841 protein-coding genes, 13 tRNA genes, 3 rRNA genes, 1 other RNA gene, 10 pseudogenes and 3 riboswitches (2 of these 871 running past the window's edge) are annotated in these 902,190 nt (G+C 72.9%); of the genes and pseudogenes, 384 read left to right on the top strand and 484 right to left on the bottom strand.

Annotated features, from left to right (window positions below; genetic code table 11):
• Window positions 1–551 carry the 5' end (the start) of a MacS family sensor histidine kinase gene (gene macS, locus ACN27D_RS08740; protein ID WP_421498886.1) on the bottom strand. It extends 571 nt beyond the left edge of the window, so 551 of the gene's 1,122 nt are visible here — the first part of the coding sequence; it begins with the start codon at window positions 549–551; its stop codon lies off the left edge, out of view.
• Window positions 552–666: 115 nt separating this feature from the next.
• Between macS and ACN27D_RS08745 the strand changes: the two genes are divergently transcribed.
• Complete coding sequence (locus ACN27D_RS08745) at window positions 667–1,134, top strand: ATP-binding protein (RefSeq protein WP_120573268.1); 468 nt, start codon at window positions 667–669, stop codon at window positions 1,132–1,134.
• A gap of 9 nt (window positions 1,135–1,143) precedes the next feature.
• Here ACN27D_RS08745 and ACN27D_RS08750 read toward each other — a convergent pair whose 3' ends face one another.
• Window positions 1,144–2,082, bottom strand: a complete 939-nt coding sequence (locus ACN27D_RS08750; RefSeq protein ID WP_120573267.1) for a ribose-phosphate diphosphokinase — start codon at window positions 2,080–2,082, stop codon at window positions 1,144–1,146.
• Window positions 2,083–2,146: 64 nt separating this feature from the next.
• Here ACN27D_RS08750 and glpK point away from each other — a divergent pair, with 64 nt between their 5' ends.
• A complete protein-coding gene (glpK, locus tag ACN27D_RS08755) occupies window positions 2,147–3,631 on the top strand; it encodes a glycerol kinase GlpK (protein ID WP_421498887.1) in 1,485 nt (494 codons plus the stop codon).
• Between the two features lie 3 nt (window positions 3,632–3,634).
• Here the strand turns inward: glpK and ACN27D_RS08760 are convergent, their stop codons facing one another.
• Window positions 3,635–4,468 carry a phosphoribosylaminoimidazolesuccinocarboxamide synthase gene (locus tag ACN27D_RS08760; RefSeq protein ID WP_120573265.1) on the bottom strand — a complete coding sequence of 278 codons (834 nt, stop codon included), beginning with the start codon at window positions 4,466–4,468 and terminating at the stop codon, window positions 3,635–3,637.
• Window positions 4,469–4,590: 122 nt separating this feature from the next.
• Between ACN27D_RS08760 and ACN27D_RS08765 the strand changes: the two genes are divergently transcribed.
• A complete protein-coding gene (locus ACN27D_RS08765) occupies window positions 4,591–5,919 on the top strand; it encodes an ABC transporter substrate-binding protein (RefSeq protein ID WP_421498888.1) in 1,329 nt (442 codons plus the stop codon).
• A gap of 49 nt (window positions 5,920–5,968) precedes the next feature.
• Here ACN27D_RS08765 and ACN27D_RS08770 read toward each other — a convergent pair whose 3' ends face one another.
• Window positions 5,969–6,217: a hypothetical protein gene (locus ACN27D_RS08770; RefSeq protein ID WP_091422247.1), complete on the bottom strand. Its 249-nt coding sequence runs from the start codon at window positions 6,215–6,217 to the stop codon at window positions 5,969–5,971.
• 138 nt (window positions 6,218–6,355) lie between these two features.
• On the opposite strand from ACN27D_RS08770, the gene ACN27D_RS08775 reads away from it, so the two are divergent.
• Both ACN27D_RS08775 and ACN27D_RS08780 read left to right on the top strand, forming a co-directional pair.
• The gene (locus ACN27D_RS08775; protein ID WP_421498889.1) at window positions 6,356–7,888 is read left to right on the top strand and encodes an MFS transporter; all 1,533 of its coding nucleotides are present in this window, start codon (window positions 6,356–6,358) and stop codon (window positions 7,886–7,888) included.
• The gene (locus ACN27D_RS08780) at window positions 7,875–8,450 is read left to right on the top strand and encodes a TetR/AcrR family transcriptional regulator (protein WP_421498890.1); all 576 of its coding nucleotides are present in this window, start codon (window positions 7,875–7,877) and stop codon (window positions 8,448–8,450) included. The genes ACN27D_RS08775 and ACN27D_RS08780 overlap by 14 nt, the downstream gene beginning before the upstream one ends.
• Before the next feature lie 41 nt (window positions 8,451–8,491).
• On the opposite strand, the gene ACN27D_RS08785 is transcribed toward ACN27D_RS08780, so the two are convergent.
• The 6 genes from ACN27D_RS08785 to ACN27D_RS08810 all read right to left on the bottom strand — a co-directional run bounded on the left by ACN27D_RS08785 (window position 8,492) and on the right by ACN27D_RS08810 (window position 14,541).
• Window positions 8,492–8,565 (bottom strand) — tRNA-Met (locus tag ACN27D_RS08785).
• Between the two features lie 136 nt (window positions 8,566–8,701).
• Window positions 8,702–8,775, bottom strand: a tRNA-Met gene (locus ACN27D_RS08790).
• 50 nt (window positions 8,776–8,825) lie between these two features.
• Window positions 8,826–9,752 carry a hypothetical protein gene (locus tag ACN27D_RS08795; protein WP_184974923.1) on the bottom strand — a complete coding sequence of 309 codons (927 nt, stop codon included), beginning with the start codon at window positions 9,750–9,752 and terminating at the stop codon, window positions 8,826–8,828.
• Window positions 9,742–10,251 (bottom strand): RNA polymerase sigma factor, encoded by a 510-nt coding sequence (locus ACN27D_RS08800; protein ID WP_252452956.1) that lies wholly within the window; start codon window positions 10,249–10,251, stop codon window positions 9,742–9,744. The genes ACN27D_RS08795 and ACN27D_RS08800 overlap by 11 nt, the downstream gene beginning before the upstream one ends.
• A gap of 149 nt (window positions 10,252–10,400) precedes the next feature.
• Entirely contained in the window at window positions 10,401–13,400 is a 3,000-nt protein-coding gene (locus ACN27D_RS08805) for a UPF0182 family protein (protein WP_233586201.1), read from the bottom strand.
• Between the two features lie 127 nt (window positions 13,401–13,527).
• A complete protein-coding gene (locus ACN27D_RS08810) occupies window positions 13,528–14,541 on the bottom strand; it encodes a YlbL family protein (RefSeq protein WP_205775972.1) in 1,014 nt (337 codons plus the stop codon).
• Between the two features lie 115 nt (window positions 14,542–14,656).
• Here ACN27D_RS08810 and ACN27D_RS08815 point away from each other — a divergent pair, with 115 nt between their 5' ends.
• Window positions 14,657–15,928: a zinc-dependent metalloprotease gene (locus tag ACN27D_RS08815; protein WP_091423230.1), complete on the top strand. Its 1,272-nt coding sequence runs from the start codon at window positions 14,657–14,659 to the stop codon at window positions 15,926–15,928.
• A gap of 109 nt (window positions 15,929–16,037) precedes the next feature.
• Here the strand turns inward: ACN27D_RS08815 and ACN27D_RS08820 are convergent, their stop codons facing one another.
• Both ACN27D_RS08820 and ACN27D_RS08825 read right to left on the bottom strand, forming a co-directional pair.
• On the bottom strand, window positions 16,038–16,709 hold the full coding sequence (locus ACN27D_RS08820; protein ID WP_421498891.1) for a hypothetical protein: 672 nt from the start codon (window positions 16,707–16,709) through the stop codon (window positions 16,038–16,040).
• Window positions 16,710–16,821: 112 nt separating this feature from the next.
• A complete protein-coding gene (locus tag ACN27D_RS08825; protein WP_120573257.1) occupies window positions 16,822–17,343 on the bottom strand; it encodes a M48 family metallopeptidase in 522 nt (173 codons plus the stop codon).
• A gap of 474 nt (window positions 17,344–17,817) precedes the next feature.
• On the opposite strand from ACN27D_RS08825, the gene ACN27D_RS08830 reads away from it, so the two are divergent.
• The 3 genes from ACN27D_RS08830 to ACN27D_RS08840 all read left to right on the top strand — a co-directional run bounded on the left by ACN27D_RS08830 (window position 17,818) and on the right by ACN27D_RS08840 (window position 20,633).
• Window positions 17,818–17,985: a DUF5679 domain-containing protein gene (locus ACN27D_RS08830; RefSeq protein ID WP_007464795.1), complete on the top strand. Its 168-nt coding sequence runs from the start codon at window positions 17,818–17,820 to the stop codon at window positions 17,983–17,985.
• 178 nt (window positions 17,986–18,163) lie between these two features.
• Window positions 18,164–19,276 (top strand): hypothetical protein, encoded by a 1,113-nt coding sequence (locus ACN27D_RS08835; protein ID WP_162959306.1) that lies wholly within the window; start codon window positions 18,164–18,166, stop codon window positions 19,274–19,276.
• Window positions 19,277–19,286: 10 nt separating this feature from the next.
• The gene (locus ACN27D_RS08840) at window positions 19,287–20,633 is read left to right on the top strand and encodes an ABC1 kinase family protein (protein WP_120573255.1); all 1,347 of its coding nucleotides are present in this window, start codon (window positions 19,287–19,289) and stop codon (window positions 20,631–20,633) included.
• Between the two features lie 337 nt (window positions 20,634–20,970).
• Here the strand turns inward: ACN27D_RS08840 and ACN27D_RS08845 are convergent, their stop codons facing one another.
• The 3 genes from ACN27D_RS08845 to ACN27D_RS08855 form a co-directional block, all read right to left on the bottom strand.
• Complete coding sequence (locus ACN27D_RS08845) at window positions 20,971–21,336, bottom strand: WhiB family transcriptional regulator (protein WP_013288404.1); 366 nt, start codon at window positions 21,334–21,336, stop codon at window positions 20,971–20,973.
• Between the two features lie 132 nt (window positions 21,337–21,468).
• The gene (locus tag ACN27D_RS08850) at window positions 21,469–21,723 is read right to left on the bottom strand and encodes a hypothetical protein (RefSeq protein ID WP_120573254.1); all 255 of its coding nucleotides are present in this window, start codon (window positions 21,721–21,723) and stop codon (window positions 21,469–21,471) included.
• Window positions 21,724–21,852: 129 nt separating this feature from the next.
• Window positions 21,853–23,976, bottom strand: a complete 2,124-nt coding sequence (locus ACN27D_RS08855; protein WP_358176391.1) for an ATP-dependent DNA helicase UvrD2 — start codon at window positions 23,974–23,976, stop codon at window positions 21,853–21,855.
• 91 nt (window positions 23,977–24,067) lie between these two features.
• On the opposite strand from ACN27D_RS08855, the gene ACN27D_RS08860 reads away from it, so the two are divergent.
• A complete protein-coding gene (locus tag ACN27D_RS08860) occupies window positions 24,068–24,310 on the top strand; it encodes a mycoredoxin (protein ID WP_018784736.1) in 243 nt (80 codons plus the stop codon).
• Between the two features lie 58 nt (window positions 24,311–24,368).
• Here ACN27D_RS08860 and ACN27D_RS08865 read toward each other — a convergent pair whose 3' ends face one another.
• Complete coding sequence (locus ACN27D_RS08865) at window positions 24,369–25,622, bottom strand: MFS transporter (RefSeq protein WP_121686387.1); 1,254 nt, start codon at window positions 25,620–25,622, stop codon at window positions 24,369–24,371.
• 204 nt (window positions 25,623–25,826) lie between these two features.
• On the opposite strand from ACN27D_RS08865, the gene ACN27D_RS08870 reads away from it, so the two are divergent.
• From ACN27D_RS08870 to ACN27D_RS08880, 3 genes are all read left to right on the top strand, one after another.
• Window positions 25,827–26,807 (top strand): helix-turn-helix domain-containing protein, encoded by a 981-nt coding sequence (locus ACN27D_RS08870; protein WP_121686386.1) that lies wholly within the window; start codon window positions 25,827–25,829, stop codon window positions 26,805–26,807.
• 71 nt (window positions 26,808–26,878) lie between these two features.
• Entirely contained in the window at window positions 26,879–27,118 is a 240-nt protein-coding gene (locus tag ACN27D_RS08875) for a DUF397 domain-containing protein (RefSeq protein WP_120573249.1), read from the top strand.
• A 196-nt stretch (window positions 27,119–27,314) separates the two neighbouring features.
• The gene (locus tag ACN27D_RS08880; RefSeq protein WP_120573248.1) at window positions 27,315–27,584 is read left to right on the top strand and encodes a hypothetical protein; all 270 of its coding nucleotides are present in this window, start codon (window positions 27,315–27,317) and stop codon (window positions 27,582–27,584) included.
• Between the two features lie 272 nt (window positions 27,585–27,856).
• On the opposite strand, the gene nudC (ACN27D_RS08885) is transcribed toward ACN27D_RS08880, so the two are convergent.
• Genes nudC (ACN27D_RS08885) through ACN27D_RS08895 form a run of 3 tightly spaced genes read right to left on the bottom strand, consistent with a single transcriptional unit; the run spans window position 27,857 to window position 31,454 of the window.
• The gene (gene nudC, locus ACN27D_RS08885) at window positions 27,857–28,804 is read right to left on the bottom strand and encodes an NAD(+) diphosphatase (protein WP_121686384.1); all 948 of its coding nucleotides are present in this window, start codon (window positions 28,802–28,804) and stop codon (window positions 27,857–27,859) included.
• Complete coding sequence (locus ACN27D_RS08890; RefSeq protein ID WP_121686383.1) at window positions 28,801–30,147, bottom strand: M16 family metallopeptidase; 1,347 nt, start codon at window positions 30,145–30,147, stop codon at window positions 28,801–28,803. The genes nudC (ACN27D_RS08885) and ACN27D_RS08890 overlap by 4 nt, the downstream gene beginning before the upstream one ends.
• Window positions 30,144–31,454 (bottom strand): M16 family metallopeptidase, encoded by a 1,311-nt coding sequence (locus tag ACN27D_RS08895; protein ID WP_121686382.1) that lies wholly within the window; start codon window positions 31,452–31,454, stop codon window positions 30,144–30,146. The genes ACN27D_RS08890 and ACN27D_RS08895 overlap by 4 nt, the downstream gene beginning before the upstream one ends.
• 230 nt (window positions 31,455–31,684) lie before the next feature.
• On the opposite strand from ACN27D_RS08895, the gene ACN27D_RS08900 reads away from it, so the two are divergent.
• Genes ACN27D_RS08900 through ACN27D_RS08915 form a run of 4 tightly spaced genes read left to right on the top strand, consistent with a single transcriptional unit; the run spans window position 31,685 to window position 34,844 of the window.
• Window positions 31,685–32,746 (top strand): ABC transporter substrate-binding protein, encoded by a 1,062-nt coding sequence (locus ACN27D_RS08900; protein WP_252452988.1) that lies wholly within the window; start codon window positions 31,685–31,687, stop codon window positions 32,744–32,746.
• Window positions 32,743–33,522: an ABC transporter ATP-binding protein gene (locus ACN27D_RS08905; protein WP_121686380.1), complete on the top strand. Its 780-nt coding sequence runs from the start codon at window positions 32,743–32,745 to the stop codon at window positions 33,520–33,522. The genes ACN27D_RS08900 and ACN27D_RS08905 overlap by 4 nt, the downstream gene beginning before the upstream one ends.
• Window positions 33,512–34,396 (top strand): ABC transporter permease, encoded by an 885-nt coding sequence (locus ACN27D_RS08910; RefSeq protein WP_421498892.1) that lies wholly within the window; start codon window positions 33,512–33,514, stop codon window positions 34,394–34,396. The genes ACN27D_RS08905 and ACN27D_RS08910 overlap by 11 nt, the downstream gene beginning before the upstream one ends.
• A gap of 4 nt (window positions 34,397–34,400) precedes the next feature.
• Window positions 34,401–34,844 (top strand): RrF2 family transcriptional regulator, encoded by a 444-nt coding sequence (locus tag ACN27D_RS08915; protein ID WP_120573241.1) that lies wholly within the window; start codon window positions 34,401–34,403, stop codon window positions 34,842–34,844.
• A 51-nt stretch (window positions 34,845–34,895) separates the two neighbouring features.
• Here the strand turns inward: ACN27D_RS08915 and ACN27D_RS08920 are convergent, their stop codons facing one another.
• The 7 genes from ACN27D_RS08920 to ACN27D_RS08950 form a co-directional block, all read right to left on the bottom strand.
• Window positions 34,896–35,081 (bottom strand): hypothetical protein, encoded by a 186-nt coding sequence (locus ACN27D_RS08920; RefSeq protein ID WP_421498893.1) that lies wholly within the window; start codon window positions 35,079–35,081, stop codon window positions 34,896–34,898.
• Window positions 35,082–35,222: 141 nt separating this feature from the next.
• Window positions 35,223–36,476 carry a DEAD/DEAH box helicase gene (locus tag ACN27D_RS08925; RefSeq protein WP_421498894.1) on the bottom strand — a complete coding sequence of 418 codons (1,254 nt, stop codon included), beginning with the start codon at window positions 36,474–36,476 and terminating at the stop codon, window positions 35,223–35,225.
• Between the two features lie 177 nt (window positions 36,477–36,653).
• A complete protein-coding gene (cspE, locus tag ACN27D_RS08930; protein ID WP_013288421.1) occupies window positions 36,654–36,857 on the bottom strand; it encodes a transcription antiterminator/RNA stability regulator CspE in 204 nt (67 codons plus the stop codon).
• A gap of 204 nt (window positions 36,858–37,061) precedes the next feature.
• The gene (locus tag ACN27D_RS08935; protein WP_421498895.1) at window positions 37,062–40,466 is read right to left on the bottom strand and encodes an ATP-dependent helicase; all 3,405 of its coding nucleotides are present in this window, start codon (window positions 40,464–40,466) and stop codon (window positions 37,062–37,064) included.
• 173 nt (window positions 40,467–40,639) lie between these two features.
• On the bottom strand, window positions 40,640–44,410 hold the full coding sequence (locus ACN27D_RS08940; RefSeq protein ID WP_421501123.1) for an ATP-dependent helicase: 3,771 nt from the start codon (window positions 44,408–44,410) through the stop codon (window positions 40,640–40,642).
• 266 nt (window positions 44,411–44,676) lie between these two features.
• On the bottom strand, window positions 44,677–45,222 hold the full coding sequence (locus ACN27D_RS08945; protein ID WP_120573237.1) for a TIGR00730 family Rossman fold protein: 546 nt from the start codon (window positions 45,220–45,222) through the stop codon (window positions 44,677–44,679).
• A gap of 3 nt (window positions 45,223–45,225) precedes the next feature.
• Window positions 45,226–46,089: a TIGR00730 family Rossman fold protein gene (locus ACN27D_RS08950; protein ID WP_393380242.1), complete on the bottom strand. Its 864-nt coding sequence runs from the start codon at window positions 46,087–46,089 to the stop codon at window positions 45,226–45,228.
• Between the two features lie 173 nt (window positions 46,090–46,262).
• On the opposite strand from ACN27D_RS08950, the gene ACN27D_RS08955 reads away from it, so the two are divergent.
• Window positions 46,263–46,424 carry a hypothetical protein gene (locus ACN27D_RS08955; protein ID WP_162959305.1) on the top strand — a complete coding sequence of 54 codons (162 nt, stop codon included), beginning with the start codon at window positions 46,263–46,265 and terminating at the stop codon, window positions 46,422–46,424.
• A 48-nt stretch (window positions 46,425–46,472) separates the two neighbouring features.
• Here ACN27D_RS08955 and dapE read toward each other — a convergent pair whose 3' ends face one another.
• Window positions 46,473–47,546, bottom strand: a complete 1,074-nt coding sequence (gene dapE, locus ACN27D_RS08960) for a succinyl-diaminopimelate desuccinylase (protein WP_421498896.1) — start codon at window positions 47,544–47,546, stop codon at window positions 46,473–46,475.
• A 103-nt stretch (window positions 47,547–47,649) separates the two neighbouring features.
• Between dapE and dapD the strand changes: the two genes are divergently transcribed.
• Window positions 47,650–48,609 (top strand): 2,3,4,5-tetrahydropyridine-2,6-dicarboxylate N-succinyltransferase, encoded by a 960-nt coding sequence (gene dapD, locus ACN27D_RS08965; RefSeq protein ID WP_120573234.1) that lies wholly within the window; start codon window positions 47,650–47,652, stop codon window positions 48,607–48,609.
• A gap of 51 nt (window positions 48,610–48,660) precedes the next feature.
• Here dapD and ACN27D_RS08970 read toward each other — a convergent pair whose 3' ends face one another.
• Window positions 48,661–52,011: a S8 family serine peptidase gene (locus tag ACN27D_RS08970; RefSeq protein WP_421498897.1), complete on the bottom strand. Its 3,351-nt coding sequence runs from the start codon at window positions 52,009–52,011 to the stop codon at window positions 48,661–48,663.
• A 140-nt stretch (window positions 52,012–52,151) separates the two neighbouring features.
• Here ACN27D_RS08970 and ACN27D_RS08975 point away from each other — a divergent pair, with 140 nt between their 5' ends.
• A complete protein-coding gene (locus tag ACN27D_RS08975) occupies window positions 52,152–52,718 on the top strand; it encodes a sugar O-acetyltransferase (RefSeq protein WP_358176407.1) in 567 nt (188 codons plus the stop codon).
• Window positions 52,719–52,801: 83 nt separating this feature from the next.
• A complete protein-coding gene (locus ACN27D_RS08980) occupies window positions 52,802–55,387 on the top strand; it encodes a hypothetical protein (RefSeq protein WP_421498898.1) in 2,586 nt (861 codons plus the stop codon).
• A 13-nt stretch (window positions 55,388–55,400) separates the two neighbouring features.
• Here ACN27D_RS08980 and ACN27D_RS08985 read toward each other — a convergent pair whose 3' ends face one another.
• The 5 genes from ACN27D_RS08985 to fdxA are packed head-to-tail and all read right to left on the bottom strand — an operon-like array spanning window position 55,401 to window position 59,142.
• Window positions 55,401–56,048 carry a nucleoside/nucleotide kinase family protein gene (locus ACN27D_RS08985; protein WP_421498899.1) on the bottom strand — a complete coding sequence of 216 codons (648 nt, stop codon included), beginning with the start codon at window positions 56,046–56,048 and terminating at the stop codon, window positions 55,401–55,403.
• Window positions 56,048–56,686: an SIMPL domain-containing protein gene (locus ACN27D_RS08990; protein WP_358176413.1), complete on the bottom strand. Its 639-nt coding sequence runs from the start codon at window positions 56,684–56,686 to the stop codon at window positions 56,048–56,050. The genes ACN27D_RS08985 and ACN27D_RS08990 overlap by 1 nt, the downstream gene beginning before the upstream one ends.
• Window positions 56,687–56,691: 5 nt before the next feature.
• Window positions 56,692–57,708: a prephenate dehydrogenase gene (locus ACN27D_RS08995; protein WP_355506380.1), complete on the bottom strand. Its 1,017-nt coding sequence runs from the start codon at window positions 57,706–57,708 to the stop codon at window positions 56,692–56,694.
• 1 nt (window position 57,709) lies between these two features.
• Window positions 57,710–58,819 carry a succinyldiaminopimelate transaminase gene (dapC, locus tag ACN27D_RS09000; protein ID WP_421501124.1) on the bottom strand — a complete coding sequence of 370 codons (1,110 nt, stop codon included), beginning with the start codon at window positions 58,817–58,819 and terminating at the stop codon, window positions 57,710–57,712.
• Window positions 58,816–59,142 carry a ferredoxin gene (fdxA, locus tag ACN27D_RS09005; RefSeq protein ID WP_007464872.1) on the bottom strand — a complete coding sequence of 109 codons (327 nt, stop codon included), beginning with the start codon at window positions 59,140–59,142 and terminating at the stop codon, window positions 58,816–58,818. Before fdxA ends, dapC begins: the two co-directional genes overlap by 4 nt.
• A 79-nt stretch (window positions 59,143–59,221) precedes the next feature.
• On the opposite strand from fdxA, the gene ACN27D_RS09010 reads away from it, so the two are divergent.
• Window positions 59,222–60,208 (top strand): GNAT family N-acetyltransferase, encoded by a 987-nt coding sequence (locus tag ACN27D_RS09010; protein WP_421498900.1) that lies wholly within the window; start codon window positions 59,222–59,224, stop codon window positions 60,206–60,208.
• Window positions 60,209–60,220: 12 nt separating this feature from the next.
• On the opposite strand, the gene ACN27D_RS09015 is transcribed toward ACN27D_RS09010, so the two are convergent.
• The 3 genes from ACN27D_RS09015 to mshB all read right to left on the bottom strand — a co-directional run bounded on the left by ACN27D_RS09015 (window position 60,221) and on the right by mshB (window position 62,186).
• Window positions 60,221–60,685 carry a hypothetical protein gene (locus tag ACN27D_RS09015; protein ID WP_120573226.1) on the bottom strand — a complete coding sequence of 155 codons (465 nt, stop codon included), beginning with the start codon at window positions 60,683–60,685 and terminating at the stop codon, window positions 60,221–60,223.
• A gap of 86 nt (window positions 60,686–60,771) precedes the next feature.
• Window positions 60,772–61,245 carry a hypothetical protein gene (locus ACN27D_RS09020; RefSeq protein WP_421498901.1) on the bottom strand — a complete coding sequence of 158 codons (474 nt, stop codon included), beginning with the start codon at window positions 61,243–61,245 and terminating at the stop codon, window positions 60,772–60,774.
• A gap of 17 nt (window positions 61,246–61,262) precedes the next feature.
• Window positions 61,263–62,186, bottom strand: a complete 924-nt coding sequence (gene mshB, locus ACN27D_RS09025; protein ID WP_205775971.1) for an N-acetyl-1-D-myo-inositol-2-amino-2-deoxy-alpha-D-glucopyranoside deacetylase — start codon at window positions 62,184–62,186, stop codon at window positions 61,263–61,265.
• A gap of 85 nt (window positions 62,187–62,271) precedes the next feature.
• On the opposite strand from mshB, the gene ACN27D_RS09030 reads away from it, so the two are divergent.
• Window positions 62,272–64,419, top strand: coding sequence for a prolyl oligopeptidase family serine peptidase (locus ACN27D_RS09030; RefSeq protein ID WP_421498902.1), 2,148 nt, complete (start codon window positions 62,272–62,274; stop codon window positions 64,417–64,419).
• Window positions 64,420–64,465: 46 nt separating this feature from the next.
• Here the strand turns inward: ACN27D_RS09030 and ACN27D_RS09035 are convergent, their stop codons facing one another.
• The 5 genes from ACN27D_RS09035 to ACN27D_RS09055 all read right to left on the bottom strand — a co-directional run bounded on the left by ACN27D_RS09035 (window position 64,466) and on the right by ACN27D_RS09055 (window position 70,442).
• Window positions 64,466–66,211 (bottom strand): ABC transporter substrate-binding protein, encoded by a 1,746-nt coding sequence (locus tag ACN27D_RS09035; RefSeq protein WP_355506369.1) that lies wholly within the window; start codon window positions 66,209–66,211, stop codon window positions 64,466–64,468.
• A gap of 107 nt (window positions 66,212–66,318) precedes the next feature.
• Entirely contained in the window at window positions 66,319–67,305 is a 987-nt protein-coding gene (locus ACN27D_RS09040; protein ID WP_091422104.1) for an ABC transporter permease, read from the bottom strand.
• A 13-nt stretch (window positions 67,306–67,318) separates the two neighbouring features.
• Window positions 67,319–68,323: an ABC transporter permease gene (locus ACN27D_RS09045; RefSeq protein WP_073828805.1), complete on the bottom strand. Its 1,005-nt coding sequence runs from the start codon at window positions 68,321–68,323 to the stop codon at window positions 67,319–67,321.
• Entirely contained in the window at window positions 68,320–69,342 is a 1,023-nt protein-coding gene (locus ACN27D_RS09050; RefSeq protein WP_421498903.1) for an ABC transporter ATP-binding protein, read from the bottom strand. The genes ACN27D_RS09045 and ACN27D_RS09050 overlap by 4 nt, the downstream gene beginning before the upstream one ends.
• On the bottom strand, window positions 69,339–70,442 hold the full coding sequence (locus ACN27D_RS09055; protein WP_421498904.1) for an ABC transporter ATP-binding protein: 1,104 nt from the start codon (window positions 70,440–70,442) through the stop codon (window positions 69,339–69,341). Before ACN27D_RS09055 ends, ACN27D_RS09050 begins: the two co-directional genes overlap by 4 nt.
• Before the next feature lie 241 nt (window positions 70,443–70,683).
• Here ACN27D_RS09055 and ACN27D_RS09060 point away from each other — a divergent pair, with 241 nt between their 5' ends.
• From ACN27D_RS09060 to ACN27D_RS09085, 6 genes are all read left to right on the top strand, one after another.
• Window positions 70,684–71,232 carry a Uma2 family endonuclease gene (locus ACN27D_RS09060; RefSeq protein ID WP_421498905.1) on the top strand — a complete coding sequence of 183 codons (549 nt, stop codon included), beginning with the start codon at window positions 70,684–70,686 and terminating at the stop codon, window positions 71,230–71,232.
• Between the two features lie 148 nt (window positions 71,233–71,380).
• A complete protein-coding gene (locus ACN27D_RS09065) occupies window positions 71,381–72,817 on the top strand; it encodes a TldD/PmbA family protein (protein ID WP_421498906.1) in 1,437 nt (478 codons plus the stop codon).
• A complete protein-coding gene (locus ACN27D_RS09070) occupies window positions 72,814–74,244 on the top strand; it encodes a TldD/PmbA family protein (protein ID WP_421498907.1) in 1,431 nt (476 codons plus the stop codon). Before ACN27D_RS09065 ends, ACN27D_RS09070 begins: the two co-directional genes overlap by 4 nt.
• 227 nt (window positions 74,245–74,471) lie before the next feature.
• Window positions 74,472–75,293: a hypothetical protein gene (locus ACN27D_RS09075; RefSeq protein WP_121685313.1), complete on the top strand. Its 822-nt coding sequence runs from the start codon at window positions 74,472–74,474 to the stop codon at window positions 75,291–75,293.
• Between the two features lie 10 nt (window positions 75,294–75,303).
• Window positions 75,304–77,217 (top strand): fumarate reductase/succinate dehydrogenase flavoprotein subunit, encoded by a 1,914-nt coding sequence (locus ACN27D_RS09080; RefSeq protein ID WP_421498908.1) that lies wholly within the window; start codon window positions 75,304–75,306, stop codon window positions 77,215–77,217.
• A complete protein-coding gene (locus tag ACN27D_RS09085; protein ID WP_358175576.1) occupies window positions 77,217–78,323 on the top strand; it encodes a succinate dehydrogenase/fumarate reductase iron-sulfur subunit in 1,107 nt (368 codons plus the stop codon). The genes ACN27D_RS09080 and ACN27D_RS09085 overlap by 1 nt, the downstream gene beginning before the upstream one ends.
• A 107-nt stretch (window positions 78,324–78,430) precedes the next feature.
• On the opposite strand, the gene ACN27D_RS09090 is transcribed toward ACN27D_RS09085, so the two are convergent.
• A complete protein-coding gene (locus tag ACN27D_RS09090; RefSeq protein ID WP_421498909.1) occupies window positions 78,431–78,817 on the bottom strand; it encodes a (deoxy)nucleoside triphosphate pyrophosphohydrolase in 387 nt (128 codons plus the stop codon).
• A 238-nt stretch (window positions 78,818–79,055) separates the two neighbouring features.
• On the opposite strand from ACN27D_RS09090, the gene ACN27D_RS09095 reads away from it, so the two are divergent.
• The 9 genes from ACN27D_RS09095 to ACN27D_RS09135 all read left to right on the top strand — a co-directional run bounded on the left by ACN27D_RS09095 (window position 79,056) and on the right by ACN27D_RS09135 (window position 85,010).
• Window positions 79,056–79,364, top strand: coding sequence for a 4a-hydroxytetrahydrobiopterin dehydratase (locus ACN27D_RS09095; protein WP_018784696.1), 309 nt, complete (start codon window positions 79,056–79,058; stop codon window positions 79,362–79,364).
• A 32-nt stretch (window positions 79,365–79,396) separates the two neighbouring features.
• Window positions 79,397–79,759 (top strand): PH domain-containing protein, encoded by a 363-nt coding sequence (locus tag ACN27D_RS09100; RefSeq protein WP_013288454.1) that lies wholly within the window; start codon window positions 79,397–79,399, stop codon window positions 79,757–79,759.
• A gap of 22 nt (window positions 79,760–79,781) precedes the next feature.
• On the top strand, window positions 79,782–80,495 hold the full coding sequence (locus tag ACN27D_RS09105) for a SanA/YdcF family protein (protein ID WP_421498910.1): 714 nt from the start codon (window positions 79,782–79,784) through the stop codon (window positions 80,493–80,495).
• Between the two features lie 207 nt (window positions 80,496–80,702).
• Window positions 80,703–81,434, top strand: a complete 732-nt coding sequence (locus ACN27D_RS09110; RefSeq protein WP_421498911.1) for a class I SAM-dependent methyltransferase — start codon at window positions 80,703–80,705, stop codon at window positions 81,432–81,434.
• An 87-nt stretch (window positions 81,435–81,521) separates the two neighbouring features.
• A complete protein-coding gene (locus tag ACN27D_RS09115; protein WP_252453052.1) occupies window positions 81,522–82,013 on the top strand; it encodes a GNAT family N-acetyltransferase in 492 nt (163 codons plus the stop codon).
• Between the two features lie 198 nt (window positions 82,014–82,211).
• The gene (locus tag ACN27D_RS09120) at window positions 82,212–82,571 is read left to right on the top strand and encodes a GntR family transcriptional regulator (protein ID WP_120573209.1); all 360 of its coding nucleotides are present in this window, start codon (window positions 82,212–82,214) and stop codon (window positions 82,569–82,571) included.
• Window positions 82,568–83,446 (top strand): ATP-binding cassette domain-containing protein, encoded by an 879-nt coding sequence (locus ACN27D_RS09125; protein WP_121685308.1) that lies wholly within the window; start codon window positions 82,568–82,570, stop codon window positions 83,444–83,446. Before ACN27D_RS09120 ends, ACN27D_RS09125 begins: the two co-directional genes overlap by 4 nt.
• Window positions 83,443–84,138 (top strand): ABC transporter permease, encoded by a 696-nt coding sequence (locus ACN27D_RS09130; protein WP_121685307.1) that lies wholly within the window; start codon window positions 83,443–83,445, stop codon window positions 84,136–84,138. Before ACN27D_RS09125 ends, ACN27D_RS09130 begins: the two co-directional genes overlap by 4 nt.
• Before the next feature lie 152 nt (window positions 84,139–84,290).
• Entirely contained in the window at window positions 84,291–85,010 is a 720-nt protein-coding gene (locus tag ACN27D_RS09135) for a DinB family protein (RefSeq protein WP_421498912.1), read from the top strand.
• Between the two features lie 27 nt (window positions 85,011–85,037).
• Here ACN27D_RS09135 and ACN27D_RS09140 read toward each other — a convergent pair whose 3' ends face one another.
• On the bottom strand, window positions 85,038–85,601 hold the full coding sequence (locus ACN27D_RS09140; protein WP_421498913.1) for a dihydrofolate reductase family protein: 564 nt from the start codon (window positions 85,599–85,601) through the stop codon (window positions 85,038–85,040).
• Between the two features lie 200 nt (window positions 85,602–85,801).
• Here ACN27D_RS09140 and ACN27D_RS09145 point away from each other — a divergent pair, with 200 nt between their 5' ends.
• Window positions 85,802–85,936 carry a hypothetical protein gene (locus ACN27D_RS09145; protein WP_255498997.1) on the top strand — a complete coding sequence of 45 codons (135 nt, stop codon included), beginning with the start codon at window positions 85,802–85,804 and terminating at the stop codon, window positions 85,934–85,936.
• A 21-nt stretch (window positions 85,937–85,957) separates the two neighbouring features.
• On the opposite strand, the gene ychF is transcribed toward ACN27D_RS09145, so the two are convergent.
• From ychF to ACN27D_RS09160, 3 genes are read right to left on the bottom strand one after another with little or no spacing between them, the layout of a single operon-like run.
• A complete protein-coding gene (gene ychF, locus ACN27D_RS09150; protein ID WP_252453072.1) occupies window positions 85,958–87,043 on the bottom strand; it encodes a redox-regulated ATPase YchF in 1,086 nt (361 codons plus the stop codon).
• Between the two features lie 58 nt (window positions 87,044–87,101).
• Window positions 87,102–87,848: a peptidase E gene (locus tag ACN27D_RS09155; protein ID WP_358175555.1), complete on the bottom strand. Its 747-nt coding sequence runs from the start codon at window positions 87,846–87,848 to the stop codon at window positions 87,102–87,104.
• Window positions 87,849–87,878: 30 nt separating this feature from the next.
• Complete coding sequence (locus tag ACN27D_RS09160) at window positions 87,879–88,391, bottom strand: MarR family winged helix-turn-helix transcriptional regulator (RefSeq protein WP_421498914.1); 513 nt, start codon at window positions 88,389–88,391, stop codon at window positions 87,879–87,881.
• Window positions 88,392–88,483: 92 nt separating this feature from the next.
• Between ACN27D_RS09160 and ACN27D_RS09165 the strand changes: the two are divergent.
• Window positions 88,484–89,257: pseudogene (locus ACN27D_RS09165) on the top strand (EamA family transporter); the annotation flags it as partial.
• A 245-nt stretch (window positions 89,258–89,502) separates the two neighbouring features.
• On the opposite strand, the gene ACN27D_RS09170 reads toward ACN27D_RS09165, so the two are convergent.
• Window positions 89,503–89,967 carry a hypothetical protein gene (locus ACN27D_RS09170; protein ID WP_233586042.1) on the bottom strand — a complete coding sequence of 155 codons (465 nt, stop codon included), beginning with the start codon at window positions 89,965–89,967 and terminating at the stop codon, window positions 89,503–89,505.
• 242 nt (window positions 89,968–90,209) lie between these two features.
• Here ACN27D_RS09170 and ACN27D_RS09175 point away from each other — a divergent pair, with 242 nt between their 5' ends.
• From ACN27D_RS09175 to valS, 5 genes are all read left to right on the top strand, one after another.
• A complete protein-coding gene (locus tag ACN27D_RS09175; RefSeq protein WP_358175551.1) occupies window positions 90,210–91,661 on the top strand; it encodes an AlkA N-terminal domain-containing protein in 1,452 nt (483 codons plus the stop codon).
• Entirely contained in the window at window positions 91,658–92,170 is a 513-nt protein-coding gene (locus tag ACN27D_RS09180) for a methylated-DNA--[protein]-cysteine S-methyltransferase (RefSeq protein ID WP_358175548.1), read from the top strand. The genes ACN27D_RS09175 and ACN27D_RS09180 overlap by 4 nt, the downstream gene beginning before the upstream one ends.
• Before the next feature lie 37 nt (window positions 92,171–92,207).
• Window positions 92,208–94,028, top strand: a complete 1,821-nt coding sequence (locus tag ACN27D_RS09185; protein WP_358175545.1) for an ABC transporter ATP-binding protein — start codon at window positions 92,208–92,210, stop codon at window positions 94,026–94,028.
• 17 nt (window positions 94,029–94,045) lie between these two features.
• Window positions 94,046–96,025 carry an ABC transporter ATP-binding protein gene (locus ACN27D_RS09190; RefSeq protein ID WP_421501125.1) on the top strand — a complete coding sequence of 660 codons (1,980 nt, stop codon included), beginning with the start codon at window positions 94,046–94,048 and terminating at the stop codon, window positions 96,023–96,025.
• Between the two features lie 151 nt (window positions 96,026–96,176).
• Window positions 96,177–98,741 (top strand): valine--tRNA ligase, encoded by a 2,565-nt coding sequence (gene valS, locus ACN27D_RS09195; RefSeq protein WP_421498915.1) that lies wholly within the window; start codon window positions 96,177–96,179, stop codon window positions 98,739–98,741.
• Window positions 98,742–98,811: 70 nt separating this feature from the next.
• On the opposite strand, the gene ACN27D_RS09200 is transcribed toward valS, so the two are convergent.
• From ACN27D_RS09200 to ACN27D_RS09215, 4 genes are read right to left on the bottom strand one after another with little or no spacing between them, the layout of a single operon-like run.
• The gene (locus ACN27D_RS09200) at window positions 98,812–99,522 is read right to left on the bottom strand and encodes an ABC transporter permease subunit (protein WP_013288490.1); all 711 of its coding nucleotides are present in this window, start codon (window positions 99,520–99,522) and stop codon (window positions 98,812–98,814) included.
• Window positions 99,522–100,481 carry an ABC transporter ATP-binding protein gene (locus tag ACN27D_RS09205; protein WP_121686230.1) on the bottom strand — a complete coding sequence of 320 codons (960 nt, stop codon included), beginning with the start codon at window positions 100,479–100,481 and terminating at the stop codon, window positions 99,522–99,524. Before ACN27D_RS09205 ends, ACN27D_RS09200 begins: the two co-directional genes overlap by 1 nt.
• Window positions 100,478–101,356 carry an ABC transporter permease gene (locus ACN27D_RS09210; protein ID WP_121686229.1) on the bottom strand — a complete coding sequence of 293 codons (879 nt, stop codon included), beginning with the start codon at window positions 101,354–101,356 and terminating at the stop codon, window positions 100,478–100,480. Before ACN27D_RS09210 ends, ACN27D_RS09205 begins: the two co-directional genes overlap by 4 nt.
• Entirely contained in the window at window positions 101,349–102,263 is a 915-nt protein-coding gene (locus ACN27D_RS09215) for an ABC transporter ATP-binding protein (RefSeq protein WP_091426126.1), read from the bottom strand. Before ACN27D_RS09215 ends, ACN27D_RS09210 begins: the two co-directional genes overlap by 8 nt.
• Before the next feature lie 161 nt (window positions 102,264–102,424).
• Between ACN27D_RS09215 and ACN27D_RS09220 the strand changes: the two genes are divergently transcribed.
• The 4 genes from ACN27D_RS09220 (at window position 102,425) to galT (ending at window position 106,381) form a co-directional block, all read left to right on the top strand.
• On the top strand, window positions 102,425–102,688 hold the full coding sequence (locus ACN27D_RS09220) for a hypothetical protein (protein ID WP_421498916.1): 264 nt from the start codon (window positions 102,425–102,427) through the stop codon (window positions 102,686–102,688).
• A 129-nt stretch (window positions 102,689–102,817) separates the two neighbouring features.
• Complete coding sequence (gene cysC, locus ACN27D_RS09225; RefSeq protein ID WP_120573192.1) at window positions 102,818–104,347, top strand: adenylyl-sulfate kinase; 1,530 nt, start codon at window positions 102,818–102,820, stop codon at window positions 104,345–104,347.
• Window positions 104,348–104,522: 175 nt separating this feature from the next.
• A complete protein-coding gene (locus ACN27D_RS09230; protein WP_121686227.1) occupies window positions 104,523–105,311 on the top strand; it encodes a DeoR/GlpR family DNA-binding transcription regulator in 789 nt (262 codons plus the stop codon).
• The gene (gene galT, locus ACN27D_RS09235; protein ID WP_421498917.1) at window positions 105,308–106,381 is read left to right on the top strand and encodes a galactose-1-phosphate uridylyltransferase; all 1,074 of its coding nucleotides are present in this window, start codon (window positions 105,308–105,310) and stop codon (window positions 106,379–106,381) included. The genes ACN27D_RS09230 and galT overlap by 4 nt, the downstream gene beginning before the upstream one ends.
• Before the next feature lie 233 nt (window positions 106,382–106,614).
• Here galT and ACN27D_RS09240 read toward each other — a convergent pair whose 3' ends face one another.
• Window positions 106,615–107,832: an NADP-dependent isocitrate dehydrogenase gene (locus ACN27D_RS09240; protein ID WP_120573189.1), complete on the bottom strand. Its 1,218-nt coding sequence runs from the start codon at window positions 107,830–107,832 to the stop codon at window positions 106,615–106,617.
• Window positions 107,833–107,971: 139 nt separating this feature from the next.
• Here ACN27D_RS09240 and ACN27D_RS09245 point away from each other — a divergent pair.
• Window positions 107,972–108,760, top strand: a pseudogene (locus ACN27D_RS09245) (MBL fold metallo-hydrolase); the annotation flags it as partial.
• Between the two features lie 249 nt (window positions 108,761–109,009).
• On the opposite strand, the gene mdh reads toward ACN27D_RS09245, so the two are convergent.
• Both mdh and ACN27D_RS09255 read right to left on the bottom strand, forming a co-directional pair.
• Entirely contained in the window at window positions 109,010–109,960 is a 951-nt protein-coding gene (gene mdh / locus ACN27D_RS09250) for a malate dehydrogenase (RefSeq protein WP_120573187.1), read from the bottom strand.
• 98 nt (window positions 109,961–110,058) lie between these two features.
• Window positions 110,059–110,922 (bottom strand): bifunctional methylenetetrahydrofolate dehydrogenase/methenyltetrahydrofolate cyclohydrolase, encoded by an 864-nt coding sequence (locus ACN27D_RS09255; protein ID WP_120573186.1) that lies wholly within the window; start codon window positions 110,920–110,922, stop codon window positions 110,059–110,061.
• A 390-nt stretch (window positions 110,923–111,312) separates the two neighbouring features.
• Between ACN27D_RS09255 and ACN27D_RS09260 the strand changes: the two genes are divergently transcribed.
• From ACN27D_RS09260 to ACN27D_RS09280, 5 genes are all read left to right on the top strand, one after another.
• Window positions 111,313–112,911: a peptide ABC transporter substrate-binding protein gene (locus ACN27D_RS09260; protein ID WP_350815528.1), complete on the top strand. Its 1,599-nt coding sequence runs from the start codon at window positions 111,313–111,315 to the stop codon at window positions 112,909–112,911.
• 88 nt (window positions 112,912–112,999) lie between these two features.
• Window positions 113,000–113,938: an ABC transporter permease gene (locus ACN27D_RS09265; protein ID WP_120573184.1), complete on the top strand. Its 939-nt coding sequence runs from the start codon at window positions 113,000–113,002 to the stop codon at window positions 113,936–113,938.
• 18 nt (window positions 113,939–113,956) lie between these two features.
• Window positions 113,957–114,913 (top strand): ABC transporter permease, encoded by a 957-nt coding sequence (locus tag ACN27D_RS09270; RefSeq protein ID WP_030269431.1) that lies wholly within the window; start codon window positions 113,957–113,959, stop codon window positions 114,911–114,913.
• A gap of 6 nt (window positions 114,914–114,919) precedes the next feature.
• On the top strand, window positions 114,920–115,957 hold the full coding sequence (locus ACN27D_RS09275; RefSeq protein ID WP_318335646.1) for an ABC transporter ATP-binding protein: 1,038 nt from the start codon (window positions 114,920–114,922) through the stop codon (window positions 115,955–115,957).
• Window positions 115,941–116,969: an ABC transporter ATP-binding protein gene (locus ACN27D_RS09280; RefSeq protein ID WP_421498918.1), complete on the top strand. Its 1,029-nt coding sequence runs from the start codon at window positions 115,941–115,943 to the stop codon at window positions 116,967–116,969. The genes ACN27D_RS09275 and ACN27D_RS09280 overlap by 17 nt, the downstream gene beginning before the upstream one ends.
• A 224-nt stretch (window positions 116,970–117,193) precedes the next feature.
• Here the strand turns inward: ACN27D_RS09280 and ACN27D_RS09285 are convergent, their stop codons facing one another.
• From ACN27D_RS09285 to purN, 3 genes are all read right to left on the bottom strand, one after another.
• Window positions 117,194–117,643 (bottom strand): hypothetical protein, encoded by a 450-nt coding sequence (locus tag ACN27D_RS09285; RefSeq protein WP_421498919.1) that lies wholly within the window; start codon window positions 117,641–117,643, stop codon window positions 117,194–117,196.
• Between the two features lie 151 nt (window positions 117,644–117,794).
• Window positions 117,795–119,369 carry a bifunctional phosphoribosylaminoimidazolecarboxamide formyltransferase/IMP cyclohydrolase gene (purH, locus tag ACN27D_RS09290; RefSeq protein WP_421498920.1) on the bottom strand — a complete coding sequence of 525 codons (1,575 nt, stop codon included), beginning with the start codon at window positions 119,367–119,369 and terminating at the stop codon, window positions 117,795–117,797.
• Window positions 119,366–119,986, bottom strand: coding sequence for a phosphoribosylglycinamide formyltransferase (gene purN / locus ACN27D_RS09295; RefSeq protein ID WP_120573179.1), 621 nt, complete (start codon window positions 119,984–119,986; stop codon window positions 119,366–119,368). Before purN ends, purH begins: the two co-directional genes overlap by 4 nt.
• A 178-nt stretch (window positions 119,987–120,164) precedes the next feature.
• On the opposite strand from purN, the gene ACN27D_RS09300 reads away from it, so the two are divergent.
• Window positions 120,165–120,461, top strand: a complete 297-nt coding sequence (locus tag ACN27D_RS09300) for a CD225/dispanin family protein (RefSeq protein WP_121683018.1) — start codon at window positions 120,165–120,167, stop codon at window positions 120,459–120,461.
• A 35-nt stretch (window positions 120,462–120,496) separates the two neighbouring features.
• Entirely contained in the window at window positions 120,497–121,054 is a 558-nt protein-coding gene (locus ACN27D_RS09305) for a DUF4190 domain-containing protein (RefSeq protein ID WP_120573177.1), read from the top strand.
• Between the two features lie 83 nt (window positions 121,055–121,137).
• On the opposite strand, the gene ACN27D_RS09310 is transcribed toward ACN27D_RS09305, so the two are convergent.
• Complete coding sequence (locus tag ACN27D_RS09310) at window positions 121,138–122,424, bottom strand: DUF6350 family protein (protein WP_121683016.1); 1,287 nt, start codon at window positions 122,422–122,424, stop codon at window positions 121,138–121,140.
• 158 nt (window positions 122,425–122,582) lie between these two features.
• Between ACN27D_RS09310 and ACN27D_RS09315 the strand changes: the two genes are divergently transcribed.
• Window positions 122,583–122,852 carry a DUF4190 domain-containing protein gene (locus ACN27D_RS09315; protein ID WP_120573175.1) on the top strand — a complete coding sequence of 90 codons (270 nt, stop codon included), beginning with the start codon at window positions 122,583–122,585 and terminating at the stop codon, window positions 122,850–122,852.
• Between the two features lie 57 nt (window positions 122,853–122,909).
• Here the strand turns inward: ACN27D_RS09315 and sucD are convergent, their stop codons facing one another.
• The 3 genes from sucD to ACN27D_RS09330 all read right to left on the bottom strand — a co-directional run bounded on the left by sucD (window position 122,910) and on the right by ACN27D_RS09330 (window position 125,851).
• Entirely contained in the window at window positions 122,910–123,797 is an 888-nt protein-coding gene (sucD, locus tag ACN27D_RS09320; RefSeq protein WP_121683015.1) for a succinate--CoA ligase subunit alpha, read from the bottom strand.
• Between the two features lie 2 nt (window positions 123,798–123,799).
• Window positions 123,800–124,978 carry an ADP-forming succinate--CoA ligase subunit beta gene (gene sucC / locus ACN27D_RS09325; RefSeq protein WP_073828859.1) on the bottom strand — a complete coding sequence of 393 codons (1,179 nt, stop codon included), beginning with the start codon at window positions 124,976–124,978 and terminating at the stop codon, window positions 123,800–123,802.
• A gap of 468 nt (window positions 124,979–125,446) precedes the next feature.
• Complete coding sequence (locus ACN27D_RS09330; RefSeq protein ID WP_120573173.1) at window positions 125,447–125,851, bottom strand: cobalamin B12-binding domain-containing protein; 405 nt, start codon at window positions 125,849–125,851, stop codon at window positions 125,447–125,449.
• Window positions 125,852–126,253: 402 nt separating this feature from the next.
• Here ACN27D_RS09330 and ACN27D_RS09335 point away from each other — a divergent pair, with 402 nt between their 5' ends.
• Both ACN27D_RS09335 and ACN27D_RS09340 read left to right on the top strand, forming a co-directional pair.
• Window positions 126,254–126,964 carry a M23 family metallopeptidase gene (locus tag ACN27D_RS09335; RefSeq protein ID WP_120573172.1) on the top strand — a complete coding sequence of 237 codons (711 nt, stop codon included), beginning with the start codon at window positions 126,254–126,256 and terminating at the stop codon, window positions 126,962–126,964.
• Between the two features lie 262 nt (window positions 126,965–127,226).
• Window positions 127,227–127,991 (top strand): M23 family metallopeptidase, encoded by a 765-nt coding sequence (locus tag ACN27D_RS09340; protein WP_421498921.1) that lies wholly within the window; start codon window positions 127,227–127,229, stop codon window positions 127,989–127,991.
• A gap of 53 nt (window positions 127,992–128,044) precedes the next feature.
• Here ACN27D_RS09340 and ACN27D_RS09345 read toward each other — a convergent pair whose 3' ends face one another.
• From ACN27D_RS09345 to pcrA, 3 genes are all read right to left on the bottom strand, one after another.
• Entirely contained in the window at window positions 128,045–129,484 is a 1,440-nt protein-coding gene (locus ACN27D_RS09345; RefSeq protein ID WP_421498922.1) for a hypothetical protein, read from the bottom strand.
• Entirely contained in the window at window positions 129,481–130,011 is a 531-nt protein-coding gene (locus ACN27D_RS09350) for a SigE family RNA polymerase sigma factor (protein ID WP_233586163.1), read from the bottom strand. The genes ACN27D_RS09345 and ACN27D_RS09350 overlap by 4 nt, the downstream gene beginning before the upstream one ends.
• 104 nt (window positions 130,012–130,115) lie before the next feature.
• Window positions 130,116–132,527, bottom strand: a complete 2,412-nt coding sequence (gene pcrA, locus ACN27D_RS09355) for a DNA helicase PcrA (RefSeq protein ID WP_318335654.1) — start codon at window positions 132,525–132,527, stop codon at window positions 130,116–130,118.
• A gap of 289 nt (window positions 132,528–132,816) precedes the next feature.
• Here pcrA and ACN27D_RS09360 point away from each other — a divergent pair, with 289 nt between their 5' ends.
• Window positions 132,817–133,170, top strand: coding sequence for a chorismate mutase (locus ACN27D_RS09360; protein ID WP_421498923.1), 354 nt, complete (start codon window positions 132,817–132,819; stop codon window positions 133,168–133,170).
• Between the two features lie 84 nt (window positions 133,171–133,254).
• Here the strand turns inward: ACN27D_RS09360 and ACN27D_RS09365 are convergent, their stop codons facing one another.
• The 7 genes from ACN27D_RS09365 to ACN27D_RS09395 all read right to left on the bottom strand — a co-directional run bounded on the left by ACN27D_RS09365 (window position 133,255) and on the right by ACN27D_RS09395 (window position 141,609).
• On the bottom strand, window positions 133,255–134,271 hold the full coding sequence (locus ACN27D_RS09365) for an ABC transporter ATP-binding protein (protein ID WP_421498924.1): 1,017 nt from the start codon (window positions 134,269–134,271) through the stop codon (window positions 133,255–133,257).
• On the bottom strand, window positions 134,264–135,292 hold the full coding sequence (locus ACN27D_RS09370; RefSeq protein WP_363800265.1) for an ABC transporter ATP-binding protein: 1,029 nt from the start codon (window positions 135,290–135,292) through the stop codon (window positions 134,264–134,266). The genes ACN27D_RS09365 and ACN27D_RS09370 overlap by 8 nt, the downstream gene beginning before the upstream one ends.
• A 25-nt stretch (window positions 135,293–135,317) precedes the next feature.
• Complete coding sequence (locus ACN27D_RS09375; protein WP_318335657.1) at window positions 135,318–136,301, bottom strand: ABC transporter permease; 984 nt, start codon at window positions 136,299–136,301, stop codon at window positions 135,318–135,320.
• Between the two features lie 75 nt (window positions 136,302–136,376).
• Window positions 136,377–137,303: an ABC transporter permease gene (locus ACN27D_RS09380; RefSeq protein ID WP_318335658.1), complete on the bottom strand. Its 927-nt coding sequence runs from the start codon at window positions 137,301–137,303 to the stop codon at window positions 136,377–136,379.
• Window positions 137,304–137,447: 144 nt separating this feature from the next.
• Window positions 137,448–139,091 carry a peptide ABC transporter substrate-binding protein gene (locus ACN27D_RS09385; protein WP_421498925.1) on the bottom strand — a complete coding sequence of 548 codons (1,644 nt, stop codon included), beginning with the start codon at window positions 139,089–139,091 and terminating at the stop codon, window positions 137,448–137,450.
• A gap of 588 nt (window positions 139,092–139,679) precedes the next feature.
• Window positions 139,680–140,357 (bottom strand): response regulator, encoded by a 678-nt coding sequence (locus tag ACN27D_RS09390; RefSeq protein WP_030501521.1) that lies wholly within the window; start codon window positions 140,355–140,357, stop codon window positions 139,680–139,682.
• Window position 140,358: 1 nt separating this feature from the next.
• On the bottom strand, window positions 140,359–141,609 hold the full coding sequence (locus ACN27D_RS09395) for an ATP-binding protein (RefSeq protein WP_252449663.1): 1,251 nt from the start codon (window positions 141,607–141,609) through the stop codon (window positions 140,359–140,361).
• A gap of 176 nt (window positions 141,610–141,785) precedes the next feature.
• Between ACN27D_RS09395 and ACN27D_RS09400 the strand changes: the two genes are divergently transcribed.
• The 3 genes from ACN27D_RS09400 to ACN27D_RS09410 all read left to right on the top strand — a co-directional run bounded on the left by ACN27D_RS09400 (window position 141,786) and on the right by ACN27D_RS09410 (window position 145,584).
• Window positions 141,786–143,729: a PspC domain-containing protein gene (locus ACN27D_RS09400; protein WP_421498926.1), complete on the top strand. Its 1,944-nt coding sequence runs from the start codon at window positions 141,786–141,788 to the stop codon at window positions 143,727–143,729.
• The gene (locus ACN27D_RS09405; protein WP_421498927.1) at window positions 143,726–144,181 is read left to right on the top strand and encodes a hypothetical protein; all 456 of its coding nucleotides are present in this window, start codon (window positions 143,726–143,728) and stop codon (window positions 144,179–144,181) included. The genes ACN27D_RS09400 and ACN27D_RS09405 overlap by 4 nt, the downstream gene beginning before the upstream one ends.
• 155 nt (window positions 144,182–144,336) lie before the next feature.
• Window positions 144,337–145,584 carry a phosphatidylserine decarboxylase gene (locus tag ACN27D_RS09410; protein WP_421498928.1) on the top strand — a complete coding sequence of 416 codons (1,248 nt, stop codon included), beginning with the start codon at window positions 144,337–144,339 and terminating at the stop codon, window positions 145,582–145,584.
• A 59-nt stretch (window positions 145,585–145,643) separates the two neighbouring features.
• On the opposite strand, the gene ACN27D_RS09415 is transcribed toward ACN27D_RS09410, so the two are convergent.
• The 3 genes from ACN27D_RS09415 to ACN27D_RS09425 form a co-directional block, all read right to left on the bottom strand.
• Window positions 145,644–146,558, bottom strand: a complete 915-nt coding sequence (locus ACN27D_RS09415) for a CDP-alcohol phosphatidyltransferase family protein (RefSeq protein WP_120573156.1) — start codon at window positions 146,556–146,558, stop codon at window positions 145,644–145,646.
• 345 nt (window positions 146,559–146,903) lie between these two features.
• Window positions 146,904–147,836 (bottom strand): NUDIX hydrolase, encoded by a 933-nt coding sequence (locus ACN27D_RS09420; RefSeq protein ID WP_421498929.1) that lies wholly within the window; start codon window positions 147,834–147,836, stop codon window positions 146,904–146,906.
• Between the two features lie 101 nt (window positions 147,837–147,937).
• Window positions 147,938–148,885: an NUDIX hydrolase gene (locus ACN27D_RS09425; RefSeq protein ID WP_120573154.1), complete on the bottom strand. Its 948-nt coding sequence runs from the start codon at window positions 148,883–148,885 to the stop codon at window positions 147,938–147,940.
• 144 nt (window positions 148,886–149,029) lie between these two features.
• Between ACN27D_RS09425 and ACN27D_RS09430 the strand changes: the two genes are divergently transcribed.
• Window positions 149,030–149,395, top strand: coding sequence for a PspC domain-containing protein (locus ACN27D_RS09430; RefSeq protein WP_121682926.1), 366 nt, complete (start codon window positions 149,030–149,032; stop codon window positions 149,393–149,395).
• Window positions 149,396–149,401: 6 nt separating this feature from the next.
• On the opposite strand, the gene guaA is transcribed toward ACN27D_RS09430, so the two are convergent.
• The gene (guaA, locus tag ACN27D_RS09435; protein WP_358175484.1) at window positions 149,402–150,958 is read right to left on the bottom strand and encodes a glutamine-hydrolyzing GMP synthase; all 1,557 of its coding nucleotides are present in this window, start codon (window positions 150,956–150,958) and stop codon (window positions 149,402–149,404) included.
• Between the two features lie 163 nt (window positions 150,959–151,121).
• Here guaA and ACN27D_RS09440 point away from each other — a divergent pair, with 163 nt between their 5' ends.
• Window positions 151,122–151,580, top strand: a complete 459-nt coding sequence (locus tag ACN27D_RS09440) for a GNAT family N-acetyltransferase (protein WP_120573151.1) — start codon at window positions 151,122–151,124, stop codon at window positions 151,578–151,580.
• Here ACN27D_RS09440 and ACN27D_RS09445 read toward each other — a convergent pair.
• Complete coding sequence (locus ACN27D_RS09445) at window positions 151,577–153,262, bottom strand: FAD-dependent oxidoreductase (RefSeq protein ID WP_421498930.1); 1,686 nt, start codon at window positions 153,260–153,262, stop codon at window positions 151,577–151,579. The genes ACN27D_RS09440 and ACN27D_RS09445 overlap by 4 nt on opposite strands.
• Before the next feature lie 139 nt (window positions 153,263–153,401).
• Here ACN27D_RS09445 and ACN27D_RS09450 point away from each other — a divergent pair, with 139 nt between their 5' ends.
• Window positions 153,402–154,502, top strand: a complete 1,101-nt coding sequence (locus ACN27D_RS09450; RefSeq protein ID WP_421498931.1) for an LCP family protein — start codon at window positions 153,402–153,404, stop codon at window positions 154,500–154,502.
• A 3-nt stretch (window positions 154,503–154,505) separates the two neighbouring features.
• Here ACN27D_RS09450 and ACN27D_RS09455 read toward each other — a convergent pair whose 3' ends face one another.
• From ACN27D_RS09455 to guaB, 4 genes are all read right to left on the bottom strand, one after another.
• Window positions 154,506–155,963 carry a M1 family metallopeptidase gene (locus tag ACN27D_RS09455; RefSeq protein ID WP_121683701.1) on the bottom strand — a complete coding sequence of 486 codons (1,458 nt, stop codon included), beginning with the start codon at window positions 155,961–155,963 and terminating at the stop codon, window positions 154,506–154,508.
• An 88-nt stretch (window positions 155,964–156,051) separates the two neighbouring features.
• On the bottom strand, window positions 156,052–157,446 hold the full coding sequence (locus tag ACN27D_RS09460; RefSeq protein ID WP_421498932.1) for a M1 family metallopeptidase: 1,395 nt from the start codon (window positions 157,444–157,446) through the stop codon (window positions 156,052–156,054).
• A gap of 118 nt (window positions 157,447–157,564) precedes the next feature.
• Window positions 157,565–158,683: a GuaB3 family IMP dehydrogenase-related protein gene (locus ACN27D_RS09465; protein WP_013288539.1), complete on the bottom strand. Its 1,119-nt coding sequence runs from the start codon at window positions 158,681–158,683 to the stop codon at window positions 157,565–157,567.
• A 30-nt stretch (window positions 158,684–158,713) separates the two neighbouring features.
• Window positions 158,714–160,276 (bottom strand): IMP dehydrogenase, encoded by a 1,563-nt coding sequence (guaB, locus tag ACN27D_RS09470; RefSeq protein ID WP_421498933.1) that lies wholly within the window; start codon window positions 160,274–160,276, stop codon window positions 158,714–158,716.
• Between the two features lie 197 nt (window positions 160,277–160,473).
• On the opposite strand from guaB, the gene ACN27D_RS09475 reads away from it, so the two are divergent.
• Window positions 160,474–160,878 carry a DUF5319 domain-containing protein gene (locus ACN27D_RS09475; protein WP_194801374.1) on the top strand — a complete coding sequence of 135 codons (405 nt, stop codon included), beginning with the start codon at window positions 160,474–160,476 and terminating at the stop codon, window positions 160,876–160,878.
• A 12-nt stretch (window positions 160,879–160,890) separates the two neighbouring features.
• On the opposite strand, the gene ACN27D_RS09480 is transcribed toward ACN27D_RS09475, so the two are convergent.
• Complete coding sequence (locus ACN27D_RS09480; protein ID WP_421498934.1) at window positions 160,891–161,709, bottom strand: response regulator transcription factor; 819 nt, start codon at window positions 161,707–161,709, stop codon at window positions 160,891–160,893.
• Between the two features lie 252 nt (window positions 161,710–161,961).
• On the opposite strand from ACN27D_RS09480, the gene ACN27D_RS09485 reads away from it, so the two are divergent.
• Window positions 161,962–162,345 carry a WhiB family transcriptional regulator gene (locus tag ACN27D_RS09485; protein WP_120574131.1) on the top strand — a complete coding sequence of 128 codons (384 nt, stop codon included), beginning with the start codon at window positions 161,962–161,964 and terminating at the stop codon, window positions 162,343–162,345.
• Window positions 162,346–162,515: 170 nt separating this feature from the next.
• Here ACN27D_RS09485 and ACN27D_RS09490 read toward each other — a convergent pair whose 3' ends face one another.
• From ACN27D_RS09490 to groES, 3 genes are all read right to left on the bottom strand, one after another.
• The gene (locus tag ACN27D_RS09490; protein WP_421498935.1) at window positions 162,516–164,126 is read right to left on the bottom strand and encodes a sulfite oxidase; all 1,611 of its coding nucleotides are present in this window, start codon (window positions 164,124–164,126) and stop codon (window positions 162,516–162,518) included.
• 123 nt (window positions 164,127–164,249) lie between these two features.
• Window positions 164,250–165,896 (bottom strand): chaperonin GroEL, encoded by a 1,647-nt coding sequence (gene groL / locus ACN27D_RS09495; RefSeq protein ID WP_421498936.1) that lies wholly within the window; start codon window positions 165,894–165,896, stop codon window positions 164,250–164,252.
• A gap of 70 nt (window positions 165,897–165,966) precedes the next feature.
• A complete protein-coding gene (gene groES, locus ACN27D_RS09500) occupies window positions 165,967–166,281 on the bottom strand; it encodes a co-chaperone GroES (protein WP_018222648.1) in 315 nt (104 codons plus the stop codon).
• Between the two features lie 254 nt (window positions 166,282–166,535).
• On the opposite strand from groES, the gene ACN27D_RS09505 reads away from it, so the two are divergent.
• The 7 genes from ACN27D_RS09505 to ACN27D_RS09535 all read left to right on the top strand — a co-directional run bounded on the left by ACN27D_RS09505 (window position 166,536) and on the right by ACN27D_RS09535 (window position 173,789).
• Entirely contained in the window at window positions 166,536–167,735 is a 1,200-nt protein-coding gene (locus ACN27D_RS09505; RefSeq protein WP_421498937.1) for a THUMP-like domain-containing protein, read from the top strand.
• A 56-nt stretch (window positions 167,736–167,791) separates the two neighbouring features.
• Window positions 167,792–168,271, top strand: coding sequence for a Cys-tRNA(Pro) deacylase (gene ybaK, locus ACN27D_RS09510; protein WP_120573140.1), 480 nt, complete (start codon window positions 167,792–167,794; stop codon window positions 168,269–168,271).
• A 204-nt stretch (window positions 168,272–168,475) separates the two neighbouring features.
• Entirely contained in the window at window positions 168,476–169,579 is a 1,104-nt protein-coding gene (locus tag ACN27D_RS09515) for a sugar ABC transporter substrate-binding protein (protein WP_121685458.1), read from the top strand.
• A gap of 103 nt (window positions 169,580–169,682) precedes the next feature.
• Window positions 169,683–170,492 carry an ATP-binding cassette domain-containing protein gene (locus tag ACN27D_RS09520; RefSeq protein WP_358175455.1) on the top strand — a complete coding sequence of 270 codons (810 nt, stop codon included), beginning with the start codon at window positions 169,683–169,685 and terminating at the stop codon, window positions 170,490–170,492.
• Window positions 170,489–171,748, top strand: coding sequence for a sugar ABC transporter permease (locus ACN27D_RS09525; RefSeq protein ID WP_121685459.1), 1,260 nt, complete (start codon window positions 170,489–170,491; stop codon window positions 171,746–171,748). The genes ACN27D_RS09520 and ACN27D_RS09525 overlap by 4 nt, the downstream gene beginning before the upstream one ends.
• A gap of 29 nt (window positions 171,749–171,777) precedes the next feature.
• Entirely contained in the window at window positions 171,778–172,953 is a 1,176-nt protein-coding gene (locus ACN27D_RS09530; RefSeq protein ID WP_121685460.1) for an ROK family protein, read from the top strand.
• 98 nt (window positions 172,954–173,051) lie between these two features.
• Window positions 173,052–173,789, top strand: coding sequence for a DUF4142 domain-containing protein (locus ACN27D_RS09535; RefSeq protein ID WP_421498938.1), 738 nt, complete (start codon window positions 173,052–173,054; stop codon window positions 173,787–173,789).
• 50 nt (window positions 173,790–173,839) lie between these two features.
• Here the strand turns inward: ACN27D_RS09535 and ACN27D_RS09540 are convergent, their stop codons facing one another.
• The 6 genes from ACN27D_RS09540 to tsaB all read right to left on the bottom strand — a co-directional run bounded on the left by ACN27D_RS09540 (window position 173,840) and on the right by tsaB (window position 179,854).
• Window positions 173,840–175,609 carry an ABC transporter ATP-binding protein gene (locus tag ACN27D_RS09540; protein ID WP_421498939.1) on the bottom strand — a complete coding sequence of 590 codons (1,770 nt, stop codon included), beginning with the start codon at window positions 175,607–175,609 and terminating at the stop codon, window positions 173,840–173,842.
• On the bottom strand, window positions 175,606–177,312 hold the full coding sequence (locus ACN27D_RS09545; RefSeq protein ID WP_121685462.1) for an ABC transporter ATP-binding protein: 1,707 nt from the start codon (window positions 177,310–177,312) through the stop codon (window positions 175,606–175,608). The genes ACN27D_RS09540 and ACN27D_RS09545 overlap by 4 nt, the downstream gene beginning before the upstream one ends.
• Before the next feature lie 70 nt (window positions 177,313–177,382).
• A complete protein-coding gene (locus ACN27D_RS09550) occupies window positions 177,383–177,637 on the bottom strand; it encodes a hypothetical protein (RefSeq protein ID WP_091426737.1) in 255 nt (84 codons plus the stop codon).
• A gap of 17 nt (window positions 177,638–177,654) precedes the next feature.
• Complete coding sequence (gene tsaD, locus ACN27D_RS09555) at window positions 177,655–178,701, bottom strand: tRNA (adenosine(37)-N6)-threonylcarbamoyltransferase complex transferase subunit TsaD (protein WP_121685463.1); 1,047 nt, start codon at window positions 178,699–178,701, stop codon at window positions 177,655–177,657.
• A 5-nt stretch (window positions 178,702–178,706) separates the two neighbouring features.
• On the bottom strand, window positions 178,707–179,180 hold the full coding sequence (gene rimI, locus ACN27D_RS09560; protein WP_421498940.1) for a ribosomal protein S18-alanine N-acetyltransferase: 474 nt from the start codon (window positions 179,178–179,180) through the stop codon (window positions 178,707–178,709).
• A complete protein-coding gene (gene tsaB / locus ACN27D_RS09565; RefSeq protein WP_357896577.1) occupies window positions 179,177–179,854 on the bottom strand; it encodes a tRNA (adenosine(37)-N6)-threonylcarbamoyltransferase complex dimerization subunit type 1 TsaB in 678 nt (225 codons plus the stop codon). Before tsaB ends, rimI begins: the two co-directional genes overlap by 4 nt.
• Window positions 179,855–180,034: 180 nt before the next feature.
• Here tsaB and ACN27D_RS09570 point away from each other — a divergent pair, with 180 nt between their 5' ends.
• Window positions 180,035–180,760, top strand: coding sequence for a helix-turn-helix transcriptional regulator (locus ACN27D_RS09570; protein WP_421498941.1), 726 nt, complete (start codon window positions 180,035–180,037; stop codon window positions 180,758–180,760).
• Here the strand turns inward: ACN27D_RS09570 and ung are convergent.
• Window positions 180,749–181,447: a uracil-DNA glycosylase gene (gene ung, locus ACN27D_RS09575; RefSeq protein ID WP_013288560.1), complete on the bottom strand. Its 699-nt coding sequence runs from the start codon at window positions 181,445–181,447 to the stop codon at window positions 180,749–180,751. The two genes, ACN27D_RS09570 and ung, sit on opposite strands and share 12 nt — an antisense overlap.
• Before the next feature lie 181 nt (window positions 181,448–181,628).
• Here ung and ACN27D_RS09580 point away from each other — a divergent pair, with 181 nt between their 5' ends.
• A complete protein-coding gene (locus ACN27D_RS09580; RefSeq protein WP_421498942.1) occupies window positions 181,629–183,011 on the top strand; it encodes a lipase family protein in 1,383 nt (460 codons plus the stop codon).
• Here the strand turns inward: ACN27D_RS09580 and tsaE are convergent.
• The 4 genes from tsaE to ACN27D_RS09600 all read right to left on the bottom strand — a co-directional run bounded on the left by tsaE (window position 183,008) and on the right by ACN27D_RS09600 (window position 187,241).
• Complete coding sequence (gene tsaE / locus ACN27D_RS09585) at window positions 183,008–183,490, bottom strand: tRNA (adenosine(37)-N6)-threonylcarbamoyltransferase complex ATPase subunit type 1 TsaE (RefSeq protein WP_121685467.1); 483 nt, start codon at window positions 183,488–183,490, stop codon at window positions 183,008–183,010. The genes ACN27D_RS09580 and tsaE overlap by 4 nt on opposite strands.
• Window positions 183,487–184,572 (bottom strand): alpha/beta fold hydrolase, encoded by a 1,086-nt coding sequence (locus tag ACN27D_RS09590; protein ID WP_120573127.1) that lies wholly within the window; start codon window positions 184,570–184,572, stop codon window positions 183,487–183,489. Before ACN27D_RS09590 ends, tsaE begins: the two co-directional genes overlap by 4 nt.
• Complete coding sequence (alr, locus tag ACN27D_RS09595) at window positions 184,569–185,687, bottom strand: alanine racemase (RefSeq protein ID WP_120573126.1); 1,119 nt, start codon at window positions 185,685–185,687, stop codon at window positions 184,569–184,571. Before alr ends, ACN27D_RS09590 begins: the two co-directional genes overlap by 4 nt.
• Before the next feature lie 84 nt (window positions 185,688–185,771).
• A complete protein-coding gene (locus ACN27D_RS09600) occupies window positions 185,772–187,241 on the bottom strand; it encodes an NAD(P)H-hydrate dehydratase (RefSeq protein WP_421498943.1) in 1,470 nt (489 codons plus the stop codon).
• Between the two features lie 217 nt (window positions 187,242–187,458).
• Here ACN27D_RS09600 and ACN27D_RS09605 point away from each other — a divergent pair, with 217 nt between their 5' ends.
• Together ACN27D_RS09605 and ACN27D_RS09610 are read left to right on the top strand one after the other, a co-directional pair.
• Window positions 187,459–187,761, top strand: coding sequence for a type VII secretion target (locus ACN27D_RS09605; protein ID WP_421498944.1), 303 nt, complete (start codon window positions 187,459–187,461; stop codon window positions 187,759–187,761).
• Entirely contained in the window at window positions 187,758–189,377 is a 1,620-nt protein-coding gene (locus ACN27D_RS09610) for an alpha/beta hydrolase (RefSeq protein ID WP_421498945.1), read from the top strand. Before ACN27D_RS09605 ends, ACN27D_RS09610 begins: the two co-directional genes overlap by 4 nt.
• Before the next feature lie 64 nt (window positions 189,378–189,441).
• Here the strand turns inward: ACN27D_RS09610 and glmS are convergent, their stop codons facing one another.
• The gene (gene glmS, locus ACN27D_RS09615) at window positions 189,442–191,355 is read right to left on the bottom strand and encodes a glutamine--fructose-6-phosphate transaminase (isomerizing) (RefSeq protein ID WP_120573122.1); all 1,914 of its coding nucleotides are present in this window, start codon (window positions 191,353–191,355) and stop codon (window positions 189,442–189,444) included.
• Between the two features lie 272 nt (window positions 191,356–191,627).
• Between glmS and ACN27D_RS09620 the strand changes: the two genes are divergently transcribed.
• Both ACN27D_RS09620 and ACN27D_RS09625 read left to right on the top strand, forming a co-directional pair.
• Window positions 191,628–192,605, top strand: coding sequence for an MmpS family transport accessory protein (locus tag ACN27D_RS09620; RefSeq protein ID WP_421498946.1), 978 nt, complete (start codon window positions 191,628–191,630; stop codon window positions 192,603–192,605).
• Between the two features lie 31 nt (window positions 192,606–192,636).
• Window positions 192,637–193,821: a pyridoxal phosphate-dependent aminotransferase gene (locus ACN27D_RS09625; protein WP_421498947.1), complete on the top strand. Its 1,185-nt coding sequence runs from the start codon at window positions 192,637–192,639 to the stop codon at window positions 193,819–193,821.
• A 56-nt stretch (window positions 193,822–193,877) separates the two neighbouring features.
• Here the strand turns inward: ACN27D_RS09625 and glmM are convergent, their stop codons facing one another.
• From glmM to ACN27D_RS09655, 6 genes are all read right to left on the bottom strand, one after another.
• Window positions 193,878–195,233: a phosphoglucosamine mutase gene (gene glmM / locus ACN27D_RS09630; protein WP_421498948.1), complete on the bottom strand. Its 1,356-nt coding sequence runs from the start codon at window positions 195,231–195,233 to the stop codon at window positions 193,878–193,880.
• A 117-nt stretch (window positions 195,234–195,350) separates the two neighbouring features.
• Window positions 195,351–195,815: a 30S ribosomal protein S9 gene (gene rpsI / locus ACN27D_RS09635; RefSeq protein ID WP_018784602.1), complete on the bottom strand. Its 465-nt coding sequence runs from the start codon at window positions 195,813–195,815 to the stop codon at window positions 195,351–195,353.
• A gap of 20 nt (window positions 195,816–195,835) precedes the next feature.
• Window positions 195,836–196,279, bottom strand: a complete 444-nt coding sequence (gene rplM / locus ACN27D_RS09640; RefSeq protein ID WP_013288574.1) for a 50S ribosomal protein L13 — start codon at window positions 196,277–196,279, stop codon at window positions 195,836–195,838.
• A 209-nt stretch (window positions 196,280–196,488) separates the two neighbouring features.
• The gene (locus ACN27D_RS09645; protein WP_252449613.1) at window positions 196,489–197,856 is read right to left on the bottom strand and encodes an MFS transporter; all 1,368 of its coding nucleotides are present in this window, start codon (window positions 197,854–197,856) and stop codon (window positions 196,489–196,491) included.
• 123 nt (window positions 197,857–197,979) lie between these two features.
• Window positions 197,980–198,273 (bottom strand): type II toxin-antitoxin system PemK/MazF family toxin, encoded by a 294-nt coding sequence (locus ACN27D_RS09650; RefSeq protein WP_120573117.1) that lies wholly within the window; start codon window positions 198,271–198,273, stop codon window positions 197,980–197,982.
• Window positions 198,263–198,520 (bottom strand): DUF6364 family protein, encoded by a 258-nt coding sequence (locus ACN27D_RS09655; protein WP_181726592.1) that lies wholly within the window; start codon window positions 198,518–198,520, stop codon window positions 198,263–198,265. The genes ACN27D_RS09650 and ACN27D_RS09655 overlap by 11 nt, the downstream gene beginning before the upstream one ends.
• 175 nt (window positions 198,521–198,695) lie before the next feature.
• Between ACN27D_RS09655 and ACN27D_RS09660 the strand changes: the two genes are divergently transcribed.
• Together ACN27D_RS09660 and ACN27D_RS09665 are read left to right on the top strand one after the other, a co-directional pair.
• Window positions 198,696–199,163: a helix-turn-helix domain-containing protein gene (locus ACN27D_RS09660; RefSeq protein ID WP_421498949.1), complete on the top strand. Its 468-nt coding sequence runs from the start codon at window positions 198,696–198,698 to the stop codon at window positions 199,161–199,163.
• A gap of 40 nt (window positions 199,164–199,203) precedes the next feature.
• Window positions 199,204–199,803, top strand: a complete 600-nt coding sequence (locus tag ACN27D_RS09665) for a PIN domain-containing protein (RefSeq protein ID WP_421498950.1) — start codon at window positions 199,204–199,206, stop codon at window positions 199,801–199,803.
• On the opposite strand, the gene ACN27D_RS09670 is transcribed toward ACN27D_RS09665, so the two are convergent.
• Window positions 199,776–200,486, bottom strand: coding sequence for a class I SAM-dependent methyltransferase (locus ACN27D_RS09670; RefSeq protein WP_421498951.1), 711 nt, complete (start codon window positions 200,484–200,486; stop codon window positions 199,776–199,778). The genes ACN27D_RS09665 and ACN27D_RS09670 overlap by 28 nt on opposite strands.
• A 147-nt stretch (window positions 200,487–200,633) precedes the next feature.
• Here ACN27D_RS09670 and ACN27D_RS09675 point away from each other — a divergent pair, with 147 nt between their 5' ends.
• From ACN27D_RS09675 to ACN27D_RS09695, 5 genes are read left to right on the top strand one after another with little or no spacing between them, the layout of a single operon-like run.
• Complete coding sequence (locus ACN27D_RS09675) at window positions 200,634–202,745, top strand: molybdopterin oxidoreductase family protein (protein ID WP_421498952.1); 2,112 nt, start codon at window positions 200,634–200,636, stop codon at window positions 202,743–202,745.
• Window positions 202,742–204,214 (top strand): FAD-dependent oxidoreductase, encoded by a 1,473-nt coding sequence (locus ACN27D_RS09680; protein ID WP_421498953.1) that lies wholly within the window; start codon window positions 202,742–202,744, stop codon window positions 204,212–204,214. Before ACN27D_RS09675 ends, ACN27D_RS09680 begins: the two co-directional genes overlap by 4 nt.
• A complete protein-coding gene (nirB, locus tag ACN27D_RS09685; RefSeq protein WP_421498954.1) occupies window positions 204,211–206,742 on the top strand; it encodes a nitrite reductase large subunit NirB in 2,532 nt (843 codons plus the stop codon). Before ACN27D_RS09680 ends, nirB begins: the two co-directional genes overlap by 4 nt.
• A complete protein-coding gene (nirD, locus tag ACN27D_RS09690; RefSeq protein WP_120573111.1) occupies window positions 206,739–207,086 on the top strand; it encodes a nitrite reductase small subunit NirD in 348 nt (115 codons plus the stop codon). The genes nirB and nirD overlap by 4 nt, the downstream gene beginning before the upstream one ends.
• Window positions 207,086–208,174, top strand: coding sequence for a uroporphyrinogen-III synthase (locus ACN27D_RS09695; RefSeq protein ID WP_120573110.1), 1,089 nt, complete (start codon window positions 207,086–207,088; stop codon window positions 208,172–208,174). Before nirD ends, ACN27D_RS09695 begins: the two co-directional genes overlap by 1 nt.
• A gap of 11 nt (window positions 208,175–208,185) precedes the next feature.
• On the opposite strand, the gene ACN27D_RS09700 is transcribed toward ACN27D_RS09695, so the two are convergent.
• The 4 genes from ACN27D_RS09700 to ACN27D_RS09715 form a co-directional block, all read right to left on the bottom strand.
• A complete protein-coding gene (locus tag ACN27D_RS09700; RefSeq protein ID WP_013288586.1) occupies window positions 208,186–208,803 on the bottom strand; it encodes a GTP-binding protein in 618 nt (205 codons plus the stop codon).
• On the bottom strand, window positions 208,784–209,146 hold the full coding sequence (locus ACN27D_RS09705; protein ID WP_013288587.1) for a DUF742 domain-containing protein: 363 nt from the start codon (window positions 209,144–209,146) through the stop codon (window positions 208,784–208,786). The genes ACN27D_RS09700 and ACN27D_RS09705 overlap by 20 nt, the downstream gene beginning before the upstream one ends.
• 62 nt (window positions 209,147–209,208) lie before the next feature.
• Window positions 209,209–209,616: a roadblock/LC7 domain-containing protein gene (locus tag ACN27D_RS09710; protein ID WP_013288588.1), complete on the bottom strand. Its 408-nt coding sequence runs from the start codon at window positions 209,614–209,616 to the stop codon at window positions 209,209–209,211.
• A complete protein-coding gene (locus ACN27D_RS09715; RefSeq protein ID WP_421498955.1) occupies window positions 209,613–212,675 on the bottom strand; it encodes a nitrate- and nitrite sensing domain-containing protein in 3,063 nt (1,020 codons plus the stop codon). Before ACN27D_RS09715 ends, ACN27D_RS09710 begins: the two co-directional genes overlap by 4 nt.
• A 447-nt stretch (window positions 212,676–213,122) precedes the next feature.
• On the opposite strand from ACN27D_RS09715, the gene ACN27D_RS09720 reads away from it, so the two are divergent.
• On the top strand, window positions 213,123–214,304 hold the full coding sequence (locus tag ACN27D_RS09720; RefSeq protein ID WP_121685014.1) for an ABC transporter substrate-binding protein: 1,182 nt from the start codon (window positions 213,123–213,125) through the stop codon (window positions 214,302–214,304).
• 167 nt (window positions 214,305–214,471) lie between these two features.
• Here ACN27D_RS09720 and ACN27D_RS09725 read toward each other — a convergent pair whose 3' ends face one another.
• Both ACN27D_RS09725 and ACN27D_RS09730 read right to left on the bottom strand, forming a co-directional pair.
• Window positions 214,472–215,302: an ABC transporter permease gene (locus tag ACN27D_RS09725; protein WP_120573107.1), complete on the bottom strand. Its 831-nt coding sequence runs from the start codon at window positions 215,300–215,302 to the stop codon at window positions 214,472–214,474.
• 105 nt (window positions 215,303–215,407) lie between these two features.
• On the bottom strand, window positions 215,408–216,436 hold the full coding sequence (locus ACN27D_RS09730) for an ABC transporter substrate-binding protein (protein ID WP_091426339.1): 1,029 nt from the start codon (window positions 216,434–216,436) through the stop codon (window positions 215,408–215,410).
• A gap of 286 nt (window positions 216,437–216,722) precedes the next feature.
• Between ACN27D_RS09730 and ACN27D_RS09735 the strand changes: the two genes are divergently transcribed.
• The 4 genes from ACN27D_RS09735 (at window position 216,723) to ACN27D_RS09750 (ending at window position 221,624) form a co-directional block, all read left to right on the top strand.
• On the top strand, window positions 216,723–217,505 hold the full coding sequence (locus tag ACN27D_RS09735) for an ABC transporter ATP-binding protein (RefSeq protein WP_349880305.1): 783 nt from the start codon (window positions 216,723–216,725) through the stop codon (window positions 217,503–217,505).
• Between the two features lie 2 nt (window positions 217,506–217,507).
• Window positions 217,508–218,458 carry an LLM class F420-dependent oxidoreductase gene (locus ACN27D_RS09740; protein WP_421498956.1) on the top strand — a complete coding sequence of 317 codons (951 nt, stop codon included), beginning with the start codon at window positions 217,508–217,510 and terminating at the stop codon, window positions 218,456–218,458.
• Window positions 218,455–218,763, top strand: coding sequence for a cupin (locus ACN27D_RS09745; protein WP_013288595.1), 309 nt, complete (start codon window positions 218,455–218,457; stop codon window positions 218,761–218,763). Before ACN27D_RS09740 ends, ACN27D_RS09745 begins: the two co-directional genes overlap by 4 nt.
• A gap of 74 nt (window positions 218,764–218,837) precedes the next feature.
• Window positions 218,838–221,624 carry a hypothetical protein gene (locus ACN27D_RS09750; protein WP_421498957.1) on the top strand — a complete coding sequence of 929 codons (2,787 nt, stop codon included), beginning with the start codon at window positions 218,838–218,840 and terminating at the stop codon, window positions 221,622–221,624.
• Between the two features lie 46 nt (window positions 221,625–221,670).
• Here the strand turns inward: ACN27D_RS09750 and thiC are convergent, their stop codons facing one another.
• From thiC to thiE, 7 genes are all read right to left on the bottom strand, one after another.
• On the bottom strand, window positions 221,671–223,263 hold the full coding sequence (gene thiC / locus ACN27D_RS09755; protein ID WP_421498958.1) for a phosphomethylpyrimidine synthase ThiC: 1,593 nt from the start codon (window positions 223,261–223,263) through the stop codon (window positions 221,671–221,673).
• Window positions 223,264–223,280: 17 nt separating this feature from the next.
• Window positions 223,281–224,069, bottom strand: coding sequence for a bifunctional hydroxymethylpyrimidine kinase/phosphomethylpyrimidine kinase (gene thiD, locus ACN27D_RS09760; protein WP_421498959.1), 789 nt, complete (start codon window positions 224,067–224,069; stop codon window positions 223,281–223,283).
• Window positions 224,066–224,818, bottom strand: coding sequence for a thiamine phosphate synthase (locus tag ACN27D_RS09765; protein ID WP_421501126.1), 753 nt, complete (start codon window positions 224,816–224,818; stop codon window positions 224,066–224,068). Before ACN27D_RS09765 ends, thiD begins: the two co-directional genes overlap by 4 nt.
• Before the next feature lie 71 nt (window positions 224,819–224,889).
• On the bottom strand, window positions 224,890–225,663 hold the full coding sequence (locus tag ACN27D_RS09770; RefSeq protein WP_421498960.1) for a thiazole synthase: 774 nt from the start codon (window positions 225,661–225,663) through the stop codon (window positions 224,890–224,892).
• Between the two features lie 4 nt (window positions 225,664–225,667).
• Window positions 225,668–225,868, bottom strand: a complete 201-nt coding sequence (gene thiS / locus ACN27D_RS09775; protein ID WP_013288601.1) for a sulfur carrier protein ThiS — start codon at window positions 225,866–225,868, stop codon at window positions 225,668–225,670.
• Window positions 225,859–226,944 (bottom strand): glycine oxidase ThiO, encoded by a 1,086-nt coding sequence (thiO, locus tag ACN27D_RS09780; protein WP_421498961.1) that lies wholly within the window; start codon window positions 226,942–226,944, stop codon window positions 225,859–225,861. Before thiO ends, thiS begins: the two co-directional genes overlap by 10 nt.
• Window positions 226,941–227,564 carry a thiamine phosphate synthase gene (thiE, locus tag ACN27D_RS09785; RefSeq protein WP_374668009.1) on the bottom strand — a complete coding sequence of 208 codons (624 nt, stop codon included), beginning with the start codon at window positions 227,562–227,564 and terminating at the stop codon, window positions 226,941–226,943. The genes thiO and thiE overlap by 4 nt, the downstream gene beginning before the upstream one ends.
• Window positions 227,562–227,673, bottom strand: a riboswitch (TPP riboswitch). (Overlaps the previous gene by 3 nt.)
• Before the next feature lie 208 nt (window positions 227,674–227,881).
• Here thiE and ACN27D_RS09790 point away from each other — a divergent pair.
• Entirely contained in the window at window positions 227,882–228,703 is an 822-nt protein-coding gene (locus tag ACN27D_RS09790; RefSeq protein WP_421498962.1) for a DUF559 domain-containing protein, read from the top strand.
• 493 nt (window positions 228,704–229,196) lie between these two features.
• Here ACN27D_RS09790 and ACN27D_RS09795 read toward each other — a convergent pair whose 3' ends face one another.
• From ACN27D_RS09795 to ACN27D_RS09810, 4 genes are read right to left on the bottom strand one after another with little or no spacing between them, the layout of a single operon-like run.
• Entirely contained in the window at window positions 229,197–230,159 is a 963-nt protein-coding gene (locus ACN27D_RS09795) for an aldo/keto reductase (RefSeq protein WP_421498963.1), read from the bottom strand.
• 1 nt (window position 230,160) lies between these two features.
• Window positions 230,161–230,976, bottom strand: coding sequence for a nucleotidyltransferase family protein (locus ACN27D_RS09800; RefSeq protein ID WP_421498964.1), 816 nt, complete (start codon window positions 230,974–230,976; stop codon window positions 230,161–230,163).
• Window positions 230,973–232,652 (bottom strand): ABC-F family ATP-binding cassette domain-containing protein, encoded by a 1,680-nt coding sequence (locus ACN27D_RS09805; protein WP_252449594.1) that lies wholly within the window; start codon window positions 232,650–232,652, stop codon window positions 230,973–230,975. Before ACN27D_RS09805 ends, ACN27D_RS09800 begins: the two co-directional genes overlap by 4 nt.
• 41 nt (window positions 232,653–232,693) lie before the next feature.
• Window positions 232,694–233,299, bottom strand: coding sequence for a class I SAM-dependent methyltransferase (locus ACN27D_RS09810; protein WP_357896541.1), 606 nt, complete (start codon window positions 233,297–233,299; stop codon window positions 232,694–232,696).
• Between the two features lie 125 nt (window positions 233,300–233,424).
• On the opposite strand from ACN27D_RS09810, the gene ACN27D_RS09815 reads away from it, so the two are divergent.
• Window positions 233,425–234,645: a hypothetical protein gene (locus ACN27D_RS09815; protein ID WP_421498965.1), complete on the top strand. Its 1,221-nt coding sequence runs from the start codon at window positions 233,425–233,427 to the stop codon at window positions 234,643–234,645.
• 7 nt (window positions 234,646–234,652) lie between these two features.
• Here the strand turns inward: ACN27D_RS09815 and truA are convergent, their stop codons facing one another.
• The 57 genes from truA to ACN27D_RS10100 form a co-directional block, all read right to left on the bottom strand.
• Window positions 234,653–235,486, bottom strand: coding sequence for a tRNA pseudouridine(38-40) synthase TruA (gene truA / locus ACN27D_RS09820; RefSeq protein ID WP_421498966.1), 834 nt, complete (start codon window positions 235,484–235,486; stop codon window positions 234,653–234,655).
• Window positions 235,487–235,556: 70 nt separating this feature from the next.
• Complete coding sequence (gene rplQ / locus ACN27D_RS09825) at window positions 235,557–236,117, bottom strand: 50S ribosomal protein L17 (protein ID WP_013288611.1); 561 nt, start codon at window positions 236,115–236,117, stop codon at window positions 235,557–235,559.
• A gap of 34 nt (window positions 236,118–236,151) precedes the next feature.
• A complete protein-coding gene (locus ACN27D_RS09830) occupies window positions 236,152–237,174 on the bottom strand; it encodes a DNA-directed RNA polymerase subunit alpha (protein ID WP_007073009.1) in 1,023 nt (340 codons plus the stop codon).
• 95 nt (window positions 237,175–237,269) lie between these two features.
• The gene (rpsD, locus tag ACN27D_RS09835; protein ID WP_120573092.1) at window positions 237,270–237,896 is read right to left on the bottom strand and encodes a 30S ribosomal protein S4; all 627 of its coding nucleotides are present in this window, start codon (window positions 237,894–237,896) and stop codon (window positions 237,270–237,272) included.
• Window positions 237,897–237,910: 14 nt separating this feature from the next.
• Window positions 237,911–238,318: a 30S ribosomal protein S11 gene (rpsK, locus tag ACN27D_RS09840; RefSeq protein ID WP_013288613.1), complete on the bottom strand. Its 408-nt coding sequence runs from the start codon at window positions 238,316–238,318 to the stop codon at window positions 237,911–237,913.
• Between the two features lie 18 nt (window positions 238,319–238,336).
• A complete protein-coding gene (rpsM, locus tag ACN27D_RS09845; protein ID WP_013288614.1) occupies window positions 238,337–238,717 on the bottom strand; it encodes a 30S ribosomal protein S13 in 381 nt (126 codons plus the stop codon).
• Between the two features lie 211 nt (window positions 238,718–238,928).
• Window positions 238,929–239,042: a 50S ribosomal protein L36 gene (gene rpmJ, locus ACN27D_RS09850; RefSeq protein WP_012184307.1), complete on the bottom strand. Its 114-nt coding sequence runs from the start codon at window positions 239,040–239,042 to the stop codon at window positions 238,929–238,931.
• A gap of 90 nt (window positions 239,043–239,132) precedes the next feature.
• A complete protein-coding gene (gene infA / locus ACN27D_RS09855) occupies window positions 239,133–239,354 on the bottom strand; it encodes a translation initiation factor IF-1 (protein ID WP_007073013.1) in 222 nt (73 codons plus the stop codon).
• A gap of 232 nt (window positions 239,355–239,586) precedes the next feature.
• Window positions 239,587–240,129 carry a DUF1707 SHOCT-like domain-containing protein gene (locus tag ACN27D_RS09860; protein ID WP_421498967.1) on the bottom strand — a complete coding sequence of 181 codons (543 nt, stop codon included), beginning with the start codon at window positions 240,127–240,129 and terminating at the stop codon, window positions 239,587–239,589.
• Window positions 240,130–240,192: 63 nt separating this feature from the next.
• Window positions 240,193–241,047 (bottom strand): type I methionyl aminopeptidase, encoded by an 855-nt coding sequence (gene map, locus ACN27D_RS09865; protein WP_120573090.1) that lies wholly within the window; start codon window positions 241,045–241,047, stop codon window positions 240,193–240,195.
• 96 nt (window positions 241,048–241,143) lie between these two features.
• Window positions 241,144–241,797 carry an adenylate kinase gene (locus tag ACN27D_RS09870; protein ID WP_013288618.1) on the bottom strand — a complete coding sequence of 218 codons (654 nt, stop codon included), beginning with the start codon at window positions 241,795–241,797 and terminating at the stop codon, window positions 241,144–241,146.
• Window positions 241,798–243,126, bottom strand: a complete 1,329-nt coding sequence (secY, locus tag ACN27D_RS09875; protein WP_120573088.1) for a preprotein translocase subunit SecY — start codon at window positions 243,124–243,126, stop codon at window positions 241,798–241,800.
• Window positions 243,127–243,361: 235 nt separating this feature from the next.
• Window positions 243,362–243,805, bottom strand: coding sequence for a 50S ribosomal protein L15 (gene rplO, locus ACN27D_RS09880; protein WP_091426377.1), 444 nt, complete (start codon window positions 243,803–243,805; stop codon window positions 243,362–243,364).
• A complete protein-coding gene (rpmD, locus tag ACN27D_RS09885; protein ID WP_013473693.1) occupies window positions 243,805–243,987 on the bottom strand; it encodes a 50S ribosomal protein L30 in 183 nt (60 codons plus the stop codon). Before rpmD ends, rplO begins: the two co-directional genes overlap by 1 nt.
• Window positions 243,987–244,601, bottom strand: coding sequence for a 30S ribosomal protein S5 (gene rpsE, locus ACN27D_RS09890; protein WP_013288621.1), 615 nt, complete (start codon window positions 244,599–244,601; stop codon window positions 243,987–243,989). The genes rpmD and rpsE overlap by 1 nt, the downstream gene beginning before the upstream one ends.
• A gap of 33 nt (window positions 244,602–244,634) precedes the next feature.
• Window positions 244,635–245,024 (bottom strand): 50S ribosomal protein L18, encoded by a 390-nt coding sequence (rplR, locus tag ACN27D_RS09895; protein ID WP_030501605.1) that lies wholly within the window; start codon window positions 245,022–245,024, stop codon window positions 244,635–244,637.
• Window positions 245,021–245,563 (bottom strand): 50S ribosomal protein L6, encoded by a 543-nt coding sequence (rplF, locus tag ACN27D_RS09900; RefSeq protein ID WP_073828942.1) that lies wholly within the window; start codon window positions 245,561–245,563, stop codon window positions 245,021–245,023. The genes rplR and rplF overlap by 4 nt, the downstream gene beginning before the upstream one ends.
• Window positions 245,564–245,579: 16 nt before the next feature.
• On the bottom strand, window positions 245,580–245,987 hold the full coding sequence (gene rpsH, locus ACN27D_RS09905) for a 30S ribosomal protein S8 (RefSeq protein WP_013288624.1): 408 nt from the start codon (window positions 245,985–245,987) through the stop codon (window positions 245,580–245,582).
• A gap of 98 nt (window positions 245,988–246,085) precedes the next feature.
• Window positions 246,086–246,271 (bottom strand): type Z 30S ribosomal protein S14, encoded by a 186-nt coding sequence (locus ACN27D_RS09910; protein WP_007073023.1) that lies wholly within the window; start codon window positions 246,269–246,271, stop codon window positions 246,086–246,088.
• A 1-nt stretch (window position 246,272) separates the two neighbouring features.
• Window positions 246,273–246,842 (bottom strand): 50S ribosomal protein L5, encoded by a 570-nt coding sequence (gene rplE / locus ACN27D_RS09915; RefSeq protein ID WP_018784556.1) that lies wholly within the window; start codon window positions 246,840–246,842, stop codon window positions 246,273–246,275.
• Window positions 246,842–247,162, bottom strand: a complete 321-nt coding sequence (gene rplX / locus ACN27D_RS09920; protein ID WP_013288626.1) for a 50S ribosomal protein L24 — start codon at window positions 247,160–247,162, stop codon at window positions 246,842–246,844. The genes rplE and rplX overlap by 1 nt, the downstream gene beginning before the upstream one ends.
• Window positions 247,159–247,527 (bottom strand): 50S ribosomal protein L14, encoded by a 369-nt coding sequence (gene rplN, locus ACN27D_RS09925; RefSeq protein WP_007073026.1) that lies wholly within the window; start codon window positions 247,525–247,527, stop codon window positions 247,159–247,161. Before rplN ends, rplX begins: the two co-directional genes overlap by 4 nt.
• Window positions 247,528–247,625: 98 nt before the next feature.
• Complete coding sequence (rpsQ, locus tag ACN27D_RS09930; protein WP_013288627.1) at window positions 247,626–247,901, bottom strand: 30S ribosomal protein S17; 276 nt, start codon at window positions 247,899–247,901, stop codon at window positions 247,626–247,628.
• The gene (gene rpmC / locus ACN27D_RS09935) at window positions 247,898–248,134 is read right to left on the bottom strand and encodes a 50S ribosomal protein L29 (RefSeq protein WP_013288628.1); all 237 of its coding nucleotides are present in this window, start codon (window positions 248,132–248,134) and stop codon (window positions 247,898–247,900) included. Before rpmC ends, rpsQ begins: the two co-directional genes overlap by 4 nt.
• Window positions 248,134–248,559, bottom strand: a complete 426-nt coding sequence (rplP, locus tag ACN27D_RS09940) for a 50S ribosomal protein L16 (protein WP_007465292.1) — start codon at window positions 248,557–248,559, stop codon at window positions 248,134–248,136. The genes rpmC and rplP overlap by 1 nt, the downstream gene beginning before the upstream one ends.
• 3 nt (window positions 248,560–248,562) lie before the next feature.
• Window positions 248,563–249,435 carry a 30S ribosomal protein S3 gene (rpsC, locus tag ACN27D_RS09945; RefSeq protein ID WP_047891645.1) on the bottom strand — a complete coding sequence of 291 codons (873 nt, stop codon included), beginning with the start codon at window positions 249,433–249,435 and terminating at the stop codon, window positions 248,563–248,565.
• Window positions 249,435–249,884: a 50S ribosomal protein L22 gene (gene rplV / locus ACN27D_RS09950; protein ID WP_013288630.1), complete on the bottom strand. Its 450-nt coding sequence runs from the start codon at window positions 249,882–249,884 to the stop codon at window positions 249,435–249,437. Before rplV ends, rpsC begins: the two co-directional genes overlap by 1 nt.
• A gap of 40 nt (window positions 249,885–249,924) precedes the next feature.
• Window positions 249,925–250,206, bottom strand: coding sequence for a 30S ribosomal protein S19 (gene rpsS / locus ACN27D_RS09955; protein WP_007073032.1), 282 nt, complete (start codon window positions 250,204–250,206; stop codon window positions 249,925–249,927).
• Between the two features lie 12 nt (window positions 250,207–250,218).
• Window positions 250,219–251,058, bottom strand: a complete 840-nt coding sequence (gene rplB, locus ACN27D_RS09960; RefSeq protein ID WP_013288631.1) for a 50S ribosomal protein L2 — start codon at window positions 251,056–251,058, stop codon at window positions 250,219–250,221.
• 12 nt (window positions 251,059–251,070) lie between these two features.
• The gene (gene rplW, locus ACN27D_RS09965; RefSeq protein WP_013288632.1) at window positions 251,071–251,373 is read right to left on the bottom strand and encodes a 50S ribosomal protein L23; all 303 of its coding nucleotides are present in this window, start codon (window positions 251,371–251,373) and stop codon (window positions 251,071–251,073) included.
• On the bottom strand, window positions 251,370–252,035 hold the full coding sequence (gene rplD, locus ACN27D_RS09970) for a 50S ribosomal protein L4 (RefSeq protein ID WP_120573087.1): 666 nt from the start codon (window positions 252,033–252,035) through the stop codon (window positions 251,370–251,372). The genes rplW and rplD overlap by 4 nt, the downstream gene beginning before the upstream one ends.
• Complete coding sequence (gene rplC / locus ACN27D_RS09975) at window positions 252,032–252,697, bottom strand: 50S ribosomal protein L3 (RefSeq protein ID WP_120573086.1); 666 nt, start codon at window positions 252,695–252,697, stop codon at window positions 252,032–252,034. Before rplC ends, rplD begins: the two co-directional genes overlap by 4 nt.
• Window positions 252,698–252,708: 11 nt before the next feature.
• Window positions 252,709–253,017, bottom strand: coding sequence for a 30S ribosomal protein S10 (gene rpsJ, locus ACN27D_RS09980; RefSeq protein WP_007073037.1), 309 nt, complete (start codon window positions 253,015–253,017; stop codon window positions 252,709–252,711).
• Window positions 253,018–253,372: 355 nt separating this feature from the next.
• The gene (gene tuf, locus ACN27D_RS09985; RefSeq protein WP_013288635.1) at window positions 253,373–254,566 is read right to left on the bottom strand and encodes an elongation factor Tu; all 1,194 of its coding nucleotides are present in this window, start codon (window positions 254,564–254,566) and stop codon (window positions 253,373–253,375) included.
• Window positions 254,567–254,788: 222 nt separating this feature from the next.
• The gene (fusA, locus tag ACN27D_RS09990) at window positions 254,789–256,885 is read right to left on the bottom strand and encodes an elongation factor G (RefSeq protein ID WP_013288636.1); all 2,097 of its coding nucleotides are present in this window, start codon (window positions 256,883–256,885) and stop codon (window positions 254,789–254,791) included.
• A gap of 75 nt (window positions 256,886–256,960) precedes the next feature.
• Entirely contained in the window at window positions 256,961–257,431 is a 471-nt protein-coding gene (rpsG, locus tag ACN27D_RS09995) for a 30S ribosomal protein S7 (protein ID WP_013288637.1), read from the bottom strand.
• 1 nt (window position 257,432) lies between these two features.
• On the bottom strand, window positions 257,433–257,807 hold the full coding sequence (gene rpsL / locus ACN27D_RS10000) for a 30S ribosomal protein S12 (protein WP_007465318.1): 375 nt from the start codon (window positions 257,805–257,807) through the stop codon (window positions 257,433–257,435).
• Between the two features lie 499 nt (window positions 257,808–258,306).
• A complete protein-coding gene (locus ACN27D_RS10005; protein WP_421501127.1) occupies window positions 258,307–258,678 on the bottom strand; it encodes a hypothetical protein in 372 nt (123 codons plus the stop codon).
• 350 nt (window positions 258,679–259,028) lie between these two features.
• Window positions 259,029–259,397, bottom strand: a complete 369-nt coding sequence (locus ACN27D_RS10010; RefSeq protein WP_199733312.1) for a hypothetical protein — start codon at window positions 259,395–259,397, stop codon at window positions 259,029–259,031.
• Window positions 259,398–259,509: 112 nt separating this feature from the next.
• Complete coding sequence (locus ACN27D_RS10015) at window positions 259,510–263,397, bottom strand: DNA-directed RNA polymerase subunit beta' (RefSeq protein ID WP_120573084.1); 3,888 nt, start codon at window positions 263,395–263,397, stop codon at window positions 259,510–259,512.
• Between the two features lie 80 nt (window positions 263,398–263,477).
• Complete coding sequence (locus ACN27D_RS10020) at window positions 263,478–266,909, bottom strand: DNA-directed RNA polymerase subunit beta (RefSeq protein ID WP_120573083.1); 3,432 nt, start codon at window positions 266,907–266,909, stop codon at window positions 263,478–263,480.
• Window positions 266,910–267,484: 575 nt separating this feature from the next.
• Window positions 267,485–267,871, bottom strand: a complete 387-nt coding sequence (rplL, locus tag ACN27D_RS10025) for a 50S ribosomal protein L7/L12 (protein ID WP_120573082.1) — start codon at window positions 267,869–267,871, stop codon at window positions 267,485–267,487.
• A 54-nt stretch (window positions 267,872–267,925) separates the two neighbouring features.
• Window positions 267,926–268,474, bottom strand: coding sequence for a 50S ribosomal protein L10 (gene rplJ / locus ACN27D_RS10030; protein ID WP_120573081.1), 549 nt, complete (start codon window positions 268,472–268,474; stop codon window positions 267,926–267,928).
• 315 nt (window positions 268,475–268,789) lie between these two features.
• Window positions 268,790–269,479 (bottom strand): hypothetical protein, encoded by a 690-nt coding sequence (locus ACN27D_RS10035; RefSeq protein WP_121686188.1) that lies wholly within the window; start codon window positions 269,477–269,479, stop codon window positions 268,790–268,792.
• On the bottom strand, window positions 269,476–270,363 hold the full coding sequence (locus tag ACN27D_RS10040; RefSeq protein ID WP_421498968.1) for an ATP-binding cassette domain-containing protein: 888 nt from the start codon (window positions 270,361–270,363) through the stop codon (window positions 269,476–269,478). The genes ACN27D_RS10035 and ACN27D_RS10040 overlap by 4 nt, the downstream gene beginning before the upstream one ends.
• Before the next feature lie 82 nt (window positions 270,364–270,445).
• Window positions 270,446–271,162, bottom strand: coding sequence for a 50S ribosomal protein L1 (rplA, locus tag ACN27D_RS10045; RefSeq protein ID WP_013288646.1), 717 nt, complete (start codon window positions 271,160–271,162; stop codon window positions 270,446–270,448).
• An 83-nt stretch (window positions 271,163–271,245) separates the two neighbouring features.
• Entirely contained in the window at window positions 271,246–271,677 is a 432-nt protein-coding gene (rplK, locus tag ACN27D_RS10050) for a 50S ribosomal protein L11 (protein ID WP_018784542.1), read from the bottom strand.
• A gap of 187 nt (window positions 271,678–271,864) precedes the next feature.
• Complete coding sequence (gene nusG / locus ACN27D_RS10055; RefSeq protein WP_073828961.1) at window positions 271,865–272,587, bottom strand: transcription termination/antitermination protein NusG; 723 nt, start codon at window positions 272,585–272,587, stop codon at window positions 271,865–271,867.
• 35 nt (window positions 272,588–272,622) lie between these two features.
• A complete protein-coding gene (secE, locus tag ACN27D_RS10060; RefSeq protein WP_120573078.1) occupies window positions 272,623–273,015 on the bottom strand; it encodes a preprotein translocase subunit SecE in 393 nt (130 codons plus the stop codon).
• Between the two features lie 214 nt (window positions 273,016–273,229).
• Window positions 273,230–273,302, bottom strand: a tRNA-Trp gene (locus tag ACN27D_RS10065).
• Between the two features lie 127 nt (window positions 273,303–273,429).
• Entirely contained in the window at window positions 273,430–273,822 is a 393-nt protein-coding gene (locus tag ACN27D_RS10070) for a MaoC family dehydratase (RefSeq protein ID WP_030269317.1), read from the bottom strand.
• 4 nt (window positions 273,823–273,826) lie between these two features.
• Window positions 273,827–274,273, bottom strand: a complete 447-nt coding sequence (locus ACN27D_RS10075) for a MaoC family dehydratase N-terminal domain-containing protein (protein ID WP_120573077.1) — start codon at window positions 274,271–274,273, stop codon at window positions 273,827–273,829.
• 122 nt (window positions 274,274–274,395) lie between these two features.
• Window positions 274,396–274,563: a 50S ribosomal protein L33 gene (rpmG, locus tag ACN27D_RS10080; RefSeq protein WP_013288652.1), complete on the bottom strand. Its 168-nt coding sequence runs from the start codon at window positions 274,561–274,563 to the stop codon at window positions 274,396–274,398.
• 130 nt (window positions 274,564–274,693) lie between these two features.
• Window positions 274,694–274,766, bottom strand: a tRNA-Met gene (locus ACN27D_RS10085).
• A gap of 25 nt (window positions 274,767–274,791) precedes the next feature.
• Window positions 274,792–274,864: transfer RNA gene (locus ACN27D_RS10090), tRNA-Thr, on the bottom strand.
• Between the two features lie 96 nt (window positions 274,865–274,960).
• Window positions 274,961–277,483, bottom strand: coding sequence for a putative bifunctional diguanylate cyclase/phosphodiesterase (locus tag ACN27D_RS10095; protein WP_121686190.1), 2,523 nt, complete (start codon window positions 277,481–277,483; stop codon window positions 274,961–274,963).
• A gap of 50 nt (window positions 277,484–277,533) precedes the next feature.
• Window positions 277,534–277,671, bottom strand: a complete 138-nt coding sequence (locus ACN27D_RS10100; protein WP_175438858.1) for a hypothetical protein — start codon at window positions 277,669–277,671, stop codon at window positions 277,534–277,536.
• 491 nt (window positions 277,672–278,162) lie between these two features.
• Here ACN27D_RS10100 and ACN27D_RS10105 point away from each other — a divergent pair, with 491 nt between their 5' ends.
• On the top strand, window positions 278,163–278,717 hold the full coding sequence (locus ACN27D_RS10105; RefSeq protein WP_421498969.1) for a hypothetical protein: 555 nt from the start codon (window positions 278,163–278,165) through the stop codon (window positions 278,715–278,717).
• A gap of 212 nt (window positions 278,718–278,929) precedes the next feature.
• On the opposite strand, the gene ACN27D_RS10110 is transcribed toward ACN27D_RS10105, so the two are convergent.
• Window positions 278,930–279,625, bottom strand: a complete 696-nt coding sequence (locus tag ACN27D_RS10110) for an HAD family hydrolase (protein ID WP_421498970.1) — start codon at window positions 279,623–279,625, stop codon at window positions 278,930–278,932.
• On the bottom strand, window positions 279,622–280,488 hold the full coding sequence (locus ACN27D_RS10115) for a GntR family transcriptional regulator (RefSeq protein ID WP_318335729.1): 867 nt from the start codon (window positions 280,486–280,488) through the stop codon (window positions 279,622–279,624). The genes ACN27D_RS10110 and ACN27D_RS10115 overlap by 4 nt, the downstream gene beginning before the upstream one ends.
• Window positions 280,489–280,895: 407 nt before the next feature.
• On the opposite strand from ACN27D_RS10115, the gene ACN27D_RS10120 reads away from it, so the two are divergent.
• The 13 genes from ACN27D_RS10120 to ACN27D_RS10180 all read left to right on the top strand — a co-directional run bounded on the left by ACN27D_RS10120 (window position 280,896) and on the right by ACN27D_RS10180 (window position 291,714).
• Window positions 280,896–281,141: a DUF6284 family protein gene (locus tag ACN27D_RS10120; RefSeq protein WP_421498971.1), complete on the top strand. Its 246-nt coding sequence runs from the start codon at window positions 280,896–280,898 to the stop codon at window positions 281,139–281,141.
• Complete coding sequence (locus ACN27D_RS10125) at window positions 281,141–281,515, top strand: RRQRL motif-containing zinc-binding protein (RefSeq protein ID WP_421498972.1); 375 nt, start codon at window positions 281,141–281,143, stop codon at window positions 281,513–281,515. The genes ACN27D_RS10120 and ACN27D_RS10125 overlap by 1 nt, the downstream gene beginning before the upstream one ends.
• A complete protein-coding gene (locus ACN27D_RS10130) occupies window positions 281,512–282,180 on the top strand; it encodes an NUDIX domain-containing protein (protein WP_421498973.1) in 669 nt (222 codons plus the stop codon). The genes ACN27D_RS10125 and ACN27D_RS10130 overlap by 4 nt, the downstream gene beginning before the upstream one ends.
• A 15-nt stretch (window positions 282,181–282,195) precedes the next feature.
• A complete protein-coding gene (locus ACN27D_RS10135; protein WP_421498974.1) occupies window positions 282,196–283,008 on the top strand; it encodes a hypothetical protein in 813 nt (270 codons plus the stop codon).
• Between the two features lie 90 nt (window positions 283,009–283,098).
• Window positions 283,099–285,312 carry a cell division protein FtsK gene (locus ACN27D_RS10140; RefSeq protein ID WP_421498975.1) on the top strand — a complete coding sequence of 738 codons (2,214 nt, stop codon included), beginning with the start codon at window positions 283,099–283,101 and terminating at the stop codon, window positions 285,310–285,312.
• A gap of 141 nt (window positions 285,313–285,453) precedes the next feature.
• Window positions 285,454–285,702, top strand: a complete 249-nt coding sequence (locus tag ACN27D_RS10145) for a hypothetical protein (protein WP_421498976.1) — start codon at window positions 285,454–285,456, stop codon at window positions 285,700–285,702.
• Window positions 285,699–285,989, top strand: a complete 291-nt coding sequence (locus tag ACN27D_RS10150) for a hypothetical protein (protein ID WP_421498977.1) — start codon at window positions 285,699–285,701, stop codon at window positions 285,987–285,989. The genes ACN27D_RS10145 and ACN27D_RS10150 overlap by 4 nt, the downstream gene beginning before the upstream one ends.
• 4 nt (window positions 285,990–285,993) lie before the next feature.
• Window positions 285,994–287,127, top strand: coding sequence for a bifunctional DNA primase/polymerase (locus ACN27D_RS10155; RefSeq protein ID WP_421498978.1), 1,134 nt, complete (start codon window positions 285,994–285,996; stop codon window positions 287,125–287,127).
• Window positions 287,124–287,897 carry a DUF6884 domain-containing protein gene (locus ACN27D_RS10160; RefSeq protein WP_421498979.1) on the top strand — a complete coding sequence of 258 codons (774 nt, stop codon included), beginning with the start codon at window positions 287,124–287,126 and terminating at the stop codon, window positions 287,895–287,897. Before ACN27D_RS10155 ends, ACN27D_RS10160 begins: the two co-directional genes overlap by 4 nt.
• On the top strand, window positions 287,894–289,492 hold the full coding sequence (locus tag ACN27D_RS10165; protein ID WP_421498980.1) for a YfjI family protein: 1,599 nt from the start codon (window positions 287,894–287,896) through the stop codon (window positions 289,490–289,492). Before ACN27D_RS10160 ends, ACN27D_RS10165 begins: the two co-directional genes overlap by 4 nt.
• Window positions 289,493–289,859: 367 nt before the next feature.
• The gene (locus ACN27D_RS10170) at window positions 289,860–290,027 is read left to right on the top strand and encodes a hypothetical protein (protein ID WP_421498981.1); all 168 of its coding nucleotides are present in this window, start codon (window positions 289,860–289,862) and stop codon (window positions 290,025–290,027) included.
• Window positions 290,024–290,227: a helix-turn-helix transcriptional regulator gene (locus ACN27D_RS10175; RefSeq protein WP_421498982.1), complete on the top strand. Its 204-nt coding sequence runs from the start codon at window positions 290,024–290,026 to the stop codon at window positions 290,225–290,227. Before ACN27D_RS10170 ends, ACN27D_RS10175 begins: the two co-directional genes overlap by 4 nt.
• Complete coding sequence (locus ACN27D_RS10180; RefSeq protein WP_421498983.1) at window positions 290,224–291,714, top strand: tyrosine-type recombinase/integrase; 1,491 nt, start codon at window positions 290,224–290,226, stop codon at window positions 291,712–291,714. Before ACN27D_RS10175 ends, ACN27D_RS10180 begins: the two co-directional genes overlap by 4 nt.
• A gap of 63 nt (window positions 291,715–291,777) precedes the next feature.
• Here ACN27D_RS10180 and ACN27D_RS10185 read toward each other — a convergent pair.
• Window positions 291,778–291,861, bottom strand: a tRNA-Tyr gene (locus ACN27D_RS10185).
• A 147-nt stretch (window positions 291,862–292,008) separates the two neighbouring features.
• Here ACN27D_RS10185 and ACN27D_RS10190 point away from each other — a divergent pair.
• The 5 genes from ACN27D_RS10190 (at window position 292,009) to ACN27D_RS10210 (ending at window position 295,722) form a co-directional block, all read left to right on the top strand.
• Window positions 292,009–292,503, top strand: coding sequence for a YajQ family cyclic di-GMP-binding protein (locus ACN27D_RS10190; RefSeq protein ID WP_135242086.1), 495 nt, complete (start codon window positions 292,009–292,011; stop codon window positions 292,501–292,503).
• Window positions 292,504–292,782: 279 nt separating this feature from the next.
• A complete protein-coding gene (locus ACN27D_RS10195; RefSeq protein WP_421501128.1) occupies window positions 292,783–293,172 on the top strand; it encodes a YunG family protein in 390 nt (129 codons plus the stop codon).
• 120 nt (window positions 293,173–293,292) lie between these two features.
• On the top strand, window positions 293,293–294,654 hold the full coding sequence (locus ACN27D_RS10200) for an MFS transporter (protein WP_421498984.1): 1,362 nt from the start codon (window positions 293,293–293,295) through the stop codon (window positions 294,652–294,654).
• 65 nt (window positions 294,655–294,719) lie between these two features.
• Window positions 294,720–295,226, top strand: coding sequence for a SigE family RNA polymerase sigma factor (locus ACN27D_RS10205; RefSeq protein WP_120573070.1), 507 nt, complete (start codon window positions 294,720–294,722; stop codon window positions 295,224–295,226).
• On the top strand, window positions 295,207–295,722 hold the full coding sequence (locus ACN27D_RS10210) for a hypothetical protein (protein WP_187691357.1): 516 nt from the start codon (window positions 295,207–295,209) through the stop codon (window positions 295,720–295,722). The genes ACN27D_RS10205 and ACN27D_RS10210 overlap by 20 nt, the downstream gene beginning before the upstream one ends.
• Before the next feature lie 4 nt (window positions 295,723–295,726).
• Here ACN27D_RS10210 and ACN27D_RS10215 read toward each other — a convergent pair whose 3' ends face one another.
• The gene (locus ACN27D_RS10215; RefSeq protein WP_121686196.1) at window positions 295,727–296,986 is read right to left on the bottom strand and encodes an MFS transporter; all 1,260 of its coding nucleotides are present in this window, start codon (window positions 296,984–296,986) and stop codon (window positions 295,727–295,729) included.
• A 191-nt stretch (window positions 296,987–297,177) separates the two neighbouring features.
• On the opposite strand from ACN27D_RS10215, the gene ACN27D_RS10220 reads away from it, so the two are divergent.
• Together ACN27D_RS10220 and ACN27D_RS10225 are read left to right on the top strand one after the other, a co-directional pair.
• Window positions 297,178–298,023: a DUF6065 family protein gene (locus ACN27D_RS10220; protein ID WP_187691358.1), complete on the top strand. Its 846-nt coding sequence runs from the start codon at window positions 297,178–297,180 to the stop codon at window positions 298,021–298,023.
• Window positions 298,020–299,210 carry an MFS transporter gene (locus tag ACN27D_RS10225; protein ID WP_421498985.1) on the top strand — a complete coding sequence of 397 codons (1,191 nt, stop codon included), beginning with the start codon at window positions 298,020–298,022 and terminating at the stop codon, window positions 299,208–299,210. The genes ACN27D_RS10220 and ACN27D_RS10225 overlap by 4 nt, the downstream gene beginning before the upstream one ends.
• 97 nt (window positions 299,211–299,307) lie before the next feature.
• On the opposite strand, the gene htpX is transcribed toward ACN27D_RS10225, so the two are convergent.
• The 7 genes from htpX to ACN27D_RS10260 all read right to left on the bottom strand — a co-directional run bounded on the left by htpX (window position 299,308) and on the right by ACN27D_RS10260 (window position 306,765).
• Window positions 299,308–300,186 (bottom strand): zinc metalloprotease HtpX, encoded by an 879-nt coding sequence (gene htpX, locus ACN27D_RS10230; protein WP_121686199.1) that lies wholly within the window; start codon window positions 300,184–300,186, stop codon window positions 299,308–299,310.
• Between the two features lie 149 nt (window positions 300,187–300,335).
• Complete coding sequence (locus ACN27D_RS10235; protein WP_421498986.1) at window positions 300,336–301,802, bottom strand: NADH-quinone oxidoreductase subunit N; 1,467 nt, start codon at window positions 301,800–301,802, stop codon at window positions 300,336–300,338.
• Window positions 301,799–303,304 carry a complex I subunit 4 family protein gene (locus ACN27D_RS10240; protein ID WP_358175294.1) on the bottom strand — a complete coding sequence of 502 codons (1,506 nt, stop codon included), beginning with the start codon at window positions 303,302–303,304 and terminating at the stop codon, window positions 301,799–301,801. The genes ACN27D_RS10235 and ACN27D_RS10240 overlap by 4 nt, the downstream gene beginning before the upstream one ends.
• Window positions 303,301–305,226: an NADH-quinone oxidoreductase subunit L gene (locus ACN27D_RS10245; RefSeq protein WP_421498987.1), complete on the bottom strand. Its 1,926-nt coding sequence runs from the start codon at window positions 305,224–305,226 to the stop codon at window positions 303,301–303,303. The genes ACN27D_RS10240 and ACN27D_RS10245 overlap by 4 nt, the downstream gene beginning before the upstream one ends.
• A complete protein-coding gene (gene nuoK / locus ACN27D_RS10250; RefSeq protein WP_358175288.1) occupies window positions 305,223–305,585 on the bottom strand; it encodes an NADH-quinone oxidoreductase subunit NuoK in 363 nt (120 codons plus the stop codon). The genes ACN27D_RS10245 and nuoK overlap by 4 nt, the downstream gene beginning before the upstream one ends.
• Window positions 305,582–306,178, bottom strand: a complete 597-nt coding sequence (locus ACN27D_RS10255) for an NADH-quinone oxidoreductase subunit J (protein WP_358175285.1) — start codon at window positions 306,176–306,178, stop codon at window positions 305,582–305,584. The genes nuoK and ACN27D_RS10255 overlap by 4 nt, the downstream gene beginning before the upstream one ends.
• Window positions 306,175–306,765, bottom strand: a complete 591-nt coding sequence (locus ACN27D_RS10260; RefSeq protein WP_421498988.1) for a NuoI/complex I 23 kDa subunit family protein — start codon at window positions 306,763–306,765, stop codon at window positions 306,175–306,177. The genes ACN27D_RS10255 and ACN27D_RS10260 overlap by 4 nt, the downstream gene beginning before the upstream one ends.
• 104 nt (window positions 306,766–306,869) lie before the next feature.
• On the opposite strand from ACN27D_RS10260, the gene ACN27D_RS10265 reads away from it, so the two are divergent.
• Window positions 306,870–307,445 carry a Uma2 family endonuclease gene (locus ACN27D_RS10265; protein WP_421498989.1) on the top strand — a complete coding sequence of 192 codons (576 nt, stop codon included), beginning with the start codon at window positions 306,870–306,872 and terminating at the stop codon, window positions 307,443–307,445.
• On the opposite strand, the gene ACN27D_RS10270 is transcribed toward ACN27D_RS10265, so the two are convergent.
• Window positions 307,426–307,848 (bottom strand): ester cyclase, encoded by a 423-nt coding sequence (locus tag ACN27D_RS10270; RefSeq protein WP_121686206.1) that lies wholly within the window; start codon window positions 307,846–307,848, stop codon window positions 307,426–307,428. The two genes, ACN27D_RS10265 and ACN27D_RS10270, sit on opposite strands and share 20 nt — an antisense overlap.
• A gap of 166 nt (window positions 307,849–308,014) precedes the next feature.
• On the opposite strand from ACN27D_RS10270, the gene ACN27D_RS10275 reads away from it, so the two are divergent.
• The gene (locus ACN27D_RS10275) at window positions 308,015–309,058 is read left to right on the top strand and encodes a glutathione S-transferase family protein (protein WP_120573058.1); all 1,044 of its coding nucleotides are present in this window, start codon (window positions 308,015–308,017) and stop codon (window positions 309,056–309,058) included.
• A gap of 152 nt (window positions 309,059–309,210) precedes the next feature.
• Here the strand turns inward: ACN27D_RS10275 and nuoH are convergent, their stop codons facing one another.
• Together nuoH and ACN27D_RS10285 are read right to left on the bottom strand one after the other, a co-directional pair.
• On the bottom strand, window positions 309,211–310,173 hold the full coding sequence (gene nuoH, locus ACN27D_RS10280; protein WP_421498990.1) for an NADH-quinone oxidoreductase subunit NuoH: 963 nt from the start codon (window positions 310,171–310,173) through the stop codon (window positions 309,211–309,213).
• Between the two features lie 446 nt (window positions 310,174–310,619).
• A pseudogene (locus tag ACN27D_RS10285) lies at window positions 310,620–311,219 on the bottom strand (NADH-quinone oxidoreductase subunit C); the annotation flags it as partial.
• Between the two features lie 103 nt (window positions 311,220–311,322).
• Between ACN27D_RS10285 and ACN27D_RS10290 the strand changes: the two are divergent.
• Complete coding sequence (locus tag ACN27D_RS10290) at window positions 311,323–312,369, top strand: glucose 1-dehydrogenase (protein ID WP_358175276.1); 1,047 nt, start codon at window positions 311,323–311,325, stop codon at window positions 312,367–312,369.
• 30 nt (window positions 312,370–312,399) lie between these two features.
• Here ACN27D_RS10290 and ACN27D_RS10295 read toward each other — a convergent pair whose 3' ends face one another.
• The 3 genes from ACN27D_RS10295 to ACN27D_RS10305 form a co-directional block, all read right to left on the bottom strand.
• Complete coding sequence (locus tag ACN27D_RS10295; RefSeq protein ID WP_357896505.1) at window positions 312,400–313,716, bottom strand: DUF2252 domain-containing protein; 1,317 nt, start codon at window positions 313,714–313,716, stop codon at window positions 312,400–312,402.
• Window positions 313,717–313,818: 102 nt separating this feature from the next.
• Window positions 313,819–315,735: a carboxypeptidase regulatory-like domain-containing protein gene (locus ACN27D_RS10300; protein WP_421498991.1), complete on the bottom strand. Its 1,917-nt coding sequence runs from the start codon at window positions 315,733–315,735 to the stop codon at window positions 313,819–313,821.
• Window positions 315,736–315,819: 84 nt separating this feature from the next.
• Entirely contained in the window at window positions 315,820–316,377 is a 558-nt protein-coding gene (locus tag ACN27D_RS10305) for an NADH-quinone oxidoreductase subunit B (RefSeq protein ID WP_120573053.1), read from the bottom strand.
• 148 nt (window positions 316,378–316,525) lie between these two features.
• Here ACN27D_RS10305 and ACN27D_RS10310 point away from each other — a divergent pair, with 148 nt between their 5' ends.
• The 3 genes from ACN27D_RS10310 (at window position 316,526) to ACN27D_RS10320 (ending at window position 319,316) form a co-directional block, all read left to right on the top strand.
• Window positions 316,526–317,083 (top strand): SigE family RNA polymerase sigma factor, encoded by a 558-nt coding sequence (locus ACN27D_RS10310; RefSeq protein WP_121685634.1) that lies wholly within the window; start codon window positions 316,526–316,528, stop codon window positions 317,081–317,083.
• Window positions 317,076–318,266: a hypothetical protein gene (locus tag ACN27D_RS10315; protein WP_421498992.1), complete on the top strand. Its 1,191-nt coding sequence runs from the start codon at window positions 317,076–317,078 to the stop codon at window positions 318,264–318,266. Before ACN27D_RS10310 ends, ACN27D_RS10315 begins: the two co-directional genes overlap by 8 nt.
• Before the next feature lie 105 nt (window positions 318,267–318,371).
• The gene (locus ACN27D_RS10320; RefSeq protein WP_120573050.1) at window positions 318,372–319,316 is read left to right on the top strand and encodes a hypothetical protein; all 945 of its coding nucleotides are present in this window, start codon (window positions 318,372–318,374) and stop codon (window positions 319,314–319,316) included.
• Window positions 319,317–319,364: 48 nt separating this feature from the next.
• On the opposite strand, the gene ACN27D_RS10325 is transcribed toward ACN27D_RS10320, so the two are convergent.
• Window positions 319,365–320,843, bottom strand: a complete 1,479-nt coding sequence (locus tag ACN27D_RS10325; protein ID WP_421498993.1) for a pyridoxal phosphate-dependent decarboxylase family protein — start codon at window positions 320,841–320,843, stop codon at window positions 319,365–319,367.
• 43 nt (window positions 320,844–320,886) lie between these two features.
• On the bottom strand, window positions 320,887–322,281 hold the full coding sequence (locus ACN27D_RS10330; RefSeq protein ID WP_421498994.1) for an MFS transporter: 1,395 nt from the start codon (window positions 322,279–322,281) through the stop codon (window positions 320,887–320,889).
• 123 nt (window positions 322,282–322,404) lie between these two features.
• Between ACN27D_RS10330 and ACN27D_RS10335 the strand changes: the two genes are divergently transcribed.
• Complete coding sequence (locus tag ACN27D_RS10335; protein ID WP_350816928.1) at window positions 322,405–322,761, top strand: hypothetical protein; 357 nt, start codon at window positions 322,405–322,407, stop codon at window positions 322,759–322,761.
• Window positions 322,762–322,823: 62 nt separating this feature from the next.
• Complete coding sequence (locus ACN27D_RS10340) at window positions 322,824–323,201, top strand: nucleotidyl transferase AbiEii/AbiGii toxin family protein (protein ID WP_421498995.1); 378 nt, start codon at window positions 322,824–322,826, stop codon at window positions 323,199–323,201.
• Between the two features lie 55 nt (window positions 323,202–323,256).
• Here ACN27D_RS10340 and ACN27D_RS10345 read toward each other — a convergent pair whose 3' ends face one another.
• A complete protein-coding gene (locus tag ACN27D_RS10345; protein ID WP_252449560.1) occupies window positions 323,257–323,568 on the bottom strand; it encodes an MGMT family protein in 312 nt (103 codons plus the stop codon).
• 13 nt (window positions 323,569–323,581) lie between these two features.
• On the opposite strand from ACN27D_RS10345, the gene proB reads away from it, so the two are divergent.
• Both proB and ACN27D_RS10355 read left to right on the top strand, forming a co-directional pair.
• Window positions 323,582–324,739: a glutamate 5-kinase gene (proB, locus tag ACN27D_RS10350; RefSeq protein WP_120573046.1), complete on the top strand. Its 1,158-nt coding sequence runs from the start codon at window positions 323,582–323,584 to the stop codon at window positions 324,737–324,739.
• A gap of 26 nt (window positions 324,740–324,765) precedes the next feature.
• Window positions 324,766–326,007 carry a glutamate-5-semialdehyde dehydrogenase gene (locus tag ACN27D_RS10355; RefSeq protein WP_421498996.1) on the top strand — a complete coding sequence of 414 codons (1,242 nt, stop codon included), beginning with the start codon at window positions 324,766–324,768 and terminating at the stop codon, window positions 326,005–326,007.
• A 1,016-nt stretch (window positions 326,008–327,023) separates the two neighbouring features.
• On the opposite strand, the pseudogene ACN27D_RS10360 reads toward ACN27D_RS10355, so the two are convergent.
• From ACN27D_RS10360 to ACN27D_RS10385, 6 genes and pseudogenes are all read right to left on the bottom strand, one after another.
• Window positions 327,024–327,893 (bottom strand): annotated as a pseudogene (locus ACN27D_RS10360) (hypothetical protein); the annotation flags it as partial.
• Between the two features lie 130 nt (window positions 327,894–328,023).
• Window positions 328,024–329,271 carry an adenylyltransferase/sulfurtransferase MoeZ gene (moeZ, locus tag ACN27D_RS10365; RefSeq protein ID WP_199733261.1) on the bottom strand — a complete coding sequence of 416 codons (1,248 nt, stop codon included), beginning with the start codon at window positions 329,269–329,271 and terminating at the stop codon, window positions 328,024–328,026.
• A 41-nt stretch (window positions 329,272–329,312) separates the two neighbouring features.
• Entirely contained in the window at window positions 329,313–330,140 is an 828-nt protein-coding gene (locus tag ACN27D_RS10370) for a DUF3152 domain-containing protein (protein ID WP_421498997.1), read from the bottom strand.
• Window positions 330,141–330,218: 78 nt separating this feature from the next.
• A complete protein-coding gene (locus tag ACN27D_RS10375; protein ID WP_421498998.1) occupies window positions 330,219–331,082 on the bottom strand; it encodes a DUF3152 domain-containing protein in 864 nt (287 codons plus the stop codon).
• Window positions 331,083–331,087: 5 nt separating this feature from the next.
• On the bottom strand, window positions 331,088–332,167 hold the full coding sequence (locus ACN27D_RS10380) for an alpha/beta fold hydrolase (RefSeq protein WP_120573040.1): 1,080 nt from the start codon (window positions 332,165–332,167) through the stop codon (window positions 331,088–331,090).
• Window positions 332,168–332,207: 40 nt separating this feature from the next.
• Entirely contained in the window at window positions 332,208–335,084 is a 2,877-nt protein-coding gene (locus tag ACN27D_RS10385) for a hypothetical protein (protein WP_421498999.1), read from the bottom strand.
• Between the two features lie 149 nt (window positions 335,085–335,233).
• Here ACN27D_RS10385 and ACN27D_RS10390 point away from each other — a divergent pair, with 149 nt between their 5' ends.
• On the top strand, window positions 335,234–335,872 hold the full coding sequence (locus ACN27D_RS10390; RefSeq protein ID WP_013288691.1) for a TetR/AcrR family transcriptional regulator: 639 nt from the start codon (window positions 335,234–335,236) through the stop codon (window positions 335,870–335,872).
• A gap of 65 nt (window positions 335,873–335,937) precedes the next feature.
• Complete coding sequence (locus ACN27D_RS10395) at window positions 335,938–336,165, top strand: DUF3107 domain-containing protein (RefSeq protein WP_013288692.1); 228 nt, start codon at window positions 335,938–335,940, stop codon at window positions 336,163–336,165.
• A 45-nt stretch (window positions 336,166–336,210) separates the two neighbouring features.
• Here the strand turns inward: ACN27D_RS10395 and ACN27D_RS10400 are convergent, their stop codons facing one another.
• Window positions 336,211–336,867, bottom strand: a complete 657-nt coding sequence (locus tag ACN27D_RS10400; RefSeq protein ID WP_121685588.1) for a ferritin-like fold-containing protein — start codon at window positions 336,865–336,867, stop codon at window positions 336,211–336,213.
• Between the two features lie 282 nt (window positions 336,868–337,149).
• Here ACN27D_RS10400 and ACN27D_RS10405 point away from each other — a divergent pair, with 282 nt between their 5' ends.
• Both ACN27D_RS10405 and ACN27D_RS10410 read left to right on the top strand, forming a co-directional pair.
• Entirely contained in the window at window positions 337,150–338,811 is a 1,662-nt protein-coding gene (locus ACN27D_RS10405) for a DEAD/DEAH box helicase (RefSeq protein ID WP_120573037.1), read from the top strand.
• A gap of 208 nt (window positions 338,812–339,019) precedes the next feature.
• On the top strand, window positions 339,020–340,168 hold the full coding sequence (locus ACN27D_RS10410; RefSeq protein ID WP_421499000.1) for a class I SAM-dependent methyltransferase: 1,149 nt from the start codon (window positions 339,020–339,022) through the stop codon (window positions 340,166–340,168).
• Between the two features lie 12 nt (window positions 340,169–340,180).
• Here the strand turns inward: ACN27D_RS10410 and ACN27D_RS10415 are convergent, their stop codons facing one another.
• Entirely contained in the window at window positions 340,181–340,612 is a 432-nt protein-coding gene (locus ACN27D_RS10415; RefSeq protein ID WP_120573035.1) for a hypothetical protein, read from the bottom strand.
• A gap of 192 nt (window positions 340,613–340,804) precedes the next feature.
• On the opposite strand from ACN27D_RS10415, the gene ACN27D_RS10420 reads away from it, so the two are divergent.
• Window positions 340,805–341,224, top strand: a complete 420-nt coding sequence (locus ACN27D_RS10420) for a helix-turn-helix domain-containing protein (protein ID WP_026268433.1) — start codon at window positions 340,805–340,807, stop codon at window positions 341,222–341,224.
• A gap of 25 nt (window positions 341,225–341,249) precedes the next feature.
• Here ACN27D_RS10420 and ACN27D_RS10425 read toward each other — a convergent pair whose 3' ends face one another.
• The 4 genes from ACN27D_RS10425 to ACN27D_RS10440 form a co-directional block, all read right to left on the bottom strand.
• A complete protein-coding gene (locus tag ACN27D_RS10425; RefSeq protein ID WP_421499001.1) occupies window positions 341,250–342,320 on the bottom strand; it encodes a hypothetical protein in 1,071 nt (356 codons plus the stop codon).
• Window positions 342,313–342,543: a heavy-metal-associated domain-containing protein gene (locus tag ACN27D_RS10430; protein ID WP_421499002.1), complete on the bottom strand. Its 231-nt coding sequence runs from the start codon at window positions 342,541–342,543 to the stop codon at window positions 342,313–342,315. The genes ACN27D_RS10425 and ACN27D_RS10430 overlap by 8 nt, the downstream gene beginning before the upstream one ends.
• A gap of 109 nt (window positions 342,544–342,652) precedes the next feature.
• A complete protein-coding gene (locus ACN27D_RS10435) occupies window positions 342,653–344,773 on the bottom strand; it encodes a DEAD/DEAH box helicase (RefSeq protein WP_421499003.1) in 2,121 nt (706 codons plus the stop codon).
• A complete protein-coding gene (locus tag ACN27D_RS10440) occupies window positions 344,770–346,650 on the bottom strand; it encodes a BTAD domain-containing putative transcriptional regulator (RefSeq protein WP_421499004.1) in 1,881 nt (626 codons plus the stop codon). Before ACN27D_RS10440 ends, ACN27D_RS10435 begins: the two co-directional genes overlap by 4 nt.
• Before the next feature lie 165 nt (window positions 346,651–346,815).
• Here ACN27D_RS10440 and ACN27D_RS10445 point away from each other — a divergent pair, with 165 nt between their 5' ends.
• Window positions 346,816–347,616 carry a hypothetical protein gene (locus ACN27D_RS10445; protein WP_421499005.1) on the top strand — a complete coding sequence of 267 codons (801 nt, stop codon included), beginning with the start codon at window positions 346,816–346,818 and terminating at the stop codon, window positions 347,614–347,616.
• Window positions 347,617–347,673: 57 nt separating this feature from the next.
• Here ACN27D_RS10445 and ACN27D_RS10450 read toward each other — a convergent pair whose 3' ends face one another.
• The 8 genes from ACN27D_RS10450 to ACN27D_RS10485 all read right to left on the bottom strand — a co-directional run bounded on the left by ACN27D_RS10450 (window position 347,674) and on the right by ACN27D_RS10485 (window position 354,075).
• Window positions 347,674–348,426, bottom strand: a complete 753-nt coding sequence (locus ACN27D_RS10450; protein ID WP_358175231.1) for an SDR family NAD(P)-dependent oxidoreductase — start codon at window positions 348,424–348,426, stop codon at window positions 347,674–347,676.
• Window positions 348,427–348,573: 147 nt separating this feature from the next.
• Window positions 348,574–349,692 carry a branched-chain amino acid ABC transporter permease gene (locus ACN27D_RS10455; RefSeq protein WP_421499006.1) on the bottom strand — a complete coding sequence of 373 codons (1,119 nt, stop codon included), beginning with the start codon at window positions 349,690–349,692 and terminating at the stop codon, window positions 348,574–348,576.
• Window positions 349,689–350,579 carry a branched-chain amino acid ABC transporter permease gene (locus ACN27D_RS10460; RefSeq protein ID WP_120573027.1) on the bottom strand — a complete coding sequence of 297 codons (891 nt, stop codon included), beginning with the start codon at window positions 350,577–350,579 and terminating at the stop codon, window positions 349,689–349,691. The genes ACN27D_RS10455 and ACN27D_RS10460 overlap by 4 nt, the downstream gene beginning before the upstream one ends.
• The gene (locus ACN27D_RS10465; protein ID WP_421499007.1) at window positions 350,576–351,364 is read right to left on the bottom strand and encodes an ABC transporter ATP-binding protein; all 789 of its coding nucleotides are present in this window, start codon (window positions 351,362–351,364) and stop codon (window positions 350,576–350,578) included. Before ACN27D_RS10465 ends, ACN27D_RS10460 begins: the two co-directional genes overlap by 4 nt.
• Complete coding sequence (locus ACN27D_RS10470) at window positions 351,365–352,108, bottom strand: ABC transporter ATP-binding protein (RefSeq protein WP_357479504.1); 744 nt, start codon at window positions 352,106–352,108, stop codon at window positions 351,365–351,367.
• Between the two features lie 3 nt (window positions 352,109–352,111).
• Window positions 352,112–353,314, bottom strand: coding sequence for a substrate-binding domain-containing protein (locus ACN27D_RS10475; protein ID WP_421499008.1), 1,203 nt, complete (start codon window positions 353,312–353,314; stop codon window positions 352,112–352,114).
• 216 nt (window positions 353,315–353,530) lie between these two features.
• Entirely contained in the window at window positions 353,531–353,776 is a 246-nt protein-coding gene (locus tag ACN27D_RS10480; RefSeq protein ID WP_421499009.1) for a hypothetical protein, read from the bottom strand.
• On the bottom strand, window positions 353,773–354,075 hold the full coding sequence (locus ACN27D_RS10485) for a DivIVA domain-containing protein (protein WP_421499010.1): 303 nt from the start codon (window positions 354,073–354,075) through the stop codon (window positions 353,773–353,775). Before ACN27D_RS10485 ends, ACN27D_RS10480 begins: the two co-directional genes overlap by 4 nt.
• A 242-nt stretch (window positions 354,076–354,317) precedes the next feature.
• Here ACN27D_RS10485 and ACN27D_RS10490 point away from each other — a divergent pair, with 242 nt between their 5' ends.
• Window positions 354,318–354,581, top strand: coding sequence for a GntR family transcriptional regulator (locus ACN27D_RS10490; protein ID WP_412098928.1), 264 nt, complete (start codon window positions 354,318–354,320; stop codon window positions 354,579–354,581).
• Between the two features lie 262 nt (window positions 354,582–354,843).
• Here ACN27D_RS10490 and ACN27D_RS10495 read toward each other — a convergent pair whose 3' ends face one another.
• Window positions 354,844–355,962: a glycerophosphodiester phosphodiesterase gene (locus tag ACN27D_RS10495; RefSeq protein WP_421499011.1), complete on the bottom strand. Its 1,119-nt coding sequence runs from the start codon at window positions 355,960–355,962 to the stop codon at window positions 354,844–354,846.
• Window positions 355,963–356,070: 108 nt separating this feature from the next.
• Between ACN27D_RS10495 and ACN27D_RS10500 the strand changes: the two genes are divergently transcribed.
• Both ACN27D_RS10500 and ACN27D_RS10505 read left to right on the top strand, forming a co-directional pair.
• Window positions 356,071–357,405, top strand: a complete 1,335-nt coding sequence (locus ACN27D_RS10500) for a TrkH family potassium uptake protein (protein WP_421499012.1) — start codon at window positions 356,071–356,073, stop codon at window positions 357,403–357,405.
• On the top strand, window positions 357,395–358,063 hold the full coding sequence (locus ACN27D_RS10505; RefSeq protein WP_421499013.1) for a potassium channel family protein: 669 nt from the start codon (window positions 357,395–357,397) through the stop codon (window positions 358,061–358,063). Before ACN27D_RS10500 ends, ACN27D_RS10505 begins: the two co-directional genes overlap by 11 nt.
• A gap of 74 nt (window positions 358,064–358,137) precedes the next feature.
• Here ACN27D_RS10505 and ACN27D_RS10510 read toward each other — a convergent pair whose 3' ends face one another.
• The 7 genes from ACN27D_RS10510 to ACN27D_RS10540 form a co-directional block, all read right to left on the bottom strand.
• A complete protein-coding gene (locus ACN27D_RS10510; protein ID WP_421499014.1) occupies window positions 358,138–359,763 on the bottom strand; it encodes a serine/threonine-protein kinase in 1,626 nt (541 codons plus the stop codon).
• A gap of 71 nt (window positions 359,764–359,834) precedes the next feature.
• Window positions 359,835–361,391, bottom strand: a complete 1,557-nt coding sequence (locus ACN27D_RS10515; RefSeq protein ID WP_121686246.1) for a fused MFS/spermidine synthase — start codon at window positions 361,389–361,391, stop codon at window positions 359,835–359,837.
• A 36-nt stretch (window positions 361,392–361,427) separates the two neighbouring features.
• Entirely contained in the window at window positions 361,428–362,402 is a 975-nt protein-coding gene (locus ACN27D_RS10520; protein WP_252449657.1) for a hypothetical protein, read from the bottom strand.
• Between the two features lie 247 nt (window positions 362,403–362,649).
• Window positions 362,650–363,459 carry an inositol monophosphatase family protein gene (locus ACN27D_RS10525; RefSeq protein ID WP_121686248.1) on the bottom strand — a complete coding sequence of 270 codons (810 nt, stop codon included), beginning with the start codon at window positions 363,457–363,459 and terminating at the stop codon, window positions 362,650–362,652.
• Window positions 363,452–363,904, bottom strand: a complete 453-nt coding sequence (locus tag ACN27D_RS10530; RefSeq protein ID WP_091569521.1) for a response regulator — start codon at window positions 363,902–363,904, stop codon at window positions 363,452–363,454. The genes ACN27D_RS10525 and ACN27D_RS10530 overlap by 8 nt, the downstream gene beginning before the upstream one ends.
• Window positions 363,901–365,661, bottom strand: a complete 1,761-nt coding sequence (locus ACN27D_RS10535) for a sensor histidine kinase (protein ID WP_358177513.1) — start codon at window positions 365,659–365,661, stop codon at window positions 363,901–363,903. Before ACN27D_RS10535 ends, ACN27D_RS10530 begins: the two co-directional genes overlap by 4 nt.
• Before the next feature lie 53 nt (window positions 365,662–365,714).
• Window positions 365,715–366,908, bottom strand: coding sequence for a PP2C family protein-serine/threonine phosphatase (locus tag ACN27D_RS10540; protein ID WP_358177516.1), 1,194 nt, complete (start codon window positions 366,906–366,908; stop codon window positions 365,715–365,717).
• A 312-nt stretch (window positions 366,909–367,220) separates the two neighbouring features.
• Between ACN27D_RS10540 and ACN27D_RS10545 the strand changes: the two genes are divergently transcribed.
• A complete protein-coding gene (locus ACN27D_RS10545) occupies window positions 367,221–369,599 on the top strand; it encodes a M28 family peptidase (RefSeq protein ID WP_421499015.1) in 2,379 nt (792 codons plus the stop codon).
• 82 nt (window positions 369,600–369,681) lie between these two features.
• Here the strand turns inward: ACN27D_RS10545 and ACN27D_RS10550 are convergent, their stop codons facing one another.
• Window positions 369,682–370,566, bottom strand: coding sequence for an NAD(P)-dependent oxidoreductase (locus tag ACN27D_RS10550; protein ID WP_421499016.1), 885 nt, complete (start codon window positions 370,564–370,566; stop codon window positions 369,682–369,684).
• Between the two features lie 68 nt (window positions 370,567–370,634).
• Here ACN27D_RS10550 and ACN27D_RS10555 point away from each other — a divergent pair, with 68 nt between their 5' ends.
• Together ACN27D_RS10555 and ACN27D_RS10560 are read left to right on the top strand one after the other, a co-directional pair.
• The gene (locus ACN27D_RS10555) at window positions 370,635–370,946 is read left to right on the top strand and encodes a winged helix-turn-helix transcriptional regulator (RefSeq protein ID WP_421499017.1); all 312 of its coding nucleotides are present in this window, start codon (window positions 370,635–370,637) and stop codon (window positions 370,944–370,946) included.
• 109 nt (window positions 370,947–371,055) lie between these two features.
• Window positions 371,056–371,604, top strand: a complete 549-nt coding sequence (locus tag ACN27D_RS10560; protein WP_421499018.1) for a YciI family protein — start codon at window positions 371,056–371,058, stop codon at window positions 371,602–371,604.
• A gap of 4 nt (window positions 371,605–371,608) precedes the next feature.
• Here ACN27D_RS10560 and ACN27D_RS10565 read toward each other — a convergent pair whose 3' ends face one another.
• Genes ACN27D_RS10565 through ACN27D_RS10575 form a run of 3 tightly spaced genes read right to left on the bottom strand, consistent with a single transcriptional unit; the run spans window position 371,609 to window position 372,770 of the window.
• Window positions 371,609–372,091, bottom strand: coding sequence for a hypothetical protein (locus ACN27D_RS10565; protein ID WP_421499019.1), 483 nt, complete (start codon window positions 372,089–372,091; stop codon window positions 371,609–371,611).
• 2 nt (window positions 372,092–372,093) lie between these two features.
• Window positions 372,094–372,348: a Smr/MutS family protein gene (locus ACN27D_RS10570; RefSeq protein ID WP_013288724.1), complete on the bottom strand. Its 255-nt coding sequence runs from the start codon at window positions 372,346–372,348 to the stop codon at window positions 372,094–372,096.
• A 59-nt stretch (window positions 372,349–372,407) separates the two neighbouring features.
• Complete coding sequence (locus ACN27D_RS10575) at window positions 372,408–372,770, bottom strand: tetratricopeptide repeat protein (RefSeq protein WP_120572992.1); 363 nt, start codon at window positions 372,768–372,770, stop codon at window positions 372,408–372,410.
• A gap of 75 nt (window positions 372,771–372,845) precedes the next feature.
• On the opposite strand from ACN27D_RS10575, the pseudogene ACN27D_RS10580 reads away from it, so the two are divergent.
• Window positions 372,846–373,696 (top strand): annotated as a pseudogene (locus ACN27D_RS10580) (IS5 family transposase).
• A 74-nt stretch (window positions 373,697–373,770) separates the two neighbouring features.
• Here the strand turns inward: ACN27D_RS10580 and ACN27D_RS10585 are convergent.
• Entirely contained in the window at window positions 373,771–374,541 is a 771-nt protein-coding gene (locus ACN27D_RS10585) for an ROK family protein (protein ID WP_128138242.1), read from the bottom strand.
• Between the two features lie 85 nt (window positions 374,542–374,626).
• Here ACN27D_RS10585 and ACN27D_RS10590 point away from each other — a divergent pair, with 85 nt between their 5' ends.
• From ACN27D_RS10590 to ACN27D_RS10600, 3 genes are all read left to right on the top strand, one after another.
• On the top strand, window positions 374,627–376,264 hold the full coding sequence (locus tag ACN27D_RS10590) for an ABC-F family ATP-binding cassette domain-containing protein (protein ID WP_421499020.1): 1,638 nt from the start codon (window positions 374,627–374,629) through the stop codon (window positions 376,262–376,264).
• Window positions 376,265–376,302: 38 nt separating this feature from the next.
• The gene (locus tag ACN27D_RS10595) at window positions 376,303–376,620 is read left to right on the top strand and encodes a hypothetical protein (RefSeq protein ID WP_421499021.1); all 318 of its coding nucleotides are present in this window, start codon (window positions 376,303–376,305) and stop codon (window positions 376,618–376,620) included.
• Between the two features lie 607 nt (window positions 376,621–377,227).
• Window positions 377,228–377,953, top strand: coding sequence for a methyltransferase domain-containing protein (locus ACN27D_RS10600; RefSeq protein WP_421499022.1), 726 nt, complete (start codon window positions 377,228–377,230; stop codon window positions 377,951–377,953).
• A gap of 117 nt (window positions 377,954–378,070) precedes the next feature.
• On the opposite strand, the gene ACN27D_RS10605 is transcribed toward ACN27D_RS10600, so the two are convergent.
• Window positions 378,071–379,069, bottom strand: coding sequence for a LacI family DNA-binding transcriptional regulator (locus ACN27D_RS10605; RefSeq protein WP_421499023.1), 999 nt, complete (start codon window positions 379,067–379,069; stop codon window positions 378,071–378,073).
• 150 nt (window positions 379,070–379,219) lie between these two features.
• Here ACN27D_RS10605 and ACN27D_RS10610 point away from each other — a divergent pair, with 150 nt between their 5' ends.
• Genes ACN27D_RS10610 through ACN27D_RS10625 form a run of 4 tightly spaced genes read left to right on the top strand, consistent with a single transcriptional unit; the run spans window position 379,220 to window position 383,904 of the window.
• A complete protein-coding gene (locus tag ACN27D_RS10610) occupies window positions 379,220–380,731 on the top strand; it encodes an alpha-N-arabinofuranosidase (RefSeq protein ID WP_421501129.1) in 1,512 nt (503 codons plus the stop codon).
• Between the two features lie 37 nt (window positions 380,732–380,768).
• Entirely contained in the window at window positions 380,769–382,100 is a 1,332-nt protein-coding gene (locus tag ACN27D_RS10615; protein WP_421499024.1) for an ABC transporter substrate-binding protein, read from the top strand.
• Window positions 382,101–382,106: 6 nt separating this feature from the next.
• Complete coding sequence (locus tag ACN27D_RS10620; protein ID WP_120572986.1) at window positions 382,107–383,069, top strand: carbohydrate ABC transporter permease; 963 nt, start codon at window positions 382,107–382,109, stop codon at window positions 383,067–383,069.
• Window positions 383,070–383,079: 10 nt separating this feature from the next.
• Entirely contained in the window at window positions 383,080–383,904 is an 825-nt protein-coding gene (locus ACN27D_RS10625) for a carbohydrate ABC transporter permease (RefSeq protein WP_358177557.1), read from the top strand.
• Between the two features lie 68 nt (window positions 383,905–383,972).
• Here the strand turns inward: ACN27D_RS10625 and ACN27D_RS10630 are convergent, their stop codons facing one another.
• Entirely contained in the window at window positions 383,973–385,466 is a 1,494-nt protein-coding gene (locus ACN27D_RS10630) for an amino acid permease (protein WP_358177560.1), read from the bottom strand.
• A gap of 272 nt (window positions 385,467–385,738) precedes the next feature.
• On the opposite strand from ACN27D_RS10630, the gene ACN27D_RS10635 reads away from it, so the two are divergent.
• Together ACN27D_RS10635 and ACN27D_RS10640 are read left to right on the top strand one after the other, a co-directional pair.
• Window positions 385,739–387,403 carry a glycoside hydrolase family 10 protein gene (locus ACN27D_RS10635; protein WP_421499025.1) on the top strand — a complete coding sequence of 555 codons (1,665 nt, stop codon included), beginning with the start codon at window positions 385,739–385,741 and terminating at the stop codon, window positions 387,401–387,403.
• Between the two features lie 160 nt (window positions 387,404–387,563).
• Window positions 387,564–388,106: a phospholipase gene (locus tag ACN27D_RS10640; RefSeq protein WP_121686089.1), complete on the top strand. Its 543-nt coding sequence runs from the start codon at window positions 387,564–387,566 to the stop codon at window positions 388,104–388,106.
• Window positions 388,107–388,151: 45 nt separating this feature from the next.
• Here ACN27D_RS10640 and ACN27D_RS10645 read toward each other — a convergent pair whose 3' ends face one another.
• Window positions 388,152–390,968: an ATP-binding protein gene (locus ACN27D_RS10645; protein ID WP_121686088.1), complete on the bottom strand. Its 2,817-nt coding sequence runs from the start codon at window positions 390,966–390,968 to the stop codon at window positions 388,152–388,154.
• 155 nt (window positions 390,969–391,123) lie between these two features.
• Entirely contained in the window at window positions 391,124–391,339 is a 216-nt protein-coding gene (locus tag ACN27D_RS10650) for an FmdB family zinc ribbon protein (protein WP_013288739.1), read from the bottom strand.
• Between the two features lie 38 nt (window positions 391,340–391,377).
• Here ACN27D_RS10650 and ACN27D_RS10655 point away from each other — a divergent pair, with 38 nt between their 5' ends.
• From ACN27D_RS10655 to ACN27D_RS10665, 3 genes are all read left to right on the top strand, one after another.
• Window positions 391,378–392,625, top strand: a complete 1,248-nt coding sequence (locus ACN27D_RS10655) for a murein transglycosylase (protein ID WP_421499026.1) — start codon at window positions 391,378–391,380, stop codon at window positions 392,623–392,625.
• A gap of 67 nt (window positions 392,626–392,692) precedes the next feature.
• Complete coding sequence (locus ACN27D_RS10660; RefSeq protein ID WP_120572980.1) at window positions 392,693–393,709, top strand: GNAT family N-acetyltransferase; 1,017 nt, start codon at window positions 392,693–392,695, stop codon at window positions 393,707–393,709.
• A gap of 92 nt (window positions 393,710–393,801) precedes the next feature.
• A complete protein-coding gene (locus ACN27D_RS10665) occupies window positions 393,802–397,074 on the top strand; it encodes a lamin tail domain-containing protein (protein ID WP_421499027.1) in 3,273 nt (1,090 codons plus the stop codon).
• 32 nt (window positions 397,075–397,106) lie between these two features.
• On the opposite strand, the gene ACN27D_RS10670 is transcribed toward ACN27D_RS10665, so the two are convergent.
• From ACN27D_RS10670 to ACN27D_RS10695, 6 genes are all read right to left on the bottom strand, one after another.
• Entirely contained in the window at window positions 397,107–397,739 is a 633-nt protein-coding gene (locus ACN27D_RS10670) for a helix-turn-helix domain-containing protein (RefSeq protein ID WP_357896423.1), read from the bottom strand.
• Window positions 397,740–398,189: 450 nt separating this feature from the next.
• Complete coding sequence (gene hemB / locus ACN27D_RS10675) at window positions 398,190–399,173, bottom strand: porphobilinogen synthase (RefSeq protein WP_120572977.1); 984 nt, start codon at window positions 399,171–399,173, stop codon at window positions 398,190–398,192.
• Window positions 399,174–399,186: 13 nt separating this feature from the next.
• Complete coding sequence (locus ACN27D_RS10680; RefSeq protein WP_091426652.1) at window positions 399,187–400,767, bottom strand: uroporphyrinogen-III synthase; 1,581 nt, start codon at window positions 400,765–400,767, stop codon at window positions 399,187–399,189.
• Window positions 400,764–401,750: a hydroxymethylbilane synthase gene (gene hemC, locus ACN27D_RS10685; protein ID WP_120572976.1), complete on the bottom strand. Its 987-nt coding sequence runs from the start codon at window positions 401,748–401,750 to the stop codon at window positions 400,764–400,766. Before hemC ends, ACN27D_RS10680 begins: the two co-directional genes overlap by 4 nt.
• Window positions 401,747–403,120, bottom strand: a complete 1,374-nt coding sequence (locus ACN27D_RS10690) for a glutamyl-tRNA reductase (protein WP_120572975.1) — start codon at window positions 403,118–403,120, stop codon at window positions 401,747–401,749. Before ACN27D_RS10690 ends, hemC begins: the two co-directional genes overlap by 4 nt.
• Window positions 403,117–403,887: a redox-sensing transcriptional repressor Rex gene (locus tag ACN27D_RS10695; protein WP_121685819.1), complete on the bottom strand. Its 771-nt coding sequence runs from the start codon at window positions 403,885–403,887 to the stop codon at window positions 403,117–403,119. The genes ACN27D_RS10690 and ACN27D_RS10695 overlap by 4 nt, the downstream gene beginning before the upstream one ends.
• 389 nt (window positions 403,888–404,276) lie before the next feature.
• On the opposite strand from ACN27D_RS10695, the gene ACN27D_RS10700 reads away from it, so the two are divergent.
• Together ACN27D_RS10700 and ACN27D_RS10705 are read left to right on the top strand one after the other, a co-directional pair.
• Complete coding sequence (locus tag ACN27D_RS10700) at window positions 404,277–405,581, top strand: sensor histidine kinase (RefSeq protein ID WP_421499028.1); 1,305 nt, start codon at window positions 404,277–404,279, stop codon at window positions 405,579–405,581.
• A gap of 102 nt (window positions 405,582–405,683) precedes the next feature.
• Entirely contained in the window at window positions 405,684–406,340 is a 657-nt protein-coding gene (locus ACN27D_RS10705) for a response regulator transcription factor (RefSeq protein ID WP_358177581.1), read from the top strand.
• Window positions 406,341–406,349: 9 nt separating this feature from the next.
• Here ACN27D_RS10705 and ACN27D_RS10710 read toward each other — a convergent pair whose 3' ends face one another.
• Genes ACN27D_RS10710 through ACN27D_RS10720 form a run of 3 tightly spaced genes read right to left on the bottom strand, consistent with a single transcriptional unit; the run spans window position 406,350 to window position 408,936 of the window.
• Window positions 406,350–406,991: an HAD family hydrolase gene (locus ACN27D_RS10710; RefSeq protein ID WP_120572971.1), complete on the bottom strand. Its 642-nt coding sequence runs from the start codon at window positions 406,989–406,991 to the stop codon at window positions 406,350–406,352.
• Between the two features lie 24 nt (window positions 406,992–407,015).
• Window positions 407,016–407,270, bottom strand: coding sequence for a glutaredoxin family protein (locus ACN27D_RS10715; RefSeq protein WP_013288752.1), 255 nt, complete (start codon window positions 407,268–407,270; stop codon window positions 407,016–407,018).
• Window positions 407,260–408,936 carry an AMP-binding protein gene (locus ACN27D_RS10720; RefSeq protein WP_421499029.1) on the bottom strand — a complete coding sequence of 559 codons (1,677 nt, stop codon included), beginning with the start codon at window positions 408,934–408,936 and terminating at the stop codon, window positions 407,260–407,262. The genes ACN27D_RS10715 and ACN27D_RS10720 overlap by 11 nt, the downstream gene beginning before the upstream one ends.
• A gap of 495 nt (window positions 408,937–409,431) precedes the next feature.
• Here ACN27D_RS10720 and ACN27D_RS10725 point away from each other — a divergent pair, with 495 nt between their 5' ends.
• From ACN27D_RS10725 to ACN27D_RS10735, 3 genes are all read left to right on the top strand, one after another.
• Window positions 409,432–410,415, top strand: coding sequence for an ECF subfamily RNA polymerase sigma factor, BldN family (locus ACN27D_RS10725; RefSeq protein ID WP_358177587.1), 984 nt, complete (start codon window positions 409,432–409,434; stop codon window positions 410,413–410,415).
• 292 nt (window positions 410,416–410,707) lie between these two features.
• The gene (locus ACN27D_RS10730) at window positions 410,708–411,568 is read left to right on the top strand and encodes a DUF5667 domain-containing protein (protein ID WP_120572968.1); all 861 of its coding nucleotides are present in this window, start codon (window positions 410,708–410,710) and stop codon (window positions 411,566–411,568) included.
• Window positions 411,569–411,680: 112 nt separating this feature from the next.
• Complete coding sequence (locus ACN27D_RS10735; RefSeq protein ID WP_421499030.1) at window positions 411,681–412,559, top strand: HAD family hydrolase; 879 nt, start codon at window positions 411,681–411,683, stop codon at window positions 412,557–412,559.
• Between the two features lie 16 nt (window positions 412,560–412,575).
• Here the strand turns inward: ACN27D_RS10735 and ACN27D_RS10740 are convergent, their stop codons facing one another.
• From ACN27D_RS10740 to ACN27D_RS10790, 11 genes are all read right to left on the bottom strand, one after another.
• Complete coding sequence (locus ACN27D_RS10740; protein ID WP_120574119.1) at window positions 412,576–413,433, bottom strand: lysophospholipid acyltransferase family protein; 858 nt, start codon at window positions 413,431–413,433, stop codon at window positions 412,576–412,578.
• 377 nt (window positions 413,434–413,810) lie between these two features.
• Window positions 413,811–414,884 (bottom strand): NAD-dependent epimerase/dehydratase family protein, encoded by a 1,074-nt coding sequence (locus ACN27D_RS10745; RefSeq protein ID WP_120572965.1) that lies wholly within the window; start codon window positions 414,882–414,884, stop codon window positions 413,811–413,813.
• Window positions 414,885–415,004: 120 nt separating this feature from the next.
• The gene (locus tag ACN27D_RS10750; RefSeq protein WP_007465623.1) at window positions 415,005–415,106 is read right to left on the bottom strand and encodes a 30S ribosomal protein bS22; all 102 of its coding nucleotides are present in this window, start codon (window positions 415,104–415,106) and stop codon (window positions 415,005–415,007) included.
• A gap of 221 nt (window positions 415,107–415,327) precedes the next feature.
• Window positions 415,328–415,537, bottom strand: a complete 210-nt coding sequence (locus tag ACN27D_RS10755) for a helix-turn-helix domain-containing protein (RefSeq protein ID WP_013288759.1) — start codon at window positions 415,535–415,537, stop codon at window positions 415,328–415,330.
• A gap of 226 nt (window positions 415,538–415,763) precedes the next feature.
• Entirely contained in the window at window positions 415,764–416,945 is a 1,182-nt protein-coding gene (locus tag ACN27D_RS10760) for an ABC transporter permease (protein WP_421499031.1), read from the bottom strand.
• Entirely contained in the window at window positions 416,942–417,856 is a 915-nt protein-coding gene (locus tag ACN27D_RS10765) for an ABC transporter ATP-binding protein (protein WP_393156506.1), read from the bottom strand. The genes ACN27D_RS10760 and ACN27D_RS10765 overlap by 4 nt, the downstream gene beginning before the upstream one ends.
• Window positions 417,853–419,250 (bottom strand): efflux RND transporter periplasmic adaptor subunit, encoded by a 1,398-nt coding sequence (locus ACN27D_RS10770; protein ID WP_421499032.1) that lies wholly within the window; start codon window positions 419,248–419,250, stop codon window positions 417,853–417,855. The genes ACN27D_RS10765 and ACN27D_RS10770 overlap by 4 nt, the downstream gene beginning before the upstream one ends.
• A gap of 29 nt (window positions 419,251–419,279) precedes the next feature.
• Complete coding sequence (locus tag ACN27D_RS10775; RefSeq protein WP_421499033.1) at window positions 419,280–420,986, bottom strand: hypothetical protein; 1,707 nt, start codon at window positions 420,984–420,986, stop codon at window positions 419,280–419,282.
• 115 nt (window positions 420,987–421,101) lie between these two features.
• Complete coding sequence (locus ACN27D_RS10780; protein ID WP_421499034.1) at window positions 421,102–421,437, bottom strand: YrdB family protein; 336 nt, start codon at window positions 421,435–421,437, stop codon at window positions 421,102–421,104.
• Window positions 421,434–422,003 (bottom strand): TetR-like C-terminal domain-containing protein, encoded by a 570-nt coding sequence (locus tag ACN27D_RS10785; protein ID WP_421499035.1) that lies wholly within the window; start codon window positions 422,001–422,003, stop codon window positions 421,434–421,436. The genes ACN27D_RS10780 and ACN27D_RS10785 overlap by 4 nt, the downstream gene beginning before the upstream one ends.
• A complete protein-coding gene (locus ACN27D_RS10790; protein ID WP_421499036.1) occupies window positions 421,996–422,790 on the bottom strand; it encodes an alpha/beta fold hydrolase in 795 nt (264 codons plus the stop codon). Before ACN27D_RS10790 ends, ACN27D_RS10785 begins: the two co-directional genes overlap by 8 nt.
• Before the next feature lie 76 nt (window positions 422,791–422,866).
• On the opposite strand from ACN27D_RS10790, the gene ACN27D_RS10795 reads away from it, so the two are divergent.
• Entirely contained in the window at window positions 422,867–423,271 is a 405-nt protein-coding gene (locus tag ACN27D_RS10795) for a VOC family protein (RefSeq protein WP_120572958.1), read from the top strand.
• A gap of 1 nt (window position 423,272) precedes the next feature.
• On the opposite strand, the gene ACN27D_RS10800 is transcribed toward ACN27D_RS10795, so the two are convergent.
• Window positions 423,273–424,193 carry a proline dehydrogenase family protein gene (locus ACN27D_RS10800; RefSeq protein ID WP_120572957.1) on the bottom strand — a complete coding sequence of 307 codons (921 nt, stop codon included), beginning with the start codon at window positions 424,191–424,193 and terminating at the stop codon, window positions 423,273–423,275.
• Window positions 424,194–424,310: 117 nt separating this feature from the next.
• On the opposite strand from ACN27D_RS10800, the gene ACN27D_RS10805 reads away from it, so the two are divergent.
• From ACN27D_RS10805 to ACN27D_RS10815, 3 genes are read left to right on the top strand one after another with little or no spacing between them, the layout of a single operon-like run.
• Window positions 424,311–424,586 carry a hypothetical protein gene (locus tag ACN27D_RS10805; RefSeq protein ID WP_233585676.1) on the top strand — a complete coding sequence of 92 codons (276 nt, stop codon included), beginning with the start codon at window positions 424,311–424,313 and terminating at the stop codon, window positions 424,584–424,586.
• Between the two features lies 1 nt (window position 424,587).
• A complete protein-coding gene (locus ACN27D_RS10810; RefSeq protein ID WP_357896401.1) occupies window positions 424,588–425,754 on the top strand; it encodes a glutathionylspermidine synthase family protein in 1,167 nt (388 codons plus the stop codon).
• Between the two features lie 19 nt (window positions 425,755–425,773).
• Window positions 425,774–426,340 (top strand): CGNR zinc finger domain-containing protein, encoded by a 567-nt coding sequence (locus ACN27D_RS10815; RefSeq protein WP_018787720.1) that lies wholly within the window; start codon window positions 425,774–425,776, stop codon window positions 426,338–426,340.
• Window positions 426,341–426,392: 52 nt separating this feature from the next.
• Here ACN27D_RS10815 and ACN27D_RS10820 read toward each other — a convergent pair whose 3' ends face one another.
• Both ACN27D_RS10820 and ACN27D_RS10825 read right to left on the bottom strand, forming a co-directional pair.
• Window positions 426,393–427,199 carry a sugar phosphate isomerase/epimerase family protein gene (locus ACN27D_RS10820; RefSeq protein WP_199733150.1) on the bottom strand — a complete coding sequence of 269 codons (807 nt, stop codon included), beginning with the start codon at window positions 427,197–427,199 and terminating at the stop codon, window positions 426,393–426,395.
• Between the two features lie 75 nt (window positions 427,200–427,274).
• Window positions 427,275–428,219, bottom strand: a complete 945-nt coding sequence (locus tag ACN27D_RS10825; RefSeq protein WP_421499037.1) for a Ppx/GppA phosphatase family protein — start codon at window positions 428,217–428,219, stop codon at window positions 427,275–427,277.
• A 74-nt stretch (window positions 428,220–428,293) separates the two neighbouring features.
• Here ACN27D_RS10825 and ACN27D_RS10830 point away from each other — a divergent pair, with 74 nt between their 5' ends.
• Complete coding sequence (locus ACN27D_RS10830; protein WP_421499038.1) at window positions 428,294–429,100, top strand: hypothetical protein; 807 nt, start codon at window positions 428,294–428,296, stop codon at window positions 429,098–429,100.
• A 41-nt stretch (window positions 429,101–429,141) separates the two neighbouring features.
• On the opposite strand, the gene ACN27D_RS10835 is transcribed toward ACN27D_RS10830, so the two are convergent.
• The 3 genes from ACN27D_RS10835 to ACN27D_RS10845 form a co-directional block, all read right to left on the bottom strand.
• Window positions 429,142–429,717, bottom strand: a complete 576-nt coding sequence (locus tag ACN27D_RS10835) for a hypothetical protein (protein ID WP_409072955.1) — start codon at window positions 429,715–429,717, stop codon at window positions 429,142–429,144.
• Between the two features lie 1,102 nt (window positions 429,718–430,819).
• The gene (locus tag ACN27D_RS10840; RefSeq protein ID WP_208578049.1) at window positions 430,820–431,503 is read right to left on the bottom strand and encodes a response regulator transcription factor; all 684 of its coding nucleotides are present in this window, start codon (window positions 431,501–431,503) and stop codon (window positions 430,820–430,822) included.
• 21 nt (window positions 431,504–431,524) lie between these two features.
• A complete protein-coding gene (locus ACN27D_RS10845) occupies window positions 431,525–432,817 on the bottom strand; it encodes a sensor histidine kinase (protein ID WP_393156486.1) in 1,293 nt (430 codons plus the stop codon).
• Window positions 432,818–433,018: 201 nt separating this feature from the next.
• On the opposite strand from ACN27D_RS10845, the gene phoU reads away from it, so the two are divergent.
• On the top strand, window positions 433,019–433,663 hold the full coding sequence (phoU, locus tag ACN27D_RS10850) for a phosphate signaling complex protein PhoU (protein ID WP_421499039.1): 645 nt from the start codon (window positions 433,019–433,021) through the stop codon (window positions 433,661–433,663).
• Window positions 433,664–433,709: 46 nt separating this feature from the next.
• On the opposite strand, the gene ACN27D_RS10855 is transcribed toward phoU, so the two are convergent.
• Window positions 433,710–434,477 carry a phosphoglyceromutase gene (locus ACN27D_RS10855; protein ID WP_358174274.1) on the bottom strand — a complete coding sequence of 256 codons (768 nt, stop codon included), beginning with the start codon at window positions 434,475–434,477 and terminating at the stop codon, window positions 433,710–433,712.
• A 151-nt stretch (window positions 434,478–434,628) separates the two neighbouring features.
• Between ACN27D_RS10855 and ACN27D_RS10860 the strand changes: the two genes are divergently transcribed.
• Together ACN27D_RS10860 and ACN27D_RS10865 are read left to right on the top strand one after the other, a co-directional pair.
• Window positions 434,629–435,954: an MDR family MFS transporter gene (locus ACN27D_RS10860; RefSeq protein ID WP_421499040.1), complete on the top strand. Its 1,326-nt coding sequence runs from the start codon at window positions 434,629–434,631 to the stop codon at window positions 435,952–435,954.
• 80 nt (window positions 435,955–436,034) lie between these two features.
• Complete coding sequence (locus ACN27D_RS10865; RefSeq protein WP_421499041.1) at window positions 436,035–437,291, top strand: MFS transporter; 1,257 nt, start codon at window positions 436,035–436,037, stop codon at window positions 437,289–437,291.
• 379 nt (window positions 437,292–437,670) lie between these two features.
• Here ACN27D_RS10865 and ACN27D_RS10870 read toward each other — a convergent pair whose 3' ends face one another.
• Window positions 437,671–437,928: a hypothetical protein gene (locus ACN27D_RS10870; RefSeq protein ID WP_225853424.1), complete on the bottom strand. Its 258-nt coding sequence runs from the start codon at window positions 437,926–437,928 to the stop codon at window positions 437,671–437,673.
• Window positions 437,929–437,989: 61 nt separating this feature from the next.
• Here ACN27D_RS10870 and ACN27D_RS10875 point away from each other — a divergent pair, with 61 nt between their 5' ends.
• Entirely contained in the window at window positions 437,990–438,772 is a 783-nt protein-coding gene (locus ACN27D_RS10875) for a hypothetical protein (RefSeq protein ID WP_421499042.1), read from the top strand.
• Between the two features lie 82 nt (window positions 438,773–438,854).
• Here ACN27D_RS10875 and ACN27D_RS10880 read toward each other — a convergent pair whose 3' ends face one another.
• Both ACN27D_RS10880 and mshA read right to left on the bottom strand, forming a co-directional pair.
• Complete coding sequence (locus tag ACN27D_RS10880; RefSeq protein WP_358174265.1) at window positions 438,855–439,388, bottom strand: YbjN domain-containing protein; 534 nt, start codon at window positions 439,386–439,388, stop codon at window positions 438,855–438,857.
• Window positions 439,389–439,439: 51 nt separating this feature from the next.
• A complete protein-coding gene (mshA, locus tag ACN27D_RS10885; protein ID WP_421499043.1) occupies window positions 439,440–440,801 on the bottom strand; it encodes a D-inositol-3-phosphate glycosyltransferase in 1,362 nt (453 codons plus the stop codon).
• A gap of 171 nt (window positions 440,802–440,972) precedes the next feature.
• On the opposite strand from mshA, the gene ACN27D_RS10890 reads away from it, so the two are divergent.
• Both ACN27D_RS10890 and ACN27D_RS10895 read left to right on the top strand, forming a co-directional pair.
• Window positions 440,973–441,737 (top strand): SDR family NAD(P)-dependent oxidoreductase, encoded by a 765-nt coding sequence (locus tag ACN27D_RS10890; protein ID WP_421499044.1) that lies wholly within the window; start codon window positions 440,973–440,975, stop codon window positions 441,735–441,737.
• A 56-nt stretch (window positions 441,738–441,793) separates the two neighbouring features.
• Window positions 441,794–442,576, top strand: a complete 783-nt coding sequence (locus ACN27D_RS10895; RefSeq protein WP_421499045.1) for a class I SAM-dependent methyltransferase — start codon at window positions 441,794–441,796, stop codon at window positions 442,574–442,576.
• A gap of 371 nt (window positions 442,577–442,947) precedes the next feature.
• Here the strand turns inward: ACN27D_RS10895 and ACN27D_RS10900 are convergent, their stop codons facing one another.
• Window positions 442,948–444,039, bottom strand: a complete 1,092-nt coding sequence (locus tag ACN27D_RS10900) for a UDP-N-acetylmuramate dehydrogenase (protein WP_421499046.1) — start codon at window positions 444,037–444,039, stop codon at window positions 442,948–442,950.
• A gap of 70 nt (window positions 444,040–444,109) precedes the next feature.
• Here ACN27D_RS10900 and ACN27D_RS10905 point away from each other — a divergent pair, with 70 nt between their 5' ends.
• From ACN27D_RS10905 to ACN27D_RS10935, 7 genes are all read left to right on the top strand, one after another.
• Complete coding sequence (locus ACN27D_RS10905) at window positions 444,110–444,865, top strand: maleylpyruvate isomerase family mycothiol-dependent enzyme (RefSeq protein ID WP_120572943.1); 756 nt, start codon at window positions 444,110–444,112, stop codon at window positions 444,863–444,865.
• A gap of 176 nt (window positions 444,866–445,041) precedes the next feature.
• A complete protein-coding gene (locus ACN27D_RS10910) occupies window positions 445,042–446,349 on the top strand; it encodes an ABC transporter substrate-binding protein (protein ID WP_120572942.1) in 1,308 nt (435 codons plus the stop codon).
• Between the two features lie 70 nt (window positions 446,350–446,419).
• The gene (locus ACN27D_RS10915; RefSeq protein WP_121683309.1) at window positions 446,420–447,409 is read left to right on the top strand and encodes a carbohydrate ABC transporter permease; all 990 of its coding nucleotides are present in this window, start codon (window positions 446,420–446,422) and stop codon (window positions 447,407–447,409) included.
• A complete protein-coding gene (locus ACN27D_RS10920) occupies window positions 447,406–448,239 on the top strand; it encodes a carbohydrate ABC transporter permease (protein ID WP_121683310.1) in 834 nt (277 codons plus the stop codon). Before ACN27D_RS10915 ends, ACN27D_RS10920 begins: the two co-directional genes overlap by 4 nt.
• Window positions 448,236–449,603 carry a GH1 family beta-glucosidase gene (locus ACN27D_RS10925; protein WP_421499047.1) on the top strand — a complete coding sequence of 456 codons (1,368 nt, stop codon included), beginning with the start codon at window positions 448,236–448,238 and terminating at the stop codon, window positions 449,601–449,603. Before ACN27D_RS10920 ends, ACN27D_RS10925 begins: the two co-directional genes overlap by 4 nt.
• Before the next feature lie 19 nt (window positions 449,604–449,622).
• Window positions 449,623–450,630 carry a LacI family DNA-binding transcriptional regulator gene (locus ACN27D_RS10930; protein WP_421499048.1) on the top strand — a complete coding sequence of 336 codons (1,008 nt, stop codon included), beginning with the start codon at window positions 449,623–449,625 and terminating at the stop codon, window positions 450,628–450,630.
• A 62-nt stretch (window positions 450,631–450,692) separates the two neighbouring features.
• Window positions 450,693–451,598 carry a GNAT family N-acetyltransferase gene (locus tag ACN27D_RS10935; RefSeq protein ID WP_421499049.1) on the top strand — a complete coding sequence of 302 codons (906 nt, stop codon included), beginning with the start codon at window positions 450,693–450,695 and terminating at the stop codon, window positions 451,596–451,598.
• On the opposite strand, the gene ACN27D_RS10940 is transcribed toward ACN27D_RS10935, so the two are convergent.
• Entirely contained in the window at window positions 451,591–452,109 is a 519-nt protein-coding gene (locus ACN27D_RS10940) for an O-acetyl-ADP-ribose deacetylase (RefSeq protein ID WP_252448369.1), read from the bottom strand. The genes ACN27D_RS10935 and ACN27D_RS10940 overlap by 8 nt on opposite strands.
• A gap of 1 nt (window position 452,110) precedes the next feature.
• Window positions 452,111–452,902: an EI24 domain-containing protein gene (locus ACN27D_RS10945; protein ID WP_120572935.1), complete on the bottom strand. Its 792-nt coding sequence runs from the start codon at window positions 452,900–452,902 to the stop codon at window positions 452,111–452,113.
• Window positions 452,903–452,942: 40 nt separating this feature from the next.
• Here ACN27D_RS10945 and ACN27D_RS10950 point away from each other — a divergent pair, with 40 nt between their 5' ends.
• Window positions 452,943–453,932, top strand: coding sequence for a helix-turn-helix transcriptional regulator (locus tag ACN27D_RS10950; RefSeq protein ID WP_350816878.1), 990 nt, complete (start codon window positions 452,943–452,945; stop codon window positions 453,930–453,932).
• On the opposite strand, the gene ACN27D_RS10955 is transcribed toward ACN27D_RS10950, so the two are convergent.
• Window positions 453,923–454,837, bottom strand: a complete 915-nt coding sequence (locus ACN27D_RS10955; protein ID WP_357793100.1) for an SDR family oxidoreductase — start codon at window positions 454,835–454,837, stop codon at window positions 453,923–453,925. The two genes, ACN27D_RS10950 and ACN27D_RS10955, sit on opposite strands and share 10 nt — an antisense overlap.
• 76 nt (window positions 454,838–454,913) lie before the next feature.
• Here ACN27D_RS10955 and ACN27D_RS10960 point away from each other — a divergent pair, with 76 nt between their 5' ends.
• The gene (locus tag ACN27D_RS10960; protein ID WP_421499050.1) at window positions 454,914–455,585 is read left to right on the top strand and encodes a DNA polymerase beta superfamily protein; all 672 of its coding nucleotides are present in this window, start codon (window positions 454,914–454,916) and stop codon (window positions 455,583–455,585) included.
• A gap of 6 nt (window positions 455,586–455,591) precedes the next feature.
• Here ACN27D_RS10960 and ACN27D_RS10965 read toward each other — a convergent pair whose 3' ends face one another.
• Window positions 455,592–456,041: a VOC family protein gene (locus tag ACN27D_RS10965; protein WP_358174231.1), complete on the bottom strand. Its 450-nt coding sequence runs from the start codon at window positions 456,039–456,041 to the stop codon at window positions 455,592–455,594.
• A 43-nt stretch (window positions 456,042–456,084) separates the two neighbouring features.
• On the opposite strand from ACN27D_RS10965, the gene ACN27D_RS10970 reads away from it, so the two are divergent.
• On the top strand, window positions 456,085–456,684 hold the full coding sequence (locus tag ACN27D_RS10970) for a CGNR zinc finger domain-containing protein (protein ID WP_121683317.1): 600 nt from the start codon (window positions 456,085–456,087) through the stop codon (window positions 456,682–456,684).
• A 1-nt stretch (window position 456,685) separates the two neighbouring features.
• Here the strand turns inward: ACN27D_RS10970 and ACN27D_RS10975 are convergent, their stop codons facing one another.
• The 5 genes from ACN27D_RS10975 to ACN27D_RS10995 all read right to left on the bottom strand — a co-directional run bounded on the left by ACN27D_RS10975 (window position 456,686) and on the right by ACN27D_RS10995 (window position 460,066).
• Window positions 456,686–457,423, bottom strand: coding sequence for an alanyl-tRNA editing protein (locus tag ACN27D_RS10975; RefSeq protein WP_064446700.1), 738 nt, complete (start codon window positions 457,421–457,423; stop codon window positions 456,686–456,688).
• 11 nt (window positions 457,424–457,434) lie between these two features.
• Complete coding sequence (locus ACN27D_RS10980; RefSeq protein ID WP_013475119.1) at window positions 457,435–458,322, bottom strand: alpha/beta fold hydrolase; 888 nt, start codon at window positions 458,320–458,322, stop codon at window positions 457,435–457,437.
• Window positions 458,319–458,633, bottom strand: a complete 315-nt coding sequence (locus ACN27D_RS10985) for a DUF2516 family protein (protein ID WP_013288803.1) — start codon at window positions 458,631–458,633, stop codon at window positions 458,319–458,321. The genes ACN27D_RS10980 and ACN27D_RS10985 overlap by 4 nt, the downstream gene beginning before the upstream one ends.
• Before the next feature lie 72 nt (window positions 458,634–458,705).
• Window positions 458,706–459,461 carry a hypothetical protein gene (locus tag ACN27D_RS10990; protein ID WP_357896366.1) on the bottom strand — a complete coding sequence of 252 codons (756 nt, stop codon included), beginning with the start codon at window positions 459,459–459,461 and terminating at the stop codon, window positions 458,706–458,708.
• Window positions 459,458–460,066: a helix-turn-helix domain-containing protein gene (locus ACN27D_RS10995; protein ID WP_120572928.1), complete on the bottom strand. Its 609-nt coding sequence runs from the start codon at window positions 460,064–460,066 to the stop codon at window positions 459,458–459,460. The genes ACN27D_RS10990 and ACN27D_RS10995 overlap by 4 nt, the downstream gene beginning before the upstream one ends.
• Window positions 460,067–460,179: 113 nt before the next feature.
• On the opposite strand from ACN27D_RS10995, the gene ACN27D_RS11000 reads away from it, so the two are divergent.
• Entirely contained in the window at window positions 460,180–460,977 is a 798-nt protein-coding gene (locus tag ACN27D_RS11000) for an alpha/beta fold hydrolase (RefSeq protein WP_252448357.1), read from the top strand.
• Window positions 460,978–461,097: 120 nt separating this feature from the next.
• On the opposite strand, the gene ACN27D_RS11005 is transcribed toward ACN27D_RS11000, so the two are convergent.
• From ACN27D_RS11005 to ACN27D_RS11020, 4 genes are all read right to left on the bottom strand, one after another.
• Window positions 461,098–462,057 carry an asparaginase gene (locus tag ACN27D_RS11005; RefSeq protein WP_421499051.1) on the bottom strand — a complete coding sequence of 320 codons (960 nt, stop codon included), beginning with the start codon at window positions 462,055–462,057 and terminating at the stop codon, window positions 461,098–461,100.
• A gap of 94 nt (window positions 462,058–462,151) precedes the next feature.
• On the bottom strand, window positions 462,152–462,994 hold the full coding sequence (locus tag ACN27D_RS11010; RefSeq protein WP_120572926.1) for a 3-keto-5-aminohexanoate cleavage protein: 843 nt from the start codon (window positions 462,992–462,994) through the stop codon (window positions 462,152–462,154).
• A gap of 112 nt (window positions 462,995–463,106) precedes the next feature.
• A complete protein-coding gene (locus ACN27D_RS11015) occupies window positions 463,107–464,216 on the bottom strand; it encodes a YgfZ/GcvT domain-containing protein (protein WP_421499052.1) in 1,110 nt (369 codons plus the stop codon).
• Window positions 464,213–464,620 carry a Fur family transcriptional regulator gene (locus ACN27D_RS11020; protein ID WP_120572924.1) on the bottom strand — a complete coding sequence of 136 codons (408 nt, stop codon included), beginning with the start codon at window positions 464,618–464,620 and terminating at the stop codon, window positions 464,213–464,215. The genes ACN27D_RS11015 and ACN27D_RS11020 overlap by 4 nt, the downstream gene beginning before the upstream one ends.
• Window positions 464,621–464,712: 92 nt before the next feature.
• On the opposite strand from ACN27D_RS11020, the gene ACN27D_RS11025 reads away from it, so the two are divergent.
• Window positions 464,713–465,594, top strand: a complete 882-nt coding sequence (locus ACN27D_RS11025) for an aminotransferase class IV (RefSeq protein ID WP_421499053.1) — start codon at window positions 464,713–464,715, stop codon at window positions 465,592–465,594.
• A gap of 46 nt (window positions 465,595–465,640) precedes the next feature.
• Here the strand turns inward: ACN27D_RS11025 and ACN27D_RS11030 are convergent, their stop codons facing one another.
• Window positions 465,641–466,228, bottom strand: a complete 588-nt coding sequence (locus ACN27D_RS11030; RefSeq protein ID WP_121686553.1) for an FABP family protein — start codon at window positions 466,226–466,228, stop codon at window positions 465,641–465,643.
• 115 nt (window positions 466,229–466,343) lie between these two features.
• Window positions 466,344–466,448: a small membrane protein MtfM gene (gene mtfM / locus ACN27D_RS11035; protein WP_013288813.1), complete on the bottom strand. Its 105-nt coding sequence runs from the start codon at window positions 466,446–466,448 to the stop codon at window positions 466,344–466,346.
• Window positions 466,449–466,471: 23 nt separating this feature from the next.
• On the opposite strand from mtfM, the gene ACN27D_RS11040 reads away from it, so the two are divergent.
• The 3 genes from ACN27D_RS11040 to ACN27D_RS11050 all read left to right on the top strand — a co-directional run bounded on the left by ACN27D_RS11040 (window position 466,472) and on the right by ACN27D_RS11050 (window position 469,371).
• The gene (locus ACN27D_RS11040) at window positions 466,472–466,834 is read left to right on the top strand and encodes a DsrE family protein (protein ID WP_135242222.1); all 363 of its coding nucleotides are present in this window, start codon (window positions 466,472–466,474) and stop codon (window positions 466,832–466,834) included.
• 72 nt (window positions 466,835–466,906) lie between these two features.
• The gene (locus ACN27D_RS11045; RefSeq protein ID WP_357793080.1) at window positions 466,907–467,296 is read left to right on the top strand and encodes an SCP2 sterol-binding domain-containing protein; all 390 of its coding nucleotides are present in this window, start codon (window positions 466,907–466,909) and stop codon (window positions 467,294–467,296) included.
• The gene (locus tag ACN27D_RS11050; RefSeq protein ID WP_120572919.1) at window positions 467,293–469,371 is read left to right on the top strand and encodes a glycogen debranching N-terminal domain-containing protein; all 2,079 of its coding nucleotides are present in this window, start codon (window positions 467,293–467,295) and stop codon (window positions 469,369–469,371) included. Before ACN27D_RS11045 ends, ACN27D_RS11050 begins: the two co-directional genes overlap by 4 nt.
• A 2-nt stretch (window positions 469,372–469,373) precedes the next feature.
• Here ACN27D_RS11050 and ACN27D_RS11055 read toward each other — a convergent pair whose 3' ends face one another.
• The 7 genes from ACN27D_RS11055 to ACN27D_RS11085 all read right to left on the bottom strand — a co-directional run bounded on the left by ACN27D_RS11055 (window position 469,374) and on the right by ACN27D_RS11085 (window position 474,913).
• Window positions 469,374–470,225 (bottom strand): hypothetical protein, encoded by an 852-nt coding sequence (locus ACN27D_RS11055; RefSeq protein ID WP_421499054.1) that lies wholly within the window; start codon window positions 470,223–470,225, stop codon window positions 469,374–469,376.
• A gap of 55 nt (window positions 470,226–470,280) precedes the next feature.
• The gene (locus tag ACN27D_RS11060; RefSeq protein ID WP_120572917.1) at window positions 470,281–471,333 is read right to left on the bottom strand and encodes a hypothetical protein; all 1,053 of its coding nucleotides are present in this window, start codon (window positions 471,331–471,333) and stop codon (window positions 470,281–470,283) included.
• Window positions 471,334–471,463: 130 nt separating this feature from the next.
• Window positions 471,464–471,802 carry a DUF1416 domain-containing protein gene (locus ACN27D_RS11065; RefSeq protein WP_013288819.1) on the bottom strand — a complete coding sequence of 113 codons (339 nt, stop codon included), beginning with the start codon at window positions 471,800–471,802 and terminating at the stop codon, window positions 471,464–471,466.
• Window positions 471,802–472,650 (bottom strand): sulfurtransferase, encoded by an 849-nt coding sequence (locus ACN27D_RS11070; protein ID WP_120572916.1) that lies wholly within the window; start codon window positions 472,648–472,650, stop codon window positions 471,802–471,804. Before ACN27D_RS11070 ends, ACN27D_RS11065 begins: the two co-directional genes overlap by 1 nt.
• Window positions 472,651–472,855: 205 nt before the next feature.
• Entirely contained in the window at window positions 472,856–472,933 is a 78-nt protein-coding gene (locus tag ACN27D_RS11075) for an Ms5788A family Cys-rich leader peptide (protein WP_310503780.1), read from the bottom strand.
• Window positions 472,934–473,004: 71 nt separating this feature from the next.
• Window positions 473,005–473,787, bottom strand: coding sequence for a DUF2993 domain-containing protein (locus ACN27D_RS11080; RefSeq protein ID WP_120572915.1), 783 nt, complete (start codon window positions 473,785–473,787; stop codon window positions 473,005–473,007).
• Window positions 473,788–473,866: 79 nt separating this feature from the next.
• A complete protein-coding gene (locus tag ACN27D_RS11085; RefSeq protein WP_421499055.1) occupies window positions 473,867–474,913 on the bottom strand; it encodes a hypothetical protein in 1,047 nt (348 codons plus the stop codon).
• Window positions 474,914–475,156: 243 nt separating this feature from the next.
• Here ACN27D_RS11085 and ACN27D_RS11090 point away from each other — a divergent pair, with 243 nt between their 5' ends.
• The 7 genes from ACN27D_RS11090 to pstB all read left to right on the top strand — a co-directional run bounded on the left by ACN27D_RS11090 (window position 475,157) and on the right by pstB (window position 482,226).
• The gene (locus ACN27D_RS11090; RefSeq protein WP_176722767.1) at window positions 475,157–475,876 is read left to right on the top strand and encodes a winged helix-turn-helix transcriptional regulator; all 720 of its coding nucleotides are present in this window, start codon (window positions 475,157–475,159) and stop codon (window positions 475,874–475,876) included.
• Window positions 475,877–476,026: 150 nt separating this feature from the next.
• On the top strand, window positions 476,027–476,881 hold the full coding sequence (locus ACN27D_RS11095) for a polysaccharide deacetylase family protein (RefSeq protein ID WP_421499056.1): 855 nt from the start codon (window positions 476,027–476,029) through the stop codon (window positions 476,879–476,881).
• 67 nt (window positions 476,882–476,948) lie between these two features.
• Entirely contained in the window at window positions 476,949–477,887 is a 939-nt protein-coding gene (mshD, locus tag ACN27D_RS11100) for a mycothiol synthase (protein WP_121685831.1), read from the top strand.
• Between the two features lie 232 nt (window positions 477,888–478,119).
• Complete coding sequence (gene pstS / locus ACN27D_RS11105; protein WP_358174204.1) at window positions 478,120–479,217, top strand: phosphate ABC transporter substrate-binding protein PstS; 1,098 nt, start codon at window positions 478,120–478,122, stop codon at window positions 479,215–479,217.
• A gap of 41 nt (window positions 479,218–479,258) precedes the next feature.
• On the top strand, window positions 479,259–480,344 hold the full coding sequence (gene pstC, locus ACN27D_RS11110; RefSeq protein ID WP_120572910.1) for a phosphate ABC transporter permease subunit PstC: 1,086 nt from the start codon (window positions 479,259–479,261) through the stop codon (window positions 480,342–480,344).
• Entirely contained in the window at window positions 480,341–481,429 is a 1,089-nt protein-coding gene (pstA, locus tag ACN27D_RS11115; RefSeq protein WP_358174200.1) for a phosphate ABC transporter permease PstA, read from the top strand. Before pstC ends, pstA begins: the two co-directional genes overlap by 4 nt.
• Window positions 481,430–481,449: 20 nt before the next feature.
• Window positions 481,450–482,226 (top strand): phosphate ABC transporter ATP-binding protein PstB, encoded by a 777-nt coding sequence (gene pstB, locus ACN27D_RS11120; RefSeq protein ID WP_120572908.1) that lies wholly within the window; start codon window positions 481,450–481,452, stop codon window positions 482,224–482,226.
• Window positions 482,227–482,352: 126 nt separating this feature from the next.
• Here the strand turns inward: pstB and ACN27D_RS11125 are convergent, their stop codons facing one another.
• Window positions 482,353–483,180, bottom strand: a complete 828-nt coding sequence (locus tag ACN27D_RS11125) for an NUDIX hydrolase (RefSeq protein WP_393380424.1) — start codon at window positions 483,178–483,180, stop codon at window positions 482,353–482,355.
• A gap of 487 nt (window positions 483,181–483,667) precedes the next feature.
• Here ACN27D_RS11125 and ACN27D_RS11130 point away from each other — a divergent pair, with 487 nt between their 5' ends.
• On the top strand, window positions 483,668–484,357 hold the full coding sequence (locus tag ACN27D_RS11130; protein ID WP_358174195.1) for a class I SAM-dependent methyltransferase: 690 nt from the start codon (window positions 483,668–483,670) through the stop codon (window positions 484,355–484,357).
• 59 nt (window positions 484,358–484,416) lie between these two features.
• A complete protein-coding gene (locus ACN27D_RS11135; RefSeq protein ID WP_358174192.1) occupies window positions 484,417–485,385 on the top strand; it encodes a Gfo/Idh/MocA family protein in 969 nt (322 codons plus the stop codon).
• 48 nt (window positions 485,386–485,433) lie between these two features.
• On the opposite strand, the gene ACN27D_RS11140 is transcribed toward ACN27D_RS11135, so the two are convergent.
• From ACN27D_RS11140 to ACN27D_RS11150, 3 genes are all read right to left on the bottom strand, one after another.
• Window positions 485,434–486,438 carry an inorganic phosphate transporter gene (locus ACN27D_RS11140; protein WP_128136568.1) on the bottom strand — a complete coding sequence of 335 codons (1,005 nt, stop codon included), beginning with the start codon at window positions 486,436–486,438 and terminating at the stop codon, window positions 485,434–485,436.
• A 4-nt stretch (window positions 486,439–486,442) separates the two neighbouring features.
• Window positions 486,443–487,069, bottom strand: a complete 627-nt coding sequence (locus ACN27D_RS11145) for a DUF47 domain-containing protein (protein ID WP_030504473.1) — start codon at window positions 487,067–487,069, stop codon at window positions 486,443–486,445.
• A 149-nt stretch (window positions 487,070–487,218) separates the two neighbouring features.
• Window positions 487,219–488,169, bottom strand: coding sequence for a PPK2 family polyphosphate kinase (locus ACN27D_RS11150; RefSeq protein WP_120572903.1), 951 nt, complete (start codon window positions 488,167–488,169; stop codon window positions 487,219–487,221).
• A gap of 207 nt (window positions 488,170–488,376) precedes the next feature.
• Here ACN27D_RS11150 and sigJ point away from each other — a divergent pair, with 207 nt between their 5' ends.
• Window positions 488,377–489,330: an RNA polymerase sigma factor SigJ gene (gene sigJ / locus ACN27D_RS11155; RefSeq protein WP_421499057.1), complete on the top strand. Its 954-nt coding sequence runs from the start codon at window positions 488,377–488,379 to the stop codon at window positions 489,328–489,330.
• A 6-nt stretch (window positions 489,331–489,336) separates the two neighbouring features.
• Here the strand turns inward: sigJ and ACN27D_RS11160 are convergent, their stop codons facing one another.
• Window positions 489,337–489,843 (bottom strand): DUF402 domain-containing protein, encoded by a 507-nt coding sequence (locus ACN27D_RS11160; protein ID WP_252448330.1) that lies wholly within the window; start codon window positions 489,841–489,843, stop codon window positions 489,337–489,339.
• Between the two features lie 124 nt (window positions 489,844–489,967).
• Here ACN27D_RS11160 and ACN27D_RS11165 point away from each other — a divergent pair, with 124 nt between their 5' ends.
• Entirely contained in the window at window positions 489,968–492,109 is a 2,142-nt protein-coding gene (locus tag ACN27D_RS11165; RefSeq protein WP_421499058.1) for an ATP-dependent DNA helicase, read from the top strand.
• 53 nt (window positions 492,110–492,162) lie between these two features.
• Here the strand turns inward: ACN27D_RS11165 and ACN27D_RS11170 are convergent, their stop codons facing one another.
• Window positions 492,163–493,437, bottom strand: coding sequence for an AI-2E family transporter (locus tag ACN27D_RS11170; RefSeq protein WP_308212722.1), 1,275 nt, complete (start codon window positions 493,435–493,437; stop codon window positions 492,163–492,165).
• A 172-nt stretch (window positions 493,438–493,609) separates the two neighbouring features.
• Between ACN27D_RS11170 and ACN27D_RS11175 the strand changes: the two genes are divergently transcribed.
• Window positions 493,610–493,957 carry a GroES family chaperonin gene (locus tag ACN27D_RS11175; protein ID WP_120572899.1) on the top strand — a complete coding sequence of 116 codons (348 nt, stop codon included), beginning with the start codon at window positions 493,610–493,612 and terminating at the stop codon, window positions 493,955–493,957.
• A gap of 107 nt (window positions 493,958–494,064) precedes the next feature.
• On the top strand, window positions 494,065–494,223 hold the full coding sequence (locus tag ACN27D_RS11180) for a hypothetical protein (RefSeq protein WP_162881441.1): 159 nt from the start codon (window positions 494,065–494,067) through the stop codon (window positions 494,221–494,223).
• 27 nt (window positions 494,224–494,250) lie between these two features.
• Here ACN27D_RS11180 and ACN27D_RS11185 read toward each other — a convergent pair whose 3' ends face one another.
• A complete protein-coding gene (locus ACN27D_RS11185) occupies window positions 494,251–495,816 on the bottom strand; it encodes a PrsW family intramembrane metalloprotease (RefSeq protein ID WP_244933183.1) in 1,566 nt (521 codons plus the stop codon).
• A 23-nt stretch (window positions 495,817–495,839) separates the two neighbouring features.
• Window positions 495,840–495,962: riboswitch (SAM riboswitch) on the top strand.
• Window positions 495,963–496,007: 45 nt separating this feature from the next.
• Here ACN27D_RS11185 and ACN27D_RS11190 point away from each other — a divergent pair.
• The gene (locus ACN27D_RS11190) at window positions 496,008–497,270 is read left to right on the top strand and encodes an aminotransferase class V-fold PLP-dependent enzyme (protein ID WP_421499059.1); all 1,263 of its coding nucleotides are present in this window, start codon (window positions 496,008–496,010) and stop codon (window positions 497,268–497,270) included.
• A gap of 130 nt (window positions 497,271–497,400) precedes the next feature.
• Here the strand turns inward: ACN27D_RS11190 and ACN27D_RS11195 are convergent, their stop codons facing one another.
• Window positions 497,401–498,654, bottom strand: coding sequence for an FUSC family protein (locus ACN27D_RS11195; protein WP_120572897.1), 1,254 nt, complete (start codon window positions 498,652–498,654; stop codon window positions 497,401–497,403).
• A gap of 69 nt (window positions 498,655–498,723) precedes the next feature.
• Here ACN27D_RS11195 and ACN27D_RS11200 point away from each other — a divergent pair, with 69 nt between their 5' ends.
• On the top strand, window positions 498,724–499,359 hold the full coding sequence (locus ACN27D_RS11200) for a metal-dependent phosphohydrolase (protein ID WP_358174182.1): 636 nt from the start codon (window positions 498,724–498,726) through the stop codon (window positions 499,357–499,359).
• Here the strand turns inward: ACN27D_RS11200 and ACN27D_RS11205 are convergent.
• The gene (locus ACN27D_RS11205; RefSeq protein ID WP_120574115.1) at window positions 499,285–499,617 is read right to left on the bottom strand and encodes a DUF4031 domain-containing protein; all 333 of its coding nucleotides are present in this window, start codon (window positions 499,615–499,617) and stop codon (window positions 499,285–499,287) included. The two genes, ACN27D_RS11200 and ACN27D_RS11205, sit on opposite strands and share 75 nt — an antisense overlap.
• A gap of 33 nt (window positions 499,618–499,650) precedes the next feature.
• On the opposite strand from ACN27D_RS11205, the gene ACN27D_RS11210 reads away from it, so the two are divergent.
• Window positions 499,651–501,051, top strand: a complete 1,401-nt coding sequence (locus ACN27D_RS11210; RefSeq protein WP_421499060.1) for an FAD-binding oxidoreductase — start codon at window positions 499,651–499,653, stop codon at window positions 501,049–501,051.
• Here ACN27D_RS11210 and ACN27D_RS11215 read toward each other — a convergent pair.
• Complete coding sequence (locus ACN27D_RS11215; protein ID WP_120572894.1) at window positions 501,048–501,545, bottom strand: hypothetical protein; 498 nt, start codon at window positions 501,543–501,545, stop codon at window positions 501,048–501,050. The genes ACN27D_RS11210 and ACN27D_RS11215 overlap by 4 nt on opposite strands.
• Window positions 501,546–501,611: 66 nt before the next feature.
• Window positions 501,612–503,429, bottom strand: a complete 1,818-nt coding sequence (locus ACN27D_RS11220) for a glycerol-3-phosphate dehydrogenase/oxidase (RefSeq protein WP_121686490.1) — start codon at window positions 503,427–503,429, stop codon at window positions 501,612–501,614.
• 68 nt (window positions 503,430–503,497) lie between these two features.
• Here ACN27D_RS11220 and ACN27D_RS11225 point away from each other — a divergent pair, with 68 nt between their 5' ends.
• The 3 genes from ACN27D_RS11225 to ACN27D_RS11235 all read left to right on the top strand — a co-directional run bounded on the left by ACN27D_RS11225 (window position 503,498) and on the right by ACN27D_RS11235 (window position 507,195).
• The gene (locus tag ACN27D_RS11225) at window positions 503,498–505,912 is read left to right on the top strand and encodes a S8 family serine peptidase (RefSeq protein WP_421499061.1); all 2,415 of its coding nucleotides are present in this window, start codon (window positions 503,498–503,500) and stop codon (window positions 505,910–505,912) included.
• A gap of 43 nt (window positions 505,913–505,955) precedes the next feature.
• Entirely contained in the window at window positions 505,956–506,882 is a 927-nt protein-coding gene (locus tag ACN27D_RS11230; protein ID WP_421499062.1) for a GNAT family N-acetyltransferase, read from the top strand.
• Window positions 506,883–506,952: 70 nt separating this feature from the next.
• Window positions 506,953–507,195 (top strand): hypothetical protein, encoded by a 243-nt coding sequence (locus tag ACN27D_RS11235; RefSeq protein WP_421499063.1) that lies wholly within the window; start codon window positions 506,953–506,955, stop codon window positions 507,193–507,195.
• Window positions 507,196–507,267: 72 nt separating this feature from the next.
• On the opposite strand, the gene groL (ACN27D_RS11240) is transcribed toward ACN27D_RS11235, so the two are convergent.
• The 3 genes from groL (ACN27D_RS11240) to ACN27D_RS11250 all read right to left on the bottom strand — a co-directional run bounded on the left by groL (ACN27D_RS11240) (window position 507,268) and on the right by ACN27D_RS11250 (window position 510,879).
• Window positions 507,268–508,890, bottom strand: coding sequence for a chaperonin GroEL (groL, locus tag ACN27D_RS11240; RefSeq protein ID WP_421499064.1), 1,623 nt, complete (start codon window positions 508,888–508,890; stop codon window positions 507,268–507,270).
• A 274-nt stretch (window positions 508,891–509,164) separates the two neighbouring features.
• Window positions 509,165–510,565, bottom strand: a complete 1,401-nt coding sequence (locus ACN27D_RS11245) for a hypothetical protein (protein WP_421499065.1) — start codon at window positions 510,563–510,565, stop codon at window positions 509,165–509,167.
• A 110-nt stretch (window positions 510,566–510,675) separates the two neighbouring features.
• A complete protein-coding gene (locus ACN27D_RS11250; RefSeq protein WP_013288855.1) occupies window positions 510,676–510,879 on the bottom strand; it encodes a cold-shock protein in 204 nt (67 codons plus the stop codon).
• A 218-nt stretch (window positions 510,880–511,097) separates the two neighbouring features.
• Here ACN27D_RS11250 and ACN27D_RS11255 point away from each other — a divergent pair, with 218 nt between their 5' ends.
• Window positions 511,098–511,613 (top strand): GNAT family N-acetyltransferase, encoded by a 516-nt coding sequence (locus ACN27D_RS11255; RefSeq protein WP_120572888.1) that lies wholly within the window; start codon window positions 511,098–511,100, stop codon window positions 511,611–511,613.
• Window positions 511,614–511,673: 60 nt separating this feature from the next.
• Here ACN27D_RS11255 and paaN read toward each other — a convergent pair whose 3' ends face one another.
• The 4 genes from paaN to ACN27D_RS11275 form a co-directional block, all read right to left on the bottom strand.
• On the bottom strand, window positions 511,674–513,347 hold the full coding sequence (gene paaN, locus ACN27D_RS11260; protein WP_421499066.1) for a phenylacetic acid degradation protein PaaN: 1,674 nt from the start codon (window positions 513,345–513,347) through the stop codon (window positions 511,674–511,676).
• Window positions 513,348–513,399: 52 nt separating this feature from the next.
• A complete protein-coding gene (locus tag ACN27D_RS11265; protein WP_421499067.1) occupies window positions 513,400–514,419 on the bottom strand; it encodes a GNAT family N-acetyltransferase in 1,020 nt (339 codons plus the stop codon).
• A 295-nt stretch (window positions 514,420–514,714) separates the two neighbouring features.
• Window positions 514,715–516,004, bottom strand: coding sequence for a threonine synthase (thrC, locus tag ACN27D_RS11270; RefSeq protein ID WP_357896312.1), 1,290 nt, complete (start codon window positions 516,002–516,004; stop codon window positions 514,715–514,717).
• Window positions 516,005–516,016: 12 nt separating this feature from the next.
• Window positions 516,017–516,149, bottom strand: a riboswitch (SAM riboswitch).
• 72 nt (window positions 516,150–516,221) lie between these two features.
• Window positions 516,222–516,599: an EamA family transporter gene (locus ACN27D_RS11275; protein WP_233586208.1), complete on the bottom strand. Its 378-nt coding sequence runs from the start codon at window positions 516,597–516,599 to the stop codon at window positions 516,222–516,224.
• Window positions 516,600–516,617: 18 nt separating this feature from the next.
• Between ACN27D_RS11275 and ACN27D_RS11280 the strand changes: the two genes are divergently transcribed.
• Together ACN27D_RS11280 and ACN27D_RS11285 are read left to right on the top strand one after the other, a co-directional pair.
• Window positions 516,618–516,896 (top strand): ArsR/SmtB family transcription factor, encoded by a 279-nt coding sequence (locus tag ACN27D_RS11280; RefSeq protein WP_233586207.1) that lies wholly within the window; start codon window positions 516,618–516,620, stop codon window positions 516,894–516,896.
• Between the two features lie 7 nt (window positions 516,897–516,903).
• A complete protein-coding gene (locus ACN27D_RS11285) occupies window positions 516,904–517,545 on the top strand; it encodes a DUF4232 domain-containing protein (RefSeq protein WP_421499068.1) in 642 nt (213 codons plus the stop codon).
• A 54-nt stretch (window positions 517,546–517,599) separates the two neighbouring features.
• Here the strand turns inward: ACN27D_RS11285 and ACN27D_RS11290 are convergent, their stop codons facing one another.
• The 3 genes from ACN27D_RS11290 to ACN27D_RS11300 all read right to left on the bottom strand — a co-directional run bounded on the left by ACN27D_RS11290 (window position 517,600) and on the right by ACN27D_RS11300 (window position 521,979).
• Window positions 517,600–518,046 (bottom strand): DoxX family protein, encoded by a 447-nt coding sequence (locus tag ACN27D_RS11290; RefSeq protein WP_120572882.1) that lies wholly within the window; start codon window positions 518,044–518,046, stop codon window positions 517,600–517,602.
• 151 nt (window positions 518,047–518,197) lie between these two features.
• A complete protein-coding gene (locus tag ACN27D_RS11295) occupies window positions 518,198–519,115 on the bottom strand; it encodes an ABC transporter permease subunit (RefSeq protein ID WP_194801866.1) in 918 nt (305 codons plus the stop codon).
• The gene (locus tag ACN27D_RS11300; RefSeq protein WP_421499069.1) at window positions 519,115–521,979 is read right to left on the bottom strand and encodes an alpha/beta fold hydrolase; all 2,865 of its coding nucleotides are present in this window, start codon (window positions 521,977–521,979) and stop codon (window positions 519,115–519,117) included. The genes ACN27D_RS11295 and ACN27D_RS11300 overlap by 1 nt, the downstream gene beginning before the upstream one ends.
• Window positions 521,980–522,353: 374 nt before the next feature.
• Here ACN27D_RS11300 and ACN27D_RS11305 point away from each other — a divergent pair, with 374 nt between their 5' ends.
• Genes ACN27D_RS11305 through ACN27D_RS11335 form a run of 7 tightly spaced genes read left to right on the top strand, consistent with a single transcriptional unit; the run spans window position 522,354 to window position 530,861 of the window.
• The gene (locus tag ACN27D_RS11305) at window positions 522,354–523,532 is read left to right on the top strand and encodes a hypothetical protein (protein WP_121686415.1); all 1,179 of its coding nucleotides are present in this window, start codon (window positions 522,354–522,356) and stop codon (window positions 523,530–523,532) included.
• Window positions 523,519–526,398: a nitrate- and nitrite sensing domain-containing protein gene (locus ACN27D_RS11310; protein WP_421499070.1), complete on the top strand. Its 2,880-nt coding sequence runs from the start codon at window positions 523,519–523,521 to the stop codon at window positions 526,396–526,398. The genes ACN27D_RS11305 and ACN27D_RS11310 overlap by 14 nt, the downstream gene beginning before the upstream one ends.
• On the top strand, window positions 526,395–526,859 hold the full coding sequence (locus ACN27D_RS11315) for a roadblock/LC7 domain-containing protein (RefSeq protein WP_013288866.1): 465 nt from the start codon (window positions 526,395–526,397) through the stop codon (window positions 526,857–526,859). The genes ACN27D_RS11310 and ACN27D_RS11315 overlap by 4 nt, the downstream gene beginning before the upstream one ends.
• Window positions 526,856–527,305, top strand: coding sequence for a DUF742 domain-containing protein (locus ACN27D_RS11320; RefSeq protein ID WP_120572877.1), 450 nt, complete (start codon window positions 526,856–526,858; stop codon window positions 527,303–527,305). The genes ACN27D_RS11315 and ACN27D_RS11320 overlap by 4 nt, the downstream gene beginning before the upstream one ends.
• Entirely contained in the window at window positions 527,283–528,044 is a 762-nt protein-coding gene (locus tag ACN27D_RS11325; protein ID WP_199733027.1) for a GTP-binding protein, read from the top strand. The genes ACN27D_RS11320 and ACN27D_RS11325 overlap by 23 nt, the downstream gene beginning before the upstream one ends.
• Before the next feature lie 45 nt (window positions 528,045–528,089).
• A complete protein-coding gene (locus tag ACN27D_RS11330; RefSeq protein WP_421499071.1) occupies window positions 528,090–528,584 on the top strand; it encodes a hypothetical protein in 495 nt (164 codons plus the stop codon).
• Window positions 528,585–528,620: 36 nt separating this feature from the next.
• Window positions 528,621–530,861, top strand: coding sequence for an AAA family ATPase (locus tag ACN27D_RS11335; protein WP_421499072.1), 2,241 nt, complete (start codon window positions 528,621–528,623; stop codon window positions 530,859–530,861).
• A gap of 19 nt (window positions 530,862–530,880) precedes the next feature.
• Here the strand turns inward: ACN27D_RS11335 and ACN27D_RS11340 are convergent, their stop codons facing one another.
• The 4 genes from ACN27D_RS11340 to ACN27D_RS11355 all read right to left on the bottom strand — a co-directional run bounded on the left by ACN27D_RS11340 (window position 530,881) and on the right by ACN27D_RS11355 (window position 534,097).
• A complete protein-coding gene (locus ACN27D_RS11340) occupies window positions 530,881–531,921 on the bottom strand; it encodes an SRPBCC family protein (RefSeq protein ID WP_421499073.1) in 1,041 nt (346 codons plus the stop codon).
• A 3-nt stretch (window positions 531,922–531,924) separates the two neighbouring features.
• Window positions 531,925–532,380: a hypothetical protein gene (locus tag ACN27D_RS11345; RefSeq protein ID WP_357900355.1), complete on the bottom strand. Its 456-nt coding sequence runs from the start codon at window positions 532,378–532,380 to the stop codon at window positions 531,925–531,927.
• 154 nt (window positions 532,381–532,534) lie between these two features.
• On the bottom strand, window positions 532,535–533,044 hold the full coding sequence (locus ACN27D_RS11350; protein WP_223165255.1) for a GNAT family N-acetyltransferase: 510 nt from the start codon (window positions 533,042–533,044) through the stop codon (window positions 532,535–532,537).
• Window positions 533,045–533,194: 150 nt separating this feature from the next.
• Window positions 533,195–534,097, bottom strand: coding sequence for a hypothetical protein (locus ACN27D_RS11355; protein ID WP_421499074.1), 903 nt, complete (start codon window positions 534,095–534,097; stop codon window positions 533,195–533,197).
• Window positions 534,098–534,248: 151 nt separating this feature from the next.
• Between ACN27D_RS11355 and ACN27D_RS11360 the strand changes: the two genes are divergently transcribed.
• A complete protein-coding gene (locus ACN27D_RS11360) occupies window positions 534,249–534,461 on the top strand; it encodes a hypothetical protein (protein ID WP_013288875.1) in 213 nt (70 codons plus the stop codon).
• A 6-nt stretch (window positions 534,462–534,467) separates the two neighbouring features.
• On the opposite strand, the gene ACN27D_RS11365 is transcribed toward ACN27D_RS11360, so the two are convergent.
• The 4 genes from ACN27D_RS11365 to ACN27D_RS11380 form a co-directional block, all read right to left on the bottom strand.
• Window positions 534,468–534,923 carry a DUF3263 domain-containing protein gene (locus ACN27D_RS11365; protein ID WP_421499075.1) on the bottom strand — a complete coding sequence of 152 codons (456 nt, stop codon included), beginning with the start codon at window positions 534,921–534,923 and terminating at the stop codon, window positions 534,468–534,470.
• A 136-nt stretch (window positions 534,924–535,059) separates the two neighbouring features.
• On the bottom strand, window positions 535,060–536,073 hold the full coding sequence (locus tag ACN27D_RS11370; protein WP_421499076.1) for an ABC transporter permease subunit: 1,014 nt from the start codon (window positions 536,071–536,073) through the stop codon (window positions 535,060–535,062).
• On the bottom strand, window positions 536,070–537,068 hold the full coding sequence (locus ACN27D_RS11375) for an ATP-binding cassette domain-containing protein (protein WP_421499077.1): 999 nt from the start codon (window positions 537,066–537,068) through the stop codon (window positions 536,070–536,072). Before ACN27D_RS11375 ends, ACN27D_RS11370 begins: the two co-directional genes overlap by 4 nt.
• A gap of 96 nt (window positions 537,069–537,164) precedes the next feature.
• Window positions 537,165–537,950, bottom strand: coding sequence for a DeoR/GlpR family DNA-binding transcription regulator (locus ACN27D_RS11380; protein WP_120572866.1), 786 nt, complete (start codon window positions 537,948–537,950; stop codon window positions 537,165–537,167).
• Between the two features lie 198 nt (window positions 537,951–538,148).
• On the opposite strand from ACN27D_RS11380, the gene ACN27D_RS11385 reads away from it, so the two are divergent.
• From ACN27D_RS11385 to nagA, 3 genes are read left to right on the top strand one after another with little or no spacing between them, the layout of a single operon-like run.
• Complete coding sequence (locus ACN27D_RS11385; protein ID WP_357900347.1) at window positions 538,149–539,078, top strand: SIS domain-containing protein; 930 nt, start codon at window positions 538,149–538,151, stop codon at window positions 539,076–539,078.
• Window positions 539,075–540,007 (top strand): ROK family protein, encoded by a 933-nt coding sequence (locus ACN27D_RS11390; protein WP_421499078.1) that lies wholly within the window; start codon window positions 539,075–539,077, stop codon window positions 540,005–540,007. The genes ACN27D_RS11385 and ACN27D_RS11390 overlap by 4 nt, the downstream gene beginning before the upstream one ends.
• On the top strand, window positions 540,004–541,113 hold the full coding sequence (nagA, locus tag ACN27D_RS11395; protein ID WP_121683854.1) for an N-acetylglucosamine-6-phosphate deacetylase: 1,110 nt from the start codon (window positions 540,004–540,006) through the stop codon (window positions 541,111–541,113). Before ACN27D_RS11390 ends, nagA begins: the two co-directional genes overlap by 4 nt.
• Window positions 541,114–541,125: 12 nt before the next feature.
• Here nagA and ACN27D_RS11400 read toward each other — a convergent pair whose 3' ends face one another.
• Window positions 541,126–542,334, bottom strand: a complete 1,209-nt coding sequence (locus ACN27D_RS11400; protein WP_120572862.1) for a DUF4032 domain-containing protein — start codon at window positions 542,332–542,334, stop codon at window positions 541,126–541,128.
• Window positions 542,335–542,475: 141 nt separating this feature from the next.
• Between ACN27D_RS11400 and ACN27D_RS11405 the strand changes: the two genes are divergently transcribed.
• Window positions 542,476–543,213 carry a phosphatase PAP2 family protein gene (locus ACN27D_RS11405; protein WP_358174315.1) on the top strand — a complete coding sequence of 246 codons (738 nt, stop codon included), beginning with the start codon at window positions 542,476–542,478 and terminating at the stop codon, window positions 543,211–543,213.
• Between the two features lie 85 nt (window positions 543,214–543,298).
• A complete protein-coding gene (locus ACN27D_RS11410) occupies window positions 543,299–545,851 on the top strand; it encodes a chitinase C-terminal domain-containing protein (RefSeq protein ID WP_421499079.1) in 2,553 nt (850 codons plus the stop codon).
• A 94-nt stretch (window positions 545,852–545,945) separates the two neighbouring features.
• On the opposite strand, the gene ACN27D_RS11415 is transcribed toward ACN27D_RS11410, so the two are convergent.
• Window positions 545,946–547,091, bottom strand: coding sequence for a hypothetical protein (locus ACN27D_RS11415; RefSeq protein ID WP_358174128.1), 1,146 nt, complete (start codon window positions 547,089–547,091; stop codon window positions 545,946–545,948).
• A gap of 276 nt (window positions 547,092–547,367) precedes the next feature.
• On the opposite strand from ACN27D_RS11415, the gene ACN27D_RS11420 reads away from it, so the two are divergent.
• Window positions 547,368–548,606 (top strand): APC family permease, encoded by a 1,239-nt coding sequence (locus ACN27D_RS11420; protein ID WP_421499080.1) that lies wholly within the window; start codon window positions 547,368–547,370, stop codon window positions 548,604–548,606.
• Window positions 548,607–548,624: 18 nt separating this feature from the next.
• On the opposite strand, the gene ACN27D_RS11425 is transcribed toward ACN27D_RS11420, so the two are convergent.
• Window positions 548,625–550,409, bottom strand: a complete 1,785-nt coding sequence (locus tag ACN27D_RS11425; RefSeq protein ID WP_393379395.1) for a potassium channel family protein — start codon at window positions 550,407–550,409, stop codon at window positions 548,625–548,627.
• Window positions 550,410–550,496: 87 nt separating this feature from the next.
• On the opposite strand from ACN27D_RS11425, the gene ACN27D_RS11430 reads away from it, so the two are divergent.
• The 4 genes from ACN27D_RS11430 (at window position 550,497) to ACN27D_RS11445 (ending at window position 554,444) form a co-directional block, all read left to right on the top strand.
• The gene (locus tag ACN27D_RS11430) at window positions 550,497–550,976 is read left to right on the top strand and encodes an MSMEG_6728 family protein (RefSeq protein ID WP_121683858.1); all 480 of its coding nucleotides are present in this window, start codon (window positions 550,497–550,499) and stop codon (window positions 550,974–550,976) included.
• A 77-nt stretch (window positions 550,977–551,053) separates the two neighbouring features.
• On the top strand, window positions 551,054–552,598 hold the full coding sequence (locus ACN27D_RS11435) for an FAD-dependent oxidoreductase (RefSeq protein ID WP_421499081.1): 1,545 nt from the start codon (window positions 551,054–551,056) through the stop codon (window positions 552,596–552,598).
• Between the two features lie 54 nt (window positions 552,599–552,652).
• Window positions 552,653–553,789 carry a hypothetical protein gene (locus ACN27D_RS11440; protein WP_421499082.1) on the top strand — a complete coding sequence of 379 codons (1,137 nt, stop codon included), beginning with the start codon at window positions 552,653–552,655 and terminating at the stop codon, window positions 553,787–553,789.
• A gap of 214 nt (window positions 553,790–554,003) precedes the next feature.
• Window positions 554,004–554,444, top strand: a complete 441-nt coding sequence (locus ACN27D_RS11445; protein WP_128138148.1) for an HNH endonuclease — start codon at window positions 554,004–554,006, stop codon at window positions 554,442–554,444.
• 73 nt (window positions 554,445–554,517) lie between these two features.
• Here ACN27D_RS11445 and ACN27D_RS11450 read toward each other — a convergent pair whose 3' ends face one another.
• Window positions 554,518–555,141: a TetR/AcrR family transcriptional regulator gene (locus ACN27D_RS11450; protein WP_421499083.1), complete on the bottom strand. Its 624-nt coding sequence runs from the start codon at window positions 555,139–555,141 to the stop codon at window positions 554,518–554,520.
• A gap of 69 nt (window positions 555,142–555,210) precedes the next feature.
• Here ACN27D_RS11450 and ACN27D_RS11455 point away from each other — a divergent pair, with 69 nt between their 5' ends.
• Window positions 555,211–555,762 carry a peroxiredoxin-like family protein gene (locus tag ACN27D_RS11455; RefSeq protein WP_421499084.1) on the top strand — a complete coding sequence of 184 codons (552 nt, stop codon included), beginning with the start codon at window positions 555,211–555,213 and terminating at the stop codon, window positions 555,760–555,762.
• Here the strand turns inward: ACN27D_RS11455 and ACN27D_RS11460 are convergent.
• From ACN27D_RS11460 to ACN27D_RS11470, 3 genes are all read right to left on the bottom strand, one after another.
• Window positions 555,737–556,348, bottom strand: a complete 612-nt coding sequence (locus ACN27D_RS11460) for a hypothetical protein (RefSeq protein WP_421499085.1) — start codon at window positions 556,346–556,348, stop codon at window positions 555,737–555,739. The two genes, ACN27D_RS11455 and ACN27D_RS11460, sit on opposite strands and share 26 nt — an antisense overlap.
• Window positions 556,349–556,406: 58 nt before the next feature.
• On the bottom strand, window positions 556,407–557,174 hold the full coding sequence (locus ACN27D_RS11465; RefSeq protein WP_358174110.1) for an enoyl-CoA hydratase/isomerase family protein: 768 nt from the start codon (window positions 557,172–557,174) through the stop codon (window positions 556,407–556,409).
• 77 nt (window positions 557,175–557,251) lie between these two features.
• The gene (locus ACN27D_RS11470; RefSeq protein ID WP_421499086.1) at window positions 557,252–559,651 is read right to left on the bottom strand and encodes a M4 family metallopeptidase; all 2,400 of its coding nucleotides are present in this window, start codon (window positions 559,649–559,651) and stop codon (window positions 557,252–557,254) included.
• A gap of 170 nt (window positions 559,652–559,821) precedes the next feature.
• Between ACN27D_RS11470 and ACN27D_RS11475 the strand changes: the two genes are divergently transcribed.
• Window positions 559,822–560,274, top strand: coding sequence for a hypothetical protein (locus ACN27D_RS11475; RefSeq protein WP_120572849.1), 453 nt, complete (start codon window positions 559,822–559,824; stop codon window positions 560,272–560,274).
• Window positions 560,275–560,350: 76 nt separating this feature from the next.
• A complete protein-coding gene (locus ACN27D_RS11480; protein WP_233585556.1) occupies window positions 560,351–561,007 on the top strand; it encodes a type 1 glutamine amidotransferase domain-containing protein in 657 nt (218 codons plus the stop codon).
• A gap of 7 nt (window positions 561,008–561,014) precedes the next feature.
• On the opposite strand, the gene ACN27D_RS11485 is transcribed toward ACN27D_RS11480, so the two are convergent.
• The 4 genes from ACN27D_RS11485 to ACN27D_RS11500 are packed head-to-tail and all read right to left on the bottom strand — an operon-like array spanning window position 561,015 to window position 563,089.
• Window positions 561,015–561,626, bottom strand: coding sequence for a histidine phosphatase family protein (locus ACN27D_RS11485; RefSeq protein WP_421499087.1), 612 nt, complete (start codon window positions 561,624–561,626; stop codon window positions 561,015–561,017).
• A gap of 49 nt (window positions 561,627–561,675) precedes the next feature.
• Window positions 561,676–562,095 carry a VOC family protein gene (locus tag ACN27D_RS11490; RefSeq protein WP_030502816.1) on the bottom strand — a complete coding sequence of 140 codons (420 nt, stop codon included), beginning with the start codon at window positions 562,093–562,095 and terminating at the stop codon, window positions 561,676–561,678.
• A gap of 35 nt (window positions 562,096–562,130) precedes the next feature.
• A complete protein-coding gene (locus ACN27D_RS11495) occupies window positions 562,131–562,550 on the bottom strand; it encodes a helix-turn-helix domain-containing protein (protein ID WP_121683867.1) in 420 nt (139 codons plus the stop codon).
• Between the two features lie 38 nt (window positions 562,551–562,588).
• Window positions 562,589–563,089: a GNAT family N-acetyltransferase gene (locus ACN27D_RS11500; RefSeq protein WP_421499088.1), complete on the bottom strand. Its 501-nt coding sequence runs from the start codon at window positions 563,087–563,089 to the stop codon at window positions 562,589–562,591.
• 214 nt (window positions 563,090–563,303) lie between these two features.
• Between ACN27D_RS11500 and ACN27D_RS11505 the strand changes: the two genes are divergently transcribed.
• Window positions 563,304–563,690 carry a VOC family protein gene (locus ACN27D_RS11505; protein ID WP_358174088.1) on the top strand — a complete coding sequence of 129 codons (387 nt, stop codon included), beginning with the start codon at window positions 563,304–563,306 and terminating at the stop codon, window positions 563,688–563,690.
• A gap of 84 nt (window positions 563,691–563,774) precedes the next feature.
• On the opposite strand, the gene ACN27D_RS11510 is transcribed toward ACN27D_RS11505, so the two are convergent.
• A tRNA-Thr gene (locus tag ACN27D_RS11510) sits at window positions 563,775–563,851 on the bottom strand.
• A gap of 365 nt (window positions 563,852–564,216) precedes the next feature.
• Here ACN27D_RS11510 and ACN27D_RS11515 point away from each other — a divergent pair.
• Window positions 564,217–565,308 carry an ABC transporter ATP-binding protein gene (locus tag ACN27D_RS11515; RefSeq protein WP_358174085.1) on the top strand — a complete coding sequence of 364 codons (1,092 nt, stop codon included), beginning with the start codon at window positions 564,217–564,219 and terminating at the stop codon, window positions 565,306–565,308.
• A gap of 60 nt (window positions 565,309–565,368) precedes the next feature.
• On the opposite strand, the gene rlmB is transcribed toward ACN27D_RS11515, so the two are convergent.
• Entirely contained in the window at window positions 565,369–566,490 is a 1,122-nt protein-coding gene (gene rlmB, locus ACN27D_RS11520; RefSeq protein WP_421499089.1) for a 23S rRNA (guanosine(2251)-2'-O)-methyltransferase RlmB, read from the bottom strand.
• Window positions 566,490–567,905, bottom strand: a complete 1,416-nt coding sequence (gene cysS / locus ACN27D_RS11525) for a cysteine--tRNA ligase (RefSeq protein WP_358174082.1) — start codon at window positions 567,903–567,905, stop codon at window positions 566,490–566,492. The genes rlmB and cysS overlap by 1 nt, the downstream gene beginning before the upstream one ends.
• Window positions 567,906–567,968: 63 nt before the next feature.
• Here cysS and ACN27D_RS11530 point away from each other — a divergent pair, with 63 nt between their 5' ends.
• Together ACN27D_RS11530 and ACN27D_RS11535 are read left to right on the top strand one after the other, a co-directional pair.
• Window positions 567,969–568,616 carry an IclR family transcriptional regulator gene (locus ACN27D_RS11530; protein ID WP_350815376.1) on the top strand — a complete coding sequence of 216 codons (648 nt, stop codon included), beginning with the start codon at window positions 567,969–567,971 and terminating at the stop codon, window positions 568,614–568,616.
• 276 nt (window positions 568,617–568,892) lie between these two features.
• Entirely contained in the window at window positions 568,893–570,065 is a 1,173-nt protein-coding gene (locus tag ACN27D_RS11535; protein WP_421499090.1) for a hypothetical protein, read from the top strand.
• 68 nt (window positions 570,066–570,133) lie between these two features.
• Here ACN27D_RS11535 and ACN27D_RS11540 read toward each other — a convergent pair whose 3' ends face one another.
• From ACN27D_RS11540 to ACN27D_RS11550, 3 genes are all read right to left on the bottom strand, one after another.
• Window positions 570,134–571,822: a S8 family serine peptidase gene (locus ACN27D_RS11540; protein WP_162959292.1), complete on the bottom strand. Its 1,689-nt coding sequence runs from the start codon at window positions 571,820–571,822 to the stop codon at window positions 570,134–570,136.
• A gap of 88 nt (window positions 571,823–571,910) precedes the next feature.
• The gene (locus ACN27D_RS11545; RefSeq protein ID WP_421499091.1) at window positions 571,911–572,609 is read right to left on the bottom strand and encodes an HAD family hydrolase; all 699 of its coding nucleotides are present in this window, start codon (window positions 572,607–572,609) and stop codon (window positions 571,911–571,913) included.
• Window positions 572,606–573,568: an EamA family transporter gene (locus tag ACN27D_RS11550; RefSeq protein ID WP_421501130.1), complete on the bottom strand. Its 963-nt coding sequence runs from the start codon at window positions 573,566–573,568 to the stop codon at window positions 572,606–572,608. Before ACN27D_RS11550 ends, ACN27D_RS11545 begins: the two co-directional genes overlap by 4 nt.
• Before the next feature lie 66 nt (window positions 573,569–573,634).
• Here ACN27D_RS11550 and ACN27D_RS11555 point away from each other — a divergent pair, with 66 nt between their 5' ends.
• Complete coding sequence (locus ACN27D_RS11555) at window positions 573,635–574,180, top strand: CGNR zinc finger domain-containing protein (RefSeq protein ID WP_421499092.1); 546 nt, start codon at window positions 573,635–573,637, stop codon at window positions 574,178–574,180.
• Here the strand turns inward: ACN27D_RS11555 and ACN27D_RS11560 are convergent.
• From ACN27D_RS11560 to ACN27D_RS11585, 6 genes are all read right to left on the bottom strand, one after another.
• Entirely contained in the window at window positions 574,144–574,743 is a 600-nt protein-coding gene (locus ACN27D_RS11560; protein ID WP_421499093.1) for a GNAT family N-acetyltransferase, read from the bottom strand. The genes ACN27D_RS11555 and ACN27D_RS11560 overlap by 37 nt on opposite strands.
• Window positions 574,744–574,797: 54 nt before the next feature.
• The gene (locus tag ACN27D_RS11565; RefSeq protein WP_421499094.1) at window positions 574,798–576,198 is read right to left on the bottom strand and encodes a class II fumarate hydratase; all 1,401 of its coding nucleotides are present in this window, start codon (window positions 576,196–576,198) and stop codon (window positions 574,798–574,800) included.
• 53 nt (window positions 576,199–576,251) lie between these two features.
• Window positions 576,252–579,227 carry a BTAD domain-containing putative transcriptional regulator gene (locus ACN27D_RS11570; RefSeq protein ID WP_421499095.1) on the bottom strand — a complete coding sequence of 992 codons (2,976 nt, stop codon included), beginning with the start codon at window positions 579,225–579,227 and terminating at the stop codon, window positions 576,252–576,254.
• Between the two features lie 248 nt (window positions 579,228–579,475).
• The gene (locus ACN27D_RS11575; protein WP_358174061.1) at window positions 579,476–581,143 is read right to left on the bottom strand and encodes a fumarate hydratase; all 1,668 of its coding nucleotides are present in this window, start codon (window positions 581,141–581,143) and stop codon (window positions 579,476–579,478) included.
• 76 nt (window positions 581,144–581,219) lie between these two features.
• Window positions 581,220–582,620, bottom strand: a complete 1,401-nt coding sequence (locus ACN27D_RS11580) for a PQQ-binding-like beta-propeller repeat protein (RefSeq protein WP_421501131.1) — start codon at window positions 582,618–582,620, stop codon at window positions 581,220–581,222.
• 108 nt (window positions 582,621–582,728) lie between these two features.
• A complete protein-coding gene (locus tag ACN27D_RS11585) occupies window positions 582,729–583,223 on the bottom strand; it encodes an Lrp/AsnC family transcriptional regulator (protein WP_091425618.1) in 495 nt (164 codons plus the stop codon).
• Between the two features lie 140 nt (window positions 583,224–583,363).
• Here ACN27D_RS11585 and hppD point away from each other — a divergent pair, with 140 nt between their 5' ends.
• The 4 genes from hppD to hisC are packed head-to-tail and all read left to right on the top strand — an operon-like array spanning window position 583,364 to window position 587,453.
• Window positions 583,364–584,569: a 4-hydroxyphenylpyruvate dioxygenase gene (gene hppD, locus ACN27D_RS11590; protein WP_071097563.1), complete on the top strand. Its 1,206-nt coding sequence runs from the start codon at window positions 583,364–583,366 to the stop codon at window positions 584,567–584,569.
• 10 nt (window positions 584,570–584,579) lie between these two features.
• On the top strand, window positions 584,580–585,284 hold the full coding sequence (locus ACN27D_RS11595; protein ID WP_357900296.1) for an RDD family protein: 705 nt from the start codon (window positions 584,580–584,582) through the stop codon (window positions 585,282–585,284).
• A 55-nt stretch (window positions 585,285–585,339) separates the two neighbouring features.
• Window positions 585,340–586,353 carry an RDD family protein gene (locus ACN27D_RS11600; RefSeq protein ID WP_421499096.1) on the top strand — a complete coding sequence of 338 codons (1,014 nt, stop codon included), beginning with the start codon at window positions 585,340–585,342 and terminating at the stop codon, window positions 586,351–586,353.
• A complete protein-coding gene (gene hisC, locus ACN27D_RS11605) occupies window positions 586,350–587,453 on the top strand; it encodes a histidinol-phosphate transaminase (RefSeq protein WP_013288924.1) in 1,104 nt (367 codons plus the stop codon). Before ACN27D_RS11600 ends, hisC begins: the two co-directional genes overlap by 4 nt.
• Window positions 587,454–587,511: 58 nt before the next feature.
• On the opposite strand, the gene ACN27D_RS11610 is transcribed toward hisC, so the two are convergent.
• The 5 genes from ACN27D_RS11610 to ACN27D_RS11630 form a co-directional block, all read right to left on the bottom strand.
• Complete coding sequence (locus ACN27D_RS11610) at window positions 587,512–588,765, bottom strand: PQQ-binding-like beta-propeller repeat protein (protein WP_421499097.1); 1,254 nt, start codon at window positions 588,763–588,765, stop codon at window positions 587,512–587,514.
• A gap of 67 nt (window positions 588,766–588,832) precedes the next feature.
• Entirely contained in the window at window positions 588,833–589,318 is a 486-nt protein-coding gene (locus ACN27D_RS11615; protein ID WP_252448275.1) for an SRPBCC family protein, read from the bottom strand.
• Between the two features lie 111 nt (window positions 589,319–589,429).
• On the bottom strand, window positions 589,430–589,639 hold the full coding sequence (locus tag ACN27D_RS11620) for a DUF397 domain-containing protein (RefSeq protein WP_120572827.1): 210 nt from the start codon (window positions 589,637–589,639) through the stop codon (window positions 589,430–589,432).
• 177 nt (window positions 589,640–589,816) lie between these two features.
• The gene (gene fahA, locus ACN27D_RS11625; RefSeq protein WP_421501132.1) at window positions 589,817–591,016 is read right to left on the bottom strand and encodes a fumarylacetoacetase; all 1,200 of its coding nucleotides are present in this window, start codon (window positions 591,014–591,016) and stop codon (window positions 589,817–589,819) included.
• A 110-nt stretch (window positions 591,017–591,126) separates the two neighbouring features.
• The gene (locus tag ACN27D_RS11630) at window positions 591,127–591,993 is read right to left on the bottom strand and encodes a hypothetical protein (RefSeq protein WP_421499098.1); all 867 of its coding nucleotides are present in this window, start codon (window positions 591,991–591,993) and stop codon (window positions 591,127–591,129) included.
• 94 nt (window positions 591,994–592,087) lie between these two features.
• Here ACN27D_RS11630 and ACN27D_RS11635 point away from each other — a divergent pair, with 94 nt between their 5' ends.
• Window positions 592,088–593,254, top strand: coding sequence for a homogentisate 1,2-dioxygenase (locus tag ACN27D_RS11635; RefSeq protein ID WP_421499099.1), 1,167 nt, complete (start codon window positions 592,088–592,090; stop codon window positions 593,252–593,254).
• Window positions 593,255–593,309: 55 nt separating this feature from the next.
• On the opposite strand, the gene ACN27D_RS11640 is transcribed toward ACN27D_RS11635, so the two are convergent.
• From ACN27D_RS11640 to ACN27D_RS11650, 3 genes are read right to left on the bottom strand one after another with little or no spacing between them, the layout of a single operon-like run.
• Window positions 593,310–594,350 (bottom strand): NAD(P)-dependent alcohol dehydrogenase, encoded by a 1,041-nt coding sequence (locus tag ACN27D_RS11640; RefSeq protein ID WP_364803179.1) that lies wholly within the window; start codon window positions 594,348–594,350, stop codon window positions 593,310–593,312.
• A 45-nt stretch (window positions 594,351–594,395) separates the two neighbouring features.
• Entirely contained in the window at window positions 594,396–595,562 is a 1,167-nt protein-coding gene (locus tag ACN27D_RS11645; protein ID WP_421499100.1) for a tetratricopeptide repeat protein, read from the bottom strand.
• Between the two features lie 50 nt (window positions 595,563–595,612).
• A complete protein-coding gene (locus ACN27D_RS11650; protein WP_421499101.1) occupies window positions 595,613–596,965 on the bottom strand; it encodes a BTAD domain-containing putative transcriptional regulator in 1,353 nt (450 codons plus the stop codon).
• Window positions 596,966–597,139: 174 nt separating this feature from the next.
• Between ACN27D_RS11650 and ACN27D_RS11655 the strand changes: the two genes are divergently transcribed.
• Entirely contained in the window at window positions 597,140–597,670 is a 531-nt protein-coding gene (locus ACN27D_RS11655; RefSeq protein WP_421499102.1) for a hypothetical protein, read from the top strand.
• Between the two features lie 38 nt (window positions 597,671–597,708).
• Here ACN27D_RS11655 and ispF read toward each other — a convergent pair whose 3' ends face one another.
• From ispF to ACN27D_RS11670, 3 genes are all read right to left on the bottom strand, one after another.
• Window positions 597,709–598,191: a 2-C-methyl-D-erythritol 2,4-cyclodiphosphate synthase gene (ispF, locus tag ACN27D_RS11660; RefSeq protein WP_104114853.1), complete on the bottom strand. Its 483-nt coding sequence runs from the start codon at window positions 598,189–598,191 to the stop codon at window positions 597,709–597,711.
• A gap of 99 nt (window positions 598,192–598,290) precedes the next feature.
• Window positions 598,291–598,986, bottom strand: a complete 696-nt coding sequence (gene ispD / locus ACN27D_RS11665) for a 2-C-methyl-D-erythritol 4-phosphate cytidylyltransferase (RefSeq protein ID WP_421499103.1) — start codon at window positions 598,984–598,986, stop codon at window positions 598,291–598,293.
• 53 nt (window positions 598,987–599,039) lie between these two features.
• Complete coding sequence (locus tag ACN27D_RS11670) at window positions 599,040–599,525, bottom strand: CarD family transcriptional regulator (protein ID WP_013288937.1); 486 nt, start codon at window positions 599,523–599,525, stop codon at window positions 599,040–599,042.
• Window positions 599,526–599,853: 328 nt separating this feature from the next.
• Between ACN27D_RS11670 and ACN27D_RS11675 the strand changes: the two genes are divergently transcribed.
• Window positions 599,854–600,549 (top strand): hypothetical protein, encoded by a 696-nt coding sequence (locus ACN27D_RS11675; RefSeq protein WP_121685896.1) that lies wholly within the window; start codon window positions 599,854–599,856, stop codon window positions 600,547–600,549.
• A gap of 63 nt (window positions 600,550–600,612) precedes the next feature.
• On the opposite strand, the gene ACN27D_RS11680 is transcribed toward ACN27D_RS11675, so the two are convergent.
• From ACN27D_RS11680 to ACN27D_RS11695, 4 genes are all read right to left on the bottom strand, one after another.
• Window positions 600,613–601,215 carry a hypothetical protein gene (locus ACN27D_RS11680; protein ID WP_120572819.1) on the bottom strand — a complete coding sequence of 201 codons (603 nt, stop codon included), beginning with the start codon at window positions 601,213–601,215 and terminating at the stop codon, window positions 600,613–600,615.
• Between the two features lie 39 nt (window positions 601,216–601,254).
• Entirely contained in the window at window positions 601,255–602,307 is a 1,053-nt protein-coding gene (locus ACN27D_RS11685; RefSeq protein ID WP_121685905.1) for a type III polyketide synthase, read from the bottom strand.
• A gap of 225 nt (window positions 602,308–602,532) precedes the next feature.
• Window positions 602,533–603,699, bottom strand: coding sequence for an acyl-CoA dehydrogenase family protein (locus ACN27D_RS11690; protein WP_421499104.1), 1,167 nt, complete (start codon window positions 603,697–603,699; stop codon window positions 602,533–602,535).
• Window positions 603,700–603,739: 40 nt separating this feature from the next.
• Window positions 603,740–604,498: a methyltransferase domain-containing protein gene (locus tag ACN27D_RS11695; protein ID WP_421499105.1), complete on the bottom strand. Its 759-nt coding sequence runs from the start codon at window positions 604,496–604,498 to the stop codon at window positions 603,740–603,742.
• 45 nt (window positions 604,499–604,543) lie between these two features.
• Here ACN27D_RS11695 and ACN27D_RS11700 point away from each other — a divergent pair, with 45 nt between their 5' ends.
• The 4 genes from ACN27D_RS11700 to disA all read left to right on the top strand — a co-directional run bounded on the left by ACN27D_RS11700 (window position 604,544) and on the right by disA (window position 609,140).
• A complete protein-coding gene (locus tag ACN27D_RS11700; RefSeq protein WP_421499106.1) occupies window positions 604,544–605,374 on the top strand; it encodes a UbiA family prenyltransferase in 831 nt (276 codons plus the stop codon).
• Between the two features lie 141 nt (window positions 605,375–605,515).
• Entirely contained in the window at window positions 605,516–606,268 is a 753-nt protein-coding gene (locus ACN27D_RS11705) for a hypothetical protein (protein WP_421499107.1), read from the top strand.
• A 103-nt stretch (window positions 606,269–606,371) separates the two neighbouring features.
• Window positions 606,372–607,820 (top strand): DNA repair protein RadA, encoded by a 1,449-nt coding sequence (radA, locus tag ACN27D_RS11710; RefSeq protein ID WP_358174019.1) that lies wholly within the window; start codon window positions 606,372–606,374, stop codon window positions 607,818–607,820.
• 129 nt (window positions 607,821–607,949) lie between these two features.
• On the top strand, window positions 607,950–609,140 hold the full coding sequence (gene disA, locus ACN27D_RS11715) for a DNA integrity scanning diadenylate cyclase DisA (protein ID WP_013288946.1): 1,191 nt from the start codon (window positions 607,950–607,952) through the stop codon (window positions 609,138–609,140).
• A gap of 8 nt (window positions 609,141–609,148) precedes the next feature.
• On the opposite strand, the gene ACN27D_RS11720 is transcribed toward disA, so the two are convergent.
• The 3 genes from ACN27D_RS11720 to ACN27D_RS11730 all read right to left on the bottom strand — a co-directional run bounded on the left by ACN27D_RS11720 (window position 609,149) and on the right by ACN27D_RS11730 (window position 611,094).
• Window positions 609,149–609,916 (bottom strand): hypothetical protein, encoded by a 768-nt coding sequence (locus tag ACN27D_RS11720; RefSeq protein WP_421499108.1) that lies wholly within the window; start codon window positions 609,914–609,916, stop codon window positions 609,149–609,151.
• A 105-nt stretch (window positions 609,917–610,021) separates the two neighbouring features.
• Entirely contained in the window at window positions 610,022–610,585 is a 564-nt protein-coding gene (locus ACN27D_RS11725) for a peptide deformylase (protein WP_091047297.1), read from the bottom strand.
• Window positions 610,582–611,094, bottom strand: a complete 513-nt coding sequence (locus ACN27D_RS11730) for a glycine cleavage system protein R (protein WP_073829205.1) — start codon at window positions 611,092–611,094, stop codon at window positions 610,582–610,584. The genes ACN27D_RS11725 and ACN27D_RS11730 overlap by 4 nt, the downstream gene beginning before the upstream one ends.
• A gap of 96 nt (window positions 611,095–611,190) precedes the next feature.
• On the opposite strand from ACN27D_RS11730, the gene ACN27D_RS11735 reads away from it, so the two are divergent.
• On the top strand, window positions 611,191–612,090 hold the full coding sequence (locus tag ACN27D_RS11735) for an A/G-specific adenine glycosylase (RefSeq protein ID WP_421499109.1): 900 nt from the start codon (window positions 611,191–611,193) through the stop codon (window positions 612,088–612,090).
• 237 nt (window positions 612,091–612,327) lie between these two features.
• Here ACN27D_RS11735 and ACN27D_RS11740 read toward each other — a convergent pair whose 3' ends face one another.
• The 3 genes from ACN27D_RS11740 to lysS all read right to left on the bottom strand — a co-directional run bounded on the left by ACN27D_RS11740 (window position 612,328) and on the right by lysS (window position 617,361).
• A complete protein-coding gene (locus tag ACN27D_RS11740) occupies window positions 612,328–614,865 on the bottom strand; it encodes an ATP-dependent Clp protease ATP-binding subunit (RefSeq protein WP_120572812.1) in 2,538 nt (845 codons plus the stop codon).
• Window positions 614,866–615,381: 516 nt separating this feature from the next.
• A complete protein-coding gene (locus ACN27D_RS11745) occupies window positions 615,382–615,732 on the bottom strand; it encodes a histone-like nucleoid-structuring protein Lsr2 (RefSeq protein WP_013288952.1) in 351 nt (116 codons plus the stop codon).
• Window positions 615,733–615,852: 120 nt separating this feature from the next.
• The gene (gene lysS, locus ACN27D_RS11750; protein ID WP_121683619.1) at window positions 615,853–617,361 is read right to left on the bottom strand and encodes a lysine--tRNA ligase; all 1,509 of its coding nucleotides are present in this window, start codon (window positions 617,359–617,361) and stop codon (window positions 615,853–615,855) included.
• 93 nt (window positions 617,362–617,454) lie between these two features.
• Here lysS and ACN27D_RS11755 point away from each other — a divergent pair, with 93 nt between their 5' ends.
• Entirely contained in the window at window positions 617,455–618,201 is a 747-nt protein-coding gene (locus tag ACN27D_RS11755) for a class I SAM-dependent methyltransferase (RefSeq protein ID WP_421499110.1), read from the top strand.
• Window positions 618,202–618,203: 2 nt separating this feature from the next.
• Here the strand turns inward: ACN27D_RS11755 and ACN27D_RS11760 are convergent, their stop codons facing one another.
• From ACN27D_RS11760 to ACN27D_RS11790, 7 genes are all read right to left on the bottom strand, one after another.
• Window positions 618,204–618,962 (bottom strand): type III pantothenate kinase, encoded by a 759-nt coding sequence (locus ACN27D_RS11760; RefSeq protein WP_013288955.1) that lies wholly within the window; start codon window positions 618,960–618,962, stop codon window positions 618,204–618,206.
• Between the two features lie 9 nt (window positions 618,963–618,971).
• Window positions 618,972–619,868, bottom strand: coding sequence for a carboxylating nicotinate-nucleotide diphosphorylase (nadC, locus tag ACN27D_RS11765; protein WP_358174008.1), 897 nt, complete (start codon window positions 619,866–619,868; stop codon window positions 618,972–618,974).
• On the bottom strand, window positions 619,865–621,556 hold the full coding sequence (locus ACN27D_RS11770; RefSeq protein WP_421499111.1) for an L-aspartate oxidase: 1,692 nt from the start codon (window positions 621,554–621,556) through the stop codon (window positions 619,865–619,867). Before ACN27D_RS11770 ends, nadC begins: the two co-directional genes overlap by 4 nt.
• A gap of 61 nt (window positions 621,557–621,617) precedes the next feature.
• Window positions 621,618–622,511 carry a septum formation family protein gene (locus ACN27D_RS11775; protein WP_421499112.1) on the bottom strand — a complete coding sequence of 298 codons (894 nt, stop codon included), beginning with the start codon at window positions 622,509–622,511 and terminating at the stop codon, window positions 621,618–621,620.
• 197 nt (window positions 622,512–622,708) lie between these two features.
• Complete coding sequence (gene panD / locus ACN27D_RS11780) at window positions 622,709–623,137, bottom strand: aspartate 1-decarboxylase (protein WP_121683614.1); 429 nt, start codon at window positions 623,135–623,137, stop codon at window positions 622,709–622,711.
• A gap of 30 nt (window positions 623,138–623,167) precedes the next feature.
• A complete protein-coding gene (gene panC / locus ACN27D_RS11785) occupies window positions 623,168–624,010 on the bottom strand; it encodes a pantoate--beta-alanine ligase (protein WP_120572805.1) in 843 nt (280 codons plus the stop codon).
• Complete coding sequence (locus ACN27D_RS11790; protein WP_421499113.1) at window positions 624,010–624,939, bottom strand: Rossmann-like and DUF2520 domain-containing protein; 930 nt, start codon at window positions 624,937–624,939, stop codon at window positions 624,010–624,012. The genes panC and ACN27D_RS11790 overlap by 1 nt, the downstream gene beginning before the upstream one ends.
• A 193-nt stretch (window positions 624,940–625,132) precedes the next feature.
• On the opposite strand from ACN27D_RS11790, the gene ACN27D_RS11795 reads away from it, so the two are divergent.
• Both ACN27D_RS11795 and ACN27D_RS11800 read left to right on the top strand, forming a co-directional pair.
• On the top strand, window positions 625,133–626,194 hold the full coding sequence (locus ACN27D_RS11795; protein WP_421501133.1) for an SAM-dependent methyltransferase: 1,062 nt from the start codon (window positions 625,133–625,135) through the stop codon (window positions 626,192–626,194).
• Window positions 626,191–627,360, top strand: coding sequence for an NADH-quinone oxidoreductase subunit D (locus ACN27D_RS11800; protein WP_205775963.1), 1,170 nt, complete (start codon window positions 626,191–626,193; stop codon window positions 627,358–627,360). The genes ACN27D_RS11795 and ACN27D_RS11800 overlap by 4 nt, the downstream gene beginning before the upstream one ends.
• 10 nt (window positions 627,361–627,370) lie before the next feature.
• Here the strand turns inward: ACN27D_RS11800 and ACN27D_RS11805 are convergent, their stop codons facing one another.
• The 4 genes from ACN27D_RS11805 to ACN27D_RS11820 form a co-directional block, all read right to left on the bottom strand.
• On the bottom strand, window positions 627,371–629,347 hold the full coding sequence (locus ACN27D_RS11805) for a hypothetical protein (protein ID WP_421499114.1): 1,977 nt from the start codon (window positions 629,345–629,347) through the stop codon (window positions 627,371–627,373).
• Between the two features lie 124 nt (window positions 629,348–629,471).
• Window positions 629,472–630,476 (bottom strand): glycine betaine ABC transporter substrate-binding protein, encoded by a 1,005-nt coding sequence (locus ACN27D_RS11810; RefSeq protein ID WP_421499115.1) that lies wholly within the window; start codon window positions 630,474–630,476, stop codon window positions 629,472–629,474.
• Between the two features lie 153 nt (window positions 630,477–630,629).
• A complete protein-coding gene (locus ACN27D_RS11815; protein WP_120572799.1) occupies window positions 630,630–631,352 on the bottom strand; it encodes an ABC transporter permease in 723 nt (240 codons plus the stop codon).
• The gene (locus tag ACN27D_RS11820; protein ID WP_120572798.1) at window positions 631,349–632,038 is read right to left on the bottom strand and encodes an ABC transporter permease; all 690 of its coding nucleotides are present in this window, start codon (window positions 632,036–632,038) and stop codon (window positions 631,349–631,351) included. The genes ACN27D_RS11815 and ACN27D_RS11820 overlap by 4 nt, the downstream gene beginning before the upstream one ends.
• A 2-nt stretch (window positions 632,039–632,040) precedes the next feature.
• Between ACN27D_RS11820 and ACN27D_RS11825 the strand changes: the two genes are divergently transcribed.
• Window positions 632,041–633,033, top strand: coding sequence for an ABC transporter ATP-binding protein (locus tag ACN27D_RS11825; RefSeq protein ID WP_121684637.1), 993 nt, complete (start codon window positions 632,041–632,043; stop codon window positions 633,031–633,033).
• A gap of 2 nt (window positions 633,034–633,035) precedes the next feature.
• Here the strand turns inward: ACN27D_RS11825 and ACN27D_RS11830 are convergent, their stop codons facing one another.
• From ACN27D_RS11830 to folP, 7 genes are all read right to left on the bottom strand, one after another.
• Window positions 633,036–633,527, bottom strand: a complete 492-nt coding sequence (locus ACN27D_RS11830) for a hypothetical protein (RefSeq protein WP_091425714.1) — start codon at window positions 633,525–633,527, stop codon at window positions 633,036–633,038.
• A gap of 83 nt (window positions 633,528–633,610) precedes the next feature.
• Entirely contained in the window at window positions 633,611–633,913 is a 303-nt protein-coding gene (locus tag ACN27D_RS11835; RefSeq protein ID WP_120572796.1) for a hypothetical protein, read from the bottom strand.
• Between the two features lie 59 nt (window positions 633,914–633,972).
• Window positions 633,973–635,199 carry an ABC transporter permease gene (locus ACN27D_RS11840; protein ID WP_358173979.1) on the bottom strand — a complete coding sequence of 409 codons (1,227 nt, stop codon included), beginning with the start codon at window positions 635,197–635,199 and terminating at the stop codon, window positions 633,973–633,975.
• A gap of 114 nt (window positions 635,200–635,313) precedes the next feature.
• Window positions 635,314–635,802 (bottom strand): DUF3180 domain-containing protein, encoded by a 489-nt coding sequence (locus tag ACN27D_RS11845; protein WP_120574102.1) that lies wholly within the window; start codon window positions 635,800–635,802, stop codon window positions 635,314–635,316.
• Between the two features lie 85 nt (window positions 635,803–635,887).
• Window positions 635,888–636,415: a 2-amino-4-hydroxy-6-hydroxymethyldihydropteridine diphosphokinase gene (folK, locus tag ACN27D_RS11850; RefSeq protein ID WP_358173976.1), complete on the bottom strand. Its 528-nt coding sequence runs from the start codon at window positions 636,413–636,415 to the stop codon at window positions 635,888–635,890.
• Window positions 636,412–636,771, bottom strand: coding sequence for a dihydroneopterin aldolase (gene folB, locus ACN27D_RS11855; RefSeq protein ID WP_043327897.1), 360 nt, complete (start codon window positions 636,769–636,771; stop codon window positions 636,412–636,414). Before folB ends, folK begins: the two co-directional genes overlap by 4 nt.
• Window positions 636,768–637,736, bottom strand: a complete 969-nt coding sequence (gene folP / locus ACN27D_RS11860) for a dihydropteroate synthase (protein WP_358173973.1) — start codon at window positions 637,734–637,736, stop codon at window positions 636,768–636,770. Before folP ends, folB begins: the two co-directional genes overlap by 4 nt.
• A 358-nt stretch (window positions 637,737–638,094) precedes the next feature.
• On the opposite strand from folP, the gene ACN27D_RS11865 reads away from it, so the two are divergent.
• Genes ACN27D_RS11865 through ACN27D_RS11895 form a run of 7 tightly spaced genes read left to right on the top strand, consistent with a single transcriptional unit; the run spans window position 638,095 to window position 646,479 of the window.
• Complete coding sequence (locus ACN27D_RS11865) at window positions 638,095–638,409, top strand: hypothetical protein (protein ID WP_013288976.1); 315 nt, start codon at window positions 638,095–638,097, stop codon at window positions 638,407–638,409.
• A 14-nt stretch (window positions 638,410–638,423) separates the two neighbouring features.
• Complete coding sequence (locus ACN27D_RS11870) at window positions 638,424–638,786, top strand: hypothetical protein (protein WP_013288977.1); 363 nt, start codon at window positions 638,424–638,426, stop codon at window positions 638,784–638,786.
• Window positions 638,787–638,835: 49 nt separating this feature from the next.
• Window positions 638,836–642,213, top strand: a complete 3,378-nt coding sequence (locus tag ACN27D_RS11875) for an ATP-binding protein (RefSeq protein WP_421499116.1) — start codon at window positions 638,836–638,838, stop codon at window positions 642,211–642,213.
• Window position 642,214: 1 nt separating this feature from the next.
• The gene (locus tag ACN27D_RS11880; protein ID WP_421499117.1) at window positions 642,215–644,140 is read left to right on the top strand and encodes an MFS transporter; all 1,926 of its coding nucleotides are present in this window, start codon (window positions 642,215–642,217) and stop codon (window positions 644,138–644,140) included.
• Window positions 644,137–644,697: a hypothetical protein gene (locus ACN27D_RS11885; RefSeq protein ID WP_121683712.1), complete on the top strand. Its 561-nt coding sequence runs from the start codon at window positions 644,137–644,139 to the stop codon at window positions 644,695–644,697. The genes ACN27D_RS11880 and ACN27D_RS11885 overlap by 4 nt, the downstream gene beginning before the upstream one ends.
• Entirely contained in the window at window positions 644,694–645,869 is a 1,176-nt protein-coding gene (locus ACN27D_RS11890) for a M23 family metallopeptidase (RefSeq protein ID WP_357900238.1), read from the top strand. The genes ACN27D_RS11885 and ACN27D_RS11890 overlap by 4 nt, the downstream gene beginning before the upstream one ends.
• A 10-nt stretch (window positions 645,870–645,879) precedes the next feature.
• Window positions 645,880–646,479: a hypothetical protein gene (locus ACN27D_RS11895; RefSeq protein WP_121683714.1), complete on the top strand. Its 600-nt coding sequence runs from the start codon at window positions 645,880–645,882 to the stop codon at window positions 646,477–646,479.
• A 5-nt stretch (window positions 646,480–646,484) separates the two neighbouring features.
• On the opposite strand, the gene ACN27D_RS11900 is transcribed toward ACN27D_RS11895, so the two are convergent.
• Window positions 646,485–647,042, bottom strand: a complete 558-nt coding sequence (locus ACN27D_RS11900; RefSeq protein WP_121683715.1) for a hypothetical protein — start codon at window positions 647,040–647,042, stop codon at window positions 646,485–646,487.
• Window positions 647,043–647,255: 213 nt separating this feature from the next.
• On the opposite strand from ACN27D_RS11900, the gene ACN27D_RS11905 reads away from it, so the two are divergent.
• Complete coding sequence (locus ACN27D_RS11905) at window positions 647,256–649,841, top strand: FtsK/SpoIIIE domain-containing protein (protein ID WP_421501134.1); 2,586 nt, start codon at window positions 647,256–647,258, stop codon at window positions 649,839–649,841.
• Window positions 649,834–650,535 carry a hypothetical protein gene (locus ACN27D_RS11910; RefSeq protein ID WP_358173967.1) on the top strand — a complete coding sequence of 234 codons (702 nt, stop codon included), beginning with the start codon at window positions 649,834–649,836 and terminating at the stop codon, window positions 650,533–650,535. Before ACN27D_RS11905 ends, ACN27D_RS11910 begins: the two co-directional genes overlap by 8 nt.
• Window positions 650,536–650,589: 54 nt before the next feature.
• Here the strand turns inward: ACN27D_RS11910 and folE are convergent, their stop codons facing one another.
• From folE to ACN27D_RS11930, 4 genes are all read right to left on the bottom strand, one after another.
• On the bottom strand, window positions 650,590–651,207 hold the full coding sequence (gene folE / locus ACN27D_RS11915; protein ID WP_121683718.1) for a GTP cyclohydrolase I FolE: 618 nt from the start codon (window positions 651,205–651,207) through the stop codon (window positions 650,590–650,592).
• An 86-nt stretch (window positions 651,208–651,293) separates the two neighbouring features.
• Window positions 651,294–653,306 (bottom strand): ATP-dependent zinc metalloprotease FtsH, encoded by a 2,013-nt coding sequence (gene ftsH, locus ACN27D_RS11920; RefSeq protein WP_120572785.1) that lies wholly within the window; start codon window positions 653,304–653,306, stop codon window positions 651,294–651,296.
• 379 nt (window positions 653,307–653,685) lie between these two features.
• The gene (gene hpt, locus ACN27D_RS11925) at window positions 653,686–654,261 is read right to left on the bottom strand and encodes a hypoxanthine phosphoribosyltransferase (RefSeq protein WP_013288988.1); all 576 of its coding nucleotides are present in this window, start codon (window positions 654,259–654,261) and stop codon (window positions 653,686–653,688) included.
• Between the two features lie 99 nt (window positions 654,262–654,360).
• Window positions 654,361–654,498 (bottom strand): hypothetical protein, encoded by a 138-nt coding sequence (locus tag ACN27D_RS11930; protein WP_162959290.1) that lies wholly within the window; start codon window positions 654,496–654,498, stop codon window positions 654,361–654,363.
• Window positions 654,499–654,648: 150 nt separating this feature from the next.
• Here ACN27D_RS11930 and ACN27D_RS11935 point away from each other — a divergent pair, with 150 nt between their 5' ends.
• Complete coding sequence (locus ACN27D_RS11935; protein WP_421499118.1) at window positions 654,649–655,608, top strand: GlxA family transcriptional regulator; 960 nt, start codon at window positions 654,649–654,651, stop codon at window positions 655,606–655,608.
• Window positions 655,609–655,765: 157 nt separating this feature from the next.
• Here the strand turns inward: ACN27D_RS11935 and tilS are convergent, their stop codons facing one another.
• The 3 genes from tilS to dacB form a co-directional block, all read right to left on the bottom strand.
• On the bottom strand, window positions 655,766–656,695 hold the full coding sequence (gene tilS, locus ACN27D_RS11940) for a tRNA lysidine(34) synthetase TilS (RefSeq protein ID WP_358174298.1): 930 nt from the start codon (window positions 656,693–656,695) through the stop codon (window positions 655,766–655,768).
• A gap of 109 nt (window positions 656,696–656,804) precedes the next feature.
• Window positions 656,805–657,872, bottom strand: coding sequence for a zinc-dependent metalloprotease (locus ACN27D_RS11945; protein ID WP_120574100.1), 1,068 nt, complete (start codon window positions 657,870–657,872; stop codon window positions 656,805–656,807).
• Between the two features lie 66 nt (window positions 657,873–657,938).
• Window positions 657,939–659,369 (bottom strand): D-alanyl-D-alanine carboxypeptidase/D-alanyl-D-alanine endopeptidase, encoded by a 1,431-nt coding sequence (gene dacB, locus ACN27D_RS11950; protein ID WP_358174295.1) that lies wholly within the window; start codon window positions 659,367–659,369, stop codon window positions 657,939–657,941.
• Between the two features lie 511 nt (window positions 659,370–659,880).
• On the opposite strand from dacB, the gene ACN27D_RS11955 reads away from it, so the two are divergent.
• Window positions 659,881–660,387, top strand: coding sequence for an inorganic diphosphatase (locus tag ACN27D_RS11955; RefSeq protein WP_013288994.1), 507 nt, complete (start codon window positions 659,881–659,883; stop codon window positions 660,385–660,387).
• A gap of 55 nt (window positions 660,388–660,442) precedes the next feature.
• Here ACN27D_RS11955 and eccD read toward each other — a convergent pair whose 3' ends face one another.
• Window positions 660,443–661,825 carry a type VII secretion integral membrane protein EccD gene (eccD, locus tag ACN27D_RS11960; RefSeq protein ID WP_120572780.1) on the bottom strand — a complete coding sequence of 461 codons (1,383 nt, stop codon included), beginning with the start codon at window positions 661,823–661,825 and terminating at the stop codon, window positions 660,443–660,445.
• Window positions 661,826–661,930: 105 nt separating this feature from the next.
• Here eccD and eccCa point away from each other — a divergent pair, with 105 nt between their 5' ends.
• The 4 genes from eccCa (at window position 661,931) to ACN27D_RS11980 (ending at window position 668,862) form a co-directional block, all read left to right on the top strand.
• Window positions 661,931–665,869, top strand: coding sequence for a type VII secretion protein EccCa (gene eccCa / locus ACN27D_RS11965; RefSeq protein WP_421499119.1), 3,939 nt, complete (start codon window positions 661,931–661,933; stop codon window positions 665,867–665,869).
• Between the two features lie 88 nt (window positions 665,870–665,957).
• Window positions 665,958–667,271 (top strand): type VII secretion-associated serine protease mycosin, encoded by a 1,314-nt coding sequence (gene mycP, locus ACN27D_RS11970; protein ID WP_421501135.1) that lies wholly within the window; start codon window positions 665,958–665,960, stop codon window positions 667,269–667,271.
• A gap of 40 nt (window positions 667,272–667,311) precedes the next feature.
• On the top strand, window positions 667,312–668,106 hold the full coding sequence (locus ACN27D_RS11975; RefSeq protein ID WP_358173951.1) for a phosphatase PAP2 family protein: 795 nt from the start codon (window positions 667,312–667,314) through the stop codon (window positions 668,104–668,106).
• A 30-nt stretch (window positions 668,107–668,136) separates the two neighbouring features.
• Entirely contained in the window at window positions 668,137–668,862 is a 726-nt protein-coding gene (locus ACN27D_RS11980; RefSeq protein ID WP_350815420.1) for a phosphatase PAP2 family protein, read from the top strand.
• Window positions 668,863–668,877: 15 nt separating this feature from the next.
• On the opposite strand, the gene ACN27D_RS11985 is transcribed toward ACN27D_RS11980, so the two are convergent.
• The 6 genes from ACN27D_RS11985 to ACN27D_RS12010 form a co-directional block, all read right to left on the bottom strand.
• Complete coding sequence (locus ACN27D_RS11985; RefSeq protein ID WP_120572775.1) at window positions 668,878–670,056, bottom strand: MarP family serine protease; 1,179 nt, start codon at window positions 670,054–670,056, stop codon at window positions 668,878–668,880.
• 76 nt (window positions 670,057–670,132) lie between these two features.
• Entirely contained in the window at window positions 670,133–670,828 is a 696-nt protein-coding gene (locus tag ACN27D_RS11990) for an NUDIX hydrolase (RefSeq protein WP_421499120.1), read from the bottom strand.
• Complete coding sequence (locus ACN27D_RS11995) at window positions 670,825–671,427, bottom strand: TlpA family protein disulfide reductase (protein WP_357900224.1); 603 nt, start codon at window positions 671,425–671,427, stop codon at window positions 670,825–670,827. Before ACN27D_RS11995 ends, ACN27D_RS11990 begins: the two co-directional genes overlap by 4 nt.
• Entirely contained in the window at window positions 671,427–672,269 is an 843-nt protein-coding gene (gene nth / locus ACN27D_RS12000) for an endonuclease III (protein WP_372443333.1), read from the bottom strand. Before nth ends, ACN27D_RS11995 begins: the two co-directional genes overlap by 1 nt.
• Window positions 672,266–673,420 (bottom strand): CapA family protein, encoded by a 1,155-nt coding sequence (locus ACN27D_RS12005; protein ID WP_421499121.1) that lies wholly within the window; start codon window positions 673,418–673,420, stop codon window positions 672,266–672,268. The genes nth and ACN27D_RS12005 overlap by 4 nt, the downstream gene beginning before the upstream one ends.
• Window positions 673,421–673,592: 172 nt before the next feature.
• Complete coding sequence (locus ACN27D_RS12010) at window positions 673,593–674,279, bottom strand: adenosylcobinamide amidohydrolase (RefSeq protein ID WP_421499122.1); 687 nt, start codon at window positions 674,277–674,279, stop codon at window positions 673,593–673,595.
• Between the two features lie 219 nt (window positions 674,280–674,498).
• Between ACN27D_RS12010 and ACN27D_RS12015 the strand changes: the two genes are divergently transcribed.
• From ACN27D_RS12015 to ACN27D_RS12045, 7 genes are all read left to right on the top strand, one after another.
• The gene (locus ACN27D_RS12015) at window positions 674,499–675,176 is read left to right on the top strand and encodes a Crp/Fnr family transcriptional regulator (RefSeq protein ID WP_007466162.1); all 678 of its coding nucleotides are present in this window, start codon (window positions 674,499–674,501) and stop codon (window positions 675,174–675,176) included.
• A gap of 113 nt (window positions 675,177–675,289) precedes the next feature.
• Window positions 675,290–676,033, top strand: a complete 744-nt coding sequence (locus ACN27D_RS12020; protein WP_121685126.1) for a metallophosphoesterase family protein — start codon at window positions 675,290–675,292, stop codon at window positions 676,031–676,033.
• 76 nt (window positions 676,034–676,109) lie between these two features.
• A complete protein-coding gene (locus ACN27D_RS12025) occupies window positions 676,110–676,574 on the top strand; it encodes a hypothetical protein (protein ID WP_421499123.1) in 465 nt (154 codons plus the stop codon).
• Window positions 676,575–676,576: 2 nt separating this feature from the next.
• Entirely contained in the window at window positions 676,577–677,071 is a 495-nt protein-coding gene (locus tag ACN27D_RS12030; RefSeq protein ID WP_121685125.1) for a hypothetical protein, read from the top strand.
• The gene (locus ACN27D_RS12035) at window positions 677,068–677,856 is read left to right on the top strand and encodes a class I SAM-dependent methyltransferase (RefSeq protein ID WP_421499124.1); all 789 of its coding nucleotides are present in this window, start codon (window positions 677,068–677,070) and stop codon (window positions 677,854–677,856) included. Before ACN27D_RS12030 ends, ACN27D_RS12035 begins: the two co-directional genes overlap by 4 nt.
• Window positions 677,853–678,926, top strand: a complete 1,074-nt coding sequence (locus tag ACN27D_RS12040; protein WP_158614802.1) for a radical SAM protein — start codon at window positions 677,853–677,855, stop codon at window positions 678,924–678,926. Before ACN27D_RS12035 ends, ACN27D_RS12040 begins: the two co-directional genes overlap by 4 nt.
• A gap of 4 nt (window positions 678,927–678,930) precedes the next feature.
• Window positions 678,931–679,701: a class I SAM-dependent methyltransferase gene (locus tag ACN27D_RS12045; protein ID WP_120572766.1), complete on the top strand. Its 771-nt coding sequence runs from the start codon at window positions 678,931–678,933 to the stop codon at window positions 679,699–679,701.
• Between the two features lie 13 nt (window positions 679,702–679,714).
• Here ACN27D_RS12045 and ACN27D_RS12050 read toward each other — a convergent pair whose 3' ends face one another.
• On the bottom strand, window positions 679,715–681,754 hold the full coding sequence (locus ACN27D_RS12050; protein WP_421499125.1) for an aminotransferase class I/II-fold pyridoxal phosphate-dependent enzyme: 2,040 nt from the start codon (window positions 681,752–681,754) through the stop codon (window positions 679,715–679,717).
• A 140-nt stretch (window positions 681,755–681,894) separates the two neighbouring features.
• Here ACN27D_RS12050 and ACN27D_RS12055 point away from each other — a divergent pair, with 140 nt between their 5' ends.
• Genes ACN27D_RS12055 through ACN27D_RS12085 form a run of 7 tightly spaced genes read left to right on the top strand, consistent with a single transcriptional unit; the run spans window position 681,895 to window position 690,887 of the window.
• Window positions 681,895–682,506, top strand: a complete 612-nt coding sequence (locus ACN27D_RS12055; RefSeq protein ID WP_357155078.1) for a TetR/AcrR family transcriptional regulator — start codon at window positions 681,895–681,897, stop codon at window positions 682,504–682,506.
• Between the two features lie 31 nt (window positions 682,507–682,537).
• Window positions 682,538–683,329 (top strand): TIGR03084 family metal-binding protein, encoded by a 792-nt coding sequence (locus ACN27D_RS12060; protein ID WP_120572763.1) that lies wholly within the window; start codon window positions 682,538–682,540, stop codon window positions 683,327–683,329.
• Window positions 683,326–684,996, top strand: a complete 1,671-nt coding sequence (locus tag ACN27D_RS12065; RefSeq protein ID WP_364808801.1) for an acyclic terpene utilization AtuA family protein — start codon at window positions 683,326–683,328, stop codon at window positions 684,994–684,996. Before ACN27D_RS12060 ends, ACN27D_RS12065 begins: the two co-directional genes overlap by 4 nt.
• Window positions 684,993–686,132 carry an acyl-CoA dehydrogenase family protein gene (locus ACN27D_RS12070; RefSeq protein WP_364808803.1) on the top strand — a complete coding sequence of 380 codons (1,140 nt, stop codon included), beginning with the start codon at window positions 684,993–684,995 and terminating at the stop codon, window positions 686,130–686,132. Before ACN27D_RS12065 ends, ACN27D_RS12070 begins: the two co-directional genes overlap by 4 nt.
• The gene (locus ACN27D_RS12075; RefSeq protein ID WP_421499126.1) at window positions 686,129–687,736 is read left to right on the top strand and encodes an acyl-CoA carboxylase subunit beta; all 1,608 of its coding nucleotides are present in this window, start codon (window positions 686,129–686,131) and stop codon (window positions 687,734–687,736) included. The genes ACN27D_RS12070 and ACN27D_RS12075 overlap by 4 nt, the downstream gene beginning before the upstream one ends.
• Before the next feature lie 14 nt (window positions 687,737–687,750).
• Window positions 687,751–689,727, top strand: coding sequence for a biotin carboxylase N-terminal domain-containing protein (locus tag ACN27D_RS12080; RefSeq protein WP_421499127.1), 1,977 nt, complete (start codon window positions 687,751–687,753; stop codon window positions 689,725–689,727).
• Window positions 689,724–690,887: an acyl-CoA dehydrogenase family protein gene (locus tag ACN27D_RS12085; RefSeq protein WP_350815430.1), complete on the top strand. Its 1,164-nt coding sequence runs from the start codon at window positions 689,724–689,726 to the stop codon at window positions 690,885–690,887. The genes ACN27D_RS12080 and ACN27D_RS12085 overlap by 4 nt, the downstream gene beginning before the upstream one ends.
• A gap of 102 nt (window positions 690,888–690,989) precedes the next feature.
• Here the strand turns inward: ACN27D_RS12085 and ACN27D_RS12090 are convergent, their stop codons facing one another.
• Entirely contained in the window at window positions 690,990–692,768 is a 1,779-nt protein-coding gene (locus ACN27D_RS12090) for an alpha/beta hydrolase (protein ID WP_421499128.1), read from the bottom strand.
• A gap of 235 nt (window positions 692,769–693,003) precedes the next feature.
• On the opposite strand from ACN27D_RS12090, the gene ACN27D_RS12095 reads away from it, so the two are divergent.
• Window positions 693,004–693,468 (top strand): hypothetical protein, encoded by a 465-nt coding sequence (locus tag ACN27D_RS12095; protein ID WP_421499129.1) that lies wholly within the window; start codon window positions 693,004–693,006, stop codon window positions 693,466–693,468.
• On the opposite strand, the gene ACN27D_RS12100 is transcribed toward ACN27D_RS12095, so the two are convergent.
• The 7 genes from ACN27D_RS12100 to ACN27D_RS12130 form a co-directional block, all read right to left on the bottom strand.
• On the bottom strand, window positions 693,455–694,930 hold the full coding sequence (locus ACN27D_RS12100) for a serine/threonine-protein kinase (RefSeq protein WP_121685113.1): 1,476 nt from the start codon (window positions 694,928–694,930) through the stop codon (window positions 693,455–693,457). The two genes, ACN27D_RS12095 and ACN27D_RS12100, sit on opposite strands and share 14 nt — an antisense overlap.
• Window positions 694,931–694,960: 30 nt before the next feature.
• Window positions 694,961–695,419: a hypothetical protein gene (locus ACN27D_RS12105; protein ID WP_358173919.1), complete on the bottom strand. Its 459-nt coding sequence runs from the start codon at window positions 695,417–695,419 to the stop codon at window positions 694,961–694,963.
• A 136-nt stretch (window positions 695,420–695,555) separates the two neighbouring features.
• Complete coding sequence (locus tag ACN27D_RS12110) at window positions 695,556–699,137, bottom strand: adenylate/guanylate cyclase domain-containing protein (protein ID WP_358173916.1); 3,582 nt, start codon at window positions 699,135–699,137, stop codon at window positions 695,556–695,558.
• Entirely contained in the window at window positions 699,134–699,934 is an 801-nt protein-coding gene (locus ACN27D_RS12115) for an MBL fold metallo-hydrolase (protein WP_421499130.1), read from the bottom strand. Before ACN27D_RS12115 ends, ACN27D_RS12110 begins: the two co-directional genes overlap by 4 nt.
• Window positions 699,935–700,062: 128 nt before the next feature.
• Window positions 700,063–700,524: a RidA family protein gene (locus tag ACN27D_RS12120; RefSeq protein WP_120572751.1), complete on the bottom strand. Its 462-nt coding sequence runs from the start codon at window positions 700,522–700,524 to the stop codon at window positions 700,063–700,065.
• A 5-nt stretch (window positions 700,525–700,529) separates the two neighbouring features.
• Window positions 700,530–700,685 carry a DUF4177 domain-containing protein gene (locus ACN27D_RS12125; RefSeq protein ID WP_013289021.1) on the bottom strand — a complete coding sequence of 52 codons (156 nt, stop codon included), beginning with the start codon at window positions 700,683–700,685 and terminating at the stop codon, window positions 700,530–700,532.
• A gap of 62 nt (window positions 700,686–700,747) precedes the next feature.
• Complete coding sequence (locus ACN27D_RS12130) at window positions 700,748–701,188, bottom strand: hypothetical protein (protein WP_120572750.1); 441 nt, start codon at window positions 701,186–701,188, stop codon at window positions 700,748–700,750.
• A gap of 336 nt (window positions 701,189–701,524) precedes the next feature.
• Here ACN27D_RS12130 and ACN27D_RS12135 point away from each other — a divergent pair, with 336 nt between their 5' ends.
• The 3 genes from ACN27D_RS12135 to ACN27D_RS12145 are packed head-to-tail and all read left to right on the top strand — an operon-like array spanning window position 701,525 to window position 704,342.
• Window positions 701,525–702,115, top strand: a complete 591-nt coding sequence (locus ACN27D_RS12135; protein WP_358173913.1) for a hypothetical protein — start codon at window positions 701,525–701,527, stop codon at window positions 702,113–702,115.
• A 49-nt stretch (window positions 702,116–702,164) separates the two neighbouring features.
• Entirely contained in the window at window positions 702,165–703,139 is a 975-nt protein-coding gene (locus tag ACN27D_RS12140; protein ID WP_393156301.1) for an ArsA-related P-loop ATPase, read from the top strand.
• 54 nt (window positions 703,140–703,193) lie between these two features.
• Window positions 703,194–704,342 carry an ArsA family ATPase gene (locus tag ACN27D_RS12145; protein ID WP_176739757.1) on the top strand — a complete coding sequence of 383 codons (1,149 nt, stop codon included), beginning with the start codon at window positions 703,194–703,196 and terminating at the stop codon, window positions 704,340–704,342.
• A 9-nt stretch (window positions 704,343–704,351) separates the two neighbouring features.
• Here ACN27D_RS12145 and ACN27D_RS12150 read toward each other — a convergent pair whose 3' ends face one another.
• The gene (locus ACN27D_RS12150) at window positions 704,352–704,672 is read right to left on the bottom strand and encodes a WhiB family transcriptional regulator (RefSeq protein ID WP_013289026.1); all 321 of its coding nucleotides are present in this window, start codon (window positions 704,670–704,672) and stop codon (window positions 704,352–704,354) included.
• Window positions 704,673–705,076: 404 nt separating this feature from the next.
• On the opposite strand from ACN27D_RS12150, the gene ACN27D_RS12155 reads away from it, so the two are divergent.
• Window positions 705,077–707,521, top strand: a complete 2,445-nt coding sequence (locus tag ACN27D_RS12155; RefSeq protein WP_013474969.1) for a transglycosylase domain-containing protein — start codon at window positions 705,077–705,079, stop codon at window positions 707,519–707,521.
• 76 nt (window positions 707,522–707,597) lie between these two features.
• Here the strand turns inward: ACN27D_RS12155 and ACN27D_RS12160 are convergent, their stop codons facing one another.
• Window positions 707,598–708,053: a GatB/YqeY domain-containing protein gene (locus ACN27D_RS12160; protein WP_091330623.1), complete on the bottom strand. Its 456-nt coding sequence runs from the start codon at window positions 708,051–708,053 to the stop codon at window positions 707,598–707,600.
• A 25-nt stretch (window positions 708,054–708,078) separates the two neighbouring features.
• On the opposite strand from ACN27D_RS12160, the gene ACN27D_RS12165 reads away from it, so the two are divergent.
• The 4 genes from ACN27D_RS12165 to ACN27D_RS12180 all read left to right on the top strand — a co-directional run bounded on the left by ACN27D_RS12165 (window position 708,079) and on the right by ACN27D_RS12180 (window position 711,113).
• Window positions 708,079–708,972: a metallophosphoesterase gene (locus ACN27D_RS12165; RefSeq protein ID WP_357900188.1), complete on the top strand. Its 894-nt coding sequence runs from the start codon at window positions 708,079–708,081 to the stop codon at window positions 708,970–708,972.
• A 129-nt stretch (window positions 708,973–709,101) separates the two neighbouring features.
• Window positions 709,102–709,178, top strand: a tRNA-Pro gene (locus ACN27D_RS12170).
• 80 nt (window positions 709,179–709,258) lie between these two features.
• Window positions 709,259–709,933, top strand: a complete 675-nt coding sequence (locus ACN27D_RS12175; RefSeq protein ID WP_358173907.1) for an HAD family hydrolase — start codon at window positions 709,259–709,261, stop codon at window positions 709,931–709,933.
• A 67-nt stretch (window positions 709,934–710,000) separates the two neighbouring features.
• Window positions 710,001–711,113 (top strand): calcium:proton antiporter, encoded by a 1,113-nt coding sequence (locus ACN27D_RS12180; RefSeq protein WP_120574097.1) that lies wholly within the window; start codon window positions 710,001–710,003, stop codon window positions 711,111–711,113.
• 49 nt (window positions 711,114–711,162) lie between these two features.
• Here the strand turns inward: ACN27D_RS12180 and ACN27D_RS12185 are convergent, their stop codons facing one another.
• Window positions 711,163–711,636 carry a hypothetical protein gene (locus ACN27D_RS12185; RefSeq protein WP_233585927.1) on the bottom strand — a complete coding sequence of 158 codons (474 nt, stop codon included), beginning with the start codon at window positions 711,634–711,636 and terminating at the stop codon, window positions 711,163–711,165.
• A gap of 109 nt (window positions 711,637–711,745) precedes the next feature.
• On the opposite strand from ACN27D_RS12185, the gene ACN27D_RS12190 reads away from it, so the two are divergent.
• Complete coding sequence (locus ACN27D_RS12190; RefSeq protein WP_120572742.1) at window positions 711,746–713,035, top strand: MFS transporter; 1,290 nt, start codon at window positions 711,746–711,748, stop codon at window positions 713,033–713,035.
• Between the two features lie 93 nt (window positions 713,036–713,128).
• On the opposite strand, the gene ACN27D_RS12195 is transcribed toward ACN27D_RS12190, so the two are convergent.
• The 3 genes from ACN27D_RS12195 to ACN27D_RS12205 all read right to left on the bottom strand — a co-directional run bounded on the left by ACN27D_RS12195 (window position 713,129) and on the right by ACN27D_RS12205 (window position 716,637).
• Window positions 713,129–714,871, bottom strand: coding sequence for a bifunctional metallophosphatase/5'-nucleotidase (locus ACN27D_RS12195; protein WP_120572741.1), 1,743 nt, complete (start codon window positions 714,869–714,871; stop codon window positions 713,129–713,131).
• Window positions 714,872–715,272: 401 nt separating this feature from the next.
• The gene (locus ACN27D_RS12200; protein ID WP_421499131.1) at window positions 715,273–715,845 is read right to left on the bottom strand and encodes a histone deacetylase; all 573 of its coding nucleotides are present in this window, start codon (window positions 715,843–715,845) and stop codon (window positions 715,273–715,275) included.
• Between the two features lie 12 nt (window positions 715,846–715,857).
• A complete protein-coding gene (locus ACN27D_RS12205) occupies window positions 715,858–716,637 on the bottom strand; it encodes a phosphodiesterase (RefSeq protein WP_121685100.1) in 780 nt (259 codons plus the stop codon).
• A 178-nt stretch (window positions 716,638–716,815) separates the two neighbouring features.
• Between ACN27D_RS12205 and ACN27D_RS12210 the strand changes: the two genes are divergently transcribed.
• Entirely contained in the window at window positions 716,816–718,273 is a 1,458-nt protein-coding gene (locus ACN27D_RS12210) for a GGDEF domain-containing protein (RefSeq protein WP_358173900.1), read from the top strand.
• A 146-nt stretch (window positions 718,274–718,419) separates the two neighbouring features.
• On the opposite strand, the gene ACN27D_RS12215 is transcribed toward ACN27D_RS12210, so the two are convergent.
• Both ACN27D_RS12215 and ACN27D_RS12220 read right to left on the bottom strand, forming a co-directional pair.
• Complete coding sequence (locus ACN27D_RS12215; protein ID WP_091330619.1) at window positions 718,420–719,481, bottom strand: aspartate-semialdehyde dehydrogenase; 1,062 nt, start codon at window positions 719,479–719,481, stop codon at window positions 718,420–718,422.
• A 6-nt stretch (window positions 719,482–719,487) separates the two neighbouring features.
• Window positions 719,488–720,753: an aspartate kinase gene (locus ACN27D_RS12220; RefSeq protein ID WP_091330618.1), complete on the bottom strand. Its 1,266-nt coding sequence runs from the start codon at window positions 720,751–720,753 to the stop codon at window positions 719,488–719,490.
• 238 nt (window positions 720,754–720,991) lie between these two features.
• Here ACN27D_RS12220 and ACN27D_RS12225 point away from each other — a divergent pair, with 238 nt between their 5' ends.
• Both ACN27D_RS12225 and leuA read left to right on the top strand, forming a co-directional pair.
• The gene (locus ACN27D_RS12225; protein WP_233585928.1) at window positions 720,992–721,753 is read left to right on the top strand and encodes a hypothetical protein; all 762 of its coding nucleotides are present in this window, start codon (window positions 720,992–720,994) and stop codon (window positions 721,751–721,753) included.
• Between the two features lie 271 nt (window positions 721,754–722,024).
• The gene (gene leuA / locus ACN27D_RS12230; protein WP_350815443.1) at window positions 722,025–723,770 is read left to right on the top strand and encodes a 2-isopropylmalate synthase; all 1,746 of its coding nucleotides are present in this window, start codon (window positions 722,025–722,027) and stop codon (window positions 723,768–723,770) included.
• Between the two features lie 24 nt (window positions 723,771–723,794).
• Here leuA and ACN27D_RS12235 read toward each other — a convergent pair whose 3' ends face one another.
• Window positions 723,795–725,234 carry an MFS transporter gene (locus ACN27D_RS12235; protein ID WP_421499132.1) on the bottom strand — a complete coding sequence of 480 codons (1,440 nt, stop codon included), beginning with the start codon at window positions 725,232–725,234 and terminating at the stop codon, window positions 723,795–723,797.
• A gap of 108 nt (window positions 725,235–725,342) precedes the next feature.
• Here ACN27D_RS12235 and ACN27D_RS12240 point away from each other — a divergent pair, with 108 nt between their 5' ends.
• Window positions 725,343–726,002: an HNH endonuclease family protein gene (locus tag ACN27D_RS12240; protein WP_013474959.1), complete on the top strand. Its 660-nt coding sequence runs from the start codon at window positions 725,343–725,345 to the stop codon at window positions 726,000–726,002.
• Window positions 725,984–726,436 carry a hypothetical protein gene (locus tag ACN27D_RS12245; RefSeq protein WP_013474958.1) on the top strand — a complete coding sequence of 151 codons (453 nt, stop codon included), beginning with the start codon at window positions 725,984–725,986 and terminating at the stop codon, window positions 726,434–726,436. Before ACN27D_RS12240 ends, ACN27D_RS12245 begins: the two co-directional genes overlap by 19 nt.
• A 54-nt stretch (window positions 726,437–726,490) precedes the next feature.
• Here ACN27D_RS12245 and ACN27D_RS12250 read toward each other — a convergent pair whose 3' ends face one another.
• The 9 genes from ACN27D_RS12250 to ffs all read right to left on the bottom strand — a co-directional run bounded on the left by ACN27D_RS12250 (window position 726,491) and on the right by ffs (window position 737,058).
• Window positions 726,491–727,594: an ABC transporter ATP-binding protein gene (locus ACN27D_RS12250; RefSeq protein WP_358173888.1), complete on the bottom strand. Its 1,104-nt coding sequence runs from the start codon at window positions 727,592–727,594 to the stop codon at window positions 726,491–726,493.
• Window positions 727,591–728,706 carry an ABC transporter ATP-binding protein gene (locus ACN27D_RS12255; protein WP_064446814.1) on the bottom strand — a complete coding sequence of 372 codons (1,116 nt, stop codon included), beginning with the start codon at window positions 728,704–728,706 and terminating at the stop codon, window positions 727,591–727,593. The genes ACN27D_RS12250 and ACN27D_RS12255 overlap by 4 nt, the downstream gene beginning before the upstream one ends.
• A gap of 11 nt (window positions 728,707–728,717) precedes the next feature.
• Window positions 728,718–729,686 carry an ABC transporter permease gene (locus ACN27D_RS12260; RefSeq protein ID WP_064446815.1) on the bottom strand — a complete coding sequence of 323 codons (969 nt, stop codon included), beginning with the start codon at window positions 729,684–729,686 and terminating at the stop codon, window positions 728,718–728,720.
• On the bottom strand, window positions 729,683–730,687 hold the full coding sequence (locus tag ACN27D_RS12265) for an ABC transporter permease (RefSeq protein ID WP_013289048.1): 1,005 nt from the start codon (window positions 730,685–730,687) through the stop codon (window positions 729,683–729,685). Before ACN27D_RS12265 ends, ACN27D_RS12260 begins: the two co-directional genes overlap by 4 nt.
• Before the next feature lie 78 nt (window positions 730,688–730,765).
• The gene (locus ACN27D_RS12270) at window positions 730,766–732,427 is read right to left on the bottom strand and encodes an ABC transporter substrate-binding protein (protein WP_120572732.1); all 1,662 of its coding nucleotides are present in this window, start codon (window positions 732,425–732,427) and stop codon (window positions 730,766–730,768) included.
• A 322-nt stretch (window positions 732,428–732,749) separates the two neighbouring features.
• Window positions 732,750–733,343, bottom strand: a complete 594-nt coding sequence (recR, locus tag ACN27D_RS12275) for a recombination mediator RecR (RefSeq protein ID WP_013289050.1) — start codon at window positions 733,341–733,343, stop codon at window positions 732,750–732,752.
• An 8-nt stretch (window positions 733,344–733,351) separates the two neighbouring features.
• Window positions 733,352–733,660: a YbaB/EbfC family nucleoid-associated protein gene (locus ACN27D_RS12280; protein WP_064446817.1), complete on the bottom strand. Its 309-nt coding sequence runs from the start codon at window positions 733,658–733,660 to the stop codon at window positions 733,352–733,354.
• Window positions 733,661–733,768: 108 nt separating this feature from the next.
• The gene (locus tag ACN27D_RS12285; RefSeq protein ID WP_421499133.1) at window positions 733,769–736,861 is read right to left on the bottom strand and encodes a DNA polymerase III subunit gamma and tau; all 3,093 of its coding nucleotides are present in this window, start codon (window positions 736,859–736,861) and stop codon (window positions 733,769–733,771) included.
• A 107-nt stretch (window positions 736,862–736,968) separates the two neighbouring features.
• Window positions 736,969–737,058, bottom strand: an RNA gene (ffs, locus tag ACN27D_RS12290) — signal recognition particle sRNA small type.
• 81 nt (window positions 737,059–737,139) lie between these two features.
• Here ffs and ACN27D_RS12295 point away from each other — a divergent pair.
• A tRNA-Ser gene (locus ACN27D_RS12295) sits at window positions 737,140–737,224 on the top strand.
• Window positions 737,225–737,523: 299 nt separating this feature from the next.
• Complete coding sequence (locus ACN27D_RS12300) at window positions 737,524–738,636, top strand: DUF6236 family protein (protein WP_421499134.1); 1,113 nt, start codon at window positions 737,524–737,526, stop codon at window positions 738,634–738,636.
• 32 nt (window positions 738,637–738,668) lie between these two features.
• On the opposite strand, the gene ACN27D_RS12305 is transcribed toward ACN27D_RS12300, so the two are convergent.
• Together ACN27D_RS12305 and ACN27D_RS12310 are read right to left on the bottom strand one after the other, a co-directional pair.
• Window positions 738,669–739,955 (bottom strand): RNA polymerase sigma factor, encoded by a 1,287-nt coding sequence (locus ACN27D_RS12305; RefSeq protein WP_421499135.1) that lies wholly within the window; start codon window positions 739,953–739,955, stop codon window positions 738,669–738,671.
• Window positions 739,952–740,284 carry a YciI family protein gene (locus ACN27D_RS12310; protein WP_120572675.1) on the bottom strand — a complete coding sequence of 111 codons (333 nt, stop codon included), beginning with the start codon at window positions 740,282–740,284 and terminating at the stop codon, window positions 739,952–739,954. The genes ACN27D_RS12305 and ACN27D_RS12310 overlap by 4 nt, the downstream gene beginning before the upstream one ends.
• Window positions 740,285–740,517: 233 nt before the next feature.
• Between ACN27D_RS12310 and ACN27D_RS12315 the strand changes: the two genes are divergently transcribed.
• From ACN27D_RS12315 to ACN27D_RS12330, 4 genes are all read left to right on the top strand, one after another.
• Entirely contained in the window at window positions 740,518–741,132 is a 615-nt protein-coding gene (locus tag ACN27D_RS12315) for a hypothetical protein (protein WP_421499136.1), read from the top strand.
• Window positions 741,129–741,650 carry a hypothetical protein gene (locus ACN27D_RS12320; RefSeq protein WP_364811950.1) on the top strand — a complete coding sequence of 174 codons (522 nt, stop codon included), beginning with the start codon at window positions 741,129–741,131 and terminating at the stop codon, window positions 741,648–741,650. The genes ACN27D_RS12315 and ACN27D_RS12320 overlap by 4 nt, the downstream gene beginning before the upstream one ends.
• A 453-nt stretch (window positions 741,651–742,103) precedes the next feature.
• The gene (locus tag ACN27D_RS12325; RefSeq protein WP_421499137.1) at window positions 742,104–743,258 is read left to right on the top strand and encodes a helix-turn-helix domain-containing protein; all 1,155 of its coding nucleotides are present in this window, start codon (window positions 742,104–742,106) and stop codon (window positions 743,256–743,258) included.
• On the top strand, window positions 743,259–743,744 hold the full coding sequence (locus tag ACN27D_RS12330; RefSeq protein WP_421499138.1) for a DUF4411 family protein: 486 nt from the start codon (window positions 743,259–743,261) through the stop codon (window positions 743,742–743,744).
• 69 nt (window positions 743,745–743,813) lie between these two features.
• On the opposite strand, the pseudogene ACN27D_RS12335 reads toward ACN27D_RS12330, so the two are convergent.
• Both ACN27D_RS12335 and ACN27D_RS12340 read right to left on the bottom strand, forming a co-directional pair.
• Window positions 743,814–744,483 (bottom strand): annotated as a pseudogene (locus ACN27D_RS12335) (HAD family hydrolase).
• Window positions 744,484–744,509: 26 nt separating this feature from the next.
• A pseudogene (locus ACN27D_RS12340) lies at window positions 744,510–745,013 on the bottom strand (GntR family transcriptional regulator); the annotation flags it as partial.
• A gap of 262 nt (window positions 745,014–745,275) precedes the next feature.
• Between ACN27D_RS12340 and ACN27D_RS12345 the strand changes: the two are divergent.
• Window positions 745,276–746,403 (top strand): annotated as a pseudogene (locus ACN27D_RS12345) (tyrosine-type recombinase/integrase).
• 497 nt (window positions 746,404–746,900) lie between these two features.
• A complete protein-coding gene (locus tag ACN27D_RS12350; RefSeq protein ID WP_019033731.1) occupies window positions 746,901–747,143 on the top strand; it encodes a hypothetical protein in 243 nt (80 codons plus the stop codon).
• 275 nt (window positions 747,144–747,418) lie between these two features.
• On the opposite strand, the gene ACN27D_RS12355 is transcribed toward ACN27D_RS12350, so the two are convergent.
• A tRNA-Ser gene (locus ACN27D_RS12355) sits at window positions 747,419–747,505 on the bottom strand.
• A 75-nt stretch (window positions 747,506–747,580) separates the two neighbouring features.
• On the opposite strand from ACN27D_RS12355, the gene deoD reads away from it, so the two are divergent.
• The 3 genes from deoD to ACN27D_RS12370 all read left to right on the top strand — a co-directional run bounded on the left by deoD (window position 747,581) and on the right by ACN27D_RS12370 (window position 749,502).
• Window positions 747,581–748,288, top strand: coding sequence for a purine-nucleoside phosphorylase (gene deoD / locus ACN27D_RS12360; RefSeq protein ID WP_047891806.1), 708 nt, complete (start codon window positions 747,581–747,583; stop codon window positions 748,286–748,288).
• Between the two features lie 111 nt (window positions 748,289–748,399).
• Entirely contained in the window at window positions 748,400–749,038 is a 639-nt protein-coding gene (locus tag ACN27D_RS12365) for a TetR/AcrR family transcriptional regulator (protein WP_421499139.1), read from the top strand.
• Window positions 749,035–749,502, top strand: a complete 468-nt coding sequence (locus tag ACN27D_RS12370; protein WP_358173849.1) for an acyl-CoA thioesterase — start codon at window positions 749,035–749,037, stop codon at window positions 749,500–749,502. The genes ACN27D_RS12365 and ACN27D_RS12370 overlap by 4 nt, the downstream gene beginning before the upstream one ends.
• A 10-nt stretch (window positions 749,503–749,512) precedes the next feature.
• On the opposite strand, the gene ACN27D_RS12375 is transcribed toward ACN27D_RS12370, so the two are convergent.
• The 4 genes from ACN27D_RS12375 to ACN27D_RS12390 form a co-directional block, all read right to left on the bottom strand.
• Window positions 749,513–749,980, bottom strand: coding sequence for a nucleoside deaminase (locus ACN27D_RS12375; protein ID WP_421501136.1), 468 nt, complete (start codon window positions 749,978–749,980; stop codon window positions 749,513–749,515).
• A gap of 148 nt (window positions 749,981–750,128) precedes the next feature.
• Window positions 750,129–750,650 carry a tRNA adenosine deaminase-associated protein gene (locus ACN27D_RS12380; protein WP_421499140.1) on the bottom strand — a complete coding sequence of 174 codons (522 nt, stop codon included), beginning with the start codon at window positions 750,648–750,650 and terminating at the stop codon, window positions 750,129–750,131.
• A 122-nt stretch (window positions 750,651–750,772) separates the two neighbouring features.
• A complete protein-coding gene (locus ACN27D_RS12385) occupies window positions 750,773–750,943 on the bottom strand; it encodes a hypothetical protein (RefSeq protein WP_018786529.1) in 171 nt (56 codons plus the stop codon).
• A gap of 72 nt (window positions 750,944–751,015) precedes the next feature.
• The gene (locus ACN27D_RS12390) at window positions 751,016–751,312 is read right to left on the bottom strand and encodes a hypothetical protein (protein ID WP_120572665.1); all 297 of its coding nucleotides are present in this window, start codon (window positions 751,310–751,312) and stop codon (window positions 751,016–751,018) included.
• Window positions 751,313–751,613: 301 nt separating this feature from the next.
• On the opposite strand from ACN27D_RS12390, the gene ACN27D_RS12395 reads away from it, so the two are divergent.
• Both ACN27D_RS12395 and ACN27D_RS12400 read left to right on the top strand, forming a co-directional pair.
• Window positions 751,614–752,228: a M23 family metallopeptidase gene (locus tag ACN27D_RS12395; RefSeq protein ID WP_421501137.1), complete on the top strand. Its 615-nt coding sequence runs from the start codon at window positions 751,614–751,616 to the stop codon at window positions 752,226–752,228.
• A gap of 56 nt (window positions 752,229–752,284) precedes the next feature.
• Complete coding sequence (locus ACN27D_RS12400) at window positions 752,285–753,355, top strand: PHP domain-containing protein (RefSeq protein WP_421499141.1); 1,071 nt, start codon at window positions 752,285–752,287, stop codon at window positions 753,353–753,355.
• A 3-nt stretch (window positions 753,356–753,358) separates the two neighbouring features.
• On the opposite strand, the gene ACN27D_RS12405 is transcribed toward ACN27D_RS12400, so the two are convergent.
• Complete coding sequence (locus ACN27D_RS12405; RefSeq protein ID WP_199733161.1) at window positions 753,359–754,333, bottom strand: DMT family transporter; 975 nt, start codon at window positions 754,331–754,333, stop codon at window positions 753,359–753,361.
• 73 nt (window positions 754,334–754,406) lie between these two features.
• Here ACN27D_RS12405 and ACN27D_RS12410 point away from each other — a divergent pair, with 73 nt between their 5' ends.
• The gene (locus ACN27D_RS12410) at window positions 754,407–756,077 is read left to right on the top strand and encodes a DUF885 domain-containing protein (RefSeq protein WP_121684566.1); all 1,671 of its coding nucleotides are present in this window, start codon (window positions 754,407–754,409) and stop codon (window positions 756,075–756,077) included.
• 46 nt (window positions 756,078–756,123) lie between these two features.
• On the opposite strand, the gene ACN27D_RS12415 is transcribed toward ACN27D_RS12410, so the two are convergent.
• From ACN27D_RS12415 to ACN27D_RS12425, 3 genes are all read right to left on the bottom strand, one after another.
• Window positions 756,124–757,698, bottom strand: coding sequence for a DUF6114 domain-containing protein (locus ACN27D_RS12415; RefSeq protein WP_358173836.1), 1,575 nt, complete (start codon window positions 757,696–757,698; stop codon window positions 756,124–756,126).
• A 77-nt stretch (window positions 757,699–757,775) separates the two neighbouring features.
• Window positions 757,776–758,399, bottom strand: coding sequence for a DUF6230 family protein (locus ACN27D_RS12420; protein ID WP_120572660.1), 624 nt, complete (start codon window positions 758,397–758,399; stop codon window positions 757,776–757,778).
• A gap of 394 nt (window positions 758,400–758,793) precedes the next feature.
• Entirely contained in the window at window positions 758,794–759,951 is a 1,158-nt protein-coding gene (locus ACN27D_RS12425) for a DUF3068 domain-containing protein (protein ID WP_358173833.1), read from the bottom strand.
• Between the two features lie 113 nt (window positions 759,952–760,064).
• Between ACN27D_RS12425 and ACN27D_RS12430 the strand changes: the two genes are divergently transcribed.
• On the top strand, window positions 760,065–761,294 hold the full coding sequence (locus ACN27D_RS12430) for an acyltransferase family protein (RefSeq protein ID WP_357900138.1): 1,230 nt from the start codon (window positions 760,065–760,067) through the stop codon (window positions 761,292–761,294).
• Between the two features lie 151 nt (window positions 761,295–761,445).
• A complete protein-coding gene (locus tag ACN27D_RS12435; protein ID WP_121684564.1) occupies window positions 761,446–762,624 on the top strand; it encodes a glycosyltransferase family 4 protein in 1,179 nt (392 codons plus the stop codon).
• Here ACN27D_RS12435 and ACN27D_RS12440 read toward each other — a convergent pair.
• From ACN27D_RS12440 to ACN27D_RS12450, 3 genes are read right to left on the bottom strand one after another with little or no spacing between them, the layout of a single operon-like run.
• Window positions 762,609–762,803, bottom strand: a complete 195-nt coding sequence (locus ACN27D_RS12440; RefSeq protein WP_091425994.1) for a hypothetical protein — start codon at window positions 762,801–762,803, stop codon at window positions 762,609–762,611. The genes ACN27D_RS12435 and ACN27D_RS12440 overlap by 16 nt on opposite strands.
• A 35-nt stretch (window positions 762,804–762,838) precedes the next feature.
• Window positions 762,839–764,548 (bottom strand): hypothetical protein, encoded by a 1,710-nt coding sequence (locus ACN27D_RS12445; RefSeq protein ID WP_421499142.1) that lies wholly within the window; start codon window positions 764,546–764,548, stop codon window positions 762,839–762,841.
• The gene (locus tag ACN27D_RS12450) at window positions 764,548–766,425 is read right to left on the bottom strand and encodes a hypothetical protein (RefSeq protein ID WP_420901050.1); all 1,878 of its coding nucleotides are present in this window, start codon (window positions 766,423–766,425) and stop codon (window positions 764,548–764,550) included. Before ACN27D_RS12450 ends, ACN27D_RS12445 begins: the two co-directional genes overlap by 1 nt.
• A gap of 168 nt (window positions 766,426–766,593) precedes the next feature.
• On the opposite strand from ACN27D_RS12450, the pseudogene ACN27D_RS12455 reads away from it, so the two are divergent.
• Both ACN27D_RS12455 and ACN27D_RS12460 read left to right on the top strand, forming a co-directional pair.
• Window positions 766,594–770,865, top strand: a pseudogene (locus ACN27D_RS12455) (alpha-(1->3)-arabinofuranosyltransferase); the annotation flags it as partial.
• A gap of 503 nt (window positions 770,866–771,368) precedes the next feature.
• Window positions 771,369–772,658 (top strand): lipopolysaccharide biosynthesis protein, encoded by a 1,290-nt coding sequence (locus tag ACN27D_RS12460; protein WP_421499143.1) that lies wholly within the window; start codon window positions 771,369–771,371, stop codon window positions 772,656–772,658.
• On the opposite strand, the pseudogene nudC (ACN27D_RS12465) reads toward ACN27D_RS12460, so the two are convergent.
• Window positions 772,549–773,472 (bottom strand): annotated as a pseudogene (gene nudC, locus ACN27D_RS12465) (NAD(+) diphosphatase); the annotation flags it as partial. The gene ACN27D_RS12460 and the pseudogene nudC (ACN27D_RS12465) overlap by 110 nt on opposite strands.
• A gap of 186 nt (window positions 773,473–773,658) precedes the next feature.
• Between nudC (ACN27D_RS12465) and ACN27D_RS12470 the strand changes: the two are divergent.
• Window positions 773,659–775,476, top strand: a complete 1,818-nt coding sequence (locus ACN27D_RS12470; RefSeq protein ID WP_199733162.1) for a VanW family protein — start codon at window positions 773,659–773,661, stop codon at window positions 775,474–775,476.
• Between the two features lie 56 nt (window positions 775,477–775,532).
• Here the strand turns inward: ACN27D_RS12470 and ACN27D_RS12475 are convergent, their stop codons facing one another.
• The 5 genes from ACN27D_RS12475 to ACN27D_RS12495 form a co-directional block, all read right to left on the bottom strand.
• A complete protein-coding gene (locus ACN27D_RS12475) occupies window positions 775,533–776,159 on the bottom strand; it encodes an NADPH-dependent F420 reductase (protein WP_121684559.1) in 627 nt (208 codons plus the stop codon).
• Between the two features lie 385 nt (window positions 776,160–776,544).
• Window positions 776,545–776,661 (bottom strand): 5S ribosomal RNA (gene rrf / locus ACN27D_RS12480).
• 79 nt (window positions 776,662–776,740) lie between these two features.
• Window positions 776,741–779,850 (bottom strand): 23S ribosomal RNA (locus ACN27D_RS12485).
• 388 nt (window positions 779,851–780,238) lie between these two features.
• Window positions 780,239–781,753: ribosomal RNA gene (locus tag ACN27D_RS12490) — 16S ribosomal RNA — on the bottom strand.
• Together the 16S, 23S and 5S rRNA genes form the textbook arrangement of a ribosomal RNA operon.
• 743 nt (window positions 781,754–782,496) lie before the next feature.
• Complete coding sequence (locus ACN27D_RS12495; protein ID WP_120572650.1) at window positions 782,497–782,748, bottom strand: SCO4848 family membrane protein; 252 nt, start codon at window positions 782,746–782,748, stop codon at window positions 782,497–782,499.
• 122 nt (window positions 782,749–782,870) lie between these two features.
• Between ACN27D_RS12495 and ACN27D_RS12500 the strand changes: the two genes are divergently transcribed.
• The 4 genes from ACN27D_RS12500 to ACN27D_RS12515 all read left to right on the top strand — a co-directional run bounded on the left by ACN27D_RS12500 (window position 782,871) and on the right by ACN27D_RS12515 (window position 787,236).
• The gene (locus tag ACN27D_RS12500; protein WP_357898665.1) at window positions 782,871–783,314 is read left to right on the top strand and encodes a PRC-barrel domain-containing protein; all 444 of its coding nucleotides are present in this window, start codon (window positions 782,871–782,873) and stop codon (window positions 783,312–783,314) included.
• A 281-nt stretch (window positions 783,315–783,595) separates the two neighbouring features.
• Window positions 783,596–784,654, top strand: a complete 1,059-nt coding sequence (trpS, locus tag ACN27D_RS12505; RefSeq protein WP_357898662.1) for a tryptophan--tRNA ligase — start codon at window positions 783,596–783,598, stop codon at window positions 784,652–784,654.
• Between the two features lie 271 nt (window positions 784,655–784,925).
• Window positions 784,926–786,644 (top strand): arginine--tRNA ligase, encoded by a 1,719-nt coding sequence (argS, locus tag ACN27D_RS12510; protein WP_421499144.1) that lies wholly within the window; start codon window positions 784,926–784,928, stop codon window positions 786,642–786,644.
• A 70-nt stretch (window positions 786,645–786,714) separates the two neighbouring features.
• A complete protein-coding gene (locus ACN27D_RS12515) occupies window positions 786,715–787,236 on the top strand; it encodes an alpha/beta hydrolase (RefSeq protein ID WP_120574091.1) in 522 nt (173 codons plus the stop codon).
• Window positions 787,237–787,381: 145 nt separating this feature from the next.
• On the opposite strand, the gene ACN27D_RS12520 is transcribed toward ACN27D_RS12515, so the two are convergent.
• Both ACN27D_RS12520 and ACN27D_RS12525 read right to left on the bottom strand, forming a co-directional pair.
• Entirely contained in the window at window positions 787,382–787,675 is a 294-nt protein-coding gene (locus ACN27D_RS12520) for a DUF4287 domain-containing protein (protein ID WP_421499145.1), read from the bottom strand.
• 179 nt (window positions 787,676–787,854) lie between these two features.
• Window positions 787,855–789,393 (bottom strand): non-reducing end alpha-L-arabinofuranosidase family hydrolase, encoded by a 1,539-nt coding sequence (locus ACN27D_RS12525; RefSeq protein WP_421499146.1) that lies wholly within the window; start codon window positions 789,391–789,393, stop codon window positions 787,855–787,857.
• Between the two features lie 311 nt (window positions 789,394–789,704).
• Here ACN27D_RS12525 and ACN27D_RS12530 point away from each other — a divergent pair, with 311 nt between their 5' ends.
• From ACN27D_RS12530 to fxsT, 7 genes are all read left to right on the top strand, one after another.
• The gene (locus ACN27D_RS12530; protein WP_421499147.1) at window positions 789,705–791,750 is read left to right on the top strand and encodes a hypothetical protein; all 2,046 of its coding nucleotides are present in this window, start codon (window positions 789,705–789,707) and stop codon (window positions 791,748–791,750) included.
• Window positions 791,751–791,760: 10 nt separating this feature from the next.
• Window positions 791,761–794,022, top strand: a complete 2,262-nt coding sequence (locus ACN27D_RS12535; protein ID WP_421499148.1) for a hypothetical protein — start codon at window positions 791,761–791,763, stop codon at window positions 794,020–794,022.
• A 274-nt stretch (window positions 794,023–794,296) separates the two neighbouring features.
• Window positions 794,297–794,470 carry a hypothetical protein gene (locus ACN27D_RS12540; RefSeq protein ID WP_013289092.1) on the top strand — a complete coding sequence of 58 codons (174 nt, stop codon included), beginning with the start codon at window positions 794,297–794,299 and terminating at the stop codon, window positions 794,468–794,470.
• A 6-nt stretch (window positions 794,471–794,476) separates the two neighbouring features.
• Window positions 794,477–796,783 carry an FxsB family cyclophane-forming radical SAM/SPASM peptide maturase gene (locus tag ACN27D_RS12545; RefSeq protein WP_421499149.1) on the top strand — a complete coding sequence of 769 codons (2,307 nt, stop codon included), beginning with the start codon at window positions 794,477–794,479 and terminating at the stop codon, window positions 796,781–796,783.
• Complete coding sequence (locus ACN27D_RS12550) at window positions 796,780–797,583, top strand: aminoglycoside N(3)-acetyltransferase (protein WP_421499150.1); 804 nt, start codon at window positions 796,780–796,782, stop codon at window positions 797,581–797,583. Before ACN27D_RS12545 ends, ACN27D_RS12550 begins: the two co-directional genes overlap by 4 nt.
• A gap of 129 nt (window positions 797,584–797,712) precedes the next feature.
• Window positions 797,713–798,903, top strand: a complete 1,191-nt coding sequence (locus tag ACN27D_RS12555; protein ID WP_421499151.1) for a TIR-like protein FxsC — start codon at window positions 797,713–797,715, stop codon at window positions 798,901–798,903.
• Window positions 798,900–802,835, top strand: coding sequence for an FxSxx-COOH system tetratricopeptide repeat protein (gene fxsT, locus ACN27D_RS12560; RefSeq protein WP_421499152.1), 3,936 nt, complete (start codon window positions 798,900–798,902; stop codon window positions 802,833–802,835). Before ACN27D_RS12555 ends, fxsT begins: the two co-directional genes overlap by 4 nt.
• Here fxsT and ACN27D_RS12565 read toward each other — a convergent pair.
• Both ACN27D_RS12565 and ACN27D_RS12570 read right to left on the bottom strand, forming a co-directional pair.
• Window positions 802,813–803,733 carry an alpha/beta fold hydrolase gene (locus tag ACN27D_RS12565; RefSeq protein ID WP_421499153.1) on the bottom strand — a complete coding sequence of 307 codons (921 nt, stop codon included), beginning with the start codon at window positions 803,731–803,733 and terminating at the stop codon, window positions 802,813–802,815. The genes fxsT and ACN27D_RS12565 overlap by 23 nt on opposite strands.
• A 41-nt stretch (window positions 803,734–803,774) precedes the next feature.
• Window positions 803,775–807,278: an NACHT domain-containing protein gene (locus ACN27D_RS12570; protein WP_121684371.1), complete on the bottom strand. Its 3,504-nt coding sequence runs from the start codon at window positions 807,276–807,278 to the stop codon at window positions 803,775–803,777.
• 262 nt (window positions 807,279–807,540) lie between these two features.
• On the opposite strand from ACN27D_RS12570, the gene ACN27D_RS12575 reads away from it, so the two are divergent.
• From ACN27D_RS12575 to ACN27D_RS12600, 6 genes are all read left to right on the top strand, one after another.
• Complete coding sequence (locus ACN27D_RS12575) at window positions 807,541–808,116, top strand: hypothetical protein (protein WP_421499154.1); 576 nt, start codon at window positions 807,541–807,543, stop codon at window positions 808,114–808,116.
• Window positions 808,117–808,154: 38 nt separating this feature from the next.
• Window positions 808,155–808,865, top strand: a complete 711-nt coding sequence (locus tag ACN27D_RS12580) for a hypothetical protein (protein ID WP_421499155.1) — start codon at window positions 808,155–808,157, stop codon at window positions 808,863–808,865.
• 83 nt (window positions 808,866–808,948) lie between these two features.
• A complete protein-coding gene (locus ACN27D_RS12585) occupies window positions 808,949–809,557 on the top strand; it encodes a class I SAM-dependent DNA methyltransferase (protein ID WP_421499156.1) in 609 nt (202 codons plus the stop codon).
• An 82-nt stretch (window positions 809,558–809,639) separates the two neighbouring features.
• The gene (locus ACN27D_RS12590; RefSeq protein ID WP_121684383.1) at window positions 809,640–809,987 is read left to right on the top strand and encodes a DUF1330 domain-containing protein; all 348 of its coding nucleotides are present in this window, start codon (window positions 809,640–809,642) and stop codon (window positions 809,985–809,987) included.
• On the top strand, window positions 809,984–811,027 hold the full coding sequence (locus tag ACN27D_RS12595; protein WP_421499157.1) for a P1 family peptidase: 1,044 nt from the start codon (window positions 809,984–809,986) through the stop codon (window positions 811,025–811,027). The genes ACN27D_RS12590 and ACN27D_RS12595 overlap by 4 nt, the downstream gene beginning before the upstream one ends.
• Before the next feature lie 175 nt (window positions 811,028–811,202).
• Window positions 811,203–811,901 carry an excalibur calcium-binding domain-containing protein gene (locus tag ACN27D_RS12600; protein WP_357898633.1) on the top strand — a complete coding sequence of 233 codons (699 nt, stop codon included), beginning with the start codon at window positions 811,203–811,205 and terminating at the stop codon, window positions 811,899–811,901.
• Window positions 811,902–811,942: 41 nt separating this feature from the next.
• Here ACN27D_RS12600 and ACN27D_RS12605 read toward each other — a convergent pair whose 3' ends face one another.
• Window positions 811,943–812,320, bottom strand: a complete 378-nt coding sequence (locus tag ACN27D_RS12605; RefSeq protein ID WP_421499158.1) for a winged helix-turn-helix transcriptional regulator — start codon at window positions 812,318–812,320, stop codon at window positions 811,943–811,945.
• Window positions 812,321–812,398: 78 nt separating this feature from the next.
• On the opposite strand from ACN27D_RS12605, the gene ACN27D_RS12610 reads away from it, so the two are divergent.
• Window positions 812,399–812,809, top strand: coding sequence for a RidA family protein (locus ACN27D_RS12610; RefSeq protein ID WP_421499159.1), 411 nt, complete (start codon window positions 812,399–812,401; stop codon window positions 812,807–812,809).
• Between the two features lie 149 nt (window positions 812,810–812,958).
• On the opposite strand, the gene ACN27D_RS12615 is transcribed toward ACN27D_RS12610, so the two are convergent.
• Together ACN27D_RS12615 and ACN27D_RS12620 are read right to left on the bottom strand one after the other, a co-directional pair.
• Window positions 812,959–813,987, bottom strand: coding sequence for an aldo/keto reductase family protein (locus ACN27D_RS12615; RefSeq protein WP_120572633.1), 1,029 nt, complete (start codon window positions 813,985–813,987; stop codon window positions 812,959–812,961).
• Between the two features lie 728 nt (window positions 813,988–814,715).
• Window positions 814,716–815,606 (bottom strand): polysaccharide deacetylase family protein, encoded by an 891-nt coding sequence (locus tag ACN27D_RS12620; RefSeq protein WP_421499160.1) that lies wholly within the window; start codon window positions 815,604–815,606, stop codon window positions 814,716–814,718.
• 56 nt (window positions 815,607–815,662) lie between these two features.
• Here ACN27D_RS12620 and ACN27D_RS12625 point away from each other — a divergent pair, with 56 nt between their 5' ends.
• Entirely contained in the window at window positions 815,663–816,055 is a 393-nt protein-coding gene (locus tag ACN27D_RS12625; protein ID WP_421499161.1) for a hypothetical protein, read from the top strand.
• A gap of 133 nt (window positions 816,056–816,188) precedes the next feature.
• Here ACN27D_RS12625 and ACN27D_RS12630 read toward each other — a convergent pair.
• Window positions 816,189–816,264, bottom strand: a tRNA-Arg gene (locus tag ACN27D_RS12630).
• 36 nt (window positions 816,265–816,300) lie between these two features.
• A tRNA-Ser gene (locus tag ACN27D_RS12635) sits at window positions 816,301–816,391 on the bottom strand.
• Window positions 816,392–817,098: 707 nt separating this feature from the next.
• Here ACN27D_RS12635 and ACN27D_RS12640 point away from each other — a divergent pair.
• Window positions 817,099–818,346: a hypothetical protein gene (locus ACN27D_RS12640; RefSeq protein ID WP_421499162.1), complete on the top strand. Its 1,248-nt coding sequence runs from the start codon at window positions 817,099–817,101 to the stop codon at window positions 818,344–818,346.
• Between the two features lie 127 nt (window positions 818,347–818,473).
• Here ACN27D_RS12640 and ACN27D_RS12645 read toward each other — a convergent pair whose 3' ends face one another.
• Window positions 818,474–819,247, bottom strand: a complete 774-nt coding sequence (locus ACN27D_RS12645; protein ID WP_013477452.1) for a CPBP family intramembrane glutamic endopeptidase — start codon at window positions 819,245–819,247, stop codon at window positions 818,474–818,476.
• A 122-nt stretch (window positions 819,248–819,369) separates the two neighbouring features.
• Between ACN27D_RS12645 and ACN27D_RS12650 the strand changes: the two genes are divergently transcribed.
• The gene (locus ACN27D_RS12650; protein ID WP_421499163.1) at window positions 819,370–820,491 is read left to right on the top strand and encodes a globin domain-containing protein; all 1,122 of its coding nucleotides are present in this window, start codon (window positions 819,370–819,372) and stop codon (window positions 820,489–820,491) included.
• Between the two features lie 68 nt (window positions 820,492–820,559).
• Here the strand turns inward: ACN27D_RS12650 and ACN27D_RS12655 are convergent, their stop codons facing one another.
• Complete coding sequence (locus ACN27D_RS12655) at window positions 820,560–822,092, bottom strand: peptide deformylase (protein WP_421499164.1); 1,533 nt, start codon at window positions 822,090–822,092, stop codon at window positions 820,560–820,562.
• Window positions 822,093–822,413: 321 nt separating this feature from the next.
• Between ACN27D_RS12655 and ACN27D_RS12660 the strand changes: the two genes are divergently transcribed.
• Entirely contained in the window at window positions 822,414–823,196 is a 783-nt protein-coding gene (locus tag ACN27D_RS12660) for a hypothetical protein (RefSeq protein ID WP_358171348.1), read from the top strand.
• Window positions 823,197–823,200: 4 nt separating this feature from the next.
• Here ACN27D_RS12660 and ACN27D_RS12665 read toward each other — a convergent pair whose 3' ends face one another.
• A complete protein-coding gene (locus ACN27D_RS12665; protein ID WP_421499165.1) occupies window positions 823,201–824,979 on the bottom strand; it encodes a hypothetical protein in 1,779 nt (592 codons plus the stop codon).
• A 208-nt stretch (window positions 824,980–825,187) separates the two neighbouring features.
• On the opposite strand from ACN27D_RS12665, the gene ACN27D_RS12670 reads away from it, so the two are divergent.
• Complete coding sequence (locus ACN27D_RS12670; RefSeq protein ID WP_120572621.1) at window positions 825,188–825,898, top strand: class I SAM-dependent methyltransferase; 711 nt, start codon at window positions 825,188–825,190, stop codon at window positions 825,896–825,898.
• Between the two features lie 33 nt (window positions 825,899–825,931).
• On the opposite strand, the gene ACN27D_RS12675 is transcribed toward ACN27D_RS12670, so the two are convergent.
• Together ACN27D_RS12675 and ACN27D_RS12680 are read right to left on the bottom strand one after the other, a co-directional pair.
• A complete protein-coding gene (locus tag ACN27D_RS12675; RefSeq protein ID WP_120572620.1) occupies window positions 825,932–826,465 on the bottom strand; it encodes a YbhB/YbcL family Raf kinase inhibitor-like protein in 534 nt (177 codons plus the stop codon).
• Between the two features lie 40 nt (window positions 826,466–826,505).
• Window positions 826,506–827,195, bottom strand: a complete 690-nt coding sequence (locus ACN27D_RS12680) for a DNA alkylation repair protein (protein WP_121684358.1) — start codon at window positions 827,193–827,195, stop codon at window positions 826,506–826,508.
• Between the two features lie 270 nt (window positions 827,196–827,465).
• On the opposite strand from ACN27D_RS12680, the gene ACN27D_RS12685 reads away from it, so the two are divergent.
• Entirely contained in the window at window positions 827,466–828,287 is an 822-nt protein-coding gene (locus tag ACN27D_RS12685) for a PIN domain-containing protein (RefSeq protein WP_358170516.1), read from the top strand.
• Window positions 828,284–828,937, top strand: coding sequence for a hypothetical protein (locus ACN27D_RS12690; protein ID WP_358170518.1), 654 nt, complete (start codon window positions 828,284–828,286; stop codon window positions 828,935–828,937). Before ACN27D_RS12685 ends, ACN27D_RS12690 begins: the two co-directional genes overlap by 4 nt.
• Window positions 828,938–829,030: 93 nt before the next feature.
• Here ACN27D_RS12690 and ACN27D_RS12695 read toward each other — a convergent pair.
• Window positions 829,031–829,117 (bottom strand) — tRNA-Ser (locus ACN27D_RS12695).
• A 343-nt stretch (window positions 829,118–829,460) separates the two neighbouring features.
• Here ACN27D_RS12695 and ACN27D_RS12700 point away from each other — a divergent pair.
• Window positions 829,461–830,435, top strand: a complete 975-nt coding sequence (locus ACN27D_RS12700) for an NAD(P)H-quinone oxidoreductase (RefSeq protein WP_421499166.1) — start codon at window positions 829,461–829,463, stop codon at window positions 830,433–830,435.
• Window positions 830,436–830,438: 3 nt separating this feature from the next.
• Here the strand turns inward: ACN27D_RS12700 and soxR are convergent, their stop codons facing one another.
• Window positions 830,439–830,891: a redox-sensitive transcriptional activator SoxR gene (gene soxR, locus ACN27D_RS12705; RefSeq protein ID WP_120572617.1), complete on the bottom strand. Its 453-nt coding sequence runs from the start codon at window positions 830,889–830,891 to the stop codon at window positions 830,439–830,441.
• Between the two features lie 46 nt (window positions 830,892–830,937).
• On the opposite strand from soxR, the gene ACN27D_RS12710 reads away from it, so the two are divergent.
• Together ACN27D_RS12710 and ACN27D_RS12715 are read left to right on the top strand one after the other, a co-directional pair.
• The gene (locus tag ACN27D_RS12710; RefSeq protein WP_421499167.1) at window positions 830,938–831,627 is read left to right on the top strand and encodes a transketolase; all 690 of its coding nucleotides are present in this window, start codon (window positions 830,938–830,940) and stop codon (window positions 831,625–831,627) included.
• Between the two features lie 8 nt (window positions 831,628–831,635).
• Window positions 831,636–832,511 carry a transketolase family protein gene (locus tag ACN27D_RS12715; protein ID WP_421501138.1) on the top strand — a complete coding sequence of 292 codons (876 nt, stop codon included), beginning with the start codon at window positions 831,636–831,638 and terminating at the stop codon, window positions 832,509–832,511.
• 69 nt (window positions 832,512–832,580) lie between these two features.
• Here ACN27D_RS12715 and ACN27D_RS12720 read toward each other — a convergent pair whose 3' ends face one another.
• The 6 genes from ACN27D_RS12720 to ACN27D_RS12745 all read right to left on the bottom strand — a co-directional run bounded on the left by ACN27D_RS12720 (window position 832,581) and on the right by ACN27D_RS12745 (window position 837,967).
• Window positions 832,581–833,291 carry a glycosyltransferase family 2 protein gene (locus ACN27D_RS12720; protein ID WP_120572614.1) on the bottom strand — a complete coding sequence of 237 codons (711 nt, stop codon included), beginning with the start codon at window positions 833,289–833,291 and terminating at the stop codon, window positions 832,581–832,583.
• A 79-nt stretch (window positions 833,292–833,370) separates the two neighbouring features.
• Window positions 833,371–833,958: a hypothetical protein gene (locus ACN27D_RS12725; protein WP_421499168.1), complete on the bottom strand. Its 588-nt coding sequence runs from the start codon at window positions 833,956–833,958 to the stop codon at window positions 833,371–833,373.
• A 64-nt stretch (window positions 833,959–834,022) separates the two neighbouring features.
• Complete coding sequence (locus ACN27D_RS12730; RefSeq protein WP_308212756.1) at window positions 834,023–835,429, bottom strand: sensor histidine kinase; 1,407 nt, start codon at window positions 835,427–835,429, stop codon at window positions 834,023–834,025.
• Complete coding sequence (locus ACN27D_RS12735) at window positions 835,422–836,105, bottom strand: response regulator transcription factor (RefSeq protein ID WP_121684353.1); 684 nt, start codon at window positions 836,103–836,105, stop codon at window positions 835,422–835,424. The genes ACN27D_RS12730 and ACN27D_RS12735 overlap by 8 nt, the downstream gene beginning before the upstream one ends.
• Window positions 836,106–836,173: 68 nt before the next feature.
• Window positions 836,174–836,686, bottom strand: coding sequence for a hypothetical protein (locus ACN27D_RS12740; RefSeq protein ID WP_120572611.1), 513 nt, complete (start codon window positions 836,684–836,686; stop codon window positions 836,174–836,176).
• A gap of 108 nt (window positions 836,687–836,794) precedes the next feature.
• Complete coding sequence (locus ACN27D_RS12745; protein ID WP_357829518.1) at window positions 836,795–837,967, bottom strand: thiolase family protein; 1,173 nt, start codon at window positions 837,965–837,967, stop codon at window positions 836,795–836,797.
• Window positions 837,968–838,066: 99 nt separating this feature from the next.
• On the opposite strand from ACN27D_RS12745, the gene ACN27D_RS12750 reads away from it, so the two are divergent.
• The gene (locus tag ACN27D_RS12750) at window positions 838,067–838,498 is read left to right on the top strand and encodes a PH domain-containing protein (protein ID WP_205775959.1); all 432 of its coding nucleotides are present in this window, start codon (window positions 838,067–838,069) and stop codon (window positions 838,496–838,498) included.
• 3 nt (window positions 838,499–838,501) lie between these two features.
• On the opposite strand, the gene ACN27D_RS12755 is transcribed toward ACN27D_RS12750, so the two are convergent.
• Together ACN27D_RS12755 and ACN27D_RS12760 are read right to left on the bottom strand one after the other, a co-directional pair.
• The gene (locus ACN27D_RS12755) at window positions 838,502–839,443 is read right to left on the bottom strand and encodes a rhomboid family intramembrane serine protease (RefSeq protein WP_358170527.1); all 942 of its coding nucleotides are present in this window, start codon (window positions 839,441–839,443) and stop codon (window positions 838,502–838,504) included.
• 25 nt (window positions 839,444–839,468) lie between these two features.
• On the bottom strand, window positions 839,469–839,999 hold the full coding sequence (locus ACN27D_RS12760) for a peptidylprolyl isomerase (RefSeq protein WP_120572610.1): 531 nt from the start codon (window positions 839,997–839,999) through the stop codon (window positions 839,469–839,471).
• 84 nt (window positions 840,000–840,083) lie between these two features.
• On the opposite strand from ACN27D_RS12760, the gene ACN27D_RS12765 reads away from it, so the two are divergent.
• Window positions 840,084–840,923: a hypothetical protein gene (locus ACN27D_RS12765; protein WP_358170529.1), complete on the top strand. Its 840-nt coding sequence runs from the start codon at window positions 840,084–840,086 to the stop codon at window positions 840,921–840,923.
• A 105-nt stretch (window positions 840,924–841,028) separates the two neighbouring features.
• Here the strand turns inward: ACN27D_RS12765 and corA are convergent, their stop codons facing one another.
• Together corA and ACN27D_RS12775 are read right to left on the bottom strand one after the other, a co-directional pair.
• Complete coding sequence (gene corA, locus ACN27D_RS12770) at window positions 841,029–842,177, bottom strand: magnesium/cobalt transporter CorA (protein WP_357829510.1); 1,149 nt, start codon at window positions 842,175–842,177, stop codon at window positions 841,029–841,031.
• A gap of 343 nt (window positions 842,178–842,520) precedes the next feature.
• Complete coding sequence (locus ACN27D_RS12775; protein WP_421499169.1) at window positions 842,521–843,615, bottom strand: PLP-dependent aminotransferase family protein; 1,095 nt, start codon at window positions 843,613–843,615, stop codon at window positions 842,521–842,523.
• Window positions 843,616–843,812: 197 nt separating this feature from the next.
• Between ACN27D_RS12775 and ACN27D_RS12780 the strand changes: the two genes are divergently transcribed.
• Together ACN27D_RS12780 and ACN27D_RS12785 are read left to right on the top strand one after the other, a co-directional pair.
• The gene (locus tag ACN27D_RS12780) at window positions 843,813–844,691 is read left to right on the top strand and encodes a 3'(2'),5'-bisphosphate nucleotidase CysQ (protein ID WP_120572607.1); all 879 of its coding nucleotides are present in this window, start codon (window positions 843,813–843,815) and stop codon (window positions 844,689–844,691) included.
• Window positions 844,692–844,792: 101 nt separating this feature from the next.
• Window positions 844,793–846,406 (top strand): hypothetical protein, encoded by a 1,614-nt coding sequence (locus ACN27D_RS12785; RefSeq protein WP_358170531.1) that lies wholly within the window; start codon window positions 844,793–844,795, stop codon window positions 846,404–846,406.
• Window positions 846,407–846,467: 61 nt separating this feature from the next.
• On the opposite strand, the gene ACN27D_RS12790 is transcribed toward ACN27D_RS12785, so the two are convergent.
• Genes ACN27D_RS12790 through ACN27D_RS12805 form a run of 4 tightly spaced genes read right to left on the bottom strand, consistent with a single transcriptional unit; the run spans window position 846,468 to window position 849,434 of the window.
• A complete protein-coding gene (locus tag ACN27D_RS12790; RefSeq protein ID WP_013289266.1) occupies window positions 846,468–847,382 on the bottom strand; it encodes a glycosyltransferase family 2 protein in 915 nt (304 codons plus the stop codon).
• Window positions 847,379–848,380 (bottom strand): sulfotransferase family protein, encoded by a 1,002-nt coding sequence (locus ACN27D_RS12795; protein ID WP_252451729.1) that lies wholly within the window; start codon window positions 848,378–848,380, stop codon window positions 847,379–847,381. Before ACN27D_RS12795 ends, ACN27D_RS12790 begins: the two co-directional genes overlap by 4 nt.
• Window positions 848,377–848,958, bottom strand: coding sequence for a glycosyltransferase (locus ACN27D_RS12800; RefSeq protein ID WP_357898581.1), 582 nt, complete (start codon window positions 848,956–848,958; stop codon window positions 848,377–848,379). The genes ACN27D_RS12795 and ACN27D_RS12800 overlap by 4 nt, the downstream gene beginning before the upstream one ends.
• A complete protein-coding gene (locus ACN27D_RS12805) occupies window positions 848,958–849,434 on the bottom strand; it encodes a polysaccharide biosynthesis protein (RefSeq protein ID WP_013289269.1) in 477 nt (158 codons plus the stop codon). Before ACN27D_RS12805 ends, ACN27D_RS12800 begins: the two co-directional genes overlap by 1 nt.
• Before the next feature lie 499 nt (window positions 849,435–849,933).
• Here ACN27D_RS12805 and ACN27D_RS12810 point away from each other — a divergent pair, with 499 nt between their 5' ends.
• The 9 genes from ACN27D_RS12810 (at window position 849,934) to ACN27D_RS12850 (ending at window position 863,344) form a co-directional block, all read left to right on the top strand.
• Window positions 849,934–851,766 carry a Wzz/FepE/Etk N-terminal domain-containing protein gene (locus ACN27D_RS12810; RefSeq protein ID WP_121683226.1) on the top strand — a complete coding sequence of 611 codons (1,833 nt, stop codon included), beginning with the start codon at window positions 849,934–849,936 and terminating at the stop codon, window positions 851,764–851,766.
• Window positions 851,763–852,770, top strand: coding sequence for a DUF3048 domain-containing protein (locus ACN27D_RS12815; RefSeq protein ID WP_421499170.1), 1,008 nt, complete (start codon window positions 851,763–851,765; stop codon window positions 852,768–852,770). Before ACN27D_RS12810 ends, ACN27D_RS12815 begins: the two co-directional genes overlap by 4 nt.
• A complete protein-coding gene (locus ACN27D_RS12820; protein WP_421499171.1) occupies window positions 852,767–854,251 on the top strand; it encodes an O-antigen ligase family protein in 1,485 nt (494 codons plus the stop codon). Before ACN27D_RS12815 ends, ACN27D_RS12820 begins: the two co-directional genes overlap by 4 nt.
• The gene (locus ACN27D_RS12825) at window positions 854,251–855,456 is read left to right on the top strand and encodes a hypothetical protein (RefSeq protein ID WP_421499172.1); all 1,206 of its coding nucleotides are present in this window, start codon (window positions 854,251–854,253) and stop codon (window positions 855,454–855,456) included. Before ACN27D_RS12820 ends, ACN27D_RS12825 begins: the two co-directional genes overlap by 1 nt.
• Before the next feature lie 17 nt (window positions 855,457–855,473).
• Window positions 855,474–856,337, top strand: coding sequence for a sulfotransferase family protein (locus ACN27D_RS12830; RefSeq protein ID WP_013289274.1), 864 nt, complete (start codon window positions 855,474–855,476; stop codon window positions 856,335–856,337).
• On the top strand, window positions 856,304–857,917 hold the full coding sequence (locus ACN27D_RS12835) for a polysaccharide biosynthesis C-terminal domain-containing protein (RefSeq protein WP_120572599.1): 1,614 nt from the start codon (window positions 856,304–856,306) through the stop codon (window positions 857,915–857,917). The genes ACN27D_RS12830 and ACN27D_RS12835 overlap by 34 nt, the downstream gene beginning before the upstream one ends.
• Window positions 857,918–857,945: 28 nt before the next feature.
• Window positions 857,946–858,878 carry a sulfotransferase family protein gene (locus tag ACN27D_RS12840; protein WP_393159187.1) on the top strand — a complete coding sequence of 311 codons (933 nt, stop codon included), beginning with the start codon at window positions 857,946–857,948 and terminating at the stop codon, window positions 858,876–858,878.
• A 144-nt stretch (window positions 858,879–859,022) separates the two neighbouring features.
• A complete protein-coding gene (locus ACN27D_RS12845) occupies window positions 859,023–860,042 on the top strand; it encodes a glycoside hydrolase family 26 protein (RefSeq protein ID WP_121683232.1) in 1,020 nt (339 codons plus the stop codon).
• A 245-nt stretch (window positions 860,043–860,287) separates the two neighbouring features.
• A complete protein-coding gene (locus ACN27D_RS12850; protein ID WP_421499173.1) occupies window positions 860,288–863,344 on the top strand; it encodes a malectin domain-containing carbohydrate-binding protein in 3,057 nt (1,018 codons plus the stop codon).
• Window positions 863,345–863,442: 98 nt separating this feature from the next.
• Here ACN27D_RS12850 and ACN27D_RS12855 read toward each other — a convergent pair whose 3' ends face one another.
• Window positions 863,443–863,835 (bottom strand): cyclic nucleotide-binding/CBS domain-containing protein, encoded by a 393-nt coding sequence (locus ACN27D_RS12855; protein WP_013289279.1) that lies wholly within the window; start codon window positions 863,833–863,835, stop codon window positions 863,443–863,445.
• A 112-nt stretch (window positions 863,836–863,947) separates the two neighbouring features.
• Between ACN27D_RS12855 and ACN27D_RS12860 the strand changes: the two genes are divergently transcribed.
• The 4 genes from ACN27D_RS12860 (at window position 863,948) to ACN27D_RS12875 (ending at window position 866,957) form a co-directional block, all read left to right on the top strand.
• A complete protein-coding gene (locus ACN27D_RS12860; protein ID WP_357829493.1) occupies window positions 863,948–864,403 on the top strand; it encodes an NUDIX domain-containing protein in 456 nt (151 codons plus the stop codon).
• A 70-nt stretch (window positions 864,404–864,473) separates the two neighbouring features.
• Complete coding sequence (locus ACN27D_RS12865) at window positions 864,474–865,205, top strand: sugar phosphate nucleotidyltransferase (RefSeq protein ID WP_421501139.1); 732 nt, start codon at window positions 864,474–864,476, stop codon at window positions 865,203–865,205.
• Window positions 865,193–866,260 (top strand): iron-containing alcohol dehydrogenase family protein, encoded by a 1,068-nt coding sequence (locus ACN27D_RS12870; RefSeq protein ID WP_355508560.1) that lies wholly within the window; start codon window positions 865,193–865,195, stop codon window positions 866,258–866,260. Before ACN27D_RS12865 ends, ACN27D_RS12870 begins: the two co-directional genes overlap by 13 nt.
• The gene (locus ACN27D_RS12875) at window positions 866,235–866,957 is read left to right on the top strand and encodes a CDP-alcohol phosphatidyltransferase family protein (RefSeq protein WP_421499174.1); all 723 of its coding nucleotides are present in this window, start codon (window positions 866,235–866,237) and stop codon (window positions 866,955–866,957) included. Before ACN27D_RS12870 ends, ACN27D_RS12875 begins: the two co-directional genes overlap by 26 nt.
• 11 nt (window positions 866,958–866,968) lie before the next feature.
• Here ACN27D_RS12875 and ACN27D_RS12880 read toward each other — a convergent pair whose 3' ends face one another.
• The 3 genes from ACN27D_RS12880 to ACN27D_RS12890 all read right to left on the bottom strand — a co-directional run bounded on the left by ACN27D_RS12880 (window position 866,969) and on the right by ACN27D_RS12890 (window position 868,958).
• Window positions 866,969–867,361, bottom strand: a complete 393-nt coding sequence (locus ACN27D_RS12880) for a type II toxin-antitoxin system VapC family toxin (protein ID WP_396881870.1) — start codon at window positions 867,359–867,361, stop codon at window positions 866,969–866,971.
• On the bottom strand, window positions 867,358–867,642 hold the full coding sequence (locus tag ACN27D_RS12885) for a type II toxin-antitoxin system Phd/YefM family antitoxin (protein WP_421499175.1): 285 nt from the start codon (window positions 867,640–867,642) through the stop codon (window positions 867,358–867,360). The genes ACN27D_RS12880 and ACN27D_RS12885 overlap by 4 nt, the downstream gene beginning before the upstream one ends.
• A gap of 65 nt (window positions 867,643–867,707) precedes the next feature.
• Window positions 867,708–868,958, bottom strand: a complete 1,251-nt coding sequence (locus ACN27D_RS12890; RefSeq protein ID WP_421499176.1) for a glycosyltransferase — start codon at window positions 868,956–868,958, stop codon at window positions 867,708–867,710.
• A gap of 136 nt (window positions 868,959–869,094) precedes the next feature.
• On the opposite strand from ACN27D_RS12890, the gene ACN27D_RS12895 reads away from it, so the two are divergent.
• The 7 genes from ACN27D_RS12895 (at window position 869,095) to ACN27D_RS12925 (ending at window position 876,792) form a co-directional block, all read left to right on the top strand.
• Complete coding sequence (locus tag ACN27D_RS12895; protein ID WP_047890506.1) at window positions 869,095–869,955, top strand: Fpg/Nei family DNA glycosylase; 861 nt, start codon at window positions 869,095–869,097, stop codon at window positions 869,953–869,955.
• A 324-nt stretch (window positions 869,956–870,279) separates the two neighbouring features.
• A complete protein-coding gene (locus tag ACN27D_RS12900) occupies window positions 870,280–871,788 on the top strand; it encodes a sugar transferase (RefSeq protein ID WP_187690269.1) in 1,509 nt (502 codons plus the stop codon).
• Between the two features lie 33 nt (window positions 871,789–871,821).
• Window positions 871,822–873,045, top strand: a complete 1,224-nt coding sequence (locus ACN27D_RS12905; RefSeq protein ID WP_120572590.1) for a sensor histidine kinase — start codon at window positions 871,822–871,824, stop codon at window positions 873,043–873,045.
• Window positions 873,042–873,809, top strand: a complete 768-nt coding sequence (locus ACN27D_RS12910) for a LytR/AlgR family response regulator transcription factor (RefSeq protein WP_013289288.1) — start codon at window positions 873,042–873,044, stop codon at window positions 873,807–873,809. The genes ACN27D_RS12905 and ACN27D_RS12910 overlap by 4 nt, the downstream gene beginning before the upstream one ends.
• Before the next feature lie 67 nt (window positions 873,810–873,876).
• Window positions 873,877–874,539 carry a DUF5701 family protein gene (locus ACN27D_RS12915; protein ID WP_421499177.1) on the top strand — a complete coding sequence of 221 codons (663 nt, stop codon included), beginning with the start codon at window positions 873,877–873,879 and terminating at the stop codon, window positions 874,537–874,539.
• 262 nt (window positions 874,540–874,801) lie between these two features.
• Window positions 874,802–875,152: a hypothetical protein gene (locus ACN27D_RS12920; RefSeq protein WP_176739863.1), complete on the top strand. Its 351-nt coding sequence runs from the start codon at window positions 874,802–874,804 to the stop codon at window positions 875,150–875,152.
• A complete protein-coding gene (locus ACN27D_RS12925; protein ID WP_128139023.1) occupies window positions 875,152–876,792 on the top strand; it encodes a cation acetate symporter in 1,641 nt (546 codons plus the stop codon). Before ACN27D_RS12920 ends, ACN27D_RS12925 begins: the two co-directional genes overlap by 1 nt.
• Window positions 876,793–876,807: 15 nt before the next feature.
• Here ACN27D_RS12925 and ACN27D_RS12930 read toward each other — a convergent pair whose 3' ends face one another.
• Both ACN27D_RS12930 and ACN27D_RS12935 read right to left on the bottom strand, forming a co-directional pair.
• Entirely contained in the window at window positions 876,808–877,653 is an 846-nt protein-coding gene (locus ACN27D_RS12930) for a hypothetical protein (RefSeq protein WP_421499178.1), read from the bottom strand.
• Window positions 877,646–878,146, bottom strand: coding sequence for a SigE family RNA polymerase sigma factor (locus tag ACN27D_RS12935; protein WP_187690268.1), 501 nt, complete (start codon window positions 878,144–878,146; stop codon window positions 877,646–877,648). Before ACN27D_RS12935 ends, ACN27D_RS12930 begins: the two co-directional genes overlap by 8 nt.
• A 151-nt stretch (window positions 878,147–878,297) precedes the next feature.
• Between ACN27D_RS12935 and ACN27D_RS12940 the strand changes: the two genes are divergently transcribed.
• From ACN27D_RS12940 to ACN27D_RS12950, 3 genes are read left to right on the top strand one after another with little or no spacing between them, the layout of a single operon-like run.
• The gene (locus ACN27D_RS12940) at window positions 878,298–879,062 is read left to right on the top strand and encodes an ABC transporter ATP-binding protein (RefSeq protein WP_013289292.1); all 765 of its coding nucleotides are present in this window, start codon (window positions 878,298–878,300) and stop codon (window positions 879,060–879,062) included.
• Complete coding sequence (locus tag ACN27D_RS12945) at window positions 879,047–880,741, top strand: ABC transporter permease (RefSeq protein WP_121683651.1); 1,695 nt, start codon at window positions 879,047–879,049, stop codon at window positions 880,739–880,741. Before ACN27D_RS12940 ends, ACN27D_RS12945 begins: the two co-directional genes overlap by 16 nt.
• Window positions 880,741–881,232, top strand: a complete 492-nt coding sequence (locus ACN27D_RS12950; protein ID WP_047890510.1) for an SRPBCC family protein — start codon at window positions 880,741–880,743, stop codon at window positions 881,230–881,232. Before ACN27D_RS12945 ends, ACN27D_RS12950 begins: the two co-directional genes overlap by 1 nt.
• A gap of 21 nt (window positions 881,233–881,253) precedes the next feature.
• Here ACN27D_RS12950 and ACN27D_RS12955 read toward each other — a convergent pair whose 3' ends face one another.
• On the bottom strand, window positions 881,254–881,511 hold the full coding sequence (locus ACN27D_RS12955) for a hypothetical protein (protein WP_047890511.1): 258 nt from the start codon (window positions 881,509–881,511) through the stop codon (window positions 881,254–881,256).
• Between ACN27D_RS12955 and ACN27D_RS12960 the strand changes: the two genes are divergently transcribed.
• The 12 genes from ACN27D_RS12960 (at window position 881,501) to ACN27D_RS13015 (ending at window position 893,409) form a co-directional block, all read left to right on the top strand.
• Window positions 881,501–882,097 (top strand): flavin reductase family protein, encoded by a 597-nt coding sequence (locus ACN27D_RS12960; protein ID WP_316250270.1) that lies wholly within the window; start codon window positions 881,501–881,503, stop codon window positions 882,095–882,097. The two genes, ACN27D_RS12955 and ACN27D_RS12960, sit on opposite strands and share 11 nt — an antisense overlap.
• Before the next feature lie 238 nt (window positions 882,098–882,335).
• Window positions 882,336–882,704, top strand: a complete 369-nt coding sequence (locus tag ACN27D_RS12965) for a DUF485 domain-containing protein (protein ID WP_047890513.1) — start codon at window positions 882,336–882,338, stop codon at window positions 882,702–882,704.
• Window positions 882,682–884,355, top strand: a complete 1,674-nt coding sequence (locus ACN27D_RS12970; RefSeq protein WP_121683655.1) for a solute symporter family protein — start codon at window positions 882,682–882,684, stop codon at window positions 884,353–884,355. The genes ACN27D_RS12965 and ACN27D_RS12970 overlap by 23 nt, the downstream gene beginning before the upstream one ends.
• A 67-nt stretch (window positions 884,356–884,422) precedes the next feature.
• Window positions 884,423–885,400 carry an NAD-dependent epimerase/dehydratase family protein gene (locus ACN27D_RS12975; RefSeq protein WP_120572581.1) on the top strand — a complete coding sequence of 326 codons (978 nt, stop codon included), beginning with the start codon at window positions 884,423–884,425 and terminating at the stop codon, window positions 885,398–885,400.
• A gap of 74 nt (window positions 885,401–885,474) precedes the next feature.
• Window positions 885,475–886,722: an LCP family protein gene (locus ACN27D_RS12980; protein WP_187690266.1), complete on the top strand. Its 1,248-nt coding sequence runs from the start codon at window positions 885,475–885,477 to the stop codon at window positions 886,720–886,722.
• A gap of 203 nt (window positions 886,723–886,925) precedes the next feature.
• Window positions 886,926–888,140, top strand: a complete 1,215-nt coding sequence (locus tag ACN27D_RS12985; RefSeq protein ID WP_120572579.1) for an LCP family protein — start codon at window positions 886,926–886,928, stop codon at window positions 888,138–888,140.
• Window positions 888,141–888,319: 179 nt separating this feature from the next.
• Window positions 888,320–889,255 (top strand): LCP family protein, encoded by a 936-nt coding sequence (locus tag ACN27D_RS12990; RefSeq protein WP_052166194.1) that lies wholly within the window; start codon window positions 888,320–888,322, stop codon window positions 889,253–889,255.
• 28 nt (window positions 889,256–889,283) lie between these two features.
• Window positions 889,284–889,619 carry a rhodanese-like domain-containing protein gene (locus tag ACN27D_RS12995; RefSeq protein WP_026268379.1) on the top strand — a complete coding sequence of 112 codons (336 nt, stop codon included), beginning with the start codon at window positions 889,284–889,286 and terminating at the stop codon, window positions 889,617–889,619.
• 15 nt (window positions 889,620–889,634) lie between these two features.
• Window positions 889,635–890,426 (top strand): glycerophosphodiester phosphodiesterase, encoded by a 792-nt coding sequence (locus ACN27D_RS13000; protein WP_120572578.1) that lies wholly within the window; start codon window positions 889,635–889,637, stop codon window positions 890,424–890,426.
• 76 nt (window positions 890,427–890,502) lie between these two features.
• Window positions 890,503–891,957: an ATP-binding protein gene (locus ACN27D_RS13005; protein ID WP_252451787.1), complete on the top strand. Its 1,455-nt coding sequence runs from the start codon at window positions 890,503–890,505 to the stop codon at window positions 891,955–891,957.
• A gap of 31 nt (window positions 891,958–891,988) precedes the next feature.
• Complete coding sequence (locus tag ACN27D_RS13010) at window positions 891,989–892,438, top strand: ATP-binding protein (RefSeq protein ID WP_120572576.1); 450 nt, start codon at window positions 891,989–891,991, stop codon at window positions 892,436–892,438.
• Between the two features lie 86 nt (window positions 892,439–892,524).
• The gene (locus ACN27D_RS13015; protein ID WP_121683658.1) at window positions 892,525–893,409 is read left to right on the top strand and encodes a DUF5926 family protein; all 885 of its coding nucleotides are present in this window, start codon (window positions 892,525–892,527) and stop codon (window positions 893,407–893,409) included.
• Window positions 893,410–893,419: 10 nt separating this feature from the next.
• Here ACN27D_RS13015 and ACN27D_RS13020 read toward each other — a convergent pair whose 3' ends face one another.
• Entirely contained in the window at window positions 893,420–894,634 is a 1,215-nt protein-coding gene (locus ACN27D_RS13020; RefSeq protein ID WP_358170554.1) for an arginine deiminase, read from the bottom strand.
• 162 nt (window positions 894,635–894,796) lie between these two features.
• Here ACN27D_RS13020 and ACN27D_RS13025 point away from each other — a divergent pair, with 162 nt between their 5' ends.
• The 4 genes from ACN27D_RS13025 (at window position 894,797) to pheA (ending at window position 897,731) form a co-directional block, all read left to right on the top strand.
• Window positions 894,797–895,534: a hypothetical protein gene (locus ACN27D_RS13025; RefSeq protein WP_120572573.1), complete on the top strand. Its 738-nt coding sequence runs from the start codon at window positions 894,797–894,799 to the stop codon at window positions 895,532–895,534.
• Between the two features lie 144 nt (window positions 895,535–895,678).
• Entirely contained in the window at window positions 895,679–896,128 is a 450-nt protein-coding gene (locus ACN27D_RS13030) for a hypothetical protein (protein ID WP_120572572.1), read from the top strand.
• 87 nt (window positions 896,129–896,215) lie between these two features.
• Window positions 896,216–896,764, top strand: a complete 549-nt coding sequence (locus ACN27D_RS13035) for a hypothetical protein (RefSeq protein WP_421499179.1) — start codon at window positions 896,216–896,218, stop codon at window positions 896,762–896,764.
• A 10-nt stretch (window positions 896,765–896,774) separates the two neighbouring features.
• Window positions 896,775–897,731 (top strand): prephenate dehydratase, encoded by a 957-nt coding sequence (gene pheA, locus ACN27D_RS13040; RefSeq protein ID WP_120574083.1) that lies wholly within the window; start codon window positions 896,775–896,777, stop codon window positions 897,729–897,731.
• A 43-nt stretch (window positions 897,732–897,774) separates the two neighbouring features.
• On the opposite strand, the gene ACN27D_RS13045 is transcribed toward pheA, so the two are convergent.
• The 3 genes from ACN27D_RS13045 to ACN27D_RS13055 form a co-directional block, all read right to left on the bottom strand.
• Complete coding sequence (locus tag ACN27D_RS13045) at window positions 897,775–898,494, bottom strand: AIM24 family protein (protein ID WP_120572570.1); 720 nt, start codon at window positions 898,492–898,494, stop codon at window positions 897,775–897,777.
• A 95-nt stretch (window positions 898,495–898,589) separates the two neighbouring features.
• On the bottom strand, window positions 898,590–898,934 hold the full coding sequence (locus ACN27D_RS13050) for a metallopeptidase family protein (RefSeq protein ID WP_421501140.1): 345 nt from the start codon (window positions 898,932–898,934) through the stop codon (window positions 898,590–898,592).
• An 89-nt stretch (window positions 898,935–899,023) separates the two neighbouring features.
• On the bottom strand, window positions 899,024–899,452 hold the full coding sequence (locus ACN27D_RS13055) for an OsmC family protein (RefSeq protein WP_013289315.1): 429 nt from the start codon (window positions 899,450–899,452) through the stop codon (window positions 899,024–899,026).
• 118 nt (window positions 899,453–899,570) lie between these two features.
• Between ACN27D_RS13055 and ACN27D_RS13060 the strand changes: the two genes are divergently transcribed.
• The 3 genes from ACN27D_RS13060 (at window position 899,571) to ACN27D_RS13070 (ending at window position 902,103) form a co-directional block, all read left to right on the top strand.
• Complete coding sequence (locus ACN27D_RS13060) at window positions 899,571–900,302, top strand: hypothetical protein (RefSeq protein WP_421499180.1); 732 nt, start codon at window positions 899,571–899,573, stop codon at window positions 900,300–900,302.
• Between the two features lie 167 nt (window positions 900,303–900,469).
• Window positions 900,470–901,291, top strand: coding sequence for an HAD family hydrolase (locus tag ACN27D_RS13065; protein WP_091413415.1), 822 nt, complete (start codon window positions 900,470–900,472; stop codon window positions 901,289–901,291).
• Entirely contained in the window at window positions 901,291–902,103 is an 813-nt protein-coding gene (locus ACN27D_RS13070; RefSeq protein WP_187691744.1) for an HAD family hydrolase, read from the top strand. Before ACN27D_RS13065 ends, ACN27D_RS13070 begins: the two co-directional genes overlap by 1 nt.
• A 35-nt stretch (window positions 902,104–902,138) precedes the next feature.
• On the opposite strand, the gene ACN27D_RS13075 is transcribed toward ACN27D_RS13070, so the two are convergent.
• Window positions 902,139–902,190, bottom strand: partial view of a bacterial proteasome activator family protein gene (locus ACN27D_RS13075; protein ID WP_120572567.1) — the end only. Its footprint extends 536 nt past the window's final position; the window shows 52 of its 588 coding nt (coding positions 537–588); its start codon lies beyond the right edge, outside the window; the stop codon is at window positions 902,139–902,141.

Genomic DNA, 902,190 nt, shown 5'->3' on the forward strand with positions numbered 1-902,190 from the left:
CGGGTGGCCGCCTCCAGCTCCACCGCCCGCTGCAACCGCTCCTCCGCCTCCACCGCCAGCCGCGCCACGTGCCCGACCACCACACCGGCGAGCAGCATCAGGATCGCCCCGGTCAGCGCGGACGGGCTGATCCGGTCCCGGGTGGCGAGGTCGGCGCCGCCGAGCACCAGCGCGGCCACCGCGCCGCGCCGCCGCCCGCCGGAGACCGCCCAGGCGAGCACCGGCCCGGCCAGCCAGGCGGCGGTCAGCATCGGCACCCCGGCGGCGAGCGCCGCGCGGCCCACCACCCAGGGCGTGACGAGGATGATCGCCAGCACCACGCCGAGGTCGGCCAGGAGCAGCGGCCAGCGCCGCCCGGCCGGACGGCCGTAGCCGGCCGCCGTCACGCCGCTCCACGCCAGCATCGCCAGCAGGACGCCGCCCGCGGCGACCGGGTGCGCGTAGCGGTCCGCGTCGCGCAGGACGACCAGTCCGACGTACGCGAGCGCGGCGAAGCGGAACACCGCTATCGATCGCCAGAAGGGGCCCTCGAGGCCGGAGGACGACGGCATGTGCGTCACCCTGTCACAGCCGGTCCAGGGCACCCCGGGCGGTGCGGCTCAAGAAACCCTGACGTACGGTGGAAATGCCGCGAAAGTCGTCGAGAAGCATCGTCGGGACGGGGTCATGACAGACGCAGAACTCCCCGCACCGCGTACGGTTGTGCCCATCGAACCTTCCCTCCTCCTCGCCACGGCCTTCGACCAGGCGCAGGTGACCGGGCTGCGGCACTCGGTCACCTCCTGCGCGCACGGGTCCGGCCTGTCCGGCCAACGGCTGGACGACTTCGTGCTGGCGGTCAACGAGCTGATCACCAACGCGGTCCGGCACGGCGGCGGGCAGGGCTGGCTGCGGCTCTGGGAGCGGAACGGCGAACTGGTCTGCGAGGTCGCCGACCACGGGCCCGGCATCAGCGAACGGCGGCTGCGCGACCGCGACCGGCCCGCGCCGGACACCGCCGGCGGCTGGGGCCTCTGGCTGGCCCGGGAGCTGAGCGACGCGATGGAGGTGGAGAGCGGCGACGCCGGCACAGTCGTCCGGATCACCGCCGCGCTCGCCACCCGCCAGCCCGTCACCGGCCCGCTGGACGGCTGACCCGCCCGGTCAGGCGAACAGGGCGCTCACCGACTCCCCGTTGTGGATCCGCCGCATCGCCTCGGCCAGCGCCGGCGCCACCGACAGCACCTCCAGCGTCGGCACCCGCTTCTCGGCCGGGATCGGCACCGTGTTGGTGCAGACGATCTCCAGGACGCCCTCCTGCGCGCTCAGCCGCTCCAGCGCCCCGCTGGAGAACAGGCCGTGCGTACAGGCCAGCCGGATCGAGCGGACCCGCCGCTCGCGCAGGTGCGAGATCAGCTCGATCACGGTGCTGCCCTTGGCGATCTCGTCGTCCAGCACGATCACGTCCCGGTCCGCCACGTCGCCGATGATCGTGCTGATCTGCACCCGGTCGTCGCTGTAGCGCTGCTTCGCGCCGGCCGCCACCGGCGTGCCGAGCATCCGGGCGAACGCGGCGGCCTCCTTGGCGTTGCCCAGGTCCGGCGAGACCACCACCGCGTTGCTCAGGTCGTACCCCTTGAAGTGGGTGGCCAGCTCGCGCAGCGCGTGCAGGTGGTCCACCGGGACACTGAAGAAGCCGTGCACCTGCGGCGAGTGCAGCGTCATGGCCAGCACCCGGTCCGCGCCGGCGGAGGTGAGCAGGTCGGCGACGAGCCGGCCGCCGATGGAGATGCGCGGCGCGTCCTTCTTGTCCGACCGCGCGTACGCGTAGTGCGGCAGCACCACTGTGATCCGCGCGGCCGACGCGCCCCGCGCCGCGTCGATCATGAGCAGCAGCTCGACCAGGTGCTCCTGCACCGGCGGCACCAGCGGCTGGATGAGGAAGACGTCGCGCTCCCGGCAGTTCGCCTGCAACTGCACCTCCAGGCAGTCGTTGGCGAACCGGGACACCCGGACCGGGTGCAGCGGGACGTGGAGGTGGGCGCAGATCTCGGCGGCGAGGTCGGGATGGGCCGACCCGCTGAACACGGCAATGTCACGCACGTCTGATGATCGTACGGGCCGCCGGAGGGAGACGGTGGACGCTCGCGGCGGGTACGGTGCTGCCGTGACCGCAGAGTTCGTCGCCGCGATCGACCAGGGCACCACGTCCTCGCGCTGCATCGTCTTCGACCGGGCCGGTGAGATCGTCGCCGTGGCCCAGCGCGAGCACCGGCAGATCTTCCCCCGGCCCGGCTGGGTGGAGCACGACGCCGAGGAGATCTGGACGAACGTCGAGCACGTGGTGCGCGAGGCGCTGGCGAGCGCCGACATCGGCACCGAGTCGCTGGCCGCGGTGGGCATCACCAACCAGCGGGAGACCACAGTGGTGTGGGACCGGGAGACCGGCCGCCCGGTGGCGAACGCGATCGTCTGGCAGGACACCCGCACCGGCCCGCTGCTGCGCGAGCTGACCGCGACGTACGACGAGGAGCGGCTGCGGGCCCGCACCGGCCTGACCCCGGCCACCTACTTCGCCGGCCCGAAGCTGCGCTGGCTGCTCGACCACGTGGACGGGCTGCGCGAGCGGGCCGAGCGCGGCGAGGTGCTGTTCGGCACCATGGACAGCTGGCTGATCTGGAAGCTGACCGGCCGGCACGTCACCGACGTGACGAACGCCAGCCGCACCATGCTGATGGACCTGGAGACGCTCGACTGGGCCCCGGAGCTGCTCGACGCGCTGCGCGTCCCGGCCGCCATGCTGCCCGAGATCCGCAGCTCGGCCGAGGTGTACGGCACCGCGCAGGGGGTGCTGGCCGGAGTGCCGGTGGCGAGCGCGCTCGGCGACCAGCAGGCGGCGCTGTTCGGGCAGACCTGCTTCCAGCCCGGCGAGGCCAAGTGCACCTACGGCACCGGCAGCTTCCTGCTGCTCAACACCGGTGCCAGCCCGGTGCCGTCGCGGCACGGCCTGCTCACCACGGTGGCGTACCGGATCGAGGGCCAGCCCGCCGTGTACGCGCTGGAGGGCGCCATCGCGGTCACCGGCTCGCTCGTGCAGTGGCTGCGCGACAACCTCGGCCTGATCTCCACCGCCCCCGAGGTCGAGGAGCTGGCCCGCACCGTCGACGACAACGGCGGCTGCTACGTGGTACCGGCCTTCTCCGGCCTGTTCGCCCCGCACTGGCGCAGCGACGCCCGGGGCGTGATCGCCGGGCTGACCGGCTACATCACCAAGGGGCACCTGGCCCGCGCGGTGCTGGAGGCGTCCGCGTTCCAGACCCGCGAGGTGGTGGATGCGATGAACGCCGACTCCGACGTGGCGCTGCGCCGGCTGCGGGTGGACGGCGGGATGACCGGCAACGAGCTGCTCATGCAGTTCCTCGCCGACGTGCTGGACGTGCCGGTCGTGCGGTCCCGGATCACCGAGACGACATGCCTCGGCGCCGCGTACGCCGCCGGCCTGGCCGTCGGGTTCTGGCCCGACCTGGCCACGCTGCGGGAGAAGTGGCGCTCGGACGCGCAGTGGGAGTCGACGATGGACCCGGCGCATCGGGAGCGCGAGCTGCGCCAGTGGCACAAGGCCGTCCGGCGCACTCTCGACTGGGTCGACTGAGCGTCAGTCCCAGCTGTTCCCGGTGAGCTTCTCGTACACCTCGACGTAGCGGGCCCGGGTCGCCTCGATCACCTCGGCCGGCACCTCCGGCGCGGGCGGCTGCTTGTCCCAGCCGCTCGACGTGGCCCAGTCCCGCACGTACTGCTTGTCGTAGGAGAACTGCGCGCGGCCCGGCTGGTACGACTCGGCCGGCCAGAACCGGGACGAGTCGGAGGTGAGCACCTCGTCGCCGAGGACCAGCGTGCCGTCCGCAGCCCAGCCCAGCTCCAGCTTCGTGTCCGCGATCAGGATGCCCCGCTCGGCGGCGATCTCCGCGCCGCGCCGGTAGACGTCGACGGTGATCTGCCGCAGCCGCTCCGCGACCTCCGGCCCGACCTTGTCGACCACCTGCTCGTACGTGATCGGCTCGTCGTGCTCGCCCTTCGGCGCCTTGGTCGACGGGGTGAAGATCGGCTCGGGCAGGATCGACGCCTCGACCAGGCCGCGGGGCAGCGGCACCCCGGAGACCGAGCCGGTGCGCTGGTATTCCGCGAGGCCGCCGCCGGTCAGGTAGCCCCGGGCCACGCACTCGACCGGCACCATGTCCAGCCGCCGGCAGCGGATCGCCCGGCCGGCGAACTCCGCCGGCACGTCGGTCGCGGAGATCACATGGTTCGGCACCAGGTCGGACAGCTGCTCGAACCACCACAGCGACAGCGCGGTGAGCAGGCGGCCCTTGTCCGGGATCGGGGTCGGCAGCACCACGTCGTAGATGGAGACGCGGTCCGTGGCGACCAGGATCAGGTCCTCGCCGTCGGCGTAGACGTCCCGGACCTTGCCCGAGTGCAGAAGTTCCACGGCGCTAGTACACCATGGCGGGCGCGCGCCGCCGGGCGCGCCCACCAGCCGTCCCGCCCGGCGTTGACACCCGGCCGGGGGCCGGTGAAATGATCCGTCCACCCCACCTTCGGAGAGATTCAGTGCGCGCTCCGCAGTCCGTACCCCGTCCCGGGCTCGACCGGCGACGGTTCCTCGGCGCGCTCACCGGGCTGCCGCTCGCCGCCGGCGCGCTGCCGCTGCTGCTCACCGGGTGCAGCCCGGAGGAGGTGGCTGCGGACGACGGCCCGATCGAGCTGTCCGTGTTCTGGTGGGGCGGCGCCCGCCGGGCCGCGGCCACCGAACAGGCGCTGCGGCTGTACTCGCAGCAGAACCCCCGGGTCAGCTTCCGGGTCACCTGGCAGGGGCTGGGCGGCTACTACGACCGGATCGCCACCCAGGCCACCGGCGGGAACGCGCCGGACCTGTTCCAGATCGACGACACAGTGCTCGCCGAGTACGCCGGCCGGGACATCCTGCTCGACCTCACCCGGTACGTCGCCGACGAGCGGCTCGACCTGCGCGAGGTGCCGGAGCAGCTGGCCCGCTACGGCCGGGTGGACGAGCGCACGGTGGGCGTGCCGGCCGCGCAGACGAGCGGCGCGCTGGTGTTCAACCGCCGGCTGCTGCGCGGGCTGGGCCAGCCCGAGCCGCGTACCGGGATGTCCTGGAAGGAGTACGTGACCTGGGCCGCCCGCGTCACACGCGCCTCCGGCAACCGGGTAGCGGGCACGATGGACGCCTCCGGCGACTACCGGGCGTTCTGGCTCTGGCTGCGCGGCCAGGGCAGCGAGCTGTACCAGGGGCGGCAGCTCGGCTTCAGCTCCGCCGAACTGCTCGCCTGGTTCGAGTTCTGGGAGGTGGCGCGCTTCGACCGGGCCACACCGAGCGCCGCGCTGGTCGAGCAGGCCGACAGCGGCGAGCTGGCCCGCCAGCTCGTGGTCACCGGGCACACCGCGGCCTCCTTCGCGTGGTCGCACCAGTTGCCCGAGTTGCAGAGCCTGACCGACGACGAGCTGGGCGCGGTCGCCTTCCCGGGCACGCCCGCCGCCCAGTGGCCGCGCGCGTCGATGTACTGGGCCGGTTTCCGGGGCACCCGCCACCCGGAGGCGGTGGTGGACGTGCTCGACTTCCTGACCACGAACGTGGCCGCCGGCCGGCTCCTCGGCGTCGAACGCGGCCTGAACGCCAGCAAGCAGGTGCGCTCGTTCGTGGCCGCGGAGGTGACCGGCCGGGCCGAGAAGCGCATGGCCGCGCTCGGCGCGGAGCTGGACGACCTGGCCGGCCCGTCACCCGCGCCGCCGCCCAAGGGGCACGCGGCGGTGCGCACGCTGCTGATCGAGGCGGCCGAGAGCATCCGCGGCAAGCGGGCCGGCGCCCGCACCGCGACCTCCCGCTTCATGGCCCAGGCGAACGCCGCCCTGGCCGGCTGACCCACCCCACCCGCTCACCCTCTCGGCGTGGGCGGGGTGGGTGCGGGTGTCAGCGCGGGGGGCGGTTGCGGCGGTTGCGGGTGAGCAGCACCACCAGCAGCACGATGCCGCCGACCACCACGAGGCAGCAGAGCAGGCCGAGGAAGCCGAACCCGCCGCGGGAGCGCCGGCGCGCGGCCTCCACCACGATCTCGCCGGTGCCCGACGACGCCCAGGCCGCGACCGGCACGAAGACCGAGAGCACGACCGTACCGAGGACCGCGCCCAGGCGGCCCCACCACTTGTTCCATGCAGACATGCCCCCATCCTCGCCGAGACCCGCAACCGGGGCACGGCGGACGGAAAGGATGTCGCCGGACGCGGCGAAGGGCGGCTGCCGCAGCCCGGGTGGCTCTACTCACGATTAGCCGTCCGTTTGGACTGTTACGGTTGGCCGGTGACCTCCTTTCTGCGCTCCGACCCCGCGCCGGCCCGTGCCGGAAAGCGGGAATGGGCGGCCCTCGTGGTCCTCGTCCTCGTGGTCCTTCTCCTCGCCATCGACGGAACGGTCCTCTACCTCGCGGTCCCGTCCCTGACGGAGGACATCGGGCCCAGTGCCACGCAGATCCTGTGGATCGGGGACATCTACGCCTTCGTGCTCGCCGGGCTCCTGATCACGATGGGCAACCTGGCCGACCGGATCGGCCGGAAACGGCTGCTGATGATCGGCACTGTGGGGTTCGGCTCGGCGTCCGTGCTGGCGGCCTTCGCCTCCACGCCGGAGGTGCTGATCGCGGCCCGCGCCCTTCTCGGCCTGGCCGGCGCCACGTTGATGCCGTCGACGCTCTCGATCGTCCGCTCGATGTTCGCCGATCGCGCTCAGCGGGCCCGGGCCATCGCGCTCTGGTCCGCCGGGGCGACCGCCGGGGCCGCGCTCGGCCCGCTGGTGGGCGGCGCGCTGCTGGAGCGCTTCTGGTGGGGATCGGTCTTCCTGATCAACGTGCCGGTGATGGTGCTGGCGCTGGTGGCGGGGTGGCTGCTGCTGCCGGAGTCGAAGGGCGAGGCGCCGGCGCGGATCGACGTGGGTTCCTCGGTGCTGTCCATCGTCACGATCGTCCCGCTGGTCTTCGCCCTCAAGCGTCTGTTCAGTGACGGGGTCGACGCCCTCACCGTGGCCGCAGCCGCGGCCGGGCTGCTGGCCGGATGGTGGTTCGTGCGGCGGCAGAACCGGCTGGCGGTGCCGCTGCTCGACGTCTCGCTGTTCAGGGTGCCGGCGTTCTCGGGCGCGCTGGCCGCCAACGTGCTGGCCATCTTCGGGTTCCTGGGGCTGCTGTTCTTCTTCTCCCAGTACCTCCAGCTGGTCCGGGGCTTCGGCCCCCTGAAGGCAGGCGCCGCCGAGTTGCCCGGGACACTCGCCGCGGTGCTCGTGGTGGCGCTGATCGGCGTCCTGCTGGCGCGGCTGGGTGCGGGTCGCGCGATCGGGCTGGGACTGATGGCCGCCGCCGTCGGGCTCGCCGTCATGGGCATGAGCGTCGACCTGCGGAGCTACTGGGGCCTGGGCGTCGGCCTCGCCGTCATCGGGCTCGGCATCGGTGTCGCCATGACGCTCTCCACGGACGCCGTCGTCGGCGCCGTCCCGGAGCGGCGCGCGGGTGCCGCGTCGGCGGTGGCCGAGACGGCGTACGAGCTGGGCGGCGCGCTCGGCATCGCCGTCCTCGGCTCGCTGCACGGGCTGCTCTACCGCTCGTCGCTGACGCTCCCGGCCGGGGTCAGTGCCACCGATCGGGCGCTGGCGGAGGACTCCCTGGCCGCAGCCGTGTACGGGTCACCGACGCCCGGCGTCGTGGCCGCGGCGCAGGACGCCTTCGCCCAGGCGATGCAGTCCGCCACCTTCGTGGCCGCCGTGATCCTGGTCGGCGCCGCGGTGGTGGCCTGGAAGATCATTCCATCCGAGGCCGTGTCCGGTGGAGGTGTCCGTGTCGACCACTGAACGTCGTCCGATCCGCGATCGTGCACGCACCCGGCGAGCAGTGCTGGACGCCGCCGAACGGGTGGTCACCCGGCACGGTGCCAACGTCAGCCTGGCCGCCATCGCCAAGGAGGCGGGTGTCACCAAGAGCGGCCTGATGCACCATTTCCCCTCCCGCGAGGAGCTGTTCGCCGCCCTGGTCGAGCAGGTGATCACCCGGTTCTGGGCGGAGGTGAACGCCCACGTCGACCCCGCCGACGACCGGCCCGGAGCCTTCACCCGCGGGTACGTGCGCGCCCTCACCGGAGACAGCGCCTACCTGGCGGAACTGAACAGCGCCACCGGCCTGCTCGCGCAACTCGGGGTCGACAGCATGGAGCACGTGCTCGCTGTGGATCCCGAGGACCCGGCACGCTGGAACCGTGCCTTCGAGGCCGACGGCCTGCCGCCGGGCCGCGTCTGGGCCGTCCGGTATGCCGCGGAGGGAATCGCCATCGGCATCGGCACCGCCTACGTCACGGACGAGCAGCTCCGGCTGGCCCGCGCGGAACTGCTCGCCCTCACCGAGACGGCGCCGGAATGAGTTCAGGCCCGGAATCCGTGGATTCCGGGCCTGAACCTTTGTAGCGGGGACAGGATTTGAACCTGCGACCTCTGGGTTATGAGCCCAGCGAGCTACCGAGCTGCTCCACCCCGCGTCGGCTCATACAGCTTATCGCACCCCGATCCTGGAGATCAGCCGGGTACCCGGATCCGCCCCCGGCCGTTCCCGGGGCGCCTCGGGCCGGAACGGCGAAGGGCCCCGGAGAGAACTCCGGGGCCCTTCGTCACGAGTAGCGGGGACAGGATTTGAACCTGCGACCTCTGGGTTATGAGCCCAGCGAGCTACCGAGCTGCTCCACCCCGCGTCGGCTCGACAACCGTAGCGCACCGACCCGGGGAGGCGCAAAACGGGTACTCAGTCCAGCCACCGCCGGATCGCCTCGACCGCCCGGCGGCTGTCCGCGTCGAACTGGGCGCGCTGGGTCGAGGTGCTCTCCCAGCCCTGCTCCCACAGCACCGTCACCACGTCGCCGGAGCGCACCGCGCGCACCAGGTGCACCTCGTCGCCGCCGCTCGGATCGCCGTTGGCGTCCCGGTACGGCGTCCGCGTCTCGAACAGCACCGACTCGTCGCCGTACCCGCTGTCGGGCAGCAGACGCTGCCGCACCGTCGCCGGCGGCGTACCCCGGGCGGGCTGCTCGGGGCAGGCCCGGACCGCCGCGCGCAGCTCGGCCAGCGCGGCGCCGGCGCCCCCGGGCCGGTAGATCGTGATGCTGTGCCGGTAGTTGCCGGACGGCACCTCGTCGGCCGGCGCGCCGGCCCGGCGGTACGGCAGCGACCGGGCCCGCTGCGCCACCACCCGCTCGTCGCCGGGCGTCGCGCCGCAGAGCGCCGGCAGCACCGGTCCCGGGCCGAAGTAGTTGCCGGTACCGGCGTCGTTCGCGGCGGGCAGGACGAAGAACGCCCGGTCCGGGATGGTGGTCGGGGTCGCCGCGGCGGGCGGCGTGGTGGTCACGACCGGGCTCCGCGAGCCGGAGGTACGGCCGACGGTCGGCGACGGCGTGGCGGTCGACGGCGCGACCGAGGGCGCGGCGGACGACGGCCGCGGGGTGGGCGTACCTGCGGGGGGTGGAACCGGGTCGGGGCCCGGCCCGGCGGCGAACACCAGCTGGCTCCCCGCCACAGTGCCCGCGACCAGCCCGGCGGCGGCCAGGACGGTGATCGCGGCGCGGCGCCGGGCCCAGCGGTCGGCGCTGCGGCGCAGCCGGTCCGGCGCCGGCAGCACCCGCTCGTCGGTGTCCGCGGCGAGGGACCGGTAGTAGCGGTGCAGTTCACGCGACATCGTTGACCTCCAGCTCCTCGGCGGCGACGCCGGGCAGCAGCTCGGCCAGCCGGGCCCGTCCCCGGGACAACCAGGACTTCACAGTGCCGGCGGGCACGCCGGCCTCCCGGGCGATCTCCTCCACCGGCAGGTCGAACAGGTAGTGCAGGGCGAGCGCCTGCCGGTGCCGGGGCGGGAGCTGCCGCAGCGCCGCGACCAGCAGCACGGTGTCCTCGCCCGGCGGCCCGACGTCGGGTGGCGGGCCGGTGCGGCTGGCCGCGAGGCGCCACCCGCGCAGCCGCCGGAACCGGTCCGTCGCCAGCCGGCTGATCACCAGCCGCAGCCACGCCTCCGGCGCGGGATGGCCGGCGAGTCTCGCCCACTGCCGCCAGGCCCGGGCGTACGCCTCCTGCACGAGATCCTGGGCCTCGGCCGGGTCGCCCGCCACCGCGTACCCGTACCGGACGGCCCGCCCCGACGTGCTGCGGTAGAAGTCGTCGAAGCTGTCCGCGTCCCGCATGTGCCCTCCCGCCCCCACACGTTCACCTGCACTGTTGACGGCGCGGCGGGGTGCGGGGTTGCGGGCGGGGAGTCCGGAAGACGACACGAGCCCGTGGTCCGGGTGACCGTTGCGGTCCCGGACCACGGGCTCGTGGTGTCAGCTCGGCGTCAGCCGCCCGGTGTCGGCGCGGGCGACGTCGGTGCCGGTGGCGAGACGCTGCCCGACGGCGCCGGGTTGCCCGAGCCGCCGGCCGCGGCCTGTGCCTGCTGGAACGCGCTCATCGCCTCGTCCAGCGCCTTCAGCGCACGCCCGTACCGCTCGAAGTCGCCGGACGTCTGCGCGGCCTTGACCTCGGCGATCGCGGTCTGCACCCGGGCGGCCGCCTGGGCCAGCTCTCCGCTCACCGGCGGCGTGTTGTTGTCGCCCGCGGTCGGCGACGGCGTGGGGTTGTCCGGCGTGGGGTTGTCGTCGGTGGCGGGCGGCGGGTTGTTGTTCGGCGCCCGCTTGCCCTGCTCGACGAGCTGCTTGATGCCGTCGTTGAGGTTGTTGGCGAGCACCACGTACGAGCCGCCGTCACCGTAGGACAGCAGCACCTTCTGCAACAGCGGGTACGCGTCCTGGCTGCTGCTCTTCACGTACACCGGCTCGACGTAGAGCATGCCGTCGGCGAACGGCAGCGAGAGCAGGTTGCCGTACTGCACCTGCGCCTGGTTGGAGGAGAGCAGGTTGAGCTGCTGCCGGATGTCGCCGTTGTTGGTCATCTGCTGGTGCACCTGCGTCGGCCCGGAGATCCGGGTCTGGTCCGGCAGTTCCAGCACCTCCAGCTTCGGCTGCCCGTCGACGTACGACCCGGAGACCAGCGCGGCGAGGTTCTGCCGCCCGTTCGGGGTGACCGCGGAGGTCAGCTGGAAGCGTGGCCCGTCCTGCCCGGGGAACTGGGTGAACAGGTAGTAGGGCGGCTGCTTCTGCCCGCTGTCCGGCGCGTCCGGCACGTTCGGGACCTGCCAGAAGTCCTGGCCGGAGTAGAAGTCGCCCGGGTCGGTGACGTGGAACTTGGTCAGCAGGTTGCGCTGCACCTTGAACAGGTCGGCCGGGTAGCGGAAGTGCTCGGCCAGCTCGGCCGGGATGTCGCCCTTGGGCAGCACCAGGTCACCGCCGAACGCCTTGTTCCACGCCTTGAGCACCGGGTCGGTGTCGTCGTACGAGTAGAGCTTGACCGTGCCGTCGTACGCGTCGACAGTCGCCTTCACCGAGTTGCGGATGTAGTTGACGTTCTCCCGGGCGAGCTGGAACGTGCCCCGGCCGGTCAGCTCGTCGGTCGTCTCGGCCTGGAGGTTGACCCGCTCGGCGTACGGGTAGGTCGCCGCCGTGGTGTAGCCGTCGATGATCCACAGCACGCGCCCGTTGACCACCGCCGGGTACGGGTCGCCGTCGAGCGTGAGGAACGGCGCGACCTTCTCCACCCGGTCGCGCGGGTTACGCACGTACAGCAGCTTCGAGTTCTCGTTGACCGCCTCGGAGAGCAGGAAGTTCGACTCCTGCTCCTTGATCGCGTAGAGCAGCCGGCGCGGGAACGAGCCGATCTTGACGCCGCCCTCGCCGGTGTAGGTGTAGTACTGCTCACCGCCGGTGGAGGTGGGCCGGTCGAACTCGACGTTGCGGTCGCCGTTCTGCCCGACGATCGCGTAGTCGCTCGCCTCCATCCGCTCGCCGTAGTAGATCCGCGGCTGCTGGGCCGGGATCTCCTCGGTCGGCGAGGAGCACGCCTCCTGCGCCTTCTCGCCGAGGTAGCCGGAGACGAAGTACGGCTGGCCGCCGCAGACCACCTGGTTCGCCGGGGCGGCCACCAGGCCGTACCCGTGGGTGTAGACGGTGTGGCGGTTGATCCAGTTGCTCTGCTGGTCGGTCAGCTCGCCGTAGTTGATCTCACGGACGCCGACCACGTAGTCGGAGGTCTTGTCCTTGACCGAGTACCTGTCGATGTCCAGCTTCGAGCCGAAGTCGTAGAAGCCGCGGACCTGCTGCAGCTGCGTGTACGTCTCGGAGACGAGCTGCGGGTCGAGCAGCCGGATGTTCGACACCACCGAGGTGTCGGTGGCGAGGCTGGCGGGTGGAACGAGGTTGCTGGCCGCGTACGGCGTGGTCTTCGTGCTGTCGAGACCGAACGCGGACCTGGTGGCCTTGATGCTGCGTTCGATGTACGGCGCCTCCTTGTCCCGGGCGCTCGGCTTGACCTCGAAGGTCTGCACGGCCCACGGGTAGATGCCGCCGATCGCCACCGCGGAGACGCCCAGCAGGGCGAGCGAGATGCCCGGCCAGACCAGGTTCCGCATCACCGCGTTGGAGAACACGATGATCGCCAGCGCCACCAGGACGGAGATCCAGGCGAGGATCTCCTTCGCCGGGAGCAGCGCGTTCACGTCGGCGTAGCCGGCGCCGTAGAGCTTGGCGCCCTCGTTGTACTCCAGCAGCATGGCCCGCCGGTCGAGCACGTAGGCGACGGCCTTGAGCAGCACGAACACGGCGACCAGCGAGCTGAGGTGGGCGCGGGCGGCGTTCGTCATCCGGTCGCCGATGCCCTGGAGGCGCACGCCGCCGAAGATGTAGTGCACCGCGAGCGCGCCGAGCAGCGACAGCACCACGGCGGTGAAGCCGACACCGAGCACGTAGCGCCAGAACGGGAGCTGGAAGACGTAGAAGCCGACGTCGACGCCGAACTCCGGGTCCTTCACGCCGAAGTCGCCGCCGTTGCGGAACAGCAGCCACTGGCCCCAGCGGCTCTGCGCGGAGAGTCCGGCGAACAGTCCGACGACGGCGGCGGCGAGCGCGATCCAGGTGCCGAGCCGCGGGCTCAGCAGCATCCGGTAGCGCTCCAGCGTGGCCTGCTCGGCCGAGTGCGGACGCATCTTGGGCCGCAGCCGGTGGGCCAGCCAGAGGTTGCCGCCGACGAGCAGCGCCATGCCGGCGCCGACCACCAGGAACAGCAGCAGGCGGGTGGCGAGCACGCCGGTGAAGACCTGGGTGTAGCGGACCTCGTCGAACCAGAGCCAGTCGGTCCAGGCGTTGACGCCCCACCCGAGGAGGGTGAACAAGATGAACACCCCGATCAGGACACCGATGGTGACGCGTCCGCGCCGGCTCATCCTCGGTAAGGGACTGCTACGCATGACCACTGTTGGCTCCGCACGCTCGATGTGATCGGCTCCGACCAGGCACCAAGAGTACGGGGTGTTCCTGAGCACGTCGGGTCAAGGTCACGTCACGATCCGCCCGCCGGCCGCCGCCCGGCCCGCCTCAGCAGCGCGTCGGCTGTCCCCCGGCGCGCAGCGTCTCGAGTGCCTTCAATGCCTCACCCAGCGTGGCGACCTTCAGCAGCGGCAGGCCCGGCTGCGGATTGCGCACCGCCTCGGCGCAGTTGTCGGCGGGCACCAGGAACGCCTTCGCGCCCGCGTCCTTGGCGCCGACCAGCTTCTGCGCGATGCCGCCGATCGGGCCGACGCGACCCTCGTCGTCGATGGTGCCGGTACCGGCGATGATCTTCCCGCCGGTGAGGTCGGCCGGCTCCAGCTTGTCGATGATGCCGAGCGAGAACATCAGCCCGGCGCTCGGCCCGCCGATGTCACCAAGGTCGATCTTGAGGGTGAACGGGTGCGGCTGCTGCTGGTCGATCTCCACACCGATCCGCGGCCGGCCGTCCTGTTCGCGGCTGGTCACGGTGGCCGTCCCCGGGGTGTCGCCCCGGGTGTAGCCGATCTTCAGCGCGGTGCCCGCCGGCTTCGCCCGGATCAGCTCGGTGAGCTTGGCCGCGCTCGTCACCGGCGCCCCGTCGACCGAGGTGACCACGTCGTCGGGTCGCAGCACGCCGACCGACGGGCCGCCCGGCGTGACCGCCTTCACCAGCACCTTGATCGGGTAGCCCAGCTCGCGCAGCGCCGCCGTCTCGGCGCTGGTCTGCGAGTTCTGGAAGTCCTCCGCGTTGCGCTTCTCGACCTCCTCCTGCGACTCCCCCGGCGGGTAGACCAACTCCCGCGGCACCACCGCCTCGTCCGAGGAGAACCAGCCGGCCAGCGCCGACCGCAGTCGCACCGTCGGCTGCACACCGACAGTGGTGAGCCGGAGCTGACCGGCGGAGGTGGACGTCGCGCGGCCGGTCACCTGGATGACCTCCTTGCCGTCCTCGCTGCCCAGCGTGTTCACCGTCGGACCGGGGCCGAGCACCACGTACGGCAGCGGGACGCTCAGCACGCCGACGCTGAGCAGGGCGGTGAGCAGGGCACCGAGCAGGACGGTCACGCCGCGACGTCTCATGCGCCAGAGCGTACCGATCCGCACCCGGCCGTCCGGCGCGGTGACCGGCGGACTTCGCCCTCAGCGCAACGCCGAGTGGCGCGACCTGCGGCGGGGCCCGCGTACCGTAGAGGTCGTGCCTGATATTCCGTTCGGCTTCGCGCTCCCGGGTGGTCAACCACCAGACCCCAACGATCCCGCGGCGATGCAGCAGTTCATGTCGCAGTTGCAGCACCTGCTCTCGGCGCCGGGCAGCGGGCCGGTCAACTGGGACCTCGCCCGGCAGGTAGCCGCCAGCCAGCTCGCCGCCGCCGGCGACCCGGCGGTGTCGCCGTTCGAACGCAACGCGGTCGAGGAGGCGCTGCGCATCGCCGACCTCTGGCTGGAGCCGGCGACCTCGTGGCCCTCCGGCATCCGCACCTCGGTCGCCTGGAACCGCAACGAGTGGATCTTCAAGACGCTCGACGTGTGGCGCAAGCTCTGCGACCCGGTGGCCAGCCGGATGGTCGGCGCGATGGGCGACCTGGTGCCGCCGGAGGCCCGCGCCCAGCTCGGCCCGATGCAGTCGATGGTCGCCACGCTCGGCGGCGCCCTCTTCGGCGGCCAGCTCGGCCAGGCGCTCGGCTCGCTCGCCGCCGAGGTGCTCTCCGCCGGTGACATCGGCCTGCCGCTCGGCCCCGCCGGCACCGCCGCGCTCGTCCCCGCCAACATCAAGGTGTACGGCGAGGGCCTGGAGCTGCCCGAGGACGAGGTACGCCTCTACGTGGCCCTGCGCGAGGCCGCCCACCAGCGGTTGTTCCAGCACGTGCCGTGGCTGCGCGGGCACGTGCTGACCGCGGTGGAGAACTACGCCGCGGGCATCCGGGTCAACCGGGAGGCGATCGAGGAGGCAATGGGCCGGGTCGACCCGACCGACCCGGAGTCGATGCAGGCGATCGCGCTGGAGGGCATCTTCACGCCCGAGGACACGCCCGCGCAGAAGGCGTCGCTGGCCCGGCTGGAGACCGTACTCGCCCTGGTCGAGGGCTGGGTCTGCCATGTCGTCGACAGCGCCGCCGGTGACCGCCTGCCCAACGTCGTACGCCTCGGCGAGGCGTTCCGCCGCCGCCGCGCCGCGGGTGGCCCGGCGGAGCAGACGTTCGCCGCGCTCGTCGGCCTCGAACTGCGGCCCCGTCGCCTGCGTGAGGCGACGGTGCTGTGGGCGGCGCTGACCGAGCACCGCGGCATCGCCGGCCGGGACGCGGTCTGGGGTCACCCGGACCTGCTGCCCTCCGACGACGACTTCGCCGCGCCGGAGGCGTTCGCCACGACGAGCACCGATCTCGACGACGAGCTGGCGAACTTCGACTTCTCCGCCCCGGGCGCTCCCGAGGAGAAGTCCCCGGGCGAGGACGACGACAAGCGCTGACACCGTCCACCCCGTCGATCTTGCAGTTGTGGCCCTCGGAATGTCCTGAAAGCGGCTTCTGTCGGGTGCCAAACTGCAAGATCGGCGGGCCGGGAACGGAGGGTGGGGGTCAGACGGGGCGGCCGGAGAGCAGGGCTCGGGTGGCCTCCCAGCCCTCGACGGCTGGATCGAGCGCAGTCAGGTCGGCCGGGCCGCGCATGCGGTGCCAGCCGGCGGTGACCGCCACGTCCCCCGGGCTCGGTGCCGCCCGCCGCACCTCGGCCGGCTCGGTCGTGTCCAGGTCCAGCGCGGGCAGCCACGCCGGTACGGGCAGCCGCGCCGCCACCCCCAGCAGCCCGGTTCCGCTCCCCTCGACCGGGGCCACCGCCACCGGCCGGGTGGTGAGCGGGCGCAGCAGCTTGCCGAGCGTCAGCCCGGGCAGGTCCGGCGCGTCCGCCACCACCACCGCCACCTGGTCGTAGCGGACCGCCCGGTCGCCGGTGACCGCCGCCTCGCCCGCAGTGGCCGCCAGCTCCTGCCCTGACGCCTTCCCGGCCAGCGCCGCGAACACCGCGTTCGGGGTCGGCTCGGTCACCTCGTACACCTGGGTGCCGGGCCAGACCACGGCGTCGGCCAGCCATCGGTCCCCGGCGGTGACCGCGACGGCGGTCTCCACCTCGTTCAGCGTGGCGAGCAGGTCCACCACGTCCTCGGCGAGCGCGGTACGCCATCGCGCCGGGTCGATTCCGGGCGGCGACCAGGTCACCGGGCCGAGCAGCGCCACCACCACACGTCGCGACATTCGCCGACCTTAACCCCACCCCCGCGCGGACCCGCGCGTGATCATGAAGTTGGCGGTGACGAAGCGGACGGAACGCCGGTCCAACTTCATGATCGACCCCGACGGGCGGGGGTCAGGGGATGGCGGCGGTGGCGGCTACGCCCTCCAGGTAGCCGCGGGCGCGTTCCGACCTGGGGTAGCGGGCCACCAGCGCCCAGAACTCGGCGTTGTGGCTGGGCACGATGAGGTGTGCCAGCTCGTGCAGCAGCACGTAGTCGATCACCCAGTCGGGCATGTCCTGGACCCGGTGCGAGATCCGGATGGTGCGGTCGGCGGGCGTGCAGGAGCCCCAGCGGCCGTTCTGGTTGGTCACCCAGCGGACGCTGGCCGGCGCGGCGGCCGACCCGTATTCGGTCAGGTAGAGGTCGATCAGGCGGGCGGCTCGGGCGAGCAGTTCGGCGTCCGAGCGGGCCAGCCTGCCCTCGCGGGCGGCGAGCCGGGCGAGCATCCGGTCGACCCACTCGCTCTCCTCGGCCCGGGAGAACTGGTCGGGGATGAGCACGACGACGCGCTCCCCGTCCCGGTACGCGGACACCGTGCGCCGCCGACGCTGGCTGCGCCGCACCTCGACGACGGGCTTCCGCGTCACGGCCATTACCGGTCCGCGCAGCCTCGGTTGACTGTCACGATGGAAAGCTAATGCGTACTGACCAGGACTCCGCAAGAGTCAACACGACGACACGCGCCCGGAAAGTGGCGGTTGGTTGTCAGGAGTCCGGAAAAAATTCTTTGCGACGGTAGCTGACCATCACCTGACCGGCCCTGTTCACGTTAAGTGATCTACGACGAGTGACAGTCGGCGGGGCCACGCGAAGCGGATCTGGGTGCATTCATCCGGCGTGTCCGCGCGAAACTGACTTATCCGACGTTACTCGGCATGCACACTCTCGACGTCGACTTGCTCACAGAGTCGGCGCACAGCTGACATGGAACCGCCCAGACCTGGGTAGGGTCCGCCAACCACGGTCAGGTGACTGACCGCGGAGAACCCCCCGGCGCCGGGCCACGCGTGGACCGCCGCAGGGAGACCCGCCGGGACACCTCCGGCGGACGAGACGAGGAGGCTACCGTGGCCGACCAGGCCCAGACCTACAACGGTTACTGCGTGAAGTGCAAGGAGAAGCGGGACTTCGAGGGGCACGTGGAGGTCTCGAAGACCGGCATGAACATGGCCAAGGGCAAGTGCCCGGTGTGCGGCACAACAGTGAACCGCATCCTGGGTAAGGCCAAGGTCTGACCCGTACGGCAGACACGGGGGAGGACGGCCGGTGGCCGTCCTCCCCCGTCGTGTAGCCGACAGAGTTACCGGCTGGTTGTGGAAAACCGGCGAGATGCTGTGGACAACGCTGGCCACGGCTCGCCGCACCTGTGGACAACGAGCCACGGAGCGCGTGGAGACGGTCACGATCAGTGGCGTGACCGATCCGACGCCGCTCGTCCGTCCCGTCCTGCTGCCCGGCCTGACCCGGCTCTGGCGCGACCGGCACACGCTCCAGCTCGGCGAGCCGCCCGGCCGCGCGGTGCTGCTGGAGATGTCCTCGCCGGGGACGGCCCGCCTGCTCGACCTGCTCGACGGCACCCGCAGCGAACGCGCCGTGCTGGCCGGGGCGGGCGCCGCCCGGGTTCCGCCCGACGAGGCACGCGCCCTGCTCGACACGCTCCGGGGCGCCGGGCTGGTGGTGCCGGCGCAGGCCCTGCTCCCCCGTGACCTCACCGGCCCGGCCCGGGCCCGGCTGGCCGCCGAGGCCGCCGCGCTGGCGCTCGCGTCGCCCGACCTGCCCGGCACACCGGCGCGGCTGCTGCGCCGCCGCCGTGCCGCCCGGGTGCTGGTCACCGGCACGGGACGGCTCGGCGCGGCGGTCGCCGTCGCGCTGGCCCAGGCCGGGGTCGGGCACGTCGTACCCGATCTGGCCGGCCCGGTCGGCGCCGGTGACCTGGTCGGGACCGGCCTGACCGCCGCGGAGCTGGGCCGGCCGCTGGCCCCGGCGGTACGCGCGGCGCTTGCGCGGTGCGCGCCCGGAACGGTCACCGGCCCGTCCCGGCCGGCCCGGCCGGATCTGGTGGTGCAGCTCGGCGTCGACCGCCCGGCCGAACTGCTCGCCACTGGGTACGCCCGCCGTCGTCAGCCCCACCTGCTGCTCGATTTGCGGGGCGGCGTACCGGTGGTCGGTCCGCTGGTCCGCCCGCCCGTCGGTCCCTGCCTGCGCTGCCTCGACCTGCACCGCGGCGACCGGGATCCGGACTGGCCCGCGCTCGCCGCCCAGCTCGCCGCCGACCGGGGCGAGCGGGCCTGCGCCGCCGCCACCGGGCTTGCCGCGGCGGCCTTCGCGACGGCCGAGGTGCTGGCCCAGCTCGACGGCGCCCAGCCGGAGACGCTCGGCGGCGCGGTGGAGATCCGCGGTCCGGGCCGGGTCCGCTACCGACGGTGGCCGCCGCACCCCTCCTGCGGTTGCTGCCGGCGTCGCCCGATCCGGTCGGCCCCGACCGCTACCGGCCGCACGGCAGCAGCGGAGGCCCCGAGTCGGTAACAATGGCCGGGTGACCGACATCCCGCGCCGGGCCGTGTCCCGCACCGCCAAACTCGCCGCCCTGCCGCTCGGGTTCGCCGGTCGAACCGTCCTCGGCATGGGCAAGCGGGTGACCGGCCTCGCGTCCGACGTCATCTCCGCCGAGATCCAGCAGCGCACCGCCGAGCAGTTGTTCAGCGTCCTGGGGCAGCTCAAGGGCGGGGCGATGAAGTTCGGCCAGGCCCTGTCGGTGTTCGAGGCGGCGCTGCCCGAGGAGGTCGCCGCGCCCTACCGGCAGGCGCTGACCAAGCTCCAGGAGGCCGCCCCGCCGCTGCCGGCGGCGACTGTGCACAAGGTGCTCGCCGAGCAGCTCGGCCCGGACTGGCGCGACCGCTTCGTCGAGTTCGACGACACCCCGGCCGCCGCGGCGAGCATCGGTCAGGTGCACCGGGCGGTCTGGCGCGACCCGGGTTACGAAGCGGCAGGCGGCCCTCGGCACCGGGACGTGGCCGTGAAGATCCAGTACCCGGGCGCCGGTGACGCCCTGCTGGCCGACCTCAAGCAGCTCTCCCGGCTCGGCGGCATGTTCCGGGCCATCCAGCCGGGGCTGGACGTGAAGCCGCTCCTGGCCGAGCTGCGCGAGCGCATCACCGAGGAGCTGGACTACGAGCTGGAGGCGGAGTCGCAGCGGGCGTTCGCCGCCGCGTACGCCGACGACCCGGACATCTTCATCCCGGAGGTGCTCGACGCCGCGCCACGGGTGCTGATCACCGAGTGGGTGGAGGGCATCCCACTGTCCCAGATCATCCGGGAGGGCACCGAGGAGCAGCGCGACGAGGCCGGCCGGCTGATGGCGGAGCTGCACCTGTCCGCGCCGGAGCGGGCCGGGCTGCTGCACGCCGACCCGCACCCGGGCAACTTCCGGCTGCTGCCGGACGGCCGGCTCGGCGTGATCGACTTCGGGGCGGTGGCCCGGATGCCGCAGGGCACGCCCGAGCCGATCGGCCGGATCGCGGCGCTGGCGCTGCGCGGGGACGCCGACGCGGTGGTGGAGGGGTTGCGCGCCGAGGGCTTCGTCAGCCGCACCGAGTCGATCGACGCCCCGGCGGTGCTGGACTTCCTGCGTCCGATGCTGGAGCCGATCGCCGCGGACGAGTTCCGCTTCACCCGGGCCTGGCTGCGTGGCGAGGCGACCCGGCTGGCCAGCCCTCGCTCCCCCGCCTACCAGCTCAGCCGGCAGCTCAACCTGCCCCCGTCGTACCTGATGATCCACCGGGTCACGCTGGGGTCGATCGGGGTGCTCTGCCAGTTGGAGGCGAAGGCGTCCTACCGGTCGATCCTGGAACGCTGGCTACCGGGCTTCGCGCCGGTGGCCTGAGCGCGGCCGGCCGGAAGCGGGCAGGGCTGGCGACGAGCACGGCGAAGGGGCGGTGACCTGTCGGTCACCGCCCCTTCCTCACGCGATCGTTCTACAGAACGCCCAGGTCGCGGGCCGACTGGCTGCGACCCCGCATGGCGACGGTACGGGCGGAACGGGTTGCCTCAGTGCTCGTGGTGTTGCGACCGGCCTGAGGCCGGCGCATTCGGGCCCTGGACAACGCTTCGTGGAGTAGTTGCATCTCGAATCCGTTCGGCAGGTTCAGCATCAGAATTTCTCTCTCAGGTCGGCCGGTGGAGGGACACCGGCATCGGTTCGGGCTCGGAACGTAGGTGTGTCAGGCTGCCAGCCGGACGGAGCTTCGCGACTCGGACAGCCCGCTGGCCGCCAGTCGCGCCTCCGCCTCGACCCGGAGCTGCGCGTCACGGGCGAGGTCCTCCTTGCGCGGACGGCCACGGGGCCGCTTGCGCGGGACGACCGCGCCACGCTCGAAGATCTCGCCGCCCCAGACGCCCCAGGGCTCGGCTCGCTCCACCGCCCCGGCCAGGCACTCGACGCGCAGCGGGCAGTCCCCGCAGAGCGACTTGGCCAGCTCGAGCTCGGCAGGCGAGTCGGAGAACCACAGGTCGGGGTCGAACTTCCGGCAGGGCAGGTTCGCCTCCACGTCGACGCTCACGTCGAGCGGGGCCAACGCCAGACTCATCCTCCGGTCACCTCTCTCTCACTTCGATCTCGTGGATCGCATTCCGACGTACTTCGGCGGGACAAAAAACTGAGGCCGCGGATCCCGGTATGCGGGTTCCGCGGCCTCGAGGTGAGCCGGTGGTCTGATGGATCAGACCGGTCTACCTCGAGGTGGAACACCGCGGACATCCGTGCGCTTCTTGGCGCCATCGATGCCCTTGCCCGCGAAGCCACTGGTCCCCTCGACTCCGGCGATCGGCGCAACGGTCAGGGTCAGCTCGGCCTGAACCTGAACCTGGTGCACCTGCGGAGCCGACGGTCGAGCGGCGAGGGCCACCCGGACAGCCGACAGCGGAGCGACGGCAGACGGCATCGCCGCAAGACGCTCATAAGTGAAGATCTTCATTGGTGCCACCTCCCTACTCTCCTCGTGCCGACCGTGGACTCATCCCCTTTGAGCAGCCAGAACGGCGCCGCTCGCGAGGTGTGTCATGAGGCTATTCCTCGCCCTCGGGCGAGGGCAAACGATTTACGGCTACTTTTCAGAAGTTTTCTGTGGGCAGACATCGTCCACCGTGGCGCCCGCCACCAGGGCGAGCACCGTATCCCCATAAAGACCGACTTTTCGGGGCCCGATCCCGGCGATCGCCACCAGCTCCTCCGTGCGGCCGGGCTTCCGCTCGGCCAGCGCGGTGAGCGTGGCGTCGGTGAAGACCACGTACGCCGGCACCTTCTGCGCGCCCGCCACCCGCTGCCGCCACTCGCGCAGCCGCTCGTACAGCTCCTCGTCGATGTCCGACGGGCAGGTCGGGCAGCGGCCCAGTTTGCGGTCCGCGCCGGCGAGCAGCGTGGCGCCGCAGATCCGGCACGAGACCACCTGCGGCCGGCGCCGCTCGGCCCGCCGCGCCGGCCCGGCGCCGCCGGCCCGCTCACCGCCGCCGGACCGGTCGAGCTGGGGCAGGAACCGGGAGGGACGCCGGGCCCGCCCGCCCGGCGAGCGCGCGGTGGCGTACGACAGCCAGAGCCACTCCCGGGCCCGGGTGATCCCGACGTAGAGCAGCCGTCGTTCCTCCTCGACCTGCTCCATGGTCTTCGCGTACGTGGTGGGCAGCGTGCCCTCGGCCAGCCCGACCAGGAACACCGCGTCCCACTCCAGCCCCTTCGCCGAGTGCAGCGACGCGAGCGTGACGCCCTCGACGGTGGGCACGTGCTGCTGGGCGGCCCGCCGGGCGAGTTCCTCGGTGAACCCGGTCAGGCCGGAATCGTCCTCGGCTTCCGCCGCGTACTCCTCGGCGAGCTGGACCAGCGCGGCGAGCGCCTCCCACCGCTCGCGGGCGGCGCCGCCCGGCGGGGGCGAGTCGGGCGCCCAGCCGACGGCGGTGAGCGCCTCGACCACGGCGGCCGGCAACGGGGTGCCCGGGTCGGCCGACCGGGTGGCGGCGCGCAACGCGATCATCGCCTGGCGCACCTCGGGCCGCTCGAAGAACCGCTCCGCGCCCTGGAGCACATACGGCACGCCGGCCTCGGAGAGCGCCTTCTCGTACGCCTCGGACTGCGCGTTGGTGCGGAACAGCACCGCGATCTCCCGCGCCGGGGTGCCGCCCGCCACCAGCGCCCGGCAGCGCGCGGCTACCGCGTTCGCCTCGGCCGGCTCGTCGGTGAAGATCCGCAGTTCCGGCTCCGGGCCGGGCCGGCGCTGGCCGTGCAGCTCCAGCCGAAGCCGCGCCTCGGCGCCCCGGGCCTGCGAGATCACCGCGTTGGCGAGCCCGACCACCTGCGGGGTGGAGCGGTAGTCGCGGACCAGCCGGACCACAGTCGCGCCCCGGTGCAGGCGGGGGAAGTCGACCAGGTACGACGAGGTGGCGCCGGTGAACGAGTAGATCGTCTGGCTGGCGTCGCCGACCACTGTCAGGTCGTCCCGGCCGCCCAGCCACGCCTCCAGCAGCCGCTGCTGGAGCGGGTTGACGTCCTGGTACTCGTCGACCACGAAGTGCCGGTACTGGCTGCGCACCTGCTCGGCCACGTCCGGGTGCTCCTCGATGCCCCAGACCGCGGCGCGCAGCATGTCCTCGAAGTCGATCACCCCGTTGCCGCGCTTGAGCCGCTCGTACGCGTCGAACACGTCGGCCACCCGGGCCGGCTCGTACGGCGTCTCGCGCAGCGCCTTGGCCGCGGCCACGACGTACTCCCCGGGCTCGACCAGCGACGACTTGGCCCACTCGATCTCGGCGGCCAGGTCCCGCGCGGCGGCCCGGTCGGCGCGCAGGCCGACCTTGGCGGCGGCGAGTGTGACCACCCGCACCTTGCTGTCCAGCAGTTCCGGCATGGCCCGCCCGGCCAGCAGCCGGGGCGCGAAGTAGCGGACCTGCCGCAGCGCCGCCGCGTGGAACGTGCGTGCCTGCACGCCCTGCACCCCGAGCACGCCGAGGCGGCTGCGCATCTCGGCTGCGGCGCGGGCGGTGAACGTGACCGCCAGCACATGCCGGCCGGCGATGTCGCCGGTCAGCGCCCGGTACGCGATCCGCGACGTCACCGCCCGGGTCTTGCCGGTGCCGGCGCCGGCCAGGACGCAGACCGGGCCGGCCGGGGCGGTCACCGCGGAGCGCTGCTCCGGATCCAGCCCGGCCAGCACCCGTTCCGCCGCTGAGTGAACGCCCACAGCAGGGAATCATCCCAGCATCGTGTGACGTTGCAGCGATTAGCCTGGCCTGATCGGACCGGGCGCGAGCCACCCCTTGGAGGACCAGACCATGCTGACGATGTATTCCACCCCGTGGTGCGGCTACTGCCACCGGCTGAAGTCGCAGCTCGACCGGGAGGGCATCGCGTACGAGGTGGTCGACATCGAGCAGGACCCGACGGCCGCGGACTTCGTGATGAGCGTCAACGGCGGCAACCAGACCGTCCCGACGCTGCGCTTCGCCGACGGCAGCGCCCTGACCAACCCCTCGATCACGCAGGTCAAGCAGCACCTGGCCGCGCTGCCCGGCTGATCCGCCCGCGACGCCACGAGCGGCCGTACCCGATCCGGGTACGGCCGCTCGCCGTCGTTCAGGACCCGCCGCGGCTGAGCACGCCGTCGTCGGCGGGTTTGCGGGGCGCCGGGATCCGGACCGGTCCGGCGATCGGCGTGGTCAGCCCGCGGCCCCGCCACAGGTAGAGGCCGGCCGCCGTGGTGACGGCCCCCACCAGGGCGAACAGCAGCCGGTAGTCGAACACGCCGACGAGCAGCGCGCCGGTGCCGATGGAGAGCGCCTGCGGCCCGCTGACCAGCGCCTCCGACGCGGCGGTCACCCGGCCGAGCAGCCGCGGCGGCGTCCGCCGCTGGATCAGCGTGTTCAACCCCACCATGGTCAGCGGCAGCGAGAGGCCGGCCAGCAGCAGCGCCACCACCCCGAGCCACAACCGGGGGTACGCCAGCGCCAGCGCGGCCGGCCCGAAGAACGTCACGCCCGCGGCGAGCGCGCCGACCTCGCCGAACCGGCGGACCACGGCGGCCGAGAACAGGCCGCCGACCAGCCCGCCGACGCCCTGCACCATGACCAGCACGCCGACGAACGCGGCGTCGCGGTGCAGGCCCAGATCGACGTACGCGAAGATCAGCGACTCGGTGAAGCCCATCACCAGCGAGCCGAGCCCGTACCCGAGCAGCGCCCGGCGCAGCGCCGGCTCCCCGGTCAGGTGGCGCAGCCCGGCGCCCAGCTCGGACGGCCCGCGGCTACCGGACCGCGCCGGTGTGCCCTCCTCCACGCGCAGCCGCGCGACCACCGCCGCCGCGGTCAGGAAGCCGGTCATGGCCAGCAGGACCAGCAGCCAGCCGCCCACCGCGGCGTACACACCGGCCCCGGCCAGCGGCCCGATCAGCCGCAGGCCCTGCCGGACGGTCTGGAGCAGCCCGTTCGCGTCGGCCAGCAGCTCGGCCGGAACCAGATGCCGGATCAGTCCGTTGAGCACGGCGGTGAGGGTGATGTACGAGAGTCCGTAGAGCGCGGCGACCACGTAGATCACCCAGACGTCGGATCGGTCCCGGACCGTGAGCAGCGGGCCGAGCAGCACTGCCGCGACCAGGTTGGCGGCGATGAAGAACTGTCGCCTGCGGTAGCGGTCGACCACCCAGCCGACCAGCGGGGCGAGCGCCATCGGCGCGATGACCGCGAAGATGGTCGCCCCGGCCATGCTGTCCGAACCGGTCAGGTCCTTGACCCAGACGGCCAGGGCGAGCAGCAGGACCGACTCCGCAGCCATGCTCGCGACGAGCGCGGCGAACAGCAGGCGGAAGTCGGGGCGGCGCAGGACGGTGCGCATCGGTTCCCTCCGGCGGGGGTGCGCCACCAGGGGCGCGTCGGGGGCGGGCGCTGGTGAAGGCGCCCTCCACAGTCCTCTTTTTGTCTCGTGACACGCCCTTGCCGGAACCTCCGGCGCCGGTCGCGCCGTCCATACTGACCGTGGGGGGCGAATTTCATACAGTTACCGTCGCGTCAAGCGACGGTCGACGGGAAAGAGGACGCCGTGCCTCCTGCCGTACCAGGCCCGATTCTGCGCCGCCGTCGACTCGGCACCGAGCTGCGTCGGCTCCGCGAACAGGCCGGTCTGACCGGTGACCAGGTCATCGAGCGGATCGGCTGGGCCTCCGCATCCAAATTGTCCCGTCTGGAGAACGGCCGCAGTCGTCCCGACCCGGACGACGTGGACGTGTTGCTGACGCTCTACGGCGCCGACGAGGAGCAGCGCGCGGAACTGACCGGGATCACCCACGAGGCCGGCGACATGCGCGGCTGGCTGCGCAACTTCCCGGTGATGACGCAGCAGCAGCGCGCCTTCGCCGAGCTGGAGGCCGGCTGCGCGGAGATCTCCGAGTACAACCCGGTGCTGGTGCCGGGGCTGTTGCAGACGCCCGGGTACGCCCGGCACCGGATCATGTCCGCCGCGCAGGTCGCCGCCGAGGCCGGCGACCCGGAGAGCGAGGATCCGGAGACCGAGGTACGCGCGCGGCAGGCCCGCCAGTCTCTGCTGACCCGCTCCCCCGAGGTGCCCCGCTACACGGCGGTGCTGGAGGAGGCCGCGCTCGGCCGGCGGGCCGGGCCGCCGGAGGTGCTGCACGAGCAGCTCGTCCACCTGTGCGAGATGGCGCTGCTGCCGAACGTGACGCTGCGTCTGCTGCTGCGGGACACGCGGGTCGGCGACTGGTACCTTCCGCCGACCGCGTTCTCGGTCTATCGGTTCGCCGATCCCCTCGATCCGGAGACACTCGCCATCGAAGGTGGGTTCACCGACGTCATGTCGACCGAGGTAAACACCCTAAATCGCTATAAAGTGGTGTTCGAGTGGCTATGCTCGTCGGCACTCTCCGCATCGGACACCCTCTCTTGGTTGATCGAGGCGACGGGACGGCTGACCGGCACGGCAGTCGAGTCCACGGTGGCGTACGGGCCGGCAACGGCGCCGACCCAGCGACGCCGGGACTCGGGGCGCCTCACCACGGAACGGTGATCCGGTACGGGCACCGTCCGCGCTCCGGCGTCGCTCGGTCCCATCGGAGCACCTCACCAGGAGCAAGCACCATGAACGAGATCCACACCAGCACGACCGCACTGTCGGGACGGCTCGCCGGCGCAGCCTGGCGCAAGAGCACCCGCAGCCAGACCTCCAACTGCGTGGAGGTCGCGCCGCTCGACTCCGGGCCGGCCACAGTGGCGCTGCGGGACAGCAAGGACCCGAGCGGACCGGTCCTGCTGTTCGACCGGGCCGGCTGGCTCGGCTTCCTCGCCGGCACGAAGAGCGGTCAGTTCGATCTGGACTGATCCGGCGAACCACGGGGGGCCGTCGGCGCGAGCCGGCGGCCCCTCGCGCGTCCATCCCCGACAACGGTGCTGACCTGGGATCCCCCGATCGGTCGAGCTGGCGAGTTCCCCTTGCCGGGCGGACACATCGGCGTAACATGACGCGGGAGTGACGTGGAAGTTCCAGCGTGTAACCGCCGATTGTCCGGGGGACACCATGCGGTTCCTGATCGTCCGCACCGAGATCCGTTCCGTCGCCGACGCCGACATCGCCGCCGCCTGGGCGGGCGGGGGTCGCCTGCGGGACGAGACGAGCACGCCGGAACCCCGCCGCCAGGTCGTCCACGCCGAGGACCGGGACGCCGCACTCCTGCTCGCCCGCGCGCTGTCCGCGGTCGGCGCCGTGCGCGCGGGCCGGCACCGGGTCAAGGTGCTGCCGATCGAGGAACCCGCCCCCGGGCACCCGTACCGCTGGGACGGTGGATGACCGGACGCTGACGTCCGTCGTGGCCGGACCGGCCTCCCCCGCCGCTTTCCTGCCTCACCCGGCCCCGACGGCACGTGTTCCCGGCCCGCGACCGTCGCGGCAACGATGGTCCGGGTCGGGGCCGCGTCCTCCCGGCCTGTGTCCGCCCGGCCCGGGCCGGGCGGCTTCGCCAGCTCGGGGAGGTGGCTGCATTCCACCGCCCTCGACCACACCACTTCCCCGAACTGGCGCGACCCCAGCCGGAACCCGCCGACCCGACGGGGTCGGGCGGGTCAGCAGTGGCCGTCGAGCCAGCGGTGCACCAGGAACAACGCGATCGAGGACGGCGGCGGCAGGACCAGCCGGTCTCCCCCGCCCACCGGCACCGGCTCGTCCGCGAGCGCCGCGCCGATCTCCCGGCGGGTGAACCAGCGCGCGTGCGCGATCTCGGCCAGGTCGACCCGGATCGGCGCGTCCGCGTCGGCGCGGGCCAGGAAGCCGAGCATCAGCGAGCCGGGGAACGGCCAGGACTGGCTGCCCACGTACGCGATCTCCTCGACCGGGACGCCCACCTCCTCGCGGACCTCGCGCAGCACGGCGGCCTCGGCCGACTCGCCGGGCTCGACGTATCCGGCCAGGCAGGAGTAGCGGCGCTGTCCCGGGGTGCGCGGCCAGGCCGCGTTGTTGCCGAGCAGACAGCGGCCGTCCGGGCCGTCCACCCCGTCGTGCACCAGCACGATCATGGCCGGGTCGGTACGCGGCCAGACCCGGTCGCCGTCCGGATCGATCCGCGACCAGCCGGCCTCGTCGGCGCTCGTCGCCTTGCCGGTGGTCGACGAGTAGCCGTGCCGCAGGTGCCAGTTGAGCAGCGCCAGCGCGGTGGTGAACAGGCCCGCGTCCCGGTCGGTCATCAGGTGGCCGACCTCGCGCAGGTGGGCCGGACGGGTGTCCGGCAGTGCCGGCAGCGGCCCGTCCACCGCGAACACGGGTACGCCGTCCGGCTCGACGCCGAGGAACATCGGCACCGACCGGGGCACCTCGGGCAGCTCGCCGGGGCCGACCAGGACCAGCTCCGGCGGGGTGGACGCGCCCCGGACCAGCGCCCGCCCCTCGGCGGTGGAGTCCAGCACCAGCACCCGGGCCCGTTCCCACGCCTCGGTCAGCCAGCCCGGATCGGTACGCCGGTGCGCGGCCCGGTCGAGCGTCGACCGGGCCAGCGGCGGGGCGGATTCGCCGCTCATGCGGATTCCGTACGCACCGGTGTCAGCGCGGCGAGCGAGTCGGCCACCCGCTCGGCGTCGCCGAGCACGACGGTGACCGCGCGGGCCGGGGCCAGGTAGCGGGCGGCCACCTCGGCCACGTCGTCCACGGTCGCGGCGGCCAGCCGGGCGGCGTGCTCGGCGAGGAAGTCCAGCCGCAGCCCGTTGCCGGCGTACGCGCTGGTCAGCGACGCGAGGCCGGCCTGGGTGGACATGCCGAGCTGGAGCGTGCCGAGCGCGTACTGGCGGGCCTGCTCCAGTTCGTCGGCCTTCGGCGGCACAGTCGCCAGGCGGCCCAGCTCGTAGTTCGTCTCCACCAGCGCCGCCGCGGTGACCTCGGTGGCCACCTCGGCGCCGGCGACGAGCAGCGAACCGGCCACCGAGTGCTCGACGAGCGAGTGCGGCCCGTACGTGTAGCCCTTGTCCTCGCGGATGTTCTCCACCCAGCGGGAGGAGAAGTAGCCGCCGAAGATCAGGTTGGCGAGCTGCAGCGCGGCGTGGTCCGGGTGGGTACGCGGCACCGCGGGGAGCGCGAGGCGTACCGAGGACTGCACCGAGCCGGGCCGGTCGACCAGCAGCAGCGGACCGGGTTCCAGCGGCGGCGCGGGGGGCAGCTCGGCGACGTGGCCGTCACCGCGCCACCCGGCCAGCGCCTGCTCGGCCGCGTCCAGCGCCCGCTCCGGCGCCACGTCGCCGACGAGCACCAGCACCGCGCCGGCCGGGTGCACCCGCTCGGCGTGCAGCCGGCGCAACGCGGCCGGGCGGACCGCCCGGACCTGGTCCGGGTCGGGCGTCTGCACCGCGTACGGGTGCCGGCCGTACACCCGCTTGAGCAGCGCGGTGCGGGCCAGGTGCGACGGCTGGCTCTGGGCGACCTGGATGCGGTCGACCAGGCGGTCCCGCTCGGTCTCCACCCAGTCGGCCGGGTAGGTGGCCCCGGTGAGCACCTCGGCGAGCAGCTCCAGCATCCGGTCCAGGCCGGTGACCAGGCCCGCGCCGGAGAGCATCAGCCGGTCCGGGTCGAGACCGGCGGTCAGTCCGCCGCCGACCTTCTGCAACTCGGCCGCCAGCTCGGTGGCGCTGTGCGCCTCGGTGCCGGAGAGCATGGTCTGCGCCAGCATCCCGCCGCGGGCCAGGTGGGTGCGCCCGAACGGCATCCACAGTCGCAGCTCGACGAGCGGTACGGAGGAGCGGCGTACCGCGATCACGGTGAGGCCGTTGCCGAGCGTGCGCTCGGCCTGCTTGGGCACCTTCAGGCGGCGGTTCGGGCGCAGCGCCGGCAGCGGTCGGACGGTGGTGGCAGCGGTGGTGGCGGTGGCAGTCATCGGGCTCCTCCGGCGACGACCTCGACTGATGCGCGGCGCTCGGGCCGCAGGGTGGCGGCGGCGGCGCGGACCTGCTCCTCGGTGACCTCGCCGACGAGCCGGGGCAGGTCGTTGAGCAGGCCGGGTTCACCCCGCTGCTGTTCCAGCACCGCCATCCGCAAGGCGCGGCCGAGCACCGCGTCCGTGTCGCGCAGCAGGTGGGTGGCCATCCGGGCCTGGGTACGCGCCAGCTCACCCTCGGTCAGCCCGTCGGTCGCCAGCCGGTCCAGTTCCTCGTCGATGGTGCGCAGCACCTTGTCCACGTCGCCGCCGGGCGGCAGGTGCGCCTGGAGCAGCAGCGCGGTGGGGTCGCGGACGTCGAACGGGTCGCCCATGAAGCCGAGGTACCCGCCGAGGCTGGTGACCGACCGGTCGCGCTGCACCAGCCGCTCGACCAGCCGGGAGGCGTCGCCGTCGGTGAGCACCTCGGCCAGCACCACGTACGGCAGGTAACCGGCGAAGTCGCTGACCGGGTCGGGCACCCGCCAGGCGCCGGCCACCGCCGGGAGCGGGGCCAGCGCGTCGGTGTACGTGTTGCGCCGCTCGGCGGTCAGGTCGGGCTCGGCGAAGTCGGGCCGCTGCGGGGCGGGCCGGGCCGGCACGTCCCCGAAGTGCCGCTCGATGAGCGTGGTCGCCTCGGCCACGTCGATGTCGCCGCTCACCGCGAGCACCGCGTTGCCGCTGGCGTAGTAGCGGCGGAAGAAGTCGGCGGCGTCGGCCACGGTGGCCGACTCCAGGTCGACGAAGGAGCCGTAGCCGTCGTGCGCGTTGGGGAAGGTGTCGAACATCACCGGGGGCAGCGTCAGCCAGGGGAACCCACCGTACGGCCGGTTCAGCACGTTGACCCGGATCTCCTCCTTGACCACGTCGACCTGGTTGCGCAGGTTCTCCTCGGTCAGCCGGGGGCCGCGCATCCGGTCGGCCTCCAGGAACAGCGCGCGTTCCAGCGCGTTGGCGGGGAGCGTCTCGAAGTAGTCGGTGTAGTCCAGGTGGGTGGAGCCGTTGAACGTCCCGCCCGCGCCCTGGACGTGCCGGAAGTGGGCCAGCTTCTCCAGGTTCTCCGAGCCCTGGAACATCAGGTGCTCGAAGAGGTGGGCGAACCCGGTGCGTCCCTCGGGCTCGGAGCGGATGCCGACGTCGTAGACCACAGCCACCCCGATGACCGGGGCGCTGCGGTCCGGCGTGAGCACCACACGCAGGCCGTTGTCGAGGGTGAACCGTTCGACCGGGTACTTCGTCGCTGGGATCTTCGCTCTCCGCGTCGGCACGAGATCGACATTAGCGCCTCGGTACCGGCTCTACCGCCGGTGTGCCGCGGCCCACCGGACGGCGGTCCCGGCGGCTGGCCGACCGGCCACGCCTTCTCCACCGAACAGGTGGGAATTATCGGGAAATCCCAGGTCGCGGGGCGCGGCCCCTGAGACGGGGCTTGACGCCGCCGGGCCGCTGGCCCACTCTTCCTACCAACTAAATAGGAATACTGCGGATTGGACATTCGATGAGAGGGCTTCCCCTGCGCCGCCTGGCCACCCTCGCGGCCCTGGCCGCTGTCGGCGCGGCCACGCTCGGCACCACCGCCGCCTGCGGCGACGACAGCGACGCCGGCGCCGCGTCCGGCCCGGTGACGCTGCGCCTGGGCTACTTCCCCAACATCACGCACGCCCCAGCCGTGGTCGGCGTGGAGAAGGGGATCTTCAAGGAGAAGCTCGGCAGCGACGTCGAGCTGGACACCAAGACGTTCAACGCCGGCCCGGCCGCCATCGAGGCCGTCTTCTCCGGCGCGCTCGACGCCACGTACATCGGCCCGAACCCGACCGTGAACGCCTTCTCCAAGTCCAAGGGCGAGGCGGTCCGGGTCGTCTCCGGCGCAGCGTCCGGCGGCGTCGCGCTCGTGGTCAAGCCCGGCATCACCTCGGTGGAGCAGCTGCGCGGCAAGAAGATCGCCACCCCGCAGCTCGGCAACACCCAGGACGTGGCGCTGCGCTTCTGGCTCAAGGAGAAGGGCCTGGAGACCACCAAGGAGGGCGGCGGCGACGTCAAGATCGTGCCGCAGGAGAACGCGCAGACGATCGAGACGTTCGGCAGCGGCGCCATCGACGGCGCCTGGGTGCCCGAGCCCTTCGTCTCCCGGCTGATCAACGCCGGCGGCAAGGTGCTCGTCGACGAGCGCGACCTCTGGCCGGACAAGAAGTTCGTCATCACCAACCTGCTGGTCAGCACCAAGTTCCTCAAGGCGCACCCGGACGTGGTGAAGAAGCTGGTCGAGGGCCAGGTCGCGGCGAACGAGTTCGTCAACACCAAGCCGGACGAGGCGCAGCAGGCCATCTCCGACCACATCGGCAAGATCACCGGCAAGCCGCTGGACCTCAAGCTGATCAAGCAGGCCTGGCCGACGCTGGAGTTCACCAACGACCCGATCCCGTCGTCGCTGAAGACCGGCCTGGACCACGCGGTCGCGGTCGGGCTCACCCAGCCGGTCGACCTGAACGGCCTCTACGACCTGAAGTACCTCAACGAGGTGCTCAAGGCGCAGGGCAAGGCCGAGGTCAGCCAGCCGTGACGTCGACCAGCACGACCCCGCGCAGCGCGACCGGCTCGGTCGCGCTGCGCGGCGTGACCAAGGTGTACGGCCAGGGCGAGCAGGCGGTCCTGGCGCTGGACGGGCTGTCGCTGGACGTCGCTCCGGGCGAGTTCGTCTGCATGGTCGGCGCGTCCGGCTGCGGCAAGAGCACGCTGCTCAACCTGGTCGCCGGGCTCGACCGGGCCAGCGGCGGCGCGATCGAGCTGGGCGAGGGCGTCAACCCGGGACTCATGTTCCAGGAGCCGGCGCTGTTCCCGTGGCTGACCGTCGAGGGCAACGTCGAGGTGCCGCTGAAGCTGCGCGGGCTGCCCCGCGACCAGCGCAAGGAGCGGGTGGCCGAACTGCTGCGCACGGTCCACCTGTCCGAGTTCGGCCGCAAGCGGCCGCACCAGCTCTCCGGCGGCATGCGGCAGCGGGTCGCGCTGGCCCGCACGCTCGCGCTGGAGACGCCGGTGCTGCTGATGGACGAGCCGTTCGGCGCGCTGGACGCGATGACCCGCGACATCCTGCACGACGAGCTGGAGCGGATCTGGTCCGAGCGCAAGCTCACCGTCCTGTTCGTCACGCACAACGTCCGCGAGGCGGCCCGGCTCGCCGACCGCATCGTGCTGCTCTCCAGCCGGCCCGGCCGGATCATCTACTCCACCGAGGTCGCCGTGCCGCGCCCCCGGCGGATCGACTCGCCGGAGGTCTCGGCCATCGCCGCCGAGGTCACCGACCGGCTGCGCAAGGAGGTGGGCCGGCATGGCCAGTAACACCCTGTCCGCGTCGGCACGGGCCGACGCGGAGATCTCCGGCCTCGACGCGCTGGAGATCGCCGGCCGGGAGAAGGGCCCGTCCCGGGTACGCCGCCTGTGGTCGGCCACCTGGCCCAAGTTCGCCGCGCTCGCGCTCGCCGTGGCGATCTGGCAGGCGGTGGTCTGGTCCGGCTGGAAGGAGCCGTGGGCGCTGCCCGGCCCGGCAGTGGTCTTCGGTGACCTCGGGGAGTACCTGCTCAGCTCGGCGCTCTGGGAGGGCCTGGCCACCACCGCCCGGCGGGCGGCTGTCGGGTTCGCCGCGGCCGTCGCCGTCGGCTTGCTGCTCGGCCTGGGCGTCGCCCGGGTCAAGGTGCTCCGGGCCGCGCTCGGCTCGATGATCACCGCGTTGCAGACCATGCCGTCGATCGCCTGGTTCCCGCTGGCCATCCTGCTGTTCCAGCTCAGCGAGCAGGCGATCTTCTTCGTGGTGGTGCTCGGCGCCGCGCCGTCGGTCGCCAACGGCGTCATCCACGGCGTCGACTACGTGCCGCCGCTGCTGGTCCGCGCCGGCCGCAACCTCGGCGCGCGCGGGCTCAACCTCTACCGGTACGTGATCGCACCGGCCGCGCTGCCCGCCATCGTGGCCGGGCTCAAGCAGGGCTGGGCGTTCGCCTGGCGCAGCCTGATGGCCGGTGAGCTGCTGGTGGTCATCGCCACCCGCACCTCGATCGGCGCTCAGCTCACGTACGCGCGCGAGCTGAGCGAGGCGCCACGCCTGATGGCCATCATGATCGTCATCCTGGTGGTGGGCCTGCTCGTGGACACCGCGTTCGGGGCCGCCGACAAGGCGATCCGCCGCCGCTGGGGCGTGCTGGACCAGGCCGGCAACTGACGTCGTGTACATCTCCGCGCGCGCCGACTACGCGCTCCGGGCCATGCTCGCCGTCGCCGACGTCGCCGGGACCACCGGCGACCCGGCGGCCGGCGGCGGCGAACTGGTCAAGGCGGCGAGCCTGGCCGAGAGCCAGGACATCCCGCTCAGCTTCCTCCAGGGGATCCTGCTCGACCTGCGGCGGGCCGGACTGCTGCACAGCCATCGCGGCACCGAGGGCGGGTACGCGCTGACCCGCCCGCCGGACGAGATCAGTGTGGGCGACGTGCTGCGCGCGGTGGGTGGCGCGATCACGAGCGTGCGGGGCATTCCCGCCGACCGGGCCGGCTACCACGGCGTGGCCACCGGCCTGCGGGACGTGTGGCTGGCGGTGGACGGCGCGATCGCCCTGGTGGTGGATCGGACCACGCTCGCCGACCTGCTGAGCGACCGGGCCACGGCACCCTGACGCGCGTCCGGTCACGGCGCCGGCGGCCTGGCTGGCCCCCTTCCGGGGCGGCTACGGGACGTGCGGGGCGCTCATCCCCGGGGTGAAGCTGCGGGCGGCACCACGGTCCTGCGGGCCGTAGTCGGACGGTTGCCACGGCCCGAACGCGGCCACCGCGGCGAGCGCCAGTCCGGCGCCCGCCACCGCGAGCACCAGCAGCACTTCCCGTGCTCCGCCTGAGCCGGCGTCCCCCGCCATGAACCGCTCCCTCCGCGTCCGGCCGACCCCCCGACCGGTCCCCCGACCGACAGCATCGCCGTCGGGTTCCGGTCGGACAGTCGGGCAGCCGACCGAACATCGGCTGATTCCCGACTCAGGCCGGTCGGACGCGGGCTGCGGTCAGCGGCGGCGCGGGCGCCGGCGGGGACGGGTCGCCGGGGCGGGGTGCGCGGCGGCGGGCGCGGTGATGGTCACCGGGACGCCGGACGGCTCCCGGGCGCCGGTGAGCCGAGTCAGCTCGCCGTCGCCGGGGCGTACCCGCGTGGTCTTGGGGTTGATGCCCGCGGTGCTCATCAGCCGGGCGACGTCGCGGCGCTGGTCCGGCAGGACGAGCGTGACCACGGTGCCCGACTCCCCGGCCCGCGCGGTCCGGCCACCCCGGTGCAGGTAGTCCTTGGCCTCGGTGGGCGGGTCGGCGTTGACGACCAGGTCCAGCCCGTCGACGTGGATGCCCCGGGCCGCCACGTCGGTCGCCACCAGCGCGGTGACCTGGCCGGTGCGGAACTGCTCCAGGATGCGGGTGCGCTGCGGCTGCGACTTGCCGCCGTGCAGCGCCGCCGCGCGTACGCCCTTGGAGAGCAGCTGGCGGGCCACCCGGTCGGCGCGGTGCTTGGTGGCGATGAAGACGATGGTGCGGCCCTCGCGGGCGGCGATGTGCGCCAGCGCGGCCGGCTTGTCCTCCGCCTCCAGGTGCAGCACGTGGTGCGTCATCGCGGTGACGGTGGCGGTGCCCGGGTCGACGGAGTGCGTCACCGGGTCGGTCAGGAACCGGCGGACCAGCCGGTCCACGCCCCGGTCCAGGGTGGCCGAGAACAGCATCCGCTGCCCGCCCGGTGCGACCTGCTCCAGCAGCTTCGTCACCTGCGGCAGGAAGCCCATGTCGGCCATCTGGTCGGCCTCGTCCAGCACGGTGATGGCCACCTGGTCGAGCCGGGCGTCCCCCCTGTCGATCAGGTCGTGCAGTCGGCCCGGCGTGGCCACCAGCACCTCGGCGCCGGCACGCAGCGCGGCCGCCTGGCGGCCCAGCGAGAGCCCGCCGACCACCGTGGCGCAGCGCAGGCCGAGCGTGGCGGCGTACGGGGCGAGCGCGTCGGTCACCTGCGCGGCCAGTTCACGGGTCGGTACGAGCACCAGCGCGAGCGGGCGGCCCGGGCGGGCCCGGCGTCCGGACGTACGGTGCAGCAGCGGCAGCCCGAACGCGAGCGTCTTGCCGGAGCCGGTACGGCCCCGGCCGAGCACGTCCCGGCCGGCCAGCGAATCCGGGATCGTGGCCGCCTGGATCGGGAACGGCGCGGAGATGCCCTGCGCGGCCAGCTCGGAGACGAGCGCCGGAGCCAGGCCGGTGGCGGCGAACGTGGGCAGGGTCGTGGTCATGCGGAAAGCCTTCCTCGAGGCGGCACGTGTCGAGGAAGGGCGCCGATAAGCGGCGCGTCACCGGCGTCACCGGTGGTCACAAGCACGAACCGAAGGGACGGGCCGGCCCGGCAGAGGCGGGCCGGCCCGTGCACCACGCCCGAGAGGGCGCGGTGGTGGTGCCGGTTGATCCGAAGATCAGAGCGGGCGGATGTTCTCCGCCTGCGGGCCCTTCTGGCCCTGGGTCACCTCGAACTCGACCCGCTGGTTCTCGTCCAGGCTCCGGTAGCCGGAGGTCTGGATCGCCGAGAAGTGGGCGAAGACGTCGGCGCCACCGTCGTCCGGGGTGATGAAGCCGAAGCCCTTGTCAGCGTTGAACCACTTGACGGTGCCAATTGCCATGTGTTTCGTCTCCTTGACGGAACGGTCGGCCCGCACGTGTTGCGGGCCGGAGAGGAGCACCCCGCGCGTGGAATACGCGGCGTGCCTGTCGCTGCTGGTCGCCCCGCCCGGAGAACTCCGGACACAACAAAGAGCGCCTGGGGCCACAATCCGCCAGGCGCACACAGAGTCTCTGGAAACCAAAACTGCAACCCAGTCAACGTATCACGGATTCGTGCGCTCCGGGAGATCCCCCGGGATTTCCGGCACGGCGGCCACCAACGCGGTCAGCCCCTCCGCGTCGAGCAGGTCGGCCGGGCGGACCGTCGCGGAGTCCCGCACGTAGTGGAACGCGGCGCCGACCCGGTCCACCGGCACCCCGGCCAGCTCCGCCCAGGCCAGCCGGTAGACCGCCAGCTGCACCGCCGCCGCGTCGGCCTCCCGGCCGGCCGGCTGCCGCCCGGTCTTCCAGTCGACCACGTCGTAGCGCCCGCCCGGGCGGGCGAACACGGCGTCCATCCGCCCCCTGACCACCACCCCGGCGATGACGGTGGCGAACGGCACCTCCACCTCCACCGGCACCCGGTCGGCCCACTCGCCGGCCAGGAAGCGCTCCTGCAACTCGACGAGCGCCTCGTCCGGGGCCGCGTCCTCGTCCGCCGCGCCGGGCAGCTCGTCCACGTCCAGCAGCCGGTCGGCGCCGAAGCGCTGCTCCAGCCAGGCGTGGAACGCGGTGCCGCGCCGGGCGTACGGGTTCGGCTCGGTCGGCATCGGGCGGCGCAGCGTCCGGGCCAGCGCCTCCGGGTCGCGGCGCAACGCCACGAGCTGGGTCACCGAGAGCTGGCCGGGCAGCTCGACCTCGACCGCCTCGGCCTGCCGGGCCAGCTCCGCCCGCTCGGCGAGCAGGAGATCGGCCTCGCGCCGCCAGCGGGCCACCTCGGCGTCCTCCGCCGCTGCGGTGGTGGCGAGCACTGCCGCCTCGCGGCGGGCCGTCTCCGGGTCGGCCAGGTACCGGCGGACCAGCGCCGCCGCCTCGGTCAGCGCGGGCCGGCGGGTGCCGAGCGGGTCGGCCGGCCACTCGGCCCGCAGCACCGTCTCGGTGGTCGGGTTCACCGCGTCCCCGGCCGGCTCGGGCGTCCAGGCGTCCACCACGTGCCCGTCCGCACCCGCCAGGCAGGCGTCGTGCACCTCCCGCAGGAACACCGACGGGCCGCGGAACCGTTTGGTCCCCTCGCCCCACCAGTAGCCGGAGCAGAGCAGCAGCCGGCGGGGACGGGTCACCGCCACGTACGCCAGCCGGCGTTCCTCCCGCTCGTCGTGCGCCCGCCAGGCGTCGGTGAAGTCGGTCAGCGCCCGCGCCACCCCGCGCTGGTCCTCCGCCTCCGGCAGGGCCAGCTCGGGCAGCCCGTCCGCGTCGCCGCGCAACGGGAACGGCAGCACACCCAGCCCGCCCAGCCAGTGGTCGGAGTTGCGGACCGGCCCCGGCCAGACGCCCCGGGTCATCCCGGCCACCGCCACCACGTCCCACTCCAGGCCCTTCGCGGCGTGCGCGGTGAGCACCTGCACCGCGCCGGCCACCACCTCGACCTCGCCGGGCGCCAGCCCGCGCTCCTCGTCCTCCGCGGCGGCCAGGTAGGCGAGGAAACCGGCGAGCGTCGCGCCGGGCGTCTCGCCGCTGAACCGGGCCGCCACGTCGCCGAGCGCGTCCAGGTGGGCGCGGGCCAGCCCGGCGTCGCCCGCGCCGTCCCGGCCGGCCCGGACCGCCACCTCGACGTCGAGCCCGATGGTCCGCTCGATGTCCGCGATCAGCTCCGGCAGCGACTGGTCCAGCCGGTAGCGCAGCAGCGCCAGCTCCATCCCGTACGAGCGCAGCCGCGCGTAGCCCTCGGCCGAGTACGCCTGCGCCGGCCCCGGATCGGCCAGCGCCTCGACGAGCGTCGCCTCGTCCAGCGCGTCCACGGTGATCTCCGGGCCCTCGTCGCCGGTCAGCTCCCGGCGGCTGCGGGCGATCGCGCGGGCGCGGCGGTGCAGGGCGACCAGGTCACGCGGGCCGATCCGCCAGCGCGCGCCGGTGAGCAGCCGCAGCAGCGCCGCCCCGTCGGTCGGGTCGGCGAGCACGCGCAGCGTGCACACCACGTCCCGTACCTCCGGGGTGTCCAGCAGCCCGCCCAGGCCGACCACGTCGACCGGCAGCCCGCGGGCGCGCATCGCCGCCTCGATCGCCGGGATCTGGCTGCGCAGCCGCACCAGCACCGCCGTGGTCGGGCGGCGGTCGGCCGGGATGTGCTCGGGCAGCGCGCCGGGCATCCCGGCCGCGCCCCGCCAGGCCGCCAGCACGCTGTCCGCGATCCAGTCGGCCTCGTCGGCGTACGTCTCCAGCAGCGCGCAGTGCACGGTGCCGCCCGCCTGCCCGCCCGGCGTGCGGTGCGGGATCGGGTCGCGGACGCTGAGCGCGGCGTGCAGTTCCGGCACCCGCGCGCCGGCCGCCCGCAGCGGCACCGAGAGCGTGTTGGCGACGCCGAGGATCTCCGGCCGGTTGCGCCAGCTCGTGGTCAGGCTGAGCACGTCGGCGGGGCTGCCGTCGGTGCGGGCGAACTCGGCCGGGAACCGGTCGAGCGTGCCGGCGCTGGCCCCGCGCCAGCCGTAGATGGACTGGCACGGGTCGCCCACCGCGGTGACCGGGTGGCCGCCGCCGAACAGCGCGTTGAGCAGCACCACCTGGGCGTGGCTGGTGTCCTGGTACTCGTCGAGCAGCACCACCCGGAACCGGTCCCGCTCGATCACGCCCACGCCGGGGTGGTCGCGGGCCACCCGGGCCGCGCGGGCGAGCTGGTCGGCGAAGTCCATCGCCTCGAAGTCGTCCTTGCGCCGGGCGTACGCGCGCACCAGCGGCAGCAGCTTCAGCCGGGTCCGCTGGAGCTGGAGCGCCTTGCGCACGTCGGCGTAGACCCGGCCGGGCCGGGACTGCACGTCGGCGAAGAACCGGCCGGTCCAGGCGGCCAGCTCGTCCGGGTCGACCAGGTGCTCGTCCAGCTCACCGGCGAGCGCCAGCACGGCGTCGGTGATGGTCGACGGCATCCGGTCCACCTCGGACATGTCGCCGTCGTAGTTGCGCACCAGCAGGTCGACCAGCTGCCAGCGGGACGCCTCGGTGAGCAGCCGGGTGGTCGGCTCGTATCCGGCGCGCAACCCGTGCTCGGTGACGATCCGCCCGGCGTACGAGTGGTACGTGGACACGGTCGGCTCGCCCGCCAGCGGGTCGTCGTGCGGATCCCGCCCCTGCCGGCCGAGCCGCCGGATGAGCTGGTCGAGGCGGGTCCGGACCCGGTGCGCCAGCTCGCCTGCCGCCTTACGGGTGAAGGTGAGGCCGAGGATGTGCTCGGGGCGTACGTAGGAGTTGGCGACCAGCCACATCACCCGCGCGGCCATCGTCTCGGTCTTGCCCGAGCCGGCGCCCGCGACCACCAGCAGCGGTTCCACCGGCGCGGCGATGATCGCGGCCTGCTCCCGGGTGGGCGCGGGCAGCCGCAGCAGCCGGGCCAGCTCGACCGGCGTGTAGCGGGGCCCGGCGTCGGCGGTACGCGGCGCGGGCGTGGCGGAGGCGCCGAACAGCGCCGGCTGAACACTCACGGCTCGGTCCTTGTTCGCGACTGCGGGGCTCGCAAAACCGGCTCACTCCTCGCGCTCACGGCTCGGTCCTTGTTCGCGACTGCGGGGCTCGCAACACCGGCTCACTCCTCGCGCTCACGGCTCGGTCCTTGTTCGCGACTGCGGGGCTCGCAACACCGGCTCACTCCTCGCGCTCACGAGCCCTCCGGGGGCGGCTCGACGACCTGGCGGCCCTGGCCGGACACCGGACAGCTGGTGCGTACCGGGCAGACCCGGCACTTGGAGTTCGCCACCGCGGCGAACGTGGACGCGGCCATCGTGTCGGCGGTACGGCGCACCAGCGCGGTGGCCCACCCGGCCTCCGGGCCCTCCCCGGCCGCGGCCTGGGTCTGCTCCTTGGCGTCCCGCGCGCCGGTGCCGAGCTGCACCAGCGCGGCCCCGCCCGGTTCCTCGCCGAACTCGGCGAACCCGCCCGCCTCCACCGCCGCCTGGTACGCCCCGAGCTGCGGATGCTCGGCCACCTCCCGCTCGGTGACCGCCGTCGACTTGCCGGTCTTCAGGTCGATCACGACGAGCCGCCCCTCGTCGTCGACCTCCAGCCGGTCGACCCGGCCGGTCAGCTGGATCGGGCGGGACGGGTCGTCGAGGCGGACCGCGAACTCGTGCTCGATCGCGAGCAGCCGGCGGGGGTTGCCGGCCAGCCAGCGCAGCAGCTTGTCCACCATCGCCTCGGCGCGCTGCCGCTCCGGGCCGGCCATCCACCGCGCGGCCAGCTCGATCGCGTCGAACCGGGCCGCCACGTACTCCAGCAACGCCTCCCGGTCGACGCTGGCGTCCTCGGCCAGCATCGCCGCGGCGTGCACCAGGTTGCCGACGCCCTGCGCGGCGCTCGCCGGCGCGCTGCCGCCGTGCCGTTCGAGCAGCCAGCGCAGGCTGCACCGCAACGCGCTCTCCATGGCCGACGGGGTGACCCGCACCGGCTCGCCCTCGTCGACCAGCGGCCGGTCGTCGGAGAGGCCGCGCAACCCCCACCAGTCGTCCGGGTGCGCGCCGGGCACCCCGGCGGCAGCCAGCCGCGCCAGCTCACCCGCCGCCGCGTGCCGCCGGGTGATCGGCGTCGCCGGGTCGGTCACGGCGGTACGCAGCTCCGCCACCAGCGCGGACAGGGTGAGCCCACGCGGCGGCAGGGTGACCGGGAGCGCCGCGGGCGGCCCGTCCTGCGGATGCTCGTCCCCGTGCGGCACCGGCCCGTCCGCGGCTCGCCCGCGTGTGACCTGGCCCGCCGGACCGTTCCCGGCCGGGCCGGAGCCGGTCGGGGCCGGGCCGTCCGGCGCGGCGTGCTCCGGGCCGGGTGGGTTCGGACCGTTCGCGCCGTTCCCAGCCCGGTCAGCCGGGCCGGTCGGGCTGTTTCCGTTCGGAGCCGGACCGTTCGGGTTCGGGCCGGTCGGAGCCGGGCCGGTTCCGCCGGTGGCGGGAGGGTCGGCGGCGGCCAGCTCGTGCAGGAAGCGGCTCGGCTGCTCCTCGTGGTCGTCCCCGCCGACCGCCGCGGACGCGACAGCGGTGACCAGCAGCCGCCGCCGGGCTCGGCTGATCGCCACGTGGAACAGCCGCCGCTCCTCGTCCAGCAGCGCCGACGTCTGCCCGACCAGGCTGGCCCGCAGCCCGGCGCCGTCGGCGCGACCGGCGAGCACGTCGACGAGCCGCTCCGAGCCGAGCAGGCTGCCGCGCAGGCGCAGGTCCGGCCAGACGCCCTCCTGCACCCCGGCCACCGCGACCAGATCCCACTCCAGGCCCTTGGCGGCGTGCGCGGTGAGCAGGCGTACCGCGTCACCCCGGTCGGCGGCGGCGGCGAGCGTGTCGGCTGGAAGCTCCTGCCCGAGGACGTGGTCGAGGAACACCTCGGTACGCGCGCCGGGCAGCCGGTCGGTGAATCGGGCCGCCGCGTCGAAGAGGACGAGTACGGCGTCCAGGTCACGGTCGGCGGCCTCGGCCCGCCAGCGCTGGGCGGTCTCGTGCTCGCCGGTGGCCGCGCGTCCCCGGGTGATCGCACCGGCCCAGCGTTCGGCCAGCCCGCTCTCCCGCCACACCGCCCAGAGCACGTCCTCGGCCGTGGCGCCGGGCCGGCCGGCCGTCTCCCGGGCGGTCGCGAGCAGGTGCGCCACGGCCTGCGCGGGCGCGGCCCAGCGACGCTCGATGGCGGCCAGTTCCGCCGGGTCGCGCAGCGCCTCCACCAGCAGCTCGCCGGAGGGACGGCGGTCGCCGCCGGCCAGCGCGAGCGCCCGTAAGCCCTGGCGCAGTCGCCGTTCGGCCAGCGGGTCGGCGCCGCCCAGCGGCGAGTGCAGCAACGCGACCGCCGACTCCTCGTCCAGCCGGTCGGGTTCGAGCGCGCAGCGCAGCAGGAGCAGCAGCGGTGCGACCGCCGGCTGGAGGTGCAGCGGCAGGTCCTCGCCGTGCACGACGGTCGGCACACCGGCCGTGTGGAGCGCGCGCCGCAGCGACGGCAGTTGCCGGCCGGTGGAGCGGACCAGCACCGCCATCCGGGACCAGGGCACGCCGTCGAGCAGGTGCGCCTCGCGCAGCGCGTGCGCCAGCCACGCCGACTCGCTGGTGGCGGACCGGAACGTCCGTACCTCCACCGATCCGGCGGGCGCGCCGGGAAGCGGGCGCAGCCGCCGGTGCGCCGCCGGGCCGCGCAGCCGACGGGCCAGCCGGGCGGTGGCCGCGAGCAGTTCCGGCCCGGCCCGGTACGAGGTGGTCAGCGTGACCTGCGCGGCCGGCGCACCGGAGGCGGTGCGGAAGCGGTGCGGGAACGTGGTGACGCCCGCCGGGTCGGCGCCGCGGAACGCGTACGTGGACGAGTCCGGGTCGGCGAACGCCACCAGGGACCGCCCGCCACCGGCCACCACGGCGAGCAGGTCGAGCTGGGCCGGGTCGGTGTCGGCCAGCTCGTCGACGTACACGTGGGCCAGCCGACGGCGCTCGGCGGCGAGCAGCTCGGGATCGTCGAGCAGCATGCCGGTGGCGGCGCGCACCAGCTCCGCCGGGTCGTACGCGACCGAACCCCGGTTGCTCACGTCGCGCAGGGCGAGCACGGCGACGTACTCCCGCAGGAAGCGCGCGGCGGCCGGCCAGTCGGCGCGGCCCAGCTTCTCGCCCAGCCGGGCCAGTTCGACCGGGCCGACGCCGCGCTCCGCGGCACGCATCAGCAGGTCGCGGAGCTGCTGGGCGAACGCCCGGGTACGCAGCGCCGGGCGCAGATCCTCCGGCCAGCCGACCGGGTCGTCGCCGGGTTCCTCCCCCACCACGTCGAGCAGCTCGCGGATGATCAGATCCTGCTCCGGGCCGGTGAGCAGCCGGGGCGAGGGCTCGCCGCGTTCGGCCGCCGCGCGGCGCAGCAGACCGAAGGCGTACGCCGGGAACGTGCGCACCAGCGGCTCGCGCACCACCCGGTGTCCGTCGCCGGCGATCCGCGCCTCGATCCGGTGGCGCAGCTCGGTGGCGCCGCGCCGGCCGAAGGTGAGCACGAGGATCCGCTCCGGGTCGACACCCTCGGCCACGCGGGCCGCGACCGCCTCGACGAGCGTCGTCGTCTTGCCGGTGCCGGGACCGCCCACGACGAGCATCGGCCCGTCGGTGTGCGCGACCACCTCGGCCTGTACCGGATCGGCCCAGCGCCCGATGTTCGTGCCCCGCCCGGCCGCGCTCGGCGACGAGGCGCTGCCGGGCGCGCCGGTCGCCGTCTGCGGCAGGGCGTTCCCGGGCGACGCGGCGGTCTCCGGGTGCGGCAGGGCGTTCCCGGGTGGCGTGGCGGTCTGCGGGTGCGCGGCATCGCCCGCTGACCCCCCGGATCGCGGCTCCGCCTCGGCCGGCCCGCCGGGCCGACCCACCCCCTGCCCCGCCCCGGCGTCGTGGGTGACCCCCGCCCCCGCGCCGCCGGGCCGGCGCACCAACCGGTACGCCTGCATCACCGACATCCCACCACGCCGGTACGACACCCGGAAACCGGCCGCCGTCCCGCCCGTCACCAGCTCACCCGCATGCGGCGTGCACCGTTGCCGGGCTACGCCCTCACGTCCGGCCCCCGGCGTCCACGCCACTTCGGCGAGGTGGCGGCATCACACTCCTAGATCAACACCACCACGGGGAAACGGCCACATCACACCGGCCCCGACACCACCAGCTCCCCGTACTGGTGTCGATCACGCACGGGCGGCCGACCGGGCGCGCGGGGTCAGGTCAGGCGGGTGTCGATCAGGTCCAGGGCGGCGGGGACGCTGTCGGCGACCATCAGCAGGTCCAGCGCGGCCGGCTTGAGGAACCGCTGCTCGCCGAGCCCGCGGATCCAGTCGAGCAGCGGCCGGTAGAAGCCGTCCACGTCGACGATCACCATCGGCTTGGCGTGCAGGGCCAGGGTGGCGGTGGTCCAGACCTCGAACAGCTCGTCGAGCGTGCCGAGGCCACCGGGCAGCGCGACGAACGCGTCGGACTTCTCGTCCATCAGCGTCTTGCGGCTGGCCAGGCTGTCGGTGACCAGCAGCTCGTCGGAGTCCAGGTCGGCGACCTCCAGGTCGACCAGGGACTGCGGGATGACGCCGACGGTGCGACCGCCGGCCGCCCGCGCGCCCTGCACCACGGCGCCCATCATCCCGACGCAGCCGCCGCCGCTGACCAGCGTGTGGCCGCGCCGGGCCAGTTCCTCACCGGTCTCGGTGGCGAGCGCCAGCCAGCGGGCGTCGAGGGTACGGGAGGACGCGCAGAAGACACAGACGTTGGCCACGGGTCAGCTCCGTCCCGCCGGGCCCTCGGGGGCGGCCTCGGCGGCGGCGCGCTGGTCGGCGGCCACCCGGGCGACCGCCTCCTCGCGGACCGCCTCCTGCTCGGCGGAGAGCACCGCCTCGGCCTCCACGATGTGCCGGACCGCCTCGTTGACGTCGTCGGTGAGGCGGATCAGGTCGAGGTCGGACGGGCCGATCTTGCCCTCGGCGGCCATCGTGCCGCGCAGCCAGTCGAGCAGCCCGCGCCAGTAGTCGGTGCCCATGAGCACGACCGGGAAGCGGGTCACCTTGCCGGTCTGCACCAGCGTGAGCGCCTCGAACAGCTCGTCCAGGGTGCCGAAACCGCCGGGCAGCACCACGAACGCCTGGGCGTACTTGACGAACATCGTCTTGCGGGCGAAGAAGTAGCGGAAGTCGATGGCCAGGTCGACCCAGTCGTTGAGGCCCTGCTCGAACGGCAGCTCGATGCCGAGCCCGACGGAGAGGCCGCCGGCCTCACCGGCGCCCCGGTTGGCGGCCTCCATCACGCCGGGACCGCCGCCGGTGATTACCGCGTACCCGGCCCGGGCGAGTGCGCCGCCCAGTTCCTCGGCCATCCGGCACTCCGGGCTGTCCGGCTTGCTGCGGGCGGAGCCGAAGACGCTCACCGCCGGGGGCAGGTCGGCGAGGGTGTCGAACCCCTCGACGAACTCGGAGAGGATCCGCAGCGCGCGCCAGGCGTCCTTGGTCTTCCAGTCGCTGCGGCCCCGGGAGTCGAGCAGCCGCTGATCAGCCGTACTCGTCGGAATCGCCCGATTGCGCAGAGTAACCGCGCCGCGGTGGCGTTCTCCCCGGTTCCGCTCCTCCCGCTGGCCGTCCCCGGCCGACATTCCCCTGCTCTCGCCCATGGGGTCACCGTAGTAGAGCGGCTCCGGCCCGGCGCGTAGGCCCGGGAGCCGGAGAAATCTTTGGGATCCGGGCAACTAATTCGGTCGCACGTACGTCTTACTATTCACATACCCGGTATACCCCGGGCGACGCGCCTTCGGGGGAGGAGCCAGCGTTGATCAGTAACAGCGAGATGATCCGGATCCGCCGTCAGATGCAGCGGCGGATCCGTGACGTGGTGGCCGAGCGCCGCCGCGCCCGGATGATGGAGAGCCACCGGTCCGACCTGACCGGCGAGACCGGCGAGGCGGAAGCACCCCTGACGACGACCGTCTGACGATCACGGGGCCCGCGAGGCGGGCGCGGGCCCCGTGATCGCAGCGCGTCAGGCCGGGGCCAGCCAGCGGTGCAGCGTCGCCGCGCCGTCCCGGATCTTGGTCAGTTCGACGTGCTCGTCCTTGTGGTGCGCCAGGTTCGGGTCGCCGGGGCCGAAGTTCAGCGCCGGGATGCCCATGGCGGCGAACCGCGCCACGTCCGTCCAGCCCAGCTTGCCGATCGGCGCGGCGCCGACCGCCGCCAGGAACTCCTGTGCCGCCGGGCTCTCCAGTCCGGGCGGCGCACCGGCCGCCGCGTCGGTGACCTCCAGGTCGAAGCCGGCGAAGACCTCGCGCAGGTGCGCCTCGGCGCCCGCCGGGTCGCGGTCCGGGGCGTACCGGTAGTTGATCTCGATATCGCAGCGGTCCGGGATGACGTTGCCGGCCACCCCGCCGGTGATCCGCACCGCGTTGAGGCCCTCGCGGTAGTCGCAGCCCTCGATCGTCACCCGGCGGGCCTCGTACGTGGTCAGCCGCCGCAGCACCTCGCTCGCGCCGTGGATGGCGTTCACCCCGTGCCAGGAACGCGCCGCGTGGGCCCGCTCCCCGTGCGTGGTGACCACCGCCCGCATGGTGCCCTGGCACCCCGCCTCGACGATCCCGTACGTCGGCTCCAGCAGCACCGCGAAGTCGGCCTCCAGCCACTCGGGGTGGCTCTGCGCGACGAGGGTGAGGCCGTTGTACTTCGACTCGATCTCCTCGGCCTCGTAGAAGAAGTACGTGACGTCGTAGCGCGGGTCGGGCAGCGTCACCGCCAGGTGCAGCGCGAACGCGACCCCGGACTTCATGTCGGAGGTGCCGCAGCCGTACATCAGGTCGCCGCGCATGGTCGAGGGGAAGTTGCCGTTGAGCGGGACGGTGTCCAGGTGGCCGGCGAGCACCACGCGCTGCGCCCGGCCCAGGTCGGTACGGGCCATGACGGTGTTCGAGTGCCGGTAGGTGGTCAGGTGCGGCACACCGCGCAGCACCTCCTCGACGCAGTCGGCGATCGCCTTCTCGTTGAGGGACACCGACTCGATGTCGACCAGGGCGCGGGTGAGCGCCACCGGATCGGCCAGGACCTCGGGGGTCAACGGGTTCTGCATGTCTCGCACGGTACCGTCATCCTCGGTGGGCGCGAGGGACACGTGCCGCGCCCCCGGCCGCGAGCAGCGGCGGACGCCGCCGCCGGAGCAGAGAGGTGACACAGTGACGTCCGCACCATCCGCCTGGGGCATCGGCCTGGCCACCGTCACCGCACAGGACCAGGTGCTCGACACCTGGTACCCGACCGGCAAGCTGGGTCTGGGCGAGCTGCCGCTGGTGCCCGGCGAGGACCGCGCCGACGTGCTCGACCTGCCCCCGGGCGCGATCGGCGAGCGGGCGCTGCCCGGGTTGCGCACGGTCGAGGTGACCACTGTGATCGGCTCGCTGGACGACCCGATCAAGGACGCCGCCGACGCGTACCTGCGGTTGCACCTGCTCTCCCACCGCCTGGTGCGGCCCAACGAGCTGAACCTCGACGGCATCTTCGGCAAGCTGGCGAACGTGGCCTGGACGTCGGCCGGGCCGTGCCCGCCGGAGCGGGTGGACGAGCTGCGCGTCATCGAGCGGGCGGCCGGCCGTCACCTGGCCGTCTACGGGGTGGACAAGTTCCCCCGGATGACCGACTACGTGGTGCCGTCGGGGGTGCGGATCGCCGACGCGGACCGGGTCCGGCTCGGCGCGCACCTGGCCGCCGGCACCACCGTGATGCACGAGGGCTTCTGCAACTTCAACGCCGGCACGCTGGGCACCTCGATGGTCGAGGGCCGCATCGTGCAGGGCGTGGTGGTCGGCGACGGCTCCGACGTCGGCGCGGGCGCCTCGATCATGGGCACGCTCTCCGGCGGCGGCACCGACAAGGTGCGCATCGGCGAGCGCAGCCTGGTCGGCGCGAACGCGGGCATCGGCATCTCGCTCGGCGACGACTGCGTGGTGGAGGCCGGCTGCTACGTCACCGCCGGTTCCAAGGTCACGCTGCCGGACGGCCGGGTGGTCAAGGCCCGCGAGCTGTCCGGCGTCGACGGGCTGCTGTTCTGGCGCAACTCGGTGACCGGCGCGCTGGAGGCGAAGCCCCGCACCGGCCAGGGCATCACGCTCAACGCCGCGCTGCACGCCAACGACTGAGCCGTACCCCCGTCCGGGTCCGCGCTCACCGCGCGGACCCGGACGGCCGGCTCACCGCAGGCGGTACGCCTGGATGATCCGCTGGGTCACGGTGTTGCCGGCGTCGTCACGGGCGGTGGCCCGCAGTGACGCGTACCCCGGCCCGGCCGGGTGCCGGACGGTGGCCGTCCACGCCCCGCCCTGCTTCTTCAGCGCCGCCTTGCGCCAGGTCTTCCCGCCGTCGTACGAGACGTCGACGGTGAGCGCCACGACCCGGCCGGACGGCGCGCCGGGCTGGCGCTGCACCGTCACCGGCACGGTGAACGTCCGGCCCGCCGGGGCGGAGCCGTCCACCGCCAGCGGCGGGGTGAACCGGACCGCCATGGCGGGGAGCCGGGCCGGCACGTCACCCGGAACCCGCTTGGAGCGGAACGTCCAGCTCGCCGAGACCTCGGTGCTCAGGTCGGTGAAGCCGCGCGTCGCACTGGTCTCCAACCGGTAGTTCGCCGCTCCCGGCGGCAGCGTGAACTCGCCGTACCCCGGGTAGGGCGAGTCGGCGAGCAGCTTGCCGTTGCGGTAGAGCCGGGTCTGCTCGGTGTCGTTCAACGAACCGCCCGGGTGCCCGGCCGCGTCGCTGTGCACCGGCAGCGACACCACGAGCGTGTCGCCGGTACGGGTGATGCCCTGCTCCGGCCACCGCGGCTGCGGGAACGACGGGCCGAACGGGGCCTTGTTCCACTCGTCGCGGTAGGTGTGACCGGCCCGGTAACGGGTCGGCCCGGACTCCAGCACGGCCCGCGGCTGCAACCAGCCGTCCTCGTCCCGCTCACCGAAGGCCAGTTCGGCGCTCCAGCGGGTCCGGTTGGTGCTGAGGTGGTCGATCCGCTTGCCGGGCACCTGGACGGGCAGGATGACCGCCGAGCCGCCCATGTTGTAGTCGGGCTCCGGGTACACGACCAGTTCGTTGTCCATCCCGGTGTATCCGGCGGCGAACCGGTTGGCGACGGTGGCCAGGTCGGCGTTCCGGTAGTGCCGGACGAAGCCGGTCGGGAAGCGGCCCGGGAACAGCTCGTTCAGTCCGTAGAAGTACGGGCTGCGCTCGGGCGCTGTCGGTTCGGCCCACTGGCTGGCGAACGAGCCGACGAAGACCTTGTCGGAGACGGTACGGCCGAACTGGGCCGAGTAAAGACCGTCGAACGTGTCGGTCCAGAGCCCGAAGCTGGCGTAGTAGTCGCCGAATCCCCAGGCCGCCGTGACGTCGATCAGCAGTGGCGCGGCGCCGCGCTGCGGCACCGTCATACGGACCGGCTTCGCCCGCCGGGCGTCCAGCGCAAGCCGCTGGTTCCCGGTCACCACCAGCTCCGGCTGGGTCAGCGTGGAGACCTCCGTCCAGCGTTCCTCGCCCACGACGAAGATCAGGCTCTGCACGCCGTACCGGCCCTTGGGCACCCGGAGCCGGGCCTCGCCGTCGGCGTCGTACACGTCGCGGTAGCTGCCGTCGTCGAGCCCGAGCAGGCTCGTGTAGTAGCCGTCGGTCAGGGCGCCGGAGCGGTCGCGGTGCGTGACGGTCAGGTCGTAGCTCTCCACCTCGCGGTCGACCGCGAGCGGGGTCACCGCCACGGCGTCGCCGGCGCGGGCGAGCAGGCGGCCCGTCCAGTAGCCGTCGGCGCCGCCGAGCCGGGTGTCCACCACGACCGTCACCTGAGCGGTGCCGCCCGCGGGGACGGTGAGCCGGGAGGTGCTGAGCGTGAGCATGCCGGCCGGTGCGGCCCGCCCGCCCGGCCCGGTGAACTCGGTGCTGAGATCCAGCGTGAGCGGGGCGTTCCCGCCGTTGCGGTAGGTGACGTTCCGGCTGATCGGCTGGTCGTCGGTGTGCGGCCAGGTCGCCACGCCGAACGAGACGGACGCCGGTTCGCTCGTCACTTGCTGGGTGATCGCACGGGCGAGGTCGACCCGGCCCGCGCCCTGCTGGAACGCGGTCTGCTCCGGGTGCGGCTTCGCCGAGGCCATCAGCGTCGCCTTGTAGCGGCCGGGCGTCCAGCCGGGGTGCTGCTGGGCGAGCAGCGCGACCGCGCCGGCCACGTGCGGGGTGGCCATCGACGTGCCGGACAGCGAGGCGTACCGGTCCCCCACCGGGTCGCCGATCTGGCCGTTCGCGGCCCGTGCGGCCACGATCTCCACGCCGGGCGCGGTGATGTCGGGCTTGATCGCCCCGTCGCCGACGCGGGGACCGCGGCTGGAGAAGTCGGCGAGCGCGTCGTCCCGGTCCACCGCGCCGACCGCGAGCGCGGCGTCGGCGGTGGCCGGCGAGCCGACCGAGCCGTCGGCGCCGTCGTTGCCGGCCGCGATCACGAAGAGCGTCCCGTGCTGCTCGGTGAGCGTCCCGACCGCCTCCTCCAGCGGGTCCACCTCCGGCGAGTCGCCGCCGCTGAGGCTCATGTTGACCACCGTGGCGTGCTGCTCGGCCGCAGCCCACTGCATGCCGGCCAGGATGGCCGACTCGGTGCAGCCGTAGACCTCGCAGACCTTCCCGGACAGCAGCGTGGCGTCCGGCGCCACGCCCCGGTACTTCCCGCCCGAGGCGGCGCCGCTGCCGGCGATGGTGGAGGCCACGTGCGTGCCGTGCCCGACGATGTCGTCCGGGTCCGCCTCCTCGGTGAAGTTGCGCGACTCGGCGACCTTGCCCGCCAGGTCCGGGTGGGTGAGGTCGACGCCGGTGTCGAGCACCGCGACCCGCACGCCCTTCCCGGTCCAGCCGGCCGCCCAGGCGGTCGGCGCGCCGATCTGCAGCACGCTGTGGTCGAGCGTCACCCGCCGCCGGCCGTCGAGCCAGATCCGGTCGACACCCCCCGCCGCGTCGAGCCGGGCGCCGGAGCGGTCCGCGCTCACCGCCTTCCAGAGCGCGGCGGTGTCGCCCTTGTCGGCGACGACGGCCGCGCCGTCGATCGCCGGCAGGTCGCGGATCACCCGGGCGCCGGCGAGCGGGGCCGCCGCCCGCCGGGCCACCCCCGGCCGGTACGACACGAGCAGCGGTACGGTGCCGCGGCGCGCGTCGTCGTAGCCGGCCTCGATCAGCCCGGTCACGTCGAACAGCCGCCGGTCGAGCTTGCCCGCGCGGATCAGCGGGAGCGCGTCCTGTGGCAGCACGGTGAGCCGGTCGCGCTCCCGCCCGACCACGAACTGGATGCCGGCGCGGCCGGCGCCGGGGCGTACCGCGGCACGGCCGCCGGGGGCGACGCTGACCCGGTCGCCGGTGATCAGGGTGACGGTGACCGGGTGGGCGCCGGGCTGGGCGGACGGCCCGGTTCGGGCGGACGGGCCGGTCGGCGCCGTGGGCGCGGCGGCCAGCGCGGGCACCGGCAGGCCGAGCGCCAGCGCCAGGCCGAGGCCGAGCGCCGTCAGCTTTCTGCGGTTCCGGAGCAACCTTCCTCCTTCGTCGGACGTTTCATCGATGAGAGACACATCGACGCGGGTATAAGAATTGCATACCGGGTATGCAACGGGAAGTCGCCGATCCGACGGAACCGCCACCCCGGTCCCGGCCCGGCCGGGACGATCGAGCGATGACCTCCATGAAGGACCGGATGCTGGCCGGCGAGCAGTACATCGCCGACGACCCCGCGATCATCGCCGACCTGGAGCGCGCGGCCCGGCTCGGCGAACGCTTCAACCGCAGCTCCGCCGACGACCCGCCGGGCCGCCTCGCCGCCCTGCGCGAACTGCTCGGCTCGCTCGGCGAGGACGCCTGGGTCCGGCCACCGCTGTACTGCGACTACGGACACCGGACGCACATCGGCCCGCGCACCTTCGTCAACTTCAACGCGGTCTTCCTCGACGTCGCCCGCATCACCATCGGCGCGGACGTCCAGATCGGACCGAACGTGCAGCTGCTCACCGCCACCCACCCGGTGGAGCCGGAGGCACGCCGAGCGAAGTGGGAGTCGGCCCAACCGATCACCATCAGTGACAACGTCTGGCTCGGCGGGGGCGTGATCGTGCTGGCCGGCGTGACCATCGGCGAGAACACGGTGGTCGGCGCCGGTGCGGTGGTCACGCGTGACCTGCCGGCCAACGTGGTGGCGGTGGGTAACCCCGCTCGCCCGATCAGGAGCCTCACTAAACCGTCCTGAGCTGCGGGAACAACCGTTCCAGCGGATGCGAATTCCCGACCCGTCGCGCACTCTGGGTAGTAGGGCGTTTACCGGGAGGCACGATGGAACGGGTCCTCGAACTGCGGGTGCACGGGGTCTCCAACACCCCGCCGGATCAGCTGCTCGGCCTGACCGCCGGCGTCAACGGTGACGGTGCGCAACCAACGCTGGTCGCCGGTGGTCAGGTGACCGGCTTCTACCGGTCGAGCACCGCGGGCCGGGACGACCCGATCACGGTCGAGGCGTACAGCTGGGGGCAGTTGACCTCCGGCGCGCGGACCCGGCGGGACGTGGAACGGGCGCTGTGGACGCTGATGCTCCCTTTCGCGCTGGCGAACGTCGCGCTGCACGCCCGCGCCGGCATCCCGCCCGACCCGGACCAGGAACGCTGGGCCAGCCGGTCCGGCATCACCGCCTGGCTCATCCGCCTGTTCTGCCTGAGCCTGACCTGCACGCTCGTTCTCACCCTGACCGGCGTCGGAGTGGATCTGATCGGCTGGCAGTGCGTGGAGGCGGACTGCCTCGGCCGGCTCCCCGGCCCGTGGGAGTTCCTCGGCGACTCCTGGTGGCGCGCGGACACCCGGGCACTCGCGCTCGGGCTGCTGCTGCCACTGCTCGTGCTGGCCGCGATCGGGCTCGTCGCCTTCCGCACCTACCAGTACGAGGCGCAGATGCCCGCCGACCCGCACCACCACGCACCGGCCCGGGAGGGCGGGGAGCCGGTCGAGCGACCGGACCCGCGTGAGCCCCCGCAGAACCCGCTCCAGGACCCGACGTTCTGGAACGGGGAGGGGCAACTGCGCCGGGCCGCCGTGCTGCACCTGTGCACCGGGGCGGTCAGCGCCGCCGCCGTACCGGTCGTCGCGGTGCTGATCATGGACCCGCCGCGCGGTGTGCGGGCCGCCGTCGCCTGGCCCACCGTGACGCTGCTCGCCGCCGTGGTGGTGATCGCCGTGGTGGCGGTCGCCCGGCCGTGGCTGAGCCGGCGCCAGGGCGCCACCCCGCTCGGCCGGTGGAGCGCGGCGGTCGCGACGCTCACCGCGCTCGGACTGATCGGCTCGTTCGTCCTGCTGCTGCTCCCCGACGGGGCGGCCGGGCAGCCGCTGTCGACGTACCGGCCTCCGGACGGGTGCGCCGCGCAGCCGGACACCGCCGGCTGTCACGCCGACCGGTCCCTGCCCGGGTACGACACCGCGATCGCCTGGCTCATCGCGTACCAGGTGCTGTTGCTGCTCGCCATCGCCGCGGCGAACCGCTCCGGCCGCCGGGCGCTGGCCGGACCCGGCGCCGGGATGCTGCTGCTGCCGCTCGGTGCGGCCTGGATCGAACGCGGCCTGCCCGCGCTGCCCGCCGCGCCGGACGAACTGCATACCTGGATGCTCGTCGGCCCGGCCGTCGCGCTGGCCACCGCCGGACTGTTCCTGCCCCGTCTGCGGCCGGCGGTGCCGACCCAGCCGCTCGGCGCGTACACGGATCTGGCCTGGCGGGGCTGCGCCCCGGCGGTCATCGCCGGGTTCGGCTGGATGATGGCGGTGGCCTACTGCGCCGGGCTGCTCTACTGGGTCAGCGACCGGCTCGACGCGTCCGCCGAACCGAGCGGCCCGAGCCGCGTCGTGCCGCCACTGGCCGTCTTCTGGGCCGGGCTGGCCTGCGCGATCGGCCTGGCCGCGCTGATCGGGCTGCTGATCCGGGCCGTCGTCCTGCTGCACCGCCTGCGTCGGGTCGAGTACGCCCGGCTGGCCGACACACCCGGCCTGTCCGCGCACGACCTGCGGCGCTGCCGCGACGTCAGCACCTACCGGGCGCTGCACCGGCTGGTCGGCGAGCACGCGGTACGGCTGCTGGGCTGCTACGCCGCGTTCTGCGCGATCCTGGTCACCCTCTGCTGCGCCGCCGCGCTGTCCGGCGAACGGCCCAGCCCGCTGTCCCCGTCCGGCTGGCAGACCGCCATCCACTGGACCGCCGAGCGCGGCGACACGGTCCTCGGCTGGCTGCCGGTGGTGATGGCGGCGCTCGGGCTGCTCGTCTACCGGACCGACTCGGTCCGCCGCTCGGTCGGCGTGATCTGGGACGTGTGCACGTTCTGGCCCCGGGCCGCGCATCCGCTCGCGCCGCCCAGCTACGCCGAACGCGCCGTACCGGAACTCCAGACCCGGGTGGCGGGGCTGCTGGCGCTGCCGCCGCACCACGGCGACCGGATGGACGGCGTCATCCTCTCCGGGCACAGCCAGGGCACCGTCATCTGCGCCGCGGTGCTGCTGCAACTGCCCCGCCGGTGGCGGCTGCGGACCTGGTTCTTCTCCTACGGCTGCCAGCTCACCCGGCTCTACGGGCGGATCTTCCCGTCCTACTTCGGGCCGGAACGGCTGCGGGCGCTGGCCGGCGCGCTCACCTGGCCCGGCGGACACGTGGCCTGGACGAACTTCTGGCGGGACACCGACCCGCTGGGCTGGCAGGTCAGCGCCGGTCAGCGGGACGTGCCGGTGGCCGACCCGGAGGCGCTGCACCCGTCCGGCGGCGAGGTGGCCGACCCGCCCATCCGCAGCCACAGCGGCTACCCGGAGGCGGTGGAGTTCACCCGGGAGCGGGCGGTGGTGGCCCGGCTGCTGCGCCGTACCGTGCCGTCACCCCGGCAGCGGACCGGCTGACCCGGCCCCGGCGTCACGCCTGCGGCGGGTCGGCCAGGCGTACCACCAGGTCGGCGTGCCCGGCCGTGCCGGCGACCCGCCGCGCGTTCTCCTCGTCGCTGCCCAACGCCCAGGCGCGGGCCTGCTCCGGCGACTTCCCGTACGCCTCGTGCCGCGCGGTGAGCCGGCGCAGCCGCAGCTCCGCGTCCAGGTCGAGGAACCAGATCTGGTGTACGAGCGTGCGCACCTCCTCCCACGGGTCGTCCCGCAGCAGCAGGTAGTTGCCCTCGGTGACCACCAGGCGCACCTCGGGCGGCACCTCGATCGCCGCGGCGACCGGTTCCTCCAGGTCGCGGCGGAACTCCGGCACCCACACCGACGTCGGTTCCAGCCGGCGCAACCGGCGCAGCGTGGAGACGAAGCCGTTGACGTCGAACGTGTCCGGTGCGCCCTTGCGGTCGGCCCGGCCGAGCCGCGCCAGCGCCGACCCGGCCAGGTGGAAGCCGTCCATCGGGACCAGCCGGGCGACCGGGCCGAGCGCGGCCACGATCCGTTCCGCCAGCGTGGACTTGCCCGCCCCGGGCGCCCCGGCGATGCCGAGCAGCTGGCGCGGACCGTCCTCGGCCAGCGCGCGGGCCCGGGCGACCAGCTCGTCGAGCGGGAGCGTCTCCGCCGCCGGCATCAGCCCAGCACCGGCTCGCTGATGGTGAACCGCGCCTCGACCGCCGCGTGCACCGGCTGCGGGGCCGGGTCCAGCTCCAGCTCCGGTTGCTCGCCGGAGCGCGCGTACGCCGCCTTGACCATCATCGGCGGGCCGGCGCTCATCCCGGTGTCGGACAGCTCCCGCAACGCGATCACCCGGGCGCCGAGCGCCTCGGCGTACTCCCGGGCCCGGACCAGCGCGTCGGCGATCGCCGCCTGCCGCACCTCGCGGTAGGCCGGACTGTCCGGCCGCAGCGACCACACCGGCCCGGCCACCTCGACCTGCTCCTGGTCGGCCAGGCGGAGCATCAGGTCACCGAGCACCGTGAAGTCGGTGGTCGTCACGGTGGTGCTCACGCTGCCCTGGTAGGCCACCACCCGGTCGCCGGAGCGCTTCGTCACCGGCCACACGTGGACCTGGCCGGTCTCCCGGCGCTCCACCGCCGGCTCGGCCGCGTCGAGCAGCGCCCGCACCGCGGCGGCCCGTTCGGCCAGCCGGGTCAGCGTGGTCTCCCGGTCCCGGTCCCGCGCCGTCGCCGTCACGGTGAACCGGGCCAGCTCGGGAGCCACCTCCCGGTACGCCTCACCGCGTACCGCCACGACCGGTGCGTCCGCCATGCCGCTCAGCCTAACGGCGGTGTGGCCGGCAGGTGCCCCATGTAGGTGACCGCGCCGGCCGCCTCCCGGACCTCGCTCAGGTGGCCGCCCGCCGCGCCCAGCTCCCGCAGGTACGCCAGCTCGCCCGCGTGGTCGGCGGCGGCCGGGAACTCCCGCCGGTGCGCGGTGAACGTACGGGCCCGCAGCGTGGAGCGGACGTCCCGTCCCTCGGCGAACCGGTCGGCCAGCGCGCCGGCGTCGCCACCGCGCAGCGCCTCGGTCAGCTCGTCCAGGAACGCGCCGAGCGCGTCCAGCTCGGCGAGCACGCGGTCCCGGTTGCCGAGCAGCATGTTCGCGGTCCGCTCGGGCGGCCCGCCGGCGACCCGGGTGCCGTCGGAGAAGCTGCCGGCGGCGAGCGTCAGCACCGCGTCCCGCAGCGCCGACCGGTGCACGGTGCCGGCCAGCGCGCCGGCCAGCACGTGCGGTACGTGCGAGGCGAGCGCGGCGGCGCCGTCGTGCTCCGGGGCGGACATGGGCACCACCCGGGCGTGGAAGACGTCCACCAGCAGCACCGCCAGCCGCCGGAACGCGCCCAGGCCGGTCGGCCCCGGGCAGAGCACCCAGGCGGCGCCGTCGAGCAGATCCGGGCTGGCCGCGCCCGCTCCGGCCCGGTCGGCACCGGCCATCGGATGGCCCGGCACGAAGCGGTGCCCGAGCCCCTGGACGGTGGCCGCGGTGCTCACCTCGGCCTTGACGCTGCCCACGTCGGTGAGCACGCAGCCGTCGTCGGTCACGGCGGCGACCCGGGCCAGCGTCGTCGGCAGCGTGGGCAGCGGGCCGCAGAGGAACACCACGTCCCGCCCGGTGACCGCCTCCTCGACCGTGTCGGGCGCGTCGACGCCCCGGTCGCGTACCTGCCGGCGGGCGGCCGGATCCGGATCCCAGCCGGCGACGTCGAGCCCCGCGTCGCGCAGCCGCAGCAGCACCGAACCGCCGATCAGCCCGGTGCCGACCACCGCCGCCCGCGCCAGCCCGCCCGTCACGTCAGAACCCGGCGAGCCGCCCGGCCACCGCGTCCACGTGCTCGTCGGACTCGGTGAGCGCCACCCGGACGTGCCGGGCGCCGGCCGGGCCGTAGAAGACACCGGCGGCCACCAGGATGCCCCGGCGTGCGAGCCGGTCCACCGTCTCCCAGCAGTCCTCGTCCCGGGTGAGCCACAGGTAGAGCCCGGCCTCCGAGTGCTCGACTGTGAAGCCGGCGCCGGTGAACGCCGCGCGCAGCTTCTCCCGCCGGACGCGGTAGCGCTCCCGCTGGGCGTCGGCGTGCTCCTGGTCGCCGAGCGCGGCCACCATGGCGGCCTGCACCGGGGCCGGCACGATCATGCCCGCGTGCTTGCGGATCTTGAGCAGCTCGGCCACCAGCGCCGGGTCACCGGCGACGAACCCGGCCCGGTAGCCGGCCAGGTTGGAGCGCTTGGACAGCGAGTGCACCGCCAGCACGCCGTCGTACGAGCCGCCGCACACCTGCGGCGAGAGCACCGAGACGGGCTCGGCGTCCCAGCCCAGTGGCAGGTAGCACTCGTCGCTGGCGACCACCGCTCCGCGCTCGCGCGCCCACTCGACCACCTTGCGCAGGTGGGCGGCGGGCAGCACGCGGCCGGTCGGGTTGCCCGGCGAGTTGACCCAGACCAGGCGGACCCGGGGATCCGGGCCCAGCGCGGTCAGCGAGTCGGTGCGTACCGTCGTCGCACCGGCGAGGCGGGCCCCGTCCTCGTACGTCGGGTAGGCGACCGACGGCACCACGACCACGTCACCGGGGCCGAGCCCGAGCAGCGTCGGCAGCCAGGCCACCAGCTCCTTGGAGCCGATCGTCGGCAGCACGCCCAGGCCGTCGACGCCCGCGCCGCAGGCCCGCGCGACCCAGGCCGCGATCGCGTTCCGCAGGGCGGGCGTACCGGCGGTGAGCGGGTAGCCCGGCGCGTTCGACGCGTCGGCCAGGGCCTGGCGGATCAGCTCCGGCACCGGGTCGACCGGCGTGCCCATCGACAGGTTGATGAGACCGTCCGGGTGCGCCGCGGCCGTGGCGGCCGCGGCGTCCAGGGTGTCCCAGGTGAAGTCGGGCAGCCGTGCCGAGACCGGCGTACGCCGGTTCAGTGGCCCTCGCCGCGCGGCGGCTGCGCGGCGACGAAGGTGGCGTCCTTCTCCACCTTGCCGATCTTCGAGGCGCCACCGGGCGAGCCCAGGTCCTCGAAGAACTCGTAGTTGGCCCCGGTGTAGTCCTTCCACTGCTCCGGGACGTCGTCCTCGTAGAAGATCGCTTCCACCGGGCAGACCGGCTCACAGGCACCACAGTCGACGCACTCGTCGGGGTGGATGTAGAGCATCCGGTTGCCCTCGTAGATGCAGTCGACCGGGCACTCCTCGATGCATGCCTTGTCGAGCACATCCACGCACGGCTCGGCGATGATGTAGGTCACCGGTCTTCTCCTCCGCAAGACTCGTCGCGATCAACCGCAACGGTAAGAGCCTAGTATCTCGCCGGGGAGGGGGTCGATCGTGCTCCGACAGCAGGACGTGGGACACCGGATCGTGGTCCGCCGGATTGTGGGGATTCGCGAGGGCCGCACGCTGTTCTCCGACGCGCTCGGCGAGCTCGTGGAGCTGAGCGAGACCCACATCACGCTCTCCACCGACGCCGGGCCGCTGCGCGTACCGGTGGCCGAGGTGCACCGGGCCAAGCGGGTGCCGCCGGCCCGCCGGCCCACCGCCGCCGCCGTGGTAGCGCTGGAGCTGGCCGCCGACGAGGCGTGGCCCGCACCGGTACGCGGACGGCTCGGCGACTGGCGGCTGCGCTGGGCCGACGGCTGGACCGGGCGGGCGAACAGCGCGCTGCCGGTGGGCGACCCGGACCGCCCGCTGCCCGCCGCGCTGGACGCGGTGCAGCGCTGGTACGCCGAGCGCGGCGGGCCCGCGCTGGTGAACACCCCGCTGCCGCTGGCCGCGCCGGTCGGCGCGGAGCTGGACGCGCGCGGCTGGACGTCCCGGCCCCCGGTGCTGGTGCAGACCGTCCCGCTGCGCACCCTGACGGCGTCGCCGGCCGCACCCCTGTCGGCCACCGCGCCGCCGGCCGCCGACGTGCCGCCGGTGGGGCTCGCGGACGCGCCCGCCGACGACTGGCTGGTGATCGCCGCCGGCCGCAAGGGCGGGCTGCCGGACGCCGCCCGGCAGGTGCTCACCGGGACGCCCCGGGTCCGCTTCGCCGAGCTGCGCGAAGACGGCCGGCTGCTCGCGGTCGGGCGGGGCACGGTGACCGGCGGGGGTCGCTGGCTCGGCGTCAGCCTGCTGGAGACGGTGCCGCAGGCACGCCGCCGAGGGCTCGCCGCCTCTGTCGTACGCGCGCTGGCCGGCTGGGGCGCCGCCGAGGGCGCCTCCCACGCGTTCCTCCAGGTGGAACAGAGCAACACCGGCGCTGTGGCGCTCTACCGGGGGCTCGGCTTCACCACCCACCACACCTACCTGACCCGGGTCGCCCCGGCGGGCTGAGCGGCGCTCCGGTCAGCGCCGGACGATCCTGCGAGGGCGGGTGCGCTTCATCTCGGCGTACCGCTTGAGCTGGCGGGACCGGTAGTCCCGGCCCAGCGCGGTCAGGATCAGGTAGCCGACCAGCACGCCCGCCGCGGTGGCCGCGAGATAGAGCCAGATCTGGGCGAAGAAGAGGCCCGCACCGCCGCCGAACGGGTTCTCCCCGACCAGCAGCGGACCGACGAACACGGTGAGCGCCAGCGCGACCGCGACAGCGGCGGCCAGGTCGCCGGCCCAGCGGCCCAGCGGCCGGTCGGCGCCCCACCGGAACGCGGTGCCGGCCAGGATCAGCCCGATGACCAGGAACATGGCGAGCGAGACGCGGCCGGAGGCGGTGTCGTCGTCCGGGAACGCGAATCTGATGACCAGCCGGGCCACCACGTTCACGCCGAACAACGCGGCCGCCAGCACGCCTACCGCACGCCACCGCTGAGTCATCGCACGCCTCCCGCCGTACCGCCCGCTCCCTCGGCGGGCCTCTTGGCAGGAATGTCTACCACCGCGAGCTGTGCGGCGTCAGCACCTCACCGTGCGTCCGGTGGTGTCACCAGGTGCCGGAAGCCCAGTACCGCGAACGTGACCGCGCCGGCCACGATCAACGCGAGGCCGAGCACGTTGTCACCGGCGAGCGCCAGGTCGCCCTCGACGGTCCGGAAACCCCCCACCACGATCACCAGGAACCACGGCAGCGCGCCGAGCGCCACCGCCCAGCGCGTACCCGTCGACCGGTGGGCGAACCGGCCCAGCAGCACCGTCGTGGCCACCACGGCGACGACGCCGGCGGCCACCAGGCCGACCCCGAGAAGGGCCCGCAGCCCGCCGGAGCGGCCCTGCACCGTCTCCCAGGCCCAGGTCGCGAAGATCAGGTCGAGCAGCGCCAGCAGGACGCCGGCCCAGACCGTGACGACGCCGCCGGCCACCCGCAGCGCGCGGTCGAGCACCCGCTCCGCCGGGCTCGGCGTCGTGGGGGTCGGCGGCTGCTCGGGAAGGGTCGACACGGGTACGGCCGGCAGCGTCACCGGAGACCGGCCGCCGCGACCGGGGACCGCTGCGTGCCGTCCAGGGCGATCCCGGCGAAGAGGTCGTCCTCCCAGCCGTACGGGCCGGCGCCCGGGCCCTTCTCGCCGACCGCGAGCGTGAAGTACTCCACGCCCATGAACTCGCCGCCGAAGTTGCCGGCGATCGAGTAGAGCCAGGAGTTGGCCGGGATCTGGGTGGCGTGGGCGCGCATCGCCGCCTCCTTGGCGGCGTGCTGGTCGGTGCCGTCGATCCGGGCGGCGATCTCCGCGTCCGGCGTGCCGAACGGCAGCTCGTCGGCGCTCTCGATGCCGGCGAACGGGTTGTCCGAGGACTCGGTGAACGTCTCCAGGCCCGCGTCGAGCACGCTGCGCGGCATGGCCGTCCAGTAGACCTTCGCCGGGGCGACCCCCTCGGCCGCGGCCAGCTCCACCGCCCGCATCGCCACCCGGTGCGCCTGGATGTGGTCGGGGTGGCCGTAGAAGCCGTCCGGGTCGTACGTGACGAGCACCTGCGGGCGGACCTCGCGGATGACCTCCACCAGGTAACCGGCGGCGACGTCCAGGTCGGCCTGCCAGAACGCCCGCGGGTGCTCGTTGGTGGTCAGGCCCATCATCCCGGAGTCCCGGTAGCGGCCCGCGCCGCCGAGGAACCGGTGGTCGGTGACGCCGAGCGCGGCGCACGCCGCGGCCAGCTCGCCGATCCGGTAGCCGCCGAGCTGGTCCGCCTCGGCCGCGCAGAGCTGGGCCAGGGCCGGGACGTGGATCTCGCCCTCCTCGCCCAGCGTGCAGGTCACGAGCGTGACGTGGGCGCCGGTGGCGGCGTAGTGCGCCATCGTCGCGCCGGTGCCGATCGACTCGTCGTCGGGATGCGCGTGGACCAGCAGGAGGCGTCGGTCGGGCAGGGTCGTCACGCCCGTCACTCTAACCGGCGGTCCTGCCCGCTCGACGGTGATGCGTCCGCCCAGGTCGGCCACATCACCCCCGGCGCCCGCCTACTCTGCAGGCGTGGACTTTCCCGAGCTGGCCGCCCGTACCCGTCGGTTCAGCCACGGGGCGCCGCGCGCCGTCGCCGTCGCGGGCGACGGTGCCCGGGTGATCTTCCTGCGTTCCGCGGGACCGGAGGACCCGGCCGACGCGCTCTGGCTGCTCGACGTCGACAGCGGCGAGGAACGACTGGTCGCGGACCCGGCGGTGCTGCTGGGGGGCACCGACGCCGAGCCGGCCCGTCTCGCTCCCGGTGAGCGGGCGCTGCGCGAGCGGCTGCGGCTCAGCTCCGGCGGCATCGGCTCGTACGCGCTGGACTCGGCCGGCCGGGTCGCCGCGTTCGCGCTGGCCGGGCGGCTGTTCCGGGCCGACCTGGTGCACGGCGACGTGGTCGAGGTGGCGGCCGTCGGGCCGGTCATCGACCCGCGGCCCGACCCGGCCGGTGAGCGGCTGGCGTACGTCACCGACGCCGCCGATGGGGTGCGCCGGGGCCAGTTGCGGGTGGTGGAGCCGGACGGTACGGACAACCTGCTCGCCGGCGAGGACAGCGGCGTCACCTGGGGGCTGGCCGAGCACATCGCGGCCGAGGAGTTCCACCGCTACCGGGGCTACTGGTGGGCGCCGGACGGCCGTAGCGTGCTGGCCGCCCGGGTCGACGAGTCCCGCCTGGAACGCTGGTACCTGCACGACCCGGCCGACCCGGCGAGCCCGCCGACGTCGCTCGCGTACCCCGTGGCGGGCGGGCCGAACGCGGAGGTCAGCCTGCACCTGCTCGACCTCGACGGCGGCTGGGTCGACGTGCACTGGGACCGGGAGACCTATCCGTACCTGAGTTCGGTGGACTGGACCGAGGGCGGCCCGCTGATCACAGTGCTGCGCCGATCGCAGCAGCACGGCCTGGTACTCGCGGTGGACCCACGCACCGGGGAGACGCAGGTGCACGCCGAGCTGGCCGATCCGCGCTGGGTGGAGCCGATCCCCGGCACCCCGGCGCACCTGCCCGACGGGCGGGTGCTGGTCGGTGGCGAGCTGGCCCACGACGGGTACGACGCACGCTGCCTGTTCGCCGACGGCACGCTGCTCACTCCACCCTCGCTGTACGTGCGGCGGGTGGTCGGGCGGCTGCCGAACGGCCCGAACGCGGCGGCGGACCTGCTGGTGGAGGCGAGCGAGGGCGAGCCGAGCCAGCGGCACCTCTACCGGGTCCGGACCACCATCGGTGGCGGCATGGACGCCCGCCGGATGGGCAGCGACCCGGGCTGGCACACGGCCTCGATCGGCGGGTCCACACTGGCGGTCGGCATCGCGTCGCTGGAGCACGCCGGGGTCCGCTGGCGGGTGTGGCACGGCGACCGCGAGGTGGGTGAGCTGCGCTCGTTCGCCGCCACCTGCTCGTACGCGCCGCGGCCGACGATGGTCCGGGTGACCGACCGGCGGCTGCCCAGCGCGGTGCTCTACCCGGCCGAGCACGTCAAGGGCACCCGGCTGCCGGTGCTGCTGGACATCTACGGCGGGCCCGGCCACCAGGAGGTGGTGGCGGCCCGCAGCGTCTGGCTGGAACGGCAGTGGTGGGCCGAGCAGGGCTTCGCGGTGGTCACCATCGACAACCGGGGCACCCCGGGCATCGCGCCGTCGTTCGAGAAGGCGATCCACCGCCGGGTCGCGGACGTGATCCTGACCGACCAGGTGGACGCGCTCACGGCGCTCGCCGACAAGCACCCGGATCTGGATCTGGAGCGGGTGGCGGTGCGCGGCTGGTCGTTCGGCGGCTGGCTGGCCGGGCTGGCGGTGCTGCGCCACCCGGAGCTGTTCAAGTGCGCGATCGTGGGCGCGCCGGTCACCGACTGGGCGCTGTACGACACCGCGTACAGCGAGCGCTACCTCGGCATGCCGGACGACGGGATGGACGTCTACGCCCACCACTCGCTGGTCGAGCTGGCCGCCGAGCCGCTCGGCGACCCGGCGCAGGCCCGGCCGATGCTGCTGGTGCACGGCCTGGCCGACGACAACGTGCTCGCCGCGCACACGCTGCGGCTGTCGGCGGCGCTGCTGGCGACGGGCCGCCCGCACGCGGTGCTGCCGCTGACCGGCGCGAGTCACCTGGCCGCCGGTGGGGTGTCGGAGCGCCTGCTCCGGCTGGAGCTGGACTTCCTGCGCCGCTACCTGTGAGGAAGGGCCCCTCGACGAGGGGCCCTTCCGTCAACCACAGGTGTGGCTACTGCTTGACGTACGCGTTGACGAAGCTGGGCCAGCCGAAGATGCTGCCGATGAAGAGGCCGCCGGCCTTCTCACCGTGGGCCACGGAGACCACCTCGTTGTAGAGCGGCACCGCGGGCGCCGACTCCTTCATCAGCTTCTCGTCCAGCTTGCTCCACTCGTCGGCCTGCTTGGCCGGGTCGAGGGCGAGCACCCGGTCGAACTCGGCGTTGATCGCCTCGCTGTTGAGCTGGGAGGTGTTGCTGTTGCCCTCGGCCTTGAGGCCGCGACCGTCGAAGAGCACCGGCAGGACGGAGGCGCCGCTGGGCCAGTCGGCCGCCCACGAGTCGACCCAGATGTCCCACGGGTTGTCCTTCTTCTTCACGAAGTCGAGGTAGCCGTCGGCGGGGATCGGCTTGACCGTGACCGTGAAGCCGGCCTTCTCCAGCGCGTTCTTGACCTGGGTGGCGGTCTCCTGCTGCCAGGTCTCGTCCCCGGTGCCGAGCACCAGGTTGACCGACTTGCCGCCCAGCGCCTCCTTCGCCTTCGCCGGGTCGCCGCTCTCACCGGCCGGGTACGCGTCGAACTTCTTGTACCCGAGCGTGGTCGGGGGCAGCAGCGTGGTCAGCGGCATGGCGCCGTACGGGCCGCCGAGGTTCTTGGTGATGCTGCTGCGGTCGATCGCGTAGTTGATCGCCTGCCGCACGGACAGGTCGGTGACGCGGGTGGTGTTGATGCTCAGCCGGAACACGTTCGGCGTCGCGGCGACGATCATCCGCGCCTTCAGCGCCGGGTCACCGGTGATCTTCGCGAGCAGTTCGGACGGCACGCCGCCGCTGGCCACCGCCGCCGCGTCGTTGCCGGTGCCGGCGAGGACCCGGTTGGTCTGGGTGTTCTGGTCCGCGCCGAGGGTCCAGACGAACTTGTCCGGGTACGCGTGCCGCACGGCGTCGGTGGCCGGATCCCAGTTCGGGTTGCGCTCCAGCACCATCTCCACACCGGGCTGAATCTTGGTGAACCGGTACGGCCCGGACGAGAACGGCATGTTGTCCAGGTTGACGCCGGTGTCCTTGTCCGGCGGCAGCGGCGCGGTGGCCGGGAGCGACACCGCGAACGGCAGGTCGCAGCGGGGCTTGTTGAACTCGAAGCGCAACGTGCGCGGGTCCGGCGTGGTCAGGCCCGGAGGCAGCGAGGTCTTGTTCTTCTTGAAGTCCCACTTGGTGTCGTACTGCGGGGTGTCGGCCAGCCACTCCTGCAGGTAGGTGGGGCCGCCGGTCAGGTCCGGGTCGAACGAGCGGGCGATGCCGTACGCGATCTCCTTGGAGGTGATCGGGCGGCCGTCCTCGAACTTGACGCCCTCCTTGATCGTGAACTCCCAGACCTTGCAGTCGTTGTTCACGTTCTTGCCGGGCGTCTCGGCCAGGTCGCCGACCAGGGTGACGTTGCCCTTGCCGTCGTCCTTGAAGGTGGTGAGGAAGCGGGCGTAGAGCTGGCTGCCCATCAGGCCGGCGAACGAGTAGACCCGCTGCGGGTCCAGGTGGGAGATCTTGCTCTCCCGCAGGATGTAGAAGGTCCCGCCCTTGGCCGCGCCCGGCACCTCGGCCGCGGGGCCGAGCGAGTCCTTCGGGTCGGTCGCGATGGCGCCGCTGCGGGGCTTGTTCGTGTCCACGCTGTCGCCGCTGTCGCCGGTGTTCTTGCTGCACGCACTGAGGGCGACCACCAGTGCCATCGCGCCGCCCATGGCGGTGGCGAGTCTTGCTCGCATACTCAACTCCTCGGGTCCGATGAAGGAAAGCTTCGCCTAGCTTTCACTCGCGGTAAATTTCGAGCAGATAACGGGGGCACAACGATCGACCACCGGCGACGCCGAGGTCAGCCGAGACGCACCCGGGGATCGATGAACGCGTAGAGCAGATCGACGATGATGTTCGCCACCACCACGAACAACGCCGACACCAGGACCGTGGCCATGATGGTCGGCAGGTCGCCCTGGCGCACCGCCTCCACCGCCGTACGCCCCAGCCCCTGGATGCCGAACGTCGTCTCGGTGATGACGGTGCCGCCCAGCGCCGCGCCGACGTCGATACCGGCGATCGTCACGATCGGCGTGATCGCCGCGCGCAGCGCGTGCCGTCCGTACACCTTGCGTTTCGCCACGCCCTTGGCCCGCGCGGTCCGGACGAAGTCCTCGGAGAGCGTCTCCAGCATCTGCGCCCGGGACAGCCGCGCGTAGATCGCGGAGAAGAGCAACGCGAGCGTCACCCACGCCAGCACCAGGCCACGCGCCCACTCCACCGGGTTCTCCAGGAACGGCACGTACCGGGGTGTCGGCAGGATCTTCAGCGAGTACACGAAGATCAGCAGCAGCACGGCGCCGACGAAGTAGAGCTGCAGCGACGCGAACGTGAGCGTCAGCCCGATCGAGATGCGGTCGAGCAGCGACCCCCGCCGTAGTGCGGAGATCATCCCGAGTCCCACCCCGAGCGCCAGCCAGAGCACCGCCGCCGGAAGCACGATGTTCAGCGTCACCGGCAGCACCCGGGCGAACGTGTCGGTCACCGACTCGCTGTTCACGTAGGAGTAGCCGAGACAGGGCGCCTCGCACTTGCCGCCCTGCGCGCTGCCCAGGTCGCGGCCGACGAAGATGCCCTTCATGTAGTTGACGTACTGCGTCGGCTTCGGGTCGTTGAGCCCCAGCTCCGTACGCACCCGCTCCAGTCGCTCGGCGTTGCAGTTCTTCGGGCACATGCCGGTCACCGGGTCGCGGGGCAGCGCGAAGAACATGAGGAAGCTGACGATGCTCACCGCCAGCAGCACCGAGACGGCGAGCAGCAGCCGCTTCAGCAGGAACCGCACCATGTCGTCGAACCCCTTACCGTGACGACTTCGGGTCGAGCGCGTCGCGCAGCGCGTCGCCGAAGAGGTTGAACGCCAGCACGAGCGCGAAGATGGTGATGCCGGGGAAGAAGACGTACGCCGGGTCGGTCTGCAGGTAGTCGATGCTCCGGTAGATCATCCGGCCGAAGCTCGGCACCGACTCGGGCAGGCCGACGCCGAGGAAGGACAGCGCCGCCTCCCCCGTGACGTACGACGGCACGGCGAGCGAGAACGCCACCAGGATCGGGGCCCAGATGTTCGGCAGCAACTGCCGGAACAGCATGTGCCCGAGCCCGGCGCCGCTGGCCCGCGCCGCCTCCACGAACTCCCGCTCGCGCAGCGAGACCACCTGCCCGCGGACGAGCCGGGCCGTGCCGGTCCAGCCGAACGCGGCGAAGACCACGATCAGCGTGGTCACCGCGAACCACGTCGGCACCGCGTCCCGGGGGCCGTAGAAGCGCAGCGAGAACGTCGGCACCACGGCGAGCGCGAAGATGAGGAACGGCAACGCCAGCGCGACGTCGGTGATCCAGCTGATCACCGAGTCGACCACCCCGCCCAGGAAGCCGGCGACGATCCCGAGCACCACGCCGATCGTCGTGGTGACGAGCGCGGCGCCGAGCGCGATCAGCAGCGACGTCCGGATGCCGTAGATCATCCGGATGAAGATGTCCCGGCCCAGGCCCGGTTCCAGCCCGAACCAGTGGTCGCCGCTGACGCCGCCCACGTAGCCCAGCGGCATGCCGGTGGCGTCCAGCAGCTCACCGAACTGCTGGTTCGGCGACACGCCGTAGAGCCGCTGGATCAGCGGCGCTGCCACCGCCACCAGGATGAACAGGGCCAGCACGATGCCGCTGACCATGGCGGTGCGGTCGCGCCGCAGCCGGGCCCAGACGAGCTGGCCGGGTGAGCGGCCGACGAGCCGCTTCTTCTCGTCCGGCTCCTGCCCGGGGGACTCGATCTCGGCGAGCGCGACACCCTCGACCGGCGACAGGCTCATTTCGACACCTCCACGGGTTCGCCGGTCGGCACGCCGACCGGTCCGCTCTCCGGGTAGTGGCAGGCGGTGAGCTGCCCGCCGCCGTCCCGCGTGACCAGCGCCGGTTCCTCGGTGGCGCAGTGGTCGGTGGCTTTCCAGCAGCGGGTACGGAAGCGGCAGCCCGACGGTGGGTTGAGTGGGGTGGGCACGTCGCCGGTGAGGCGGATGCGTCCGGCGGGTCCGAGGGTGGTGACGTCGGGGATGGCGGACAGCAGGGCCCGGGTGTAGGGGTGCTGGGGGCGGGTGTAGATGGTGTCGCGGTCGCCGATCTCGACGATCTTGCCGAGGTACATGACGGCGACGCGGTGGCAGAAGTGCCGGACGACGGCGAGGTCGTGGGCGATGAACACGAACGCCAGGTCGAGGTCGCGTTGCAGGTCGCGTAGCAGGTTGATGACCTGCGCCTGGATCGACACGTCCAGCGCCGAGACCGGTTCGTCGGCCACGATGAGTTTGGGTTTGAGGGCGAGGGCGCGGGCGATGCCGATGCGCTGGCGTTGCCCGCCGGAGAACTCGTGCGGATACCTGTTGTAGTGCTCCGGGTTCAACCCGACGAGTTCGAGCAGTTCCTGGACGCGGTGTTTGACGCCGCCGGGCGGGGTGATCCGGTTGACCTGCAACGGCATCGCCACGATCCGCCCGACCGTGTGGCGCGGGTTCAACGACGCGTACGGGTCCTGGAAGATGATCTGCAGGTCCTGCCGCAACGCCCGCAACTCACGACGCCCACCGTGGGTGATGTCCCGCCCCGCGAACTCGATCGACCCGGCGGTGGGTTCCAGCAGGCGCACCAGCATCCGCCCGGTCGTGGTCTTCCCACACCCCGACTCCCCCACCAGTCCGAGGGTCTCGCCGGGCCGTACGTCGAAGTCCAGGCCGTCGACCGCCCGCACCGCACCCCGGGCACGCAGACCCTGCCGCACCGGGAAGTGCTTCGTCAGGCCCCGCACCGACAGCAACGGCTCGGTCTCGGTGCTCATCGGGCCACTCCCACCTGGGCGATGTCGTCGCGGTAGATCCGCTCCCGCGCGGCGACCGGCAGGTGACAGGCCACCAGGTGACCCGCCGCCCCCGCCGGAACCAGCTCGGGAACCTCGGTGCGGGACCGGTCACCGTTCACACCGGCCCACCGGCAACGCGGATGAAACGCGCACCCCGACGGCAGGTTGATCAGACTGGGCGGATTACCCGGGATCGGCACCAGGTCCGCATCCGCGTCGCCGTGCAACGACGGCACACTCGACAACAACCCCCACGTGTACGGATGCTGCGGCGCCCGCAACACCCGCTCCACACTCCCGTGCTCCACCGCCCGACCCGCATACATCACCAACACGTCATCAGCCACCTGGCTGACCACACCCAAGTCATGGGTGATCAACACGATCGCCGACCGGAACTCCTCCTGCAGATCACTGAGCAGATCCAGAATCTGCGCCTGCACCGTCACATCCAACGCCGTCGTCGGCTCATCCGCGATCAGCAGATCCGGATCGTTCACCAACGCCATCGCGATCATCGCCCGCTGCCGCATCCCACCCGAGAACTCATGCGGATACTGATCGAACCGCTTCCCCGGCTGCGGAATCCCCACCCGGCCCAACATCTCCACCGCCCGCGTGCGCGCCTCCCGCCGACCCGCCCTCGGGTGATGCACCCGATACGCCTCCGCGATCTGCCGACCCACCGAGTAATACGGATGCAACGCCGACAACGGATCCTGGAAAACCATCGCCATGTCCCGGCCCCGCAGCCGCCGCACCTCCTCCTCACCCAACCCGACCAGCTGACGCCCACCCACCCAGATCTCCCCGGAGATGGCCGTCCGCTTCGCGTTGTGCAGACCCAGGATCGCCAGCGACGTCACGCTCTTACCCGACCCGGACTCCCCCACGATCCCCAGCGTGCGGCCCCGCTCGACCGCGAACGACACCCCGTCCACGGCCCGCACCACACCGTCCTCGGTGTCGAACCGCACCCGCAGATCCCTGACCTGGAGATAGGGCCCGTCGCCGGATCGCTGCTCCGGCACCTCCGGGCGGTCCGGCTCCCCGGACGGCACCGCCTCCGACCTGCCCATTGACCGCCTCCCCTTCGGTGATGAAGAGAACCTACAGCAAACCCTTGGAGGCGAAAATAAGCTACATCGAGCGGTCTGTCAGCGGTGAGAGCGTAACGACTCGGTCTCCCGTCCGCACGCCCCTCACCTGGGACATTCACGGCCACGATTGGGCATCTCGGCCTCGTCGTCGCACCCGGGGGTGCGACCATGGTCCCGGTGACGAAGGGACCATTCCTGTCGGCACGAGGTGGAGGCGACCATGACCGCGGCGGTGTTCGGCCACGACGGCCCGTGGACCGACGAGGAGTACCTCGCCCTCGGCGAGACGCGGCAACGCGTCGAACTCTTCGACGGGAGCCTGCACGTGACACCGGCACCGACTCCGCGGCACCAGCGAATCCAGCGGAACCTCGGCAATCTGCTGGAGGCCGCGACCCAGCACGCCGGCCTGGAACTGCTGGAGACGGTGAACGTCCGGCTCCGGCCAGGCCGCATACCGATTCCCGACCTGGTCGTCACCGAGTCGATCGACTTCGACGAGCCGATGATCGAGGCGCGGGACGTGCGGCTCGTGTGCGAGGTCATCTCACCCGGCAACGCGGCGACCGACAAGGTGCTCAAGATGCACTACTACGCCGCCGCGGGCATCGAGTGGTACCTGCTGGTGGAGCAGGAGACCGGCACGCTGCACCTCCACCGGCGGCAGGGCCGGCACTACCGGGAGGTGTCGGTGACCAAGCCCGGTTCCGTGCTGGAGCTGGCCGAGCCCGTCCGGGCCACGATCCGGCCGGAGGATCTCGTCCCCTGACGGATGTCGGCGCGCTCGCCTAGGGTCGGGCGCATGAGCGAGCGTCAGCGAGCGAATCATCGGGGCGGCGCGAAGGTGCCTCATGCCGGCACGCAGCGCAGCGGAGTGCCGGCATGAGCGAGCGTCAGCAGCGCAGCGGAGTGCCGGCATGAGCGAGTTCGACGCGGCGACCGCCGCCGTCCAGGCCGCTCTCGACGCGGGCGCCCGGTACGCGGACGCCCGGGTCATGCACCGCCGCTACGAGTCGATGTCGGCCCGCAACGGCGACATCGAGGAGCTGAGCCAGGACGAGAGCATCGGGCTGGGCGTACGCGCGCTCGTCGGATCGGGATGGGGCTTCCACGCCGTACCCGATCTGTCCGACGCCGCGGCCCGCGACGCCGGCCGGCGCGCCGCGGCGATCGCCACCGCGAGCGCGCGGGTTCCCGGCCCGCCGATCGACCTGGTGCCGGTCGAGGCGACGGTGGCGACCTGGGCCTCGGACTGCGCGGTCGACCCGCTCGTCGTGCCGCTGTCGGACAAGGGCGACCTGCTGGTCCGCGCCACGGCGACGATGCGCGAGCACGGTGCCGACCTGGCCGAGGGGCTCTACCAGATCTGGGACACCTCGAAGTGGTTCGTCTCCAGCGAGGGCCACCGGATCGACCAACGCATCCGGGAGTGCGGTGGCGGCATCTCGGCCACCTCCATCGGTGACGGCGAGACGCAGCGCCGGTCCTACCCGAGCTACCGCGGGCAGTACGGCACCACCGGCTGGGAGCTGGTCACCTCGCTCGACCTGGCCGCGCACGCCGCCCGCATCGCCGAGGAGTCCCGGGAGCTGCTCACCGCGCCGCTCTGCCCGGCCGGCGAGACCGACCTGATCCTCGGCGGCGAGCAGCTCGCGTTGCAGATCCACGAGTCGGTCGGGCACGCCATCGAGCTGGACCGCATCCTCGGCTGGGAGGCGGCGTTCGCCGGCACGTCCTGGCTCGACCTGGCCCGGCTCGGCTCGCTGCGCTACGGCTCCGAGCTGATGAACGTGACGATCGACCCGACCATCCCGGGTGCGCTGGGCAGCTTCGGCTACGACGACGAGGGTTCGCCGGCGGTCGCCCGGGACGCGGTCCGCGAGGGGCGGTGGGTCGGGGTGCTCGCCGGCCGTGACTCGGCCGCCGTCGCGGGCCTTGACCACGGCGGCAGCGTACGGGCGGACGGCTGGGCGCGGCTGCCGATGGTGCGGATGACGAACGTGGGCCTGGAACCCGGCCCGCACACGCTCGACGAGATCGTCGCGGCCACCGACGACGGGGTGCTGATGGACATCAACCGGTCCTGGTCGATCGACGACAAGCGGCTCAACTTCCAGTTCGGCTGCGAGGTCGGCTGGGAGGTGAAGAAGGGCCGCCGGGGGCGGATGCTGCGCAACCCGACCTACACCGGCATCGGCCCGGTCTTCTGGCGCTCGATGGACATGCTCTCCTCGGAGACAGTCGCCTGGGGCACGCCCAACTGCGGGAAGGGGCAGCCCGGGCAGGTCGGGCACACCGGCCACCCGGCCGCACCGGCCCGGTTCCGCGGCGTCCGGGTAGGAGTGCGGGCATGAAGCGGAGTGCCGGCATGAGCGCCGAACTGGAGATCGCCGCCGGGGTGGTGGACCTGGTCCGGCACACGGCCGGTCCGGCCGCCGAGGCCGAGGTGCTGGTGACCCGCTCCGACCTGGCGCTGACCCGGTTCGCCAACTCGTTCATCCACCAGAACGTGTCCGAGACCGGCGTCGCCGTACATCTGCGGTTGCACGTGGACGGGCGGACCGTGACCGGCAGCGGCAGCCGGGTGGACGCCGACGGCCTGGCCGCGCTCGTCGAGCGGACCCGGGCCGCGGCCCGGCTCGCGCCGCCCGACCCGGCCTGGCCGGGACTCACCGCGCCGGTGCCCGTGCCGTCCGGCCCGGCCGTGGACGAGGCCACCGCGTTCGCCTCGCCGGACGAGAGGGCCGAGCGGGTACGCGCGTTCGTCGAGGCGGTGGAGGGGCTGGAGGCGGCCGGCTACTGCCGCACCGCGTACCGGTCGGGGGCGTTCGCCAACTCCGCCGGGCACACGGCTGTGGGCCGGGCGGCCGAGGCGGCGATGGACGGCATCGCGCGTGCCGGCGGCGCCGACGGGGTGGCGCGGCTCTGCGCGGACCGGCTGGCCGATCTCGACGGCGCGGCGCTCGGCGCCCGCGCGGCGGCGAAGGCGCGCGCCGCGGCCGACCCGGTCGAGCTGCCGCCCGGGCACTACGAGGTGGTGCTCGAACCGGCCGCCGTGGCCGACCTGCTGCACAACCTGGCCTGGTACGGCTTCAACGGCAAGCGGTACGCCGAACGGCAGTCCTTCGCCGAGCCGGGCACGGCACAGTTCGACCCTTCGGTGACGCTGGTGGACGACCCACTGCACGCGAGCACGCTGCCGTTCGACCTGGAGGGCACGCCAAGGCGGGCGTTGCCGCTGGTCGAGGGCGGCACCACCGGCGCGGTGGCGTACGACAGGCGTGCCGGTGCCGAGGCGGGCACCGGGTCCACCGGGCACGGCATGCCGGACAGCGCGACGTTCGGGCCGATCCCGCACAACATCCGCCTGCTGACGGGCACGACCGACGCGGGCGTGGCCGGCGCGGCCGTCGCCGCCGGAGCGGTGAGCGCGGGCGTGACCGGGGCGGTGGGCGACCCGGACACCGCCGCGCTGGTGGCCGGGATGCGGCGCGGGCTGCTGGTGAGCGACTTCTGGTACACGCGGGTGCTGGACCCGAAGCAACTGGTGATCACCGGGCTGACCCGCAACGGGGTGTGGCTGGTCGAGGACGGCGTGCCGACCCGGGCGGTACGCGACTTCAGGTTCACCGAGTCGTACCCCCGGGCGCTGGGGCCGGGCCGGGTGCTCGGCCTGGGCCGGACGGCGGTCCGCCAGCCGGGCCGCGTCGACGGGTCCTGGTACGAGGGTCCGGCGCTCCGGCTGTCCTCCTGGCACTTCACCGGCGGCGCGTCCGGGTGACCCGGTGCGCCGCCGGGCGCGCCACGCCACCGGTCGGCGCACCGTTCGATCGACCCGCCACATTGATCATGAACTGACTCTTTCCAAGCTGCGGGACACACGGGACACTGCGTTGCGCGGCCGGGCCGTGAAGATCGGCGTAACGTGTGTCACTTAGCCGCACCGGTTCGCCGGTGTGGCCTCGCGCGTGCGCAGGACGTGACAGTGACGTCAGGGAGATGACTCGAATGACAACTACGTCGGCCAGGACGCCGAGACCGCAGCCGCGGGGAGGGCGGGCACGCGCCGCAATCGCGGCGAAGACGTTGCGGACCGACAGATGGTGGATCGCCCCGCTGATCACAGTGGTGGGACTCAGCGCGTGGGTCATCTACGCGACGGTCCGGGTCTTCATGCACAAGTGGTACTGGGTGGAGCAGTACCACTACCTGACGCCGTTCTACTCCCCCTGCGTCACCGACCGCTGTGTCGAGGGCTCCTCGCACTTCGGCCAGTTCCTGCCCGGCTGGTGGATCATCCCGGACGCGGCGCTCACCCTGCCGTTCCTGCTGCTGTTCCGCCTGACCTGCTACTACTACCGCAAGGCGTACTACCGGTCGTTCTGGCTGTCTCCGCCGGCCTGCGCGGTGCCGGACGGGCACCAGTCGTACAGCGGCGAGACGCGGTTCCCGCTGCTCGGGCAGAACCTGCACCGCTACTTCTTCTACGCCGCCGCGATCATCTCGCTGATCAACACCTGGGACGCGGTCCTGGCCTTCCACTCCCCCGAGGGCTTCGGCTTCGGCCTGGGCAACATCATCCTGATCGGCAACGTGGTGATGCTGTGGGCGTACACGATCTCCTGCCACTCCTGCCGGCACATCATCGGCGGGCGGCTCAAGCACTTCTCCAAGCACCCGATGCGCTACAAGGCGTGGACCGGGGTGTCCTGGTTGAACGTCCGGCACATGCAGCTCGCCTGGATCACCCTCGGCACCCTGGCACTCACCGACTTCTACGTGATGGCGGTCGCCGCCGGCTGGATCAACGACCTGCGGTTCATCAACTGAGAGCCTGGACATGACTGAGACGCGAATCGAACGACACCACTACGACGTCGTCGTGATCGGGGCCGGTGGCGCCGGCCTGCGCGCGGCGATCGAGGCCCGGCTGGCCGGCAAGAAGACCGCGATCATCTCGAAGTCGCTGTTCGGCAAGGCGCACACGGTGATGGCCGAGGGCGGCGCCGCCGCCGCGATGGGCAACGTGAACTCGCGCGACAACTGGCAGGTGCACTTCCGGGACACCATGCGCGGCGGCAAGTTCCTCAACAACTTCCGGATGGCCGAGCTGCACGCCAAGGAGGCGCCGCAGCGGATCTGGGAGCTGGAGACGTACGGCGCGCTGTTCGACCGCACCAAGGACGGGAAGATCTCGCAGCGCAACTTCGGTGGCCACGAGTACCCGCGCCTGGCGCACGTCGGCGACCGGACCGGCCTGGAGCTGATCCGCACGCTCCAGCAGAAGATCGTCTCGCTCCAGCAGGAGGACAAGCAGGAGTTCGGCAGCTACGACGCGCGGATCCGGGTCTTCTCCGAGACCACTATCACCGAGCTGCTGCTCGACGGCGACCGCGTCGCCGGCGCGTTCGGCTACTACCGCGAGTCCGGCGAGTTCGTCCTGTTCGAGGCGCCCGCGGTGGTGCTGGCCACCGGCGGCGTCGGACGGTCCTACAAGGTCACCTCGAACTCGTGGGAGTACACCGGCGACGGCCACGCGCTGGCGCTACGCGCCGGGGCCACGCTGATCAACATGGAGTTCCTCCAGTTCCACCCGACCGGCATGGTCTGGCCGCCCTCGGTGAAGGGCATCCTGGTCACCGAGTCGGTGCGCGGTGACGGCGGCGTGCTGAAGAACTCCGAGGGCAAGCGGTTCATGTTCGACTACGTCCCGGACGTGTTCCGCAAGCAGTACGCGGAGACCGAGGAGGAGGCGGACCGCTGGTACACCGACCCGGACAACAACCGGCGCCCGCCGGAGCTGCTGCCCCGCGACGAGGTCGCCCGCGCCATCAACAGCGAGGTCAAGGAAGGCCGGGGTACGCCGGCCGGCGGCGTCTACCTGGACATCGCCTCCCGTAAGTCGGCCGACGAGATCCGCCGCCGCCTCCCGTCGATGTACCACCAGTTCAAGGAACTGGCCGACGTCGACATCACCAAGGAGCCGATGGAGGTCGGCCCGACCTGTCACTACGTGATGGGCGGCGTCGAGGTGGACCCGGACTCCGGCGCGGCGTACGGCACGGTGCGCGGGCTCTACGCCGCCGGTGAGGTGTCCGGCGGCATGCACGGCTCCAACCGGCTCGGCGGCAACTCCCTGTCCGACCTGCTGGTCTTCGGCAAGCGCGCGGGCGGGCACGCCGCCACGTACACCGATCAGCTCACCACCCGCCCGGCGGTGTCGGTGGCGGCGGTGGAGGCCGCCGTGGAGACGGCGCTGGCGCCGTTGCAGCGGGACACCGGGGAGAGCCCGTACCAGCTCCAGCAGGACCTCCAGGTGGTCATGGGCGACCTGGTCGGGATCATCCGGCGCGAGGGCGAGCTCGCCGACGCCATGCGCAGACTGGCCGAGCTGCGGGAGCGGGTGGCGAAGGTGAGCGCGGCCGGCGGCCGGCGCTACAACCCGGGCTGGCACCTGGCGCTGGACCTGCGCAACATGCTCGTGGTGTCGGAGTGCACCGCGATGGCGGCGCTGGAGCGGCAGGAGTCACGCGGCGGGCACACCCGGGAGGACTACCCGGCGATGGACCCGAAGTGGCGGCGGGTCAACCTGGTCTGCTCGCTGGACGGGGACACGGTCCGGCTGACCCACAAGCCGCTGCCGAAGATGCGGCCGGAGCTGGTCGGGCTGTTCGACCGGGCCGAGCTGGCCAAGTACCTGACCGACGAGGAACTCGCCGAGTTCGACGCCCTCACCGAGGAGGCGAACAACTGATGGGAAGTAAGCGCCAGTTCCGCATCTGGCGGGGCGACGAGACCGGCGGCGACCTGAAGGACTACGCGGTCGAGGTGAACGAGGGCGAGGTGGTCCTCGACGTGATCCACCGCCTCCAGGCCACCGAGGCCCCGGACCTGGCGTGCCGGTGGAACTGCAAGGCCGGCAAGTGCGGCTCCTGCTCCATGGAGATCAACGGCAAGCCGCGGCTGGGCTGCATGACGCGGATGTCGACGTTCGAGGAGTCCGAGACCGTCACTGTCACCCCGTTGCGCACCTTCCCGGTGATCCGGGACCTGGTCACCGACGTCTCGTTCAACTACGAGAAGGCCCGGGAGACCCCGGCGTTCGCGCCGCCGGCCGACGTGGCGCCCGGCGACTACCGGATGCAGCAGGTCGACGTCGAGCGCTCGCAGGAGTTCCGCAAGTGCATCGAGTGCTTCCTGTGCCAGAACGTCTGCCACGTGATCCGTGACCACGACGAGAACAAGCCGGCGTTCTCCGGCCCCCGGTACTTCATCCGGGCGGCCGAGCTGGACATGCACCCGCTCGACGCGCGCACCGACCGCCGGGAGTACGCGCAGTCGGACATGGGACTCGGATTCTGCAACATCACCAAGTGCTGCACCGAGGTCTGCCCCGAGCACATCAAGATCACCGACAACGGGATCATCCCCATGAAGGAACGGGTCGTCGACCGCAGGTACGATCCCCTTGTGTGGCTCGGTAACAAGATCTTCCGGAGGGGTCAGGTGCCTCAGACCAGCGCGACCAGCGGGCATTCGAGTGGTGCCGTCACGTCCGGAGGGGCGCACGGCGGGGCGCACGCGCACGGCGGCGGTTCGCACGCCGGCGGGGTGCACTCGCACGCGGGCGGCTCGCACGACAGCGCCGCCGAGCGTCAGGCCCAGCAGGGCGTCAACTGGCACCGCGAGGTGCCGCACCCGACCGCCCCGGCGGTGGACGCCAACGGCAAGCTGCCGCTGACCGAGCTGACGTTCAACAAGGCCGCCGCGCCGTCGCCGTTCGGCGACGACGTGACGTTCCCGCTGCCGCCGGAGCACCTCAACTTCGCTCACCCGCAGCAGGACGAGCCGAAGCACTGAACAGCAGCGCGACGATGACGGGGGCCGGCGGCACGAGCCGCGGGCCCTCGTCTCTTTTCTGCCGGGCTGTCCGGTTCACCGGACGGCCCGGCTCGCGCCGCGGTCGTTCAGGGGGTGTCGAGCAGGGGGCGAAGCGCGGCCACGATCGGCACGTCGGCCGGCAGCCAGTCGACGCTGTCCAGCTCGGCGGCGGACAGCCAGCGCAGCGCGGCGTGCTCCAGCGCCTTGGGCTCGTCGCCGTGCAGCAGGCGGGCGGCGTAGACGCGCAGCACGGACCGGCCGTGCGCCATCCGTACGTCCCGGCCGACGCGCGCGCCGACCGCCACCCGTACGCCCAGCTCCTCGATGCACTCCCGGGCCAGCGCGTCGGTCTCGGCCTCGCCCGGCTCGACCTTTCCGCCCGGGAACTCCCAGCGCCCCGCCACCTCGGGAGGCGCGGAGCGCTCGCATGCCAGCACCCGGCCACCCTCGATGATCGCCGCCCCGACGACCACCCTCGGCTCCCGCCGGTCGGCCTGCCCGCTTCCGCTAACCCGTTCGGTCCGCACGGGCCACCAGCGTGCCAGATCAATCGGCGGTTTGGGTAGCTGCGTCGGCCGTCAGGTCAACAGAACACGGAAGTGTGGGCGTGGACACACCATCTGAGTGGCGAGAGACTAGAGGGCGTCGACTGGGACACGGGATGGCGACGATTTGGCCACAAGCCGGCAACGACGCCTGGGAGGTGCGGTGATGCGCGTGCTGTTCAGCGGCCGGGCGAAGCACGACTATCTCAGCGACGCACTGGCCCTACTGTCCGGATGGACGCGCGAGGGCGAACAGATCCGCCGCACCATCGTCCTCGACGACACCCAGCACGCCGCGCTCACCGAGCGGGTGGCGGTGGTTGCCGACGCGCTGCGGCTGCGCCCCGAGATCAGCCGCCGGGCCGACCGTACCCAGATCAGGCTCGGACACGGCGACGGCGAGCCGCTCACCGAGGGTGAGGTGCTGCTGGCCGCACGCATCGAGGACGCGGTCCGCGCGGTCACCGAGCCCTGACCGGCTGGCACGCCCCGCCTACCCTCGGGTGCATGTCTGGCCCCACGTACGACCGCAAGGAACAGTTCCAGCAGATCCAGAGCGGGTTGCTGCCCGGTGAGCAGATCATCGCCGTCTACGACGCGGTGGGCACCGGCACCGGCTTCATCGGCCTGACCGACCGGCGGGTGATCATTCAGGACCGCTCCTTCGTCGGCAAGCGGTACGCGATCACCAGCATCCCGTACTCGAAGATCACCAGCGTGAGCGTGGTGAGCAACAAGTCCTGGGGTGGCTCGTTCTTCTCCACCGGGTCGATCGCCGTGCACGTCGGCACGCACACCTACGAGGTCGAGTTCCGGGGCGCACAGAAGAGCCACCACGTGCACAACGTGATCCTGCACCACATCTCCTGACCCGCCTGGCACAATCGCCGCCATGCGAGGGCTGACGGCGCGGTGGCGGGCCTGGCGGGGCGACCATCGGCGGGCCGTACGCCTGCTCCGCCGTCTCCTGGTGCTCGCCACGGCCGCCGTGGTGCTGCTGGGCGCCGCCACGATCGCCAGCGTGACCTGGGTCCGCCACGCCGCCGAGGGTCGCGTGTTCGCCGCCGCGGACGTGCCCGAGACGCCGGTGGCCCTGGTGCTGGGCACCAAGGTGGAGCCGGACGGCACGCCGGCGCCGTTCCTCGCCGGCCGGCTGGAGATCGCCCGCCAGTTGTACGCCGCCGGCAAGGTCGAGGTGCTCCTGCTGTCCGGCGACCACATGGACTGGGACTACGACGAGCCGGACGCGATGCGGCGCTGGCTCGTCGAGCGGGGCGTACCGGCCGAGAAGACGGTGCTGGACCACGCCGGGTTCGACACGTACGACTCGTGCGTCCGCGCGCACCGCGTCTTCGGGGTCCGGCGGGCCACAGTGGTCACCCAGTCGTTCCACCTGCCGCGCGCGGTGGCGCTCTGCCGGGACGCCGGCATCGAGGCCGTCGGCGTCGGCGACGACACCGCCCGCCGGTACGCCGACCAGTGGCGGATCAGCTCCACCCGGGAGTACGGGGCGTGCGTGAAGGCCGCCGTGGACGTGCTCACCGGGCGTGACCCGGTGCACCTCGGCCGCCGGGAGACCGGCGTGGACGACGCGCTGCGGGCGTAATCCGGTTGTCTCCCCCGCACGACCGCTGGTCTGCTGAACGCCTCGAAGCCGACCGGAGGGAGCACCGCCATGCCACACGCTGCGAAGCCCAGCCGACCCGTCGTCATCCCATCCGAAACGAGGCTTCGTCTTGTCGTACCCCATTTCGGCGGAGGTCACTGACCTCGCGCCGCGTCGCGTTCCGTCCACCCGGCGGGAGGGCGCGTGATGTCCGTCTTCGACGATCCCGGCCTGTTCGGCCGGCTCTGGGCCGCCACCTACGACGGCCCCGGCAATCCCGACCCGGCCCCGGCCGTCGACTTTCTCGCGCCGCTGGCCGACGGCGGCCCGGTGCTCGAACTGGCTGTGGGCACCGGCCGGGTGGCCCTGCCGCTGGCCGCCCGCGGCATCGCCGTGGAGGGTGTCGAGGCGTCCCCCGAGATGGTCGCGCACCTGCGCGCCAAGCCGGGCGGCGCGGACATGCCCGTCACCGTCGGCGACATGGCGGACGTCCCGGTCGCCGGGCCGTACCGTCTGGTCTTCCTGGTGTTCAACACGCTGTTCAACCTGGTCTCGGAGGAGCGCCAGGCGGCGTGCTTCCGCAACGTCGCCCGGGTGCTCGTGCCCGGCGGGGCGTTCGTCATCGAGACCTTCGTGCCCGACCCGGCGGACTTCGACCGGGACGAGCAGGTCCAGGTGCGGGAGGTGACCGAGGACTCGGCCACCATCCGCATGCACCGGTACGACCGGTCGGCGCAGACGTTCGTGCGCCAGACCGTCACGTTCGACGCCCACGGCGTGCACCTCAAGCCGTTCGCCATGCGGTACGCCTGGCCGGAGCAGATCGACGAGCTGGCGGAGCGGGCCGGGTTGCGGCTCACCGAGCGGTACGCCGACTGGGACCGGTCGCCGTTCGACGCGGACAGCCGCTCGCACATCTCCGTCTACCGGCGGCGGTAGCGCTCAGACCGAGGGGCCGGGCATCCGTCCCGGCCCCTCGGTCGCGCGACTACGCTGACGACCGCCGGGTCCGGACAGGAGGGGCCGATGACAGTCACCGTCGCCGCCATGGACGACTCGCACGCCGACGCCGTGCTGGAGATCTACCGCCTCGGCATCGCCGAGGGCAACGCCACGTTCGAGACCGAGCCGCCGGACTGGACGCGCTTCACCGCCACCCGCCTGCCCGGCCACCGCTGGGTGGCGCTCGACGAGGCCGGCGACGTGCTCGGCTGGGTGGCCTGCTCGGCGGTCTCCGACCGCTGCGTCTACGCCGGCGTGGTGGAGCACTCCGTCTACGTGCACCCGCGGGGGCGCGGGCGCGGGGTCGGCCGGGCCCTGCTGGACGCGCTGATCGCCTCCACCGAGGCGGCCGGGATCTGGACCATCCAGTCCGGCGTGTTCCCGGAGAACACCGCGAGCCTCGCGCTGCACGCGGCGTGCGGCTTCCGCGTCGTCGGCACCCGCGAGCGGGTGGGCCGCCACCACGGCACCTGGCGAGACGTGACCCTGATCGAACGCCGCAGCCCCGAGATCTGACCTCCTCCCCGCCCCGCCTTCACCCCCGGTTCGCCCCGGTGATCAAGGAGTTTGTGTCTGGTCGGGGCGGCCTGGGTGACACGAACTCCTTGATCACCGGCTTCGGCTGGTGGGCTAGGCGCGTACCCGAAGGCACTTGACGGTTCTGGCGCCGAGGTGCCATGGTTAGTTACATGAGTAATGAACCGAAGAACCGGGATGGATGACGGGCGGCCGATCTTCGTCCAGATCGCGGAGCTGATCGAAAACTCGATCATCGACGGGACGCTCGCGGAGGAGACCCAGGTGCCGTCGACGAACGAGCTGGCGGCGTTCCACCGGATCAACCCGGCGACCGCCGCCAAGGGGATCAACCGCCTGGTCGATGACGGGATTCTCTACAAACGCAGGGGGATCGGAATGTTCGTGGCAACGGGGGCCGTCGAAACACTCCGGGAACGCCGCCGGCGCGAGTTCTCCGACCAGTACGTGCGACCCCTCATCGAGGAGGCACGCAAGTTGGGCATCGGCACCGAGGAGCTGAAGAAGCTCATCGAGACAGGGGAGGAAGAGCGATGAGCGTCGTGGCGGCAGCCGGCCTCACGAAACGGTTCGGTGAGGTGACCGCTCTCGACGACGTCACCTTCACGTTGACAGGTGACAAGATCTACGGCCTGCTCGGGCGCAACGGCGCCGGCAAGACGACGCTGATGCAGCTGATCACCGGCCAGAACAGCGGCACCAGCGGCGACCTCACGCTCTTCGGCGAGCGCCCGTACGAGAACGAGCGGGCACTGTCGCGGGTGGTCTTCATCAAGGAGAGCCAGACCTACCCGACGGCCTACCAGGTCCGGCACGTCCTGAGCCTGGCGAAGCGGCTGTTCCCGAACTGGGACGAGGACTTCGCCCAGTCCCTGGTGGACGACTTCGACCTGCCGCGGAAGCGCAACGTGCGCAAGCTGTCCCGCGGCATGCTGTCCGCGCTGGGCGTGACGATCGGCCTGGCCGCACGGGCACCGCTGACCTTCTTCGACGAGCCGTACCTCGGTCTCGACGCGGTCGCCCGGCAGCTCTTCTACGACCGGCTGCTCGCCGACTACGCCGAGAACCCGCGCACCGTCGTGCTCTCCACACACCTCATCGACGAGGTGGCCGACCTGATCGAGCACGTACTCCTGCTCGACCGCGGAAAGCTGCTGCTCGACGCGCCCAGCGACGAGCTGCGCGGCGAGGTGATGGAGGCGTCCGGCCCGGCCGCCGCGGTGGACGAGTTCGGTGCCGGGTACCGGGTGCTGCATCGCGAGCAGCTCGGCGGCGCGGCCCGCGCGACGCTGCGCGGGTCGTTCGACGACGCCGAACGGACGCGCGCCAAGAAGCTCGGCATCGACCTGGCGCCGGTGTCGCTCCAGCAGGCCGTGGTGCGCCTGACGACGGAAAGGACGAACGCGCGATGACTCGTATCCTCGACGTCGCCCGGATGCACACCATCGCCTGGATCGGCCAGCTGGCCTGGCCGTGGGGCATCATGGCCATCTCGCTCGGCGTCAACCTGCTGATCTTCGCCTCGATCGACGAGGCCGCGCCGGGCAAGAACACCACGGGCGGTCTGGCCAGCCTCTACATCGTCTGCTCGATCGTCGCCGCCGCCTCGATCAGCCAGGTGTTCCCGTTCGCGCTCGGCATGGGCGTCACCCGGCGCACCTTCTACCTCGCCACGGTGCTGGTCAACGTGGTGCAGGCGGTCGTCTACGGCATCCTGCTCTACCTGCTCAACCTGATCGAGGGCGCCACCGGCGGCTTCGGGATCCAGCTACGGTTCTTCCGGATCCCGTACATCGACGTCGACAACGGGCTGCTGCAGATCGCCGTCTACGCGGTGCCGTTCCTGTTCCTGAACTTCCTCGCCGTCTTCGCCGCCGTCTGGTACGTCCGGTTCGGCATGAACGGCCTGCTCGGGGCCGGCGCGGCCCTGATCCTGGTGACCGGCCTGCTCGTCGCGTTGATCACCTGGCAGGGATGGTTCGGCGACATCTGGCAGTGGTTGAGCAGCCAGCACCAGGTCAGCCTGCTGGTGGGGTGGCCCGCCCTGATCGCCGCGGTGGCCGCGCTCGGGGGAATGGCGGCCATCCGCCGGGCCAACGCCTGACGCAGCCACGGGTGGCGGCCGACGACCCGCGCGGTGCGGGTCGTCGGCCGCCACAGGCGCGTCCCAGCGGCCGACGACTTCGTCCGGTCGCGTCGGCGGTCGTTGTCGGACCCGCTCGCTAGCATTGCCGTCGCCGACGGGAGGGGTGCGCCGTGGACCAGAGCGACCTCACGACGTTCGTGGACAAGAACCTGCAAGGCGCGCGCTTCACCAGGTCGACGCTGGCCGGCGCGGTGATGCGCGGCGTCGACGTGCGCGGGCTCGACATCGATGCGCCGTGGCTCACCGACGGCGCGCTGCTGGTCAACGGTGTCGACGTCGTGCCGCTCGTCGAGGCCGAACTCAACCGGCGGTTCCCCGGGCGCGAGCTGAGGCATGCCGAGGATCCCGATGGCCTGCGCGCGGCGTGGGCGGCGCTCGAACGGGCCTGGACGGCCGCGGTCGACCGGGTCCGATCCATGCCCGACGGAGCCGCCGACGTCTCGGTCGACGGCGAGTGGTCGTTCGCGCAGACCCTGCGCCATCTCGCGTTCGCCACCGACGCGTGGCTCGGCAAGGCGATCCTGCGCCTGCCGCAGCCCTTCCATCCACTGGGGCAGCCACACGCCGAGTACGAGACGGACGGACTCGACATGTCGATCTTCCCCGCGGCGCGACCGACTCTCGCCCAGGTGCTCGACCTGCGGGCCGAGCGGCAGGCCATGGTGCGGGACTTCCTCACGGGTGTCACTCCAGAGCTGCTCGCCGAGCCTCGGCCGTCAGCGTGGTCACCCGAACACGAGGCGCCGGTCCTGCACTGCCTCCACGTCATCTTCGACGAGGAGTGGGAGCACCTCCGCTTCGCAGTGCGCGACCTCGACGCGCAGGAGTGACGCCGCGTCTCCGTGTGGAGGGGGCACTCAGCGCCTGGTCTCGTACCTGCTGAGGAGCACGCCACCCCGGAACGTCCGGGTCTCCCGCAGGGCCAGGTTCACCCAGTTGTCCAGGGCCGTGAAGAAGGGCATACCGCGACCGACCAGGACCGGATGGGTGACGAGCACGTACTCGTCGATCAACCCGGCCCGCATGGCCGCCGCGGCGAGGGTGGCGCCGCTGATGTCCATCGGGCCGCCGTCCTCGGCCTTGAGCCTGGCGATCTCGGTGACCGCGTCGCCGGTGACCAGTCGGGTGTTCCAGTCGACCGGCCTGGTCGTCGAGGAGAACACCACCTTCGGCATGTCCCGCCAGCGGCGGGCGAACTCGGCGTGCGCCGGTGTGACGCCCGGCTGCTGATCGGCGGTCGGCCAGTGCGAGCTCATCGCCTCCCACAGTCGCCGCCCGTAGAGCGCCGTGCCTGTCGTCCCCACCCGGTCGGACCACCACTGGAACCACTCGTCGCTCGGCGTGCTCCAGCCGAGGTCGTCACCGGGCGCGGCGACGTAGCCGTCCAGGCTCAGGTTCATCGCGAAGGTCAGTTTGCTCATGCGTCAGCCTCCCGTGCGTCGGTACCCGACGTAAAGACCAACACGGCAGCGGGAAACCATCGGTCAGGCCACACCGAGGGCCGCTCACTGTCTCGGGCTCGCTTCGCGGTAGCGCCGGTCCACCGACTCGGGGATGATCACCCGGCACCATCACCCTCGATCCCGGTCCCGGATGGGTGGTCTACGGCCACCACAACGACGTGCTGACCTACGTGGGGCCCGACGAGATCTCCGACAGCAGCGACCTGGCCATTGGTCTGTACGGACGCCGCAAGCGAGACCAGGACGGCCATGAGCTCGACGTCGTACACGTCGAGGACAAGCGGCCCCGGTGAGTCAGGGCCGCGCTTCCGCCGTCAGACGTTGAAGCGGAACTCCACCACGTCGCCGTCCTGCATGACGTACTCCTTGCCCTCGATCCGGACCTTGCCGGCGGCCTTGGCCGCCGCCATCGATCCGGCCTCGACCAGGTCGGCGTAGGAGACCACCTCGGCCTTGATGAAGCCGCGCTGGAAGTCGCTGTGGATCACCCCGGCGGCCTCCGGCGCGGTCGCGCCGACCGGGATGGTCCAGGCCCGCGCCTCCTTGGGGCCGGCCGTCAGGTACGTCTGGAGCCCGAGCGTCCGGAAGCCCACCCGGACGAGCTGGTTCAGGCCGGGCTCGGACTGCCCGATCGACTCCAGCAGCTCGCGGGCCTCGTCCTCGGGCAGGTCCACCAACTCGGACTCGATCTTGGCGTCCATGAAGATCGCCTCGGCGGGCGCGACCAGGCCGCGCAGCTCGTCGAGGAACTCCTCGTTGCCCAGCTCGGCCTCGTCGACGTTGAAGACGTAGAGGAACGGCTTGGTGGTGAGCAGGTGCAGCTCACGCAGGTGTTCCAGCTCGACCTTCGCGGCGGCCGCGCCCGCGTACAGGGTCACGCCGTTGTCGAGGACCTCGACCGCCTTCTTGGCTGCCTCGACGGCGGCGGCCCGGTCCTTGCGGAGCTTGGCCTCCTTCTCCAGCCGGGGCAGCGCCTTCTCCAGCGTCTGGATGTCGGCCAGGATCAGCTCGGTGTTGATCGTCTCGATGTCGTCGGCCGGGGAGACCTTGCCGTCGACGTGCACCACGTTCGGGTCGGAGAACGCGCGCACCACCTGGCAGATCGCCGAGGCGTCGCGGATGTTGGCGAGGAACGCGTTGCCTCGGCCCTGCCCCTTGGAGGCGCCCCGGACCAGGCCGGCGATGTCGACGAACGAGACGGGCGCCGGCAGCACCTTCTGCGAGGAGAAGATCTCGGCCAGCTTGGCCAGCCGCTCGTCGGGCAGCCCGACCACGCCGACGTTCGGCTCGATGGTGGCGAACGGGTAGTTCGCGGCGAGCACGTCGTTCTTGGTCAGCGCGTTGAACAGGGTGCTCTTGCCCACGTTGGGCAGGCCGACGATGCCGATGGTGAGACTCACGACGAACCAGCTTACGCGCCTCGCCGCCACCGCCGGGCAGGCAGGTGCGCGAAGCCGGTCACTCCGACGCGGCGGACAGCAGGCGCGGCTCGATCCGGGTCTCCCGGGCGGTGCCGTCCTCGGCGCGGACCAGCTCGTACGCGGCCACGCCGGGCCGGTCCGCCACCGCCTCGGCCAGCCGGGTGCCCCGGTAGATCAGCCCCACGCCGTCGTCGGTGCAGTGGCTCGCCGGCAGCGTGCCGTCGGCGACCAGCCGGTGCATCAGCGGGCGGCGCTGCTCCTCGCTGTCGTAGTGCACGCCGTTGCCGTAGGGGAGCCAGCCCAGCCCTTCGGTGAAGGGTCGCAGCGTCGGGCCGTAGCTGTCGGTGGCGCCGCCGGTGTGCCAGCAGATCGAGCCGGCGGAGACCCCGCCGAGCACCACGCCGGCCTGCCAGCACTCGTGCAGGATCTCCGGCAGGCCGTGCACCCGCCAGACCGCGCAGAGGTTCGCCACGCTGCCGCCGCCCACCCAGATGATGTCCTGCGCGAGCAGGTGGGCGCGGATGTCCTCGACGTTCGGCATCGGGTAGAGCGCCAGGTGGGAGGCGCGGAACCGGGTGCCGGCGAAGGCGCCGTAGAAGACGGTGAACCCGGTCGGCTGGTCGCCGGTGGCCTGGCCGAGGTAGCAGACGCGGGGCGCGTCACCGGCCCCGGCCAGCTCGGCCATCAGGTCGAACAGGGCGCTGGGCCGCGCGTCCCAGGGGCCACGGCGACGGCTGGCGAAACCCATGCTGGTGGCGACGATCGTCGGTTCGGTGGCGGGCACGGTTGTCCTTCCGGGCGATGGCGGTGCCGATCATTGTGCCGGATCCGCGGGCCCGGCCTCGGCCGCCACGAGCAACGCGCGCAGCAGATCGGCCAGCCGGTCCTGGTCGGCGGGCGGCAGCGCGTCGAGGATCCGCCGCTGCACCGCGAGCCCGGCCTCGGCCGACTCCTCGACCACCCGCCGGCCGGTGTCGGTGAGGGTGACGCGCAGCGCCCGCCGGTCGGCCGGGTCCGGCGAGCGCCGCACCAGGCCCGCCCGTTCCAGGCGGTCGAGCCGCCCGGTCATGCCGCCGGAGGTGAGCATCAGCGAGGCGGCGAGCGCCTTCGGCGCCAGCGTGTACGGCGGGCCGGAGCGCCGCAGCGCCGCCAGCACGTCGAACTCGCCCCGGCCGATGCCCCAGCCCGCGTACACCTTCTCCTGGCCGTCGCCGACCAGCCGGGCCAGCCGGTAGATGCGGCCGAACACGGCCATCGGCTCGGGCCGCATACCTGGCCGTTCCCGCCGCCACTGCTCGACGATCGCGTCCACCTCGTCGCCTGTCACGGCTGCCGATTGTGCCGCACGTCCCACTTCCCCTTTTCGCTCGGGACTGATTAGCTTAACGCTAAGATACTTAGGGCTGAGGAGAGGCCGTTATGAACCGCCGCTGGACCGACGTCGCACTCACCGCCGCCGCACCCATCACCTGGGGCACCACCTACCTGGTCACCGCCGAACTCCTTCCCCCGGACCGGCCGCTCTGGGCCGGGGCGATCCGCGCTCTCCCGGCCGGTCTGCTGCTGCTCGCGCTGACCCGCCGACGACCACACGGACTCTGGTGGGGGCGGGCCGCAGTGCTCGGCGCGCTGAACATCGGGGTGTTCTTCCCGCTGCTGTTCCTCGCCGCGTACCGGCTGCCCGGCGGCACCGCCGCCGTCCTCGGCGCCGCGCAGCCGCTGCTGGTGGCGGTGCTGACAGTCGCGCTGCTCCGCGACCGCCCCACCCGGCCGGCGCTGGTCGCCGCCGCGGCCGCCCCGCTCGGCGTCTCGCTCGTGGTGCTGCGCCCGGGCGCCGGCCTCGACCCGCTCGGCGTCGCCGCCGGACTGGCCGGCGCCGTGGCGATGGCCGCCGGGCTGGTGCTCACCCGCCGCTGGGGCCGGCCGCCCGGAGTGGGCGTCCTCGCGGCCACGAGCTGGCAGCTCGTCGCCGGCGGCCTGATGATCGTGCCGGTAGCCGCCGCCGTCGAGGGCGCGCCGCCCGTGCCCGACGGGCCGGCCCTTCTCGGGTACGCGTGGCTCGGGCTGGCCGGCACCGCGCTGGCGTACGCGCTGTGGTTCCGGGGCGCGGCGCGGCTGCCGGTGTCCCGCGTGTCGGTGCTCGGCGCGTTGAGCCCGCTCACCGCGGCGGCGCTCGGCTGGATGGTGCTCGGCGAGGCGCTGGACCCGGTCCAGCTCACCGGTTTCGCGGTGGCCGTGGCGGCGATGGTGCTGGCCCAGTTGCCCGACCGACCGTCGCGCCCGCACCCGGGCGGCGACGCGGACAGCCCGGCGGCACCGGCCGGCCTTCGCGCAAGTGACCGGGCGGCGGCGTCGGCCGGCCCGCGGGCAGGCGGCAGGGCGGCGGCGTCGGCCGGCCTTCGGGCAGGCGGTCCGACGGCGGCCTGGTGGCGGCGCGGTCAGCCGGCCCGTAGCCGACGCCAGTCGTCCGGCCACGCCTCGGCGGCGACGCCCTCGGGCAGCACACCGGCCGGTAGCTGCGCCGCGGCCGCGAGCGGCAGAGTGAACCGGTGCGCGGCGGCGGGCCCGGCCGCGTACGACCGGTCGAGCAGCCACCGCACCTCGTCGGCGGTCCAGCCCAGGCCGGAACGGGCGGCGATCTCGCGGACCAGCCGCAGGCCGACCCGGGTGTCGTCGTCGTAGAAGCGCATGCACCAGTGATGCGCCCACATGCCGAGCGCGCGCAGCCCGTCCGGGTCGAGGGAGCCGGCCAGCCGCCCGCAGGCGGTGTCCGCGAAGGGGCGACCGGGGTCACCGGCCCGGTCGCGCTCGATGGCGCCGTACGCGGCCGACGCCACCACCCGCATCCGCTCGTAGAAGCCCTCCACCACCGCGGCGTCCAACGGTGCTCGCCCCGATCGCATCAGCGGACACCCCGCCCGGCCACGCTCGCCATGCCCCGCACCTCTTCTTGAGTTGGTGGCGGGACGCTACCGACCACTTACGACACTTTCTCGGGTCCGTCGGCCATGATCCACGCCATCTCGGCGGAGTGGCGGTGTCCCGGGGCGCGGGACACCGCCACTTCCCCGGGCTGGCGCGACTGCCGCACGTCATGTCCGAATCCCGCCAGCCGGGCCCGGGAGCTGCGAGGCAGGATCGTGGCATGGAGCTGGACTTCGAGCGCTGCTACCGAGCCGTCGACAGCCGCGACCCGCGGTTCGACGGCTGGTTCTACACCGGTGTGACGTCGACCGGGATCTACTGCCGGCCGTCCTGTCCGGCGATGACGCCGAAGCGGCAGAACGTCCGGTTCTTCCCGTCCGCCGCCGCCGCCCAGGGAGCCGGGCTGCGGGCGTGCCGCCGGTGCCGGCCGGACGCGGCGCCCGGCTCGCCCCAGTGGGACGTCCGGGCCGACCTGGTCGGCCGCGCCATGCGGCTGATCGCCGACGGCGTGGTGGACCGGGACGGGGTGCCCGGCCTGGCCACCCGGCTGGGCTACACCGAGCGGCACCTGCACCGGATGCTCCGGGCCGAGCTGGGCGCCGGCCCGCTGGCGCTGGCCCGCGCCCAGCGCGCGCAGACCGCCCGGATCCTGATCGAGACCACCGGCCTCGGCCTGGCCGAGGTGGCCTTCGCCGCCGGGTTCGGCAGCGTCCGGCAGTTCAACGACACGGTCCGCGAGGTCTACGGCGGCACCCCGTCCGAGCTGCGGGCCGGCCGGCGTGGCCCGGCGGCGACCACCGGGGCGGGCACGCTCTCGCTGCGGCTGGCACACCGGCCGCCGCTGCACGCGGGCGCGCTGCTGGACTTCCTCGCGCTGCGCGCGCTGCCCGGCGTCGAGGTGGTCCGCGACGGCACCTACCACCGGGGGCTGCGTCTGCCGCACGGTCCCGCCACTGTCGCGCTGACCCCCGCCGACGGCCACATCGACGCCACGCTGCGGCTGGCCGACATGCGTGACCTGGCTCCCGCGGTGGCCCGCTGCCGCCGCCTGCTCGACCTGGACGCCGACCCGGTCGCTGTGGACGCCACACTGGCCGCCGACCCGGCGCTGGCCCCAGCCGTCGCGGCCGAGCCCGGCGTCCGGCTGCCGCACGCGGTCGACGGTTTCGAGCTGGCCGTCCGCGCCGTCACCACCCAGCAGGTCTCGCTGGCCTCGGCGCGGACCACGCTCACCCGCCTGCTCTCCGCCACCCGGACTGCGAGCGGGGCGGGCGCCGACGACCCGGCGGACGGCCTGGTGGCGTTCCCCGGTCCGGCCGAGGTGCTCGCGGCGCCGGACACGGCGTTCCGGATGCCGGCGGCCCGCCGGGAGACGCTCCGCGCGCTGGCCCGCGCGGTCGCCGACGGCGAGCTGGACCTGGAACCCGGAGGCGACCGGGAGGAGACGGTCCGGCTCCTGGCCGCGGTGCCCGGCATCGGCCCGTGGACCACCGGCTACCTGGCCATGCGCGCACTCGGCGACCCCGATGTCGCGCTCACCACCGACCTGGGCGTACGCCGCGGCGCAGCAGCGCTCGGCCTGTCCGACGACCCGAAGACCCTGTCCGCGTACGCCGACCGCTGGCGCCCCTGGCGGTCGTACGCGACCATCCGACTCTGGAGAGCAGCATGAGCACTGTGGACAGCACCGTCATCGACACCCCCGCCGGCCTGCTGAGCGTGCTCGCCGGCCCGACCGGGGCGGTACGCGCGGCGGGGTTCACCGCCGACCCGGCCGTCCTGATGCCGTTGATCCACCCGAGCCTGCGCGGCGAACTGCGCGAACGGGCCGACCTCGGTCCGGTGACCGCCGCCGTCCGGGCCTACCTGGACGGTGACCTCACCGCGATCGACGCGGTCGCGGTGGAGCAGCACACCGGCGGCGCATTCCTGACGCACGCCTGGCAGGTGCTGCGCGACGTGAAGCCCGGCGACCCGGTCACCTACACCGGCTTCGCCGCGCTGGCCGGGCGACCGGCCGCGATCCGGGCCGCCGCGGCGGCCTGCGCGCGCAACGCCGCCGCGCTGTTCGTGCCCTGCCACCGGGTGCTGCGCACCGACGGTTCGCTCGGCGGCTACCGCTGGGGGCTGGACGTGAAGAAGTGGCTTCTCGGGCATGAGGGACGGGTGACGGCTAGCTGACAGCCGGACTGTCACCCCCGGCCGCTACCGTCGGGTAGTGCCCGCGTCCAGCGACGGCAACCCCGCGGCGCATACCGGCGCCCGGTCCCAGCCGCTGCGCAACCTCTGGCGGCTGCGGCCCTACCTGCGCCCGTACGCGATGGAGTTCGCCTGGCTGCTGGTCGCGGCGCTGGCCGCCACCGCTGCGAGCCTGGCCGTTCCGCTCGTGGTGCAGCGGGTCGTCGACGGGCCGGTGGCCCGGCACGACGAGGCCGGGCTGCTGCGGCTCGGCGTCCTGGCGCTGCTGCTCGGCGTGGCCGAGGCGGTCCTCATCTTCATCCGCCGCTGGACGCAGTCGTCGTCCTCGGTAGGCATGGAGGCCGCCATCCGCGCCGACATCTACGCCCACCTGCAACGGCTTCCGGCGGGCTTCCACGACCGCTGGCAGTCCGGCCAGTTGCTGTCCCGGATCACCAGCGACCTCTCGGTGATCCGGCGGTTCCTCTCCTTCGGGCTGCTGTTCCTGGTGCTCAACCTGGTCACCTACGCGGCGGTGGTGGCGCTGCTGATCCGGCTGCACCTGTGGCTGGGGCTGCTGGTCGCGGCGAGCGCCGTACCGCTGTTCCTGATCAGCCGCCGCTTCGCGCGCCACTACCACGCGGCGTCGCGCCGGATGCAGGACCAGCAGGGCGATGTCGCCACGCTGGTCGAGGAGACGGCGCTGGGGTTGCGCACCATGCGGGCCTACGGGCGCGGGCCGGAACTGGCGGCCCGGTTCGCCGTCGGCGCACGCCGGCTGCACGACACCGGAATCGGCAAGGCCCGGCTGCTGGCCCGCACCTCCGCGATGTTCGACCTGGTGCCCAACCTGACGCTCGGCGCGGTCCTGGTGGCCGGCGCGGCAGCGGTCGCCGAGGGCGCGCTGTCCATCGGTGAGCTGGTCGCGTTCGTCAGTCTCCAGCTCATGCTGATCTGGCCGGTGCAGTCGCTGGGCTGGATCATCGCCAACGGCCAGGAGGCCGCGACCGCCGCCGACCGGATCCAGGAGGTCCTGGACACGCCGCCGACCATCGTGGACGCACCGCACGCCCGGCCGCTCGACCGGGGCGAGGTACGCGGCCGGCTCCGCTTCGAGGGGGTCGGCTTCCGCTACCCCGGCACCTCCGCACCGGTGCTGCGCGACCTGGACCTGACCGTCGAGCCGGGCGAGACGATGGCGCTGGTCGGCGCCACCGGCTGCGGCAAGAGCACGCTGCTGTCCCTCGTCCCCCGGCTGCACGAGGTCACGCGCGGCCGGATCACGATCGACGGGCACGACGTGCGTGACCTGCGGCTGGAGTCGTTGCGCCGGATGGTCGCCGTGGCGTTCGAGGAGCCGACGCTGTTCTCCATGTCGGTCTGGGAGAACCTCACCCTGGGCCGTCCGGACGCGAGCGAAGACGAGGTCCGGGCCGCGCTGACGCTGGCCCAGGCGGAGTTCGCGTACGAGCTGCCGTGGGGGCTCGCCACCCGGGTCGGCGAGCAGGGGCTGTCGCTGTCCGGCGGGCAGCGGCAGCGCCTCGCGCTGGCACGTGCGGTGCTCGGCCGGCCCGCGGTGCTGGTGCTCGACGACCCGCTCTCCGCGCTGGACGTGCACACCGAGGCACTCGTCGAGGCGGCCCTGCGCCGGGTGCTGCGGGACACCGCCACCACCACCCTGCTGGTGGCGCACCGCCCCTCGACAGTGGCACTGGCGGACCGGGTGGCGTTGCTCGACGACGGCCGGATCGTCGCCGTCGGCACCCACTCGGAGCTGCTGGCCCGCGTACCTGCTTACCGGGCGGTGCTGTCCGCCGAGCCGGAGCGACGGAGCGACGGCGTCGGCCTGGTGCGCTCGTGACCGGCCGCGCGCCGCGGGTGCCCCGGCCCCGCGACGCGCCGAACGGCAACGGAACGACCGGCGCGCGCAACCGCGGCGACCCGGGCGCACCGGCCGGCCGCTCGACGACCGATCCGGACGGTCACGCGACGACCGGGCCGGGCGGCACCGCTCCGGACGCGGACCTGTCGCGCTGGCGGGGGCGGGCCACCGACCCGGACGCCGACCGCAGCCGCGCCGAGGACTCGTCCCCGGCGGCGGTGACCCGGCTGCGTGCGCGCAGCCGGGTCCTGCTGCGGCGGCTGCTGCGCCCGCACCGGCGTGCGCTCGGGCTGGCGGTGGCGTTGCTGCTGGCCCAGAACGCCGCCGCGATGTCCGGGCCGTACCTGGTCATGCTCGGCATCGACCGGGGCATCGGGCCGCTGCGGGCCGGTGATCCCGGCCCGCTGATCGCTGTCGCCGCCGCGTTCGTGGTCGCGACCGCCGTGGAGTACGCGGCCCGGCGCGCGTTCCTCACCCTCGCCGCCCGGATCGGCCAGGCCGTCCTGCTCGACCTGCGCCGCCGGGTGTACGGGCACTTCCTCCGCCTCGACGTCGGGTTCCACGAGCGCTACACGTCCGGCCGGATGGTGTCCCGGCTGACCAGTGACCTGGAGTCGATCGCCGAGCTGGTCGACGGCGGCATCGACAAGCTGGTGATGGCCGGGCTGTCGGTGCTGTCCGTGGCCGGCATCCTGCTCTGGCTGGACCTGCCACTGGCGGCGGTGACGCTGCTCGCGTTCCCGTTCCTGTTCGTGCTGTCGCGCTGGTTCGCCCGCGCGTCGGCCGGGGCGTACCGGCGCACCCGGGAGGCGGTGGCGCTGGTCATCGTGCACTTCGTCGAGTCGCTGCGCGGCATCCGGGCCGTGCAGGCGTACCGGCGGGAGGACCGCAACGACCACATCTTCGGCGCGGTGAACGACGACTACCGGCGTTCCAGCCTGCGCGCGTTCCGGCTGATCGCGATCTACTCGCCGGGCATCCGGCTGATCGGCAACCTGACCGCGGCTGTGGTGCTCGGGTACGGCGGCTGGCGGGTGCTGGGCGGCGGCGTGGAGGTGGGGGTGCTCGCCGCGTTCCTGCTCTACCTGCGCCGGTTCTTCGAGCCGATGGAGGAGCTGAGCCAGTTCTACAACTCGCTCCAGTCGGCGACCGCCGCGCTGGAGAAGCTGGCCGGGGTGCTGGACGAGCGCCCGGCGGTGGCCGAACCGGCCCGGCCGGTGCCGCTGCCCGCCGGGCCGCCGCGCGGGGCGGTCACGTTCCGCGCCGTCGACTTCGGCTACCGCCGCCAGACGCCGATCCTGTCCGGCCTGGACCTGACCGTGCCGGCCGGGCAGACCGTGGCGCTGATCGGGCCGACCGGCGCCGGGAAGTCCACTGTCGCGAAGCTGGTGGCCCGCTTCCACGACCCGGATGCGGGCGCGGTCCGGTTGGACGGGGTGGACCTGCGCGACCTGGCCGACGCCGAGCTGCGCCGGGCGGTGGTGCTGGTGACCCAGGAGACCCACCTGTTCAGCGGTTCCGTGGCGGACAACATCAGATTCGGCCGGCCGGACGCCGACGACGAGGCGGTGGTCGCGGCCGCGCGGGCGATCGGCGCGCACGACTTCATCGCCGCGTTGCCCGACGGGTACGCCACCGACGTGCACCGGCGCGGCGGCCGGCTCTCCGCCGGGCAGCGGCAGCTCGTCGCGTTCGCCCGCGCGTTCCTCGCCGACCCCCGGGTGCTGATCCTCGACGAGGCGACCTCGTCGCTGGACGTGCCGACCGAACGGCTGGTGCAGCGTGCCCTGCACAACGTGCTGCGGGACCGTACCGCGCTGGTGATCGCCCACCGGCTCTCCACGGTGGAGACCGCCGACCGGGTGCTGGTGCTCGACGACGGTCGGATCGTGGAGGACGGACCACCGGCCGAGCTGATCGCCGCCGACGGCCGCTACGCCGCCCTGCACCGCCAGTGGCGCGACTCCCTCCTCTAGCCCGTTCGACCCCCGCCGATCTTGCACTCGGTGCCCACGGGATGCCCGACAAGCGGCTTACGCCGGGGCAGCAAGTGCAAGATCGACATCGGCGGGGGGCGGGGTGGGGAAAGTCGTGGAGTGGGGCGGGCGGGCTGCCTACCATCGGCTAATGACCGACACGACGAGGAGCGCCCGCGGCGGCGTCCCCGAGCGTCCGAGCCTGGACGGCCTCGAGGAGACCTGGGCCCGCCGCTGGCAGTCCGACGGCACGTACGCGTTCGACCGCACGAAGGAGCGGTCGGACGTATACGCGATCGACACTCCCCCGCCCACCGTGTCGGGCGAGCTGCACATGGGACACGTCTTCTCGTACACGCACACCGACACGGTGGCCCGGTTCCAGCGGATGCGCGGGCGGACCGTCTTCTACCCGATGGGCTGGGACGACAACGGGCTGCCCACCGAACGCCGGGTGCAGAACGTCTACGGCGTGCGTCCCGACCCGGCGCTGCCGTACGACAGGGACTGGCGCCCGCCCGCCGCACCGGTGGACGACGCGGCCCGGAAGAACCCGACGGCGATCTCCCGGCGCAACTTCATCGAGCTGTGCGAGCTGCTCACGGTGGAGGACGAGAAGGCGTTCGAGGCGCTGTGGCGGCGGCTCGGACTGTCCGTGGACTGGTCGCTGACGTACACCACGATCGGGTCGGCGGCCCGCGCGGCCAGCCAGCGCGCATTCCTGCGCAACCTGGCCCGGGGCGAGGCGTACCAGGCCGAGGCGCCGACGCTGTGGGACGTCGGGTACGGCACCGCCGTCGCGCAGGCGGAACTGGAGGACCGGGAGCGGCCGGGCGCGTACCACCGGCTGCGGTTCACCGGCCCCGACGGCCGCGAGGTGCTGATCGACACCACCCGGCCGGAGCTGCTGCCGGCCTGCGTGGCGCTCGTCTGCCACCCGGACGACGAGCGGTACGCGGACCTGGTCGGCGCGGCTGCGCGTACCCCCGTCTTCGGGGTCGAGGTGCCGGTGCGGGCGCACCCGCTGGCGGACCCGGCCAAGGGCACGGGCATCGCGATGGTCTGCACGTTCGGTGACCTGAACGACGTGACCTGGTGGCGTGAGCTGCGGCTGGACACCCGCGTGGTGATCGGCCGGGACGGGCGCCTGCTGCCGGAGCCGCCGGCCGGCGTGCCGGCGGAGCCCTACGCGGCGCTGGCCGGGCAGACGGTCAACGGCGCCCGGCGGACGCTCGTGGAGCTGCTCGCGGACGCGGGCGACCTGGTGGGCGAGCCGCGGCCGATCACCCATCCGGTGAAGTTCTACGAGCGCGGCGACCGGCCGCTGGAGATCGTCTCGACCCGGCAGTGGTATCTGCGCAACGGCGGCCGGGACGCCGGCCTGCGCGAGGAACTGCTGGCCCGGGGCCGGGAGCTGCGCTGGGTGCCGGAGCACATGCGGCACCGGTACGAGCACTGGGTGGGCGGTCTCACCGGTGACTGGCTGGTCAGCCGGCAGCGGTTCTTCGGCGTGCCGGTGCCGGTGTGGTACCGGCTCGACGACGTTGGCGAGCCGGACTGGTCCCACCCTCTCACACCGGACGAGGCGATGCTCCCGATCGATCCGACGAGCGAGCCGCCGCCCGGGTACGAGGAGTCGCAGCGCGGCGAGCCGGGCGGTTTCACCGCCGACCCGGACGTGCTGGACACCTGGGCCACCTCGTCGCTGACCCCGCAGATCGTCGGCGGCTGGGAGACCGACCCGGACCTGTTCGCCCGGGTCTTCCCGATGGACCTGCGCCCGCAGGGGCACGACATCATCCGCACCTGGCTGTTCGCCACGGTGGCCCGGTCCCACCTGGAGCACGGCGCGCTGCCCTGGCACACGGCGGTGCTCTCCGGCTGGATCCTCGACCCGGACCGCAAGAAGATGTCGAAGTCCAAGGGCAACGTGGTCACGCCGATGGCGCTGCTGGAGCGCAACGGGTCCGACGCGGTCCGCTACTGGGCCGCCAACGGCAAGCCGGGCATGGACCTCGCCTTCGACCCGGCCCAGGTCAAGGTGGGCCGCCGGCTGGCCACCAAGCTGCTCAACGCGTCGCGGTTCGCGCTCGGGCTGGGCGCCGCCGACGCGCTGCGGGCCGCGGCGACCCAGCCACTGGACACCGCGATGCTCGCCGAACTGTCCGGCGTGGTCGCGACCGCGACCACCGCCTTCGACGGGTACGACCACACGGCCGCCCTGATGGCCACCGAGGCGTTCTTCTGGCGGTTCTGCGACGACTACATCGAGTTGGTGAAGGAGCGCGCCTACGGCACCGGGCCGGCGGCCGACTCGGCCCGGGCGGCGCTGGCGACCGCGTTGTCGGTGCAGTTGCGCCTGTTCGCGCCGGTGCTGCCGTTCGTCACCGAGGAGATCTGGTCGTGGTGGCGGTACGGGTCGGTGCACCGCGCGCCCTGGCCGACCACGTACGAGGTGGGCCGCGCGACGCAGGCGCCGGGTGACCCGGAGCTGCTGCGGCTGGCGGCGGACGCGCTGGGTCAGGTGCGCCGCGCCAAGTCGGAACGGAAGCTGTCGATGAAGGCGGACGTGCCGCTGGCCGAGGCGCTCGGACCGGCGGCGGTGCTCGACCAGCTCGGTACCGTCGCCGGCGACCTGCGCGCGGCGGGCCGGATCGCGAAGCTGGACCTGCTGCCCGACCGCACCACCGAGCTGGTCATCGCGTGCGCGTTCTGACGAGCTGATCTCGCCTCGCGCGTTCTGACCGGGCGGGCGGCCGGCGCGAAGCCGCCCGCCCGCCCGAGGGTCAGCTCGTCTCGCCGGCCACGCTGAACGAGCGCAGGCGGTCGATCGCCAGCACCGTGAACCCGACCGCGACCAGGGCGGTGAGCACCGCCGCGACCGGCACCGAGACGGTGGTGCCGAGCAGCGGCGTCGGCGCCATCCGGTCGGCCAGGGCGATCACCCACTGCTGGATCGACAGCACCCGGGTGCCGCCGACGAACCGGCCCAGCAGCCCCTCCCAGATCAGCACGTAGACCAGGCCGAGCAGCACCGGACGCCGGGTCACCAGGCTGAGCGCCAGGAACAGCGCCGAGTACGCGAGCGCGCCCGCCGCCGAGGCGGCGACGAGTGCGAGCCCGAGGCGTACCGAATCGGCGAGCACGCCCGCGACGTAGATCGGGACGCCGACGGTGACCGCTGTGACGCCGGCCGCGACCGCCAGCTTCGGCAGCACGATCTGCCAGCGCGGCAGCGGCTTGGTGAGGATGTGCACGACGGTGCCGTCGTCGATCTCCGCGCCGAGCACGCCGGTGCCCACGATCAGCGCCACGACCGGCAGCACCACGGCGAGGCCGAGGCCGACGAGCACCGGTGGCCCCCACTGGCCCGGGTCGACGCCGAGCGACCGGCAGAGCACCGCCAGGCCGATCAGGACCAGCGGCAACGGCAGCAGCATGAGGAACCGGCTCCGGCCGAACAGGCCACGCGCGGTGATCCAGGTGACTGTCGACATCATGCCTCCACCAGATACGAGAAGACGCTCTCCAGCGACTCGTCCTCCGGCAGGAGCTGCCGGACCCGGATGCCGTGCCGGAGCGCGATCCGGGGCAGTGCCCGGGTGAACGCGCCGTAGTCGCCGGCCTTGACCGTCAGGCCGGTACGGTCCAGCTCGACGCCGGAGACCGACGCCTCGGCCATCAGCGCCACCGCCAGCGCCCGGTCGTCGGTGGAGCGCACTCCGAACACGTGCGGCCGGTTGGTCATCAGGCGGCGGATGGTCCGGTAGTCACCGGAGGCGGCGAGCCGGCCCGCCACCATCACCTGGACCGTGCCGGAGACCTGCTCGACCTCCTCCAGGATGTGCGAGCTGAACAGGATGGTCCGCCCCGCGTCGCCGAGCCGGTGCAGCAGCGCCATCATGTGCAGCCGCTGGCGCGGGTCCATCCCGTTGAACGGCTCGTCGAGCAGCAGCACCTGCGGGTCGTGCACGAGCGCGGCGGCGACGCGGGTGCGCTGCCGCATGCCCTTGGAGTAGGTGCCGATCCGGCGGTTCTGCGCGTCCTCCATCTCGACCAGCTCGATCGCCCGCCGGGCGGCGGCCTCCGGGTCGGGCAGCCGGTGCAGCTTCGCGCTGGCGAGCACGAACTCGTACGCGCTGAGGAACGTGTGCACCGCCTCGCGCTCGCTGACCAGGCCGAGTCGCCGGTAGACGGCGGGGTTGCGCCAGGTCGGCTCCCCGTCCAGCGTCACGGTGCCGCGCGACGGGGACAGGAAGCCCGCCATCATGTGCAGCAGCGTGGTCTTCCCGGCGCCGTTGGGACCGAGCAGGCCGGTCACGCCGGGGCCGAGCCGCATGGTGACGTCGTTGACCGCCACCACGTTGCCGTACCAGCGGGAGACGCCCGCCAGGTCGAGCGTGCTCGTCGCGGCAGCGGGCGCGCCGGCCGTCGACTGGGTGCTGATCGCCGTCATCGGGCGGCCACCTTCCGGTATCGCAGGAGCAGCAGGCTGACGCAGGCGGCGACCAGCAGCACGGCGGCCACGGCGTAGACCGGTCCGAAGTCGCCGATCGGCATGCCGCCCCGCCCCTGGGTCAGCCGGTCGCCGAGCGCCCAGTTGCCCACGCCGCCGACGAGCGTCGGCGGGGAGGCCACGAAGGCCAGCTCGTTGATCGTCTGCGAGGGCAGGATGGACAGCACGCCGACCACCGGCGTGGTCATCAGGAAGACCGCCACGATGCCGCCGGCGGCGAACGCGCGCTTGCCGGTGAGCGAGGCGACCAGCAGGGCGATCGAGGCGAACACCACCGCCCAGAGCCCGGCGTAGAGCAGGCCGGGCAGCAGGTCGAGCAGCTCGTCCCACACCCCGCCGATACCCCGCTTCGTGGTGAACGCGGCGCCGAGGAACATCACCAGCTGCGGGCCGCCGAGCAGCAGCCACAGCGCGGTGACGAGCGCCAGCAGCTTGGACAGCGCGTAGTCGCCGCGCGGCAGCGGCCGGGAGAAGTACAGCGGCAGCACGCCGCTGCGCAGGTCGCGGGAGACCAGCTCGGGCGCGGCCACCGCGGCGAAGAAGATGACCAGCCAGCTCATCGCGTCGGCGAACTGGGCGTACGTCATCACCACCTCGCCGATCTGGCTGCGTACCGCGGTGACCCCGGCGGCCACCACGGTGACCACGGAGACGACCAGCCATGGGAAGATCTTGGCCTTGGCGCTGCGGCCGAGCCCGAAGACGGTACGCACGCCGTGCAGGTAGAGCGCGCCGAACACCTGCCGGCGGCCGAGCCGCGGGCCGGTGTAGCGCTGGTAGCCGATGTCGTGGATGACCCCGGTCGCGTCAGACATGGCTGGGCTCCCTCGCGGCGAAGAGTTCGGCCACCCGGTGCCGCCGCTGGTCCAGCCGGTGCAGCGGCAGGTCCAGCTCGGCGACCGCGCCGAGGATCTGGTCGTAGGTGGCGTCGTCGGCGAGCGGGACGAGCAGCAGCCGCCCGTCGCGGGTCACCGGCAGGTCGAGCGCGGCGAGCCGGGCGGCCAGTTCCTCGGTGCCCTCGCTCACCTCGACGGCGAGCACGTCGGTGGCGGTGGTCATGGCGGACACCCGGTCGGCGCGCAGCAGCCGGCCGCCGTCGATGGCGACGAGCGTGTCGCAGATCCGCTCCACCTCGCCGAGCAGGTGCGAGCAGACCACCACCGAGATGCCGAACTCGGTGCCGATCCGGTGGATCAGCGCGAGCATGGCGTCCCGGCCGGCCGGGTCGAGGCCGTTGGTCGGCTCGTCGAGCAGCAGCAGATCGGGATCGTGTACGAGCGCCTGGGCGAGCTTGACCCGCTGCTTCATGCCGGTGGAGTAGCCACCGACGGCCCGGTGCCGCTCCTCGTGCAGACCGACGTGGCGCAGCGCCTCGGAGGCCCGTTCCCGGGCGACGGTGCGCGGCAGCCCGCTGATCCGGCCCAGGTGGGTGACCAGCTCGGCGGCGGACAGGTCGGGCGGGAGGGCGTCGTGCTCGGGCATGTAGCCGACCCGGGCGCGGACCGCTGCCGGGTCGGTGGTGGGGTCGAGGCCGAGCACCTGTACCCGGCCGCTGGTCGGCGGGAGCAGACCCAGCAGGATCTTGATCAGAGTGGACTTGCCGGCGCCGTTCGCGCCCACCAGCCCGATGATCCCCGGCTCGACCGACACGGTGAGGTCGGCCAACGCGGTGACCCGGCCTCCGTACGTCTTGGTCAGCGACTCGGTCGCGAGCAGTGTCACGCCGTTCAGCGTAGAACTCCGGCGCTGGCCCGGAGCCCTTCCCGACCCCTGCGATCCCCTGATCCTCGGCCGCCGCAGCCCCTAGGTGGCGGGAACGGGGTGGCGGGGTGGCGACCGCTCCGGGATGCTGCCACGGTGTGCGGCCGACTCGGCGGGGCGACATGAACGACGGTGCGGACCGGCTGGTGAGCCGGGGCACCTGGGAGGTCCGGGCCCGGGTGATCCAGGCCGGGTGGGCGCTGGACGCCCGCCTGCCGCTCGTGGTGCGCTGCGCGGCCGACGGCGGCGTGCCCCGGGTGGAGGACTCGCGCCGGCTGCGGTCCCGTCTCCGCCGCGCGGTCCGTCGGATACGGGACCGCGCGCTCGGCCGGTCGGCGCGCGCCGGCAGCCGTTCGCAGGATCGACCGGCCGCCGCCCGCCGGTAAGGATTCGGTGACCCCGGTTCGTCCTCGGCGCGGTCGCCGGACACGCGATCACCGGGAGGCCGGGTGGCGCTCTCGACCGATCGCCGGTGGGCTGCGAAACTGTGTGCCGGCCGGTGAGTTGGGGGTTCGATGAGCAACGGGTGGCTGCTGCCCGAGGACGTTCTGCGGGATGCGCCGTCGTACGCGCCCAGGCCCGCTGAACTGGCCGATCTCCAGTTGTTGCTGAGCGGGGCGTACGCGCCGCTCACCGGTTTCATGAGCCGGGCCGACCTGGCCTCGCTGAACCGGCGCGGCCGGCTGGCCGACGGCACGCCGTGGCCGGTGCCGGTGACGCTCCAGGTGCCGGCGGCGCTCGCCGACGGGCTGGACCCGGCCGACCCGGCCCGCCGTGCGGTGGTGCTCACCGACGGTGAGGGCGCGCCGGTGGCGGCGATGGACGTGACCGACGTCTGGCCGGGCCGCGAGGGCATGGTGGGTGTCGGCGGCGCGGTGCGCCGACTGGGCGACGGCGGCCACGGGCCGTTCCAGCGGCTGCGGCGCGGCCCCGACGAGGTACGCGGCCTGCTGCCGCCGGGCCGGGTGCTCGGCGTGTTCGCCGACCGCCCGCTGCACCGGCCGCAGCTGGCGCAGATCGCGCACGCGGCCCGTACGCTCGGCTCGCACCTGCTGGTGATGATCCCGGTGGGCGAGGAGTCGATCGGCGGCCTGCCGGCCGAGTCGCTGGTGCGCAGCGTGTTCGCCGCCCGCGACCGGATGCCCCCGGCGACGCTCGTGGCGGTGCCGCTGGCCCGGCGGCGCGACGAGATCAGCGACGCGCTGCTGCGGGCCCGGGTCGCCGCCGCGTACGGGGTGACCCACCTGCTCTCCACCGAGGGCATGCTCTCCGGCGCCGGCCTGCGCGTGCTGGTGCCCCGCGAGCTGGCCTACGACAACCGGGACGGGCAGTGGCGCTGGCGCGAGGACATCCCGCCGCGCAACCGGCGGCTGGCGCTGAGCACGCGCGAGATCGACGACCTGCTGGACCGCGGTTTCCCGCTGCCCGAGTGGCACACCCCGCCGGCGGTGGCGAAGGAACTGACCCGGGCCCGCCCGCCGCGACGGCACCGGGGCCTGGTGATCTTCCTGACCGGCCTGTCCGGCTCCGGCAAGTCGACGATCGCCCGCGGGCTGGCCGACGTGCTCCGCGAGCAGGGCGACCGCACGATCACGCTGCTCGACGGCGACGTGGTACGGCGGGAACTCTCCGCCGGGCTGGGGTTCAGCAAGGCCGACCGGGATCTCAACGTGCGCCGGATCGGCTGGGTGGCCGCCGAGATCGCCCGGCACCGGGGCGTCGGCATCTGCTGCCCGATCGCGCCGTACGCGGCGGCCCGCGCCACCGCCCGGGAGATGGCCGAGACGGCTGGGGCGGGCTTCCTGCTGGTCCACGTGGCGACGCCGCTGGCGGTCTGTGAGCAGCGCGACCGCAAGGGCCTGTACGCCCGCGCCCGGGCCGGCCTGATCACCGGGATGACCGGCATCGACGACCCGTACGAGGAACCCACCGACGCCGACCTGGTGGTGGACACCTCGGACCTGAGCGTCGAGGAGGCCATCGGGAAGGTGATGGAGCACCTGACCGAGACCGGCTGGGTGGAGCCCCGCCTCCAGCCCGCCTGACCGTCTCACCGCCGGGCCCGTCCCGGCCTGCGAGCACCTCGACCGCCGTCGTCCGGCTTCGGACGGCGGCGGCCTCGCATCACCCCTCGCTGCGCGGTAGTGTTCGTCTTTGTTGGAACACGTTCGACCGCGTGGAGTGCCCGCGTGGTCGGTGAGGCGCGGAGGTGGGCCGGGGATGCTGGCGCGGCAGCGGCAGACCGCCATCCTGGAACGACTGCGCCGCGCCGGTGGCGTCCGGGTCACCGAGCTGGCGGCCGAGTTCGGCGTCTCCGACATGACCATCCGGCGCGACCTGGACACGCTGCACGAGCAGGGCCTGCTCGCCAAGGTGCACGGGGGCGCGACACCCGCCGGCCCCGGCTCGACCGACGAGCCCGGCTTCCACGCCAAGTCCGTCCGCCAGTCCGCCGAGAAGGCCGCCATCGCCGACTACGCCGCGGGGCTGGTCCGGCCCGGCGCCGCGATCGCGCTCTCCGCCGGCACCACCACCGCCGAGCTGGCCCGGCGGCTGGTGGACGTGCCCGGCCTGACGGTGGTCACCAACTCGCTGCCGGTGGCGGAGGCCCTGCACGTCGGTGGCCGGCCGGACCAGACGGTGGTGCTCACCGGCGGCGTCCGCACGCCGTCGGACGCGCTCGTCGGCCCGCTCGCCGTGGCCGCGATCGCCGCGCTGCACCTGGACCTGCTCTTCCTCGGCGTGCACGGGATCAGCGAACGGGCCGGTTTCACCACGCCCAACCTGATGGAGGCGGACACGAACCGGGCACTCGTGGCAGCGGCGGACGGGCTTGTGGTGCTCGCCGACCACACCAAGTGGGGCACCGTCGGCATCTCGTCGATCGTGCCGCTGGACGCGGCGGACGTGCTGGTCACCGACGACCGGTTGGCACCCGAGGCCCGACGGGTACTCGACGACAGGGTGGGCGAGCTGGTGACGGTGCCCACGACGAGGGGGGCGGAGTGAAGCGTACGCAGATCGCGCTGGCCGACGGCCGCGAGCTGATCTACTTCGACGAGCGGGACGACGCGGTCCGCGACCAGCCGGACCGGCGGGATCTGCCCCCTCCCCCACCCGCCTCGCAGCTGCGGTACGACCCGCTGACCGACGAGTGGGTGGCGGTGGCGGTGCACCGGCAGACCCGCACGTTCCTGCCCCCGGCCGACCAGTGCCCGCTGTGCCCGTCCCGGGGCGAGCGGCACAGCGAGATCCCGGCGCCCGACTACGACGTGGTGGTGTTCGAGAACCGGTTCCCCTCGCTGAGCCAGCGGGTGGCCGACGAACCGGCCGAGATCACGCCGTTCACACTGGTACGCCCCGGGCGCGGCAGGTGCGAGGTGGTCTGCTTCACCGACGACCACAACGCCTCGTTCGCCCGGCTCTCCCCGCGCCGGGTGCGGACGGTGCTGGACGCGCTCGCCGACCGCACCACCGCGTTGAGCGCGCTGCCCGGTGTGGAGCAGGTCTTCCCGTTCGAGAACCGGGGCGTGGAGATCGGGGTGACGCTGCACCACCCGCACGGGCAGATCTACGCGTACCCGTTCGTCACGCCGCGCACCCGGAGCATGCTGGCCGCCGCCCGGCGGTACGCCGACCGCACCGGGGGCAACCTCTACGCCGACGTGCTGGCCGCGGAACGGGCCACCGGGGAGCGGGTGGTGGCGAGCAACGAGCACTGGACCGCGTACGTCCCGGCGGCGGCCCGCTGGCCGTTCGAGGTGCACGTGGCGCCGCACCGGCCGGTGCCGGACATCCCGGCGCTCGACGACGCCGAGCGGGACGCCTTCGGGCCGCTCTACCTGGACCTGCTGCGCCGCTTCGACGGGCTGTTCGACCTGCCCATGCCGTACATCGCGGCCTGGCACCAGGCGCCGGTACGGATCGACCGGGAACTGGGCCACCTGCACCTTCAGCTGTTCAGCATCCGGCGGGCCAAGGACAAGCTGAAGTACCTGGCCGGGTCGGAGTCCGGCATGGGTGTGTTCATCAACGACATCGCCCCGGAACGCGCCGCCGAGCTGCTGCGCGCCGCCTGAGCCGGGCGCCGCGGCCGGAGCTCGGCGATGCCTGAGCGGGCGGCGCGCGCCGCACAACAGGGCGCGGGGGGCCCGGGACAGGGCCCCCCGCAAGGGAAGGGACGGCTGGACGAGACTGGCATCGCGTCCACCCGGTACAACGAGCCCGGCCCGGACCCGGTGACGCACCGGGCCCGGACACGACGGAACCCGCCGGCGCGTGCCGGCGGGTTCCGTGTGATCGACGGGAGTGATCAGGCGGCGAGCTTGCGCGCCAGGTTCTCGTCGAGCGCGTTCATGAACTCGTCGGTGGTCAGCCACGGGGCGTCCCGCGAGATGAGCAGCGCGAGGTCCTTGGTCATCTGGCCGCCCTCGACGGTGTCCACGATGACCTTCTCCAGCGTGTTCGCGAACTCGGTGACCGCCGGGGTGCCGTCCAGCTTGCCCCGGTGGGCCAGGCCCCGGGTCCAGGCGTAGATCGAGGCGATCGGGTTGGTCGAGGTCTTCTCGCCCTTCTGGTACTGCCGGTAGTGCCGGGTGACGGTGCCGTGCGCGGCCTCGGCCTCGACGGTGCGGCCGTCCGGGGAGAGCAGCACCGAGGTCATCAGGCCGAGCGAGCCGAAGCCCTGCGCCACGGTGTCGGACTGCACGTCACCGTCGTAGTTCTTGCACGCCCAGACGTAACCGCCCTCCCACTTGAGCGCGGCGGCGACCATGTCGTCGATCAGCCGGTGCTCGTAGGTGAGGCCGGCCGCGTCGAACTCGGCCTTGAACTCGTTCTCGAACACCTCGGCGAAGATGTCCTTGAACCGGCCGTCGTACGCCTTGAGGATGGTGTTCTTGGTCGACATGTAGACCGGGTAGTTGCGGTCCAGGCCGTACCGGAACGAGGCGCGGGCGAAGTCCCGGATCGACTCGTCGTAGTTGTACATGCCCATGGCGATGCCGCCGCCGGGGAAGTTGGCGACCTCCATCTCCATCGGGGTGCCGCCGTCGGCCGGGGTGTAGGTGATGGTCACCGTGCCCGGGCCGGGGACGACGAAGTCGGTGGCCTTGTACTGGTCGCCGTGCGCGTGCCGGCCGATGATGATCGGCTTGGTCCAGCCCGGGACGAGCCGCGGCACGTTCGACATGATGATCGGCTCGCGGAAGACCACGCCGCCGAGGATGTTGCGGATGGTGCCGTTCGGCGACCGCCACATCTTCTTCAGGCCGAACTCCTCCACCCGGGCCTCGTCCGGGGTGATGGTGGCGCACTTGACGCCGACGCCGTGCTCCTTGATGGCGTTGGCGGCGTCGACGGTGACCTGGTCGTCGGTGGCGTCGCGGTGCTGGATCGACAGGTCGTAGTAGTGCAGGTCGACGTCGAGGTAGGGCAGGATCAGCTGCTCCCGGATCTGCTTCCAGATGATCCGGGTCATCTCGTCGCCGTCGATCTCCACGACCGGGTTGTTTACCTTGATCTTCGCCATCGGCCGGCGCTCCTCTCGGGGGACACGTGCTCAAGCAGTACGAGCGTACTGGAAACTGGCCGGCAGTCCCCAGGCGGCCCGGGTGGGCCGCCGGAAAAGCGGGCTGCGCCGCGCCTCGGGCCGCTGGCATCATCGTCCGATGCCGCACAGCCGCACCCTCGGGTCTATCACGGTCACCGCGCTCGCCGACGGTGAGGGGCCCTTCTTCCAGCCCCGCGGCGAGGCGTTTCCCGACGCGACCCAGGCGCACTGGCAGGCCGCCGACCGGCTCGACCCGGGTGCCGTCACCGACGACGGCCGGTGGTGGCTGCGGTTCCGCGCGTTCGCGGTGCGGGCCGGCGACGGGCCGGTCACGCTGGTCGACGCCGGCATCGGTCCGGCCGACTCGCTCGCCGCGAGCTGGGCGCCGGTACCGGGCCGGCTGCCGGCCGAGCTGGCCGCCGCCGGGATCGACCCGGCCGACGTCCGCACCGTGGTCCTCACCCACCTGCACACCGACCACGTGGGCTGGGCCGGTCCGCTGTTGTTCCCGAACGCCGATCACCTGATCCAGCGCGCCGAGGTGGACGCGCTGGAGCTGTTCCACCCGGAACTGCCGGCCCGGCTGCTGACGCCGTTGCGCGCCGCCGGCCGGCTGCGGGTGGTCGACGGCGAGACGCCACTCACCCCGGGGGTACGGCTGCTGCACACGCCCGGCCACACGCCGGGTCACCAGTCGGTGCTGGTCGAGGCCGACGACGAGCGCCTCCTGATCACCGGCGACCTGCTGGTGCACGCGATCCAGTTGGTCGACCCGGAGCTGGCGTACGCCCACGAGGAGGCTCCGGACACGGCCCGCCACTCCCGCACGACCCTGCTGGCGACCCTCTCCCCCGCCACCCTGGCCACCCCCCACCTGACCACCCCCTTCACCCCCCACCCCCCACCCCCCGCCCTCGCCCTCGCCCTCCCCCCCGCCCCCGCCCTCGCCCTCGCCCTCGCCCTCGCCCCGTCGATCATGAGGTTGGCGGCCTGGTCGATCTCCGTTTCCGCCGTCAACTTCATGATCGACGGGAGGAACGAGGGGACGGGGGGACGGGGGGGACGGGGAGAAGGGGGAGGACGGGAGGGCGGCGGGTGGGACGCACAGAAGGCCCGCCGGCGCGTGCCGGCGGGCCTTCTGTGCGGTGGTCGGGCGTCACATGCTGGCGACGTCGCCCTGCTTGGCGCGGACGGCCTCGGCGGCCTCCTTCAGCGCGGCCAGCTCGTCGGCGTCCAGGTCGGTCTCGACGACCCGCTTCACGCCCTCGGCGCCGATCTCGGCCTCGACACCCAGGTAGACGCCGGAGATGCCGTACTCGCCGTCGACCCAGGCGCAGACCGGCATGACCGCGCCGGAGTCCTCGGCCACGGCCTTCGCCATCCGGGCCGCGGCGGCGGACGGGGCGTAGTACGCGGAACCGGTCTTGAGCAGCGCGACGACCTCGGCGCCACCGTTGCGGGTCTTGACGACCAGCTCCTCGATCTGCTCGGCCGGCATGACGTCACGCAGCGGCTTGCCGTTCACGGTGCTCTTCGACGGCACCGGGACCATCGTGTCGCCGTGCGAGCCGAGCGTCAGGGTCCGTACCGACTTCACCGGCACGCTCAGCGCCTCGGCGACGAAGTTGGTGAAGCGGGCGGTGTCCAGCATGCCGGCCTGGCCGAGCACCCGGTTCTTGGGGAACTGGGTGGCGAGCTGGGCCAGCGCGGTCATCTCGTCGAGCGGGTTCGACACCACGATGACGACGGCGTTCGGGGCGTACTTGGCGACGTTCTCGGAGACCTGCCGGACGATCTTGGCGTTGGTCTCCAGCAGGTCCATCCGGCTCATGCCCGGCTTGCGCGGCAGGCCGGCGGTGATGACGACGACGTCCGAGCCCTCGATGGCGTCGTAGCCCTCGCCGTTCGGGCCGGTGGTGACGCCGACGACCTTGGTCTCGAAGCCCTCGACCGCGCGGGACTGGTTGAGGTCGAGCGCGAGACCCGCCGGCTTGCCCTCCACGATGTCGGTGATGACGACGGTGTCGAAGACGTCGTACTCGGCCAGGCGCTGTGCGGTGGTGGAGCCGTAGAATCCGGCGCCGACGACAGTGACCTTCTTACCCATGGTCGTCCCACTCCCTGATACCAGTCGGTTTTCCGGACCGTATCAGCCATCCTGGCACCGATCGGGTCAGGGGCGGACGGTTATGACCTGGGTGGGTGTCAGCCCGCCCGCTCGGCCCGTTCGACCACGTTCGTGAGCAGCATCGCCCGGGTCATCGGGCCGACGCCGCCGGGCATCGGCACGAGCTTGCCGGCGACCTCGGCCACCTCCGGGTCCACGTCGCCGGTGTAGCGGCCCTTGCCGTCCTCGCCGATGACCCGCGTGATGCCGACGTCCACCACCGTCGCACCCGGGTTGATCATGTCGGCGGTGAGCAGCCCGGGCACCCCGGCGGCGACGATGACGACGTCGGCGGCGCGGGTGTGCGCGGCCAGGTCGAGCGTGCCGGTGTGGCAGAGCGTCACTGTGGCGTTCTCGCTGCGCCGGGTCAGCAGCAGGCCCAGCGGGCGGCCGACCGTGTTGCCCCGGCCGACCACTGCCACGTTCGCGCCACGCAGCGGCACGTCGTGCCGGCGCAGCAGCTCCACGATGCCGCGCGGGGTGCAGGGCAGCGGCGCGTCGTACCCGAGGACGAGCCGGCCCAGGTTGACCGGGTGCAGCCCGTCGGCGTCCTTGTCCGGGTCGATCGACTCCAGCGCGCGCTGGGTGTCGAGGTGCCCGGGGAGCGGGAGCTGGACGATGTAGCCGTGACAGGCCGGGTCGGCGTTCAGTTCGGCGAGCGCCGCGTCGAGCTGCTCCTGGGTGGCGTCGGCGGGCAGCGTGACCCGCAGCGAGGCGATACCGACCTCGGCGCAGTCGCGGTGCTTGCCGTTGACGTACGCCTGGGAGCCGGGGTCCTCCCCGACCAGCACCGTGCCGAGGCCGGGGGTGATGCCGCGTTCCGCGAGCGCCTTGACCCGGGCTCGTAGCTCGTCCTTGATCTCCGCCGCGGTGGCCTTGCCGTCCAGGATCGTCGCCGTCACGTCGTGATCGTCTCACGGCCCCGGGCGGACCGGACGACGACGGCAGACGATCACGCTGCGCAACGTGCCCTAAGTCACGGAGGGTGATCAGTCACTGGGACGCGGCGGCCCGGGCGCACCCGGGGAGGCAGGGATCGGACAGACGGCCCAGGCGCCTCAGATGCCTCCGACCGCGACCTGAACCGCCCACCGGCGGCGAACAAAACGCCAGGCAGGGGCGAGTTCTAGCACCCACGAGCGGCAGCGACAAGGCTCGCCGGACACGATCCGTCATCAGTTGACAACGCACCAGTTGTCGACGGGCCGGATCGCGACCTACCGTTACCGCTCGTTGCGCAGAGTCACCCAGCGCCGGGACGACCGCGCAGCGTGAGGAGATGAGGAGACTCCATGCGTGTTCGTAGGCTCGCGGCCTGGGCCGCGCTCCCGCTCGCGGTGACGCTCGGCCTGACGGCCTGCGGCTCGGGCGGTGGCGGCGGCGGTGCCGGCGACTCCGATGCGGCCGTGCGGATCGAGATCGCCGAGCCGCAGCACCTCGTGCCCACCAACACCAACGAGACGAGCGGCTCCCAGGTCCTGTCAGCCCTGTTCAGCCCGCTCGTCGACTACGACGAGGCGAACAAGCCGCACGAGGTGGCGGCCGACTCGGTGACGACGTCCGACAACAAGGTCTGGACGGTCAAGCTGAAGCCCGGCTACACGTTCCACAACGGCGAGAAGGTCACCGCCGACAACTACATCGACGCCTGGAACTACGGTGCCTACGCGCCGAACGGCCAGAACTCCAGCTACTTCTTCGAGAAGGTGGCCGGCTACGACGACCTCCAGGGCGAGAGCCCGAAGGCGACGACGATGAGCGGCCTGAAGAAGGTCGACGACCTGACCTTCACCGTGACGCTCAGCCAGCCGTACGTGGACTTCAAGTCCATGCTCGGCTACACCGCCTTCTACCCGCTGCCCAAGGCGGCCTTCTCCGCCCCGGGCGTGCTCGCCGAGGGCTACGAGCAGGCGCCGATCGGCCAGGGCCCGTTCAAGATGAAGGGCAACTGGCAGCACGACGCCAAGGTCGAGGTGGAGCGCTACGACGCGTTCCCGGGCCAGCAGCCCAAGGTCGGCGGCGTCGAGTTCCGCATCTACCAGCAGCCGACCGCCGCGTACGCGGACGTGCTGTCGGACAACCTCGACGTGATCAAGACGATCCCGACCGAGAACCTGTCGACCGCCGCGACCGACCTGGGTGACCGCTTCCAGCAGAGCCCGGCCTCGTCGCTGCAGGTGCTGGCCTTCCCGACGTTCCAGGAGGAGTTCAGCAAGCCCGAGGTGCGCAAGGCGATCTCGATGGCGATCGACCGGGACGAGATCACCAAGTCCATCTTCAAGGACTCGCAGCAGCCGGCCCGCTCGTTCGTCTCGCCGGTGGTCGCCGGTTACCGGGAGAACACCATCGGCACCGCCGGCGCGTTCGACCCGGTCAAGGCCAAGGCCATGTACGAGGCCGCGGGCGGCCCGAAGAAGATCGAGCTGTCCTACAACGGCGACGGCGGCCACAAGGACTGGATCGACGCCACCTGCAACCAGCTCAAGGCCAACCTGGGCGTGGACTGCGTCGGCACCGCCGAGCCGAAGTTCGCGGACCTGCTGACCAAGCTCAAGCAGAAGCAGCCGGTCGGCCTGTTCCGGATGGGCTGGGTCATGGACTACCCGTCCATGGAGAACTACCTCGGCCCGCTGTACAGCACCACCGGCTCGTCGAACTACTACGGCTACAGCAACCCGGAGTTCGACAAGCTGCTCGCCGAGGGCGCCCGCGCGGCGACCGAGGACGAGGCGATCAAGAAGTACCAGGCGGCGGAGGACCTGCTCGCGCAGGACATGCCGGTGATCCCGCTCCGGTACGGGCAGAACAACTTCGGCCACTCGACCAAGGTCAAGAACGTCCACGTGGACCTCTTCGACCGGGTGGACCTGCTGAAGATCGAACGCGCCTGACACCCCGCTGACGGGCCGGGCCACCCCCACGGGTGGCCCGGCCCTCGCATTGGCACGCATTTAGCCCGGTTTCGGCAGACTTGCCAGCATGCTCCGGTTCATCCTGCGGCGACTGCTCCAGATGGTCCTCGCCTTCTTCGGGACCACTCTGATCGTCTACGCGCTGATGTTCGCCGGGCAGGGCGACCCGATCCAGGCCCTCGCCGGGGAGCGGCCGGTGACCGCCGCGCAGCGGGCCTATCTGACCGAGAAGTACCACCTGGACGCGACGGGCGTCGGCGGCTTCTTCTACCGCTACTTCGACTATCTGGGCGGCCTGGTCCAGGGCGACCTCGGACAGTCGCTGACCGGGCGGCAGATCAGCGACATCCTCGCCGCCGCCTGGCCGGTCACCCTGAAGCTCGCAGTGATCGCGATGGCCGTGACGGTGATCTTCGGGGTCACCGCGGGCGTGATCGCGGCGATCCGGCGCTCCGGCGTGTTCGACCACGCCACGCTCGTGCTCACGCTGCTGGTGCTCGGCATCCCCACGATCGTGCTGGCCCCGCTGGCCCAGTACTTCCTCGGCGTCCGGTGGCCGGTCTTCCCGCCCACCGCGGGAGCCCAGCCGTCCTTCTACGCGCTGCTGCTGCCCGGCATCGTGCTCGGCTCGCTGTCCCTGGCCACCGCGCTGCGGCTGACGCGTACCTCGGTGACCGAGAACCTGCGCGCCGACTACGTCCGGACCGCCCGCTCCAAAGGCCTGCGGCGACGCCGGATCGTCGGGGTGCACGTGCTGCGCAACTCGCTCATCCCGGTGGTCACCTTCCTCGGCGTCGAGCTGGGCAACCTGATGGGCGGCGCGATCATCACCGAGGGCGTGTTCAACGTCCCGGGCGTCGGCTTCAACCTGTTCCGCGGCATCCGCACCGAGGACGGCCCGCTGGTGGTCGGCATCGTCAGTGTGCTCGTCGTGGTCTACCTGCTGTCCAACCTGGTGGTGGACGTGCTCTACGCCGTCCTCGACCCGAGGATCCGCTATGAGTGAGCGCAGCGAGGTGCCGCAGTGAGCGACTTCGAGACGGTGGCGGCCACGGAGAACCAGGCCGCGCGGCGCGGCGTCTCCGGCGAGCCTGGCACGCCGGGCCGGGCCGGGCGGCCGGACCGGGCCCGCAGCCTGGCCGGTGACGCCTGGCGGGACCTGCGCCGCAACCCGGTCTTCTGGATCAGCCTGCTCCTGGTGGTGCTGGTCGCCGCGATGGCGGTGGCGCCCGGGCTGTTCGCCGCCAACGACCCGCGCGACTGCGTGCTCTCCCGGCAGCACGCCGGGCCGTCCGGCGGGGCCATCTTCGGGTACGACTTCCAGGGCTGCGACACGTTCGCCCGCGCGGTCTACGGCGCCCGTGCCTCGCTGCTCGTGGGCGCGTTCTCCGCGCTGATCACCGGTGTGATCGCGCTCGTCGTCGGCATGCTCGCCGGCTACTTCGGCGGGTGGGTCGACGCGGTGCTGTCCCGGGTGATCGACATCGTGCTCGGCATCCCGCTGCTGCTCGCCGCGATCGTGCTGCTCAAGCGGGTGAGCACGAGCGGCGAGACGGTACGCCTGTTCGCGGTGATCCTCGTCCTGGCGCTACTCGGGTGGACCACCGCGGCCCGGGTGGTCCGCTCCTCGGTGATCACCGCCCGGGAGCAGGACTACGTGGCGGCCGCCCGGATGCTCGGGGCCGGCAACGGCCGGATCATGTGGCGGCACATCCTGCCGAACGCGCTCGCCCCGGCCATCGTGGTGCTCACCATCGCGCTCGGGTCGTTCATCGCGGCCGAGGCGACGCTGAGCTTCCTCGGCATCGGCCTGAAGGCGCCGACCATCTCCTGGGGCATCGACATCGACGCCGGTCGCGTGCACATGCGGGAGTCGGCGACGCCGCTGATCGTGCCGTCGACGTTCCTCGCCCTGACCGTGCTCGCCTTCATCATGCTCGGCGACGCGATCCGCGACGCCTTCGACCCGAAGCTGCGGTGACAACCCATGACCCAGTCGTCGGTCCGGCCCACGCCGGCCTCACCCACCCCGCCCGGCGGGCACCTGCTGGAGGTACGGGATCTGCACGTCGAGTTCCGTACCCGGGAGGGCGTGGCCCGCGTGATCAACGGGGTGACGTACCACCTGGACGCCGGTGAGACGCTCGCGGTGCTGGGCGAGTCCGGCTCCGGCAAGTCCGTCACCGCCCAGGCGATCATGGGCATCCTGGACACCCCGCCCGCGTACGTGCGCGCCGGGCAGATCCTCTACCAGGGGCGGGACCTGCTCACCCGCCCGGAGGAGGAGCGCCGGCAGATTCGCGGCGCCGAGATCGCGATGATCTTCCAGGACGCGTTGTCGGCGTTGAACCCGGTCTTCCCGGTCGGCTGGCAGATCGGCGAGTCGCTGCGCGAGCGGGCCGGGATGTCGCGGGCCGACGCGCGCAGGCGCACCGTCGAACTGATGGACCTGGTCCGGATCCCGGCCGCGGCGAAGCGGCTCGGCGACTACCCGCACCAGTTCTCCGGCGGCATGCGGCAACGCGTCATGATCGCGATGGCGCTGGCGCTGGACCCGAAGGTGCTGATCGCCGACGAGCCGACCACCGCGCTGGACGTCACGGTGCAGGCGCAGATCATGGACCTCCTGGCCGACCTGCGCCGGGATCTCGGCATGGCGCTCGTCCTGATCACCCATGACCTGGGCGTGGTCGCCGGTGTCGCGGACCGGATCGCGGTCATGTACGCGGGCCGCATCGTCGAGCACGCCGACGTGCACGCGCTGTACCGGGCGCCGGCCCACCCGTACACGAAGGGGTTGCTGGAGTCGATCCCGCGCCTGGACGTGCGCGGCCAGGCGCTGTCCAGCATCCGCGGGCTGCCGCCGAACCTGATGGCGATCCCGTCCGGCTGCCCGTTCCACCCCCGGTGCCCGTACGTCCAGCCGGTCTGTGTGGACGAGGTGCCGCACGACCTGGTGCTCGGCGACGGGCGGACCAGCGCGTGCCACTTCGCCCAGGAGGTGCACGATGACCGCGACGGCTGAACCCGCCAAGGTGCGCGGCGAGACGATCCTCGCCGTCGACCAGTTGGTCAAACACTTCCCGATCAGCCAGGGCGTGCTGTTCAAGAAGACAATCGGCCAGGTCAAGGCCGTGGACGGCGTCTCGTTCGAGCTGCGGCGCGGTGAGACACTCGGTGTGGTCGGCGAGTCCGGGTGCGGCAAGTCCACACTGGCCCGGCTGCTCATGCGCCTGGAGACGCCGACCGCCGGGCGGGTCACGCTGGAGGGGCGCGACCTGCTCCGGGCCGGCGGTGCCGACCTGCGCCGGCTGCGGCGGAACATGCAGATGGTGATGCAGGACCCGTACACCTCGCTGAACCCGCGCATGACTGTCGGCGACATCATCGGCGAGCCGTTCGAGATCCACCCGGAGGCGGCACCGAAGCGCAGCCGGCGGCAGCGGGTGCAGGAGCTGCTGGACGTGGTCGGGCTCAACCCGGAGCACGTCAACCGCTACCCGCACCAGTTCTCCGGCGGTCAGCGGCAGCGCATCGGCATCGCCCGAGCGCTCGCGCTGCGGCCCGAGATCATCGTCTGCGACGAGCCGGTGTCGGCCCTCGACGTCTCCATCCAGGCCCAGGTGATCAACCTCCTGGAGCAGCTCCAGGACGAGCTGGGGCTGTCGTACATCTTCATCGCCCACGACCTGTCGGTGGTGCGGCACATCTCCGACCGGGTCGCGGTGATGTACCTGGGCCGGATCGTGGAGATCGGCACCGAGGAGCAGATCTACCAGCGCGCGACCCACCCGTACACCCAGGCGCTGCTGTCGGCGGTGCCGGTGCCCGACCCGGAGGCCCGCGACCGGCGGACCATCATCCGGCTCACCGGCGACGTGCCGAGTCCGGCCGAGCCGCCGTCCGGCTGCCACTTCCGGACCCGCTGCTGGAAGGCCGAGGAGGTCTGCGCGACGCAGGACCCGCAGGCGGTCCCCCGCGCGGCGGATCCGCACCCCAGCGCCTGCCATTTCGCCGACGTGCGCACCGAGGCGTGAGCGCGACGAAGGCCCCGTCCCCCGGAGGAAGAGGGGGCGGGGCCTCCGATGCGGGCACGCGTGCGGACGGCGGGCCCGGGGACGAACCCGAGGCGGCCCGGCGGCGTGAGGCGCGCCGCCGTACCGGTGGACGGCAGCTCGCGGCGGAGACCGCCGGGTCGACGCGGCGGTGTCCGGTGCGGCGCGAGCGCGCGTCCCGGTGCGGGCTGCGGGTTCGGTGCGGCTCAGGCGGCCGGCGGGGCACGCGCGGCGAGCGGGCCGCGCGGCGGCAGCGGCACGACACGCGGCCGGGGCGCTGGCACGACCGGCTCCGGCACCGCCGGACCGGCCACGCGCGGGAGCGCGGCCGGGGCCAGGTCGTCCGGTCCGTCGGCGTAGCCGAGACCGCCGCCGTGGTCGTGCCACGGCCCGGCGGCAAGCTCCGACCAGGAGATTCGGGGGTACGCGGCACCCGGCGCGGCCGGGCTCGTTCCGCTCGCCGAGGCGGCGGCCGGCGCGGCGGCGAGCGCTCCGACGGGTGGTGCGACGTCGGGAGCGGCCGGCGCGGCGGCGAGCGCTTCGACGATCGGGGCGACGGCCGGTGCGGTGACGGCGGGTGCGGCTGCCGCTCCCAGTCCGGCCAGGACGAACGCCAGCGTGACGACGACGGCGGTCAACCGGTCGCGAACGCGCATGGCACACCTGCCGGGCTCACAGACAGCGGAGACGCTCGATCGTCGCCGCGCACACGCTAGCAACCGCCTCCCGCGGCGGGCAACGGCCCGGCGTCCGGGTGCGTCAGTCGTGCGGACGACTGACGCACCCGGACGGTCACGGCCGGACTCGTCAGTGGAAGAAGTGCCGGGTGCCGGTGAGGTACATGGTCACGCCGGCCGCCTTGCAGGCCGCGATGGTCTCCTCGTCCCGGATCGAGCCGCCGGGCTGGACGATCGCCCGGACCCCGGCGTCGATGAGGATCTGCGGGCCGTCGGCGAACGGGAAGAACGCGTCGGAGGCGCAGACCGAGCCGCGGGCCCGCTCGTCGCCGGCCCGGCTGACCGCCAGCCGCGCCGAGTCCACCCGGTTCACCTGGCCCATGCCGACGCCGACTGTGGCGCCGTCGCGGGCCAGCAGGATCGCGTTGCTCTTGACCGCGCGTACCGCCCGCCAGGCGAACGCCAGGTCGCGCAGCGTCGCCTCGTCGGCCGGGTCACCGGTGGCGAGCGTCCAGCCGGACGGGTCGTCGCCGGGCGCGTCGACGGCGTCCCGCATCTGCACCAGCACGCCGCCGCTGACCTGCCGCCACTCGGCCGGCCGGGTGGCGAACGCGGGCGCCCGCAGCAGCCGGATGTTCTTCTTGGCCCGCAGCACCTCCAGCGCGCCCTCGTCGAAGCCCGGCGCCACCAGCACCTCGGTGAAGATCTCCGCGACCTGACCGGCCAGCTCCACGCTCACCGGCCGGTTCACCGCGATCACGCCGCCGAACGCGGAGACCGGGTCGCAGGCGTGCGCCTTGCGGTGCGCCTCGGCCACGTCCGCGCCGACCGCGATGCCGCACGGGTTGGCGTGCTTGATGATCGCCACCGCCGGCTGGTCCGGGAAGTCGTTCGCGGCCCGCCAGGCGGCGTCCGCGTCGACGTAGTTGTTGTAGGACATCTCCTTGCCGTGCAACTGCTCGGCCTGGGCCAGCCCGGCCGGCGCGCCCGGGTCGGTGTAGAGCGCCGCCGCCTGGTGCGGGTTCTCGCCGTACCGCAGCACCGCCTGGCGGCGCAGCGCCAGGCCGGCGAACTCCGGCCAGCCGTCCTCGGCCGGCGACACACTGGTGGCGAACCAGTCGGCCACCGCGACGTCGTAGTCGGCGATGTCGGCGAACGCGCGGGCGGCGAGCGCCCGGCGCCGGGCCAGCGTGAAGCCGCCCTCGGCGAGCGCGGCCACCACCGCCGGGTACATGGCCGGGTCGGTCACCACCGCCACCGAGGCGTGGTTCTTCGCCCCGGCCCGCACCATCGCCGGACCCCCGATGTCGATCTGCTCCACGCACTCGTCGGCGTCGGCGCCGGAGGCGACGGTGGCCTGGAACGGGTAGAGGTTGGAGACCAGCAGGTCGATGCCGGCGATGCCGTGCTCGTCGAGCTGGGCGGCGTGCGTGTCCTTGCGCAGGTCGGCGAGGAGGCCGCCGTGGATCTTCGGGTGCAGCGTCTTGACCCGCCCGTCGAGGATCTCCGGGAAGCCGGTGACCTGCTCGACCGGCGTCACCGGCACCCCGGCGCCGGAGATCGTCGACGCGGTGCTCCCGGTCGACACGATCTCCACACCGGCCCCGTGCAGGGCGCGGGCCAGCTCGACCAGGCCGGTCTTGTCGTAGACGCTGACCAGCGCGCGCCGGATCGGGCGGCGGCCGGCGTCCTCAGTGGCGTTCACGGGATGGTGACCTTTCTTCCGGTGATCGTCCAACCTTCACGGACCAGGCGGCCGACCTGCTCGACGAGCTGGCGCCGCTCGGCGGACTTGATGCGCTCGGTGAGCGCGTCCTCGTCGTCGTCGTCGTGCACCGGCACGGCGACCTGGGCCACGATCGGGCCGGTGTCCATGCCGGCGTCGACGAAGAACAGGGTGGCCCCGGTGACCTTGACGCCGTACGCCAGCGCGTCGCGGGGGCCGTGGATGCCGGGGAACGCCGGCAGCAGGGTGTTGTGCGTGTTGAGGTAGCGGTCGCCGAACGCGGCCAGGAACTCCGGGCCGACGAGCTTGAGGAACCCGGCGCTGATGACCAGGTCGGGCCGGTGCTCGGCGACCCGCGCGGTGAGCGCCTTGTCCCAGTCGGCGCGGGTGGGGTGGTCCTTGACGCGCTCGACGAAGGACGGCACACCCGCGGCGGCGGCCCGGTCCAGGCCGGCGATCCCGTCCCGGTCGGCGCCGACGGCGACCACCCGGGCGCCGTACCCGGGGTCGGCGGTGGCGTCCAGCAGCGCCTGGAGGTTGCTGCCGGAGCCGGAGACGAGGACGACGAGGCGGGCGACGGACGCGGGCTCGGTCACCGGGCAACCCTATCGGGCAGGTCAGGCGGCCCGGCCGCGGGGCGGCGGCCCATCGGGTGACCTCCCCGGTGGCGTGATCGCGGTACGCTGCCGGTCGCCCGGTGTCCGGCCCCGTGCCCGGCCCGCACCCCCAGTGAACCCGGCACGCCGCGTGCCGCCGGACCGAGGAGTAGTTCCCATGCAGCCCGGATACCCCCCGCAGCAGCCGCAGCAGATCGACAACAACATGACGATGTCCATCGTCGCGATCTTCCTGTTCTGGCCGCTCGCGATCCCGGCCATCATCAACGCGTCGAAGGTCAACCCGCTGATCCAGCAGGGTGACTACGCCGGCGCCCAGGCCGCAGCCGCCGAGTCCAAGAAGTGGTCCAAGTGGGCCCTCATCGTCGGTCTGATCTGGATCGCCGTCATCGTGGTGGGATGTTGCCTCCTCGGCGGCCTGGCTGGTCTCGCCGGCAACAGCGGCACGAACTGACCGACAACCCGAACCGACCTGAGGAGCACCCAGACATGCAGCCCGGTTACCCCGGACAGGACCCGTACGGCCAGCAGCCGAACCAGGACCCGACCGCCCAGCCGCACGACCCGTACGCCCAGCCGCCGCAGGCCCCGCAGTACGGCCAGCAGCCCCAGTACGGGCAGCAGCCGCAGTACGGCCAGCAGCCGACCTCGGGCCAGCCGTACGGCCAGCCCACCTCGGGTCAGCCCGCCTACGGCCAGGACCCGTACGCGCAGCAGCAGCCGCCGTACGGCGCCGCGCCGCAGTACCCGGGCGCGGGCTACCCGGCCGGGGCGGGTCAGACCCCGAACAACACGCTGGGCCTCGTGTCCATGATCCTCGGTATCGCCTCGATCCCGCTGGTCTGCTGCTTCTACCTCGGCATCCCGCTGGGTATCGCCGCTGTCGTCACCGGCTACCTGGGCCGCCAGAAGGCCGCGCAGGGGCTCGCCAACAACGACGGTCAGGCCAAGACCGGTCTGATCTGCGGCGCGGTCGGCGCCGGCCTGGGCATCATCCTGATCATCCTGGGCATCGTCGCCAACGTCAGCCTGCCGGCCCAGCCCTGATCCTCCGCCGTCCAGGGGCGTCCACCTTCCGGTGGGCGCCCCTGACGCGTCTCCGGGCCCCGGCGCGGGTCAGCGGGTGCGCGTCAGCGGGTGCGGGTCAGCGTGCGGGTGGCGGCGGCGCCGAGCACCGCGCCCACCCCGATCACGAGCGTGGCCACCACGGCCACCGCCCACGGCGACGGCCCGACCTCGGCCAGCCGGCCACCACCGAGCGACCCGCCGGAGGCCGCCGCGAACAGCCCCAGCAGCGCGCCGGCGACCGGTCCGGCGAGCGCGGCCGGAAGCAGCAGCGCCGGCCAGCCCACCTCGGCGCGTTCCTCGGCCGCCGCGCGCAGCAGCCGCCGGGCCAGCAGCCAGCCGGCCGCCATCGCGGCCAGCACCGGCACCGCCAGCAGCGCGCCACCCAGCCCGTCCATCGGCCCGCGCGGCAGGCCGGCCAGCAACGGTACGGCCGGCAGCGCGCCCACGGAGACCTCACTCGTACGGACGGCGGTGTCGGTGCCGACCGCGAACCCGGGACCGAGCAGATAGCTCGCCGACCAGGCGGTGGCGTTGGGCGCGTAGGCGATGCTGACCAGGGTGATGCCGGCCTGACCGGCCACCCCGGTCCGGTACGCCCCGATCATGTCGGCCGCGTCGCCGCCACCGGTGGCCACCGCCAGTCCGGCCGCGCCGGCGCCCGCGCCGCACAGCAGCAGCGCGGCGACGAGTCCGGTGCGCAGACCGTCGCGCACCGGCGGTGGGCAGCGCGCCGCCAGCAGCGCCCACACGCCTGTGGTGCGCAGCGCGCCGACCAGGGCGGCGGGTATGCCGAACGCGGCGAATGTGAGCGCGGCGGTGACCGGGGAGACCCCCAGGCCGCCCGCGTCGACGGCGAACGCGGCGAGCGCGCCGAGCAGCGCGTACCCGATGCCGACCGCGACCGCGACGGTGAGCGCCTGGCGGGGCGAGCCGGCGCCGCGCGCGCCGACGGCCCGGCTGACGTGCACCCCGGCGCGGGTGAGCCGCCAGACGGCGAGCGCGCTGAGCGCGAGCGGCGTGAGGCCGAGCGGACCGGCGGTGGTGCCCAACGGCACGCCGTGCCCGAGCAGCCATCCGGCCAGGCCGGCACGCAACGCGCCGCCGAACGATCCGGCGTCCTCGCTGAGCTGGGCGAGGCCCAGCACGGCGGAGACCGGCAGCCAGGAGGTCAGCGCCGCCCAGAGCGCGGCCACCCCGGCGGCGACCGGCAGCGGGGCCCGGCTGCGGGGCTCCTCACCCGTTCGGGGCGCGGGCACCCGGGCGGCCGGACGGGCACGGCCGGGCGGCCGGGCGCCGGCGGGGGGACCGGTGGCCGGACGGCGGGGCTGGTCAGGGGTGACGCGTGACATCGTGTCTACTCTGGCACGCCGCGCGGAGGACGGCAGTCCGATACCCGGTCGGCAGCGTGGCGAGTTCGCCGAACCCCGGTCCCACGGCGGTGATCCGGTCTAGCCTCGGCCTCAGACGCGACCGTTCCCGTCGCGGTGCCGACCGCTCGGAGGAAGCCGTGAACGCTCCGTACCCGCCGCCCCCGCCGCCACCGGCCGTCGGCCGGGACCGGACCACGCTCTGGGGCGTCCTCGGCATCGTCTTCGGCCTGTTCTGCTGCGGCATCCTGGGCATCGTCTTCGGCGCGCTGTCGATCCGCGACGCCCGGCGCAACGGCAAGTCCCAGTTGCTGGGCTGGCTGGCCATCGCGTTCGGTGTGATCAACATCGTCGCCAGCGCCATCGTGCGCGCCCGGGGCAACTCGTACTACCCGTACTGGTACCGCTGAACGCGAGGGGGCCGACCGGTTCCCCGGTCGACCCCCTCGGCACGTCGCTCCGACCGCTCAGCGGCCGGACATGATCTCCCGCATCAGGTTGGCGGTCTCGGTCGGGGTCTTGCCGACCTTGACTCCCACCGCCTCCAGCGCCGCCTTCTTGGCGTCGGCGGTGCCCGCCGAGCCCGAGATGATCGCGCCGGCGTGCCCCATGGTCTTGCCGGGCGGGGCGGTGAAGCCGGCGATGTAGCCGACCACCGGCTTGGTGACGTTGGCCTTGATGAACTCGGCCGCCCGCTCCTCGGCGTCGCCGCCGATCTCGCCGATCATGACGATGGCGTCGGTCTCCGGGTCCGCCTCGAAGGCGGCCAGGGCGTCGATGTGGGTGGTGCCGATGATCGGGTCACCGCCGATGCCGACGCAGGTGGAGAAGCCGATGTCGCGCAGCTCGTACATCATCTGGTAGGTCAGCGTGCCGCTCTTGCTGACCAGGCCGATCCGGCCGGAGCCGGTGATGTCGGCCGGGATGATGCCGGCGTTCGACGCGCCCGGCGAGGCGATGCCCGGGCAGTTCGGGCCGATGATCCGGGTGCGCTCGCCCTTGGACTTGTTGTACGCCCAGAACGCGGCGGTGTCGTGCACCGGGACGCCCTCGGTGATCACCACGGCCAGGTCGATGCCGGCGTCGATCGCCTCGACCACGGCGGCCTTGGTGAACTGCGGCGGCACGAAGATGACAGTGACGTCCGCGCCGGTCTCCTTCATCGCGTCCGCGACGGAGGCGAAGACGGGCAGCTCGGTGCCGTCGAAGTCGACAGTGGTGCCGGCCTTGCGCGGGTTGACGCCGCCGACCACGTTGGTGCCGGCGGCGAGCATCCGCCGGGTGTGCTTGGAACCCTCGGAACCGGTCATCCCCTGCACGATGACCTTGGAGTCCTTGGTCAGCCAGATAGCCATTGTCAGACCCCCGCAGCTGCCAGCTCGGCGGCCCGCTCGGCCGCGCCGTCCATGGTGTCGACCCGCTGGATCAGCGGGTTGGCCGCGCCGTCGAGGATCGCCCGACCGGCCTCGGCGTTGTTGCCGTCGAGGCGGACGACGAGCGGCTTGGTGGCCTTCTCGCCGCGCTGCTCCAGCAGCGCCAGCGCCTGCACGATGCCGTTGGCGACCGCGTCACAGGCGGTGATGCCGCCGAAGACGTTGACGAAGACGCTCTTGACCGACGGGTCGGACAGGACGATCTCCAGGCCGTTCGCCATCACCTCGGCGCTCGCGCCGCCGCCGATGTCGAGGAAGTTGGCCGGCTTGACGCCGCCGTGCCGCTCGCCCGCGTACGCGACCACGTCGAGCGTGGACATGACCAGGCCCGCGCCGTTGCCGATGATGCCGACCTCGCCGTCGAGCTTGACGTAGTTGAGGTCCTTGGCCTTCGCGGCCTGCTCCAGCGGGTCCACCGACGCCTGGTCGACCAGGGCCTCGTGGTCCGGGTGCCGGAACGCGGCGTTCTCGTCCAGGGTTACCTTGGCGTCCAGGAGCAGCAGCTTGCCGTCCTTGGTGGTGGCCAGCGGGTTCACCTCGACGAGCGTGGCGTCCTCGGCCACGAACGCCTGCCACAGCTTGACCGCGACGTCGACCACCTGGTCGGCGATCTCGGCCGGGAAGCCGGCCGCGGTGACGATCTCGCGCGCCTTGGCCTCGTCCACGCCGGTGTTGGCGTCGATCGGCGCCTTCACGACCCGCTCCGGGGTCTCGGCCGCGACCTGCTCGATGTCCATACCGCCGGCCACGCTGGCGATGCAGAGGAAGGTGCGGTTCGCCCGGTCGAGCAGGTACGAGAAGTAGTACTCCTCGGCCACGTCCGCGGTCACGGTGATCATGACCTTGTGGACGGTGTGACCCTTGATGTCCATGCCGAGGATGTCGGTGGCGCGGGCCACCGTCTCCTCCGCGCCCTCGGCCAGCTTCACGCCGCCGGCCTTGCCGCGGCCACCGACCTTCACCTGCGCCTTGACGACCACCCGGCCGCCGAGGCGTTCGGCGATCGCGCGGGCCTCCTCCGGGGTAGTGGCGACGCCGCCGGCGAGCACGGGCAAGCCGTGCCGCTCGAACAGGTCCCGCCCCTGGTACTCGTACAGGTCCACGATTGCGCGTCCCGTCCCGTCTCCGCGGCGCGCCGTCGCGCCGCCACCAGCTTCGGAAAATCAGTTTGACGCCTGTCATCAGATGAGACAGGCCATTTGCCGCAGCCTAACGAGATGGGAACGGGCGGCAACCGAGCGGGTGCGGGGTGTGCGGTAATGCACAGGCCGGCGCCGGCCGGGCCGATCACCGCCGCGCCGGCGCACACGGGCGTCAGCCGTCCGGGGGATGTCCGGGCCGGGGCGTAACCGCCCGTCGGGGGCGTCGTTGAGTGTGATGTCGGCGCGCTGGTCAAGCGCGACGACGGGAGCGGCCGATGCCCTGTCGGTCGAGGGGTGGCGGCGGGGCATCGTGCATAGAGGGGCCGGGCGTGTGAGGGGTGCGTCCGGCCCCTCCCCCGTGCCCGGACCCGGAAACGCAGGGGCCCGAAACGTAGGGGCCGGGGACGCAGGGGCCGGGGACGCGGCGGGTCAGCCGACCGGCTGGGCGACGTTCTCCCGCACCCACTCGACGATCGACCCGGTGGTGGCGCCCGGGGTGAAGATCTTCGCGACGCCGAGCCGCTCCAGCTCCGGGATGTCGGCCTCGGGGATGATGCCGCCGCCGAACACCACGATGTCGGTGGCGTCGCGCTCGGCGAGCAGTTCGACGACGCGCTTGAACAGCGTCATGTGCGCGCCGGAGAGCACCGAGAGGCCGACCGCGTCCGCGTCCTCCTGGATCGCGGTCTCGACGATCTGCTCGGGCGTCTGGTGCAGGCCGGTGTAGATGACCTCCATGCCCGCGTCCCGCAGGGCGCGTGCGACGACCTTCGCGCCCCGGTCGTGGCCGTCCAGGCCGGGCTTCGCGACGACGACCCGGATACGAGAGCTCATCTGCGCACACCTTTCACCGGCACTCCTGACCTGAACGAACGGTAACCCGGCCGGGCGGGGGGCGGGAAGCCGGGCCGGACCTTCCCACATACGAGCCGTCCCCCTACCGCCCTCCCGGGTACGCGGAAAGCCGGACACCTCCGCCGTTCGGTCACTGTCCGCGACGAACGGGCAGTCGACAGGCCATCCGACCGGCGGCACGAGATATGACAAGGTCGGATGGAATTGGACATAACGAATCAGCACTTCGGCGCTTCGGCTTGTGACAGGAGTGGCGGTTGGCTAACGTGTCCACGGTTGTCATCAGGTCCACGGACGGGTGACGACGCGACACCGGAGGTTCGACCGAGCTTCACCGAACGGTCCGGAGTCGCATCGGATCCCCGACAACGGAGGGTGTGCGTGCGCCAGCGCCTGTCGTCTGAGCCCGATCGCTATCGCGGCCGCCGCCGCGTACCCACCCCCCCGCGGAGCCGCTACGCCGCGGTGGTCACCACCGCGTTCGTCGGCGCCGGCATCGTCGCCATCGGCGCGAACGCCCTGCCCGACGCCAAGAGCGTCAGCCCGTCGGTCCTCGACGAGCTCCGGCAGGCCTCGGTCGCCAGCCAGGACGCCGCCGACCGCGGCAAGAGCGCGGACACCGCCTCCCGCTCCGACCGCTCCGACAGCAAAGCCGCCGAGCAGGACCCGTGGCTCCTGCCGCTGCACGGCTACGACTTCAAGTCCCCGTACGGCATGCGCTGGGGCAAGCTGCACACCGGCATCGACCTGGTCGCCCCGGAGGGCACGCCCTACAAGGCGGTCCACGCCGGCACCGTCAGCAAGGCCGGCTGGTTCGGCGGCTACGGCTACGCCGTCATCGTGAAGCACTCCGACGGCAGCGAGGCCATCTACGGCCACTCCTCCGCAGTGACGGTCAAGGAGGGCCAGGAGGTGAAGGCCGGCGACCAGCTCGGCCTGGTCGGCAACACCGGCCACTCCTACGGCTCCCACCTGCACCTGGAGATCCATGTCAAGGGCCAGCCGCAGGACCCGGTGGCGTTCCTCAAGGACCGCGGAGTGGACATTCAGCTCGAAGTCGAGGAAGTTTACAGCGACGTAGCCGCGTCCTGACGCTCCGTACGCCCCTTCACCGCCCGGATCGCATGGTCCGGGCGGTTTCGTCTGTGCCGATGTCTGCCAGGTCACACCGACGGGTGTGAGCGGGAGCACATGGACCGATGATCGTCTCTTCGACCGAACCGGCCGGCCGGTTCGAAACCGGACGCGCGGCGGCAGCGCGGACCACCGCCTCCACACCCCCGATACCCGCTGCGACCTGCACCGACACCAGTATTTCGAGGTCACGTGCCCCTCGAAACCGATGAAGGATCCCGTGCAGCACAGCAGCCCCACCCCGGACAACGCTCCCGCCCGGCACCGGCGCCCGCGCCGCGCCCGGCGCACCGTTTACGTGGTCACCGGCGCGGTGGCCCTGCTCGGCCTCGGCATCGGTGGCGTGGTCGCCACCACCGCCCCGTCCGACCCGACGCCCGCCGCCGTCGACCTCGGCGCAGCGGCCCGCGCCGACGACGCCGCCCGCGCCGACCGTTCGGACCGCCAGCCGGTCACCCCGTCCGCCGTACCGGCCAGCCCGTCGCCGAGCCCGAGCGCCGGCGCGACCAGCCCGGCGCCGAAGAAGACGGCGACCGCGAAGCCCAAGCCGAAGCCGACGAAGAAGAAGACAGCGGCGAAGAAGCCGACCTGGATCATCCCGATGAAGGGCGCCGACATCACGTCCTGCTACGGGCCCCGCTGGGGCACCCAGCACGCCGGGATCGACTTCGCCATGCCCTCCGGCACGCCGATCCACGCCGCCGCCGCCGGCACCGTGGTCAAGGCCGGCGACGTGGGCGACGGCTACGGCATCTCGGTCTTCATCGACCACCACAACGGCTACCTGACCCACTACGCCCACCAGAGCCGGCTCGCCGTCGGCGTCGGCGACACGGTCAAGGCCGGTCAGGTCATCGGCTACGAGGGCTCCACCGGCGACTCCACCGGCCCGCACCTGCACTTCGAGGTGCACCAGGGCGCGATGTGGAACCAGATCGACCCGGCGCCGTTCCTGCGTGCCCGGGGCATCAGCGTCGCCTGCTGACGCGGGTGATCCATCGGCGTGGCCGAGCCGTCCCCGGCTCGGCCACGCCTGCGTCAGGGGGTCACCCGGGTGGCCGGGCTGTCGCCCGGCAGGCCCGACATGTCCGTCTCGACCGGCGGCACCGGAGTGGCGCCGAGGACGCTGCCGTCGGTGGCGTACGCGGTGAGGGTGGCCGGCTGGTCCGGCGGTACCCGGGTGGTGCCCACCTTCGACGCGTCGAGCGCTACGGCGACCGGAGGCGCGCCGCCGACCGTGACCGTGACCCGGGCCGCGTCCGGCGGGGCGATCACCCGCACCTGGCCGGTGGGCGGACGGGTGCCGCCGTCGGCCCGGATCCGCCAGCCGACCGGCCGCCGGTCGGCGCCCTCGGCCGGCAGCAGCAGCCGCAGGTCGACCCCCCAGCCGGTGCGGTGGTCGCCGTGCATCGCGTACGCGATCACCCCGCCGCCTGCGGGCTGCACGGTGAGCAGCGCGGCGGGCCGGCCGCCCTCGGTGCCCGACCACAGCACCCGTACCGTCGTCCCGGCCACCGGGAGGCGGCTGTCGAGGAGCGCCCATCCGGCGACGTCGCGCAGGTCGGCGTCGGCCATCGGCGTGCCTCGGGCGCCCCGCCGGGCGGCGGTGAGCAGGACGTCCATCTCCCGCGCGGTCGGGTCGATCCCCGCGTACGGGCCGCCGCCCAGGCCGCCCTGGAAGAGCACATGGTTGTCGTCGCCGACCCGGACGACGGGTTCGTGCCGCAGCGGCCCGGGAGGCAGGACGGCGAAGCCGACCCCGCTGCCGTCCGCCCGCGCGATGTCCTCGTACTCCAGCGTTCCCCTCGGCGTGTACCGGGGGTCGCCACTGATCGTCACGGTGGAGCCCGGGGGCCCGACGACGACCGCGAATGCGCCTCCGTCCGGACCGGCCTGCATCAGCGTCATGACCGGGTCGTCGGCGGCCTCGCTGTGACCGGCGTAGCGCATCTGCCCGGCGTCGGCACCGGCCGGGCCCGCGTACCAGACCAGCGTCTCCTTGGTGAGCAGGCCGAACCGCAGCGGCACCGCCACCAGTGCGACCCGGCGGCCCGGCCGGTCACTGCCGTAGAGCAGACGGATCCGGTCGCGATCCCCGACCTTCCAGAAGCCGTCCGTCTTCGAGCCGCCCGGTGCGGTGGGGCGGCCCATCGCCGGATCGGCGCTGATCCGCTCCCGTAGCGCCTCCAGCCAGGCCCGGTCGCCGGCGAGCGCGCCCCGGGGCGGCGCGTCGAGCAGCGCCGCCGGGGCGGCGGCGACCGCGATGCCGGGCGCCCAGCCCGGGAGGGGCACCACGTTGGCCTGGACCCCGACGAGCGCGGCCACGACCGCTGCCACAGCCGCCCGGATCAGCCGGTTGCGCCGGTGCCGTCGCTCGCGCCGGGCGAACCCCGGCCACGGGTCCTCGGGTACGCCGACACCGTGCGCGGCCTGGCACAGCGCGGGACCGAGCGTCGAACGGGCGAAGTTCTCGGTCATGCCGGATCCTCCTGGAGCCGTACCGGGGACGCAGGGGCGGGCGGGGCGAACTCGACCCGCAGCCGGGCCAGCCCGCGCGACGCCTGGCTCTTCACCGAGCCGACGGAGCAGCCGAGAACCCGGGCGGTGTCCGCCTCGCTGAGGTCCTCGAAGTAGCGCAGCACCAGAACGGCCTGGGTTCTGGGCGGTAGCCGGCGCAGCGCGGCGAGCAGCAGTCGCCGCTGCTCCACCTGCGCGTACGCGTCAGGCACCGGCGCGCTGTCGGAGGTCAGCAGCGGCACCTCCAGCGGCCGCCGCCGACGCCGCCACGAGATGGCCGTGTTGACCATCGCCCGGCGCACGTAGACCTCGGGCGCGTCTCTGCGCAGCACCCTCCCCCAGCGCCGATGGGTCTTCTCCAGCGCCGACTGGACCAGGTCCTCGGCTGTCCCCCGGTCGCCGGTCAGCAGGTAGGCGGTGCGGACCAGCCGTCCCCACTGTGCTTGGACGAACAGCCGGAACTGTTCGTCGTCCTCGTCGCGACTCACGCCACCTCCAGGTCGCATCCGTCTCGCGTCCACGAGCGGATGCAGGGTGAGACGCGATCGGTGACGTCCGGGGTTGAGTGCGGGCGGTCAGGACCGCCCGACGCTCAGAGCTTGTCGATCGGGGCGTGCCGCAGCACCAGCCACATGGTCTGGTCGCCGAAGTCGATCTGCGCCCGGGCACCCGGCCCGGCACCCTCCACCGCCAGCACCCGGCCCAGGCCGTACCGCTGGTGGTTGACCCGGTCGCCCACCGAGACCTTCGGGGCCTGCTTCAGCTCGCTCGCGGTGGCCAGGCGGCTGGCGTCCACGCCCAGCCGCTTCGCCAGCTCGGTCGCCTTGGGCGTGCCGCCGGCGAAGCCGCCGCGGCCCACGCGGTCCGCCCGGCCGCCGACGCCGCCACCACCGCCACCCCACGAGGTGTACGACCCCTCGGTGCGCTCCCAGCGGACCAGCTCCGGCGGCAGCTCCTCCAGGAACCGCGACGGCGGGTTGTAGGCGGGCGCGCCCCAGGCGGACCGGGTCACCGCACGGGACAGGTAGAGGCGCTGGCGGGCCCGGGTGATGCCCACGTACGCCAGCCGCCGCTCCTCCTCCAGCTCGCGGGTGTCGCCGAGCGAGCGCAGGTGCGGGAAGACACCGTCCTCCAGGCCGGTCAGGAAGACCACCGGGAACTCCAGGCCCTTGGCGGTGTGCAGCGTCATCAGCGTGACCACGCCTTGGTGGTCCGGGTCGTCGGACGGGATCTGGTCGGCGTCGGCGACCAGCGCCACCTGCTCCAGGAAACCGGCCAGCGTGGCCCGCTCGTCGTCGGCGCCGAGCGCCTCGATCCGCTCGGTGTACTCCCGGGCGACGCTCACCAGTTCCTGGAGGTTGTCCACCCGGCCGGCGTCCTGCGGGTCGAGGCTCTCCTCCAGCTCGGCCAGGTATCCGGAGCGGGTCAGCACCGCCTCCAGCACCTCCTCCGGGGTGCCGGTGTCGGCCAGCTCCCGTGCCGCGTCGAGCAGCGCGACGAACTCGGCGATGCCGTTCGCCGCGCGGGTCGAGATGCCCGGCGCGTCCTTGGCCCGGCGCAGCGCGGCGCCGAAGGAGATGCGGTCCCGGGCACTCAGCGCCTCCACGCACGCCTCGGCCCGCTCGCCGATGCCCCGGCGCGGGGTGTTGAGAACCCGGCGCAGGCTCACCGTGTCGTCGTCGTTAACCACCGCGCGCAGATACGCGAGCGCGTCGCGGACCTCCTTGCGTTCGTAGAAGCGCACCCCGCCGACCACCTTGTAGGGCAGGCCGACCCGGATGAACACCTCCTCGAACACGCGGGACATGGCGTTGGTGCGGTAGAACACCGCCACGTCGCCCGGGCGGGTCTCGCCGTCGTCGACCAGCCGGTCGATCTCCCGGGCCACCCAGTCGGCCTCGGCGTGCTCGGTGTCCGCGACGTACCCGACGATCTGCTCGCCGGACCCGGCGTCGCTCCACAGCCGCTTCGGCTTGCGGGAGGTGTTGCGGTCGATCACCGCGTTCGCCGCGTTGAGGATGGTCTGGGTGGAGCGGTAGTTCTGCTCCAGCAGGATCGTGCGGGCGTCGGTGAAGTCCCGCTCGAACTCCAGGATGTTGCGGATGGTGGCGCCGCGGAACGCGTAGATCGACTGATCGGCGTCACCGACCACGCACAGCTCGGCCGGCGGGATCCCCTCGGTGCCGGAGACCAGCTCCTTGATCAGCACGTACTGGGCGTGGTTGGTGTCCTGGTACTCGTCCACCAGCACGTGCCGGAACCGCCGCCGGTAGCTCTCCGCGACATGCGGGTGCGACTGGAGCAGGTGCACCGTCGTCATGATCAGGTCGTCGAAGTCCAGCGCGTGCGCCTCGCGCAGCCGCCGCTGGTAGAGCGTGTACGCCTCGGCCAGCGCCCGCTCGTTCGGCCCCTTGGCCCGGCCGGCGAACTCCTCCGGGTCGACCAGCTCGTTCTTCAGGTTCGACACCTGGGCCGCCAGGCCCCGGGCCGGGTAGCGCTTCGGGTCCAGGTCCAGCTCGCGGGCGACCATCTGCATCAACCGGCGCGAGTCGTCCGCGTCGTAGATCGAGAACGTCGACTTCAGGCCGGCGTGCTCGTGCTCGGCCCGCAGGATGCGTACGCAGGCGGAGTGGAACGTGGAGACCCACATGAGCCGGGCGCGCGGGCCGACCAGCGCGGCCACCCGCTCCTTCATCTCGCCGGCGGCCTTGTTGGTGAAGGTGATCGCGATGATCTCGCCGGGGTGCACGTCGCGGGCGGCGAGCAGGTAGGCGATCCGGTTGGTCAGCACCCGGGTCTTGCCGGAGCCGGCGCCGGCCACGATCAGCAGCGGGGAGCCGGCGTGGGTCACCGCGTCCCGTTGGGGGCCGTTGAGGCCGTCGAGGAGGGCGGCCGGATCCGACCCGGCGCCCCCGGGGCGGCGCGGCGGGGCCGGCCGGGACTCCGGCGCGGGCGGGGACTCCGGCGCGGACGGGGATGTGGGAATGTCGAAGAGAGGATGCATCGCAGCCCGAGTCTATGCCGCCGGGCGGACACTTCCCCGCCCGCGCCGCCGCCCGGCGCACGCCGTCACGTCTCACCTGTTGGTGCGTCTTCTTGCGCGCCCGCCCGGGTGGTCGGCATACTCGACGACGTGTTCGATCAGCGCTTCTCCTTTTACTACGGCACCGGGAGTCCGGCAGCCGTGGGTCGCGCCTGATCACAGACCTACGAAACGCCCCGGGCTCCCCAGAGCCCGGGGCGTTTTCGTTCCGGGATCCGGGTACCGGGCCCGAGCCCCGAGAGGGACGACGATGATGACTGACGTGGTGGAGTCCAGCGGCAGCCTGGCGCGGCACGGCCGGCCGGCCGGCGGCGACCCGACCGGGGCCGCGTCGGCCCGGACCGGCACCGACGACGCGGCGGCGGCGGAGCGGATCGGCGAGATCCGGCGGCGGATCGACGAGATCGACAGCACCCTCATCGCGCTCTGGCAGGAGCGGGCCGCGCTCTCCCAGGAGGTCGGCGCGACCCGGATGGCGTCCGGCGGAACCCGGCTGGTGCTCTCCCGCGAGCGGGAGATCCTGGAGCGGTTCCGGTCCGAGCTCGGCGCGGACGGCACCCAGCTCGCGCTCCTGCTGCTGCGCGCCGGCCGTGGCCCGCTGTGACGTCCGCGCGGACGCGGTGACGCCCACGGAGACGACGAACCGCCTGCCGGTGTCGTAACGACACCGGCAGGCGGTCCGGTTGGATCAGGCCACCTCGTGGGTGACGACGATCTCCCGCTTCTCCGCGAAGTGGCAGGCGCTCGGGTGGTCCGAGCCCGGCCGGATCTGGAGCAGCGGCACCTCCTGGGCGCAGACGTCCTGCGCCTTCCAGCACCGGGTGCGGAACCGGCAGCCCGAGGGCGGGCTGACCGGCGAGGGGACGTCGCCCTGGAGCCGGATGATCGCCTTGCTCTCGCGCACGGTCGGGTCCGGCACCGGCACCGCCGACAGCAGCGCCTGGGTGTACGGGTGGGTCGGCCGCTCGTAGATCTCGTCCTCGGTGCCGACCTCCACCATCTTGCCCAGGTACATCACGGCGACCCGGTCGGAGAGGTGCCGCACCACGGACAGGTCGTGGGCGATGAAGACGTACGACAGCCCGAACTCGGCCTGGAGCTTCTCCAGCAGGTTCATCACCTGGGCCTGGATCGAGACGTCCAGGGCCGACACCGGCTCGTCGCAGACGATCACCTCGGGCCGCAGCGCCAGCGCCCGGGCGATGCCGATGCGCTGCCGCTGACCGCCGGAGAACTGGTGCGGGTACCGGTTGATGTGCTCCGGGTTGAGGCCGACCAGGTCGAGCAACTCCTTGACCTTGCCGCGCCGGCTGCCGCGCGGAGCCACCTCGGGGTGGATCTCGAACGGCTCGCCGATCAGGTCACCCACAGTCATCCGGGGGTTCAGCGAGGTGTACGGATCCTGCATCACCAGCTGGATCTGCCGGCGCAGCCGCCGCAGCGCGCCACCGGAGAGCTTGGAGATGTCCTGGCCCTTGTAGAGCACCTGACCTGCGGTCGGCTTCTCCAGGTTCATCAGCACCCGGGCCAGCGTCGACTTGCCGCAGCCGGACTCGCCGACCACGCCCAGCGTCTCGCCGGCCTTCAGCTCGAACGAGACGCCGTCGACCGCCTTGACGTGGCCGATGGTCTTCTTGAACACCACACCACGGGTCACGGGGTAGTGCTTGACCAGGTCACGAACCTCGATGATGTTCTCAGTCACGGTTCACCAGTTCCTCGGCGAAGTGGCAGGCGCTGGCCCGGCCGTTGCCCAGTTGCAGCAGCGGCGGGACCTTCTCCCGGCACACCGGCTGCGCCATCGGGCAGCGCGGGTTGAACGCGCAGCCCGTCGGGATGTTCATCAGGTTCGGCGGGAGGCCCTTGATGGTGCGGAGCTCCTGCCCCTTCTCGTCCATCCGCGGGATCGAGTTGAGCAGGCCGAGCGTGTACGGGTGTGCCGGCTTGCGGTACAGGTCGTAGACGTCGGCTTCCTCGACGATCCGGCCGGCGTACATGACCGCGATCCGGTCCGCGACGTCGGCGACCACGCCGAGGTCGTGGGTGATCAGGATCATGCCCATCTGCCGTTCCCGCTGCAGCTCGCCGAGCAGGTCCATGATCTGGGCCTGCACGGTGACGTCGAGCGCGGTGGTCGGCTCGTCGGCGATCAGCACCTCGGGGTCCAGCGCCAGCGACATGGCGATCATGGCGCGCTGCCGCATACCGCCGGAGAACTGGTGCGGGTAGTTGCTGAACCGGCCCTTGGCATTGGGGATCTTCACCTGGTCGAGCATCTCGATCGCGCGCTTCTTGGCGTCCGAGCGGCTCATGCCGCGCCGGATGCGGAACTGCTCGGCGATCTGGAAGCCGACCGTGAAAACCGGGTTGAGGGCCGAGAGCGAGTCCTGGAAGATCATGGCGATGCCCTCGCCCCGGATCCGCCGCCGCTGCTCGGGGGACATGGTGAGCATGTCCTTGCCGTGGAAGCGGACCTTGCCGCCGGTGACGAAGCCGGGCGGGGTGTCCAGGATGCCCATGATGGTCTGCGCGGTGACGCTCTTGCCGGAGCCGGACTCGCCGAGCACGGCGAGGGTCTCCCCCGCGTCGACGTGGTACGTGACTCCGTTGATGACCTTGGCGACGCCGTCCCGGGTGCGGAACTCCACCCGCAGGTCGTCGACCTCGAGCAGGCGGCCCGAGGGGCGGCCGGATCCGTCGGCGCCCGGCGAGGACTGCTCGGACACGAGAATGTCGGACAACTCAGTTCCCCTATCGGAGCTTCGGGTCGAGGGCCTCGCGGACCGCCTCGCCGAGCATGACGAAGCTCAGCACTGCGGTGACGAGGAACGCGGCGGGGAAGAACAGCAGGAACGGCGAGACCCGGATGTAGTTCTGCGCCTCGCTGATCATGATGCCCCAGGAGACCACCGGGTTCTTCAGGCCGATGCCGAGGAACGAGAGCGTGGCCTCCGCGCCGATGAACGAGCCCACCAGGATCGTGCCGTAGACCAGCAGCGGTGCCAGGCAGTTCGGCAGCAGGTGCTTGAGGATGATCCGGCCGGTGCCGGCCCCGAGCGCGCGGGCCGCGACGATGTAGTCGGCCTCCTTGGTGGCCAGCACCGAGGAGCGCATCAGCCGCATCACGACCGGCCAGCTCAGCACGCTCAGGGACAGGATGACCAGGCCCATGATCGTCCACTCGCCGTTGTCGGTGCCGGACCCGTTGAACGTGGTCAGGATGACGATCGAGCCGAGCACGAACGGCAGGCCGAAGAAGATGTCCGCGATGCGGGAGAGCAGCGCGTCCACCCAGCCGCCGCGGTAGCCGGCGATGATGCCCATCGCGCCGCCGACGAACAGCGTCAGGAGGGTGGAGACCACCGCGACCACGATCGAGGCGCGGGCGCCGTAGATGACCCGGGCGTAGACGTCGCGGCCCTGCACGTCGTAGCCGAACCAGGCGGAGGAGGACGGCTCGACCCGGCTGCGCTCCAGCGTGCCGTTGACCGCGTCGCCGGAGGTGAACAGAGACGGGAAGGCGGCCATCAGGATGAACACCAGGATGAAGGTCGCCGAGATCCAGAACAGCGGCTTGCGACGCAGGTCGATCCAGGCGTCGCCGAGCAGGCCGCGAGGCTTCTGCTGCTTGGCGTTCTCCGGCAGGCCGGCGTTTGTGGGCGCGCCCGACCCGGCCTCGGTGGGCATGGTCGCGGGCGGCGTCGTCACGATCGACGCGGAACTCGGGTCACTCATGCCCGCACCTCGCTGCGCTCGGCGCGGGCGTGGTTACCCGCGCAGACTGCTGGGACGATTCGTACGCTGCGGCGGTCACTCATAGCGGATCCTCGGGTCGAGGGCGGCGTAGAGCAGGTCGACCACCAGGTTCATGATGAGATAGACGAGCACCAGCACCACCACGATGCCGACAACGGTAGCGCTCTCCTTCGTGACGATCGAGCGGAGCACCTGGCGGCCGATGCCGTTGATGCCGAAGATGCCCTCGGTCACGATCGCGCCACCCATCAGGGCACCGAGGTCGGTGCCGAGCAGGGTGACCACCGGGATGAGCGAGTTGCGCAGCAGGTGCACGCCGACCACGCGGCGCATCGGCAGGCCCTTGGCGATCGCGGTGCGGACGTAGTCGGCACGCCGGTTCTCGGCGATGCTCGTCCGCGCGACCCGCGCCACGTACGCCATCGACACGCTTCCGAGCACGAAGCCCGGCACGATCAGCTCGCTGAACCGCATCTCGTTGGACACGGTCGGGTTGATGATGCCCCACTTCACACCGAGCAGCCACTGCAGCACGAAGCCGATGACGAAGACGGGCAGGGCGATCAGGAAGAGGGTGGAGACCAGGACCAGGTTGTCCAGGAAGCCGTTGCGCCGGAGACCGGTGAGGATGCCCGCGCTGAGGCCGATCACGGCCTCGATGGCGAGGGCTACCACCGCCAGCTTCAGGGTGTTCGGGTACGACGTGGCGATGATGTCGCTGATCTCGCGACCGCCGAACGTGATACCGAAGTCCCCCTGCACGAGGTTCTTCATGTAGCTCGCGTACTGCACCCAGATCGACTCGTCGAGGTTGTACTTCTCGGTCATCATGGCCCGGTAGTTCGGGGGGCAACCGCGGTCGCCGCACTTGCCGGCGAAGGGGTCACCGGGCACGGACCAGACGAGCCAGTAGATCAGGAACGTCGTACCGATGAAGACCGGTACGAGTTGCAGCAGCCGTCTCAAGAGATAACGGCCCATGGGGTGGTCCTCCAGACAGGGAGCGCCGGGTGAGCCGGCGCGGCGGCGACAACGTGCGAGGGGTTCGTTGTACACCCCCTCGCGGAACGGCCCCGGGTCGGGCTCACCGGTAGGCGAGCCCGACCCGGGGTCAGACCGTTCGGATCAGAGCTCGACCGAGGTGATGTCGAGCTCACCGACGTTGGACAGCTCCAGCTTCTTGATCTTCTCCGAGTGGCCGGACTGCTGGCCACCGAAGTAGATCGGCATGGAGGGGACGTCCTGGTCGATCAGCTTGACGGCCTCAGCGAACTTCTTGTGGGCCTCCTCGAGGCTGGGGGCCGCGGAGGCCTCCTTGGCGAGGGCGTCCACCTGCGGGTTGCTGTACTTGCCGTCGTTCGAGGAACCACCGGTGACGTAGAGCGGGTTGATCCAGTTCTCGACGTCCGGGTAGTCCTGCTGCCAACCGGCCCGGTAGGCACCGGTCATCTTGTAGGCGTTGATGTTGGCGCGGAAGACCGCGAAGGTCGGCACGCCGACGGCGACCGCGTCGATGCCCAGGTTGGTCTTGATCTGCTGCGCGACGGCCTCCATCCACTCCTTGTGGCTGGCGTCCGCGTTGTACGACAGGGTCAGCTTGCCCTGGAAGCCACCGGCCTCCTGGAGGAGCTGCTTGGCCTGGGCCACGTCGAACTTGCAGGCGGTGCAGTTGCCCGGCTCGGCGCCCGGGGTCAGCGGGTTGGCCCAGCTGTCGGCCGGCTTGCGGTTACCGAAGAAGATCTTGTCGGTGATCGACTGCCGGTCGATGGACAGCGAGATCGCCTTGCGCAGCTTCGGGTTCTGGAAGCGCTTGTCGTAGATCGGGAAGGCGATGATGCCGGTCGACGGGGTGGTCGACGCCATGGCGCGGTCGGCCAGGTCGGTCTTCCACTTCTCGCCGGCCAGCGCGGAGACCGGAACCTGCTGCTGGAAGTCCAGGTTGCCGGCGAGCAGGTCGTTGTACGCCGCCGTGTCGTCCTGGTAGATCTTGACGGTGACGTCCTTGATCTTCATCTTGTCGCGCAGGCTGTAGTCGTCGAAGCGGGTCAGCTTGATCTCGACGTCGTCCTGCCAGGAGACGAGGCTCACCGGGCCGTTACCGATCGGCTTCTTGCCGAAGTCGGCCGGGGTGGACGAGAAGAACGCGTCCGGCAGCGGCATGAAGGCGCTGTAGCCCAGCTTGGTCGGGAACACGGCGGTCGGCGCGGAGAGCGTGACCTCGAAGTTCCAGTCGTCGACGACCTTCAGGCCGGACATCTCCTTGGCCTTCGGCTCCGGGGCCTTCTTCGGGCCCTCCGGGCCGTCCGGGTCCTCGGTGTAGACCTCGTCGAAGCCCTGGATGTCGGAGAAGAACGAGGCGTTCTGCGCGCCGTTCGGGCCGTACGCAGCCCAGTTCCAGGCCTTGACGAAGCTCTCGGCCTTGACGGTGGTGCCGTCGTGGAACTTGGTGTTCTGCTTGATCTTGATCTTGAAGACCTTCGAGTCGCTCGTGTCGATCGACTCGGCGAGCAGGTTCTGCGGCGCCCCACCGTTGTTGGGGTACTCGACCAGGCCGCTCCACACCCAGTCGATGATCTTGCCGCCACCGGTCTCGGTGGTGTTCGCCGGAACCAGGGGGTTCTCCGGCTGGGTGCCGTCGATGACGATCGCGCCGTCCTTGCTGGCGCCGGCGTCGCCACCGTCGTTGTTCCCGCTGGAGCAGCCGGACGCGACGAGCGCGAATGCCGCGCCCACCGCGAGCGCGCCGCTCGCCCGCTTCGAGACTCTCATTCCGAGGGGCCTCCTCTTTCTAACCTGGTTCCGTCGTGAGTTTCACGCACGTCTTTGGGGGTGACACCACCGGCGACCCGAACCGCAGGACGCCGGTTTACCGCAGAGGAATTCGGGACACCCCAGGGGTACCGATCCGCCGGGCGCCACACCCTGGACGAGACACCGCGCAGGGTCGGCGACCACGCGGCGGCGCGAAAGACGGCGTCACGTGGTCGGCAGGCCCGACGAGATGCCTCACACCGGGGGGTGAGGTGCTGCCACTGTGACACCAACCGGCCCTTTCCGTGAAGGTGCCGTTATCAAGCCGTTAGTTGGTCGCCACGTTGCCGATACTTGAGAAAAGATCACAAAGCGCGCGGACGATAGGGCCCTGAACAGGCAAGACGGGCACAGAGGGGTCGACAGACGTCCCTGCGACGCGCAGGGCTGTGACGTTCACCGCGCCGACCTCGGCGTCTCTCACGGGCGCACGACTGCGGCGTTTTTTGTCCGTCCGGATGATGCCATGCCGACTGAGCGGGCACCAGCGGGGCCCCTGGGGTACGAGGCCGCCGAGGCCCCGCCCCCGGGGATCGGCGTGCAGTCCTAGACCAGCCGGCGGTCGGCGGCCCAGCGGGACAGCTCGTACCGGTTCGACATCTGGAGCTTGCGCAACACGTTGGAGACGTGCGTCTCGACCGTCTTGATCGAGATGTACAGCTCCTTGGCGATCTCCTTGTACGCGTACCCCCGGGCGAGCAGCCGCAGCACCTCGCGCTCGCGGTTGGTGAGCTGGTCCAGCTCGGGGTCGGCCACCGGCGCGTCCGGCCGGGAGGCGAACGCGTCGAGCACGAACCCGGCCAGCCGTGGGCTGAACACCGCGTCGCCGTCGGCCACCCGCCGGATCGCGTCGGTCAGCTCCTCCGGCGAGATCGTCTTCGTGACGTACCCCCGCGCGCCGGCGCGGATCAGGCCGATCACGTCCTCGGCGGCGTCGGAGACGCTCAGTGCCAGGAACCGCACCTGCGGGTGGGTGCGCCGCATCGCCTCCAGCACGGCGCGACCGCCGCCGTCGGGCATGTGCACGTCGAGCAGCACCACGTCCGGCGCGGTGGCCGCGATCCGGGTCACCGCCTCGGCCACCGAGCTGGCCTCGCCGACGACCTCCACCCGCGCCCCCAGCTCGGCACGGACGCCGGCCCGGAACATCGCGTGGTCGTCGACGAGGAACACCCGCAGCGGCCCGCGCGGCGCCGTACCCTCGACCGGTTCCTGCTCGGACATGTCACTTGTCCCTTTCCGCCGTGGAGCCGGAGCCGCTGATCGGCAGGATCAGCCGGACCTCGGTCCCTTCCCCCGGCTCGGACCGGATCTCCGCCCGGCCGCCGTGCCGCTTCATCCGTCCGATGATCGAGCCCCGGACGCCGTGCCGGTGATTCTCCACCGTATCCGGGTCGAAGCCCTTGCCCCGGTCCCGGACGAACACGCTCACCTGCTCCGGCTCCACCTCGGCGTACAGCGACACGGTCTGCACACCGGCGTGCCGGGCGGCGTTGACCAGGGCCTCCCGGGCGGCGGCCACGATCGCGCCCACCCGCTCGTCGGTCTCCCGGTCGCCGACCACCACCACCTCGACCGTGATGGCGAACGTGTCCTCCACCTCGGCGGCGGCCTGCTCCAGGGCGGCCGCGAAGCGCTCGGTGGGCGAGGCGGCCGGCTTGTAGAGCCAGTTGCGCAGCGAGCGCTCCTGGCCGCGGGCCAGCCGCTGCACCGTCTTGACGTCGGTGGCGTTGCGCTGGATCAGGGCCAGCGTGTGCAGCACCTGGTCGTGCACCATCGCGGCCAGTTCGGCGCGCTCCTGCTCCCGGATGCGGCCCTCCCGCTCGGAGCGGAGCTGGTTCCAGGTGCGCCAGAGCACCGGGCCGGTGACCACACCCACGCCGGCCAGCCCGACCAGTGCGAAGATCACGCCGTTGAGCACCGCGTCGAAGTTCTGCGCCGGCGAGTAGACGGCCGCCACGCCGATGATGCCGACCGCGACGAGCACGCCGCCGCCGATGAAGCGCAGCACGAACGCGCGCCTGTCGCTCTCCTCCACCACCGCGCCGAGCCAGGGCACCGCCGAGTCGCCCCACTGCCGGCGGCGCTCCGGGGCGGACTGGTGCCAGATGACGCCCGCGCCGACCGCGATGATCGCCACCAGCCAGCCGGCCGTGCCGGCCGCGCCCACCGAGTTGAACGCGACCACCTGGAGCAGCAGCACGCCGAGCCCGATCACCACGAACGGCAGCAGCTGGGCGAGGTCGCGGCGGGGCGGGACGGCGGTGTCGCCGGGGCGGGGCGGGACCACCGCCCAGAAGGCGGCGTAGAGCAGCAGCCCGAGCCCGCTCAGCCCGAGCAGCACCATGAACGCCACGCGTACCCGCAGCACCGGGATGCCCAGGTGCTCGGCGATGCCCGCGGCCACCCCGGCGGCCAGCCGGTGGTCGGTGGCCCGGTAGAGGCGCGGGGCGTGCGGGGCGGGGGTGCTGCTGATCGGAGGCTCCCAGGTCGAGGCGGACGCGCCGGCGGCGCCGACGCTCCGATCGTCACACGGCGGCGACACCCCGGACCACGGGGACGCCCCGGAGTTTCACCGGCGGCGGATCTCAGGGTGGGGTCAGGGTCGGGTCCGGAGGCTGCTCGGGCGGCCGGGGCAGCAGTATCGAAGGCATGAACGAGGACGCTGCCCGTCCGCCCCGCCCCTGGGCGGCAGCACAGGACACCCCGCCGCCGCCCCCGCCGGGACCGGCGCCCGCCACCGACCAGGCCACCCCGCCGCCCGGCGGCACGCCGTTCGCCGGTCCGCCACCCGGTGGGTACGCCCCACCGCCCGGCGCCGCCGGCTTCACCACCCGGTACGGCCTGGTACGCCCCCGCGAGGGCCGCTACCTGGCCGGGGTGTGCGCCGCCATCGGCCGGGCCACGAACACCGACCCGGTGCTGTGGCGCGTGCTGCTGGCCGTGCTCGGCTTCTTCGGCGGCATCGGGATCATCGTGTACGTCGCCGGCTGGCTGATCATCCCCGGCGAGGGCGACACCGCCTCGCCGGTGGAGGCCATGCTCGGCCGGGGCCGGTCCAGCATGTCCCCGATCACGGTGATCGTGCTCGGCATCGTGGTGGCGCTCGGCTTCGCCTACGTCGTCACCGACGGGTTCCGGGCGATCCTGCTCGGCGCGGTGATCCTGATCGGCGGCGCGCTCCTGCTCAACCGCGAGCAGCGCGGCCCGGCGCAGCGGCCGGCCCAGCCTGCGCCGCCGCACGGTCCCCCGCCGGGTCCGGTGCCACCGGTGGCCTGGCCCGCACCGCCCGCCCCGGTGCCGGGTACGTGGGCCACGGCTCCCCCCGCGGCACAGTGGACCGGTACTCCCGCCGGACCGGGCCACCCCGGGACGGCGCCGTCCGGCGGCCGGCCCGGCTACCCGCCGCCCGGCCGGCCCGAGCCGGGCCATCCCCCGGCGCCCGCCTCCGAGCCCGGCTACCCACCGGCGTCCGCGTCCGAGCCCGGCTACCCACCAGCGCCGTCGGTCGAGCCCGGCTACCCACCGGCGCCGTCGGTCGAGCCGGGCTACCCGCCGGCCTCCGCGTCCGAGCCGGGCTACCCGCAGCCCGAGCCGGGGCACCCGGCGACGTCCGACGCGGAGCGCGAGCCGGGCCGTCCCGGGCCCGCCACCGGCTACCCGACGCTCCCGGCGCCGGGCTGGCCCGCCGCGGCCGGCACCCGGCCGGGCCCGTCCGAGCCGGCGACGGTCGCGATGCAGCAGGTGACCGGTCCGGTCGCTGACACCGCCACCTGGCCGGCCTACGGCACGAACCCGGCCTGGCCGGGCGCGCGGGACGCGGGCACCCGGCTGGACGAGCCGGCCGCCGTGCCGCCGCCCGCGCCGGTGGGCGCACCGCTGCCGCCCGGCGGCTACCGGCCGCCGTTCGCCCCGCACGGCCCCTACGCCGGATCGCAGCCCGTCCCGCCACCGGTGCGGCCGCCGCGACCGCCGAAGCGACCCAAGGAGCGCTCACCGCTCGGCGCGATCACGTTCTCGCTGATCTTCCTGGCGCTCGGCGTGGTGGCCATGCTCGACCTGCTCGACGTCTTCCCGGTCGGCGCCGCCGGCTACTTCGCCGCGGTGCTCGCCACCATCGGCCTCGGTCTGCTCGTCGGCACCTGGTTCGGCCGGGCGCGCTGGCTGATCGCCCTGGGCCTGGTGACAGCGGCGGCGCTCGGCATCGCCACGGTCGCCGAGTCCTACGACCGGGTACGCGGCATCGACGGCAACGTCACCTGGGCGCCGACCGACCTGCGCGACCTGGCCGACCGGTACGAGAACAACCTCGGTGACGCGACGCTCGACCTGCGCGGGATCGACTTCGACAAGCAGGACGTCCAGGTGACCGTCGACGTGAACCTCGGCAACGCGACAGTGGTCGTACCGCCGAACGTCGACGTGACCACTGTGGCCGACGTGAACGCCGGCGACGCCACGGTCTTCGGCCGGCGCAGCGGCGGGCTCGGCGGCCGTCAGTGGGAGACCACCGACGCGGGCGCCGACGGTCCCGGTGGCGGCAAGCTGCGCCTCTACGTCCACGTGAACGCCGGCAAGCTGGAGGTGACCCGGTGAAGGCACACCGTACCGACATCGTGTCGTTCGCTTTCGGACTCGTCTTCCTCGGCCTGTCCGTCTGGTGGCTGCTGGCCCGGATCCTCGGCCTCTCCGTACCCCCGGTCGGCTGGTTCCTGGCCGGCGGGCTGGTGCTGATCGGGCTGCTCGGACTGATCGGCGCGCTGCGCTCGGGCCGCGCACCGGAGCAGCCCGCGCCGGAATCCGCGCCGGAGGTCACTGTCTCGGCGCCGTACGGCTCCCCCGCCGCCGGCGCGGAGACGCCCGGTGGCGTGGAGACAGCCGGTGGCGTGGACACGGCGGCCGGCGCGGAGAGGCCCGACGCCGCCGACGAATGGGGCACCGAGGCCACCACGGACTCCGCGGAGCCGGCCACCCGCGAACTGCCGCCGCTCGATCCACCGGCCGACGAGGCGGCTCCGCAACGCCGTACGCCGGGGGATCCGGCCTGACCGCGCCACTGCGGCGCCCTTCGGACGCGGCCTATGCTGGTCGGCGGAGATCTCGCCTCCGCCGGCCGGCCCACGCCCCCGACACGCCGGAGCCGCCGGTCGGGTCGCCGGAGCCGCCGGCGTCCGTTCGCTATCTCGTCAGGAGCCCGTCCGACATGACCCAGTCCCCCGCCGTGCGCGTCACCGGTCCCTCCGGTGCGGTCCGCATCGGCGAGCGCGCCGCCCGCACGCTCGTCAGCGAGTTCGCCCGGCGTAACGACCCGAAGGCCGGCCTGCTGGTCGGCGCGACCCCGGAGTCCGCGGTGCTGGCCGCCGCGATCGAGGCGCTGCTCCCCGGCGACCGGCTCACCGTGGTGCCGGCGGAGGGCGCCGCCGCGGCCGCGCTGCGCGAACACGTCACCGCGCAGGGCCGCTGGGTCGCCGACCGGGTACGCGTGGTCGACACCCTCGCCGAGGCGGACGCCGCCGCGGTGGTGGTCGTCGCCGAGCCGTTCACCGGCACCGCGGACGACGCCCGCGCCGCTGTCGACGGGCTGGCGAAGTACCTCGCCGAGGGCGCGGTGCTGAGCGTCGCCGCGCCGCTGTTCCGCACCGAGGGCGCCGACGGCGAGCTGGACCGGCAGGGCGTGCTGCACGGCGTGCGCACCGACCTGGTGCTGCGCAACACCCCGCCGGTACGCGTGCACCACCTGCGGTTCACCCCGGCGCCGGTCGCGCTCGCGGCCTCGCTGTCCCCGGCGTACCGGCCGTCGAGTGTGCCGCTGACCCGGGGCATGCACATCGACTCGAACGGGGTTGCCGCCGCGGGCATCACGCTCGGCCTGGCCGCCCTGGCCCGGGCCGCGCGACCGAAGTCGAAGCTGTGGCTGCTGCCGGCGCTGGCCGCCGCACCGGTGGCCGCGTTCTTCCGCGACCCGGAGCGGGACGTGCCGGAGGACCCGTCGGCAGTGGTCGCCTCGGCGGACGGTCAGGTGCTGTCCGTGCAGCGCCTGCAGGACGAGCGCTTCGGTGACGGCGAGTGGCTGCGGATCGCGGTCTTCCTGTCGGTGCTGGACGTGCACGTCAACCGCGCCCCGGTGGCCGGCAAGGTGGTCGACTACTTCGTCGCCGACGGCGGGTTCGTCAACGCGATGAAGCCGGACGCCGAGCACAATGTGGCGGCGTACACGGTGCTGGACACCGACCACGGCACGGTGGTGGTGGCGCAGCGCACCGGGCTGATCGCCCGCCGCATCGTGCAGCGGGCGCCCGTCGGGTCGCTGCTGGCCCGGGGCGAGCGCTTCGGCCTGATCCGGTTCGGCTCGCGTACCGACGTCTACCTGCCGGCCGACGCCGCGGACCCGCTGGTCGGTCCGGGCGACAAGGTGGCCGGCGGCGCGACGGTGATCGCCCGCTGGCGCTGACGGCGCCGGACACGAAGAAGGGGCGCCGCTCTCGCGGCGCCCCTTCTGTCGTTCTCGGATCAGGCGGTACGGCGCTGGTGCAGCCAGAGCAGCGGCCCGCTGACCAGGTAGCCCACCACCACGAGGGCGAACGTGAGCCGGATGTCGACGAGCGCGCCGACCACCGGGGCCAGCCAGAGCCACGGCGGCAGCTTCAGCAGCCGGGCGAGCTTCGCGTACGGGAAGCTGGACACCATGGCGAAGGCGAGCAGCGCGACGCCGGCCACCATGACCAGGCCGGGAACCGGCACGCCGATGGCCACGGTCAGTGCGAGCACCGCTGCCGCCATGGTGGTCGGCACGCCGCAGAAGAAGCGGCCGTCCTTCGGCGAGACGTTGAAGCGGGCGAGCCGGACCGCCGCGCAGGCGGCGACGAGCGCGCAGGACACCGCGGCGGCCGCCGGGGGCGCCGAACCGGCGAGCGAGGCGTAGACCACGACCGGCGCGGCGAGGCCGAACGAGCACATGTCGGCGAGCGAGTCCATCTGCGCGCCGAACGGGCTGGCCACACCGAGCTTGCGGGCCAGCGCGCCGTCGAGGCCGTCGAACGCGACGCACGCGATCAGGCAGATCGCGGCGATCTGCACGTCACCGCGCATGGCCAGGAAGATGGCCAGCATGCCGAGCATGAGGCTGCTCAGCGTGCACGCGTTGACGAGCGCGAACTTGGCCCGGCGGGCGGCGGTGCGCTCACCCGGCAGGAGCGGGATCGACATCGCCGGGGACTCGTCGTCGACCGGGGCGGCCGGGGCGAGTGCCGGGCTGATCGGGCGTACCGCCTCGATGTCGGTGTCGAGCCGGCCGTAGCGGAGGCGCTGGCGGTCGGCGTAACGGTGGTCGGGGGTGACCAGGTCGGTCCCCGAGACGGTCGCGCCGTCCCGGCGGCCCACCCGGACCAGCAGCACCTGGCGGGCGAACGTACTGCTGCGGCGCAACCTGCCCGCCCAGCGACGCCCTGCGGGGCGCGGACTGTCAGTCGTACGACGCCGGCGCCATGGGGCTCTCGGCACGTTTCCTCCATCACCGGATCGGCTGGCCGCCCACTGCGGGGCGGGTGTCCGGCTGTCTCGTGCCGGACCTTTCGGGTCCGGCAGCCCTTTTGCGGAGTACACCATTGCACAGGGGACTGGGGCTTGGCGATAGCTGCCGGCGGTACTTATATCTCCCTTAACCGCGCGAACCGCCCACTCATTCCCATCTCGGGCCTCAACGCCCGTTTTTGTCGGTCAGCCGTACTTCCGACTGTACCGGAGGCCACCCAGGGCGGCTCGGCGAGCGATTCAGGTCACCCGCTGCCCGGTGGCCCGGGCCGCCACGTCGGTCATCGACAGACCGGTGACCTGCTCCGGGGCGAACCAGGCGGCCCGCGCGGTCGAGCCGCCGGCCAGCTCGGTCACCACCGCGTCGGTCGGCGCGTCCACGCGTACCCGGTAGATCACCCGGACGCCGTGCCAGTCCAGCGGGCGGCCCTCCGGGCCGAGCGCGGCCGGGTTGTGCAGGTTGTCCACGGCGATCAGGTCGACCACCCGACCCAGCTGCCCGGCCTCCTCGACCAGCTCACGCAGCAGCCCGGCGGCGGGCTGCTCGCCGTGGTCGGTGCCGCCCCCGGGCAGGTGCCAGCGGCCCGCGCCCGGATAGCCGTCGGCGATCATGGTGAGCAGCACCCGGTCGGCAGGGTCGGTGACCAGCCCGTACGCGGCGAAGCGCTGCCGGCGGTCGACTGCCGGTCCGGTCGGCTCGGCGGGTAGAGCCCGGGGCAGATCGGCCGGCAGCGGGGTCACCGGCAGGCCGAGCAGCTCGGCGGTGAACGGCATCAGCGGCCGGGCCGCCGCCTCTTCGGGCGTGCACCACGCCACCTCGTCGCTGCCGCCGGCCGGTTCGGGTCGCAGCCGCCCGCCGCGCGCCTCCACGTCGAAGATCAGCCGGTCGGTGTGCAGCGCGACCCCCAGGTCGGCGAACGCGGCCACGTCGGCCACCGCGGCCCGGATCGCGCCGGGCACGACGGTCAGGCCGGTCTCCTCGGCGAACTCGCGGACCACGGTGTCGGCCGGGTGCTCCGCGTGCTCGACGCTGCCACCGGGCAACTGCCACACCCCCGGGTACGGGCACTTCGCCGAGCCACGCGCCAGCAACACCCGCCCCTCGGAGTCCCGCAGCACCCTCCCCCGCCCGCGCGCCCCCGCGCACTCCCCGCGCCCCACTCCGTCGATCATGAGGTTAGCGGTACCGAGGCGGACATTTCGCGCCGTCAACTTCATGATCGCCGGGGTGGGCGCCGGGGTGGGGCGCACGGGGGCGGGGCGCCGGGGTGGGGTTAGAGGAGGTGGGCGGCCTGGACTGCTTCGGCTGTCACCTCGGTGAGGCGGTCGGTGGGGAGGGCGCCGAGTTCCTCGCGACGGAACCAGCGGGCCTCGCAGGTGGAGCCGCCGATGTCGGCCACGGTGGGCGGCGCGGGCTGGTCGACCACCACCCGGTAGAAGGCGCGTACGCCGTGCCAGTCGATCGGGTAGCCCTCCGGGCCGAGCGAGGCGGCGTCCCGGTGGCTGGCCACCCCCAGCAACTCGACGAGGCGGCCGGTCTGGCCGGTCTCCTCGACCAGCTCCCGGATCAGCGCCGCGCCCGGCTGCTCGCCGTAGTCGGTGCCGCCGCCGGGCAGGTGCCAGCAGCCGGCGCCCGGGTAGCCGTCGGAGACCCGGGTCAGCAGCACGCGCTCCTCCGGGTCGGTCACCACCGCGTACGCGGCGAAGCGCTGCGCCCGGTGCAGCCCGTCCGGGCCGGGGACGGCGTAGAACGAGGGGAACTCGGGCACCTCCTCCGGCACGATGTCGTCGGTGGAGGTGGGCAGGCCCAGGGCACGCGCGGTGAACGACCGCAGCGGCAGCTCCCGGGCCTCGTCGAGGGTGAACCAGCGGGCCAGGTCGGTCGGGCGGTCGACCCGCTCGGTGAGCGTCCCGCCGCGGACCGACACGGTGTAGAGCAGCCGGTCGGTGTGGATCGTGATGCGCCGCTCGGGCAGCGCCCGCATGTCGGCGAGCACGTCCTGGAGGCCGGCGACCGCCACCGAGAGCCCGGTCTCGGCCGCGGTCTCCCGTACGACCGTGTGTTTGGGGTCCTCACCGTGGTCGACCGCTCCTCCGGGGAGCGACCAGGTGCCGGGGGTGCCGGAGCGCTCCGATGCGCGGACCAGCAACACTCGGCCGTTTGAATCAGCACAAACTGCGTATGCCGCGATCCTGCGGAGCGGCTCCAGCGAGGTGGTCACGGGAGCAAATTCTCCCCGGACCGGGTTACCGAGATCGAAAAGAGTCAGATTCCTGACTCTTGGCTGGCGCCTCAGGGATGGGTCAGGGTAAGTGTCCGGGCGGTCACCGAGGTCGGCCGCCGCAGCCCGCGGGACCGTTGACCCATGACCTTCCCGAACCCCTCCCAGGCCCCGTACAAGCAGCTCCGCCGGCCGGTCAGCGACCGCATGATCGCCGGTGTGGCGAGCGGCCTCGGCCGCTACTTCGCCGCCGACCCCACGCTGATCCGGGTGGTCTTCGCGACCGCCACGGTGCTCACCGGCGGGCTCGCCGCGCTCGCGTACCCGATCATGTGGTTCCTGATGCCCGAGGAGCCGGCCGGCGCGCCCGCCTGGCCGCACCCGCCGGGCACCGCGCCGGGCTGGCCGCCGGTCCCGCCGGCCGCACCGGTCCCGCCGGCCACGCCGCAGCCCGGGGCCGGACCGCAGACGCCGCCGCGGCCGGACGCCGGAGCGCCGCCCGCGGCCTGAGCGGCGTCACTCCCACTCGATGGTGCCCGGCGGCTTGCTCGTCACGTCCAGGACCACGCGGTTGACCTCGGCGACCTCGTTGGTGATCCGGGTGGAGATCCGGGCCACCACGTCGTAGGGCAGCCGGGACCAGTCGGCGGTCATCGCGTCCTCGCTGGAGACCGGGCGCAGCACCACCGGGTGACCGTAGGTGCGCCCGTCGCCCTGCACCCCGACGCTGCGCACGTCGGCCAGCAGCACCACCGGGAACTGCCAGACGCCCCGGTCCAGGCCGGCGGTGGTCAGCTCCTGCCGGGCGATCAGGTCGGCCTTGCGGAGCACGGCGAGGCGCTCCTCGTCGACCGCGCCGATGATCCGGATGGCCAGGCCCGGGCCGGGGAACGGGTGCCGCCACACCATCGCCTCGGGCAGTCCCAGCTCCAGGCCGATCGTGCGGACCTCGTCCTTGAACAGCGTGCGCAGCGGCTCGACCAGCGAGAACTTGAGATCCTCGGGCAGACCGCCGACGTTGTGGTGGCTCTTGATGTTGGCGGTGCCGGTGCCGCCGCCGGACTCGACCACGTCCGGGTAGAGCGTGCCCTGCACCAGGTATTCCACGTCGCCGTGCGCGGCGATCTCCCGGGCGGCGGCCTCGAAGACGCGGATGAACTCCCGGCCGATGATCTTGCGCTTCTGCTCCGGGTCGGTCACCCCGGCGAGCGCGCCGAGGAACCGCTCCCGGGCGTCGACCACCTTGAGCTTGATGCCGGTCGCCGCGACGTAGTCCTTCTCGACCTGCTCGGCCTCACCGGCCCGCAGCAGGCCGTGGTCCACGAACACGCAGGTGAGCTGGTCGCCCACGGCGCGGTGCACGAGCGCCGCGGCGACCGCCGAGTCGACGCCGCCGGAGAGGCCGCAGATGACCTCCTTGTCGCCGATCTGCTCACGGATCCGGGCGACCTGCTCGTCGATGATGTTCGACGGCGTCCAGGTCGGTTCGATGCCGGCGATGTCGTACAGGAAGCGGGTGAGCATCTCCTGGCCGTGCGCGGTGTGCCCCACCTCGGGGTGGAACTGCACGCCGGCCCGCCGCCCGGCCACGTCCTCGAACGCGGCGACCGGGGCGCCCGCCGACTCGGCGGTGACGGTGAAGCCGTCCGGGGCCTCGGTGACGCAGTCGCCGTGGCTCATCCAGACCGGCAGGTCGGCCGGCAGGTCGCGCAGCAGCACGCCGGGCTCGGTCAGGCGCGGGCGCAGCGGGGTGCCGCCGTACTCGCGGTTGCCGGTGCGCGCGACGGTGCCGCCGAGCGCCTGGGCCATGGCCTGGAAGCCGTAGCAGATGCCGAAGACCGGCACCCCGGCGTCGAACATCCCGGCGTCGATCTGCGGCGCGTCGGGCGCGTAGACGCTGGACGGGCCGCCGGACAGGATGATCGCGGCCGGGTCCTTGGCCAGCATCTCGGACACCGGCAGGGAATGCGGGACGATCTCCGAGTAGACCTTCGCCTCGCGGACACGGCGCGCGATGAGCTGGGCGTACTGGGCTCCGAAGTCCACCACGAGGACGGGGCGAGGCGTGCTCATGTGCGCAAAGCCTACCGACAGTCACCGGCCGCGCGGACGCGCCCCGGAGTTCCCGCGTGGCGTGGCGCCGAGGACACCGCTACGCCCGGGATGTCCGCCGGGATCCCCGCCCGCCACCTGACCCGGTAGCGTCCCGCCGACCAGGGCGACGGGAGACACGACGATGGCCGGGGTGACGATCCGCGACTTCCGCCCGGACGACGGCGAGGCGCTGTCGGCGCTCGTCGTCCGCTGCCTGCGCGAGGTGAACAGCCGCGACTACCCGGCCGAGCTGATCGACCGGATGTGCGCGCACTTCTCCCCCGACCGGTTCCGCCGCCTCGGCGTCGAGCGACACGTCTACGTGGCGGAGCGGGCCGGACGGGTCGTCGGCACTGTGTCGCGCGACGGCAACAAGGTCTACACGATGTTCGTCGATCCCGACGCGCACGGCGGCGGCGTCGGCCGCCTGCTGATGCGGCACGTCGAGGACCTGGCCCGGGCCGAGGGCCACGACGTCATGGAGACCGGCGCGAGCATCACCGGGCACGGGTTCTACCGGCGCATCGGCTACCACGACGTACGCGTGAGCGACACCGAGTTCGGCGTCAACCACATCCTGCGGCGATCGTTGCGGCCCTAGGGGCGCAACGCGGCGGGGGCGTGCGCGGGGACGGCCGGCCGCCGCGGCGGGACCGGCTCGACCCGGTTGTACGCCGACCCGAGCGCCGGGCGCGGGTCCGCCTCGCCCTTGTTCGGCCAGTACGACATGGCCCGCTCGGCCTGGGCGGTGATCGTCAGCGACGGGTTGACGCCCAGGTTCGCCGAGACCGCCGCGCCGTCCACCACGTGCAGCCCCGGATGCCCGTACACCCGGTGCCAGGGGTCGATGACGCCCGCGTCCGGGGTGGCGCCGATGACCGCGCCGCCGAGGATGTGCGCGGTCACCGGGATGTTGAACGGTTCGGTGACCGCCCCGCCGGGGGTGCCGCCGATCTCCTCGGCGAGCAGCCGGGCCGCCGTGTTGCCGGCCGGGATCCAGGTCGGGTTGGGCGCGCCGTGGCCGGGGCCGGAGACCAGCCGGCCCTTGCGGTAGCGGGTGGTCAGCGAGTTGTCGACCGACTGCATGACGAGCGCGATCACGGTGCGCTCGGACCAGCGGCGTACCGACAGCATCCGAGCCGCCAGCGCGGGCTGCCGGACGATGCTGCCCAGCCAGCGCCGGACCCGGCGGGGACCGCCGTCGACGAGCAGCGACTGGAGCAGGCCCATCGCGTTGGAGCCCTTGCCGTAGCGGACCGGCTCGATGTGGGTCTGCGGGTCGGGGTGGAACGAGCTGGTGATCGCCACCCCCTCGGTGAAGTCGAGGCCGCGCCGGCGGGCCGCGCCGGGTGCCACCGAGGCGCCGAGGATGGCCTCGGAGTTGGTGCGGGTCAGCTCGCCCAGCCGGGGCGAGAGCGCCGGCAGCGCGCCGGTCGCCTTCATCTCGTGCAGCAGCCGCTGGGTGCCGAGCGCGCCGGCCGCGAAGACCACCTGGTCGGCGTGGATCACCTCGCGCCGCTTGCGCAGCCAGGCGCCGGTGCGCTCGGTGTGCACGGCGTAGCCGCCGGCCGGGTCGGGGCGTACGGCGGTCACAGTGGTCAGCGGGTGCACCTGCACACCGAGCCGCTCGGCCAGCCAGAGGTAGTTCTTCACGAGCGTGTTCTTGGCGCCGTGCCGGCAGCCGGTCATGCACGACCCGCAGTGGCTGCACCCGGTGCGGTCCGGCCCGGCCCCGCCGAAGTACGGGTCGGCCACCCGCTCGCCGGGGCGCCCGATGTGCACCCCGACCGGCGTCGGGTGGTAGGTGTGCGCCACCCCCATCCGCTCGGCCACCGCGCGCACGGCCTGGTCCGCGCGGGTGTCGATCGGGTACGTGGTGACGCCGAGCATCCGCTTCGCCTGGTCGTAGTGGCGGGCCAGCTCGTCGCGCCAGTCGGTGATGTCCCGCCACTGCGGGTCGGCGTAGAACGCGTCGAGCGGCTCGTAGAGCGTGTTCGCGTAGACGAGCGAGCCGCCGCCCACACCGGCGCCGGAGAGCACCAGCACGCCGCCGCCGGCCTTGCGGTCGGCCGAGCGCAGCAGCGTGATCCGCTGGAGCCCGAAGCAGCCGAGCCGGGGCGCCCAGAGGAACCGTCGCGCCCGCCAGGACGTACGCGGGAACTCGTCGTCGGCGAAGCGCCGGCCGGCCTCCAGCACGCCGACCGAGTAACCCTTCTCGGCCAGCCGCAGCGCGGTGACGCTGCCGCCGAACCCGGACCCGATGACGACCACGTCGTAGCGCATTGACGCATCATTACCGACGAGTAGCTATAGCGCCAACGAGGCTTTTTCGCACATCATGCAGAGCGCTCGATCGCCGGGATTCCCGCCGCTGCAACCCGTGGGCCGCCCTGGCGCGTCGAATCCACGGGGAGGAACGAACGTGACGAGACGACGCCTGCTGGGCCTGGCCGCACTGGTGGCGGCGCTGCTGGTGACCACCGGAGCGGTGGTGACCACCCGGCTGGTGGCGAACCGCCCGGCCGCCCCGGTCGCCGGCCCGACCACCGCACCCCCGGCCTCGCCCACGCCCGCCCCGACCACCGCCAGCCCAACGCCGCCGCCCGGCGCCGACCTGAAGGGCCCGCTCAACCTGCTGCTCGTCGGCGTGGACACCCGGGTCAGCATCCCCGGCTGGGAGCCGCACGCCGACGCCGTGCTGCTGCTGCACGTACCGGCCGGGCTGGACCGGGCGTACCTGTTCTCGCTCCCCCGCGACCTGGTGGTGGACATCCCCGCCTACCCGAAGGCCCGTTACCCGGGCGGGCGGACCAAGCTCACCCACGCGATGAGCTACGGCAGCCGGGTGCCGGGCGACAAGCGCAACCCCAGCACCGCCCAGGGGTACGAGCTGCTGCGCACCACCGTCTCCCGCTACACCGGGCTGCGCATCGACGCCGGGGCGGTGATCACGTTCGGCGGCTTCGACAAGCTGGTGGACACGCTCGGCGGGGTGGACCTCTACGTCGACCAGCGGGTCGAGTCCCGGCACCGCCGCCCGGACGGCACCATGCGGACCCTGACCGGCGGCGGGTACGTCGGGCCGCAGATGGTCTACGAGAAGGGCACCCGGCACCTGACCGGCTGGCAGGCGCTCGACTACGCGCGGCAGCGCTACACCGCGGGCGGCGACTACACCCGGCAGCGGCACCAGCAGCAACTGCTCCGGGCACTGGCCCGCAAGATCCTCGACCAGGGCACCGCCCGCGACCCGCAGCGGGTCGAGCAGGTGGTGGCCGCGCTGGGCAAGACCCTGGTGTACGCCGGGGGCGGCCGGAAGCTCATCGACTTCGCGTACGTCCTGGGTGGCCTGCCGGCCGACCGGCTCACGCTCGTCGTGCTGCCCGGCGCCGGGGTGAGCAGCGGCGGCGCCTACCGGGGTGAACAGCTCAAGCCGCTCGGCCGCGACTTCCTCACCGCGCTGCGCGGCGGGCGGGCCGACGCGTTCCTGGCCGCCCACCCGTCGCTGCGCGTCAAGAACTGACGCCTACAGCGGCTTCGGGGCGGGCGGGCGCTCGGTGCCGTACAGCCACGGGTCGAAGACCTTCGCCAGCTTCTTGCCGGTGATCCGCTCGGCCAGCGCCACGAAGTCGGCGGTGGTGGCGTTGCCGTTCTTCCGCTCCGCGGCCCAGGTGCGCAGGATGGTGAAGAACGCGGTGTCGCCCACCGCCACCCGCAGCGCGTGCACAGTCATCCCGCCCCGGTCGTAGACCGAGCGGCTGAACAGGTTCGCCACGCCCGGCTTGCCCGGCGGCGTACGCCACACCTGCCCGCCGGCGTTCGCGTACTTCTGCTCGAACGTGCGCTGCACCGTGGTCGAGCCGCTGTGCTCCGCCCACAGCCACTCGGCGTACGTGGCCAGCCCTTCGTTGAGCCAGATGTCCTGCCAGCGCTGGATCGACACGCTGTTGCCGTACCACTGGTGGGCCAGCTCGTGCGCGACCACGCCGGTGTTGTCGCCCTGCTGGAAGAAGCTCGCCGAGTAGACCGGGCGGCTCTGCGTCTCCAGCGCGTACCGGATCCGGTCGTCGGCGATCACCACGCCGCCGTACGCGTCGAACGGGTACGGCCCGAAGACGCTCTCCAGGTAGTCGGCGACCTCGACCGTGCGCGCGAGGGACCGGTCCGGCGCGCCCTGCGCCACCTGGGTGGTGACCGCGCTGTAGACCGGCCGTCCCTTGTGCTCCCCGGTGGTGACCCGGAACTTCCCGATCGCCACGGTGGTCAGGTAACTGGCCGTCGGCGCGGTCTCCGACCACTTCCAGGTGGTCCAGGCGCCGCTCGTCGACCTACCCTTCGGCACACCGTTGGAGACCGCCGTCAGCCCCTTGGGGACGGTGATCTCCATGTCGTAGGTGGCCTTGTCCGACGGGTGGTCGTTGACCGGGAACCAGGTGCTCGCCGACTCCGGCTGACCGAGCGCGATCGCCCCGTCGGTCGTGTGCAGCCAGCCGCCCTCGCCCAGCGCCTCGTTCCGCAGCGGCTCCGGCCGGCCGTCGTACCGGATCTCGGCGGTGAAGCCGTTGCCGGAGGTCAGCCCGATGGCCGGGGTGATCACCAGCTCGTCGTCGGTGCGGCTGTGCCGGGCGGCGGCACCGTCCACTGTGACCGACCGGACGGTCAGCCCGGCCAGGTCCAGGTTGAACGCGGACAGGTCGGCGGTTGCGGTGGCCCGCAGCGTGGTGGTGCCGCTGAGCTTGTCGGTCTCCGGGTCGTAGCGCACCTTGACCGTGTAGTGCGCGACGTCGTACCCGCCGTTGCCGTAGCGCGGGAAGTACGGATCGCCGGCGCCGGCCGCGCCCGGTGCGAAGCTGCGCGAGGTCGCCGGCGCCGGGCCGGCCGGGGTCGACGGACCCGGGTCCGGCTCGGCCGAACCGCAGCCGGCCACCAGCAGCGTGCCGCAGGTCAGCAACCCGATCCGTCGTCGTGCGCCGCGCCGCGTCATCGCTTCGATCCCTCCCGGGGCCGTTCGGCGGCCCCCGCCCACGGGCCGCTCCGACGCGGCAGCCTACCCAGCGGCGGTCACGCGTGCGTCACGGCAGTCCCGGCGGCGTGCCGCCGACCAGCCAGGCGTCCAGCAGCGCCCGCAGCGGCCGCCCCGACGTGCGTTCGGCGTACCCGACGAAATCGGCGGTGGTGACGTTGCCGTCGCGGTGCTGCGCCAGCCAGCCGCGCAGCACGCGGTGGAACGTCTCGTCGCCCACCGCGCGGCGCAGCGCGTGCACCGCGAGCGCGCCCCGCTGGTAGACCGCGTCACCGAACATCCCGGCCCGGCCCGGGTCGACAGTGGGCTTCGACCAGTCGGTGTCCGCGTACCGTTGCGCGACGGTCTGCGCCACCGTGCGCCCGCCGTCGTGCTCGGCCCAGAGCCATTCGGCGTACGTGGCGAAGCCCTCGTTGAGCCAGATGTCGCTCCACCGGGCCACCGAGACGCTGTCGCCGAACCACTGGTGCGCCAGCTCGTGCGCGACCACCTCGGTGTTCGGCCGGCCGTCGCGGAAGAACGCCGGCCCGTAGACCGGACGGCTCTGCGTCTCCAGCGCGTACCGGATGCGTTCGTCGGCGACCACCACGCCGCCGTACGCCTCGAACGGGTACGGCCCGAAGTGCCCGGCCAGGAAGTCGGCGACCTCGCCGGTGCGGGCCACCGACGCGGCGGCCGGCCCGTCCGCGGGCAGCGCCGCGGCGACGGCGGTGACGATGGGCTTGCCGGCGTGGGTGCCGCTGCTGACCCGGTAGTCGCCGATCACCAGCGTGCTCAGGTAGCTGGCCATCGGTGCGCGCTCGGACCAGCGCCAGGTGGTCCAGCCGCCGCTGGACGTCCGGCCCTCCGGCGCGCCGTTGGACAGCGCGGCGAGCCCGTCCGGCACGGTGACCGCGAGGTCGTAGGTGGCCTTGTCCGACGGGTGGTCGTTCACCGGATACCACGTGCTGGCCGACTCCGGCTGGCCGAGCGCTATCGCACCGTCCGCAGTGGCGTGGAAACCGCCGTCGCCCAGTTCGGCGTTCGGCAGCGGCTGCGGCACCCCGCCGTACGCGACCTCGACGGTGAACCGCTTCCCCGACGGCAGCCCGCGCGGCGGCGTGACGATCAGCTCGGCGCCGTCGTGGCGGTGCTTCGCCGCCTCCCCGTCCACCCGCACCCGCTCGACGTCCAGCCCGGCCAGGTCGAGCTGGAACCGGGACAGCGCCCGGGTGGCGGTGACGGTCAGCTTTGCGGTGCCGGTGAGCCGGTCGCTCGCCGGGTCGTAGCGCACGTCCAGCGCGTAGTGGCCCACGTCGTAGCCGCCGTTGCCGGCTCCCGGCACGTACGGGTCACCGGCGTCCGCCGCGCCCGGCCGGAACCCGCGCTCGTCGCCGCCGGTGCAGCCGCCCAGCGCGAGCGCCGCCGCCACCAGCCCTGCCGCCCAGACCCGCCCCCGTCTCACCCGGCGAGCCTAGACGCGCGACGGCGCGGGCGGGGCCGGAACACGTCCGGGCCGCCGCCCGCGCCGTCGTGCGGTACTCAGCCGATACTCAGCGGTGCTCAGCGATACTCAGCGGTGCTCAGCGGTCGAGGACCAGTCCGACCTTCTGGAACTCCTTGAGGTCGCGGTAGCCGCACTTGGCCATCGCGCGGCGCAGGCCACCGAAGAGGTTGAGCTGGCCGTCCGGCTCGTCGGCCGGGCCGAACAGCAGCTTCTCCATCGAGCCGAGCGGCTCGCCGGCCACCTCGAACGCGCCCCGGGGCAGCGACGGGTGGCTGGCCGCCGAGTGCCACCAGGCGCCACCGGCCGGGGCCTCCTCGCAGAGCGACAGCGGCTCGCCGAGCATCACCGCGTCCGCGCCGCAGCCGAGCGCCTTGGCGATGTCGCCGGAGGTCTGCATGTCGCCGTCGGCGATCAGGTGCACGTACCGGCCGCCGGTCTCGTCCAGGTAGTCGCGGCGGGCCGCGGCGGCGTCGGCGATGGCGGTGGCCATCGGCACCCGGATGCCGAGCACCGACTCGGTGGTCGACCAGTCGTCGCCGCCGATGCCCACGATCACGCCGGCCGCGCCGGTACGCATCAGGTGCAGCGCGGTCTTGTAGTCGGTGCAGCCACCCACGACGACCGGCAGGTCCAGGTCGGCGATGAACTCCTTGAGGTTCAGCGGCTCGTCGGTGGTCGAGACGTGCTCGGCCGAGACGAGCGTGCCCTGGATGACCAGGATGTCCACGCCGGCGTCGAGGATCACCGGGGCCAGCGCCAGGGTGTGCTGCGGGGAGACCCGCACCGCCACCGTGCCGCCGCCCTCGCGCAGCTCACGGACCCGCTCGGCGATCAGGTCGGGCCGGATCGGCTCGGCGTAGACCTCCTGGAGGCGCTTGGTCGCCCGCGCGTCCTCGCCGAGACCGGCCAGCTCCTCCAGGATCTTGGCCGGGTTCTCGTACCGGGTCCAGAGGCCCTCGACGTTGAGCACGCCGAGGCCGCCGAGCTGGCCGAGCCGGACCGCCGAGGCGGGGCTCATGGTCGCGTCCGAGGGGTGCGCGACGCACGGGATGCCGAACTGGTACGCGTCGAGCTGCCACGCGGTGGAGACGTCGTCGACGTCCCGGGTGCGGCGGCTCGGCACGATGGCGATGTCGTCCAGGTGGTAGCCGCGCTGCGCGGTCTTGCCCAGCCCGATCTCGACCACGTCACGCATGGGGGACTCCAGGTGGTTGGGGGTGGTGGGTCAGCGGGAGTGGTAGTTGGGCGCCTCGACGGTCATCTGGATGTCGTGCGGGTGGCTCTCCTTGAGCCCGGCCGCGGTGATCCGGATGAGCTGGCCACGCCGGTGCAGCTCCGGGATGCTCTCCGCGCCCACGTACCCCATCGCGGCGCGCAGCCCGCCGATGAGCTGGTGGGCGACGGCGGACAGCGGCCCCCGGTAGGGCACCTGACCCTCGACGCCCTCCGGGACCAGCTTGTCCTCGGCGAGCACGTCCTGCTGGAAGTAGCGGTCCTTGGAGTAGGACTTGCCCTGGCCGCGCGACTGCATCGCGCCGAGCGAGCCCATCCCCCGGTACGCCTTGTACTGCTTGCCGTTGATGAAGATCAGCTCACCGGGGCTCTCCTCGCAGCCGGCGAGCAGGCTGCCGAGCATCACCGTGTCGGCGCCGGCCACCAGGGCCTTGGCGATGTCGCCGGAGTATTGAATGCCGCCGTCGCCGATCACCGGCACGCCGGCCGGGCGGGCGGCGCGGGCCGCCTCCATGATCGCGGTGATCTGCGGTACGCCGACCCCGGCCACGATCCGGGTGGTGCAGATGGCGCCCGGTCCGACGCCCACCTTCACGCCGTCCGCGCCGGCCTCGACGAGCGCCTTCGCGCCCGCGTACGTGGCGATGTTGCCGCCCACGATGTCGATGCTGACGTCCCGCTTGAGCCGGGCCACCATCTCCAGTACGGCCCGCTGGTGGCCGTGTGCGGTGTCCACGATGACGACGTCCACGCCGGCGTCGACGAGCGCGCGGGCCCGCTTGTAGCCGTCCTCGCCCACGCCGACCGCGGCGGCGACCCGGAGCCGGCCCGCGTCGTCCTTGGTGGCGTTCGGGTACTGCTCGCTCTTGGTGAAGTCCTTGACCGTGATCAGGCCGCGCAGCTTGCCGCCCGCGTCCACGATCGGCAGCTTCTCGATCTTGTGCTGGCGCAGCAGGCCGAGCGCGTCGTCCTTGCTCACGCCGACCGGGGCGGTGATCAGCGGGGTGCGGGTCATGATCTCGCGCACCGGCGTGGCCGGGTCGGAGACGAACCGCATGTCGCGGTTGGTGACGATGCCGACGAGCTGGCCCTGCCCGTCCACCACCGGCACGCCGGAGATGCGGTAGCGCCCGCAGAGCGCGTCGACCTCGCGCAGCGTGTCGTCCGGGCTGGCGGTCACCGGGTTGGTGATCATGCCGGACTCGGAGCGCTTCACCAGGTCGACCTGGAGCGCCTGGTCCTCGACGGAGAGGTTGCGGTGCAGCACGCCGATGCCGCCCTGGCGGGCCATCGCGATCGCCATCCGCGCCTCGGTGACCGTGTCCATCGCGCTCGACAGCAGCGGCACGGTCAGCTCGATGTTGCGGGTGAGGCGGGTGCGGGTGTTGACGCGGCTGGGCACGACGTCCGACTCGCCCGGCTGGAGCAGTACGTCGTCGAAGGTCAGCCCGAGCGGCACCACCCGGGCCGAACCGGCCGGCAGCTCGGGCAGATGGCCACCCAGCTCCCCGCCGTCGGCGCCGGCCGGGATCTCGGTGCTGGGCGAATTCTCCACGATTGCTCCCCTGAGCTGGTCGAACGGGCTGCAGCGAGGCGGCGCGCGGGGGCACCGGCAGGCGCCGGGTGACGGCGCGTCGCCTCATCGTACCCACCTACCCGTCCCGGCCCGGGCAGCGGCGGGCCCGAGGGTAGGCAGGGCCACAGCACGGGCTGGGGCGGGCTTTCCGGCGGCTCGGGGTCTACGGTGAGGGGGTGCACGACGAGCCCATCGACCCGTTCAACGGCGACCCGGCCGATCCGGCTGCCGGCCTGCACGATCCCGGCGACGACGACGCGCTCGACCCGCTGACCGAGGTCGAGCGCCAGGACGTCCTGGAGGATCTCGCCGATCTGGAGATCTACCAGGCGCTGCTCCAGCCGATCGGCGTGCGCGGCCTGGTGATCGAGTGCGAGGACTGCCGCGAGCCGCACTACTTCGACTGGGATCTGCTGCGCGGCAACCTGCGCCACCTGCTCAACTCGGGGCGTCCCCGGGTGCACGAGCCGGCCTACGACCCGGACCCGGACCACTACGTGAGCTGGGACTACGCCCGCGGGTACGCCGACGGTGTGCACGACACGCTCACCGAGGGCACCGACGACTCCGCGCAGGAGTGACAGCCGGGCGAGTCAGGCGACCAGGCCCGCCCGGAACCCGGCCGCGACGGCGTGCGCCCGGTCGCGCGCGCCGAGCTTGCGGAACAGCCGCCGGGCGTGCGTCTTGACCGTGTCCTCGGAGACGAACAGCTCCCGCCCGATCTCCGCGTTGCTCTTGCCCTCGGCCATGCCGAGCAGCACCTGAAGCTCCCGCTCGGTCAGTCCGATCGCGCTGCGCGGCGTCCGCGCCGGTCGCTGGACCGCACCGGCCCGGGGCGCCTCCGCGCCGTCGGCCGCCGCCGGGTCGTCCGGGTCCTCGCCCCGTTGCACCGGCACCACCGTGGGCAGGCCCGCGGCGTCCACCGGGGCCGTCGCCGGCCAGCCGGGCCCACCCTGGGTACGCCCCGGCGCCGCCGACCGGGTCGGCCCGCCCACCGCCGCCGCGTCCCGGGCGGTGTCCGCCACCCGGTGCCTGTTGCTCCGGCCGGGGGCGGAGAGCAGCAGCAGCGCCTTGGCGACCGCGCTGGTCAGGTCGTGGTCGGCGTTCTGGATCAGTCCGCGCGCCCCGGCGCTGATGGTGGCCGCCGCCGACTCCGACTCCTCGGCGCCGAGGAGCAGCACCGCCGCCTGCGGGGCGCGGGCGAGCACCCGCCGGACGAAGCCGGCGCTGTCCGGGCGGGTCAGGGCGGTGTCGGCGAGCACCACGTCCACCGGACGCTCGGCGAGCCGCAACATCACCTCCGGATCGGAGACGGCCGTCCGGACGACGCCGGACAGCCCGAGCCGCGCCGCCGCGGAGGTCAGATGCTGGGCCGCCAATGGTGTCCGAACGCACACAAGAACACTACGCACGGTGGTCTCCTCTCCGACTCAGAGCAGACCATGCGGAGGTGGGGTCGGGAGGGGGTTCCGGGCAATCATCCGAACTTTTCCGACAGATGGGGCATATGCCGCCGAGTGTCCGAGGTTTTCGATCACAGATGTGTGAGGCGCGGACCGCTCGGGTACCGAGGGGTTCATCCGGAACCGGCATCCCGCGCGGACCGCCGCCCGGTAGCTGGCAACGAACATTCTCCGCGGTGCCGCGCGGGAGGAGGGGTGCTGATGTCGAACGTACGTAGGCTGCCTGGACCGATCGACGAGCTCTGGGACTGGCAGCGGCTCGGAGCCTGCCGTGGCCGCGACAGCGCGCAGTTCTTCCACCCGGACGGCGAGCGCGGCTCCTCCCGGCTGCGCCGCGAAACCGGCGCCAAGTCGGTCTGCCGCGCCTGCCCGGTACGCGCCGAGTGCGCCGCGCACGCGCTCTCCGTGCGCGAGCCGTACGGCGTCTGGGGCGGGTTCAGCGAGTCCGAGCGGCTGCGGCTGCTCGCGCTCGGCTGGGAGGACCTGGCCGACCGCCGGCAGACCCGGGTGGACATCGCCCGCCTGGAGGCGCGCCTCGGCCGCCCGCACAACACCGCCGTGCCGGACCAGCGCAAGGTCGCCTGACCGGCTCCACGACCCCCGACGCCGCGCCCCGGACCCCGGGGCGCGGCGTCGTGTCGTCCCGGCCCGGCCCTCGCGTGATCAACACCAGTTCGGCGAAGTGGCCATATCGCGGAACCTCTGATGCCACCACTTCGGGGAGCTGGTGTTGATCTTTCGGGGTGGGGCGGTCGTCAGGTGACCGTGACCCGCACTGTGTGCCAGCCGGTCGCGCCGTCGGGGGCTACCGGGGCGCGCTGTTCCGTCTGGGTCTCGCCCGCCGTGTCGGTCGCCCGGACCTGGAGCGTGTGCTCGCCCGGCGTCGCGTCCCACCGCCAGGACCACTGCACCCAGGTGTCAGCCGACACCGCCGGGGCGAGCGTCGCCTCCTGCCACGGGCCGCCGTCGGCGCGTACCTCGACGCGGCGGATGCCACGGTGCTGCGCCCACGCCACACCCGCCACCGTCACCGGGCCGGCGGCTGGGCGGCTGCGGGGCCGGGGCGTGTCGATCCGGGACTGCGTCTTGATCGGGCCCTGCGCGGACCAGCCGCGCGGCACCCAGTACGCGTCGAAGTCGGCGAAACTGGTCAGCTCCAGCTCGGTGAGCCACTTGCAGGCCGACACGTACCCGTAGAGGCCGGGCACCACCATCCGCACCGGGAAACCGTGTTCGATCGGCAGCGGTTCGCCGTTCATGCCGACCGCGAGCAGCGCGTCCCGCCCGTCGCGCAGCACCGACGTCGGCGTCCCGCAGGTCCAGCCGTCCACCGCGCGGCCGACCACCTGGTCCGCGCCGTCGAGCGGGCCGGCCTCGTCGAGCAGCTCCTTGATCGGCACGCCGAGCCAGCGCGCGTTGCCGATCAGGTCGCCGCCCACCTCGTTGGAGACGCAGGCGAGCGTCACGTACCGCTCGACCATCGGACGGGCCAGCAGGTCGTCGAAGCTCAGCTCGATCGGGTTGCGCACCCGCCCGTGGATACGCAGCCGCCAGGTGGCCGGATCGACCTGCGGCACCACGAGCGCGGTGTCGATCCGGTAGAACTCCCGGTTCGGTGTGACGTACGGCGCGAGCCGGGGCAGCGACAGGTCCGCTCCGGCCGGCACCTGCGGTGCGGGGGCGGCCGGGGCGGGCAGCGTCACCGCCTCCCGGGCCGCCGACACGCCGCGACGGCCGGCCAGCCAGTGCCCGCCCAGCCCGGCCACCGCCGCCGCGCCGGTGAGCAGCCCGGCGCCACGCAGGAACCGCCGCCGCGACTCCGCGTCGTCGTGCCGGACCGGCTCCCAGCCGCCGGGGGTCTCCCCCTCGCGGGCGAGCGCGGCGACCGCCGGGGGCGGCGCGGAGGACGGCGTGGCGCGGGGTGCCGGATCGGCGCTCAGCGGTCCGGCCACGAAGGCCCAGAGCGTCAGCGCGCCGAGTCCGCCGCCGACCAGGGCGGGCAGCCCGTCGAACGCGTTCGCGCCGGCCCGGGTCAGCGCGGCGGCCACGCCGAGCACCGTGAACGCGGCGACCCCGGCCAGGCCGAGCACCAGCCGCCGGGCCGCCGCCAGGCCGAGCAGCGCCCCGAAGGCGGCCAGCAGCAGCGCGGTCCCCACCAGCAGGGCGATCTTGTCGTACGTGCCGAAGACGTCGATGGCGAACTGCTTGAGCGGCTCGGGGACCAGGTCGACGACGAGTCCGCCGACGGCGACGAGCGGAGCGGACCGGGGACCGGTCAGGACCGCCACGGGTTCGGCGGTGCCGAGGGCCACCACGGTGGCGACGACACCGGCCGTCGCCGCGCGGCGGCGGGAGAGGGTGCTCACGGCGTCCAGTCTGGTCGACCCGCCGGGCCGGCTGCCAATGTCGTCAGCGTTCCGTAAGCAGATACGCGTCAGGGCACACCACCGGGTCGGCGGTGTGCCCTGACGTCGGGCGTGCTCCTCGGGTCAGAAGCCCGGGCCGTGCTGGTGGCCGTGACCGTGCGAGTGGCCGTGCCCACCGGCGGCGGCCGGCTCCGGCTCGGCCGGCTTCTCCACCACGAGGCTCTCGGTGGTGAGCAGCAGGCCGGCGATCGAGGCGGCGTTGCTGACCGCGTTGCGGGTCACCTTCACCGGGTCGATGATGCCGGACTTGGCCAGGTCGACGTACTCGCCGGTGGCGGCGTCGAGGCCGTTGCCCCAGTCCTGGCCGACGACCTTCTCCACCACCACGTAGCCGTCGTGGCCGGCGTTCTGCGCGATCCAGCGCAGCGGCTCGACGAGCGCCTTGCGCACGATCGAGACGCCGACCTTCTCGTCACCGGTGAAGCCCAGGTCGTCGTCGAGCACCGGCAGGATCTGGGCCAGGGCGGCGCCGCCACCCGGGACCGTACCCTCCTCGACCGCGGCCTTGGTCGCGGCGATGGCGTCCTCGATGCGGTGCTTGCGCTCCTTCATCTCGACCTCGGTGGCCGCGCCGACCTTGATCACGGCGATGCCGCCGGAGAGCTTCGCCAGCCGCTCGGCCAGCTTCTCCCGGTCCCACTCGGAGTCGGAGGCCTCGATCTCCTTGCGGATCTGCGCGACCCGGTCGGCGACCTCGGAGGCCTGCCCGCCACCGTCGACGACGGTGGTGTTCTCCTTGTCGACCACGACGCGGCGGGCGGTGCCGAGCACCTCCAGGCCGACCTGGTCGAGCTTGTAGCCCAGCTCCGGGGCGACCAGCTCGGCGCCGGTCAGGATCGCCATGTCCTGGAGCATCGCCTTGCGGCGGTCGCCGAACCCGGGGGCCTTGACGGCGCAGACCTTGACGGTCTTGCGCAGCGCGTTGACCACGAGCGTGGACAGGGCCTGGCCCTCGACGTCCTCGGCGACGATGAGCAGCGGCTTGTTGTTCTGGAGGACCTTCTCCAGCAGCGGCAGCAGCTCCTCGATCGCCGAGATCTTCTGGGTGGTGATCAGGATGTACGGGTCCTCCAGGACCGCCTCCTGCGCCTCCAGGTCGGTGACGAAGTTCGGCGAGATGAAGCCCTTGTCGAACTGCAGACCCTCGGTCACCTCCAGCTCGGTGACGAGCGCGGAGCCCTCCTCGACGGTGATGACGCCGTCGCGGCCGACCTTCTCCATCGCCTCGGCGATCAGCTCGCCAATCGCGGCGTCCTGCGCGGAGACGGTCGCGACGTGCGCGATCGACTCCTTGCCGGCGACCTCGACGGCCTTGCCGAGCAGCGCCTCGGAGACCTTGGCGGCCGCCGCGTCGATGCCCCGCTTCAGGCCGGTCGGGTTGGTGCCGGCGGCCACGTTGCGCAGGCCCTCACGGACCATGGCCTGGGCCAGCACGGTGGCGGTGGTGGTCCCGTCGCCGGCGACGTCGTTGGTCTTGGTCGCCACCTCCTTGACCAGCTGCGCGCCGAGGTTCTCGTACGGGTTGGTGAGCTCGATCTCCTTGGCGATGGTCACGCCGTCGTTGGTGATCGTGGGCGCACCGAACTTCTTGTCCAGGACGACGTTGCGCCCGCGCGGGCCGAGGGTGACCTTCACCGCGTCCGCGAGGGCGTTGACACCGTGCTCCAGCAGGTGCCGGGCGTCGTCCGAGAAGCTGAGGATCTTCGCCATCAGTATCCCTTCGAAGCGACGTTGCCCCGGCCCGGCGAGCCGGACCGGGGCAACGACACTGATCGGTTGCTTACTTCTCGATGACCGCGAGGACGTCGCGGGCGGAGAGCACCAGGTACTCCTCGCCGGCGTACTTGACCTCGGTGCCGCCGTACTTCGAGTAGAGGACGGTGTCGCCGACCTTCACGTCGATCGGCACGCGGTTGCCCTTGTCGTCGATCCGGCCCGGGCCGACAGCGAGGACGGTGCCCTCCTGCGGCTTCTCCTTGGCGGTGTCGGGGATCACGATGCCCGAGGCGGTGGTGGTCTCGGCCTCGTTCGCCTGGACCACGATGCGGTCCTCGAGCGGCTTGATCGCAACCTTGGTCGCGGTAGTCACGGGCATACCCTCCCGGGTACTTGGTGTCGTTGCCGGCCGGCATGCCGACCAGCGTCAATCTGCCACATGCCACCGGGCGGGGCCGTCGTCGCGGGTGCCGGTCCGCCTGGCGCTCAACCCCCGGGCACGAGGCTCGGGTGTTGGCACCCTCAGGGTGAGAGTGCTAATCGCAGGTTATTCCTCGGCTAGCACTCCGTCAAGGAGAGTGCCAACGCGTCGCCCTCCGTTTCGCGCCGGAACCGGGCCGGGAGAATGAGCGCGTGGATCTCGACCAGCTCGCCGCGCTGCGTACCCCCAAGGGGTCGGCGGCGCTCGCCGCGGCCGAGCGGGTGGCCGGCGGCGACCCGCTGGCGGCGGCGGCCGCGCTGCGCTCGGCCGGCCTTCCCGGCGGGCTCGCGGCGGCGGCGCTCACCCAGGCCGAGCTGCGCCGCCGGGCGGCCGGCAAGTTCGGCGCGGCGGCGGCCGGGATGTTCCTCACCCGGGCGGGGCTGGAGCAGGCGACCCGCCGCGTGGTCGCCGACCGGCGCGCGGCACGGCTGCGCGCCGCGGGCGTGACCACGCTGGCCGACCTGGGGTGCGGCCTGGGGGCCGACGCGCTCGCCGCGGCCCGCGCCGGCATCCGGGTGTACGCGGTGGAGGCCGACCCGGTGACCGCCACGATGGCCGCTGCGAACGCCGAAGCGGCCGGGCTCGCCGATCTGGTGACGGTCTCCTGCGGTGACGCCACGGCGTTCGACGTGACCGGGGTGGACGCGGTGTTCTGCGATCCGGCGCGGCGGCGGGCGGGCACCGGGCGGCGTGTGTTCGACCCGAACGCCTACTCGCCGCCGTGGGACTTCGTCACCGGCCTGGCCGCGCGGGTGCCGCGCACGGTGGTGAAGGTGGCGCCCGGGCTGGACCACGCGCTCATCCCGGGCGGCGCCGAGGCGGAGTGGGTGAGCGTGGACGGCGACCTGGTCGAGGCGGCACTGTGGTGCGGCGAGCTGGCCGAGGTCCCGCGCCGCGCCACGGTGCTGCGCGAGCGCGACGACGCGGTGTCGCTCCTCACCGGCACGGGCGCACAGGAGGCGCCGGTGGGACCGGTCCGGCGGTTCCTCTACGACCCGGATCCGGCGGTGGTACGCGCGCACCTGGTCGCCGAACTGGCCGCCGACCTCGACGCCACGCTCGCCGACCCGTCGATCGCCTACCTGTACGGAGACCAGGCCCGGCCCACCCCGTTCGCCCGCTGCCTGGAGATCACCGACGTGCTGCCGTTCTCGCTCAAGCGGCTGCGCGCCCTGCTGCGGGAGCGGCGCGTCGGCCGGGTCGAGATCCGTAAGCGCGGGTCGGCGCTGGAGCCGGAGAAGCTGCGCCGCGACCTGCGGCTGTCCGGCGACGAGGCGGCCGGTCTGGCGCTGACCCGGGTGGCCGGCGCTCCCACGGTGCTCGTCTGCCGGCCGGTTCCGGCCGGCGGCTGACCCCGGCGCGCGGTTTCGGCTCGCGGTCGGCCGACGGCCGGGCTAGCTTGACGCCCATGGCGGGCCCCGGCACTCCGGCGATCGCGTTGCTGAGCAAGCGGAAGATCGCCCACAGCACCCACACCTACGACGTGTCGCCGGACGCGCCGAACTACGGCGCGCTCGTGGCGACCGCGCTCGGGGTGGCGCCGGAGCGGGTGTTCAAGTCGCTCGTCACCGAGGTCGACGGCGGGCTCACGGTGGCGGTGGTGCCGGTGACCGGCGAGCTGGACCTGAAGGCGCTCGCCGCCGCGGCCGGCGGCAAGCGGGCCACGATGGCGGACCGCACGACCGCCGAGCGGGCGACCGGATACGTCCGCGGCGGCATCAGCCCGCTCGGGCAGCGCAAGCGGCTACCGACTGTCATCGACGCCTCCGCGCTGGCGCACCCGACGGTGTACGTCTCGGCGGGTCGCCGGGGGTTGCAGGTGCAGCTCGCGCCGACGGATCTGGTGGCGCTCACCGGGGCGACGACGGCATCGATCGCCGCCACCTGAGCGGGGTCGTGACGGTACGTGTGGGAGCGTTCCCGGAACGCGCTCTCCCGGTGGTGTCCCGCGGGTGACAACCGCGTTGCTGAATTGTTACCGCCGCCAACAAACTTCTGACCTCGGCAGTCTTGCGGCGCATGGGAAGCGGGGAATACGTTGCCGGACACAACAAAACATCACCACTCCCCCACCTCCGAAAGGACCCTGCACATGCGCAAGGGCTTCCTCACCTTCGCGGCCGTCGGTCTTCTCGCGACCGGCAGCATGGCCGCATGCGGTGACAACGGCGGTTCTTCCGACGAGGCCGGCGGCTCCAACGCCAAGAAGCCGAAGATCGGCGTGATCCTGCCGGACAGCAAGTCCTCCGCCCGCTGGGAGGGCGCGGACCGCAAGTACCTGGAGGCGGCGTTCAAGGCCGCCGGCGTCGACTACACGATCCAGAACGCCCAGGGCGACAAGTCCGCCTTCTCCACCATCGCCGACGGCATGCTGACCAGCGGCGTCACCGCCCTCATGATCGTCAACCTCGACTCGGGCACCGGCAAGGCCGTGCTGGAGAAGGCCAAGTCGCAGGGCGTCGCGACCATCGACTACGACCGGCTGACCCTGGGCGGCTCCGCCCAGTACTACGTCAGCTTCGACAACGAGGCGGTCGGCAAGCTCCAGGGCGAGGGCCTCAGCAAGTGCCTGACCGACAAGGGCGCGCAGAAGCCGGTCGTCGCCTACCTGAACGGCTCCCAGACCGACAACAACGCCACCCTGTTCAAGAACGGCTACGACTCGATCCTCAAGCCGAAGTTCGACTCCGGTGACTACACGAAGGGCCCGGACCAGAACGTCCCGGACTGGGACAACGCGCAGGCCGGCGTGATCTTCGAGCAGATGCTCACCCAGCAGAAGGGCAAGATCGACGGCGTGCTCGCCGCCAACGACGGCCTGGGCAACGCAGCCATCTCGGTGCTGAAGAAGAACCAGCTCAACGGCAAGGTGCCGGTGACCGGCCAGGACGCCACCGTCCAGGGCCTGCAGAACATCCTCGCCGGTGACCAGTGCATGACCGTCTACAAGGCGGTCAAGAAGGAGGCGGACGCCGCCGCCGAGCTGGCCATCGCGCTCGCCAAGGGCGAGCGGAAGGACACCGGCCAGACGGTCAAGGACCCGGAGGGCAACCGGGACGTGCCGGCCGTGCTGCTGGAGCCCAAGGCCATCTACAAGGACAACGTCAAGGACGTGGTGGCCGACGGCTACGTCACCAAGGAAGAGCTCTGCACCGGTGCCTTCGCGAAGCTCTGCACCGACGCCGGCGTGAGCTGACCCACCCGCCTCAGGCGGCGCCGCCCGGCACGGGGAGACCCGTGCCGGGCGGCGCCCGCGCCGGACGGGATCCGAGACCTCCCTCCGCCCAAAGGAGAACCCCGTGTCCGCAACCCCCCTGCTGGAGCTACGCGGGATCGACAAGAGCTTCGGTCCCGTCCAGGTGCTGCGTGACGTCGCCTTCGCCGCGCACCCCGGCGAGGTGACGGCGCTCGTCGGCGACAACGGCGCCGGCAAGTCGACCCTGGTCAAGTGCATCAGCGGCATCCACCCCACCGACGCCGGCGAGTTCCTCTTCGACGGCAAGCCGGTCAGCATCAACAGCCCCCGCGACGCCGCCGACCTCGGAATCGAGGTCGTCTACCAGGACCTCGCGCTCTGCGACAACCTCGACATCGTGCAGAACATGTTCCTCGGCCGGGAGAAGCGCAGCGGCATCGTGCTCGACGAGCCGACCATGGAGCAGATGGCCGCCGAGACGCTCGCCGGCCTGAGCGTGCGCACCGTGAAGTCGCTGCGCCAGCACGTGGCCAGCCTCTCCGGCGGCCAGCGGCAGACCGTCGCCATCGCCAAGGCCGTGCTCTGGAACAGCAGGCTCGTCATCCTGGACGAGCCGACCGCCGCGCTCGGCGTCGCGCAGACCGCCCAGGTGCTGGAGCTGGTGCGCCGGCTGGCCGACAACGGCCTGGCCGTGGTGCTCATCTCGCACAACATGAACGACGTCTTCGCCGTCTCCGACCGGATCGCCGCGCTCTACCTCGGCCAGATGGTCGCCCAGGTGAAGACCACCGACATCACCCACTCGCAGGTGGTCGAGCTGATCACCGCGGGCCGTTCCGGCAACCTCGGTCTGTCCACCGACCCCGGCAACGGCACCGAATCCGCCGACGCAACCTCGGGAGCGCTCCGATGACCGCCACCGCCGTGAAGAAGGAAGGACCGGCCGCCGTCACGCCCGCACACACCGTCGGCGACCACGTCCGCAACTACCTCGCCCGGGTACGCGGCGGTGACCTGGGCGCCCTGCCCGCGGTCATCGGCCTCGTCGTGCTCTGCGTGGTGTTCACCATCGTGCGCCCGGTCTTCTTCTCCGCGGGGAACTTCGCCAACCTCTTCACCCAGGGTGCCGCGGTCACCGTGATCGCCATGGGGCTGATCTTCGTGCTCCTGCTCGGCGAGATCGACCTCTCCGCCGGCTTCGCCAGCGGCGTCTGCGCCGGAATCCTGGCGAACGTGGTCAGCGTGCTCGGCTACCCCTGGTACGTCGCCGTCCTCGCGGCCCTGATCACCGGTGTGCTGATCGGCCTGATCCTCGGATTCCTGGTCGCGAAGGTGGGCATCCCGTCCTTCGTGGTGACCCTGGCCGGCTTCCTCGCCTTCCAGGGCGTGGTGCTGCTGCTCATGAAGGAGGGCAGCAACATCTCGATCAGCGACGACGTGATCGTCGGCATCGAGAACGGCCGCATCGCGCCGGCCATCGGCTGGCTGCTCGCCGCCGTCGCGATCCTCGGCTACGCCGTCGTCCAGCTGCTGCGTCACCGCAACCGGATCTCCCGGGGACTGGTGACCGAACCGGCAGCCGTGATGGGCGCCCGGATCGGCGGACTGGCGCTGCTGATCGTGCTCGCGGTCTACGTGCTCAACCAGGAGCGCAGCATCAACCCGCTGATCACCTCGAACAAGGGCATGCCGGTGGTCGTGCCGATCGTCGCGCTCCTCCTGGTGTTCTGGACATTCGTGCTCAACCGCACGGCCTACGGCCGTCACCTCTACGCGGTCGGCGGCAACGCCGAGGCGGCGCGACGGGCCGGCATCAACGTGGACCGGCTCAAGATCTCGGCCTTCGTGATCTGCTCGGGCATGGCGGCCGTCGGCGGCATCATCGCCGCGAGCCGGGACCGGTCGGTGGATCCCAACACCGGTGGCAGCAACGTGCTCCTCTACGCGGTCGGCGCGGCCGTCATCGGCGGCACCAGCCTCTTCGGGGGCAAAGGCCGCATGATCAACGCGGTGCTGGGCGGCGCGGTGGTGGCTGTCATCATCAACGGTATGGGACTGCTCGACCTCAGCTCCGGGCTGAAGTTCATCTTCACCGGCCTGGTGCTGCTCCTCGCCGCCGGCGTCGACGCGCTGTCCCGGCGACGTTCGGCCGCAACCGGTACCCGCTGATCCCGGTTATCGACACGATGGCAGTGGCAATGCGCGCGGGCCCCAGTCAGGACGAGATCCGTCGGCAGAACCTGGGCGCATTGCTCCGCTACGTACACGTTCACGGCGCCACCACCCGGGCCGAGCTGACCACCGCGCTCGGCCTCAACCGCAGCACCATCGGCGCGCTGACCGCGGACCTGGCCGGCGCCGGTCTGGTCAGCGAGGGGACGCCGAAGGAGACCGGCCGGGCCGGACGACCGTCACTCGTCGTCCGGCCCGAGTCGGAACGGGTCTACGCGTACGCGTACAGCGTCGAGGTGGACCGGCTGCGGGCCGCGCGGGTCGGGCTCGGCGGTGAGGTGCTCGACCGCCGGGAGATGGACCGGCCGCGCAACCTGGTCGCCGGGGAGGCCGCCCCGCTGCTCGCGGGCGCGGTCAAGGAGATGCACCAGTCGGTGCCGGCGGACGCGGTCTGCGTGGGCGCCGGGCTGGCGGTCTGCGGCATGGTCCGCCGGGAGGACGGTCTGGTCCGGCTCAGCCCCACAACCGGCTGGGTGGACGAGCCGATCGGCGCCGCGCTCGCCGTCGAGCTGGGGATAGACGTACCGATCACGGTGGGCAACGTGGCCGACGTGGCCGCGTACGCCGAGCACGCCCGCGGTGCGGCGGTCGGCTGCGACAACGTCATCTACCTCTACGGCGACGTCGGTGTGGGCGCGGGCATCATCGCCGGAGGACGGCGACTGACCGGGCACGGCGGCTACGGCGGCGAGGTCGGCCACATGGTGGTGGTCCGCGACGGGGTGCGCTGCGACTGCGGCCGGCGCGGCTGCTGGGAGACCGAGATCGGCGAGCACGGGCTGCTGCGTGCCGCCGGCCGGTCCGAGGCGCGCGGCCGGGACGCGCTGCTCGCCGTCTTCGACGCCGCCGACCGCGGCGACGCCCGCGCCCAGACCGCGGTACGGCAGGCCGGCGACTGGCTCGGCTTCGGCGTCGCGAACCTGGTCAACATCTTCAACCCGGAGATGGTCATCTTCGGCGGCACCATGCGCGACCTCTACCTGGCCTCCGCCGCGCAGGTGCGCAGCCGGCTCAACTCCAACGGGCTGCCCGCGTGCCTGGAGCACGTGCGGCTGCGTACCCCGAAGCTCGGTGACGACGCGGCGCTGATCGGCGCCGCCGAGCTGGCGTTCGAACGACTCCTCGCCGACCCGCTGAACTGATCGGCCCGCCGATCCGTACCAGTGTGCGGACGGGCGGCCGGCTTGCGCGGCCGTCCACGACCCCGCGTACCGGTCCGGACCGAGGAGGCACCGCAACCATGGCATCGCTGAAATCCGCACGCCGCAAGCTGGCGCACCGGGTGGTACTGCTGCTCGCCGCGCTGGGCGCGGGGATCGGCGTCGTTCCCGGGACGGCGCAGGCCGCACCCAACCCCGGCGTGCAGATGAACGCCGCCGACATGACGCTGCTCAACGGCGTACGGCTGGCCGGGCTGTGGGAGATGCCGGCCGGGCAGATGGCGGCCGAGAAGGGCCAGTCCGCCCGGGTACGCGAGGTCGGCGCGGAGATCGCCAAGCAGCACGCGGAGCTGGACCAGCTCGTGGTCGAGGCGGCCAACAAGCTCGGCGCCACCCTGCCGACGGATCCGACGGCCGAGCAGCAGGGGTGGCTGACCGAGATGCGGAACGCCACCGGCGCCCGGTTCGACCAGATCTTCGTCACCCGGCTGCGGGTCGCCCACGGCAAGATCTTCCCGGTGATCGGCGCGGTCCGGGCCAGCACCCGCGACCCGATCGTGCGCAAGCTGGCCGAGGACGCCAACACGTTCGTCAACGACCACATGACCATGCTGGAGAGCACCGGGCTGGTGCGCTGGCAGCAGTTGCCGCCGGCCGCGCTGCCGCCCGCGCAGAGCGACTCGCTCGTCGCCGCCGCCCAGGCCAACGTGGGCAGCGGTGGTGGGCTCCAGGTCGGCACCGGGGTGGTGTGGGCGGTGTTCCTGATCGCGCTCGGCACCGGCGGGTACGCGACCTGGCGGCTGACCCGCCGTTCGTGACCCGTCCGTCGAGCGGGCCCCGGCACGTCGCCGGGGCCCGTCGCGCGTCCTCAGCCGTGCCAGGAACGCCACAGCGCGGCGTACGAGCCACCGGCCGCGACCAGTTCGTCGTGTGATCCCAGCTCGGTGATCCGGCCGTCGGCGACCACCGCCACGCGGTCCGCGTCGTGCGCGGAGAAGAGCCGGTGCGCGATGGCGATGACGGTACGGCCCTGAAGCACCGCCGCCAGCGACCGTTCCAGGGCCCGGGCCGCCCGCGGGTCGATCAGCGAGGTGGCCTCGTCCAGCACCAGCGTGTGCGGGTCGGCGAGCACCAGCCGGGCCAGCGCGAGCTGCTGCGCCTGCGCCGGGGTGAGCGGGTGGCCGCCCGCGCCGACCTGCGTGTCGAGCCCGTCCGGCAGGGCCAGCGCCCAGTCCAGCGCGTCGACGGCGGCCAGCGCCGCGTGTACCCGCTCCGGGTCGGCGTCCGGCCGGACCATCGCCACGTTGTCGGCGAGCGTGCCGATGAACACGTGGTGCTCCTGGCTGACGAGCGCGACATGGGTACGCAGCTCGGCCAGGGGCATCCCGGCCAGCGGGCGGCCGTCCACCGTCACCGTGCCGGCGTTCGGCGCGTGCACGCCGGCCAGCAGCCGGCCCAGCGTCGACTTGCCCGCCCCGGACGGGCCGACCATCGCCAGCCGCTCCCCCGGCCGGGGTTCCAGCGTCACGCCGTGCAGCACGTCGTGACCCGGGCGGTACGCGTACCGGACGTCGTGCGCGGCGAGCCGGCCGTCGCCGCCCGCACTGCCCGCAGCGGCGGCGCGCTCGTCCGGCGTGGCGGATGCCCTGGCGCGCTCGTCCGGCTCGGCGGCCACCCCGAGCAGCCGGGCCAGCGAGGCGCCGCCGACCTGGAACTCGTCCAGCCAGCCGAGCAGCCGCTCGATCGGGTCGGTGAGCTGCTGGGCGTAGAGCGTGGCGGCGGTGACCTGACCGAGGCTGGCCCAGCCCTTCAGGTGGAACCAGCCGCCGATGAGCAGGGTCGCCACCATCGGCACCAGGTAGCCGAACTCGGCCACCGGCCAGAACACGGTCCGCAGGTGGAGCGTGTAGCGCTCGGCCGCGTACGACCGGCGGATGTCCGCGTCGCCGCGGGCCCGGCGGCGGGCCGCCTGCCGCAGCGCCTCCGTGGTCCGCGCCCCCTCGACCGTCTCGCTGATCCCGTCGGTGATGTCCGAGTAGGCGGCGTTCTCCCGCAGATAGCCCTGCGGCGCGCGGCGCAGGTACCAGCGCGTGCCGGCCCACAGCACCGGCACCGCCAGCAGGCTGGGCAGCGCCAGCAGCGGGCCGGTCAGCAGCAGCGCGCCGAGGATAAGCAGCACGGTCAGCGCCGCGATGAGCGTCTCCGGCCCGGCGAACCGGACCGTACGGGACAGCGCGGCGACGTCCCGCGAGGTGCGGGTGAGCAGGTCGCCGGTGCCGGCCCGCTCGACTGTGGCCAGCGGCAGCGCGAGCACCCGGTCGACGAACTCCTCCCGCAGCTCGGCGAGCACCCGCTCACCGAGCCGGGCCGAGGCCAGGTGCGCGAAGCGGACCAGCACGGCCTGCACCACCACGAACGCGGCGATGGCCGCCACGACCCGGTCCACTGTCGTCGCGGCGATGCCCTGGGAGATCCCCTGCACCAGGTCGCCGAGCAGGCGCGGGGCGACGAGCCCGGCCCCGGCGGCGAGCGCGTGCAGGCCGAGCGCGGCGGCCAGGCCACGCGGGTGACGGCGGATCAGCTCGCGCACGTACCGGCGGACCTGGGCGATGTCGGCGACGGGCAGCGCGTTGCTCATCGGTCCTCCTCCCGGCTCACCGTGGCGGCGTAGCGCGGCTCGGCGGCGAGCAGTTCCTCGTGCCGGCCCTCGGCGACGACCTTGCCGTCCTCCACGAAGACCACGTGGTCGGCGTGGCCGAGCACCAGCGGGCTCGTGGTGCAGACGAGCGTGGTCCGGCCGTGGCGGGCCGGACCGAGCCGTTCGGCGATGCGCGCCTCGGTGTGCGCGTCCACCGCGCTGGTCGGCTCGACCAGGATCAACGTCTCCGGGTCGGCGACGAGCGCGCGGGCCAGCCGCAGCCGTTGCCGCTGCCCGCCGGAGAACTCCCGGCCGCGTTCGGCGACCTCGCCGTCCAGGCCGCCGGGCAGCGCCTCGACGATGTCGGTGGCGCTCGCCGCGGCCAGCGCCGCCTCGACGGCGCCGGGCTCGGCCCGGTCGTGCGGGTCCAGCTCCGTGCGCAGCACGCCGCTGAACAGCTGCGCGTCGTTGTCGGCCACCAGGATCCGCTCCCGCACCGTCGCCAGTGCCACGTCCCGCAGCGGTACGCCGTGCAGCGTGACGTCCCCGTCGGCGTACCGGCCGAGCCGGTCGGCGATCTCGGTGGCGTCCTGCGGGGTGGCGGTGGCCAGCGCGGTGAGCCGGCCCGGTCGCAGGACGAGTCCGGAGCGTACGTCCGCCAGCTCGCCCGGACCGGCCGGCACCGGCACCGGGGTGGCCGGGTCGGTGAACTCCGGCGCGAGCCGCAGCAACCGGACCACCCGGCGGGCCGCGACGTGTCCCCGGGTCAGCTTGTCGGCCGCCTCGGTGAGGTTGCGCAGCGGGCTGACCAGGAACGCGGTGTAGCCGTAGAACGAGACCAGCTCGCCGGCGCTGATCTCGCCGCGCAGCGCGAACCGGGCGCCGAGCCAGGTCACCAGCACCACGAAGACGCCGGGCAGCAGGATCTGCGCGGCCTGCAGGAGCGATTCGACCCGGGCCACCCGCAGCCCGTCCGCGCGCAGCGCCTGCGACCGTTGCCGGTAGCGCTCGGACAGCACCGGCTCACCGCCGACCCCGCGCAGCACGCGCAGGCCGGAGACGATGTCCGCGGCCCGGGCGGTGAGCCGGCCGGTCGAGTCCCGGTACGCGGCCTGCTGCCGGTGCAGCGGGCGGATCAGCAGCGCCACGAGCGCCATCAGCAGCGGCACCCCGAGCACGACGACGAGGCCGAGCGGCTGGGAGGCGTTGAGCAGGATCACCGCGACGGTGACGATGCCGACCACCGAGCCGGCGCCACGGGCGGTGATGTCGATGGCGCCGCCGATGTGCTCGATGTCGGCGGTGCCGATGCTCACCACCTCGCCCGCCGCGACCCGCCGGGGCAGCGCGGCGCCGAGGCGGTTGGTGGCGTCCACCGTCACCTGGACGGTGCGGTAGGCGGCGCCGAGCCAGTTGTGCACCGCGCAGCGGTGGCGCAGGATCCCGGCGACGGCCTGCACCAGACCCAGCCCGAGCAGGGCCAGGCTCCAGCGCACCAGCGCGTCCGGGTCGCGTTGGGCCAGGCCGGCTTCCACGGCGCGGCCGAGCACGGCCGGCACCAGCGCCTGGGCCAGCATCCAGATCACGCCGAGCGCGAGACCGGCGCCGAAGATGACGGGGTGCCGCCCGGCGAGCCACACGAGGTATCGGGTGGCCGACCGCGCGTCGGGGGTGCCGGGATCGCCGGCCGGTGAGAAGCGCATGACCCACCGACGCTAGGTGCCGGGGCGATCCGGGCGCCAACCAATTCCGGCCGTCGTGACGGCCGTCGCGTCAGCGGTCGACCTGGGTGAAGTCCCAGCTGTGCGGCGGGCGGGCGATCAGCCGCGCCGGCGGCTCCGGCAGCTCCCGGGGGTTGTTCCGCCACTTGGAGATGACCACGAGCCGGTGGTCGGTGGAGGAGAACACCTCGCTGGAGACGTGCATCGGGTCGTGCTCGAACTCGGGCAGCGCGGTCTCGCAGACCCAGGTGATCAGGTCGGCGAAGCCGTACGGCTCGGCCTTGGCCTCCCACATGCGGACGATCATGTCGGTCCCCTCCCCGCTCACACGCTGACCACTGTCAGCGGCATCGCCGAGTCGGCCGGCAGGTCCAGCCGGCTCGGCGCGACACCCGCGGCCACCAGGTGCGAGCCGAGCGCGGCCACCATCGCGCCGTTGTCCGTGCAGAGCTTCGGCCGGGGCGTACGCACCCGGATGCCGTGCCTGCCGGCCCGCTGCTCGGCCATCGCCCGCAGCCGCGAGTTGGCGGCCACGCCGCCGCCGATCACCAGCGTGTCGATGCCGCTGGTGCGGCAGGCGTCGATCGCCTTGCCGACGAGCACGTCGCAGACCGCCTCCTGGAAGGACGCGGCCACGTCGGCGACCGGGACCGGCTCACCGGCCCGCTGCCGCGCCTCCACCCAGCGGGCCACCGCCGTCTTCAGGCCGGAGAAGGAGAAGTCGTACCGGTGCCCGGCCAGGTCCTTCGCGGCGGTCAGCCCGCGCGGGAAGGCGATCGCCGCCGGGTCGCCGGCGCGCGCCTCCCGGTCGATGTACGGCCCACCGGGGAACGGCAGCCCGAGCAGCCGGGCCACCTTGTCGAACGCCTCCCCGGCCGCGTCGTCGATGGTCGCGCCGAGCGGCACCACGTCGCGGGCGAGGTCGTCGACGCGCAGCAGCGAGGAGTGCCCGCCGGAGACCAGCAGCGCGATGGCGGGCTCGGGCAGCGGCCCGTGTTCCAGCGTGTCCACCGCGACGTGCGCGGCCAGGTGGTTCACGCCGTACACCGGCTTCTCCGCCGCCACCGCGTACCCCTTGGCGGCGGCGACCCCGACGAGCAGCGCGCCGGCCAGGCCCGGCCCGGAGGTCACGGCGATGGCGTCGATGTCGGCGAGGGTGACGCCCGCCTCGCGCAGCGCCCGGTCCATGGTCGGCACGATGGCCTCCAGGTGGGCGCGGCTGGCCACCTCGGGCACCACGCCGCCGAACCGGGCGTGCTCCTCGACGCTGGAGGCGAGCGCATCGGCGAGCAGCGTGTGCCCGCGCACGATGCCCACACCGGTCTCGTCGCAGGAGGTCTCGATGCCGAGGATCAGGGGTTCGTCAGCCATGCGCGTCAGTCCTCGTTGCGCTGCATGACCAGCGCGTCGGTGTTGCTCGGTTGGTAGTAGCCGCGCCGTACGCCGATCGGCTCGAAGCCGTACGTGGCGTAGAGCCGTTGAGCGGGCGCGTTGTCCGCGGCGACCTCCAGCAGCGTGCTGCGGGCGCCGCGCCGGGCCGCCTCGGCGAGCAGCGCCTCCAGCAGCAGCCGGCCGATCCCCCGGCGCTGGGCGTCCCGGCGGACCGCGACGTTCTGCACCCACGCCTCGTCGGGCGGGGACACGGCCAGCCCGGCGTAGCCGAGCACAGCGCCGTCGTCGCCGGTGGCGTCGTCGCCGGTGGCGTCGTCGTCGGTGGCGACCAGGTAGAAGTGCCCGTTGGCGAGTTCGTTCCAGAACATCGCCGCCGACCACTGCTCGGCGCCGAACAGGTCCGCCTCGATGGGCAGCACCTCGTCGATGTGCCACCAGCGGAACCGGCCCAGCCTCATGGCAGGACCGGCTTGTGGCCGGTGGCCGCGACCGCGTCCGGGCGACGCAGGTAGAGCGGGGTGAGCGTCTCGCCGGGCGCGCCCGCGCGGATCCGCGGCGCCGCGAGACGGGCCAGCGCCAGCGGGTCCGGGTAGCGCGGCTCGTCGCGCACCGGCAGCCCGAGCACGTCGGCGTACCGGTGCGCGCCGTCGCCGACCGCGACCGTGACCGCCAGTTCGCGCGCCCGCTCCGCGACCACCGCCGGGGCCGCCACCTCCGGGCCGGCCAGGCGCTGGCCGGCGCCGTCGTAGGCGGCCCAGTAGATCTCCCGGCGCCGCGCGTCGCTCGCCGCCAGCACCGGCTCGCCGGCGGCCGCCGGGTGGCCGAGCCCGTCCAGAGAGCAGACGCCGTACGTGGGTACGCCGAGCACCTGACCCATGGTGGCGGCGGTGACCAACCCGACCCGCAGCCCGGTGAACGGACCCGGGCCGAGGCCGGCGACGATCGCGGCCAGGTCGGCGGGCCGCGCGCCGACGTCCGCCAGCACGGCGTCGACCTGCGGCGCGAGCAGCTCGCCGTGGGCGCGGGCGTCGACGGTGCACCGGGACGCGCGGAGCGCGACGCCGTCCGCCGAGACCTCGGCCAGGGCGGCGGTCACCGCGGGCGTCGAGGAGTCCACCACGAGTACCAGCACGGTAAGCCAGCCTAGCCGCCCGCTCCGTCCGCCCCGTCCGCCCCCGGCACGCCCTCGCCGCTCGCCCGGTCACGATGCGTAGCGCCCGGATCAAAGGGAAGAGGTGAGAGCCTTATGCCTCTGGGTCATAAATATGACTCAGAGGCATAAGGCTAGGAAGAGGACTGCCATTCTCCGGAGATGACGGAGGGTCGCCTCGTTCGAGAAATCGCCCGGACCTTGCGGCGTGAACGCGAACACGCAGGGCTCACCCAGCAGGCTCTGGCCGCCCGGTCCGGGCTCAGTCAGGCCGCCATCGCCCGGATCGAACGCGGCGACCGGCTGCCGAGCCTGACCGCCGCCGAACGGCTGCTCGCCGCGCTCGGCCGGCAACTGCGGATCGAGGTCGAGCCGCTGGACAGCCACCTGGACGCCGCGCTGGACGAGATGGCCGGGACGGTGCTTGCCGAGCGGATCGAAGTCCTCCGGCTGGACCGGATCATGGACGCCCTGGGCGACCTGCCGTACGTGCTGTCGGGCGGCACGGCGGCACTGCTGCAGGGCGCGCCGCTGCCGGTGGACGCGGTCGAGATTGCGGTGCGCTGGCGGGACTCGCCGCAGTTCAGCGCGCTCCTCGATCGGATCTACGCGCAGCGCTGGGACGCTCGGTGGCAGGTGTGGGGCGGCATCCACACGGAGCCCGAAGATCCGGGCGAGCACCGCTGGCTGACCCGCTACGGCGAGCTGCGGGCCCGGATGTGCGAGGAACTGCCCGAGCCCATCGAGGTCCGCCTCGGTGAACGTACGTACCCGGTCGAGCCGCTGGTCGAGGTGGAGGTGACCGACCGGCGCACGGCCGAGCTGCTGTCCCGGTACCGCCGGCGCCTCGCCGGGGCGGGCGAGGCGCCGGGCGGGTCAGCCGGCTGAACGCTCCCAGTCGACGGTGGGCAGCCCCGCGTCGGCAAGCGCCTTGTTGGCCGCGCTGAACGGGCGGCTGCCGAGGAAGCCGCGCGGGTTCATCGGGCTCGGGTGCCCGGCCTCCAGGACCACGTGCTGCGGGTTGGTCACGAGCGCCGCCTTCTTGCGCGCGTAGCCGCCCCAGAGCAGGAAGACCACGCGCTGGTCGAGCGCGTCGAGCGCCCGGATGGTGGCGTCGGTGAACTCCTCCCAGCCCTTGTTCGCGTGCGAGCCGGGGGTGGCCTGCCGGACCGTCAGCACCGAGTTGAGCAGCAGGACGCCCTGCGCGGCCCAGCCGTCGAGGTTGCCGCTGCGCGGCTTCGGCACGCCCAGGTCCTCGCCCAGTTCCTTGAAGACGTTGCGCAGTGACGGCGGCACCGCCACCCCCTCGCGCACGCTGAAGCTCAGCCCGTGCGCCTGGCCCGCCTTGTGGTACGGGTCCTGCCCGAGGATGAGCACCCGGGTGTCGGCCGGGCCGCACAGCCGGTAGGCGGAGAAGAGGTCCTCCAGCGGCGGAAAGACGGTGGCGGTCGCGTACTCCCGGGCGACGAACTCGGCCAGCGCCGCGGTGCGGGCCGGGTCCAGGTGGGGGGTGAGCACGGCACGCCAGGCCTCCGGCAGCAGCGCCGGCAGGTCCAGGGTGGGGGCGTCGGGCATCGGCAACCTCTCCTCGTCGGTCGCCATCTTCATACCAGCCGCGACCGACACTCCCGGGCGGCGGCAGGGCCGGGACACTGGCGGCAAAAGTTACCGGAGCGTAACCTACTGGCAAGTTACTTACGCCACACCGCCGCTGCTAGCTTGCATCCACCACCATCGATGCTCGCTAGGAGTGCCCGTGAGCAGTAGGAACACCCGTCCCCGCACGCCCTCCGCCGTCCTCTCCCGCCGCCGCCCGAGAGGCGTCCGGATGCTCGCCGTCGCCGCGGCGGCAGCCGTGTACCTGGCCGGATCCGGCGCACCCGCGGCCGCCGACGACACCGCTCCGGTGGTCTCCCGCGGCGTGACCATCCCCGCCTTCTACCACCCGCCCGCCGACCTGCCCGCCGTCAACGGCACGCTGATCCGCACCGAGCCGCTGCCGCTCGGCCTGAGCATCCCCGGGCTCGACGGCCGCCCGATGCCCGGCACCGCCACCCGGCTGATGTACCGGTCCACCGACTCCAACGGCCGGGCCGTCGGCGTCACCGGCGCCTACATCGAACCGTGGGCGGCGTGGCGGGGCACCGGACCACGCCCGCTGGTCGCCGTCGCCTCCGGCACCATGGGACAGGGCGACCAGTGCGCGCCCTCGTTCGCTCTGCAACATCCGCTCACCCTCACCGGCGACACCCTCTCCGTCGGCTACGAGGCACTGGCGATCTACCGCCTCCTCGCCACCGGCGCCGCCGTCGTCGTCACCGACTACGTCGGCCTGGGCGCGACCGACCGGCTGCACACGTACGTCAACCGCCTCGACGAGGGACGTGCCCTGCTCGACGCGGCCCGCGCCGCCCGTACCGTGCCGGGCGCGTCCGTCACCGACCGGTCCCGCGTCGGTCTGTACGGCTACAGCCAGGGCGGCGGCGCCAGCGCCGCCGCCGCCGAACTCCAGCCCGCCTACGCGCCCGACGTGCCGCTGGCCGGCACCTACGTCGGTGCGCCTCCCGCCGACCTGACGGCTGTCATCGGCGGCATCGACGGCAGCGCGCTGGCGGGAGCGCTGGGCTGGTCGCTCAACGGCTTCGCCCAGTCCGACCCGGCCGTGCGGGACGTCATCGAGGCGAACGTCAACGACGCCGGGCGGGCGGCGCTCAAGGACACCTCCACCATGTGCGTCGGTGACGCGATCCTCCGGTACGCGTTCACCAAGAGCAGCAGGTGGATCACCGGCGGCCGGTCCCTCACCGCCGTCATCGCCGCCGCGCCCGAGGCCCAGGCCGTCCTCGACCGGCAGCGCATCGGCACGCTCAAGCCCGCCGGCCCGGTACGCGTGGCGACCGGCGTCCAGGACGACATCGTGCCCCACCGGCAGGCCCGCCAACTGGCGGTCGACTGGTGCCGCAAGGGCGGCGACGTGACCTACCAGGCCGTCAGCCTGCCCAACCTCGGTGACAAGCTCCTCACCAACCACCTGGCGCCGCTCATCACCGACCAGGGCGACGCGGTGGCCTGGCTGACCGACCGGCTCGCCGGGCGGACCGCGTACTCCAACTGCTGGACGATGCCCCTTCAGCCCTAGGACAGTTCGGCGACCCGGGCGGCCCAGTCGCCGCCGACCGGCTCCAGCGTGACCGCCCGGGTGTCGTCGTCGCGGCGGTCGATGCGTACCCGCAGGTGCGCGTCGACCAGCTGCTCGACCATCCCCTCGCCCCACTCCACCACTGTCACCGCCTCGTCCACCGAGGCGTCCAGGTCGAGGTCGTCGATCTCCGCGCGCGGGTCGGCGGCCTCACCCAGGCGGTACGCGTCGGCGTGCACGAGCGTCACCCGGCCGCCCCGCTCCGGGTCCGGCCGGTGCACCCGCGCGATGACGAAGGTGGGCGAGGTGATGTCCCCGCGTACGCCGAGGCCGGCGCCGATGCCCTGGGTCAGCGCCGTCTTGCCGGCCCCGAGCGGGCCGCTGAGCAGCAGCAGGTCACCGGCCCGCAGCACACCGGCCAGCCGCCGCCCGAACCCGTGGGTGTCGTCGACCGTCTTCAGTTCCACGACCACTGTCATAGCGAATCCAGGAACCTCTCCAGCGCCGCGTTCACCTCGTCGGCGTGCTCCAGCATCACCACGTGCCCGCTGTCGTGGATCTTCACGAACTCGGCGTGCGGCAGCCGCCGGACGATCTCCTCGGAGTGCGTCACCGGCGTGATCATGTCCTTGTCCCCCACGATCACCAGCACCGGCGTGCCGGCCAGCGCCGCCAGCGCGGGGAACCGGGAGTGGGTGGCGATCGTGCGCAGGTAGCGGGTGACCGTGTCGGCCGAGGTGCGCGAGTTCATCGTCTCGACGTACGACACCAGCGCCGGGCTCGGCTTCGAGGTGCCGAACCCGTACTTGCGGGTGAGCAACCAGGCCACGTTCGAGGTCGACCGGCGGGCCCGGTCGATCACGGTGCCGCCGTACCGGGTGGCGTTGCTCATCATGTAGAGCACCGGCGAGCCGACGCGGCCGAGCAGCGCGGGCGCCACCAGCTTGGTCTCCGCCGCGAGGCCGCCCGAGGTGGCCATCAGCACCGTGCCGACCACGCGGTCACCGAACATCTCCGGGTACAGCTCGGCCAGCGCCATGATCGTCATGCCGCCCATCGAGTGCCCGACCAGCACCAGCGGGCCGTCCGGGGCCACCTCGTCAAGCACCCGGCGCAGCGTGTGGCCCAGCGCCGTCAGGTCGTACTCGCCGCTCTCCAGCCGGCCGGAACGGCCGTGCCCCGGCTGGTCGTACGCGACCACCCGGTAGTCGCCGCGCTCGGCGAGCCGCTTGCGCTGGAAGTGGAACGTGCCCATGTCCAGGCAGAACCCGTGCACCAGCACCACCGTCGGGTGCCCGGCGACCGGGCGGGCCGGCTCGACCACCTCCACGTGGATGTCGGTGCCGTCCGGCATCTCCAGCCGGTACGCCTCGTCGTAGCGCTGTTCGCCGAAGAGCTCGCCGGCGTACCGGTCGGCCGGGTCGTTCTTGAGCCGGCGGACCAGCACCCGCTCGCTGACCACGCCCGCCGCGAGCCCGGCGGCGGCCACGCCGACGGCGGCGCCGACCAGCCCGGCCACCTTGCCGGCGGCGGTACGCGGTCGCGGCAACCGGACACTCATGCGCGCTCGCCGTCGTAGACGCGGGGCACGCGCACGCCACCGAAGCGGGTCACGATCTCGTAGTTGATGGTGCCGACGGCCTCGGCCCAGTCGTCGGCGGTGGGCTCGCCGTCCGCCCCGCTGCCGAACAGCGTCGCCACGTCGCCGTCGGCCACCTCGTCGTCGCCGCAGTCGACCACGAACTGGTCCATGCAGACCCGACCGGAGATGGTCCGGCGCTTGCCGGCGAGTTGCACCGGCCCGGTGCTGGAGGCGTGCCGGGGCACCCCGTCGGCGTAGCCGAGCGGCACCACCGCGAGGTTGGCCTCCTGCTCGGTGAGGTAGGTGTGGCCGTAGGACACGCCGGTGCCGGCCGCCACCCGCTTGGTGAGCATCACCCGGGCGCGGGCGGTCATCGCCGGACGCAGACCGAACTTCTCGCCCGCGACCGGCGACAGGCCGTAGACGGCGATGCCGGGACGGACCAGGTCGAAGTGGGTGTCCGGCCGGGTGAGCGTGGCCGCCGAGTTGGCCAGGTGCCGGTAGCGCGGACGCAGGCCGGCACGCGTCACCATCTCCAGCCCTTCCTGGAACACGGCGAGCTGGCGGTCGGTGGTGGGGTGACCGGGCGAGTCCGCGTACACGAAGTGGCTCCACACACCGACCACCTCGACCAGGCCGTCGGCCTGGGCCTTCGCGGCGGCCTCCAGCAGCGCCGGCCAGTCGGCGACGGTGGCGCCGCCCCGGGCCAGCCCGGTGTCGATCTTGAGGTGCAGCCGAGCCGGGCGGCCCGCCCGGCGGCTCGCCTGGATCATCTCGTCGAGCTGGGTGAGGCTGGCGCAGCCGAGGTCGACGCCGACGGTGATCCCGTCGTGCAGCGGCACCCCGGGGCTGAGCAGCCAGGCCAGCACCGGCGCGGTGATGCCCTCCTCGCGCAGCCGCAGCGCCTCGTCCAGCGTGCAGACGCCGAGCTGGTCCGCCCCGGCGTCGAGCGCCGCGCGGGCGGCCGGCACCATGCCGTGGCCGTACCCGTCGCCCTTGACCACCGCCATCAGCTCGGCGCTGGTGCCGGCCTTGAGCCGGGTCACGTTCTCCCGGATCGCGTCCAGGTCGACGCGCACCTCCGACTGCCACATGTCCCCAGCCTACTTCCGTCAGTGATCATCAGAGCCGTGAGCCGCGCGGGCGGTGCCCGTCGCCACCGGATTGCGCCGCCCGGATCAGCCCAGCCGGGCCAGTACCGGACGCAACGCGACGGCCACGTCGGGCGCGGTCACCGGGCCGCCGCGCGCCGCCTCCCGGCCGGCCAGCCCGTGCAGGTACGCCGCGGCGCCGGCCGCCCGCTCCGGGGCCAGCCCGGCGGCGAGCAGCGAACCGAGCAACCCGGCCAGCACGTCACCGGTGCCGCCGGTGGCGAGCACCGGGGTGCCGGTCGGGTTCACGTACGCGCGGCCGTCGGGCGTGCCGACGACCGTGCGGTCGCCCTTGAGCAGCACCACCGCGTTCATCCAGGCGGCCAGCCGCAGCGCGGCGGCGACCCGGTCCTCCCCCGGCATCTCGCCGCAGAGCCGGGCGTACTCCCGGTCGTGCGGCGTCACCACGATCGGGGCGTCCCGGCCGCGCAGCCGGTCGGCCAGCTTGCCGTCCACGAGCAGCGTGAGCGCGTCCGCGTCGAGCACCACCGGCACCGGCGCGGCGAGCACCGCGCGCAGCTCGGCGGCGGAGTCATCGCCGGTGCCCAGGCCGGAGCCGCAGACCCACGCCTGCACCCGGCCGGCGTCGGCGACCCGGCCGGTGGCGATCACCGACGGGTGCTGGTGCAGCACCTCGCCCTTGGCACTCCCGGCGTAGCGGACCAGTCCGGTGGGACCGGCGAGCGCCCCGGCGACCGAGAGCACCGCAGCGCCCGGGTAGGTGGCCGAACCGGTGGCCACGCCGACCACGCCCCGGGAGTACTTCTCCGACGACGCGCCCAGCGCCGGCCACCAGTCGGCCACGTCCGCCTGCTCGATCACCTGGAGCGCCGGTGTGCCGCGCAGCCAGGGCGTCAGCCCGATGTCGACCAGCTCGACCTCTCCGGCCAGCTCGGCGGCCGGGCCGACGACCAGTGCGGGCTTGAGCGCGCCGAAGGCCACCGTCACGTCGGCGCGGACCGCCCGGGGCCGCCCGGCGTCGGTGAGCGGGACGTGGCCGGTGTCGACAGCGACGCCGCTCGGCACGTCGACGGCGACCACCGTGGCGGGCGTGCCGTCGCGCCCGCGCTGCCCGGTCAGGCTCGCGGCCAGCTGCTCGGCCGTCTCGCGGAGCCCTCCGGTGCCGCCGATGCCCACGATGCCGTCGAGCACCAGGTCGACCACCGCGGGCGGCCGGTCGGCCACGCGCCCACCGGCGGCGCGCAGGGCGGCCAGGCCCTCGGCGTGCGCCCGGCCCGGCGCGAGGAGCAGCGCGGTCACCGCCGCGCCCCGGCGGGCCAGGTGCACACCCGCGAACAGGGCGTCGCCGCCGTTGTCGCCGGACCCGACGAGCAGCAGCACCCGGGCGCCGTAGACACCGCCCCGGTCGGCGAGCAGCAACGCGCAGCGGCGGGCCAGCCCGGCCGCGGCCCGCTGCATGAGCGCGCCGGCCGGAAGGGTGGCCATCAGGCCCGCTTCCGCCGCGCGAACGTCCGCGACACGCCACACCTGTCTCATGCCACCCCGCCCCGCTCGTCGCGCCCGGCTCAGCTTCCGCCCGCGGCTTCCCCGATCACGGCCTCACCCTACCGGCGGTACGCGCCGCGGACCGCCTGGCGGAAACGCCCTGTGGAAAACCCCGGCCGTTGTCCACAGGGGTCGGCGGCCACCGCCGGGTGCCGCCTAGCGTCCCGGTGTCCGGAGCCGGCCGGTGGCGCCGGGCGAGGGAGGTCACGTGGTGGAGAGACCGTTCGACGTCGACCCGGAGCTGCTGCGCAGTGTGGCGCGCGAGCTGGCCGACGACGCGTACCGGCTGGCCCGTGGGCCGGGCGCGGCGCCGGAGTCGTTGCTGGTGGCGGCATCGGACGGCTGGCGATCCGCTGTCGCGCTGGGCGACCTGGAGGCGGCGGTGCGGCGCTGGTCCGGCGCGCTCGGCGCCCGGGTGGCCGACACCGCTCAGGCGTTGCGCAGCGGGGCGGACGGCTACGAGGCGGTCGACGAACGCGCCGCCCGCCGCCTCACCGGGGTGCTCCGGTGAGCGGCGGACCCGCCGGCGCGGCGGACGTGCCGGTCGGCTACGCGCAGCTCTGGCGGGCCGACCCGGGTGCCTGGTCCACCGCCGGGACGGCGTGGCGGAACCTCGCCGGGCCGGTACGGCAGCGCGCCGACGCGCTGACCGCCCGGATCGGCGCGCTCCGCCCCGGGTGGTCGGGCGCGGCCTCGGCGGCGGCGCAGCGGCGGATCGGGGAACTGCGCACCGGCCTCACCGACGTGCTTCCCGCACTGGTCGAGGTCGACCAGGTGCTCGCCGAACTCGGTGCCCGGCTGGGCGCGGCGAAGGCGCGGCTCGGCGCCGAGGTGGCCCGCGCCGAGTCCGGTGGCCTGCGCGTCGACCGCACCGGCGCGGTCCGGCCCGACCCGGCCCGGGTGGCGCAGCCCGGGCCGGCCGTGGTCCACGCGCGGGCCGGCATCCGGGGCGCGCTGACGCTCGCCGGCGCCGCCGACCGGGAGGCGGCCGGGCGGCTGACGGAACTGACCACCGCAGCGGTGCGCGGCTGGGTCAGCGTCCCGCCCGCGTGGCGGCCCGGGCCCGGTGCCGGTCCGGCCGAGGTGAGCCGCTGGTGGGCCGGTCTGAGCGCGGCCGAGCGGCGCTGGCTGGTGGGGCGGGAACCGGACCGGATCGGGCGTCTCGACGGGCTTCCGGCCGCCGCCCGGGACCAGGCGAACCGGCTGCTGCTCGGCGACCGGCGGGAGCAGTTGCTCGTGCGGCGGCTCGCACTGCGGCACCCGCTTCCGGCCGGGCCGCTGGAGGCGTCCCGGCGGGTCCGGCTCGCCGCTGTCGAGGCGTCGCTGCGCGGGCTGGACGGGCTCACCGAGCGGCTGGCCGCGGGCGGGGCGCCCCGGGCGTACCTCTTGGGTCTGGATCCGGCCGGCGACGGCCGCGCGGTGGTGGCGCTCGGCAACCCGGACCGCGCGTCCTCGGTGCTCACCTACGTCCCGGGCATGACCTCGGATCTCGCCGACGCGCCGGCCGAGCTGGGCCGGGCGGCCCGGGTGTTGCAGCGGTGCGCGGCGCTCGGGCCGGGCGAGGAGGCGGCGGCGGTGCTCTGGCTGGACTACGACGCGCCCGACTTCCTCACCGAGGCGGCGGGCACCCGGCAGGCCGAGGACGCCGGCCCGGCGCTGCACCGGTTCCAGGAAGGGCTGCGGGCCGCGCACGAGGGCCCACCGGCCCGGCAGACGGTGCTCGGGCACAGCTACGGCTCGCTCGTGGTCGGCGCCGCCGCCCGCGACCACGGGTTGGGCGCGGACGCGCTGGTCTTCGTCGGTTCGCCGGGGGTCGGCGTCGACCACGCCGCCGACCTGCGGATGCCCGCCGGTCAGGTCTGGTCGTCGACCGCGCCGGACGACGTGATCCGGCTGGCCCGCCCGCCGGACGAGCTGGCCCGCCGCGCGCTGCTCGCCGGTACGCCGCTCGGTCCGGCGCTCGCCGTGCTCGACGGGCACGGCGAGCGGCTCTGGTTCGGCGCCGACCCGAGCGCGCCGGGCTTCGGCGGCCGGCGCTTCCCGAGCGCTCCGCACGGCCACACCGGCTACTGGGATCCGGACAACCCGGCGCTGGACGGCATGGCCCGGATCGTGCTGGGCCGGTGAGCAGGCGGAGACGGCGCGGTCCCTCCGCCCGGTGGACGGGCGGAGGGACCGTGGACGAGATCGGCTACTCGACCGTGACCGACTTGGCCAGGTTCCGGGGCTGGTCGACGTCGTGCCCGCGGGCGGCGGCGATCTCGGCGGCCAGCACCTGCAACGGCACCGTGGTCACCAGCGGCGCCAGCAGCGTCGGCGTACGCGGCACGTAGATCAGGTGGTCGGCGTAGCGGACCACCGCCTGGTCGCCCTCCTCGGCGATCACGATGGTGCGGGCGCCCCGGGCGCGTACCTCCTGGATGTTGGAGACGACCTTGTCGTGCAGCATGCCGCGGCCGACCGGCGAGGGCACGATGCAGATGACCGGCGTGCCCTTGTCGATCAGCGAGATCGGGCCGTGCTTCAACTCGCCGGCGGCGAAGCCCTCGGCGTGCATGTACGCCAGCTCCTTGAGCTTCAGCGCGCCTTCGAGCGCCACCGGGTAGCCCACGTGCCGGCCGATGAACAGCACGGTCGGCTCGGACTTCAGCTCACGCCCCAGCTCGCGGACCGGCTCGATCCGGTCCAGCAGCTCGCGCAGCTTGCCGGGCATCTCCTGGAGCTGGGCCACCACGGCGCCCACCTCGTCGGCGAACTTGATGCCGCGCACCTGGGCCAGGTGCAGGCCGATCAGGTAGCAGGCCACGACCTGGGTGAGGAACGCCTTGGTCGAGGCGACAGCGATCTCCGGGCCGCCGTGGGTGTAGAGCACCGCGTCGGACTCGCGCGGGATGGTGGAGCCGTTGGTGTTGCAGATGGCCAGCACGCGGGCTTTCTGGTCCTTGGCGTGGCGCAGCGCCATCAGCGTGTCCATCGTCTCGCCGGACTGCGAGATCACCACGATCAGCGTGGACCGGTCCAGCACCGGGTCGCGGTAGCGGAACTCGCTCGCCAGCTCCACCTCGCAGGGGATGCGGGTCCAGTGCTCGATCGCGTACTTGGCGACCAGGCCGGCGTGGTAGGAGGTGCCGCAGGCGACGATGAAGATCTTGTCGACGTCGCGCAGGTCCTGCTCGCTGAGGCGGACCTCGTCGAGGGCGATCTCGCCGCTCTCGGTGAGCCGGCCGAGCAGCGTGTCGGCGATGGCCTGCGGCTGCTCCTCGATCTCCTTGAGCATGAACCAGTCGTAGCCACCCTTCTCGGCGGCCGACGAGTCCCAGTCGATGTGGAAGTCCTTGCCGCTGGCCGGCTGACCGTCGAAGTCGGTGATGTCGATGGTGTCGGGGGTGATCAGCACGATCTGGTCCTGCCCCAGCTCGACCGCGTCCCGGGTGTGCTCGATGAACGCGGCGACGTCGCTGGCCAGGTAGTTCTCGCCGTCACCACGGCCGACCACCAGCGGCGAGTTGCGCCGGGCGCCGACCACCGCGCCGGGGATGCCGGCGTCGACGGCGAGCAGCGTGAACGCGCCCTCCAGGCGCGCGCAGACCACGCGCATGGCGGCGGCCAGGAGCTGCGGGCTGTCGGTCTCACCGGCCGAGCGCAGGTCGGCCAGCGCGCGGGCGATCAGGTGCGCGGCGCACTCGGTGTCGGTGTCGCTGGCGAACTCGACCCCCTCGTCCTCCAGCTCGGTGCGGAGCTTCGCGAAGTTCTCGATGATGCCGTTGTGGATCACCGCGACGCGGCCGTCCGGGGAGAGGTGCGGGTGGGCGTTGCGGTCGGTCGGGCCGCCGTGCGTGGCCCACCGGGTGTGGCCGATGCCGGTGGTGCCGTCGCCGATGCCGATCGGGCTGGCGGCGCAGTCCTCGGGGTTGTCCGCCGCCCGCTCGGAGAGGACCTTCTCCAGGTTCGCGAGCTTGCCGGCCTTCTTCTCGGTCAGCAGCTCGTCCTCGCAGACCACGGCGACACCGGCCGAGTCGTAGCCGCGGTATTCGAGACGCCGCAGTCCGTCAAGCACGATGCCGAGCGCCGGGCGCGCGCCGGCGTAACCCACGATTCCACACATGGTCCGCAGCCTAACCGAGTTTCGCTCATCGTGCGTGCTCGGAAAGCCGGTTAACGATCACTGAATTTGAGCGAACCGAACGTCGGGGTTGCCATTACCGGACAAAGCACCATCCCGGTCGTTCCACCCGTCCGGACCGGTACGGGACGCGGCGCGCGGACCGCCGGCCGGGACCGCACGGCTGGCCGCCACCGCCTACATTGAGGCCGGGCGCCGTCCCCCGGGCCCACCGTTCCGCGGTCGTCCGCGCCGTACCCCTGTGAGCTGAGCCGATGTCCGAGACGACCCCCGCCCCCGAACCGGCCTCCGGACCGAGCGACCCGACCGCCGCACCGGCCACGCCGCCGCCCTCCACCTGGACGCCGCCGGACCCGTTGGCCGCACCGCAGCCGTGGACGCCACCCGCGCCCTGGTCGCCGTCCCCGGCCCCGAGCCCTTGGGCCGCACCCGGCCCGGAGAGCGCGTCCGGAACCGGCCCGGCCGCGTCCCCGAGCGACACGGGCCGGCCGGTGGGCGAACCGGGGTGGGCGGCTCCGGCCGACCCGGCCACCACGCCACGCCCGGCCGTCCCACCGGCCTCCGGCGATCCGCAGGCCCCAGACTTCCCGGGCACTCCCGGGTGGCCGTCCCAACCCGGCACCCCGGACCTCCCGGCACAGCCGGCCTGGACACCGGGCGCCTACCCGCCCGGCCCCTACCAACCCGGCGCCTACCCGCCCGGGCCCTACCCGCCGCCGTACGCGTATCCGGGCATGCCGCCGCGCCGCAGCGGCGGTGGCTGGGCGATCGGCCTGGTGATCGGCATCGTCACCGTCCTCGCACTGATCGTCTGCGGCTGCGTCGGGCTGTCCTTCCTCGGCCGCTCCATGACCGACGGGACGGCCTCCGGCGACCGGTACGACGGGCCGCTGTACGGCGAGCCCGACGGATGGGCCGACGAGCCCACCGGTCCCCCGGCCCGACCGGTCACCACCCCGTCCGGCGGACCCGGCAGGTTCACCGTCCTGTACGAGGTCACAGCCACCGACGGCGAGGCGGAGGTGCAGTTCTACGACGCGGACGCGAACTTCCACCAGCCCGGCGCCGTGGACACGCCCTGGCGGCTGAGCCTCACCGCGAACGACCGCGAGCGGGTGCAGATCATCGCGAGCCCCGTCGAGTCCGGCGAGGTGACCTGCCGGATCACAGTCAACGGCAAGGTCGTCTCCACGGACTCGGGCGAGTACGGCGCGACCTGCTTCGGCTGGTGAGCAGTCGGCGGCGGGCCGTAGGCTGGCCGCCGTGACGACGACCGATCCCCTGGTGGCCCGGATGCGGCCGTTCGGCACCACCGTCTTCGCCGAGATGTCCGCGCTGGCCGTGCGCACCGGCGCGGTCAACCTCGGGCAGGGCTTCCCGGACACCGACGGCCCGCCGGAGATGCTCGCCGCCGCGGCCGAGGCGCTGCGTACCGGCCACAACCAGTACCCGCCCGGCCCGGGGATCCCCGCGCTGCGCGCCGCCGTCGCCGAGCACCAGCGCCGGTTCTGGGGTCTGGAGTACGACCCGGACGGCGAGATCGTGGTGACGGCCGGCGCCACCGAGGCGGTCGCGGCGAGCATCCTCGCACTGTGCGAGCCGGGTGACGAGGTGATCTGCTTCGAGCCGTACTACGACTCGTACGCCGCCTCGATCGCGCTGGCCGGTGCGGTCCGCCGCCCGGTGACGCTGCGTCCCGGCGCCGACGGCCGGTACGCGTTCGACCCGGACGAGCTGCGCGCCGCATTCGGGCCGCGTACCCGGATGGTGCTGCTGAACTCGCCGCACAACCCGACCGGCAAGGTCTTCACCGCCGACGAGCTGGCAGCGGTGGCCGAACTGTGCCGGGAGCACGACGTGTACGCGGTCACCGACGAGGTCTACGAGCACCTGGTGTTCACCGACGCCGCCGCGCCGCACGTACCGCTGGCCACGCTGCCGGGCATGCGGGAGCGGACGCTGCGCATCTCGTCGGCCGGGAAGACGTTCTCCTGCACCGGCTGGAAGGTCGGCTGGGTGAGCGGGCCGGCCCCACTGGTGGCCGCCGTGCTGCGGGTCAAGCAGTTCCTGACGTTCGTCAACGCCGGACCGCTGCAACCGGCGGTGGCGGTGGCGCTCGCGCTGCCGGACTCGTACTTCACCGGGTTCCGGGACGACATGCAACGGCGGCGGGACCAGCTCGCCGCCGGGCTGGCCGACGCCGGGTTCGGCGTGCTCGCGCCGGAGGGCACCTACTTCGTCACCGCCGACGTCACGCCGCTCGGTGGCCGGGACGGGGTGGAGTTCTGCCGGGCGCTGCCCGAGCGCTGCGGTGTGGTGGCGGTGCCCACTCAGGTGTTCTACGACGACGTGGAGGCCGGCCGCCGGCTGGTCCGGTTCGCGTTCTGCAAGCGGCCGGAGGTGCTGGCCGAGGCGGTGACCCGGTTGCGCCGCCTGCGCGCGAACTGAACCGCCCGCCGAGGAGATCCCGGCGGGCGGCGTGGCTCAGGCGACCCGGTGTGGCGTCAGGCGACCGGGCTGGCGGTGCGTACCTGCTCGGCGATGCGCTCGGCGACATCGCGCGCGGTGTCCTCGGTGGCCGCCTCGACCATGACCCGGACCAGCGGCTCGGTGCCGGAGGGGCGCAGCAGCACCCGGCCGGTCTCGCCCAGCTCCGCCTCCGCGCGCTCGACCTCGGCCCGGACGGCGGGTGCGGCGGCGCCGACGGTACGGTCCCCGACCGGCACGTTGATCAGCACCTGGGGCAGCTTGGTGACCACGGCGGCCAGCTCGGCCAGCGAGGTACCGGTGGCGGCCATCCGCGCCATCAGGTGCAGGCCGGTCAGCACGCCGTCGCCGGTGGTGGCGTACGCGGGCAGCACGATGTGCCCGCTCTGCTCGCCGCCGAGCGCCAGGCCGGAGGCGCGCAGCTCCTCCAGCACGTACCGGTCGCCGACCTTGGTCTCGACCAGCCGGATGCCGTGCTCGGACATGGCCAGCCGGAGACCGAGGTTGCTCATCACGGTGGCGACCAGGGTGTCCTGGGTCAGCTCGCCGGCGTCCCGCATGGCCAGCGCGAGGATCGCCATTACCTGGTCGCCGTCGACCTCGTCGCCGTCGGCGGTGACCGCGACGCATCGGTCGGCGTCGCCGTCGTGGGCGATGCCGAGGTGGGCGCCGTGCTCGACCACGGCGGCGCGCAGCGCGTCGATGTGGTTGGAGCCGCACTCGTCGTTGATGTTGAGCCCGTCCGGCTCGGCGTGGATGGCGATCACCTCGGCGCCGGCCTCCCGGTAGGCGACCGGTGCGACGTCGGCCGCCGCGCCGTTGGCGCAGTCGACCACGACCTTGATCCCGTCGAGGCGGTGCGGCACGGTGCCGACCAGGTGCTGCACGTAGTGGTCGGCGCCGTCGAGCAGGTCGTTGACCCGGCCCACGCCGGCGCCGATCGGGCGCTTCCAGGCGGTGATGGCGTTGGCCTTCACCGCCTCCTCGATCCGCATCTCGATCTCGTCGGGCAGCTTGTGCCCGCCGGCGGCGAACAGCTTGATGCCGTTGTCCGGCATCGGGTTGTGCGAGGCGGAGAGCATCACGCCCAGGTCGGCCTTGATCTCGGCGGTGAGGAACGCCACCGCCGGGGTGGGCAGCACGCCCACCCGGACCACGTTGGCGCCGGCGCTGGTGAGCCCGGCGACCACCGCCGCCTCCAGCATCTCGCCGCTGGCTCGGGTGTCCCGGCCGACCACCGCGAGCGGCGGATGACTCTTGTCGGTCTCGGCCAGCGTGTGGGCCGCGGCCACCGCGACCGCCAGCGCCAACTCCGGGGTGAGATCCGCGTTCGCCCGCCCGCGTACGCCGTCCGTGCCGAACAACCGGCCCATACCCGCCAACCTCCGTGGAACTGCCGATGAGAGGAGAGAAACGCGGAACGGCCGGCCCGCCTCCCGGAAGGGGAGGCGAACCGGCCGTCCGTCAGAAGTACAAGACGCTTGTGGTGATCAGCGCTTCGAGTACTGGGGAGCCTTACGGGCCTTCTTGAGGCCGTACTTCTTGCTCTCCTTGACCCGGGCGTCACGGGTCAGGAAGCCGGCCTTCTTCAGGGCCGGGCGGTCGTCGGGCTCGCTGACGATCAGCGCCCGGGCGATGGCGAGCCGCAGCGCGCCGGCCTGGCCGGTGGTGCCGCCGCCACGCAGGTTGGCGATCACGTCGAACGCCTCGGGCTTCTCGGCGGTGACCAGCGGGTCCTTGATGAGCTGCTGGTGCACCTTGCTCGGGAAGTAGGCCTCGAGGTCGCGGCCGTTGCAGGTGATCTTGCCGGTGCCCGGCACGATCCGGACCCGGACGATGGCTTCCTTGCGCCGACCCACGGTCTGGATCGGGCGGTCACCACGGGGCGCGCGCGCGACGGGCGCCGGCGCCTCGGTGGCCTCGGGGGCGACCTCGGTGGCGGTGATGTCGGTCATGCTGCTTCCTTCGCCCGCGCTCACTGCGCGATCTGCTTGATCTCGAACGGCACCGGCTGCTGCGCGGTGTGCGGGTGCTCGGCACCGGCGTAGACCTTCAGCTTCTTGAGAAGCTGACGGCCCAGCTTGTTGTGCGGGAGCATGCCCTTCACGGCCAGCTCGATGGCCCGCTCGGGCCGCTTGGTCAGCAGCTCGTCGTAGCCGACCCGCTTCAGACCACCCGGGTAACCGGAGTGGCGGTAAGCGACCTTGGTCTGGCGCTTGTTGCCGGTCAGCGCGACCTTGCCCGCGTTCACGATGACGACGAAGTCGCCCGTGTCGACGTGCGGCGCGAAAGTCGGCTTGTGCTTGCCACGCAGGAGCGTGGCGGCGTGGGTCGCCAGGCGGCCCAGCACGACATCAGAGGCGTCGATGACGTGCCACTGACGCTCGATCTCACCCGGCTTCGGGCTGTACGTACGCACAGGTCTACCTTGTCTCGTCGTCGGTCTGGGGTCGCGCGCCGAGGTGACCAGGAGTTCCCAGCCGGACCAGCGCGCACGAACGACCAAGCGTACCTGATGCGGCACGCCTAAGAATGTCGTACAACAGCAGGCAACGATACCCGGCCGCCCGGCGGCAGGTCAAAACGGGGTCGCGCCGTGCGTGGCCTGCGGGTTCGTCATGGCACAGGTCACACGCCGACCAGGGTACGCGGTCCAGGACGCAGGTAGACCACCCAGGTCACCAGGAAGCAGAGCGCGTACCACCCGATGAAGGCCAGGTAGGCGGCGTCGGCAGTGCCGGATGTCAGGAACGACTGCCGGAACGCCACGTTCACCAGCACCCCACCGGACGCGCCGACCGCGCCGGCGATGCCGATCACCGCGCCGGACAGGCGCCGGGCCCGCCGCTGCGCCGCCTCCGGGTCGCCGGTCAGCTCACTCTCCGTGACGGCCCGGGCCCGGAAGATCGCCGGGATCATCTTGTACGTCGAGCCGTTGCCGATGCCGGAGAAGACGAACAGCGCCAGGAACCCGGCCAGGTAGAGCGGGAACGACCGCTCCCGGGCGGCGTACAGCACCAGCCCGGCGCCGGCGGCCATCGCCACGAAGTTCCAGAACGTCACCCGGGCCCCGCCCAGCCGGTCGGCGAGCTGACCGCCCACCGGCCGGATCAGCGACCCGATCAGCGGGCCGAGGAAGGTCAGCCAGGCCGCGTCGACGGGCGTCGGGAACCGGTCGTGGAACTGGAGCTGGAGCACCTGGCCGAAGGCGAACCCGAAGCCGATGAACGAGCCGAACGTGCCCACGTAGAGCACCGACATCACCCAGGTGTGCGGGTCGCGGGCCGCCGCGCGCAGCGCGCCGGGCTCGTTGCGCGCCCCCGGCACGTTGTCCAGCCAGCGGGCCGCGGCCAGCGCGGCCAGCACGATCAGCGGCAGGTAGACCGCCGGCACCAACCGGGGGTACGCGGCGCCGGCCGTCGCCAGCACCGCCAGCCCGACCAGTTGCACGGCCGGTACGCCCAGGTTGCCGCCGCCGGCGTTGAGCCCCAGCGCCCGGCCCTTGAGCCGCTCCGGGAAGAACAGGTTGATGTTCGCCATCGACGAGGCGAAGTTGCCGCCGCCGACGCCGGACAGGCAGGCGAGCACCATCAGCGTGGCGTACGACACCCCGGGCTCGATCAGCACGGCCATCGGCACCGCCGGTACGAGCAGCAGCAGGGCACTCACGATGGTCCAGTTCCGGCCGCCGAACCGGGCCACGGCCAGCGTGTACGGCAGCCGCAGCACCGCACCCAGCGCGGCCGGCACGGCGGTGAGCAGGAACTTCCCGGCCGGGTCGATGCCGTACTCGGGGCCCAGGAACAGCACCGTCACCGACCAGAGGCTCCACACGGAGAAGCCGACGTGCTCGGCGAAGATCGAGACGTACAGGTTGCGCCGGGCCACCCGGGCGCCACCGGCCGCCCAGAACGCCGGGTCCTCCGGCCGCCATTCGGTGAGCCGGCCGGCGGTGGTGGCCGGCGGCGTGGTCGGTGCGGAAACGAGCGTGCTCACTGACGGACTCCTCCTCGTCGATGACGAGGCGACGCTCTCAGCCCGTGGTTTCCCCGGCGTGCCCCGCACGCGTCGGCCCGGCAACGGAGATCGCACGTCCGCCGGACGGCGCCGGTGAGGCGGTCACAGCTCCTGGAGGATCCGCAGCGCCCGGCCGACCCGCTGCATGGTCTCGGTGTCGGCCACGTCCACGCACTCGGTGAACCACTTCTTCATCGGTGAGGAGATCCGGTCGGGCATCACCACGTACGGGCCCATCCGCACGGCGAGCGGCGAGTCACGCAGCAGCGACTCCTCGACCACCTCGGCCACGATCACGATCGGCACCGCCGTGGCGTTGTAGACGTCGGAGCTGATCACCAGGCCGAACCGTTCCCGGGCGCCGGAGATGCGCCAGACCTCGCCCCTACGCAGCACGCGGACGCCCGCCGAACAGGGCGTCGTCGACGAGCGCGGCCTCCTGGGCGTCGGCCAGGGCGGCGGATTCCAGGTCCAGGCCGGCCCGGCCGACCGCGTCGGCGTGCGCGGTGAAGACCTCGCGCAGCGCCTTCTCCCGGGCGGCCTGGTCCATCCAGGCGGAGAGGGAGAGCCCTTCCCGCTTGGCGAACCGGCGCGCCTCCTCGATCGTCTCGTCGGAGAACGACAGCGTCACCTTGGCGGTCATGCCGCGAAGACTACCCATCGGTATGACCAGCAGTCATCCTCCTCCCCACCGATCGGGGATTAGGACATCATCAGGTGAAACAACCGAAGCCAGTTGCGGATATTGCACTTGGACGCGACGATGGTGTCAGTCCGAACGGTTGGGACGCGAGCCACGTCTGCCACAGGGAGCCGTCATGAGCCTCAGCACCGGCATGGCCGCCTCGGTCATGCCCACCGAGGGAGCGGAGCGCCGGAAGGCAGCCGCCATGGAGGAGTTCCTCGTGCGGCACCCCCTTGCCGCAGGCGGGGGCGTGGCCCGCCTCGTCTCGGCGGACGGCGAAGAGGTCGACGTTCCCGCCCAGATGTTCGACGTCCTCCATCAGATCTCGGCGATGCTCGCCCGCGGCGACGGCGTCGCGATCAGCGCCGTCTCCCGCGAACTGACGACGACCGAGGCGGCGAAACTGCTCGGCATGTCCCGCCCCACACTCGTCCGTCTGGTGGAGAACGGGTCGATCGCGTCCCACCGGGTCGGGAGCCACCGGCGCCTCTTTCTCCGCGACGTCCTCGCTTTCCGGCAACGACAGATGGAAGAGCGACGGAAGTCGTACGAGGCCCTGATGTGGGAGTCCGACGCGCTGGGCTTCACCGACGACGTGTAGTTCCCGGACCGGCCAAGGGGCGCTGGGTAGGGTGTCCACTGTGATCCCCAGCGCCGCCCTGGTGTTCCTGGACGCGAACGTTCTCTATTCCAGGACCCTTCGCGACTGGATCAGCCTTCTCGCGCTCGAAGGCGACTGCGCCGTCTTCGATCTGCGGTACAGCGAGGACGTCCTGGCGGAATGGATGTACCGCCTGCGCCGCAAGCGGCCCGAGCATTCCGAGCAGGCGATCGGTGGGCAGCGGCGTCGTTTCGTCCAGGCATTTCCGTACGGCCTCGTCACCAGCTATTCGCCGAACGACGTGCCGTGCCCGCCGGACCCGGACGACCGGCATGTCCTGGCCGCCGCCGTCCATGGCCGCGCCGACATCCTGGTGACCGACGACCGGCGCGCCTTTCCTCCGGAATGCGTACGGGAATCCCTGTCGGTCCTCACCGGCGACGAGTTCCTCGGCTGGGCGGCCGACCGTTCGATGCCCCTGGTTCTGCGGGCATTGGCGCGGCAGATCGACTACTACCGGCGCAGCCTCGTTTCAGAGGACAAGGACGCGGTCGAGTTGATCGCCCACTTACGGAAGGCCGGCGCACCCCGTTTCGCCGAGCGGCTCGAGAATCATCTCGCCGGTCCCCCCGGCCGCTGACCGCCGAAGACCGCGAAGCGCCATTCCTTGAAGAAGCAGTCCACGTCCACCAGTCCCGCCTCGGCCAGCCACCGGCACTGATCGGCCACCGGGGCCGGCCGGTCGTGCCGCATCCGCTCCCGCGCACCGGCGATCTCCTCGGCGTCGGAGCCCAGCTCGGTGATCCGCGCCGTCCACACCTCGTCGTAGCGGCGGTCCAGCGTCGGGGTCGGTCCGGCCACCTGCTCGGCGTTGACGAACACCCCGCCGGGGACCAGCGCCTCAGCGGCCCGCCGGTACAGCGCCCGCTTGCCGGAGTCGTCGAGGTGGTGGATGGCCAGCGCGGACACCACGGCGTCGTACCGGCCGGCGGGCAGCGGGTCGGCCAGGTCGGCGTGGACCGTGCGGTGCGGCACGCCCCGGGCGTCCAGGTGCCCGGCGGCCACCGCGAGCATGCCGGGGGCGCCGTCCACGAGCGTCAGGCGGACCCCGGGGACGGCTGCGGCCAGCAGCAGGGACAGCAGGCCGGTGCCCGCGCCCAGGTCCAGCACCTCGGGGGTACGCCCGGCGGCGAGCGCGGCGCGCAGCGGCGGCGCGGCCACCTCGACAGCGGTGCCGTAGAAGGCGTCGAAGCAGGGCACCAGGCGGCGCCGGGCCTGGTCGTAGCTCCCGGCCACCGCGTCGAACGCGTCCGCCACGCTCATCGGAGCCTCCCGTTATTTGAGACAAGTTTCCCACATTGTAAACCCCGCGGAGGACGACGTCACCCACGTGCGGTGTGAAGCGGTCGTGACAGGACCGAAACAGAGCAGACCCGGACCGGAAACCGCCCGACGGCACGCTTTTCCGACATGACAGACGGTGCACGCACGGCGACGCGAACGGGGTCACGCCCCGTCGAGGCCGCCACGCACTGCCCGTACTGCGCGTTGCAGTGCGGCATGGTGCTGCGCGCCACCGGTGACGGTGTCGAGGTCGCCGCACGCGACTTCCCCACCAACCGGGGCGGGCTGTGCCAGAAGGGCTGGACCGCTGCCGACCTGCTCGACCACCCGGAGCGGCTCACCGGGCCACTGCTGCGCGACCGGCCCGGCGGCGAGCTGCGGCCGGCGACCTGGGACGAGGCGCTGGACCGCGTCGCCGCCGGGGTCCGGGACGTGCAGCACCGCCACGGGCCGGACGCGGTGGCCGTCTTCGGCGGCGGCGGACTCACCAACGAGAAGGCGTACGCGCTCGGCCGCTTCGCCCGGGTGACGCTGCGGACCCGGCACATCGACTACAACGGGCGCTGGTGCATGTCGTCGGCCGCCGCGGCCGGGATCCGGGCGTTCGGGATCGACCGCGGACTGCCGTTCCCGCTCGCCGACCTCGGCCGCGCGGACACGCTGCTGCTGGTCGGCGCGAACCCGGCCGAGACCATGCCACCGCTGATGCGGCACGTCACCGACCTGCGGGAACGCGGCGGTCGGCTGATCGTGGTCGACCCGCGCGCCACCGCCACCGCCCGCCAGGCCGACCTGCACCTGCAACCCCTGCCCGGCACCGACCTCGCGGTGGCGAACGCGCTGCTGCACATCGCGCTCACCGAGGGCTGGCTGGACCGGGCGTACGTCGCGGAGCGGACCACCGGCTTCGACGAGGTCCGGCGGACGGTGGCCGGCTACTGGCCGGCGGAGGTGGAACGACTCTCCGGCGTGCCGGTGGCCGACCTGTACGCGACCGCCCGTGCTCTGGCCACAGTGGACCGTGCGGTCGTCCTCACCGCGCGGGGCGCCGAGCAGCACGCCAAGGGGGTCGACACGGTCACCGCCTTCATCAATCTGGCGCTCGCCCTGGGCCTGCCCGGCCGTCCCGGCTCCGGCTACGGCTGCCTGACCGGGCAGGGCAACGGGCAGGGCGGCCGGGAGCACGGGCAGAAGGCCGACCAGCTCCCCGGCTACCGGCGTATCGACGACCCGGCGGCCCGGGAGCACGTCGCCGGGGTGTGGGGCGTCGACCCGGACGCGCTGCCCGGGCCGGGCGTTCCGGCGTACCAGCTCCTCGACGCGCTCGGCACGCCGTCGGGCGCGCGGGCGCTGCTGGTGTTCGGTTCCAACCCGGTCGTGTCCGCGCCCCGCGCGGCGCGGGTCGAGTCCCGGCTGCGTGCCCTGGACCTGCTCGTGGTGGCGGACTTCGTCCGCTCCGAGACGGCCGAGCTGGCCGACGTCGTGCTGCCGGTCGCCCAGTGGGCCGAGGAGGACGGGACGATGACCAATCTGGAGGGCCGGGTGTTGCGCCGCCGGGCGCTGCGCGAACCACCCGCCGGCGTCCGTACCGAGCTGGCGATCCTCGCCGCGCTCGCGGAACGGCTGAGCGGCGGCGGGACGCCGTTGCCGGCCGATCCGCGCGAGGTGTTCGCGGAGCTGGGCCGGGCCTCGGCCGGCGGGCCGGCCGACTACGCCGGGATCACCTGGGACCGGATCGACGCCGACACCGGCGTGTTCTGGCCCTGTCCGGACCGGGACGGCCCGGACACCCCCCGGCTGTTCGCCGACCGCTTCCCCACCCCGGACGGCCGGGCCCGGTTCCACGCCGTGACCCACCGGCCGGCCGCCGAGCCGGTGTGCGCCGACTACCCGCTGCACTTCACCACCGGCCGGGTGCTCGCGCAGTACCAGTCCGGCGCGCAGACCCGGCGGGTGGCCGCGTTGCGCCGCGCCGCGCCGGGCGGCTTCGTCGAGCTGCATCCCGACCTGGCGGCACGGATCGGCGTGACCGACGGGGCGCCGGTACGGGTGGTCTCCCGCCGGGGTGAGCTGCGCGCACCGGCCCGGCTCAGCACCGCGATCCGGCCGGACACCGTCTTCGCGCCGTTCCACTGGCCCGGCGCGCAACGCGCCAACTCGGTCACCAACGACGCCCTCGACCCGGTCTCCGGGATGCCCGAGTTCAAGATCTGCGCGGTCCGGGTGGAGGCGGCATGAGCGAGCACATCGTCGTCGTCGGCTACGGCATGGCCGGCGCCCGCCTCGCCGCCGAGCTGCACGCGCGCGGTGGGGACCGGCGGATCACAGTGCTCGGGGCGGAGCCGCACCGCGCGTACAACCGGATCATGCTCTCCACGCTGCTCGCCGGACGCATCGGCGAGCCGGACGTGGAGCTGGTCGAAGCAATCGGGCCGGAGGTCGGGGTCCGCACCGGCGCGGCGGTCACCGCCGTGGACCGGGCCACCCGCGAGGTGGTCACCGACGACGGCGAGCGGCACGGGTACGACCACCTGGTGCTCGCCACCGGCAGCCGGGCCGTGGTGCCGCCGCTGCCGGGCCTCGCCCCGCTGCCCGAGCGGGTCGTCCCGTTCCGCACGCTCGGCGACTGCCGCCGGATCCTCGCCGCCGCTGAGGGCGCGCGGCGCGTGATCGTGCTCGGCGGCGGGCTGCTGGGGCTGGAGGCGGCCCGCGGGCTGGCCGCCCGGGGTCTCGACGTGACTGTGGTCCACCCGGTCGGGCACCTGATGGAACGCCAGCTCGACCCGCCGGCCGGCGCGGTCCTCGCGGGCACGCTCGCCGGCCTGGGCGTCCGGTCCCGGCTCGGGGTGCCGGCGACCGCCGTGACCGCCGGCGCCGACGGCGTCCGCCTGCACCTGGGCGACGACGAGACGCTCGCCGCCGACCTGCTGGTGCTCTGCTGCGGGGTACGCCCCGACACCGCGCTCGCCGCGGCGGCCGGGCTCGCCGTCGAGCGGGGCGTGGTGGTGGACGACCGGATGCGGACGAGTGATCGGCGGATCTCCGCGATCGGCGACTGCGCGCAGCACGACGGCGCGCTGACCGGGCTGGTCGCGCCCGCCTGGGCACAGGCCCGGGTGGTGGCCGACGTGCTGACCGGTGCGGACCCGCTGGCCCGCTACCGGCCCCGGCCGGCGGTGACCCGGCTCAAGGCGGCCGGCATCGACCTGGCCGCGATGGGCGACGTGGCCGGCACGGGCGACCCGGGCGGGCCGGTCGAGGAGCTGACCTTCGCCGACCCGGCCCGTGGCACCTACGCCCGGCTGCGCATCCGGGACGAGCGGCTGACCGGCGCGATCCTGCTCGGCGACAACCCGGCGGTCGGCACCGTGGTGCAGCTGTTCGACAGGGGCGCGCCGGTGCCGGCGGACCGGCGTTCGCTGCTGCTCGGCCGGGCGTTCGGCGAGACGCCGGCCGGGCCGGCCGCTTCACCGGCGCTGATGCCGGACGCCGCGACCGTGTGCCGGTGCAACGACGTGAGCAAGGGCGCGCTGGTGGCGTGCTGGCGGGCGGGCGCCCGGACGGCGGCGGCGTTGTCCGCGGTGACCCGGGCCGCCACCGGCTGCGGCAGCTGCCGGGACGCGGTGGCGGGCATCGCCGGCTGGCTCGCCGAGGCGGATCCGTCCACAACCGACGAGGTACGCGAGACGGTGGAGGTGGCGTCATGACCGAGCGGATCAGCAGGCTGGTCGTCGTCGGCAACGGCATGGTGGGGCAGCGCTTCGTCGAGGCGCTGCGGGCCAGGGACACCGACGGGCGGTGGCGGGTCACGGTCCTCGCCGAGGAACGGCGTCCGGCGTACGACCGGGTGCGGCTCTCGGCCGTCTTCGACGGGGTGGACGCCGACGAGCTGACGGTGCACACCCCCGACGCCGGAGTGGACCTGCGCCTGGGCGAACCGGCCACCGGCGTCGACCGGGCCCGGCGGGTGGTGACCACGGCGGCCGGTGAGTACCCGTACGACGCGCTGGTGCTCGCCACCGGCTCGTACGCGTTCGTGCCGCCGGTCGACGGCACCGACCTGCCCGGCGTCTTCGTCTACCGGACGCTGGACGACCTGGCCGCGATCCGGGAGCACGCCCGGGGCCGCCGCACCGGTGCGGTGATCGGTGGCGGGCTGCTCGGGCTGGAGGCGGCGAACGCGCTGCGGCTGCTCGGGCTCGCCACCAGCGTGGTCGAGTTCGCGCCCCGGCTGATGCCGGTGCAGGTGGACGAGGCGGGCGGCGCGATGCTCCGGCGGTACGTCGAGGAGCTGGGCGTCACGCCATACCTCGGGGTGGCCACCACGGCGCTGCGGCCCGGGCCGGACGGCACTGTGGCCGCGCTCGACCTGGCCGACGGGCGCACGCTCGACGCGGAGCTGGTGGTGGTCGCCGCCGGGATCAGGCCGCGCGACGAGCTGGCCCGCGCGGCCGGGCTGCCGCTGGGCCCGCGCGGCGGCGTGCTGGTGGACGCGGCCTGCCGGACCGCCGACGAGCGGATCTGGGCGGTCGGCGAGTGCGCGGCGGTGGACGGCGTCTGCCACGGACTGGTCGCGCCCGGGTACGCCACCGCCGAGGTGGTGGCGGACCGGCTGCTCGGCGGCGCGGCCACGTTCCCCGGCGCGGACACCGCGACGAAACTCAAGCTGCTCGGCGTGGACGTGGCCTCGTTCGGTGACGCGCACGGCGTCACCCCGGGCTGCCTCGACGTGACGTACACCGACCCGGCCACCCGCTCGTACGCGAAGCTGGTCCTCTCCGACGACGCGCGGACGCTGCTGGGCGGCGTGCTGGTCGGCGACGCGAGCGCGTACCCGGCGTTGCGGGCCAGTGTCGGCGGGCCGCTGCCCGCTCCCCCGCTGGCCCTGCTGGCGCCGGCCGGCGGCGCGGGCGCCGGTGCGGGCGCGTTGCCCGCCGGCGCGCAGGTCTGCTCCTGCAACGCGGTGACCCGGGCCGACCTGGACGCGGCCATCGCCGGCGGCGCGGCCGACGTGCCGGCGCTGAAGGCGTGCACCCGGGCCGGTACGAGCTGCGGCTCCTGCGTGCCGATGCTCAAGCAGCTGCTGGACGCCGCCGGGGTACGCCAGTCGACCGCGTTGTGCGAGCACTTCGACCACAGCCGGCAGGAGCTGTTCGACCTGATCCGGGTGCGGGGCATCCGCACGTTCTCCCGGCTCGTCGCCGAGCACGGGCGCGGGAGCGGATGCGACATCTGCAAGCCGGTGGTGGCCTCGATCCTGGCCTCGCTGGGCACCGGGCACGTGCTCGACGGTGAGCAGGCGTCGCTCCAGGACACCAACGATCACTTCCTGGCGAACCTGCAACGCGACGGCAGCTACTCGGTGGTGCCGCGGATTCCCGGCGGGGAGATCACCCCGGAGAAGCTGATCGCGATCGGCGAGGTGGCGCGCGACTTCCGGCTGTACACGAAGATCACCGGCGGGCAGCGGATCGACCTGTTCGGCGCGCGGGTCGACCAGTTGCCGCAGATCTGGCGCCGGCTCGTCGACGCGGGCTTCGAGTCCGGCCACGCGTACGGCAAGGCGCTGCGCACGGTGAAGTCCTGCGTGGGCGACACCTGGTGCCGCTACGGCGTACAGGACTCGGTGGGGCTGGCGGTCGCGCTGGAGCTGCGGTACCGGGGCCTGCGGGCGCCGCACAAGCTCAAGTCGGCGGTCTCCGGCTGCGCCCGGGAGTGCGCCGAGGCCCGGAGCAAGGACTTCGGGATCATCGCCACCGAGAGCGGCTGGAACCTGTACGTCGGCGGCAACGGCGGCTTCCGGCCCCGGCACGCCGACCTGTTCGCCACCGACCTGAGCACCGCCGAGCTGGTCACGCTGATCGACCGGTTCCTCATGTACTACATCCGCACCGCCGACCGGTTGCAGCGCACCGCCGCCTGGGTCGAGGCCATGGACGGCGGCCTGGACCACCTCCGGTCGGTGCTCGTGGACGACTCGCTCGGGCTCTGCGCCGACCTCGACGCGGCGATGGCCCGGCACGTCGCGAGCTACTCCGACGAGTGGCGCGACGTGCTGGAGGACCCGGACCGGCTGCGCCGCTTCACCTCCTTCGTCAACGCGCCCGACGTGCCCGACCCGTCCATCACGTTCACCCAGGAACGGGGCCAGCCGGTGCCGGCCCGGGGCGCGCCCCCGGACGGCGGACACCGCCGCCAGCCCGTCGTGCTGGGCCTGCCGGAGGTACGCCGATGAGCCCCGTCGTCACGCTGGACTGGACCCCGGTCTGCCCGCTGGACCGGCTCGACCCCGACCGGGGTGTGGCCGCCCTCGTCGACGGCGTACAGGTCGCGGTCTTCCGCACCGCGCACGGCCTGTACGCGGTGGACAACCTCGACCCGGTCGGCGGCGCGTACGTCATGTCCCGGGGCCTGGTCGGCAGCCGGGGCGGGGTGCCCACGCTCGCCTCGCCGCTGCACAAGCAGGTCTACGACCTCACCACCGGGCGGTGCCTGGACCTACCGGGCGTGACGCTGCGCCGGCACCCGGTGCGCTGCCGGGACGGCCTGGTCGAGGTGCGGTTACGGCAGGAGGAATGATGCGGGACGAGCTGGCCGGCTTCACCATCGGCGTCACCGCCGACCGGCGGCGCGACGAACTGGCCGCGCTGCTCCAGCGGCGCGGGGCGCGGGTGGTGCTCGCCCCGGCGCTGCGGATCGTCCCGCTGGCCGACGACACCGACCTGCGTGAGGCCACCCGGGCCTGCCTGGAACACCCGCCGGACGTGCTGATGGCCAACACCGGCATCGGCATGCGCGGCTGGCTGGAGGCGGCCGAGGGCTGGGGGCTGGCCGAGCCGCTGCGCACCACGCTCGCCCACACGTACGTGGTGTCCCGCGGTCCGAAGGCGACCGGTGCGATCCGGGCCGCCGGGCTGCGCGAGCACTGGTCCCCGGAGTCGGAGAGCTGCGACGAGGTGGTCGAGCACCTGGTCCGGCGCGGGGTGGCCGGCCAGGTGGTGGCGATGCAGCTGCACGGCGAGCGGCAGCCCGAGTGCGCCGACGCGCTGGTGGCGGCCGGCGCCACGGTGATCGAGGTGCCGGTGTACCGGTGGGCGCCGCCGGCCGACCCGGCGCCGCTGCACCGGCTCATCGACCTGGTCGCCGGGCGTCTCGTCGACGCGGTCACGTTCACCTCGGCACCGGCGGCCGAGGCTCTGCTGCGGGCGGCCGGTGACCGTACCGAGACGGTGCTGGAGGCGCTGCGCGGCGACGTGCTGGCCGGGTGCGTGGGCACCGTCACCGCCGAGCCGCTGGTCCGGCGCGGGGTGCCGGTGAGCGCGCCGAGCCGGGCCCGGCTGGGCGCCCTGGTCCGCACCATCGTCGAGGAACTGCCCCGGCGCACGGTCTCGGTGAAGGCGGCCGGGCACGTGCTGACGCTGCGTGGGCACGCCGCGGTGGTGGACGGGGAACTGCGTCAGCTGGCGCCGGCGCCGATGGCCGTGCTGCGGGCGCTGGCCGCGTCCCCCGGGAAGGTGCTCTCCCGCACCGCGCTGCTGCGTACGCTGCCGCGCGGTGCCGACGAGCACGCGGTGGAGATGGCTGTCGCCCGCCTGCGGGCCGGCCTGAAGGCGCCCCGCGTGGTGCAGACGGTGGTCAAGCGGGGGTACCGCCTGCGGGTCGACTGACCCGCAGGCGGTCAGCCGACCGAGGCCGGGTAGCCGTGCTCGGCCTGGAGGCGGAGCATCGCGTGCTCGACCACCGTGACCAGCACCTGCTTGACCGAGTCCCGCTGGCGGGCGTCGCACAGGACCATCGGCACGTCCGGGGAGATGGCGAGCGCCTCCCGGACCTCCTCCAGCTCGTAGTGCGGCGCGTCGCCGAAGCGGTTCAACGCCACGACGTACGGCAGCTTGCGGTTCTCGAAGTAGTCCAGCGGCGCGAACGCGTCGGTGATGCGGCGGGTGTCCACCAGCACCGCGGCGCCCACCGCGCCCCGGATGATCTCGTCCCACATGAACCAGAAGCGGGTCTGGCCCGGCGTGCCGAACAGGTAGAGGATCAGATCCTCGGCCATGGTGATACGGCCGAAGTCCATGGCGACCGTGGTGGTCTCCTTGCCCGGCACCTTCGACGCGTCGTCGATGCCCACGCCCGCCGCGGTCATCAGCGCCTCGGTGGTCAGCGGCTGGATCTCGGAGATCGCCCCGACAAGTGTCGTCTTGCCCACGCCGAAGCCACCCGCGATCACGATCTTCGCGGAGATGATCTCCCGGCCGCGGTTCACCCCGTCGGGGTCATAGTTCGCGAAGTCCACTTAGCACCCTTCCAAGCAGGTTCATCCGCGCCGCGAAACCCGTCGCGGGAGCGGCAGTGTGTAGCGTCAGCAGGCCCTCGGCCACCATGTCGGCGACCAGCACCCGGGTGACGCCCAGCGGCATCCGGGTGTAAGCGGCGATTTCCGCAAGCGACTGCGCCCGGCCCTCACAGACCGAGGAGATGCGGTACTTGTCGTGCCCGGCGAAGCGCGCCTCGGCAGACTGCGTAGGCGTGCTCGACAGCACCGCTTCGAGCGCGATGTTCTGCAACGGCTCGGTGCGGCCCCGGGTGACCGCGTACGGCCGCACCAGCGCGCCACGTGGATCACGTCGCGGGTCCATCTCGCGATCACCTCCCCTCGTTCGGAGCCGCACCGGCTCCGGTCGTCAGCTCCCCGGCCCGATCAGGACCGGACCGCGTCTCTCGGCAGCGGGACCAGTGCCTGGCCGACCCGCTCGACCAGCAGCGCCATCTCGTAACCCACCTGGCCGACGTCGCAGCTGCGCGCCGCGAGCACGGCCATCGACGAACCGTCGCTGATGGACATCAGGAACAGGTAGCCGCTGTCCATCTCGATGACGGTCTGCAACACCCCGCCGGCGCTGAACATCCGCGCCGCGCCCTCGGTCAGGCTCACCACGCCGGAGGTGATCGCGGCGAGCTGGTCGGCCCGGTCGCCGGGCAGGTCCCGGGAGGAGGCGAGCAGCAGCCCGTCCGCGGACACCGCCACCACGTGCGCGATGCCCGCAACGCTGTCGGCGAAGTTGGTGAGAAGCCACCCCATGTCCTGCATGGCCGCCGGCCTGTTCATCGGTTCGTCTCCTTGGTCGAGGTGCTGTTCAGGTCGGCGCCGGCCGTACGGCCCCGCTGGACGCCACGGTGGTAGGCGGAGAGCAGACCGCGTACCTCGTCCGGCGTGCGCCGGCTGCGGTCCCGGCCGCTCTTCGGCTCTATCCCGCCGGGCACGAGCTGGGCCTGCGGCACCCGCTTGGGCAGGCCGGAGCGGGTGGTGCCGCCGGTGGTGGGCTCCGCGGCACGGCTGGCCCGCGACCAGCCCTCGTCGGCCGCCGTACGCCAGGCCTCCGGGTCGATCGGCGGCGTGGGCGCGGGTGCGGGCTCGGCGGCGGGCGGCGCCGGGGGCGGCGTCGCGGCCGCCGGCGGCGTGGACGGAACCTCCGGCGGGCTGTACGCGGGCGGCGTGGTCGACGTGGTCAGCCCCGACGCCTGGGCCCCGGGGGTACGGGTGGGCAGCTTCGGACGAGCCGACGCCGCGGGGGGCGCCACGGCCGGCTGCGCCGGCGCGGGCGGCTCGTCGAACGTGGGACGGGTGAAGATGGTGGTCTCGTCCTCTCCGTGCGAACGGAACCAGACCGCCTCCATCTCGCGGAATATCGGCGCCTCGGCCCGCTGCTCGGGCCGGGCCACCACCGGCGTCGCCGGGGTGCTCTCCACCGCCGGCGCCGCGGCGAGCGGCTGGTAGGCCGGAGGTGCGGCCTGGGTCGCGGGTTGCGCGCTCTCGACTCCCGGCGTCCGCTTGGGCAGCGGGTCGAGCGCCGGGTACGCCACCGTCGGTCCGCCGGCCGACCAGCCCGCTCCGGAGACCGGAGCCGGTGCGGTGGCGGGCGCCGCGGCCACCGGGGCGGGCGCCGCCACGGTGGGCAGCGCGCCGGTCGCCCCACCCAGATGTACGGCGGGCGTGGTGTCGCGCGTCTCGCCGGGCGTCTGCCACCTGGACGGCGGGGCGGTGCTCGCCCCGCGCCACCCGTCGGCGAGCGTCGCGGTTGCCGCGCCCCGCCCGGCGCCGGCCAGCGCGTCGGCGGCGCCGGCCTGGCTGAGCGGCGACTGCTCGACGGCGAGCGGCTGACGCGGCCGGGCCAGCGGGGCCTGGCCCCGGTTGGCCGGCAGCACCACTGTCGAGTTCGGCAGCGTGACCTGGGCGACGGTGCCGCCCTCGACGTTGCGGCGCAGCTCGACCCTGATCCCGTAGCGGGAGGCGAGCCGGCTCACCACGGCCAGACCCATCAGCCGGAACGCGGCCACGTCGACGGTCGGCGGCGCGGCCAGGCGCCGGTTGAGCGAGTCGAGCTGGTCGTCGCTGAGGCCCAGACCACGGTCCTCGATCTGGATCAGCACGTAGTCGCGGATCCGGCGGCCGTCGGCCACCACGCTGGTGTTCGGCGGCGAGAACCGGGTGGCGTTGTCGAGCAGCTCGGCGACCAGCCGGACGACGTCGTTGACGGCGTGCGCGGCGACCGAGATGTCGGTGTCGACGGTGCCGAACTCGATCCGGTTGTAGAGCTCGACCTCGGACTGCGCGGCGCGCAGCACGTCGACCAGGAGCGCGTCGTCGCGACGCGGCACGGCCGAGTCGGCGCCGGCGAGCACCAGCAGGTTCTCGTCGTTGCGGCGCATCCGGGTGGCCAGGTGGTCCAGCTCGAACAGCTGCGCCAGCCGCTTCGGGTCCTCCTCGGAGCGCTCGATCGCGTCCAGCTCACCGATCATGCGGTCGACCAGGCTCTGCGAGCGGCGGGCCAGGTTGAGGAACATCGCCGAGACGCTCGTCCGCAGCGCGGCCTGCTCGGCCGCGACCCGGACCGCCTCCCGGTGGACCACGTTGAAGGCCACCGCCACCTGGCCGACCTCGTCGCGGTTGCTCAGCTTGATCGGATCCCGCACCTGCTGGACGATCTCGTCCACGCCGCCGTCACCGATGGCGTTGACGTTCTGGAGCCGGCTCACCGCGTCCGGCAGGTCGTGGTTCGCCACCGCGAGCGCGCCCTCGCGCAGCCGGCGCAGCGAGTCGTTGAGCGAGCGGGCCAGCACCACGGCGAGCGTCACCGCGACCGCGAGCGTGAGCAGCACGAGCAGGCTCTCCACGATCGCCTGCCGGATCACGTCGGCGCGTACCTCGTCGGCGTCGGCCAGCATCTCGTCCAGGAGCTGGATCTCGGCCCACCGCATCAGGTCGTCGACCGCGCCGATGGCGGCGGACGCCTCGTCGCGGGTGACCAGCGAGGGTCGTTCGATCGAGCGGGAGATGTCGCCCGCGACCCGGTCGGCGAGCTGGACGGCGTCACCGGAGACGGTGCGGTCCACCAGCGCCCGCTGGCTCGGCGTCGCGGTCCGGGAGAAGGTGAGCAGCGCCTCCTGCTGACCGGTGAGCGTGGCCACGAAGGACGAGAACTGCTCCTCGTCGATCTGGCCGCCCTCCAGGGCGGTGAAGGCCACCGCCTGCTCCTCGGCCACCTCGGCCTTCGCATGGGCGAACGCGGCCACCGCGCGGCGGGCGTCGGCCAGGCTCTCCGCGCCCGGCTGCTGCGCCAGCGCGTCGCCGTACGCGACCAGGTCGTCCAGCACGATGCCGTAGCGCAGGGTCGCCTCGGCCACCGGCATCTGCAACCGGTCCAGCACCTCCTGGCGGGTGCCGTTCAACGTGGACAGGTGGGCGTCGATCACCTTGAGCTGGTTGCTGATCGCGCCCGGCACCTCGCCGAGCTTGCTCCGCTCCTCCTGGTACGCCGCGATGCGCTCGTCGGTCTGGCGTACCCGCAGGTTGTACGCGTCCGGCTTCTGGTTCGGGTCGGCCAGGAAGACCGCCGCCGCCATCCGCTCCTTGTGCAGGTCCTGGGTGAGCGCCGAGACGTCGACCGACACCGCGCTCAGCGACCGGACCCGGTCCGCCTCGTACGCGCCCTGACCGACCGAGATGAGTCGGATAGTTGCCAGCGCGATGACAGCCGCGACCGGAACGACCAGGATGAGGGCGAGCTTGGAGCGGATCCGCGCGTCGCGCAGCCTGGGCAGGCGCCGGCGCCGGTTCGGCTGTTCGGCGTTGGGGCTCCCGGGCAGGGTCGTAGGTCCGGTGCTCACGACATCGCCTCCGTCGTTTCTTCCACGCGCGACCCGCTGACCCGTGCCTGGTGCAGCGGCCACCGCCACGCGCGGCACGGCCGCGATTTCATCAGACGAGATCCTGTTTGGGAAGCCGCAGTGAGGCAGGAAACGGTCGCGGCCGACGCATCCCGGGATCCGATCACCTAATACCTTCTTTTCTCCAACCCCCTGATCAGGGGATGTCACTCCAGAGTGGTCACGCGCTTCTGTGCAGTAATTGTCAGTTAATGTTCCGTGTCCCCAGCATGTGGGATGACCGTCCCGAAACAGCACTCGTCAGCCCGGCTTGACCACAGGCCTCGGCATTGGCAAGGTTTTGCAGGCTTCGCGCACACCGTACGGCAAACCAATCCCGTTCCTCCACTGAGGACGGACGAGCGGCGGTGATCGGGCGTCGGCCCGCGCCGCACCTGGAGGACTGAGTTGAGCCCCATCCGCTCCGCGAGCATCGCGGCGCTCGCATCGGCCGTGCTGGCCACCACGCTCACCGGCTGCGGGATCGGCGGGGAACCGCAGGACACCAGCCCGATCGTGATCGCCGCCGACCTGGAACTCTCCGGCGCCTCGGCGCCCGTCGGCAAGGTCTACCAACGGGCTCTGCAACTGAAGGTCGAGCAGTTGAACGCCTCCGGCGCACTGGGCGGCCGGAAGATCGATCTGCGGGTCAAGGACAACCGCTCGGACGCCGCGGAATCCTTGCGGAACATCAATGATTTCAGCGGTGACTCACGCGTGAGCGCCGTCATCATGGGCGGTTGCAACGAATGCGCCGTCGGCGCGGCCCGCACGATCGGTGAGAAGCGCATTCCGACGATCGCACTGGGTTCGTCGAGCGCCATCACCGAGCCCGTGGCCGAGCGTCGATATGTCTTCAAGCTCGCCCCGAACGCCACCGACAGCGCCGCCGCCCTCGCCGGCGAACTGGACCGGCGCAACATCCGCAAGGTGGCGTTGCTGCACAGCGCCGAGGGTTACGGCCAGGAAGGGCTCGCCGCCCTGCGCCGCGAACTGAGCAAGACCCCGGTCAAGCTGGTCGGCAACGAGTCGGTGCGGGTCACCGACACCGAGGTCGGCACGCAGATCAACGAGCTGATCGCCGGCAAGCCGCAGGCACTGGTCCTGTGGACCACGCCGGAGCAGGCGATGCTCGCCGCCACCACCGCCCGGCAGAGCAAGTTCCGCGGGTCGCTGTTCTTCGACGCCACGGCCGCCGGGGACCTCTTCCTCGGCCCGTCGGCCCGCTCCACGGACGAGGCGACGCTGATCTTCACCCAGACCATGGTGATCGACGACGTCATCGCCACCACCCCGGCCAAGGCCGCGCGGCGGCAGTGGTTCCAGGACTACACCGCCCGGTTCGGCGGCTACAACGGCTTCTCCTCGTTCGCGGCGGACGCGGTCCAGTTGATCGCCGACGCCGAGCAGCGGGCGGGCGGCGAGCCGGGCAGGGTCGACCGGGAGGCGCTGCGCGACGTGCTGGAGACCTCGCAGCTCGACGGGCTGTCCGGCCCGATCCGGATGACGCCGGACAACCACTCCGGGTTGATGCCGCAGGCGTTGACGACGCTGGTGGCTCGTGGTGGTCGTTGGCGGCTCGCTGGCTGATTGCTTGGTTGCGGTGGGGGTGTGGCCCCACCGCAACCGGCTCCGGGCGGTCAAGCTTGATCCCTGCGCCGGTTGCGGTGGGGCCACACCTGTCGTGGGCGGCCAGCACCCGCGGGTTGAGGTTTCCTTCCGGGTGTCCGGTCGACGCCGGGTCTTCGGGTCAGTGGCTAGCGGGCTGAGGTGGTGGCCCGCACCCAGGGCAGGGCCAGGCGCTCGACCAGGCTCAGGACGGCGTAGAGCACGATGCTCATGAGCGCCACCAGCACGATCGCCGCCCACGCGGTCGCGGTGTCGCCGACGCCGTTGTACTGCAGGATCTGGTAACCCAGGCCCGGGCGGTCGGAGTAGAACTCCCCGATCACCGCGCCGATCGCGGCCAGCGGCATGGCCACCTTGAGCCCGACGAAGATCTGCGGCAGCGCCGCCGGGAAGCGCACCTTGCGGAACGACTGCCACCACGAGGCGTTGAGCGACCGGCCCAGCTCCGCCAGATCCGCCGGGGTGGTGGTCAGCCCGGTCGCGGTGGAGAGCACGATCGGGAAGAAGCAGAGCAGGAACACCATGGTCAGGATGGGTTTCTGCCCCCAGCCCACCGCCACCACCAGCAACGGCCCGAACGCGATCTTCGGGACCGCGTTCACCGCCACCAGCAGCGGCGCGAACATCCGCTCCACCCGCCGGGAGGCGGCCAGCGCCATCCCGATCAGCACCCCGGCCACCGACGAGAGCAGGAAGCCGAACAGGGTCATCCAGGTGGTGATGCCCAGCGCGGGCAGCAGCACCTCGGTGGTGCTCGTGAGGGACTTCCCCACCGCCTGCGGCGGGGGCAGCGCGGCCGGGTGCACCAGGTTCAGGCCCGAGGTGACCAGCCACCAGGCCGCCACCGCGATCACCAGGCCCAGCGCCGGCAACCCGACCGCCGCCGGGCGTACGGCGATCCCGCGCCGGACCGCCGGGCGCGGCGGCGCCTCCGGCCGGGCCTCGGTCGACTGTGTCAACGTGTCTCCTCTCTGCGCCGGTCGACGTGACCGGCGGCACGCGAAGGGGGTGCGCCCACCGGGGTGTCCGGCGGGTCGCACCCCCGTTTGGCCCGAGCGGACCGGTCAGGCCTTCGGCGCGAGGTTGAAGTCGATGATCTGGTCCGGGGTCAGGTTCTGCTTGAGCGCACCGGCGCCCTGGAGCAGCGCGATGCTCTTGGCCACCCGGCCGCTGTCCAGCGTGCCGATCGCGGTGCCGGAGTTGCTCGACCGGACGTACGCGGCCATCAGCTGAAGCTCGGCGGAGGCCGCGGCCGGGACGGCGGCCGGCACGTTCTTCTTCAGGATCTCGGCGGCCTCGTCCGGGTTGGCCAGCGAGTACTCCAGGCCCTTGAGCAGCGCGGCGGTGAACTTCTTCACCATCTCCGGCTTCTCCTTGGCGATCTTCGAGGACGTGATCAGCGCGTTGCCGTAGAGGTCCTGCATCACGTTGCTGTACGGCAGGACGACCGGCTTCTTCTTGGTCACCGTCTCCACCGTCGGCTGGCCGACGACGAACTGGCCGATGCCGTCCACCGAGCCCGAGCCGAGCATGCCGATGAGGCCCTGCGCCTCACCGTTGACCCAGGTCACCTTGCTGCCGTCGATGCCGGCGAGCCGCGCGTACGTCGGGAAGAGGTTGCGCACGACGGACGTCGGGGTGTCGGCGAGCTTCTTGCCCTCGAGGTCCTTCGGGGTGGCGATGTTCTTGCCCTCGACCGTGACGATCGCGGCCATGGTGCGCTGCTGGATCGCGGCCACCGCCACGAAGTCCTTCGCCTGGCCGTTGCCGAGCTGGAGGATGCCACCGGTCAGGTCGATCGGGCCGAAGTCGGCCTGGCCGCCGGTGATGGTCTGGATCACGGAGCCGGTGCCCTGACCGGGCTTGATGTCGACGTCGAAACCGGCCTCCTTGAAGAAGCCCTTGTCCTTCGCCACCCAGGCGTAGGAGTCACGCCCGAAGTTGCCGAACGAGGTGAGGTACGTCACCTTCTCCAGCGCCGCGCCGTTGCCGCCGCCGCTCTCGGACTTCTCCGAGTCGCTGCTGCAGCCGCCCACCAGGGCGAGGGCGGTGGCCAGAGCCGCGGCGGCGACCGTACGGGTCAGCCTTCTCATCAGTGCACCATGTCCTTTCCGACCAGGACTTCTTCGCCGGTCGGGTCGTGGGTCCGACGGGGTCGGCATGTGGGTTCGGCCGACTGGACCGTCGTGAGGGGACTCTTCGCGCGCAACAGCGTACGAGAAGGCAGATGACCTGCCGCCGCCGTCCCGGTTGCGGAACGGAAACGAAGTTGCGTGACGGAAAGCGGACTGACGTCCACCCCGGACAGTGCTATAAGCACCGTCCGCTACGCTAGCCCGGCTCGCATTTGGGGACGACGTGGAAGGGAGCCGGCGGGAGATGATCCGACTGTCCGGGGTGTCCCGCACCTTCGACGGCCGTTCGGGGCGGGTGGAGGCGTTGCGCGGCATCGACCTCGACGTCGCCGAAGGCGAGTTCGTAGCCGTCCTCGGCCGGTCCGGCTGCGGCAAGTCCACGCTGCTGCGCATGATCGCCGGGCTGCTGCCGGTCACCGGCGGTGAGATCACCGTGGGCGGTACGCCGATCACGAAGCCCCGCCGCGACGTGGCGATGCTGTTCCAGCGGCCGGCGCTGCTGCCCTGGCGCTCGGTGCTGGACAACGTGCTGCTGCCGGTGGAGATCTTCGGCTGGCGCCGCGCCGAGCACCGCGACCGGGCCCGCAAGCTGCTGGAGATGGCCGGGCTGGGTGGCTTCGAGAAGCGCCTCCCGCACGAGCTGTCCGGCGGCATGCAGCAGCGCGTCTCGCTGTGCCGGTCGCTGATCGGCTCGCCCCGGGTGATGCTCATGGACGAGCCGTTCTCCGCGCTCGACGCGCTCACCCGCGAGGAACTCTCCGGCGAACTCCAGCGGGTACACATGGAGACGAAGGCGACGATCGTCTTCGTCACCCACTCGATCGACGAGGCGGTGCTGCTCGCCGACCGGGTCGTCGTGCTCAGCCCGCGCCCCGGCCGGATCCGCCAGGTCGTCGAGGTGAACGTCCCCCGGCCCCGCACGCTCGGCCGCCACGAACACCTCGCCGACGTCGCGCGGATCAGCGCCGAACTGCACGAGCTGCTGATGGAACGGGACGCGCCGGGCGTACCCGTGGGAGGCCGCTGACCATGCGGGTCTCGGTGTTCACCGAGCCGCACCGCGGTGCGGACTACGACGACCAGCTCCGGTTCGCCCGGCTGGTCGAGGAGACCGGCTTCGAGGGCTTCTTCCGGGCCGACCACTACCGGGCCATGGGGGACGAGCCGGCACTGCCCGGCCCCACCGACGCCTGGCTGACGCTCGCCGCGCTGGCCCGGGAGACCTCCCGGATCCGGCTCGGCACGCTGGTCACGTCCGCCACGTTCCGGCTCCCCGGGCCGCTGGCGGTCATGGTCGCCCAGGTCGACCGGATGAGCGGCGGCCGGGTCGAGCTGGGCATCGGCGCCGGATGGTACGAGCGCGAGCACACCGCGTACGGCATCCCGTTCCCGCCGGTGAGCGAGCGCTTCGACCGGCTCGCCGAGCAACTGGAGATCGTCACCGGGCTGTGGCGCACCCCGCCCGACGAGACGTACAGCTTCACCGGTGAGCACTACCGCCTGGTCGACGCGCCCGCGCTGCCCAAGCCGGTACAGCAGCCCGGCCCGCCGGTGATCGTCGGCGGACGGGGACCGAAGCGCACGCCCGACCTGGCCGCCCGCTACGCCGACGAGTTCAACATGCCGTTCAAGAGCGTGGCCGAGACCGCCGCCGCGTACGAGCGGGTGCGGGAGGCGTGCGACCGCGCCGGACGGGACGCCTCCGGCCGCGCGCCGCTGACGCTCTCCGCCGGCATCGTGGTGGCGATCGGACGCACCGACGCCGAGGCGCAGCGCCGGGCCGCGCCGCTGCACGTCACGAGCGCGCTGCCGCCGGAGGACCCGGTGGTCGGCTCCCCCGCCCAGCTCGTCGAGCGGATCGGCGAGTTCGCCGCGGTCGGGGCCACCCGGGTGCACCTGCGCCTGATCGACTTCGACGACCTCGACCACGTGGAGCTCATCGCCGCCGAGGTGCTCCCCCGACTGGACGGACCACGATGACCGAACTCTCCGCCGACCTCGAACTCGGCCCGGTGGGCCAGGAGATCGTGTACGAGAACGACCGCGTACGCGTCTGGCACATCCGGCTGGAGCCGGGTGAGCGGCAGCCGCTGCACCGCCACGACCACCCGTACCTGGTGGTGGCGATCCAGGGCGCCAAGAACGTGGTGCAGACCATCGACGGCACCACCATCGACGCCGACGAGCCGACCGGCGGCGTGGTCTACCGCGACCCGGGTGCGGTGCACATGCTCACCAACGTCGGCGACACCACCTACCTCGCGCGCCTGGTCGAGCTGAAGTAGCCGCACCGGCAGGTTCGCCGCGCCGCGCGGCGGCAAGGTGGCGATCGGGGGCACCGGGCCGTAACGTGCCCGACATGGCCTTTCGGACGTGGGGCAGGCTGCTGCTCACGGCGCTCGGCGTGAGCGTACTGGCCGGGGCCGGCCAGTTGGGCATCGCGTACGGCTTCGGAGTCGTACGCCTCGACGGCGCGTTCGTGGACGTCTCGGTCAACCGGTGGCCCGCCCAGCTCGTCTGGGTGGGCTGGTTCGCCGCGGTCGCCACGGTCGCCGGAGCCGTCCTCACCGAGCGCTTCGCCCGCCGCGACGACGAACAGGGCGGCACCACCGAACTGCTCTCCATCGCCGGCGTGAGCGCGCTCGGCGCGATGGTGGTCGCCCCGCTGTGCATGCAACCGGCCCGCGCGGCCGAGCTGGGCGGATCCGTCGACCCGGTGTGGGCCGCCGGCATCTGCGCCGCCCTCGGCGCGGTGGTCGGAGCGGGCGCCGCGATCACCGTCCTGCTCAAGCCGCCGTTCGGCTGGGGCGTGGCGATCACCGCCGGGATCGTCTGGCTGATGGCGCTGCTCTCCGTCGCGCCCACGATCGTCTCCAGCCGCCCGCTGGCCACGGTACGGCTCGGCGTCCTCGAACCCTCCTGGCTCGACCCGGAGGCGGCGCAACGCCTGTCCATGCTGCTGCTGCCGGTGCTCGCGCTGCTGGCCGGCGGGGCGGTCGGCGTACTCGCCCGCCGGGCCGAATGGCCGCCGCTCGTCGGCGGCGCGGCCGGGGCGGCCGGCCCGGTGCTCGTCGCGTTCGCCTACCTGACCGCCGGTCCCGGCTCGGCGACCGACCGCTACCAGGTCGCGCCCTACTACGGGGCGCTGATCGCCGTGATCGCCGGCGCGCTCGGCTCGACCGCCACCACTGTGCTGCCCCGGCCGGTCACCACGGGTGATCCCGACGCCGTCGAGGCCACCGACATCCTCGCGCCGCTGCCGCACTCGTCCACTCCGGGCGTTCCGGCCGCCCCGCCCGCGCCTCCGGTGACCAGCGGCGCCGCCGCGCCGGCGCACTGGAACTGGCCGGAGGCCGGCGGCTCGGCCACGGTGTCGGCACCGGCCGGTACCGATCTTCCCGACGCCGATCAGCCGGCCGTCACGGGACAGCCGGTGGGCGACCGTCCGGCCGTCGTCGACACGGGCCACGGCCAGCCCATGCCGGGCCTGCTGCCCCCGGGGCGCCGGACGTCGGCCATCGACGTCCTCGCCGCGAGCCGCCCCGACCCGGTCCCAGGTGCGGGCGCGGGCACGGTCCCGGGCGGTGGCGCGGTCCCGGGCGCGGGCACTGCCCACACGGACAGTGCCGGCGAGGCGGTCACCACGGACCGCGCAGCCACCGCCGACCGGGCCGTCGCCGGTTCCGGACCCGCCACCACCTCGGCCACCGGCGACCGCGCCCCTGACACCTCCGCAGTCACCCCGGCGGACAGCAACGGCACCTCCGCAGCCGCACCGGTCACCGGCTACGGCTCCGCAACTGGCGATGTCGCACCGGAACCGGCTCAGGAAGCGGCGGCGACCACGCCACGGGTGACCCGGCCGCGCCGTACCCGCGCCGGCCGGTCCGACGGACCGGCGTCACCCGCCGACGAGACCACAGCAGCACCCGGCACCGGGGACGCCGCCTCGAAGGACGCGTCACCGGCCACCGGCGGCACCACCGAGAGCCACGTTCCCGGCCCGCGTACGGACAGCGGCGCCCTCGCCGGACCGGTCCCGGCCGGCGCGGACAGCGACACCCCCGACGCGCCACCGGCCGAGTCCACTGCCGGAACCGGCCGTTCCACCCGTTCCCGTCGCCCCCGCACCCCGAAGGCCGGACCGCGTGCCGGCGCCCCGGCCTCCCCCGAGTCCGCCCAGGCCGACATCGCGCCGACGACGCCGAGCAGCCCGGCCGACGCCGCTCTGACCACGCCGAGCGGGCAGGCCGACGCCACGCCGACACGCACCGACGCCCAGGCCGGCTCGACCGACGCCGCGTCGACGGCGACCGGCCGGCGGACCCGACCGGCCCTGGACGCCACGAGCACCGCCGCGATCCCACCGGCCGCGAACGCAGTCCGGGACGACGCGGGCACCACCTCGGCACCGGGCCACACGGACCCCGGCACGCAGGGCGGCCCGGCTCCCCACACCGGCGCCCCCACCGGGGATGGCGCATCGTCCGGGCGTACCGGACGCAGTTTCTTCTTCGACGACCCGGCGCCGGCCCCGTCGTCCCGGCCCCGGTTCCCGATGTTCGAGGACGTCACCGGCGCGCCCGGCGAGGTACGCCCGGCCTGGCCGATCACCCCGGCTACCCGTCCGCACCGCGCCACCACCGAACCGGACGCACCGACCCGCGACGGCGCGGAGACGAGCGTCCCGGCCGAGCCGGCGCCGCGTCCCCGCCACCGGGGCCTCCCCGAGCCGGGCGCGAGCGCCGGTTGGGACGCGCTGGCCACGAACGCCCGTCCCGCCGGACCGGTTGCCCGGCCGGAGACAGGGCCGGTCGCCCGTCCCGAGGCGGTGACCACCGTACCGGCCGAGGCCGTCACTGCGCTTCCGGAAGCCACCGCGCCGGAGACGAGCGAGCCGGACTCCCGGCGCGGCCGGCACGCCGAACCGGACGACGCCGACGCGCCCGCCGGGAAGTCGAAGCCTCTGCGTGGTCTGTTCCGCCGCAACCGCGGGGCCAAGGGCGACCCGGAGCCGGCCGAGCGTACGGCCGAGCCGACCACCGCTGCCGACGACGAGTACGTGGACTGGGTCGCCGGTCTCGCCTCGGACGACAACGCCGACGACGCCCGCTCGCTGCGGACCGGACGGCACCACCGCGACTGAACGAGCACCGGGGCGGGCCGGATCGCACGGCCCGCCCCGGCCTCGCTCACGCCAGCGGCAGGTAGACCCGTGACCCGGAGGCGACGAACTCCTCCGACTTGCCGCGCATGCCCCGCGCCGCGTAGTCCTTCAGCTCCTGCGTGATCTTCATGGAGCAGAACTTCGGCCCGCACATCGAGCAGAAGTGCGCTGTCTTCGCCGGCTCGGCGGGCAGCGTCGCGTCGTGGTAGGCCCGCGCGGTCTCCGGGTCGAGCGCCAGGTTGAACTGGTCCTCCCAGCGGAACTCGAACCGGGCCTTCGACAGCGCGTCGTCCCACGCCTGCGCGCCGGGGTGCCCCTTGGCCAGGTCGGCCGCGTGCGCCGCGATCTTGTACGCGATCACGCCCGCTTTCACGTCGTCGCGGTCGGGCAGCCCGAGGTGCTCCTTCGGGGTGACGTAGCAGAGCATCGCGGTGCCGAACATGCCGATCATCGCCGCGCCGATCGCGGAGGTGATGTGGTCGTACGCGGGCGCGACGTCGGTGGTCAGCGGACCGAGCGTGTAGAACGGCGCCTCGTGGCACCACTCCTGCTGGAGGTCCACGTTCTCCTTGATCTTGTGCATCGGCACGTGCCCGGGGCCCTCGATCATCACCTGCACGTCGTACTCCCAGGCGACCTTCGTCAGCTCACCGAGCGTGCGCAGCTCGGCGAACTGCGCCTCGTCGTTGGCGTCGGCGATGGAGCCGGGGCGCAGGCCGTCGCCGAGGGAGAACGTGACGTCGTACTTCGCGAGCAGCGAACACAGCTCCCGGAAGTTCGTGTAGAGGAAGTTCTCCTCGTGGTGGGCCAGGCACCAGGCGGCCATGATCGAGCCACCCCGGGACACGATGCCCGTCACCCGGTCCACCGCCAGCGGCACGTACGGCAGCAGCACCCCGGCGTGCACGGTCATGTAGTCGACGCCCTGCTCCGCCTGCTCGACGACGGTCTCGCGGAACACCTCCCAGCTCAGCTTCACCGGGTCGCCGCCGACCTTCTCCAGCGCCTGGTAGATCGGCACCGTGCCGATCGGCACCGGCGCGTTCCGCACGATCGCCTCGCGGGTCTCGTGGATGCGCTTGCCGGTGGACAGGTCCATCACTGTGTCCGCGCCCCACCGGGTCGCCCAGGTCAGCTTCTCCACCTCCTCGGCCACCGACGAGGTGACCGCCGAGGTGCCGATGTTGGCGTTGACCTTCACCAGGAACGCCTTGCCGATGACGGCCGGCTCGCACTCCGGGTGGTTGACGTTCAGCGGCAGCACGGCCCGCCCGGCCGCGATCTCGTCCCGCACGAACTCCGGCGACACCGACTCCCGGATCGCCACGAACTCCATCTCCGGCGTGACGATCCCGGCCCGGGCGTACGCGAGCTGCGTCGGCCGCTTCCCGTCCACGCCCGCCAGCGGCGTGCCGGCGCCGCGTACCGGGGCGACGTCGCCGCGCTCGGCGATCCACGGCCCGCGCAGCGCGGGCAGCCCCACCTCGGGGTCGGAGCCGGGACCGGAGGTGTCGTAGAGCCGTACCGGCGGGTTGTCCCCGGTCAGCGGCACCTCGGCGAACGGCACCCGGATGTCCGGGCGTGACCCTTCCACGTACACCTTGCGACGTGCCTGCATGACAGCCTCCCTGTCGCTCATGCGGACCAGCCGAAGTGGTCCAGCGGGCCGCGTCCCGCGCCCAGCTCCCAGGTCCGCGCGCCGGTCAGCGCGCGGGTGACGTACTCCTTGGCGGCGGCCACCGCGACCGGCACCGCGTCGCCCGCGGCGAGCCGGACCGCGACGGCGGCCGAGAACGAACAGCCGGTGCCGTGGTTGTGCCGGGTGTCCACCCGGGGTGCGCGCAGCAGCCGCGTGGTCCCGCCGCCCGCGAGGACGTCGACCGACTCGCCGTCGGCGTCCACGTCGCCGCCGGTCACCACCACGAACGCCGGGCCGCGCGCGGCCAGCGCCTCGGCCGCCGCGACCATCTCCTCCACGGTGCCCACCGGGCCTCCGGTGAGGGCCGCGGCCTCCGCGCAGTTGGGCGTCGCCACCTCCGCGTACGGCAGCAGCCGCTCGACCGCCTCCACCACGCCGAGCCGGTGCCCGCTCGTGGCGACCAGCACCGGATCGACGACCAGGTGCGGCAGCTGCCCGGCGCGGGCCGCCTCGGCGACCGCGTCGGCGACGGCCGGGGTGCCGAGCATGCCGCTCTTCACGGCCCGCACGTCGAAGTCGCCGAGCACGCTGTCCATCTGGTCGCGCACGGTCTGCGGGGGCAGCGGCAGGACGGCGTCCACGCCCCGGGTGCTCTGCGCGGTGACGGCGGTGAGCACGCTCGTGCCGTACGCCCCGAGCGCGGCGAACGTCTTGAGGTCGGCCTGGATGCCCGCTCCCGCTCCGGAGTCGGAGCCGGCGATGCTGAGGACTGTTTTCGGCGTCACTGCTTTCCTTCACCGGTGGTTGCGGTTGAGGGCTGCGGCCGACCGTGCCCACTCCGGGCGGTCAGGCTTGATCCCTCCGTGGTCACGGTCGGCCGCAGCCCTGTCGCGTGCGGGCCTTCGTCGGATCGCGCGGGGTGGGTGCGCGCCATACGGGTGGCCGCCTCCTGGAAGGCTCTGCCCAGCGTGGTGGCGGTTTCGGTGGGGTCGTTCGCGCGCATGATCGCGCCGAGCACTGCTACTCCTGTGGCGCCCGCCGCTACGCATGCGTGAACCTGCGCCGCGGTTTCGATGCCGCCGAGGGCGAGCACCGGGACCGGGCTGGCTTTCACCAGCGCGGCGAGTCCGGCCGGCCGCAGCGCCGGTCCGTAGCCGGGCTTCGTCCTCGTCTCGTAGACCGGGGACAGCGTCGCGTAGTGCTCGGTGGTGAGCCGGGCCAGCTCGGCGGTGTCGTGGCAGGAACGGCCGACCAGTCCGACGGCGGGCGGCGGGTACGGGCCGGCGGCGGGCAGGTGCACCGCGTCCCCGTCGAGCGGATCGGGTCCGGCGACGACGAGCGTGCCGCCTGCCTCGGCGAGGATCGCGCGCAGGTCGGCGGCGAGCGCGAGGCGGTCGGCGCGGGGCAGGTCCTTCTCCCGCAGCACCACCCACCGCACTCCCCCGCCGACGGCACCCGCCACCACGTCGACGAGCGCCCCCCGAGCCACCCGCCGATCGGTCAGCAGCACGATTCCGGTCGGCCCGGCGGAGATCTTGGTACCCGGCCGCCCGTCCAGGGGCGCGCGCGTACCAAGATCGCCGAGAACGGTGACGCGTGAAGCGGTCACAGGTCGGGCCGACCGTCGTCCGGGGTGGACGCCAGGGCGTGGAAGCGGCGGGCGATGCGGCCCGCGCCGTACGCCAGCCGGCCCGCCTCGACCGCGTACCGCATCGCGGTGGCCATCGCCACCGGGTCGGCGGCCCGGGTCACGGCGCTCGCCAGCAGCACCGCATCGCAGCCCAGCTCCATCGCGAGCGCGGCGTCGGAGGCGGTGCCGATGCCCGCGTCGAGCACCACCGGCACGTCGACGGCCTGCCGGATCAGCCGGATGTGGTGCGGGTTGCCGATGCCCAGCCCGGAGCCGATCGGCGACCCGGCCGGCATCACCGCCGCGCAACCCACGTCGGCCAGCCGCCGGGCCAGCACCGGATCGTCCGACGTGTACGGCAGCACCGTGAACCCGTCCGCCACCAGCTCCTCGGCGGCGCGCAGCAGCTCCACCCCGTCGGGCAGGAGCGTGCGCTCGTCGCCGATCACCTCCAGCTTCACCCAGTCGGTGTCGAACGCCTCCCGGGCCAGGTGCGCCGTCTTCACCGCCTCGACAGCGGTGCGGCAGCCGGCCGTGTTCGGCAGCAGCCGTACGCCGCACCGCTCCACCAGGTCGAGCAGGCCGCCCGACCCGCCGGGCGTGGTGTCCATCCGGCGCAGCGCCAGCGTCACCAACTCGGTGCCGGAGGCGCGGATCGCCTGCTCCAGCACGTGCAGGTTGGCCGCGCCGCCGGTGCCGAGGACGAGCCGGGAGCCGAACGTGACCCCGCCGATCTCCAACGTGGACATCCGCTCACCCGCCCTGGGTTGCGCTGAGCACCTCGACGCGGTCGCCGTCGCGCAGCACGCTCGCCGACCAGCCGCCGCGCGGCACCACCTCGCCGTTCACCGCGACCGCGAGCCCGCGCTCCCGGTCGGTGACGGTGCGGACCACCTCGGCGACTGTGACGCCCTCGGGCAGCGTCCGGCCGGTGCCGTTGACGATCAGTTCCACGTGCGCTCCTTCCCGAAGCGGTCCGGGGTGAAGGGGACGAGTGCGGGATCCGGCTCGCCGGTGACGATCAGCTCGGTGACCAGGTCGGCGGTGACCGGGGTGAGCACGATGCCGTGCCGGTGGTGCCCGGTCGCGGCGAGCACGCCCGGCTGCCCGGGCAGCGGCCCGATGATCGGCGCGTTGTCCGGCGTACCGGGGCGCAACCCGGCCACGGCCTCCACCAGCTCGTACTCGACCAGTTCCGGCACCAGCTCGGCGGCGGCGCGCAGCAGTGTCAGCACGCCACCGGCGGTGACCTCGGTGTCCGCGCGCTCCTCGACCGTCGCCCCGACCACGACCTCGCCGCTGTCCCGGGGCACCAGGTAGACCGACTCGCTGTCCGCGTACCCCCGGATCACGTGCCGGAAGCCCGGCGGACCGCCACCGGGCGCGCGCAGCCGCAGCACCTGGCCCTTCACCGGCCGGACCGGCAGGCCGGTCAGCGCCGCCGCGCCGCAGCCGGCCGCGACCACTGTGACCCGCGCGTCCACCTCGGACAGCGCGCCGACGCGCGCCGGGCGCAGCTCCACGCCGGCGCGCTCGGCGGCCGTGCGCAACACGGCGACCAGCCGCCGCGGGTCGACCTGGTGGTCGCCGGGAGCCACCGCGCCGCCGCGCACGCGCGGCGCCAGCGCCGGTTCGCGGTCGCGCAGCTCCGAGGGGCGCAGCGGCGTGATCGGCAGTCCCAACCCCCGTTGGTACGACCACAGCCGACCCGCCTCGGCCAGGTCGTCGGCGGTGAGCCCGACGACGAGCGTGCCCTCGGTGCGGTGGCCGACGTCGACGCCGCTCGCCCCGGCCAGTTCGGCGGCGAAGCCGGGCCAGCGGGCGGCCGACTCGACGAGCAGCCCGGTCAGCTCGTGCTCACCGAAGTACGCCTCGGCGACCGGCGACAGCATCCCCGCGGCCACCGAGGACGCACCCGACCCGGGCCGGTCGTCGTGCACCACCACGCGCAGTCCGCGCTGCGCGCACCGCCACGCGATCGCGAGTCCCACCGGCCCGGCGCCCACCACCGCCACGTCGGCCGGGCTCATCGCGTCAGCGCCCGCAGCAGCTCGGCGGTGGCGTGCGCGGGATCGGCGGCCAGGCTGAGCGCCCCGACCACCGCCACCCCGTACGCCCCGGCGGCCCGCAGCGCCGGCACGGTCGCGGCGGTCACCCCGCCGATCGCGATCACCGGCACGCTCACCGCCTCGGCGACCGCGCGTATCCCCTCGGGGCCGATCGGGTCCGGCAGGCCGGACTTGGTGGTGGTGGCGTGGCACGGGCCCACGCCCAGGTAGCTCGCGCCCGCGTCCACCGCCGCGCGGGCGCCCACCGGTTCGCGGGCGGTCGCGCCGAGCACGGCGTCCGGGCCGAGCACCCGGCGCGCGGCGGCCACCGGCAGGTCGTCCGCGCCGACGTGCCCACCGGCGGCGTCCACCGCGAGCGCCACGTGCAGCCGGTCGTTGACCAGGCACCGTGCCCCGTACGGCCGGCACGCCTCGGTCACGCGGCACGCCAGCTCGTACGCCTCCCGGTCGGTGGCGTCGTCCTCCACACGCACCTGCACGACGAGCTCGGCGCCCGCCACGGGCAGCGCGGCACGCAGCACGGCGAGCGGGTCACGCCCCGGCCGGGTGTCGGTGATGAGATGCAGTCGTCCCAGGGACAGCACGGCAACGCTCCTCCCTGCGCCGGCATTACCCGGATCAGGTTCGACGGTCGGGGGCTCCCAGCCCCCCTCTCAGCCCGGTCCGCACCGGGCTCCCGTGGGTCACTTGCGGCCTACCGTACGACGCCTCCCGCCCGGACGGAAGCCCGGGTGAGGTTTTTCCCAGGAACCAGCCGTCCGCCGGATCGGGGCAGCGGGTGACCGTCCCGTCACGACACGCTGCCGGGATGTCCGTTCCCGCCCGTGTCCCGCGCCGCCTGGCGACAGTGCCGTTCCGGGGCGGCCGTGCCGTCTCCGAAGGGCTGCTCACCTGAACGATGCTGCGCGGGCCGACGTGGATCCGCCTGCTCCCGGACGTGTACGTGCACCGGGACGGACACCGCGCCGACGACCACCGGATGTGGTGCGAGGCGGTGGCGTTGCGCCTGCCGCCGGGTGCCGTGCTGGCGGGACGCAGCGCCGCCTGGTTGTCCGGCGCGGACGTGCTCACCCGCGACGCACCGGTGACGGTGCTGCTGCCGGCGGCCGCGCGACTGCGACCGCACCCACGGATGCGGGTGGTCCGATCACCGCTGCCCGATCGGGACCGCACCCTCGCCGGCTGGCTGCCGGTCACCACCCCGCTGCGTACCGCGTTCGACCTGGGCCGGCAGGGCCCACTCGCCGAGGCGCTGGTCGCCGTCGACGCGCTGCTGCGCCGCCGGGTCGTGGAGCTGCCCGTCCTGCGGGCCTACGCCGCCGACCGGCCGGGCTGGCCGGGCGCTCCACTGCTGCGCGAGGTGCTGGCGCTGGCCGAGCCGCTGAGCGAGTCCCCGATGGAGACGCGGCTGCGGCTGCTCCTGCTCGACGCGGGCCTCGGCCCGCTCACCGCCCAGCACGAGGTACGCGCCGGCGGGCGCTTCGTGGCCCGGGTGGACCTGGCCTGGCCCGCTCTGCGCCTCGCGGTCGAGTACGACGGCGACCACCACCGCGAACGGGCTCACTTCCGGCGGGACGTGGCACGCCTGAACGCGCTCCGCGCCGCCGGGTGGGTCGTGCTGCGGTTCACCGCCGACGACGTGCTCCGCCGTCCCGACGCCACAGTGGCCCTGGTACGCCAGGCCCTGGCAGAACGTCGCGCCGCCGAGGCGCACCACTGACCCGTGCCCGCAGCCCGCAGCCCGCAGCCCGCAGCCCGCAGCCCGCAGCCCGCAGCCCGCAGCCCGCAGCCCGCAGCCCGCAGCCACGAGTCTCGCCCCGCCGCACCCCCGGCCCGGCCACCGCCACCCGGTGCCGAGCCGAGCCGAGCCGAGCCGAACCGGACCGAGCCGAGCCGAGCCGGGTCGCCCGAGACACCACGGGCGTCAGGAGGCCGCCGCAGACACCTATGGCGTTCCACTCGCGGCTGAATCTGGCGAGGAGTGGAACGCCATAGGTGTCTCAAGGCCCTTTTGACACCCATACCGTTCCAGCCATCGTGAGCGCTGCCTCTGAGTGGAACGCCATGGGTGCCTCCGCGCGGGCGGGCCACGGTGGGCGCACGCCCGCCGCGCGGGGCGAGCCCTGACGCTCACACGCCGACGAGCGGGCGCACCTGCGAGGCGCGAGCGGACGCCCGACGCGCGGGAGGGCGCGTCGGCACCGGCGGGGACGTCAGAGGATGGCGTCCAGGGCGTCCAGGTCCTCGTCGCTGGGCTGCCAGGTGCCGGCGTCGGCGTTGGCCTTCACCTGCTCGGGAGTGGTCGCCCCGGCGATCACCGAGGTCACCGCGGGACGGGCCGCCAGTCCACCGATGGCCACCTGGAGCATGCTGATCCCGCGCTCGGCCGCGTACGCCTCGATCGCCTCGATGACGTCCCAGCGCGCGGCGGCCAGCCGCTCGGCGTACCGGCCGCCACCGGCCAGGCGGCTGCCCGCCGGGGGCGCCTCGCCCCGCTTGTACTTGCCGGTGAGCAGCCCGTTGGCGAGCGGGAAGAACGGCAGCATGCCGAGGCCGAACCGCTCGCAGGCCGGGATCACCTCGTCCTCCACCCCGCGTTCCACCAGCGAGTAGTGGTTCTGCGCGGAGATGAACCGGGTACGCCCCTGCGACGACGCGGTCCAGTCGGCGTCGGCGATCTGCCACCCGGCGAAGTTGGAGTTGCCGAGGTAGCGCACCTTGCCGGCGGTCACCAGGTCGTCCAGCGCGGCGAGCGTCTCGTCGATCGGGGTGCCCGGGTCGGGCTCGTGCATCTGGTACAGGTCGATGTGGTCGGTGCCGAGCCGGCGCAGCGACGCCTCGACGGCGCGGGCGATGTAGCGGCGGGAGCCCCGGGCGCCGTGGTCGGGCCCGTTCGCGCCGTTCATGTCCATGCCGAACTTGGTGGCCACCACCACGTCGTCGCGGCGGCCCTTGAGCGCCTGGCCGAGCAGTTCCTCGGAGGCGCCCTGCGGCTCGCCGTAGATGTCGGCGGTGTCGAAAAAGTTGATCCCGGCGTCGAGCGCTGCGTCCACCACCGCGCGGGTGCCGTCGAGGTCGAGTTTACGGCCGAAGTTGTTGCAGCCGATACCGACCACTGACACCACGAGCCCGGAGTCGCCCAGCCGGCGATAGGTCATCTCACTCACGAGATCCACCCTATGCCCGCTCCCCGGGTGTCACCCGGAGAGCGGCGGCCAGCACCCGGGCGTCACCGATGGTCGCCGCCAACTCCTCGGGGGTACGCCCCACCGCGCCCAGCAGCGCCTGCGCCCGCTCGGCGAAGTCCGGCGGCGCACCCGGCAGGCGCCCGGCGGAGGCGATCATGCCCTTCTCGTTCACCAGCCACCGTCCGGCCCGGCCGTGCAGCGCGTGGACCAGCACCCCGACCACCCGGAACAGGCAGCCCGCCACGTAGCCGGCGTCGCCCCCGGCCGCGCCCTTGGCCGCGCCGTCGAGCAGCAGCCCGGTCTCCCAGCCACCGGCCACCAGCGCGGCGCCGAGCGCGGGCGGGTAGTCGACGGTCTCGGCGCGCAGCGCGGTCAGCTCGCCGGTCGGGTCGCCGAGCACCCGTCCGAGCGCCACCTCCCCGGCGTACGTGTGGGAGTAGAAGCCGAGCGGGTGCCCGGCCTGCGCCTCGACCGTGTAGCGGCCGGCCCGGCAGTCCGCCCAGACCCGGTGCACCCGGTCCAGGTCCCGGTAGATCCAGTCCACGGCGACCCCGCCGACGCGCAGCCAGCCGCCCCCGTCGACCCACGGTCCCCAGCCGCCCGGGGCGGTGAGGTCCACCGGCCCGTCGGCGATGGAGGCGGCCACCGCGCGCAGCCCGGCCAGGTCGGGCGTACCCCGGTAGTAGAGGCCCAGGTCCCAGTCGGAGTCGGGCCGGTGATCGCCGCGGGCGCGGCTGCCGCCGAGCGCCACCGCGACCACCCCGTCGACCGCGCACAGCCGGTCGACCACGTCCTGGTCGATCACCCCACGTCCCAGACCGGCTCCGGCGTCTCGACCACGTCGCCGTCGCCGCGGAACAGCACGAACCGGTCGAAGGTACGGGTGAACCACCGGTCGTGGGTGACAGCGACCACCGTCCCCTCGAACGCGGTCAGTCCGGCCTCCAGCGCCTCGGCCGAGGCCAGGTCGAGGTTGTCGGTGGGCTCGTCGAGCAGCAGCAGCGTCGCCCCGGACAGCTCCAGCAGCAGCACCAGGAACCGGGCCTGCTGCCCGCCGGAGAGCGTGCCGAACCGCTGGTCGCCCTGACCGGCCAGCTCGTACCGGGACAGCGCCGCCATGGCCGCGTGCCGGTCCATGCCGGCACGGTGGTCGTCGCCGCGCCACAGCACCTCGACGAGCGTCTTGGCCGTCAGCTCGGGCCGGTCGTGGGTCTGCGAGAAGTGCCCGGGCCGGACCCGGGCGCCGAGCCGGACCATGCCGCCGTGCGCGACGGGCGCGAGCGCGGCGGCGCCGTCGACCGGGGTGTTGCCGGGCTCCGGGTCGGTGCCGCCCCGGGCCAGCAGGCGCAGGAAGTGCGACTTGCCGGTGCCGTTCGCGCCCAGCACCGCGACCCGGTCGCCGTACCAGAGTTCCAGGTCGAACGGGTACGTCAGGCCGTCCAGCTCCAGCTGCTCGGCGATCACCGCGCGTTTGCCGGTCCGCCCGCCGGTCAGGCGCATCCGGATGTCCTGGTCCTTCGGGGGTACGGGCGGCGGCCCGGCCTCCTCGAACTTGCGCAACCGGGTCTGCGCGGCCTGGTAGCGGGAGGCCATCCCGTCGTTGTACGCGGCCTTCTGCTTGTACATCAGCATCAGCTCGCGCAGCTTCTGGTGTTCCTCGTCCCAGCGTTTGCGCAGCTCGTCGAGGCGGGCGTGCCGGGCCACCCGGGCGTCGTGCCAGCTCGCGAATCCGCCCGGGTGCACCCAGGCGCTGCCGCCCTCCACCGCGACGACCCGGTCGGCGGTCTGCGCCAGCAGTTCCCGGTCGTGCGAGACGTAGAGCACGGACTTGCCCGACTCGCGCAGCCGCGCCTCCAGCCAGCGTTTGCCGGGTACGTCGAGGAAGTTGTCCGGCTCGTCGAGCAGCAGCACCTCGTCCGGGCCGCGCAGCAGCAGCTCCAGCGCGAAGCGCTTCTGCTGGCCGCCGGAGAGCGTGCGTACCGGCCGTTCCCGGGCGCTGTCCCAGGGCAGGTCGAGCACGATGGTGGCGACGGTGTCGAAGAGGACCTCGGCGTCGTACCCGCCGGTCTCGCCCCAGGCGGCGAGCGCTTCGGCGTACGCGAGCTGGGTCTTGGCGGCGGCGGAGCTGTACTTGCCGCGGACCTCGGCCGCCCGCATGGCCGCCTCGGTCTCGGCGAGCCGCCGTCCGGCGTCGCGCAGCGCCGGCGGCGCGAGCGACAGGGCCAGGTCGGCGAGCGTGGACTCGTCGCCGATCATGCCGATGAACTGCCGCATGACGCCGAGCCCGCCGGAGCGGGCGATCGCGCCGGTCTTGACCGGCAGGTCACCGGCGACCATCCGCAGCAGCGTGGTCTTGCCGGCGCCGTTCGGGCCGACCAGCGCCACCTTGGCACCCTCACCGACCCGGAACGAGACGTCGCTGAACAGCTCACGCCCGTCCGGGAGGATGTGCCCGGCTCCTGCCACGTCCACGTATCCCACGCGGGCATCCTGCCCGAGCCGGGGCGGTGGACGACACCGGATTACCGGGTGACCCGCAGCACCCGGTAGCCCTTCTGGCTGGCGTGCCGCGCGACCGACCAACCCTGCTCGACCAGCCAGCGGTGCAGCGAGTCGCCGCCGAGGTGCCGGGCGACGACGAGCCAGGCCACGCCGTCCGGGGCGAGCCGGGGCAGCCAGCGCAGCAGCAGGCCGTGCAGCTCCGCCTTACCGATGTGGATCGGCGGGTTGGACCAGATCTGGGTGAAGGTGACGTCGTCGGGCAACTCGTCGGGCGCGACGGCGCGTACCCGGTCGGCGGCGCCGACCCGGGCCGCGTTGGCGGTGGTGAGGGCGCGGGCGCGCTCGTTGACGTCCACCGCCCAGACGGTCGCCTTCGGCGCGGTGGTGGCCAGGACGCAGGTGATCGGGCCGAAGCCGCAGCCGATGTCGAGCAGCGCGCCGGTGACGTCGGCGGCCGGCAGGTCGGCCTTGCGCAGCAGCACGGCGGTGCCCGGGTCGAGCCGGTCGGCGGAGAAGACGCCGCCGGCCGAGGCGAGCGTGTAGTCGCGCCCGGCGACTGTGAACTCGACCTCGCGCGGGCGGGCCGGGGTCGAGGGCTCAGCGGTGAAGTAGTGGTCGCCGGTCACGCCCGCATTCTCGCACCGGGGCGGAGCGGTTCCGGCGACGGTGTCACGGGCGGGGTCGCACGCCACTCCGCCAGATTTTCCCGATATTACCCCTGAAAGGGACAATCAGTCCTACTCTATGCCACATGGTGTACCGGTACGAGTCCGATGAGGACGCCTTCCTGGAGTACCCGAAGCCCGGGTCGGCCCCGAACGGGCCCGCAGCCGCGACGCCCCCGCCCGCGGGTCCGTCACGCTCCCGCTTCCCCACGCCGTCGCTGCCCCGGCCGCCCCGGCCCACCGTCCAGCCGGCGCTGCCGCCGGCCGAGCAGCAGGCGCTGCCACCGGCCGGACCCGACGAGCAGGCGGTGGCCGACGACGCCCGTGCCCCGGTTCCCGCGCCCCCGGCCCCGGCGCCGACACCGGGGCGGCCCGCGCCACCCCGGGAGCCCTCCCCCGTGCCGCAGCCCGCGCCGCCCGCGCCGGCACCCGTACCGGCGGTGGCGAACCGGCCGACGGTGCCGATCCCGGCCAGCCCGACCGCCCGCGCCGCCGACGTCTCCGAGCTGCCCCGGACCCGGCGCGCCGAGCGCCGCGGCGGCGGCCGGTTCTGGCAGACGCTCGTCGGCGGCGCCGCCGTACTGCTCCTGCTCTCGCTCACCGGCCTGGCCGTCGCGGCCCTGCTCGACGAACGCACCGCCACACCGCCGGCCGGCCAGGCGACGCCGCAGCCGACCGAGTCGAGCACCCCGTCCGGCGTTACCGACCTGGACTCCCGGGACACCGACCAGGCGGCGCTCACCGCCAAGGAGGTCTTCCCGGCCAAGGACCTCGTGATCACCGACGGGAAGCCGGCCTACCGGGTGCTCAAGACCCAGGCCAGCACGAAGTGCCAGGTCGCGGCCACCGGCGAGATCGCCGAGCTGCTGACCCGGCTCGGCTGCAACCAGGTCGTGCGGGGCACGCTCCGCTCCCCCGACGGCGACCACCTGATCACCGCCGGTCTGTTCAACCTCACCGACGTGGCCACCGCCCAGCGGGTACGCGACCGCATCCGGCCGCTGCTCGACGCGCGCCAGGGACGGTTCCTCGGCATGGCGGCGGGCGACGGCACCGAGTCGGTGGAGAAGGCCGCCGCCCGGGTCGCCTGGCAGGTACGCGGACACTACGTCGCCTTCTGCCTGGTCACCCGCGCCGACGGGGAACGCATCCCGAGCGACGACGCGACCGCCCGCGAGATCATGTACGACCTGGTCGAGCTGCACCTCAACCGGGGTGTGCTGGACCGTCGTGCGGCCGGCGGCACGGCCGGGCAGCCCGACGCGGACTCGGCCGGGGACAGCGCCGGTCAGCGGGGCACGGACTGAGCCGGGCTCAGCCCTCGGCCACCGGCACCCGCAACCGGCGGGTCTCCTCGGCGCGGCGGGCGTACTCGGCCGGGTCGGCCGGGTAGCCCACCTCGACCAGGGCGAGGCCGTGCGCGGGCGCCACTGTCACCTCGCTGGAGCGCTCGCGCCGGGTCAGCAGGCCGGCCGGCCACAGGACCGGACGCCGCCCGTCGCCCGCCACCAGCATCGCCCCGACCAGGCTGCGCACCATGTTCTGGCAGAACGCGTCGGCCTGCACGGTGGCGACCAGGATCCCGTCCGGGTCGCGCCGCCAGTCCAGCCGGGTCACCTCGCGCAGCGTGGTCGCGTTCTCCTTGCGCCGGCAGTACGCGGCGAAGTCGTGCTCGCCCACCAGTCCGGCGGCGGAGGCGTTGAGCGCCGCCAGGTCCAGCGGCTTCGGCCAGGCCAGGGTGTCCCCGCGACGCAGCGGCTCGGCGCCCCACGGGGCGTCGGTGACCCGGTACTCGTAGCGCCGGAACGTGGCCGAGAAGCGGGCGTCGAAGTCGGCGGGCACCTCGGTCATCGCGCGGACCCGCACGTCCGGCGGCAGGAGCCGGGCCAGCCGCCGCAGCAACCGCCCCTCGTGCTCCCGCCACACCGCGGCGGGCAGGTCGAGGTGGCAGACCTGCCCGATGGCGTGCACGCCGGCGTCGGTACGCCCGGCCACTGTCAGGCCGGTCGCCGTGCCCGCGCCGAGCACCAGGTCCAGCGTCTGCATGAGCACGCCGGCCACTGTGCGCCGGGTCGGCTGGGGCGCCCAGCCGGAGAAGTCGGTGCCGTCGTACGAGACGTCCAGCCGCAGCCGGGTCCGCTCGTCCACCTCGTACCTCCTGTCGACGGCGACGGGCCCGGCACCCCCGAGGGGATGCCGGGCCCGGTCGAGCCTGATCTCAGGCCTTGTCGTTCTCGGTGGCCTCGTCGCTGTCCTCACGGGCGGCGGCGGTGTCACCCGACGCGGAGACCGGCGCCTCGGCGTCCTGGTCACCGGCGCTGGAGCGCGGGGTCTCCTCGGCCGGGGCCAGGGCCTCGACCTTGTCCTGCTGGGCGGCCTTGCGGGCGGCGGTCTTCTTGTTCGCCTTCGGCTCGGCGACCTGAAGCTCCTCCACCAGCTCGATGATCGCCATCGGAGCGGCGTCACCCTTGCGCGGACCGGTCTTCACGATCCGGGTGTAGCCACCGTTGCGGTTGGCGTACCGGGGCGCGATCTGGTCGAACAGGGCGTAGACCACGTCCTTGTCCTTGACGACGCCCAGCACGCGGCGGCGCGAGGCGAGGTCGCCGCGCTTGGCCTTGGTGATGAGCTGCTCGGCCAGCGGACGCAGCCGCCGGGCCTTCGTCTCGGTGGTCTGGATCTTGCCGTGCTGGAACAGCGCAGTGGCCAGGTTGGCCAGCATCAGCCGCTCGTGCGCGGGGCTGCCGCCGAGGCGGGGGCCCTTGGTGGGCGTGGGCATGCTTGGTGCTCCTCAGGTGTGGCGGCAGCGCGGACTAGAGCTGCTCGGTCTCGCGGTAGTCGTCGGTGTCGTAGTCCGCCTCGCCGAAGGCGTCCACGACGTGCGCCGGGTCGAAGTTCGGAGCCGAGTCCTTCAGCCCCAGGCCCATCCCGGCGAGCTTCATCTTGACCTCGTCGATCGACTTCTGACCGAAGTTGCGGATGTCGAGGAGGTCGGCCTCGGTACGCCCGATGAGCTCACCAACGGAGTTGATGCCCTCGCGCTTGAGGCAGTTGTAGGAGCGGACGGTGAGGTCCAGCTCCTCGATCGGCAGGGCCAGGTCCGCCGCCAGCTGGGCGTCCTGCGGGGACGGCCCGATGTCGATGCCCTCGGCGGTCTCGTCCAGCTCCCGGGCGAGCCCGAACAGCTCCACCAGCGTCGAGCCGGCCGAGGCCAGCGCGGTACGCGGGCCCATCGACGGCTTGGTCTCGACGTCGATGATCAGCCGGTCGAAGTCGGTCCGCTGCTCGACGCGGGTCGCCTCGACCCGGTACGTCACCTTGAGCACCGGCGAGTAGATCGAGTCGACCGGGATCCGGCCGATCTCGGCGCCCGCCTGCTTGTTCTGCGCCGCCGTGACGTAGCCGCGACCCCGCTCGACGGTCAGCTCCATGTCGAGCCGGCCCTTGCCGTTGAGGGTGGCGAGCTTCAGGTCCGGGTTGTGCACCGAGACACCGGCCGGGGGCTGGATGTCACCGGCGGTCACGTCGCCCGGGCCCTGCTTGCGCAGGTACATGCTGACCGGCTCGTCGTGCTCGGAGCTGACGCACAGCTCCTTGATGTTCATGACGAGCTCGACCACGTCCTCCTTGACCCCGGGGATCGTGGTGAACTCGTGCAGGACACCGTCGATCTTGATCGAGGTGACCGCCGCACCCGGGATGGAGGACAGCAGCGTACGCCGGAGCGAGTTGCCCAGCGTGTAACCGAAGCCGGGCTCCAGCGGCTCGATGGTGAACCGGGAGCGGGTCTCGTTGATCGACTCTTCGGAGAGAGACGGTCGCTGGCTGATGAGCATCTTTTCTCTTCTCTTCCGGGGCGCCCGCTATTTGACGCCCACGACACAACTGTTCCGGTGGCCCGCCCGGAAGGACGGGCCACCGCAACGAGCCCTTACTTGGAGTAGAGCTCGACGATCAGCTGCTCCTGGACCTGGGTGTCGATCACCTGGCGGGCCGGGAGCGAGTGCACGAGGATCTTCATCTGGCTCGGGATGGCCTCCAGCCACGCCGGAACCGACCGCGAACCGGCCTGAGCCTGCGCCACCAGGAACGGGGTGAGCTCCTTGCTCTTGCCCCGGACCTCGATGATGTCGTGCTCCTTGACGCGGTACGACGGGATGTCGACCTTCTTGCCGTTCACCGTGAAGTGGCCGTGCTTGACCAGCTGGCGGGCCATGTCCCGGGAGCTGGCGTAGCCGGCCCGGTAGACCACGTTGTCCAGCCGCGACTCGAGGATCTGCAGCAGAACCTCGCCGGTCTTGGCCTCCTTGCTCACGGCCTCTTCGTAGTAGCCGCGGAACTGCTTCTCCAGCACGCCGTAGACACGACGGGCCTTCTGCTTCTCACGGAGCTGGAGCAGGTACTCCGTCTCCTTCGTGCGGCCGCGGCCGTGCTGCCCGGGCGGGAACGGCCGGGACTCGAACGGGCACTTCGGACCATCGCACTTGCTGCCCTTGAGGAACAGCTTCATCTTCTCCCGCCGGCAACGGCGGCAGTCAGCACCGGTGTAACGAGCCATCTCTCTCTAACCTCTCAGACCCGGCGACGCTTCGGCGGACGGCAGCCGTTGTGCGGCTGCGGCGTGACGTCGGAGATCTGCCCGACCTCGAGGCCCACTGCCTGCAGCGAACGGATGGCGGTCTCCCGGCCGGAGCCGGGGCCCTTGACGAACACGTCGACCTTGCGCATGCCGTGCTCCATCGCGCGGCGCGCGGCGGCCTCGGCAGCGAGCTGCGCGGCGAACGGAGTCGACTTGCGGGAGCCCTTGAAGCCGACCTGGCCGGAGGAGGCCCAGGAGATGACCGCACCGGTCGGGTCCGTGATGGACACGATGGTGTTGTTGAAGGTGCTCTTGATGTGCGCCTGCCCGTGGGCGACGTTCTTGCGTTCCTTGCGCCGGACCTTCTTGACGGCGGCTCCGGCACGAGCCTTCGGTGGCATAAGTCTGTGCGCTCCTAGTTACTTCTTGCCGGGCTTCTTCTTGCCGGCCACGGTCCGCTTCGGGCCCTTCCGGGTCCGCGCGTTGGTCTTGGTGCGCTGGCCACGCACGGGCAGACCGCGACGGTGCCGGATACCGGCGTAGCAGCCGATCTCGACCTTGCGGCGGATGTCAGCGGCGACCTCGCGGCGCAGGTCGCCTTCAACCTTGTAGTTGCCCTCGATGTGGTTCCGGAGCTCGACGAGCTCCTCGTCCGTGAGGTCCCGAACGCGCTTGTCCGGCGAGATGCCGGTCGCGGCGAGCGTCTCCAGGGCGCGGGTACGACCGACCCCGAAGATGTAGGTGAGCGCGATCTCCATCCGCTTCTCGCGGGGGAGATCCACGCCGACTAGACGTGCCATGTGCGGGCGTACTCCTCGTGATGTTGTGGCGGAGGTGTGGACCCGTCCCACCCCGCTACCGGCCGTCCCTGTCCTTCCGGCGTCAAGAACGCCGGCGACCGGGATCGGTCGCTGCCCGAGCGGGCCCCGGCCTCCGACCGGGGGTCAACCACGAGGGGGTACGCGCTGCGCACCCGACCGCGGCTGGGACGAGCTGGTGATGTGTGGGGCGTCAGCCCTGGCGCTGCTTGTGGCGCGGGTCGGTGCAGATGACCATGACCCGGCCGTGCCGGCGGATCACCCGGCACTTGTTGCAGATCCTCTTGACGCTCGGCTTGACCTTCACGGTTGCCTTACTTCCCATCTGGCCCGGAGCCGCGGCGGTGCGCGATCCGGACGTCGAAGACGGACACGGGTCTCCCGGCCGCCGTCAGGCTTACTTGTAGCGGTAGACGATGCGCCCGCGGGTCAGGTCGTACGGCGAGAGTTCGACGACGACCCGGTCCTCCGGCAGGATGCGGATGTAGTGCTGCCGCATCTTGCCGCTGATGTGAGCGAGCACCTTGTGGCCGTTCGCGAGCTCCACCCGGAACATGGCGTTCGGCAGGGGCTCGATGACCCGACCCTCGATCTCGATTGCTCCGTCTTTTTTCGGCATGTCCTCCGCTGTCCTGACGTCGGTTGCTCCGGACGGCTCACAACGTCTTACACGGGTGAACTGACCAAGATCAGGAAACCCGCGCCAGCCGCGGCTCCGACTCCCACCGAAGCGCTGGGTGGGCATGGCGGAGTGGACGCTGTGCGCCGATCCAAAAGTGTACGCCGACCCGTACGTGCTCGCCAAACCGACCGGCGCGACTGTCACCCGGACGGCTCGGATATGACGCAGGTCACGTCTCCGGCAGCTCCCGCTTCGCCCGCCGGCGGGCCTCCCGCTCGACCTGCTTGCGCCGCCGGCGCTCGGCGTCGTGCTCCGGCGCCCCGTGGGCCAGCCCCTGGATCGTCTGGTAGAGCACCACGGCGCCCCACGGGCCGAGCACCCAGATCGGCCAGTAGTCGTCGAACTCGAACTCACCCTCACCGAGCTGGGAGACGAACCAGATCGCGCTGAGGATCAGGGCCACCTTCAGCCAGGGGCCCCAGACCCCCAGCAGCCAGGCGTTACGCGCGTTGACGGCCGCCCGGCCCGGCTCGGCCACCCCGCTCTTCCCGGTCGCGCGCGGAGCCGGCAGGGAGTTCTCCGCCGGCCGGGGACCGGGCAGGTCGGTCACCAACTCGTCCAGCTCGCCGTAGGTCTTGGCGCCGTACGCCTGCCGCAGCCGGTCGTCGTACTCGCCCAGGTCGAGCCGGCCTTCGGCCAGCGCCACCCGGAGTCGTTCCGCGGTGGCCTCCCGGTCCGCGTCGGCCGCCCGCATCCGGTTGCGCTCATCCATGGGGACAAGCATGGCACCCGATCGCCAAGGCGGCAGCACTCGACCGGGTACGGGGCAGCCCGCTCAGACCGCCGGAGAGTCGACGGATGTCTGCCGGGCGGTCACCAGGTCACCCAGACGGCCCCGTCCGCCGTCCTCGGCCGTGAGCACCCACACGCCGTCGTCCAGCAGCGCCATCGAGTGCTCCACGTGCACCGCCATCGACCCGTCCCGGGTCACCACGGTCCAGCCGTCGGACAGCTCGACGGTACGCGGCGAGCCCATGGTGATCATCGGCTCGATGGCGAGCGCCAGGCCGGGCACCAGGCGCGGGCCCTTGCCGGGGCGGCCGTGGTTGAGCACGTGCGGGTCCTGGTGCATCTCGGTGCCGATGCCGTGGCCGCCGTAGCCGTCGACGATGCCGTACCGGCCGCCCTTACGGACCGCGGTCTCGACCGCGTGGGAGATGTCGGTGAGCCGGCCCTTGCCGGAGGCGGCACCCCGCGCCGCCGCCGCGATCCCGGCCCACATGGCGTCCTCGGCCACCGCCGTCATCTTCAGCAGCGCCGGGTCGACCTCGCCGACCGGCACCGTGACGGCCGCGTCGCCGTGCCAGCCGTCCAGCACCGCGCCGCAGTCGATCGAGATCAGGTCGCCCTCGCGCAGCACCTGCGCGGGCGACGGGATGGCGTGCACCACCTGCTGGTTGACCGAGGAGCAGATCGACGCCGGGAAGCCGTGGTAGCCCTTGAACGACGGCACGGCGCCGGCCTCGCGGATGGTCGACTCGGCGATCGCGTCCAGGTCGGCCGTCGACACGCCCGGCGCCACCGCCTCGCGCATCCGGCGCAGGGCACGGGCGACGACCAGACCCGCGGCCCGCATCAGCTCGATCTGCTCGGGGGTCTTCAGCTGGATGTCCAGCTGGGGACGGCGCATGGTGGTGTTTACCTTTCGTTACGCGTACGCGGAGCAGCGGGGCACGTCGCACGTACCCCGCTGTTCGCACTCTATCCGCCGGGTGGCGGGGGGACCTCAGCCGCCGTACGAGCGCAGCGCGTCGATGGCGCGGACGGTGACGTCCTCCACCGGGCCGGTCGCGTCGATGCCCACCAGCTTGCCCTGGGCGCCGTAGTAGTCGACCAGCGGCGCGGTCTTCTCGGCGTACTCCCGCAGCCGGGCGGCGATGGTCTCCGGCTTGTCGTCGTCCCGCTGGAACAGCTCCGCGCCGCAGCGGTCGCAGACGCCCTCCCGGCTCGGCGAGTCGAACTCGACGTGCCAGATCTTGCCGCAGCCGCGGCAGGTGCGCCGGCCGGACAGGCGCCGGATCACCTCGTCGTCGTCGACGACCAGCTCCAGCACCAGGTCCAGCGCGGTGCCGAGGTCGGCGAGGAGCTTGTCCAGCGCGGCGGCCTGCGGCGTGGTCCGCGGGAAGCCGTCGAGCAGGAAGCCCTCGCTCGCGTCCGGCTCGGCGAGCCGGTCCCGCACCATGTTGATGGTGACCTCGTCCGGGACCAGCTTGCCGGCGTCCATGTACCGCTTGGCCTCGACGCCCAGCGGCGTGCCCTGGGAGACGTTCGCCCGGAAGATGTCACCGGTCGAGATCTTCGGCACCGAGAGGTGCGCGGCGACGAACTCCGCCTGTGTGCCTTTGCCCGCGCCCGGCGGGCCAACCAGAACGAGTCGCATCTACCGCAGGAACCCTTCGTAGTTCCGCTGCATGAGTTGGCTCTCGATCTGCTTCACGGTCTCCAGACCGACGCCGACCATGATGAGCACAGCGGTGCCGCCGAACGGAAAGTTCTGGAACTGCTGGTTGTCGAGCCAGATGAAGAAGAAGTTCGGCAGGATCGCGACGATGCCCAGGTAGAGCGCGCCCGGCAGGGTGATCCGGCTGAGGATGAAGTCGAGGTACTCGGCGGTCGGCTTGCCGGGGCGGATGCCCGGCACGAAGCCGCCGTACTTCTTCATGTTGTCCGCGACCTCGGTCGGGTTGAACGTGATCGACACGTAGAAGTACGTGAAGAAGATGATCAGCAGGAAGTAGATCGCGATGTGCTCCGGCGCGCTCGCCTTCACGATGTGGTTCTGGATCCACGCCTGGACCTTGCCCGGGTCGTTCTGATCGAAGAACTGGAGCGCGAGCTGCGGCAGGTAGAGCAGCGACGAGGCGAAGATGACCGGGATGACACCCGCCTGGTTCACCTTCAGCGGGATGTAGGTCGACGTGCCGCCGTACATCCGCCGGCCGATCATGCGCTTGGCGTACTGCACCGGGATGCGGCGCTGCGCCTGCTCGATGAACGTGACAGCGGTGATGACCACCAGCACCAGGGCGATGACGAGGAGGAACATCCCCCAGCCCTTGGTGGTCTTGATCTTCCAGCCCTCGCTGGGGAGGCGGGCCGCGATCGAGGTGAAGATCAGCACGGACATGCCGTTGCCGACGCCCCGGTCGGTGATCAGCTCACCGAGCCACATCACCACGCCGGTGCCGGCGGTCATGGTCATGACCAGGATGCCCAGGGTCAGCCAGTTCGGGATGCCGGTGCCCTCGGGCACGATCGGGAACTGGTCGCACTGGTTGTTGAACAGCTGGCCGGAGCGGGCCAGCGCCACGAACGCCGAGGCCTGGAGGACACCCAGGCCCAGCGTCAGGTAGCGGGTGTACTGCGTGATCTTGGCCTGCCCGGCCTGGCCCTCCTTGCGGAGCTGCTCCAGGCGCGGGATCACCACCGTCAGCAGCTGCAGGATGATCGACGCAGTGATGTAGGGCATGATGCCCAGCGCGAAGACCGAGAGCTGGAGCAGCGCGCCACCGGAGAACAGATCCAGCAGGTTGAGCACTCCCGTGCTGCCACCCTGGATCGTGTCGAGGCACTTCTGCACGTTGCCGTACGAGACGCCCGGGCTGGGCAGCGTGGCGCCCAACCGGTAGACCGCGATGATGCCTACTGTGAACAGCAGCTTCTTGCGCAGGTCAGGCGTACGGAACGCACTGAGAAAGGCGGACAGCAACTTCTTCCTCCTGCGCGACGCGGGCCGCCGGTGACGAATCCTGGCGGGGCGGGGTGGTGCCGGGCGGCATGCCCGGTATCCATGGCTGGGAACGGACTCTAACAGTCCGATCCCGGTCCGGGCAGATGTGCCCGGCTACATAAAACGAATCCGATGTTACCCGGCGCACACGTGGCCGGTAGACCATGGCGCCCGCCCAGTTGCGAACAACTGAGCGGGCGCCGTGGACATCGCCTTACAGCTCGGTGACCGAGCCACCGGCGGCGGTGATCTTCTCCTTGGCCGACGCGCTGAACGCGTGCGCCGAGACCTGGAGAGACACGCCACCGAGGTCGCCGGTGCCGAGCACCTTGACCGGGTGACCCTTGCGGACCGCGCCGGCCTCGACCAGCTCGACCGGGCCGATCTGGCCGCCGTTCGGGAACAGCTCGGCCAGGCGGTCCAGGTTGACCACCTGGAACACGACCTTGAACTTGTTCTTGAAGCCCTTCATCTTCGGCAGGCGCATGTGGATGGGCATCTGCCCACCCTCGAACGCCGGCGAGATGTTCTTCCGGGCCTTCGAACCCTTGGTACCGCGACCGGCGGTCTTGCCCTTCGAGCCCTCACCGCGACCCACACGGGTCTTGTCGGTCTTGGCACCCGGAGCCGGACGCAGGTGGTGCACCTTGATCGTCATTACTCGACCTCCTCGACCTTCACGAGGTGGTTGACCGTGAAGATCATGCCGCGGATCTCCGGCCGGTCCTCCTTGACCACCACGTCGTTGATCCGCTTGAGACCAAGGGAACGCAGCGAGTCACGCTGGTTCTTCTTGGTCCCGATCTCGGACCGGACCTGGGTGACCTTCAGGCGTGCCATCAGGACGCCACCCCCGCCCGCGACGCCAGCATGGCGGCCGGCGCGACGTCCTCGACTGGCAGACCACGACGGGCCGCGACCTGCTCCGGGGACTCGAGCCCCTTCAGGGCCGCCACCGTGGCGTGCACGATGTTGATCGGGTTGGACGAGCCGAGGCTCTTGGAGAGCACGTCGTGGATGCCCGCACACTCCAGCACGGCACGCACCGGACCACCGGCGATGACGCCCGTACCGGCGGAAGCCGGCTTGAGCAGCACCACACCGGCAGCGTCCTCGCCCGTGACCGGGTGCGGGATCGACTGACCGATCCGCGGCACCTTGAAGAAGTGCTTCTTGGCCTCCTCGACACCCTTGGCGATCGCCGCGGGCACCTCCTTGGCCTTTCCGTAGCCCACACCGACGGTGCCGTCGCCGTCGCCCACGATCACCAGGGCGGTGAAGCTGAAGCGACGACCACCCTTCACGACCTTGGCGACGCGGTTGATCGCGACGACCCGCTCGAGGTGCGGGGTCTTCTCGACGGGCGCGTTTCCGCGGCCGCCCTCACGGCGGTTGTCGCGGCGACCACCCTCGTTGCCACCGGACCCGCCGCCACGGCGCTGTTGACCTGGCATCAGCAGCCTTCCTTCTCTCTCGTGACGGGGTTTCTAGAACTCGAGCCCGGCTTCGCGGGCGGCGTCGGCAAGCGCGGCGACACGCCCCGCGTACCGGTTGCCACCGCGGTCGAAGACGACCTTCGAGACGCCGGCGGCCTTGGCACGCTCGGCGAGCAGGGCGCCGACCTTGCCGGCCAGGGCGCTCTTGTCGCCCTCGGCGCCGCGCAGCGAGGCGTCCATGGTCGAGGCCGACGCCAGGGTGTGACCCTTGGTGTCGTCCACGACCTGGGCCACCATGTGCCGCAGGGAGCGGGTGACGACGAGGCGGGGACGCTCGGCGGTGCCGCTGACGTTCTTGCGGACCCGGAAGTGCCGACGCGCACGCCCGACGGCACGCTTGGCGGCGACGCCGCGGCGGCGCTTGAGCAGCGTGGCGCTCACTTCTTACCTGCCTTTCCAGCCTTGCGGCGGATGACCTCGCCCTGGTACTTCACGCCCTTGCCCTTGTAGGGCTCCGGCGGACGGATCTTCCGGATGTTGGCGGCGACCTCGCCGACCTGCTGCTTGTCGATGCCGGCCACGTGGAACAGCGTCGGCTTCTCGACCGTGAAGGTGATGCCGTCCGGCGCCTGCACCAGGACCGGGTGCGAGAACCCGAGCGCGAACTCCAGGTCCTTGCCCTTGGCGGTCACGCGGTAACCGGTGCCGGCGATCTCCAGGCTCTTGCGGTAGCCCTCGGTGACACCGACGATCATGTTGGCCACCAGCGTACGGCTCAGGCCGTGCAGCTCCTTGGCCTTGCGCTCGTCGTTGGGCCGGTTGACGTGCAGCTCGCCGTCCTCGCCCCGCTCCGCCGTGATCGGCTCGGCCAGCACGTGGCTCAGTTCGCCCTTGGGGCCCTTGACCTTGACGGTCCGGCCGTCGATCGTGATGTCGACGCCGGCAGGCACCGGGATCGACTTACGTCCAATACGCGACATTTCTACCTGTCTCCCGTTACCAGACGAAGGCGAGGACTTCCCCGCCAACGCTCCGCTTGCGGGCCTGCCGGTCGGTGAGCAGCCCCTGGGACGTCGAAATGATCGCCACGCCCAGCCCGCCGAGCACCCGCGGGAGCCCGTCCGACTTGGCGTACACCCGGAGACCGGGCTTGGACACGCGCTTGATGCCGGCCAGGCTCCGCTCGCGGTTCTGGCCGTACTTCAGCTCGACGACCAGTCGCTTGCCGACGGCGCCCTCCTCGGGCTCCTCGACCGACCAGGTGGCGATGTAGCCCTCGGCCTTGAGGACCTCGGCGATGTTCGCCTTGATCTTCGAGTAGGGCATCGTCACCCGGTCGTGGTACGCCTGGTTGGCGTTACGCAGACGCGTGAGCATGTCTGCGATCGGGTCGGTCATCGTCATGAAAACTCGTCAACCTTTCTCGCCGGGGTTCCCCGGGCCAGGCCCGGGGCCTACGGCGAAGAGACAGTTCAGCTGACGCGCCGGAGCGCGCCGGGCTATTACCAGGAAGCCTTGGACACGCCGGGCAGCTCACCGCGGTGGGCCATCTCCCGGATGCACACCCGGCAGAGACCGAACTTGCGGTAGACCGCCTTCGGACGCCCGCACCGCTGGCAGCGGGTGTACGCGCGAACCGAGAACTTCGGCTTCGCGGCCGCCTTGAGGATCAGCGCCTTCTTGGCCATCTCAGTTCTCCTTGAACGGGAAGCCCAGGAGCTTGAGCAGCGCCCGGCCCTCGTCGTCGGTCGTGGCGGTCGTGACCACCGTGATGTCCATGCCCCGCTGGCGATCGATCTTGTCCTGATCGATCTCGTGGAACACCGACTGCTCGGTCAGGCCGAACGTGTAGTTGCCGTGCCCGTCGAGCTTGCGCCCGTCCAGGCCGCGGAAGTCACGGATACGCGGCAGCGCGATCGAGAGCAGCCGGTCCAGGAACTCCCACATCCGGTCGCCGCGAAGGGTGACCTTCGCGCCGATCGGCATGCCCTCGCGGAGCTTGAACTGCGCGATGGACTTGGTGGCCCGCCGGACCTGCGGCTTCTGGCCGGTGATGGTGGCCAGGTCGCGGACGGCCCCGTCGATCAGCTTGGCGTCGCGAGCGGCCTCGCCGACACCCATGTTGACGACGATCTTGACCAGCCGCGGCACCTGCATCGGGTTGGCGAACTCGAACTGCTTCTGCAGCTCGGCCACCACCTCGTTGCGGTACCGCTCCTTGAGGCGCGGCAGGGTCTTGGTTTCGGTAGCCGTGGTCATCAGAGGTCCTTACCGGTGCTACGCGCGATGCGGACCTTCTGGCCGTTGTCGTCGATCCGGTAGCCGACGCGGGTCGGCTTGCCGTCGGAGTCCAGGACCATCACGTTCGAGACGTGGATCGGGGCCTCCTGGGTGACGATGCCACCGGTCTTGGCGCCACGCTGGGTGGTGCTGATACGGGTGTGCTTCTTGACCCGGTTCACGCCCTCGACCAGGACCTTGTCCTGCCGCGGGTAGGCCGCGATGACCTTGCCCTTGGCACCCTTGTCCTTGCCGGCGATGACGACGACCGTGTCGCCCTTCTTGACCTTCACGGTCACAACACCTCCGGCGCGAGAGAGATGATCTTCATGAACCGCTTGTCCCGCAGCTCCCGGCCCACCGGGCCGAAGATACGGGTACCGCGCGGGTCCCCACCGTCCTTGATGATGACGGCGGCGTTCTCGTCGAAGCGGATGTACGACCCGTCCGGCCGCCGCTTCTCCTTGGCGGTCCGAACGACGACGGCCTTGACGACGTCGCCCTTCTTCACACCGGCACCGGGGATCGCGTCCTTGACGGTCGCCACGATGACGTCGCCGATGCTCGCGTAGCGCCGACCGGAGCCGCCGAGCACCCGGATGCACAGGATCTCCCGGGCACCCGTGTTGTCGGCGACGCGCAGTCGCGACTCCTGCTGAATCACGTCTATCTCCTATGTCTGCCGGTTCTCCGGCCGCTCGGGGCGGCCGGAGCCTGGCGGAACCTGCGCCCGACCGAGACCCGGCCGAGCTCGAGCCTTCGCTACTTGGCCTTCTCGAGGATCTCCACGAGCCGCCAGCGCTTGGTGGCGGACAGCGGCCGGGTCTCCATGATCAGGACCCGGTCGCCGATGCCGGCCGAGTTCTGCTCGTCGTGCACCTTCAGCTTGCTCGTACGGCGCATGATCTTGCCGTACAGCGCGTGCTTGACGCGGTCCTCGACCTCGACCACGACGGTCTTGTCCATCTTGTCGCTGACCACGAGGCCCTCGCGGACCTTGCGGCGGGACCGCGCGGGGGCGGTGGTGTTCTCACTCATGATGCAGTCACCTCAGTCGGCGCGGCCGAGAGACCCAGCTCACGCTCACGCATGATCGTGTAGATCCGGGCGATCTCCCGACGGATGACCTGCAGCCGCCGGTTGTTGTCCAGCTGCCCGGTTGCGGCCTGCACGCGGAGGTTGAACAGCTCCGCCTTCGCCTCGCGCAACTTCGTGACCAGCTCCTCCTCGGAGAGCTCACGCAGCTCGGAGGGCTTGACGCCCGCTGCCATCAGGATTCACCCACTTCGCGCGTAACAATGCGGCACTTCATCGGGAGCTTGTGGATCGCGCGACGCATCGCCTCTCGCGCGATCTGCTCGTTGGGGAAGGACATCTCGAAGAGAACCCGCCCCGGCTTCACGTTGGCGACCCACCACTCGGGCGAACCCTTACCGGAACCCATCCGGGTCTCGGCCGGCTTCTTGGTGAGGGCCTGGTCCGGGAAGATCGTGATCCAGACCTTGCCGCCACGCTTGATGTGGCGGGTCATCGCGATACGCGCCGACTCGATCTGGCGGTTGGTCACGTACGCCGGCTCGAGAGCCTGGATCCCGAACTCGCCGAACACCACCCGGTTACCACCCTTGGACGCGCCACTGCGGTCCGGGTGGTGCGGCTTGCGGAAGCCCTTCGGGGGCTTGCGCGGCATCAGCATCTGTCAGCCCTCCTGCTGCGTTTCTGCCGGCTGGGTCGCGGCTGCGGCGACAGCGCTGCTGTCGACCGGCTCACCGGCCGGCGTCTCCGCCTGCTGCGCGATGGTGGTCGCGGCAGCCCGGCCGGCCTCGGTGCCACCGGCGGTCGTACCGGACGAGCCCGAGCGGCCACGGCGCGGCCGGTCCGGCCGGTCGCCACGGTCGCGGCGCGGGCCGCGCGACGGGGCGGCCTCGGCCGGGGCCTCGCGGCCCGGGACGGCGTCGCCCTTGTAGATCCAGACCTTCACGCCGATCCGGCCGAAGGTGGTACGGGCCTCGAAGAAGCCGTACTCGATGTTGGCCCGCAGCGTGTGCAGCGGAACCCGGCCCTCGCGGTAGAACTCGGTCCGGCTCATCTCGGCGCCGCCCAGACGGCCCGAGACCTGAACCCGGATGCCCTTGCAGGCGGGGTTCTTCATCGCGGACTGCATCGCCTTGCGCATGGCCCGACGGAAGCTGACCCGGCTGGACAGCTGCTCGGCGACGCCCTGGGCGACCAGCTGCGCGTCCGACTCGGGGTTCTTCACCTCGATGATGTTCAGCTGGACCTGCTTGCCGGTGAGCTTCTCCAGCTCGCCGCGGATCCGGTCGGCCTCCGCACCCTTACGGCCGATGACGATGCCCGGCCGGGCGGTGTGGATGTCGACGCGGACCCGGTCACGGGTGCGCTCGATGTCGACCTTGGAGATGCCGGCGCGCTCGAGGCCCTTGGACATCATCCGGCGGATCTTGACATCCTCGCCGATGTAGTCCTTGTAGAGCTTGTCCGCGAACCAGCGGGACTTCCAGTCGGTCGAGATGCCGAGCCGGAACCCGGTCGGGTGAACCTTCTGACCCATTACTCGGCACCCTCCGTCGTGCTCTGCTCCTCAGCGGCCGGCTTGGCCGGAGCGGCCTTCTTCGCCGACTTCTTCGGCGTGGCCGCCGCAACCGCCTCGACCGCCACGGTGATGTGGCAGGTGCGCTTGCGGATCCGGTACGCCCGGCCCTGCGCCCGCGGCCGGAACCGCTTCATGGTCGGGCCCTCGTCGACGAACGCCTCACTGACGAGCAGCGCGTCGGGGTCCAGCCGCTCGTTGTTCTCCGCGTTGGCGATCGCGCTCGCGAGCACCTTGTACACCTGCTCGCTCGCAGCCTGCGGCGCGAACTGCAGCACCGTGAGCGCCTCCTTCGCGGGCAGGCCGCGGACGAGGTTGACCACCCGGCGCGCCTTCATCGGCGAGATGCGCACGTGCCGCGCAACCGCCCGCGCGCCCGGAAGCACCGGAGCGTCGCCCTTTCCTGGCATCGCTGTAACCCCTTGTTCCTCTATCCGTATGCCCGCGGCGTCAGCGCCGGCGGCTCTTCCGGTCGTCCTTCTCGTGACCCTTGAACGTGCGGGTCAGCGCGAACTCGCCGAGCTTGTGCCCGACCATGGCCTCGGTCACGAAAACCGGGACGTGCTTGCGTCCGTCGTGCACGGCGATCGTGTGACCCAGCATCTCCGGGATGATCGTCGAGCGCCGCGACCAGGTCTTGATGACGTTCTTCGAGCCCTTGTCGTTCTGCGTCTCCACCTTCTTGAGCAGGTGGTCGTCGACGAACGGGCCCTTCTTCAGGCTGCGAGGCATGTCTTATCTCCCTCAGCCGCGCTTACGCGTGGCGTAGCGGCGGCGGACGATCAGCCGGTCGCTCGGCTGGCCCTTACGACGGGTGCGGCCCTCGGGCTTACCCTGCGGGTTGACCGGGTGGCGACCACCGGAGGTCTTACCCTCACCACCACCGTGCGGGTGGTCGACCGGGTTCATCGCGACACCACGGACGGTCGGGCGCTTGCCCTTCCACCGCATACGGCCGGCCTTACCCCAGTTGATGTTCGACTGGTCGGCGTTGCCGATCTCGCCGATGCTGGCGCGGCAGCGCACGTCCACACGCCGGATCTCACCGGACGGCATACGCAGGGTCGCGTACGCGCCCTCACGGCCGAGCAGCTGGATGCCGACGCCGGCCGAGCGGGCCAGCTTGGCGCCGCCGCCCGGACGCAGCTCCACGTTGTGGATGGTGGTACCGACCGGGATGTTGCGCAGCGGCAGGTTGTTGCCCGGCTTGATGTCGGCGCCCGGACCGGACTCGACGCGGTCGCCCTGCTTCAGGTCCTTCGGCGCGATGATGTAGCGCTTCTCGCCGTCGGCGTAGTGCAGCAGCGCGATGCGCGCGGTGCGGTTCGGGTCGTACTCGATGTGGGCGACCTTCGCCGGCACGCCGTCCTTGTCGACCCGCTTGAAGTCGATCAGACGGTACTGGCGCTTGTGGCCGCCACCGTGGTGCCGCGTGGTGATCCGGCCGTGGGCGTTGCGTCCGCCCTTCTTCGGCAGCGGAGCCAGCAGCGACTTCTCGGGCGTCGACCGGGTGATCTCGGCGAAGTCGGCAACGCTCGAGCCACGCCGGCCCGGCGTCGTCGGCTTGTACTTACGGATAGCCATTGTCTACACCCCTCAGCTGACCGGGCCGCCGAAGGCCTCGATACGGTCACCGTCAGCCAGCTTCACCATCGCGCGCTTGGTGTCCTTGCGCTTGCCGAACCCGGTACGGGTCCGCTTGCGCTTGCCCTCGCGGTTGAGCGTGTTGACCGTCAGGACGCGGACGTTGAAGATCTGCTGGATAGCGATCTTGATCTCGGTCTTGTTGGCGTCCGGGTGCACCAGGAAGGTGTACCAGTTGCGGTTCAGCTCGCTGTAGCTCTTCTCCGAGACGACCGGCGCGACGATGACGTCACGCGGATCGGCGATCGTGCTCACTTGCCATCCTCCTCGGTGGTCTCGGCGGGAACGCCCAGGAACTCGTCCAGGGCCTCCTTGGTGAAGACCACGTCGTCGGCCACCAGCACGTCGTAGGTGTTGAGCTGGCCGGCCTCGATCAGGTGCACCCGGCTGTCCTGCGTGTTGCGCAGGTTCCGCAGCGACACCCAGTTCAGCTCGTCGGTGCTGCTCAGCACGACCAGGACCCGACGGGCCTGGGTCAGCTTGGTCAGCGTGGCCAGGGCCGCCTTGGTGGACGGCTTCTCACCCGAGACGAACGCCTCGACGACGTGCACCTGGCCGGCGCGGGCCCGGTCGGAGAGGGCGCCACGCAGGGCGGCGGCCTTCATCTTCTTCGGGGTGCGCTGGCTGTAGTCGCGCGGCACCGGGCCGTGGACCACGCCGCCGCCGGCGAACTGCGGCGCGCGGGTCGAGCCCTGGCGGGCACGACCGGTGCCCTTCTGCTTGTACGGCTTCTTGCCTCCACCGGAGACCTCGCCGCGGGTCTTCGTCTTGTGCGTACCCTGACGGGCCGCCGCGAGCTGGGCCACCACGACCTGGTGCATCAGGGCGATGTTGGCCTGCGCGTCGAAGATGTCGGCCGGCAGCTCGACGGAGCCGCTCTTGGCGCCTTCGACGTTGATCACGTCAACGGTGGTCACTTGGCCGCACCGCCCTTCTTCACCTTCGCCTTGGCCGCAGTGCGGACCAGGACCAGCGCGCCCTTCGGGCCCGGGATGGCGCCGCGGACGAGCAGGAGGTTGTTCTCGGTGTCGACCGCCTGGACGGTCAGGTTCTGGACGGTGTAGCGCACGCCACCCATCCGGCCCGCCATCCGGGTGCCCTTGAAGACGCGACCCGGGGTCGCGCAGGCGCCGATCGAGCCGGGCGAGCGGTGCTTGCGCTCGACACCGTGGCTGGCACGCAGACCGTGGAAGCCGTGCCGCTTCATCGGGCCGGCGTAGCCCTTGCCCTTGGTCTTGCCGGTCACGTCGATCACGACGCCGGCCGGGAACTCCTCGACCGTGACCTCCTGGCCCGGCGCGTAGTCCGCGGCGTCGGAGGTGCGCAGCTCGACGATGTGCCGGCGCGGCGCGACGTCCGCCTTGGCGTAGTGGCCGGCTACCGGCTTCTTGACCTTGCGCGGGTCGATGACCCCGTACGCCAGCTGGACCGCGGAGTAGCCGTCCTTGTCGGCGCTACGAACCTGGCTCACGACGCACGGGCCGGCCTGAACCACGGTCACGGGCACAACCTTGTTGTTGTCCCAGACCTGGGTCATGCCGAGCTTGGCGCCCAGGATCCCCTTGACTTGCCTGTCCATTTGTCCGGTCCCTACAGCTTGATCTCGATGTCGACGCCAGCCGGCAGGTCGAGGCGCATGAGCGAGTCGACCGTCTTCGGGGTCGGGTCGATGATGTCGATCAGACGCTTGTGCGTACGCATCTCGAAGTGCTCGCGCGAGTCCTTGTACTTGTGCGGCGAGCGGATGACGCAGAAACGGTTGATCTCCGTGGGCAGCGGCACCGGGCCAGCGACCTGCGCCCCGGTACGCGTCACCGTCTCGACGATCTTCCGAGCCGAGGAGTCGACGACCTCGTGGTCATAGGCCTTGAGCCGGATGCGGATCTTCTGTCCCGCCATGGTGGCTTCTGTTCCTTCTCTCGATGCCGCTGTGTTGCGGGCGCCTGTACCGGCTGGCACAGGCCCACTTCCGCCGACCCCCGCGGTCGGGCGTGTCGCGCCCGTGGGCCAGGCTCCGCCCCGGGACTCCGGAGCGATTCTCTGACCACGCGGTGGGTCATGGCGCCGATCGCGGGGACCGCGACCTGGACGCCGCGCGAGGGTGGTTGACCGCCGATGGCGGCCAACCACCCTACGCGAGACAGTCTGACTCCCGGAGGTCCAGCGTCAACCGGACGCAGGTGACCGACTGTCGTTACGCAACCTGACTAGTATGCCGCACGACCGGCGGCAACGCTAATCGGGGTTACCCAGCTCACTTGATGATCTTGGTGACGCGACCCGCGCCGACCGTACGACCACCCTCGCGGATCGCGAACTTCAGGTTCTCCTCCATGGCGATGGGCTGGATCAGCTTCACCGTCATCGAGGTGTTGTCGCCCGGCATGACCATCTCGGTGCCCTCGGGCAGCGTGACGACGCCGGTGACGTCCGTGGTCCGGAAGTAGAACTGCGGGCGGTAGTTCTGGAAGAACGGGGTGTGCCGGCCGCCCTCCTCCTTGGAGAGGATGTAGACCGTCGCCTCGAACTCCGTGTGCGGGGTCGTGGTGCCCGGCTTGATGACGACCATGCCGCGCTCGACGTCCTCGCGCTTGATGCCGCGCAGCAGCAGACCGACGTTCTCACCCGCGCGGGCCTCGTCGAGCAGCTTGCGGAACATCTCGATGCCGGTGCAGGTGGTCTTCATCGACTTCTCACGGATGCCGACGATCTCCACCTCCTCGTTCGGCTTGAGGATGCCGCGCTCGGCGCGACCGGTGACCACGGTGCCGCGACCGGTGATGGTGAAGACGTCCTCGATGGGCATGAGGAACGGCTTCTCGGTCTCGCGCTCCGGCTGCGGGATCGCGGTGTCCACGGCGTTCATCAGGTCCAGGAGCTTCCCGGTCCACTCCGGGTCGCCCTCCAGGGCCTTCAGCGCCGAGACCCGGACGACCGGCAGGTCGTCACCCGGGTACTCCTGCGAGGAGAGCAGCTCACGGACCTCGAGCTCGACGAGCTCCAGGAGCTCCTCGTCGTCGACCATGTCGCTCTTGTTGAGCGCCACGACGATGTACGGCACACCGACCTGACGGGCCAGCAGCACGTGCTCGCGGGTCTGCGGCATCGGGCCGTCGGTCGCCGCCACCACCAGGATCGCGCCGTCCATCTGCGCGGCACCGGTGATCATGTTCTTGATGTAGTCGGCGTGACCGGGGCAGTCGACGTGCGCGTAGTGACGCGCCTCGGTCTGGTACTCGACGTGCGCGATGGAGATCGTGATGCCGCGGGCCTTCTCCTCCGGCGCCTTGTCGATCTCGTCGAACGGCGTGTACGGGTTCAGGTCCGGGTACTGGTCGTGCAGGACCTTGGTGATGGCCGCCGTCAGCGTCGTCTTACCGTGGTCGATGTGACCAATGGTGCCGATGTTGACGTGCGGCTTAGTCCGCTCGAACTTCGCCTTCGCCACTGGTGTCCTCCTGTGGACTTTCTTGGTTCGTTCGCCCGGCGCGCCGTGCGGCGCTTAGGACTCTGTCGACAGCCTTTCCGGCCGGAAGGCCGGAGAGCTTTTGTGGGTTCTGCGGCGATGAAGCCTACAGGCCCGGTCTCACACAATCCGATCGAGGTGGCCGCGGGCGGGAGAACCCTCCCGCGACCGCCCTCGCGTCATCGGATCAGCCGAGGGTGAGTGTCACTCACCCGTCGCCTTGGCGATGATCTCCTTGGCCACCGAGTTCGGAACCTCGGCGTAGGAGTCGAACTGCATGCTGTAGCTAGCCCGGCCCTGGGTCTTCGACCGCAGGTCGCCGACGTAGCCGAACATCTCCGACAGCGGCACCAGGGCCCGGACGACGCGAGCGCCGCTGCGCTCCTCCATCGCCTGGATGATGCCACGCCGGGAGTTGAGGTCGCCGATGACGTCACCCATGTTCTCCTCAGGAGTGGTGACCTCAACGGCCATCATCGGCTCGAGGAGAGCGGGGTCGGCCTTGCGGGCCGCCTCCTTCATCGCCATCGAGCCGGCGATCTTGAACGCCATTTCCGACGAGTCGACCTCGTGGTACTGGCCGTCCACCAGGGTGAGCTTGACGCCCACCAGGGGGAAGCCAGCGAGGATGCCGTACTGCATGGCGTCCTGCGCGCCCGCGTCCACCGAGGGGATGAACTCCCGGGGGATGCGGCCACCGGTCACGGCGTTGGCGAACTCGTACGTCGGGGCGTCGTTGCCCAGCGGCAGCGGCTCCACGCTGATGATCACGCGGGCGTACTGGCCGGAACCACCGGTCTGCTTCTTGTGGGTGTACTCGACCTTCTCCACCTTGCGGCGGATGGTCTCGCGGTACGCCACCTGCGGCTTACCGATGTTCGCCTCGACGTTGAACTCGCGGCGCATCCGGTCGACCAGGATGTCCAGGTGCAGCTCGCCCATGCCGGAGATGACCGTCTGACCGGTCTGGTCGTCCAGCTTGACGCGGAAGGTCGGGTCCTCCTCGGCCAGCCGCTGGATGGCGGTGCTGAGCTTCTCCTGGTCGGCCTTGGTCTTCGGCTCGATGGCCACCTCGATGACCGGCTCCGGGAAGGTCATCGACTCCAGGATGACCGGGTTCGCCGGGTCGCACAGCGTGTCACCGGTGGTGGTCTGCTTCAGACCCTGCACCGCGATGATGTCGCCGGCCTGGGCGGAGCTGCGCTCCTCCCGCTTGTTGGCGTGCATCTGGTAGATCTTGCCGATCCGCTCCTTGCGGTCCTTGGTGGAGTTGATCACCTGAGAACCGGACTCGAGCGTGCCGGAGTAGATCCGGACGTACGTCAGCTTGCCGAGGTGCTTGTCGGTCTGGATCTTGAAGGCCAGGCCGGAGAACGGCTCGGAGACCGAGGGCTTCCGCTGCAGCGGGGTCTCGCCGTCGGTGGCCGTACCCTCGATCGCCGGGATGTCCAGCGGCGAGGGCAGGTACGCGACGACCGCGTCCAGCATCGGCTGGATGCCCTTGTTCTTGAAGGCGGTACCGGTGAGGACCGGGTTGGCCTTGCCGGCGATGGTGGACCGGCGGATGGCGGCCTTGATCTCGTCGACCGAGATCTCCTCGCCCTCGAGGTACTTCTCCATCACCGAGTCGTCGACGTCGGCGAGGGTCTCCATCAGCTTCTCGCGCCACTCGGCGGCCGAGTCGGCGAGGTCGGCCGGGATCTCCTCGACCGCGTAGTCCTCACCCTTCTGGGTCTCGCCGCGCCAGGTCAGCGCACGCATCTCGACCAGGTCGACCACGCCGATGAAGTCGGACTCGGCGCCGATCGGGATCTGGAGGACCAGCGGGGTGGCGTTGAGCCGGTCGATCATCATCTGCACGCAGCGGAAGAAGTCGGCGCCGGTCCGGTCGAGCTTGTTGACGAAGCACATCCGGGGGACGTTGTACTTGTCCGCCTGCCGCCAGACGTTCTCCGTCTGGGGCTCCACGCCGGCCACGCCGTCGTAGACCGCGACCGCACCGTCCAGAACACGCAGCGACCGCTCGACCTCGACCGTGAAGTCGACGTGGCCGGGCGTGTCGATGATCTGGATCGTGTGGCCCTTCCACTCGCACTTGGTGGCGGCGGAAGTGATGGTGATACCGCGCTCCTGCTCCTGCTCCATCCAGTCCATGACGGCGGCGCCCTCGTGGACCTCACCGATCTTGTACGTGATGCCGGTGTAGAACAGGATTCGCTCGGTGGTAGTGGTCTTACCGGCATCGATGTGGGCCATGATGCCGATGTTGCGTACGTTGGCGAGCGCGTCTGCGGCGGCCACTTCAATCCCTACTTATCGTCGTCTCGACACAACTGGTGGCGGTTCCGGCGCCGGTGGGCGCCGGAACCTCAGGTGTTACCAGCGGTAGTGCGCGAAGGCCTTGTTGGACTCGGCCATCTTGTGCGTGTCCTCACGCCGCTTGACGGCGGCGCCGAGGCCGTTGCTCGCGTCCAGCAGCTCGTTCATCAGCCGCTCGACCATGGTCTTCTCACGCCGGGCCCGGGAGTAGGTCACCAGCCAGCGCAGACCGAGCGTGGTCGCACGGGACGGCCGGACCTCGACCGGAACCTGGTAGGTGGCGCCACCGACACGGCGGCTGCGCACCTCGAGGGTCGGCTTGACGTTGTCCATCGCGCGCTTGAGCGTGACGACGGGGTCGGTGCCGGACTTCTCGCGGCAGCCCTCCAGGGCGGCGTACACGATGCGCTCGGCGAGCTGACGCTTGCCGCGCAGCAGGATCTTGTTCACCAGCTGGGTGACCAGGGGCGAGTTGTACACCGGGTCAGCGACCAGCGGCTTCCGCGGAGCGGGTCCCTTACGCGGCATGTCAGCTCTTCTCCTTCTTCGCGCCGTAGCGGCTGCGAGCCTGCTTGCGGTTGCGGACACCCTGGGTGTCCAGCGAACCGCGCACGATCTTGTACCGCACGCCGGGGAGGTCCTTCACACGACCGCCGCGCACGAGCACGATCGAGTGCTCCTGGAGGTTGTGGCCGACGCCCGGGATGTAGGCGGTCACCTCGATCTGGCTGCTGAGCTTGACACGAGCGACCTTGCGCAGCGCCGAGTTCGGCTTCTTCGGGGTGGTGGTGTACACGCGGGTGCACACGCCGCGCCGCTGGGGAGACCCCTTGAGCGCCGGGGTCTTGGTCTTGGTCGTCTTGGCCTGACGGCCCTTTCGGACCAACTGCTGAATGGTGGGCACCGGGTTTCTCCGCTCCCTTCGGCCGCTGCGAGGCGACCGCGCCGTCTACTCCAGCCGTCCGGATGGGCGGCTCTCTTACATTCCAACCAGGGCCGCCTGACGGCACCCCAGCACCCGCGGTCGGGCGTGTCGCCCGAGTCACGGTTCCGATGCCGGCCGCTGACGCGTCGTACCGGATGTTCTGGTCTTGGTGGTGCGACCGCGCGATCACCGGCTGACCGGTTCCAGCGCACGCACGCATTGCCCGGGCGGGCCCGGGCACAAGGGGAAAGAGTACCTACCACAGCCGCGCCGGTCAAAACGGATGGGTCGGGAAGGACCGCTCCGCGGTCCGCCGCCCGTCTCCGGGTCGCCGATGCGCCAACGATGGGCACCTACAATGACAAGTGTACCGGCTCGTCCGCCGCGCGACCCGGCGGCCCCGACACCGCCCGGCCTTCGGACACCCGGACATACCGCTCAACCCAGGTCACCGGCCGCAGGCGTCGCGGCGAGGGGCTCAGGTGATCTGCACCACCAGGGCCAGAGCGAGCCCGACCAGGCCGAACAGCACCCCCACCGCGCCGCAGGAGATGCCCGCGACGGCCAGGCGGCCGCCGGTGAACCGGACCGCGGGCGGCGGCGCCGGACGCCGGATCTGCCGCCGGGCGAGCAGCCCGGCCACCACCGCGCCGGCACCGATCAGCGCGCCCAGCACGGTGAACGCGCCGGCCGCCCAGGCTCCGCCGACGTTCCGGCCGGCGAGACCCACGCACAACACCAGCAGCGACACCAGGATCGCGGCGATGCCGGCGACGAGCGACCCGATGGCCAGGCCCGAGGTCACCGGCGGCACGTCGAGGTGGACCACACCGAACGGCGTACCCGGCACCGCGTCGACCCGCTTCGGCGGCCGCGGCGCCTCGGCCGGCGGCGGCGGGAACGCCGGGCCGGCGTGCGGACCCCAGCCGCCGTGGCCGGGCGCGCTCGCCGGCACCGGCCACCCGCCGCCGTGCGCCGGCGGATTCCCCGGGTACGACACGTACGGCCCCGCCTGGTGCGCCGGCGCGGACGCGGGACCCGGCGGGTACGGCCCGGGGCGGGTCGGGTCGCCTCCCGGCGGAGCCGGTTCCGTCACGGGGTCCTCCTGTCCACACGCGCCCGCCGCGCGACGGACACCGGCCAGGCTACCGTCGCCGATCACCCCCGGGTGGGCGGGCGCGGGCCCGCTCCCCCACCGGGTCAGTCGAAGTTCGGCGCGAAGTCGTGGCCGAACGAGGCGTCCGCGGCACGGACCACACCGATCACCACCGCCGCGACCACGGCGGCGGCGGTCAGCACCAGCCCGGTCCGCGCCATCTGCTCGCCGCGCCGCAGCCAGTCCGCGCCGGTGAGATAACCACCCGAGGCGTACGCCTCCCGGCGCGCCTGCCGGGCCAGCATGAGCGCGATCGTGGCCGGCACCGCGCCGCCGAGGAACAGACCGGTGAGCGCGCCGATCAGCCCGAGCGCGAAGACGGCGCGGGCCTTGGTGGAGCGGACCGGCTCCGGATCGTGCGGATGGCGGTACGCCTGCGGCACGACGGGCGCCTGCCCGGGCACGGTCGTCATGCCCTCCATCATGCCCCGACCCGGCGTCCATCCCGACGGAAGGACCCGGTCCCGGCACTCCGGACGCGACGAGGCCCCCGGCGGATGCCGGGGGCCTCGTCGTTCCTACTGCTTAGCGGTACGACCCGAAGTCGAAGTCGTCCAGCGGAACCGCCTGGCCGCTGGCCGGCCCGAAGCCGTAGTCGGTCTCCGGGTAGCCGGTCATCGAGTAGACCTTGGCCTTCGCCTCCTCGGTCGGCTCGACCCGGACGTTGCGGTACTTGCTGATGCCCGTACCGGCCGGGATGAGCTTACCGATGATCACGTTCTCCTTGAGGCCGATCAGCGAGTCGCTGCGGGCGTGGATCGCCGCGTCCGTCAGCACCCGGGTGGTCTCCTGGAAGGAGGCCGCCGACAGCCAGGAGTCAGTGGCCAGCGAGGCCTTGGTGATACCCATCAGCACCGGGCGACCGGCGGCGGGCTCGCCACCCTCGCCGACGAGCCGGCGGTTCTCCGACTCGAACAGCGCCCGGTCGACCAGCACACCCGGCAGGAACTCGGTCGAGCCGGAGTCGATGACCGTCACCCGCTTGAGCATCTGGCGGATGATGATCTCGATGTGCTTGTCGTGGATGAGCACACCCTGCGAGCGGTAGACCTCCTGGACCTCCTGGGTCAGGTGGACCTGGACCGCGCGCGGGCCGAGGATGCGCAGCAGCTCGTGCGGGTCGATGGTGCCCTCGGTGAGCTTCTCGCCGACCTCGACGTGGTCGCCGTCGTGCGCCCGGAGCCGGACCCGCTTCGAGATCTTGTCGTAGACGATCTCGTCGCTGCCGTCGTCCGGGATGACCACGATCTTGCGGGACCGCTCGCCGTCCTCGATCCGGATGCGACCGGGGGTGTCGGCGATGGGCGCCTTACCCTTCGGCACCCGGGCCTCGAAGATCTCCTGGACACGGGGCAGACCCTGGGTGATGTCCTCACCCGCGACACCACCGGTGTGGAAGGTACGCATCGTCAGCTGCGTACCCGGCTCACCGATCGACTGGGCGGCGATGATGCCGACCGCCTCGCCGACGTCCACGGTCTTGCCGGTCGGCAGCGAACGGCCGTAGCACGCACCGCAGACGCCCAGCTTCGACTCGCAGGTGAGCACGCTGCGCACCCGCACCGTCTCGGTCCCGGCGGCGACGATCGCGTCCACCAGGATCGAGTTGATGTCCTGGCCGCGGTGGGCCACCACGGTGCCGTCCGGACCCTTGATGTCGTCGGCGAGCGTCCGGGCGTGCACGCTGGTCTCGGCGTGCTCGTGCACGACCAGCTTGCCGTCGATCCGCTCCCCGATCTGCATCGGGATGGCACGGTCGGTGCCGCAGTCCTCCTCGCGGATGATGACGTCCTGCGAGACGTCCACCAGACGCCGGGTCAGGTAACCCGAGTCGGCGGTACGCAGGGCGGTGTCCGCGAGACCCTTACGGGCACCGTGCGTGGAGATGAAGTACTCCAGCACGGACAGACCCTCCCGGTACGAGGCCTTGATCGGCCGCGGGATGATCTCGCCCTTCGGGTTGGCCACCAGACCACGGATCGCCGCGATCTGCCGGAGCTGGAGCAGGTTACCGCGGGCACCCGAGTTGATCATCTTCCACAGCGGGTTCTCCTGCGGCAGCGCGGTGTCCATCTCCTTGGCGACCTCGTTGGTCGCCTTGGTCCAGATCTCGATGAGCTCGCCGCGGCGCTCCTCGGCGGTCATCAGACCACGCTGGTACTGCTTGTCGATCCGGTCGGCTTCCTTCTCGTACCGCTCCAGGATCTCCCGCTTGCGCGGCGGAGCGATGACGTCCTCCATGCCGATGGTGACGCCGGACCAGGTGGCCCAGTGGAAACCGGCCTCCTTGAGCCCGTCCAGGGTGGCGGCCAGGGCCACCTTCGGGAAGCGCTCGGCGAGGTCGTTGACGATCGCGGAGAGCTGGCCCTTGCGGATCTCGTAGTTCACGAAGCGGTAGCCCGGGGGCAGCGTCTCGTTGAACAGGACCCGGCCCAGCGTGGTCTCCACCGTCACCGGCTCGCCCTCGGTCCACCCCTCGGCGGGGGTCCAGGGCTCGGCGCCGGCGCCGTTGTCCACACCGACGACGTCGCGCAGCCGGATCCGGACCGGCGCCTGCAGGTGCAGCTCACCGTTGTCGTACGCCATCCGCGCCTCGGCGTCCGAGCTGAACGCCCGGCCCTCGCCCTTGCCCCCCGGAGTGAGGTGGGTGAGGTGGTACAGACCGATGACCATGTCCTGGGTCGGCATGGTGACCGGCTTGCCGTCGGCCGGCTTGAGGATGTTGTTCGACGACAGCATCAGGATGCGCGCCTCGGCCTGGGCCTCGGCGGACAGCGGCACGTGGACCGCCATCTGGTCACCGTCGAAGTCGGCGTTGAACGCGGTGCAGACCAGCGGGTGGATCTGGATGGCCTTGCCCTCGACCAGCTGCGGCTCGAAGGCCTGGATGCCCAGACGGTGCAGGGTCGGCGCGCGGTTCAGCAGAACCGGGTGCTCGCCGATGACCTCTTCCAGCACGTCCCACACGACCGGCCGCTGCCGCTCGACCATCCGCTTGGCGGACTTGATGTTCTGCGCGTGGTTGAGGTCGACCAGCCGCTTCATCACGAACGGCTTGAACAGCTCCAGCGCCATCTGCTTGGGCAGGCCGCACTGGTGCAGCTTGAGCTTCGGGCCGACCACGATGACCGAACGGCCGGAGTAGTCGACGCGCTTGCCGAGCAGGTTCTGACGGAACCGGCCCTGCTTGCCCTTGAGCATGTCGGACAGCGACTTCAGCGGCCGGTTACCCGGGCCGGTGACCGGACGACCGCGACGGCCGTTGTCGAACAGCGCGTCGACGGCCTCCTGGAGCATCCGCTTCTCGTTGTTGACGATGATCTCGGGCGCGCCGAGGTCGATCAGCCGCTTGAGGCGGTTGTTCCGGTTGATCACACGCCGGTACAGGTCGTTCAGGTCCGAGGTCGCGAAGCGGCCACCGTCGAGCTGCACCATCGGGCGCAGGTCCGGCGGGATGACCGGGACGCAGTCCAGCACCATGCCGAGCGGCGAGTTGCGGGTGTTCTGGAACGCCGCGACGACCTTGAGCCGCTTGAGCGCCCGGATCTTCCGCTGACCCTTACCGGAGCGGATGGTCTCGCGGAGGTTCTCCGCCTCGGCCTCCAGGTCCATGTTCTGGACCAGGGCCTTGATCGCCTCGGCGCCCATGCTGCCGGTGAAGTACTCACCGAAGCGGTCGCGCAGCTCGCGGTACAGCAGCTCGTCGGTGACCAGCTGCTTCGGCTCCAGCTTGCGGAAGGTGTCGAGGACCTCGTCGAGGCGGTCGATCTCGCGCTGGGCCCGGTCGCGGATCTGGCGCATCTCGCGCTCTCCGCCCTCCTTGACCTTGCGCCGGACGTCCGCCTTCGCGCCCTCGGCCTCCAGCTCGGCCAGGTCGGCCTCCAGCTTGGCGGCCCGCTTCTCGATCTCCGAGTCGCGGCTGTTCTCGGCCTGCCGCTTCTCGGCCAGGATCTCGTTCTCGATGGTCGAGAGGTCGCGGTGACGCGCTTCGGCGTCCACGCTCGTCACGACGTACGAGGCGAAGTAGATGATCTTTTCGAGATCCTTCGGGGCGAGGTCCAGCAGGTAGCCCAGCCGGCTCGGCACGCCCTTGAAGTACCAGATGTGGGTCACCGGAGCGGCCAGCTCGATGTGACCCATCCGCTCCCGGCGAACCTTGGAGCGGGTCACCTCGACGCCGCAGCGCTCGCAGATGATGCCCTTGAAGCGGACCCGCTTGTACTTACCGCAGTAGCACTCCCAGTCCCGCTGCGGACCGAAGATCTTCTCGCAGAAGAGCCCGTCCTTCTCCGGCTTGAGGGTGCGGTAGTTGATGGTTTCGGGCTTCTTGACCTCGCCGTGGGACCACTGACGGATGTCGTCAGCGGTGGCGAGGCCGATGCGCAGCTCGTCGAAGAAGTTGACGTCGAGCACTATGTCCCCTATGTCGTCGTCTGTACTGCTAGCTAACGAGTGGGATCCGGGGCAGGGTGACCCTGCCCCGGATCACCACCTCAGACCTCTTCGACCGAGCTCGGCTCGCGCCGGGACAGGTCGATGCCCAGCTCCTCCGCCGCCCGGAACACCTCGTCGTCGGTCTCGCGCATCTCCAGGGCCACACCGTCGCTGGAGAGCACCTCGACGTTGAGGCACAGCGACTGCAGCTCCTTGAGCAGCACCTTGAACGACTCCGGGATGCCCGGCTCGGGGATGTTCTCGCCCTTGACGATCGCCTCGTAGACCTTGACCCGGCCCAGGACGTCGTCGGACTTGATGGTCAGCAGCTCCTGCAGGGCGTAGGCGGCGCCGTACGCCTGCATGGCCCAGCACTCCATCTCACCGAAGCGCTGGCCACCGAACTGCGCCTTACCACCCAGCGGCTGCTGCGTGATCATCGAGTACGGGCCGGTCGACCGGGCGTGGATCTTGTCGTCGACCAGGTGGTTGAGCTTCAGGATGTAGACGTAGCCGACCGCGATCGGGTCCGGCAGCGGCTCGCCGGAGCGACCGTCGAACAGCTGCGCCTTACCCGTGCGGCCGATCAGCTGCTTGCCGTCCCGGTTGGGCAGGGTCGACGCCAGCAGACCGGAGATCTCCTCCTCGCGGGCACCGTCGAAGACCGGAGTGGCCACGTTGGTGTCCGGCTCGGACTCGTGCGCCTCGATCGAGCGGAGCTGACGCTTCCACTCCTCGTCGTCGCCGTCCACGCTCCAGCCGGTCTTGGCCACCCACCCGAGGTGGGTCTCCAGGACCTGGCCGATGTTCATCCGGGACGGCACACCGAGTGGGTTCAGCACGATGTCGACCGGGGTGCCGTCCTCCAGGAACGGCATGTCCTCGATCGGCAGGATCTTGGAGATGACGCCCTTGTTGCCGTGGCGGCCCGCGAGCTTGTCACCGTCCTGGATCTTGCGCTTCTGGGCCACGTAGACCCGCACCAGCTCGTTGACGCCCGGGGGCAGCTCGTCGCCGTCCTCGCGGGAGAAGGTACGCACACCGATGACCGTGCCGGTCTCGCCGTGCGGCACCTTCAGCGAGGTGTCACGGACCTCGCGCGCCTTCTCACCGAAGATCGCGCGGAGCAGCCGCTCCTCGGGGGTCAGCTCGGTCTCGCCCTTCGGCGTGACCTTCCCGACCAGGATGTCGCCGGGGACGACCTCGGCGCCGATCCGGATGATGCCGCGCTCGTCGAGGTCGGCGAGCATCTCCTCGCTGACGTTCGGGATGTCGCGGGTGATCTCCTCCGGGCCCAGCTTGGTGTCCCGGGCGTCGACCTCGTGCTCCTCGATGTGGATCGAGGTGAGCACGTCCTGCTGCACGAGGCGCTGCGACAGGATGATCGCGTCCTCGTAGTTGTGGCCCTCCCAGCACATGAACGCCACCAGCAGGTTGCGTCCGAGCGCCATCTCGCCCTCGTCGGTGCACGGACCGTCGGCGATGACCTGGCCGGCCTCGACGCGGTCGCCCTCGAAGACGACCGGCTTCTGGTTGACGCAGGAGCCGGCGTTGGAGCGGCGGAACTTGTGCAGCAGGTACGTCCGGCGGTGACCGTCGTCCTGGTGGACCGTGATGTAGTCCGCGCAGAGGTCCTCGACCACACCGCCGACCTCGGCGACGACCACGTCGCCGGCGTCCACGGCCGCGCGGTACTCCATGCCCGTACCGACCAGCGGGGCCTCGGCCTTGACCAGCGGCACCGCCTGACGCTGCATGTTCGCGCCCATGAGCGCGCGGTTCGCGTCGTCGTGCTCCAGGAACGGGATCATCGCGGTGGCGACCGAGGTCATCTGCCGCGGCGACACGTCCATGTAGTCCACGGCGCCCGGCGCGACGTCCTCGGTCTCGCCGCCCTTACGGCGGACCAGGACGCGGTCCTCGGCGAAGGTGCCGTCCGACTTCAGCGGGGCGTTGGCCTGCGCCTTGACGAACCGGTCCTCCTCGTCCGCGGTCAGGTAGTCGATCTGGTCGGTGACCCGGCCGTCGATGACCTTCCGGTACGGCGTCTCGATGAAGCCGAACGGGTTGACCCGGGCGAACGTGGACAGCGCGCCGATCAGGCCGATGTTCGGGCCTTCCGGCGTCTCGATCGGGCACATCCGGCCGTAGTGGGACGGGTGCACGTCCCGGACCTCGAAGCCGGCCCGCTCGCGGGACAGACCACCCGGACCGAGCGCGCTCAGCCGGCGCCGGTGGGTCAGACCCGCCAGCGGGTTGGTCTGGTCCATGAACTGGGACAGCTGCGACGTACCGAAGAACTCCTTGATCGCCGCCACCACCGGGCGGATGTTGATCAGGGTCTGCGGCGTGATCGCCTCGACGTCCTGGGTGGTCATCCGCTCGCGGACGACCCGCTCCATCCGGGAGAGACCCACCCGGACCTGGTTCTGGATCAGCTCGCCCACGGTACGCAGGCGACGGTTGCCGAAGTGGTCGATGTCGTCGGCCTCGTAGCCCTCCTCACCGGCGTGCAGCCGGCAGAGGTACTCCACGGTCGCGACGATGTCGTCCTCGGTGAGCGTGCCGGTGGTGATCGGCACGTCCAGCTCGAGCTTCTTGTTGAACTTGTAGCGCCCGACCTTGGCGACGTCGTACCGCTTCGGGTTGAAGAAGAGGTTGTCGAGCAGGGTCTGGGCGTTCTCACGGGTCGGCGGCTCGCCAGGGCGGAGCTTCCGGTAGATGTCGAGCAGGGCCTCGTCCTGGCCGGCGATGTGGTCCTTCTCGAGCGTGGTCATCATGAGCTCGGACCAGCCGAACTTCTCACGGATGCGCTCGGCGGACCACCCGATGGCCTTGAGCAGGACGGTGACGGCCTGGCGGCGCTTGCGGTCGATGCGAACGCCGACCGTGTCGCGCTTGTCGATGTCGAACTCCAGCCAGGCACCCCGGCTCGGGATGACCTTGACGCTGGAGAGGTCGCGGTCGGAGGTCTTGTCCGGCTGCTTGTCGAAGTACACGCCCGGCGAGCGGACGAGCTGGCTGACCACGACGCGCTCGGTGCCGTTGATGATGAAGGTGCCCTTCGGCGTCATCATCGGGAAGTCACCCATGAACACCGTCTGGCTCTTGATCTCGCCAGTGGTGTTGTTGGTGAACTCCGCGGTCACGAACAGCGGCGCGCAGTAGGTCAGGTCCTTCTCCTTGCACTCCTCGATCGAGGCCTTGACCTCGTCGAAGCGCGGAGCCGAGAAGGAGAGCGACATGGTGCCGGAGAAGTCCTCAATGGGACTGATCTCGTCGAGGATCTCCGCGAGACCCGAGCGTGCGTGCGGGTCGTCCGCCGACCGGCCCTGCCAAGCCTCGTTGCCGACGAGCCAGTCGAAGGACTCGTTCTGAATGGCGAGGAGGTTGGGGACCTCGAGGTGTTCGGTGATCCGACCGAAAGAAACTCGGCGGGGCGCGAATGCGCTCGACGTACGACTGGTCTTCGCAGGGCGGGAAGCTGCCAAGATGCGTCCTTCCGAGGACCGGTGCTGCAGAACGGCTGGTACGCGTGCACTCCAATGACCCCACCAGAAATATCCACAATCGGACATTTCCGAGCAGGGGTCAAGTCGGAAGGCAGCGCAAACTAGCAGTGTAGCCGAGAGGCTAACCGCTGTCCAGCCCACCCCGCAGGTCGTCACGGAACAAGCCCTGGGACCTCGGAAAACCGGGTCGACCGGGCCGCTCGGAACGCGACGCTCCTGCCGGTCCGCTCGGGTGCCGCGGCGGTGGTGCTGCCGTTGCCTTTACCCGAGAGGCGGCCGTTGCAAGCGCGGAAGGTCTTGCTGATGTTCAGCGTGCCTGGCAGGCCCGTGCCGCGTCAAGGCCCGGTTACCGCTCGGGGTGTCTTTCCCACCGACGGGCTACCGACAGACGTCGCTGACCGGCCGATGAGAGGACGCTGTACGCCCTGCTCACGCCGTCCGCCGGCGGGTGGCACCAACACGGCGGGCGGCGACCCGGTCCCCCGGATCACCGCCCGCCGCGACGCGGTGTGCCCCGGCTCACGTGAGCCGGACGCGCGTCAGGTGGAGCAAGGTCACTTCATGGTGACCTTGGCGCCCTCACCCTCGAGCTTGGCCTTGGCCTTCTCGGCGGTCTCCTTGTTGACCTTCTCCAGGACGGCCTTCGGCGCGGCCTCGACCAGGTCCTTGGCCTCCTTGAGGCCCAGGCCGGTCAGCTCACGCACGACCTTGATGACCTGGATCTTCTTGCCACCGTCGGCGTCGAGGACGACGTCGAACTCGTCCTTCTCCGGCTCGGCCTCGGCGGCCGGGGCACCCGGGCCGGCCGGGCCGGCGACGGCGACCGGAGCGGCGGCGGTGACCTCGAAGGTCTCCTCGAACTGCTTCACGAACTCAGAGAGCTCGATCAGCGTCATCTCCTTGAACGCGTCGAGCAGCTCGTCGGTGCTGAGCTTCGCCATGTCTGGCGTCCTTTCTCGCAATGAAAACTAAGAACGTGGTGCGCCGGGAGGGCCTCAGGCCGCCTCGGCGCCCTCCTGCTCGCGCTTCTTGTCCGCCAGGGCGGCCGCCGCGCGGGCGGCCTTGGAGAGCGGCGCCTGGAACAGGGCCGCGGCCTTGCTCAGGTTGCCCTTCATCGCGCCGGCCAGCTTGGCCAGCAGCACCTCGCGGGACTCCAGGTCGGCGAGCTTCGTGACCTCGGCCGCGGAAATGGCCTTGCCCTCGAAGACACCGCCCTTGATGACGAGCTTCGGGTTGGCCTTCGCGAAGTCGCGAAGCCCCTTCGCCGCCTCGACGACGTCGCCCGAAACGAAAGTCAGCGCGGTAGGACCGGAGAACAGCTCGTCGAGGCCGGAGATGCCCGCATCGGTCGCGGCACGCTTCGCCAGCGTGTTCTTCGCGACCGTGTAGCTGGTCTCCTTGCCGAGCGAGCGCCGCAGCTGGGTGAGCTGCGAAACCGTGAGCCCGCGGTACTCGGTCAGCACGGTCGCTCCCGCGTTGCGGAAGCTCTCGGTCAGCTCGGCGACGGCCGTGGCCTTGTCGGCCCGGATCGGCTTGTCCGCCATGTCCCTCCTCTCTCGTTACTCGGAGCTGGTACGCCGGCGGCGAGCCGAGGCTCGACGACGGCGGCGGAGGCATCACGACAACGAAAAAGCCCCGGCGCAGGGCGCACGGGGCGAGGGCCGGGACACTGGCACAGTCGGCGGACCATGCGTGACACCGAGTTTCGCTTACCGCCCTGCGCGGGTCGCCCGTCGTCGCGGGACCTTCGACCGTGCCGGAGCACGGTGACCAGCGGTCTCTGGGTGGAACTACCGCACCAGGTTACGCGACGTGCGCCGCAGCACCAAATCGCCGGTTGTGCTCCCGGTCACCCGGGTTCACGCCCGGCTGCGCCGCGCCCAGGCGTAGCCGGTCAGCGCCACCGCCGTCCAGGCCACCGCCCAGCCGGTGAGCAGCAGACCGGCCCCGGCCGCGACCGGCCCGGTGAGCGCCCGCGCGGTCGCCATGACCGGCGGGACCACCCACGGCGCGACCGAGCCGGAGAGCCCGAGCACCACGACCCCGACCGCGCCGGTCACCAGCACCGCCACCCCGTAGCCGGCGCTGCGGGTCACGGCCCGGCTCGCCAGTGCGCCCAGCGCCACCGCCGCGGGCAGGGCCAGCAGGTGGGCCCAGAGCCCGAGCGCCACCCCCACCAGCACCGGCCGATCCCCCGGCCCGACTGTCGCGGTGACCCCGCCGAGCGGCCACGGCAGCGCCAGCGCGACGAGCACCACGGCGAGCCCGGCCACCAGCGCCGCGAGCAGCCCGGCCGCCCGTTCCCGGCCCGGCCCGACCACCACCCGGGCCATCCGGCGCTGCACGTCCGGTTCCACGTCCAGCAGGATCTTGGTCTGCCAGGCCAGCACCGGGAACAGCACCACGGCGGAGACGCCGTAGGCCTCCGCCGGCCGGGCCCGGCCACCGCCGTAGAGGACGCCGAGGACGAGCAGGCCGGCCAGCACCGGTGCCAGCGCCCGTCCGGTACGCAGGAAGCCGGTCAGCCGCAGGCGGACCAGCGCGATCACCGGGCCACCTCCGGCGCCGGCCCGGGTCGGCCGGAGTCCCCGGCCCCGGCGTCGGCCCGGTCCGGGGAACCAGCGGCGGACGCGCCGCCCGACCCGCCGGTGCCCGACGGGCCGGCGGAGGCCGGCACCGGGTGCGTGGCCGGGGGCGGGACGGCGTGTTCGCGTACCCGAAGGATCTGGTGGCCGTCGGCGCGCAGGCGGGCGACGGCGGCGGCCAGCCCGGCGGCCGGCACCGCCAGCTCGACCACGGCGACGGCCGCGCCGCCCGACGACGCCTCCTCGGTCACCGTGCCGTCGGTGACCGACAGGTGCCGGGCGCCGGGGAGCCGGACCGTCTCGCCCCGGTGGTCGCTGACCAACACCGTGCCGCCGTCGGCCAGCACCTCGCCGATGATCTCGGGGACCGACTCGCGGGCGGTGGCGTCCAGCCCCTCCCACGGCTCGTCGAGCACCAGCAGGCCGGGCGGGCGCAGCAGCGCCTGCGCCAGGCCGACCTTCTGCGCGGTGCCCTTGGACAGCCGCGGCAGGCGGACGTCGTGGAAGCGGGTCAGGCCCAGCCGCTCCACCCAGTGGCGCACCGCCCGGTCGGCGGCGGGGCCGGGCAGGCCGGCGACGCGGCCCATGGCGGACAGGTAGGCCCCGACGGTGAACGGCTGGTCGGCGGGGAAACGCTCCGGCACCCAGCCGACGACCGGCGGCCGGTCGGCCACCCGGCCCCGGCTCGGGCGCAGCACCCCGGCGGCGAGCTGGAGCAGAGTGGACTTGCCGGCGCCGTTGCGGCCGAGCACGACCGCGACCTCACCGGGACCGATCGCGACATCGACCTGTCGCAGCACCCACGGGCCCTGCCTGTGGTAGCGGAGCCAGACGCCGTCGAGCCGCATGCGCCCGAGCGTGCCACACCGGACGAACGAACGGGGCCCCGCCACGACGTGGTGGCGGGGCCCCGTTCGGGAGTACGCGTGCTCAGCCCTCGGCCGAGCCCTCCTGGAAGTTCTTCACGACCTTCGGGTCGACCGGGACGCCCGGGCCCATGGTGGTGGTGAGGGTGACCTTCTTGAGGTACGTGCCCTTGGCCGCGGACGGCTTGGCCCGCAGCACCTCGTCCAGCACCGCGGCGTAGTTGTCCACCAGCTGGTTCTCCGAGAAGGAGGCCTTGCCGATGATCAGGTGCAGGTTGGAGTGCTTGTCCACCCGGAAGGTGATCTTACCGCCCTTGATGTCCGAGACGGCCTTGGTGACGTCCATGGTCACGGTGCCGGTCTTCGGGTTCGGCATCAGACCGCGCGGGCCCAGGATCCGCGCGATCCGGCCGATCTTGGCCATCTGGTCGGGCGTGGCGATCGCCGCGTCGAAGTCCAGCCAACCGCCCTGGATACGGGCGACCAGCTCGTCGGTGCCCACCTCGTCCGCACCCGCGGCGACGGCCTCCTCGGCCTTCGCGCCGGCGGCGAAGACGATCACGCGGGCGGTCTTACCGGTGCCGTGCGGCAGGTTGACCGTGCCGCGGACCATCTGGTCCGCCTTGCGGGGGTCGACGCCGAGGCGCATCGCGACCTCGACCGTGGCGTCGAACTTGACGTTGGTGGTCTCCTTGGCCAGCTTGACGGCCTCGACCGGGGTGTAGAGCTTCGACCGGTCGATGACGTCCGCGGCCTTGCGGTAGCTCTTGCTGCGCTGCATTTCTGGTGACTCCTGTGGTCTCTGGCGGGCGCGCGTCACTCGCGGCCCTCCCACGAACAGATCGGGTGGAGCGGGTACCGAGGTCAGTCGGCGACGGTCAGGCCCATCGACCGGGCGGTGCCGGCGATGATCTTCTCGGCCTGGTCGATGTCGTTGGCGTTGAGGTCCGCCATCTTCTTCTCGGCGATCTCACGCAGCTGGGCGCGGGTGACCGAGCCGACCTTCTCCTTGTGCGGGACGCCCGAGCCCTTCGGCACGCCGGCGGCCTTGATCAGCAGCCGGGCGGCGGGCGGGGTCTTCAGCACGAAGGTGAACGTGCGGTCCTCGTAGACGCTGATCTCGGCGGGGACGATGTCGCCCCGCTGGGACTCGGTCTGCGCGTTGTAGGACTTGCAGAACTCCATGATGTTCACGCCGTGCTGGCCGAGCGCGGGGCCGACCGGCGGCGCCGGGGTGGCCTGGCCCGCCGGCAGCTGAAGCGTGAACGTCTTGACGAGCTTCTTCTTCGGAGGCATGTCTCTTCCTGGGGCTTGGAACTGGGATTCTCGCCGGTCCGCGGGCGCGCACGGTCAGCACGGTGCGGACAGCCGACGTTCTAGGGTAGCGCAGCCGTCGGCCACCCTCCGCGCCGAGGTCGGCGGATGGCGAAACGGCGCACCGGCGGCCACCCCGGAAGGGGCGGGCCGCCGGTGCCGACGTACGTCAGATCTTGGCGACCTGGTTGAAGTTCAGCTCGACCGGGGTCTCCCGGCCGAAGATCGACACCAGCACCTTGAGCTTCTGCTGATCGGCGTTGATCTCGCTGATCGTCGCCGGCAGCGACGCGAACGCGCCATCGGTGACGGTGACCGAGTCGCCGACCTCGAAGTCGAGGACCTTGACCTCGGGCTTGGCCTTCTTCTGCTCGGTCTCGACCGCCGGTGCCAGCCACTTGAGCACCTCGTCGAGGCTGAGCGGCGCCGGCCGGTCGGCCCGGTCGGTCGCGCCGACGAAGCCGGTGACCCCCGGGGTGTTCCGGACGCAGGAGTAGGACTCGGCGGTCAGCTCCATCCGGACCAGGATGTAGCCCGGGAAGACCTTCGCCTGGACCTGCGACCGCTTGCCGTTCTTGACCTCGACCTCTTCCCGGGTCGGCACCTCGACCTGGTAGATGAAGTCCTCCATGTCGAGGGAGGTGATCCGGGTCTCGAGGTTGGTCTTGACCTTGTTCTCGTAGCCGGCGTACGAGTGCACCACGTACCAGTCGCCGGGCGCGTAGCGCAGCTTCTGGCGCAGCTCGGCGACCGGGTCGAAGTCCTCGTCCGGGGCCGGCTCGGTGGTCGGGAACTCCGGCTCGCTGGCGGCCTCGACCGACTCGTTGTTGGCCGCCGTCGCCACCGTGGACTGCTCGTCCGGGGTTCCGGCGGTCTCGTCGTACTCAGGCACGCTCGCTCACTTCCGTCAGTATCGCTGTCCGCAGGTCAGCTGGACTCGCCGAAGACCCACAGCACCGCCTTGGCGAAGCCGTAGTCCAGGCCGGCCACGATCGCCAGCATCACCGCGACGAAGGTGACCACCACGGCCGTGTAGGTCAGCAACTCCTTGCGGGTCGGCCAGATGACCTTACGCAGCTCGGCCACGACCTCGCGGAAGAACCGCGCGATGCGGGCGAACAGCCCGATCCGCTCGGTGTCCTTGCGGGTCTTCCGGCCCTCGGCCGGCTCGGCCTGCGCCCGCTTACGGGTCGCGGTGCCACCCCGGGAGACCGGCTCGTCCGCGTCGGTGGCGTCGTCGTCGGCCACGTCGTCGACGGTCGCGTCGTCGTTCAGACGCTCGTCGCCGTCGTCCTCGCCGCGGCGCTTGCTCTCGGCCACTTCGCCCTCCGTGCGGGATATGGGGTCGCACGCCGGGCGGCGTGCGCGGCGTGTTGGTCACGCCGGCCGGACCAACCGTCCCGCGACGGGCCGCGGCCGGCGGACCGGCCGGGAGGGCCCGAACGCCTCGGAACCACCCCACCGGTGCCACCACCACGGGCCGGACGCCACCGGTGAGGGCGGCGCGACCCACGGAACGGTCAGGCCTGAGGCGCAGGGGTGACAGGACTTGAACCTGCAGCCTGCGGTTTTGGAGACCGCTGCTCTGCCAATTGAGCTACACCCCTGTGCGGCAACTCGCCTCCGCCCGGACACGTTGTGCCGAGCGGGGGTCACTTGCCCCACGGCGGACCAGTGTACGGGTAGTCGTGCGACTTTCCCAACCGGTCTGCCCCTCGCGCGTCGGGCGGACCCTCAGCGCGTCGTGCGGATCAGCGCCCGAGCCTGCGACAGCACCTTCTCACCCTGGCAGGTGGCGGTGATGTCGAGCCTGGTCAGGCCCTCTTCGGTGACCTCCTTGACGACCGCTGACACCTCGATCTCGGTGCCCTCGTCGGTGTCCGGGACGACCACCGGGCGGGTGAACCGGACGCCGAAGTCGACCACCGCGTCCGGCGCGCCGGCCCAGCCGGCCACCGCCCGGCCGACCAGGGCCATGGTGAACATGCCGTGGGCGATGACGCCCGGCAGCCCGACGCCGGTGGCGGTGCGGTCGCTCCAGTGGATCGGGTTGAAGTCGCCCGAGGCGCCCGCGTAGCGGACGAGGTCCGCGCGGGTCACCCGGTACGTCTGGGTGGGCAGCTCCATGTCCTCAGGCCTCCCCGCGTACGACGATCTTGGACCAGACGGCGACCACCGGCTCACCGTCCACCGTGCTCACGTCCGTGCGGGTGGTCAGGAAGCCGTGCCCGCCCCGGCTGGTGACCTCCTCGATGGTGCTCACGCACACCAGCTCGTCCCCGGCCACCACCGGCCGGGTGTACGCGAACCGCTGGTCGCCGTGCACCACACGGCTGTAGTCGACGCCGAGCGCCGGGTCCTCGACGATCTGCCGGCTCGCCGCCATGGTGACGACCACCGGGAAGGTCGGCGGGGCCACCACGTCGGCGTGGCCGAGCGACCGGGCCGCCTCCGGATCGTGGTGGGCCGGGTCGGTCGCGCCGACTGCGGCGGCGAACTCACGGATCTTTTCTCGGCCCACCTGATAGGGGGCGGTCGGCGGGTACGTCCGGCCGACGAAGGACGGGTCCAGGGACATGCCGCCGAACCTACACGGAAAACACGAACGCCGATCCGCCCGGTCGGGCGACCCGGAGGCCACCCGTCAGGGGCGAATCGGCGTTCGAGAAAGCTGCTGCGAGCCGGCTGCGCCGGCCGCGATCAGCGGGTCTCGCGGTGGACGGTGTGCTTGCCGTCCCGGGGGCAGAACTTCTTCAGCTCGATGCGGTCCGGGTCGTTACGGCGGTTCTTGCGCGTGATGTAGTTGCGCTCCTTGCACTCCACACACGCCAAAGTGATCTTCGGCCGAACATCGGTCGCCTTCGCCACGGCGGAGTGCCTTCCTCGCTCACGGAACAACTACAGCGCGTCAGCCTACGCGCTGACGACGCGGACATGCAAAGTGGGCGCCTGTGGCGCCCGTCCCACCGGCCACCGGGCTGGGCCCGGAGGACGAGAGTAGCGGTGGCCGGACTTGAACCGGCGACACAGCGATTATGAGCCGCTTGCTCTGCCATCTGAGCTACACCGCCGTGGCGGGTCCAGCCGGACCCTCTGAGCCCCCTTACGGAATCGAACCGTAGACCTTCTCCTTACCATGGAGACGCTCTGCCGACTGAGCTAAGGGGGCCTGCTCGATCACCCCGGGGGGTGTCGCGCAGAGGAAACAGTACACGACCGCGTCGCGCAGGTGAAATCGGATCCCCCAGGTGCGTGTCCGCCCTGGTCAGGGCACCACTCGCAGGCGCGGCAGCTCCCCCGCGACCACCGTCTCCGGGTCGACCTGGGCGCCGAACCAGGCCTCCAGCCGCTCGTACGGCAGAGGGCGGCTGAACAGGAAGCCCTGGCCGATCTCACAGCCGATGTCCTGGAGCAGCTCCAGCGTCAGCTCGCTCTCCACGCCCTCGGCGACGACCGCCAGGCCGAACTGCTGGGACAGCGTCACCACCGCGTTGACGATCGCCAGGTCGCCCGGATCGGTGGCCATGCCCTGCACGAACGACCGGTCCACCTTCACCTCGTGCACCGGCAGACGGCGCAGCTGCGCCAGCGACGAGTTACCGGTGCCGAAGTCGTCGACCGAGAGGCGGACACCGAGGTCACGCAGGCTGCGCAGGGTCGGTATGGGACGTTCGGTGCCGTCCAGGACACCCGCCTCGGTGACCTCCAGCGTCAGCCGCTGCGGCGGTACGCCGTACTCGGCCAGCAGATCGCGTACGAGCGCCGGGAAGTGCTGGTCGGTGAGCGTACGCGCGGCGAGGTTGACCGCGACGGACAGCGGCTGTTCGCCGTGGCTCCAGTCGCGGCTGCGCCGCAGGCTCTCCCGGAGCACGAACTCGGTGAGCCGGCCGAGCTGGCCGGTGTGCTCGGCCACCGCCACGAAGTCGTCCGGGGCGACGCTGCCGTGCGCCGGGTGCTCCCACCGGGCCAGGCACTCCACGCCCACCAGGCGGCGGTCCCGCAGCGTGACCTTGGGCTGGAAGTAGACCTCCAGCTCGCCCTCGTCCAGCGCCCGTTGCAGGTCGCCGGCGAGACCGAGCCGGCGCAGCGACCGGGACTCCAGCGCCGGGCTGTAGAGCTGCACGCTGCCCGGTACCGACTTGGCCGCGGTGGCCGCCAGGTCGACGCGTTGCAGCAGCGCCACCGCGTCGCTGCCGTGGTCCGGGTGGACGGCCACCCCGACGACCGTGTCCACGTCCAGGGTGAGCGCGTCGAAGACCATCTCGTCGCGGATCTGCTCCCGCAGCTGGGCCGCCAGCTCCAGGGCCGCCTCGGTGCTCTCCAGCCGGAGCGTCACCAGGAACTCGTCCCCACCGGCCCGGCCGACGAGCGCCGAGGAGGGCGCGCAGGAGCGCAGCCGCTCGGCCACCTCCATGAGCACCTTGTCGCCGGCGGCGTGGCCCAGCGACTCGTTCACCTGGCGCAACCGGTCCACGTCGAAGAGCAGCAGCGCCACCACCTCGCCCGGCGCGCGGATCTTTACCGCCTCCGCCACCGACGAGGTGAGACGCCGCCGGTTCGGCAGCCCGGTGAGCGCGTCGTGGTCGGCGTCGTGCCGCAGCCGGTCGACCAGGCGGGAGTTCTCCAGCGCCACCGCGGCGTGCGCGGCGACCGTCTCGAAGACGGGGATGTCGCCGGGGGCGAAGTGGCCGATGTCGCTGAGCCGGTTGGTCACCTCCAGCGTGCCGATCACGGCCTGGCCGGACCGCAGCGGCACCACGATGGCGTCCTTGACCCGCTCCTCCCCCGCGGCCTGCCGCAACGCCGGATCTCCGCCGAGCCAGCGGCCGATCGAGAGGGTACGACCCTTCTTGTGCACCTGCTGGCGCAGGCTCGCCGGGGTGGGCGCCAGGTCCAGCAGGCCGGGCGTGTCCACCCGGGCGGTGAGCAGCACCTCGGGATGCCGCCCTTGGGCGGGCAGCCAGAGCGTCGCGTACTCGGCCTGCATCAGCGCGCGCACCCGGTCGAGCAGGATGTCGGCGAGCGACCGCTCGGTGCCGGAGGCGAGAAGACGGGTGAGCTCGTACATCCCGGCCAGCGTCCGGTGCTGCCGGAAGAACTGGGAGTAGGAGCGGTAGACCAGGACCAGACCGCTGAAGAGGGCGGCGAGCAGCAACGCCGACCACCACGTCGTCTTCAGGGCGATCAGGACGAGCAGGCCGATCGCCACGTTGATGGCGGCGGTGAGCAGAGCCGTCGGCATGCTGCGCAGCGCGTCCCGGCCGGCCTGCCAGCCCTGGAGCAGCACGTGCACACCGACCACGCTCACGAGGCTGACCAGCGTGACCACGCAGACGGCGAGGAACAGGGAACCCCACGTCCCCGGTCCGACACCGCGCAGCGGCGGCAGCGCCAGGAGTACGAGGCTGGCCAGCGAGGTGGCGGCGGCGGCCTTGGCGACGTTGAACCAGAGCTTCGCCGCACCGAAGCGGTGCGAGGCGCTCCAGATCAGCACCGAGAGCGTGTAGATCAGGACGACACTCAACGGGGGCAGGAAGTAGAGCGCCACGATGAGTGGCACCTCGGTGAGCGTCACGCCCACCGACTGGCGCCGGACGTAGACGTTCAGCACCGCGAAGCTGATCCCCGCCATGACGACGAAGAACACGAAGGCGAGCGGCCACTTGCCGAACGGGTGGTCCGCCACCAGGGCGATGCACGTGCTGAAGACCACCGCCAGCAGAGCCAGAGGGGCAGTGACGAGCCAGGCACGTTCCGTCGACCTTCGAGGTCGGCCCTGGCCTACCATGCCCCTCCTACCCGAGACGTCGCCTGCCGGCTAGCAGGCGACTCGATGATTCAGCGCGGGGTGTCCATCGTCCAGACGATGTCGGCGAGTTGCACGGCACCGGTACCGGGGAGGATGCCGAAGGCGCCTGCGACGGCGGCGAGCACGAGGAGCGAGCCAAGCAGCCGGCCCAGCGTTCGACCAGACATGATTGCTCCTGTCGGGAGATTGCCACAGGGATGGTGAAGGTTTCCCGATCGTGCCACAAGCCTGAGGGGCAGAAAAGCGGAGAGGGCCCGCCCAGCCCGAGTAGCTGTCAGGTTCCGCCGTTCGGCCCGGCCGAGCACGACACGCAGCCAGGTCATGGGGGTGAAGGGACGTCGGCCGCTTCGTCCATTGCGGATTCCCACCTTCACCCACGAAGGGGATCAAGTCACGCGAAACCCCACACCACCAACCCTGGGTCGCCCGGCCGGCTCGACCTGGCCGATCCGTCCGGTGGGTTGCCACCGGACCCGCGGGCATTGACCACCATACCTGCCCCTGTCATGAACGCCAGAGGATGATTCCCTCATTCACGCCGGAACAGCTCAGGGTGCACCAGGTGGCCGCCAAGGCCCCGGGCCAGGGTTGTCGCCGGACGGCAGGCGGTGGCGGATATCGGGATGACCGGTCGGCTCCGGTGGCGGACCATGTGCCGATGCCCGTCGAGGACCCGCTCACTCGCCTCCAGGACGCCACCGCCCTCTGGAGCATCCGCCAGTGCACGGCGGCCGAGGTGATCGAGGCCGCCTGTGACTGCCTCGTGGCAGGCGTCGACAGCCCGTCGCTGCGAATCCTGGCCGGCGTCTCGCCCTCCGCCAGCAGTCAGGAACTGATCCCGTGGCTCGAACCAGCCCTCGACGAACTCGGCCTGACCTACTCGCCCCAGGGCAGCCAGGTGGGCGAGGACGCTGCCGTACGCGTCATGGCGAGCAGGCTTCTCGCGGGCGCCCTCACTCCGCGTGAGCTGGCGCGGTGGGCCCACTCGGTGATCGGACACGACGGCACGCCGCTCGCGGAAGAGCTGGTCCTGCTCGACGACGACTACGACACGCTGGAGTTCGGCGAGGAGACCGAGACAGACATCGATGCACGCGTTCTCGCCGAGGCGCGGCGCGTGACCGCTGCTGAGGACCATCGCCGCCGTTCACAACCTCAGCAGAGCAGTCAGACCACAAGATCAGCCGCCCCACTCTCCGGCGGTCACAGCTAGCTGCCGGCGGCTGGGCCCACCGGATCAACGACAACGGCCCCCGATCAGCATCTCTGCTGGTCGGTGGCCGTTGTCACGCCTGGTGGCGGGTAGAGGATTCGAACCTCTGTAGCTTTCGCGACGGATTTACAGAGCGCCAAGCGCGAGCCTATGACCAGGACAAACGCCATCTAGCCCCGGCCCGGTGACACGGATGCGACACAGCCCCCGATTCAGCCGCTCCCACGGTCGATCAACGCTGCGGCTATCTCGCCCATGCTGGTGACCACTGCGTCCGCCCCGGCGAGCCGGAAGGCGTCGACCTTCGCCGGTCGATTCGCGTAGCCGACCACCGCGACCCCGGCGGCCCGCGCTCCCTCGATGTCCGAGAGCGAGTCACCGATCAGCACGCAGCGGGCCGGTAGCTCGCCGAGGGAGCGCACGGCTTGAAGGATCGGTTCCGGGTTGGGCTTCATGCGGCCCGGCTCGGCGTACGCCCGGCCGATGACCGGCGACACGTGCTCGGCGAGCCGGTGCGCCGCGAGGTAGGCCGTCACCGCGCCGGCCGAGTTGTTGCTGACCGCCGCCACCGGCATCCCGGCCTGCCGCGCAGCCACGATGACTTCCCGACCGTACGGCGTCGGAGCCGCAGTCTCGACGGCTCGACGCTCGGCCTCGCAGAGCGCATCCTCTACCGCCCGCGTGACGCCGTGGCTGCCGGCCGCGCCCGTTCGGCGCAGCACTTCGAGCGGGTCCGGCTCGCCGGCAAGGTCCGGTGGCACGTCGACTCCGCGCCGCCGCAGCACATCCACCAGTTCGGCCGCGACCTGCGGCGCGGGATACCCGGCGAAGATGCTGCACACCGGTCCGTCGAAGTCGAGCAACACCGCGCCGACCTCGCCCAGCAGGTCGCCGAGGTCGGCGCTCATCCGTCGTACCGGTAGGCGATAGTCGACCACACCGAGTCGAACCACTGGCGGGATGCCTCTACGAACTGCGTGCCGTGAGACGTGTCGTCGTCGGTCACGGCGTAGTGGAACAACGGCACGTCCTTGCCCATCAGGTCGTAGATCGCCATGGGCTCACCCTTGATCGAGACGGTGCGTTCGACGACGGGATAGAAGCCGTAGAAGACCTCTTCGCCGTTCAAGATGTAGAGCTTGAACAGGGGCGATGCTCGATGCATCCGCACCTCTACCGTGGTTGAGCGGATCAGGCCGAGGTCACCCAGCTCGGCTACCTGGTCGATGATCCCGTCAGCCGCCCGGCGCGTGATGCGCTCGGCTCGCTCTCGCACCGCCGGATCGTCTGCCTGCGTCTCAGCCCGAGCCGGCAGCGCCATGGGCACCGTCATGTCGGAGATCAGGACCCGCACCGCGATCGTCTCCGGCGCGAGCCTGCCAACCCGCACCTTGTCGAGCGCCTCGGCGAGCGCGTCTCGCAGCGTCTCGCCGGAGAATCCGGCGAAGTCGATGGTGACGTGCGGCCTCTCGAATGAGGCTTCGATATGTGGCCGCAGCTCCACGGCCCGCTGCGTCTGCGCGCGGACGAACGCCCCGCTGCCCTGCCGGGACACGATCAGCCGCTCTGCCCGGAGCAGGTCCAAGGCTCGCTTGACCGTCTCCCGCGCCACGCCGTAGCGGGCAGCTAGGTCGGGCTGCGACGGCAGCTTGTCACCGGGCGCGAGCCGGCGCGTGAGGATGGCCGCCCGCAGCTTGTTCGCGATCTGCTGCGAGGCCTGTTTGGGGTCGTCGGGGTCCAGCTCGCCGAGGAAGTCAAGGTTCTCGCTCACCCGCTCACGGTAGCGCTGACTAGCCAAGTTGGGAAAGTTTGCCGCACCCCCTTGACCTGACTAGCCAAGCCGGCTTACGTTCGTCGCGTTGGACCTGGCTAGCCAGGTACGACAAGCCGAGCGGAAGCCGGGGAAGGTAGCGCCTGCGCTGCGCGCCCACGGGCCGGTCGTGTGGTCGTTCATTCAGAACTTCACAGCAGAAGCGCCGCGTAGATCCGTCTGCGGCATCCCCGCCTTGAGTCACACGGTGGCCGACCCCGGTAGATCCCGGGCGAGCGGGGCGAGCGGGCCGGATCCGGCGCGCGGCATGGACTTCTGCCTCTTGATTTCTGTTCGTCCCGGGGCGCGGCCGGTCTGGTCGCACCCCGGGGCATGTCCCACTTCAGCGACTCTCCCGGAGGTTTCCCGTGAGGAAGCACCTTGCCCCCGTGGCCGCCGAGCCGACCGCCGCCGCCCTGGCCGCGATCGACACGGAATGGCCGCTGATCGCCGCCGAGCTGGACGTGCTCGACGCCGAGATCACGATGCTCTACGCCGAGGACCACGGCGGCCCCTCGCCGTTGGACTGGCGGCGTCTGCGCCGGGCTGAGGCTCGCGTCACCCGCGCCGCCGCCGACCTGAACGCCCGCACCAACCCGCACCGCGCGGCCTGATGTCCCGCATCCGCGCCGCCTTCCACGATCCGGACGGAGCGCGGTACGGCATTCCCACCTTCTGGTGGCGCGGTGCTCCGCCCGGCTACGCCACCCGCCGCCAACTGACGGCCGCCGGACTACGCCCCGGTGGTCAGCCGATCGCCGCTCAGATCCTTTGGCGCGGCGTCGGCGGCACCCGCGTCGCCTACCTGTACCGGGTGGACCTGGCCCGACCGAAGCGCACCGCCACCCCCGCCCAACGCGCCGCCATCGGCAAGGCGTTGACCGCCCGCCGCACCTGCCGCGCCCGCGGCCAGGTTCGGCCCTACTGCATTCCGCTCTCGCTCGGCGAGTGCCTTGACTGCGCGAACCCCTTGGAGGCCGCCGCATGATCCCCCGCACCTACACCGACCCGTCCGTCCTGGCCGGCATCGCCGCCGGAGCGTCGTGGGCCGATCCGGAGATGGACCCGACCCGCATCGACTGGACCGCCCGCCGCGCCGCCGCCGCGATTCCGTTCCCGCTGGTGGACGGGCGGCCGGTCAACCCGTACGCGCCGACCGGCATCCGCTACGGCCGCAACGAACTCGGCCACTGGGGCGAGGCCCTGGCCGCCGACGCGATCGTCACCGCATCGGACTCCGACGGGGGCCGGTGGTTGCTACTGATCGAGCGCGACGACAACCACGGGTGGGCGCTGCCCGGTGGGCACGTCGACCCCGGCGAGGACCCCACCGCCGCCGCGTTCCGCGAGTTGACCGAGGAAACCGGCCTGATCGCCGACCCCACCGACCCGTGGGTCACGACGCTGCCGGCCCGCTACGTGCCCGACCCCCGCGCTTCCGATGAGGCGTGGATGGTCACCGTCCCGGTCCGCATCGACCTCGGCCACGGGTGGCGCGTCCTGCCCGACGTGACCGGCAGCGACGACGCCCGCCGCGCCGCCTGGCTTCCCGCCGACGACTACGCCTGCCTCCTGACCCACCTCGACGTGCTGTACAGCGGCGAGGTGTTCCCCGCCCACCGCGACCTGATCGCCGACACCCTCAACCGCTGACAAGGAGCACCCCTGATGACTTCCCGTGTCTCTGGCCGTGGATGGGCCTACTTCGGCGCGATCCTCGGCGGCGCGGTGTCGATCGCCGCGAACGTCGCACACTCCTACGTCCCCCCGGCCGCGCCCGAGGGTGCGCCGCCGATCCCGGCGGACTGGACGCCGCAGACCGGCGCGGTGGTCGGCGCGATCTTCTGGCCGGTGGCGCTGTTCGTCGCCGTCGAGATCCTGGCCCGCGTCGCCTGGCCCGCCGGCCGCCGCTGGTCGGTGCTGCGCTTCGGTGGTCTGGTGCCGGTGGCCACGGTCGCCGCGATCGTGTCCTACAAGCACCTGTCCGGGCTACTCGCCTTCTACGGGGAAGACGGCCTGACCGCCATGATCGGCCCTCTCGCGGTCGACGGGTTGATGGTCATGGCGACCGGCGCTCTGCTGGCGACTGGCGCGCGCACCCACGCCGCCCCGGTGCCCGAGGCGGTGCTCGTGCCGGCCGCCGAGGTGATCGAACCGGCAAGCGCCACCGTGCCGGAAATCGCACCCGCCCCGGTGATCGAACCGGCAACCGCCACCGACCCCGCCCCGACCGTCGCGCCGCCGGCCGACCCGACCCCGGTGCCGGAGTTGGACGACCGCGCCCGCCGTGCCGCTGCCCGCAAGGCGTACCGGCAGAGCGTCACCGCCGGCTCCCCGCTGTCCGGTGCCGCCCTCGGCCGGCAGTTCGACATGTCCGACCGGTGGGGCCGCGACCGGGTGAACGAGGTTCGCGCCGCCGCCGCCAAGACCACCGCCCGCCGCACCGCCGACACCCCGGCGGCCGTGCCGGTCGCCGCCTAGCCCCGCCCGGCGGCACGGCTCCTGGCCTGGAAACCCGTGCCGTGCCGCCGGCCCCCTACCGATCTCCCGACCGATGGAGGAAGCACCATCATGACTGCCCCTGATGAGAACCGTTTCGACTGGCAGGCCGCAGAGGCCGAGCTGACCGACCCGACCACCGGCGAGGGTGCCGAGGTGGTGGACCTGGACGACGCTCGCGCCCGGCGGGTGCCGCAGCCCCGCCCGCCGGCCGAGGCCGAGGCCGACGACAACGACGGCGAGGACGCCGAGAGCATCGACAACGGCCCGGAACGCCTCGGCGGCCCGGTCGACGCCGCCGAGGACATCCCGCCGGACGTGCTCGCCCGGCAGCGCGACCGGCGGCCGATCCTGGCCGATTGGGCGCGCTCGTGGCGCGGCCTGCGCGCGGCCGTGCGGCACCAGAGCAAGGACGCCGGCTACGTCACCGCCTACCACGCGGTGCGCCTGCCGAAGTACGCGGCGAAGACGGCCGCCTACGCCCCGCTCGGCCTGTTCCGCGGGCTCGGCCGGGCGTTGCACTGGGCCAGCGCCGAAGAGGGCAACTGGCACCTGCGGCAGGCCGCCGCGAACAAGGGCGACGCCGACACGTGGATGAAGCTGGATGCCCGCCGGCAGCGCCAGACGGTCTGGCGGTGGTGGGTCCTGGCCGGCGCGGCCGGCGCGATGGTGGCCGGCGCGATCGTGCTGGCGCTCGGCCCGTCGTGGTGGCGGTGGGTCGCTCTGCTGGCGGTGCTGCCGCTGCTGGCCACGCTCGGACGGCCGGCAGACAAGCCGCTCACCGACCGGGTGACCGAGGGCACCCGCTACCGCAAGCTCACCGCCGAGCTGGTCCGCCGGGCGCTCACGTCGCTGCAACTGCCGGCCATCAACTCGGCGGTTGCCAAGGACGCGAAGGCGATCAGCTTCCCGGTGGACATTCACCGCGACGGCCCCGGCCACCTCGCGGTGGTGGACCTGCCGTATGGGGTGGAGGCGTCCGAGGTGGTGGCCCGCCGGGGCAAGCTCGCGTCGGCGATGCGGCTGCCGCTGGATCAGGTGTGGCCCGACTCCGCGCCCGGTCACACGGGCCGCCTGGCCTTGTGGGTCGGCTACGAACCGGCGTCGCAGATGACGCAGCCGCCCTGGCCGCTGCTGTCGGAGTCGGCGAAGGTCGACCTGTTCAAGGCGTTCCCGTTCGCCACCACGCCCCGGCTGGACACCATCCACGCGGGGATGATGTTCCGCAACTGGCTGTTCGGTGGTCAGCCCGGCTCGGGTAAGACGTTCGCGCTGCGCACGCTCGTGCTGGCCGCCGCGCTCGATCCGCGTGCGGAGATCCGGGGCTACGAACTCAAGGGCGTCGGTGACTTCGCCGTGCTGGAGCCGGTCATGACCGAGTACGGCAACGGCTTCGATGACGAGACGCTGGCGCGGTGCTTCGCGTTCATCGAGTGGCTGTACGAGGAGTGCCGCCGCCGCTCCAAGCGCATCGAGCACTACGCGAGGTTGGGCAAGGCCCCGGAGAACAAGGTCACGCCGGAACTGGCCAACCTCAAGGGTTCCGGGCTTCACCCGCTCGTGGCGTTCTTCGATGAGCTGCAAGAGCTGATGACCAGCAAGTACGGCAAGGACGCCGGGGAGATCCTGGAGAAGGTCATCAAGCTCGGCCGGGCGTTCGGCGTGATCCTGCTGATCGGCACGCAGATCCCGGACAAGGACAGCCTGCCCACCGGCATCACCCGCAACGTCAACTCCCGGTTCTGCCTGTCCGTGGCCGATCAGACCGCAAACGACATGATCCTCGGTACGTCGGCGTACAAGCAGGGCTACCGGGCCACGGTGTTCGTGCCCGGCGATGAGGCCGGGTGGGGCATCCTGCGCGGGTTCGGCCCCAAGCCCTCGGCGGGCAAGTCGTACAAGGTCGACACCACCGAGGCCGCCAAGGTCGTCGCCCGCGCCGTCGCGCTGCGCCAGGCCGCCGGCACCCTGCCCAAGCCCGACGAGCAGACCCGCACCGTGGCCCCGGTCGCGGACGTGCTCGGCGACCTGGCCCGAGTGTGGCCGGGCGACGACAAGGCCGCGTGGAACGAGACGCTGTGCGGTCTACTCGCCGAGTTGCGACCCGAGGTGTACGGCGGGTGGGAGGCCGCACAGCTCTCCACCGCGCTCAAGCCCCACCCGCTGGTGAAGGTCGGCGACGTGGGCCGGCGCATCGACGGCAAGCCCGTCACCCGGCGCGGCATCAAGCACGCCGACCTTCTCAAGGCCATCGCGGAGCGTGACCGCAAGCGGTCCGCCGGCTGACCGTCGCGAGGGTGCTAGCGCTAGCGGCCCGACCTGCTAGCGCTAGCACCCCCGCTAGCACCCCATCGGAATCATGAGCTGCGGCCTAGCGGATAGCAGCTCACAGCCCCGCGCACCCGAAAACCGGCCCGGGAGGCACTTGTGAACCCCCTGATCACCCTCGCTATCGCTGTCGCCGTCATCCTCGCCACGGTCACGCTCGGTTACGCCGGGCTGTGCTGGATCAAGCCCTTCACCGCGTGCCGACGCTGCGCCGGAACCGGCCGCCGGACCACCCGCGTACTGCGCCGCCCGCGTGCCTGCCGCCGCTGCGACCGGGGCTACCGGCTCCGCGCCGGACGGTGGATCTTCAACTACTTCCACCGCATCCGCTCCGAGGCCACCCGATGAACCGCCGCAACCCCAACCAGCACACCGACTGGTGCGGCCGGGACCACCGCTGCGGCCTCGGCGAGCACCGCTCGGAAGAGATCGTGGTCGACATCCCGGGCCGCTCCCGCGCCGTCCTGGTGCGCGTGCGGACCGCCGCCGGCCGCGAGCACGCCGAGGTGCGCGTCCGCGTGGCGCTCGCCCCGACCGAGCCGGCCGCCCGCCGCCAGTTGGTGGGACTGCTCGGCGACATGCGCCAAGCCGTCACCCGCGCCGCCATCGCCGCCCGGCCCCGGCCGAGGCGGTGACCTGATGGCGGCCCGGTGGCTCGCCGCGAGCGCGGTGCTCGGCCGACCGGTGACCGACGCCGAGGCGTACCCGCACATCTGCGGCCGGCTCATCCCCGCCGACCACGCCCTCAGCGGGCGGCCCGTGCTGCTGCAACGCCGTGACTGCGCCGCCTGCGCCCACGGCCGGCACGAACGCCGCCACCCCCGCCCCATCCCCGACACCCCGCCCGCTCCACCGGAGAGGACCCGCACCATGTCGGACAACCCGCTGTTGACCGCCGCCCTCGGCCACGCCGAACGCGGCTGGCACGTCTTCCCGCTACGCCCCGACGACAAGCGACCCGCCTTCCCCGACCACACCGCCGACGACTGCACCGGCCGCGACCCGCGCTGCCGGACCGGACACGTCGGGTGGGAGGCACGCGCTACCACCGACCCCGACCGCATCCGCCGAGCGTGGACCGCCCGCCCCTACGGCATCGGCCTCGCGTGCGGGCCGTCGCGGCTCATGGTGGTCGACCTGGACACCCGCAAGGACGGCACCGCCGGCCCGACCGGGCTGGACACCCTCGCCGACCTCGCCACCGCGTACGGGGCTGTCATCGACGCCACGTACACCGTGACCACCGGGCGGGGCGGCACGCACCTCTACTACCGGCACCCCGAGGGCGGGCCGGCGCTGCGCAACACCGCCGGCACGCTCGGCCCGATGGTCGACACCCGCGCCCACGGCGGATACGTCGTGGCCGCCGGCTCGACGGTCGCCGGACGGCCGTACACGGTCGACCTGGACACCGACCCCGCCCCGCTGCCGGCCTGGCTGGCCGAACTGCTGGCGCCCGCGCCGTTGCCGCCGCAGCGGCCGGTGGTGGTCGACCTCGGCACCGGGCGGGCTGGCGGGTACGTGCGGGCCGCCGTCGCCCGCGAGGTCGACCGGGTGACCACCGCGCCGGACGGGGAGCGCAACCGGGCGCTGTACATCGCCGCCGTGGCCCTCGGTCAACTCGTGGCCGGTGGGGCGCTCGGCGCAGACGACGCCCAAAGCGTGCTGGAACAGGCGGGGTTTGACGCCGGGCTGCGCACCGCCGAGGCGTACCGCACCGTCCGGTCTGGCCTCGCCGCCGGCAGCAAGCGACCTCGGACGGTGGCCGCGTGAGTCGGCCCGGCGACAACCGCAGTTGTCACCGCGCGCCCCAGCTCGTCGCGGCAACCGGTCTCGTCGCCGGTCATGCCGCCGCTGTCGCTGCGGCCCGGACGCCCTCGGATGCCCTCGGCGCGCTGTCCGCGTTGGAAGCTGCCTGCCGGGAAGCGCGGGAGTGGATAGCGGTCGATCTGGTGCTCATCGACGGATGGTCGTATGCCGACGTTGGCCGGACGTTGGGCACCACCCGGCAGGCAGCCAGCAAGGCATACGCCGAGGCGGTGAACCTTCGCATGCGTCGCACTATTACCGGCCGCGACGACGCGGTGGTGATCGTGCCCTGCGGCGCAGCGAAGCTCGACCACCCCGCGCCCGCTGGCCGCATGTACACCGGCAGCTACCACCGGGCGTGCCGCCGGGCAGCGGACCGGCTCGGCGGCCGGCTGGTCATCCTGTCCGCCCGATACGGGCTACTCACGCCGGACACCGTGATCGAGCCGTACGAGCTGCGCATGGGCCAACCCGGCGCGGTCACCGTGCCGACGCTGCGCGCACAGGCCCGCCGGCTCGGCATCGACGTGGCCGGCACCGTGACCGTGCTCGCCGGCCGCGACTACGCCGACCCGGTGTCGGCGGTGTGGCCGCACGCCCGCCGGCCTCTCGACGGCACACGCGGCATGCCTGAACAGATGGCGCTGCTGGCCGAGCTGGCGCGCACGCCGACAACCCCGGTTGTCATCCGACCCCGATCCGCCGCGCCGTTCACGGAAGGACGTGCCGCATGACGCCCGCCCGTCTGCACCTGGTCACCGACCACCCGCAACCCACCGAACAGGAAACAGCGGGCGGCCCGCTATGGGATGTTCCAGTGCCCTTGACCGGGCCGTCCACCGCGCCGCCGCCGTTCCCGGTCGACGTGTTCCCCCGCTGGCTCGCCGACATGGTGACCGGCGTCGCCCGGTTCACCCAGACCGATCCGGCCATGGCCGGCACCCTCGCCGTGGCGGTGCTGTCCGCGTGCGCGGGCGGCCGGTTGGAGGTCGAGCCGGTGGCCGGGTGGCGCGAGCCGGTCAACGTGTTCGCTGCCGTCATCGCAGGCCCCGGCGAGCGCAAGTCACCCGTTCACCGCGCCATGACCGCGCCGCTGTTCGCCGCGCAGTCCACCCTGTCCGAGGCGATGCGCCCGAGGATCGCCGAGGCCGCCGCGCTGCGCGACATCGCCGACCGGCAGGCCGAACAGGCCAAGGCCGCCGCCGCGAAGGCCGCCGACCCCGGCAAGCGCGATGAGGCGGCGGCCGAGGCGGTGGCCGCCGCCATCGCCGCCGAGGCCATCACCGTTCCCGGCCTGCCCCGGCTGATCGTGGACGACGCCACTCCCGAAGCGCTCATCGGGTTGATGGCCGCCAACGGCGGACGGATGGCGATCATCTCGGATGAGGGCGGGATCTTCGACACCCTGGCCGGTCGGTACTCCGGTGCCCCGAACCTTGACCCGTACCTCAAGGGTCACGCGGGGCAGCCGATGAGCAACGAGCGGCAGACCCGCGAGGGTGCCTCGGTCGACAAGCCCGCTCTGACCGTGTGCGTCATGGCGCAACCGAGCGTGCTGCGCAAGTTCGGCGGAAACGCCGACCTCGCCGGACGCGGCCTACCCGCTCGATTCCTGTTCGCGCTCCCGCGCTCCCTCGCCGGATATCGGGCCGTGGACACGCCGCCGATTCCCGAGCCGGTGACCGCCGGCTACCGGCACCGGGTGCACGACCTGGCCGCCACCCTCGCCGAGTGGGAAGACCCCGCCGTAGTGGTCCTCACCCCCGAGGCCGGCACCGTGCGGCGGGCCGCCGCCGAACAGGTGGAGGCCGAGCTACGTCCCGGCGGGAGCCTGTACGACATGCGGGAGTGGGGCAACAAGCTCTCCGGCGCGACGCTGCGCCTGGCCGGGCTGCTGCACGTCGCCCACCACCCCGCCGACGCCTGGCGGCAACCCATCGACGCCGACCGCATGGCCGACGCCGTACGCCTGGCCGAGTTCTTCGCCGCCCACTACCGGGCCGCTCTCACCACGATCGGCAGTGACACCGCGATCGAGAACGCCCGGTACGTGCTCGGCGTGCTCACCAGCAAGGGCATGAGTACCTTCACCCGCCGCGAGCTGCACCGCAAGGTGTCCCGCCGGCTCCCGAAGTCCGATGAGGTGTCGGCGGTGCTCGCCGAGCTGGCCGCCCTCGGGTGGGTCCGCAACGGGCCGGACGGCCGCTACGAGCTGCACCCCCGCGCCACGGCGGAGGACCCCGGAAGCGTTGACACGCTGACACCCGCCCCAACCGCCAACGTTTCCGCAGCTCACGGCACGTCCGAGGCTGTCAACGCCCCCCGTTGACAGCCGTTGACAGGCGTTGACAATCCGCCGCCGGCCCGACCGGTGTCAACGGGTGTCAACGCCTGTCAACGCCCCCCGTTGACACCTTCCCACCCACTCCCACCTGCGGAAACGGTCGCCCGGCCGCCGATTGTCAACGTGTCAACGCCTCCCGGCCCCTCCCGGCAGCACCCGACGCGCCGACCGGCCGCCGGCACCCCGGAAACGGCCCGCTGAGAGCCCCTGAAAGCACCACGCCTTACGCCTTACACCGGGAAGCCCCGGATCTTGGCTCTACGGCGCTCTCAGCGGGCCGCCCTACGCCCTTCTGCCGCACCGCCCAACCGACCCTCCACACGCGACCCGCACCGACCGGAAGGCGCTCACCGTGCGACTCAGGCTGCACGGCACACCCGCTGAAACAGCCGCAGCGCTCGCCGCCATCGCCCGAGTGCTGCACATCCAGCAGGTCAGCCGGCCCTACCCCGACCGCCGATCCCCGCTGTTGCAGCGCATCTACCTCCACGCCACCCCGAGGGAGGACACCCGCCCATGACCACCGCCCGCCGCACCCCCACCGGGAACCTACTCACCCTCGCCGAAGTCCTGGACGAACTGCGCGTACCCCGCTCGACCTTCTTCCGCTGGAAGGCCACCGGCCGCGCACCCCGAACGATCAAGTACCCCAACGGCAGCCTGTACGTCCGCCGCCGCGACCTGGACCACTGGCTCGATGACCACGAAGAGGCAGCATGAGCAGCTACGACGTACGGGTTTACAGCATCCAGAAACGGCAGCTCACCAAGGGCTTTTCCTACGGCGTGCGCTGGAAGGTTGCCGGCAGGCCGTTCCGCGACACGTTCGCCACCCGGGCACTGGCCGAGAGCTTCCGGTCCAAGCTCGTGGTGTCCCAGCGGGAAGGCGTCGCGTTCGATGAGGCTAGCGGCCTGCCCGAGCCGATGGCGCGCGCGCTCAACGCCCGGTCGTGGTATGAGCACGCGGTGGCCTACGTTGACATGAAGTGGCCGCGCGCGTCGGCGAAGCACCGCAAGGGCATCGCCGAGACGCTGGCCACCGTCACTCCGGCGCTGCTGGTGACCGACCGGGGCGTGCCGAGCGAGAAGGCGATGCGTGCCGCGCTCTATGGGTGGGTGTTCAACAGGGCTCGCCGAGACGCTGGCGAGCCGCCCGCCCACCTGGCCACCGCCGTGCGCTGGCTCAAGGCCAACACCGTTGACCTGACGGCGCTCGCCGACGCTGCCTTGGTGCGGAAGGCGCTCGACACGCTCGCCCTGCGGATGGACGGTGCTCCCGCGTCGCCCAGCACGATCGCCCGCAAGCGGGCCGTCTTCTCCGGCGCTCTCAAGTACGCCGTTGAGCTGCGGCTACTCGACGCGCACCCGATATCCCTGGTGAGCTGGACTGCACCGAAGATGGCCGATGAGGTCGACCGGGGAGCGGTGGTCAACCCCGATCAGGCTCGGGCGCTGCTCGCCGAGGTGGGGCGCACCGTGCCCGAGCTGGAAGCGTTCTTCGGCTGCATGTACTACGCCGCGCTGCGGCCCGAGGAAGTGCTTCACCTGCGCGAAGACGAGTACGAGCGACCCGCCCAGCGTGGGGGATGGGGCGTGCTGCACCTGACCGGCTCGACGGTGGCCGTAGGACGGGATTGGGGCGACGGAGACGACACCGCCGAGGAACGAGGGCTCAAGCACCGGGCAAAGGCAGCGACCCGGGACGTGCCCGTTGCGCCGCCGCTGGTGCGGCTGCTCGATCACCACATCAAGGAGTACCCGCCGGGATCGAACGGCAAGCTGTTCGTGACCCGACGCGGCCCCGGCGGGCGGTACGTCCCCACCGCCGGTCAGCCGATCCCGAACAACACCTACGGGAAGGCGTGGCGCGACGCGCGGGCAAAGGTGCTCACCCCGGCTCAGCAGCGCTCCCCGCTGGCCCGGCGACCGTACGACCTGCGGCACGCCGCCGTGTCGCTCTGGCTCAATGCGGGGGTGCCGGCTACACAGGTCGCCGAGTGGGCCGGGCACAGCGTGCACGTCCTCATGCGGGTCTACGCGAAGTGCGTCTACGGCCAGGAGGAAGCGGCCCGCCGCCGGGTAGAGGCGGCGCTCGGCCTCCCGACGCCGGCCGCCGACCCGACCCGCCCGGCGGCTTCCGGCACCAATGATCTCGGTGACACGCATGTGACACAGCCAGCGAGATCGAGCGAGCTAGAGCGGGATTGAGTGAGACTCACGAAAGAGGCCCCTGACCGGCGTTCGCGCTGGTCAGGGGCCTCTTCGTGCACCTGGTGGCGGGTAGAGGATTCGAACCTCTGTAGCTTTCGCGACGGATTTACAGTCCGCTCCCATTGGCCGCTCGGGCAACCCGCCAGGGCACACCACCGCGTCGCAACGCGGCAGCGGAAGCAAGGATAGCGGTTGTCCCCGGCACTGCCGCAACCGGGTACCGTCAGGAGGTCCCACGCTGGTCAGCGCGGGACGGACCAGGACAGACCGCCGGACAGCAGGAGCATGAGCATGGCAGCGAACCCGTCGTTCGACATCGTGAGCAAGGTCGACCGGCAGGAGGTCGACAACGCCGTCCGCCAGTCGGAGAAGGAGCTCGCGACGCGGTTCGACTTCCGCGGCACCGGCGCCGAGATCTCCTGGTCGGGCGAGGAGGCGATCAGCCTCCAGGCGGAGACCGAGGAGCGGGTCCGAGCCGCGCTGGACGTCTTCAAGGAGAAGCTGGTCAAGCGGAACATCTCGCTGAAGTCGCTCGACGCCGGTGAGCCCCGTCAGTCGGGCAAGATCTTCAAGATCGATGCCAAGGTGGTGCAGGGCATCGACTCGGACAAGGCCAAGGCGATCAGCAAGAAGATCCGCGACGAGGGCCCGAAGGGCGTGCAGGCGCAGATCCAGGGCGACCAGCTCCGCGTCACCGGTAAGAAGAAGGACGACCTCCAGGCCGTCATCGCTCTGCTCAAGGGCGAGGACTTCGGGCTGGCGCTCCAGTTCACCAACTACCGGTAAGGCTCGGCCGCCCGGGCAGGTCAGGGCATCTGGCCTCGCGGGTCTCGTCGCCACTGGTCGTCGTTCGTCACTACTGTGTGGCGACCGACGGCCTGGCGACGGCCTGACACCACCCGGGCCAGACTGCTAGATGAGCGAGCCCGCTGGCGGTGCCGTTCGGCCGGCCGGGACCCGAGGCGGCGATGTTCTTGACTCTCGACCCGGTCGAGGGCCGACCCTTCCTGGATGACGCCTCAAGAGCCCGCCCAGCAATCAGTCCCTCTCGCGATCGGCCTGGAGATGCTGCGGCCGGTACTGCGCAGCGGCTGGGGAGCGGACACCTGCGATCCACACGATGTGCAGGATTGGCACGCCGGCAACCCGGCCCGTGGTCAGTGCGGAGTGACCGCCTTGATCATCCAGGACCTGCTCGGCGGAGAGCTGATCCTGGGCGAGGTCCTCGCCGGAGACGTCAAGATCGGCTACCACTACTGGAATCGGTTGGCCGACGGTCGCGAGGTCGACCTGACAGCTGACCAGTTCCAGCCGCCGGAAGTCGTCGTCGGGGGTCAGGTCCAGCAACGTCCGCCGGGCCCACCTCGCCGATGCCGCCGGCAGTACGAGATCCTGCGGCACCGCGTCTTCACAGCCCTCTACGGCGGCGAACCGACCCGGCCCACTCGACCGTGACGGCGACGTCGCGGCAGACCGCGGTCCAGCCACGGCCGGCGGGCCGGAACGCCACGGCCGTCTTCTGCCGTCAGGCAACTTCCTTGGGGTACGGGCCGGGCGTGCGGTCGGGTGGGAGCCATGACCCCCGCGATGCTCCTCCCCTATCGCCCGGTGCTCGGCCAACCGGTACTGCGCCGGTTGCTGCCCGGGCTCGCGACCTCCGCTCTCGGTGACGGGCTCGCCCTTGTCGCGGTGACCTGGCTTGCTCTGCAACTCGCACCCGACGGGCAGCGCGGCACCTGGACCGCGTTCGCGGTGGCGGCGTACACGCTCCCGGGTGCGGCCGGCACGGTGCTGCTCGGCCGGTGGCTGGGTGGACGGAGCGGGGCGCAGCTCGCCGGCTGGGACGCGACGGTGCGGGCGGCCGCCCTGGGCGCGATTCCGGTCGCCCACCTCGCCGGGGTGCTGGACGTCGGTCTGTACGTCGCCCTGCTCGCGGTGTCCTCGCTGCTGCACCCGTGGGGGTCGGCCGGCCGGTTCACGCTCGTGGCCGAGCTGCTACCGCAGCGGCACCACCTGGCCGCGAACGCGCTGCTCGGGGTCTTCGGCCAGGCCGCGACGATCGTCGGCCCGCCGCTGGCCGGCCTGCTCATCGCCTGGGTGGGCGCGGTGTGGGTGATCGCCGTCGACGCCGCCAGCTTCGCCGTGCTGGCCGCGAGCTACCGCCTGGTCGTCCGCGATCGAGAAGCCGCGGCCGTCCGTGACCGAGCCGCCCCGGCCGGGGCGGGGCCGTCGCGTACGTCGGGATTCCGGATCATCGCGCGGGACCGGTCGCTGCTCGGCCTGCTGTCGCTGTCCTTCGCGTTCTTCTTCCTCTTCGGACCGTTCTACGTGGCCATGCCGGTGCACGTCACCGACGAGCTGCGCGCCTCCGCCGGGACGCTCGCGGCCTACTACACCGCGTTCGGCGTCGGCTCGCTGCTCGGCGGACTGCTCACCGGCCACCTGCGCGGATGGCCGCTGCGGACCACGCTCGCCGGCATCGTCGCGCTGTTCGGCGCCGCGCTGCTCCCGCTCGGCCTGGGCGCGCCGATCGTCCTGTCGCTGCCCGCGTTCGCGCTCGCCGGCCTGGTCTGGGCGCCCTACCAGCCGACCGCGACCGCGCTGTTCCAGCGCCGCGCCGGCACCGTGGACCTCCCCCGCGTGCTGGCGGCCAACGGGGCGGTCACCGTGCTGGCGGTACCGCTGGGCACGATGCTCGGCGGTCCGGCGACCGCACTGCTCGGGGCACGCCCCACGCTCCTGGCGTGCGCGGTGACGATCCTCGCGCTGGGTCTGGCCGCCGCGACGGCCGCCGCACGCCCGGGCCCCGCAGCGCGGAGCACAGAGCGGACCGGGCCGGCGGGCCCGCACGACCCGCAGACGACAGACCAGCCCGGACCGCACGACCCGCCCGCCCGGGTGGACGTGCCGGATCGGGTACGACCCGGAGCGACCTGATCCGCCTGCAACCGCCGGAGCCGCATCGGGGTGTCGTGTGGTGAGAGCGGACACGGGAGGTGGGCATGGACGGCCCCGAGGACTTCGACGCCTTTTACACGGCGACCGCGCGGCGGGTCGTGCACCACGTCTACGCGCTCTGCGGCGACCTGGCCGAGGCCCAGGACGTGACGCAGGAGGCGTACGCGCGGGCCTGGCAGCGCTGGTCGCGCGTCGGGGCGTACGAGGATCCGGAGGGCTGGGTCCGGACGGTGGCCTGGCGGTTGACCGCCAATCGGTGGCGCGGCCTGCGGCGCTGGTTCGCCGCGCGGGCCCGGTTGGGCCGGGAGGCTCCGGCGCCCGGGCCCAATCCGGACCGGGTGGCGTTGCTCGCGGCGTTACGCCGGCTGCCCGAGGCGCAGCGGCTGGTCGTCGTCCTGCACCACCTCCACGATCTGCCGGTGGCGGAGATCGCCCGGACCACCGGCATGCCCGAGGGGACTGTCAAGTCGTACCTGTCCCGGGGCCGTGCCGCGCTCGCCGTTCTACTGACCGACGACAAGGAGGAAGTCGATGTCGGCACGCATTGGTGAGGCTCTGCGGGAGTTGGAGCAGGACATGACCGGGCTGCGGCTCAGCCCGGCGGCCGAGGTGCGCGCACGGGGGCGCGCCAGGAGCCGGCGACGGGCCACGGTTCTGGCGGGGGTGGCCGCTGTGACTGTCACCGGCGGCGCCGCGACCATGGCGACGCTGTCCGGACCGGCGGCGCCTATGCCGGCCGCCGGCACCGCGGCCACCCCGTCCGCAGGGGCGTCGGTCGCGTGCCGGGCCGACCCGCCGGTACGCCTGGACGTCGTCTTCCGGCCGGGTGCCGGCACGCCGCAGATCGGGGAGGTCGACTACCGGATCGGGCAGGCGCGCGGGGACACGGGGCTGCGCTGCGGTGGCAGGACGGTCGCGGCCCGGCCGGACGGCGACGGCCGGGTGGTCCTGTCGGTGCTGCTGGCGCAGGGTGAGGACCCGGCGCCGATCCGGGCCGCCGTGGAGAAGCTGCCCGGCGTGGAGCGGGTGGTGACAGCGGGCGGGTGAGCGGTCAGGCGGCGAGCGTCTGCTCGGCGCGTACCGCTGTGGCCTCGGCCCGGGCGATCGGGCCGCCGGGCAGCGCGGCGACCGCGGCCCCGACGGCGACCGCCACCCCGGCGAAGACGAACGCCCACGAGACGCCGCCGGCGTGGTCGATGATCAGGCCCGCGATCGAGCCGCCGGCGGCGCTCGCCGCGACCGACATGGTCACCACCCAGGTGTACGCCTCGTTCAGCATGCCGGCCGGGGTGATCCGCCCGACGAGCGTGTTCTCCAGGGTGAGCGCGGGAGCGATCGCCGCTCCGCCGAGCACCAGCGCGACGCCGAGCGCGGCCGGGCCGGGCATCACCGCGAAGACGGCGAAGCTGGCCGCGACGGTGCCGAGCAGGAGAGCGAACTGGCGGGTCATGTTGGCGGCGGGCTTGCGTACGCCGAACCAGAAGCCACCGATGGCGCTGCCGATGCCCCAGACGGCGAGCAGCACGCCGGCCAGGCTCTCCGGGTCGTCGGCGCCGGAGTTCCCGGCGAACGCCGGGACGATGACGCCGGAGGCGCCGAACGCGATGCCGAGGCTCGCCACGCAGAGCAGCAGCGCGGGGAAGCCGCCGAGCCGCAGCGGGCCGAGGCCCCGGGCGTGGTGCTCACGCGCGTGCGGGCGCCAGCCGCGCATGACCCGGCCGAGCGCGACGGTGCCGGTGCCGACCAGGGTGACCACAGCGGCGCCGACGAGCGCGGCGGCGGCGTCGGCGAACAGCACGAAGCCCGCCACCAGCAGCGGGCCGATCACGAACACGACCTCGAAGAGCGTGGTCTCGGCGGCGAGCGCGGTGTTGCGCAGGTGTGCCCGGCCGGTGGCGGGGGCGGTGAGGTCGTTCCAGGCGCCCCGGATCGCGGCGGTGAGCGGCGGGTACGTGGCTCCGGCGACGCCCGCGCCCAGGTAGATCAGCCCGAGGTTGCCGCTGTCGGAGCGGGTGGCGACGAGCAGCCCGATCAGGGCGAACGGGTGGGCGAGCGCGGTGACCAGCAGGACGCGGGCGGGACCGACCCGGTCGGCGATCCGGCCGGCGACCGGGCTGAGCGCGGCGCCGGAGAGCGCGTAGATGCCGCCGGCGACGGCGGCCAGGGAGTACCGGCCGGTGACCTGCTCGACGACGAGCAGCAGCGCCAGCGGGGTCATGCCGATCCCGAGCCGGCCGATGATGCCGAGGATCAGCAGCATCGGCGCGCCGGGGATCCGCCAGACGCCCTGGTACTGGCGCAGTGCGGCCACGGTGTGCACCTCCGGGAGTAACGAGTGAGTCAGCCTCCGACCCTAACGCCCCTGCTGACCGGGACGGTGGTCGAGTCGGTCACATCGGGCTCCAATGCGGGGCTGCCTTACCCGCCGGGAACGAGTAGGTTCGGTGATCGAACGGAGTCCATGCCTACGGCGGGTCGGCCGCCGCCGTGATCGGAGGTCGGATGAGCGGCATGGCTGTCGCGCCGCTACGGGTCGAGATCTACTCCCTGTACGGCGACGCCCGGCCCGCCGAGCCCGCGTCCGCCACCCTCCGGGGTTCGCTGCCGGTCCGCGCGGTGCAGCAGTGCCCACCGGTGGCTGCCGGTTCCGGTCTCGGGTGGTACGTCTACCCGCCCGCCGACGTGGCGCTGCGCTGGGACGGCCACGACACCGAGTGGAGTCTCCTCCAGGAGAACGAGCCGGCCGGCTGGCGGTCGCTGGCCGGCGGGTACGACGGCACGCTGCCGCAGGCACCGGCGCAGCTCACGGACCTGCCGGAGCGGTTCCGGGACGGCCTGGACATCTTCGACCGCTACGGCGGCACCATGCCCTTCATCGACGCCGACCCGCGCGCCCCGCACACGATCGAGATGGTCACCGGGGTGGTGGCCCGCACCTCCCCCGGCTGGTGTCTGCTGGCGCGCGGGGTGCCGAACTGGCCGGCGCAGCGCGGGCTGCAGCTCTACGAGGGCGTGGTGGAGACCGACTGGTACACGTCGTTCCTGCCGACCATCCTGCGCCTGACCGAGCCGGGCCACGTGGTCCGGCTCTACCGGAACATCCCCCTGATGTGCCTCCAGCCGGTGCACCGGTCGACGCTCGCGGCGTCGCGGCAGGCCGAGCTGGTCACCGGGCAGGGCATCGCCCAGTGGCCGGACGACCTGTGGGCGGACCTGGTGGCGCTGCGCCGCCGCCGGCAGGATCCGCAGATCCGCGGCAGCTACCGGCGGGAGCAGGCCCGCCGGCTACGTGAGCGGGCCGACTACGAGCCGGTCGGCGTCGAGGAAACGGACCCGTCGGATCGATGACCGACACCGCGACGCCCGTGCCCGGCTACCGGGCCCTGTTCCGGCATCCGGTCGCGGCCCGGCTGCTCGTCGCCCGGGGCGTCTCCGAGCTGGGCGACTTCGTCGGGCTGGCGGCCCTGCTGCTGCTCGCGTACGACCAGACCGATTCGGTCCTCGGCCCGGCCGCCGTGTACGCCGCCCGCACGGTGCCCGCCCTGCTCGTCGCGACCGTGTTCAGCGGCTGGCTGGACGTGCCGGCCCGGCGCACCATGCTGGTCGGGCTCTCGCTGGCCGGTGCGGTGCTCATCGCCGTACCGGCGGCGGCGCCCCGGCCGGTGCCGGCAATCGTGGCGGCCGGGCTGCTCGGCGCGGTCCGGGCCGCGTACGCGAGCGTGCACGTGGCGATCACGGCCGAGGCGGTGGAGGCGCCGCTGCGGCTGCCGCTGTTCGGGCTCTCCGCCTTCGCCAACCAGAGCGGCCAGGTCGTCGGCCTGCTCGCCGGGGCCGGTGTGACGGTGGCGCTCGGCCCCCGGGTGGCGCTCGTGATCGATCTGGTCTCGTTCCTGCTCGCGGCGGTGGTCCTCGCCGGCCTGCCGGTGCGGAGGCAGGAGCACCGGGGTCCACGGCCGCCCGCCACCGCGGGCATCCGGATCATCGCCGCCCATCCGGTGCTGCGGGGCGTGGCGCTGCTGACCCTGGCCACCGTCCTGTCCGGCGGGCTGCCGGAGACGCTCGCCCCGGATCTGGCCTCCGGCGGGTGGCGGCCGGTCGTGCTGGCGGCGTCGTCGTTCGGCGGGGCGGTGTTCGTGCTGGTGGTGGGGCGGCGGGGCTGGCTGGCCCGGGTGACCGGTCAGGTGGCGGCGGCGAGCGCGCTCGCCGCCGCGCTGCTGCTGGCCGGTCTGCTGGTGGCGCTCGACGCCCCGGCGTGGGCGCTCGCCGTGGCGAACGCGCTCGTCGGAGCGGGCGGCGGGTGGCTGATCGGGGCCCAGGCCACGTTCGCGCGGCTGGCGCCGCGGGAGCGGATGGGGCAGGTGGAGGCGACGATCGTGGCCGGCAACATCGTGCTCTCCGGCGTCGGGATCTTCCTGCTCGGCGGCGTGGCGGTGCTGCTCGGCCCGGCCGCCGCCTACCTGGCGGCGGGGGTGGTGCTGCTCGCCGTGGTGCTGGTCGCGCGGCCGGACCGGCTGTCCGAGCCGGCCGTGTCCTGACGCGGGCCGGCCGCCCGAGCCGGCCGGGCGCGGAAGGGCCGCAGACGCGACGCCGCCCGCGTCCGGGTGGACGCGGGCGGCGTTCGGGTCACGCGGGTCAGCGCTGGAACTGCACCGGCCCGGAGTTGCGGGCCATCTGCTCCAGGCGGGCCACCCGCTGCTCCATCGGCGGGTGGGTGGCGAACATCGCGGCGATGCCGCCGCCCCGCTTGAACGGGTTGTCGATCATCAGGTGGGCGGTGCTGGCGAGCTGGCCCTGCGGCGCCAGCGGGCGCGCCTGCGTACCCATGTGGATCTTGCGGAGGGCGCTGGCCAGGGCCAGCGGGTCGCGGCTCAGCTCGGCGCCGGACTGGTCGGCCTGGTACTCCCGGCTCCGGCTGATCGCGAGCTGGATCACCGTGGCGGCGATCGGGCCGAGGATCAGCGTGAGCAGCAGCACGGCCGGGTTCGGGCTGTCCTCGTCGTCCGAGGAGCCGAGCGGGATGAACCAGGCCAGGTTGGCCAGCATGGTGATGATGCCGGCCAGGCCGGCCGCCACACTGGAGATCAGGATGTCCCGGTTGTAGACGTGGGACAGCTCGTGGCCGATCACGCCGCGCAGCTCCCGGTAGTCCAGGATCTCCACGATGCCCTGGGTGACGCAGACCGCCGCGTTCTCCGGGTTACGACCGGTGGCGAACGCGTTGGGCTGCGAGGTCGGGCTCACGTAGAGCCGGGGCATCGGCTTCCCGGCCAACGTGGAGAGCTCCCGCACCATCTGGTACAGCTCGGGGAACTGTGCCTCGCTGACCGGTTGCGCCTTCATCGAGCGCAGTGCGAGCTTGTCGGAGTAGAAGTAGGTGACGCCGTTCATCAGCAACGAGATGACGACGGCGATGACGAGACCGCCGCTACCGCCGAACCAGTAGCCGATCGCGAGGATCAGCGAGGTCAACAGGCCGAGCAGCGCTGCGGTCTTGAGACGGTTGTGATGCACGATCTCTCCTTCGGTGCACGGGCTCTTGCGGGAGGCCCGCTGACCGGTTCAACACACCGGTACCCGTCAACCATCCGGCTCATGGCTGAAAGTTGGCTGGATGTTGCTGTGCGGAGGCTGAAGCGGTCGCCCATCCGGGCAGGAACCGGTCAGCGCGACGCCACGTCCAGCACGAGCTGCGGTGCGAAACCGATCACTACCGCCGCGGCGGTGGCGACGCCGAGCGCCAGCGCCACGGTCCGCGCGGGCCGGACCGCCGTCGCGCCGGCGGGTGTCGCGTAGAGCGAAGCGGTGACCCGCAGGTAGTAGGCCAGGCCGATCACCGCGTTCAGCGCCACCACGAGCGCCAGCCATCCCGCGTGCCCGGCCAGCAGCGCGCGTACCACTGTCACCTTGGCGAACAGCCCGGCCAGGCCCGGCGGCAGCCCGGCCAGCCCGATCAGCGCCAGCGCGAACGCGCCGCCCACCCACGGGTGCCGCCGCGCCGCGCCGCGCAGGTCGGCGAGCGTGCCGCCGTCGCCGTCCGCCGGGCGCAACGCCACCACCGCGGCGAACGCGGCCAGCTCCAGCAGCACGAAGAAGATCGCGTACGCGACGGCTGCCGCGTACGCGCCCGCCCGCGCGTCGCCGGTGCGGCCCGCGGTCAGCGCCAGCGCGCCCAGCGGCGCCAGGATGTACCCCGCCTGGGCCACCGACGACCAGGCGAGCAACCGCACGGTACGGCGCTGACGCAGCGCCACCAGGTTGCCGACGGTCATGGTCAGCACCGCCAGCGCCGCCAGCACCGGACCGGTCATGTCTCCCGGCAGCGCGCGCTGCACCACCGCCAGCAGCGCCACCACGCCACCCAGCTTGGAGGCGGTCGACAGGTACGCGGCCACCGGCAGCGGCGCACCGTCGTACGTGGCAGGGGCCCAGGCGTGGAACGGCACGGCGGCGACCTTGAACGCCAGCCCGGCCACCACCAGCGCCACCGCGACCCCGGTCAACGGCAGGCCGGTCAGGTCGTCGCGGGCGGCCAGGGTGGCGCCGAGCCGGTCCAGGTGCAGCGTGCCGGTGACCGCGTAGAGCAGCGCCGCGCCGAGCAGCGTCACTGTGGTGGCGACCACGCTCACCACGAAGAACGTCACCGCCGCCTCGGCACCGGCGAGGCTGCCCCGGCGCAGGCCGACCAGCACGTACAGCGGCAGCGTCAGCGTCTCCAGCGCCACGATCAGCGTGATCAGGTCACCCGCGGCGCCGAGCACCACGCCGCCGGTCATCGCGCAGGCGAGCAGGAAGCAGTATTCCCCGACCGGGGTGCGCCCGGCGCGCAGCAGCGGACCGGACAGTGCCAGCACGCCGAGCGTGAGCAGCGCGATCACGGCACCGACCAGGGCGGCCCGGCCACCCCACACCCAGGAGCAGTCCGCGCCCACGCAGAACGTGCGCCGCTCACCGGCCGCCCCGACCAGTGCCGCGCCGGCCGCGGTGCCGGCCGCGCCGAGCGCCGCCACCGCCACCGTGACGGCGGGCCGGGCCACCAGCAGGTCGACCAGCAGCACCAGCACTGCCGTGCCGGCGGCCAGGTACGCGGGCAGCATCGCCACGTTGTCGACAGGCTGCACCAGGCTCATGGGACGACCCCCAGTAGCGCCTCCACCGGACCGGAGGCGTACGACAGCACGAGCGCGGGGGCCAGGCCGACCGCCAGCGCGAGCAGCACCAGCGGCGCCCAGGCGGTCAGTTCCGCCCCGGCCAGCCCGGGTGCGAGCCCCGCCACCGCCGGGCTGGGCCGCCCGTGCGTGACCCGGCGCAGCAGCCGCAGGAAGTACGCGGCGGTGAGCGCCCCGCCCAGCGCGGCCAGCACGGCGAGCGTCAGCCAGAGCGGGCCGCCCCGCCGCACGGCGGCGACCACGGCGAACGCCTCGCCCCAGAACCCGGCCAGGCCGGGCAGCCCCAGCGAGGCCACAGCCGCGAAGCCGAGCAGCCCGGCCAGCCGGGGCGCGGTCTCCCGCAGCCCGGACAGCTCGGCCAGCGACCCGGTGTGGGCGCGGTCCTTTACCGCGCCGGCCAGGAAGAACAGCAGGGCTGTGATGACACCGTGGGCGATGTTGCCGATCAGCGCGGCCTGGAGCCCGGTGGCGGTGAGCGTGGCGACCCCGAGCAGCACGAAGCCCATGTGCCCGACGCTCGAATACGCGATCAGCCGCTTCAGGTCGTCCTGGGCCAGGCAGACCAGGCCGCCGATCAGGATCGCGGCGACGGCGAGCACGCCGAGCACCGGCGCGGCCCAGCGGGCGCCCTCCGGGGCCACGCCCACCGCGACCCGGATCAGTCCGTACGTGCCCATCTTGAGCAGCACCCCGGCGAGGATCACGCTGCCCACGGTGGGCGCCTGGGTGTGCGCGTCGGGCAGCCACGAGTGCAGCGGCCAGAGCGGGCTCTTCACCGCGAACGCGAGCGCCAGCAGCGTGAACGCGGCGAGCTGGGTGCCCCGGGACAGCCCGGCGCCGCCGGTGAGCACGACCAGGTCGGCGGTGCCCGCGGCGGCCACCACCACGTAGACGCCGACCAGCAGCAGCACCGAGCCGAACAGCGTGTAGAGCGCGAACTTGCGGGCCGCCCGACGACGGTCCGCGCCGCCCCAGCCGGCGATCACCGCGTACATCGGCAGCAGGACGACCTCGAAGAACAGGAAGAACAGCACCAGGTCGAGCGCGAGGAACGTGCCGAGGATGCCGACCTCGACCACCAGCAGCAGCGCCACGAGCGCCCGCCCGCTGCCGCCGCCGGACGGCACCCGCCACAGCGTGTACGCGCAGCACAGCAGCGTGAGCAGCGCGGTCAGCACCACAAGCGGCCAGGAGATGCCGTCCACGCCCAGGTGGAAGCGCAGGTCGAGCCCGGGCACCCACTGCTGGTCGAGCTGGTGCCACGGCTGCACCGCCGGGCGTGGCCCGTACCCGAACCAGCCGTGGTCGCCGCCGACCAGCGGCAGCGCCGCCAGCAGCGTCACCGCGGCGGCGACGGTGCCGACCACCCGGCCGGCCCGGTCACCCGGCACGAGGGCGGTGGCCAGCGCGCCGAGCGCCGGCACCGCGACCACGGCGACCAGCAGGACCTGCCCGAACGTCATGAGGTCACTCCGATCAGCGCGACCGCGAGGCCGATCAGCAGCGCGCCGGCCAGCACGCCGGCCGCCGCGCGCGGCAGCGCCGCCCGGTGCAGCGCGGCCAGGCCGCCGCCCACCTCGACCGCCGCCCGGCCGCTGCCCTCGACCAGCCCGTCCACGCCCAGCTCGTCACCGGTACGCACGACCCGCGCGAGCGCGCCCGCCGGGCGTACGACCAGGGTGTGCTGGACGTCGTCGAGCCGGAACGCCCGGGCGAAGACCGGCCGCAGCGGGCCCAGGAAGCGGGCCGGGTCGGCGGCCGGGTCGCGGCGCCAGCCCGCCCAGGCGACGCCCGCGCCGACCAGCAGCAGCAGGAACGGCAGGATCAGGTTCGGCGCGAGGTGCACCAGCTCGACCGCCTCGCCGCTGTCGTCGCCGGGCACGCGCAGGCGGTCGGCGAACCAGGGCGCGAACGGGGCCAGGCCCAGCAGCGCGGCCGGGACCGTGAGCAGCAGCACCGGCCAGCGCAGCAGCGCGGGCGGGTCGTGCGGCCGCAACAGCGGCGTCCGCGTCTGCCCCAGGAACGTGCGCAGCAGCAGACGGGTCGCGTACCAGGCGGTCACCGCCACCCCGACCAGCCCGGCCAGCCAGACCAGCCAGCCCACCCAGGCCGCCGTCGGCCCGGCGCCGTCGAGCGCGGCCGCCTCAGCGGCCGCGAGCACGCCGTCCTTGCTCCAGAAACCCGAGAGCGGGGGTACGCCGGCCAGCGCGCCGAGGCCGACCACCATGCACCAGAACGTCACCGGCATGGCGGTACGCAGGCCGCCCATCCGCGACATCAGCGTGGTGCCGACGGCGTGGATCACCGCACCGGCGGCGAGGAACAGCAGCGCCTTGAACGCGGCGTGGGTGAGCAGGTGGAACAGCGCGGCAGCCGGTGCGCCGACCGCCAGCGCGCCGGTCATGTAGCCGATCTGGGACACGGTCGACCAGGCCAGCACGCGCTTGATGTCGTCCTGGGCGGTGGCGGCGAACGCGCCGAGCAGCATGGTGATCGCGGCCATCACGCCCAGCACGGCGAGCGCGGCCGGTGCGCGCTCGAACAGCGGGAACAGCCGGGCCACCGCGTACACCCCGGCGGCGACCATCGTGGCGGCGTGGATCAGCGCGGACACCGGCGTGGGACCGGCCATCGCGTCGGGCAGCCAGGTGTGCAGCGGGAACTGGGCGCTCTTGCCGGCCACCCCGGCGAGCAGCAGCAGGCAGGCCGCGGTGAGCGTGCCGGTGCCGTAGTCGTGCGTCAGCACGTCGGCGATCCGGAAGCTGCCCGCGCCCACGCCGAGCAGCGCGATGCCGAGCAGGAAGCCGACGTCACCCACACGGGTGACCAGGAACGCCTTCACCGCCGCGCCGGGTGCCTCGGGCAGCCGCCGGTCGTGGGCGATGAGCAGGTACGAGCAGATGCCCATCACCTCCCAGCCGACCAGCAGCATGATCAGGTCGCCGGACACCACCACAGTGAGCATGGCGGCGGTGAAGAGGCTGAGCTGGGCCGCATAGGGCGGGTACCGGTGGTCGACGTCCACGTCGTCGTGCGGGCCCCGGCGCAGGTAGCCGATCGAGTACACCTGGACGGCCAGCGCCACAGCGGCCACAGCGGTGGCGACGAGCACCGCCACGCCGTCCAGCCGCAGGCCCAGCGTGACCCGCAGCCCGCCCAGGTCTACCCAGGTGGTGGACGCCTCGACCGGGGCGTCCACGCGGACCAGCAGCGCCAGCGCGGCCAGCAGCGACACGGCCGCCCCGGCCACGCCCAGCGCGACAGCCGTCCGCCGGGCCGACGCCCGGTCCTGGCGCGGGGCGGGCGGCAGCAGCAGGCCGAGCAGCCCGGAGACCAGCGGCGCGGCCGGCAGCACCGCTGCGAGCCACAGCGTCGGCGTGCTCACCGGACCGCTCCTTCCGGCCGCCCGGGCGTCGGGCCCGCCGCCACCGCCGGCGCCGGCTCGGCCAGCGGTACGTCGTCGACCGTGACGCTGGCGCGCAGCCGGTAGAGCTGGAGCACGATGGCGAGCCCGACGCCGATCTCGGCGGCGGCGAGCACGATCACGAACAGCGCGAACACCTGCCCGGAGTGCGGCAGCACGGCCTTGACGGTGGTGTCGGCGGTGACCAGCACCAGGTTCACCGCGTTGAGCATCAGCTCCACCGCCATCAGCACCAGGACGGCGTTGCGGCGGCGCAGCACGCCGTACACGCCGAGGCCGAACAGCAGCGCGGCGGTGACGTACGGGATGACCGGCCTCACGGGCGCCCGCCCTCGTCGGCGGCCGACGCGGCGGAGACCGGGCCGTCGCCACCGGTCCGGTCGCCGTCGGCCGGCGCAACGGCGGTGTCGGCGGCCGGGCGGCCGATGTCGGGGCGGGACAGCACGATCGCGCCGACCAGCGCGGCCAGCAGCAGCACCGACAGCACCTCGAACGGCAGCACCCAGGAACGGAAGATCTGCTCGCCGAGGCGCTCGGCGGTGCCCGCGGCGGGCAGGTCCACCCGCGACCAGCGGAACGCGTCGATCAGCAGCACCGCCAGACCGAGGCCGCTGCCGCCACCCACGAGCGCGGCGGCCCAGCCCGGCCGGTCCAGGTCGTCCGACGGGCCGATCGGCGCGCGCGTCAGCATCACCGCGAACAACAGCAGCACCACCACCGCGCCCACGTAGATGAGCACCTGCACCCAGGCCACCAGCTCGGCGGTCAGCACCAGGTAGTCACCCGCGAGCGCGCCCAGGCACACCACCAGCCACAGCCCGGCCCGGACCAGATGACGGGTGGCGACCACCAGCGCACCCGCGCCCACCGCCACCGCGCCCAGCGCCAGCAGCAGGACGTCCGCACCGGTCATGAGGCAGCGCCTCCGCCCGGATCGGTGGGGGCGTCGGAGCGTACCCGGGAAGGAGCCGGACGGGCCGACGGACCCGCCGCCTTCCGGGCGGCGGTGGTCTCCTCCTTGGAGGGGTCGCCGAGCGGGTCGTGGGCCGGCGGCGGCGGCACGGTGGCCATCCACTCACCCAGGTGGTCCTTGTCGTGCAGCAGGTTCTTGATGTCGTACTCGGCGTACTCGAACTCGGGCGACCAGTAGAGCGCGTCGAACGGGCAGACCTCGACGCAGATGCCGCAGTACATGCAGAGCGAGAAGTCGATGTCGAACTTGTCGAGCACGTTGCGCTGGCGGGGGCGGGCGGCGCCGGGCACCGCCACCTCCTCCTTGTGCGAGTCGATGTAGATGCACCAGTCCGGACACTCGCGGGCGCAGAGCATGCAGACCGTGCAGTTCTCCTCCAGCAGCGCGATCACGCCGCGGGAGCGGGGTGGCAGCTCCGGCTCGACGTCCGGGTACTGCTGGGTGGTCGAGCGGCGGGTCATCGTCTTCAACGTGACCGCCAGGCCCTTCACCAGGCCCCCGCCGGGCACTCCACCGTGCTCGCTCATGCCGCCCATCCTGCCCTGTGCCCCGGGCGCGCGCGACCACCACCCGGCCTTTCGCGGCGGTATCGTGAGCGCGGGGAGAACGACGCGCCGGGAAGGACCTGTCGATGACCGCCGCGCTGGAGAGCGACCACCCGCCGGAGGGCGGGTGGACGACAGACGATCTGGACGCGCTGCCGGAGGACGGTCGCCGCCGCGAACTGCTCGATGGAGTGCTGCTCATGTCCCCCTCCCCCACCCGGATCCACCAGAGCATCGCGGCCCTGCTCATGGTCGCGCTCGACGAGGACCGCCCCGACGGGTACGACGTGACCCAGGGTGTGGAGGTGCGCATCAACCGCACCCGCTCCTTCATCCCGGACGTACTGATCACCACCGCAACCGCCGCCGCGCGCGAGCCGTCCCGGTACGAGCCGCACGAGGTGGTGCTCGCCGTGGAGATCGTCTCGCCCAGCACCCGGTCCATCGACCGCGTCCTCAAGCCAGCGCTCTACGCGCAGGCCGGGATCCCGTTCCACTGGCGTATCGAGATCGAGGACGAGGGCCTCGTGGTCTACACGTACAAGATCGATCCGGTGCACGAGGTCTACACGGAGACCGGCCGGTGGACGAAGTTCGTCGACACCGGCGAGCCGTTCCCGGTGAACCTGCCGATCAGCCGGATCACGCCTCGCCGGGTGTGAGCGGGGGCAACATCTCCACGCCGAGCTGCTGGAGCACCTGGAACAGCTCGTTGACGCTCCACACGTCCACGATCCGCCCGTCGTCGTCGAAGCGCAGGAACGTGGCCCCGGAGTAGCTGACCACGCGGCCGGTCGGCGGCACCGGGCCGAACTGGCCGGCCTGGGTGCCGGCGGCCCGCCAGCGCACCGCCACCCGGGCGCCGGTCGCCACCACCTCGACGATCTTGTAGCGCAGGTCGGGGAACGACGCCCGCCGGTCCCGGTGCCAGGCCAGCACCGCCGCCGGGCCGGTGCCGCCGAGCCCCGGGCAGTCCGCCGCCACCAGCTCGTACGCGCTCTCCTCGCGCCCCGCGTTCCACACGTCGGCGACGAAACGCCGGGCTGCCGCCTCCACATCGGTCACGGCGGGCAGCCTATGCCCCTCCCCGGCGCAGTCGCCCTGCCGGTCTCCGGCGCAGTCGCCCCGCCGGTCTCCGGCGCGCTCGCCCTGCCGGTCTCCGGCGCAGTCGCCCTGCCGGGAGCGGCCGGAGCGACCATGATGGGAGCGAAAAGCGAACTCGGAGGTGGGTGTGGGCAGCGACGACGAGGTCCTGGACCGGACCGGCGGCAAGTACGTGGAGCCGGGTGGCGAGTTCACCCGCGACCAGCGCTACATCGCCACCCGGATCACGGCGGACGGGAGCAACGGCTGGCCGGTGGAGCCGGGCCGCTACCGGCTGGCGGTCAGCCGGGCCTGCCCGTGGGCCAACCGGCTGATCATCATCCGGCGCCTGCTCGGGCTGGAGGACGCCATCTCGATGGCCGTGGCCGGGCCCACCCACGACAAGCGGAGCTGGACGTTCGACCTGGACCCGGACGGCAAGGACCCGGTGCTGGGCATCGAGCGGCTGGCCGACGCGTACTTCGCCCGCTTCCCCGGCTACGAGCGCGGCATCACCGTGCCGGCGCTCGTCGACGTGCCCACCGGGCAGGTGGTGACGAACGACTACGCCCAGATGAGCCTCGACCTGTCGACCGAGTGGACCGCTTACCACCGGCCGGGCGCGCCGGACCTCTACCCGGAACCGCTGCGCGGCGAGATCGACGAGGTCAACGAGGTCGTCTTCGCTGATGTCAACAACGGCGTGTACCGGTGCGGCTTCGCCGGCAGCCAGGAGGCGTACGACAAGGCGTACCACCGGCTGTTCGACCGGCTGGACTGGCTGAGCGAGCGGCTGGCCGGTCAGCGGTACCTGGTCGGCGACACGATCACCGAGGCGGACGTACGGCTGTTCACCACGCTCGTCCGCTTCGACCCGGTCTACCACGGGCACTTCAAGTGCAACCGGCAGAAGCTCAGCGAGATGCCGGTGCTGTGGGCGTACGCCCGGGACCTGTTCACCACGCCCGGGTTCGGCGACACAATCGACTTCGTCCACATCAAGCGGCACTACTACGAGGTCCACCGGGACATCAACCCGACCGGCATCGTGCCGCTCGGCCCGGACCTGAGCAACTGGTTGACGCCGCACGGACGGGAGGAGCTGGGCGGCCGCCCCTTCGGCGACGGCACCCCACCCCCGCCCCCACCCGAATCCGAGCGGGTGGACCCGACCCACACCCCCTTGCGCTGACCCGCCCGCCCCACCCCACCTCGGCGATCTTGCACTTTGGGCCCCGAACCTGGGCACCTTGCCCCTTTTGTCGGGGCCGAAAGTGCAAGATCGCCGGGGAGGCGGAGGGGCGGGCGGGTGGGAGGGCCCGGGGCGGGTGGGAGGGGGTAGGGCTAGAGGGCCAGGCGGACTGCGGCGGTCAGGACCAGCTGGGCCAGGGCCAGGGGGACCAGGACCAGCCAGCAGAGGCGCTGGAGCTGGTCCTCGCGCAGCCTCGGGTAGCTCACCCGCAGCCAGATGATCACGAAGGCGACGGCGAAGACCTTGAGCAGCGTCCACAGCCAGCCGAGCTGCGCGTCGGCGAACGGGCCCTGCCAGCCGCCGAGGAACAGCACAGTGGTCAGCGCCGCGATCACCACGATGCCCACGTACTCGGCGAGCAGGAAGAACGCGAACCGCAGGCCGGTGTACTCGGTCATGTAGCCGAAGACCAGCTCGGAGTCGGCCACCGGCATGTCGAACGGCGGGCGGCGGATCTCCGCCAGCCCGGCCACGAAGAAGATCACCATGGCCGGTGCCTGCCACAGCAGCCACCACGGCTGCCACGCCTCCACGATGCCGGGCAGGCTCAGCGTGCCCGCCGCCATCGCCACCGAGGCGGCGGCCAGCACCAGCGGCAGCTCGTACCCGAGCAGCTGGGCCGCGCCGCGCAGCCCGCCGAGCAGGCTGTACTTGTTCGCCGACGCCCACGCGGACATGAGCACCGCCAGCACCCCGACGCCCACCACGGCGAGCACGAAGAACAGGCCGATGTCCAGCGGCTGGGCGACCAGGTCGCCCGGACCGAGCGGGATGACCAGCAGCACGAGCAGGTACGGCACCAGCGCCACCGCGGGCGCCAGCCGGAACACCGGCCGATCCGCGTCGCGCGGGGTGACGTCCTCCTTCTGCACGAACTTGATGCCGTCGGCGACCAGTTGTGCCCAGCCGTGGAAGCCACCCGCGTACATCGGGCCCAGCCGGCCCTGCATGTGCGCCATCACCTTGTGCTCGGCCTGGCCCACGATCAGCGGCAGCGTGAGGAACGCGACGAGCACGCCCACCACGCGCAGGACCAGCTCCAACCAGTCCGGCATCAGCTCTCCCCCGCCGCGTCGGGCTCCGGCTCCTGGCGGGGCGGCCCGGTCGGCCGTTCCCCCGGCAGCGGCCGCCCGAGCGGACCCGCCTCCCCGGCCGCCGGAGCAGCGGCGGACCCCGGCCCGGCCTCGCCGGAAGCGGGCGGCTCCGGAGCCTCCCCGCCAGCGGGCCGCGCCGCACCCTCCCCGGCGGTCGCCCGCGCTGCCCCCTCGCCGGGAGCGGCAGGCCGAGCCGAACCCTCGCCAGAAGCAGGCCGCGCGGCACCCTCGCCAGGAGCAGGCCGCGCCGGACGCTCGCCAGGGGCAGGCCGTACGGGACGCTCACCAGGAGCAGGCCGCGCCGGACGCTCCCCGGCGACGGGCCGCGCGGGACGCTCCCCCGGAGCGGGCCGCGCCGGGCGTTCACGGGCCGGGCGCGCCGGCGTACCCCCTCGGGGGCCCTCACCGGCGCCGGCCGCACCGGCCGGCGTGGGCGTCGTGCCCCACTCCCCCGGCGCGGGCACGCCCGGCGGCCGGACCGGCCGACGGCCGCCGCCCGCCTCCGACTCGCCCGGTTCCTTCGCGCCGGGCCACGGCTTCGCGACCCGGGAGGCGAGGACGAACTCCTTGCGCAGCGGGTGCCCCTCGAACTCCGGCGGCAGCAGCAGCGGTCGCAGCTCGCCGTGGCCGGCGAAGTCGATGCCGAACATCTCGTGCGTCTCGCGCTCGTGCCACGCGGCGCCGGGGAACAGGTCGACCACCGACGCGACCACCGGCGTGTCCCGGGGCACCCGGGTACGCAGCAGCAGGCCGTGCCGGTGCCGGACCGACCAGAGGTGCAGCACCACGTCGAAGCCGTCGGCCAGCTCGTCCACCGCCGACAGCCAGTCCAGGAAATCCAAGCCCAGCTCGGCGTCGTCGCGTACCGCGCGCACCGCGTCCGCCCAGCTCGCCGGGGGTACGTCGACGGTGGCGCGGGCGTACCCCTGACCGCCGGAGACGGACGCGGTGGCCTCGACGGGCGCGAGCAGCGCGACCACTCGCCGGCCGACCTCTTCCGGAGTCATGCGCTGATCCTATGGCGGACGGCTGCGGACCGGGTCGGCCCGCCCGTGCCGGGATCGCCGCTTTGCCGGACGGGCGGCGGCAGCGCGCGGAAAGATGAGGTGTGTGCGCGCTGTGACTGTGACCCCCGGTGTCCCGGATTCGCTGCGGCTCGTCGAGGACTGGCCCGAGCCGCCGCCCGAGGAGGGCGCGATCCTGGTCGAGGCGCTGGCGGTGGGTGTCTGCGGCACCGACCACGAGATCGTGGCAGGCGAGTACGGCGAGGCACCGCCGGGTCAGGAGCGGCTGGTGCTCGGGCACGAGTCGCTGGGTCGCGTGCTGGAGGACCCGACCGGCACGTTGCAGACCGGCGACCTGGTGGCCGGCGTGGTCCGCCACCCCGACCCGGTGCCCTGCGCGAACTGCGCGGTGGACGAGTGGGACATGTGCCGCAACGGGCAGTACACCGAGCACGGCATCAAGGCACTGCCCGGTTTCGCGCGGGAACGCTGGCGGTTGCAGCCCAAGTTCGCCGTCGGCCTCGACCCGGCGCTCGAGTCCGTGGGCGTGCTGCTGGAGCCGACGAGCGTGGTGGCGAAGGCGTGGGACCACATCGAGCGGATCGGCCGCCGGGCCGAGTGGAAACCGATGACGGTGCTGGTGACCGGCGCCGGGCCGATCGGGTTGCTGGCCGCGCTGCTGGGCAGCCAGCGTGGGCTGTCCGTGCACGTGCTGGACCGCAACACCAGCGGGCCGAAGCCGGAGCTGGTCCGCGCGCTCGGGGCGACGTACCACACGGCGACGGTGCCCGAGCTGGACGTGAAGCCGGACGTGGTGATCGAGTGCACCGGCGCGCCCACAGTGGTGCTGGACGCGATGTGCAAGGCCGCGCCGACCGGCATCGTCTGCCTGACCGGTGTGTCCAGCGGCGGCCGGACCATCAACTTCGACGCCGGGGCGCTCAACCGGGAGCTGGTGCTGGAGAACAACGTGGTGTTCGGCTCGGTGAACGCCGGCCGGCGGCACTGGGAGATGGCCGCCGAGGCGCTCGCCCAGGCCGACCGGTCGTGGCTGACGTCGCTGATCACCCGCCGGGTGCCGCTGTCGAGCTACCGCGAGGCGTACGCGCCGGCTGGCGAGGACATCAAGGCGGTGCTCGACTTCACGCAGTGAGGCGGGGCGCCGGATCCGGCGCCCCGGCCCTCAGATGCCTGGCAGCCGGCCGTTGCGGAACAGGTCCACGAAGAGCTGGTGGTCCTCGCGCGCCCGGATCCCGTACCGGTGCCCGAAGTCGACCAGGTAGTCGACGAACGCCTCCGGGTCGGCGTCGACGGCCGCGACGATCGCCTCCTCGGTGGAGTAGTCGACCAGGTCGTGGCTGGACTCGTCGTCCGCGACCGAGTGCATCCGAGCCACCGCCCGGCCCAGGTCGGCGAGCACGCCGGCCAGTTCCTCCGGCTCGTTCACGTCGGCCCAGTCCAGGTCCGCCGCGTACGGGGACACCTCGGCGACGAGCTGCCCGACGCCGTCCAGCTCGGTGAAGCCCAGCCACGGGTCGGCGTGCGCCTGCAACGCGCGCTGCGACTCGGCGGTGCGGTGCCCCTGGTGCCGGAAGTACGAGCGGACCCGCTCGTCGTCGACGTAGCGCGCCACGGCCGGCACCTGCGCCTGCTTCATGTAGATGACGACGTCGTTCTCCAGCGCCTGGGTGTGCCCCTCCAGCAGCAGGTTGTACGACGGCAGGCCGGCCGACCCGATGCCGACGCCCTTGCGCAGCACCACGTCCTTGATGCCCGCGGCGACCGGGCGCATCCGGGTGGTCGAGGCCGGCAGCGTGTGCAGGTAGTCGGCGAACGCGGCGCACACCTTCTCCCGGGTGGCGTCGTCGATCTCGTGCACGCCGTCGCCGAGGGAGAACCGGCGCTCGTAGTTGTCGATGGTGGTCTGCGCGGCGAGCAGGTCCACCCGGGTGTTGAGCCGCGCCTGCTGGAGCACCCGGCGCAGCACGCCGTCGGCGTTGTCGAGCGTGATCGAGCCGATCGCGTCGTCCCCGCCCGCGGCGATGGCCCGCAGCTCGGCCAGGTACGACCGGGCGAAACCGGTCACCAGCTCGCCGATCACCCGGTCGGAGAGCGCCTTGGCGTAGCCGAGCAGCGCCACGCTCGCGGCGAAGCGCTTCAGGTCCCAGGTGAACGGCCCGACGTACGCCTCGTCGAAGTCGTTGACGTTGAACACGAGCTGCCCGGAGGCGTTCATGTAGGTGCCGAAGTTCTCGGCGTGCAGGTCACCGTGGATCCACACCCGGCTGGTCCGCTCGTCGAGGAACCGGTCGCTGCCGAAGTCGCCGCGCTGGTCGGCGTAGAACAGCGCGGCGCTGCCCCGGTAGAAGGCGAACGGTGACGCCGCCATCTTGCGGAACTTGCGGCGGAACGCCGCCGGGTCGATCGCCATGGACGCGCCGAACTCCTCGGTCAGCACGTCGATGATGAATGCGGAGCGCTCCTCCGCGAGGTCGGTCATGAGCCGCAGGCTAGCCACCGGGCGCCAGTCGACGGCCCGTTCCGGCCCGGCCCGGTGGCCGGTACGACGGCGGTCGCCGCCGTACCGGCCGATCGTCGACCGTCAGCGCCCGGTGCGCGAGTCAGGTCGAATGCCCAGTGGAGCCGCGGCTGCGCGGGCCACGCCCGTGGGGGGAGCCCCGCAGGTGGAGTCGGTGTTCATCGCGACGGTGGTGGTGGCGCCGACCTTGACCCGCACGGTCTGGGCCTGTCGGCTGCCGTACCAGCAGTCCTTGTTCACCCAGTACTGGACGTAGACGTCCTGCGTGCGGTGCCCCTTGACGGTGAACGACCCACCGCTGCCGCTGTCGAAGTATCCGTAGGAGGCGCTGGCGATGTCGCCGGTGCGCGCGTTGTACGTCCAGACGTAACCGGTGGCCCACGGGTCGGCCGGGTCGGTCACCTTGCCGGCGAGCACGCCACCGGCGACCAGCTTGGCGTTGACGGTTGCCGTGCCACCCGATTTGACCTGGGTGTACGTGGCGGCGAAGCGGTCGGCGACATTGCCGGACCACTGCCAGGCGTAGCCGCTGTTGGCGTTCGGTGCGAACTCGACCGGCCAGCGGTAGGGGCCGAGGTCGTTGATGGTGTAGCGGCCGGAGGCGTCGGAGCAGTTCTTCCCGAAGATGGCGCCCTGGCCGGGGTGGAAGGCGTACGGGTAGGAGCAGACGCCCGGGACCACCTCGCCCGCGGCGTTGCGGACCGTACCGGTGATCGTGCCCGGCTGGTCCATCCGGATGGTCGGGATGGTGATGGTGCGTGCCGCCTGCAAGGTCACCGCCAGCGCCGCGCGCTGGTCGCCGCTGCCGCCGGCGGCGGTGACCCACTGGTCGCCGTACCGGCGCACCGGCGGGTTGTACGGGTTGTCCGCCTGGTAGGCGTACACGTTCCAGGTCGCGAGTTCGTCAGCCTCGAACGGGCCGACCTCCAGGCGGCCGTCCGCGCCGGAGCAGTACTGCCACATGTGGGCGGACTGTCCACCCCACTTGGGCTGGACCAGGTGTACGCAGATCCCGTCGACCGGGGCGGAGGTGGCCGCGTCCCGGACCGTGGTGGTGAAGGCCGCACCGGGCCGCAACGCGTACGAGACCTCGGTGACAGCGCCGCGCCGCACGTCGACCGTCGGCTGCGGGTCGGCGGGGAAGTACGAGGCGCCGCCGGTCACCTCCGTCGTCCAACTGCCCGGCTGCACGTCGGTGACCCGGACCAGGCCGTTCGTGCCGCACACGAACTCGTCGCGGCCTCCCATGACGTACAGGCAGGGACGCGGCACGGGCTTGCCGGTGACCGAGTCCGTCACCCGGGCCTCGATCTCCCCTAGCGGCAGCACCTGCTCGTCGACGGTGAGCGTCGCGCCGTCGGCCACCTCGAACACGGTGGCGGTGTCCCGCGTCTCCTGACCCGGCACCCACTGGTAGCCACGGCTGTTGTCGTAGACGGAGATCCGGTACCGGCCGGGGGGCACGTTGTCGATCTGGTAGCGCCCGTCGCCGAGGTTCCAGGTGTAGGCGATCGCCTCGTAGTTCGAGTCCTCGCCGTAGATGGTGACCGTGGCCTCGACCGGCGCGCCGGTCTCGTCGGTGATCCGGCCCTTGATCCCCGCCGATCCCTGTCCGAGCCGGACGTTCTGCTCGACGAGGTCGTACGCCGGAAGGCTGATCCGGTCCGCGTTCAGGTAGTCCGGGGCGGAGTACCACCACTCGGTCCGGAAGCCGTCGGCGTGCACCCGGATCTTGTAGGTGGTGTTGGTGTCGGCGGTGCCGGGGATGGTGTAACGCCCTTGCGCGTCCGAGCAGTACTCGGCGGCCACCTCCTCCGGTGAGGTGTGCAGGGCGAGACAGGCGTTCGCGACCGGCTCACCGTCTGCGTCGGTGACCAGCCCGGTGTAGCCGACCGCATCAGCGGCCGCCGGTGTGGCAGTGAGGGAGATCGTGGCGAGCGCCGCCAGAAGGGCGGCCCCCGCAGCCCGCAGTCGTGTCATGCCAGCAACATAACGGTGACCGTCGACATTCAAGATCATCCAAAGAGGTGAACCGCGTCGCCGTTCGCCCCGCAGGGCGTGCGCTCAGGCCGGCGGACGTACCGGCGGTGCGGTGAGCGCCTCCACCGGCCGCGCCACAGCGTCCGCCGGGGAGGTGAGCGCGTCGGGACGCGGCACGCCACCGACGCCCGACTGCTCGGCGGCGATCTTCTCCTGGAGGCGGAGGATGCCGTGCAGCAGCGCCTCCGGGCGGGGCGGGCAGCCGGGCACGTACACGTCGACGGGGATGAGCTGGTCGACGCCCTTGGTCACCGAGTAGGAGTCCCAGTACGGGCCGCCGCAGTTGGAGCAGGCGCCGAACGAGATCACGTACTTCGGCTCGGGCATCTGGTCGTAGAGCCGCTTGACCGCCGGGGCCATCTTGTCGGTGACGGTGCCGCTGACCACCATCAGGTCGGCCTGCCGGGGCCCGTGGGCGAACGGGATCACGCCGAGCCGCATGAAGTCGTGCCGGCCCATGCTGGTCGCGATGAACTCGATGGCGCAGCAGGCCAGCCCGAAGTTGAAGACCCAGAGCGAGTAGCGGCGGCCCCAGTTCAGCACGAACCGGATCGGCTCGCCGAGCACAGCCGGCACCTGCACCTCGGGCCTCCCCTGTCTGCGAAACTCCGCTGTCCCTGAACCGACAGTCAACCACAGCACCCGGATCGGCAACCCTCGCAACCCGTACGGGCGTCAGGGCGTGTGACCGGCGTGACCGCGTCGGCGGTACGCACACGGGGAGGACCAGGTGACGGTGACGAGGGAGCCGATGCTCGACGAGCCACCCGAGGGGACAGCGAGGCGCGCCGAGCGGCGCGAGGCGGTCGACTTCGACGGGCTCTACCACGCACACTTCCGGTCCCTGACCATTCAGCTCACCGCCTACTGCGGTGACCTGTCCCAGGCGCAGGACATGGTGCAGGAGGCGTTCTGCCGGGCGTTCGCCCGCTGGTCCCGGGTGTCCCGCTACGACGACCCGGTGGCCTGGGTCCGCCGGGTGGCCTGGAACCTGGCCACCAGCCGCTGGCGACGGCTGCGGACGGCCCAGGCGTGGCTGCACCGGCAGCGGGAGGAGTACGTGCCGGGGCCGGGTCCGGACCGGGTCGCGCTGACCGCCGCGCTGTCCGAGCTGCCGGCCCATCAGCGCCGCGCCGTGGTCCTGCACTACCTGGCCGATCTCAGCGTCGCGCAGATCGCGGCGCAGGAGGACGTGCCGGAGGGCACCGTCAAGTCCTGGCTGTACCGGGGGCGGGCCGCGCTGGCGGCGAAGCTCACCACCACGAGCGAGGTGAACCACAGTGACTGAGCCCGACGACATCCTGGTCGGCGGCGAGTTCGCCGAGTTCCGCGCGGCGTACGCCCCGGTGGTGCACCCGGCCGGGACGGCCGCGGTCCGGCGCACGGTCCGGCGCCGCCGCCGGCGGACCGCGGTGGTCACCGCGACGGCCGTGGTGCTCGCCGTGGTGATCCCGGTGGGCGCGAACGCCGCCCTGGACCGGCGGCCCGGACCGCCCCCCGCCCCCGCGCAGACCGTCACGCCGACCCCGTCCGTGAGCACGTCGCCGCCACCGTCGACGCCGCCGCCGAGCACGGCCGGCTCGACCCCGGCCGTTCCGGACGGGCGGATCACCCGGTCCCAGCTGCTCGCGGCCCAGCTCGACCTCGCGTCCTGGCCGGACGCACCGAAGACCTGCGTCAGTGACGACGTCCGGCTCCGGTCCGGCCCGCAGAACGAGTCGGTCCCGACGCTGCTCGCCGGGCCGGAGTACGCCGACCTCGACGGTGACGGCGCGACCGAGACGGTCGTCCTCGTCGCCTGCCGCTACGGCGAGGCGTCGGGCAAGCAGGTGCTCGCCTTCGATCGGGACGGGGACGGCCGGATCATCACCATGGGCCGGGTGGTCGGCACCCGTGAGGGCATGGGTGACATCACCGAGTTCTCGGTGCGGGACGGCGGGGAGGTCCGGGCGCACATCGCGGACATCCAGCCCTGTTGCGGCACGCCCGAATGGGCGCCGCAGCGACAGTGGCGGACGTACGCCTGGAACGGTGAACGGTTCCGGCAGATCGACGGACCCACGAAGTTCGGCACCGACCCCCGTCTGACCGACCTCACGATGACCGCCCGCGACGTGGTGGCCGGGCCGCCGGACAGGGAGGGGATCCGGAAGGTCACGGTCACCGTGACGGTGGTGAATCACGGACCGGTGAGCGTGCGTCAGCTCGGGTTCACCGGTTGGTACGACTACACGAGACCGAACGGGTCCGCCCTGGACCGGTGCCGGAACGTGCGTCTCGACGGGGGCATCGCCTGCGTGCTGGACACCCTGTCGGTGGGCGCGAGCAGGACGTACACGTTCACGTTCGACCATCCGGCGACCGCCGCGGAGCCGCCGACGCTGCGCGCGATCCACATCGACTCGCAGGAGCGGTACTGGAACGACCTGACCTGGAAGGACAACCAGGTCGAGCTGACCTCGGTCGGCTGACCGACAGATCTGAGCCGCAACCGACCGTCCGATTCGGACGTGTCACCAGCATCGGACGGACGGAGATGCCGCCGTCCGGCAACGGGGAATCACGGGAGGAACAGCATGACCACACGTACGGCACGGATCGCCACCGCACTGCTCGGTGGGACCGCCGCACTGATCACCCTGGCCGCGCCGGCCGCCGCCGCGCCGAGCGCCGCCACCGCCGGCCGCGTCGACGTCACGGCTCAGCGGCTCGTCCTCGACCCGACCGACCGGGGGTACGTCGGGACGCTCACCGCGACGGTGACCAACCGGCGGCCGACCGCGACGTGGGTGAGCCTGGTCGTCACCGAGCCGGCGGGGGCCTCGTTCACCACGATCGAGCCCGGCGGTGGCTGCTTCTACACCCGCCTGGTGGAGAATCGGCTGGTGATCGGCTGCGGCGGCGAGCAGATCGAGGCCGGCAAGAGCCTCACCTTCCGGCTCGGGTTCCACGTCTGGACCACCGCGCGCAGCTACCCGATGGTCGCGAACGGCGGGCGGATCGAGGTCGTCCCGGACGGCGCCGCCGCGGCTTCCGACGCCACCGGGTTCACCACCCTCTTCCGCTCCACCACCGGCAGCCTGCGCAAGCCGCGCCCGTACGTGCAGGCCGTCGACACCGACCTCGGCATCCGGGGCAGCGCGGTGACGCTGACCCCGCAGCCGGACGGCACCCTGCTCGGCCGGATGCCGGTCACCGTGCGCTACGGCAACGACGCGCCGACCTTCGCTCTCAACGTCGCCGCCGCCCTGCCCGCGGGGGTGCAGGTCGACCACATCGAGCCGCAGGACATGCCGAGCTTCCCGTACGGGTTCTCCGTGCCGGGCGGCCGGTTCGTGCCGGGCGAGGAGCGCACCTTCGACGTCTTCCTCCGGGCGCCCGTCGGCACGCCCGCGGGTGAGCTGGGTACCGGCAGCCTCACCGTGACCGGGAGCTACTTCTACGGGGCCGACGACCCGCAGGACGTGGACCCGTCGGACAACACCACCTCGTTCCCGGTGACCGCGGCCGCCGCGAGCTGACCGTCGCCCGCCCGGCCGGCGCCCACGCGCCGGCCGGGCGTCGCCGTGTCACCAGGCCGGGCGCTGGAGCAGCCCGACGAACTCGGCGAGCAGCCGTTCCCGCAGCCGCGCCGGGGCGGCGTCGAGCAGCGTGTTCACCACCGCCATCCGGTCCGGCACCCCGGCGCCGCCGGCCAGGCCGAGCCCGTCGGCGAGCCCGGCCACCAGCTCGGGGGTGAGCGCCTCCGGCGTGAGGCTGCCGGCCAGCGCCAGCAGTTCCGGCGGCAGCACGACCGGCCCGGCGGCGCGGGCCGCCGCGACCGCCTCGGCCAGCGCCGGGCCGAACTCGGCCACCCGGGGCGCCACCGCCGCGGTCACCGTGAGGTGGACGCTGGCCGGCAGATCGGCGTACGTGAGCTGGGGCTGGGTGTGCCAGCCACGCGCGGTCAGCTCGTCGACGAGCACGAACAGGTCGAGCCCGGGATCGTCACTGGTGAAGCAGACCACTGTGGTCTCCGGTTCGGCCATCAGCCGCAGGCCGCCGGTGGCCCGTACCGCGCCGGCCAGCCCGGCGACCGCGTCCCGGGTGGCGGCGGCCAGCCGCAGGTAGCCGTCCTCGCCGAGGTGGCGGAGTGTGGCGTACGCGGCGGCGATCGGCCCACCGGACCGGGTCGAGGCGATCACCGGGTTGACCATCGTGTAGCCGGGCCAGTCCGCGTACGCGAAGAACTGCGGCGCGCGCAGCGCCGGATCGCGGTGCAGCAGCACCGAGACGCCCTTCGGCGCGTACGCGTACTTGTGCAGGTCCACCGAGATCGAGGTGACCCCCGGTACGGCGAAGTCGAACGGTGGCACCGGCGCGCCGAGCCGGCGCAGCCAGGGCAGCGCCCACCCGCCGAAGCAGGCGTCCACGTGGCAGCGCACCCCGGCGGCCCGCGCGACGGCGGCGATCTCGGTCACCGGGTCGACCACCCCGTGCGCGTACGACGGGGCGGACGCCACCACCAGCACGGTCTCCGGGCGGATCGCGGCGGCCACCGCTGCCACGTCCGGCCGCAACGTCACCGGGTCGACCGGCACGGTGTCGAGCGCGACCCGCAGGTAGTGCGCCGCCTTGGCGAACGCGGCGTGCGCGCTCGCCGGCGCCACGATCCGCGGCTCGGTCAGGTCGGGGCGGGCGTCCCGGGCCGCCTTGACGGCGAGCAGCAGCGACTCGGTGCCGCCGCTGGTGACGCTGCCGACCACGTCCGGCGCGCCGGTGCCGGGGCCGCCGCCGAGCAGCCGGGCGGCGGCGCCGACGAGCGTGTTCTCCATCGCCAGCAGCGACGGGAACGCGGTCGGGTCGAGGCCGTTGACGTGCGCGCTCTCCGCGTAGGCGGCCTGCGCCAGCGCGTCCAGCCCGGCCACACCGGGGTCGTAGACGTACGCGAACAGCCGCCCGCCGTGCGTCGGACGGTCGGCGGCGCGCAGCGCGCGGACCTCGTCGAGTACGTCTTCCGCGGGCATCCCCCGCGCGGGCAGCGCGCCCACGTCTGCCGTGTCGGTCATCGGGTGGTTCCTCTCGTGGACGGGCCGGGCGGGCGGTGCGTGCTCATGCCCGCGCGGCCGGTGCGGCGCCGTCGGCCTCGGGTGCGGCGGCGGCCGACGTGGTGGCCCCGGGCGCGGTGGCCAGATGGGCCGGGGTCAGGGTGTAGCCGCGCAGCAGCACCAGCGGGATCGCCACCAGCAGGGCCGGCAGCACGGTGAAGCCGAGCAGCACGCCGAGACGGGCCGTGTCCGACTGGACGGCGGCGGTCCCGGTGGACGAGGAGACGTAGCCGGAGAGCTGGAGCACCAGCCCGTAGATGCCCGGCCCCAACGCCAGCCCGAACGTCTCCCCGGCGGTCCACAGCCCGGTGAACACCCCCGCCTGCCGCCGCCCGGTGCGCGCCGTGTCGTACGCGATGCAGTCCGGCAGCATGGCCAGCGCGAACACCTGCTGGCCCGCGTACCCGACGCCGATCACCGCGACCACCGCGTAGGCCGCGGCGGCGGGCAGAGCGGGCGCGGCGACCAGGGCCAGCGCGCCCACCGCGAAGATCAGCGACGCGGCGACCAGCGACGCCCGCTTGCCCAGCCGGGCGCCGGCCCGCGACCACAGCGGCATGACCAGCAGCGCGGGCGCGACGAAGCAGGCGAACAGCAGCGTCGGGCCGCTGTCCGGCTCGCGCAGCACCTGGTCGGCGAAGTACTTCACCCCGGCCAGCACGGTGGCCACCCCGGCGGACTGGATCACGAAGCAGATCAGCAGCACCCGGAACGGCCGGTTGCCGGTGGCGACAGCGAGCTGCGCGCGCAGGCTCGGCTCGCTCTCCCCCACCGTCCCGGTCGGCGCGGACCGGGTGCCCAGGAACACGCCGACCGTGCCGGCGACGATCAGCACGGCCACGAACAGGCCCATCCACCGGTGGCCCGGAACGCCGTCGCCACCCGCGGTCACCACCGCCGGGGCCACCGCGCCGGAGACCAGGATGGCCAGCGCCAGCACCGCGATCCGCCAGGTCATCAACCGGGTACGCTCCGCCGGGTCGGCGGTCAGCTCGGCCGGCATGGCCACGTACGGCACCTGGAAGAACGCGAACGCGGTGGCTGTCGCCAGGAACGCCAGCGCCACGTACGCGGCAGCGGCCGGACCGTTCGCGAACGGCGCGGCGAAGATCGCGGCGAACAGCACGGCGAGCGCCAGCCCGCCACCGAGCAGGTACGGCCGGCGCGCGCCCCAGCGGGAGCGGGTCCGGTCGGAGATCCGCCCGGCGACCGGGTTGACCAGCACGTCCCACGCCTTCGGCAGCAGCACCAGCAGCGCGGCCAGCCCGGCGGCGACACCGAGCGTGTCGGTGAGGTACGGCAGCAGGAGCAGCCCGGGCACGGTGCCGAACGCGCCGGTGACCAGGGAACCCAGCGCGTACCCGAGGTGTACCCGGCGAGGCAGGCCCGAAGCTGTCATGGAGCCGAATGCTACTCACGTTATGGCCCGGGTCACATCCCCTCCTCCGGCACCGGCTGTTCGATGCCCGCTGGCACTCGCGAGTCGCGGCGAGCCGCAGGTCGGCACGGTTACGCTGTAGGCATGGACCCGGCCCGATCCGTCCGCAGTTCGAGGGCACCCTACGAGGCCCGCCCCGGCCGTCGTGCGGTCGTGGTCCCCGACCTGAGCGAGTTGCAGGGCCCCGTCGCAGGCGTCGTCGAGCTGCCCCACCGGCTGTTCTGGCAACCCGACCGGCACGTCGACCTCGACGTCCCGGGCCTGCTCTCCTGGATGTACGAGACGGTGCTCACCGAAGCCGTTCATCCCGACGAGCTGCGCGCCTGGCTGCACGGCCCCACCCTCATCCGGCTGTGGCCCGAGCTGTACGTGCCCCGCGGCGTCCGCCGCGCCTGGGAAGAGAGCCACCCGGTGCTGCGTGCCCGGGACGTCGCCGCCTGACGTCACCGGCGCCGGACCCCTTCCAGCACGAGGACGACGTCTTCTACGGCTTCGAGCACGACATGACCGAGTTCGAGGTTCGCCGCGACGACCAGACCGTGCGGCTCCAGCTCGTACGCTTCGCGCGCAGCGCCAGCCCGATCGTGCTCGACGTCGGGCCGGTGCTGCACCTGGACGACGTGATCGGCACCAAGGTCGCCGCCATGGTCACCCGCGCCCAGCCCCGCGACTACATCGACGTCGCCGCCGCCCTCGGCCGCTACAGCAGGAACGACCTGCTGGGCCTCGCACGGCGGGCCGACCCGGCGCTCACCGACGAAGAGTTCCAGGACGCCCTACAGCGCCTCGACCGCCTGCCCGACACCGTCTTCGCGCTCTACCGCCTCACCCCGGACCAGATCCGCGACCTCCGCAGCGCGTTCTCGGACTGGCCGCGATGACGGGCCCGGTCCGGCGCCGTCGCGATTGACCCCCGGAGCATCCGACGCGGTCGGGTCACCCCTCGTCCGGCGACCAGGAGGCCGCCGCCAGGTCCACCCGGTCGCCGCGCAACGGGCACCCCTCGGCGAGCAGCCGTTCCCGGGCCCTGCGCTCGTGCCCCGGCGGCATCCGGCCGGCCGCGTTCACCACCCGGTGCCACGGCACCCCGCCACCGTGCCGCGCCATGATCGAGCCGACCAGCCGCGGCGACGCCCGTCCCGAGCGCTCGGCCAGCGCGTCGGCCACCGCCCCGTACGACATCACCCGCCCCGGCGGGATCCGCTCGACCAGCGCCAGCACCGCCTCGACGTACTCGTCAGGTGTCACGAGCTGCCACGATATGGGAACGCGCCGCGGCGCGGCAGACCGCAGCGCGCAGAATGGTCGCGTGCGCGAAGCAGTCACCTCGGCCCGGCGGATCGTCGTCAAGATCGGTTCGTCCTCGCTGACCACCGCGACGGGCGGCCTGGACGACGCCCGGGTCGACGCGCTCGTCGACACGCTCGGCGGGCTCGCCGCCTCCGGCCGGGAGGTGGTGCTGGTCTCCTCCGGCGCGATCGCCGCCGGGCTCGCCCCGCTGCGGCTGCCCCGGCGCCCGCGCGACCTGGCCACCCAGCAGGCCGCCGCCAGCGTCGGCCAGGGCCTGCTGATCGGCCGGTACGCGGCCGCGTTCGCCCGGCACGGCCGCACCGTCGGGCAGGTGCTGCTCACCGTGGACGACGTGACCCGGCGGGCGCACTACCGCAACGCGTACCGGACGCTGCGCAAGCTGCTCGACCTGCACGCCGTGCCGATCGTCAACGAGAACGACACGGTGGCCACCGAGGAGATCCGGTTCGGCGACAACGACCGCCTGGCCGCGCTCGTCGCCGCGCTCGTCGACGCCGACCTGCTGGTGCTGCTCTCCGACGTCGACGCGCTCTGGACCGGGAACCCGGCCCGTCCCGGCAGCACGCGGATCACCGAGGTGCACGGCGAGGGCGACCTCGCCGGCGTGGACATCGGCGGGGCCGGTCGCGCCGGGGTGGGCACCGGCGGCATGGTGACCAAGGTCGAGGCGGCCCGGATCGCCACCGGCTTCGGCATCCCGGTGGTGCTCACCGCCGCGCCGCTGGCCGCGCCGGCGCTGGCCGGGGAGCCGGTCGGCACGTACTTCCACCCGAGCAGCCGCCGCCCCGCCGCCCGTCTGTTCTGGCTGGCGCACGCCACCGCCCCCCGCGGCCGCCTGCACCTCGACCCGGGCGCGGTGCAGGCGGTGGTCGGCCGCCGCAAGTCACTGCTGCCCGCCGGCATCACCGCCGTCGACGGCGCGTTCACCGCCGGGGACCCGGTCGACCTGGTCGACACCGCGGGCGCGCCGGTGGCCCGGGGCCTGGTGAACTACGACGCGGTGGAACTGCCCGGCCTGCTCGGCCGTTCCACCTCCGAACTCGCCGCGGCGCTCGGCCCGGCGTACGAACGTGAGGTCGTCCACCGTGACGACCTCGTCCTGCTGTGAGCCCCACCGGTGAAGGAGTACGCACGATGAGCGTCGTCGAGCAGGCCCGGCGAGCCCGGGACGCGGCGGAAGCCCTGGCCACGGCCACCCGTACCGTCAAGGACGCCGCGCTGCACGCGATGGCCGACGCGCTCGTGGCGCGTACCCCGGAGGTTCTGGCGGCGAACGCGGCGGACCTGGCAGCCGGGCGCGAGGCCGGGCTGTCCGCGGCCGTGCTGGACCGGCTCGCGCTCGACGAGGGCCGGGTGGCGGCCATCGCGGACGCGCTGCGCCAGATGGCCGCGCTGCCCGACCCGGTGGGCGAGGTGGTACGCGGCTCGACGCTGCCGAACGGACTGGAACTGCGCCAGGTGCGGGTGCCGTTCGGGGTGGTCGGCATCGTCTACGAGGGCCGGCCCAACGTGACAGTCGACGCCGCCGGGATCTGCCTGAAGTCCGGCAACGCGGCGCTGCTGCGCGGCTCCTCGTCGGCCGCCCACTCCAACGCGGCGCTGGTCGCGGTGCTGCGCGACGCGGTCGTCGGCGCCGGGCTGCCGGCGGACGCGGTGCAGCTGCTCGGCTCCAGCACGCGCGACTCGGTCAAGGAGCTGATGCGCGCCCGCGGCCTGGTCGACGTGCTGATCCCGCGCGGCGGCGCGTCGCTGATCCGCGCCGTCGTCGAGGAGTCGACGGTGCCGGTGATCGAGACCGGCGTGGGCAACTGCCACGTGTACGTGGACGCCGCCGCCGACCTCGGCAAGGCCCTGGCGATCACGCTGAACGCCAAGACCCAGCGGCTGTCCACCTGCAACACCGCCGAGTCGCTGCTGGTGCACCGCGACGTCGCGGACGAGTTCCTGCCGGCCGTGCTGGCCGCGTTCGCCGACGCCGGGGTGACCGTGCACGGCACCCCCGCCGTGGCCGCCCACTCCGACGCCGTGGTGCCGGCCACCGACGAGGACTTCGGCACCGAGTACCTCTCCGCCGACATCTCCGTCGCCGTGGTCGACTCGCTCGACGCGGCGGTCGCGCACATCCGCCGGTACGGCACCGGCCACACCGAGGCGATCGTCACCGACTCGCAGCGCACGGCCCGGGAGTTCGTGGCCCGGGTGGACGCCGCCGCCGTCATGGTCAACGCGTCCACCCGGTTCACCGACGGCGGCGAGTTCGGCTTCGGCGCGGAGATCGGCATCTCGACGCAGAAGCTGCACGCGCGCGGCCCGATGGGGCTGCCGGAGCTGACCAGCACGAAGTACGTGGTGACCGGAGACGGCCACCTGCGCTGATCGAACCTGCCCTTTGTGGCCCGCCAGATCGGGGAGGTGGTGGCATCCCAGGGCCTCTGATGCCACCACCTCGCCGTACTGGTCGAGCACGCGCCAGATCGGGGAAGTGGTGGTATCCGGGTGCCTCTGATGCCGCCACCTCGCCGAACTGGTGTTGATCATCGGTGGCCGGGCTACGCGATCGGGAGTGGATCTCCGTCGGCCGGTGTGGCGGGGTCGACCGGCGGAGTCGTACCGGGCTGCGGCGGTGCGGCGGTCACCTGGGCCGTGGGCTCCGACGGCGGTATGACCAGTGGCGGCAGCCCCGGGGGCACCGGGGCGGCCGGTGGCACCGCGACCGCCGGAGGCAGAGCGGGCAGCAGGTCCGGCACCGGCTGCACAGCAGGCCCGGTGCTCTCGCCGGGCAGCAGATCGGGTGTGACGATCCAGGCGGACCACGGCCCCTGCCCGGCCGGCACCTCTACACCGGCCGATGGATCGGGCGCCGCCCCCGATCCGGGCGTGGCATCCGGCTCGACGTCCGGACGGAACCAGGCTCGGGATCCGAGGCCCCGGGCCGGAAACAGGTCCGGCGCGCCGTCCGGGCCGACTGACGGCGCGGGCGCGATCCCCGATCCGGCCGACGGGCCGGTGCCGAAACTGGACGACAGGTCAGAGCCGAAGCCCGCTGACGATTCGGGATCGCGGCCTGCCGATGGCTCGGAGCCCCGACGGGACGACGGATCGAGATCGGGACCCACCGACGCGGCCGATGCCTCGGCCGGGCCGGTCAGCGGTCGAGCCGGGGCGGGCAGCGGAGGCACGGGCGCGGGCGGCGCAGGCGTGGCCGCGGACGGCGGAGGCGTAGACGGTGGAGACGCGGACGGCGGAGACGCGGACTCGGGGACGGGCGGCGGAGACGCCGATGCGGGGACCCGGCGCGGGCGCGGGACCGGCACCGCTGGCGGCGCGGGCAGCTCGGCGGTCTGCGGCACCACGAACGGCGCTCCGGAGACCGGAGCCTCGGGCGTGTTCGGGCGGCACGCGCGGATCGCCCGCAGCGTGGTGTGCACGTCGAACTGGTGGCCGTCGTCGCTGTCCCAGCCGCCGTCGCTGCGCTGCGTCTCGGCGAGCCGCCGGCGCGCGGACACCAGCAGCCACTGCTCCTCGCCCACGTCGACGCGGCGCAGCGTGGCGGCCAGCCAGGCCACGTCGGCCGGGGACATCCGGGGGATCCGGTCGGCCAGCACCGCCTGGATGCGCGCCGACTCGTAGTACATCTGCTGGCGGTGCAGCACCGCGGCGGCGAGCCAGCCGGCGGGCAGGAAGGACGGCCAGCTTCCGTCCGGCGCGAGCTGGGCGGCGAGCGTCTGCGCCGCCGCCTGCACCACACCGGCGTACGCGCCGCCGACCCGGTGGTCGAGCGGCCCGGCGGCCCGGGCGTCGAGTCCGGCCACGGTGAGCCAGAACCCGGCGTTGGCGGTCTGGTAGAGCCGGGCCTCGGGGTCGCCCGGGGTGGCCCACTCGGGGGCGAGCCCGGCCAGTGACGGGTCCTCGTCCCAGCCGCCGTCGGGCAGTTGCCGGGCGGCCAGCCAGTCCAGCGCGTGCCGGGCGGCCGGGCGGCCCAGCGCGCCGAGGTCGTCCAGCTCGGCCAGGCGGAAGCAGGTAGCGTCGACGGAGGCGACCTCGCCGTCGAGGACGGCGGGCCAGCCACCGCCGGGCGCCTGCCCGGCCTCGGCGGCGTCGAGCACGTCGGGCGGCACCGGGGCGCCGGAGCGCAGCCGGGAGAGGCGGGCGCGGTCCACCGCGTCACCGTGAGCGACGACGAATCCGATCGCCGCGTCCAAGTCCACCACGGCACTGACGGTACTGGTGCGGCCGAGGTTACGCCTCGGTAGCTCGGTCAGGGCCGGTACCGCCCACCGGCCCTTGAGATCATCCGCCGTTGGGGTGCGCGACCGGGTGTTTGCCCATGCCAGGGGGCACGGAAAGCGCGATGGGCCCGCTCGGAACGCCGGGCGGGCCCATCGACACGACTCAGTACGACGGCAGCGACGGGTCGATCTGCTTGACCCAGGAGAGCACGCCGCCCTGGACGTGCACCGCGTCGGTGAACCCGGCCGCCTTCAGCGCGGCGAGCGCCTCGGCGGAGCGGACGCCGGACTTGCAGTGCAGCACGATCTGCCGGTCCTGCGGGAACTTCGCCAGCGCCTCGCCGGACAGGATCTCGCCCTTGGGGATGAGCGTCGAGCCGGGGATCCGGACGATCTCGTACTCGGCGGGCTCGCGCACGTCGACCAGGAAGATGTCCTTGCCGGAGTCCTGCCAGTCCTTCAGCTCCAGCGCGGTGATGGTCGAGTCGACCACCGCCTCCTGCGCCTCGTCGGAGACCGCGCCGCAGAAGTCCTCGTAGTCCTCCATCAGGTCGGTGAGGGTCGGGTTCTCGCCGCAGAGCACGCAGTTCGGGTCCTTGCGGACCTTGATCTTGCGGTAGCTCATCTCCAGGGCGTCGTAGACCATCAGCCGGCCGACGAGCGGCTCACCGATGCCGGCGAGCAGCTTGATCGCCTCGTTGACCTGGATCGACCCGATCGACGCGCAGAGCACGCCGAGCACGCCGCCCTCGGCGCAGGACGGGACCATGCCGGGCGGCGGGGGCTCCGGGTAGAGGCAGCGGTAGCAGGGGCCGTGCTCGGCCCAGAACACCGACGCCTGGCCGTCGAAGCGGTAGATCGAACCCCAGACGTACGGCTTACCGAGCAGCACGGCCGCGTCGTTGACCATGTAGCGGGTGGCGAAGTTGTCGGTGCCGTCGACGATCAGGTCGTACCGGGAGAAGATGTCCCGGACGTTCTCCCGGTCCAGCGCGGTGTTGTGGATCTCCACGTTGACCAGCGGGTTGATCTCGCGGATCGACGCCGCGGCAGACTCGGCCTTGGACCGGCCCACGTCGGAGACGCCGTGGATGACCTGGCGCTGGAGGTTCGACTCGTCGACGGTGTCGAAGTCGATGATGCCGAGCGTGCCGACACCGGCCGCGGCGAGGTAGAGCAGGGCCGGCGAGCCGAGGCCACCGGCGCCGACACAGAGCACCCGGGCGTTCTTCAGCCGCTTCTGCCCCTCCACCCCGACGTCCGGGATGATCAGGTGGCGCGAGTAGCGGCGGATCTCGTCAACGGTCAGCTCGGCGGCGGGTTCGACGAGCGGGGGCAACGACACGGTGGACTCCCCGGGATCGGCGGTGTGACCGCGCCATTGTCGCTCGCCCGGGCGGGGATCGGCCATGATGAGGGACACTCGGCCCGAACTGCGGGACCGGGAATAACTCAGACGCCGTCGGTGGGCTCGCCGGAGTACCGCATCCCGCCGACGTACGGCCAGGCGTTGGGCAGGCAGCCGTCCAGTCCGTACGTCTGCTGCTGCATCACCGGGGCAGGCGCGCCGGGCTCGGGGCACGCCTCGTGCAGTTCGCCGAACTCGTGCCCGACCTCGTGGTTGATCACGTAGGTGCGGTAGACCTCCAGCGGGGCGCCGTAGTCGGGCACCGCCGTCATCCACCGGGCCAGGTTGAGCACGACCCGGCCGGGCAGCCGGCAGGAGGTGTACCGGTCGGTGCGCAGGCCGCCTTCGGCGCACATCCGCTCGGAGGTGACCGGGGTGGCGAGGTAGACGGTGAAGTCGGCCGCGGCGGCCTCGGGTACCCGCTGCACCCGCAGGTCGCCGGACGCGATCCAGCTGCGCGGGTCGCCCAGCACCGCGTCCACGGTGGCGGCGAACTCGTCGGCGTCCTGACCCGTACCCTGCTCGACCTCGACCCGGTAGCGGCGCAGCGGGCCCTCCTGTCCGCGTACCGGGGACCGGCCCTGGGCCACCGCGAACGTGCCGGGGCCGGCGGTGGGGTAGCCGGTCGGCGCCGGGGCCGGGACGTCGGCCTCGGCGGCGCCGCGCGCCAGCGACGGTTCGGCGGCGAGCGACGTCCCGCCGTGCCCGGACGGCGGCGCGCTCAGCCGGGTGATGCCGACCGCGCCGCTGACGGCCGCGAGCAGCATCGCCAGCAGCAGCACGGAGCGGCGGCGGCGCCGGCGCATCCGGCGCAGGGTGGGACGCTCGGGCGGCGGTTCGGCGGGGTTGTCGTAAGGGGACGACGACGTCATGACCTCAGCGTGCCATGCAATTCGGGCATATAGCTGCTTTTGCCGCCTATGCCGCGAATGTTCTTCACAAACCGGTGCTCAGAGAGCCGGCCCGGTGTACCGCTTCCCACCCACGTAGGGCCACGGGTTCGGCCGGCAGCCCTTGAGGAACAGCGTCTGCTGCTGCATCACCGGCGCCGCCCGGCCCGCGCCCGGGCACCCCTCGTGCCGGTGCCCGAGCTGGTGGCCCACCTCGTGGTTGACCACGTAGAGCCGGTAGTCGTCCAGCGGCATCCCGGCGGCGACCAGGTGCGGCGCCGAGGTCCGCCACCGGGCCAGGTTGATCACCACCTTGCCCGGCACGCGGCACGACGTGTACGGCACCCCGCCCACCCGGATGTCGATCCCGCCCGCCCCGCACAGCCGCCCCGCCGTGTCGCGGGTGGCCAGGTAGATCGTGAAGTCGTACCGGTCGCCCGGACCGACCCGCTGCAACCGCAGCTTGCCGCCGTCGACCCAGCTGCCCGGGCCGGCCAGTGCCCGCTGCACCGCATCACCGAAGGCGGGGACCTCCTCGCCGGAGCCGTTCTCCACCGCGACCCGGTAGCGGCGCAGCGTCCCCGAGCGGCCGAGCACACCGCCGGTCCGCTCGTCGTACGCGAAGGTGCCCCGGCCCTTCGCCGGCCCCGGGCCGGACAGCGTCAGCACCGGCGCGGCCGGCGAGCTGGGCGTCACCGGAGGCGGCGGCGGAACGCTCGGCGTGGACGGCGCCTGCGTGGGGGCCGGGGGCTGGGCGACGAACCCGTCGGTGATCCGGGTCCCCGCGCCCGCCGACGGCAGTTGCACCGCAACGCCGACACCGACCGCGGCGGCGGCGACGAAGGCGCAGACCACGAGCGCGGTGCGCCAGTGACGGAACGAGGAACGGGAGCGGGCGGCACGAGGACGGCGGGAGCTGGGCATCCGGCTCAGCCTGCCATGTCACGCTCCGTTCCGCTCTCCCCCGTTCCGGCCACCAGCGCTGTGGCCTGCGCATTCTCCCGTTCCGGCCGCCCGGCGCCCGGCGCGTCGCCCGACGACACGCCCGCGCCCGCCGCCTGCTCCGGCTCCGCCTCGGCGAGCAGCCCCAGCACCGCCCGCGCCACGGTCCGGGGCACCTCCAGCTGGGCCACGTGCCCGACGCCGTCGAGCATCAGCAGCCGGCTGTCCGGGATGACCCGGGCCGCCTGCGGCGCCACCCGCACGTCGACCAGCCGGTCCTGCCGCCCGCCCACCACGAGCGTGGGCGCGCGTACCGCAGCCGCCTGCCGCCAGAGCGCGCCCTCCCCCGGCAGGTACGAACGCAGGAAGCTGCCGACCAGGCCCCGGAACGTCCGCACGTACGCGGCGGCGTAGTGGGCCGCCTCGTACCGGACCCGGATCTCGTCGATCGCCTCCTGCCGGCGCTGCTCACTGATCCGGGTCAGATCCGCCACGCACGCCTCCATCACCTGCTGCGCGGTCACCTCCGGACTGAACTGGGCCAGCCGCCAGGCGGCCAGCCGTTCGCCCCGGGGGATCGCCAGCAGCGGCAGCATCCGCCCCTGCAACGAGCGCCGGAAGTCCAGGAACGGCAGGGCGGGCGAGACCAGTGTGAGCGTGCGGACCAGATCGGGGCGCAGCGCCGCCACCCGGACCGAGATCGCACCGCCGAGCGAGTTGCCGAACAGGTGCACCGGCCCTCGGTCGCTGTGCTCGATCCAGCGGATCACGCGCTCCGCGAAGGCCGGGATGGTGTAGCGCGGCCCCGGCTCGCTGCGCCCGAACCCGGGCAGGTCGATCGCCTGGCCGTCGAGCCGGTCGGCGAGCAGGCCGGCCAGGTCGGTCCAGTTCTGCGCCGACCCGCCGAGGCCGTGCACGTACAGCGCGGGCTCCGCGCCGGGACCGGTGGCCGGTGTGTCGCGGACGTGCACGAGCGTGCCGTCGAGGCGTACGTGCCGGCCCGGCCAGGGCGGCGGGACGTGGTGTGCGGGAAGGCTGTGCTCCGGCCAGAGTGCGGCACGTTTCATGTTTCCAGTCTCCCCCGCACGGGCCGCACCGCACACCGGCTCAGGAGAGCAGCGCCTCCAGCCGCCGGTTCACCGCCGCGAGCGTGGCCCGCACGACCGCCTGCCGGGGATCACCGGCCACCAGTGCCGAACCGGCCAGCTGCTCCACCCAGCCGTCGCAGACCAGCAGCACCACCACTGTCGCGACCTCGCAGTTGCCGAACGGCACCACCGCGGCGTGCTCCACGAAGCACCGGCCCCGCTCACCGGCCGGGACGACCCGGCCGAGCAGCTCGTCCACCGCGGCGGCCGCGGCCACCGCGCAGAGCCGCAGCACGTACCCGTCGACAGCCGGGCCGGTCGCGTGCCCCTCGGCCGTCCGGTCGCCCGCGACCAGGCGGACCTCGGTGGTGGCGTCCAGGCCGAACGTGCTCACCAGGACGTGCTCGATCACCACCCGGGGCCCCGGCACGCCGCCGGTGTCCAGCGGTCGCGACGGCGCGGTCTCCGTCGTGGTCATCTGCCCACCGGAGTACGACGTACCGAGCGTGACCGGGCTGCCGGTGGACATGCCGGTCGGCGCGGCGGCCAGCGACGTCTCGTCCACCGCGGCCCGGCCCCGGTGGGTGGCCTGCCGGCGGCGGCGCGGCGGTTCGTCGCCGTCGGCGGGCGCCTCGGCCGGGCGCGTGGCGCGGTCGGCGCCGAACCTTGCGTCGCCGGAACGGTTGGCGGCCGGCCGTGCCACGGCGGTACGCGCCGGCGTCTCCTCGCCGGCCGCCTCGTCACCGGTACGGGCCTCGCCCGGCTCGGGCTGCGCGGCGGCACCGGTCTCGCCCGTGCGGGCCGGGCCCGGCGCCGGCTGCGCCCCGGGTGCCCGGGTGTCGCCCGCGCGCGTCTCACCGGAGCGGTCCAGCCGGGCCGACCGGCGGCGCAGCGGAGCCGGCGGCGGCACGGCGGGCGCGCCGGGCAGGTTCTGCGGGGCGGCGGCCAGGCCCATCCGCTCCTGGAGCAGCCGGGCCACCAGGCGGCTCACCTCGGCCGGGTCCGCGCCGTCGGCCAGGTCGAGCCGGAGGCTGTGCGCGCCGGCCGGGGTACGGCGCAGCGCGGCGTCGCGTACGCCCGCCACCTCGCGGACCGCGTCGAGGATCGCGTTGACGTCGAAGCCCTCCGGCCGCTCCCGCAGCGGCGCGGGTTCGTCGTCGCGGCGCAGGTGGGTGGCGATGCGGGCGAGTTCGGGGGTCTCGGCGGACGGTTCCACTGCCGGTGGCTCCGGCACGACTGGCACGTCCGGTTCCGAGGGGACGCGCTGCGGCAGCACGGGGGACGGTTCCTCCGGTCGGGGCTCGGCGACCGCGTCGGCGGCCGGCACCGGTTCCGGTGCGGACCGGCGGGCCGCGTAGGGAGGGGCGCTCGTCGGGTGGGGCGCGGGTGCGCGGTCGAGACGTTGCGCGCCGCCCTGGGCGGGAACGCCCGAGGTCGGCGGCACGACGGCAGCCGCGTCGGCGGGCGGGGCCGGGGCGTACCCACCGGCCGGGGCGGGCGGGGCGCTGGACACCGGCGGCGCGCCGGGCGCGGGCGGGGCACTCGTCGGCGGGGGGCCCGGGGGCGTGATCAGCGGGGCGACCGGCACCGGCGGCCCGGCCCAGGAGGGCCGCTCGTAGCCGTGCGGCGGTTCGGCGTCGCCCCGGGGGAGGCGGAACGGGCGGGTCGGCTCGGGCGCCGGCTCCGGCGCGGCCGGGGGCTCGTACCGGCGCGCCGGCTCCGGCCCGGCACCCGGCTCGTACTGCCGGGGCGTCTCGGACTCGGCGGACGGCGGGTACTGCCGCGTCGCCTCCGGGCCGGGGGCCGGCTCGGCGCGCAGCGGCTCGTACGGCCGTACCGCCTCGGGCCGGGGTGGCTCGTAGGCGGCGGGCGGCTCGACGCGGGCCGGCTCGTACGGCCGCACCGGCTCGGGCGCCCACTCGGCCGCGCGGTCCTCGCGGGCGGTGCGGTGGGCGGCGCTGTCGTCCTCCCACTCGCGCCGCTCGGCGGCGGGCTCCTCGGCGCGGCGGGCGGGTGGCTCCTCCGGGCCTCGGACCGGCGGCTCCTCGGCCCGGCGGGCCGGCGGCTCGTCGGTGCGGGCCCACGGCGGGGCCCAGCCGTCACCCCAGCTCGGTCGGTTCCAGGAGGGCCCCGACCAGTCCGGCTCACCGGCCCTCGGGTCGTCGGCCGCCGGGATCTCGGCCGCGGCCCGCGGCTCGGCGGCGGCGGCCCGGCCCTCGGGCGGGTGGACCTCGCCCGGTGCGTGCTCCGGCCGGTTCGCGGCCGGCTGGGTGACGGGCCGGTCGGCCCAGCCCCGGGACAGCGACGGGGTGGACTCGGTGTTCGGCGCGTGGAAGCCCGGCGGCACCTCGAAACCGGAGGCGGCGGCGCCGACCGGCGGGACCTGGAGCGCCGGGGGCGCGGAGGTCGGCCCGCTCTCGGCCCAGCGCGGCGCCCGGACGGCCGGGTCGTCGGCGGCGTGCCGGGAACCGGCGTCCCCCGGGTCGGTCGGCTGCTCGATCGTCGGCGCCGGGCGCGGGGCCGGTACGGCCAGTCGTTCGCCGTCGGTGGGACGGGGCGGCTCCTCCGCGGGCGGGGCACTGACCGGCGCCTGGCGGGTCACTGGCGACTCCTCCCCGGCGTGGTGCACGCCGTTGACGTGGCGGCCGTTGACGCGCCCCGGTTCCGGCGCGGAGTGGCCGGGCAGCGGGGCCGGCAGGTCGCCGTGCCGGGGCGAGGAGGCGGCCCAGCCGCCGAGGTCGCCGTAGGGCCAGCCGCCGGGCGCCGGAGCGCCGCGGGACCAGCCGTTCGGCGGGGGCGCCCAACCGCCGCCGGTACGGGCCGGTTCGTCCTGCTGGCCCGTCCCGTCGCCGTGCTCTCCCGGGGTGGCGGCTCCGGGTTGCCCTGTTTCACTCACCGCGCGCTCCTTGGTCGCCCCCGCTGAGGCTACCGTGTGGTGACAGTGGCGATAAGTTACAGCGGCGGGCCAATTCCGCGACGGGTTCACGAACCCGGACCGGTTCGGGTGATACGTGCCGGCTCGTACGCAGATACTCGGAGGATCCGATGACCGCAGTGGGGAACGGTGCACAGACCGCCGGTCGGCCCACCCGCCTGCCCCGCTCGGCGCGCCGTAAGCAGCTGCTCGCCGCCGCTCAGGAGGTGTTCGTCGCGCAGGGCTACCACGCCGCCGCGATGGACGACATCGCCGAGCGGGCGGGTGTCTCGAAGCCGGTGCTCTACCAGCACTTCCCCGGGAAGATGGAGCTCTACCTCGCGCTGCTGGACACGCACTGTGACGCGATAGTGGCCAACGTGCAGGACGCGATGAGCGGCACCAACGACAACAAGGAGCGCGTCGGCGCCGCGGTGCGCGCGTACTTCGACTTCGTCGACCACGAGAGCGAGGCGTTCCGGCTGGTCTTCGAGTCGGACCTGCGCAACGACCCGGCGGTGCGGCAGCGGGTGGAGCGGGTCGAGCAGGGCTGCATCGCGGCCATCACCGACACGATCATCTCGGACACCGGGGTCAGCCGCTCGCACGCCGAACTGCTCGCCTCGGGTCTGGTCGGCGCCGCCGAGACCGCCGCCCAGTTCTGGCTCGCCGGCGGCCGCCAGGTGCCCAAGGCGGAGGCCGAAGCGCTGGTCGCGGCCCTGTCCTGGCGCGGCATCGCCAGCTTCCCGCTGCAAGGTGAGTCAGCCTGAACATCGGGCCGCCGGATCGGATAGCCTTCCCACGGTGGCTTTTTCGCCCCAGTTGAGGAGGCACAGTGGAGGTCAAGATCGGCGTGCAGTACGCGCCGCGGGAGCTGGTCCTGGAGAGCGCGCAGTCGCCGGCCGAGATCGAGCAGATCGTGACCGACGCCTTCGCCAAGAGTGAGGGCACCCTCTCCCTGACCGACGAGAAGGGCCGGCGCGTGATCGTGCCGGTCGGCAAGGTCGCCTACGTCGAGATCGCCGAGGCGTCGCCTCGCGCGGTCGGGTTCACCGTTCGCTGATTCCCGCGGCACCGGCCGCCGTGGCGGGCCTCCCGCCACGGCGGCTCAGTTGTTCAACCCGACAGCCGTCATGCGCGCGGCGTGCGCCTCGGTCAGCCGGCGCAGCAGCCCCGGCACGTCCCCGCCGGTCCGCCCGATCAACGCGACGAGCGCGCCCCGGTCGGCGGCGGCCACCCGGCCCGCCTGGGACAGCGCCTCCCCGAGCAGCCGCCGCGCCCACATCGACAGCCGCCCGGCGGCCCGGGGATCGGCCTCGATCGCGGCCCGGATCTCGGCGCCGGCGAACTCGGCGTACCGGGAGTCGTGCAGCACGTCGAGCAGCAGTGTCCGGTCGGGGCCGGCCAGGCCGTCGGCGATCCCACGCAGGAAGTCGTCGGTGATCGCGTCCCCCACGTACGCCTTCGTCACCGCCTCCGCCCAGTCCCGCGGCTCGGTCGAGTCGTGGTAGGCCCGCAGCGCCTCGACGTAGGGGGCCATCGCCTCCTCCGGGGTGACGCCCCGGGCGGCGAGCCGGTCGGTGAGCCATCGGTAGTGCGCGATCTCGGCGGCGGCCATCTCGCTGAGCGCGGCGCGGCGGCGCAGGTCGGGTGCGAGGCGCGCGTCGGCGGCGAGGCGGTCGAACGCGAGCAGTTCGCCGTAGGCGACGAGCCCGAACAGATCGGTCGCGGCAGGGTCGGGGACGGCGGGGTGGGGGGCGGACACGAGCGCAGGCTACCGGCGCCACCCCTGTGACTCAAGTCACAACGAACCGCCCCGCGTGCACGGCCACCACCTGGGAATCGGGACGCCTCAGGGGCCGTTCAGGTAGGATGAGACAGTTGCCGTGGGCACCGAATCGGTCACTTGCTGATCAACGCCGGTCCCCGACGCGCGTGCGGCCCGGTCCGGCTCGGCGAAATCGCCCCTGACCGCGTGGCCCGCGCCACACCGATCGCGCCCTGAGGACCTGAGGGGCGCACCACGAGAGGGCACCCCCAAATCCATATGAGCGAGCAGATTTCCGGCCAGCCACTGGCCCCCACCGCTCCGGTCCCCCCGGAGGCACCCACGTTCGCCGCGCTCGGCGCGCGGCAGGAAACCGTCGAGGCGCTGGCCGCCGCCGGCATCACCCGCGCCTTCGCCATCCAGGAGTACGCGCTGCCGATCGCGCTGCGCGGCGTCGACCTGATCGGGCAGGCGCCGACCGGCACCGGCAAGACGCTCGGCTTCGGCATCCCGCTGCTGGAGCGGGTGTTCGCCCCGTCCGAGGGCAGCGACGGCGTCCCGCAGGCGCTCGTCGTCGTACCCACCCGTGAGCTGGGCATCCAGGTCGCCAAGGACCTCGACGCCGCGGGCCGCACCCGGGGCGTCCGGGTGCTGCCGATCTACGGCGGCGTGGCCTACGAGCCGCAGATCGAGGCGCTGCGCAAGGGCGTCGAGATCCTGGTCGGCACCCCGGGCCGCCTGCTGGACCTGCAGAAGCAGAAGCACCTGCGGCTGGACCGGGTCCGCGCGCTCGTCCTCGACGAGGCCGACCGCATGCTCGACCTGGGCTTCCTGGACGACGTCGAGAAGATCCTGGCGATGCTGCCGGAGGACCGGCAGACCATGCTGTTCTCGGCCACCATGCCGGACCCGATCGTCGCGCTGTCCCGGCGCTTCCTGCGCCGCCCGGTGACGATCCACGCCGGGCACACCGCCGAGACCGGTCCGTCGCCGCAGACCAAGCAGCTCGCGTACCGCACGCACTCGCTGAACAAGGTCGAGATCGTGGCGCGCATCCTCCAGGCCGAGGGCCGCGGGCTGACCATGATCTTCACCCGTACCAAGCGGGCCGCCGACCGGGTCGCCGAGGATCTCGACTTCCGCGGCTTCGCCGTCGCCGCCGTGCACGGTGACCTCGGTCAGGGCGCGCGCGAGCGGGCGCTGCGGGCGTTCCGGGCCGGCAAGATCGACACGCTGGTCGCCACCGACGTGGCGGCGCGGGGCATCGACGTCACGGGCGTCACGCACGTGATCAACTACGACTGCCCCGAGGACCAGGACACCTACACCCACCGCATCGGCCGTACCGGCCGGGCCGGGGCCACCGGTTCCGCGGTGACGTTCGTCGACTGGGACGACATGCCCCGCTGGCGGATCATCGACAAGACGCTCGGGCTGGACATGCCCGAGCCGCCGGAGACGTACCACACCTCCGCGCACCTCTACACGGACCTGGCCATCCCGACGGACGTCAGCGGCACGCTGCCGACCGCCGAGCGCACCCGCGCCGGTCTGTCCGCCGAGGTCGAGGAGGACCTGGGCGGCGGCGGCCGGTCGCGCCGGGGTGCGCGGCGCGGTGACAGCCGGGGCCGCGAGCGTGGCGACCGCGAGCGTGGTCGGGGCCGGGGCGGCGACGGCGGTTCGTCCGCCGGTTCGCCCGCCGCGCAGGCCGACGCCGGGGACGACGAGACCCCGCGTACGCCGCGTCGCCGGCGTCGTCGCCGGGCCGGTGAGACGGTGGCCGGTGAGCCGACCGCGGTGATCGGCACCGAGGGCGCGGCTGAGACCGCCGCCGCACCGCAGCCCACGGAGGGCGAGGCCGCGAGCACCAAGCCCCGCCGTCGTCGCCGTCGCCGCAGCGGCAGCACCGGCGCACCCGCCGAGGCCACCAACGCCGACTGACGCACACCAACGGAAACGGCCTCCCGGACCCCCGGTCCCGGAGGCCGTCCCCATCCCCGCCCCCACGCCCGCCCCTCCCCTCATCCCGTCGATCATGAAGTTGACGGCGCGACACGCCGTGTCCGGGTGCCGCCAACTTCATGATCGACGGGGTCGGGGCCAGGGCGGGCGAGTGGGAGCGCGGGGAGAGCAGGAGAGGTAGGTACTGATGCCGGAAGCGTTGGACTCGGCGCTGGCCGAGGTGCGGGCGTTGCTGCTCGCACCGGGCCTGACCCGCGCGGTCGCCGCCGGGCGCCGCCGTGGGCAGCATCCCTCGGTGGTACGCGCGGAGCTGCGCCCGGTCACGCTGAAGGCCGGTCCCCGGTTGCAGATCGCCGTCTCCGACGGATCACGACCGCACACCCGCAACGTGGCACCCGGTACGGAGGCCGGCGCCGCGGTCGACGAACTGCTCGCCGAGCCGTTCGGCAACTGGCACGTCGAGACCGCCGACGCCACGCTCCAGCTCCGGGTCACCAAGTCCGGCGAGGCGCAGGTGCACCGCGCGGCCGCCAGCCGTCCGGCCGCCGAGCCGGGCGGGCACGACCGGTCCAAGGAGTGGCTGCTCGACCCCGGCGATCCCCTGTTCCGGGAGATCGGCGGCTCGGCGGCCAAGCGCCGGCAGGTCGACGCGTTCCTGCGGGCGCTCGCGGCCACGCTGCCCGACGACCTCACCGGCCCGCTGCGGGTGGTGGACCTGGGTTGTGGCAACGCGTACCTGACCTTCGCCGCCTACCGCTACCTGGTCCAGCGCGGCCTGGACGTGACGCTCGTCGGGGTCGACGTCCGCGAGGACCAGCGCCGCCGCAACACCGAGCTGGCCGAGCGGCTGGGCTGGGCCGACCGGGTCGGGTTCGTGGCCGGCACCATCGCCGAGGCGCCCGTCGAACCGGCGCCCGACCTGGTGCTGGCGCTGCACGCCTGCGACACCGCGACCGACGAGGCGCTGGCCCGGGCGGTGCGCTGGGGTGCCCGCTGGGTGCTCGCCGCGCCCTGCTGCCACCACGACCTGGCCGCCCAGCTCCGGGCCGGTCAGGCGCCCGCGCCGTACGAGCTGCTGACCCGGCAGGGCATCCTGCGGGAGCGGTTCGCCGACGTGCTCACCGACTCGCTTCGGGCCGCGCTGCTCCGCCTGCACGGCTACCGCGCCGAGGTGGTGGAGTTCGTCGACTCCCAGCACACGCCGCGCAACCTGCTCATCCGGGCACGCCGGACGGCGGGTGCGCCGGCCGACGCGCAGCGCGCGGAGTATCGCGAGCTGGTCGGCCAGTGGGGTGTCACGCCCCGGCTGGAGACGTTGCTGGCCGAGGCGCGCTGAGCCGCGGTGGTCCTACCGCCCCCGGTCGCCCCGGTTGCGGTCGCCCCGGTCCAGCACCGACACCCGCTCACCGGCGTTCCGGTGCGGCGGCCACTCGCCGTCGTGCGACGCGCTCGGGAACGGCACCACCTTCCCGGACTGCTCGGCGTTCCCGGCGGCGGCGAAGGCGTTCCACGAGATGTCCACGAGCATCCGCTTCAGCTCGGCGTGCCGGACCGCGGCGTTGCGCTGCACCGCCATCCGCGCTCCCAGCACCACCGAGGCCAGCGTCGTGCAGATCGCGCCGGTCGCGGCGATCAGGTGTACGCCGGTCGCATCGCCACCGCGTACCGCCAGCACCAGCAGCCAGATCCAGAAGCCGAGCGCGAACACCGCGGCCTTGGCTACGAAGAAGAGGCTCACCGCCCCGGGGCGATGCGGTACGGGACGGTCCGGCTCGGCCATGCTGTTCCTCCATCGACTCCCAGGGTTCACTCAGCCTATTACCCGAAGCGCATTGCCCGAAGCACACTTCCGTAGTTGTCGGGTCTCGCCGACGAGACCTCCGGACCGATCAGTCAGTTACTTCTCCGGTCCGGCGTACTAGGCTCGGTGCGCGAGCCGGGCCACCGGAGGAAGGGGACAGATCCACCAGGGATGGGTTCCGCAGACGTTTCGCCACAGATGGCCTTCGCGCGCTTCGTACGCCGGGCCATCGACGCCGCGCGCGAGGAGCGCGGCTGGACGGTGACCGACCTCGCCACCCACACCGGTGTCGGCCGCTCCACGGTGTTCCGCTGGCTGGCCGGAGACTGGCAGGACTATCCCGAACTCGCGAAGGTCCGCGGCTTCTGCGCCGCCCTCGACCTGCCCGTGGCGGCCGCGTTCCGCGCGCTGGGCCTGCCCGACGCCGGGCCGGTGCCCCGCCGCCGGGGCGCCGAGGACGGCCCGGTGGAGGCCGACGTGCGGGTCATCCTGGATCGGCTCGCCGACCCGAACGTGCCCGCCGAGGAGAAGCACCACATCCGCGACCTGCTCCGCTACCTGGCCCGCCGCCCGGTCCGCCGGGCCGGCTGACCTGCCGGCCGCCGACGCCCGCGAGTCAGGCCACGGTCAGCGTGAACTCGGCGGTCCGCACCACGCCGCCGACCTGGAAGTCCAGGAACATCCGGTAGCTGCCCGGCCCCGGCGCGGTCAGCCAGAACGTCACGTCGTCGCCGTCGCGTACCGGCTCCGGGTGCACGTGCAGGTAGCCGAGGTCGCCCTCACGCAACGCCACCAGATGCCCGTACGCCGCGAGGTACGGCTCCAGCGCCGCCGCCGCGCCGTCCGCGCCGGTGACCCGGAACCGCAGCGGCACCGACTTCCCCACCTCCGGCGTGCCGGCGTACCCGACGGTGAACCCGTCGACAGTGGCCGACGTGGCGGCGGCGGGCAGCGGCCGGGGCCGGTACGCGCCGGACGCGGTCAGGTCGGCGCCGAGCACCACGGCGACCTGGCGTCCGTCGTCGGCCACCGCCGTGAAGTCCGCGTACATCCGCCAGGGGCCGGCCTCCGGCGCCGTGATCGGCACCGACCAGGTGCCGTCGGCGGCCATCGTCGGGTGCAGGTGCCGGTAGCCGCTGAGATCACGCCGGACCATGATCACGTGCATCGGCTTGTCGTGCACGACGGCGAACCGGGTGACCGCCCGGCGCTGGTCGTCGCGGATCTGGAAGCGCAGCTCACCGGCGCGGCCCGCGACCAGCTCGGTCGACGGCACGATCGTGTAGCCGGCCGAGGTGATCGACAGTCCGGTCGCGCCGTCGCCGCCGCCCTGGGTGACGGTGGCGCCGTCGTGCGTGTGCGCGCCGGTCCCGGGTGAGTGGGCGTGCGCGCCACCGTCGGCGCCGCCCGTGGCGACCCCGCCGGCCGTCGCGCTGCCGGGCCGGGCCGGGTCGGCCGGCGCGTTCATCCGCCCGAGGCCGAAGCCGAGCAGGACGGCGAGCACCAGGCCGCCCACCACCAGGGCCAGCCGCAACGTCTCCCGGTCCACCACGGCGGGACCGGCCGCAGCCGCCCCGGCCGAGCCACCCGCGCCGTCCCCGGACCGCGTCGCGAGGGCGTCGGAGCCGGCCTCGGAGTCGTCGGGGACGACGCCGGTGCCGGACGTGACCGACGACGACTCAGGCACCGCCGCCGACCAGCTCGTAACCCGCCTCGTCCACGGCGGTACGCACGGACTCGTCGGACAGCGGCGCCGCGCTGGTGACAGTGGCGGTGCCGCTGGTCAGATCGATCCGGACCTCGTCGACACCGGGCAGCGCGGACAGCTCCTCGGTCACCGCCTTGACGCAGTGCTCGCAGGTCATCCCGGTCACGGTGTACGTCTGGACGACGGGTCGCTGCTCGGTCATGACCCCACGGTACCGCCGCCCGGGCGCGGGCCAGACGACGGTCCGCCGACGGTGGTGACGCTCGCATTCCGCCCGGCCCGGGAACTTTCCGCGCAGGCCGGAAGACGGGTCAGCCGGCCACCGCGAGCGCCAGCGGCAGCACGTCCGGCGCGCCGGCCCGGCGCAGCAGCCGCGCCACCATGGCCATCGTCCAGCCCGAGTCGACCAGGTCGTCCACCAGCAGCACCGGCCCGTCCAGCCCCGGCAGCGCGCCGGCCAGCTCGCCGGGCACGCGGAAGGCGTCGTGCAGCGCGCGTACCCGCTGGGCGCTGTTGCCCCGCGGTCCGCCGGCCCCGGCCGGGCCGGTGGGGTCGACCCGGCCGAGCAGCGGCAGCCGCCCCACGGCGGCGATCCGCTCGGCCAGCGAGCCGACGAGCAGCGGTCGCGTCCGGGAGCCGACCGCCACCACGCCCACCGGCCGCCGGGGCCACGGGTCGTCGCCGTGCGCCCACGCCTTCAGCACCTCGACCACGGCGGCCACCACGTCGTCGGGCACCGGGCCGTCCGGCGCCTCCGGCCCGACCAGCCCGCGCAGCCGCCCGCCCCACCCCAGGTCGGACAGGCGCCCCACGGCCCGGCCGGGCAGCGTCTGCTCCGCCGGGGGGATGCGGCCCTTCAGGGGTACGCCGACCGCCTCCAACCCGGTGGGCCAGAGCTTCTTGGGCGGGATCGGCACGCCGGGGCGCCCGAGGAACGTCTGCGCAGCGGTCAGCGCCGCCTCGGAGACGGCGGCGTCGAACAGCGGGCCGGCGCAGTTGTCGCACCGGCCGCAGTCGGCCGCCCCGCTGTCGTCCAGCCCTTCCCGCAGGTAGCGCATCCGGCAGGCGGACGTCGAGGCGTACTCCCACATGGCCCGCTGCTCGGCGGCGCGCGCGTCGGCGACGCGCCGCAACCGGGCCTCGTCGTAGACCCAGGGCTCGCCGGTGGCGAGCCAGCCGCCGCGCACCCGGCGGACCGCGCCGTCCACGTCCAGCACCTTGAGCATCAGCTCCAGCCGGGCGCGGCGCAGGTCGACCACCGGCTCCAGGGCCTGGGTGGAGATCGGCCGTTCGGTGTCCAGCGCGGCGAGCACGGCGCGGACCTGCTCCTCGGGCGGGAAGGCGAGCGAGGCGAAGTACCGCCAGATGGCCGCGTCCTCGACGCCGGGCAGCAGCAGCACCTCGGCGTGCTCGACGGCCCGGCCCGCGCGGCCGACCTGCTGGTAGTAGGCGATCGGCGAGGGCGGCGCGCCCAGGTGCACGACGAAGCCGAGGTCGGGCTTGTCGAAGCCCATGCCGAGGGCGCTGGTGGCGACCAGGGCCTTGATCTTGTTGTCCAGCAGGTCCTGCTCGGCGGCCCGCCGGTCGGCGTCCTCGGCCTGCCCGGTGTAGGAGGCGACCGACCAGCCCCGGCCGCGCAGGAAGTCGGCCGTCTCGGTGGCCGCCGCGACGGTGAGCGTGTAGACGATCCCCGAGCCGGGGAGCCGGTCCAGGTGGTCGGCCAGCCAGGCCAGGCGGTGGGCCGGGCTCGGCAGATCGAGTACGCCGAGGCGCAGCGACTCGCGGTCCAGCGTGCCGCGCAGCACCAGCGCGTCACCGAGCTGCTCCGCCACGTCCTGGGTGACCCGGGCGTTGGCCGTGGCGGTGGTGGCCAGCACCGGCGTGCGCTCGGGCAGGTTGGCCAGGAACGTGCGCAGCCGCCGGTAGTCGGGGCGGAAGTCGTGCCCCCAGTCGGAGACGCAGTGCGCCTCGTCCACCACGAGCAGCCCGGTGGTGGCGGCGAGCTTCGGCAGCACCCCGTCGCGGAAGTCGGGGTTGTTCAGGCGCTCCGGGCTGATCAGCAGCACGTCGACCGCACCGGCGTGGATCTCGGCGGTGATCTCGTCCCACTCGTCCAGGTTCGCCGAGTTGATCGTGCGCGCCCGGATGCCGGCGCGGGCGGCGGACTCGACCTGGTTGCGCATCAGCGCCAGCAGCGGCGAGACGATCACCGTCGGCCCGTGCTGGTTTCCCTCGCGCAGCAGCGCGGTGGCCACGAAGTAGACGGCCGACTTGCCCCAGCCGGTGCGCTGCACGCAGAGCACCCGCCGCCGGTCGACCACGAGCGCCTCGATGGCCCGCCACTGGTCCTCGCGCAGCCGGGCGTGGTCACCCGCCAGCCGCCGCAGCACCGCCTCGGCGCGTTCCCGCACGGCCGTCCGATCCTGGCTCATCCGGCATTTCTACCAGGGACGGCCGACGCTGCCGGCGGACCGGGCGGCGAGGTGGGCGGCGGACCGGGCGGCGACGTGGGCGGCGGTCCGGGTGCCGGGGCGGGCGGCAGGAAGATCAACAGCTCGCGCAGCGAGTCCGTCGCCGCCGCCGGCAGCAGGCACCGCGAGGCCAGTTCCTCCATCGACGTGTACGGGCCGCGCATCCGCCGGTCGACCACCACGTGCTGCGCCTGCGACCGGGTCAGTCCGGGCAGCCCGGCGATCACGTGGTCCGGCACCGAGTTGACGTCCACCAGTCCGCCGTCGTCGTACGCCCGGGGCAGATCGGGTCGCCCGATGCGCAGGTCGTCCCGCGCCGACGGGTACTGGTAGAGCAGGTAACGGGCGTACTCCCGGCGCAGCCGGTTGCGGTCGGCGTACGGCCGCCCACGCCACAGGCCGCGCAGCCAGGCGAGCAGCTTGCCGTTGAGCAGCACCACGTGCGGGACGCCCGCCGCCCAGGTGGTCAGCCAGATCACCATCAGGGTGGCCTCGGGCGCGCTGACCTCCTCGGTCTCGCTGCTGCCGATGACCACCACGAACGTCGCTGCCACGGTCAGGTAGTAGACCGCGGCGAGGACGCTCCCCCAGCCCCGGCGCCAGACCCCGTAGAGCAGCACCACCAGCCAGGTGAGCATGCCGAACGAGAACAGGGCGACGAGCGCGCCGCCCACCGTCGCGACGACGCTCAACCAGCCGGGCACACCGGACGGACGCCTGGACGGCGGCACGGCGCCGATCAGCGGCGCGACCGGGGGCGACACCCAGGGCGGCAGGACCGCCGGCGGCTCACCCGGACCGGCCGGCAGCGGGAACGGACCGCCCGGCTGCGCCGAGACGGTGAACTGGACCGGAACGGTGAGCTGGGCCGAGACCGGAGGCGTGGCGGTGGGCGGAGGCGGGGCAGTCGCCGGATTCACGGGCAGCGGCCGGGCCGATGCCTCGGCCGGGTTCGTGGGCGGCGGCTGGGCCGGCGCTTCGGCAGGGGATTCGACGGCGGCCGGAATCGGCTCCGGGTCGCCCGCCCACCTCCCGCCCGCCCCGGCCCGTTCCGGACGCGCCTGCGGCAGGAGGTCCGGATCGGCGCGCAGGATCCGCCGGTGCAGATCCTGGAGCGCCCCGCCCGGCTCGATGCCGTACTCGTCGCGGAGCAGCCCCGCGTAGTCACGGTAGGCGGCCAGCGCCTCGGCCTGCCGTCCACTGCGGTGCAGCGCCAGCATGAGCTGGTGACGCAGCCGTTCCCGGACCGGGAACTCGGCGACCAGCTCGACCAGCCGGCCGACCAGCTCGCCGTGCCGGCCGTCGGCCAGCTCCAGTTCGGTACGCGTCTCCAGCGCGACCGCGCGCAGCTCCACCAGCCGGTGCCGGGCCGTGTCGAAGTACGCGCCGGCGAACCCGGTGAACGGCTCCCCCTGCCACAGCTCCAGCGCGGCGCTCACCTCGGCCAGCGCCTCCGCCGTACGCCCGGCCGCCTGCGCCGCCCGCGCCCGCTGCACACCGCGCTCGAAGCGCGCCACGTCCACCGCCTCCGGCGGCACGCGCAGCAGGTATCCGGCGTCGGTGAGGGTGAGCACCCGGGCCGGCGTACGCGGTGACCGGTCGGGTTCCAGCATCCGGCGCAGACCGGCCACGTGCTTCTGCACCACGTTGAGGCCGTTCACCGGCGCCTCGTCCGGCCAGACCGCCTCGACGATCTGCCCGGTCGGCACGGGACGGCCCACGGCGAGCAGCAGCACGGCCAGCACGGCCCGCTGCTTGGCCGGGCCCAGATCGAGTGGTCGGCCGGCGTACCAGGCCCGCTGCGGGCCGAGGAGTTCGAAGCGCAGCGCCTCTGACATGCGAGTTTCCGCCCCCGTACCGACTGCCCCCGCCCACCGTGGCCGACGGCAGTCGGACGGCAGCATATCGGCAGCGAGCCCGCCGTGACGGCTGCCGATACTTACCCGGCAACAATCACCTGGGAAAGTGAGTCGAACACCATGACGCAGCGATTCGGATCCGTCGTGAGCCTCCGGCGGACCGCGGCCCTCGCGACGGCCGTGCTGGCCACCGCCGTCCTGTCCGCGGGGTGCGGGACCGGGGACGCCACCGAGGGCACCGGGCCCGCGCCCAGCCCGTCGGCCGACCCGAAGGCCGCGCTGCTGGCCGCCGTGCCGGACGAGAAGGACCCGGCCTTCCGGTTCACCACGGTCGAGGGCGCGGACAAATTCGACGGGGTGGTCGACCCGGCGGCGCGCGGCCTCGAGCTGTCCATGTCGGAGAAGAGCAAGGACCCGGAGTTCACCATGGGGATGACCTTCCGCGTGATCGACGAGGACATCTGGATGCGGGTCAAGATCACCGGCATGGCCGGCCTGCAGGACATGATGAAGCTGCCCAAGCGCTGGATGCTCCTGGACCGCACCAAGCTCGACGACGCCTCCGACGTGCCGGTCTACCAGAACGCCGACCCGGCCAACATGGCCGCCGTCATCCGGACCGCGGAGACGGTCGAGGACCGGGGCGACAGCACGTACGCCGGGTTCGCCGACCTGACCGCGAACGCCGACATCCGCGAGAGCTTCACCACCGTGGACGTGGCCGCGCTCGGCGACGCGGCGAAGAAGGTGCCGTTCACCGCTGTGGTCGGGCCGGACGGGAACCTCACCTCGCTGACCCTGGAGCTGCCGGCCGCGGGCAAGCAGAAGGCGATGAAGGTGGTCGCCAAGTACTACGACTTCGGCAAGGCGCCGAAGCTCACCGCGCCGACGGGCGCGCAGGTGCAGAAGGCGCCGGCGTCCGCGTACGAGATGCTCAACGGCTGACCACGACGTACGCGCGAAGGGCGGTGGCCGCACGGGGGGCCACCGCCCTTCCGCGTGTCAGCGGCCGAGCACGGAGCCGCCGTTGACGCCGAGCACCTGCCCGGTGACGTACCCGGCGGACGGGCCGACCAGGTAGCGCACGGCGGCCGCGATGTCGTCCGGCACACCGGCCCGGCCGACGAGCGTGGCGGCGACCCGCTTGGCGTGCCCCTCCGGCGTCATCCGGTCGCCGAAGAACTCGGTCTCGGCGACGTAGCCGGGGCTGACCACGTTCACGGTGATCTGTTCCGGACCGAGCTGGGCGGCCAGGTCGTACGCCCAGCCGTGCAGCGCGGCCTTCGCGGCCGAGTACGGCCCGGCGCCACCGCGCTGCGCGGCGATCGAGCTGAGCAGGACCACCCGGCCGCCGGGGCGGCGCAGGGCCGGCAGGAGCGCCTCGGTGAGCAGGACGGCGGTCAGCACGTTCGCGTCCAGGTTGGCCCGCCACCAGTCCGCCACCCCGCCGAGCGAGTCGGTCGACCCGCCGAGGTAGCCGCCGGCGTTGTTGACCACGGCGTCCACGGCCCGTTCCCCGACGGCGTCCACCACCGCCCCGACCTGCCCCGGATCGGTCAGGTCGGCAACGACGGCAGTGACCGACCCGTCCCGCCCGCTCTCGGCGCAGATCCGCCGCGCCGCGGCTTCGAGCACGTCACCCCGCCGCCCGACGACGAGAACGTCGAACCCGTCGGTGACGAGCCCGCGCGCCACCGCAGCCCCGATCCCGGTCCCACCCCCACTGACAACGGCAAGCCGCCGCAGCTCCCCCATGACGTCTCCCTCCCCGCATCCCGTTCCCGCGTCCCCACCCCGGCCCTGTCCCGGGCGATCATGAAGTTAGCGCCATCGGACACGGCGTGTCGCGGCGTTAACTTCATGATCGCCGGGGCAGGGGTGGGGCGGGTGGGCGGGGGCGGGTCAGCGGGGGCGGCGGAAGGCGGTCAGGACGGGGGCCAGGCGGGTTCGCAGGCTGGCCAGGCCGCCGGGGAAGAAGTAGACGGCCAGGATGAAGACAGTGCCCAGGACGAACAGGGGCTGGCTCAGCGGGTGGCTGAGGAACGCCGGCAGGCTGTTCACCGCGTCGCTGCTGCCGAACGCGGTGAGCCGGTGGTCCAGGTACATGTAGAGGACGCCGCCCAGCACCGGCCCCCAGCGCGTACCGGGGCCGCCGAGCACCACCATGACCAGCAGCGACAGCGTCAGCTCCGACGAGGTGATGTGCGGGCTGGCACCGCCGACGATCAGTACGTAGACCACCCCACCCGCCGACGCGAGGCCACCGGCGAGCGTGAACGCGACGAGCTTGAACCGGTACGGGTCGAGCCCGAGCACCCCGATCCGCCGCTCGTCGTCGCGCAGGCCGGCCAGCACCCGCCCGGTCGGCGAGGCGCTGACCCGGTGCACGACCAGGACGACGATCGCCAGGTACGCCAGCGCCAGCCAGTAGAGGTTCACCGTGTTGGTGACACCGACGAGCGCCGCCGGCAGCCCGGAGACGTCGAGCGGCAACCCCTCCTCGCCGCCGGTGAGGCCACCGAAGTCACGGGCCACGAGGATCGCCCCGACCTGCGCGAACGCCAGCGTCACCATGGCGAACGCGATGCCCACGGTCCGCAGGGCGACCGCCCCGAGCAGCGCGGCGAGCGTCGTGCCGCCGATCACCGTGAGCACGGCGGCCTGCCACAACGGCAGCCCGGCCTTGGTAATCAGGATGTCGGTGCCGTACACGCCGGCGGCGAAGTAGAGGGCGTGGCCGAAGGAGAGCATCCCGGTACGCCCGAACAGCAGGTCGTAGCCGGCCGCGAGCCCGCCGAACACCAGGCAGATGGCGAGCAGTTGCAGCGTGCCCGGCGAGTTCAGCGGCCCCTCGAAGATCCCGGGCAGGTGCAGTGTGGAGTACGGCAGGATCGCCGCCACCACGAGCGCGACCAGCGGCAGGTACTGGCGCAGTCCGTGCCAGCGGGCGCGGCCGGGGGTCAGCTCGTCCGGCACCGCCGCCGGGGGTGCGGGCGCCTCGGCGCTCTTGACCTCGGTCATGCGTGAGCCACCTTTCCGGCCAGGCCCTGCGGACGCAGCAGCAGCACCACGGCGAGCAGGCCGACCACGCACAGGTCGCCCAGCCCGGACGTGCCGTAGTAGTTGACGAACTGTTGCAGCAGCCCCACCGCGACCGCCGCGTACGCGGACCCGACCACCGAGCCCATCCCGCCGATCACCACCACGATGAACGCGAAGATCAGCAGCGAGCCGCCCTGCCCCGGCGAGACGGTGCCGAAGTAGACGCCGCCGAGCGCGCCGGCCAGCGCGGCGGCGGCCCCGCCGATGGCGAAGACCAGCGTGAACGCCTTGCGCACGTCGATGCCGAGCGCTGTCACCATCTCCCGGTTCTCCACGCCGGCCCGGATGATCAGGCCGTACCGGGTCCAGCGCAGGAACGCCAGCAGCGCGCCGAGCACCACAGCGGCGGCGACGATCAGCAGCAGCCCGGCATTCGGCACCTGGGCGCCGAACACCCCTGTCACGCCGCGGCTCCAGTCCGGCCGCGGGAACGGACGCGGGTCCGCGCCCCAGGTGGCCTGGAGCAGCGCCACCCCGGCCAGCGACAGGCCGACGGTGACCAGCACCTGTTCGATGGTGCGGGAGTACAGCGGTCGGATCAGCACCAGCTCCACGAGCACCGCGACGAGCGACCCGGCCAGCACGCCGAAGACGACTGCGAGCACGAAGCCGAACCCGTCCGGCCCGGCGCCGGGCAGGTTGCCGGCCGCCCACCACGTCGCGTACGCGCCGACGCCGAGGAACAGCCCGTGCGCGAAGTTGAGCACGTCGGCGAGGCCGAAGACCAGGGAGAGGCCGGAGGCGACGAGGAAGTACAGCGCCGCCAGGCCGAGCCCGGTCAGCGTCAGCAGGACCACTGTGTTCATGCCGTGCCGCCTTTCGTTCGCGACTGCGGGGCTCGCAAACCCGGCTCACTCCTCGCGCTCACCGGCACCTCCGCCGAACCCACCCCGAGCAGCGACTTGGTCAGCGCCGTCTCCAGCAGCAACTCCTGGGCGTCGCCGGTCCAGGCGACCTTCCCGGCGGAGAGCACCACCGCGTCGGTCGCCAGCCGCCGTACCACCGCCAGGTTCTGCTCGACCAGCAGCACCGGCACGGATTCCGCCACCCGCTCCAGCACCTCGGTCACCTCGGTCACCACCTTCGGCGCCAACCCCTTCGTCGGCTCGTCGACCAGCAGCAGCCGGTTGTCGTTCAGCAGCACCCGGCCGATCGCGAGCATCTGCTGCTGCCCGCCGGACAGCGAGCCGGCCCGTTGCCGTCCGCGCCGCTCCAGCTCGGGGAAGAGAGCGAAGACCTTGTCGTACGCGGGCGCGACGCCCCGCCGTTCGGCCAGCCGCAGGTTCTCCGCCACGGTGAGCGCGGCGAAGACGCAGCGGTCCTCCGGCACGTAGCCGAGGCCGTCGCGGACCAGCCGGTGGGTCGGTCGGGCGAGCAGGCTGCGCGCCCCCATGCGTACGCTGCCGCGCACCTCGCCGCCGCGCGGCGTCAGCCCGACGATCGCGCGCAGCGTGGTGGTCTTGCCGACGCCGTTGCGTCCGAGCAGCACCGTGACGCCGGTCGGCGCGACCTCGAACGACACCCCCTGGAGGATGTGCAGTCCGGCGATCCGCACGGACAGGTCCGCCACGGACAGGACAGGTTCGGTCATTTAGAGCGCCTCCCCCAGGTACGCCTCCTGCACGGTGGCGTTCGCCATCACCGTGTCCGGGGTGTCGCACGCCAGCAGCGCGCCGTGGTGCATCACGGCGATCCGGTCGGCCAGCTCCAGGATCACGTCCATGTGGTGTTCCACCATGAGCACCGCCCGGCCACTGTCCCCGGTCAACGACTTGATCACGCTGACCAGCTCGGGCACGTCCTCGGCGCTCACCCCGGCCATCGGCTCGTCCAGCAGCATCACCCGGGGTTCACCGGCGAGCAGCAGGGCGATCTCCAGCTTGCGCTTCTCGCCGTGGGCCAGGGTGCCGGCCAGCGCCGTACCCCTGTGGTGCAGGCCGACCCGGTCGAGCGCCGCGTCGGCGGCGGCGGCCACCTCCCGGTCGGCCGCCGCCCGCCGCCACAGCTTCATCGAGCCACCCCGGTGTGCCTGTACGGCGAGCCGGACGTTCTCCCGCACGCTCAGCGAGCCGAAGACCGAGGACGCCTGGAAGGTACGCCCCAGGCCGAGCCGGGCACGCCGGTGCGGCGCAAGCGCGGTGATGTCCGCGCCGTCCAGCAGGACCGTGCCCTCGGTGGGCCGGCGCAGGCCGGTGATCAGGTTGAACAGGGAGGTCTTGCCGGCGCCGTTGGGCCCGATCACGCCGAGGAACTCCCCCGGCGCCAGATCGAGGTAGACGGAGTCGACGATGGCGACCTCACCGATCCGCCAGGTCAGACCGCGGGTGGCGAGCACGGGTCAGCCCTTCATCTGCGCGACCGGCGGCGCGCTCTCGTCACCGGTGAGCGACTTCTGCGCGGTCGCGGTGAAGGTGGTGCCGCTGCCGGAGAGCTTGGCCTGGTACATCGGCTGGAGCAGGGCGTGGTCCTCGGCGCGGATCTTCATGGTGCCCTTGACGCCCTCGAACTCCCAGCCCTCCAGCGCCTTGACCATCTTCTCCACGTCGTCGCCGCCCTCCTGCACGGCGCGGACGACCATCTGCGCGGCGGCGAACCCGTCCGGGTGGAACAGGTCGAGCGTGCCACCCGGCACCTTCGCCTTCGCGGCCTTCGCGGCCTCGGTGTCGCTGGCCCCGTCGAAGTAGTGCGACAGGAACGAGATCTTGCTGCCGGCAGCGCCGAACGTCGGCCACGAGGCGCGGATGTCCAGGCCGGTGACGACGGTGGTGGAGGCGAGGACGCCCTGCTGGTCCAGCGTCTGCCACATGGCGCCTGCGGTGGTGCCGGCCCAGGCGACGAAGAGCAGGTCCGGCTTGGCGGCCTTGATCTGGCTGGCGAACGGCGTGAACTCGGTGGCGCTGGCCGGGGCCCGGACGCTGCTCACGTTCGCGCCGGCACCGCCGATCACGGCCTTCACGGCGGCCTCGTTGGCGTCGCCGAACGCGCCGTCCTGCGCGAACACCACGACCTTCTTGCCGGCCGCGTCGCCGATGAACGACCGGGCGGTCACCACGTCCTGCCAGGACTGCCGGCCGGACCGGAACGTGTACTTGTTCGCGCCGGTCACCGCGTCCGTGGCGGCCGGGCCGGAGATGAACAGCACCTTGTTCTGCGCGGCGATCGGCGCCACCTGGAGCGCCACCCCGGAGGAGGTGGACCCGGCGATGATCTTCGTACCCTTGCCGATCAGGTCCTTCGCGGCGGACACGGCCTTGGCCGGGTCGCCCGCGTCGTCGGCCTCGGTCACCTCGATCGTGCGGTCACCGACCTTGCCGGTGCCCTTGGTGGCGAAGTCGAGGCCCGCCTTGAAACCCTCGATGTACTGCTTGCCGTAGCTGGCGAGCGGCCCGGACTGGGAGTAGACCAGACCGACCTTGACCGGGGCGGCGTCGCCGCCGCCGGATGCGGTGTCCTGCGGGCTGCCACAGGCCGTGGCGGCCAGAGCGACCGCCACCGAGGTGGCGGCGGTAAGGAACACCCGTCGCGTGTGCCGGATCGTCATTGCGACTCCAGGTGAGGACAGGGGGAATGTCAGTTGTCGGCTCACGCTAGAAGTGACGTCACCCACGGGCTATGTGGTCGGCGCACACAAGTGCCCGCGACGGGGTGGCCGCGCGTTACAACGCCGGACATCGCCACGTAACCGCACCGACCCGGGATGGCCGCATCCGCCACGCACGCCCCGCCGGGAATGTCGCCCCACGCCATCGCGCGACGGTCACCGCCCGCCGCAGTCCCCGTCGTGGTCGGCCGCCCGTGCGCATCGCCGGCCACCGTCGCGCAGCCGGTCGCACCAGACCCAGTGGCGTACGGACTGCTCGTCCTCCCGCGACACGGTCGTCCCGGCGCGCTCCACGTCGGCCAGGAACCCGAGTGCCCGGCAGATGGCCCGCGCGAACGCCCGCGCGCCGTCGAGGTCGGCCGAGAGCACCGGCAGGTGTACGACGAACCGCTCCCGGCTCACCGCTGCGTACCCGGCGTGAACCGGGACTGCCAGCTCTTGAGCGCCTGTTTGATGCGCGTGTTCTCCTCGGCGTAGCGGGACGCGTCGCGCCGGGCCAGCGCCAGGTCACCCGCCACCCGGTAGAGGAAGGCGTGCACCTCCGCCGGGTCGAGCCCGTGCCGCACGGTGCGGAACCGCCGCTCGCGGATCTGCCCGACGCTCAGCGGCCGGCACGACTCCGAGCGGTACCAGCCCTCGTTCGGCTGCCGCCCCTTGCCACGTCGCCGGGTCGGCTGAAACAGGTTGAGCACGTTGCGCACGCCGATCCTCCTCACCGAGCCGTGGAGGCGGCCCGCCCGCAGACAGGGGACGCGGGCGGGCCGCCGACCCCGAGACCGCAGCCCGTTCGGCGGTACGACCCCGGAGCCCAATCCGGGTCCGACTCCCGAGGTTTGCCGAACCAACCGGAGCCGGACGCGGGTCAGCCTACCCAAAATACCTGTGTAGGTCGAGCGTCCACATCGGGCTTTCTAGTTGTTGCAGTTACTGGTGTAGGCCCGGCATGATCGGAGGTGCCGAACCGACCGGAGTCCTCACCATGCCCACAGCTGAAGCGCCATATCGTCAGATCGCCAACGAACTCGCCGCAAAGATCAAGAGCGGCGAGTTGAAGCCCGGCGACAAGCTGCCCTCGACCCGTGAACTCGCCGAGGCTTACGGCGTCCACATGAACACGGCGTCCCGCGCCCTCTCACTGCTGCACGATCGCGAGCTGATCACCGGCCAGCCCGGCCGCGGCACGTACGTAGCCGAACCCCCGAGCTGATCAACTCCATTACGCCGAAGTGGCGGCATCATCGCGCCCGGAAGCAGCCACCTCCCCGAAGTGGCGCCCGCCCCGCACGACAAGCCCCGCCACCACCGCCCGCACCACCGCCACCGCCCTCGCGAGATCTTGGTATGGAATGGCCCTTGGAGGGGCCGTTTCGTACCAAGATCTCGGGGGCGGCCGAGCGCGACCGGAACCGGGGAAAGCGCGGACGGGGTGCCCGCCGGAACGGCGAGCACCCCGTTTCAGCGGAGCAGGGTCAGCGGCCGGCTCGGGCGGCCACCGCCGTGTCGGGGTGGTCGCTGAACACGCCGTCCAGGCCCAGGTCGAAGAACAGCTCGTACTCGGACGTGATGTCACCACGCGCGTTCGGGTCGGTGCCGATGCGGAAGTCCACCGGCAGGAACTGGTTCTCGGCCCGGAACGTCCACGCGTGCACCACCAGCTTCTGCCGGTGCGCGTCGCGGATCACCGAGGTCGGCGCGAGCAGCCGTCCGGCCGAGTCCCGGGGCACGATCAGGTTCTTGTTCAGGCCCACGCCGTCGGCGTACCGGGAGATCCAGGCCAGGCCCGCGGGCGTGGCCAGGTCCGCGTAGGTCCGCTTGTCGCCGCCCGCGACGAAGTCGTAGGGCGCGCCGGACGCGTCCATGAGCTGCACCAGCCGTACGTCGATCATCTTGTCGAGCTTGCGCAGGTTGGCGGTCTCGAAGCTCTGGACGAACACCGGGTCGTTCCGGTGGGTGAGCCGGTTGCGGCGCAGCACCGCCACCAGCGGCTCCTCCAGCGCGCGCCCGATCGACGCGAAGTAGGTCGGGTGCTTGGTCTCCGGGTAGACGCCGATGGTCCGGCCCCGGGCCTTCGACTCGGCCCGCGCCAGGTCGATGACCTCCTGGAACGTCGGGATCTCGAACCTGCCGTCGAACGCGGTGTTGGCGACCCGCACCTGCGGCAGCCGCTCCTTGGCCCGCAGCGTCTTCAGCTCGGCCAGCGTGAAGTCCTCGGTGAACCAGCCGGTGACGGTGACCCCGTCGATGGTCTTCGTCGCCTTGCGGGCGGCGAACTCGGGGCGGGCGGCCACGTCGGTCGTACCGGAGATCTCGTTCTCGTGCCGCGCGACCAGGACGCCGTCCCTGGTCGAGACGAGGTCCGGCTCGATGAAGTCGGCGCCCTGGCGGACGGCGAGCCGGTAGGCCTCCAGGGTGTGCTCCGGGCGGTAGCCGCTCGCGCCGCGGTGACCGATCACGATCGGCCGCTGGGGCGCGCGGGCCTGCTCGGCGCGGGTGTCCGGGCCGGCCTGGGCGGCCACTGCCGGCACCACCACAGCGGCCGCCGCGAGCAGCGCGCCGGCCACGCCGAGGGCGGAAAGGGTACGTCGCAACGCCGTCTCCTGTTCGTCGATGGGGTACGCACAGCAGACCGGGCGTGGTTGACCGCCAGTTGGTCGGTTCCTGACCTGCCGGTGAATCTCCGGACGGAAGATGACGGGATGCGCCGCCTGCTCCGGAAGCCCGTACGGCTGGTGCCGTTGGGGTTCCTGGCGGTGATCCTGGTCGGCACCGGCCTGCTCATGCTGCCCTGGGCCACCAGCGAGCAGCGGTACACCCCGTTCGTCACCGCGCTGTTCACGTCCACGTCGGCGGTGTCGGTGACCGGGATGGCGATCACCGACACGCCGAACTACTGGAACGGCTTCGGCCTCGTGATGATCACCGTGCTGACGCAGCTCGGCGGTCTGGGCATCCTGACCGGGGCGTCGCTGGTGATCCTGGCCGTCTCCCGTCAGCTCGGCCTGCGTAACCGGTTGCTCGTGCAGGCGGAGACCGCCGAGTTCGGCCTCGGCGACGTACGCCGGTTGCTGCTGCGCATCGCGGCCACCGTCTTCGTCACCGAGGCCCTGATGACGGCGGTGATCGCCGCGCGCCTGTTCCTGGCGTACGACTACCGGCCGGGCCGGGCGCTGTGGTCGGCGGTGTTCCACTCGGTCCAGGCGTTCAACAACGGCGGGTTCGCGCTCTACTCCGACGGTCTGGTCGCGTTCTCCCGGGACGGCTGGGTGGCGCTGCCGCTCAGCATCGGCGCGATCATCGGCGGGCTGGGTTTCCCGGCGCTGTTCGAGGCGGTACGCGAGTGGCGGCAGCCGGCGCGCTGGGCGGTCGCCACGAAGCTGACCGTCTGGGGCAGCGTGGTGCTTATCGTCTTCGGCGTCGCGTACCTGCTGCTGGTCGAGTGGGGCAACCCGTTCACGATCGGCACCTACGACGTGCAGGGCAAGCTGCTGGCGTCGTTCACCCAGATCGCGTTGAGCCGTACCGGCGGCTTCGACGTCGTGAACGTCGGGCGGCTCACCGACGAGAGCTACCCCATGCTGGTCGGCCTGATGTTCATCGGCGGCGGCAGCGCCAGCACCGCGGGCGGCATCAAGGTCTCCACGTTCTTCCTGCTCGGCTTCGCCATCTGGGCCGAGCTGCGGGGCGAGCCGGACACCACTGTCGGGCGACGACGGGTGGCGACGGCGAGCCAGCGGCAGGCGCTGACCGTGGCGCTGCTGAGCGTGGCGCTCGTTGCGGGCGGGACGGTCGCCCTGATCGCGCTGACCTCGCACATATCGTTCTCGGCCGCGTTGTTCGAGGTGACCTCCGCGTTCAGCACCACCGGCCTGACCGTCGGGGTGTCCGGGCAGCTCTCCCCGCCGGGCCAGTACGTGCTGACCGCGCTCATGTACATCGGCCGGGTCGGACCGCTCACCCTCGGCTCGGCCATCGCGTTGAACACCCGTCGACGGCTGTACCGCTACCCGGAGGAGCAACCCATTGTCGGCTAGACATCCGGAGGAGTCCGGCATCGTGGTGATCGGCCTGGGCCGGTTCGGCGCGCGCCTGGCGGAGTCCCTGTCCCGGCTCGGCTACGAGGTGCTGGCGGTCGACCACGACCCGAACCGGGTCCAGCACTGGTCGGCCGACCTCGACCGGGTGGTGCAGGCGGACAGCACCGAGGAGGTGGTGCTGCGCCAGCTCGGGCTGGCGGACTTCCGCCGGGTCGTGGTCGCGATCGGCGCGTCGCTGGAGGCGAGCGTGCTCACCGTACTGGCGCTGGCCGAGCTGGGGATCGAGCAGATCTGGGCGCGGGCCACCTCGGAGAAGCACGCGAAGATCCTGCACTCGGTGGGCGCGCACCACGTGGTCTTCCCCGAGGCGGAGACCGGCGAGCGGGTGGCGCATCTGATCGTCAGCCGGATGCTCGACTTCATCGAGTTCGACGACGAGTTCGCCATCGCCAAGATCAAGGTGCCGGCGCCGCTGGTCGGACGGTCGCTGCGCGACATCGCCCCGCAGGACCGGTACGGCGTGATGGTGGTGGGCGAGAAGCAGTCCGGGCAGCCGTTCCGCTACGCCGGGCCGGACACGGTGCTGACGGCGGACAGCGTGCTCATCGTGGAGGGCGGCATCTCCCAGGTGCAGCGCTTCTCCGCGCTGACCTGACCGGAGCCGTCGACCTGACCGTCAGCCCTTCTTCGGACCCTTGCCCTTGCCGTGCTCACCCCCCTTCGGCCGGTCTACTTTGCTTTTCCCTTCGGGCCCTCCTTGCCCTTGGGCGGCTTCGGCGCGGCCTTGGGCTTCGCCGGCTTGGCCTTCGCCGCCGGCCCGCTCTTGGTGGTGGTCTTCGCGGTGCTCTTGGTGGCCGGCTTGACCGGCGTCTTCACCGGCGGCGCGGTGGTCGGCGCCGAGCCGGCGATGCCGGAGACCTGCACGCCGCAGGTGCTGTCGCCGAGCGTGAACTCGACCGGCAGCGTGTTGCTCCCGGTGTAGCGACCGGCGAGCGTCAGCTTCGTCGACGCGCCGGGCGCCAGCGCCGGGTCCGTCGCCGGCGCGGCGATCGAGACGGTACGCCCCGCCTGACGCGCCGTGGGCTGGGACGTGGTGACGGTCTGCTTGCCGGGGAACGTGAAGTTCATGGTCCAGCCGCGCAGTTCCCGGTCGCTGGTGTTGGTGAGCGTCAGCTCGGCGGAGAACTCCTTGCCGGTGTCGCGGCGCAGCGAGTAGTCGACAGCGCAGGGGACCGCCTCGGGCAGGCTCATCCGCGCCTCGGTCGGCTCCACCCCGCCGCTGGCCGGGCTGCGCGACGTGAGACCCCACAGCGTGGCGGTCACCGCGACCAGTCCGACGGCGGCCACGCCGGCCTCCACCTTGCGCCGTCGCGCCACCGCCCGCCTCGTGCGGGTACGGACCGCCGAGAACGGCAGCGCGTCGGTCTCCGCCGACCACGGCAGGATCGTGGTTCCGGCGTTCTCGGCGAGCGCCGGGTCCATCCGGCCGAACGCCGGCGACACCGGCACGATCGCCGCGATACCGGCCGCCTCGGCGAGCGTACGGGCCACCTCGGTGGTGGCCGGGCGGTCCTCGGGGCGCTTGGCCAGGCACCGCTGCACCAGCGCGGCGACCGGCTCGGGCAGGCCCGGCACCGCGGGCATCGGGTCCGGGTCGCGGTACATGTGCGCGCGCAGCATCTGGGTGGTGGTGCTGGCCTGCCACGGCAGGCGGCCGGTCAGCATCCGGTAGAGCAGCAGCCCGACCGCGTACACGTCGGTGGCCGGCGAGACGTGGCCGTTGTCCAGCCGCTCCGGCGCAAGGTACGCGGGCGTGCCGAGCAGCGCGCCGTCGGGCCCCTTGTCGCTCTCCCCCACGAGCGCCGAGATGCCGAAGTCGACGACCTTCACCCCGGTCGGGGTCAGCATGACGTTGCCCGGCGTCACGTCCCGGTGCACCACGCCGCGGGCGTGCGCGGCGGCCAGCGCCGAGGCGACCTCCGCGCCGATGGTCATGGCCTCCCGCCAGGGAAGCTGCCCGTCGCGGCCGAGCCGCCCGCTGAGCGGACCGCCGTCGACCAGCTCCATGACCACGTACGGCACGGTCAGGCCGACCTGCACGGACTCGCCGTAGTCGTACACGTTGGTGATGTTGGGGTGGCACAGCCGCGCGGCGGCCTGCGCCTCCACCCGGATCCGGTGCCGGAACGCCTTGTCGCTGGCTAGCCGCGACGCCAGTACCTTGACCGCCACCTGCCGGCCCAGCACCTCGTCGTAGCCGCGCCAGACGACCGACATGCCGCCCGCACCCAGCTGCTCGACCAACCGGTATCGCTCGCCGAGCAGTTGCACGCCGTTCCTGACCGGTCCACCCATGGTCGGTCCTGTTGCCCGAAGTCGACCCCGGTACACCTCAGCGGTCGGAATCGGTCAGGAAAGTCACCCGTTCAGGCGGTCGCCAGCAGTTGGTCCACCGGCGCGTAGTCGTCGGTGAGCACCATCGCGTCGCCCACCCACCCGGTCACCGCCGCCTCGTCCATCAGCTCGGCCCGTTCGGGCAGCAGCTTCAGCCCGGGCGGGATCGCGGCGAGCGGCAGTGGCGCGTCCGAGGCGACGATCACGAAGTTGGCGCCCTGCTGCCCGTCGATCGCGCCGGGCGGTGCGATGAGCGCGACGTGCGCGAACTCGGCCTTCACGGTGGCCAGCTCGGCCCGGATGAACCGGCCCGGCGGGTAGTCGATGACGTTCTGCACGTAGATCCCGTCCGGGCGCAGTACCCGGCGGATGTCGGCGGCCATCTCCCGGGTGGCCAGGTGCCACGGCACCACGAGGTGGCCGAACGCGTCGCCCACGATGAAGTCGCGGCTGTCGGTCGGCTCGCCGCGCAGCAGTACCCGCGCGTCGCCCACCTCGGCACGCATCTGCGGGCCGGTACGCAGGCCCAGCTCCCGCCGGTCCAGCTCGACCAGCCCGCCGTCGAGTTCGAACACCAGGTTGTCGGTGCCGGGCCGGGTCGCGGCCAGGTAGTGCGGCACGGTGAAGCCGCCGCCGCCCAGGTGCAGCGCGTCCATCGGCTGCTTCGCCGGCCGCGCCACGTCCGCGACCAGGCCGATCCACTGGGTGTACGCGTACTTGAGGTGGTTCGGCTCGTTCAGGTCGACGTACGAGTGCTCGGCCGAGTTGAGGTAGAGCGTGCGCCCCTGCGGCCACGACGGATCCACCTCGACGCGCGCGCAGTGGTACGCGGTCTCCACGTCGCACGGGTTCGGCGCCGCGGCGGTGAGCCCGGCGGCGGCGAGGCCGAGCAGCGCCAGCGCGGCCTTGACCCGGCCCGGCGCGGACAGCCCGCTGGGTCCGGCCTGCCGGCGCAGCCAGAAGCCGAGCGCCAGCCCGGTCACGCCGAGCACGGCGGCCAGCCCCAGCACGATGACGGTGCTGGACAGCGCGGCCACCAGCACGAAGCCGGTGCCGAGCGTGGCGGTGATGCCGCCGAGCGTGCCGATGCCGGACAGCTTGCCCACCACCTGCCCGGTCCGGCGCAGGTCGGCGAGCTGGAGCTTCACCACGAGCGGGGTGATCCCGGCCAGCAGCGCGGCGGGCAGCAGGACGGTGAGCGCGGTCAGCAGGAGCACCGCGCTGGCCGCGCCGCCGCGCAGCACCTCGCCGGCGTACCGGACGATCGGCAGCGTGACGGCGGTGGCGATGCCGGCCAGCACCAGCGCCGGGGCGAGCAGGGTGCGCGGGTCACGCCGGTCGGCGAGCCACCCACCGAACCACGCCCCGTACGCGATGGCGGCCAGCGCCATGCCGATGACCGAGCTGGTCACCTGGAGGGTCACCCCGACGTACGGGCCGACCAGGCGCAACGACACGGTCTCCAGCACCAGCACGGCCCCGCTGGAGAGGAAGACGAGGAACGCGGCGAGCCCGTTGGGCAGGGCCCGGGGCGGAACCGGGGCGCCGGCCGCCGGTTCCGCGATGACGTCGGACGATGTGCTGCTCACCGTGGCGATGCTACGCAGCGCTCGCGGCGGAACGGGTCAATACATCGAGATGTGAACATGGTTTGTGTGGTCCGCCGCCGGGCTGCCGCCGCCGCTGTACGCGCGCCAGCCGGTGTTCGGCATCCAGATCTGCCGATACCAGATGACGTACATGATGCCGAGGCGGTTCGCGTTGTTCTTCGCCCAGGCGGCGAGGCTGTCGCCGTACGCCTTGTCGCCGCCGGTGGCGGTCTTGTCCTCGAACCCGCCGCTGGCGGCGGAGAAGTCGCAGGCCCGGCCCTTGGGGTGCTCGCCGCCGCCACCGCTGCGGTGACACGAGGCGTAGCGCTTGTAACCGGCCCCCTTGGCCTGCTGGAGCATGTGCAGCGTGCGCGGCGTGATGCAGCCGGACGCGGGCGTCGGGTCGTCCACCGAGCAGGACTCCGACGGCCACGAGCCGTCCGAGTTGCGCGGCGCGGGCTTCGCCGACGAGGACGTGCCGTTGAACCCGGACCCGGCGCCGGAGCTGACCTTCGCCAGCGCCACCTCGGCGTCCTTCTTCTTGCGGGCCTGCACCGCGACCTGCTTGGCCTGCTCACGCACCTCGGCGTCGATGGCGAGCTTCGCCTCGGCCGCCTGCGCCTTCGCGTCGGCCAGTTCCCGCAGCCGCTTGCTGTCCCGCTGGGCCATCACGTCCAGCTCGGCCGCGCGCTTGAGGAAGTCGTTCGGGTCGGCGCTGGCCAGCAGCATCGACGTCGCGGTCAGCCGGCCCATCCGGTACGACTGCGCGGCGACCTCACCGGCCTGCGCGCTGAGCCCGACGAGGCGTACCTCGATGTCGCTGAGCTGGGCGGCGAGCGCCTTCTGCCGGCGCTTGGAGTTCTCCAGCTTGTTCTGGGCCTCGATGTGGCCCTTCGCCGCCGCCTCCAACGCGGCCCGCAGCTGCTTGCTGCCGCCCTCGTTCGGGGCGTTCGGGCTGGGTACGGCGGCGGCCGGCCCGGCGGCCACGCCGGAGCCGAGCAGCACGGCCATCGCGGCGAGCGCGGCGAGCAGCGACCGCCGGGCGCGCCGGCCGGTAGGGCTGGTCCTGGGCACGTGATGGTCCTTCCGTCGACCGCCGGCCCCCGCACACCGAGCGGCGTCTCCGCCGGCGCCGGACGGCGGCCTGCTGGCGGAGACCGCCGGTCACGATACCGGACCACGCGCGACACGCCAGGCCGGCGACCGCGTAGGGCGTCCGACGTCGACGCAGCGTGCCGTGCCCGTCGCGCAGCGCCGCTCAACCGCCCAGCAGGGCGGCGCTCACCTCGTCCCAGATCTCCGGGCTGGCCGCGACGAGCAGCCCCCGGCCCTCGTCGGCCGGGTGGTAGTCGGTGCCGTCGAACCGGCGGGCAACGCCACCGGCCTCGCGCACCAGCAACGCGCCGGGTGTGTGGTCCCACGGCAGGGTGCGCCAGAACAGCACGAACTGCTGCGTGCCGGTGAGCACGTCCAGGTACTCCCGGCCGGCGCAGTGCTGGCCGGGCAGCAGCTCACCGATGCGGCGCCCGCCCTCCTCCACCCGGCGGCGGAAGTCCGGCGGCAGGAACTTCGTCGCCGCGGTGCCGCGCAGCGCGCCCACCCGCGGCTCGGCCTGCGGCGTACTCAGCGACGCGCCGTCCAGCTCGGTGCCGGCGCCGAGCCGGCCCGCCGCCATCGTGCCGTCGAGCGGGTCGTACACCCAGGAGGCCACCGGTACGCCGTCGGTGAGCAGCGCCGCCATCAGCGCGAACGGCCGGCGGCCGGCGGCGAAGTTGGAGGTGCCGTCGACCGGGTCGACGAGCCACACGTCGCCGCTGCCGCGCAGGTGCCGCAGCAGGTCCGGGTCGTCGGCGACGGCCTCCTCGCCGACCACCACCGAGCCGGGACGCAGCCGCCGCAGCCCTTCGGAGATCAGCGCCTCGGCCTCGCGGTCGGCGACGGTGACCACCTCGCCCGGTGCCTTCTCGGAGATGTCGGACGCGTCGAGCCGGCGGAACAACGGCACGACGACCTTGGCCGCCGCCTCCTTCAGCAGCGCGCCGACGTCGTCCAGCAGCGGGTCAGCCACGCGGCGGCAGCTTGACCACGCTGACGAAGAACTCGTCGATCTGGCGGACCACCGAGATGAAGCGCTCGAAGTCAACCGGCTTGGTCACGTAGGCGTTGGCGTGCAGTTGGTAGCTGCGCAGGATGTCCTCGTCGGCCTGCGAGGTGGTGAGCACCACGACCGGGATCCGGCGCAGTTCCTCGTCCTTCTTGATCTCCTCCAGCACCTCCCGGCCGTCCCGGCGGGGCAGGTTCAGGTCGAGCAGGATCAGGTCGGGCGTCACCGCGTCCGCGTACTGGCCCTCGCGGCGCAGGTAGGCGAGCGCCTCGGCGCCGTCGGAGACGACGGTGAGGCGGTTGCGGAGCTTGTGCTCCTCGAACGCCTCCTGGGTCATCAGCACGTCGCCGGGGTCGTCCTCGACGAGCAGGACCTCGATCGGGCTCTTGCCGTCCGCGGGCGCGGTCATCCCACCGTCTCCTTCATGCCACCGTTTGTACCGTGTCGGTCCGCCTCCGCGGGCGGCTCTTCGCGTGCCTCGCCGTCCGGCTGCCGCCCGACGTCCGCCGGGTCACCGTCGGCGCCCTCAGCGGCCGGCGCCTCGGCCGGCTCCGCGGCGTCCTCCGCGTCCGTCGTGTCGTCGTCCGCCGCGGCCTCCGCCGCCTTGGCGGCCTCGATGTCGGCCTCCAGCGCGGGCAGCGTGAACCGGATCGTGGTGCCCTCGTCGGCGTCGGTGTCCACCCAGACCCGGCCGCCGTGATACTCCACGATCTTCTTGACGATGGCCAGTCCGATGCCGGTGCCCGGGTACGCGTCCTTCGAGTGCAGCCGCTGGAAGATCACGAAGATCTTGTCGGCGAACTCCGGTTCGATCCCGATCCCGTTGTCCCGGCAGCTGATCTCCCACTCGCCGTCCACCAGCCGCGCCGACACGTGCACCTTCGGCGGCACGTCGGGCCGGCGGAACTTCACCGAGTTGCTGACCAGGTTGACCAGCAGGTTGGTCAGCAGCGGCTCCTCGCCGCGGATGGTGGGCATCTCGCCCCAGGTCAGCTCCGCGTCGGAGTACTGCAACGCCGCCTCGGTCTGCCCCGCCACGTCGCCCATCACCTTGTTCAGGTCGACCTCGGTGAAACCGGTGGTCAACCGCCCGATCCGGGAGAACGCCAGCAGGTCGTTGATCAGCCGCTGCATGCGCTGCGCGCCGTCGACCGCGAAGGCGATGTACTGGTCGGCCCGCTCGTCGAGCTGCCCGGCGTACCGCCGCTGCAGGAGCTGGCAGAAGCTCGCCACCTTGCGCAGCGGCTCCTGGAGGTCGTGCGAGGCGACGTACGCGAACTGCTCCAGGTCACGGTTGGACCGGGTCAGCTCCTCGGCCTGCTTCTGCAACTGGCTGTTGACCCACTCGATGCGCTCCCGGGCCTCGCGTACCTCGTCCAGCTCCCGGGCGATCTTCATCCGCATCTGGTCGATGTCGTCGGCGAGCCGGCGGAACTCCGGCGGCCCGGACCCCTCGATGCGGTGCCGGTAGTCGCCGTCGGCCACCTCACGCACCTGACCGACCAGGTCGGCCAGCGGGCGGATCAGGATCCGGTCCAGCGAGAGCAGCATGACCACGCCGGCCGTCGTCACCACCAGCGCGGCGATGATCAGCAGTACGACGAGCGTGTTGCTCGTCGCGTTGACCCGGTCGGCGGTCTCCTGCCGGACCGTGAGGATCTCCTCCTGAAGTGTGTTCACCGCCGTGCGGATGCCGTCGAACTGCTGGCGGGTCGCGTCGGTGATCAGCGCCTGGCCGGCCTCCGGGCCGTCCCGCTCGACGGTGGTGATGACCGGCTCGGCCACCTGGGTCCGCCACTGCGCGGTCTCCTGCTCCACCACGACCAGCGACCGGCGCACGTCCGGGTAGTCGGCGGAGAGGTCGCGGATCGAGGCGACCAGGCTCTGCTCGCGCCGCACGCCCTCCTGGTAGGGCTCCAGGTCGCTGCGGTCACCGTTCACCGCGTACCCGCGCACCGAGGTCTCCTGGTCGAGCAGGACGCTCATCAGCTCCTGCGCCTGGACACGCAGCGGACCGGTCTTGAGCAGCACCGCGTCGATGTTCTGCCGGTTCTTCGCGGCGACCGCCGCCTCCGCGGCGGCCAGGCCGAGCAGCAGCACCACCACCACGCCGAGCAGCGCGGCCACCCGCCGCCGCAGGGTCCAACCCTGCTGGTACGCCTTCACAGGTTCTTCTCCGTTCGGCACTGCGGGACTTGCCGGACCGGTTCGCTGTTCGCTCACCGGCCGGTGCCCCGGGTCACCAGCAACATCGCCACGTCGTCGGCCAACGGACCACCGTTGATCTGCTCGGCCCGCCCGACCAGCCACGCGGGCAGTTCGGACAGCGGCACCGCCCGGTTCGCCGGTTCGGCGAGCAGCCCGGTCAGGCCCGGCACGTCGAGGCGTTCGTCCCCGCCGTCCACCCGGCCCTCGATGAGGCCGTCGGTGTACATCAGCAGGGACCAGTCGTCGGTGTCGAACTCCAGGTCGAAGGCGACCGGGCGGCGCGGGCGTACGCCCAGCAGCAACCCGCCCTTGGCCGGCACCGGCGCGACCTTGCCGCCGCTGAGCAGCAGCGGCGGCGGGTGACCGGCGAGGCGTACGGTGGCCCGCGCCGACGCCAGGTCGAGCCGGGTGGTGGCCACCGTCGCGAAGATCTCCTGGAGGCGGCGCTCACTCATCAGCACCTGCTCCAGCGCGGGCAGCACCTCGTCGTCCGGCACCCCGGCCAGCACCAGCGCCCGCCAGGCCACGCGCAGTTCGACGCCGAGCGCGGCCTCGTCCACGCCGTGCCCGCAGACGTCGCCGACGATCAGGTCGATCCGGTCCGGCTGGGTCTGCACCACGTCGTAGAAGTCGCCGCCGATCAGCGCGGCGTGCCGGCCGGGCCGGTAGAACGTGTGCACCGACACCTCGTCGGTGGTCATCAGCGGCTGCGGCAGCAGGCCACGCTCCAGGCGGGCGGACTCGGCCTGGCGCAGCTCCACCTCGCGCAGCCGGCGGGCGTTCTCGTCGGCCCGCTTGCGCTCGACCGCGTACCGCAGCGCCCGGGTCAGCAGGACGCCGTCGACCTGGCCCTTGACCAGGTAGTCCTGCGCCCCCTCGGCGACCGCGACGATGCCCAGGTGCTCGTCCGAGCGGCCGGTCAGCACGCAGACCGCGGCGCCGCTGGCCATCTCCAGCACCCGGCGCAGCCCGTCCAGGCCCTGCGCGTCGGGCAGGCCCAGGTCGAGCAGGACGCAGTCCACGCCCATCACCCGCTGCCGGGCCTCGCTGAGGCTCGTGGCGACCAGCAGGTCGATCATCGAGTTGGTCTCGGCGAGCAGCTCGCCGACCAGGAAGGCGTCGCCCTCGTCGTCCTCGACCAGCAGCACCCGCAGCCGCTCGCCCGGCGGGACGCCGCCGTGCAGCCCCGCCCCGGCCGACGGCACGTAGACGGCACCCGACGCGCCGGAACCCCGCTGCGGTCGGGTAACCGCCGCGAGTCGCGGGAGTTCGCTGGTGATGTCGGGCTCCTTCCGAATGCCCTGCTGATCCTGACTCAGACAACAGTCGCACACCGCGCGACCGTCGCCGGTGCGGCGGAGCGTGTGACACGTCCATCCGGACAGCGGCACGGTCGACCCACGATGTTACGCCGGGAGCGCTGTCACGCCCGCAGCGCACCGACCGGGGACTGCCGCCGCAGGCCCCGGGGGTGCAGGATGATCCCCACCCCGTAGATCCACCCCGAGGAGTCCCCCGTGGGCGTACCCCCCACCCGCCCCGCCGACCGCGCGTTCGCCAGACCCCGCCGGAGGCCGATCGCCGCCGTCGCCGCGACTGTGGCGTTGCTCGCCGTCGGGGCGGGCGTCCTGGTCGGCCTCTCCACCCCGGCGCCGCGTCCGGCGGACGCGCCCGAGGGCGAGTTCAGCGCCGGCCGGGCGTTCCGGAACGTCGAGGTGATCGCCGCCGAGCCGCACGTGGCCGGCAGCGCCGCCAACGACCGGGTACGCGAACACCTGGTGGGCACGCTGCGCGGGCTGGGCCTTCAGACCGAGGTGCAGGACGCGGTCGCGCCCGAGGCCGGGCAACTGTCCGGCGCGGCGGGCGGGGCGACGCTGGCCCGGGTCCGCAACGTGGTGGCCCGGCTCCCCGGCACCGACCCGACCGGGAAGGTGTTCCTGGTCTCCCACTACGACTCGGTGCAGACCGGGCCGGGCGGCAACGACGACGCCGCCGGCACCTCCGCGATCCTGGAGGTGGCCCGGGCGCTGAGCACCGGCCCGCGCCCCCGCAACGACATCGTCTTCGTGCTGACCGACGCGGAGGAGGCGTGCCTGTGCGGGGCCGCCGGATTCGCCGCCGACCACCCGCTCGCGCGCGACGGCGGGGTGGTGCTCAACCTGGAGGCGCGCGGCTCCACCGGTCCGGTGATCATGTTCGAGACGTCCCGGAACAACGCGAAGCTCGTGGAGATCTTCGGCAGGGCCGCGCCGCACCCGGTGGGCACCTCGTTCGCGGTGGAGATCTACCGGGCGCTGCCGAACGACACCGACTTCACCGCGTTCCTCGACCGCAGGTTCGTGGGCCTCAACTCCGCGTACATCGACGGCGGCGCGATCTACCACACCCCGCTGGACGTGCCGGCCCGGATGGACCGGGGCAGCCTCCAGATGCACGGTGACAACGCGCTCGGCCTGGCCCGCGAGTTCGGCCGCACCGACCTGGGCGACCTGCGTGCCGGTCACGACGACACCTACTTCCCCGTGCTCGGCGGCCTGGTCCGCTACCCCGGCTGGCTGACCCTGCCGCTCGCCGTGGCCGCGCTGCTCGCCGTCGGCGCGCTCGGCTGGCTCCTGCGCCGCCGCGGCCGGGCCACCGCCGGCACGCTCGCCGCCGGCTTCGGCCTCACCCTGGCCCCCGTCGTCGTGGCCCCGCTCGGCGCGTGGCTGCTCTGGACCGCGATCACCACGATCCGGCCCGGATACGCCGAACTGCTCGACCCGTACCGCCCGGTCTGGTACCGGCTCGCCGTGGTGGCGCTCTCCGCCGCGGTGCTGTTCTGCTGGTACGCGCTGCTGCGCCGCCGGGTCGGCCCGGCCGCGCTGGCGTTCGGCGGGCTGGCCTGGCTGGCCGTGTTCGGTGTGCTGCTCGCCGTGGCGGTGCCCGGCGGGGCGTACCTGACGACACTGCCGGCGCTGGCCGGCGCGCTCGCCGGGTTCGCGGCGCTCGCCACCCGGCGCGACGGCCCGTGGCCGGTGGTCGCGGTGACGCTCGCCGCCGCGGTGGCGGTGGTGATCCTGCTGCCTCCGGTGGTGCTGCTGTTCCCGGCGCTCGGCATGGGCATGGGCGCGGTAGCCGCGCTCGTCGCGGTGCTGCTCGGCCTCGCCGTACTCCCGGTGGTGGACCTGCTGCACCCCCGGGCCGGCGGCCAGCGCGGTCTGCTGGCGCTGCGCGCACGCCGGCTCGGCGCGCTGCCCGCCGCGGCCGCCGCGCTGGCCGCGGTGGTGCTCGCCGGGGTCGGCCTCGCGGTGGACCGCTTCGACGCCGCGCATCCCGTGCCGACCCATTTGATGTACGCGCTGGACGCGGGCACCGGGAAGGCCGCGTGGCTCACTCGCGAGGAGAAGCCGCAGCCCTGGACCGACGGCTACGTCGACGGCACGGTCTCGATCGCCGACGACTTCCCCGGGCTGGGCACCACCGAGCTGCGCGGCGGACCGGCCACCGCGGCGCCCCTGCCCGCCCCGAAGCTGGACCTGCTCTCCGACAGCCGCTCGGGCGACCAGCGCGTGCTGCGGGTACGGGTGGTGCCGCAGCGGCAGGTACGCCTGCTCACGCTGCACGTCGACACCAGCACCGCCACGGTGCGGTCCGCCACCGTGGCCGGGCGGAACGTGCCGGTCGAGCCGGGCGACGGGAAGTGGGGATTCGGGGTCGTGTTCCACGCCCCGCCGCCGGAAGGCGTCGAGGTGACGCTGACGCTCGTGCCGCGCGGCGGTGCGGTGTCGGTGCGGGCCATGGACGCCAGTGACGGACTGTCCGGGGTGCCCGGGTTCCGGCCCCGGCCGGAGGGCGTGGGCGTGGTCGGCTCGCACAGCTCGGAGATGCTGGCGGTGGCGCGCACGTACCCGCTCTGACCGCCGCTTGATCGACACCACCTCGCCGGAGTGGCGGTATCCCGGCTCGCGGATACCGCCACTTCGGCGTACTGGCTGTGGGTCAGCGCCGCCCCAGCACCTCGGCGACCCGCAGGAAACCGTCCGCGCCGTGGCCCAGCCCGACGGCCCGGCGGGCCATGCCCTCGGCCGCGCGCATCACCCCCGCGTCGATGCCGTGCGCCTCGGACGTGTGGACGATGTGCGCCATGGACGACACGGCCGAGGTGATCGGGTTGCCGTCTCCGGGGAAGGTGCCCGTGTCCATCTCCACCGCGCCCTCCTCGAAGATCGGCGGCAGGATCGTGGCGATACCAGCGGCGAACGGCGCGAGTTCCCGCGCCGTGACGCCCTCCGCCCTGGCCACCGCCAGCGCGTGCGCGTAACCCGCCATCGCGGTCCAGAAGATGTCGAGCAGCGCGATGTCGTACGCCGCCGCGCGCCCGATCTCCTCGCCGAGGTGGGTGTGGGTGCCGCCCAGCGCGTCGAGCACCGGCTGGTGCTCCCGGTAGAGGCCGGCCGGACCGCTGTAGATGAGCACCGCGCCCGCGGTGCCGATGGTGGTGGTCGGCGTCATGATCGCGCCGTCCAGATACCGGATGCCGTGGCCGGCCGCCCATCCTGCGGTGTCCCTGGCCCGGTCCGGGGTGTCGGCCGTCAGGCTGACGACCGTTCGACCCGTGAGCGCGGCGGCCACCGCATCGCGTCGCAGGATCGCGTCCGACGCGTCGTAGTTCACCACGCAGACCACAGTCAGCCCGCTCGCGGCGACCGCCTCCTCGGCGGTCCGTGCGCTCGTCGCGCCCCGCTCGACCAGCCTACGGTCCTTGCCGGGCGTGCGATTCCAGACCGTCGTGGGCACTCCGGCGCTCAGGAAGGCGCCGGCCAGCGCACGACCCATCGGTCCCAGACCGAGCACCGTGACAGACTTGTCGGGATTGGTGTTCACGCAGACTCCTCTTGTCGAACGGGACGCAGATGACGCGCAGCCGGGCCCAGGATCTGAACGTCTGTGGAGTGACGGCCGCGATCGCCGTGATCGACGGCAAGTGGAAGACAGCCCTGCTCTGGCTGCTGGAATCCGGCCCGCGCCGCCCCGGAGAGCTGCGCCGGCAGCTTCCGGGACTCACCGAGAAGGTGCTGACTCAGGCGTTACGCGAGATGGAGGGCGACGGACTGGTGCACCGGGAGGCGTACGAGGTGCTGCCGTTGAAGACCGAGTACTCGCTCACCGCTTTCGGCCGCGAACTGGCCGAGGCGCTGGCTCCCCTCTCCGACTGGGGCCACCGCCGCCTGGACAAACTCGCCGAAGCCCGCACCGCCTCCTGACCTGTTCTTTTCCGCCTCTGCCCACAACCAGGTTCGTCGCGGTCGCGCACGGCGACAAGTACCCACAAAAAAGTGGCTACGTCTGTTGGTCGACAGCGAGACTCGGGTCATGGAATTCCTCTGCTACCACCGCGATCGGCCCGGCTCGGCGTCTCTGCGCCAGGAACTGGTCGAGGAGCACTGGTCCTACATGGACCGGTACGCGGAGCAGATGATCGCGCGCGGCCCGACCCTCGCCGACGACGGCTCGCCGACCGGCAGCGTGCACATCCTGAGCCTGCCCGACCCCGCCGCCGCCCGGACGTTCGCCTTCGACGAGCCCAACTACCAGGCCGGCGCGTACCGGGACGTGATGCTGCGGCGGTGGCGGAACATGCTGGGCCGCACCATGTGGGACTTCACCGGCGGCCGGACCGGCGGCAACCGCTACCTGGTGCTCGGCCTCGGTCCGGAGCAGAGCGCCGGCCCGGCGTTGCCGCAGCGGCAGGACGAGCTGATCGCGTACGGGCCGCTGCTGTCCGACGACGGCGCGACGTGGGTGGGCACGGCGGCGCTGGTACGGGCGGCCGACCCGGACGAGGCGCGGGCGGTGGTGGCCGCCGACCGGTACGCCGACGTCGAGGTGCACAACTGGGTGTTCGGCGGCCGTCCGGCGTAACCGGCTACTCGTGATCTCCCAGCCAGCCACCGACGCGCAGTTCGGACGGTACCTGTCCCTGTCGCAGCACCCACTCGTCAGCCAGAGACGCGACGACCAGGTCGCAGTGATCGAACCGCAGCAGGACACCCGCCGGCTGGGCCGATACGCCCCGGATCGGTGCGGCGTTCAGCAGCCGATGCCCCGGTAGCAGCGCCAGCAGATCGGGCCGTTGTGCCGGTCCGACGCGCGTCTCACCGTCCTCCCCCATGTCGTACGCCGCGTACGGCTCGGCGAACCGAAGACGCAACGCCTCGCCGGATCCATGGGCCATGAGCGGTGGCGTGCCCGAGAAGTGCAGCCAGAAGTGCAAGAGGCTCTCCGTGTCGCCGCCACGCCGGCCGCCGAACCAGTGGCGGGCCTCGGTGACCGCGACGAGATCCCGGCCGATGACCGGACGCAGCACCTGCACGGCCGCCGCTTCGGTGTCATCGGGTGTATCGGGCACGGCTACTTCCAGCGGAAGTGCACGAACAGGCGGCCGAAGTTCTTCGAGTCCTTCTCGACCCGGTGGTAGAGCTGCTTGACGTCCTTCTGGTCGAGGAAGCGCAGCACCTTCTTCTTCAGCGCGCCCGACCCCTTGCCCGGGATGATCTCCACGAGCGTGGCCTTCTTCGCCACCGCCTCGTCCATGATCCCGCGCAGCGCGCGATCGATGTCGTGGCCCTTGTTGTAGATGTCGTGGAGGTCGAGCTTGAGCTTCACGGTCCCATCCTAGGTACGCGGAAGGGCAGCCCGCCCGGGCTGCCCTTCCGCGTCATCGGTCAACGACCGACCTTGCCCTCCACCCGGCGCAGGGCGGTGGCGTAGTCGGTGTTCGTCGAGTACATCGCGGCCGCGATGCGCAGGTGCCGCAGCGCGTCCGCCGGCCGGTTCATCCGCTCCAGCGTGCGGCCGAGCACGTGGTGCGCGTAGTGGTCGCTCGGGTCGCGGTCGACCAGCGCGCGCAACTGCTCCTCGGCCCGGTTGAGCTGGGCCGACTGGAAGTACGCGCGGGCCAGCAGCTGCCGGACCGAGGAGTTGTCCGGCTCCGCCTCGATGATCGGTTCGAGCAGCCGGGCCGCTCCGGTCGGGTCACCCGCTTCGAAGAACATGGTCGCCCGCCGGTACTCCGCCAGAAGATCCACTCGACCCACCTCCTCGTGTCGCGCCAGGCCCTAGGCGGTGTCTTCAAAGGATCTTGGTGTCGGATGATGTAGCGCGTGGGTCGTCGCTACGAGTTGTCTGACGTCGAGTGGGAAGCGTTGGCGCGGTATCTGCCGTCGGCGGTGACCGGTGGCAGGCCGCGGGTTGATGACCGGCGGGTGCTCAACGGGATCGTATGGAAGATCCGGGCCGGGGCGGCGTGGCGGGATGTGCCCGCCCGTTACGGGTCGTGGCAGTCGATCTATACCCGTTTCCGTAGGTGGGCCCTGGATGGCACGTTCGAGCGGATGCTCGCCGGGGTCCAGGCCGACGCGGACGCGGCCGGGGACATCGACTGGCTGGTGTCGGTCGACTCCACGATCGTGCGAGCTCATCAGCACGCAGCCGGCGCTAAAGGGGGCGCCGGGAATCGGACGAACCACAAGATCACGCCCTCGGTCGAAGTCGAGGTGGACTGACCACCAAGATTCACCTCGCCTGCGACGGCCTCGGCCGAACCCTGGCGTTCGTGCTCTCCGGCGGCAACGTCAACGACTGCACCCGCTTCGCCCACGTCATGGCCGCCATCCGTGTCGGACGGCCAGGTCCCGGCCGGCCTCGGGTCCGACCCGAGCACGTCATCGCCGACAAGGGCTACAGCTCCAAGGCCATCCGAGCCGACCTGCGTCGACGCGGCATCGGGCACACCATTCCCGAACGCGCCGACCAGCAGGCCAACCGCCGCAGGCGCGGCAGCCGAGGCGGCCGACCACCGGCCTTCGACAAACAGCTCTACAAGCGGCGCAACGTCGTCGAGCGCTGCTTCAACCGGCTCAAGCACTGCCGCAGCGTCGCCACCCGCTACGACAAGACAGCCACGTCGTACCAGGCCACCGTCACCATCGCCGCGCTACTCCAATGGTTGTGAACCTTTGAAGACACGGCCTAGGTCCGACGCTGGCACAACACCGGCGCGAGCGCGAGTGTTCCTGCGGGCGAAGATCAGGTGGTCGGGTCGTACCGGCCGCCGATCAGGTCCCAGGCCCGGACACCACCGACGATTCCGGCCGTGTTCGGGACGATCACCACGTCGTCGCCCATCCGGGCCACCTGCTCGGGCCGGATCAGCCGCGAGTTGCCGCCGCCGAGGTACAGCCGGTCCCAGCGGAACACCGGCCGCAGGCCGTCCACCACCTGCCGGATCCGCCGCGACCAGAACGCGTCGCCGAGCCGCCGCCGTTCCGGCTCCCCCACGTACGTGTCGTACGTGGTGTTCCACCGCACCGGCGCGTGCGACAGCTCCAGGTGCGGCGCCAGCATCCCGCCGTCGAACAACGCGCTGCCCAGCCCGGTGCCGAGCGTCAGCACCAGCTCGCAGCCGGTCCCGGCGACCACGCCCGCACCGTGCACCTCGGCGTCGTTGAGCACCAGCGCCGGTACGCCGAACGCCTCGGCCAGCGCGGTGCGCGCGTCGTACCCGGACCACTCCGCCACCAGGTCCGGGTCGACGCGGCTGCGCGGCCCGGAACGGGTCACGTAGTGCGGCGTCGCCACCACCACGCCGTGCCGGATCATGCCGGGCATGCCGACGGTGAGCCGGTCCGCCGTGGGCAGGCGGGCGCCGAGATCCAGCAGCGTCTTGACGAACAGTCCGGGCGGCAACGGGTACGGCGTGGGCACGCGCAGCGGCCGGGCGCGCATGGTCCCGGCGGCGTCCAGCACGGAGGCCTTGATCCCGCCGCCACCGCAGTCGATCGCCAGTGTGGTCACCACGGCTGTGAGTCTCCCTCACACCGGTGCCGCCGCGAGCGCGGGTCACGGTAATCCGGATGCGCCCGCCGGTAGGCTCGACCACCTGATGAGCGCCACGTTGATCGCCAAGGACCTCACCGCCGGCCACGGTGACCGCCTCCTCTTCGAAGACCTCGACCTGGTCGTCGCGCCCGGCGACGTGGTGGGGCTGGTCGGGGTCAACGGCGCGGGGAAGTCCACGCTGCTGCGTACCCTCGCCGGTCTGGTCCCCCGCGAGCAGGGCTCGGTCTCGCTCAGCCCGCCCACGGCGACGGTCGGCTACCTGCCGCAGGAGCCGGAGCGCCGGCCCGGCGAGACGGTCCGCGAGTTCCTGGCCCGACGGACCGGGGTGACCGCCGCGCAGGCCGCGCTGGACGCCGCCACCGAGGCGCTCACCGCCGGGGCGGCGGGCGCCGACGACGCGTACGCGAACGCTCTGGAACGCTGGCTCGACCTCGGCGGCGCGGACCTGGACGAACGAGCCGCGCAGGTCGCCGCGGAGCTGGGTCTCGACGTCGGCCTGGACCACCCGATGACCGGCCTGTCCGGCGGGCAGGCCGCCCGCGCCGGGCTCGCGTCGCTGCTGCTCAGCCGGTACGACGTCTTCCTGCTCGACGAGCCCACCAACGACCTCGACCTGGCCGGGCTGGACCGGCTGGAACGCTTCGTCACCGGCCTGCGCGCCGGGACCGTGGTGGTCAGCCACGACCGCGAGTTCCTCACCCGCACGGTCACCCGGATCGTCGAGCTGGACCTGCACCAGCGGCAGGTCAACCACTACGGCGGTGGCTACGCGGCCTACCTGGAGGAGCGGGAGGTGGCGCGCCGGCACGCCCGCGAGGAGTACGAGGAGTACGCCGACACGAAGAGCGACCTGGAGGCGCGCGCCCGCACCCAGCGGGCGTGGATGGAGAAGGGCGTCAAGAACGCCCGGCGCAAGGCCACCGACAACGACAAGATCGGCCGCAAGTACCGCGCCGAGTCGACCGAGAAGCAGGCCGCGAAGGCCAAGCAGACCGCCCGGCTGATCGAGCGGCTGGAGGTGGTCGAGGAGCCGCGCAAGGAGTGGGAGCTGCGGATGGAGATCGCGGCCGCGCCCCGCGCCGGCGCCGTCGTGGCCTCGCTCCGAGGAGCAGTGGTACGCCGAGGCGGCTTCACGCTCGGCCCGGTGGACCTGCAGATCGACTGGGCCGACCGGGTGGCGATCACCGGGGCGAACGGCTCCGGCAAGAGCACCCTGCTCGCCGCGCTGCTCGGCCGGCTCCCGCTGGACGAGGGGCACGCCGCGCTCGGCCCGGGTGTGGTGGTCGGCGAGGTCGACCAGGCCCGAGGGCTGTTCCTCGGCGACCAGCCGCTGCTCGACGCGTTCGGTGCCGCCGTACCGGATCTGGCCCCGGCCGACGTGCGCACGCTGCTGGCGAAGTTCGGGCTGCGCGCCGACCACGTGCTGCGGCCGGCGGCGACGCTGTCGCCCGGCGAGCGCACCCGGGCCGCGCTGGCCCTGCTCCAGGGCCGGGGCGTGAACCTGCTGGTGCTCGACGAGCCGACGAACCACCTCGACCTGGCCGCGATCGAGCAGCTCGAATCGGCGCTGGCCAGCTACCCGGGAACGCTGCTGCTGGTGACCCACGACCGGCGGATGCTCGACGCGGTGAGCGTGAACCGGCGGCTGCGCGTCGCGGACGGACGGATCGCCGAACACTGATCCGTGCCGAGTCGCCCGCGCGGGTCCACAATGAGCGCATGCTCAAGTGGGAGTACGCGCTGCTGGTCCGCCGCCGCCAGGCCGCCGCCACCGACGCCGGGTGGGAGGTCGTCTTCATCTGGTACGGCCCGGACGGCTCCATGATCGACGTGACGCCGTACGGCGACACCGCGCTGGCCCACCTGAACCGGGCCGGCGACCAGGGCTGGGAACTGGTCGCGATGAGCGAGGACCCGTCGCTGCCGGGCAACAACGAGCTGCACCGCTACCACCTCAAGCGCCCGAAGGTAGCGGCTGCCCAGCCCCGCCAGCGCATGCGAGGCTCCCGCACAGTCCGCCGAACCCTCTCCCCCTGACCCCCTGCTCCCCTCCCGCCCTCCCCGCCCTCCCCGCCCTCCCCGCCCTCCCCGTTGATCTTGCAGTTTCAGCCTCTCGCATGTCCTCTTTGCGAGCTTGGTCCCGGCCGCAACTCCAAGATCGGCGAAGGCGGACCCGCGACCCTGCCCCGCCTCCCCGCACAACCCCGCCCTGCAGGGTCGATCAAGGAGTTCGCGTCGACTTCGCCCCCGATCCAGGACACAAACTCCTTGATCAACGGAGTCGGTCCGGGTCGTGGGAGATCTTGGAAGGAAAGTGCCCCTATGAGGGCCGGAATCTTCCAAGATCTCGGGCGCGCTTCGGTGATCAAGGAGTTTGGGTCTCCGAGGGCGTCTTCTGCTGACATGAACTCCTTGATCACGGGCGACAGGCGGGGCGGCCGGGCCGACGAAGGGCGAGGGCGGGTCGGACGGGGCTGACGGACGGACTGGGTGCGGCCGGGCGGGCGCGGCCGGGCGCGGGACGCGACTCGGGCGGCGGGACGAGGGCGGAGGGGCGGTTGGGCGGCAGCCCGGGGTGGGAGGACGACGGGTGGGTGGGGCATATGGGGGTGAAAAGGGGGTAACGGGCCGCCGGAGGTGGCGCATGGTGGTGATGGGGCAGACCGCTCTCTCGGGTGAGCGACTCCGGCAGACCGACGGCTTCCTCGCCGAGGCGTGGGCCGACATGGTCCGGCACGACGAGCGGCTGCGCGGCACGGCCGTCGAGGTCCGCTTCGACCGTGGGGTGGCACACCTGACCGGCGAGGTCGCCGATCCGGAACAGCTACGGCTGGTACGGGAGCTGATCGGCCGGCTGTCCGGCGTACTCGGGGTCTGGTGCCGGGTCACAGTGGCCGGGCGGGCGCCGGTGGTGGTCGACCTGGGCTGCGGTGCGACCAAACAGTGGCCGGGCAACCTGGGACTGGACATCTATCCGGCGCCGGGGGTGAACGCGGTCGCCAACCTGGCCGGCTCGCTGCCGCTGCGCGACGACTCGGTGGACGTGTTCTTCGCGGTGCACATCGTCGAGCACCTGATCGACTTCCTGCCGCTGTTCGACGAGTGCCACCGGGTGCTGCGGCCCGGCGGGGTGCTGCACGTGATGAGTCCCTGGTGGCGGCACGTCAACGCGGTGGCCGACCCGACCCACGTACGCCTGCTGGACGTGCAGACGTTCAAGGGCATCTGCGGTCAGCGCCCACCGGGTACGCCGCGCTGGTATCCGCTGCACGTCGGCTGCGACGGCGCCTCGATCTTCGCCGACCTGACCCCGCTGCCCGCAGACGCCCCCGCCCCGCCCCCCTCCCACCTGGCCCGCTTCTTCGACTGACCCCACCCCGCCCCAGAGACGCGCCAGAGACGCCCCAGAGACCGTCGATCATGAAGTTGACGGCACTCAAGGAGATCGACTTCGCCGTCAACTTCATGATCGACGGCAAGAACAGGGCTAGGCGGATTCGCGCAGGGCCAGGTGGTGGGGGGCTACCAGCTCGCGCGGTGGGGAGTCGCGGTCGGGGCCAAGGCGACCGGCGAGCAGCTCGACCGCGAGACGGGCGATGCGTTCCTTGTCGGGGGCGACAGTGGTCAGCGTCGGGATCGAGAAGCGGCCGTCCTCGATGTCGTCGAAGCCGGCGACCGCGACGTCCTCGGGCACGCGCAGGCCCATCTCGTGCAGGGCACGCAACACGCCGAGCGCGAGCGTGTCGTTGAAGCAGAAGACGGCGTCGGGGCGTACCCCCGTGGTGAGCAGGTGCCGCATGGCGGCGGCGCCGTCCGCGCGGTGCCAGGTCGGCGCGGGCGCCACCAGGCGGTCGTCGTACGCGATGCCGGCCTCGGCCAGCGCGGCGGTGTAGCCGGCCAGACGGAGCCGGGCGCTGGCGCCCTCGGGGGTGCGCTGGGAGCCGATCGCGGCGATCCGGCGGCGGCCGAGCCCGATCAGGTGGGCGGTGATCTCACGGGCCGCGGCCACGTTGTCGATCATGACGTGGTCCGCGGGGCCGTGGTCGACGCGTTCGCCGAGCAGCACCATGGGCAGGCCGGCCAGCGCGGCGAGGTCGTCGGCGGTGAGTGCGAGCGGGCTCAGGATCAGGCCGTCGATCATGTGGTCGCCGATGCCGCTGGCGGCCTTGCGTTCCTGCTCGGAGCCACCGCCGGTCTGGTCGATGAGCACGGTCCAGCCCTGGTCGGCGGCGGCGGTGACGACGTGCCGGGCCAGTTCGGCGAAGTAGGGGATGTCCAGCTCGGGTACGGCCAGCGCGATCACACCGGTACGGCCCTTGCGCAGGTTGCGGGCCGACAGGTTGGGCCGGTAGTTGAGTGCGGCGATGGCCTCCTCGACCCGGGCCCGGGTGTCGGCGCGCACGTGCTGGTAGCCGTTCACGACGTTGGAGACGGTCTTCACCGACACTCCGGCCCGCTCCGCGACGTCCTTGAGCCTGTGCCGCACTGCACTTCCTTCCGGTGAACGCTGGCCGCACTGTACCGCGCCACCACGACGCGACTGCCTCTTTACACGGGCGCTTACAACGTTGTAGAAACCACTGACGGCGGAGTGACCGTGGTCACCCGCAACAGCAGCGAGGGAGAGGTTGGCATCGTGCCGAACGCGCAGCTCACGATCGATCCGGCGTTCCGGATCGCGCCGGCGGACCGCCGGATCTTCGGTTCCTTCGTCGAGCACATGGGGCGCTGCGTCTACGGCGGGGTGTACGAACCGGGACATCCGAGCGCCGACCGGCGGGGTCTGCGGCGCGACGTGCTGGACCTGACCCGCGAACTGGGCGTGTCGGTGGTCCGGTACCCGGGCGGCAACTTCGTCTCCAGCTACCGCTGGGAGGACGGCGTCGGCCCGATCGGCGACCGTCCGCGCCGGCTCGACCTGGCCTGGAAGACGATCGAGACCAACGAGTTCGGGCTGGACGAGTTCATGACCTGGGCGGCGGAGGCCGGTGTCGAGCCGATGATGGCCCTCAACCTCGGCACCCGCGGCGTCACCGAGGCGCTCGACCTGCTGGAGTACACCAACCACCCGGGCGGCACCCAACTGTCCGACCTGCGCCGCAAGCACGGCGCCGAGCAGCCGTACGGGGTGCGGCTGTGGTGCCTCGGCAACGAGATGGACGGGCCGTGGCAGGTCGGGCACAAGACCGCCGACGAGTACGGCCGCCTCGCCGCCGAGACCGCCCGCGCGATGAAGATGATCGACCCCTCCATCAGCCTCGTCGCCTGCGGAAGCTCCAGCCGGGGAATGCCCACGTTCGCCGCGTGGGAGGCGACGGTGCTGGAACACACCTACGAGCACGTCGACTACATCTCCGCCCACACCTACTACGACCCGTCCGACGGGGACCGGGCCAGCCTGCTCGCCTCCGCCGTCGACATGGACGCCTTCATCAGCGAGGTCGTCGCCACCGCCGACCACGTGGGCGCCAGGCTGCGGCAGAAGCGCAAGCTGAAGATCTCGTTCGACGAGTGGAACGTCTGGTACCAGTCCCGCCTCCAGTCCGACCTGGACCGGCGCGGCTGGGTCGAGGCGCCGGCGCTGATCGAGGACGACTACACGGCCGTCGACGCGGTGGTGGTGGGCGACCTGCTGATCACCCTGCTGCGGCACGCCGACCGCATCGGCGTGGCCTGCCAGGCGCAGCTCGCCAACGTGATCGCCCCGATCCGTACCCGCAACGGTGGCCCGGCCTGGCGGCAGAGCATCTTCCACCCGTTCGCGCTGACCGCCCGGTACGCCCGCGGCACCGTGCTGCGGACCGAGCCCACCGGCCCGGCCTACGAGACCCGGCGGTACGGCGACGTGCCCGCGCTGGACACCGTCGCCGTGCACGACGAGGAGACCGGCGGGCTGGCCGTCTTCGCGGTGAACCGCAGCTCGCAGGACGTCCCGCTCGACCTGGACCTGCGCGGCCTGCCCGGCCTGCGGGCCGAGGCGCACACCACTGTGGCGGCCGGAACCGACCCGGACGCCACGAACACCGAAGCGGACCCGGAGCGGGTCACGCCCCGGGACCTCACCATTCCCACTGTCGACGGCGGCCGGGCCTCCGTGCTGCTGCCGGCCACCTCCTGGAACCTGCTGCGCTTCGTGCCGGCGCTGTGACCAGGCAATACTCCATCCCGTCCCCCAAGGAGTACCCATGATCCAGAACGAGATGAGCCGGCGGCGCCTGCTCGGCCTCGGCCTCGGGCTCGGCGCGGCGGCCACGCTGACCCTCAGCGGCTGCGGCGGCGGCAGCAGCTCCGACAGCTCCGGCGCGTCCGGCAACGGCGGCAAGGACTACACCGGCCCGAAGGTGGACCTGAAGCTGTGGAACGGCTTCACCGGCGGCGACGGCGAGATCTTCAAGGCGCTCGTCCAGCAGTTCAACGGCGAGCACCAGAACATCGCGGTCAGCGTGATCACCTACGAGTGGCAGGACTACTACAGCAAGCTCCCCGGCGCGGTCTCCAGCGGCAACGGCCCGGACATCGCGGTCATGCACATGGACCAGCTCGCCACGTTCGCCGCCCGCGGCACGATCAGCGAACTGGACGACGTGGCCAAGGCCCTGGAGCTGAGCGAGAGCGACTTCGCCCCGACGGTCTGGAAGGGCGGCCTCTACAACGACAAGCGGTACGGCATCCCGCTCGACATGCACCCGCTGGGCTTCTACTACAACAAGGCCGTCATGCAGAAGGCCGGCCTGGACCCGGAGAAGCCGCCGACGACCCGGGACGAGTACACCGCGGCGCTCACCGAGCTGAAGAAGTCCGGCGTGCAGGGCTTCTGGGTCAGCCCGTTCCAGTTCACCGGCGGGATGACCTTCTACAGCCTGCTGCACCAGTGGGGCGGCACACTCTTCGACGCCGAGGTGGCGAAGGCGACGTTCAACTCCGACCCGGCGGTCGAGGCCTGCACCTGGCTGGTCGACATGATCAAGCAGGGCCACTCCCCGGCGAACGTCGGCCAGGACGCCGACTACCTGGCGTTCAAGAACGGCAAGAACGCGTTCACCTGGAACGGCATCTGGCAGATCAACGATCTGAAGAAGAGCCCGAACGTGCAGTGGGGGGTCGCGCCGCTGCCGCAGATCGGCAGCCAGAAGGCCGCCTGGGCGAACTCGCACAACTTCACCATCGTCAAGCAGCGCTCCGCGAACGCGAACAAGACCGCCGGGGCGAAGGTGTTCATCAACTGGCTGAGCCAGCACTCGCTCGACTGGGCCAAGGGCGGCCAGGTGCCGGCCCGCAAGGCGGTCCGCGAGAGCGGCGACTTCAAGGGCCTCACCGAGGTCAACGCGCTCGCCCCGGAGCTGGAGTACGCCGCCTTCCCGCCCGCCGCGCCGGGCCTGGGTGAGGTCATGCTGACGTTCTACAGCGCGTTCAACGAGGCGGCGCTGGGCAAGAAGTCGCCGAAGCAGGCGCTCGACGACGGCGTGGCCAAGGCGAACAAGCAGCTCGAGGACAACCGCAAGAAGTACGGGAACTGATCCGCCGTGGCGGACGTGATCGAGGCCGGGGCGGTGCGTGAGAACGCGCCGCCCCCGGCGGCGCCCACCCGCCGCCGGGGCGCGACGGAACGCGGCAACCGCGCGACCCCGTACCTCTTCCTCGCGCCGTACCTGATCCTGTTCGGCGTCTTCGGCCTGGCGCCGATCCTGTTCGGGCTCTGGATCAGCCTGCACCAGTGGGACCTGCAACTGCCCAACCGGCCGTTCGTCGGGCTCGGCAACTACCGGGACCTGTTCTCCAGCGAGTCGGCGATCTACGGGGACTGGTGGTCGAGCGTCCGGGCCACCGGGATCTTCACGCTGTTCTCCGTACCACTGCTGGTGGTGATCCCGCTCGGGCTGGCGCTGCTGCTCAACCGCTCGTTCCCCGGCCGGACGTTCTTCCGGGCTGCCTTCTTCGCGCCGTACGTGCTGGGCGTGGCGGTGATCGGTCTGCTCTGGCGGTTCCTGCTGGACGCCAACCTGGGCCTGGTCAACCGGCTGCTCGGCGTGGCCGGGCTGCCCTCGGACACCCCGTGGGTGACCGACGTGCCGTGGGCCTGGGTGTCGCTTGTCGGCGTGACCGTGTGGTGGACGTGCGGCTTCAACGCGGTGATCTACCTGGCCGGTCTCCAGGACATCCCGGCCGAGCTGTACGAGGCGGCCAAGGTGGACGGCGCGGGCGCCTGGGACCGGTTCCGCCACGTCACGATCCCCGGGCTGCGCCCGGTGATGCTGTTCGTCTTCACCACCACGATCCTCGCCTCGGCGAACGTGTTCGGGCAGGCGTTCCTGATCACCCAGGGCGCGCCGGGCGAGCAGACCCGGACCGTGGTCTGGCGGATCGTCGACGAGGGGCTGCGGGACTACGACGCCGGCCGGGCCGCCGCGATGAGCGTGTTCTTCGCGCTGTTGCTGGCAGTGGTGAGCGTCGTCAACTTCCGGCTGTTCCGCTACCGGGAAGACTGAGGGCTACGACATGAGGAACATGCGCGCGGTGGCGCGGTACGGCGTCCTGCTGCTGATCACCGCAATCTTCGTGACCCCCCTGGTCTGGATGCTGCTGACCTCGGTGAAGACGTACGACGACGCGCAGCGGGTGCCGCCCGGCTGGCTGCCGGACCCGTTCTCCACCTACGGCTACGGGCAGATCGTCGACAACGCGGCGAACCCGGTGCTGCGCTGGTTCGTCAACAGCATGGCGGCGGCCACGCTGCACACGCTGCTGGTGCTGGTGACCGCGTCGATGGCCGCGTACGCGCTGGCCCGGATGCGGTTCCGCGGCCGCAAGGTGCTGTTCGCGCTGATCGTGGGCACCCTGTTCCTGCCGCCCACCTCGCTGATCATCCCGAATTTCATCATCGCCGAGCGGCTGAACTGGATCGACACGCTCACAGTGGTGATCGTGCCGGGTGCGGCGAACGCGTTCGGGGTGTTCTTCCTGCGCCAGTTCTTCCTCTCCATCCCGGCCGAGCTGGAGGAGGCGGCGGTGCTGGACGGCGCGAACCACTGGCAGATCTTCCGGCGGGTGCTGCTGCCGCTGTCGAAGCCGGCCCTGGCGACGCTCGCGGTGCTGTCGTTCCTGACCAACTGGAACGACTTCCTCTGGCCGGTGTACGTGCTGTTCAGCCCGGAACGGCTCACCCTGCCGGCGGGTCTGGGCCTGCTCCAGGGCGCGTACGTCACCGACTATCCGGTGATCATGGCGGGCGCGGTGCTGGCGAGCGTGCCGGTGCTGATCCTGTTCGTGCTGGCCCAGCGGCACATCATCCAGGGCGTCTCCCGCAGCGGCCTGAAGGGGTGAGCGGATAGGGAACGGCCCCCTTCTCGACGCGCGCCGGCGTCGAGAAGGGGGCCCTTCAGGTGCCCGCCTCAGGGGGTGGGGGCGGGCTCGGGGGTGTCCGAGTGCTCGCGCCGGGCCAGCCGGTTCTTGCGGTGGCCGTACCCGAAGTAGATGACCGCGCCGATCAGCATCCAGGCGAGGAACCGCAGCCAGGTCTCCACCGACAGGTTCAGGCTCAGGTAGAGGCACGCCACGGCGGTGAGGATCGGCAGCACCGGCGAGAACGGCACCTTGAACGGCCGCTCCAGGTCGGGGCGGCGCTTGCGCAGGATCGGCACCGCGATGGCGACCAGCGTGAACGCGCAGAGCGCGCCGATGCTGACCAGGTCGGCCAGCGCCGACAGCGGCAGGAAACCGGCCAGCAGCGCCACCGCGATCGTCATGATCCCGGCGATCCGGTACGGGGTGCCCCAGCGCGGGTGCACCTTGGCGATGGCGGGCGGGATGAGCCCGTCGCGGGCGATGGCGAAGCCGATCCGGCCCATGGCCACCAGGTCGACCAGGATCACGCTGGTGAGCCCGGCGACGGCGGCGATGGAGACGAGCACCGCGGCCCAGCCGGCGCCGACCGCCCGGAACGCGGACGCGATGGGCGCGCCCTCGTCGATCTCGGTGTACTTGACCATGCCGACCACGACCAGCGAGACGCCGATGTAGAGCACCGTGGAGATCACGAGCGTGCCGAGAAGGCCCAGCGGCAGGTCCCGCTTGGGCTTGCGGGTCTCCTCACCCAGGTTCGCCACGGCCTCGAAGCCGGTGTACGCGAAGAACACGACGGCGGCGGCGGTGAGCACCCCGACGAAGCCGAAGACGGAGGGTTCCAGCCCGAAGATGGCCTGGGTCACCGGTTGCTTGATGCCGTCGTCCCCGGCGCCGGCCGGCTCGGCGGACGGGATGAACGGGCTGAGGTTGGCCGCCTTGACGAAGAACAGCCCGGCGATGATGACGAAGGCACAGATCGCCACCTTGACCAGCACGAGCAGGTTGGTGACCCGGGCCGACTCGCGGATGCCGACGATGGCGACCACGCCGAGCACCAGCACGATGCCGATCGCGCCGAGGTTGACGACGCTGCCCTCCTCGGCGAACCAGGCGCTGGGCAGGCCGAACAGGTCGGCGAGGTAGCCGGACCAGCCGCGGGCCACCACCGCCGCGCCGAGCGCGAACTCCAGCAGCAGGTCCCAGCCGATGATCCAGGCGACGATCTCGCCCATCGTCGCGTACGCGTACGTGTAGGCGCTGCCGGCGGTCGGCACGCTGCTGGCGAGTTCGGCGTAGCAGAGCGCGGCGAGCAGCGCGACCAGGCCGGCGATGCCGAACGAGATCACCACGCCCGGCCCGGCGCTGTTGCGCGCCTCGACGCCGGTGAGCGTGAAGATGCCGGTGCCGATCACGATGCCGATGCCGAAGCCCATCAGGTCGACCGCGCCGAGCCGGCGCCGCAGGCCCGGTTTGCCGTCCTCGCCGTCGGCGTCGCCCTGGGCGAGCACGTCCCGGATCGGCTTGGTACGCAGGACCGACATCTGATCACCTCCCCCGCCGTGCGGCCGCCACGGTGGCGGTCTGCGACCGGCAAGCTACCCAGCCGTTTTCCGCTCCAATCCCGCACCGTGTGTCTCGGAATCGTCACGATCCGGCCGATCGGACGACACGGGACATCGATCGGCCGTCAGGGTCTTGCGCCGGGCACGGATAGATGAAAGTTTTCTACCGAAGGCATGGGTAGCGCGGCGAATCTTGCCGCCACACCCCGCCGCCGACCGTCCCCCCGGACCCGACGAAGGGACCGCACCGCATGAAGGCAACTCGGCTCGGAGCCGCCGCGCTGGCCGCGGCGCTGCTCGGCACGCTGGTCGCCGGCACGCCGGCGCAGGCCGCCCCCGGCGACACCGGCACCGCCACTTTCCCCTCCACCGACTGCGTCACCGACCCGGCCACCCCCAAGCGCCAGTTCCGGGCCATGTGGATCGCCTCGGTGACGAACATCGACTGGCCCAGCAAGGACTCCTGGACCGCACCGGACCAGGTGGCCAAGCAGAAGGCCGAATACCTGGCCTGGCTCGACCTGGCCCAGAAGCTCAACCACAACGCCGTCGTGGTCCAGGTCCGCCCGACCGCCGACGCGTTCTGGCCCTCGCCGTACGAGCCCTGGTCGGAGTACCTGACCGGCGTACGCGGCAAGAACCCCGGCTGGGACCCGCTGGACTTCCTGGTCGCCGAGTCGCACAAGCGCAACCTGGAGTTCCACGCCTGGTTCAACCCGTACCGCGTCTCGATGCCCGCGCCCGGCGGCGCCGGCGCCGACCTGTCGCAGCTGGCCCCGGACAGCCCGGCCCGCCAGCACCCGGACTGGGTCTTCGCCTACCCGCCCGCCGGCGTCGCCGGCAGCCGGCTCTACTACAACCCCGGCGTCCCCGAGGTCCGCGAGTTCGTCCAGACCGCGATGATGGACGCGGTCAAGCGGTACGACATCGACGGCGTGCACTTCGACGACTACTTCTACCCGTACCCGAGCGGCACCCACCAGGTGCCCGACGACGCCACGTTCGCGGCGTACAACCGGGGCTTCACCGACAAGGCCGACTGGCGGCGGGACAACATCAACCTGCTGATCCAGGAGATGAACGCCAAGATCAAGGCGGTCAAGCCGTATGTGAAGTTCGGCGTCAGCCCGTTCGGCATCTGGCGCAACGCGTCGGCCGACCCGAACGGCTCGGACACCACCGGCTCGCAGTCGTACGACATCATCTCCGCCGACTCCCGCAAGTGGGTCAAGGAGGAGTGGATCGACTACATCGTGCCGCAGCTCTACTGGTACATCGGCCAGTACCCGGCGGCCGACTACGCCCGGCTGGTGCCGTGGTGGGCCGAGCAGGTGCGCGGCACGCGGGTGCAGCTCTACATCGGCCAGGCCGACTACAAGAGCGGTGACCCGGCGTACGGGTCGTTCTGGATGAACCCGCAGGAGCTGTCGAACCACCTGACGCTCAACCGGTCGTACCCGGAGGTGCTCGGCAACGTGCACTTCTCCGCGGTGCAGGTCCGGGCGAACCGGCTCGGCGCCACCGACATCTACGCCGCCGAGCACTACTCCCGCCCGGCGCTGGTGCCCACCATGACGCACCTGCCGCGCAAGCCGCTGCTGTTCCCGGTGGTCACCAAGGCCCAGCGCGAGGCGGACGGGGTACGCCTGAGCTGGCGTCAGCCGGCCGACGGCAAGGGCCCGCTCGGCACCGCCGCGTCGTACGCGATCTACCGGTTCGACGGGCACGGCCTGGCCGGGCGCTGCGACTTCGCCGACGCCTCGCACCTGGTCGGCACCGTTCGGGCCACCGACGGCGCCGTGCAGTCCTGGGTGGACACCACGGCGGCCGCCGGCGCCCGGTACACCTACTACGTGACCGCGCTGGACCGGCTGGCGAACGAGAGCCCGGCGAGCCCGCCGCGCTTCGTGCGCTGACCCCCACCGGATGCCCCCGGGCCGCCTCGCGCGACCCGGGGGCATTCGTCTGTTCAGGCGGATGTCAGCGAGCCGTTCTCCGGGGCATCGCCCCAGCTCACCCATTTGATCGACACTTGTCGACATCCGGAGATCCCGGCCACCACCCGCGGAGGTTCCCGTGTCCCGTCGCCTCGCCACCACCCTCGCCGCCGGCGCGCTCGCCCTGCTCACCATGCTCGGTCTGGCCACACCGGCCGCCGCCGCGGTGAGCACCCAGCAGAAGCTGTCCGTCCTGACCAGCTGGACGCAGACCAGCGCGTCCAGCTACAACGCCTGGAACAGCGCCCGGCAGAACCGGGCGCCCTGGACCGAGTACGGCTTCGACTGGTCCACCGACTACTGCTCGTCCAGCCCGGACAACCCGATCGGGTTCAACTTCAAGCTCTCCTGCTACCGCCACGACTTCGGCTACCGCAACCACAAGGCGATGGGCGTCTTCTCGGCCGCCAAGTCCCGCCTGGACAGCGCCTTCTACGCCGACCTGAAGCGGGTCTGCGCCACGTACAACGCGGTGGTCCGGCCCGCCTGCTACAGCCTCGCCTGGACGTACTACCAGGCGGTGAGCGTCTTCGGCTCGGTCGCCGCCGTGTCGCAGGCCGACCTCGACCGCGCCGCCCGGATGAAGGCCGACGCCGAACGTCGCGCCGCCGCGCGCGCCTGACCCACCGCACGGGGAGTCCGCCGCCCGGCGGGCTCCCCGACGCGCTCAGCCGGCCGTGCTGCGTGGCTCGAACGCCGGCCAGGAACCCGGCGGCCGCACGCCGAACCGGGGCGAGTCGGCGGCCAGGTCCGGATGCTCGACGTGCAGCGCCAGCGCCGCCACCTCGTCCAGCCGCAGCCCCGACCCGGCGCCGTAGGCGGCGTCGAACGCCTCGTCGCCGAGCACCCGGCGCAGCTCCTTCTGCCGGGCCGACCAGTACGGGCCGTATATCCCCGGCGTGGCCCGCAGGTTCGCCCGGGTGGCCTGCGCCGCCCCGAACAGCCGGGCCGCGGAGAGCGCGTCCCCGGCGAGCGCGCAACGCACCGCTATCGCGTTGATCGTGTCGCAGGCCCGGCCCAGGTAGCCGTGGCTCATCCGGGACCGCAACGCCACCAGCAGATGCTCGTGCGCGGCGACCAGATCGCCCCGGGCCAGGGCCACCATGCCGAGCAGCATGTCCACCGACCGGCCGCCCCGCTCGGCCGGCCGGGCCGCCTCGACCGGGCGGGCCGCGGCGAGCAGGTCGGCCGCCTCGTCCAGCGCGCCCCGGCGCCAGAGCAGCTCGGCGAGGTTGTAGACGGCCAGCAGCGCGTCCCCCACCACGTCCTGCGCGAACGCCCAGTCGATCACCTCACGGCAGACCCGCTCCGCCTCGGCGAACTGCCCCATGTCGACCAGCGGCGCGGCGCGTCCGGCCAGCACCCGGGCCAGCAGCCCTCGGTCGCCGGACTGCCGGGCCGCCGCCTCGGCCCGCTGCGAGTACCGCAGCTCCTCGCCGAACTCGCCGTCCGCGCCCGCGTGCAGCGAGTGCATGTGGTACGCGGCGGCCAGCTCGGCGTCCGGCATCACCTCGCCGGTCTCGGCGAGCCGGCCGTAGAGCCGGAACAGCCAGAGCCGCCCCTCCCGGGCCAGCCCGCGCTCCCGCCACCACTGGTCCAGGTCACCCGCCAGCGACAGCCCCGACCGGGCGCTGCCGCCGGTGGCGCACCAGCGCAACGCGGCCCGCAGTTCGTTCGCGAGCGGGTCGAGCGCGTACAGGGACAGCGTCACCGGGCGGCCGTCCGCTCCCAGGTGTGCCCGGTCCAGCGCGTGCCGGCACCAGGCGACGTGCCGGTCCCGGGCGCTCTGCTCCTCGCCCGCCTCGACCAGCCGCCGGGCCGCGTACGCGCGGATCGGGTCGAGCATCCGGTAGGTGCTGCCGGAGGCGTGCGGCTCGGCCAGCACCATCGACTTGTCCACCAGCACCGACAGCGGGTCGAGCGGGTCCTCGTCGAGCAGCCACTGCACCGTCGGCAGGTCCACCGGGCCGGCGAACACCGCCATCCAGCGCAGCAGCCGGGCCGAGCGCGCGCCCAGCGTCCGGTACGACCACGTCACGGTGGCCTGGATGGTCAGGTGCCGCTCGCTGGCCGAACGCTGCACCGCCCGGGTCGCCGGGGTGGGCGGGGCGGCGCCGGTCGCGGCGGCCACCAGGTCCACCGTGTCCTGCTGGTTGCCGCTCCAGCCCGCCTCCACCGGCGGCGGCTCCGCGGTCTCCCGGCCGGCGTCGAGCGTGCCCAGCATGTCGTCCAGCCGTTCCGCCAGTTGCCCGGCGGATAGCACCCGCAGCCGGGCCGCGGCCAGCTCGATGGCCAGCGGCAACCCGTCCAGGCGGCGTACCACCCGGTGCAGGTCGGCCTGCTCGGCGGGCTCCGGCGCGCGGCCGCCCCGGGCCACGGCGGTACGGTCCAGCAGCAGCGCCACCGCGTCGCTGCCCCCGCCGTCGGGCCCCTCGTCCACCGACAGCGGCGGGATCCGCCACACCACCTCGCCGGGTACGCCGAACGACTCCCGGCTGGTCGCCAGCACCCGCACGCCTCGGCCACCGGCCAGCAGCCGGCTGATCACCTCGGCCGACGCGGCGGTCTGGGCGTCGCAGGTGTCGAGCAGCACGAGCATCCGGCGCGGCGCCGCGTACTCGACGAGGGTGTCGAGCATCGGCCGGCCCGGCTCGGGACGGAGGCCGAGCACGGCGGCGATCTCGAACGCCACCAGCCCCGGGTCGGTCACCGCGGCGATGTCGACGAACCAGACGCCGTCCGGGTAGTCCTCGACGATCCCGGAGGCCAGCTCCACCGCCAGCCGGGTCTTGCCGGCGCCGCCCGCGCCGAGCACCGTCACCAGGCGGTACGCCTCGACCAGCCGCCCCAGCTCGGCCCGCTCGGCCTGCCGGCCGACGAACGAGGTGACCTGGGTGGGCAGGTTGTGCGCTGTCGCGTCGGCGGTACGCGGACGCGGGAACCGCCGCTCCAGCCCGGGCGCGACGAGCTGGAACAACCGCTCCCGGTCGTCGAAGCCGCGCAGCCGGTGCAGCCCGAGGTCCAGCAGGGACACCCCGTCCGGCAGCGGGTCGGCGTGCTGGGCGGTGGCGGCCGAGCAGAGCACCTGCCCGCCGTGCGCCGCGGCGGCCACCCGGGCGGCCCGGTGCACCTCGGGGCTGGCGTACTCGCCGTCGCGGGGCTCGGCGTAGCCGGTGTGCAGCCCCATCCGTACCCGGGGGGTGGCGTCCGGGTTGGGCCAGTCGTGGCCGGCGAGCGCGCGCTGCGCGGTAAGGCAGGCGCGGACCGCGGCGGCGGCGTCCGGGAACGCGAGGAAGAACGAGTCCCCCTCGGTCAGCAGCTCCGCGCCGTCGGTGCCGGCCAGGGTGTCGCGCAGCAGCCGCCGGTGCTCGTGCAGGACCGGGCGGTAGACCGGGCCGAGCATCCGGGCCAGCCGCGTCGAACCCTCGATGTCGGTGAACACGAAGGTCACCCACCCGCTGGGGAGGTGGTGTCCTTGCGACATACGTCGAACCTCCGCCCGGTGACGTCGGGTTCATGCTGCCCTATGGTCGTGCCGTCACGCATCGTGAGAACGGCTGGGCAGATTCCGCCCCAAGGTGCCAAAAGATCACAGCGGCGGCAAGACCCCGATCGACCCGCGGGACGGGCGGCGGAGAGTCAGCAGCCGCAGGAGCCGCCGCAGCAACCGCCACCGCTGGGAATCCCACCGCTCGGGGCGGAGCCGCCCCGGCCGGTGACGGCCACCGTGGACAGCAGTTTCACCGTGTCGGCGTGGCCCTGCGGGCAGGTGGCCGGCCGTCCGGCCTCGGCCATCGGGCGGTTGACCTCGAAGGTGTCGCCGCAGGCGCGGCAACGGAACTCGTACCGGGGCATGCCCCAAGCGTACGGCCGGGCCTGACGTCGTCACCCGGATGGGTGATACTCGACGGGTGGTGGACGGCGAACGGCGAGCGACGGCCCGGCCCCTGCGACCCGCCGCGCCGCCGCCCGACGACGGTGCCCCGCCCGTCCCGCGTCCCCGGCGCGAGCGCGACGCGCTCCCCCCGAAGCCGCCCGCCGACCCGGCCCGCGATGCGGGTGCGGCTGCTGGCGCGGGCCCCGAGCCGGGTGAGAAGCCGCAGCCCGAGCCAGGTGCGAAGCCGGACGGCGAGTCCGGGGCGAGCGGGCCCCAGCAGACCGACTCCGGCCCGGAGGCGAAGGCCGAGGCGGCGGCCGCCGGCGGGCGGCGTCGGCGGATGCCGTTCGCGCACGCCGTCCGGGCGCGCCCCAGGCAGCTCGCCGTCGGCGCGGCCCGGGCCACCCGTGCCTGGTCCCGGCGGCCCGGCGGGCGCACCACGCTGCCCGCGCTGTTCCTGCTCGCCCTGGTCGCCGCCGCCGCAACGGCCGGTGCGGTGATCGTGCCGGCGGCGGTCGGCCGGCCGGAACCGGTCGCCGACGCCACGCCGTCGCAGAGCGTGCCGCAGACCGCCGCGGCGCCCGCCACGCCCCCGCTGCCGGAGCTGACCGGCCTGCCCGGCACCGCCGCACCGACCGGCACGCCGCTGCCCGGCGCGACCACCGCCCCGGTGCTGCCCGCAGGACGCCCCGCCGACGCGCTCGCCGGCTGGGCGCAGCGGGTCGGCGCGGTGACCGGCATCCCCGCGGTGGCGCTCCAGGCGTACGCCTACGCCGAGCTGGTGCTCGCCCAGACCAACCGCGCCTGCCAGTTGAGCTGGACCACGCTGGCCGCGATCGGGTACGTCGAGTCGCGTCACGGCGCGGCCAACGGCGCCACGCTGCAAGCCGACGGCCGGGCGCTGCCGGAGATCAAGGGGCAGCCGCTCGACGGGCAGGGCGGCCGGTCCCGCATCCTCGACACCGACCAGGGAACGCTCGACGGCGACCGGGTCCACGACCGGGCGCTCGGCCCGATGCAGTTCATCCCGACCACCTGGCAGGAGATCGGCGCGGACGCCGACGGCGACGGCGTGAAGAACCCGCACGACATCGACGACGCGGCGCTGGCCGCCGGGCTCTACCTGTGCAAGGGCGGCCGGAACATGACCATCCCGGGCGACTGGTGGGGCGCCATCCTCTCCTACAACGATGTGCGTCGGTACGCCCAGGACGTCTTCGACAAGGCCGACGAGTACGGCAGGCTCAGCCGCAACGTGAGGTGACGGCTCGCGTACATTCGCGGACTGAACCCTTCCCCCCGGCTGCCGTTGACGGCAAGCTAGACGGGTGATGGTGCGCGAGTGGGATCCCAGGACCGCGTCGTCCGCCGAGATCGCGTCCCTGCTGGACACGCTGAACGCGGTCCTGGCGGCCGATCTGCCGCAGGATCCGCCATGGCGGGAGAGCTCCATGCGGGAGTATCTGTCCGAGGTCATGCCCGGCGAGCGGCGGATCTCGTGGGTCGCGCAGGACGACGACGCCCCGGACGGCACGCCCGGTGCGATCCTCGGGCATGTGCACGTGCTGCTGCTCGGCGGGATCGGCGTGCTCGAGGTGCTGGTGCACCCGTCGATCCGGCGCAGCGGCATCGGCCGTGAGCTGGTGCGGGTGGCCGCCCGCCGGGTCTGGGACGAGGGCTTCCAGTCGATCGGCGTGGAGGTGGTCGGCGACACCCCGGCCGTGGGGTTCTACGAGTCGCTGGGCTTCACCCGCGACTACGTGGAGACCCGCAGCGTGCTCGACCTGCGCACGGTGGACTGGCCGGCGCTCACCGAGATGGCCGCCGAGGTCGGCGCGGGCTACCGCGTGGAGTTCTGGCCGGGTGGCCCGCCGGACGAGCTCATCGAGGCGTACGCGCGGGCCAAGGCCGAGGTGCGCGACTCCGACGACGTGGAGCTGCGGCCCAGCTCCTACGACCCGGACCGGCTGCGCGACAGCCTCGCCACGCTGCACCGGCGCGGCATGAAGCCGTACATCGTGCTGGCACTGCACGAGCAGACCGGCGAGGTGGCCGGGCTGACCGAGGTGGTGGTGCCGGCGCAGCACCCGACCCGGGCCGATCAGTACGACACGATCGTCGTCCACGACCACCGCGGCTACGGCATCGACCGGGCCATCAAGGCGCGGATGCTGCTGGAGCTGCGCTCGGCCGAGCCCGAGGTGGCCGAGGTGCAGACCTGGAACGCGCAGGACAACGAGTCGATGCTGAAGGTCAACGCCGAGCTGGGCTACCGCCCCGACCGCGACTGGTGCGAATACGGTGTGGACGTGGCCGAGCTGGTGCACCGGCTGGACAGTCACCGCTGAGCGTTCACCGGCCGGCCATCGAAGGGGCTGGACGGTGCACCCACCAGAGCCTTAACGTTCGTTAGTTCCTGTCCACCCATCGTGGAGGCCCCATGCGCCCGCGCCGCACCCTCGCCGCGCTCGCGACCACCGCCGCCGTCACCCTCACGGCGATCGCTGTCGCACCCACCGCGGCCAGCGCCGCGCCCACCGACCTGTTCATCTCCGAATACGTCGAGGGGTCGTCCAACAACAAGGCCGTCGAGCTGTACAACGGCACCGGCGCCCCGATCGACCTGGCGACCGGCGGCTACCAGCTCCAGCTCTTCTTCAACGGTGCCACCACCTCGACGAACGTGGCCCTGACCGGCACCGTCGCGGCCGGTGACGTGTTCGTCTTCGCCGCCGCGGCGGCCGCGCCGGCGATCCTCGCCCAGGCCGACCAGACGTACTCCGGCTCGCTGTTCAACGGCGACGACGCGATCGTGCTGCGCAAGGGCGACGCGGTGGTCGACTCCATCGGCCAGGTCGGCGTCGACCCGGGCAGCGAGTGGGGCAGCGGGCTCACCAGCACTGCGGACAACACGCTGCGCCGGCTGCCCTCGGTGACCGCCGGCGACACCGACCCGGCGGACGCGTTCGACCCGGCCGCGCAGTGGGCCGGCTTCGCCACCGACACGTTCGACGGGCTGGGCAGCCACACCGTCGGCGGAGGCGGTCCGGTCGACCAGCCGCCCACCCTGGCCTGCGGCGGGGCGCTGACGCTGTCGGCGGGCGCCACGGCGACCCGCGAGGTCACCGCGACCGACGCCGACGACACGGTCACCGACCTGGCGGTCACCTCGGTGGTGCCGGTGCCGGCGAACGGCTCGATCAGCCGTACCGCGTTCACCCCGGCGGCCGGGAACGGTGGCACGGCCACCGCGACGGTCACCGCCACCGGCCTGCCGGCCGGCAGCTACGCGGTCACCGTGACCTCCACCGACGCCGAGGGCGGCACCGCCACCTGCACGCTCACCGTGCAGGCCACCAGCGTGCTGTCGATCGGCGAGGTGCAGGGCCGCACCGCCGGCGACGAGGACGGCCGCACCGACCGGTCGCCGCTCGCGCCCGCCAGCGGCAACGGCACCAGCTCCACGCTGTACGACGTGCGCGGCGTCATCACCGGCATGTCGCTGACCCGCAGCTCGGCCGGGGCCGACCAGTGGGGCTTCTACCTCCAGAGCCGGCTCGGCACCGAGGACGGCGATCCGCTGACCTCCGACGGGCTGTTCGTCTTCATGGGCTCGTTCACCACGCTGATCGGCGGGTACGCCCCGACCGTCGGCGACGAGGTCGTGCTGCGCGGCCGGGTCTCCGAGTACTTCAACCAGACCCAGCTCTCCGGTGCCTCGCTGGTCCGCAAGCTGGACTCCGGCCTCGACGTGGACACCGCGGTCCGGGTCGACGACGCGGTCCCGCCGGCCGAGGCGGCCGCCGCCGACCTGTTCTGGGAGCGGCACGAGGGCGAGCGGATGCGGGTACGCGCCGGCAGCGGCGTCTCGGCGCCCCGGCACATCTACTCCTCCACCGCCGACTCCGAGATCTACGTGCTGGACCGCGAGGACCCGGTGATGAAGCGGTCCGACCCGTACGCCCGGCGGGTGTTCCGGGACGCGCACCCGCTCGACGACATCCCCGGCACGCTGTTCGACAACGGCAACAACCAGCGCATCCTGCTGGGTGCCGGCGGCGTGAAGGCGACCGCCGGTGACTCCCGGGCGCTGCTGCCCGAGGCGCGCACGTTCGACACGCTCACCGAGGACGCCTACGGCTCCGTCTCGTACGCGTTCAGCAAGTACAGCGTGCAGCCCGAGCAGCTCACCCTGACCGGCGGCGCCGACCCGGCCGCGAACCACCCGCCGCTGCCCGCCGACCGCGGCAGCGAGGTCGCGATCGCCACGTACAACGTGGAGAACCTGTACGACTACCGGGACGACCCGTTCGACGGCTGTGACTTCGCCGGCAACACCGGGTGCCCCGGGGTCAGCCCGCCGTTCGACTACGTGCCGGCGAGCCCCGAGGCGTACGCCGCCCGGCTGGCCGTGCAGGCCCGTCAGATCGTCGACTCGCTGCACAGCCCGGATCTGATCCTGGTGCAGGAGGCCGAGGACCAGGACATCTGCTCGGTGGTCGACGGCGCTCTGGCCTGCGGCGACACCAACAACGCCGACGGCGCGCCGGACACCGTGCAGGAGCTGGCGCTGACCATCGCGGCGAACGGCGGCCCGGCGTACGCCGCCGCGTACGACCGGACCGGCGCGGACGCCCGGGGCATCGCCTCGGCGTTCCTCTACCGGACCGACCGGCTCACGCTCGCCGAGGCGACCGCCGCGGACCCGCTGCTGGGCTCCGCCCCGACGGTCCAGTACCGCTCGGCGGCGCTGCCGTCCAACACCGACGTGCAGAACCCGAAGGCGTTCAACGCGGTGCTGCCGGCCGACGTGGACCGGTCGACCGGCGTGGACGGCAGCAACGTCTACACCCGCGCGGCGCAGGTGGCCCGGTTCACCGTGAAGGCCGGCCCCGGATCGACCGAGCGGTTCACGCTCTGGGCCGTCGCCAACCACTTCTCGTCCGGGCCGGACAGCCGGGTCGGGCAGCGCCGCGAGCAGGCCGCGTACGGGGCGGCGATCGTCCAGGCGGTCGAGACGAGCGACCCGAACGCCCGCGTGGTGTACGGCGGCGACCTGAACGTCTTCCCCCGCCCGGACGACCCGATCGCCACCGCCCAGAACCCGACCCCGTCGGACCAGCTCGCCCCGCTGTACGAGGCCGGGCTGCACAACCTCTGGGACGACCTGGTGGCGGACGCGCCCGCGTCGGCGTACTCGTACACCTTCAGCGGTCAGGCGCAGACGCTGGACAACCTCTTCGTCAACGACCCGATGCACGACGACCTGGTGCAGGTGCGGACGGCGCACATCAACGCCGACTACCCCACCGACGCGCCGGAGCTGGGCGACCGGGGCGCCAGCGACCACGACCCGCAGGTGGCCCGGTTCCGGTCGCGCGCCTCGCTGCGGGTCGCGGACACCTCGGTCGCCGAGGGCGACAAGGGCACCAGCGCGATGACGTTCACCGTCACCGTGTCCCGCCCGCTCTCCGAGCCGGCCCTGATCTGCGCGACCACGTACGGCACCACAGCTCAGGCCGGGTCGGACTACGACCCGTACGTGGGCTGCCGGGTGCTGGCCGCGGGCCGGACCTCGCTGACGTTCCCGGTCACCGTGCGCGGTGACCGCAAGCGCGAGGCGGACGAGAAGCTCACGCTGTACGTGGCGGGTGTGCCGGGCCTGCGGCTCGCCGACCCGTCCGGCGTCGGGACGATCCTCAACGACGACTGAGCGGCGTTCCGCGCGGCGGGCCGTCGATTCGCTCATGGGCGGATCGGCGGGCCGCCGCGGTATCCGCACCGCTGCGGGTCGGGCGGGGGCGGCACGCTCCGGTACTTGGCCACCCGCACCTCCCACTGGCTGCGGCGCCGCAGCCAGTCCCGGACCTCCCGATTGCGGTAGAAGGTCTCCGGCGGGCGGGCCAGCCCGTACCGGTCGGCCCACCACTCCCCCGGCTCCGGGTCGGTGACGATGTCGAGGTGGGACGGGTACCGCCGCTCCGCGCCGTCGCGCAGGTCGGCCCGGTCCCGCATCGGCTTGAGCACCCGGCCGGCCTCGTCGACGACCACGAGCCGGAAGCCGGCCGTGCCGACGATGCGGGACAGCATGGCCAGGCTCGGCGTCAGGCTGCCCGCCTCGATCCGCCCGATCGTGCTCGGATGCACCCGGGCGAACCGGGCCAGCTCACGTTGGCTGGCGTCGGCCCGGCGACGCACCGCACGGACGATCCCCGGCGCCGGGAACGGCACGTCGAACGGCTCGGTGAGCAGTGCCGGCCCGCCGTCTGCCGCCACCGCGGCGGTAGCGCCGGGATCGGCGCCGGTGGCGGCGGACACCGCGCGTGCGGTGCCGTTGGCGGGAGCGGTTTCCGGCCCGGTGCCGGCGATGTCTGTCACGCCGCCCACGGTCCCGCCGTCCGCCCTGGCCCGGCAACCCCGCACCCGGCTCCTGTGGAAAACCTGGCAGACGGCGTCCAGCCCTGCCCGGCGCCAGTCGCCGACTCACACAGAGCGTGACTTTCACTCAGCGTTAGATACCGCGCGGAAGCCGGCAACCCAAAGCGATCAACAAATAGGACGTAAGCAGACACAATCCCCGAGATCGCGGCGGCAGCAGGAACCACCTCGGCAGACTTTGCTCTGCAGCCATAGAGGCGGCACTCACGCTTCGTGACAGTTGCGCCCATGGCTGCAGAGCAAAGTGGGCCAGAGGTGAAGCAGCCCGCAGGCCAGAACGTTGCGCTGAGTGACCGGCATGGCTGTGGACAACCCATCGTCGGCCGCACGAACCGAGGCAAGCCCGCAGCCGACCTGCCGGCAGCGCGAGCGACGTCGGGCGCGCGTCGGTCAGTAGCGCTCGCGCAGCAGCTGGGCGGCCTCGACGGCCCAGTAGGTGAGGATGATCTGGGCGCCGGCCCGGCGGATCGAGGTGAGCGTCTCCAGCATCACGCGCTCGCGGTCGATCCAGCCGTTCGCGGCGGCGGCCTCGACCATCGCGTACTCACCGGAGACCTGGTAGGCGGCGACCGGGACGTTCACCGCGGCCCGGACCGCCGACACCACGTCGAGGTAGGGCAGCGCCGGCTTGACCATGACCATGTCGGCGCCCTCGGCCACGTCCAGCTCGACCTCGCGCAGCGACTCGCGCAGGTTCGCCGGGTCCTGCTGGTAGGTGCGCCGGTCCCCCTCCAGCGCCGACTCCACCGCGTCGCGGAACGGGCCGTAGAAGGCGGAGGCGTACTTCACCGCGTACGCGAGCACCGAGACGTCCTGGTGCCCGGCGGCGTCGAGCGCCTTGCGGACCACGCCGACCTGGCCGTCCATCATCCCGGACGGCCCGACCACGTGGACCCCGGCGGCGGCCTGGGCCACCGCCATGTCGGCGTACGCGGCGAGCGTGGCGTCGTTGTCGACCCCGCCGTCCGGGGTGAGCAGGCCGCAGTGCCCGTGCGAGGTGAACTCGTCCAGGCACAGGTCGCTCATCACCACAGTCGAGTCGCCGACCTCGGCGATCACGTCCCGGATCGCCGTGTTGAGCACGCCGGCCGGGTCGACGCCACCGGAGCCGGTCTCGTCCCGCGTCGCCGGCACCCCGAACAGCATGATCCCGCCGACCCCGGCCTGGACCGCCTCCGCGGCGGCCTTGCGCAGCGAGTCCCGGGAGTGCTGGAGCACCCCCGGGAGCGACGCGATGGCCCGCGGCTCGGTCAGCCCCTCCTTGACGAACATCGGCACGACCAGTTCGGCCGGGTCGACGCGGGTCTCGGAGACCAGCCGCCGCACGGCCGCGTTGCTACGCAGCCGGCGGGGCCGGATCTCGGGGTACGGCATGACGGGCCTCCTGTCAGCGGAACCGCAGGGCGGTCGGGCCCTGCACCTTCGAGCCCCGGCGCTGCTTCGCCGGCATGGCGGCGAGCTTCTCCCGCAGCTCGACGGCGTAGGCGGCGAGCGCCTCCACCAGGTCGGGGACCGAGGCGTGCGGCGGCTGCACGTCGACGCGCAGGCCGAACTCGGTGGCGGTCTCCGCCGTCTTGGGCCCGATCACTGCAACAACGGTCCGCGCGTGCGGCTTCCCGGCGATACCGACGAGGTTCCGCACCGTGGACGACGAGGTGAACAGCACCGCGTCGAACCCGCCCGACTTGATCGCGTCGCGGATCTCGGCGGGCGGCGGCGCCGCGCGCACGGTCCGGTACGCGGTCACGTCGTCGACCTCCCAGCCCCGCTCGGTCAGGCCGGCGGCCAGGGTCTCGGTGGCAATGTCGGCGCGCGGCAGCAGCACCCGGCCGACCGGGTCGAGGATCTCGTCGTGCGGCGAGAACTCGGCCAGCAGGCCCTCGGAGGACTGCTCCCCGGACGGGATCAGCTCGGGCTGGATGCCGAAGGCGCGGACCGCCTCGGCGGTGGCGTCACCGATGCAGGCGATCTTCACGCCGCCGAAGTGGCGGGCGTCGAGGCCGTGCTCGGCGAACTTCTCCCACACCGCCCGGACCGCGTTCACCGAGGTGAAGATGACCCAGGCGTACCGGCCGTCGACCAGGCCCTTGACCGCCCGCTCCATCTGCGCCGGGGTGCGCGGCGGCTCGACCGCGATGGTCGGCACCTCGCACGGGATCGCCCCGTAGGCGCGCAGCCGTGCGCTCATCACGCCCGCCTGCTCCTTGGTGCGGGGCACCAGCACCTTCCAGCCGTACAGCGGGCGGTTCTCCCACCAGCTCAGCTTGTCGCGGTCGGTGACGGCCGCGCCGACGGTGAGCACCACCCGGCCGGTGAAGCCGAGCGCCGCCGCGACGAACGAGTCCACGCTCGACGTGGTGGTGTACTGCGTCTCGCCGGTGCCGTCGCCGGTCACCCCGACCGCTGTGGTGCCGTCGACCCCGGCGGCCAGCAGGCCGTCCCGGACGGCGGCCAGGTCACCGGCGTCCACGGCGAGCGCCAGCGAACCCCGGCCCACGGCCGTGGCGAGCGCCTCGAAGTCCAGCGCGGTGACGTCCTCGACGTCGGCGGCGGTGCGTACGCCCGGCAGCGGGACACCCGCGTAGGTGGCCACGCCCTCGGCCTGGCCGACGCCCGGCACCACCTCGAAGTGCGCGGCGGTACGGGCGACCGCCTGCACCTCCTTGACCACCGAGTCGTGGCCGAACGGGTCACCGGCGACCAGGTGCACGGCGTTCTGCCCGGCCCGGGCCGCGGAGATCAGCACCTTCGCCACGTCCCCCGGTACGCCCTCGGCGGGGCTGAACTCGGCGTCGGGCCGGGCCTGGGCGCGGACGTGCGCCAGGAGCGACTCGGGTACGCCCCGGTCGTAGACCACCTGGTCGGCGTCGACCAGGGCGTCCAGCGCCCGGCGGGTCAGCAGGCCCGGGTCGCCGGGACCGGCCCCGACGAATGCGATCTGGCCTACGGGCTTACGGGTGCGGGTCATTCTGTGCTCCCAAGTTGCTGGGTCCCCGGGCCGGCCTGTGCGTCCTGGCCGAGGATCGAGTCGGCGCCGAGTTCGAGGAGTTCGGCGGCGAGTGCCTTGCCGATCTCCGCCGCGTCGGCGGGCGTTCCGGTGCGGGACAGCCGGAGGTCACGCGAACCGTCCGGGCTGATCACCGCACCGCGCAGGTAGATCTCCTGATTGACGTCGCCCTCGTCGGTGGGCTCACCTTCGGCGAGGACGGCGTACGCGGCCACGGGTGCGCTGCATCCTGCCTCCAGGGTGGCCAGCAGCGCCCGTTCCGCGACGATGGCGGCACGGGACGGTGCGTGGTCGAGCAGCGCGAGCAGCTCGATCACGTCCTGGTCGTCGGCCCGGCACTCGACGGCCAGCGCACCCTGGGCGGGCGCGGGCAGCATGAGCATCGGATCGAGCGTCTCGGTGATGACGTCGGCGCGGCCGATCCGGTTGAGCCCGGCGCGGGCCAGCACGACGGCGTCGAGGTCGGCGTCCGGGCCGAGCACCCGGCCGAGCCGGGTGTCGACGTTGCCCCGGATCGGGGTGACCTCCAACTGCATGCCCAGCGCGTGCAGCTGGGCGATCCGGCGCAGCGCGCCGGTGCCGACGCGGGCGCCGGGCGGCAGCTCGGCGAGCGTACGGCCGTTCGTCGCCACCAGCGCGTCACGCGGGTCCTGCCGGGGCGGTACGGCCGCGACGTGCAGGCCGGGCGCCGCCGCGGTGGGCAGGTCCTTGTACGAGTGGACGGCGAAGTCGATCTCGCCGGCGGTCAGCGCGTCGCGCAGCGCGGAGACGAACACACCGACGCCGAGCCGCTGCACCGGGGCGGTGGACCTGTCGCCGGCGGTCACCACCTCGACCAGCTCGACCGGTCGGCCGGTGGCCGCGGTGAGGGCCTCGGCGACGTGGCCGGACTGGGCCATCGCCAGGGCGCTGCCCCGGGTACCGAGGCGAAGGGGGGCGGTCATCGCGCACCTCCGGTGGGCGGGACGTCGGCGGCGTCGAACGACGACCGGCCGTCGGAGTCGGTGGCGACCACGTCGGGAACGGTGTCGACCGGGGACGTCTGCGGAACGTCCAGGTCGAACAGTTCGCGCAGCAGCGCCGCGTACTGGTCGCCGCCGGGCTCGGCGGCGAGCTGGCGGACCCGTACGGTCGGCTGGTGCAGCAGTCGCTGCACGACCCGGTGCACGGTGCGGGCGACCTCGGCGCGCTGGTCGTCGCTGAGGTCGGGTCGGCGCTGGCCGAGCCGGCGCAGCTCGGCGGTGACGACGTCCTCGGCCCGGCCGCGCAGGGCGGCCACCGTCGGCGCGACGTCGGCGCCGCGCAGCCAGCTCAGGAACGCCTCGACCTCGCCGGCCACGATCCGGGCCACCTCGGCGGCGTCGGCCGCGGCCGGTCCGTCGGCGAGGACGGCGGCCATTCGGTCGATGTCGATCACCTCGACGCCGGGCAGCTCGGCGACGCCGGGCTCGACGTCACGCGGGACGGCCAGGTCGAGCAGGACCAGCGGGCCGCGGTCGGCGTCCCGGCGGGCCAGCGCCCGGGTCACGACGTCACGGGTGAGCACCGGCTCGGTGGCGGCGGTGGCGGCGACCACGACGTCGACGTCGGCGAGCGCGGTGATCAGCTCGGCCATCGGCACGGCGGACGCGCCGTACGACTCGGCGAGCCGGACGGCACGGGCGGCGCCCCGGTTGGTCACGGTGAGCGGGCCGGCGCCCAGCCGGGACAGCGTGGCCACGCCCAGCGAGCCCATCGCGCCCGCGCCGACCACCATCGCGGGCCGGCCGGCCAGGTCACCGTCGAGCAGCTCGGCGGCGAGGTCGAGGGCGGCGGTGACGACGCTCTGCCCGGCCCGGTCGATGTTGGTCTCGGCGTGCGCGCGCTTGCCGACCCGCAGCGCCTGCTGCATCAGCTCGTGCAGCAGCCGGCCGGCCGAGTCGGCGCCACCGGCGGAGTGGTAGGCGTCGCGGAGCTGGCCGAGGATCTGCGCCTCGCCCACCACCATCGAGTCGAGCCCGGCGGCCACCCGGAAGACGTGGTCCACGGCGGCGGCGTCGTAGTGCACGTAGAGGTGCGGGGCGAGCGCCGCCGGCTGGCAGCCGGCCTGGTCGGCCAGGACCGCGCAGATGTCGCCGAGTCCGCCGTGGAACCCGGAGACGGCGGCGTAGACCTCCACCCGGTTGCAGGTGGAGACCAGGACGGCCTCGGCGACGTACGGCTGGGCGATCAGGCGGTCGAGCGTGCGGGTGAGGTCGGCGGGCGGGACGGCCAGCTGTTCCAGGGTGGCGACCGGGGCGGTGCGGTAGGACGCGCCGACGACGAGCAGTTTCACGTGCCGATCGCCTCCTGGGTGTCGGTGGCCGCGAGTCCGCCGGGCAGGGCGGTGAGGGCGGACCCGCCGGTGGCGGGGAGCGCGGTCAGCGATGCCTTGCGGTGCTCGTGGAAGGACAGGATCTGCAGCTCGATGGCGAGGTCGACCTTGCGCACGTCGACCCCGTCCGGAACCGAGAGTACGCACGGCGCGAAGTTGAGGATGCTCGTCACGCCGACGGCGACCAACTGGTCGGCGACCGCCTGGGCGGCGGGGGCGGGGGTGGCGATGACGCCGATCGAGATCGACTCCTCGGCGACGATCTGCGGCAGCTCGTCGACGTGCCGTACGACCAGGCCGTTGATCTGTTCGCCGACGCGGGACCGGTCGGCGTCGAGCAGCGCGGCGATGCGGAATCCGCGGTTGGCGAAGCCGTCGTAGCCGGCCAGGGCGTGACCGAGATTACCCACGCCGACGAGCGCGACGGTCCGGCACTGGGTGAGCCCGAGCACCTCGGAGATCTGGTCGACCAGCAGCGCCACGTCGTAGCCGACGCCCCGGGTGCCGTACGAGCCGAGGTGGGACAGGTCCTTGCGGAGCTTCGCGGAGTTGACGCCGGCGGCGTTGGCGAGGCCCTCGCTGGACACCGTCTCGTGCCCGGCGTCGGCGAGCGCGTGCAGCGCACGCAGGTATTCCGGGAGCCGCGACACGGTCGCCTCGGGCAGGTCCGGAAGCGCCGGTACGGCACCGGTGCGACCGGGCGCGCCTGGTTGACGGTGCTGGCTCATGAGACTCCGTGCGGTGCGATCCTCGACCAGCGACGGGGGCCGGTCGTTTCGGGACTCCCGCTGGCGACCGAGATTGCCGGCTGTGCTAGCAGGGCGCGTCGGAACTACAGAGTAGGTGTTTGTGAAGGGGTGCACAAATCGCGATCTTGAAAGCTCGCGACGCGCCTTCACCTGCCCCTCCATTCCCGCAAGATCGATCAACCGCGTCTCTCGGCGGCGCGTGGCGATTATTGCTCAATCCAGACTTCCCTGACCAATCGCGCGGGGCCCGTAGCGCTCCGTGACCGGCGTGGCGAGGCGAGTCTCACGTTTTCAGTAGGGACAACCCCACCCCCGAAAGGCCAGCGTGCGGGATGGGTGGGCGGGCCGCGCGCCCATAGCCTCGAACCATGACCGCCGTACCACTCGCCACCGCGCCCACTCCGCTGTCTCCCGTCCGGGGCCTCCTGCGCCGCCTCGGCCGCGACACCACCTACGTACTGGTGGGCTTCCCGCTGGCGCTCGTCAGCTTCGTGCTGGCAGTGGTGGGGATCTCACTCAGCGCCGGGCTACTGGTGATCACGCTCGGCCTGCCGATCCTCGCCGGCTTCCTCTACGCGGCCCGCGGGCTGGCCGACATCGAGCGGCTCCGGCTCGCCGGGGTGCTGGACCGGCCCCGGGTACGCCCCGTCTACCGCAGGCCGGAGCCGGGCGCCGGGTTCTGGCGCCGGGTGTTCACCCCGATCCGGGACGCGCAGTCGTGGCTCGACCTGCTGCACGCCTTCGTCCGGCTGCTCGTGGCGGTGCCCACGTTCGTGCTGCTGGTGGTCTGGTGGGTGCTGGCCCTGGGCGGCACGCTCTACATCACCTACGACTGGGCCATCCCGCGCGGGCCGGGCGAGCAGGACCTGAGCCAGCTCCTCGGGATGGGCGACGGCGCCGGCGCGCGGATCACCCTGAACACCGCGATCGGGCTGTTCGCCCTGTTCACTCTCCCGCTGGTGGCGCGCGGCTGCGCCCGGCTCCAGGCCGGACTGGCGTACTCGCTGCTCACCGGCGTGGCCGAGATGCGGCAGCGGATCGTCACGCTGGAGGAGCAGAAGCGGGCCGCCGCCTCGGCCGAGGCGGTCGCGCTGCGCCGGCTGGAGCGCGACATCCACGACGGCCCGCAGCAGCGGCTGGTCCGGCTCGCCATGGACCTCGGCCGGGCCCGCCACCAGCTCGCCGCCGACCCGGAGGCGGCCCGGCAGACGCTCGACGAGGCGGTCGCGCAGACCCGGGAGACGCTGGACGAGCTGCGTGCCCTGTCCCGGGGCATCGCGCCGCCGATCCTGGTCGACCGGGGCCTGCCCAGCGCGCTCGCCGCGCTCGCCGCCCGCGCCCTGGTACCCACCGAGCTGGCCGTGGACGACGACCTGGGCGCCGCCGCCGGGCGGCTCGACCCGGGGCTGGAGAGCACCGCGTACTTCGTGGTGGCCGAGGCCCTGACGAACGTCTCGAAGCACAGCCGGGCGACCGCCTGCCGGGTGGAGGTCACCCGGAAGGTGGGCCGGCTGGAGATCACCGTCACCGACGACGGGGCCGGCGGCGCGCACCTGGCCAAGGGGCACGGCCTCAGCGGCATCGCCGACCGGGTCCGGGCGGCGGGCGGCACCCTGGAGGTGGACAGCCCGGCCGGCGGGCCGACCCGGATCCACGCCGAACTGCCGAGGTGACCCGGTTCGCCCGGACTCCGGGCCGTCGCGCGGTGGCGTGGCGCGCCCGGGATCCGGGCCGCCGGGCCGGCACGGGGTCCGGGCGTGATAGACACCGGACCCATGCGGGTGGTGATCGCGGACGACGCCGTACTGCTCCGGGAGGGGCTGGTCCGGCTGCTGACCGAGTACGGGCACGAGGTGGTGGCGGCCGTCGGTGACGGTGACGCGCTGGTCGAGGCGGTGGTGGCGCACCGGCCCGACGTCTCGGTGGTGGACGTGCGGATGCCGCCGTCACACACCGACGAGGGACTGCGCGCCTCGGTGGAGGCCCGCCGCCGGGTGCCCGGTACGCCGATCCTGGTGCTGTCCCAGTACGTCGAGGTGTCGTACGCCGACGACCTGCTGGACACCGCGGGCGGAGCCGGCGGCGGGATCGGCTACCTGCTCAAGGACCGGGTCGCCGCGATCGACGAGTTCCTGGACGGCCTGGCCCGGGTGGCGGCCGGCGGCACCGTGCTCGACCCGGAGGTGATCAGCCAGTTGCTGGTCCGGCGGCGGCGCGACGACCCGCTGGCGTCGCTGACGCCGCGCGAGCGCGAGGTGCTGGCGCTGATGGCCGAGGGCCGCTCGAACACCGCCATCGCGCGGGCGCTCGTGGTCAGCGACGGCGCGGTCGAGAAGCACGTCCGCAACATCTTCACCAAGCTCGACCTGCCCCCGGACGCGACCACCCACCACCGCCGCGTCCTGGCCGTCCTGGCCCACCTGCGCGCCTGACCGGGCGGGTCAGGCGAGCGTGCGGGCCAGTGTCACCGCCTCGGTGAGGGTGTCGGCGGCCGGGTGGCCGCTGCCACGCAGCCGGTCCGGGTCGGACAGGCCACCGGTGTAGAGGACGCAGCGGGCGCCGACCGAGGCGGCCGCGTCGGCGTCGTCGAGCGAGTCGCCGATCAGCACCACCTCGTGCCCGCCCAGCCCCAGCTCGGCCAGGTGCTTCTCCAGCCACTCGGCCTTGCGCCCGCCGCCGACTGTGGCGCGCAGCCCGTCCACCCGGCGGAAGTGCGGCGTCAGCCCGTACGTGTGCACGGTCGGCACCAGTTCGTCGTGGAACCACATGGACAGCAGCGACTGGCTGCCCTCCCAGGACTCGATCGCGGCGGTGGCGTCGGCGGCCAGGGCGCAGGTGGTCAGCCCGGCCCGGTACGCGTCGTGGAAGACCCGGTCGAGCGTGCCGAACGCCTCGGCGTCCACTGCCCGGCCGAGCATCTCGGCGTAGTAGTCGGCGATCGGCCGCCGGAACCGCACCCGGTGCTCGGCCGCGGTGACCGCCGGCCCGCCCGCGCTGGCGAAGGCGACGTTCGTGGCCTGGACCACCAGGTCGAGGTCGTCGAGGAGCGTTCCGTTCCAGTCCCACACGAGGTGGCGTCGCATACCCGTCACCCGAGCACCATAGTGCTAGAGCTGCGGCGTGGTCAGATCGCGCAGCAGCCGGTCCTCCTCGACCCGCCAGTAGCCGTGCTCTTTGCCGTCGAGCAGCACCACCGGCAGCCGGTCGCCGTAGTCGCGCTCCATCTCCAGGTCCCCGGTCACGTCCCGCTCGACCCAGCGGTCGCCGGTGACCGCCACCACCCGGTCGAGCGCGGCCTTCGCGTCGTCGCACAGGTGGCAGCCGGGCCGGGTGATCAGGATGAGCCTCGGGTCACTGGACATCGGATACCTCCGTGCGGATCTCGGTCGGCGACGCCGGCGACGGCACCGCGGGCGCCGGGCGCAGTTCCGTCTTGCGTACCTTCCCGATCGCCGAGTACGGCAGGCTGTCGACGAACTCGACGGCGGTCGGGCACTTGAACCGGGCCAGGTTACGCGCGCAGTGGGCGAGCAGTTCCTCCGCCGTCACCGGCGGGCCGGCCGCCCGGACCACGTACGCCCGCACAGTCTCGCCGGTCCGCGGGTGCGGCACGCCCAGGACGGCCGACTCGGCCACCCCGGGGTGCGCCTGGAGCACCAGCTCCACCTCGTGCGGGTAGACGTTGAAGCCGTTGACCAGGATCAGCTCGCCGAGGCGGTCGACCAGGAACAGGTCGCCGTCGGCGTCGGCGTACGCCACGTCACCGGTGGCCCACCAGCCGTCCGGGTCCGGCCCGCCCCGCCCGTCCGGCCAGTAACCGGCGAACAGGTTCGGTCCGCGTACCACGATCTGCCCGGGGTCGGTGCCGCCCGGCTCGTCGGACAGGTCCATCTCGTCCTCGTCGGGGGCGTCGGCGGGCACCCCGTCGCGCCACAGCTCGACACCGTCGGACCCGGTCAGGCGCAGCGCGACGCCGGGCAGCGGGCGGCCGATCGAGCCCGGTTTCGGCTCGCCGCCGACGAGCGTCGAGGTGAGCACCGGCGCGGTCTCGGTGAGCCCGTAGCCGACGTGCACCGGGTGCCCGGTCAGCTCGGTGAAACGCGCGCCGGCCGGGAGGGGCAGCGGCGCCGCGCCGCACACCGCGACGCGCACGGAGGCGAGCGCCTCGGCCGGGTCACGCGCCGCCTCGGCCCAGGTCAGGAACATCGACGGTACGCCGACGAGCACCGTGACCCGGTGCCGGGCGATCTCGTCCAGCGCTCCGGCCGGGCCGGGCTCGTCGACGAGCACGCCTGTCGCGCCGTGCCGCACGACGGCGCCGAGCGCGGAGTTCAGCCCGTACGCGTGGAACAGCGGAAGGGCGAGCAGCACGACGTCGTCGGGGCCGACCACAGGTGGTTCGATGCGGTCGACCTGGTCGTGGTTGGCGGCGAGCGCCCGGTGCGACAGCATCGCGCCCTTGGGCCGGCCCTCGGTGCCGGAGGTGTAGAGCAGGACGGCCAGGTCGTCACCGGAGCGGGCCGGGAACCGAGACGGTGGGTCGTCGCCGGCGACCGGCGGCGCGGTGTGCACGGCACGCAGCGCGGGCAGCTCGGCGGCGTCCACCCGCGCGGTCACCTCGGGCGCGCCGACCAGCACGGCGGCGCCGGAGTCGGCGAGCACGTGCCGCAGCTCGCGGGCGGTGAGCGTGGGGTTGACCGGTACGGCCACCAGTCCGGCCCGGAGCGCGGCGAGGTACGTGACCACGAAGTCCGGTGTGTTGCCGAACGCGATCGCCGCCCGGGGCGGGTGGCCGGTGCCGTCGGCCGGTGGCGCGTCGGCGAGCAGCGCTCGGGCGGTGGCGGTGACCGCGTCGTCCAGCTCGGACCAGGTCAGCGTCCGGTCGCGCCAGTGCAGCGCGGCCCGGTCGCCCCGCCGCGCGGCGGCGTCGCGGAGCCGGTCGGCGAGGTTCGGCGCGGAGCTTTCGGCGGCGTCCTGCACGGTGGCTGAGTCTGGCACAGCCGGGTCCGCCGGGCCATGCCCGAACACCGCGTGGGGTCCGCCGCACGGGACTGCAATTGCCGTACGGTGGGATTCCTGACCACGGGATGAGGATCTCCACCGATGCCGGGGCGGGCAGCCGGAGTCGACCCGGCCGCACCCCTCCCGCGACACGCCGAGCGAAAAGAAAATCGGCTCCGACCAGGACTTTCCACTCCGGACCAGGTTCCGGCGCGAAAGTCAACCACACACGACGGACAACGGGTCCGCCATGTGTGCGACCTGGCGGGAAATACTTCCGCTCTGTGTAACGGACTTGCCACGCGTGGGTGACGTTGGCCCTATCATCACTCGGGTCGGCTCACCCCATTTGCCGTGAGTCGACACCCCTCAGCCCGAGGAGGCCCCCGTGCCCGTGAGCGCATTGGACCAGCACCTCAAGGGGATCTGCCGCCCGCCGGCACGTCCCGACCCGGCCGTGCCCGACCGGGTGACACCCGGTCCTCCGGTGCGGTCCCTGTCCGCTCAGCCTGGGGAGGCGCGGTGACCACCTTCGGTTACGCCGAACGACCGGCCGGCGTCACCGGCCCGACGCAGCGCAACCCGCTCAACGAGCGCGCGGACCCCCCCGGCCCACGGGGCGCCGACGGACAGCTCGCGGTACGCGGCGACGGGCGGCGGGTGCGCAGCCGCGCGCACCACACGAACGAGGCGCCGCCCCGCCCCGCGACCCCGGGCGGCAACGCGAAGCCCGCGACCGGCCGCCTGGGCAGCCCGACCCGCCCGACCATGCCGGCCCAGGCACGGCGCGGCGACGCGGCGACCGGGGCCGAGCCGTCCGCCGCCGAGACCGCTGTCCTGCCGGCGGTGACCACCGGCGACACCGCCGTCCTGCCCGCCGTGCCGGCCGCCCCCGCGCCCGCGCCCGCCACCGGCTTCCCCAGCCGCCCCGACCCGTCCGACCCGGCCACCGAGGTGTGGACGCTGGTCGAGCGCGCGCAGGCCGGCGAGTCCGAGGCGTTCGGGCTGATCTACGACCGGTACGTCGACACCGTCTTCCGGTTCGTCTACTTCCGGGTCGGCAACCGTCAGCTCGCCGAGGACCTCACCTCCGACACGTTCCTGCGGGCGCTCAAGCGGATCGGCAGCTTCACCTGGCAGGGGCGCGACCTCGGCGCCTGGCTGGTCACCATCGCCCGCAACCTGGTCGCCGACCACTTCAAGTCCGGGCGCTACCGCCTGGAGGTCACCACCGGTGACGTCCTGGACGCCGACCGGGAGGACCGCGGGCCCGAGGGCAGCCCGGAGGCGGCGGTGGTGGAGCACATCACGAACGTCGCCCTGCTGACCGCCGTCAAGCAGCTCAACCCGGAGCAGCAGGAGTGCATCGTGCTGCGGTTCCTCCAGGGCTTCTCGGTGGCCGAGACGGCCCGGGCCATGGGCAAGAACGAGGGCGCCATCAAGGCTTTGCAATACCGGGCGGTCCGGGCGCTGGCCCGGCTGCTGCCCGACGGCTTCCACTCCTGAGCGGCAGACACACCCGTCCTTCTCCACCGGCGCAGACGCCGGGCGCTGTCGTGTGCCCGACGCCCCAGGCGAGCCGATCACTCTTGGTGATTTCGCCGCCGTCCCAGCCGTAACCGGCGACCGGCGCGGTCCGTTTCTCCGGGTGCGACCAGTGGTTGTCCCGGCGTCCCCCGGGCCACCCGGTCCGGCGGGTCAGGTCGGCCGTCCCGGTCGGCTCTGCGCCACACGCTGCCACCGGTCGCTGGTGACGACGACGGCCGCCCGGCCGTGACCAGCGAGAGGGGGTGCCGCGGTGGACAGCGACCTCTTCTCCCGTCGGCGGGCCGAGCGCTTCGCGCAACTCCTCGACGAGGCCAACGGCGGACGCCGGCACCACGTCCGGTCCAAGGCGGACGGTGAACTCACCGCACTCGTCGAGGTGAGCCGCCGGCTCACCACCGAGCGGCCCGACGTCGAGGTGGACGCCGAGTTCCGTACCGGCCTGCGGGCGATGCTCGTGGCCACCGCCGAACGCGAGGGCATCGGGACGCCGGCCAGGACCACCACCACGAGCGGGGTACGCGGCGCGCTGCTGCCCGCCATCACCGGCCGCCGGGCGCGGGCCCGGGGCGCGATCCTGGTCGGCGTGGCCGCCGGGGCGGTCGCCCTGTCCGGCATCTCCGCCGCGAGCGAGAACGCGCTGCCCGGTGACGCCCTGTACGGCATGAAGCGCTCCACCGAGCGCGCCCAGCTCGCGCTCGCCAGCTCGGACATCAGCCGAGGGCAGCTCTTCCTCGACTTCGCCCGCACCCGGCTCGACGAGGCCGCCTCGGTCCGCGACGACCGGCTCGGCTTCAGCGCCGTCCTCGACGACATGGACGCGGACACCCGCCAGGGCGTACGCCTGCTGACCACCGTCGCCGCGCAGCGCTCCGACCCGGCGGCGCTGGACGCGGTGGACACGTTCCTGGCCGGCCAGCGCCGGGTGGTCAGCGGCCTGCTCGACCGGCCCGACCACGCCGACCGGGACCGCACCCGCCGCTCGTTGGCCCTGCTCGACGCGGCCGGCAAGCGCGCCGACGCGCTCCGCGAGGCGATCGCCTGCGGGCTGCCCGCGCCGCAGGCCAGCGACACGCTCGGGCCCGCTCCGGCCACCTGCCCGGCCGACCGCTGAGCGGCGGGCGCGTAGCGCGCCACACTTCTCCCGGCGGACACCAGGTCGTCACACGGTGCCGGATACGCTCGACGCGGAGGGCGTACGCGGTCGTCGAGGCAGGGAGGTCGCCGTGGCCGGAAGCCGGAAGGTGACCGTCAGCACCGACGCGCACGGGCACACCGCGGGCTGGTCGGAGGCCCCGTCGGCACCGGCGACCGCAGTCACGCCCGACCCCACGGCCGCCGCGTTCTTCGACGTGGACAACACGATGATGCAGGGCGCGTCGATCTACTGGTTCGCCCGCGGGCTGGCCGCCCGGAAGTACTTCACCACCGGTGACCTGGCCCGGTTCGCCTGGCAGCAGGCCCGGTTCCGGCTGCTCGCCACCGAGCACGCGGGCGACATGTCGCAGGCCAAGGAGGCCGCGCTCGCCTTCGTCGAGGGCTGGCGGGTCGACGACATGGAACGCCTCGCCGACGAGATCTTCGACGAGCTGATGGCGCCGCGCATCTGGGCCGGCACCCGCCGTCTGGCCCAGCGTCACCTCGACGCGGGTGAGCGGGTCTGGCTGGTCAGCGCCGCCCCGGTGGAGATCGGCCGGGTGATCGCGGCCCGGCTCGGCCTGACCGGCGCGATCGGCACGGTGGCCGAGGTGGTCGACGGCGCGTACACCGGCCGGCTGGTCGGCGATCTGATGCACGGGCCGGCGAAGGCCGAGGCGGTCACCCAGCTCGCCGCCGTGGAAGGGCTGGACCTGGCCCGGTGCGCCGCCTACAGCGACTCGGCGAACGACCTGCCGATGCTCTCCGTGGTCGGGCGCGCGGTGGCGGTGAACCCCGATCCGGCGCTGCTGCGGCAGGCCCGCGAGCGGGGCTGGGACGTGCGCGACTTCCGCACCGGGCGGCGGGCCGTACGCATCGCCGTGCCCTCCACCGCGGCCGCCGGGCTGCTCGCCGGCGCGGTGACGGCCGGCCTGGCGCTGCACCGGCGCCGCCACCGCGACGCCTGAACCGGCGCGCCCCGGCTCAGGGGCCGAACGGGTCCGGCCGGCGTTCGAGCAGCTTGTGCAGCGTCTGCTGGATCGTCTCCCGCACCTGGTCGGCGAGGTTGAACACCACGAGCGGGTCGTCCGCCGCGTCGCGCAGGTGCGCGGTCGGGATCGGCGGGCAGAACTCGATCAGCCACTTGCTCGGCAGCGGGACCATGCCCAGCGGCCCCAGCCAGGGGAACGTCGGCGTGACCGGGAAGTACGGCAGTTTGAGCAGCCGGGCCAGCGGCTTGATGTCGGCGAGCATCGGGTAGATCTCCTCGCCGCCGACGATCGCCACCGGGACGATCGGCGTCCCGGTCCGCAGCGCGGCCGAGACGAACCCGCCCCGCCCGAAGCGCTGGAGCTTGTAGCGGTCGGCGTAGAGCTTGCCGACGCCCTTGAAGCCCTCCGGGAACACGCCCACCAGTTCCCCGTTGCCGAGCAGCCGCTCCGCGTCCGGGTTGCACGCGACGGTGCCGCCGGTCTTGCGCGCTATCTCGGAGACGACGGGCATCCGGAACACCAGGTCGGCGCCGAGCAGCCGCAGGTAGCGGTGCGCCGGGTGCCGGTCGTGCAGCGCGGTGGAGAGGATCAGCGCGTCGAGCGCCACGGTGCCGGAGTGGTTGCCGACGACCAGGCCGGCACCCTCGGCGGGCACGTGCTCGACGCCGGTGACCTCGGTGCGGAACCAGTCCCGGTAGAGCAGCCGGACCAGCGGGTGGACCACCGCGTCGGTCAGGTCGGGGTCGAAGCCGAACTCGTCGACCTCGTAGTCGCCGGCGAGCCGCCGCCGCAGGAACGCCAGCCCCTGGGCCACCTTGCGGTCCCAGTGGTCCCCCGGCCGGTCGGCCACGGCCGGGCCCGGCGGCGTGTCACCGGCCGGCGTGTCACCGGCCGGCGCGTTCCCGGTCGGCGCCGCGTCCGCGGGCGCCTGCCGCGCGACCGCCTTCTTGGCGACGGCCTTCTTCGCCACGGCCTTCTTGGCGACCGTCTTCTTGGCCACGGTCTTCTTCGCCGGCTGCTGCGGCGTGGCCGGGCTCGGAACGCCCGCGTCGGCGGCGCCCGGCTCGTCGGTGGAGGTGTCCGGCTCGTCGTCCATCGCCGGCGCGGCCGGGCGGGCGGACGGTGCGGTCACCCGGCGGTGCCCGTTGCGCCGCGCCGGCTCCGCGCCCGGATCCGGCACACCCAGCGGTACGTCGTAGCGCGCGTCACGCCGCTCGTCGGGGCTGCTCACGAGCGCTCCCGCACCGACGAGCGGACCTGCCGGATGCTCTCCAGCACCAGCTGCTCGGCGGCGGCGAGCTGGTCCCGGGTGACCACGACGCCGCCGTGGTGGGCGCGGATGAAGTCGTCGAACGCGGCGGCGGTCGAGCGGGGGGTGAAGCCGTACTCCCGCTCCAGTCGGCTGGTGTCCACCACCCGACCGTGCACGAAGAGGTCCACCTGGTCCAAGCCGTACCCGCCGAAGCCCAGGCTGCGGGCGATGGCGGCGACCCCGGCCAGGCCCGGTTCCAGCACCGGCACCGCCACCCGGCCGGCCCGGCGGATCGCCTGCGACAGCGACAGCACCCCCGGCCCGGCGACGTTGTACGTGCCCGGGTGGTCCTCGGCGACGGACCGGTGCAGCACCTCCAGCGCGTCGTCGAAGTGCACGAACTGCAGGCGCGGGTCGCGGCCGAAGACGGTGGGCACCACCGGCTGGGAGAAGTAGCGGGTGAGCGTGGTGTCGGCGGCGTACCCGATGAACGGCGCGAAGCGCAGCACCGTGGCGGTGACGTCGGGCCGGCGGCGGCGGAACCCGCGGACGTACCCCTCGATGTCGAGGATGTCGCGGCCGAAACCGCCGCGCGGCACCTCGCGCGGCTCGGTCTCCTCGGTGAAGACGGCCGGATCGCGGAACGACACCCCGTACGCGGCGGTGGACGAGCGGACCACCAGCTTGCGCAGCCGGGGCGCGCGTTGCGCGGCGGCGAGCAACTGCATGGTGCCGATGACGTTCTGTTCCTTCATCCCCGCCCGGCCGCCCTGCTGCGGGTCGGGGGCGGTGACGAGCGCCAGGTGCACCACCGTGTCGACGTCGAGGTCGAGCAGGAGGCCGCCGAGCGAGTCGAGGTCCAGGCGGATCCGTTCGACGTCGGAGAGCAGGTCGGTCAGTTCGGGGTTGGGTGGCGCCGGGTCGACCCCGATGACGCGCTCGATGCGCTCGTCGGCGGCGAGCCGGGCGGCCACGTGGGCGCCGAGCCAACGACCGACCCCGGTGACGACGACGACCCCCGGGGCACCGGAGGTGTCACCGGGGGTCATGTCGTGCGCCTAGCGCGGCAGGGGGGATCGAGCCGGGACGTCCACGGCCTGATCACCTGAGCCTCCGAGGGTCGACAGTTGGCAAGTGGTGCCGGGTGCCGGGCCAGTGCCCGGCCCCGGTCACTTGCCGAGACGGCGACGCTGGACGCGGGTCTTGCGCAGCAGCTTGCGGTGCTTCTTCTTAGCCATGCGCTTGCGGCGCTTCTTGACCACCGAGCCCATACGACAGCCTTTCGATGCAACGTGCGGGGCGGACCGGACGGCACCACCACGGGTGGCGCCGTGACCGCTTGCGGACAACGGACCGGACCAGCGTGGTGGGCAGGGCACACCAGAGAGCGGTCACGGTCGTGGCCCAGCCTAACCGGAGTGCGTCAGCAGGACCAACGCGCCCCCGTCGATGCCCCTTTTCGTCGCACTCGGCGGACCGGCGCGGCGAGTGCTCAGGCGGACTCCTGGAAGGCGCCCCGGAGGTATTCGTGCACGGCGTGCTCGGGCACCCGGAACGACCGGCCGACCCGCACGGCGGTCAGCTCACCGCTGTGCACGAGGCGGTAGACGGTCATCTTGGAGACCCGCATGACCGTCGCCACCTCGGCGACGGTCAGGAACCTGACATCCGACAGCCGTGCGTCGGACTGCGACCCGGCCATGGCTCACCGACCCATTCCCGTGCCCGGCGCGTGTCACCGGGCAGGTGTTCCCGCCTCGACGAGCGACGCGCGTGTAACCAGTACGGTAGCGGGACGGCTGTGACCTGCGCGATCCCTTCCACCCTTTGATCATGGCGAGACAGCCGTTCACCCGATGTCCACCAGGGCTTTTTCGCCCGGACGGGTGTCTCGTCCGATCCGGCTACTCGTCGCGCAGCGCCACCACCTACTCGGCGCGCAGCGCCACCACCGGGTCGAGCCGTCCGGCCCGCTGCGCCGGCACCACGCCGAAGACGATGCCGACCGCCGCGGAGACGCCGAACGCCAGCGCCAGCGACCACCAGGTGATCGCCGCCGGGATCGGCGAGGCGTCCACGAGCAGCGCGGTGCCCACGCCCAGCGCCATCCCGGTCAGGCCGCCCACCGAGGTGAGCAGCACCGCCTCCAGCAGGAACTGCACGCCGATGTCGCGGGGGCGGGCGCCCACCGCCTTGCGCAGCCCGATCTCGCGGGTCCGCTCGCGTACCGAGACCAGCATGATGTTGGAGACGCCGACGCCGCCGACCAGCAGCGAGATGCCCGCGATGGCCGCCAGCACACCGGTCAGTACGCCCAGGATGTCGCCGAGCACGCCGAGGATCTGCCGCTGGGTGACGGCGCTGAACTCGGTGTCCGGGTGCCGGCGGGACAGCTCCGCCACGATCCGGTCACCGAGTTCGTCGATCCGCTCCCGGTCCGGCGCCTTCACCGCGATGCCGTCGATGCGCTGCGTGCCCCACAGCCGTTGCGCCGCCGTCACCGGTACGTGCACCTCGTCGTCCCGGTCCACGCCGAGGCTCTGCCCGAGCGGGGCGAAGACGCCGATCACCCGGAACCGCACGCCGGCCAGCGTGACCTGCTGGCCGAGCGGGTCACGGTCGGGGAACAGCGCCCGGGCCACCGAGTCGCCGAGCACCGCCACCCGGCGGCTGGTGTCCACGTCCGCCCCGGTGAGGTAGCGGCCCCGCGACAGCGACCGGGTGAACACCGACGGGGTGGTCTCCAGGACGCCCTGCACGGTGGTGAAGTCGGAGCGGTTGCCGGCCCGCGCGGTCGCGCCGGAGGCCACCGTGACGGCGACCCGGCCGGGGTCGCCGACCACCCGGGAGACCGCGTCGGCGTCGCTGAGGTCCAGCGGCGAGACCACCGGCGCGTTGCCCACCTCGATCCGGCCCGGCACCACCAGCAGCAGGTTCGAGCCGAGCCCTTCGACCTGCTGCTCGACCTGCTGTTTCGTGCCGGTGCCGATGGCCACCAGGATCACCACCGAGGCCACCCCGATGATCACCCCGAGCATGGTCAGCAGGCTGCGCATCCGGTTGGCCCGCAGCGCGTCCGACGCCACCCGCCACGCCTCGGCCAGCCTCATCCGGCGTCGCCCCCGCCTCGCGGGAGGCGGCCGTCCGACCGGGGAAGGCGCTCCTCGGCCCGGAGGCGCTCCTCGTTCCGCGGAAGGCGCCCGGTGGCTCCGGTGGCGCCACCGGGGCCACCGGGCGGGTGCCCCGGGCCGCTTCCGGACGCGGACCGGGGCTCCGCGCTGGGAGCGGGGTCCAGTGTCGCAGGTACGCCGGAGCCGTCCGACGGCGGTCGATCATGAAGGCTGTCGGACCGGATCAGCCCGTCCCGTACCGCGATGCGCCGGTGCGCCCGGGCGGCCACCTCCTGGTCGTGGGTCACCATCACCAGCGCCACCCCGGACTCGGCGTTCAGCCGTTCCAGCAGCTCCAGCACCGCCTCGCCGGTGGCGCTGTCCAGGTTGCCGGTCGGCTCGTCGGCGAGCAGCACCGCCGGCTCGGTGACCAGCGCCCGGGCGATCGCCACCCGCTGCTGCTCGCCGCCGGAGAGCTGGTTGGGCCGGTGGTGCAGCCGGTGGCCGAGCCCCACCCGGCCCAGCATCGCCGCCGCCCGCTCCCGCCGCTGCCGCGCCCCGACACCCCGGTAGACCAGCGGCAACGCCACGTTGTCCACAGCCGACGTACGGGCCAGCAGGTGGAACGCCTGGAACACGAAGCCGATGGTCTCGTTGCGCAGCGTCGCCAGCTCCGGGGCGGTGAGCGTGGTCACGTCCCGCCCGCCGATCACCAGCCGGCCGCCGCTGGGCCGGTCCAGCCCGCCGAGCAGGTGCATCAACGTCGACTTGCCCGAGCCGGACGGCCCGATCACCGCCACGTACTCGCCCTGGTCGATGGTGAGCGACACCCCGCGCAGCGCGGACACCGACACCCCGTCCAGCTCGTACGTGCGCCAGACGTCGACCGCCTCGACCGCCGGTACGGTCACGGCAGTTCCTGGCCGTCGCGCACCCGATCGGCGCCGCGCACCACCACCCGGTCACCGGCCCGTACGCCGTCGACGATCTGCACCAGGTCCTGCCCCTGTACGCCCACCGTCACCGGCACCCGGTCGGCCCGGCCGTCGCGCAGCACCCAGACCGCGTCCCGCCCGTCGGCGGAGAACACGGCCGACGCCGGCACCGCCACCGCGTCGGCGGCCTCCCGCACCCGCAGCCGCACCACCGCGTTCATGCCGGGCCGGGGCGCCGGTGCCGCCTCGGCCTCACCGAGGCGTCCGGCACCGAGGTCGAGCCGGACCCGGTAGGTCACACCGCCCCGCGCCGAGCTTGTGGGCAGCACGTCCACCGAGCGCACAGTCGCGTCGTACGTCGCGCCGGTCACCGCGTCCAGCTCGACCGACGCGGGCACCCCGGCCCGGACCAGCAGCACGTCGGTCTCGTCCACCTCGGCGAGCAGGCCGAGCCGGCCGATGTCCACCACCGTGAGCACCGGCGTGCCGGCGGTGACCCGGCCACCGGCCGGGATCGCGTCGTCCACGCCCGGCGGCGGGCCGCCCTGCCCGCCCGTGCCCAGCGCCGACGGGTCGAGACCGGGCACCGCCGCGCCACCGGCCGCACCGAGCAGCCCGGCCAGGTCGGCCGGCGCCGCCGACCGGGTGCCGCCCGGCTGCACCACACCGGCGATCGGCGCGCGCAACGTCAGCGCGTCCACAGTCGCCTTCGCCAGGTCGTACGCCTGCTGGGCCTGGAGTCGTTGCGCGGCCGACAGCGCGCCGACGGCGCTGTTCAGGCCCGCGACGCCGCGCTGCACCTGGGCGACCGCCCGGTCGGCGGCGCGGGCGGCGGACTCGTACTGCCGCTGCGCCGACTGGACCTGGAGCAGCAGCGCGGCGCGTACCTGCGGGTCGCCGACCTTGCCGGCGGCGGCGCGGGCGGCGGCGAACGCCTCGTCGGCGGCCCGGTCGGTGCCGCGCCGGCTGCCGCCCAGGTCGCCCGTGCCGGCGCCCCGCCCGGCCCGCTTCGCCGCACGCAGCGCGTCCCGCGCCTTCGCCAGGCGGTCCCGGGCCGACGGCGAGTCGATCACCGCGAGCACCTGCCCCCGGGTCACCCGCTGTCCCGGCTGGACCCGCAGGCGGGCCAGCGTGCCGTCGGCCGGTGCGGTGAGCGTTGCCGCGGCCCGCGCGGTCACCGTGGCCGGGGCGTCGATCACCTCGCTGACCGGCGCGCGCCCCACCTCGGCGACGGTGACCGCCGGGGCGTCGTCGCCGCAGGACGCGGCGGTCGTGCCGGTCAGCGCGACGACGGCGAGCACGACGGTGACGAGACGGGGGCGGCGGGCCGCGGGCAGCCGCGGCGAGGGAGTGCGGGCCACCCGGCCCATGCTACGACCCGTCGACAGGCGTCGACGTGTCAGCCGACGACGGCCCGCACGTAGGCGACGCAGTCGTCGTGCAGCATCGACCACGGGTCGCCGAACACCTCGTCGGCGGCCTGCTCCGGGGTCCGGCCCTGGTGCACCACGGCCCGGTAGAAGTCCAGCATCCGCTGCTCGCCGTACCTGTCGACCAGATGCCGCACGGCCAGATAGCCCACGCCGTACGCGCCGCCGACCCGGTCGTCGCTCGCGTCGTCGGCGGGCGCCACCGCGTCCAGCCGCCCGGACCACCCGCCGCGCAGCAGGTCCCGCACCTCGGTCAGGCCGTCGTAGCGGTGCACGGGCTGGCCGTCGGCACCGGCGTACTCGGCCAGCCCTTCCACCAGCCACCAGTCCGCGCGGTCGGCGTAACCCCGGTCGGGCAGCGAGGCCGCGTGGGTCAGCTCGTGCCGGAGCAGGTCGTCGATGCCGGCCGGGGTGACGATCTGGGCGTTGAGCACCACGTCGTGGCGTCCACCCCCGACACCCACCGCGTAGCCGGCGGTCCACTTCGGCCGCCCGCCGCCGTACCAGCGCTGCCACTCGCCCTTCCCGGCGTAGTAGACGAGGTACCGGTCCGGTGGCCGGCCGCCGATCGCGTACCGGTCCGCGGCCCGGGCGGCGGTCTCGGCCTGTGCGAGCAGACCGGGCAGCCGGCTGCGCTGGGCCGGCGTGGTGGCCACCACCACACGCTTGCCGACCGCCACCGCCAGGTCGTCCACCTGCCACGGGCGCACGCCCGCCGGGTCCGTGGAGGACGGGTCCACGGCGGTCAGCCGGGGCTCCTCCCCCGCCAGCCGCCAGCGCGTGCCCAGCTCCACTGTGCTCGGCGCGCACTCCGGCACCACGAAGCAGTAGCCGACCGTCACCTCGAACCGCCATTCCCCCGGCTTCCCGTCGACCGCCGCCGGCACCCCGTCCGCAGCCGACCGCCAGGTGGTGACCCGCAGTGCCCGCAGCGCCGCGTACCGGCGGCTCAGCGCGGGCCGGGCCGCCGGCTCGGCGATCGCGAGGAAGCCGGCCCGGTCGGCGCCGACGAGCGCGGCGGCCTGCCGGTCGAGCAGCGCGAGCATCCGCTCGCCGAGCCGCCGCTGCGCCGCCGTGCCCGGGTCGTGCTTCGCGGCCGACCGCCCGGCCGCATCCGGCGCCGCCCCCCGCAGGAGTACGCCGGGCACCGCGCCCGCCACCAGGCCGAGCGCAAGTCCGAGCGCGGTCCAGAGCGGCCACCGCCGCCGTGTCCGCACCGCCCGCGTCTGCTCGCCCACGTGCGCCAGGGGTACGGGGCACGGCGCCGGACCAGCGGCGAAGTGCGGCAACGACGCCGCGTCCGGTGCCGGTGCCGGTGCCGGTGCCGGTGCCGGTGCCGGTGCCGGTGCCGGTGCGATGGTGTCGACGGCGGCGTCCACGCCGACGGAGGTGGCGGCGGTTTCGGCGTGGGTGTCGTCAGCGCGGGCGTTGGCAGCGCGGTCGGCGTCGGCGGCGCGGTCGGCGGCGTCGGCGCGGTCGGCGTCGGCGGTGGTTTCGGCGGCGCTGACGTCAGCGGTGCTCGCGTCGGCCGCGTGGTCGGCGCTGGCGCTGACGTGGACGGCGCTCGTGTCGGCGGCGCTCGCCTTGTCGGCGCTCGCGTCGGCGGCGTCGACGGTGGGACGAGGCTCGTCGCCGTCCGTCGTCCGGCCGGGAGGCTGCTCGTCGCCGTCGGTCACCGGCGAAGGGTACGACCAATCGGGCGTTCCGGGAAAGAGTCCCGCCGTGTTCCGCCTCGCCTCGAGATCTTGGTACGAAAGCACCCTGATAGGGGCCGGTTCGTACCAAGATCTCTCAGATCGGGGTGCCGGTCAGCGTCAACGCCGTCTTGTCGGCTGCCCAGAGGGCCACCAGCGCGACGCCGGGTACGGCGTGCCCGGCCAGGGCGAGCAGCACGCCGCCGGTCAGGAAGCAGGCGGCCTGGACGGCGAGCTTGGCCGGGTCGGGCAGCGTCACGGTGGCACGCGGTGAGCAGAACAGTCCCCACACCACGGCGATCACCAGCGGCGCACCGAGTCCGGCGAGCAGGCGAAGCGGCCAGCCGGCGTCGAGCGTGAAGCCCCAGTACCCGGCCGAGCCGAGCACGGCCAGCTCCAGCAGGAAGATCACGCCCAGCAGCAGCGCGGTCATCGGTCCTCCCAGGAACGGTAGGCGCGGTCCAGACCCGCGATCATCTGGTCGAAGGAGCGGTCGGTGTCGCGGGGCAGCCCGAATCCGCCCGCCGCCTCCAGCGCGACGAAACCGTGCACGGCGGCCCGGAACATCCGGATGGCGTCGGTCGCGGCGTCGCCGTCGAGGCCGTACCCGAGCAGGATGGCCCGGACCGCGCCGACCGCGCGTTCTCCGGCGGCCAGGTGTTCGGGGTCGGCCGGGTCGGGCGCCCGCTGGGCGGCCGGGTAGCGGCCGGGGTGCTGCCGCGCGTACGCCCGGTAGGCGGCGGCGACGGCGCGCAACGCGTCGCCACCGGCCCGGCCCGCGGCGGCGGCCGTGAGCACGTCGGCGATCTCGGCGGTGGCGAGCACGGCGAGCTTCTGGTGCAGCGCGTCCACACCCCGCACGTGCTTGTAGAGGCTCGGCAGCGCGACGCCGAGGCGGGCGGCGAGCGCGGCCAGCGTCAGCTTCTCGTAGCCGACCTCGTCGGCGAGCGTGGCGGCCTCCCGCACGACGGTCGCCGGGGTCAGGCCGGCCCTAGGCACGCGCGGTCGCCGCCAGGAACTCGACCAGGCCGGCGGCGGTGGCGTCGGGCTGGTCGGCGTGCGGGTAGTGCCCGGAGTCGGCGATCATCCGGGCCTCGGCGACGGCGAACAGCCGGCGCGCGGCGCGCGCCTCGGCGCCCGGGTCGGGGAAGTCCGGGTCCTTCGCGCCCATCAGCACCAGCACCGGGCGGCGCACCTCGGGCGCCCGCGCGGTCCAGTGCGGGTCGGCCGGCGCGATCACGCCGCGCACCGCGGCCATCCGCCCGCGCAGCTTGGCGACCAGCTCCTTGCGGTACGCGGCGTCGTCCGCCGGGCGCCCGCACGGGAACAGCGTGCGATGGAACAGCCCGAACAGGCGAGGGCTACGGAGTACGACGGCCTGCGCGACCCGCATCAACGGGTTCGGCTTCGGCGTGCCGACGAACGCGCCGATCTGCACGATGCCGCTGACCAGTTCCGGCGCCTCGGCGGCGGCGAAGACGACCGCGGCGGCGCTGGACGAGCTGCCGACCAGGGTGGCGGGCTTCCCGCCGAGCGCCCGCACCACGGCGAGCAGGTCGCCGCCGACCTGCTCCGGGGCGTACGTGGGCCAGTGCGGGCTGGAGTCGCCGTGCCCGCGGACGTCGATCGAGGCGACCCGGTAGCCGGCCGCGACCAGCCGGGGCGTCAGGTGCCGGAAGGCGGCCCGGTTCTCCCCCATGCCGTGCGCGAGGACCACGAGCGGTCCCGATCCGTGCACCTCGTACGCGATCGTGCCGCCGTCCCGCGCCACCTGGCTAACTGTCATAGCCATAAAGCTAATGTCATTAGCCAACCTCGTCAAGCTTGACCTCAACCCGAGGTGAGGTCGCACGATCCCGGGCATGCCGATCACCGCCGACACCCACGTACGCCTCGCCCGCCCGAGCCGCGACCTCGCCGCCGCCGAGCGGTTCTGGACGCAAGGGCTGGGCCTGGACGTGCTCTACCGGAGCGAGGGCGGTCACGCGGACGAGCACGACCTGGTGATGCTCGGCCTCCCCGGAGCCGGCTGGCACCTGGAGCTGGTCGGCGGTCCGACGCTCGCGGTCGAGCCGCGCCCCACCGGGGAGGACCTGCTCGTGCTCTACCTCGACGGCCCGGCCGACGACGAACTGGTCCCGAGGCTGGAACGGGCCGGCGGGACCAGGGTCTCCGCCGGCCCGTACTGGGACAGGTGGGGTGTCACGTTGACCGACCCGGACGGCTACCGCCTCGTGCTGTGCACCCGGGCCTGGTCGAACGACTGACTCACTTCTTCGACAGCACCGCCCGGCCGAAGAACGCCAGGTTGGCCGGGCGCTCCGCGAGCCGGCGCATCAGGTAGCCGTACCACTGGTCGCCGTAGGGGACGTACGTCCGCACCGTGTAGCCCTCGCCGACCAGGCGCTGCTGCTCCTCCGGGCGGATGCCGTAGAGCATCTGGAACTCGAACCGGCCCGGGTCGCGGTCGAACCAGCGCGCCCGGTCCTCGCCGATCGCGATCAGCCGCGGGTCGTGCGTGGCGAGCATCGGGTAGCCGTCGCCGGACATCAGCACGTTCATGCAGCGCACGTACGACTTGTCCACCTCGCGGGCAGACTGGTACGCCACCGACTCCGGCTCCTTGTACGCGCCCTTGCACAGCCGCACCCGCGACCCCGCCGACGCCAGCTCCCGGCAGTCCGACTCGGTCCGCCGCAGGTACGCCTGGAGCACCGCGCCGGTCGACGGGTGGTCCTTGCGCAGCTTCGCCAGGATGTCCAGCGTCGAGTCGGTGGTGGTGTGGTCCTCCATGTCCAGCGTGACGGTGGTGCCCGCCGCGTCGGCCGCCGCGCAGATCGCCCGCGCGTTGTCGTACGCCAGCTGCTCGTCGAACATCTGGCCCAGCGCGGACAGCTTCACGCTGACCTCGGCGGCCGGGGTGAGCCCGGCGGCGCCGAGGCGGCTCAGCAGCGTGAGGTACTCGTCCCGGGTGGCGTTCGCCTGCTCCGGGGTGGTGGTGTCCTCGCCCAGGTAGTCGAGGGTGACCGCTTGGCCGTCGGCGACCAGCTCGCGGGTGGCGCGCAGCGCGTCGTCGGTGGCGGCGCCGGCGACGAACCGGCGGACGACGTCCCGGGTGAACGGGGCCGTCGCGACGAGCCGCTCCACCTGGGAAGACCGGGAGGCGGCGAGGATGACGGAACGGAGCATGAGCCGAGCGTAACGCTCACCACCGGGCCCCCGCCGGGTGCGTCCGAGGCCCGCCCCTCCCGCCCTCCGGCCCGGGCCGGGCACCCCCGGCTGGCGGGGATCGGCTACAACGTTCACGTGGATCGACGACACCCCCGGCGCCGGCTCCGCTCGGCCTCCGTGCAGCTCGGCGCGCTGACCGCGCTGGCCCTCGCGCTCTCCGGCTGCAACAACGGTTACGACGACGACGATGACGACTGCGCGCTCGGCCCGGCCGGCGGGGGCGGCGACATCGTCGCCGTGGCCCTGCACGTGCCCGCGCCGGTCACGGCCGCACGCGGCGAGCCGGCCCCGACCACCGCCCTGCCCGAGCGCGGCGGCTTCGGCACCCACCTCGCCTCCTGCGGCGGCTGACGTGCGCCGCGAGGCGAGCACGCCGCGCCCCGGCTGGGACGAGACCATCCGGGCCCAGGGCCTGGTGTACGTCGACACCGAGCTGCCCGACGGCGAGATCATGTCGTACTGGGACGAGACGGCGGCGTACTCGTTCACGCTGGACGAGGTGCTCCGGCTGGAGGAGGCCACGGAGGAGCTGCACCGGATGTCGGTGGCCGCCGCCGAGCACGTGGTGGCCCGCCGCCGGTACGCCGAGTTCGGCATCCCCGAGTGGGCCGCCGAGGCGGTCGCCCGCTCGCTGCGGGAGAACCCGCCGACGCTCTACGGCCGCTTCGACCTCTGGTACGACGGCAGCGGCCCGCCGAAGATGCTGGAGTACAACGCCGACACCCCGACCGCGCTGGTCGAGGCGAGCATCGTGCAGTGGTACTGGCTGGAACACACCCGCCCGGACGCGGACCAGTGGAACAGCCTGCACGAACGCCTGGTCGGTGCCTGGGCCAAGATCGGCGCCGGGCTGCACGAGCCGCGGGCGCACGTGCTGTGGTCCGAGGAGGAGGAGTCGGGCGAGGACCAGATCACCGCCGGCTACCTGGCCGAGACGGCCCGTCAGGCCGGGCTGGACGTGACGCTCATGCCGATCCAGCGGGTCGGCTGGGACGGGCGGCGCTTCGTCGACGCCGACGACCGGCCGATCACCACCTGCTTCAAGCTCTACCCCTGGGAGTGGATGCTGGCCGAGCCGTACGGGCGGCCGGCGCTGGACCCGGGCACGCCCACCACCTGGATCGAACCGGCCTGGAAGCTGCTGCTGTCGAACAAGGCGCTGCTGGCGGTGCTCTGGGAGATGTATCCGGGGCACGACTACCTGCTGCCCGCGTACCTGGACTCGCCGCGCGGCATGACCGAGTACGTGGCCAAGCCGCTGCTCGGCCGCGAGGGCGGCTCGGTACGCATCGTGACCGGCGACACGGAGATCACCAACCCGGGGATCTACGGCGACGAGGGCTTCTGCTTCCAGGAGTTCCGCGCGTTGCCCGAGTTCGAGGGCAACCGGACGGTGCTCGGGAGCTGGATCGTGGACGGCGAGTCGGCCGGCGCCGGCGTACGCGAGAGCGAGAGCCTCATCACTGACGGTTACGCCCGGTTCCTGCCCCACTACATCGACGCACCGCGTGTGCTCTGAGTCGTCTACCGTTGGTGTCGTGAACTTCGACGCGTACGCCCGGACCGGGGTCGAGCTCGTCAACGCCCGGCTGGACGACCTGGACGGCCTGCGGGCCGTCTTCTCGGACGAGCAGGGCTGGATGCGCGACGAGGTCGCGGAACGGGACCTGGCGATCTTCCGGCGGGCGCAGAAGCGCCTCCGGGACGTCTTCGAGTACGGCACCTCCGGCCGGGACAACGAAGCGGTGGCGGAGCTGAACGCGCTGCTGGAGGCGTTCCCGGTGCAGCCGCGGATCTCCGGCCACGACTCCTCCGACTGGCACATGCACGTGACCAGCCGGGGCGCGTCGGTCTCCTCGGAATACCTGGCCGGCGCGGTCTGGGGCCTGTCGGTGTGGCTGTGCGAGTACGGCAGCGCCCGCTTCGGGGTCTGCGCCGACGACCGCTGCGGCAACGTCTACCTGGACACCTCGTCCAACTGCTGCCGGCGGTTCTGCTCCGAGCGCTGCGCCACCCGCTCCCACGTGGCCGCGCATCGGGCCCGCAAGCGCGCAGCGGTCGGCGAGCAGGCCGTCCCGGCGCAGCCGCTGTCCCCGGTGAGCTGACCTCCGGCGTACGCCCCGGCCGCGTGCGAGCGGCCGGGGTGGCCCGTGCCGGTCAGACGTCGACCGGGGAGGGCGCGGTCAGGTTCGCCCGGGCGAACTCCAGCGACTCCCGCAGGTCCGCCTCGCGAACCGCGCGGCTCTTCGCGCCCCTGGTGGTCACCTCCACCGCCACCGAGCCGGTGAACCCCCGTCCGGCCAGCGAGCGGAGCATCTCCGCGCAGGGCTGACCGCCGCGACCGGGCACCAGGTGCTCGTCGCGCCCCTCGCCGGTGCCGTCACCCAGGTGCACGTGCGCCAGCCCGGAACCCATCCGGTCGGCCATCGCCAACGCGTCCGTGTGCGAGGCCGCGCAGTGCGACAGATCCAGCGTGTACGAGGCGTAGCCGATCTCGGTCGGATCCCAGCCCGGCGCGTACGGGACGAACTGCCGCCCGGCCATCCGCACCGGGTACATGTTCTCCACCCCGAAGTGCAGGCCGCCGAACTGCCCGGCGATCGTGTCGAGCCCGTCGGCGAAGGTGCGCGCGTAGTCACGCTGCCAGGTGAACGGCGGGTGCACGACGACGGTCGGCGCCTCCAGCGTGTCGGCCAGCTCGGCGGCCCTGCGCAGCCGCTCCCACGGGTCGGGGCTCCACACCCGCTGGGTGACGAGCAGGCAGGGGGCGTGCACCGACAGCACCGGCACGCCGTAGTGCTCGGCGAGGCCGCGCAGCGCGCCCGCGTCCTGGCTGACCGGGTCGGTCCAGACCATCACCTCGATGCCGTCGTAGCCGAGCTCGGCGGCGAGCTGGAACGCCGCCGCGGTCCGTTCGGGGAAGACCGAGGACGTGGACAGGAGCACCGGAACGCGGTAGGTCACGCCTTCGAGGGTAGCCCCAACCGCCAGCGAGCATCGGGACGAGCAACCGCAAAGCAACCCAGAGCGCTCGTACGGTCACATCGGCGCGAGCTGATCCAGCCGGCGCAGGATGACACCCTCCCGCAACGCCCACGGGCAGATGTCCACGCGGTCCACGTCGAGGCGCCGCATCACCGCCTCCGCCACCACCGCACCCGCGAGGAGCTGGTGCGCCCGCTGCGCGCTGACCCCCTCCAGCTCCGGCAACTGGGCCGGCGGGATGTGCCTGATGAACCCGAGCACCTGCCGCAGCCCGGTACGGGTCAGGCTGCGGCGCGCCCACAGCCCCGCCCCGGAGGGCGCGGCGCCGGCCAGCCGGGCCAGCATGCGGAACGTCTTCGAGGTGGCGACCGGACGCTCCCAGCCCACCGCCGTCAACTGCTCCACCACCGGGTCGAGCTGCGCGTCCACGTACGCCCGCAGTTCCTCCACGGCCTCGGCCGACGGCGGCGCCGTGCCGGCCGGATCCACCGCGAGCCGCTCCCGGCTGAGTCGCCCCGCGCCGAGCGGCAGCGAGATCGCCACGTCCGGGTGCTCGTCGATCCCCGCGGCCAGCTCCAGCGAGCCGCCGCCGATGTCCATCGCCAGCAGCCGGCCCGCGGACCAGCCGAACCACCGCCGCACCGCCAGGAACGTCATCCGCGCCTCGTCCGCGCCGGAGAGCACCTCCAGGCGTACGCCCGTCTCGTCGCGGACGCGGGCCAGCACGTCGGCGGCGTTCGTGGCGTCGCGGACCGCGCTCGTGGCGAACGCCAGCAGATCCTCGGCGCCCAGCCCGTCGGCCGCCGCCCGGGCCATGCCGACCGCCTTGACCAGGCCGTCCGCGCCGCCGTCGGTGAGCGCGCCGTCCGGCCCGATCTGCTCGGCCAGCCGCAGCACCACCTTCTCCGAGTGCGCCGGCCAGGGATGCGCGCCGTGGTGGGCGTCGACCACCAGCAGGTGCACCGTGTTGGAACCGACGTCGAGGACACCCAGTCGCATGGGAGAGACCCTAGGGCCAACACGTTTCGTCGGCTCGGCGGCCGGGCGGGGTCACCGCGCGTACGCTGGTCCGAGTGACAGGGCAGATCGAGCTTCACGTGCTGGTGGACGACCCCGAGGACCCGCGCAGCCGCGAGGTCGGGCTGGACTTCCCACGGGAGTGGATCGAGTTCGTCGACCCGGCCGACGCGAAGCACGTCGTCCGCGCCGACCTGACCTGGCTGCTGTCCCGCTGGACGTGCATCTTCGGCCAGGGCTGCCACGGCATCATCGCCGGGCGCGCCGCCGACGGGTGCTGCTCGCACGGCGCGTTCTTCACCGACTCCGACGACGAGAAGCGCGTCCGGGCGGCGGTCAAGCGGCTGACGCCGGAGACGTGGCAGCACTTCCGGCGCGGGTTCAAGAACTGGACCGAGAACGACACAGTCGACGGCAAGACCCCGGCCCGGCGTACCGCCACCCGCGACGTCGACGCCCCGTGCGTGTTCCTCAACGACGCCGACTTCCCCGGCGGGGGCGGCTGCGCGCTGCACGCCCAGGCGCTGCGCGACGGGGTGCACCCGCTGGAGTACAAGCCGGACGTCTGCTGGCAGCTGCCGGTGCGGCGCGACCAGGAATGGCACAAGCGGCCGGACAACACGAAGGTGCTGATCTCCACGCTGGCCGAGTTCGACAGGCGCGGCTGGGGCTCCGGCGGGCACGACCTCGACTGGTGGTGCACGTCCTCCACCGACGCGCACGTCGGCGCCGAGCCGATGTACGTCTCGTACGGGCCGGAGCTGACCGCGCTGATCGGCGCGCCCGCGTACGCGAAGCTGGCCGAACTCTGCGCCGCCCGGCAGCGCCAGGGTCAGGTCGCCCCGCACCCCGCAAGCGAGTGAAGGCCGGCACCCCGGGTTCGGGGTGCCGGCCTTCGTGTCTCTTACTTGTTCCAGTGCTCGGCGACCAGGTCGGCGGCCTGCTGCTCCCACTGGGCGTAGTGGTCCGGGTAAGCGGACACCTGGACAGTCTGGGCGGCCTTGGTCAGCGGCATGTCCTGCCAGCCGTCGACCTGCTTCAGACCCTTCAGGAACGCCGTGGTCGAGTACTCGGGGTCGGTGATCTGCTCCACCGTGCCCCAACCGGAGGACGGGCGCTGCTGGAACAGGCCCTGCGAGTCGTGGTCGTTACGGTCACCGAGGTGGCCGAGGTTCTCCAGCTTCGACTCCTGCAACGCCGTAGCGATGGAGACGACCGCGGCGCGCTCGTCCATGCCGGCCTTCTTCGTCGCGGCGATGATCGCCTTCACATTCTTGGTCTGCTCGTCGTTCAGGTCGATACGGGACTGGGCGCCCTGCACACCGTGCGGGATCAGCTTGTCACCCTGCACCGTGACGCTCACCGGCTTGACCGCGTGGGTGGTGTCCGCCGCGTGAGCGGCCACCGGGCCGGCGAAGACGCCACCGGTGAAGGCCAGACCAGCAATACCCAGAACGCTCTTCCGCAGAATCGTGTTCATCAGAAATGCTCCATTCGGGGGTCGACGCACCCGGGGGACGGGATGCGCGGGCACCGTCAGGCGCTCAAGAAAGTCTTCAAGGGGGATCTCGGCTGCTCGCGCGGCAGGGGGTTGCCTCTGCGCGGCGCCGGAAGCATGTCCAACGACCCGCCACCCGCCACCATTCCCGAGGCGGCGCACGCCACCAGGGCGGCGCGGGGGTTCACGTCGTCGGAACCGTGTTCAACGACCAGCCCGCCAGGATCATTCCCCGCGGCTCACGTCGCCAGAACCGAACTCAACGACCACCAGCCCCGGGACTGTTCCCGCAGCCAGCGGCCCCTTCTCAGGGCGCGGCTGGTACTCGGTCGCTCACCCGGTTACAACGCCACCCACCCGCCAGCCATTCCACCGCCAGAGTGCCGCCCACCACCCCCGAACCGGACACCCCCACCCACACAGCCCGCCAACGACCGATGTCCCCGACCTCGGGGCACCCGTCGAACCGGACAGCCTCACCCACACGCGCCACCCACTCCCGCATGGTCGATCATGAGGTTGGCGGGAACAAAACGGACACCAGACGCCGCTAACCTCATGATCGACGCAGCCGGGCGGGCCGAGCAGGGCCGAACGAGCGAGGCGCCGCGCGAGCGAGGCGCCGCGCGACCGACCCGCGATCTTGCAGTTCGAGCCTCCCGGATGTGCCATTCGCGCGTTTTGCGGGGCACCGAAGTGCAAGATCGGCGAGGAGGGAGGGGTTGTGGGCCGCTCCTGCCCGAAGGTCGGCGGGATCTGCACACCACCCGCTGCGGTGATCAAGGAGTTTGCGGCCAGTAGGAGGCGCGAGGAGTCCGCTAACTCCTTGATCAAACGAGCGGGACGGGGCCTGGGGGGCGCAAGCGGAAGGACTCGTCCAGGGGACGGGGCCCGGGCGGCAGGTCGGGGGGTGGCCGGAGGGCTGGGCGGCCGGGACGGGCCGAGATCCGAGGTCCGTCGCGGCGATCTTGGAGTTGTGGCAGCTTGCGAAAGTGCCCAAGTCGGGCATGTCGTGGCGCCACAACTCCAAGATCGACGCGGGCGGGGCGGCGGGCGGGGCCGCGAGAGCGGCGCGGAGGGGGGATCAGGGTTCGAACTTGTAGCCTAGGCCTCTGACCGTGACGATGTAGCGCGGGGCGGACGGCTCCGGCTCGATCTTGGAGCGCAGCCGCTTCACGTGCACGTCGAGCGTCTTCGTGTCGCCCACGTAGTCGGCGCCCCAGACCCGGTCGATCAGCTGACCCCGGGTGAGCACCCGCCCGGCGTTGCGCAGCAGCAGCTCCAGCAGCTCGAACTCCTTGAGCGGGAGCTGCACGCCGGCGCCGCCGACGGTCACCACGTGCCGTTCGATGTCCATCCGGACCGGGCCGGCGGCGAGCGTCGGCACGCCCGTCTCGTTCGACTCGGCGCTCTGCCGCCGCAGCACCGCCCGGATGCGGGCGACCAGTTCACGCGGCGAGTACGGCTTGGTCACGTAGTCGTCGGCGCCGATCTCCAGGCCGACCACCTTGTCGATCTCGCTGTCCCGCGCGGTGACCATGATGATCGGCACGTGCGAGCGCTGGCGGAGCTGCCGGCAGACCTCGGTGCCGGACATCTCCGGCAGCATCAGGTCGAGCAGCACGATGTCGGCGCCGGTCCGGTCGAACTCGGTGAGGGCGGCGGGGCCCGTCGCGGCGACGGAGACCTCGAAACCCTCCTTGCGGAGCATGTAGGACAGGGCGTCGGAGAACGACTCCTCGTCCTCGACCACCAGTACGCGGCTCAACGGGTGTTTCCTTTCCTGTGGTCAGGCCTGCCGGAGCTCGGCCGGGCCGGCCTCGATCCCAGCGGAGGCGAGTGTCGCCTCCAGGTCGTCCGGGGGGCGTGCGGGCAGCCGGAGGGTGAACGTCGACCCCCCACCAAGGGTGCTCGACACCTCCACCCGGCCGCCATGGTTGCTGGCGATGTGCTTGACGATGGCCAGGCCCAGGCCGGTGCCGCCGGTCGCCCGGGAGCGGGCCTGGTCGGCCCGGTAGAACCGCTCGAAGATCCGGTCGACCTCGTTCGGGGCGATGCCGATGCCCTGGTCCGCCACGGCGATCTCGACGTGCTCCTCGGTGCCGGTGACAGTCACCCGGACCGTGGTGTCCTCGCCGGAGTAGGTGATCGCGTTCTCCACCAGGTTCGCCACCGCGGTGGCGAGTTGGCTGTCGCTGCCGTACACGGTGAGGCCCCGCTGCCCGCCGACGGCGATCTCCACCCGGCGGGCGGTGGCGGCGGTGCGGGTGCGGTCGACGACCTCGGCGAGCACCCAGTCGACCGAGACCGGCTCGGGGGCGGGCTGCGGTTCGGCGCCCTGGAGGCGGGTCAGTTCCAGCAGTTCCTGCACCAGGCGGCCGAGGCGGGTCGACTCGTGCTGGATCCGCTCGGCGAACCGCCGCGCGGCGACCAGGTCCTCGGACAGGTCGGGCGCGCCGCCGGCGGCCGGTTCGGTGGCGTCGACGAGCGCCTCGGCGAGCAGTTGCAGCGCGCCGATCGGCGTCTTCAGCTCGTGGCTGACGTTCGCCACGAAGTCCCGGCGCACCCGCGCGAGACGGTGCGACTCGGTGACGTCGACCGCCTCGATCGAGATGTAGCCGGAGCCCAGTCCCATCGCCCGCAGGTGCACGCCGAGCGGGTTGTCCCCGCCGCCGTCGCGGCCCCGGGGCAGGTCCAGCTCTATCTCGCGACGCACGCCCGTGCGGCGGACCTGCCCGGCGAGGGTACGGATCAACGGGTGCGCCGCGATCGAGCCGGGTGTCGCCCCGGTACGGAGCAGGCCCATCGCCCGGGCGGCCGGGTTCACCAGCACCGGCACGTCGTCCGGGCCGAGCACCACCACGCCTGCGCGCAACGAGTCGATCGTCTTGCGGCCGAGCCCGGATAGGCCCCCCTGCTGGTCGTCCGGAATCGTCGTCCTCCCTGCGTCACGACGGAGGATCCCGCCGCCCCGCGACGCCCGGCGGCGCCGCCATTCGTCAACGGGTCCGGACAGCAGCGCCCCGGCGACCAGCCCGGTCACCAGCGCTCCGGCCACCACGACCGCCACCGCCCATTCCACCCGGCGATCGTAGGGTCATTGTTAACCCGGGGATCGGGCACAAAGGGACGAACCACTCTCGCTTTCGGCAAAGTTCACCTGCGGGCCCCGCGTCGTTCATCCACGTTCACCCTGGTGCCGACCGTCCGGCCTAGCGTGGGGCGCGCACCTGCTCCTGCCGTACCCCGTGGGGGTGGCGGCCACCGACCCCAGGAAGTGACGATGCGCGACGAGTTCCGGGCCGACCTGCAGATTGTCAGCCAGTTGCTGGTGGACATGGCCGAGGCGGTACGCGCGGCCATGCGGCAGGCCACCAAGGCGCTGCTCACCGCCGACCGGACGGCCGCCGAGACGGTGATCGCGCGGGACGCCGAGATCGACGACCTCTACCGGCACGTGGAGAAGCGGGTCTGTGACCTGCTGGCCCGGCAGGCGCCGGTGGCCTCCGACCTGCGGGCGATGATCACCGCGTTGCACGTGGCAGCCGATCTGGAGCGGATGGGCGACCTGGCCGACCACGTGGCGAAGACGGCCCTGCGCCGGCACCCGTCCCCGGCGGTGCCGGCGGAGCTGCGGCCGGTCTTCACCGACATGGCCGGGATCGCCGACCGGATGGCCGAGAAGATCGGCTCGGTGCTGGCCGAGCCGGACGCCGCCGTGGCCGCCGAGCTGGACAGCGACGACGACGCGATGGACGACCTGCACAAGAGCCTGTTCGGCGTGCTGCTCGGCGACGACTGGCCGTACGGGGTGGAGACGGCGATCGACGCGACGCTGCTGGGCCGCTTCTACGAGCGTTTCGCCGACCACGCGGTGAACGCGGGTGAGCACGTGGTCTACCTGATCACCGGTTCGACGTCCGGCTGAGGACCGTGGGCGGGGCCGCCTCGGGGGAGGCCCCGCCCACGCCGTCTCAGCGGCCCTGGTTGGCGACCGCGGCGGCGGCGGCCTTCGCCGCGTCCGGGTCCAGGTACGTCCCGCCGAGCACCTGCGGCCGCAGGTCGGGGTCCAGGTCGTAGCGCAGCGGGATGCCGGTGGGGATGTTCAGCTTGGCGATCGCGTCGTCGGAGATCTGGTCGAGGTGCTTGACCAAGGCGCGCAGCGAGTTGCCGTGCGCGGCCACGAGCACCGTCCGGCCGGCCAGGATGTCCGGCACGATCGAGTCGTACCAGTAGGGCAGCATCCGTTCGACGACGTCCTTCAGGCACTCGGTGCGCGGCATCAGCTCGGTCGGCAGCAGCGCGTACCGGGGGTCGCCGACCTGCGACCACTCGTCCGCGTCGTCGATCGGAGGCGGCGGCGTGTCGTACGAGCGACGCCAGAGCATGAACTGCTCCTCGCCGTACTCGTCGAGGGTCTGCTTCTTGTCCTTGCCCTGCAGGGCGCCGTAGTGGCGCTCGTTGAGCCGCCACGACCGGCGCACCGCGATCCAGTGCCGGTCGGCGGCGTTCAGCGCCAGCTCGGCGGTGCGGATGGCCCGGCGCATCAGGCTCGTGTGCACCACGTCCGGCAGCAGGTCGTGCTCGCGCAGCAGTTCGCCGCCGCGCCGCGCCTCGGTCTCCCCCTTGGCGGTCAGGTCGACGTCGACCCAGCCGGTGAAGAGGTTCTTGGCGTTCCAGTCGCTCTCGCCGTGCCGCAGCAGGACCAGCGTCCCGACGGTGGGCCCCTCGCTCGCAGTCATGCCGATCATCCTGCCGTACCGGCCGGGCGGACACGCGGCGACCTGTGGTGACGACCACCACGTGGAAATCCTGATGACCACGGCTCCGGCCCGGCACTAGGTTGTAAGGCGTTCTGATCAGGTCGGTCATTACCATGCGGGGGGCGTCGGGATGCGGACGGTACGGGGCTGGTTCCAGGACACGGCGGGTGGCCTGCCACGGACGTTCTGGTACCTCTGGGCCGGCACGCTGATCAACCGGCTCGGCTCGTTCGTCCTGATCTTCCTGGCCATCTACCTGACCCAGGAACGCGGCTTCTCCGCCTCCCAGGCCGGTCTGGTGATCGGCCTCTGGGGCGCCGGCGGCGCGGTCGGCACCACCATCGGCGGCACCCTGACCGACCGCTGGGGACGGCGGCCCACGCTGCTCGCCGCACACGTCGGCGCGGCGGGCATGATGATCGCGCTGGGCCTCGCCCGTCCGCTGTGGGCGGTGGCAGTGGGCGCGCTGCTGCTCGGCGCGTTCGCCGAGGCGGCCCGCCCGGCCTTCGGCGCGATGATGGTCGACGTGGTGCCGGACAAGGACCGGCTGCGCGCCTTCTCGCTGAACTACTGGGCCATCAACCTCGGGTTCGCCTGCGCCGCAGTGCTCGCCGGCTTCGCCGCCCAGGGCAGCTACCTGCTGCTGTTCCTGGTGAACGCGACCACCACGCTGGTGACCGCACTGATCATCTTCGCCAAGGTCGGCGAGACCCGTGGCCCGGTCACCGCGCTCCCGGTCAAGGGGATGCCGGCGCCGGCCGGCGCGCTGCGCACCATCCTCGCCGACCGGGTGTTCCTCGGCTTCGTCGCGCTCAACCTGCTCGCCGCGCTGGTGTTCCTCCAGCACATCTCGATGCTGCCGATCGCCATGGGCGACTCCGGGCTCAGCCCGGCCACGTACGGCTCGGTGATCGCACTGAACGGCGTGCTCATCGTGGTCGGCCAGCTCTTCGTACCCCGGCTCATCAAGGGCCGCAGCCGCTCGCACGTGCTGGCGCTCGCGGCGCTGGTGATGGGCGCCGGGTTCGGGCTCACCGCGCTCGCCGACACGGTCTGGCTCTACGGCCTGACCGTGCTGATCTGGACCCTCGGCGAGATGCTCAACTCCCCGTCCAACGCAGCCCTGATCGCGGAGCTGTCGCCGGCCGCGCTGCGCGGCCGCTACCAGGGCGTCTTCTCGCTGTCCTGGCAGCTCGCCGGTGCCGCCGCGCCGATCCTCGGCGGCCTGGTCCGCGAGCACGCCGGCAACAGCGCGCTCTGGCTCGGCTGCGCGGGCATCGGCGTCGTGGCGGCGGTCGCCCACCTGATCTCCGGCCCGGCCCGGGAGCGCCGCGCGGTCGAGCTGCGCGCCGTGGGCACGCCCGTCACGCCGGTCACCGCCACCGCATCCCCGGCGCCCGAGGCGGGCGAGGCCGCGGCCACCGCACCCGCCGCCCCGGTCCGGTCCGGTTCCTGAGTACGCCCCGGCGCGACCGCACCGAGGCGGGTGGATACGGTACGGGACGGAATCGGTAAGGAAACCTTCCTGGAGGACGTGTGCGCGGCCTGCGGCGCTGGTGGGACGACACGGCCGGCGGACTGCCCGCCACGTTCTGGTACCTCTGGTCCGGCCTGCTGATCAACCGGGCCGGCGCGTTCGCGCTGCTGTTCCTGTCGCTCTACCTGACCGCCGCGCGGGGCGCCCCGCCGTCGCTGGCCGGGCTGGTGGTCGGCGCGTACGGGATCGGCGGCGCGGCCGGGACGCTGCTCGGCGGTGTGCTGGCCGACCGGTGGGGCCGCCGGGCCACGCTGCTCGCCGCCCACGTCGCCGCCGCCGGGCTGATGGCGGCGCTGGCGTTCACCACGCACCTGGCGGTGATCGCCGTACTCGCCACGCTGGTCGGGGTGGCGCACTCGATGCCCAGCCCGGCGTTCGTGGCCGCCATCGTGGACGTGGTGCCCGAGGCGCGCCGCTCCCGCGCGTTCAACCTCCAGTTCTGGGCGTTCAACCTGGGCATGGCGGTGGCCTCGCTGCTGGCCGGCATCCTCGCCGAGGCGAGCTTCACGGCGCTGTTCCTGGTCGACGCCGGTGCCACGCTGGCGGCGGCGGTGGTGATCGCGCTGAAGGTGCCGGAGACGCTCACCCGGCGGCCGGCGCCCACGCCACGGGCGGTGGCGGGACGCCGTCCCGGTCTGCACACCGCGCTGACCGACCGCACCTTCCTGGTGTTCGTCGGGCTGACGTTCCTGCTGGCCGTGCTGACCATGCAGACCTCCACGATCATGCCGCTGGCGATGCGCGAGGACGGTCTGCGCCCGTCGGCGTACGGGCTGGTGGTGGCGCTCGGCGGGGCGCTGATCGTGGTCGGGCAACTGTTCGTGCCCCGGCTCATCGAGCCGTACCGGAAGTCGAGCGTGCTGGCCGTCTCCACCGGCCTGATGGCGCTCGGGTTCGGCGCGCTCACGGTGGCCGACGGGCTGCCGCTCTACCTGGGCGCGGCGGTGGTCTGGACGGTCGGGCAGATGCTCGCCGCGCCGCCGAACGCGCAGATCAACGCGGACCTCGCGCCGCCCGAACTGCGCGCCCGCTACCAGTCGGTGTTCTACCTGACGTTCCCGGCCGCGTCGTTCGTGGCGCCGGCGCTCGGCGGGCTCAGCCTGGAACACCTGGGCGAACGGCACTGGCTGGTGGTGGGCGCGCTCGGACTGCTGGCCGCCGCCGGGCACCTGCTCGCCGGGCCGCGCCGGGAGCGGCGGGTGGCCGCGCTGCGGGCCGCGGCGCGGCGGCCCGGGACCGTCGGGTCCACCCGCTGACGGGATCGGAGACAACGGCAGAGCGCCCACCCCGACCCCCGTCGAGATGGGCGCTCGTACCGTACGCCCGGCGGCGGCGGGCGACACTCACCCCCGTAAGCGTCGCCCGCTCGCGCCGCCGGTTCCACGGGCGGCACCGTCCCCCAACGGTGTGCTCCACCCGATCTTCGCATCTCGCCTGCGCGGATCTGATCGATCCACCGCTCCCCCGAACGGAAACAAGCGTGACGCGGTGCAATAAAGTTAGTTCGCCCGGATTCCGGATTCAACCCAGAACGCTGTCTTGCCCGTCACAGCACCTGTGTCGCAAACCCGGCTGTCCGTGCTGTCGTCCCTGGAATGGCAAACACGGGGTTCCCGTCGGCCATTCCCGCAAACCTCAGCCGTCCTCGCGATTCGGGTTCTCGGTCCGGAAGAAGTTGCTCTGCCGGCCGTCCCGCATCTGCTCCTGGTAGATCAGGTTCAGCCGCCGCAGGTCGAACGTGCGGAACCAGTCGTCCCAGGTGATCTCGCGGATCCGGCTGCTCTCCCGGTATCCGGGGATGTTGAACGTCAGCACCCCGGGCCGGCCCTCGCGCTCGGTGCCGGCGATGGTGGCGGGCTTCGCGCCCCGCGCCCGCGCCCAGCGCTGGATCACCTCGTGGTTACGGGTGACCAGGCTCCGGCCCGGACGCTCCGGCCGGTCCGCCGGTGACGTGATGAGCTGCGACGATCCGATCGACCGGCTGGACGCCGGCCCACGGGTCGGCGCCGTCTGCGCGCTCGGCGCCTTCCGCGCCGGCGCCGCCTTGGCCCGTGACGGAGCCGCCTTGGCCCGCGAGGGGGCGGCCTTCGCCCGTGACGGGGCTGCCTTGGCCCGCGACGGAGCGGCCTTCGCCCTCGACGGGGCCGCCTTCGCCCGAGCGGGCGCGGCCTTCGCGCGGGACGACGCAGCCTTCGCGCGGGACGTCGTCGCCCGCGACGAGGTCGCCCTGGCCCGGGCCGGAGCCGCCTTAGCGCGCGCCGGAGCGGCCTTCGCCCGCGACGAGGTCGCCTTGGCGCGCGACGAGGTCGCCTTGGCGCGCGACGGGGCCGCCTTGCGCGTACCCGTCGCCTTGGCCCTGGCACCGGTGGCGCGTGCGGCCGGCGCGGCCTTGGCCGGCGACGTGGCGCCCCGGCGGGCCGACGTGGTCCGCTTCGCCGCCGTGGTCTTCTTGGCGGCGGTGCTCTTGCGGGTCGCCGACGGCCGGCCGGCCGGGCCGGTGCTCCGCCGGGCGGCACCGCCCTCCCCGCGCATGCTTCGCGCCAGGGTCTTCACCAGTTCCGGCTTCCGCAGCGCGGAGATCCCCGAGACCCCGCGCCGCCGGAGCTGGCTGCGGATGTCGTCGACCTTCATCCGGGAGATCGCCGACTCCGACACCCCCGGGGTGTTCGGCGTCTGGTTGCCGCTTTGCCGCTTGGTCCGAGTCGCAGTCGTGCCGCGACCTGAGCTGTTGCGCTGAGCCATGGGAAACGCTCCTCGACAGTCCGTCCTCGGCCCGCGGTGGGTCCCAGTGCTCCGCACCGCGCGGGGCGGCATACCCGTCAGGAGGACTCCGAACCTCCGGCGGACGATCCGGCAGTCGCGGACGGCTCGAAGAGGTGCGCGAACGCGGCCAGATTGGCTGTCGACTCACCGCGCTTGACCCGCCACTCCCACTCCCGGCGGATCGCGGTGCCGAACCCGATCTCCAGCATGCTGTCGAACGACTCGTCGGCGTACGTCAGCACGGAACCGAGCAGCCGGTCCAGCTCGTCGGCGTCGATCCCGGCCAGGTTGACCCGCCCGGTCAGGTAGACGTCGCCGACCGAGTCGATGGAGAACGAGACGCCGTACATGCGGGCGTTGCGCTGGAGCAGCCACGCCCACAGCTCCTCGCGGCGCTCGTCGGGCTGGCGCATCACGAAAGCCTCGACCCGCAGCGCGTGCTCACCCACGATCAGGTTGCAGATCGTCTTGAGCTTGTGCGTGCCGGGCAGCGTCACCGCGTACGACGCCTCGCCGGTCGACTCCCACTCCAGCTCACGCTCCGCGCAGACGGACTCGATCAGCGCGGCGACCTCACTCCTGCGGCTCATCGCACCCACTCTACGACCGGCGTACCGGGGCCGCCCGGTGGCCGGTGGAGATCACCAGGAGCACAGCGCGGCCGGTTCGCCGAGCCGCCGCGCCAGCCGGGCCCGGTGCTCGGTGATCGCCTCCCCGTAGACCGCGAGCAGGCCGGAGGCGGTGCGGTGCCAGGAGAAGTCCCGGGCGTGCCGCTCGGCGCCCCGGCCCAGCGCGGCACGGCGTACCCGGTCGGGCAGCAGCCGGGCCATCGCGCGGGCCCAGTCGACCGGGTCGTGCCCGTCGATGAGCATGCCGCTGACGCCGTCGCGTACCGCGGTGACCAGGCCGCCCACGGCGGCGGCCAGCACCGGCGTGCCGCACGCCTGGGCCTCCAGCGCGACCAGCCCGAACGACTCGTTGTGCGACGGCACCGCGACCAGGTCGGCGGCGCGGTAGAGGGCGGGCAGGTCCGCGCCGGTCTGCGGCGGGAGGAAACGCACCCGGTCGGCGATGCCGAGCGCGTGCGCCAGTTCGATCAGCGCGGTGGGCCGGTCCAGGCCGGTGCCGCTCGGCCCGCCGCAGATCACCACGGTCAGCTCGTCGGCCAGCGCCGGATCCCGCTCACGCAGCGCGGCGGCGGCGCGGACCAGCACGTCCGGCGCCTTGAGCGGCTGGATCCGGCCGACGAACGCGACCACGTACCCGTCGACCGGCAGGCCGAGCCGGCGGCGCGCGGCCCGGGTCGCCACGTCCCGGTCGCCCGCGGCGGGACGGAACCGGTCCAGGTCGACGCCGGGTTCCACGACCGCCACCCGGTCCGGGACGGCCGCGTACCGGTCGAGCAGGTCGCGGGCCTCGACCCGGGTGTTGGCGACCAGCCGGTCCGCCTCGGTGACCACCTGCTCCTCGCCGATCACGCGCGCCTTCGGCTCGGGGCGGTCCCCGGCGGCGAGGCGGGCGTTCTTGACCTTGGCGAGCGTGTGCGCGGTGTGCACCAGCGGTACGCCCCAGCGCTCCTTGGCCAGCCAGCCGACCTGGCCGGAGAGCCAGTAGTGCGAGTGGATCAGGTCGTAGTGGCCCGGCGGGCGGGCCGCCTCGGCCCGCAGCACCCCGGCGGTGAAGGCGCAGAGTTGACCCGGCAGTTCCTCCTTGGTCAGCCCTTCCAGCGGCCCCGCGGTGACGTGCCGGACGGACACCCCGGGCGCCACCTCGACCACCGGGGGCAGGTCACCGGCGGTGGCCCGGGTGAAGATCTCCACCTCGACGTCGGCCTCGGCCAGCCGCCGGGCTACCTCCAGGATGTAGACGTTCATGCCGCCCGCGTCGCCCGTACCGGGCTGGTGCAGCGGGGACGTGTGCACCGACAGGGTGGCGATACGGCGGGGCCGCGGCCACGGAAGGGCACCTCGCTGACGACCGACACCGGTGTGCAAATCCGCCACGTCCGCTCCCTCTGTCACGGTTGATGCCGTCCCGCACGACCGGCGCTTCTCGGTCAACCCGTGTGCCGGATGTCATCTTCCCCATCGGGGTACGGAAATGCTTTGCGCCGGGTCCCGGGCGTGACGGACCTCATCCCGCCGCCCGGCCCGGCGACGGGAGACAATGACCGGATGACTTCAGTCGCCATCGTCACCGGGGCGTCCAGCGGGATCGGCGCGGCCACCGCCCGCCGGCTCGCCGCCGAGGGATTCCACGTGCTGGCCGCCGCCCGGCGTACCGACCGGCTGGCCGCGCTGGTCGCCCAGATCGAGGCGGCCGGCGGCACCGCGACAGCGGTGGCCTGCGACGTGACCTCGGACGAGTCGGTGGCCGGCCTGGCCGCCGCCGCCGAGGCCGCACCCGGGCCGGTCACGCTGCTGGTGAACAACGCCGGCGGCGCCCGCGGCCTCGACCCGGTCGAGACAGCCGACGTGGGCGACTGGCAGTGGATGTACGACGTGAACGTGCTCGGCACGCTGCGCGTCACCAAGGCGCTGCTCCCGGCGCTGGAGCGCTCCGGCGCCGGCACGATCGTGATCGTCAGCTCCACCGCCGGGCACGTGGTCTACGAGGGCGGCGGCGGCTATACGGCCGCCAAGCACGCGCAGACCGCGGTCGCCGGCACGCTGCGGCTCGAACTGTGTGGCCGACCGGTGCGGGTGATCGAGATCGACCCCGGCATGGTGAAGACCGAGGAGTTCGGCCTGGTCCGCTTCGACGGTGACGCCGACCGGGCCGAGGCGGTCTACGCCGGAGTCGCCGAACCGCTCGTCGCCGACGACGTGGCCGACTGCGTCGCCTGGTGCGCGACCCGCCCGCACCACGTCAACGTCGACCGGCTCGTGCTCCGCCCGCTGGCCCAGGCCGCGCAGCACAAGGTGCACCGTACGTCGTGAAGCGCGAGGAGTGAGCCGATCTTGCGAGCCCCGCAGTCGCTGACCCGGAGGCACTGATGGAGCGTCCGCTCGGCGTGGCCACCCGGGGCACCACCAACCCCAACCGGCTCCGGCGGGTGGACAACTGGATCGTCGAGACCTGCGGCGACGCGCTGCGCGCCGCCGCCGACCCGCTCGTGGTCGACCTCGGCTACGGCGCCACCCCGGTCACCCCCGTCGAGCTGCGCGCCCGGCTGGCCTCCGGGGTCCGCGCCGACGTGCGGGTGGTCGGCCTGGAGATCGATCCGGTACGCGTCGCCGCCGCCCTGCCCGCCGCCGACCCGCCCGGACTGACGTTCACCAGGGGCGGCTTCGAGCTGGCCGGACTGCGTCCCGCGCTGGTCCGGGCGTTCAACGTCCTCCGCCAGTACGACGAGAGCGAGGTGGCCGACGCCTGGCGTACCGTCACCGGGCGGCTCGCGCCGGGCGGGCTGCTGGTCGAGGGCACCTGCGACGAGCTGGGCCGGCTGGGCTCCTGGGTGCTGCTCGACGCCACCGGCCCGCGCACGCTCACCCTGTCGGCGAAGCTGGTCACGCTGGAGACCCCGGCGACGCTCGCCGAGCGGCTGCCGAAGGCGCTGATCCACCGCAACGTGCCGGGCGAACGCGTCCACGACCTGATCGAAGCGCTGGAGCACGGCTGGCGGTCGGCCGCCGGGTACGCCCCGTTCGGCCCTCGTCAGCGCTGGCTGCGCACGGTCGAGGCGGTGAAGGAGTCAGGCTGGCCGATCCAGGACACCCCCCGCACATGGCACCACGGCTACCTGACGCTCCCCTGGCCCGCCGTAGCCCCCCGCTGACCCACCGCCCCACCCGCCCCCGCGCCGCCCCGCCGCCTCGCCGCCTCGCCCGCCGATCTTGGAGTTATGGCGCCTCGGATGCCCGGTTAGCCCGACTTATCAGGCGCCACAACTCCAAGATCGCAGAGGTTCCAGGGCGGCGTGGAGTTCCTCGTTCAGCTGTTGCTGCGTCGAGCGCCGCCCATGCCGCGAGACTGGCGTTCCGCGAGGTGGGATCGGCGAAACGGACATCCCCGGGGATCTCGACGAGCACTTTCGTTGATCTTGCAGTTGCTGCCCCGGCAAAGCGCGTGAGTCGGACATTCCCGGGGCCGAAAGTGCAAGATCGGCGGGCGAGGGGTCCCGGGGGGCAAGGGGGCGGGGTGCGGGGGTCAGATGGTGCAGTTGATGAGGACCGGCTCGGGGTGCAGGGTTACGCCGAAGCGGGAATGCACGCCGTCGCGGATCTCCCGGGCCAGCGCCACCAGCGCGGCCGCACTCGCCGTGCCGGAGCGGTTCGTCAGCGCCAGCGTGTGCTTGCTGGAGATGGCGACACCCTCCGGGCCCGCGTACCCCTTGCCGAACCCGGCCTTGTCGATCAGCCACGCCGCGCTGACCTTCACCGTGCCGTCGGCGCCCGGCCAGTTCGGCGGCTGTCCCAGGTCGGCGGCGCGTTCCCGCACCTGCTCGAACACGTCGCCCGGCAGCACCGGGTTGGTGAAGAACGAGCCCACCGACCAGGTGTCCGGGTCGGCCGCGTCCAGCACCATGCCCTTGCCGGCGCGCAGCTTGCGCACCGTGGCGCGGGCGTCGGCGAGCGGCACCCGGTCGCCCACCTCGACGCCGAGCGCCCGGGCCAGTTCGGCGTAGCGGACCGGGCCGGACAGCGGGGACCGGGTGAGCCGGAAGTCGACGGTGAGCACCACCCAGCGGTCGCTGTACTTGAAGATGCTGCCCCGGTAGACGAACCCGCAGTCCACCGCCGGGATCCGCACCACCCGGCGCTCCGTCCGGTCGTACGCCTCGACGGCGACGATCGTCTCGGCGACCTCCTGGCCGTACGCGCCGACGTTCTGGATCGGGGTCGCGCCGGCCGACCCGGGGATGCCGGAGAGGCACTCCAGCCCGGACCAGCCGCGCTCGACGGTGGCGGCGACGAGGTCGTCCCACGGCTCACCGGCTTCGACACGTACCGTGACGGTGTCGCCGTCCTCGGCGACGACCTGGAACCCCCGGGAGCGGACGAGCACGACGGTGCCGGGGAAGCCCTGATCGCCGATCACGACGTTGCTGCCGCCCGCCAGCACCAGTACCGCCTGCTCCCGAGCCTCCGCTTCCTGCACTTTTAGTACGATCTGGGCGGCGTCCCCGGCGATCTCCAGCCGCCCGGCGGGGCCACCGAGCCGGAGCGTGGTGTAGCGCGCCAGGGTGGCCGGATCGGTCGGGTCACCGGCAGTAGCCGGTTCGGCGTAGACGTCTGACACGCCTTTCACCCTAGGCTGAGGGGTAGCCGGAGCACCCACTGGTGGCCCGGTCACCCCCGGGAGGATGGCGATGAGCAGACTGCACCACACGAAGGACTTCTGGATCGGCGCGCTGCGCACGGAGGGCCCCGCCTTCGCCGCGGCGGTGGCGGAGGCGCCGCCCGAGACACCCGTGCTGTCCTGTCCCGGCTGGACGGTGACCGATCTCGCTCATCACCTGACCCGCACGTACGCCTGGGCGGGCACCGTGCTGACCGCCGGCGTGCCGACCCGCCCGGAGCGGCACGACCCGGAGCCGCCCGCTGGCCTGACCGCGGCGCAGTGGTACACGCAGGAGTACGAGCGGATCAGCGCGCTGCTGGAGTCGACGGACCCGGAGGCGCCGGCCTGGAACTTCGCGCCCCAGCCGAAGAAGGCGGCCTTCTGGCCGCGCCGGCTCGCGCACGAGACGGCCGTGCACCGCTGGGACGCCCAGCTCGCGATCGGTGCGGGTGATCCGATCGAGGCGAAGCTCGCGGCCGACGGGGTGAGCGAGGTGCTGGACACCTGGCTGCCGGCGGGACGGCGGGTGCATCCCGGGCAGTGGCGCGGCGTGGTTCAGCTGAACGCGACCGACGCCGCGCAGGAGTGGTACCTGCGGTTGCGGGGTGAGGGGGTCGCGCTGCTGGACACCGCCACGATCCTCGACCACGACGACCACCGCGCGCGGGCGCAGGTGGCGGGCACGGCGAGCGATCTGCTGCTGGCGCTGATGGGCCGGATCAGCTTCGACGCGCTGGACGTGGCGGGCGACCGTTCCCTGCTGGGCGGCCTGCGGGTCGGCTGACGAACGGCACCACGCGGAGAGGGGCGGCCATCGCCCCTCTCCTTCTTTTCGGACACCTCTGAGAGCGCTCTCTTGACAAGGTCCACGCCCCTCCCCCACGCTGTCGTGAGAGCGCTCTCTTAGTTCCGGAACCGCCTTCCACCACCCGTTTCGACGACCCGAGAGGTCAGGACAGCATGCTCACCTTCACGCGCCGCCGCCTGGCGGCGGTTGCAGTGGTCGCCGCCACCGCGCTGCTCGGCACCACCGCCTGCGGCGGCGGCGACGATGCCGCCGCCGACGGGCCGATAACGCTCACCGTCGACGTCTTCGGCCAGTTCGGTTACGCCGATCTCTACCAGGAGTACATGGCCAGCCACCCCGGCGTGAAGATCGTCGAGCGCGGCACCGGCGGCAACCTCGACGAGTACTCCCCGAAGCTCACCCAGTGGCTCGCCGCGGGCAAGGGCGCCGGTGACGTGGTCGCCATCGAGGAGGGCCTGCTCGTCGAGTACAAGGCCAACCCGCAGAACTTCGTCAACCTGCTCGACCACGGCGCGGCCGACCTGAAGGGCAACTTCCTCGACTGGAAGTGGAACCAGGGGCTCACCGCCGACGGCAAGCAGCTCATCGGCCTCGGCACGGACGTGGGCGGCATGGCGATGTGCTACCGCACCGACCTGTTCGCCAAGGCCGGTCTGCCCACCGACCGGGAGGCCGTGTCCAAGCTCTGGCCCACCTGGCAGGACTACATCAAGGTCGGCGAGCAGTTCACCGCGAAGAAGACCGGCGCCTCGTTCCTGGACGCGGCGACGAACACCTTCAACACGATCCTGCTCCAGACCGCCGGCAACAGCAGCGGCTACAGCTACTACGACACCGGCAACAACCTGGTCGTGGGCAGCAACCCGGCGGTGAAGCAGGCGTACGACACCACGATGGACATCATCGACTCGGGGCTGTCCGGCAAGTACGGCTCCTGGTCCGAGGAGTGGGTGTCGGCGTTCAAGCAGTCGAAGTTCGCCACCATCGCCTGCCCGGCCTGGATGACCGGCGTGATCGAGGGCAACGCGGGCGCCGCGGCCAAGGGCAAGTGGGACATCGCCCAGATCCCCGGCAACGGCGGCAACTGGGGCGGCTCGTTCCTCGCCGTGCCGAAGCAGAGCAAGCACCAGGCCGAGGCGATCGAGCTGGCCAAGTTCCTGACCAGCGCCAAGGGTCAGATCGGCGCGTTCAAGGCGAAGGGTCCCCTGCCCTCTTCGCCGCAGGCGCTGGAGGACCCGGCGATCATCGACTCGAAGAACGCCTACTTCTCCGAGGCGCCGGTCGGGAAGATCTTCGCCGAGGGCGCCAAGAGCCTGAAGCCGGTCTACATGGGACCGAAGAACCAGGCCGTACGCACCGAGGTCGAGAACGCCGTCCGCTCGGTGGAACTGGGCAAGCGCTCACCGGAGCAGGGCTGGACCGACGCGGTCGCCAACGCCGAGAAGGCCGCCGCCAAGTAACCCGAGCAGCGCGTGCGGGCGGCCACCCGGCCACGGGGGCCGCCCGCACGGCGGAAAGGAGTCCCGGGTCATGGCCGTCCAGCTCGACGCCCGCCCGCCGGTCGCACCGGCGCCCCGCCCCACCCGTCCCGGACTGGGCAACCGGCTCAGCCGGATCGACACCAGGTACTCGCCGTACCTGTTCATCGCCCCGTTCTTCCTGCTGTTCGGCGTCTTCGGGGCGTACCCGCTGGCGTACACGTTCTGGGTCTCGCTGCACGACTGGGACCTGCTCGGCGCCGAGCACCCGTTCATCGGCTTCGACAACTACACCCAGCTGCTCGCCGACTCCGACTTCTGGCACTCGGTGGTCAACACGCTGGGCATCTTCGTGATCTCCACGGTCCCCCAGTTGCTGGCCGCGCTCTGGCTGGCCAACCTGCTCAACCGGCAGCTTCGCGCCCGTACCACCTGGCGGATGGCGGTGCTGATCCCGAACGTCACCTCGACCGCCGCCGTGGCGATCGTGTTCGCGGTGCTGTTCGGCCGCGAGTTCGGCATGATCAACTGGCTGCTCGACCACGTCGGGATCAGCGCGATCGACTGGAAGGCGAACCGGTTCGCCGCCTGGGTCGCCATCTCCACCATGGTCGACTGGCGCTGGACCGGCTACAACGCGCTGATCTTCCTGGCCGCCATGCAGGCCATCCCCCGCGACCTGTACGAGTCGGCGGCGATCGACGGCGCCGGCCGGGCCCGGCAGTTCTGGTCCATCACGGTGCCGCTGCTCAAGCCGACGATCATCTTCGCGGTCATCATCTCGACCATCGGCGGCCTCCAGCTCTTCACCGAGCCGCGGATGTTCAACTCCGGCACCAACGCGATCCGCGGCGGACCGCTGCGGGAGTCGCAGACGGTGACCATGTACATGTTCGAGAACGCCTTCGCGCCGCACTACAACTTCGGCTACGGCTCGGCAGTCGCCTGGCTGCTGTTCGCGCTCATCGCGGTGGTCGCGGCGATCAACGTCCTGCTCCTGCGCCGGCTCGGCGGCGGCTCCCGCAAGGAGGTCTCCCGATGACCCGCCTCTGGTCGGCAAGCCGGCTCACCTACCTGGCGCTGACGCTCTCGGCCGTCCTGTCGATCTTCCCGATCTACTGGATGTTCGTGGTGGCCAGCCGGACCAGCGACACGATGGGCCAGGTCCCGCCGCCGCTCACGCCCGGCGGCAACCTCGGCGCCAACATCGCCCGGCTGTTCGACAACACCGACGCGTACTTCCTGACCGGCCTGATCAACTCGGCCATCGTGGCCACCACGGTGACGATCTCGGTGGTGTTCTTCTCCACGCTGGCCGGGTTCGCGTTCGCCAAGCTGCGCTTCCGCGGGCGCAACGCGCTGCTGCTGGTCATCGTCGCCACCATGATGGTCCCCACCCAGCTCGGCGTGATCCCGCTCTACCTGCTGATGACGAAGCTCAACTGGAACGACCGGCTGCCCGCCGTGATCGTGCCGGCGCTGGTCACCGGCTTCGGCGTGTTCATGATGCGCCAGTACGCCGGCCAGGCGGTCAGCACCGAGCTGATCGAGGCGGCCCGGATGGACGGGTGCAACACCGCGCGGATCTACTGGAACGTGGTGCTGCCCGCGCTGCGCCCGGCCGCCGCCGTCCTCGGCCTGCTCACGTTCATGACCACCTGGAACGACTTCCTGTGGCCGTACGCGGTGCTGAACGACCCGGAGAACCCGACGGTGCAGCTGTCGCTGCGGGCCCTCTCCGACGGGTACTACCAGGACATGTCGCAGGTGTTCACCGGCACGGCCATCGCCACGCTGCCGCTGCTGCTGGTGTTCGTCGTCTTCGGCCGCCAGATCATCGGCGGCATCATGGAAGGTGCGGTCAAGGCATGAGCAACGTCCGATTCCCGGAGGGCTTCGTCTGGGGCGGAGCCACCGCCGCGTACCAGATCGAGGGCGCCGCCCGCGACGACGGTCGCGGTCCGTCGATCTGGGACACCTTCAGCCGTACGCCCGGCGCGGTGTTCCAGGGACACACCGGCGACGTGGCCTGCGACCACTACCACCGGTACGCGCAGGACGTCGCGCTGATGGCCGAGCTGGGGCTGCGGGCGTACCGGTTCTCGGTGTCCTGGCCCCGGGTGCGGCCGGACGGCACCGGGCCGGTCGAGCCGCGCGGCCTGGACTTCTACGACCGGCTGACCGACGCGCTGCTGGCCGCCGGCATCGACCCGATCGTCACGCTCTACCACTGGGACCTGCCGCAGGCGCTGGAGGACCGGGGCGGGTGGGCGGTCCGGGAGACCGCCGAGCACTTCGCCGAGTACGCGCTCGCCGTGCACGGCCGCCTCGGCGACCGGGTCCGCACCTGGACCACGCTCAACGAACCGTGGTGCTCGGCCTACCTCGGGTACGGCTCCGGCGTGCACGCGCCGGGGCGCCGTGACTCCGGTGACGCGTTCCGGGCCGTACACCATCTGCTGCTCGGCCACGGCCTGGCGGCGCGGGCGTTGCGCGCGGCCGGCGTGGAGACGCTCGGGATCACGCTCAACCTGGCCGACGTGCAGCCGGCGGACGCGGGCAGCGCCGCCGACGCCGAGGCGGTCCGGCTGGTCGACGGCCTGCACAACCGGATCTTCCTGGACCCGCTGACCGGCGGCGGCTACCCGGCGGACGTGCTGGCCCACGTCAGCCGGATGGTCACGCCGGACTTCGTCAGGGACGGGGACGAGAAGCTGATCGCCGCGCCGCTGGACCTGCTCGGCCTGAACTACTACGCGCCCACCTACGTGGCCGGGCGGGCCGACGGCGCGGGAGGCGGCGCGTACCCGGGCACCGCCGGGGCGGTCGAGTTCCTGCCGCCGGCCGGGCCGCTGACCGACATGGGCTGGTCGATCGAGCCGGCCGGGCTGACCCGGCTGCTCGAACGCGTGGCGGCCGACCACCCCGGGCTGCCGTTGATGATCACCGAGAACGGCGGGGCGTTCCCGGACACCGGGCTCGACGAGCGGGGTGAGGTGGCCGACGCCGACCGGGTCGCCTACCTCGACGGGCACCTGCGCGCCGCGCACGAAGCGATCGCCCGCGGCGTGGACCTGCGCGGTTATCTCGTATGGTCGGTGCTGGACAACTTCGAATGGGCCGAGGGTTACCGGAAGCGGTTCGGGATCGTCCACGTCGACTACCTGACCCAGCGGCGCACACCAAAGCGCAGCGCCCGCTGGTACCAGGAGGTGATCGCCCGGAACGGGCTGTGACGAGGTGGTGGTTACGGGGATGACGACGGCACAGCGACCGACCCTGGAGGCGGTGGCCCGGCTGGCCGGCGTGTCCCGGGCCACCGTCTCCCGGGTGGTGAACGGCTCGACCACAGTCGCGGAGCCGATCCGGCAGGCGGTACGCCGGGCGGTCGAGGAACTCGGGTACGTCCCGAACCTCGCCGCCCGCAGCCTGGTCACCCAGCGGACCGACTCGGTCGCGCTGGTGCTGCCCGAGGCGGCCACCCGGGTCTTCTCCGACGACCAGGTGTTCCCGGGCATCATCCGGGGCGCGGCGCAGGAGCTGGAGGCGGCGGACAAGCAGCTCGTGCTGATGCTCGCCGGTTCGCCGGCCGGGCACGAACGGGTCGAGCGGTACACCACCGGCCGGCACGTCGACGGGGTGCTGTTCGCCTCGCTGCACGGCGAGGACCCGCTGCCCGGCCGGCTGGCCCGCCTCGGCATCCCGGTGGTGTGCAGCGGGCGGCCGCTCGACGGCGCCGACGTGCCGTACGTGGACGTCGACCACGAAGGCGGCGTGAGCACAGCCGTCCAGCACCTGATCGCGAGCGGGCGGCGGCGGATCGCCACCATCGCCGGGCCGCAGGACATGGTCGCCGGGATCGAGCGGCTGATCGGCTACCGCAGCGCGATCACCGACGCCGGGCTGCCGGAGCTGGTCGCGTACGGCGACTTCACCCGGGAGTCCGGCACCGCCGCGATGCGCGAGCTGCTCGCCGCCGACCCGGAACTGGACGCCGTGTTCGCCGCCTCCGACCTAATGGCGCACGCCGCGCTGCGCGCCCTGCGCGAGGAGGGGCGGCGGGTGCCCGAGGACGTGGCGGTGATCGGGTTCGACGACATCGAGACGGCCGCGTACACCGAGCCGCCGCTGACGACGGTGCGGCAGCCGATAGTGGAGCTGGGCCGTTCGATGACCCGGCAACTGCTGCGGATCGCCGCGGGCGAGCAGGTCGAGCAGGCGCTGGTGCTGCCGACCGAGCTGGTGCTGCGCGAGTCCGCCTGATCATCCGGTCGCGCTGGTTATCCGGTCGCGGCGCGGGCGGCGACGGGTCTAGGGTCCGCCGAATGAGTGGAGCCGAGATCCGTCCCGCCCGCCCCGACGACGCGCCCGCCGTGGTGGCGTTGCGCGCGCTCGTCTACCCGTACCTGGTGCGCGGCGTCGAGTCGACCCGCCGCATGATCGCCGACCCGCCGGCCGGCGAGGACTGGTCGGCCTGGGTCGCCGAGGCGGACGGGCAGGTGATCGGCTGGGTGTCGGCGTACCGCAACACGCAGACCTCGACGCCCGGCGTGGGCGAGATCGCCCTGCTGCACGTCCACCCGGAGCACCGCGGCCGGGGCACCGGCACCGCGCTGTTCGACGCCGCGTTCGGTCACCTGCGGGCGCTCGGGTCCACCCGGGTGCTGACCCATGCGCGTACCGAGTCGCTGCCGTTCGCGCAGCGGCACGGCTTCACGCCCAGCCGGGAGCTGCGTTACTCGGCACTGGACCTGACCACCGCCCCGCCGATGCCGCAGGCGCCGCCGGGCGTACGGCTGGTGTCCGCCGCCGGGCTCGACCCGCGCCTGGTGCACCGGGTCGACGCCGAGGCGTCCCGGGACGAGCCGGGCGACGTGCCCACGGACTCGCTCGACTTCGACCTGTGGCGGCACGAGTGCTGGGACAACCCAGGGCTGGACCGAGAGGCCAGCACGCTCGCCGAGGTGGACGGCGAACTGGTCGCGCTCAGCCTGGTGAAGCGCGACGGCGACCGGATGTGGTCGGACTTCACCGGCACGCTGCCCGCGTACCGGGGGCGAGGGCTGGCCCGGCTGGCCAAGCAGGCCGCCCTGCACACCGCCGCCGCGCGTGGGGTACGCACCGCGTACACCTCGAACGACGAGGCGAACGCGCCGATGCTGGCGGTGAACGAGCGGCTCGGCTACCGGCCGGTGGACAGCCAGTGGTCGTGCCGGCGCAAACTCACGTGAGCCCGGCTGCCACCCGCACCGCTGTGGCGTACGTGTCCGCGCCGAACAGCACCAGCCGGGCCTCGGTGACGTGCGCCGGGGTGGCCGCGTGCAGCACTGTCAGCGCCTGCGCCACCGCGTCCTCGACCGGCCAGCCGTAGATCCCGGCGGAGATCAGCGGGAACGCGATCCGGGTCGCGCCCAGCCCGTCGGCGACCCGCAGGCTGTTGGCGTAGCAGTCGCGCAGCAGCGCCGAGCGGTCCTCGCGCGGCGAGAAGACCGGCCCGACCGTGTGCACCACCCAGCGGGCGGGCAGGTTGCCGGCGGTGGTGGCGACGGCCTGGCCGGTGGGCAGCCCGCGCCCGTAGCGGGAGGCGCGCAGCGCCCGGCACTCCTCCAGGATCGCCGGGCCGCCGCGCCGGTGGATCGCGCCGTCCACTCCCCCGCCGCCGAGCAGCGACGAGTTGGCGGCGTTGACTATGGCGTCGACCTGCTGCGCGGTGATGTCCCCCTCGATCAGGACGGTGTCCATCTCAGCTCTCCTCGATCGGCTGGCCCAGCGACCGGCGGGCCAGCAGCGCGGCCCCGGCGACGGCGGCCGGCATGACCAGCACCGCGCCGAGCGGGATCAGGAAGCACAGGAAGACCGCCACCCCGAAACCGAGCGCCGTCGGGCGGTCGGTCCGCAGCCGGGCCCGCCGGTCCGGCAGCCGCATCCCCCGCCGGTAGAACGGCGCGCCGACCAGCTCCAGCGCCAGGAACCAGCCACCCACCAGGGCACCGACCACCGGGACCACCGTCTGCCCCACCACCGGGATGAAACCGGCCGCGAACAGGGGTACGCCGATCAGCGCGGACAGCGCCACCAGGCGCAGCGAGTCGGCGAGGCTGCGCCGAAGCGAGGACCAGAACGGCACGTCGACCGCGCCAGGGGTGCCGCCGAGCCGGTTCTCGACCCGCTCGGAGATCGCCTCGTAGAACGGGTCACCGATGACCAGCGTGACGGCGGTGAACGTGAGCACACCGACCAGCCCGGCGACCCCGACCACCGCCAGCCCGGCGGCGACCCGCAGCAGCCCGCGCCAGGGCGACGACCAGTCGTCGGCGAACGGGGTGAGCCAGCCCGCCAGGTCGTCCACGAAGTAGAGCAGCGTGGCGAACAGGGCCACGTAGAGCGCGCCGGTGATCAGCGCCGGGATCACGCCGAGCAGCATCAGTTTGGGGCTGCGGACGTACATGCCGAAGCCGCGCAGCAGCAGCCCGGCGCCGCCGAGGAAGCGGGTGGCCGCGCCGGTGACCGGCGCGACGGTACGGGAGGCGTTCACGACGGCACAGCCTAATCTCCCGGTGCACCACAATGGGCCTGTGCGTGCGTCCCGGCTGATCTCGCTTGTGCTGCTGCTCCAGTCCCGGGAGACGATGACCGCCGCCGAGCTGGCCCGCGAGCTGGAGGTGTCCGAGCGGACCGTCTACCGGGACGTGCTGGCGCTCTCCGCCGCCGGTGTCCCGGTGTACGCGGACCGGGGCCGGGCCGGCGGCTACCGGCTGCTCGGCGGCTACCGGACCCGGTTGACCGGGTTGAGCCGGGACGAGGCCGAGGCGCTGTTCCTGGCCGGGCTGCCCGGACCGGCCGGGGACATGGGACTGGCCGACTCGGTGGCCGCCGCCGAGTTGAAGGTGCTCGCCGCGCTGCCGCCGAGCCTGCGGGACGCGCCCGCGCGTACCGGGCAGCGGTTCCACCTGGACGTGCCCGGCTGGTTCCGGGAGACCCCGCCGCCGCCGGCACTCGCGGAGCTGGCCCGGGCGGTCTGGCGGGACCTGATGGTCGAGCTGCGCTACCGGCGCGGGGACCGGGAGGTGACTCGCACGCTGGCGCCGTACGGGCTGGTGCTGAAGAACGGGGTCTGGTACCTGGTCGGCCGGGTCGGCGACGCCTGGCGGACGTACCGGGTGGACCGGGTGGTGGCGGTCGAGGTGGGCGCCGACGGCTTCGACCGGGACGAGGACTTCGACCTCGGGGCGTACTGGCGGGAGCAGGCCGGCGCGTTCCTGCGTGAGCTGCTGCGGGAGCGGGTCACCGTGCGGCTGAGCCCGGCGGGGTTGCGGGCGCTGCGGCACCTGGTGGACGCGCCGTTCGTCCACACCGAGGCGGTGGACGCGGCCGGGCCGCCGGACGAGCAGGGCCGGCTGGTGCTGCGCCTGCCGGTCGAGTCGGTGGACGTCGCGTACACCCAGTTGCTGGCGCTCGGCCCGGAGGTGGAGGTGCTGGCGCCGCCGCAACTGCGGGCCCGCTTCGCCGAGGCGGCCCGCAGGGCGGCGGCGCTCTACACCGATCCGCCGTCGGGTCAGCGGTAGCCGTCGGGGTCGGCCGGCTTGCCCGGCTTGACCACCTCCTCGTAGTAGCGGGCCCAGTGCGGGCGGCTGCCGTCGACGTCGGTGAAGCCGTACACCTGGGCCAGGCCGCCGCTGTCGAGGGACTGCCCGTTCCAGCGGGCCCGGTCCGGGTCGGCGGCCAGGGCCGCCACCGCGCGCCCGACGAGCGCCGGCGTCTCCGACATGACGAAGTGCGGCTCGGTCTTCGCGGCGTCGCGCCAGGTGGCCTCGGTGACGCCGTAGTGTTCGAGCATCGCCTCCGAGCGCAGCCAGCCGGGCGTGAGCGAGACGGCGGTGCAGCCGTGCGGGGCCAGCTCGTGCGCCTGGCTGAAGCCGAGCCGGTTCACCGACACCTTCGCCAGGTCGTAGAAGACCGACAGGCGGTACTCGCTGTCGTTGTGCTCCTTGGTGCCGTCGCCGATCTCGACGACCAGGCCGCCCGGGTTGCGGATCAGCAGCGGCAACGCGAAGTGGCTGGTGATGATGTGCGTGTCGACGGCCAGCCGCAGCATGCGGAAACCGGCGTCGAGCGGCTGCTCCCAGACCGGCTTCTCCCAGGTGATCAGCGGATCGCCGCCCCAGACGTCGTTCACCAGCACGTCGAGGCGGCCCTGCTCGGCGTCGATCCGCTCGACCAGGCCGCGTACCTGCTCGGGGTCGAGGTGGTCGACAGCGACGGCGATGCCGGTGCCCCCGGCGGCGGTGACCAGCTCGGCGGTCTCCTCGATGGTCTCCGGCCGGTCCATCTCGGAGCGGCGCTCGCGGGTGGTGCGGCCGGTGGCGTAGACGGTGGCCCCGGCGGCGCCGAGCTGCACGGCGATCTGCCGGCCGGCGCCCCGGGTCGCGCCCGCGACGAGCGCGACAGTTCCGGTCAGTGGTGAGTTCATGGGATCACCGTGTCACCGATACCTGACAGTGGAAGTCCGGTTTTCCTCCAGACCCGGATGGGCGATCATCACCGGTATGCACCTGCTGCTGTCCGGGATCGTCGGCTCGGTCGCGTACGGGCTGGCCGGCCCCGGCTCGGACACCGACCGGATCGGCGTGTTCGCCGCGCCCACAGTCGCGTTCCACGGCCTGCGCCCGCCCCGCGAGTCGGTCGTGACCACCGAGCCGGACGTCACGCTGCACGAGGCGCGCAAGTACGCGCTGCTGGCGCTGAGCGGCAACCCGACCGCCACCGAGCTGATGTGGCTGCCCGACGACTGCTACGAGACCCGCACCGGGTTCGGCGAGGAGCTGATCGCCATCCGGTCGGCGTTCCTCAGCGCGCCGCGGGTCCGCGACGCGTACCTCGGGTACGCCTCGCAGCAGTTCCGCAAGCTCGCCAGCCGGAGCGCCGATGTCGGCGGGCGGCGACGCTCGGCGAAGCACGCCCGGCACCTGGCCCGGCTGCTGCACCAGGGCCGGACGCTGTACGCGACGGGCGTACTGGAGATCCGCCTCGCCGACCCGGAGTGGTTCCACGCGTTCGGCGAGCGGGTCGCCGGTGGCGCGCTGGACGAGGCGCAGGCCCTGGTGACGACCGCCGAGGCGGAGTTCGACCGGACCCGCTCGCCGCTGCCGGAACGCCCGGACGAGGAGACCGTGGAACGCTGGCTGCTCGCCGTCCGGGCGGCCCACCTGCCGCGCTGAGCGGGGTCACTGCACGTCGAACTCGTTGCCCTCCGGGTCGGCCATCGTGGTGTGCTCGCTGCCCCGGTCGGCGACCTCGGCCAGCACCGTGGCGCCGAGCGCGGTCAGCCGCTTCACCTCGGCCGCCCGCCCCTCCGGGCCGACGTGCAGGTCGACGTGGAGGCGGTTCTTGACCCGCTTGGGCTCGGGAACGGCCTGGAACAGGAACCGCCGGCCCAGCCCGGTGCCGCTGGCCGGGTCGACCGGGTCGTCCGGGTGGCGCACCGCCGCCAGTTCGCGCCACGCCTTGCGGCCGTCCACCTCGACGTACGCCTCCGGCGGCACCGCACCGGCGGCGGCCAGCCGCTCGATCAGCACGCTGTTGTCCTCGACCTGGTAGCCGAGCGCCTCGGCCCAGAAGCGGGCCAGCCCGATCGGGTCGGCACAGTCGATGACGAGTTTCCACTCCCGGGCCATGTGTCCTCCGTGGTCGGTTGGTGTAACCAGTTATAGTGGTTACGTGACGAACGGCGCAAGCGGACTCACCCTGATCAGTCCCGAAGGCACCCGGTACCGCTTCGACCCGGGCGCGCTCTGCCTGGAACTGCTGACCACCGGCGGTCCGGGCGCGTTCGCCCGCTACGAGGTGCTGCACCGCCCGGACGACCTGGCGGGCTGGCTGGCCGCGTCCCGGCTGCGGCTGGACCCCGCCGCCGTCATCGTCGACGCGGACGACCTGGCTGCCGCCCGTCGACTGCGCGACGCGCTCTGGCGGGTGGCGCAGGCGCGTACCCGCGACGAGACCCCACCGGCCGCGGACCTGGCGGTGGTGAACGACGCCGCGGCCGGGCTGCCGCTGATCCCGCAGGCCGGCCCCGACGGCGGCCGGTCCTGGCGTACGCCGCTGACCGGCGCGCAGGTGGTCGCGACGTTCGCCCGGGACGCGGTCGACCTGCTCACCGGCCCCTACGCGGCCCGGATCCGGGAGTGCGGCGCACACGACTGCCAACTGGTCTTCGTGGACACGTCGCGGCCGGGGCAGCGCCGCTGGTGCGCGATGGAACGCTGCGGCAACCGGCAGAAGGCACGCGCGCTGCGGTCCCGGCGCGCGCCCGGGTGACTCAGTCCGCCAGGCGCACGCGCACCCGGCGGTTGGCCCGGCCCTTGCTCTCCACCTTGACCACCTGGACCTTGCCGATCTGGGCGGTGGACGCGACGTGCGTGCCGCCGTCGGCCTGCACGTCCAGCCCCACGATGTCGACGATCCGCACCTCCTGCTCCTCCGGCGGGATCAGGTTCGACTGGGTACGGATGATGTCCGGCAGGGCGAGCGCCTCGGCGCGCGGCAGCACCCGTACGGCCACCGACCGGTCGGCGGCCACCTCGGCGTTCACCAGCTCCTCGATGCGGGCCTTGAAGTCCGGCGGCACCTCGGGGAGGTTGAAGTCCATCCGCGCCTCACCCGGCTCCATGTTGCCGCCGGTGACGAGCGCGCCGAAGTCGCGGAACACCACGCCGCAGAGCACGTGCAGCCCGGAGTGGGTACGCATCAGCATGGTCCGGCGGGCGTCCTCCACCGCGCCGACCACCTCGGTGCCGACCGGCGGCACCGGGTCGCCCTCGGCCGGGATCAACCACAGGTCGTCGCCCTTGCGGGTGCCGACGATCCGGGTCTGTACGCCCTGCCAGAGCAGCACCCCGTGATCCGGCGGCTGCCCGCCGCCACCGGGGTAGAACGCGGACCGGTCCAGCACGATGCCCTGCTCGGGATCGGCCGCCAGCACCCGGCAGGTCCACTCGCGCAGGGTCGGGTCGGCGAGGTCGAGCCGGTGCGTACGGCCGTGGTGTGTGACGCCCATGGACGGCGACGTTACCCGTTCAGGAACTCCGAGACGCGCTCCCGCAGGTCGGCGCGCTCGGTCCAGAGCACGCCGGGCCGGTCGTACACGTGAAGTGTGGCGTTCGGGAGCGCGGCGGCGAGCCGTTCGGCGACGGCGACCGGGTGCAGGTCGTCCTCGGCGGCGGCGATGACCAGCGCCGGCGCGGTGACCGCGGCGAGCGACCCGGCGTCGTCGAGCGGGGCCTGGGCGGGCAGGTCGGCCAGCCCCGGCGCGAGCCCGTCGCGCAGCAGCTGGTCGAGCCGCTGCCGCAGGTACGCCCAGCCGGCCGGGGTGTTGCGCACCGACGGCGGCAGCTCCAGCGACACCGCGTCGGCCAGCGCCGACGCGTCGCCCTCGGCCACCGCGTCGAGCAGGCCGGTGAGCCGGGCGCGCGCCGCCTCGCCGCGCGGCGTGTCCAGCACGGCGGGCAGGAAGAAGACGAGTTTCTCGAAGCGTTCCGGGCTCTCCGCGAGCAGCCGGCAGAGCGCGCCCGCGCCGAGGCTGGCGCCGAACGCCCGGGTCGCGCCGCTCAGGTCCGCCATCGCGCGCAGGTCACGGGCGAGGTCCAGGTAGCTCCACGGCCCGGGCGGGGAGTCGGAGCGGCCGTGCCCGCGGAACTGGAAGAAGACGCGCCGCCCGGTGACGCCGCTGCCGAACGGGCGGGTGGTGGCGATGCCGCTCCCGAGCCCGTGCGCGAACACGGTGACCGGGTCACCGGTGCCGGTGACCAGCCGTTCCAGGCTCACCCCGTGCGGGGTGGCGACCAGCTCCGTCTCCGGCTCCGGCAACGCGGGACGCCCGGTGCGGGGCGCGCCGGGGCCGGGCCCCCAGGTGCGGGGACCGCCGTCCGGTGGCGGAGGCCAGCGGAAACCTCTCACCAGGACCCTCGGCCGTCGTGCAGGTCCCGCAGGCCGGGCCGCACGTCGAGCAGGTAGATGAGACCGGCCGCGATGCCGATCAGTCCGAACAGGCTGATCGGGCCGAAGCCGAGCAGGGTCAGCAGCAGGCAGACCGCCAGGATGGCGACCCAGCCGCCCTTGGGCAGCGTGCCGAGCGCGGCGAAACCGTCGCCGCGCTGGGTGACCGCGTGCACCAGCGCCACTCCCTGTACGACCAGGGCGAAGACGAGCAGGATCAGCTGGATCACGTCTTGGACTGCGAACGCGAAGATCGGCGCGGCGATGGCCATGGGGGCAAGCTTATGCCGAGACCCCGGAAACGTCCGACAAGACGTTGTCCGGGGTCCCGGTGGAGCTTCGGGTCACTCAGCGGCCGGGCGGGTCCGCTTCGTGGTCTTCGGCAGCTTCGCCGACGGGGTGGCCGGCTTGGCGGCGGCCGTCTTCGTGGCGGCCTTGGTGGCGGTCGCCTTGGTGGCGCGGGTCCGCTTCACCGCGGCCGGCTTGGCGGCCACCGCCTCGGCCACCTCGGCCGGGGTGGGCACCTCGGTCGTCGCGGCGGCGGTCTCCGGCTTCGGGGCCACCTCGGTCTTCGGGGCGGTGTCGGCCTTCGGGGTCACGTCGGTGCCGGTGGCCTCGGTGGCCTCGATGTCGGCGTTCACCGTGTCGGCTGCCTCCAGCACGCCGGCGCCGACCACGCGCTCACCGCGGGCGACCAGCTCGGCGTACGCGGCCAGCGCGCGCTCCTGCGCGGCGTACGCACCGGCCACCACGACGGCGGCGTTGCGGGTGGCGGCCTCGCGGAGCTTGTCCAGGTTCGCGGCGTCCCGGAGCTTGTCCAGGTTCGCCGCCTCGCGCAGCTTCTCCAGGTTGGCGGCCTCGCGGAGCTGGTCGAGGTCGGTGGCGACGGCCCGCTCGCGCAGCCCGGTGGCGGTCTGGTTGGCGGTCTTCAGCGTCTCGGTGGCCTTCTGGCGCAGCTCGAAGCCGGTGACGACGGCCTTGCCGCCGAGGTCGGTCACCACGGTCGGCAGCTTGCGCAGCTGCTCCAGGGCCAGCTCACCGGCGCCGGCGGCGGCGTAGAGGGGTGCGGGGATGCGGTTGGTCTTCGGCTGGGTGGTCATGACTGCTCCTCCTCGGCCGCACCGGCGGCCTTCCGGGCCGCCCGGCGGGCGGCCGTCTGCTCAGGGGCGGCGGTGGTCGGGGCGGGCGCGCCGCCCGCTTCGGTGACGGCTACGGATTCGAGGACCGCCTCGGTCGGGGTGCCGTCCGGCGTCACCGGACCGGTGGCGGCCGGCGCGACGGTGGCCGGGGCCTCCGGAGCGGTGGCCGTCTCGGCCGTGGTGGCCGCTTCCGTCGTGGTGGCGGCCTCGGTCGCCTCGGCCAGGCGGGCGTTCTCGCGCCGGAACGTCTCGTAGATCTGGGTGAGCGACTGCTTCTGGGCCATGGTCAGCTCGGGGTCGACGGCGATCGCCGCGAGCACGCCCTGACCCTCCTTGTCGTCCAGCAGCCCGGCACGCAGGTACATCGCCGGGGTGGAGACGCGCAGCGCGCTGGCGAGCTGCTGGAGCACCTCGGCGCTCGGCTTGCGCAGCCCGCGCTCGATCTGGCTCAGGTAGGGATTGCTGACGCCCGCCTGCTCGGCGAGCTGGCGCAGTGAGATCTTCGCGTTGCGCCGCAGGTCGCGAATGAACCCGCCGACATCGGGAAGGTCCTTGCTGGTGGCCATGACTCAACGCTAGCTCGGGCCGCTAACTCCTGCAAGCAAAACGCTAGCCAGAGTTAGCAGGGTCACTGAAGGTGGGTTGCGGAGCCCATGTCCGGTCCGTACCGTTCTCCCCCGTGACCAAGATCGATATCAACGGCGCCCAGCTCGCGTACGACGAGAGCGGCACCGGAACCGCCGTGGTGTTGCTGCACGCCGGCATCGCCGACCGGCGGATGTGGCGCGGGCAGATCCCGGCACTCGCGCAGCGACACCGGGTGATCGCGCTGGACCTGCGCGGCTACGGCGACTCGGAGCTGCCGCCCGCGCCGTTCGCCCACCACGACGACGTGATCGGGCTGCTCGACGCGCTGGGCATCGAGCGGGCCGCGCTCGTCGGCTGCTCGTTCGGCGGCCGGGTCGCCGTGGACACCGCGCTCGCCCACCCGGAGCGGGTCTCGGCGCTGGCGCTGTTCGGCGCGCCCGTCTCCGGCAACGAGTGGTCCGAGGAGACCGAGCAGCTCTGGGACGAGCTGGTCGGTGACGTGGACCCGGAGGACTTCGCCGCCACCGCCGCCGGCGAGGTGCGGTTCTGGGTGGTCGGCCCGACCCGCCGCCCGGAGGACGTCGACCCGGAGCTGATCCGGTTCGCCGAGGAGATGGACCGCCGGGCGCTCGCCGCCGAGCAGGCGCTGAGCGCGATCGAGGTGGGTGAGCTGGACCCGCCGGCGATCGACCGGCTGGGCGAGCTGCGCGTACCGGTGCTCGTCGGCACCGGCGCCGACGACCTGGCCGACATCCGCCGCCTGGCCGACCGCATCGCCGACGAGGCCCCGAACGGCGTACGCCTCCCCGACGTCCCCGATGCGGCCCACCTGCTCCCCCTGGAGCGCCCCACCGAGACCAACACCGCCCTCCTGTCCTTCCTCCCCTGACCCGCCCTCCCCGCGCCCCCTGCTCGGCGATCTTGCGGTTGCGGCCCTCGGCACGCCTGGAATACGCGCTTTGCCGGGGCGGTAAGTGCAAGATCGCCGGGGGGTGTGGCGGGGCGGGGGTTACCAGGTGGGGTGGATGGCTCCTACCGGGAGGCCGCCGCCCAGCAGGGGTGGCTCGGCGTACTCGGTGAGGATGGGGGCGCCCACGTTCAGGCGCGCCAGGGCTGAGGTCAGGACGGGTGTGCGGGCTCTGGCGGCGCCGTCGTCGATCTTCAGGGCCACGGCGCCGACCTCCGGGATCGCCGCCGCGATCACGCCCTCCGCGCCGATCTTGGCGAGCAGACCGGGTACGCCGCGCATCAGCCGCGTGTCCTCCGCCTGGGTGCCGCCGACCAGTTCCGGGTACGCCCGCATCGCGTCCGCCACCGTCCGCTCGACGGTGCCCGGCTCGGCGCTGACCATTCGCAGGAACGCCCGCGCCAGCCCGGTCAGCGAGACGGCGAGCACCGGCGCGCCGCAGCCGTCCACCCCGACCGCCGCCGCCCGCTCACCCGTGATCTCCTCGATCGTGGCGGTCAGACACTGCTGGAGCGGGTGCTCGGGCCGCCAGTAGCCGTCCAGCGGCCAGCCCGCGGCCAGACAGGTGCGCACCATGCCGGCGTGCTTGCCGGAGCAGTTCATCAGCACCCGGGCCGGTCCGCCGCCGGCCCGCAGCACCGCCTCCCGGGCGGCCTCGCCGAACGGCAGGTCCGGCGGGCAGTGCAACGCGTCCTCGGTCAGGCCGGCGTCGCGCAGCAGCGCGGTGACCCGCTCGACGTGGAACTCCTCGCCCGCGTGGCTGGCCGCGACCAGCGCCACGTCGGCCGGGTCGCTGAGCGGCAGCCCGGCCCGGAGCATCCCGATCGCCTGCATCGGCTTGTTCGACGAGCGGGGGAAGATCGGCGAGGTGACGTCACCGGCTCCGGCGACCGGCTCACCGGCTGCGTCGAGCACCACCACGGAACCCCGGTGGACGCCCTCCACGAAACCGGACCGGACCACCTGGGCGAGCGGCACGCCGCCCTCGTACGTTTTTCCCACGGTATGGACCGTACCGAGGGGACGGACCCGGTCGGCGGCGGGGTGACCTGCGACGTCGACCGGGGCGGTACGGGGTCGTGGCCGGGTGGGCCGCTTACCGGGCGGTGGCCGGTACGCCGAGCAGCGTACGAGCCTCGGCGGTGGTCAGCGGAGGACGCTGGGCGAGCTGGGCGAAGCCGACCGCCCGCGCGACGAGCTGCATGTTGGACTCCACCGGGCGCCCCTTGGCGTACGTGACCGTGTCCTCCATGCCGACGCGCAGGTGACCGCCGGCCGACAGCGAGGCCAGCATCACCGGGATGGTGCTGCGCCCGATGCCGGTGGCCGAGAACGTTGTGCCCTCGGGCAGGTCGCGCACCATCTGCTGGGCCGCCACGAGCGTGGCCGTGGTGCCCGGCATGCCGCCCGGCACGCCCATCACGAAGTCGACGTGCACGTGCCCGCCGTGCGGCAGGCCGTACTTGCCGAGCAGCCGCTGCAACGCGGTGAGGTGACCCAGGTCGAAGATCTCGTACTCGGGGACGACACCCCGCTCCTGCATCCGGGTGTGCAGGTCGACGATGAACTCCCACCGGTTGAGGAACACGTCGTCGCCGAAGTTGACGGTGCCCATGGTGCAGGAGGCCATGTCGGGCGCGGCGTCGAGCACCGCCAGCCGGGCGGACTCCGGGTCGGTCACCGCGCCGCCGGAGGAGAGCTGCACGATCAGGTCGGTGTTCTCCCGCAGCGCGGCCACCGTGTCGCGCAGCCGCCCCTGGTCGAGCGTGGGCCGCGCGTCGTCGTCGCGGATGTGGACGTGGATCACGGCGGCGCCGAGCGCCTCGCACTCCTTGGCGGTCAGCAGCAGCTCGTCGAGCGTCACCGGCAGCGCCGGCACCTCCGCCTTCGCCGACTCCGCGCCGGTGGGGGCAACCGTGATCAACGTCCCTGTCGTCATGCCCCGGATCCTAGACCGGTGCCCGGCACCGGGTCGACCGGAGGATTTCCGGTGCGAGCGGCATCAGGAAGGGATCCTTCCGCCACCGAGGGCGTCCGGGAGGTTCCCTTCCTTAGGCGTCGATCGCGGCGGCGCTGTCGCCGACGAGCAGGCGGGCGTCGTCGGGCGTGTTGCGCTTCAGGACGGCGAGCGCCACCTGACCCAGCTCGTAGTGCTGCACGGCGGTGCCCACGAAGCCGACGGTCCGGCCGTCGAGCGTCACCGGCGTACCGGCGACGGGCGGCTGGTCGCTCGCCACGCCGTCGAGGTGCAGCAGGACGAGCCGGCGGGGCGGCTTGCCCAGGTTGTGCACCCGGGCCACCGTCTCCTGCCCCCGGTAGCAGCCCTTGTCCAGGTGCACGGCCGGGGCGATCAGGTCCACCTCGGCCGGGATCGTCCGGTGGTCGGTGTCCACGCCGGCCCGGACCCGCTTGGCGGCCACCCGGATCGCCTCGTACGCCCACAGCCCGGCCACCGGCACACCGGCGCCGCGCAGCTCCGCCACCACCTCGTCCATGGCCGCCCGGGGCACGAGCAGGTCGACGCCGAGCGCCACCCGCCGGGCCCAGCCGCCGACCGGGAGCGGCTTGGCGTCGTACACCACCGAGGGCCGCGCGGGCATCTCGCCGGAACGGAACTTCGGACCCGGCACCGCGACCACGTCGGGAGCGGCCAGCCCGGTGACGCCGAGCGTGTCCAGCGCGCCGGCCGCCTCCGGCCCGACCAGCGACAGCAGCGCGTGGTCGGCGGTGGCGTCGCGCGGGTCGACCTTGCTGAAGAAGCGCATCTTCTCCAGGTATGACAGCAGGCCCTCGGTCATCCCCGGCTCGGTGTCCAGCCAGGTGGTCTCGCCGTCGTCGGCGACCATCGCGTGCTGCTCGACGTGCCCGTGCGGGGAGAGCACCAGCAGCTCGGTGCCCTGCCACGGCGCCAGCGCGGCCAGGTGCTGGCTGGTGAGCGTGTGCAGCCAGCCGATCCGCTCCTCGCCGGGCACCGCGACCACGCCCCGGTGCGACCGGTCGACCAGGCCCACGCCGGTGGCCAGGAGCCGCTGCTCGCGCATCGGGTCGCCGTAGTGGGCGGCCACCGGGCCGACGCCGGCCGCCCGGTGGGCCGGCTCCGGCTGGTCCCGGGTCTGCTCGTCGATGGCGTCGGTGGTCACCGCGCCCGCGATGTCGATCATGTGGGTTCCCCGTTCTGTGCGCAGCGGCCGCAGACCCCGAAGAGCGCGACATGCCCGATGTCGACCTTGAACCCGCGCTGCTCGTCCAGTTGGTCGGCGAGCGGGCGAAGCATCTCCGGGGCGATCTCGTCGATCGCCCCGCACTCCCGGCACACCAGGTGGACGTGCTGGTGCTCACCGGCCGCGTGGTAGGTCGGCGAACCGTGCGACAGGTGCGTGTGCGTCACCAGGCCGAGCCGTTCCAGCAGCTCCAGCGTGCGGTAGATGGTGGTGATGTTGACTCCGGCCGCCACCTCGCGGACCGCGGTGTGCACCTGCTCCGGGGTGGCGTGCCCCAGATCCAGGACGGCCTGGAGCACCAGCTGCCGCTGCGCCGTCAGCCGCAGCCCGCGCGAGCGGAGCATTTCCGCGAGGGAGGATTCGGACACCCTTCGATCATAGTTCGGCCGCCGCGCCAGCCGGTCCGCCGCCGGGGGTACGCCACTACGCTGCGCCAATGGGTACGACACGGGTGGCGGTGCTCGGCCGGGGCCTCGTGCCGGCCGGTGAGCCGGTGCTGCGCGGCGACGACCGGGGCGTCCTGCACGGCGACGGCCTGTTCGAGACCATGCATCTGCGCGACGGCCGCCCTTGGCTGCGCGAGGCCCACCTGGCCCGGTTGCGGGCCGGTGCGGCGGCGATCGACCTGCCGTTGCCGCCGCACGCCGCGCTCGTCGAACTGCTGGACGCGGTCTGCGCCGGCTGGCCCGCGCAGACCGAGGGCGCGTTGCGGCTGGTCTGCACGCGAGGGCCGGAGAGCGGTGGGCCGCCCACGGTGTACGCGACGCTCGGCGAGGTGCCCGCGGCCGCCCGCCTGGCCCGGCGGGACGGGGTGACCGTGGCCACGCTGCCGCTCGGGGTGGCCGCCCGGTCCCGCCCGGAGCTGGGGTGGCTGCCGAGCGGCGTGAAGTCCACCTCGTACGCGCTGAGCACCGCCGCCCGGCGGTGGGCGCAGCGGACCGGCGTGGACGACGTGCTCTGGGTCTCGACCGACGGCTACGTGCTGGAGGGGCCCACCGCCAACGTGGTGTGGCTGAGCGGCGGGACGCTCGCCACGGTCCCGGCGGCCCAGACCGGCATCCTGCCCGGCGTGACCGCGAACCACCTGCTGGAACGGGCGGCAGAGCTCGGCCTGACCCCCGCCGAACACCTGCCCACCGTGACCGACCTGCACGAGGCCGAGGCGATCTGGCTGACCAGCTCCCTACGCGGCGTAGCCGAGATCACGGCCCTGAACGGAACCCCTCGTCCCGGTTCCCCCCTGACCCCCCACATCCAGGCCCTCCTGAACTTCCCCCACCCCCACCCCGTTGACCATGAAGTTGGCGGCGTCGGGTGACCGATTTGTCGCCGCCAACTTCATGATCGACGAGGCAAAAGGGGGGTCAGCCGGCTACGCGGGTGAGGCGGGCGGAGAGGTGCGGGCTCAGGGGCTGGCCCACGGCGGCCATCTCCTGGGCGTACAGCAGGGCGCCCTCGACGATGCCGAACAGCCGGGCGCCGGCGGTGACCTCCTTCGCCGTCGCGGTACGCACGACCGCGTCGGTGGCGAACTCGATCTGGGTGCCCTTGCGCTTGCCGATGTGCAGCTCCATCACGCCGGTCGGCGTGGTCATCAGCGCCTCCAGCTCGTCGGTCACCCGCTCACCGTCGAGCACCGGACGCCACCAGCCCACCTCACGGCCGGCGGGGCGGACCGGGCGGCTCTGCTCGTCCAGGATCCAGGCCCGCGACTCGTAGAACAGGAACGGCCGGCCGTCGTGGCTGATCCGGATCTCCTGCGCGTAGTCGAAGTCCTCGATCGTCGGGAACCCACCCCGGCCCCGGCCACGCCACACCCCGACGTACGGCAGCAGGCCGTCCAGGCTCGGGTGCAGCTTCGGGCCGACGCGCAGGTCGTGGCTCTCCTCGTACGGGTACGGGTCGACCGGCGGCGCGTTCAACCACGGCGGCTGAAGCGGATTCTCACTCACAGATTCACCTTCGTTCGCGACTGCGGGGCTCGCAAAACCGGCTCACTCCTCGCGCTCACCAGGGCCACCTTCGTTCGCGACTGCGGGGCTCGCAAAACCGGCTCACTCCTCGCGCTCACCATTTACCTCTAGCGATTCGCACTGCGACATAGACCAGGCCACCGGCGAGCGCGCCCAGGCCGGCGACCAGCAGGCTGACGAACCCGATCTCGGTAACCATCCGGACCATCCTATGCTGGCCTCATGGCGCGCACTCTCGTCGTCAAGGCCACCGCCGGCGCGGACTCCCCGGAACGCTGCGCCCAGGCGTTCACAGTCGCCTCGACCGCAGCCGCGGCCGGGGTGGACGTCTCGCTCTGGCTCACCGGCGAGTCCACCTGGTTCGCCCTCCCCGGGCGGGCGGAGACGTTCGAGCTGCCGCACTCCGCGCCGCTCGGCGAACTGCTGCACGTGGTCCTGACCACGGGCCGGGTGACCGCCTGCACCCAGTGCGCGGCCCGGCGGGACATCGGCCCGGGCGACGTCATCCCCGGCGTACGCATCGCGGGCGCCGCGGTGTTCGTCGAGGAAGCGATGGCCGAGGGCGCGCAGGCGTTGGTCTACTGAGCAACCCCCCGGGCTGTCCACTCTGCCCGGTGCGCCGATCCTGGCCCGACATGTCCGGATTGCGCCTACGATGTGAACGTGAGTGAGGCCATCCGACAGTTCTTCGCGTCGCTGCCGGCGCGCGCCGCGTCAGTGCTGAACAGCCCGATCGGCGGCACGCTCCAGATCGACCTGGCCGACGGCAACCGCACCGAACACTGGTACGTGACGCTGGCCCCCGGATCGGCCCAGGTGAGCCAGGAGGAGCAGCGGCAGGCCGACGGCGTGCTCACGCTCTCCAGCGAACTGTTCGAGAAACTGGTCACCGGCCGGGAGGCCGGCATGGCCGCGGTGCTGCGCAACGAGGCCACGTTCAGCGGGCACGTCGTGCTGTTCCTGGCGTTCCGCCGGTTCCTGCCGGCCCGGCCCGACGTACGGGATCCGCGGGACGCCGCCCGCGAACACGTCCGGCGGCTGGCGTGAAGGACCGGGTCAGCATCCTCGACGGCAACACGTTCCTGGTCAGCGACGATCGCGGCAACATCCAGCCGTCGTACGACTTCCCCACCGGTCTGTTCTCCTTCGACACCCGGTTCCTGTCCACCTGGAGACTCACCCTCGACGGAGAACCCCTGCACGCGCTCTCCATCGACGACTCGCTGTCGTACAAGACGCGGTTCTTCCTGGTCCCCGGCGAGCCGACGCACTATCTGGACGCGAAGGTCTCGGTCATCCGCAGCCGCGCTATCGGCGGCAGCCTGGACGAGGAACTGACCCTGCTCAACCACTCCGAGCAGGAGAAGGAGTTCCGGCTCCGGCTGGAGATCGGCTCCGACTTCGCCGACCTGTTCGAGATCAAGCACCAGCGGGACAAGAAGGGACACACCACCCCCACGGTCGAGACGAACGCGCTGCGGCTGACCTACCGCAGACAGGCGTTCCACCGCGAGACGCTGGTGACGAGCACCGCGCCGGCCGAGGTCGACGAGAGCGGGATGACGTTCCGGGTCCGGGTCGGCCCGCACGGCGAGTGGACCACCGCGCTGCACATCGACACGGTCATCTACGGCGCCCGGGGCGAGGACATCCGGGCCATCCTGCCGCTGGGCGGCCAGCGCACGGCGGCCGACATCGAGGCGGAACAGAGCGCCCTGATCAGCCGCGCGCCGAAGCTGGGCTGCGACTGCGAGCCGCTGGCCGGGGCGTACCGGCGCAGCCTCAACGACCTGGCCGCCCTCCGGTACGAGTCGATCACGCTCGGCGTCCGGCTGCTCGCCGCCGGGCTGCCCTGGTTCATGACGCTGTTCGGCCGGGACAGCATCTTCACCTCGCTCCAGGTGCTGCCGTTCCTGCCCGAGATGGTCAAGCCCACGATCGTCATGCTCGCCGGCCTCCAGGGCAGCCGGGTCGACGACTTCCGGGACGAGGAGCCCGGCAAGATCCTGCACGAGCTGCGCTACGGCGAGACCGCCGGCTTCGAGGAGCAGCCGCACTCGCCGTACTACGGCGCGGCCGACACCACGCCGCTGTTCGTGATCCTGCTCGACGAGTACGAGCGGTGGACCGGTGACGCCGACCTGGTCCGCAAGCTGGAACACGAGACGCGCGCGGCGCTGACCTGGCTGGACACGTACGGCGACCTGCTCGGCACCGGGTACGTCTGGTACATGTCCCGCAACCCGGAGACCGGCCTGCCGAACCAGTGCTGGAAGGACTCGCCGGACGCCATCTCCTACGCCGACGGGCGGATGCCCGAGTTCCCCCGCGCCACGTGCGAACTCCAGGGGTACGCGTACGACGCGAAGCTGCGCGGCGCCCGGCTGGCCCGCACCTACTGGAACGACCCGACGTACGCCGACCGCCTGGAGCACGAGGCCGCGGCGCTGAAGGAGCGGTTCAACCGCGACTTCTGGATCCCCGACCGGGAGTACTACGCGCTGGCGCTCGACCCGCGGGGCCGGCAGGTGGACGCGCTCACCTCCAACATCGGCCACCTGCTGTGGAGCGGCATCGTCGACGAGGACCGCGCCCCCGCCGTCGCCGCCCATCTGCTCGGCCCGCGCCTGTTCTCCGGGTGGGGCGTACGTACGCTCGCCGACGACCAGGGCCGGTACAACCCGGTCGGCTACCACGTGGGCACGGTGTGGCCGTTCGACAACTCGATCATCGCCTGGGGCCTGTGGCGGTACGGCTTCCGGCAGGAGGCCGGCCGGATCTGCGACGCCCTGCTCAGCGCGTCGCACTACTTCGACGGGCGGCTGCCCGAGGTGTTCGCCGGCTACGAACGCGGCCTCACCGACTACCCGGTGGAGTACCCCACCGCGTGCAGCCCGCAGGCCTGGTCCGCCGGAACCCCGCTGCTGCTCCTACGGGTGATGCTGGGACTGGAACCGCAGGGCGAGCACCTGATCATCGACCCGGCCGTGCCGCCCGGGATGGGCCGGGTGGAACTGCTCGACATCCCGGGCCGCTGGGGCCGGGTGGACGCGCTGGGCCGCAGCCGGGAGCCGCACGAGGAACAGCCGTCGCCACCGGCGCTCGTCCTGCCCGGCGGCTGACCTCAGGCCGGGCAGGGCGTGGTCACCGCGACCCGGACCCGCTCCCCGCCCCGCTGCGCCAGCACCGCCGGGTCGCCCGGGCGCGCGTACGCGTCTGCCGAGTCCACCACCGGCGCGGCGCCCCCGGCGAACGCGGCGGCAAGCGGCTGATCGGCCGGCGCGGCCGCCTCCGACCGGGCGGTGCGGGCCGTCCCGCCGCCCGGGCAGGGCGCGGCGAGCACCTGGACCGGCCCGGTCGCGCCGCCCCACCGGCCCAGCGCCGACGCCAGCACCGCCGACTCGGCGGCGGCGTCGGCGGACGGGGCCCGGTAGCCGGAACCCACCGGGCGGCAGCCGGTGGCCGCGGTGAGCAGCACCCGGCCCGGGCCACCGGAGCGGCCCTCGACCGTGACGAACTCGCCCGCGTCGGCGCGCAGCAGCGGCTCGCCGTCGAGCGTCGACACACCGGCCCGCCAGCCAGACGGCAGCCGGTCGGCGATGCCGCGCAGCACCTCGCGTACGTCGCCGCCGCCGATCGCCACCTCGACGCCGCGTTCCAGCGTGGCGCCGTCGTCCATCGGCGTGATCCGGCAGCCGCGCTCCAGCCGGTCGGGCAGGAGCGCCGGTACGCCCGCGGTGCCGACCGCGGCGGTCAGCGCACCGATCGCCCGGTCCACCACCGGGCCGGCCTGGTCCAGCGACCGCTGCTCCTTGACCGTCGGCGCATCAGTGTGCACCGACCACCAGGTCAGACCCGCGAGCAGCACGGCCCACGCGACGGTGGCGACCGTCAGCCAGCGCAGCCGGCGTCGGCCGCCGGGGCCGGGCCGGCCGGGCGGGGTGGGCGGGGCGTAACCCGTCTCGACGGCAGTCACCCCGCCATGGTGTCACGCGTCGGCGAGCTGCCCGGCCGCGCCTCGGCACCCTCGCTCAGACCGGCACCGACCGGCGGGACAGCAGCCACAGCAGGTAGAAGGGGCGCTGCCGCAGCTCGCCGCGACGGTCGGCGTACTGGTCGGCGGCGAGCACGGCGGAGAAGAAGCCGCCCGCGCCCAGCATGCCGAGCACCGGCGCCAGTTGCGTGCCCTCGACCGCCACCAGGGTCGCCGCGACCGTCGCCACCGCCGCGCCGGCGGCTTGTACGGCCGAGCGCCGGGACACCCGGGCGACCTCGGCCCGGGCCGCCCGTACCCCCTCCTGGATCTCCGCGTCGAGCTTCGCGAGCTGCACGAGCGCCCGGTCCGGATCGGTGTCGACCTCCAGCATCCGGCCCCGCAGGTACGCCTGGGTCGCGGCGAGCGCGTCACCCTCCTGGGTCAGGATGGCACAGTAGTCCCGCAGCGAGGTTCCCTCCAGCATCGGCAGGTCGAGCTGGAGCAGCGGGGTGACCAGCCGCGCCTTCACCGGATCCCCGCTCGGCACGTCGACGACCCGGTGCCCCTTGACGATCAGGTCGAGCGTGCGGTCCGGGTTGTCGCCCAGCTCGATCTGGCCGACGCTGTTGAACGGCGACGAGGTGGACTGGGCGTCCGGCGCGCGCGACTCCAGGTGGCTGCGGCGGAAGGTCTGCGGGAAGTAGACGAGCTGCCCCAGCTCCAGCAGCGGCGCGCAGTCCCGCAGGTACGCGCCGAGGCGGTCCAGGTCGTCGCACTCGGCGAAGAGCTCGTCGATCCGGATGTCCCCGTACCGGCAGTCCCGGCCGCAGCGGTCCGGGTCCTCGCCGCACACCTTGCAGATCTCCCGGTGGGCGAGGTAGCAGTGCTCGCCGCCCGGCTGGGACAGGACCAGCTTGGCCGTGACGAGCGTGGCCCGCTTGGTGAGGAACGACAGGTCGGTGTCGAGGCTGGCGACCGAGACGTCGAACGGGCGGGCGCGGCCGGACCCGTCGGCGCGCTGGAGTTCGCGGACGATCGTCTCGCCCCGGTTGCCGTCGATGAAGTCGATCAGATAGCGGCGGGCGTGGGCAGCGGCGTCGTCGGGCACCTGATCCCCCTCCGGCGCGTCCGGGACGCACCGCCGTCCAGCCTGCCAGCCACTGCCGAGGCGCACAGTCGCCGGAACGGCTCGTGGCCCGCCACCCGGGTGGGCGGCGGGCCACGATCTCCAGCGTGGGTCAGGCGGCGACCGAGACCGTCACCTCGTTGATCCCGCGGGCCGCGGACACGGCGGTGTCGCCGTTGCCGTGGCGCGACAGCGCGCGCAGCGTCCAGGAGCCCGGCGCGGCGAAGAACCGGAACTGCCCGGCCGCCGAGGTCACCACCTCGGCGGTGAACTCACCGGTCGAGTCGAGCAGGCGCACGTACGCGCCCGGCACGACCTCACCGGACTCGGCCAGCACGCGGCCGGTGATCACGGTTTCCTTCTCCAGGTCCAGGCTCGCCGGGAGGGGGGCGGACTGGTCCGGCGCGGCGCAGCCGGCGGCAGCCGTCGAGGCGGCGGAGGCGGCGGTCATCAGGCCTCCCCCGGCTCGTCGCCGAGCGCCACCGGCACCCCGACGAGCGAGCCGTACTCGGTCCAGGAACCGTCGTAGTTCTTCACGTTGCGGTGCCCGAGCAGCTCCTGGAGCACGAACCAGCTGTGCGAGGAGCGCTCGCCGATCCGGCAGTACGCGATCGTCTCCTTGCTGTCGTCCAGCCCGGCGTCGGCATAGATCTTGCGCAGCTCGTCGTCGGACTTGAACGTGCCGTCCTCGTTGGCCGCCTTCGACCACGGGACGCTGATCGCGGTCGGGATGTGGCCGGCCCGCTGCGCCTGCTCCTGCGGCAGGTGGGCGGGGGCGAGCAGCCGGCCGGCGAACTCGTCGGGGCTGCGCACGTCGACCAGGTTCTTGGTGCCGATGGCGGCGACCACCTCGTCGCGGAACGCGCGGATCGAGGTGTCCGGCTCCTGCGCGACGTACTGCGTCTTCGGCCGCTCCGCCACGTCGGTGACGAGCGGACGGGCGTCCAGCTCCCACTTCTTGCGGCCGCCGTCGAGCAGCTTCACATCGCCGTGGCCGTAGAGCTTGAAGTACCAGTACGCGTACGCGGCGAACCAGTTGTTGTTGCCGCCGTACAGGATCACGGTGTCGTCGTTGGCGATGCCCCGGTCGGACAGCAGCGCCTCGAACTGGCTCTTGTTGACGAAGTCCCGGCGGACCTGGTCCTGGAGGTCGGTGCGCCAGTCCAGCTTGACGGCGCCGGCGATGTGCCCGGTCTCGTAGGCCGAGGTGTCCTCGTCGACCTCGACGAAGACGACGCCCGGGGCGCCGAGGTTCTTCTCGGCCCACTCGGCCGAGACGAGTGCGGTGTCGCGACTCATCAGATCACTCCCTGGTGAGGATGGTTTGGTGAGTCTGCGCGTGGAGATCGATGCCGATGGTTGTCGCACCACACGCGGACCCTGAGCTAGGAACGGATCACGGGTACGTGCGACGGCGCCGCTGCCGGGCGTTGGGGAGGGGGAACCGGGGAAGGTTCGTGGACCCTGGTGGCCGCCGTTCAGGCGGCCGGAGACAGCCCCGCCGTCAGATGACGGGGCGACACAGGCAGGTGGCCACGCGGCACAGGTCGACCGCGCGCCGTTTGGTGAGGTGGGTCCCCATGGGCAGGGAGATTACCAGCCGGGGCGACAGCCGCCACCAGGCCGACCAGCATCCGGGACAGGGACGGGCTTTCAACCGGCGGAGTTGATGGGCACGTTCGCCGCGTCCGCCGTGACCACCAGGCCCTCCGGCTTCGGCTCCACCTTGCGCAGGTTGAGCTGGAACGGCAGCTCCGGCAGCGGCACGTCGATCGAGATGCCCTGCGCGTACCGGGTCAGGGCGGCCCGGGCCAGCGGCACGTTCGGCAGGCCGTCGGCGGTGAGGTCGTTGAAGCGCAGCGCCACCTTGTTGCCGGCCACCGTGACGTCGGCGGTGCCGTTGACGGTGAGCTTGATGCCGAGGACGTCCACCGGGGCGGTGACCGCGAGCTTGCCGTTGCGCTCGCCCAGCGTCAGCCCGGGGCGGTCCAGCAGCTTGGCCAGGCTCTCGTAGGTGACGGTGCCCCGCCCGTCCACGCTCTCGGCCACCACGTCGCCCCGGCCCGAGCGCAGCGTGTCCAGCGAGGCGGTCACGTTGCGCGCGTCCACGTCGAGTTTCGGCACCTCGACCGCGTCGCCCTGCACGTCGCCGCGCACGTCGGTGAGCTGGATCGAGATGCGCTCGTACCGGCCGTCGAGCACCTGGGTGAGGAACGGGAAGCCACCCACCTCGACCTGCGGCGCGGCGGACTGCGCGTCCTGCTTGGCGATCTCCTGCCGGACCTGGTCGGCGATGGCGCGCTCGGCCACCCCGGCGGCGACCCGGTCGGCGACGACGAGCAGACCGGCCAGCACCAGCAGCAGGACGATGAAGCCGATCAGCACCTTCCGGCCCCGTCGCCGGGGTCGGCTCTCCGCCGGATACGCCTCTGCCACGCCGTCTCCCGTCCTCGCCGCCGTCACCGCGCCTCGCGGCGCAACCGTACTTACCCGAGGCGAATCCTCCCCAACCGCGTCAGAGGAACAGCACGCACATGGCGTACGCGGCGGGCGCGGCCAGCGCGAACCCGCCCAGCGGCCCCTGCATGTGCCGGGCCACCCACATCGTCGGCGGTTCACCGGCCATCAGCCGGCCCGCCTCGGCGTACCCGACGGCGAGGTCGGCCAGGACGGCGGTGGCCGCGCTGACCACCCCGACCAGGGCGGCGCTGGTCGGGGTGAAACCGACCAGGTAGCTGCCGAGCACGGCGCTGGTGAGCGTGCCGAGCATGGCGCCGGCGACCACGCCCGCCGCGCCGCGCGGCACCTGCGGGGCGAGCCGGGGCCACGGCGCGATCGCGTCGGTGAGCCGGGCGACGAGCAACGCCACCCCGGCGGCGGTGAGGCAGACGGTGATCGCCTGGGTGCCCTTGGGGATCCGGCTGAGCACGACGAGCGTGGCGAAGGCGACCACACCCACCACGATGAGCAGGGTGCCGCCGAGCGAATCGGTCACCCGGACCCGGTCCACCCGCCGTACGAGCTGTCCCAGCACGGCGAGCAGGAACCCGGCCGCGGCGGCGTAGCCGAGCGGGGCCAGGCCGGCGATGTCCGACTGCACGGCGGCGACGTCGGCGATCACCGCCGTCGCGGCGCTGACGAGCGCGACGACGAGCAGCGCGGGCGGCCGCATGGCCATCGTCCAGGCCAGCACGAACAGCAGTTGTACGCCGAAGATGATCGCGGCGAACGGCAGCCGGTGCCCCGGGCCCGAGGTCTGCGCGCCCAGCACCAGGCCGACGCCGAGCAGCGCCGCGAAGCCGGCGACGGTGAGCGCCAGGGGGCGGCGCACCGGGACCGGCGGCACCTCATCCTCGGGCTCCTCGTCGGACTCGTCGTCGGGACGCCGGCCGGGGCCGCCCTTGCGCAGCCGGCGCGGGCCCTTGCGTTCCGGCCGGTCGCCCTCGTCGGCGGGGCCGGTACGCGGGGCGGGCGGGTAGCCACGGGCGGGGCCGGACGGCCCGGCGGACGGGTCGTCGGCCCACGGTTCACGACCGGTGTCGCGCGAGGTGGAGGGAAACACGCCCCGATCGTGCCAGACCCGGGCGGCTCGGCGGAGGTCCCGGTTTCGGTGACGTTAAAACCTGCGCCGCGATCGAGGGCAGAAAGGGCAAACGGTAAATCGCGCGAAGGTGACGGCCGGTCCATCGGTTACGCTCAGGCCGTTACCCGCCCGTCGACGACGCCGGGACCCACGCAAGTTCACAGTGCCGCCCCACCGGGCGTGTCGCTGGTCGCGCGCGGCCGGAAGGCCGCCGGGACGGAGGTGATCGTGGAGCTCCTGCTGCTCGTGACCGCGCGGGCCGGTGAGCCGTCGGCGGTGCTGCCGGCACTCGACCTGCTGCCGCACTCGGTTCGCACCGCACCCCGCGACGTCCGCACGCTGGTCTCCGGCCCGACACCGGACGCCGTCCTGGTGGACGCCCGCTCCGAGCTGAGCGAGGCGCGCGCCACCTGCCGGATGCTGCACGCCACCGGGCTCGGCGTGCCGCTCGTCGCGGTCGTCACCGAGGCCGGGCTGATCGCGCTCAACGCGGACTGGGGCGTCGACGACGTGATCCTGGCCGGTGCCGGACCGGCCGAGGTGGAGGCTCGCCTGCGGCTCGCTGTGGGCCGGCTCAGCAACGCCACCGCCGGCGCCGGCGGCTCGATCCGGGCCGGCGAGCTGAACATCGACCCGGACACGTACGCAGCCAAGTTGAAGGGCCGGCCGCTCGACCTCACGTACAAGGAGTTCGAGCTGTTGAAGTTCCTGGCCCAGCACCCGGGGCGGGTGTTCACCCGGGACCAGTTGCTGCGCGAGGTCTGGGGCTACGACTACTTCGGCGGCACCCGGACGGTGGACGTGCACGTGCGGCGGCTGCGCGCCAAGCTCGGCTCGGAGTACGAGTCGATGATCGGCACGGTGCGCCAGGTGGGCTACAAGTTCGTCGTCCCGCCGTCGCGCTCGCTGCCGGAGTCGGAGCCCGCCCCGCTGCCGGTCTGACCGCCCACGCTCCACCCCGCTAGAGGGCACTTTTCTCGTATGCCCTTTTTGCCCGATCAGTCAGCCATATCCTGGCTGCCGGAATTGTCGGGCTAAGGGGGCGACGGTGCGTGCGGTGAACACGGGGGCGACGAACGGCCGGTACCGCTGATGCGGGGCCCGACGCTGCGCGCCGCCGGCCTCGTGACCGTCGTGCTGACCGGCCTGCTCGGTTCGGCGTTCGCGCTGGGCCGCAGCCTGGTGCCCGACCCGCATCCGTCGGCCGCCGGAGTCGCCACCACGCTCAACGGGCCGCGGTACGGCGAGCAGCCACCCAGCACCGACTTCCCGGGCGGCACGGCCAGCGCCCGGCCGAGCCCCGACGCCGCGCCGGACGCCGCCCCGGTCGAGCCCGACGGCGACGGCCCGTACGGCTCCCTGGTCGCCACCGGCTCGTCCCGGGTCGCGCTGACCTTCGACGACGGCCCCGATCCCCGCTGGACCCCGCAGGTGCTCGCGCTGCTGGCCCAGTACGGCGTGCGGGCGACGTTCTGCGTCGTCGGCGAGAACGTCGAGGCCCACCCGGACCTGGTCCGGTCGATCGTGGCCGAGGGCCACACGCTGTGCAACCACTCCTGGAACCACGACGTCAACCTGGGCAAGCGATCCCCGGCGACGATCCGGGCCGACGTGCTGCGCACCAACGACGCCATCCTGGCCGCCGCGCCCGACGCGCGGATCGCGTACTACCGCCAGCCCGGCGGGGCCTGGACGCCGTCCATCATGTCGGCCTGCGCCGACCTGGGCCTCACCCCGCTGCACTGGAGCGTGGACCCGTCGGACTGGAAGGCGCCGGGTGCCACCACCATCGAGGCGATGGTCCGCTCCCAGATGGGGCCCGGGGCGATCGTGCTCATGCACGACGCGGGCGGGGACCGTTCCGGCACCGTCAGCGCGTTGCAGCAACTCCTGCCCGAACTGCTGACCCGGTTCGAGTTGGAGCCGCTGCCCGTCGGCACCCCGTGACGAGCGCCACCGATCGCCGTCGCCGTCCGGCGCGAACCGCGGCCCGCCGGCCGTTACCGTGACTCAGATGAGCAGCACCGAGCCGACGAGTGGTCCCGCGACCGATCGGATCGACCGGGCGGACCGGCTGACACCGGACGAGGTCGCCGAGGTGCTGGCACTGGCCCGCGCCGCCGGTGACGCCGACGGCGCCGACCCGCTCGACGAGCACGTGCTGCTGCGGCTGCGCGACCCCGAGGCGCCCGCCGTGCACCTCACCGCCCGGACCACCGAGGGCACCCTCACCGGGTACGCGCACCTCGACACCACCGCCCCGGCCGAGGGCGTCGGCGTGGAGATGGTCGTGCACCCGGCGTACCGGCGGCGGGGTTCCGGCCGCGCGCTGGCCCGTGGCGTGGTGTCCGACGCGCCCGGACCGCTGCGTGCCTGGGCGCACGGCGACCACCCGTCGGCGGCTGCGCTGGCGGTCGACCTGGGCTTCTCCCGAGCACGAGTGCTCTGGCAGATGCGCCGCCCACTCACCGCCGAACTGCCGGCGCCGGTCGTGCCGGACGGCGTGACGCTGCGCGCGTTCCGGCCCGGCGAGGACGACGAGGCATGGCTGGCGGTGAACAACGCCGCCTTCGCCCAGCACCCCGAGCAGGGGAAGTGGACGCTCGACGACCTGCGCGTCCGCATCGCCGAGCCGTGGTTCGACCCGGCCGGTTTCCTGCTCGCCGTCGACTCCGCCACCGGGCGGCTGCTCGGCTTCCACTGGACCAAGGTGCACGAGCGGCCGGGGTCGGCCCGGATCGGCGAGGTCTACGTGCTCGGCGTCGACCCGTCCGCGCACCGGGGCGGCCTCGGCCGGGTGCTCACCGCCGCCGGCCTGACCCACCTGCGCGACGAGCGCGGGCTGGACCGGGTGATGCTCTACGTGGACGAGAGCAACACCGCCGCGGTCGCGCTCTACGAGCGGCTGGGCTTCGCGCGCTGGTCCGCGCACGTCAACTACCAGCTCGGCTGAGCGCTCGCCCGCCCGGGAAAATCGCCACAAAGGCGATGCCGGGCCGCTAGTTCACGAAATGGACAACCCTTCCTCAGCGTACGGCCACCTCGTCGGCTGAACGTGTTCACCGCGCGTTCACTTGCGTCCGGCGAACCGTCCACCTGGCCCTCCTACCTTCATGTCAGCCGGTCAGCGCCGGCCCCCGGCACTCCGGGCGACCTGACCAAAGACGTGAAGGGAAACCCCTGAAGTGAAGCTCCAGCGGCACGGCGCCATCGCCTGTCTCGCTCTTACCGCGGTTCTCGGTCTCAGCGCCTGCGGCTCGGACAACAACGAGCCGGCCAGCGCCTCCGGTTCCACCGCCGCGGTGGACTGCGCGACGGGCACGCTGAACGCGCAGGGCTCCTCCGCCCAGAAGAACGCCATGGCCGAGTGGATCAAGGCGTACCAGCAGAAGTGCGCCGGCACCACGATCAACTACGAGCCCAGCGGCTCGGGCGCCGGCATCCAGGCGTTCATCGCCGGCACCGCGGACTTCGCCGGCTCGGACTCCGCCCTCAAGCCGGAGGAGCAGCCGCAGGCCGACGCCAAGTGCACCGGCGGCCAGGCGCTCAACCTGCCCATGGTCATCGGCCCGGTCGCTGTCGTCTACAACGTCAGCGGCGCGGACAACCTCCAGTTCAGCCCGGCCACCCTGGCGAAGATCTTCGCCGGCAAGGTGACCAAGTGGGACGACCCGGCGATCAAGGCCGACAACCCGGACGCCAAGCTGCCGTCGACCACGATCCAGGCGGTGCACCGCTCCGACGAGTCGGGCACCACCGACAACTTCACCAAGTACCTCTCCAAGACCGCCGAGGCGGACTGGACGCTCGGCAACTCCAAGGCGTGGAAGGCCCCGGGCGGCGTCGGCGCGGCCAAGTCCGACGGTGTGGCCAGCAAGGTCAAGAGCACCGACGGCACCATCAGCTACGTCGAGTGGTCGTACGCCGAGAACTCCGACCTGAAGATGGCCAAGATCAAGAACGGCAACGGCGAGTTCGTCGAGCTGACCGGCGACTCGGCCGGCAAGACCATCGCGGGCGCCAAGTTCGAGGGTCAGGGCAACGACCTGAAGATGTCGATCGACTACAACACCAAGGAGGCCGGGGCGTACCCGATCGTCCTGGCGACCTACGAGATCGTCTGCAGCAAGGGCCTCGCCGCCGACAAGCTGCCGCTGGTCAAGGGCCTGCTCGGCCACGCCGCCAGCGCCGAGGGGCAGAAGGAGCTCGTCGAGCTGGGCTACGCGCCGCTGCCCGAGACCGTCCGCACCAAGGTCGAGGCCGCGGTCAAGAGCCTCTCCTGACGCTCCGGCCGACACCTCCTCAACACGAAGCGAGCGAGCAGATGGGTGACACCCCTCACCGCTCGGCCCACGCCGGCACCGGCGGGAACCCCGTGGCCACGAGCCACGAGCGACCCGCCGGTGCCTCGGCGCGTGTGGCCGAGCGCCCCGGCAACCCGGGCCGCCCCGACGGTGGCCTTGGCGGCGGCGGTGCCCTCCCCCGGGCCCGCGCCTTCGGCGCGGAACGGGCGTTCCGCGGTCTGACCCTGGCCGCCGGCACCACGGTCCTGGTGGTCATCGCGGCCATCGCGATCTTCCTGGTCGCCAAGGCCGTCCCGGCGCTGCGGGCGAACACCGAGTCGTTCTGGACGTTCGAGGGCTGGTTCCCGAACGACGACCCGCCGCAGTTCGGCATCGGCGCGCTCGCCTTCGGCACCGTCCTGAGCTCGCTGCTGGCGCTGCTCATGGCGGTGCCGGTCGCGCTGGGCATCGCCCTGTACCTGTCGCACTACGCGCCCCGGCGGCTCGGCAACGCCCTGGGCTTCCTGATCGACCTGCTCGCCGCCGTGCCGAGCGTGGTCTTCGGCCTCTGGGGCCGCGACTACTTCGCCCAGCCGGTCGCCGACCTGTCCGCCTGGCTGAACAGGTACTTCGGCTGGATCCCGATCTTCGGCGACGGCCCGTACGGCAACTCGATCCTGCTCGGCTCGGTGGTGCTCGCCATCATGGTGCTGCCGATCGTCACCTCGCTGTCCCGCGAGGTGTTCCGGCAGACCCCGACCGCGAACGAGGAAGCCGCGCTCGCTCTCGGCGCCACCCGCTGGGAGATGATCCGCACCGCGGTCCTGCCGTACGGGCGGCCCGGCGTCATCGCCGCGGTGATGCTCGGCCTGGGCCGGGCGCTGGGCGAGACCATCGCGCTGGCGCTCACGCTCGGCTCGACGTACGCCATCTCGTTCAACATCCTGCAGAGCGGCGGTAACTCGATCGCCGCCAACATCGCCAACCGGTTCGCCGAGGCGAACGACACCGGCCGGGGCGCACTCATCGCCTCCGGCCTGGTGCTGTTCGCGATCACGCTGATCGTCAACATCACCGCGCGGGCGATCATCTACCGGCGGCGCGAGTTCACGGAGTCGGCCGCATGACCACCACCCTCACCCCCCGCCGCCCGCGCCCGCCGGCCCAGCCGGCCACGCTGCGGGCGAGGCGACTTCCCGCGTACGCCGCTCCGGTCATCGCCGTCGCGGCGCTGCTGCTCGCGGCGGCCCTGGTGTACGGCGCCGGCGTCGGCGGCCCGGTCCTGGTCGTGGTGGTCGGCGCGTTGCTCTACCTGGCCGGTCTCTTCGTCGCGGCGAACGCGGTGGAGGGCCGCCGGTCGGCCCGCAACCGGACCTGGAGCGCGCTGATCCACTCCGCGTTCGTGCTCGCCGTGCTGCCGCTCGCGTCGGTGGTCTGGACGCTCGTCAGCAAGGGCTCCGAGCGGCTGGACGCGAACTTCTTCGGCACCTCGATGAACAACATCGGGTCGCGGGACGCCAACGGTGGCGCGTACCACGCGATCGTCGGCACGTTGCAGCAGGTCGGCATCGCCACGCTGATCACGGTGCCGCTCGGCGTGCTCTGCGCGATCTACATCGTCGAGTACGGCCGGGGCCGGTTCGCGTTCACCATCCGCTTCTTCGTGGACGTCATGACCGGCATCCCGTCGATCGTCACCGGCCTGTTCGTGCTGGCCTTCTGGGTGCTGATCGTCTCGCCGTGGTTCAACGACGGGCGGCCGGGCTTCTCCGGCTTCGCCGCCGCGCTGGCGCTGAGCGTGCTGATGCTGCCCACAGTGGTCCGGTCCACCGAGGAGATGCTCCGGCTGGTGCCGGCGCCGCTGCGCGAGGGCGCGTACGCCCTGGGCGTCCCGAAGTGGAAGACCATCCTGCGGGTCGTGCTGCCGACCGCGCTGCCCGGCATCGTCACCGGCATCATGCTCGCCATCGCGCGGGCCGCTGGCGAGACCGCGCCGGTGCTGCTCGTCGCCGGCGGCGGTGCGGCGATCAACTTCAACCCGTTCGAGAACAACCAGTCGTCGCTGGCCCTCTTCGTCTACCAGCAGGCCGGTGAGGCGTCGAAGTACTCGCCGGCACGGGCGTGGACCGCGGCGCTGACCCTGGTCGCTCTCGTCCTCGTCCTCACCGTGGCGGCGAAGCTGCTGTCCCGCCGCAACCGGCTCGGCCGATGAACCCCGGAGGTACCGCCACCATGGCCAAGCGCATCGAAGCCACGAACGTGACCGCCTACTACGGCGGGTTCAAGGCGATCGAGAACATCAACCTGACCGTCGAGCCGAAGACGGTCACCGCCCTGATCGGGCCGTCCGGCTGCGGCAAGTCCACCTTCCTGCGGTCGATCAACCGGATGCACGAGGTGCTGCCGGGCGCCCGGGTCGAGGGCAGCCTGACCATCGACGACCAGGACATCTACGACCGCGACGTGGACGTCACGGCGGTCCGCCGCATGATCGGCATGGTCTTCCAGCGGCCGAACCCGTTCCCCACCATGAGCATCTTCGAGAACGTGGTGGCGGGGCTGCGGCTCAACGGCGTCCGGCGCAAGTCGATCCTGGAGGAGGCGGCCGAGCGGGCACTGCGCTCGGCGAACCTGTGGGACGAGGTGAAGGACCGCCTGGCCAAGCCCGGCGCGGGCCTGTCCGGAGGTCAGCAGCAGCGCCTCTGCATCGCCCGCACCATCGCCGTCGAGCCGCAGGTCGTGCTGATGGACGAGCCGTGCTCGGCGCTGGACCCGATCTCGACGCTGGCCATCGAGGACCTGATGTTCCAGCTCAAGGACAAGTTCACGATCATCATCGTCACGCACAACATGCAGCAGGCCGCCCGGGTGTCGGACCGGACCGCCTTCTTCTCGATCGAGAAGACCGGCGACCCGGGCCGTCTGATCGAGTACGACAACACCCAGAAGATCTTCAGCAACCCGGCCCAGAAGAAGACCGAGGACTACATCACGGGCCGCTTCGGCTGACCCCTCTCTCTCCCGCTCTCTCTTCCGCGCGATCTTGCAGTTTCGGCCCTCGTGCCGGGCGGATCGCCCCTTGTGCCGGGGCGCTGAGTGCAAGATCGGCGCGGGGGTGGGGCGTCAGTGGAGGCGTCAGTGGAGGTGGAAGCGGGGGGCGGCGGGGTCGGAGAGGTCCAGGTGGGGCGTGATCGGCGTACCCGGGTCTCGGTCGGCCGCGGCTCGGGCCACGCCCGGGAGGTCGCCCGCCGCGGCGACCTCGGCGAGCGTGACCATGGTCGGCGGCAGCATGGTCAGCTCGCCGGCCTCCGCCCGGGCCAGGGCGTCCGCCGGGCGCAGCCACAGCGTGTGGTCGGCCTCGCCGGAGACGTCCCGGGTCCGCTGCCCCTCGGGCAGCAGGGCGACGAAGAAGTACGTGTCGAAGCGGCGCGGCTCGAACTCCGGCGTGATCCACCGGCTCCACGGCAGCAGCAGGTCGGAGCGGAGCGTAAGGCCCTTCCCGGCCAGCAGGTCCGCGAAGCCGACCCGCCGTCCCTCCAGGTCCTGCCGGGCCGCCTCCCAGTCGTCGCCGCTCACGTCGCCGACGACCGTGTCGGGGTCCGGCCCGGCGAGCAGCACGCCCGCCTCCTCGAAGACCTCGCGGGCAGCGGCGCACACCACCGCCTGCGCGGCGGCCGGGTCGAGCTGGAGCCGTTCCCCCCACGCCGCCGGGTCCGGGCCGGCCCAGCCGAGGTGCGCCTCCGAGTCGGAGCGGTCCACCCCGCCGCCGGGGAAGGCGTACATGCCGCCGAACGTCATGGCCGCCACCCGACGGATCATGTAGACCTCGAACCCGTCGCCGGCCGGGCGGAGCAGCAGCACTGTGGCGGCGACGCGGGGCACGGCCGGTACGGCGCCCTCGGCCCGGAATCGGCGGGCGTGCTCCACCAGGGCGGGGGGTGCGGCGAAGCCGTCGATCGTCATGCGCCGAGCCTAGTTCCCGCCCGCGCGGCCCGGCCGGGGGCGGCCCGGCCGGGGGGCGGCCCGGCCGGGGGGCGGCCGGGCGCGGGCACACGGCGCCTCACCTCACCTGCACTCCCCGATCAGACCACCTGGTCACGATGCGTAGTTCTCGGCCCTGAGCAGCAGACACCCCTCCGCCGACTTTGCTCTGCAGCCAGATCCGCATCGGCAACCTTCCGTGAGCGGTGCGCATGAGGCTGCAGAGCAAAGTCCGCGAGAGGCAGTCAGCCCGGCCCGCGCAAGTGCTGCCTTATGTCCGGTTGGGTGCCTTTGGGTGCCAGCATTCGGCGACAGGGCAGGCGGAAGCCATCACGCTGAGCAATCTTCACGCTGCGTGTTCACTATCGAGCAACGTCAGCCCTCGCGCTGTGCGGGAGCGGTGCCGCAAGGCGCGACGCCGCCCCGCCGCCCGATGGCGTCCTCCTCCGTTTGCGGCAATGCTCGTTGGGTGACGGATCTCGACAACCAGGCGGGGTACTGGAACTCCACGGGTGCCACCAAGACTTTCGGCCACCCGGTCGCACTTCCGTGGCTGGACGGCATCGACCGGCGGGCACGCGTTCTCGACTACGGGTGCGGCTACGGTCGGCTGGCGGGGCTGCTCGTGCGGCAGGGCTTCGAGAATGTCGAGGGGGTGGATGTCGCGCCCCGTCTCGTCAGCCGCGCGAAGAACGAGCAACCCGGCGCGCGATTCACGGTTCTCACCAACCCTCCGCACCTCGACCAGCAGGAGGACAGCGTCGACCTGGTGCTGCTGTTCGCGGTGTTGACGTGCATACCCGGCGACACCGGGCAGCGGGAACTGGTGACGGAGCTGCGTCGGGTGCTACGGCCGGGTGGGCTGCTCTATGTCAGTGACCTGTGCCTGCAAGAGGATCACCGCAACCGTTCCCGGTACCAACAGTTCGCAGCGAAGTACGGCACCTACGGGATCTTCGAGACCGGCGACGGGGTGGTGTGCCGACACCACACCACCGACTGGCTGGACCAACTCTTCGGCGATTTCGCCCTCGTCACCGGGCGCGAGGTCGAAGTGGAGACGATGAACGGCCGCCCGGCCCTGGCCACCCAACGGTTGATGGTCAAGCCGCATGCCGAAACACCGCGGACCGGGCGCACGGCCCCCGCCACCGCCTGACGTCCCGACGGGTGGATCACCCTGCCGGCCCCGGAGCGGGAAGGGATAGCGTGCCGGGCATGACGCGTTGGGGAATCCTGGCCACCGGAAACATCGCCGCCCGCTTCGCCGAGGATCTGCGGCTGGTGCCGGACGCCGAACTGGTCGCGGTCGGCTCGCGTACCCGGGAGAGCGCCGAACTGTTCGCGCGCCGGCACGACGTGCCGCGGGCGTACGCCTCGTGGGCGGAACTGGCCGCGGACCCGGACCTGGACGCGATCTACGTGGCCACCCCGCACGCCGCGCACCACGAGGCGGCGCTCGCCTGCCTGGCCGGCGGCAAGGCCGTGCTGGTGGAGAAGCCGTGCACGCTGGATCTGCCGACCACCACCGAGCTGGTGGAGACGGCCCGCGCCCGGGGCCTGTTCCTCATGGAGGCCATGTGGATGCGGACCAATCCGCTGATCCTGCGCGTGCTGGAGCTGATCCGGGACGGCGCGATCGGTGAGGTGACGCACGTACGGGCGGACTTCGGCGTCGCCGGCCCGTTCCCGCCGGAGCACCGGATGCGGGCCCGCACGCTCGGCGGCGGCGCGCTGCTGGACCTCGGCGTCTACCCGCTGAGCCTGGCCCACCTGGTGCTCGGTACGCCGCAGCACGTGCAGGCGTGGGCGAAGCTGACCCCGGAGGCGGTGGACGAGAACACCGGCATGGTGCTCGGATGGGACTCCGGCGCGGTGGCGACGCTCAGCTGCGGCATGGTCGGCGCGACAGCGATCACCGCGTCGATCACCGGTACGACGGGTCGGATCGACCTGCCCGAGCTGTTCTTCCGGCCCGCGCACGTGGTGCTGCACCGGGCCGGCGCCGAGCCGGAGACGATCCCGGCGGACCTGACCGGCGGCGGCTACCAGTACGAGGCGATCGAGGTGCAGCGCTGCCTGGCGGCCGGGCTGACCGAGAGCCCGCTGGTGCCGCACGCCGCCACGCTCGAGGTGATGGGCCTGATCGACGACATCAAGGCCCGGATCGGCGTCTCCTACGTGTGAGGGGTCCCCCGCCACGGCAGGGAACCCCTCGACGTCAGCGCGCGGAGATCAGAACAGGGGCCGGACCAGCAGGTACGCGAGGCAGGCGATCGCGGCGGCGGCCGGGAACGTGATGATCCAGGCGATCACGATGTTGCCCGCCACGTTCCAGCGCACCGCGGAGAGCCGTTTCGTCGCGCCCACACCCATGATCGCCGAGGTGATCGTGTGCGTGGTGGAGATCGGTGCCTTCAGCACCAGCGCGTTGAAGTAGAGCACCGCGCTGGCCACGGTCTCGGCCGCGAAGCCCTCCGCCGGGCCGAGGTCGATGATCTTCCGGCCGAGCGTCCGGATGATCCGCCAGCCGCCCGCGTACGTGCCGGCCGCCAGCATCGCGGCGGAGGTCCAGAAGACCCAGCCCGGGATGTGCGTCTTGCTCTCCTGGAAGCCGCCGGTGTAGAGCGCGAGCACGATGATGCCCATGGTCTTGGCGGCGTCCTGCATGCCGTGGCCGACCGACATGGCGGCCGCGGACGCGGTCTGCGCCCACCGGAAGCCGCGGCTGAGCTTGCCGGGCTGGCCCTTCCGGAACAGCCACATGATCGCCAGCATCACCAGGAAGCCGAGGATCAGGCCGACCACCGGCGAGAGCACCATCGGGACGAGGACCTTCTCGATGATGGTGCCCCACTGGACGATGCCGTCAGCGGCGAACAGGGTCGCGCCGACCAGGCCGCCGAAGAGGGCGTGCGAGGACGAGGACGGCAGGCCGAAGTACCAGGTGATCAGGTTCCAGATGATCGCGCCGAGCACGCCGGCGAAGACCACACCGAGGCTCTCCACCCCGGTCGGCAACGTCACCAGCCCGTCGCCGACCGTCTTGGCCACGCCGGCGCCGAAGTGCGCGCCGACGAAGTTGCCGACGGCGGCCAGCGCGAGCGCGATCCGGGGGGTCAGCGCCCGGGTCGAGATGCTGGTGGCGATCGCGTTGGCCGCGTCATGGAAGCCGTTCGTGTAGTCGAACGCCATGGCGACCGCGATCACCGCCAGCACGGCGATGAGTTCGGGTGTCACTGGATCAGGACTCCTTGACCGCGATGGTCTCGACGGTGTTGGCCACGTGCTCGAAGGCGTCGCAGGCGGCCTCCAGTTCGTCGGCCACCTCCTTCATCTTCAGCACCGTGAGCGCGTCGTACTCACCGGAGAAGAGGCGTACCAGCAGCATCCGGTACGCCTGGTCGCCGTCGTTCTCGAGCCGGTTGCACTCGATCCAGTAGTCCTCGAGATCCTTCATCGACTTCAGCCGGGGCATCGCCTCGGCGGTGAGCTTGGCCTGCAGGTCGAGCACGTTCACCAGCTCGTGCAGCTCACGCGGAAGCGACGGGAGCTTGGTCAGGCCGTACAGGTAGAGCAGGTTGCCGACCGCCTCCAGGTGGTCCATCACGTCGTCGAGCAGCGAGCCCAGCCGGTAGATGTCCTCCCGGTCGAACGGCGTGATGAACGTGGAGTTGATCTTCTTGTACAGCTCGTGCGTGATCTGGTCGCTGTCGTGCTCGATGTCGGTCAGCCGCTCGCTGATCGACTGCACGTCGGCACCGGGCAGACCCAGCTCGTTGAGCAGGTCGGTCCCCTTCACCAGGTTCTGCGCAGCCCTGGTGAAGAGCTCGTAGAAGGCGCCCTCGGTGGGACGGAAGGAAAACTTCACAGCACGGACCTCGTCGTGTCGGTGGAAGGGTGGCCGTCGCCCCCCGGGCGTCTGCTCTGCGCATGCTAGGGACCGCGCCGAACCTACTTTCGATCGGCCCACCCCTGGTCAGGCCCGATTCACCGCTCGTTCACCTTCCGTTCACCTGATCACTCACGGCGCTGGCTCCGTAACCGGTCACGCTCCCGTTCGACGTCGAAATCGGCAGGCGGATACCCCAGATCCAACCCGTCGAACGTCTCCCGCAGCAGGTGGGCGACCGCCCAGTCCCGGTACCACTTGCGGTCCGCCGGCACCACGAACCAGGGCGCGGCGTCAGTGCCACAACGCTCGAAGGCCTCGGCGTACGCGGCCTGATAGTCGTCCCAACGTGCCCGGGTGTCCAGATCGCTCGGGTTGTACTTCCAGAACTTCGCCGGGTCGGTGAGCCGCTCCATCAGCCGCTCGCCCTGCTCGTCGTACGAGATGTGCAGCATGACCTTCACCACTGTGACCGCCTGCTCGGCCAGTTCCCGCTCGAAGTCGTTGATGATCGCGTACCGGGACCGCCAGGTCGCCTCGTCGACCAGACCTTCGACCCGGGCGATGAGCACGTCCTCGTAGTGCGAGCGGTTGAACACGCCCACGTAACCGGGCGGCGGCAGCGCCCGGCGTACCCGCCACAGGAAGTCGTGCCGCAACTCCTCCTCGGTCGGCGGCCCGAACGAGCGGATGTGCAGCCCGAGCGGGTTCATCGCGCCCGCCACCCGCTTGACCGTGCCGTCCTTGCCCCCGCAGTCCATCGCCTGGAGCACCAGCAGCACCCGGCGCGGCCGGTTCCCGTCCAGCCCGGCGTCCGCCTGGGCGGGCGCGCTGGTGGCGCCGCCCGGTCCGGCGGCGCTCTGCGCGGAGGCGTACAGCATCTCCTGCTGTCGCCCCAGTTCCGCGCCGATCAGCTCGACCTGGGCCCGCGCCCACTCCTTGCGCGTCGGCCCGCGCCCGGCCGCCGCCGGGAGCCCGGGCGTCGACCGGGGGTCGATCGCCACCAGATCCACCGCCCCGGGCCCCACCCGAAGCAGTTCCCGCATACGCCCGCCCTCGGGCCCCACCACCTCACTCATCCCCCGATCCTCACCCCCAGAGCCCTCCCCCGCTCGCCCCGCGACCCCGCCCCGGCCCGCCTCGGCCCGCCGATCTTGCAGTTGCAGCCTCCGGCACGCCCGGAAAGCACCTTTTGCCCGGGCGGCAAGTGCAAGATCAGCGAGCCCGGGTGGAGGCGCGCGGCGGGCGGGGCGGTGGGGTGGGGGGTGGGGCGGGAGAATGGGTGGGTGGAGGAGCTTGCGGGGGAGTTCGAGGCGGAACGAGGACGTCTCCTGGCGGTCGCGCAGCGGATGCTCGGCAGCCGCAGCGAGGCCGAGGACGCGGTGCAGGAGACCTGGCTGCGTTTCTCCGGCGCGCTGAGCGACCCGGAGGAGCGCGCCCGCGTACGCGATCTGCGGGGCTGGCTCATCACCACCTGCTCCCGGATCTGCCTGGACGTGCTCCGCTCCGCCCGGGTGCGCCGGGAGGCGTACCCCGGTCAGTGGCTCCCCGAGCCGATGGTGACAGCGGTGCCGGCGGCGGACGGGTTCGCCCCCGACCCGGCCGAGCGGGCGGTACGGGCCGACCAGCTCGGCACCGCGCTGCTGGTGGTGCTGGAACGGCTGACGCCCGAGCAGCGGGTCGCGTTCGTGCTGCACGACGTGTTCGCGGTGCCGTTCTCCGACGTGGCGGACGTGCTCGCGGTGACGCCGGAGGCGGCGCGTCAGCTGGCGTCACGCGCCCGCCGGGCGGTGCACGGGCCGGACGCGCCCCGGCACAGCGCCGACCTCGCCGAGCAGCGGCGGGTGCTCGCCGCGTTCGCCGCCGCGGTGGAGTCGGGTGAGCTGGAGCAGCTGGTCCGCGTGCTCGCCCCGGACGTGGTGTCGATCGGCGACGCAGGCGGCCACTTCCCGGCCGGACGCCGGCCGGTGGTGGGCGTCGACTCGGTGGCCCGCCTGCTCCTCGGCCTGTACGGCCAGGCCCGGCAGCGGGGTGGCCTGCGCGGACGGCCGGTGCTGGTGGACGGGACGCTGGGGTGGCTGTCGGAGTTCTTCCACCGGGACGGGCGGCCCATCCGGATGGTCACCTCGTTCGCCGTCCACGAGGGGCGGGTCACCGGCGTGTTCAACCAGCTCAACCCGGACAAGGTGAGCGACCTGCCGCCGCTGGGGCCGGACGCCGTCTGGCCGCCGCGCTGGTGAGCCGGCTCAGACCACCAGCGCCAGCCACTTCCGGTACGACGTGGCGAACGGCTCGGTGCCGTCGCCGAGCGCGCCGAGCAGCCAGCGGGACGCGGCCTCGGCCTCGGTGACCACGTCGTCCGGGTAGCCCCAGCGGGCCCGGTGCACGGCGAACTCGTCCTCGTCGCGCAGCTCGACCAGGCCGGTCTCGCGGCGGCGCACCACGTCCAGGTCGAGGTCGACCAGGTGGACCGTCTCCTCGCCCTCCCAGCGGGCCGGGGTGGCGATGTCGCAGTAGACCTCGCTGGTGCGCGGCGGCGGGTTGAACATGCCGGTCCACCAGCCGTGGTGCGGCACCAGCAGGACGAACGGGATCTGCTCGACGGACGGGCGGCCGTGGTAGACGGATTCGGTGCCGGCGGGCACGCCGAGCCAGACGCCGAGGTCGTCCTCGGCGAGCCGGCGGGCCGGGTAGTCGCGGTGGGCGCTGCCGTCGTACTTGCGGTAGATCACGCGGACCACGTCGCTCGGCATGCCTGGCACCCTAACCGATTCCGGCCACGCCACGCGATCGGGAGGTAACCGGACGCGACCCGCCGTCCCGCCACGCCGCCGGAGCGGCCGGACCCCCGTCGGTGCCGGCGGGTACGGTCGCACGGTGACCCCGTCCCGCACCGCCACCGGCCCGGCCGTCCCGAAGAAGCGCCGCAAGGGCCGCGCCGGTGCCGGGGAGTTGCTGACCGCCGCGGTGGGCGCGGTTCCGGGCGGCGCGGCCCGGCCGGGTCAGCAGCAGATGGCCGAGGCGATCGAGCGCAGCATCGGCTCCGGCGAGCACCTGCTGGTGCAGGCGGGGACGGGCACCGGCAAGTCCCTGGCCTACCTCGCTCCGGCGCTCACAGTGGACGGGCCGGTGGTGGTCTCCACCGCCACGCTGGCGTTGCAGTCCCAGCTCGTCGAGCACGACCTGCCGAGGCTGGCCGACGCGGTCGAGCCGGTGCTGGGCCGCCGCCCGACCTTCGCCGTGCTGAAGGGGCGTCACCACTACCTGTGCCTGGCCCGGCTGGACAGCTCGGTCGAGGACGAGCCGGACGACGCGCTGTTCGACGCGCCCCGCTCCGGCAACGGGGGCACCAAGTGGCTCGGCGAAGCGGGCCGCCTGGGCAAGCAGGTGCAGCGGCTGCGCGACTGGGCCGAGGAGACCGCCACCGGCGACCGGGACGAGCTGGATCCGGGCGTGGACGAGCAGGTGTGGCGCAGCGTCTCGATGCCGGCCCGGGAGTGCGTCGGCGCGAGCCGCTGCCCGTTCGGCCAGGAGTGCTTCGCGGAGGCGTCCCGGGCGCGCGCCCGTGAGGCCGACATCGTGGTCACCAATCACAGCCTGCTCGCCGTCGACATGCTCGCCGGGCGGCACATCGTGCCGCCGCACAAGCTGCTCGTGGTGGACGAGGCGCACGAGCTGGCCGACCGCGTCTCGTCGGCCGCCCAGGCGGAACTGGTGCCGGAGCTGATCGACAGGTCCACCCGGCGGGCCCGGCCGCTGCTGCGCCCCGACGTGGCCGAGCGGCTCACCGAGGCCGGTGACGCGCTCGCCGTGGGGCTGGCCGAGGCGCCGGCCGGGCGGCTCACCGCCGGTCTGCCGCCCGCGCTGCGCGAGGCGTGCACGCTGCTGGACTCGGCGACCCGGGCCGCGCTGGAAGGGATCGGCGACGTGAAGTCCGACGACCCCGACCCGGTACGCAAGCAGCAGGCCAAGGCGGTGCTGGACGAGCTGTCCACCACCGCCCAGCGGCTGCTGGAAGAGGCCGACCACGACGTCGCCTGGGTCGAGAAGCCGGACAACGGCAGTCGCCGGGCGCTCGTGGTGGCGCCGCTGTCCGTCGCGGGCACGCTCGCCACCCACCTGTACGACGAGCGCACGGTGGTCGCCACCTCGGCCACGCTGGCGCTGGGCGGTCGCTTCGACACGGTGGCCCGGGCACTGGGGCTGGACGCGCCGCCGCCCGCCCCGCCGTCCCCGGCCGCCGCGGCGATCGCCACCGCTGCCGCCGCGGGCCGCGCCCCGGTCACGCCGGTGGCCGCCACCGAGGGCAGCCGGGCGGCGATCGGCACCGTACCGGCGACCGAGGGGCCGGGCTGGAGCTCGCTCGACGTCGGCTCGCCGTTCGACTACGCCCGGCAGGGCATCCTGTACGTGGCCGCGCACCTGCCCCGTCCCAGCGTCTCCGGGCTGCCCGGGCCGGCCGGTGAGGAACTGCTGGCGCTGGTCGAGGCGCTCGGTGGTCGTACCCTCGGGCTCTTCTCGTCGCGACGGGCCGCGCAGCAGGCGGCGGAGCTGGTCCGCGCGCGGACCGACCTGCCGGTGCTGCTCCAGGGCGAGGAGGCGCTGCCGCTGCTGGTGCGCCGGTTCCGCGAGGTACGGGAGAGCTGCCTGTTCGGGGTGATGTCGCTCTGGCAGGGGGTGGACGTGCCGGGCGACGCCTGCCAGCTCGTGGTGATCGACAGGTTGCCCTTCCCCCGCCCGGACGAGCCGCTCGCGGCGGCGCGGGCGGCGGCGGTGGATGCCGTTGGCGGCTCGGGTTTCGCGGCGGTGAGCGTGCCGATCGCGGCGGTCCGGCTGGCCCAGGGCGTCGGCCGGCTGATCCGCGCCACCGGCGACCGGGGCGTGGTCGCGGTGCTCGACTCGCGGCTGGAGACGGCCCGCGGGTACGGCCCGTTCCTGCGCCGTTCGCTGCCGCCGTTCTGGTACACCACCCGCCCGGAGGTGGCCCGGGGCGCGCTGGAACGGCTCGCCAAGAGCTGACGCCCGCGCCTCCCCGGGCGGGGTGACGCGGGCGTCGGTGGATCTGTCGCCGGTCAGGGCGCCTGGGAGGCGACCACCACCGCGTCCGGTGGGGTGTCCGGCACGGTACGCGCGGCGAGCCGCCGGACCGCGGTGTTGACCACGGCGATCAGCGGCACCGCGACGAGCGCGCCGGCGATGCCGGCGAGCACCACGCCGGCGGCGATGCCGATGATCACGGCGAGCGGGTGGATGGCCACCGCGCGGCCCATGATCAGCGGCTGGAGCACGTGGCCCTCGACCTGCTGCACGCCGACCACCGCACCGAGGATGATCAGGGCGGTCACCGGGCCGCTGTCGACGAGCGCGACCAGCACGGCCACCACGCCGGACAGGAACGCGCCGACGATCGGGATGAACGCGCCCAGGAAGACCAGCGCGGCCAGCGGGAACGCGAACGGGATGTCGAACAGCACCAGGAAGATGCCGATGCCGACCGCGTCGATGAAGGCGACGAGGACGGTGGCCCGCACGTACGCGCCGAGTGTCGCCCAGGACGCGCGACCGGCGTCGTCGACCTTCCAGCGGGCCGCGACCGGCAGCAGCCGGACCAGGAACCGCCAGATGGAGTTGCCGTCGCGCAGGAAGAAGAACGTGGCGAACAGCACGAGCACGGTGCCGGTGAGCACCTCGGCGAGCGTGGCGGCGGTGCTGAGCGCACCGCTGGTGAACCGCTCGGTGTTGCCGTTGATCCAGTTCTGCGCCTCGTTGATGTAGCGGTCGAGCTGGCTGTCGGACAGGTGCAGTGGGCCGGTCTTGAACCAGTCCTGGATCTGCCGGATGCCCTCCGAGGACTTCTCGCTCAGCTCCGGTACGCCCTTGATGAACTCGTTGACCACCAGCGTCAGCGTGCCGACCACGGCGGCCAGGCCGCCGACGAGCACCACACCGGTGGCCAGCGAGCGGGGCAGGCGGGCCCGGAGCAGCCAGCCGACCGCCGGGGCGAGCAGCGCGGAGAGCAGGAGCGCGACGGTCAGCGGGATGATCACGATGCTGATCGTGCCGATGATCTTGATGAGCGCCCAGGTCACGATGCCGATCACGATCAGCCGCCAGCACCACGCGGCGGTGATCCGCAGCGCGTGCGGCACCTCCGTGTCGTCCCGGCTCACAGTCGAGGAGTGCAACGCGGCCGGCGACCCGGCGCCCACGACCATCGCCTCCGGCGGGGCGGTCGGCCCCGGCGTGGCGGGCGAGGCCACTCCCGCGTCCTCCGCCTCCGCGGTGGCCCGCCGGGTCCGGGCCGTCTCCCGGCCCGACTCGTACGCGCGGCGGAGCCGCCCGCGCATCCGCTCGAAGCGGCTCAAGCGCACCTCCGGCAAAATCAGCCCCACCAGATCGCAGGGGGCACAGGATACGTCCGTACGCCCCACCCTAGGGCGACTCGGCCACACATTGCCCACCCTGCGTACTCGCCAACCACACCGGAATCGACCGACGGCCACGCGGTAGCGTCTTCGCGTGACCGCCGACCAGAGTCTCGACGCCGGGCTGCCGATCCGTCTGCTGCACGACCGCGTGCTGGTGCGTACCGAGGGTGGCGAGGGGGAACGCCGCTCCACCGCCGGCATCGTGATCCCCGCGACGGCAGCCGTGGGCAAGCGGCTGGCCTGGGCCACAGCGGTCGGCGTCGGGCCGAACGTCCGCGCGATAGTGGCCGGCGACCGGGTGCTGTTCGACCCGGACGACCGCTCCGAGGTCGAGCTGCACGGGCGGGCGTACGTGCTGCTGCGCGAGCGGGACGTGCACGCCGTGGCGGCCGAGCGGGTGGAGACCACCGCCGCCGGCTCCACCGGCCTCTACCTGTAGCTCTCCCCCTCCGACGCCGCTCGCTGCGCGGCGGTGCTGTTTGCGGCGCTGCCCGGCGGGAAGCCCAGGCACCTCAGCGCGCCCTGGGGAGGGACACCATGCCGGTAGTGATCAAAAAGATCCTCGCCTGGGGATTCCTCGCGTTCCTGATCTACTTCATGGCGTTCCGGCCGGACGGGGCGGCACAGGTGTTCAAGGGCATCGGCGGCGCGCTGATGGCCATCGCCCAGGGGCTCGGCGACTTCCTGACCGGCCTGATGAGCTGACCGGCGCCGCCGACGGGCCGAACGGCCTCAGCGCCCGGGATGCCAGGGCGCGCCCGGGTCGTGCCGGCCGCCCGGTCCGTGGCCGGCACCCGGGCCGTAGCCGTGGCCGGAAGCCGGGCCGTGCCAGCCGGCCGGGCCGTGACCGCCCGGGCCGTAGCCGCTGGGGCCGTAGCCGCCGTGCGGGAAGGCGGGCGGCTGGGCCAGCACCACCGGGATGGGCACCACGGGGTCGTCCGGCGCCTCCACCGGGCGCTGCGAACCGTCCGGGAACCGCAGGTGGTAGCGCTGACCGTCCCAGACCCCGACCGGCGCCTGCGGGTCACGACCGACGAAGAACGACCGGTACGCGGTGATCGCGTCCAGCAGCTCCCGTTCCTCCCGCGCCGTCCGCTCCCGCTCCTCCGGCTTGCGGTCCAGCCCCCGGCGCATCCCGTCGCGCAGCAGCGCCAGGCGGGTCGCGGCGAACTGGTAGCCGCGCATCGCGCGTACCCCGCCGTCACCGGCGACCCGGCGCGCCCACGTACGCGCCGCGTGCCGCCGGCCCAGGCTGCCCAGCGCCGCCACCTCGGGCGGAGTGAGCCAGCCCGCGCGGACGTAGTCCGGCAACGTGCGCTCGGTCAGCCGGCCCTCCCAGGCGCGCAGCCAGACCGCCAGCCCGACCATCGCGAAGAAGATCGGCACCATCACGCCGATGTAGCCGTAGAGCACGATCACGGTCTCGCCGGTGGCCTGGGCCAGCGAGGGCAGCAGGTTCCAGGTGCCGTGCAGGATCATCGCCAGCAGCAGCCCGGCGAGCGGCGCGAGCACCCGCACCCGCCGGTCGGCGGTTCGCGCGGCGACACCCAGCCCGACGCCGGTCATCGACGTGAACAGCGGGTGGGCGAAGCCGAACAGCAGGATCCGGACGATGAAGATCGCGATCACCTGCTGCGCGCCGGTGGCCGGACCGTACTCGTCGGCGCCCGCGCGGTAGCCGTGCCCGCCCAGATAGAGGATGTTCTCCACCATGGCGAAGCCGACCGCGGAGAGCCCGCAGTAGACCAGGCCGTCGGTGATGCCGGAGAACTCCCGCCGCCGGAAGATCAGCACCAGGAGCGGACCGGCCGCCTTGGTCAGCTCCTCGATGAACGGCGCGACCAGCACCGCGGTCAGCGCGACCGGCAGCCCCCGGTCTTCGAACAGCCCCGCGCTGGCCGTGTTCACCAGCAGCGAGATGGCGGTGGAGACGAAGGCCCCCCAGGCGAAGCAGAAGATCAGGTACTTCAGCGGCTCCGGCTCGTAACGGTCGAGCCAGAGGAAGCAGAAGACCAGCACCGGCACCGGCAGGATCGCCGCGATCACGCCGATCAGCAGCGCCTCGGCGCCCAGGCTCTCGCCGAGCGTGAACACCATGAACAGCGCACCGGCCGCGATCAGCAGCACCACGCCGGCCAGCACCAGGAAGCGCCGCCAGCCGAGCCGGCGCAGCGGCATCCGGGGCGCCGGCGCCCCCGGCGGGGCGGCGGGCGCGTGCGGTGGCGGCGGAGCTGCGCCGGGCGGGGTGTCGGCCATGCGGTCAGCGTAGTCACCCACGACCCACTGGTCCGGTCGCATCGTGAGGGCTATGCTCCCGGACAGGTCACGAGCGCCAGCGTCAAGCCCCGGCTTGCTGGCCGGCAACCCTCGTCGAGGTTCGCGGTGGGGTGCCCCGGGTGATGACCGGGCCCGGTGCCGCTCCGCGCGCCGGGCAAGCGCGGACCCCGTCCCGGCACCCCTGGGGTCCCTGTGACCCGGGAGGCTCCGGCATGACCGTCACCCTCGTACCCTCGCTGCCCGTGCTGCCCGCGCCGGTCCGGCCCGACCCGCTCGGCGTGCTCGGCGTACCGGGGGAGATCAACCTGGACCACGCCGCCAGCGCGCCGTGCGCGCGGGCCGCGGCCGACGCGGTGGCCGAGCTTCTGCCCTGGTACGCGAGTGTGCACCGCGGCGCGGGCGCGCTGTCGCGGCGCTGCACGCTCGCCTACGAGCGGGCCCGGCAGACGGTCGGCGACTTCCTGGGCACCCGCCCCGACGATCACGTGATCTTCACGCGGAACACCACCGACGCGCTGAACCTGCTGGCCCGGGCGCTGCCCGCCGGCACCACCGTAATCACGTTCGGTGGCGAGCACCACGCCAACCTGCTGCCCTGGCCGCGCGGCTCGGTACGGCTGCCGGTGCCGGACAGCCCGGCCGGCGCGGTCCGCTCCCTCGCGGCGGCGCTCGGCGAACTCGCCCGCGACGCCCGGCCCGGCCTGCCCGTGCTGGTCGCGGTCACCGGCGCCGGCAACGTCACCGGCGAGTGCTGGCCGGTCGCCGAGCTGGCCCGGGTGGCGCACCGGTACGGCGCCCGCATCCTTGTCGACGCCGCGCAGCTCGCCCCGCACGCCCCGGTAGACCTGACCGCGCTCGACGTGGACTACGTGGCCCTGTCCGGGCACAAGCTGTACGCCCCGTTCGGCGCGGGCGTGCTGGCCGGGCGCGCGGACTGGCTGGACGGGGCGCCGCCGTACCTGGCCGGAGGCGGCGCCACCAGCCACGTCGGCGCCGCGACGCACGAGGTGCGCTGGACGACCGGCCCGGCCCGGCACGAGGCCGGCACGCCGAACCTGCTCGGCGCGGTGGCGCTCGCCGCCGTGTGTGAGGCGCTCGGCGCGGCCGACCGGGACGCGCTGCACGCCCGGGAACAGGCGCTGCTGGCCCGGCTGCGTACCGGGCTGGCCGCGCTGCCGGACGTGGTGGAGCTGCGCGTGTTCGGCCCGGACGCGCCCCGGGTGGGCATCGTCAGCTTCGTGGTCGCCGGGCGGGACTCCGCCGAGGTGGCCGCCCACCTGGCGAGCCGGCACCGGATCGGGGTACGCGACGGCCTGTTCTGTGCGCACCCGCTGACCCGGCGCCTGCTGGCCGAGGCCGCCGCCCGTACCGGCCGCACCGACCTGCCCCCGACCGCCCTACGAGCCAGCCTCGGCCTCGGCACCACGCAGGCGCAGGTGGACACCCTCCTGACCGCCCTGACCCACCTCCCCTAGCCCTCCCCTAGCCCCTCCCACCCACCAGCCGCGCCCCACCCCGTCGATCATGAAGTTGACCGCATCGGAAAGCGCTCTCCCTCCCGTCAACTTCATGATCACCGCGCAGGAGCCCGGGGGGCGGGGTGGGTCAGCCGACGGGTGGGGCTGTGGGCGGGTGGGCGGCGGGGTTGCGGGCTGCGGGTTCGCCCTGGCGGTTCTCGCCGAACGCCTGCCGTACCAGCCGGTTCGCCTCATCCTGCTCGATCCCGGAGGCCACCAACAGGTCGCTCGCCGTGGTACGCACCTGGGCGATCACCACACTGCCGGAGAAGCCGACCCCCTCCGCGTACGCCCGGCCGGCCTCGCTCACCGCGCGCAGCGACCGTTCGCGGGCCTCCTCCGGCTCCTGTCCGGCGGCGAACTCCTGCCGGAGCAGGCGTACCGACTCGGCCAGGTGACCGATCGCGTCCGGCATCGGCTCGGGGACCGGCTCGGCGTCCTCGATCATGGTGACGGCGCGGCGGATCAGCGTGCCGCTGTTGCGCATGGCCCGGTCGATCGGTTCGGCCGCCTCGGCGTAGTGGGTCAGCTCGCTGCGCCGGTGCCAGCGAGCGGGTGACAGCGTGCTCGTCTCCTTGGCGCCCTCGATCGCCTCGGAGAGCGCGGCCAGTTCCTCCTTGTTCTCGCGCAGCCGGAACAGCGCCCGCTGGGCCGCGTCCCGGTCCCGGTCGCGTGCCGCGCCGGCGCAGGCGTCGAGCTGGTCGGCGAGCAGGTCCAGCGCCGGCCGGGCGGCCCGGTTGATCACCCGCAGCGGGTTGAGCGGCAGCAGGATGGCGGTGACCAGCAGCGCGATGCCGCCGCCGAGGAACGCGTCGATGAAGCGGGGGAACTCCAGGTTCTCCGTGGACGGGCTGAGCGTCACGATCAGCACCGCGGTGGCCGCCGCCTGGATGACGATCGCGACGCTCGCCCCGGCGAAGATGCTCAGCAGGATCGCCGAGGTCACGACGAGCGCGAGCTGCCACGCGCCGGTGCCGACGAAGTAGATGAGCGCGTCGCCGACGAGCACGCCCACTGCCACCCCGACGATCAGTTCGACGGTGCGGCGGAACCGTTGCCCCACGGAGGCGGCGAGCGTGCCGACAGCGGAGATCGGGGCGAAGACCGGCTGGGGGTTCTTCAGCAGCCGGTGCGAGATCAGGTACGCCAGGCCGGCGGCGAGCCCCGCCTGCACCGCCAGGCCGAACGCGGTACGGACCCGGTGCAGCCGGTCGTGCAGTGTGGCCTTGCTGCGGTGCCGCAGTTCCTCCATCGCGGAGGCGATCCGCTGGCCGTCACGGTCGCCCGGGCCGTCATGCTGATCGCCGCGACGAAGGAACGGCAGTCGTCGGTCCCGGGCCATGGCGGGTACTACCCGCGACGAACCCGCTGAATCCCCGGTCCGGTCGCGGAGTGGGGCAGACTGCACCCGGTGGACGATCTGACGGCACGGTGGCGGGAGACGGCACGGGCTGCGGGCGCGACCGATCCGGCGGGAGTCGACCGGGCCGGTGCCCGGCTGCTGGCGGGCTGGCGGGAGCCGCACCGGCGCTACCACGACGAGGCGCACCTGCGGGCGGTGCTCGACGTGGTCGACGCGTACGCCGGTCTGGCCCGCCACCCCGACGTGGTCCGGCTGGCGGCGTGGTGCCACGACGCGGTCTACGACCCGCGCGCGGCGGGCGACGCCAACGAGCGGGCCAGCGCCGACCTGGCCGGCGAGCTGCTGGCCGCCGCCGGGCTCCCGGCCGCGACGGTGACCGGGGTACGCCGCCTGGTGCTGCTCACCGCCGGCCACGTGGTCGGGCCGGACGACCCGGACGGCGCGTTGCTCTGCGACGCGGACCTGGCGGTGCTCGCCGCCCCGGCGGAGCGGTACGACAGGTACGCCGCCGCGATCCGCGCCGAGTACGCGCACGTGCCCGAACCGGACTTCCGCACCGGCCGGGCCGCGGTGCTGCGGCACCTGCTCGCCCTGCCGGCGCTGTACCGCTTATCCGAGCCGCACGCCCGCTGGGAGGCCCGGGCGCGGGTCAACCTGTCCCGGGAGCTGGCCGCGCTCGCCTGAGAGGCGGTGCTTCGGGCGGCGCAGGCCGGCGTCACGCAGCAGCCGGACGATCTCCCGCGAGGGCACGACCGTGGCGCCGAGCCACACCGCCGCCCGGAACCGCTCGGCGGGCACGTCGTAGTGGTCCCGGTCGAAGCCGCGCCGGGGCGCACCGAGCATCTCGGCGAACGCGTGCAGCTCGGCGTACGAAACGTCGCTGATCAGGTGCGACCAGAGCCGGCCGCGCCAGGGCACGGCGGGCGGGTCCAGGTAGAGCACGGCAACAGACGGTACGCCGGTAGCCTTCCCGGCATGGCCGCCCATCCCCTCCTCGACGACCTGCGGGCCGCGCTCGGCGACGCCGCCGTGCTGACCGACCCGGACCTGCTGGCCGGGCACGAGCGCGACGAGGCCGACCTGTGCGACTCGGGCACGCCACTGGCGGTGGTGCGTCCCCGCGACACCGACGAGGTGGTGGCGGTGGTCCGGGCGGCCGGGCGGCACGGCGTACCCGTGGTGCCGCAGGGTGCGCGGACCGGGCTGGCCGGCGCGGCGAACGCGATGGCCGGCGCGGTGGTGGTGAGCACCGTGGCGATGGACGCGGTCCGGGAGATCGACCCGGTCGGCCGGATCGCTGTGGTGCAGCCGGGCGTGGTGAACGCGGCGCTCGCCCGCGCGGTACAGGAGCACGGCCTCTGGTATCCGCCGGATCCCGGCTCGTGGGAGTCGTCCACCATCGGCGGCAACGTGGCCACCAACGCCGGCGGCATGTGCTGCGTGAAGTACGGCGTGACCAGCGAGTACGTGCTGGGCCTGGAGGTGGTGCTCGCCTCCGGCGAGGTGCTGCGCACCGGGCGGCGTACCGCCAAGGGGGTCGCCGGGTACGACCTGACCCGCCTGTTCGTGGGTTCGGAAGGCACGCTCGGCGTGATCACCGAGGTGACTGTGGCGTTGCGCCCGGCCCCGGAGGAGTCACTGACCCTGGTCGCGGTCTTCCCCACCGTGGCGACGGCCGGCGGCGCGGTCGCCGGGATCGCCGAGCGTGGGCTCACCCCGAGCCTGCTGGAACTGCTGGACCGGACGCATCTGCGGGCGATCGAGGCGTACCGGCCGATGGGTCTGCGCACCGACGCCGAGGCGCTGCTGCTCGCCGCCGTGGACACCGGCGTGCGGGCCGCCGACGACCTGGCCCGGCTGGCCGAGGTGTGCACGGCGGCGGGCGCCGACGAGGTCTACGCGGCCACCGACGCGACCGAGGCCGCGGCCCTGCTCCAGGCGCGGCGACTGGCCCACCCGGCGATGGAGCGATTCGCGGCCGAGACGTTCCCGGGCGGCAACGGCGGCCTGGTCATCGACGACGTGGCGGTGCCGCGCGGCCGGCTGGCGGAGCTGCTGGACGGGGTGGCCCGGATCGCCGAGGCGTGCCAGGTGCCGATCGGGGTGGTCGGCCACGCGGGCGACGGCAACATGCACCCCAACATCGTGGTCGACCGGGCCGATCCGGCGAGCCTGGCCCGGGGGCGGCGGGCCTTCGACGAGATCATGCGGCTGGGGCTGGAACTGGGCGGCACCTGCACCGGTGAGCACGGCGTCGGCCTGCTGAAGCGGGACTGGCTGGCCCGCGAGATCGGCCCGGTGGGCGTACGCGTGCACCAGGCGATCAAGGCGGCGCTGGACCCGGCGGGGCTGCTCAACCCCGGCAAGGTGTTCTAGCCCTTGTCCTCGGCCGGTGTGGCCTGGGTGACGAGCAGCAGCACGTCGTAGGCCACCTTCGGCTTCGGCTCGCCCGGGCAGTCCTGGATGGTGACGGTCAGGTCCGGCGGCACGAGCAGCGTCGAGGTCAGCACGCCGATGCAGCCCTGCTTGTAGCCGCGGGCCTGGTCGGTCTCCTTCGCGATCGCCGGGTCCGCGAGCATCCGCTGGAGCCGCTTGGTCTGCTCCGGGCTCAACGTGCCGGTGGCGTCCACGCCGTCACCGGCGCAGTCGCGGCACTGCCAGCGACCCGACGGGTCGACCTCCAGGTTGCGGACCGGGCCGTCGCCGAGCCGCTGCACCAGGGAGACGCGCCTGCCGTCCGGTGTCGGACTGGCCGTGCCCGCCGCCCCGGGTGTGGTGGCGCCCTCCGCCCGGCCGAAGGAGCAGCCGGTCAGAGCCAGCAGGACCACGACGCACAGGGCGGGGACGCGCAACCAGGATGGGCGAACCACGCCGGGAAACCTACACTTCCGTAGGTAGCGCGCACTACCGGCCGAGCGGCCCGGGTCGGGGATCCCCTACCTGGGGGAGGCCGGAAGTTCAACGCCCGGGCCGTCGGTGCCCCGGTCGGCCGCGAACCCGCGCACGTCGGGCGCGCCGAGGCGGGCCGCGTCGGCCGCGATGTCGTCCGTCATGAGCTGCGACTCCCGCTCGGCCAGCACCCGCGCCCGGTAGTGGGCGACCTCCCGGTCCCGGGTCGCCGCGTCCCAGCCGAGCACCGCGCCCATCAGCTCCGCGGCGTGCTCCGCCGACTCCAGGCCGCGGTGGCTGGTCTCGATCGAGATCCGGGTACGCCGGGTGAGCACGTCCTCCAGGTGCAGCGCGCCCTCGGCGCGGGCGGCGTACGTCACCTCGGCGGCGAGGTATTCCGGTGCGCCCGCCAGCGGCGAGCCGAGCAGCGGATCGGCGTCGACCAGGGCGAGCAGGTCGAGCGTGAGGGTGCCGTAGCGCTCCAGCAGGTGCTCGACCACGCCGACCGCCACCCCGTGCCGGCGGGCCAGGTCGGCCCGGTCCCGCCACATGGCCGCGTACCCGTCGGCGCCGAGCAGCGGCAGGTCGGCGGTACGCGAGGGGCGGGTCCGGCCGAGCCGGTGCATCGCGCGGTCGACCACGTCGGAGGCCATCACCCGGTAGGTGGTGTACTTGCCGCCGGCGACCAGCAGCAGGCCGAGCATCGGCTCCACCACCGCGTGCTCGCGGGAGAGCTTGGAGGTGGAGTCCGCCTCGCCGGCCAGCAGCGGGCGCAGCCCGGCGTAGACGCCCTCGATGTCGGCGGTGGTCAGCGGCCGGTCCAGCACCTCGTTGACCTGCGACAACAGGTAGTCGATGTCGCTCGCGGTCGCGGCCGGGTGAGACCGGTCGAGTTGCCAGTCCGTGTCGGTGGTGCCGATGATCCAGTGCCCGCCCCAGGGGATCACGAACAACACGCTCGTCGCGGTACGCAGGATCAGGCCGGTCTCGCCGACGATCGCCGAGCGGGGCACCACGAGGTGCACCCCCTTCGACGCCCGGACCCGCAGCTTCGGGCGCAGCCCGACGTCGTTGAGCATCCGCGACATGTCGTCGCTCCACACGCCGGTGGCGGCGATCACGGTGCGGGCGCGTACCTCGAACTCGGCGTCCGGCGAACCGGCGGGCGCCTCCAGGTCGCGGACCCGCACGCCGGTGACCTCCCGGGCCTGGCGGATCAGGCCGACCGCGCGGGCGCTCGTCACCACTGTCGCGCCGAGGCTGGCCGCAGTGCGCGCCAGCGTCACCACCAGGCGGGCGTCGTCGACCTGACCGTCGTAGTAGCGGATCGCGCCGGCCAGCTTGTCCGGGCGCAGGCTGGGGAAGATCCGGCGGGTGCCCTCGCGGGTGAGGTGCCGGTGCAGCGGCATGCCGCGCCCGCCGCCGAACACCCCGGCGAACGCGTCGTACGCGGCCACGCCGAGGCCGTAGTAGGAGCGGCGGAAGAAGCGCCGGGGCAGGTCACGCGCGCCGCCCTCGGCCGGGAGCGGCACCAGGATCGGCACCGGCCGGACCAGGTGCGGCGCGAGCCGCGTGGCGAGCAGGCCGCGCTCGGTCAGCGCCTCGTGGACCAGGTGGAACTCCAGCTGCTCCAGGTAGCGCAGGCCGCCGTGGATCAGCTTGCTGGACCGGCTGGACGTGCCGGCGGCGTAGTCGCGCGCCTCCACCAGGGCGACCTTCAGCCCTCGGGACGCGGCGTCGAGCGCGGCGCCCGCTCCGGTCACGCCACCGCCGATGACCAGCACGTCGAACCGCTCGGCCCGGAGCCGGCGCAGGTCGTCGGCGCGGCGCTCGGCGGAGAGCCGGCCGGCCGTGGATCGGGACACACTCGGGTCACGCACCAGTCAACCGTAACCGTCCCGGGCGCGCCGCGACACGTCCCGGCCGTACCGTGATGACCATGCTGACCGGCCCGCCGCCCGCCCCCGTACCGCCGCCGCCACCGCGCGAGACCGGTCCGTGGCCGGTCGTCGCGGCGGTGGCGACCGGGGTGTGGATCGTGCTGGTCACCGTGCCGGGCCAGATCACCGGCTGGCTGGTCGACCAGGTGGCGCTGGTGATCGGCGCGGACCGGCCGGTGGCGGGCTGGCCGGTGGTCGCGGTGGCCACAGTGCTGCTGGCCGGCGGCCCGGCACTGGCGCTCGCGCTCGCGCCCCGCTCCCCCGCGCTGCGGGCGACCGGCCGGGCCTGGACCGCTGCCGTGGTCGCGCTCGGCGCGACCACGCTGCTGCGGACGGTGCCGCCGGTGCACCACGAGGCGTACCTGGCCGCGCTCGCGGTGACCGCCGCGGCGCTCGCGCTCGCCGCCGTCCGGCTCGGCCGCGTCCGGCCGCCGGTCGTGGTGGACGCGGTCCCGGAGGGCCGGTTCGGGCCGGTGTCGCTGCTGGCGATCGCGGCCGGTCTGGCCGTGCTGCTGCCCTGGGCCTGGGTGGGCGCGCTGGGCGGTGCGCTGGAGACGCTGCTCGCCGGCCTGGCCGCCGCCGCGCTGGGCGCGCTCGCCGGGGCGCTTCTCGGCGCCGGCTTCTGGGCCGCGTTCGGTCCGGGTCCGGCCCGGCTGGTGCTGGTCGGCGGTCTGGTCGCGGGCGTGGCGCTGACGCCGCTCGCGGCCGGTGCCGGGCAGTCGGGCGTGCAGTTGCCGGCGCTGCTCCTGCTGCCGCCGCTCGGTTTCGTGCTGGCCGCGCTGGAGGCGGCGGCCCGTCACGCGGGCCGCCCGGCCGGGTCCGCGCCGGCACGCCGGCTGGTCGGGCTCGCCCTCCTCGGCCCGCTCGCCTTCACCGACCCGGAGGAGGTCAGCCTCCTGCTCTCCGCCACCCGCGACACGCCGTTCTGGGTCGCGGTGGGCACCGGCGTGGCGTTCGCCGTCGCGGTCGTCCTGGCCGTCGGGTACGGCGTGCTGCTCGCCCGGTCCCGCGCCCGCGCGCCCCGGCTCGGTCCGGCCGCGCTGGCCGCCGCCGCGCTGCTCGCCGCCGTCGCCGTGGTGTACGTCGTCCCCGGCCGGCCGGGACTGTACGGCGAGCGGCTGCTCGTGGTGCTGCGCGAGCAGGCCGACCTGACCGGCCTGCCGGCCGGGACGCCGGGCCGGGCCGGGCGGGACGCCCGGGCGACCGAGGTCTACCGGCGGCTGGTGGCCACCGCCGACCGCACGCAGGGCGACCTGCGCCGCACGCTGACCGGGATGCGGCTGAACCCGACGCCGTACTACCTGGTGAACGCGATCGAGACGGACGGCGGTCCGGCGGTACGGGCCTGGCTGTCCAGCCGTCCCGAGGTGGCCCGGGTGCTGGTCAGCCAGCGGCTGCGCCCGCTGCCCGCGCCGGCCCCGCAGGCGCGCGGCGACGCGCCGGCACCGGCCGGCCCGGCCTGGAACGTCTCGCTGATCGGCGCGGACCGGGTCTGGTCCGAGCTGGGCGTCACCGGGTCCGGCGTGGTGGTGGGCAGCTCCGACTCCGGGGTGGACGGCCGGCACCCGGCGCTCGCGGACGGCTTCCGGGGCGGCGACGACTCGTGGTACGACCCGTGGGAGGGCCGCCGCTCCCCGGCCGACCGGGGTGGCCACGGCACCCACACGCTCGGCAGCGCGGTGGGCCGGGACGGGATCGGCGTGGCCCCGGGCGCGAGCTGGGTCGGCTGCGTCAACCTGGACCGCAACATGGGCAGCCCGGCCCGCTACCTCGACTGCCTCCAGTTCATGCTGGCCCCGTTCCCCGAAGGCGGGGACCCGCTCACCGACGGCCGTCCCTCCCGCGCCCCGGACGTGCTCACCAACTCGTGGGGCTGCCCGCCGGTGGAGGGGTGCGACCCGGGTGCGCTGCGACCGGCGACCGCCGCGCTGACCGCGGCGGGCATCCTCGTGGTGGCCGCGGCGGGGAACACCGGCCCGTCGTGCGGCTCGATCGCGGACGCGCCCGCGCCGTACCCGGACGTGCTGACCGTCGGGGCGGTGGACCGGCAGCGGCGCGTCACCGAGTTCTCCAGCCGCGGCCCGGCGCCGGACGGCCGGGCCAAGCCGGACCTGGTCGCCCCCGGTGCCGCGGTGCTCTCCGCGATGCCGGGCGGCGGGTACGCCACCCTGGACGGCACCTCGATGGCGACGCCGCAGGTCGCGGGCGTGGTGGCGCTGATGTGGTCGGCGAATCCGGCGCTGGTCGGGGACCTGGAACGGACCCGGGCAATCCTGGGCGATACCGCGCAGCCGGTCGCCCGGCCCGCCGGGGCGGACGCCTGCGGCGGACCGCAGGACGTCTCCGGCGCCGGGCTGGTGGACGCGTACGCGGCGGTGCGCGCGGCCCGGTCCGCGGCGACCGGTTAACAACCCTGTCCATTGGCCTGCCGATGTTCTAGGGTCGGCGTCCATGGACGTGGAGATCATCGAGCTTGGCCGGGACCGGCTGCCCGAGGTGGTCGAGCTGTGCCGGCTGTCGCTCGACCTGCCGGAGGACGCGGCCGAGGCGTCAGCGGTGGTGCTCACCGTGGCGGAGCGGGCCGAGGCCGACCGCCCGGTGCTGCGCCTCGGCGCGGTACGCGACGGCGCGCTGGTGGGCGTACTCGTCGGGTCGCTGTCGGCGGCCGATCCGCGCCTGGGCCACGTCGACCTGGTCGCGGTGGCGCCGATGGACCGCCGCCAGGGTGTGGGCGGGGCGCTGCTGGCCGAGGCGGAGAGCCGGCTCGGCGCGCTCGGGGCGGCCGAGGTGCTGCTCGCCGGCAACCCGCCGCACTACGTCTGGCCGGGCATCGACGTGCGCTACACGCCGGCGGTCTGCGCCGCGCAGCGGCTCGGCTACCGGCAGGACCGTACCGCCTGGAACATGACCGCCGACCTGTCCGAGGGGTCGGCGGCGCTGCGTCCGACCGGGGCCGCCGAGCAGCGGCTGGCCGGGCGGGGCGTGACGGTACGCCGGGCCGCCGCCGACGACCTGCCGGCGCTCGCCGCGTTCGCCCGGTCCACGTTCGGCGGCGCCTGGGACGGTGAGCTGGCCGGTTCGCTGGGGCGGCCGGACGCGGGTGCGCACCTCGCCGAGCGGGACGGCGAGATCCTCGGGTTCGCCGCGTACGGGTCGGCGCGGCCGAGCTGGTTCGGGCCGATGGGCACCGCACCGGCGGCAGAGGGATCCGGGATCGGTGGCGTGCTGTTGCGCCGCTGCCTGCGCGACCAGGCGGCCGCCGGGATCACCGCGGCGCAGATCGGCTGGGTCGGACCGGTGCCGTTCTACTCGAACGCGGCCGGGGCCCGGATCGAGCGGGTGTTCTTCCTCTACCGGAAAGCCATCAAAGGGGCATAGACGTCAATAGCGCCATTCGGCCTCCTTCGCCATCGACCGGGCTCTACGGTCGGAGCAGAGGAGGCGGTGCATGACCACGAATGACGAACGGGCCGAGGATCCGGCGGCGGCCCGGCACCCGGCCGACGAGCTTCCCGGCCAGCTCCCGTTCGACCGGCTCGACGTCGGCGACGCCGAGCAGCTCGCCGAGCTCACCGGCACCGACGGGCCACCGGTGGAGGAGCAACGGCAGCCGGTGGACGAGCCGAGGCGGCCGCCACCGCCGTACGACAGGGCGCACAAGCGGCGCAACCAGCGCCCGCTGCCCACCTGAGCCGGGTACGCGGAAAGGGGGCGGACCGCTGACGCGGCCCGCCCCCTTCGGCGTAACTGGGTGGAGCTGGACTCAGAAGTCCATCTCCCCGCCACCCGGACCGGCCGGGGCGGCCGGGGCCTTCTCCGGCTTGTCCGCCACGACGGCCTCGGTGGTGAGGAACAGCGCGGCGATCGAGGCGGCGTTCTGCAGCGCGGAACGGGTCACCTTGGCCGGGTCGATGATGCCCGCGGCCAGCAGGTCCACGTACTCGCCGGTCGCGGCGTTGAGGCCGTGACCCGGGTCGAGGTTGCGGACGCGCTCGACGACGACGCCACCCTCCATGCCGGCGTTGACGGCGATCTGCCGCAGCGGGGCGTCCAGCGCGATCTTGACGATCTGCGCGCCGGTGGCCTCGTCGCCGGCCAGGTCCAGCTTGTCGAAGGCGGTCTTGCCGGCCTGCACCAGCGCGACGCCACCACCCGGGACGATGCCCTCCTCGACGGCGGCCTTCGCGTTGCGGACGGCGTCCTCGATGCGGTGCTTGCGCTCCTTCAGCTCGACCTCGGTGGCCGCGCCGACCTTGATCACCGCAACACCGCCGGCCAGCTTGGCCAGACGCTCCTGCAGCTTCTCCCGGTCGTAGTCGGAGTCGCTCTTGTCGATCTCGGCCCGGATCTGGTTCACCCGGCCCTGGATCTGCTCGGCGTCGCCGGCACCGTCGACGATGGTGGTCTCGTCCTTGGTCACCACGACCTTGCGGGCGCGGCCCAGCATCTCGAGGCCGGTCGCGTCCAGCTTGAGGCCGACCTCCTCGCTGATGACCTGGCCACCGGTGAGGATGGCGATGTCGGTCAGCATGGCCTTGCGGCGGTCACCGAAGCCCGGCGCCTTGACGGCGACCGACTTGAAGGTGCCACGGACCTTGTTGACCACCAGGGTGGCGAGGGCCTCGCCCTCCAGGTCCTCGGCGATGATCAGCAGCGGCTTGCCCGACTGCATGACCTTCTCCAGGATCGGGAGCAGGTCCTTCACCGACGAGATCTTGCTGTTGACGATCAGGATGTACGGGTCGTCGAAGACGGCCTCCATACGCTCCGGGTCGGTCATGAAGTAGGCGGAGATGTAGCCCTTGTCGAAGCGCATGCCCTCGGTGAGCTCGAGCTCCAGGCCGAAGGTGTTGCTCTCCTCGACGGTGATGACACCTTCCTTGCCCACCTTGTCCATCGCCTCGGCGATGATCTCGCCGACGCTGGGGTCGGCGGCGGAGATGGAGGCGGTGGAGGCGATCTGCTCCTTGGTCTCCACGTCCTTGGCGAGCTTGAGCAGCTCCTCCGAGACGTTGGCCACGGCCGCCTCGATGCCCCGCTTCAGGGCCATCGGGTTGGCGCCGGCGGCCACGTTGCGCAGACCCTCACGGACCAGGGCCTGGGCCAGGACGGTCGCCGTCGTCGTGCCGTCACCGGCGACGTCGTCGGTCTTCTTCGCGACCTCCTTGACCAGCTCGGCGCCGATCTTCTCGTACGGGTCCTCGAGCTCGATCTCCTTGGCGATGCTCACACCATCGTTGGTGATGGTGGGGGCACCCCACTTCTTCTCGAGCACGACGTTGCGGCCCTTGGGGCCGAGGGTCACCTTCACGGCGTCGGCGAGCTGGTTCATGCCCCGCTCGAGGCCGCGGCGCGCCTCTTCGTCGAACGCGATCATCTTGGCCATACGGCGTTGTCCTCCTGGACACTCACGGGCCACCCGGATGCCCGGATGGGCCGTCTGGTGTACGCACCTTGGGGACGTCGCCACCTGGCGACGACGACGTCTCCTCGGTCGGGCCGGACAGCCCGCGACGACCGGCCTCGTACCGCCCCGGCGCCCTATCGGACACCGGCGCGGCCGTGGCCCTACCGCCCCGACCTTCTGGCACTCACCGTACGCGAGTGCCAATGACTTGTTTAGCACTCTCCCTAGCCGAGTGCAAGCACGACAGCCCCGCTCAGCCGAGTTCCGCCGCCAGCCGGGCCGCGTTCACCGGGCCTTCCTGAGCCCGCTGTTCGGCGTACGTGACGACCAGCCCGACCTGCTGCGCCAGGTACGCCGGGGCAGCCAGCAGGGCGCCGAACACGGCGAACGCCACGGCGCCGATCGCGGTGCCGACGGCGTTCATCGGCTCGACACCGAACGCCGCCCCGCTGATCCCGCCCACCACGGCGTCGAGCACCGTTGCCGCGAGGAGTACCGCGATCACCAGCGCGACCCGGCCCAGCACCATGCCGAACCGGTTGTGGAACATCCGCCACGCCCGCCCGATCGGCTCCCGCCGCTCGAACAGGTAGACCGGGCCGAACAGGGCCAGCGCGAACGTGACGTAGATGCCGGGCAGCACGCACAGACAGGTGCCGAGCATGGCCAGCAGCGAGACCAGGAGGGTCCAGCCCCACAGGCCGAGCGCACGGCGCATCCCGTACCGGAAGGCGGCGCCGAGTCCAGTCGGCTCGCCGGCCGCCTGGCGGGCGACCACCCAGGTGCCGGCGGCCCAGCCCGTCGCCTGGAGCAGGCCGAAGACCAAGCCGGCGGCCAGGAGCACGCCGTAGAAGGCGAACATCTGCCCCCAGAAACCGGCCGGCAGCACCGGCGCGCCGTCCGGGGCGGTCGCCAGCTCGCCCTCCGGGCTGAAGACGAGCGTGAGGACGCCGATCACCGCCGCCGGGACCACCTGGGTGAGCAGCACGATCGGCAGCAGTTGCCGCCAGCCGCGCCGCAGCGCCGCGGTGCAGCGGGCGAACCAGGGACCGATGCCCGCGTGCGGCGGGTTGACGAGCGGATCCTGCGGGTCGATGCCGGGATACCAACCGGCGTACGCCCCGGGACCGGCCGGCACCGGGTACGCCGCACCGGGGGCCGGGTAGGCCGCGCCGGGCATCGGATAGCCCGGGTACGCGGGGCCGCCGCCCCAGCCCGGCGGCGGAGTACCCGGCGGAGCGGTCCAGCCCTGGGGTGGAGTGCCCGGCGCGGTCCAGCCCTGGGGTGGAGTGCCCGGCGCGGTCCAGCCCTGGGGTGGAGTGCCCGGCGCGGTCCAGCCCTGCGGGGTGTGGCCGGGTGGGACGTCGCCCGGCGCGGTCCAGCCGGGCGGGGCGCCCCAGGCGGGTTGGCCGGCCGGGTTCGGGACGCCGGGCTGCGGGCTGTCGTACCCCGGCTGGTCGGGCACGATCGGCACGGGGCCGGTATGACCGGCCCACGGGTCGGCGCCGGACGCGCCGGAGCCGGGCGTGGCCCCTCCGGTGGCCCCAGACGGTCCCGGTGCCGGATCGGCAGCAGGAGGCGGGGGCGCGGTCGGGTCGGCCGGAGGGCCGGACGCCGCCGGCTCGGTGGAACCCGACGGGGGCAGATCGGACATGGGCCCTCCTCAGCGACTACGGCTGGAACGGCTCATGATCTTCCATGGTGGCCGGCCGCAACGCAGCCCCCGGTCCGGGGTCCGATTGCGGGAGCACCGCCCGCCGCGGTTCAGGCGATGACGCGGACCCGCTCGGCCTGCGGACCCTTCTGCCCCTGCGCGATCTCGAACTCGACCCGCTGACCGTCGTCGAGCGCCTTGTAGCCGTCCATCTCGATCGCGGAGAAGTGGACGAAGACGTCCTGCCCGCCGTCGACGGCGATGAAGCCGTAGCCCTTTTCGGCGTTGAACCACTTCACGGTGCCCTGTGCCACGGTGCACTTCCTCACTCTGCGCGGCGTTCCAACACCCGGAGACCGGCGGACCGGCACCGGCGGCGCACCGATTCAGCGATCGGTGATGCTGAATTCAGTGACCGAAATCGCACGCTACACGAGGCGTGACGACGGCGCACGACCACAAATCGGGCATATTCCGGGGCGTACCCGGGCCTGTCGCACACCCGCCGCGGACCGTCCGGTATGCATGCGGCATGACCAGCGCGACCACCACGACCACCGTCCGCCGGGTCCGGCCGGCCGACGCCGCCCGGATGCGGGCGCTCCGGCTGGAGATGCTGGCCGACTCCCCGCTGGCCTTCCTGGAGACGGTGGCCGAGGCCGCCGCCCGGCCGCACGCGGAGTTCGCGGCCCGGGTCGCGGCCGTCTCCCGGGGCGACCACACCGCGCAGTTCGTGGCCGACCCGGGCGGCCGTCTGGTCGGCCACGCCGGCGGCATCGCCGCGCCGGACGAGCCGGGCCTGACGCTCGTCTATGCGGTCTACGTGACGCCGGCCCGGCGGGGCAGCGGCCTGCTGGCGGCGCTCGTCGACGAGGTGGCGGCCTGGTCGCGCGCCTGCGGACGGCCCGAGCTGATGATGGAGGTGGTGGTCGGCAACGACCGCGCCTACCGGGCCTATCAGAAGCTGGGCTTCGTGGACACCGGGGTGCGGGTGCCGCACCCCCGGATCACCGGCCTGCACGAACTCCAGATGCGCCGCCCGGCCTGAGGACGCCGCCGGGCGCGCCGGTCGTCACCGCGACGACCGACGCGCCCAGGATGCGGTGACTCAGACGTGCCGGCGGCTCTGCACGATGCGGAACCGGTTGGCGACGTACGCGCCGTCGGTCAGCGCCGAGTTGGCCGCCGCGTTCGCGCCCGAGCCGTGGAAGTCGGAGAACGCCGCCGACTGGTTGACGAACACCCCGCCGGTCAGGTTGCAGGACAGGTGCACCCCGGCGTCGATCGCCGCCGCCTCGGCCGCGTCCAGCACCGCCTCGTCGGTGGAGTAGACGCCAGCGGTCAGCGCACCCTTCTCCCCCACCGTCTCGCGCAGGATGCGCAGGCTGTGCTCGGTGGAGTCGGTGGCGATGGCGAACGAGATCGGCCCGAACCACTCCCGCGAGTAGGTCGCGGTGTCGGACGCGTCCAGCTTCACCACAGTCGGCGTACGCACCACCGCGCCGGGGAAGGACGGGTGCTCGACGGTGCGCGACTCCAGCACCGGCTCGCCGACCTTGGTGACCTCCTCCAGCCGCTCCAGCACGCCGTCGTTGACGATCGCGCCGGTCAGCTCGACGCCCCGGGCCGGGTCGGCGGTCAGCTTGGCGACCGCGCCGGCGATCCCGGCGGCCACCTCGTCGAAGCTCTTGTGCCCCTGGTCGGTTTCGATACCGTCGCGCGGGATCAGCAGGTTCTGCGAGGTGGTGCACATCTGGCCGCTGTACAGCGTCAGCGTGAAGCCCAGGTTGCGGCAGAGCCCGGCGAAGTCGTCGGTGGAGTCGATCACCACCGTGTTCAGGCCGGCCTTCTCGGTGTAGACGGCGGCCTGCCGGGCGTTCGCCTCCAGCCAGTCGCCGTACTCGCTGGAGCCGGTGAAGTCGACGATCTTGACGGCCGGGTGCAGGGCCAGCGTGGTGGCGAGCTTCTCGCCGTCGGTCTCGGGGGCGAGCTGCACCAGGTTCGGGTCGAAGCCGGCCTCGGCGAGCACCTGGCGGGCGTACCTGACGGTGATCGCCAGCGGCAGCACCGCGCGCGGGTGCGGCTTCACCACCACCGGGTTGCCGGTGGCGAGCGAGGCGAACAGACCGGGGTACGAGTTCCAGGTCGGGAACGTGTTGCAGCCGATGACCAGCGCGACCCCGCGCGGCACCACGTGGAACGTCTTGGTCATCCGCAGCGGGTCGCCCTTGCCGGCGGCCTTCTCCCAGCCGGCCGTCCCCGGGTGGCGGGTCATCTCCGCGTACGCGTAGGCGACCGCCTCCAGCGCCCGGTCCAGCGCGTGCGCGCCACCGGCCTGGAACGCCATCACGAACGCCTGGCCGCTGGTGAACTGCACCGCGTTCGCCAGCTCGAACACGTTGCGGTGCAGCCGGTCCAGGACCTCCAGGCAGACACCGGCCCGGGCCTGCGGGCCCGCGTCGCGCCAGGCGGGCAGCGCGGCGTTCGCGGCGGACACCAGCTGGTCGGCGCCCGCGTGCGGGTAGCGCACGTCCAGCGCCACCCCGAACGGGCTGACCTCGGTGGCCACTGTGGTGCCGTCACCGGCCTGGTCGAGCGGGAAGTCCTCGCCCAGGTACGCCTCGAAGGCGGCCTTCCCGTCGGCGGCGGCGGTCTCGCCGTACACCCGAGGGCTGGGCGACTCGGGGTAGGCCGACCAGTACCCGCGCTCCGCGATGGCGGTCAGCGCCCGGTCGAGGGTCTCGCGGTGCCTGTCGTACAGGGGGTGCGGGGTCTCCGTCATGCCCGCCATCATGCAACAGGAAGGCACCAGATCAGTAGGGGCGTGTCACAACTCAGATCGTCAATTGCCAGTCGACGGAACCGGCGGCGGGGCGGAAGCCGAGCTGTTCGTTGATCCCGATCATGTGGCGGTTCGCCGCCGCGTTCCAGGTGTCGACGACCCGCAACGCCGGTTCGTGCGCCAGCGCGTACGCCAGGTTTCCGGCCTTGCAGAGCAGGCCGAGCCGGTGGCCGCGGTGGTCGGGGTCGACGATGGTGATCTCCTGCCAGGCGTGACCGGTGCTGCCCGCGTCCAGGCCGAGCTGGGTCCAGCCGACCAGGCGGCCGGACGCCTCGTGCACCACGCCGGTGTTGTACCGGCGTACGCCCCGGGCGTCCAGCGCCCGCTCCGCGTCCCGCACCCGCGCCGAGTCCATCTGCTCCGGCTCCCAGTCCAGCTCACCCATCGGCGCGTCGACCAGCAGCCGGCCCTGGAGGTAGGCGACGTCCGCGACGTACTCCTCGGGGGTGTGGTCGCGCCACCGCACCGGCCGGTATCCGGTCGCCGCGGCGCGGGCCCCGGCCAGCAGCGCGGACAGCCGGTCGCGGTCGAGCCCGGCCACGTCGAGGCGGCGGCGGACGTCGGCCAGCGCCGGTTTGGCGCCCATGGCGGCGGCGAACGCGGCACCGGGGAACACCCGGTCCTCCTCGCCGGGCAGCGCGGCGACCGTCGCGCCGACGAGTCGCTTGCCCCCGTGCTCCCGCAGCAGCCGCACCCCGTGGTCGTGCAGCGCGCGCCCGATCCCCCGCCGCCGGTACGCCGGGTCCACTGTCAGTTCGACGCTCGCGTTCTCGGTGTTGTCGATCGTGTGCAGGTAGAGCCGCAGCCAGCCGACCGGCGACCCGCCGAGGCGGGCCACCAGCCAGCGCGTGTCGATGCCGGGCATCGGATGCGACAGCGGCGCCTCGAACCGCCGCCTGCAGGGGTCGGGCAGGTCCGGCTCGTCGACGGCCTGCGCGGCGCACGCGATCCGGTAGACCGCGTCGAGCGTCTGCCGGTCGGCCGGGTCCAGGGGCGTCACGGTGAGCGTCATGCCACCAAGGGTGTGCCGGACACAGCGAAGGGGCCAGCGGTTTTCCGCCGGCCCCTTCGGACGTTGGTCGGGAGGGACGTCCGCACAACGCCTCCGGCGTTGGGTCGCAAGAACTTGAAAAGTCTCCGGCGGATGCCCTCCCGCACGAAGCATCTTGCGCCGTCCGGTTCCTGCCGTCAAGTCCTTGAGGGCGGTTTTCTGGCACTCACCGCACATCACCGGTTACCCACCGGTCTCACCCGATCCCCCACCCGGGCGAGCCCACCTCCCCCACCCGGCCGAGGCCGGCTCCGGGTCAGGCGAGGAGGCCGGCGTCGCGGGCGGCGCGGAGGCTGGGCTTGATGCGGTGGGTGGGGCCGACCTGGGCGGCCACCGCGTCGAGCGTCTTCAGGCCCTCGCCGGTGTTGAACACGACCGTCTCGGCGGCCGGGTCGAGCCGGCCGGACTCCACGAGCTTGCGCAGCACCGCGACCGTCACGCCGCCGGCCGTCTCGGCGAACACCCCGGTGGTACGGGCGAGCAGCCGGATGCCGGCGCGGATCTCGTCGTCGTCGGCGTAGTCCATCCAGCCGCCGGTACGGCGGACCGCCTCCAGCGCGTACAGCCCGGCGGCCGGGTCGCCGATGTTCAGCGACTTGGCGATGCCGGCCGGCTTGACCGGCGTGATCGTGTCGGTGTCGCCGTGCAGCGCGGTGGCGATCGGGTTGCAGCCGGCCGACTGCGCGCCGAACACCTTCCAGCCGCCGGCCGGCGCCTCGACCAGCCCGATCTCGACCAGCTCGGTGAACGCCTTGTCGATCTTGGTGAGCAGCTCGCCGCTGGCCATCGGGATGACCACCTGGGCCGGGATCCGCCAGCCGAGCTGCTCGGCCACCTCGTAGCCGAGCGTCTTGGAGCCCTCCGCGTAGTAGGGGCGCACGTTCACGTTGACGAACGCGGTGTCCTCGAACTCGTCGGTCTCCACCAGCTCGCCGCAGAGCCGGTTCACGTCGTCGTACGAGCCGTCGATGGCGACCAGGTCGCCGCCGTAGACAGCGGTGGTGACGACCTTGCCCTGCTCCAGGTCGCCGGGGATGAAGACGATCGACGGCACGCCGGCCCGGGCCGCGTGCGCGGCGACGGAGTTGGCGAGGTTGCCGGTGGACGCGCAGGCGTAACGGGAGAAGCCGAGCGCCCGGGCCGCGGTGAGCGCCACCGAGACGACCCGGTCCTTGAACGAGTGGGTGGGGTTCGCGCTGTCGTCCTTGACCCAGAGCGGCGCGGTGAGCCCCAGCTCGGCGGCGAGGTGCGGAGCGGCGACGAGCGGGGTCAGCCCCGGGTCGAGCGTGACCCGGGTGGCCGGGTCCTGACCGGCCGGCAGCAGCGCCGCGTACCGCCAGATGTTGTCCGGACCGGCCTCGATCCGCTCGCGGGTGACGGTGGCCAGCGCGGCGGTGTCGTAGTCGACCTCCAGCGGCCCGAAACACTCGTAACAGGCGTGCTGGGCGGCGAGCGGGTACCGCGCCGAACAGGCGCGGCAGACCAGGGCGCGGGCCGGGCTGAGGGTGGTGTCGATACCGGTGGCGACGGGAAGCGTCGACGTCATGTCGAGGATTTCCTCTCATCTTTCCCCGCATCGCCGGGTGCGGCGGGGACGGAATTGGCACCTGCCCGCCGTCGCTCGTCGTCGAGCGTGCGGGTGGTTGCCGGGGCGTCGTCGGGCCGTATCCCTCAGCCCCTCTGGATGAGGTATTCAGTTGTGCCGCCGAGTCTAGGCGCTGCTCACGGCCGCGCCACCCCGGGATCCCACGCTGTGGGCCGGCTCAGCGTCCGACCACCGCGACCGGGCGGTAGCCGCGCAGGATCTGCACCGCGAACGTGGCCACCGGCACCAGGTTCATGAACAGCGCGGCGTCGGCCGGGCCGAGCCGCCGTACGCCGGTGTTCCACGCCAGCACCGCGAGGACGGCGGCGACCAGCACCGCGTACGCGAGCTGGGGAGCGATCGCGACGAGGTCGGCGGCGGCCGGCGCGTGCTGGAGCCCGGTGAGGTCGGCGACGGCGCTGGCGGCGAGCATGGCGAGCATGCCCGCGACAGCGGTCAGCGTGGTGTAGCGCAGCGCAGACCACTCCGGGAACCGGCTCGCGCCGTGGGTGTAGAACGCCCAGCCGAGCACGGCGCCGATCATGAGCAGCTGCACGAACCCGAGCTGCGCGAGGTGCCGGTCACGGCCGTGCTCGCGGCGCTGGCCGACGACGTCCGGCTCCAGATCGTGCGGGCGCTCGCGCCCGGCGGGGAACACGCCTGCGGCTCGTTCGAGTTCGGCGTCTCCAAGGCCACCCGCAGCCACCACCTCAAGGTGCTGCGGGAGGCCGGCCTGACCCGCACCCGGGTCGCCGGCACCACCCGCTACGTGCGGCTGCGCCGCGAGGAACTGGACCGTCTCTACCCGGGCCTGCTCGACGCGGTCCTCGCCGAGCGCGGCGGAGTGGCATGATCGCCGGATGCGGAGACCGGCGCGCCTGATCGGCGTCCTCACCGGCGTGACGCTGATGGCCGCCTGCACCCCGGCCCGAGGGCCCGCGGACGGACTGTCCGACCCGCCGCCGCGGCCGGGCGCTCCCACCGCCGACCACACGCCCGCCGCCACCTGCTCCCCGGAGGGCATCGCGATCACCGGGCTCGGGGTGAGCGCCGCGATGGGCCTGCGAGCGATGGGCCTGGAACTGCTCAACTGCGGCGACCGGCCGTACGAGCTGCGCGGCTATCCGGCGGTCACGCTCCGGGACGCCGACGGCGACCCGATCGAGGTGCGGATCATCCCGGGTGCCAAGCCGATCACCTCCGGCTTCGACCACCCGCCCACCCGGATCGTGCTGGCCCCCGGCGAGCGGGCCGGCGCGGCGCTGATCTGGCGGAACCTGGTCACCGACCCGACAGTGGTGGCGACCGACGGCAGGGAACTCGACGTCGCGCCGGTGGCCGACCGGCCGGCGTACCCGGTCGCCCTGGACGGGCCGATCGACCTCGGCAACACCGGCCGGCTCGGCGTCAGCGCGTGGGAGCGCCGGAAGCCCGACCCGGCCGGCACACCCACGCCGGCCGTCCCGCCGCCGCCCACGACTGCGCCGGTCAATCCGCTGTAGAACCAGAGCCCGGCAGGGATCACCCCGACCGGGATCTGGTTCGCCGCCGCGGACTCAGGCCGGGACCGAGGCCGGGGCCGCGGTGGGCTCGGTCGCGACGGACCGGCGGCGGGCCAGCAGCGTGTCGAGCGCCCAGTTTCCCGGGCCGAGCACCGCGACCAGCAGGAACGACCAGCAGAAGAGCGCGGCCAGCTCGCCGCCGTTCTGCATCGGCATCAGGTGGTCCGGCTGGTGCACCACGAAGTACGCGTACGCCATCGAGCCGGAGGCGAGCAGCGCGGCCGGCCGGGTGAACAGGCCGACGAGCACCAGCGCGCCGCACACGAGTTGGATCAGTGCCGCCCACCAGCCGGGCCAGGTGCCGAACGGGACGGCCCCGCCGGTGGCCGGGTTGCCGCCGAAGACGCCGAAGATCGAGGCGGCGCCGTGGCAGAGGAAGAGCGCGCCGGTGACGATGCGGAACAGGGACAGCACGGGGGCTTTCAGCTGCGCCGGGATCATGGGAAACCTCCTGGTACGGGTGCCGGACGCCGTCCAGGATGGCGGGACTACTGATTGATGTTAATCGATTTCTTTGCAGGCGGGACAATCCTGTGGGAACGCTCCCATGATATGGGCCGGACCACTCCCGTGGCGACCCCGTCCGGTCACCTCAGCTCGTGACGTCCTTGCGGGTGAAGCGCCAGAAGGCCAGACCCCAGAACAGCGTGGCGTAGACGACCGCCGAGAACGCGCCCTTGACCACGTCGTCGGTCTGCATCGGCGTGGACAGCAACCCCAGCCAGGCGCTGCTGTAGTGGGTCGGCAGCAGGTTCCGCAGCCCGCCCAGCGCGGTGATCTGGTCCAGGATGCTGGACAGGATCCACAGCAGCACCGCACCGCCGACCGCGCCGAGCGCGGCGTCGGTGGTCACCGACAGCAGGAACGCCAGCCCGGCCACCACCAGCAGCACGACCGCCAGATAGCCGAGCACGCCGAGCAGCCGCAGCAACCCGTCGGCCGGGGCCAGCTCGGCCGAGACCTGGCTGCTCAGCGGCTTCCAGCCGTACCGGAGCGTGCCGGCGAGCAGCGCGGTGCCGGCCAGCAACAGCAACGCCAGCCCGGAGTACGCGAGCGCGACGACCAGCTTCACCGCCAGCAGCCGGGCCCGGGGCACCGGCACCGCCAGCAGGTAACGCAGGCTGCCCCAGCTCGCCTCGCTCGCCACCGTGTCGCCGCAGAACAGCGCCACCACCACGACCAGCAGGAACGACGCGGACACCAGGATCGAGAACAGGGTGAAGTTGAGCCCGCCCGAGGTGGCCAGGTCGGCCAGGCTGGAGAACTCGCCCCGCCCGCCGCCGTCGTCGTCCCCGGCGTCGAACTGGAACGCCACCAGGATGATCAGCGGCAGCAGCACCATGAACCCCAGCGCGAGCTGGGTACGCCGGCGCGACGCCTGCCGCCGGAACTCCGCCGCGAACGGGAGCGTGGCCGAGGGCCGGTAACCGGCCGCCGCCCCGCCCGCGCCCGGCGCCGCCGTACCGGACGTGCCGCCACCAGGCGACGATGCCACAGACGAACCCGCCATCACCGGTCCCCGCTTCCCCGAGAGTTCTCGCCCACCAGGGCGAGGAACGCGTCCTCCAGGCGGCGCCGGGGCACCACCCGGTCCACCCCGATGCCGGCGCGGACCAGTTCCGCCACCACCTCGCTGCGGGCGGTGCCGTTGGTGTCGACCACCAGCCCGCCGTCGACGTCGGGCAGCACCCGTACGCCGCCGAGCCGGTCGAGCACCGTACGCGCCGCGTCCGGGTCGCTCACCTCGAACAGCACGCTCGGCGACTCGCCGACGATCTCCTCCACCGGGCCGGACGCCACGATCCGGCCCTTGTTCACCACCACCGCGTGCGTGCAGGTCTGCTCCACCTCGGCCAGCAGGTGGCTGGAGACCAGCACCGCCCGGCCGTCGGTGGCGTAGCGCTGGAGCACCCGGCGCATCTCGGCGATCTGCGGCGGGTCCAGCCCGTCCGTCGGCTCGTCCAGCACCAGCAGCTCGGGCAGGCCGAGCATGGCCTGGGCGATGGCCAGCCGCTGGCGCATGCCGTGGCTGTACTTCTTCGTCCGCCGGTGCACCGAGTCGCCCAGGCCGGCGATCTCCAGCGCCTCGTCGAAGTGCGCGTCCTCCCATGGCCGGCCGGTCGCCCGCCAGTACGCCTTGAGGTTGTCCAGGCCGGACAGGTGCGGCAGGAAGCCCGGTCCCTCGACCAGCGCGCCGATCCGGGACAGCACCGGCGAGCCCGGCACCAGCCGGTGACCGAAGACGTAGATCTCACCGGCGGTGGGCTGGGTCAGCCCCATCAGCACCCGCAGCGTGGTGGTCTTGCCCGCGCCGTTGGGCCCGAGCAGGCCGACCACCTGGCCGGGGTGCACCTCGAAGTCGACGTCGGACACCGCGACGAAACCGTCCGCGTACTCCTTGCGCAGGTTGCGCACGGCGAGCGGGACGCCCGCGTACTCCGGGTGCACGGAGTCGTCCTGGCGACGGTGCCGGCGACGGGTGAGCAGCACGACCACGACGAGCCCGGCCACGATCGCGGCGAGCAGTCCGGCCAGCGCCCAGCGCCAGATCGTGGCGGTGGTGGGGATCGGCGTGGCGTCGACGGTGGGCAGCGTCAGCGGCCCGTCCGCGAGCGCCACCGTGTGCACGGCCGGTTCGGCCGGCGAGGCGTACGCCTGGTCCGACGTCGCCACGACGAGCCGCAGCCGGTGCCCGGCCTCGACCCGCCGGACGATCCCCGGCAGCGTCACGGTGACCGGCGTGGCCGCGTCGACGGTGGCCGGCAGGCCGGTCAGGCGCACCGGCGCGACCAGGCCGGACGGCAGCGTGGCCGCGCCCTGCGGGTCGACGTCGTAGAGCTTCACGAACAGCACCGCCTCGCCGGTCGGTGAGGCGGCCCTGATCCGCACGGTGGGCGCGCCCACCACGTCGACCGGCTCGTCCAGCGGCGCCGACTCGAAGCGGGCGTGCTGGCCGGGGATGTCACCGGCGACGCCGTCCAGCAGCGAGCCGAGCGCGCCCGCGAACGGCACCGAGGAGATCGCCGCCGGGTTGCCGTTGGGCGGTACGGCGACCGGCTGCGGCGGACCGGCGAGCGTCACCTCGCGGCGGCCCTCACCGGTCAGGCCCGGATAGTCGGCGGTGCGGAAGCCGGTTGCCACCAGGCCCCGGTCGAGCGCGTCGAACCCGGCGATCCGGGAGAACGTGAACGTGTCGCCGGGGGCCGCCCCGTCGCCCTTGACGTAGTGGTCGAGCCACTGCGCGGTCAGGAACTTCACCCGGTCGGAGTCGGAGGTGGGCCCGGAGCCGCCGTCGTGGCCGCCGGTGAACCAGGCGACCCGCACCGGCGTGCCGGCCGCGGCGATGCCCCGGGCGTTGGCGTCCGCCTCGGCCAGCGGGAAGAGCGTGTCCGCCTCGCCCTGCACCAGCAGCGTCGGCGACTTGATCCGGTCCAGCACGCCGGCCGGCGACGACCGGCGCAGCAGCTCGACCGCCGCCGCGTCGGCCCGGCCGGTGGTGGCGATGCGCAGGTACGCGGCGCAGACGTCGGCCGCGAAGCGCCCGCAGGACGGGTCGGCGGCGCCGGCCGGCGCGCGACCGGGACCGCTGCCCGGCCCGGCGCCCGGCTGCGGGCTCGGCGGGCCGGCGGACTCGGGTGCGCCCTCCGGTGCGGCGGCGGTGGCCCCGGAGAGACCGGCCGGGCCGGATCCGGCGTTCCCGCCGCCGCCGAAGAAGATGCCCGCCCAGCCCTTCTTGAACACACCGTCGGTGGGCTGCCGGCCGCTGCTCTCCGGCAGGAAGGCCCGGGACAGGTCGTTCCAGGTGATCATCGGGACGATCGCGTCGATCCGCTGGTCCTGCGCGGCCAGCAGCAGGGCCAGGCCGCCGCCGTACGAGCCGCCGACCACACCGACCCGGGGGTCGCCGGCCGCGTCGAGGCGGATGTCCGGCCGCTGGGCGAGCCGGTCGAGCAGCCGCTGCGCGTCCCGCACCTCGTAGTCGGGGTTGTCCAGGTGGATCTGGCCGCCGCTGCGCCCGAACCCGCGGGCGGTCCAGGTGAGCACCGCGTACCCCCGGGCGACCAGGTCCTCGGCGTCGGAGCGGACCGAGTCCTTGGTCCCGCCGAAGCCGTGCGCCAGCAGCACCGCCGGTACCCGGTTGGACGAGGAGGCGTCCTCCGGCAGGTAGAGCGTGGTGTCCAGGTCGACCGGCTCGTCGCCGGAGGGCCCGGAGCGTACCGTCACCGTCTCCGGCTCGGTCCGGAAGCCCGTGCCGCCCGGCCGGGCCACCCAGACCAGCGCGGCGGCGACGAGGACGACCACCACCACTGCGGCGACGGTGCGGCGCGGACGGCCGGCCAGGGCGCGCCGGAGCCGCGCGGCGGTTGATCTCATGCGCCACACGGTACGGGCCGACGGCTGAGCATTCGCTGAGATCCGCCGTACGTCTGTCCGGTTGCACCGATCGTCGCGTAGCGTCCGTCATCCGCCAAAGGTCCAGAGCATCCCAGCGGGACGAATTCGGATCATGTGAATTCACATCTACGGGCGCAAACCACCGTCGATGTCACTTCTCGGCTACACGATCGCACGCTACGTACCATTCGCCCTGACACAGGGTCACCCAAAGTGGACTGACGTGAAGCCGACTCATCGGCCGAGGTCCCACCCGCGTCCGGTTCGGCTACTTTTCCGGTCCGGTGCACGGGACTGCGTACGGCGACCTCCCGGGGCACCGATCGCCCCGCCGTCGCCGGAGGAGACACACCATGACAGTCCCCGCGTCGCGGGTCCGTCGGCGGCCCGCCGTACCGGGCCGTACGCTCGCCCTGGTTCTGGTGCTGGCGCTGCTGGCCCCGCTCGGGCTGATCTTCGTCCAGGCCGAACGCGACTTCGCCGACGACCACGACCTGGCGACCCGGGAACGGCTCGGCGTCCGCTACCTGCGCGCCCTCGGGCCGGTCACCGACACGCTGGTGGAGGCCCAGGCCATCGCCGTCGCCGAGGGAGCCGTGTCCCGGGCCTCGCTCGCCGCCGCCATCGAGGGCGTCGCGGAGGTGGACAACGCCGTCGGAGACGAGTTGCGCACCCACGAACGCTGGGCCGGGCTGCGGGCCAAGCTGGAGTCGCTGCCGGACCGCGGGATCGGTGACCCCGAGGCCGCGTACCGGGCCTACGGCGAGGCGTCCGACCTGCTCCTGGCCCTCTACCGCAAGGTACGGGAGAGCTCCGGCCTGATCCGCGACCCGCGCTCCGACTCGTTCTTCCTCCAGGACGGCATCGGCGGCGACCTGCCCACCGCGACGGTGCTGGCCGGACGCCTCGTCGACCTGGCCCGGCTGTCCGCCAAGCGCCCCGCCGCCGAGCGCGCGCGGGTGGGCGCGGAGCTGGCCGAGCTGCGCGTCTCCGCGCTCGGTCCCGCCACCGACCTGGTCGCCGACCTGCGCTCGGCGGTCGACAGCTCGGAGAGCACCGACCTGGGCGCCAACGTGCTCACCCCGCTGGACACCTACCAGCGTTCACTGGAGACGTTCGCGACCTACTCGGCGCCCGGCGCCGGCCGGGCCGCGCCGGGCACCGACCAGCTCACCCGCGCCGGGATCAGCGCGCAGAACGCCGCCAAGGAGCTCCGCACGGTCATCCTCGACCAGCTCGACGCGCTGCTCGTGGAACGCCTCGACGCCCTGGAGCGGGACCGGCTGCTGGGCCGGATCGCCGCCGGGGCGGCGGTTCTGCTGATCGCCGGGATCGTCGCGCTGCACGTCGCCGCGCTGCGCCGGGACCGGTCCCGGGCCACCCCGGCACGCCGGGAACCGGCCGAGGCCGCACCGGCGCCCACTGTCCACCCGGAACCACCGCTCACCGCGCCCGGCGCCGACCGCCAGCCGGTCGCTGTGGGGCACGGTGGCGACGCCGACCGGTGGAGGCCGTTCGATGCTGCTCGGTAAATTACGCATCCGGGGCAAGCTCGCCCTGCTGGTGATCATTCCGCTGCTCAGCATGGTCGGACTGGCCGTACCGGTCGTCATCGACCGGGTGACCACCGCCCAGCGGGCCGCCGACACCGCCGAGACCGTCCGCGTCGCCAGCCGGGTCGGCAGCCTGGTCCAGGACCTCCAGCAGGAACGCCTGCTCTCGGTCGGGCTGCTGCTCGGGCGGGTGAGCCGTACCGAGCTGATCCAGAAGTCGGCCACCGTCGACGACCGGGTCGCCGACCTGCGCGCCGAGCCGCTGCCGTCGGCGGTCCGCGAGAGCCTCGACGGGGTACGGCGGCTGGAGGACGTCCGCAACGCCACGCTCGCCGGCCGGGCCACGCCGCAGCAGATCCTGACCGTGTTCGGCGAGGTCGACACCGCCCTGATCGACGCGTTGCGGCTGCCCTTCCAGGTGGACACCGACACCGCGGCCGGACGGCAGGTGCTCGCCCTGGACGCGCTGCTGCGCGTCGACGAGGCACTGAGCTCGTGCACCACCCAGATCGTGCTGGTCAAGGCGACAGGCGATCCGCTGGTGGCCCGGTCGTTCGTGGCGTGCATGGCGGGGCTCAACGTCGACAACCGGCGGTTCCGCAAGCTGATCACGCCCGAGCAGCTGAAGGTGGCCGAGCTGGACGACGCGGCGGTGGCCGCCCGGACCAGCCCGACGTTCCTGGTGGACAGCCTCCGCGACCCGGTCGGCGCGATCGCGCCGGTGCCGCTGGACGTGCTGTTCCCCTCGGCCCGGTCGATGATCACGCTGGGCCAGTTCGTGGAGAAGAAGGTCGTCGCGGACGTCATCGCGGAGACCCGCGCCCGGGAACGGGAGGCCCTGACCGCGGCCTGGCTGGTCAGTCTCGCGGCGGCGGCGATCCTGCTCGTCGTGGTGCTGCTGAGCATGACCGTGGCGCGGACGGTGGCCCGGCCGCTGAGCCGGCTCACCCGCTCCGCCGAGCGCGTCGCCCGGGTCACCGAAGCCGAGCTGACCCGGGTCGCCGACGACGAGTCCGAGACCGTCCCCCCGGTACGCCTCGACCCGGTGGAGATCAGCGCCCGGGACGAGATCGGCGACCTGGCCCGCGCGTTCGACCGGGTGCAGCACACCGCCGCCCGGCTGGTCGAGCGGCAGGTCGCCGGGCGGCGCAACGTGGCGCAGATGTTCGGCCACGTCGGCCGCCGTACGCAGAACCTGGTCGGCCGCCAGATCGCGCTCATCGACCGGCTGGAACGGCAGGAGACCGACCCGGGCCGCCTGGAACACCTCTACCGGCTGGACCACATCTCCAGCCGGTTGCGCCGCAACGCGGGCAGCCTGGTGGTGCTCTCCGGCGCCACCGGCTCGGACGGTCACGTGGCGCCGGTCCCGCTGGCCGACGTGGTCCGGCTCGCGCTCGGCGAGATCGAGGACTACACCCGCGTCGACGTGGAGGTCCCGCCCGGCGTGGCGGCGTCCCCCGCCATCGCCGGCGACCTGGTGCTGACGCTCGCCGAGCTGATGGAGAACGCCACCTCGTTCTCGCCGCCGCACACGCGGGTGGTGGTGACCGGTGAGCTGACCGACGGCGGCGCACGGCTGGTCGTGGTCGACCACGGCATCGGCCTGACCGAGGACCGGATGGCCGAGGAGAACGCCCGGTTCACCCGGCGGGAACGCCTCGACCTCGCCCCGACCGAGGTGCTCGGCCTGTTCGTGGTCGGCCGGCTGGCCCGCCGGCACGGCTGGAGCGTCCGGCTGAGCCACACCCCCGGCGGCGGCGTCACCGCCGCCCTGGAGATCCCGGGCGCCTCGCTCGTGATCCGCCGTCCCGAGCCGGTCGGCGTCAGCGCCGGCCGCGCCGCGGTGCCGGGCACCCACGAGCCGGAGCCACCGGCCGTCGACGCGCCGGCCGGCTTCGACGCCGAGTTGCTGACCCGGGCCACGCGCAGCATGTCCAGCGGCGACCCGTGGAACGCCTTCGGCAGCCAGGCCGGCACCGCGGAGACGGACGAGGACGACGGTCCGGCCGCCGGCGGTCCGCCGCCGGTCTGGCCGCCGGCGACCCGGCCGTCCGGACCGGCGGCACGTCCCGGGCACGTCTCCCCGCCGACACCGGTCGTCGGCCCGGCCCCGGCCGCTCCCCCGGCCGCCGGGCCGGCGACCGGCCCGACCCTGGCGCCGCCGGCCACCCGCCCGGCCCTGGCGCCGCCCACCGGCCCGGCGCTCGCACCGCCGCCCGCCGGCCCGGCCGTCGCCCCGCAGCACGGTCCCGGGCTCGCGCCGCAGCACCGCCCGGCGATCGCGCCGCAGCACGGGCCGGCAGTCGCGCCGCAGCGCGGGCCGGGGCTCGTGCCGCCGCCCGGTGGCGCCCGCCCGCCGGCGCCGGCCGGGCCGCCCCCGGCCGTGGCGGCGCCGACCGGACCGAACCCGGTCGGCCCGCCCGCCGGGCGGCCCGGTACCCGGTCACCGATCCGGCAGCGGGTGCCCGGCGCGAACCTGCCGGCCGCGCCGCCGGCACCACCGGCCGGACCGGCCGGACCGGCCACTGGCGGGCCGCTGATCGGCGTGCCGGCGGACCCGTCGAGCGTCCGGGCCCTGGTCGAGGCGTTCCAGGACGGGGTACGGCGGGCCGAGGGCGCGGTCGATCCCACGCCGTCGGCGGCGGAACGGCCCCGGCTCAGCCGCCGGGTGCCCGGCGCGAACCTGTCCGTCGCCCCGGCCCAGTCCGTGCCGCCCACCAGCTCCGACCCCGGCGACCCCGTCGAGGTCCGCAACCGGATCAGCGAGTTCGAGGCGGGCGTCGCCCGTGCTCTGCGCGAAGTCAGTACCGACCGCCGCTACGAAGAGGACCCATCACGGTGACCAGCCCCTTCCTCCACGAGAACGTCGAACAGAGCACCACCGGCGACCTCAGTCCCGAGGCACGCACCTTCAACTGGCTGCTCGACTCGTTCACCTCCAGCACCGCCGGGGTGATGGAGGCGATCGCGGTCTCCTCGGACGGGCTGCTGATGGCCATGTCCGCGATCAAGGACCGGTCCAACGCGGAACGGCTCGCCGCCGTGGTCTCCGGCATGACCAGCCTCGCCGGGGGCGCGGCGAGTTGGTACGCGCTCGGCGCGCTCAACCGGGTGATCGTCGACATGGCCGAGGGCTACCTGCTGATCAGCGCGATCAGCAGCGGCTCGGTGCTCGGCGTCGTCGCCGACCGCACGGCCAACCTGGGCACCGTGGCGTACGAGATGACGCTGTTCGCCGGCCGCGCCGGCGGTGCCCTGAGTCCGCGCCTGATCGCCGAGCTGAAGAACGCCGTACAGCAATGAGCCCAGGGGCCGCCGGCGCGGACCCGGAGCCGGAACCCGGCTTCCGGATCCGCCCCTTCCTGCACGCGTCCGCTCCGGTGCCGGAGCCGGACGCGGGCGACGGGGAGCCGACCGGCCCACGCCCCTTCGTGCTGACGTCCGGACGGGTGGACGGCGACCCGGCGATCGGTCTGGAGACCCAGGTCACCGCTCGTCCGGGCAGCACCTCGTGGGCGGTGACCGCCCGGTTGGCCCCGGAGCTGGCGGCGATCGTCGCGATCTGCGCCGAGCCCGTCTCGGTGGCCGAGATCTCCGCCCGGACCCGGATGCACTTCGGGGTGACCCGGGTGCTGGTCGGCGACCTGCGGGCCGCCGGCCATCTCGACGTGCACGTCGCGGACGTCGACGACGCCCTCGATCCCGACATCATCCTGCGAGTGATTGATGGACTTCGTGCGATCTCCTGAATGGCCGGCGGCCGCCACGGGCGGGCCGTCCGCCAACAGCGCCCCGAGCCGCTACGGCGGCCCGGCGCCGCTGATCGGCCGGGCCACGCCGCCCCCGCCCACGCCGCCGCTGCCGTACCTGCCGCCCGGTGTGCCGCCGGCCGAACCGGCCCCGATCGTCAGCCGGGTGCCGGCGCCCCGGCCGCCGATCCCGGTCAAGATCCTCATCGCCGGCGGGTTCGGGGTCGGCAAGACCACCACCGTCGGCGCGATCTCCGAGATCGCTCCGCTGACCACCGAGGCGGAGATGACCACCGCCGGCATCGGCATCGACGACCCGGGCGGGGTCGCCGGCAAGACCACCACCACCGTCGCCATGGACTTCGGCTGCGTGACCATCGACCGCAGCCTGAAGCTCTACCTCTTCGGTACGCCCGGACAGGCACGCTTCGGGTTCATGTGGGACGACCTGGCCCGGGGCGCGCTCGGCGCGCTCGTGGTGGTGGACAGCGCCCGGCTCGACGACTGCTACCCGGCGATCGACTTCTTCGAGCGGTCCGGGCTGCCGTTCGCGGTGGGCGTCAACGCCTTCGACGGCCGGCTGGCCCTGGACCTGCCGTCGATCCGCTGGGCGCTGGCGATCGGTGAGCACGTGCCGCTGGTGCAGTTCGACGCCCGGGACCGCCTCTCGGTACGGGACGCCCTGCTCGTCGTCCTGGACCGCGCGCTGGACCGGGCCACCCGATCCCGGGCAGGCTGAACCGGCAGTCGTTTCGATCCGTTGTCGGGCGAAGGGGTGGACGCCATGAGGGGTGATCTGGACGAGACACTGGCCCGGATGGCGCGGCGCGAGGAGGCGCTGCGCCGCCGGGCGCCGATGCCCGGGGAGCCGGCCGGGGCGGCCGGGCGGGACGTACCCGAGGAGGCGGCGGACGAGCCGGGCGACGGGCGGGCGGGGCACGGCGCGTACCGGCTGCGCGGTGGCGAGGCGCCGGTGCGGCGTGACCCGGTCGAGGAGGTCGCCGAGGCGGTCCGGCGGGTGGTGGCCGAGCACCCCGGGCTGGCCGTGACGCTGCGCGTGGAACTGGGCGAGCAGGCGTACCCGCTGCGGGTCTCCTGGTCCGGCACGGCGGTGACGGTGGGCCCGGCGGCGCCGCCCGCGCCGCCGCCGGCGTGGCCCATGTCGGTGAAGACGGTGCCCGCGCCCGGCCACGACCCGCTGGAGTCCGACCCGGCGGCCCGGCTGGCCGAGATGATCCGGCGCGACCCCTCGCTGCTGGACGACCCGGGTACGCGCTGACCGGCACCCGATGATCGGGGCGGCTACTGTCGGCGGGTGGCCGAACCCGACCTGACCCTGACCGCGACGCTGCGGCCGGCCGCGCTCGACGCCCGGCGCGGCGTGGTGCGCCTGCATCCCGAGGTGCTCACCGCGTTGGCGCTGCGCCCCGGCGACCCGGTACGCCTGACCGGCCGCCGGGTGACCGCCGGCATCGCGGCCGCCGCCGAGCCGAGCACCAGCGGCGCCCTGCTGCACGCCGACGACCTGCTGCTGGGCAACCTCGGCCTGCGGGCCGGCGGCCAGGTCACGGTGAGCCCGCTGCCCGCGACCCCGGCACGCCGGCTCACCCTGTCCGGCCCGGCCGCTGTGGTCGCCGCGGTCCCGCCGGAGATGCTGCGGCTCGCGCTGCTGGGCAAGGTGGTCACCGCCGGGGACGACGTCTCGCTGCTGCCGCAGGACGTGCTGCCGGACGCCGCCGTGCGCGGCCTGATCGAGGCCGCGCGGCGCAGTCTGGCCAGTTCCGTCGGGTACGCCTGGACGAGCACGCTGCTCACCGTCGTGTCGGCCGAACCGGCGGTCGGCGCGCTCGTCACCATGGACACGGTCGTGGGCTGGGAACACGGCGCCGCCACCCGCGGCTCCGGCCCGGCGTCCTCGGCCTCCACCGCGCGGTTCTCCGCCCCCGCCGCCCCGGCCGGGACGGAACCCGACGCGGACCTGCTCGGCCCGGAGGACGCGCCCGACGTGGACGAGCTGCCCGGTCTGCGCGCCCAGGCCGAGGAGCTGACCGAACTGCTTGACCTGGGCTTCCACCACCGCGAGGTGCTGGGCCGGCTCGGCACCACCGTCTCGCTCGGCGTGCTGGTGGAGGGTCCGGCCGGCTCGGGCAAGTCCGCGCTGGTGCGTGCCGTGGCCGCCCGGGTCGGCGCGGGCGTCCGGCCGCTGTGGGCACCGGAACTGGCCGCGCTCAGCAACGACGCGGCGGCCCGCCGGCTGCGCGAGGCGGCCTCGGCGGTACGCGCCGGTGGTCCCGCCGTGCTGCTGGTCACCGACGTGGAGTCGATCGCCCCGGCCGACGAGCCGGGCCCGCTGGCCACCGTGTTCCGGCAGGTGGTCGCCGAGACGCTGCGAGCAGGCGCCGCTGTGGTGTGCACCAGCGGGCGCCCCGAGGCGGTCGACCCGGCGCTGCGCGGCCCGGACCTGCTCGCGCTGCGGATCACCGTGCCGCTGCCCGACGCGGCGCTGCGCCGGGAGCAGTTGACTGTGCTGACCCGCGAGGTGCCGCTCGCAGGTGACGTCCGGCTGGACGAGGTGGCCGCCCGTACCCCCGGGTTCGTCGCGGCGGACCTGGCGGCGCTGGTACGCGAGGCCGGGGTGCGCGCGGCGCTGCGGCAGAAGACGGTGGAGACGCCGACGGTGGCGATGGCCGACTTCACCGCCGCGCTGGAGGTGGTCCGGCCGACCACGATGTCCGCGTCCACGCTGGAGCTGGCGTCGGTGACGCTGGACGACGTGGGCGGGCTGCACGAGGTCAAGCAGACGCTCACCGAGTCGGTGCTCTGGCCGCTCACCTATCCGGACACGTTCGCCCGGCTGGGCGTGACACCGCCGCGCGGCGTGCTGCTCTACGGTCCGCCCGGCTGCGGCAAGACCTATCTGGTGACCGCGCTGGCCGGTACCGGGCGGGCGAACGTGCTGTCGGTGAAGGGCGCGGAGCTGCTCTCGAAGTGGGTGGGTGAGAGCGAGCGGGCGGTCCGGGAGCTGTTCCGCCGCGCCCGCCAGGCCGCGCCCACGCTGGTCTTCCTGGACGAGGTGGACGCGCTGGCCCCGGTACGCGGGCAGGCCACCGACGGCGGTACCACCGACCGGGTGGTGGCGGCGCTGCTGACCGAGCTGGACGGCGTGGAGGCGCTGCGCAACGTGGTGGTGGTCGGCGCGACCAACCGTCCCGAGCTGGTCGACCCGGCGCTGCTGCGTCCGGGCCGGCTGGAACGGCTGGTCTACGTGCCGCCGCCGGACGGTCCGGCCCGCGCGGAGATCCTCCGCGCGTCCGCCCGGGGCGTCCCGCTCGCGCCGGACGTGGACCTCGACGCGCTCGGCGCCGAGCTGGACGGCTTCTCCGCCGCCGACTGCGCCGCGCTGATCCGGGAGGCGGCGCTGGCCGCCATGCGGGAGTCGCTGGAGGCGAGCACCGTGACCGCCGCGCACGTCGAGGCGGCCCGGACCCGCGTCCGCCCCTCCCTGGACCCGGTGCAGCTCGCGCACCTGGAGTCGTACGCCACCGGCCGGTCCTGACGAACCGGCCCGCCTCCGGTCAGCTCTCGCCGCGGCGGCGGGCGGCCGGGCGGCGGGGACGCTCCGGGACGCGGCGGCGCCGCTCGGGTTCGCGCTGCCCGCGTGCCGGACGGCGGGAGCGCTCCGGCGCGGTCAGGACCGGCTCGTCGGCGTACTCGTCGTCGTCGAAGTCCTCGCCCTCGTCGTAGGCGGCGTACTCGTCGTCCTCCGGCCCGGCGTCGCCCCGCTCCTTCCGGAGCGCGGTCTCGTGGTCCTTGACGACCTGGGAGTCCGCGATCTCGCCGCGCCAGCCCTCGACGGAGTCCGGGTCGAGCACGGTCTCGGTCATCACGTGCCGGACGAAGTGCTTCAGCTCCAACCGCACGCGGCGGCCCTGGGCCCGCCACAGGTTGCCGGTGTGCTCGAAGAAGCCCTGCGGGTGGTACTCCAGCACCACCAGGATCTTCGTCAGTTCCGGGCCGACCTCGTGGAAGCTGACCGTGCCGTCGACGGAGCCCTTCTCGCCCTTGGACCGCCAGTGGATCAGCCGGTCCGGGATCTGCCGGACGATCGTCGACTCCCAGGTGCGGTGCGACCAGAGGACCTGCGCCTTCCAGGTCATCTTCTCGTCGGCGTCGCAGTCGGCCTGCTCGACCTTCTTCATGAAGCTCGGGAAGTCACCGAACGTCGTCCACTGGTTGTAGGCGACCCGGACCGGCACGCCGACCTCGATGGTCTCGACGATGTTGGTGACCTTGAGCTTCTTGCCCCCGCCCTTGCCGCCCTTGCCACCCTTGCCGCCGCCGAACACCGACATCACCTTCTCCTTACCGCCGGCGAGGCCGGCATGGAACATCGCCTTCAGCGGGGAGTCGCCGTCCGCGAGCTTCTGCGCGCCGGTGGCCGCGGCCACCAGGCCGGGCCCGCCGCCCTGCTTGGCGTACTCACTGAGCCGACCGGTGGCGCCGGTGACCCGCTCGGTGACCGCCTCCACGGCCCGCTCCCCGATCGCGGAGGCGAGATTGCGCAGCTCGCCACCGATCTGGTCGCGGGCCCGGTCGGCCAGGCTGCTCGTCGCCACGGCTCACCGCCCCCGATCGGCTCGGGCCGGCACCGGCGCGCCGGGCTGGTCGTCCAGCTCCTGCTCCTCGTCGGGCGCGGAGCGCTCGCCCTTCGGCGCGGAGCGCGACCCGTCCGGCGCGGAGCGCTCGGCATCCGGCCGGCCCGCGCCACTCCTGCGGCGCAACGCGTCGGCACCGCCGCGCAGTCGTCCGCCGATGGCGTCGATGCCGTTGCCGGCGGCTGCGGTCGCGGCCGCCCGCCCGGCCGCCACCAGCGGCGGGCCCAGCCCACCGAGGTTGCGCAACTGCGGGTTCGCGGCCATCAGGTCCGCGCCGAGCTGCTTCAGACCGCCCGGGCGCCGGCTGGCCCGCCCGGCGGCGACCGCCGCGGCGAGCGTCAGCGCGGTACGCATCTTCTTCCGGCGACCCAGCAGATAGCCGAAACCGACTGCCAACGCCACCCGTGATCCGCTTTTCATCCGCTCTCCTTCGCGCTCTCCGGGAGGCGGACATCGCGTCCCGGAGAGGCGGGCAGTACCCGTCACCCCATCGGCAAAACATTTCCGCAGGAGCGCGAAACCACCCATCAAGGCGGTACTGAGCAGGAGAAACGTAAACGGTGAGCGAGGAGCCTCAGCGGATCGGAAGTGCCGAATCCAGGCTCATCCGGGCATGCAGGCTTCCGTCTTCCTCACGCAATTCCGCACCGCATTTACGCAGCACCGAGATCGCACCCGCATTGTCCGGAGTGGTTTTCGCGACCACTGTGTGCATCCCGGCCGCCGCGGCGGCGTTCAGCAGTTGCCGCAGCGCGGCGGCGCCCAGGCCCCGGCCCCGCGCCGACCGGCCCAGCCACATGCCGGTCTCCACCGTCCCCGGCTCGTCCCGGCGGGTCATCCGCACCATGCCGACCACCTCACCGCCGGAGACGATCGCGTACATGGCCGTGCGGGTCGGGCCGTTCAGCCCGCCGAGGCTGGCGCGGTGGAACTCGCGGAACGCGTCGCGGCGGGCCAGCGACCAGCCCGCGGGGGCGTCCACCGGAGGCATCACGTCCTCCGGCTCCGCCTCAGCCGCCGCTACGGAGAGCAACGGTTCAAGGTTCCGTTCGTCCACCGGCTCCAGCCGTACAGCACCCGTCACGTCGCGCAGTCTGCCGCGCGTGGTCCGGGTCGTCCACCCCTTTGGGGAGGGATTGCCGCTATGGCCGACCGCCTCGTCCGGTCGTACCCCCGGGGTGTTCCCGCCTCACGCTGCGTTGTCATCCGACCGGTCGTTCCGGCGTGAGCGTGGTCACGCCGAGGGGTCGAACTCGCAGAGCACGGCTGAGGCGTCGTCGGTGCGCTTGTGCCGCCGCAGCCGGTCCGGGTGGTCCCGCTCGGCCGCGCGGACCCGGCCGATCAGCCCTTCCGGGCCCTCCACGGACAGCACCTCCAGCAGCCCGGCCCAGTCGAACAGGCCGAACTGGTCGACCGCGCAGGAGGCGCCGTCGCTGAGCAGCGCGGCCCGGCGCAGCGCCCCCGGACCGCGCAGCGGAAGCGTCCCGGTCAGCGCGTGGTACGCCGCGTCCGGGTCGCTCGCCGCCGCCCAGTAGCCGTGGGTGCGGTTCATCCGGGTCCGCTGCACAGTCGTCGCGCGCCGGAACCGGGTCACCGGGTCGGTCTCGCCGTCCGGCAGCGCTGCGGCGCTGCGGCGCAGGTCCGCCACCGCGTCCGCCAGCCGGTCGTCGGTCACCACCTCGATCCCGCGGTCGGTGTCGAGCACCAGCGGGCTGTCGCAGAGCACCAGGTAGTCGACCCGGTCACCGCTGTGCCGCAGCAGGCAGACCGTGGACGACGGGGTGCCGGGATGGTCGAGGTCGCACGTCCCGCCGTGGTCGGCCCGTACCGCGAGGACGGCCGCCGCGAGGCTGCTCATCAGCGTGGCCGCGGGGCGGGCCGCGATCGCCAGGCCGATCCGGGCGGCCAGGTGCCGGACGTACCAGGCGGGACCGTGGGTGCAGCCGGTGTCGAAGCCGTCGGGCACCGTCGCGCCGTCGAGGACGCCGACGAGCGGGCCGAACCGGAAGACCACGTCCTCGTTCTCCGACCGCCCGGGCGCCGGGTCGGAGGCGGAACGCACCCGCATCACCGGCGCCTCCGCGACCGGGCGGGCCGGCCTGCTGCCGATCGCGTACCGGCGGTCTGGTGCCCCCATCGTCGGCCTCCGTTCGTCGTCGCCGGCCGCCTACCCGGCCCGCGCCCGGTCATCCGCGGCCGACCCGATCGAGGTAACCGTGCGTCATCTTCTCCGGACCTTCGGTAGCGTCGGACGCGACCGGGTCGGTCCCGGTGACAGGGGGTTCGAGATGTTGGAGCGGTTGCACGAAGGCGGCATCCGGGCGGAGCACGCCTACCTCGCCGGGTTCGTCAGCATCGGCCTCTCGGTCACCAGCTGGTTCCTCTCCAAGCACATGGAGCGCGCCGGGGTGGCGCGGGCGGACCGCTGGGGCATCTTCATCGGCGAGTGGGCGCCGACGTTCTTCGCCATCGGCAACGGGCTGCGCACGTACGAGAAGTGACGCCGGTCAGCGGCGCCGGTTACGGGCCCGCGACGAGCGCAGCCGGCGCAGCCGGCCGATCAGCACCGGCTCGGCGGCGAGTGCGGCCGGCTGGTCGAGCAGGGCGTTGAGCAGCTGGTAGTAGCGGGTGGCGGAGAGCCCGAACGTGTCCCGGATGGCCTGCTCCTTGGCGCCGGCGTGCTTCCACCACTGCGCCTCGAACGCGAGGATCCGCCGCTCCCGCTCGGTGAGGCCGTCGCCCGGCGCGCCGGACGGCGCCGGGGCGGACGCCGTACCACCGGACGGGGCGACGTCGTCGAGGGACGTGCTGTCGTCGGCGGGCGCGGACCGGTCCGGCGGCGTGGACTCGACCGGGGGCGCGGTGCGTGGCGGCGGGACGGCACCCGCCTGGCGCGTGCCCGCTGCCGGCCCCGACGGGTCGGGCCGGTCGACGGCGGCCCGCTGCGAGGCGTCGGCGGACATGGCGCTCCTCTCCGACGGCGGGTGACCGGCACGCGGAGCGCGCCGGCCGGGGGAGCCCCAGCGTAACCAGGGCCGCCCCCGGCCGCATCGGACGCGGGGTCCGCACCGCCGGGGGGAGCCGGCGGCGCGGACCAGGTCAGGCGATGTCCCGCCGCCGCATCGTCCAGAACGCGGCCACGAGCGCACCCACCAGGGCCACGCCGAACACCACCGCCGACTGCTGCCAGGTGACCATGTACGTGGCCGGCTCGCAGGCGCCCTGGGAGAACTGGCAGGTGTCGTAGTCGAACAGCTCCGCCTGCTTCAGGAACCACGACTGGGCGTACGTGGAGAGCACGTACCGGTCACCGAACTGGACGCCGAGCACGGCTACCGCGATCCGGATGCCGATCTCGCTCACCGCGAAGATCCCCACCGCCGCGCCGAGGGCCATCGCCGTGTGCCGGCCCAGCGAGGCCAGCGCGAACCCGATCGCCGCCACGAGCAGCGTCATGCCCAGCGCGCGCAGCCCGTCCAGCCCGATCGACTGCCACACTCCGGCGGTCATCTTCGCGGTGCTGCCGCGCTGGCTGGCGATCAGCCAGAACGCCGCCGTCCAGAGGGCGCCGAGCACCACGGTCAGGCCGAACACGGTGGTGAGCAGGGCGGCCAGTTTAGTACCCAGCACGGTGAGCCGTTTCGGCCGCCAGAGCAGCAGGTTCATCATCCCGCCGGTGTTCCACTCGGCGCCCACGAAGGAGGCGCCGACGATGAAGCCGAACAACGCCACGGAGGCGGCGAACACGGCGATGAACAGGGGGAACTCGGCCCGGAAGTCGAACTGGTACGGCAGGTACCATTTCGCCTCGAACATGTCGGGCTGCGGCTGGTAGTCCTTGCCGCAGTTCGGGCCGTACCGTTCCTCGGTCTTCTCGCCCCGGGCCGCAGCGGCCTCACACTCGGCGATGGTGCGCTTCCACTCCGTCATCGCGGTCTGGTAGTCGTTGTTCGCCTTGGCCTCGGCCTCGGCCACCGCGGCGGGCGACAGCTTCTCGCTGGAGAAGCTGAACGCGGTCGCGACTGTGGCCAGGCCGACCACCAGCAGCACGAGCATCAGCCGGGTCACCCGGCGCTTGCCGAGCCGGCGCAGCTCGGTGACGAACAGGCTCATGCGCCCCAACCTCCTGCGGTGCCGGTCTGGTCGACCTTGGCGGACTGATCGACCTGACGGTGCTGGCCGGGGACCGGCGCGGTGGCGGTCAGTTCGAGGAAGACGCTCTCCAGGTCGACCGCGACCGGGGTGAGCTCGCTGACGTAGAGGCCCTGCTCGGCGAGGAGCCGGCTGACGGTGGCCGGCTTGTCCACGCCGGACAGCACCAGGTGGTCGGGCTCGGTGGCGACACGGACCCCGGCGCGGGTGAGCGCGTCGGCGCCCTGGGGCAGGTCGCTGACCGCCTCCAGGCGGACCCGCACGGAGGCCTGGGAGTGGGCCGCGAGCACCTGCTCGACCGGCCCGAACGCGACCCGGCGGCCGAGCGAGATGATGGTGACCGAGTCGCAGATGAGCTGGATCTCGCCCAGGATGTGGCTGGAGAGCACCACGGTCATGCCGTTCTCGGACAGGTCCCGCATCAGCCCGCGCATCTCCCGGATGCCGCCCGGGTCGAGGCCGTTCGCCGGCTCGTCGAGGATCAGCAGCTTGGGGTTCTTGAGCAGCGCGGAGGCCACAGCGAGGCGCTGCTTCATGCCGAGCGAGTAGGTCTTCACCCGCTCGCCGGCCCGGTCGCGCAGCCCGACCAGCTCCAGCACCTCGTCCACGCGCTGCTTGGGCAGCTCACCGGCCTGGGCCAGCAGGCCCAGCGTGTCCCGCGCGGAGAAGTGCGGGAAGAACTGCGGACTCTCCACGATGGCGCCGACCTGCCCGGCGACTGCCGGCAGGGCGTGCGGCAGCTCCTGGCCGAGGATGGCCATCCGGCCGCCGTTGGGCCGGATCAGGCCGAGCAGCGTACGCAGCGTGGTGGTCTTGCCCGAGCCGTTCGGGCCGAGGAAGCCGTGCACCTGGCCGGCCTCGACTCGCATGTCGAAGCCGTCGAGCGCGTGGCGGACCCCGCGTTTCCGGCTCCGGTACGTCTTGCGGAGACCTTCGATCTCCAGGACAGCCGACACAGCTGACCTCCCCCGATAAGTAGGCGTCAGCGACACCATACGCGGTATGCACCCGAAGGCAATACCCGGTATGCAGTGTCGGCGTGTCGGGTGAGGTCAGGCGCAGACGACGTGCACACCCGCGTCGCGGAACGCCGCCACCACGTCGGGGGACGCGCCGGAGTCGGTCACCAGCGTCTCGACCCGGTCCACCGGGCAGATCCGGGCGAACGCGTGCCCGCCGAGCTTGGAGGAGTCAGCTATCACGACGACCCGCTTGGCCCGCGCGACCATGAGGCTGTTCATGGCCGCCTCGCCCTCGTGGTGGGCGGCGGCGCCGAGCTGCGGGTCGATCGCGTCCACGCCGAGCAGCGCGACGTCCAGCGTGACCTCGCGCAGCAGCGCCCCGCCGAGCGGGCCGACCAGCTCGAACGACTTCGGCCGGACCACGCCGCCGGCCACCACCACCTTCATCCGCGAGCGCACCAGCAGCTCGTTGGCGATGTTCAGCGCGTTGGTGACCACCGTGAGCTGGGCGCCCTCGGCGCTCGTGTTGAGATCGGGGCGGACCGCGAGCGCCCGCGCCACCTCGGTGCTCGTGGTGCCGCCGTTGAGACCGACGACGGTGCCCGGCGACACGAGCGCGGCGGCCGCCGCGCCGATCCGCTGCTTCTCGGCCGAGTGCTTCGCGGTCTTGTAGCGCAGCGGCAGGTCGTAGGAGACGCCGTTGGCGACCGCGCCACCCCGGGTACGGGTGATCATCTGCTGCTGGGCCAGCTGGTCGAAGTCGCGGCGGATGGTGGCCTGGGAGACGTCGAGCCGCTCGGCCGCCTCCTCGACGGTGACCCGCCCGCTGTCGGTCAGCATCTCCAGCAGCGCGTTCCAGCGCGCGTAGCGGTCCACCGCGGGGCCCTCCCCAGACTGTGCGTGAACGGTGATCGGTTGCGTGCACACTAGTGCGCGAAACTGGGTCCGCGCAAAACCCTGCGCTGCGCGAACTGGGAGACGGTTGCCACGACCACCCCACTTCGCGCAGAATGACGCGCGAAAGGCGGCCGTATCGCGCCGTATTGCGCAAGGTCTCCCCGGCGAGGAGTTGTCATGGCGTACGTGCACGCGGAGATCGCGAGCCAGCCCGACTGCTGGCGGGAGGCGGCGCGACTCGCCCCGACCGTCGCCGCGCACCTGCCGCGCCCCGGCGAGCGGGTCGCCGTGGTCGGTTGCGGCACGTCGTGGTTCATGGCCACGGCGTACGCCGGGCTGCGCGAGGCCGCCGGCCAGGGCGAGACCGACGCGTTCCAGGCCAGCGAGTTCCCGGCCGGCCGCCGGTACGACCGGCTCATCGCGATCACCCGCTCCGGCACCACCACCGAGGTGCTCGACCTGCTCAGCGCGCTGCGCGGGCGGATCCCCACCACGGTCCTGGTCGGCGACCCGGACTCGGCCGCCGTCACGCTCGCCGACGCCACAGTCGCGCTGCCCTTCGCCGACGAGCGGTCGGTGGTGCAGACCCGCTTCGCCACCACCGCGCTCGCGCTGCTGCGTGCCCACCTCGGCGAGGACCTCGGCCGCCTGGCCGCCGACGCTGAGGTGGCCGTACGCGCCCCGCTGCCGATCGACCCGGCCGGCATCGAGCAGGTCACCTTCCTCGGCCGCGGCTGGACCGTCGGGCTGGCCCAGGAGGCCGCGCTGAAGTGCCGCGAGGCGGCCACGTTCTGGGCCGAGGCGTACCCGGCAATGGACTACCGGCACGGCCCGATCTCGGTCGCCGCGCCCGGCCGGCTGGTCTGGGCGCTCGGCGAGATCCCGGACGGCCTGCCCGAGGACGTGGCCGCGACCGGCGCCGCGTTCGTGCACAGCCGCACGCACGGCTGGCGCACGGTGCTGACGAGCTGGTCGGCCGGCCGCAACCCGGTCGACCCGATGGCCGACCTGATCCTTGCCCAGCGCTTCGCGGTCGCGCTCGCCACGAGCCGCGGCCTCGACCCGGACGCGCCCCGCCACCTCACCCGGTCCGTGGTCCTGGCGTGAGTGCAGGCGACGAGGTCGTCGTCGCGCTGGACGTGGGCGGCACCGGGATGAAGTGCGCCCTGGTCCGGCCGGACGGCACGACCGTGCACACCGAACGGCACGCCACCGGCGCGCAGCGCGGCCCGGAGGCAGTGGTCGGCACGATCCTCGACGTGGCCGAAGGGCTGGCCGGCAAGGCCCGCGCCGACGGCCGTACGCCGGTGGCCTGCGGCATCGCCGTTCCCGGTGTGGTCGACGAGGCGCGCGGCGTGGCGGTCTGGTCGGCGAACGTGGGCTTCCGGGACGTACCCCTGCGGGAGCTGGCGGGCACGCGGCTGGGACTGCCCGCGGCGCTCGGGCACGACGTGCGTGCCGGCGGCCTGGCCGAGGCGCGGCTCGGGGCCGGACGGGACGCCGGCCACGTCCTGTTCGTCGCGATCGGCACCGGCATCGCCGCCTCACACGTGGTCGACGGGTCGGCCGCCACCGGCGCGCACGGCGCCGCCGGGGAGATCGGCCACATCCTGGTACGTCCCGGCGGCCCGCGCTGCGGGTGCGGGCGGACCGGCTGCCTGGAGGCGGTGTCGTCGGCCTCGGCGATCGGGCGCCGGTACGCGGAGCTGTCCGGCGCGCCCACCACCGCCGCCGAGGTGGCCGACCGGGCGGCCGCCGGTGAACCGCTCGCCGTGGAGGTGTGGCAGGAGGCGGTCGAGGCGCTCGCCGACGGACTCGCCACCGGGCAGGCGCTCTACGATGTCTCGACGGTGGTGCTCGGCGGCGGGCTGGCCCAGGCCGGTCCCCGGCTGTTCGACCCGCTGCGGGTGGCGTTGCGCGAGCGGCTGACGTTCCACCGCGAGCCGCGCCTGGTCGCGGCCGACCTCGGTGACGAGGCCGGCTGCCTGGGCGCCGCCCTGCTGGCCCTGGACACCCTGGCGAAGGAGAGTCGATGACCCGGCGCGTGACCGGCAAGGTGGTGACCCCGACCGGCGTCATCCGGCAGGGTTGCGTGGAGATCGCGGACGGGCGGATCACCGCTGTCGCCGAGTATCCGTCGGTGCGTGACGGGCACTGGATCGTGCCGGGCTTCGTGGACATGCACACCCACGGCGGCGGCGGGCACACGTTCACCACAGGCGACCCGGAGTCGGCGCGGCAGGCCGCCGCGTTCCACACCGGGCACGGCACCACCACGCTGCTGGCGAGCCTGGTGAGTTCCCCGTTCGAGCTGATGCGCGACGCCACCGCCGCCTACCGCCCGCTGGTGGAGTCCGGAGTGCTCGCCGGCGTCCACTTCGAGGGCCCGTACCTGTCCGCCGACCGCTGCGGCGCGCAGAATCCGGAGTTCCTGCGCGACCCGTCGACCGCCGAGCTGACCGAGCTGATCGAGCTGGGCGGCGGCGCCGTCCGCATGGTCACCATCGCTCCCGAGCGGGACGGCGCCACCAAGGCGATCGAGCTGCTGGTGTCGCACGGCGTGGTCGCGGCGGTCGGGCACACCGACGCCACCTGGGAGCAGACCCGGGCGGCGGTGGCCGCGGGCGCGAGCGTCGGCACCCACCTGTTCAACGGGATGCGCCCGGTGCACCACCGCGAGCCCGGCCCGGTGGTGGCGCTGCTCGAGGCCCCGAACGTGGTGTGCGAGCTGGTCGCCGACGGGGTGCACCTGCACGACGGCATGCTCGGCTTCGCCACCTCGGTGGCCGGCCCGGAGCGGACCGCGCTGATCACCGACGCGATGGCCGCCGCCGGGATGCCCGACGGCGAGTACGAGCTGGGCGGCCAGGCGGTCACCGTGTCCGACGGGGAGGCCCGGCTCAGCCACAACGGCGCGATCGCCGGCAGCACGCTCACCATGGACGCGGCGCTGCGCCACGCGGTCGGCGCGGGCGTGGCCCTGCCGGACGCCTGCCGGATGGTCGCCACCACCCCGGCCCGCGCGATCGGTCTGGGCGACCGGGTGGGCGCGCTCATCGCCGGGCTGCGCGCCGACCTGGTGATGCTGGACGACGACCTGAACGTGGTACGGGTGATGCGCGGCGGCGACTGGGTGGAGTGATCCGCCCGGGCGTCAGACCGTTGGCACCTCGACGCCGAGCACCGCCTGCTCGTCCGGGCGGTGCACCAGCACGTCGGCCAGGTACGACTGCACCGCCCGGCGCATTCCGACGTCCCGCCCGGCCTGCTCGGAGAGCAGCCACTTGTGCTCGATGATCTGGGCGAACAGCTCCTGCGGCTCCAGCTTGCGGCGCAGGTGCGCGGGCACCGCCCGGACCACCGGCTCGAAGACCTCGGTCAGCCAGCGGTGCGCCGCCTGCTGCTCGTCGGTCAGGTCGCTCTCCAGCCGGTAGGCGTCCAGGTCGTTGAGGAGCTTGCGGGCCTGGTTCTCCTCGGCGTCCAGGCCGGTCAGGCGCAGCAGCCGCCGGGTGTGGTAGCCCGCGTCCACCACCTTGGGCCGGACCAGGTAGCGCCCGTTGTCGACTGTCGACATGGCCACCTCGGCCACGTCGAAGCCCAGCTCGTTGAGGCGGCGGATGCGGCGCTCGATGTCGTGCCGGGCGGCGCGTTCGACCTGCTGCTCGTAGGTGATCTCGTGCCAGAGCCGCTCGTAGCGCCGCACGACCTCCTCGCAGACCACCTCCGGGTCGATCGACTCGTGCAGCAGGCCGGCGGCCTGGAGGTCGAGCGCCTCGCCGAAGATGTTGACCCGGGCGATCTCCAGGTCCTCGCCGCGCTGGCCGTTGGACAGCGACGGGTACAGCGCCCCGGTCTCGGCGTCGACCAGGTAGGCGGCGAACGCGCCCGCGTCCCGCCGGAACAGCGTGTTCGACAGCGAGCAGTCGCCCCAGAAGAACCCGGTCAGGTGCATCCGCACGATCAGCGCGGCCAGCGCGTCCAGCAGCCGGTTCATCGTCTCCGGGCGCAGCGTGTTGGAGAACAGCGCCCGGTAGGGCAGCGAGAACTGGAGGTGCCGGGTGATCAGCACCGGGTCCAGCGGCTCGCCGTCGTCGGTCTGCCGGTCGGCCACGATCGCGATGGCCTCGACCGACGGGAAGTCGATCCGCTCCAGCGCCCGCAGCAGGTCGTACTCGCGCTCGGCGACCCGCTCGCCGGTCTCCTTCACCGCGTAGACGTACCCGCCGAGCCGGACGAACCGCACGATGTGCCGGGAGATGCCCTGCGGCAGCGCCACCAGGTGCTCGGCAGGCCACTGCTCCAGCGGGGTCGACCAGGGGAGGTCGAGCAGCGCCGGGTCGACGAGAGCCGAGGTGATCCGCACGGCAACCAGTGTGACCGCTGACCCCCGCGCCGCGCTTCCCTTCGTGGCTGGGCACACAGCCGCCGATGCCCGCGCCGCCCGGCCGCCGCCCGCGGCCGGTAGCGTGGTCGCGTGCGTCAGACCTCGGGGGTACGCGGTGACCTGCGGCTGCGGCCGGTCCGGCCGGCCGGGTGGTGGTTCGACGGGCTGCTGCTGGCGGCAGTGGTGGCGCTGACCGTCGCGCTCGCCTCCGGTCACCTGTTCGGCCTCGACCGGGCGGTCGCCGACTGGTCCGACGACAACCGCCCGACGGCTGCCCGCTGGGTGGCGATGACACTGAACCTGCTCGGCCAGGGCACCCCGCTGACGCTGCTCGCGGCCGGGCTGGGCGTGCTGCTGGCGCTGCGGCTGCGATCGGTGCGGCCGCTGCTGCCGCCGGTGGCCGGGTTCGTGCTCACGTTCTTCACGATCGGCCCGCTGAAGGTGTGGACGGCCCGCCCGGCGCCGAGCGCCTCGGTCAAGGAGCCGTTCCTGTCGCCCGAGCAGACGCTGCCGCTGTTCCAGCACGACCTGCCGGTGCGGTTCGCGCAGTCGTACCCGTCCGGGCACGTCGCCAACGCGATCGTCTGGTACGGCGTGCTGGCGCTGCTGCTGGCCCCGCTCGTGCGCACGTTCGGCCGCACCGTGCCGCCCCGGCTGGTCACAGTGGTCCGGGTGGTGCCCCCGGCGGTGGTCTTCTGCACCACCGTCTACCTGGGCTGGCACTGGCTGACCGACTCGGTCGCCGGGTTGCTGCTCGGCCTGCTGCTGGACCGCCTGCTGCGCCGGGTGCCCTGGAACAACCTGCCGCTGCCGGCGCGGCTGGGCGGCTGGGCCCGGCCGGCGGAGCATCTCGGCTAGCAGTCCGCCTCTTGTCTCGGCGCATCCACGCCGGTATACATTTAGCAACCTTAATAGTTAAGTTTGTTAAATGTAGGAGGTGCGCGTGCTGGCGAGACGAATCAGCCGCTGGCTGTCGGCCGGCGCCGCCGGTCTGCTGACCGCGATGATGGCGGTGGTCGTGGCCGCCCCGGACGCCCGCTCGGCCGCCGCCGACGACGAGGCGTGCCGGCCCGACGGGCTCTACCGCACGACGGGAGTGTCGGTGCCCTACTGCACCGTCTACGACACCGCCGGCCGGGAGAAGATGGGCGCCGACCACACCCGCCGGATCATCGGCTACTTCACCAGTTGGCGGACCGGCCGCAACGGCGCTCCCGCCTACCTGGTCAACCAGATCCCGTGGCAGAAGGTCACCCACATCAACTACGCGTTCGCGCACGTCGACGGCAACAACAAGATCTCCGTCGGCAACCCGGCCGCCCCGAACAACCCGGCCACGAACATGACCTGGCCCGGCGTGGCCGGTGCCGAGATGGACCCGGCCCTGCCGTACACCGGGCACTTCAACCTGCTCAACAAGTACAAGAAGCAGAACCCCGGAGTCCGTACGCTGATCAGCGTCGGCGGCTGGGCCGAGACCGGCGGCTTCATCGACGACAGCGGCAACCGCATCGACTCCGGCGGCTTCTACCGGATGACCACCACCGGCACCAACACGGTGAACACCGCCGGCATCGACACGTTCGCCGACTCGGTGGTGACGTTCCTGCGCACGTACGGCTTCGACGGGGTGGACATCGACTACGAGTACCCCACCTCCAACAACAAGGCCGGCAACCCGCTCGACTTCGCCCAGGCCGACGCCAAGCGGGCCGGTCTCAACGCCTCGTACCAGGTCCTGATGCGCACGCTGCGGGAGAAGCTCGACCGGGCCGCCGCCACCGACGGCAGGCACTACCTGCTCACCGTGGCCGCGCCCGCGTCCGGCTGGCTGCTGCGCGGGATGGAGTCCTACCAGGCGTTGCAGTACCTCGACTACGTCAACGCGATGTCCTACGACCTGCACGGCGCGTGGAACCACTTCGTCGGGCCGAACGCGGCGCTCTACGACAACGGCGACGACGCCGAGCTGGCCGCCGGCGGCGTGTACGGCGCGTACTCCGGCATCGGCTACCTGAACACCGACTGGGCGTACCACTACTTCCGGGGTGCGCTGCCCAGCGGCCGGGTGAACATCGGCGTCCCCTACTACACCCGGGGCTGGCAGGGCGTCACCGGCGGCACCAACGGCCTGTGGGGACGGGCGGCGCTGCCCGACCAGACCAAGTGTCCGGCCGGCACCGGCGGCTCGATCGGCTCCACCACCCCCTGCGGCAACGGCGCGGTCGGCATCGACAACCTCTGGCACGACCTCGACGCCGCCGGCAACGAGGTGCCCGGCGGCGCCAACCCGATGTGGCACGCGAAGAACCTCCAGGCCGGCATCACCGGCGACTACCTGGCCGGATACGGCCTCACCCCGGCCACCGACCCGGCCGACCGGATCAGCGGCAGCTACGCCCGTAACTACTCGGCCGCGCTGGTCGCGCCCTGGCTGTGGAACGCGGAGAAGAAGGTCTTCCTCTCCACCGAGGACGACCAGTCGCTGGCTGCCAAGGCCGACTACGTCGCGGCCAAGGGCCTCGGCGGCGTGATGATCTGGGAACTCGCCGGCGACTACGCCTACGACTCCGCCAAGGGCCAGTACGGCATGGGCGACACGCTGACCACGCTGCTCTACGACCGACTGAAGGCCGCACCGGCGTACGGCGCCCGCAAGGCGGGCATCACCATGCCCACCCGGACGCTGGACGTGGCGGTCGGCATGGGCGGCTTCGCGCTCGGCGACAACAACTACCCGATCAACCCCGAGCTGCGGCTGACCAACAACACCGGCGCGCCGATCCCGGCCGGCGCGCACCTGGAGTTCGACTATCCCACCACCACCCCGGCCACGCTCAGCCAGCAGTCCGGCTGGGCGCTCACCACCGTCACGACCGGCCACACCGGCAGCAACGTGGGCGGCCTGAAGGGCGACCACAACCGGGTACGCCTCACCGTACCGACCGCGATAGCGCCCGGCTCGTACGCCGAGGTGACGCTCAACTATCAGCTCCCGATCTCCGGTCCGGCCAACTTCACGCTCGCCTTCGGCGGCCAGACGTACGCGCTGGCCGGGGACTGGGCACGTGGTGGCGAGGTGGTCACGCCGTCGCCCAGCCCGAGCGGTTCCGCCCCGCCCGGCGGGGGCACCTGCACCGCGCCGGCCTGGTCGGCGGCCACGGCGTACTCCGGCGGTGCAACCGTCTCGCACGCCGGACGGACCTGGAGCGCGAAGTGGTGGACCCAGGGCGAGACGCCGGGCAGCGCCGCGGTCTGGGCCGACCAGGGCGCCTGCACGGGCTCCCCGACGCCGACCGCCTCCCCGACGCCCACCGGCTCGCCGTCACCCACCGGTGGTGCGTGCGCCGCGCCGGCCTGGGCCGCGGGCACCGCGTACCCCGGAGGCGCTGTGGTGTCCTACGGCGGACACCGGTGGACCTCCCGGTGGTGGACCCAGGGAGACGTGCCGGGGACCAACAGCCAGGGCGTGTGGACCGACAACGGGCCCTGCTGAACCCGATCCCGGTGCCGCCGGCAGAATCCTGCCGGCGGCACCGGCCGTTCACCCCGGGCACCTGGGACGCCGGTGTGGAAGGCCGGCACGGCGCTCAGCCGGCCGGGCGGATCTCCACGATGCTGATCCGGGTCCGGGTGCTGTAGGTCAGCCTGCGGCGGTGGTCGTCGTCCTCGGGCCGCACCGCCACCTGGATGCGGATCTGGGTGCCCTTCGGCAGCTCGACCCGTTCGTCCGGCGTACTCACCACGAACACCCCGCCGGTGGTCTCCGGGTCGATCGACACGCGCTCCTGCCGCAGCAACGGGGTGTCGTTCTCCGCGTCCCCGGGCCGGGTGTACTCGGCGCGTATCCGGACCAGGTCGTCGCGCCGCAACCCGCGCAGGTCGACTGTCGCCTGGACGCTGACCAGCCCGGCCTCCGGCACGGTCCAGTGGTACAGGCCGGTGGCCCAGCGGATGGCGTGGAACCGGTCGGTGGTGTCGAGCGTGTCGCCCGCGTGCGCGGTGCTGTGGAAGGTGGCGATCACGTCCCGTTTCGTGGTCGTGGACGTCTTCTCGCCGATCATCGTCGCGAAGTCGCCGGCGGTGCCACGGAACGCGTCCGCGTCACAGGTGTGCTGGCGGCCGATGATCGCCGAGTCGGTGAACTGCCAGATGCGCGGCGTCTCCGCCGGCTTGCCGTATCGGGTCCAGCCCGGGCCGGAGTCCCCGCCGGCCCGCGCGTACGCGGCCTTGAAGTCCTCGGCCACCCGGTACGGGTAGTCGGCGTTCCAGCGCGGGAGGTCACCCAGGTCGTCGTCGCCGTACTGGCCGCGCGAGGCGTACATCACCGCCACCTTGCCGGTGCGTTCCTCCAGTTCCCGGCCCACGTCGACGCCGATGTGCGGGGGCACGTCGTCGGTCGGCCAGCGCTCCAGGTCGATCTGCCAGAAGAACCCGTCGTACGTGCGCCACCAGGGGGTGTGCTTGTCGGCGTAGTCGACGGCGGTGGCGGCCTGGTCCTCGATGGAGACGTCGGAGTGCACCACCACGTACATGCCCAGGAACGGGATGCCCGCGTCCTTGGCCGCAGTGAGCATCACCCCGTAGTACTGGCTGTGGAACGTGCCGTCGCGCGACTGTTCCGTGCCCTTGTAGGTCATGAAGTCGATGCCCGCGGCCCGGGCGTCCCGGATCCGGTCGGCGGTCAACCCCCGGTCGACGTCGTAGTCACTCGCGTCCCAGCCGAACAGCGTCATGTGCGGTACCTCCCGCGATCGCGGTGAAGTGGTTCCCGGAACTGCCGGAGCCGATTCGAGGGCACCTTTGCCCGATCGACGCGGAAAAAATCTGATCATCGCCATCGGACAATCGGCACGGAAGCATTTGCAAACCGCGCCTGACCTGCGTAAACGACTCTACCGATGGCGTCGACAATCGACCACCGCTGAGCGCGGATTATTTATGCAAATCATTTTCGTCAATTTGCGACTCGCGGGCACCTGCCGTTCACCCGAGCACTTTAGGCTGCCGGTGTGGAACAGCTGGCACGGCGACTCGGCGTACCCGACGCGGTCGTCATCGGTCTCGGCTCGATGCTCGGCGCGGGCGTCTTCGTGGTCTTCGCCCCGGCCGCGGCGGCGGCCGGCGGCACCGGCCTGCTCGTCGCGCTGGCGGTGGCCGGTTTCATCGCCTACTGCAACGCCACCAGCTCGGCCCGGCTCGCCGCCCGCTACCCCGAGTCCGGCGGCACCTACGTCTACGGCCGGGAACGCCTGCACCCGTTCGCCGGTTTCCTGGCCGGCTGGGGGTTCGTGGTCGGCAAGACCGCGAGCTGCGCGGCCATGGCGCTGACCGTCGGGGCGTACCTGTGGCCGGGGCGGGCGCGGCTCGTCGCGGTCCTCGCCGTGGTGGCGGTGACGGCGGTGAACCTGCGCGGGATAGGCAAGACCGCCACCGCCACCCGGGTCCTCGTCGCGGTGGTGCTCACGGTGCTCGCCGTGGTCGCGGTGACCGGCGCGCCGCAGGTCGCCGCCGACCGGCTCACCGCACCGGCGGGGATCGGCGCGGGCGGCGTGCTGACCGCCGCCGGCCTGCTGTTCTTCGCCTTCGCCGGATACGCACGGATCGCCACGCTGGGCGAGGAGGTACGCGACCCGGAGCGCACCGTCCCCCGGGCGGTGCCGCTGGCGCTCGGCGCGGTGCTGGCGATCTACCTGACGCTGGCGGTGGTCGCGCTCGGCGTGCTCGGCGCCGACCGGCTGGCGTCCACGGACGCGCCGCTGGTCGAGGTGGTGACCGCCGCCGGGCACCCGGGGCTGGCCTGGCTGGTCCGGGCCGGTGCGGCAGTCGCGGTGACCGGGGTACTGCTCTCGCTGGTGGCGGGCGTCGGCCGGACCACGCTGGCGATGGCCCGCCGCCGGGACCTGCCGGGCGCGCTGGCAGCGGTGCACCCGCGCCACCGGGTGCCGCACCGCGCCGAACTGGCGGTGGCCGTCGTGGTGATCGCCGTGGTGACGGTGGGCGACATCCGGGGCGCGATCGGCTTCTCCAGCTGCACGGTGCTGGTCTACTACGCGATCACCAACGCGTCGGCGCTCACGCTCGGCCCGGACCCGGACCGGCACGTCCCGGTACGGCTGCTCGCCGCGCTGGGCCTGGTCGGCTGCCTGGTGCTCGCGGTCAACCTGCCGCTGCCGAGCGTGCTCGTCGGGTTCGGCGTGCTCGCCCTCGGCGCGCTCGGGTACGCCGTCCGCAGGCGTCGGCCGGCCTGACCGATCCGACGCGCCCGGTCACTCCTGCGGGCGGCGCGCGGCGGGCGGGCCGGTGGGTGCCGGCGGCGGCGCGGGCGTGGTCTCCCGGAGCAGCGCGGTCAGCCCGGCCCGCCGGGCCACCACCGTCAGCCGGTCACCGGCCTGGATCACCATGCGCGGGTCGGCCGACCAGTCGGCCTTCTGGTTCGGGCGGGTGTACGCGAGCAGGCGTACCTCGCCAGGCCGGGCCACCGCGCTCAGCGGACTCCCGTCCAGCGGCGAACCGGCCACCACCGGCACCTCGGTGACCAGCAGCGCGTGCCGGTCGACCGGGATGGTGGCGATCACCGCGCGGTCGAGCAGCGCCGCCGCGAACGCCGGCGCGGCCAGATAGGACACGCTGCGCGAGATGCCGATGCCGAACGCCTGCTGGATCCGCTCGGCGAAGTCGCCGTCGAACAGCCGCAGCACCACGCGCAGGTCCGGGTCGAGGGACCGGGCGATCAGCGCGGCCCGCAGGTTCGTCCCGTCGTCGGTGGAGACCACCACGAGCGCCTGGCAGGTGTCCACCGAGGCGGACCGGAGCGTCTCCTCCCGGCCCGCGTCGCCCACGATCAGCGGCACGCCCAGCCGGTGCGCCAGCGCGGCGCCGCGTGCGTCCGGGTTCTTGTCGATCGCCACCACCTCGACGCCGAAGTCGTGCAACTGGGCCATCACCCGGGTGCCGATGTTGCCCAGCCCGACCATCACCACGTGCCCGGAGCGGTCCGGCTGGACCCGGCCCGCGTGCAGGGCCAGCCGGGCGTTGACGATGCCGTCGACCACCGCGGCAGTGATCAGCGGGATCAGCGCCAGCCCGGCCAGGTTGAGCACCACCTGCATCACCTGGGCGGCGACCGGCTTGTTGACGTCCGGGTCCTGGCCGGTCAGCGTGGTGACCAGCGTCAGGTAGACCGCCTCGCTCCAGCTCACGTCGGCGGCCCGGGCGTTGAGCCAGCCCAGCGCCGCGATCACCCCGAGCAGCACCAGCACCGCGATGCCGATCTTGCGGGTGGCGAAGTGGCGGACCGCGCGCAGCAGGACGGCGACCGGCTGCCGGCGCCGCCGCGCCCGTACCAGCCGCCGTGCGGCGACCTCGGTGCCCGCCGGCCGCCCGGTCGCCTCGGCCAGCACCACGTCGGCCGCCGCCTCGTCGGCGGGCAGCACCCGGACCAGGTCCGGATCCGTGGTGACGGCCAGGCCGCAGACCACGTCCTGCGGGCGTACGTCGTCTCGGCGGGCCACGTAGAGCGTGCGCCCGGCGTGCCGGAAGTGGGTCGGCGCCACCTCGCCAAGCGCGGCGGCCACGAAGGCGGGCGCGGCCATCGAGGCGTCGGAGAGCACCGCCGAGTCGGGGAAGAGCTGCCGCAGCCCGTCCGCCAGGTTGGTGTTGAACATCCGCACCACCAGGCGCAGCCGCGACTCGACCTCCTGGGCGCACAGCGCGGCGTGCATGTTGCCCACGTCGTCCTGGTGCAGCAGCGCCAGCCCGGCCGCCCCGGCCAGCCCGGCCCGGCGGAACGCGGCCTCGTCCAGCCGCTCCGCCGTGACCACCCGTACCCCCGGCACGTCCCGCCCGTCGGGGCCATCGGACCGGCGGCGGCCCGGCACCACGAGCGTGACCCGCACCTGGCCGTCGGCGCTGTCGGTGGCGAGCAGCGACCGGACCACCCAGTAGGCGAGCGGATCGGAGCCGCAGACCACGTAGTGGGGGCGTTCGTCACCGTTCATCCGGAGCCGCCAGCCGGTCGCGCGGCGCGCGCGGTCGCGCAGTGGCTCGGCCATGTCCGGATCGTAGTCAGCCGCTCGCGATGTGCGCAGCCCCGGCGATCATGAACGCATGTCGGGCCCGGGTCCGGGTAGAGCACCGGCATGCAGACGTTCCTGCCGTATCCGGACTTCCTGGCCAGCGCGCGCACGCTGGACCAGAAGCGGCTGGGCAAGCAGCGCGTGGAGGCGATCCAGGTACTGCGCGGGCTGACCCGGCCGGACTACGGCTGGCGCAACCACCCCGCGGTGAAGATGTGGGCCGGGTACGAGGAGGCGCTGACCCGGTACGGGCTGGACATGTGCGCGGTGTGGTGCGAGCCGGGCCGGGCCGACACCTGCGCCGGCACGCTCGCCACCGATCTCGCGACTGCCTGCGGCATCTCGGTGATCCGCACCCAGGACGAACTGGCCGCCGCCGGTGAGCTGCCGCCCTGGCTGGGCCGCGACGACCTGCACCGCAGCCACCGGTCGTCGCTGCTGCGCAAGGACCCGGTCCACTATGCGCCGCTCTTCGGCGATGTCTCCCCCGACCTGGAGTACGTCTGGCCGCCGTCGGACCGCCCGCGCCGCTGCCTGCCGTGAACGCCCCGCCGACGCGTACCCAGCGGGTTGCCGCCCCGACCGGCAGACTGTGAGCACCGCCGACTGGAGGATGCCCCGTGGGTCTGTCGCAAGTGGTAGGTCGCCTGATCGGCGTACGCGAGCACGTGGTGGACCCGGGCGGCGGTGGCCCCGACCGCGTGCCGCGACCGGTCGCGGCGCTCGTGGTCGGCGGCGGCATCGCCGGCATGTCGGCGGCTGTGGTGCTGGCCGAGCGTGGGGTGGCCGTGACGGTGCTGGAGGCGGCGCCGCACCTCGGCGGACGGCTCGGCGCCTGGCCGGAGGAGTTGCCCGACGGCGTCCAGCGCAACGAGCACGGCTTCCACGCGTTCTTCCGGCAGTACTGGAACTGGCGGTCGATCCTGCGTCGGGTCGATCCGGAGCTGGGCTTCCTCAAGCCGATCCCGGGCTATCCGATCCTGTCCGAGCAGTGGCCGACCGAGGAGTTCGGCAAGCTGCCGCCCGCGCCCCCGGCGAACCTGCTGGCGCTGCTGCTGCGCAGCCCCAGCCTGCGCCTGGCGGACCTGCGGTCGATGGACCGGGACGCGGCGCTGCCGCTGCTCACCTACGACCCGGTACGCACCTACGAGGAGTTCGACGAGCGGACCGCCGACGAACTGCTCACCTCGCTGCGGCTGCCGGACCGGGCGCGGGCCATGCTGTTCGAGGTCTTCTCGCACTCGTTCTTCAACCACGAGGCGGAGATGTCGGCCGCCGAGATGATCGCGCAGTTCCACTTCTATCTGCTCGGCAACCCGGAAGGGCTGGCCTTCGACTGCCCGGACCGGGACTACGGCACGGCGATCTGGGAGCCGCTGACCCGGTACGTGGAGAAGCACGGCGGCCGGGTGCTGACCGGCGCGGCGGCGGCCCGGCTGGACCGTACCCCGGCGGGGTGGCGGGTGACCGGCGCGGACGGCGACGCCTGGGAGGCGCCGCACGTGGTGCTCGCGGTGGACCCGCCCGCGCTCGCAGCGCTCGTCGACGCCTCCCCCGGCCTGGCCGGGGCGGCGCCCGAGCTGGTGGCGCGGATGCCCGCGTTCGGCCGGTCCGGCCCGCCGTACGCGGTGGCGCGCTACTGGATGGACGGGGACGTCCGGGCCGACCGCGCGGTGTTCAGCGGCGTCTCCCGGCAGCCCACGCTGGACTCGGTGACGCTCTACCACCGGCTGGAGGACGAGCCCCGCCGCTGGGCCGAGCGGACCGGCGGCTCGGTGGTGGAGCTGCACGCGTACGCCTGCGAGCCGGACGTGCCGGCCGACGAGCTGGCCGCCCGGATGCTGCGGGAGCTGACCGCGCTCTGGCCGGAGGTGGCCGGCCTGCGGGTACGCGAGCTGCGCGCCCGGGTCGAGGCGCAGGCGCCCGCGTTCACGCCCGGCAGCCACGCGTGGCGTCCCGGGGTGGAGACCGACGCGCCCGGCCTCTACCTGGCCGGGGACGGCATCCGCATCGAGTTCCCGAGCGCGCTGATGGAACGGTCGGCGGCCACCGGGATCATCGCCGCGAACCACATCCTGCGGGTCGAGGGGGCGGCGGCCGAGCCGGTCCGCTCGATCCGGCCGCGCGGGCTGCTGGCCGGGCGGGCCGCACCGAAACGGTCATAAGCGGCCAAAAACGCCTCTACGCTCGACTGATCCGGTGACACGGGAGGTCGGGCGGTGAGCACCGCGACGCGGGATCGGCGCGACGAGGAGCACGGCACGCCACGGGACGAACGGACCGCGGTGGTCACCGCGCTGCGGCTCGGCTGGTCGATGGCGGACGCCTACCACCACGCGCAGACCGCCGACCTGACCGGGGACGGGCACCCGCAGACGCCGGCGCCGCCGAAGCTGTCGAACCTGACCGAGCTGGCCGGGCGGCACCGGCTCGGCATGTACCTCGACGGCGTGGACGTGGCGCTGGCCCAGATCGCGCCGCTGACCCCGCCCGGCCGTACGGTGCCGTCCGCCGCCGCCGCCCGTGGTGCCACCGGGGCCGACCGGGAACCGCTGCTGCGGGCGCTCGACGACCTCAACATCGACGTGCTGCGGTGGACCATGGCGACGAACCACCGGGTCGGGGTGGCGTACCGGCTCGGGCGCTCGCTCGCCGACACCGTCCGGCGCGGCGACGCCGACCAGCTCGCCGCGCGCTTCGGCGGCCGGCACCTCCAGATCAGCAGGTGGCTGGACGAGCTGGCGAGCGTGCTGCCGCCGTACTCGGCCGCCGTGGTGCGCCGCTCGCTCGCCGCCTGGGCCACCGCTGTCGGCCGGGCCACAGTGGGCGATCCGGGCGAGGCCGGGCTCGCCGAGCTGGCCCGCGAGCTGCGCAACCAGGGCGACCTGTGGCAGGACGTCCTGACCGGCGGCCTGCACCCGCGCGACCTGCTGGACGAGGAGAACTGGGCGGTGATCGCCCGCAACGTCGTGATCCGGGACCGGAAGCTGGTGGCGCAGGCGGCCCGGGGCATCTTCTGGCCGGTGCTGGCGCCCCTGCTCGTGGTGCTGCTCGCGGTCGTCGGGGTCAGTGCCGCCGCCGCGGCCGGCTCCCCCACCACCCGGGCGGCGGTGGCGCTCGTCGGCCTCGGCGCCGGGCTGACCGCGATCTGGCGGTCGATCTCCACACCCACGCTGTCGGTGGCGGCCGAGGTGAACCGCCCGCTGCTGGACAGCGAACTGGTGGTGCAGATGACCGCCCGGATCGACAGGCCGCTCACCGCCGCCCGGCGGGCCGGGCGGGCCGGACGGCAGCGGCGGCCCGCCGACGACGGATCGAAATACGTTGCCCGTGATTCCCGAATCGATCTACCGTGAGCGCGCAAGGTCAGCCACCGTTCCGGGAGCCGTCGATGTCGCTGCGATACGCCACCACGAAGACGTCGTGGCTGCTCGGCGACGGCTGCCGGGAACACGGTCCCTGGCCCGGAGGCCACGACTGACGCGTCTCGCGTCCCCGTCGTCGCCGCCCGGTCTTGTGGACCGGGCGGCTTTTTCGTCGCCGTACCGCCGATCGTGAAGGGAGAGCCCGGTGGACGCCGTCCTCGTCATCAACGCCGACCTCGGCCCGCTGCACCGGGTCACCGTCAAGCACGCGATCCGGATGCTCTGCCGCCGGGTCGCCGAGATCCACGAGGCCGAGCCCGACCGGGTGATCGGCGTCTTCCCGCTGCCGCGGGTGGTCCGCCTCGTCCGGTACGTGGTGACCCGCTGGCGGTTCAGCGCCGGCCCGGCCTGGTCCCGGGCCGGGGTGCTGGCGCGCGACCGGCGGCGGTGCGCGTACTGCGACGGTGCGGCCAGCACGATCGACCACATCCTGCCCCGCTCGCGCGGTGGCCGGAACACCTGGGGGAACACCACCGCCGCCTGCTACGCGTGCAACCAGCGCAAGGGTGACCGGACCCCGGCCGAGGCGGGCATGCCGCTGCGGCGGGAGCCGGTGACGCCGAGCTGGGCCGCGCTGGCGCGGTGACGGACGGCCGGCGGGCACAGGGGGCGGTGTCGGGGGTACGCCCCGGCGCCGCGCCCGCCGGTCCCACCATGCCCTAGGTGCCGAGACGCCGGGCCAGCCCGTCGAGCAGGAGGTCCAGCCCGCCACCGAACTCGTCCTCCGGTGCGACCGCACCGGCCGCCCGTGCGGTCTCGGCGAGCAGGGGGAACTCGTCGCGGGGCAACGCCGCGATGACGGCCGTGCCGGGCCCGGCCAGCGCGCCGAGGTGTTCCATCTGGATCGCGCCGATCACGTAGCCGAGCAGGGCGCGGAACGCGATCACCCGCCCGGCGCCGGTGAAGCCGGCCCGGGTCAGCACCGCGAGCACCGCTTCGCCCCAGCGCAGGATCGCCGGTGAGCGGTGCCGGTGCGCGGGCAGCAACGGGACGACCGCCGGATGGGTCCCGACCGCCCGGCGTACCCGGCCGGACAGCTCCCGGATGCCGTCCGGCCACGGGACGTCGAGCGGCGGGCGGGTGTCCACCCGGTCGAGGACCCGCTCGACGACGAGCGCCTCCAGTTCGTCGCGGTCGGCGACGTAGCGGTAGAGGCCCATCGTGCTGGTGCCGAGCTGCGCGCCGACCGCGCGCATGGTGAGGCCGGCGAGGCCGTCCCGGTCGAGCACCGCGAGCGCCGCGTCGGCGAGCTGGGCCGGAGTCAGGGAACGGGGACGGGGCATGGCCTTGACAGCGTACAAGATACGCCTACGGTTGTAGGAGTACGTCGTACGCCTACAACGGGAGCGCGCATGGACGTCGTCCCCCCTCGCCACCTCACCAGCGTGACCGGCGCCCAGGTCGCCCTGCCGGACCCGGACCGCCTGGTCCACCTCCAGTTCCGCCGCTTCGCCGGCTGCCCGGTCTGCAACCTCCACCTGCGCTCGATCGTCCGCCGGCACGCCGAGATCGAGGCGGCCGGCGTACGCGAGGTGGTGCTCTTCCACTCCCCCGCCGACGAGTTGCGCGAGCACGTCGCCGACCTGCCGTTCGCCGTGGTGGCCGACCCGGACCGGCGGCTCTACCGGGAGTTCGGTGTGGAGTCGGCGCGACGGTCGCTGCTCGACCCGCGCGCCTGGCTGCCGATCCTGCGTGCCGTGGTGACCGGCACCTGGCACGTCCTGCGCGGCCGGGAGCGACTGCCGTCCCGCACGCCGCACGGCGGCCGGCTCGGGCTGCCGGCCGACTTCCTGATCGCGCCCGACGGGCGGGTGGTCGCCGCGAAGCACGGCGAACACGCCTCCGACCAGTGGTCGGTGGACGAACTGCTGGCCCAGGTCAGTGGGAGCCGGTCGGCACGCTGACCGCCGGATCGCCGGGGTGTTCCCGCAGGAACGCCTCGGCCCGGGGCGCGTCCCGGAGGATCTGCCAGCAGGCGAGCGCGAACATCACCACGGTGACGCCGGACAGGACGAACCAGATCGGCGCCAGGCTGAGCAGCAACTGGCCGAGGTTCATCGTCGCCAGACCGCCGAACAACGGCACGAATCTCCGCTGCCGGATCAACTGCTCGGCGGTGGTGCGCAGCCAGGGCAGGTCGTCCGGGGAGTCCACCACGCCGCGCCGGACGGCCCGGACCAGTTCGCGGCGACGGCGGAAGGTCACCGCCCAGAGCCGCGACTCACGGTCGGCCCGATAGCTACCGCTGCGGACCATGCGGACCAGCGCGACGATTTCCAGCCCCAGACCCAGCACCGCGAGAACCAGGCCGGTCACCTCCACCCAGTCGGGCGGGTCGCCGCGTTCCAGCCAGCTACTCGGGAACGCACCGTCCGCCATCAGCCCGACCAGCAGCGACGCCAGCGCGAACGTCAACACCGTGCCGACCAGCAGCAGCCGGACACGGCGGCGCCCTCGCTTGATCTTCCGACGTTCCGAATCACCGTCCACGATGGCCCCCGTTCGACGGCCGGAACGTACCCGCCGGGGGATGCCGGTCAAACGGCGGTCAGCGCGTGGCGGGCGGGGTCCAGCCGAAGCGCGGCGGCCGGCGCTCGTTGATCGCCGCCACCCCTTCGCGGGCCTCGCCGCTGTCCCGCACCTGGGCGTGCCACCAGGCCAGCCGGTCGGCGTCGGCGCGGCCGTCGACGATCTCCTTGGCGGCGGTCACGGTGAGCCGGGAGCGCTCGGCGACGGTGGCGGTCAGCGCCGCCACCCGCCCGGCCAGCTCCCCGGCCGGCAGCACCTCGTCGACCAGGCCGATCCGCAGCGCCCGGTCGGCGTCCACCAGCTCGCTGGTGAACAGCAGGTGCTTCGCCGCGGACGGGCCGACCAGCGCGGCCAGCCGCCGGGTGGTCGGCGCCGGGTAGACCAGGCCGAGCCGGGCCGGGGGTACGCCGAACCGGGCGTCCGCAGCGGCCAGCCGCAGGTCGCAGGCGACGGCGAGCTGGCAGCCGCCGCCCACGCACGCCCCCTCGATCGCGGCGACCGTGGGGCGGCCGAACGCGGCCAGCCGTTCCTCCGCGGCCACCGCGATGCTGCCGTCACCGGCCGCCAGCAGCTCGTCCAGGTCGCCCAGGTCCGCGCCGGCGCAGAACGTGCCGCCCGCGCCGGTCAGCACAAGCACCCGTACCGCCGGGTCGGCCTCCAGGCCGTCGAGCAGCACCGGGAGCTGCCGCCACATGGCCGGGGTCATGGCGTTGCGCCGGGCCGGGTTGTGGATGACGACAGTGGCCACCGGGCCGTCCAGGGTGACGGTCAGTTCCGCGTCGGACATGGGTCCGACCGTAACGGTCGGGGCCCGGCGACCACCCACGTGGGGTGGCCGCCGGGCCCCGGGGTCGGGCGGTCAGGTCAGGAGACGTTGAGCGCGGTGTCGTCGACCACGAACGACGTCTGCAGCGAGCTGTCCTCGGTGCCGGTGAACTTCAGCGTGACGGTCTGCCCGGCGTACGCCGCCAGGGAGAACGACTTCTGGCTGTAGCCGCTGGCCTTGTTCAGGTTCGAGTAGGTCGCCAGCGTGGCCAGCACCGAGCCGGACGAGTTGAGCACCTGCACGTTCAGCTTGTCGTACTGGACGCTGGTGGTGCTCTCGGCCGAGTCGATGTGCAGCCAGAACGAGAAGGTGTACGCGGAGCAGCCGCTCGGCAGGCTCACCGACTGCGACAGCGTGTCGGTGCGGGTGCTGCCGTAGCCGTTCAGCCACGCGTTCCACGTACCGGTGCGGGTCGGCTGGCCCTGCGAGCCGTACTGACCGATGACGCCGGAGGTGGTGGCCCAGACCGTGTTGCCGGACTCGAAGCCGGGGTTGCCGAGCTTCTGACCCGCGCCGGTGCAGCCGCCGCCGACGCTGCTCACGGTCAGCGAGTACGTGGCGGACTTCGTGCCCGACGCAGCGCTGCCGGTGACCGTCACCGAGTAGGTGCCGGCCGGGGTGCTGGAGCTGGTGGAGACGGTGAGCGTGGACGAGCCGCCCGAGGTCACCGAGGCGGGGCTGAACGACGCGGTGGCGCCGGTCGGCAGGCCGGACGCGGAGAACGTCACGGTCTGCGCGGTGCCGCTGGTGGTGGACGTGGCGACGGTGGCGGAGGCCGATCCACCCGCGGTGACCGACCCGGAGGTCGGCGAGAGCGAGACGGAGAAGTCGTTGCCGGTGGAGCTGCACGGCGCGTCGTTGCCGGCCACGTTCACCGCGGTCCACGCCGCCTGGACGGTCTTGTACTCGGTGGAGCAGTTGCCGTACAGGTCGGTCGCGGCCCGCAGGGTGTACGCACGGGCGGTGTTGGCCGGGTTGCTGGTGTTGACGTACGAGGTGTTCGAGGTGAAGTACACGTCGAGCGCCCGGTACCAGATCTTCTCCGCCTTGGCGCGACCGATGCCGGTCACCGCCGGGGCCGAGCCGCAGACCGGCGAGGTGCCGTACGCGGTGGCGCCGGTGCCCTCGGCGAGGTTGAAGAAGAAGTGGTTGCCGACACCGGAGGAGTAGTGCACGTCCTTGTTCTTCGTGCTGGTGGACCAGCAGGAGTCGGACGAGCCGTCCAGCGACGGGTTGTACATGTAGCGCAGCGGCGTACCGTTGCCGTTGATGTTGATCTTCTCACCGACCTGGTAGTCGCCCGGGTCGCTCGGCGCGGCGGCGTAGAACTCCACCATGTTGCCGAAGATGTCGCTGGTGGACTCGTTGAGGCCACCGGACTCACCGGAGTAGACCAGCCCGGCCAGCGCCTCGGTGACGCCGTGGCTCATCTCGTGCCCGGCCACGTCCAGCGAGACCAGCGGGCGGGAGTTGCCCGAGCCGTCGCCGTAGGTCATCTGGGAGCCGTCCCAGAACGCGTTGACGTAGTTGTTGCCGTAGTGCACCCGGCTCGGCACACCCTGGCCGTTGCCGAAGATGCCGTTGCGGCCGTGCACGTTCTTGAAGTAGTCGAACGTCTTGGCGGCACCGAAGTGCGCGTCCACCGCGGCCGACTGCCGGTTCGAGGTGGCGCCGTTGCCCCACGCGTTGTCCGCGTCGGTGAACGTGGTGCAGGTGGAGGTCCCGTTGTTCATGTCGCAGGTACGGCCGTTGCCGCGTACCGGGTCGATCATCTGGTACGTGCTGCCGCTCAGCGTCGTGTCGATGGTGACCGAGCCGGTGTAGATGCCCTGGCCGGTGCCGGCGACCGTCTCGATCTCGTCGTACGAGCCGATCACCTTGCCGGTGGTGGCGTCGGTGATGACGTGCAGCTTCGACGGCGTCTGCTTGTCCGCCTTCCAGCCCGTCGCGACGGTCTCCCAGGCGAGCCGGCCCTTGCCGCTGCTGGCGTCGACGAACAGCTCCGGCGCGCCGACCGAGGTGAGCGACCCGGAGAACGTCTTGCGGGCGCTGGCCTTGGCCGCGTCCGCACCGACCTTCGCGGTGGTGCTCAGGGTCAGCGGGGCGGAGAGGCTGACCGATGCGCTGGTCATGGTGCCGTTCGGGGCGGTGTGGATGACGAAGTCACCGCCGTACACGCGGAGACCCTGGTAGGTCCGGCTGTACCGGGTGTGCGCGGCCCCGGAGGGGTCGACCTTGGTGCGGACGGCCTGATAGGCCTCACCGCCGGCGCCCTGGACGACGCCGGGGTTGGCGCGCAGCAGGCTCGCGGCCTTGGCTGCGGCCGAGGTCTCGGGGCTGGTGGCGCTTGGCGCTGCCGCTTGCGCCGAGGTGGTGACGCAGGCCAGCACGCCGCTGGTGAGCAGCGCTGCGCTGACGGCGGCGACGGATCTTTTCACGGGCCCTCCTGGAAGGCGAAGTTGTGACGGGGGTAGTCACTGATGTAGATATAGCGATACATCGAAGAACGTGAAAGAGGCTGGCGAGATCCCGCCGGAGACATTGACCGAACGGATGAGGAGGACCGGTGGGCCGGAACCGGGTGGTCCCGTCGCGCGTCCGAACCGGTATGAGAGCTGCCTCCGCCGCGGCGGCCGTCGCCGCCCTTCTCCTCCCGCTCGCCGGCTGCGCCCGCGCCGACGCGCCACCCGTCATCACGGACGGGCCCTCGCCGCTGCCCGCCACCGAGGTCGTGCTCGAGAAGTCGGGCGGCATCGCCGGGGTGAAGGACACCGTCACCGTGCGGCCGGACGGCCACTGGACGAGGACCGACCGGACCGGCGCCTCCCAGGAGGGCCGGCTCGCCGAGACGGACCTCGCCCGGCTGCGACAGCTCGCGACCGACCCCCGGCTGGCCACCGAGGCCACCGAGACCAAGGGCCCGGACAACTGCGCCGACGGGTTCACCTACCGGCTCACCGTCGGCCCCGCCGAGAGCGGGTACGTGGACTGCGGGCCCGCCGCCCGGCCGCCGGCCGTCACCGCCGAGGTGGTCGAGCTGCTCACCCGCGCCACCGGCTGACCCGGCTCTCAAACCCGCTGTCGCTGTGACATCGGCCTATGGCCGGCGGACCGGCGACCGGGCCAGCATGGAAGGCATGACTCGCGCACTCATCGCCCTGACCAGTCACTCCGAGCTGGGCCGTACCGGCCGCTCGACCGGCTACTACGTCGGCGAGGCCGCCGAGCCGTGGGAGGTGTTCCGCGCCGCCGGGTACGACGTCGACCTGGCGTCGGTGGCCGGCGGCGAACCGCCCGTCGACGGGCGGGACGAGAACGACACCACCCAGAACGACTTCCTCGCCACCGCCGGCGTCACCGACACCCCGAAGGCCGCCGACGTCGACCCGGAGCGGTACGACGTGATCCTCTTCGCCGGCGGCCACGGCACCATGTGGGACTTCCCCGACGACCCCGACCTGGCCCGGATCGCCCGCTCGGTCTACGAGCGCGGCGGCGTGGTGGCCGCCGTCTGCCACGGCCCGTCGGCGCTGGTGAACCTCACCCTCACCGACGGCTCCCGGCTGATCGCCGGCAAGCGGGTGGCCGGGTTCACCAACAGCGAGGAGGCGGCCGTCGGCCTCACCGACGAGGTGCCGTTCCTGCTCGCCGACAAGCTCACCGAGGCGGGCGCGCAGCACGTGCCGGCGCCTGACTTCACCGAGCACGTGGTCGTCGACGGGCGCCTGGTCACCGGCCAGAACCCGCAGTCCGCCCGCGCCGTCGCCGACGCCGTGGTGAAGCTGATCCCCTGAGCGCCGGTCAGAACCGGTAGTCGTCGGGCAGACCGGTGGCCCGCAGCTCGGGCGGCAGGTGGGCGACGTCGTTGAGCGCGACGAGCGTCGGCGGGCCGCCCGAGCTGTAGCGGATCACGGTGAGCCCGCAGTTCTGCTGGTTGAGCCCGATCCACCGGTGCGGCGGCGCCTCCAGCGCGTTCAGCACCAGCCAGGCGACCAGGAAGTTGTGGGTGACGACCAGCTCGCGTACGTCACCCTCCGCGGGGGCGGCGGCGAACCGGGCCACCGCCTCCGCTGTCACGCGCGGCCCGTCGCGCCGCTCCCGCTCGGTGAAGCCGGCCAGGAACGCCGCGTACGACTCCGGCAGGTCGGCCGGATCGGTGTCGTGCGGCACGTGGTCACCGGCCCGGTCGTCCTCGCGTACCGGAACACCCGGCAGCGACGCCGCGACCAGCGCGGCGGTCTCCGCGGCCCGGCGGGCCGGCCCATGGTGTACGGCGGTGAGCCCGGCCCCGCGCAGCCGCTCGCCCAGCAGCGTCGCCTGCCGCCGGCCCCGCTCCGACAGGCCGGTGTCCGCCTCCTCCTCCGGCCGGTCCTGCTCGCCGTGACGGACCAGGTAGAGCAGGCGGCTGGGCATCGGCACCTCCACGGTCGGGGACCGCGAGACTAGCCCGCCGCCGCGCGGTTCACCGGCCCTGGTGCATCTGGCCGATCCGGATGCGGTTGCCGAACGGGTCGCGGATGCCGAAGTCGATCCCGTACGGCCGGTCGGTCGGCTCGTCGGTCACCTCGACGCCCTTCGCGACCAGATCCGCGTACGTCTTGTGCGCGTCGTCGGTGGTGAAGAACAGGAAACCGCCCGCAGCGCCCTTGGTGAGCAGCTCCCGGACCTGCTCGGCCGTCTTCGGGTCCAGCGCCGGCGGGCCCGGCTTCTCCAGCAGGATCTCCCGGCCCGGGTCGCCCGGCACGTTCACCGTGAGCCAGCGCATGAAGCCGAGGTCCTGGTCGGTGCTGACCTCCAGGCCGAGCTTGCCCACGTAGAAGTCGAGCGCCTCGTCCTGGTCGAGCACGTAGATCTGGGAGCGGGAAGTCGAAGTCATCGTCATGCCCACGACGCTAGAGCAGCGTCCCGACCTGCTGCTTATCCAAAAGTGCGCAGTCCCGCGGTGGCGCTCGGGCGCATCCAGGCCTTGGTGAAACAGCTCGGGACGTCGGCCGGTGCGGCCTTGCGGCGCCGGTAGGCCGACGGCGACTCACCGACGATGCCGTGGAACGTCCGGCTGAACGTGCCCAGACTGCCGAAGCCCACCAGGTGGCAGATCTCGGTGACCGGTTCGTCGGTGCGCACCAGCAGGTACATGGCGCGTTCCACCCGGCGGCGTTGCAGGTAGCGGTGCGGTGTCTCGCCGAAGGTGGCCCGGAAGGTACGGATGAAGTGCGCCTCCGAGACGTGCGCGATCCGGGCCAGCGCGGGGATGTCCAGCGGCTGCGCGTACGCCCGGTCCATCGCGTCCCGGGCACGCAGCATCGCCCGGTTGGACTCCTCGACCGCGCGACTCATCGCTGGTCAGCCTACTGCGCGGTCCGCGCCTCGACCGCCTACGGCTCGTCCACGAGGCTCTTGGTCATGATGTGCTCGCGGCGTACGCCGTCGGGCATCAGGCCGCCGACCTCGCCCGTGTCCCGGAAGCCGGTGCGCAGGTAGAGGGCCCACGCGTTCGGGTTGCCCTCCGCCACGGCGAGCCGCAGCGTCCGCGCGCTCACCAGCCGGGCCCACTGCTCGACCGCCCGGACGAGGTGGTCGCCCACGCCCCGGCCGCGTCCCCCGGGTGCCACGTACATCGAGATCAGCTCGACGACCCCGTCGTACTCGGTCGGCATCCCGCTCGCCATCCCGACCGGTTGCCCGTCGAGCAGCACCACGACGTTGTACGACCCGGGGACGGCCAGCCGCCCGCGCCAGCGTTCCTCGCGGTCGCCGTCGCCCTGCCAGTCCGCCAGCCGGGCGCCGAAGGCGTACCCGGCCTCGGCGAGCGCGGCGAGCCGCAGCTCCCGCCACACCTTCCAGTCGTCCTCGCCGAGGACGCGTGTCTCGATCATGCGAAGAGGGTTCCGCAGGCACCCCGAGCGGACAATCGATATCCGGCGACGGCGAGTCGGTGGCCGGACCTGCACACCCGCCGGCGGCCCAAGCCCGGTGCCCGCTCTCCGGCCCGGCTGCTCGTCAGATCCCGGCGTCCTCTCTAACGTGAAGCCGGCAGGGCTCAGCCACGTCAACGAGGGCACGGACAGCGCCTAGCGGGGAGAAGACATCGTGGAACGCGTGACGGGCATCGGCGGCGTCTTCTTCCGGGCACACGACCCGGACCGGATCAACCACTGGTACGCCACGCACCTCGGGGTCGACCTGGCACCGGAGTCCTACGACGTGTCTTCCTGGTGGCAGCAGCCCGGACCTACCGTCCTGGCGGCCATGCCGGCGGACTCCGAACACTTCGGCGGCCCCGAGCACTCCTGGTCGCTCAACTTCCGGGTCGCGGACCTGGACGCGATGGTCGACCAACTACGTGATGCGGGTATCGACGTCGAGGTGGACCCCGAGGAGTATCCGAACGGCAGGTTCGCGAGCCTGCGAGACCCGGAGGGCAACGTGGTCCAGCTCTGGGAGCCCGCAGGTGCCGACAGCCGTGGGCCTGCCTGACCGCTCGTGCGGCACACCGTCGTGTCGCTGCTGACGGAGCCCGGCGTCCCGTGGCGACATCGCCCGCGGAACGCCTTTTGAAAATGGAGCCCCCGGCCGGGATCGAACCGGCGACATCTCGCTTACAAGGCGAGTGCTCTGGCCAGCTGAGCTACAGGGGCGCGTGCGTCGGGCTCAGCATAGCGACTGAGCCCTGGAAATCCCGCCTCGCAGGGCTCCCGAGCACGGAAAACGTCGGCATCCCGACCGGTGCGGCCGATGGATCATCGCCCGGCAACGCTCACGGGCCGGGAGATTGATGCCTCGCAGTGCCTTCCTGACCGTTATGCGTATGCCGTCCGTCCCATCCGACGCGCCACGTCTTGGCACGATCGCGAAAGCCGTTTACCGTGCAGTGACGCGGACGACACTCCGGCCGGCCTCGGCTGCCTGAGCGACGACCCCGTTGGCCGGTGCCTTGGGCACCGGTCGCTCCTTCACTCGGATCGTCCGGCACGTTCCTGCCGGTGAAAGGAAGCGCTCCATCATGGCTACGGTCACCTACTCGAAGGCGTCCCGGATCTATCCGGGCACCGAGCGCCCCGCCGTCAACCAGCTCGACCTCCAGATCGGTGACGGGGAGTTCCTCGTCCTGGTCGGCCCGTCCGGCTGCGGCAAGTCCACCAGCCTCCGGATGCTCGCCGGCCTGGAGGACGTCGACGACGGCGCGATCTACATCGACGACCGCGACGTCACGCACCTCCCCCCGAAGGCTCGCGACATCGCGATGGTTTTCCAGAACTACGCCCTCTACCCGCACATGACGGTGTACGAGAACATGGCGTTCGCGCTCAAGCTGCGCAAGACCTCGAAGTCGGAGATCGACCGGCGGGTCAAGGAGGCGGCCGGGCTGCTCCAGCTGGAGGAGTTCCTCAGCCGCAAGCCGAAGGCGCTCTCCGGCGGTCAGCGCCAGCGTGTCGCCATGGGCCGCGCGATCGTCCGCGAGCCGCAGGTCTTCCTCATGGACGAGCCGCTGTCGAACCTCGACGCCAAGCTGCGCGTCCAGACCCGTACCCAGATCGCCTCGCTGCAGGCGAAGCTGGGCGTCACCACTGTCTACGTCACCCACGACCAGGTCGAGGCCATGACGATGGGTCACCGGGTGGCGGTCATGCTCGACGGCGTGCTCCAGCAGGTGGACACCCCGCGGGCGCTCTACGACACCCCGGCCAACGTCTTCGTCGCCGGCTTCATGGGCTCCCCGGCCATGAACATCAAGACGGTGAAGCTGACCGACCAGGGCGGCGCGTTCGCCGAGATGATCGTGCCGCTGACCCGCGAGCAGGTCGAGGCGGCCCGCTCCGAGGGCGGCGACGGCAAGGTCACCGTCGGCTTCCGTCCGGAGGACTGCGACCTGGTCAGCCCGTCCGAGGGCGGCATGCCGGTCGTGGTCGAGCTGGTCGAGGACCTCGGCTCGGACGCCAACGTCTACGGCCACGCCGCGCTGGAGGGCCACAACGAGCGGTTCGTGGTCCGCACCGACCGGCGCAGCATGCCGAACATGGGTGACACCGTGTTCGTCAAGCCGCGTACCGGCCGCAGCCACGTCTTCCACGCCACCACCGGCCAGCGGATCTGACGTACGTACGCGAGAAGGGGCGGCCCGCCACGGCGGACCGCCCCTTCTTCGTACTCTCGATCAGACCTCGACGGACCGGCGGCGGGCGACCTCGGCCAGCGTGACCGCGGCGGCGACGCTGGCGTTGAGCGACTCCACGTCGGAGACCATCGGGATGCTGACGGTCAGGTCGCAGGTCTCCCCCACCAGGCGGGACAGCCCGCGCCCCTCCGAGCCGACCACCACGACGAGCGGGCCGACGGCGGCCTCCAGGTCGTACAGGTCGGTCTGCCCGTCGGCGTCGAGGCCGACCACGACGAAGCCGGCGTCCTTGCAGGCCTTGAGCGACCGGGTCAGGTTGGTGACCTGGGCGACGGGCACACGCGCGGCCGCGCCGGCGCTGGTCCGCCAGGCGGTCGCGGTGATCCCGGCGGCACGCCGTTCGGGTACGAAGACACCCTGCGCGCCGAACGCGGCAGCCGACCGGATGACCGCGCCGAGGTTGCGCGGGTCGGTGACGCCGTCCAGCGCGACGAGCAGCGGGGCGGCCTGCTCCAGCGCGGCGGCGACCAGGTCGTCGAACGGCTCGTAGGCGAACGGCGGCACCTGGAGGCCGACGCCCTGGTGCAGCACGCCGCCGGTCATCCGGTCCAGCTCGGCGCGGCTGACCTCCAGGATCGCGATGCCGCGATCGGCGGCGGTGCGGACGATCTCCTTGACCCGGTCGTCGATGTCGATGCCCTGCGCGGTGTAGAGCGCGGTCGCGGGCACCTGGGTGCGCAACGACTCCAGCACCGGGTTGCGCCCGACCAGCAGTTCCGGGCTGTCCTTCGCCGGGTTGGCCTTGCGGCCCGGCGCGACCCGGGGACCGCCCCGCCCGCCGGTCGGCTTGCCGCCCCGGCCCTTGGTCGTGGGCGTGCCTCGGCCACCGCCCTTGCCCCAGGTGGTGTCCTTGGTGCCGGGCTGACCGATCTTGGGCGCGCGGCCCTCCTCGGCGGCGGCGCGGCGCTCCTTGTCCTGCTTCCAGGCGGTGCGCTGGGGCAGCTTCTCCGTGCCCGAGTACGCCTTGTGCCACGGCCGCTCGTCGGCGGGCAACGTGCGGCCCCGCCCGGCGAGCGAGTCCTTGTTCTTGCCACCGGTGCCCTTGGGGGCACCCGCCTTCGGCGTCAGTCGCCGGCCACGGCGCTGCGAGTTGCCGGCCATCAGTCCTGCTCTCCAATAGTCCAACGCGGGCCCTGGGGGGTGTCCTCGACGACCACGCCTGCCTGCTTGAGCTGGTCGCGTACGGCGTCGGCGGCAGCCCAGTCCTTGCGGCCGCGGGCCTGCGCGCGCTGCTCCAGGGCCAGCGCGATCAGGGAGTCCACCACGCCGCGCAGGTCGTCCGTGCGGCCGCCGCCGGTCCAGGCCGGGTCCAGGGGGTCGACGCCGAGGATATCCAGCATGGCCCGGGTGGCGGCCAGCGTCGTGCGGACGGTCACATCGTCGCCGGCGGTGAGCGCGGTGTTGCCGTCCCGGACCACCTCGTGCAGCGCCGCCAGCGCCGCCGACGTGTTGAGGTCGTCGTCCATCGCGGCCACGAAACCGGCCGGCAGGTCGCCGGGCCGGCCCGGGCCGATCCGCTCGGTCGCCCGCTGCACGAAGCCCTCGATCCGCCGGTACGCCACGGCGGCCTCGCGCAACGCGTCCTCGGAGTAGTCGATGCGGGACCGGTAGTGCGCGGCCACGTAGTAGTAGCGCAGCTCCACCGGGCGGACCCCGAGCGAGGCCACGTAGTCGAGGTCGAGCGTGTTGCCGAGCGACTTGCCCATCTTCGTGCCGCCGATGCCGAGCAGGCCGTGGTGCACCCAGTAGCGGGCGAACGGCAGGTCGGCGGCCTGCGACTGGGCGATCTCGTTCTCGTGGTGCGGGAACGTCAGGTCGAGCCCGCCGCCGTGGATGTCGAACTCGGGGCCCAGGTAGCGCCAGCACATGGCCGAGCACTCGATGTGCCAGCCGGGCCGGCCGCGGCCCCACGGCGACGGCCAGTAGGCGTCGGCCGGCTCGCCCGGCTTGGCGCCCTTCCAGAGCGCGAAGTCACGGGGGTCACGCTTGCCGCGGTCGGGGGCGTCGCCGGCGGGCTGCATGTCCGCCGGGGACTGGCCGGACAGCGAACCGTACGCGGGCCAGGAGGCCACGTCGAAGTAGACGTCGCCGGAGCCGTCGGTGGCCGGGTAGGCGTGGCCGGTCTCGATCAACCGGGCGATCAGCTCGTGCATCTCCGGGATGTGCCCGGTGGCCCGCGGCTCGTACGTCGGCGGGAGCACGTTGAGCGCCCGGTAGGAGGCGGTGAGGATCTGCTCGTTCGCGTACGCGATCGACCAGAACGGCCGGTCCTGCTCCATCGCCTTGGCCAGGACCTTGTCGTCGATGTCGGTCAGGTTGCGGATGAACGTGACCTCGAAGCCCTTGCTCACCAGCCAACGGCGCAGCACGTCGTAGTTGACGCCGGAGCGAAGGTGGCCGATGTGCGGCGGGGCCTGGAGCGTGAGACCACACAGGTAGACCCCCACCTTGCCGGCTTCCCGCGGGACGAAGTCCCGCACCGATCGGGTGGCGGTGTCATACAGGCGTAGCGTCACCTCACAAGGGTAGCCGTCCGCACATTTCCGGGTTGGCCGGAGCCGGGTCGTACGCTGCGTGCTGTGGACACGGCGGCGCGCACGGGAGAGACGGCACAGACCCTGGACCGGGGTCTGCGGCTGCTGCACCTGGTCGCGGACGCGCCGGGCGGGCTGACGGTCACCGAGGCGGCGCACCGGCTGGGCATCGGCCGGGCGGCCGTCTACCGGCTGGTCGGCGCGCTGACCGGCCACGGGATGCTCCGGCGCGACGGCGAGGGCCGCCTGCGGATCGGCGTGGGCGTGCTGCACCTGGCCCGCCGTGCCCAGCCGCTGCTGGCCGAGGGGGCGCTGCCCGCGCTGCGCCGGCTCGCCGAGGGCACCGGGGCGACCGCCCACCTGACAGTGGTCGAGGGCGGTGAGGGGGTCGCGCTCGCGGTGGTCGAGCCGAGCTGGACGTCCTTCCACGTGGCGTACCGGACCGGCACCCGGCATCCGCTGGAGCGGGGCGCCGCCGGCCGGGCGGTGCTGGCCGGGCGGGCCGGCGATCCGGGGCCGGTGAGCACCAGCGGCGAGCTTCAATCAGGCGCGTACGGGGTGGCCGCGCCGGTGCTCGGCGTACCGGGCCTGGAGGGCAGCGTCGGGGTGGTGTCGCTGACCCCGCTCGACGTGGCCGACGTCGGCGCCCGGGTCACCGCCGCCGCCGAGGCGGTCGCCGCCGCGCTCTCCTGACCCCCGCATGCCCTCACGCCAGCTCGGCGAAGTGGCTGCATCAGCGCACTCCGAACCGCCCTCCTCCACACACCCTCACGCCAGCTCGCCGGAACGGCTGTATCAAGGCGGCCGGATGCCGCCACCTCCCCGAGGTGGAGTGGATCATGCACAGGTCGAGGGCCTTAGCACATGGACAGGGCCGGGTGGGGGTTGTCCACAGGGTGCGGTGGGCGGCGCGGCTGCGGCTGTCCACAGGGGTACCGATCTCGACCCGCACGCCGCCACGCTCGTCACATGCCACCTCATCCTCATCGACCACCGGAGTTGGCCTGGCAGGTCTTCCGGGGCTCGGAAGCGATCCGGCGCGGGCTGTTGTCCCGGCATCACCTGCGCGGCTCGTCCTGGATCCGGCTCCGGCAGGACGTCTACGCCGACGCGCGGCTCGACCGCGACCACGCGCTGGCCTGCCGCGCGGCGCTGCTACGCATGCCACCCGGCGCGGCGATCGCCGGTCCGTCGGCCGCCTACCTGCACGGGGTCGAGCACGCCGCCGACTTCACCGACGACGTGCACGTCCTGCTGCCGGCCACGGTCCGGGCCGACTCCCAGCCGGGGGTCCGGGTGCACCACGCCCCGATGTCGAGCACCCGCAGCGGCCTCCTGGTCCCCGTGGGCAGCGCCGCACCCGCGCGAACGAGCCGACCCGTCGGCACGAGGTCGCCCGTCGGCGCGAGCCCACCCGCAGGCGCCAGGTCGACCGGCGCGGCGCCGCCGTCGGCGGACCACCGTCCGGGCACACCGGGCCGGACCAGGTCACCGAATCCGGCCGACTCCCGCAGCCGGCCCGGACCGCCCGGCCCGGCCGACCCGCAGGACGCAGCCGCCGCATCGAACCCGTTCGCAGAGTCGTCCCCCGGCGCGGTGATGATCCTGGCCGGGCCTCCGCCCCGCACCGAGCCGGCCGCCTGTGCCTGGGAGACGGCGGTCTGGGCCGATCCGGTGGAGGCGGTCGGCATCGTCGACGGGCTGCTGCGTACCGGTTCGGTGAACCGGTCGGCACTGGCGAGCGAGGCCGCCCGGAACGCCTGTCGCCCCGGCGGTCGGCGGGCGGCGTGGGTGTTCGGCCTGACCGACGGGCTGGCCCAGTCCCCGCCCGAGTCCCACCTGCGGGTCCGTCTCGTCCTCGCCGGCCTGCCCCGTCCGGTGGCCCAATATCCGGTGCGGGTGCCGACCGGCCTGATCCTGCACCCCGACCTGGCCTGGCCGGAGTTCCGGGTCGCCGTCGAGTACGACGGTCAGTGGCACTCCGACGCGGACCGGATGCATCTCGACCGGCGGCGGCTCAACCAGCTCGTCGCGGCCGGCTGGCTGGTGCTGCACGTGACCGGCCGCCGTCTGCGCAAGGAGTTCCCCGTCCTGGTCCGGGAGATCCGCGCCGCACTGGTGGCCCGGGGATGGCGGCCGTGACACGGGCCGGAACGCCGAGGTGGCGGCGTCCGGGAACTCCGGACACCGCCACCTCGGGGAAACAGTCGTTACGGTCGCACGTTCGGCTTGACCGGGGTCTTCACGGCGGCGTAGGCGTCGACGATGCCGTAGCCGTAGAAGCCGTTGAAGTTCAGCGAGCCCGCGCAGTACGCGTCGAACTCGGCGTCCCGGCCCTCGTTGGTGTAGCTCTGCAGCCGCGGCTCCGGGCAGGCGTGCTCGGCCGCCGTCCGGTAGAGGTGCTGCTCGACCAGGTTCGGCGCCATGCCGTAGCCGTTGCGGCCCTCCTTCTTGCCGTGCTTGCTGACGATCAGCGCCGCCACGCCCGAGACGTGCGGGGACGCCATCGAGGTGCCCTGGAGGTAGGTGTAGTAACCACACTCACCCTTGGCGGTGCACTGCTTGAACACCGAGTTCTCGAAGCCGGCGACGATGTCGCCGTTCTCGTCGACCGACCCCTCCTCCTGGAGCACCTTCTTCGGGTACGTGGAGAGGATCATGTTGGCGTCGGTGCGGTACGTGTCGGTGCCGAAGCCGTCCCGGAACCAGCCACCCGGCGCCGCCACCGAGATCTGCTCGGTGCCGTAGTTCGAGTAGTCCGACTTCTTGCCGGACGGGCCGACCGCCGACACGCCGATCACGTGCGGCCCCTCGACCGGCAGGTCCCAGCAGGTCGCGTTGTCGATCGGCCGCGGGTACGGGTCCGCGCCGTAGTCCGGGCTGCTCACGTCGGTGCGCGGCGCGCCGAGGTCCTCGTGGTTGTTGCCGAGCGAGCCGACGAGCGTGACGCCCTTGCGGTGGGCGAAGTTCAGCGCCCGCTTCATCGCCTCGATGACGGTACGCTGCTCGGCCTGCGCCTCCGGCGAGTCGGCCGGGTTGGCGGTGCAGTTGTAGAGCCACGGGTCGACGTAGAAGGACATGTTGACCACGTCCAGCCCGGAGCGGCCCGCGTGCACCAGGGCGTTCACCACCGGGTTGAGGAAGAAGTAGCCGCTGTCCTGGCCACCCTTCAGCTCGACCAGGGAGACGTTCGGGGCCACGCCGGAGAGGCCGAAGCCGTTCGCGGCGGCGCCGATGGTGCCGGCCACGTGCGTGCCGTGCCCGCCGTCGTCGGTGCCGACCGGGTCGAGGCAGCTCGCCACCTCGCACGGGCCGTCGACCTCGGGGATGTCCGGGGCGAAGTTGCGCGACAGCGCCCAGTTGAAGTTCGGCGCCAGGTCGGGCTGGCTGGCGTCGACGCCGGTGTCCAGGACGCCGACCGTGACCCGGCGGTCGCCCGGCTCGATCTTGCGGGCCTTGTCGGCCCGGATCATGTCCAGACCCCAGAGCTTGTCGTCCAGCGGGTCCATCTTCTTGCCGTTGTTCCTGGCGGCCTTGCCCTTGGTCGCCGCGGCGGCCAGCAGGTGCTCCTGCTCGACCCGGTCCAGCTTCGGCTTGCGGCCGATCGCCTTCTCCTCGGCGGCGCCGACCAGCGCGCCGGCCGCGGTGGCCCGGCTGGCGAAGTCCGCCCGGTCGCTGGTGACCTGGAACAGGCCGACGTCGTCGGTGCGGGCGACGACCTTGCCACCGGCGGCGGTGATCGCGGCGACCGCCGCGTCGCCGGAGACACCGCTCTCGGCCAGCACGGTGAAGGTCCGGAACTCCGACGGCGCAGCGTTCGCCGGGATGCTCAGGCCGGTCACCGTGAGTGCCAGCGAGGCCGCAGCCGCGACCGCGCCGGCGGTGAAGCGCTTGCTCACCACATCAGATCCTCTCGTTGAGGGACGTGGTGTCATCCCACATCACGGGAGCGGGTTCCGCCAGATCGACGTCCGTTATCGGCGGCAACTAGGCATTCGCGTTCGTCAAGGTGGTGAGCACCGTGGACAGTCCGGCGAGGGTGGACACCTCGGCGTCCGGTTCGAGGCCCCGCGGGCGGGGCAGCCCGGCCCGGTTGAGCCAGACCGCGCGCAGTCCGGCCCGCTGGGCGGCGACCACGTCGTGCTCCGGCGAGTCACCCACGTGCACGATGCGCGCGGCGGGCAGCCCGGTCGCCGCCACCACCGCCGCATAGAACTCCGGCGCCGGTTTCTTGGGCAGGCCGCCCTCGTGCGCGTACAGCTCGAAGGCGAACTGCCCGGCGAGGCCGCAGCGTTCGGCGCGGCTGTTGCCGTTCGTGGCGAAGCCCAGCACGTGGTGCGGGCGCAGCGCCGCCAGCGCGGGCAGCACGTCCGGGAAGGGGCGGCTCAGCGCGTACCGGCGGGCGAAGAACAACGCCGCGAACTCGTCCAGGTCCGCCTCCAGCCCGGCCCGGGCCAGCGAACGGGTCAGTGCGGCCCGCCGGATCTCCTGCACCGGGGCGGCGCTGAGCGCGCCGAAGACCGCACCCCAGTCGCCCTCCAGGTCCGCGAGCACCACTCCGGCCGCCGCCGGGGTCCGCCGCCGCATCTCGTCGAGTACGGCGACGAGCGCGCCGGTGACCGCCGGGCGCAGGTCGACGAGTGTCTCGTCGGCGTCGAAGACGACTGCGGCGCGCGGGCGGCTCATCGGTCGCCGGCCAGCACCGGCTCGGCCGGCACGGACGCCGACGGTGTGCCCCGCAGTTCGTCCGCCCGGACCAGGGCGACGCCGCCGAGGATGAGCACGCCGCCGGCCAGCTGGATCAGGCTGGGCAGTTCGTCGAGCACCAGCCAGGCGATCAGCACCGCGAACATCACCTCGGTCAGCCCCACGAAGGAGGACAGCCGCGCCCCGAGCAGCCGGGTGCCGGCGACACCGGCCAGGTACGCGACCACGGCGGCGATCAGCGACAGCCCGGCGATCGGCACCAGCCAGCTCACCCGGTGCCCGCCGAAGGTGACGTCGGCGGTGCCTGCGGCGAGCGGCAGCGCTCCGAGGCCGCCGAGCAGCAGCAGCGCCAGCGCGCCGACGGCCATGCCTCCACTGGCCATCACCACCGAAGGCAGGCCCGCGTCGATCCGGCCGGCGATGACGAAGTATCCGGCCAGGCCCACACCCGCGCCGAGGCCCCAGAGCACGCCCACCGGGTCGAGCCGTCCGGCGCCGGTGAGGTCGAGGACGAGCACCAGCCCGCACAGGGCGATGACCGAACCGGCCACAGTGAGCAGCCGGGGGCGCTGCCCGTGGACCAGCCACATCCACCCGACCACGAGCACGATGCCGAGGTATTCCAGCAGGAGCGCCACGCCGACCGGGAGATAGCGGACCGCGTTGAAGAAGCACGCCTGCGCCGTGGCCACGCCGAGCAGCCCGAACAGCACCACGCTTCCCGCGTTGCGACGCAGCACGGTCCACCTGCCACGCAGCGCCAGTACGGCGGGGACGGCGAGCACCAGCGCGGCGATGCCCACCCGGGCGATCACCACGGCGACAGCCGACCACTCGCCGGTGATCAGCGGACGGGCGAAGGTGCCCGAGGTCGCGAATGTGATCGCGGAGAGCAGTGCCAGGCCGAGCCCGACGCCGGACCGTTCACGCATCGGCATCTCCTGGTCATGAGTCAAGGGCGGTTATGCTGATGACGCTAGGCGCAGCCTCCGACAGGAGTCAAGTTGCTTTTCGCCCATGACACCGAATGCGCGCTGGTCGCCGCCGCCGCGCTGGTGAACACCGTCGGCGACCCGGACGGGCTGCCCGACGTGGCCGCTCTGGACGCCTTCTTCACCGCCCACGGGTGGAGCGGCCGGCACGAGCACACCGACGCCGAACTGCGCCAGGTCCGCGCGCTGCGGCCGCGGCTGCGCCGCATCTGGTACGGCGACACCGACGAGGTGGTGACGATCGTCAACGCGCTGCTGCGCGAGTCGCACGCGCTGCCGCAGCTCGTCCGGCACGACGACGAGCCGTACCACCTGCACGCCGTGCCGCGGGACGCGCCGCTGGCGACCCGGATGGCGGTCGAGGCCGCGATGGCGATGGCCGACCTGGTCCGGATGGGCGAGCTGAGCCGGCTGCGGCACTGCGACCACCCCGACTGCGACAACGTGCTGGTCGACCTGTCCCGGAACCGGTCCCGCCGGTTCTGCGACGCCGGATGCGGCAACCGCGCCGCGGTGAGCGCCTACCGGGCCCGCAGGGCCGCCGCGTCCCACTCCTGACGCGTCGCGGGCCAGGCGTCGCGGCGCAGTTCGTACTCCACCTCGCCGTGCTCCGTACCCGGGATCGGGTCGTCGAAGGCCAGGTGGAACGTGCGGACGTAGCGCAACCCGGCGCGGGCCATCACCGCGCGGGAGCGGTCGTTGACCGCCATCGTCTGGGCCCACACCCGGCGGACGCCGACAGTGTCGAACGCGTGCCGCACCAGCGCCCGCGCGCCCTCGGTCGCCAGCCCGTGCCCCCAGGTGGCGCGGCGCAGCCGGTAGCCCAGCTCCGCCTCGGCACCGTCGTCGGACGGGTCGAGCGAGTGCCAGCCGAGGAACTCGCCGGTGAACCGGTCGAGCGTCGCCCAGCGGCCGAGGCCGGGGTGCAGGGCGTACTGCGCGAGCACCCGGGGCAGCACCTCGTCCCGGTACGTCGCGGCCGGGGTCGGCGCGCCGCCGGTCAGGAAGCGCATGACCTCCGGGTCGGCGTCCAGCGCCACCAGCCGGTCCACGTCGTCCATCGTGAACCGGCGCAGCGTCAGCCGCGCGGTCTCCAGCAACACACCGCCGTCGTCACGCACGGTCGGATCATGCCGCGCCCAGCGTGACGGGTCGAGGCAATTACCGGTGCCGGCTCAGGGGTGGGTCATCCGGAGCAGGTCCAGCGCCTCGTCCAGCTGGGTCTCGGTGAGCTTGCCCGAGTCGACGTGGCCCCGGGAGATCACCACCTCGCGGATGGACACCTGCCTGGCCAGCGCCTCCTTGGCGATCGAGGCGGCCTCGTCGTACCCGAGGTGGCGGTTGAGCGGGGTGACGATCGACGGCGAGCCCTCCGCGTACGCCAGGCAGACCTCGGCGTCCGCGACCAGGCCGGCCACCAGCCGCTCGGCGAACAGCCGGCTGGACGCGGCGATCAGCTTGATCGACTCCAGCAGGTTGCGGCCCATCACCGGAAGCATCACGTTCAGCTCGAAGTCGCCCTGCGACCCGGCGAACGCCACCGCCGCGTCGTTGCCGATCACCTGGGCGCAGACCTGCCGCATCGCCTCGGCCACCACCGGGTTCACCTTGCCCGGCATGATCGACGACCCCGGCTGGAGGTCGGGGATGCGCAGCTCACGCAGCCCGGCACGCGGGCCGGAGCCCATCCAGCGCACGTCGTTGGCGATCTTGTAGAGACCGACCGCGACGGTACGGAGCTGCCCGGACGTCTCCACCAGCGCGTCCCGGGCGCCCTGCGCCTCGAAGTGGTTGCGTGCCTCGGTCAGCGGCAGGCCGGTCGACTCCCGCAACTTGCCGATCACCCGGTCGGCGAAGCCCAGCGGCGTGTTGATGCCGGTGCCCACAGCGGTGCCGCCCAGCGGCAGCTCGGCCAGCCGGGGCAGCACCGACTCCAGCCGCTCGACGCCGTAACGCACCTGCGCGGCGTAGCCGCCGAACTCCTGCCCGAGCGTGACCGGCGTGGCGTCCATCAGGTGGGTACGCCCCGCCTTGACCACCGTCTCGAACTCGGCCGCCTTCTCCTCCAGGGCGCCCGCGAGCTGCTTCAGCGACGGGATCAGATCCTCCACCACGAACTGGGTGGCGGCCAGGTGGATCGAGGTGGGGAACACGTCGTTGCTGGACTGTGACGCGTTGACGTGGTCGTTCGGGTGCACGTCGCGGCCCATCTCCCGGCCGGCCAACGTCGCGATCACCTCGTTGGTGTTCATGTTGGACGACGTGCCGGAGCCGGTCTGGAACACGTCCACCGGGAACTGGTCGTCGTAGCCGCCCTCGGCCACGTGCGCGGCGGCGGTGGCGATCGCCTGCGCCACGTCCGCGTCGATCACCCCGAGCTCACCGTTGACCAGGGCCGCCGCCCCCTTGATCTGCGCCAGGGCCTTGATCTGGGCCGGTTCCAGCCCGCGCCCGGAGATCGGGAAGTTCTGCACCGCGCGCTGGGTCTGCGCCCGCCACAGTGCCTCGGCGGGCACCTCCACCTCGCCCATCGAGTCGCGTTCGATCCGGTAGCCGGTCGCCTCTGGAGTCGTCACGCGTTCCATCCTGCCGCGCATCCGGGCGGTGTGCAGGGAAAGTGGCGTGGCCCTCAGCCCAGCTCGGCGAGCAGCCTCTCGGTTTCCCGCCGGTCCGGCGACTCGACCTGGCGGAACAGCGCCAGCGCCCGCCCGGCGTACCGGCGGGCCTGGTCGGGGTCGGTGTGCCGCAGGCACCGGGCCAGGCCGTCCAGGGCCCGGGCCTGCTCGTAGCGCAGGCTCAGCCGCGTGGCGTCGTCCAGCACCCGGCGGTGCAGGTCGATCGCGGCGTCGACGTCGCCCAGATCGTGCAGGGCGCGGGCCAGGAGGTTACGGGAGGCGCACTGCCCGATCCGGTCCCCCGCGTCGGTCATCGCGAGCAGAGCGGCCCGGTGCCGGTCGGCGGCCTCGGCCGGGCGGCCCGCCTCACGCTCCATCATGCCGATCTCGTTGAGGACCTCCCCCTCCCCGAACCGGTTCGCGGTGCTCCGCTTCAGGCGCAGCGCCGCCCGGAGCAACCGGCGGGCCGGCCCGGTGTGGCCCATGCGGTGCCGGATCATGCCGAGGTGGCCGAGCGCGTTCGAGGTGTGCCGCGGGTCCCCCGCCACCCGCGCCAGGAGGACGTGCCGGCGGGCCGCTTCGAGGGCCAGGTCGTACCGGCCACGGAACAGCTCGGCGATCGACAACATGCTGAACAGGCTGGAGATGGTCGCCGCGTCGTCCGGGTAGCGGCTGATCCGCAGCGCCTCGTCGACGTACCCGATGCAGCGCTCCGCGTCGTCGGTCCCGAAACACACCGCGGCGAGGTTGCAGAGCGCCTGGACCTGCTCCCGGCGCAGACCGAGCCGGCGGTACCTGTCGACGCCCGCCTCCAGGAACCGGATCGCCTCCGGAAAGTCCCCCAGCCGGAACTTCGCCGAGGCGAGGTAGTTCATGGTGATGGCTACTGCTTCCTCGTCCCCCGACCCGGTGGCGGCGCGCAGCGCCACCTCATGCGTCTCGACCAGTTCGTCGAGGTGGCCACCGACGAAATTGGACCACCAGCACGCCCGGGTCAGCTGCCAGCAGTACGCCGGGAGACCCTCCGACTCGGCCAGGTGCACCAGCCCGACGAGAGCCGCCCGGTTCTCGTCGAACCAGGACTGACCCGGCCTGTCCTGGACCGGCAGCAGGTCGGGACGCCGCGGCGGCGGGAAGGCGACCTGGCTCAGCGCGCCCTGCTTCGTCTCGGCGACGATCGCCAGGCCGACCGCCGCCTGAAGGTGATGGTCGAGCAGGTGGGCCACCGCCGTCCGGCGCTCGGCCGGACGCTCGGTCTCGGCCAGCAACCGGCGGGCGTACTCCCGGAGCAGGTCGTGGAGGCGGTACCGGCCCGGCGAGGTCTCCTCGGCCAGGTGCACGTCCACCAGCTCGTCCAGCAGGTCCTGCGCCTCCGGCAGTGGCACGTCGGCGAGCGCCGCCGCCACCCGGTTGTCGAACCGTACGCCGGGGTGGAGCCCGAGCAGCCGGAACAGCCGCCGGGCCGGCGCCGAGACCTGCGCGTACGAGAGCGTGAAGGCGTGCCCGACGGAGCGTTCGCCGACCGCCAGCTCGGCCAGTGAGTCCTGCGCCTCGGCCAGCCGCCGCGCCAGGTCGGCGACCCGCCAGTGCGGGCGGTGCGCGAGCCGGGAACCGGCCAGCCGGATGGCGAGCGGCAGGTGACCGCACCGCCGGGCCACCTCGGCGGCGGCCGCCGGCTCGGCGCCGACCCGGTCGGCGCCGACGATCCGGCCGAGCAGTTCGACGGCCTCGTCCGGGTCCAGGACGGGCAGCGAGTGTGGACGCCCCTCGTCGAGGCCGGCCAGCCGGCGACGGCTGGTCACCAGCACGAGGTTGTCCGGACCGCTGGGCAGCAGCGCCGCGGCCTGGGCGGCGCTCGCCGCGTTGTCGAGCACCACCACGGCCCGCCGGTCGGCCAGCTCGGAGCGCCACATCGCCAGCCGGTCCTCCGCGTCGACCGGCACCCGCTCGGCGGGCACACCGAGCTGTCGCAGCAGGGTGGCCGCGGCCGCCGCGGGGGTCAGTGGGCTGCGCTCGCTGTAGCCGTGCAGGTCGATGAAGAGTTCCGCGTCGGGGAACCGCTCGCGCAACGCGGTCGCGACCTGGACGGCGAGGGTGGTCTTGCCGCTGCCGGCCATGCCGTCGATCAGGTACAGCCGCGTCCCCTCCTCGACGATGTCCTTGACCAGCCGCGCCATGGTCTGCTGACGACCGGTGAAGTCCCGGATGGCCCGGGGCAGCGTGCGTACGGGCGCCGCGGGGCGCGGACCGGCCGCCTCGTCACCGGCCAGTACGCGCTGGTGCAGTTCCTGCAACGCCGTGCCGGGCTCGATGCCCAGTTCCTCGGCGTAGATCCGGCGGCCGTCCCGGTAGACGGCCAGTGCGTCCGCCTGCCGGCCGACCGCCGCGAGGGCCAGCATCAGCTGCCCCCGCAGCCGTTCCCGCAGCGGGTTGTTCTCGACCGCCTCGGTGAGCTCGTCGACCAGTTCGGTCCCCCGGCTCAGCCGCAGCTCGACGTCGACGCAGTCCTCCAGCACCGCGAGCCGTTGCTCGTCGAGCGCCTGGGCCCGCAGCCGCACCAGCCGGGCCGGGATGCCGGCGAGCGCCGGACCGCGCCACAGCGCCAGGGCGGCGCGGTAGTGGCGGCGGGCCTCGGAGGGCCGACCGGCCGCCGCCTCGGCGCGGGCCGTCTCCACGGCACGGGCGAACATGTCGGCGTCGAGGTCGTCCGGCTCGATCCGGATGCCGTAGCCCGCCGGGTCGGTGACGATCGTGTCGGCCGGCAGCCCGAGCGCAGCGAACCGCTGCCGCAGTCTCGACACGCAGATCTGGAGCTGGGTCCGCGCGGTCGCCGGGGGACGGTCCTCCCAGACGGCGTCGACCAGATCCTCCACCGGCACCACGCGGCCGGGGCGCAGCAACAGCATGGCGAGCACGGTGCGATCCCGGCCCGCGGTGACGGTGGCTTCGCCGCCACCGACCCGCAAGGGCCCCAAGATCCCGAATCGCATCCGCGCCCCCGCCTGCCGCCATGCAACTTCCAGCAGCGTAGCCCGGCGGTCACCGAGCGGCGCGACGAGGCGATAGCGATCCGATAGCGACGGCACCCAGACTCGACACGGGTTGTCGGTGACGGCATCCGACGGGGGCGGTGCGCCTGCCCGGCCACTCGGCCGGACAGGCGCACCGATGTCGATGCACGACGGACACACCGAGGGGCGCCCGGACATTCCCGGACGCCCCTCGCGTACGTCTGACGTCAGCGCCGGCCGACGGTGAGCACCGGCTTGGTGACCTCGGCGAAGAAGTCGTTGCCCTTGTCGTCGACGACGATGAAGGCGGGGAAGTCCTCCACCTCGATCTTCCAGACCGCCTCCATGCCCAGCTCGGCGTATTCGAGCACCTCGACATGCTTGATGCAGTCCTGCGCCAGGCGGGCGGCCGGGCCGCCGATCGAGCCGAGGTAGAAGCCGCCGTGCGCCTGGCAGGAGCGGGTGACCTGGGCGGACCGGTTGCCCTTGGCCAGCATCACCATCGAGCCGCCGGCCGCCTGGAACTTCTCCACGTACGCGTCCATCCGGCCGGCGGTGGTGGGACCGAACGAGCCGGAGGCGTAGCCCTCGGGGGTCTTCGCCGGGCCGGCGTAGTAGACCGCGTGGTCACGCAGGTACTGCGGCATCGGCTCGCCCGCGTCCAGCCGCTCGGCGATCTTCGCGTGTGCGATGTCCCGGGCGACGACGAGCGGGCCGGTCAGGGACAGCCGGGTCTTCACCGGGTACTTCGACAGCTCGGCCCGGATCTCGTCCATCGGTCGGTTCAGGTCGACCCGGACGACCTCCTCGGCCTCCAGCGTCTCGTCGGTCACGTCGGGCAGGAACCGCGCCGGGTCGGTTTCGAGTCGCTCCAGCCAGACGCCCGACGGGGTGATCTTCGCCACCGCCTGCCGGTCGGCCGAGCAGGAGACCGCGATCGCCACCGGGCAGGAGGCGCCGTGCCGGGGCAGCCGGACCACCCGTACGTCGTGGCAGAAGTAGCGCCCACCGAACTGCGCGCCGATGCCGAAGTTGCGGGTCAGCTCCAGCACCTCGGCCTCCAGCTCCAGGTCACGGAAGCCGTGCGCGCTCATCGAGCCCTCGGTGGGCAGCGCGTCGAGGTACTTCGCGGAGGCGTACTTCGCGGTCTTGAGCGCGTACTCGGCGGAGGTGCCGCCGATGACGATCGCCAGGTGGTAGGGCGGGCAGGCCGCGGTGCCGATGAGCCGCAGCTTCTCCTCCAGGAACTGCATCATCCGCGTGGGGTTCAGCAGCGCCTTGGTCTCCTGGTAGAGGTAGGACTTGTTGGCCGAGCCGCCGCCCTTGGCCATGAACAGGAACTTGTACGCGTCGGCGTGGCCGTCCGGGTCCTCGGCGTACAGCTCCACCTGGGCGGGCAGGTTGCTGCCGGTGTTCCGCTCGTCCCACATGGTCAGCGGGGCGAGCTGGGAGTAGCGCAGGTTGAGCCGGGTGTACGCCTGGTAGACGCCGCGCGAGATCGCCTCGGCGTCGGTGCCGTCGGTGAGCACGTGCCGGCCGCGCTTGCCCATCACGATCGCGGTGCCGGTGTCCTGGCACATCGGCAGCACGCCGCCGGCCGCGATGTTGGCGTTGCGCAGCAGGTCGAGCGCGACGAAGCGGTCGTTCGGCGAGGCCGCCGGGTCGTCGATGATCGACCGGAGCTGCGCCAGGTGGGCCGGGCGCAGGAAGTGGGCGATGTCGTGCATCGCCTCGGCCGTCAGCGCGGTCAGCGCGCCCGGATCCACGGTGAGGAACCGGCGGCCTCCGGGGCCGTTGACGACGTCCACGCCCTCGTCGGTGACCAGGCGGTATTCGGTCTGGTCGGGACCGGTCGGCAGCAGGGGTGCGTACGAGAAGGCGGCGGCACTGCTCATGACCGAAAAGCCTAGGGCAGAGCTGTCGATCGGTGGCACCCGCAGGTGGGTCGTGGGACGCCGCTCTCACCCGCTGTCACTTGCCGCCCGCGCAGAGTTCGTTCTTCGGCCCGCAACTTCCCTGGTCGCTCGGCGGGCGCCAGCTGCCTCCCGGGTCCGGCGCCACCGGCGCGCCGTCCTGGCCCGGCCCCGGCGCCTCGCCCGTGCCGGCGCCCCAGCGGACGTACCCGATCTCCCGCCCCTCGCCGATGATCATGCCGTTCGGGCCGACCGCCAGCGCGTTCGCCGAGGTGCGCAGCTCGACCAGCACCCGGCCCTCCCGCGGCTCGACAGCGATCAGCCGGGACGGCTTCTCCTCGCTGATCACCGCCGCGTACGGGGTGAGCGCGGCACCGCTCCTGCCGCCCGCCGGCCGGGTCCAGCGGGTCCGGTCGGCCGACAGCTCCCGACCGAGCAGCGAGCCCTTGTCGGCGCTGCGCACCACTGTGTAGCGGTCGTCCACGGCGAGCAGCTTCTCGCCGTCCGCGCCGACCTGGAGCAGCCGGCCGTCGTACCCGTCGAGCACGGTCTCCCGGCCGTCCGGGGCGACTCCGATGATCACGTTGCGTCCGCCCTGCGGATCCTCCCGCTGCACGCAGCCGGCGTAGTCGGCGGTGCGCAGGTTGATCCCGGTACGCCGCCACACCTGCTGACCGGTGGCCGGGTCCACGGCGGTCACCGTGTAGTAGCAGCTCCCGTCGCGGGAGGTGGCCGCGATCCGCAGCAGCCGGCCGCCGACCACTGCGAGCCGCTCCTCCCGGCCGGGCTGGACGTTCTGGAGCACCCGGCCGGTGGCGGTGTCCACCACGTGCACCCGGCCGTCGACCGGGAAGCCGAGCAGCGGCGGTACGGACTCCGGCCCGGCCACCCCGCCGTCGATCCGGGTGGCGCCGAGCCGCCGGGTGCCGAGCAGTTCCGGGTTGTCGGCGAGCACGCCGCTGTGCACGCCGGGCAGGAACGCGCTCCACAGCGGAGCGGTGCCGCGCGGCTCCCAGGCACGCAGCGTGCAGTCGGTGGCTTGCACGCAGTACGCGTCCAGCAGCAGGTTCCGGTACGTCCAGACGGCGATCGCGCGGTCGTCGCGGCGGCGGGTCACGCCGCTCACCGGGTCGAGCACCTCGTACCCCTTGTCGAGCAGCTTGCCCACGGCGACGACGGACTCCCGGCCGCTGCCCGCGACCGCCGACCAGTCGGCCTTGCGCTCCCAGAGCTGGCCGCCGTCGGCGAGGTTGCGCGCCTCGATGCGGGTGCGCTGCTCCACGATCACGGTGTCGCCGGCGATGGTGACGCTGCGCGGCGTGCCGCCGACACGCTGCTGCCAGACCACGTCCGGCTCGGAGATCGGCTTGCTGCGGTCGACCCAGTCCCAGAGCGCCGGGAACGGGTTCCAGACGCCGGTCGCGGCGAGGACGACCACGGTGACGAGCCCGAGCAGCAACCAGCCGCGTACCCCTAGGCCCTTCACACCGCACACGGTAGCGACGATCACCGGTCCCCCGGGCCGCGTGCGGGGCGTGTCGCGGCCCTTCTTGGGTGGCCCGGGGTGTTAAGGGCCGCCGCGGGCGGCGGAGCGGACGAGCGGCAGCGTCCGGTACGGGATCTGCTCGGCCAGCGCGATGATGGTGGAGGCGCGCCGGATGCCCTCCGAGGCGACGATCTGGTCGATGACCCGCTGGAGGTCGGTGTTGGACCGGGCGACGATCCGGCAGAGCAGGTCGCTGGACCCGGTGATGGTGTGCGCCTCCAGCACCTCGGGGATCGCGGCGAGGTGCGCGGTGACCTGGTCGTGGCCGTGCCGCTGACTGATCTCCAGGGTGACGAAGCTGGTCACCCCGAAGCCGATCGCGGCGGGGGTGATGTCCGGCCCGAACCCGGTGACGACGCCCCGGCCGACGAGCTTGTCGAGCCGGGCCTGGACCGTGCCGCGGGCCACGCCGAGCCGCCGGGAGCACTCCAGCACACCGATCCGGGGCTCCTCGGCGAGCAGTTCGATCAAGCGGGCGTCCAACTCGTCGAGCTGTACATCCTGACCAGTGTTCATGGTGCCCAACCGTACCGAATGCACAACCTGACCAGGAATAACGTCAACTGTTGCCCAACTCACCGTGGCCCGTAGATCCTCGCCGGAAGAGCACATCCACGGCGGCCCGCGAGGCCGGCCGGTACGCGAGGGAGGCCACCATGACCCAGGCGATCGACCGACCCCAGTCGACCGAGGAGGTCGACGTCGACGCTCTCGTCGGCGCAGTCGACCACGACATCACCCGCGACCCGTTCCCGGTCAAGGGCATGGACCACGTCCACTTCCTGGTGGGCAACGCCAAGCAGGCCGCGCACTACTACTCCACCGCGTTCGGCATGACCTGCGTGGCGTACCGGGGGCCGGAGCAGGGCTACCGGGACCACGCGCAGTACGTGCTGACCAGCGGTTCGGCCCGCTTCGTGCTGACCGGCGCGGTACGCCCGGACGCCGACGGCGCCGAGCACGTGGCGAAGCACAGCGACGGCGTCTCCGACATCGCGCTGGAGGTGCCGGACGTGGACGCCGCGTACGCGCACGCCGTGGCGCAGGGCGCGACCGGCCTGGTCGAGCCGCACGACGTCAGCGACGAGCACGGCACCGTCCGGATGGCGTCCATCGCCGCGTACGGCGACACCCGGCACAGCCTGGTCGACCGGTCCCGCTACACCGGCCCGTTCCTGCCCGGGTTCGTGGCCCGCGGCCCGATCGTGGACCGGCAGCCGATGATCGACGCCGGCATCCAGCCGAAGCGGTTCTTCCAGGCGGTCGACCACGTGGTCGGCAACGTGGAGCTGGGCCGGATGGACGAGTGGGTCGAGTTCTACAAGCGCGTCATGGGCTTCTCGAACATGGCGGAGTTCATCGGCGACGACATCGCCACCGACTACTCGGCGCTGATGAGCAAGGTCGTCGCCAACGGCACCCGGAAGGTGAAGTTCCCGCTCAACGAGCCGGCCGTGGCCCGCAAGAAGTCGCAGATCGACGAGTACCTGGAGTTCTACCAGGGCCCCGGGGCCCAGCACATCGCCGTGGCCACGAACGACATCCTGGCCAGCGTGGACGCCATGCGCGCCGCGGGCGTCGAGTTCCTGGACACCCCGGACTCGTACTACGAGGACCCGGAGCTGCGCGCCCGCATCGGCAACGTCCGGGTGCCGATCGAGGAGCTTCAGTCCCGCAAGATCCTGGTCGACCGGGACGAGGACGGCTACCTGCTCCAGATCTTCACCAAGCCGGTGCAGGACCGCCCCACCGTCTTCTTCGAGCTGATCGAGCGGCACGGCTCGCTCGGCTTCGGCAAGGGCAACTTCAAGGCCCTGTTCGAGGCGATCGAGCGCGAGCAGGAGAAGCGCGGGAACCTGTAACACTGTCCGCGTGACCCAGCCTCCTCCGAACCCGACGCCGCCGCCCGCCGGACATCCACCCGCGGGCGGCGGCTTCGCGCCGCCCGGCGGACCGGCGGTGCCCGCACAACACGTGCCTCCGGGGTACGCCGGCCCGCCCGGCTACCCGCCGCCCGGTTACCCCCCACCCGGGTACGCCCCGGCGCCCGTGCCGCCCCCGGTGGCGCCGAACGGGCAGCCGCTGGCGGGCTTCGGCGACCGGCTGCTCGCCTACCTGATCGACACCGCCGTCGCCATGGCGGTGATGATGGCGCTGTTCGTGCCGGTCTTCTTCCTCGTCTTCTTCCGGATGATCGACGAGATGGAGCAGGCCGGCCCGAACGGCCCCGACCCGGTCGAGGTCTGGACCAGCGTGTTCCTGCCGCTGCTCGCCGCCGAGCTCGGGGTCCTGCTGCTGATGCTCGCCTTCTACTGGGTCTACCACGTCGAGTACGCCCGCCGGACCGGGCAGACGCTCGGCAAGAAGGTGATGAAGCTGCGGATCGTCCCGATGCAGCCCGACGCCGCGCTGACCCGGGGCATGCTCGGCAAGCGCTGGCTCGTCGAGTTCGCCGGCGGCATGTTCGTGCCGTTCCTCAACTACCTCGACGGTTTCTGGCAACTGTGGGACAAGCCCTGGCAGCAGTGCCTCCACGACAAGTTCGCCGGAACCGTCGTCGTTAAGGTTGGCCCGTGAGCGCGAGGAGTGAGCCGGGCCTGCGAGCCCCGCAGTCGGGAACTAGGACGGCATCGTGAGTTTGGAACCCGGCTGGTACGTCGACCCCGCCGACACGGAGACCCGCAGGTGGTGGGACGGCGAGGGCTGGATCGGCGCGCCGATCCCGGTCGACGTCACCCCGCCCGACGGCCCGCCGCCCCCCGAGCCCGAGCCCGCGCCGGCCACCCCGACGCCCGCCGCCGACAAGCCGGCCTCCGGTCCGGGCAGCCGCACCGACGCGACCCCGACGTCCGGCAGGCCAGGCCCGTGGCCGGGCCAGCCGGGTCAGGCCGGCCAGGCCGGGCCGTGGCCCGGGCAGCCGGGACAGCCGAACCCCTGGCCGGGTCAGCCCGGACAGCCCGGACAGCCCGGGCAGCCGGGTCAGCCGGGCATGCAGGGACCGCCGCCGGGCTGGCCGTACCCGCACTGGCCCGGCGCGCAGCCGGTCCCGCGCCCGCACGGACTGCCGCTGGCCTCGTACGGGGCCCGGCTGGTCGCGCGCCTGATCGACCTGGGCATCGTGTTCCTGCTCAACGCCGTGGTCAACGGCTGGTTCGTCTGGCGTTACGTCGAGGCGGTCTCCCCGTACCTGCGTGAATCGGTACGCCGGGCGCTCAACGGCGACACGTCCACCGAGGGGCTGCCCCAGATCGACGACCAGGCCGGCGGCCTCCAGATCGCCATCCTCGTGATCGCCACCGCGCTCTGGTACGCGTACGAGGTGCCGTCGATGGCGGCGCGCGGTCAGACCTTCGGCAAGCGGCTGATGGGCGTACGCGCGCTGCCGGTCGAGGCGGACCAGCCGCTCGGCTTCGGCCGGGCCACCCGGCGCTGGAGCACGCTCGGCCTGCCGACGCTGCTCTGGTACTGCTGCGGCCTGGGCCTGCTGCTCCAGCTCATCGACGCGGTATCGCCCCTGTTCGACCACCCGCTGCGCCAGGCCCTGCACGACAAGCGGGCGCAGACGGTGGTGGTCCAGCTCCCCCGCAAGCGTGACACCAGTACCGCCCCGCCCGAGAGCGCCGACACCCCGGGAGACACCCCATGACCGAGACCGGACGCCACCAGCCCGCGCTGCGGCTCACCCGCGCCGACCTGGACGCGCTGCCGAACTACGTGCCCGGCCGCAGCCCGGCCGACCTGGCCCGCGAGCTGGGCCTGGCCGAGGCGATCAAGCTGGCCAGCAACGAGGTGCCGTACGGCCCGCTGCCGGGCGTGGTGGAGGCGGTCGCCGAGGCGGTGGCCGGTTCGCACCGCTACCCGGACATGGGCGTGGTGGCGCTGCGCCAGACGCTCGCCGAGCGGTACGGCGTGGACGCCGACCGGATCGCCACCGGCTGCGGTTCGGTGGCGCTGGCCGAGCACCTGGTGCGCGCCACCTGCCTGCCCGGTGACGAGCTGCTCTACTCGTGGCGCTCCTTCGAGGCGTACCCGATCATCGCGGCGACCAGCGGCGCGACGAGCGTGCGGGTGCCGAACGACGCCGGCCACGGCCACGACCTCGACGCGATGGCGGCGGCGGTGACCGACCGGACCCGGATGGTCCTGGTCTGCAACCCGAACAACCCCACCGGTACGGCGGTGCGCCGGGCCGAGCTGGACCGCTTCCTCGACGCGGTGCCGGACGACGTGCTCGTGGTGATCGACGAGGCGTACCGGGAGTTCGTCACCGACCCGGAGGTGCCGGACGGCCTGACCTACCTGGACCGGCCGAACGTGGCGGTGCTGCGCACGCTGTCCAAGGCGTGGGGCCTGGCCGGCCTGCGGATCGGCTGGCTGGTCGCGGCGCCGGAGGTGGCCGCCGCCGTCCGCAAGGTGGTCACGCCGTTCTCCACCAGCATGGCCGCCCAGGCCGGCGCGCTGGCCGCGCTGGCGCAGGCCGACGAGGTGGAGCGGCGGTGCGCGCTGGTCGTGGCCGAGCGGGACCGGGTCACCGAGGCGCTGCGCAAGTTCGTGCCGGACGTGCCGGACAGCCAGGCCAACTTCGTCTGGCTGCCGCTGGGCGAGCGGGCGGTGGAGTTCGGCCGGGCGTGCGAGGCGCGCGGCGTGATCGTCCGGCCGTTCCCGGGCGACGGCGTCCGGGTCACCATCGGCACCCCGGCCGAGAACGACGCGTTCCTGGCCGCCGCCGAGGCCGCGCTGGCCTGACCGGGCGCGCCCGGCGCCGGTCCGTCAACCCCCTACGGACCGGCGCCGGGCGTCCGGATCAGGTCACGGCGAGCAGCACCGGCTCAGCCATCAGGAAGTAGCCCTGGTCGTCGTCCTCCGGAACGGCACTCTCCCGCAGCCGCTCCACCGCGACGTAGCCGTCCACCGCGTACGCCCGGCCCGGCCGCCAGCCGATCCCGTCCCGCCCCAGGTCGAGCACGAAACTGGACCGGGTGGTACCGGTGAGCGGGTCGACGGTGACCAGTTCCCGCCGGTCGGTCAGCAGGTGCACCCGCCCCGGCTCGGTCGCGAGCACCCGGGCCGGATGGATGTCCGCCCGACGCCACAGCTCCTCGCCGGTACGCGCCGAGCGCCCGACCACCACCGGGCCGGACGTGTCCACCGCCCGCTCCCCGTCCAGCACCGTGTCCGGGTGGTCCAGGCCCGGCGCGGCGGCCGGCTCGCCCGGGTCGGTCACCAGCCAGCCCCGGCTGCCCGCGCCGTCCGGCCCGGCGGTACGCAGCCCGCGGCAACCGGAGTGCCCGTGCGGGCAGCCCACCGGCGTGACGACGAGTTGCTCCGGCGCGTCCGGCGGCCGCCAGCGGGTCCGCACCGTACCGGTCGCCGCGTCCCGCAGCTCGACCGCGGCCGGGCCGTCGCAGCGGTCCACGCCGACCAGCTCACCGCTGGCGGTCGTGCCCACGTCGGACCGGCAGTCCCTGCCCACGTCGGCGCGCCAGAGCCGGCGGCCGTCGGCGAGGTCGTACCCGCCGAGCCCGCCCGGACCGGTCGCGAGCAGCACGGTCCGCCCCTCGGCCGTCCGCGCAACGTGCAGGCCGGCCGGATCCCAGACGGTGGCGGCGAAGGTGCGTCGCGGCTCCGGCACCGACCCCGGATGCGGGCCGTCGGCCCGCCAGGCCACCCGGCCGGTACGCGCGTCGAGCGCCACCAGCCTCCCGTCGGACCAGCGGCTGACCACCGTGGTCCCCTCGGCGAGCACTCCGACCAGCGTCGCCGGCCAGCGACGGAAGGACCAGAACGGGGTGACCCGGTGCCGCCCGGTGACCGGCTGGTCCGCGTACACCTGACGGGTGCCCGCGTAGACGCGGAGCCGGCCGTCCACGACCAGCGGCGCCACCGGCAGCCGCGCGAGCACCCCGGCGGTCGGCGCGGGCGCCGCCGGGTAGGGCTTCCGGGCTGCGGTGTCGACCTCGGCGGGCGCCAGCACCCGGACGACCACGGCGACCGACGCCGCGACGGCGAGCACCGCCATCAGCGCCACCACGACCCGCCGCCTCGGGGCCTTCGCCATCCGTCACCTCCGCCCCGGCACCCTACCGGCCGGGTGCGTGCCGGGTACGGGGAGCGGCCGGGTCGGCTCAGGCGGCCTCGGTGGATCGGGCGGGACCGGCGGCCAGCGCCAGGTCGGCCAGGTCACGCCGGAGCGCACTCTCGACCGCGCGGGCGGCCAGACCGCCGAGGATCAGGGCCAGCACCCGCCCGTACGCCCGGGTCGGCACCGCCTCCTGCTCGACGGTGACCTCGGTGCAGCCGCGCCGCCGGCGCTCGACGGTGCGCAGCGTCCAGGTGATCCGGTAGTCCGCGCCGGCGCCGCGCGAGCCGAGCACGAGGCGGCCGGGCGCGACCGCCTCGATCACCTCGAACTCCTCCGGTTCGGTGCCGCCGTCCGGCCGGGCACGGGTCTCCCGCCACACGGTGCCCGGTCCGAACAACCCGCCGGCGCCGAGGACCTCGACCGCGTCCACCGCCGAGAGCCAGTCGGCACGGGCCGGGAGGTCGGTGAGCAGCCGCCAGAGGTCGGCGTCCTGCGCTTCGATGAATGCGGAAACCGTCACCGTCGACATGGCACCTCCCGTGTCGTACACGGTACGGGCCGTGACCGGAAACGGGGAGCCTCCCGGTGACATTTCCATCACCGGTGCCCCGGCCGGGGCACCGGTGTGGTTCGCGAGCGGTCAGCCGCCGAACGAGCCGCCCCGCAGCGCGGTGACGAACGCGGCCCAGCCCGGCGGGCTCACCGCGAGCGCCGGACCGTCCGGGTCCTTCGAGTCGCGTACGCCCACCACGCCGTGCGCGGCGACCACGTTCGTCGCCACCTCGACGCAGAGGCCCTGATCGTTCGAGCGGCTGCTGGTGCGCCAGACGGCACCGGTCAACTCGGTCATGCTCGGTCCTTCCTGTTTCGGCTTCCGCGGGTACGCCCCGGCCCGGCACCGCGGGCGGCTCCCGGCTCGACCGGGAGCCACCGGCCGGGGCGTAGGTGATCCGGAGCGATCAACGCCGAAGGAACCGGCCCCGGTCGCACATCGGGTGCGACCGGGGCCGGTTCGGAAGGTCGGAATTCAGCGGGCCGGGAGGATCGTCCCGGTGACCTCGCCCAGCGCGACAGTGGTGCCGTCCGGTCCGGGCGCGGTGGCGGTGATCGTCACCGTGTCGCCGTCCTCCAGGAACGTCCGCTCGCTGCCGTCGGCGAACTTGACCGGCTCGGACCCGCCCCAGGTCAGCTCCAGGAACGATCCGACCTGGCCGCGCTCCGGACCGGAGACGGTGCCGGAGGCGTAGAGGTCGCCGGTACGCAGCGACGCGCCGTTGACGGTGAGGTGCGCGAGCTGCTGGGCCGGGGTCCAGTACATGCCGGCGAACGGCGGCTCGGCCACCCGCTCGCCGTTCCACTCGACCGACAGCGTCAGGTCCAGCCCGAGGCGCGGGGTGTCGCGCAGGTAGTCCTGCACCGGCGGGTCCTGGTCCGGCGCGGGCACGAACGCGTCGGACAGCGCCTCCAGCGGCGTCACCCAGGCCGAGACGGAGGTGGCGAACGACTTGCCGAGGAACGGCCCGAGCGGCTGGTACTCCCACGCCTGGATGTCCCGGGCCGACCAGTCGTTGACGAGCACCACGCCGAAGACGTGGTCGGCGAAGTCGGCAACCGGCACCCGCTCGCCGAGCCGGCTCGGCACGCCCACCACGAAGCCCACCTCGGCCTCGATGTCCAGCCGGACCGAGGCGCCGGTGGTGGGGCCCTGCGCGCTGGCCCGCTGGCCGGTCGGGCGGATCACCGGGGTGCCGGAGACGACCACCGTGCCGGCCCGGCCGTGGTAGCCGATCGGCACGTGCTTCCAGTTCGGCAGCAGCGGCGGCTGCCCGGGCCGGAAGATCTGCCCGACGTTCGAGGCGTGGTGCTCGGAGGAGTAGAAGTCGACGTAGTCGGCCACCTCGAACGGCAGCGCCATCTCGACCTCGCGCAGCGGCACCAGCAGCGGTTCGACAGCCGCCCGGTGCTCCGGCTCGGTGAGCAGCTCGACGACCCGCTGCCGGACCGCCGTCCACTGCGGGCGGCCGAGCGCCATGAAGGCGTTGAGCGCCGGCTCACCGAGCGCGCCGCCGGCCAGCACCAGACCGGCGGCCTCCGCGCCGGCCAGGTCCAGCGCGAAGTCACCGATGCGGACGCCGACGCGCGGCTCGCCCTCGCCGTGCCGGAACACGCCGTACGGCAGGTTCGTCACCCCGTACGGCGACCCCGCCACACCCGGAACCCAGCTCATGCGGTGCCGACCGGGCATGCCCTCACGGCCCTCGCTCCGCTCGGTGCGTTCGCTCATGCGGTGCAGGCCGGGCATGCCCTCACGGCCCTCGCTCCGCTCGGTGCGTTCGCTCATGCCTCGTAGCCTCCGTTCACCAGCCCCAGCCGGATCAGATCGGTCAGTGGTTCGGCGATGCTGCACGAGCCGTACCCGACCCAGAGCGGGCGCTCGGCGTCGCGGTGCGCCCGGGCCGGCTCGACCACGCGTACCGGGTCGGTGGCGGCGAGCAGCTCGGCGACGCCGTCCACCTCGGCGCCCCCGACGGCGGCCAGCGTGGCGCCCAGCACGTTGACGAAACCGTGGTGGTTGAAGCCGGTCTCCGGGTCGCGGTGCCGGATCGCGTGGTGCAGCCCGGCGGTGAGCTTGAACGGCAGCTTACGGTCCCGGCACGCGCAGATCACCGCGGCCAGCTCGACCGGGGTGGGGAACAGCTCGGCGGCGAGCCCGCCGGTACGGAACTTGGCCGCCACCGGCAGCCCGCCGGCGCGCGCCTCGGCGAGCGTGTCGAGCGCGCCCATCAGCCCGAAGGTCAGCGGGATCTCCGCGTACACGGCCGCGCCGTCGAGCCGGTCGGCGAGCGTGAGCAGCTCGGACAGCCCGGGTTGCGGGTCCTCCCCGCGCTTGGCGACCGGCGCCTCGATCTGCCGGGCGGTCACCCCGTCGGGCGCGAGCGCTTCCAGCGCCTGCGGGAGCTGGTCCAGGCCGGTGTCGCCGATCAGCCCGATCACCAGGCCCTCGGCCGGGTCCACCAGGCCGTTCAGCGACCCGCGCTGGATCTCCGAGGCGGGCAGCAGCAGTGGGCCGACCATGTCGGCGTACCAGGCCGTGCGGTGGGTGCGGTGCGCGGTCACCGCGTCGGGCAGCGCGGCGTTGCCGGGCGGGAAGACCGCGGCGTCGTCCACCAGGCCGGAGAGGAGGCGGGGCACCTGCGTTGACACGAGACAAGAATGTACGGGACGCTACGAGGAACGGACAACAGCGTCCGATTATCGGACGCCACCGGCCGGAGAACGGGACATATCGGGAGGCGAGATGCCGTACTACCGCAGCGTCGGCGACGTGCCGCGCAAGCGCCACACCCAGTTCCGCCAACCCGACGGCACGCTCTACGCGGAGGAACTGGTCGGCCAGGAGGGCTTCTCCTCCGACTCGTCGCTGCTCTACCACCGGCACGCGCCGACCGCGATCCTCGCCGCCGAGGAGTACGCCCCGCCCACCGTCACCCGCGTGCCGAACCTGCCGCTCAAGCCGCGCCACCTGCGCACGCACAAGCTCGACGGCACCGGCGCGGACCCGGTGCTCGGCCGGCAGTACCTGCTCGCCAACGACGACGTACGCATCGCGTACGTGCTCGCCGACCGGCCGTCGCCGCTGTTCCGCGACGCCACCGGCGACCACTGCCTCTACCTGGAGGCCGGGTCGATGCGGGTCGAGTCGCCGTTCGGCGTGCTCGACGCGGTCGCCGGCGACTACGTCGTCATCCCCACCTCGACCATCCACCGCCTGGTGCCCACCGGCGACGAGCCGACCCGGCTGCTCGCCGTCGAGGCGGCCGGCCACATCGGGCCGCCCAAGCGCTACCTCTCCGTACGCGGGCAGTTCCTGGAGCACGCGCCCTACTGCGAGCGCGACGTCCGGGGACCGGACACCCCGCTGCTGGTCGACGGCGAGGAGGTCGAGGTGCTGGTCAGGCACCGCCGCGGATGGACGAGGTACGTCTACGCCAACCACCCGTTCGACGTGGTCGGCTGGGACGGGCACATGTACCCGTGGGCGTTCTCCATCCACGACTTCGAGCCGATCACCGGGCGGATCCACCAGCCGCCGCCGGTCCACCAGACGTTCCAGGGTCCGAACTTCGTGATCTGCTCGTTCGTGCCGCGCAAGGTGGACTACCACCCGGCCGCCATCCCGGTGCCGTACAACCATCACAACGTCGACTCCGACGAGATGCTGTTCTACACCGGCGGCAACTACGAGGCGCGGCGCGGCTCCGGCATCGAGCAGGGCTCGATCTCGCTGCACCCGTCCGGCTTCACCCACGGCCCGCAGCCGGGCGCGGCCGAGCGGTCGATCGGTGCGGAGTTCTTCGACGAGCTGGCGGTCATGGTGGACACGTTCCGCCCGCTCGACCTCTGCGACGCGGCCGCCGCCTGCGAGGACGACGGCTACGCCTGGACCTGGGCGCGCAAGTCCTGACGTACGCGAGAAGGGGCCGCGCCCGGCACGGACGCGGCCCCTTCGCACGCGGTCGTCAGAACGTGGACGCGTCGATGACGAAGCGGTAGCGCACGTCGGAGGCGAGCACCCGCTCGTACGCCTCGTTGATCTTCTCGGCTCCGATCACCTCGATCTCGGCGCCCAGCCCGTGCTCGGCGCAGAAGTCGAGCATCTCCTGGGTCTCCGCGATGCCGCCGATGTTCGAGCCGGCGAACGACCGCCGGGCCGGGATCAGCGAGAACGCGTGCACCGACAGCGGCTTCTCCGGCGCGCCCACGTTGACGAGCGTCCCGTCCACCGCCAGCAGCCGCAGGTACGCGTCCATGTCGAGCGTCGCGCTGACCGTGTTGATGATCAGGTCGAAAGAGCCGGCCAGCGTGGTGAACGTGTCCTCGTCGGAGGTCGCGTAGTAGTGGTCGGCGCCGAGCCGCAGCCCGTCCTCCCGCTTCTTCAGCGACTGGGACAGCACAGTCACCTCGGCGCCCATCGCGTGGGCCAGCTTCACGGCCATGTGGCCGAGACCGCCCATGCCGATCACCGCGACCCGGCGGCCCGGCCCGGCGTTCCAGTGCCGCAGCGGCGAGTACGTGGTGATGCCGGCGCAGAGCAGCGGCGCGGCGGCGTCCAGCTCGATGCCGTCCGGGATGCGCAGCACGAAGTCCTCGGTGACCACGATGGCCTGCGAGTAGCCGCCCTGGGTCGGCTTGCCGTCCCGCCCCACCCCGCCGTACGTGCCGGTGCTGCCCTTCAGGCAGTACTGCTCCAGCCCCTTGCGGCAGTTGTCGCACTCCCGGCAGGAGTCGACCAGGCAGCCGACGCCGACCCGGTCGCCGACGGCGAACTTCGTGACCGCGGAGCCGACCTCGCGCACCACGCCCGCGATCTCGTGACCCACCACGATCGGGTAGCGCGCCGGGCCCCACTCGCTGCGCGCGGTGTGGATGTCGGAGTGGCAGATGCCGGAGAACCTGATGTCGATGAGAACGTCGTCCGGTCCGAGATCCCGCCGCTCGATGGTGGTCGGGGCGAGCGGTTCGGTCGCGGACGTCGCCGCGTAGGCGTTGACGGTGAGCACTGATTCCCGCTTCCTTCAGCCGGTGTTTCCGGTCCTCCTACCCTCTCACCGGCGAGCGAACGCGGTGAATCCGGCCACCACCGACGCGGTGATCGCCCCGACCAGCGGCCACGGGCCGCCGACCAGCGCGTACGCCAGCAGCAGCACCACAGCGGCGGCGGCCGCGTAGACCGGCACGACCAGGCCGCGCGACATCGCCTCCCGCAGGCCCGGCCGCCACGTCGCCGGGCGCCGCAGCAGCACCGCCACCCCGGCCACCGCCAGCACCGCGAACAGCCGGGACGCGCCCGGCGAGGCCGGGGCCAGCGCGGCTACCAGCACGCTCCCGAACAGGGACAACCCGGCCACCGACAGCAGGAGGCGCCGGATGCCGTCGTCCACGGTCCGGACCGGGTCGGGACGGGCCACCGGCAGGTCGGCCATCGCGGTCAGGTGTTCCAGCGTCTCGGCGTACCGGCGCCGTTCCAGCCGGGCCACGCCCACGTCCTGCCCCGCCTCGCCCAGCTCCGGGTCCAGCCGCAGCGCCTCCCGGTAGGCCCGCTCGGCCAGGTCGAACAGTTGCAGCCGCACCGCGACCAGGCCGAGCACCAGGTGCGCCTCCGGCTCGTCCGGCGACAGCTCCACCCCGCGCCACGCCGCGTCCAGCGCCGCCTGCCCGTTGCGCGACGCGGAGAGCAGGGCGGCGGCACTGCGTTGCGCGTACGCGTCGCCCGGCGCGCGCGCCAGGATCTCGTCGGCGGTCGCGGCGGCGGGCTTCCAACGTTCGAGGTCGAGCAGCGCGAACCCGCGCGCCACGAGCGCCGGCACGACCTCCCCGACGGCGGGCGTCTCCGCGCCGGCCGCCTCCTGGGCGGGCGTCTCGTCGGCAGCGGCCCCGGCACCAGGCGGCACGGCGCCGGGCACGTCGCGGGTGGTCGTCTCCGCGGCGAGCGTCCCGAAGGCGGGCGGCTCAGAGGCGGGCGACTCACGCTCGGACGTGCCACCGGCGGCGACCACGGCGGTCTCGGCGGCGGCGAGCGCCTCGGCCGGCCGGTCGGCGGCCAGGTGCATCCGGGCCAGCATGGTCAACGCGGGCAGGTGCGCCGGCTCGGCCGCGATCAGCGCGGTGAGTTCGCCGATCCCCTCGTCGTAGCGCCCCAGCTCGGCGAGCAGGTGGGCGCGTTGCAGGTAGCCGTCGGCGGCGGACTGGTCGGGGGCGGCGTCACTCGGCATCCCGGCGAGCGTATCCGCCCGGCCCCACCGCTCGCCGAGGGTGCCCGGCGTCAGGCACTCCGGCAGGACGCGCCCGCCCGGCCGCCGCACGTCCCCAGGCTGCACCATCGGCGCAGTCCGCTCTCGTCCAGGAACAGCCACCCGCACCGCCGGTCCGGGCAGACCCGCACCGTGAACCGGGCCGGATCGGCGAGCAGCTGCGCGCCGCTGAACGCGGCGGCGTGCACCGGCAGCCGCAGCCCGGCCGCCAGGTCCGGCCACCAGCGGCCGCGTCCGTCGGCCTCACGCCGGAAGACGAGCGTACGGGCGGCGGCCTCGGCGGCCCGCGCGACAGTCTCGAAGGCGGGGCCGTCGTCCGGGTCGACCAAACTGGCGTAGAGCGCGGCGCGGAGCGTACGGGCCTCGCCGAGCACCGCCTCCGCCGCCGCTGGGTCACGGCGGGCGAGGTGCAGCAGGCGGTTCGTCGAGACCTCGTCCACCAGCCCGACGTGACCGGCCCAGACGGCGAGGGTCCGGTAGCCGCGCAGCCACTCGGCGCCGGGCAACGGAGGCTCGTGCCCCCAGCCGGCGAACGTGTTGCAGAAGTCCAGGGCCGGGTGGCCGCCCACGCTCCACGGCAGGCTCTCGTCGCCGACCCGGATCTCGTGCATCGGCCGGCCGGCCCGGTCCAGCCGGTCGTCGCCCGCGAGCACCCGGCGCTGCACCTCCCGGAGCCGGGGTCCCGGCTCGACGCCGAAGTCGGCCACGAGCAGTTCCCGGGTGGTGCGGTAGAGGCGCAGCGCGTCGGCCCGCCGGTCGCCCCGGTACAGCGCGGTCATGAGGACCGCCACGAGGTGTTCCCGGGTCGGGTGCCGGGCGGCCAGCGGCATCAGTTCGGTGATCGCCCGCGCGTGCTGCCCCAGCGCGAGCTGCGCCTCGGCCCGCAGTTCCACGGCGACCAGGCGCAGCTCCTCGACCGTGCCGTGCAGCCGGTCCCGCAACTCGTCGTCCGCCGCGTCGGCGAGCAACGGCCCGCGCCAGAGGGCGAGCCCTCGGTCGAGCGAGCGCACCCGCTCGGCGGGATCGGCGGCTCTCCCGGCCGCCCGGACCAGGTCGGCGAACTCGTCGACGTCGACCCGGTGCCCGTCCTCCTCGACCACGTAGCCCTCGCCCCGGGTGCTGATCCGCACCCCGTAGGGGTTGAGCGAGCCCCGCAGCCGCCCGATGTACGTCTGCACCGCGCTCCGGGCCGTGGCCGGCGGCCGGCCGTTCCAGAGCAGGTCGATGAGGCGGTCGGTCGGCACGACCCGGCCCACGTCGAGCAGCAGCACCCCGAGCAGGCAACGCTCCTGGCGCCGGCTGCCGACCTCGACCGGCCGGCCGTCGTGGCGGGCCTCGAACGGCCCGAGCAGGCGGAACTCCATACCGAACAGGACGATCCGGCCTGGGCCGGGGGTTGTCGCCCGGCGGTGATGGCGTGGTGAGGATCCCGCCCGGCCGGGTCCGCCCGCTCGACGGGGGCCACCCGGCGCGGTGAGCCGGTGGTGATCCGCCCCGGTGATGCTCAGGGTCCGGACCAGCGACGGATGGAGTGGAACATGCGGTTCAGGATGAGTATCGCGGTGGCGAGCGTCGTGGCGGCGGTGGTCGCGGCCCTGCCCGGCTCGGCGTCCGCCGCGCCGGAGCGGCATCTCGCCCTGGGCGCCTGGGAGCCGGCGCCCCAGGCCGCGTTCGAGATGCCCGCCGGCGCGCGATGCGAGTTCGCGGTACGGGTCGAGCCGATCGTGGACGAGGTGCGGAAGCTCACGATCGAGACCTACCCGGACGGCACGCCGAAGCGGGAACTGTTCACCGGCGCACTGATCAACCGGGTGACAAACCTGGAGACCGGTGCCACGTCCACGGCGGACGCGAGCGGCACCTCCCTCGTCGTCTACCGCACCGACGGCTCGATGACCTGGTACGTGACGGGGCCGGTGCTGCTCGGCTTCCGGGAGAACGCGGGCACGCTGCCGAAGGGGCTGTGGATCGTCGACGGCCAGTTCCGGGTGGAGTTCTCCCCCACGTACGACAAGACCATCACGATGCTCCACGGCACGACCCACGACGTCTGCACCGACGTCGACTGATCCGCCGGACGCGGTGGCCGGCGTCGCCGGTCGCCGCGTCAGCCGGCCGGCGCCTCGTAGACCAGGGCCACCGCGATCCCGGCCAGCCCCTCCCCACGCCCGGTGAAGCCCAGGCCGTCGGTGGTGGCCGCGGAGACGGTCACCGGCGCGCCGACCGCCTCGGAGAGCACCCGCTGCGCCTCCTCCCGGCGCGGCCCGATCTTGGGGCGATTGCCGACCACCTGCACCGACACGTTGCCGATCTGGAAGCCGGCCGCCCGTACCCGGCGCGCGCTCTCGGTCAGCAGCGCCACCCCGGACGCGCCCGCCCACTCCGGCTGGTCCACCCCGAAGTTCGCGCCCAGGTCACCGAGACCGGCGGCGGAGAGCAGGGCGTTGCAGGCGGCGTGCGCCGCCACGTCGGCGTCGGAGTGACCGGCCAGGCCGTCCTGGTCCGGCCAGTGCAGGCCCGCGACCCAGCAGGGCCGCCCGGCCGCGAACGCGTGCACGTCGGTGCCGACAGCCACCCGAGGAACGATCATGACCAGAGGGTACGCATACGCCGGGAGAGATCTTGGTAGCAAGGGGCCCCTATGGGGGCCGTTTCGTACCAAGATCTCGAAGCCGCCGAGCGGCGCGCGTCAGGCGCCTGTGGCCAGCAGGTGTTCGGCCAGGGCCAGGTCGAACGGGCGGGTGATCTTCAGGGCCGTCTCGGAGCCGGGTACGCAGGTCACCGCGCCCCCCTGCTTCTCGACCAGCCCGGCGTCGTCGGTCAGCGCGTCAGCCGCCGACCGGTGGGCGGCGACCAGCACCGACCGGCGGAAGCCCTGCGGCGTCTGCACCGCGCGCAGCGCTGACCTGTCGACGGTGCCGAGCACCCGCTCGGCCGCGTCGACCTCCTTGATCGTGTCGACCACCGGCAGCACCGGGATCACCGCGTCGTGCCCGTCGCGGACCGCCGCGGCCACCGACTCGACCAGGTGGGGCGGGGTGAGCGCGCGGGCCGCGTCGTGCACCAGGACGATCTCCGGACCGGCGGGTACGGCTGCGAGGGCGGCCGCCACCGACTCCTGGCGTTCGGCGCCACCGGGCACCACTGTCACCGGGGCGACGGGGGCGAGCATCGCGCGTACCGCCTCGACCTCGGTCGCCGGCGCGGCCACCACGATCGTGTGCACGGAGGGGGCGGCGGCGATCCGGCGGACCGCGTGCACCAGCAGCGGCTCGCCGGCGAGCAACCGGAGTGCCTTCGGGGCGCCGGGTCCGAGGCGTACCCCGGCACCGGCCGCAGGAACGAGGACCGCGACGTCACCGCGCGGATTGAGCTGCGCGGTCACGTCGCGGTCCTCGGATTCGTTCGCTGCGGGGTGGGTAGAGGCAGAGGCGTGGATCAGGCCTCGGTCAGCACCTTGTCGAGCAGCGTCTCGGCCTCGTCCTTGGTGCTCTTCTCCGCCAGCGCGACCTCGCCGACGAGGATGTCACGAGCCTTGGCGAGCATCCGCTTCTCGCCCGCCGACAGGCCCCGCTCCCGCTCCCGGCGCCACAGGTCGCGGACGACCTCGGCCACCTTCAGCGGGTTACCGGAGGCCAGCTTCTCCAGATTCGCCTTGTAACGCCGCGACCAGTTGGTCGGCTCCTCGGTGTGCGGTGCACGGAGCACGTCGAAGACCTTGCCCAGGCCCTCTTCGCCAACCACTTCGCGCACACCCACGATCTCGGCGTTCTCGGCGGGCACCCGGACCGTCAGGTCACCCTGCGCGACCCTCAGGACGAGGTATTCCCTGGGCTCGCCCTTGATGACCCGAGTCTCGATTGCCTCGATGAGTGCGGCCCCGTGGTGGGGGTAAACAACGGTCTCGCCGACACTGAAAACCATAGGTTCGAAACCCCTTTCGCTGTGTCTAGGGTAACACGCTCAGGCACCGATGTCTCACCGCTGTCCTGACCGTTGGCGCAGCTCAGGGGCCCTGTGAGAGGTATTTCTTCAGCTTGACAGGCGGTCAAACCGATGCTTTCGACACGCTCCGTGAGGAACACGTGACAACCCGGTAACGGGTGACGGGAGCGTCCAGATCTAGGGCAATGCGCTCCTTCCATGGTAGCTCCGCAACTCGGTCCGCGCCCAGGTGTGGCGTTACGGCGGCCGGTGCGGGACGCTGGTGAGGGACGTGACGTCCGCTCACCGAGACGTTCCTGGGGGTCCGATGGGCGTGCCTGACGCTGACGGCCAGGGGCCGCCGGACGGGCTGCCCGGCCTGCCCCCGGAGTGGGGCCGGGTGGTCGTACCGGACGACGCCTCGGCGCTCGCCGACGAGGCCCGGCAGGTCCGCCGGGAGCTGCGCCGCGCGCGGCAGGGCTCCGGCCGGCGTACCGGTCCGGCCCGACTCGGGCTGCCCGCGCTGATCCTGCTCGTGTCGGTGCTGGTCACGCTCGCCGGGCTGGCCGCCGTCACCTGGCCACGTGCCGGCGCGCGGTCCGGCGCGCCGACGGTGCTCCCCCGCTCCACCACCGCGCCGCAACCGGTCGGCCCGCTGCCCGCGCTGGACCTGGTCGGCGCGGACGACACGCCGGTACCGCTGCGCAGCCTGCTGCCCTCCATGATCATCCTGGTCGACGCCTGCGCCTGCGCCGAGCAGGTCGGCACCGCGGCACGCGCCGCCCCGCCCGGCGTCACGGTGGTCACCGTGACCGAGGGCCGCAGCGCCGGACCGGCGAGCGTCCCCGGGGTACGCCCGCTCGGCGACCCGGCCGGCGGGCTGCGCTCCTACCTGCACCTGTCGCCCCACCCCGGCACCGCCGCCGCGCTGCTCGTGGACCGGCAGGGCTCACTGGTCCGGGTGGTGCCGGAACTGGGCCCGCTGTCGGACTACGGCGCCGACCTGGCCCGGCTGGGTGGCTGAGCCGCCGGGGGCGAGGACGCGAGCGGGGCGGCCGAGCCGCCGACGCGGGGCGCGCCACAGCGGTCAGTAGAGCGCTTCGAGCCGGGCGTCCAGCTCGGCCCGGCCGCGTACAGCGGTGAACCGCACCAGCACCGGTGCGCCCGTGCCACCCAGCAAGGGCAGCTCCAGTCGCCCGCCGCACCGGAGGAACCGACGCGCGTCGCCGGACCCGGCACCGGAGAGCTGCACGGCGACCGCCCCGTCCCCGGAGCAGCTCACCGTCAGCCGGTAGTCGTCGCCCCGCGAGGGATTCACCTGCCGTACGACCGGCGGCCCGTCCGGCGTCAACGCGGACGTCTCCCGCCACACCACGTGCGACACCTGGAGCACATGCGAGGTGCCGTCGTCCTCGACCCGGATCACCACCGACCGGTCCGGTGCCGTGGCCGGCGCACGGAGTGCCCGGGCCGTCGGGTCGCGCCCCGGTCGTGCCGGCCAGGCGTCGCCTGTCGACGGGTCGACCCGCCAGGTGCGGGCGATGGGTTCGGCGCTCGGGGGCGGCGCCGGCACTGCCGTGACCGCACCCGGCTCCGGTGCCGCCGACCGCCACCAGGCCGCGCCGGCCGCCAGCGCCAGAACGGTCAGGACGGCCAGCAGCACCCGCCCGTCCCGCTCCTCGGAGGCCATGACGGCAGCGTATCCGCGCGGCCCGGGCGGGGCGAGCCGTCAACCCACCCGTTCCAGCAGCACCGCGTAGAGCGTCAGGCCCGGGCCGAACGCGAGCATCACCACCCAGCGCGGCGGTGACGGCTCCGTACGCCACAGCCGGTCCAGGATCAGCAGCACCGTCGGCGACGAGCAGTTTCCGTGCTCGGCGAGCGTCCCCCGGGACGCGGCGAGCCCGTCCGGCGGCAGCGCCAGCTCACGCTCCACCACGTTGAGGATCCGCGGCCCGCCCGGGTGCACCGCCCAGCCGTCCACGTCGGAGCGCTCACACCCGTGCCGGGCCAACAGGTCGTCGACCAGATCCTGCACGTGCCGGGAGAGGACCTGCGGCACCTTCGGCGACAGCCCCATCCGGAACCCGGTGTCGGTGACGTCCCAGGTCATGTGGTCGGCGGTGGACGTGTCGGTGACCGAGGTGACCTCGCGCAGCGCGTACCCCCGGCCGCCGGGGACGACCACGGCGGCGACCGCGGCGTCCGAGAACAGCGCGTGGGAGACGATCTGCTGGGTGTCCACCCGGGCACCCGGCGGCTGGATGTGCAGGCTGGTCAGCTCCGCGCAGAGCAGCAGCGCGGGCCGACCCCGGGCGGTGACGAAGTCGCTCGCCGCGCCCAGCCCGGGCAGAGCCGCGTAGCAGCCCATGTGCCCGACGAACATGCGCTGGGTGCTCGGGGACATGCCCAGGTCCCGGGCGAGCAGGATGTCCAGCCCGGGGGTGGCGTACCCGGTGCACGAGCAGACGATGAACAGCCCGACGTCGGCGGCGTCCAGGCCGGCGGCGGTGAGTGCCCGGCTGACCGCCTCCTTGCCCAACGGCAGCGCCTCGACCTGGTAGCGGCGCATGCGGCGCTCGGTCGGCCACTCCGAGACGTCCTCCAGCAGCGGATTCACCGCCGCCTGCCGCCGGGTCACGCCCGAGTTCGCGAAGATCCGCTCGGCCAGCGCCCGGGTGTTCCCCTGGAAGTGCCCCGCGAAGAAGCCCGTCCACAGCTCGTCCTGCATCGCGGCCGGCGGTTGCGCCGTACCCAGACCCGCGATCACCGGTATGCCCACGTCCCCCACCCCTCGCCCTTCACTCACTCCTCGCGCCCAATTTGGTCACAGCGCCGCCCTTCGTTCGCGACTGCGGGGCTCGCAAACCCGGCTCACTCCTCGCGCTCACCGTGCCGCCCTTCGTTCGCGACCGCGGGGCTCGCAAACCCGGCTCACTCCTCGCGCTCACCGTGCCGCCCTTCGTTCGCGACTGCGGGGCTCGCAAAACCGGCTCACTCCTCGCGCTCACCAACGAGGGAGCGCGCTGTCCCGGTCCGGGTCGCCGCCGAGTGCGGCGATGCCGAGCCAGTCGGCGCACACGTCGGACGTGGCCGGATGCAGCGAGCCGCAGCGGGCGTCCCGGTAGAGCCGCTCCAGCGGATGCCCGCGCCGGGTCGCCGACGTGCCCGCCGCCTCCAGCATCGATGCCGCCACCTCCGCGGCGGTCGTACCGGCCAGCAGCTTGGCCCGCCACACCCAACGGTTCGTCTCCGCGTCGCCGGGCGCCTCGTCGACCCGGCGGGCCGCCTCGGCGACCACCAGTTCGGCGGCGGCGGTGGCCGCGTCGGCCCGGCCCAGGCGCGCCCGTACGGCGGGCAGGCCGGCGAGGTTGCGCGCGTTGAGGTGCTCGGCCGCGGCGTCGATGGCGGCCCGGGCCACGCCGACGTAGACCGCCGCGTAGCTCGCCACCAGCCAGTGCGGCATGAGCTGGGCGACGACCAGGGCCAGCCCCTCGACGCCGCCGAGCAGCCGGTCGGCCGGGACCGTCACGTCCAGGTGCACGTCGTGCGAGGAGGTGGCCCGCATGCCGAGCGAGTCCCAGGTCGACTCGACCGTGATCCCGTCCCCGGCCGGCACCAGGAACTGCGACACCACCGACTGGTCTGCGGCGCTGCGGGCGGCCACCAGGTAGCCGTCCGGGTGGCCGGCGCCGGAGCAGAACGTCTTGCTGCCCTTGATGTGCCAGCCACCCTCGACCGGCTCGTAGACGGTGCTGAGCTGGGACAACCGGGCGCCGGCGCCGCGTTCGCTCATCGCGACCGCGTACCAGGCGCCGTCGGCCGCCGCGCGCAGCAGCCGGTCGCGCGCCGCGAGCGCCTCGTCCGGCACGCCGAGCGCCTCGGCCAGTTCCTCGTTGACCGCGCCCAGCGCGCCGGTGACCGAGGCGTGCATGTTGAACACCAGCGCGGTCGCGCCGTTGCCCCGGGCCAGTTCGGTGGCGACCGCGGCGTACTCCGCGAAGCTCGCACCCGCACCGCCCAGCTCGGGCGGCACCATCAGGCCGAACAGCCCGGCCGCCCGCAGATCCGCGAAGTCGTCCACAGGGAACGAGCCGTCCCGGTCGTGCTCGGCCGCGCGGGCGGCCAGTCGCGGCGCCAACCGGCGGGCCGCCTCCAGCGCGTGCACAGTCATGTCGCCCCCTCCTCGCGTCCTTTACCCCCGGCGGCCCCGGCTACCCGCCCCGGCGCCCCCAGCCCTGGTACAGCACCGCAGTCGACCGGGTCGGCACGATGCGGGGTTCGGTCCGGTCCGGACGGTCGGCGCCGCCGCGCACGCGGCGCAGCAGCCAGGCCAGCGTGCCGCCCAGCTCCGGGCGGACCCCGCGCACCGTCAGCGACACGCCGTGCCGGGCGCACTCGGCGACCAGCGCGCGGGCGTCGACGAACAACCGTGGATCGTGGATGCCGCGCGGCACTGTGGGCAGCCTTTCGCCCAGCTCCACCGCGACCAGCCGGGCCAACAGCGTGTCGTTTAGCGTGTCCAGCACCAGCAGGCCGCCCGGGCGCAGCAGCCGGCACGCCTCGGCGACCGCCCGCCGCCAGTCCGGCACGTGTTCCAGCAGCTCACCGGCGGAGACCACCGCCGCGCACCCGTCGGCCAGCGGCACCGCCGTCGCGTCGGCCTGGACCACAGTCACGCCGTGCGCGGCGGCCTGGTCGAGCGCGGAGCGGGTGAGATCCACCCCGACGTGGCGGTAGCCCTTGCCGGCCAGGTGCGGCGCCAGCAGCCCGGCGCCGCAGCCCAGGTCGACGAGCAGATCGTCCGGCGTGGACGCGGCCGGCACCAGCGCCGCCCGGGCCCGGGCCAGCCAGTGCAGCATCGCGAACGCGCCGTCCGGCCGCCACCACTCACCGGCCAGGTCGTCGTACTGCCGCGGGTCGTTCGGCGGCAGCACCCGGTACGGAGTGGACACCGGCGACGCGTCGGGCATGCGTCGAGCGTGGCACGACTGCCCGGTAACGACCAGACTTCCCTTATGTCGACACGGGTGTTAGGGCTGGTCAGGGCGAGCCATCCGGAACCCGCGGCGGCGGTCACAGTCGTCGCCGCGCTGCTCGCCGCCGGCGTCGGGCACTCCGCGGCAGGCGTGGTGGCGGTGGCGCTGACGGTGCTGGCCAGCCAGCTCGCGGTCGGGTGGAGCAACGACCTGATCGACGCCGACCGGGACGCGGCGGTGGGGCGTACCGACAAACCGGCGACCACCGGCGAGGTCACCCGGCCGACGCTGGCCCGGGCCACCGCGGTGGCCGCCGTCGCCGTGCCGGTGCTGGCGCTGGCCGGCGGCCCGGCCGCGGCGGCCTGCGCCACGCTGGGCCTGGTCTCCGCGCTGCTCTACAACCGGCCGCTGAAGTCGACGCCGGTGTCGGTGCTGCCCTACGCGGTCTCGTTCGGCGCGCTGCCCGCGTTCGTGGTGCTCGCGCTGCCCGGCTCGCCGGTGCCCCCGGCCTGGCTGGTGGGCGCCGCCGCGCTGCTCGGCGCCGGGGCGCACTTCGCCAACGTGCTGCCGGACCTGGCCGACGACGCCCGGACCGGGGTGCGCGGCCTGCCGCACCGGTTCGGGCCGGTGGGCAGCCGGCTGGCCGCCGCCGGGCTGCTGCTCGCGGCCACCGTCGCGCTGGTCCTCGGCCCGCCCGGGCCGCCGTCGTGGACCGGCCTGTCGGCGGTCGCCGCCGCCGTCGCCGTCCCGGCGGTCGGCTGGTACGGGGGACGCGCGACCGCCGGACGCTCGGCGACCGCCTTCCGGGCGGTGCTGGTGGTGGCGCTCATCGATGTGGTGCTGCTGGTGACGAGCGGCCGGCTGGTCTGAGGAGTCCCCTCCGAGGTGGCATTGCCGGGTCCGCGTGCGGGCCTCGATCAGCTCCAACTACCCTGGAGCGCGGTCTGCGCGGGTATGGCCACCCCGTGCCCGGTGGTCGACCGGGCGGGGATCGTGACGAGGAGGACCGACGTGACGCGCTCGATCAGGGGTTCCCGGGGGCCGGCCCTGCTGCTGGCCGGCACGGCGGCGGCGGCGAGCCTGCTGCTGTCCGGGTGCGGCGCCGGGCAGATTTCCGAGACCGCCAACAAGATCCCGTCGGTACAGGGCGTGAACGTCCAGACCTCCGACAACCTGTACAAGGTGCGCGGGCTCTACGTGCAGTTCCCGGGCCCGAAGGGCTACGAGGCCGGGTCGAACGCGCCGGTCAACGTCGTGATCTACAACGACAGCGAGAAGCCGGTGACCGTGACGGTCACCACCGACAGCGCGCGGGAGATCGTGCTCACCGGTTCCGGCGCGGGCGAGAGCGGCGCCGCCACCCCGACCGGCTCGCCCACCGAGCCGGCGACCGCCTCGCCGACCGCCACCGACCCGAGCGCGTCGCCGAGCCAGTCGCTGGAGGTGACCGGGTCGCCGTCGGCCAGCCCGTCGCCGAGCGAGAGCGAGTCCGCGCCCGCCGGCCAGCCGGCCCGGATCGAGATCCCGGCGCTCAGCTACGCCCAGCTCAACGTCGGCAACCCGCGGTTCCTCCAGCTCGTCGGCCTGAACGAGAAGCTGCTCGTCGGCCAGCAGGTCAACCTGACCTTCGACTTCGGCGACGGCAAGGTCGTCAAGACCCCGGCGCCGATCGGCATCCCGCTGACCCCGGAGGCCACGCCGTCGAAGATCGTGAACCCGCGTGAGCACGCCGGTGAGGACGGCGGCGCCGAGGGCGGCCACTGACCTCTCCCTCCTTCCGTCGGCACCGCCGCCGTGGCCAGCGCCACGCCGGCGGTGTCGCCGTTTCGGGTGGGCTTTCGTCGTACGGGCCGGTTAGCGTCCGGTGGTGACCACGCCCCGATCGACCCCCTCCCGCGCCGGCGCCGGCCGCGGTCGCGCCGCCACCCGCGAACCCCGCCCGGCCTACGAGTGCGACGCCTGCGGCCACCAGCCCCCGAAGTGGGTGGGCCGGTGCCCCGAGTGCGGCGAGTGGGGTTCGGTGGTCGAGTGCACCGTCACCGGCCCGATGGTCTCCGGCCGGGTGGTCAGCTCGCGGATGCCGGCCGAGCCGGCCCGGCCGATCGCCACGATCAGCGCCGCGCCCGCCCGGGCCCGTCCCACCGGCGTCAGCGAGCTCGACCGGGTGCTCGGCGGCGGGCTGGTCCCCGGCGCGGTGGTGCTGCTCGCCGGTGAGCCCGGCGTGGGCAAGTCGACGCTGCTGCTCGACGTGGCCCAGCAGTGGGCGGCCGGGGCCGGCAGCCCGTCGCTGGTGGTCAGCGGCGAGGAGTCGGTCAGCCAGGTGCGGTTGCGCGCCGAGCGGATGGGCGCCCTGCACGACCAGCTCTACCTGGCCGCCGAGAGCGACCTGTCGGCGGTGCTCGGCCACCTCGACGCGGTCAAGCCGGGGCTGCTGGTGCTCGACTCGGTGCAGACCATCTCGACCACCGGCACCGAGGGCGTGCCGGGCGGCGTCACCCAGGTCCGCGCGGTCACCGCCGCCCTCGTCGCCGTCGCCAAGGAGCGCGGCATCGCCACCGTGCTCGTCGGGCACGTCACCAAGGACGGCCAGGTGGCCGGCCCCCGGGTGCTGGAGCACCTGGTCGACGTGGTGCTGCACTTCGAGGGCGACAAGCACTCCTCGCTGCGCATGGTGCGCGGCGTGAAGAACCGGTTCGGCGCGGCCGACGAGGTGGGCTGCTTCGAGATGCACGAGGGCGGCATCAGCAGCCTGGCCGACCCGTCCGGCCTGTTCCTGACCCGCTACTCCGAGCCGGTGCCGGGCACGTGCGTGACGGTGGCGATGGAGGGGCGCCGGGCGCTGGTGACCGAGGTGCAGGCGCTGATCGGGGCGACGGTGGCCGGTTCCCCCCGGCGTACCGTCTCCGGCCTCGACAGCGCCCGGCTGGCCATGGTCCTCGCGGTGCTCCAGCGCCGCACCGAGCGGCTCACCCTGCACGACCGGGAGGTCTTCGCCGCCACCGTCGGCGGCATCCGGGTGGTCGAGCCGGCGGCCGACCTGGCCGTGGCGCTGGCTGTCGCCTCCGGCGGGCTCAACCTGGCGCTCAACCCGCATCTGGTGGCCATCGGCGAGGTGGGGCTCACCGGCGAGGTCCGCCGCGTCGGTGCGGTGCCCCGCCGGCTGGCCGAGGCCGCCCGGCTCGGTTTCCGGCTGGCCCTCGTGCCGCCGGGGTGCGGGCCGGAGAGCAGCGGCGCCGGGCCGGAGAACATGCGCGTGATCGAGGTCACTGACGTGCGATCCGCCCTCCAGGCGGCCGCGCGCGCGTCGGCGGAGTGACACGGTGGGATCCGCCGGGCGTTTCCCGGCAGGCCACGCAGCCCGTGACGACCCGCCCGAGCCGGGCATCGTGACACATCACAGTAACCACGAGAGCACCCACCGCATGGCAGTCCGTAGACTGTGCCCGTGCCGATCGACCGCGATGCCACCAAGCCCGCAACGGCGACGCCGCACGCCCGTACCGGCGCCGTGAGCGGCAACCCCGCTCGTGCCATCAGCGTGAGCGTCAACGGAAGCGTCGGCGGCGGGGCCGGCGCCGATCCGCTGCGCGCCAACCTCGCCCTGATGGCTCCCGGCACCGCCCTGCGGGACGGCCTGGAGCGGATCCTGCGCGGCCGCACCGGCGCGCTGATCGTGCTCGGCTACGACAAGGTGGTCGAGCAGATCTGCACCGGCGGCTTCCCGATGGACGTGGAGTTCTCCGCCACCCGGGTCCGTGAGCTGTGCAAGATGGACGGCGCCGTGGTGCTCTCCAGCGACGGCACCCGGATCGTGCAGGCCGGCGCGCACCTGATGCCCGACCCGTCCATCCCCACCGAGGAGTCCGGCACCCGGCACCGCACCGCCGAGCGGGTGGCCCGGCAGACCGGCTACCCGGTCATCTCGGTCAGCCAGTCGATGCGGATCATCAGCCTCTACGTCAACGGCCAGCGGCACGTGCTCGACGACTCGGCGGCCATCCTGTCCCGCGCCAACCAGGCGCTCGCCACGCTGGAGCGCTACAAGCTCCGGCTGGACGAGGTCTCCGGCACGCTCTCCGCGCTGGAGATCGAGGATCTGGTCACCGTCCGCGACGCGGTGGCGGTGGTGCAGCGGCTGGAGATGGTCCGGCGGATCGCCGACGAGATCGCCGGTTACGTGGTGGAACTGGGCACCGACGGTCGCCTGCTGGCCCTTCAGCTCGACGAGCTGATGGCCGGCGTGGATGCCGACCGCACCCTGGTCATCCGCGACTACCTGCCGACCGGCCGCAAGTCGCGCACCCTCGACGAGGCGCTCGTCGAACTCGACCTGCTCAGCGCCACCGAGCTCATCGACCTCGTGGCCGTGGCCAAGGCGATCGGCTACCCGTCCGCCTCCGACGCGCTCGACGCGGCGGTCAGCCCGCGCGGGTTCCGCCTGCTGGCGAAGGTGCCCCGGCTGCCGGTCGCCGTGGTCGACCGGCTGGTGGTGCACTTCGGCAGCCTCCAGCGGCTGCTCGGCGCGACAGTGGAAGACCTCCAGGCGGTCGAGGGCGTGGGCGACGCCCGCGCCCGTGGCGTCCGCGAGGGCCTGTCCCGGCTCGCCGAGGCGAGCATCCTCGAACGGTACGTCTGACCGACCGCTCAGCCGGTGACGGTCAGTTTCACCGGCTCGCTGATCTTGGTGCCGACGCGGGCGAACACCTGGTACGCGCCGATCGCCGCGAAGTCGCCGTTCGCCAGCCCGTTCGCGCACTTGTTGTCCAGCCGGCCGTTCCAGCCCAGCTCGTAGGAACGCTCGAAGTTCGGCGTGAACGACTGCACGTCCGAGCCCTTGCCGGTGCCGCACGTGTCCGACGACCAGATCTTCTCCGCGCCCGACTTGACGTACAGCTCCTGGAGGTCGGCGCCGACGTCCCGGCTGCACGTACGGTTCGACACGTTCTTGACCTTGAGGCGCAGCGTGACCACCGTGCCCCGCTGGGCGGTCGGCGGCACCGCCACCGGCGTCACCAGCAGCTCGGAGTCGGTGCAGGTGCCGTCGTCGGAAACCGGCTGACCGGTCGCGCCGCCGTTGCCGCCCCCGTTGTTCGCGCCCCCGCCGGTGTTCCCGCCGTCGCCGGTGGTGCCGCCACCGGTGTTCCCGCCGCCGTTGTTCGCGCCACCGCCGCCAGCCTCACCCGCTGTCGGTGACGGGCTGCCCGACTGCGGGGTCAGCACCGAACCGGACGGGTCGGGCTGAGCCCCGGCCGAGCCGGTCGGGGACGGGTCCGTACCCGGCGCGCCGGTGTTGCGGTCCGTACCGGTGCAGGAATACAACAGGACAATCAGGAAGAGCAGCCCTGCTCCGAGCACGACGGCACGACGCCGCCAGTACACGGCAGGGGGCAGAGGGCCGACCGTCAGACGCATGATGCGCCTACCGTAGCCGCGCGGCGCACGGCTCGGTGGTCCGACGCGCCGGGAACCCGCCGCCGTACGGCCGCACCCGTCCACACAGGATTCCGAGCGCCACCGTCAGAGGTAGACCTTGCGCTGGTAGATCGCGTGCGCGCCGGCCACCCGGTCGAGGAACAGCAGCCCGGCGCAGTGGTCGATCTCGTGCTGGAGCGCCCGCGCCTCGAAGCCGTCCGTCACCAGCCGCACCGGCTCGCCGCTGCCCGGAAGCGCGCCCTCGACCACCAGGCGGCTGGCCCGCTTCACGTCGCCGGTCAGGTCCGGCACCGACATGCAGCCCTCCCGCCCGGCCTTCCACCGGGACGCCTCCACCACGCGCGCGTTGCAGAGCACGAACGTGCCGTGCACGGTGACCGCCTTCGGATGCCCGGTCACGTCCACGGCGAACACCTGCGCGCTCACCCCGACCTGCGGTGCCGCCAGACCCACGCAACCGGGCGAGACGCGCATCGTCGCCACCAGGTCCGCGGCGAGGCGCACCACCTCCGCCGACGTCGGGTCGACCTCCGGGCCGGGTCGGCTCAGCACCGGCTCCGGCGCGGTGACCACCGGACGTACCGCACCGGGGACGCCGAGCTTCTCCGGTGTCCAGCCGCCCAGGCCCGCGTACTCCGGCCCGGTCACAGCAGATCCGTGTCCGCCGGGCGGAGGCTGACCCCCACGCCCAGCTCCGCGGCCACGCGGGTGAGCCGGCCGGCCACCTCGTCCGACACACCGGGCGGCAACTCGACCTCGGCGACCACCACGTAGAGCGAACCGGTCAGCCGGGTGCTCAGGTCGGTCACGTTCCCGCCCGCGTCGGTCAGCACCCGGGTCATCGCCGCGACGATGCCCATCCGGTCGGCGCCGTGCACCGCCAGCACGTACGGCTCCCCGGTGGGCTCGCTGCCGGCGTCCGGCGTGACCGCGCGTACGGTCGCCAGCAGGTGCCCGTCGGCGGCGAGCGGGGCCAGCGCGGCCTCGACGTCGGCGGCGGCCGGGCCCACGCAGATCAGCGTCATCGCGAAGTGTCCACGCAGCCGGGTCATCGTCGAGTCGGTGAGGTTCGCGCCGAGCCGGGCGAGAACCTCCGCGACGTCGGCCACGATGCCCGGCCGGTCCCGGCCGATGACGGTGATCGCGAGCTCGTTCATTCGGACATTCTGCCCCGTCGTCCATGATCGATCGCGCCCGGCCACCCCGCCCGCCCAACCTGCGGGAAAGACCGCCGTGACATGATCGGCGGCGCGATGTCCGATCCCACATTCGCCACCCAGGTCAGCCGGTGGTACGAGCGCAACGCCCGCGACCTGCCCTGGCGCAAGCCCGGCATCGGCGCCTGGGCGATCCTGGTCTCCGAGGTCATGCTCCAGCAGACCCCCGTGGTCCGGGTGGTGCCCGCCTGGGAGGCGTGGCTGGCCCGCTGGCCCGAGCCGCGCGCGCTCGCCGAGGACACCCCGGCCGAGGCGATCCGGATGTGGGGGCGGCTCGGCTACCCCCGCCGCGCGGTACGCCTGCGCGAGTGCGCGGTGGCGATCGTGGAGCGGCACGGCGGCGTGGTGCCCGACCGGCTCGACCAGTTGCTGGCGCTGCCGGGTGTCGGCACGTACACGGCCCGCGCGGTCGCCGCGTTCGCGTACGGGCAGCGGCACCCGGTGGTGGACACGAACGTCCGACGCGTGGTGTGCCGGGCGATCGCCGGTGAACCCGACGCCGGCCCCACCACCCGTCCGGCCGACCTGGTCGCCACCGAGGAACTGCTGCCGATCGAACCGGCCGCCGCCGCGCTGGCCAGCGCCGCGTTCATGGAACTCGGCGCTGTCGTCTGCACCGCCCGCGCGCCGCGCTGCGCGATCTGCCCGGTCGAGTCGAGCTGCGCCTGGCGGGCCTCCGGGCAGGCCGCACCCACGGGACCGACCCGCCGCCCGCAGCGCTACGCCGGCACCGACCGGCAGGTACGCGGACTGCTGCTTGCGGTGCTGCGGGAGTCCACCGGCCCGGTGCCGCACCAGCGGCTGGACCAGGTGTGGCACGACGACGTGCAGCGGGCCCGTGCGCTTGCCGGCCTGGTCACCGACGGCCTGGTGGAACCGGTGGGCGAGGAGTCGTTCCGCCTGGCCGGCGACGGCCCAGCCGTCCCCCTCCCCTAACCCTCTCCCCCTCCCACCCGCACCCACCCCCTCCCACCCCCACCCCCCGCCCACCCCGTTGATCATGAAGTTAGCGGGGACAAATGGGGCGCTGAGTGCGGTCAACTTCATGATCGACGGGGTCGGGCGACCAGGCAGCGGGGCGGGTGGGGCGGGCGGGCGGGCGGGGGGATGGAAAGGGGACGGCCCCGGTGGCTTTCGCCTACCGGGGCCGTCGCCCTCGAACTGTGCGGAACCCTATGCGGCGTCGTCCGCGCCGGTGGCGGCGGTGCCGCCGAGGTCCGCCGGGACCGCGTCCGGCACGGCGTCCGGCCGGTCCGCGCCCCGGAAGACGAGCTTGGACTTGTCGATGTCCTCCGGGTCGCCCTCGCAGTCCACGACCACGATCTGACCCGGGGTCAGCTCGTTGAACAGGATCCGCTCGGACAGGTTGTCCTCGATGTCGCGCTGGATCGTGCGACGCAGCGGCCGCGCGCCCAGCACCGGGTCGAAGCCCTTCTTCGCGAGGTACTTCTTCGCGTTGTCGGTCAGCTCCAGACCCATGTCCTTGTTCCGCAGCTGGGACTCGATCCGGGCGATCATGATGTCGACGATCGACAGGATCTCGTTCTGACGCAGCTGGTGGAAGACGATGGTGTCGTCGATCCGGTTCAGGAACTCGGGCCGGAAGTGCTGCTTGAGCTCGTCGTTGACCTTCTGCTTCATCCGGTCGTAGTTCGACTCGGAGTCCTCAGAGGCCTGGAAGCCCAGCGACACCGCCTTGGCGACGTCACGCGTACCGAGGTTGGTGGTCAGGATGATGACCGTGTTCTTGAAGTCCACGATCCGGCCCTGGCCGTCGGTGAGGCGCCCGTCCTCCAGGATCTGGAGGAGCGTGTTGAACACGTCCGGGTGGGCCTTCTCGATCTCGTCGAAGAGGACCACCGAGAACGGCCGGCGACGCACCTTCTCGGTCAGCTGCCCGCCCTCGTCGTAGCCGACGTAGCCGGGAGGGGCACCGACGAGCCGGGACACCGTGTACCGGTCGTGGAACTCCGACATGTCGAGCTGGATGAGGGCGTCCTCGCTGCCGAACAGGAACTCGGCGAGCGCCTTGGACAGCTCGGTCTTACCGACGCCGGACGGGCCGGCGAAGATGAACGAGCCGGAGGGGCGCTTCGGGTCCTTCAGGCCGGCCCGGGTACGCCGGATCGCCTTCGAGACCGCCTTGACCGCGTCCTCCTGGCCGATGACGCGCTTGTGCAGCTCGTCCTCCATGCGCAGCAGGCGCGAGGTCTCCTCCTCGGTCAGCTTGTAGACCGGGATGCCGGTCCAGTTGCCGAGCACCTCGGCGATCTGCTCGTCGTCGACCTCGCTGACGACGTCCAGGTCACCGGCCTTCCACTCCTTCTCCCGCTGCGCCTTCTGACCCAGCAGCTGCTTCTCGGTGTCGCGCAGCTGGGCGGCCCGCTCGAAGTCCTGCGCGTCGATCGCGGACTCCTTGTCGCGGCGCACCTGGGCGATGCGCTCGTCGAAGTCGCGCAGGTCCGGCGGCGCGGTCATCCGGCGGATCCGCATCCGGGCGCCGGCCTCGTCGATCAGGTCGATCGCCTTGTCCGGCAGGAACCGGTCGGAGATGTACCGGTCGGCCAGCGTCGCGGCGGCGACCAGCGCGGCGTCGGTGATGGAGACGCGGTGGTGGGCCTCGTAGCGGTCCCGCAGGCCCTTGAGGATCTCGATGGTGTGGGCCAGCGACGGCTCACCCACCTGGATCGGCTGGAAACGACGCTCCAGAGCGGCGTCCTTCTCCAGGTGCTTGCGGTACTCGTCGAGCGTGGTGGCGCCGATGGTCTGCAGCTCACCACGGGCCAGCATCGGCTTGAGGATGCTGGCGGCGTCGATCGCGCCCTCGGCCGCGCCCGCGCCGACGAGGGTGTGGATCTCGTCGATGAACAGGATGATGTCGCCGCGGGTGCGGATCTCCTTGAGCACCTTCTTCAGGCGCTCCTCGAAGTCACCGCGGTAGCGGGAACCGGCAACCAGGGCACCGAGGTCGAGCGTGTAGAGCTGCTTGTCCTTCAGCGTCTCGGGCACCTCGCCCTTGATGATCTTCTGGGACAGGCCCTCCACCACGGCGGTCTTGCCGACGCCGGGCTCGCCGATCAGCACCGGGTTGTTCTTGGTGCGGCGGGACAGCACCTGCATGACCCGCTCGATCTCCTTCTCGCGCCCGATGACCGGGTCGAGCTTGCCCTCGCGGGCGGCCTGGGTCAGGTTGCGGCCGAACTGGTCCAGCACGAGGCTGGTCGACGGCGCGGCCTCACCCGGGGCGGCACCGGCGGCGGCCGGCTCCTTGCCCTGGTAGCCGGAGAGCAGCTGGATGACCTGCTGGCGCACCCGGTTCAGGTCGGCGCCCAGCTTCACCAGGACCTGGGCGGCGACGCCCTCGCCCTCGCGGATCAGGCCGAGCAGGATGTGCTCGGTGCCGATGTAGTTGTGGCCGAGCTGCAGCGCCTCGCGCAGCGACAGCTCCAGCACCTTCTTGGCCCGCGGCGTGAACGGGATGTGCCCGCTCGGCGCCTGCTGGCCCTGGCCGATGATCTCCTCGACCTGCTGACGCACGCCCTCCAGGGAGATGCCGAGGCTCTCCAGGGCCTTTGCCGCGACACCCTCACCCTCGTGGATCAGGCCCAGCAGGATGTGTTCCGTACCGATGTAGTTGTGGTTGAGCATCCGGGCCTCTTCTTGGGCCAGGACGACAACCCGTCGCGCTCGGTCGGTGAACCGCTCGAACATGCCCTCGTGCTCCTCACGTGCCGTGCGCCTTGATGGTCAGATCTCGGCGGGGCCGGTGCGCGGACGTCCGGGACGGGCGTCCGTGCCTCCTTACTCTATCGCCGCGGACCGTCTCCGCTGAGGTCGTGTGCCCCCGCGAATGACCGTTCCGACGTCGTTTCTGACAACCGTCCACGCTCAGGAGGTGTTCCGGGGCCCCTGCCTGTACGCGCAGAGCGAAATTCGACCGGCACCCGAACGGCCGGTCGAGTGGACCGGAGGCGGCACCGATGGGTCCGCCGGGTCGTCCACAGCCTGTGGATGAACTCTCCACCGCCTGTGGACAACCACCCCGGGCGGGGATTTCTTCCCGGCGGCGCCGCCACCCGCGCCGGGGTGGGCCGGACCGGACATCCGGCATTCGTCGGGGACGTCGGGGACGTCGGGGCGCAACGGTGACCCCGGTACGGAAACGGCGACGCCGGCCCGGAGTCGTACTCCGGTCCGGCGTCGGCGTCGCCCGTGACGAGGGTGGGGTCAGTGCCCCGCCTTCGCGTGGTACTCGTCCACGATCTCCTGCGGGATACGGCCCCGGTCGGAGATGTCCTTGCCGGCCTTCTTGGCCCACTCGCGGATGGCCCGGTTCTGCTCGCGGTCGGCGGTCGCGCCGCCCCGGCCCCGAGCGGCCCGGCCGCCCACGACCACGCCCCCGCGACCGACCTTCGTTCCGTTCGCGATGTACGGCGCGAATACGTCGCGCAATTTCCCGGCGTTGGAAGCGGAGAGGTCGATCTCGTACTGCACGCCGTCGAGCGCGAACTTGACGGTCTCGTCAGCGTCCCCGCCGTCCAGGTCATCGACCAGCTTGTGAATGATCTGCTTGGCCACGTCCCACATTCCTTTCGAGCAGGGTTGTACTCCTGCAATACAACGAGCACAATAACCCGTCCGGCGCTTGTTCCGTCAATAGGACGGGGTAACGAGCCGGAGAAGGCTTGCGGGGAGCGCCTACTCGGGCCGGACCAACGGGAACAGGATCGTTTCCCGAATTCCGAGTCCCGTCAGCGCCATCAGCAGCCGGTCGATTCCCATTCCCATGCCGCCGGACGGCGGCATTCCATACTCCATCGCTCGGAGAAAGTCCTCGTCCAGCCGCATCGCCTCGTCGTCGCCGCGCGCCGCGAGCTGCGCCTGGGCCACCAGGCGCTCCCGCTGCACGACCGGGTCGACCAGCTCCGAGTACGCGGTGCCCAGCTCGAATCCGAGCACGTAGAGGTCCCACTTCTCGGCCAGGCCCGGCTCGCTGCGGTGGGCCCGGGTCAGCGGGCTGGTCTCCTCCGGGTAGTCCATGACGAACGTCGGCGCCTGAAGGGACGGCACGACCAGTTCCTCGAACAACTCCTCGGCCAGCTTGCCCGGTCCCCACTTCGGGTCGACGGAGAGACCGACCTTGTCCGCGTACTCGACCAGGCGCGCCCTTTCGGTGCGGACGGTGACCTCCTCACCGAGCGCTTCGGAAAGAACACCGAACAGCGTCACCGACCGCCACTCGCCGCCCAGATCGAACTCGCGGCCGTCGGCGTGGGTCACCACCGTCGAGCCGGCGACCGCCACCGCGGCCTGCTGTACGAGATTTCGGGTCAGCTCGGCCATCGTGTGGTAGTCGCCGTACGCCTGGTACGCCTCCAGCATCGCGAACTCCGGCGAGTGCGAAGAGTCGATGCCCTCATTACGGAAGTTGCGGTTGATCTCGAAGACGCGGTCCACGCCACCGACGACCGCACGCTTGAGAAACAGTTCCGGCGCGATTCGCAGATACAGATCCGTGTCGAGCGCATTGCTGTGGGTCACGAATGGGCGTGCCGCCGCACCGCCGTGCAGCAGTTGCAGCATCGGGGTCTCGACCTCGACGAAGTCCTGCCCGTGCAGGGTGTCGCGCAGACTGCGTACGGCGGTGGCCCGGGTGCGGACCATCTGCCGGGCCTGCGGGCGGACCACCAGGTCCACGTAGCGCTGGCGGACCCGGGACTCCTCGCTCAGCGGCTTGTGCGCCACCGGCAGCGGGCGCAGCGCCTTGGCGGTGACCGCCCACTCCTCGGCGAGAACGGACAGCTCGCCACGGCGGCTGGTGATCACCTCGCCGGTCACGCCGACGTGGTCACCGAGGTCGACCAGGCGCTTCCAGTCGGCCAGCCGCTCGGCGCCGACCCGATCCAGCGAGAGCATCGCCTGGACCTCGGTGCCGTCACCGTCCCGAAGCGTCGCGAAGCAGAGCTTGCCGGTGTTGCGAATGAAGATCACCCGGCCGGTGACCGAGACCCGGTCGCCGGTGGCGGTGTCCGTGGGCAGGTCGGCGTAGCGCTCCCGCAGCCGCGCGAGCGTGGTGGTCCGCGGGAAGCCGACCGGGTACGGCTCGACGCCCTCGGCGAGCATCCGGTCCCGCTTCTCCCGGCGGACCTTCATCTGCTCGGGAAGGTCGTCGGCGGGGTCTGTTGGCAGGGCGTTCTGCTCGGTCACGGCACGCTTCCTCAAGCCTTGGGAACATCGGCGGGGTCAGCACATGAGCGTACTCAAGCGCCGTGGCGGCCGTTACGGGATAACCTGCCCGCCATGACCGACCCCACTGCGGCGCTCTCGTTCGGCGCGGCCGCGGCCGACTACGACCGGTTCCGTCCCCGCTATCCGGAGGCGGCGCTGCGCTGGGCGCTGGACGGGCTGCACGACGCCCGGGTGGTCGATCTCGGCGCGGGCACCGGCATCCTCACCCGCGGGCTCCGGGCGCTGACCGGGCCGGTGGCTCAGGTCGTACCCGTGGAACCGGATCCGGGGATGCGGGCGCAACTGGCCGCCGCCACGCCCGGTACGACGGCGCTCGCCGGCAGCGCCGAGGCGGTGCCGCTGCCGGACGGCTCGGCGGACGCGGTGCTGGTCGGGCAGGCCTACCACTGGTTCGACCGGGAGCCGGCGCACGCCGAGGTGGCCCGCGTGCTGCGCCCGGGCGGCACGTTCGCGCCGGTCTGGAACATCCGCGACGAGCGGGTCGGCTGGGTCGCGGAGCTGAGCCGGATCGCCCACCTCGGCGACAACGCGGGCGACGTGACGCAGCGGTACGCGGACTTCGGCCCCGCCTTCACCGACGTCGAGGTCGGCGAGTTCCCGCACGCCACCACACTCACGCCGGACGAGGTGGTGGGCATGCTGCACACCCGCTCGTACTGGCTGACGGCCGACGCGGACGAGCGGCGGCGGGTCGACGCGGAGCTGGCGGAGCTGTTCGCCTCCCACCCGGACCTGACCGGCCGGGAGACGGTCGAGCTGCCCTACCGGACGTTCGTGCTGCGGGCCCGCCGCCGCTGACCTCAGACGTTGCGGTCGTAGACCATCCGCAGGCCGATCAGCGTGATCATCGGCTCGTGGTGGGTGATGGTGTGGCACTCGCCGAGCACCAGCGACGCCAGGCCGCCGGTGGCGATGACCGCCTTCACGCCGCCCAGTTCCTCGGACATCCGCTCGACGATCCGGTCCACCTGGCCGGCGAAGCCGAAGTAGAGCCCGGCCTGGAGGCACTCGACGGTGTTCTTGCCGATCACCGAACGCGGGCGGGTCGCCTCCACCTTGCGCAGCTGGGCGGCGCGGGCGGCCAGCGCGTCGAAGGAGATCTCGATGCCGGGGGCGAACGCCCCGCCGAGGAACTCCCCCCGGCTGCTGACCAGGTCGAAGTTGGTGGTGGTGCCGAAGTCCACGACGATCGACGGCCCGCCGTAGAGCGTGTACGCGGCCAGCGTGTTGACCACCCGGTCCGCGCCCACCTCCTTCGGGTTGTCGATGGCGAGCTGCACGCCGGTCCGGACACCCGGCTCGACGATCACGCTGGGCAGGTCGGCGTAGTACCGGTCGAGCATGGTGCGCAGCGAGCGCAGCGCGGCCGGCACGGTCGAACAGGCGGCCACGCCGGTGATCTCCACGGCGTCCCCGGCGAGCAGTCCGCGGAACATCAGGCCCAGCTCGTCCGCCGTGGAACGGGCGTCGGTCTTGATCCGCCACGAATGCACCAGCTTGTCGCCGTCGAAGGTCGCCAGCACGGTGTTCGTGTTTCCGATGTCGATGCAGAGCAGCACAGCGGCAGCCTAGACGTCACGCAGGTCGAGGGCGATGTCCAGGATCGGCGAGGAGTGGGTGAGCGCGCCGACGGAGAGGAAGTCGACGCCCGTCGCGCCGTACTCGGCCGCCATCGGCAGCGTCAGCCCGCCGGTGGCCTCCAGCTCCGCCCGGTCGCCCACCGACGCCACCACCTCGCGCAGCTGCGCCGGGGTCATGTTGTCCAGCAGCAGGAACCGGGCGCCCGCCTCGACCGCCTCCACCGCCTCGGCCGGCGTGTCCACCTCGACCTGCACCGCGACGTCGGGGAACGCCTCCCGCACCCGGCGGAAGGCGGCAGCGATCCCGCCCGCCGCGACCTTGTGGTTGTCCTTGATCATGGCGACGTCGTACAGGCCCATCCGCTTGTTGGTGCCGCCACCGGCCCGGACCGCGTACTTCTCCAGCGCCCGCAGGCCCGGCGTGGTCTTGCGGGTGTCCAACACCATCGCCTTCGTGCCGGCCAGCGCGTCGGCCCAGGCCCGGGTGTGCGTCGCCACCCCGGACATGCGGGACAGCAGGTTCAGCGCCGTCCGCTCGGCGGTCAGCAGCAGCCGGGTCGGCCCGGTCACGGTGGCCAGCACGTCACCGCGCGCCACCCGCTGCCCGTCGTGCGCCACAAGCGAGACCTCGACCGTACGGCCCGCGCCGGTCACCTCGCCGACCAGCTCGAACACGGCGGCGGCGACGGGCAGCCCGGCCACCACGCCGTCGGCGCGCGCCACCAGATCGGCCGTGTCGTGCTGCTCGTCCGGGATGGTGGCCACGCTCGTCACGTCGAGGAATTCGGGTCCGAGGTCCTCGTGCAGCGTGTCGACGATGACGTGCCGGACCCGCTCCGGGTCCAGGCCGCCGTCCCGCAGCGCCCGCTCCGTCGACTCCCTCATCGGTTGATCTCCTCCCAGCGCTCGGCCACCCGGCCGTCCGTGCCCACCTCGGCCACCAGGTGACCCAGCCACCGCTCGTCGGCGGTCGGGAAGTCCTCCCGCCAGTGGCAGCCCCGCGTCTCCTGGCGCGCGTACGCGGCCGCGACCAGCGTCGACGCCACCGTGAGCAGGTTCGTCGCCTCCCAGTCGGCGGTACGCGGCACGCCCCGGCCCGCGCCCAGCTCCGTGAGCGTGGTGGCGGTGGCTTCCAGCGTCCGCGCCGACCGGAGCACGCCCGCGCCCCGGGTCATCGCCCGTTGTAGCTCCGCCGTGCCGGCCGCCGGCACCAGCGCGCCCGGCCCGCCCACCCAGGCGCCGGTCTCCGCCGGGCGGGCCTGCTCGGGCAGCCCGGCGGCGATGTCCTCGGCGATCCGGCGGGAGAAGACCAGCCCTTCCAGCAGCGAGTTGCTGGCGAGCCGGTTGGCGCCGTGCACGCCGGTGCAGGCGACCTCGCCGCAGGCGTACAGGCCGGGGATGGAGGTGCGGCCGCGCAGGTCGGTCCGGACGCCCCCGGAGGCGTAGTGCGCGGCCGGCGCGACCGGGATCAGGTCGGTCGCCGGGTCCACGCCGATGGCCAGGCAGGACGCCACGATGGTGGGGAACCGCCGGGCCAGGAAGTCGCCGCCGAGGTGCCGGGCGTCCAGGAACACGTGGTCGGCGCCGGACGCGAGCAGCACCCGGTGGATGCCCTTGGCGACCACGTCCCGGGGAGCCAGCTCGGCCAGCTCGTGCTGGCCGACCATGAAGCGCTTGCCGTCGCCGTCGACCAGGTGGGCGCCCTCGCCGCGCAGCGCCTCGGAGACCAGCGGCTGCTGGGCCAGCCCCGCGCCCGGCCCGCCCGCCGGCACGATCAGCGCGGTCGGGTGGAACTGGACGAACTCCACGTCGGTGACCGCCGCGCCCGCGCGCAACGCCAGCGCCACCCCGTCCCCGGTGGAGACCGCCGGGTTGGTGGTGGCGGCGAAGATCTGCCCCATCCCGCCGGTGGCCAGCACCACGGCGCGGCCGAGGATCGCGCCGACGCCGTCCTCGCTGCCCTCGCCGAGTACGTGCAGCGTGATGCCGCAGGCCGGGCCGAGCCCGCCCGGCCCGTCGCCGGGTGCGCGCAGCAGGTCCAGCACGAGGGCGTGCTCCACCAGCCGGATCCACGGGTCGCGGCGGACCGCGTCGTGCAGCGCCCGCTGCACCTCCGCGCCGGTGGCGTCGCCGCCGGCGTGCACGATCCGGTCGGCCCGGTGGCCGCCCTCCCGGGTCAGCATCAGCGAGCCGTCCGGGTTGCGGTCGAACTCCGCCCCGATCCGCATCAGCTCACGCAGCCGGGTCGGGCCCTCGGCCACGAGCGCGCGGACCGCCGCCGGGTCGCAGAGGCCGACCCCGGCCACCTCCGTGTCGTACGCGTGCGCGTCCGGGGTGTCCGCCGGATCCAGTACGGCGGCGATCCCGCCCTGCGCCCAGCGGGTCGAGCCCTCGTCCATGTCGACCTTGGTGACCACCGTGACGTGCAGCCCGGCCTCGCGCAGGTGCAGCGCGGCGGTCAGCCCGGCCACGCCGGAACCGACCACGATCACGTCTGTCGTCTCCACCCAGCCGGGGGCGGGCGCGGCGAGCAGCCGAGGCAGCGCCGGCAGGTCGACGGTGGGTACGTCCATGAGCACAGTCAACCCGAAGCGAACTCGGCTCGGGCGCCGGGGGCGTGACGAGTGCGCTCGGCTACCTCGTCCGGCGCGGGAGTGCGGCCGGTCCGGCGCCCTTCAGGGAGGTGGTCACCGTACGGTCGCTGAGCCACAGGTAGCAGCGCACACCGCGGTCCCCGACCGCCCAGCGACCGGCCGCCGGCGGCCGGACCACCACGTCGCTGCGGTAGCGCAGGAACGCGTCGGCGGGCACCCCGGCGTACCGGGCGATCACGCCGAAGCAGCCGTCGTAGAGCGGCACCCAGTCCTCCGGCTTCTTCGGGTACGGGCGGTCCGGCGCCGCCCACACGCCGACGAACTCGGCGTCGTGCGCGACGGTGCAGTCGACCGGGGTGAGCCGCTGCACCCGGCCCGCGTCCCGCCCGGTGCGCTGGCAGCCCAGCCGCAGCGGGGAGGGCGTCTTGAGCGCGTCGCGCAGGCTGCCGGTACGGGTGACCACGGTCGCCGCCGCCTCGACGGTGTTCAGCTCGGTCAGGTCGCACCGGTACCAGCGCGAGCCGGCCGTCCAGCCGAGGGCTGTCGGCAGCGCCACCGCCAGCCGCAGCCGCCCGGCGCGCCAGTCGTCACCCACGTAACCGGCGGCCCGTTTGTCGCAGTCGGCGAACGCGGTACGCAGCTCGGGTGAGGTGAGCGGCGGCGGGTCGGGCCGGTCGGCGGTGAACGCACCGACGTGCACGGTCTCCACCCGGTGCGGCAGCTCGCAGCCGACCGGCGCGTACGCGGCCAGGCCGACGCTCGCTGTGAAGTCGGCGACCTGGCAGACCCCCGCGGCCGGGGTGAACGGTCCGGGTGCGGCCATCGGGGCCCAGTCGTCGGTGAGGTCGGCGTCCAGTCCGCCGGCGCCCGCGCAGCCGGTCAGGGCGGCGCTCGCGACCATCGCGGCGACCAGGAAGCTCATCGCACGGCGCATCGCGGCCTCCCCCCAGCCGACGACCGTCGATCCCCGACGGTCCGCCCAGGGTAGCCGAAAATGACCTTCCGGTGACAGACCGCGTTTCCCGCCCGTCCGCCCCGTCGATCTTGCACTAGCCGCCCCGGCAAAACGCCCAGAAGGGGTGACGGAGGGGCCCCAACTGCAAGATCAACGGCGCGCGGCGGCGAAGGGGGTCAGCGCGCGGCGGCGGCGAGAGGGTTGGGGATGGGGGTTCCGGCGGTGCCGGGAGCTGCCGTCGTCGGGTCCGTCGAGAGGTCGACGACCTTGTTGTCGGCGTCGACGTGCACCACGCGAGGGCGGTACGTGCGGGCCTCGGCGTCGTCCATCTGCCCGTACGAGATCAGGATGACCAGGTCACCGGGGTGCACCAGGTGCGCGGCGGCGCCGTTGATGCCGATCACACCGCTGCCCCGCCGGCCCGGGATCACGTACGTCTCCAGCCGGGCGCCGTTGGTGATGTCCACGATCGCGACCTGCTCGCCGGGTAGCAGGTCCGCCGCGTCGAGCAGATCCTCGTCCACGGTGACCGAGCCGACGTAGTGCAGGTCGGCCTGGGTCACGGTGGCGCGGTGGATCTTCGACTTGAGCATGGTCCGGAACATCGGGGTGCCTTTCCGCATTCGTGGTGGGGTTCAGGGACGCGGCGCGAGGTGGATCGCCGTGTTGTCGATCAGGCGGGTGGCGCCGACCCAGGCCGCGATCAGCAGCCGGGCCGGACCGCTGACCGGGCCGGGTTCCAGCTCGGTGTCGGTGAGCACCAGGTAGTCCAGGCGGGCGTCCGGCGCGTCGAAGGCCCGGTGTGCGGCGGCCAGCACCGCACCCGCGTCCTCGCCCCGCTCGGCCGCCGCCGCACCGGCCCGCAACGCGGCGGACAGGCTCAGCGCGGTCTGCCGCTCCTCCGCCGACAGGTACCGGTTGCGGCTGGACATGGCCAGCCCGTCCGGTTCCCGTACGGTCGGCACGCCGACGATCTCGGCCGGCACGTCGAGGTCGCGGACCATCCGGCGGACCAGGGTGAGCTGCTGGTAGTCCTTCTCGCCGAAGAACGCCAGGTCGGGGCGGGTGAGCTGGAGCAGCTTCATGACCACGGTGAGCACGCCGTGGAAGAAGCCGGGACGGCTCAGGCCCTCCAGGTCCTCGCCGAGCGGACCCGGGTCGAGCCGCACGGTGGGCCGGCCCTCCGGGTACATCTCGGTCACCGAGGGCGCGAACACCACGTCCACCCCGGCCCGGCGGCAGATCTCCAGGTCCGTGTCGAGCGTGCGCGGGTAGCGGTCGAAGTCCTCGTTCGGGCCGAACTGCAGCGGGTTCACGAAGATCGTGACGATCACGTGGCCGGCGCGCTCGCGGGCGGCCCGCAGCAGCGCCTCGTGCCCGGCGTGCAGCGCGCCCATGGTCATCACCACACCGACCGGGCCGGCCATCGCCTCACGGGCCGCCGCCAGTTCCTTGCGCGTGTGCAGCACCTCGGCCATCAGGCCGCCACCTCGATTCCGTCGAGCACGTTCCGCAGCGCGGCCGCGTCCGCCGGGCGGAGGCGGCCGACCGCGACGGCGCGGTCCGCCGTCCGTCGTGCCAACGCCAGATACGCGGGTACGGATTCCGGCGCGGTCCGCGCCAGCCGGTCCAGATGCCGGCGTACGGTGCCCGCGTCGCCCCGCGACACCGGGCCGGTCAGCGCGTCGTCGCCCAGCCGCAGCGCGTTCTCCAGCGCGGCCCGCAGCAGCGGGGCGAGCACCTTCTCCGGCCGCTCCACCCCGGCGTCGCGCAGCCGGTCGGCGGCCTCGTTGACGAGCGTCACCAGGTGGTTCGCGCCGTGTGCGAGCGCCGCGTGGTAGAGCGGGCGTTCGTGCTCACCGACCCACTCCGGTACGCCGCCCAGGTCGGCCACCAGCCGGGCCGCGAACGGGCGCAGCTCGGCCGGGGCGGTCACCCCGTAGGAGATGCCCGGCAGCCGGGACAGGTCGTCCGGCGTACCGGTGAAGGTCATCGCCGGATGCAGCGCGAGCGGCCGGGCGCCCGCCTCGACGGCCGGGGCCAGCGCGGCGAGCCCGTGCGCGCCGGACGTGTGCGCCACCACCTGGCCGGGGCGCAGCGCGCCGCTCGCGGCCAGGTCCGCGACCACGCCCGCCAGCGCGTCGTCCGGAACGGCGACGATCAGCAGGTCGGTGGCGGCACGCGCCACCTCGGACGCGGCGCGGTGCGGGGTCTGCGGCAGCAGCAGCGCCAGCCGGGCCCCTGTCGCGCCCGAAGCGCCGGACGCGGCGACCACCCGGTGACCGGCGGCGGCGAGGGCCGCGCCCAGCACGGCGCCGACCCGGCCGGCGCCGAGGACGCCGACGGTGAGGGTACGCGGAAAGACGAGCGGGGCAGCGGTGGCCCGGGGGCGCAGCGGTGCGCTCATGGCAGCGATCCAGTCCTCGAAGGGGGTACCGGTCGATGGCAAGTATGCGCCCGGGTGACAGACCCGAAACAAGAAGGTGTGAAAACCTTCACCGACCGCCCGAAGCGGCCGCTCCGGTGGCGGGCAAACCGCCCGTTCGGGTACGTCCCGTAGGGTCGGCACGGTGACCTCCCCGCTGCGCTGGCGCGACGCGATGGAGCGGGCGCTGTACGGGCCGGACGGCTTCTTCGTCTCCGGCGCCGGGCCCGCCGCGCACTTCCGCACGAGCGTGCACGCCTCACCCGGCTTCGCCGCCTGCCTGGTGCGGCAGCTCGAGATGGTGGACGCGGCGCTGGGGCACCCGGCCCGGCTGGACGTGGTCGACGTGGGCGCGGGCGGGGGCGAACTGCTCCGGGCACTGCTGGCCCAGGCCGCACCCGAGCTGGCCGCCCGGATCAGGCCGGTAGCCGTGGAACGAGCCACCCGCCCGCCGGGCCTGCCCTCGGAGATCGACTGGCGGCCCGACATCCCCGACGCCATCACCGGCCTGCTCCTGGCCACGGAATGGCTGGACAACGTCCCCGTCGACGTGGCGGTCCACACCCCCGCAGGCTGGCGCGTCCTCCTGGTGGACCCGAAAACCGGCGAGGAGACGGTGGGCCCGCCCCCCTCCCCCACCGACACCACCTGGCTGACCCAATGGTGGCCCCCGGCTCCCGCCCCGGCTCCCGCCCCGGTGATCAAGGAGTTTGCGGCCGCGGAGGGCCCGGATCAGGACACGAACTCCTTGATCACCGACGTCAGTCAGGGCGGTGGGCGGGCGGAGATCGGGGCGGGACGGGATCTGGCCTGGGCCGGGGCGGTGGGGAAGGTGGCGCGCGGGCTGGCGCTCGCGGTGGACTACGGGCATCTGCGGGAGTCGCGGCCCCTCGACGGGACACTCACCGGATACCGGGGTGGGCGGCAGGTGCCGCCGGTCCCGGACGGGTCCTGCGACGTGACGGCGCACGTCGCCATGGACTCGATCGCCTCCGCCGGTGAGCGGGTCGCGCGGTGCGCGTACTCCCTGGTCTCCCAGCGGGAGGCGCTGCGGGCGCTCGGGGCCGACGGCGGGCGACCGCCGCTGAGCCTGGCCTCCCGCGACCCGGCCGGCTACCTGCGGGCGCTGGCCACGGCGTCCGCGACGGCCGAGCTGACCGACCCGGCCGGGCTCGGCGGGCACCTGTGGCTGCGCCAGCCGGTCGGCGTCGCGCTCGACGCGGTCGTGGCACGATGACGGGCATGACCACGGACGCCGCCGACCTCCGCGAGCTGACAGTCGGCACCGGCGCCGGCGGTGAGCAGCTCGGCACCGACATGGTGCTCAACATCGGGCCGCAGCACCCCTCGACGCACGGCGTGCTGCGGCTGAAGCTGGTGCTCGACGGGGAGCGGGTGGTCGCCGCCGAGCCGATCGTCGGCTACATGCACCGGGGCGCGGAGAAGCTCTTCGAGGTACGCGACTACCGGCAGATCATCGTGCTGGCGAACCGGCACGACTGGCTGTCGGCGTTCTCCAACGAGCTGGGCGTGGTGCTGGCCGTCGAACGGCTGATGGGCATGGAGGTGCCGGAACGCGCCACCTGGCTGCGGATGGCGCTGGCCGAGCTGAACCGGGTGCTCAACCACCTGATGTTCCTCGGCTCGTACCCGCTGGAGATCGGCGCGATCACGCCGATGTTCTACGCGTTCCGGGAACGGGAGACCATCCAGGCGGTGATGGAGGAGGTCTCCGGCGGCCGGATCCACTACATGTTCAACCGGGTCGGCGGCCTGAAGGAGGAGGTGCCGGCGGGCTGGACCGGGCGCGCCCGCGCCGCCATCGCCGAGGTACGCCGCCGCATGCCCGACCTGGACAACCTGATCCGGCGCAACGAGATCTTCCTGGCCCGTACCGTCGGGGTCGGTGTGCTGTCCGCCGCCGACGCCGCCGCGTTCGGCGCGTCCGGGCCGGTCGCCCGGGCGTCCGGGCTCGACCTCGACCTGCGCCGCGACGAGCCGTACCTGGCCTACGACCAGCTCGACGTGCCAGTGGTGACGAAGACCGCCGGTGACTGCCACGCCCGCTTCGAGGTGCTGCTCGACCAGGTGTACGTCTCACTCGACCTCGCCGAGCAGTGCCTGGACCGGGTGGACCGGATCAGCGGGCCGGTGAACACGCGGCTGCCCAAGGTGCTGAAGGCACCCGAGGGGCACACGTACGCCTGGACCGAGAACCCGCTCGGCATCAACGGCTACTACCTGGTGTCCCGGGGCGAGAAGACGCCGTGGCGGATGAAGTTGCGCACCGCCTCGTACGCGAACGTGCAGGCGCTGTCGTCGCTGCTGCCCGGCTGCCTGGTGCCGGACCTGATCGCCATCCTCGGCTCGATGTTCTTCGTGGTGGGCGACATCGACAAGTGATCGCCGGCGGTCAGTGCCAGCGGTCGGCGTCGTCCCGGTGCGGCCGGCCGTGCCCACCGTGCTCCGGACTGCGCCACTCCGGTTCCGCCGGCCGCCATTCCGGCTCGGGCCGACGCCACTGCTCCGGTTCGGGCTGACGCCGTTCCGGCTCGGGCCGGCGCCACTCCGGTTCCGGCTGACGCCATTCCGGTTCGGGCTGGCGCCACTCCGGGGGTGGCTGGCGCCATTCCGGCTGGCCGCTGCGCTGCGTCGGCGGCCGCCACTCGTCCGGCACCGGCACCCCGCCGGCCGGCAGCGCCGGGTGGCTCTCCCCGGACCATCGGGCGTCCGGTCCGTCCGGCGCGCTCGCGTCCGGTCCGCCGCCGCGTACCGACGCCCACCGGTCCTCGACCCGGTACTCCGTGCCGCCACCGTCGGCGTGCACGGCGGCCCGCCGTTCCCCGAGCCGGATCTCCCGGCCCGCACCGTCGTCGCGGACCGCGGCCCACCGGTTGCCGGCACGCATCTCGGACCACTGGTCGCCGTCGGTGCCCGCCCGGCCGGCCGGGACGTCCGGTACGTCTGCCGCGCCCGTCGGCCAGGCGCTCGCCGCTCGCCCGGCCCGGTCGTCACCACCGCCGGACCAGGGTCGCTGCGCGTCGGCCACCGTCCGGCCCTGGTCGCCCGACCAGCCGCCCCCGGAGGTACGCCCCGACCAGCCCTGTTCCCCGGCGGTACGCCCGGACCTGCCCTGTTCCGCGGCGGCGGCCCGGCCGACACCCGCCCACGGATGCTCGGCAGCAGGACGCCCGGGGTCGGTCCACGAGTGCCCGTCGTCGCCGGCCCCGCCGCCCCAGCCGCCGTCGTCCGGCCCGGCGCGGCGGCCACCGTCGTCGGACCCGGCGCGGTGGCCTGACCGGTCGCCCGGGTCGCGCTGTCCCGCGCGCCAGTGGTCGGCCGGGTCCGTGCCCCGGGACCGTTCCTCGTCCGGCCAGCCGCCGGGGAATCCGCCGTACCGGGTGCCGGACGGCTCACCACCGCCGACGATCGTGTGCCGCGTGGTGACGTGCACCGTCTCGGTGTGGTGGACCACGCCGACCGGGCGGGTCTCCGGCCGGACGACCGGGTCGGACACCCGCGCCGCGCCGTACACCCCGCTCGCCGGCTGGTCGGGACGCGCTGAGGCCCGCGCCGGCTCGGCGTCGTGCCGACCGGCCCGCGCCGGTTCGGAGTCGTAGCGGCCGGCCCGGGGGTGCTCGGTCTCGTAGTGGCCCGCACGCGACGGCGGCTCGGCGTCATAACGGCCGGTCCGGGGCGGCTCGGCGTCGTAGCGGCCGGTCCGGGGCGGTTCGACGTCGTAACGGCCGCCCCCAGGCGAGTCGGCGTCGTAGCGGGAAACCGCAGGCGAGTCGGCGTCGTGGTGGCCGGTCCGAGGCGGGTCCGCGTCGTAGTCGGTTCCGTAGCGGCCGCCGGAGTACGCCGACCGGGCCGGTTCGTCGTCCTCCCGGCCGGCCGGATGCGCCCGGCCGACGTCGGGCGTGCCGGTGACCGGCACCCTCGCCGCACCGCTCGGGCGCTCCGGCGCCAGCGCGGGAGGCGACGCGGAGGCGGACGTGGGTGCGGAGGCCAGTCCGGCGGCGGCCGCGTCGAGCCGGTGCCGTACCGCGCCGGCCACCTCCTCGGCCCGGCGTGCCTGGTCGAGCGCCTGGTTGCCGCGCTGGGCGGCCGCCACGATCTCGGCCCGCAGCTCCCGCCGGAGCTGCGCCAACTCCTCGCGCATCTCCTCGGCGGCCGCACCCCCGGAACCGCTCTCGGGTCGCAGCGCGATGGACAGACCGATCAGCACGACGGCGAGGATCGCCAGGACGGCGCCGAACCGGAGGGAGCCGTTGCGGTCGGCGATCAGCAGGATGAGCGCGGCCAGGGGCGCCAGCCCCACACCGACCCAGAACAGGACGGTGAGCAGGGTGGGCGTGCTCTTGTCGGCGGGCGCGACCGAGTCGGGCATGGCTGAGCAGACTACCGAGAGTTCCACCGGAGGGGAACGGGTCGGCGCCACTCGATGGGCGGCCCGTCGAACAGGGCCGCCGTGCCGCCGGCCGGCACGCGTGGCGCCGGCCGGCGGTGGTGCGTCAGCTCGCGGCCAGCGCCGCGTCGGAGGAGAAGACCAGGCCGACGCTCGCCGAGCCGGTCTTCAGCGCGTTCTTGGTCTGCGGGCCGCCCGCGTCCAGCGAGCTGAACGAGCCGGCCTTGAAGTCGTAGACCTCGACCAGACCGGCCTGGCACTTGGGCCGCTGCGGGCACTCCGGCGGCCCGGCCAGCACGGTGGCCTGCCCGGAGCACTTGGCGGCCAGCTCGGAGAGCGTGGAGACGCCGTACTTGTCGGCGAACGCCTTGGTGACCGCGAACGCGTTCTGGTCCTGCGCCTGGGACGGCTGACCGAAGGCCAGGCCCGCCTTGTCGCCCTCGGTCTTCAGCGCCGCGACCGTCTTGTCCAGCTCCGGCGAGGAGACGGGCTGGGCGTCCTTGCCGTTGGCCTTGGTGTTGAGGAACTCCGCCATGGTGGCGGCGTACTCCGGGACGACCTGGATCTGCCCCTTCTCCAGGGCCGGCTCGTAGAGCTCCCGGTTGCCGATGGTCTGCACCTTGACCTGGTAGCCGGCCGCGGTGAGCGCGATCTTGTAGAGCTCGGCGATGGTCTGGCTCTCGCTGAAGTTGCCGGCGCCGACGGTGATCTGGCCGCCCGGGCCCTTCTCGATCCCGTCGGTCACGCCGTTGGCGGAGGCGAACTCCTGCGCCGCGACCTGGGGCGTCTTGCGGTCGACGTCGACCGCCCGGTTGAGCTGGATCAGCTTCGGGGTGTCGAGCTTCGTGGACACCTTGTCCAGCGCGGCGACGAGCTGCGGCGTGGCCGCCTTCGCGTTGATCGCGGGGATGACGTTGTCGGTGTTCTGGAGCTTCTTGTCGTCGGTCAGGACGACGAGCTGGTCACCCGCCACCGGCGCACAGCCCGCCCCCGAGGCGCCCTGCTCGGGCGCGTCGGTGCCGGACGAGCCGGCGTCGCCGCAGCCGGTGAGGAGAACAGCCGCGGTGAGTGCGCCGAGCGCCCCCGCGGCCAGTGTCGTACGCGCGCGCATCAGTGCCCGCCTTCCGTGTCCCGGCGCGACCCTGCCGGGCCGGCCGCGTGTCCGACGGGCGATCCGGACGGCCACCCGCGACTCCAGCCAATATCTTCCGGACCCGACCGACAAACTCGGAGCGGTTTTCGTCACCTGATCGTCACCGACGGCTCAGCCGCCGGCCGTCGCCGCCGTCGCGCGGCGGCTCGCCCGCCGGCGTACGCGGCGCAGCGGTCGGGGCGTGACCAACCGCTCCACCAGCGCGAGCACTCCCTCGACGAGCAGGGCCAACCCGGCCACCAGCACCCCGCCGGCGATGATCTGCCCGCCGCCGGCGGCGATGTCGAGCCCGAACCCGGCCCGGATGATCTGGCCCAGCCCACCGCCGTTGACGAAGGAGGCGAGCGCGGCCGTGGCCACCACCTGCACCGCCGCGGTACGGAAGCCGGCCGCCAGGTAGGGCACCGCGAGCGGCAGCTCCACCCGGCGCAGCACCTGCCCGCCGGACAGGCCCATCCCCCGGGCCGCGTCCCGGGCCTCCGGGTCGGCCTGCCGCACCCCGGTGTACGCGTTGGCCAGCAGCGGCGGCACCGCGAAGACCGCGAGCGCCACCACCACGGCCGGGCGGCCGAAACCGAGGAACGTCAGCGGCAGGATGGTCAGCAGCGCAAGCGTCGGGATCGCCAGCGTGACGTTGGAGACCAGCAGGACCAGCCCGCCGCCCCGGCCGCTGTGCCCGAGCCAGAGCCCGATCGGCCAGGCCACCAGGCAGCCCAGCAGCACCGCCAGCGCGGACATGCTCAGGTGTTCGCCGAGGCGGTCCAGCACCCCGCCGGGGTTGGTCCAGTTCAGCGGGTCGTTCAGCCAGACCACTGCCTGCTCGACGGGGTTCACCGGGCGGACCTCCCGCGCAGCCAGGGGGTGAGCAGGCGGCCCACGCCCGCGAGCACCAGGTCGAGCACCAGCGCCAGCAGCACGCACAGCACCGTGCCGGTCATGATCTGCGCCTTGTAGAAGTTGTTCTGGAAGCCCGCGAAGATGAGCTGGCCGAGCCCGCCCCGGCCGACCACCACCCCGACTGTGACGAGCGCGACGGTGGACACGGTCGCCAGCCGTACGCCGGTGAGGATGCCGGGTAACGCCAGCGGCAGCTCGATCCGGAACAACCGGCCCCACCTGCCGTACCCCATGCCCTCGGCGGCCTCGCGCACCTCCGGTGGCACCTGGGTCAGCCCGGCCAGCGCGTTGCGGACGATGACCAGCAACGCGTACAGCGCCACCACGGTGAGCACGGTGATCGCGCCGATCCCCAGGTACGGCGCCAGGAACGCGAACAGCGCCAGCGACGGGACGGTGTAGAGCACCCCGGTCACCGCCAGGATGGGGGCCGACAGCGACCGGAACCAGTACGCGAGCACCGCGAGCGGCAACGCCACCAGCGCGGCGATCACCACGGCCCGGGCGGTCAGCGAGGTGTGCTCCCGCAGCGCGGCGAGGATCGTGTCAGAGTTGTCCCGCACGTACTGCCAGGAGAACCACGGATTACCCGGGTCGGCCCGGTAGCTCAGGTGGAGGGACACACGTGGACGGTACCCCGGGAGGCACCGCCGGAGGCGGCGCGGCGTCGATCACGCTGGAGCGCATCCGCAAGCGGTACCCGGACGGCACCGAGGCGGTACGCGAGCTGAGCCTGGAGGTCGCGGCCGGCGAACTGGTGGTGCTGATCGGCCCGTCCGGCTGCGGCAAGTCGACGGTGCTGCGGATGATCAACCGGCTGATCGAGCCGACCGACGGGCGGATCCTGCTCGGCGACGACGACGTCACCCGGGTCGACCCGGTGGCGTTGCGCCGCCGCATCGGCTACGTCATCCAGAACGTCGGCCTGTTCCCGCACCAGACCGTCGCCGCGAACGTGGCGACCGTGCCGGGGCTGCTGGGCTGGCCGAAGCAGCGGACCCGGGACCGGGTCGGCGAGCTGCTGGAACTCGTCGGTCTGGACCCGGCGCAGTTCGGCCGGCGGTACCCGCACGAACTGTCCGGCGGGCAGCGGCAGCGGGTGGGCGTGGCCCGGGCGCTGGCCGCCGATCCAGTGGTGCTGCTGATGGACGAGCCGTTCTCGGCCGTGGATCCGATCGTCCGGACCCGCCTGCAGGAGGAGTTCCTGCGCTTGCAGGCCGAGGTACGCAAGACGATCGTGCTGGTCACCCACGACCTCGACGAGGCGGTCCGGCTGGGCGACCGGATCGCGGTGCTGTCCGAGGGCGGCCGGCTGGAGCAGTACGACACACCCGCAGCGCTGCTCGGCTCGCCCGCCTCGGACTTCGTCCGCGAGTTCGTCGGCGCCGACCGGGGCATCCGGCGGCTCGCTGTCACCCCGGTGACCCGCGCGGTGCTCGACCCGCTCCCGGCCGACGGCGGCACCGGCCTGCCCACTGTGGCGCTCGGCGACTCGGCGTACGACGCGCTCGGCGCGCTGCTCACCGCCGGCGCCGAGCACGCGGTGGTCACCGAGGAGGGCCGCGCGGTGGGGCTGCTCGCCCGGACCCGGCTGCTGACGCTGGGCGCCGTGGACTGAGCTCAGGCCCGGCCGCCGAGGCTGGCCAGTCCGACGATCCAGCCCGCGAAGAAGCCGTACGTGACGCCGGTGCTGGCCGCCTGGAACGCGGCGAACAGCGAGCCGTGCGGCCCGAGGAGCGTGGCGAGCAGGGCACTGAGCCCGCCCGCGAGCGCGTACGCGCCCCAGCCGGAGAGGAACTGGCTGCCCGAGGACGTGACCCGGTCGGTCTGCGGGCCGGGCAGCAGGTACAGCAGCGCCGCGGCCAGCACGATCAGCAGGATCGCCCGCAGGTTGGTGGCGAACACGCCCTCGTCGGCGTGCCACCGCCAGGACGGCCAGGCGAGCAGCCGCAGGAACCAGCCACCGGCCCCGGTCGGGTCGGTGCCGCGCTGCGCCCAGTCCACGTACATCGGGCTGCCGCCGACGGCGACGAGCAGGAACGCGGCGAGCGTGCCGGTGCCGGCGGCCGAGCCGTACCGGGAGACGGTGCGGGGGCGGTTGCTCAGAGCCATGCGGCGGTCAGTTCCCGGCCGGTCCCGCCGGGCAAACCTGCGTAACCGGTCGGCCGCCGTCGGCCGGCGTGCCGTCATCGACCTCAGTGCTTCATCAGGTAGTCGATGAAGGCGGCGCGCAGCAGCGGCGCGGACTCCTCGTAGCCGTGCCCGGTCAGCTCACGCCAGAGCGCGTTCGCCTCGTCGATGGTCGGGCCGACCGAGTTCGGCGCGCCGTCCAGCGCGGCGGCCTCGTCCGCGTTCGGCAGATGCCGCAGGACCGACCAGAAGAACCCCACGTCGCGGCGCTCGCGCGCCAGGTGGAACGCCTGCTCGCGCAGCTCCTCGGTGGAGAGCTTGTCGAGTTCGTCGAAGGTGCGGCCGCCGGGGGCGGGAGTTTCGGTCATGCCGCCGAGCCTAACCGGAGAGATCAGTCCGGGCGCGCCGGACGCACGGCGGCCTCCGGTCAGCGGTCGTCGGCGTCCCAGCGCCGGGGCTCGTTGTCCCAGCGCGGCGCCTCCCATGCCTCCACCGGGGTGTCGTGCTGGCGTACCGGCAGCACCGACGGCCAGGTGTCGGCCGGCTCGGGCGGCGGGGTCATCGTCCAGCCGCCGCTCAACGCGCCGTCCCGGGCCGGGCGGACCGGGCCGGTCCCGACCGTCGCCGCCGGGCGCGGCCGGCCGAACGTCTCGACCAGCCGGGTGACGAGCAGGCCCACGCCGAGCACGGCGGCGCCGAGCGCCCACCGGCTGACCGTCCAGCCGTACGGGACGGTCCAGGCGAGGAACACCACCACCAGGCAGACCGCGAACAGCGTGCCGAAGATGCCGCCGCGGCGCCCGTACGCGCTCGTGCCGGCGAGCATCACCGTGCCGACCGCCAGCACGGTCCAGTCCAGTCCGGTGCCGGGCGCGACCTGACCGTCCCCGTTCGCCGCGATCAGCACGCCGCCGAGCATCGCCAGCACCGTGGACCCGACGAGCGCCAGTGCGGTCACCGTGGCGGCCACCGCGCCGCGCCGCCGGGCCGGGTCGGCGACCGGACGGAACCGGCCGATGAGACGGCGTACGGGTTTCATCGCGGCGAACAGGCCACCGAGGACGGCCACGGCGGCGAAGCCGACGAAGAAGTAGAGCGCGCTGCGGCGGGGGTCGTAGTCACCCTGCACCGTCACCGGGCCGGTCCGCCGTTCCAGGTAGACGATCACGCCGGCCGCCCCGGCCAGGCTCGCCGCCCATCCGGGCACGTGCAGCACCACTACGGCCAGGGCGAGCGCCAGCCCGGCCACCGCCGCCACCGCCAGCGCCGGCAGCAGCGCCTCCCGCATGCCCCGGTCGCCCTGCTCGGCGAAGTGCAGCGCGGCGGCCAGCGCGACCGGGCCGATCGCCAGGTTCACCGCGCCGGCCCGCAGGCTCAGGCCGGCGGCGAGCGTGAGCAGGCCGAGCGCCGCGACGTCGACGAGCAGCGTCTTCAGGGCGCCGCCGCGCAGCGCGTCCGCGTCCTCCCGCCAGAGCAGCCAGGCCATCGCGACCAGGCCGGCGAGCAGCACGAACTCCCAGAGCACGTGCACCGCGATCCGGTCCCGGCCGGGTTCGCCGTGCGCCGGGTCGTCGAAGACGTGCTCCAGTACGGCAGCGGGCACCCCGGACGACGTCTCCGGCGGCGCTGTCCGGCCCGCATCGTCGTACGCCATTGGCTCGCGCCTCCCCCAGGTGGCCGCGTCCGGCCCACGGGCGGGCGGACCGGTGGCGGCCGTCGCTCTCCGGTCGCCAGGGACGGTACCGCCGGGCCGGGGCGTGGGGAACCCTCAGAGACGCCCGCGGGGCGTCTCCCGGTCACCCGGCTCGCGGTCCTCGTCGTCCTCCTGCTCCGGGACGCGGCAGGAGCGTTCCAGCCAGAGCGCGGCCGCGACCAGCGCCAGCGCGGCGATCAGGCCGCCGAGCGCGGCGGGGCGATCGCCCACCGCCGCGTTCGTGCGTTCCACGAAGAGCCAGCCGGTCAGCCCGGCGTAGAAACCGGCGAAGATGGCCCCGGCCAGCGCGGACGCCTTGGCCAGCACCACGAACCGGGCGACCAGCAGCGGGTTCACCGGTTCCCGGCCGGGCCGCCGCTCGATCCGGCCCCGGGTGTTCACCGCCGCGTAGCCCTCCAGCACGGCCAGCCCGGCCAGCGTGATCACCGGCAGCCAGGGCAGGTCGGGCGCGAAGTCGTAGTAGAAGCCGCTGATCAGCAGCCAGGCCACCGCGGCGGCGGCCAGGCCGGCCACCACCAGCGTGGAGGCCCGGGTCGGACCCATCCGGAAGCGGTCGGGCCCCTGCGGGGAGCGGTCGGTGCTCACCGCACCTCCTCAGCTCGCCACTGCCGGGCCACGATCCACCGGGTCATGTGTCCGACTCTAGCGTCAGATCGGGTCGCGGGCTCAGTTCCAGGGCGTCCCCGGCCAGCGGCTCGGCGTTGAGCAGGTCGGTCAGCCAGCCGTGCCCGGGCAGCCGGCCGTGCGGCTCGATGTCGATCCACGGGCGCAGCACGAAGGCGCGCAGGTGGGCCCGCGGGTGCGGCAGGATCAGCTCGGGATCGTCGCGGAGCACCGGCTCACCGGCGTCGTCCCAGACCGCGATCACGTCCACGTCCAGCGTGCGCGGCCCGTACCGCCGCCCCGGGTCGCGGGCGCGCCCGGCGGCCGCCTCCGCGGCCCGGGCGCGGGCCAGCCAGCCCTCCGGCGCCGCCGCCGGGTCCGCGACCATCACCGCCGCGTTCAGGTACGCGGGCTGGTCGGCGTCCCCCCACGGTGGAGTCTCGTAGACACCGGAGACCACCAGCACCCGGTCGCCGAGCGCGGCCACCGCGCCGCGCAGGTGGCCGAGGCGGTCGCCGAGGTTGCTGCCGATCGACAGCACGGCCCGGGTCATCGGGTACGCCGCATCGTGACCGCGACGTCGCGGAAGGCGTGCGGGATCGGGGCCTCCGGCTTGTGCACGGTCACCGTGGCGGCGGCCACCAGCGGCTCGGCCAGGCAGACCGCGAGCAGCCGGTCGGCGAGCGTCTCGATCAGGTTCACCGGCTCGCCGGTGATCACCGCGACCAGGCGTTCGGCCAGCTCGCCGTAGTGGACGGTGTCGGTCACCTCGTCCGAGCGCGCGGCCGGGCCCAGGTCCAGTTCGAGCACCGCGTCGACCACGAACTCCTGCCCCTGTGCGCGCTCGAAGTCGTAGACCCCGTGGCGGCCGTGCGCACGCAGGCCGGTCAGTTCGATCCGGTCGGTCATCGGTCGCCTCCGCTCGTGCCGGTGGCCGCTTGCGCCGGCCGGGTGCCGCCGGTGGCCGTTCCCGCCTGCCGCCTGCCGGTGGCCGGTTCCGCCGACGACGTGCGCGTACGCCGTGCGCCGGTCGCGTCGGCGAGCCGAGGGCTGCCGGTGGCGCGCCAGACGGCGAGCGCGTCGGCGGTGGCGCGGACGTCGTGCACGCGTACCCCCCAGGCGCCGGCCGCGACGGCGAGCACGCTCGTCGCGACGGTCGCGGCCTCCCGGCCCGCGGTGGGCCGGGGTTCGCCGGCCGGGTCGGCGAGAAGCCGTCCGAGGTAGGACTTGCGGCTGGCCCCGAACAGCACCGGGAAGCCCAGGTCGACCAGCTCGGGCAGGCGGGCGCTCAGCGCCCAGTTGTGCGCGGCGGTCTTCGCGAAGCCCAGACCCGGGTCGACGATGATCCGGTCGGCGGCCACCCCGGCGGCGAGCGCGGCGTCGACGCGCCGGCTCAGCTCGTCCCGGACCTCGGCCACCACGTCGGTGTACGTGGCCAGCTCGCGCATCCCCCGGGAGTGCCCCCGCCAGTGCATGAGCACCCAGGGGCAGCCGGCGTCGCGGACCACCCGGGCCATGTCCGGGTCGGCGAGGCCGCCGGAGACGTCGTTGACCACGTACGCGCCGGCGGCGAGGACTGCCTCGGCGACCCGGGCGCGGCTGGTGTCGATGCTGACCCGGATGCCGGCGCCGCTCAGCTCGCGGACCACCGGCAGCACCCGGGCGGTCTCCGTCTCCGCGTCGACCCGCTCGGCGCCGGGCCGGGTGGACTCGCCACCCACGTCGATCAGGTCGGCGCCGTCGGAGCGCAGTCGCACCCCGTGTGCGACGGCCGCGTCCAGATCGGCGTATCTGCCGCCGTCGGAGAAGGAGTCGGGCGTGACGTTGAGGACGCCCATCACCACCGGGGTCTCCGCCCGTACCAGATCGGTCACGGACCCGACAGTACCGTTCGCCGGCAGGGCTTCCGGCCACCGGGCGAGCGCCCGACGCGGCACCCCTGACGTGCGCATTGGAACAGGTGTACGATCGGTCATCCGGGCCGTCGGAGGTCGACTCTTCACGGCTTGTCGCAAAGGTGGCCGGGCCGTACGCTTTGGAATTGCCCAGCATCGAGATGGCGAAGCCTGGAGGGAGGGCCGAAGCGGGAAGAATCCCCCCAAAACTCACCACTCTGCGTGGTGGGTGACGGACTCAGCGTTGACGGCGCTGTCTCTGACGAGCACCATCCCGCCAGGCTTGCCTACTTGCACCAACGCGGCGCCGCCGGCCGCGACCTTGGGGAGGTTTCCAGTGATCGCCATCGAGCTCATGGCAACGGCGTCCAGTGCCGTGGACCACGCGCTCCACACCCTGGCGTCGACTCCACTCGCCGAGCCGGCCCCGAAGGGCATCGACACCGACAACGTCGTCACCTTCTTCGCCAGCAAGATCGCGCCGATCCTGCTCGCGGTCCTCGGGGTGATCTTCATCGGCCGGGCCAGCCGGGGTGAGATCTCGAAGGTGCTGACCAGCTCGGCCATCGCCATCATCGGCCTGGCCTTCATCGCCGGAGCGGCAACACTCTTCTTCGTCGGCGACTACCTGATCAACCTGATCTTCGAGTAGGGCGCTGGGCGACGATGCGGCTGCGCACCGACGACGACATCTACCGGGCACGCCTCGTCTACCTGGGGCCGCCCGGGTACACCCTTCCCGTCCACCTGCCGTACGCCCAGTACGGCCTGTTCATGCTGCTCGTACCCCTCTACATGTTCATCCACTGGTTGTTCACGCTCCAGGTCGAGCTGTTCCCCGCCTGGGAGATCTCGCTGGCGATCGTGACGACCTCGTTCATCTTCCGGTACGTCGACCCGGACCGGCCCGCGCGCATGGTCATCCGGACCGCGCTGACCGACTGGCGACGCACCCGGGAACCGGCCACCGAGCAGCGGGATCCGCGGCTCGTCGCGAGCCGGATCAGGATCCGGGAGGAACTGGCATGACCGGGCGTACGACAACCGTGCAGACGAACGACGCGGGTGAGGCGGTCGCATGAGTCGCTCTTCCACGCCGGGTTCCCCGGCCGGGCGCCCGGCCGGGCCCAACGGTAACCGTGCGCGATCGTTCGACTACCCGCCGGACGAGGATCTGGACGAGGTCGTCCTCGACAGCGCGCTCGTCACCAGCCCCGGGCACGGCCGCGTCGGCGTCTTCCAGCCGCCGCGACCGCTCACCCCGCGCGAGCCGGTACGCCCCGACGGCGACATCGACTCCCCGTTCCTCGACCTGTTCGGCGGCGCGCAGCCCCGGCGGCGGCCCGCCGCGTCCACGCCGCCCGCACCTGTCGAGCCGGTGGTGGCGCCGCCCCGCCGCGGCGTCGGCCGCGAGCCCCTGCCGATCCCGCACCAGCCCGCCGTGCCGATCGAGCCGACGCCCCGGGCCGAACCGGAGCCACCGGCCCGCGAGCAGACCCCTGGGGTACGCGCGGTCGGGCTCCCCCGGCCCGAACCCGCACACGCCGCACCGCCGCCGGTCGAGCCCTCCCTGCCCGACCCGCCGGCCGCGCTCGCCCCGCCGCCGCCGTCGCGTAGCCGGGTGCCGCAGCAGGCCGGTGACCGGCTGCCCGCGCTCCGGCCCCCGGCCGAGCCCGAGCCGGCGCTCCCGCCGCCCCCGCAGATCCACCCCCCCGCGCCCGCCCCCGCCGACTACCGGGAGCCCGATCTCGCTCCGGCCGACCCGCTCACCGCCGCTGCGGCACCCTCGCGGGAGGTCGGCCGCCCGGCGCACCGCGAGGTGGCGCCACCCCGGCAGCGCACGCCGGAACGCCGGAACCGGCCGACGAAGCCGGTCCGGGTCCGCGCCCCGAAGATCAAGTTCGGCGACCGGGACCCGTCCGTCGAGCTGGCCATCACCGAGATCGCCGGCCACCTCACCTTCACCCCCAACACGGTCACCGCCTGGTACTGGCTGCCCGAGGTGCGGTGGGCGTTCCGGCCGGACGCCGAACGCGAGGCCCTGCTCTCCGCGATCTCCGAGCAGTACGCCGGACTCGCCGGGTTCCGGCTGCACCTGCGCCGCACCACCCGGCCCTTCCCGGCCGACGAGTGGGCCCGCACCATCGACGCGCACACCGCCGCGCCGCTGCCCGACGTACCGGGCACCACCGGCTGGGCCGACCACCTGGTCGCCGCCCAGCGGCACCTGATGGCGGTCAACCACGCCGAGGGCCAGACCTACCTCGGTGTCACGTTCGCCCGCCGGTCACTGGGCGACTCGCTCACCGAACGACTCCTGCGCACGTTCGGGCGGGGCACCGCCGACGGCGAGCGGCGCCGGCTGAGCCGCACCGTCGAGCAGTTCGACGAGGTCCTCGGCGCGTTCGGCATGCGCGGGCGCCGGGTCACCGCGCCCGAACTGGAGTGGCTGCTCTACCGGTCGGTTGCGTTGTGCATGGCGCCGCCCGGCGTCCTGTCCCCGATCACCAACGGCCGGTGGGAACGCGGCGACCTGCTGGCCCTCACCGAGCAGGTCGAGCGCTACCGCACCCCGTACGGCTCGACGGTGAAGCTGGTCAACCGGATGACCGGCGAGGAACGCCACGTCGCCGTGCTCGCGGTCGGCCGGATGGAGCCGCTGGAGATCCCCGAGCGGCACGAGCCCTGGCTGCACTTCCACGAGCGGCTGCCGTGGCCCATGGAGCTGTCCACCCGGGTCGACATCCTCGGCCCCAACGACTCCTTCCGGAACCTCGAACACCGGCTCCGGATGATCCGCTCCCAGCAGCTCGACTACGCCGAGCACGGCATCGACGCGCCGCCGGAGCTGGAACGACTGGCCAAGCGCGCGCTGGTGATCGGCGACGAGATGACCACCGGCCTGCCCGTCGACTCGGCCCGGGCACACGGCTGGCACCGGATCGCGGTCGGCGGCCGTACCCGGGAGGAGTGCATGGAGCGGGCCCGGCGGCTCATCCAGCTCTACTCCCGGGAGCTGCGCATCTCGCTCCAGCACCCGAAGAACCAGGACTGGCTGGCCCGCGAGTTCATCCCCGGCGAGCCGATCGCCAACACCGGCTACGTCCGGCGGATGCCGGTCAACCTGCTCGCCGCCGCGCTGCCCCAGGCCGCGTCCACGGTCGGCGACCGGCGCGGCGACCTGATCGGGCGCACCGCCGGCACCTGCCGCCGGCCGGTCTTCCTCGACCTGCACTTCCCGATGGAGGTACGCGAGCGCTCCGGCCTCGCCGTCTTCGTCGCCGAGCCCGGCGGTGGCAAGTCGACGCTGCTCGGCGCGCTCGGCTACCTGGCCGCCCGCCGCGGCGTGCAGGTGACGCTGCTCGACCCGTCCGGCCCGCTGGCCCGGCTCTGCGCCATGCCCGAACTCGCCCCGTACTCCCGGGTGCTCAACCTGACCGGCTCGGAGCAGGGCACGCTCGCGCCGTACGCGCTGATCCCGACGCCGCTGCGCAGCGAGTTCGGCGCCGGCGCGGCGGGCGACCGCGAGTTCGAGATCGCCGTGTCCAACGCCCGCGCCGAGCGCCGGATGCTGGTGCAGGACATCTGCATGATGCTGGTGCCGCCGCAGGTGGCCCGCGAGGCGTCCACCGCCACGCTGTTCCGGCACGCGGTACGCCAGGTGCCCGCCGAGGAGACCTCCACGCTCGACGACGTGGTCACCTGCCTCCAGGGGCTCGACGACGACGCCGGCCGCGAGCTGGCCCACCTGCTGCTCGACACCGCCGAGATGCCGCTGGCCATGCTCTTCTTCGGCCGGCCGCCGGAAGGGCTGCTCGGCGCCGACGCCGCGCTCACCGTCATCACCATGGCCGGCCTGCGGCTCCCCGACCTCAAGATCGAGCGGGAGTACTGGTCGGCCGAGGAGGCACTCGCGCTGCCGATGCTGCACACCGCGCACCGGCTGGCCGTACGCCGCTGCTACGGCGGGTCGATGTCCTCCCGGAAACTGGTCGGCCTCGACGAGGCGCACTTCATGGAGGGCTGGCGGTCCGGGCGGTCGTTCCTGGTCCGGCTCGCCCGCGACTCCCGCAAGTGGAACCTCGCCGCGCTCGTCGCCTCGCAGAACCCGAAGGACATCCTCGGCCTCGACGTGCAGAACCTCGTCTCCACCGTCTTCGTCGGCCGGATCGCCGAGGACAGCGAGATCGCCTCCGAGGCGCTGCGCCTGCTGCGGGTGCCTGTCGACGACGGGTACGAGGCGACACTCGCCTCGCTCTCCCAGGCCGACAGCGGATCGGCCAACCGGCTCGGCTTCCGCGAGTTCGTCATGCGCGACGTCGACGGGCGCGTGCAGAAGGTCCGGGTCGACGTGTCGTACGTCGACGGGCTGCTGGAGCACCTGGACACCACCCCCGCCGCGGTCGCCCAGGCCGCCGGGATACTGCCGACCGTCCTGGCTGACCTGGAGGCGTGACATGGCGAGGGCACGGATCGCGGCGCTCCTCCTCGCGCTCGGCGTACTCGCCGGGGCCACGATCTCCTGGCCGGTGATCGGGGCGGCCACACCCGCGTACGCGGCCGCGCCGGTCACCCAGGCGCGCGCCGAGCTGTGCAGCACCAAGGAGTGGCAGGCCGACTTCCGGTCCTGCGTCGGCAGGCTCAAGGCCGTCAGCGAGGACCAGGTCGAGTGCCGCAACGCGCCGGTGCCCGCCGCGCCGGACTCGGGACTGGCCGGCTGGTTCGCGTCCCGGCCCGACTCGGCGAAGGAGCCCGGCCCGAAGGGCCTCTACAGCGACTACGGGTACGCCGGGTACAGCTACAACACGTACGACATCGACGGCGGCTGCGCCTCGTCGGTGCTGCACCCGGACTACCGGTTCACCACGATGGTCGCCAACGGCGAGTTCATGTTCGCCAACGCGGTGATCGGTGCCTCGAACGCGCTGCGCGAGCGCGCCTGGGATCCGCGGACGATGTGGAGCTGGGCCGACCCGCTGGTGGAGCAGGCCACGAAGGCCGTCTACCAGAAGGTGTTCAGCGTCTTCGGCATCATCACCGTCTGCGTGGTCGGCCTCTACCTGCTCTGGCGGTCCCGCCAGTCGGACATGAGCAACGCGATGACCACTGCCGGCTGGGCGCTGCTGGTGATGGTGGCGGTGACCGCGCTGGCCGCCTGGCCGGTCAAGTCCGCGAACATCGCCGACAACACGCTGATCACCACGCTGGGCGTGGTGCACGACGCGGTCGGTCCCTCCTCCAAGACCGTCCCGCCGGACAAGTGCGCGCTGCCGAACCCGAGCGCCTGCGTCGACAAGCGGCCACCCGCCGTGCGCGCGAGCGACACGGCGACCGAGACGATGCTCTACCGGAACTGGCTGCGCGGCGTGCTCGGTTCGGCGGACAGCGAGACAGCGAAGAAGTACGGCCCGGCCCTGTACGACGCCAAGTCTCTGACCTGGGGCGAGGCGGAGGCGATCCGGACTAAGCCCGCCACCCGCGACGTCGTCATCAAGGGCAAGCAGCAGCAGTGGGCCAAGGTCGCCGAGCAGATCAAGACCGAGGACCCGGAGGCGTACGAGTATCTCCAGGGCACCCGGGACATGGACCGGATCGGCGCCGGGTTCATCGCGGTGCTGGCCTCGGTGCTGTTCGCCATGTTCGACCTCACGGCGTCGCTGCTGGTGCTGCTCGGCTTCCTGATCTTCCGCTGGGCGGTGATCGCCGCGCCGATCCTCGGCACGGTCGGCCTGATGCGCCCGGCCAGCGCCGGTCTCCGGCGGCTGGCGAACGCGGTGGTCGCCGCGGTCTTCAACATCGCCATCTTCGGCACCGGCGCGGCCATCTACCTCTTCGCCGTCGACCTGATCATGAACACCGCCACGCTGCCCGGCTGGCTCCAGGTGGTGCTGGTCTGGCTCTGCGGGGTGGTCGGCTGGTTGCTGCTGCGGCCGTACCGCCGAATCACCCAGCTCGGCGGCAAGGACAGCAGCGAGGCGGTCAGCTCGGCCGGCTCCTGGCACCGGCGGTTCTTCCGGGACATGCGGATCGCGGCCCGGCTGGACGTGGCGGAGCCCGGCGGCACCAACGAGCCGGCGATCGGCAAGCGTCGCGCCGTCACGGCCGACCAGCGCAGCCTCCGGCCGGAGGCCCGGCACGAGGATCCGGCACACAGCGCCAGACCCGCCGAACGGGAGCGGCCGGACGGGCGGGAACGGCCGGAGGAGGCACCAGCCAGCGGACGGCCGGCCACCACACCCCGGCCCCGGCGCGCGCCGTCGACCTGGACCGAGCCGGACGTGCCGGAGGAGTCGCCCTCCTACGCCGTCTACCGGCCGGACTCGGCGGGCCGCGGCACCTCCCCGGCCCGGCCGGCGCCGCGCATCCGCTCCGAGGCCCGGTGAGTCCGGTGCGACGCGCGCTGGAATTCCTCTTCACCCGGATCCTCCGGTCCCGCATCGGCGTCGCCCTCGTGATCGCCGTGGTGGTCTTCGGGGTGATCGGCGCGGCCCGCCTGGTCGCCGGGCCGGGCGACTCGGGCCTCGGCCTGACCAGCCGCCCCACCCAGCCGATCAGCACCGCGGACCCGGAGGCCGGAGACGACGGCATGCTGGCCAGCCCGCCGGCCGCGGTCGCCCCGAAGACCCGGCCGGGCGAGGACACGCCGGAGCAGGTCGCCGGGCGGTTCACCACCGCGTGGCTGAGCGGTCCGGGCAGCAGCGGCGACGCCTGGCAGTCCCGCCTACGGCCGCTCTCCACCCCGGCGCTGGCCGAGAAGATGACGGGCGCCGACCCGGAGACCGTGCCCGCACGGAGGACGACTGGTGCACCGACGCTCCGGCCCCGCACCGAGTCCTTCGTGGAGGCGCTGGTTCCGCTCGACAACGGCACGCTCCGGCTCGAACTCGTCGCACCGGACGGACCCTGGCTGGTGGACGCAATCGACTGGGAGCGGTCGTGACCGCCGGCCCGGCCGTCGCCGGACAGGTCCGCCGGAAGCTGCGCCTGGGCGTGGTCGCCACCGCCGTCACGAGCGTGCTCGCCCTGCTCTGCTGCGTCGGCGGCGCGGGCGCGTTCCTCCTCACCGAACTGGGCGGCGACGAGGACGACCCGAAGCTCGCGGCCCTGAACTGCGACCCCACCTACCAGGTGAACCTGACCGGCGACATGCCGCGCTTCGCCGAGTACGGCGAGCGCCAGCTGCGCAACGCCGCGGTCATCATCAAGGTCGGCCAGGACATGAAGCTCCCCGCTCGCGGCTGGGTGATCGCGCTGGCCACCGCGATGCAGGAATCAGCGCTGCGCAACCTCGCCAACAGCACCGTCCCGGCGTCGCTCGCGCTGCCGCACGAGGGAGTGGGCGCCGACCACGACTCGCTCGGTCTGTTCCAGCAACGGCCCGGGTGGGGCAGCGTCGAGCAGCGGATGACGCCCTCGTACGCGGCCCGCAAGTTCTACCAGAAGATGGAGAAGGTGCCGAACTGGCAGCAGCGCCCGCTCACTGTGGTCGCCCAGAAAGTCCAGGTCAGCGCCTACCCCGACGCCTACGCCAAGCACGAGGAACTGGCCGGAGCCATCGTCGACGCGCTGGCCGGCGGTGCCGCCCGGACCGTGGAGATCGCCGGCAAGGCCGTGTGCGACGCCGCCGCCGGAGACCGGATCGCCGCCTCCGGCTGGACCGCGCCGCTGCCCGGCGGTGTGGTCTCCGGCTTCCGCACCACGGCCCGTCCCAGCCACCACGGTGTGGACCTGGCCGCCTCGAAGGGCACGCCGATCCACGCCGCCTCGGCGGGCCGGGTGCTGGTGGCCCGCTGCGACCCCGACCGCTCCGGACGGCGGGACTGCGACCGGGACGGCTGGCCGAACAAGGGTGGCTGCGGATGGTTCGTGGACATCCTGCACGCCGGCGGGTTCATCACCCGCTACTGCCACATGGTCGAACGACCCCGCGTGGTGCCGGGTCAGGCGGTCGAGGCGGGCGAGGTCATCGGGATCTCCGGCAGCAGCGGCAACTCGTCCGGTCCGCACCTGCACTTCGAGGTGCACAAGGACGGCGACCGGTCCAGCAACGGGGCGGAGAACCCGGTGCCCTTCATGCGTAAGCGGGGCGCGCCCCTCGGCGAAACCGGGTGAGGCCGGACGGATGAGCAATCCCCTGCCCGACCCGTTCGCCGACCGGCCGGACTGGGCCCCGCTGCCGCCCCGGCCGGTGGAGACCGTGCCCGCCACCGGCGGTACCGAGCTGCGCGGCCGCCGCGTGCTCGTCGGCCTGCCCGGTCTCGGCTGGCGCGGCGACCTGCGGGCCGACGAGCGGGTCGTGCAGGGCAGCCGCACCTACGTGCCGGTGATCCCGGAACACGAGTGGTACCGGGCCGAGGCCGAGCAGGTGGAGGTGTTCGCGCCGCTGGTGCCTGTGGAACGGGTCTGGGTGGAGACCATCGGCGAACGACGATCGGCGACCGGGGCGACCGCCCCGGGACTCCGGCTGGTCTCGCTGGACGTGCCCGAACGCCGGCCGCCGACGCCGGTGTTCGAGGCCGACGCGGTTACCGGGCGGCGAGTGGTGCACGTGGACAACGGCGTGGAACGGCGCGACCTGCGTGCCGTCACCGAGACCTACTCCGGCGCGGACGGCGACATCTGCGTACGGGTGGCCCCAGAGCTGGAGTGGTACCGGTGGGCCTGGCGCGGCCAGGCACCGACCACGCTGGAGGTGCCGGTGCACCTGCTCTGGCTGGAGTAGCCGCGTCAAGCGGCGCGTTGTGCCGAGCAGACGCCCCAGCCGTCTTGGTCCTGCGTCTCAAAGACCCAAGTCTGGCGATCACTCTGGCGAATCTCGTCCACCACCGCTGAGATCACCAGGTCCACCCGCACCTGGGCCTTGTCACCCGTCTGCTCGACGCTGAGGTTCTCCCAGCTCACGGAGATCGTCGTGTTGAACCGCTGCTCCCGTGCGACGAGGTCATCGCGAAGTGATCGCAAATCGTCAAGGTCGACGTCGTTACGGCACTCGAACTCCGCGGCCTTGACGTCATTGCGTTGATCGACGGAGTACTGGATGTAACTCGCTACGACAACCTCGGGAGAGCCACGGTCCGGGGCGGTGGCGCGGTCGTACAGCACGAACCCGACCACCCCGCCGACAGTGCACAGCACCGCCACCACCCCCGCGACGACAGCGAGCACGGTGCGCACCGGGCGCTTCGGGCGTACCGGGGCGGGAGCGGGCGCGGGGGGCGCCAACTGCTCCGGCGGGGTCCGCTGCGCCGGTACTCGGGACACCTGGGAACCGGCGGGGGGCTGCACTGATTCCACCTCCTGAGGCTATCGGCTGCGCCTCGCGTACCCAATGGCTGGAACGGGCGGATCGTGGCGAACCGCCGGGCGGACGCTGCCCGGCGGCGGGGTGAGGCTGCTCACCGCCGACCAGCTCACCGCGCCGACCGACATCCCGGTGGACGGCCCCCGGCTGGGTTACCGTCACACCTCGGGGAGGACATGTCGGCCTCGGAAAGAGAGGTGGACGCGGTGGCGACTCCGAAGGCGCGCGCCGGCCGGGCCGCCGCGCTGCACCGCCGGGCCGAGGCCGCCGCGACGGCGGCGGCGGGCATCCTCGACGAGATCCGGCCCGCGCCCGCCGACCACCACCGGCAGTACGAGCTGGCCGAGCGCCTGCGCGCGGCGGCCGATCTGGCGGCGCCCGGTTGGGCCGGCGGTCCGCTGGAGACGCTGACCGCGGCGACGCCTCCCGGTGACGGCCTGCCGCCGCTGGTCCGGGTGGGCACCGCGTCGCCGCTCGACGACGCCCGCTTCCCCGCGCTGGTGCCGTTGCTCGGCAGCGGGCACCTGAGCCTCGACGCCGACGCCTCGGACGCCCGGGTGGCCGGGCTGCTCCGCGCGCTGCTGCTGCGGGTGTTCGCCGCGACTCCGGCGGGTGCGCTGCTGGCGCGTGCGGTCGACGGCGGGTCCGGTGAGACATTCGCCGGGTACGCGCCGCTCGCCGATGCCGGCCTGCTGCCGCCGCCCGCCACCGACCTCGCCGGGATGCGCGCGGTGCTGGCCGAGGCGGAGCAGTGGGTGGCGGCCGGGACGGCCCGGCAGCGCGGGCACGACCGGACGCTGCTGCTCGTGGTCGCGGCGCTGCCCGACGGTACGACAACCGCCGACCTGGACCGGCTCGCCGGGCTGGCCGAGGGCGGGCCGCGCGCCGGGCTGCATCTGGTGCTCGCCGGCTGGCCGGACGGCAGCCCGCTGCCGCGCGCCACAGCGGTCACTGTTCGCACCGCGTACGCGCTGGTCGGTGACCCGCCCGGCGCCGGCTTCAGCAGTCCCGGCGCCGAGCCGCCGGGCGGCTTGAACTCGCCCGTGTTCCTCGACGACGATCCGCCCGCCGACCTGGTCGCCGCGGTGTGCGCGCGGCTGGCCCGGCAGATCGAGGACGGCTCCCGGCTTTCCCTGCGGGACCTGCTGCCGGCGGACGGCCTCTGGACGGCCGGCTCGGCCGACGGGCTGAGCACCACCGTCGGTGACGCCGCCGGGCGCCCGGTCAGTCTCGGTTTCACCGAGCTGACCCCGCACTGGCTGGTCAGCGGCCGGGGTCAGGCGGGCCGGTCGGCGTTCCTGACCGACGCGTTGTTCGGCCTCGCCGCCCGGTACGGCCCGGACGAGCTGGCGCTCTACCTGGCCGACCTGGCCGACGGCGAGTCCTTCGTGGAGTTTCTCCAGACCGAACGGGACCGCTCCTGGGTGCCGCAGGTGCGTGCCGCCGGGATGGCGGCCGACCGGGAGTACCTGGCCGACCTGTTCGGCGAGCTGGAGGCGGAGCTGCGCCGCCGCGAGGAGGCGTCCCGGCGGGCCGGTGGGCAGCGTTACGCCGAGCTGCGGGAGCACCAGCCGCTGCCCCGGATCGTCTGCGTGGTCGACAACTTCCCGCTGGCGCTGCACGAGCGGGACCGGCTCGCCGCCGACCTGCTGGCCCGGCTGGACGCACTCGCCCGCGCCGGCCGGTCGTACGGGATCCACCTGGTGCTGGCCGGCGAGGGCGATCTGGGCATCGGCGGTCCGCGCGACCCGCTGCTCGGCCAGTTCCCGGTGCGGGTGGCGCTACCCGGCGGCTCGGCGGTGCTGGAGCCGGCGAACGACTCGGCGGCCGGGCTGCCGGTGGGCAGCGCGGTGGTGAACACGGCGGGTGGCCTGGGCGGTCCGCGCGGCGCGACCCGGGGACACGAGCGGATGATCCGCTTCCCTGACCCGTACGAGGATCCCGAGGTCCTGACCGGCCTGCGGCGACGGCTCTGGGAGGCGCGGGGCGAGTCCGCGACGCCGCCGGTGGTCTTCGCCGGGTTCGCCCGTCCGCTGCTCGCCAACGATCCGCGGCACCGGGCCGCGCTCGCCGGCCGGGCCCACGCGCCCGCCGCGTTGCTCGGCCGGGCGGTCGACGTCCGGCGGTCCACCGTCACGGTGCCGCTGGGGCCGGGCGCGGGGCGGAACCTGGCCGTCCTGGGGCGGGACGAGGAGGCCGAGCGCCTGCTGGTCACGGCGGTACGCAGCGCCGCGGCGGCGCAGCCGGGCGCGGCCCGGTTCGTGCTGGCGCCGCTGGCGAACGGGTCGGCCGGGCCGGCCGGGGTGCTCGCTGCCGAGCTGGCCGGACGTCACCGGGTGGAGACCGTCGACGTGGCCGGGCTGCGGACCGCCATGGAGTCGGACGAGCCGGGCTACCTGGTGGTGTTCGGGCTGGACGTGCCGGACGCCACCGAGCTGCCGCCCGACCTGCTGCGGACGCTGCTGCTGGAGGGACCGCCGGCCGGCCGGCACCTGCTCGGGTGGTGGCGGACACCGGCTCCGCTGGCCGGGCTCCTCGGCCCGGAGGGCGAGGTGGACAAGCTCACCGCCGTGGCGGTCACCGACGTGCCGGGCGGCCGGCTGGAGCAGCTCTTCGACCGCCCGGTCTGGTGGCGGCCCCGGCCGGGCCGCGCGGTGCTCTGGGACGGCCCGGACGAGCAGGGCACCGTCTTCGTGCCGTTCGGCACGGCCGAGGTGGCGACCGCGCGGGTCGAGCCGGTCCCGCAGGTGACGGACCGCGCCGGGGAGGGGCGGCATGAGTGAGACCGGCACGGCCGTACCGGGGCCCCGCTCGGGTGGGCCGACCACTGTGGCGGACCCCGCCGAGTCGGCCTGGGCGGAGTACGTCGCGGCCGCGCGGGCGCTCGACGGCGTACGCCGGGCGGCGGCCACCGCCGCCGGGGAGCAGGCGCGGTCGGTGGCCGCGGCCCGCGAGGAGCTGACCGCGGTACGGGAGCGGTTGGCGCCGCAGCAGTCCCGGCTGCGTGATCTGGGCGTACCGGCGATGTCGCTGGTCCCGACGCCGCCGGAGGTGACCGAGGCGGCCCGGTCGATGGCGGGCGGGCCGTCGGCGGTGCTGGCGGCGCTGCGCGCGGCCGGGGACTGGGCGGACGCCGCGGACGACACGCTGAGCGCGCGTGGCCTGCCGCGGCTGGCCCGATGGCCGTCCCGGCCCCGCAACCTGCTGGTGTACGGGCCGCTGGCACTCGTGGTGCCGCTGCTCCAGCTCGTGCTGTACGCGGTCGCCGGTCCAGGGCCGGTGACGGTGCTGGCGCTGCTCGTGGGGCTGCCGCTGCCGGCTGTGGCGTTCATGCTGGGCTGGCTCGCGGTGGGGCGCGTCTTCCGCCCGCGGCCCACCGACCGGGTGGACCGGACGCCCCGCTTCGGCGCCCTGGTCTGCCTGGTCCCGGCGGTGCTCACCGCCGCCGGTCTGCTGCTGGCCATGCTGCCCGACTGACGACGGCCGCGCCCTCCCGGGCGGGAGTACGCGGCCGTCGGTGCCGGTCGAGGGTCAGCGGGCCATGATCAGCGCCATCGCCTCGGCCCGCGACTTCGCGTCGTTCTGGAGGCCGCCGCGTACGGCCGACGTGATGGTCTTCGCGCCCGACTTCTGGATGCCGCGCATCGCCATGCACATGTGCTCGCACTCCAGCACCACGATCACGCCGCGCGGCGCGAGGCTCGACATCAGCAGGTCGGCGATCTGCGAGGTGAGCCGTTCCTGCACCTGCGGCCGGCGGGCGAACACCTCGACCAGCCTGGCCAGCTTGGACAGGCCGGTGATCCGGCCGTCCGGGCCGGGGATGTAGCCGATGTGCGCGCTGCCCCGGAACGGCAGCAGGTGGTGCTCGCAGAGGCTCATCACGTCGATGTCCCGGACGAGCACCAGTTCCTCGTGGTTGGCCTCGAACGTGGTGCGGAGCACCTGCGCCGGGTCGACGCGCAGGCCGGCGAAGAGTTCGGCGTACGCGCGGGCCACCCGGGCCGGCGTCTGCTGGAGGCCGTCGCGGTCCGGGTCCTCGCCCACCGCGATGAGGATCTCGCGGACCGCCTTCTCGATCCGGGCCAGATCGACGGTGTCCTCCACCGGGCCACCGGTGAGCTTGCCGCTGATCAGGCGCGCGGCCACGTAGTCGAGCGCGTCGTCGCCGTCGGGCTCGGTTGCGGAGACGGCCGACTCCCTGTGCGGGGAGCCGGCCGTCGTCGGATCGCTGTTCAGTGCGTACCGTCCGAGTTGTTGCTGGAACCACCGATCGAGGCGGCGGCGTCGGCGCGGGACTGCGCCGCCAGCGCCTCCTTCTCGGCCGGCGTGAGCACCGGCGGCTCGGTGGAGGGCTGACGCTTGCCGAAGCCGTGGTACGGCGCCATCGGCGGGCGCTTGACGACGCGCGCGCAGATCCGGGCCATGTCGGCGGTGGAGAGCGTCTCCTTCTCCATCAGCTCCAGGACCATGTTGTCCAGGACGTCCCGGTATTCCACCAGGATCTCCCAGGCCTCGTCGTGGGCCAGCTCGATCAGCGCGCGCATCTCGCCGTCGATCTCGGCGGCCACCGCGTCGGAGTAGTCCCGCTCGTGGCCCATGTTGCGGCCGAGGAACGGCTCGTCGCCGCTGGTGCCGTACTTGATCGCACCGAGCTTGGAGCTCATGCCGTACTGCGTGATCATCGCGCGGGCCAGCTGGGTGGCCTTCTCGATGTCGTTGCCGGCGCCGGTGGTCGGCTCGTGGAAGACGAGTTCCTCGGCGGCCCGGCCACCCAGCGCGTACGCCAGGGTGTCGATCATCTCGGCCCGGGTCTGGGTGTACTTGTCCTCCGTCGGAAGGACGAGCGTGTGACCCAGCGAGCGACCCCGGGACAGGATGGTCACCTTGTGCACCGGTGCGGCGTGCGGCAGCGCCCAGGCGACCAGCGCGTGCCCACCCTCGTGGTACGCGGTGATCTTCTTCTCCTGGTCGCTCATCACCCGGGTCCGGCGCTGCGGGCCGGCGATCACCCGGTCGATCGACTCCTCCAGGGAGTCGTTGGTGATCGCCCGCTGCTCCTTACGAGCGGTGAGCAGCGCGGCCTCGTTGATCACGTTGGCCAGGTCGGCGCCGCTGAAGCCCGGGGTACGCCGGGCGACCGCGTCGAGGTCGACGTCGGGCGTGAACGGCTTGCCCTTGGCGTGCACCCGCAGGATGGCCTTGCGGCCCTCCATGTCGGGGGCGTCGACCGGGATCTGCCTGTCGAACCGGCCAGGGCGCAGCAGCGCCGGGTCGAGGATGTCCGGCCGGTTGGTGGCGGCGATCAGGATGACGCCGCCCTTGGTGTCGAAGCCGTCCATCTCGACCAGCAACTGGTTGAGCGTCTGCTCCCGCTCGTCGTGACCGCCGCCCATGCCGGCGCCACGGTGCCGGCCGACCGCGTCGATCTCGTCGACGAAGACGATCGCCGGGGCGTTCGACTTGGCCTGCTCGAACAGGTCGCGGACACGGCTGGCGCCGACACCGACGAACATCTCGACGAAGTCGGAGCCGGAGATGGAGTAGAAGGGCACCCCGGCCTCGCCGGCGACCGCGCGGGCCAGCAGCGTCTTACCGGTACCGGGCGGGCCGAACAGCAGCACGCCCTTCGGGATCTTGGCGCCCAGGGCCTGGTACTTAGCCGGGTTCTGCAGGAAGTCCTTGATCTCGTGCAGTTCCTCGACGGCCTCGTCCGCACCCGCGACATCAGCGAAGGTGGTCTTCGGCGTGTCCTTGGTGATCATCTTCGCCTTGGACTTGCCGAAGTTGAGCACCCGGGAGCCGCCGCCCTGCATCTGCGACATGAAGAACAGCAGCAGGAGCACGAGCAGCGCGATGGGAAGCAGGTTGACCAGCAGGCTGACCCAGATGCTGTCCGACGACACCTTCGTGTCGACCGGGCCGGTGATCCGGTCCGCCGCCTCGGCCTCGCGTACCTGGTTCCAGACCTGGCCGCCGACCTCGTACGGGAACTGCGCCTCGATCTTGTCAGTGGTGGTGTCGCCGTCGAACTTGGCCTTGTCCTTCAGGTCGAGCTGGAGCGTCTGCTCCTTGTCCTGGAAGACGACCTTCTCGATGCCGCCCTTGTTGAGCTGGTCGAGCGCGACGGACGTGTCCACCCGGTGGTAGCTGGGACCAGCGGTGAACAGTTGACTGAGCACAACGGCGCCGAGGATGACCAGGATGATCCAGACCACCGGTCGGCGGAAGAAACGCGTACGTTCCATGCTGTAGTCGGGTGCCGAGGCGCCCGCATCCTCCTGATCGACGTCCTGACCGTCTGAATGGTGTCGCCGCCCTGAGCGGCGGCCGGGGCCGCCGTGCGGGCCGGCCCGACCCCCGAGGCACGCAAACTGCCGCACCACGGTCATTCGACGGTACACCGTTCGGGCGACGCGTGAGCTTGCGAGCCCGGCACTTACGCGTAGGGCGAACCCGGGTTTGGAGCCGGCGTGGCGGGGAGCTCCCACCCGGCCCGCCCACACCGCACGGTCACGCGGTTCGAGGGGCCGGGCGTGGAGAGTGCCTCCACGTCACCGGTCCCTACCGTAGACCGGAAGACTGAGAGCCCGCTGAATGTCAGCTGACGAAGGGCTCGGCGAATCCTCAGGCCCGCGCGTACACCTCGGGCTTGAGGACCCCGACGTAGGGCACCTCGCGGTACCGCTCGCCGAAGTCGAGCCCGTAGCCGACGACGAACTCGGTGGGGATGTCGAACCCGACGTACTTGACCGGGACCTGCACCTTGACCGCGTCCGGCTTGCGGAACAGCGCGACCACCTCGACGCTCGCCGCGGAGCGCGACTCCAGGTAGCGCAGCAGCCAGGACAGCGTCAGGCCGGAGTCGACGATGTCCTCGACGACCACCACGTGACGGCCGGCGATGTCCCGGTCCAGGTCCTTGAGGATGCGGACCACGCCGGACGAGGTGGTGCCCTGGCCGTAGGACGAGACGGCCATGAACTCCAGCTCGGCGGGCGGGCCCTGGCGGCCCAGCGCGCGGGCGAAGTCGGCCATGAACATGACCGCTCCCTTGAGCACGCACACGAGCAGCAGGCCGTCCTCGACGTGGGCGTAGTCCGCCGAGACCTGCTTGGCCAGTTCCGCGGTCTTGTCGCGGATCTGCGCCTCCGAGATGATCACGTGGTCGATGTCGGCGTCGTACCAGGAGCCGTCAGCCATGCTCCTAGCCTGCCGTACGCCCCGGCGCCGCCGTCGGCGGGGCCGCCCCTTTTGGCGCGGTCCCGCCGAGGATTTTCGGCGCGAACTGAATAAATCACCTCAGCAGGTACGGGAGTGCCAGCGCTGCCCGTCGTCGCTCGGCTTCCAGTCGGCCGAGTCGCGGGTGTCGGCGGTGAACCCGAAGGCGCTGGCGCCGACGAGGAGGAGCAGGAAGAGCAGGAGCAGCAGAACGGTCATGGCGGCGCTCACTTTCAGGTGGTTGAGACTGTTTTCGCCGCCGGTGCGCACCGGACACCATTGATTCTGCGGGCCACCGACCGATCCGGACAGTGGCAGGAATGTCATTGGGCATCGATTTACTGCCACCTGTCGGGTTACCCTCGTCACATGCTCCGCTCGGTCGCCGTCATCGCCATGGACCAGGTCGCCGCGTTCGAACTCGGCGTGCTCGCCGAGGTCTTCGGCACCGACCGCACCGCCGACGGCTTCCCCGGCTACCGGTTCGACGTCTGCACCGCCGACGGCGGCCCGGTCCGCAGCCGCTCCGGGTTCCTGCTCACCCCCACCGCCGACCTGGGCCCGGTCGAGGACGCCGACCTGGTGGCGGTGCCCGCGCACGCCGACGGCACCCCGCCCCCCGAGCCGGTGCTCGCCGCGCTGCGCCGCGCCGCCGACCGGGGCGCCTGGCTGCTGAGCGTCTGCGCCGGCGCCTTCGTCCTCGGTGAGGCGGGCGTGCTCGACGGGCGCGACTGCACCACCCACTGGCGGTACACCGACGAACTCCAGCAGCGCTTCCCGGCCGCCCGGGTCCAGTGCGACTCGCTCTACGTCCAGGACGACCGGCTGCTCACCAGCGCCGGCACCGCCGCCGGCATCGACGCCTGCCTGCATCTGGTACGCCAGGCGCACGGCTCGGCGGTGGCGACCCGGCTGGCCCGCCGGATGGTCGTGCCGCCGCACCGCGACGGCGGCCAGTCGCAGTACGTCGAGGCGCCGATCCCCAAGGCGCCGGAGGCGCCCACCCTGGAACCGGTGCTGGAATGGCTGATGGGACACCTGCGCCGACAGGTGACAGTGGACGAGCTGGCGGCACGCGCCGGGATGGCGCCGCGGACGTTCGCGCGCCGGTTCCGCGCGGAGACCGGAACGACCCCGCACGACTGGGTGACCAACCAGCGGGTGCTACTGGCCCGGCACCTGCTGGAGGACACCTCACTGAGCGTGGAAAGCGTCGCCGAGCAGGCCGGCTTCGGTGACTCGGCGGCCCTGCGGCACCACTTCACCCGCCGGGTCGGCACCACCCCCCTGGCCTACCGCACCACTTTCCGAGACCGCCAATCCACCTGACACCCCCGCTCCAGTCCCGCCCCCACCCGCCCCCACCCCCGGTTCACCCCGTCGATCATGAAGTTGACCGCGCGTTCCGCCCGTTTTCTCCCCGTCAACTTCATGATCGACGCTCTCAGGCCCGCCTCCAGGCGTGCACCGCCCCGCCCGCACCGGGTCAGGGCAGGAGGTGGCCGGCTTGGCGGCGTACCTGGTGGCTGCCGGGTAGGTGCACCGGGCCCTGTCCGTGCCAGCCTGTGACCAGGGCGTCCAGTGCCGCCACGTGACTGTGGGACAGCGCGCCCGGCGTCGCGCCCAGCTCGCGGGCCCAGGTGTGCAGCACCCGGGTACGGACGGCGGCCGGCAACTCGGCGAGCCCGGCGACGGACAGCCCGCCGTCAGCGGTCCGGACGTCGGCGAGCGTGGCGTCGGCGAGCGCGTCGAGCGCGGCGTTGTCGGCCGCGAGCAGGTGAGCGGTACGGGCGAGGTTCGCCACCACCCCCGGCCCGAGCGCCTCGACGAGTGCGGGCAGCGCGTCGGCCCGGACCCGTGCCCGGGCGTACGCGGGGTCGGCGTTGTGCGGGTCCGCCCACGGATCGAGTCCGAGCGCGGCGCAGGCGGCCCGGGTGTCGGCGCGCGGAATGTCGAGCAGCGGCCGCAACAGGGGCACCCCGTCGACGTCGCGCCGCTCCGGCATCCCGGACAGCCCGCGCGGTCCGGCACCCCGGGCCAGCGCGAGCAGGACGGTCTCGGCCTGGTCGTCGCGCGTGTGCCCGAGCAGCACCCCGGCTGCCTCGTAGCGGTGGGCGGCGGCGATCAGCGCCTCGTACCGGGCCTCGCGGGCAGCCGCCTCCGGGCCGCCGGGCCGGCCGTCCACGCGTACCGGAAGCACCTCGACCGGGTCGAGCCCTTCGGCGCGGGCCCAGCCGGCGACCGCCTCGGCCCGTTCGGCGGATCCGGCCTGCAGGCCGTGGTCGACCGTCACCAGCCCGGCCGGGCGCCCGAGCCGGGGGGCCACGAACGCGGTGGCGGCGGCGAGCGCGAGCGAGTCGGCCCCACCGGAGCAGGCCACCAGCACCGGGCCGGCGCCGGGCAGGCCGGTCAGCATCCGGCGGACGGCGAGCCGCACGGCGGCGACGGCGGGAGCGGGCGACGGAGAGCGACGCGACCGAGCCCCCGAACCAGCCGAGCCGCCGGAACCGGCCGGGCCGGGCGGATCAGCCGACGGGCGGGGTGGCACCGGCGGGCCCGTGCACGCGGGACACCCAGGCGTCCGGGTCGCCCAGCTCGTCCAGGCGGGGCAGCGTCAGCGGGGACGAGAAGATCTTGTTGAAGCCCTGCATCCCCACCCGGTCGACCACGCCGTGCACGAACTTGCGGCCCTCGGCGTACTGGCGCATCTTGACCTCGATGCCGAGCAGCCGCCGGATCGCCTTCTCCAGCGGGTTGCCGGACTCGCGGCGCCGGTTGAACGCCGCCCGGATCGACTCGACGCTGGGGATGACCTGCGGACCCACGCCGTCCATCACGAACTCGGCGTGGCCCTCCAGCAGCGTCATCAGCGCGGTCAGCCGGTCCAGCACGGCGCGCTGGGCCGGGGTCTGCACGATGTCCAGCACGCTGGCCCGGCTCTCCGGGTCCTTCACCGCGTCGGAGAGCGTGGCGACGCCGCGGCGCAGCCGTTCCAGCAGGTGCTCGCCGCCCTGGGAGGCGTCCACGAACGCCTGCACCTCGCCGAGGAAGTACGCGCGCATCCACGGCACGGCGGTGAACTGGGTGCGGTGGGTGACCTCGTGCAGGCACACCCAGAGCCGGAAGTCGCGCGAGTCGGCGCCGAGCTTCCGTTCGACCTCGAGGATGTTCGGCGCCACCAGCAGCAGCTGGCCGGGGTCGCCGGCGAAGACCTCGTACTGGCCGAGCACGCGGCCGGAGAGGTACGCCAGCACGGTGCCGGCCTGCACACCTGTGACCCGGGAGCCGATCGCCTCGGTGAGCGCGCCGGGCCGCTTGTCGCCGGAGAGGCGTTCGACCAGCGGGGAGACCACCTCACGCAGCCCGGCGATGTTGGCAGCCGCCCAGTCCCGGCGGTCGACCACGCGTACCGGCGGGTGGGCGACCTGCGCCCGCAGGCCGGTGTAGTCGGCGACGTGACCGGCCGCCTCGTCGGTCAGCCGGCGCAGGTCGCCGACCACGTCGGTGGCCTCGGCGTACGACACCCGAGGGCCCGACTTGCTCAGCGCCCCCGCGGTAGCGGCGGCCAGATCCCAGTCCACGAACTGCGCCATGAACCCACCGTACCCGCGCCGGAACACCCCCACCCGGGCTCGCGCCGGCCGATCGACGCCCGTCGGTCAGCGGCAGCCGCACCCGGCCAGCGCGGAGCTGATCCGGTCCAGCGCTGCCCGGGTCTCGTCCAGCGAGCCCTGTGTGCGGTCGGTGAGCACGGCGAACGTGAGCAGCCGGCCGTCGGCTGTGGTCACCGTGCCGGCGATCGCGTTGACGCCGCTCAGCGTGCCGGTCTTGGCTCGGACGACGCCCGCTCCGGCGCGGGTCGCCGCCGCCCGGTAGCGCTCGTCGAGTGTGCCGGACCAGCCGCCGACGGGCAGACCGCCGAAGATCGCCGCCAGTTCGGGGTGGCTGCCGTTGCCGGCGAGCGTGATCAGGTCGGTGAGCAGCGAGGGGCTGATCCGGTTGGTGCGGGACAGCCCGCTGCCGTCGGCCAGGCTGATCTCGCCGGCGGGCAGGCCCAGCTCACCGAGCACCTGGTCGGTGGCCGCCGCACCGCCGACGAACGAGCCGGGCTTGCCCTTGGCGAGCGCCACCTGGCGGGCCATCGCCTCGGCGATCACGTTGTCGCTGTCGCTGATCATGATGTCGACCAGCCGGATCATCGGCAGGGACTCGACAGTGCCGAGTTCGGCGCCGGCGGCGGTGCCCGTGGCGCCGGACGCGGCCGGCGCGGTGCCCCGGGCGACCTGGGCGGCGCCGCCGGTCAGGCCGAGCAGCTTGGCGAACTGCCGGCCGGCGGTCAGGTCGGGCTGCGGCACCCGCTCGGCGGCGTGGTTGGTCTGCTCGGCGGTGCGCCGCGCCTCCGCCGGGTTCTTCCGGGCGCCGTCGGTCATCAACGCGGTGATCGCCGCGCCGAAGCCGCCGGTGGGGATGTCGGCGTCCCAGCCGGGCTCGAAGACCGGGCCGCTGAACAGCGACGAGTCGACGATCACCTTGGTCGGGGCGGTGCCGCCGAGCGCGTCGCGCACCTGGGCGGCGAGGTCGTCCAGGCGGGCCGCGCCGGGGTAGAAGCCGTTCTTGTCCACGGCGAGCGTGGGGTCACCGCCGCCCACCAGGACCACCTCGCCCGGGTTGGCCCCGGCCACCGCGCGGGTCGGGATCCGGTAGGCCGGGCCACGCGCGGCGAGCACCGCCACGCCGGTCGCCAGCTTGGTCACCGAGGCGGGCACGGTGGGCGTGTCCTGGCCGCTGCCGTAGAGCGTCTGGCCGGTGCTCACGTCGGCCACCGACACGTGCACCCGGTCACCGAGCGCGGCGGCGCGGACCAGCGGGTCCAGCGCGGATCGGATACCGGCCTCGGTGGGCAGCGGGGCGTTGCCGTCCGGCCCGGCCAGCACGGCCTGCGGGGAGGGCTCGGGCGGCGCGGCGACCGCCGTACCCGTGCTGTCGTCGTCGCCCAGCCACCCGGCGACCGGGCCGGGGCGCAGCACGGCGAGCCCGGCCACCGCCAGGGCCAGCACGAGCACGCAGGCGAGCGCCGCGACGAGCCGCATGCGGCGTCGCGGTCGAGCCGGGGGCGGCCCGGAGGGTACGGGCGGCGCGGCGCCGACCGGCGGGACCGGCGGGCTGACCGGGATCGGTGCCGGCGCGCCGGGCCAGTTCAGCGGCGCCGCCGGGTCGTGCGGCGGCCCGACGCGGGCCGAGCCGCTCGCCGGGCCGGAGCCGTGGTGCGGCGGACCGGAACCGTGGTGCGGCGGGCCGACGCGGGCGGACCCGGTGGCCGGAGAGGGACGATGAGGGACGTTCGCCCCCGGGACGGACACCCGTCCGGTGGCCCCGCCGGAACCGGAACCGGCGGACCCGCGCCCGTCAACCCTCTCGGGGCGGTAGTGTGAATCTTCCCTCCCCACGGCCCCCTCCTCCCCGCTCGAAATCGCCTTGGGCGACACTACTTCGGTCCGAACACTATGCGGCGGCCGGAGCCGACGGGGGGCGTTCACCCCGCGCCGGGGGTGAGCCGCTGGTTTCCGTTAGCCAGCGTGGGCAAACGAGGGAGCGTGGAAGATGGATTTCGACGTCACGGTTGAGATCCCCAAGGGTCACCGCAACAAGTACGAGGTAGACCACGCGACCGGCCGCATCCGGCTGGACCGCACCCTCTTCACCTCCACGCAGTACCCGGCCGACTACGGGTTCATCGAGGGCACCCTGGGCGAGGACGGCGACCCGCTGGACGCGCTGGTGCTGGTGCCCGAGCCCACGTTCCCGGGCTGCCTGATCCGCTGCCGCACCATCGGCATGTTCCGGATGACGGACGAGAAGGGCGGCGACGACAAGGTTCTCTGCGTGCCCTACGAGGACCCGCGTCAGGAGCACCTGCGCGACATCCACCACCTGGGCGAGTTCGACCGGCTGGAGATCCAGCACTTCTTCGAGGTCTACAAGGACCTGGAGCCGGGCAAGTCGGTCGAGGGCGCGACCTGGGTGGGCCGGGTCGAGGCCGAGGCGGAGATCGCCGCCTCGTACCGGCGCGCCAAGGAGGCCGAGGAGCGCGGCGAGACGCTGCACTGACGATCACGCCTGCCGGAGGCCCGGGTCGCGCTTCGCGACCCGGGCCTTCGCGTGTTCAGGCGAGCAGGTCGCGGGCCCGGTCGTAGAGGCCGAGCACCGCACAGGCCACCGGCACGACAGCGACCACGAGCGCGGTGTCGGTCAGGTCGGCCAGCCGGCCGAGGTACGGGGAGACCGGGCGCCGGGCGTACGTGGCCCCGGCGGTGACCGCCGTCAGGGCCAGGGCCAGCCCGCCCACAGTCAGCGCGAGCCGGCCACCCGGACCGGCCCGGTCGGCCAGCACCACGCCGAGCAGGGCGAACCCGGCCAGCCCGGCGACGATCGCGGGCACCCGGTGCCGTACCGCCACGAACAGGCGGGAGCGCAGCAGCAGCACCCCGCATGCCACGGCGGCGAGCAGCAGCCCGGCGGTCCGGCCGACGGAGACGAGCACCGCGAGCGCGCCGACGGCCAGCACCGCATGGCCGAGCAGCATCCCGGTGAGCACCTCCTCGGCGCGGGCCACCGCCGCGTGCACCCGGCCCCGGTCCGGCAGGTCGCGGGTGCCGGCCGGGCTGGGCAGGGTGAGCGGCGGCAGCGGCAGCTTGCCGACCCGGATGGCCAGCAGCGGCAGCCCGCCGAGCGCGAACACCAGCACGGCGAGCAGGACCGCGGCGGTGCCGTCCGGGTCGAGCAGCAGCCCGCCGAGCGCTGCCGCCACGCCGGCCACGCCGACAGTCACCCCGGCCACGAAGACGCGGGACCGGCTGGCCACGCCGAGCAGGCCGAGCACCGCCACCAGCAGCAGCGCCACCGAGCCCACCAGCAGTTCGGGGGCGCCCACCCAGCGCAGGCCGGGGATCGGGCCGACCGGGTCGCCCGAGGCGACGGCCAGCGCTCCGGCCACCGCGGCCCAGGGCAGCGCGTACCCGCCGAGCGTGGCGCCGACCGGGCCGTCCCCGTACGCCCGGGACGCGGCGGTGGCGGTGAGCACCAGGATCAGGGCGACCGCCGCGGCGACCGGCCAGCCCCGCGCGCCCGGACCGGCGGCGACCACGGCGACCAGCCCGACCGCGAGGGGTACGGCGGCACCGGCGAGCGCGGCGGCCCGGGTGGCCCGGCCCGACCAGGCGGCGCCCCGGCGCCGGGCGCCGTCCACGATCGCCTCGACCACGTCGTCGTACTCCAGCTCGGGCCACTGGGCGCGGGCCGGCACCAGGTGCAGCACCTCGCCGTCGCGGACGCCCTGCGGCAGCAGCGCCTGGGCGGTGGCCAGCACCGCGCCGTCGGTGCGGCGCAGCACCCATCCGCCGTGCCGTTCCCCGTCGTCGGCCAGTCCCTCACCGGCGTGCCGGAGCACCTCGGGCAGCAGCTCGGCCAGGGGCACCTGCTCCGGTAGGGCCACGTCGACCCGCCGCCTGGGCGCGCTGATCGTGACCCGGGCGAGCCCGCTTGTCATCGAGGCATCTCCATATCGAGCGGAGGGAGTGGGCTGACGGACGAGAGGACTTTACCTACGATGAGCCAGGCTCGGGTTACCCAGAGCCACTTTCGGGGAGGGTGAGTGTCCACTGTCGTCATCAAGCGGCCACCACGCCGCCCGGCCCCGGAGATCCCGGTCGGTGAGCTGCCCGTCGAGGCCCCGCCGGAGATCCCCGCCGCTGCGGGCGGGCGCTGGCAGCAGGCGCTGATGGTGCTGCCGATGCTCGGCGGGACGGTGGCCATGGCGATGATGTTCGGCCGCGGCGGCGGGGCCTACTCGTACGTGGTGGGCGGCATGTTCGGCCTCTCCTCGCTGGCGATGCTGGTGACCACCTGGGGCAGCGCCGGGCCGAAGAAGTCCGAGCTGATGGCCGCCCGCCGGGAGTACCTGCGCCACCTGGCCACGCTCCGGCGCCGGGTGCGGGAGACCGCCGGGGCCCAGCGGGCCGGGCTGTCCTACCGCCATCCCGAGCCGGGGCGGCTCTGGTCGACTGTCGACAGTCACCGGGTCTGGGAACGCCGTCCGGGCGACCCGGACTTCGCCGTGGTCCGGGTCGGTGTCGGCCCGCAGACGCTGGCCACCCCGCTGGTCCCGCCGGTCACCCGCCCGCTGGAGGAGCTGGAACCGATGACGGCCGGGGCGCTGCGGCGCTTCCTGGACGCGTACTCGGTGGTGCCGGACCTGCCGGTGGCGCTGTCGCTGCGCAGCTTCGCCCGGGTCTTCGTACGCGGGCCGGCCGGCCCGGTACGCGGCGCCGGGTCGCCCGCCGCGCAGGCGCTGGCCCGGGCGGTGCTCACCCAGCTCGCCGTCTTCCACGCGCCGGACGAGCTGCTGATTACGGTCTGCGCCGGGCCGGAGCGCCGGGCCGCATGGGAGTGGGTGAAGTGGCTGCCGCACGCGCACCATCCGGCGCGTACCGACGCGCTGGGCCCGGTACGGCTGGTCACCAGTTCCGCCGCCGACCTGGAACGGCTGCTCGACGACGTGCTCGGCACGCGGTCCCGGTTCAGCCCGCACGGCACCGCGACCGACGGGCCGCACGTCGTGGTGGTGCTCGACGGCGGCGACCTGACCGGCGCGACCGACCTGGCGGGTGACGGCGGCATCGACGCGGTCACCGTGCTCGACCTGGACACCCCGCCGCCCCGGCTGCTCGACCGGTACGCGCTCCTGCTCGACCTGGTCGACGGCCGGCTGCACTCGCACTCCGCGGAGGGGCACGCCGAGGTGGGCGCCGCCGACGCGCTGGCGCCCGCCGACGCCGAGGCGGTGGCCCGGCGGCTCGCGCCGCTGCGGCTGGCCGGCACGGTACGCGGACCGGACGCGCCGCCCGGCGCCGAGCTGGGCCTGCCCGAGCTGCTGGGTCTCGGCGACCCGGAGGGCTTCACCGCCGAGCAGGGCTGGGCACCCCGGGCCGCGCGGGACCGGCTGCGGGTGCCGATCGGGGTGGGCGCCGACGGCGGGGCGATCGACCTCGACCTGAAGGAGTCGGCGCAGGACGGCATGGGCCCGCACGGCCTGCTGATCGGCGCGACCGGCTCGGGCAAGTCGGAGCTGCTGCGCACGCTGGTACTCGGGCTGGCCGCCACGCACAGCTCGGAGCAGCTCAACTTCGTGCTCGTCGACTTCAAGGGCGGCGCCACGTTCGCGCCGTTCGAGCGGCTGCCGCACACCGCCGCCGTGATCACCAACCTGGCCGACGCGCTGCCGCTGGTGGACCGGATGGTGGACGCGATAAACGGTGAGCTGATGCGCCGGCAGGAGCTGCTGCGCCGGGCCGGCAACTTCGCGAGCGTGCGCGACTACGAGCGGGCCCGGGCGGCCGGCTCGCCGCTGGCCCCGCTGCCGTCGCTGCTGCTGATCTGCGACGAGTTCTCCGAGCTGCTGTCGGCCAAGCCCGACTTCATCGACCTGTTCGTGCAGATCGGGCGGCTGGGCCGGTCGCTCGGGGTGCACCTGCTGCTGGCGAGCCAGCGGCTGGAGGAGGGGCGGCTGCGCGGGCTGGACACGCACCTGTCGTACCGGATCGGGTTGCGGACGTTCTCGGCGCTGGAGTCCCGGACGGTGCTGGGCGTGCCGGACGCGCACGAGCTGCCGCGCAGCCCGGGGCACGGTTACCTGCGCTCGGGCACCGACCCGCTGGTCCGGTTCCGGGCCGCGTACGTCTCCGGCGCGGTCCGCCGCCGCGGCGGTGCGGCGGGCGCGTCCGGCGCCGGTGAGGCGCGCGTGCTCGCGTTCTCCACCCACCTGGTCCCGGTGCCTGAGCCGCCCGCGCCCGTCGCCCTGCCCGCCGAGGACGACGGCGGCGAGACGCTCCTCGACCTGCTCGTGGACCGGCTGGCCGGGCAGGGCCCGCCGGCGCACCAGGTGTGGCTGCCGCCGCTGGACGCCTCCCCCGCGCTGGACGAGCTGCTCGGCCCGGTCGGCGCCGACCCGGCACGCGGGCTCACCGTGGCGAATCCGGAGCTGCACGGGGCGCTCCAGGTGCCGGTGGCGGTGGTGGACAAGCCGTTCGAGCAGCGGCGTGACCTGCTCTGGCTGGCGCTGGACGGCGCGGCCGGGCACGTCGCGGTGGTCGGCACCACCCGCAGCGGCCGGTCCGGCCTGCTGCGCACGCTGGTCTGCGCGCTCGCGCTCACCCACACCCCGGCCGAGGTGCAGGTCTACTGCCTCGACTTCGGCAGTGGGACGCTCGGCACGCTGCGCGACCTGCCCCATGTGGGCGGCGTCAGCGGGCGGACCGACGGCACCGCCGTGCGCCGTACCGTGGGCGAGGTCGCCGGCCTGCTGGCCGAGCGGGAACGGCGTTTCGCCGAGACCGGTGTGGAGTCGATGGCCGCGTGGCGACGGCGGCGGGCGGCGGGCGCGCCGGACTCGTTCGGGGACGTGTTCCTGGTGGTGGACGGGTGGAACACCTTGCGCGGCGAGTACGAGGACCTGGAACCGCTGGTCACCGAACTCGCCACGCGGGGCCTGGCGTACGGGGTGCACGTGGTGGCGAGCGCCCTGCGCTGGTCGGACTTCCGCCCGGCGATCCGCGACCTGTTCGGCTCTCGGCTGGAGTTGCGGCTCGGCGACCCGGCCGACTCGGTGGTGGTCAAGCGGGCGCTGGCGGCCACCGTGCCGGAGGAGCGTCCGGGTCGCGGCATCACGGCGGGCGGGCTGCACTTCCTCACCGCCGAGCCCCGTGTCGAGGCGCTCGGCGCGGAGACCGCCGACCTGGTCAAGGCGGTGGCCGGCGCGTGGACCGGTCCGTCCGCGCCCCGGGTGCGGTTGCTTCCACCGGTGCTGCCGTACGCCGAGCTGGACCAGAGCGCGACGAGCGGGCTGGCGTTCCCGATCGGCGTGGCCGAGGCGGACCTGTCCCAGGTGGTGCTGGACTTCGCCACCGAGCCGAACTTCGTGGTCTTCGGCGACGCCGAGTGCGGCAAGTCGTCATTCCTGCGCGCGCTCGCCACCTCGATCGTCAACCGGTTCACGCCGGAGCAGGCCCGGGTGATGCTTGTGGACTACCGGCGCAGCCTGATGGGCGTGATCGAGACCCCGCACCTGATCGGGTACGGCACTGCCGCGCCGCACACCGCCGAGCTGATCGAGTCGGCCGCCGGCTATCTCCAGGGGCGGCAGCCGGGGCCGGAGGTGACCCCGGCGCAGCTGCGCAGCCGGTCGTGGTGGAAGGGGCCGGAGCTGTTCGTGCTCGTGGACGACTACGACCTGGTGGCCGGCGGGCCGACGAACCCGCTGCGGGCGCTGGAGGACCACCTGCCGCACGCCCGGGACGTCGGGCTGCACCTGGTGCTGGCGCGGCGTACCGGCGGTGCCGGGCGGACCGCGTACGAGCCGATCGTGCAGCGGCTGCGCGAGCTGTCCACGGCCGGCCTGGTGATGTCGGGCGGTCCGGAGGAGGGCGCGCTCGTCGGTCAGGTGAAGGCCGGGCCGCTGCCCCCGGGCCGGGCGCGTCTGGTGACGCGCCGGGAGGGGGTGCGCCTGGTGCAGCTGGCGCATCTCCCGCCCGGGTGATCCGCCTCGCGGAGTTGCCCCGTGACGGTCGGGACAACCGGTAATCTCCGTGCAGCATGTGTCTGAGGCGACCGAACGGCTGGGGAATGTGACAGGGGATCGGCAGGGACCGCCCGGTGGGCCGCCCCGGCGTCGCGCCGGACGCGTGCTGCTCGCCGCCGCGTCGGCGCTGGTCACCGTGGCCGGTCCGCTGGCGCCGCCGGCCCATGCCGCACCCGCCGCCCCGGCCACTGTGGCGCGCCCCTGGGTGAGCCCCGACCTCCTGCTGCGCACCGACCAGGTACGCGACGAGCAGTGGCAGCTGGAGGAGTTGCGGGCGAAGACCGCGTGGCGCACCTCGACCGGGCGCGGCGTGGTGGTCGCGGTGATCGACTCCGGTGTGGACGGCACCCATCCCGACCTGGCCGGTCAGGTGCTGCCCGGCCTGGACCTGGTGACGCCGGACGGCTCGGACGGCCCGGACCCGGTGGGGCACGGCACCACTGTCGCCGGGCTGATCGCCGGGCGGGCCGACGACGACCGGGGCGTGCTGGGGCTGGCGCCGGACGCCAAGATCCTTCCGGTCCGGGTCCTCGACGCCGAGAACCGCTACGACGACGCGCTGATCATCGCCAAGGCGGTGCGCTGGGCGGTCGACAACGGCGCCCAGGTGGTCAACCTGTCGCTCGGCGGCAGCAGCGACAACCCGGCCCTGGCCGCGGCGCTCGACTACGCGTTCGCCCGGAACGTGGTGGTGGTCGCCTGCACCGGCAACCTGGCCACCTCGACGACCACCGAGGTCTGGTACCCGGCCCGGGAGCCGGGTGTGCTCGCGGTCGCCGGGCTGGAGCGGACCAGCGAGAACCTCTGGTCCGGCTCGATCACTGGTCACGAGACGGTGCTCAGTGCCCCGGCCACCGGGCTCTACGGCGCCCGGCCGGAGGGCTACTGGCGGGTGCAGGGGACGAGCTTCGCCGCGCCGCTCGTCGCCGCGACGGCCGCCCTGGTCCGCGCACGCTATCCGAAGATGTCGGCCGGGGACGTGGTCAACCGGCTGATCGCCACCGCCCGTGATCTCGGTCCGACCGGCCGGGACGACCGGTTCGGCTACGGCCTGGTCGACCCGGTGGCCGCGCTCACCGCCGACGTGCCGCCGGTGGGTCACAACCCGCTCGACGACAACGACTCCCCCGGTGTGGTGGGCTTCGGGCCGGCGCCCGGCGACGGGCGGGACACCCGGGCCGCCGCGGCGGGCCGGGGTGGCGACCCGCTCGGGCGTACGGCGGAGAGCTGGAACGCGCGGCCGGCGGGCCAGACGGACGTCTCCGCGCCGGAGCGGCTCTGGACCGGCCTGGCCCTGTTCGTCGCGCTCGTCACCGGCACCGCGTTGATGGTTCGCCGGTTCCGGCAGACCCGTCGCTGAACCGGTCTGATCCCGTCCCCGGGTGGGTAGGGGAAGCCCCATGGAGACCACCACCGGGGCGACGGTCACGCACCGGTCGTGGCGGAGCCGCCGCCTCGACCCCGAGCACTCGCTGGGCCTGCGGCTCACCCTGACCGTGGCCGCGGCGTTCCTGGTGCTGGTGCCGTTCGCCCTGCTCGCGCTGCTGGTGCTCGGCGCCTGGCCGCCCCTGCTGCGGCTGGACGCCTCGATCACCGACGCGTTCCACGGGTACGCGCAGGCCCATCCCGCCTGGGCCGGTGTGATGACGGTCTGGACGCACGTGTTCGGGCCCGGCCCGCTGCGGGTGGCAGCGGTCGTGGTGGTGGTGTGGCTGGTCCGGCGCGGCGCGTCCCGCCTCGCGGTCTGGGTGGTGGTCACCATGGTCGCGGGCGGGCTGCTCGGCGCGCTGCTCAAGCTGCTCGTGGGCCGGGACCGGCCGGATCTGCTGGACCCGGTGGCCCGGGCCGCCGGCTATTCCTTCCCGTCCGGTCACGCGCTCAACGCCACGTTGGCGGCGGGTGTGCTGCTGCTGGTGTTCCTGCCGTTCGTGCGCGACAGCCGCCGGGGCCGGGTCGCGTTGTGGACCGCCGCCCTGCTGGTCACGGTGGTGACCGGGCTCAGCCGGATCACGCTCGGCGTGCACTGGACCAGTGACGTGGTGGGCGGCTGGGTGCTCGGGGTGGCGGTGGTGGCCGCGACCTCGGCCGCGTTCGCCACCTGGCGCGGCGGATCCGGGCGGCCGTCCACCCGTCCGCTGCGCGAGGGGGTCGAGCCGGAGCTGGCCGACCGGCGGCCGGAGGGCGGCCGGGCGTAGCCGGACCCCCGCCGGGGTACAGGCGAGCCCATGTCCGACGTCGTGATCCGAGTCACCCGGCGTGTCCTGCTGCCGCTGGCCCTGCTGTTCGCGCTGATGGTGGGCCTGGGCCTGCTGGTGACCCGGGTGCTGGCCCGCACCTGGCCGTTCACCGTGGAGGACACGGTCAACCGTGAGCTGGCCGGCGACCGGACGCCGGGGTGGAACGACGTCTCGCTGGTGTTCAGCACGCTCGCCAGCACCCAGATGATCGTCGTGGTGACGGTGCTGGCGGCGCTGGTGCTGCGGCTGGTGCTGCACCGCTGGCGGGAGCCGCTGTTCCTGTGCGCGGCGGTGACCGCGCAGGCGCTGATCTTCCTGTTCACCACGATGGCCATCGACCGGAACCGCCCGGCCGTCGCGCACATGGACGCGTCCCCGCCCACGTCCAGCTTCCCGTCCGGGCACACCTCGGCGGCCACCGCGCTCTACGTCGGTCTCGCGGTGCTGCTGGCGCTGCGGGCACGCAGCACCCCGGCCAAGGTCGGCTGGTGGACGCTGCTGGTGCTGGTGCCGGTCGGTGTGGCGCTCACCCGGATGTACCGGGGCATGCACCACCCCAGCGACGTGGTCGCCTCGTTCCTCAACGGCGGCGCCTGCGTGGCGATCATGGCGCGGGCGGTACTCGACCGCACGCTCACCTGGGGCCGCGCCCGGCTGCCGCTGTCCCGCTCCGGCGACGAGTCGACACCGGCGGGAGCACCGGCGGGTGGCTGAGCGCCGCCGGCCGGCTCAGGTGCAGTCGCCGGTGGCCACTCCCCGGGTACGCTCCGCGCCCGCCAGCGCCACCGGTCGCGCCTCGGCGGCGGTCACCGCGAAGCCGGTGTTCGGGTCGTCGGCTGCCGCCGCGAAGATCACGCCGAGCACCAGGCCGTTCGAGGAGACCAGCGGGCCGCCGGAGTTGCCGCTGCGCACCAGCGCCCGGATCGTGTAGATCTCCCGGTTGACGTCACCGGCCGAGTAGATGTCCGGGCCGGTGATCCGGTCGACGTCCCGGATCCGGGCCGGGCGGGCGTCGTACGGGCCGTCGAGCGGGAAGCCGAGCACGATCGCGTCGGCGCCGGTGGCGGCCGGGCCGGCGGCGAAGCGCAGCGACGGCCCGGGCAGCCCCGGTACGTAGAGCACGGCCAGGTCCCGGTCCGGGTCGTAGACGACGACCTCGCCGTCGTACCGCTCGCCGCGCAGTTCCACAGCCACCGAGCGGGTGCCGGCGACCACGTGCGCGTTGGTCATCACCCGGTCGTCGGCGTACACGAAGCCGGAGCCCTCGATGCGGCGCGAGCAGCTCGGCGCGGAGCCGAGCACCTTCACCACCGACCGCCTGCTGTTCTGCACCACCTGGGAGTTGGCGAGCGCCGGGTCGGGCGGTGCGACCTGCCGGGCCCGGGTCGGCGCGAGGTCGCCGAACACGTCCGGGAAGCCGTTGGTGTCGACCGTGTCGCGCAGCGCGGTGGACAGGTCCTGCGCCTTGTCCGGCAGCACCTGGTCGACGACGGTGAGCAGCGCGCTGTTGCGGACCGAGGAGGCCAGCCACGGCACCGAGGAGGAGCCGAGCGGCACGGCGACCAGCCACGCCACGAGCATGACCGCGACGACCGAGATGAACGCGCCGCCGACGTCGTCGATCTTCCGGCCGGCCGGCCCGGTGATGGCGGCCCGCAGGTTGGAGCCGAGCCAGCCGGCCAGCGCCTGCCCCAGCACCGCGAGCCCGAAGATCGCCACCAGGGAGATCAGCACGCGTGTGCCGCTCGTCGCGAACTGCTGCGCGATCAGCGGCCCCACCTGGAGGCCGAGCAGCGCGCCCAGGAAGAAGCCGGAGAACGACAGGGCCCCGATGACGAAGCCCTGACGGTATCCGCTGATCGCGAACACGAGCATGAGCAGAAGGAGGACGAGATCCACGGCGGACACGCCCCAAGGGTACGGGCACCTGGCCCGCGCTCGGCTCAGCGCTCGCGGAACGTGACCCGGGGATGCGTACGGGTGATCACCGCACCGGGCTCTCGTCGGCCGGCTCGGTGCCCGCCGACGGAGCGGGCGTGGCGTCGACGGGCGGCAGCTCCACCACGCGCGAGTGCGGCCAGGGCCGGGACCAGCCGCCCATCTCCAGCAGCCGGTCGATCACGCCTGCGGTGAAGCCCCAGACGAGCATGCCGCGCACCGAGAAGGCGGGACCGATCCAGCCGCTCGGGTGGCGTACCCGCATGCGGTTGTCCGGGTCGACCAGCTCGGTGACCGGCAGCCGGGCGACGTGCGCGACCTCGGCCGGCTCGCGCGGGTGCACCGGGTGCGGGTCGTGCCACCAGGCGAGCACCGGGGTGACCACGAAGTCGCTGACCGGGATCCAGAGCCGGGGCAGCTCGGCCAGCACCGTGACGCTGCCCGGGTCGAGGCCGACCTCCTCGTTCGCCTCGCGCAGCGCGGTGGCGCGGGCGTCGGCGTCCTCCGGGTCGGCCGCACCACCCGGGAAGGCCGGCTGCCCGGCGTGGTTGCGCAGCGTCGCGGCGCGCTGGAGGACCAGCACGTCCGGCCCGGCGCCGGGCTCCTCGCCGAGCAGCACCAGCACGGCGCTCTCCCGGCCGCCGCTAGACGGCGTGACGATGCGGGTGAAGTCCTCCGCCCGTGCGGTGCCGAGTCGGCTCAGCAGCGGGTCGAACCACCCTGGGGGCGGCCGTCGGGTCATACCCGCACCCCGAGATGACGCTGGAGCAGCGCGGCGAGGCGGGCGTCGTCGAGCGCGCCGGTCGCGTCGGTGTGCCGGATCCGCCCGTCGGCGTCGACGAGCACCGTCAGCGGGAACGCGTTGCGTCCGAGCGCGCGCTGGAACGCGTCGCCCTGGTCGAGCAGCATCGGGAAGTCGACGCCGTAGTCCTCGCCGATGGACTGCGCGCCGCCGCGGCTGTCCCGGCTGTTCACGCCGATGACCTGGAACCGGCCGTCGGCCCGCTCGCTGAGCCGCTGGAACGCGGGCAGCTCCTTGCGGCACGGCGGGCACCAGGACGCCCACACGTTGATCACCGCCGGACCCTTGACGTCACGCAGACTCACCGGCGTGCCGCCGGTGAAGCAGTTGAGCGTCAGGTCGGGGAGCTGGTCCCCGGCCTTCCCTGCAAGCGTCGGGGACGCGGCGGCGGGCGCGACTGTCAGCGGGGTGCAGTCGGCGAACGGCGAGGGACGCTCGGCCCGGGTCGCCGGTGCGGGACGTTCCGGCTGCTCGGTCGTGGCGGTGCAGCCCGCGGCCGCGAGCAGCAGCGGGGCGAGAAGGTAGGCGAACCGGCGCATCACGGCACGTCCGCCGCGGCGGCCTGCTGCGGCACCAGGTCGGGGTCGAGGCCGACGGCCACCGCCAGGTCACGGGCGCGGGGGCCCTTGAGCAGCTTCGCCGCGGCGGCCGGCTCGGTCGGCCCGGTGCCGTACGCGGGGCACAGCTTCGCCAACGTGCACGCGCCGCAGGCGGGCTTGCGGGCGTGGCAGACCCGGCGGCCGTGGAAGATCACCCGGTGCGACAGCATCGTCCAGTCGCGCTTGGGGTAGAGCGCGCCGATCGCGTGCTCGATCTTGACCGGGTCGGTCTCGGTGGTGAGCTGCCACCGCTGCACCAGCCGCTGGAAATGCGTGTCGACGGTGATGCCGGGGACGCCGAACGCGTTGCCGAGGATGACGTTGGCGGTCTTGCGGCCGATGCCCGGCAGGGTCACCAGGTCGGCCAGCCGGCCGGGCACCTCGCCGTCGTACCGCTCGCAGAGCGCCCGCCCGAGGTTGATCAGGGAGCTGGTCTTGTTGCGGTAGAACCCGGTGGGCCGGATCATCTCCTCCAGCTCGGCGCGGTCCGCCCCGGCGTAGTCGGCGGCGGTGCGGTAGCGGGCGAACAGCTTCGGTGTGACCTCGTTGACCTTCTTGTCGGTGCACTGGGCGGACAGGATCGTCGCCACTGCCAGCTCCAGCGCGTTGGAGTGGTCGAGTTCACAGTGCGCGTCGGGGTGCGTCTCGGTCAGCACGCGGCCGATGCGCCGGGCGCGGCGCGTACGGCCGAGGTCGGTCTCGGGGGAGCGCGTGGTCACGTCGGCCAGCCTACGTCGCGGGGCCGACGCTCCGGCGGCTCGGCGCGGCCGGGGTGCGCTCAGCCACCCGCCGGTGCGGTGATCTTGCCGGTCCCGTCGAGCTTCGCGCCGGTGTCCGGGAAGTCGGCCCGGTTCAGTTCGCGGATCAGCCCGAGGCCGCGGTCCTGGCGGTCCACCGACGGACGGCCCACGCCGTTCATCACGGTGGAGGTGAACGTGCCGCCGGCGAACTTCCCCTCGGCGGTGAGCGACACCTTGAGCACGCCGCCCCAGCCGAGCCGCCCGGAGCTGTTCAGCGACTTGCCGCCACCGGCGAAGTTGCCGAGGCTGTACGCGATCAGCCGGCCCTTGTAGAACTCCATCCCGCGCAGCACGTGCGGGCCGTGGCCGATGACCAGGTCGGCGCCGGCGTCGATGACGGTGCGGGAGAAGCGGATCGGGTCGCCCCGGTTCTCGCCGAAGAACATCTCGGTGCCCGGCTTGACCCGGGTCTTGTCCGCCCCCTCGGCGCCCATGTGCACCTGCACCACGACGATCTGGGCCTGCTCCTTGGCCATCTCGATCACCTGCTTGGCGGCGTTCAGGTCGACCAGGCTGTTGGACCAGGGGTACGACGAGAACCCCACCACGGCGACCTTGATGCCCTTGACGTCCACCACAGTGATCTCGCCCGGGGCGCCGGTGTGCTTGAGCCCGTGCGCCTCCAGCGCCGACTGGGTGTTCTCGTAGCCCTGGCGGCCGTAGTCGTAGCCGTGGTTGTTGGCCTGGTTGAGCAGTTGGAACCCGGCCGACCGCAGGTGCGCGGCGTAACCGGGCGGCGCGCGGAACTGGTAGCAGTTCTTCGGCTCCGGGCCGCACTTGCCGGCGCCGGTGTCGTCGGTGAGCGGTTCCTCCAGGTTGCCCATCACGAGGTCGCCCTTGAGCGCCGACTTCACGTCGTCGAAGAAGCCCTTGCCGCCGTTGGGCGGCAGCCGGTCCGGCGCGTTGCCCATGATCACGTCACCGGTGGCGGTGAGCGAGATCGACGGCTCCTTCGACGCGTCGGGCGCCGCCGGCTGGTCACCCGTCTGGGGCCCGGCCGAGCCGGTCGATCCGCCGCCCTGCCCCGCCTGCCACCGTGGGTCGCCGCCGGACCCGCCGGCGTCGCCGCCGCAGCCGGCGACGAAGAGGACGGCGACGAGCGCGGCGAACGCGGCCAGGCGCCGGCCGGGCACAGCGCGACGCGGTGCGGGAACGGCGGCAGGCGACCCGGCGGCCGCGGCGCGGAGGGTACTGGGCACAGAGCGGGCGGAAGCGTACATCGTCGGCGACGCTACCGTCCCCGGAACGCCGCGACGAGGGCCGATCGGTCGGAAAACCCGGCGTGTCGCATGTGACGGGCGCACGTCAGCCCGCCCGGCGGTCGGACCAGGGCACGACGGTCCCGGCGCCGCCGGAGCGGACGGCGGCGTGCACGGCCCGGGCCAGCGGCGCGCCCCAGGCCGACCGGGGACCGCCGTACGGGGCCGGATCGCCCCCGGCCGGGCAGAGGACCGTCACCGCGTCGGTGGGGGTGCCGGTGGCGGGCAGTCCCAGTTCCCAGATCGCCTGCGCCTTCGCCTCGGTGGCGGTGGCCACGGCGTTGACCAGGGCGGCGTCGCCGAGCCGCACCGGCACGTACGCGACGATGTTGACCGTGCCGACGCGCTGCGCGGGCCGGGCCGGCTCGCTCGCGGCGGGCGGCGCCGGATCGGGCGCGGCGGCCCAGACCGGCGTGCCCAGGCCCACAGTCGCCCAGACCCGGACGCCGCCGTCGGTGCGGCGGACCACCTCGGTCACGTCCACGCCGGTCAGCAGCCCGACCCCGGGGCCGTCGAGGTCGAGGCCGTGGGCCAGCTCGGCCAGGTGCGCGGCGGGGTCGTCCCGGTCGTACGACATCGGCACCGTCGCGTTCAGCACCCACCCGCGGACGCCGATCCCCCCGCCGAGCGGCGCGGAGCCGACCGCCAGCAGCGGCGCCTCGGCCCGCCAGGCCAGCACGGGGATGTCCGACCCGGATTCGGACCGGCTGGTCAGGAACGGCTCACACAGCACGCCGGTCACCCTACGATCACAGGAGGGAACGGGTGGCGCCGGCCCGGACCGGAGGCGGGATCTTAGCTGCTCACCGGGTCGGGCGGGTTACGCCCAACGATCAAGATTCCAGGGGTGCACCTCTGATTCCTACTCATGTGCGCCTAGACTGGCGGCGCGCGAGGGATCAGCGGACGGCGGACCCGGCCGACGGACGGCACGCGCAGGCGGAGGTGCGCGATGGACGAGGTACTGGCCCGCAGCGGGATCTTCCAGGGTGTCGACCCGGAGGCTGCCGAGGCGCTCGCCAAGGAGATGGAGACGATCGAGGTCCGCAAGGGCGAGATCGTGTTCAACGAGGGCGAACCCGGCGACAGTCTCTACATCCTCCTGTCCGGCAAGATCAAGGTGGGTCGCCGCGCGGCGGACGGCCGGCAGAACCTGATCGCCGTGATGGGCCCGTCGGACATGGTCGGTGAGCTGTCGCTCTTCGACCCGGGTCCGCGTACGGCGACCGCGACGGCGGTCACCGACACCCGGCTGGTCCGGCTGCGCAAGCAGGCGCTGCGGCCGTGGCTGAACAACCGGCCCGAGATCGCCGAGCAGCTGCTGCGGGTGCTGGCCCGCCGGCTGCGCCGGACCAACGACTCGCTCGCCGACCTGATCTTCACGGACGTGCCGGGCCGGGTCGCCAAGAACCTGCTCCAGATGGCCGGCCGCTTCGGCACCCGCGACGGCGGCGTGCTGCGCGTGACGCACGACCTCACCCAGGAGGAGATCGCCCAGCTCGTCGGCGCCTCCCGGGAGACCGTCAACAAGGCGCTGGCCGACTTCGCCTCGCGCGGCTGGCTGCGGCTGGACGGCAAGAGCATCATCATCCTCGACCCGGAGCGCCTGGCCCGCCGCGCGCGGGTCTGACCTCCGTACCGGCCTCCCGGCCCGGCCCGCCTCCGTGCGAGCCGGGCCGGCGCCGTCTCTGCCCGCCGCAGAATCGCTTGGTCCTCCCGGGCCGGTGTCGCAAGGCTGGGACGATGCCTGATCGTGTCGCCGTCCTCTCCGACATCCACGGTGTGCTGCCCGCGCTGGAAGCCGTCCTGGCCGAGCCGGACGTGGCCGCCGCCGACCTGATCGTCCTCACCGGTGACCTGGCGGCCGGTCCGCAGCCGGTCGAGGTGCTGGACCGGTTGGCCGAACTCGGTGACCGGGCCTGCTGGGTCGGCGGGAACGCCGACCGGGAGCTGGTGCAGGCGCGGGCCGGGGTGGCTTCCCCGATCGAGGTCTCGAACTGGGCCGCCGGGCAGCTCCGCGACGACCAGGTGGCCCGGCTGGCCGCGCTGCCGCCGTCCGTCACGCTGCCGGTCACCGGCCTGGGCGAGGTGCTGTTCTGCCACGCGACCCCACGCGACGACGAGGAGGTCGTGCTCGTCGACTCGCGGCTCGACCGCTGGGCCGAGGTCTTCGCCGGCCTGCCGGCCGGGGTCGGCACCGTGGTCTGCGGGCACACGCACATGCCGTTCACCCGGCTGGTCGACCGCCGCCTGGTGGTGAACCCGGGCAGCGTCGGCATGCCGTACGGGGGCGCGGGCGCCTGGTGGGCGCTGCTCGGCCCGGGTGTGCAGTTGCGCCGGACCCGCTTCGACGTGGACGCCGCCTGCGCCCGGGTCGCCGCCGCGTCGGCGTTCCCGGACGCGGCGGCCTGGGCCGACGAGTACGTCCGCTCCCGCCACTCCGACGCCGACGCCCTCACGGTCTTCGCCCCGCGGGACGGCCGCTGACCCGAACCCTCCGGGAGGCGTCCGTCCAGCCTGGAGCGGGGCATCGCGATCCGCGACGCTGGGCTAGCGTGAAGTAGTGACGGACCGGCGGTATCGGATCCTCCTCGTCTCCAGCAGCGGCGGCGTCCTGCTCGACCTGCTCGCGCTCCGACCGTGGTGGGAGCGGCACGACCCGGTGTGGGTGGCGGTCCGCGCACCCGACACCGAGGTGGCGCTGACCGGGCAGCGGGTGCACTGGCAGCCCGAGCTGTCGACGCGCACCCGGTGGCGGGTGCTGCCGGCGGCCTGGCGGGCCCTGCTGCTGCTGCGCCGGGAGCGACCCGACGTGGTGGTCTCGGCCGGCACCGGCGTGGCCGTGGGCGTCTTCCTCGCCGCCCGCCTGCTCCGGGTGCCGTCGCTGTGGCTGGAGACGTTCAACATGACCGGGCCCGCCGGAGCCGCCGCCCGGCTCTGCTCCCGCCTCGCCACCGCCGTGCTGGTGCAGCGACCCGCCCTGCTGGCGTCCCGCCCTCGCGCGGTCCTCATCGGAGAGCTCTACTAGCCATGGCCCGCCTCCTGGTCACCGTCGGTATGGGCCCGTGGCCGTTCGACCGCCTGATCGAGGGTGTCGCGCCGCTGTGTGCCGCGCACGAGGTGTTCGTGCAGACCGGCACGTCGGCGGTGACCCCGCCGTGCCCGCACGCCCCGTTCCTGCCCCTGGACGACCTGCGAAGGCGGCTGGCCGCCGCCGACGTGGTGATCACCCACGCCGGGAACACGGTGCGGCTGGTCCAGCGGCTCGGCCGGGTGCCGGTCGCGGTGGCCCGGGAGGCGGCGCGGGGCGAGATGGGCAACGACCACCAGGTCGAATACCTGCGCGAGGAGGAACGCTCGGGCCGGGTGGTCGCGGTGTGGGACGTGGCCGAGCTGCCGGCCGTGGTGGCCGCGCACCCGCAGCGGCAACACCGGTTGCTCGCGGAACGCCCGTTGCCCGGCCCGGTCGACGGCGAACGCCTCGCCGCCACAATGGACGCGCTCTGCGCCCGGCTGGTCCGATGAGCCGGGCCGACGAGGCGGCACCCCGGGCGGATGTGCAGCCCTTCGCCACCCACCCGCTACGCCGGTACGCGTTCGCCTGGGCCGCACTGTCCGGCCGCACCGGCCGGCACCTCGACCTGGGCTGCGGCACCGGAGACTTCCTCGCCGTGCTGCACGAACACGGCACCGTGACCTGCGAGGGCGCCGACCCGCACCCGGGCTACCTCGCCGAGCTGGCGGCCCGCCACCCGGATCTGCCGCTGCACCGGCTCGGGGTCGGCGAGCCGCTGCCGTTCGCCGACCGCCACTTCGACTCGGTGAGCCTGCTCGACGTGCTGGAACACGTACCCGACGAGATCGCGCTGCTGACCGAGACGCACCGGGTGCTCGCCCCCGGCGGGCTGCTGGTGCTCACCGTGCCCCGGCGGCACGTCTTCACCTTCCTCGATCCGGACAATGCCAAGTTCGACTTCCCCCGGCTGCACCGCCGGATCTACTCGTGGCGGTTCGGGTCGCAGGTGTGGCACAGCCGGTTCGCCGACCTCTCCGACAACCTGCGGGGCGACATGTCGGTCGGCCGGGACCGGCACACCAACTACCGCACCGAAGACCTGCTCCGGCTGCTGCGCACGGCGGGCTTCACCCCGGCCACGGTGACCGGCGCCAACCTCTTCTGGCGGTGGTTGCAGATCCCGGCGCTGCTCACCGGCGGCCCGGTGCGCCGCCTGCTGGAGCGCGGCATCCATCTCGACGGCCGGCTGTTCCGCTCGGCCAACCTCTTCGTCACCGCCCGGAGACTGCCGTGACCGTCGCCGACACCGCCCGCCTCGCCTGGTTCTTCGGCCGGCTCGCCGTCAAGGAACGCATCGCGCCCCGGCTGCACGTACGGCCGCTGGTCGCCGAGCTGTTCCTCACCGACAACTGCAACCTGCGCTGCACGAGCTGCGGCTGCTGGACCACGAACACCAAGGGTGAACTCTCCACCGACGAGTGGCGCGACGTCCTGCGTCAGCTCGTCGCGCTGCGCATCCACAAGGTGAACTTCACCGGCGGCGAGCCGCTGATCCGGCCGGACGCGCTGGCCCTGATGTCGTACGCCCGCGAGGTGGGGGTACGCCACCTGCACCTGAACACCAACGGCATCCGCCTCACCCCGCCCGTTCTGGACGAGGTGCTCGCCGCAGGCGTACGCAGCTTCAACGTCTCCGTCGACGGCCCGACGGCGCTGGTGCACGACCGGATCCGCGGGCGACTCGGGGCCTTCGAGACGACGACCCGGCACCTGCGGAACCTGATCGCCGCCCGGGACCGGCTCGGTCTGAAGGTACGGATGAACTTCACCGTCATGCGGGACAACGTGGACAGCCTGCCCGGCATCGCGGCGCTGGCCCAGGAGCTGGGCGTGGCGCTCTATCTCAACCTGGTCACCGACCGGACGTTCCTGTTCCGCACCGACGCGGTCACCGACCAGACCGACGTGGCCGGCGACCGGCTCGACGCGGCGCTGGCCGAGCTGGAGACGATGGCCCGGGCCGACCGGCGGTGGTTGCCGCGTTACTCCGAGCTGCGTTACCTGCGTGGGCACTTCGACGATCTCGTCCAGCGCGACCTGCCGTGCGCCGAGTCACAGCTCAAGTTGATGGTGCACTCCCGGGGGGAGATCGGCGGCTGCTGGGCGCACGACCCGACCGCCTCGGTCCGGCAGCGCCCGATCGCCGAGATCGTCGACGCGCCGGAATACCGGGACGAGCACGCGCGGCTGTTCCGCAAGGAGTGTGTCGGCTGCGGCAGCAACTACAGCCTCAACCTGCGCTGGCGGCCGGGCACCTACCTGGCCGACCGGCAGTGGCTGCGGGGGCGGCGCCGTCTTGTCTGAGCCGATGCGCCCGAGCCAGCCGCTGTACGACGCGCTGGCGTCCGGCTACGAGGAGCATTTCGCGGTGCCGCACCGGCGTGCCTACGACGACCTGGCGTGGGAGCGGGTCGAGGCGTTGTTGCCGCCGGGCGCCCCGGTGGTGGACGCCGGTTGCGGCGTGGGCCGGTGGGCCCGGCGGCTGCTCGACCTCGGCCATCCGGTGACCGGCGTCGAGCAGGCGCCGGGCATGGTCGCCGAACTGCGCCGTCATCCGCCCGGTCCCGGCTTCACGCTGGTCGAGGGCTCGATGACGGAGGTGACACTGCCGGCTACGGCCGGCGCGGTGCTGGCGATGGGTTCCCTGCAGTACACAGCCGATCCCGAGCAGGCGGTCCGGCACCTGGCCGGGTGGTTGCGCCCGGGTGGCGTGCTGGCCGTGCTGGTCGACTCACTGGTGGGCCTGGTCCTCGAACTGGTCGGTGCGGGCCGGGACGACGAGGCGGTGGACCGGCTGACCCGCCGGCGGGGTGTCTGGCGTGCCGAGGGGCACGCCGCCGATTTGCACCTGCTGGACCGGGCCCGGTTGGAGGCCGCGTTCCGCGCCGCCGGCCTGGTCGAGATCCGCAGCGCCGGGCTGCTGGTCAGCGCCGCCGCGGTGGGGCGGGCCGGGCTGGCCGGGCGGCTGTCCGCCGACCGGGACGCGCTGCTGGCGCTGGAGCGACGGCTGGGCGACGACCCGGTCCTCGCCGACGCCGGCAAGCAACTACTGGTGACCGGCCGCCGCCCTCCGGGTTGACCGCCCGCCCGGTTCAGTCCAGGCAGCGGCGGAGCGCCGCGACTACCCGTTCCGCCTGTTCCACGGTGATCTCCGAGGACATCGGCAGGGCCAGCGCCTCGGCGTCCAGCCGTTCGGTCACCGGTAGGCGTTCACCGCCGCCGAGCGGGCCGGTGTGGATCGCCGCGAAGTAGGGCTTGGTCTGTACGCCGAGGGCGGCCAGCCGCGTCGCCACGCGGTCGCGCCGGGCGAAGCGCGCCACCCAGTGCACCCAGCAGTGCCGGTCCCCGGGACGGACCTGCTGGACCTCCACCGGCAGAGCGGACGCGGCGGCGGCGTAGACCTCGGCCACCTCTGCCCGGCACCGGACCAGCGTGTCCAGCTCCGCGAGCTGGTCGACCGCGACGACGGCGTGCAGTTCGTTCATCAGCTCGGAGCGGGTCCAGCCGGCGGGTGCGGCGAGGACCGCCTCGGCGGCGTCGGCGGGCAGCACCAGCGCGCCGCCGGCGCCACCGGCCGACACGACCTTGGCGAAGCTCATCGAGTACGAGTGCGACAACGCCTGCTGTGCCACCGGACGCCCCTGGTGCAGGCTGCCGAGGGCGGCGGCGGAGTCGGCCAGCAGGGCCACCCCGGCGGGGTCGCAGACCGCCCGCAGGGCCGGATAGTCGCACGGGTTGCCGAAGGTGTCGACGCAGAGCACCAGTCGTACGCCGCCCCGCTCGATCGCGGCGGCGACAGCAACGGGGTCGATCGTCCAGGTCGCGGCGTCCACGTCGACGAAACGCAGCGTGTACCCGAGTTGGACCAGGATCTCGGCGGTCGCGGGGAACGTGTAGGACGGCAGCACCGCCACGTCGCCGGGGTGGGCCGGCCCGACGGTGGCGGCCACCATGATCCGCAGGGCGGCGGTCCCCGAGGCGGTGACCAGCACCCGGTGGTCGTCGTCGAGTTGCAACTCCTTGCCGAGGCGTTCGGTCAGCTCGCGCGTCCACCGGTTGCCGTGCTTGACCTCCCCGCTGACGAGCGCCTCCTGCTGGCGGGCGACGACCGTCTCGGGGCGGGCCGGCGGGGGCGGCACCACGACCGGCAGCGGCGGTCGGAACAGGGGAGCCCTGTCGTCGCCGACCTCGGCCACCAGCTTCGCCAGGGCCGGGCGGAGCGGCTCGACCCGGTGACCGGCGGCGGTCAGCTTGTCGGTGACCACCAGGCCGGAGCTGTCCGATGCCGGGCGCGGCATGGTGAGCAGCGGTGCCGACGAGCCGCACAGGTCGCGGATCCAGGTCGCGAGGTCGGTCAGCGGCACCGGTTCCCCGCCCACGTTCCACACGCCGGGGCCGATGCCGCGCAGGAGGATCCGTGCGAGTGTGTCCGCGGGCAGGAAGCTGCGTACGGTGTCCGCGGTGACCGGCAGTGGCAGTCCCTGGCGGGCCCGGCGGACCAGCCGGGTGGCCACGCGGTGCTGGCCCGCGCCGAAGACGTTCGCGAGCCGGAGCACGGTCAGCCGGTCGGGCGGGATCGCGTCCGCGACGAGTCGTTCCTGTGCGAGCTTCGCCATCGCGTACGTCCACCGGTGGGTGGGGTCGGCGTCGGCCATCGCCCGGGCGAGTGGGGCGGCCCGCCACGGCGGGCAGGGTTCCCGGGCCAGGTCGCGCACGCGGGCGCACCACCTGTCGAGTTCTCCGGCGGACCACGGCAGGTCGGGCGCGGTGTCCTCGGTGAGCGGGCCGGGCGCGGCGCCGTAGACCTCGACGGAGGAGGTGAGCACCACCTGGCGTCCGGCCAGGCGGGGCAGGAGCCGGGCAGTGCTGACGGCGTTGTCCAGCGGCAGCGTCCACGGGTGGCGGGGCCGGGGGTGGCTCGCGCCGAGCAGCACCACGACGATGCCGGGCGGCAGCTCGGGCGGGTCGGCGGTGAGCAGGTCCGCCCTGATCCAGTCGAGGCCGGCGGCGGTGTTCGCCTCGGCGGGCGGATGACGGTCCACTGCGGTGACCCGCGCGCCGGCGGCCAGCAGCGCCCCGGCGGTCGCCGTGCCCAGAAAGCCTGCCCCTCCGACGAGCACAAAGTCATTCATGTTGTGCCTCCCCGTGAGCCCGCACGATATCGCGGAAAACGGCCGCGTGGAGGTGTCGGATAGCGGTCCGGGACCGCGTCGGCGACACCCCAAAAAAAGTCAGGCTTGACTGTTTGTTTTGGGCGGGGCACGCTGTCTGCGTGTCGAGCCGAGTCCCGCAGCAGGAGCGCAGCCGCGCCACCCAGGCCCGGCTGCTGGAAGCGACAGTCGAGTGCCTGGTGGAGCACGGCTGGTCCGGAACCACTACGACCGTGGTGGCCGCCCACGCGGGTGTCTCCCGGGGCGCCCAGCTGCACCACTACCCCACCAGGACCGCGCTGGTGACCGCCGCCGTCACGCACCTGACCGAGCGCCGGGCGGCCGAGCTGCGCGCCGAGGCCGCGGCCCTGCCGTCCGGGCCGCAGCGGCTCGACGGGGTGGTCGACCTGCTCGCCGCCTCCTTCACCGGCCCCCTGTTCGTGGCCGCGCTGGAGCTGTGGGTGGCCGCCCGGACCGACGCCGAGCTGCGCGCCGCGCTGGTGCCGCTGGAGGCGCGGATCGGCCGCGAGATGCACCGGCTCACCGTCGAGCTGCTCGGCGTGGACGAGCGCAAGCCGGGCGTACGCGAGTCGGTGCAGGCCACCCTCGACCTCCTCCGCGGTCTCGGCGTGGCCAACCTGCTCAGCGACGACTCGCCCCGCCGCGCCGCCCTGCTGCACACCTGGAAACGCCAGCTCGCCACGCTGCTCACCCCCGAGAGCGAGCGGCACTGATCCCCTGACGCCCATCCCCGCCGGAGGCACAATGGTCGACCTGACAGCCCTGCTCGCGGATCTGGCCGCCGAGTCCGAACAGCTCGACGCGCTCGTCGCGGAACTGCCGCCGGAGGGATGGGAGCAGCCGACACCGGCCCCGGGCTGGACCGTCGCGCACCAGGTCGCGCACCTGGCCTGGACCGACCACGTCGCCTACCTGGCGGCCACCGACGAGTCGGCGTTCTTCGCCTCGGTCATGGCCGCGCCGGACCCGTCGCGCCTGGTCGAGGACGGCGCCGAGTCGTTCCTCGCGCCACCGCCCGCGCTGCTGGCCCGCTGGCGCGCCGGCCGGTCGGCGCTCGCCGGGGCGCTCGCCGCCGTCCCGGCCGGGCAGAAGATCCCCTGGTACGGCACCAGCATGTCCCCCACGTCGATGGTGACCGCCCGGCTGATGGAGACGTGGGCGCACGGCGAGGACGTGGCCGACGCACTGGGCGTCAGCCGCACCCCGACCGAGCGTCTGCGGCACATCGCGCACCTCGGCTTCCGTACCCTCGGGCACGGCTTCGCAGCCCACGGCCGCGAGGTGCCCACGGTGCCGGTGCGGGTCGAGCTGACCGCGCCCGCGGGCGGCGACGTGTGGGAGTTCGGGCCGGCCGACGCGGCCGACCGGGTGACCGGCCCGGCGCTCGACTTCTGCCTGCTCGTCACGCAGCGCCGGCACCGAGCGGACCTGGCCCTGACCGCCACCGGACCGGTCGCCGACGAGTGGCTGGACGTGGCCCAGGCGTTCGCCGGCCCGCCCGGCGGCAAGCGTGAGCCGGACGGAGCCTCCTCGTGAGCGTGCTGCGGGTGGGGAACGCATCCGGCTTCTACGGCGACCGCTTCACCGCCTGGCGGGAGATGCTCGACGGCGGCGAGCTGGACGTGCTGACCGGCGACTACCTGGCCGAGCTGACCATGCTCATCCTCGGCCGCGACCGGATGCGCGACCCGTCGCTCGGCTACGCCAAGACGTTCCTGCGCCAGGCGGAGGGCGTGCTCGGCACCGCGCTGGACCGCGGCGTCACGCTGGTCACCAACGCGGGCGGCCTCAACCCGGCCGGGCTGGCCGACGCGATCCGGTCGCTCGGCGACCGGCTCGGCCTCCAGGTGCGGGTCGGGTACGTCGAGGGCGACGCGATCCAGCGGCCGGACGCGCTGACCGCGAACGCCTACCTGGGCGCGTTCGGGATCGCGGCCTGCCTCGACGCGGGCGCGGACGTGGTGGTCACCGGGCGGGTCACCGACGCCTCGCTGGCGGTCGGCCCGGCCGTCGCCCGCTTCGGGTGGACCCGCGACGACCTCGACGCGCTGGCCGGCGCGACTGTGGCCGGGCACCTGATCGAGTGCGGCGCGCAGGTCACCGGCGGCAACTTCAGCTTCTTCACCGAGCTGCCGGACGGCGGGCACCGGCCCGGCTTCCCGATCGCCGAGCTGCACCCGGACGGCTCGTCGGTGCTCACCAAGCATTCCGGCACCGGCGGCGCGGTCACCGTCGAGACGGTCACCGCCCAACTGCTGTACGAGGTGGGCGGGCCGGACTACCTCGGGCCGGACGTGGTGACCCGGCTGGACACCGTGCGGCTGGAGCAGGAGGGCCCGGACCGGGTACGCGTGTCCGGGGTGCGGGGCACGCCACCGCCGGACACGCTCAAGGTGGGCGTCAACAACCTGGGCGGCTTCCGCAACGCGATGACGTTCGTGCTGTGCGGGCTGGACATCCCGGCCAAGGCGGCACTGGTCCGGGGCCAGATCGAGGAGTCGGTCGGCACGGAGGGGCTGGAGTTCACGCTGGCCCGTACCGACCACCCGGACACCGGCGACACCGAGGCGGCGAGCGCGCTGCTGCACGTACACCTGCGCGACGGCGACAAGTCGCGGGCCGGGCGGGCGTTCTCGGCGGCGGCGGTGGAGCTGGCGCTGGCCTCGTACCCGGGCTGCACGCTCACCACGCTGCCCGGTGACGCCACGCCGTACGGGGTGTTCACCGCCGACACGATCGCGCAGGACGCGGTCGAGCACGTCGCGGTGCTGCCGTCCGGCGAGCGGGTACCGATCCCGGCGCCGGTCGCCACGGCGACACCGGCCGGAGCACCGGCACGGGAGGTCACCGCCGTACCGGCTCCGGCCGCCACCCGGCGCGGGCCGCTCGGTGAGCTGGTCGGCGCGCGGTCCGGCGACAAGGGCGGCGACGCCAACCTGGGCGTCTGGGCCCGCACCGACGCGACCTGGCCCTGGCTGCGCGACTGGCTGACGGTGGAGCGGCTGGCCGAGCTGCTGCCGGAGACCGCGGCGCTCACAGTCGAGCGGTACGAGCTGCCGAACCTGCGCGCTGTCAACTTCGTGATCCGAGGGCTGCTCGGGCAGGGCGTGGCCGCGTCCACCCGGTTCGACCCCCAGGCCAAGGCGCTCGGCGAGCTGCTGCGCTCGCGAGTGGTCGACCTACCGACGGAGGTTCCGGCATGACCATCGTGGACACGCCGGAACGCCGGCAACTGCGCGAGCTGACCCGCTCGTTCGTCACCCGGGAGGTGCTGCCGCACCTGTCCGACTGGGAACGGGCGGGCGAGGTGCCCCGCTCGCTGCACGAGACCGCCGCGAAGATCGGCCTGCTCGGCATCGGCTTCCCGGAGTCGGTCGGCGGCAGCGGCGGTGACCTGCTCGACTCGATGGTGGTCACCGAGGAGATCATCCGCTCGGGCGGGTCGTCCGGGCTGGTCGCCGCGTTGTTCACGCACGGGATCGCGCTGCCGCACATCGTCGAGACCCAGGACGAAGGGCTGATCGAGAGGTACGTCCGGCCCGCGCTGGCCGGGACGATGATCGGCGCGCTCGCGATCACCGAGCCGGACGGCGGCTCGGACGTGGCGGGCATCCGCACCTGCGCGGTCCGCGACGGCGACCACTACGTCGTCAACGGCTCCAAGACGTACATCACCAGCGGGGCCCGTGCCGACTTCGTCACCACCGCGGTCTGCACCGACTTCCCCGGTTCGGGCTCGGTCAGCCTGCTCGTGATCGACAAGGGCTCGCCCGGGTTCACGGTGGGGCGGCGGCTGGAGAAGCTGGGCTGGCACTGCTCGGACACCGCCGAGCTGTCCTTCGTCGACGTCCGGGTGCCGGTGACGAACCGGGTCGGCCCGGAGGACACCGGGTTCCTCGCCATCATGCAGCAGTTCGCCAACGAGCGGCTGTCACTCGCCACCCAGGCGTACGCGACCGCGCAGCGCTGCGTGGACCTGGCGGTGCAGTGGTGCCGGGACCGCCGGACGTTCGGCCGTCCGCTCGTCGGGCGCCAGGTCGTCCGGCACAAGCTGGCCGAGATGCACAGCCGCACCGACGCGGCGCGGGCGTACGTGCACGACGTCGCCGAGCGGGTGGCCGCCGGGCAGCCGGTGGTGACCGAGGTGGCGATCGCGAAGAACGTGGCGGTGTCCGCGTGCGACTTCGTCGTCGACGCCGCGCTGCAACTGCACGGTGGCTTCGGCTACATGCGTGACGCCGAGGTGGAGCGGCACTACCGCGACGCCCGTCTGCTCGGCATCGGCGGCGGCACCACCGAGATCATGAACGAGATCATCGCGAAGGGCATGGGCCTGTGAGTACGACAGTCCTGCAGAGCACGATCGACCCGTCCGCACCCGCCTTCACCGCCAACCGGGAGGCGCTGCTGGAGCGCCTGGCCGAGCTGGAGGAGGCACTCGACCAGGCCCGGGGCGGTGGTGGCGAGAAGTACGTGACCCGCCACCACGGTCGCGGCAAGCTGCTCCCCCGGGAACGCATCGAGCTGCTGCTCGACCCGGACAGCCCGTTCCTGGAGCTGTCGTCGGTGGCCGCGTACGGCACGGACTTCCCGGTCGGTGCCAGCACCGTGACCGGCATCGGCGTGGTCGAGGGCGTCGAGTGCCTGATCGTGGCGAACGACCCGACGGTACGCGGCGGCGCGATCAACCCGTGGTCGCTGGCGAAGACCCGGCGGGCGGGTGAGATCGCGGCGGCCAACCGGCTGCCGATGGTGAACCTGGTCGAGTCGGCCGGCGCGGACCTGCCCACCCAGGCGGAGATCTTCATTCCCGGCGGGCGGGTGTTCCGCGACCTGACCCGCCTGTCCGCGCAGCGGATCCCGACCGTGAGCGTGGTCTTCGGCAACGCCACAGCCGGCGGCGCGTACGTGCCCGGCATGTCGGACTTCACCGTCATGATCCGCGACCGTTCGCAGGTCTACCTGGCCGGGCCCCCGCTGGTGAAGATGGCCACCGGCGAGGTCACCGACGACGAGTCACTGGGCGGCGCGTCGATGCACGCCACCACGTCCGGCCTGGCCGACTTCCTCGCCGAGGACGAGCGCGATGGCATCCGGCTGGCCCGGCAGTGCGTCCGCCGGCTCAACTGGCGCAAGCACGGTCCCCCGCCGCGCAACCCGCACCCGCTGCCACCCCGGTACGACCCGGAGGAGCTGCTCGGCATCGCCAGCGCCGACCTGAAGGTGCCGTTCGACCCGCGCGACGTGCTGGCCCGGGTGCTCGACGACAGCGCGTTCGACGAGTTCAAGCCCGGCTACGGCACCGCGCTGGTCACCGGCTGGGGTGAGCTGCACGGCTACCCGGTCGGCGTGCTGGCGAACGCCCGGGGCGTGCTGTTCAGCGAGGAGGCGCAGAAGGCGGCCCAGTTCATCCAGCTCGCCAACGCGGCGGACACGCCACTGGTCTTCCTCCAGAACACCACCGGCTACATGGTCGGCACCGAGTACGAGCAGCGCGGCATCATCAAGCACGGCGCCTTCATGATCAACGCGGTGTCGAACTCGAAGGTGCCGCATCTGACCGTCAACCTGGGCGCCTCCTACGGCGCCGGCAACTACGGCATGTGCGGCCGGGCGTACGAGCCGCGGTTCCTGTTCACCTGGCCGAACGCGAAGTCGGCGGTGATGGGCCCGGCGCAGCTCGCCGGGGTGCTGTCCATCGTGGCCCGGCAGGCCGCCGCCGCCCGGGGACGCGAGTACGACGAGGACACCGACGCCGCCATGCGGATGATGGTCGAGCAGCAGATCGAGTCGCAGTCCGGCGCGCTGTTCCTGTCCGGGCGGCTCTACGACGACGGGGTGATCGACCCCCGGGACACCCGTACCGTCCTCGGGCTCTGCCTGTCGGCGATCCACAACGGACCGGTGAAGGGCGCCGACGGTTTCGGCGTCTTCCGGATGTAGGGGGCGTACTCACAATGATCACCAAGCTTCTGGTCGCCAACCGGGGCGAGATCGCCCGCCGGGTCTTCGCCACCTGCCGCGCCCTCGGTGTGGCCACCGTCGCCGTGCACTCCGACGCGGACGCCGACGCGCCGTTCGTCGCCGACGCCGACCAGGCCGTGCGGCTACCAGGTAACACGCCGGCCGAGACGTACCTGCGCATCGACGCCGTCCTGGACGCGGCCCGGCGCTCCGGCGCGGACGCCGTCCACCCCGGCTACGGGTTCCTGGCGGAGAACGCCGAGTTCGCGGCGGCGGTGACCGACGCGGGCCTGACCTGGGTCGGGCCGTCGGCCAAGGCGATCGCCGCGATGGGCGACAAGATGGCCGCCAAGGCGCTGCTCGCCGACGCGGGCGTGCCGATGCTGCCCACCTGGACCGACCCGGCCGAGGTCACCGCCTTCCCGGTGCTGGTCAAGGCATCGGCGGGCGGCGGCGGCCGGGGCATGCGGATCGTCCGCGACGCCGCCGGGCTGGCCGAGGCCGTCGCGGGCGCGCGCCGCGAGGCGGCTGCGGCGTTCGGCGACGGCACCGTCTTCATCGAGCGGTACGTGGAACGCGGCCGCCACGTCGAGGTGCAGATCTTCGGCGACACCCACGGCACCGTCGTGGCCCTCGGGGTACGCGACTGCTCGATCCAGCGCCGCCACCAGAAGATCGTCGAGGAGGCGCCCGGTGTGCTGCCCGACGACGTGCGCGCGGCGCTGCACGAGGCGGCGGTGGCGGCCGGGCGGGCCGTCGACTACGTCGGCGCGGGAACCGTGGAGTTCCTGCTCGCGCCGGACGGGCAGGTGCACTTCCTGGAGATGAACACCCGCCTCCAGGTGGAACATCCGGTCACCGAGCTGACCACCGGGCTGGACCTGGTCCGGCTGCAACTGCTCGTCGCCGAGGGCGAGCCGCTGCCGGTCACCGCCACGCCGCCCGCCGACGGTCACGCCATCGAGGTACGGCTGTGCGCCGAGGACCCGGCTCAGGGCTTCCGCCCGGCCACCGGCACGCTGCACCGGTTCGCGATTCCCGGGGTGGCCGCCGAGTTCGGTCCGGCCCGTGGGCTGCGCCTGGACTCCGGTGTGGTGGACGGCTCGGCGGTGAGCGTGCACTACGACTCGATGCTGGCGAAGCTGGTCGCCTGGGCGCCCACCCGCAGCGAGGCGGCCCGCGCGCTGGCCGGTGCGCTCGCCCGCGCCGAACTGCACGGCGTGGCGACCAACCGGGATCTGCTGGTCCGCGTGCTGCGCAGCGCGGAGTTCGCGGCCGTGGACGTGGACACCGGCTTCCTGGACCGGCACCCCGAGGTGTTCGAGCCGCTGCTGCCGGCCGAGCAGCTTCCGGTGACGGCACTGGCGGCGGCGCTGTCCGGGGCCGCCACGCGCCGGGCCGCCGCACCGGTACTGGCCGGGTTGCCGTCGGGCTGGCGCAACGTGCCCGCCTTCCCGCAGGTCACCCGGTTCACCGGACCGGGCGACGAGGAGATCGAGGTCCGGTACCGGCTCGACCGCACCGGCGGGCTCGCCGAATGGTCGGTGTCCCCGTCCGACGCCACGCCGGCCGTGACGGTCGTGGACGCCGCCCCGGACCGGGTGCTGCTCGACGTGGACGGGGTGCGGCGGGCCTTCCGCGTACACCGGGCGGGGTCGTCGGTCTTCGTGGACGGCCCGGACGGGGCGGCGAGCCTCACCGAGCTGCCCCGCCTCCCACTGCCCACCGCGGAGCTGGCGGCCGGGTCGCTGCTCGCGCCGCTGCCCGGCGCGGTGACCCGCGTGCACGTGGAGGTCGGCCAGCGGGTCGCCGCCGGTGACCTGCTGCTGACGCTGGAAGCGATGAAGCTCGAACATCCCGTGCTCGCCCCCGCCGACGGCGTGGTGACGGAGCTGCCGGTGCCGGCCGGCGGCCAGGTCGAGACGGGTGCCGTACTTGCCGTGGTGGACCCCGAGGAGGACCCGCAGTGAACTTCGACCTGACCCCCGAGCAGGACCAGCTCCGCGACGCCGTACGGGCGTTGGGCCGCAAGTACGGCCACTCCTACTTCGTCGAGAAGGCCAAGTCCGGTGAGCACACCACCGAGCTGTGGCACGAGGCCGGCCGGCTGGGCTACCTGGGCGTGAACATCCCCACCGAGTACGGTGGCGGGGGCGGCGGCATCACCGAGCTGGCGCTGGTGTGCGAGGAACTGGCCGCGACGGGCTGCCCGCTGCTGCTGCTCGTGGTCTCCCCCGCCATCGCCGCCACGATCATCAACAAGCACGGCACCGAGGAGCAGCGCAAGAAGCACCTCCCCGGCCTCGCCGACGGCTCCCAGAAGATCGTCTTCGCGATCACCGAGCCGGACGCCGGATCGAACTTCCACCGCCTCGCCACAGTGGCCCGCCGTGACGGCGACGACTGGCTGCTCAGCGGCCGGAAGATCTACATCTCCGGTGTCGACGAGGCCGGGCACGTCCTCGTGGTCGCTCGTACCGAGGACGCGTCCACCGGGAAGCTCAAGCCGGCGCTGTTCATCGTGCCGACCGACGCGCCCGGCCTGGAGAAGTCCAAGCTGGACATGGAGATCCTGTCGCCGGAGAACCAGTTCCTGCTGTTCCTCGACGACGTCCGGCTCCCCGCCGACGCGCTCGTCGGCGAGTCGCTCGACGCCGGTCTGCCGGCGCTGTTCGCCGGGCTCAACCCGGAGCGCATCACTGTTGCCGCGATGGGTGCCGGCACCGGCCGGTACGCGATCGAGAAGGCGTCCGACTACACCGCCACCCGCAAGGTGTGGGGCGGGCGCTCGATCGGCTCGCACCAGGGGGTGGCGCACCCGCTGGCGCACGCGGCAGTGCAGGTCGAACTGGCCCGGCTGATGATCCACAAGGCGGCGACGCTCTACGACGCGGGCCGCGACCTGGAAGCCGGCATCTCCGGCAACATGGCCAAGTACGCGGCGGGCGAGGCCGCCGCGCTCGCCGTCGACACCGCCGTCCAGGCGCTCGGCGGGGCCGGCATGACCACCGAGTACGGCGTGGCCACGCTGCTCGGCGCGGTACGCGCGGGCCGGATCGCCCCGGTCAGCCGGGAGATGATCCTCAACTTCGTCGCCCAGCACGTCCTGGGCCAGGACAAGTCCTACTGACCCACAGTCTTCACCCGGGCGGCTGACGCCCGCCTCGCCCGAGCGCGGGGTGGGCCCGGGGTACGGCGGGTGCCCGATCACCCGCCGTACCCCGGGGGTCCGTCAGCGGACGGTCAGCGTGCCGACCGCCGGGCGCGGCGTCGCCACCGGCGGCAGCCGCTTCGGCTCGCCCCGGCCCGGCTCGCCCGCCCGGGCCAGCGCGCTCTTCGACGCGTCCGCCCGGCTTGCCGCCGCGTCCTCCTGGAACGGCTGCGCGTCACCGACGCAGATCGTGCCCCTGGTCGGCAGCTTGCCGGTCAGCAGGTACGCGTCGATCCGGCCGGTCGCGCACGCCGAGGTGCCGTACGCGGTGTGACCCCAGCTGTCGCTGCTCAGCAGGCGGCTGTTCGGCAGCAGCTTCGCCGAGCTGACCGCGCCCTGGTAGTTGGTCGCCGGGTCCCAGTAGTTGCCGACCACGAGCACCGGGGCGGCGGTGACCCGGTTGAACGGCCCGGTCCAGGCGTCCTCGTCCCGCACCGTCCACGTGTTGCGGGCACAGGGCGCGGTGCCCCAGGCCCACGCCCGCCCGAAGTAGGGCGCCCGCTTGTCCTCCTTCGCCGACAGCGCCGGCCAGGCGTCGGCGCTCTTCGGGTGGTACGCGTCGGTGCAGTCGACGGTCAGGAACGTCTCCAGCCCGTTGTCGTACGGGAAGTCGTACCCGCGCTGCTGGCGCGCCTGCGCGGCGCGGGCGGCGAGCGCCTTCCGGGCCGACGCGGTGGTGGCCCTGCCGGCGGCCGGGTCGGTCGCGGCCAGAAGCTGCACGGTGATGTCGACGACCGACTGCCAGCCGTACGGGTCGTAGAGCGCGCTGAGCGTGGCGCCGACGAAGTCGGCGTAGCTGACCGTGAAGGAGCCGAAGTCCGGGTCCTCGATCACCACCGGCTTCTTGCGCAGCCGCTTGGCCACCGTGTCGTACGCGGCGAGCGGATCGCCGGTGGCGGCCAGCGCGCACTGCTCGGCGCCGGCCCTGCCGCACCGGGCCAGGATCTCCCGCAGTGCCCGGTACGCCCCGTCGGCGCTGCGCAGCCGCGTCTCCTGGAGCTGGTTGCGGGCACTGCCCTGGCCGACCCAGGCGTTCGGGTCGAGCACACCGTCGACGACGAGCGCGCGGAAGCGGTCCGGGAACATGTTGGCGTAGTACTGGCCCAGCGCGGTGCCGTAGCTGAACCCGAGGTAGCTGAGCAACTTGTCGCCGACGGCCCGGCGCAGCACGTCCATGTCGCGGGCCACCTCGGCGGTGGACGCCGCGCCGGTCAGCGGCTTGCCGGTGGTGGAGCACGCCTTCCCGACCGCCTTCGACGCGGCGACGTACGCCTTCTCCTCCGCCCTGGTCCACGGGAACGCGACGTTCAGCCCGGCGTACGCCCGGGTCTGGTCCTTCACCGAGCGGAAGCACTTGATGTTCTCGCTGGCCTCGACGCCGCGCGGGTCGACGCCGACGATGTCGAAGCGGTCGAGCAGGTCGTCGCCGAGGAAGTAGGGCGCGGCGAGCGCGATGCTCGTGCCGGAGCCACCCGGGCCACCCGGGTTGAGGAACAGGCTGCCGACCTTGCGCTGCTGGTCGCGGGCCTTGACCCGCAGCAACGCGACCTCGGTCGTGGCGCCCTTCGGGTTGTCGTAGTCCAGCGGCAGCCGGACCGTGGCGCACTCGGCGTAGTCGTAGCAGGCGTACCAGTCGAGCTTCGGCGTCGGCACGCGGTCCACCCGGCGCGCCTCGGCGGCGCTGGTGCGGTCGTGCGCGGGTGGTTGCGGAGTCGCCGCCGCGGCGGGCGCGACGGCCGGTCCGGCGAGGAGGACGCCGGCGATCCCGGTTGCGGCCAGGGATCGGATTGAACGGGGCATGGAGCTGCCTTCCGTCGGGGAACGAATCCGTCGAGGAGACCTCGACCCCCGTCACTTTAGGGATCGACGCCCACGTTGGTGGCCCCCAAACCTGGATCGATACGGCAAACAACCAGATGATGTAACGATTTTTTCTCGATCGTCGCTACCTGCGACTCCGAAGTGGAGCCTGGGTGACGGGAAGCCGTCTCATCCCGCCGGTTGACAGGTGGACGCGCTGGGCCATGCTTGTCGGGTGAGATCGTTCCCGAAGCCCGATGCGCGGGCGAAGGCCGTCGTCGCGTCCATGGCGACGGTGGCGGCGGTGGTGACCCTCGCCGTGTGGCGTCCGCCCGGCATCCTGTCGGTCGTGCTGGCCCTGGTCTGCGTCCTGCTCGCCATGATCACGGGAGTGACGATCACCGCCGCGCGCCAGCCCGGCGGCACCGGCGGGCCCGCCCCGCAGGCCGAGAGCTGGCCGATCCCCCACCAGGGGTACGGAGTGGACGCCGACACGCTGGAGGCCATCGATCCGCGCGCGGTGCGGAACCTGCGCACCCCGGCGGGCCAGCCGATCGACGCGGACACGCTGGAGACGCTGGACCCGCGCGTGGTACGCGGCATGCGGGCGCCGACGGCGGTGGACGCCGACACGCTGGAGACGCTCGACCCGCGGTCGGTGCGGCAGAGCCGGGCCGTGAACGGGCTCAGCGACCGGTGAGCGTGGGGCCGGCGAGCGCGTTGACGCCCCGGCCGGCCAGACAGCGGTAGGTGCGGTCCGCCTCGGCCTCCGGCGGCAGCACCTCCAGGTTCCACCCGCTCGCCGACTTGCCGCCGCTGACCAGCCGGAACGTGGCGGCGTTGCACACCTTGCCGACAACCGGGTCGGCCGCGACCGTCTCGTGCCGGGCCCCGGCGAGACCGGCCGGCAGGTCACCGGCGGCGTAGGTCTCCCAGGTGTGCTGGCCGTCGCACGGCACCCGGCTCGCCTCGGCCCGGTCCCGGCGCAGCCGTACCGGACCGAAGCACTCCAGCTCCGTCGCGCAGCGTGCCCCCGCGGGCAGCCGCACGTCGGCGGACGCGCAGCCGGGCACCGGCGCGGCACCGGCCACGCCGCTGGGCGCCGGCGTCGGCGCGACGGGCGGCGCGTGGCCGCCCGCGACCCAGCCGCCGCCGGCCGAGGCGGCCAGCGCCAGCACGCCGGCGCCGCCGAGGAACCAGCGCTTGGGCCAGCGCCGGGCACGCGAGGCCACCGTCGGGTGGTCGTCGTCGGCCGGCGGTCGCGGATTCGGCCCGCCGGTGCGGTGGAACCGGTCGCCGGTGGCGCCGTCGTACAGACCGCCGGTCGCCGGCGCGCCGTCCAGCGGCAGCGAGGCGAGCAGGCCACGCAGCTCGACCGCGGAGGGCCGCGCGCCCGGGTCGTTCGACATGCCCAACCGGAGTACGTCGATCAGCTCGCCGGGCACGCCGGGCAGGCCCGGGATCGGCTGCTGGAACATCTCCAGCACGGTGACCAGGCTCGGGTTGCGTTCGGAGTGCCAGCGCGGCGGACGGCCGTGCATCACCGCGTAGAGCGTGGCGCACAGCGAGTAGACGTCGACGGCGGGCGTGGGCGGGCTGTGGTTGAACGTCTCCGGTGGCGCGTACGCCGGGGTGAGCGCCTCCAGCATCACCGAGGAGTCGCGGAACTCGGCGAGCACCGCCAAGCCGAAGTCGGCCAGGACGGCCGAGTTGAACTCGGAGTGCAGGATGTTCGCCGGCTTGACGTCGCGGTGCAGGACGCCCGCCGCGTGCGAGTGGGCCAGCGCGTCGGCGATCTTCACGCCGAGGTCGCGGGTCTCCGCCGGGCCCAGCGGCGAGGTGCGCATCCGTTCGGCGTACGAGCCGTCGCACAGCTCCATGATGAGGTAGGGGTGCTGGTCGACTGTGACACCCACGTCGAACAGGTCCACCACGTGCGGGTGCGACGACATCCGCCCGGCGGCACGGGCCTCGCGCAGGAAGCGGGCCTGGTCGCGTTCGCTGTCCAGCGTGCGGTTCTCGATCTTGACCGCGACCTCGCGGCCCACGGAGATCTGGGTGGCCCGGTAGATGGTGGCGTAGCCGCCCCGGGCGAACACCTGCAGATCGGTCAGACCGGGCACGATGGGCAGCCGCAGGGCGCCGGGCGGGGTCTCGGTCACGGCTCGAAAATACCCAACGATCCGGACCCGTCAGCGCGCCGCGTCGGTGGCCGGCGCCGGCTCCGGCGCGGACACGGCAGTGGCGGGAGCCGCCCGGCGGGCGTCCCACCACAGGCCGGCCGCCGTGGCGAGCGCGCCCAGGCCCTCCCACGCGGCGACCGCGAAGAAGCGGTCCGGCGCCACGTCGGAGAGCACCGCGATGGTGAACACGGTGAAGGTGACCAGGCGGAACCACACGGTGAACCGGTAGAACGGCCGCCACTCGGTGGCGACGGCGAGCAGGTAGTAGACCCCCATGTTGAACGAGGCCATCGAGGACGCGGTGAGGAACGTGCCGGTGTAGTCGCCCGGAGCGCGCTCGGCCGGCACCTCGAAGCCGAGCAGGCGTAGCTGCGTCTCCGGCCAGATCAGACCGAGCGCACCGAGCAGCAGCGCGAGGAGCCCGAAGACCGCGATCGTCCAGCCGGCGACCGAGCGCGGCAGCCTCATCGTTCCTCCCCAGCATGGTCTGCCGGTGACGCAGGCGCGCGCACCGGGAGGCGACAGCCGATCCACGGCTGTCGCCGCCCCACGCTAACCGGCCCCACCGACGAACACATCCCCGGAACCGTCAGAACAAGGACGATCAGCCGCCGGAGAGGCGGACCCGCAAGGCGTCCGCGACCATCCGCTCACTGCGCTGCTCGGTGGCGTACGCGAGGCGTACCGCCTCCTCCGCGTTCGTCAGCGCCTCGGCCCGGCGACCGCAGGCGTCGAGCGCCTCGGCCAGCACCAGCAGCGCCACCACCTGGCTGCGCACGTCCTCGGCCGGAGCGGTGATCGACCGCTGCGCCCAGTCGAGCGCCTGCTCGCGCTGGCCGTGGGCGAGCAGCGCGGCGGCGTACCGGGCCATCGTCTGCCGCCGCGAGAACAGCAGCGAGGGCGCGTTCGCCGCGCCGGTGGCGACAGGGGCGAGCAGCCCCACGGCGGTGCCCGGGTCACCCGCCGCGAGCCGGGCCATGGCGAGCAGCACCCGGGGCGCGACCTGGGCCGGCGCCTGCGGGTTGTGCGGCTCCACCCGGGTCAGCACCGACCGCGCCTCCCGCTCGGCGGTCTCGTGGTCGCCCATGTCCAGCGCCACGAAGCCGCGCAGCGTCCCGGCCATGCCGGTGAGCAGCGGGTGGGTGGTGCGGTCGGCGTACTCCAGCGCCTCGGTGAACAGGTCGGCCGCGTGTTCCGGCTCGCCCAGCCCGCGCGCCACCACCCCGCGCACCACCAGCGCGAAGCCCTGCCCCCAGTCGTCGCCCACCTCGGCGAAGTCCCGGTACGCGCGCCGCGCCGCCCGGTCCGCCTCGGCCAGGTCGCCCAGTTCGGCGGTGGCGTACGCCTCGACCGCGCGCAGCGTCCCCACCGCCCACGCCTCGCCGACCCGCTCCCCGAACGGCAGGAACACCCGCGCCATCCGGCACGCCTCCCGCAACCGGCCGGCGAGCAGCCGGGCGAACGCGGTGGTGCCGCGCAGCCAGGCCCGCCCGTACGGGTCCTTCAGCTCGGCGAAGAGCCGGGCGGCCCGGCCGAGCACCGCGTCGGTGCCGGCGAAGTCGCCCCGGGTGGTGGTCACCCAGGCCAGGTTCTGCAACGACCAGGCCTGCCCGCGGGGATCCCGTGCGGCGAGGCTGACCTGGTAGGACGCGGCCAGCCGGCTGCTCGCCTGCCCGAGCCGGCCGGCGATGAAGTCGGCCATGCCGAGCCGGCGCATCGCCGAGGCCCGCAGGGTGGGCAGGTCGGCGTCGGTGGCCACCTGCAACGCCTCCTGCCAGTTGCACTCGGCCCGCTCGGCGTCGCCGAGGGTCTGCTGGGCCTGCCCGGCGAGCAGCAGCGCGGCGGTACGGGTGGCCGGGTCGCCGGTGTTCGCGGCGATCTTCTCGGCGAACGCGAGCGCGTCGGCCGGGCGGCCGACCTGGAGCAGCGCCCGGGCGTGCACCACCCGGTCGGCCGGTGGCACCCCGTCGCGGGCCAGTTCGGCCGCGCGCTCGGCGTACTCGACGGCGAGCGCCGGCTCCCCCGAGCGCAGCGACCGGCGGGCGGCCCGGCCCAGCGCGGCCACGCCCAGCGGGGTGACCGCCCGGGCCGGCGCGTCCGGGCGCAGCTTGACCGCGTCGGCGAGCGCTGTGGCCCGCTCGACGTGCTCGGCGACGAAGTCGTCCCGGGCGGACTCGGTGAACGCGCCGCCCGGTGCGGCGCCGGTCTCGTCGACGCTCTCCGGCGCGGCCCAGCGGGCCAGCGCCGCGTGCCGCTCGGCCAGCTCGGCCTTGCTCACCCCGGCGTACGCGGCCTCCCGCATCAGCGGGGTGGCGAAGGCGAACCCGCTGCGGGTCCGGTGCAGCATGCGCCGTTGCAGCAGTTCCTCAACGGCCCGGTCCAGCTCGACGGCGGCCACCGCGGCGGGCCGCCCGTCCTGCCCGACCCGCTGCTCCCGCAACGCCTCCAGCGCGCCCGCCGGTACGGTGTCACCCACCACGGCGGCGTCGCGCAGCGCCGAGCGGGCGTTGGGCGGCAGCGCGTCGATACGCGCCGCGAGCACCGCGGCCAGGTCCCGGGAGAGCAGCCGGCTGCCCAGCGAGCCGGGGGCGAGCCGCCAGCCGACGTCGGCGCCCCGGCCCGGGCCGGCGGTGAGCGCTCCGCGCTCCATCAGCAGCGTGACCAGCTCGGCCAGGTAGAACGGGTTGCCCTGCGCGGTGGCGAGCAGGCGGTCCGCGTCGGCCTGGGGCATGCGGCCGCCGGACAGGTAGCTGGTGAGCAGCCGGGACGCGTCCGCGCCGCGCAGCGGCGGCAGCGCGTGCACCTCGGCGTCCGCGACGCGGGTCAGCGCACCGGCGGTGCGTACCAGCTCGGGACGGCCGAGCAGCATCACCAGCACCGGCCCGCTGAGCCGGTTGAGGGTCAGCGCCAGCGCCTTGAGCGTCTCGGCGGTCGCGTCGTGCAGGTCGTCCACCACGATCACCAGCGGCGCCTCCACGGCGAGCGCGCTGAGCAGGTCCGCGACAGCCGTCGGCACCGCCTCGTCGTCCGGCGGCGGCCCGGCCGCGTTCCACTCGCCGTTCTCCGTGGCGGGCGGGAGTTCGGCGTACCCGAGCAGGGCCAGGAGCTGGTCCACGGCGATCGGCGGCGGGTCGCCGGGCAGCCGGGACAGGCGCTGGCCGAGGCGGCGCAGCCGCTCCTCGACGGCCGGCCGGGTGACGGCGGTGGCGGCGTCGCCGGGCAGGCCGACGGCGGCCCGGACCAGGTCGGCCAGCGGCGCCAGCCGGCGACGCTCGCCGAACGCCGCGCACCGCACCGAGAGCACCCGGGCGCCGGTGTGCGCCGCGTACCGCCCGGCGCCGACGTCGTAGCCGGCGGCGAGGCGTTCCACCTCGGCCGCGAACCGGGACTTGCCGATCCCCGCCTCGGCGGTCATCAGCAGCACCCGGGGCTCACCCCGGTCGATCACCTCGGCGAGCCGGCCGGCCACCCGGCCGATCTCGGTCTCCCGGCCCACGAACGGCGCCTCGTCGCCCAGGCCGGACCGGGTGCCAGGCGCGTCGAGCAGGCCCAGCAGCTCGTACGCCTCGACCGGCTCCCGCTTGCCCTTGAGCCGCAGCGGGCGCAGCGCACGCCAGGAGGCGACGTGCCGGGTCGCGGCGGAGGTGCGCGCCCCGGCGTAGACCGCGCCGACCGCTGCGGCGTCGGCCAGGCGGGCGGCGGTGTTCACCGTGTCGCCGATGACCGTGTACTCGATCGCCGCCTGGATGCCGGCGATCACGTCGCCGGTGTTGAGGCCGACGCGCAGGCCCAGCGGCGCGCCGCCGCCGCGCTCGTCGTCGAGCACCCGCCGCACCGCGCGCTGCATGGACAGCGCCGCGCGGACGGCCCGCTCGGCGTCGTCCTCGTGCGCGACCGGCGCGCCGAAGACCGCCATGATCCCGTCGCCGGTGAGCTTGTCGACGTGCCCGCCGAACGTCTTGACCGCGCCCGCGAGGGCGGCGAGCACCCGGTCGGTGACCGCGCCGACCCGTTCCGGGTCCAGGTCCTCCGACCAGGAGGTGAAGTCGGACAGGTCGCCGAAGAGCACGGTCACCACGCGGCGCTCGGCGGCGGGCAGCGTGGCGGCAGCCGGCAGCGCCGCCCCGCAGTTGTGGCAGAACCGCGCCCCGGGCACGGCTACGGTTCCGCACACCGGGCAGGTCACGGCTGCTCCACCCCGAGGTGTTCGAGCTGGGCCCGGACCGACCACTCGGCGGCCCACCACAGCGACCTGTCGACGTCGGCGTAGACCACGGCGACCACCTCGGCGGCGGTGGTGGCGCCCGCGGCGACGGCGGCGCGCACCTGGTCCAGCCGGGCCCGCCGGTGGGCCAGGTAGAAGTCGGCCGCCACACCGCAGTCGGCCAGCGCCGGGCCGTGGCCCGGCAGCGCCGGGATCCCCCGGTACGCGGAGAGCAGCTCCAGGCTCGACAGGTAGTCGCCGAGGTGCCCGTCCGGGTGGGCGACCACTGTGGTGCCCCGGCCGAGGATGGTGTCACCGGTCAGCACGACGCGCTCGCCGTCGTGCGCGGCGACGAGGCAGACCGAGTCGGCGGTGTGCCCGGGGGTGGGCAGCAGCCGGATCTCCAGGCCGAACCCGCCGAAGTCCTCGCCCGGCTCGGTCAGCGGCTCACCACCGATGGTGTGCGCCGGGTCGGCGGCGAGCACGTGCACGCCGCCGAGCAGCTCGCTGAGCCGGGGCGCGCCCTCGGTGTGGTCCGCGTGTCCGTGCGTGATCAGCACGAGCCCGACCGGCCCGTGCGCCGCGATGGCGGCCAGGTGCCCCTCGTCGGCCGGCCCCGGGTCGACCACGACGGCGGGCGCGTCCGGCCCGGCCCGCAGCACCCACGTGTTCGTCCCGTCGAGCGTCATCGGCCCCGGGTTCGGCGCACGCAGCAACGTCACCCACCCCGGCAGCCCGTCCGCAAGCGCCCCCGCCGCACCGGCCATACGCCCACCCATGGGTGCGATCGTACGACTCCGCCCGCCACTCCCCGCGATCTTGCAGTTCCGGCCCGAGCTTTGTCCCCGTGTGGGGCTTCTGCCGGGGCCACAACCGCAAGATCGCGGGCTTCAGTGGCGGGCGAGGGTCACGCGACCTCGACGATGACCTCAACCTCTACCGGGGCGTCCAGGGGAAGCTCCGCCACGCCTACGGCGCTGCGGGCGTGGCGGCCGGCCTCGCCGAACACGGCGCCGAACAGGTCGGAGGCGCCGTTGATCACGCCGGGCTGGCCGGTGAAGCCGGGTGCGCTGGCCACGAAGCCGGTCAGCTTCACGACCTTGACCACGTTCTCCAGCCCGACCAGCGCGTCGATCGCGGCGAGCGCGTTCAGCGCGCACCGCTCCGCCAGGTCCTTCGCCTGCTCGGCCGAGACGCCGTTGCCGACCTTCCCGGTGGCGAGCAGCTTGCCCTCGGCCATCGGCAGCTGGCCGGACACGTAGACGTGCTGCCCGGACTGGACGGCCGGCACGTAGCTGGCCACCGGCGGCACCACCTCGGGCAGCGCGAGGCCGAGCTCGGCGAGCTTCGCGTGGGGTCCGTTGCTCATGGAGGTCAGCCCTTCGGACGCTTCAGGTACGCGACGAGCTGCTCCGGGTTCGGGCCGGGGACCACGGAGACCAGTTCCCAGCCGTCCTCGCCCCAGTTGTCGAGGATCTGCTTGGTCGCGTGGACCAGCAGCGGCACCGTGGCGTATTCCCACTTCTGCATCGGAGGAGGGCTCCCTTGCCTGACTTGGACTTCGGTCAGGCACAGCCTACGGTCCGCCGCGGTCACCAGGACGCGGGACGCGGCTCCGGCGCCGGCGGCGGCTCGCCGCACGGGCCCTCGTGCTCGAAGCGCTGCGGGCACCGGCTGCGGTCGGGCAGCAGCAGGTCGCAGAAGACCCGGTGCCTGTTGTTCTGGTCGTCGGCGGTGGAGACGGTGGTCTCGCCCGCGTCCAGCTCCACCAGGAAGCCCAGCGAGGTGGCCACCGTGCCGGCGAGCGCGGTGGCCGCCGCCAGGTCGGGCACCCGGACCTGGAGGTGGATGACGTAGCCGGGCTCGTCCTCGTCCCGCCCCTTCCCGCCGGAACGGGGAAGCGTCCGGATCCCGTCGGCCGCCGAGCCGTAGGAGCGCTCGTTGAACGGCGCGGCCGGCCCCTCGGCATCGCCCGGCCGTCCGGCCCGGTCACCCGGGAACTGACCTCGGGGACTGTTCTCCGCGTCGCGCATCCTTCGCCTCCGGGCGTCGTACCTGTTCAACCAACACCGCCATCCGGCTCGGAGCCGTCCCCGGCCCGGCTCTCCGCGTCGGGGACGAACGTAGATCCTGCGACAAGTCCCGGCAACGGGACGCGCACGCCTCGTCACCTCCAGTCACATTTGCGACACAAGGCTGATCGGGAACGCGGTAGCCGACTCCGTCCGGCGGGGCGCGTACGCGGGGCTGGCAAGCGCCCCGCCGACCGATACCCTTCCGGACTGGACGCGCGCCGACGCGCGCCCGCACACCTCGACCCGTGCCCGTCGCCTGGGGCGGCGACGGGAGCCGCAACCCGGGGGAGACAGATGACCCAACCGCCCGCCGGTGGCGACACCGGCACGCCCGGCGACCCGAATCCGCAACCGCCGCCCACCGGCGGCGCACCGCCGGGATCCGCACCCACAGCCGGCCCGCCGGCCTACCCGTCCGGCACACCGCCGTATCCGCAGCCGCGCAAGCGACCGGCGGTGCTGATCGTCTCGCTGGTGCTGGCCGCCGCGGTCCTGCTCTGCGGCGGCGGGGGCACTGCCGCGTTCCTCGCGCTGCGCGACAGCGAGGACGGCCAGGGCGCGAAGGAGCCGCAGGTCGCGGTGGACGGCTTCCTCAAGGCCGTCTACCAGGAACGCGACGCCGACAAGGCGGCCACGTTCGTCTGCTCCGCGGCCCGCGACGACGAGAAGATCGCCACCAAGGTCGCCGAGGTGCAGAAGTACGTCGCGCAGTACCAGAACCCCCGGTTCCGCTGGCCCACCCCGACCGTCGACAACCAGACCGGGGACCGGGCCACCGTCTCCGCCCGGGTGACCATGACCACCGCCGACGAGAAGGTCGCCGAGCAGGCGCTGCGTTTCACGGTGGTGCGGAAGACGGGTTGGTGGGTCTGCGAGGTCGGCTGATCCCACCGGCCGGACAGAGCTGGTCCCAACGGCTGGTTAGGCTCGACGGATGGCAGCGAGTGAGCAGCCGGCCGAGCCCGCCGGCAGATGGCCGGCCCGCCTGCACGTGGTGACCGGCAAGGGCGGCACGGGAAAGACGAGCGTGGCCGCCGCGCTGGCCCTCGGCCTGGCCGCCGAGGGCCGGCGCACCCTGCTGGTCGAGGTGGAGGGCCGGCAGGGCATCGCCCAGCTCTTCGGCACCGATCCGCTGCCGTACGAGGAGCGGCACCTCGCCGACGCGCCCGGCGGCGGTGAGGTGCGGGCGCTGGCGGTCGACGCCGAGGAGGCGCTCCTCGAATACCTGGACATGTTCTACAAGCTCGGCGCCGCCGGCCGGGCGCTGCGCAAGCTCGGCGCGATCGACTTCGCCACCACGATCGCGCCGGGCCTGCGCGACGTGCTGCTCACCGGCAAGGTCAAGGAGGCGACCACCCGGACGAACGGGTCACGCCGGACGTACGACGCGGTGGTGCTGGACGCGCCGCCGACCGGGCGGATCGGCCGCTTCCTGAACGTGACGGCGGAGACGGCCCGGCTGGCGAAGGTCGGCCCGATCAAGACCCAGAGCGAGGGCGTCTCCGCGCTGCTCCGGTCGCCGATGACCGCTGTGCACGTGGTCACGCTGCTGGAGGAGATGCCGGTCCAGGAGACGCTCGACGCGGTCGCGGAGCTGACCCAGCTCGGTTTCCCGGTCGGCCGCGTGATCGTCAACGGCGTCCGCCCGCCGGTGCCGGCCGGTCGGGCGGTCACCGCGGCCGAGCTGAAGCGCGGGCTGGCCGCCGCCGGCCTGCCGACCGACGGCCCGACCGTGGCCGGGCTCGTCGAGGAGGCTCGTGACCAGCAGGTACGCCGTGATCTGGAGGACTCCCTCCGGGGTGACCTGGTGGATCTCGGCCTGCCCCTGGTCGAGTTGCCGCTGCTGCCCGAGGGGGTCGACCGGGCCGGGCTGGAGACGCTCGCCGAGGCCCTCGTCCGGGCGGATTGACTCACACCTGCGGCCGGCACGGAGCAGAGTGCCCCTCGGGACCGATACGCTCGATTGGTGCCTTCCGAAGACGCGGCGCCTCCGCTTGACGTCGACCAGATCCTCGCCGACGACGGCGTACGGATCGTGGTCTGCTGCGGGGCGGGCGGCGTGGGCAAGACGACCACGGCGGCGGCGCTGGCGCTGCGCGCGGCCGAGCGGCACGGCCGGCGGACGGTGGTGCTCACCATCGACCCGGCGCGCCGGCTGGCCCAGTCGCTCGGCCTGACCGAGCTGGACAACACACCCCGGCAGGTCAAGGGCATCGACGTCGAGGCCGGCGGCGGTGAACTGCACGCCATGATGCTCGACATGAAGCGCACGTTCGACGACGTGGTGCTCCAGCACACCGACCCGGCGAAGGCGGCGGAGATCTTCGCCAACCCCTTCTACCAGGCCATGAGTTCCACCTTCGCCGGCACGCAGGAATACATGGCGATGGAGAAGCTGGGCCAGTTGCACGCCCGGGGCGAGTGGGACCTGATCGTGGTGGACACGCCGCCGTCGCGCTCCGCGCTCGACTTCCTGGACGCGCCGGCCCGGCTGTCCCGGTTCCTCGACGGCCGGATGCTGCGGCTGCTGCTGGCCCCGGCGCGCAGCGGCGGGCGGAGCATGTTCAGCCTGGTCACGGCGAGCTTCGGGATGTTCTCGAAGGTGGTGCAGAAGGTGATCGGCGCCCAGCTGCTCACCGACCTGTCCGGCTTCGTGGCCGCCCTCGACTCGATGTTCGGCGGGTTCCGGCAGCGCGCCGAACAGACGTACCGGATCCTCCAGGCCCGGGAGACGGCGTTCCTGCTGGTCGCGGCGCCGGAGCCGGACGCTGTCCGGGAGGCCGCCTACTTCGCCGGGCGCCTGCGGGAGGAGCGGATGCCGTTGGCCGGGCTGGTGCTCAACCGGGTGCACCGGCCGGCGGCGGACCTGTCCGCCGCGGAGAGCCTGGCCGCCGCGGAGCGGCTGGCCGGCGTGGGTGGGCACGAGGGCACCGTCGAGGTGTTGCGCGCGCACGCCGCGCTGGCCCAGCAGGCGGTACGCGAGGAGCAGGTGGCGGCCCGGTTCACCGAGGCGTTCCCGGCGGTGCCGGCGGTGTCGGTGACGGCGCAGCCCGCCGACGTGCACGACGTCGACGGGCTGCGGACGATCGGCGAGGCGATCAGCCGGAGCTGACCGGTCCGGTCAGTTGGCCGTGGTGACCAGGATCTTGTCCTTGCCGGCCTTCTCCTTGGCGTTCTTCTTCATGGCCGCCTCGAACATCTTGCGCCAGCTGGTGACCTGCGGGTGGCGGCGCAGCAACGCCCGGCGTTCGCGCTCGGTCATGCCACCCCACACCCCGAACTCGATCCGGTTGTCGAGCGCGTCGGCCAGGCACTCGTACCGAACTGGGCAGCTCCGGCAGATCCTCTTCGCCACGTTCTGTTCGGCGCCCTGTACGAACAACGCGTCCGGGTCTCCGTTCTGACACGCCGCCAGTGACGGCCAGTCAGTGATCATGCCCATCTGTACACGTCCCCCCTTGCAGTACCTACCGACTTCGCGCGAGCAGCCCTCGTACTTCCCCCCGGTCGTTCGCGCCGGCCTCCCCAGGGCGGCACAAACGACTCATGGCTGCGGTCGCCGCCACCATCATGCTGTGTAGTCGCCCGATTACGCAACGTTGTCGGCGAAATCCATCATTCCGGACACTCCCGGCTTCCCGGGCTTTCGCCCCGCGACTACCCCGCCCGAGTACGTGAAAACGCTGCGCCACTGCCGGACTTCGGCAGAGACTTCCGCCGGATCTCACGCAACCCCGGACCAGGGCTCGTGCGTTTAGCACAACGAGGCCGGCGCATGCAGGAAATGGGGAAACTTCCCCACGCGCCCGCCGATTCCTACTCGCGTACCCTGTCGAGGTGACCTGGATGCGGAAACGTGACCACAACGTGCTGACCAACGCCGCATCGCTGCTGATCTGCGGCCTCTTGGCCGGAGTGGTGGTCGCCGCGGCGGCCTTCCCCGTGGCAGCGATGTCCGGACTGGCCGCCAAGGCCGGAGCGGAGACGTTCGAGGCGCTGCCCAAGGAGCTGACAGTCGCCCGGGCACCCCAGATCACCAAGCTGCTCGCGGCCGACGGCAAGACCGTGCTGGCCACGATGTACGACGAGAACCGCAAGGACGTCCAGCTCAAGGACATCTCGCCGTACATGCAGAAGGCCATCATCGCGGCCGAGGACCACGACTTCTACAAGCACAACGGCGTGGACATCAACGGTGTGGCGCGGGCCTTCGTCAACAACCAGGCCGCCGGCTCCTCCCGGCAGGGCGCGTCGACGCTCACCATGCAGTACGTCCGGCTGGCCATCTCCTACTCGGCCACCCACCCGGCCGACGTCGTCGCCGCGACCGAGGACACCAGCGGTCGCAAGCTGCGCGAGATGAGCCTGGCGCTCCAGGTCGACAAGGAACTCTCCAAGGACGAGATCCTCCGGCGCTACCTGAACATCGCCGCGTTCGGCAACGGCGCGTACGGCATCTGGGCGGCCAGCCAGGTCTACTTCAACAAGCCGCCGAGCAAGCTCGACATCCAGGAGTCGGCGATGCTCGCCGGCATGGTGAAGGCCCCCACCTCGTTCGACCCGACCACCAAGTCGGGCTACCCCGAGGCGGTCGGCCGGCGCGACTACGTCATCCAGAACATGGTGCAGATCGGCGCGATCAACCAGCAGGAGGCGGACGCCGCCAAGAAGATCAAGCTCGAGGTCAGGGGCAAGCGCACCCCGAACGGCTGCACCCAGACCACCACCCGCTCCTGGGGCTTCTTCTGCGACTACCTCTACCGCTGGTGGCTCCAGCAGGAGACGTTCGGCGCCACCTCGTACGACCGGGAGCGGCGGCTCAAGAGCGGCGGCTACACGATCATCTCCACGCTGGACGTCCAGGCGCAGAAGGGCGCCGACAAGGCCGTCCGCAACAAGCTCGGCGAGAGCAGCAAGGCGGCCCGGATGGTGGCCGCCGTCGAACCGGGCACCGGCCGGGTCCGTGCCGTGGCGGTGAACCGGAACTTCAAGCTCGACGACCCGGCCGACCCGCAGAACAAGATTTCCAGCGACCCGAAGAAGGCCAAGAAGAAGATCCGGGGCAACTACCCCAACACGGTGAACCCGCTGGTCACCGGTGGTCCCGGCATCGCCGGCTACCAGGCCGGCTCGACCTTCAAGATCTTCACGCTGGTGGCCGCGCTGGAGAAGGGCTACCCGCTCAGCTACCCCATCAACGCGCAGCCGGTGTTCAAGTCGGACTACCCGGTCGAGTTCAACTCCCCCGCCGCCTGCCCGGGCACCAGCAAGTACTGCCCGAAGAACGCCAACCCCGCGATGGCCGGCATGCACAACATGTGGAGTGGCTTCGGCTTCTCGGTGAACACGTTCTTCATCGACCTGCAGCAGCGGGTCGGCGCGGAGAACGTGGTGAAGGCCGCGCAGAAGCTCGGCATCACGTTCCGCTCGTCGAGCGACGCGCAGCTCGCCGCCAACCCGCACCAGTGGGGCGCGTTCAGCCTCGGCGTCTCCCAGACCACGCCGCTGGAGCTGGCGAACGCGTACGCCACGCTCGCCGCCGACGGCAAGTACTGCGAGCCGATCCCGGTGCAGGAGATCCGCGGTCCGGACGGCGAGAAGCTGGACGTCGCCAACCCCCGCTGCGAGCAGCGGGTCAGCACCGAGGTGGCCCGCGCCGCCGTCGACGCCGCGCGCTGCCCGGTCGGTGACCGCTCCTCCACCACCAAGTGCGGCCCCGCCACCGCCGGCAACGTCCGCAACATCGTCAACGCGCCGGTGGCCGGCAAGTCCGGCACCACCGACTCCGACCGCACCTCGGCCCTGGTCGCGATGACCAAGCAGTATGCGGTGGCCGGCATCATGGCCGACCCGGACTGGCCGCAGACCAACCAGAAGATGGGCCACGACGAGACGCCCCAGGGCATCAACCCGGCGGTCTACCAGACGCTGCGTGACGCCATGAAGGGCAAGGAGCGGAAGAACTTCACCCCGCCCAGCGGCAAGATCGTCCTGGGCGACCAGCGCTCCATCCCGGGCGTGAAGTGCGAGTCGATCGAGACCGCGAAGTCCCGGCTGAAGGGTGCCGGCTTCGAGCCGGTGGTCTCCAGCAACAAGGTGCCGTCGGAGTGCCCGGCCGGCACCGCGGCCGGCACCAGCCCCGACGGGCGCACCATCAAGGGCGGCGTGGTGATGATCGAGGTCAGCTCCGGCCAGGGCGGCACCCCGGAGCAGGGCGGCACCGCGACACCGGACCGGCCGGGTGGCCCGGGCGGACCGGGTAACGGCAGACCGGGACGACCCGGGAACTGATCCCGGACAGCAGACAGCGACGGCCACCTCCTCCGGGAGGTGGCCGTCGTCGTTTCCGCGCTACGGAAGCGCCGGGTCAGAGACCGAGCTGGCGGCGTACCTCGGCGGCCACCCGACCACCCTCGGCCCGGCCGGCCACCGCGGCCTGGGCCGCCTTCATGGCCGGGCCCATCTGCGCCTTACCGGTGAAGCCGCCCGCGGCGAGCGCCCCCGAGACCAGCTCGGCCAGCTCCTCGTCGGAGAGCTGCTTGGGCAGGTAGCGCTCCAGCACCTCGCCCTCGGCGGTCTCCTTGCCGGCCTGCTCGGCGCGCCCCGCGTCGGCGAACGCCACCGCCGCCTCGCGGCGCTTCTTCGCCTCCTTGGTCAGCACGGCGAGCACCTCGTCGTCGCTGAGCTCGCGCTTTTCCCGGCCGGCGACCTCGGCGTTGCCCACGGCGGCCAGGGCCATCCGCAGCGTGGAGGTGGTCAGCTCGTCGCGCGCCTTGAGAGCGGCGCGCATGTCGGCGGTGAGACGGTCCTTCAGCGTGCTCATGGACGGTGAAACTACCCTGAACGCCATGCGAAAGCGCACACTATTCCGGCTCGCGGCCGGAACCGTCGCCGCCGGCGCGGCCACCCTGGCGTACGCGTCGCTCGTCGAGCGCAACATGTTCACCCTCCGCCGGTACGACGTGCCGGTGCTCCCGACCGACGCCGAACCGCTGCGGGTGCTGCACCTCTCCGACCTGCACATGATGCCCGGCCAGCGACGCAAGCAGGACTGGGTGGCCTCCCTGGCCGCACTCGACCCGGACCTGGTCGTGGTCACCGGCGACAACATGGCGCACCCCGAGTCGGTGCCGGGCGTGCTGCGCGCCCTGCAACCGCTGCTCGACCTGCCCGGCGCGTTCGTCTTCGGCTCCAACGACTACACCGGGCCGGTCCTGAAGAACCCCTTCACCTACTTCCTGCCCGACCGGGAGTACACCGAGGGTGTGCCGCTGCCGTACGAGGAGCTGCGCGACATCCTCACCGGCGCCGGCTGGGCCGACCTGAACAACGCCCGCACCACGCTCAAGGCCGGTGGGCGGGAGATCGAGCTGGCAGGCGTCGACGACCCCCACATCGAACGGGACGACTACGACGCCGTGGCCGGCCCGGTCAGCCGCGACGCGGCGCTGTCCGTCGCGCTGTCGCACTCCCCCGAGCCGGTCGTGCTGGACCGGATGGCCGCCGACGGCTTCGGCCTGTTGTTGGCCGGGCACACCCACGGCGGCCAGGTCTGCGTGCCCGGGTACGGCGCGCTGGTGACCAACTGCGGGCTGCCCCGCTCGATGGCGCGCGGGCTGCACCGCTGGCCCGGCTCCGACTCCTGGCTGCACGTCTCCGCCGGCCTCGGCACCCACCCCACCGCCCCGATCCGCTTCGCCTGCCCACCCGAGGCCAGCATCCTCACCCTGATCCCCCGCTGATCCCGGCAGATCTTGGTACGCGCCCGCCCCTCGGAGGGCTGATCCGTACCAAGATCTGCCGGGGGCGGAGGGCGGGGGGTACCGAGTTTGACCGTGGGGGCGGGTGGGCTACTATTTGTCGGCACGCCTCGGGGTGTGGCGCAGCTTGGTAGCGCGCTTCGTTCGGGACGAAGAGGTCGTCGGTTCGAATCCGGCCACCCCGACCAGAGGTAAGAGGGCACATCCGAGATCGGATGTGCCCTCTGCGTTTCCCCGGCCCCGCTCACCGTCGCAGTAGGATCCCGCCATGCCACGGCCGGTCGTCTTCGACCTCTTCCACACCCTGGTCCACGGCGCCGACGACGAGCGGGACCGCGTGGTGGGCGAGATGGCGCTCATGGTCGGGGTCGATCCGGCGGCGCTCGTCGACGCGTACCACGCCACCTGGCGGGACCGGCTCGTCCGGTGGAACGCGGAGGAGACCGTCCGCATCCTCGCCGGGCGCCTCGGCGGCTCGCCGACCGATGAGCAGGTGGCCCGCGCCGCCGCGCACCGGCTGGCCCTCGCCCACCGGGTGCTGGGTCGCGTCTCGCCCGCCACGCTGGACGTGCTCGACGCGCTGCGCGAACGCGGGCACCGGCTGGCTCTGATCAGCAACGCCACCTCCGAGACGGCCGAGGCGTGGGCGGGCGGGCCGCTCGCCCGGCGCTTCGACGTCACGGTGTTCTCCTGCGAGGTCGGGCTGGCCAAGCCGGACCCGGCGATCTACCGCGCGGCCGCGCAGCGGCTGGGCGTCACGCCGGGCGACTGCGTATACGTGGGCGACGGCGCGGACGGTGAGCTGGCCGGTGCGGCGGCGGTCGGCATGACGGTGCTCCGGACGACCGAACACCAGGACACCGATCCGGGCTGGATCGGAATCGTGATCGGGAACCTCCGCGAGGTGCTCACCCACGTGGAGCAACCGGCCTCGATCGAATAGATCGACAGGACTGCCCGGAGCCACCCCGCCACGCGCGGTCAACTCTGCCCCCTGGCAAAGTATGCGCATGCCGCCGACGATCCGATCCCGTCTGACCGATTGGACCACCGTCGCGCCCCTGGTCGCTGTGCTCGTGCTCGTGATGACCTGGGGACGGGAGTTGCCCGGCCCGCTCATCTTCGTGGTGGCGGCCCTGCTCGCGGTGGCCGTACTGGCAGCGGTGCACCACGCCGAGGTGGTCGCGCACAAGGTCGGCGAACCGTACGGGTCACTCGTGCTCGCGGTGGCGGTCACCGTGATCGAAGTCGGTCTGATCGTCACGCTGATGATCAGCGGTGGCGACAAGACGCAGGCGCTGGCCCGGGACACGGTCTTCGCCGCCGTCATGATCACCTGCAACGGCATCCTCGGCCTGTCGCTGCTGCTCGGCGCACTGCGCCGGCAGGTGGCGGTGTTCAATCCGGAGGGCACCGGCGGGGCGCTCGCCACGGTGGCCACGCTCGCCACGCTCAGCATGGTGGTGCCGACGTTCACCACGAGCCGGCCGGGGCCGGAGTTCTCCCCCGCGCAGCTCGCCTTCGCGGCCGTCGCCTCGCTGGCGCTCTACCTGCTGTTCGTCATGGTGCAGACCGGCCGGCACCGCGACTACTTCCTCCCGGTCACGCAGGAGGGCAGCATCCTCGCCGAGGACAAGAACGGTGACGGGCACGCCGAGCCGCCGTCCACGCGTACCGCGCTGGCCAGCCTGGCCCTGCTCGTGGTGGCGCTCGTCGCGGTGGTGGGCGACGCGAAGACGATCTCCCCGGCGATCGAGACGGCGGTCGGCGCCGCCAACCTGCCGCAGGCCTTCGTCGGTGTGGTCATCGCGCTGCTGGTGCTGCTGCCGGAGACGCTCGCCGCCGCCCGGGCGGCACGGCGGGACCGCGTGCAGATCAGCCTCAATCTCGCGCTCGGCTCGGCGATGGCCAGCATCGGCCTGACCATCCCGGCCATCGCGATCGCCTCGATCTGGCTGGACGGGCCGCTGGTGCTGGGTCTGGGCGGCACCCAGATGACGCTGCTGGCGCTGACCGCGGTGACGGCTGTGCTCACCGTGGTGCCGGGCCGGGCGACTGTGCTCCAGGGCGGCGTGCACCTGGTGCTGCTCGCCGCGTTCGTCTTCCTGGCCGCCAGCCCCTGAGCAGGCACGCCCGCAGCCGGGCCGTAGGCCGCCGGACAACGAAGACCCGTCAGTCGTGCATCTCCGTCCGCGCCACCTCGGCGAACGCGGCGGTCAGGTACTCGGCGAACGGGCGCCCCGTGACCGCCAGCAGGTCGGCCACCAGCAGCGGCGCGTGCCGGGCGATCGCCGCCGGATCGGGCGGATTCTCGTCGTCGCCCGGGTCGTAGACGCCGAGCGCGCCGGCCAGCAGCACCAGCAGCACGTGCGGGTCGACGTCGGGCCACCAGGGCGCCGCCGACCGCACGCACCGTTCCAGCACCTGCCGTACGTCGTCGCCGTCCAGCCCGTCCGGGTGCCCCTCCTCCAGCAGCAGCCGGACCACGCCGCCGAGCACCAGCCCGGCCCGGTCGGCGGCGGCCAGCCGCTCGACGGCCGGGGCGTACGCCTCGGCGTCGCGCTCACGCGCGGCGGTCACCGCGTCGGTGGCCGTCTCGGCGATCTCGCGGGCCGGTGCGGGCAGGTGCCGCCAGGTCGTCGTCACCGGGTCAGCATGGCAGAGCACGTGTGATCGCTCACCTTCCGGCCCGGCGACCGCGTGTGTAAGGGGTAAACGGGTCGCGGTCGTCGTACCCGCCGAACAGAATCCCAGCATGCTGCGCCGCGCCCTGCCCGCCCGTCCCGAAGCCCGCCGGATCCTCCTGGGCACGCTGTTCTCCGCCGTCGGGCGCGGCCTCACCCTGCCGTTCCTGTTCATCTACCTCACCGACGTGCGCGGTCTGACCGACACCCGGGCCGGGCTGGTGATCGGCTGGTTCGGCGCGGTCACGCTGGCTCTGTCGCCGCTGGCCGGCACGTTCATCGACCGGTTCGGCGCGCGCCGGGTGGTGTTGCCCTGCCTGGTGATCGAGGCGATCGGCACCGGCTCGCTGGCGCTGGTCGACTCGACGGCCTCGGCGTTCGGCGTGATGACGCTCGTCGCCGTCGGCAGTTCGGCGATCTGGGCCGGGCAGAACACGATCCTCGCGTCGCTGACCGGCGACGGCGAGCGGCAGCGCGTCTTCGGGCTCAACTTCGCGCTGCTCAATCTCGGTATCGGCACCGGCGGCCTGATCTCCGGCGCGGTGGTCGACGTGGCCCGTCCGATCACCTTCGAGGTGATCTACCTGCTGGACGCGGTGAGCTACCTGACGCCCGCCCTGATCCTGCTGAGCCTGCCGCACGTCGGGCGCCGACCGGCCGTGGCCACGGGCGCGAAGGCCGACGGCCGGAGCACCGGCGGCTACCTCACGGTGCTGCGGGACCGGCCGTTCCGCCGCCTGGTCGTCTTCGGCCTGGTGCTCACCACCTGCGGGTACGCGCAGATCGAGGTGGGCTTCGCGGCGTACTCGGTGCGGGTGGTCGAGGTGACGCCCCGGGTGGTGGCGTGGGCGCTGGCCGCGAACACCGTGATGATCGTGCTCTCGCAGCTGCTGGTGATCCGGCGGCTGGAGGGGCGCAGCCGTACCCGTGCACTCGCCACCGTGGGCGCGGTCTTCGCCGGCGCCTGGCTGGTGCTCGGCGCGGCCGGCGTGGTGGGCAGCGGCAACGCGGTGCTCGCGGCGCTCGGCGTGGTGGCCTGCTCGGCGATCTTCGGGTTCGGCGAGACGATGCTGTCGCCGGTCATGCCCGCCCTGACCAACGCGCTCGCCACCGACGAGCTGCGCGGCCGGTACAACGCGATGAGCTCGATGATCTTCGGGATCAGCGGGGTGGTCGGCCCGGTCACCGCCGGCCCGCTGATCGCCGCGGCGAACGGCCGGGTGTGGGTCGCCGTCGTGGTGGGCGGCTGCCTGGCCGCCTCGGTGCTCGCGCTGTCGCTGCGTCCGCTGCTCACCGCCGCGCAGGACGGCCGTCCGACGGCGGCCGCGACGCCGGAGCCCGAGCCCGCGCGGGCGACCTGACACGAAGCCTGCGGCCTGCGACGAAGCGCGCAGCCGGACACGAACGGGCCCCGGAGCGTCGCTCCGGGGCCCGTTCGGTGGTGCGGTCGGCCGTCAGCCGGCGGCGACCTCGGTGGTCGTGCGGATCCGGTCCAGCGCCGGCGGGGAGACCGGCGACTTCTCGGTCAGGTACGCGGTGAAGGCGTCCAGGTCGATCTGGCCGGTCACCGCGTTGGTGCCACCGGTCAGGACGCTGAAGCCGTCGCCGCCACCGGCGAGGAAGTTGTTCACGGTGACCCGGTAGGTGGCGGTGTCGGTCACCGGGGTGCCGTTGATGGTGAGGCTGCCCCGGACCACCCGGGTGCCGGCGCACGGCGTGCCGGCCGGTGCGGTGGTGCCGTTGACGTCCACGACGTAGTTGACCGTCGAGGACGCGTAGAGCACGCGCGCCACTGTGAACTGCTGCTCCAGCATGCAGTAGAGCTGCGCACCGGTCAGGTCCAGCGTCACCAGGTTGTTGGCGAACGGCTGCACGGTGAACGCCTCGGCGTAGGTGACCGGGCCGGCGTCGAGGTCGGCGCGGACGCCACCGGGGTTCATGAACGCGGCGACCGCGTTCTGCTCGGTGTCCGTCGCGGCGAGCTGCGCGTCGGCGATCACGTTGCCCAGCGGCGACTCACCGGTCTGGTACGTCGGCTTGCCGTTGACGTCGACCCCGGTCTGGTACAGGTTCTCCTGGGTCTTGGTGATCGCGGCGGTGGTCTCGCCGACCACGCGGTCGGCCACCGGGCCGAGCGCGGTCTTGTACCGGTTGATCAGGTCGGTCGAGGGCTGGTCCGGCTTCACGTCCCGGGTGACCACCACGTTGTTCGCGGACGCGCTCACCACGTCGCGGGTACGCGGGTCGATCTTCAGGTCGATCTGGGTGACCAGGCGACCGAACGAGCTGGCGCTGGTGACCAGCTTGCCGTTGATGTTGCAGTTGTACGCGGCGTGGGTGTGCCCGCTGACGATCACGTCGATGGACGGGTCCATCCGGTTGGCGATGTCGACGATCGGGCCGCTGAACCCGGTGCAGTCGTTGATGCCGCCGCCGTTCTGCACGCCGCCCTCGTGCAGCAGCACGACGATGCTCTTGACTCCGAGCAGGCGCAGGATCTTGGCGTACTTGTTGGCGGTGTCGGCCTCGTCGGTGAACCGCAGGCCGGCGACGCCCTGCTGGCTGACGATGTTCGGGGTGCCCTCCAGGGTCATCCCGATGAAGCCGATCGGGACGCCCTTGACGATCTTGATGCCGAACGGCTGCATCAGCGGCAGGCCGGTGGAGGTCTTGAAGGCGTTCGCCGAGAGGTAGGTGAACTTGGCGCCACCGAACGGGGTGCCGTCGGCGCAGCCGTCCACCGGGTGGCAGCCGCCGCGCTGCATGCGCAGCAGCTCGGCCGCGCCCTCGTCGAACTCGTGGTTGCCGACGCTCGCGAACTCCAGCCCGGCGAGGTTCATCTCCTCGATGGTCGGCTCGTCGTGGAACGCGGCGGAGAGCAGCGGCGAGGCGCCGATCAGGTCGCCGGCGGCGACCGTGACGGTGCCCTTGCCCTGCTGCTTCGCGGCGGCGCGCATCGACTTCAGGTGGCTGGCCAGGTATTCCGCACCACCGGCGGGCTGGCCGTCGATGCTGCCGCTGGAACCGGTCGGCGGCTCCAGGTTGCCGTGGAAGTCGTTGATCGCGAGCAACTGGACGTCGACCGGCTTCGGGCGGGCCTCGGCCTGGTCGGGGGTGACGGCGACCGCGGTGAACGCGGTCGCGGCGAGTGCGGCCAGGCCGACGGCGGCCCGGCGTCGCATCCCGGTGACGGACATGGAACTCCTCGTGAGGTGCCGGTATGTGGCGTCCGGGCGATGGTTCGCCCGGCGACCCTGATCCGTGCCGTGACAGGTGTCGATCGCGGAGGGCGGTACTCGGGGGATCGCCGCCCCGCCGGGGTAGCTTCTCATCCACCGGCCGCCAGGTCGAACGGGGCGGCATCAGGAATCGTCGTTGCCTCGGGCGGCCCGTACCGGTCTGCCGGACGAGTCGGACATGACGGTCAGGTGAAATTCCGCGCGGCGCACGCTGTCGGTGCCGCCCGTCGTCGAAGGCGCCGGCTCCCAGGGACAGGGAGCCGGCGCCGACGCTCATGTCACGCGGAATTCCTTGCGCTGGCAACCGTCCTTGCCGGAATCACCTCCTGCCGGACACCCATCGCGAACCGAACGGTCGTTCATGTCCGCCGGCCCGGCATTTCGAGCAAACTGTCCGAACTCGACTGACGCTCCGGAGGGCCGGTCGGAGGTCCGCTGTGGGCGGTGCCGACGAGCCTGCGCAACGCCGGCCGGGTCCACCGCACCTCCACCGCCCGGTGCGGAGCGGTGAACGTGAGCATCGGCAGACCCTCGTGGACGCCGACGCGCAGCAGCGTCTCGTAGCGGCCCGGCCCGAGCCTCGCCCGTCCGGTCTCGACCGCCGCGCGGATCCCGGCCAGGTCGGCGCCGGGCGGCCGGTACATCTCCTGCGCCGCGATGTCAGCGAACTGCTCGACCGTCACCAGGTAGCCGCGCGCCGCCGCCAGGCCGGGCAGCAGCGGGTCGTAGAACGCCATGCCGCCGGTCCAGGCCCGCGACTCCCCGGCGAAGTAGACGCCGCCGTCGATCAGCACCGGAACCGTCCGGCGCGGTGGCCGGCGGTCCCGGCAGCCGGGGTACGTGCGCAGCCCGCCGGGTGGACACCCGCCACGCAGGTACCAGTCGAGCCGTGCGGCGTGCAGATTCGAGCCGTACGCGACGTACCAGAGCATCGGCGGCGCGGCTCAGAACCAGCAGGTGCGACCGGCGGCGTGACTGACCTGGACGGTGTGCGTCACACAGCCGCCGTCGGCGACGCGGTGCAGCAGAAAGGCGGTCGGCTCGGCGACGAAACCCGGCTCCTCCTCGTCGGTCATGGTCAGGCTCACCTGGATCCAGGTGCTCGGCGCGGTGGTCAGCACCGTACCGGCGAACGCGCTCGTCACCTGGCGGTGCAGGTGACCCGCGGCGACGCGTACGACATGGGGGTGACGGCCGACCACGGCGGCGAGCGCGTCGGCGTCGTCGAGACCCATCGCGTCCATGCCCGGCACGCCCACCGCGACCGGCGGATGGTGCAGGCACACGACGGCGGGCGCGTCGGTACGCCCGCCGAGCACCCCGTCCAGCCAGGCGAGCTGCTCGTCGCCGAGCCGACCGCCGGGGCTGCCCGGGGTGAGCGAGTCGAGCACGACGAGCGTCGCGTCCGGCAGGTCGACGTGGTAGTGCGCCGAGAAGCCACCGGCCAGGTAGGGGGTGCCGCCGAACGTGTCGAGCAGCGACTCGCGGTCGTCGTGGTTGCCGGTGACCAGGTGCACCGGCAGCGGGAACGCGCCGACGATCTCGCGCAGGGCGAGGTATTCGTCCGGCCGGCCGTTGGCGGTGAGGTCGCCGGTGATCACCACGCAGTCGGGCCGGGGACGCAGCGCGAGCACCGTGCCGAGCGCCCGGTGCAATCCGGACGCCGGGTCGGCCGCGAGCGGGCCGGTGGTCACGTGCGGGTCGCTGAGCTGGGCGATGAGCATCGGCCGCCTCCTCGGGTGCCCGGGCCTTCACGCTATCGCCGTGCGGCCTCCCCGCGCAGGCCCGATCCTGCCCACAGGCTGCGTCCACAGCCTGTGGATAGCACATGTGTACGAAGGTCGGCGGCGGCTGCGCTGAGTACCCTTGATCGCGACCCGACCCCCTCCGAGCAGGAACGACGTGGATCACGAGCGAGTCCTCCGCGACGTCACGGTGCGCCTTCCCACGGCGTCCACCGTCCCGGAGGCGTGCCAGTGGACCGTCGCCGCGCTCGCCCGGCACACCCCGGCGACCGCCACCGTCCTGCTCCGCGTCCACGACCGTCTGCGCTGCGTCGCCGCGACCGGCGCCTGGCAGGTGTTCTCGCACGTGCCGGCCACCGCCGACGGCGCCCCGCCGGGCCGGCACCGGCCCGAACCCTCGGTGGTGCGGCGGGTCTACGCCTCCGGGATCACCGCCGCCGTGCCCGACGTCAGCGCCGACCCCGACTACCTGGAGGTCCGCCCGGACGTCACAGCCGAACTCTGTGTGCCGGTACGCGACCCGGACGGCCGTCCGATCGGCGTGCTCGACCTGCAGTGGAGCGAGCCGGTCGTGCTCGCGGCGTGGCGGGAGACCGCCGAACTGGTGGCCGACCGCCTCGGCGGCCGGATCGCCGCGCTCGGCGGGCCGCCGGCGGAGAGCCGCAGCGAGAAGCTGCTCCGGCACGCCGCCGCCTTCACCGCCGCGCCGACCGACTGGGATCTGATGACCGCCGCGCTCGCCGCAGCCCGGGACGTGTCGGCGCTCGCCGCCGCCGTGCTGGTGCTCACCGGCCGGCGCGGCCCGCGCCTCGGCGCGCCCACCGGCACCCCGGGTGACCTGGAGGCGCGGATCCGGGCCGAGCTGGACGAGGCCGGACCGGCCGGGCTGGACCGCATGATCGACCGGGCCCACCGGTACGGCTCGGCGTACACGCTGGGCGAGGCCGGCCACCCGCCCACCGACGAGTACCTGCCGCTGACCCGGGCCGGCGCGCGCACGCTGGTGGCGGTGCCGGTCGGCACACCGGCCTCCGGTGGCGTGCTGCTCGTCGCCGACGAGCAGCGCCTGCGCCCCGACCCCACCACCGTCAACCTGATCGAGCTGCTCGCCGGGCAGGCGTGGACCTGCCTGGACCGGCTGCGGACGCTCGCCCGGCTCCGCGAGCAGGCCAGCTCGGACCCGCTCACCGGGCTGCGGCACACCGGCCCCTTCGGGCAGCGGATCGCCACCGCCACGCCGGGGCGTACCGCGCTGCTGGCGATCGACGTGGACGGGTTCAAGGACGTCAACGACACGTACGGCCACCAGGCCGGCGACCGGCTGTTGGTGGGTCTGGCCCGGGCACTCGAAGGCGCGTTGCGTCAGGGCGACGAGCTGTACCGGACCGGTGGCGACGAGTTCGTGGCGGTGATCGAGGTGAGCCGCCCGGAGGAGGCGGTCCGGATCGCCGAACGGCTCACCGAGGCGGCTCGCCGTACCGGCCGGACGATCAGCGTCGGCGTCGCCCTGCCGAGACCCGGCGAGTCCCCCGAACGCACCCTGCACCGAGCCGACCAGGCCCTGTACGCGGTCAAGCGCCACGGCCGAGACGGAGTCCACCTCTCCGCCGCCTGACCGCCCCCGCTCCCGTCACCCCTCTCCCCCGCGATCTTGCACTTTAGGCCCTGGCAAATGCCGCATATGCCTCCCAAGCAGGGCGGAAAGTGCAAGATCAACGCCGGAAAGGGCGGCAGCGGGAGGGCGGCGGGAGGAGGGCCGCGTTATGGGCGGGTCAGGTCCTTGGCCAGGAGTTCGGCGATCTGGGCCGTGTTGAGGGCTGCGCCCTTGCGGAGGTTGTCACCGGTCACGAAGAGGTCCAGGGCGCGGGGGTCGTCAACCGCTCGCCGGATGCGGCCCACCCAGGACGGGTCGGTGCCGACCGCGTCGATCGGCATCGGGAACTCCCCGGCCGCCGGGTCGTCGACCAGGATCACGCCCGGGGCGTTGCGCAGCGCCTCGCGGGCACCCTCGGCGTCCACCTCGGTGGCGAAGACCGCGTGCACGGCGACCGAGTGACCGGTCACCACCGGCACCCGTACGCAGGTGGCGGACACCTTGAGGTCGGGCAGCCCGAGGATCTTGCGCGACTCGTTGCGCAGCTTCATCTCCTCGGAGGACCAGCCGCCGTCGGCGAGCGAGCCCGCCCACGGTACGACGTTGAGCGCCAGCGGCGCCGGGAACGGACCCAGCTCGTCGCCGACGGCCTGTCGCACGTCACCGGCGCGGGAACCGAGCACCCGGTCGCCGGCGATCTTGCCGAGCTGGAGGTGCAGCGCGTCCACGCCGGCCTGCCCCGCCCCGGAGACCGCCTGGTACGACGCGAGCACCAGCTCGCGCAGGCCGTACTCGCGGTGCAGCGGCGCGACCGCCACGATCATCGCCAGCGTGGTGCAGTTGGCGTTGGCGATGATCCCCTTGGGCCGGTTGCGTACCTGCTCGGGGTTGATCTCAGGGACGACGAGCGGCACGTCGCGGTCCATCCGGAACGCGCCGGAGTTGTCCACCACCACCGCGCCGCGCGCGGCGGCGACCGGGGCCCACTGCGCGGAGACGTCGTCCGGCACGTCGAACATCGCCACGTCGACGCCGTCGAGCGCGTCGGCGGTGAGCGCCTGGACGGTCAGCTCCTCGCCCCGGCACTGCACGCGCCGGCCCGCCGACCGCTCGGAGGCGAGCAGCCGGATCTCGCCCCACACGTTGCGCCTGGAGGAGAGGATCTGGCACATCACCGTACCGACGGCACCTGTCGCCCCGACCACGGCGAGGGTGGGCAGCGACGGCATGGCGCGTTACCGCCCGGTGCCGGCGTAGACGACGGCTTCGGTGTCACCACCCAGCTCGAAGGCGTCGTGGATGGCCCGGACCGCCTTGTCGAGGTCGGTGTCGCGGCAGACCACGGAGACCCGGATCTCCGACGTGGAGATCATCTCGATGTTCACGCCGGCCGCGCCGAGGGCGGCGAAGAAGCCGGCGGCCACGCCCGGGTGCGAACGCATGCCCGCGCCGATCAGCGAGACCTTGCCGACGTGGTCGTCGTACAGCAGGCCCTTGAACTTGACCGACTCCTGGATCTTGCTGAGCGCGGTCATCGCGGTCGGGCCGTCGGCCTTGGGCAGCGTGAACGAGATGTCCGTGCGGCCGGTGCCCTCGGTGGACACGTTCTGCACGATCATGTCGATGTTGATCTCCGCGCCGGCTACGGTGTCGAAGATCGCCGCGGCGGCACCCGGCTCGTCGGGCACGCCGACGATCGTGATCTTCGCTTCGCTGCGGTCGTGGGCGACCCCGGTGATCAGTGCCTGTTCCACAGGAAGGTCCTCCATCGATCCGGTGACCATCGTGCCGGTGTTGGTCGAGTATGACGAACGGACGTGGATCGGCAAGCCCGCGCGCCGCGCGTACTCGACGCTGCGCAGGTGCAGCACCTTCGCGCCGCAGGCGGCCAGCTCCAGCATCTCCTCGTAGGTGATCTGCTTGATGTGCCGGGCGTTCGGCACGATGCGCGGGTCGGCGGTGAAGATGCCGTCCACGTCGGTGTAGATCTCGCAGACGTCCGCCTCCAGCGCGGCGGCGAGCGCCACGGCTGTGGTGTCCGAGCCGCCCCGCCCGAGCGTGGTCACGTCCTTGGTGTCCTGCGAGACGCCCTGGAAGCCGGCCACGATGACCACCGCGCCCTCGTCCAGCGCGCCCTTGAGCCGCCCCGGGGTCACGTCGATGATCCGGGCCCGGCCGTGCACCGAGGTGGTGATCACGCCGGCCTGGGAACCGGTGAACGAGCGGGCCTCGTACCCCAGGTTGTGGATGGCCATGGCGAGCAGCGCCATGGAGATCCGCTCCCCGGCGGTGAGCAGCATGTCCAGCTCACGGCCCGGCGGCAGCGGGCTGACCTGGTTGGCCAGGTCGAGCAGCTCGTCGGTGGTGTCGCCCATGGCGGACACCACCACCACCACGTCGTCGCCGGCCTTGCGCGCGGCCACGATGCGCTCGGCCACCCGCTTGATCCGCTCGGCGTTGGCGACGGAGGACCCGCCGTACTTCTGCACCACGAGTGCCACGACGGTGCACTCCCTCCCAGCGACGACCCTGAGCGTGCCGACGCCGCCGGGTCTCTCGGTCCGGCGGCGCGTGTCAGACCGCCTCAGCCTATCGGGCGGGCCGCGACGCCGGGCCGGGTGATCCCACCATCCGGCCCCGGCGTGGGGCGGCTCACCAGCCCGGGAGGACGCGACACGCCAAGCGGTACAGCCGTACGGTGGGATGACCGGGACCGTGTCCACGACGCAGAATGAGCCGGTGCACGCTCATCGACGTGCGGCCCGCCTGACCGGCGTGGTCGCACTCACCCTGCCGGTACTGCTGGCCGCCTGCGACGGCGGCACTCCCGAGGCGGCGCCCACCGGCACCGCCGACCCGGTCCCGGTGCAGGTCGACGCCGCCCGCGAGGAACTGGCCGGGCTGGCCGCCGCGGCGCAGGACCGGCACCTCACCGCCACGTACGCGTTCGCGCCCGCCGAGGGCTCCCCCCGCACGGTGTCCTTCACCAGCGCCAACGACGGCAGCTGGCGGGTCGACGTGCCCGGCTGGGGGCACGCCGGCACCGTGGACGTCTCGCTCGCCGGCACCTCCGACGGGCTGTTCCAGTGCGCGCTGCCGTCGGCCGGCTGGGCCCAGGCGGCGACCTGCGTGCGCCTCGGCGACGCCGACGACGCGGTGCCGCGCCGGCTCGACCCCCGGGTGCAGCACCCGTTCACCGACTGGCTGGAGGTGCTGACCGACCGGCGCGCGCCGCTCGCGGTCTCCCCCGCCGAGCCGCTGCCCGGCGCCGACGGCCCGTGCTACACGGTCGACAGCACCTCGGCGTCGCTGAACGCGCCGCTGGACGTGGGCATCTACTGCTTCCGGGAGGACGGCACACCGGCGGCGGTAAAGGCCGGATTCGGCACCCTGACGCTGACCGGCGAGCCCGGCGCCGCGCCGGGCACCGTCGAGCTGGCCGGCGCGGTGACCGACGGCGAGCCGGTCAGCCGGGACGCCCCGAGCCCGGGAGCGCCGTAGCCGGCCACCGATCCGGTGACTCCGATCCCATAGTCCGGACCAGCCTTCCCACCGCACGTCCCACCACGTAGGGTGACCTTGTCATGTGGCGCGCGTACCTTCTCCTTGGCTGCCGCGACGAGGCCTGACCGGCCGGCACCTCGTCGCGGAGTAGAAACGCGCCGTCCAGCACATCCGATCTTCTTCTCGGCACCGCCGCGCACCGTCGCCCGGCATCTCGCCGACACCTTTCCGATCTGCTGACGCCACATGTTCCAGGGAGCACTCCGAGATGGCTCAACCTGTCACCGAGACCGATCCGTTCGCCAGCCAGCGCCCCAGCCGGATGCCGGTCCACCGCTACGTTCCGTACGACCGTGAGTTCGGCGTCGACCTGCCGGACCGCGCCTGGCCGACCCGCCGCGTCGAGGCCGCGCCCCGCTGGTGCGCAGTCGACCTCCGCGACGGCAACCAGGCCCTGATCGACCCGATGTCGCCCGAGCGCAAGCGCCGGATGTTCCAGCTCCTGGTGCAGATGGGCTACAAGGAGATCGAGGTCGGCTTCCCGTCGGCCAGCCAGACCGACTACGACTTCGTACGGCAGCTGATCGAGCAGGACCTGATTCCCGAGGACGTCACCATCCAGGTGCTGACCCAGTGCCGGGAGCACCTGATCGAGCGGACCTTCGAGTCGCTGCGCGGCGCCCGCCGGGCCATCGTGCACTTCTACAACTCCACCTCGACGCTGCAGCGCCGGGTGGTCTTCGGCCTGGACCGCGACGGCATCACCGACATCGCCACGCAGGGCGCGCGGCTGTGCCAGAAGTACGCGGAGATCCACACCCCGGACACCGACATCCACTACGAGTACTCGCCGGAGTCGTACACGGGCACCGAGCTGGAGTACGCGCTGGAGGTCTGCTCGGCGGTCATCGACGTGATCGACCCGACGCCGGACCGGAAGCTGATCATCAACCTGCCGGCCACCGTCGAGATGGCGATGCCGAACGTCTACGCCGACTCGATCGAGTGGATGCACCGGCGCCTGCCCCGGCGGGACAGCCTGGTGCTGAGCCTGCACCCGCACAACGACCGGGGCACCGGCGTGGCCGCCGCCGAGCTGGGCCTGCTGGCCGGCGCCGACCGGATCGAGGGCTGCCTGTTCGGCAACGGCGAGCGCACCGGCAACGTCGACCTGGTGACGCTGGGCCTGAACATGTTCTCCCAGGGCATCGACCCTATGATCGACTTCTCGAACATCGACGAGATCAAGCGCGCCGTCGAGTACTGCAACCAGCTGCCGGTGCACGAGCGCCACCCGTACGCGGGCGACCTGGTCTACACGGCGTTCTCCGGCTCGCACCAGGACGCGATCAACAAGGGCTTCGCCGCGCTGAACGCCGACGCCACGGCGGCCGGGGTGCCGGTCGACGACTTCACCTGGGCGGTGCCCTACCTGCCGATCGACCCGAAGGACCTGGGCCGCACCTACGAGGCGGTCATCCGGGTCAACTCGCAGTCCGGCAAGGGCGGCGTCGCGTACATCATGAAGACCGAGCACCAGCTCGACCTGCCGCGCCGCCTCCAGATCGAGTTCTCCGGCGTGGTGCAGCAGGTCACCGACCACGACGGCGGCGAGGTCGAGCCGGGCGCCATGTGGGAGATCTTCGCCCGCAACTACCTGGTCGACCACCAGGTCGACCCGGCCGTCAAGCTGGCCGAGTACACCATCGGCACCGTCGACGGCAAGGTCGAGATCGACGCCCGCGTCGGCTTCGGCGGCGACACCCGCGCGCTCACCGCTGTCGGCAACGGCCCGATCGACGCGTACGTCAACGCGTTGCAGTCCCTGGGCGTGGCGGTACGGGTGCTCGACTACCACGAGCACGCGCTGTCCTCCGGCGGGGACGCACAGGCCGCCGCGTACGTGGAGTGCGAGGTGGACGGCCGCACGGTGTGGGGCGTCGGGGTGGACGCCAACATCGTCACCGCCTCGATCAAGGCGGTCACGAGCGCGGTGAACCGCACCCGCGCCTGATCCCGGCGACGCGGGGGTCCGGCCTCAGGCCGGGCCCCCGCTCTGCTTCGGCGGGCGGTGGATCAGCACGGCGGCGAGCACCGCGCCGGCGAGCAGCAGCCCGGCGCACCACGCCAACGCCCCCCGGTACGCGTCGGCCAGTGCGCCCTTCTGCTCGTACCCGGTGCCGGAGAGCCCGACCAGCAGCGGCAGCGCGGCCACCGCGAGCAGGCCGCCGGCCCGGGAGGCGGCGTTGTTGAAGCCGCTCGCCACCCCGGCGAAGCGGTCCGAGACCGCGCCGAGCACCGACGTGGTCAGCGGCGCCACCACGAGCGTGAGCCCGGCGCCGAACAGCGTCACGCCCGGCAGCACGTCCACCCAGTACGACGCGCCCGGCCCGACCCGGCGCAACAGCAGCAGACCCGCCGCGGCGATCACCGGGCCGACGGTGAGCGGCAGCCGGGGGCCGATGCGGGCCGACAGCGCGCCCGCGCGCGGCGAGCCGACCAGCAGCAGCACCGTCATCGGCACCGTGGCCAGGCCGGTGAGCAGCGCCGACCAGCCGACCACGTTCTGCAGGTAGACGGCGAGGAAGAAGGTGAACCCGCCGAGCGCCGCGTACACCACCACAGTGAAGACGTTCAGCACGGAGAACAGCCGGCTGGAGAACAGCCCGGTGGGCAGCATCGCGGTGCCGCCGCGCCGCCGCTCGACCAGCACGAACACCACCACCGCGGCCACTCCGAGCACCGCCGTGACCAGCACCGCCGGGGAGTCCAGGCCGCGCGCCGGCGCGTCGATCAGCGCGTACGTGATCCCACCGAGCGCGAGCGCGCCGAGCAGCGCACCGGCCACGTCGAACCGACGCCCCTCCCCGGTACGCGACGCCTCCTCGTCCCGGCTCTCCGGTACCCAGCGCAGCGCGGCGAGCACCACGCCGACGGCCAGCGGCAGGTTGACGAAGAAGATCCACCGCCAGGAGAGCGTGTCGATGAGCCAGCCGCCGAGCAGCGGACCGAGCGCTGTGGACACCCCGGACAGCCCGGACCAGGTGCCGATGGCCCGGCCCCGGTCGTCCGGGTGGAAGCCGGCCTGGAGCACCGACAGCGAGCCGGGGGTGAGCAGCGCCCCGCCGGCGCCCTGGAGGAACCGGGCGGCGACGAGCCATCCGGTGTCCTGGGCCAGCCCGCAGAGCACCGACGCCACCGCGAACCAGACCACGCCGAGCAGGAAGACGCGCCGCCGCCCGAACCGGTCCCCGAGTGCGCCGCCGAGCAGCACGAACGCGGCGAGCATGAGCAGGTAGCCGTTCACCGTCCACTGCAGACCGGCGACCGTGGCGTCCAGTTCGGCGCCGAGGCGCGGCAGCGCGACGTTGACGACCGTGCTGTCCAGGAACACCATGCCGGAGGCGAGGATCGCGGCGAGCAGCGTGCCGCGTCCGGCGGCGGAGCCGGTACGCAGCGCGGGAGCGGGTGAGGTCACGTCTCACCACTCTGCCCGCCGCCCACCGTCGACGCCACGAATCGCGGAAACCGCCGCCGGGTACTGTGCGGACTCGCCCGGAGCACGCAAGCTGGAGAGGTGTCGTCTGTGCGTACGAGATCAGGAGCCCGTGCCGGGCTGGCGGCCGCGCTGAGCGCGGTGCTCGCCCTCGGCGTGGCCGGCTGCGACGTGTCGGTCACCGAGCCGGAGGCGCCGCCGAGCGCCGCCGGGAACGTCAACAAGCAGCTCGGTGAGCTCACAGTGGCCACCGCCGGGTCGATGAAGGGCTACAGCCGCTCCCGTTTCCCGCACTGGCGCGGCACCGGCAAGAACTGCGACGTACGCGACAGCGTGCTGCAACGCGACGGCGAGGGCATCAAGCTGTCCGGCTGCAACGTGGTCGGCGGCCGGTGGGAGAGCGTCTACGACGGCGTGGTGCTCAACGATCCCTCGGACGTGGACATCGACCACACGGTGCCGCTGGCCGCCGCGTGGCGGTCGGGCGCGGACGAGTGGGACGACTCGAAGCGCGGCGACTTCGCCAACGACCTGACCCGGCCGCAGCTCATCGCGGTTTCGGCGCGGTCCAACCGGGCAAAGGGTGACCAGGATCCGTCCCAGTGGAAGCCGCCGAACCGGTCGTCCTGGTGTCAGTACGCGGCGGACTGGGTGACGGTCAAGCACTACTGGCGGCTGACTGTGACAAGTGCCGAGAAGGCCGCTCTCACCGACATGCTGGAGGGCTGCACATGGGCGAGCAAACCGTGACCGGGCCGGGCGCCACACCGGCCCCGGAGGCAGGCGGCGCACCGGCCCCGGAGTCCGCACCGGCCGGTCCGGCCTCGGCCGGGATGACGGCGGACGGCCGGCAGCCGGCGTCCGCCGACGTCGCCGGGGCGGGCATGACCGCCGACGCGGTGCCGGGTGCACCGGCCGGCGGCGCGCCGGGTGGACCGGCGGACCGGACCGCTGACATCACCGCCGGGCCGGGCGGGGTCATGACGGACGAGGTGGGCGTGGTGACCGGCGAGTTGACGTTGCGCACCGAGCACGCCGACGGCCGGGTGACGCTGCGGGTGCAGTACAAGGACGCCGACGAGTGGTACGCGGTCACCGGTGGTTCCGCGCCGCTGGCCGACCCGGCCGCGCTGGACGCCGTGCACACGATCGCGGTGGGCCTGCTCAACCGTCCCGAGGGCTGACCGACGAGAAGTGCGCGTCCCCACCCGGTCCGGGTGGGGACGCGCACTTTCGTGTCAGACGTACGAGCCGGGCTCGCTCGGCGCGGAGACCACGCCGGGCTCCTCGCCCTCGCCCTCCGGCCGGGTGATCTTCGCGGTCACCTCGTGCGGGCGCAGCTCACCGGCGGCGATCTGCTCGGCCCAGTGGCAGGCGACCCGGCTGGCGCCGATCTGGCGCAGCTCCGGCCGCTCGTCGGCGCAACGGGTCGGCTGCGCCCACGGGCAGCGGGTGTGGAACCGGCAGCCCGACGGCGGGTTGGCGGGCGACGGCAGGTCACCGGCGAGCAGGATGCGCTCGCGCCGGTCCTCGACGTCCGGGTCCGGCACCGGCACCGCCGACATCAGCGCCCGGGTGTACGGGTGCAGCGGCTCGGTGTAGAGCCGCTCGCTCGGCGCCTCCTCCACCAGCGCGCCCAGGTACATCACGCCGACGATGTCGGAGATGTGCCGCACCACGGCCAGGTCGTGCGCGATGACCAGGTAGGTCAGGCCGAGGCTGTCCTGGAGTTCGTCGAGCAGGTTCACCACCTGCGCCTGGATCGACACGTCCAGCGCGGAGACCGGCTCGTCGGCGACGATCAGCTCCGGGCCGAGGACCAGGGCGCGGGCGATGCCGATGCGCTGGCGCTGGCCGCCGGAGAACTCGTGCGGGTAGCGGGACAGCGCCCATTTCGGCAGGCCCACCGCGTCGAGCGTCTCGCCGATGATCCGCCGCCGGTCGTCCCGGTTCGCGCCGATGCCGTGGGTCTGGAGGCCCTCGGTCAGGATCGACTCGACGTTCTGCCGGGGGTCCAGGCTGGACATCGGGTCCTGGAAGATCATCTGCATCCGGCGGCGCATCGAGCGCAGCCTGCCTGCGGGCAGCGTGGTCAGCTCGACGCCGTCGAACGTCACCTCGCCGCCGGTCGGCGGGGTGAGCTGGAGCAGCGCCCGGCCGAGCGTGGACTTGCCGCAACCCGACTCGCCCACCAGCCCGTACGTCTTGCCGCGCGGGATGCTCAGGTCGACCCCGTCGACCGCCTTGACGTGCCCGACGGTCCGGTCGAAGATCACGCCCCGGCGGATCGGGAAGTGCACCTTCAGGTCGCGGACCTCGACGAGGATGTCGTCGTCGCTCATGGGGTCTCCTCCTCGCGCGGAGCCGGTCCGAAGCCGGGCACGGCGGGCGGGTCGGCCGGTTCGGCCTGGGCCGGCACGGCACCCGGTTCGGTGGTCGTCGGCGCGGTCGCCCGGGCGTCCGCCTCCGGGGTCAGGCCGGGGATCGGCACCGGGTTGACGCAGCGGTAGCTGCGCGCGTCGTGGGTCAGCACCAGCTCCGGCGGTTCACCCACGCACTCGTCGACGCGGCGGGCGCAGCGCGGGGCGAACGCGCAGCCGTCCGGCCAGGGCAGCACGTCGCGCACCGAGCCGGGGATGGGGTTCAGCCGTTCGCCACGGCCGGCGTCGAGGCGCGGCACCGAGGCGAGCAGACCCTCGGTGTACGGGTGCCGGGGCTGGCGGAACAGCGGACGGCGGGTGGCCGTCTCCACCACCCGGCCGGCGTAGAGCACGTTGACGGTGTCGCACATGCCGGCCACCACGCCGAGGTCGTGCGTGATCATCACCAGTGCGGTGCCGGAGTCCCGGACCAGGTCCTTCAGCAGTTCCAGGATCTGCGCCTGGATGGTGACGTCGAGGGCGGTGGTCGGCTCGTCGGCGATCAGCAGCCGGGGCTGGCAGGCGACAGCCATGGCGATCAGCGCCCGCTGCCGCATGCCGCCGGAGAGCTGGTGCGGGTACTCCTTGAGGCGCCGCCGAGGGTCCGGGATGCCCACCCGGTCGAGCAGGTCGGCGGCCTCCTTGGCGGCCGCCTCGCCCTTCATGCCCCGGTGCCGGGCCAGCACCTCGGTCACCTGGAGCCCGATCGGGATGACCGGGTTCAGCGAGGACAGCGGATCCTGGAAGATCATCGCGACGTCCCGGCCGCGGATGTCGCGGCGGGCCCGGTCGTCGAGCTGGAGCAGGTCGGTGCCGTCGAAGACCGCCTTGCCGCCGACCCGCAGGCCCGGCTGCTTGGGCAGCAGGCCCATGATGGCCAGCGACGTGACGCTCTTGCCGCAGCCGGACTCGCCGACCAGGCCGACCACCTCACCGGCGTCGACCGAGAAGGACACCCCGTCCACCGCGTGCACGGTGCGCTGCCCACGACGGGCGAACGTGACGGAGAGGTCGTCCACTTCGAGCAGTGCCATGACTGACTGACCTACTTCCGCAGCTTCGGATCGAGGGCCTCGCGCATCGCCTCACCGAGCAGGGTGAACCCGAGCGCGGTGATGATGATGCCGAGCGCCGGATAGATCGCCAGGCCCGGCCGGATGCCCAGGTACGGCTGCGCGTCGGCGAGCATGACGCCCCACTCCGGGATGGCCGAGTCGGGGTTGCCGAGGCCGAGGAAGGACAGCGCGGCCGCCTCGATGATCGCGGTCGCCAGCGTCAGCGTGGCCTGCACGATGACCGGGGCAATCGAGTTCGGCACCACGTGGGTGAGGGCGATCTTGGACCGCTTCACGCCGAGCGACGTCGCGGCCAGCACGTAGTCGCTGTTGGCCTGCGCGATCATCGAGCCGCGCAGCAGCCGCGCGAAGATCGGCACCGACACCACACCGACGGCGATCATCACGGTGGTGAGGCTGGCGCCGAGCAGCGCCGCGATGCTCACCGCGAGCAGCAGGCTCGGCATGGCCAGCAGCATGTCGATGAAGCGCATCAGGGTGGTGTCGATCCAGCGGCCCCAGCGCCCGCCGAGGCCGGCCGCGGCACCGGCGACGCCGCCGATCAGCGCGCCGACCGCGAGACCGATCAGGGTGGAGACGACGCCGACGAGCAGCGTCTGCCGGGCGCCGACGATGAGCCGGCTGAACTCGTCCCGGCCCTGGTGGTCGAAGCCGAGCCAGTGGTCGGCGGAGATGCCCGGGATGATGCCCTGGCCGGACTTGACCAGGCCCTCGCGGATGCCGATGGAGTCCGTCGGGCTGTACGGGACGAGGAACGGCCCGATGACCGCGACCAGGACAAAGATCGCCAGGATGACCACGCCGATGACGGCCGCCGGGTTGCGCCGCAGCCGGCGGAACGCCTCCTTCCAGAGGCTCACCCCCTGCTCGTCGTCGCGGGCGGCCAGCTCGGCGAGCCGGTCGATCTTCTCGCGCTTCTTGCCAGTGGTGATGGTCATCGCACCCTCACCCTCGGGTCGATCACGCTGTAGGAGAGGTCGACCAGGAGATTCACCAGCACGTACACCACCGCAATGATCATGATGAAGCCCATCAGCACCGGGTAGTCGCGCTGACTGATCGACTCGGCGACGAACGCGCCGATGCCGCTGAACGCGAACACGGTCTCGGTGAGCACCGCGCCGGAGAGCAGGAGACCGGTCTGGAGACCGATCGAGGTGGCCACCGGCAGCATGGCGTTGCGCAGCACGTGCCGGCGGCGGACGGTCCGCTCGGTCAGGCCCTTGGCCTCGGCGGTGCGGACGAAGTCCTCGTTGAGCACCTCCAGCACGCTGGCCCGGGTGATCCGGACGATGATCGCGAGCGGGATGCTGGCGAGCGCGATGCCCGGCAGCACGAGGTGCCAGAGCGCGTCGGCGGCGGCGTCCCACTCGCGGGTCATGAGCCCGTCGAGGACGAAGAAGTTGGTGACCCGGGTCGCCCCGATGGTCGGGTCCTGCCGGCCGCTGGAGGGGAACCAGCCCAGGTTCTCCGCGAAGATCGCCTTGAGCACGTACGCCAGGAAGAAGACCGGGATGCAGATGCCGATGAGCGATCCGCCGACCGAGGCATGGTCGAGGAACCGGCCGCGGCGGCGGGCGGCCAGGTAGCCGAGCGGGATGCCGATGCCGACCGCGAGGATCATGGCCATGACGGTCAGCTCGACGGTGCCGGGGAACCGCTCCACGAACTCCGTGGTGACGGCCCGCTTCGTACCGGTCGAGGTGCCCAGGTCGAGCCGGATCATCCGCCGCAGGAAGCGGGCGTACTGGACCAGGATCGGCTCGTCGAGGCCGAGGTTGCGCCGGATGGCGGCGCGCGTCTCGGGCGTGCCCCGTTCACCGAGGATCGCGGTCTCGGGCCCGCCGGGAAGTCGGTGGAGCCAGATGAACAGCAGGACGGAGAGCCCGAACAGCGTTGGTATCAGCTGTAGCAGGCGTCTGATGATGAACCGGAACACGGGCGCCTCGGAGGGTGTGCGGAGGGGTGCGGGCGGGCGCTGTGGTCACAGCGCCCGCCCGCGTACGGTGCCTTCAGATCACTTGAACTCTGCGGTCGCGTACCGCTCGTCGGTGAGCGGGCTCGCCTTGATCCCGGTCACGTCCTTGCCGAACACGATCGCCGGCGGGGAGTGCGAGATCGGCACACCCGGCAGGAAGTCCATGATCGACTTGTTCAGTGCCTTGTACTTCTCCGTCCGCGCCGCCGCGTCGGCGGTGGTGTCGGCGTCCTTGAACTGCGCGAAGAGTGCGGGGTTGTTGAAGCCCCACTCGTCCTTCGGACGGTCGAAGAAGGTGCCGATGAAGTTGTACGCGTCGCCGTAGTCACCGGTCCAGCCGAGGAAGTGCAGGTCGTGCTTGTTCCCGGAGGTGGTGGCGTTGAGGTAGTCCGGGCTCCACTTCAGCGGGATGGCCTGGACGTTGATGCCGACCGCCTTGAGGTCCGCCGAGAGCAGCTCGAAGATGTCCTTCGGGTTCGGCATGTACGGCCGGGTGACCTCGGTCGGGTAGTGGAACTTCAGCGTCAGGTTCGACGCGCCGGCCTCGGCCAGCAGCTGCTTGGCCTTCTCCGGGTTGTAGTCGTACTTGGTGACGTCGCCGTTCCAGCCCTCGACGGTGTCCGGGAAGAAGTTCATCGCGACCTTGGCGCCCGGGGGCAGCTTCGAGTCGACCAGGGCCTGCCGGTTCAGCGCGTGCGCGATGGCCTGCCGGACCTTCAGGTCGGCCAGCTTCGGGTTCCCCTTCTGGTTGATCGCCAGGTAGAGGATGTTGAAGGCGGGCCGGGTGAGGACGTTGAAGCCCTCCTTCTTCAGCGGCTCGACGTCGGCCGGGCCGACCAGGTCGTAGCCCTGGATGTCACCCGAGCGGAGCGCCTGCTTGCGGGCGTTCTCGTCCGAGATCGTCTTGAAGATGATGGTCTTCAGCTTGGCCTTGTCGCCGTAGTAGTCGTCGTTGCGCTCGATGGTGAGCGACTTGTTCGCGACGTCCCACGCCTTGAACTTGAACGGGCCGGTGCCGGTCGGGTGCTCCATCGCGTACGCCGGGTACTTGATGTCCTCGGCGGTGCCGGTCACGTTGCTGGCGTCGTACTGCTCCATCGCCTTCGGGCTCTGGATCGAGAACGACGGCAGCATGAGCGCGGCCGGGATCTTGCTGGAGACCCGGGTGAACGCCAGGTCCACAGTGGTGGCGTCCTTGGCGGTGCAGGACTTGAAGAGGCTCGGCGGCAGGTCCGGGTTCTCGTTCTTGGCGAACCCGCCCATGACGTCCTGCCAGTACGCGGTCACGTCCGGGCTCTGCATGAGGCCCTTGGCGTTGTACCAGCGGTTGAAGTTGACGCAGACGGCCTCGGCGTTGAAGTCGGTGCCGTCGTGGAACTTGACACCCGAGCGGAGCTTGAACGTCCAGGTCGTGCCCGCCGCATCCGGCGTCCAGGACTCGGCGAGGCCCGGCGTCACCTTGGTGCCGCCCTCCTCCGGACGGACCAGGGTCTCGAAGACCTGGCGTGCCACGCGCAGCGACTCACCGTCGCTGGCGAAGCTGGGGTCGAGCACCTTCGGGTCTCCGGCGACGCCGAAGACGAGGGTGTCCTTCTTGCTATCTCCGGAGCCACTCTCACGGTCGCTCTCGGCGCAGCCTGCAACCGCGAGGGCCGCGACCGCGACGGCCGCGATTGCGACCTTCGGCCTGGATGCACGCATGGTGCTTCACCTCGTCCTTGGGGGTACGGACAACGTGGTGACAGGGTCACCGATGTGCGCAGACCTTAGCCCTCGGGTGGACGGCGCGGAAACGGGCGGGGGGCGGGTTGGTATCGAATCGTGTCTGTTCCGCAACGAGGCATACGAATCGAAGGGAAATCCCTTACCTCGCCGAACTTTCGTCGGTTTGAAGGGCGAATTTATTACGTCGATCCGGTCCCGGACGCACGTTCCTGTTAGATCGACCGACATGCCGGTACGGCCCGGAGACACGTCCGGCGGGTACCCCGCAGGGCACCCGCCGGAGGCGGTACGACTGGATTCAGACGGCCCGTCGGCCCTCGAAGGCCCGGCCCAGCGTGATCTCGTCGGCGTACTCCAGGTCGCCGCCGACCGGCAGTCCACTCGCGAGCCGGGTCACCGCGATCCCCATCGGCTTGACCATCAGCGCCAGGTAGGTGGCGGTCGCCTCGCCCTCGGTGTTCGGGTCGGTGGCGAGGATCAGCTCGCGGACCTCGCCGCCGCCGAGTCGGGTCATCAGCTCACGGATCCGCAGGTTGTCCGGGCCGATGCCCTCCAGCGGATTGATCGCGCCGCCGAGCACGTGGTAGCGCCCGCGGAACTCGCCGGTCCGCTCGATCGCCACCACGTCCTTCGGCTCCTCGACCACACAGAGCACCTCGTCGGTGCGCCGTGGGTCGCGGCAGATCCGGCACTGCTCCGACTCGGCCACGTTGTAGCAGGTCGTGCAGAACCGGACCAGGTCCTTGACCTTGCGCAGCGCGCCGGCCAGCCGGTTGACGTCGGCCGGATCCGCCGACAGCACGTGGAACGCGATCCGCTGGGCACTCTTCGGGCCCACGCCCGGCAACCGGCCCAGCTCGTCGATCAGATCCTGGATGGCACCCTCGTACATCTGCCGGCTCAGAACCCGGGCAGGCCGAGGCCGCCCATGCCGCCCGCGAGCGGGCCCATCTTCTTCTCGGTCAGCTCGCGGGCCGCCTCGGCAGCGTTGTGCACGGCCGCGACGACCAGGTCCTCGAGCGTCTCGACGTCCTCCGGGTCGACCGCCTTCGGGTCGATCTTGATCGCCTTCAGCTCACCGGTACCGGCGACTGTCGCGGTGACCAGGCCACCGCCGGCGGTGCCGGTCAGCTCCGCCTCGGCCAGCTCGGCCTGGGCCTTGGCGATCTGCTGCTGCATCTTCTGCGCCTGCTTCAGCATCTGCTGCATGTTCGGCTGTCCACCTGGGCGCACGGACCGCTCCTTCTTCCACTCGTCTGCTCGGCCGCGCCCAGCCTAGTCGGGCCACGGCACCGCTGAATCGCGGTCGGCGCACGCTCAGCGCGCGTCCACCTCGTCGATCTTCTCCGCCCCGAACGTCTCGCGCAGCAGCTGCACCGCCTGCTCCTCGCTCGACTGCCGGGCGGTCCGCTCGTCGATCACGTCGTCCAACGGCTCGTCACCCGGATCGAACCCCTCGTAGGCGGGCGCCGCCGCCGGCGCGCCCCCGCCCCGCACCGGGCCGTCGAAGTCCGGGTCGTAGGGCGGCTCGCCCGCCCACTCGGCATCAGCCGTCTTCCGCGCCGGCTGCGCCGCGCGCGGCCCCTTGCCGGGACCACCGCCCGCAGCGGCGGCCGCCGCGGCCGCACGCGCCGCCGCGATCGCGCTGTTCTTCGCCCCCGCCGGCCTCGCCCCACCGGCAGGCGCCGGCGCCGCCGCGGGTGCAGCAGGCTTGGGTACGACGACAGGCGCGGTAGCGGTCGCCGTGCCCCCGCCCGGACGGGCCGCCGCCGGCCAGTCCTCCCCGTCGCCGGTGCTCGCGGCCGAGGCGGTACCGGTGGCAGAGGCCGTGCCACCGGGCCGGGCCGGCTCCGGCCAGTCCTCCTCGCCGGCCTGGTCTGCCGCAGGGGTCGCCGTCGAACGGTGCGAGGCGTCGGGCGAACCCGCGCCGGCCCGGCCCGCCGGTCCCCCGGCCTGGCTACCGGCCGCCTGGTTACCAGTGGCTCGGCTGCCCGAGCCGGACACCGGCCGTCCCGGGGCGCCGCCGACCGCGTCGGTTGCCGGGCGTCCGGCGACACCGGAGTCCGGACGGCCTGGCCCGGCGTGGGCCGAACCCAGGCGGCCCGGTCCTGCGTCGGAGCCGGGGCGGTTGGCTCCGGTGTCGAAGCCGGGACGGCCCGGTCCCGCGTCGGCTGCTGCCGAGTGGGAGGCGTCCGCGCTGACGGAATCGGGGCGCGCGTGAGCGGTGCCGGCCGCGCCGGAGGTGTCCTGTCCGTACCCCGCGTCAGCCGCGCCCGCGTTCGGGCGGACACGCCCCGCGTCCGCGTCCGGACGGCCCTGAGCGGTACCTACCGCCCCGGAGTCCGGGCGACCGGACCCGGTGTCGGACGCCGGGCCGGACGGGGCGGCCGCCGGGCGGGCCGGAGCGCTCTCGGGTGCGTTGCGGCCCGGTGCGGCGTCGGCCTGCGCGCGGCTCGCACCGGACGGGCGGGACGGGCCGCCGAGCGAGGCAGCGCCGCGCTCGCCCGCCACCTCGCAGCGGATCTGCCAGCGACCGCCCAACTCCTCGTAGAGCGCGTCGGTCAGCACGGCGGCGTGGTCGGCCATCATCTTCGCCAGCACCGTGGACTTCACGGTCAGCACGAGCGTGTCGCCGTCCAGGTCGCGTACCACCGCGTCCCGCATCAACGCGGCGATCCGCTTGTTGCTGCGGTTGACCTTGCCGACCACCTCGGGCCAGACCCGGCGCACCGCGACCGCGTCGAGCGCGCCGGGATTGCCCGCTCCGGGGCGGGGCGGCTCGGGCGTGGCCGGGTCCGGCATCACCGCGGACGGCGGTACCGGGCGTCGGGCAGCGGCCTGACCCGACGTCGTCGAGCCGGCGGCGGCTCGCTCGGCGGCGGCCGGCGCAGGGAACCCGGCGTCCGTGTCGGCGTGGACCCCGGCAGCCGCGGCCGCTTCGGTCGCCATCGGCGCGGTACGCGGGCCGGACTCGGCAACCGCACCGGCCGGCACGGGACGGGAATCGGCGCCCGCACCGTTCGGGGCCGGACGGGAACCGGGTGCGGCGTTCCGGGTACCCGCCGCAGCGGCGGCAGCGGCACGTGCGGCGGCGGCACCGGTCGGGGCGCCGGCAGCCGCCGGCGTGCCGGCGGAATCCGGGTGGACCGCGGCGGCAGCCGCGCCCGGGGCGGGAGCCGCCGGGCGTACCCCCTGGGTCTGGGTGGGGTGCGCGGAGTCGGCGGCGGCCGGCGGCAGCTCGGCGCCCCCGAGCGTCAGCCGGCGCTCCATCCGCTCCAGGCGCTGGAGCAGGCCGGCCGAGGAGTCGTCCGCGCCGGGCAGGAGCATGCGCGCGCAGATCAGCTCCAGCAGCAGCCGGGGCGCTGTGGTGCCGCGCATCTCGACCAGGCCGTTGTGCACGATGTCGGCGCAGCGGGACAGCGTGGCCGGGCCGAGGCGGTGGGCCTGGGCGGCCATCCGCTCGATCTGGTCGGCCGGGCCGTCGATGAGGCCCCTGGCGGCGGCATCGGGCACCTGCTGCAGGACGATCAGATCGCGGAGGCGTTCGAGCAGGTCGGAGGCGAAGCGGCGCGAGTCGTGCCCGGCCTCCGCGACCCGGTCGACGGTGGCGTACGCGGCGGCGCCGTCACCGGCGGCGAGCGCGTCGCACATCTCGTCGATCAGCGCGGCGTCGGTGACACCGAGCAGCGCGGCGGCCCGGGCGTAGTCGACGCCCTCCGGGCCGGCGCCCGCGATGAGCTGGTCGAGCACGGAGAGGCTGTCGCGCATGCTGCCCCCGCCGGCGCGCACCACCAGCGGGAAGACCGCCGGCTCGACCTTGACGCCTTCCGCCTCGCAGAGCTGCTCGAGATAGGGGCGGACCACCTTCGGCGGGAACAACCGGAACGGGTAGTGGTGGGTCCGCGACTTGATCGTGCCGAGGACCTTCTCCGGTTCGGTGGTGGCGAAGATGAACTTGACGTACTCCGGGGGCTCCTCGACCAGCTTGAGCAGGGCGTTGAAGCCGGCCGACGAGACCATGTGCGCCTCGTCGATGATGTAGATCTTGAAGCGGCTGCGGGCCGGCGCGAAGAATGCCTTCTCGCGCAGCTCACGGGCGTCGTCGACACCACCGTGGCTGGCCGCGTCGATCTCGATGACGTCGATCGAGCCGCCGCCGTCGGGAGCCAGCCCGCGGCACGAGTCACACTGCCCGCACGGCTCGGGGGTGGGGCCCTGCTCGCAGTTGAGGGAGCGGGCCAGGATCCGGGCGCTGGAGGTCTTGCCGCAGCCCCGCGGACCGGAGAAGAGGTAGGCGTGGTTGAGCCGCCCGCTGCGCAGCGCCTGCGACAGCGGCTCGGTGACCTGCTCCTGGCCGATCATCTCGGCGAACGTCCGCGGCCGGTACTTGCGGTAAAGGGCCAGTGCCACCCGTCCCGCCTCCTCTCGACCGAGCCATTCTGCGCCGGTCGGCCCCGGGTGACCACCCACCACCCCGTGACCCGACCCGCAGCGACGTTACCCGGCCCGGGAGACAAAAAGGCCTCCCGTGCACCCGGCAGAGCTCGCTTATCCTTGCTGCCTTCCGGCCCTGGGGAGGTTCACGAGGTACCGCCGCACGGGAGGTGACGCCAAGCCTACCCGAAGGGTTGTGGATCTTCCGGGAGGGTGGGGTGGCCCGCCGTCGGGAGACCTGTATCCTGGCTCGCGGAGGATTCGCCTAGAGGCCTAGGGCGCACGCTTGGAAAGCGTGTTGGGTTCACACCCTCACGAGTTCGAATCTCGTATCCTCCGCTCGCAGAACGTCAGGGCCGGCCCCACAGGGACCGGCCCTGAGTCATCCCTACGGGTCGTTGGCGTCCTGCTGACGTCAACGCCGCCTGACGTTACGGGCTGCGCTCTGGCTCGGGGCCGTCGAAGCATCTCCTGTTACACCGTCACGATCGCAGACCTCGCTGCAAGATCGGTCCTGGCTACGGCCGGAGAAGCGACCACGAGGAGCACCCTGCGCCCCCGCTCGGCGCTAAGGACCGTGTTGCTGGTCGATCTGCGGGCGTCCAGGCAGATGAAGGATGCGATACGCGGGCAGACCGGTGAACTTCAACCAGACGGACGGCCTACTCCGCAAGCTTGAGGCGCATCGAGATGTGGCCTTTACTTACAGTACGCATGAGAGACACCCTGTGGAGGTTCGCTTGGCCGGGATGCTCTACTACCCCTTTGCAAACGCACCGGTGCCCGTCTTGCAGCAGGCAATCTTGTACTGGGATGACCTAGCCACTGTCGTTGCCCCAGGGTGGGAAGCCCGGCTGACCGACCGCATGAAGGCGGTTCAAGACGCGGGCCTTTACCGGCCGCTTGAGGCGGACCAGGCATTCGGACCATTCGAGCTGCACGAGATCCAGGGGGAGCTCAGCCATGCCCTGAAACAGGTGCCGCATGATGACCTGATCCCCCCGGCCGAGCCACCGGACGGCGAGTTCAGCACCCTTCACGTCGGTAAGCTGCATAAAAGCGTCGCGAACGAACTTCGCCGACAGGATCTGGTCTACCCACACCCCGGCAACCCTTCGCGATTGGTCGCTGCACCTGCCCTGCTCAACATCGTTGTCAGCCTCATCGCAGGGCGCATTGCTGCCGACAACAACGCGCGCTCAGGCTGCACCGGCCCGCGCGGTTTGCGTCCACACACCGACATCCGCACGGCGCATCGATTCAACACTGAACCGACGTCCGGCTATGACGTCACAGCGTGCTGGGAGGTTGACCTCGGCCCACTCCTGCCGGTACCGAGAGACGACGTGATGATCAGTGACCTCGTGCATTTCAGAACGAAGTATGACGCCGAGCGACGAAGACTCATGCTGGCCGTAGACGAGCTCCTTCATCAACTGAAGCAAGCGGGCCGTCACCCGCAAGACGCGTATCGCTTGGTCGAGCGAGAGCTAACCGAGGCGACAGCAGAGTTGAAAGCGGCAGCGCGAGGCACGAGGTGGGGTTGGGTCACCCGGCCGGTCGCTGCGTTTGTCGCCCTTGCCGCTGGCTCTGGAGCAGTGACCGAGCCAGGTCTGGAGGCACCCCTGACCGCTCTCTCCGGCGCAGCTATCAACATTGCGACGACGCAACTGCGGCGGAGCGTCGCTGGCACCGCCCAGAACTACACCTACCTGCATCGGACGCAGAACCTGGTTGGAGGAGCCGGTTAAGCCGGATAGTGGGTACGGAAGAAGCCGGTAGATCAATTGGCAGGCTTGGGGCCGGCTCCCTCACGGGCCGGCCCTGAGACGTTCTCGCGGCAAGACTCACCTGTCGCGCCCAACTGGTCCCGCCGCCGCTTCAGGTACGCCGTCTCCGCGCTGTTGCCCGCCAACTCGATCGCCCGGTCGTACGCCGCCCGCGCCTCCCCACCCCGCCCCATCCGGCGCAACAACTCGGCACGCGTCGCGTGGTACGCGTGGTAACCCTCCAGCGGCAGCCCGTCCACCTCCGCCAGCGCCACCTGCGGCCCGTCCAGTTCGGCGATCGCCACGGCCCGGTTGAGCCGCACGATCGGTGACGGGTCGACCCGTACCAAATGGTCGTAGAGCGCGGCGACCTGCGCCCAGTCGGTGTCCCGCGCGTCGCGGGCGTCGGTGTGGACGGCGTTTATCGCGGCGAGGATCTGGTAGCGGCCCGGGGGCCGACCGGCGGCGATGCACGCGCGGACCAGGGCGTGGCCCTCGGCGATGAGGTCGCGGTCCCACGCGCTGCGGTCCTGCTCGGCGAGGACGACGAGTTCGCCTGTCGCGGACACCCGGGCGGGCCGGCGGGCCTCGGTGAGCAGCATCAGCGCCAGGAGGCCGGCAGCTTCGTGGTCGTCGGGCATCAGCGTACGGACCAGGCGGGTGAGCCGGATCGCCTCGGCGGTGAGATTGGCGCGGACCGCCTCCTTGCCGGGGTCGGAGGCGAGGTAGCCCTCGTTGAAGATCAGGTACAGGACGGCGAGCACGCCGCCGACCCGGGACGGCAGGTCGTCGCGGGACGGCACCCGGTACGGGATCCCGGCCGCCTTGATCTTCGTCTTGGCCCGAGTTATCCGCCTGCTCATGGCGGCTTCCTGGACCAGGTACGCCCGGGCGATCTCCGGCACGGTGAGGCCGCCGACCAGGCGCAGCGTCAACGCCACCCGCGCCTCCATGGCCAGCGCCGGGTGGCAGCAGGTGAAGATCAGACGGAGCCGGTCGTCGTCGATGACACCGAGCGGTTCCGGGGCGTCGGCCAGCATCAGCGCCTCCCGGTGCTTGTCCTCCCGCCGGCTCTCGCGCCGGATCCGGTCGACGGCCCGCCGGTACGCGGTGGTGGTGAGCCACGCGCCGGGGTTCGGCGGTACGCCCTCGGCCGACCAGCGCTCGACGGCGGCGGCGAACGCCTCGGCTGTCATCTCCTCCGCGACGTCGAGGTCGCCGATGCGCCGGGCGAGCGTGGCGACGACCCGGGCCCACTCCTCGCGGTGGACCCGGGTGAGCGTCTCGCCGACGTCTGTCACGCGACCAGGAACGGCCGCAGCTCGACCCGCCTGTTGCACCGCTGCGACGCCAGCGCGGCGAGCGGCAGCGCCACGTCGAAGTCCGGCGCCTCGATGATCCAGAACCCGCCGACGTGCTCCTTCGTCTCCAGGTAGGGCCCGTCGGTGAGCAGCGGGTTCCCGTCCCGCGCGTCCACGACTGTGGCCGTCTCCGGCGCCGCGAGCCCACCGGCGAAGACCCAGTGGCCGTCGGCTCGCAACCGCTCGTTGAACTCACCGATCGCGGCCATCTCCGCGTCGGTGGCCGAGCCGGTCGTGTCGTCGAGTACGGAGATCAGGTACTGCGCCATCGGTTCCTCTTTCACTCTCGTCGGCCGCCGGCCGGGCCGCCGTCACCCCGGCTACGAACGCCACCGCCCCGATCCGACAGCCGTGCAGTGCGAGTATCGGGCGCGATGATGCGCGAGCGCTGCTCCGCCCGTACGTTGGGCATCGGTCGCGTCGCTCGTCGAGCGCGCCGAGAGGCCCCATAATCCGTCGCACACATGTTCCATCCACAGCCTGTGGACGCCGAGAGGACCGGATGAGTTACCAGCTCAGCGCCGTGGTCGCCGACGTCGAGTTGCTTCGTGAGCAGACCGCCGACCTGGACCACGCGGTGCTCGCCGCGCTCCGCCAGGACTTCGCGCTACTGCCGGTCACCCCGCAACTCGTGCAGGAACTGACCGGCGGCCTGCCGGATTACGCCACCGACGAGCCGCGCGCCGAGCGCCCGTTCCGGCTGGTGCTGTCGCCGCCGCTGGCGGGGGTGCTGGCCCGCTGGTCGAGGAGCGGCCCGGTGGCGTACCTGGAGGCGGAGTTCGCGGGCGGCCTGGGCCACCAGTCGGCGGTGGTCTGGCTGGGCGGCGAGGTGAGCTGGGGCCCGCGGTACGACGCCGCACTGGACCGGCCACGGACCGAGTGGCCGATCAACACGGCGCTCGCCCGCCTAGGCGCGGAGCCGGGCGCGTGGATCGACCCGTTCGCCGAGCTGGGCCTGCACCTGGAGCGCGACACGGACGGCTGGCTGACGCACGGCCGGCGTGGACTGTCCGCCGACTACTGGGACGAGCTGGCCGAAGAGTGGGAACTACGCCAATCCGACCAACAACAGCAACCTCATCGCCCCGGTCCCGTTGGTGACTGGGGGATTGCATGAAACTACGACAATTCGGCTTTATTGCCGCACTGCTTGCTGCCGCGTCCGCAGCCGGCAGCGGCGTTCATCCACAGTGGCCGACCCGCCCGGTCGGCGCCGCACAGGTAGTCAGCCTGGAGGGCCTGCGCAACGCTGAGTTCGGCGACACCGAGGCGGACCTGACCCGGCGCGGCGTACTGCGCGCCGACGAGGCGGCCTGCGGGCCTGCGCTGGTCGGGCACGGTGCGGTCAGCCCGATCTTCGTCGACGACCGGCTCGTCCTGCTCTGGCTGGACGACCCGATGAGCACGCCCGAGGGCATCAGCGCCGGCACGCCGGTCGGCGAGGTCCGCGCCGCGTACCCCGGCGCCGTCGACCTACCCGCACCGCCCGGCAGTCACCGCTTCGACGGGCTGCTCGCCCGCGACGGCGACCGCGCGTACCTCTTCCTGCACGACGGCGTCACCGTCCGGGAGATCATCGCCGGGTACGCGGACTGGGCCCGCCGCCTCTTCGACGAGGGCTACGGCCCCTGCTGACGACAAAGCGCCCGGGACAACCCGGGCGCTTGATCGATATGGCGGTGGCGGCGGGATTTGAACCCGCGGAGAGCGTAAACCCTCACACGCTTTCGAGGTCTGCGATCACTTGTACGGGGAAGGTCGACACGGTACGTGAGCTGCGGCCGGTCGCCTTGATGCTCCGGCGAACATGGGTGTACGGCGCTGAATGAGACCGCAACTGAGACCACGGCCAGCTCCGGCAGCACACGTGCCGCGCTGCGCCGCTCCATGTGCCCATCGACGCTCGGCCCGCACGTGTTCCTTGCCACGCCTCTGGCCTGCTTGGCAGAGGCGTCGTGACCGAGCTGTCAAGTTTTACGAGCTTTGGGTTCCACAACGTGACCGCCTGGGTACTTAACGTAGAAGGTCAGAGCGGCTAGAGTCAGAAGTTGTTGGTTCGTTTCGAATACGGCCGGGAGAGGAACAGGCATGCCCACGCGGGTCAATGTTGCGCCTGAGATGCTCCGCTGGGCGCGCGAAAGGGCGCGTCTTTCTATCGGGGACTTAGCCAACCGATTCCCGATGCTTCTCCAGTGGGAGTCAGGCTCTGTAAAACCAACAATGCGGCAGCTAGAGAACTATGCGCAGGCAACATACACTCCCATCGGGTTATTCTTTTTGCCAAGTCCGCCCGAAGAGACGCTGCCTCTACCTGATTTTCGGACCTTTCGTGACGAGCGGAATCGGAACCCCACCCCTAATCTGCTAGACACGATTTATGCATGCGAGCAACGCCAGGAGTGGTACCGCGAGTTCGCCGAGTCCCACGGCTACAGACCTGTATCAGTAGTCGGAAGCATGCAGCTTTCTACAACTCCCGAGGCGGCAGCAAACAGCCTGCGTGACTCGCTAGGGTTTGGCCTTGAGATCCGTTCGGAATTCGCCACGTGGGCGGAGGCGCTTCGCGGGCTATCGGAACATGCTGAGCGCCAGGGGATACTGGTGATGACCAGCGGAATCGTTGGCTCCAATACCCACCGGAAGCTCGACCCCAGAGAGTTCCGTGGGTTTTCGCTTGCAGACCCCATTGCACCCCTGATCTTCATCAACGGCGCAGATACCAAAGCTGCCCAGATTTTTACACTAGCTCACGAACTGGCTCACATTAGTCTTGGCGGCTCTGCAATTTCGAACCAGGATCTTGCCCATATTGCCAACGACAACCGGACGGAGCGCTGGTGTAACGAGGTTGCCGCCGAGCTTTTGATTCCATTGGCCTCTCTGCGGCTGGAGTTCGCCCCAAGCCGTAATTTGACTTTGGAGCTACAGCGACTAGCACGCCTCTACAAGGTAAGCACACTGGTCGTACTACGGCGCATCTTCGACGCTGGCTTCTTGCAAGAACGTCAGTTCAACCACGCCTTCAATGAGGAGTTGGAGCGAGTGCTCGCCTTGATGAACAGGCAAACTGGCGGCGGGAACTTCTACACCACTCTTCCCGTGCGAGTAGGCAGGCGCTTCGCCCGATCAGTCGTGGCTGACACTCTCGAAGGCGGAACTCCCTACCGGGACGCGTTTCGCCTTCTTGGCTTTAAGAAAACATCAACCTTCGAGCAGCTCAGCGAGAGCCTCGGGGTTGCCTAAATGTACTTGATTGACACGAACGTATTTATAGACGCCAAGAACCGCTACTACCCTTTCGACATCGTTCCTGGGTTCTGGGAATGGCTCAAGTCAGCCCACCTAAGCGCCAAGCTTTACACGGTGGAAGCCGTCTACGATGAGTTGGTGGGCACCGCAGACGAGTTATGCGAATGGATCAAGAAAATGCCCAGATCCTTTACACTCCCGGCAAGAGAGATCAGCGCGCCGTCACTTACGCGACTCAGCACCTGGGCAAACACTTCCCCCCAATACACAAGAGCGGCTGTTTTCGAATTCCTAGGCGCTGCTGATTACTTCCTGGTGGCGCATGCTCATACGGTTAATGCGACAGTAGTGACACACGAGAGGGCTGGCACAGGCTCGCGCAACCGCATCAAAATTCCGGACGCTTGTGACGCGGTCGGCGTGAGCTGGATGAACCCTTTCGATATGCTGCGAACGGAGCAGGCGACGTTCAGGCTCTAGGGTTGGGCCTGCCTAAACACCGCCTGAGGCGGAGCCAGGTTGCAACTCTGACTTCCTGCGACTCGCAGGTCAGCTCTCGACTCGATTAATCATCACGTCAGCGAGTTCCCCCATGCTGGTGATCACTGCATCTGCCCCGGCGTTGCGGAACGCCGCAATCTTCTCCGACCGGTTTGCGTAGCCAATTACACCGACTCGTGCAGCTTTGGCTCCCTCGAGGTCCGATAACGAATCGCCAATTAGAAGGCATCGACCCGGAAGCTCACCGAGAGCGTGCACAGCCTTCAGGATCGGTTCGGGATTCGGCTTCATGCGCTCCGGTTCGGCGTATGCGCGGCCGACCACGGGAGAAACGTATGTTGCGAGCCTATTCGCCGCGAGTACGCGATCACCGCGCCATCCGAATTGTTGCTAACCGCCGCCACCAGCATCCCTGCTTGTCTGGCAGCCACGATGACCTCTCGCCCATACGGCGTCGGTGCGGCACTCTCGACGGCGCGGCGTTCGGCCGCGCAAAGCGCGTCTCAACCGCCCGCGTCATTTCCCAATCGCCGAGCGCGGCGGTGCGGCGTAGTACTTCGAGCGGGTCCGGCTCGCTGGCGAGATCCGGCGGCACGTCGACCAGCTCGGCCGCAACCTGCGGCGCCGGGTACCCGGCGAAGATGCTGCACACCGGGCCGTCGAAGTCGAGCAGCACCGCGCCGACCTTGCTGAGCAGTCGGCCGAGGTCGGCGCTCATCCGTCGTACCGGTAGGCGATGGTCGACTACACCGAGTCGAACGACTGGCGAGACGCCTCCACGAACTGCGTGCCTGGGACGTGTCGTCGTCGGTCACGGCATAGTGGAACAACGGCACGTCCTTGCCCATCAGGTCGTAGATCGCCATGGGCTCACCCTTGACCGAGACGGTGCGCTCGACGACGGGATAGAAGCCGTAGAAGACCTCTTCCCCGTTCGAGATGCGGAGCTTGAACAGGGGCGCGGCTCGGTGCATCCGCACGTCTACCGAGGTCGACCCGGATCAGGCCGAGGTCGCCCAGTTCGGCCACCTGGTCGATGATGGCGTCTGCCGCCCGGCGCGTGATGCGTTCGGCTCGCTCTCGCACCGCAGGGTCATCCGCCTGAGTCTCAGCCCGAGCAGGCAGCGCCATGGGCACCGTCATGTCAGAGATCAGCACCCGTACCGCGATCGTCTCCGGCGCCAGCCTCCCGACGCGCACCTTGTCGAGCGCCTCGGCTAGCGCGTCTCGCAGCGTCTCACCTGAGAAAGCCAACGGGGAGCCCGCGTGATGGCCGGCTACCGCGACGACCGGCCCTCCCCGCGCGACGCGCCGCTGTCCGACCTCGAAGTGTGGCTGACCGGCACCCCGGCCGAACTCGACGTCGCCGCCCGCGCCCTGGCCGCCGCCGGCCGCCTCGCGTGGCAGGGGTCCCGCCGGCCGATGACCGGCACCAACGCCGGGCGTTCCCGGCGGCAGTCCCGATCGTCGCCACGTTCGGGGCAAGACCGAGGCCATTGTCACCCGCAAGGTGCGCGAGCTGGAGCGCGACCGCGACAGGGGCACCGTTCGCAAGGCGGGGCAGTCGTGGACTGTCAAGACGTGGCTCACGCATTGGGTGGAGAACATCGCCGCGCCGGCCGTGCGTGACAACACGATCGCCGGCTACCGGGTCGCCGTATACCGACACGCTCCCGGTGGTGCTGGCCCGCATCCAGCCGAGTGATCCCCGGACTCGGTGCGCACCGATCGGAGAAGCTGCAACCCGAGCACGTGGAGAAGCTGACCCGCAAGATGCAGGCCGCCGGAAGCGCCGCCGCCACCGCCCACCAGGCGCACCGCACCCTGCGAACTGCCCTCAACGAGGCGGTACGCCGGCAACACCTCGTGCGTAACCCCGCCAGCCTGGCGAAAGCGCCACGTCTCGAAGACGAAGAGGTCGAGCCCTATTCGGTGGAGGAGGTGCAGCGGTTGTTGCGCGCCGCGAGCAAACGGCGCAACAGCGCGCGGTGGGCAATAGCCCTAGTGCTCGGATTGCGGCAGGGCGAAGTGCTGGGCCTGAAGGGGGATGACGTTGACCTCGACGGTGGGACGCTGATGGTTCGCCGCGCCCGGCAGCGCCCCAGATGGAAGCACGGGTGCACGAGCCCGTGCGGTCGAAAGTTCGGCGGTCACTGCCCCCACCGACAGCCGCTGCGCGCGGAGACCGCCGACACGAAATCGCGGGCCGGTCGGCGCAGCATCGGACTTCCGGACCCCCTGGTTACCCTGCTGCGCCAGCACCGGAAAGAACAGGCCGCCGAGCGTGAGACAGCCGCGCAACTCTGGACAGCTACCGGCTACCTCTTCACCACGCCGACCGGCGGCCCGGTGAACCCACGCACCGACTACACGAGTGGAAGCGGCTGCTGGCCCGCGCGGGACTGCGCGATGGGCGGCTGCACGATGCTCGACACACGGCCGCCATGGTGTTGCTGATCCTCGGCGTGGCCGAACGGGCGGTGATGGGCATCATGGGCTGGTCCAACTCGGCGATGGCCACCCGATCCCAGCAACTGACGGCACAGGTCCGTCAGGACATCGCTCAACGGTCGGCGGACTTCTTTGGGCCACTCCCGGGTCCAGGGACGACACGCCGAAGGGTCACCCGAAAGGATGAAGTTTGCCGACGTAGCTGTCCGTGATACCGGCAGGTCACAAGGGCCAGATTCACATGCCATCCACAGGTTATCCACAAGGCCAACCCGATCATGGGCATCCACATTGATCGACGCGACTACAGCCCTGAACTGCCCTTATGTTCGAATGGAACAAGCGTTCGAGCGGCTACCGCACCCCGCGCCGCCGCTGTCCACAGGACACCGAGGCGTCTATCCACAAGATGTGGCCGCCGATGAGCAGCCGAGCCACTAGATGTACGGGTCAGCGGCTCAGTCGATCTCCTTGCCCACCACCCGCACGTCCAGTAGCGTGATCGCAGCATGACAGCACGAAGACCCGGCAAGGGGCCGGGTCTCCGGGCACCCCACCGGGTCGTCGTTCCTACCTGGCAGTAGAACGGGGACTTTAGCAGCGGATGAAGGCTCTCGCGAGACTTCAGCGGAGTGAAATTCTCCGTAGGGCGCCCGGCGTGCTCCATCAAGAAGGAGAACGCAAGTGGCAAGTAAGAGCGCGAAGCCGTCTGGAACGGGCAGCAAGCCGGCTGCGAAGCCGGCCAGCCGTCCGGCCTCCAAGCCGGTCATCGTGAACCCGGGCACGCCCGCTCCGAAGAGCGGTCAGTACCTGCCCACCCAGGGCGGGCCCGAGGTGACTGTTCCCAAGGGACACCGGATCCCGCCGACCCCCAACGGCGGCCCGTCGAAGCTGGTCGACCCCACCAAGAACAAGTCCGGTAAGTGATCTATCCGGCCTAGTTCAGACTCGGCCACGTATGGCGGTGCCCGCCCAGTTCGCTGGGCGGGCACCATCGCGTTTCGGACACGGTACTCGTCACCTTCTCCACCCTCGAAGCTGCAACTGGCGGCAAGGGTGCGTCGACACCGCCCCGGACCAACCAGGCTGGTCATGCCAGGCGACAGCTTTGCGGGTGGGCAACCGAGACCAAAAATGAGACCACAAGCGGAACGCCCGGTGCGATCCTCGCGGATCGACCGGGCGTTCTCGCTGTTCACGAGCGGTGGCGGCGGGATTTGAACCCGCGGAGGGCGTAAACCCTCACACGCTTTCGAGGCGTGCTCCTTAGGCCACTCGGACACGCCACCGCCGACGAGGGTACAGGACCGCCGGCTTGGACGCCGAACCGGTATCCCTCGGCCCGGCCTGGCAGGATCTTTGCCATGAGTACGCACATCGGCGCTGAGCCGGGAGAGATCGCCGAGCGGGTCCTGATGCCGGGCGACCCGCTGCGGGCCAAGTGGATCGCGGAGACCTACCTGGAGGGGGCCCGCTGCTACACGACGGTGCGCGGCATGCTGGGCTTCACCGGGAAGTGGAACGGTGTCGACGTGTCCGTCCAGGGCTCCGGCATGGGCATGCCGTCCGCCTCGATCTACGCCCACGAGCTGGTCAACGAGTACGGCGTGAAGTCGCTGATCCGGGTCGGCTCCTGCGGGGCTCTGACCGAGGATCTGCAGCTGCGGGACGTGGTGGCGGCGATCGGGTCGTCCACCGACTCGAACATGAACCGGATGCGCTTCGACGGGCTGATCGACTACGCCCCGGTGGCCGACTTCGGGCTGCTGCGTACCTCGGTCGAGGTGGCCGAGCGGCGCGGCATCAGCATGCGGGTGGGGCCGATCCTGGCGGCGGACGCCTTCTACACGGACCGGCCGGACCTGTACGACCGGCTCGCCGACTACGGCGTGCTGGCGGTGGAGATGGAGTCGGCGGCGCTCTACACGATCGCGGCGCGCTTCAAGGCCCGCGCGCTGACCATCCTTACCGTCAGCGACCACATCAAGACCGGCGAGAAGACCACGTCGCAGGAGCGCGAGCAGACGTTCGGCCAGATGGTCGAGATCGCGCTGGACACCATCATCGCCTGACCTGATCGATCCTGGACCGCCTCGTCGCCGCAAGGTGGCGGGGCGGTTCGCGTTACCCGGGTCACAGAAATAAATACGACCGGTCGTGCTTCTTTCCCTTAGGCTGACCGCATGACCTCCGACGGCCGCGTCGCCCGTGGCGACCGCACCCGCACCGCGGTGCTGGACACCGCAGTGGCGCTGGCCACCGAGGTCGGCCTGCACGGCCTCTCCCTGGCCCAGCTCGCCGACCGGCTGGAGGTGAGCAAGTCCGGCCTCTTCGCGCACTGGCGATCCAAGGAGGCGCTGCAACTCGCCACCGTCGAGCGGGCGGTCGCGCAGTGGCAGGAGCGGATCGTCGCCCCCGCCCTGCACGCGCCACGGGGCGTACGCCGGCTGCGGGCGCTGCACGACGCCCGGATCGACTTCTACGCCGCCCGGGTGCTGCCCGGCGGCTGTTTCTTCGCCAACACCGAGTTCGAGTACAACGCCCGTCCCGGCCCGGTCCGGGACCGGCTAGCCGAGGCGTTCGCCCGCTGGACCGCGCTCCTCGAACGCCTCGTCCAGGAGGCCGTCGACCTCGGCGAACTCCCCGCCGACCTGGACGTGCCGCTGCTGGCGTACGAGATCGACGCGCTGGGGATCAGCGCGGTGATGCGGTCCCGGCTGCTCGACCCGGACGCCACCTACCGGCATGCCCGCCAGGGCCTGCTGACCCGGCTGCGGGCGCTCTGCCCGGATCCGACCCTGCTACCGGAAGGCCAGTCATGAGCCACGCCGCAGTCGACCGGCCGGTCGCCGAGTTCGGGCACGTCGAGCACGTGCCCGTGCACTTCGACGACCTCGACGCCATGGGCATCCTGCACAACGCCCGCTACGCGGTGCTGCTGGAACGCGCTTTGACGCCCTACTGGGCCGAGCGCGGCGTCGCCTTCCGGGGCGACGTGCACGCCGCCCCCGACGTGTTCCACGCGGTCCGCGAGTTCACCATCACCTATCAGGCGCCGGTCATCGGCGTCGGCACGGTGGCGGTGCACTTCTGGCTGGAGCACTTCGGCACCAGCAGCGCACGCTACGCCTTCGAGTTCCGCTCGACCGACGGCGGCACCGTGCACGCCACCGGCACCCGGTCCATCGTCCGGCTGGATCCGGCCACCCTGCGCCCGACTGCCTGGACCGAGGTCGGCCGCGCGATCGCCGCGACGCTGCTGCGTCCGACGACGACGCACGCCTGAGTCGGGACGTTCAGCGGAAGAAGGCGCGCAGCACCGCCGCGCTCTCGCGTTCCAGCACGCCGCCGTACACCTCGGGGCGGTGCGTGACGCGGCGGTCGCGCAGCACGTCCCAGAGCGACCCGACGGCGCCGGTCTTCGGTTCCCAGGCGCCGAACACCACTGTCGAGACGCGGGCCAGCGCGATCGCACCGGCGCACATGGTGCACGGTTCCAGCGTCACCACCAGCGTGCAGTCGTCCAGCCGCCAGCGGCCCAGCCGCTGCGCGGCCCGGCGCAACGCCAGCACCTCGGCGTGCGCGGTCGGGTCGCCGGTCAGCTCCCGCTCGTTGCGTCCGATCGCCAGTTCGGTGCCGTCGGGGCCGTAGAGCACCGCGCCGACCGGCACGTCGTCGGCGTCGGGGATGGCGTCGTCCGGGCCGGTCATCGCGACCTCCAGGGCCCGGCGCATCCACAGCTCGTGCCGCTGCCGGCGGCCCACCGCGCCCGGGTCGGCGAGCGCCTCGTCGGCGCCGGGACCGACGCGCGCGGCCCGGCCGGGGGTGGGCTGCCCCGGGCGTACGGTCTCCAGCGCCGGATCCGTCGCGTCGGCCGGTTCGGCGGCGCCGGGCGTCAGGGACTCGCCGGGCTCAGACCTCACGCAGCTCCTCGACCTCGTCCGCGCAGCCGAGCACCTGGCAGATCTCGGCGGTCACGTCGGCCGGCATGGAGCCCTCGTGCGCGCAGAGCGCAAGCAGCTTCTGCGCCGGGATGCCCAGGTCGGCGAGGAGGTCCGCGTCGCCGACCGGGTCGGCCTCCGGGTCCACGGCGGGCTGCTCGGTGTCGTCGTCGCCGGAGGCGCGCGGCTCGTCGACGTCCTCCAGGCCGGTCACCGAGGTCTTCAGGTCACCGACGAGCAGCGCGCCCAGCCGGGACTCCTCCGCGTACGCCGAGTCCGAGCCGAAGATCCGCAGATCCTCCCCCTCGTCCAGGCGCAGGACGACCAGGTACGTGTCGTCGGCCTCGACGAACAGCAGCGAGAGGTCGGCGTCCGGCTCGACGTCGCGCAGCCGGTCGGCCACCTCCTCGATGTCGGTGACGCCACGCAGGCTCACCTCACCGGCGGTCCAGCCGCCGTCGACGCGCGCCACGGCAGCAGCGAAGTACGACACGGTCCCCCCAAATTGGCCTCGGCAGCACGCCGACACGTCACGCGATGCACGTTAACCGGTCGGGTCGGCAGGCGAGCGGTCAACGCCCCGTATGGGCCGGCCGTTCCTTCAGAGAAAGCCGGTCAGCCGACGACGCGCCGGCGGGTGGCGATGAGTTGGCGCAGCCGCTCGGTGCGGGCCCGCTGCGGCCGCTGGCGCTGCTGTACCGCACGGGCACCGGCCAACTCGGCGAGGAGTTGCAGGCGACGGCGGCTCCGATCGGGGTCGAGCCGCGGCGGTGTGGTCCAGGCCATACCGCGAGCGTGGACCGTCCTCAGGCGTACGTCAAGGTGGCCTTCGCTACGCAGCGAGACCGGCACCGAAGGTCACCAGAGCGGCCAGTCTCCGGTCTGCGCCCACCGCGTCGCGACGATCGCGGCGGCGATGCTCCAGCCACCCGCGGTGACGATCGCCACGCCCGTCGCCACCCCCCGGTCGCCGTGGCGGACCAGCACCGCGGCGGCCAGCCACGCCAGTCCGCCGGCCAGCAGCGTCCACCAGGCGTAGCCGGCGACGCCGCCGCCGAGCAGCCCGAACAACAGCAACCAGGCGAACGCGACGAGCGCGCCGACCGCGACGCCGGCGCCGGTGACCGGGTACGGCTCGCGGTAGCTGGGCCGCATCGACGTGCTCGACGGGAACAGCCCCGACGGCGTACGTGGCGGCGGTGGGAACGCCCCCGGACCGGTCCCCTCGGGTCCGCCGTGCCACCCGTGCGTCACCGCCGCCCCCTTTCCCGGACCGTCCGTACCGCGTTCGGCTTTCGTCCCTACGGTAGTGGTCTGTCAGGATGACCGGATGCGCTCGCCATCGATCGGTCGCCGCACGCTGCCGGCGTACCCGGTCCTGCTGCTCGTCGCGGCGCTCGCCGCCGGGTGCGGCTCCCCCACCGGGCGCGCCGACAGGTGGCAGGAACCGAGCCCGATGGCGACGGCCGCGCAGCCCGCCGACCCGGCCGATCCGGTACCGCCGGCCGCCTCCCCGCCGTCACCGACGCACATCGACGTGAAGCGGGTCTTCCCGGTGCGGGCCGGCAACGTCGACTACCACCCGACGCACGGCGGCTACCCGGGCACCGACGTGTTCGCCGACTGCGGGGAACCGGTGGTGGCGGTCACCGACGGTGTGGTGCTGGAGGTGAGCCGCGTCGACCGGTTCGACAGGCGCGGGCCGCTGGGCCCGAACAACGGCGGGCTCTCCGTCTCGCTGCTCGGCGACGACGGGGTGCGCTACTACGGCTCGCACCTGAGCGCGATCGACGCGGGTGTCGACGCCGGCGTGCGGGTGCGCGCCGGGCAGCAGCTCGGCAAGGTGGGCCGCACCGGCAACGCCAACAACGTCTGCCACCTGCACTTCGGCCTGTCCCCGAAGTGCACCGGCGCCGACGACTGGTGGATCCGCCGGGGCGTGGTCTGGCCGGCGCCGTACCTGAACTCCTGGCGCAAGGGCGGCAACCGCTCGCCGGTCGCCGAGGTCACCGCCTGGCAGCGCAAGCACGGCTGCCCGGCCTCGCCCGGCCGGTCCACCCGCAGCGGCTGACCGACTCGCGCCGCGGGGACACGCGGCGGACGGCGGATGCGCGTAGTTTCCAGGACATGAGTGCCCGGGATCCCATCGCCGACCTGCGCCGGATCGCGTTCCTGCTGGAACGGGCGAACGAGGCCACGTACCGGGTCCGGGCGTTCCGGTCGGCGGCGAAGACGCTCGGCGCGCTACCCGCCGCCGAGGTGGCCGAGCGGGCCCGCACCGGCAAGCTGACCGAGCTGTCCGGCGTCGGTGACGTGACCGCCCGCTGCGTGGCCGAGTCGCTGGCCGGCGAGGAGCCGGTCTACCTGCGCCGGCTGCTGGCCACCGAGGGCACCGACCTGGACGAGGCGGCGGCGAAGCTGCGGGACGCGCTGCGCGGCGACTGCCACACCCACTCGGACTGGTCCGACGGCGGCTCGCCGATCGAGGAGATGGCGCTGGCGGCGGTCGAGCTGGGCCACGAGTACGTGGTGCTCACCGACCACTCGCCGCGGCTCACAGTGGCCCGGGGTCTGACCGCGGAGCGGCTGCGCAAGCAGCTCGACCACGTCGCCGCGGTCAACGAGGCGCTGCCGAAGGGCTTCCGCATCCTCACCGGCATCGAGGTCGACATCCTCGCCGACGGCTCGCTCGACCAGGACGAGAAGCTGCTGGCCCGCCTGGACGTGGTGGTCGGCTCGGTGCACAGCGGCCTGAACGACGACCGGGCGAAGATGACCCGCCGGATGCTGACCGCGATCGCGAACCCGCACCTGGACATCCTCGGCCACTGCACCGGCCGGATGGTCTCCTCCCGGCCCGCGGGGGTGACCGGGCCCGGCGACCGGGGGCACCGGGCGCGTACCCGCAAGGAGAGCGAGTTCGACGCGGACTCCGTCTTCGCCGCCTGCGCCGAGCACGACGTGGCCGTCGAGATCAACTCCCGGCCGGAGCGGCAGGACCCGCCGAAGCGGCTGATCCGCCTCGCGCTGGAGGCCGGGTGCCGGTTCGCGATCGACACCGACGCGCACGCGCCCGGCCAGCTCGACTGGCAGCGCTTCGGCTGCGAGCGGGCCGCGCTGTGCGGCGTACCGGCGAAGCGGGTGGTGAACACCTGGACGGCCGACCGCCTGGTGAAGTGGACGGCCGGCCGCGGCTGACGGTCAGCCGCGCGTGGCCGGCTCGGCCGTGCGGGCGGTGGGCGTCACCGCCTCCGGGCGTGGACGGCGCCGCCCGAACAGGCCCTGGGCGACCGCCACGCCGACGAGCACCACGAACGCGCCGACGGGCTGGTGCCAGTTCATCCGCTCGCCCAGCACCACCGCGCCGACGAGCACCGCGAACACCGGGATCAGGTACGTCACTGTGGACGCCGTACTGGCCCCGGCCAGCCGGATGTTGCGCATGTTGATCACGAAGGCGAGCCCGGTGCCGAGCGCGCCGAGCGCCAGCACGCTCGCCGCCACGCGCGGGGAGAGGCCGATCGGCGACGGCGGCGTACCGACGAACGGCGCGACGAGCGCGAGCTGCGCGGTCGCCACCAGCAGCTGGGCCGCCGACAGCGACAGGCCGGAGTACGCGCTGCCCGCGACGAACTTCTTCTGGTACGGGATCGCCAGCCCGTAGCAGGCCGCCGCGCCGAAGCACATGAGCTGGCCGACGAAGTGGGCGCCGCCCACGCCCTCCCAGACGCCGAGCACCACGAGCACGCCGACGAAGCCCAGCCCCAGCCCGACGGCACGGCGGGCGGTCAGCCGCTCGGTGCGGAACACCAGCACCGCCAGCGGCAGCACGATCAGCGGCGTGGTGGCGTTCCAGATGCCGGCGAGCATCGACTCGACCCGCTGCTCGCCGTAGCCGAACAGCGTGAACGGCACGGCGACGCCGAACGCGGCCACCACGAGCATGTGCGCCCACACCCGCAGGTCGCGGGGCAGCCGGTCGCGCAGCACTGCGAGCACCACGAGCAGCGTCAGCGCGCCGGTGGCCACCCGGTAGAGCGTGAGGTGCACGGGGTGCAGCTCGGTCACGCCGACCTTGATGAACAGGAAGCTGGAACCCCAGATGGCGGCGAGCGCGACGAACCCGGGCAGCCAGCTCCGCACCGGCGCGCGGTCAGGAGTGATCTCGACGTTCACCCCTGACACTCTGCCGCAGAGGTACGACGAAGTCGCGCGGTATTCCGGATGCGGCGTCACGTAGGGTCGCCTGGTGGGACGAATCGATGACCTCGCCAACCGGTACGTGGCCGAGTGGGCTCCGCTGAGCCCGACCGGCGCCACCTACGTCGGCATCGCCGGCTACGACGACCAGCTCGACGACCTGTCGCCCGAGGGTTACGCCGCCCGCGCCGAACTGGCCCGTCGCACGCTCGGCGAACTCGACGTGACCGAGCCGGAGACCGAGGCGGAGCGGACCGCCAAGGAGGCCATGCAGGAACGCCTCGGCCTGGAGCTGGCCCGCCACGACGCGGGCGAGACCGGCAGCGAGGTCAACGTGATCGCGAGCGGGCTGCACGAGATCCGGATGGTCTTCGACCTCATGCCGACCGACGGCGAGGAGGCCCGGGCGAACGTGGCCGCGCGGCTCAACCGTTTCGCGTCCGCGCTGGACGGCTACAAGCGCACGCTGCGCGAGGCCGCCGCGGCGGGACGGGTCAGCTCGCGGGTGCAGCTCGTCGAGGTCGCCAAGCAGTGCGACGTCTGGGTCGACCCGGAGGGCGACAACTTCTTCCACGGGATGGTCGAGCGGATCGACGCCGACGGCGCACTCGGCGCGGAGCTGCGCAAGGGCGCCGCCGCCGCGACCGCCGCCACCGCCGAGTTCGGGCAGTTCCTGCGCACCGAGCTGGCGCCGGTGGGCCGGGAGAAGCAGGCCGCCGGGCGGGAGCGCTACGAGCTGGCCTCGCAGTACTTCCTCGGCGCGAAGGTCGACCTGGACGAGACGTACGCCTGGGGTTTCGCGGAGCTGGCCCGGCTGGAGGCCGAGATGCGGGCGGTGGCCGCGCGGATCGCCGGGCGCGGCGCCTCGGTCGACGACGCGGTACGCGCGCTCGACGCCGACCCGGCGCGGACGGTACGCGGCAAGGAGGCGTTCCGGGACTGGATGCAGGCGCTCGCCGACAGGGCGGTCACCGAGCTGAACGGCACCCACTTCGACATCCCCGAGCAGGTACGCCGGATCGAGTGCTGCCTCGCGCCGACGAGCGACGGCGCCATCTACTACACCGGCCCGAGCGAGGACTTCTCCCGGCCCGGACGGATGTGGTGGGCGGTGCCGCAGGGCATCACCGACTTCTCCACCTGGCGCGAGGTGACCACCGTCTACCACGAGGGCGTGCCGGGTCACCACCTCCAGGTCGCCCAGACCGCCGTCCGGGCCGACCTGCTCAACCGCTGGCAGCGGCTGCTGTGCTGGGTCTCCGGGCACGGCGAGGGCTGGGCGCTCTACTCGGAGCGGCTGATGGACGAGCTGGGCTACCTCGACGACCCGGGTGACCGGCTCGGCATGCTCGACGGGCAGGCGCTGCGCGCGGCCCGGGTCATCGTGGACATCGGCATGCACCTGGAGCTGGAGATCCCGAAGGACAACCCGTTCGGCTTTCACCCGGGCGAGCGGTGGACGCCGGAGCTGGGCTGGGAGTTCATGCGGGCGCACTGCCGGGTGCCGGACGAGAACCTGCGCTTCGAGCTGAACCGCTACCTGGGCTGGCCCGGGCAGGCGCCGTCGTACAAGGTGGGCGAGCGGATCTGGTTGCAGGCCCGGGAGGACGCGAAGGCCCGCAAGGGCGCCGACTTCGACCTCAAGGAGTTCCACCGCCAGGCGCTCGACCTGGGTTCGCTGGGGCTCGACCCGCTGCGCAAGGCGCTGGCCCGCATCTGAGCCGGTGCCGGGTGCCGGCGGTGAGTCCCGCCGGCACCCGCACGCGTCAGGCGCCGAGCGTCAGCCGCAGCGTCGGCCGGCCGGTGAGCGTGTTGCTGGTGACGTACGCCAGGTCGATGACCGGGTCGGTGAACGTCACCGGGATCGGCAGCGTGACCGGCAGGCCGTCCGGGAACGGCAGGTCCGGGGTCAGCGTCAGCTTGATGCCGGCGAGCTTGCCGACGAACCGGGTGCAGTAGAACGCGACGTCGTCGCGGACCGTGAGGCGGTCGGTCGCGTACCGCTGGGTGCGGCCCCGGGGACCGTCGGCGACCAGCAGGAAGTCGTCGGTCACCGCCTCCTTCATGCTGAACTTCAGCACCTTGAGCACGCCCTGCTCGGTCTGCAGGTCGGTGATCCCCTCGAACCGCAGCCCGGTCATGGTCACCTTGGAGCCGGTGAGCTTCGACGGCTGCTGGCCCACCTTCGGCAGGCTCGGGTCGGCGGCGATACGCGGCAGCGGCTTGCCCGGTTCCACCTTGCCGGGCTTCGCCGGTTCCTCCTTGCCCGGCTTGCCCGGCGCCGGGCAGTCGGTCGGGCCGGGACGGGTCGTCGGCTTGCTCGTCGGGGTCGCCGACCCGCTCGCGGTCGGTGTGGGCGAGGGCGTCGCGCTCTTGTCGCTGCCGCCCTTGAACAGGTCGCCGATCCCGTCGAAGAAGTCGGTGATGATGTTGCCTTCCCGCGTCGGGCTCGCGCTCGGCGTCGGGGTGGGCGTCGCGGTGGGTGCGCTCGCGCCGGACGACGGCGTGGCGGGCTTCGACGGGCAGGCGCTCGCGGCGGGCTTGCTCGGGGCGGCCTGCACCGCCTGCGGCTGTACGGCCAGGCCGGCGGCGGCGAGGCCGAGCACCACGAGGACGATGCCGAAGGTGCGCGGGTCCGCCGAACGTCCCGCCCACTCCGGCGGGCCGGCGTCGGATCCGGCCGCCTGCCCGTTCGCCGACTGCCGAGGGACCGGCCGCTCCCCGCCCGGCCGCTCGGCAGTCGGCTGCTCGACGGCCGGCCGGACGCCGACCGGCACCTCGACGGTCGGCCGCTCGTCAGCGGTCTGCGCGTCCACAGGCTGTGCGTCCACGGGCTGTGCGTCCACGGGCTGCGCGTCCACGGCGGTCTCGGGCTCGTCGTCCACAGTGGTGCCGGGCTCGTCGGTGTCGCGCTCGGCCTCGGCCGCTTCGGCACCGGCGGGACCGGCCGGCGGGGTCGGCACCCAGGCGAACGCGAGCGCGCTGCCCACGATGCCGAGCAGCAGGCCGAGGAAGAAGCCGCCGAGGTTGAGCCCGATCAGGGAGTAGACGGCGGTGATCGCCGCGACGATCGAGTAGAACAGCCGCTGCGCCGGACTGAGCCAGAGCAGCACCCCGCAGGTCACCAGGATGCCCGGGATCAGCAGGGAGAGCAGGCCGGTGGCGCCGCTGCTGAAGCTCAGGCCGTTGAGGGTCAACCGGGTGGAGGCGAGCATCTCCACCCCGGCCAGGATGATGAACAGGCCGCCCCAGAACGGCCGGGTCCGCTGCCAGCGGCGGAAGGTCCGCCAAGCCCGGGCCGCGGTGCCGAGCCGGGCGTGGGACGGTTCGACGGTTGTCACGTACTCCTCCTGGCGGAGCGGGGACGGGGACGGTGGGGCAGGCCCGCGGTGGTCGGCCACCGCGGGCCGTGCTCAGCTCAGAAGCACTCCTTGCCCTTGGCGTCGTCGCCCACGTTGACCTTGAGCCGGAGCCCGACCAGGTTGAACGTCGAGGAAGTGGTGTAGCGGGACACCTGCTTCAGATCACGGATGGTCACCCGGTCGGAGTTCTGGCCGAACGAGCCCCGCTGCGCCGTCGGGTTGAGGTCGCTGGCGTCGCGGCCGATCTGGATGTTGGTGAAGGTGGCGTTGCCCTCGAGCGAGTCCATCGCGATCACGAGGTCCTTGGCCCGGGCGGGGTCCTTGCCCTCACCGGCGTTGATGGTGAGCACCACCGGCAGGCCGGGCAGGTCGGCGCGGACGGACTGGCAGAGCTTGTACAGCTCGGCGCTGCTGATCTCGGCCATCGCGACCGGGCGCGTGGCGCCGGCCTTGCCGTCCTCGCCCTTCTCGCGGACGATGCCGCCGTACTGCTTGAAGCCCTCGCCCTCCAGGCGCTCGGCGCCGATCTTGAACGTCTGCCCGGACACGGTGATGTCGGAGGCGATGGCGCCGGTCGACATGCCGAACAGGATGGCACCGGCGGCGGCCGTGGTGGGCACGATCATGGCGGCGAACCGCCGCCACCGGGTACGACCCTGGTTGTCGAGCCGATTCTGCACGGAGTTCCTCCTCGAACGAATGTGCGCGGCGGCCGGTTGCGAACCGGCGGCCCGCGCCGGGCCCGTCCTTCTGTTACCGACGGGTAACGATCGAGCCTGATCGTGCACCCGATGCGGTGTGGCTCACAACCCCCTGATTACCCGGCGGTAACACCGGGGGGATACGGGCAGGTGACCGGGCGTCACGAAATCCCAGGCCACGGCGGGAGATGAGGGCGAAATGTCGCGCCAAACCGGGCATCGATGGCGATGAGCGCGACGGAAAGTTACCGGATATCTCGCCGTTACAATCGAGTAACGAATGTAAAGTACGGTCGCCCGCATGGGAGATCTGCACGACGGAGGGGTGGACCGCACCGCGGCCCACCCCTCCGTCGTGCTTCCGGCGTACCGGTCAGCGGCGTTCCACCTCACCGGCGCCCGAGCGCTGGGCCGGCACCGACGGATCGTCGGACCGCCAGTTCGTCGACGCCGGCGGGATCTCGTCGTCGAGCGGGCCACCGACGGGCTCCTGGTCGACGCGGGTGGGCGTCGGGTCGGAGGTCGGCGCGTCCGCGCGATGCCGCGCGCTGCCGTCGCCCTTGGGCCGGGTCACCAGCCACACGCCCGCGATCAGGGCGATCAGGCCCAGCACACCGGCGATGATCGGGCCCCAGACACTGATCATGCCGATCTTGAAACGGTTGTCCTTCACCGTCTCGACGCTGCGGCTGATCGTGTCGTCGTTGTAGTTGAAGTCCGCGTCCAGCAGCACGGTCGGGGCGCCGGTGTCCGGACGCAGCTCCTTGTACTGCTGCTCGCGCACCTTGATGTAGGCGCCGGTCACCGGGTCGACCCAGAGCGTACGGGTGTTGCTGTAGACGACCTGACCGCTGGTCGCGGTCGGCGCGAACTTGCCCAGCAGCGTCTTGACGCTGTCCGCCGGGGTGTTCAGCGGCTCGTTCTCGATCCGCTGCTCGAAGCGGTACGTCTCGACGCCCTTGATCTTCTCGGTGCCGGTGAACCGCGCCGGGAAGGTCTTCTTCAGGTCGCGGTCGAACACCTGGTAGTCACGCTTGCCGGTGCCGAACGGGAACTTGTAGATCTGGCCGGAGTAGCGCACGTTGCCGACCGGGGTCTGCTCCGCGCCGGACTCGTTGAGCCACTGCTCGTCCCACGGCGCCGCCGCGCCGGAGATCCGGTAGAGCGCCAGCTCGGTGCTGTACTGGCTGATCACATCCTGGTTGTCGCTGCGCTTGACCGTCTGGAAGACGTTCCAGATGACCGCGTCGCCCTTCAGCTCCTTGGGCAAGCGGTCCTTGGTGTCCTCCGGCTGCGGGATGACCTCGATGCTGGACACGAGATCGGCCTGCGGCACCTCGATGCTCACCGCGCCGGCTTCGGACTTGATCTGTAGGAACTTCGCGCCCTTCGCCTCCGCGACGGACGTCGTTGGTTCCAGGTCATAGGGCAGCTTGGTCACGGCGGGGGCCACGTAGAACGGCAGCCCGGCCGCGAAGACCAGCAACAAGACACCTAGCCCGAAGAGCGCGGCGCCCACGCGAAGCTTCACTCATCCTCCTGTAACCTGCCGCCCTACGGTCTGTCGTCCGGGGCACCCGATCCTTAGCATTGGCGGGAGGTTACTCCCCAGTCACCTGCAAAAGCGACCCCCTGGATGTCCAGATGTCCACAGCCACCACGCCAACAGTCCCGGAGCCATCGGTAACGGGCCGTCTTCCCGCCCTCGACGCGCTGCGAGCGATCGGCGCGGTGGCGGTCGTCGGTCACCACGTCGGCTTCCAGACCGCCGTCACCATGAACACCACGTGGGGCGGCTGGTTGGCGCGCCTGGACGTGGGTGTGGCGATCTTCTTCGTGCTGTCCGGCTTCCTGCTGTTCCGGCCGTGGGCGCTCAGCGTCGCGACCGGACGGCCGCGGCCCCGCACCAAGCGGTACTTCTGGCGCCGGGCGCTGCGGATCCTGCCCGCGTACTGGCTGGCGGTGGTGGTCTGTTTCGTCGTCCTGCCCGGCAACCACCCGGTGTCGGCAGGTGACTGGCTGCGCCACCTCACGCTCACCCAGATCTACGAGGCCGGGCAGCTCGGGCACGGGCTCAGCCAGACCTGGAGCCTCGCCACCGAGGTCGTCTTCTACCTGCTCCTGCCGCTGCTCGCCGTGCTCGCCGTGGGCCGGACCTGGCGTCCCGTCCGCACCGTGCTGCTCGCCTCCTCCGGGGCGCTGCTGACGCTCGCGTGGGTCGCCATGATGGGCGCCGGCTGGCTCGACGGCGCGCTGCACACGATGTGGTTCCCCTCGTACGGCGCCTGGTTCGGCGGTGGCATGGCGCTGGCCGCGGCGCACGTGGCCCTGCGTACCGGCACCGCGCCGGCCGCCTTCCGCGTGCTCGACGACCTCGCCTCGGCGCCGCTCGCCTGCTGGGCGGCAGCGGTCGCGGTGATGGCGATCGCGACGACGCCGATCGCCGGGCCGCGCGACCTGACCAGCCCGACCGCCACCGAGTTCGGCACCAAGCTGGCGCTCTACCTCCTGATCGCCGTCCTGATCACGATCCCGGTGGCGTTCGGCGGGCGGACCCGGGCGAAGGAGGCCTTCAGCAGCGGGTGGGCACGGTGGATGGGGCACGTGTCGTACGGCCTGTTCCTGTGGCACCCGCTGGTCATCGAGCTGATCTACCTGCTCGAGGACCGGCCGCTGTTCACCGGCCAGTTCGTCAACGTCTTCGCCCTGACCATGGTCTTCGGCCTGGCGTACGCCGCGGTCAGCTACTACGGCGTCGAGCGCCCGCTCCAGACGCTCGGCACGCAGAGCCGCCGCCGGCCGACCGGGCGCGGACCGGCATCGGGGACGTCCGCCGTCCCGGCCACCACACCGGACGTCGCGGCACCCGCCTAGCTGTCACGTACCGCTCACCTTCAGTGACCCGGTGACGGCCGGCGGCCCGACGCCGCCGGTCGGGGCATTGCCGGGCGCAGGCCCAGCCCTTAATGTGACGCGCACCGCTAAATTACTTGAGAGTAGGGTTCGCGTGGAGCGTCGCTTCGGCATGCCCGGACACGTGCTGTTCCTCAACTGGCGAGACACTCGCAACCCCGAGGGCGGCGGTTCCGAGGTGTACGTGGAACGGATCGCCGCCGAGCTGGTGGCGCGCGGATTCCGCGCCACCCTGTTCTGCGCGGCGCACCGCGAGGCCCCCGCCGACGAGGTCAACGACGAGGGCATCCGGTTCGTCCGGCGCGGTGGCCGGCACACCGTCTACCTCTGGGCCGCGCTCTGCTACCTGGCCGGGGCGTTCGGCCTCGGCCCGCTCGCCGCGCGCCGGGGCGGCCGGCCGGACATCCTCGTCGACGTCTGCAACGGCCTGCCGTTCCTCTCCCCGCTCTGGGCCCGCCGCCCGGTGGTCAAGCTGATCCACCACGTGCACCGCGAGCAGTGGCCGGTGGTCCTGCCGCAGTGGGCCGCCCGGTTCGGCTGGTGGGTCGAGTCGTCGCTGGCGGTACGCGTCTACCGGCGGTGCCGGTACGTCACCGTGTCCGAGGCGACCCGGCGCGAACTGTCCACCCTCGGCGTACCGCCGGAGCAGGTCTCCGTGGTCTACAACGGCACGCCGGAGCTGCCCCGCACCGACGTCGAACGCGCCCCGTTCCCGCTGCTCGTGACGCTCAACCGCCTGGTGCCGCACAAGCGGGTGGAGGTGGCGCTGCGCGCTGTCGCGGCGCTCGCCGACGAGCTGCCCCAGCTCCGGCTGGTGGTCGCCGGGCAGGGCTGGTGGGAGTCGCACCTGCGCGAGGTCGCCGACGAGCTGGACATCACCGACCGGGTGGACTTCCGGGGCTTCGTGACGGAGGAGGAGAAGGCCGCGCTGCTCGCCTCGGCCTGGGTCGCCCTGACGCCGTCGCTCAAGGAGGGCTGGGGGCTGACGATCGTGGAGGCCGGCGCGGCGGGTACGCCGACAGTGGCGTTCCGGGAGGCGGGCGGCGTCGCGGAGGCGGTGGTCGACGGGCGTACCGGCCTGCTGGCCGACGACATCGACGACTACCTGGCGAAGGTGCGCGCGCTGCTGCACGACGACGAGATGCGTCAGGAGATGGGCGCTCAGGCCCGGCGGCACGCGGCGAACTTCACCTGGCCGGTGGCGGGGGAACGCTTCGCGACCCTGCTGGAGACTGCGGACTCGCCCCGCCCGGTCCAGCGGCGGGGCGACCCGTCCTACCTGTTGCCGTAGACCTCGGGGGCGTACGGGTCCTGCTTCCCGGCCCGCTTGGCCGCCTCCGTGGCGTTACGCGCCTCGGTCGCGGCCTCCTCGGCCGTGGCGGTCGCGGCGGCCGAGAGCCCGCCGAGGGCCAGGACCCCGAGCAACGCCGCCACCAGGCCGGACACGACAAGGGTCAAAGCTCTACGCATGCCATTCCTCCGATGGTGAGACGTGCGAGCGGACGTTACCACGCAGTAGCTCGCCGGCGTAGGGTCGAAAAGGCGGCAGCCATGACCGCCAGAACGGCAGTTCCGCACGCGAGCACGACCAGCCAGCGGCTCGCTCCGGCCCGCGGCGGCGGACCCGAGGCGGCCGGGTTCCGGTAGAGGCTCAGCGACTCCCCCTCGTACCGGAGGTCGAGACCGGCCAGGACGGCCGGGTCCACTGTGCTCGGCGTACCGTGCTGCACCACCACCCAGCCCACGCCGGTGGCCGAGACCGGCCGCCCCTCGGCGAGCACCCGGCGCACCTCGCGCAGGCGCGGATTCTCCCCGGCCACCGCGACGTCGTCGACCACGAGCGTGTCGTCGGTGAGCACGGTTCCCGGCAGGTAGCGGGGCGCCGGGTCCAGCACCACCCGGCCCGGGTTCCACGGATAGGCCCGGTAGGTGGTCAGCGGCAGGGCGAGGATCTCACCGGGGTCGTCGGGCAGGCGCTCGGCGACCGCCCGCCAGTCCGCCGGGTAGCGCACCGGGCTGATCCGGCCGGCACCGCCGAACGCCAGGTCGGGCATCACGGCCACCGGCAGGAGCAGCAGCCCGGCCAGCACGATCCCGGCGACCTCGCGGTCGATCCGGGCCACCAGCCGTTCGGCGCCCAGCGCCGCGCACACCACCAGCACGAGGGCGTACGGCGCGAGGAACTTCTGCCCGTCGCGGAGCAGTCCCGCCCCCGGCACGTGCGCCACCGCCCAGCTCAGCGCCGCGTTTCCGCCGGGCAGCACGGCGAGGGCGGCCAGCAGGTACGCGCCGCCGGCCAGCACGCCCAGCCGTACCGCCGCGCCCGCCGGCAGCCGCCGCCGTAGCAGGCCGGCACCGACAGCGGCCAGCACCACGAGGACCAGTGTCGCCAGCGGGGCCAGCGTGGCGGACCGGCTGGCCGGGGTGGCCTGCACGTTCCAGATGCCGCCGGTGCCCGCGAGCGCCACCAGCGGGCCCGCCCAGTTCTCGGCGCGCGCCGCGAACGCCGCCACGCCCGCCGGGTCGGACGTGCCACCCGCGCCGGTGACCAGGGCCGCCACGATCCACGGGGCGTTGAGCAGCGCGACACCGCCCACCGCGACCGCGGACAGCCGCAGCCGCGCCCGGTCCGCCGCCAGCACCAGCACCGTCGCCAGCGCGATCAGGCCGCCGGTCGGGGTGATCGCGGCGGGCGCGGCGAACAGCACCACCCGGGCGAGCGCGCCGTCGCGGCCCGCCCGCAGGTCCAGCGCCGCCCGCACCAGCCAGGGCAGTGCGGCGTACGCCAGCAGCAGTCCCCACTGCCCGATCAGCAACCGCTCGGCCAGGTACGGCGTCCACGCGTACGCCACCGCGGCGACCAGCCGCACCGCACGTCGCTCGGTCGGCACCAGCCGTCCGGCGCCCACGGCGGCGAACAGGACCGCCCCGGCCAGCGCCACCCGCTGCACCACCCAGCCCGGCACGAGCTGGGTCACCAGCGAGACCAGCGCGTCCATCGGCACCGCCCGGGGCAGGCTCTGCGCCGGGGCCACCAGATCCCAGCTCAGCGGCTGCCGGGGAACGAACACCATGTCGTACCGCAGCGCGTAGCCCCGCGCCGCGAGCGGAGCCAGGATCAACGCGGTGACGACCACCGCCACGAGGTACAGCGGCAGCGACTCCCGCCACCGCCGTACCGCGGGGCCGCCGCCCTCGGCGGGACGTCCGGTCATTACGGCTTCGGCACCGCCCGGCCGATGGTGACCAGGTTGGTGCACAACCGGACGCCGGGCGTGTTCACGGTCAGTTCGACGGCGGACCCGGCGCCCTCCAGCATGAAGAACACGTCGTTCAGCCCGCTCTTCAGCGTGATCTCGCGGGTGGCGTCGCCGAGCTTGAACACCGCCGTCGAGTCACCGGAGCTGACGTAGCCGAAGTGCACCACGTACGGCCACTCCACCAGGTAGCCGTCCATCGGGATGCGGACGGTCCGGCCACCCTCGGCCAGGTGCCCGCAGCCCTCCACGGTGCCGGGCGCGACCTTGCGCCCCTCGACCACGACCGGCCGGATCCGGCCGTTCTCGTCGAACGTCGACGGCTTCTCGCTCATCGTCACGAACGTCGGCCGCCGCTGGGCCGGACGGAAGAAGTGGGACTGGAGGTTGTCCGGCCAGAAGTACCCGGCCACGACCCGGTCCGGGACGGTCGTGTCGAAGAAGACGGTGCCGGGCGGCGCGGCGGCCAACTCGGCCTGCGTGGTGGCCAGGTAGTCCCGCCCGTGCTTGGTGCTCCAGTTGTCGCCGAACCGCGCGGTGCTCCACAGCGTGCCCACCCCGATGGTGGCCAGCAGCACGACCATCGAGACCAGGCCGACCGCGAACGCGCCCGGCTCCCGCAGCACGGTCGGCAGCGGCCACGCGGAGACGTCGTCCTCGTCGCTGTCCTTCATCCCGAGCAGCGCCACCCCGACGCAGATCGCGGCCACCAGCACCACGTCCGCGACGTACCGGGGGACGACGCCGACCAGCGGCCCCAACGGTCCGCCGAGCCGGGTCACCGCGAACAGCGCCGCGACCAGGCCGAGGTAGCAGGCGAGCAGCAGCCAGGCCCGCCCGGCGGTCGGCCGCCGCCGCACGGTGACCACGATCAGCGCCGCGAGCACCGCCCAGGACAGCCACTTCGCGATGTCGTACGGGTCGGACAGCGGCGGCCCGTCACCGGCGTACGTCCAGCGCCACGGCCCGCCGAGCAGGCCCGGCACCACCGTGTCGCCGATCAGGTCGCCCAGGAAGGTGAAGACCTGCCCGACCGAGGTGGGCTCGTCCAGCCCACGGGCCGGGCGGGTCAGGTAGTACGCCAGGTAAGCCCCGGACAGCACGGTGAGCATCAGCCACGCCGGCCAGAACCGCACGACGGTGGTCACCAGGCTGCGCCACGCGCGGCCCTTGGTGAACAGGAACGCGGTCAGCAGGAACAGCAACGGCACGATCAGCAGCGCCTTGGTGTCGAAGAGCAGGCCGAACACCAGCCAGAACGCGACCAGGACGAGGTGCCGCCTCCGGCCGGTGCGCACGTACCGGACCTGGGCCGCCACGGCGAGGACCAGGGCGAGTTGCGGCGGCAGCACCAGCAGGCCGACCAGCCACAGCGACGACACCTCGAGCGTCAGCGGGCTGAACAGGAACAGGCTCAGCGGGACGAGCAGCCCCCAGCCGGGCCGCAGCAGGTCCCGGAGCAGCCGGTAGAGGGCGATCCCCACCGCCGCCTGCCCGGCCGCCAGCAGCAGGATCCACGGCCAGCCGGCGAAACCGGCCGCCCGGACCATCAGCCAGGCGACCGCCAGCCCGCCCGGCATGAGGTGGTTGTTGAACGTGCCCAGCAGGTAGTCCGGGTCCAGCCGGGTGTCGAGCACCTGCGCGGCGATGACGAACTCGTCCTGCGAGAACCAGCCACGGGCGGCCAGCCCGGCGCGCGACGCGACGGACACGATGATGAGCGCGATCGCGACCGCGCGCACGCGGTCGGCGGCTATCCAGCGACCGAGCGGTCCGGGTCCGTCGTCCTCCGCGCCGACGGCTGCCGGATGCGTCTCGGCCGCTGCTTGTGGCATTGACATGGTCGGCAGCCTGCCACACGCTTACACGCCGTGGGGACGGCCGTTCTCCTGATAACGCCCCGCAGCGCCCCCAGGTCGCCGCTGCGCGTCCGGTCCGGATAACGTCGCGCGACACGCGTCATGTTGCAGGTGCGCGTACGGCCGGCGAGACAGGAGCCGAAAATGCGTGCGGACGGGACGACAACGTCGCCGACGGGGACGGACCTCCCCGCCCGGGAGACCGGCCGGGCCCGGCAGACGGCGCGACGGTTCCGGCACCTGACGATCTGTCTCGCGCTCACCGCACTCGCCTTCCAGCAGGCGCCCGGGCAGGTCGTCCCGGACACCAAGGTCGACCTGAACGTCAATCCGGCCGGGTGGCTGCTGCGCTCGCTGCACCTCTGGGACCCCACCGGCACGTTCGGCCAGCTCCAGAACCAGGCGTACGGGTATCTCTGGCCGATGGGTCCGTTCTTCCTGCTCGGGACGGAACTGGGCATCGCGCCGTGGATCGTCCAGCGGCTGTGGTGGGCGCTGCTGTTCTGCGTCGCGTACCTCGGTGTGGTGCGGCTGGCGGGCCGGCTCGGCATCGGCAGCCCCGCCGGCCGGATGATCGCCGGCGTCGCGTTCGCGCTGTCCCCGCGCATCCTGACCCAGCTCGGCTGGTCGTCGGTGGAGTCCTGGCCCAGCGCCGTCGCGCCGTGGGTGCTCATCCCGCTCGTCGGACTCGCCCGGGGCGCGCGGCTGCGCCGCGCGGTCGCCGGGTCGGCTATCGCCGTCGCCTGCGCGGGCGGCGTCAACGCCACAGCCGTCGCCGCCGTAGTGCCGCTCGCCCTGCTCTGGCTCGCCACGCTCCGGCCGCTGCGCCGCCGCGTCACCGCCCTCGCGGCCTGGTGCGGCGCGGTCGCCCTGGCCACCGCGTGGTGGCTGATCCCGCTGCTGGTCCTCGGCCGGTACAGCCCGCCGTTCCTCGACTACATCGAGACCGCCCGCAACACCACGAGCGTCACCGACGCGGTGACGACGCTGCGCGGCGCCTCCTACTGGGTCGCCTACCTGGCGTCCCCGTTCGGCGCGACCATCCCGGCCGGCGCGCGGCTGGCCAACGACACGCTGCTCGTCGTGGCCACCCTGGCGGTCGCCGCGCTCGGCGTGCTCGGCCTGTCCCGGCGGGGGATGCCGCACCGGCGGTTCCTCATCACCGGCCTGCTGCTCGGCGTTGCGCTCGTCGGGCTCGGGCACACCGGCGACCTGCCCAACATCCTCGCCGGGCCGCAGCAGCAGTTCCTCGACGGCATCGGCGCCCCGCTGCGCAACGTGCACAAGTTCGACGTGCTGCTCCGCCTGCCGCTGGCGCTCGGCCTGGCGCACCTGGTCAGCCTCGCCGTACGCGCGGCCCGGACCGCACCCGGGCAGCGTCGTGGCCGCGCCACGGCCCGGGCCTGGCTCACCGCCGGCACGGCGATGGTCGCGGTCGCAGGCGTGGCCTCACCGGCGCTCGCCGGTGGCCTCGCCACGCCGGGCGCGGTGAAGGACGTGCCCGGCTACTGGCACGAGGCCACCGACTGGCTGGACGCGAACACCGGACGCGGACGCGTGCTGGTCGTCCCCGGCGCGCGCTTCCCCGCGTACGACTGGGGCAGCACCACCGACGAGATCGCCCAGCCGCTGCTGGACAGCCGGTGGGCGGTCCGCAACGCCATCCCGTTCACCCCGCCCGCCACGATCCGGCTGCTCGACGCGATCGAGTCGACGCTCGCCACCGGCGCCGGCTCGGCCGGCCTGGCCGACCTGCTCGCCCGCTCCGGGATCAGCCACGTCCTGTTCCGCGCCGACCTCGACCACGGCCGCTCGGACACGGCCCGCCCGGCGGTCGTCCGGCAGGCGCTGGAACGCTCGCCCGGGCTGACCCGCGTCGTGTCCTTCGGCCCGGTACGCGGCGGCTCCGACTCCCCGGACGAGTTCCGCGACCAGGGCCTCGACGTGCCCGGACGCGCACTTGAGGTGTACCGGGTGGACCGGCCCGTCCAGCCGGTGGTCGCGTACGACCGCGACGACGTGACCACTGTCGTCGGCGGTCCCGAGTCGCTGCTCGACCTGGCCGCCTCGGGCCAGCTGAGTGCCGCGCCCACGATCCTGGCCGGCGACGCGAAGGCCGGCGAGAGCACCGGGCCGGTCGTGCTGACCGACGGGCTGCGCCGGCGCGACGTCTCGTTCGGCCGGCTGCGCGACAACTCCTCCCAGACGCTGACCGCCGACGACACCTTCGCGGTGTCCGCGCCCGCGCACGACTACCTGCCCGACTGGGGGCCGGAGTGGTCGACCGTCGCCCGCTTCGAGGGCATCAGCGGCATCCGCGCCTCGACCGCCCGCTCCCAGATCGACGCCACCGGCGGTGCCCGGCCCGAATACCAGCCGTACGCGGCGATGGACGGCGACACCGCCACGTCTTGGCGCTCGGCGCCGCACTCGCGCAGCGACAGGCAGTGGATCGAGGTGAACCTGGCGAACCCGACCCGGGTCACCCGGGTCGAGGTGTGGTTCGACCTGAAGGCCGACGCCCTGCCCACCACGGTCACCGTAACCGCCGGGTACGAGAGCCGCACCGTCGAGCAGTTCGGCGACCACATGGTCTTCGAGCTCCAGGGCGTCCACGCCACCCGCAAGGTCGAGGTCTCCGTCGACGCCGCGTTCGACCTGCGCCCGTTCGGCGACAAGTCGGTCGGCATCAGCGAGATCAAGATCCCCGGCGTCGAGACCGGCCGGACGCTCCAGTTGCCCGCCGCCCCCGCCACCGACCAGCCGGCCGGCGTCGTCGTGTCGGCGGCGCCGTCCACGCCCGCCTGCTTCATCGTCGACGGCCGGCCGCGCTGCTCCACCGACGCGATCCGCGGCTCGGAGGACGCCTCCACCATCGACCGCACCTTCACGCTGCCGGTGGCCGGGACGTACGACGCGAGGATGTGGGCGCGGCCGACGCCCGGCCCGGAGCTGAACGCCGCCCTGGACAAGCTGGTCGCCGACGCCCAGCCGTTGCGCCTCGCGCCGCAGGTCACCGCGTCCTCGACGGCGGTACCCGACCCGGTCGGCCGGCCCGGCGCGGTCCTCGACGGCGACCCGGCCACGAGCTGGTCACCGGCGCTGAACGACGAGGCGCCGATCCTGCGTCTCACCTGGCTCGAACCGCAGGTCATCAGCCGGATCCGGTTCACCGTCGAGGACGGGACCGCCGCCACCCGGCTCGGTAGCGTCCGGGTGGTCGGCAACGACGGGTTCCGCAGCAACCTGCTCACCAACGACGGCGTGCTCACGCTCGACCCGCCGATGCGGACCGACTCGATCACCATCCAGTTCCTCGACAAGCCGTCCGCCACCAGCATCGACCCGTACGGCCTGCGCCTGCCCGAGCCGCTGCCCGTCGCGGTCGGCGAGGTGACGGTGCTGCCCCTCGGGACCACTGTCGCGCCCCGCCCGGAGACGCCGCTGAAGCTGGCCTGCGGATCGGGCCCGACGCTCCAGGTCGGCTCGTCCCGGATCACCACCACGCTCACCGGCACCGTGCGCGACCTGCTGGAGATGCGCGAGATGCCGGTCACCGCCTGTGGCCGCAACACGCCGAAGCAGCTCGACCTGGGCAGCGGCGAGCACCGCGTCGTCACCACGGCGAGCACGCTCGCCACCGCCACCCGGGTCGCGCTGGCGCCACGTACCGCCACGCCCGCCGCGGCGGCCACCGCCGGCGACATCCAGGTGGGTTCCTGGTCGGCCACCGAGCGGCGGGTACGGGTGTCCGAGCACCCCGTCGACCGGGTGCTCGCGGTCCGGGAGAACACCAACACCGGCTGGCAGGCGACCATCGGCGGGAAGACGCTCACGCCGCTCGTGGTGGACGGCTGGCAGCAGGGCTGGATCCTTCCCGCCGGTGTCTCCGGGGACGTGGTGCTGCGCTTCACGCCGGACACCCCGTACCGGATGGGTCTGCTGCTCGGCGGCGTCCTGCTGGCGGTGGTGGTCCTGCTCGCGGTGCTGCCGGACCGCCGGCCGGCCGGGAATCGCGCGGTCGTCGCCGTACCGGCGGCCCGGCGACGGCTCACCCGCTCGCTGCCGCTGCTCGCAGTCGGCGCCGCCGCGCTCGTGCTCCACAGCGGTCTGCTCGGCGCCCTGCTGGTCGCGGCGGGCTTCATGCTCGCCGTGCCCGGGCCGCGCCGCCTGCCCTGGACCGGTGACCCCCGGCGGGTCAGGAGGATCGCCCGGGCGGCCGAGACGTGGCTTCCCGGCGCGCTCGTGGCGCTGGCCGGGTGGGTCTACCTGGAATCGACCGACCAGCACACCGACGCGCTGCCGCAGCTCCTGACGGTCGCCGCCCTGGGCGCGCTCTGGCTTCCCACGACCGCCCGCCGACGGCCCGTGCGCCGGATCAGGCCGACCTCGGCGGCGGCCCCGGCCGTGCCGGCCCTCCGGGCGCCGGAGCCGGCCGGGCAGCCGACGCCCGTCCCCGCCCTCGCCGCTGCTGCCGTCGCCGCTCCGGCCACAGTCGCCGTTCCTGCCGCCGCACCCATCGGTCCGGGTCCGGTTGCGGGCCTGGGACCGGACCACGGGACCGGGCCGGGCGGGAGCCGCGACGCCGGTCCGGGACCGGGCCGGGACGCGGACCGTGAGGCCGAGCCGGGCGCACGCGACGTCGAGCCGGGCGCGGACCGAGGCCCGGACCACGACGCCGAGCCGGGTCCGGACCTGGACGGTCGCGCCGTGCCGGGTCCCGACGGGCGGCCGGGACCGGACGCCGTCCCGGGCCCGGACGCCGTCCCGGGCGCGGACGACGGCCCGGGCTCGGACGGCGTGCCGGGCTCGGACGGCGTGCCGGGCTCGGACGGCGTGCCGGGCTCGGACGGCGTGCCGGGCTCGGAGGGCGGCCCCGGCTCGGACGGCGGCCCGCTGTCCCGCGTCTCGGAGATCACGTGAGCGAGGGCCGGCCGGGCCCCGAGCCGGAGGCGGCGGACGGCCGGAGAACCGGGCTGGGCGCGGCGGGCGTCGCGGTCACGCTCGCCGGTGTCCTGGTCAACGGCCTGGCCTACCTGGTGCCGGTGCTCGCCGCCCGGAAGCTCGACGCGGACGACCTCGGCGCGCTCGCCACCGCCCTCGGTCTGGTGGCCATCGCCGGTGTGCCGGGGCTCGGCCTGCAACTGGCGGTCGCCGTGCACCACGCCCGGCACGGCCCGTCCGACACCCGCCGGCTCACCGTGCTGACCGCCGCCGTGTGCGCGGGGGCGCTGCTGGTGGCGACGCCGGTGCTGGTCGCCGCGCTGGACCTGCCGGCGGTGGCGCCCGCGCTGCTGGCGGTCACCACCGCCTCGGTGGTGCTCTCGTCGCGCTCGCTCGGCGAGTTGCAGGGCGGTCAGCGTTTCCTGCGGCTCGCCACCGCGATGGCGCTGCTGGCCGCCGCCCGCTACGGCGGGGTGATCGTGGGGCTGCTGCTCGGCGCGGGCCTGACCGGCGCGCTGGGGATCGGTGCGCTCACCGCCGCGCTGGCGCCCCCGGCGCTGGCCTGGCTCACCGGTACGCCCCGGCGTCCGTCGGCCGCCCCGCGCCTGACCGTCGCCCAGGTGACCGCCGGATGCGGGGCGACGCTGGCGATGCTCGTCGTCTCCTACGCCGACCTGCTCCTGGCCCGGCAACTGCTGCCACCGTCGGGCTCCGGGGCGTACTCGGTGGGGACCGTCCTGACCAAGGGCGCGCTCTGGGCGCCGCAGGTCGCCGCCGTCCTCGCCCTGCCGCGCCTGGCCCGCGGGGACCGCCGCAGCCGCACCGTCGCGCTCGCGGTGACGGGTGCGTGCGGTCTGGTCCTGGTCGGCGCGTCGGCGGTCGCGGGCGGGTTGGCCTTCCGGCTCGTCGGCGGACCCGACTACACGGCGCTCGGCCGGTACGCGCCGCTGTTCGCCGCCGTCGGCGCGCTCTACGCGGTGACGTTCGTGCTGCTCAACGACCGGCTCGCCGGGGGCGTCAGGTGGGCGGCGGCACCGCTGTGGCTGGGCACCGCGGCGCTGGTGACGGTCGCCGCGATCGTGCGCCCGCGTACCGTCGGCGGTCTCGTCGCCGCGGCCCTCGCGACGGCCGTGGTCACGACACTGCTGATGGCCGTGCCGGCGCGTCGGCGGACAGCCAGTCACCCAGCAACAGGTGATCGATCGAGTCCACCCGGCCCAGCGACCGGCCGGACGCGAGCCGCTCCCGCAGCTCCGCCCGCGTGAACCAGCGCGCGTCCAGCAGCTCCACGCCGTCGACGCGGACCTCCTCGGAGGCGGCGACGGCGTGGAACCCCACCATCAGGCCGGCGGGGAACGGCCACGCCTGCGACCCCTGGTAGGTCACGTCGGTGACGGTCACGCCCGCCTCCTCCTGAAGCTCCCGGCGGACCGCGTCCTCCAGGCTCTCGCCGACCTCGACGAAACCGGCGAGCGTCGACCAGGCCCCCTCGGCCGCGCCCGCGTGCCGGGCCAGCAGGCAGCGCCCCGGCGGGCCGGGCGCCTCGACGAGCACGATGACGGCCGGCTCGATCCGGGGAAACAGCAGCCGCCCGCACTCCGCGCCGGCGCAGGCCCGGACGTGCCCGCCACCACCGGCCACCGCCGCCGCGCCGCACGCGCCGCAGTAGCGCTGCTGCCGGTGCCACAACAGCAACCCCCGGGCGTACGCCTGCACGGCCGACCCGGCCGGGTCGAGCCGGCCGGCCAGCGCCCGCAGGTCGAGAGCCTTCGTCGCGGAGGCCGCCTCCACTGCGGCCCGCTCGCCCAGCGCGGAGAGATCCACGGCGAACACCGCCGCGTCGCCGTCGACCCCGAGGAAGACGGTCTCGCCCGCGGCGGCCCGGACGGCCGACGCACGCTCCCCGGTGAGCCGGACCGGACCGTCCCCGTCGACGAGGCAGCGGTCCTGCCACAGCGGCAGCACCACGCTCGCCGGATCGGTCAGCCGTTCGGCCAGCCAGTCCGCGTCGGCGCGCCGCTCCGCAGCCCGGTCCAGCCATCCGCCGCCGTACGCCGGCACCCGATCCTGTGTCCGCACCAGCTCACCGTGTCACGATCCACGCCCCGGCACGGCCCCGAAACGGGTGATCGGTGCGACACCGGCGGTCTGCCGACACGACCGCCGGACCGGACACTCCCGGCGGGCCCGAGCGTTGGTTACCGTAGGTGTCTCCCGCGGGGGAAGCGGTCCCCGCGTGTACTTCCGATCGAGGTTGCAGTGACGATGTACGGCGAGAAGATGCCGGCTGCCGACGACCGGCCCACCATCAAGGTGGCGGCGGTGAGCTGGCCCGGCGTCGAGATGGAGCCGGTCGCCACACCACCGGAGGGCGGCGGCAAGCCGGCACGCTCGCGACGGGCCCGGCTGCTGCTGGCCGGCGGGATCGTCGCGGCCGTGCTCGCCGGCGGCGTCGGCCTGGGTGCCTACGCGTACGCCGGTGACGTGCCCCGCGGCACCACGGTGCTCGGCACCGAGCTGGGCGGGCGGAGCAAGGCCGAAGCGGCCCAGGCGCTCCGCGCCGAGCTGGAACGCCGGGCCGACACGTTGAACACCCCGCTCGCGGTCACAGTCGGTGGGAACAAGGCCGAGCTGAAGCCGTCCGACGTGGGGCTCGCCATCGACGTGGAGGCGACTGTGGCGGCGGCCGCCGAGGCGGACGCGCACGCGGTGAGCCGACTCGTCGGCTCCCGGTCGGTCGAGCCGGTGGTCACCGTCGACCAGGCCAAGCTGGGGGCGGCCCTGCGCAAGGTGATGGGCGCGCAGGGGCGTGAGATGACCATGCCGGCGATCATCTGGACCGGGACCACACCGAAGCCCGTCTACCCGAAGCCGGCGCTGACGATCGACACCGACGGCGCCGCCGCCGTGGTCAAGGCCGGCTGGTTGGCCGCCGAGCCGGTCACCGTGCCGCTCGTCGAGAAGTGGCCGGCCACCACCCGCGAGGAGGTGGACCGGATCATCGCCGAACTGGCCCGGCCCGCGGTGGCCGCACCGGTCACGCTCACCACCGACGGAGGCTCGGTCACCGTCCCGCCCGCCGCCATCGCCCGGTCGCTGCGCTTCTCCGCCGACGACGCCGGCACGCTCACCCCGAAGGTCGACGTCAAGCGGCTGCGTACCGCGCTCGGCGACAAGCTGACCAAGCTCGAGGTCGAGCCGCGGGACGCCGGGCTGACCATCAGCGGCGGCAAGCCGAAGGTGCTGCCCAGCAAGGCCGGGCGCCAGGTCGACGCCGCCGCGCTCGGCCCGGCCCTGCTCGCGGTGCTGCCGAAGACCGAGGGCCGTACGGTGACCGCCGAGCTGAAGCCGGCCGCCCCCGAGCTGACCGAGGCGGAGCTGGCGAAGCTCGGCATCAAGGAGCGGGTGTCGACGTTCACCACCCACTTCACCGGTGGCCTTTCGTCGCCGCGCAGCCAGAACATCGTCCGGGCGGCGAAGGACGTGGACGGCGCGCTGGTGAAGCCCGGCGAGACGTTCTCGCTCAACGGGCACACCGGCGAACGCGGCTACGACCAGGGCTACAAGGACGCCCCGACGATCGTCGGCGGCAAGCTGGTGCCGGGCGTCGGCGGTGGCGTCTCGCAGTTCACCACCACGCTGTTCAACGCCACCTACTACGCCGGGCTGGAGGACGTCGAGCACAAGCCGCACTCGTTCTACTTCAGCCGCTACCCGGCGGTGATCGAGTCGACCATCTACTGGCCGCAGCTCGACTTCAAGTTCCGCAACAACACGCCCTACGGCGTACTGATCGACACGTCGTACACGTCCAGCTCGATCACCGTGTCGATCTGGAGCACCAAGATCTACGACAGCGTGAAGACCGAGTACGGCCCGCGCCGCAACATCACCCAGCCGAAGACGGTCTACCTGACGCCGGGGCCGACCTGCATCGCCGCTGCCGGCGCAGTCGGGTTCGCCCAGGACGCGTACCGGGTCATCAAGAAGGACGGCAAGGTGTTCAAGCGGGAGAAGTTCAGCTGGCGCTACGACGCCGAGCCGCGCTTCATCTGCGCCCCGAAGCCGGGCGGCGACGACTGATCCACCGAACGCGAGAAGGCCCCGCCGGAGATCCGGCGGGGCCTTTCCCATGCCTGTCACGGCCGTGCCGCGGCCAGCCCTTCGCGTACGCCGTCGGCGTCCCGATCGGTGCCGTAGACGGGCGTGTCCGGCTGCTGCCGCCAGCTCTCGTCCAGGGTGCCCGCGTCGACCGGGTCGAAGCCCAGCTCGTCCACCAGGCCCATGACGGTCCGCTTGGCGTCCGCGTCGTCGGCGGCCACCGGCAGCGCGATCCGGCCGGAGGTGCCCGCCGGCTTGCCCTCGTCCATCAGGTGCGCGGCCTGGATGTTGTTGAAGACCTTCACCACCCGCGCGCCCTTGAGGTGGTCAGCGGTCCAGCGGCTGGAGCTGAGGCTGCGGTCCAGCAGCTCGGGGATGTCGCCGTCCCGCTGGGGGTAGTAGTTGTTGGCGTCGACCACGAGCTTGCCGTCGAAGAGCGCCGCCGGGAGCTGCGGCACCGCCTTCAGCGGGATCGCGATGACCACCAGCTCGGCGCCCTGGACGGCGTCCTCCACCGACACGGCCCGGGCGCCGGTCTCGGCGGCCAGGTCGGCCAGGCTCTCCGGCCCGCGGGAGTTGGCCACCGCGACGTCGTGACCGAGTGAACGCAGACGACGGGTGAGGGTGCCCCCGATGTGCCCCGACCCGATGATTCCGATCTCCATGCCCACTCCTGTACCCCGTGCGGTCGGACCCGATCACGGTCCCGGCGTACGACACGTCACGTTTCGTACCGCCGAGCCGGCGGGCGAGCGTGCGTCGACGGTCCCGGCTCGACGGTACGAGACCGAGGCGGCCCGTCGTGGTGTTTTCCGAGGGGAACGCAATTGGGGAAGTGGCGGGCCGGTTCGCCAGTTCGGGGAAGTGGCGGGCCGACCCGCCAGTTCGGGGAAGTGACTGGGTCCGGGGTACTTCGTTGCCGCCACTTTGGGGAAATGGTGGGCGGGCCATCGCTCACACGCACCCAGGGCCGGCTTTGCGGCCGGTCTGGCGGGGGCGGACGCAATTCAGGGCCACCCCCGTGTGGGGGTGGCCCTGAATTGGAAGATTGTCCGGCGGTGTCCTACTCTCCCACACCCTCCCGAGTGCAGTACCATCGGCGCTGGAGGGCTTAGCTTCCGGGTTCGGAATGTGACCGGGCGTTTCCCCTCCGCCATGACCGCCGTAACTCTATGAACATGTCAACCAACCCAACAACATGGGTGGTGGTTTGTTCAGAGTTGCACAGTGGACGCGTAGCAGCTTAGTAGTCAAGTCCTCGGCCTATTAGTACCGGTCAACTGAACCCGTTACCGGGCTTACATTTCCGGCCTATCAACCCAGTCGTCTAGCTGGGGGCCTTACCCCACAAATGTGGGTGGGATACCTCATCTTGAAGCGAGCTTCCCGCTTAGATGCTTTCAGCGGTTATCCCTTCCGAACGTAGCTAACCAGCCGTGCCCCTGGCGGGACAACTGGCACACCAGAGGTTCGTCCGTCCCGGTCCTCTCGTACTAGGGACAGCCCTTCTCAAGTATCCTACGCGCACGGCGGATAGGGACCGAACTGTCTCACGACGTTCTAAACCCAGCTCGCGTACCGCTTTAATGGGCGAACAGCCCAACCCTTGGGACCTGCTACAGCCCCAGGATGCGACGAGCCGACATCGAGGTGCCAAACCATCCCGTCGATATGGACTCTTGGGGAAGATCAGCCTGTTATCCCCGGGGTACCTTTTATCCGTTGAGCGACACCGCTTCCACATGCCAGTGCCGGATCACTAGTCCCGACTTTCGTCCCTGCTCGACCTGTCAGTCTCACAGTCAAGCTCCCTTGTGCACTTGCACTCAACACCTGATTGCCAACCAGGCTGAGGGAACCTTTGGGCGCCTCCGTTACCCTTTAGGAGGCAACCGCCCCAGTTAAACTACCCACCAGACACTGTCCCTGAACCGGATAACGGTCCGAAGTTAGATACCCAAATCAACCAGAGTGGTATTTCAAGATTGCCTCCACCCATACTGGCGTATGGACTTCACCGGCTCCCACCTATCCTACACAAGCTAATTCAGATACCAATGTCAAGCTATAGTAAAGGTCCCGGGGTCTTTCCGTCCTGCCGCGCGTAACGAGCATCTTTACTCGTAATGCAATTTCGCCGGGCCTGTGGTTGAGACAGTGGGGAAGTCGTTACGCCATTCGTGCAGGTCGGAACTTACCCGACAAGGAATTTCGCTACCTTAGGATGGTTATAGTTACCACCGCCGTTTACTGGCGCTTAAGTTCTCCGCTTCGCCCCGAAGAGCTAACAGGTCCCCTTAACGTTCCAGCACCGGGCAGGCGTCAGTCCATATACATCGAATTACTTCTTCGCATGGACCTGTGTTTTTAGTAAACAGTCGCTTCCCCCTGCTCTCTGCGGCCATACAACGCTCCACCCGCGCGGGGCTTCACGTCTCCGGCCCCCCTTCTCCCTAAGTTACGGGGGCAATTTGCCGAGTTCCTTAACCACAGTTCGCCCGATCGCCTCGGTATTCTCTACCTGACCACCTGTGTCGGTTTGGGGTACGGGCCGCTAAGAACTCGCTAGAGGCTTTTCTCGGCAGCATAGGATCACTGACTTCACCTGAATCGGCTCGGCATCACGTCTCAGCCCTAGTGGTGTGCGGATTTGCCTACACACCGGCCTACACGCTTACCCCGGCACAACCACCGGCCGGGCTCAGCTACCTTCCTGCGTCACCCCATCGCTTGACTACTACCCGCCAGGTTCCCACGCTCCCCACCATTGGTCCGAAGACCGCCGGCAGCTCGGGTGGTTAGCACAACGAGGTTCGTCAGGGTCGCTCTTTCGCGGGTACGGGAATATCAACCCGTTGTCCATCGACTACGCCTCTCGGCCTCGCCTTAGGTCCCGACTCACCCAGGGCGGATTAGCCTGGCCCTGGAACCCTTGGTCATCCGGCGGAAGGGTTTCTCACCCTTCTTTCGCTACTCATGCCTGCATTCTCACTCGTGCCGCGTCCACAACTGGGTCACCCCGCTGCTTCACCCCCGGCACGACGCTCCCCTACCCATCCACACACCTGCACCCGGCATCAAGGCCAGGCGAAGTTATTATGTGAATGCCACAGCTTCGGCGGTGTGCTTGAGCCCCGCTACATTGTCGGCGCGGAACCACTTGACCAGTGAGCTATTACGCACTCTTTAAAGGGTGGCTGCTTCTAAGCCAACCTCCTGGTTGTCTATGCGACCCCACATCCTTTTCCACTTAGCACACGCTTAGGGGCCTTAGCTGGTGATCTGGGCTGTTTCCCTCTCGACTACGAAGCTTATCCCCCGCAGTCTCACTGCCGCGCTCTCACTTACCGGCATTCGGAGTTTGGCTGATTTCGGTAAGCTTGTGGGCCCCCTAGACCATCCAGTGCTCTACCTCCGGCAAGAAACACGCGACGCTGCACCTAAATGCATTTCGGGGAGAACCAGCTATCACGGAGTTTGATTGGCCTTTCACCCCTAACCACAGGTCATCCCCCAACTTTTCAACGTTGGTGGGTTCGGCCCTCCACGCGGTCTTACCCGCGCTTCAGCCTGCCCATGGCTAGATCACTCCGCTTCGGGTCTAGAGCATGCGACTAAAAACGCCCTATTCAGACTCGCTTTCGCTACGGCTCCCCCACACGGGTTAACCTCGCCACATGCCACTAACTCGCAGGCTCATTCTTCAAAAGGCACGCCGTCACCCCGCAAGGCTCCGACGGATTGTAGGCGAACGGTTTCAGGTACTATTTCACTCCCCTCCCGGGGTACTTTTCACCATTCCCTCACGGTACTCGTCCGCTATCGGTCACCAGGAAGTATTTAGGCTTACCAGGTGGTCCTGGCAGATTCACGGCAGATTTCAGGAGTCCGCCGCTACTCGGGAACACCCACAGAAGACCAGCAGCTTTCACCTACCGGACTATCACCGTCTACGGTCAGCCATTCCAGACTGTTCGACTAACCACTGGCTTTGTAACTCCTCGAACAAGTGTCAGCTTGTTCAGCAGGGTCCCACAACCCCGACCACGCAACCCCTGACAGGTATCACACGCCGCCGGTTTAGCCTCAATCCGCTTTCGCTCGCCACTACTCACGGAATCACTATTTGTTTTCTCTTCCTACGGGTACTGAGATGTTTCACTTCCCCGCGTTCCCCCCACACACCCTATGTGTTCAGGTGCGGGTGACATCACATGACTGATGCCGGGTTTCCCCATTCGGACACCCTGGGATCACAGCTTGGTTGACAGCTCCCCCAGGCCTATCGCGGCCTCCCACGTCCTTCATCGGCTCCTGGTGCCAAGGCATCCACCGTTCGCCCTTGACAACTTGACCACAAAGATGCTCGCGTCCACTGTGCAATTCTCAACAAACAACCAACCCACAACCCACAGCCCCACACCAGAACCCGACAACCCGCCGGCGGTATGCGAGACCAGGCCATGCCTGGCGCCTCCACCCCCGGGAACACCGTCCACAGGGGCATCTCAAGGCTCTGAAAAAACAACCACTCGGGTTGTTCTTTCAGGACCCAACAGGGTGCTTACATCCCGCGCCAGCCGCACCAGGTTCTCGTTCCCACCACCCCGAAGAGCAGCTGTACTAGAAGAACCAGGCCGTTGCCGGCGCCGAACTTGCCAGTGTCTCCGCCATCTGAGCACCCCGACCCGACATTCGCGGGCCGCGGGCTCCATACCACCTTTCGGTGGATGGTGCTCCTTAGAAAGGAGGTGATCCAGCCGCACCTTCCGGTACGGCTACCTTGTTACGACTTCGTCCCAATCGCCAGCCCCACCTTCGACGGCTCCCTCCACAAGGGTTGGGCCACCGGCTTCGGGTGTTGCCGACTTTCGTGACGTGACGGGCGGTGTGTACAAGGCCCGGGAACGTATTCACCGCAGCGTTGCTGATCTGCGATTACTAGCGACTCCGACTTCACGGGGTCGAGTTGCAGACCCCGATCCGAACTGAGACCGGCTTTTTGGGATTCGCTCCACCTCACGGTATCGCAGCCCATTGTACCGGCCATTGTAGCATGCGTGAAGCCCTGGACATAAGGGGCATGATGACTTGACGTCATCCCCACCTTCCTCCGAGTTGACCCCGGCAGTCTTCGATGAGTCCCCGCCATAACGCGCTGGCAACATCGAACGAGGGTTGCGCTCGTTGCGGGACTTAACCCAACATCTCACGACACGAGCTGACGACAGCCATGCACCACCTGTGACCGCCCCCGAAGGACCTGCCATCTCTGACAGTTTTGCGGCCATGTCAAACCCAGGTAAGGTTCTTCGCGTTGCATCGAATTAATCCGCATGCTCCGCCGCTTGTGCGGGCCCCCGTCAATTCCTTTGAGTTTTAGCCTTGCGGCCGTACTCCCCAGGCGGGGCGCTTAATGCGTTAGCTGCGGCACAGGGAACCGGAGAGGCCCCCCACACCTAGCGCCCAACGTTTACAGCGTGGACTACCAGGGTATCTAATCCTGTTCGCTCCCCACGCTTTCGCTCCTCAGCGTCAGTATCGGCCCAGAGACCCGCCTTCGCCACCGGTGTTCCTCCTGATATCTGCGCATTTCACCGCTACACCAGGAATTCCAGTCTCCCCTACCGAACTCTAGCCTGCCCGTATCGACTGCAGGCCCGCAGTTGAGCTGCGGGTTTTCACAGTCGACGCGACAAGCCGCCTACGAGCTCTTTACGCCCAATAAATCCGGACAACGCTCGCGCCCTACGTCTTACCGCGGCTGCTGGCACGTAGTTGGCCGGCGCTTCTTCTGCAGGTACCGTCACTTACGCTTCGTCCCTGCTGAAAGAGGTTTACAACCCGAAGGCCGTCATCCCTCACGCGGCGTCGCTGCATCAGGCTTCCGCCCATTGTGCAATATTCCCCACTGCTGCCTCCCGTAGGAGTCTGGGCCGTGTCTCAGTCCCAGTGTGGCCGGTCGCCCTCTCAGGCCGGCTACCCGTCGTCGCCTTGGTAGGCCATCACCCCACCAACAAGCTGATAGGCCGCGAGCCCATCCCAAGCCGAAAAACTTTCCACCAAACACCATGCGGTGCAAGGTCATATTCGGTATTAGCCCCGGTTTCCCGGGGTTATCCCAAAGCCTGGGGCAGGTTGCTCACGTGTTACTCACCCGTTCGCCGCTCGAGTACCCCGAAGGGCCTTTCCGCTCGACTTGCATGTGTTAAGCACGCCGCCAGCGTTCGTCCTGAGCCAGGATCAAACTCTCCAACAAAAACTTGTCGAACAGCATCCTGACAACAAAAGTGTTGCCAAAGGAATCCCAACCAGCCAGACAACAGCCTGACCAGTCCGGGGTATAAAACAATTGGCACTGGCTTTACAAGCACCCTGTTGAGTTCTCAAAGAACAACCACACACCAACCAGAAGCCCCGCGCTAGCGGAACCCCGACCGGGGTAATTCGTTCAGCTGCCCGCCGCTCTCGCACCGGGCACTTTACTACGTTACCTCACCGTCTCTGCCGTGTCAAACCGTGTGTCCCGGTCTGTCATGCTTCGTACGGGTTGGCGCCGCTGAGCATGCGCAGCAGTCACCCGTTGCGCTTGATCATCGGATTTGGCAGGCCGGCCGCCCGCGGTTTCCCGCTGGCCCGTCCGTTTCCCTGCCGGTCGACAACCTTACCCGGTCGATTCCGCTCCGCCAAATCCGCCCTGCGGCGTTTCAGCGGGCCTCGCCCGGACCGCGTCCTCGCAAGACCTCAGTCTTGGTCGGACCCGGCGCCAGCCCTGTTCGGTGCTCCCGGGCTTTCGTCCCGTTTGCCCCGTTCCGCGCTGGCAGAGAGAAAGTTACGCGTCTCCAGGTTTGATCGTCAAATCGGGGGGTAGCGGCGCGCGTCACACCCGTCCCGCTCCCGTTGACCAAGGACTTCACGTCCCGATTCGAGCCCTCCGAGGACACCAACTCCTTGATCACCGGAGCGAGAGCTGGGCCGGGGGTGAGGACGGGCCGGGGCGGGTCAGGCGGTGGGGCGGCGGGCGGCACGCCATGCCCTGATGCCCAGGACTCCCACAGTCGTGCCGATGGCCAGGGACGCGGCGATCAGCAGGGCGTGTACCCACAGGAAGCCGGTCGGGCTGCCCTCGCCGACGGCGCCGGCCGACCAGGCGCGCTCGTCGTTCCAGATGGCGACCGCGAACCTCGGCCAGATCGCCCACGTCCAGACTCCGACGGCGACCAGGAACAGCGACCAACCACGTGACAGGACCATGGTCGGCCAGTATGCCAGCGGTGCCGTCCGCCCAGGTCAGGCCCGCGGCCGGCGCAGCTCGCGTTTCCGTTCCCGCCCCCGGGGCACTGTTCTGTCGAGCCGATTCGACGGAGGTGCCACCGATGCAGCCGTTCAACCCGTGGACCTGGCGGGATCCGTCCGCCCTGGCCGGTGGGTACGACCAGACCCGGCCGGGCGACGTGCCGGAACAGCGCACCGGCGAGGCGGACGACGGCCCGGACGCCCCCGGCCCGGGTACGCCGATCGACCTCACCGGCTACCGGGTGGAGGCGACGGACGGCCGGATCGGCTCCATCGACGAGGCGAGCGACGACGCCGACGCGCGGTACCTGGTGGTGGACACCGGCCCGTGGATCTTCGGCAAGAAGGTGCTGCTGCCGGCCGGGACGGTGGCCCAGGTCGACCACCTGGACCGCGTCGTGCACGTGGACCGCACCCGGGAGCAGGTGAAGGAGTCCCCCGCGTTCGACAGCGACCACTTCGCGCACCCCGACTACCGGGAGCGGGTCGGCAGCTACTACACCGAGAGCTATCGACAGCAGTAAGCCCGGCAGGAGCACTGCGGGAGGCAGCGGCGCAGGCCGGTGAGCGGATACCGTGTCAGTCATGGTCCGGCCGCGCAGCTGCCTCCCGGAGACCCGCAGAGGTCTCCCGGGCCACGCTGTCGACGGCCGGGAGCAGATCCTCGACGTACTCCGTGCCGGCGGACTCCGTTTCCGCGCCGGCGGGCGATGGCGGCGCTCGTTCTGACGAGCCCGCTCCACCGACCCGGGTGACACCCGGGTCGCGTTTCCCCGCCAGCGAACGGCACGAAAGGCGTACGGCCATGTCCTCTGCACGCATGCTCACCGGCGACCGCCCGACCGGGCGACTGCACCTCGGCCACTACGTGGGCAGCATCGCCAACCGGGTGCGGCTGCACCAGCGCTACGAGAGCTTCTTCATCATCGCCGACCTGCACATGCTCACCACGCGCAACAGCCGCGCGGACATCGAGCAGGTCGCCCACAACGCCCGCGAGATGGTCACCGACATCCTCGCCGCCGGGGTGGAGCCGGAACGGGCGACGTTCTACCTCCAGTCCGCGATCCCCGAGGTCGGCGACCTGAACACGCTGTTCCAGAACCTCATCACGGTGCCCCGGCTGGAACGGGTGCCGTCGCTGAAGGAGATGACCCGGGACGCCGGCAAGGACGAGATGCCGTACGGCCTGCTCGGTTATCCGGTCCTCCAGGCCGCCGACATCCTCTGCGTGAAGGGACAGGTCGTGCCGGTCGGGAAGGACAACGCCGCGCACGTCGAGGTGACCCGGGAGATCGCCCGGCGGTTCAACCACCTCTACGGCGAGGTCTTCCCGGTCCCCGACATGATCATGTCGGACACGCCCACGCTCGTCGGCACCGACGGCGCCGGGAAGATGAGCAAGAGCAAGGGGAACGCGATCGCGCTCTCCGACGACGCGACGACGGTGCGCCGCAAGGTGATGGGGATGTACACCGACCCGAACCGGGTCCGCGCCGACGTGCCCGGCACGGTCGAGGGGAACCCGGTCTTCGAGTACCACGACATCTTCAACCCGGACCGGGCTCAGGTGGCGGACCTCAAGGCCCGCTACCGGGCCGGCCGGGTCGGTGACGTGGAGGTCAAGGAGGCGCTGGCGACGGCGCTCAACCGGTTCCTGGACCCCATCCGGGAGCGCCGGACCCGCTTCGAGGCGCAGCCCGGCCTGGTCGACGAGCTGATCGTCACCGGCACCGAGCGGACCCGTGAACAGGTGCGTCGCACGCTCGTCGAGGTCCGCCGGGCGATGGGCCTGAGCAGCGCGTACACGCAGGTGCGGCGCCGGGCCGAGCGCTACCGCAAGGCCGTCGCGACCTCGGCCTGACCACGAGCCGGTCCGGGGTACGCGGTTGCGCCGACCCCGGACCGGCCGGTTACGCTGCCGACATGGCCAGCTCGCACGCGTACCCGATGACGTCCTCCGACGTCCGGCTCGGCGCGCTGCGACGCCGGCGGTCCCGCGACCGCCTGCGCTGAGCCTTCCCCTCCTGCGACCGGCGGATCGAGCCGCCGGTCGTCATCGATCGTCCTCGCTCCGCCGTCGCGTTCCCGTCAGGTGATCCGCGCGGCGGATCCACAGCGAGATCGGCGTACTCATGGATCTTGAAAGATTGCTCACCGACCGGCTGGCGCCTGCGTTCGCGGCGGTGGCCGGCGGGCCGGTGGACCCGGCCGTGCGGCGTTCGCAGCACGCGGACTTCCAGTCCGACGCGGCGCTGGGGCTGGCCCGGCGGCTCGGCCGGCCGCCGCGGGAGATCGCCGCGGAGGTACGGGAGCGCGCGGCGCTGGCCGACGTATGCGCGGCGGTCGAGGTGTCCGGTCCGGGTTTCCTCAACCTGACGGTGGCCGGGCACGCGCTCGGCGGGCTGGTGTCCGTGATGGCCGCCGACTCGCGGCTCGGCGTGCCGCCCGTGGCCGAGCCGGAGACGGTGGTGGTCGACTACTCGGGGCCGAACGTGGCGAAGGAGATGCACGTCGGGCACCTGCGGTCGACGGTGATCGGGGACGCGGCGGCGCGGACGCTGGAGTGGCTCGGGCACCGGGTGCTGCGCGCCAACCACCTCGGCGACTGGGGCACACCGTTCGGCATGCTGATCGAGCACCTGCTCGACCTGGGCGAGGCCGGGGCGGCGCAGGAGCTGTCCATGGGTGACCTGGACGGGTTCTACAAGGCGGCGCGGGCGAAGTTCGACGACGACGAGGCGTTCCGGGAGCGGTCGCGGCAGCGGGTGGTGGCGTTGCAGGGCGGCGACCCGGCGACGTTGCGGCTGTGGCGGCTGCTGGTGACGCAGTCGGAGAGCTACTTCCTGACCGTGTACGACCTGCTCGACGTGACGCTGACCGGCGACGACTTCCGGGGCGAGAGCAGCTACCACGACCAGCTCGCCCCGACTGTCGAGGAGCTGGACCGGCTCGGGCTGCTGCGGCGCAGCGACGGCGCGGACTGCGTGTTCCCGCCCGGCTCGGTGGGCCGTGACGGCGAGCCGCTGCCGCTGATCGTGCGCAAGTCCGACGGCGGGTACGGCTACCCGGCCACCGATCTGGCCGCGCTGCGGCACCGGACCGGCGCGCTCGGCGCGACCCGGCTGCTCTACGTGGTCGGGCTGCCGCAGCGGCGGCACTTCGAGATGGTGTTCGCGGTCGCCGCGCAGGCCGGATGGCTGGCCGCGCCGGTGCGGGCCGAGCACGTCGGGTTCGGCTCGATCCTCGGCCCGGACGGGCGGATGCTGCGCAGCCGGGCCGGCGGGTCGGTGAAGCTGGCCGGGCTGCTCACGGAGGCGGTCCAGCGGGCCACCACGCTGGCCCGGGAGCGCAATCCGGAGCTGGGCGAGGCGGAGGCCGCCGAGGTGGGGCGCGCGGTCGGCGTCGGCGCGATCAAGTACGCCGACCTGTCCGGCGACCGGCAGAAGGACTACGTGCTGGACTGGGAACGGATGCTGTCGCTGGACGGGAACACAGCGCCGTATCTGCAGTACGCGTACTCCCGGGTCCGGTCGATCCTCCGGCGGGCCGGCGCGGCGGCGCGCCCGGACGCGGCGGTCTCGCTGGCCGAGCCGGCCGAGCGGGCGCTCGCCATGGAACTGGTCGGCTTCGCCGCGGTGGTCGACGAGGTGGCGGGCAGCCTGGAGTTCCACCGGCTGACCGCGTACCTGCACCGGCTGGCGGTCGCGTTCAGCGCGTTCTACGAGCGCTGCCCGGTGCTGCGGGCCGAGGGGCCGGTCCGGGAGAGCCGGCTCGTGCTGTGCGAGCTGACCGGGCGGGTGCTGCGGCAGGGCCTGGACCTGCTCGGCATCCGTACCCCGGAACGGTTGTGAGGCCGAGGGGTCACGGGAAGCCCGCGCGGCGGCTAGCGTGACGCATCGATCGAACGAGAGGGTGGCGACCATGGCGGATCGACGCGCGGTACTCGCTCCGGGACGGGGCTACGACACCCGGGGTCCGCTCTTCGTCTACATCGGTGAGGCGTTGCGCCGGCTCGGCTTCGACGTGCACGAGGTGACCTGGCGGTCGATCGGGGATCTGCGCCTCGACAGCGCGCCGGAGTGGGTCGCCGAGCAACTGGATCCGGTCCTCGACGCCGGGGTGGACCTGCTCGTGGGCAAGTCGCTCGGCAGTTTCGCCGCCCCGCTCGCCGCCGATCGGGGCATCCCGGCGGTCTGGCTGACGCCGCTGCTGACCGACCCCGCGGTACGGGAGCCGCTGGGCCGGGCCACCGCGCCGTTCCTGCTGGCCGGCGGCACCGCCGACCGGGTCTGGGACGGTGCGGTGGCGCGCCGGCTCACCCCGTACGTGGTGGAGGTCGCCGACGCCGACCACTCGATGATGGTGCCTGGACCGTTGGCGGCCTCGGCCGAGGCGCTCGGGCGGGTCTGCACCGCCGTGGAGGAGTTCGTCGCCGGCCGCTGACGGTCAGCGGCGACTCCGCCGCGTCCACACCACCGCCACCACTGCCGCGATGAGCGGCAGCAGGCAGCAGAGCATCAGAACGGACAGGTGCCACGGCTTGATCGCTCCCATGGGGCGAACGGTAGGCGTCGCTGTCCACGCCCCGCTACGCGGAGGCTCGGGCGGCCCTGCCGTCCAGCCACAGCGTGTCGCTGTCGTCGCGGTGGGTGCCGGTGGAGCCGACGTGCTTGGCGCTGATCTTCGGCCCGTTCTTGATCACGTGGACCAGGGCCATCGCGTGGCCCCGGCCGAGGCCGTACTCGTCCTTGAGCCAGCCCACGATCACGCCGGCCTTCACGTCGGCGGTGTCGTAGCCGCGCTCCTTGGCCTCGTCGACCAGGACGCGCGGGGTCTTGCCGGTCTTGTCCTCGATCGCGTCGAGGTACGCCTGGAAGGACATCTGCTCAACCCTTCGTCCGGGAGGTGGTGACAACCTCCACCCTCCCGGGCGGCGCGGCTCCGATCAACGACGGACCGGGCCACCGTCGTTGCCTCCAGGTCAACGATCGCCGGGCGAGACGCCGGAGAGCCCGGCCCGCGATCACGCGGGCCGGGCTCTCCAGATCTCGGGGTACGCGCTCAGCGCTGGAGCGTGAGCAGCCCGGGCCGGTAGGGCAGGAGGCCGTAGTCGCCGCCGGAGTTGGGGGAGCGGCCCTGGTAGAGCAGTTGGAGGTTGCAGGGGTCGACGGTGAAGGTCTGGTCCGCGGTGGTGCGGATCAGTTCGCCGTGGCTGATGTCGTTGGTCCAGGTCGCGCCGCTGTTGACCTTGCCCGCGAACGGGTTGGACTCGGTGGCGGCCTGCGGGGTCCACGAGCCGCCCAGGCTGGTGGCGGTGAAGGAGCGGAAGTAGCGGCCCTGGGAGCCGATGGCCTCGACGATCATCAGGTAGCGGGTCTGGCCCTGCAGCTTGTAGACCTGCACGGCTTCGAACAGGTTGTTCGTCGAGTCCGACATGATGGTCGTGTAGTTGGAGCCGAAGCTGCCGGGGAAGTTGCTCAGCGGCATGCTGGAGCGGTAGATCTTGCCGTTGTCACCGGCGAAGAACAGGTACATGTTCTGGTCGTCGGCGATCAGCGTCTGATCGATCGGGCCGGTGCCGGAACCGGAGATGCTGCCGGTGAACAGCGGCTGCGCCGACGACCACCCGTTCGGGTTCGTCGGATTCGTCGAGGTCCGGTACGAGAACGCGGTCGGTCCCCACTGGTAGGCCAGCACCCAGATGTTGCGCGGCGCGAAGTAGAACAACGTCGGCGCCACAGTCCCCGACGACATCGCGTTCTGCGACGCCGAAGCCATCTGCGACCAGTTCGAGAACAACCCGAAGTTCATCGACCCCCACGACGACCCGGTGTCGTGCGTGGTCGCGTACACCAGGTGCTGCCCGTTGTAGGGCACCACTGTGAAGTCCTTCAGCGACACCCAGCCCGAGCGCGGCTGCGCCAACGCGCCAGTCGACGACCACCGGTACGTCGACGGCAGGTTGCACGTGCCACCCGGGGGCGGCGTGGTCGGCGCCGGCGTGGTGGGGTTGCCGCCGCCGTCCACCCGGACGAGCTGCCACTGCTGGTTGGCGCCGTTCCAGTCGTCGTACTGGACGATGTTTCCGCCGTCGGCGGTCGAGGCGCCCTGCACCTCCACCACCTTGTTGCTGTTGCGGTTGATCAGGCGGACGTAGCCGCTGTCGGAGTCGGCCAGCCGGAACTGCTGGTTGGTCCCGTTGGTGTCGGACCACTGCACGATGCTTCCGCCGTTGGCGGTCGACCAGTTGTAGACGTCGAGCACCTTGCCGGACAGCCGTGACTTCAGCCGGTAGTAGCCGCCGCCGGAGTCGACGAACTGCCACTGCTGCTGGTTGCCGTTGTTGCGCGTCCACTGGGTGATCCGCGCGCCGTCGTTGGTGGCCAGGTTGTAGACGTCGAGCGCCTTGCCGCTGTTGCGGTTGACCAGGACGTACCAGGCGCTCGTGTCGACGCTCGCGGCGGCGGCGGGCGCGGACACGACCGCCACGGCGCCGGCGCCGACGAGTAGCGCTGCCGCGCCGGTGGCGACGACGCGCGGCAGCCATCCGCGCCGTCGTGGCGGCGACACAGTCGATGGGGACCTACCGAAAGCAAACATGTTCCTCCCTCAGATCAGACATGTTGTGAGCGCTAACAATCCGTCGAAGCGCACTGATCCCACACCCGGCCTGCCACGCGCCCAGCCGCGCCCGCCCGGCGAGCCGCCCAAGCCGCCGCCCTGTGCCATCGACTGTGAGCGATAACACGTCGTTCGTCAAGTCGTAACAGTCGATGGCTGGCGGGCGCGTGACGTCACCGGGCCATGTCAGCTTCTCGACCCAGCACTACCGCCGCCCGCACCACGGCCCGACAGTGCACACGGCTGGAGGGGTGGTGGGGGAGTTGGGGCAGCCGACGGACGAATCCGTCATGATCCGGGACTGGTTCGGCGTGCCGCGGGTGTCCGCCGAGGACCGGGCCGCGGTCTTCGGCGTACGCACCCAGGACCCGCGCGTGGAGTTCGTCGCGCTGACCGTCAAGTACTGGCTGGACGCCCACGCCACCCGGTCGATGACCCGCGAGCGGGTGCTGGCCGCGATGACCGGCCGCATCACCCCGGACAACGTCTGGGACCTGGTCTCGATGCTCGCGCGACTGCGGCTGGCCGAGGCGTTCTTCGACCTGGCCGCCTCCGACGTCGACACCGACGGCGCGTTCCGCCGCTACCTGCTCGGTCTCGATCCCGCACTGCTCGACGCGATGCGGCACTACGCGGCCTGGAACGGCATCAACCCGAAGCTGTTCCTGGACGGATTCGCCGTCGGCGTCGGGGAGTCAGTCGCGACGGTGGTGGTCGACCTCGGCAAGCTCGTGCAGTTGATCGGCCGTCTCCAGCAGGAGCAGTTCACCACGCTCATCGTGCTCACGGTCGACCCGCGCGCCGGTGTCCAGCGCCTCGCCGACCAGGCCACAGTCGTACGCCAGGCGCTGGCCGGGATCGTGGCCGCGCTGGACCCCACCACAGTGCCGGATCGGTTGCTGGCGCTGTGGCGCGGGTGGGCGGCCGAGTTCGCCCGCCACCTGGACGACCTCGACCCGTTCGCCGCCGGCCGGCTGCTCGGGCGCGTCGCCGGCGACCTCTATCAGGTGCTCACCGGCCTGGTGCAGCTCGCCCGGCTGCTCGGCGGCGTCGCGGTGCGCGCCGCCGTCCGGTACGTGCCGCTGCTGCTCGCCGGTGCCCGGGAAGCGCGCCTGCTGACCGCCCAGACGGCCGCGCTGCTGGTGGCGATCGGCCGGGCGGCGATTGTCGCCACGCCTCAGGTGGGCCTCGCGATGCTGCGGACGCTCTTCCCCCCGAAGGTGCTCGACGCGCTGTTCCGCCAGGGCCGGGCGCTGCTCGTCGACGCCGAACTCACACTGACCGTGTTCAACCAGGCGGCGCACGCCGAGGCGTTCGCAGGCGCCGGTGCGGGCACCCGGCTCGGCGCGCTGGTGAGCCTCGACGGCCGGCCCGTGCTGATGGCGAGCATGTCGGAGACGGTTTCGTCGGCCGGCCGCGCCGCGACCCGCGCCGAGCTGACCGAGGCGCTCGACGAGATCATCAAGCGGGTCGAGGACCTGCGCGAGCTGAAACCGCCGAAGACACCCCGGGACATCCGGGCCGCCGCCGTACGCGCCGCCATCGCCCGGCAACTGGAGCAGCGGCTGACCACCGCGTTCAACAGGGCGCTCCAGACCGCCGCGTACGAGGAGTTCCGCGCGTTGCGCAAGGCCGGGCAGGCGCAACCGTGGCGGCTCGGCCAGCAGGTGCACCGGCGGATGGCGGCCGAGGTCGCGCAGCTCGTCGGCCGGTCGCCGGGCCTGGAGGCGTTCGCGGAGAAGTCGCTGGCGACAGTGGTCGAGGCGGTCCGCGCGGCCCACCCGGAGCTGGCGCCCGCGCTGCGCGGCTCCGAGGCGGTGCTACGGCAGACCGTCGCCCAGATGCTGCTGGGCCACCCGGACCGGGACCTGCTGCTGCGGCTCGTCGGGTTCACCGGCAACCCGGCCGCGACCGGAGCGGAGAAGGCGCTCGCCGGCCACCTCGCCGAACGGTTCCGGTGGAAGGCGTCGACCACTGTCGGGGACCTCCGCTCCGACCTGCTGCTCGTCGACCCCGAGGCGGCCCGCGTCACGAACGTCGACTGGACGTCCTCGACCAAGCTGGAGCGCTTCGAGAAGACTTGGGGAACCGTCGCCGACGACCTCGGGGAGACGTTCGACGGTCGCTGGGAGGCGATCGCGGAGGCGTACCAGCGAGCCGCGAAGGGCGGTGTGCCGGCCGAGGTCGTCGCCGGTCTCGAAGAACTGACCGCGCACGCCGTACGCGAGACGGTCGTCCGCCAGGCCGCCCTCAGCCAGTTGTTCCCCGGGTTCTTCGTCACCTCGCACGAGATGACGTACCGGGGGCTGCACGCCCTGTTCGAACTGCCGCTGTAGAGGAGCACCGATGGGCAGAGTCGTCGTCGCCGACGCCGATCCGGCGACGCTTGGTTTCAGCACCGCGCATTCCGACCGGTACGTCTACTCCAACTACTTCGTACCGGTCCGGCTCACCTTCGGCGGTGGCGAGACGCCCATCCTGCCGTTCTACGTCAAACAGGCGCTGATCGAGGCGATCCGCTACGGCGGGCTCGACGGCGACCGGCTGCCGCACCTGCTCAAGGAACTCGGCCTGGCCGACCTGTGGAAGGCCAACGAGATGGACGCCGCCACCGAGGCGCTGCCCGGCGCCGACTCGGGCATGTCGTATCGGGAGCCGCCGGCGCGACGCCAGACGCTGCTCGGCGACCAGCAGGCGGAGTTCCTCGCCGGGCTGCTCCAGTCCGACGTGGGCATCGCGTTCCTCGACCGCACCCGGATCCGGCCGGTGGGTTTCGCGCTCGGCGAGCACGTCTACGCGCTGGCGCTCGCCCCCGGTGAGGAGGCGGTGCTGGAGCAGCGCACCTACACCAAGCGCGAGCTGACCCTGGAGGAGCAGAACGAGTCGGAACAGCAGACCGACGTCGAGTTGACCAGCGCGCTCACCACCGAACTCCAGGAGGGCTTCGAGCGGCAGAAGTTGCTCACCGACACCTGGGGGCTCAACGCGAGCCACACCGGCCAGTACACCAGCCCGACCGGCATCTGGGGCACCTTCAACGCCAGCCACACCATCGGCTTCGCCACCAGCGTCACCGCGGCGAGCCAGGAGACGAGCCGCCGCGCGGTCAAGGACAGCCGGACCGCCACCTCGAAGGTCGCGGCGCGCTACCGCACCCAGCACAAGACCGACTTCAAGCTGGTCAGCGAGACCGGTACGGAGTCCTCCTCGAAGCGCACCGTCCGCAACCCGAACCGGGCCACGCCGATCACGCTGCACTACTTCAAGGTGCTGCAACGGCTGGAGCTGGCCCACGAGCGGTACGGCGCGCGGGTCTGCTGGGCCCCCACGATCAAGGATCCGGCGTTCGCCTTCGCGCAGAAGATCGTCGACGGGCGGAAGCGGATCCGCGACAACGCGGTCGCCGCGCTGCCCCCGATGCCGGTGAAGCCGGAGCGCCCGCCGCGTGGCGCGCCCGCAGCGGTGGAGACGCGCGTCGTGTACTCCTCCGTGGTCACGCTCGACAAGTGGGGATTCACCGGTGACATGAGCGCCGACTACGACGTCGACGTCGCGTTCGACGCCGGCTGGGAGTGGGACGGCGACATCGACACGATCCGGCAGAACCTCACGCTGATCACCCGCCGCCCGCCCGAGGCGATCGCCGCCCGGGTGGTGGGCGTGCCGGTGGTCACCGAGGCGGACGGCCGGCCGGTGCTGCGCGTACGCGTGCACGTCGGCGCCCGGAGCTGGCTGGCCGGTCCGGGCGCGGACGTGCAGCTCGCCGCCGGGTTCCGGCGTACCCCGACGGTGGTGGACCAGACCGCCGACGACGCGGCGTACAACGCGCTCGTCGCGGGCTACCTGACCGATCTCCAGGAGTGGCAGGACCGGCGCGACGAGGCGCTGGCGGCGGCGGAGACGGCCGGGGACGAGTTCGAGGCGCGGTTGCGGGCCGGCTTCTCCCCGGTGAACGAGATGGTCTCGCAGATCGTGGAGGCGCACTTCCCGGCCAGCGTGCGGGACGAGGCGTGGGAGATCGACTTCTGGCACCGCGTCTTCGACTGGGAGCGCGCGTCGTTCGTGGCGTACCCCGGCTGGTGGTCCGGCGGCGACGCCCGCGCCCCGGAACGCGACCCCGGCGACTTCGTCAACGCGAGCTGGGCGAAGCTCTACCTGCCGGTGCGGGCCGGTATGGAGCTGACCGCGCTGCGGTGGATCTTCGGCAAGGTGGTGGCGACCAGCCTGGCGCCGCAGGTGGAGCACGAGCTGACGGCGTTCGCGGACGAGCTGACGACGTACCGGACCGGCCACCTCGGCAGCGGCGACGAGATGCCCGAGCTGACCACCGAGTGCCAGGACGTGCCGGAGCGGGTGTACTGCCTGGCGAAGTGGACCGAGTTGATGCCCACCGACGGCACCCACCTGGAGGTGGTGCAGGGGGCCACGACAGCGGCCGACGCGGTGACCGCCAAGGAGATCAGCGACGCGGAGGCGTTGCGGGCGGCGCTGCTCGACGGCGAGGTGCAGACCAACCGGCTCCGGACCAGGGCGTACGACCAGATGACCGAGCCGGCCGACGTCGGCATCCACCTCGGCGCACCGTCCGGGAGCGGCCCGGCCGTCTGAGCCCCTCGTCCACCCCGATCCCTCGCCTGACCAGGGGATCGGGGTGGACGATTTCTGGCAAAGTCTGAACTTTCGATTCGTGGTCCAGATGGGCAAAAAGGCGCATAATTGATCCCTTACGGTCGCTCCCCCTGGCGACGACGGCGCCGGCCGGCGAACCGTCCAAAAAGAACCGTCTCCCCACCGGTGGGTCGATGGTGCTGGATCCCCCAGAGGCACTAGGTTGGCCGTCGCCGCTGTGCTCGGCCGGCGTACACGAACCTAAGGAAGACTCATGACAACCGCACCCTTGCGCCAGGATGAGCCCCCGGTCTCGCTGGGCAGGGTCCGCGCGGAGCCGCTCGACCGGCTCTCCGCCGCGGACATCTCCCCCATCGTGCGCCGGGTGATGGCGGCTCACCTCGATCAGACCCGGATCCCGGCGGCGAAGTTCTCGTCGTTCATCTGATCCCCGATGGCCCCGGGGCCCGCCCGCGCGGCGCTCACCGAGTTCGTCCTCAAGGTGCACGCCAGGTGTGACCTGGCGTGCGACCACTGCTACGTCTACGAACACGCCGACCAGAGCTGGCGCCGCCGCCCGGTACGGATGACGCCGGAGGTGCTCCGGGCCGCGGCCGGGCGGATCGCCGAACACGCCGCGGCCCACGCCCTGCCGGACGTCACTGTCATCCTGCACGGCGGGGAACCGCTGCTGCTCGGCGCCGAGCGGCTGGGCGAGGTGCTCGCGGACCTCCGGCGAGTCGTCGGCCCGGTCACCCGGCTCCGGCTCGGCATGCAGACCAACGGCGTCCTGCTCTCCGAGCGGCTCTGCGACGTGCTCGCCGAACACGACGTGGCGGTCGGCGTATCGCTCGACGGCGACCGGGCCGCCAACGACAGGCACCGGCGCTTCCGGTCCGGTGCCGGCAGCTACGACCAGGTGCTCCGCGCGCTCGCCCTGCTGCGCCGCCCGGCGTACCGGCGGATCTACTCCGGCCTGCTGTGCACCGTGGACGTGCGCAACGACCCGATCGCGGTGTACGAGTCACTGCTCGCCCAGGAGCCTCCGCGGATCGACTTCCTGCTCCCGCACGCCACCTGGGACGACCCGCCGTGGCGGCCGGCGGGCGACGGCACCGCGTACGCGGACTGGCTGCGTGCCGTCTACGACCGCTGGCGGGCCGACGGCCGGCCGGTCTCCGTCCGCCTCTTCGACTCGCTGCTGTCCACCGCCGCGGGCGGGCCCAGCGGCACCGAGTGGCTCGGTCTCGACCCGGTCGACCTGGCGGTGATCGAGACGGACGGCGAGTGGGAACAGGCGGACTCGCTCAAGACCGCGTACGACGGCGCGCCGTCCACCGGCATGACCGTCTTCTCGCACGCGGCCGACGACGTGGCGGCCGACCCGCTCCTGGCCCGCCGCCGCTCCGGCCGGGCCGGGCTCAGCGACGAGTGCCGGCGGTGCCCGGTGGTCGACCAGTGCGGCGGCGGACTCTTCGCCCACCGGTACGGCGCCGGGCACTTCGACCATCCGAGTGTCTACTGCGCCGATCTGAAAGAGCTGATCGTGCACGTGAACGAGAACCCACCAGCACCCGTCCGGCTCGACGCCGGCCTGCCCGACGACTTCATCGACCGCCTCGCGGCGCTGACCGGCGACCGGGTCGCCATCGGCCGGCTCGTCGAGGCGCAGATCGCCATCGTCCGCGCGCTGCTCGCCGAGGTGGCCGACCGGCTGCCGGCCGGCGGGGCCGGAGCCGACGGCTGGGAGGCGCTGACCGCCCTCGACCGCGGCGCGCCGGAATCCGTCGCCCGGATCGCGGCCCATCCCTACGTGCGGGCGTGGGCTGTCGACTGCCTCGCCGGCACCGGCACCGGCGCCCGGCAGGGACCGGACTACCTGACCGCGCTCGCCGTCGCCGCCTCGCTCGACGCCGGCACGCCGGTACGCCTCGACGTACCGGTGCGATCCGGCCGTCTGCACCTGCCGACGGTGGGCACGGTCCTGCTGCCCGAGGTGGGCGACGGCGCCGCACGGGTCGAGACCGGCCCGGGTTCGCTGCGGGTGACCGCCGGGGACGTGACGGTCACGGTCCGGCCCGGGACGCCCGGGGACGCGCCGAGGTGGTGGCCGGCCCGCGTGCTCACCGCGCCGGACGTGAGCGTCCTGCTGGAGGACGGCGACCCGCACCGCGACTGCCACCGGCTGCCCGCCGGTGACCGGCTCGACGACGCCGGCGCCGCTCGCTGGGCCGAGATGTTCGCGGCTGCGTGGCGGGTGATCCGGGACGAGGTGCCGGGCCACGCCGAGGAGCTGCGCGCCGGGCTGCGGGCCGTGGTGCCGCTGCGGCGCAGCGGCACCGGTGTCAGCGAGGCGTCGACCGCGCGGCAGGCGTTCGGCGGTGTCGCGGCCACGGAGACCGACGCCGGATCGCTCGCGGTGCTGCTCGTGCACGAGTTCCAGCACAGCAAGATGAACGCTCTGCTGGACATCTGCGACCTGGTCGACGGCACCCGGCCGATCGACATCACAGTGGGTTGGCGGCCCGACCCCCGGCCCGCGGAGGCCGTCCTGCACGGCATCTACGCGCACGCGGCGGTGGCCGACATCTGGCGGATCCGGGCCGGCCGCCAGGTCGACGGCGCGCAGGCGGTCTACCGCCGGTACCGCGACTGGACGGCCGAGGCGATCGGCGCGCTGCAACGGGCGGACGCGCTCACCCCGGCGGGATCGCGGCTGGTCCGGCAGGTCGCCCGCTCGATGTCCGGGTGGCCGTCGTGACCGCCGCCCGGACCACGTACCGGGCCGGCACGCTCGCCGCCGACCTGCGCGCGCTCGGGCTCGGCCCCGGCGACGTGGTGCTGGTGCACTGTTCCCTGCGCGCGCTCGGACCGGTCGACGGTGGCGCGGACGCCCTGGCCGCGGCGCTGCGCACGGCCGTGGGCCCGTCCGGCACCGTCGTGGTCCCGGCGCAGACCCCGGACAACTCGGTGAGCAGCGCCGCGTACCGCGCCGCGACCGCCGGGCTCACCGACGAGGAACGCCTGGCGTACGAGGACCGGATGCCCGGCTTCGACCCGGCCGTCACACCGTCGTTCGGGGTCGGCGCGTTCGCCGAGCACGTACGCCGGCTGCCCGGCGCGGTCCGCAGCCGGCACCCGCAGACGTCGTTCAGCGCGTGGGGGCCCCGGGCGGAGGAGCTGATGCGCGTCCACGACCTGGACTCCCACCTCGGGGAGCGGTCCCCGCTGGCCGCCCTGGAGGCGGCCGGCGCGTGGACGCTGCTGCTCGGTGTCGGTTATGCGACATGCACCGCGCTGCACCTCGCCGAGTACCGGTTGCGCCGCCCGCCGCAGCGGCGTCCGTACCGCTGCTACGTGGTGCGCGACGGCCGCCGGGAACGGCTCGACTTCGAGGCGCCGCACCTCGACGCGGCCCTGTTCAGCGAGATCGGCGCGGAGCTGGACCGGGCGGCGTTCACCCGGCACGGGACGGTCGGCGACGCGCCGGCCCGGCTGCTGCCGATATCCGGCGCGGTGGGCGCCGCCGTGGCGTGGATGGACGCCCACATCGGACGGTGAGGGCCTGGTAACCCGAGCGCAACCTCTCTACCCTGATCGATAGACGCCGTATCGTGTCGACCGGGGAGCAGCGCGTGATCATTGGCGGTTGGGGGTCAGGCGCACTTCCCGTGGAACGGTCGTGTCGCCGTGACCTCTGAGCGGCCCGCGCTGCCGGGCCCGCCCTATTTCTTCCTCAGCTACGTCCCCCCGCCGACGCACAACGACCGCACCCCGGGCGACCACTGGGTCCGCCGCTTCTACCACGATCTCAACCTGGCGATCGACGGCCGGCGCGGCGACCGGTTACGCCGGCAGGGTTTCGCCGACTTCATGGTGCGGCCGCCGGACGACCGGACGGAACGAAAACGCACCGCACTGGCCGAGGCCGAGGTGTTCGTGCCGCTGTACTCACCCGACTACCTCAACCGGGACGACTCACGCCGGGAGCGGGAGTGGTTCCGGCAACGGCTGATCCGGGCCGGCCGCCCGCCCGACGGCGACAACATCCTGCCGGTCCTGTGGATCCCGTCGCCCGCCGCCGTGCACGCGCCGGACCAGGCCCGGGCGGTGGCGATGGCCGCCGACGTGGACGCGTACGCCGCGAACGGGATGAGCGCGCTCTGCCGGCTCCAGAAGTTCCAGCACGCCTACAAGGAGGTGCTGGGCCGGCTCGCCCAGCACATCGTCGACACCGCCGAGCAGACCCCGCTGCAACCGGCCGAGCCGCCGACCGGCCCGACCGACCTCCCGTCGTCGCCGACCAGCGAGGTGCCGTTCCGGGCGGTGGTGATCGCGCCCGAGGAACCGGCGGAGGCGGGCCGGCTCAACGGGCGGTCCGACACGCACGCCGGCCGGTGGCGCCCGTTCCGCGACCGGCCGCCGGTGGTCGACGACGTGACCGACGCGGTGCAGCGGCTGCGGATGCCGATCGACGTCCGGGACTTCGTACCCGATGCCGGGCTGTTCCGGGGCTGCCCGGGCGTACTCATGATCGATCCTCGGGTGGTCGAGACGCCGGACGGTGCGGAGGCCGTCCGCGCGGCCGCGGCCTCGCTGCACCGCTGGGTGGGCGTCGTGGTGATCATCGAGGACTCGGCACCCGGCCGCCGCTCCCACGCGGCGGTGCTGCTCGACCGGGCCATCGCGATCTTCCCGGCCGCGGCACGCCCGCTGGCGATCACCACGTACGACGACTGGCGGGCCGGAATCCACGGCCTGGTCGACCGGATGCGCCGCCGCTACCTGGAGGCGAGACCGGCCTACCCGCCGCCGGGACGGCCGATCAGCAAACCCCGGCTCTGGGAGAACCCGCCGCCCGACGAGGGAGTGGACACATGACCCGACGCGAGGGACAGGTCGTCACCTTCTACTCCTACAAGGGCGGCACCGGCCGGACGATGGCGCTGGCGAACGTCGCCTGGATCCTCGCCGCCAACGGCAAGCGGGTGCTCGCCGTCGACTGGGACCTGGAATCCCCCGGCCTGTCGCGCTTCTTCGCGCCGTTCATCGACCGGGACGCGCTGGAGAGCACCGGCGGGGTGATCGACCTGATCCGGGAGTACGAGTGGGCGACCACCACCAAGCAGGACAAGGGCGACGACCGCTGGCACGAGCAGTACGCCCGCGTGCACAAGTACTCGTTCTCGCTGAACTGGTCCAACTTCCCCGGTGACGGGACGCTCGACTTCCTCGGCGCCGGCCAGCAGAACAACGACTACGCCGGCGCGCTCGCCGGGATGAACTGGGACGAGTTCTACGAGCGGCAGGGCGGCGGCTACTTCTTCGACGCGCTGCGCGCCGACATGAAGCGCAACTACGACTACGTGCTGATCGACAGCCGCACCGGGTTCTCCGACGTCGCCGACATCTGCACCATCCAGCTGCCGGACGTGCTGGTCACCTGCTTCACCCTCAGCGAGCAGGGCATCACCGGCGCGGCCAAGGTGGCTCGGCTGGTCGAGCACCGCTACGGGTCGCGGCGGATCCGGGTGCTGCCCGTGCCGATGCGCATCGACCCGGCGGAGAAGGTCAAGGCGGACACCGGTCGGGCGGTGGCCCGGCAACGCTTCAGCGGGCTGCCGAGCGGGATGAGCGAGGCCGACCGGGACCGGTACTGGGCCCGGATGCAGGTGCCCTACCAGGCGTTCTACGCGTACGAGGAACTGCTCGCCACGTTCGCCGACCAGCCCGGCGTCAACGGGTCGCTGCTGTCCGCGTACGAGGTGCTGGCCCGGGAGATCACCCGGGGCGAGGTGGAGTCGCTGCCGCCGATGAGCAGCGCGGTACGCGAGCGGGTCAACGCCCGGTTCACCCGTACCTCCAACTCGGTGGAGAACGAGATCCTGCTCCGGCACGCCCCGTACGACCGGGTGTGGGCGGAGTGGATCGGTCACCTGCTGGTCTCGGCCGACGTCCGGGTGACCGACCCGTGGTTCACCGACGACGAGGCGCCCCGGACGGCCCGGGAGCTGATCATCGTCTCCGAGTCCAACGCCAACGAGGAGGCGGTGCTCGCGGCGCCGGACCGCTCGCCCGACCAGGTGCCGCTCGTCGTCTACGTCGCGGACGTGCGGCGCCTGGCGAACGTGGCCGCCGCGCACACCGTCTCGGTGGCCGGGCTGGAGGCGCGGACCGCCGCCGCGCGGATCCTGCGCCTGGTCGGCCGCGAGGGCGTGCCCGCCGATCTGGAGCTGCCGACCGGTCCCCGGTTCCCCGGCCGCGACAACACGGTGTTCGAGGTGCCGGGCCGCAACAAGCGCTTCACCGGCCGGGAGGCGGACCTGCGCGAGCTGCGGACGCTGCTGCGCAGCAGCCCGAAGGTGGTGCTCTCCGGCACCGGGCCGGTGGCGTTGCAGGGCATGGGCGGCATCGGCAAGAGCCAGCTCGCGCTGGAGTACGCCCACCGCTACCGCGCCGCGTACGACATGGTGTGGTGGATCGACGCCGACCAGGTGCCGTTCATCGAGTCGGCGATCGGTGACCTCGCGCCCTACCTGGGCGTTCCGTCGTCGGAGTCGAACCGGGAGAACGCCCGGCTGGTGCTCCAGGCGCTACGCCGCACCGACCTCCGCTGGTTGCTGATCATGGACAACGCGGACGAGATCGAGGGTGTGCTGCCGTACGTGCCGGACGGCAAGGGCCACGTCCTGATCACGTCCCGGAACCTCCAGTGGGTCGAGCGGGCCACCACCGTCCAGGTCGACGTGTTCAAGCGCGCGGAGAGCATCCAGCACCTCACCGAGCGGGTGCCGAACATGCGCGTCGACCAGGCCGACCGGATCGCCGCCCTGCTCGGCGACCTGCCGATCGCCGTCACCGCCGCCGCGGCCTGGCTCGCCGACACCGGCCACTCCGTCGACAGCTACCTCACCGAGATCGCCAAGTTCGGTCCGGGTGCGGTGATGGAGCCGAACAGCAACGTCTCGGTGGAGGCGACCTGGGAGTTGTCGCTCAACCACCTGCGGACCCGCAATCCGGCGGCCTACCGGGTGCTGCAACTCTGCTCGGTGTTCGCGCCGGAGATCTCCGCCGACCTGGTCTACAGCGACGAGTTCGCCGAGGCGCTGGTGCCGTTCCACCCGCAGGCCAAGGAGCGGCTGGTCCGCCAGCAACTGGTGCAGCAGGCCAACCGGCTCGCCCTGGTGCGGGTCGACCTGCGGGCCGAGAACCCGGCCGGCGGCGAGCGGGGCCGGGGCGGCCTGGTGCTCATGCACCGCCTGCTCCAGCACGCCGTCCGGTCCCGGATGACGGAGGCGGAACTCGACGAGGCACGCCAGCAGGTCCACCTGGTGCTCGCCGCCGCCCGGCCCGAGGGCGAGGTCGACGACCCCGACGGCTGGCCGCGGTTCCGCGTCATCTGGCCGCACCTGGAGGCGTCCAAGGCGCCGCTGAGCCGCAAGGTGGAGGTGCGGGCGCTGATGATCGACCGGGTCCGCTACCTCCAGTTGCGCGGCGACCTGGAGACCGGCCGGCGGCTCGGGCAGGAGGTCGCGCAGACCTGGGAGCAGATGCTGGCGGAGGAGACCGACCCGCGGGCGCGCGACGACCTGCGCCGGCAGTTGCTGCACCTCCAGTTCAACCTCGCCAACATCCTCGCCTTCCTCGGGCAGTTCACCGAGTCCCGGGCGCTGGACGAGGAGGTGCTGGCGGCCCAGCGGGACCTGCTCGGCGAGGACCACCCGCACACGCTGATGACCGCCGGCGGGCTCGCCCGCGACCTGCGCGGCATGGGCATGTACAGCGAGGCGCTGCGCCTGGACGAGATCACGTTCAACGCGTGGAAGCGGAACTTCACCGAGGAGCACCCGCGTACCCTCGCCGCGCTCAACAACCTCGCCAGCACGCAGCGCCTGATGGGCGACTTCCGGGAGGCCCGCAAGAACGACGAGATGGTGCTGGCCGGACGCCGCGCGATCCTCGGGGAGAACCACCCGGACACGCTGGCCTCCTCCGCGTACGTCGGCATCGACATGCGCGACGCGGGCGACTTCGAGCAGTCGGTCACCCGGCTGCGCAGCGTCCACCGGGACCTGCTGCACACGGCCGGGGCCGAACACCTGATCACCCTGCGGACGCAGACGAACCTGGCGGTGTCCTTGCGCGCGGCCGGGCACGCGGTCGAGGCGGGCAAGCTCCTCGAAGCCGCCTACGAGCTGCTGAACGAGCGGTTCGGTCCGGACAACCCGGAGACGCTCACCTGCCGGCTGAGCCTGTCGATCAACCTGCTCACCGTCGACCTGTTCCAGCGCGCCAGCCGGGAACTCACCGAGGTGCACCGCATCTACCAGCGCAACCTCGGTCCGGCGCACCCACTGACGCTGGTCTGCATGGTCAACCTCGCCATGGTGGCCCGCCGCGCCGGGGACTTCGCCGAGGCCCGGCAGCTCGCCGGCCGGTCCGCCGACTCGCTCGCTGGCGTGCTGGGCAGCGGGCACCCGTACCCGCTCTCCGGCTGGATGAACCAGGGCATCTGCATCGCCGAACAGCCCGACCCGCCGGAGGGCCGCGAGGCCGCGGACGTGGAGGCGCTGAGCCTGCTGCGGCGCGCGCACGACGGGCTGGTCCGGATCCTCGGCCGCGACCACACGAACACGCTGCGCTGCCGGGCGAACCTGGTGGTGATGCAGGAGCGGGTGGAGAGCGGCCGGCGCGCGGAGCTGGAGGCGGTCACCCGTGAGCTGACCTACCGGCTGGGCGAGAACCACCCGGCCGTGGAGGCCGCCCGGGAGAGCCGGTTGCAGCGGCGCATCATCGACCCGCATCCGATCTGACAGCGGTCCGTTCCAGCGGGTCGGCCAGCCAGGCGAGGATCTCCGGCAGCACCTCCACCGCGCCGAAGTGCGCGCTGCGCGGCTGGACGTGCAGTTGCGCGCCGGGGATCTGCTCGGCCAGCCAGCGGGTGTGGCTGGCCGGGGCGAAGTTGTCGTCGGCGCCGTGCCACAGCCGGACCGGCATCCGGATGTCCGTGAGCGTGATGCCCCAGTCGGCGCGCAGCGCGAGAACGTCGTCGATCCAGCCGTGCGGCCCCTGGCGCAGCGCCTCGGCGTAGGCGTCGGTGAGCTGCCGGCGGATCGGCACGCCGGCCACCACCCGGCGGTCGGCCTCGGTCATCTGGTCGACCAGCAGCGCGAGCAGCGAGCCCGGGTCGTCCATGGTCCGCTCGGCCCGCAGCCGCAACTGCTCGGCGAGCGCCGGCACGTCGCGCTCGGCGGCGCCGTAGTCCCGCACGTTGGCGTCGGTCATGCCGCCGAACCAGTCCAGCCCGGCCGCACCGGCTGGGGCGAGACCGACCAGGACGGCGGTCCGCCGGACCCGATCCGGCAGCAGCGCGGCGCAGGCCAGGGCGTGCGGGCCACCGCCGGAGCGCCCCACCACGGAGAACCCGTCCAGGCCCAGGTCGTCAGCGATGGCCGCGACGTCCGCGGCGGCGTCCGCGACCCGGCGGCCGGGCAGCCGGCTGGAACCGCCGTAACCCGGCCGGTCGTACGAGATCAGCCGTACGCCCAGCCGGTGCAGCACGATGGACCGTGGCCGTGGACCGTTGCGGCTGCCGGGTGTGCCGTGCATCAGGAAGACCGGCCAGCCGCGTTCCGCCCCGGCGATGTCGACCGCCAGGTTCCTCCTTCCCGTTCGGACGATGTGCTCTCGGTGCCGGGGCGAGTGTGCCAATCGGGGCCTCCGAACGGGTGGTGGCGGTACGGGTGGCGTGGTCAGACCGCCTCGGCGGCCGGGATCTGGCCGGTGTGATCGGACGGGCCGGCCTGACCGGTTCGGTTGGACCGGCCGGCGGACGGGTCGGACGCGGCGAGGACGCGCAGCGTGTCGAGGGCGGACGCCAGCGAGACCTCGGCCGGCACCCGGTCGTAGGCCCGCAGGTAGTCCAGGAGCAGCCGGCACAGGCTCGCCTCGTCGAGGAACTCGTCCGGCAGCCGGTGCGCGAGCAGGGCGTGCATCGTCCTCGGCGGGATCTTCGGCCAGGCCAGTTCGGCGTACTCGCTCAACGCCATCAGCAGCCACAGCGCGGTGCGGTTGTCGACCCGGGCGGCGGCGAACTGCTCGGCCATCTCGGCCGACACCACGCCGTCCTCCAGCGGCAGCTCCGCGAGCCGGTCCTCGATGTCGGCGAGCACCCGGCGGACCCGGGGCACGTACCGCTGCGGCAGCCGGTGGAGCCCGTGCCGCAGGATCAGCGCGTGCAGCACCGCGTGGTCGTCGGTCGTACCGAGCGAGTCGACCAGTTCCGGGAACTCGTCGATCAGGTACGGGCACGAGATGATCAGCTCGGGCGGCGCGGTCGGCGAGTCGGGCAGGCGGCTCAGCGCCACCCGGGTCAGCCCGCACACCACCTCGCGGGGCAACTGCGCGCCGTCCTCGGCGAGGCACTCCAGCAGGACCGTGGCGCTCGTGCTGGACACCGCCTCCGGTGACTCGACGGCACGCGCCCACAGTCGCCGGTAGCTGCGCTCGTCGTACAGGATGAGCTGGTGCAGGGACGGCACCGGCCAGCGGCGGGTGGCGAGCGACACGAGGTCGGCGTGGAACCGGCCGGCCTCGAAGCTGTCCGGCTGCTGGCCGCGCCACGTCCGCGCGCCCGCCTGCAACTGGCCGTAGGTGGTGATGTCGCCGAGCAGCCGCGCCTCCTCGGCGGCCACGTTCACCGTCTCGCCCCGGCCTTCGCGCCGCCGCTCGGCGATGATCCGGCCGTCGGCGTCCCGGCCGAGCCAGCTGATCATCGCGAGCTGGCCCTTCTCGTCCAGTCCCGCCCGCCACAGACGGACCGTCGACACCCAGGTCGCCTCGTCCATCAGGTCGGTGTGGCGTACGCCGTCCGGCGACACCAGCGCGGCGAGCGCGACCAGGTTCGCGGTGTACGCGGCGAGCAGCCGCACCGGGTCGTACGGCGCGGGCCGGTAGCCGTCCACGCCGGCCAGGTTGGTCCGCTGCCGGGCCTCGGCCAGCAGGCCGGCGATGGTCTCCACGATCCCGTCCCGCTCCTCCGGGTGGCGGGAACTGAGCTCGCGCGCGAAGCCGACCACCGCCTCCCGCTTCACCAGCGGCTGGTGGGAGAGCAGCGCGCGGAACTGGCCGGTGTCCAGCTGGTAGCCGAAGCCGGCCGGGCTGCGGGTGTGCCGCCGCAGCTCGGCCAGGCTCCGCAGCGCCCCGATGACGTACTCGGCGATCAGGAAGTCGCCGATCGTGGTGTGCAGGAACTCGTACGTGCGCCGGGCGTCCTCGCCCTGCACGTCGTCCGGGCCGTACACCACGAAGAACGCGGCGGTGACCAGTTGTTCCGGGCCGAGCACGTCGCCGAGTTCGAACCGTGAGCCGTCTCCGGGCCCGGAGCCGAAGCAGTCCAGGTCGAGGCGGAGCGCGGCCCGGTTCACCAGTTCCCGGTTGCGGTTGAACATGGCGAACGCGGTGATCGCCAGGTCGCGCCGGAGCTGGTGCTCGCGGGCCTCCCGCTCGTGGGGCGGAAGGGCGGTCGGCGCCTTCTCGCTCACCTGCCGCCTGATGAACGCGGTGAGCAGGCCGGTGAACAGGTCGGACCGGGAGATGGTGACGCCGGGACGGCGGTCGGCCCAGTGCTCGTTGTAGTAGATCGCCAGCAGCGTGAGCAGCAGCGGCTGGCGGGCCAGCTCGCCGTGCGACAGCAGTTCCCGGGCGGACAGCCGGCGGTAGCCGGGGCGGTCCTCGTTCGCCGCGTTGACGGCGGCCAGCCAGGCCGTCACCTGGGCGTCGGTCAGGTCCTCCAGCCGGACCAGCACGGTGCCCTGCGGCACGCTGGCGCGGTCCATCACCAGGATCCGGGACGTGATGATCGGGATGACCGAGTAGCCCAGATCCCACTGGGCCTCCTGGAACTCGGCCACCCGGTCGATGTACTGCGAATGGGCCGTGCCGGTGACCTGCACGAGTTCGTCGAACCCGTCGAAGATCACCACGACCGTGGTGTGCTGGGTGGCCCGGCGCAGGTCCGCCCAGCGGATGCGCTCGTCCATCACCTGCTCGATCGCCGCCTCGATCTGCTCGGTCGGCGACGAGTCCCCGGACATCCGCCGTAGCGGCACCACTATCGCGGTGAACCGGCTCGCCGGCAGCCGGGCCGCGATCACCCGGGTCAGCAACGTCTTGCCGGCGCCCGGCTGGCCGAGCAGCAGCAGCGGACGGTGCAGGCTCGCCGGATCGGTCAGGTACTCGGAGAGGAACCCGACGAGGTCACCCCGGCGCGGCTGGTCATCCCACCAGCGCTCCCGCTCCGGTGACGTGTGCTTGCCGTACTCGGCGGCCCGGAAGTCGGGGCTGATGAAGCCGCTGTCCACATTCGGCAGCCGCAGGTGGAAGTCGACGTCCTTGATCCGCAGCAGCGGCTGCCGGAACACCGCCGCGAGCGAGCCGGTGAGCCGGTCCAGTGATTCGCGGAGCAGGTCGGGCCGGTCGGCGGCCACCGGGCCGGACAGCTCGGCGAGGTTGCGGTAGAGCTGCGCCAGCGCGTCCAGCCGGGCCGAGACCTCGGTGGTCAGCGTCCGGTTGTCGATCAGGTTGTGCTCGATCGCCTGCCGGATCATCCGGAACCCGAACTCGGGGAGGTCAGCGGCGAGCCGGTCGAAGCGGTCCTCGTAGTGCCACATGGCCCGGCCCACCACGCGGGAGCGCATCGACGTGAGGTCGAGCCCGCGTCGCACCGACGGCCAGGCGGCCAGGCCCTCGCAGAACGCGATCGTCGCGTCGTACAGCTTGACGTAGGCGGCCTCGACGTCCCGGCGGGTGTCGTCCATGCCGTGCACGGACGAGGGCAGCGGGAAGTAGCCGCCGTCGATCTCCTGCGGAAGCGTGTGGTGGCGCCGCTCGGCCGGCACCATGCCGACCTTCTCCTCGTCGGTCAGTTCCAGCCGGTCGAAACCCGGCCCGACCTCGTCGCGGAAACCGTCGAAGAACGCGGACAGCGCCAGCACGGTGTGGCTGGCCTCCAGCAGTTCGTAATACGACTTCCCGCCGGTTGTCCGGATGCGGCCGGCCTGGTTTCCGGTGGCGTCCCGGACGAGCTGCATGAGCGCGTTCTTCGGGCCGAGCAGAGCGAGCGCCGCGCCTTGGGTGAGCGCCCCGGCGCCCAGGATTCCCGCGCTGACCACCTTGTCGGTCTGGGTGATGCGCGTGCTGCCCGGGGCCAGCAGTCGTAACGCATCTCGATAGCTGAGGCTCGAACGGCGCGGCATGCCGCCCCTTTCGCCGCTGACGGCCGGATCTCCGTCAAGGATAGAAACTCCAGTGACGGAAAGCTATCTATCCCTCACTTTTCGATGTCGATCCCGTCGAAGCCTCCGGAGCGGTCCACCGCTCGCCGCCCCCGCTTGACGGGGACATTTACACCCCTTAGCTTTGCATGACGTCAGACGTAAGACGTCTTTGCGCGCAGCATCACTCCTGGGCACGCCTCACACGCCCCCGTCCGACGTCTCCCCTCGAAGGACAAACCACATGAAGCTGTCGGCCCTCGGCCGCATCGCCCTGGCCACGAGTGTCACAGTGCTGACCGTCGGCGTCCCGCCCGACTCGGCGCAGGCCGCCGCCCCTTCGGTGAAGCGGAAGATCCTTCCCGTCCTGGTGGAGTTCAGCGACGCCTCGTTCCAGTTCCCGGACAAGGTGAAGGCGTCCACACCGGACACCTATTTCGGGTCGAAGAAGGACTCCGCCGCCTCGTTCCTCTCGGAGGTGTCCCGCGGCAGGTACACCGTGGTGCCCGCCGTCACCGAACAGTTCCTCGGTCCGATCAAACTCGACCTGAGCGCCGCAGGTTGCCCACACGGCCAGATCAACACCATGACGCGGGCGGAACTCGCCAAGCGCGGCCTGGTCGCCGGCGAGGACTACGACAGCCTCTCCATGGTCTTCCCGGCCCAGAAGACGAACTGCCCCTGGGCCGGGCTCCCGGCCCCACCACCTGGATCAACCTGTACGGCACGGCCAGCGGGATCGACGTCGTCGGACACGAACTGGGACACAACCTGGGCTTCCGGCACCAGGGCCGTTTCCTGTGCACCAGCGGCGACCTGACCGCGTGCAGGTCCGAGGGTTCCAGCTACAAGAGCATCATGGGCGGAGGCGGCTACCGGTCGGGCTTCACGTCACCCGAGATGATCCACGCCGGGTGGCTCTCCGACAGCACCACCAAGGTCACCAAGTCGGGGATCTACACGCTGCGTCCCCTGCACGGCACTGGCAGCGGAACGCGGGCACTCGACATCGCGCTGGGCAAGGACCGGCTCGTCCTCGAGTACCGCCACGCGGCGGGCAGCTTCGACGCGACGATCGAGGGTGTGCACGCCTACCGGGTGCCGGCCGGCACGTACAGCGGCGCCTCGCTCATCGACACCACGACGGCGAACAAGACGGCCGCCAACGACGCGCCGGCCGACGTGGACGCCGTCAAGAAGCTGACGGACCGAGCGAACCGGGTCTCCGTGGCGGTCGTCTCCTCCGGCAACGGCACGGCGAAGATCAAGGTCGCGCTCAACGGCGACTCACTCGCCGCCGTCGGAGCCCCCAAGGCGAGCCCGTCCCCGACGCCCACGGCGAGCGTCTCCCCCACCCCGGTGGCGAGCGCGTCCCCGACCGGCGGGGAGGTCGCTGCCGGTGACGCCGGAGCGACCCCTGACGGGTCCACGACGGCGGACCTCGCCGCCACCACCACCGGCACCTCCCGGACAGGGCTGCTCGCCGCCGCCGGTGCGGTGGCGTTGGTGCTGGCCGCCGTCGTGACACTGTTCCTGACGCGCCGTCGCGGTCGCGGTAAGCACGCCTGACGTCGCTGTCCCCGGCACGACCCGCGTCGCGCGACGCCCATCTCCGCACCAACCATAGGCGTTCGTACGCCTATGGTCGGTGGGTGGGCAGCAAACAGGTTCGGCAGGCGTACAGCGCGGTCGCGCCGCTCTACATCGAACTGTTCGGCACCACCGGCCATGTCCACGCGGACGACCTCGCCCTCATCGGCCGGCACCTGACCGTCCGGACCGGCCCGGTGCTCGACCTCGGATGCGGACCGGGCCACCTCACCGACCACCTCCGTTCGCTGGGCGTCGACGCCACCGGGATCGACATGGTTCCCGAGTTCGTCGCGCACGCGCGGGCGACGCATCCGGGCGGCGTCTACCGGCTCGGGTCGCTGGACGACCTCGCCGTCCCGGACCACTCCGTCGCCGGCATCCTCGCCTGGTACTCGCTGATCCACCTCCCGCCGCCGGATCTCGACGCGGTGCTGGCCGGGTTCCGCCGCGCGATCGTCCCGGGTGGACGGCTCGTCGTGGGCATCTTCGTCGGTGACGAGATGGGTGTCTTCGACCACAAGGTCGCCACCGCGTACCGCTGGCCGGTGGACGAGTTCTCCGCGCGGCTGCGGCAGGCCGGGTTCGCCGAGGTCGAGCGCCTGACGCGCCTGGACGGCGACGCCCACCGCCCGCACGCCGCCGTCGCGGCCGGCGCGGCCGGCGGTTGACCCGCCGGCCGTCGCGGGCGAGCGCGGATGCTCACCGCCGTGCAAAGATCAAGGTTTGGAGCCCGACGGCCGGAAGGACACCATGCCTGCGTACGTCATCGCCCACCTCCAGGACGCCGCCCCACACCGGGACATCGCCGAGTACGTCGAGCGGCTTCCGGCCACCTTCGCCCCGTACGGCGGCCGCTTCCTCGTGCACGCCACGCCGCACGAGGTGAAGGAGGGCAGTTGGCCCGGCGCCGTCGTGATGCTCGGCTTCCCGGGGGCCGCCGAGGCACGGGCCTGGTGGGACTCGCCCGCCTACCAGGAGATCGCGCCGCTGCGCTCGCGGCACATCGAGGGCGACATCATCCTGGTCGAGGGCGTCCCCGACGACTACTCCCCGACCGGCATGGCGCAGGCGATCCGGGCGTCGCTGCCAGACGCGTGACCCAGGCCGGCCGCCGCTCCCGCGACCTCGGGATCGTCGTCGGGTCGCTGCCCACCGGGCCGCACAACGCGATGACCGACGTCCCCGGCGTCCTGGTGGGCCACACCACCGTCGACGACGGCGCCGACCTGCACACCGGCGTCACCGCGATCGTGCCGGAACAGCTCGGCCCCGGACGGTGGACGCTGCCCGCCGCGGTGTACGCCGGCAACGGCCACGGGAAGCTCGTCGGCTCGACCCAGGTGGACGAGCTCGGCGTACTCGAATCCCCGGTCGTGCTGACCGCCACGCTGTCGGTGTTCCGGGCGGCGGACGCGCTCCTCGGGCACCTGATGGAGCGCCGGCCGGACGGGCTGTCGTTCAACCCCCTGGTCGGCGAGACGAACGACGGGCACCTGTCGGACATCCGCCGCCGCCCGATCACCGAGGCCCACGTGCTGGCCGCCGTCGCGGGAGCGACCGGCGGACTCCCCGCCGAGGGCTGTGTCGGGGCCGGCGCCGGCACCACAGCCCTGGGCTACAAGGCGGGCATCGGCACCTCGTCCCGCACCGTCCGGACCGCCGGCCGCATCCACACTGTCGGCGCGCTGGTCCAGTCCAACTTCGGCGGCGTCCTCACCGCGCTCGGCGTACCGCTACCGGTGGACGAGCTGGTCCCGGCCGCCGACCGGACCGAGCCACCGGGCAACTCGTGCATGATCGTGGTGGCGACCGACGTACCGCTGGACGCGCGACAGCTCCGGCGGCTCGCCCGCCGGGCGGTGTTCGCCATGGCCCGGGTGGGTGCGTCCTTCAGCAACACCAGCGGGGACTACGCGATCGCGTTCACCACGTCGGATCAGCCGCCGATCCCGGACGCCGCGATCGATCCGGTGTTCGCCGCCGTGCTGGACGCGGTGGAGGAGGCGCTGCTCAACTCGCTGTTCACCGCCGTCACCACGACCGGCGTGGGCGGTCGTACCAGTCACGCGGTTCCCCATCGGGCGGCGGTCGAGCGGCTGGCGGCGGCCGGACGGCTCACGGCCCGGCCGTACGCCTGATCCATTGCGCCTCTCGCCGTAGGCCGTTCGGCGAGGCTCCGGATCCGATCGTCCGCGGCATCGATGCCGATGCTCCGGCCGCTGCCAGCCGTTTCGTCGCTCATCGCACCGGTAACGGCCGGTCTGTCGGCTGAGCGACACTCCGGGCCGGGCACGTCGCCCCAGACTGCCCGCTGTGACCGAACTCCCTCCCCAGAACCAGTGGCACGGCCAGGCTCCGCCGCCGTACCAGCCCGGCATGCCGTTCGCGTCACCGCGACCGTCGTGGTGGCGCCGACAGCCGGCCGCGATCAAGGTGCTCCTCGTCAGCGGCGTCGCGGTCCTCACCTGCTGCGGCGGGCTGCTCGGCATCGGCATCGCCGCCGGCCCGGCCACCGAACCGGACAAGGCACCGGAGAAGGCGGTGGCCCAGGAGGTGCCGACCGTGGCGGCGCCCACCACCGCGGCCCCCGCGCCCGAGGTCAGCACCGTCTCGCCGGAGCCGTCGCCGTCGCCGACCACGGCGGCGCCGACCACCGCGAAGCCCGCGGCGAAGCCGAGCCCGCGCAAGACCACGGCGCCCGCCGTCTACTACAAGAACTGCGATGCCGTACGCGCAGCCGGCAAGGCGCCGCTGCGGCGCGGCGAGCCGGGGTACCGGACCGGGCTGGATCGCGACCTCGACGGCGAGGCATGTGAGCCGGGCGGCGGCAACGGCGACTCCGGAGGCGGCAGCACAGGCGGTGGCGGCAGTTCGGGCGGTGGCGGCAACGACCCGCGCTTCGGCACCTGCAAGGAGGCGAACGCCAACGGCTACGGCCCGTACCGGCAGGGCAAGGATCCCGAGTACTACTGGTACATCGACCGGGACAACGACGGCACGGTCTGCGAGTGACACCCGACGCCGGGGCGGACCGTACGGTGCCGCCCCGGTCGTCACTCCAGCTCGTCGTCGAACGCTCTGCGGGCGCGATCGATCTGCCCCATGTGCGCGTCGGCCCATTCGAGCAGGACGTCGACCGGCGCACGCAGGGTCTTGCCCAGCGGGGTGATCCGGTACTCGACCGCGACCGGGCGCGTCGCCACGACGTGCCGTTCGACGATGCCGTTGCGTTCGAGTCGCCGCAGGGTCGCCGTCAGGGACTTCTGCGTCACCGCCGGGATCGCGCGGCGCAGCTCGTTGAAGCGACAAGGGCGTTCGCACAGCTCGTTGAGGACGCTCAGCGACCACTTGTCCAGCACCTGATCGAGCAGCTCGCGGTGCGGCGCGTCGATGCGCAGCTCGGCGGCACCTCGGCTCGCGGTATCGCTCATGAAACCAGGTCTCCTTGAAGTGTCCTTCGTCAACTAGGTATCAATGGTAAACCTAAGTTGTCCTGCGAAGGAGAAACGATGCCCGTCACCCGCTTCAGCCCCGACGGCCTTCAGCCGAACACGCCGTACCACCACGTGGCAGTCGCCACCGGAGCGCGCCACATCCACGTCAGCGGCCAGGTCGCGCGACTGGGCGACGGCTCACCCGTCGCGCCCGGTGACCTGGCCGGGCAGGTCGCGCAGGTGCTGCGCAACACCGGCCGGGCGCTCGCCGGCGCGGACGCCTCGTTCGAGGACGTGGTCCGGCTGACCTTCTACGTCACCGACTGGACGCCCGAGAAGATCGGGCCGTTCATGGCCGGCATCGAGTCGGTCGTCGAGGAACTCGGCCTGCCGTGGCCGCTTCCGCCGGCCTCGCTGATCGGGGTCGACCACCTCTTCGAGCCCGACGTGCTGGTGGAACTGGAAGCGACCGCGATCGCGCACTGAGCGCGCCCTCCCGATCCAGATGGTCGCGGCGATGGCACCGAGCCGTGTTGCCGTCGACTCATCGGGTGCACTGCCGGGCGGTTGGCCGGCCCCTTGCGGCCGGCCAACCACCGGTGGACCGCATGAGCCATACCCCGCTCGCGCCGGGGTCAGGCAGCTGATCCGGCCCAGTCCGGCTTCACCGCCATCATCTGGGCCGTCTTCGTCGGATCACGATCGACCAGACCGCCGAGCACCTCGTCGATCCGACTCAGCGCGCCCTCATCGAGCGGCTTCCCCGCGGCCGTCACGTTCTCCCTGATCTGCTCCGGCCTGGTGGCCCCCATGACGACGGAGGCGACTCCGGGCCTGCTCAGCACCCAGGCGATGGCGAGCTGCGCGAGGGACAGCCCGGACGCCTCGGCGACCGGACGCAACTCCTCGACGGCGAGGAGCACCTTCTCGCCCAGGACCCGGTTGATGAACCGGGGAGCTCGACCGCCAGACGCCGCCCGCGAACCCTCGGGCCAGGCCTGACCGGGCCGGTACTTTCCGGTGAGCACACCCTGAGCCAGCGGCTGAAAAGCGAGTTGGCCGACACCCTGGCGCACGCAGAGCGGAAGAACCTCCGGCTCGATGACCCGCCAGAGCATGTTGTATTGCGGCTGGTTGGACACGATCCGGCTCCGCAGCCCGAGTTCCCCCGCCATGGTGAAAGCAGCCTCGATCTGCGGCGCGGTCCACTCGGAGACACCCAGGTACAGCACCTTGCCCTGGCGTACCAGGTCGTCGAAGGCGATCAGGGTCTCATCGAGCGGGGTGCCCTCGTCGAAGCGGTGGGCCTGGTAGACGTCGAGGTAGTCGGTGTCGAGCCGCCGCAGGGACGCCTCGCAGGACTCCATGACGTGCTTGCGGGACAACCCCTTGTCGTTCGGCCCGTCGCCGGTGGGCAGGCAGACCTTGCTCGTGATCACCAGGGAGCTCCTCCTCGCCCCGCGCAGACCCTCCGCGAGCACCTCCTCAGCGGCCCCCTGGGCGTACACGTCGGCGGTGTCGAAGGTCGTGATCCCCGCGTCGAGCGCCGCCCGGATGCAGGCCAGCGCCTCCTCACGACCGGCCAGTTCGCCGTGAGTCAGCCAGTTGCCATAGGTGATCTCGCTGACCATCAGGCCGCTACGACCGAGCCGACGATGCTCCATGGATCTGTCCAGCCTCTCGTGGTTCAGGGACGCACCGCCACCGGCTCTGCCGACGTCGGTTCACCGAGGTGGCGCATTGCTCTGTTGTGGAACACTATGGCCTCTTCATCACCGACGGCGACCGCCTCGACCGCCCCGATGATCACCTCGGGTGAGACGACCTACCGGTGCCTCGACAGGGTCCTGGCCTTCGGGCGTGAGCGCTCCGTCAGCGAGGACGACGCGGAGGCCAGGGCGACCGTCCTGGAGAGGACGTGCGACCGACTGGAGTTCGTCAGAGGCCAGGTTCGTCGACGACGTCCTGGCGTATCGGTCTGATCCGACCGGCTACTGGCGCTGTCCCAAGCCGCAGAAAAGATCAAGGCCTCTGACCAGTGGAAACGCTGGTCAGAGGCCTTGATGATGTAAGTGCGCCGAAGGGCTCCGAACCCCTGTCTCTACGCTGGTCAATCATCCCTTCGCACGTGTCGCTGAGTGCTTCTGCGTGCCGGACAAGCGGCTGAGTACCTGCTGGTCTGGGCGCCGGTCGGCCACACAGGACGTGCTGTGCCGTTCACCGTAGGGCCACCTGGTCGACCACACCCACCCGAGCCCGTTCTCGGTGACCTGGGCGGGCCACCGGAATCAGCCCGCGGTGCAGGAACGGATCTGGGCTCTGGCGCTGCTGTTGCCGTTCATCATCGTGGTGAAGCCGAAGGTGTTGCCGCTGCCGTTGGACCGCATCGTCATCACGTAACCGGTGCTGTCCCAACTGGGGGAGCCGTTCCAGGTGGTGGAAACCGCTGCGGCGGCGTCAGAGCCACGACCACGGTCCAGTTGCTGGCCCCCTGAACCGTCACCGAGGTGTTGTACCGGTCACCCCAGACGTTGGGGGTCGTCGCCGTCGCTGTGCATCCGCCGCCGGGAGGCGGAGTGGTCGGCGGCGCAGTGGTCGGCGTGCCGGTCGGCGGCGGAGTGGTCGGCGGCGGAGTGCCGTCCGGGGCCACCGCTCGGCCGGTGCTCGGTGAGATCATGCCCGGACAGAGGTTGCGGCTGCTCAGGTTGGCCATGATCTGCGGAATCGCGTCACGGGTGTTCTGAATGCCGTCGTGCATCAGGATCACCTGGCCGGCCTGGAGGCGGCTGGCGTTGGAGACGATCTGGCTGACACTGGCGCCGTTCCAGTCCTGGGAGTCGACGTCCCAGATCACCTGGCGCAGGCCGAGCGACGTGGCGACCGACTGGAGGGTCGAGTTGGTCTCCCCGTAGGGCGGGCGGAACAACTGCGGCCGGACGCCGGTCGCCGCCTGGATCGCCGAGTTGGTCTGGGAGAGGTCCGACTGCATCTGGCTCTGGCTCATCGAGGTCATGTGCGCGTGGTTCCAACTGTGGTTGGCCACCCACATACCCGCGTCGACCTGGGCCCGCGCGGCGGACTGGTTGCTCTGCACGTTCTGCCCGACGTTGAACATGGTCGCCCGTACCCCGTTCGCACGCAGCACGGACAGCAGTGCGCTGGTGCTGCCGGTCGGCCCGTCATCGAAGGTGAGGCCGACGTACCCGTTGCAGGTGGCGGCGCTGGACGGAGTGGCGGCGACCGCGAGACCGGCGGCACTCAGCGCCACGGTGGAGGCGAGCACGGCCAACCGGGTGAGACGCGATGTTCGGGGGGGCGGACGGGCGGCGGGAGCCGCCGGTGCTGGCGTACATGCGCAGGTCCTCCTTGGGACGGGTGACACCTGACGACGCATGGATTCAATCGACCAGGATTGATGTCGACGCGTTCGGAGTATTGCAGCGGCGTTTCGAACACGTCAACGATTTTCCGGAAGTTTTCCGGAAGACCGGCTGGTCGCTGGTCGACGGTTCCTGCGACGCCGAACCGAGGGCGGTCAACGCGTACTCGACGTGCTGCGGCGGTGTCTCCCTCATGATCGAGCGTCGGCGGTTGCCGAGGGCTACCGTCGTCGCCTACTCACCTGAGGTCCGCAGCCGGCCGCCCGCACGGCAGGATCGTCGCGAGCGGCATCCAGATCGGGATGGACGACGCCAGGTTGCGGTAGTGCGGCTCTTCGCAGACGGCGTGTAAGAGGTCGTCGGTCAGGGCGCCGATCGAGGTTCCGGCGGACACGGTCGTAGCGCATGGTGGTCCGTACGCGGAGGCGAAAAGGGGAAAGAAGAAGGCCGTGACCCTTGTTTCCGCAGGTCACGGCCGTAATCTTTGGTGCGCCCGAAGGGACTCGAACCCCTAACCTTCTGATCCGTAGTCAGATGCTCTATCCGTTGAGCTACGGGCGCCTGGTGCTCGGCCAGTCTACACAACCGGCTTTCGCGCGGAGACTCCGGGATTCGAACCCGGGAGGGGCTTTAAGACCCCAACCGCATTAGCAGTGCGGCGCCATAGACCAGACTAGGCGAAGTCTCCCTGGTGACCCCGAGGTCACCGCGCCCGAGGATACAGGCCCGCACCCGCCCGGGGCAAAGCGGATACCGGGACCGGCCCCCGCCACCGCGTTTCCGTCGTGTGCCAGCTCACGTCCGCGGCTACGCTCCATCGATATGCAGGAGCAGCCGCCGAGCGATCCGCCCCGTCGCGAGCCCGCAGCCAAGGCCCGGCGGAGCCGCTCCCCACGACCGACGTTCAACCCACCGACGCCGGATCCCACCGCGGAGAACGCGACGAGCGACACACCGGCGCCCCGGCGTCCGCGCCGGTCGGCGCCCACAGTCGTCTTCCAGCCGCCGACGCCGCCCGACGCCGCGGCGCCGGCCCCGCGCCCGCGTCCGGCCGCCGATCCCTCGGCAACCGATCCCGGTACGCCGCCCGCAGCGCAAGTCACCCCCACCTCTTCCACAACCGATCCGGGTACGTCTGCCGCAGAGCAGACGGCGGGACCTGCCACGCCCGGCACCCGATCGGGTGACCCGGGCACGGCTGAGCCGCCGCCGGTACCAGGGGAGCCCGCTCCGGAGGCCGGAGAACGCGACCTCGCAGCGGCGACACGTCGGGCAGGAGGCGGGGAGGCCGCATCGACGGCGGATGAGGTGTCCGCCACAGCGGAGCGGCGTCCAGTTGGAGGGCCGTCGGTCACCGAGCCGCCGACCGGTTCAGACGCACCATCGGCCGGGGAGGTGACGCCGAAGCGGACGCGCCGCGCACCTGCGGCCAAGAAGGCCGCCCCGGTCGCGAAGAAGGCCGCCCCGGCGGCCAAGAAGACCGCTCGGAGGGCGTCGTCCCCCAAGCCGGAGGCGCCGTCTCCCGAGCCGGAGGCGCCGGTCGAACCCGCGTTCACCGCACCGGGGCCGCGAGCCGGCGAGCGGGAGCCCGACGGCGTCGAGCCGGTCGCGGCGGAGAAACCGGCCACCGCGCCTCGACCCAGGCGGCCCGTCAAGGCCGAGCCTGCGGCGGAGAAGGCGAGCCCGGCGAAGCGTGCGAAGCGCGCAGCACCGGCCGCCGCCGCGCCGGCCTCCGAGACCACCACCGTCTCGGCGACCGCGCCCGTCGCCCCGGAGCCTGCCGCTTCCGAATCCGAGCCCACGGCCGCCGACCAAGCGCCCGAGGCAGAGCCGGCCGTCATCGAGCAGACCCCCGAGACAGAGCCGGCCGTCATCGAGCAGACCCCCGAGACAGAGCCGGCCGCCGTCGAACGGACACCCCAGGCAGAGCCGGCCGCCGTCGAACGGGCCCCCGAGACAGAGCCCGCCGTCGTCGAGCAGAAGCCCGGACAACTCGGCTTCGCGCGTACCCCGGTGGTGGGCTGGCGGGCGGTGGGGCCGCAACTGCGGGACCACCCCGGGTTCGCGCCGGAGCTGCTGGCCCTGGCGGCGGTCGACGTGCTCGGGCCGCGCGCCCGGGACTGGGTGGATCAGGTCCGGCGGGCCTACCCGGAGGCGGACGCCGACGGGGTGGCCCGGCTGGCGACCCGGCGGTTCGTCCGGACGGCCGGTACGGGTGGGGCGCTGGCGGCGGGTGCCGGGCTGTTCGCGCCGGTCGCGGAGCTGGCGGCGGTGCTGTGGACGCAGGCGAACCTGGTGCTGCATCTGGCGGCGGCGTACGGGCGGGATCCGGCGCATCCGGATCGGGCGGCCGAGCTGCTGGTGCTCACGTTGGTGCACCCGGACGACGGCACCGCGCGGGCGGCGCTGGCGGCGGCTCGGGCGGCCGACGCTCCGGCGGAGGGTCCGTGGGGTCGGGTGGCGGAGGCGGCCTGGCGGCTGGCCACGCCGGTGGCGGCGCAGGCGGGCGGCTGGCTCGGGCTGCGGTTGGCCGCGCGGTTGCTGCCGGGGGCGGCGGCGCTGGCGGCCGCGACGGGCGGTACGGCGACGGCGGAGCGGGTGGCCGCGCGGGCGGTTGCCCGGTACCGGCCACGCCGCGCCTGATCGACACACGTTCGGCGAGGTGGCGGGGTCCCTCGGGCCGCGATACCGCCACCTCGCCGAACCGGCGCAAGCCGACGACTGTGCCGGGCCCACAAGGCCACCAGGCCGGGCATGCCGGCAGCCGCGGTCAGAGCCAGTCGAACCAGGACTTCGGCAGCATCGCGTAGCCGACGAACGCGAAGATGTCGAGCAGCGTGTGCGCGACGATCAGCGGGGCCACCCGACGGGTGCGCAGGTAGAACAGCCCGAAGATCACGCCCATGACGGCGTTGCCGACGAACGCGCCGAAGCCCTGGTAGAGGTGGTACGAGCCGCGCAGCAGGGCGCTCGTGGCGAGCACGGCGCCGATCCGCCAGTTGAGCTGCCGCAGCCGGGTGATCAGGTAGCCGACCACGATCACCTCCTCCAGCACGGCGTTCTGCACGGCGGCGAGGATCAGCACCGGCACCGTCCACCAGAGGTCCGGTAGCGCGGCCGGGACCAGCGTGGCGTTGAGGCCGAGCTGCGCCGCCGCCCAGAACAGCGCCAGCCCGGGCAGGCCGATGAGCGCGGTCAGGCCCGCGCCGCGAGCCAGGTCGGAGGCGGGCCGGCGGAAGTCGACGCCGAGCGTCCGTGCCGGGTCGCCGGGGTCACGCGCCAGCAGGTGTACGGCGAGCAGCACCGGCAGCAGCGCGAAGACGATGCCGAGCAGCTGGTACGTGAGGTCGAGGTACGGGCGGGCCGACGCGGAGGTGTTCAGGGCGGCGGTCTGCTTGGACAGTCCACCGGTCGCGGTCAGCTTCGCGATCAGCGAGACGAGTGCGTACACGGCCGACTGGCCGAGGGACAGACCGAGCACGAGCAGCGTCTCGGTGCCCAGCATCCGGCGGGAGACCGGGCGGGCCAGCTCGTCAACCGTCACCGGACCATGAAAGCACTTCGGCGACCGGGCCGGACGGTCGCACAGTCTGTGCGACCGGCGTACACGCTCCGTGGACATTCTATGGGGGCCGATCCGCCCGTACGGAGAAGGAGCGTGCCCCTGTGGAGAACTTCGCGCGGCTGCTGAAGGAGAGCTGGACCCTGGTCGAGGAGCACCGGGAGCGGCTCAGCGGTCACTTCTACGCCCGGTTGTTCCTCCTCGACCCGGAGCTGCGCAAGCTCTTCCCGGTGCAGATGAACGGCCAGGGCGACCGCATCCTGGAGGCGATCGTCACCGCCACCCAGACGGTGGGCGACCCGGAGAGCTTCGACGAGTACCTGCGGGCGCTGGGCCGGGACCACCGCAAGTACCACGTGGCGGCCGAGCACTACGCGACGATGGGCGTCGCGCTGCTCGACGCGCTGCGCAGCACCGCCGGGGACGGCTGGAACCTGGAGTACGACCAGGCGTGGCGGGAGGCGTACGCGAGCATCAGCGCGCGGATGCTGGCCGGCGCGGAATCCGACGGGAACCCGCCGTTCTGGCACGCCGAGGTGCTGACGCACGAGCGGCACGGCCCGGACACGGCGGTGCTGACCGTACGCGCGCTCCAGGATCCGCTGCCCTGGCGGGCCGGGCAGTACGTGAGCGTGGAGGTGCCCCGCTACCACCCGCGGGTGTGGCGGACGTACTCAGTGGCGAACGCGCCGAACGAGGAGAACGTGCTGGAGTTCCACGTCCGGACGCCGCCGGGCGCGGCCGGTTGGGTGTCCGGCGCGCTGGTACGCCGCACCAAGCCGGGTGACCTGCTGCGGGTGGCCGCGCCGATGGGCTCGATGACGTTGGACCCGGAGTCCACCCGGGACGTCCTCTGCGTGGCCGGCGGCGTCGGCCTGGCGCCGATCAAGGCGCTGGTGGAGGAGCTGACCCGGGTCAACCGGACCCGCTGGGTGCACGTCTTCTACGGCGCCCGCCGCCCGGACGAGCTGTACGGGCTGCCCGGACTGGATGAGCTGGTGGCTGCCCACCCGTGGTTGTCGGTGACGCCGGCGTGCAGCGAGGACCCGGACTTCGGCGGCGAACTCGGTGACGTCTCCGAGGTGGTCACCCGGTACGGACCGTGGACAACGCACGACTGCTACGTCTCCGGCTCGGCCGCGATGGTCCGGGCCACCCTGCGGGCGCTCGCCGCCGACGACGTCCCGCCGGACCACATCCGGTACGACACGTTCGGCAACCTCTGAACCTTGCTCCCCCCGAGCCGGGTCGCGTGCCCCCGCCCCCTGGGGCACGCGACCCGGCCCCCCGTTTCTCAGTAACGCCAGGGGGTGCCGGTCTCGCGGTATTCCTCCACCGGTACCAGCGGCACGCCGGGTGCCATCCGGTCGACGTAGAGCCGCCCCTCCAGGTGGTCGATCTCGTGCGCGACCAGCCGCGCCATCGCGTACTCGTAGGACGTGATCACCCGGCTGCCGTCCCACAGGGCGTGTTCCACGTCGATCCGCAGCGGCCGGGGCACCAGGCCGCGGTGGTCGAAGAAGGAGAGGCACCCCTCGTACTGCTCGTCGGTCTCGGTCGCGGCGTCCACCACCCGGGGGTTGAGCAGCACCACCGGGTCGGCGGCCCGGTCGGCCGGGCGCACGAGCGCCGCGGACCAGCCGATGCCGAGCTGGGGCGCGGCGAGGCCGACGCCCTTGCTGAACGGGTGCAGCTCGTCCAGGCGGACCAGCATCCCGGCGAGCCGGTCGATCACCTCCCGGGCGTGCTGTTCGTCGGCCGGCAGGTCGAACTGTCGGGCCCGCTGCCGCAGCAGGTCGTCGCCGCGCTGCACGATGCCGACGGCCCGCATCCGGTCGCTGGCCCGCACCCGGGTGCCGCCGTTGGACGCGGTGTCCGGTTCGGCGTCCGGCTCGGGGCTGCGGAACCGCCACTGCATCCGGTAGCGGGCGTTCAGCGGCGGGTCGTCGGTCCCCCAGTCGAAGACCACCCGGCCGCCGTCCACCGAACGCTGGATCGGGGTACGCAGCGGCCCCTCCTCCGCCGACAGCGAGGTCTCCGCGCCCCACACCTTGGGGTCGAGGTCCGCGGGCAGGTCGAGCCGCACCGCCAGGTGCCGGGTGGGCAGGCGTACGGCCCGCTGGAACCAGGGGCCCCACTTGTCCCGGCCGACGCGGTACGCGTACTCGATGGTGACCCGGTCGCCGGGGTAGAGCGGGAAGCGTCCCTCGTCGTTCTCGAACAGCAGCCAGATCTCCTTGAACGCGTCCCGGTCGTGCTTGGCCCGCCAGTGCATCGGCTCGCGTCCGCTGCCGTCGTCCCGGTAGGCATTGAGTTGCAGCTCGGCGAAGGTGAGCGGGTGTTCCCGGTGGTGCCGGTTGGAGCGGCCCGGGTCGTTGGGGTAGCGGTCGACGGCGACCCGGACCAGGTAGCGGGTGACCGGTTCGGTGCCGGCGTTGTACAGCTCCCGCCGGATCGCGCAGTGGTAGCCGTCACCGGTGTGGGTGAGCGTGGCCACCTCCCGTTCCACCACGAGGCCGGTGCCGGGGGGAAGCCACTGACCGGGGACGGGCGGGTCGCGGTGCGCGGTGCCGGACCGGCCGTGCCGCAGTTCGTCGTACTCCCGGAAGCGCTGCCAGATCGCGCCGCTGGCCTCCAGGACGGCCTCGGCCCGGCGGGCGAAGTCCTCGGTGGGCCGGTGCCGGCGCCCTTCGACGTGGCTGACGTAGGACGGGTCGAAGCCCATCATCGTGGCCAGTTGCTTCTTGGACAGCCCTCGGCCGGTCCGGTGCCGGGCGAGTTCGGCCGCGAACGAGTCGGCGGCACGCTCGATCGGTGAGGTCGTCATCAGCTTCCTCGTACGCGGGAAGACCATTTTCACGTTGGGTGGCCGAACGTGTACGGAAACTGCCTCGTATTCGACACTCACCTTGACTTTTCAGCGGCGTACGTCGATCCTTACGCCGTCCGCCGCCGGCTCTCCGGCGGCGTTTTCCGTCTCCGAGGCCGGGTAGTACGCCACGGCCGTGGAGTGACGGGGGCCTCCCCGCGATGCCGCGGCACCTCTTCCCCTCCCGCCGGGAGGGTGGTTAGGCTAGCCTTAGCTTGGGTCGACGGCAGGCGCCGACCGCAGGGCGACAGGACAGGGGACGGCCAGGTGACTGCGGTGATGCCGGGGCGCGACGCCGCCACCCCGCTCGCCCCGGTGACCGCGACGCTGCGCGCCATGTTCGGCACCGACGACCTGCCCGGGCTCGCACCCGGCCTGCTGGTCCACGACGAGCTGGACCGCTGGTCCCCGGCCACCCGCCTGATCGACGGCACGCTGCTGACCGAGTTCCTGACCGCCGCCGGCCGCCGCTGGGGCGGCACCCCGCACGCCTGTGCCGCGCTGGCCTGGAAGTCCTACAGCTACTGGACCGCGCTGCCCGCGGTGCTCGGGTGGGCGTCGGCCCGCCGGGTGCCGCTGCTCGACGCGGCCGACGTGCTCGTGCACTTCGAGGACCACCACCAGCTCCTCACGCTGGGGCTGCGCGCCTCCACCCCGGTGGCGGCGCTGCCGAGCGACCCGCTGGCCCTCTCCGGCGCACCGGGCGTGCGGGTGGTGCCGGACGAGGCGGCGCTGCTCGGCGCGCTGCGCGCGTCCCTGCTCGACGCCCACTTCGCGCCGCTGATCGGCGCCATCCAGGGCGAGGTCCGGATCGGCACCCGTACGCTGCTCGGCTCGGTGGCCTCCGGCATCGCGCACGGCATCCTGCGCGCCTCGGACGCGCTGCCCGGCTCGGCCGCGGCGGCCGTCGGCACGGTGCTGGACGCGCTCGACCTGAGCGACCTGGTCGAGCTGGTGCCCGGCCCGGGCGGCGAGCCGACCGTGCAGCGGCGTACCTGCTGCCTGGCGTTCACGCTCCCCCGGCCCAAGGTGTGCCAGGGCTGCTGCGTCCGCCAGGGCTGACCGCTCAGTCGGCCAGCGGTCGGACGTCCCACAACCACACCCCGCCGGTACGCCTCGGCGTGATCCCGCTCAGCTCGGTCATCGCCCGGCGCAGCGCCTCGGCCTGCGGCAGCCGGGGGTCGAGGATCACCGCGCCGGCCCGCCAGTAGCGCAGGTCGTCCACGGCGGCCACCCGGTCCTGCGGGGTGATCGGCGGGACCGCGTCGGTGCGCCGTACCGTCTCGAAGAACGTGCTGGTGGGGCGCGGCGGCGCGGTGAAGAGGGCGATCCGGTCCCCGCCGGGGCGGGTGTCCGGATAGAGGAAGTAGCCGCGGGCCAGCGGCATGTCCAGCCGGGTCTCGGCGGACCAGCGCAGCGGGACCGCGTACGTGGTGTCGGGCAGCGGCAGCGTGACGATGCTCCGCCCGTCGGCGACGTAGGGACGCCAGGCGCCGGAGGTGACGAACGCCGGAGTCGGGTCGAGGCGCTTCGCGGGCAGCGGGGTGGGCAGGATCGGCACCAGCGCCATGGCGAGCACGGTGACCGTGGCGAACCGGATCCGGTCGCGCGCGTCCGGGTGCCGCACGGCGAGCCGCCGGGCCCGGTCGGCGCCGAACGCGAGCAGCACGCCGATGATCGGGGTGAGCGCGAGCGACCAGCGGGTGGGCACCACCGAGTGCAGGACCGGCAGGTTCTCCAGCGCGGCCCAGGGGCCGGGGATGCCGGTGTCCCGCCCGTCGTAGCGGATCTCCCGGCCGAGCGAGAAGAGCGCGAACACGAGCCCGACCGCCGCGAGCCCGAGCACCACGGCGTTGCGGCGCAGCCACCAGACCAGCGCGACCACCAGGATCACCAGCGGCCAGCCGAAGAACGCGTTCTCCTCGGTGGCGTTCTTGACGAGCGGTTCGCTGCCCCGGGCGTCGCCCGCGAGCGACTCGCGCGACCAGGCCACGTACGCGGCGAGGTCGGTGGAGTAGCCCCGGATCAGCGTGGAGAGCCCGCTGTACGCGCCCGGGCCGAAGAACTGGACCCAGAGCGGGTACGCGAGCAGCGCGCCGGCGACCACAGCGGCCACCCCGAGCCCGGCGGCGAACGGGCGGGCCGCCGGCCGCAGGGCGGGCCGCCCGAGCGCCAGCGCGAGCACCACCACGCCGAGCCCGATGGCGGTCATCAGCAGGATCTCCAGGTTGAGGAACGCCTGCCAGACGATCACCAGGCCGAGCAGGATGCCGTTGCGCAGCCAGCGGCCGGGTTCGGCCAGGCGCAGCGTCCGCCAGATGATCAGCGGCACCACGTACTGGCTGACGATGTTGGGGTGCGAGTTGGCGTGCGAGATCATCGCGGGCGCGAACGCGCAGAACGCCGCGCCGAGCCAGGCCGGGCCACGGGCGCCGATGACCACCCGGGAGAGAAGGAAATACCAGGACGCTCCGGTCGCGGCGAGCCCGAGCGTGAGGAAGAGCAGGAATGACCAGCGGGGACCGGCCCAGAGCGTTATCGGGGTCAGCGGTATGGATACGGATAATACGGACGTATTCGCCATAAGATTGACGACGTCCGGCACATTCATCCGGTCCGAGGTGAACGGATAGGCGAAATCGGTGACGACCCGCGCACCGTGCGCCATCATCCATTCGAACTGCGCCTGATCGGTACGATTGTCGCGGACTCCATTGCGCGGATCGGCCCAGAGCCGGGCGGTCACCCAGAACGCGAGCAGCACGAAGCTGAGCACGGCGAGCGCGTCGATCCGCCTACCCTGCCCCGATTTCGCCGCGCTTGCGTCGCTTTCCGGAGTAGTCATGACATTTCAGAGCGTAGTCAGGGTATGACGGGCACGTGCAATGTTCCGGGGAATCACGTACTATGTGTCGAGTTCGCCGACCGCCGAGCGGGCACCCCTCCGGATCACAATTCGGCCCCCCTCCGTCCCCCGATTTCCCCATCAGCCATCCAGATGGTTGACTCTGACGGTCCAGGCGCGGGTCAGTCATATCGTGAGGAATCGACGCATGGCAGAAATCACTGGGGATCAGCGCGTCCAGTCCGAGGTGCTCGAAGGCCTGGCGACCGCTGTCAACCACCGGCAGTGGTTCGTCGAGCTGGCGGTGCCCTACCTCGGTGACAACCCGATCGAGATCGGCAGTGGCCTGGGCGACTACGCCTCGGCCTGGGCCGCCCACGCACCCCGGATCACCGCCACCGAGGCCGACCCGGACCGGCTGATCCAGCTCAAGGAGCGGCTGTCCGACCACCCGGGCGTCGAGGTCCGGCAGATGCTCCTTCCGCACCACGAGCGCGGCGACTACAGCGCAGCCGTCTCCTACAACGTGCTGGAGCACATCGACGACCACGTCGGCGCGCTGCGCAGCATGCGTGACCTGGTCCGCCCCGGCGGCGCCGTGGTCATCATCGTGCCGGCGTTCCAGTTCGCCATGAGCCCCGCCGACATCGCCACCGGCCACGTCCGCCGCTACACCAAGAAGACGCTCGCCGCGGCGATGACCGAGGCGGGCCTCACCGTCGAGCGGATCCACTACGCCAACGCGCTCGGCCTGATCGGCTACTTCATGGCCACCAAGGTCTTCCGGCTGATGCCGAAGGAGGGCCCGATGGTCAAGGTCTACGACACCCTCGTCCTGCCCGTCACCAAGGCCGCCGAGCAGCGCGTCCGGCCGCCGTTCGGCCAGTCCGTCTTCGCTGTCGCCCGCGTACCGGCCTGAGGGCCGGGGGCCGCGACGGCCCCCGGCCGCCGGTCACTCCTTGATCTGGTACGTCGGGCGGATGACCGCCCGGGCCAGGGTGTGGAACGCCAGGTTGAAGCCGACGAAGGCCGGGCTGGCCCCGGCGGGGATGTCGAGGCGGTCCACGTCCACCGCGTGCACCGCGAACACGTACCGGTGCGGGCGGTCCCCGGCCGGCGGCGCGGCGCCCCCGTAGCCGGTGTCGCCGTAGTCGTTGCGGACGCTGAACGCGCCGCCGAGGTCGGCCTCACGCACGCCGGTGGGCAGCTCGGTGACGGACGCGGGAACGTTCACCAGCACCCAGTGCCAGAAGCCGCTGCCGGTCGGGGCGTCCGGGTCGAAGCAGGTGACCACGAAGCTCCTAGTCTCGGCCGGGAAGCCCGACCAGGACAGCTGCGGTGAGACGTTCTCGCCGCCGGTGCTCCCGTGCGCGTACCGCGCGTCCATCGGCTCGCCGTTGTGCACGTCGTCGCTGGTCAGGTCGAACGACGGCACCGTCGGCAGCAGCTCGTACGGGTCCGGGGCGATCGGTCGTTCCAGGGTCATCGAAACGGTCCTTCCGGGTACGCGAATGTCCTGCGCCCCTTCATACCCCGTTGTCCGCGCCGGCGTGCTGCCGCCGCACCATCTCGTTGATCCAGACCGGCGCGTACGGGGACGTGCAGCCCGGTGGCGTCGGATAGTCCTTGAGCACGCCGAGCCGCTCGCCGATCCCGATCGCGCGCTCCCGGTACGCCGGGTGTTCGATCCCGATCTGCGCCAGGCAGTGGTTCATCGCCCACTGGAGGCGCTCCGGCGCGTCCGCCATCTCCGCCTCGACCACGTCGAGCAGGGCGGCCAGGTCCAGCCCGTCCGGGTTCCGCGCCACCCGCTCGGTGGTGAGCGCCCAGCCGGCGCTCGCCACCACCGGATCCCTGTCGGCCGACCAGGCCAGGCGCAGCGGCTCCGCGTGCGGGCTCTTCTTCACCACGTAGTTGACGAGCCAGTCGTGCACCTTCGGCGTGCGCGCCTCGCGCAGCATGGCGTCCAGCTCGTCCCGCCCGTACGCCTTCGGCCGGCAGATCAGCAGCGCCAGCAGCCGGGCCGCGCTGTCCCCGGTCGCCCACAGCTCGCGGGCCAGCTCCTGCTGCGTCTTCAGCCGCTTCGCGATCGCCCGCAGCTTGCCCAGGTTGACCCCGTGGTCGTCGCCGTGCCGTTCGTTGACCGCGCGGATCTTCGGGTCGTCGAGCGCGGCCAGCTCGGCCGTCACCCCGGCCGCAGTCCTCGTCTCCGCCATCCCGGCCTCCCGTCGTCGCCGCGTCACGCAGCCTACGGCCCTCAACAAACCGAAGGCCGCTGCTCCACGCCGCAACGGGTCACGATCAGGCTCACCACCCGTACGGCGCACGGCGATGCAGTCCGTCCGTCCCTGCCCAGCTGGGAACCTCCACTTCGAACATCACCTGCCTATCCGTCAGTTTTATGACTGCGTAGTCGGTCCCCAAACTTCGGTTTTGCGGACATCGGCAGGGTGCCACGAGGCAGCGCTGGCCCATAGCATCTAGCAGTGTGGAACTTTCTCCGTTCAGGACAAAACGGCGCGCAGGCTGCCGCAGACCTGGAGGAGCTAGTTCAGGGACTCGATGGGCTGGTCGGCGGGCTACCAACTGATCCAGCAGTCGCAGCAAATATCTACCTCATGTGGGTGGAGAGAGCCGAACGACGGCTAATGGCGATATACCAACGTTTCGCCATCCCGCAACACCTCCACTCCGACAGATATTGGCGGATACGCACCATCGACTCTCTCACCAGCCGTCCCATACCTCTCATTGTTGCCGAAATCGAGATGCAGAAGAGACATCTCTCGGAGCTACTGGCCCAACTGCGCCACTACATTTCCATATTAGCGCTGCCAGCCGACCACTGGATTGTTGTTCCGGACACAAACGTTTACGTTCACGGCCGGCTTTTCCACGAGGTGGAGTGGCACAGGGAAATTGGCTCCCGCCGTGCCACAGTCGTCATGCCTCTGGTTGTTCTCGACGAGCTTGACCGAATTAAAGATCGGGATCCAGATTTCGGAAGGCGAGCGCAGAGCGTCCTGCGGGCACTAGACAGACTCACACAAAATAGGGACTGGCTCACCCCGATGCAGCTGCGTCAAAATGTTTGGCTGCAGCTCGTGAATGAGCCAGCAAATCATCAACGCCAGCAGGGCAACGACGATGAGATAGTCCGCCAGTCCGGCTACTTCGCCCAACTAAATACTGACCGCCTGGTTCTCCTTACGCGCGACCGCGGAATGCGACTTCGGGCGCAGGCGGCAGGCTTGAACAGCCAAACGCTCCCCCAACATCTTGAAAGGATCAGGTCGACGAATTCATGACGGACGCTGACGAGTACCCCGTTCGGCAGGTTCCAAGGGATAAGAGCGGGAGGATGGAACTTCTAGCCCTACGCCCGCCACTCTGGGAGTACCTGCTTTTTGGCAATGCCCTGTACCTTGCCCGGGCAGCTCATGAGGCGCGCTGGCGAGATCACCAACTCGGGTACAGCCTTCAGGTCGGACCCGTTATCGAGCCGAACCAGATACCGACAGTGCTTAGCGAACGCCTTTCTCACGTCAGTGCGATTGTGAGCAACCTTGCATCCATTGTTTCTGGCGCTGCGCAGGAACGCGCCTTCGGCAAACCGGGAGAGCCGGGGGATCCCGTCCTAGTTGAGCATATGGCGAGTCGCCTCATCGGCCTTTACGCGCTACTACTCGACTGGACAGAGGGAACGAGAGCGTTGAGGGTGCCGGATTGGGCAGACAGGTTGAAAGAGACGCTTGTCTCCTATGCGGCACAGCCCATCGAACGGACACACGACTTTGTTGATGAATTCATCACGAATATTGAAGATGTGATCCACAAACTGGCTGACGGCCAAGAAGGTCCTCACCACATCGTCATGCACATCACCTTTGAAATAAGTGACGAGCTTAGCCGCCAATTCGATGAAGAACTCCACCGGATTAGGCGCCACATTGCGTAGTTTTTCCGTCATCTACAGGCGGCGCTGACCCATCAGGGTCGCCCCCCAATCCGACGTCGGCGGTAGTCATGGGCGGCTTGCCCTACTTTAGAGCGGAGGGTGTGGGATTCGAACCCACGAAGACATCGCTGCCTTACCGGTTTTCAAGACCAGCGCCATCGGCCACTAGGCGAACCCTCCCGGCACGCCCCCGATGGGTGCGCGACCGGGGACCAGTCTGCCACGAACCCTCTACCGGGCAAGCCGCCGTCCCACCTCCGCTGCGAGAATGTGTGCGTGTGGGAGAGCCCGGCAGTGGGGCTGATCAGCGGAATCATGGCCGCAGACAAGTCCACAGTGGCCGAAGGGCTGCCCCGCTCGGTGCATCTGCGCGGGGACGTGTTCCGTCGCATGATCGTCAGCAGGCGGGCCGACATGACCGCCGATCGGTATGCCCCAGCAGGCTTCACCGTCGTACTTCAGGACGGTGACGGAGATCCTCGCCCGCGCGCGGACCGACGGGCAGATCGGGTAAGACTGAACCATGCGCGCAGTCACGATCACGGAACCCGGCGGACCCGAGGCGCTCGTCTGGGCCCACGTGCCCGATCCCGAGCCCGGCCCCGGTGAGGTGGTCGTCGAGGTGCGTGCGAGCGCGGTGAACCGGGCCGACCTGTTGCAGCGGCAGGGGCACTACCCGCCGCCGCCGGGCGCGTCCGCGTACCCCGGTCTGGAGTGTTCGGGGACGGTGCGTGCGCTCGGTCCCGGCGTGACCGGCTGGTCGGTGGGCCAGGAGGTCTGCGCGCTGCTGGCCGGCGGCGGCTATGCCGAGCAGGTCGCGGTGCCGGCCGGGCAGTTGCTGCCGGTGCCGGCCGGGGTGGATCTGGTCGACGCGGCGGCGCTGCCGGAGGTGGCCTGCACGGTCTGGTCGAACGTGGTGGACCTGGCCCGCCTGACCGAGGGGGACACGCTGCTGGTGCACGGCGGCGGCAGCGGGATCGGCACGTTCGCGATCCAGCTCGGCGTGGCGCTCGGCGCGACGGTGGTGGTGACTGCCCGCTCGGCGAAGCACGAGCGGCTGCGCGAGCTGGGCGCCGCGCACACGATCGACTACCGCGAGCAGGACTTCGTCGACGAGGTACGCCGGGTCACCGACGGCCGGGGCGCGGACGTGATCCTGGACATCATGGGTGCGTCCTACCTGCCCCGGAACGTGGCCGCGCTGGCGACCGGCGGGCGGCTCGTGGTGATCGGCATGCAGGGCGGGCGCAAGGGCGAACTCGACCTGGGGATGCTGCTGGCGAAGCGGGCCGCGGTGCACGCGACAGCGTTGCGGTCCCGCCCGGTGGACGACAAGGCGGCGATCGTCCGGGGCGTACGCGAGCAGGTGTGGCCCCTGGTGGAGGCGGGCCGGGTCCGGCCGGTGGTGCACGCCCGGGTGGACATGGCCGACGCGGCCGCCGCGCACCGCCTGGTGGAGACCAACGACCACGTGGGCAAGGTGCTGCTGGTCCGGTGAGGGTCAGCCCTGGCCGGGGCGCGGGAGCATGAGGCGCGGGCCGGGGCCTTCGGCGGCGAGCGAGTCCTCCGGGTTGTAGAGCGTGCAGCGCTGCAACGACAGGCAGCCGCAGCCGATGCAGCCGTCCAGGTCGTCGCGGAGCTTGCCGAGCAGCCGGATCCGTTCGTCCAGCCGGTCCCGCCAGGCGCGGGACAGCGCGGCCCAGTCGTCGGGCGTGGGGGTACGCCCCGACGGCAGCGAGTCGAGCGCCTCGCGGATCTCCTCCAGCGAGACACCGACCTGCTGGGAGATCCGGATGAAGGCGACCCGGCGCAGCTCGGTGCGGGCGTAGCGGCGCTGGTTCCCGCCGGTGCGGGCGGCGTGGATCAGGCCGAGCCGCTCGTAGTAGCGCAGCGCCGAGGGGGCGACGCCACTGCGGTCGGCGAGCTGCCCGATGGTCAGTGTTGCTTCGTGCATCACACGGCCTTGAGTTGAAGTTCGCTTCAAGTCCGAGGCTATCGGTATGACGACGACCACCGCCACCGACCTGGACGCGCTCCTGGACCGGGTGCGCGCCGGCCGCGAGTTCGGCGCCAACGTGTACTCGACGCTCGACGTGCTCCAGGTGCTCTACGACCGGGTGGTCCGGATCACCCCGGCCACCCTGGCCGACCCGGACCGGGACCGCTTCCTGCTCTCCAAGGGCCACGCGGTCGCCGGGTACTACGCACTGCTCGCCGCCCGCGGCTTCCTGCCCGCCGAGTGGCTGGACGACCAGGGCGGCCCGGCGAGCCGGCTCGGCGACCACCCGGACCGCACGCTGGTGCCGGGCGTGGAGATCGGTTCCGGTTCGCTGGGCCACGGGCTCGGGCTGGGCGTGGGCACCGCGCTCGGGCTGCGGGCCCAGGGCCGCACCGGACCCCGGGTGTACGTGCTGCTCGGCGACGCCGAACTGGACGAAGGCTCCAACCACGAGGCGATCGCGTACGCGGGCGCGACCGGGCTGGGCAACCTGACCGCGATCGTGCTGGACAACCGCTCGGCCACGTACGGCTGGCCGGGCGGCGCGGCGAGCCGGTTCACGGTGAACGGGTGGAGCGCCGCCACGGTCGACGGGCGCGACCACGACGCCCTGCACGCCGCCCTCACCGGGCACGACGATCACCGGCCGCACGTCGTCGTCGCGGTCGTCACGGACGGGGAGGGACGATGAGCAGCACCATGCGGGACGCGTTCGTGACCAGCACCGAGGAGGTGCTCGCCGATCCGCGTACGACAGTCGTGCTCGCCGACATCTCCGCCGCCGCGTTCGAGCCGGCCGCCGCCCGGTACCCGGACCGGGTGATCAACGTGGGCATCCGGGAGCAGTTGATGATCGGGGTGGCCGGAGGGCTGGCGCTGACCGGGCAGCGGCCGATCGTGCACAGCTACGCCCCGTTCCTGGTCGAGCGGGCGTACGAGCAGATCAAGCTGGACCTCGACCACCAGGACGCCGGCGCGGTGCTCGTCGGCATCGGCGGCTCGTACGACCGGGCGTCGGCCGGACGCACCCACCTCGGGCCGGCGGACGTGGCGCTGCTGGACACACTGGACGGCTGGACCGTGCACGTGCCGGGGCACCCGGACGAGGTCCGGCCGCTGCTGCGCGACGCCGTGTGCGGGCAGGACTCGGCGTACCTGCGGTTGTCGATCCGGAGCAACACCGCCGCGTACCCGCAGGCGGGCGACCTGCATGTGGTCCGGGACGCCGGGCCGGGCGCGCCGCTGCTGGTCGCGGTCGGCCCGGTGCTGGACGCGGCGGTGGCGGCGACGGCCGACCGGCCGGTCACAGTGGCCTACACCCACCGGCCGCGACCGTTCGACACGGCCGGGCTGCGGGCGCTCGCCGGGACCGAGGTGATCCTGGTCGAGCCGTACCTGGCGGGCACCTCGGCGCGGATGGTGTCGGAGGCGCTGGCCGACCGGCCGCACCGGTTGCTGGCGCTCGGGGTGGGCCGCAGGGACCTGCGCCGCTACGGCAGCGCCGAGGACCACGAACGCTGGCACGGCCTGGACGCCGCCGGTCTGCGCCGCTCGGTCGACGCGTTCCTCACCTGAGCGGCCCGGACACGACGGAACCCCGCGACCTCGGCTGGTGCCGGGGCGCGGGGTTCAGTCGGTACGGGCTCAGTGCGCGGCGGCGGGATTGGCCGGGCGGCGGCGGGCGCGCTCGCGGGCCAGGATCCAGATCGCCTCGACGCCGTCCTTCCAGGTGATCTTCTTGCCCTCCTCGCGGCCCCGCGCGCGGTAGCTGATCGGCACCTCGTAGGGGCGGATGCGGCGGCGCAGCAGCTTGCCGGTGACCTCGGCCTCCATGCCGAAGCCACGGGAGCGGACCTGCAGCGAGCGGTACAGCTCCAGCGGCATCAGCTTGAAGCAGGTCTCCAGGTCGCCGATGTAGGAGTTGTAGAGCACGTTCGCGGCCAGCGTGACGCCCTTGTTGCCCATCACGTACCAGAAGCTGTACGAGCTGTGGCTGCCGAAGGTCCGGTTGCCGTAGACGACTGTGGCCCGGCCGTCGAGCACCGGCTCCAGCAGGCGCGGGATGTCCTGCGGGTCGTACTCCAGGTCGGCGTCGAGGATGACCATGTACTCGCCCTCGGCGCTGTCGACAGCCGTCTTGATGGCCGCGCCCTTACCGGCGTTGCGCTGGTGGGTGATCACCCGCAGGCGGGCGTCGTCCACGCGGCCGAGGATCTCACCGGTGCCGTCCCGGCTGCCGTCGTCCACGACGACGAGCTCGATCTCGCAGGGGTAGTCGACCGCCAATGCCTGCTTGAGGGCATCCGCGATTCGTTCTTCCTCGTTGTAGACCGGCATGAGGATCGAGAGCTTCACGGAATCTCCACGGAGGCGATGGCAGGTCGGGGCATAGCGTAGCCTGGCACATTGCTCAGGTCACGACAGCCCAGGCACCCTATTCCTGACGAAGTGGTACCACGACGAGCCGGGCCACGCTGCGGTCGCCGTCCTTCGCGCCGGCCACCCCGACCGTCGTACCGATCTTGATGTCGGTCGATCGGATCGTGGTCCGCCGCTCGACGACCCGCAGCTTCTCACCGAACGTCCACGTCACAGTGAAACCGTCGGTGGACTTCACAGTCATCGACCTGTCGTCGATCGCGGTCACCTCGCCGCGCTGGACCGCGACGGTCTTCGTACCGCCGTCCCTGGTCTTGACCACCGCCTCGCCGTGCAGCGTGTTGCGCCGCAGCAGCACCCGGGCCCGGTGACGCCGGTGTCCCTCCTTCGCCCGCTCGCCCTTGCCGTCCGGCCCGGCCTGCGGCGTACCGGAGGGCGCCGGCGCGGCGACCGGATCCACGTCCAGTTCCCCGGCGTCGACGCCGAGCGCGGCGAGCGCCTGGCCGTCCGCCCCCAGGGCGGCGCTCACCTCGACCCCGTCGTCCGGCGCCGCGCCGGACCGGGTCGCGCCGCACCCGGCGAGCGCGAGCGACGCGGCGACGAGCAGTGCGGTGGCGCCGGTGACGATTCGCTGACGTCTCATCTGTGGTCCTCTTCCTCTCCTCACGGTGACGAGCCGAGCGTTCCGCACCGACGCGAGGGAACGGTCAAGCCGATGTTCGAGCCGGGTAAGGATCCGCCGGCACCCGGACGGTGAAGGCGGCGCCGCCCTCCGGGGCGTGCCCGGCGGCGATGTCCCCGCCGAGCCGGCGGACCAGCCCGGCGGCGAGCGCCAGGCCCAGCCCGCTGCCCACCTTGCGCACCCCCCGGTACCGCTCGTGCAGCGCGCCCCGTTCGAACGCCACCCGCAGGTCGTCGTCGGTGAAGCCGGGTCCGCCGTCCCGGACCTCCAGCACCCCGCCGCCCGCCGGGCCGTCGGCCCGGACCGCGAGCACCACCGGCGCCCCCGGCGGTACGACCCGCAACGCGTTCTCCAGCAGCCCGTCCAGGACCTGCCGGATCCGGCCCGGATCGGTGTACGCCGGCACCGGCGCACCCGGCGTCTCCAGCCGGAACGGCACCCCGAGCGCCGCGCACCGGCCGGACCAGCTGCGCTCCGCGTCGGCGGCCAGCCCGGTCAGGTCGACCGGCACCGGTTCCAGGGGGAAGTCGACCGCCTCCAGCCGGGCCAGCGCCAGCAGGTCGCGGACCAGCCGGTCCAGGTGTTCGGCCTCGGCGAGCACGGTCCGGCCGGTCGCCGGCACCGCGTCGGCCTCGATCACGCCGTCGGCCAGCGCCTCGGCGTAGCCGCGGATCGCGGTGAGCGGGGTCCGCAGCTCGTGCGAGACGGAGAGCAGGAACTCGCGCTGCCGTCCCTCGCTCGTGGCGAGCGCGGCGGCCAGGCCGTTGAGCGCGTGCGCCAGGTCGGCCACCTCGTCGGGTGGCTCGACCGGCACCCGGACCGCCCGGTCCCCGGCGCGCAGCCGCGCGGCGGCGGTGGCGGCGGTACGGATCGGCCGGGCCAGCCGGCGGGCGAGCAGCAGTCCGGCGGCCGCCCCGGCGGCGAGTCCGGCGAGCAGCGGCAGCCAGAGTCCGCGCAGCACCTGCCGCCAGGGCGCGGCGCTACGGGCCCGGGTCAGCACCACCCCGTCCCCGCCGGGCAGCGACCGCGCCTCGACCAGCCGGCGTTGCCCCTCGACCAGTCGCCGGCCGGAGACGTTCTCGCCGCCGGCCACCCGCGTCACCAGCGGCCGGGGCAGGCCCGGCCGGTCGGCCCGGCCGTCCCGGATCACGTACACGTCGATCTGCTGCTGGCGCAGTTGCCGGATGAGCCGGTCCCCGGCGCCGTCGCGCTGGCGTGCCGGCCGCACCCGGAGCACGTCGGCGGCGAGCCGGGCCTGGGCGGCGAGCGCCTCCTGGTCCCGGCGCTCCGCGCCGCGTACCGCCAGGGGCACCGCGACCAGCGCGGTGACGAGCACCGACACCAGCGCCACCGCGCAGGTGGCGAGCACGGCGCGGGCGGTGAGTGTCCGCCCGGGCCGGCGCGGCATCGGTCCGGTCGGCCGGTCAGGCATCGGCGGCGTACCCGACGCCACGATGGGTGCGGATCACACTGTCCGGGCCGAGCTTGGCCCGCACCTGCGCCACGTGCACGTCGACGGTCCGGGTGCCGGCATGCGCCGCGTACCCCCACACGCCCGCCAGCAGCTCCTCCCGGGTGAACACCCGGCCGGGCCGGGCCATCAGGTGGGCGAGCAGGTCGAACTCGGTGGAGGTGAGCTGCACCGGCGTGCCGCCGGCGGTCACCGTCCGGCGGGCCGGGTCGAGTGTGACGGCGCCGAGCGTGCGGGGCTGCTCGGCGGGCGTGCCGGCGGTGCGGCGCAGCACCGCCCGCAGCCGGGCGAGCAGCTCGCGCGGGCTGAACGGCTTGGTGACGTAGTCGTCGGCACCGAGTTCCAGGCCGACGACACGGTCCACCTCGTCGTCGCGGGCGGTGAGGAAGATGACCGGCGTCCAGTCGCCGGCCGCGCGCAGCCGGCGGCAGATCTCGGTGCCGGCCAGGCCGGGCAGCGCGATGTCGAGCACGCAGGCCACCGGGCGCAGCCGCCGCGCGGCGGCCAGGCCGGCCTCGCCGTCACGTTCCAGGTGTACGCCGAACCCGTCCCGGGTCAGGTAGAGCCGGACCAGGTCGGCGATGGCCGGCTCGTCCTCCACCACGAGGACGAGCCCGGGCGGGGCGGCGGTGGTCACCGGCTCATGATGACCGACCGGCGACCGCCGAGCCGGTCAGGAAATGTTCGGATCAGGTAAGGAGGACGTCAGCGGGCCGGGGCGGGCCGCAGCACCGTCGGGCGGACGGCCGCCGGCGACTCCCCGATGGTCGCCACCACCCGCTCGGCGGGCGTACGCAGGCGGGTCCGGAAGGCGTGGTTGAGCAGCGCGTCGAGCTGCCACACCTGCTTCGGGTGGTGGGTACGCAGGACGAAGCGCTCGCGCACCCCGTCGATCGCGGTCGCCGCCAGCACCACGCTGTGCGCGCGGGGATCGGGGCTCCACGTCACGTTGCTCAGCTCGCGCAGTTCGGTGTTGAGGTGCAGGCGCAGCCGGTGCAGCACCCGGGTCTGCCGGGTGACCACCAGCCGCCGGTGGGTGAGGAGCATCAGGTAGTCGCCGCCCACCGGATCGTCCGGGCGGCTGCACCGGGTGACCAGGATGGTCGCGTCGCCGGAGCCGACGCACCGGCGGAACACCGGCATGTGCCGGGTGACGGTCTGGGTCGCCAGGCCGGTCTCGGCGGCGGCCGGAAGGAACGTTCGCGAGAACACGTCCATGCCCGGTCCAACGAGCCGATGACCAGGGGTGATATGGGTCACGCCCGATTTCTGGAACTTCCACACGTGCAAGTCGCACCAGCGGTGCGACACCGGCGGCCGGTCGGATCAGAGCAGCTCGACGATCGTGGCGTTGGCCATGCCGCCGCCCTCGCACATGGTCTGGAGGCCGTAGCGGATGCCGTTGTCCCGCATGTGCTGGAGCATCGTGGTCATGATCCGCGCGCCGGACCCGCCGAGCGGGTGACCGAGCGCGATCGCCCCGCCCCGGGGGTTGAGCCGCTCCGGGTCCGCCTCGGTCTCGGCCAGCCACGCCAGCGGCACCGGGGCGAACGCCTCGTTCACCTCGTACACCCCGATCTCCTCGATGCCCAGCCCCGCGCGGCGCAGCGCCTTCGCGGTGGCCGGGATCGGCGCGGTGAGCATGGTGACCGGGTCGTCGGCGGCGACCACCGCGGTGTGCACCCGGGCCAGCGGGCGCAGGCCGTGCCGGCTGGCCCACTCGGCGGTGGTGACCGCGAGCGCGGCGGCGCCGTCGGAGATCTGCGACGCGGACCCGGCGGTGACCACGCCGTCGGCGCGGAACGGGGTGGCCAGCTCGGCGAGCTTGGCCAGCGAGGTGTCGCGGCGGATGCCCTCGTCGGCGGAGAACTTGCCACCGTCGGCGAGCGCCACCGGCGCCAGCTCGGCCTCGAACGCGCCCGCGTCCTGCGCGGCGGCCGCCTTCTCGTGGCTGGCCAGCGCGAACTCGTCGAGCTGGGTACGCGAGAAGCGCCACCGCTGCGCGATCAGCTCGGCCCCGACGCCCTGGTTGAACGGCAGTGGCGAGTCCTCGGCGACGCCCTCGACGCCGCGGTAGCGCTCCAGGATCGCCGCGCTGAACGGCATGCCACCGGCGACGCTGGAACCCATCGGCACCCGGGTCATCGACTCGACCCCACCGGCCACGACCAGGTCGGCCTGGCCGGAGAGGACCGTCGCGGCGGCGAAGTGCAGCGCCTGCTGGCTCGACCCGCACTGGCGGTCGAGTGTGGTGCCGGGGACCGACTCCGGCCAGCCGGCGGCGAGCACGGCGTTGCGGGCCACGTTCCAGGACTGCTCGCCGACCTGCGACACACAGCCCCACACCACGTCGTCGACCTGGCCCGGGTCGATGCCGGTGCGCTCGGCGAGCGCGCGCAGCACGTGTGCCGAGAGGTCGACCGGGTGCACTCCGGCGAGGCTGCCCTTGCGCCGCCCGACCGGGGTCCGTACCGCGCCGACGATGACCGCGTCACTCATGTCTACTCCCCGGTAACCTCGCTTGCCCCGATCCTACGTGCTGACCGGACCGGTCGTCCTCCCCCGGCGTTCGGCAGGTGCGGCTGGCATGCTGGGCGGATGGATCCACAGTCGCCGCCGGTCCGGCAGTGGCGGGTGCCGCGGGAGGTGCCGGTGATCAAGGCGGTCGGCGCGCTCGCGCTCGTCGCCCTGGGGCTGGTCTTCGCAGGCGGGGACCCGGTCCGTCCGGCGCTCGCCGGGCTGGCCGCCGCCGGTCTGCTCGGCTGGGCGCTGCGCGACGTGGTCGCGCCGGTCCGCCTCGCCGTCGACCCGGACGGGCTCACCGTGCTGCGGGGGTTCGCCGGGCGGCGCCGGCTGCCCTGGGACGCGGTGGAGGCGATCCGCCTCGACCGGCGCGCCCGGCGCGGGATCACCGCCGAGACGCTGGAGATCGACGCCGGGGAGTCGCTGCACCTGTTCGGCCGCCGTGACCTGGACGCCCCGCTGGACGAGGTGGCCGCGGCGCTGACCGAGGCCCGCCCCGCGCGCTGAGGCTCAGCCGAGCAGGGCGGCGGTCCGGACGAGCGTCAGGCCGATCAGCGCGACCAGCACGATCACGCAGCCCGCCACCTGGAACACGGTCCGCCGCGACCGGGGGGCGTACGCCAGGACCAGCGCCACCAGCGCGCCGGCGACCAGCCCGCCGAGGTGCCCGGCCACCGAGATGCTCGGCACGGTGAACGTGAAGATCAGGTTGATCACCAGGATCGGCACGATCGCCGAGGTGTCCCGGCCGAGCCGCCGCATGATCACGAAGACGGCGGCGAACAGGCCGAAGACGGCGGTCGAGGCGCCGGCCGTGAACCGGTTCGGCTCGGTGAAGACGTACGCGGCGACGTTGCCGCCGAGCCCGGCGAGCAGGTAGAGCGCCAGGAAGCGCAGCGGCCCGAGCACCGCCTCCAGCGTCCGGCCGAGCACCCACAGCGCCCACATGTTCAGCAGCAGATGCAGCACGCCGTAGTGCAGGAACATGGCGGTGACGAGCCGGTACCACTCGCCGTCGGCCACCCCGCCGACGTGCCCGTCGGGGAAGCGTGCCAGGCCGAGCACCGCCCCCCACTCGGTGAGCGGCGTGCCGTTGCCCATCAGGCCGCCCAGGCCACCGCCGGCCACGGCGGTCCCGCTGCGCGCCGAGAGGATGGACAGCAGCATCATCGCCACGTTCAGCGCGATCAGCGCCTTCGTGACGTTGCCCTGGCGGCCGGCGGCACCGCCACCGAAGGCGGTACGCGCCGGCCGCACGCTGCGGCGGCCCTCGGCGACGCACTCCGGGCACTGGTGGCCGACGGAGGCGTCCCGCATGCACTCGGTGCAGATCGGCCGATCGCATCGACTGCACCGGATGTAGGTCTCCCGGCCAGGGTGCCGGTAGCAGACCGGGGTGGTCGGCACCGGACCCCCGGTGGCGTCGCCTGGCTGGCCGGAGCGCTCAGTCATGCGAGCAAAGGTACCCGCGTGCCGCTCAGGACTGCTTGTGCTCGATCTCGACCCGCTCGATCACCACGTCCTGGATCGGCCGGTCGCTCGGACCGGTCGGGGTGTTGGCGATCGAGTCGACCACCTTCACCGACTCCTCGTCGGCCACCTGACCGAAGATGGTGTGCCGGTTGTTCAGGTGTGGCGTGGGCGACACCGTGATGAAGAACTGCGAGCCGTTCGTGCCCGGCCCGGCGTTCGCCATCGCCAGCAGGTACGGCCGGTCGAAGCGCAGCTCCGGGTGGAACTCGTCGGCGAACTTGTAGCCCGGGCCACCGCGGCCGGTGCCGGTCGGGTCGCCCATCTGAATCATGAAACCGCTGATCACGCGGTGCGAGACGGTGCCGTCGTAGTACGGCCCGTTGCCCGGCTGACCGGTACGCGGGTCGATGTACTCCCGGGTGCCCTCGGCCAGCTCCACGAAGTTGCGGACGGTCTTCGGCGCGTGGTTCGGAAAGAGCTCCAGCCGGATCGGGCCGGCGTTGGTGTGCAAGGTGGCGTAGACAGCCTCGGCCACGGGTACTCCTCACTCGTAGTTCAGTTCCTTGCGGATCCTCCCATGTGCCCGATCTGGCCATGCGGAGGCATTCGAAGGTGGAGGATGACGAAGGAACAACTCCCAGGAGGTGGGACCGTGTTTGGAATCGGGCGGCGAAAGACCCAGGGCCAGCTCGCCAAGGTCGAGCTGAACCAGGGCATCGGTCACCTGAGGCAGGCCGCCACGCACGCGGCGAAGGGTGCCGGCGCCACTGTCGGCCCGCGGGTCCAGGCAGCCCGGGTCGCCGTCGCGCCGACCGCGGTCCTGGTCCGGGACCGCGCCTCCAGCGGGTTCGCGTCGACCGCCGCGGCGCTCGCGCCGGTGCTGCTGGCCGTGCGCAACGCCCGGGTCGAGGCCGCCGGCAAGGCGTCGAGCGGCCGCAAGGTGATGGCCGCGAAGCAGTCCGCGATGACGAAGAAGGCGAAGAACATGAAGGCCGGAAAGAAGAAGCAGCGCAGGTCGCGGGGCATGACCGCGGGCCTGCTGGTGGCCGGCACCGTCGCCGGCCTGGCCGGTGCGATGGCCGTGCGCCGCCGCCGCGAGCAGCAGGAGTGGGCCGAGTACGACCCGACCGGCACGCTCGGCGCGACGGGCACGCTCGGCGCGACCGGTGCCGACAAGCTGGAGCCGATGCGGGAGGACGTGGACACGATCGTGGTGGAGACCCCGGACGCGAGCGCGAAGGTGACGCAGGCCGGCCCGACCGGCGCCGGTTCCTCGGCGGTGGCCAAGGGCAGCAGCGCGTCGACCGCCGCCGCCGGCAGCCAGCCGGTGATCCACCCGACCGACCAGGTCCCCTCCGTCGCCGAGGGCGCCCGGGACGTCTCCGGCCGTCCGGCCGACGACATCACCAAGGCCGTGCAGGCCGGCAAGAACGCCGCGAAGGCCGGCGGTCGCCGCTGACCTCGTACCGTCGGATCAGCGCCGGCACGCGGGACACCCCGCGTGGCCGGCGCTTCCGCGTGTACGGGGCGGCCGGTCCGTCGGCGACCCGCCGTGGCGCGGTGGTCACAGCCAGCCGTTGCGGCGGAACAGACGGTAGAGCGTGAAGGACGCCGCGAGCATCAGCGCCCAGACGCCCGGATAGCCGTACGTCCACTTCAGCTCGGGCATGTTGTCGAAGTTCATGCCGTAGATGCCGGCGATCGCCGTCCACACCGCACCGATCGCGGCCCAGGCGGCGATCTTGCGCATGTCGTTGTTCTGGTCGACGGTGACCTGGGCCAGCCGGGCCTGGAGGATCGAGTTGAGCAGGTCGTCGTAGGAGTTCACCTGCTCGACCGTGCGGCTGAGGTGGTCCTGCACGTCGCGGAAGTAGCGCCGCACCTCCTGCGGGACCGCGCGGTTGACCTGCGAGGTGAGCGTCATCAGCGGGCGCTGCAACGGCGCCACCGCCCGCTTGAACTCGACCAGTTCCCGCTTCATCTGGTAGATCCGCTGGATCCGGCCGCTGCTCTGCCGGTCGAAGACGTCCGCCTCCAGCACGTCGAGGTCGTCCTCCAGCCGGTCGGCCACCTCCAGGTAGAGGTCCACCACGCGGTCGGTGATCGCGTACGCGACCGCCCAGGGGCCGTGCCGCAGCAGGTCCCGCTTCGCCTCCAGGTCGGCGCGCACCGGCGCCAGCCGGCAGGCGTCACCGTGCCGGACGCTGATCACGAAGTGCGGCCCGATGAAGAGCATCACCTGGCCGGTCTCCACCACCTCGGAGTTCTCGGTCAGCTCGGCGTGCTCGCAGTAGCGGGCCGTGCGCAGCACCAGGAAGACGATCTCGCCGAAGTGCTCCAGCTTCGGGCGCTGCTGGGCCTTGACCGCATCCTCCACGGCGAGTTCGTGCAGGCCGAACGTGGCGGCGATCTCGGTCATCTCGGCCAGGTCCGGCTCGTGCAGGCCGAGCCAGACGAAGCCGTCCCGCTCCTGCCGGGCGGCGGCCAGGGCCTCGGCGTACTGGGGGTGGCCGGGGCGGCGCTCGCCGTCGACGTACAGCCCGCAGTCGACGATCCCGCTGCGCTCCGGGCCGGCCGGCTGGGCCGTACGCGGGGAGCCGTCGGCGTTGAGGATGCGCGACATCGCGCGTACCGGGGCCGACCAGGCGCGGGGGCGCAGTGCCCGGCTGCCGTCGGTACCGGCGGTTCGGTCGCGTGCCACCCGGTCCGTCATCTCTCGCCCCCTTCCCCTAGAGCTGCGGCTTGCAGGTTACGCCGACCGGCGGGAAGCGCAGCGCGGGCGCGGGTGCGGGGTACTGGTGGTTGCGACGGGCGTCACGCGGCGGCGCCGGGCGGGCCGGGCCGCGTCAGGGGGGTGAGGGGCGACACGGCCCACCCGGCACCCCTTGGGGGCGGGAGTGATGCTGGGCGTGCCGCCGGCCCGCCCGGTCGTCCGGCGTGCGGGCTGGTCACCGGCAGAAGGTGAGCGGCACTCGCAGCATTGTGGGCTGCCGGCCGGTTCAGCGGGAGAGCCGAACCGGCCAGCGGGGCCTTTTTGTCAGAAACCCGACAGAAAATCAGCCGCGTACGGCGGCCATCGCCTCGGCGAGACGCCGCACACCCTCGTCGATCCGGTCCGCGGTCACCGCCGAGTACGCCAGGCGCAGCGCGTGCCGGCCGCCGTCGACCATGAAGTCGCTGCCCTTCACCACCGCCACGCCACGCTCGGCGGCGGCCGGGGCGAGCCGGTCGACCTCGACGTCCTCCGGGAGCTCCACCCAGAGGAAGTAGCCGCCGTCCGGCTCCACGAACCGGGCCTCCGGAATGTGTCGGCGCAGCGACTCGGCCAGCACCGCCGACCGCTCGCCGAGCGCCGAACGGACCGTCCGGATCGACTCCTCGATCGCGCCGGAGACGCAGAACTGGTGCACGATCGCCTGGGCCACCATGCCGGGCGAGATGTAGAGGTTGGTGGCCCGCTTCGCGATCGCCGCGATCAGCTCGGCCGGGCCGACCAGGTAGCCGACCCGTACGCCCGGGCAGACCGTCTTGGTGAAGCTGGAGGCGTGCACCACCACGCCCCGGGTGTCCATCGACAGCATCGAGGGCAGCGGCTCGCCCCGGAACCGGATGTCCGCGTACGGGTCGTCCTCGAAGATCGTGAAGTCGTACTCGGCGGCCAGGTCCAGCAGCTCACGGCGCTTCTCCAGGGAGAGCGTCACGCCGGCCGGGTTCTGGTAGTTCGGGATCACGTGGGCCAGCCGCGGCCGCACCCCGGACTCCAGCAGCTTGCGCAGCTCGGCGGTGTCCAGACCGTCCGGCTGGATCGTGACGCCGTGCACCTCGCCGCCCATCTGCTTCAGGTTGAGCAGCGTGCGGTCGTACGTCGGGCGCTCGACCACCACCGCGTCGCCCCGGCGGACCAGGTGGTCGAAGAGGAACGCGTCGGCCTGCAACGAGCCGTTGGTGATCAGCACCTGGTCGGCCTCGACACCGTGCTTCTCGGCGATCCACTTCCGCAAGGGCGGGTAGCCGACGGAGGTGCCGTACGCGGAGACCCCGGCGGGGTCGGCATCGAAGGCGCGGACGGCGGCGGCCTTGAGCCCCTCGACATCGACGATGTCCAGCGAAGGCGCGCCACGGGCGAACGAGATCAGCTGCTCGGCGGTCATGCGCAGAGCCTAGGGCCTGGCCCGGCGGGTCCGACCGCGATACACGCGAAGTTCAACATGCGGGCGGCCGGCCGGGGCACCGGTGCGTCCGGGGGATCCGAGACCGCCTCGCGACTGTCTACGATCCGACGGACGCTGGCGCCGGTCCGACCGGACGCCGAAGGATGACGGGTCGCGGCAGACCCGGAGAACAAGGGATGGGGCTCGTGACCGAGGACGAGGCGGGACGGCTCGACGACCAGCGGTTCGCGCAGTGGCTGGCGACCGAGGCCGGCAGGGCGCTCACCGCGCTGCGGGACCGGCAGGGCTTCGCCGACCCGAAGGCGCTCAAGGACGCCGGCGACCGCGCGTCGCACGAGCTGATGACGGCGGCGCTGGCCCGGCTGCGGCCGGCCGACGCGGTGCTCTCCGAGGAGGAGGCCGACTCGCGCCGGGCGTGGGCGGACGGCGAGCGCGCACCCCGGCACGAGGCGGACCGGGTCTGGATCATCGACCCGCTGGACGGCACGCGCGAGTTCTCCGAGGAGGGGCGGGACGACTGGGCGGTGCACGTGGCGCTCTGGCAGCGCTCCGCCGCCCCCGACGGCGCCCTGGTCGCCGGCGCGGTGGGCATGCCGGCCCGGACCACGGTGGACGGTACGCCGCTCGTGCTGGGCACCACCTGCCCGCAGCCGAAGCCGTCCGACGGGCCGATCCGGATCGCGGTGAGCCGCAGCCGCCCGCCCGCGTTCGTGGGCGAGCTGGTCGAGATGCTCGGCGCCACGGCGGTGCCGATGGGCTCGGCCGGTGTGAAGGTCTGCGCGGTGGTGACCGGCGAGGTCGACGCGTACGTCCACGCGGGCGGTCAGTACGAGTGGGACAGTGCCGCCCCGGTCGCCGTGGCGCTGGGCGCGGGCATGCACGCGTCCCGGATCGACGGTTCGCCGCTGCGCTACAACCGCGCCGACCCGCGCCTGCCGGATCTGCTGGTCTGCCGGCCCGAACTGGCCGACCAGTTGCTCGACGCGATCGCCCGGACCGGGGTCGAGATGCCCGCTTCGACCGTCACCGACAACCAGGGTGGGGCGTTCGGCTGAGTGTCACGGTACGTACGGCCAGGTGGATGAGGGTTATCGTCAGGCAGGAATGCGTGACGATCTGAGCCCCGACCACGGGCCGCCGACAGCCAGGGAGGGTCATGCCGGCCGACCGAGAGTCGCACAATGCCTTCGGGCAGCCGACCGGCCTGTGGCCGGGTCAGGACATTCCGCGCCAGGTGGGCGGCCCTTCGCTGCCCTGGCCGGAGGCCGAGAGCACGCCGCCACCACCGGCCGGACCGGGGGGTGACCTGCCCTGGCCCGAGCACGACCGGCACGACGCCGGTCGCCACGACGGGCCAGGGCACGACCGGGCCGGCTGGGACGCCGCGCCCGGCACGACGAACGGCTGGTCGCCGCAGCACGGGCCGGCAGGCCACGGCGACGCCGCCTGGCCGCCGCAGGGTGAGCCGCACGACGACTGGGCCACGCAGGCCGGCCCGGCGACGGACGGCCGCACCGGCTGGACGCCGCACGACGGGCCCGGCGGGGCCGGACCGTCGGGCGAGGCGGGCTGGGGTGCGGGCACCACGGCGACCGCCACCCTGACCGGACCGCCCCCGGTGGACGTGTCACACGGACCGGCCGCCGATGGGCCGGGCCGGCCGCCCGCGCCGCCGCTCGCCCCGGTACCCGCGCCGTCGTCCGGCGGTTCATGGCGGCGCTGGCGCGTCGCCATCGCCGCGGCCGTGGCCGTGGCGGTGACCGGCAGCGGGGTCGCGGTGGCCGCGCTGCGACCCGACTCGACGGACCGGCAGGCAGGCGGGACGCCGGGCTCGGTCGGGCCCGCGACCTCGATGGGCCCGGGCACGCCGGCCACCTCCGGCCCGGCGTCCCCGGGCGCCGACCAGGGCCTCGGCGGCAAGCCCTCGGCGCGTCCGTCGGCCTCCGCGGCCGCCGGACCGGGCTTCACCGGTACGCGGCTGACGCTGCCCGGCGCCTCGATCGGCGTGCAGAACGGGGAGACGTTCGGCCAGGCGCTGGCCCGGTCCGACCGGACCTTCGGCAAGCTGCGGATGGCCCGGATCTTCTTCCCCGGCCTGCCGCCGGCCTGGTCCGGCAGCCGGGCCGACGTGGTGGACCGGACCGTGGTGGTGTCGTTCAAGGCGTCGCCGCAGGAGGTCAACACCGGCAAGTTCGACTCCCGCCTGACCTCCTGGTTCGCCTCGATCCCGCGCGAGCACAACGTCTACTGGTCGTACTTCCACGAGCCGGAGGACGACGTCGAGCGCGGTGCGTTCAGCACGGCGGCGTACCGGACGGCGTGGAAGCGGATCGCCGGCCTGGCCGACCGGACCGGCAACCCCAAGCTGATCAACACGCTGATCCTGATGTGCTGGACGCTGGACCCGAAGTCCGGGCGCAGCTTCGACGCGTTCTACCCCGGCGGCGACGTGATCGAGGCGCTCGGCTGGGACTGCTACAACTGGGGCGCCAAGTGGAAGCGGTACGCCCCGCCGCAGGAGATCTACGGCGCGATGATCAGCAAGTCCAAGGCGCTCGGCAAGCCGTGGGGCGTCGCGGAGACCGGCAGCGACCTGGTCCCCGGTGACTCGGGCACCGGCCGGGCGGCCTGGATCCGGTCGATGACCGGCTTCCTCAACGGCCAGCGGCCGGAGTTCGTGGCGTACTACAACCAGACGGTCAGCCAGGGCGACTTCCGGCTGCTCGACCAGCCGAGCATCCAGGCGTGGAAGTCCTTCTGCACGGCCTGACCCCGGGGGCGGAACGGCAACGGGCGGGCGACTGAGGTCGCCCGCCCGTTTCGCGTACGGCTCAGATGCCCCGGCCGCGCTTGTGCAGCGTGCGCAGCACCCGGTCGGCCTGCACCGCCCGGCTCGCCACCGCCAGCGCCAGGTAGGCGCGCGGTTCCTTCGGGTTGCGGGCCAGCGTGCGCCGGGCCCAGCGGACCGCGTCGCGGCGGTTGCCCATGGCCGCCTGCGCGAAGGCGATCTGCCCGGCCACCCGCGCCTCGCCGTGCGGCACCGTGGCGAACTCCGGGTAGCGGCGCAGCAGCCACTGCAACGCGGTCGAGATGGTCTCCCAGCGCTGCGCGAAGTAGGACCGCTTGTGCCATCGGACCAGCACGTACGGGCTCTCCACGTTCACCAGCGGGGCGTAGCGGGCGGCGCGCAGCAGGAACTCGTAGTCCTCCGCGTAGCTGCCCGGGATCTGCTCGTCCACCAGCCCGATCGCGTCGAGCAGCGCGGCCCGGCGGATCAGGAACGTGGACGGGTGCAGCTCGGTGAGCCGGTCGCGCAGCAGCGCCTCCAGCGAGATCCGGGCGCGGTCCAGCGAACGGTCCACCGTACGGTCGTCGTAGCTGACCCGGATGCCGCAGCTCACCAGCGCGCCGTCCGGGTGCGCGTCGAGCGCCCCGAACTGGGCGGCCAGCTTGCCGGGCAGCCACTCGTCGTCGTCGTCGCAGAACGCCACCCAGTCGCCGGTGGCCGCCTCGATGCCGGTGTTGCGCGCGCCGGCCAGCCCGGCGGTACGGGTATTCGTGATCACCCGGATCCGGCGGTCACCCCGGTCGGTCTCCAGGGACCGGTCCGGTTCGGACTGGTCGTAGACCACGATCGCCTCGATCAGGCCCGGGTGCGCCTGGCTGAGGATCGCGTCGAGCGCCGCACGCAGCAGCTCCGGACGGTCCCGCGTCGGTACGACGACCGAGATGCTCGGCCCACTCATGCTCTCTCCACGGACTCGTCGGATCCCCGCTGGCCCAGATAGCCGTAGCGGACCCGCAGGGGAAGCGTGGCCAGGCTGACCACGGCACGGCTGCGGCGCGGCAGGCGGTCCCGCCACGCCTCGTCCCGGCGCACCGTCAACGGCCCGCCGCTGAACCGCAGCGGGTTGCCGGCGACGCTGTGCGCCCGGAACGGCGCGGCCGGCTCGGGCGCCGCGCCCGTCTCGTCGGCTCCGGACAGGATGCGCAGCGCGGCCGGGTCGTCCGGCAGGCCGGCGAAGTCCCGCACCCGGCGTACCGTCCCGGCCGGGTCGGCGGTGAAGTCCTCGTACCGCAGCCGCAGCACCTTCGCCCGGGAGGCGAGCAGGTGGAACGCGGCGTTCTGCGCGGTCCACAGCTTGCTCACCTCGAACGGCGAGAAGGTCGGCATGAAGTCCTCGCCGTCGACCACCTCGGGGCGGCGCACCTGCTTGCCCCACGAGTACGCCACCGCCCGGCTGTCCCGGACCAGGTGCAGCACCCGCAGGTCCAGCCCTTCGGCCCAGCGCAGCGCGAAGGCGAGCGAGGCGTGCTTGCTGGAGTCCACCACCACCCGGGCGCCGGTCACCGACAGCGCGGCCCGGTAGATCCGGGTGTACAGGTCGGCGTAGCGGCGCACGTCGGCCAACTGCTCCGGCGGGAGCGCGTCCTTCGCGAGCCGGGGGATGTGCCGGGTCCGGTCGACCCGGTCCTTGAGCGCCAGCACGTCGTCCCGGTCGACAGCGGCCCAGCCGCCGAACGCCTGGTCGCCGACCTGCCGCCAGAACGGGCAGGCGGTGAACCGCTCACCGCAGCCGCAGCGCTCGTCGGCGCCGAGCGCCCGCTCCCACAGGTGCACCACCTCACCGACGGCACACACGTCGGCGCTCTGCGCCAGCAGCAGTTCCAGCAGCGTGGAACCGCTGCGGCCGAGGCCGCCGACGAAGAGGACCCGCGGCGGCGCCGGATCGGGGGCGCTCATCCGCGACGCCCGACGGCTCGTTGCCGTACCCGGCGGGCCACCAGTTCGTCGATCACCGCGCCGACGCGGGCGACCGCCTCGGCGCGGGGGTCCGGGCGGCCCGGGTCGGCGGCCAGGACGAACCGGCTCGGGTCGGCGAGCCCTTCGTCCAGCGCGGCCAGCAGCTCGGCCTCGGACTCGCACAGCCGCACCATGCCGGCCGCGCCCAGACGGCGGGAGAACAGCTGCTGGTGGTTGTCGACGTGCTCGTCGTGCGTCGGGTCGCGGGGCACCACGATCGGCAGGTGGCCGTTGCGCCGGGCCTCGGTGATGGTGGCCGGGCCGCCGTGGCTGACCACGAGCGTCGACTCCGCCATCGCCCGCTGGAGTTCCTCGTGGCCGAGGAACGGGGTGGCCCCGGGCAGGGCCGGGGTGCGGCTGTGGCCGTACTGGAGGACCAGCCGGACCTCGGGCCGGGTCGCGTGCCAGCGCTCCAGCCAGCCGACCAGCCGGTCGAAGCGGTGCACGTCGGTGCCGACCACGACCAGCACGTACGGTGCCGCGGAACGCCGGTCCCGCTGCTGCGGAATGTGCGCCATCAGAGCAGATTCCCCACGACGGTGGCCTCCGGGTACATCCGGCGCTGCTCGTCCCACTGCACGAGCATCGCGGAGAGGAAGGGTCGGCAGAGCCGGGCGGTGAGCGTCGCGCTGTCGATCCGGTCGTACACCTCGATGTAGACCGTCGGGATCTTGCGCATCCGGGCCGCCACCACGAACGGCAGGGCGACCCCGGCGCCAGTGGTGACCACGGCGTCGACCTGGCGCCGGCGGATCACCTTCAGCGCGAGGAACGCGTTGCGTACCAGGTTCTTGACGTTGCGTGTGGTGGGGTGGTGCGCCCAGACCACGTCCTCACCGGCGAGCAGCGAGCGCGCGTCCGGGGTGTCGAAGGTTACCCATGCGCGGCGCCGATCCCGGTACCACGGTTCCAGGGCCAGGAGCTGGGCCAGGTGCCCGCCACTGGAACCCACCAGCAGGACCTGCCCCGAGTCCTCGGTTGACCCGCTCACCACAAAAGTCCTCCCGTACGCGGATGACGCGTCCGGATTTTTGTGAATGCCCCTCGGACGCGTCCTGACAACCTACTGGCGCGCCCATGGGCAACTGAAGGGGCCATTGGACGGATCCCGGCTCGCCGGTCGGCTCACCTCTCGATTCCCGCCACTGGGATGTGCACCGGCCGGTCACCGGCCAGGTCAGCCCGGTGCGCCCCGGCGGCCGGGCCGGGACACCGGGAGAAAGTGAGATGTGTCAGGATTCCGTCACCGCTCCGCACGAGAGCCGCCGGCGACGTCGGCTTATCCGGGGGCAGGTCAGGCCCAACACCGGGAAACCCGCCGAATGGTCAGCGCCGATCGGCCATTTCTACGCGGGCTGCCCACACCCGGGCAGGCTTACCGGAACGTGAGCAGACTTTCCCTCGTCGTTCGGATCGGGGACACTCAAGGCCACGGTCAGGTCCAGCTGTGCCGTGGACTGCCCGGCTCGGTCGAAAGGGAGCGACAGAATCTGATGCCCTCACCCCATTTGGCCGAGAGCGACGCCGACGGTCTTGCCCTGATGGCATACCTGGGCTGGCTGCGCCGCCGCTGGTGGATCCTGCTGCTCGCCGCGGCCCTCGGCCTGGGCGGTGGGCTCGCGCTGAACCAGATCCAGGAGGCGCGCTACACCTCGACCACCTCGCTGCTGGTGCGCCCGCTCGGCACGGGCGCGGAGAACAACCCCAACGCCAAGGTCAACCTCGACACCGAGGCCCAGGTGGTCCGCTCCCTGGTGGTGGCCGAGCGGGCCAAGGCGCTGATGAAGGTCGACACCGGCGCCGACCAGCTCGTCAAGTCGGTGACCGTCAAGGTGCCGCCGAACAGCCAGATCCTCCAGGTGGCGTACGAGGCGAACAGCCCCGAGGGCGCCCAGTCGGGCTCGCACGCGTTCGCCCAGGCGTACCTGGACCTGCGCAAGGCCACCGCGCAGAAGGCGCTGGAGAACGAGACCAACGCGCTCAAGCAGCAGATCGCCGAGCTGCAGAAGCAGCTCAGCGCGGTCGCCGGGCGGATCGCGGCGGCGCCGTCGAACTCGCCCGAGCGGGAGCGGGCCGAGGCCGAACGGAGCCTGCTCACCAGCCAGATCACCGGCCTGAACAACCGGCTCAGCCCGCTGGTCTCGGCCGGCTCCGACCCCGGCGAGATCATCTCCGACGCCCGTCTGCCGGAGTCGCCCAGCTCGCCGAACCGCACGCTCAACCTCGCCAGCGGCATCGGCGCGGGCCTGCTGCTCGGCATCGTGCTGGCGCTGGTGCTGGACCGGCTCGACACCCGGATCCGGCGCGGCCGCGACATCTCCGACCGGGTCGGCCTGCCGCTGCTGCTGGAACTGCCGGTGCGTGCGCCCTCGCTCGCCGTCCTGCCGGCCACGCACCGGGTCTCCCGCGAACTGGGCCGGCTGCGCAACGTGCTGCTGTCCGCCGTGCCCGAGCCGGCACAGGGCGGCCGTGGCCGCCAGTTGCTGCTCTGCGACGCCTCGGCCGGCACCGCCGCCGGGTTCGTCGCCGCCAACCTCGCCGCCGCGTACGCCCGTACCGGCCAGCAGGTCGCGCTGATCACCACCAAGCCCGACTCGGCGCTGGGCGCCATCACCGGTGTGGCCGAGGGGCGGCACAGCCTCGCCTCGGTGCTCCGCCGCGACGTGCCCCCGCTCAAGGCGCTCGCGCCGGTGCCGGGGCTGGGCCAGCTCCGCGTGCTGGTGCCGGGCGACCTGGACGCGGAGGTCGAGCTGCCGGTCGCCGGTCTGCTGGAGATCATGCACGAGCTGTCCGCGCGCTTCGACCACGTGATCATCGAGACCGCACAGCCCACGTTCGCCGTGGAGGCCCAGGCCCTGGGCCGGTACGTCGACGCGGTGATCATGGTGGCCGAGGCGGGAAAGACCCGCAGCGGCGAGATCACCGCCGCCCTGCAGCAGTTCGAGCAGGTGAACGCGCCGGTGATCGGTGCCGTGCTGGCCCCGCGCCTGCCCGTCCCGGCCGGTGGCGCCAGCCGCCCGGCGGCGTCGGGCGGTTCGGGCAACTCGGGCGGGTCGAGCGCACCGGTGGCTCCGGCCAACCGACCCAAGCCCCGGCCGAGCCCCGGCCCGTCCGCCGAGTCGACGATGGTGCTGCCGCGCATGCAGTCGTCCCGCCCCGCCCCGGCGAAGCCGGCACCGGGCAAGGCCACCCCGCCGCCGAACCCGGGCAACCAGAGCATGCCGGGCAAGCCGGCGCCGCTCAACGGCACCGGCGGCACGTATCGCTCCCGCGGTGACGGCGACGGCCGCAGCTACGCCCTCGACTCCGGCGAGGACCTGGGGTGAACCGCCGGCAGATGCTCCGTGCCGCGCTCGCTCCCGCCGTCGTCCTCGGCGTCGGTACAGGATGCAGCGAACCCGAGCCCAAGCCCGGAAAGATCCAGGTGGCGGACCCGGGCGACGTCACCGCCTCGCCGTCCTCGGCGGCCCCGACGCAGAACCTGCCCACCGGCCCGCTGACCGGCGCGCCGATCGGCACCCCGGCAGCGGCCACCCGCCAGGCGGTCGCGGTGCCGCTGCGGGTGAGCCCCGCGACCACCCCGGCCGGCCTGGACGCCGCCGACCTGGTCTACGCCGAGTTCGCCGAGTCCGACACGCTGCACCTGACCGCGGTGTTCCACTCCAAGGACTCCGCCAAGATCGGCCCGGTCACCGAGATCCGGCCGGTCGACATCCGGTCGCTCGCGGTGCTGCGCCCGTTCGTCGGCTACGCCGGCGGCCCCACCGGCTTCCTGTCCCAGTTCGAGAACTCCGACCTCGACGGCGTCACGCCGGACGACGGCGGCAAGGTCTTCTCCGGCGACTACACCTCGACCGCCGCGCTGCTCAAGGCCGCCCCGAAGGGCGGGCAGCCGCCCTCCCCGCCGATCGACCACGCCGGCGAGGGCGACGCGCTCGCCGCCCGCGACCTCACCCCCGCCACCGAACTCTCCGTCACAGTGGCCGGCGGGCCGCCGATGCTCTGGCGGTACGACCAGGCGAAGTCCCTCTGGGCCGGCAAGGTCGGCAAGGTCACCGTGACCGCCGCCTCCGTCATCGTGCTGACGATGGAATACCGCACGCTGGACGTGCGCAAGCCGTCCCCGCGCTCACTGCCGTCGGCGAACGTCTTCGGCGAGGGCGCGGTCGTCGCGGTGTCCGGGCCGAACAGCGCGAAGGGCCGGTGGCGCAAGCCCGGCCTGGGCATGGTCTGCACGCTCGCCGACACCGGCGGCGACCTCCTGCATCCCCAGCCCGGCAACGCCTGGGTGATCTACGCCCCGACCACCGCCAAGGTCTCCGTGAAATGAGCACCGCCACCCCGCCCCGCACCGCGCGCGGGACGGTCCCGGTCGGGGCGGTGTCGCCGCCGGACGGGAACCGTCTCCGGCCGGTGACGGTACGGCCGGAGGGCTGGTCGTGGCGGCTGCCGACGGCATGGCCGCTGATCGGGGTCTTCCTGCTGTACCCGCTGTGGTGGGTGCTCGGGGTGTCGAGCTTCGTCTTCGTCATCTTCGCGGTGCCGATGATCTGGCAGATGCGCAAGCGCGGCCCGGTGCGGGTGCCGCCCGGCTTCGGGATCTGGATGGTCCTGCTGCTCTGGGTGTTCCTGTCCGTGCTCACCCTCGACCTCACCGCGCCGAACACGCTGCCGCCGGGCGGCAGCGGCAAGTACATCGGCTGGGGCATCCGGCTCGCCAACTACCTCGCGATGACCGTGACGATGCTCTACGTCTACAACCTCCGCGACCGCGAGCTGTCCCAGCGCCGGATGGTCCGGCTGTTCGGGTTCATGGGCGTGGTCGTGGTCCTCGGCGGCTGGATCGGCTCGCTCTTCCCGAACCTCAAGTTCGTGGCGCCGCTGCGCTTCGTCCTGCCCCAGTCGATCGCCGGTCACCCGTACGTCACCTCCCTCATGGAGATCAAGTTCGCCCAGGTGCAGCAGGTGATCGAGGGGGAGGCCAGTTCGCCCCGCCCGTCCGCGCCGTTCACCTACACGAACTCGTGGGGCCAGAACACCGCGATCCTGCTGGTCTGGCTGATCGTCGGCTGGGTCGTGCTGGGCAAGCCGCTGCGCCGTACCGCCGGCGTGGCCATCGCGCTGGCGGCGATCTTCCCGATCGTCTACTCGCTGAACCGCGGCCTCTGGATCGGTCTCGGCATCGCCGCCGCGTACGTCGCGCTGCGGCTCGCGCTGCGCGGCCGGATGGTGGTGCTCGGCGGGCTCGCCCTCGCGGTCGGGCTGATCGGGGTGCTGATCGTCGCCACCCCCCTCGGCCGCACCTTCGACGAACGCCTCCAGAACGGGCACAGCGACGACATCCGGACCACGCTGTCCCAGGGCGCGGTCACCGCGGCCAACCACTCGCCGATCCTCGGGTACGGCGGCAACCGGGCGCTGATCGGCAGCAACCGGTCCATCGCCATCGGCAAGTCCGAGGACTGCAAGCAGTGCGGCAACCGGGAACTGGGCAGCAACGGCCAGGTCTGGGCGCTGCTCGTCGGGCAGGGCTGGGTCGGCGCCATCTGCTACAACGCGTTCTTCGTCTACTGCATCTGGCGCTACCGGCGCGACCACAGCGCGATCGGGATCGCCGGCACGCTCGTGCTCATCCTCATGCTGTTCTTCCAGTTCACCTACGGTGCGATGGAAGCGACACTCGCCTACGCCCTGATCACGGTCGCCCTGCTGGCCCGCAACGACCGGATCCGCCGGTCGCTCGGACCGGCGCCACCCGAGGGCACGATCGCCGGGCTACGGGCCCGACTGGAAAAGACCGGTGACCACTGATGGTGTTCCGCGTACCCCCGGACGGCGACGGCCGTGCCGCGTACCTCGGTGAACTGGCCGGGCTGATCTGGCCCGCGCCCGCCGAGCCCAGCCTGCGGCGCGGCGGCGCCGGCTGGGTGGTGGTGCCCTCGGCGTCCCGCCCCCGGCTGCTCGTGCCGACCGGCTCCGGCCGGGCGGCGGCGAGCGCGGTCCGGCACTCCACGGAGGCGGTCGGCCGCAAGGCCAAGCTGGTCCGGCAGGGGCTGTCCACCGCGTTCCGGCTCGGGCTGGGCCCGCTGGTGTTCCGCGACCGGCTGGTGGCCGACGGCGGCGGGCTGGACGCGTACCTGACCGAGGTGCTCGGTGAGCCGGCGCTGGTGAGCCTGCACATCGGGCCGGCCCGGGCGAACCGCAAGCCGGTGCTGCAACTGCTCGCGCCGGACGGCCGCGCCCTCGGGTACGCCAAGCTCGGCGTCGACCCGCTGACCCGCGCGCTGGTGCACGCGGAGGCGGACGCGCTGCGCCGCCTCGCCGAGGTGCCGCTCGGCCCGGTGGTCCTGGCCGGGGTCCGCCATCACGGCGACTGGCACGGCCACGCGCTGCTGGTGCAGGAGGCGCTGCCGGTGCGGCTGCCCCGGGCCACCCCGGCCGCGGCCCAAGCGGCCGAGCGCGCGGCCATGGTGGCGGTCGCCGGCTGCCTCGGCGTACGCCGGCAGTCGTGGGCGGGCAGCGGGCACGCGACGCGGCTCACCGCCGCGGTGGACGCCCTCGGGCCTCGGCCGGAGGCCGGGCGGCTGCGCGCGGCGCTGAAGTCCGTCGCGGACGCCGACCCGGTGGTCGCCTTCGGCGCCTGGCACGGGGACTGGAACGGCGGCAACAGCGCGGTGCTCGCCGACGGCCGGGTGCTGGTCTGGGACTGGGAGCGGTTCGAGGCGGACGTGCCGGCCGGGTACGACGCGCTGCACCTGGCGGTGCAGAGCGCGATGAGCCACGACGGGGTGGAACCGGTCGAGGCGGCCCGGGCGCTGATCGCCGGCGCCGGGGCCACCCTGGCGCCGTTCGACCAGACCGGCGGGGGCGCCGATCTGGTCGCCGTGCTCTACCTGGTGGAGCTGGCGGCGCGCTACCTGCGGGACCGGCAGGCGGAGGCGGGTGCGCGACTGGGGCACGTCGACGCCTGGCTGCTGCCCGCCGTCGAGGAACACCTGGCCCGTCGGGCCGGGTGAGAGTGAGGAGTGGGGACGTGACGCTGGCCAAGGAGCAGGCGCTCCGCGCGGTGAAGTCGGTGAGCCGGACGGTCGGCCGCTTGACCGCCGGTTCGCGGATGGTGCCGGGATTCCTGATCGTGGGGGCGCAGCGCTGCGGCACCACCTCGCTGTTCAAGACGCTCTCGCAGCATCCCGGTGTGCTGCCGCCCGCGTACCACAAGGGCGTGCACTACTTCGACATGGACTACCACCGGGGGATGAGCTGGTACCTCGGGCACTTCCCCACCACCGGCAAGGCCGAGGCGGTGAAGGCCCAGATCGGAGTACGCGGCATCACCGGCGAGTCCAGCCCGTACTACATGTTCCACCCGCTGGCCGGGCAGCGGATCGCCCGTGACCTGCCCTCGGTGAAGCTGCTGGTGCTGCTGCGCGACCCGGTGGAGCGGGCCTACTCCGCGCACTCGCACGAGCTGGCCCGCGGCTACGAGACCGAGACGGACTTCGAGCGGGCGCTCGCGCTGGAGGAGTCCCGGACGGCGGGCGAACGGGAGCGGATGATCAGCTCCGCGTCGTACGCCAGCGAGCACCTCCAGCACAACGCGTACCTGGCCCGGGGCCGTTACATCGAGCAGCTGGAGCGCCTGGAGGCGCTCGTCGGCCGGGACCGCATGCACGTCATCGACAGCGACGACTTCTTCGCCGACCCGCGTCCCTCCTTCGACGCGGTCTGCGACTTCCTCGGGCTGCCCCGCTGGGCGGACATCGCCTTCGGCAAGCACAACTCGCGCTCCCGTTCGCCCATGTCGGCGGAGCTGCGCACCCGGCTGGAGGACCACTTCGCCCCGTACGACGAGCGGCTGGCGACGTGGTGGGGACGCGTGCCGTCGTGGCGGCGGTGACCCGGCCGGACGCCGGCGGCACCCCGACGCTCACCGCACCGCCCCCCGGGCCGGGCGCGGGGCTGGGCGGCGCGGCCCGGCAGGGCTTCGCCAACCTGGTCGGGGTCGGGCTGGCCGCGGTGGCCGGCTTCGGCCTGAACATCGTCATCGCCCGGGGCTGGTCGGTCCGCGAGGCGGGCATGTTCTTCGCGGCCACCAGCGCGTTCATGATCGCCGCGTCGGCGGCGCGGCTCGGCACCGACGTCGGCACCGTCTACTTCGTCAGCCGCCAGCGCACGCTCGACCGCCGCGACCAGATCCGGGGCACGATCCTGGTCGGGTTGCTGCCGGTGCTGGTGGTCGGCACGCTGCTCGGGCTGGCCGGCTGGCTGGCCGCACCGGCGCTGGCCCGGGCCACCATGCCGGAGGCCGGGCCGGAGGCGGTCACCGCGTTGCGCATCCTGCTCGCGTTCGTGCCGCTGGCCGCGCTCAACGACTACGCGCTCGCCGCCTGCCGCGGCTTCGGCCAGATGCGCCCGCTGCTGACAGTGGAGCGGCTCGGCCGCACGCTCGTGCAGTTCCTGGGTGTGGCGGTCGCCGCCTGGCTCGGCCTGTCCGCCACCGTCGCGTTGCCGCTAGCCTGGGTGGTGCCGTACCTGATCGCCGCGGTGGTCGCGCTGTTCTGGCTGAGCCGGCTCGTCGGCCGGGCCGGGCGGCAGGTGACCCGGCCGGTGCCGGCGCGCGAGCTGGCCGGGCCGTTCTGGCGGTTCACCGGGCCGCGCGCGGTCAGCAGCCTGGCCGCGATCGTGGTGCAGCGGCTGGACATCGTGCTGCTCAGCGCGTTGCGCGGGCCGGCGGACGCGGCGATCTACACGGCCGCGACCCGGTTCCTGGCGCTGGGTCAGCTCTCCAGCGTCGCGCTGTCCAGCTCGGTGCAGCACCGGCTGGCCGCCGCGTTCGCCCGCGACGACCGGGCCGAGGCGCGCCAGCTCTACCAGGCCGCCACCGGCTGGCTCGTGCTGCTCTCCTGGCCCGCGTACCTGATCTTCGCGGCGTTCGCCACGCCGATGCTGGCGCTGTTCGGATCCGGGTACGGCGACGGCCGCCGGGTCGTGGTGCTGCTGGCGCTGACCATGCTGCTGGCCACCGGCTGCGGCATGGTCGACATGGTGCTCAACATGGCCGGGCGCACCGCGTGGACGTTCTACAACGCGATGACCGGCACCGTGCTCAACGTGGTCGGCAACCTGGTGCTCATCCCGCGTTACGGCATCCTCGGCGCGGCCCTGGCCTGGACCGTCTCCATCCTGGTCACCAACCTGGTGCCGCTGACCCAGCTCTGGTGGTCGATGCGGCTGCACCCGTTCGGCGCCGGCACCCGGGCCGCGATGGCGCTGGCGGTGGTCGCGCTGGGCCTGCCGCTCGGCGCGGCGACCCTGCTCGGCGCCGGTCCGCTGGTGCTCGCGCTGGTGACCGCCGCCGGGCTGGCCGCGTACGCGGCGGGTGTCTGGCGCTGGCGGCGCACCCTGCACCTCGACGCGCTGCGCGCCCTGCGCCGCGGCCGCAACCGGGCCGGGGCGGACCCGGCCGCCCAGTCCTGACCGATCCTGCGCACCGATGGGACCTTCGATGACAAGCGACTCCCCCCTCGCCCCGCACTCCGGCCTGTCCACCGTGAAGGCCGCGAAGCTCGCCGCAGTCGGCCTGCTCGCGGACCGCAAGGAACGCCGCGAGCTGGAACGGCCGGTGGAGGGGGGCAGCCGCCGGCTCACCCTGAAGGTGGAGCGGCCGATCTTCATCCTCGGCGCCCCGCGCTCCGGCACCACGTTCCTCGGCAGTTGCGTCGGCGCGCTGCCGGACGTGTCGTACCACTTCGAACCGCGCCTGACCAAGGCCGTCGCCCGCTGTGTCTACGAGGGAAGCTGGACGCCGCAGCGGGCCGCCCGCTACTTCCGGGGCTACTACGGGGCGCTGCTCGCCGCGTCCGGGCACGGCGGCCTGCGTTTCGCCGAGAAGGACCCGGAGAACTGCTTCATCGTGCCGTTCCTGACCGAGGTCTTCCCGGACGCGGTCTTCCTGCACGTCTACCGGGACGGGCGGGACGTGGCGGTGTCGCACGCCGAGCAGCCCTGGCTGAACGCGGCGTCCACTGGTAGCGGCCGCAGCGGCCGGGGCGGTACACCGTGGGGCGCCGCGCCCCGGTTCTGGGTGGAGCCGGAGCGGCGCGACGAGTTCACGCAGGTCTCCGACCTGGGCCGGTCGGCCTGGATGTGGCGGCGGTTCACCAGCAGCGCGCTCACCCAGCTCGCCGAGCTGCCCGCGGACCGGGTGCGGCACCTGCGCTACGAGGACGTCGTCACCCGCCCGGCCGAGGCGGCCGACGTGGTGGCCGACTTCCTGGAGGTCCGTGACCCGGCCGGGCGGGAGGCGCTGCACGCCCGCTTCGCCAAGGCGCGGCCGGGTTCGGTGGGGCGCTGGCGGCAGCGACTGACCGAAAAGGATCTGGCCGACGTGATGGCTCAGGCCGGGCCGCTGCTGACGCAACTCGGCTACCCCGCCTGAGCGGCGCGTCACAGGTAGAGTGCCAGGGGTCGCCCGCCAGGCCCGGCGTGCCTCTCCGCCCACGCGGATTCGTCAGGGCCCCCATACCGTGGCCGGCGACCGTCCTGGGGAGAGGTTGCGGTGGTACGACGGTTACGACTGACGATGGCTGCCGTGCTGGGCCTGGCCTTGCTGGCACCGGCGGTGGCGGCCTGTGACATCGGCTCCGAGCGGTCCGACGAGACGAGCACGGCGTCCGCGCCGCCTCCGCCGACTGTGACACCGCGGACCGCTCCGGTCCGCACCACCGGACGCGGGCCGGAGCCGCCCGAGAAGGGGGCCTGGCTCGGCACCTGGGTCAAGCCGCAGTTCCACAACGCCAGCGGGCGGGCGAAGGCGTTCGACGACTTCAACCGGGCGGCCGGCGGCCAGCTCGCCATCGCGCACATGTTCCACGAGTGGAACGAGCCGTTCCCGGGCGCCACCGAGCGGGCGTTCCAGGCACAGGGCAAGCTCCAGATGATCTCGTGGCAGGGCACCGACACCCGGTCCACCGTCAGCGGCGTCTACGACTCGCTGATCCGGGAGCGCGCGAAGGACGTCAAGGAGTTCGGCGTCCCGGTGCTGCTGCGCTACCGGTGGGAGATGGACCGGCCCAACCTGGCTGCGAGCATGCACTCGCCGGAGGACTACGTCGCCGCGTGGAAGCACGTCCGCGGCATCTTCACCGAGATGGGCGTCACCAACGCGGGCTGGGTGTGGTGCCCGCACGCCGACGGGTTCGCCGAGCCGGAGCGGCGGGCCGCCGCCTACTATCCCGGCGACGACCAGGTCGACTGGCTCTGCGCCGACGTCTACCCCAGCCCGGAGTGGAACAGCTTCTCCAACCGGATGGACCACTTCATGGCGTTCGCCAAGAAGCATCCGCGGCCGGTCATCATCGGCGAGTACGGCCTGACCCAGGACGGGCGGCCGGGGCAGCGGGCCGACTGGATGCGCGAGGTCGGGCCGTACCTGAAGAAGCACCCGCAGATCAAGGCGGCTGTCTACTTCGCCGCCCGGCAGACGGCGAAACCCATCTACGACAGCACGTTCGGCAACGACCCGGAGAGCGAGCAGGTCTTCCGGGAGATGGCGACCGATCCGTACTTCCAACCGCCGATGCCGGACCTGAGTGTTCCCTGAGCACCACCCTCCGTATCCACCAGGTGATCGTCGCTCGTCTTTTCGTGTGACCCGGGGCGTTTCCTCGGCCAAAAAGGCCGAACCCGGGTGGACGGGCGACGGCCGAATGCGAGAAGGTATTGCTCTCACGTCTGCGGTCGGTCGAGTGACGCCCCGCCTCATGTCGGCACCGACCACGATCGCAGCGCCTCCGACGTTTCCCCCCGGAGTAGCCTGTGGCTTCCTCGATCCTGAGACACCGCTCGGTGTCCGCCTTCGGCGCTGCCGTGCTCGGCATCGCCACCTTGTTCACACCGGTGCCGGCGCTCGCCGCGCCGGCCACGGCACCCGCGCCCGACCACAGCACGATGGTCGGCGAGGTGCCCTCGGACAAGACGCCGAACATCAACGACGGCAACGTCGTGGCCATCCACGACGCCGGCAGCAAGGTGATCGTCGGCGGCTCGTTCACCAACGCGCAGAACCGGGGTTCCTCACCCACCCCGGTCGACCGCCGCGGACTGCTCGCCTTCGACAAGGCGACCGGCAAGATCGACAACGCGTTCGCGCCGGTGCTCGACGGTGACGTCACCGCGATCATCGCCGGCCCGACCCCGGGCACGGTCTACGTCGCCGGCAAGTTCAACAAGGTCGGCGACAAGAACTTCCGCAAGCTGGCGCTGCTGAACGTCGCGGACGGCACCCCCGTCGACGGGTTCAAGGGCCCGGCGTTCAACGGCACCGTGAACGACATCGCGCTCGTCGACGGCCACCTGCTGGTCGGCGGCATCTTCACCACTGTCACCGCGACGACCAACCGCAACGGGCTGGCCTCGCTGAACCCGACCACCGGCGCGGTGGACGACTACCTCACCGTGTCGCTCACCGAGCACCACAACTGGACCCCGACCAACAACGGGGCCTCGGCCGGTGTCGGCGTGGAGAAGTTCACCGTCTCGCCGGACGGCAAGCACCTCGTGGTGATCGGCAACTTCAAGAAGGCCGACGACGTGGTGCACGACCAGATCGTGCGGATCAACCTGGGCGCGAGCTCGGCCACGATCGCCGACTGGAACACCGACAGCTACTCCGCGGCCTGCAAGTACGCCGCGTTCGACTCGTGGGTGCGCGACATCCAGTTCTCGCCGGACAGCAAGTACTTCGTGGTGGTCACCACCGGCGCGTCGTACCCCGGCACGCTCTGCGACTCCGCGGCCCGCTGGGAGACCGACGCCACCGGCGACGGCCAGAAGCCGACCTGGACGAACTTCTCCGGCGGCGACACGTTCCTCTCCGTCGGCATCAGCGAGAAGGCCATCTACGTCGGCGGTCACTTCCGCTGGTCGAACAACCCGCTCGCCCGCGACAAGGCCGGACCGGGCGCGGTGCCGCGGGCCAGCATCGCGGCGCTCGACCCGGTGAGCGGCCTGCCGCTGTCCTGGAACCCGGGCCGCCACCCGCGCGGCTACGGCGTCACCGAGATGCTGGTGACCCCGGAGGGCCTCTGGATGGGCAGCGACCAGGAGTACATCGGCAACTTCGACTACCAGCGCAAGCGGCTCGCCTTCTTCCCGCTGGACGGCGGCAACGCCCCGCACTCGACCAGCACGAAGGGTCTGCCGGGCAACGTCTACCAGGCCGGCCGCGCGGCGCAGACCGAGGTGCTCTACCGGGTCAACGCCGGTGGTCCGGCCATCCCGGCCACCGACGGCGGGCCGGACTGGGCCGCCGACAGCGCCACCGAGCCCAGCCCGTACCACAACACGGGCAACCAGGTCACCAGCTACACCACGAACGCGACGTTCGACGCCACCGTGCCGGCGAGCACGCCGGCCACGCTGTTCAACACGGAGCGGTGGGACGAGGCGACCGCGCCGGACATGCAGTGGGACATCCCGGTCGCGGCCGGCACCCGGGTCGACGTCCGGATCTACATGGGCAACCGCTGGTCCGGCACGAGCAAGCCGGGCGCCCGCAAGTTCGACGTCAGCGTCGACGGTGTGCTCAAGCTGAACGACTTCGACCCGGTCGTCGCGGCCGGCGGGACCGACCGCGGCACCATGCAGTCCATCTCGGTGGTCAGCGACGGCGTGGTCGACATCGACTTCGGCCGGGTGCTCCAGAACCCGCTGCTGCACGGCATCGAGATCGTCAAGACCGCGCCCACGCCGGACGCCTCGGACGTGCTCTACCGGGTCAACGCGGGTGGCGACCAGCTGGCGGCGCCGAGCGGCCCGGCCTGGGCAGCGGACACCGCCGCCGCGCCGAGCACCTACCACAACGCCGGCAACCAGGTGACCAGCTACACCACGAACGCCTCGGTCGACGGCACGGTGCCGTCGGGCACGCCGGTCGAGCTGTTCAACGCGGAGCGGTGGGACGAGTCGCCCGCGCCGGACATGCAGTGGGACTTCCCGGTCCCGGCCGGCACGCCGGTGCAGGTGCGTCTCTACCTGGCGAACCGCTGGGCCGGCACCGCCACCGCCGGCAAGCGCAAGTTCAACGTGACCATCGACGGCGTGGTCAAGCTGAGCAACTTCGACCCGATCGCCGCGATCGGCGCCACCAACCGGGGCACCATGCGCGCGTTCCCGATCACCAGTGACGGCAACATCGACATCGACTTCGGTCGCGTCCTGGAGAACCCGCTGGTGCAGGGCATCGAGATCGTCAAGCTGCCCCCGGTGCCGCCGGCCACCACCGTCGACAGCATCACCAAGCGCACGTATGACGGTGCGACCTCGGTCGGCAACGCGATGTCGGTGTCGAACGGCGACAACACCGGCTGGTCGAAGATCAAGGGCGCGTTCTGGGTCGGTGGTGACCTGTTCTACGGCGTCGGCGGCGACCTCTACAAGCGGTCGTTCGACGGCAGCGAGTTCGGCACCGCCAAGAAGCTCGACCCGTACCACGACGCCAAGTGGGACACGGTCGTCACCGGCTCCGCGCCGGAGGGCTCCACGTACGCCGGCATGACCGGCAACTTCGCCGCGGAGCTGCCGAACGTGACCGCGATGTTCTACAAGAGCGGCCGGATCTACTACTCGCTGGCCGGTCAGAGCACGCTGTTCTGGCGCGGGTTCGCGCCGGACACCGGCATCGTCGGCGCCGAGCGCAACACGGTCACCGGCACCACCGCCTTCGCCGACGCGGGCGGCCTGTTCCTGGACGGCGACAAGCTCTACGTCGTCTCCCGGAGCACCGGCAACCTGTCCTCGATGGCGTGGTCGGACGGCGTGCCGACCGGCTCCGCCACGGTGCGCAGCGGTCCGGGCGTCGACGACGTGGACTGGCGCGGCACCTCGGTCTTCGTCGGCCCCTGACGGGCGGGCACGACCGAAACGGAACGCATGACGACGATGGCCCGGCCGATATCGGCCGGGCCATCGCCCTTTCCCGGCGCCGGTCGCGCCGGGGCCGGTCAGGTACGGGTCGGCGCGTGCTCTCCCGCCCAGACCCGCATCAGGTCCCGTACCGAGATCACTCCCGCCACCTCCCGGCCGTCGAGCACGACCAGGTGACGGAACCCGCCGCGGGCCATCGCCGCGGCCGCCTCCTCGACCGTCCAGTCCGGGCCGGCGTAGACGACGTCCCAGGTCAGGTGTGCTCCGGTGCGCTCGACATCCGGGTCGAGCCCGGCTCCGATCGCCTTCAGCACATCGCGTTCGGTCATGATCCCGACCCCCTCGGAGTCCGGGTCGATCACGACCGCCGACCCGACACCGCGGGCCGACATCATCCGGGCCGCCTGCCGGAGCGTGTGCTCCGGCCCGACCACGAGTACCTCGCTGGACATCGCTTCCCGTACCTGCATCACACATCACCCCTGTGGGACGGCGACTGAGTACGGACATGGTGGGCCATCGATGCGTACCGGGACAAGAACGGGCATCGCCGGAGACGGCCCGGATGGCTACTGTCGGAGGGTGCCCACCGAGCCCCTCCGCTGCGCCGGCGCGCTGATCGTCGACGACGACGGCCGCATCTTCATCCAACGCCGATCCCCCGAGCGACGCCTCTTCCCGAACTGCTGGGACATCGTCGGCGGCCACCTCGAACCGGGCGAGGAGATCGACGACGCGCTGCGCCGGGAGGTCACCGAGGAGACCGGCTGGGCCGTGTCGCACGTGCTCGGCCTGGTCGGCGAATACCGGTACACCGCCGACGACGGGCTGACCCGGGTGGAGACCGACTTCCTGATCCGGGTGGACGGCGACCTGAGCCGGCCCCGGCTCGAAGCCGGCAAGCACACCGAGTTCCGCTGGCTGGCCGAACGTGACATCGCGCTGCTCGACGAGCACCGGGACGTCAACGACGGGCTGATCCGGCGGATCGCTGAGGACGGCTTCGCCGCGCTGCGCTCGATCGGGCTGACGGGCTGAACCACTGCGGCTCGGTGCCCGGCGATATCCTCGCCGGGTGGAATCGGGTCGAGAAGAGGAGCGTGTCGGCATGATCGGGATGGTGCTCGCCGCGGGAGCGGGGCGCCGGCTGCGGCCGTACACCGACACCCTGCCCAAGGCCCTGGTGCCGGTCGACGGGGAGACCACCATCCTCGACATCGCGCTGCGCAACCTCGCCGAGGTGGGGCTGAACGAGGTCGTGATCGTGGTCGGCTACGCGGCCGACGCGGTACGGCAGCGCCAGGCGGCCCTGGAGGAGAAGTACGGCGTCACGCTCACCCTTGTCCACAACGACAAGGCCGAGGAGTGGAACAACGCGTACTCGCTCTGGCTGGCGCGTGAGCACTTCTCCCGGGGCGTGCTGCTCGTCAACGGCGACACCGTGCACCCGGTGAGCGTGGAGAAGACGCTGCTGGCCGAGCGTGGCCCCGGCATCCTGCTCGCCGTCGACACGCTCAAGCCGCTGGCCGAGGAGGAGATGAAGACCACCTTCGACGCCGCCGGCCAGCTCACCCGGATCACCAAGCTGATGGACCCGGGCGAGGCGTACGGCGAGTACATCGGCGCGACGCTGATCGAGCCGCAGGTGGCCGACGCGCTGGCCGCCGCGCTGGAGACGACCTGGCGGCGGGACCCGAACCTCTACTACGAGGACGGCTACCAGGAGTTCGCCGAGCGCGGTGGCGAGGTGCGGGCGGCCCCGATCGGTGACGTCTCCTGGGTCGAGGTCGACAACCACGCCGATCTGGCCCGGGCGCGGGAGATCGCGTGCCGCTACTAGCCCGCAGCGTCCTCACCCCGCTGCACATTGACGTGCGGCGGGGCGCGGTGGCCGACCTGGCGGCGATCCTCTCCGACGGGCGGATCTCCGCCGGTGGCGACGTCGCCGTGGTGGTCGGGCCGGGGCAGGGCGAGCGGATCGCCGAACTGATCCGGCCGTCGCTGCGCTCGGCCGACGTCTTCACGGTTGCCGGCGGCACGCTCGACGCCGCCGACGACCTGGGGGCGAAGCTGCGCACCCGGTCGTACGACGCGGTGGTCGGCATCGGCGGCGGCAAGACCATCGACGTGGCCAAGTACGCGGCGACCCGCCGTGGCCTGCCGATGGTGACGGTGGCGACCGCGCTGGCGAACGACGGCATCGCCTCCCCGGTCGCCAGCCTGATCACCGAGGGCCTGAAGGGCTCCTACGGCGTGCACATCCCGATCGCGGTGATCGTGGACCTGGACTTCGTGGAGGCCGGGCCGGAGCGGCACAACCGGGCCGGCATCGGCGACGTGATCAGCAACATCAGCGCGCTGGCGGACTGGGAACTGGCCCGGCGGGTACGCGGTGAGCCGGTCGACGGGCTGGCCGCCTCACTGGCCCGGGCCGGCGCGGAGGCGGTGCTGAACCACCCGGGCGACATGAGCGACGACGCGTTCGTGACCGTCCTGGCCGAGGCGTTGATCTCCAGTGGGTTGGCCATGGCCGTCTGCGGAACCAGCCGCCCCTCCAGCGGCGGCTGCCACGAGATCATGCACGCGATCGACGCGCTGTTCCCCGGCACCGCCTCGCACGGCGAACTGGCCGGGCTCGGCGCGCTGTTCTGCACGTACCTGCGCGGCGACGAGCGCCGGTTCGCCGAGATGACGGCCTGCCTGACCCGGCACGGGCTGCCCCGCCTGCCCGCCGAGGTCGAGCTGACCGACGACCAGTTCGTGGAGGCGGTGCAGTTCGCACCGGCCACCCGGCCGGACCGCTACACCATCCTCGAACACCTCGCGATGTCGGCTACCGAGACGCGGGAGCGGCTGGCAGACTACGCCGGTGCCCTCCGCGACCACATTGGCTGAGCCCCGTCCCACCGTCGCCGACTTCCACCGGGTCAACCGGGGAGGTGGCCTGTTCAGCGAGTCGATCAGCCAGTGGATCGGGGCGGCCTTCGCGCTTGCCGCCCAGCGCCTGGGGCTGCGCCCGACCGCGCTGACGCTGACCAACCTGGTGCTGGGGCTGGCCGCCTCGGTCACAGTGGTGGCGCTCGCCGACGACGTGGCCGCCGGCACCGTCCCGGCCTGGGTGGTCGGGCTGGTCGCCCTGGTCGCCTGGCAGATCGCGTACGCGCTGGACTGCGCCGACGGGCAGCTCGCCCGGGTGACCGGTCAGGGCAGCGCGGCCGGCGCCCGGATCGACGTGCTCTGCGACGTGGCCGCCCAGATCGCGCTGGTGGCCGCCATCGGCGCGACAGCCGTGGCGCAGCGCCCGTCCACGCCGGTCTGGCTGGTGGCGGTGTTCGCGGGCACCTGGATGGTCAACCTGGTGACCTCGGTGATGCAGTCCGGGCCGAACGCGGCGAGCATGGTCACCTCGACCTCGCTCCCGGTACGCCTGGTCAAGCTGGTCCGCGACTACGGCGCGGTGATCTTCGTGGCCGGCCTGGTGCTGGCGTTCGCGCCCACGCTGGCGTTCTGGCTGATGGTCGCGTTCACTGTGGTCAACGGCGGCTTCCTGCTGGCGAGCATCGCGTTCTCCGCCCGCGCCTCTCTGCGCTGAGTGCAGGAGACCTAGTCGGTGCCGGGAGCCGCGACCGGTAAGCCCACCGAGACGGCGATGTCCGACATCCGCTTGTCGTATGTGACGAGCGTGTCGAGCGCATCTCCGAGGGCCTGGGCACTCGCCACGTGTAGCGCGTCCAGCGTCCGGATGCCGGCGGGCAGGGCAGCCGCCGAATCACGGACCTCCTCGGTCACCAGGATCTCGGTGAAGTTCCGTACCAGCATCTGCATGGCGTCCGGGTAGTCGCCGATCCGGTCGAGGGTGCGTACCGTCTCGACGAATCCGACTGAGCTGGTTCCCATCGGCATGCCCGCCCGGCTCGCCAGGAATTCCTGAAGTTCCGTGACGTAGGTACGGCCGGCGATCAGAGTGATCAGCGCGGACGAGTCCAGGTAGATCACCGCTCGTCGTCCTCGCGGTCGGCCAACAGCAGCTCAAGGGGCGACACGTCGGGCGGCACGTCGTAGCGAGGCAGCCGGTCGATGTCGCTCGTGGTGGTCGCCTTGAGGCGGATCACCCCTCTCGCCACCAGGGTCGCGTACCTGCCCAGCGTCCCCGAACCCGGCAGCAGCACGGCGATCACGCTGCCGTGCCGCGTGACCTCGATCGTCTCGCCCTGTTCCACGCGGGCGAACATCGCGCTGGGGTTGTAGGAGAACTCGCGCACGGACACGGTGCTCACCACGCACCTCCCTTGTGCCGACAACAGCCCGATTGTACTTACAAGTAGGCCTCACCGACCGACACTCAGGTGAGCGAGGCGTAGATGTCGATCAGGCGCATGGTGATCACGTCGGGGTGGAAGGTGCGCTCGTAGCGGGACCGGGCCGCTCCGGCCAGCGCGGTCGCCTCGGCGGCGGCCAGCGGCAGTGCCGCCGCCAGCGCGTCGGCCTCCGGCGCCACCACCCAGCCGGCCTCGCCGCGCCGCACGCCGGAGGGCAACGCGACCCGCCCGTCGCCCGGCGACGCGGTGGCCACCTCGGCCGGGCCGGTGCCGGCGGGCTCACGCGGGCCGTCCGCGCCCACCAGGTACGGGATGCCGCCGAGTGCGGTCCCGAGCACCGGCCGCCCGGCCGCCAGCGCCTCAATGATCACCGTGGGCAGCACGTCGTGCCAGGTGGAGGTGGCCAGCACCACGGAGCTGTCGGCCAGCGCCGCGCGTACCCCGGGGCGGTCGAGCTGGCCCAGGTAGAGCACGTCGGGGCGTTCCGCGGCGGCCGCCTCGGCGAGCGGACGCAGCTCGCCGTCACCGGCGATTCGCAGCCGGCCGAGCGCGCCCACCGGGTGCCGCCGCCACGCCGAGAGCAGCAGGTCCAGGCCCTTCTCGGGGCTGAGCCGGCCCATGAAGAGGAAGCCGTTCCCGGCCGGCGCCGGGGTGCCCGGGTCGGGTACCGCGTTCGGCTTGACCACGATCCGCTCGTCCGGGATGCCGTAGTCGCGCAGATGATCAGCCACAGCCGTGGTGAGCGCGATGTACCGGTCCACCGACTTCCAGGTGGGGCGGTGCACGGCGAGCGTGGTCGCCATCAGCGCGCTCTGCGCCCGGGAGTTGCGGTAGCAGCGGTGCACGATCGCCGGTACGCCCAGCGTCCGCCCCCGGCAGTCCTGGCAGATCACGCCGTCGCGGAAGTAGAGGCCCGAGGAGCAGACCTGCCGGTAGTTGTGCACGGTCTGCACCACCGGCACACCGCGCTTGTGCGCGGTCCGCACCACCCAGGGCGAGAGCAGGGGGTACGGGTTGTGCAGGTGCAACACGTCCGGCCGGTGCTCGGTGAGCAGGCGGTCGAGGTCGTGCTGGGCCTTCGGGGCCCAGATCGGCGAGATCGGCAGCAGCGCCTTGGCCGGTTTGGACATCGCCGGGATCTCGTCCGAGCTGCGCAGGAACGGCAGCACCTCCACGCCGGCGGCGGTGAGCTGGGCGATCTCCGCGTCGACGATCGTGTTCTCGCCGGAGGGCTGGGCTTCCCGGTACCGGTTGTGCGCCACCACGATTCTCACAGAGCTCGCCTTTCGTTCGCGACTGTGCCGATCTCTGCTCGCGGCTGCGGGGCTCGCAAGCTCACTCCTCGCGCTCGCGCATGGGACTCGCAAGCTCATTCCTCGCGCTCACGGGAAAGAAGGCTACCGTTGTACCGTGCCCGAACTTCCGGAGGTGGAAGCGCTCGCCGGTTACCTGCGCGAGCGTGCGGTGGGCCGCCGCGTCGAGCGGTTCGAGGTCGCCGCGATCAGCGCGCTGAAGACGTACGATCCGCCGCCGAGCGCGGTCGCCGGCCGTGCGGTCACCGGCGCCGGCCGGTACGGCAAGTTCCTGGACGTACGGTTCGACGAGGGACTGCACCTGGTGGTCCACCTGGCCCGGGCGGGCTGGCTGCACTACCGGGAGGCGTTCCCGTCGGCGACCCCGCTGCGGCCCGGCAAGGGCCCGATCGCGGTGCGGGTACGCCTCGACGACGGTTCCGGCTTCGACCTGACCGAGGCCGGCACCCAGAAGAAGCTGGCCGCCTACCTGGTCACCGACCCGGCGCAGGTGCCGGGCGTGGCGAAGCTCGGGCCGGACGCGCTGGAGGCGGACCTGCCCACATTCGCCGAGCGGCTGCGCAGCCGCCGGGGTCAGGTGAAGGGTGTGCTGACCGACCAGGCGGTGCTCGCCGGGGTGGGGAACGCGTACTCGGACGAGATCCTGCACGCGGCGCGGCTCTCGCCGTTCGCGATCACCGACCGGCTCACCGACGACCAGCTCGCCGGTCTGCACGCGGCGACACGCACGGTCCTCGGCGACGCGGTACGCCGGTCGATGGGGCAGCGGGCCGCGGAGCTGAAGGGCGAGAAGCGTTCGGGCCTGAAGGTGCACGCCCGCAAGGGACTGCCGTGTCCGGTCTGTGGCGACACCGTGCGGGAGGTCTCGTTCGCCGATTCGAGCCTCCAGTACTGCCCCACCTGTCAGACCGGCGGGAAGCCGCTGGCTGACCGAAGGTTGTCCCGCCTCGTACGGTGAGTAATGGCATTCGCCGGTTACCGAGCGGAATCGACCCGCGATCACCGAAGGTCCGGTCCGCCCCTCTACCCGAGCCGTCATCCATCGGTATAGTGGCTCGGTCCCCGGCTTCACAACTGATTCGGAGCCGGCCAGATCTCACCGAGCACCAGCGGAACGGCTTCCTCGCGGGGGCCGGTCCGGGCCGGGCCCGCGTGGGAGACTGGGACGGTGAGCGACCCGGGCCCTCACGCCGAGTGAGGACGCGGGTCATGCGGGAGGACATGGGTTGAGGTGACGACAAGCCTCCAGCGCCCGGTAACCGACAGAGGCCGGAGCAAGAGCGTGCGGCACGTCGACAGCTTTGAGATCCAGCCGCCGACTCCGCCGTCGCACAACGGCGTACCCCGGTCGGCGTGGGCCCGCGCCCGGCGCCGGGTGTCCCGGTGGCACCGGCCCTACATCGGGTTCCTGCTGCTGCTCGACTTCGGCGCGGCCGCCCTGGCCAGCTTCCTGGCCGTGCAGATCTTCGAGCAGGCCGACTCCGGCTTCCGCAACTCGCCGCAAGCCTGGTTCTACACCGTGGCGTTCGTGCTCCTGCCGCTCGGCTGGCTGCTCTTCCTCTGGGGCAACCGGGCCTACGACCGGCGCTACCTGGGTCTCGGCCCGGACGAGTTCAAGCGGGTGATCCGGGCCGGCGTCGCGGTCGCGGCGGCGGTCTCGTTCATCGCCTTCGCCACGAAGACCTACTCCCTGTCCCGATGGACGGTCGGCTTCGCGCTGCTCGGCGCGATGTTGCTGATCGTGCTCGGCCGCATGATCGCCCGGGCCTGCCTGCACGCGCTGCGCCGCCGCGCCGGCCACGCCGGGCACCGGATGGTGCTCGTCGGCACGCTTCCGGAGTGCCTGGAGGTCTACACCACTGTCACCCGGAACCCGTCCGTCGGCCTGGTGCCGGTGGCCATCCATCTCACCGACGGATACGCCGCCGCGCGCGGCCTGGAGACCCCGGTGCCGGTGTACGCGGGCCGCGACGTCCTGGCCCTGGTACGTGAGGTCGGCGGCGACACGATCGCGGTCTGCGGCTCGGCCAGCGCCGAGCCGGGCGAGCTGCGCCGGCTGGCCTGGCAGCTGGAGGGCTCCGGCGTCGACCTGGTGGTCGCGCCCCAGCTCACCGACATCGCCGGTCCCCGGGTGCACATCCGCCCGATCGAGGGCCTGCCGCTGCTGCACGTCGAGGAGCCGACCCTGTCCGGGCCGGCGCTGCTGGCCAAGAACCTGATGGACCGGGTCGCCGCCGGGCTGGGCCTGCTGCTGCTGGTCCCGCTCTTCCTCGCCATCGCCGTCGCGATCCGGATCTCCGACCCCGGGCCGGTCTTCTTCCGCCAGCCCCGCGTGGGCCACGAGGGGCGGACGTTCCGGGTCTGGAAGTTCCGGACCATGTACGTGGACGCCGAGGAGCGGCTGGCCGGCCTGGTCGACCGGAACGAGACCGACGGCATGCTGTTCAAGATGAAGCAGGACCCCCGCGTCTTCCCGGTGGGCCGCTTCCTGCGTGCCACGTCGCTGGACGAGCTGCCCCAGCTGATCAACGTGCTCTGGGGCGAGATGTCGCTCGTCGGCCCGCGCCCGCTGCCCGCCGACGACGGCGACTTCCTCGGCGACGTGCGGCGCCGGCTGCTGGTCCGGCCGGGCATGACCGGTCTGTGGCAGGTTTCCGGCCGCTCCGACCTGTCCTGGGACGAGGCGGTCCGGCTCGACCTCTACTACGTCGACAACTGGTCGCTGGCGTACGACCTGAGCATCCTGTGGCGGACCGTGGGCGTGGTGCTTGCTCGCAAGGGCGCGTACTAGCGCTACCGGGCCGGCACCCGGCAGGATCGCTGCGTGGGTGGCAACCTCTCCGCCGTCTTCGCCGTCGTCTCGCTGATCACCGCGTTGGCCGCGGCGCTCTGGGCGGTGCTGCGGCTGCGCGGCCGGCGGGGCATCGCCACCGCCACGCAGCGGGCCACGTACGAGGTGCTGCACACGGCAGGGCTCGCCGCCGAGCCGCTGCGCGCCGGCCTGACCGCGGCGGACGCGGCGAAGGCCGTACGCCATCTGCGGGCCCTCGTGGGCGCGGCCGGGCTGGCGCTGACCGACCGGGACGCGTTGCTCGCGGTCGACGGGCAGGGCGCGCACCACGGCGACCAGCTGGTCGCGGCGGCCCGGCGGGCGGCCGACAGCGGGCGCTCGACAGTGCTGGGCGAGTCGGAGCTGCACTGCGACCTGGTCGACTGCCCGGTACGCGGCGCGGTGGTGGCACCGCTGCGCGCGGACGGGCGGGTGGTCGGGGCGTTGGTGGCGGTGGCCGACGAGCGCCCGGCCCCGGGTCTGGTGCAGGCGACGCTGGAGACCGCGCACTGGGCGGGTGACCAGCTCGCGCTGGCCGAGCTGGAGTCGTCGCGGGAGCGGCTTGCGCGGGCCGAGGTGCGCGCGCTGCGCGCCCAGATCAGCCCGCACTTCATCTACAACGCGCTCACCGCGATCGGCTCGTTCGTGCGCACCGACCCGGAGCGGGCGCGGGAGCTGATCCTGGAGTTCGCCGAGTTCACCCGCTACTCGTTCCGGGCGCACGGCGAGTTCACCACGCTCGCCGAGGAGCTGCGCTCGATCGACCGCTACCTGACCATCGAGCGGGCGCGTTTCGGCGAGCGGCTCCAGGTGCGCCTCCAGATCGCGCCGGAGGTGCTGCCGGTGACGCTGCCGTTCCTCTGCCTCCAGCCGCTGGTGGAGAACGCGGTCCGCCACGGGTTGTCCCGCAAGCCGGGCACCGGCATGGTGAGCATCGAGGCCCGGGACGCGGGCGCGGAGTGTCACATCACGGTGGAGGACGACGGGGTGGGGATGGATCCGACGACGCTGACCGCCGGCATCGCGGAGGTGTCGGGTGCGGCCGGCGACCCGGCCGACGACCCGGGGCAGCACGTCGGCCTCTCGAACGTCGACGAACGGCTCCGGTCGGTCTTCGGCGACGGGTTCGGCCTGGTCGTGGAGACCGGCCTGGGTTCGGGTACGAAGGTCAGCATGCGTGTACCGAAGTTCCACCCCGGCGTCCGGGCGTCGTCATGACCGTCACCGGCACCGGATTCCTCCGGGTGCTGGCGGTGGACGACGAGCCGCCCGCGCTCGACGAGCTGGCGTACCACCTGCGCGCCGATCCCCGGGTGGCCCGGCTGCACACGGCCGGGGACGCGACCGAGGCGCTGCGGGTGCTGCGCGACGACGACGTGGACGTGGTGTTCCTCGACATCCGGATGCCGGGGCTGGACGGCATGGAGCTGGCCCGGGTGCTGCGCCGGTTCGCCCGGCCGCCGGCGATCGTGTTCGTCACCGCGTACGACGACGGCGCGGTGGACGCGTTCGACCTGGGCGCCACCGACTACGTGCGCAAGCCGGTACGCGCCGAGCGGCTGGCCGAGTCGCTGCGCCGGGTGATCGGCTCCCGGGTGGTGCCGTCGCATCCGGCCGCGCTGGCCCGGGCGGAGGAGGATCCGACCATCCCGATCGAGCTGGCCGGTACCACCCGGATGCTGCCCCGCTCGGCGGTGCGGTGGGTGGAGGCACAGGGCGACTACGCGCGGCTGCACACGGCGGAGGGGTCGCACCTGGTCCGGGTCTCGCTGGCGACGCTGGCCGAGCGCTGGGCGGACGCCGGGTTCGTCCGGATCCACCGCTCCTATCTGGTGCAGCTACGGCTCATCGCCGAGCTGCGGCTGGTCAACTCCGGCTACGTGGTGGTGATCGACGGATCCGAGCTGCCGGTGAGCCGGCGGCACACCCGGGAGCTGAAGGACAAGCTGGTCCGCGCCGCGAAACAGGACTGGAGTCGCTGAGGGGCGGGGTCACCGTCGACGCTGACGTACAATGTACGGCAGACCGTACGACAGGGTGGAGGACCGCATGTCCGACGACCGCTTCGACGCCGCTACCGAATTCGACCGCCAGCTCGACCGGCTCGTCCAACTCGGCTACCCGGCGCTGGCCGGACAGACCGAGGAGGAGTTCCGGACGCTGCTCACCCCATTGCGCGACGCGGCCGTGACCGGTGCCGCCGACCTGGCCGGCCCCACCGACGCGCGGGTGCCGTTCCTGCTGGTGACCACGCGGGAGCTGGTGCCGGTGCCGGAACGGATCGCGCTCACCACGCTCGCCGGCAAGCGCAAGACCGGCGTCCTCGACCGGAACTTCCCCGCCGACGACCTGCCCACCTTCGACCCGATCAAGGAACTGGAGGTGCCGCCCGGGCCCGCGTACCTGCTCTTCGACGTGGACCGGGGCGAGGAGTACCGCAACCTGCCGCCGTCGGCCGCGCTGGAGGACATGACCGCGAAGGACCGGCTGCCGATCACCATCGACGAAGGGCTGGCGTTCGTCACGCTGCACCCGCAGGCGCTGGCGAGCAACAGGTGCTTCTCGCTCGTCGGGTCGCGCTGCGGCGACCGGCGGGTGCCGGCGCTCTGGATCAGCCAGGGCGCGCCGAAGCTCGGCTGGTGCTGGTTCGGCAACCCGCACACATGGCTCGGCTCGGCGACCGCGAACCCGGTACGGGTGGGGCTGGACTGACGCTGTCCACAACGACTCCACGCCATCCACCGGGTTATCCACAACCGTGAAGCGTTATCCACAGGTTGTGCACAGGGCTCGGAACCGTGCTCTTGACAATCCCGCTGAGCGGGCGAGACTGCCGGGGGTGACCGGAGCCGAGGAACAGCAACCTTCGGGGCGGCCCGTCGGGGCCGCCCCGGTTCCCGGCCCGCGCGCGTCCCCACCCACCGCCGAGCCGGGAAGCGCGTCGGCGCCGGCCGCCGCGCCGAAGCGGACCCGGATCGTGCTGGCCGAGGTCTCCCGGACGGGCGACCCGGCCGATCGCACCCGATCCGAGCTGACCCAGCAGACACCGGTCGGCGAGACGCTCGTGCAGGGGCTGATGCGCGCCCAGCTCTCCCTCGCCCTGCGGCTCAGCCTGCTGGTGCTGATCGGCCTCGGCGGCCTGCCCTGGCTGTTCGCCATCGCGCCCACCGTCGGCCGGGTCACAGTGCTCGGGGTCAACCTGCCGTGGCTGCTGCTCGGCGTGGTGTCCTTCCCGTTCCTGATCGTGGTCGGCTGGGCGTACGTGCGGCTGGCCGAACGCAACGAGCAGGACTTCGTCGACCTGATTCGACGGCCGGAACACTGATGTCCAACGGCTACGTGGTCCCGGCGATCGTCGCCGTCACCCTGGTCACCGTCGGCATCGGGTTCTACGGGCTGCGGCTGGCCCGGACCACCTCGGACTTCCTGGTCGCGTCCCGGGCGGTCAGCCCCACCTGGAACGCCGCCGCGATCGGCGGGGAGTACCTGTCGGCGGCGAGCTTCCTCGGCGTCGCCGGACTGATCCTCAAGTACGGCGTGGACGTGCTCTGGTACCCGGTCGGCTTCGCCGCCGGATACCTCGCGCTGCTGCTGTTCGTGGCCGCGCCGCTGCGCCGCTCCGGCGCGTTCACGCTGCCCGACTTCTGCGAGGTGCGGCTCGGCTCGCGCCGGCTGCGGACGCTCGCCACCGTCTTCGTGATCTTCATCGGCTGGCTCTACCTGGTGCCGCAGTTGCAGGGCGCCGGGCTGACGCTGGCCACGCTCACCGGCTCGCCGTACCCGCTCGGCGCGCTGCTGGTCGCCGTGGTGGTGACCGCGAACGTGGCGCTGGGCGGCATGCGGGCGATCACCTTCGTGCAGGCGTTCCAGTACTGGCTGAAACTCACCGCTCTCGCCGTACCCGCGATCTTCCTGGCGTTGCAGTGGCAGGCCGACGCCCGCCCGGCGGTGACCCCGCCCGACGGCCCGACGTTCCGGACCGCGACCACTGTCGTGGTCGAGCACCGCGCGACGCTCACCCTGCCCGACGGCGACATCCGGGAGGTACGCCCCGGCGACCGCCTGGAGTTCGCCGCCGGTGACCCGGTGCCGGAGGTGTCCGGCGCGGCGACCGGCGCCACCGAATGGCTGCTGCCGGACACGGCGGGCGAGGACGACCGGGGACTGTTCGCCACGTACTCGCTGATCCTGGCCACGTTCCTCGGCACCATGGGCCTGCCGCACGTGCTGGTCCGCTTCTACACCAACCCCGACGGCGCCGCCGCCCGCCGCACCACGCTCGTCGTGCTGGCGCTCGTCGGCGTCTTCTACCTGCTGCCCACCGTCTACGGCGTGCTGGGCCGCATCTACACCCCGCAACTGCTCGTCAGCGGCCAGACCGACGCGGTGGTGGTGCTGCTGCCCGGCGCGGCGCTCGGCGACGGCACCACCGGCCGGCTGCTCGCCGCGCTCGTCGCCGCCGGCGCGTTCGCGGCGTTCCTGTCCACCTCGTCCGGCCTGCTCACGAGCGTGGCCGGGGTGATCTCCACCGACGTGTTGGGCCGCGGCTCGGTACGCGGCTTCCGGATCGCCACGGTGATCGCCGGCGGGGTGCCGGCGGTGCTCTCCCTGAACGTGTCCGGGCTGGACGTGTCGCAGGTCGTGGGGCTGGCGTTCGCGGTGGCCGCGTCCAGCTTCTGCCCGCTGCTGGTGCTCGGCATCTGGTGGCGCGGCCTGACCGACCTGGGCGCCGCCGCCGGGGTGCTGGTCGGCGGCGGCGCGGCGGTCGGCGCGGTGCTGCTCACCGTGCTCGGCCCGCCGCTGACCGGGTGGCCGGCGACGCTCACCACCCAGCCCGCGGCGTGGACGGTGCCGCTGGCGTTCACCGTCATGGTGGTGGTGTCGATGGCGAGCCGGCGGCGGCTGCCCCGCGACGTCGGCGCCACAATGCTCCGCCTGCACACCCCGGAGTCGCTGCGTCTGTGACGCGGGCAGACCCGGTCAGCAGCTGTCGGTGCCGGCGCAGAGGCGGTTCACCACCCATCCGACGACGCGCCGGGCCTCGCGGGGCGTGGTCTGGTGGTCGACCCGCAGTTGAGCGACCAGGTCGCCCTGCCGCACCACGACCCAGCGGGCGGGCGTCCCGTCGATCTCGCCGCCCACGAGCACCGCGTCGTCGCCGCCGAGCGACTCGGCCAGGACGGAGAACGAGTCGTCCGGGTGCGCCGGCTCGCAGTCCGTGACCAACTGGCGGACCCGCTTCATGACGGTGGTGGCGGAGGTGCCCGAGTGCCGCGTCACCCGCTCGACGATCCAGTCGCTGGGCGAGTCGAACTGCACCGACCTGCTCGCCACCTGCCCGGTGTCCAGCGCCGGCGACTCGTTGTCGCAGTGGACGGTCGCGGACTCCAGGGACCAGTCGCCGTCCACCTTCGCCGGCGTCGTGAAGCCCTTCGGCAGATCGGCGAGCTGGAGCATCGCCGCCGCCGGGATCGTCCGGGTCGGCGGACGCCCGGTCGACCCGCCGGTCGTGCCGGACGGCCGTCCGATGGTGCGGTCCGGCGTCGGCGTCCCGCTCGCGGACGGCTCCGCGGACGGCGTGACGCTGCGCGTGGGCGCCGGCGTGCTGGGAACGACTGTGGCCGGAGGCACGGGTGGCGGTGCGACGTCGGGACGGGCCAGCGCCACCCCCGACGTGACGACACCCACCGCGACCGCGGCGGCCAGAGCGGCGGCGATCCGGGTACGCCTCGTCCGCTGCCGGCCGCGACGGCGCACCTGCTCCGTGGGGGCCCAGACGAGGTGCTCGGTGTCCCGGTACAGGTCCGAGAAGATCGGCTCAGGCATTGCGGATCTCCTCCGGCAGGGTCATGTCGAGCAGGGCGGCGAGGGCCTTGCGGCCCCGGGAGAGGCGAGCCTTGACCGTGCCGCTGGGTACGCCGGTCTGCGCGGCTATCTCCGCGACCGACAGGTCCGCCAGGTGATGGAGGACCACCGCCTGCCGCTGGTCCGCGGAGAGCTGCCGCAGCGCGGCGACCAGCGCCACCGTGTTCTCCGAAGGTGGCCGCACGGGCGGTGGTGGCCCGTGCCGCCGGTAGGCGACGACGCTGTTGCGGACCTTGCGCCACCGGTTGACCAGCAGGCGGTGCCCGACCGTACGCACCCACGCCTCCGGATCGTCGTACTCGCTCACCTGCGACCAGCGCTGCCAGGCCCGCGCGTACGCCTCCTGGGCGGCGTCCTGAGCCTCGGCCCGGTCGCCGCCGAGCGCGTACAGCACCGTCACCACGCGTTGTCTGCTGTTCCGGTAGAACTCCTCGAACCCACTGTCCGGATCCATGTCTCTCCCCGCTGCCGTCCCTGGGACTGACACCCACCGCCCCGGTCGCCGGTTGCCGGCCGTCGGTGATCCGACTCGTACCTCTCAGGGATGACGCGAGATCATCCTGGCGTCCGAGCAGCCGCTGGCCGGAGCCCGATACGGTCGGACCATGACCGATCAGCACCCGGCGCTGTCCCTCCGTGGTCTGGCCAAGCGCTTCGACACCAAGGTCGCGGTGGCGGGCGTCGACCTCGCCGTGCCGACCGGCTCGTTCTACGGCCTCCTCGGACCGAACGGAGCGGGCAAGACCACCACCCTCTCCATGGCCGTCGGCCTGCTGCGGCCCGACGCCGGTGAGGCCCGGGTGCTCGGGTACGACGTCTGGGCCGACCCGGTCCGCGCCAAGAGCCTGCTCGGCGTGATGCCGGACGGCGTACGCCTCTTCGACCGGCTGAGCGGGGCGGAGCTGCTGGCGTACCACGGTCTGCTGCGCGGCATGGACCCGGCGGTGGTCGACCAGCGGGCGGCGGAGCTGCTGGACGTGCTGGCGCTCTCCGACGCCGGCCGCACGCTGGTGGTCGACTACTCGGCCGGCATGAAGAAGAAGATCGGGCTGGCCTGCGCGCTGCTGCACGGTCCGCGCCTGCTGGTGCTGGACGAGCCGTTCGAGGCGGTCGACCCGGTCTCGGCGGCGCTGATCCGCGACATCCTGCACCGGTACGTCGGCGGCGGCGGCACGGTGATCTTCTCCAGCCACGTGATGGAGGTGGTCGAGCGGCTCTGCTCCCACGTGGCGATCCTGGCCGAGGGCCGGATCAAGCGGGTCGGCACGCTGGCCGAGGTGCGCGGCGACCGGTCGCTGGAGGACGTCTTCGTGGAGGTGGTCGGCGGCCGGACCGCGACCGGCGAGGAGCTGTCGTGGCTGTCCCGGTGACCGTCCCCGAGCGTCCGGCCCGGCGCGTGTCGCCCTGGCACTTCGTCCGGCTCAAGCTGCGGGTGCTCGGCAACAACTTCCGGGGGCAGACCTGGCGGGTCGCGCTGTTCGTCCTCGGCCTGCTGTTCGGGCTCTGGTTCGCCGCCGTCGGGTTCTTCCTGCTGGCCGCGCCGGGGCTGGCCGGCGAGTCCCGGTACGCGCTGATGATCGCCGCGTTCGGCGGTGGGCTGCTGACGCTCGGCTGGCTGCTCCTGCCGCTCGTCTTCTTCGGCGTGGACGAGACGCTCGACCCGGCCCGGTTCGCGCTGCTGCCGCTGTCCCGCCGCACCCTGGTCACCGGCCTGCTGGCCGCCGCCCTGGTGAGCGTGCCGGCCCTGGCGACGGCGATCACGGCGGCCGGGCTGGTGGTCACCGCCGGCGCGCTCGGCGGCTGGGCCGCCGCCCTGGCCGGTGCGCTGGGCGTGGTCCTCGGCCTGCTCGTCTGCCTGGCCGGCGCCCGCGCGATCACGAGCGCGTTCGCGACGATGCTGCGCTCCCGCCGGGTACGCGACCTGGCCGCCGTGCTGCTCGCGGTGCTGGCCGCCCTGCTCGGGCCGTTGCAGTTGCTGGTGCTCGCCGCGGTACGGCAGACCGACTGGGACCGGCTGGATGGGGTGGCCCGGGTGGTCGGCTGGACGCCGTTCGGCGCACCGTGGACGGCCGGTGTCGACGTGGCGGAGGGCCGCGCCGGCGCTGCCGTGGTGAAGCTGCTGATCGCGGTCGCGACGCTGGGCGTACTCCTGGTCTGGTGGTCGCGGTCGCTGGAGTCGGCGATGGTGGGCACCGCGAGCAGCGGCCCCGCGCGGACGCCGCGCGGCGTGGCCGGCGGCGCGGTCGCGCAGCTCTTCCCCCGCGCAGTGGGCTGGACCCGGCGGGACCGGTTCGGCGCGCTCGTCGCCCGCGAGTGCCGCTACTGGTGGCGGGACGCCCGTCGCCGGGCCAACCTGATCACCGTCGCCGTGGTCGGCGTGTTCGTGCCGCTGATGGTCAACCTCGGTGGCCCCGCGTTCCTGTCCGAGGGCGGCGCCGCGTTCGACCAGGCCACCGCCGACTCGTCGCCGGCGATGGTCAGCCTCACCATGGTCTTCGTCGGGGCGCTGGCGTCGTTGACGCTCGCCAACCAGTTCGGCTTCGACGGCAGCTCGTACGCCGCGAACCTGGTCGCCGGTGTGCCCGGCCGGGTGGAGCTGCGGGCCCGGATGGTCGCGTTCTCGGTCTACGTGGTGCCGATGCTCGTCGTGATCGCGGTCGCGCTGGCGATCGTCCTCGGCCGGCCCGAATGGCTCGGCGTCATGGGCGGCGCGTTGTTCGCCGCGTACGGCTGCGGGCTGGCGATCAACGCGTTCGTCTCCGTGCTCGGCGCGTACTCGCTGCCCGAGTCGAGCAACCCGTTCGCCATGAACAGCGGCGCCGGATTCACCAAGGGCCTGCTCACCCTGGTCTCCATGGTCGGCTCGGCGGTGGTGGCGGTGCCGTTCGTGGTGGCCGCCGCGCTGCTCGGCGACGTGTGGCTCTGGCTGGCGCTGCCGGTCGGCCTGGCGTACGGCGGAGGCGCGGCACTGCTCGGCGCGTACATGGCGGGGGACACGCTCGACCACCGGCAGCCGGAGCTGCTGGCCGCTGTCACGCCGAGGCGCTGATGCCTGTCGTCGAAGCGGTCACCACGGTCCCGGTCCCGCCGGAGCTGGCGTTCGCCGTCTCCCAGACCACCGCCCCGGTGCGGTACCGCTGGGATCCGTTCGTCCGCGAGCAGCACTTCGTCGACGGCGCGACGCGGCCCGGCCGGGGCGTGCGCACGTACACCCGGTCCCGGCACGGCCTGGTCATGGTCAGCGAGTACGTCTCCTGGTCACCGCCGACCAACGTCGGCATGAAGATGGTGCGCGGACCGTGGTTCTTCGAGCGGTTCGGCGGCGGCTGGCGGTTCGCGCCCGGCCCGGATCCCGGCACCACTGTCGCGACGTGGCGGTACAACTTCCGCTGCCGGCCGGCGTTCCTGCGCCCGGTCGCCGAGCGGATCGGGGAGTGGTTGCTCGGGCGCGACATCCGCCGCCGGATCGCCGGGTACGCGGCCGGCTGCGCCGACCCGGAGGTGCTGGCCGCCGCCCGCCGCCTGGTCGCCGACGACTGAGCCGCGCATCCCGGGCCGCCGTCAGGCGGTGCGGCGCATCGCCGCGTAGACGTGGTGGCCGTCGCCGACGCTGGTCATGGTGACCAGCTCCCAGCCGTAGTTCGACAGGTGCTCCACCGCTTCCATCAGCGGCTGGAACGCCCTGCGGCCCCAGGTGTTGTTCGCCCTGACCAGCAGGTGCCGGTGGGGATAGGCACGCAGGTCGACCTGGCCGCCCAGGATGGCGTCGGCGGCGACGACCCGTTCCTGGGCGAGCTGCTGCGGGGGAATGAGAGCCATGCCCGGCAGGGTAGGGCGTTCCGTCGAACCTCGCGCGGGGACGGGCGGCACAATGTTTCACGTGAATCCAGAGCCGGGCGCGCAGATCCACTCCACCGATCCGTTCGCGGCGCCGGCCGCGCAACGCTCGCCGGTACGCCGGCTGCGCGGACGGCTGGCCGCCCCGGTGACGCTCTGGACCGCGCCCGGTCCGGCCGGGCTGACCGTCTCCTCCACGCTCGTGGCCGAGGGCGAGCCGGACCGCCTGCTGGGCCTGATCGACCCGGAGTCGGACCTGTGGGCGGCCGTCGAGGAGGCGGGACGGTTCGCGGTGGCCCCGCTGGGCCCGCAGCACCGGCAGCTCGCCGACCGCTTCGCCGGCCTGTTCCCGTCGCCCGGCGGCCTGTTCGCGCTGGACGCCTGGACCGAGACGCCGTACGGCCCGGTGCCCGCGGACGCCGGCGGCTGGGCGGGCTGCCGCCTGGACACCGCCCGCGAGTACGGCTGGGGTCTGCTGGTCGAGGCCACCATCGAGTCGGTGGACCTCCCCCGGGACACACCCCCGTTGCTGCACTACCGGGGCCGCTACCACGACCTCCCCGGCTGACCCCCTCGCGCCGACGATCATGAAGTTGGCCGCGTTCGGCGTCCGATTTGTCGCCGTCAACTTCATGATCGACGGGGCCGGGGTGACCGGTTAGCGGAGTGATGTGGGTCACTGGGCGCAGTGGGGGCGCCGTTCGGCGCAGCCGTCCGCCGCCCGGCGGCGGAGCCTTCCCGGGTCGGGAGCGCGCTCTCTACCGTGCGCGAAACTCCCCCACGCCTGCGAAGGTGGTGATCCACAGATGTCCACGGACACACCCGCGTCCGCACCCGCCGAGTCGGCGGCGGAACGGTACCTAGCCGTCCAGCGGTCGGACGAGTTCGCCGGGTTGCGTCGCGCGCTGCGCGGCTTCGTCTTCCCGATGACCGTCGCGTTCTTCCTGTGGTACGCGCTCTACGTCATCCTCTCCGCGTACGCGCGGGGATTCATGGGCACGAAGCTGATCGGCAACATCAACGTCGCCCTGGTCTTCGGCCTGCTCCAGTTCGTCTCCACGTTCCTCATCGCCTGGTTCTACTCGCGGTTCGCCAGCCGCCGGATCGACCCGGTCGCCGACCGGATCCGCGACGAGATGGGGGAGGTGACCCATGAACACGGTCCTCGCGGCTGAGGCGGGCAGCACCACCGCCCGGAACCTCACCATCACGCTGTTCCTGGTCTTCGTGGCGATCACGCTGGCGATCACCGTGTGGGCCAGCCGGCAGACCAAGACCGCCACCGACTTCTACGCCGGCGGCCGGTCCTTCTCCGGCTTCCAGAACGGCATGGCGATCGGCGGCGACTACATGTCGGCGGCGTCCTTCCTGGGCATCGCCGGCATCATCGCGCTCTACGGCTACGACGGCTTCCTCTACTCGATCGGCTTCCTGGTCGCCTGGCTGGTGGCGCTGCTGCTGGTGGCCGAACTGCTGCGCAACTCCGGCCGGTACACGATGGCGGACGTCCTGGCGTTCCGGATGCGGCAGCGGCCGGTCCGGACCGCGGCGGCCGTCTCCACCATCACCGTGTCGATCTTCTATCTGCTGGCCCAGATGGTCGGCGCCGGCGCGCTCGTGGCCCTGCTGCTCGGCATCAAGCCGGGCACCACGTTCCTCGGCATGGACGCCGACACCGCCAAGGTCGCCACCATCATCATGGTCGGCGCCCTCATGATCATCTACGTGACGGTCGGCGGCATGAAGGGCACCACGTACGTCCAGATCGTCAAGGCGTTCCTGCTGATGGGCGGCGCGCTGGCGATGACGCTGCTGGTGCTCGCCAAGTACAAGTTCAACCTGTCCTCGCTGCTCGGCGACGCGGCAAGCGCCTCCGGCAAGGGAGCGGCGTTCCTCGAACCCGGGCTGCGCTACGGCGTGGAGACACCCGGGGACGCGCTGAAGACGTTCTACAGCAAGATGGACCTGCTCTCGCTGGGCATCGCGCTGGTCCTCGGCACGGCCGGCCTGCCGCACATCCTGATCCGCTTCTACACCGTGCCGACCGCACGGGCGGCCCGTAAGAGCGTGCTCTGGGCGATCGGCATCATCGGCACGTTCTACCTGCTCACCCTGGCGCTCGGCTTCGGCGCTGCGGCGATCGTCGGCGGGTCGGAGATCACCGCGCAGGACAAGGCGGGCAACACCGCGGCACCACAGCTCGCCGAGAAGCTGGGGATTGACTTCCTCGGCGGGGACCTGGGCGGCGCGACACTGCTGGCGATCATCGCAGCGGTCGCGTTCGCCACGATCCTCGCCGTGGTCGCCGGCCTCACCCTGGCGTCGTCGTCCAGCCTGGCGCACGACTTCTACGCCAACGTGATGAAGAACGGGCAGGCGTCGGAACGGCAGGAGGTGAACGTCGCCCGGATCTCCGCGCTGGTGATCGGCGCGGTGTCGATCGTCCTGTCGATCTACGCGCAGAACCTCAACGTGGCGTTCCTGGTCGCGCTGGCGTTCGCGGTCGCCGCATCCGGCAACCTGCCGGCGATCCTCTACAGCCTGTTCTGGAAGCGGTTCAACACCTCGGGCGCGGTCTGGGCCATCTACGGCGGCCTGCTCGCCGCCGTGGTGCTCGTCTTCTTCTCGCCGGTCGTCTCCGGCGCGCCGACGGCGATGTTCCCCGACCACGACTGGCAGTGGTTCCCGCTGTCGAACCCGGGCATCATCTCGATCCCGTTCGGCTTCCTGTGCGGCTGGCTCGGCACGATCCTGTCCAAGGAGAGCGACGAGGAGAAGTACGCGGAGCTGGAGGTGCGCTCGCTCACCGGAGCCGGCGCCCACTGAGTACCACCGTCGAGCGGGGCCCCTGCCTTACGCGGGGGCCCCGCCTCGCGTGTATAGGCTGGCCGCCATGAAGGTCGCTCCCCGCTTCGGTACCGGACACCGCATCCTCGTCACCGGCGGCGCCGGTTTCGTCCCGTCCCACCTGGTCGACCGGCTCGTCGAGCGCGGCTGCGACGTCGTGGTGCTGGACAACTTCGTCACCGGGTCCAAGGACAACGTGGCCCACCTGCTGGACAAGCCGACCTTCACGCTCGTCGAGGCGGACATCTCCGACGGCCTGCCGAACCACCCGGCGATGACCGAGCGGTTCGACGCGATCCTGCACATGGCGTCCCCGGCCAGCCCCACCGACTTCGAGAAGCTGCCGGTGGAGATCCTCCGGGTCGGCTCGGTGGCCACGCTGGCGCTGCTGGAGCGGGCCACCGACGACGGCGCCCGGTTCCTGATGGCCTCCACCTCGGAGGCGTACGGCGACCCGAAGGAGCACCCGCAGCGCGAGACGTACTGGGGCAACGTCAACCCGATCGGCATCCGCAGCGTCTACGACGAGGCGAAGCGCTTCTCCGAGGCGGCCACCATGGCCTACCACCGGAGCCGGGGCACCGACACCGCGATCGTACGGATCTTCAACACGTACGGTCCACGGATGCGCCCGGACGACGGCCGGGCCATCCCGACGTTCATCTCCCAGGCGCTGCGCGGCGAGCCGATCACGGTGCACGGCACCGGCAACCAGACCCGCTCGATCTGCTACGTCGACGACCTGGTGCGCGGCATCCTGCTGCTGCTCGACTCGACCCAGACCGGCCCGATCAACTGCGGCACCGAGCACGAGATGTCGATGCGGCAACTCGCCGAGACGATCGTGTCACTCACCGGAAGCACGTCCGAGGTGAGCTACATCACTCGCGCCTCCGACGACCCGGAGATGCGCCGCCCGGACCTGACCCTCGCCCGCGAACTGCTCGGATACGAGCCGAGCGTCACGCCCGAAGACGGCCTCCGACGCACGATCGAGTACTTCCGCGGGCGGCTCGGGTACTGAACCCGACGGGAACGCGGCTGACACCGGCGCGCGTACGAGGGCGACGGTGGCCCGGCCGACCTACCCTCGGTTACATGTCAGCGACCTCGTCTGCCGGCGCCCCGATCCCCCGACACCTGAGCCGGGGCGCGGGTCGCGCCCAGGTTCCCGGCTCCGGCCGGGCCGCCACCGGGCGCGCCCGGCCCTCGGAGACCAGGTGGTACCCCGACCACGACGAGGCGCCCCGCTCGGGCGGTCCCGGCGGCCCGGTGGGGCCGACCGGTCCCGGTGGTCCGGGCGGCGGCGGTCCGGGCGGGTCCGGGCGGCGTGGCCCCCGGCCGCGCTGGGGACGCATCGGCCTGGTGGCAGGCGTGGCGGTACTGGTGCTGGCGCTGCTCGGCGGCCTCGGCGCATGGTTCTACGCCCGCAACCTGGACGACGACCTGGCCCGCACCGACCCGTTCGCCGGGATCACCGGAGGGCGGCCGGCCAAGCAGGTCGAGGGCGCGTTCAACATCCTGCTCGTGGGCAGTGACTCGCGGGATCCGGACGCCCCGGTCGACGGGAGCGGCAAGTGGCGCGCGGACACCGTGATCGTCATGCACATCCCGGCCGACCACAAGAGCGCCTACCTGGTCTCGGTGCCGCGTGACCTGTACGTGCCGATCCCGGAGAGCGCGGGCGCGTCGTGCGACTCCGGCTCGCGCAACAAGATCAACGCGGCGTTCGCGTTCGGCGGCCTGCCGCTCGCGGTGAAGACCGTGGAGTGCTTCACCGACGTACGGATCGACCACGTCATGGCCATCGACTTCGGCGGCTTCAAGGAGGTCACCGACGCGCTGGGCGGGGTGGACCTCAAGGTGGAGCGGACCATCACCTCGATCCACAAGCCGTACCGGACGTTCACCAAGGGCGTGAACCACATGAACGGCGCCGAGGCGCTGGACTGGGTCCGGCAGCGCAAGCAGTTCCCGGACGGCGACTTCGCCCGGATGCGGCACCAGCAGGAGTTCCTGAAGGCGCTGATGGACAAGGCGGCGAGCACCGGGACGCTCACCAACCCGAAGAAGCTGAACGACTTCCTCAAGGCGGTGACCGCCGCCGTCACGGTCGACCAGGGATTCTCGTTGACCGACATGGCAGTGCAGTTCCGCAGCCTGCGGGGCGAGAACCTGACGTTCGTCACCAGCCCGCACCTGGGCGGCCAGACCATCGACGGCCAGTCCGTGGTGGTCTCCGACCGGGAGAAGGCGCTGGCGATGTACAAGGCCATCGCCGCGGACCGGATGGCCGAGTGGATGCAGGCCAACCAGAAGGGTTCGGGCGACAACGCGGGCGGCTGACGCCGGCACGACATGACCGGTCTCGCGCTCTATGACCTCGCCACCACGGAGGCCAACCGCCGACCGGCTCCTTACCCCTGCCCGTTCGGCCACAACCCAAAGGTGTTGGCCGGTATTGACGGGAATTGCGCCCCTACGAGGTCGCGAGAACGGGAACAGATACGTAAAGTGGTCCCGCCCCCGATCACCGAGCTGGAGCACGCATGTCGGTCCAGACCAGCCGTCGCCCGCAGTCACCGGCACCCGGATCATCCGGGCGGGTCCCTCCGGTCATCCCCACACAGCCCGGTTCCGGCGGTCGCGGTCCCGGCGGTGGCAAGAAGAAGCGCACCAAGCGCAAGGACCCGCTCTGGGCGAAGCTCACGCTGGTGCTCGGCGCCGTGCTGATGGTGACCAGTGGTGTCGCGATCGTCGGCAGCAAGGCGGTCATCGGCCAGGCCACGGACAACATCGCCCAGCGCAACCTGCTCGGCGGGGCGGGCAAGAGCGAGGCCGAGGGCGGCAACAGCCTCGAAGGCCCGATCGACATGCTGCTGCTCGGTGTGGACGCCCGCGAGCGCTGGGCCGCCGATGACGTCCGGTCGGACACGATCATCATCCTGCACATCCCGGCCAGCCACGACCAGGCGTACCTGATCTCGATCCCCCGGGACACCGAGGCGCGCATCCCGGCGTTCGAGAAGAGCGGCTACAAGGGCGGCACCGACAAGATCAATGCGGCCTTCTTCCACGGCGCCCAGAACGGCGGCGGCTGGGAGGGCGGCGCCCAGCTGATGGCCAAGACGATCAAGTCGATGACCGGCATCGGCTTCGACGGCGCCGCGATCATCAACTTCGGCGGCTTCAAGAGCGTGATCGACGCGCTCGGCTCGGTGCGCATCTGCGTGAGCCACGAGGTCAAGTCGCACCACATGTCGTACGTCGACGGCAAGGCGATGTGGAACGCCGACGCGAAGAAGACCGGCAAGCCGTACAAGGCAGTGGTGCACAAGAAGGGCTGCCGGGAGATGGAGGGCTGGGAGGCGCTCGACTACTCCCGCCAGCGCTACGGCCTGCCGAACAGCGACTACGACCGGCAGCAGAACCAGCAGCAGCTGATCAAGGCGATGGCCAAGAAGGCCACCGAGGGCGGCATGCTGACCAACCCGCTGAAGCTCAACTCGCTGATGAAGGCCGCGGGCAAGGCGTTCGTCCTGGACACCGGCGGCGTGCCGATCGCCGACTTCATCTTCACGCTCAAGAACCTCAACGGGAACGACCTGGTCACGCTGCGGACCAACGGCGGCACCTTCGCCGGCAACGGCAACGGCCGGGAGACGTTCAACGAGACGACGATGGACATGTTCCAGGCGGTCAAGAGCGACAAGCTGGCCGACTTCGTGGTGAACAACCCGGACGTCCTGTCCACCCGTAAATGACCTGCTGACCTGCGCGAAAGCGGTACCGGTCGGCCGATCCCCCCGTAGCCTGACGTGAGCGGGTCTCATGTCGCGGCTACGGGGGGATCGTCACGTCCAGGCCAGCACGGAACCGACGCGGGCGGGGTGGACCCGCCCGCTGGGCCCGGTTCCTGCTCGGCGCCGGGCTCGTGCTGGTCCTGCTCGCCACGCTCGGCGTCGCCGGGCTGCACTGGCTCACCTCGCGCTACGACCGCACCGTGGCCAAGGAGCAACTGCTCGACCCGGCCGCCCGGAACAAGCGGACCGACCTGGACGGCGCGCTCAACTACCTGCTGATCGGCTCGGACCACCGGCCCGGCGCGAACCCGGAGGACCAGCGCTCCGACAGCATCCTGATCGTGCACGTGCCGGCCGGGATGCGGCAGGCGTACCTGATCTCCGTGCCGCGCGACCTGCTGGTGGCGCTCCCCGCGGCGCCCGGCTTCCCCGGCGGCCAGGACAAGGTCAACGCCGCGTACGAGCACGGCGGCGGCGGTGAGGGCGGCGCCCGGCTGCTCAGCACCACCCTGAGCCGGCTCACCGGGATCCGCTTCGACGGGGCGGCACTCGTCGACTTCTCCGGCTTCAAGCAGGTGATCGACCAGCTCGGCGGCATCCGGATGTGCGTGGACACGCCGGTGCGCTCGATCCACACCCGGCACCAGTTCGACGCCGGCTGCCAGCAGATGGACGGCGCGCGGACGCTCGACTACGTGCGGCAGCGCTACGACCTGCCCGGCGGCGACTACGACCGGCAGCGGCACCAGCAGCAGATGCTGCGGGCGGTGCTCGACCGGGCGGGCGAGACGCGGCTGCGCAGCGACCCGGTCAAGCTGGACCGGGTGCTCCGCGCGGCCGGCGGGGCGCTGACCGTCGACACCAACGGCGTACCCCTGGACGAGCTGTTGTTCGCGCTGCGCGGCCTGCCCGCGGACGCCCTGCGCGGGGTCCAGGTGCCCTCCTACCCGCAGACCATCGACGGCGTCTCGTACGTGGTGCTGGACAACGGCGGCGGCGGGCTGTTCACCGCGCTGCGCGACACGCGCGTGCCGGAATGGGCCGGCGCCAACCCGCGCTGGGTCAACCGGCTCTGAGCGACGAGGGCGACTAGGCTTGGTGACCGTGTTCGGAGCCTCACTACCCAGCGTCCCCGCGTCGGCCGTGCCCGACGACGTCTACCTGCTCGACGTCCGCGAGGACGACGAGTGGGCCGCCGGTCACGCGCCGGCCGCCCATCACCTGCCGATGACCGAGCTGCCCGCCCGGCTCGCCGAGATCCCGCAGGACCGCGACGTCGCGGTGATCTGCCGCTCGGGCGGACGTTCCGCCCAGGTGGTCGGTTACCTCATGCGCAACGGCTGGGACCAGGTGCGCAACGTCGACGGCGGGATGGGCGACTGGGCCGCCGCCGGCCGTCCGGTGGTCACCGACGACGGGCAGCCGGGCCGGGTCGCCTGAGTCGGTGACGCGGCCATGACCGTCCCCCTGGTCTTCGCCCATCGCGGCGCCTCGTACGACCTGCCGGAGCACACGCTCGCCGCCTACCTGCGCGCTCTCGACGAGGGCGCGGACGGGCTGGAGTGCGACGTCCGGCTGACCCGCGACGGGCATCTGGTCTGCGTGCACGACCGCCGGCTGGATCGCACCAGCAACGGCCGTGGGCTGGTCAGCGCGCGGACGCTCGCCGAACTGGAGGCGCTCGACTTCGGCTCCTGGCACCGGGCCGCGACGCTCGCCGAGGACGACGCGCCGCTCGACGAGTCGCACACCCGGCTGCTCACGCTGGAGCGGCTGCTCGACGCGGTGCTGGCCGCCGGGCGCCCGGTCCGGCTGCTGATCGAGACCAAGCACCCGTCCCGCTACCGGGGCGAGGTCGAGCGCCGCCTGGTCGAGATGCTGCGCCGGTACGGGCTGGCCGAGCCCCGCCCGGGCCATCTCGTCCAGGTGACGGTGATGTCGTTCTCGCCGCTCGCCGTACGCCGGGTCCGGGAACTCGCCCCGGCGCTGCCCACGGTGCTGCTGCTGGAGGTGCTGCCGCGTCTGCTGCCGCTGGGCCGGCTGCCGTTCGGCGCCCGGATCGCCGGCCCTGGTGTGGACCTCGTCCGGACCCGCCCGCGGCTGGTCCCCGCGCTGCGCGCCGCGGGCAACGCGGTGTACGTCTGGACCGTCAACGAACCGGAGGACCTGGAACTCGTGCTGGAAGCGGGCGTGGACGGGGTGATCACGGACCGGCCGGCCCGCGCGCTGGCCCGGTTGGGCCGGTGAGTCCCGTCGATCGGTACCGGCGACGGTCGACCGGCCGGGGGTGTCACGGACGCGGACGGCGCGGCACACTCGGGACATGCCGGAGCGAACCGACTACCCCGCCTTCATCGCCGGCCACACCGCAGTGATCAACATGATCAACTCGGGCGAGTCCGGTCTCGCCGTGCTCACCCGTCTGCTCCGCGAGGTCGAACCGTCGGTCGGCGCGGCCGGCCTGGTCTTCGTGGAGTTCACCCCGGCCGGGGGCCGGGTGATAGCGGCGACCGGCAGCGCCGAGTTCGTCCTCGGCCGCCCGCTGCCCGCCACCGACCCGGCCACCGTCTGCCTGCTCGCCGGCCCGCCGGTACGGGAGGTCCGGGTCGACGCGATCCCCGGTGCGCTCGCCGACGAGGTCGCCGGCCGGGGCCTCTGCCGGATGATCGTGGCGCGCGCCGAGATCGGCGGGCTCACCATCGGCAGCCTGCACGCGCTCTACCCGCTGGGCGAACCGCTGCAACCCTCGCAACGCGCCGTCATCGGCTACATCGCCGCCTGCATCGCCCACATGTACGGCGACCAGACCGGCCTGCCCGTACACGGGGACGGCCCGGTCGTGGCGGCGCTCGCCGACGGCCTCGCGGTGGTGGACCGGGACGGACGGGTCCGGCTCTGGAACCCGGCCGCGGTCGAGGTGACCGGCCGGCCGGCGGAGGAGGCGCTGAGCCGTCCGCTGCCGTTCCCGCTGCCGCCGCCCGGCCAGGTGCTCGACCACCGGCTGCCGGACGGCCGCTGGCTGCGGATCACCTCCGGCGAGCTGCCCGGCCCGAACGCGCTGCGGGTGGTCAGCTTCCGCGACACCACCGACCAGCAGCGGCGCGACCACGACCGGGACCTGTTCGTGGCGGTGACCAGCCACGAGCTGCGTACCCCGGTCACCGTGATCAAGGGATACGCGGACACGCTCACCGACCACTGGGACTCGCTGAGCGACGGCGACCGGAGGCAGGCCGCCCGGATCATCGGCCAGCGCGCCAACGAACTGGCCCGCCTGGTGGACCGGCTGCTGACCGCCGCCACGGAGAACCGCCCCGGCGGTGAGCCGGCCGCGCCGTTCGACCTGGTCGACGCGCTGCGGTCGGCGGTGGCCGACCTGCCGGCCGACGTCCGGCACCGGGTCGTGCTCGACCTGCCCGCCGACCTGCCCAAGGCGCTCGGCGACCGGCACAGCCTCGCCACGGTGCTCACCGAGCTGGGCACCAACGCCGGGAAGTACTCGCTGCCGGACACGCCGATCGAGATCACCGCCGAGGCGAACGAGCGGACCGTCTCGTTCCGGGTGGCCGACCGGGGCATCGGCATCCGGCCGGAGCACGTGGAGCGGGCCTTCGACCGGTTCTGGCAGGGCGAGTCCGGCGACCGCCGCCGGTATCCCGGCGCGGGGCTCGGTCTCTATCTCGTCCGCCAGATCGTTGAACAGCAGAATGGATGGGTATCCCTCCGGCCCAGAGCCGGTGGCGGTACGGTCGCAGAGGTGCGGCTGCCCCGGGGTTGACCGGGGCGCTCACGGGCGGGGAAGGAACGACGTGTCGACTGGTCCGGCCGAACGGTCGTGGTGCGTGGTGGTGCCCCACGACGCCACCGGCGCGCGCCTGGCCCGGCACCGGCTCGCCGACGAGCTGACCGGTGTCGTACCCCCGGTCCTCGTGGCCGACCTGGTCGCGGTCCTCGCCGAACTGGTCGGCAACGCGGTCCGGCACGCCGACGCGCTGCCCGGCGGCGTCGTCCGGGTCGCCTGGCGGCTGCGGACGACCGAGCAGGGGCCGAGTGTCGAGCTCCGGGTCACCGACGGCGGCGCCGGCGCCGGCCCGTGCATGCGTACCGCCTCGCCTGACGCGGCGGACGGGCGAGGGCTGCACATCGTCGCCGGGCTGGCCAGCGGCTGGGGCGTGGAGCGCGACGGCCTGGGCCAGAGTGTGTGGGCCCGGTTCGACCCGGTGCCGGTGCAGCGGACGGATCTGGTCGCCGCCGGCTGACCGACGCGGCGGGCGGGTCCGGCACCCACCGCCGAGACCCGGCATCTAGGCTGTCTCGCCATGGGCGAGCGGAGCGGAGCGGGCGCATGAGCAAGCGTCGGAAGAACCAGCGGGCCGGCGAGGCCACCCCGAAGCGGGAGAAGGTGCGCGACGTCTTCGTGCCCCGGCCGTTCGAGGGCCTCGCCGACGAGCCGGAGTGGATCGCCCTGCGCGAGCTGGTCCCGGCCGCCTCCGCGCCGCTGCGGCTGACCCCGGAACTGATCGAGGAGTACGGCGACCGGCCGGTCACGCTGGCCACCGTGCTGCCGATGGCCGCCCCGGCGATGACCAAGCCGGACGGGCGGGTCTTCATCGGCCTGCAACGGCACCAGCAGTCCGGCGACGTCTCCCGTGACCTGGCCGACGCGCTGATCTCCGCACTGCGGACCGAGCCGGGCGGCCAGGTGAACGTGCCGCCGCTGCCCGGGCCGGGCCCCCGCCTCCAGGACATCCTGGTGGACGGCCCGCTGGAGATCAGCATGCACGAGGGGTTCGACTTCTGGCTCGACCCGGGCGCCGCCGACGACCCGAACGTCCAGGCGTCCCTGGAGCGGGCCAACTCGGCGATCTACCCGACGGTGAAGCTGGCCGCGGCGCGGGCCGCCTACTGGTGCCAGGTGCCGGAGAAGGCCCACGTGCGCCTGGTCCTGCCGGAGGACGAGGACACCGCGCTGGACGCGCTGTCCCGGCTCGCCGCCGCGGGCGCGCTGACGCTCGGCGACGACACGAAGTTCGCGGGCATGTTCCGGGCCCACGGGCGCCTCGCGCCGGTGTGGGACCTGCCGGAGGACACCCCGGCCGCCGAGTGGGAGGCGCCGGTGGCGGAGTTCGCCAAGCGCTACGCCGAGGCGGTCGCGGAGCGGGAGCCGCTCGACGCGGCCGGCCGCCGGGCCCGCCAGGGCCTGCTCGGCCGCCAGCTGACGCTGCGCTGACGTCTCCGGGTCAGGCGGCCCCGCCCTTCTCCCGCACCAGCGGGCAGGACATGCAGCGCGGGCCGCCCCGCCCGGAGCCCAGCTCCGATCCGGCGATGGCGATCACCTCGATGCCGGCCCGTTCCAGTTGCGCGTTGGTCTCCACGTTGCGCTCGTACCCGACGCAGAGCCGGGGCGCGAGCGCGAGCGTGTTGTTGCCGTCGTCCCACTGCTCGCGTTCGGCGGTGACGGGGTCGAGGCCGGTGTCGATCACCCGGAGCTGGTCGAGGTCCATCGCGTCGGCGGCGGCCCGCAGGAAGGGCGCCGGGCCGTCGACCCGCAGGTCGTCGCCGTCCGCGCCGGCGATGACGGTGTACGCGGACAGCTCGTGGGCGACGTTCGGGTACATCAGGACGGCGTCGACGTCGACCATGGTGCAGATCGTGTCCAGGTGCATGGTGGCGCGCTCCTGGGCGATCGGCACCACCAGGATGGTGTGCGCCAGCCCGGCCGCGAACACCTGCCGGGCCAGCCGTTCCGCGCCGGCCGGGGTGGTGCGCTCGCCGACGCCGACAGCGAGCACCCCGGGCGCGAGCAGCAGCACGTCGCCGCCCTCCAGGTGCTCCAGCCGGGGGTGGTAGACGAACTCGGTGCCGACGAAGCGCGGGTGGAAGCGGTAGATCGCGTCGGTGAGCGTGGTCTCCCGCCGCCGGGCCGGCATGGCCAGGCTGGTCACTCCGACCCGGTCGCCGATCCAGACCGACGAGTCGCGGGTGAACAGCAGGTTGGGCAGCGGGTCGATGACGAAGTCGTGCCGGTCCATGAGCGTCCAGACCAGACCGCCGGGGCGGTCGGCGCCGATCCGCAGTTCCTCGTGGGCGAGCCCGGCGGTGAGCACGTCGGCCAGCCCGGCCGGGTCGAGGTACGCCAGATGGTCGGCGACCCGGCGCCGCAGGGTGTGGCCGAGCCGGCGGGACCGCAGCACCTGGTCGGTCAGCTCGGCCCGGGCGTCCGCCACGGCGAGCGTCTCGACCAGCAGGTCGGCCAGGTAGAGCACCTCGACTCCGCGGGACCGCAGCGCCGCCGCGAACGCGTCGTGCTCCTCCTGCGCGCGTCCCACCCATGGGATAGCGTCGAACAGGAGACTGTCGTTGTTCCGCGGGGTGAGGCGGGCCAGTTCCGGTCCCGGGCGGTGCAGCAGCACCGTCCCGAGCCGGGCGACTTCGCTGTCCACATAGTGGGTCACTCCCACAGCCTAGGGCAGGCTTGCGCACCATCCGGAAAAGAAGTGTGAATGAATATGGCATTCATCCACACTCACTCCGGCGGTCCAACTTGCCGAGCCCCCGGGGGCGCAACGTAGGGTAGTGGAGACATAACTTCGAGAGACCTTTTGCCGGAGGTCGCGATGACTGTCTTTCCCGCTCGTCGAGCCGTACCGAGCAGGGCACTGCCGCCCCGCACGGTGCCGCACTCCCGGGTCGAGCCCACCTCGGTGCTCGAGCCGGCCCGACCGACTCCATTGGAGTGGGCCCGGCGTCGCCGGGCGGAGCGGGGGGCCCGCCGGTTGGAAGCGGCAGGGGCCCGCGCCCTGGGCCAGCTCGATCACCTCGGTCCCGCCTGGCACGTCATCGAGTGGCCCCGGACGGACCCGGCGGACATGCTGCTCGACCGCGGCCGCGACGACCGGGCCGGGTTCCTGGCCATCGGCCCGAGCGGTCTGTTCGCGGTCACCATCGCCGACCACGGCCGGGCCCGGGTGCTCGTGGCCGGAGACGTGGTCCAGATCAACGGCAAGCGCCCGCCGTACGTGGCGGAGGCGCGCCGGGACGCCAAGCGGGCCAGCAAGGCCCTCTCCGACGCGGTCGGCCTGCCGATCCCGGTGACCCCGGTGCTGACGTTCGTCGGCTCCGGGGTGATCAGCGTCTACGGCCTGCCGAAGGACTGCCTCATGGCCACCCACCGCGAGCTGGACCGCCTGCTCGTGGCCGGCGGGAACCGGATCAGTCCGGCCACCGCCGAGAAGCTCTCCCGCGTCGCGCAGGCGCCGGCCACGTGGTTCAACGGCACGTACCGTCCAACCGCCGACTACCGGTGGTATGACGAGGGCCGAACGGCCGCTGACAAGCGAGCCGCCCACCGGTAACGTCTCCGGCGACGCCACGCGGCCCACGGCACCGCCCCCGACTGGTTCCGTCGGTCCGCGCCGTCGCCGGCCGCCCGGCAGCCGATGCTTCCGCCGCACCGACCGGCTAGCGTGGACAGACCGTCGGTGTACATAGGAGGCGCGGTGGCCCACGTCGAACTCTCACTCTCGGAAGTGTTCGCGCCCGCGGCATCCACCGAGCAGGAGTCCGACAACTTCGGGCAGTGGTCCGGCATGGTCTCCCGGGCCGCCGAACCGTGCCTGCTGATCGACGAGGGCACCACCGTCGTGGCGATCTCCTCGTCCGGCTGCGACCTGCTCTGCCTGGGCGCCCCGGAGGACGTGATCGGCCTGCCGCTGCTGGAGGGCGGCCTACGCCTGGTCGACTTCACGGCGAGCCCGAGCGAGCTGACCGAGCAGGAGACCGACAAGATCCCGCCGCTGCTCGCGCTGCACTCCGGGCGGCTCGCCCGCGGCCTGCTGCGGGTGCAGGGGCCCGGCTCCGACGCGGGTCGCACGGTCGACGCTATCTCCACGCCGGTGCTGACCGACGGCGCGGTGGCCGGCTCGCTCACCTTCCTCTCCGCGGTCTGACCCCTCGCGGTCCGACCGGCACGCTTCACCCCGGGCCGGTCCTGCTCCTACGATGGCCTCGGTCCCACCACACGACGACATCCCTCGATGCCCGAGGACGCCCCCGTGCCCCGCGCCCCACACCCCCGACGCCGCCACCGCCCGCTGGCGCTGCTGACGCTGCTCGCCCTCGCCGCCTGCGGCACCCCACCGGAACTGCGCGCGCCACCCGCCGCCGCCACACCCGTCCCGGTCCCGTCCGCGTCCGCCACGCCCAGCCCGAGCGCCACCCCGACCCCATCGGCGCCGGTCCTCCCGCCCACGCCCGCGCCGTCCGCGCCGTCCGCGCCGTCCTCGGCGGCGCCCTGCCGGGGGCGGCCGTCCGGCGACCGGATCGTCGCGCTGCTGCGCGGCTCGGCAGGCGTGCTGCCCCGCGACGTCAAGGTGACGGTGGCGACCGGTCCGCTCTGCGCCGAGGGCTGGCAGTACACCGTGCTGACCGTCACCGGGCACGAGGAGTTGCAGGTGGTCACGCGCGGCGAGACCGGCACGCCGAGGCTGGTCACCGCCGGCACGGACGTGTGCGGCGTCGAGGTACGGACCGTGGCGCCGGCCGGCATCCGTACCCTGGCCTGCGACGGCACGCCGGGTGCGTAGGCTGGTCGGCATGCCGGGAACACCGCCGACCCGCTTCGTCTACCTGGGCCCCGAGGGCACCTTCGCCGAGCAGGCCCTGCGCACGGTGCCCGCCGCCGAGCGCGGGGACCGCACGCCGGCCCGCAGCGTCGGTGAGGCGCTCGACGCGGTACGCGCCGGGGAGGCGGACGCGGCGCTGGTGCCGCTGGAGAACTCCATCGGCGGCGCGGTCGGGGTGACGCTCGACGAACTGGTCGAGGGCGACCCGCTGGTGATCACCCGCGAGGTCGTCCTGCCGGTGGAGTTCGTGCTGGCCGCCCGCGCCGGCACCACACTGTCCGACGTCCGCTCCGTCGCGGCCCACCCGCAGGCGTCCACCCAGTGCCGGGGCTGGCTGCGGGAGCACCTGCCCGACGCCACAGTGGTCGACGTGCTCTCCAACGGCGCCGCCGCGGCCGGTGCGGCGAGCGGCGAGTACGACGCCGCCATCTGTGCCCCGATCGGCGCGACCCGGCACCGGCTCGCGGTGCTGGCCGACAAGATCGCCGACCACCCGGACGCGGTGACCCGGTTCGCGCTCGTGTCCCGCCCCGGGCCGCCCCCGCCGCCCACCGGCGACGACCTCACCTCGCTCGCGGTGTGCCTGGCCCACGACCGGGTGGGCGCGCTGCTGGCGGTGCTGATGGAACTGGCGGTGCGCGGCGTGAACATGACCCGGATCGAGTCCCGCCCGACCGGCGAGGCGCTCGGCCGCTACGTGTTCTTCCTGGACTGCGCCGGACACGTCGCCGACGTACGCCTCGGTGAGGCGTTGCAGGGGCTGCGCCGGGTCTGCGCCGACGTGCGGTTCCTGGGGTCGTACCCCCGGCACCGCTGGAGCACGGCGGCGGGTGACCAGCAGACGCCGGTGCCGCCCGGGCTCACCGACGCCGACTACGCCGACGCGGCGGCCTGGGTGGCCCGGCTGCGGGCCGGCGAGCTGAGCTGACCGGCCCGGGGCGACCTCGGCGGACGCCCCGGGCACCGGAGGGTCACTGAAGCAGGCCGCCGAGCACGCCGCCCTGCTGCTGGGAGCCGCTGCCGGCCACCGGAGGCTCCTCCGAGGGCTGGACCACGACGAAGCCCTGACCGGCGAAGCTCATCGTGAACGCCTCACCGGTGCTGCGGCCGAGCAGCGTGCCGAGCCCGAGCTGCTCGGCGCGGTGGTAGCCGGTCTGGAGGTTCGCCGACCAGCAGACCGCCGCCTGCGGGTCCACGTACGTCGGCGCGTCCACGTTGAGCACCACCGGGGTGCCCTTGGTGGTGACGGCGATCCGGCCGTGGCCGGTGAAGACGCAGTTGAACAGGCCGGACGAGGACGCGAAACCGGCGCCGCCGACCATCTTGATGTCGTACTGGAGCGTCGAGTCGAACGCCAGCACGCTGGAGCCGTTGATGGACAGCGCGTCGCCCGGCTCCAGGTCGATGACGTGCACGTCCTTGGCGAAGTCGGCGAGGAAGACGTCGCCGCGCCCGGAGACCTTCATCAGCGGCACGCCCTCGCCGGTGAGCCGCTGCTTGATGAACTTGCCGATGCCGCCGGAGCCGAGCGCCTGGAACTGCACCTGCCCCTGGTAGGCGACCATCGACCCGACCCGGGCCATCGCCTCGCCGTTCAGCTCGATCTTCAGCATCTTGGAGTTCTGCAACCGCATGCCCGGCTGCTGGGACTCCTTCTCAAGGTTCTCCGCGGAGAACAGCGCGCTGCGCATGGGTTTTCCTCCTGCATCAGGATCTGCCTGATCCGCAGGTTAGGGGACCGGCGCAACCGCCGGAATCAGCCGGGCGGGGACGCGCCGGAGGCCGGTCAGCCCCAGCCCAGGGCGTGCAGGCGCTCGTCGTCGATGCCGAAGTGGTGGGCGATCTCGTGCACCACGGTGATCGCCACCTCGTCGACGACGTCGTCGTCGGTGTCGCAGATCGCCAGGATCGGGTTGCGGTAGATCAGGATGCGGTCGGGCAGCACGCCGGAGTAGTCCCAGCCGCGTGAGGTGAGCGAATGTCCCTCGTACAGGCCGAGCAGATCCTCGCCCGGCGGCGGGTCGTCCTCCACCAGGATGACCACGTTGCTCATCAACCCGAGCAGTTCCTCGGGCACCTCGTCGAGCGCCTCGCCGACCAGTTCCTCGAACCGGTCCCCGCTCATCTCCACGGCCACGCGGCCCGGTCACTCCCTCCGGATCGGGCACACCGCACGGCGAGGGCGCCCCGCAGGACACCCCCGCCGTGCCGTACGCGATGTCAGGCCAGACGGGCGTTCAGCGTGATCTGCGCGCCCGGCGACAGGAGCCGGGAGATCGGGCAGTTCTCCTTGGCCGCCTCGGCGAGCTTGGTGAACTCGGCCTGGTCGATGCCCGGAACCTGGCCCACTGTCTCCAGGTCGATGCGGGTCACCGTCATGCCGGCGTCGGTCTTGTCGAAGTGCACCTTGGCGGTGGTCTCCACCGCCGTCTCCTGGGCGCCGGCGTCGGCGAGCTGCTTGGAGAGAGCCATCGAGAAGCAGCCGGCGTGTGCGGCGCCGATCAGCTCCTCGGGGTTGGTGCCCTCGCCCTCCTCGAAGCGCGACTTGAAGGAGTAGTTGCCGGACAGGCCGCCCTTGCCGGTGCGGACGGTGCCGGACCCCTCGGTGAGGTTGCCCTGCCAGCGAGCGGATGCGGTACGGATAGGCATGGCACCGACGCTAACCGAAAGCGGGCCGCCCCGCACCGGACCTCGGGGTCGCGATCCCGGCCGTCGGGAGCGGGCTGTGCCATGATTCGACGCAGGCCCGCGTACGGGAAGGGTGGCCATGTCGCAGGATCTCCCCGTTCCCCGGCAGGACAAGCGAATCCCCCTGCAGGACAACCGGTCCGACGACACCACGATCGTCGAGTGGGGCGACGCCGAGCCGGAGTCGTCCGGCCGGGCCGCGCGCTCGCTCGCCGCGCTGGGCCGGGACCGCCGCCTGCCGCCCGTGCTCACCGGGCTCGGCGCCGTGGCCGCGATCGCCTCGCTGCTCGGTGAGTGGCTGGCGATCACGGTGCCGGCCGAGGCCCGGGGCGACGACGCGCCCGCCCGGCTGACCGGCGGCATCTCCGAGATCGGCGGGTTCGGTACGGCGTACCTCGTGGGCCTGCTCGGGCTGTCGGTCGCGGTGGGGCTGGCGCTGCGCGGTGCCCCCGCGGTACGGCAGCACGCCCGGCTGGCCGGGCTGGGTCTCGCGGCGGGCTTGCTCGGAGTGCTGGTCGCGACCGCCGGCTCCCTCGAACAACTGGCCCGGCGCATCCTGTTCTTCGTCGGCGAGCAGCGCCTGGAGGTCGAGCACGGACGCGGTCTGGTCAGCGCGTTCGTCGCCGTCGCACTGCTGGCGGCGGCGCTGCACCTGGCCGGCCGGGCGGCCGGCGGGACGCCCGCCGACGGGGAGCCGGACGACGACCGGCCCGACCGCCGCCGGACGGACGAGGACGACGTGCCACCGGCCCCGGCGGATCTGACGGTGCAGCCCACGGTGCCGTTCGCCGGCCCCGAACGGTCCTACTGAACCAGGTCCGCCGACGCGTCCGGCGGCCACCGGAGCTTCGCCGCCGATTCGCCGGAAAGCCGTGGTTGCCGCCCCTTCCGCGAGATACGGTTGCTGCCCGCCGTCCCATGGTCGCGGCACCGAGGACCTGGTCGGCCGGCGTGACGGCGGCGGGCGAAGGAGGAACCATGACCCGCCCGGGACTGCCCAAGCTGATCGCCACCGACCTCGACGGCACGCTCGTGCGCAGCGACGAGACCGTCTCCGCGTACACCCATCGGGTGCTGGACCGGGTGCGGTCCGCCGGGATCCCGGTGGTCGGTGCGACCGGCCGTGGACCGCGTCTGACCGAACTCACCCGCAACGACATCCGGGCCGCCGACTTCCTGGTGATGGCCGGCGGCGGCCGGGTGGTGGACCAGAGCGACCCGGAGGGGCCCCTGGTGCTGCGGGACGAGCGGCTGCCCGGTGAGGTGCTGGCCCGGATCCTCACCGACCTGGAGGCGGCGGTCGGCCCGCTCACGGTGATGGTGGAGGCGTCGGACGAGCACGACGCGCCGCTCTGGGGCGACTACCACCCGAGCTGGCCCTATCCGGACCGGTTCGAGGCCCGCAGCCGGGTCGAGTGCCTGTCCTGCGACGTGATCAAGGCGTTCGCGCGTACCGCCGACCACCACGTGGACGAGCTGCTGGCCGCCGCGCGGGCGATCGTGCCACCGGACGTGGCCACGCTCACCCAGGCCGGGCTCGACTTCGTCGAGATCTGCCCGCCCCGCACCGACAAGGCCAGCGGGCTGAGTGTCATCGCCGAGCGGCTCGGCGTGGACCCGGCCGACGTGCTGGTCTTCGGCGACCAGCCGAACGACCTGCCGATGTTCGACTGGGCCGGCTGGGCCCGGGTGGCGGTGGCGAACGCCCACCCGGAGGTGCGCGCCGCGGCGGACGAGATCACCTTGCGCAACGACGACGACGGCGTCGCGGTCTACCTGGACCGGCTACTCTCCCGCTGATGGAAGATCCACCTCGCCTCGTCGCCTCCGACATCGACGGCACGCTGCTGCGCGACGACCGGACGCTCAGCGCGCGTACCGCCGCGGTGCTGGCCCGCATCAACGCCGCCGGCACGCCGGTGGTCCTGGTCACCGGCCGTCCGATTCGCTGGCTCCAGATGGTGTACGAGCAGCTCGCCGAGCCGCTGCCGGCGATCTGCGCCAACGGCGCGGTGGTATACGACCCGGTCACCGACCAGGTGCTGCGGGCCGACCCGCTCGCCCCGGAGCTGCTGGCGGAGGTGGCCCGGCGCCTGCGCGCCGAGGTGCCCGGGGTGAGCTTCGCGGTGGAGATCGTGGACAGCCGGCAGATGCGGCACGAGGCGCACTACCCGCTGCGCTGGGACGCCGACCTCGACGCGATCCGGGCCGTCGAGTCGCCCGAGGAGCTGCTGTCCGCGCCCGCGGTGAAGCTGCTGGCCCGGGCCGGTGAGCAGGACCCGGACGTCTTCGTGCAGGTGGTGGCGGGCGCGCTGGAAGGGCTGGCCGAGGCGACCCACTCGTCGTACAGCGGGCTGATCGAGATCTCGGCGGCCGGCGTCACCAAGGCGGCCGGTCTGGCCTGGTACGCGGAGCGGCTCGGCATCGGCGAGCGGGACGTGCTGGCCTTCGGCGACATGCCCAACGACGTGCCGATGCTGGCCTGGGCGGGACGGGCGGTGGCCGTCGCCAACGCCCACCCGGCCGTACGCGAGATCGCACACGAGGTCACCGGGCCCAACACCGAGGACGGCGTCGCCGCGTACCTGGAGAAGGTCTTCGGGGTGGACTGAGCGGCCGGGGCGCGTGACGCGCCCCGGCCGACGCGTTAGAGGTACTGGCCGGGCGCGTGGCCCTCGCCGCCGGGCATCCCCGGCATG

This window comes from Micromonospora sp. WMMD1274, from assembly GCF_049179035.1.
In the GTDB taxonomy this organism is placed as follows: domain Bacteria; phylum Actinomycetota; class Actinomycetes; order Mycobacteriales; family Micromonosporaceae; genus Micromonospora; species Micromonospora tulbaghiae.

What these genes read in the sequence shown, in the direction of transcription:
- ACN27D_RS08745 (WP_120573268.1), top strand. Translation starts at nt 667, where the DNA reads ATGACAGACGCAGAACTCCCCGCACCGCGTACGGTTGTGCCCATCGAA.
- ACN27D_RS08770 (WP_091422247.1), bottom strand. Translation starts at nt 6,217, where the DNA reads ATGTCTGCATGGAACAAGTGGTGGGGCCGCCTGGGCGCGGTCCTCGGT.
- ACN27D_RS08795 (WP_184974923.1), bottom strand. Translation starts at nt 9,752, where the DNA reads ATGTCGCGTGAACTGCACCGCTACTACCGGTCCCTCGCCGCGGACACC.
- ACN27D_RS08800 (WP_252452956.1), bottom strand. Translation starts at nt 10,251, where the DNA reads ATGCGGGACGCGGACAGCTTCGACGACTTCTACCGCAGCACGTCGGGG.
- ACN27D_RS08805 (WP_233586201.1), bottom strand. Translation starts at nt 13,400, where the DNA reads ATGCGTAGCAGTCCCTTACCGAGGATGAGCCGGCGCGGACGCGTCACC.
- ACN27D_RS08810 (WP_205775972.1), bottom strand. Translation starts at nt 14,541, where the DNA reads ATGAGACGTCGCGGCGTGACCGTCCTGCTCGGTGCCCTGCTCACCGCC.
- ACN27D_RS08820 (WP_421498891.1), bottom strand. Translation starts at nt 16,709, where the DNA reads ATGTCGCGACGTGTGGTGGTGGCGCTGCTCGGCCCGGTGACCTGGTCG.
- ACN27D_RS08825 (WP_120573257.1), bottom strand. Translation starts at nt 17,343, where the DNA reads ATGGCCGTGACGCGGAAGCCCGTCGTCGAGGTGCGGCGCAGCCAGCGT.
- ACN27D_RS08845 (WP_013288404.1), bottom strand. Translation starts at nt 21,336, where the DNA reads ATGAGTCTGGCGTTGGCCCCGCTCGACGTGAGCGTCGACGTGGAGGCG.
- ACN27D_RS08850 (WP_120573254.1), bottom strand. Translation starts at nt 21,723, where the DNA reads ATGAAGATCTTCACTTATGAGCGTCTTGCGGCGATGCCGTCTGCCGTC.
- ACN27D_RS08860 (WP_018784736.1), top strand. Translation starts at nt 24,068, where the DNA reads ATGCTGACGATGTATTCCACCCCGTGGTGCGGCTACTGCCACCGGCTG.
- ACN27D_RS08865 (WP_121686387.1), bottom strand. Translation starts at nt 25,622, where the DNA reads ATGCGCACCGTCCTGCGCCGCCCCGACTTCCGCCTGCTGTTCGCCGCG.
- ACN27D_RS08875 (WP_120573249.1), top strand. Translation starts at nt 26,879, where the DNA reads ATGAACGAGATCCACACCAGCACGACCGCACTGTCGGGACGGCTCGCC.
- ACN27D_RS08880 (WP_120573248.1), top strand. Translation starts at nt 27,315, where the DNA reads ATGCGGTTCCTGATCGTCCGCACCGAGATCCGTTCCGTCGCCGACGCC.
- nudC (WP_121686384.1), bottom strand. Translation starts at nt 28,804, where the DNA reads ATGAGCGGCGAATCCGCCCCGCCGCTGGCCCGGTCGACGCTCGACCGG.
- ACN27D_RS08890 (WP_121686383.1), bottom strand. Translation starts at nt 30,147, where the DNA reads ATGACTGCCACCGCCACCACCGCTGCCACCACCGTCCGACCGCTGCCG.
- ACN27D_RS08900 (WP_252452988.1), top strand. Translation starts at nt 31,685, where the DNA reads ATGAGAGGGCTTCCCCTGCGCCGCCTGGCCACCCTCGCGGCCCTGGCC.
- ACN27D_RS08910 (WP_421498892.1), top strand. Translation starts at nt 33,512, where the DNA reads ATGGCCAGTAACACCCTGTCCGCGTCGGCACGGGCCGACGCGGAGATC.
- ACN27D_RS08920 (WP_421498893.1), bottom strand. Translation starts at nt 35,081, where the DNA reads ATGGCGGGGGACGCCGGCTCAGGCGGAGCACGGGAAGTGCTGCTGGTG.
- ACN27D_RS08925 (WP_421498894.1), bottom strand. Translation starts at nt 36,476, where the DNA reads ATGACCACGACCCTGCCCACGTTCGCCGCCACCGGCCTGGCTCCGGCG.
- cspE (WP_013288421.1), bottom strand. Translation starts at nt 36,857, where the DNA reads ATGGCAATTGGCACCGTCAAGTGGTTCAACGCTGACAAGGGCTTCGGC.
- ACN27D_RS08940 (WP_421501123.1), bottom strand. Translation starts at nt 44,410, where the DNA reads ATGCAGGCGTACCGGTTGGTGCGCCGGCCCGGCGGCGCGGGGGCGGGG.
- ACN27D_RS08950 (WP_393380242.1), bottom strand. Translation starts at nt 46,089, where the DNA reads ATGTCGGCCGGGGACGGCCAGCGGGAGGAGCGGAACCGGGGAGAACGC.
- dapE (WP_421498896.1), bottom strand. Translation starts at nt 47,546, where the DNA reads ATGCAGAACCCGTTGACCCCCGAGGTCCTGGCCGATCCGGTGGCGCTC.
- ACN27D_RS08975 (WP_358176407.1), top strand. Translation starts at nt 52,152, where the DNA reads ATGACCTCCATGAAGGACCGGATGCTGGCCGGCGAGCAGTACATCGCC.
- ACN27D_RS08980 (WP_421498898.1), top strand. Translation starts at nt 52,802, where the DNA reads ATGGAACGGGTCCTCGAACTGCGGGTGCACGGGGTCTCCAACACCCCG.
- ACN27D_RS08985 (WP_421498899.1), bottom strand. Translation starts at nt 56,048, where the DNA reads ATGCCGGCGGCGGAGACGCTCCCGCTCGACGAGCTGGTCGCCCGGGCC.
- ACN27D_RS08990 (WP_358176413.1), bottom strand. Translation starts at nt 56,686, where the DNA reads ATGGCGGACGCACCGGTCGTGGCGGTACGCGGTGAGGCGTACCGGGAG.
- ACN27D_RS09015 (WP_120573226.1), bottom strand. Translation starts at nt 60,685, where the DNA reads ATGACTCAGCGGTGGCGTGCGGTAGGCGTGCTGGCGGCCGCGTTGTTC.
- ACN27D_RS09035 (WP_355506369.1), bottom strand. Translation starts at nt 66,211, where the DNA reads ATGCGAGCAAGACTCGCCACCGCCATGGGCGGCGCGATGGCACTGGTG.
- ACN27D_RS09040 (WP_091422104.1), bottom strand. Translation starts at nt 67,305, where the DNA reads ATGGTGCGGTTCCTGCTGAAGCGGCTGCTGCTCGCCGTCTCGGTGCTG.
- ACN27D_RS09045 (WP_073828805.1), bottom strand. Translation starts at nt 68,323, where the DNA reads ATGAGCCTGTCGCCGGTCGAGGGTGTCGCGCTCGCCGAGATCGAGTCC.
- ACN27D_RS09050 (WP_421498903.1), bottom strand. Translation starts at nt 69,342, where the DNA reads ATGAGCACCGAGACCGAGCCGTTGCTGTCGGTGCGGGGCCTGACGAAG.
- ACN27D_RS09055 (WP_421498904.1), bottom strand. Translation starts at nt 70,442, where the DNA reads ATGGGCAGGTCGGAGGCGGTGCCGTCCGGGGAGCCGGACCGCCCGGAG.
- ACN27D_RS09060 (WP_421498905.1), top strand. Translation starts at nt 70,684, where the DNA reads ATGACCGCGGCGGTGTTCGGCCACGACGGCCCGTGGACCGACGAGGAG.
- ACN27D_RS09065 (WP_421498906.1), top strand. Translation starts at nt 71,381, where the DNA reads ATGAGCGAGTTCGACGCGGCGACCGCCGCCGTCCAGGCCGCTCTCGAC.
- ACN27D_RS09070 (WP_421498907.1), top strand. Translation starts at nt 72,814, where the DNA reads ATGAAGCGGAGTGCCGGCATGAGCGCCGAACTGGAGATCGCCGCCGGG.
- ACN27D_RS09075 (WP_121685313.1), top strand. Translation starts at nt 74,472, where the DNA reads ATGACAACTACGTCGGCCAGGACGCCGAGACCGCAGCCGCGGGGAGGG.
- ACN27D_RS09080 (WP_421498908.1), top strand. Translation starts at nt 75,304, where the DNA reads ATGACTGAGACGCGAATCGAACGACACCACTACGACGTCGTCGTGATC.
- ACN27D_RS09085 (WP_358175576.1), top strand. Translation starts at nt 77,217, where the DNA reads ATGGGAAGTAAGCGCCAGTTCCGCATCTGGCGGGGCGACGAGACCGGC.
- ACN27D_RS09095 (WP_018784696.1), top strand. Translation starts at nt 79,056, where the DNA reads ATGCGCGTGCTGTTCAGCGGCCGGGCGAAGCACGACTATCTCAGCGAC.
- ACN27D_RS09100 (WP_013288454.1), top strand. Translation starts at nt 79,397, where the DNA reads ATGTCTGGCCCCACGTACGACCGCAAGGAACAGTTCCAGCAGATCCAG.
- ACN27D_RS09105 (WP_421498910.1), top strand. Translation starts at nt 79,782, where the DNA reads ATGCGAGGGCTGACGGCGCGGTGGCGGGCCTGGCGGGGCGACCATCGG.
- ACN27D_RS09110 (WP_421498911.1), top strand. Translation starts at nt 80,703, where the DNA reads ATGTCCGTCTTCGACGATCCCGGCCTGTTCGGCCGGCTCTGGGCCGCC.
- ACN27D_RS09115 (WP_252453052.1), top strand. Translation starts at nt 81,522, where the DNA reads ATGACAGTCACCGTCGCCGCCATGGACGACTCGCACGCCGACGCCGTG.
- ACN27D_RS09120 (WP_120573209.1), top strand. Translation starts at nt 82,212, where the DNA reads ATGGATGACGGGCGGCCGATCTTCGTCCAGATCGCGGAGCTGATCGAA.
- ACN27D_RS09125 (WP_121685308.1), top strand. Translation starts at nt 82,568, where the DNA reads ATGAGCGTCGTGGCGGCAGCCGGCCTCACGAAACGGTTCGGTGAGGTG.
- ACN27D_RS09130 (WP_121685307.1), top strand. Translation starts at nt 83,443, where the DNA reads ATGACTCGTATCCTCGACGTCGCCCGGATGCACACCATCGCCTGGATC.
- ACN27D_RS09140 (WP_421498913.1), bottom strand. Translation starts at nt 85,601, where the DNA reads ATGAGCAAACTGACCTTCGCGATGAACCTGAGCCTGGACGGCTACGTC.
- ACN27D_RS09170 (WP_233586042.1), bottom strand. Translation starts at nt 89,967, where the DNA reads ATGCGATCGGGGCGAGCACCGTTGGACGCCGCGGTGGTGGAGGGCTTC.
- ACN27D_RS09175 (WP_358175551.1), top strand. Translation starts at nt 90,210, where the DNA reads ATGGAGCTGGACTTCGAGCGCTGCTACCGAGCCGTCGACAGCCGCGAC.
- ACN27D_RS09180 (WP_358175548.1), top strand. Translation starts at nt 91,658, where the DNA reads ATGAGCACTGTGGACAGCACCGTCATCGACACCCCCGCCGGCCTGCTG.
- valS (WP_421498915.1), top strand. Translation starts at nt 96,177, where the DNA reads ATGACCGACACGACGAGGAGCGCCCGCGGCGGCGTCCCCGAGCGTCCG.
- ACN27D_RS09200 (WP_013288490.1), bottom strand. Translation starts at nt 99,522, where the DNA reads ATGTCGACAGTCACCTGGATCACCGCGCGTGGCCTGTTCGGCCGGAGC.
- ACN27D_RS09205 (WP_121686230.1), bottom strand. Translation starts at nt 100,481, where the DNA reads ATGACGGCGATCAGCACCCAGTCGACGGCCGGCGCGCCCGCTGCCGCG.
- ACN27D_RS09210 (WP_121686229.1), bottom strand. Translation starts at nt 101,356, where the DNA reads ATGTCTGACGCGACCGGGGTCATCCACGACATCGGCTACCAGCGCTAC.
- ACN27D_RS09220 (WP_421498916.1), top strand. Translation starts at nt 102,425, where the DNA reads ATGAACGACGGTGCGGACCGGCTGGTGAGCCGGGGCACCTGGGAGGTC.
- cysC (WP_120573192.1), top strand. Translation starts at nt 102,818, where the DNA reads ATGAGCAACGGGTGGCTGCTGCCCGAGGACGTTCTGCGGGATGCGCCG.
- ACN27D_RS09230 (WP_121686227.1), top strand. Translation starts at nt 104,523, where the DNA reads ATGCTGGCGCGGCAGCGGCAGACCGCCATCCTGGAACGACTGCGCCGC.
- ACN27D_RS09240 (WP_120573189.1), bottom strand. Translation starts at nt 107,832, where the DNA reads ATGGCGAAGATCAAGGTAAACAACCCGGTCGTGGAGATCGACGGCGAC.
- mdh (WP_120573187.1), bottom strand. Translation starts at nt 109,960, where the DNA reads ATGGGTAAGAAGGTCACTGTCGTCGGCGCCGGATTCTACGGCTCCACC.
- ACN27D_RS09260 (WP_350815528.1), top strand. Translation starts at nt 111,313, where the DNA reads ATGCGTGTTCGTAGGCTCGCGGCCTGGGCCGCGCTCCCGCTCGCGGTG.
- ACN27D_RS09265 (WP_120573184.1), top strand. Translation starts at nt 113,000, where the DNA reads ATGCTCCGGTTCATCCTGCGGCGACTGCTCCAGATGGTCCTCGCCTTC.
- ACN27D_RS09275 (WP_318335646.1), top strand. Translation starts at nt 114,920, where the DNA reads ATGACCCAGTCGTCGGTCCGGCCCACGCCGGCCTCACCCACCCCGCCC.
- ACN27D_RS09280 (WP_421498918.1), top strand. Translation starts at nt 115,941, where the DNA reads ATGACCGCGACGGCTGAACCCGCCAAGGTGCGCGGCGAGACGATCCTC.
- ACN27D_RS09285 (WP_421498919.1), bottom strand. Translation starts at nt 117,643, where the DNA reads ATGCGCGTTCGCGACCGGTTGACCGCCGTCGTCGTCACGCTGGCGTTC.
- ACN27D_RS09300 (WP_121683018.1), top strand. Translation starts at nt 120,165, where the DNA reads ATGCAGCCCGGATACCCCCCGCAGCAGCCGCAGCAGATCGACAACAAC.
- ACN27D_RS09305 (WP_120573177.1), top strand. Translation starts at nt 120,497, where the DNA reads ATGCAGCCCGGTTACCCCGGACAGGACCCGTACGGCCAGCAGCCGAAC.
- ACN27D_RS09310 (WP_121683016.1), bottom strand. Translation starts at nt 122,424, where the DNA reads ATGTCACGCGTCACCCCTGACCAGCCCCGCCGTCCGGCCACCGGTCCC.
- sucD (WP_121683015.1), bottom strand. Translation starts at nt 123,797, where the DNA reads ATGGCTATCTGGCTGACCAAGGACTCCAAGGTCATCGTGCAGGGGATG.
- ACN27D_RS09330 (WP_120573173.1), bottom strand. Translation starts at nt 125,851, where the DNA reads ATGAGCTCTCGTATCCGGGTCGTCGTCGCGAAGCCCGGCCTGGACGGC.
- ACN27D_RS09345 (WP_421498922.1), bottom strand. Translation starts at nt 129,484, where the DNA reads ATGACCGAGAACTTCGCCCGTTCGACGCTCGGTCCCGCGCTGTGCCAG.
- pcrA (WP_318335654.1), bottom strand. Translation starts at nt 132,527, where the DNA reads ATGCATCCTCTCTTCGACATTCCCACATCCCCGTCCGCGCCGGAGTCC.
- ACN27D_RS09360 (WP_421498923.1), top strand. Translation starts at nt 132,817, where the DNA reads ATGATGACTGACGTGGTGGAGTCCAGCGGCAGCCTGGCGCGGCACGGC.
- ACN27D_RS09375 (WP_318335657.1), bottom strand. Translation starts at nt 136,301, where the DNA reads ATGAGTGACCCGAGTTCCGCGTCGATCGTGACGACGCCGCCCGCGACC.
- ACN27D_RS09380 (WP_318335658.1), bottom strand. Translation starts at nt 137,303, where the DNA reads ATGGGCCGTTATCTCTTGAGACGGCTGCTGCAACTCGTACCGGTCTTC.
- ACN27D_RS09385 (WP_421498925.1), bottom strand. Translation starts at nt 139,091, where the DNA reads ATGAGAGTCTCGAAGCGGGCGAGCGGCGCGCTCGCGGTGGGCGCGGCA.
- ACN27D_RS09390 (WP_030501521.1), bottom strand. Translation starts at nt 140,357, where the DNA reads ATGTCCGAGCAGGAACCGGTCGAGGGTACGGCGCCGCGCGGGCCGCTG.
- ACN27D_RS09400 (WP_421498926.1), top strand. Translation starts at nt 141,786, where the DNA reads ATGAACGAGGACGCTGCCCGTCCGCCCCGCCCCTGGGCGGCAGCACAG.
- ACN27D_RS09410 (WP_421498928.1), top strand. Translation starts at nt 144,337, where the DNA reads ATGACCCAGTCCCCCGCCGTGCGCGTCACCGGTCCCTCCGGTGCGGTC.
- ACN27D_RS09420 (WP_421498929.1), bottom strand. Translation starts at nt 147,836, where the DNA reads ATGATCGACGGAGTGGGGCGCGGGGAGTGCGCGGGGGCGCGCGGGCGG.
- ACN27D_RS09430 (WP_121682926.1), top strand. Translation starts at nt 149,030, where the DNA reads ATGACCTTCCCGAACCCCTCCCAGGCCCCGTACAAGCAGCTCCGCCGG.
- guaA (WP_358175484.1), bottom strand. Translation starts at nt 150,958, where the DNA reads ATGAGCACGCCTCGCCCCGTCCTCGTGGTGGACTTCGGAGCCCAGTAC.
- ACN27D_RS09440 (WP_120573151.1), top strand. Translation starts at nt 151,122, where the DNA reads ATGGCCGGGGTGACGATCCGCGACTTCCGCCCGGACGACGGCGAGGCG.
- ACN27D_RS09445 (WP_421498930.1), bottom strand. Translation starts at nt 153,262, where the DNA reads ATGCGCTACGACGTGGTCGTCATCGGGTCCGGGTTCGGCGGCAGCGTC.
- ACN27D_RS09455 (WP_121683701.1), bottom strand. Translation starts at nt 155,963, where the DNA reads ATGACGCGGCGCGGCGCACGACGACGGATCGGGTTGCTGACCTGCGGC.
- ACN27D_RS09465 (WP_013288539.1), bottom strand. Translation starts at nt 158,683, where the DNA reads ATGCGTGACGTGGTCGAGATCGGGCTGGGCAAGACCGCGCAGCGCGGC.
- ACN27D_RS09485 (WP_120574131.1), top strand. Translation starts at nt 161,962, where the DNA reads ATGTCGAACGTACGTAGGCTGCCTGGACCGATCGACGAGCTCTGGGAC.
- groL (WP_421498936.1), bottom strand. Translation starts at nt 165,896, where the DNA reads ATGGCGAAGATCCTCAGCTTCTCGGACGACGCCCGGCACCTGCTGGAG.
- groES (WP_018222648.1), bottom strand. Translation starts at nt 166,281, where the DNA reads ATGCCCGTGACTACCGCGACCAAGGTTGCGATCAAGCCGCTCGAGGAC.
- ybaK (WP_120573140.1), top strand. Translation starts at nt 167,792, where the DNA reads ATGGCGGGCCCCGGCACTCCGGCGATCGCGTTGCTGAGCAAGCGGAAG.
- ACN27D_RS09515 (WP_121685458.1), top strand. Translation starts at nt 168,476, where the DNA reads ATGCGCAAGGGCTTCCTCACCTTCGCGGCCGTCGGTCTTCTCGCGACC.
- ACN27D_RS09525 (WP_121685459.1), top strand. Translation starts at nt 170,489, where the DNA reads ATGACCGCCACCGCCGTGAAGAAGGAAGGACCGGCCGCCGTCACGCCC.
- ACN27D_RS09530 (WP_121685460.1), top strand. Translation starts at nt 171,778, where the DNA reads ATGCGCGCGGGCCCCAGTCAGGACGAGATCCGTCGGCAGAACCTGGGC.
- ACN27D_RS09535 (WP_421498938.1), top strand. Translation starts at nt 173,052, where the DNA reads ATGGCATCGCTGAAATCCGCACGCCGCAAGCTGGCGCACCGGGTGGTA.
- ACN27D_RS09540 (WP_421498939.1), bottom strand. Translation starts at nt 175,609, where the DNA reads ATGAGCAACGCGCTGCCCGTCGCCGACATCGCCCAGGTCCGCCGGTAC.
- ACN27D_RS09545 (WP_121685462.1), bottom strand. Translation starts at nt 177,312, where the DNA reads ATGCGCTTCTCACCGGCCGGCGATCCCGGCACCCCCGACGCGCGGTCG.
- ACN27D_RS09550 (WP_091426737.1), bottom strand. Translation starts at nt 177,637, where the DNA reads ATGATCGTCCGCATGTGGGAGGCCAAGGCCGAGCCGTACGGCTTCGCC.
- tsaD (WP_121685463.1), bottom strand. Translation starts at nt 178,701, where the DNA reads ATGGCTGACGAACCCCTGATCCTCGGCATCGAGACCTCCTGCGACGAG.
- rimI (WP_421498940.1), bottom strand. Translation starts at nt 179,180, where the DNA reads ATGAGGCTGGGCCGGTTCCGCTGGTGGCACATCGACGAGGTGCTGCCC.
- ACN27D_RS09570 (WP_421498941.1), top strand. Translation starts at nt 180,035, where the DNA reads ATGACGGAGGGTCGCCTCGTTCGAGAAATCGCCCGGACCTTGCGGCGT.
- ung (WP_013288560.1), bottom strand. Translation starts at nt 181,447, where the DNA reads ATGCCCGACGCCCCCACCCTGGACCTGCCGGCGCTGCTGCCGGAGGCC.
- tsaE (WP_121685467.1), bottom strand. Translation starts at nt 183,490, where the DNA reads ATGACAGTGGTCGTGGAACTGAAGACGGTCGACGACACCCACGGGTTC.
- ACN27D_RS09590 (WP_120573127.1), bottom strand. Translation starts at nt 184,572, where the DNA reads ATGAGTGTCCGGTTGCCGCGACCGCGTACCGCCGCCGGCAAGGTGGCC.
- alr (WP_120573126.1), bottom strand. Translation starts at nt 185,687, where the DNA reads ATGTGGCAGTCGGAGGTGCGCGTCGACCTGGACGCGATCCGGGAGAAC.
- ACN27D_RS09600 (WP_421498943.1), bottom strand. Translation starts at nt 187,241, where the DNA reads ATGAGACAGGTGTGGCGTGTCGCGGACGTTCGCGCGGCGGAAGCGGGC.
- glmS (WP_120573122.1), bottom strand. Translation starts at nt 191,355, where the DNA reads ATGTGTGGAATCGTGGGTTACGCCGGCGCGCGCCCGGCGCTCGGCATC.
- ACN27D_RS09620 (WP_421498946.1), top strand. Translation starts at nt 191,628, where the DNA reads ATGTCCGAGACGACCCCCGCCCCCGAACCGGCCTCCGGACCGAGCGAC.
- glmM (WP_421498948.1), bottom strand. Translation starts at nt 195,233, where the DNA reads ATGGGCCGGTTGTTCGGCACGGACGGCGTACGCGGGCGGGCGAACGCG.
- rpsI (WP_018784602.1), bottom strand. Translation starts at nt 195,815, where the DNA reads ATGACCGACATCACCGCCACCGAGGTCGCCCCCGAGGCCACCGAGGCG.
- ACN27D_RS09655 (WP_181726592.1), bottom strand. Translation starts at nt 198,520, where the DNA reads ATGACCGCCAAGGTGACGCTGTCGTTCTCCGACGAGACGATCGAGGAG.
- ACN27D_RS09660 (WP_421498949.1), top strand. Translation starts at nt 198,696, where the DNA reads ATGAGCCTCAGCACCGGCATGGCCGCCTCGGTCATGCCCACCGAGGGA.
- ACN27D_RS09670 (WP_421498951.1), bottom strand. Translation starts at nt 200,486, where the DNA reads ATGAGCGTGGCGGACGCGTTCGACGCGGTGGCCGGGAGCTACGACCAG.
- ACN27D_RS09675 (WP_421498952.1), top strand. Translation starts at nt 200,634, where the DNA reads ATGACAGACGGTGCACGCACGGCGACGCGAACGGGGTCACGCCCCGTC.
- ACN27D_RS09680 (WP_421498953.1), top strand. Translation starts at nt 202,742, where the DNA reads ATGAGCGAGCACATCGTCGTCGTCGGCTACGGCATGGCCGGCGCCCGC.
- nirB (WP_421498954.1), top strand. Translation starts at nt 204,211, where the DNA reads ATGACCGAGCGGATCAGCAGGCTGGTCGTCGTCGGCAACGGCATGGTG.
- nirD (WP_120573111.1), top strand. Translation starts at nt 206,739, where the DNA reads ATGAGCCCCGTCGTCACGCTGGACTGGACCCCGGTCTGCCCGCTGGAC.
- ACN27D_RS09695 (WP_120573110.1), top strand. Translation starts at nt 207,086, where the DNA reads ATGCGGGACGAGCTGGCCGGCTTCACCATCGGCGTCACCGCCGACCGG.
- ACN27D_RS09705 (WP_013288587.1), bottom strand. Translation starts at nt 209,146, where the DNA reads ATGGACCCGCGACGTGATCCACGTGGCGCGCTGGTGCGGCCGTACGCG.
- ACN27D_RS09710 (WP_013288588.1), bottom strand. Translation starts at nt 209,616, where the DNA reads ATGAACAGGCCGGCGGCCATGCAGGACATGGGGTGGCTTCTCACCAAC.
- ACN27D_RS09730 (WP_091426339.1), bottom strand. Translation starts at nt 216,436, where the DNA reads ATGAGAAGGCTGACCCGTACGGTCGCCGCCGCGGCTCTGGCCACCGCC.
- ACN27D_RS09735 (WP_349880305.1), top strand. Translation starts at nt 216,723, where the DNA reads ATGATCCGACTGTCCGGGGTGTCCCGCACCTTCGACGGCCGTTCGGGG.
- ACN27D_RS09740 (WP_421498956.1), top strand. Translation starts at nt 217,508, where the DNA reads ATGCGGGTCTCGGTGTTCACCGAGCCGCACCGCGGTGCGGACTACGAC.
- ACN27D_RS09745 (WP_013288595.1), top strand. Translation starts at nt 218,455, where the DNA reads ATGACCGAACTCTCCGCCGACCTCGAACTCGGCCCGGTGGGCCAGGAG.
- ACN27D_RS09750 (WP_421498957.1), top strand. Translation starts at nt 218,838, where the DNA reads ATGGCCTTTCGGACGTGGGGCAGGCTGCTGCTCACGGCGCTCGGCGTG.
- thiC (WP_421498958.1), bottom strand. Translation starts at nt 223,263, where the DNA reads ATGCAGGCACGTCGCAAGGTGTACGTGGAAGGGTCACGCCCGGACATC.
- ACN27D_RS09770 (WP_421498960.1), bottom strand. Translation starts at nt 225,663, where the DNA reads ATGTCCACGTTGGAGATCGGCGGGGTCACGTTCGGCTCCCGGCTCGTC.
- thiO (WP_421498961.1), bottom strand. Translation starts at nt 226,944, where the DNA reads ATGAGCCCGGCCGACGTGGCGGTGGTGGGCGCCGGGCCGGTGGGACTC.
- ACN27D_RS09790 (WP_421498962.1), top strand. Translation starts at nt 227,882, where the DNA reads ATGCTGCGCGGGCCGACGTGGATCCGCCTGCTCCCGGACGTGTACGTG.
- ACN27D_RS09815 (WP_421498965.1), top strand. Translation starts at nt 233,425, where the DNA reads ATGGTGTACCGGTACGAGTCCGATGAGGACGCCTTCCTGGAGTACCCG.
- rplQ (WP_013288611.1), bottom strand. Translation starts at nt 236,117, where the DNA reads ATGCCCACGCCCACCAAGGGCCCCCGCCTCGGCGGCAGCCCCGCGCAC.
- ACN27D_RS09830 (WP_007073009.1), bottom strand. Translation starts at nt 237,174, where the DNA reads ATGCTCATCAGCCAGCGACCGTCTCTCTCCGAAGAGTCGATCAACGAG.
- rpsD (WP_120573092.1), bottom strand. Translation starts at nt 237,896, where the DNA reads ATGGCTCGTTACACCGGTGCTGACTGCCGCCGTTGCCGGCGGGAGAAG.
- rpsK (WP_013288613.1), bottom strand. Translation starts at nt 238,318, where the DNA reads ATGCCACCGAAGGCTCGTGCCGGAGCCGCCGTCAAGAAGGTCCGGCGC.
- rpsM (WP_013288614.1), bottom strand. Translation starts at nt 238,717, where the DNA reads ATGGCACGTCTAGTCGGCGTGGATCTCCCCCGCGAGAAGCGGATGGAG.
- infA (WP_007073013.1), bottom strand. Translation starts at nt 239,354, where the DNA reads ATGCCGAAAAAAGACGGAGCAATCGAGATCGAGGGTCGGGTCATCGAG.
- ACN27D_RS09860 (WP_421498967.1), bottom strand. Translation starts at nt 240,129, where the DNA reads ATGGATGAGCGCAACCGGATGCGGGCGGCCGACGCGGACCGGGAGGCC.
- map (WP_120573090.1), bottom strand. Translation starts at nt 241,047, where the DNA reads ATGCGCCGTCCCCAGCTGGACATCCAGCTGAAGACCCCCGAGCAGATC.
- ACN27D_RS09870 (WP_013288618.1), bottom strand. Translation starts at nt 241,797, where the DNA reads ATGCGACTCGTTCTGGTTGGCCCGCCGGGCGCGGGCAAAGGCACACAG.
- rplO (WP_091426377.1), bottom strand. Translation starts at nt 243,805, where the DNA reads ATGACGATCAAGGTGCACCACCTGCGTCCGGCTCCGGGTGCCAAGACC.
- rpmD (WP_013473693.1), bottom strand. Translation starts at nt 243,987, where the DNA reads ATGGCACGCCTGAAGGTCACCCAGGTCCGGTCCGAGATCGGGACCAAG.
- rpsE (WP_013288621.1), bottom strand. Translation starts at nt 244,601, where the DNA reads ATGCCAGGTCAACAGCGCCGTGGCGGCGGGTCCGGTGGCAACGAGGGT.
- rplF (WP_073828942.1), bottom strand. Translation starts at nt 245,563, where the DNA reads ATGTCGCGTATTGGACGTAAGTCGATCCCGGTGCCTGCCGGCGTCGAC.
- rpsH (WP_013288624.1), bottom strand. Translation starts at nt 245,987, where the DNA reads ATGACGATGACCGACCCGATCGCAGACATGCTCACGCGTCTGCGTAAC.
- ACN27D_RS09910 (WP_007073023.1), bottom strand. Translation starts at nt 246,271, where the DNA reads ATGGCCAAGAAGGCGCTGATCCTCAAGGCGGCCGCGAAGCCGAAGTTC.
- rplE (WP_018784556.1), bottom strand. Translation starts at nt 246,842, where the DNA reads ATGACCACGGCTACCGAAACCAAGACCCTGCCGCGCCTCAAGGAGCGG.
- rpsQ (WP_013288627.1), bottom strand. Translation starts at nt 247,901, where the DNA reads ATGAGTGAGAACACCACCGCCCCCGCGCGGTCCCGCCGCAAGGTCCGC.
- rpmC (WP_013288628.1), bottom strand. Translation starts at nt 248,134, where the DNA reads ATGGCAGCGGGCGTCAAGCCCTCCGAGCTGCGTGAGCTCTCCGAGGAG.
- rplP (WP_007465292.1), bottom strand. Translation starts at nt 248,559, where the DNA reads ATGCTGATGCCGCGCAAGCCCCCGAAGGGCTTCCGCAAGCCGCACCAC.
- rpsC (WP_047891645.1), bottom strand. Translation starts at nt 249,435, where the DNA reads ATGGGTCAGAAGGTTCACCCGACCGGGTTCCGGCTCGGCATCTCGACC.
- rplV (WP_013288630.1), bottom strand. Translation starts at nt 249,884, where the DNA reads ATGCCAGGAAAGGGCGACGCTCCGGTGCTTCCGGGCGCGCGGGCGGTT.
- rpsS (WP_007073032.1), bottom strand. Translation starts at nt 250,206, where the DNA reads ATGCCTCGCAGCCTGAAGAAGGGCCCGTTCGTCGACGACCACCTGCTC.
- rplB (WP_013288631.1), bottom strand. Translation starts at nt 251,058, where the DNA reads ATGGCTATCCGTAAGTACAAGCCGACGACGCCGGGCCGGCGTGGCTCG.
- rplC (WP_120573086.1), bottom strand. Translation starts at nt 252,697, where the DNA reads ATGGACAGGCAAGTCAAGGGGATCCTGGGCGCCAAGCTCGGCATGACC.
- rpsJ (WP_007073037.1), bottom strand. Translation starts at nt 253,017, where the DNA reads ATGGCGGGACAGAAGATCCGCATCCGGCTCAAGGCCTATGACCACGAG.
- rpsG (WP_013288637.1), bottom strand. Translation starts at nt 257,431, where the DNA reads ATGCCGCGTAAGGGACCCGCTCCGCGGAAGCCGCTGGTCGCTGACCCG.
- ACN27D_RS10010 (WP_199733312.1), bottom strand. Translation starts at nt 259,397, where the DNA reads ATGACGACCGTGCCCGGGCAGGCGCCCGTCGTGCCGCAGGCGTACCGC.
- rplL (WP_120573082.1), bottom strand. Translation starts at nt 267,871, where the DNA reads ATGGCGAAGCTCAGCACCGACGAGCTGCTCGACGCGTTCAAGGAGATG.
- rplJ (WP_120573081.1), bottom strand. Translation starts at nt 268,474, where the DNA reads ATGGCGGACAAGCCGATCCGGGCCGACAAGGCCACGGCCGTCGCCGAG.
- ACN27D_RS10040 (WP_421498968.1), bottom strand. Translation starts at nt 270,363, where the DNA reads ATGCGGCTCGACGGCGTCTGGCTCCGCTACCACAGGCAGGGCCCGTGG.
- rplA (WP_013288646.1), bottom strand. Translation starts at nt 271,162, where the DNA reads ATGCAGCGCAGCAAGAGCTACCGCAAGGCCGCGGACGTCATCGACCGG.
- rplK (WP_018784542.1), bottom strand. Translation starts at nt 271,677, where the DNA reads ATGCCTCCGAAGAAGAAGCTCGTCAAGACGTTCACGCTTCAGCTGCCG.
- ACN27D_RS10070 (WP_030269317.1), bottom strand. Translation starts at nt 273,822, where the DNA reads ATGGAGCTGCCCACCCAGACGTACCGGGTGACCCGCGCGGACCTCGTC.
- ACN27D_RS10075 (WP_120573077.1), bottom strand. Translation starts at nt 274,273, where the DNA reads ATGTCCCTGGACCCGTCCTTCGTCGGCCGGACGTACCCGCCGACCGCC.
- ACN27D_RS10095 (WP_121686190.1), bottom strand. Translation starts at nt 277,483, where the DNA reads ATGGTAGGCCAGGGCCGACCTCGAAGGTCGACGGAACGTGCCTGGCTC.
- ACN27D_RS10100 (WP_175438858.1), bottom strand. Translation starts at nt 277,671, where the DNA reads ATGTCTGGTCGAACGCTGGGCCGGCTGCTTGGCTCGCTCCTCGTGCTC.
- ACN27D_RS10105 (WP_421498969.1), top strand. Translation starts at nt 278,163, where the DNA reads ATGCCCGTCGAGGACCCGCTCACTCGCCTCCAGGACGCCACCGCCCTC.
- ACN27D_RS10110 (WP_421498970.1), bottom strand. Translation starts at nt 279,625, where the DNA reads ATGAGCGCCGACCTCGGCGACCTGCTGGGCGAGGTCGGCGCGGTGTTG.
- ACN27D_RS10125 (WP_421498972.1), top strand. Translation starts at nt 281,141, where the DNA reads ATGTCCCGCATCCGCGCCGCCTTCCACGATCCGGACGGAGCGCGGTAC.
- ACN27D_RS10130 (WP_421498973.1), top strand. Translation starts at nt 281,512, where the DNA reads ATGATCCCCCGCACCTACACCGACCCGTCCGTCCTGGCCGGCATCGCC.
- ACN27D_RS10135 (WP_421498974.1), top strand. Translation starts at nt 282,196, where the DNA reads ATGACTTCCCGTGTCTCTGGCCGTGGATGGGCCTACTTCGGCGCGATC.
- ACN27D_RS10140 (WP_421498975.1), top strand. Translation starts at nt 283,099, where the DNA reads ATGACTGCCCCTGATGAGAACCGTTTCGACTGGCAGGCCGCAGAGGCC.
- ACN27D_RS10150 (WP_421498977.1), top strand. Translation starts at nt 285,699, where the DNA reads ATGAACCGCCGCAACCCCAACCAGCACACCGACTGGTGCGGCCGGGAC.
- ACN27D_RS10155 (WP_421498978.1), top strand. Translation starts at nt 285,994, where the DNA reads ATGGCGGCCCGGTGGCTCGCCGCGAGCGCGGTGCTCGGCCGACCGGTG.
- ACN27D_RS10165 (WP_421498980.1), top strand. Translation starts at nt 287,894, where the DNA reads ATGACGCCCGCCCGTCTGCACCTGGTCACCGACCACCCGCAACCCACC.
- ACN27D_RS10175 (WP_421498982.1), top strand. Translation starts at nt 290,024, where the DNA reads ATGACCACCGCCCGCCGCACCCCCACCGGGAACCTACTCACCCTCGCC.
- ACN27D_RS10180 (WP_421498983.1), top strand. Translation starts at nt 290,224, where the DNA reads ATGAGCAGCTACGACGTACGGGTTTACAGCATCCAGAAACGGCAGCTC.
- ACN27D_RS10190 (WP_135242086.1), top strand. Translation starts at nt 292,009, where the DNA reads ATGGCAGCGAACCCGTCGTTCGACATCGTGAGCAAGGTCGACCGGCAG.
- ACN27D_RS10195 (WP_421501128.1), top strand. Translation starts at nt 292,783, where the DNA reads ATGCTGCGGCCGGTACTGCGCAGCGGCTGGGGAGCGGACACCTGCGAT.
- ACN27D_RS10200 (WP_421498984.1), top strand. Translation starts at nt 293,293, where the DNA reads ATGACCCCCGCGATGCTCCTCCCCTATCGCCCGGTGCTCGGCCAACCG.
- ACN27D_RS10205 (WP_120573070.1), top strand. Translation starts at nt 294,720, where the DNA reads ATGGACGGCCCCGAGGACTTCGACGCCTTTTACACGGCGACCGCGCGG.
- ACN27D_RS10210 (WP_187691357.1), top strand. Translation starts at nt 295,207, where the DNA reads ATGTCGGCACGCATTGGTGAGGCTCTGCGGGAGTTGGAGCAGGACATG.
- ACN27D_RS10220 (WP_187691358.1), top strand. Translation starts at nt 297,178, where the DNA reads ATGAGCGGCATGGCTGTCGCGCCGCTACGGGTCGAGATCTACTCCCTG.
- ACN27D_RS10225 (WP_421498985.1), top strand. Translation starts at nt 298,020, where the DNA reads ATGACCGACACCGCGACGCCCGTGCCCGGCTACCGGGCCCTGTTCCGG.
- ACN27D_RS10235 (WP_421498986.1), bottom strand. Translation starts at nt 301,802, where the DNA reads ATGAGCCTGGTGCAGCCTGTCGACAACGTGGCGATGCTGCCCGCGTAC.
- ACN27D_RS10240 (WP_358175294.1), bottom strand. Translation starts at nt 303,304, where the DNA reads ATGACGTTCGGGCAGGTCCTGCTGGTCGCCGTGGTCGCGGTGCCGGCG.
- ACN27D_RS10255 (WP_358175285.1), bottom strand. Translation starts at nt 306,178, where the DNA reads ATGACCGGTGCGGACGTCCTGCTGCTGGCGCTGGGCGCGGTGGCGGTG.
- ACN27D_RS10260 (WP_421498988.1), bottom strand. Translation starts at nt 306,765, where the DNA reads ATGAGCGAGCACGGTGGAGTGCCCGGCGGGGGCCTGGTGAAGGGCCTG.
- ACN27D_RS10265 (WP_421498989.1), top strand. Translation starts at nt 306,870, where the DNA reads ATGACCGCCGCGCTGGAGAGCGACCACCCGCCGGAGGGCGGGTGGACG.
- nuoH (WP_421498990.1), bottom strand. Translation starts at nt 310,173, where the DNA reads ATGCCGGACTGGTTGGAGCTGGTCCTGCGCGTGGTGGGCGTGCTCGTC.
- ACN27D_RS10295 (WP_357896505.1), bottom strand. Translation starts at nt 313,716, where the DNA reads ATGACCGACCTCGCGGAGGAGCGCTCCGCATTCATCATCGACGTGCTG.
- ACN27D_RS10300 (WP_421498991.1), bottom strand. Translation starts at nt 315,735, where the DNA reads ATGACACGACTGCGGGCTGCGGGGGCCGCCCTTCTGGCGGCGCTCGCC.
- ACN27D_RS10320 (WP_120573050.1), top strand. Translation starts at nt 318,372, where the DNA reads ATGACCACACGTACGGCACGGATCGCCACCGCACTGCTCGGTGGGACC.
- ACN27D_RS10325 (WP_421498993.1), bottom strand. Translation starts at nt 320,843, where the DNA reads ATGACCGACACGGCAGACGTGGGCGCGCTGCCCGCGCGGGGGATGCCC.
- ACN27D_RS10330 (WP_421498994.1), bottom strand. Translation starts at nt 322,281, where the DNA reads ATGACAGCTTCGGGCCTGCCTCGCCGGGTACACCTCGGGTACGCGCTG.
- ACN27D_RS10335 (WP_350816928.1), top strand. Translation starts at nt 322,405, where the DNA reads ATGGACCCGGCCCGATCCGTCCGCAGTTCGAGGGCACCCTACGAGGCC.
- ACN27D_RS10340 (WP_421498995.1), top strand. Translation starts at nt 322,824, where the DNA reads ATGACCGAGTTCGAGGTTCGCCGCGACGACCAGACCGTGCGGCTCCAG.
- proB (WP_120573046.1), top strand. Translation starts at nt 323,582, where the DNA reads ATGGGAACGCGCCGCGGCGCGGCAGACCGCAGCGCGCAGAATGGTCGC.
- ACN27D_RS10355 (WP_421498996.1), top strand. Translation starts at nt 324,766, where the DNA reads ATGAGCGTCGTCGAGCAGGCCCGGCGAGCCCGGGACGCGGCGGAAGCC.
- moeZ (WP_199733261.1), bottom strand. Translation starts at nt 329,271, where the DNA reads ATGGCCGATCCCCGCCCGGGCGAGCGACAATGGCGCGGTCACACCGCC.
- ACN27D_RS10370 (WP_421498997.1), bottom strand. Translation starts at nt 330,140, where the DNA reads ATGACGTCGTCGTCCCCTTACGACAACCCCGCCGAACCGCCGCCCGAG.
- ACN27D_RS10375 (WP_421498998.1), bottom strand. Translation starts at nt 331,082, where the DNA reads ATGCCCAGCTCCCGCCGTCCTCGTGCCGCCCGCTCCCGTTCCTCGTTC.
- ACN27D_RS10380 (WP_120573040.1), bottom strand. Translation starts at nt 332,167, where the DNA reads ATGAAACGTGCCGCACTCTGGCCGGAGCACAGCCTTCCCGCACACCAC.
- ACN27D_RS10390 (WP_013288691.1), top strand. Translation starts at nt 335,234, where the DNA reads ATGACCGCAGTGGGGAACGGTGCACAGACCGCCGGTCGGCCCACCCGC.
- ACN27D_RS10405 (WP_120573037.1), top strand. Translation starts at nt 337,150, where the DNA reads ATGAGCGAGCAGATTTCCGGCCAGCCACTGGCCCCCACCGCTCCGGTC.
- ACN27D_RS10410 (WP_421499000.1), top strand. Translation starts at nt 339,020, where the DNA reads ATGCCGGAAGCGTTGGACTCGGCGCTGGCCGAGGTGCGGGCGTTGCTG.
- ACN27D_RS10415 (WP_120573035.1), bottom strand. Translation starts at nt 340,612, where the DNA reads ATGGCCGAGCCGGACCGTCCCGTACCGCATCGCCCCGGGGCGGTGAGC.
- ACN27D_RS10420 (WP_026268433.1), top strand. Translation starts at nt 340,805, where the DNA reads ATGGGTTCCGCAGACGTTTCGCCACAGATGGCCTTCGCGCGCTTCGTA.
- ACN27D_RS10430 (WP_421499002.1), bottom strand. Translation starts at nt 342,543, where the DNA reads ATGACCGAGCAGCGACCCGTCGTCCAGACGTACACCGTGACCGGGATG.
- ACN27D_RS10435 (WP_421499003.1), bottom strand. Translation starts at nt 344,773, where the DNA reads ATGAGCCAGGATCGGACGGCCGTGCGGGAACGCGCCGAGGCGGTGCTG.
- ACN27D_RS10440 (WP_421499004.1), bottom strand. Translation starts at nt 346,650, where the DNA reads ATGTCAGAGGCGCTGCGCTTCGAACTCCTCGGCCCGCAGCGGGCCTGG.
- ACN27D_RS10450 (WP_358175231.1), bottom strand. Translation starts at nt 348,426, where the DNA reads ATGGGGGAGCTGCGGCGGCTTGCCGTTGTCAGTGGGGGTGGGACCGGG.
- ACN27D_RS10455 (WP_421499006.1), bottom strand. Translation starts at nt 349,692, where the DNA reads ATGACCGAGGTCAAGAGCGCCGAGGCGCCCGCACCCCCGGCGGCGGTG.
- ACN27D_RS10460 (WP_120573027.1), bottom strand. Translation starts at nt 350,579, where the DNA reads ATGAACACAGTGGTCCTGCTGACGCTGACCGGGCTCGGCCTGGCGGCG.
- ACN27D_RS10465 (WP_421499007.1), bottom strand. Translation starts at nt 351,364, where the DNA reads ATGACCGAACCTGTCCTGTCCGTGGCGGACCTGTCCGTGCGGATCGCC.
- ACN27D_RS10475 (WP_421499008.1), bottom strand. Translation starts at nt 353,314, where the DNA reads ATGACGATCCGGCACACGCGACGGGTGTTCCTTACCGCCGCCACCTCG.
- ACN27D_RS10490 (WP_412098928.1), top strand. Translation starts at nt 354,318, where the DNA reads ATGATCGGAGGTGCCGAACCGACCGGAGTCCTCACCATGCCCACAGCT.
- ACN27D_RS10500 (WP_421499012.1), top strand. Translation starts at nt 356,071, where the DNA reads ATGCGCCGCCTGCTCCGGAAGCCCGTACGGCTGGTGCCGTTGGGGTTC.
- ACN27D_RS10510 (WP_421499014.1), bottom strand. Translation starts at nt 359,763, where the DNA reads ATGGGTGGACCGGTCAGGAACGGCGTGCAACTGCTCGGCGAGCGATAC.
- ACN27D_RS10520 (WP_252449657.1), bottom strand. Translation starts at nt 362,402, where the DNA reads ATGGCCGTGCTGCTCGGCTCCGGCGTGGCCGCCGGGCCGGCCGCCGCC.
- ACN27D_RS10530 (WP_091569521.1), bottom strand. Translation starts at nt 363,904, where the DNA reads ATGACCGCGCCCGCGGACGGCAAGAGCCCGATCGAGGTCCTGCTCGTC.
- ACN27D_RS10560 (WP_421499018.1), top strand. Translation starts at nt 371,056, where the DNA reads ATGGAATTCCTCTGCTACCACCGCGATCGGCCCGGCTCGGCGTCTCTG.
- ACN27D_RS10590 (WP_421499020.1), top strand. Translation starts at nt 374,627, where the DNA reads ATGAGCGCCACGTTGATCGCCAAGGACCTCACCGCCGGCCACGGTGAC.
- ACN27D_RS10595 (WP_421499021.1), top strand. Translation starts at nt 376,303, where the DNA reads ATGCTCAAGTGGGAGTACGCGCTGCTGGTCCGCCGCCGCCAGGCCGCC.
- ACN27D_RS10600 (WP_421499022.1), top strand. Translation starts at nt 377,228, where the DNA reads ATGGTGGTGATGGGGCAGACCGCTCTCTCGGGTGAGCGACTCCGGCAG.
- ACN27D_RS10615 (WP_421499024.1), top strand. Translation starts at nt 380,769, where the DNA reads ATGATCCAGAACGAGATGAGCCGGCGGCGCCTGCTCGGCCTCGGCCTC.
- ACN27D_RS10625 (WP_358177557.1), top strand. Translation starts at nt 383,080, where the DNA reads ATGAGGAACATGCGCGCGGTGGCGCGGTACGGCGTCCTGCTGCTGATC.
- ACN27D_RS10630 (WP_358177560.1), bottom strand. Translation starts at nt 385,466, where the DNA reads ATGTCGGTCCTGCGTACCAAGCCGATCCGGGACGTGCTCGCCCAGGGC.
- ACN27D_RS10635 (WP_421499025.1), top strand. Translation starts at nt 385,739, where the DNA reads ATGAAGGCAACTCGGCTCGGAGCCGCCGCGCTGGCCGCGGCGCTGCTC.
- ACN27D_RS10645 (WP_121686088.1), bottom strand. Translation starts at nt 390,968, where the DNA reads ATGTCGCAAGGACACCACCTCCCCAGCGGGTGGGTGACCTTCGTGTTC.
- ACN27D_RS10650 (WP_013288739.1), bottom strand. Translation starts at nt 391,339, where the DNA reads ATGCCCCGGTACGAGTTCCGTTGCCGCGCCTGCGGCGACACCTTCGAG.
- ACN27D_RS10655 (WP_421499026.1), top strand. Translation starts at nt 391,378, where the DNA reads ATGGGTGATACTCGACGGGTGGTGGACGGCGAACGGCGAGCGACGGCC.
- ACN27D_RS10660 (WP_120572980.1), top strand. Translation starts at nt 392,693, where the DNA reads ATGGTGCGCGAGTGGGATCCCAGGACCGCGTCGTCCGCCGAGATCGCG.
- ACN27D_RS10665 (WP_421499027.1), top strand. Translation starts at nt 393,802, where the DNA reads ATGCGCCCGCGCCGCACCCTCGCCGCGCTCGCGACCACCGCCGCCGTC.
- hemB (WP_120572977.1), bottom strand. Translation starts at nt 399,173, where the DNA reads ATGCCGTACCCCGAGATCCGGCCCCGCCGGCTGCGTAGCAACGCGGCC.
- ACN27D_RS10680 (WP_091426652.1), bottom strand. Translation starts at nt 400,767, where the DNA reads ATGACCCGCACCCGTAAGCCCGTAGGCCAGATCGCATTCGTCGGGGCC.
- hemC (WP_120572976.1), bottom strand. Translation starts at nt 401,750, where the DNA reads ATGACCGCCCCCCTTCGCCTCGGTACCCGGGGCAGCGCCCTGGCGATG.
- ACN27D_RS10695 (WP_121685819.1), bottom strand. Translation starts at nt 403,887, where the DNA reads ATGAGCCAGCACCGTCAACCAGGCGCGCCCGGTCGCACCGGTGCCGTA.
- ACN27D_RS10700 (WP_421499028.1), top strand. Translation starts at nt 404,277, where the DNA reads ATGACCGCCGTACCACTCGCCACCGCGCCCACTCCGCTGTCTCCCGTC.
- ACN27D_RS10705 (WP_358177581.1), top strand. Translation starts at nt 405,684, where the DNA reads ATGCGGGTGGTGATCGCGGACGACGCCGTACTGCTCCGGGAGGGGCTG.
- ACN27D_RS10710 (WP_120572971.1), bottom strand. Translation starts at nt 406,991, where the DNA reads ATGCGACGCCACCTCGTGTGGGACTGGAACGGAACGCTCCTCGACGAC.
- ACN27D_RS10715 (WP_013288752.1), bottom strand. Translation starts at nt 407,270, where the DNA reads ATGTCCAGTGACCCGAGGCTCATCCTGATCACCCGGCCCGGCTGCCAC.
- ACN27D_RS10745 (WP_120572965.1), bottom strand. Translation starts at nt 414,884, where the DNA reads ATGACCCCCGGTGACACCTCCGGTGCCCCGGGGGTCGTCGTCGTCACC.
- ACN27D_RS10750 (WP_007465623.1), bottom strand. Translation starts at nt 415,106, where the DNA reads ATGGGCTCGGTGGTCAAGAAGCGCCGCAAGCGCATGGCTAAGAAGAAG.
- ACN27D_RS10755 (WP_013288759.1), bottom strand. Translation starts at nt 415,537, where the DNA reads ATGGCCGGGTCGCAGTCCGACGCACGGCTGTCGGATGTCAGGTTCCTG.
- ACN27D_RS10760 (WP_421499031.1), bottom strand. Translation starts at nt 416,945, where the DNA reads ATGAGGCTGGCCGAGGCGTGGCGGGTGGCGTCGGACGCGCTGCGGGCC.
- ACN27D_RS10770 (WP_421499032.1), bottom strand. Translation starts at nt 419,250, where the DNA reads ATGGGCCGGGTGGCCCGCACTCCCTCGCCGCGGCTGCCCGCGGCCCGC.
- ACN27D_RS10780 (WP_421499034.1), bottom strand. Translation starts at nt 421,437, where the DNA reads ATGACCGCGCTGCTGCTGGGCGTGATCTTCCTGCTGGAGCTGGCCGTG.
- ACN27D_RS10790 (WP_421499036.1), bottom strand. Translation starts at nt 422,790, where the DNA reads ATGACAGTTAGCCAGGTGGCGCGGGACGGCGGCACGATCGCGTACGAG.
- ACN27D_RS10795 (WP_120572958.1), top strand. Translation starts at nt 422,867, where the DNA reads ATGCCGATCACCGCCGACACCCACGTACGCCTCGCCCGCCCGAGCCGC.
- ACN27D_RS10800 (WP_120572957.1), bottom strand. Translation starts at nt 424,193, where the DNA reads ATGCTCCGTTCCGTCATCCTCGCCGCCTCCCGGTCTTCCCAGGTGGAG.
- ACN27D_RS10825 (WP_421499037.1), bottom strand. Translation starts at nt 428,219, where the DNA reads ATGCGACTGGGTGTCCTCGACGTCGGTTCCAACACGGTGCACCTGCTG.
- ACN27D_RS10835 (WP_409072955.1), bottom strand. Translation starts at nt 429,717, where the DNA reads ATGAACACGATTCTGCGGAAGAGCGTTCTGGGTATTGCTGGTCTGGCC.
- phoU (WP_421499039.1), top strand. Translation starts at nt 433,019, where the DNA reads ATGCGCGACGAGTTCCGGGCCGACCTGCAGATTGTCAGCCAGTTGCTG.
- ACN27D_RS10855 (WP_358174274.1), bottom strand. Translation starts at nt 434,477, where the DNA reads ATGACTGCGAGCGAGGGGCCCACCGTCGGGACGCTGGTCCTGCTGCGG.
- ACN27D_RS10860 (WP_421499040.1), top strand. Translation starts at nt 434,629, where the DNA reads ATGCGGACGGTACGGGGCTGGTTCCAGGACACGGCGGGTGGCCTGCCA.
- ACN27D_RS10875 (WP_421499042.1), top strand. Translation starts at nt 437,990, where the DNA reads ATGAGCTGCGACGATCCGATCGACCGGCTGGACGCCGGCCCACGGGTC.
- ACN27D_RS10880 (WP_358174265.1), bottom strand. Translation starts at nt 439,388, where the DNA reads ATGAGCCGCAGGAGTGAGGTCGCCGCGCTGATCGAGTCCGTCTGCGCG.
- ACN27D_RS10890 (WP_421499044.1), top strand. Translation starts at nt 440,973, where the DNA reads ATGACTTCAGTCGCCATCGTCACCGGGGCGTCCAGCGGGATCGGCGCG.
- ACN27D_RS10895 (WP_421499045.1), top strand. Translation starts at nt 441,794, where the DNA reads ATGGAGCGTCCGCTCGGCGTGGCCACCCGGGGCACCACCAACCCCAAC.
- ACN27D_RS10905 (WP_120572943.1), top strand. Translation starts at nt 444,110, where the DNA reads ATGAGCAGACTGCACCACACGAAGGACTTCTGGATCGGCGCGCTGCGC.
- ACN27D_RS10910 (WP_120572942.1), top strand. Translation starts at nt 445,042, where the DNA reads ATGCTCACCTTCACGCGCCGCCGCCTGGCGGCGGTTGCAGTGGTCGCC.
- ACN27D_RS10915 (WP_121683309.1), top strand. Translation starts at nt 446,420, where the DNA reads ATGGCCGTCCAGCTCGACGCCCGCCCGCCGGTCGCACCGGCGCCCCGC.
- ACN27D_RS10920 (WP_121683310.1), top strand. Translation starts at nt 447,406, where the DNA reads ATGACCCGCCTCTGGTCGGCAAGCCGGCTCACCTACCTGGCGCTGACG.
- ACN27D_RS10925 (WP_421499047.1), top strand. Translation starts at nt 448,236, where the DNA reads ATGAGCAACGTCCGATTCCCGGAGGGCTTCGTCTGGGGCGGAGCCACC.
- ACN27D_RS10930 (WP_421499048.1), top strand. Translation starts at nt 449,623, where the DNA reads ATGACGACGGCACAGCGACCGACCCTGGAGGCGGTGGCCCGGCTGGCC.
- ACN27D_RS10935 (WP_421499049.1), top strand. Translation starts at nt 450,693, where the DNA reads ATGAGTGGAGCCGAGATCCGTCCCGCCCGCCCCGACGACGCGCCCGCC.
- ACN27D_RS10940 (WP_252448369.1), bottom strand. Translation starts at nt 452,109, where the DNA reads ATGGACACCGTCCTGATCGAGGGGGACATCACCGCGCAGCAGGTCGAC.
- ACN27D_RS10955 (WP_357793100.1), bottom strand. Translation starts at nt 454,837, where the DNA reads ATGAACTCACCACTGACCGGAACTGTCGCGCTCGTCGCGGGCGCGACC.
- ACN27D_RS10960 (WP_421499050.1), top strand. Translation starts at nt 454,914, where the DNA reads ATGCACCTGCTGCTGTCCGGGATCGTCGGCTCGGTCGCGTACGGGCTG.
- ACN27D_RS10965 (WP_358174231.1), bottom strand. Translation starts at nt 456,041, where the DNA reads ATGGCCCGGGAGTGGAAACTCGTCATCGACTGTGCCGACCCGATCGGG.
- ACN27D_RS10975 (WP_064446700.1), bottom strand. Translation starts at nt 457,423, where the DNA reads ATGGGCGTCACACACCACGGCCGTACGCACCGGCTCGACCTCGCCGAC.
- ACN27D_RS10985 (WP_013288803.1), bottom strand. Translation starts at nt 458,633, where the DNA reads ATGGCCATCGCCGCGCCGATCTTCGCGTTCGCAGTCCAAGACGTGATC.
- ACN27D_RS10990 (WP_357896366.1), bottom strand. Translation starts at nt 459,461, where the DNA reads ATGACCACCCAGCCGAAGACCAACCGCATCCCCGCACCCCTCTACGCC.
- ACN27D_RS10995 (WP_120572928.1), bottom strand. Translation starts at nt 460,066, where the DNA reads ATGGCCACCAGCAAGGACCTTCCCGATGTCGGCGGGTTCATTCGCGAC.
- ACN27D_RS11010 (WP_120572926.1), bottom strand. Translation starts at nt 462,994, where the DNA reads ATGACGACAGGGACGTTGATCACGGTTGCCCCCACCGGCGCGGAGTCG.
- ACN27D_RS11015 (WP_421499052.1), bottom strand. Translation starts at nt 464,216, where the DNA reads ATGATCGACATCGCGGGCGCGGTGACCACCGACGCCATCGACGAGCAG.
- ACN27D_RS11020 (WP_120572924.1), bottom strand. Translation starts at nt 464,620, where the DNA reads ATGCTCCGCTCGCGCGGGCTGCGGCTGACGGCGCAGCGGCAGCTGGTG.
- ACN27D_RS11025 (WP_421499053.1), top strand. Translation starts at nt 464,713, where the DNA reads ATGGGTACGACACGGGTGGCGGTGCTCGGCCGGGGCCTCGTGCCGGCC.
- mtfM (WP_013288813.1), bottom strand. Translation starts at nt 466,448, where the DNA reads ATGGTTACCGAGATCGGGTTCGTCAGCCTGCTGGTCGCCGGCCTGGGC.
- ACN27D_RS11040 (WP_135242222.1), top strand. Translation starts at nt 466,472, where the DNA reads ATGGCGCGCACTCTCGTCGTCAAGGCCACCGCCGGCGCGGACTCCCCG.
- ACN27D_RS11065 (WP_013288819.1), bottom strand. Translation starts at nt 471,802, where the DNA reads ATGACCGCCGCCTCCGCCGCCTCGACGGCTGCCGCCGGCTGCGCCGCG.
- ACN27D_RS11070 (WP_120572916.1), bottom strand. Translation starts at nt 472,650, where the DNA reads ATGAGTCGCGACACCGCACTCGTCTCGGCCGAGTGGGCCGAGAAGAAC.
- ACN27D_RS11075 (WP_310503780.1), bottom strand. Translation starts at nt 472,933, where the DNA reads ATGGGGACCCACCTCACCAAACGGCGCGCGGTCGACCTGTGCCGCGTG.
- ACN27D_RS11095 (WP_421499056.1), top strand. Translation starts at nt 476,027, where the DNA reads ATGCGGGGCCCGACGCTGCGCGCCGCCGGCCTCGTGACCGTCGTGCTG.
- mshD (WP_121685831.1), top strand. Translation starts at nt 476,949, where the DNA reads ATGAGCAGCACCGAGCCGACGAGTGGTCCCGCGACCGATCGGATCGAC.
- pstC (WP_120572910.1), top strand. Translation starts at nt 479,259, where the DNA reads ATGGGTGACACCCCTCACCGCTCGGCCCACGCCGGCACCGGCGGGAAC.
- pstA (WP_358174200.1), top strand. Translation starts at nt 480,341, where the DNA reads ATGACCACCACCCTCACCCCCCGCCGCCCGCGCCCGCCGGCCCAGCCG.
- pstB (WP_120572908.1), top strand. Translation starts at nt 481,450, where the DNA reads ATGGCCAAGCGCATCGAAGCCACGAACGTGACCGCCTACTACGGCGGG.
- ACN27D_RS11125 (WP_393380424.1), bottom strand. Translation starts at nt 483,180, where the DNA reads ATGACGATCGACGGCTTCGCCGCACCCCCCGCCCTGGTGGAGCACGCC.
- ACN27D_RS11135 (WP_358174192.1), top strand. Translation starts at nt 484,417, where the DNA reads ATGACGCGTTGGGGAATCCTGGCCACCGGAAACATCGCCGCCCGCTTC.
- ACN27D_RS11150 (WP_120572903.1), bottom strand. Translation starts at nt 488,169, where the DNA reads ATGAGTGAGGTGGTGGGGCCCGAGGGCGGGCGTATGCGGGAACTGCTT.
- ACN27D_RS11160 (WP_252448330.1), bottom strand. Translation starts at nt 489,843, where the DNA reads ATGCCGAGCGACGTGGTCCGCGTGATCTACCGCAAGTACGACGGCAGC.
- ACN27D_RS11170 (WP_308212722.1), bottom strand. Translation starts at nt 493,437, where the DNA reads ATGCGCGGGCGGCTCCGCCGCGCGTACGAGTCGGGCCGGGAGACGGCC.
- ACN27D_RS11185 (WP_244933183.1), bottom strand. Translation starts at nt 495,816, where the DNA reads ATGCGACCGGACCAGTGGGTCGTGGGTGACTACGCTGACCGCATGGCC.
- ACN27D_RS11190 (WP_421499059.1), top strand. Translation starts at nt 496,008, where the DNA reads ATGACCGTCACCCTCGTACCCTCGCTGCCCGTGCTGCCCGCGCCGGTC.
- ACN27D_RS11195 (WP_120572897.1), bottom strand. Translation starts at nt 498,654, where the DNA reads ATGGCCCGGGACCGACGACTGCCGTTCCTTCGTCGCGGCGATCAGCAT.
- ACN27D_RS11210 (WP_421499060.1), top strand. Translation starts at nt 499,651, where the DNA reads ATGGCCGCCCATCCCCTCCTCGACGACCTGCGGGCCGCGCTCGGCGAC.
- ACN27D_RS11225 (WP_421499061.1), top strand. Translation starts at nt 503,498, where the DNA reads ATGACCATGCTGACCGGCCCGCCGCCCGCCCCCGTACCGCCGCCGCCA.
- ACN27D_RS11230 (WP_421499062.1), top strand. Translation starts at nt 505,956, where the DNA reads ATGGACGTGGAGATCATCGAGCTTGGCCGGGACCGGCTGCCCGAGGTG.
- ACN27D_RS11235 (WP_421499063.1), top strand. Translation starts at nt 506,953, where the DNA reads ATGACCACGAATGACGAACGGGCCGAGGATCCGGCGGCGGCCCGGCAC.
- groL (WP_421499064.1), bottom strand. Translation starts at nt 508,890, where the DNA reads ATGGCCAAGATGATCGCGTTCGACGAAGAGGCGCGCCGCGGCCTCGAG.
- ACN27D_RS11245 (WP_421499065.1), bottom strand. Translation starts at nt 510,565, where the DNA reads ATGTCCGATCTGCCCCCGTCGGGTTCCACCGAGCCGGCGGCGTCCGGC.
- ACN27D_RS11255 (WP_120572888.1), top strand. Translation starts at nt 511,098, where the DNA reads ATGACCAGCGCGACCACCACGACCACCGTCCGCCGGGTCCGGCCGGCC.
- paaN (WP_421499066.1), bottom strand. Translation starts at nt 513,347, where the DNA reads ATGACGGAGACCCCGCACCCCCTGTACGACAGGCACCGCGAGACCCTC.
- ACN27D_RS11265 (WP_421499067.1), bottom strand. Translation starts at nt 514,419, where the DNA reads ATGACGCTCACCGTGACGCCCCTGGACCCGGCCGACCGGCAGACGCTC.
- thrC (WP_357896312.1), bottom strand. Translation starts at nt 516,004, where the DNA reads ATGACGTCGACGCTTCCCGTCGCCACCGGTATCGACACCACCCTCAGC.
- ACN27D_RS11285 (WP_421499068.1), top strand. Translation starts at nt 516,904, where the DNA reads ATGCGGAGACCGGCGCGCCTGATCGGCGTCCTCACCGGCGTGACGCTG.
- ACN27D_RS11290 (WP_120572882.1), bottom strand. Translation starts at nt 518,046, where the DNA reads ATGATCCCGGCGCAGCTGAAAGCCCCCGTGCTGTCCCTGTTCCGCATC.
- ACN27D_RS11295 (WP_194801866.1), bottom strand. Translation starts at nt 519,115, where the DNA reads ATGGCGGGTTCGTCTGTGGCATCGTCGCCTGGTGGCGGCACGTCCGGT.
- ACN27D_RS11300 (WP_421499069.1), bottom strand. Translation starts at nt 521,979, where the DNA reads ATGAGATCAACCGCCGCGCGGCTCCGGCGCGCCCTGGCCGGCCGTCCG.
- ACN27D_RS11305 (WP_121686415.1), top strand. Translation starts at nt 522,354, where the DNA reads ATGACAGTCCCCGCGTCGCGGGTCCGTCGGCGGCCCGCCGTACCGGGC.
- ACN27D_RS11310 (WP_421499070.1), top strand. Translation starts at nt 523,519, where the DNA reads ATGCTGCTCGGTAAATTACGCATCCGGGGCAAGCTCGCCCTGCTGGTG.
- ACN27D_RS11320 (WP_120572877.1), top strand. Translation starts at nt 526,856, where the DNA reads ATGAGCCCAGGGGCCGCCGGCGCGGACCCGGAGCCGGAACCCGGCTTC.
- ACN27D_RS11325 (WP_199733027.1), top strand. Translation starts at nt 527,283, where the DNA reads ATGGACTTCGTGCGATCTCCTGAATGGCCGGCGGCCGCCACGGGCGGG.
- ACN27D_RS11330 (WP_421499071.1), top strand. Translation starts at nt 528,090, where the DNA reads ATGAGGGGTGATCTGGACGAGACACTGGCCCGGATGGCGCGGCGCGAG.
- ACN27D_RS11345 (WP_357900355.1), bottom strand. Translation starts at nt 532,380, where the DNA reads ATGAAAAGCGGATCACGGGTGGCGTTGGCAGTCGGTTTCGGCTATCTG.
- ACN27D_RS11355 (WP_421499074.1), bottom strand. Translation starts at nt 534,097, where the DNA reads ATGGGGGCACCAGACCGCCGGTACGCGATCGGCAGCAGGCCGGCCCGC.
- ACN27D_RS11360 (WP_013288875.1), top strand. Translation starts at nt 534,249, where the DNA reads ATGTTGGAGCGGTTGCACGAAGGCGGCATCCGGGCGGAGCACGCCTAC.
- ACN27D_RS11365 (WP_421499075.1), bottom strand. Translation starts at nt 534,923, where the DNA reads ATGTCCGCCGACGCCTCGCAGCGGGCCGCCGTCGACCGGCCCGACCCG.
- ACN27D_RS11370 (WP_421499076.1), bottom strand. Translation starts at nt 536,073, where the DNA reads ATGAGCCTGTTCGTCACCGAGCTGCGCCGGCTCGGCAAGCGCCGGGTG.
- ACN27D_RS11385 (WP_357900347.1), top strand. Translation starts at nt 538,149, where the DNA reads ATGGCGTACGTGCACGCGGAGATCGCGAGCCAGCCCGACTGCTGGCGG.
- nagA (WP_121683854.1), top strand. Translation starts at nt 540,004, where the DNA reads ATGACCCGGCGCGTGACCGGCAAGGTGGTGACCCCGACCGGCGTCATC.
- ACN27D_RS11415 (WP_358174128.1), bottom strand. Translation starts at nt 547,091, where the DNA reads ATGACGCTGTTCGGCTGGGACGCGAGTGACTACGACGTCGACCGGGGG.
- ACN27D_RS11425 (WP_393379395.1), bottom strand. Translation starts at nt 550,409, where the DNA reads ATGGCCGAGCCACTGCGCGACCGCGCGCGCCGCGCGACCGGCTGGCGG.
- ACN27D_RS11430 (WP_121683858.1), top strand. Translation starts at nt 550,497, where the DNA reads ATGCAGACGTTCCTGCCGTATCCGGACTTCCTGGCCAGCGCGCGCACG.
- ACN27D_RS11450 (WP_421499083.1), bottom strand. Translation starts at nt 555,141, where the DNA reads ATGCCCCGTCCCCGTTCCCTGACTCCGGCCCAGCTCGCCGACGCGGCG.
- ACN27D_RS11455 (WP_421499084.1), top strand. Translation starts at nt 555,211, where the DNA reads ATGGACGTCGTCCCCCCTCGCCACCTCACCAGCGTGACCGGCGCCCAG.
- ACN27D_RS11465 (WP_358174110.1), bottom strand. Translation starts at nt 557,174, where the DNA reads ATGTCCGACGCGGAACTGACCGTCACCCTGGACGGCCCGGTGGCCACT.
- ACN27D_RS11475 (WP_120572849.1), top strand. Translation starts at nt 559,822, where the DNA reads ATGAGAGCTGCCTCCGCCGCGGCGGCCGTCGCCGCCCTTCTCCTCCCG.
- ACN27D_RS11480 (WP_233585556.1), top strand. Translation starts at nt 560,351, where the DNA reads ATGACTCGCGCACTCATCGCCCTGACCAGTCACTCCGAGCTGGGCCGT.
- ACN27D_RS11485 (WP_421499087.1), bottom strand. Translation starts at nt 561,626, where the DNA reads ATGCCCAGCCGCCTGCTCTACCTGGTCCGTCACGGCGAGCAGGACCGG.
- ACN27D_RS11490 (WP_030502816.1), bottom strand. Translation starts at nt 562,095, where the DNA reads ATGACGATGACTTCGACTTCCCGCTCCCAGATCTACGTGCTCGACCAG.
- ACN27D_RS11495 (WP_121683867.1), bottom strand. Translation starts at nt 562,550, where the DNA reads ATGAGTCGCGCGGTCGAGGAGTCCAACCGGGCGATGCTGCGTGCCCGG.
- ACN27D_RS11500 (WP_421499088.1), bottom strand. Translation starts at nt 563,089, where the DNA reads ATGATCGAGACACGCGTCCTCGGCGAGGACGACTGGAAGGTGTGGCGG.
- ACN27D_RS11515 (WP_358174085.1), top strand. Translation starts at nt 564,217, where the DNA reads ATGGCTACGGTCACCTACTCGAAGGCGTCCCGGATCTATCCGGGCACC.
- rlmB (WP_421499089.1), bottom strand. Translation starts at nt 566,490, where the DNA reads ATGGCCGGCAACTCGCAGCGCCGTGGCCGGCGACTGACGCCGAAGGCG.
- ACN27D_RS11535 (WP_421499090.1), top strand. Translation starts at nt 568,893, where the DNA reads ATGCCACCTCATCCTCATCGACCACCGGAGTTGGCCTGGCAGGTCTTC.
- ACN27D_RS11545 (WP_421499091.1), bottom strand. Translation starts at nt 572,609, where the DNA reads ATGAGCCGCCCGCGCGCCGCAGTCGTCTTCGACGCCGACGAGACACTC.
- ACN27D_RS11550 (WP_421501130.1), bottom strand. Translation starts at nt 573,568, where the DNA reads ATGCCGATGCGTGAACGGTCCGGCGTCGGGCTCGGCCTGGCACTGCTC.
- ACN27D_RS11570 (WP_421499095.1), bottom strand. Translation starts at nt 579,227, where the DNA reads ATGCGATTCGGGATCTTGGGGCCCTTGCGGGTCGGTGGCGGCGAAGCC.
- ACN27D_RS11575 (WP_358174061.1), bottom strand. Translation starts at nt 581,143, where the DNA reads ATGAGCAGTGCCGCCGCCTTCTCGTACGCACCCCTGCTGCCGACCGGT.
- ACN27D_RS11585 (WP_091425618.1), bottom strand. Translation starts at nt 583,223, where the DNA reads ATGAACACTGGTCAGGATGTACAGCTCGACGAGTTGGACGCCCGCTTG.
- hppD (WP_071097563.1), top strand. Translation starts at nt 583,364, where the DNA reads ATGACCCAGGCGATCGACCGACCCCAGTCGACCGAGGAGGTCGACGTC.
- hisC (WP_013288924.1), top strand. Translation starts at nt 586,350, where the DNA reads ATGACCGAGACCGGACGCCACCAGCCCGCGCTGCGGCTCACCCGCGCC.
- ACN27D_RS11610 (WP_421499097.1), bottom strand. Translation starts at nt 588,765, where the DNA reads ATGGCGAAGGCCCCGAGGCGGCGGGTCGTGGTGGCGCTGATGGCGGTG.
- ACN27D_RS11615 (WP_252448275.1), bottom strand. Translation starts at nt 589,318, where the DNA reads ATGTCGACGGTGACGGTTTCCGCATTCATCGAAGCGCAGGACGCCGAC.
- ACN27D_RS11620 (WP_120572827.1), bottom strand. Translation starts at nt 589,639, where the DNA reads ATGACCGAGTTGACCGGTGCCGTCTGGCGCACCAGCAGCCGCTCGAAC.
- fahA (WP_421501132.1), bottom strand. Translation starts at nt 591,016, where the DNA reads ATGAGCTGGGTTCCGGGTGTGGCGGGGTCGCCGTACGGGGTGACGAAC.
- ACN27D_RS11635 (WP_421499099.1), top strand. Translation starts at nt 592,088, where the DNA reads ATGCCGTACTACCGCAGCGTCGGCGACGTGCCGCGCAAGCGCCACACC.
- ACN27D_RS11645 (WP_421499100.1), bottom strand. Translation starts at nt 595,562, where the DNA reads ATGCCGAGTGACGCCGCCCCCGACCAGTCCGCCGCCGACGGCTACCTG.
- ACN27D_RS11650 (WP_421499101.1), bottom strand. Translation starts at nt 596,965, where the DNA reads ATGGAGTTCCGCCTGCTCGGGCCGTTCGAGGCCCGCCACGACGGCCGG.
- ACN27D_RS11655 (WP_421499102.1), top strand. Translation starts at nt 597,140, where the DNA reads ATGCGGTTCAGGATGAGTATCGCGGTGGCGAGCGTCGTGGCGGCGGTG.
- ispF (WP_104114853.1), bottom strand. Translation starts at nt 598,191, where the DNA reads ATGATCGTTCCTCGGGTGGCTGTCGGCACCGACGTGCACGCGTTCGCG.
- ACN27D_RS11670 (WP_013288937.1), bottom strand. Translation starts at nt 599,525, where the DNA reads ATGGTTTTCAGTGTCGGCGAGACCGTTGTTTACCCCCACCACGGGGCC.
- ACN27D_RS11675 (WP_121685896.1), top strand. Translation starts at nt 599,854, where the DNA reads ATGGGCGTGCCTGACGCTGACGGCCAGGGGCCGCCGGACGGGCTGCCC.
- ACN27D_RS11680 (WP_120572819.1), bottom strand. Translation starts at nt 601,215, where the DNA reads ATGGCCTCCGAGGAGCGGGACGGGCGGGTGCTGCTGGCCGTCCTGACC.
- ACN27D_RS11690 (WP_421499104.1), bottom strand. Translation starts at nt 603,699, where the DNA reads ATGACTGTGCACGCGCTGGAGGCGGCCCGCCGGTTGGCGCCGCGACTG.
- ACN27D_RS11695 (WP_421499105.1), bottom strand. Translation starts at nt 604,498, where the DNA reads ATGCCCGACGCGTCGCCGGTGTCCACTCCGTACCGGGTGCTGCCGCCG.
- ACN27D_RS11700 (WP_421499106.1), top strand. Translation starts at nt 604,544, where the DNA reads ATGTCGACACGGGTGTTAGGGCTGGTCAGGGCGAGCCATCCGGAACCC.
- ACN27D_RS11720 (WP_421499108.1), bottom strand. Translation starts at nt 609,916, where the DNA reads ATGCGTCTGACGGTCGGCCCTCTGCCCCCTGCCGTGTACTGGCGGCGT.
- ACN27D_RS11730 (WP_073829205.1), bottom strand. Translation starts at nt 611,094, where the DNA reads ATGAACGAGCTCGCGATCACCGTCATCGGCCGGGACCGGCCGGGCATC.
- ACN27D_RS11735 (WP_421499109.1), top strand. Translation starts at nt 611,191, where the DNA reads ATGTCCGATCCCACATTCGCCACCCAGGTCAGCCGGTGGTACGAGCGC.
- ACN27D_RS11740 (WP_120572812.1), bottom strand. Translation starts at nt 614,865, where the DNA reads ATGTTCGAGCGGTTCACCGACCGAGCGCGACGGGTTGTCGTCCTGGCC.
- ACN27D_RS11755 (WP_421499110.1), top strand. Translation starts at nt 617,455, where the DNA reads ATGACCGACCCCACTGCGGCGCTCTCGTTCGGCGCGGCCGCGGCCGAC.
- nadC (WP_358174008.1), bottom strand. Translation starts at nt 619,868, where the DNA reads ATGAGGGAGTCGACGGAGCGGGCGCTGCGGGACGGCGGCCTGGACCCG.
- ACN27D_RS11770 (WP_421499111.1), bottom strand. Translation starts at nt 621,556, where the DNA reads ATGGACGTACCCACCGTCGACCTGCCGGCGCTGCCTCGGCTGCTCGCC.
- ACN27D_RS11775 (WP_421499112.1), bottom strand. Translation starts at nt 622,511, where the DNA reads ATGCGCCGTGCGATGAGCTTCCTGGTCGCCGCGATGGTCGCGAGCGCC.
- panD (WP_121683614.1), bottom strand. Translation starts at nt 623,137, where the DNA reads ATGTTCCGGACCATGCTCAAGTCGAAGATCCACCGCGCCACCGTGACC.
- panC (WP_120572805.1), bottom strand. Translation starts at nt 624,010, where the DNA reads ATGGCCGAGGTGCTGCACACGCGCAAGGAACTGGCGGCGGCCCGTGAG.
- ACN27D_RS11790 (WP_421499113.1), bottom strand. Translation starts at nt 624,939, where the DNA reads ATGAGCGCACCGCTGCGCCCCCGGGCCACCGCTGCCCCGCTCGTCTTT.
- ACN27D_RS11795 (WP_421501133.1), top strand. Translation starts at nt 625,133, where the DNA reads ATGGAGCGGGCGCTGTACGGGCCGGACGGCTTCTTCGTCTCCGGCGCC.
- ACN27D_RS11800 (WP_205775963.1), top strand. Translation starts at nt 626,191, where the DNA reads ATGACGGGCATGACCACGGACGCCGCCGACCTCCGCGAGCTGACAGTC.
- ACN27D_RS11805 (WP_421499114.1), bottom strand. Translation starts at nt 629,347, where the DNA reads ATGCCCGACTCGGTCGCGCCCGCCGACAAGAGCACGCCCACCCTGCTC.
- ACN27D_RS11810 (WP_421499115.1), bottom strand. Translation starts at nt 630,476, where the DNA reads ATGCGCGCGCGTACGACACTGGCCGCGGGGGCGCTCGGCGCACTCACC.
- ACN27D_RS11830 (WP_091425714.1), bottom strand. Translation starts at nt 633,527, where the DNA reads ATGGCTCTGAGCAACCGCCCCCGCACCGTCTCCCGGTACGGCTCGGCC.
- ACN27D_RS11835 (WP_120572796.1), bottom strand. Translation starts at nt 633,913, where the DNA reads ATGACCGAAACTCCCGCCCCCGGCGGCCGCACCTTCGACGAACTCGAC.
- ACN27D_RS11840 (WP_358173979.1), bottom strand. Translation starts at nt 635,199, where the DNA reads ATGGCGTACGACGATGCGGGCCGGACAGCGCCGCCGGAGACGTCGTCC.
- ACN27D_RS11845 (WP_120574102.1), bottom strand. Translation starts at nt 635,802, where the DNA reads ATGGGTCCGACCCGGGCCTCCACGCTGGTGGTGGCCGGCCTGGCCGCC.
- folK (WP_358173976.1), bottom strand. Translation starts at nt 636,415, where the DNA reads ATGACCCGGGCCGTGCTGTCGATCGGCAGCAACCTCGGCGACCGCCTC.
- folB (WP_043327897.1), bottom strand. Translation starts at nt 636,771, where the DNA reads ATGACCGACCGGATCGAACTGACCGGCCTGCGTGCGCACGGCCGCCAC.
- ACN27D_RS11870 (WP_013288977.1), top strand. Translation starts at nt 638,424, where the DNA reads ATGCGGCTGCGCACCGACGACGACATCTACCGGGCACGCCTCGTCTAC.
- ACN27D_RS11875 (WP_421499116.1), top strand. Translation starts at nt 638,836, where the DNA reads ATGAGTCGCTCTTCCACGCCGGGTTCCCCGGCCGGGCGCCCGGCCGGG.
- ACN27D_RS11880 (WP_421499117.1), top strand. Translation starts at nt 642,215, where the DNA reads ATGGCGAGGGCACGGATCGCGGCGCTCCTCCTCGCGCTCGGCGTACTC.
- ACN27D_RS11895 (WP_121683714.1), top strand. Translation starts at nt 645,880, where the DNA reads ATGAGCAATCCCCTGCCCGACCCGTTCGCCGACCGGCCGGACTGGGCC.
- ACN27D_RS11910 (WP_358173967.1), top strand. Translation starts at nt 649,834, where the DNA reads ATGAGTGAGACCGGCACGGCCGTACCGGGGCCCCGCTCGGGTGGGCCG.
- ftsH (WP_120572785.1), bottom strand. Translation starts at nt 653,306, where the DNA reads ATGGAACGTACGCGTTTCTTCCGCCGACCGGTGGTCTGGATCATCCTG.
- hpt (WP_013288988.1), bottom strand. Translation starts at nt 654,261, where the DNA reads ATGGCTGACGGCTCCTGGTACGACGCCGACATCGACCACGTGATCATC.
- ACN27D_RS11930 (WP_162959290.1), bottom strand. Translation starts at nt 654,498, where the DNA reads ATGACCGTTCTGCTGCTCCTGCTCTTCCTGCTCCTCCTCGTCGGCGCC.
- ACN27D_RS11935 (WP_421499118.1), top strand. Translation starts at nt 654,649, where the DNA reads ATGCTCCGCTCGGTCGCCGTCATCGCCATGGACCAGGTCGCCGCGTTC.
- tilS (WP_358174298.1), bottom strand. Translation starts at nt 656,695, where the DNA reads ATGCTGACCGGCCTGCCCGGCGCCGGCCCGGTGCTGGTGGCCTGCTCC.
- ACN27D_RS11945 (WP_120574100.1), bottom strand. Translation starts at nt 657,872, where the DNA reads ATGGCGCAGTTCGTGGACTGGGATCTGGCCGCCGCTACCGCGGGGGCG.
- dacB (WP_358174295.1), bottom strand. Translation starts at nt 659,369, where the DNA reads ATGCGGCTCGTCGCGGCGCTCGCCTGCGTGCTCGTGCTGGCCCTGGCG.
- ACN27D_RS11955 (WP_013288994.1), top strand. Translation starts at nt 659,881, where the DNA reads ATGGATTTCGACGTCACGGTTGAGATCCCCAAGGGTCACCGCAACAAG.
- eccD (WP_120572780.1), bottom strand. Translation starts at nt 661,825, where the DNA reads ATGACAAGCGGGCTCGCCCGGGTCACGATCAGCGCGCCCAGGCGGCGG.
- ACN27D_RS11975 (WP_358173951.1), top strand. Translation starts at nt 667,312, where the DNA reads ATGGAGACCACCACCGGGGCGACGGTCACGCACCGGTCGTGGCGGAGC.
- ACN27D_RS11980 (WP_350815420.1), top strand. Translation starts at nt 668,137, where the DNA reads ATGTCCGACGTCGTGATCCGAGTCACCCGGCGTGTCCTGCTGCCGCTG.
- ACN27D_RS11990 (WP_421499120.1), bottom strand. Translation starts at nt 670,828, where the DNA reads ATGACCCGACGGCCGCCCCCAGGGTGGTTCGACCCGCTGCTGAGCCGA.
- ACN27D_RS11995 (WP_357900224.1), bottom strand. Translation starts at nt 671,427, where the DNA reads ATGCGCCGGTTCGCCTACCTTCTCGCCCCGCTGCTGCTCGCGGCCGCG.
- ACN27D_RS12015 (WP_007466162.1), top strand. Translation starts at nt 674,499, where the DNA reads ATGGACGAGGTACTGGCCCGCAGCGGGATCTTCCAGGGTGTCGACCCG.
- ACN27D_RS12020 (WP_121685126.1), top strand. Translation starts at nt 675,290, where the DNA reads ATGCCTGATCGTGTCGCCGTCCTCTCCGACATCCACGGTGTGCTGCCC.
- ACN27D_RS12030 (WP_121685125.1), top strand. Translation starts at nt 676,577, where the DNA reads ATGGCCCGCCTCCTGGTCACCGTCGGTATGGGCCCGTGGCCGTTCGAC.
- ACN27D_RS12035 (WP_421499124.1), top strand. Translation starts at nt 677,068, where the DNA reads ATGAGCCGGGCCGACGAGGCGGCACCCCGGGCGGATGTGCAGCCCTTC.
- ACN27D_RS12045 (WP_120572766.1), top strand. Translation starts at nt 678,931, where the DNA reads ATGCGCCCGAGCCAGCCGCTGTACGACGCGCTGGCGTCCGGCTACGAG.
- ACN27D_RS12050 (WP_421499125.1), bottom strand. Translation starts at nt 681,754, where the DNA reads ATGAATGACTTTGTGCTCGTCGGAGGGGCAGGCTTTCTGGGCACGGCG.
- ACN27D_RS12060 (WP_120572763.1), top strand. Translation starts at nt 682,538, where the DNA reads ATGGTCGACCTGACAGCCCTGCTCGCGGATCTGGCCGCCGAGTCCGAA.
- ACN27D_RS12070 (WP_364808803.1), top strand. Translation starts at nt 684,993, where the DNA reads ATGACCATCGTGGACACGCCGGAACGCCGGCAACTGCGCGAGCTGACC.
- ACN27D_RS12080 (WP_421499127.1), top strand. Translation starts at nt 687,751, where the DNA reads ATGATCACCAAGCTTCTGGTCGCCAACCGGGGCGAGATCGCCCGCCGG.
- ACN27D_RS12090 (WP_421499128.1), bottom strand. Translation starts at nt 692,768, where the DNA reads ATGCCCCGTTCAATCCGATCCCTGGCCGCAACCGGGATCGCCGGCGTC.
- ACN27D_RS12105 (WP_358173919.1), bottom strand. Translation starts at nt 695,419, where the DNA reads ATGAGGCTGCCGCGCTCGGTCGCCGGCTGGACGATCGCGGTCTTCGGG.
- ACN27D_RS12115 (WP_421499130.1), bottom strand. Translation starts at nt 699,934, where the DNA reads ATGGGTGGGCGTATGGCCGGTGCGGCGGGGGCGCTTGCGGACGGGCTG.
- ACN27D_RS12120 (WP_120572751.1), bottom strand. Translation starts at nt 700,524, where the DNA reads ATGAGCAACGGACCCCACGCGAAGCTCGCCGAGCTCGGCCTCGCGCTG.
- ACN27D_RS12125 (WP_013289021.1), bottom strand. Translation starts at nt 700,685, where the DNA reads ATGCAGAAGTGGGAATACGCCACGGTGCCGCTGCTGGTCCACGCGACC.
- ACN27D_RS12130 (WP_120572750.1), bottom strand. Translation starts at nt 701,188, where the DNA reads ATGCGCGACGCGGAGAACAGTCCCCGAGGTCAGTTCCCGGGTGACCGG.
- ACN27D_RS12135 (WP_358173913.1), top strand. Translation starts at nt 701,525, where the DNA reads ATGACCCAACCGCCCGCCGGTGGCGACACCGGCACGCCCGGCGACCCG.
- ACN27D_RS12140 (WP_393156301.1), top strand. Translation starts at nt 702,165, where the DNA reads ATGGCAGCGAGTGAGCAGCCGGCCGAGCCCGCCGGCAGATGGCCGGCC.
- ACN27D_RS12150 (WP_013289026.1), bottom strand. Translation starts at nt 704,672, where the DNA reads ATGGGCATGATCACTGACTGGCCGTCACTGGCGGCGTGTCAGAACGGA.
- ACN27D_RS12155 (WP_013474969.1), top strand. Translation starts at nt 705,077, where the DNA reads ATGCGGAAACGTGACCACAACGTGCTGACCAACGCCGCATCGCTGCTG.
- ACN27D_RS12160 (WP_091330623.1), bottom strand. Translation starts at nt 708,053, where the DNA reads ATGAGCACGCTGAAGGACCGTCTCACCGCCGACATGCGCGCCGCTCTC.
- ACN27D_RS12165 (WP_357900188.1), top strand. Translation starts at nt 708,079, where the DNA reads ATGCGAAAGCGCACACTATTCCGGCTCGCGGCCGGAACCGTCGCCGCC.
- ACN27D_RS12175 (WP_358173907.1), top strand. Translation starts at nt 709,259, where the DNA reads ATGCCACGGCCGGTCGTCTTCGACCTCTTCCACACCCTGGTCCACGGC.
- ACN27D_RS12180 (WP_120574097.1), top strand. Translation starts at nt 710,001, where the DNA reads ATGCCGCCGACGATCCGATCCCGTCTGACCGATTGGACCACCGTCGCG.
- ACN27D_RS12190 (WP_120572742.1), top strand. Translation starts at nt 711,746, where the DNA reads ATGCTGCGCCGCGCCCTGCCCGCCCGTCCCGAAGCCCGCCGGATCCTC.
- ACN27D_RS12195 (WP_120572741.1), bottom strand. Translation starts at nt 714,871, where the DNA reads ATGTCCGTCACCGGGATGCGACGCCGGGCCGCCGTCGGCCTGGCCGCA.
- ACN27D_RS12200 (WP_421499131.1), bottom strand. Translation starts at nt 715,845, where the DNA reads ATGCTCTGGTACGTCGCGTACGGCTCGAATCTGCACGCCGCACGGCTC.
- ACN27D_RS12205 (WP_121685100.1), bottom strand. Translation starts at nt 716,637, where the DNA reads ATGCTCATCGCCCAGCTCAGCGACCCGCACGTGACCACCGGCCCGCTC.
- ACN27D_RS12215 (WP_091330619.1), bottom strand. Translation starts at nt 719,481, where the DNA reads ATGCCGTCGCTGCCCACCCTCGCCGTGGTCGGGGCGACAGGTGCCGTC.
- leuA (WP_350815443.1), top strand. Translation starts at nt 722,025, where the DNA reads ATGGCTCAACCTGTCACCGAGACCGATCCGTTCGCCAGCCAGCGCCCC.
- ACN27D_RS12245 (WP_013474958.1), top strand. Translation starts at nt 725,984, where the DNA reads ATGGGCGAGCAAACCGTGACCGGGCCGGGCGCCACACCGGCCCCGGAG.
- ACN27D_RS12250 (WP_358173888.1), bottom strand. Translation starts at nt 727,594, where the DNA reads ATGAGCGACGACGACATCCTCGTCGAGGTCCGCGACCTGAAGGTGCAC.
- ACN27D_RS12255 (WP_064446814.1), bottom strand. Translation starts at nt 728,706, where the DNA reads ATGGCACTGCTCGAAGTGGACGACCTCTCCGTCACGTTCGCCCGTCGT.
- ACN27D_RS12260 (WP_064446815.1), bottom strand. Translation starts at nt 729,686, where the DNA reads ATGACCATCACCACTGGCAAGAAGCGCGAGAAGATCGACCGGCTCGCC.
- ACN27D_RS12270 (WP_120572732.1), bottom strand. Translation starts at nt 732,427, where the DNA reads ATGCGTGCATCCAGGCCGAAGGTCGCAATCGCGGCCGTCGCGGTCGCG.
- recR (WP_013289050.1), bottom strand. Translation starts at nt 733,343, where the DNA reads ATGTACGAGGGTGCCATCCAGGATCTGATCGACGAGCTGGGCCGGTTG.
- ACN27D_RS12280 (WP_064446817.1), bottom strand. Translation starts at nt 733,660, where the DNA reads ATGCAGCAGATGCTGAAGCAGGCGCAGAAGATGCAGCAGCAGATCGCC.
- ACN27D_RS12310 (WP_120572675.1), bottom strand. Translation starts at nt 740,284, where the DNA reads ATGGCGCAGTACCTGATCTCCGTACTCGACGACACGACCGGCTCGGCC.
- ACN27D_RS12315 (WP_421499136.1), top strand. Translation starts at nt 740,518, where the DNA reads ATGAGTTACCAGCTCAGCGCCGTGGTCGCCGACGTCGAGTTGCTTCGT.
- ACN27D_RS12320 (WP_364811950.1), top strand. Translation starts at nt 741,129, where the DNA reads ATGAAACTACGACAATTCGGCTTTATTGCCGCACTGCTTGCTGCCGCG.
- ACN27D_RS12325 (WP_421499137.1), top strand. Translation starts at nt 742,104, where the DNA reads ATGCCCACGCGGGTCAATGTTGCGCCTGAGATGCTCCGCTGGGCGCGC.
- ACN27D_RS12330 (WP_421499138.1), top strand. Translation starts at nt 743,259, where the DNA reads ATGTACTTGATTGACACGAACGTATTTATAGACGCCAAGAACCGCTAC.
- deoD (WP_047891806.1), top strand. Translation starts at nt 747,581, where the DNA reads ATGAGTACGCACATCGGCGCTGAGCCGGGAGAGATCGCCGAGCGGGTC.
- ACN27D_RS12365 (WP_421499139.1), top strand. Translation starts at nt 748,400, where the DNA reads ATGACCTCCGACGGCCGCGTCGCCCGTGGCGACCGCACCCGCACCGCG.
- ACN27D_RS12370 (WP_358173849.1), top strand. Translation starts at nt 749,035, where the DNA reads ATGAGCCACGCCGCAGTCGACCGGCCGGTCGCCGAGTTCGGGCACGTC.
- ACN27D_RS12385 (WP_018786529.1), bottom strand. Translation starts at nt 750,943, where the DNA reads ATGGCCTGGACCACACCGCCGCGGCTCGACCCCGATCGGAGCCGCCGT.
- ACN27D_RS12390 (WP_120572665.1), bottom strand. Translation starts at nt 751,312, where the DNA reads ATGCGGCCCAGCTACCGCGAGCCGTACCCGGTCACCGGCGCCGGCGTC.
- ACN27D_RS12395 (WP_421501137.1), top strand. Translation starts at nt 751,614, where the DNA reads ATGGCGACGGCCGCGCAGCCCGCCGACCCGGCCGATCCGGTACCGCCG.
- ACN27D_RS12400 (WP_421499141.1), top strand. Translation starts at nt 752,285, where the DNA reads ATGAGTGCCCGGGATCCCATCGCCGACCTGCGCCGGATCGCGTTCCTG.
- ACN27D_RS12430 (WP_357900138.1), top strand. Translation starts at nt 760,065, where the DNA reads ATGTCCACAGCCACCACGCCAACAGTCCCGGAGCCATCGGTAACGGGC.
- ACN27D_RS12435 (WP_121684564.1), top strand. Translation starts at nt 761,446, where the DNA reads ATGCCCGGACACGTGCTGTTCCTCAACTGGCGAGACACTCGCAACCCC.
- ACN27D_RS12440 (WP_091425994.1), bottom strand. Translation starts at nt 762,803, where the DNA reads ATGCGTAGAGCTTTGACCCTTGTCGTGTCCGGCCTGGTGGCGGCGTTG.
- ACN27D_RS12445 (WP_421499142.1), bottom strand. Translation starts at nt 764,548, where the DNA reads ATGACCGGACGTCCCGCCGAGGGCGGCGGCCCCGCGGTACGGCGGTGG.
- ACN27D_RS12450 (WP_420901050.1), bottom strand. Translation starts at nt 766,425, where the DNA reads ATGCCACAAGCAGCGGCCGAGACGCATCCGGCAGCCGTCGGCGCGGAG.
- ACN27D_RS12470 (WP_199733162.1), top strand. Translation starts at nt 773,659, where the DNA reads ATGTACGGCGAGAAGATGCCGGCTGCCGACGACCGGCCCACCATCAAG.
- ACN27D_RS12475 (WP_121684559.1), bottom strand. Translation starts at nt 776,159, where the DNA reads ATGGAGATCGGAATCATCGGGTCGGGGCACATCGGGGGCACCCTCACC.
- ACN27D_RS12495 (WP_120572650.1), bottom strand. Translation starts at nt 782,748, where the DNA reads ATGGTCCTGTCACGTGGTTGGTCGCTGTTCCTGGTCGCCGTCGGAGTC.
- ACN27D_RS12500 (WP_357898665.1), top strand. Translation starts at nt 782,871, where the DNA reads ATGCAGCCGTTCAACCCGTGGACCTGGCGGGATCCGTCCGCCCTGGCC.
- trpS (WP_357898662.1), top strand. Translation starts at nt 783,596, where the DNA reads ATGTCCTCTGCACGCATGCTCACCGGCGACCGCCCGACCGGGCGACTG.
- argS (WP_421499144.1), top strand. Translation starts at nt 784,926, where the DNA reads ATGGATCTTGAAAGATTGCTCACCGACCGGCTGGCGCCTGCGTTCGCG.
- ACN27D_RS12515 (WP_120574091.1), top strand. Translation starts at nt 786,715, where the DNA reads ATGGCGGATCGACGCGCGGTACTCGCTCCGGGACGGGGCTACGACACC.
- ACN27D_RS12520 (WP_421499145.1), bottom strand. Translation starts at nt 787,675, where the DNA reads ATGTCCTTCCAGGCGTACCTCGACGCGATCGAGGACAAGACCGGCAAG.
- ACN27D_RS12525 (WP_421499146.1), bottom strand. Translation starts at nt 789,393, where the DNA reads ATGTTTGCTTTCGGTAGGTCCCCATCGACTGTGTCGCCGCCACGACGG.
- ACN27D_RS12530 (WP_421499147.1), top strand. Translation starts at nt 789,705, where the DNA reads ATGATCCGGGACTGGTTCGGCGTGCCGCGGGTGTCCGCCGAGGACCGG.
- ACN27D_RS12535 (WP_421499148.1), top strand. Translation starts at nt 791,761, where the DNA reads ATGGGCAGAGTCGTCGTCGCCGACGCCGATCCGGCGACGCTTGGTTTC.
- ACN27D_RS12540 (WP_013289092.1), top strand. Translation starts at nt 794,297, where the DNA reads ATGACAACCGCACCCTTGCGCCAGGATGAGCCCCCGGTCTCGCTGGGC.
- ACN27D_RS12545 (WP_421499149.1), top strand. Translation starts at nt 794,477, where the DNA reads ATGGCCCCGGGGCCCGCCCGCGCGGCGCTCACCGAGTTCGTCCTCAAG.
- fxsT (WP_421499152.1), top strand. Translation starts at nt 798,900, where the DNA reads ATGACCCGACGCGAGGGACAGGTCGTCACCTTCTACTCCTACAAGGGC.
- ACN27D_RS12570 (WP_121684371.1), bottom strand. Translation starts at nt 807,278, where the DNA reads ATGCCGCGCCGTTCGAGCCTCAGCTATCGAGATGCGTTACGACTGCTG.
- ACN27D_RS12575 (WP_421499154.1), top strand. Translation starts at nt 807,541, where the DNA reads ATGAAGCTGTCGGCCCTCGGCCGCATCGCCCTGGCCACGAGTGTCACA.
- ACN27D_RS12580 (WP_421499155.1), top strand. Translation starts at nt 808,155, where the DNA reads ATGGGCGGAGGCGGCTACCGGTCGGGCTTCACGTCACCCGAGATGATC.
- ACN27D_RS12590 (WP_121684383.1), top strand. Translation starts at nt 809,640, where the DNA reads ATGCCTGCGTACGTCATCGCCCACCTCCAGGACGCCGCCCCACACCGG.
- ACN27D_RS12605 (WP_421499158.1), bottom strand. Translation starts at nt 812,320, where the DNA reads ATGAGCGATACCGCGAGCCGAGGTGCCGCCGAGCTGCGCATCGACGCG.
- ACN27D_RS12610 (WP_421499159.1), top strand. Translation starts at nt 812,399, where the DNA reads ATGCCCGTCACCCGCTTCAGCCCCGACGGCCTTCAGCCGAACACGCCG.
- ACN27D_RS12615 (WP_120572633.1), bottom strand. Translation starts at nt 813,987, where the DNA reads ATGGAGCATCGTCGGCTCGGTCGTAGCGGCCTGATGGTCAGCGAGATC.
- ACN27D_RS12655 (WP_421499164.1), bottom strand. Translation starts at nt 822,092, where the DNA reads ATGACGACCTCACCGATCGAGCGTGCCGCCGACTCGTTCGCGGCCGAA.
- ACN27D_RS12660 (WP_358171348.1), top strand. Translation starts at nt 822,414, where the DNA reads ATGCCGGGGCGCGACGCCGCCACCCCGCTCGCCCCGGTGACCGCGACG.
- ACN27D_RS12665 (WP_421499165.1), bottom strand. Translation starts at nt 824,979, where the DNA reads ATGACTACTCCGGAAAGCGACGCAAGCGCGGCGAAATCGGGGCAGGGT.
- ACN27D_RS12670 (WP_120572621.1), top strand. Translation starts at nt 825,188, where the DNA reads ATGGCAGAAATCACTGGGGATCAGCGCGTCCAGTCCGAGGTGCTCGAA.
- ACN27D_RS12675 (WP_120572620.1), bottom strand. Translation starts at nt 826,465, where the DNA reads ATGACCCTGGAACGACCGATCGCCCCGGACCCGTACGAGCTGCTGCCG.
- ACN27D_RS12680 (WP_121684358.1), bottom strand. Translation starts at nt 827,195, where the DNA reads ATGGCGGAGACGAGGACTGCGGCCGGGGTGACGGCCGAGCTGGCCGCG.
- ACN27D_RS12690 (WP_358170518.1), top strand. Translation starts at nt 828,284, where the DNA reads ATGACGGACGCTGACGAGTACCCCGTTCGGCAGGTTCCAAGGGATAAG.
- ACN27D_RS12700 (WP_421499166.1), top strand. Translation starts at nt 829,461, where the DNA reads ATGCGCGCAGTCACGATCACGGAACCCGGCGGACCCGAGGCGCTCGTC.
- soxR (WP_120572617.1), bottom strand. Translation starts at nt 830,891, where the DNA reads ATGCACGAAGCAACACTGACCATCGGGCAGCTCGCCGACCGCAGTGGC.
- ACN27D_RS12710 (WP_421499167.1), top strand. Translation starts at nt 830,938, where the DNA reads ATGACGACGACCACCGCCACCGACCTGGACGCGCTCCTGGACCGGGTG.
- ACN27D_RS12715 (WP_421501138.1), top strand. Translation starts at nt 831,636, where the DNA reads ATGCGGGACGCGTTCGTGACCAGCACCGAGGAGGTGCTCGCCGATCCG.
- ACN27D_RS12725 (WP_421499168.1), bottom strand. Translation starts at nt 833,958, where the DNA reads ATGAGACGTCAGCGAATCGTCACCGGCGCCACCGCACTGCTCGTCGCC.
- ACN27D_RS12730 (WP_308212756.1), bottom strand. Translation starts at nt 835,429, where the DNA reads ATGCCTGACCGGCCGACCGGACCGATGCCGCGCCGGCCCGGGCGGACA.
- ACN27D_RS12740 (WP_120572611.1), bottom strand. Translation starts at nt 836,686, where the DNA reads ATGGACGTGTTCTCGCGAACGTTCCTTCCGGCCGCCGCCGAGACCGGC.
- ACN27D_RS12745 (WP_357829518.1), bottom strand. Translation starts at nt 837,967, where the DNA reads ATGAGTGACGCGGTCATCGTCGGCGCGGTACGGACCCCGGTCGGGCGG.
- ACN27D_RS12750 (WP_205775959.1), top strand. Translation starts at nt 838,067, where the DNA reads ATGGATCCACAGTCGCCGCCGGTCCGGCAGTGGCGGGTGCCGCGGGAG.
- ACN27D_RS12755 (WP_358170527.1), bottom strand. Translation starts at nt 839,443, where the DNA reads ATGACTGAGCGCTCCGGCCAGCCAGGCGACGCCACCGGGGGTCCGGTG.
- ACN27D_RS12765 (WP_358170529.1), top strand. Translation starts at nt 840,084, where the DNA reads ATGACGAAGGAACAACTCCCAGGAGGTGGGACCGTGTTTGGAATCGGG.
- corA (WP_357829510.1), bottom strand. Translation starts at nt 842,177, where the DNA reads ATGACGGACCGGGTGGCACGCGACCGAACCGCCGGTACCGACGGCAGC.
- ACN27D_RS12775 (WP_421499169.1), bottom strand. Translation starts at nt 843,615, where the DNA reads ATGACCGCCGAGCAGCTGATCTCGTTCGCCCGTGGCGCGCCTTCGCTG.
- ACN27D_RS12780 (WP_120572607.1), top strand. Translation starts at nt 843,813, where the DNA reads ATGGGGCTCGTGACCGAGGACGAGGCGGGACGGCTCGACGACCAGCGG.
- ACN27D_RS12785 (WP_358170531.1), top strand. Translation starts at nt 844,793, where the DNA reads ATGCCGGCCGACCGAGAGTCGCACAATGCCTTCGGGCAGCCGACCGGC.
- ACN27D_RS12790 (WP_013289266.1), bottom strand. Translation starts at nt 847,382, where the DNA reads ATGAGTGGGCCGAGCATCTCGGTCGTCGTACCGACGCGGGACCGTCCG.
- ACN27D_RS12795 (WP_252451729.1), bottom strand. Translation starts at nt 848,380, where the DNA reads ATGAGCGCCCCCGATCCGGCGCCGCCGCGGGTCCTCTTCGTCGGCGGC.
- ACN27D_RS12800 (WP_357898581.1), bottom strand. Translation starts at nt 848,958, where the DNA reads ATGGCGCACATTCCGCAGCAGCGGGACCGGCGTTCCGCGGCACCGTAC.
- ACN27D_RS12810 (WP_121683226.1), top strand. Translation starts at nt 849,934, where the DNA reads ATGCCCTCACCCCATTTGGCCGAGAGCGACGCCGACGGTCTTGCCCTG.
- ACN27D_RS12820 (WP_421499171.1), top strand. Translation starts at nt 852,767, where the DNA reads ATGAGCACCGCCACCCCGCCCCGCACCGCGCGCGGGACGGTCCCGGTC.
- ACN27D_RS12825 (WP_421499172.1), top strand. Translation starts at nt 854,251, where the DNA reads ATGGTGTTCCGCGTACCCCCGGACGGCGACGGCCGTGCCGCGTACCTC.
- ACN27D_RS12840 (WP_393159187.1), top strand. Translation starts at nt 857,946, where the DNA reads ATGACAAGCGACTCCCCCCTCGCCCCGCACTCCGGCCTGTCCACCGTG.
- ACN27D_RS12845 (WP_121683232.1), top strand. Translation starts at nt 859,023, where the DNA reads ATGGCTGCCGTGCTGGGCCTGGCCTTGCTGGCACCGGCGGTGGCGGCC.
- ACN27D_RS12855 (WP_013289279.1), bottom strand. Translation starts at nt 863,835, where the DNA reads ATGCAGGTACGGGAAGCGATGTCCAGCGAGGTACTCGTGGTCGGGCCG.
- ACN27D_RS12865 (WP_421501139.1), top strand. Translation starts at nt 864,474, where the DNA reads ATGATCGGGATGGTGCTCGCCGCGGGAGCGGGGCGCCGGCTGCGGCCG.
- ACN27D_RS12910 (WP_013289288.1), top strand. Translation starts at nt 873,042, where the DNA reads ATGACCGTCACCGGCACCGGATTCCTCCGGGTGCTGGCGGTGGACGAC.
- ACN27D_RS12915 (WP_421499177.1), top strand. Translation starts at nt 873,877, where the DNA reads ATGTCCGACGACCGCTTCGACGCCGCTACCGAATTCGACCGCCAGCTC.
- ACN27D_RS12925 (WP_128139023.1), top strand. Translation starts at nt 875,152, where the DNA reads ATGTCCAACGGCTACGTGGTCCCGGCGATCGTCGCCGTCACCCTGGTC.
- ACN27D_RS12930 (WP_421499178.1), bottom strand. Translation starts at nt 877,653, where the DNA reads ATGCCTGAGCCGATCTTCTCGGACCTGTACCGGGACACCGAGCACCTC.
- ACN27D_RS12935 (WP_187690268.1), bottom strand. Translation starts at nt 878,146, where the DNA reads ATGGATCCGGACAGTGGGTTCGAGGAGTTCTACCGGAACAGCAGACAA.
- ACN27D_RS12940 (WP_013289292.1), top strand. Translation starts at nt 878,298, where the DNA reads ATGACCGATCAGCACCCGGCGCTGTCCCTCCGTGGTCTGGCCAAGCGC.
- ACN27D_RS12950 (WP_047890510.1), top strand. Translation starts at nt 880,741, where the DNA reads ATGCCTGTCGTCGAAGCGGTCACCACGGTCCCGGTCCCGCCGGAGCTG.
- ACN27D_RS12960 (WP_316250270.1), top strand. Translation starts at nt 881,501, where the DNA reads ATGAGAGCCATGCCCGGCAGGGTAGGGCGTTCCGTCGAACCTCGCGCG.
- ACN27D_RS12955 (WP_047890511.1), bottom strand. Translation starts at nt 881,511, where the DNA reads ATGGCTCTCATTCCCCCGCAGCAGCTCGCCCAGGAACGGGTCGTCGCC.
- ACN27D_RS12965 (WP_047890513.1), top strand. Translation starts at nt 882,336, where the DNA reads ATGTCCACGGACACACCCGCGTCCGCACCCGCCGAGTCGGCGGCGGAA.
- ACN27D_RS12970 (WP_121683655.1), top strand. Translation starts at nt 882,682, where the DNA reads ATGAACACGGTCCTCGCGGCTGAGGCGGGCAGCACCACCGCCCGGAAC.
- ACN27D_RS12975 (WP_120572581.1), top strand. Translation starts at nt 884,423, where the DNA reads ATGAAGGTCGCTCCCCGCTTCGGTACCGGACACCGCATCCTCGTCACC.
- ACN27D_RS12980 (WP_187690266.1), top strand. Translation starts at nt 885,475, where the DNA reads ATGTCAGCGACCTCGTCTGCCGGCGCCCCGATCCCCCGACACCTGAGC.
- ACN27D_RS12985 (WP_120572579.1), top strand. Translation starts at nt 886,926, where the DNA reads ATGTCGGTCCAGACCAGCCGTCGCCCGCAGTCACCGGCACCCGGATCA.
- ACN27D_RS13000 (WP_120572578.1), top strand. Translation starts at nt 889,635, where the DNA reads ATGACCGTCCCCCTGGTCTTCGCCCATCGCGGCGCCTCGTACGACCTG.
- ACN27D_RS13005 (WP_252451787.1), top strand. Translation starts at nt 890,503, where the DNA reads ATGCCGGAGCGAACCGACTACCCCGCCTTCATCGCCGGCCACACCGCA.
- ACN27D_RS13015 (WP_121683658.1), top strand. Translation starts at nt 892,525, where the DNA reads ATGAGCAAGCGTCGGAAGAACCAGCGGGCCGGCGAGGCCACCCCGAAG.
- ACN27D_RS13025 (WP_120572573.1), top strand. Translation starts at nt 894,797, where the DNA reads ATGACTGTCTTTCCCGCTCGTCGAGCCGTACCGAGCAGGGCACTGCCG.
- ACN27D_RS13035 (WP_421499179.1), top strand. Translation starts at nt 896,216, where the DNA reads ATGCCCGAGGACGCCCCCGTGCCCCGCGCCCCACACCCCCGACGCCGC.
- pheA (WP_120574083.1), top strand. Translation starts at nt 896,775, where the DNA reads ATGCCGGGAACACCGCCGACCCGCTTCGTCTACCTGGGCCCCGAGGGC.
- ACN27D_RS13045 (WP_120572570.1), bottom strand. Translation starts at nt 898,494, where the DNA reads ATGCGCAGCGCGCTGTTCTCCGCGGAGAACCTTGAGAAGGAGTCCCAG.
- ACN27D_RS13055 (WP_013289315.1), bottom strand. Translation starts at nt 899,452, where the DNA reads ATGCCTATCCGTACCGCATCCGCTCGCTGGCAGGGCAACCTCACCGAG.
- ACN27D_RS13060 (WP_421499180.1), top strand. Translation starts at nt 899,571, where the DNA reads ATGTCGCAGGATCTCCCCGTTCCCCGGCAGGACAAGCGAATCCCCCTG.
- ACN27D_RS13065 (WP_091413415.1), top strand. Translation starts at nt 900,470, where the DNA reads ATGACCCGCCCGGGACTGCCCAAGCTGATCGCCACCGACCTCGACGGC.
- ACN27D_RS13070 (WP_187691744.1), top strand. Translation starts at nt 901,291, where the DNA reads ATGGAAGATCCACCTCGCCTCGTCGCCTCCGACATCGACGGCACGCTG.